The organism is Pseudomonas sp. S2_E02 (assembly GCF_054668355.1).
In genome coordinates, this window is sequence record NZ_CP162761.1 from 4,327,683 (window position 1) to 5,250,428 (window position 922,746).

General features: G+C 59.6%; 771 protein-coding genes, 7 tRNA genes, 4 rRNA genes, 9 pseudogenes and 1 riboswitch (2 of these 792 running past the window's edge). Of the genes and pseudogenes, 387 read left to right on the forward strand and 404 right to left on the reverse strand.

The window, feature by feature from the left end; genetic code table 11:
• Positions 1-34, forward strand: the 3' end of a protein-coding gene (locus tag AB4O01_RS19545; protein ID WP_460089267.1) for a hypothetical protein. It extends 707 nt beyond the left edge of the window; 34 of the gene's 741 nt are visible here — the last part of the coding sequence; its start codon lies beyond the left edge, outside the window; the stop codon is at positions 32-34.
• A 139-nt stretch (positions 35-173) separates the two neighbouring features.
• On the opposite strand, the gene AB4O01_RS19550 is transcribed toward AB4O01_RS19545, so the two are convergent.
• Positions 174-1,031 (reverse strand): SDR family oxidoreductase, encoded by an 858-nt coding sequence (locus tag AB4O01_RS19550; protein ID WP_320336150.1) that lies wholly within the window; start codon positions 1,029-1,031, stop codon positions 174-176.
• A gap of 188 nt (positions 1,032-1,219) precedes the next feature.
• Here AB4O01_RS19550 and exbB point away from each other — a divergent pair, with 188 nt between their 5' ends.
• The 6 genes from exbB (at position 1,220) to AB4O01_RS19580 (ending at position 8,128) form a co-directional block, all read left to right on the forward strand.
• Entirely contained in the window at positions 1,220-2,179 is a 960-nt protein-coding gene (gene exbB, locus AB4O01_RS19555; RefSeq protein WP_460089269.1) for a tonB-system energizer ExbB, read from the forward strand.
• Between the two features lie 6 nt (positions 2,180-2,185).
• Positions 2,186-2,614 carry a TonB system transport protein ExbD gene (gene exbD / locus AB4O01_RS19560; protein WP_007920333.1) on the forward strand — a complete coding sequence of 143 codons (429 nt, stop codon included), beginning with the start codon at positions 2,186-2,188 and terminating at the stop codon, positions 2,612-2,614.
• On the forward strand, positions 2,611-3,357 hold the full coding sequence (locus tag AB4O01_RS19565; protein WP_093429658.1) for an energy transducer TonB family protein: 747 nt from the start codon (positions 2,611-2,613) through the stop codon (positions 3,355-3,357). Before exbD ends, AB4O01_RS19565 begins: the two co-directional genes overlap by 4 nt.
• 276 nt (positions 3,358-3,633) lie before the next feature.
• Entirely contained in the window at positions 3,634-4,563 is a 930-nt protein-coding gene (locus AB4O01_RS19570; protein ID WP_007920331.1) for a hydrogen peroxide-inducible genes activator, read from the forward strand.
• A gap of 9 nt (positions 4,564-4,572) precedes the next feature.
• Positions 4,573-6,648, forward strand: a complete 2,076-nt coding sequence (gene recG / locus AB4O01_RS19575; RefSeq protein ID WP_257356604.1) for an ATP-dependent DNA helicase RecG — start codon at positions 4,573-4,575, stop codon at positions 6,646-6,648.
• Positions 6,649-6,727: 79 nt separating this feature from the next.
• Positions 6,728-8,128, forward strand: coding sequence for an aminoacyl-tRNA deacylase and HDOD domain-containing protein (locus AB4O01_RS19580; protein ID WP_016985804.1), 1,401 nt, complete (start codon positions 6,728-6,730; stop codon positions 8,126-8,128).
• Between the two features lie 64 nt (positions 8,129-8,192).
• Here the strand turns inward: AB4O01_RS19580 and AB4O01_RS19585 are convergent, their stop codons facing one another.
• Both AB4O01_RS19585 and AB4O01_RS19590 read right to left on the reverse strand, forming a co-directional pair.
• Entirely contained in the window at positions 8,193-10,805 is a 2,613-nt protein-coding gene (locus tag AB4O01_RS19585) for a hypothetical protein (protein WP_460089272.1), read from the reverse strand.
• A gap of 192 nt (positions 10,806-10,997) precedes the next feature.
• Positions 10,998-11,381, reverse strand: a complete 384-nt coding sequence (locus AB4O01_RS19590) for a helicase (protein WP_460089274.1) — start codon at positions 11,379-11,381, stop codon at positions 10,998-11,000.
• A gap of 514 nt (positions 11,382-11,895) precedes the next feature.
• On the opposite strand from AB4O01_RS19590, the gene AB4O01_RS19595 reads away from it, so the two are divergent.
• Positions 11,896-12,267 (forward strand): DUF6124 family protein, encoded by a 372-nt coding sequence (locus AB4O01_RS19595; protein WP_460089275.1) that lies wholly within the window; start codon positions 11,896-11,898, stop codon positions 12,265-12,267.
• A 114-nt stretch (positions 12,268-12,381) separates the two neighbouring features.
• On the opposite strand, the gene AB4O01_RS19600 is transcribed toward AB4O01_RS19595, so the two are convergent.
• The 39 genes from AB4O01_RS19600 to AB4O01_RS19790 form a co-directional block, all read right to left on the reverse strand.
• The gene (locus AB4O01_RS19600; protein ID WP_176470057.1) at positions 12,382-12,543 is read right to left on the reverse strand and encodes a hypothetical protein; all 162 of its coding nucleotides are present in this window, start codon (positions 12,541-12,543) and stop codon (positions 12,382-12,384) included.
• Positions 12,544-12,827: 284 nt separating this feature from the next.
• Positions 12,828-13,847, reverse strand: a complete 1,020-nt coding sequence (locus tag AB4O01_RS19605) for a hypothetical protein (RefSeq protein ID WP_460089277.1) — start codon at positions 13,845-13,847, stop codon at positions 12,828-12,830.
• A 97-nt stretch (positions 13,848-13,944) separates the two neighbouring features.
• Entirely contained in the window at positions 13,945-14,931 is a 987-nt protein-coding gene (locus AB4O01_RS19610) for a hypothetical protein (RefSeq protein WP_460092288.1), read from the reverse strand.
• Positions 14,932-14,985: 54 nt separating this feature from the next.
• Positions 14,986-15,747, reverse strand: a complete 762-nt coding sequence (locus AB4O01_RS19615) for a lysozyme inhibitor LprI family protein (protein WP_238156312.1) — start codon at positions 15,745-15,747, stop codon at positions 14,986-14,988.
• Positions 15,744-16,607, reverse strand: coding sequence for a tetratricopeptide repeat protein (locus tag AB4O01_RS19620; protein ID WP_460089279.1), 864 nt, complete (start codon positions 16,605-16,607; stop codon positions 15,744-15,746). The genes AB4O01_RS19615 and AB4O01_RS19620 overlap by 4 nt, the downstream gene beginning before the upstream one ends.
• A gap of 4 nt (positions 16,608-16,611) precedes the next feature.
• On the reverse strand, positions 16,612-17,067 hold the full coding sequence (locus AB4O01_RS19625; protein WP_460092289.1) for a hypothetical protein: 456 nt from the start codon (positions 17,065-17,067) through the stop codon (positions 16,612-16,614).
• A gap of 88 nt (positions 17,068-17,155) precedes the next feature.
• The gene (locus AB4O01_RS19630) at positions 17,156-17,884 is read right to left on the reverse strand and encodes a hypothetical protein (protein WP_460089280.1); all 729 of its coding nucleotides are present in this window, start codon (positions 17,882-17,884) and stop codon (positions 17,156-17,158) included.
• Positions 17,881-20,331 (reverse strand): alpha/beta hydrolase, encoded by a 2,451-nt coding sequence (locus AB4O01_RS19635; protein WP_460089282.1) that lies wholly within the window; start codon positions 20,329-20,331, stop codon positions 17,881-17,883. The genes AB4O01_RS19630 and AB4O01_RS19635 overlap by 4 nt, the downstream gene beginning before the upstream one ends.
• A 9-nt stretch (positions 20,332-20,340) precedes the next feature.
• Positions 20,341-21,735: a TIGR01777 family oxidoreductase gene (locus AB4O01_RS19640; RefSeq protein ID WP_460089284.1), complete on the reverse strand. Its 1,395-nt coding sequence runs from the start codon at positions 21,733-21,735 to the stop codon at positions 20,341-20,343.
• 204 nt (positions 21,736-21,939) lie between these two features.
• Positions 21,940-23,307 carry a lysozyme inhibitor LprI family protein gene (locus AB4O01_RS19645; protein WP_460092290.1) on the reverse strand — a complete coding sequence of 456 codons (1,368 nt, stop codon included), beginning with the start codon at positions 23,305-23,307 and terminating at the stop codon, positions 21,940-21,942.
• 46 nt (positions 23,308-23,353) lie between these two features.
• On the reverse strand, positions 23,354-24,718 hold the full coding sequence (locus AB4O01_RS19650; protein WP_460089286.1) for a lysozyme inhibitor LprI family protein: 1,365 nt from the start codon (positions 24,716-24,718) through the stop codon (positions 23,354-23,356).
• A complete protein-coding gene (locus AB4O01_RS19655; protein ID WP_460089287.1) occupies positions 24,675-25,424 on the reverse strand; it encodes a lysozyme inhibitor LprI family protein in 750 nt (249 codons plus the stop codon). The genes AB4O01_RS19650 and AB4O01_RS19655 overlap by 44 nt, the downstream gene beginning before the upstream one ends.
• Positions 25,425-25,596: 172 nt before the next feature.
• Positions 25,597-25,860: a lysozyme inhibitor LprI family protein gene (locus AB4O01_RS19660; protein WP_460089288.1), complete on the reverse strand. Its 264-nt coding sequence runs from the start codon at positions 25,858-25,860 to the stop codon at positions 25,597-25,599.
• 105 nt (positions 25,861-25,965) lie between these two features.
• Positions 25,966-26,502, reverse strand: a complete 537-nt coding sequence (locus tag AB4O01_RS19665) for a hypothetical protein (protein WP_460089290.1) — start codon at positions 26,500-26,502, stop codon at positions 25,966-25,968.
• A gap of 13 nt (positions 26,503-26,515) precedes the next feature.
• Positions 26,516-29,221, reverse strand: a complete 2,706-nt coding sequence (locus tag AB4O01_RS19670; protein WP_460089291.1) for a hypothetical protein — start codon at positions 29,219-29,221, stop codon at positions 26,516-26,518.
• Between the two features lie 51 nt (positions 29,222-29,272).
• A complete protein-coding gene (locus AB4O01_RS19675; RefSeq protein WP_460089292.1) occupies positions 29,273-31,315 on the reverse strand; it encodes a type VI secretion system Vgr family protein in 2,043 nt (680 codons plus the stop codon).
• 28 nt (positions 31,316-31,343) lie between these two features.
• Positions 31,344-32,345: a serine/threonine-protein kinase gene (locus AB4O01_RS19680; RefSeq protein ID WP_460089293.1), complete on the reverse strand. Its 1,002-nt coding sequence runs from the start codon at positions 32,343-32,345 to the stop codon at positions 31,344-31,346.
• Positions 32,342-33,070, reverse strand: coding sequence for a PP2C family protein-serine/threonine phosphatase (locus AB4O01_RS19685; protein ID WP_038359322.1), 729 nt, complete (start codon positions 33,068-33,070; stop codon positions 32,342-32,344). The genes AB4O01_RS19680 and AB4O01_RS19685 overlap by 4 nt, the downstream gene beginning before the upstream one ends.
• The gene (gene tssM / locus AB4O01_RS19690; RefSeq protein ID WP_460089294.1) at positions 33,070-36,609 is read right to left on the reverse strand and encodes a type VI secretion system membrane subunit TssM; all 3,540 of its coding nucleotides are present in this window, start codon (positions 36,607-36,609) and stop codon (positions 33,070-33,072) included. Before tssM ends, AB4O01_RS19685 begins: the two co-directional genes overlap by 1 nt.
• A 13-nt stretch (positions 36,610-36,622) precedes the next feature.
• On the reverse strand, positions 36,623-37,498 hold the full coding sequence (icmH, locus tag AB4O01_RS19695) for a type IVB secretion system protein IcmH/DotU (protein WP_007920301.1): 876 nt from the start codon (positions 37,496-37,498) through the stop codon (positions 36,623-36,625).
• A gap of 5 nt (positions 37,499-37,503) precedes the next feature.
• A complete protein-coding gene (tssK, locus tag AB4O01_RS19700) occupies positions 37,504-38,835 on the reverse strand; it encodes a type VI secretion system baseplate subunit TssK (RefSeq protein WP_007920300.1) in 1,332 nt (443 codons plus the stop codon).
• Positions 38,836-38,837: 2 nt separating this feature from the next.
• Positions 38,838-39,338 (reverse strand): type VI secretion system lipoprotein TssJ, encoded by a 501-nt coding sequence (tssJ, locus tag AB4O01_RS19705; RefSeq protein ID WP_007920299.1) that lies wholly within the window; start codon positions 39,336-39,338, stop codon positions 38,838-38,840.
• Between the two features lie 5 nt (positions 39,339-39,343).
• Complete coding sequence (tagH, locus tag AB4O01_RS19710) at positions 39,344-40,540, reverse strand: type VI secretion system-associated FHA domain protein TagH (RefSeq protein WP_034152083.1); 1,197 nt, start codon at positions 40,538-40,540, stop codon at positions 39,344-39,346.
• Between the two features lie 18 nt (positions 40,541-40,558).
• On the reverse strand, positions 40,559-40,699 hold the full coding sequence (locus AB4O01_RS19715) for a hypothetical protein (protein ID WP_003229566.1): 141 nt from the start codon (positions 40,697-40,699) through the stop codon (positions 40,559-40,561).
• A 93-nt stretch (positions 40,700-40,792) separates the two neighbouring features.
• Positions 40,793-42,313, reverse strand: coding sequence for a sigma-54 interaction domain-containing protein (locus AB4O01_RS19720; RefSeq protein ID WP_460089296.1), 1,521 nt, complete (start codon positions 42,311-42,313; stop codon positions 40,793-40,795).
• A gap of 10 nt (positions 42,314-42,323) precedes the next feature.
• Positions 42,324-44,981, reverse strand: coding sequence for a type VI secretion system ATPase TssH (gene tssH, locus AB4O01_RS19725; protein ID WP_460089298.1), 2,658 nt, complete (start codon positions 44,979-44,981; stop codon positions 42,324-42,326).
• 11 nt (positions 44,982-44,992) lie between these two features.
• Positions 44,993-46,000: a type VI secretion system baseplate subunit TssG gene (tssG, locus tag AB4O01_RS19730; protein ID WP_016985779.1), complete on the reverse strand. Its 1,008-nt coding sequence runs from the start codon at positions 45,998-46,000 to the stop codon at positions 44,993-44,995.
• Positions 45,964-47,751 (reverse strand): type VI secretion system baseplate subunit TssF, encoded by a 1,788-nt coding sequence (gene tssF, locus AB4O01_RS19735; RefSeq protein ID WP_093429639.1) that lies wholly within the window; start codon positions 47,749-47,751, stop codon positions 45,964-45,966. Before tssF ends, tssG begins: the two co-directional genes overlap by 37 nt.
• An 80-nt stretch (positions 47,752-47,831) precedes the next feature.
• Positions 47,832-48,209, reverse strand: a complete 378-nt coding sequence (locus AB4O01_RS19740; protein ID WP_460092292.1) for a hypothetical protein — start codon at positions 48,207-48,209, stop codon at positions 47,832-47,834.
• Positions 48,206-49,057, reverse strand: a complete 852-nt coding sequence (locus AB4O01_RS19745; RefSeq protein ID WP_093429637.1) for a hypothetical protein — start codon at positions 49,055-49,057, stop codon at positions 48,206-48,208. Before AB4O01_RS19745 ends, AB4O01_RS19740 begins: the two co-directional genes overlap by 4 nt.
• 4 nt (positions 49,058-49,061) lie before the next feature.
• Positions 49,062-49,574, reverse strand: coding sequence for a PAAR domain-containing protein (locus AB4O01_RS19750; RefSeq protein ID WP_460089300.1), 513 nt, complete (start codon positions 49,572-49,574; stop codon positions 49,062-49,064).
• Between the two features lie 11 nt (positions 49,575-49,585).
• A complete protein-coding gene (locus AB4O01_RS19755) occupies positions 49,586-50,017 on the reverse strand; it encodes a hypothetical protein (protein ID WP_236427323.1) in 432 nt (143 codons plus the stop codon).
• Positions 50,018-50,036: 19 nt separating this feature from the next.
• Entirely contained in the window at positions 50,037-50,444 is a 408-nt protein-coding gene (gene tssE, locus AB4O01_RS19760) for a type VI secretion system baseplate subunit TssE (protein WP_093429635.1), read from the reverse strand.
• Positions 50,445-50,453: 9 nt separating this feature from the next.
• A complete protein-coding gene (tssC, locus tag AB4O01_RS19765; RefSeq protein WP_016772499.1) occupies positions 50,454-51,929 on the reverse strand; it encodes a type VI secretion system contractile sheath large subunit in 1,476 nt (491 codons plus the stop codon).
• 25 nt (positions 51,930-51,954) lie between these two features.
• Positions 51,955-52,458, reverse strand: a complete 504-nt coding sequence (gene tssB, locus AB4O01_RS19770; RefSeq protein WP_003229587.1) for a type VI secretion system contractile sheath small subunit — start codon at positions 52,456-52,458, stop codon at positions 51,955-51,957.
• A 32-nt stretch (positions 52,459-52,490) separates the two neighbouring features.
• Positions 52,491-54,053 carry a type VI secretion system protein TssA gene (tssA, locus tag AB4O01_RS19775; RefSeq protein ID WP_038359349.1) on the reverse strand — a complete coding sequence of 521 codons (1,563 nt, stop codon included), beginning with the start codon at positions 54,051-54,053 and terminating at the stop codon, positions 52,491-52,493.
• Between the two features lie 639 nt (positions 54,054-54,692).
• Entirely contained in the window at positions 54,693-54,968 is a 276-nt protein-coding gene (locus tag AB4O01_RS19780) for an HU family DNA-binding protein (protein ID WP_003213368.1), read from the reverse strand.
• A gap of 190 nt (positions 54,969-55,158) precedes the next feature.
• Positions 55,159-56,307: an NAD(P)/FAD-dependent oxidoreductase gene (locus AB4O01_RS19785; RefSeq protein ID WP_460089301.1), complete on the reverse strand. Its 1,149-nt coding sequence runs from the start codon at positions 56,305-56,307 to the stop codon at positions 55,159-55,161.
• Positions 56,308-56,331: 24 nt separating this feature from the next.
• On the reverse strand, positions 56,332-56,499 hold the full coding sequence (locus tag AB4O01_RS19790) for a rubredoxin (protein WP_095049651.1): 168 nt from the start codon (positions 56,497-56,499) through the stop codon (positions 56,332-56,334).
• A gap of 201 nt (positions 56,500-56,700) precedes the next feature.
• On the opposite strand from AB4O01_RS19790, the gene AB4O01_RS19795 reads away from it, so the two are divergent.
• Positions 56,701-57,261, forward strand: coding sequence for a chorismate--pyruvate lyase family protein (locus AB4O01_RS19795; RefSeq protein WP_116254216.1), 561 nt, complete (start codon positions 56,701-56,703; stop codon positions 57,259-57,261).
• Positions 57,261-58,151 (forward strand): 4-hydroxybenzoate octaprenyltransferase, encoded by an 891-nt coding sequence (gene ubiA, locus AB4O01_RS19800; RefSeq protein ID WP_460089303.1) that lies wholly within the window; start codon positions 57,261-57,263, stop codon positions 58,149-58,151. Before AB4O01_RS19795 ends, ubiA begins: the two co-directional genes overlap by 1 nt.
• A 112-nt stretch (positions 58,152-58,263) precedes the next feature.
• Here the strand turns inward: ubiA and AB4O01_RS19805 are convergent, their stop codons facing one another.
• On the reverse strand, positions 58,264-58,650 hold the full coding sequence (locus tag AB4O01_RS19805) for a COG4315 family predicted lipoprotein (protein WP_460089305.1): 387 nt from the start codon (positions 58,648-58,650) through the stop codon (positions 58,264-58,266).
• A 151-nt stretch (positions 58,651-58,801) separates the two neighbouring features.
• Between AB4O01_RS19805 and phoB the strand changes: the two genes are divergently transcribed.
• The 3 genes from phoB (at position 58,802) to AB4O01_RS19820 (ending at position 62,315) form a co-directional block, all read left to right on the forward strand.
• Positions 58,802-59,491, forward strand: coding sequence for a phosphate regulon transcriptional regulator PhoB (phoB, locus tag AB4O01_RS19810; RefSeq protein WP_007896474.1), 690 nt, complete (start codon positions 58,802-58,804; stop codon positions 59,489-59,491).
• Between the two features lie 74 nt (positions 59,492-59,565).
• Entirely contained in the window at positions 59,566-60,852 is a 1,287-nt protein-coding gene (gene phoR / locus AB4O01_RS19815) for a phosphate regulon sensor histidine kinase PhoR (RefSeq protein ID WP_256573782.1), read from the forward strand.
• Between the two features lie 122 nt (positions 60,853-60,974).
• Complete coding sequence (locus tag AB4O01_RS19820) at positions 60,975-62,315, forward strand: hemolysin family protein (RefSeq protein WP_007920256.1); 1,341 nt, start codon at positions 60,975-60,977, stop codon at positions 62,313-62,315.
• A gap of 108 nt (positions 62,316-62,423) precedes the next feature.
• Here AB4O01_RS19820 and AB4O01_RS19825 read toward each other — a convergent pair whose 3' ends face one another.
• From AB4O01_RS19825 to AB4O01_RS19855, 7 genes are all read right to left on the reverse strand, one after another.
• A complete protein-coding gene (locus tag AB4O01_RS19825; RefSeq protein WP_093429628.1) occupies positions 62,424-63,320 on the reverse strand; it encodes a peptidoglycan DD-metalloendopeptidase family protein in 897 nt (298 codons plus the stop codon).
• Between the two features lie 208 nt (positions 63,321-63,528).
• On the reverse strand, positions 63,529-64,485 hold the full coding sequence (locus AB4O01_RS19830) for a response regulator (RefSeq protein ID WP_093429627.1): 957 nt from the start codon (positions 64,483-64,485) through the stop codon (positions 63,529-63,531).
• Positions 64,486-64,662: 177 nt separating this feature from the next.
• Entirely contained in the window at positions 64,663-65,424 is a 762-nt protein-coding gene (phoU, locus tag AB4O01_RS19835; RefSeq protein ID WP_007954334.1) for a phosphate signaling complex protein PhoU, read from the reverse strand.
• 71 nt (positions 65,425-65,495) lie between these two features.
• Entirely contained in the window at positions 65,496-66,329 is an 834-nt protein-coding gene (pstB, locus tag AB4O01_RS19840) for a phosphate ABC transporter ATP-binding protein PstB (RefSeq protein ID WP_095049644.1), read from the reverse strand.
• A 169-nt stretch (positions 66,330-66,498) separates the two neighbouring features.
• Positions 66,499-68,169: a phosphate ABC transporter permease PstA gene (gene pstA / locus AB4O01_RS19845; RefSeq protein WP_093429625.1), complete on the reverse strand. Its 1,671-nt coding sequence runs from the start codon at positions 68,167-68,169 to the stop codon at positions 66,499-66,501.
• Positions 68,170-68,185: 16 nt separating this feature from the next.
• Entirely contained in the window at positions 68,186-70,219 is a 2,034-nt protein-coding gene (locus AB4O01_RS19850; protein WP_460092294.1) for an ABC transporter permease subunit, read from the reverse strand.
• A 422-nt stretch (positions 70,220-70,641) separates the two neighbouring features.
• A complete protein-coding gene (locus tag AB4O01_RS19855; protein WP_054048327.1) occupies positions 70,642-71,643 on the reverse strand; it encodes a phosphate ABC transporter substrate-binding protein PstS in 1,002 nt (333 codons plus the stop codon).
• 187 nt (positions 71,644-71,830) lie between these two features.
• On the opposite strand from AB4O01_RS19855, the gene AB4O01_RS19860 reads away from it, so the two are divergent.
• Positions 71,831-72,889, forward strand: coding sequence for a helix-turn-helix domain-containing protein (locus tag AB4O01_RS19860; protein WP_250605632.1), 1,059 nt, complete (start codon positions 71,831-71,833; stop codon positions 72,887-72,889).
• The gene (locus AB4O01_RS19865) at positions 72,886-73,221 is read left to right on the forward strand and encodes a PIN domain-containing protein (protein ID WP_460089308.1); all 336 of its coding nucleotides are present in this window, start codon (positions 72,886-72,888) and stop codon (positions 73,219-73,221) included. Before AB4O01_RS19860 ends, AB4O01_RS19865 begins: the two co-directional genes overlap by 4 nt.
• A gap of 171 nt (positions 73,222-73,392) precedes the next feature.
• On the opposite strand, the gene AB4O01_RS19870 is transcribed toward AB4O01_RS19865, so the two are convergent.
• On the reverse strand, positions 73,393-74,691 hold the full coding sequence (locus AB4O01_RS19870; protein ID WP_093429623.1) for an MFS transporter: 1,299 nt from the start codon (positions 74,689-74,691) through the stop codon (positions 73,393-73,395).
• Between the two features lie 376 nt (positions 74,692-75,067).
• Between AB4O01_RS19870 and AB4O01_RS19875 the strand changes: the two genes are divergently transcribed.
• Positions 75,068-75,472, forward strand: a complete 405-nt coding sequence (locus AB4O01_RS19875; RefSeq protein WP_003229628.1) for an acyl-CoA thioesterase — start codon at positions 75,068-75,070, stop codon at positions 75,470-75,472.
• A 57-nt stretch (positions 75,473-75,529) separates the two neighbouring features.
• On the forward strand, positions 75,530-76,429 hold the full coding sequence (locus AB4O01_RS19880) for a D-hexose-6-phosphate mutarotase (protein ID WP_257356625.1): 900 nt from the start codon (positions 75,530-75,532) through the stop codon (positions 76,427-76,429).
• A gap of 125 nt (positions 76,430-76,554) precedes the next feature.
• On the opposite strand, the gene AB4O01_RS19885 is transcribed toward AB4O01_RS19880, so the two are convergent.
• The 5 genes from AB4O01_RS19885 to AB4O01_RS19905 form a co-directional block, all read right to left on the reverse strand.
• Positions 76,555-77,091 carry a DUF3299 domain-containing protein gene (locus AB4O01_RS19885; protein WP_007920225.1) on the reverse strand — a complete coding sequence of 179 codons (537 nt, stop codon included), beginning with the start codon at positions 77,089-77,091 and terminating at the stop codon, positions 76,555-76,557.
• A 93-nt stretch (positions 77,092-77,184) separates the two neighbouring features.
• Positions 77,185-77,430: a GlsB/YeaQ/YmgE family stress response membrane protein gene (locus tag AB4O01_RS19890; protein WP_003229635.1), complete on the reverse strand. Its 246-nt coding sequence runs from the start codon at positions 77,428-77,430 to the stop codon at positions 77,185-77,187.
• A 110-nt stretch (positions 77,431-77,540) separates the two neighbouring features.
• Positions 77,541-78,623: a 5-(carboxyamino)imidazole ribonucleotide synthase gene (locus AB4O01_RS19895; protein WP_047596872.1), complete on the reverse strand. Its 1,083-nt coding sequence runs from the start codon at positions 78,621-78,623 to the stop codon at positions 77,541-77,543.
• A 10-nt stretch (positions 78,624-78,633) separates the two neighbouring features.
• Positions 78,634-79,125 (reverse strand): 5-(carboxyamino)imidazole ribonucleotide mutase, encoded by a 492-nt coding sequence (gene purE / locus AB4O01_RS19900; RefSeq protein WP_085579114.1) that lies wholly within the window; start codon positions 79,123-79,125, stop codon positions 78,634-78,636.
• Between the two features lie 331 nt (positions 79,126-79,456).
• On the reverse strand, positions 79,457-80,365 hold the full coding sequence (locus tag AB4O01_RS19905) for a LysR substrate-binding domain-containing protein (protein WP_093429621.1): 909 nt from the start codon (positions 80,363-80,365) through the stop codon (positions 79,457-79,459).
• Between the two features lie 180 nt (positions 80,366-80,545).
• On the opposite strand from AB4O01_RS19905, the gene aspA reads away from it, so the two are divergent.
• The 6 genes from aspA to AB4O01_RS19935 all read left to right on the forward strand — a co-directional run bounded on the left by aspA (position 80,546) and on the right by AB4O01_RS19935 (position 92,196).
• Positions 80,546-81,970, forward strand: coding sequence for an aspartate ammonia-lyase (gene aspA, locus AB4O01_RS19910; RefSeq protein WP_095049638.1), 1,425 nt, complete (start codon positions 80,546-80,548; stop codon positions 81,968-81,970).
• A gap of 463 nt (positions 81,971-82,433) precedes the next feature.
• Positions 82,434-83,882: an alanine/glycine:cation symporter family protein gene (locus tag AB4O01_RS19915; protein ID WP_093429619.1), complete on the forward strand. Its 1,449-nt coding sequence runs from the start codon at positions 82,434-82,436 to the stop codon at positions 83,880-83,882.
• A gap of 171 nt (positions 83,883-84,053) precedes the next feature.
• On the forward strand, positions 84,054-85,058 hold the full coding sequence (locus AB4O01_RS19920; protein ID WP_460089310.1) for an asparaginase: 1,005 nt from the start codon (positions 84,054-84,056) through the stop codon (positions 85,056-85,058).
• A gap of 248 nt (positions 85,059-85,306) precedes the next feature.
• Positions 85,307-86,299, forward strand: coding sequence for an AraC family transcriptional regulator (locus tag AB4O01_RS19925; RefSeq protein ID WP_116254211.1), 993 nt, complete (start codon positions 85,307-85,309; stop codon positions 86,297-86,299).
• Between the two features lie 124 nt (positions 86,300-86,423).
• Positions 86,424-87,449, forward strand: a complete 1,026-nt coding sequence (locus tag AB4O01_RS19930; protein ID WP_093429616.1) for a histone deacetylase family protein — start codon at positions 86,424-86,426, stop codon at positions 87,447-87,449.
• 151 nt (positions 87,450-87,600) lie between these two features.
• Positions 87,601-92,196 carry a dermonecrotic toxin domain-containing protein gene (locus AB4O01_RS19935; RefSeq protein ID WP_460089313.1) on the forward strand — a complete coding sequence of 1,532 codons (4,596 nt, stop codon included), beginning with the start codon at positions 87,601-87,603 and terminating at the stop codon, positions 92,194-92,196.
• On the opposite strand, the gene pdxR is transcribed toward AB4O01_RS19935, so the two are convergent.
• Positions 92,153-93,706: a MocR-like pyridoxine biosynthesis transcription factor PdxR gene (gene pdxR / locus AB4O01_RS19940; protein WP_186620232.1), complete on the reverse strand. Its 1,554-nt coding sequence runs from the start codon at positions 93,704-93,706 to the stop codon at positions 92,153-92,155. The genes AB4O01_RS19935 and pdxR overlap by 44 nt on opposite strands.
• Positions 93,707-93,798: 92 nt before the next feature.
• Here pdxR and AB4O01_RS19945 point away from each other — a divergent pair, with 92 nt between their 5' ends.
• Genes AB4O01_RS19945 through AB4O01_RS19955 form a run of 3 tightly spaced genes read left to right on the forward strand, consistent with a single transcriptional unit; the run spans position 93,799 to position 95,564 of the window.
• The gene (locus AB4O01_RS19945) at positions 93,799-94,422 is read left to right on the forward strand and encodes an FMN-binding negative transcriptional regulator (RefSeq protein ID WP_116254209.1); all 624 of its coding nucleotides are present in this window, start codon (positions 93,799-93,801) and stop codon (positions 94,420-94,422) included.
• An 11-nt stretch (positions 94,423-94,433) separates the two neighbouring features.
• A complete protein-coding gene (locus AB4O01_RS19950; protein WP_116254208.1) occupies positions 94,434-94,880 on the forward strand; it encodes a GNAT family N-acetyltransferase in 447 nt (148 codons plus the stop codon).
• Positions 94,881-94,892: 12 nt separating this feature from the next.
• Entirely contained in the window at positions 94,893-95,564 is a 672-nt protein-coding gene (locus AB4O01_RS19955) for a GNAT family N-acetyltransferase (protein WP_460089315.1), read from the forward strand.
• A 100-nt stretch (positions 95,565-95,664) separates the two neighbouring features.
• Here the strand turns inward: AB4O01_RS19955 and AB4O01_RS19960 are convergent, their stop codons facing one another.
• Positions 95,665-96,564, reverse strand: coding sequence for a homocysteine S-methyltransferase family protein (locus AB4O01_RS19960; protein ID WP_460089317.1), 900 nt, complete (start codon positions 96,562-96,564; stop codon positions 95,665-95,667).
• Between the two features lie 113 nt (positions 96,565-96,677).
• On the opposite strand from AB4O01_RS19960, the gene AB4O01_RS19965 reads away from it, so the two are divergent.
• The 4 genes from AB4O01_RS19965 (at position 96,678) to AB4O01_RS19980 (ending at position 103,751) form a co-directional block, all read left to right on the forward strand.
• The gene (locus tag AB4O01_RS19965; protein WP_099757552.1) at positions 96,678-97,499 is read left to right on the forward strand and encodes an ABC transporter substrate-binding protein; all 822 of its coding nucleotides are present in this window, start codon (positions 96,678-96,680) and stop codon (positions 97,497-97,499) included.
• The gene (locus tag AB4O01_RS19970; protein WP_099757553.1) at positions 97,496-98,335 is read left to right on the forward strand and encodes an amino acid ABC transporter permease; all 840 of its coding nucleotides are present in this window, start codon (positions 97,496-97,498) and stop codon (positions 98,333-98,335) included. Before AB4O01_RS19965 ends, AB4O01_RS19970 begins: the two co-directional genes overlap by 4 nt.
• An 81-nt stretch (positions 98,336-98,416) precedes the next feature.
• Positions 98,417-101,374 carry an autotransporter outer membrane beta-barrel domain-containing protein gene (locus tag AB4O01_RS19975; RefSeq protein WP_460089319.1) on the forward strand — a complete coding sequence of 986 codons (2,958 nt, stop codon included), beginning with the start codon at positions 98,417-98,419 and terminating at the stop codon, positions 101,372-101,374.
• 199 nt (positions 101,375-101,573) lie between these two features.
• On the forward strand, positions 101,574-103,751 hold the full coding sequence (locus AB4O01_RS19980) for an autotransporter domain-containing protein (RefSeq protein WP_460089320.1): 2,178 nt from the start codon (positions 101,574-101,576) through the stop codon (positions 103,749-103,751).
• A 198-nt stretch (positions 103,752-103,949) separates the two neighbouring features.
• On the opposite strand, the gene oadA is transcribed toward AB4O01_RS19980, so the two are convergent.
• Both oadA and AB4O01_RS19990 read right to left on the reverse strand, forming a co-directional pair.
• Positions 103,950-105,758: a sodium-extruding oxaloacetate decarboxylase subunit alpha gene (oadA, locus tag AB4O01_RS19985; protein WP_427120202.1), complete on the reverse strand. Its 1,809-nt coding sequence runs from the start codon at positions 105,756-105,758 to the stop codon at positions 103,950-103,952.
• 11 nt (positions 105,759-105,769) lie between these two features.
• The gene (locus tag AB4O01_RS19990; protein ID WP_025112637.1) at positions 105,770-107,185 is read right to left on the reverse strand and encodes an acetyl-CoA carboxylase biotin carboxylase subunit; all 1,416 of its coding nucleotides are present in this window, start codon (positions 107,183-107,185) and stop codon (positions 105,770-105,772) included.
• A gap of 190 nt (positions 107,186-107,375) precedes the next feature.
• Here AB4O01_RS19990 and AB4O01_RS19995 point away from each other — a divergent pair, with 190 nt between their 5' ends.
• Positions 107,376-108,338 (forward strand): LysR family transcriptional regulator, encoded by a 963-nt coding sequence (locus tag AB4O01_RS19995; protein ID WP_093429604.1) that lies wholly within the window; start codon positions 107,376-107,378, stop codon positions 108,336-108,338.
• Here the strand turns inward: AB4O01_RS19995 and AB4O01_RS20000 are convergent.
• The 3 genes from AB4O01_RS20000 to AB4O01_RS20010 all read right to left on the reverse strand — a co-directional run bounded on the left by AB4O01_RS20000 (position 108,280) and on the right by AB4O01_RS20010 (position 112,587).
• Positions 108,280-108,483 (reverse strand): PA3496 family putative envelope integrity protein, encoded by a 204-nt coding sequence (locus tag AB4O01_RS20000; RefSeq protein WP_095188667.1) that lies wholly within the window; start codon positions 108,481-108,483, stop codon positions 108,280-108,282. The two genes, AB4O01_RS19995 and AB4O01_RS20000, sit on opposite strands and share 59 nt — an antisense overlap.
• 239 nt (positions 108,484-108,722) lie before the next feature.
• Positions 108,723-109,589 carry a transcriptional regulator HexR gene (gene hexR / locus AB4O01_RS20005; protein WP_007962240.1) on the reverse strand — a complete coding sequence of 289 codons (867 nt, stop codon included), beginning with the start codon at positions 109,587-109,589 and terminating at the stop codon, positions 108,723-108,725.
• A gap of 127 nt (positions 109,590-109,716) precedes the next feature.
• Entirely contained in the window at positions 109,717-112,587 is a 2,871-nt protein-coding gene (locus tag AB4O01_RS20010) for a GGDEF domain-containing phosphodiesterase (protein WP_194935732.1), read from the reverse strand.
• Positions 112,588-112,844: 257 nt separating this feature from the next.
• Between AB4O01_RS20010 and uvrD the strand changes: the two genes are divergently transcribed.
• The 4 genes from uvrD to AB4O01_RS20030 all read left to right on the forward strand — a co-directional run bounded on the left by uvrD (position 112,845) and on the right by AB4O01_RS20030 (position 117,209).
• A complete protein-coding gene (gene uvrD, locus AB4O01_RS20015; RefSeq protein ID WP_007912069.1) occupies positions 112,845-115,028 on the forward strand; it encodes a DNA helicase II in 2,184 nt (727 codons plus the stop codon).
• Between the two features lie 141 nt (positions 115,029-115,169).
• The gene (locus AB4O01_RS20020; RefSeq protein ID WP_016984014.1) at positions 115,170-115,610 is read left to right on the forward strand and encodes an EamA family transporter; all 441 of its coding nucleotides are present in this window, start codon (positions 115,170-115,172) and stop codon (positions 115,608-115,610) included.
• Positions 115,611-115,787: 177 nt separating this feature from the next.
• Positions 115,788-116,663 carry a Tim44 domain-containing protein gene (locus AB4O01_RS20025; protein ID WP_093429599.1) on the forward strand — a complete coding sequence of 292 codons (876 nt, stop codon included), beginning with the start codon at positions 115,788-115,790 and terminating at the stop codon, positions 116,661-116,663.
• Between the two features lie 138 nt (positions 116,664-116,801).
• Positions 116,802-117,209, forward strand: a complete 408-nt coding sequence (locus AB4O01_RS20030; protein WP_003187120.1) for an SMI1/KNR4 family protein — start codon at positions 116,802-116,804, stop codon at positions 117,207-117,209.
• A 21-nt stretch (positions 117,210-117,230) separates the two neighbouring features.
• Here AB4O01_RS20030 and AB4O01_RS20035 read toward each other — a convergent pair whose 3' ends face one another.
• Positions 117,231-118,994, reverse strand: a complete 1,764-nt coding sequence (locus AB4O01_RS20035; protein WP_093429598.1) for a cation:proton antiporter — start codon at positions 118,992-118,994, stop codon at positions 117,231-117,233.
• Positions 118,995-119,273: 279 nt separating this feature from the next.
• On the opposite strand from AB4O01_RS20035, the gene AB4O01_RS20040 reads away from it, so the two are divergent.
• Positions 119,274-119,756 (forward strand): acyl-CoA thioesterase, encoded by a 483-nt coding sequence (locus AB4O01_RS20040; RefSeq protein ID WP_003229693.1) that lies wholly within the window; start codon positions 119,274-119,276, stop codon positions 119,754-119,756.
• A 127-nt stretch (positions 119,757-119,883) separates the two neighbouring features.
• Here the strand turns inward: AB4O01_RS20040 and pdxY are convergent, their stop codons facing one another.
• On the reverse strand, positions 119,884-120,756 hold the full coding sequence (pdxY, locus tag AB4O01_RS20045; protein ID WP_099757560.1) for a pyridoxal kinase PdxY: 873 nt from the start codon (positions 120,754-120,756) through the stop codon (positions 119,884-119,886).
• Between the two features lie 117 nt (positions 120,757-120,873).
• Between pdxY and AB4O01_RS20050 the strand changes: the two genes are divergently transcribed.
• Complete coding sequence (locus AB4O01_RS20050; protein ID WP_460092296.1) at positions 120,874-121,287, forward strand: DUF3301 domain-containing protein; 414 nt, start codon at positions 120,874-120,876, stop codon at positions 121,285-121,287.
• A gap of 78 nt (positions 121,288-121,365) precedes the next feature.
• On the opposite strand, the gene AB4O01_RS20055 is transcribed toward AB4O01_RS20050, so the two are convergent.
• Complete coding sequence (locus tag AB4O01_RS20055; protein WP_099757561.1) at positions 121,366-122,331, reverse strand: CobW family GTP-binding protein; 966 nt, start codon at positions 122,329-122,331, stop codon at positions 121,366-121,368.
• Between the two features lie 29 nt (positions 122,332-122,360).
• On the opposite strand from AB4O01_RS20055, the gene AB4O01_RS20060 reads away from it, so the two are divergent.
• Entirely contained in the window at positions 122,361-122,717 is a 357-nt protein-coding gene (locus tag AB4O01_RS20060; protein WP_093429595.1) for an NADH:ubiquinone oxidoreductase, read from the forward strand.
• A gap of 4 nt (positions 122,718-122,721) precedes the next feature.
• Here AB4O01_RS20060 and AB4O01_RS20065 read toward each other — a convergent pair whose 3' ends face one another.
• Positions 122,722-123,366, reverse strand: a complete 645-nt coding sequence (locus tag AB4O01_RS20065; protein ID WP_460089323.1) for a DUF1826 domain-containing protein — start codon at positions 123,364-123,366, stop codon at positions 122,722-122,724.
• Positions 123,366-124,571 carry a zinc metallochaperone GTPase ZigA gene (gene zigA, locus AB4O01_RS20070; protein ID WP_099757564.1) on the reverse strand — a complete coding sequence of 402 codons (1,206 nt, stop codon included), beginning with the start codon at positions 124,569-124,571 and terminating at the stop codon, positions 123,366-123,368. The genes AB4O01_RS20065 and zigA overlap by 1 nt, the downstream gene beginning before the upstream one ends.
• Before the next feature lie 224 nt (positions 124,572-124,795).
• On the opposite strand from zigA, the gene AB4O01_RS20075 reads away from it, so the two are divergent.
• On the forward strand, positions 124,796-125,173 hold the full coding sequence (locus tag AB4O01_RS20075; RefSeq protein ID WP_460089325.1) for a glutamine synthetase: 378 nt from the start codon (positions 124,796-124,798) through the stop codon (positions 125,171-125,173).
• Here AB4O01_RS20075 and AB4O01_RS20080 read toward each other — a convergent pair.
• Positions 125,170-126,372 carry an N-acetylmuramoyl-L-alanine amidase gene (locus tag AB4O01_RS20080; protein WP_460089327.1) on the reverse strand — a complete coding sequence of 401 codons (1,203 nt, stop codon included), beginning with the start codon at positions 126,370-126,372 and terminating at the stop codon, positions 125,170-125,172. The genes AB4O01_RS20075 and AB4O01_RS20080 overlap by 4 nt on opposite strands.
• 84 nt (positions 126,373-126,456) lie before the next feature.
• Between AB4O01_RS20080 and folE2 the strand changes: the two genes are divergently transcribed.
• The 6 genes from folE2 to AB4O01_RS20110 are packed head-to-tail and all read left to right on the forward strand — an operon-like array spanning position 126,457 to position 131,663.
• Positions 126,457-127,353 (forward strand): GTP cyclohydrolase FolE2, encoded by an 897-nt coding sequence (folE2, locus tag AB4O01_RS20085; RefSeq protein ID WP_414927215.1) that lies wholly within the window; start codon positions 126,457-126,459, stop codon positions 127,351-127,353.
• The gene (locus tag AB4O01_RS20090; RefSeq protein ID WP_093429590.1) at positions 127,350-128,018 is read left to right on the forward strand and encodes a metal ABC transporter ATP-binding protein; all 669 of its coding nucleotides are present in this window, start codon (positions 127,350-127,352) and stop codon (positions 128,016-128,018) included. The genes folE2 and AB4O01_RS20090 overlap by 4 nt, the downstream gene beginning before the upstream one ends.
• The gene (locus AB4O01_RS20095; RefSeq protein ID WP_099757569.1) at positions 128,018-128,884 is read left to right on the forward strand and encodes a metal ABC transporter permease; all 867 of its coding nucleotides are present in this window, start codon (positions 128,018-128,020) and stop codon (positions 128,882-128,884) included. The genes AB4O01_RS20090 and AB4O01_RS20095 overlap by 1 nt, the downstream gene beginning before the upstream one ends.
• 11 nt (positions 128,885-128,895) lie before the next feature.
• Complete coding sequence (locus tag AB4O01_RS20100) at positions 128,896-129,771, forward strand: metal ABC transporter substrate-binding protein (RefSeq protein WP_099757570.1); 876 nt, start codon at positions 128,896-128,898, stop codon at positions 129,769-129,771.
• A complete protein-coding gene (locus AB4O01_RS20105; protein ID WP_460089329.1) occupies positions 129,768-130,328 on the forward strand; it encodes a gamma carbonic anhydrase family protein in 561 nt (186 codons plus the stop codon). Before AB4O01_RS20100 ends, AB4O01_RS20105 begins: the two co-directional genes overlap by 4 nt.
• Positions 130,329-130,331: 3 nt before the next feature.
• Positions 130,332-131,663: a dihydroorotase gene (locus tag AB4O01_RS20110; protein ID WP_460089331.1), complete on the forward strand. Its 1,332-nt coding sequence runs from the start codon at positions 130,332-130,334 to the stop codon at positions 131,661-131,663.
• 93 nt (positions 131,664-131,756) lie between these two features.
• On the opposite strand, the gene AB4O01_RS20115 is transcribed toward AB4O01_RS20110, so the two are convergent.
• A complete protein-coding gene (locus AB4O01_RS20115; protein WP_034152149.1) occupies positions 131,757-132,275 on the reverse strand; it encodes a DUF3617 domain-containing protein in 519 nt (172 codons plus the stop codon).
• 131 nt (positions 132,276-132,406) lie between these two features.
• Between AB4O01_RS20115 and cls the strand changes: the two genes are divergently transcribed.
• Positions 132,407-133,846 (forward strand): cardiolipin synthase, encoded by a 1,440-nt coding sequence (gene cls, locus AB4O01_RS20120; RefSeq protein WP_194935720.1) that lies wholly within the window; start codon positions 132,407-132,409, stop codon positions 133,844-133,846.
• A 35-nt stretch (positions 133,847-133,881) separates the two neighbouring features.
• Here the strand turns inward: cls and cfaB are convergent, their stop codons facing one another.
• From cfaB to hflK (AB4O01_RS20160), 8 genes are all read right to left on the reverse strand, one after another.
• Entirely contained in the window at positions 133,882-135,069 is a 1,188-nt protein-coding gene (gene cfaB / locus AB4O01_RS20125) for a C17 cyclopropane fatty acid synthase CfaB (protein ID WP_116254199.1), read from the reverse strand.
• 84 nt (positions 135,070-135,153) lie between these two features.
• Positions 135,154-135,942 carry an HvfC/BufC family peptide modification chaperone gene (locus AB4O01_RS20130; RefSeq protein ID WP_460089333.1) on the reverse strand — a complete coding sequence of 263 codons (789 nt, stop codon included), beginning with the start codon at positions 135,940-135,942 and terminating at the stop codon, positions 135,154-135,156.
• Complete coding sequence (gene bufB, locus AB4O01_RS20135; RefSeq protein ID WP_093429582.1) at positions 135,933-136,778, reverse strand: MNIO family bufferin maturase; 846 nt, start codon at positions 136,776-136,778, stop codon at positions 135,933-135,935. The genes AB4O01_RS20130 and bufB overlap by 10 nt, the downstream gene beginning before the upstream one ends.
• 65 nt (positions 136,779-136,843) lie before the next feature.
• The gene (bufA2, locus tag AB4O01_RS20140) at positions 136,844-137,095 is read right to left on the reverse strand and encodes a BufA2 family periplasmic bufferin-type metallophore (protein ID WP_093429581.1); all 252 of its coding nucleotides are present in this window, start codon (positions 137,093-137,095) and stop codon (positions 136,844-136,846) included.
• A 110-nt stretch (positions 137,096-137,205) separates the two neighbouring features.
• Positions 137,206-139,113: a heavy metal translocating P-type ATPase gene (locus tag AB4O01_RS20145; protein WP_095049604.1), complete on the reverse strand. Its 1,908-nt coding sequence runs from the start codon at positions 139,111-139,113 to the stop codon at positions 137,206-137,208.
• The gene (hflK, locus tag AB4O01_RS20150) at positions 139,110-140,159 is read right to left on the reverse strand and encodes a protease modulator HflK (protein WP_093429579.1); all 1,050 of its coding nucleotides are present in this window, start codon (positions 140,157-140,159) and stop codon (positions 139,110-139,112) included. The genes AB4O01_RS20145 and hflK (AB4O01_RS20150) overlap by 4 nt, the downstream gene beginning before the upstream one ends.
• The gene (gene hflC / locus AB4O01_RS20155; protein ID WP_460089335.1) at positions 140,156-141,202 is read right to left on the reverse strand and encodes a protease modulator HflC; all 1,047 of its coding nucleotides are present in this window, start codon (positions 141,200-141,202) and stop codon (positions 140,156-140,158) included. Before hflC (AB4O01_RS20155) ends, hflK (AB4O01_RS20150) begins: the two co-directional genes overlap by 4 nt.
• Positions 141,199-143,160: a protease modulator HflK gene (gene hflK / locus AB4O01_RS20160; protein WP_460089337.1), complete on the reverse strand. Its 1,962-nt coding sequence runs from the start codon at positions 143,158-143,160 to the stop codon at positions 141,199-141,201. Before hflK (AB4O01_RS20160) ends, hflC (AB4O01_RS20155) begins: the two co-directional genes overlap by 4 nt.
• A 210-nt stretch (positions 143,161-143,370) precedes the next feature.
• Here hflK (AB4O01_RS20160) and lpdA point away from each other — a divergent pair, with 210 nt between their 5' ends.
• The gene (gene lpdA / locus AB4O01_RS20165) at positions 143,371-144,771 is read left to right on the forward strand and encodes a dihydrolipoyl dehydrogenase (protein ID WP_116254194.1); all 1,401 of its coding nucleotides are present in this window, start codon (positions 143,371-143,373) and stop codon (positions 144,769-144,771) included.
• A gap of 130 nt (positions 144,772-144,901) precedes the next feature.
• On the opposite strand, the gene AB4O01_RS20170 is transcribed toward lpdA, so the two are convergent.
• The gene (locus AB4O01_RS20170; protein ID WP_099757580.1) at positions 144,902-145,375 is read right to left on the reverse strand and encodes an Lrp/AsnC family transcriptional regulator; all 474 of its coding nucleotides are present in this window, start codon (positions 145,373-145,375) and stop codon (positions 144,902-144,904) included.
• A 144-nt stretch (positions 145,376-145,519) separates the two neighbouring features.
• Between AB4O01_RS20170 and AB4O01_RS20175 the strand changes: the two genes are divergently transcribed.
• Positions 145,520-146,149, forward strand: a complete 630-nt coding sequence (locus tag AB4O01_RS20175) for a LysE family translocator (protein WP_093429574.1) — start codon at positions 145,520-145,522, stop codon at positions 146,147-146,149.
• On the opposite strand, the gene AB4O01_RS20180 is transcribed toward AB4O01_RS20175, so the two are convergent.
• The 6 genes and pseudogenes from AB4O01_RS20180 to AB4O01_RS20205 form a co-directional block, all read right to left on the reverse strand.
• Positions 146,146-148,284: a hypothetical protein gene (locus AB4O01_RS20180; protein WP_320336100.1), complete on the reverse strand. Its 2,139-nt coding sequence runs from the start codon at positions 148,282-148,284 to the stop codon at positions 146,146-146,148. The genes AB4O01_RS20175 and AB4O01_RS20180 overlap by 4 nt on opposite strands.
• Entirely contained in the window at positions 148,271-149,455 is a 1,185-nt protein-coding gene (locus tag AB4O01_RS20185) for a DUF3142 domain-containing protein (RefSeq protein ID WP_460089339.1), read from the reverse strand. Before AB4O01_RS20185 ends, AB4O01_RS20180 begins: the two co-directional genes overlap by 14 nt.
• 48 nt (positions 149,456-149,503) lie before the next feature.
• Positions 149,504-150,651 (reverse strand): annotated as a pseudogene (locus AB4O01_RS20190) (acyltransferase family protein).
• The gene (locus tag AB4O01_RS20195) at positions 150,641-151,570 is read right to left on the reverse strand and encodes a class I SAM-dependent methyltransferase (protein WP_460089340.1); all 930 of its coding nucleotides are present in this window, start codon (positions 151,568-151,570) and stop codon (positions 150,641-150,643) included. The pseudogene AB4O01_RS20190 and the gene AB4O01_RS20195 overlap by 11 nt, the downstream one beginning before the upstream one ends.
• Positions 151,567-152,871: a glycosyltransferase gene (locus AB4O01_RS20200; protein ID WP_099757585.1), complete on the reverse strand. Its 1,305-nt coding sequence runs from the start codon at positions 152,869-152,871 to the stop codon at positions 151,567-151,569. The genes AB4O01_RS20195 and AB4O01_RS20200 overlap by 4 nt, the downstream gene beginning before the upstream one ends.
• Positions 152,865-154,445 (reverse strand): glycosyltransferase family 4 protein, encoded by a 1,581-nt coding sequence (locus AB4O01_RS20205; protein WP_460089342.1) that lies wholly within the window; start codon positions 154,443-154,445, stop codon positions 152,865-152,867. The genes AB4O01_RS20200 and AB4O01_RS20205 overlap by 7 nt, the downstream gene beginning before the upstream one ends.
• Before the next feature lie 416 nt (positions 154,446-154,861).
• Between AB4O01_RS20205 and AB4O01_RS20210 the strand changes: the two genes are divergently transcribed.
• From AB4O01_RS20210 to AB4O01_RS20245, 8 genes are read left to right on the forward strand one after another with little or no spacing between them, the layout of a single operon-like run.
• Positions 154,862-155,776 carry a GDP-mannose 4,6-dehydratase gene (locus AB4O01_RS20210; protein WP_460089344.1) on the forward strand — a complete coding sequence of 305 codons (915 nt, stop codon included), beginning with the start codon at positions 154,862-154,864 and terminating at the stop codon, positions 155,774-155,776.
• Entirely contained in the window at positions 155,773-156,744 is a 972-nt protein-coding gene (gene gmd, locus AB4O01_RS20215; protein WP_093429566.1) for a GDP-mannose 4,6-dehydratase, read from the forward strand. Before AB4O01_RS20210 ends, gmd begins: the two co-directional genes overlap by 4 nt.
• Positions 156,745-156,747: 3 nt before the next feature.
• A complete protein-coding gene (locus AB4O01_RS20220; RefSeq protein WP_460089345.1) occupies positions 156,748-158,190 on the forward strand; it encodes a mannose-1-phosphate guanylyltransferase/mannose-6-phosphate isomerase in 1,443 nt (480 codons plus the stop codon).
• Complete coding sequence (locus AB4O01_RS20225) at positions 158,191-158,988, forward strand: ABC transporter permease (RefSeq protein WP_099757589.1); 798 nt, start codon at positions 158,191-158,193, stop codon at positions 158,986-158,988.
• On the forward strand, positions 158,988-160,241 hold the full coding sequence (locus AB4O01_RS20230) for an ABC transporter ATP-binding protein (protein WP_099757590.1): 1,254 nt from the start codon (positions 158,988-158,990) through the stop codon (positions 160,239-160,241). Before AB4O01_RS20225 ends, AB4O01_RS20230 begins: the two co-directional genes overlap by 1 nt.
• Positions 160,238-161,605, forward strand: a complete 1,368-nt coding sequence (locus AB4O01_RS20235; protein WP_460089347.1) for a glycosyltransferase family 4 protein — start codon at positions 160,238-160,240, stop codon at positions 161,603-161,605. The genes AB4O01_RS20230 and AB4O01_RS20235 overlap by 4 nt, the downstream gene beginning before the upstream one ends.
• Positions 161,589-162,719: a glycosyltransferase family 4 protein gene (locus AB4O01_RS20240; protein ID WP_460089348.1), complete on the forward strand. Its 1,131-nt coding sequence runs from the start codon at positions 161,589-161,591 to the stop codon at positions 162,717-162,719. Before AB4O01_RS20235 ends, AB4O01_RS20240 begins: the two co-directional genes overlap by 17 nt.
• On the forward strand, positions 162,720-163,850 hold the full coding sequence (locus tag AB4O01_RS20245) for a glycosyltransferase family 4 protein (RefSeq protein ID WP_460089350.1): 1,131 nt from the start codon (positions 162,720-162,722) through the stop codon (positions 163,848-163,850).
• A gap of 118 nt (positions 163,851-163,968) precedes the next feature.
• Here AB4O01_RS20245 and AB4O01_RS20250 read toward each other — a convergent pair whose 3' ends face one another.
• The 24 genes from AB4O01_RS20250 to rpmH all read right to left on the reverse strand — a co-directional run bounded on the left by AB4O01_RS20250 (position 163,969) and on the right by rpmH (position 188,087).
• Positions 163,969-165,999, reverse strand: coding sequence for a pyridoxamine 5'-phosphate oxidase family protein (locus AB4O01_RS20250; RefSeq protein ID WP_460089351.1), 2,031 nt, complete (start codon positions 165,997-165,999; stop codon positions 163,969-163,971).
• A 45-nt stretch (positions 166,000-166,044) separates the two neighbouring features.
• The gene (locus AB4O01_RS20255; RefSeq protein WP_460089353.1) at positions 166,045-166,671 is read right to left on the reverse strand and encodes a glutathione S-transferase family protein; all 627 of its coding nucleotides are present in this window, start codon (positions 166,669-166,671) and stop codon (positions 166,045-166,047) included.
• Positions 166,672-166,776: 105 nt separating this feature from the next.
• Positions 166,777-167,703, reverse strand: a complete 927-nt coding sequence (locus AB4O01_RS20260) for a LysR family transcriptional regulator (protein WP_093429557.1) — start codon at positions 167,701-167,703, stop codon at positions 166,777-166,779.
• Between the two features lie 76 nt (positions 167,704-167,779).
• Positions 167,780-169,612, reverse strand: a complete 1,833-nt coding sequence (gene glmS, locus AB4O01_RS20265; RefSeq protein ID WP_460089355.1) for a glutamine--fructose-6-phosphate transaminase (isomerizing) — start codon at positions 169,610-169,612, stop codon at positions 167,780-167,782.
• Between the two features lie 2 nt (positions 169,613-169,614).
• Positions 169,615-170,391, reverse strand: a complete 777-nt coding sequence (locus AB4O01_RS20270; protein WP_007911964.1) for a DeoR/GlpR family DNA-binding transcription regulator — start codon at positions 170,389-170,391, stop codon at positions 169,615-169,617.
• 231 nt (positions 170,392-170,622) lie between these two features.
• Positions 170,623-171,990, reverse strand: coding sequence for a bifunctional UDP-N-acetylglucosamine diphosphorylase/glucosamine-1-phosphate N-acetyltransferase GlmU (gene glmU / locus AB4O01_RS20275; RefSeq protein ID WP_099757595.1), 1,368 nt, complete (start codon positions 171,988-171,990; stop codon positions 170,623-170,625).
• Between the two features lie 116 nt (positions 171,991-172,106).
• A complete protein-coding gene (locus AB4O01_RS20280) occupies positions 172,107-172,532 on the reverse strand; it encodes a F0F1 ATP synthase subunit epsilon (RefSeq protein ID WP_093429554.1) in 426 nt (141 codons plus the stop codon).
• Positions 172,533-172,577: 45 nt separating this feature from the next.
• On the reverse strand, positions 172,578-173,957 hold the full coding sequence (atpD, locus tag AB4O01_RS20285; protein WP_007911961.1) for a F0F1 ATP synthase subunit beta: 1,380 nt from the start codon (positions 173,955-173,957) through the stop codon (positions 172,578-172,580).
• Between the two features lie 27 nt (positions 173,958-173,984).
• Positions 173,985-174,845 (reverse strand): F0F1 ATP synthase subunit gamma, encoded by an 861-nt coding sequence (gene atpG, locus AB4O01_RS20290; RefSeq protein ID WP_008084419.1) that lies wholly within the window; start codon positions 174,843-174,845, stop codon positions 173,985-173,987.
• Positions 174,846-174,895: 50 nt separating this feature from the next.
• The gene (gene atpA, locus AB4O01_RS20295; RefSeq protein WP_016984064.1) at positions 174,896-176,440 is read right to left on the reverse strand and encodes a F0F1 ATP synthase subunit alpha; all 1,545 of its coding nucleotides are present in this window, start codon (positions 176,438-176,440) and stop codon (positions 174,896-174,898) included.
• A 21-nt stretch (positions 176,441-176,461) separates the two neighbouring features.
• On the reverse strand, positions 176,462-176,998 hold the full coding sequence (locus tag AB4O01_RS20300; RefSeq protein ID WP_007911956.1) for a F0F1 ATP synthase subunit delta: 537 nt from the start codon (positions 176,996-176,998) through the stop codon (positions 176,462-176,464).
• 12 nt (positions 176,999-177,010) lie between these two features.
• The gene (locus tag AB4O01_RS20305) at positions 177,011-177,481 is read right to left on the reverse strand and encodes a F0F1 ATP synthase subunit B (RefSeq protein WP_003229781.1); all 471 of its coding nucleotides are present in this window, start codon (positions 177,479-177,481) and stop codon (positions 177,011-177,013) included.
• 59 nt (positions 177,482-177,540) lie between these two features.
• Entirely contained in the window at positions 177,541-177,798 is a 258-nt protein-coding gene (atpE, locus tag AB4O01_RS20310) for a F0F1 ATP synthase subunit C (RefSeq protein ID WP_003097235.1), read from the reverse strand.
• 133 nt (positions 177,799-177,931) lie between these two features.
• A complete protein-coding gene (atpB, locus tag AB4O01_RS20315; RefSeq protein WP_093429553.1) occupies positions 177,932-178,801 on the reverse strand; it encodes a F0F1 ATP synthase subunit A in 870 nt (289 codons plus the stop codon).
• A 16-nt stretch (positions 178,802-178,817) separates the two neighbouring features.
• The gene (locus tag AB4O01_RS20320; RefSeq protein ID WP_003229783.1) at positions 178,818-179,225 is read right to left on the reverse strand and encodes a F0F1 ATP synthase subunit I; all 408 of its coding nucleotides are present in this window, start codon (positions 179,223-179,225) and stop codon (positions 178,818-178,820) included.
• Between the two features lie 148 nt (positions 179,226-179,373).
• On the reverse strand, positions 179,374-180,246 hold the full coding sequence (locus AB4O01_RS20325; RefSeq protein ID WP_034152184.1) for a ParB/RepB/Spo0J family partition protein: 873 nt from the start codon (positions 180,244-180,246) through the stop codon (positions 179,374-179,376).
• Between the two features lie 9 nt (positions 180,247-180,255).
• Positions 180,256-181,053 (reverse strand): ParA family protein, encoded by a 798-nt coding sequence (locus AB4O01_RS20330; RefSeq protein WP_008084406.1) that lies wholly within the window; start codon positions 181,051-181,053, stop codon positions 180,256-180,258.
• Between the two features lie 18 nt (positions 181,054-181,071).
• A complete protein-coding gene (gene rsmG, locus AB4O01_RS20335) occupies positions 181,072-181,716 on the reverse strand; it encodes a 16S rRNA (guanine(527)-N(7))-methyltransferase RsmG (RefSeq protein WP_038359549.1) in 645 nt (214 codons plus the stop codon).
• Complete coding sequence (gene mnmG, locus AB4O01_RS20340) at positions 181,713-183,611, reverse strand: tRNA uridine-5-carboxymethylaminomethyl(34) synthesis enzyme MnmG (RefSeq protein WP_093429552.1); 1,899 nt, start codon at positions 183,609-183,611, stop codon at positions 181,713-181,715. The genes rsmG and mnmG overlap by 4 nt, the downstream gene beginning before the upstream one ends.
• Before the next feature lie 552 nt (positions 183,612-184,163).
• The gene (gene mnmE, locus AB4O01_RS20345; RefSeq protein WP_460089358.1) at positions 184,164-185,534 is read right to left on the reverse strand and encodes a tRNA uridine-5-carboxymethylaminomethyl(34) synthesis GTPase MnmE; all 1,371 of its coding nucleotides are present in this window, start codon (positions 185,532-185,534) and stop codon (positions 184,164-184,166) included.
• A 79-nt stretch (positions 185,535-185,613) separates the two neighbouring features.
• On the reverse strand, positions 185,614-187,293 hold the full coding sequence (gene yidC / locus AB4O01_RS20350) for a membrane protein insertase YidC (RefSeq protein ID WP_064389679.1): 1,680 nt from the start codon (positions 187,291-187,293) through the stop codon (positions 185,614-185,616).
• Positions 187,294-187,295: 2 nt separating this feature from the next.
• Positions 187,296-187,541, reverse strand: a complete 246-nt coding sequence (gene yidD / locus AB4O01_RS20355) for a membrane protein insertion efficiency factor YidD (RefSeq protein WP_010465488.1) — start codon at positions 187,539-187,541, stop codon at positions 187,296-187,298.
• Positions 187,534-187,935, reverse strand: coding sequence for a ribonuclease P protein component (gene rnpA, locus AB4O01_RS20360; protein ID WP_042704971.1), 402 nt, complete (start codon positions 187,933-187,935; stop codon positions 187,534-187,536). Before rnpA ends, yidD begins: the two co-directional genes overlap by 8 nt.
• Complete coding sequence (gene rpmH / locus AB4O01_RS20365) at positions 187,932-188,087, reverse strand: 50S ribosomal protein L34 (RefSeq protein ID WP_460089360.1); 156 nt, start codon at positions 188,085-188,087, stop codon at positions 187,932-187,934. The genes rnpA and rpmH overlap by 4 nt, the downstream gene beginning before the upstream one ends.
• A gap of 566 nt (positions 188,088-188,653) precedes the next feature.
• On the opposite strand from rpmH, the gene dnaA reads away from it, so the two are divergent.
• The 4 genes from dnaA to gyrB are packed head-to-tail and all read left to right on the forward strand — an operon-like array spanning position 188,654 to position 194,864.
• Complete coding sequence (gene dnaA, locus AB4O01_RS20370) at positions 188,654-190,180, forward strand: chromosomal replication initiator protein DnaA (RefSeq protein ID WP_093429550.1); 1,527 nt, start codon at positions 188,654-188,656, stop codon at positions 190,178-190,180.
• 39 nt (positions 190,181-190,219) lie between these two features.
• Positions 190,220-191,323 (forward strand): DNA polymerase III subunit beta, encoded by a 1,104-nt coding sequence (dnaN, locus tag AB4O01_RS20375; RefSeq protein ID WP_007911887.1) that lies wholly within the window; start codon positions 190,220-190,222, stop codon positions 191,321-191,323.
• A gap of 14 nt (positions 191,324-191,337) precedes the next feature.
• On the forward strand, positions 191,338-192,441 hold the full coding sequence (recF, locus tag AB4O01_RS20380) for a DNA replication/repair protein RecF (protein WP_038359568.1): 1,104 nt from the start codon (positions 191,338-191,340) through the stop codon (positions 192,439-192,441).
• A 5-nt stretch (positions 192,442-192,446) separates the two neighbouring features.
• The gene (gyrB, locus tag AB4O01_RS20385; RefSeq protein ID WP_093429549.1) at positions 192,447-194,864 is read left to right on the forward strand and encodes a DNA topoisomerase (ATP-hydrolyzing) subunit B; all 2,418 of its coding nucleotides are present in this window, start codon (positions 192,447-192,449) and stop codon (positions 194,862-194,864) included.
• A 102-nt stretch (positions 194,865-194,966) separates the two neighbouring features.
• On the opposite strand, the gene AB4O01_RS20390 is transcribed toward gyrB, so the two are convergent.
• Positions 194,967-195,686: a response regulator transcription factor gene (locus tag AB4O01_RS20390; protein WP_099757598.1), complete on the reverse strand. Its 720-nt coding sequence runs from the start codon at positions 195,684-195,686 to the stop codon at positions 194,967-194,969.
• A gap of 169 nt (positions 195,687-195,855) precedes the next feature.
• Between AB4O01_RS20390 and AB4O01_RS20395 the strand changes: the two genes are divergently transcribed.
• Positions 195,856-197,388, forward strand: a complete 1,533-nt coding sequence (locus AB4O01_RS20395; protein ID WP_460089362.1) for a sensor histidine kinase — start codon at positions 195,856-195,858, stop codon at positions 197,386-197,388.
• 168 nt (positions 197,389-197,556) lie between these two features.
• Here AB4O01_RS20395 and AB4O01_RS20400 read toward each other — a convergent pair whose 3' ends face one another.
• The 4 genes from AB4O01_RS20400 to glyQ all read right to left on the reverse strand — a co-directional run bounded on the left by AB4O01_RS20400 (position 197,557) and on the right by glyQ (position 201,968).
• Complete coding sequence (locus AB4O01_RS20400) at positions 197,557-198,336, reverse strand: lysophospholipid acyltransferase family protein (protein WP_093429546.1); 780 nt, start codon at positions 198,334-198,336, stop codon at positions 197,557-197,559.
• Positions 198,337-198,419: 83 nt separating this feature from the next.
• Positions 198,420-198,959 carry a D-glycero-beta-D-manno-heptose 1,7-bisphosphate 7-phosphatase gene (gmhB, locus tag AB4O01_RS20405; protein ID WP_286079738.1) on the reverse strand — a complete coding sequence of 180 codons (540 nt, stop codon included), beginning with the start codon at positions 198,957-198,959 and terminating at the stop codon, positions 198,420-198,422.
• A 4-nt stretch (positions 198,960-198,963) separates the two neighbouring features.
• Positions 198,964-201,018 (reverse strand): glycine--tRNA ligase subunit beta, encoded by a 2,055-nt coding sequence (gene glyS, locus AB4O01_RS20410; protein WP_427120235.1) that lies wholly within the window; start codon positions 201,016-201,018, stop codon positions 198,964-198,966.
• Positions 201,015-201,968, reverse strand: a complete 954-nt coding sequence (gene glyQ / locus AB4O01_RS20415) for a glycine--tRNA ligase subunit alpha (RefSeq protein ID WP_003187265.1) — start codon at positions 201,966-201,968, stop codon at positions 201,015-201,017. The genes glyS and glyQ overlap by 4 nt, the downstream gene beginning before the upstream one ends.
• An 81-nt stretch (positions 201,969-202,049) precedes the next feature.
• On the opposite strand from glyQ, the gene AB4O01_RS20420 reads away from it, so the two are divergent.
• The 3 genes from AB4O01_RS20420 (at position 202,050) to AB4O01_RS20430 (ending at position 203,848) form a co-directional block, all read left to right on the forward strand.
• The gene (locus tag AB4O01_RS20420; RefSeq protein WP_186620326.1) at positions 202,050-202,607 is read left to right on the forward strand and encodes a DNA-3-methyladenine glycosylase I; all 558 of its coding nucleotides are present in this window, start codon (positions 202,050-202,052) and stop codon (positions 202,605-202,607) included.
• 40 nt (positions 202,608-202,647) lie between these two features.
• Complete coding sequence (locus tag AB4O01_RS20425) at positions 202,648-203,535, forward strand: lysophospholipid acyltransferase (protein WP_093429542.1); 888 nt, start codon at positions 202,648-202,650, stop codon at positions 203,533-203,535.
• A 73-nt stretch (positions 203,536-203,608) separates the two neighbouring features.
• Positions 203,609-203,848, forward strand: coding sequence for a PilZ domain-containing protein (locus tag AB4O01_RS20430; protein ID WP_093429541.1), 240 nt, complete (start codon positions 203,609-203,611; stop codon positions 203,846-203,848).
• A gap of 1 nt (position 203,849) precedes the next feature.
• On the opposite strand, the gene AB4O01_RS20435 is transcribed toward AB4O01_RS20430, so the two are convergent.
• From AB4O01_RS20435 to def, 5 genes are all read right to left on the reverse strand, one after another.
• Entirely contained in the window at positions 203,850-204,164 is a 315-nt protein-coding gene (locus AB4O01_RS20435) for a tetratricopeptide repeat protein (protein WP_257356664.1), read from the reverse strand.
• A gap of 146 nt (positions 204,165-204,310) precedes the next feature.
• The gene (gene trkA / locus AB4O01_RS20440) at positions 204,311-205,687 is read right to left on the reverse strand and encodes a Trk system potassium transporter TrkA (protein ID WP_093429539.1); all 1,377 of its coding nucleotides are present in this window, start codon (positions 205,685-205,687) and stop codon (positions 204,311-204,313) included.
• Positions 205,688-205,709: 22 nt separating this feature from the next.
• Complete coding sequence (gene rsmB / locus AB4O01_RS20445; protein WP_099757603.1) at positions 205,710-207,020, reverse strand: 16S rRNA (cytosine(967)-C(5))-methyltransferase RsmB; 1,311 nt, start codon at positions 207,018-207,020, stop codon at positions 205,710-205,712.
• Entirely contained in the window at positions 207,017-207,976 is a 960-nt protein-coding gene (fmt, locus tag AB4O01_RS20450) for a methionyl-tRNA formyltransferase (protein ID WP_460089364.1), read from the reverse strand. The genes rsmB and fmt overlap by 4 nt, the downstream gene beginning before the upstream one ends.
• 56 nt (positions 207,977-208,032) lie before the next feature.
• Entirely contained in the window at positions 208,033-208,539 is a 507-nt protein-coding gene (gene def, locus AB4O01_RS20455; RefSeq protein WP_016984087.1) for a peptide deformylase, read from the reverse strand.
• A 160-nt stretch (positions 208,540-208,699) separates the two neighbouring features.
• Between def and AB4O01_RS20460 the strand changes: the two genes are divergently transcribed.
• The 4 genes from AB4O01_RS20460 (at position 208,700) to AB4O01_RS20475 (ending at position 212,434) form a co-directional block, all read left to right on the forward strand.
• Positions 208,700-209,725: a LysM peptidoglycan-binding domain-containing protein gene (locus AB4O01_RS20460; RefSeq protein ID WP_077575172.1), complete on the forward strand. Its 1,026-nt coding sequence runs from the start codon at positions 208,700-208,702 to the stop codon at positions 209,723-209,725.
• An 80-nt stretch (positions 209,726-209,805) separates the two neighbouring features.
• Positions 209,806-210,906, forward strand: a complete 1,101-nt coding sequence (gene dprA, locus AB4O01_RS20465) for a DNA-processing protein DprA (protein WP_093429536.1) — start codon at positions 209,806-209,808, stop codon at positions 210,904-210,906.
• Positions 210,907-210,961: 55 nt separating this feature from the next.
• On the forward strand, positions 210,962-211,519 hold the full coding sequence (locus AB4O01_RS20470; RefSeq protein WP_093429535.1) for an L-threonylcarbamoyladenylate synthase type 1 TsaC: 558 nt from the start codon (positions 210,962-210,964) through the stop codon (positions 211,517-211,519).
• Positions 211,520-211,759: 240 nt separating this feature from the next.
• The gene (locus tag AB4O01_RS20475; RefSeq protein WP_093429534.1) at positions 211,760-212,434 is read left to right on the forward strand and encodes a hypothetical protein; all 675 of its coding nucleotides are present in this window, start codon (positions 211,760-211,762) and stop codon (positions 212,432-212,434) included.
• Between the two features lie 64 nt (positions 212,435-212,498).
• On the opposite strand, the gene AB4O01_RS20480 is transcribed toward AB4O01_RS20475, so the two are convergent.
• Positions 212,499-213,476 carry an NADPH:quinone reductase gene (locus tag AB4O01_RS20480; protein ID WP_093429533.1) on the reverse strand — a complete coding sequence of 326 codons (978 nt, stop codon included), beginning with the start codon at positions 213,474-213,476 and terminating at the stop codon, positions 212,499-212,501.
• A 150-nt stretch (positions 213,477-213,626) separates the two neighbouring features.
• On the opposite strand from AB4O01_RS20480, the gene hemF reads away from it, so the two are divergent.
• Both hemF and aroE read left to right on the forward strand, forming a co-directional pair.
• Entirely contained in the window at positions 213,627-214,541 is a 915-nt protein-coding gene (gene hemF / locus AB4O01_RS20485; RefSeq protein ID WP_099757608.1) for an oxygen-dependent coproporphyrinogen oxidase, read from the forward strand.
• A gap of 9 nt (positions 214,542-214,550) precedes the next feature.
• Positions 214,551-215,372 carry a shikimate dehydrogenase gene (gene aroE / locus AB4O01_RS20490; RefSeq protein WP_414927194.1) on the forward strand — a complete coding sequence of 274 codons (822 nt, stop codon included), beginning with the start codon at positions 214,551-214,553 and terminating at the stop codon, positions 215,370-215,372.
• 90 nt (positions 215,373-215,462) lie between these two features.
• Here aroE and AB4O01_RS20495 read toward each other — a convergent pair whose 3' ends face one another.
• The 3 genes from AB4O01_RS20495 to betC form a co-directional block, all read right to left on the reverse strand.
• On the reverse strand, positions 215,463-217,031 hold the full coding sequence (locus tag AB4O01_RS20495; protein ID WP_099757610.1) for a SulP family inorganic anion transporter: 1,569 nt from the start codon (positions 217,029-217,031) through the stop codon (positions 215,463-215,465).
• A gap of 253 nt (positions 217,032-217,284) precedes the next feature.
• Complete coding sequence (choX, locus tag AB4O01_RS20500; RefSeq protein ID WP_093429529.1) at positions 217,285-218,205, reverse strand: choline ABC transporter substrate-binding protein; 921 nt, start codon at positions 218,203-218,205, stop codon at positions 217,285-217,287.
• Between the two features lie 16 nt (positions 218,206-218,221).
• Complete coding sequence (gene betC / locus AB4O01_RS20505; protein WP_460089368.1) at positions 218,222-219,736, reverse strand: choline-sulfatase; 1,515 nt, start codon at positions 219,734-219,736, stop codon at positions 218,222-218,224.
• A 114-nt stretch (positions 219,737-219,850) separates the two neighbouring features.
• On the opposite strand from betC, the gene AB4O01_RS20510 reads away from it, so the two are divergent.
• Positions 219,851-220,801, forward strand: coding sequence for a choline sulfate utilization transcriptional regulator (locus AB4O01_RS20510; protein WP_093429527.1), 951 nt, complete (start codon positions 219,851-219,853; stop codon positions 220,799-220,801).
• Positions 220,802-220,808: 7 nt separating this feature from the next.
• Here AB4O01_RS20510 and AB4O01_RS20515 read toward each other — a convergent pair whose 3' ends face one another.
• Positions 220,809-221,474: an NAD(P)-dependent oxidoreductase gene (locus AB4O01_RS20515; protein WP_257356671.1), complete on the reverse strand. Its 666-nt coding sequence runs from the start codon at positions 221,472-221,474 to the stop codon at positions 220,809-220,811.
• Positions 221,475-221,557: 83 nt separating this feature from the next.
• Between AB4O01_RS20515 and AB4O01_RS20520 the strand changes: the two genes are divergently transcribed.
• Positions 221,558-221,884 (forward strand): DOPA 4,5-dioxygenase family protein, encoded by a 327-nt coding sequence (locus AB4O01_RS20520; RefSeq protein ID WP_093429525.1) that lies wholly within the window; start codon positions 221,558-221,560, stop codon positions 221,882-221,884.
• On the opposite strand, the gene AB4O01_RS20525 is transcribed toward AB4O01_RS20520, so the two are convergent.
• Positions 221,885-222,286, reverse strand: a complete 402-nt coding sequence (locus tag AB4O01_RS20525) for a GFA family protein (RefSeq protein ID WP_093429524.1) — start codon at positions 222,284-222,286, stop codon at positions 221,885-221,887.
• 321 nt (positions 222,287-222,607) lie between these two features.
• Between AB4O01_RS20525 and AB4O01_RS20530 the strand changes: the two genes are divergently transcribed.
• From AB4O01_RS20530 to AB4O01_RS20570, 9 genes are all read left to right on the forward strand, one after another.
• Positions 222,608-223,915, forward strand: coding sequence for a CitMHS family transporter (locus tag AB4O01_RS20530; protein ID WP_007911819.1), 1,308 nt, complete (start codon positions 222,608-222,610; stop codon positions 223,913-223,915).
• An 85-nt stretch (positions 223,916-224,000) separates the two neighbouring features.
• On the forward strand, positions 224,001-224,768 hold the full coding sequence (locus AB4O01_RS20535) for a TerC family protein (RefSeq protein WP_093429523.1): 768 nt from the start codon (positions 224,001-224,003) through the stop codon (positions 224,766-224,768).
• A 328-nt stretch (positions 224,769-225,096) separates the two neighbouring features.
• Positions 225,097-226,755 (forward strand): Na/Pi cotransporter family protein, encoded by a 1,659-nt coding sequence (locus AB4O01_RS20540; RefSeq protein WP_460089372.1) that lies wholly within the window; start codon positions 225,097-225,099, stop codon positions 226,753-226,755.
• Between the two features lie 169 nt (positions 226,756-226,924).
• Positions 226,925-228,316 (forward strand): M16 family metallopeptidase, encoded by a 1,392-nt coding sequence (locus AB4O01_RS20545; protein ID WP_093429520.1) that lies wholly within the window; start codon positions 226,925-226,927, stop codon positions 228,314-228,316.
• Positions 228,317-228,507: 191 nt separating this feature from the next.
• Positions 228,508-229,536, forward strand: coding sequence for a DUF5924 family protein (locus tag AB4O01_RS20550; RefSeq protein ID WP_016986428.1), 1,029 nt, complete (start codon positions 228,508-228,510; stop codon positions 229,534-229,536).
• Positions 229,537-229,590: 54 nt separating this feature from the next.
• The gene (locus tag AB4O01_RS20555; protein ID WP_116254168.1) at positions 229,591-230,739 is read left to right on the forward strand and encodes an MlaE family ABC transporter permease; all 1,149 of its coding nucleotides are present in this window, start codon (positions 229,591-229,593) and stop codon (positions 230,737-230,739) included.
• Positions 230,736-231,539: an ABC transporter ATP-binding protein gene (locus AB4O01_RS20560; protein ID WP_116254167.1), complete on the forward strand. Its 804-nt coding sequence runs from the start codon at positions 230,736-230,738 to the stop codon at positions 231,537-231,539. Before AB4O01_RS20555 ends, AB4O01_RS20560 begins: the two co-directional genes overlap by 4 nt.
• Before the next feature lies 1 nt (position 231,540).
• The gene (locus AB4O01_RS20565) at positions 231,541-232,479 is read left to right on the forward strand and encodes an MlaD family protein (protein ID WP_093429517.1); all 939 of its coding nucleotides are present in this window, start codon (positions 231,541-231,543) and stop codon (positions 232,477-232,479) included.
• Positions 232,476-233,099, forward strand: coding sequence for an ABC-type transport auxiliary lipoprotein family protein (locus AB4O01_RS20570; RefSeq protein WP_460089374.1), 624 nt, complete (start codon positions 232,476-232,478; stop codon positions 233,097-233,099). The genes AB4O01_RS20565 and AB4O01_RS20570 overlap by 4 nt, the downstream gene beginning before the upstream one ends.
• Before the next feature lie 121 nt (positions 233,100-233,220).
• On the opposite strand, the gene AB4O01_RS20575 is transcribed toward AB4O01_RS20570, so the two are convergent.
• The 5 genes from AB4O01_RS20575 to AB4O01_RS20595 form a co-directional block, all read right to left on the reverse strand.
• A complete protein-coding gene (locus tag AB4O01_RS20575; protein WP_116254165.1) occupies positions 233,221-234,450 on the reverse strand; it encodes a nucleoside recognition domain-containing protein in 1,230 nt (409 codons plus the stop codon).
• Positions 234,451-234,652: 202 nt separating this feature from the next.
• Positions 234,653-235,984 (reverse strand): glutamate/aspartate:proton symporter GltP, encoded by a 1,332-nt coding sequence (gene gltP / locus AB4O01_RS20580; RefSeq protein WP_093429514.1) that lies wholly within the window; start codon positions 235,982-235,984, stop codon positions 234,653-234,655.
• 702 nt (positions 235,985-236,686) lie between these two features.
• On the reverse strand, positions 236,687-237,151 hold the full coding sequence (locus AB4O01_RS20585) for an inhibitor of vertebrate lysozyme family protein (RefSeq protein ID WP_093429513.1): 465 nt from the start codon (positions 237,149-237,151) through the stop codon (positions 236,687-236,689).
• A gap of 2 nt (positions 237,152-237,153) precedes the next feature.
• The gene (locus tag AB4O01_RS20590; RefSeq protein ID WP_003177151.1) at positions 237,154-237,318 is read right to left on the reverse strand and encodes a DUF1328 domain-containing protein; all 165 of its coding nucleotides are present in this window, start codon (positions 237,316-237,318) and stop codon (positions 237,154-237,156) included.
• A 72-nt stretch (positions 237,319-237,390) separates the two neighbouring features.
• Positions 237,391-237,675, reverse strand: coding sequence for a hypothetical protein (locus AB4O01_RS20595; protein WP_093429512.1), 285 nt, complete (start codon positions 237,673-237,675; stop codon positions 237,391-237,393).
• Positions 237,676-238,102: 427 nt separating this feature from the next.
• Here AB4O01_RS20595 and algB point away from each other — a divergent pair, with 427 nt between their 5' ends.
• Together algB and AB4O01_RS20605 are read left to right on the forward strand one after the other, a co-directional pair.
• Positions 238,103-239,449 (forward strand): sigma-54-dependent response regulator transcription factor AlgB, encoded by a 1,347-nt coding sequence (gene algB / locus AB4O01_RS20600; RefSeq protein ID WP_007954049.1) that lies wholly within the window; start codon positions 238,103-238,105, stop codon positions 239,447-239,449.
• Between the two features lie 10 nt (positions 239,450-239,459).
• The gene (locus tag AB4O01_RS20605; RefSeq protein ID WP_093429511.1) at positions 239,460-241,250 is read left to right on the forward strand and encodes a KinB sensor domain-containing domain; all 1,791 of its coding nucleotides are present in this window, start codon (positions 239,460-239,462) and stop codon (positions 241,248-241,250) included.
• On the opposite strand, the gene AB4O01_RS20610 is transcribed toward AB4O01_RS20605, so the two are convergent.
• The 7 genes from AB4O01_RS20610 to AB4O01_RS20640 form a co-directional block, all read right to left on the reverse strand.
• Entirely contained in the window at positions 241,247-242,860 is a 1,614-nt protein-coding gene (locus AB4O01_RS20610; protein WP_460092298.1) for an EAL domain-containing protein, read from the reverse strand. The two genes, AB4O01_RS20605 and AB4O01_RS20610, sit on opposite strands and share 4 nt — an antisense overlap.
• A 76-nt stretch (positions 242,861-242,936) precedes the next feature.
• Complete coding sequence (locus tag AB4O01_RS20615; RefSeq protein WP_093429509.1) at positions 242,937-243,719, reverse strand: N-acetylmuramoyl-L-alanine amidase; 783 nt, start codon at positions 243,717-243,719, stop codon at positions 242,937-242,939.
• 101 nt (positions 243,720-243,820) lie between these two features.
• Entirely contained in the window at positions 243,821-245,899 is a 2,079-nt protein-coding gene (locus tag AB4O01_RS20620; RefSeq protein WP_460089377.1) for a GGDEF domain-containing protein, read from the reverse strand.
• Positions 245,896-246,774: an endonuclease/exonuclease/phosphatase family protein gene (locus tag AB4O01_RS20625; RefSeq protein ID WP_093429507.1), complete on the reverse strand. Its 879-nt coding sequence runs from the start codon at positions 246,772-246,774 to the stop codon at positions 245,896-245,898. Before AB4O01_RS20625 ends, AB4O01_RS20620 begins: the two co-directional genes overlap by 4 nt.
• 14 nt (positions 246,775-246,788) lie before the next feature.
• On the reverse strand, positions 246,789-247,430 hold the full coding sequence (locus AB4O01_RS20630) for a thiol:disulfide interchange protein DsbA/DsbL (RefSeq protein ID WP_093429506.1): 642 nt from the start codon (positions 247,428-247,430) through the stop codon (positions 246,789-246,791).
• Between the two features lie 187 nt (positions 247,431-247,617).
• Positions 247,618-248,229 (reverse strand): c-type cytochrome, encoded by a 612-nt coding sequence (locus AB4O01_RS20635; RefSeq protein ID WP_460089378.1) that lies wholly within the window; start codon positions 248,227-248,229, stop codon positions 247,618-247,620.
• Positions 248,230-248,272: 43 nt separating this feature from the next.
• Entirely contained in the window at positions 248,273-248,563 is a 291-nt protein-coding gene (locus AB4O01_RS20640) for a c-type cytochrome (protein ID WP_034152239.1), read from the reverse strand.
• 191 nt (positions 248,564-248,754) lie between these two features.
• Here AB4O01_RS20640 and yihA point away from each other — a divergent pair, with 191 nt between their 5' ends.
• A complete protein-coding gene (gene yihA / locus AB4O01_RS20645) occupies positions 248,755-249,399 on the forward strand; it encodes a ribosome biogenesis GTP-binding protein YihA/YsxC (RefSeq protein ID WP_099757622.1) in 645 nt (214 codons plus the stop codon).
• Positions 249,400-249,811: 412 nt separating this feature from the next.
• Here the strand turns inward: yihA and polA are convergent, their stop codons facing one another.
• Positions 249,812-252,616 carry a DNA polymerase I gene (gene polA, locus AB4O01_RS20650; protein ID WP_257356679.1) on the reverse strand — a complete coding sequence of 935 codons (2,805 nt, stop codon included), beginning with the start codon at positions 252,614-252,616 and terminating at the stop codon, positions 249,812-249,814.
• 74 nt (positions 252,617-252,690) lie between these two features.
• On the opposite strand from polA, the gene AB4O01_RS20655 reads away from it, so the two are divergent.
• Both AB4O01_RS20655 and AB4O01_RS20660 read left to right on the forward strand, forming a co-directional pair.
• Entirely contained in the window at positions 252,691-252,987 is a 297-nt protein-coding gene (locus tag AB4O01_RS20655; protein ID WP_093429504.1) for a DUF2782 domain-containing protein, read from the forward strand.
• A gap of 61 nt (positions 252,988-253,048) precedes the next feature.
• A complete protein-coding gene (locus tag AB4O01_RS20660; protein ID WP_099757624.1) occupies positions 253,049-254,002 on the forward strand; it encodes a homoserine kinase in 954 nt (317 codons plus the stop codon).
• 90 nt (positions 254,003-254,092) lie between these two features.
• Here the strand turns inward: AB4O01_RS20660 and AB4O01_RS20665 are convergent, their stop codons facing one another.
• Positions 254,093-255,013 carry a zinc ABC transporter substrate-binding protein gene (locus AB4O01_RS20665; RefSeq protein ID WP_186620362.1) on the reverse strand — a complete coding sequence of 307 codons (921 nt, stop codon included), beginning with the start codon at positions 255,011-255,013 and terminating at the stop codon, positions 254,093-254,095.
• Positions 255,014-255,079: 66 nt separating this feature from the next.
• On the opposite strand from AB4O01_RS20665, the gene AB4O01_RS20670 reads away from it, so the two are divergent.
• The 4 genes from AB4O01_RS20670 to AB4O01_RS20685 are packed head-to-tail and all read left to right on the forward strand — an operon-like array spanning position 255,080 to position 257,879.
• On the forward strand, positions 255,080-255,562 hold the full coding sequence (locus tag AB4O01_RS20670) for a Fur family transcriptional regulator (protein ID WP_007911760.1): 483 nt from the start codon (positions 255,080-255,082) through the stop codon (positions 255,560-255,562).
• On the forward strand, positions 255,562-256,347 hold the full coding sequence (gene znuC / locus AB4O01_RS20675; RefSeq protein WP_007911759.1) for a zinc ABC transporter ATP-binding protein ZnuC: 786 nt from the start codon (positions 255,562-255,564) through the stop codon (positions 256,345-256,347). The genes AB4O01_RS20670 and znuC overlap by 1 nt, the downstream gene beginning before the upstream one ends.
• A complete protein-coding gene (gene znuB / locus AB4O01_RS20680) occupies positions 256,340-257,128 on the forward strand; it encodes a zinc ABC transporter permease subunit ZnuB (RefSeq protein ID WP_093429502.1) in 789 nt (262 codons plus the stop codon). Before znuC ends, znuB begins: the two co-directional genes overlap by 8 nt.
• 37 nt (positions 257,129-257,165) lie before the next feature.
• Complete coding sequence (locus AB4O01_RS20685) at positions 257,166-257,879, forward strand: PA5502 family lipoprotein (RefSeq protein ID WP_320336069.1); 714 nt, start codon at positions 257,166-257,168, stop codon at positions 257,877-257,879.
• A 105-nt stretch (positions 257,880-257,984) separates the two neighbouring features.
• On the opposite strand, the gene katE is transcribed toward AB4O01_RS20685, so the two are convergent.
• On the reverse strand, positions 257,985-260,126 hold the full coding sequence (gene katE, locus AB4O01_RS20690) for a catalase HPII (RefSeq protein ID WP_460092300.1): 2,142 nt from the start codon (positions 260,124-260,126) through the stop codon (positions 257,985-257,987).
• A 260-nt stretch (positions 260,127-260,386) separates the two neighbouring features.
• Between katE and AB4O01_RS20695 the strand changes: the two genes are divergently transcribed.
• From AB4O01_RS20695 to AB4O01_RS20705, 3 genes are all read left to right on the forward strand, one after another.
• On the forward strand, positions 260,387-261,394 hold the full coding sequence (locus tag AB4O01_RS20695) for a methionine ABC transporter ATP-binding protein (protein WP_093429500.1): 1,008 nt from the start codon (positions 260,387-260,389) through the stop codon (positions 261,392-261,394).
• A complete protein-coding gene (locus tag AB4O01_RS20700) occupies positions 261,394-262,068 on the forward strand; it encodes a methionine ABC transporter permease (protein ID WP_016986455.1) in 675 nt (224 codons plus the stop codon). Before AB4O01_RS20695 ends, AB4O01_RS20700 begins: the two co-directional genes overlap by 1 nt.
• Before the next feature lie 76 nt (positions 262,069-262,144).
• Positions 262,145-262,915 (forward strand): MetQ/NlpA family ABC transporter substrate-binding protein, encoded by a 771-nt coding sequence (locus tag AB4O01_RS20705; RefSeq protein ID WP_093429499.1) that lies wholly within the window; start codon positions 262,145-262,147, stop codon positions 262,913-262,915.
• Between the two features lie 266 nt (positions 262,916-263,181).
• Here the strand turns inward: AB4O01_RS20705 and AB4O01_RS20710 are convergent, their stop codons facing one another.
• The 5 genes from AB4O01_RS20710 to AB4O01_RS20730 are packed head-to-tail and all read right to left on the reverse strand — an operon-like array spanning position 263,182 to position 267,090.
• The gene (locus tag AB4O01_RS20710; RefSeq protein WP_008081211.1) at positions 263,182-263,817 is read right to left on the reverse strand and encodes an SCO family protein; all 636 of its coding nucleotides are present in this window, start codon (positions 263,815-263,817) and stop codon (positions 263,182-263,184) included.
• Positions 263,814-264,713 carry a heme o synthase gene (cyoE, locus tag AB4O01_RS20715; protein ID WP_093429498.1) on the reverse strand — a complete coding sequence of 300 codons (900 nt, stop codon included), beginning with the start codon at positions 264,711-264,713 and terminating at the stop codon, positions 263,814-263,816. The genes AB4O01_RS20710 and cyoE overlap by 4 nt, the downstream gene beginning before the upstream one ends.
• Positions 264,701-265,780, reverse strand: coding sequence for a COX15/CtaA family protein (locus tag AB4O01_RS20720; protein WP_038365030.1), 1,080 nt, complete (start codon positions 265,778-265,780; stop codon positions 264,701-264,703). Before AB4O01_RS20720 ends, cyoE begins: the two co-directional genes overlap by 13 nt.
• 10 nt (positions 265,781-265,790) lie before the next feature.
• The gene (locus AB4O01_RS20725) at positions 265,791-266,384 is read right to left on the reverse strand and encodes a hypothetical protein (protein ID WP_093429961.1); all 594 of its coding nucleotides are present in this window, start codon (positions 266,382-266,384) and stop codon (positions 265,791-265,793) included.
• Positions 266,350-267,090, reverse strand: coding sequence for an SURF1 family protein (locus AB4O01_RS20730; RefSeq protein ID WP_460089383.1), 741 nt, complete (start codon positions 267,088-267,090; stop codon positions 266,350-266,352). The genes AB4O01_RS20725 and AB4O01_RS20730 overlap by 35 nt, the downstream gene beginning before the upstream one ends.
• Before the next feature lie 71 nt (positions 267,091-267,161).
• Here AB4O01_RS20730 and AB4O01_RS20735 point away from each other — a divergent pair, with 71 nt between their 5' ends.
• A complete protein-coding gene (locus AB4O01_RS20735) occupies positions 267,162-267,365 on the forward strand; it encodes a twin transmembrane helix small protein (RefSeq protein ID WP_460089385.1) in 204 nt (67 codons plus the stop codon).
• Positions 267,366-267,374: 9 nt separating this feature from the next.
• On the opposite strand, the gene AB4O01_RS20740 is transcribed toward AB4O01_RS20735, so the two are convergent.
• The 4 genes from AB4O01_RS20740 to coxB form a co-directional block, all read right to left on the reverse strand.
• A complete protein-coding gene (locus AB4O01_RS20740; protein ID WP_093429494.1) occupies positions 267,375-268,262 on the reverse strand; it encodes a cytochrome c oxidase subunit 3 in 888 nt (295 codons plus the stop codon).
• A 25-nt stretch (positions 268,263-268,287) separates the two neighbouring features.
• Positions 268,288-268,839 carry a cytochrome c oxidase assembly protein gene (locus tag AB4O01_RS20745; RefSeq protein ID WP_016986464.1) on the reverse strand — a complete coding sequence of 184 codons (552 nt, stop codon included), beginning with the start codon at positions 268,837-268,839 and terminating at the stop codon, positions 268,288-268,290.
• Between the two features lie 116 nt (positions 268,840-268,955).
• Complete coding sequence (gene ctaD / locus AB4O01_RS20750) at positions 268,956-270,542, reverse strand: cytochrome c oxidase subunit I (protein ID WP_034152254.1); 1,587 nt, start codon at positions 270,540-270,542, stop codon at positions 268,956-268,958.
• An 82-nt stretch (positions 270,543-270,624) separates the two neighbouring features.
• The gene (gene coxB / locus AB4O01_RS20755; protein WP_034152255.1) at positions 270,625-271,752 is read right to left on the reverse strand and encodes a cytochrome c oxidase subunit II; all 1,128 of its coding nucleotides are present in this window, start codon (positions 271,750-271,752) and stop codon (positions 270,625-270,627) included.
• A 369-nt stretch (positions 271,753-272,121) separates the two neighbouring features.
• Here coxB and AB4O01_RS20760 point away from each other — a divergent pair, with 369 nt between their 5' ends.
• Positions 272,122-272,772 (forward strand): hypothetical protein, encoded by a 651-nt coding sequence (locus AB4O01_RS20760; RefSeq protein WP_093429493.1) that lies wholly within the window; start codon positions 272,122-272,124, stop codon positions 272,770-272,772.
• A 136-nt stretch (positions 272,773-272,908) separates the two neighbouring features.
• On the opposite strand, the gene AB4O01_RS20765 is transcribed toward AB4O01_RS20760, so the two are convergent.
• From AB4O01_RS20765 to AB4O01_RS20775, 3 genes are all read right to left on the reverse strand, one after another.
• A complete protein-coding gene (locus AB4O01_RS20765; protein WP_099757633.1) occupies positions 272,909-274,435 on the reverse strand; it encodes a SulP family inorganic anion transporter in 1,527 nt (508 codons plus the stop codon).
• 90 nt (positions 274,436-274,525) lie between these two features.
• Positions 274,526-275,254, reverse strand: coding sequence for a carbonic anhydrase (locus tag AB4O01_RS20770; protein WP_064116616.1), 729 nt, complete (start codon positions 275,252-275,254; stop codon positions 274,526-274,528).
• Positions 275,255-275,492: 238 nt separating this feature from the next.
• A complete protein-coding gene (locus tag AB4O01_RS20775; protein WP_093429491.1) occupies positions 275,493-276,551 on the reverse strand; it encodes a PA0069 family radical SAM protein in 1,059 nt (352 codons plus the stop codon).
• Positions 276,552-276,778: 227 nt separating this feature from the next.
• On the opposite strand from AB4O01_RS20775, the gene AB4O01_RS20780 reads away from it, so the two are divergent.
• Positions 276,779-277,081 carry a hypothetical protein gene (locus AB4O01_RS20780; RefSeq protein ID WP_095049528.1) on the forward strand — a complete coding sequence of 101 codons (303 nt, stop codon included), beginning with the start codon at positions 276,779-276,781 and terminating at the stop codon, positions 277,079-277,081.
• Positions 277,082-277,288: 207 nt separating this feature from the next.
• Positions 277,289-277,564, forward strand: a complete 276-nt coding sequence (locus AB4O01_RS20785) for a hypothetical protein (RefSeq protein ID WP_460089388.1) — start codon at positions 277,289-277,291, stop codon at positions 277,562-277,564.
• A 59-nt stretch (positions 277,565-277,623) separates the two neighbouring features.
• Here the strand turns inward: AB4O01_RS20785 and AB4O01_RS20790 are convergent, their stop codons facing one another.
• From AB4O01_RS20790 to AB4O01_RS20800, 3 genes are read right to left on the reverse strand one after another with little or no spacing between them, the layout of a single operon-like run.
• Positions 277,624-278,925 (reverse strand): c-type cytochrome, encoded by a 1,302-nt coding sequence (locus tag AB4O01_RS20790; RefSeq protein WP_460089390.1) that lies wholly within the window; start codon positions 278,923-278,925, stop codon positions 277,624-277,626.
• A 12-nt stretch (positions 278,926-278,937) separates the two neighbouring features.
• Entirely contained in the window at positions 278,938-280,722 is a 1,785-nt protein-coding gene (locus AB4O01_RS20795; protein WP_460089392.1) for a GMC family oxidoreductase, read from the reverse strand.
• 2 nt (positions 280,723-280,724) lie between these two features.
• Positions 280,725-281,471 (reverse strand): gluconate 2-dehydrogenase subunit 3 family protein, encoded by a 747-nt coding sequence (locus AB4O01_RS20800; protein ID WP_460089393.1) that lies wholly within the window; start codon positions 281,469-281,471, stop codon positions 280,725-280,727.
• Between the two features lie 303 nt (positions 281,472-281,774).
• Between AB4O01_RS20800 and AB4O01_RS20805 the strand changes: the two genes are divergently transcribed.
• On the forward strand, positions 281,775-282,419 hold the full coding sequence (locus AB4O01_RS20805; RefSeq protein ID WP_093429486.1) for a dual specificity protein phosphatase family protein: 645 nt from the start codon (positions 281,775-281,777) through the stop codon (positions 282,417-282,419).
• A 49-nt stretch (positions 282,420-282,468) separates the two neighbouring features.
• Here the strand turns inward: AB4O01_RS20805 and AB4O01_RS20810 are convergent, their stop codons facing one another.
• Together AB4O01_RS20810 and prlC are read right to left on the reverse strand one after the other, a co-directional pair.
• A complete protein-coding gene (locus tag AB4O01_RS20810) occupies positions 282,469-282,756 on the reverse strand; it encodes a YheV family putative zinc ribbon protein (RefSeq protein WP_093429485.1) in 288 nt (95 codons plus the stop codon).
• Entirely contained in the window at positions 282,753-284,804 is a 2,052-nt protein-coding gene (gene prlC / locus AB4O01_RS20815; RefSeq protein ID WP_095113094.1) for an oligopeptidase A, read from the reverse strand. The genes AB4O01_RS20810 and prlC overlap by 4 nt, the downstream gene beginning before the upstream one ends.
• Positions 284,805-284,892: 88 nt before the next feature.
• On the opposite strand from prlC, the gene AB4O01_RS20820 reads away from it, so the two are divergent.
• Together AB4O01_RS20820 and AB4O01_RS20825 are read left to right on the forward strand one after the other, a co-directional pair.
• Positions 284,893-285,438, forward strand: a complete 546-nt coding sequence (locus AB4O01_RS20820) for a gamma carbonic anhydrase family protein (RefSeq protein WP_460089395.1) — start codon at positions 284,893-284,895, stop codon at positions 285,436-285,438.
• A 28-nt stretch (positions 285,439-285,466) separates the two neighbouring features.
• A complete protein-coding gene (locus tag AB4O01_RS20825; protein ID WP_093429482.1) occupies positions 285,467-286,117 on the forward strand; it encodes an HAD family hydrolase in 651 nt (216 codons plus the stop codon).
• Between the two features lie 93 nt (positions 286,118-286,210).
• Here the strand turns inward: AB4O01_RS20825 and AB4O01_RS20830 are convergent, their stop codons facing one another.
• Positions 286,211-287,293 carry an aminopeptidase gene (locus AB4O01_RS20830; RefSeq protein ID WP_460089396.1) on the reverse strand — a complete coding sequence of 361 codons (1,083 nt, stop codon included), beginning with the start codon at positions 287,291-287,293 and terminating at the stop codon, positions 286,211-286,213.
• Between the two features lie 59 nt (positions 287,294-287,352).
• Between AB4O01_RS20830 and AB4O01_RS20835 the strand changes: the two genes are divergently transcribed.
• Together AB4O01_RS20835 and AB4O01_RS20840 are read left to right on the forward strand one after the other, a co-directional pair.
• Positions 287,353-287,775, forward strand: coding sequence for a PA0061/PA0062 family lipoprotein (locus AB4O01_RS20835; protein WP_034152270.1), 423 nt, complete (start codon positions 287,353-287,355; stop codon positions 287,773-287,775).
• 40 nt (positions 287,776-287,815) lie between these two features.
• On the forward strand, positions 287,816-288,235 hold the full coding sequence (locus tag AB4O01_RS20840; RefSeq protein WP_093429480.1) for a PA0061/PA0062 family lipoprotein: 420 nt from the start codon (positions 287,816-287,818) through the stop codon (positions 288,233-288,235).
• 6 nt (positions 288,236-288,241) lie between these two features.
• Here the strand turns inward: AB4O01_RS20840 and AB4O01_RS20845 are convergent, their stop codons facing one another.
• Both AB4O01_RS20845 and AB4O01_RS20850 read right to left on the reverse strand, forming a co-directional pair.
• Entirely contained in the window at positions 288,242-288,481 is a 240-nt protein-coding gene (locus tag AB4O01_RS20845) for a DUF1161 domain-containing protein (protein ID WP_099757641.1), read from the reverse strand.
• 246 nt (positions 288,482-288,727) lie between these two features.
• Positions 288,728-289,159, reverse strand: a complete 432-nt coding sequence (locus tag AB4O01_RS20850; protein WP_093429478.1) for an OsmC family protein — start codon at positions 289,157-289,159, stop codon at positions 288,728-288,730.
• A gap of 242 nt (positions 289,160-289,401) precedes the next feature.
• On the opposite strand from AB4O01_RS20850, the gene AB4O01_RS20855 reads away from it, so the two are divergent.
• Positions 289,402-290,403, forward strand: coding sequence for an LLM class flavin-dependent oxidoreductase (locus tag AB4O01_RS20855; RefSeq protein WP_034152274.1), 1,002 nt, complete (start codon positions 289,402-289,404; stop codon positions 290,401-290,403).
• Between the two features lie 260 nt (positions 290,404-290,663).
• Here the strand turns inward: AB4O01_RS20855 and AB4O01_RS20860 are convergent, their stop codons facing one another.
• Together AB4O01_RS20860 and AB4O01_RS20865 are read right to left on the reverse strand one after the other, a co-directional pair.
• Positions 290,664-290,885, reverse strand: a complete 222-nt coding sequence (locus AB4O01_RS20860) for a DUF1161 domain-containing protein (RefSeq protein ID WP_099757642.1) — start codon at positions 290,883-290,885, stop codon at positions 290,664-290,666.
• Positions 290,886-291,012: 127 nt separating this feature from the next.
• Positions 291,013-291,228, reverse strand: a complete 216-nt coding sequence (locus AB4O01_RS20865) for a dodecin (protein ID WP_003220389.1) — start codon at positions 291,226-291,228, stop codon at positions 291,013-291,015.
• Positions 291,229-291,385: 157 nt separating this feature from the next.
• Here AB4O01_RS20865 and AB4O01_RS20870 point away from each other — a divergent pair, with 157 nt between their 5' ends.
• Positions 291,386-291,712, forward strand: a complete 327-nt coding sequence (locus AB4O01_RS20870) for an ElaB/YgaM/YqjD family protein (RefSeq protein ID WP_007911686.1) — start codon at positions 291,386-291,388, stop codon at positions 291,710-291,712.
• On the opposite strand, the gene AB4O01_RS20875 is transcribed toward AB4O01_RS20870, so the two are convergent.
• Complete coding sequence (locus AB4O01_RS20875; protein WP_460089399.1) at positions 291,685-292,602, reverse strand: LysR family transcriptional regulator; 918 nt, start codon at positions 292,600-292,602, stop codon at positions 291,685-291,687. The two genes, AB4O01_RS20870 and AB4O01_RS20875, sit on opposite strands and share 28 nt — an antisense overlap.
• Positions 292,603-292,716: 114 nt before the next feature.
• Here AB4O01_RS20875 and trpB point away from each other — a divergent pair, with 114 nt between their 5' ends.
• From trpB to AB4O01_RS20890, 3 genes and pseudogenes are all read left to right on the forward strand, one after another.
• The gene (trpB, locus tag AB4O01_RS20880) at positions 292,717-293,949 is read left to right on the forward strand and encodes a tryptophan synthase subunit beta (protein WP_186620386.1); all 1,233 of its coding nucleotides are present in this window, start codon (positions 292,717-292,719) and stop codon (positions 293,947-293,949) included.
• Positions 293,949-294,761: a tryptophan synthase subunit alpha gene (gene trpA / locus AB4O01_RS20885; RefSeq protein ID WP_116254153.1), complete on the forward strand. Its 813-nt coding sequence runs from the start codon at positions 293,949-293,951 to the stop codon at positions 294,759-294,761. Before trpB ends, trpA begins: the two co-directional genes overlap by 1 nt.
• Positions 294,762-294,883: 122 nt before the next feature.
• Positions 294,884-295,326 (forward strand): annotated as a pseudogene (locus AB4O01_RS20890) (anti-virulence regulator CigR family protein).
• Positions 295,327-295,373: 47 nt separating this feature from the next.
• On the opposite strand, the gene AB4O01_RS20895 reads toward AB4O01_RS20890, so the two are convergent.
• From AB4O01_RS20895 to AB4O01_RS20945, 11 genes are all read right to left on the reverse strand, one after another.
• Positions 295,374-297,335 carry a DUF7844 domain-containing protein gene (locus AB4O01_RS20895; RefSeq protein ID WP_460089401.1) on the reverse strand — a complete coding sequence of 654 codons (1,962 nt, stop codon included), beginning with the start codon at positions 297,333-297,335 and terminating at the stop codon, positions 295,374-295,376.
• Positions 297,332-297,652, reverse strand: a complete 321-nt coding sequence (locus AB4O01_RS20900; RefSeq protein WP_007911662.1) for a DUF2388 domain-containing protein — start codon at positions 297,650-297,652, stop codon at positions 297,332-297,334. The genes AB4O01_RS20895 and AB4O01_RS20900 overlap by 4 nt, the downstream gene beginning before the upstream one ends.
• A 43-nt stretch (positions 297,653-297,695) precedes the next feature.
• Positions 297,696-298,013, reverse strand: a complete 318-nt coding sequence (locus AB4O01_RS20905; RefSeq protein WP_093429472.1) for a DUF2388 domain-containing protein — start codon at positions 298,011-298,013, stop codon at positions 297,696-297,698.
• Between the two features lie 107 nt (positions 298,014-298,120).
• Positions 298,121-298,438 carry a DUF2388 domain-containing protein gene (locus AB4O01_RS20910; protein ID WP_460089403.1) on the reverse strand — a complete coding sequence of 106 codons (318 nt, stop codon included), beginning with the start codon at positions 298,436-298,438 and terminating at the stop codon, positions 298,121-298,123.
• Positions 298,439-298,573: 135 nt separating this feature from the next.
• A complete protein-coding gene (locus tag AB4O01_RS20915) occupies positions 298,574-298,783 on the reverse strand; it encodes a DUF1127 domain-containing protein (protein ID WP_460089405.1) in 210 nt (69 codons plus the stop codon).
• 258 nt (positions 298,784-299,041) lie between these two features.
• Entirely contained in the window at positions 299,042-299,257 is a 216-nt protein-coding gene (locus AB4O01_RS20920; RefSeq protein WP_007911656.1) for a DUF1127 domain-containing protein, read from the reverse strand.
• 320 nt (positions 299,258-299,577) lie between these two features.
• Positions 299,578-301,071 (reverse strand): acetyl-CoA hydrolase/transferase family protein, encoded by a 1,494-nt coding sequence (locus tag AB4O01_RS20925; RefSeq protein WP_460089406.1) that lies wholly within the window; start codon positions 301,069-301,071, stop codon positions 299,578-299,580.
• Between the two features lie 214 nt (positions 301,072-301,285).
• Complete coding sequence (locus tag AB4O01_RS20930; protein ID WP_093429468.1) at positions 301,286-302,719, reverse strand: NAD(P)(+) transhydrogenase (Re/Si-specific) subunit beta; 1,434 nt, start codon at positions 302,717-302,719, stop codon at positions 301,286-301,288.
• Positions 302,719-303,039, reverse strand: coding sequence for an NAD(P) transhydrogenase subunit alpha part 2 (locus tag AB4O01_RS20935; RefSeq protein WP_003187417.1), 321 nt, complete (start codon positions 303,037-303,039; stop codon positions 302,719-302,721). The genes AB4O01_RS20930 and AB4O01_RS20935 overlap by 1 nt, the downstream gene beginning before the upstream one ends.
• Positions 303,040-303,054: 15 nt before the next feature.
• Positions 303,055-304,176: a Re/Si-specific NAD(P)(+) transhydrogenase subunit alpha gene (locus tag AB4O01_RS20940; RefSeq protein ID WP_093429467.1), complete on the reverse strand. Its 1,122-nt coding sequence runs from the start codon at positions 304,174-304,176 to the stop codon at positions 303,055-303,057.
• 434 nt (positions 304,177-304,610) lie between these two features.
• Positions 304,611-305,510: a LysR family transcriptional regulator gene (locus AB4O01_RS20945; RefSeq protein ID WP_460089408.1), complete on the reverse strand. Its 900-nt coding sequence runs from the start codon at positions 305,508-305,510 to the stop codon at positions 304,611-304,613.
• A 157-nt stretch (positions 305,511-305,667) separates the two neighbouring features.
• On the opposite strand from AB4O01_RS20945, the gene AB4O01_RS20950 reads away from it, so the two are divergent.
• From AB4O01_RS20950 to AB4O01_RS20990, 9 genes and pseudogenes are all read left to right on the forward strand, one after another.
• Complete coding sequence (locus tag AB4O01_RS20950; protein WP_007953903.1) at positions 305,668-306,849, forward strand: acyl-CoA dehydrogenase; 1,182 nt, start codon at positions 305,668-305,670, stop codon at positions 306,847-306,849.
• A gap of 13 nt (positions 306,850-306,862) precedes the next feature.
• The gene (locus AB4O01_RS20955) at positions 306,863-308,083 is read left to right on the forward strand and encodes a CaiB/BaiF CoA transferase family protein (RefSeq protein WP_460089409.1); all 1,221 of its coding nucleotides are present in this window, start codon (positions 306,863-306,865) and stop codon (positions 308,081-308,083) included.
• Between the two features lie 586 nt (positions 308,084-308,669).
• Positions 308,670-310,206 (forward strand): 16S ribosomal RNA (locus tag AB4O01_RS20960).
• 81 nt (positions 310,207-310,287) lie between these two features.
• A tRNA-Ile gene (locus AB4O01_RS20965) sits at positions 310,288-310,364 on the forward strand.
• A 30-nt stretch (positions 310,365-310,394) separates the two neighbouring features.
• Positions 310,395-310,470: transfer RNA gene (locus AB4O01_RS20970), tRNA-Ala, on the forward strand.
• 246 nt (positions 310,471-310,716) lie between these two features.
• Positions 310,717-313,610: ribosomal RNA gene (locus AB4O01_RS20975) — 23S ribosomal RNA — on the forward strand.
• A gap of 151 nt (positions 313,611-313,761) precedes the next feature.
• Positions 313,762-313,877 (forward strand): 5S ribosomal RNA (rrf, locus tag AB4O01_RS20980).
• Between the two features lie 105 nt (positions 313,878-313,982).
• A 5S ribosomal RNA gene (gene rrf / locus AB4O01_RS20985) occupies positions 313,983-314,098 on the forward strand.
• The 16S, 23S and 5S rRNA genes sit together here with 2 tRNA genes alongside, the layout of an rRNA operon.
• A gap of 382 nt (positions 314,099-314,480) precedes the next feature.
• Positions 314,481-316,362: pseudogene (locus AB4O01_RS20990) on the forward strand (methyl-accepting chemotaxis protein).
• Positions 316,363-316,509: 147 nt separating this feature from the next.
• On the opposite strand, the gene AB4O01_RS20995 reads toward AB4O01_RS20990, so the two are convergent.
• The 4 genes from AB4O01_RS20995 to AB4O01_RS21010 are packed head-to-tail and all read right to left on the reverse strand — an operon-like array spanning position 316,510 to position 322,107.
• Entirely contained in the window at positions 316,510-316,977 is a 468-nt protein-coding gene (locus AB4O01_RS20995) for an SRPBCC family protein (RefSeq protein WP_099757652.1), read from the reverse strand.
• Positions 316,978-316,998: 21 nt separating this feature from the next.
• Complete coding sequence (locus tag AB4O01_RS21000; RefSeq protein WP_460089411.1) at positions 316,999-320,391, reverse strand: amino acid adenylation domain-containing protein; 3,393 nt, start codon at positions 320,389-320,391, stop codon at positions 316,999-317,001.
• Between the two features lie 13 nt (positions 320,392-320,404).
• Positions 320,405-321,334, reverse strand: a complete 930-nt coding sequence (locus tag AB4O01_RS21005) for a diiron oxygenase (RefSeq protein WP_460089413.1) — start codon at positions 321,332-321,334, stop codon at positions 320,405-320,407.
• Positions 321,331-322,107, reverse strand: coding sequence for a DUF3050 domain-containing protein (locus AB4O01_RS21010; protein WP_093442663.1), 777 nt, complete (start codon positions 322,105-322,107; stop codon positions 321,331-321,333). Before AB4O01_RS21010 ends, AB4O01_RS21005 begins: the two co-directional genes overlap by 4 nt.
• 144 nt (positions 322,108-322,251) lie before the next feature.
• Here AB4O01_RS21010 and AB4O01_RS21015 point away from each other — a divergent pair, with 144 nt between their 5' ends.
• Positions 322,252-322,422, forward strand: coding sequence for a hypothetical protein (locus AB4O01_RS21015; RefSeq protein ID WP_460089415.1), 171 nt, complete (start codon positions 322,252-322,254; stop codon positions 322,420-322,422).
• A 430-nt stretch (positions 322,423-322,852) separates the two neighbouring features.
• Here AB4O01_RS21015 and AB4O01_RS21020 read toward each other — a convergent pair whose 3' ends face one another.
• Positions 322,853-323,563: a GntR family transcriptional regulator gene (locus AB4O01_RS21020; RefSeq protein ID WP_093442659.1), complete on the reverse strand. Its 711-nt coding sequence runs from the start codon at positions 323,561-323,563 to the stop codon at positions 322,853-322,855.
• Positions 323,564-323,760: 197 nt separating this feature from the next.
• Here AB4O01_RS21020 and lapG point away from each other — a divergent pair, with 197 nt between their 5' ends.
• Complete coding sequence (lapG, locus tag AB4O01_RS21025; protein ID WP_095113878.1) at positions 323,761-324,453, forward strand: cysteine protease LapG; 693 nt, start codon at positions 323,761-323,763, stop codon at positions 324,451-324,453.
• A gap of 14 nt (positions 324,454-324,467) precedes the next feature.
• Complete coding sequence (gene lapD / locus AB4O01_RS21030; RefSeq protein ID WP_320336049.1) at positions 324,468-326,414, forward strand: cyclic di-GMP receptor LapD; 1,947 nt, start codon at positions 324,468-324,470, stop codon at positions 326,412-326,414.
• Positions 326,415-327,001: 587 nt separating this feature from the next.
• Here lapD and AB4O01_RS21035 read toward each other — a convergent pair.
• Both AB4O01_RS21035 and AB4O01_RS21040 read right to left on the reverse strand, forming a co-directional pair.
• A complete protein-coding gene (locus AB4O01_RS21035; protein ID WP_007918987.1) occupies positions 327,002-327,340 on the reverse strand; it encodes a hypothetical protein in 339 nt (112 codons plus the stop codon).
• A 147-nt stretch (positions 327,341-327,487) separates the two neighbouring features.
• The gene (locus AB4O01_RS21040) at positions 327,488-344,023 is read right to left on the reverse strand and encodes a LapA family giant adhesin (RefSeq protein WP_460089416.1); all 16,536 of its coding nucleotides are present in this window, start codon (positions 344,021-344,023) and stop codon (positions 327,488-327,490) included.
• A 359-nt stretch (positions 344,024-344,382) separates the two neighbouring features.
• Between AB4O01_RS21040 and AB4O01_RS21045 the strand changes: the two genes are divergently transcribed.
• The 10 genes from AB4O01_RS21045 to AB4O01_RS21090 all read left to right on the forward strand — a co-directional run bounded on the left by AB4O01_RS21045 (position 344,383) and on the right by AB4O01_RS21090 (position 357,840).
• Positions 344,383-345,735 carry a TolC family outer membrane protein gene (locus tag AB4O01_RS21045; protein WP_093440182.1) on the forward strand — a complete coding sequence of 451 codons (1,353 nt, stop codon included), beginning with the start codon at positions 344,383-344,385 and terminating at the stop codon, positions 345,733-345,735.
• 34 nt (positions 345,736-345,769) lie between these two features.
• Complete coding sequence (locus AB4O01_RS21050; protein ID WP_093440187.1) at positions 345,770-347,926, forward strand: type I secretion system permease/ATPase; 2,157 nt, start codon at positions 345,770-345,772, stop codon at positions 347,924-347,926.
• Positions 347,916-349,283 carry an HlyD family type I secretion periplasmic adaptor subunit gene (locus AB4O01_RS21055; protein ID WP_007918311.1) on the forward strand — a complete coding sequence of 456 codons (1,368 nt, stop codon included), beginning with the start codon at positions 347,916-347,918 and terminating at the stop codon, positions 349,281-349,283. The genes AB4O01_RS21050 and AB4O01_RS21055 overlap by 11 nt, the downstream gene beginning before the upstream one ends.
• Before the next feature lie 377 nt (positions 349,284-349,660).
• Positions 349,661-350,557 carry a TauD/TfdA dioxygenase family protein gene (locus AB4O01_RS21060; RefSeq protein ID WP_099757657.1) on the forward strand — a complete coding sequence of 299 codons (897 nt, stop codon included), beginning with the start codon at positions 349,661-349,663 and terminating at the stop codon, positions 350,555-350,557.
• Positions 350,558-350,579: 22 nt separating this feature from the next.
• Positions 350,580-351,440: an ABC transporter ATP-binding protein gene (locus AB4O01_RS21065; protein WP_099757658.1), complete on the forward strand. Its 861-nt coding sequence runs from the start codon at positions 350,580-350,582 to the stop codon at positions 351,438-351,440.
• Positions 351,441-351,460: 20 nt separating this feature from the next.
• Positions 351,461-352,327 (forward strand): ABC transporter permease, encoded by an 867-nt coding sequence (locus AB4O01_RS21070; protein ID WP_460089419.1) that lies wholly within the window; start codon positions 351,461-351,463, stop codon positions 352,325-352,327.
• Positions 352,328-352,501: 174 nt separating this feature from the next.
• Positions 352,502-353,419 (forward strand): LysR family transcriptional regulator, encoded by a 918-nt coding sequence (locus tag AB4O01_RS21075; RefSeq protein ID WP_093440208.1) that lies wholly within the window; start codon positions 352,502-352,504, stop codon positions 353,417-353,419.
• Between the two features lie 225 nt (positions 353,420-353,644).
• Positions 353,645-355,183, forward strand: a complete 1,539-nt coding sequence (locus AB4O01_RS21080) for an MFS transporter (RefSeq protein ID WP_460089421.1) — start codon at positions 353,645-353,647, stop codon at positions 355,181-355,183.
• A 27-nt stretch (positions 355,184-355,210) separates the two neighbouring features.
• Positions 355,211-356,281 (forward strand): HlyD family secretion protein, encoded by a 1,071-nt coding sequence (locus tag AB4O01_RS21085; protein ID WP_093440215.1) that lies wholly within the window; start codon positions 355,211-355,213, stop codon positions 356,279-356,281.
• A complete protein-coding gene (locus AB4O01_RS21090; RefSeq protein WP_460089422.1) occupies positions 356,278-357,840 on the forward strand; it encodes an efflux transporter outer membrane subunit in 1,563 nt (520 codons plus the stop codon). The genes AB4O01_RS21085 and AB4O01_RS21090 overlap by 4 nt, the downstream gene beginning before the upstream one ends.
• Here AB4O01_RS21090 and AB4O01_RS21095 read toward each other — a convergent pair.
• Complete coding sequence (locus AB4O01_RS21095; protein ID WP_016985563.1) at positions 357,821-358,510, reverse strand: NYN domain-containing protein; 690 nt, start codon at positions 358,508-358,510, stop codon at positions 357,821-357,823. The two genes, AB4O01_RS21090 and AB4O01_RS21095, sit on opposite strands and share 20 nt — an antisense overlap.
• A gap of 486 nt (positions 358,511-358,996) precedes the next feature.
• Between AB4O01_RS21095 and AB4O01_RS21100 the strand changes: the two genes are divergently transcribed.
• The 4 genes from AB4O01_RS21100 to AB4O01_RS21115 are packed head-to-tail and all read left to right on the forward strand — an operon-like array spanning position 358,997 to position 363,695.
• On the forward strand, positions 358,997-359,776 hold the full coding sequence (locus tag AB4O01_RS21100) for an efflux RND transporter periplasmic adaptor subunit (protein ID WP_099757661.1): 780 nt from the start codon (positions 358,997-358,999) through the stop codon (positions 359,774-359,776).
• Positions 359,773-361,092 (forward strand): efflux RND transporter periplasmic adaptor subunit, encoded by a 1,320-nt coding sequence (locus AB4O01_RS21105; RefSeq protein WP_460089424.1) that lies wholly within the window; start codon positions 359,773-359,775, stop codon positions 361,090-361,092. Before AB4O01_RS21100 ends, AB4O01_RS21105 begins: the two co-directional genes overlap by 4 nt.
• The gene (locus tag AB4O01_RS21110) at positions 361,093-363,189 is read left to right on the forward strand and encodes an efflux RND transporter periplasmic adaptor subunit (protein ID WP_460089426.1); all 2,097 of its coding nucleotides are present in this window, start codon (positions 361,093-361,095) and stop codon (positions 363,187-363,189) included.
• A gap of 11 nt (positions 363,190-363,200) precedes the next feature.
• The gene (locus AB4O01_RS21115) at positions 363,201-363,695 is read left to right on the forward strand and encodes a GNAT family N-acetyltransferase (RefSeq protein ID WP_186620848.1); all 495 of its coding nucleotides are present in this window, start codon (positions 363,201-363,203) and stop codon (positions 363,693-363,695) included.
• A gap of 42 nt (positions 363,696-363,737) precedes the next feature.
• Here the strand turns inward: AB4O01_RS21115 and AB4O01_RS21120 are convergent, their stop codons facing one another.
• The gene (locus tag AB4O01_RS21120) at positions 363,738-364,049 is read right to left on the reverse strand and encodes a DUF6916 family protein (RefSeq protein WP_093440242.1); all 312 of its coding nucleotides are present in this window, start codon (positions 364,047-364,049) and stop codon (positions 363,738-363,740) included.
• A gap of 54 nt (positions 364,050-364,103) precedes the next feature.
• A complete protein-coding gene (locus AB4O01_RS21125; RefSeq protein WP_460089428.1) occupies positions 364,104-364,691 on the reverse strand; it encodes a phage tail protein in 588 nt (195 codons plus the stop codon).
• Between the two features lie 238 nt (positions 364,692-364,929).
• On the opposite strand from AB4O01_RS21125, the gene AB4O01_RS21130 reads away from it, so the two are divergent.
• The 8 genes from AB4O01_RS21130 to AB4O01_RS21165 all read left to right on the forward strand — a co-directional run bounded on the left by AB4O01_RS21130 (position 364,930) and on the right by AB4O01_RS21165 (position 377,875).
• Positions 364,930-366,510: a glycosyltransferase family 39 protein gene (locus AB4O01_RS21130; protein ID WP_460089430.1), complete on the forward strand. Its 1,581-nt coding sequence runs from the start codon at positions 364,930-364,932 to the stop codon at positions 366,508-366,510.
• A gap of 150 nt (positions 366,511-366,660) precedes the next feature.
• On the forward strand, positions 366,661-367,506 hold the full coding sequence (locus AB4O01_RS21135) for a sulfotransferase family protein (protein ID WP_093440257.1): 846 nt from the start codon (positions 366,661-366,663) through the stop codon (positions 367,504-367,506).
• A 56-nt stretch (positions 367,507-367,562) separates the two neighbouring features.
• On the forward strand, positions 367,563-368,750 hold the full coding sequence (locus AB4O01_RS21140) for a DUF4347 domain-containing protein (RefSeq protein ID WP_460089431.1): 1,188 nt from the start codon (positions 367,563-367,565) through the stop codon (positions 368,748-368,750).
• Positions 368,747-373,969, forward strand: coding sequence for a beta strand repeat-containing protein (locus tag AB4O01_RS21145; protein ID WP_460089433.1), 5,223 nt, complete (start codon positions 368,747-368,749; stop codon positions 373,967-373,969). The genes AB4O01_RS21140 and AB4O01_RS21145 overlap by 4 nt, the downstream gene beginning before the upstream one ends.
• 46 nt (positions 373,970-374,015) lie before the next feature.
• Positions 374,016-375,533, forward strand: a complete 1,518-nt coding sequence (locus AB4O01_RS21150; RefSeq protein WP_186620842.1) for a TolC family protein — start codon at positions 374,016-374,018, stop codon at positions 375,531-375,533.
• Positions 375,517-376,122, forward strand: coding sequence for an adenylyl-sulfate kinase (cysC, locus tag AB4O01_RS21155; protein WP_093440273.1), 606 nt, complete (start codon positions 375,517-375,519; stop codon positions 376,120-376,122). Before AB4O01_RS21150 ends, cysC begins: the two co-directional genes overlap by 17 nt.
• Positions 376,119-376,904, forward strand: a complete 786-nt coding sequence (locus AB4O01_RS21160) for an aspartyl/asparaginyl beta-hydroxylase domain-containing protein (protein ID WP_186620873.1) — start codon at positions 376,119-376,121, stop codon at positions 376,902-376,904. Before cysC ends, AB4O01_RS21160 begins: the two co-directional genes overlap by 4 nt.
• Positions 376,892-377,875: a sulfotransferase family protein gene (locus AB4O01_RS21165; RefSeq protein ID WP_414927296.1), complete on the forward strand. Its 984-nt coding sequence runs from the start codon at positions 376,892-376,894 to the stop codon at positions 377,873-377,875. Before AB4O01_RS21160 ends, AB4O01_RS21165 begins: the two co-directional genes overlap by 13 nt.
• A 37-nt stretch (positions 377,876-377,912) precedes the next feature.
• Here AB4O01_RS21165 and AB4O01_RS21170 read toward each other — a convergent pair whose 3' ends face one another.
• Together AB4O01_RS21170 and AB4O01_RS21175 are read right to left on the reverse strand one after the other, a co-directional pair.
• Positions 377,913-378,671, reverse strand: a complete 759-nt coding sequence (locus AB4O01_RS21170; RefSeq protein ID WP_007917711.1) for a slipin family protein — start codon at positions 378,669-378,671, stop codon at positions 377,913-377,915.
• Positions 378,672-378,673: 2 nt separating this feature from the next.
• Positions 378,674-379,225 carry an NfeD family protein gene (locus AB4O01_RS21175; RefSeq protein WP_186620838.1) on the reverse strand — a complete coding sequence of 184 codons (552 nt, stop codon included), beginning with the start codon at positions 379,223-379,225 and terminating at the stop codon, positions 378,674-378,676.
• Positions 379,226-379,378: 153 nt separating this feature from the next.
• Between AB4O01_RS21175 and AB4O01_RS21180 the strand changes: the two genes are divergently transcribed.
• From AB4O01_RS21180 to pgaD, 14 genes are all read left to right on the forward strand, one after another.
• The gene (locus AB4O01_RS21180; RefSeq protein WP_320336039.1) at positions 379,379-379,840 is read left to right on the forward strand and encodes an aminoacyl-tRNA deacylase; all 462 of its coding nucleotides are present in this window, start codon (positions 379,379-379,381) and stop codon (positions 379,838-379,840) included.
• Positions 379,841-379,968: 128 nt separating this feature from the next.
• Positions 379,969-380,214: a DUF2789 domain-containing protein gene (locus tag AB4O01_RS21185; RefSeq protein ID WP_186620834.1), complete on the forward strand. Its 246-nt coding sequence runs from the start codon at positions 379,969-379,971 to the stop codon at positions 380,212-380,214.
• A 101-nt stretch (positions 380,215-380,315) separates the two neighbouring features.
• Positions 380,316-381,791, forward strand: a complete 1,476-nt coding sequence (locus AB4O01_RS21190) for a Fic family protein (RefSeq protein WP_175559669.1) — start codon at positions 380,316-380,318, stop codon at positions 381,789-381,791.
• Between the two features lie 117 nt (positions 381,792-381,908).
• Complete coding sequence (locus tag AB4O01_RS21195) at positions 381,909-382,337, forward strand: MarR family winged helix-turn-helix transcriptional regulator (protein ID WP_093440308.1); 429 nt, start codon at positions 381,909-381,911, stop codon at positions 382,335-382,337.
• Positions 382,334-384,397, forward strand: coding sequence for an FUSC family protein (locus AB4O01_RS21200; protein WP_460089436.1), 2,064 nt, complete (start codon positions 382,334-382,336; stop codon positions 384,395-384,397). Before AB4O01_RS21195 ends, AB4O01_RS21200 begins: the two co-directional genes overlap by 4 nt.
• A complete protein-coding gene (locus tag AB4O01_RS21205) occupies positions 384,394-384,603 on the forward strand; it encodes a DUF1656 domain-containing protein (protein ID WP_034151805.1) in 210 nt (69 codons plus the stop codon). The genes AB4O01_RS21200 and AB4O01_RS21205 overlap by 4 nt, the downstream gene beginning before the upstream one ends.
• Entirely contained in the window at positions 384,600-385,502 is a 903-nt protein-coding gene (locus AB4O01_RS21210; RefSeq protein ID WP_099757674.1) for an efflux RND transporter periplasmic adaptor subunit, read from the forward strand. Before AB4O01_RS21205 ends, AB4O01_RS21210 begins: the two co-directional genes overlap by 4 nt.
• Positions 385,499-386,941, forward strand: coding sequence for an efflux transporter outer membrane subunit (locus AB4O01_RS21215; protein WP_116256408.1), 1,443 nt, complete (start codon positions 385,499-385,501; stop codon positions 386,939-386,941). Before AB4O01_RS21210 ends, AB4O01_RS21215 begins: the two co-directional genes overlap by 4 nt.
• 93 nt (positions 386,942-387,034) lie before the next feature.
• Positions 387,035-387,670, forward strand: coding sequence for an NADH:ubiquinone oxidoreductase subunit N (locus AB4O01_RS21220; RefSeq protein WP_460089439.1), 636 nt, complete (start codon positions 387,035-387,037; stop codon positions 387,668-387,670).
• 303 nt (positions 387,671-387,973) lie between these two features.
• On the forward strand, positions 387,974-389,479 hold the full coding sequence (locus tag AB4O01_RS21225) for a YdgA family protein (RefSeq protein ID WP_427120397.1): 1,506 nt from the start codon (positions 387,974-387,976) through the stop codon (positions 389,477-389,479).
• A 249-nt stretch (positions 389,480-389,728) separates the two neighbouring features.
• Positions 389,729-392,209, forward strand: coding sequence for a poly-beta-1,6 N-acetyl-D-glucosamine export porin PgaA (gene pgaA, locus AB4O01_RS21230; protein WP_460089441.1), 2,481 nt, complete (start codon positions 389,729-389,731; stop codon positions 392,207-392,209).
• 12 nt (positions 392,210-392,221) lie between these two features.
• Positions 392,222-394,219: a poly-beta-1,6-N-acetyl-D-glucosamine N-deacetylase PgaB gene (pgaB, locus tag AB4O01_RS21235; RefSeq protein WP_099757678.1), complete on the forward strand. Its 1,998-nt coding sequence runs from the start codon at positions 392,222-392,224 to the stop codon at positions 394,217-394,219.
• A gap of 1 nt (position 394,220) precedes the next feature.
• Positions 394,221-395,576, forward strand: a complete 1,356-nt coding sequence (pgaC, locus tag AB4O01_RS21240; RefSeq protein WP_093440350.1) for a poly-beta-1,6-N-acetyl-D-glucosamine synthase — start codon at positions 394,221-394,223, stop codon at positions 395,574-395,576.
• Positions 395,573-396,100: a poly-beta-1,6-N-acetyl-D-glucosamine biosynthesis protein PgaD gene (gene pgaD / locus AB4O01_RS21245; protein ID WP_460089443.1), complete on the forward strand. Its 528-nt coding sequence runs from the start codon at positions 395,573-395,575 to the stop codon at positions 396,098-396,100. The genes pgaC and pgaD overlap by 4 nt, the downstream gene beginning before the upstream one ends.
• Before the next feature lie 102 nt (positions 396,101-396,202).
• Here pgaD and AB4O01_RS21250 read toward each other — a convergent pair whose 3' ends face one another.
• A complete protein-coding gene (locus AB4O01_RS21250; protein ID WP_460089445.1) occupies positions 396,203-397,732 on the reverse strand; it encodes an FAD-dependent oxidoreductase in 1,530 nt (509 codons plus the stop codon).
• A gap of 139 nt (positions 397,733-397,871) precedes the next feature.
• Between AB4O01_RS21250 and AB4O01_RS21255 the strand changes: the two genes are divergently transcribed.
• The 5 genes from AB4O01_RS21255 to AB4O01_RS21275 all read left to right on the forward strand — a co-directional run bounded on the left by AB4O01_RS21255 (position 397,872) and on the right by AB4O01_RS21275 (position 401,691).
• A complete protein-coding gene (locus AB4O01_RS21255) occupies positions 397,872-398,432 on the forward strand; it encodes a YbhB/YbcL family Raf kinase inhibitor-like protein (RefSeq protein WP_093440364.1) in 561 nt (186 codons plus the stop codon).
• 87 nt (positions 398,433-398,519) lie between these two features.
• Positions 398,520-400,199, forward strand: a complete 1,680-nt coding sequence (locus AB4O01_RS21260) for a vWA domain-containing protein (protein WP_257356736.1) — start codon at positions 398,520-398,522, stop codon at positions 400,197-400,199.
• 30 nt (positions 400,200-400,229) lie between these two features.
• Positions 400,230-400,811 (forward strand): RNA polymerase sigma factor, encoded by a 582-nt coding sequence (locus tag AB4O01_RS21265; protein WP_175559670.1) that lies wholly within the window; start codon positions 400,230-400,232, stop codon positions 400,809-400,811.
• The gene (locus AB4O01_RS21270; protein WP_460089446.1) at positions 400,808-401,404 is read left to right on the forward strand and encodes a hypothetical protein; all 597 of its coding nucleotides are present in this window, start codon (positions 400,808-400,810) and stop codon (positions 401,402-401,404) included. Before AB4O01_RS21265 ends, AB4O01_RS21270 begins: the two co-directional genes overlap by 4 nt.
• Positions 401,405-401,424: 20 nt before the next feature.
• Complete coding sequence (locus tag AB4O01_RS21275) at positions 401,425-401,691, forward strand: hypothetical protein (protein ID WP_460092302.1); 267 nt, start codon at positions 401,425-401,427, stop codon at positions 401,689-401,691.
• A 77-nt stretch (positions 401,692-401,768) separates the two neighbouring features.
• Here AB4O01_RS21275 and AB4O01_RS21280 read toward each other — a convergent pair.
• Positions 401,769-401,845 (reverse strand) — tRNA-Arg (locus AB4O01_RS21280).
• 442 nt (positions 401,846-402,287) lie between these two features.
• Between AB4O01_RS21280 and gabD the strand changes: the two genes are divergently transcribed.
• The 3 genes from gabD (at position 402,288) to AB4O01_RS21295 (ending at position 406,544) form a co-directional block, all read left to right on the forward strand.
• Complete coding sequence (gene gabD / locus AB4O01_RS21285) at positions 402,288-403,730, forward strand: NADP-dependent succinate-semialdehyde dehydrogenase (RefSeq protein ID WP_093440380.1); 1,443 nt, start codon at positions 402,288-402,290, stop codon at positions 403,728-403,730.
• 184 nt (positions 403,731-403,914) lie between these two features.
• Positions 403,915-405,192 carry a 4-aminobutyrate--2-oxoglutarate transaminase gene (gene gabT / locus AB4O01_RS21290; RefSeq protein ID WP_460089448.1) on the forward strand — a complete coding sequence of 426 codons (1,278 nt, stop codon included), beginning with the start codon at positions 403,915-403,917 and terminating at the stop codon, positions 405,190-405,192.
• A gap of 140 nt (positions 405,193-405,332) precedes the next feature.
• Complete coding sequence (locus AB4O01_RS21295; RefSeq protein ID WP_093440384.1) at positions 405,333-406,544, forward strand: response regulator; 1,212 nt, start codon at positions 405,333-405,335, stop codon at positions 406,542-406,544.
• 136 nt (positions 406,545-406,680) lie between these two features.
• Here AB4O01_RS21295 and AB4O01_RS21300 read toward each other — a convergent pair whose 3' ends face one another.
• A complete protein-coding gene (locus AB4O01_RS21300) occupies positions 406,681-407,670 on the reverse strand; it encodes a GGDEF domain-containing protein (RefSeq protein ID WP_093440388.1) in 990 nt (329 codons plus the stop codon).
• Between the two features lie 143 nt (positions 407,671-407,813).
• Positions 407,814-408,998: a delta-9 fatty acid desaturase DesA gene (gene desA, locus AB4O01_RS21305; RefSeq protein WP_034151820.1), complete on the reverse strand. Its 1,185-nt coding sequence runs from the start codon at positions 408,996-408,998 to the stop codon at positions 407,814-407,816.
• A gap of 146 nt (positions 408,999-409,144) precedes the next feature.
• On the opposite strand from desA, the gene dibA reads away from it, so the two are divergent.
• From dibA to AB4O01_RS21335, 6 genes are all read left to right on the forward strand, one after another.
• On the forward strand, positions 409,145-411,064 hold the full coding sequence (dibA, locus tag AB4O01_RS21310) for a phosphodiesterase DibA (protein WP_093440397.1): 1,920 nt from the start codon (positions 409,145-409,147) through the stop codon (positions 411,062-411,064).
• A gap of 237 nt (positions 411,065-411,301) precedes the next feature.
• Positions 411,302-411,484 carry a sulfur starvation response protein OscA gene (gene oscA / locus AB4O01_RS21315; RefSeq protein ID WP_034151822.1) on the forward strand — a complete coding sequence of 61 codons (183 nt, stop codon included), beginning with the start codon at positions 411,302-411,304 and terminating at the stop codon, positions 411,482-411,484.
• Between the two features lie 135 nt (positions 411,485-411,619).
• Entirely contained in the window at positions 411,620-412,633 is a 1,014-nt protein-coding gene (locus tag AB4O01_RS21320; RefSeq protein WP_460089449.1) for a sulfate ABC transporter substrate-binding protein, read from the forward strand.
• A gap of 173 nt (positions 412,634-412,806) precedes the next feature.
• Positions 412,807-413,625, forward strand: a complete 819-nt coding sequence (cysT, locus tag AB4O01_RS21325; protein ID WP_038367238.1) for a sulfate ABC transporter permease subunit CysT — start codon at positions 412,807-412,809, stop codon at positions 413,623-413,625.
• 13 nt (positions 413,626-413,638) lie between these two features.
• Entirely contained in the window at positions 413,639-414,511 is an 873-nt protein-coding gene (cysW, locus tag AB4O01_RS21330; protein WP_108224225.1) for a sulfate ABC transporter permease subunit CysW, read from the forward strand.
• Positions 414,512-414,514: 3 nt separating this feature from the next.
• A complete protein-coding gene (locus AB4O01_RS21335; RefSeq protein WP_016987602.1) occupies positions 414,515-415,504 on the forward strand; it encodes a sulfate/molybdate ABC transporter ATP-binding protein in 990 nt (329 codons plus the stop codon).
• A gap of 119 nt (positions 415,505-415,623) precedes the next feature.
• On the opposite strand, the gene AB4O01_RS21340 is transcribed toward AB4O01_RS21335, so the two are convergent.
• Positions 415,624-416,148: an Mpo1 family 2-hydroxy fatty acid dioxygenase gene (locus AB4O01_RS21340; RefSeq protein WP_460089451.1), complete on the reverse strand. Its 525-nt coding sequence runs from the start codon at positions 416,146-416,148 to the stop codon at positions 415,624-415,626.
• Between the two features lie 84 nt (positions 416,149-416,232).
• Between AB4O01_RS21340 and AB4O01_RS21345 the strand changes: the two genes are divergently transcribed.
• Positions 416,233-416,910 carry a Crp/Fnr family transcriptional regulator gene (locus tag AB4O01_RS21345; protein WP_093440412.1) on the forward strand — a complete coding sequence of 226 codons (678 nt, stop codon included), beginning with the start codon at positions 416,233-416,235 and terminating at the stop codon, positions 416,908-416,910.
• Between the two features lie 122 nt (positions 416,911-417,032).
• Here the strand turns inward: AB4O01_RS21345 and uraH are convergent, their stop codons facing one another.
• On the reverse strand, positions 417,033-417,443 hold the full coding sequence (uraH, locus tag AB4O01_RS21350) for a hydroxyisourate hydrolase (RefSeq protein ID WP_093440416.1): 411 nt from the start codon (positions 417,441-417,443) through the stop codon (positions 417,033-417,035).
• A gap of 12 nt (positions 417,444-417,455) precedes the next feature.
• Positions 417,456-417,941 carry a GlcG/HbpS family heme-binding protein gene (locus AB4O01_RS21355; RefSeq protein ID WP_460089453.1) on the reverse strand — a complete coding sequence of 162 codons (486 nt, stop codon included), beginning with the start codon at positions 417,939-417,941 and terminating at the stop codon, positions 417,456-417,458.
• 135 nt (positions 417,942-418,076) lie between these two features.
• Here AB4O01_RS21355 and AB4O01_RS21360 point away from each other — a divergent pair, with 135 nt between their 5' ends.
• Positions 418,077-418,757 carry a heavy metal response regulator transcription factor gene (locus tag AB4O01_RS21360; protein WP_016987597.1) on the forward strand — a complete coding sequence of 227 codons (681 nt, stop codon included), beginning with the start codon at positions 418,077-418,079 and terminating at the stop codon, positions 418,755-418,757.
• Positions 418,747-420,132, forward strand: a complete 1,386-nt coding sequence (locus AB4O01_RS21365; protein WP_460089455.1) for a heavy metal sensor histidine kinase — start codon at positions 418,747-418,749, stop codon at positions 420,130-420,132. The genes AB4O01_RS21360 and AB4O01_RS21365 overlap by 11 nt, the downstream gene beginning before the upstream one ends.
• A 103-nt stretch (positions 420,133-420,235) precedes the next feature.
• Here the strand turns inward: AB4O01_RS21365 and AB4O01_RS21370 are convergent, their stop codons facing one another.
• A complete protein-coding gene (locus AB4O01_RS21370; RefSeq protein WP_093440427.1) occupies positions 420,236-421,240 on the reverse strand; it encodes an AraC family transcriptional regulator in 1,005 nt (334 codons plus the stop codon).
• A gap of 100 nt (positions 421,241-421,340) precedes the next feature.
• On the opposite strand from AB4O01_RS21370, the gene AB4O01_RS21375 reads away from it, so the two are divergent.
• The gene (locus AB4O01_RS21375; RefSeq protein WP_460089457.1) at positions 421,341-422,411 is read left to right on the forward strand and encodes a fatty acid desaturase; all 1,071 of its coding nucleotides are present in this window, start codon (positions 421,341-421,343) and stop codon (positions 422,409-422,411) included.
• A 200-nt stretch (positions 422,412-422,611) separates the two neighbouring features.
• Here AB4O01_RS21375 and AB4O01_RS21380 read toward each other — a convergent pair whose 3' ends face one another.
• Genes AB4O01_RS21380 through AB4O01_RS21390 form a run of 3 tightly spaced genes read right to left on the reverse strand, consistent with a single transcriptional unit; the run spans position 422,612 to position 426,647 of the window.
• On the reverse strand, positions 422,612-424,222 hold the full coding sequence (locus AB4O01_RS21380) for an arylsulfatase (protein ID WP_460089459.1): 1,611 nt from the start codon (positions 424,220-424,222) through the stop codon (positions 422,612-422,614).
• A 14-nt stretch (positions 424,223-424,236) separates the two neighbouring features.
• Positions 424,237-425,052 (reverse strand): ABC transporter ATP-binding protein, encoded by an 816-nt coding sequence (locus AB4O01_RS21385; RefSeq protein ID WP_093440440.1) that lies wholly within the window; start codon positions 425,050-425,052, stop codon positions 424,237-424,239.
• Positions 425,049-426,647 carry an ABC transporter permease gene (locus AB4O01_RS21390; protein ID WP_460089461.1) on the reverse strand — a complete coding sequence of 533 codons (1,599 nt, stop codon included), beginning with the start codon at positions 426,645-426,647 and terminating at the stop codon, positions 425,049-425,051. The genes AB4O01_RS21385 and AB4O01_RS21390 overlap by 4 nt, the downstream gene beginning before the upstream one ends.
• A 396-nt stretch (positions 426,648-427,043) precedes the next feature.
• Here AB4O01_RS21390 and AB4O01_RS21395 point away from each other — a divergent pair, with 396 nt between their 5' ends.
• On the forward strand, positions 427,044-428,057 hold the full coding sequence (locus AB4O01_RS21395) for an ABC transporter substrate-binding protein (RefSeq protein WP_093440450.1): 1,014 nt from the start codon (positions 427,044-427,046) through the stop codon (positions 428,055-428,057).
• A gap of 117 nt (positions 428,058-428,174) precedes the next feature.
• On the opposite strand, the gene AB4O01_RS21400 is transcribed toward AB4O01_RS21395, so the two are convergent.
• Entirely contained in the window at positions 428,175-429,095 is a 921-nt protein-coding gene (locus AB4O01_RS21400) for a LysR family transcriptional regulator (RefSeq protein WP_093440454.1), read from the reverse strand.
• Between the two features lie 183 nt (positions 429,096-429,278).
• Between AB4O01_RS21400 and AB4O01_RS21405 the strand changes: the two genes are divergently transcribed.
• Positions 429,279-430,187, forward strand: a complete 909-nt coding sequence (locus tag AB4O01_RS21405) for a TauD/TfdA dioxygenase family protein (protein ID WP_099757694.1) — start codon at positions 429,279-429,281, stop codon at positions 430,185-430,187.
• A 197-nt stretch (positions 430,188-430,384) separates the two neighbouring features.
• On the opposite strand, the gene AB4O01_RS21410 is transcribed toward AB4O01_RS21405, so the two are convergent.
• Complete coding sequence (locus AB4O01_RS21410; protein WP_460089464.1) at positions 430,385-432,001, reverse strand: alkaline phosphatase family protein; 1,617 nt, start codon at positions 431,999-432,001, stop codon at positions 430,385-430,387.
• Positions 432,002-432,215: 214 nt separating this feature from the next.
• The gene (locus AB4O01_RS21415) at positions 432,216-433,160 is read right to left on the reverse strand and encodes a LysR family transcriptional regulator (protein ID WP_093440466.1); all 945 of its coding nucleotides are present in this window, start codon (positions 433,158-433,160) and stop codon (positions 432,216-432,218) included.
• Positions 433,161-433,325: 165 nt separating this feature from the next.
• On the opposite strand from AB4O01_RS21415, the gene AB4O01_RS21420 reads away from it, so the two are divergent.
• From AB4O01_RS21420 to AB4O01_RS21480, 13 genes are all read left to right on the forward strand, one after another.
• Positions 433,326-435,686, forward strand: a complete 2,361-nt coding sequence (locus AB4O01_RS21420; RefSeq protein WP_460089466.1) for a TonB-dependent receptor — start codon at positions 433,326-433,328, stop codon at positions 435,684-435,686.
• A 23-nt stretch (positions 435,687-435,709) separates the two neighbouring features.
• Positions 435,710-437,053, forward strand: a complete 1,344-nt coding sequence (locus AB4O01_RS21425; protein ID WP_180699383.1) for an aryl-sulfate sulfotransferase — start codon at positions 435,710-435,712, stop codon at positions 437,051-437,053.
• Positions 437,054-437,243: 190 nt separating this feature from the next.
• On the forward strand, positions 437,244-437,570 hold the full coding sequence (locus tag AB4O01_RS21430) for a hypothetical protein (protein WP_038359731.1): 327 nt from the start codon (positions 437,244-437,246) through the stop codon (positions 437,568-437,570).
• A 380-nt stretch (positions 437,571-437,950) separates the two neighbouring features.
• Entirely contained in the window at positions 437,951-438,760 is an 810-nt protein-coding gene (locus AB4O01_RS21435) for an energy transducer TonB (RefSeq protein WP_460089468.1), read from the forward strand.
• 44 nt (positions 438,761-438,804) lie between these two features.
• A complete protein-coding gene (locus tag AB4O01_RS21440) occupies positions 438,805-439,530 on the forward strand; it encodes a MotA/TolQ/ExbB proton channel family protein (protein ID WP_093440486.1) in 726 nt (241 codons plus the stop codon).
• Between the two features lies 1 nt (position 439,531).
• Positions 439,532-439,933, forward strand: coding sequence for an ExbD/TolR family protein (locus AB4O01_RS21445; protein ID WP_003220570.1), 402 nt, complete (start codon positions 439,532-439,534; stop codon positions 439,931-439,933).
• A gap of 382 nt (positions 439,934-440,315) precedes the next feature.
• Positions 440,316-440,897, forward strand: coding sequence for an alpha/beta hydrolase (locus AB4O01_RS21450; protein ID WP_093440491.1), 582 nt, complete (start codon positions 440,316-440,318; stop codon positions 440,895-440,897).
• A 53-nt stretch (positions 440,898-440,950) separates the two neighbouring features.
• Positions 440,951-441,883 carry a sigma 54-interacting transcriptional regulator gene (locus AB4O01_RS21455; RefSeq protein WP_093440496.1) on the forward strand — a complete coding sequence of 311 codons (933 nt, stop codon included), beginning with the start codon at positions 440,951-440,953 and terminating at the stop codon, positions 441,881-441,883.
• 166 nt (positions 441,884-442,049) lie between these two features.
• Positions 442,050-442,847, forward strand: coding sequence for a MetQ/NlpA family ABC transporter substrate-binding protein (locus AB4O01_RS21460; RefSeq protein WP_007918708.1), 798 nt, complete (start codon positions 442,050-442,052; stop codon positions 442,845-442,847).
• A 596-nt stretch (positions 442,848-443,443) separates the two neighbouring features.
• Positions 443,444-444,109, forward strand: coding sequence for an amino acid ABC transporter permease (locus AB4O01_RS21465; protein WP_038359751.1), 666 nt, complete (start codon positions 443,444-443,446; stop codon positions 444,107-444,109).
• Positions 444,090-444,749 carry an amino acid ABC transporter permease gene (locus AB4O01_RS21470; RefSeq protein WP_116256391.1) on the forward strand — a complete coding sequence of 220 codons (660 nt, stop codon included), beginning with the start codon at positions 444,090-444,092 and terminating at the stop codon, positions 444,747-444,749. Before AB4O01_RS21465 ends, AB4O01_RS21470 begins: the two co-directional genes overlap by 20 nt.
• A complete protein-coding gene (locus tag AB4O01_RS21475; RefSeq protein ID WP_460089470.1) occupies positions 444,746-445,528 on the forward strand; it encodes an amino acid ABC transporter ATP-binding protein in 783 nt (260 codons plus the stop codon). The genes AB4O01_RS21470 and AB4O01_RS21475 overlap by 4 nt, the downstream gene beginning before the upstream one ends.
• Positions 445,525-446,397, forward strand: coding sequence for a transporter substrate-binding domain-containing protein (locus AB4O01_RS21480; RefSeq protein WP_194935368.1), 873 nt, complete (start codon positions 445,525-445,527; stop codon positions 446,395-446,397). The genes AB4O01_RS21475 and AB4O01_RS21480 overlap by 4 nt, the downstream gene beginning before the upstream one ends.
• A gap of 194 nt (positions 446,398-446,591) precedes the next feature.
• Here the strand turns inward: AB4O01_RS21480 and AB4O01_RS21485 are convergent, their stop codons facing one another.
• Positions 446,592-447,788, reverse strand: a complete 1,197-nt coding sequence (locus AB4O01_RS21485; RefSeq protein ID WP_460089472.1) for an AAA family ATPase — start codon at positions 447,786-447,788, stop codon at positions 446,592-446,594.
• A 200-nt stretch (positions 447,789-447,988) separates the two neighbouring features.
• Between AB4O01_RS21485 and AB4O01_RS21490 the strand changes: the two genes are divergently transcribed.
• From AB4O01_RS21490 to AB4O01_RS21500, 3 genes are read left to right on the forward strand one after another with little or no spacing between them, the layout of a single operon-like run.
• Complete coding sequence (locus AB4O01_RS21490; RefSeq protein WP_460089474.1) at positions 447,989-449,092, forward strand: efflux RND transporter periplasmic adaptor subunit; 1,104 nt, start codon at positions 447,989-447,991, stop codon at positions 449,090-449,092.
• Entirely contained in the window at positions 449,089-450,153 is a 1,065-nt protein-coding gene (locus AB4O01_RS21495; RefSeq protein WP_093440529.1) for an efflux RND transporter periplasmic adaptor subunit, read from the forward strand. The genes AB4O01_RS21490 and AB4O01_RS21495 overlap by 4 nt, the downstream gene beginning before the upstream one ends.
• Positions 450,150-453,197 carry an efflux RND transporter permease subunit gene (locus tag AB4O01_RS21500; protein ID WP_095125259.1) on the forward strand — a complete coding sequence of 1,016 codons (3,048 nt, stop codon included), beginning with the start codon at positions 450,150-450,152 and terminating at the stop codon, positions 453,195-453,197. The genes AB4O01_RS21495 and AB4O01_RS21500 overlap by 4 nt, the downstream gene beginning before the upstream one ends.
• A gap of 196 nt (positions 453,198-453,393) precedes the next feature.
• Here AB4O01_RS21500 and AB4O01_RS21505 read toward each other — a convergent pair whose 3' ends face one another.
• The 12 genes from AB4O01_RS21505 to AB4O01_RS21560 form a co-directional block, all read right to left on the reverse strand.
• On the reverse strand, positions 453,394-454,020 hold the full coding sequence (locus AB4O01_RS21505) for a class I SAM-dependent methyltransferase (RefSeq protein WP_099757702.1): 627 nt from the start codon (positions 454,018-454,020) through the stop codon (positions 453,394-453,396).
• Positions 454,021-454,100: 80 nt separating this feature from the next.
• Positions 454,101-454,745: a methionine ABC transporter permease gene (locus AB4O01_RS21510; RefSeq protein WP_034151854.1), complete on the reverse strand. Its 645-nt coding sequence runs from the start codon at positions 454,743-454,745 to the stop codon at positions 454,101-454,103.
• Entirely contained in the window at positions 454,735-455,856 is a 1,122-nt protein-coding gene (locus AB4O01_RS21515; protein WP_460089476.1) for a methionine ABC transporter ATP-binding protein, read from the reverse strand. The genes AB4O01_RS21510 and AB4O01_RS21515 overlap by 11 nt, the downstream gene beginning before the upstream one ends.
• Before the next feature lie 2 nt (positions 455,857-455,858).
• Complete coding sequence (locus AB4O01_RS21520; protein ID WP_460089478.1) at positions 455,859-456,668, reverse strand: MetQ/NlpA family ABC transporter substrate-binding protein; 810 nt, start codon at positions 456,666-456,668, stop codon at positions 455,859-455,861.
• A gap of 119 nt (positions 456,669-456,787) precedes the next feature.
• Complete coding sequence (locus AB4O01_RS21525; RefSeq protein WP_460089480.1) at positions 456,788-458,146, reverse strand: LLM class flavin-dependent oxidoreductase; 1,359 nt, start codon at positions 458,144-458,146, stop codon at positions 456,788-456,790.
• Positions 458,146-459,339, reverse strand: a complete 1,194-nt coding sequence (locus AB4O01_RS21530) for an SfnB family sulfur acquisition oxidoreductase (protein WP_460089482.1) — start codon at positions 459,337-459,339, stop codon at positions 458,146-458,148. The genes AB4O01_RS21525 and AB4O01_RS21530 overlap by 1 nt, the downstream gene beginning before the upstream one ends.
• Positions 459,340-459,364: 25 nt before the next feature.
• Positions 459,365-460,606 carry an SfnB family sulfur acquisition oxidoreductase gene (locus tag AB4O01_RS21535; RefSeq protein WP_460089483.1) on the reverse strand — a complete coding sequence of 414 codons (1,242 nt, stop codon included), beginning with the start codon at positions 460,604-460,606 and terminating at the stop codon, positions 459,365-459,367.
• 290 nt (positions 460,607-460,896) lie between these two features.
• A complete protein-coding gene (locus AB4O01_RS21540) occupies positions 460,897-461,661 on the reverse strand; it encodes a hypothetical protein (protein ID WP_460089484.1) in 765 nt (254 codons plus the stop codon).
• A 471-nt stretch (positions 461,662-462,132) separates the two neighbouring features.
• On the reverse strand, positions 462,133-462,882 hold the full coding sequence (tcyN, locus tag AB4O01_RS21545) for an L-cystine ABC transporter ATP-binding protein TcyN (protein WP_093440573.1): 750 nt from the start codon (positions 462,880-462,882) through the stop codon (positions 462,133-462,135).
• A gap of 4 nt (positions 462,883-462,886) precedes the next feature.
• The gene (gene tcyL / locus AB4O01_RS21550; protein ID WP_175559671.1) at positions 462,887-463,552 is read right to left on the reverse strand and encodes a cystine ABC transporter permease; all 666 of its coding nucleotides are present in this window, start codon (positions 463,550-463,552) and stop codon (positions 462,887-462,889) included.
• Positions 463,553-463,602: 50 nt separating this feature from the next.
• Complete coding sequence (gene tcyJ, locus AB4O01_RS21555) at positions 463,603-464,403, reverse strand: cystine ABC transporter substrate-binding protein (RefSeq protein ID WP_093440581.1); 801 nt, start codon at positions 464,401-464,403, stop codon at positions 463,603-463,605.
• Positions 464,404-464,676: 273 nt separating this feature from the next.
• Positions 464,677-465,669, reverse strand: a complete 993-nt coding sequence (locus AB4O01_RS21560) for a D-cysteine desulfhydrase (protein WP_460089486.1) — start codon at positions 465,667-465,669, stop codon at positions 464,677-464,679.
• A 190-nt stretch (positions 465,670-465,859) separates the two neighbouring features.
• Between AB4O01_RS21560 and epsC the strand changes: the two genes are divergently transcribed.
• Entirely contained in the window at positions 465,860-466,786 is a 927-nt protein-coding gene (epsC, locus tag AB4O01_RS21565; protein ID WP_016983653.1) for a serine O-acetyltransferase EpsC, read from the forward strand.
• 400 nt (positions 466,787-467,186) lie between these two features.
• On the forward strand, positions 467,187-469,148 hold the full coding sequence (gene betT, locus AB4O01_RS21570; RefSeq protein WP_163030199.1) for a choline transporter BetT: 1,962 nt from the start codon (positions 467,187-467,189) through the stop codon (positions 469,146-469,148).
• 24 nt (positions 469,149-469,172) lie between these two features.
• On the opposite strand, the gene AB4O01_RS21575 is transcribed toward betT, so the two are convergent.
• The gene (locus tag AB4O01_RS21575) at positions 469,173-469,433 is read right to left on the reverse strand and encodes a hypothetical protein (protein ID WP_007949845.1); all 261 of its coding nucleotides are present in this window, start codon (positions 469,431-469,433) and stop codon (positions 469,173-469,175) included.
• Between the two features lie 370 nt (positions 469,434-469,803).
• On the opposite strand from AB4O01_RS21575, the gene AB4O01_RS21580 reads away from it, so the two are divergent.
• Together AB4O01_RS21580 and AB4O01_RS21585 are read left to right on the forward strand one after the other, a co-directional pair.
• Positions 469,804-469,986, forward strand: coding sequence for a type II toxin-antitoxin system HicA family toxin (locus AB4O01_RS21580; protein WP_026000492.1), 183 nt, complete (start codon positions 469,804-469,806; stop codon positions 469,984-469,986).
• Positions 469,983-470,447 carry a type II toxin-antitoxin system HicB family antitoxin gene (locus AB4O01_RS21585; RefSeq protein ID WP_371748262.1) on the forward strand — a complete coding sequence of 155 codons (465 nt, stop codon included), beginning with the start codon at positions 469,983-469,985 and terminating at the stop codon, positions 470,445-470,447. The genes AB4O01_RS21580 and AB4O01_RS21585 overlap by 4 nt, the downstream gene beginning before the upstream one ends.
• 5 nt (positions 470,448-470,452) lie before the next feature.
• Here the strand turns inward: AB4O01_RS21585 and AB4O01_RS21590 are convergent, their stop codons facing one another.
• Positions 470,453-471,490, reverse strand: coding sequence for a LacI family DNA-binding transcriptional regulator (locus tag AB4O01_RS21590; protein WP_460089489.1), 1,038 nt, complete (start codon positions 471,488-471,490; stop codon positions 470,453-470,455).
• Between the two features lie 205 nt (positions 471,491-471,695).
• On the opposite strand from AB4O01_RS21590, the gene AB4O01_RS21595 reads away from it, so the two are divergent.
• The 3 genes from AB4O01_RS21595 (at position 471,696) to mgrA (ending at position 476,345) form a co-directional block, all read left to right on the forward strand.
• Positions 471,696-473,921 carry a TonB-dependent receptor gene (locus AB4O01_RS21595; protein ID WP_460089490.1) on the forward strand — a complete coding sequence of 742 codons (2,226 nt, stop codon included), beginning with the start codon at positions 471,696-471,698 and terminating at the stop codon, positions 473,919-473,921.
• A gap of 1 nt (position 473,922) precedes the next feature.
• Positions 473,923-475,242 carry an LLM class flavin-dependent oxidoreductase gene (locus AB4O01_RS21600; RefSeq protein ID WP_460089492.1) on the forward strand — a complete coding sequence of 440 codons (1,320 nt, stop codon included), beginning with the start codon at positions 473,923-473,925 and terminating at the stop codon, positions 475,240-475,242.
• 65 nt (positions 475,243-475,307) lie between these two features.
• Entirely contained in the window at positions 475,308-476,345 is a 1,038-nt protein-coding gene (gene mgrA, locus AB4O01_RS21605) for an L-glyceraldehyde 3-phosphate reductase (RefSeq protein ID WP_034148469.1), read from the forward strand.
• Between the two features lie 215 nt (positions 476,346-476,560).
• Here mgrA and tauD read toward each other — a convergent pair whose 3' ends face one another.
• The 7 genes from tauD to AB4O01_RS21640 all read right to left on the reverse strand — a co-directional run bounded on the left by tauD (position 476,561) and on the right by AB4O01_RS21640 (position 485,197).
• Positions 476,561-477,403: a taurine dioxygenase gene (gene tauD / locus AB4O01_RS21610; protein WP_093440615.1), complete on the reverse strand. Its 843-nt coding sequence runs from the start codon at positions 477,401-477,403 to the stop codon at positions 476,561-476,563.
• A gap of 145 nt (positions 477,404-477,548) precedes the next feature.
• Positions 477,549-478,388, reverse strand: coding sequence for a taurine ABC transporter permease TauC (gene tauC, locus AB4O01_RS21615; RefSeq protein WP_038359810.1), 840 nt, complete (start codon positions 478,386-478,388; stop codon positions 477,549-477,551).
• Complete coding sequence (gene tauB / locus AB4O01_RS21620; RefSeq protein ID WP_093440624.1) at positions 478,385-479,179, reverse strand: taurine ABC transporter ATP-binding subunit; 795 nt, start codon at positions 479,177-479,179, stop codon at positions 478,385-478,387. Before tauB ends, tauC begins: the two co-directional genes overlap by 4 nt.
• 16 nt (positions 479,180-479,195) lie before the next feature.
• Entirely contained in the window at positions 479,196-480,173 is a 978-nt protein-coding gene (tauA, locus tag AB4O01_RS21625) for a taurine ABC transporter substrate-binding protein (RefSeq protein WP_460089494.1), read from the reverse strand.
• A gap of 462 nt (positions 480,174-480,635) precedes the next feature.
• Entirely contained in the window at positions 480,636-482,219 is a 1,584-nt protein-coding gene (gshA, locus tag AB4O01_RS21630; protein ID WP_460089496.1) for a glutamate--cysteine ligase, read from the reverse strand.
• A 270-nt stretch (positions 482,220-482,489) separates the two neighbouring features.
• Positions 482,490-482,873, reverse strand: a complete 384-nt coding sequence (locus AB4O01_RS21635; protein WP_053116527.1) for a PaaI family thioesterase — start codon at positions 482,871-482,873, stop codon at positions 482,490-482,492.
• Positions 482,873-485,197 (reverse strand): Tex family protein, encoded by a 2,325-nt coding sequence (locus AB4O01_RS21640; RefSeq protein WP_460089498.1) that lies wholly within the window; start codon positions 485,195-485,197, stop codon positions 482,873-482,875. Before AB4O01_RS21640 ends, AB4O01_RS21635 begins: the two co-directional genes overlap by 1 nt.
• 358 nt (positions 485,198-485,555) lie before the next feature.
• On the opposite strand from AB4O01_RS21640, the gene ompR reads away from it, so the two are divergent.
• Together ompR and AB4O01_RS21650 are read left to right on the forward strand one after the other, a co-directional pair.
• On the forward strand, positions 485,556-486,296 hold the full coding sequence (gene ompR, locus AB4O01_RS21645) for an osmolarity response regulator transcription factor OmpR (protein WP_095123420.1): 741 nt from the start codon (positions 485,556-485,558) through the stop codon (positions 486,294-486,296).
• 113 nt (positions 486,297-486,409) lie between these two features.
• Positions 486,410-487,723, forward strand: coding sequence for an ATP-binding protein (locus AB4O01_RS21650; RefSeq protein WP_016986270.1), 1,314 nt, complete (start codon positions 486,410-486,412; stop codon positions 487,721-487,723).
• A gap of 242 nt (positions 487,724-487,965) precedes the next feature.
• On the opposite strand, the gene rimK is transcribed toward AB4O01_RS21650, so the two are convergent.
• The 3 genes from rimK to rimA are packed head-to-tail and all read right to left on the reverse strand — an operon-like array spanning position 487,966 to position 490,143.
• A complete protein-coding gene (gene rimK / locus AB4O01_RS21655; protein WP_007949201.1) occupies positions 487,966-488,871 on the reverse strand; it encodes a 30S ribosomal protein S6--L-glutamate ligase in 906 nt (301 codons plus the stop codon).
• Positions 488,868-489,347 (reverse strand): retropepsin-like aspartic endopeptidase RimB, encoded by a 480-nt coding sequence (gene rimB / locus AB4O01_RS21660; protein ID WP_093429981.1) that lies wholly within the window; start codon positions 489,345-489,347, stop codon positions 488,868-488,870. Before rimB ends, rimK begins: the two co-directional genes overlap by 4 nt.
• A gap of 16 nt (positions 489,348-489,363) precedes the next feature.
• Positions 489,364-490,143: a S6 modification regulatory phosphodiesterase RimA gene (gene rimA / locus AB4O01_RS21665; RefSeq protein ID WP_093429982.1), complete on the reverse strand. Its 780-nt coding sequence runs from the start codon at positions 490,141-490,143 to the stop codon at positions 489,364-489,366.
• Between the two features lie 117 nt (positions 490,144-490,260).
• On the opposite strand from rimA, the gene AB4O01_RS21670 reads away from it, so the two are divergent.
• Positions 490,261-490,668: an RNA-binding S4 domain-containing protein gene (locus tag AB4O01_RS21670; RefSeq protein WP_007917939.1), complete on the forward strand. Its 408-nt coding sequence runs from the start codon at positions 490,261-490,263 to the stop codon at positions 490,666-490,668.
• A 151-nt stretch (positions 490,669-490,819) separates the two neighbouring features.
• Here AB4O01_RS21670 and AB4O01_RS21675 read toward each other — a convergent pair whose 3' ends face one another.
• Positions 490,820-491,620, reverse strand: a complete 801-nt coding sequence (locus AB4O01_RS21675; RefSeq protein WP_093429983.1) for a phosphatase PAP2 family protein — start codon at positions 491,618-491,620, stop codon at positions 490,820-490,822.
• Between the two features lie 105 nt (positions 491,621-491,725).
• Here AB4O01_RS21675 and hslO point away from each other — a divergent pair, with 105 nt between their 5' ends.
• Complete coding sequence (hslO, locus tag AB4O01_RS21680) at positions 491,726-492,628, forward strand: Hsp33 family molecular chaperone HslO (protein WP_093429984.1); 903 nt, start codon at positions 491,726-491,728, stop codon at positions 492,626-492,628.
• 181 nt (positions 492,629-492,809) lie between these two features.
• Positions 492,810-494,351 (forward strand): phosphoenolpyruvate carboxykinase, encoded by a 1,542-nt coding sequence (locus AB4O01_RS21685; protein WP_025110978.1) that lies wholly within the window; start codon positions 492,810-492,812, stop codon positions 494,349-494,351.
• Between the two features lie 56 nt (positions 494,352-494,407).
• Here AB4O01_RS21685 and AB4O01_RS21690 read toward each other — a convergent pair whose 3' ends face one another.
• The 8 genes from AB4O01_RS21690 to AB4O01_RS21725 all read right to left on the reverse strand — a co-directional run bounded on the left by AB4O01_RS21690 (position 494,408) and on the right by AB4O01_RS21725 (position 500,795).
• Positions 494,408-495,910 (reverse strand): hypothetical protein, encoded by a 1,503-nt coding sequence (locus tag AB4O01_RS21690; protein WP_460089501.1) that lies wholly within the window; start codon positions 495,908-495,910, stop codon positions 494,408-494,410.
• A 54-nt stretch (positions 495,911-495,964) separates the two neighbouring features.
• The gene (locus tag AB4O01_RS21695; RefSeq protein ID WP_460089502.1) at positions 495,965-497,026 is read right to left on the reverse strand and encodes a hypothetical protein; all 1,062 of its coding nucleotides are present in this window, start codon (positions 497,024-497,026) and stop codon (positions 495,965-495,967) included.
• Between the two features lie 372 nt (positions 497,027-497,398).
• On the reverse strand, positions 497,399-498,673 hold the full coding sequence (locus tag AB4O01_RS21700) for a type II toxin-antitoxin system HipA family toxin (protein ID WP_460089504.1): 1,275 nt from the start codon (positions 498,671-498,673) through the stop codon (positions 497,399-497,401).
• Entirely contained in the window at positions 498,670-499,164 is a 495-nt protein-coding gene (locus tag AB4O01_RS21705) for a helix-turn-helix domain-containing protein (protein ID WP_186620751.1), read from the reverse strand. Before AB4O01_RS21705 ends, AB4O01_RS21700 begins: the two co-directional genes overlap by 4 nt.
• Positions 499,165-499,335: 171 nt before the next feature.
• Positions 499,336-499,497 carry a YhfG family protein gene (locus AB4O01_RS21710; protein WP_225919987.1) on the reverse strand — a complete coding sequence of 54 codons (162 nt, stop codon included), beginning with the start codon at positions 499,495-499,497 and terminating at the stop codon, positions 499,336-499,338.
• A 176-nt stretch (positions 499,498-499,673) separates the two neighbouring features.
• On the reverse strand, positions 499,674-499,973 hold the full coding sequence (locus tag AB4O01_RS21715; RefSeq protein ID WP_186620750.1) for a hypothetical protein: 300 nt from the start codon (positions 499,971-499,973) through the stop codon (positions 499,674-499,676).
• 318 nt (positions 499,974-500,291) lie between these two features.
• Positions 500,292-500,474, reverse strand: coding sequence for an antitoxin PaaA2 family protein (locus tag AB4O01_RS21720; protein ID WP_186620749.1), 183 nt, complete (start codon positions 500,472-500,474; stop codon positions 500,292-500,294).
• Positions 500,475-500,519: 45 nt separating this feature from the next.
• Positions 500,520-500,795 (reverse strand): hypothetical protein, encoded by a 276-nt coding sequence (locus AB4O01_RS21725; protein WP_186620748.1) that lies wholly within the window; start codon positions 500,793-500,795, stop codon positions 500,520-500,522.
• Between the two features lie 302 nt (positions 500,796-501,097).
• Here AB4O01_RS21725 and AB4O01_RS21730 point away from each other — a divergent pair, with 302 nt between their 5' ends.
• From AB4O01_RS21730 to AB4O01_RS21745, 4 genes are all read left to right on the forward strand, one after another.
• On the forward strand, positions 501,098-501,601 hold the full coding sequence (locus AB4O01_RS21730) for a polysaccharide deacetylase (protein ID WP_186620747.1): 504 nt from the start codon (positions 501,098-501,100) through the stop codon (positions 501,599-501,601).
• Positions 501,602-501,780: 179 nt separating this feature from the next.
• Positions 501,781-503,715, forward strand: coding sequence for a RecQ family ATP-dependent DNA helicase (locus tag AB4O01_RS21735; RefSeq protein ID WP_460089507.1), 1,935 nt, complete (start codon positions 501,781-501,783; stop codon positions 503,713-503,715).
• 215 nt (positions 503,716-503,930) lie between these two features.
• Entirely contained in the window at positions 503,931-505,157 is a 1,227-nt protein-coding gene (locus AB4O01_RS21740; RefSeq protein WP_460089508.1) for a 3-hydroxyacyl-CoA dehydrogenase, read from the forward strand.
• A 219-nt stretch (positions 505,158-505,376) separates the two neighbouring features.
• Entirely contained in the window at positions 505,377-505,802 is a 426-nt protein-coding gene (locus tag AB4O01_RS21745) for an acyl-CoA thioesterase (RefSeq protein WP_093429993.1), read from the forward strand.
• Between the two features lie 68 nt (positions 505,803-505,870).
• Here the strand turns inward: AB4O01_RS21745 and AB4O01_RS21750 are convergent, their stop codons facing one another.
• The 4 genes from AB4O01_RS21750 to AB4O01_RS21765 all read right to left on the reverse strand — a co-directional run bounded on the left by AB4O01_RS21750 (position 505,871) and on the right by AB4O01_RS21765 (position 510,843).
• On the reverse strand, positions 505,871-506,350 hold the full coding sequence (locus AB4O01_RS21750; protein WP_093429994.1) for a glycine zipper domain-containing protein: 480 nt from the start codon (positions 506,348-506,350) through the stop codon (positions 505,871-505,873).
• A 328-nt stretch (positions 506,351-506,678) separates the two neighbouring features.
• On the reverse strand, positions 506,679-509,027 hold the full coding sequence (locus tag AB4O01_RS21755; protein ID WP_186620742.1) for an FdhF/YdeP family oxidoreductase: 2,349 nt from the start codon (positions 509,025-509,027) through the stop codon (positions 506,679-506,681).
• Positions 509,024-509,863 carry a formate dehydrogenase accessory sulfurtransferase FdhD gene (gene fdhD / locus AB4O01_RS21760; RefSeq protein WP_093429996.1) on the reverse strand — a complete coding sequence of 280 codons (840 nt, stop codon included), beginning with the start codon at positions 509,861-509,863 and terminating at the stop codon, positions 509,024-509,026. The genes AB4O01_RS21755 and fdhD overlap by 4 nt, the downstream gene beginning before the upstream one ends.
• Before the next feature lie 92 nt (positions 509,864-509,955).
• A complete protein-coding gene (locus tag AB4O01_RS21765) occupies positions 509,956-510,843 on the reverse strand; it encodes a LysR family transcriptional regulator (protein ID WP_460089510.1) in 888 nt (295 codons plus the stop codon).
• 138 nt (positions 510,844-510,981) lie between these two features.
• On the opposite strand from AB4O01_RS21765, the gene lysM reads away from it, so the two are divergent.
• Positions 510,982-511,422, forward strand: coding sequence for a peptidoglycan-binding protein LysM (gene lysM, locus AB4O01_RS21770; protein ID WP_427119897.1), 441 nt, complete (start codon positions 510,982-510,984; stop codon positions 511,420-511,422).
• 98 nt (positions 511,423-511,520) lie between these two features.
• Here lysM and yrfG read toward each other — a convergent pair whose 3' ends face one another.
• On the reverse strand, positions 511,521-512,183 hold the full coding sequence (gene yrfG / locus AB4O01_RS21775) for a GMP/IMP nucleotidase (protein WP_460089512.1): 663 nt from the start codon (positions 512,181-512,183) through the stop codon (positions 511,521-511,523).
• Positions 512,184-512,271: 88 nt separating this feature from the next.
• Here yrfG and nudE point away from each other — a divergent pair, with 88 nt between their 5' ends.
• Positions 512,272-512,838, forward strand: a complete 567-nt coding sequence (nudE, locus tag AB4O01_RS21780; protein WP_034151897.1) for an ADP compounds hydrolase NudE — start codon at positions 512,272-512,274, stop codon at positions 512,836-512,838.
• A gap of 11 nt (positions 512,839-512,849) precedes the next feature.
• Positions 512,850-513,677, forward strand: a complete 828-nt coding sequence (gene cysQ / locus AB4O01_RS21785; RefSeq protein WP_093429999.1) for a 3'(2'),5'-bisphosphate nucleotidase CysQ — start codon at positions 512,850-512,852, stop codon at positions 513,675-513,677.
• Between the two features lie 204 nt (positions 513,678-513,881).
• Here cysQ and AB4O01_RS21790 read toward each other — a convergent pair whose 3' ends face one another.
• From AB4O01_RS21790 to AB4O01_RS21810, 5 genes are all read right to left on the reverse strand, one after another.
• Positions 513,882-514,337: a YiiD C-terminal domain-containing protein gene (locus AB4O01_RS21790; RefSeq protein ID WP_093430000.1), complete on the reverse strand. Its 456-nt coding sequence runs from the start codon at positions 514,335-514,337 to the stop codon at positions 513,882-513,884.
• On the reverse strand, positions 514,334-515,719 hold the full coding sequence (locus AB4O01_RS21795) for a sigma-54-dependent transcriptional regulator (protein ID WP_093430001.1): 1,386 nt from the start codon (positions 515,717-515,719) through the stop codon (positions 514,334-514,336). Before AB4O01_RS21795 ends, AB4O01_RS21790 begins: the two co-directional genes overlap by 4 nt.
• Positions 515,716-517,524: a sensor histidine kinase gene (locus AB4O01_RS21800; protein ID WP_095047127.1), complete on the reverse strand. Its 1,809-nt coding sequence runs from the start codon at positions 517,522-517,524 to the stop codon at positions 515,716-515,718. Before AB4O01_RS21800 ends, AB4O01_RS21795 begins: the two co-directional genes overlap by 4 nt.
• Before the next feature lie 42 nt (positions 517,525-517,566).
• Positions 517,567-518,112 (reverse strand): dTDP-4-dehydrorhamnose 3,5-epimerase, encoded by a 546-nt coding sequence (rfbC, locus tag AB4O01_RS21805; RefSeq protein ID WP_034151902.1) that lies wholly within the window; start codon positions 518,110-518,112, stop codon positions 517,567-517,569.
• 83 nt (positions 518,113-518,195) lie between these two features.
• Positions 518,196-518,720 carry a DUF3916 domain-containing protein gene (locus AB4O01_RS21810; protein ID WP_099757728.1) on the reverse strand — a complete coding sequence of 175 codons (525 nt, stop codon included), beginning with the start codon at positions 518,718-518,720 and terminating at the stop codon, positions 518,196-518,198.
• 212 nt (positions 518,721-518,932) lie between these two features.
• Here AB4O01_RS21810 and AB4O01_RS21815 point away from each other — a divergent pair, with 212 nt between their 5' ends.
• The 4 genes from AB4O01_RS21815 to AB4O01_RS21830 all read left to right on the forward strand — a co-directional run bounded on the left by AB4O01_RS21815 (position 518,933) and on the right by AB4O01_RS21830 (position 524,598).
• Positions 518,933-521,845: an aminotransferase gene (locus AB4O01_RS21815; RefSeq protein ID WP_460089515.1), complete on the forward strand. Its 2,913-nt coding sequence runs from the start codon at positions 518,933-518,935 to the stop codon at positions 521,843-521,845.
• A gap of 304 nt (positions 521,846-522,149) precedes the next feature.
• Positions 522,150-523,028 carry an N-carbamoylputrescine amidase gene (gene aguB / locus AB4O01_RS21820; protein WP_460089517.1) on the forward strand — a complete coding sequence of 293 codons (879 nt, stop codon included), beginning with the start codon at positions 522,150-522,152 and terminating at the stop codon, positions 523,026-523,028.
• Between the two features lie 5 nt (positions 523,029-523,033).
• Positions 523,034-524,140, forward strand: coding sequence for an agmatine deiminase (gene aguA / locus AB4O01_RS21825; RefSeq protein ID WP_034151906.1), 1,107 nt, complete (start codon positions 523,034-523,036; stop codon positions 524,138-524,140).
• Positions 524,141-524,385: 245 nt separating this feature from the next.
• Entirely contained in the window at positions 524,386-524,598 is a 213-nt protein-coding gene (locus tag AB4O01_RS21830) for a hypothetical protein (RefSeq protein WP_008080512.1), read from the forward strand.
• 124 nt (positions 524,599-524,722) lie between these two features.
• Here AB4O01_RS21830 and AB4O01_RS21835 read toward each other — a convergent pair whose 3' ends face one another.
• The gene (locus tag AB4O01_RS21835) at positions 524,723-526,816 is read right to left on the reverse strand and encodes a TonB-dependent receptor (RefSeq protein WP_460089519.1); all 2,094 of its coding nucleotides are present in this window, start codon (positions 526,814-526,816) and stop codon (positions 524,723-524,725) included.
• A 256-nt stretch (positions 526,817-527,072) separates the two neighbouring features.
• Between AB4O01_RS21835 and AB4O01_RS21840 the strand changes: the two genes are divergently transcribed.
• From AB4O01_RS21840 to AB4O01_RS21865, 6 genes are all read left to right on the forward strand, one after another.
• Complete coding sequence (locus tag AB4O01_RS21840; RefSeq protein ID WP_460089521.1) at positions 527,073-527,741, forward strand: DsbA family protein; 669 nt, start codon at positions 527,073-527,075, stop codon at positions 527,739-527,741.
• 297 nt (positions 527,742-528,038) lie between these two features.
• Positions 528,039-529,343, forward strand: a complete 1,305-nt coding sequence (locus tag AB4O01_RS21845) for an OprD family porin (protein ID WP_093430007.1) — start codon at positions 528,039-528,041, stop codon at positions 529,341-529,343.
• 232 nt (positions 529,344-529,575) lie between these two features.
• Positions 529,576-530,322: a 2OG-Fe dioxygenase family protein gene (locus AB4O01_RS21850; RefSeq protein WP_034151909.1), complete on the forward strand. Its 747-nt coding sequence runs from the start codon at positions 529,576-529,578 to the stop codon at positions 530,320-530,322.
• Between the two features lie 79 nt (positions 530,323-530,401).
• Entirely contained in the window at positions 530,402-530,779 is a 378-nt protein-coding gene (locus AB4O01_RS21855; RefSeq protein ID WP_008080517.1) for a GNAT family N-acetyltransferase, read from the forward strand.
• The gene (locus AB4O01_RS21860) at positions 530,776-531,492 is read left to right on the forward strand and encodes an AzlC family ABC transporter permease (protein WP_099757732.1); all 717 of its coding nucleotides are present in this window, start codon (positions 530,776-530,778) and stop codon (positions 531,490-531,492) included. Before AB4O01_RS21855 ends, AB4O01_RS21860 begins: the two co-directional genes overlap by 4 nt.
• A complete protein-coding gene (locus AB4O01_RS21865; protein WP_007909127.1) occupies positions 531,471-531,788 on the forward strand; it encodes an AzlD domain-containing protein in 318 nt (105 codons plus the stop codon). Before AB4O01_RS21860 ends, AB4O01_RS21865 begins: the two co-directional genes overlap by 22 nt.
• On the opposite strand, the gene AB4O01_RS21870 is transcribed toward AB4O01_RS21865, so the two are convergent.
• The gene (locus tag AB4O01_RS21870) at positions 531,705-532,631 is read right to left on the reverse strand and encodes a LysR family transcriptional regulator (RefSeq protein ID WP_093430009.1); all 927 of its coding nucleotides are present in this window, start codon (positions 532,629-532,631) and stop codon (positions 531,705-531,707) included. The genes AB4O01_RS21865 and AB4O01_RS21870 overlap by 84 nt on opposite strands.
• Positions 532,632-533,327: 696 nt before the next feature.
• On the opposite strand from AB4O01_RS21870, the gene AB4O01_RS21875 reads away from it, so the two are divergent.
• Positions 533,328-533,735, forward strand: a complete 408-nt coding sequence (locus tag AB4O01_RS21875) for an MbcA/ParS/Xre antitoxin family protein (RefSeq protein WP_093430011.1) — start codon at positions 533,328-533,330, stop codon at positions 533,733-533,735.
• A gap of 11 nt (positions 533,736-533,746) precedes the next feature.
• Positions 533,747-534,412 carry an RES family NAD+ phosphorylase gene (locus AB4O01_RS21880; protein ID WP_257356805.1) on the forward strand — a complete coding sequence of 222 codons (666 nt, stop codon included), beginning with the start codon at positions 533,747-533,749 and terminating at the stop codon, positions 534,410-534,412.
• A gap of 42 nt (positions 534,413-534,454) precedes the next feature.
• On the opposite strand, the gene AB4O01_RS21885 is transcribed toward AB4O01_RS21880, so the two are convergent.
• Positions 534,455-534,736, reverse strand: a complete 282-nt coding sequence (locus AB4O01_RS21885; RefSeq protein WP_122844308.1) for a DUF3077 domain-containing protein — start codon at positions 534,734-534,736, stop codon at positions 534,455-534,457.
• A 473-nt stretch (positions 534,737-535,209) separates the two neighbouring features.
• Between AB4O01_RS21885 and AB4O01_RS21890 the strand changes: the two are divergent.
• Positions 535,210-535,319 (forward strand): annotated as a pseudogene (locus tag AB4O01_RS21890) (helix-turn-helix domain-containing protein); the annotation flags it as partial.
• Between the two features lie 455 nt (positions 535,320-535,774).
• On the opposite strand, the gene AB4O01_RS21895 reads toward AB4O01_RS21890, so the two are convergent.
• The 7 genes from AB4O01_RS21895 to AB4O01_RS21925 form a co-directional block, all read right to left on the reverse strand.
• Positions 535,775-536,764, reverse strand: coding sequence for an Abi family protein (locus AB4O01_RS21895; protein WP_116256360.1), 990 nt, complete (start codon positions 536,762-536,764; stop codon positions 535,775-535,777).
• Between the two features lie 276 nt (positions 536,765-537,040).
• Positions 537,041-537,116: transfer RNA gene (locus tag AB4O01_RS21900), tRNA-Thr, on the reverse strand.
• 430 nt (positions 537,117-537,546) lie between these two features.
• Entirely contained in the window at positions 537,547-538,782 is a 1,236-nt protein-coding gene (locus AB4O01_RS21905) for a methyltransferase (RefSeq protein ID WP_460089524.1), read from the reverse strand.
• Positions 538,763-539,452, reverse strand: a complete 690-nt coding sequence (locus AB4O01_RS21910) for an ABC transporter permease (RefSeq protein ID WP_099757735.1) — start codon at positions 539,450-539,452, stop codon at positions 538,763-538,765. The genes AB4O01_RS21905 and AB4O01_RS21910 overlap by 20 nt, the downstream gene beginning before the upstream one ends.
• Positions 539,452-540,144, reverse strand: coding sequence for an ABC transporter permease (locus tag AB4O01_RS21915; protein WP_095047149.1), 693 nt, complete (start codon positions 540,142-540,144; stop codon positions 539,452-539,454). Before AB4O01_RS21915 ends, AB4O01_RS21910 begins: the two co-directional genes overlap by 1 nt.
• 78 nt (positions 540,145-540,222) lie before the next feature.
• Entirely contained in the window at positions 540,223-540,975 is a 753-nt protein-coding gene (locus AB4O01_RS21920) for an ABC transporter substrate-binding protein (protein ID WP_460089526.1), read from the reverse strand.
• A 13-nt stretch (positions 540,976-540,988) separates the two neighbouring features.
• Positions 540,989-541,762 carry an ABC transporter ATP-binding protein gene (locus AB4O01_RS21925; protein WP_093430016.1) on the reverse strand — a complete coding sequence of 258 codons (774 nt, stop codon included), beginning with the start codon at positions 541,760-541,762 and terminating at the stop codon, positions 540,989-540,991.
• Between the two features lie 554 nt (positions 541,763-542,316).
• On the opposite strand from AB4O01_RS21925, the gene gabP reads away from it, so the two are divergent.
• Complete coding sequence (gene gabP, locus AB4O01_RS21930) at positions 542,317-543,708, forward strand: GABA permease (RefSeq protein ID WP_460089528.1); 1,392 nt, start codon at positions 542,317-542,319, stop codon at positions 543,706-543,708.
• 312 nt (positions 543,709-544,020) lie between these two features.
• Here the strand turns inward: gabP and AB4O01_RS21935 are convergent, their stop codons facing one another.
• The 4 genes from AB4O01_RS21935 to AB4O01_RS21950 form a co-directional block, all read right to left on the reverse strand.
• A complete protein-coding gene (locus tag AB4O01_RS21935) occupies positions 544,021-544,473 on the reverse strand; it encodes a hypothetical protein (RefSeq protein WP_257356818.1) in 453 nt (150 codons plus the stop codon).
• Between the two features lie 6 nt (positions 544,474-544,479).
• Positions 544,480-544,893 carry a hypothetical protein gene (locus AB4O01_RS21940; RefSeq protein WP_008080543.1) on the reverse strand — a complete coding sequence of 138 codons (414 nt, stop codon included), beginning with the start codon at positions 544,891-544,893 and terminating at the stop codon, positions 544,480-544,482.
• 29 nt (positions 544,894-544,922) lie between these two features.
• Entirely contained in the window at positions 544,923-545,897 is a 975-nt protein-coding gene (locus AB4O01_RS21945; protein WP_099757739.1) for an alpha/beta hydrolase family protein, read from the reverse strand.
• Between the two features lie 67 nt (positions 545,898-545,964).
• Entirely contained in the window at positions 545,965-547,023 is a 1,059-nt protein-coding gene (locus tag AB4O01_RS21950) for a PDDEXK nuclease domain-containing protein (protein ID WP_460089531.1), read from the reverse strand.
• A gap of 260 nt (positions 547,024-547,283) precedes the next feature.
• Between AB4O01_RS21950 and AB4O01_RS21955 the strand changes: the two genes are divergently transcribed.
• Positions 547,284-547,733 (forward strand): carboxypeptidase regulatory-like domain-containing protein, encoded by a 450-nt coding sequence (locus AB4O01_RS21955; RefSeq protein ID WP_460089532.1) that lies wholly within the window; start codon positions 547,284-547,286, stop codon positions 547,731-547,733.
• 74 nt (positions 547,734-547,807) lie between these two features.
• Positions 547,808-548,098: a YceK/YidQ family lipoprotein gene (locus tag AB4O01_RS21960; RefSeq protein WP_257356823.1), complete on the forward strand. Its 291-nt coding sequence runs from the start codon at positions 547,808-547,810 to the stop codon at positions 548,096-548,098.
• A 14-nt stretch (positions 548,099-548,112) separates the two neighbouring features.
• Here the strand turns inward: AB4O01_RS21960 and AB4O01_RS21965 are convergent, their stop codons facing one another.
• The 12 genes from AB4O01_RS21965 to AB4O01_RS22020 all read right to left on the reverse strand — a co-directional run bounded on the left by AB4O01_RS21965 (position 548,113) and on the right by AB4O01_RS22020 (position 560,475).
• Positions 548,113-548,460 (reverse strand): hypothetical protein, encoded by a 348-nt coding sequence (locus tag AB4O01_RS21965; RefSeq protein ID WP_414927335.1) that lies wholly within the window; start codon positions 548,458-548,460, stop codon positions 548,113-548,115.
• Positions 548,461-548,489: 29 nt separating this feature from the next.
• The gene (locus AB4O01_RS21970) at positions 548,490-549,968 is read right to left on the reverse strand and encodes an aminotransferase-like domain-containing protein (protein ID WP_095047155.1); all 1,479 of its coding nucleotides are present in this window, start codon (positions 549,966-549,968) and stop codon (positions 548,490-548,492) included.
• Between the two features lie 27 nt (positions 549,969-549,995).
• Positions 549,996-551,420 (reverse strand): L-lactate permease, encoded by a 1,425-nt coding sequence (locus tag AB4O01_RS21975; protein WP_460089535.1) that lies wholly within the window; start codon positions 551,418-551,420, stop codon positions 549,996-549,998.
• A gap of 17 nt (positions 551,421-551,437) precedes the next feature.
• Positions 551,438-552,052, reverse strand: coding sequence for a glutathione S-transferase family protein (locus AB4O01_RS21980; protein ID WP_093430026.1), 615 nt, complete (start codon positions 552,050-552,052; stop codon positions 551,438-551,440).
• Entirely contained in the window at positions 552,049-553,830 is a 1,782-nt protein-coding gene (locus AB4O01_RS21985; RefSeq protein ID WP_427119922.1) for an FAD/NAD(P)-binding protein, read from the reverse strand. The genes AB4O01_RS21980 and AB4O01_RS21985 overlap by 4 nt, the downstream gene beginning before the upstream one ends.
• On the reverse strand, positions 553,824-554,855 hold the full coding sequence (gene sbnB / locus AB4O01_RS21990; protein WP_460089537.1) for a 2,3-diaminopropionate biosynthesis protein SbnB: 1,032 nt from the start codon (positions 554,853-554,855) through the stop codon (positions 553,824-553,826). Before sbnB ends, AB4O01_RS21985 begins: the two co-directional genes overlap by 7 nt.
• A 5-nt stretch (positions 554,856-554,860) precedes the next feature.
• Positions 554,861-555,835 (reverse strand): 2,3-diaminopropionate biosynthesis protein SbnA, encoded by a 975-nt coding sequence (gene sbnA, locus AB4O01_RS21995; RefSeq protein WP_460089538.1) that lies wholly within the window; start codon positions 555,833-555,835, stop codon positions 554,861-554,863.
• 418 nt (positions 555,836-556,253) lie between these two features.
• A tRNA-Phe gene (locus AB4O01_RS22000) sits at positions 556,254-556,329 on the reverse strand.
• Between the two features lie 104 nt (positions 556,330-556,433).
• A complete protein-coding gene (locus AB4O01_RS22005) occupies positions 556,434-556,706 on the reverse strand; it encodes an oxidative damage protection protein (RefSeq protein WP_016986336.1) in 273 nt (90 codons plus the stop codon).
• Positions 556,703-557,770, reverse strand: coding sequence for an A/G-specific adenine glycosylase (gene mutY / locus AB4O01_RS22010; RefSeq protein WP_460089540.1), 1,068 nt, complete (start codon positions 557,768-557,770; stop codon positions 556,703-556,705). Before mutY ends, AB4O01_RS22005 begins: the two co-directional genes overlap by 4 nt.
• Entirely contained in the window at positions 557,767-559,992 is a 2,226-nt protein-coding gene (locus tag AB4O01_RS22015) for an AsmA family protein (protein ID WP_099757745.1), read from the reverse strand. Before AB4O01_RS22015 ends, mutY begins: the two co-directional genes overlap by 4 nt.
• 78 nt (positions 559,993-560,070) lie before the next feature.
• Complete coding sequence (locus AB4O01_RS22020; protein ID WP_460089542.1) at positions 560,071-560,475, reverse strand: acetyl-CoA sensor PanZ family protein; 405 nt, start codon at positions 560,473-560,475, stop codon at positions 560,071-560,073.
• A gap of 224 nt (positions 560,476-560,699) precedes the next feature.
• Between AB4O01_RS22020 and AB4O01_RS22025 the strand changes: the two genes are divergently transcribed.
• The 7 genes from AB4O01_RS22025 (at position 560,700) to AB4O01_RS22055 (ending at position 566,528) form a co-directional block, all read left to right on the forward strand.
• On the forward strand, positions 560,700-562,364 hold the full coding sequence (locus tag AB4O01_RS22025; RefSeq protein ID WP_095047160.1) for an OFA family MFS transporter: 1,665 nt from the start codon (positions 560,700-560,702) through the stop codon (positions 562,362-562,364).
• Positions 562,365-562,637: 273 nt separating this feature from the next.
• Entirely contained in the window at positions 562,638-563,231 is a 594-nt protein-coding gene (gene hisB, locus AB4O01_RS22030; RefSeq protein WP_007909204.1) for an imidazoleglycerol-phosphate dehydratase HisB, read from the forward strand.
• The gene (gene hisH, locus AB4O01_RS22035) at positions 563,231-563,869 is read left to right on the forward strand and encodes an imidazole glycerol phosphate synthase subunit HisH (protein ID WP_007909206.1); all 639 of its coding nucleotides are present in this window, start codon (positions 563,231-563,233) and stop codon (positions 563,867-563,869) included. The genes hisB and hisH overlap by 1 nt, the downstream gene beginning before the upstream one ends.
• A complete protein-coding gene (locus tag AB4O01_RS22040) occupies positions 563,870-564,130 on the forward strand; it encodes a DUF2164 domain-containing protein (protein WP_003220751.1) in 261 nt (86 codons plus the stop codon).
• Positions 564,131-564,172: 42 nt separating this feature from the next.
• Positions 564,173-564,910, forward strand: coding sequence for a 1-(5-phosphoribosyl)-5-[(5-phosphoribosylamino)methylideneamino]imidazole-4-carboxamide isomerase (gene hisA / locus AB4O01_RS22045; RefSeq protein ID WP_003220753.1), 738 nt, complete (start codon positions 564,173-564,175; stop codon positions 564,908-564,910).
• A 9-nt stretch (positions 564,911-564,919) separates the two neighbouring features.
• Entirely contained in the window at positions 564,920-565,690 is a 771-nt protein-coding gene (gene hisF, locus AB4O01_RS22050) for an imidazole glycerol phosphate synthase subunit HisF (protein ID WP_007897430.1), read from the forward strand.
• Positions 565,691-565,772: 82 nt separating this feature from the next.
• Positions 565,773-566,528, forward strand: a complete 756-nt coding sequence (locus tag AB4O01_RS22055; protein WP_093430032.1) for a substrate-binding periplasmic protein — start codon at positions 565,773-565,775, stop codon at positions 566,526-566,528.
• On the opposite strand, the gene AB4O01_RS22060 is transcribed toward AB4O01_RS22055, so the two are convergent.
• The 5 genes and pseudogenes from AB4O01_RS22060 to gpmI all read right to left on the reverse strand — a co-directional run bounded on the left by AB4O01_RS22060 (position 566,509) and on the right by gpmI (position 573,164).
• Positions 566,509-567,885 (reverse strand): Vps62-related protein, encoded by a 1,377-nt coding sequence (locus AB4O01_RS22060; protein WP_460089544.1) that lies wholly within the window; start codon positions 567,883-567,885, stop codon positions 566,509-566,511. The two genes, AB4O01_RS22055 and AB4O01_RS22060, sit on opposite strands and share 20 nt — an antisense overlap.
• 117 nt (positions 567,886-568,002) lie before the next feature.
• Positions 568,003-568,779: a divergent polysaccharide deacetylase family protein gene (locus tag AB4O01_RS22065; protein WP_460089546.1), complete on the reverse strand. Its 777-nt coding sequence runs from the start codon at positions 568,777-568,779 to the stop codon at positions 568,003-568,005.
• Positions 568,780-568,781: 2 nt separating this feature from the next.
• Complete coding sequence (locus AB4O01_RS22070; protein ID WP_053116593.1) at positions 568,782-570,101, reverse strand: S41 family peptidase; 1,320 nt, start codon at positions 570,099-570,101, stop codon at positions 568,782-568,784.
• A gap of 31 nt (positions 570,102-570,132) precedes the next feature.
• Positions 570,133-571,418, reverse strand: a pseudogene (locus AB4O01_RS22075) (murein hydrolase activator EnvC family protein).
• A gap of 216 nt (positions 571,419-571,634) precedes the next feature.
• Positions 571,635-573,164 carry a 2,3-bisphosphoglycerate-independent phosphoglycerate mutase gene (gene gpmI, locus AB4O01_RS22080; protein WP_093430035.1) on the reverse strand — a complete coding sequence of 510 codons (1,530 nt, stop codon included), beginning with the start codon at positions 573,162-573,164 and terminating at the stop codon, positions 571,635-571,637.
• 153 nt (positions 573,165-573,317) lie between these two features.
• Here gpmI and AB4O01_RS22085 point away from each other — a divergent pair, with 153 nt between their 5' ends.
• Genes AB4O01_RS22085 through secB form a run of 3 tightly spaced genes read left to right on the forward strand, consistent with a single transcriptional unit; the run spans position 573,318 to position 574,530 of the window.
• Positions 573,318-573,731 carry a rhodanese-like domain-containing protein gene (locus AB4O01_RS22085; protein ID WP_083367280.1) on the forward strand — a complete coding sequence of 138 codons (414 nt, stop codon included), beginning with the start codon at positions 573,318-573,320 and terminating at the stop codon, positions 573,729-573,731.
• 1 nt (position 573,732) lies between these two features.
• Positions 573,733-573,987, forward strand: a complete 255-nt coding sequence (gene grxC, locus AB4O01_RS22090; RefSeq protein WP_095120761.1) for a glutaredoxin 3 — start codon at positions 573,733-573,735, stop codon at positions 573,985-573,987.
• Between the two features lie 57 nt (positions 573,988-574,044).
• The gene (gene secB, locus AB4O01_RS22095) at positions 574,045-574,530 is read left to right on the forward strand and encodes a protein-export chaperone SecB (protein ID WP_007909233.1); all 486 of its coding nucleotides are present in this window, start codon (positions 574,045-574,047) and stop codon (positions 574,528-574,530) included.
• A 122-nt stretch (positions 574,531-574,652) separates the two neighbouring features.
• Here secB and AB4O01_RS22100 read toward each other — a convergent pair whose 3' ends face one another.
• On the reverse strand, positions 574,653-575,108 hold the full coding sequence (locus AB4O01_RS22100) for a tRNA (cytidine(34)-2'-O)-methyltransferase (RefSeq protein ID WP_257356843.1): 456 nt from the start codon (positions 575,106-575,108) through the stop codon (positions 574,653-574,655).
• Between AB4O01_RS22100 and AB4O01_RS22105 the strand changes: the two genes are divergently transcribed.
• Both AB4O01_RS22105 and AB4O01_RS22110 read left to right on the forward strand, forming a co-directional pair.
• Positions 575,107-575,547: a hypothetical protein gene (locus AB4O01_RS22105; RefSeq protein WP_093430037.1), complete on the forward strand. Its 441-nt coding sequence runs from the start codon at positions 575,107-575,109 to the stop codon at positions 575,545-575,547. The two genes, AB4O01_RS22100 and AB4O01_RS22105, sit on opposite strands and share 2 nt — an antisense overlap.
• 189 nt (positions 575,548-575,736) lie before the next feature.
• Positions 575,737-579,024, forward strand: coding sequence for a leucine-rich repeat domain-containing protein (locus AB4O01_RS22110; RefSeq protein WP_460089548.1), 3,288 nt, complete (start codon positions 575,737-575,739; stop codon positions 579,022-579,024).
• A gap of 626 nt (positions 579,025-579,650) precedes the next feature.
• On the opposite strand, the gene ntrC is transcribed toward AB4O01_RS22110, so the two are convergent.
• From ntrC to glnA, 5 genes are all read right to left on the reverse strand, one after another.
• The gene (gene ntrC, locus AB4O01_RS22115) at positions 579,651-581,087 is read right to left on the reverse strand and encodes a nitrogen regulation protein NR(I) (protein ID WP_460089549.1); all 1,437 of its coding nucleotides are present in this window, start codon (positions 581,085-581,087) and stop codon (positions 579,651-579,653) included.
• Positions 581,084-582,169: a nitrogen regulation protein NR(II) gene (glnL, locus tag AB4O01_RS22120; protein ID WP_007909240.1), complete on the reverse strand. Its 1,086-nt coding sequence runs from the start codon at positions 582,167-582,169 to the stop codon at positions 581,084-581,086. Before glnL ends, ntrC begins: the two co-directional genes overlap by 4 nt.
• Positions 582,170-582,400: 231 nt before the next feature.
• Positions 582,401-583,024 (reverse strand): DUF4124 domain-containing protein, encoded by a 624-nt coding sequence (locus tag AB4O01_RS22125; RefSeq protein ID WP_460089550.1) that lies wholly within the window; start codon positions 583,022-583,024, stop codon positions 582,401-582,403.
• A complete protein-coding gene (locus tag AB4O01_RS22130; RefSeq protein ID WP_460089552.1) occupies positions 583,021-583,536 on the reverse strand; it encodes a DUF4124 domain-containing protein in 516 nt (171 codons plus the stop codon). The genes AB4O01_RS22125 and AB4O01_RS22130 overlap by 4 nt, the downstream gene beginning before the upstream one ends.
• Positions 583,537-583,825: 289 nt before the next feature.
• Complete coding sequence (gene glnA, locus AB4O01_RS22135) at positions 583,826-585,232, reverse strand: type I glutamate--ammonia ligase (protein WP_007909254.1); 1,407 nt, start codon at positions 585,230-585,232, stop codon at positions 583,826-583,828.
• Between the two features lie 328 nt (positions 585,233-585,560).
• Here glnA and thiI point away from each other — a divergent pair, with 328 nt between their 5' ends.
• Both thiI and typA read left to right on the forward strand, forming a co-directional pair.
• Complete coding sequence (gene thiI, locus AB4O01_RS22140; protein ID WP_093430041.1) at positions 585,561-587,015, forward strand: tRNA uracil 4-sulfurtransferase ThiI; 1,455 nt, start codon at positions 585,561-585,563, stop codon at positions 587,013-587,015.
• 139 nt (positions 587,016-587,154) lie between these two features.
• Positions 587,155-588,975 carry a translational GTPase TypA gene (gene typA, locus AB4O01_RS22145; RefSeq protein WP_034153003.1) on the forward strand — a complete coding sequence of 607 codons (1,821 nt, stop codon included), beginning with the start codon at positions 587,155-587,157 and terminating at the stop codon, positions 588,973-588,975.
• A gap of 261 nt (positions 588,976-589,236) precedes the next feature.
• Here typA and AB4O01_RS22150 read toward each other — a convergent pair whose 3' ends face one another.
• Positions 589,237-589,674: a YkgJ family cysteine cluster protein gene (locus tag AB4O01_RS22150; RefSeq protein ID WP_093430042.1), complete on the reverse strand. Its 438-nt coding sequence runs from the start codon at positions 589,672-589,674 to the stop codon at positions 589,237-589,239.
• A gap of 259 nt (positions 589,675-589,933) precedes the next feature.
• Between AB4O01_RS22150 and AB4O01_RS22155 the strand changes: the two genes are divergently transcribed.
• The 5 genes from AB4O01_RS22155 to AB4O01_RS22175 all read left to right on the forward strand — a co-directional run bounded on the left by AB4O01_RS22155 (position 589,934) and on the right by AB4O01_RS22175 (position 599,517).
• Positions 589,934-592,384, forward strand: coding sequence for a glycogen/starch/alpha-glucan phosphorylase (locus AB4O01_RS22155; protein ID WP_460089554.1), 2,451 nt, complete (start codon positions 589,934-589,936; stop codon positions 592,382-592,384).
• A gap of 254 nt (positions 592,385-592,638) precedes the next feature.
• Positions 592,639-596,211 (forward strand): DUF2339 domain-containing protein, encoded by a 3,573-nt coding sequence (locus tag AB4O01_RS22160; protein WP_460089556.1) that lies wholly within the window; start codon positions 592,639-592,641, stop codon positions 596,209-596,211.
• A 5-nt stretch (positions 596,212-596,216) separates the two neighbouring features.
• Positions 596,217-597,572 (forward strand): DUF3999 domain-containing protein, encoded by a 1,356-nt coding sequence (locus AB4O01_RS22165; RefSeq protein WP_460092304.1) that lies wholly within the window; start codon positions 596,217-596,219, stop codon positions 597,570-597,572.
• A gap of 328 nt (positions 597,573-597,900) precedes the next feature.
• Positions 597,901-598,911 carry a class 1 fructose-bisphosphatase gene (locus AB4O01_RS22170; RefSeq protein ID WP_093430046.1) on the forward strand — a complete coding sequence of 337 codons (1,011 nt, stop codon included), beginning with the start codon at positions 597,901-597,903 and terminating at the stop codon, positions 598,909-598,911.
• 3 nt (positions 598,912-598,914) lie between these two features.
• Entirely contained in the window at positions 598,915-599,517 is a 603-nt protein-coding gene (locus tag AB4O01_RS22175) for a DUF924 family protein (protein WP_093430047.1), read from the forward strand.
• A gap of 183 nt (positions 599,518-599,700) precedes the next feature.
• Here the strand turns inward: AB4O01_RS22175 and AB4O01_RS22180 are convergent, their stop codons facing one another.
• Both AB4O01_RS22180 and AB4O01_RS22185 read right to left on the reverse strand, forming a co-directional pair.
• Positions 599,701-600,465: a methyl-accepting chemotaxis protein gene (locus AB4O01_RS22180; protein WP_371748298.1), complete on the reverse strand. Its 765-nt coding sequence runs from the start codon at positions 600,463-600,465 to the stop codon at positions 599,701-599,703.
• Positions 600,466-600,606: 141 nt separating this feature from the next.
• Positions 600,607-601,593: pseudogene (locus AB4O01_RS22185) on the reverse strand (cache domain-containing protein); the annotation flags it as partial.
• Between the two features lie 282 nt (positions 601,594-601,875).
• Between AB4O01_RS22185 and AB4O01_RS22190 the strand changes: the two are divergent.
• Both AB4O01_RS22190 and AB4O01_RS22195 read left to right on the forward strand, forming a co-directional pair.
• The gene (locus tag AB4O01_RS22190) at positions 601,876-602,130 is read left to right on the forward strand and encodes a hypothetical protein (protein ID WP_003220802.1); all 255 of its coding nucleotides are present in this window, start codon (positions 601,876-601,878) and stop codon (positions 602,128-602,130) included.
• Positions 602,131-602,160: 30 nt separating this feature from the next.
• A complete protein-coding gene (locus AB4O01_RS22195) occupies positions 602,161-602,730 on the forward strand; it encodes a lipocalin family protein (protein ID WP_093430049.1) in 570 nt (189 codons plus the stop codon).
• Positions 602,731-602,853: 123 nt separating this feature from the next.
• Here AB4O01_RS22195 and AB4O01_RS22200 read toward each other — a convergent pair whose 3' ends face one another.
• On the reverse strand, positions 602,854-604,218 hold the full coding sequence (locus tag AB4O01_RS22200; RefSeq protein ID WP_460089558.1) for a formimidoylglutamate deiminase: 1,365 nt from the start codon (positions 604,216-604,218) through the stop codon (positions 602,854-602,856).
• A gap of 145 nt (positions 604,219-604,363) precedes the next feature.
• Here AB4O01_RS22200 and hutC point away from each other — a divergent pair, with 145 nt between their 5' ends.
• The 18 genes from hutC to AB4O01_RS22290 all read left to right on the forward strand — a co-directional run bounded on the left by hutC (position 604,364) and on the right by AB4O01_RS22290 (position 627,007).
• On the forward strand, positions 604,364-605,074 hold the full coding sequence (gene hutC, locus AB4O01_RS22205) for a histidine utilization repressor (RefSeq protein WP_163013658.1): 711 nt from the start codon (positions 604,364-604,366) through the stop codon (positions 605,072-605,074).
• Positions 605,071-605,640, forward strand: coding sequence for a HutD/Ves family protein (locus AB4O01_RS22210; protein WP_093430051.1), 570 nt, complete (start codon positions 605,071-605,073; stop codon positions 605,638-605,640). The genes hutC and AB4O01_RS22210 overlap by 4 nt, the downstream gene beginning before the upstream one ends.
• 450 nt (positions 605,641-606,090) lie before the next feature.
• Complete coding sequence (gene hutU, locus AB4O01_RS22215; RefSeq protein ID WP_093430052.1) at positions 606,091-607,776, forward strand: urocanate hydratase; 1,686 nt, start codon at positions 606,091-606,093, stop codon at positions 607,774-607,776.
• A 163-nt stretch (positions 607,777-607,939) separates the two neighbouring features.
• Positions 607,940-609,412, forward strand: a complete 1,473-nt coding sequence (locus AB4O01_RS22220) for a purine-cytosine permease family protein (RefSeq protein WP_093430053.1) — start codon at positions 607,940-607,942, stop codon at positions 609,410-609,412.
• A gap of 69 nt (positions 609,413-609,481) precedes the next feature.
• Complete coding sequence (locus AB4O01_RS22225) at positions 609,482-610,450, forward strand: ABC transporter substrate-binding protein (protein WP_093430054.1); 969 nt, start codon at positions 609,482-609,484, stop codon at positions 610,448-610,450.
• 83 nt (positions 610,451-610,533) lie between these two features.
• Complete coding sequence (locus tag AB4O01_RS22230; RefSeq protein WP_007949591.1) at positions 610,534-611,385, forward strand: ABC transporter permease; 852 nt, start codon at positions 610,534-610,536, stop codon at positions 611,383-611,385.
• Entirely contained in the window at positions 611,382-612,212 is an 831-nt protein-coding gene (locus tag AB4O01_RS22235; RefSeq protein WP_093430055.1) for a quaternary amine ABC transporter ATP-binding protein, read from the forward strand. Before AB4O01_RS22230 ends, AB4O01_RS22235 begins: the two co-directional genes overlap by 4 nt.
• A gap of 133 nt (positions 612,213-612,345) precedes the next feature.
• Positions 612,346-613,869, forward strand: a complete 1,524-nt coding sequence (gene hutH / locus AB4O01_RS22240) for a histidine ammonia-lyase (protein WP_460089561.1) — start codon at positions 612,346-612,348, stop codon at positions 613,867-613,869.
• 116 nt (positions 613,870-613,985) lie between these two features.
• A complete protein-coding gene (gene hutH / locus AB4O01_RS22245) occupies positions 613,986-615,518 on the forward strand; it encodes a histidine ammonia-lyase (RefSeq protein ID WP_460089562.1) in 1,533 nt (510 codons plus the stop codon).
• A gap of 136 nt (positions 615,519-615,654) precedes the next feature.
• Complete coding sequence (hutI, locus tag AB4O01_RS22250; protein WP_460089564.1) at positions 615,655-616,860, forward strand: imidazolonepropionase; 1,206 nt, start codon at positions 615,655-615,657, stop codon at positions 616,858-616,860.
• A gap of 10 nt (positions 616,861-616,870) precedes the next feature.
• Positions 616,871-617,674: an N-formylglutamate deformylase gene (gene hutG, locus AB4O01_RS22255; protein WP_093430059.1), complete on the forward strand. Its 804-nt coding sequence runs from the start codon at positions 616,871-616,873 to the stop codon at positions 617,672-617,674.
• A gap of 241 nt (positions 617,675-617,915) precedes the next feature.
• Complete coding sequence (gene pip / locus AB4O01_RS22260; protein ID WP_008080611.1) at positions 617,916-618,887, forward strand: prolyl aminopeptidase; 972 nt, start codon at positions 617,916-617,918, stop codon at positions 618,885-618,887.
• Positions 618,884-619,321: a D-aminoacyl-tRNA deacylase gene (gene dtd, locus AB4O01_RS22265; protein ID WP_007909321.1), complete on the forward strand. Its 438-nt coding sequence runs from the start codon at positions 618,884-618,886 to the stop codon at positions 619,319-619,321. The genes pip and dtd overlap by 4 nt, the downstream gene beginning before the upstream one ends.
• Before the next feature lie 350 nt (positions 619,322-619,671).
• Positions 619,672-621,453, forward strand: a complete 1,782-nt coding sequence (locus AB4O01_RS22270; RefSeq protein ID WP_175559550.1) for a glucan biosynthesis protein G — start codon at positions 619,672-619,674, stop codon at positions 621,451-621,453.
• Complete coding sequence (gene mdoH / locus AB4O01_RS22275) at positions 621,446-624,016, forward strand: glucans biosynthesis glucosyltransferase MdoH (RefSeq protein WP_093430060.1); 2,571 nt, start codon at positions 621,446-621,448, stop codon at positions 624,014-624,016. Before AB4O01_RS22270 ends, mdoH begins: the two co-directional genes overlap by 8 nt.
• A gap of 377 nt (positions 624,017-624,393) precedes the next feature.
• Positions 624,394-625,191, forward strand: a complete 798-nt coding sequence (locus tag AB4O01_RS22280) for a transporter substrate-binding domain-containing protein (protein WP_093430341.1) — start codon at positions 624,394-624,396, stop codon at positions 625,189-625,191.
• Positions 625,192-625,320: 129 nt separating this feature from the next.
• Positions 625,321-626,280, forward strand: a complete 960-nt coding sequence (locus AB4O01_RS22285) for an amino acid ABC transporter permease (protein ID WP_095120740.1) — start codon at positions 625,321-625,323, stop codon at positions 626,278-626,280.
• Entirely contained in the window at positions 626,273-627,007 is a 735-nt protein-coding gene (locus AB4O01_RS22290) for an amino acid ABC transporter ATP-binding protein (protein WP_093430062.1), read from the forward strand. The genes AB4O01_RS22285 and AB4O01_RS22290 overlap by 8 nt, the downstream gene beginning before the upstream one ends.
• 154 nt (positions 627,008-627,161) lie before the next feature.
• On the opposite strand, the gene AB4O01_RS22295 is transcribed toward AB4O01_RS22290, so the two are convergent.
• From AB4O01_RS22295 to ubiE, 11 genes and pseudogenes are all read right to left on the reverse strand, one after another.
• A complete protein-coding gene (locus AB4O01_RS22295) occupies positions 627,162-628,034 on the reverse strand; it encodes a methyl-accepting chemotaxis protein (protein ID WP_371748299.1) in 873 nt (290 codons plus the stop codon).
• Between the two features lie 30 nt (positions 628,035-628,064).
• Positions 628,065-629,078: pseudogene (locus AB4O01_RS22300) on the reverse strand (methyl-accepting chemotaxis protein); the annotation flags it as partial.
• A gap of 90 nt (positions 629,079-629,168) precedes the next feature.
• Positions 629,169-629,876 carry a 16S rRNA (uracil(1498)-N(3))-methyltransferase gene (locus AB4O01_RS22305; RefSeq protein WP_099757766.1) on the reverse strand — a complete coding sequence of 236 codons (708 nt, stop codon included), beginning with the start codon at positions 629,874-629,876 and terminating at the stop codon, positions 629,169-629,171.
• Positions 629,873-630,664 (reverse strand): twin-arginine translocase subunit TatC, encoded by a 792-nt coding sequence (tatC, locus tag AB4O01_RS22310; RefSeq protein WP_093430065.1) that lies wholly within the window; start codon positions 630,662-630,664, stop codon positions 629,873-629,875. The genes AB4O01_RS22305 and tatC overlap by 4 nt, the downstream gene beginning before the upstream one ends.
• Positions 630,661-631,149: a Sec-independent protein translocase protein TatB gene (gene tatB, locus AB4O01_RS22315; protein WP_460089567.1), complete on the reverse strand. Its 489-nt coding sequence runs from the start codon at positions 631,147-631,149 to the stop codon at positions 630,661-630,663. The genes tatC and tatB overlap by 4 nt, the downstream gene beginning before the upstream one ends.
• 10 nt (positions 631,150-631,159) lie before the next feature.
• On the reverse strand, positions 631,160-631,441 hold the full coding sequence (locus tag AB4O01_RS22320) for a twin-arginine translocase TatA/TatE family subunit (protein ID WP_003220847.1): 282 nt from the start codon (positions 631,439-631,441) through the stop codon (positions 631,160-631,162).
• Between the two features lie 25 nt (positions 631,442-631,466).
• Entirely contained in the window at positions 631,467-631,799 is a 333-nt protein-coding gene (locus tag AB4O01_RS22325) for a phosphoribosyl-ATP diphosphatase (RefSeq protein ID WP_003220849.1), read from the reverse strand.
• Positions 631,792-632,193, reverse strand: a complete 402-nt coding sequence (gene hisI, locus AB4O01_RS22330; RefSeq protein WP_007909357.1) for a phosphoribosyl-AMP cyclohydrolase — start codon at positions 632,191-632,193, stop codon at positions 631,792-631,794. The genes AB4O01_RS22325 and hisI overlap by 8 nt, the downstream gene beginning before the upstream one ends.
• An 81-nt stretch (positions 632,194-632,274) precedes the next feature.
• Positions 632,275-633,879, reverse strand: coding sequence for a ubiquinone biosynthesis regulatory protein kinase UbiB (ubiB, locus tag AB4O01_RS22335; RefSeq protein ID WP_460089569.1), 1,605 nt, complete (start codon positions 633,877-633,879; stop codon positions 632,275-632,277).
• Positions 633,876-634,499, reverse strand: coding sequence for a ubiquinone biosynthesis accessory factor UbiJ (locus AB4O01_RS22340; protein ID WP_460089570.1), 624 nt, complete (start codon positions 634,497-634,499; stop codon positions 633,876-633,878). Before AB4O01_RS22340 ends, ubiB begins: the two co-directional genes overlap by 4 nt.
• On the reverse strand, positions 634,499-635,269 hold the full coding sequence (gene ubiE / locus AB4O01_RS22345; protein ID WP_008080626.1) for a bifunctional demethylmenaquinone methyltransferase/2-methoxy-6-polyprenyl-1,4-benzoquinol methylase UbiE: 771 nt from the start codon (positions 635,267-635,269) through the stop codon (positions 634,499-634,501). Before ubiE ends, AB4O01_RS22340 begins: the two co-directional genes overlap by 1 nt.
• 166 nt (positions 635,270-635,435) lie before the next feature.
• On the opposite strand from ubiE, the gene AB4O01_RS22350 reads away from it, so the two are divergent.
• From AB4O01_RS22350 to AB4O01_RS22360, 3 genes are all read left to right on the forward strand, one after another.
• A complete protein-coding gene (locus tag AB4O01_RS22350) occupies positions 635,436-635,711 on the forward strand; it encodes a polyhydroxyalkanoic acid system family protein (RefSeq protein WP_093430067.1) in 276 nt (91 codons plus the stop codon).
• A gap of 230 nt (positions 635,712-635,941) precedes the next feature.
• Positions 635,942-636,364, forward strand: a complete 423-nt coding sequence (locus AB4O01_RS22355) for a phasin family protein (protein ID WP_034152971.1) — start codon at positions 635,942-635,944, stop codon at positions 636,362-636,364.
• A 10-nt stretch (positions 636,365-636,374) separates the two neighbouring features.
• Positions 636,375-637,286: a phasin family protein gene (locus AB4O01_RS22360; RefSeq protein ID WP_460089572.1), complete on the forward strand. Its 912-nt coding sequence runs from the start codon at positions 636,375-636,377 to the stop codon at positions 637,284-637,286.
• A 271-nt stretch (positions 637,287-637,557) separates the two neighbouring features.
• Here the strand turns inward: AB4O01_RS22360 and AB4O01_RS22365 are convergent, their stop codons facing one another.
• The 9 genes from AB4O01_RS22365 to argS form a co-directional block, all read right to left on the reverse strand.
• Positions 637,558-638,178: a TetR/AcrR family transcriptional regulator gene (locus AB4O01_RS22365; protein WP_095187463.1), complete on the reverse strand. Its 621-nt coding sequence runs from the start codon at positions 638,176-638,178 to the stop codon at positions 637,558-637,560.
• 30 nt (positions 638,179-638,208) lie between these two features.
• Positions 638,209-639,891: a class II poly(R)-hydroxyalkanoic acid synthase gene (gene phaC / locus AB4O01_RS22370; protein ID WP_093430070.1), complete on the reverse strand. Its 1,683-nt coding sequence runs from the start codon at positions 639,889-639,891 to the stop codon at positions 638,209-638,211.
• A gap of 139 nt (positions 639,892-640,030) precedes the next feature.
• The gene (gene phaZ, locus AB4O01_RS22375) at positions 640,031-640,885 is read right to left on the reverse strand and encodes a poly(3-hydroxyalkanoate) depolymerase (RefSeq protein WP_034152967.1); all 855 of its coding nucleotides are present in this window, start codon (positions 640,883-640,885) and stop codon (positions 640,031-640,033) included.
• Between the two features lie 146 nt (positions 640,886-641,031).
• Complete coding sequence (gene phaC / locus AB4O01_RS22380) at positions 641,032-642,711, reverse strand: class II poly(R)-hydroxyalkanoic acid synthase (RefSeq protein ID WP_099757773.1); 1,680 nt, start codon at positions 642,709-642,711, stop codon at positions 641,032-641,034.
• A 258-nt stretch (positions 642,712-642,969) separates the two neighbouring features.
• Positions 642,970-643,347, reverse strand: coding sequence for a gamma-butyrobetaine hydroxylase family protein (locus AB4O01_RS22385; RefSeq protein WP_093430072.1), 378 nt, complete (start codon positions 643,345-643,347; stop codon positions 642,970-642,972).
• A gap of 153 nt (positions 643,348-643,500) precedes the next feature.
• Positions 643,501-644,838 carry an ATP-dependent protease ATPase subunit HslU gene (gene hslU / locus AB4O01_RS22390; RefSeq protein WP_064388878.1) on the reverse strand — a complete coding sequence of 446 codons (1,338 nt, stop codon included), beginning with the start codon at positions 644,836-644,838 and terminating at the stop codon, positions 643,501-643,503.
• Between the two features lie 54 nt (positions 644,839-644,892).
• The gene (hslV, locus tag AB4O01_RS22395; protein WP_016984593.1) at positions 644,893-645,423 is read right to left on the reverse strand and encodes an ATP-dependent protease subunit HslV; all 531 of its coding nucleotides are present in this window, start codon (positions 645,421-645,423) and stop codon (positions 644,893-644,895) included.
• A gap of 230 nt (positions 645,424-645,653) precedes the next feature.
• Positions 645,654-646,370 (reverse strand): SPOR domain-containing protein, encoded by a 717-nt coding sequence (locus AB4O01_RS22400; protein WP_007909385.1) that lies wholly within the window; start codon positions 646,368-646,370, stop codon positions 645,654-645,656.
• Position 646,371: 1 nt separating this feature from the next.
• Positions 646,372-648,108, reverse strand: a complete 1,737-nt coding sequence (argS, locus tag AB4O01_RS22405; RefSeq protein WP_460089575.1) for an arginine--tRNA ligase — start codon at positions 648,106-648,108, stop codon at positions 646,372-646,374.
• Between argS and AB4O01_RS22410 the strand changes: the two genes are divergently transcribed.
• Positions 648,107-648,229, forward strand: coding sequence for a hypothetical protein (locus AB4O01_RS22410; RefSeq protein WP_256579857.1), 123 nt, complete (start codon positions 648,107-648,109; stop codon positions 648,227-648,229). The genes argS and AB4O01_RS22410 overlap by 2 nt on opposite strands.
• A gap of 93 nt (positions 648,230-648,322) precedes the next feature.
• Here AB4O01_RS22410 and AB4O01_RS22415 read toward each other — a convergent pair whose 3' ends face one another.
• Complete coding sequence (locus AB4O01_RS22415; protein WP_460089576.1) at positions 648,323-650,542, reverse strand: primosomal protein N'; 2,220 nt, start codon at positions 650,540-650,542, stop codon at positions 648,323-648,325.
• Positions 650,543-650,829: 287 nt separating this feature from the next.
• Between AB4O01_RS22415 and rpmE the strand changes: the two genes are divergently transcribed.
• The 3 genes from rpmE (at position 650,830) to AB4O01_RS22430 (ending at position 653,324) form a co-directional block, all read left to right on the forward strand.
• Positions 650,830-651,057 carry a 50S ribosomal protein L31 gene (rpmE, locus tag AB4O01_RS22420; protein WP_016984589.1) on the forward strand — a complete coding sequence of 76 codons (228 nt, stop codon included), beginning with the start codon at positions 650,830-650,832 and terminating at the stop codon, positions 651,055-651,057.
• Between the two features lie 14 nt (positions 651,058-651,071).
• Positions 651,072-651,872, forward strand: a complete 801-nt coding sequence (locus AB4O01_RS22425) for a thermonuclease family protein (RefSeq protein ID WP_460089578.1) — start codon at positions 651,072-651,074, stop codon at positions 651,870-651,872.
• Positions 651,873-652,055: 183 nt separating this feature from the next.
• Positions 652,056-653,324 (forward strand): malic enzyme-like NAD(P)-binding protein, encoded by a 1,269-nt coding sequence (locus AB4O01_RS22430; RefSeq protein ID WP_090280412.1) that lies wholly within the window; start codon positions 652,056-652,058, stop codon positions 653,322-653,324.
• 321 nt (positions 653,325-653,645) lie between these two features.
• Here AB4O01_RS22430 and AB4O01_RS22435 read toward each other — a convergent pair whose 3' ends face one another.
• Complete coding sequence (locus AB4O01_RS22435; protein ID WP_460092306.1) at positions 653,646-656,090, reverse strand: penicillin-binding protein 1A; 2,445 nt, start codon at positions 656,088-656,090, stop codon at positions 653,646-653,648.
• Positions 656,091-656,309: 219 nt separating this feature from the next.
• Between AB4O01_RS22435 and AB4O01_RS22440 the strand changes: the two genes are divergently transcribed.
• The 11 genes from AB4O01_RS22440 to hemE all read left to right on the forward strand — a co-directional run bounded on the left by AB4O01_RS22440 (position 656,310) and on the right by hemE (position 672,120).
• Complete coding sequence (locus tag AB4O01_RS22440; RefSeq protein WP_093430076.1) at positions 656,310-657,374, forward strand: pilus assembly protein PilM; 1,065 nt, start codon at positions 656,310-656,312, stop codon at positions 657,372-657,374.
• The gene (locus tag AB4O01_RS22445) at positions 657,374-657,940 is read left to right on the forward strand and encodes a PilN domain-containing protein (protein ID WP_095047205.1); all 567 of its coding nucleotides are present in this window, start codon (positions 657,374-657,376) and stop codon (positions 657,938-657,940) included. The genes AB4O01_RS22440 and AB4O01_RS22445 overlap by 1 nt, the downstream gene beginning before the upstream one ends.
• Positions 657,937-658,560 carry a type 4a pilus biogenesis protein PilO gene (gene pilO / locus AB4O01_RS22450; protein WP_095047206.1) on the forward strand — a complete coding sequence of 208 codons (624 nt, stop codon included), beginning with the start codon at positions 657,937-657,939 and terminating at the stop codon, positions 658,558-658,560. Before AB4O01_RS22445 ends, pilO begins: the two co-directional genes overlap by 4 nt.
• Positions 658,557-659,084 carry a pilus assembly protein PilP gene (locus AB4O01_RS22455; RefSeq protein WP_095047207.1) on the forward strand — a complete coding sequence of 176 codons (528 nt, stop codon included), beginning with the start codon at positions 658,557-658,559 and terminating at the stop codon, positions 659,082-659,084. The genes pilO and AB4O01_RS22455 overlap by 4 nt, the downstream gene beginning before the upstream one ends.
• Positions 659,085-659,097: 13 nt before the next feature.
• Positions 659,098-661,176 (forward strand): type IV pilus secretin PilQ, encoded by a 2,079-nt coding sequence (pilQ, locus tag AB4O01_RS22460; protein ID WP_460089579.1) that lies wholly within the window; start codon positions 659,098-659,100, stop codon positions 661,174-661,176.
• 4 nt (positions 661,177-661,180) lie between these two features.
• A complete protein-coding gene (aroK, locus tag AB4O01_RS22465) occupies positions 661,181-661,699 on the forward strand; it encodes a shikimate kinase AroK (RefSeq protein WP_011332081.1) in 519 nt (172 codons plus the stop codon).
• A 152-nt stretch (positions 661,700-661,851) separates the two neighbouring features.
• Positions 661,852-662,952 (forward strand): 3-dehydroquinate synthase, encoded by a 1,101-nt coding sequence (aroB, locus tag AB4O01_RS22470; protein ID WP_093430081.1) that lies wholly within the window; start codon positions 661,852-661,854, stop codon positions 662,950-662,952.
• Between the two features lie 10 nt (positions 662,953-662,962).
• Entirely contained in the window at positions 662,963-664,552 is a 1,590-nt protein-coding gene (locus AB4O01_RS22475; RefSeq protein WP_099757779.1) for an AAA family ATPase, read from the forward strand.
• Positions 664,553-664,902: 350 nt separating this feature from the next.
• Positions 664,903-669,348, forward strand: coding sequence for a glutamate synthase large subunit (gene gltB, locus AB4O01_RS22480; protein ID WP_093430083.1), 4,446 nt, complete (start codon positions 664,903-664,905; stop codon positions 669,346-669,348).
• A 33-nt stretch (positions 669,349-669,381) separates the two neighbouring features.
• Positions 669,382-670,800, forward strand: a complete 1,419-nt coding sequence (locus AB4O01_RS22485; RefSeq protein WP_007909438.1) for an FAD-dependent oxidoreductase — start codon at positions 669,382-669,384, stop codon at positions 670,798-670,800.
• 252 nt (positions 670,801-671,052) lie between these two features.
• On the forward strand, positions 671,053-672,120 hold the full coding sequence (hemE, locus tag AB4O01_RS22490; protein ID WP_460089581.1) for a uroporphyrinogen decarboxylase: 1,068 nt from the start codon (positions 671,053-671,055) through the stop codon (positions 672,118-672,120).
• 177 nt (positions 672,121-672,297) lie between these two features.
• Here hemE and AB4O01_RS22495 read toward each other — a convergent pair whose 3' ends face one another.
• Complete coding sequence (locus AB4O01_RS22495) at positions 672,298-673,572, reverse strand: MFS transporter (protein WP_460089582.1); 1,275 nt, start codon at positions 673,570-673,572, stop codon at positions 672,298-672,300.
• A gap of 118 nt (positions 673,573-673,690) precedes the next feature.
• On the opposite strand from AB4O01_RS22495, the gene AB4O01_RS22500 reads away from it, so the two are divergent.
• A complete protein-coding gene (locus tag AB4O01_RS22500; protein ID WP_460089584.1) occupies positions 673,691-674,593 on the forward strand; it encodes a LysR family transcriptional regulator in 903 nt (300 codons plus the stop codon).
• A 104-nt stretch (positions 674,594-674,697) separates the two neighbouring features.
• Here AB4O01_RS22500 and AB4O01_RS22505 read toward each other — a convergent pair whose 3' ends face one another.
• Positions 674,698-675,135: an excinuclease gene (locus tag AB4O01_RS22505; protein ID WP_093430086.1), complete on the reverse strand. Its 438-nt coding sequence runs from the start codon at positions 675,133-675,135 to the stop codon at positions 674,698-674,700.
• A 295-nt stretch (positions 675,136-675,430) separates the two neighbouring features.
• Here AB4O01_RS22505 and AB4O01_RS22510 point away from each other — a divergent pair, with 295 nt between their 5' ends.
• A complete protein-coding gene (locus AB4O01_RS22510; RefSeq protein WP_093430087.1) occupies positions 675,431-675,634 on the forward strand; it encodes a helix-turn-helix domain-containing transcriptional regulator in 204 nt (67 codons plus the stop codon).
• Between the two features lie 110 nt (positions 675,635-675,744).
• Here AB4O01_RS22510 and AB4O01_RS22515 read toward each other — a convergent pair whose 3' ends face one another.
• The 21 genes from AB4O01_RS22515 to AB4O01_RS22615 all read right to left on the reverse strand — a co-directional run bounded on the left by AB4O01_RS22515 (position 675,745) and on the right by AB4O01_RS22615 (position 694,756).
• Positions 675,745-676,548 (reverse strand): hypothetical protein, encoded by an 804-nt coding sequence (locus AB4O01_RS22515; protein ID WP_460089586.1) that lies wholly within the window; start codon positions 676,546-676,548, stop codon positions 675,745-675,747.
• Positions 676,549-676,573: 25 nt separating this feature from the next.
• Positions 676,574-677,800 (reverse strand): beta-ketoacyl-ACP synthase, encoded by a 1,227-nt coding sequence (locus AB4O01_RS22520; RefSeq protein WP_194935829.1) that lies wholly within the window; start codon positions 677,798-677,800, stop codon positions 676,574-676,576.
• Positions 677,800-678,528 (reverse strand): 3-oxoacyl-ACP reductase FabG, encoded by a 729-nt coding sequence (gene fabG, locus AB4O01_RS22525; RefSeq protein ID WP_460089588.1) that lies wholly within the window; start codon positions 678,526-678,528, stop codon positions 677,800-677,802. The genes AB4O01_RS22520 and fabG overlap by 1 nt, the downstream gene beginning before the upstream one ends.
• Entirely contained in the window at positions 678,521-678,985 is a 465-nt protein-coding gene (locus AB4O01_RS22530; RefSeq protein WP_257356868.1) for a hotdog family protein, read from the reverse strand. The genes fabG and AB4O01_RS22530 overlap by 8 nt, the downstream gene beginning before the upstream one ends.
• Positions 678,982-680,178, reverse strand: a complete 1,197-nt coding sequence (locus tag AB4O01_RS22535; protein WP_460089590.1) for a beta-ketoacyl-[acyl-carrier-protein] synthase family protein — start codon at positions 680,176-680,178, stop codon at positions 678,982-678,984. Before AB4O01_RS22535 ends, AB4O01_RS22530 begins: the two co-directional genes overlap by 4 nt.
• Positions 680,175-680,771, reverse strand: coding sequence for a hypothetical protein (locus AB4O01_RS22540; RefSeq protein ID WP_460089592.1), 597 nt, complete (start codon positions 680,769-680,771; stop codon positions 680,175-680,177). The genes AB4O01_RS22535 and AB4O01_RS22540 overlap by 4 nt, the downstream gene beginning before the upstream one ends.
• Positions 680,771-681,496 (reverse strand): class I SAM-dependent methyltransferase, encoded by a 726-nt coding sequence (locus tag AB4O01_RS22545; protein ID WP_093430093.1) that lies wholly within the window; start codon positions 681,494-681,496, stop codon positions 680,771-680,773. The genes AB4O01_RS22540 and AB4O01_RS22545 overlap by 1 nt, the downstream gene beginning before the upstream one ends.
• Complete coding sequence (locus tag AB4O01_RS22550; RefSeq protein WP_257356872.1) at positions 681,493-682,740, reverse strand: NAD(P)/FAD-dependent oxidoreductase; 1,248 nt, start codon at positions 682,738-682,740, stop codon at positions 681,493-681,495. Before AB4O01_RS22550 ends, AB4O01_RS22545 begins: the two co-directional genes overlap by 4 nt.
• Positions 682,727-683,890: a cation:proton antiporter gene (locus AB4O01_RS22555; protein WP_460089593.1), complete on the reverse strand. Its 1,164-nt coding sequence runs from the start codon at positions 683,888-683,890 to the stop codon at positions 682,727-682,729. The genes AB4O01_RS22550 and AB4O01_RS22555 overlap by 14 nt, the downstream gene beginning before the upstream one ends.
• The gene (locus tag AB4O01_RS22560) at positions 683,887-686,226 is read right to left on the reverse strand and encodes an MMPL family transporter (RefSeq protein WP_460089595.1); all 2,340 of its coding nucleotides are present in this window, start codon (positions 686,224-686,226) and stop codon (positions 683,887-683,889) included. Before AB4O01_RS22560 ends, AB4O01_RS22555 begins: the two co-directional genes overlap by 4 nt.
• Positions 686,210-686,812, reverse strand: a complete 603-nt coding sequence (locus tag AB4O01_RS22565) for an outer membrane lipoprotein carrier protein LolA (RefSeq protein WP_099757791.1) — start codon at positions 686,810-686,812, stop codon at positions 686,210-686,212. Before AB4O01_RS22565 ends, AB4O01_RS22560 begins: the two co-directional genes overlap by 17 nt.
• Positions 686,809-687,234 (reverse strand): acyl-CoA thioesterase, encoded by a 426-nt coding sequence (locus AB4O01_RS22570; RefSeq protein ID WP_095047227.1) that lies wholly within the window; start codon positions 687,232-687,234, stop codon positions 686,809-686,811. The genes AB4O01_RS22565 and AB4O01_RS22570 overlap by 4 nt, the downstream gene beginning before the upstream one ends.
• Positions 687,227-688,771 carry an HAL/PAL/TAL family ammonia-lyase gene (locus AB4O01_RS22575; protein WP_186621263.1) on the reverse strand — a complete coding sequence of 515 codons (1,545 nt, stop codon included), beginning with the start codon at positions 688,769-688,771 and terminating at the stop codon, positions 687,227-687,229. The genes AB4O01_RS22570 and AB4O01_RS22575 overlap by 8 nt, the downstream gene beginning before the upstream one ends.
• Positions 688,752-689,699 carry an LpxL/LpxP family acyltransferase gene (locus AB4O01_RS22580; protein WP_093430100.1) on the reverse strand — a complete coding sequence of 316 codons (948 nt, stop codon included), beginning with the start codon at positions 689,697-689,699 and terminating at the stop codon, positions 688,752-688,754. The genes AB4O01_RS22575 and AB4O01_RS22580 overlap by 20 nt, the downstream gene beginning before the upstream one ends.
• Positions 689,696-690,430 carry a glycosyltransferase family 2 protein gene (locus tag AB4O01_RS22585; RefSeq protein WP_116255747.1) on the reverse strand — a complete coding sequence of 245 codons (735 nt, stop codon included), beginning with the start codon at positions 690,428-690,430 and terminating at the stop codon, positions 689,696-689,698. Before AB4O01_RS22585 ends, AB4O01_RS22580 begins: the two co-directional genes overlap by 4 nt.
• Before the next feature lie 77 nt (positions 690,431-690,507).
• On the reverse strand, positions 690,508-692,187 hold the full coding sequence (locus tag AB4O01_RS22590) for an AMP-binding protein (RefSeq protein WP_460089597.1): 1,680 nt from the start codon (positions 692,185-692,187) through the stop codon (positions 690,508-690,510).
• Positions 692,184-692,729, reverse strand: coding sequence for a COG4648 family protein (locus AB4O01_RS22595; RefSeq protein ID WP_093430103.1), 546 nt, complete (start codon positions 692,727-692,729; stop codon positions 692,184-692,186). The genes AB4O01_RS22590 and AB4O01_RS22595 overlap by 4 nt, the downstream gene beginning before the upstream one ends.
• Positions 692,726-692,980 (reverse strand): acyl carrier protein, encoded by a 255-nt coding sequence (locus AB4O01_RS22600; protein WP_064388843.1) that lies wholly within the window; start codon positions 692,978-692,980, stop codon positions 692,726-692,728. Before AB4O01_RS22600 ends, AB4O01_RS22595 begins: the two co-directional genes overlap by 4 nt.
• 9 nt (positions 692,981-692,989) lie before the next feature.
• On the reverse strand, positions 692,990-693,265 hold the full coding sequence (locus AB4O01_RS22605) for a phosphopantetheine-binding protein (RefSeq protein ID WP_093430104.1): 276 nt from the start codon (positions 693,263-693,265) through the stop codon (positions 692,990-692,992).
• Positions 693,243-694,055: a lysophospholipid acyltransferase family protein gene (locus AB4O01_RS22610; protein WP_093430105.1), complete on the reverse strand. Its 813-nt coding sequence runs from the start codon at positions 694,053-694,055 to the stop codon at positions 693,243-693,245. The genes AB4O01_RS22605 and AB4O01_RS22610 overlap by 23 nt, the downstream gene beginning before the upstream one ends.
• Positions 694,031-694,756: a beta-ketoacyl synthase chain length factor gene (locus AB4O01_RS22615; protein ID WP_093430106.1), complete on the reverse strand. Its 726-nt coding sequence runs from the start codon at positions 694,754-694,756 to the stop codon at positions 694,031-694,033. The genes AB4O01_RS22610 and AB4O01_RS22615 overlap by 25 nt, the downstream gene beginning before the upstream one ends.
• A gap of 356 nt (positions 694,757-695,112) precedes the next feature.
• Here AB4O01_RS22615 and AB4O01_RS22620 point away from each other — a divergent pair, with 356 nt between their 5' ends.
• On the forward strand, positions 695,113-695,883 hold the full coding sequence (locus AB4O01_RS22620; RefSeq protein ID WP_034152927.1) for a ParA family protein: 771 nt from the start codon (positions 695,113-695,115) through the stop codon (positions 695,881-695,883).
• Positions 695,884-696,012: 129 nt separating this feature from the next.
• Here AB4O01_RS22620 and trxC read toward each other — a convergent pair whose 3' ends face one another.
• From trxC to AB4O01_RS22650, 6 genes and pseudogenes are all read right to left on the reverse strand, one after another.
• Positions 696,013-696,447: a thioredoxin TrxC gene (trxC, locus tag AB4O01_RS22625; RefSeq protein ID WP_099757797.1), complete on the reverse strand. Its 435-nt coding sequence runs from the start codon at positions 696,445-696,447 to the stop codon at positions 696,013-696,015.
• Positions 696,448-696,527: 80 nt separating this feature from the next.
• Complete coding sequence (gene selO / locus AB4O01_RS22630; RefSeq protein WP_460089599.1) at positions 696,528-697,991, reverse strand: protein adenylyltransferase SelO; 1,464 nt, start codon at positions 697,989-697,991, stop codon at positions 696,528-696,530.
• A gap of 48 nt (positions 697,992-698,039) precedes the next feature.
• On the reverse strand, positions 698,040-701,393 hold the full coding sequence (gene mscK, locus AB4O01_RS22635) for a mechanosensitive channel MscK (protein ID WP_460089601.1): 3,354 nt from the start codon (positions 701,391-701,393) through the stop codon (positions 698,040-698,042).
• A 34-nt stretch (positions 701,394-701,427) separates the two neighbouring features.
• The gene (locus tag AB4O01_RS22640; protein ID WP_007909521.1) at positions 701,428-703,170 is read right to left on the reverse strand and encodes a potassium/proton antiporter; all 1,743 of its coding nucleotides are present in this window, start codon (positions 703,168-703,170) and stop codon (positions 701,428-701,430) included.
• 322 nt (positions 703,171-703,492) lie between these two features.
• The gene (locus AB4O01_RS22645; protein WP_371042268.1) at positions 703,493-704,365 is read right to left on the reverse strand and encodes a methyl-accepting chemotaxis protein; all 873 of its coding nucleotides are present in this window, start codon (positions 704,363-704,365) and stop codon (positions 703,493-703,495) included.
• Between the two features lie 30 nt (positions 704,366-704,395).
• Positions 704,396-705,148: pseudogene (locus AB4O01_RS22650) on the reverse strand (MCP four helix bundle domain-containing protein); the annotation flags it as partial.
• Between the two features lie 248 nt (positions 705,149-705,396).
• Between AB4O01_RS22650 and AB4O01_RS22655 the strand changes: the two are divergent.
• The 3 genes from AB4O01_RS22655 to AB4O01_RS22665 all read left to right on the forward strand — a co-directional run bounded on the left by AB4O01_RS22655 (position 705,397) and on the right by AB4O01_RS22665 (position 707,963).
• Complete coding sequence (locus AB4O01_RS22655) at positions 705,397-705,627, forward strand: hypothetical protein (RefSeq protein WP_007909525.1); 231 nt, start codon at positions 705,397-705,399, stop codon at positions 705,625-705,627.
• On the forward strand, positions 705,624-705,926 hold the full coding sequence (locus AB4O01_RS22660; RefSeq protein WP_064117128.1) for a cell division protein ZapA: 303 nt from the start codon (positions 705,624-705,626) through the stop codon (positions 705,924-705,926). The genes AB4O01_RS22655 and AB4O01_RS22660 overlap by 4 nt, the downstream gene beginning before the upstream one ends.
• 99 nt (positions 705,927-706,025) lie before the next feature.
• On the forward strand, positions 706,026-707,963 hold the full coding sequence (locus tag AB4O01_RS22665; protein ID WP_460089602.1) for a methyl-accepting chemotaxis protein: 1,938 nt from the start codon (positions 706,026-706,028) through the stop codon (positions 707,961-707,963).
• Positions 707,964-708,174: 211 nt separating this feature from the next.
• On the opposite strand, the gene AB4O01_RS22670 is transcribed toward AB4O01_RS22665, so the two are convergent.
• Both AB4O01_RS22670 and putA read right to left on the reverse strand, forming a co-directional pair.
• Positions 708,175-709,977, reverse strand: a complete 1,803-nt coding sequence (locus AB4O01_RS22670; protein ID WP_460089604.1) for an acyl-CoA dehydrogenase — start codon at positions 709,975-709,977, stop codon at positions 708,175-708,177.
• A 259-nt stretch (positions 709,978-710,236) separates the two neighbouring features.
• The gene (putA, locus tag AB4O01_RS22675; RefSeq protein ID WP_093430113.1) at positions 710,237-714,190 is read right to left on the reverse strand and encodes a trifunctional transcriptional regulator/proline dehydrogenase/L-glutamate gamma-semialdehyde dehydrogenase; all 3,954 of its coding nucleotides are present in this window, start codon (positions 714,188-714,190) and stop codon (positions 710,237-710,239) included.
• A 458-nt stretch (positions 714,191-714,648) separates the two neighbouring features.
• Between putA and putP the strand changes: the two genes are divergently transcribed.
• From putP to AB4O01_RS22695, 4 genes are all read left to right on the forward strand, one after another.
• On the forward strand, positions 714,649-716,133 hold the full coding sequence (gene putP / locus AB4O01_RS22680) for a sodium/proline symporter PutP (RefSeq protein ID WP_460089605.1): 1,485 nt from the start codon (positions 714,649-714,651) through the stop codon (positions 716,131-716,133).
• A gap of 351 nt (positions 716,134-716,484) precedes the next feature.
• On the forward strand, positions 716,485-718,500 hold the full coding sequence (locus AB4O01_RS22685; protein WP_460089607.1) for a type VI secretion system Vgr family protein: 2,016 nt from the start codon (positions 716,485-716,487) through the stop codon (positions 718,498-718,500).
• Positions 718,490-719,203 carry a DUF4123 domain-containing protein gene (locus AB4O01_RS22690; protein WP_460089609.1) on the forward strand — a complete coding sequence of 238 codons (714 nt, stop codon included), beginning with the start codon at positions 718,490-718,492 and terminating at the stop codon, positions 719,201-719,203. The genes AB4O01_RS22685 and AB4O01_RS22690 overlap by 11 nt, the downstream gene beginning before the upstream one ends.
• A gap of 327 nt (positions 719,204-719,530) precedes the next feature.
• Complete coding sequence (locus AB4O01_RS22695) at positions 719,531-719,851, forward strand: hypothetical protein (RefSeq protein ID WP_186621237.1); 321 nt, start codon at positions 719,531-719,533, stop codon at positions 719,849-719,851.
• A 50-nt stretch (positions 719,852-719,901) separates the two neighbouring features.
• Here the strand turns inward: AB4O01_RS22695 and AB4O01_RS22700 are convergent, their stop codons facing one another.
• Positions 719,902-720,357, reverse strand: coding sequence for a hypothetical protein (locus tag AB4O01_RS22700; protein ID WP_460089611.1), 456 nt, complete (start codon positions 720,355-720,357; stop codon positions 719,902-719,904).
• An 888-nt stretch (positions 720,358-721,245) separates the two neighbouring features.
• On the opposite strand from AB4O01_RS22700, the pseudogene AB4O01_RS22705 reads away from it, so the two are divergent.
• Positions 721,246-722,084, forward strand: a pseudogene (locus AB4O01_RS22705) (23S rRNA (adenine(2030)-N(6))-methyltransferase RlmJ).
• Between the two features lie 127 nt (positions 722,085-722,211).
• On the opposite strand, the gene msrA reads toward AB4O01_RS22705, so the two are convergent.
• The 5 genes from msrA to aceE form a co-directional block, all read right to left on the reverse strand.
• Positions 722,212-722,877: a peptide-methionine (S)-S-oxide reductase MsrA gene (msrA, locus tag AB4O01_RS22710; RefSeq protein WP_123448336.1), complete on the reverse strand. Its 666-nt coding sequence runs from the start codon at positions 722,875-722,877 to the stop codon at positions 722,212-722,214.
• Positions 722,878-723,097: 220 nt separating this feature from the next.
• Positions 723,098-725,794: a putative bifunctional diguanylate cyclase/phosphodiesterase gene (locus AB4O01_RS22715; protein ID WP_093430121.1), complete on the reverse strand. Its 2,697-nt coding sequence runs from the start codon at positions 725,792-725,794 to the stop codon at positions 723,098-723,100.
• A gap of 252 nt (positions 725,795-726,046) precedes the next feature.
• Positions 726,047-727,444: an alkaline phosphatase D family protein gene (locus AB4O01_RS22720; protein ID WP_460089613.1), complete on the reverse strand. Its 1,398-nt coding sequence runs from the start codon at positions 727,442-727,444 to the stop codon at positions 726,047-726,049.
• 277 nt (positions 727,445-727,721) lie between these two features.
• Complete coding sequence (gene aceF, locus AB4O01_RS22725) at positions 727,722-729,680, reverse strand: dihydrolipoyllysine-residue acetyltransferase (protein ID WP_460089615.1); 1,959 nt, start codon at positions 729,678-729,680, stop codon at positions 727,722-727,724.
• Positions 729,681-729,691: 11 nt separating this feature from the next.
• On the reverse strand, positions 729,692-732,337 hold the full coding sequence (gene aceE / locus AB4O01_RS22730; protein ID WP_007915682.1) for a pyruvate dehydrogenase (acetyl-transferring), homodimeric type: 2,646 nt from the start codon (positions 732,335-732,337) through the stop codon (positions 729,692-729,694).
• Positions 732,338-732,721: 384 nt separating this feature from the next.
• On the opposite strand from aceE, the gene glnE reads away from it, so the two are divergent.
• The 12 genes from glnE to AB4O01_RS22790 all read left to right on the forward strand — a co-directional run bounded on the left by glnE (position 732,722) and on the right by AB4O01_RS22790 (position 747,726).
• Entirely contained in the window at positions 732,722-735,661 is a 2,940-nt protein-coding gene (glnE, locus tag AB4O01_RS22735) for a bifunctional [glutamate--ammonia ligase]-adenylyl-L-tyrosine phosphorylase/[glutamate--ammonia-ligase] adenylyltransferase (RefSeq protein ID WP_460089616.1), read from the forward strand.
• Positions 735,662-735,968: 307 nt separating this feature from the next.
• Complete coding sequence (waaF, locus tag AB4O01_RS22740; RefSeq protein WP_093430125.1) at positions 735,969-737,003, forward strand: lipopolysaccharide heptosyltransferase II; 1,035 nt, start codon at positions 735,969-735,971, stop codon at positions 737,001-737,003.
• A gap of 1 nt (position 737,004) precedes the next feature.
• Entirely contained in the window at positions 737,005-738,066 is a 1,062-nt protein-coding gene (gene waaC, locus AB4O01_RS22745; RefSeq protein ID WP_077570514.1) for a lipopolysaccharide heptosyltransferase I, read from the forward strand.
• Entirely contained in the window at positions 738,066-739,187 is a 1,122-nt protein-coding gene (locus AB4O01_RS22750) for a glycosyltransferase family 4 protein (RefSeq protein ID WP_460089618.1), read from the forward strand. The genes waaC and AB4O01_RS22750 overlap by 1 nt, the downstream gene beginning before the upstream one ends.
• On the forward strand, positions 739,188-739,994 hold the full coding sequence (rfaP, locus tag AB4O01_RS22755) for a lipopolysaccharide core heptose(I) kinase RfaP (RefSeq protein ID WP_093430127.1): 807 nt from the start codon (positions 739,188-739,190) through the stop codon (positions 739,992-739,994).
• The gene (locus AB4O01_RS22760) at positions 739,994-740,728 is read left to right on the forward strand and encodes a lipopolysaccharide kinase InaA family protein (RefSeq protein WP_093430128.1); all 735 of its coding nucleotides are present in this window, start codon (positions 739,994-739,996) and stop codon (positions 740,726-740,728) included. The genes rfaP and AB4O01_RS22760 overlap by 1 nt, the downstream gene beginning before the upstream one ends.
• Positions 740,725-741,477 carry a lipopolysaccharide kinase InaA family protein gene (locus tag AB4O01_RS22765; RefSeq protein WP_186621221.1) on the forward strand — a complete coding sequence of 251 codons (753 nt, stop codon included), beginning with the start codon at positions 740,725-740,727 and terminating at the stop codon, positions 741,475-741,477. The genes AB4O01_RS22760 and AB4O01_RS22765 overlap by 4 nt, the downstream gene beginning before the upstream one ends.
• Positions 741,477-742,928 carry a lipopolysaccharide kinase InaA family protein gene (locus AB4O01_RS22770; RefSeq protein ID WP_460089621.1) on the forward strand — a complete coding sequence of 484 codons (1,452 nt, stop codon included), beginning with the start codon at positions 741,477-741,479 and terminating at the stop codon, positions 742,926-742,928. Before AB4O01_RS22765 ends, AB4O01_RS22770 begins: the two co-directional genes overlap by 1 nt.
• 119 nt (positions 742,929-743,047) lie before the next feature.
• A complete protein-coding gene (locus AB4O01_RS22775; RefSeq protein ID WP_093430131.1) occupies positions 743,048-743,383 on the forward strand; it encodes a YceK/YidQ family lipoprotein in 336 nt (111 codons plus the stop codon).
• A gap of 172 nt (positions 743,384-743,555) precedes the next feature.
• Positions 743,556-745,310 carry a carbamoyltransferase family protein gene (locus tag AB4O01_RS22780; protein WP_093430132.1) on the forward strand — a complete coding sequence of 585 codons (1,755 nt, stop codon included), beginning with the start codon at positions 743,556-743,558 and terminating at the stop codon, positions 745,308-745,310.
• A complete protein-coding gene (locus tag AB4O01_RS22785) occupies positions 745,303-746,211 on the forward strand; it encodes a glycosyltransferase family 2 protein (protein WP_093430133.1) in 909 nt (302 codons plus the stop codon). Before AB4O01_RS22780 ends, AB4O01_RS22785 begins: the two co-directional genes overlap by 8 nt.
• Before the next feature lie 75 nt (positions 746,212-746,286).
• Complete coding sequence (locus AB4O01_RS22790) at positions 746,287-747,726, forward strand: hypothetical protein (RefSeq protein WP_460089623.1); 1,440 nt, start codon at positions 746,287-746,289, stop codon at positions 747,724-747,726.
• Positions 747,727-747,729: 3 nt separating this feature from the next.
• Here AB4O01_RS22790 and AB4O01_RS22795 read toward each other — a convergent pair whose 3' ends face one another.
• Positions 747,730-748,383, reverse strand: coding sequence for a toluene tolerance protein (locus tag AB4O01_RS22795; RefSeq protein WP_093430135.1), 654 nt, complete (start codon positions 748,381-748,383; stop codon positions 747,730-747,732).
• A 125-nt stretch (positions 748,384-748,508) separates the two neighbouring features.
• Here AB4O01_RS22795 and msbA point away from each other — a divergent pair, with 125 nt between their 5' ends.
• From msbA to AB4O01_RS22830, 7 genes are all read left to right on the forward strand, one after another.
• Positions 748,509-750,335, forward strand: a complete 1,827-nt coding sequence (msbA, locus tag AB4O01_RS22800; protein WP_093430136.1) for a lipid A export permease/ATP-binding protein MsbA — start codon at positions 748,509-748,511, stop codon at positions 750,333-750,335.
• Entirely contained in the window at positions 750,329-751,225 is an 897-nt protein-coding gene (locus AB4O01_RS22805) for a GNAT family N-acetyltransferase (RefSeq protein ID WP_460089625.1), read from the forward strand. The genes msbA and AB4O01_RS22805 overlap by 7 nt, the downstream gene beginning before the upstream one ends.
• Before the next feature lie 4 nt (positions 751,226-751,229).
• A complete protein-coding gene (locus AB4O01_RS22810) occupies positions 751,230-752,630 on the forward strand; it encodes a PIG-L deacetylase family protein (RefSeq protein ID WP_460089627.1) in 1,401 nt (466 codons plus the stop codon).
• A 64-nt stretch (positions 752,631-752,694) separates the two neighbouring features.
• Positions 752,695-754,116 carry a bifunctional D-glycero-beta-D-manno-heptose-7-phosphate kinase/D-glycero-beta-D-manno-heptose 1-phosphate adenylyltransferase HldE gene (gene hldE, locus AB4O01_RS22815; protein ID WP_093430139.1) on the forward strand — a complete coding sequence of 474 codons (1,422 nt, stop codon included), beginning with the start codon at positions 752,695-752,697 and terminating at the stop codon, positions 754,114-754,116.
• 130 nt (positions 754,117-754,246) lie between these two features.
• Positions 754,247-755,221 carry a glycosyltransferase family protein gene (locus tag AB4O01_RS22820; RefSeq protein ID WP_116255772.1) on the forward strand — a complete coding sequence of 325 codons (975 nt, stop codon included), beginning with the start codon at positions 754,247-754,249 and terminating at the stop codon, positions 755,219-755,221.
• Positions 755,222-755,908, forward strand: coding sequence for a hypothetical protein (locus AB4O01_RS22825; RefSeq protein WP_093430141.1), 687 nt, complete (start codon positions 755,222-755,224; stop codon positions 755,906-755,908).
• Positions 755,909-755,966: 58 nt separating this feature from the next.
• A complete protein-coding gene (locus AB4O01_RS22830; protein ID WP_093430142.1) occupies positions 755,967-756,767 on the forward strand; it encodes a hypothetical protein in 801 nt (266 codons plus the stop codon).
• Positions 756,768-756,771: 4 nt separating this feature from the next.
• Here the strand turns inward: AB4O01_RS22830 and AB4O01_RS22835 are convergent, their stop codons facing one another.
• The 4 genes from AB4O01_RS22835 to AB4O01_RS22850 form a co-directional block, all read right to left on the reverse strand.
• Positions 756,772-757,734, reverse strand: coding sequence for a metal ABC transporter ATPase (locus AB4O01_RS22835; protein ID WP_460089629.1), 963 nt, complete (start codon positions 757,732-757,734; stop codon positions 756,772-756,774).
• 31 nt (positions 757,735-757,765) lie between these two features.
• Positions 757,766-758,578 carry an aldo/keto reductase gene (locus AB4O01_RS22840; protein ID WP_460089631.1) on the reverse strand — a complete coding sequence of 271 codons (813 nt, stop codon included), beginning with the start codon at positions 758,576-758,578 and terminating at the stop codon, positions 757,766-757,768.
• Positions 758,575-759,750 carry an NAD(P)/FAD-dependent oxidoreductase gene (locus tag AB4O01_RS22845; RefSeq protein WP_093430145.1) on the reverse strand — a complete coding sequence of 392 codons (1,176 nt, stop codon included), beginning with the start codon at positions 759,748-759,750 and terminating at the stop codon, positions 758,575-758,577. The genes AB4O01_RS22840 and AB4O01_RS22845 overlap by 4 nt, the downstream gene beginning before the upstream one ends.
• Before the next feature lie 200 nt (positions 759,751-759,950).
• Positions 759,951-760,283, reverse strand: a complete 333-nt coding sequence (locus AB4O01_RS22850; RefSeq protein ID WP_099757821.1) for a DMT family transporter — start codon at positions 760,281-760,283, stop codon at positions 759,951-759,953.
• 103 nt (positions 760,284-760,386) lie between these two features.
• On the opposite strand from AB4O01_RS22850, the gene AB4O01_RS22855 reads away from it, so the two are divergent.
• Entirely contained in the window at positions 760,387-761,289 is a 903-nt protein-coding gene (locus AB4O01_RS22855; protein ID WP_460092307.1) for a LysR family transcriptional regulator, read from the forward strand.
• A gap of 11 nt (positions 761,290-761,300) precedes the next feature.
• On the forward strand, positions 761,301-762,575 hold the full coding sequence (waaA, locus tag AB4O01_RS22860) for a lipid IV(A) 3-deoxy-D-manno-octulosonic acid transferase (RefSeq protein WP_460089633.1): 1,275 nt from the start codon (positions 761,301-761,303) through the stop codon (positions 762,573-762,575).
• Between the two features lie 91 nt (positions 762,576-762,666).
• Here the strand turns inward: waaA and AB4O01_RS22865 are convergent, their stop codons facing one another.
• Complete coding sequence (locus AB4O01_RS22865; RefSeq protein WP_093430148.1) at positions 762,667-764,100, reverse strand: TolC family outer membrane protein; 1,434 nt, start codon at positions 764,098-764,100, stop codon at positions 762,667-762,669.
• Between the two features lie 206 nt (positions 764,101-764,306).
• A riboswitch (TPP riboswitch) is annotated at positions 764,307-764,412 on the forward strand.
• 146 nt (positions 764,413-764,558) lie between these two features.
• Here AB4O01_RS22865 and thiC point away from each other — a divergent pair.
• Together thiC and cytX are read left to right on the forward strand one after the other, a co-directional pair.
• Positions 764,559-766,451, forward strand: a complete 1,893-nt coding sequence (gene thiC / locus AB4O01_RS22870) for a phosphomethylpyrimidine synthase ThiC (protein WP_099757824.1) — start codon at positions 764,559-764,561, stop codon at positions 766,449-766,451.
• Positions 766,452-766,591: 140 nt separating this feature from the next.
• Entirely contained in the window at positions 766,592-767,884 is a 1,293-nt protein-coding gene (cytX, locus tag AB4O01_RS22875; RefSeq protein ID WP_460089635.1) for a putative hydroxymethylpyrimidine transporter CytX, read from the forward strand.
• Here the strand turns inward: cytX and AB4O01_RS22880 are convergent.
• A complete protein-coding gene (locus AB4O01_RS22880) occupies positions 767,853-768,599 on the reverse strand; it encodes an RsiV family protein (RefSeq protein WP_016985683.1) in 747 nt (248 codons plus the stop codon). The genes cytX and AB4O01_RS22880 overlap by 32 nt on opposite strands.
• 228 nt (positions 768,600-768,827) lie before the next feature.
• Between AB4O01_RS22880 and AB4O01_RS22885 the strand changes: the two genes are divergently transcribed.
• The 10 genes from AB4O01_RS22885 to AB4O01_RS22930 all read left to right on the forward strand — a co-directional run bounded on the left by AB4O01_RS22885 (position 768,828) and on the right by AB4O01_RS22930 (position 779,690).
• Positions 768,828-769,445, forward strand: coding sequence for an NUDIX domain-containing protein (locus tag AB4O01_RS22885; protein WP_093430152.1), 618 nt, complete (start codon positions 768,828-768,830; stop codon positions 769,443-769,445).
• Positions 769,436-769,888 carry a DUF1249 domain-containing protein gene (locus tag AB4O01_RS22890; RefSeq protein WP_042557354.1) on the forward strand — a complete coding sequence of 151 codons (453 nt, stop codon included), beginning with the start codon at positions 769,436-769,438 and terminating at the stop codon, positions 769,886-769,888. Before AB4O01_RS22885 ends, AB4O01_RS22890 begins: the two co-directional genes overlap by 10 nt.
• Positions 769,889-769,987: 99 nt before the next feature.
• The gene (gene cpdA, locus AB4O01_RS22895) at positions 769,988-770,803 is read left to right on the forward strand and encodes a 3',5'-cyclic-AMP phosphodiesterase (protein WP_460089638.1); all 816 of its coding nucleotides are present in this window, start codon (positions 769,988-769,990) and stop codon (positions 770,801-770,803) included.
• 300 nt (positions 770,804-771,103) lie between these two features.
• Positions 771,104-771,712: a YqiA/YcfP family alpha/beta fold hydrolase gene (locus AB4O01_RS22900; RefSeq protein ID WP_460089640.1), complete on the forward strand. Its 609-nt coding sequence runs from the start codon at positions 771,104-771,106 to the stop codon at positions 771,710-771,712.
• A 50-nt stretch (positions 771,713-771,762) separates the two neighbouring features.
• Complete coding sequence (parE, locus tag AB4O01_RS22905; RefSeq protein ID WP_034151667.1) at positions 771,763-773,670, forward strand: DNA topoisomerase IV subunit B; 1,908 nt, start codon at positions 771,763-771,765, stop codon at positions 773,668-773,670.
• Entirely contained in the window at positions 773,670-774,659 is a 990-nt protein-coding gene (locus tag AB4O01_RS22910; protein ID WP_460089644.1) for an esterase-like activity of phytase family protein, read from the forward strand. Before parE ends, AB4O01_RS22910 begins: the two co-directional genes overlap by 1 nt.
• A 333-nt stretch (positions 774,660-774,992) precedes the next feature.
• On the forward strand, positions 774,993-775,994 hold the full coding sequence (locus AB4O01_RS22915) for an esterase-like activity of phytase family protein (protein WP_460092309.1): 1,002 nt from the start codon (positions 774,993-774,995) through the stop codon (positions 775,992-775,994).
• A gap of 2 nt (positions 775,995-775,996) precedes the next feature.
• Entirely contained in the window at positions 775,997-776,530 is a 534-nt protein-coding gene (locus AB4O01_RS22920; protein ID WP_460089646.1) for a retropepsin-like aspartic protease family protein, read from the forward strand.
• Between the two features lie 7 nt (positions 776,531-776,537).
• Positions 776,538-778,802 (forward strand): DNA topoisomerase IV subunit A, encoded by a 2,265-nt coding sequence (gene parC, locus AB4O01_RS22925; RefSeq protein ID WP_093430157.1) that lies wholly within the window; start codon positions 776,538-776,540, stop codon positions 778,800-778,802.
• Positions 778,803-778,979: 177 nt separating this feature from the next.
• Positions 778,980-779,690 carry a PqiC family protein gene (locus AB4O01_RS22930; RefSeq protein ID WP_093430158.1) on the forward strand — a complete coding sequence of 237 codons (711 nt, stop codon included), beginning with the start codon at positions 778,980-778,982 and terminating at the stop codon, positions 779,688-779,690.
• A gap of 347 nt (positions 779,691-780,037) precedes the next feature.
• Here AB4O01_RS22930 and AB4O01_RS22935 read toward each other — a convergent pair whose 3' ends face one another.
• Positions 780,038-781,543 (reverse strand): AhpA/YtjB family protein, encoded by a 1,506-nt coding sequence (locus AB4O01_RS22935; protein WP_186621169.1) that lies wholly within the window; start codon positions 781,541-781,543, stop codon positions 780,038-780,040.
• A gap of 134 nt (positions 781,544-781,677) precedes the next feature.
• Between AB4O01_RS22935 and serB the strand changes: the two genes are divergently transcribed.
• Entirely contained in the window at positions 781,678-782,892 is a 1,215-nt protein-coding gene (gene serB, locus AB4O01_RS22940) for a phosphoserine phosphatase SerB (RefSeq protein ID WP_093430160.1), read from the forward strand.
• A 119-nt stretch (positions 782,893-783,011) separates the two neighbouring features.
• On the opposite strand, the gene AB4O01_RS22945 is transcribed toward serB, so the two are convergent.
• Positions 783,012-784,766: a molecular chaperone gene (locus tag AB4O01_RS22945; RefSeq protein ID WP_460089647.1), complete on the reverse strand. Its 1,755-nt coding sequence runs from the start codon at positions 784,764-784,766 to the stop codon at positions 783,012-783,014.
• A 220-nt stretch (positions 784,767-784,986) separates the two neighbouring features.
• Here AB4O01_RS22945 and AB4O01_RS22950 point away from each other — a divergent pair, with 220 nt between their 5' ends.
• Positions 784,987-785,388, forward strand: a complete 402-nt coding sequence (locus AB4O01_RS22950; protein ID WP_093430162.1) for a lectin OAA family protein — start codon at positions 784,987-784,989, stop codon at positions 785,386-785,388.
• Positions 785,389-785,457: 69 nt separating this feature from the next.
• On the opposite strand, the gene asd is transcribed toward AB4O01_RS22950, so the two are convergent.
• The 3 genes from asd to AB4O01_RS22965 are packed head-to-tail and all read right to left on the reverse strand — an operon-like array spanning position 785,458 to position 788,733.
• The gene (gene asd / locus AB4O01_RS22955) at positions 785,458-786,318 is read right to left on the reverse strand and encodes an archaetidylserine decarboxylase (RefSeq protein WP_093430163.1); all 861 of its coding nucleotides are present in this window, start codon (positions 786,316-786,318) and stop codon (positions 785,458-785,460) included.
• A gap of 18 nt (positions 786,319-786,336) precedes the next feature.
• Positions 786,337-787,152 (reverse strand): thiosulfate sulfurtransferase, encoded by an 816-nt coding sequence (gene rhdA, locus AB4O01_RS22960; RefSeq protein ID WP_460089650.1) that lies wholly within the window; start codon positions 787,150-787,152, stop codon positions 786,337-786,339.
• A 42-nt stretch (positions 787,153-787,194) separates the two neighbouring features.
• Positions 787,195-788,733: an HDOD domain-containing protein gene (locus AB4O01_RS22965; RefSeq protein WP_460089651.1), complete on the reverse strand. Its 1,539-nt coding sequence runs from the start codon at positions 788,731-788,733 to the stop codon at positions 787,195-787,197.
• Between the two features lie 166 nt (positions 788,734-788,899).
• On the opposite strand from AB4O01_RS22965, the gene motA reads away from it, so the two are divergent.
• From motA to AB4O01_RS22980, 3 genes are all read left to right on the forward strand, one after another.
• Positions 788,900-789,751, forward strand: a complete 852-nt coding sequence (motA, locus tag AB4O01_RS22970) for a flagellar motor stator protein MotA (RefSeq protein WP_007952169.1) — start codon at positions 788,900-788,902, stop codon at positions 789,749-789,751.
• A 3-nt stretch (positions 789,752-789,754) separates the two neighbouring features.
• Positions 789,755-790,831 (forward strand): flagellar motor protein MotB, encoded by a 1,077-nt coding sequence (gene motB / locus AB4O01_RS22975; protein WP_095047287.1) that lies wholly within the window; start codon positions 789,755-789,757, stop codon positions 790,829-790,831.
• A 90-nt stretch (positions 790,832-790,921) separates the two neighbouring features.
• Positions 790,922-792,085, forward strand: coding sequence for a sterol desaturase family protein (locus AB4O01_RS22980; protein WP_460089653.1), 1,164 nt, complete (start codon positions 790,922-790,924; stop codon positions 792,083-792,085).
• A 43-nt stretch (positions 792,086-792,128) separates the two neighbouring features.
• On the opposite strand, the gene AB4O01_RS22985 is transcribed toward AB4O01_RS22980, so the two are convergent.
• From AB4O01_RS22985 to rsgA, 4 genes are all read right to left on the reverse strand, one after another.
• On the reverse strand, positions 792,129-792,614 hold the full coding sequence (locus tag AB4O01_RS22985; RefSeq protein ID WP_093430168.1) for a toll/interleukin-1 receptor domain-containing protein: 486 nt from the start codon (positions 792,612-792,614) through the stop codon (positions 792,129-792,131).
• Complete coding sequence (locus AB4O01_RS22990) at positions 792,614-793,573, reverse strand: caspase family protein (protein WP_460089655.1); 960 nt, start codon at positions 793,571-793,573, stop codon at positions 792,614-792,616. Before AB4O01_RS22990 ends, AB4O01_RS22985 begins: the two co-directional genes overlap by 1 nt.
• Positions 793,574-793,575: 2 nt before the next feature.
• Positions 793,576-793,983: a TIR domain-containing protein gene (locus AB4O01_RS22995; protein WP_093430170.1), complete on the reverse strand. Its 408-nt coding sequence runs from the start codon at positions 793,981-793,983 to the stop codon at positions 793,576-793,578.
• 212 nt (positions 793,984-794,195) lie between these two features.
• Complete coding sequence (gene rsgA / locus AB4O01_RS23000) at positions 794,196-795,227, reverse strand: small ribosomal subunit biogenesis GTPase RsgA (RefSeq protein ID WP_016985702.1); 1,032 nt, start codon at positions 795,225-795,227, stop codon at positions 794,196-794,198.
• 107 nt (positions 795,228-795,334) lie between these two features.
• On the opposite strand from rsgA, the gene orn reads away from it, so the two are divergent.
• The 6 genes from orn to AB4O01_RS23030 all read left to right on the forward strand — a co-directional run bounded on the left by orn (position 795,335) and on the right by AB4O01_RS23030 (position 806,599).
• Complete coding sequence (gene orn / locus AB4O01_RS23005; protein WP_003221098.1) at positions 795,335-795,877, forward strand: oligoribonuclease; 543 nt, start codon at positions 795,335-795,337, stop codon at positions 795,875-795,877.
• A 92-nt stretch (positions 795,878-795,969) separates the two neighbouring features.
• On the forward strand, positions 795,970-796,581 hold the full coding sequence (locus tag AB4O01_RS23010; RefSeq protein WP_093430171.1) for a trimeric intracellular cation channel family protein: 612 nt from the start codon (positions 795,970-795,972) through the stop codon (positions 796,579-796,581).
• 175 nt (positions 796,582-796,756) lie between these two features.
• The gene (locus AB4O01_RS23015) at positions 796,757-797,788 is read left to right on the forward strand and encodes a hypothetical protein (protein WP_099757836.1); all 1,032 of its coding nucleotides are present in this window, start codon (positions 796,757-796,759) and stop codon (positions 797,786-797,788) included.
• 187 nt (positions 797,789-797,975) lie between these two features.
• The gene (locus tag AB4O01_RS23020; RefSeq protein WP_460089657.1) at positions 797,976-800,405 is read left to right on the forward strand and encodes a leucine-rich repeat domain-containing protein; all 2,430 of its coding nucleotides are present in this window, start codon (positions 797,976-797,978) and stop codon (positions 800,403-800,405) included.
• Between the two features lie 339 nt (positions 800,406-800,744).
• Complete coding sequence (locus AB4O01_RS23025; RefSeq protein ID WP_460089659.1) at positions 800,745-801,731, forward strand: hypothetical protein; 987 nt, start codon at positions 800,745-800,747, stop codon at positions 801,729-801,731.
• 23 nt (positions 801,732-801,754) lie between these two features.
• Complete coding sequence (locus AB4O01_RS23030) at positions 801,755-806,599, forward strand: RHS repeat domain-containing protein (protein ID WP_460089661.1); 4,845 nt, start codon at positions 801,755-801,757, stop codon at positions 806,597-806,599.
• 25 nt (positions 806,600-806,624) lie between these two features.
• Here the strand turns inward: AB4O01_RS23030 and queG are convergent, their stop codons facing one another.
• Positions 806,625-807,698 (reverse strand): tRNA epoxyqueuosine(34) reductase QueG, encoded by a 1,074-nt coding sequence (gene queG / locus AB4O01_RS23035; protein ID WP_460089663.1) that lies wholly within the window; start codon positions 807,696-807,698, stop codon positions 806,625-806,627.
• A gap of 63 nt (positions 807,699-807,761) precedes the next feature.
• On the opposite strand from queG, the gene AB4O01_RS23040 reads away from it, so the two are divergent.
• From AB4O01_RS23040 to AB4O01_RS23095, 12 genes are all read left to right on the forward strand, one after another.
• Positions 807,762-809,261, forward strand: a complete 1,500-nt coding sequence (locus tag AB4O01_RS23040) for an NAD(P)H-hydrate dehydratase (RefSeq protein ID WP_460089664.1) — start codon at positions 807,762-807,764, stop codon at positions 809,259-809,261.
• A complete protein-coding gene (gene tsaE, locus AB4O01_RS23045) occupies positions 809,249-809,719 on the forward strand; it encodes a tRNA (adenosine(37)-N6)-threonylcarbamoyltransferase complex ATPase subunit type 1 TsaE (protein ID WP_007915806.1) in 471 nt (156 codons plus the stop codon). Before AB4O01_RS23040 ends, tsaE begins: the two co-directional genes overlap by 13 nt.
• Before the next feature lie 57 nt (positions 809,720-809,776).
• A complete protein-coding gene (locus AB4O01_RS23050; RefSeq protein WP_371748301.1) occupies positions 809,777-811,150 on the forward strand; it encodes an N-acetylmuramoyl-L-alanine amidase in 1,374 nt (457 codons plus the stop codon).
• An 8-nt stretch (positions 811,151-811,158) separates the two neighbouring features.
• Positions 811,159-813,060: a DNA mismatch repair endonuclease MutL gene (gene mutL, locus AB4O01_RS23055; RefSeq protein WP_175559558.1), complete on the forward strand. Its 1,902-nt coding sequence runs from the start codon at positions 811,159-811,161 to the stop codon at positions 813,058-813,060.
• Positions 813,060-814,031 carry a tRNA (adenosine(37)-N6)-dimethylallyltransferase MiaA gene (miaA, locus tag AB4O01_RS23060; RefSeq protein ID WP_093430180.1) on the forward strand — a complete coding sequence of 324 codons (972 nt, stop codon included), beginning with the start codon at positions 813,060-813,062 and terminating at the stop codon, positions 814,029-814,031. Before mutL ends, miaA begins: the two co-directional genes overlap by 1 nt.
• 95 nt (positions 814,032-814,126) lie before the next feature.
• On the forward strand, positions 814,127-814,387 hold the full coding sequence (hfq, locus tag AB4O01_RS23065) for an RNA chaperone Hfq (protein WP_007902656.1): 261 nt from the start codon (positions 814,127-814,129) through the stop codon (positions 814,385-814,387).
• A gap of 12 nt (positions 814,388-814,399) precedes the next feature.
• The gene (hflX, locus tag AB4O01_RS23070) at positions 814,400-815,701 is read left to right on the forward strand and encodes a ribosome rescue GTPase HflX (RefSeq protein ID WP_093430181.1); all 1,302 of its coding nucleotides are present in this window, start codon (positions 814,400-814,402) and stop codon (positions 815,699-815,701) included.
• A gap of 96 nt (positions 815,702-815,797) precedes the next feature.
• The gene (gene hflK / locus AB4O01_RS23075) at positions 815,798-816,970 is read left to right on the forward strand and encodes an FtsH protease activity modulator HflK (RefSeq protein WP_186621142.1); all 1,173 of its coding nucleotides are present in this window, start codon (positions 815,798-815,800) and stop codon (positions 816,968-816,970) included.
• The gene (gene hflC / locus AB4O01_RS23080) at positions 816,970-817,839 is read left to right on the forward strand and encodes a protease modulator HflC (protein WP_016984784.1); all 870 of its coding nucleotides are present in this window, start codon (positions 816,970-816,972) and stop codon (positions 817,837-817,839) included. The genes hflK (AB4O01_RS23075) and hflC (AB4O01_RS23080) overlap by 1 nt, the downstream gene beginning before the upstream one ends.
• Before the next feature lie 313 nt (positions 817,840-818,152).
• Complete coding sequence (locus tag AB4O01_RS23085; protein WP_038360371.1) at positions 818,153-819,340, forward strand: ATP phosphoribosyltransferase regulatory subunit; 1,188 nt, start codon at positions 818,153-818,155, stop codon at positions 819,338-819,340.
• A 54-nt stretch (positions 819,341-819,394) separates the two neighbouring features.
• Positions 819,395-820,684 (forward strand): adenylosuccinate synthase, encoded by a 1,290-nt coding sequence (locus AB4O01_RS23090; RefSeq protein ID WP_007915835.1) that lies wholly within the window; start codon positions 819,395-819,397, stop codon positions 820,682-820,684.
• A 140-nt stretch (positions 820,685-820,824) separates the two neighbouring features.
• Positions 820,825-822,759, forward strand: coding sequence for a methyl-accepting chemotaxis protein (locus AB4O01_RS23095; RefSeq protein WP_460089668.1), 1,935 nt, complete (start codon positions 820,825-820,827; stop codon positions 822,757-822,759).
• Positions 822,760-822,868: 109 nt separating this feature from the next.
• On the opposite strand, the gene AB4O01_RS23100 is transcribed toward AB4O01_RS23095, so the two are convergent.
• The 4 genes from AB4O01_RS23100 to AB4O01_RS23115 form a co-directional block, all read right to left on the reverse strand.
• Positions 822,869-824,434 carry an ABC transporter permease gene (locus tag AB4O01_RS23100; RefSeq protein WP_460089670.1) on the reverse strand — a complete coding sequence of 522 codons (1,566 nt, stop codon included), beginning with the start codon at positions 824,432-824,434 and terminating at the stop codon, positions 822,869-822,871.
• Positions 824,434-825,444, reverse strand: coding sequence for an extracellular solute-binding protein (locus tag AB4O01_RS23105; protein ID WP_116255796.1), 1,011 nt, complete (start codon positions 825,442-825,444; stop codon positions 824,434-824,436). The genes AB4O01_RS23100 and AB4O01_RS23105 overlap by 1 nt, the downstream gene beginning before the upstream one ends.
• Before the next feature lie 192 nt (positions 825,445-825,636).
• Positions 825,637-825,723, reverse strand: a tRNA-Leu gene (locus AB4O01_RS23110).
• Positions 825,724-825,903: 180 nt separating this feature from the next.
• Positions 825,904-825,990: transfer RNA gene (locus AB4O01_RS23115), tRNA-Leu, on the reverse strand.
• 226 nt (positions 825,991-826,216) lie between these two features.
• Between AB4O01_RS23115 and rnr the strand changes: the two genes are divergently transcribed.
• The 7 genes from rnr to dnaB all read left to right on the forward strand — a co-directional run bounded on the left by rnr (position 826,217) and on the right by dnaB (position 833,515).
• Positions 826,217-828,847 (forward strand): ribonuclease R, encoded by a 2,631-nt coding sequence (gene rnr / locus AB4O01_RS23120; RefSeq protein WP_093430184.1) that lies wholly within the window; start codon positions 826,217-826,219, stop codon positions 828,845-828,847.
• Positions 828,844-829,611, forward strand: a complete 768-nt coding sequence (rlmB, locus tag AB4O01_RS23125; protein WP_095047304.1) for a 23S rRNA (guanosine(2251)-2'-O)-methyltransferase RlmB — start codon at positions 828,844-828,846, stop codon at positions 829,609-829,611. The genes rnr and rlmB overlap by 4 nt, the downstream gene beginning before the upstream one ends.
• Positions 829,612-829,918: 307 nt before the next feature.
• Entirely contained in the window at positions 829,919-830,341 is a 423-nt protein-coding gene (rpsF, locus tag AB4O01_RS23130; RefSeq protein WP_016771938.1) for a 30S ribosomal protein S6, read from the forward strand.
• Positions 830,342-830,370: 29 nt separating this feature from the next.
• Positions 830,371-830,601: a 30S ribosomal protein S18 gene (gene rpsR, locus AB4O01_RS23135; RefSeq protein WP_002551829.1), complete on the forward strand. Its 231-nt coding sequence runs from the start codon at positions 830,371-830,373 to the stop codon at positions 830,599-830,601.
• Between the two features lie 36 nt (positions 830,602-830,637).
• Positions 830,638-831,531, forward strand: a complete 894-nt coding sequence (locus AB4O01_RS23140) for a hypothetical protein (RefSeq protein WP_016983782.1) — start codon at positions 830,638-830,640, stop codon at positions 831,529-831,531.
• 19 nt (positions 831,532-831,550) lie between these two features.
• Positions 831,551-831,997, forward strand: coding sequence for a 50S ribosomal protein L9 (gene rplI, locus AB4O01_RS23145; RefSeq protein ID WP_003186385.1), 447 nt, complete (start codon positions 831,551-831,553; stop codon positions 831,995-831,997).
• Positions 831,998-832,117: 120 nt separating this feature from the next.
• Complete coding sequence (gene dnaB / locus AB4O01_RS23150; RefSeq protein WP_007915846.1) at positions 832,118-833,515, forward strand: replicative DNA helicase; 1,398 nt, start codon at positions 832,118-832,120, stop codon at positions 833,513-833,515.
• Positions 833,516-833,557: 42 nt separating this feature from the next.
• Here the strand turns inward: dnaB and AB4O01_RS23155 are convergent, their stop codons facing one another.
• On the reverse strand, positions 833,558-838,153 hold the full coding sequence (locus AB4O01_RS23155) for an NEL-type E3 ubiquitin ligase domain-containing protein (protein WP_460089674.1): 4,596 nt from the start codon (positions 838,151-838,153) through the stop codon (positions 833,558-833,560).
• A gap of 171 nt (positions 838,154-838,324) precedes the next feature.
• The gene (locus AB4O01_RS23160; RefSeq protein ID WP_460089675.1) at positions 838,325-840,922 is read right to left on the reverse strand and encodes a hypothetical protein; all 2,598 of its coding nucleotides are present in this window, start codon (positions 840,920-840,922) and stop codon (positions 838,325-838,327) included.
• A 209-nt stretch (positions 840,923-841,131) separates the two neighbouring features.
• Here AB4O01_RS23160 and AB4O01_RS23165 point away from each other — a divergent pair, with 209 nt between their 5' ends.
• From AB4O01_RS23165 to AB4O01_RS23180, 4 genes are all read left to right on the forward strand, one after another.
• Complete coding sequence (locus AB4O01_RS23165; RefSeq protein ID WP_093430185.1) at positions 841,132-843,444, forward strand: YgiQ family radical SAM protein; 2,313 nt, start codon at positions 841,132-841,134, stop codon at positions 843,442-843,444.
• Positions 843,445-843,868: 424 nt separating this feature from the next.
• Positions 843,869-847,144: a transglutaminase family protein gene (locus AB4O01_RS23170; RefSeq protein WP_460089678.1), complete on the forward strand. Its 3,276-nt coding sequence runs from the start codon at positions 843,869-843,871 to the stop codon at positions 847,142-847,144.
• Positions 847,145-847,232: 88 nt separating this feature from the next.
• Positions 847,233-849,719: a circularly permuted type 2 ATP-grasp protein gene (locus AB4O01_RS23175; protein WP_460089679.1), complete on the forward strand. Its 2,487-nt coding sequence runs from the start codon at positions 847,233-847,235 to the stop codon at positions 849,717-849,719.
• Positions 849,719-850,609 carry a transglutaminase family protein gene (locus AB4O01_RS23180; protein WP_099757850.1) on the forward strand — a complete coding sequence of 297 codons (891 nt, stop codon included), beginning with the start codon at positions 849,719-849,721 and terminating at the stop codon, positions 850,607-850,609. Before AB4O01_RS23175 ends, AB4O01_RS23180 begins: the two co-directional genes overlap by 1 nt.
• Positions 850,610-850,819: 210 nt before the next feature.
• Here the strand turns inward: AB4O01_RS23180 and AB4O01_RS23185 are convergent, their stop codons facing one another.
• On the reverse strand, positions 850,820-851,017 hold the full coding sequence (locus tag AB4O01_RS23185) for a hypothetical protein (protein ID WP_095047310.1): 198 nt from the start codon (positions 851,015-851,017) through the stop codon (positions 850,820-850,822).
• Positions 851,018-851,085: 68 nt separating this feature from the next.
• Positions 851,086-851,673: an LOG family protein gene (locus AB4O01_RS23190; RefSeq protein WP_093430190.1), complete on the reverse strand. Its 588-nt coding sequence runs from the start codon at positions 851,671-851,673 to the stop codon at positions 851,086-851,088.
• A 340-nt stretch (positions 851,674-852,013) separates the two neighbouring features.
• Here AB4O01_RS23190 and azu point away from each other — a divergent pair, with 340 nt between their 5' ends.
• Positions 852,014-852,457, forward strand: coding sequence for an azurin (gene azu, locus AB4O01_RS23195; RefSeq protein WP_008078296.1), 444 nt, complete (start codon positions 852,014-852,016; stop codon positions 852,455-852,457).
• Between the two features lie 200 nt (positions 852,458-852,657).
• Here azu and nadE read toward each other — a convergent pair whose 3' ends face one another.
• The 3 genes from nadE to AB4O01_RS23210 all read right to left on the reverse strand — a co-directional run bounded on the left by nadE (position 852,658) and on the right by AB4O01_RS23210 (position 855,829).
• Positions 852,658-853,485: an ammonia-dependent NAD(+) synthetase gene (gene nadE, locus AB4O01_RS23200; RefSeq protein ID WP_093430191.1), complete on the reverse strand. Its 828-nt coding sequence runs from the start codon at positions 853,483-853,485 to the stop codon at positions 852,658-852,660.
• Between the two features lie 4 nt (positions 853,486-853,489).
• Complete coding sequence (gene pncB, locus AB4O01_RS23205) at positions 853,490-854,713, reverse strand: nicotinate phosphoribosyltransferase (protein WP_093430192.1); 1,224 nt, start codon at positions 854,711-854,713, stop codon at positions 853,490-853,492.
• A 213-nt stretch (positions 854,714-854,926) separates the two neighbouring features.
• A complete protein-coding gene (locus tag AB4O01_RS23210; RefSeq protein ID WP_095047312.1) occupies positions 854,927-855,829 on the reverse strand; it encodes a LysR family transcriptional regulator in 903 nt (300 codons plus the stop codon).
• Between the two features lie 163 nt (positions 855,830-855,992).
• Here AB4O01_RS23210 and amaB point away from each other — a divergent pair, with 163 nt between their 5' ends.
• The 9 genes from amaB to AB4O01_RS23255 all read left to right on the forward strand — a co-directional run bounded on the left by amaB (position 855,993) and on the right by AB4O01_RS23255 (position 867,159).
• Entirely contained in the window at positions 855,993-857,483 is a 1,491-nt protein-coding gene (gene amaB / locus AB4O01_RS23215) for an L-piperidine-6-carboxylate dehydrogenase (RefSeq protein ID WP_460089682.1), read from the forward strand.
• Between the two features lie 164 nt (positions 857,484-857,647).
• Positions 857,648-858,931: an L-pipecolate oxidase gene (amaA, locus tag AB4O01_RS23220; RefSeq protein ID WP_460089684.1), complete on the forward strand. Its 1,284-nt coding sequence runs from the start codon at positions 857,648-857,650 to the stop codon at positions 858,929-858,931.
• A gap of 368 nt (positions 858,932-859,299) precedes the next feature.
• A complete protein-coding gene (locus AB4O01_RS23225; RefSeq protein WP_007915892.1) occupies positions 859,300-860,433 on the forward strand; it encodes an ABC transporter substrate-binding protein in 1,134 nt (377 codons plus the stop codon).
• 239 nt (positions 860,434-860,672) lie between these two features.
• Positions 860,673-861,587 (forward strand): ABC transporter permease subunit, encoded by a 915-nt coding sequence (locus AB4O01_RS23230; protein WP_007915894.1) that lies wholly within the window; start codon positions 860,673-860,675, stop codon positions 861,585-861,587.
• Positions 861,588-861,590: 3 nt separating this feature from the next.
• Complete coding sequence (gene livM / locus AB4O01_RS23235) at positions 861,591-862,892, forward strand: high-affinity branched-chain amino acid ABC transporter permease LivM (protein ID WP_093430197.1); 1,302 nt, start codon at positions 861,591-861,593, stop codon at positions 862,890-862,892.
• A complete protein-coding gene (locus AB4O01_RS23240) occupies positions 862,889-863,761 on the forward strand; it encodes an ABC transporter ATP-binding protein (protein ID WP_016985385.1) in 873 nt (290 codons plus the stop codon). The genes livM and AB4O01_RS23240 overlap by 4 nt, the downstream gene beginning before the upstream one ends.
• A complete protein-coding gene (locus AB4O01_RS23245) occupies positions 863,758-864,474 on the forward strand; it encodes an ABC transporter ATP-binding protein (RefSeq protein ID WP_007915900.1) in 717 nt (238 codons plus the stop codon). The genes AB4O01_RS23240 and AB4O01_RS23245 overlap by 4 nt, the downstream gene beginning before the upstream one ends.
• Positions 864,475-865,313: 839 nt before the next feature.
• Positions 865,314-866,078, forward strand: a complete 765-nt coding sequence (locus AB4O01_RS23250) for an SDR family oxidoreductase (protein WP_093430198.1) — start codon at positions 865,314-865,316, stop codon at positions 866,076-866,078.
• A 175-nt stretch (positions 866,079-866,253) separates the two neighbouring features.
• A complete protein-coding gene (locus AB4O01_RS23255; RefSeq protein WP_186621024.1) occupies positions 866,254-867,159 on the forward strand; it encodes a cation diffusion facilitator family transporter in 906 nt (301 codons plus the stop codon).
• A gap of 137 nt (positions 867,160-867,296) precedes the next feature.
• Here the strand turns inward: AB4O01_RS23255 and AB4O01_RS23260 are convergent, their stop codons facing one another.
• The 7 genes from AB4O01_RS23260 to AB4O01_RS23290 all read right to left on the reverse strand — a co-directional run bounded on the left by AB4O01_RS23260 (position 867,297) and on the right by AB4O01_RS23290 (position 872,566).
• The gene (locus AB4O01_RS23260) at positions 867,297-868,430 is read right to left on the reverse strand and encodes an AGE family epimerase/isomerase (protein ID WP_460089687.1); all 1,134 of its coding nucleotides are present in this window, start codon (positions 868,428-868,430) and stop codon (positions 867,297-867,299) included.
• Positions 868,431-868,612: 182 nt separating this feature from the next.
• Complete coding sequence (locus tag AB4O01_RS23265; protein ID WP_460089688.1) at positions 868,613-869,185, reverse strand: HupE/UreJ family protein; 573 nt, start codon at positions 869,183-869,185, stop codon at positions 868,613-868,615.
• A gap of 27 nt (positions 869,186-869,212) precedes the next feature.
• Positions 869,213-869,827: an urease accessory protein UreG gene (gene ureG / locus AB4O01_RS23270; protein WP_007915910.1), complete on the reverse strand. Its 615-nt coding sequence runs from the start codon at positions 869,825-869,827 to the stop codon at positions 869,213-869,215.
• Positions 869,828-869,838: 11 nt separating this feature from the next.
• Positions 869,839-870,513, reverse strand: coding sequence for an urease accessory protein UreF (locus AB4O01_RS23275; protein ID WP_093430202.1), 675 nt, complete (start codon positions 870,511-870,513; stop codon positions 869,839-869,841).
• Positions 870,510-871,010, reverse strand: coding sequence for an urease accessory protein UreE (gene ureE / locus AB4O01_RS23280; protein ID WP_008087160.1), 501 nt, complete (start codon positions 871,008-871,010; stop codon positions 870,510-870,512). The genes AB4O01_RS23275 and ureE overlap by 4 nt, the downstream gene beginning before the upstream one ends.
• A gap of 301 nt (positions 871,011-871,311) precedes the next feature.
• On the reverse strand, positions 871,312-871,944 hold the full coding sequence (locus AB4O01_RS23285; protein ID WP_007915913.1) for a TetR family transcriptional regulator: 633 nt from the start codon (positions 871,942-871,944) through the stop codon (positions 871,312-871,314).
• A 154-nt stretch (positions 871,945-872,098) separates the two neighbouring features.
• Complete coding sequence (locus tag AB4O01_RS23290; RefSeq protein WP_093430203.1) at positions 872,099-872,566, reverse strand: hypothetical protein; 468 nt, start codon at positions 872,564-872,566, stop codon at positions 872,099-872,101.
• Between the two features lie 385 nt (positions 872,567-872,951).
• On the opposite strand from AB4O01_RS23290, the gene AB4O01_RS23295 reads away from it, so the two are divergent.
• Complete coding sequence (locus AB4O01_RS23295) at positions 872,952-875,027, forward strand: AsmA family protein (RefSeq protein ID WP_093430204.1); 2,076 nt, start codon at positions 872,952-872,954, stop codon at positions 875,025-875,027.
• 100 nt (positions 875,028-875,127) lie between these two features.
• On the opposite strand, the gene AB4O01_RS23300 is transcribed toward AB4O01_RS23295, so the two are convergent.
• The gene (locus AB4O01_RS23300) at positions 875,128-875,661 is read right to left on the reverse strand and encodes a ferritin-like domain-containing protein (RefSeq protein WP_093430205.1); all 534 of its coding nucleotides are present in this window, start codon (positions 875,659-875,661) and stop codon (positions 875,128-875,130) included.
• A 98-nt stretch (positions 875,662-875,759) separates the two neighbouring features.
• Complete coding sequence (locus AB4O01_RS23305) at positions 875,760-876,695, reverse strand: LysR substrate-binding domain-containing protein (protein ID WP_320335903.1); 936 nt, start codon at positions 876,693-876,695, stop codon at positions 875,760-875,762.
• A 121-nt stretch (positions 876,696-876,816) separates the two neighbouring features.
• On the opposite strand from AB4O01_RS23305, the gene AB4O01_RS23310 reads away from it, so the two are divergent.
• From AB4O01_RS23310 to AB4O01_RS23320, 3 genes are all read left to right on the forward strand, one after another.
• The gene (locus AB4O01_RS23310; protein ID WP_257356917.1) at positions 876,817-877,455 is read left to right on the forward strand and encodes an FMN-dependent NADH-azoreductase; all 639 of its coding nucleotides are present in this window, start codon (positions 876,817-876,819) and stop codon (positions 877,453-877,455) included.
• Entirely contained in the window at positions 877,456-877,761 is a 306-nt protein-coding gene (locus AB4O01_RS23315; protein ID WP_093430208.1) for a DMT family transporter, read from the forward strand.
• 91 nt (positions 877,762-877,852) lie between these two features.
• Entirely contained in the window at positions 877,853-878,731 is an 879-nt protein-coding gene (locus AB4O01_RS23320; protein WP_093430209.1) for an esterase/lipase family protein, read from the forward strand.
• 95 nt (positions 878,732-878,826) lie between these two features.
• On the opposite strand, the gene AB4O01_RS23325 is transcribed toward AB4O01_RS23320, so the two are convergent.
• Positions 878,827-879,714, reverse strand: a complete 888-nt coding sequence (locus tag AB4O01_RS23325; protein WP_460089693.1) for a DMT family transporter — start codon at positions 879,712-879,714, stop codon at positions 878,827-878,829.
• Between the two features lie 96 nt (positions 879,715-879,810).
• Between AB4O01_RS23325 and AB4O01_RS23330 the strand changes: the two genes are divergently transcribed.
• The 3 genes from AB4O01_RS23330 (at position 879,811) to AB4O01_RS23340 (ending at position 882,296) form a co-directional block, all read left to right on the forward strand.
• Positions 879,811-880,605: an AraC family transcriptional regulator gene (locus AB4O01_RS23330; RefSeq protein ID WP_320335899.1), complete on the forward strand. Its 795-nt coding sequence runs from the start codon at positions 879,811-879,813 to the stop codon at positions 880,603-880,605.
• A 63-nt stretch (positions 880,606-880,668) separates the two neighbouring features.
• A complete protein-coding gene (locus AB4O01_RS23335) occupies positions 880,669-880,974 on the forward strand; it encodes a PsiF family protein (protein ID WP_007950613.1) in 306 nt (101 codons plus the stop codon).
• Positions 880,975-881,282: 308 nt separating this feature from the next.
• Positions 881,283-882,296 (forward strand): AI-2E family transporter, encoded by a 1,014-nt coding sequence (locus AB4O01_RS23340; RefSeq protein WP_093430211.1) that lies wholly within the window; start codon positions 881,283-881,285, stop codon positions 882,294-882,296.
• A gap of 135 nt (positions 882,297-882,431) precedes the next feature.
• On the opposite strand, the gene AB4O01_RS23345 is transcribed toward AB4O01_RS23340, so the two are convergent.
• Positions 882,432-883,706 carry an Hsp70 family protein gene (locus AB4O01_RS23345; protein ID WP_257356919.1) on the reverse strand — a complete coding sequence of 425 codons (1,275 nt, stop codon included), beginning with the start codon at positions 883,704-883,706 and terminating at the stop codon, positions 882,432-882,434.
• A 292-nt stretch (positions 883,707-883,998) separates the two neighbouring features.
• Between AB4O01_RS23345 and AB4O01_RS23350 the strand changes: the two genes are divergently transcribed.
• Together AB4O01_RS23350 and AB4O01_RS23355 are read left to right on the forward strand one after the other, a co-directional pair.
• Entirely contained in the window at positions 883,999-884,949 is a 951-nt protein-coding gene (locus tag AB4O01_RS23350; RefSeq protein WP_093430213.1) for a DnaJ C-terminal domain-containing protein, read from the forward strand.
• 22 nt (positions 884,950-884,971) lie between these two features.
• Complete coding sequence (locus AB4O01_RS23355; RefSeq protein WP_277760401.1) at positions 884,972-885,277, forward strand: chaperone modulator CbpM; 306 nt, start codon at positions 884,972-884,974, stop codon at positions 885,275-885,277.
• A 123-nt stretch (positions 885,278-885,400) separates the two neighbouring features.
• Here AB4O01_RS23355 and AB4O01_RS23360 read toward each other — a convergent pair whose 3' ends face one another.
• From AB4O01_RS23360 to urtA, 12 genes are all read right to left on the reverse strand, one after another.
• Positions 885,401-886,528: a sensor histidine kinase gene (locus AB4O01_RS23360; RefSeq protein WP_093430215.1), complete on the reverse strand. Its 1,128-nt coding sequence runs from the start codon at positions 886,526-886,528 to the stop codon at positions 885,401-885,403.
• A gap of 157 nt (positions 886,529-886,685) precedes the next feature.
• On the reverse strand, positions 886,686-888,386 hold the full coding sequence (gene ureC, locus AB4O01_RS23365) for an urease subunit alpha (RefSeq protein ID WP_093430216.1): 1,701 nt from the start codon (positions 888,384-888,386) through the stop codon (positions 886,686-886,688).
• Positions 888,387-888,541: 155 nt separating this feature from the next.
• Positions 888,542-888,847, reverse strand: a complete 306-nt coding sequence (locus AB4O01_RS23370; protein WP_093430217.1) for an urease subunit beta — start codon at positions 888,845-888,847, stop codon at positions 888,542-888,544.
• Positions 888,847-889,380, reverse strand: coding sequence for an N-acetyltransferase family protein (locus AB4O01_RS23375; protein WP_460089697.1), 534 nt, complete (start codon positions 889,378-889,380; stop codon positions 888,847-888,849). The genes AB4O01_RS23370 and AB4O01_RS23375 overlap by 1 nt, the downstream gene beginning before the upstream one ends.
• Positions 889,381-889,385: 5 nt before the next feature.
• On the reverse strand, positions 889,386-889,919 hold the full coding sequence (locus tag AB4O01_RS23380) for a GNAT family N-acetyltransferase (protein WP_099757869.1): 534 nt from the start codon (positions 889,917-889,919) through the stop codon (positions 889,386-889,388).
• Positions 889,920-889,928: 9 nt separating this feature from the next.
• The gene (gene ureA / locus AB4O01_RS23385; protein WP_007915951.1) at positions 889,929-890,231 is read right to left on the reverse strand and encodes an urease subunit gamma; all 303 of its coding nucleotides are present in this window, start codon (positions 890,229-890,231) and stop codon (positions 889,929-889,931) included.
• 331 nt (positions 890,232-890,562) lie between these two features.
• Positions 890,563-891,402 (reverse strand): urease accessory protein UreD, encoded by an 840-nt coding sequence (locus AB4O01_RS23390; protein WP_116255811.1) that lies wholly within the window; start codon positions 891,400-891,402, stop codon positions 890,563-890,565.
• A 43-nt stretch (positions 891,403-891,445) separates the two neighbouring features.
• Positions 891,446-892,144, reverse strand: a complete 699-nt coding sequence (gene urtE, locus AB4O01_RS23395) for an urea ABC transporter ATP-binding subunit UrtE (RefSeq protein WP_095047335.1) — start codon at positions 892,142-892,144, stop codon at positions 891,446-891,448.
• Positions 892,145-892,284: 140 nt separating this feature from the next.
• The gene (gene urtD, locus AB4O01_RS23400; RefSeq protein WP_093430222.1) at positions 892,285-893,154 is read right to left on the reverse strand and encodes an urea ABC transporter ATP-binding protein UrtD; all 870 of its coding nucleotides are present in this window, start codon (positions 893,152-893,154) and stop codon (positions 892,285-892,287) included.
• Positions 893,151-894,230, reverse strand: coding sequence for an urea ABC transporter permease subunit UrtC (gene urtC / locus AB4O01_RS23405; RefSeq protein WP_460089699.1), 1,080 nt, complete (start codon positions 894,228-894,230; stop codon positions 893,151-893,153). Before urtC ends, urtD begins: the two co-directional genes overlap by 4 nt.
• Positions 894,230-895,732, reverse strand: a complete 1,503-nt coding sequence (urtB, locus tag AB4O01_RS23410) for an urea ABC transporter permease subunit UrtB (RefSeq protein ID WP_116255812.1) — start codon at positions 895,730-895,732, stop codon at positions 894,230-894,232. Before urtB ends, urtC begins: the two co-directional genes overlap by 1 nt.
• Positions 895,733-895,987: 255 nt before the next feature.
• Positions 895,988-897,253, reverse strand: coding sequence for an urea ABC transporter substrate-binding protein (urtA, locus tag AB4O01_RS23415; protein ID WP_093430225.1), 1,266 nt, complete (start codon positions 897,251-897,253; stop codon positions 895,988-895,990).
• Between the two features lie 447 nt (positions 897,254-897,700).
• On the opposite strand from urtA, the gene AB4O01_RS23420 reads away from it, so the two are divergent.
• Both AB4O01_RS23420 and AB4O01_RS23425 read left to right on the forward strand, forming a co-directional pair.
• The gene (locus tag AB4O01_RS23420; RefSeq protein ID WP_460089701.1) at positions 897,701-901,408 is read left to right on the forward strand and encodes a DUF4329 domain-containing protein; all 3,708 of its coding nucleotides are present in this window, start codon (positions 897,701-897,703) and stop codon (positions 901,406-901,408) included.
• Complete coding sequence (locus AB4O01_RS23425) at positions 901,409-902,374, forward strand: hypothetical protein (protein ID WP_460089703.1); 966 nt, start codon at positions 901,409-901,411, stop codon at positions 902,372-902,374.
• A gap of 67 nt (positions 902,375-902,441) precedes the next feature.
• Here AB4O01_RS23425 and AB4O01_RS23430 read toward each other — a convergent pair whose 3' ends face one another.
• The 9 genes from AB4O01_RS23430 to cbiE form a co-directional block, all read right to left on the reverse strand.
• Entirely contained in the window at positions 902,442-903,815 is a 1,374-nt protein-coding gene (locus AB4O01_RS23430) for a PepSY-associated TM helix domain-containing protein (RefSeq protein WP_427120576.1), read from the reverse strand.
• A gap of 110 nt (positions 903,816-903,925) precedes the next feature.
• Positions 903,926-906,034 carry a TonB-dependent copper receptor gene (locus tag AB4O01_RS23435; protein WP_460089704.1) on the reverse strand — a complete coding sequence of 703 codons (2,109 nt, stop codon included), beginning with the start codon at positions 906,032-906,034 and terminating at the stop codon, positions 903,926-903,928.
• Between the two features lie 84 nt (positions 906,035-906,118).
• Complete coding sequence (locus AB4O01_RS23440; protein ID WP_093430229.1) at positions 906,119-906,565, reverse strand: DUF2946 domain-containing protein; 447 nt, start codon at positions 906,563-906,565, stop codon at positions 906,119-906,121.
• A 21-nt stretch (positions 906,566-906,586) separates the two neighbouring features.
• Positions 906,587-907,066 carry a copper chaperone PCu(A)C gene (locus tag AB4O01_RS23445; RefSeq protein WP_460089706.1) on the reverse strand — a complete coding sequence of 160 codons (480 nt, stop codon included), beginning with the start codon at positions 907,064-907,066 and terminating at the stop codon, positions 906,587-906,589.
• A 48-nt stretch (positions 907,067-907,114) separates the two neighbouring features.
• Positions 907,115-907,513 carry a DUF2946 domain-containing protein gene (locus AB4O01_RS23450; RefSeq protein WP_122599673.1) on the reverse strand — a complete coding sequence of 133 codons (399 nt, stop codon included), beginning with the start codon at positions 907,511-907,513 and terminating at the stop codon, positions 907,115-907,117.
• Positions 907,514-907,610: 97 nt separating this feature from the next.
• Complete coding sequence (locus AB4O01_RS23455) at positions 907,611-907,901, reverse strand: addiction module antidote protein (RefSeq protein WP_186620962.1); 291 nt, start codon at positions 907,899-907,901, stop codon at positions 907,611-907,613.
• 341 nt (positions 907,902-908,242) lie between these two features.
• A complete protein-coding gene (locus AB4O01_RS23460) occupies positions 908,243-908,971 on the reverse strand; it encodes a cobalt-precorrin-6A reductase (RefSeq protein ID WP_460089709.1) in 729 nt (242 codons plus the stop codon).
• Positions 908,968-910,065: a cobalt-precorrin-5B (C(1))-methyltransferase gene (locus AB4O01_RS23465; protein ID WP_460089711.1), complete on the reverse strand. Its 1,098-nt coding sequence runs from the start codon at positions 910,063-910,065 to the stop codon at positions 908,968-908,970. The genes AB4O01_RS23460 and AB4O01_RS23465 overlap by 4 nt, the downstream gene beginning before the upstream one ends.
• On the reverse strand, positions 910,058-911,269 hold the full coding sequence (gene cbiE, locus AB4O01_RS23470; RefSeq protein ID WP_460089712.1) for a precorrin-6y C5,15-methyltransferase (decarboxylating) subunit CbiE: 1,212 nt from the start codon (positions 911,267-911,269) through the stop codon (positions 910,058-910,060). The genes AB4O01_RS23465 and cbiE overlap by 8 nt, the downstream gene beginning before the upstream one ends.
• Before the next feature lie 132 nt (positions 911,270-911,401).
• Here cbiE and cobG point away from each other — a divergent pair, with 132 nt between their 5' ends.
• The 5 genes from cobG to AB4O01_RS23495 all read left to right on the forward strand — a co-directional run.
• Positions 911,402-912,697, forward strand: a complete 1,296-nt coding sequence (gene cobG / locus AB4O01_RS23475) for a precorrin-3B synthase (RefSeq protein ID WP_460089714.1) — start codon at positions 911,402-911,404, stop codon at positions 912,695-912,697.
• Positions 912,690-913,316: a precorrin-8X methylmutase gene (locus AB4O01_RS23480; protein WP_093430238.1), complete on the forward strand. Its 627-nt coding sequence runs from the start codon at positions 912,690-912,692 to the stop codon at positions 913,314-913,316. Before cobG ends, AB4O01_RS23480 begins: the two co-directional genes overlap by 8 nt.
• Complete coding sequence (locus AB4O01_RS23485; protein ID WP_460089716.1) at positions 913,313-914,047, forward strand: precorrin-2 C(20)-methyltransferase; 735 nt, start codon at positions 913,313-913,315, stop codon at positions 914,045-914,047. The genes AB4O01_RS23480 and AB4O01_RS23485 overlap by 4 nt, the downstream gene beginning before the upstream one ends.
• A complete protein-coding gene (gene cobJ, locus AB4O01_RS23490; protein WP_460089717.1) occupies positions 914,047-915,747 on the forward strand; it encodes a precorrin-3B C(17)-methyltransferase in 1,701 nt (566 codons plus the stop codon). Before AB4O01_RS23485 ends, cobJ begins: the two co-directional genes overlap by 1 nt.
• A gap of 300 nt (positions 915,748-916,047) precedes the next feature.
• Positions 916,048-922,746: the 5' portion of a TcdA/TcdB catalytic glycosyltransferase domain-containing protein gene (locus tag AB4O01_RS23495; protein WP_460089720.1), read on the forward strand. Its footprint extends 363 nt past the window's final position; 6,699 of the gene's 7,062 nt are visible here — the first part of the coding sequence; its start codon is at positions 916,048-916,050; its stop codon lies beyond the right edge, outside the window.

Consider the following 922,746-nt stretch of genomic DNA (forward strand, 5'->3'; position numbering starts at 1 on the left):
GGGCGAGCGTAAGTGGTTGCTGGAGAAGCAGTAATCCGGACCACAATCCGCTGAGATCCCCTGTAGGAGTGAGCCTGCTCGCGATAGCGGTGTAACAGTCAGCATAAGTGTTGAATGTTAGACCGCTATCGCGAGCAGGCTCACTCCTACAGTTGTTTTGGGGTGTCAGGAAGTCAGCACTTACCTTCGAGGATCGCGGCATAGCCCTCGCGGTAACTTGGGTACGCTGGCGTCCAGCCCAACGCTTTCGCCCGGGCATTGCTGCATCGCTTGCTGCCCGTGCGCCGAACGCTGGCGTCTTCCGCCCATTCGGTAACGCCCAGATATTCACGCAACCAGCCCACCACTTCGGCCAACGGTGCCGGTGCATCGTCCACGCCGATGTAGAAATCCTCCAGCTTCACGCCCTGCCGATCCTTCTCCAGCAGAAACGCCAGCAATCCCGCCGCGTCGTCAGCGTGAATCCGGTTGCCATACAGCGGCGGCTCCACCGCGACGCGATAACCGCGACGCACCTGAGTCAGCAGCCATTCGCGACCCGGGCCGTAAATCCCGGTCAGGCGCAGGATGCTCGCAGGGATTCCACTGTTTAGAGCCACCTGCTCTGCTTCGAGCATCAGTCGCCCGGAATAACCCGCAGCGACCGTCGCGGATGCCTCGTCAACCCACTCGCCATCCTGCTGACCGTAGACACTGCTGCTGGATACGAACAGCAGCCGCTCAGGCACTTGCCCGTAATCGTCCAGCCAGCTCAGGACATTCTGCAAACCCTGCACATAAGCCGCGCGATAACCGGCCTCATCGTGATCAGTCGCTGCAGCGCAATACACCAGATAGTCCACGGCACCCACCGGCCAGGTCGCCGGGCAGTCTTCGTTGAACAGGTCGCCGGCAACGCCGATCACCCCAGCAGGCAGCTTCGAAACATCCCGGCGCAGGCCGTGAACTTCCCAACCAGCCGCCAGCAATTGCCTGGCCAGACGACTGCCGACATCACCACAACCGGCAATCAAAACAGAAGGCGCGGACATCAAAAAACTCCTATCGGAAAGACACAGACTAGCGCTGGCAAAGGACGGGCGGCTAGCAATGAAGGAAAAAAAGATACTCTATTACTTTTGTTAACAAGAATTACTTGCAATAATGCACCTCACTTTTGTTCTCGGCCTCACGAGGCCTGGAAGAGCATCAACGTTTTTCTATCTCAGGTCCGGCCAGCATGACACGCAATCAAATCCCCGCTTCGCCAACCAATCGACCTCGCGCCTGGAGCGCGCTGGCGGCTCTGCTGCTCAGCATGATGCTGGCACCGACCGCCGCGTTCGCCGACGCACAAGCGCCAGCAGCCCCGGCCGCGACCGAACAGCACGCACCGGCCGCCAACGCGCCTGCCGCTGCTCCCGCTGCCACTGATCCAGTGCAAGCGGTAGACGCTGCCGACCTACCTGAAGTTCTCGAAGCGGACAACAGCCTGGGCATGGCCCACGACCTGTCGCCGTGGGGCATGTACCAGAACGCCGACATCATCGTGAAAATCGTGATGATCGGTCTGGCCATCGCTTCGATCATCACCTGGACCATCTGGATCGCCAAAGGCTTCGAGCTGATGGGCGCCAAACGTCGTCTGCGTGGCGAAATCGCCGCTCTGAAAAAAGCCACCACCCTTAAAGAAGCCAGCGCCACCGCCGGCAAGGAAGGCACCCTCGCCAACCTGTTGGTGCACGACGCCCTCGAAGAGATGCGCTTGTCGGTCAACAGCCGCGAGAAAGAAGGCATCAAGGAACGCGTGAGCTTCCGTCTCGAGCGTCTGGTAGCGGCCTGCGGTCGCAACATGAGCAGCGGCACCGGCGTCCTCGCCACCATCGGTTCCACCGCGCCGTTCGTCGGCCTGTTCGGTACCGTGTGGGGCATCATGAACTCCTTCATCGGCATCGCCAAAACCCAGACCACCAACCTTGCCGTTGTGGCTCCAGGCATCGCCGAAGCACTGCTGGCCACCGCACTGGGTCTGGTTGCAGCGATCCCAGCCGTTGTGATCTACAACGTTTTTGCCCGTTCCATCGCCGGTTACAAGGCGCAGGTTTCCGACGCGTCGGCAGAAGTTCTGCTGCTGGTCAGCCGTGACCTCGATCACCAGCCTGAGCGCAGCTCGCAGCCGCACATGGTCAAAGTGGGGTAATCGGCCATGGGCCTGCATTTGAAAGAAGGCGCAGACGACGATCTGGCCGAGAACCACGAAATCAACGTCACGCCGTTCATCGACGTGATGCTGGTGCTGTTGATCATCTTCATGGTGGCCGCTCCGTTGGCCACCGTGGACATCAAAGTCGACCTGCCGGCCTCGACCGCCAAACCGGCGCCGCGGCCAGAGAAACCGGTGTTCCTCAGCGTCAAAGCTGACCAGCGCCTGTACATCGGCGACGACGAAGTGAAAGCCGAAACCCTTGGCGCCGTGCTCGACGCCAAGACTCAGGGCAAGAAAGACACCACTATCTTCTTCCAGGCTGATAAAGGCGTGGATTACGGCGACCTGATGAGCGTGATGGACAAGCTACGCTCCGCCGGTTACCTGAAGGTCGGCCTGGTCGGACTTGAGACGGCAGCCAAGAAATGATCACGACGCGCCATAAGCTGACGCGTTACAGCGGTAGCCTGGCCGTGGTGCTGGGCGTGCATGCGCTGGCCATCGCGCTGGCACTGAACTGGACCGCCCGCCCGCCCATCGAATTGCCCCCACAGGCAATGATGGTCGAGCTGGCCCCGGTTCCAGCCCCGCCACCGCCTGCTCCGCCGAAAGTCGTCACACCGCCGCAGCCACCGGCTCCGGTTGAAGAGTTGCCGATTCCGAAGTTGGCCGAAGCACCGAAAGCTGAAATCGCGGTGCAGAAGCCCAAGCCGAAGCCAAAGCCTAAACCGCCGAAGCCGGTCGAGAAGAAGCTGCCTGATCCACCGAAGGAAAAACCTTCCGAGGAGAAACCGGCCGATACACCACCGACCCCGGCACCGACGGAGAAATCCGCTGCACCGGCGCCCGGCCCGTCGCCGGCACAGTTGGCAGCCAAGGCCAGCTGGCAAGGCACTCTGCTTGCGCATTTGGCCAAGTACAAGAAGTACCCGCAAAGTGCACAGGCACGGGGCAAGGAAGGCTTGAACCGCCTGCGTTTTGTAGTCGATGCCGAAGGCAACGTGTTGTCGTTTGAACTGGTGGGCCGCTCAGGCAACGCCGATCTGGACCGGGCCACCCTGGAAATGATCCGCCGCGCACAACCGCTGCCCAAGCCACCGGCCGACATGTTGACCAACGGCTCGATCGAAATTGTTGCGCCGTTTGTTTACTCCCTCGAACGCCGCCGCTAAGCAACACCGCAATACCCTGTGGGAGCGAGCCTGCTCGCGAAGAGGTCGTGTCAGTCAGCACATGCTTGTCTGACCCACCGCTTTCGCGAGCAGGCTCGCTCCCACATGGGTTATGAGTCGACCGTTAAATCGAGAGAAAGGCACCGAAGGTGCCTTTTGCATATCTTGCAACGGCAAACCGACATTGCCCGGTGTCGCATTCCACACTCAGTCTGATAACGTGCGTCTATCGATTGCAGCCGGTATGCTTGGCCCGCATCTTCATGGACGCTTGCTATGACCCTCACAGAATTACGCTACATCGTTACCCTCGCCCAAGAGCAGCATTTCGGCCACGCCGCCGAACGTTGCCACGTCAGCCAGCCGACCCTGTCGGTGGGCGTGAAAAAGCTTGAAGACGAACTCGGTGTGCTGATTTTCGAGCGCAGCAAAAGCGCCGTGCGCCTGACCCCGGTCGGCGAAGGCATCGTCGCCCAGGCGCAGAAAGTCCTCGAGCAAGCGCAAGGCATCCGCGAACTGGCCCAGGCCGGCAAGAACCAGCTGACCGCACCGCTGAAAGTCGGCGCGATCTACACCGTCGGCCCGTACCTGTTCCCGCACCTGATTCCGCAACTGCACCGGGTCGCCCCGCAGATGCCGTTGTACATCGAAGAAAACTTCACCCACGTGCTGCGCGACAAACTGCGCAACGGCGAGCTCGACGCGATCATCATCGCCCTGCCGTTCAACGAAGCCGACGTGCTGACCCTGCCGCTCTACGACGAGCCGTTCTACGTCCTGATGCCGGCGCAGCACCCGTGGACGCAAAAAGAAACCATCGACGCCGGCCTGCTCAACGACAAGAGTCTGCTGCTGCTCGGCGAAGGCCACTGCTTCCGCGACCAAGTGCTGGAAGCCTGCCCGACCCTGACCAAGGGCAACGATGGCGCCAAGCACACCACGGTTGAATCCAGCTCGCTGGAAACCATCCGCCACATGGTCGCGTCCGGTCTGGGCATCTCGATCCTGCCGTTGTCGGCGGTCGACAGCCATCACTACGCCCCGGGCGTGATCGAAGTGCGCCCACTGTCGCCGCCGGTGCCGTTCCGCACCGTGGCCATTGCCTGGCGCGCGAGCTTCCCACGGCCAAAAGCCATCGAGATCCTCGCCGACTCCATTCGCCTGTGTTCGGTGGCCAAGCCAGCGGCACCGGTTACAGCCGGTTAAGCGAGCGTCATGACGGAGCTGTCGCAAGTGTCGGTGACGGCACTCAAGGGTGTCGGCGAAGCCATGGCCGAGAAATTGGCCAAGGTCGGTCTGGAGAATCTTCAGGACGTGCTGTTTCACCTGCCGCTGCGTTATCAGGATCGCACCCGCGTGGTGCCGATCGGAGCTCTGCGGCCGGGGCAGGACGCCGTGGTCGAAGGCACCGTCAGCGGCGCCGATGTGGTCATGGGCCGACGCCGCAGCCTGGTCGTACGCCTGCAGGACGGCACTGGCGGACTCAGCCTGCGCTTCTACCATTTCAGCAACGCACAGAAAGAAGGCCTCAAGCGCGGCACGCGGGTTCGCTGCTACGGCGAAGCCCGGCCCGGTGCGTCCGGCCTGGAAATCTACCACCCGGAATATCGCGCCATTACCGGTGACGAACCGCCGCCCGTGGATGAAACCCTGACCCCGGTCTATCCGCTCACCGAAGGCCTGACCCAAGCACGTCTGCGTCAGTTGTGCATGCAAACGCTGACCATGCTCAAGCCAGACACCCTGCCCGACTGGTTGCCGACCGAGCTGGCGCGCGACTATCAACTGGCGCCGCTGGCCGATGCGATCCGCTACCTGCACAACCCGCCCGCCGATGCCGACGTCGACGAACTCGCCCTCGGTCATCACTGGGCGCAACATCGCCTCGCTTTCGAAGAACTGCTGACCCATCAACTGTCGCAACAGCGTCTGCGCGAAAGCATGCGTTCCCTGCGCGCGCCCGCGATGCCGAAAGCCAAAAAGCTGCCGCCGAAATACCTGGCCAACCTCGGCTTCAACCCGACCGGCGCGCAACAGCGTGTCGGCAACGAAATCGCCTACGACCTCAGCCAGCACGAACCGATGCTGCGGCTGATTCAGGGCGACGTCGGCGCGGGCAAAACCGTGGTCGCCGCCCTTGCGGCACTGCAAGCGCTGGAGGCCGGTTATCAAGTCGCGCTGATGGCGCCAACCGAGATCCTCGCCGAACAGCACTTCATCACCTTCAAGCGCTGGCTCGAACCGCTGGGCATAGACGTCGCTTGGCTGGCCGGCAAGCTCAAGGGCAAGAACCGCGTCGCCGCGCTGGAGCAGATCGCCAGCGGCACGCCGATGGTGGTCGGTACCCACGCGCTGTTCCAGGACGAAGTGCAGTTCAAGAACCTCGCGCTGGTGATCATCGACGAACAGCATCGCTTCGGCGTGCAGCAACGTCTGGCGCTGCGACAGAAAGGCGTCGGTGGGCGCATGTGCCCGCACCAACTGATCATGACTGCCACGCCGATTCCGCGGACGCTGGCGATGAGTGCCTACGCCGACCTCGACACCTCGATCCTCGACGAACTGCCGCCCGGGCGCACCCCGGTCAACACCGTGCTGGTCACCGACACCCGCCGCGTCGAAGTCATCGAACGCGTGCGCGGTGCCTGCGCCGAAGGCCGTCAGGCCTATTGGGTATGCACGCTGATTGAAGAATCCGAAGAGCTGACCTGTCAGGCCGCCGAAACCACGTTTGAAGACCTCACTCTTGCCCTCGGCGAACTGAAAGTCGGGCTGATTCACGGGCGTATGAAGCCCGTCGAGAAGGCCGCCGTCATGGCCGAGTTCAAGGCCGGCAACCTGCAACTGCTGGTCGCCACCACAGTGATCGAAGTTGGCGTCGACGTACCCAACGCCAGCCTGATGATCATCGAAAACCCCGAGCGCCTCGGTCTCGCGCAACTGCACCAATTGCGCGGGCGCGTTGGCCGGGGCAGCGCGGCCAGCCATTGCGTACTGCTCTACCATCCGCCGCTGTCGCAGATCGGGCGCCAGCGTCTGGGCATCATGCGCGAGACCAACGACGGCTTCGTCATCGCCGAAAAAGACCTCGAACTGCGCGGTCCCGGGGAAATGCTCGGCACCCGCCAGACCGGCCTGCTGCAATTCAAGGTCGCCGACCTGATGCGCGACGCCGACCTGCTGCCCGCCGTCCGCGACGCCGCGCAAGCCTTGCTGGAACGCTGGCCAACCCACGTCAGCCCATTACTCGATCGCTGGCTGCGCCACGGGCAGCAATACGGCCAAGTGTGAGCACCGTCGCAGTTTCTGACAGATCGTTCTGATCAAGCTGGTTATACTCCTGCCATTGTTTCAAAAACGGATACAGACCATGACCGAAGCCGCTCTCGCCCCCGAATCCCCGCACGCGCCGTCTGTCATTCGGCTGCTGCTAGGCAAGCTGGGCATCGCCTACGAAGAAGTGCTCGACCATCACGGCCTCAATGCATCGCGCAAGGTACAAGCCGTGTTGCTGGACGACGCCGTCGGCGCGCTGATGGTGCTGTTTCCGCAGAGCCAATTGCTCGACCTCAATCGCCTCGCCGAACTGACGGGCCGGCGCCTCACCGCTGTGTCGACCGAGCGCTTGGAAAAGATGCTCGGCAAACACAGCCTGAGCCTGTTGCCGGGCCTGCCGGCGCTGACCAGTTCGCCATGCCTCTACGAAGAAAGCCTCCTGCGCGAACCGAAGTTGCTGATCAACTCCGGTGAGCCGGGCCTGCTGCTGGAAATCGCCAGCGAAGACTTCAAGACCATGCTGACCAAGGCCAGCGCCGCCAACTTCGGCGAAGCGCTGAGCAGCATCCGTCCGAACCTCGACCGCCCGGACGATGACCGCGAGGAAATCACCCAGGCCGTGCAAGCGTTCACCGCGCGGCGCATTCAGCAACGTCTGGAAGCGACCATCGAGATTCCGCCGCTGGCCGAAACCGCACAAAAAATCATCAAACTGCGCGTCGACCCCAACGCCACCATCGACGACATCACCGGCGTGGTTGAAACCGACCCGGCGCTGGCCGCGCAAGTGGTGAGCTGGGCGGCGTCGCCGTACTACGCCTCGCCGGGCAAGATTCGTTCGGTGGAAGACGCGATCGTCCGCGTGCTCGGCTTCGATCTGGTGATCAACCTTGCGCTGGGCCTGGCCCTCGGCAAGACCCTGAGCCTGCCCAAAGACCACCCGCAACACACCACGCCGTACTGGCAGCAGTCGATCTACACCGCCGCCGTCATCGAAGGCCTGACCCGCGCCATGCCGCGCGCCCAGCGCCCGGAAGCCGGCCTGACGTATCTGGCCGGTCTGCTGCACAACTTCGGTTACCTGCTGCTGGCCCACGTCTTTCCGCCGCACTTCTCGCTGATCTGCCGCCACCTGGAGGTCAACCCGCACCTGTGCCACAGCTACATCGAGCAACACCTGCTCGGTATCAGCCGTGAACAGATCGGCTCGTGGCTGATGCGCTACTGGGACATGCCCGATGAACTGGCCACCGCCCTGCGCTTCCAGCACGACCCAAGCTACGACGGCGCTTATGCTGAATACCCGAACCTCGTTTGCCTGGCTGTGCGCCTGCTGCGCAGCCGTGGGATTGGCTCCGGCCCGGATGAAGACATTCCGGATGCCCTGCTCGAACGCGTTGGTCTGACCCGCGACAAAGCCAACGACGTGGTCAGCAAAGTGCTTGAGGCCGAGGTGTTATTGCGCGAACTGGCCTCGCAGTTCAGCCAGGCCTGAATGCAAAGCGGGCAAGCGACCTCCAGTTGGAGCGACGCTTGCCCGCGATGGGCCAACCTGCGGCTTAAGCCGACTTGTCCAGGTAACGGATCACCCAGCCTTTATCGTACCCAGAGTCGGTGAAATACACTCCGCCCACCACGATGCGCCCATCGTCCATTACCGCCATGCCGTGGGGGTATTCGAAACCCGCGCTTTCATTGAAAACGGTAAATCCTGTACCAAAGAAAGAGGAGTCTGGAGAACCATCCGCCAGAAAGCGTGCGGTGACCGCGCTGAGATTCTCATCAAGCGCGCCAGTGCCACTGTTACCGCAAACGATGACTGAACCGTCCGTACGCGGCACACAATGCAACCATCTGACGCCTTGGGACACAGGTGACGAAATCAGTGGTTGACCATCATTGAACACCCGATTGTAGGAGCCGCTGAGATTGAGCACCGCAATCAAGCCCTGAGAGACGCCCTCCACCGCCGCACCGCCGGCCACAACAATCTTGTCGTCGACGATTGCCGCAACGTCCAGGCTTATCCATTGATCGTGGGGCACGTCCACCGCGCCTTTGATTCCAAAACCTGTGTCAACCTTACCCGTAGCGTCGAAACGAGTAACGAAGGCGCCATGCGCACTCACCGCAAAGTAATTGCCGCAGATCACCACGGCGCCGTCAGCCTGGGTCGCGGCCGCTTGCGCAACGATGTCAGAAGGCGAAATCTCTGCAAGCTCTAAGAACGCAAAGCCCGTGCCGTTGAAGGTCGTATCGGGTGAGCCATTCGGCTCGAACCTCAGAACGATACCTTTTGTCCGGCGGGAAGCATCCTCAACGTTACTGACCACGACGATTTTTTCGTCCATTTGTTGAGCGACCATCCCTGCCGCGCCATTCCCTGCGGCACCGCTGGCAGACGCTTGCACCACCCCGGTATATCCGCCGCCGCCCATCTTCGCGTAGGGAAGATAGAGCACACCTTGTTCCCCGAAAGACGTCTGCAGTTGCCCGTCCTCGCGCTGTCTGACCAGCACCAGGCCCGTCGAGTTATTCGCGCCCTCTTCCGTGTACTGAGCACGAACCAGCCAGCCGCCATCGCTCAGCGGTGTAAACCCGAGGATCCGGCTCATGTAAAAATTTTCTTTCAGCCTGATCTCGACGGAGCCGGAGCCTTCTCCACCGAAAGCTGAGTCGAGAGCACCGTCTTCAAGCAGACGAACGACCTGCGTAGGTGCACCGGGCGTTGAAAGGCGAACGGCAACCAGCAATTTGTTTTGCGGCAGCGCCAGCAGCGCCCTGACGTCATATCCCGAGAATCCGGGGAATGGAAATCTGAGGATGCCACCGTCGCCGAAGGTCGGATCGTTATTCAAGGATGGCGTGCCCGCCACATAGCGCACGAAACGCCCAGGGACGTTGGGAAGATCAGAATGGACGGAGAGTTCGATGCACACCACGATCCGGCTGTCCCCCATGACGGCCAAACCTCGCGCAAAGGCTTCCCCTGCGCTGTCTTCAAACAGCGCATGCCCCGTACCGTTGAAAGCCGTATCCGGTTTTCCATCAGCAAGGAAACGCGCCGTTACCATGGCTGATTCACCCTGACCGACAACAGCGATCGAACCACCCACCTGCGAGGTATGCGTCCACGCCAACCCTTTTAGTAACGGCGAAAACAGCGGCTTGCCACCATTGAACACAAGGTTGGCCGCGCCGCTGGTCGTGAATGCAGCGATCAACCCACCGTCGAGACCACCACGCTGGGCTTGGCCCGCGACGATAATCCTGCCATCGCCTTCACGTACCGAAATCGATTGCAGAAAACTCTCGCCTTCATCATCGGGCATCAACACGGCCACACCGTTGTTGAATTGACTGTCCGGCGCGCCACTGGCGTCCAGACGCGTCAGAAAAACTCCACGACCTCCCGATCCGTCCTGGTATGAACCGCAGACCAGCACCTTGCCATCGGCTTGAATGGCGATGCCGTAGACGTTATTCGATGTGGCGACATCCACAACCACATAGCCCGAACCGTTGAATGATTGATCGAGTGAGCCATCCGCTAGCAGACGAATCACAACACCCGCTGGCAGTGGTGCATCATCAAAAAACACTAAATGGAGCAGGACGATTTTGCCATCCACCTGCCGGGCCGTTGATCGTGATGGGACGCGGGCAGTCTGTAAGGATCCGGTGTTCGGGTGACTTGCCTCACGCGGCACGCTAGCGGGATGGGGGTTGCCGTAATGGGAGATAAACCGCATGCCGTTGGTGCCGAACGCGTCGTTCAGTTCACCGGTATTTTTCAGGCGGACCAGTGCAAGGCCAACGTCATTGGAGGTAGTCGAGGAATATTGAAGGTGTATCAGCCAACCATCATCCTCAAGCGCATCGAGACCGGATACATAGCTGATCCGAGCCCCTTCCAGCGCTATTTCAAAAAAACCTCTGCGCGCCGGACCGAAGGTTTCGTCCAGCGAACCGTCGTCATTCAGCCTCGCAATGGCAACCGGGGCATTCGCTCCCGTTAAAGGTATCGCAACGAGTAATTTTGCATCGGGGAGCGCCAGGACCGCCGCCGCTTCGTCGCCCGCGATACCAGGTATCGGTAAGGTCAGCACGCCATCCTGAGCAAATGTCGGATCGAGAGACCTAGGGATCGAAATACTGTGTGTCTGCGTCATGAGCTTGCTCCATCAAGTCAGTTAAGTCCCTTAATGCCGGAACTGGAACTTGAGTAGAACATCGCGACTGTGCACGAAACACCTGATAGAAATGACAGTCCGGCAGTCTTTGCGAGCCACAATGATGGCCTTACAAGACAAGCGCACCGTTATTCAGTGCGCGTGCATGGGTTTGTTCTAGCCAGCGACTTCCTAAGCTTTAGCCTTCGCCTTTCTTGGTTTCAAATACTTCATCAACCCTTGAAACCACATCACTAGCGCAGGGTTGCCCTTAAGCTGGATCGACTTGTCCTGAATGCCCTGCATAAACGCCAACTGCTTGTTCTTCGCCTGCATCGTCGCAAAGCCATAACCGGCATCTTTAAACGCAATCGCAAACGCCGGCTCTGCGACCACGCCAGACTTGCTGGTGATGCGCTGATCCTTGACCACGAAATGCCGCGCCACTTTCCCGTCCAGCGTCTGTAGCTGAAATACCAGATCCTTGTCACTCAACTGCTGCTGGAACGCAGGATTTGTCCGGCTGGCCTTACCCATCAACAAACCCATCATCCACAGAAGAAAACGAAATTTCATGCGCACAGCCTCAAAAGGAAAATGAACGGCCGGGGCAGTGTAAGGGATTCGGACGATAACGCCAGTATCTGACTCTGTTGGAGGATGATGCAGTCCAATTCCCGCACGATGACCGCCAAGTCACGATTCCGCAGGCAACGTCCTACACCTGTTGAAACACATCCCTGTAGGAGCTGGCGAAGCCTGCGATCTTTTGATCTTCCGGCCCGCGAACCTATGGGAAATTTCCTGCAAAGTGCGGTGCTGTCCATGAACTAGGCGAGTTGGTGCGGTGGGGATAGGCTCTGTGGGTCGCCGCAAAATCGGTGATACGGACGTGCAAGTCCAGACTCGTCATGCATTCAGTTATGGCTATTCGCCGAGTGTTTTCCTATGCTCGCGAACTGTTATGGCGGCTGTGTATGGGAGGCCTTCGGGTCTGCCGGTTCCGAGTCCGGTCTTGCACACCTATACACAGCTGCCACCCTTTCGAAGCAAGCGAAACGGTGTTGGCTCCATAACTCGGAAAATACCTATGATCAAACCAACACCCAATCCCCCAGAATCTCCAGACGTTTCGCCCTACGAAACCCTGGAATCAAAGAAATTCCACGAAGCCGCCGAACGCGCCCTCGACCACCATTTCAAACCAGCCGTCGAACCACATCCCAAACGTGAAAACGGCCTCTTCAAACTCTCCCCCGGCACCGACGCCGAAGCCCTCATGGCCAACGCCTCCGAAGATCTCCTGTCCATCAGCGTCATCGCCTGCGACCTCGCCGACGACCTCCACGGCTCCCGACGCTCGGTTGCACTGGCCCTGAGCAGAATGGCGGACGGCGTGAGATTGATGGTGGAAGGGACGCTCGACCAGATTGAAGTGCGAAGCGTGGCGGCCAAGTCGTAGCGAGATTTGCGGATGAAAAAAGGGGACGTTAAGTCCCCTTTCTGCAACTGTCTGTAAAAACCCAGACGAAAAAAAGCTGCCAATCACGGCAGCTTTTTTGAGAATCCGGAACCTTCAGCCAGCTAGGCGACCGACAGGCTCGAAATCACTGCCATTGGACAGAGCAACATCCAGAAAGCGGCTGCGCTTATCGGAACGCTTGGCCAAAACTTCACGAGCTTCAGCCTGGAGCCGGGCAGCCATCATAGGCTTAGGTTCATGTTTGGACTTTTTCATGGAAACCTCTCGGGTCTCGAAATTTGACTGGATCGCCCTGTCTGGCGGCGCCACCCGCCCCTTTGATTCTTGGGCATGGATAATCAATGGCAATTTTGAAGGTCGAGAGAGTAGCGATATTTGAAAGCTCTTGAATAGCCGCCGGAAACACCCCGACATTGATTATCTGATCGAAGAAAACCGCAGATTCTATCCCTGTCGCTGACTCATCACGCATCGGCGAGACGGGATTGACTACCAATAAAGGGAGGTTAAGTCCCCTTTCTGATCCTCAACAACAACGACTAACGAAAGTCCTCTGCGCTTTTCTGGCGTGTTTCCAACCCCCGGAGCGCTGCGCGGTTTATGTAGGAATGCTCCCCTGCGCCGCAACGCTGCCGGAACACCACCTTGTCGTCCTTGAGCACCGTCAGGAAACTAACGAAAGCCTGGTTAGTGAGATAGGTATAAGCACCGCTTTTAAACTTGATGATGTTCAGGTCCACGCTGCCTTCCGACGCATTCACAACATAGAATTTCCCCTTGGGCGGCAAAGCCGTCTTCGGATAGACCATTTCTATTTTTCCCGGAACACCATATCGGTACTGAACAGAACCGGCCGTGGGTTTGCTGTTCCCTTGCGCACAAATGGAAACCGACTTGCCACCCTGCAACGGGCAACTGAAGTAAATATCTTCATCATCCGAACACAACGTTCCATTCCGCCCGCCCTGCAATGTCGCTGTTTCTTGCGAAACGCGTTCAGGTATTTGAGTGACGTCGGCGCAATTGGACAAACAAACCAGCTTTGAAAGATCCGGAACATCGCTTTCAGTGAACAGATACGTCGCTGAACCATCACGGTTGCGGGCGTGATAAACGGGAACACTGACGGCCAGCCCTTTGGCCGACACCGGCACCTTGGTATCCCCGCCCGAGACGACCCAGCCTTCGGCCTCCCCACACAACTCCTCCAAAGCGACTTCATTGAACGGATCTTTCGTGGGCACGGCGAACGGCTTGGTATCACCTCGGCAGTCGTAGCCATGCCAATAGGGCCCGGTGTTCATATCAATGTCGATCGAGAAAACATAAGCGCCGTCGAGCACCACTTTTCCGCTGTCGTAGGTGAATACCAGCCAGCGACGCGACTTCGCCTGTGAGGAGTTTTCCTCCTCCAGGATGTAGCGCTCGCCATCTCGATACAGCCAGAAAACACTCATCGCTCCGGCCGATACCGGCCTTTCGGAGAGACGTTGCCCGGATTTAGCGTCCACCAGGAAATCGTCTTTCAGCGCCAGCGCACAGTCGCTGTCGGCGGCCATGCAAGACTCGAGTGACGGGAACATCGGCCCTGCCCCCACAGAGAAAGAACACAGCAATAACGCGATCAAGCCTAATCTTTTCAACTTGCCACCTGTTTCAAAGCGAGTAATCCATCACTTCTTCAAGCCACCAGCATTGCCCACGAACAAACCGATACTCGAATACATAATCGGTGTCCGGTTTCTGCAGGATGGCGACGGCGTGAGCATCCTGCTCTTCCTTGACGGTCAACGTCAGGCCCTGGGCCTCTCGCTTCGCCAGATCCGGGATTATTGGGAACTTGAGCTGATCACCGCTGAGGCTGTTTTTTTGCATCTCGGGCTCGGGGTCGCCGGCCACGGTCGTGACCATTTTCAGCGGCTGTAGGACGAAGGCTTTCTGCAACTCCGCGCGTTCAGAGAAGGCTGAGAGGAATGTTGAAAAGTCGGGCGAGGGACACACTTCAGCGTCGATCTTTAACGCTTTCTGGCGGATCTCCTGTTGCAGTTTCGAATCGGCAATGATTTTTGCATCAAGGCCTGCCAGACGCTTTTTGATACTCGTTGCATCCTTGTAGGCACACACAACATCTACGCTGTTTTCAAGGTCTCGGCCGTCTCGGCAATCCTGCAATTCGGGGTCTGGTGGATCACCGCGAAAAAACCGCAACGACAACTGTTCGCCCTGCTTGATGAGTGGCAATTCCAGCGTCCAATAGGTGTAGCCTTCGAAACCATCGTTTGACTCTTTTTGCCTCATGAGCACGTAAAGGGACTTCCCCGCTCGCTCAGGGAATTTGCGTTCGAAAAAAAACACCGATGCGACTTCATCACCCACGAGCGGCGCCACAAACGAGAGCTCTGGCCTCGTGGCACTCATTGTCGTGTAGAAAACCTCCCCACCGGGAACGTAGGCACCTGTCGTCTGACCTTTGAGTGTGTTCTTCAAGAACAACACGGTGATCTTCTGCCCGCCCACCGTTGCCACCACCGGCGGATGCATTTGCTTGATGGTTTGCAGGTCATCCGCCGTTGCCGTTTGCGCGGTAAAACCGATGATCGATGCGAGCAAGCACACACAACTTGAAAACCTGTTCACTTCCATTACTTCCTTGTCGATCGACGAATTGATCAATCTTCAATAACTAGCGCGAGGGCATCACGATGACTCAGGTTCGCCACATTTCAGCGCTTTTATTTGCTCGTTCTTGATCGGAATCACACAGGCGCGACGCTTCTCACCGGGCGCGCGAAGCTCCGTAGTGCTTAACGTCAGGTGCAGACCGTCATCTGTAAATACAGGGGCCTCGAATCCAGCATCGGCGTAACCGGACTGGAATGACTTGCCGTCAAAACTGCAGAACCGCGTCAATGACAACACTCGCCATCCACCGTCAGGCGCGAGAATTTGGACCGTCAAGCATGGGTTGTCGAACGAGTAGAGATAGCGCGCGACTACATCCTGGTAACGCTTCGCGCCGGATCTGGACACCTTATTCATATCAACCACATCACCCGAGTCATCTGCCACGATCCTGTCCAGATATGCAGCGCGTTCCAGGCTCATTCTGATGATGCAGCTATCGACGGTTGTAGAGTGAAGCGCCGTATCAGGGTCGATATCCGTGGCTTCGAGCGGGCATGTGGTATCGCGCAACTTGATCCACGCACGCTGTGACTCTCTGGCGATGGCCATGAAAGCCTTGCCCTGTTCAGGGTCGCGTTTTTGCTGAACCTCAAACCTTGCCATCAGCTTTTTGTAGCTGGCATTGAGGTTGGCGTCGGCCCGCTTAAGTTCGGCCGCCACGCATTGATTAAATTCCAAGCTAGAGGTAATGACTTCGCATTCGTCCTCGGCGTGCGCATATAACGCGCATAGCATCCCAAGAGGTAACGCGATAAAGCGGACAATCCTGTTCAATTTTTCATTCCTTGATGTGCAGTTCGCTCAATGACTCGTTGCGGAACTTTCTGCGCCTTGCCGTCGGCGCTCATCGCGTCGCGGTACTGACTGTAATAGCGTTGCGCTTCGTCTGTACGATCGAGGCGCCAGAGTGAATCGGCGATGTTCAACATCAGCACCGTGCGTTTACCAACGGCCTCAACGCCGCGATAAAACTTCAGCGCCAACTCATCTCTACCGCCCTCGGCCAAATAGAAGGCCAAGTCGTTAAAAGCTTGAACATTGCGCGCTGGTGGGTGACAAGCCATATAGGACTCTGGACTTATAGTGCGAAGATTGAATGCGAGTTCTTCCACGCGAGATTGCGGCATCTCAATATTTGAGACCTGCTTCAATAAGTCCTTTGGAGACGGCGTCTGCATTACGAGATCAGGCGCATCCTCTTCCCCGGAAGTCCACCGATTGCCCTCCCACTTGCCGTAGCAAAACCTGGCTGCGTGCTGACTGAGCACGCAACCGGTCTCCATTGAAATGACCCCGCAACCAGTTTCCTCTGTCGGGATTTCTTCACCCTCCTGGCCAATGACAACGCCATACAGAGTCTGAAGGAGGAGCAATGTTTTCTTGTCGGGACTTAACCAAGCCTCATGCGTTTCAGTACCCACCGCGGGTACATAGAGGGGAAACGTTTTTCCATTGGCGGTAAACGAGGCAACCGCCGCCTCCGCAGCAGGCCTGCCCCATGTCTTGTCCTTCAGCGTCACTAAGTGCCCGCCAACCCCCACGATCTGAATATTTTCAGACAAGGCATTGGCTGAAGCTGACAGGCTCATGACAATCATCAACCACTTAAGACCGCCCGCGAGAAGACGGTTCATCCACTCACTCCTCATCCATCGGCGACGATTCCACGTCGGTCATGCTCAGCAGCCGGAATTCGTTGCTCACAAACTCGTAGTAACGATCCCGGTTGCCGCTCTCCAAAGCATTCCCCTGCGCATCTTCTTCGCCGTCGAGCGTGATGCCGGACACCATGATCATGCGGCTCTCGGGATGGTAAACCATGCCGAACGTACTGCCGTCATAAGCATTGGGCAGCCCGCCAACGACTTCCCCAGTTTGAGCGTCCAGCACTTCGCCGCAAATGGCGCTGCCGCCACAACCGAGACTGTGCAGGATGTAATGGCCGGCGAAGTTGACCTTGCCTTTCAGGGCTTGCACCCTTGCCTGATCCATCATTGGGCTGCTGTTTTCTTGCGGCACCAGCTTATGGTTGGGGCCGGTGAAAACTGGCGTGACGGTGTAATCCTTGAAGGTTGGATCGGCAGCGAATGCCATGGACGCGGCAGCCAATATCAAGCTGCCGAGAAGAACCGAAAATCCTTTCACGCTGTAGCTCCATCGACGCAAGTCATTGTGGGTGTGTTCATTCGAAGGCAATGCCGCGCACCGCTTTCTTGATTTGCTCGAACCCTTCGTTGCTGATCGCCAATGGGGTGGATGAACCCGATTCCGCCGAGCCGATCAGCACGTCTTTGCCCCTCAGCAGGCAAAAAGCGATGCGGGTAATGTGCCGTCGTGACTTGTCGTGGAAACCGAAGATGAAACCCGAAGAGTTCTCCCCACCCCATTGTTCGAAGGTGTAGGTGTTCGCACGACCCGCCAGAGAGTTTGGTACCCAGCCCTGATCGGTACGAGTCGCCGGACACCTGCGATCGTTGTCGTCACGCAGGACTTGCACCGCAAACGCATCGTCTACCGGGGGTTTCCAGTCGGTGAGAAGCGAAAAGTACTCCGAGTTTTCACACATCAAACCAAACCACGGCTGGCTCAGGTCACCGTGTTTCTCGAAGTGCCAGTCGGCACCACTCAACGTCTGCGCTTGCCACAAGCTGGGGGCGCTGGACGGTTTGGGCAGTTGTTTGGCTGCGATAAATACCGAATAGAAATCGTCGAACTTCAGCCATTGGTTCTGCAGCAGCGGCATGGAGAACCGACACGGACCCATGTCTACAACTGCCTCGGTCGGGCCTTGCGCAACCGGCGACTGGCCGGGTTCGTTACCGACCAATACAGGACCTGCGGCAGTCACATAATCCACCTGTAAAAACGCGAACAGACCAAAGATCAATTCGCGGAGGCATCGTAGTTTCACTTCGCATCCTTCGAATTGATCAATTCCAAATCCCCATCCCGATACAACACCTCACACCCCACCCACGCCGGATCAACCTGCGGCATCACCGCCGACGGCTTGCGCAATTCCCGCAGCAACGTCGAGCCATGCGACAACCGCCCACCCATTCGCGCAATCACCGCCCGCGCCGCTTGATAGTGCGCATGCCGCCCCGGATCAAGGGTGTCTTCGAGCAGGATGTCGGCGCCGAGGATGCCTTGCACCTGCCCCGGATAAATCATGAACCCGGTGGCCTGCTCCGCACCTTCGCGACCGTCCTGCCAAAAGCTGCCATCGCGGGTGCGCACATCGGGGTGCAGTGCAAACCAGTACTCGCGATCCGCCAGCGGCATGGCGTGATGCAGACGGAAGAAGATGCGCATGAGGTTGTCGCGGTACCACTCGCGCACTTGCAGGTAGTAACCGCGCAGGCCCGGTAGGCCGGTCGAATGCGCTAGGCGGATCAGCCCTGACCATTGCGGGAATGCTTGTAACGGCAGCTCAGTCGCCATAGGTCGAGGCGTAGCGGGATCGGTTTCCCACGGCAATCGATGCGGGCTGTTTTCAAGGTTGTCGTAAGCGGTCGGCGGGCGACCCAGCCAATCACCGCCACTGCTGGCCAGCGCCGTGGCAATGCACAGATTGCCTTGCACCACGAACACGTAAAACCGGGTGAACCAGTCCGCCAATTGCTGACCATCGGCAGCTTGGGCGACGAGTTCGGCCAGCTCCCGATCAAAGCGCTGCAAACCATTTTCAAGGTTCAGCAAATGGCTGCGGGCCCTGCATTGCATACGCAAAAACAGCGGCAACGAACGCAGCATCTTCAGCGGTTGCCACGGCAGATGCGGCGTCGCACCACCAACTTCACCGGCGTAGTTGCTGGCGCTGATGCCCCAGTCGGCCAGCCGGGCGAGAAACAGATCATTGTTGATATAGGACGCGCCGCCGAACACTGCGGTGAACGGCTCGTTGTCCTGCAACACCCGCGCATCCCAACGCGCCATGATCGCAGGGATACTCGCTGCCGCGCGGCGCTGGGCGTATTCCACCAGCACGCTCGGTTGCGGCGGCAGGATCTCGGCGATGTTGGCGGCGGTCAGGTGGCGGCGCCAGCCGTAGTCGCTGATCGGCCGGTATTGCAGCAGCCACAGTTGCGCACCGTCCCAGGCCCATTCGACGTCGCCGGGCACGTAGTGGAACACGCGCAGCACGTCTTGCAGAAAGCGCCAGAGCAGGTCTTCGGTCAAACCGTGGGACGGCGTGAACATGCCGCTGCGCCAGGCATCGCCGAGCCGCGAAAGCGTTGCCCGCGATGGGCTGACGTGACCGTCGGCGAGCGATTCGAGATGGCCTTCAACCCATTCCAGTTCTACCGAGAGATGTCGCACGAACGCGATCCCGGAAACGACCGGGGTGATGAAGCGTTGCACCACCACTTCCTCGACGCCTTCGGCCGTGAGTTCGGCGATGCGTTTCGGCACATTGGCGGTCGGTTCGCGCAGATAGGTGGTGCTCAAACCGGCATTCGCCGAGTCGGCCTGATCTTCACCGTAACTGGAGGAGCGCACCGCCCAGGTCACATCAGGTTGGGCGGCGAGAAATGCCGGCAGACGCGGATCGGTGTAATCGTTGAGGGTCAGCGCTGCCGGTACCGTTTGCCGCGCCAGTTCAGCCAGACGCAAACGCCCGCCCTTGGTGTGCGCAACAAACCCGCGCTCGCCCGACTCCAGCCACTGCGCGAACTGCGCGGGCGAGTCGATCCACGGGTAATGACCCCAACCGGGTTTCAGGCTGATGGTCAGATCAGCGCGGGCGAGAATCGCCGACCACGCTGCCGCTTGCTCGATGCCGAGTACAGCGTCCTGATCGCCCCAAACCAGCTCGACCGGATCGGTGATCCACTCCAGCAGTGGCAACGCGGTATCGGCGCGAATCAGATCCCAATGCGGTACAAACGCACGGCAGCGCGCATAGCCGGCGCCCATGCGCTGGTACTGCGCGGGCGTCCAGGTCTGGTTGGAGAACTTGCGGGCGAACAACTTGGGCTTGTTCGACAGCAGCCAGTGGATGGTCTTGCGGATCGGCAGCGGTGACATCAGCGCCGGCAATCGACGCTGCCACAAAAATGCCCCAACCGGCGCCAACAGAACACTGCGCGAAAAGTGCCCGGGCCGACGTTGCAACGCGTGCAGCACCAGCAACGCATTGACCCCGACCGCCATGATCGCGCTGCCCTGCTGTGTCATCGCCAGCAAGGTCTGCGCGTAGTCCGCCAGATCCTCGCAAGGCGGCTGCGGGTTGGCGCCAAAGCCCGGCAACTCCATCGGCACGACTTCGTAACGCTGGAAGTGCGGCAGCGCGTCGTCCCACCAATCAGCGGCGCTGCCGTTGCCGGCCAGTAGGTACATCAACGGCTTGCTCATGAGCGATCCTCAGGTCAGATCGCGCAGAGCGGCGTCGAGAGTTGGATAGCGGAATGTGTAACCGGCCTCGGTCAAACGCTGCGGCACCACGCGCTGACCATCGAAAAACAGCTGCGCCATCTCCCCCGCCATTGCACGCACTGGCGCGGCGGGAATGTGCAACCACACCGGACGCTTGAGGACCTTGCCGGCCTGCTCGGCGAACGCTGCCTGACTGACCGTTTCGGGCGCGACCATGTTGTAGGCGCCGCGCAGAGTGTCGTCGTTGAACGCCCGCGCGATCACCTGAAGCACATCGTCGCGATGCACCCAGCTCATGATCTGCCGACCATCACCCATGCGCCCGCCGAAACCCAGACGGAACGGCAGCAGCAACGGCGTCAACGCACCGCCGGGACCGAACACTACGCCTAGGCGCAGCACCACCTGACGCACGCCAAACTCCGTGGCCGGTTGCGCGGCGGCTTCCCAGCGCGCACAGAGTTCGGCCATGAAACCGTCGCCCTTGCTGGCGTGTTCGTCGAGGCTTTCGCTGGCATCGCGCACGCCGTAGAAGCCGATGGCCGAGGCTTGAATCCATAGCGCTGGTTTGTGCTGGGTGTTCTTCAGCCAGGTCATCAGCGCTTCGGTGGTGCCGACTCGGCTGGCGAGCAGTTGCGCCTGACGCTTGGGAGTCCAGCGTGGGCCGGCGACTGGTGCGCCTGCGAGATTGATCACTACGTCGAAGGAATTGTCGTGGCTGAGTTCGCTGAGCGAATGCACGCAGCGGACGCGGCCGTTGAATAGATTGGCCGCGCTCAACGGATCGCGCGTCAGTACGCTGACCGAGTGGCCGGCGTCGAGCAGTTGGTTGACCAAGGCTTCACCGATAAACCCGGTGCCGCCGGTGATCAGCACGCGTTTGAAAGCGCCACCGGCAAACGGGTTGGATTGGCTCGGTGCCTTTACTGAAGGGGATTTTCGGCGGTCATGCCGATACAACCAGAACAGCGGCGGCAACAACACCAGCAACGCAAAACCGTCGAGCCACAGGTGCGACCAGACCTGTTGTTGCGCTGAGAGCCACATGTCCTGCGGCGCCCATAACAGGATGCCGGCGCTCAACCAGCCCCAGACTGCCGGGGCTTTCAAGCGATTGCCCAAGTGCACCAACGCGAGCATGTACAGCGAATAACTTTGCAGCGTCGCGCCGAACAGCGCGAGCCACCAGACTTGTTGTTCGTGGCCGGCGGCGGGCACCGGGTCGGTGCCCCAGAATGCGAGTTCGAGAACTTGCAGATAGCCGTCGAGTAAACCGGAATGCCCGGCCCAGGTCAGGGTGAGTCCGGCGAGGATGTGCACGATTGCGGCTGCGTATAGCCAGAGCACTAACGCGGGGCGAAGCGAGGTCGAGGGGGCTGGCATTCCATGTCCTGAGCGCATTCCTTGGGGGTGGGGAGTTTAAAGGAAAATCGCGGTCGTCAGATGCTCAAGTATTAAACGTTTAAGCGCTGCGGATTCTGGCTCAGCGCATATGAAAACGCGTTAGCCATGATGGCGGAACGCGTTTAATCACATCGAGGTGAAAAGGCGTCGGGCGCTGTAAACGCCCTTCTTCACTTAACCGCACTAAAAGCAGCTGCTGGCCACTATCGGTTCGGCCACTTCGGACTGAAGTCGCTTAATCGCATTGATGCCCGAGTCGTTACCTTTGTCGGCAGCAAGCTGATAACAGGCCAAGGCGCGAGGAGTATCTTTCTTTCCTAGATCGCCGCTTTTCCAATAATCGCCTAACGAAACGAATGCATGCGTTGATCCCATGGTGGTAGCACGAATCAACTCTTTTTCAACGTCCAGCGGGCGCTGGCAGGGTCCTGAACCGGCCAATTCATTGCCAAAACAATAGAAGCCAGCCAACGACTCAGCACCGCTCGGTGAATCAACGGCTGCTGCTTTGAAAAGAGCCTCAACTTTGCCGTATTCCAATTGCGGGGCCATACCCGACAGACTCAGCCCGGCCGCAGCCGAACTAGATATAGGATCACCTGAAGCGGCCGCGCACAGGTAATTTTCCAAAGTCGCCTCAAAAAGTTCTCCTGTCAGTCGGTATTGCTCAAGGCCGCCCAAGCCAGCAAATCCTTGTCCGCGCTGCCAACAGAAATTCTCCGCACGACTCATTTTCCGCGTACTGGCTACAGAAAGCTCTTTATCAGGAATCGACCAGTCCTCAACCCCATCAAGCGTCCAGCAGGACTTCCGCGAAAAGTTGAAAATCTTGATATTGCTGTTGCCAGCGCGTTTATCCACAACGTTAACGTGGCGGTCATCCACCTTCTCGATCTCTATTCCTTCCACTTTCCCATCGGGCACGGCCACCATTAAGGGAAACGCCATATCGCGTCCCACCTCCGCAGTAACGTAGGTCACAATCCGCCCTATATCCGACGTCCCCTTTAATACCAGCAGCTTCACGGCCTGCGCAGTTAGTCGCTTCTGCGATTCGGCATTAGCGGAGAATGCTGGAAGAAACTGTGCAAAGTCTTGCGTAGGGCACGAGCCACGTCCAATTGTCGGGCCACTCCCGGTATCGGACGCGATATTGTCCAAAAACACTGAACGGTCACGACTCATACTGGCGATGCAATTGTTCACCGCTGCCACATGCGCCGAAGAGCCCGGTTCCGTCTCCAACGCATCGACCTGGCAATCGGTATCGCGCAGTTTGATCCAGGCGCGCTGAGCCTCCTGAACCGTTGCCTTTTGGCTCGCCGCAAGAATTGGATCGGTCTGATATCCACCTTCGAGCCGAACCATCAATTCTTGATAACTGGTATTCAACTGCGCATCTGCAGCAGCCTTGGCACTCACAGAACATCTTTCCCTCTGAGAGTTCGTAGTGATATCGACACATGCATCTTGAGCAAATGCATGTCCCCCCAACAGAGATAAACCACCAATCAGCACGGCGGGAAGCACCGGAATAAGATATTTACTCAAGGCAAATTCCAACAATATTTTGCGAAAGTGTATTTTCAAGTCGTGCTTATTCTTCAAGGGAGATAGCCATTTTCAGAGTAGATCCATTCAGATAAACGACTGCTTCGCGCCCATTAATATCGACAGGGGTAGGATTCTGGATCATTCCTTCATCACTAGCCTTCGCAATTTTTGTTAACGTCTTATCCGCAACATTGGCACGCCAAATAGTTTCATCACCATTCTTGAAATAAAACGTCGGCCGTGACTTGCTCCAAATCGGAGCATATATATTCCAACCAGCCTCGGGCCGACCAGCCTGCGCTATCGTTTCATACCCTGAGGTGTGCGAGTAGTACGCTTGCAATTTTCCATAATCACCCCCCCAACCGAATGTCAAACCACTAACAGCATTTTCATCAGTATTTGGCCACTGCTGGAACAGCAAACTGCTTTCCAATGGCGGAGATTTTGAACCGAGCTTATAAACCATCCCCCGCAGCTGATTCTTAGAGAGCTGCTGTCGATAGAAAAACGCCCCATCGAAGATTCCCGCGAATCTTTTCCCTTCGTCGTTTGAACCCAAACTCAAAGCACCATCAAAACCGATATCTTTCGCAATCGTGTGCAATACCGGCCTGTCGTTGCGATCAACGTACTCATATAGATTACCCCGGTACGCAATCATCGCCGCATCAAAATGCCCTTCAAACACGATGACATGCAACATGCCTGAAATTGTTTCAGCAGAGATCAAAAATCGCTCGACAGTCCCTTTTTCATTGGGAAGCCATGCTAAATCAATGACCTTCCATGAACGTTCAAACTGTGTGTAGGGTTTATCACCCAACATTAACTTAATATCTTTCTGAGTTGGCCTAGGCGCAATTGGAACCGGCGACAGAAAGCGTATCTGCCGAACATAAGAGTCCTCTAAGCACTCCACTGACTCACAAGAATTACGCTCTGACTCCAGCCAATCACTTTCGATTATTTGTAAAGCTCGCCGATTTTTTATCGGTTTGAAGACCTCACTGAGCTTTTCGTCCATTGCGGACAAAGAAGGAGAACTACAAATTTTCCTTTCTACGTCCGTCGAAGCTTTGCCACAGTCGAAACTCGCAGAAAGTGCGACCGAACTGAATAGCAAAAAGGTTAACGACAAACAGCAGGAGAGCGAATATAAATTTTTCATTGAATCAGACATAAAAAATTTTCCCACCATCGAAACGGATACGTTTACGCTCCGCCTCAAAATCAAATAATTTTGCGCGACAAATAATCCGTCCCCTCTCACACGTAAAGGAAATAGCGCAAAAAAGAGAAGAAAAGTTTGTTCATGCTCATCCAAGTAGACGCTTTCGCGCCAATGCACTGGCTTGTCCGTTTCAACGTCTGTTCTTGTCCGGTGCCAAAGCCAATTGGCGAGCACGCTCTATCGTCGCGCGAATCAGGCAGGCATCGGACCACTCACCGAAAACTGATTTATGCAATTTCGGGTCGGCCTGGCACTCCGCATCTCGAAATTTCATCCAGGCTCTTTGAGTTTCCCTCAGTGCTTTCTGACCGCTTTCGTCCAGCCGGCTCATTCGATCCCGATATACAGAGTTCAACAATGCATCCGCGTCAGGAACCATCAGATCAAGAACACCATTTCCCGAGGGAAACCACTCAACGTCCGCCAATGCCTGTTCGCTTTCATTGTTCCAATTGTAGAGGCCGTTTTCTTCGATCTTCAGTGTGGCGGATCGCTGATGGTGATTCGTCGGATCGCTCTCGCTGACCTCCGAGCGATAAACAATTTCCAAATAGATAGGGTCGGTTGTGCGCTGAGGATCATTCAATAGCGTTTGCCGAACAATGGCCCGTTGCTTTTCGCTCTCAGTGATCTCTATCGAAAAGCACGGATCCGGCCCAGGACGTTCTGCGGACGCCTTCCTCTCCAGGCATTGATTACGAACCGCCATGGAAGGGGTATCCGAACCGCCACCCACATCAACGACTCTGACAAGCAACCGGACTTCCGGGTCTTTGGAAAAGTCGGCCTGAAGGATGGTGGCAATCATCGTGCCCTCAGCCATGACCACAGGCGACAGTATTGAAAGTAAAAAAATGAGGCTGAATCTGAAAAACTGCATTCCTTGGCGTCCGTAAAAAAATCAGTGATCCGTTCAATTCTGAACGGGCCTGCGACAGAAGATAGAGTCAGAACCGACAAGCGGGCCAGATCTATTTAAGTTCTCAACCAAATTCAAAGCGGTCGAGCGCAACAAATAAATCCGTCCCCTTTGATTCCGGCGTGTTATTTAGCTAAAGGAAAGAAAAATGGGACAGACCACTGATAGACCACTTTTTTCTCAACGCCGGATCTATTCGATAGTCAGATTCAAGCCGCGTCATCAGATGCTTGTAACTGACATTCAACTGCGCATTGGCAGCCTTCTTCGCCGCCTCCGAGCAGGGCACCATTTCCAGGCTTGAGGTGACATGGCTGCAGTCATCCTGCGCATAGGCCGCTGAAACCGGCAGCAGCGCGGCCAGCAGGGTTAAAACAAAACGGTTCATGATGTTCATCTTTGAGTCATTCAGGCTTTGCGCTTGGCGAGCCGGGGCCAAACCACGTTCGAGCATAATAAAGCGTGGCCTACCCTATTAAACGCAAAACATTGGCAGCCATCACTATTTAGCGCCATTTATTTTCTTGATATAAGACTTGATCAACCCTGCATTTACATAAGGAAAATGTTGCTCCTCACCTTCTTGATACCCTTCTATCCCACTCAAATTTTTATCAAACCGGATAAGCTTATTCACAACCAATTTATTGTCCGCGCTTTTTTCATACGCATAAACTTGATAAAGCGTTCCGTACGTCCCAATACCCCTGCTCGTGATTTCCCATGAAACCAAAACAAGCACGTTTTTCTTACCCTTCACCGGATAAAAGAAAATAGACTCGATTTTTGGATCTGAGCCAGCCACATCGTATTTATCGACAAGACTTCTATTTTTTTTATTGTCGACTCCAACAACATCCAGAACCAAAGAAACAGGGAACTCCTCGCTAGTCGTCTGCAGGAATGATAATTCGCCTCTGCTTACGACGTCAGTTTTAAACGGCCCCTGAATCACCTGCCCCTGCAAATAATCAGAATCCTGCGCACTGCTGGAATTTGCTAGAAGAAAAACAAAAGCAAACATGAAAAAACGGAGCATAGCCAATGACCTCTTAATTAATATTCATGAGTGCAGCAAGTGCTTGAAATCTAGTGTTCCTGTCCGCGTATCCGTTTTGGCCGCCATTCACCATTTGTGTTACGTCGGCCACACTTCCTGTCTTGGCGACCTCGCACAACTTAGTGCCTCCCTGACCAGTTTTCGTGAACCAGAATACGAACGCAGACTCAACACCGTATTCGGTCGACGAAACCAGAAGATCCGGGTTTGCCACAAAATCCTGAATATCCGACGGGTTGCGTTGATTATGTACGTTAGTAAACCGTTGATATTCCGATTTCCCCGTCACCTGCAACATTCCGCGGCCGCGGTATCGATAGCCATCTCGACTAGCCTCATTGCCATTACCCATTCGATCGGCGTAGACGTAACTGGCAAGATTTTCAGCATTCAGCGCGTAATGACTTGTCTCTGTCCAAAGTTTGCTTCTCAACACACCAAAATCACAGCTATCCGTCTGCTCATTATAGCCATTCACTTTATTATGGTATCTGCATCCATAAGTTTTTTTCATTTGCCGCGCGCTGAACCTCAAACCTTCTTCGACAACTCTGAGTTGACTTTCATGACCAACTTGAGACAGAAAATGCGCAATAGCCTTTGGTTGTTCAAGCTTATACGCCAAAGCATATTTATTGAGATAGGGTAAAATATTGGCGTGATGCGCCTCCTCTCCTGCTGGATTGGCAGCCCGAAGCATCTCTAAGGTAATAAGATCACGTGGAGCAGTAAAACTACCGATAAGCGCAATCGGATGAATATGGCGAACATTAGTATCACTGGTAATTCCATGCTGCCCGACAAGCTTGTCCCACCAGCTCAACTTTTTAATTCTTGCTTTTTCTTCAATCCATTCATTATGTGGCTCTGATTCACTATGGCCCATCAATTCATCCAGAGAATCCCATTTTTCTTGTTTGAATTGCCACTCGTTTTCATAGCGTGTAACCATCTGAGAAATCGGCTGTGCGAACCATGGTTTACTCAAAGCCTCTTTTACTTCTGAAGGCGTGAGCTTTTTATCACCGTTTCTGTCTAGTATTTTGTAAAGCTTTTGCTTTGTAGAACCTTCTTCGGCGTTACCGATATTAGGCTGGTAGTTAGCTTGTTCTTCCTCACTAAGGCCTTCCTGTGCATGAAGAAATGCGGCCAAATGATCCACGTTACTCCCAGCTTCATCTATAAAGCTGAAACCTTCCCACTCAAAGGGAGAATGGCGTGACAACGCAGTGTCCGGCTCTGCAAACCACCCGCTAATTTCATTCCCCTCTGCATCACCAAGCAATCCGTCCAGACGCCACCAAAGCGTGTAGGTGGTGGTTCCCCCCATAACAACAGGAACTTTGATCTTTTTTTCCGCTGGTAGCGCGTCCAACACTCCAACTGGGACAAAGAAGTCATATCCAACTTTTTTGTGGGGATCCGTCACCTTCGGAGGATTTGTTGCGCTCATTCCTTGCGTGTGAGTGACCAACACGCTGTCTTTTGGAATTTTTACGAGCGTTTTTCCAGCCGCAGGCAACCCCGCAGCTTTTTCTTTACTCAGTTCGGTAAATGCCTTTACGTCTTCGCAGCTAAACACCTCGACGTGCAATAAATTCTTCGGGGCCGAATCCGAATGGTTTTGATATTTGCCCACATGGCCGATCAGACTCCCCGCCGTAATCGGGAATGGAGTTGTCAGGATATGCACAGCGTCCTTTTCGGCAGGCTCACTTTTGGCTTCAAGTTGCCCCTCCCAGACATAACCGAGCACTTCAGCAGGAGCCAACGGTGGAACAGCATTCCCGCTGACAATTTCCAACAGTTTCTGGTATTTGCCACGCGTCCCGTCACTCCCGATCCTGACTTGCGTGCCGTGGGGCAAAACTGCTTTTGCAGCGCCTGACTGGCTCGCAGTAGCGCGAACAACGAGACCTTTCTGAGGTGGATTCATCGGGTCTTTTGCAGCGGTACCAATGACGTAAGTGTTGGGTGTCGAGCCGGCTGTCATTTCTCTCTTGAATACCCAGCCTGTTCCGGGCTGGAGGTCGGTATTAGCGGGCGTGACGCTGACCACCTTAAGCCAGCCGTTTTCTTCTTCACCCGTCTCGACGACCGTACCGCGGCTCAAAACCGTTAACACGGTTGCGTACCCTGACTTGCCACGCGGTTCCTGACGAACACGCAAACCGAGGATTTCGTCGTCAGCCGACGCTTTGACTTGCAACGTACCCCCACCCCAAAAGGGTGGTCGCGACAATGCTGGCGTTTCTTCGTAGTTCTTCCACTGCAACAAATGCATGTAAAGACTGAAAAAATTCAGGCTTGGACCAGCCGCTGGCGGTGAAGCGGGCGATCCAGCAGGAGCTGGGGGTGCTGGTTGCACCGGCGCTTCCAATCGGTGTTTAACCAATACAAAACCGGTCGAAAATTCAGCCTCAGCCGTACCATAAGCGGATTTCGGGTACGTGCTGTCAATGCGATAAGCGATTACTTCACCGTCAGCGATGCATTTAACTTCCGCCAAGTCAGTTACCAAACCCGAGGCTTCATCGAAATGAACACCACCATGCCAAAGGCCATTGGCCCCCAATGGATAGAACCCATCTTTGGCATTGGCTAAAGCCTTATAAAACTGCTGCGGATCCGTCGCTCCTGCCGCCCCTACTTTTAAGGGATACGACCATTTTTCTACTTTCTTGGTTGTCTCTGTCATTACCAATTACCTGAATTCTGATCCCTGGTGGCTTGGATTGCCGTCGATGTCTTAACCGGAAAAATTGAGCATGCGTTTCGGTTTGCGTTTGATCTTTTCCTCAGACGCATTCAACAACGCCTGATCCATCAAACTCCCCGCCTTATCCTTATCCGCCGCCCCTGGTAGCACCGGCGGTTTAATCCCGATCCCCGTGCCGGAACCAGCCGACCCACCGGCATTGATCTTGATCACCGGCCCAACAACCGTAACCCCACCGCCATCCAGCTTGATAAAGCTCCCACCCCCAAGAATGGTCAGCTCCGTCCCCGCCTCGATAACAATCTTGTCCCCAGCCTTAAGGTGAATCTCTTTCCCCACGCTGGTGAGCTGCGCAGTCCCCAACTTCACATGCTGGTTCTGCCCAATTGTCAGGTGATCATCCAGCTTCGCTTCAACCTTGCGGTCGGAGATCGTGGTGCGGTGCTCCTCGGCCTTCAGCTCGGTGTAGGTGTTCTTAACCACCGTGTCATGGCGTTCATTCCCGACCCGAATCTTCTGGTCATGCTCGACGTTCTCATCCCAATCGCGCTGGGCATGGATGTAGATCTGCTCCGCACCTTTCTTGTCTTCGATGCGCAGTTCGTTATACCCACCGCCACCCGGTGAGCTAAGGGTTTTGAACACACTGCGAGTCTTGTTCGCCGGCAGTGCATACGGCACCGGGTTTTCCTTGTGGTACAGGCAGCCGGTGACGAGCGGTTGGTCGGGGTCGCCTTCGAGGAAGGTGACGAGGACTTCCATGCCGATGCGCGGGATGCTGATGGCGCCGTAGCGGTCGCCGGCCCAGGAGCTGGAGACGCGTAGCCAGCAGCTGGTTTTGTCGTCGGCCAGGCCTTCGCGGTCCCAGTGGAACTGGACTTTGATGCGGCCGTATTGGTCGCAGTGGATTTCTTCGCCTTTGGGGCCGGTGACCATGGCGGTCTGGCTGCCGAGGACGCGCGGTTTCGGGTGTTCGAGGGCCGGGCGGTAGAACACGTCCCACGGGGTGGCGAGGAAGGTGTTGCGGTAGCCTTGGTGGAAGTCGTCTTTGTTGTCGGTGGTGTCGCTGGTCACGCCTTCTTCGAGGACTTGCGGCTGTTTGCCTTCGTGGAAGATTTCGGTGAGCAGCCACAGGTCGTTCCACTCGCTGCGCGGGTGGTCGGACATGGCCATGAAGTGGCCGCTGACCAGTTTGGTCTGGTCGCCGCGACCTTCGGCCTGACGGTAGTCGGCGCGGTGGCGTTCGAGGGCGCGCTGGCTGAGGAACTTGCCACGGGCGCGGTCGATGAAGCGGCCGGGGTAATCGTAGTCTTCCAGATCCGGCTCAGTGCTCTCGCCTTCGGGTTTGTACGCGGCTTCCATTTGCAGGCGCGGTTTTTCGAAGTCGTAGTCGCGGCGCGTGGTGCGGCTGGTGCGGGTTTCCAGGCGCAGCTTGAAGCCTTTGATCACCGGTTCTTCGGCGACCATGCCGCTGCCTTGCACGTAGGCGGTGGGCTGGCCGAGTTTCTGGAACACGGTCTGGTCGTCGCCGAACACCAGCAGGTGACCCTTGTCGCTGTGCTGGAAGTGGTAGTGAATGCCTTCCTCTTCGCACAGGCGCTGGACGAAGTGCAGGTCGGTTTCGTCGTATTGCACGCAGTAGTCGCGATCCGGGCACGGCTGGCTGAGCTGGAAGCTGTAGGCGTTGCCCTTGATGCCGTGTTCTTCGAGGATCAGCGCGATGATTTTCGGCGCCGACATCTGCTGGTAGATGCGCTGGTTGGTGCGGTGATGCAGGTATTGCAGTTGCGGCACCATCGACACTTTATAGCGGGTCAGGCGCTTGCCGGCATCGCCTTGGGCGACGCGGTAGATCTGCCCGTGGATGCCCGAGCCTTGTGGATCGAATGCCAGAAACGCTTGCTTGTGCAGCAGTTGTTCGAGGTCCAGATCCGGGTTTTCGCTGACCAGTTCGAGGTCGAAACGAAACGGCTGGCTGATGCCTTCGGTGCCGGTGAACGACAGCACTTGCAGGTCGCCGACGTAGTCTTCGACCTTGAGGCTGAAGTGGGTTTCGTTAGCTGGGTTGAACATAAAGTGCTCCCTGTTCGAATGTCATCCGTTACGCCCGAAGTCGCAGACGTTGCAGCCAGGACGAAGTGGCGCCCAAGGCGTCACGCAATTGTTGGGCAGTGATGGTGCGTTCTGCCGGGTTGAAGCTCAGCGCTGTTCGCAGCGCTGGCCAGCCATGTTTCGGTAAGTTCGCCGGGGCGTGCAGTTCGCGCTCCAGATGCTCGTCGCGGGCCTGGGTCGAGGGCAAGCGGCGGAACGGGTGTTTGCCGCCCGCCAGTTCATAGATCACGCAGGCTACGCCGTACACGTCCGCGCTGGCCGACAACGGTTGGCCCTCAAGCAGTTCGGGGGCGGCGTAGCCTGGGGTCCAGGCGTTGAAGCGTTCGCGGCTCAGGTGTGGCAGGCCGGGCAAGATGCCCTCCTCTGCCTGACCGAGGCCGAAGTCGAACAGGCGCAGGCCGTCTTCGCTGAGCATGACGTTGCTCGGTTTCAGGTCACCGTGCAGCACGCCGCGACCGTGGGCGTAGGCCAGCGTGTCGAGCAGCGGCAGGATGATGTCGCGCAGCTCTTGCCACGGCAGGCCGAGGGGCCGCTCGCAGAGCAATTTGTCCAGGGTCAGGCCACGCATGTATTCCATGGTGATGAAGGCCCGCTGGCAGTCGGTGTCGACTTCAAAGGTATGTGCACGCACGACGTTGTCGTGGCGCAGGCGTCGGGTCAGGGCGAACTCGCTGTAGAGCAAGGCACTGGCGTCCGGCGATTCGGCAAATTCTTCGCTGAGGATTTTCAGCGCAATGTAAGGATCGGGATCACCGAACTGTTCGTGCAGCAGATCCCGCGCCCGGTAAACGGCGCCCATGCCACCGGCCCCGAGCAGACGCTCGAGGTGGTAGCGACCGGCGAGTATGTCCGGCAGTGCACCGATGCTGGCCTTGGTCGGCGCCAGCAAAGGCTCTGCCTTGTTTTCCTTGGCGAAGGCGAAGTAGGTCAGGTTGTTGGCCTGTTCTTCGCTCATCAGCAAGTCGTCGACTGAGGATTCGATTTCAGTCATTGGCGGATCACCACGGCTGTCAGGTTGTCGCGCGCGGCGCCACGCAGGGCGCCGTCGAACAAACGTTCCAGCGCCACGTGCGGCGCGCTGAGGCTGAGGGCGTTGCCAAGGGCATCGCTGCTCAGGCCCTGATACAAACCATCGCTGCAGAGCAAAAACGCATCACCCGGATAGACCTCGAGTTCGAGGACATCCAGGGTCAGTTGTTCGGCGGCGCCGACGGCTCGGGTCAAGGCCTGAGCCGCTGGGTGCGCTGCCGCTTGTTCGACGCTCATCTGTTGCTCGTCGATCAATTGTTGTTGCAGCGAATGATCCTTGGACAGCTGATACAACCGCTGCCCGCGCCACATGTAGCAACGGCTGTCGCCGGCCCAAATGCAGGCTGCGCGATTGCCTTCCACCAACAGCGCCACGACGGTGCTGCCCATGATGCTGTCGTGGCGTCCGGCAGTGACCGTCAACTCCTGCCCCAAGCGCCGGTTCAGCCAGTGCAGGCACTGGCGAATGGCTTTGAGGCGTTCGTCGAAGTCCTCGTGTTGCGGCAGTTCAGCCAGGCTGGCGACGATCAACTGGCTGGCGATGTCGCCACCCTGATGACCGCCCATGCCGTCCGCGACCACCCACAGCCCCTGCTGTGGCGAGTCGAGGAAGGCATCTTCGTTGCGCGCCCGCACCTTGCCCGGGTCGGTACGCGCCGCGCTGCGCCAGGCACTGGCCACCAGCATCAGAGCTGCACCGGCATACGGAAGGTGCGCAGTACGCCCATGTCGAACGGGTTCGGCGTGCGCTGGCTGGTCAGCAGGTAGTTGGCGCGCAGGCCACCTACATCGGCTTTCAGCACCAGCACATCGCGACCGGTCAGGTACTCGGTCTGCATCAGGTCGAACAGACGGAACAGCGACCATGGGCCGGAGTTCTTCTCGATGCCGATCGGGCGACCGGCCATTTTGTCCATGACCAGACTGGTGCGACCGTCTTCAGCATCGGTCGGCCATTTGAACGACATTGGCAGGATCGGACCGTGGCGGTATTCCATGGTTTTGTCGCCGAACTTGAACTCGGAACGGCTGACCGCCGGGTCGAGGGTGTACGGCTCCAGTTTGAACTGCACGGTCGGCTCGGCCGGGTTGATCGAGAAGAAGCTCTGACGAATCGTCAGTGCCGCCGCCATCTGGTCGAGATACATCTTCGATACCGGCAGGCTGTGACCATCGACACTGCGCATGCGGTAGTTGCCCGGATCGCCGCTGACGAACGGACGCAGGTAGCTGTCGAAGAAACGGTCGACGGTGCCTTGAGCGCGGAAGAACTCGCGGAAATCGCTGATCGCCACGTCGCTGGTGCTGCTGGCGCTGAACGGATAACGCTTGCTGATGGTTTTGCCATACACGCTGTACAGCTCGTTCTGATAACGGCCGTTCAGGTATTGGTAAGCATCGTTGAGCACCAGACGCCACGAGTCTTCGGCCAGCACGTTGAACCACACGCTGAGCGGACGCGGCAGACGGCTGGAAGCATTGCGCAGGTTGGTCAGCGCATCACGCTGGCCGCTCATGCGGGTTTTCGCCATTTCGAACGCGGCTTGTTCCGGTGTGCTGGAACGGGCCAGACCGGCCAGTTGCAGTTGCAGGTCGTTGAGCGCGCTCAGCGCAGGCGTCAGGTCCGCCGCCGGGCCGTTGTTGTCATCGAGCAAACGATGCAGCGGTTCGAAGCGGCGTTGCAGCGACTTCTTCGCGGTGTCCGGCAGGGTCTTCGCCACGTTCAGGGCCGAAGCCTTGTCCGCGACAGCCGAGGCCAGTTTACCGACTTTACCCAGTTTGCCTTTCTGCCCGGCCAGTGCATCAGCAGCGTCGCCAGCTTCTTCGACAGGATCTGCAGCGGCCTGGAAGCGCGTGTTCTCACGCACTTCAGTGAGCAATGCCAGCACCGGCGAGTTGGCCGAAGTCAGGCCCGCCAGTTGTTCGGCGCCTTCACCGGCGTCGCTGATTGGCGGCAGGGCAACCTGGCCAACGGCTTCGCTCCAGTAATTGGCGTAGTCGCGGAAATACAACTGCTCCAGCTCGACCATCAGACGACGCAAGTCCATGTCGCTGATGCCGGCGCCTTCACCCAGCACCCAGTTGTCACGCAGGATGTCGGTGACCAGCGCCGAACCCTGTACCGAGAAGTACTGCTGATAACCGGTTTGCGTGTAGAAACCCGGGATCACGTATTCGGTGCCGATAAACAGCGAGCCTTGTGGGCCGAGGTGTTGGCTGAAACGATAGTCCGGCAGGTTGCGCGCCTGCTCGCGGAGCATGCGGTAAACCACGGTGGCCAGCGATTCGCTGCGCAATACCTGACGCGCCTGAGTGACCAATTGGTCGTTCAGCGGGTAGATAAACGGCTGTTTCAGCAGGCGATCGAGGTGCGCACTCAAACCGTTCTGTACGGCGGTGTTGCCGGTATAGCGCGTCGACCAGTCAGTAGCGACCCAGTCCTTGAGCCACGCGGCATCGCGACGATCCTTCATGTTCAACATCAGGTACGCGCGCAGGCTGTTGAGCAGGCGGTCGCGGTCCTTCATGTTGGCGCGGATCTGCCCTTCGAGCATGGTCGCCACCCGTGGCAGCAGTTGCTTTTCAAGCTCGCGCTCGTAAGCCTCTTTGACCACTGGATTGACGTCTTCACCTTGATACAGCCCGCCACGTTCGTGATACGAAACGTCGCCCTTTTTCGGAAAGACCTGGGTTGCGGCGTAGCTGGTGTCGAGGGTTTTCAGCACGCCCATGGCGTCATCACGCGGCGACAAAGCCGTGCGCTGCTGCGTCCAGTTCTGCGCCAGATTGCGCAGGTTTTCCAGGCGCTCGTAGTTGGCCGAGAAACCACCGGCCCAGAGCATGCCGAACAGCGCCAGCGAAGCGAGTGCGCCGACGTACAACGCACGCTGGCCCCAATGGATGCGGCTGCGTTCGCGCTTGTCCAGACCGGCCAGATCGGCTTCGGGGAAAATCACTTGGCTGAACAGGTGATGGATAAACCGCGAACGGCCGCTGCGCAGGGTCGGCAGCACGCCGGCGCTCATGCCGAGACTGGCGCCGATGCCGGCGGTGGTGGCATCCATCTCTTGGGTCAGGTGCGGCGCGCTGGTCAGGTAGAAACCGCGCAGTTGCGTGGCACGCTGATAACGGTTGCCGGTGAACGCCATGTCGACGAACAGGCACAGGCGCTCGCCGATCTGCCCCAGTTGATGCGGGAAGTCGAGGATGCGACCACGGCGCTGAGTGTCGCGCTCGGAGTGCATGCGCATGATCACTTGGCTGTTGAGGCGACGCAGCAGTTCTTCGAACTCGTTGCGCAGCACAGCGACGTCGGTGCCGACCTGATCCTTGCGGAAACTGGTGCCGAGCACTTGATCGCTTTCTTCGCGAGTCAGTTGATCGAAGAACTCGTCGAAGCCGAGCAGCTTGTCAGCCTTGCTCAGGACCAGGTACACCGGCACGTCGACGTGCAGTTTCTGATGCACGTCTTGCAGACGGCCGCGAACCTGGCGTGCGAGGGTATCGATGTCCTGCTCACTGCCGCCAAGCAGGGTTTCCACCGGAATGGTCACCAGCACGCCGTTCAACGGACGCCCGCGACGGCGCTTGCGCAGCAGTTCCAGCAAGGTGGTCCAGGCGCTGCCGTCGACTTCCGCGTCAGGCTGGGTCATGTAGCGCCCGGCGGTGTCGATCAGCACACCGTGGTCGGCGAAGTACCAGTCGCAATGACGGGTGCCGAGGGTGTCGCGGGTCAGCTTGCGGTCGATCTTGTTGATCGGGAACTCCAGACCGGAAAAGTCCAGCAGGCTGGTCTTGCCGGAAGCCTGCGGACCGATCAGCAGGTACCACGGCAAGTCACTGCGCCAGCGCTCGCTGCGGCCGCGATACAGGCTGGAAGTCTTCAGGGTTTTCAGCGCGTCTTTGAAACGTGCCTTCAACTCCTTCTGTTCTTCGTCGATCAGCTCCTCGCGGCGAATGCGGTCCTGGCCGTCCTCGCTTTCTTCCTCGGCTTTCTTGCGAATACCCGCGCGCCAGCTGACGAAGACCATGGTCAGGCCCCAGATCAGAAACAGCACAGCGATGGTCAGCAAGCGAGAGGTCGAGCTCTCCCAGAACTTGTAGTCATCAACCGCCAACAACGGGCCGACGAACCACACCAGCAGCGCCACGAACAGCACCAGCAGCAAGGTCCAGACCCAGGTCTGGCGCAGGAAGGCGCCGACTTTCTTGAAAAACTTTTTCATCACACGTCCCTGTTTACGGCTGCGACTGCGGTTGCACCGCGGCCGGATCAAGCGGCTGATAAGGTTGCAGAACGGTGTCGCGCTGCTCGCCCAAGACCCAGGCGAAGCCCGAATACATCACCACCAGGCAGACCAAAGTGAACAACACCACCATCCACGCCGGCACGATGCGCACCAGGTTGCGGCGCTGATCGTTCAAGCCTTCCCAGTGCGGCGACAACTCGCGCGGCACGTCGCCACGCAACTGACGAATCTGCCGGTACAGAGCATCGCGGATGCCTTCAAGTTCGAGCATGCCGCGTGCTTGCACGCGGTACTTGCCTTCGAAACCGAGGGACAGGCACAGGTACATCAGCTCGAGCATTGGCAAGTGCTTGACCGGGTTTTTCGACAGGCGATCGAGCAACTGGAAGAACTTCTCGCCACCGAAGGTTTCGTTGTGGAAGCTGCTCAGCAGGCTCATCTGCGACCATTCGCTTTCGTTGCCCCACGGTGTGGTCACGACAGCTTCGTCGACCACGGTGCAGAGCACGTAACGCGCGGCCATCACCTGGCTGCTCTCGGCGCCGTTGTGCAGGGCGCGTACTTCAAACAATTTCAGCCCGGCAGTCAGACGCTCGTTGAGTGCGTACAAGTCTTCGCGGGTTTCGCTGTGCTTGAGGCGCACCACTTCCGAAAGCAGCTCGGACGAAGCAGCGACCAGCGAATTGAGGCTGATGTTGAACGCTTCTGCCGGGCGCAGGCGCGCGGCGTAGATCATGCGTTCTTCCAGTTGCTCGAAACGCGGCGGCGCGGCGAAGTCGGTCAGCGGACTCGATGCCGGTCCGTGGCCCTGACGATCGAGCAGGACGGTTTTGTCGTCCTGGTTGTAATCCGTTTCCTTGATCATGTCGGTCAGTTCCTGATGGCCCAGAATTTCAGTTCAAGCTCGGCGAATTCGCCGGACACGTGGAACGCGAAACCGCCGGAGCGCTCGAGTTGTGCCAGGTCTTCGGAACTGAGTTCGAGGATGAAATAGGTTTTGTTCGAGTGGAACGCGATCTGCCGCGGGGCCACCGGCAACGGTTTGACCTTGATCCCCGGCAAGTGCAGGTTGACCAGTTGGCGGATACGCTCCACCGGGCCGACCTTGAGGTGCGCCGGCAAACGGTGGCGCAGTTCTTCGGAGTCGCAGTTGGCACTCGCTGCCAGCACGAACGACGCCGAGCCGAGCAGTTTGTGGTCGTGCAACGGCGAGACGATGATGCCGTACTGACGTGCTTGCAGGATCAGTTCGATGGCGTGCTGCTCGAGCACCATCGACAGCACCTGGCGAATCGCTTCCATCAGTTTGCGGAAGCTCCCACCCTGATCGGCGTGGGAGTAGCGGCTGTCCAGGCGCGGGCGTTTGCTCTCGCCGGAAAAGGTCGCCAGATCGCCGAGCATGGTCAGCAGCGTGCGGTACAACTCTTCCGGGTGCACTTGCTCCAGGCCGAGGTAGTGGCGCAGCAGCAGTTCGGTGCGGTTGATCAGTTGCAGCATCATGAAGTCACCGACCTCAGCACCGCCGACCTTGCCGTTGGAGCGAATCCGCTCGGCAATCGTGTCGCCACGGTGGTTCAGCATGCTGATGACTTCTTTCAGGCACGACAGCAGGTAGCTGGAGGCGTGGGCCTGAATGTAGGTCGGCACGAAATCCGGGTCGAGGCTGATCACGCCGTCCGGCGTGGTGTCGAGCACGTCGCAGATCTTCAGCTTGACGTAGGCCTGATCGCTCTGCTGCTCGCCGAGCAACAGTTTGAAGTCCGGGCGACCGCAGCTGACCTGGCTGGCGGAATCGTCGCCGGCGTTGGAGTCGGCCACTTCGGCGTCGTACGCGGTGTAACGCGCAAGCACGTCGGATTGCTCCGGACGGCGCGACTCGATGTGGTTACCGGTGACCAGCGGCAGCGCCAGGTAGATCGGCGTGTTGCCGGTGTTCGGCGGTACGTCAAGCGCCAGCGGCTCGGTGTTGCCACCGAGTTCGAACAGGCTGCCGTCCGGCAGAATCCCCGAGGCTTCACTGATCACCAGTTTGCCCATGTTGAGGAACTGCAGGTCGATCTCCAGATTGAGGAAACCCCAGGTGTAGCCACCCAGCAATTGGGTGCGGGTTTTCATCTGGTGATCGTAATAACGATCGTTGTGCTGGAAGTGCTGCGGCCGCAGCAGCATGCCTTCCTGCCAAATGACTTTATGGGTATTCATGATCAGTCATCCGCCTTGGCGAGCACTTGATTGGTGTTACGGATGCCGGTCTGGTCCAGAGTCAGATCGACTTCGGTGACTTCCAGCGGAGTGATCTGAACGGTGTGGCGCCATTGGGTGTCCGGCAAGTCGCGGTAAGCGGCGAGAACGCCCACATAAAGGCTGCCCTCTTCCACCTTGAGCTTCATCTCCACAGTTTCACCCGGGCGCAATTCGAGTTCTTCGCTGGCCACCAGATCCGGGTTGAGGGATTCCTTGGCGCGTTCGTACAGGCTGAAGAAGTCAGCGTTCTCGAAGGTCACCGGGTGCTTGAGTTCGAACAGGCGCACGACGATCGGCGACGGCCGACCGTTGAGGTCCGGGTTGAGCTGATCGCTGCCGGTCAGCTTCAGGTTGATCTTGGTCACTTTCGAGTACGGCGACAGCGACGAGCAACCGGCGAGCAGCACCAGCACGGTGAGCGCAGTCAGCGTCTTGAAAAAAGCGGTAGAGCGGCGAGACATGCGCATCATCCTTGGTGGTCGGTGTGGAGGGTGGAGATCAGGCGGATCTGTTCTTCGTAAGCCTGGGCAAAGTCGCGGGCCAGCAGGCGCTCGCTCCAGTCATCGTCCTGACGCAGCGCCTGGTGATAGCGGCCGAACGCTCTCCAGCGCCCGCCCGATGTCGCGATCAACGGCTTGTTGTCGCGCTCGAAACGCAGGGTCAGTTGCTCCGGCGAGAAGTGCTCCAGCGTGCCGCGTACGGCGGCGCGGCTGGCGGTCAGCAGTGCAACTTGATGCGCCTGCAGATCGCGGAACGCACGGGAGATCGCTTGCTCGGCCGGCAGATGGCCGGGCTTGCTTGGCTGCAACAGAATCTGCAGGGCTTCGCTCGGATCGACGGCGAATTTCAGCGGATTCTTGTTGGTGCCTTGCACGGTGGTCTGGGCCAGACGCAATTCGTTTTTCAGCTCCGAGCGGGTGCGCAGGCTCTGCTGCAATCCGCCGATGCTTTGGCGCAGCAAGCGCGCCGCGTTCAACGCCAGGGCTTCGCGTTCGTCGTGGCTGAGACCTTTGACGTCGACACCCAGCGCCGCACCGAAATGATCCCAGAAACCTTCGCTCTGGCGCTCGACGGCTTTCGGTGCTGGAGCGGGCTCAGGTTCGACCGGAGCGGCAATCAGCTCCGGCACCATCAGGCTTTCCATGTCGATACGTGCGTAGTCGGCACGCTGACGGGAATCCTCAGGCTTGGTGTTCGGCGCCAGCAGTTCGTCGATTTCCGAGTACACACGCTCTTGCTGCTCGAGAGCATTGAGCGGGTCGAGATCGAGGAAGGCATCATCGGGAATGATGCTGCCAGCGGCGCGTGGGCGGCCGACTTCGCCATCGAAGGTCGCCGGGTCACGGACCAGGCGCGCGCGAATCTCGAAGTCACCCAGCACGTAGGTGCTGCCGTGCTCGATGCGCACTGGTTCGCCTTTGTGCAGACGCGCGCCGCTCTCGCCGTCCTGGACACCGTTGCTGCTGGTGTCGGTGAGGAAGAACGTGCCCTCGCGATAGCTGACAATCGCGTGGTGATTGGACAGGTGACGCTTGCGGTCAGGGATGATCCAGTCGCAGTCCTCGCCCCGCCCGATCACGCCGCCGGCCTGTTTAAAGGTCTTCTGGCACAACTCGGTGGGCACGAACTGCTTGGTGTTCAGCATTTCGAAAACCAATTCCATGTTTGATGCTCCTTGCGGTCACTTGCCGCGATTGACCGCTTGCGGATCACCCAACGGGCGATAGTCGTTGTCGTTGAATTTGTAGTTGCCGCTACAGCCGCCAAGGCCGCATAGAACGACGAGGGTCAGCAGGACAGCGTGCCAGTGACGAACAGACATCAGAGGGTCTCCAGGTGTAGACAAAGCACAAAGCGCCGACCCTTGCGGGCGGCGCTGAAATTGGTTTTTGTGGGGATTTCGATGACGTTTTGCCTACCCATCGAAATCTCCCAGATTGATGTTCAGACGGCCGAGCCGATACAGCAGCGTGCGTCGCGGCAAGCCCAGTTCGCGGGCGGCGAGGGTCTGGTTGCCGTCGTTTTTGCGCAGGCAGTCGAGCAATAACGTGCGTTCGACCTGCTCCAGACGTTCGCGCAAATTCAGGTGGCTGTTGTCTTCCGGCATTGCCTCCATGCGCAGGGAGAAATGCTCGGCGAGCAACTCGCCGCCCTCGCACAACAGCACCGCACGCTCGACCAAGGCCTTGAGTTCACGCACGTTGCCGGGGAAGTTGTAGCCGGACAGGTGTTCCAGCGCCGCACTCGACCAACGCACCGGATCGCGTTGCAAATAAGTGCAGGTCTTCTCGGCAAAGTGCTGGGCCAGTTCGAGGATGTCGCCTTCGCGCTGACGCAGCGCCGGCAGCTCGATCGGGAATTGCGCGAGGCGGTAGTACAAGTCCTCGCGGAATTTGCCCTCGCTGACCAGCGTCGACAGATCGCGGTGCGTTGCGGCGATGATGCGTACATCGATTTTGTGCGTGTCGTTGGAGCCCAGCGGACGGATCTCGCCTTCCTGCAACACGCGCAAGATCTTCGCCTGCAACGACAACGGCATGTCGCCGATCTCGTCGAGCAACAACGTGCCGCCATTGGCCGCATCGAACAGCCCGGCGCGGTCGCGATCGGCGCCGGTGAACGCGCCTTTGCGATAGCCGAACAGTTCGCTTTCCAGCAGATTTTCCGGAACCGCCGCGCAGTTCTGCACGATGAACGCCTGAGAACGGCGCGGGCCGCAATCGTGAATCGCCCGCGCCACGACTTCCTTGCCGGTGCCGGTTTCGCCGCGCAACAACACGGTGTACGGACTGTGCAGGACTTTGCTGATCAGCGAATGGGTCTGGCGCATCGCCGCGCTTTTACCGATCAGGCCATAACCACTGATGCTCGGCACGCTGCGCGCCACCGTGGCCGATTCCGCCAGTGGCTGGCGCAGGCGTTGCAGCAAATGCAACTGGCCCAGCACGAACGAGCCGAGCTGGCCGAGAGAATCAGCGAAGCCTTGCAGGTGGGTACGACGACGGCTGGCGCACAGCAGCAAGCCTTCGACCGCTTTGTGCTGATTGACCAGCGGCACGCACAGCAGCGACTGCCACGGCGAGTTCGCCGCCGGCAGAAAACTGGTTTCGTGCAGGCTGCCGCTCAAGTCGTCGAGGCACACCACGCGGTTCTGGCACAGGGCGAATTGCAGCAGTTGTTCACCGTTGTAATCCGCCGGCAGGCTCGCGGCTTCACGCGGTTGCAGGGCGCCATCGAGGCATTCAGCGTTCATTCCCAGGCACGTGTGGGTGGCGTCGAGCAGATACAGCTGCGTCAATTCGCAGCCGCTCAGCTCGGCCAGACCGCGCACGAAGTCACCCAGCAACGCAGCACCGTCCGCCGCGCGCGACAGACTGGCGAACTGCGCCAGCAACGCTTCGGCATAGACCAGTGGCTGCGGCACCTGAGTGAACATCACACCCACCTCAGGCGAACTCGCACGTCACGCTGGACTCGCCGTCGAGCGTGGCATGCACACGCTTGAGGCTTTCACCGGTAGCCATGGCATCGAGCAAGCGGTCAGCCACCAGCGGCAGCACGTGCTGATCGAGCAGATGGTCGATCAGGCGCGCACCGCTGTCGCTTTGCGTGCAACGCTCGGACAGGTGATCGACAAGGTTCTGGCACCAGCTGAAATCCAGCTGACGGCGATTCAGGCGCTCGCCGAGACGACCGAGTTTGATCTCGATCAGCTCGCGCAGCACCGGGCCGCCGACCGGGTAGTACGGCACCACTTTCATACGCGCCAGCAGCGCCGGTTTGAAGTGCTTGCTGAGTACCGGGCGAATGGTTTCTTCGAGCACTTCGGCGGTTGGCCGCGCGCCGTTTTCACAGAGGTCGCTGATGCGGTCGCTGCCGAGGTTCGAGGTCATCAGGATCAACGTGTTGCGGAAGTCGATCTCGCGACCTTCGCCGTCGTTGGCCACGCCTTTGTCGAAGATTTGGTAGAACAGGTTGAGCACGTCCGGATCAGCCTTCTCGACTTCATCGAGCAGCACTACCGAGTACGGCTTTTGGCGCACGGCTTCGGTGAGCATGCCGCCCTCGCCATAACCGACGTAGCCTGGTGGCGCGCCGATCAGGCGGGAAACGGTGTGCTTCTCCTGGAATTCGGACATGTTGATGGTGGTGATGAAACGATCACCGCCGTACAGCAAGTCAGCGAGGGCCAGTGCGGTTTCGGTTTTACCGACGCCGCTTGGGCCGACCAGCAGGAACACGCCCACTGGTGCGTCAGGTTTGTTCAGACCGGCAGCGGTGGCGCGCATCGAGCGATCCAGGGCGTGCACGGCTTGTTCCTGACCACGGATGCGCGTGCGCAGGTCGGTGGCGAAACTGGCGACTTTGGCGTTGTGTTCGCGAGCCAGTTGCGCCAATGGCACGCCGGTCCAGGCGCTGATCACTTCGGCGACCAGGCGGGGGCACACTTCGAAGCTGACCAGACGCTCCTTGACCTGTGCGGCGGTCAAGGCGCTGTGGGTTTCGTTGAGCTGGGCTTCCAGCGCTTCGACGCTTTGGCCTTCTTCAACTTCAGCGGCGATGGTTTCGATCACCGTGCCTTCAGCGTCTTCTTCAACGTTGACGGTCGGCTCGACGGCGGCGGCTTCGCGGGCCTTGGCCAGTTGCTGACGCAGTTCCAGCAGGCGCTCGGCCAGTTGTTTCTGTTCAGTCCACAGGGTTTCCAGCGCGACCATTTCGTCTTCGGCTTCGTCGAGACGAGCTTCCAGTGCATCCAGCGCTTCGTAGTCGATCAGCAGACCGGCCTCGGCATCGCGGCGCAGGGCCTGACGCTGACGGCCACCTTCAGCCAGTTCGCCACGCAGGCGCTCAAGGCTTTCCGGGGCAGCGGCGAGGCTGATGCGCACGCGGGCGCAAGCGGTGTCGAGAACGTCGACCGCTTTGTCCGGCAGCTGCCGACCGGCCAGATAACGTGCGGACAGTTCAGCCGCCGAGACCACCGCGTCATCACGCAGATAGATGCCGTGGCTCTTCTCGTAAACCTGGGCCAGACCACGGAGGATGGTCACCGCTTCGCTGACAGTCGGTTCGTGCAGTTGCACCGGTTGGAAACGACGGGCCAGCGCCGGGTCTTTCTCGAAGTATTTCTTGTACTCGGCCCAGGTGGTCGCGGCGATGGTACGCAGTTCGCCACGGGCGAGTGCCGGTTTCAGCAGGTTGGCCGCATCGGAACCGCCAGCGTTGCCGCCCGCGCCGATGAGGGTGTGGGCTTCGTCGATGAACAGAATGATCGGTTTCGGCGAAGCTTTGACTTCGTCGATCACGCCTTTAAGACGACGCTCGAACTCACCTTTGACGCTGGCGCCAGCCTGCAGCAGGCCCATGTCCAGCGACAGCAGTTCAACGCCTTTGAGCACTTGCGGCACTTCACCGGCGGCGATGCGCGAAGCCAATCCTTCGACGATGGCGGTCTTGCCGACACCGGCCTCACCGACGACGATCGGGTTGTTCTTGCGGCGACGGGCGAGGATGTCGACCATCTGCCGGATCGCGCCGTCACGGCACAGCACCGGGTCGAGTTTGCCGTCGCGGGCCTGTTGGGTCAGGTTGTGGGTGAAGCGCTGCAACAGCGATTCGCCCTGCGCCGCTGGTTTGCCATTGGCCGCTGGTTGCTCCTGTTGCGACAGGGCAAATTCCTTCAAGCGATCAATGTTCAGCTTGGCGAGCAGCGGCTGATAACGGCTGCCGGCGTAGCGCATCGGATTGCGCAGCAGCGCGAGGATCAGCGCCGCGTCTTCGACTTGGGTCTGGCCCAGTTCGAGGTTGGCCACCAGCAGCGCGTCTTGCAGCCACTGCACCAGTTCCGGGGCGAACACCGGATTGCGCGATGCACTGTGCTCGACGCGCGATTGCAGCGCAGCGCTCAGTTCACCGGCGTCGACATCGGCATCTTGCAACGCGCGTGCGAGCAAGCCGTTCGGGCGCTCGAGCAGGCCAAGCATCAAATCTTCGACGAGGATCTTGCTGCCGCCACGGGCCACGCAACGCTCGGCGGAACGTTCCAGATCACGACGGGTTTCGGCGTCCAGCGCCTGGATGAGTTGTTGCAGGTCTACGTTGATCATGGCTCACGTCCTTAATGAATTTTGCTGCCCAGGGTTACCACGCCGTCCGCTTTTTCGCGGCCCAGCCAACTGGTCCAACCGAGGCGACAGGCGTTCTGCTCACCGATGCGCAGTTCGCGGATTTCTTCCTGGCGCAACACCAGGCGGATGTCGTAATCGAGCGGGTCACGCAAGGTGAACCGCACCAGCGCGCAGAGCGGCTGGTAACCGAAACCGATCGGCAGGAATTCATGGAATCGCTGCCAGTCGAGTTCGGTGATGTGAATGCGGAATTTGCCGCTGCGGTCGCGCACGTGTTCGCCGAGCACGAGGTCTTCACCGAGCAGGCTGTTGGCGCGGCCCAAACGATTGCGCTGCTCTTCGAGGATCTCCACGCGACGCTCGATGCACTGCTCGATGACCAGGTCTTCGTGCTTGAAGTAGTAACGCAGTACGGCTTCGATCAACGCCGCCGAGTGCGCCCGCAAGCTGAGCAGGCCGAGGTACGGCAGCAGGCGTTTCCAGTTGAGTTCCTTGGCCTTGCGGATCTCTTCGCCACCGAGGCCGATCAGGGCAAACAGCTGCGAAGAGAACGGGTCGATCGCGCCGCTCTGGAAGCTCGCGCGATAGCGATACTTGCGCCAGATCGGCAGCATCAGCCGTTGCAGGCGATGGTGAAAGAGGTCGAGGAAGTTGCGTGTCGGGTTACCGTCCTCGCTGTCGCCCAGGGCTTGTTCACCGTAGAACGCCGGCAGCGGCGAGCCAGAACCGACCAGGCCGATCAGGTTGAAACGCATGCGCGCGCGCATCTGCCCGTGCTCTTCGAAGAACTCGACGCGATCGACGTCGCTGCGCGGAAAGCCCAGGCTCGGGTTGGCCTGAAACTCCACGTGGTCGTACAGATCGTCTTCGCTCAGGTGCGGGTGTGCCTCGCGCAGCCGGTCGATCACCAGCAGCACGGCCTGAAACAGCGAGTACTCGCGTATTACCTTGGTCAGCCCGCTTAAAGCAGGGGCTGCAGGCCCATACGTGGTGTCCATTGGTACACCTCTCCCTGTGTGCTTTTTACGCGCAGTTCATGGAATGAATTGAGACTGGCGTAAAGCGCGAAAAACTCGTTAAGAACCGAAGCGAAGACGAACAGGTCGCCTTCGCCGATGTACCCTTCCGGGTCGATGGTCAGTTCGGTGCGCAAACCGCGCACCGGCAACCCACGGTGCAAGCGGTCGACGTGGTGATGCTTGATGTGCTTGAGGCCGCCGAGCAGGCGTTTGCTGACCTTCTCCGCGTGCTGGTCGTAGTAGCGCGGCAAGTCGTAGGTTTCGAGAATCACCTTCAACGCATTGACGTCGGCCAGCGACAGATAGTTAAGCGACATGTTGCTGATCAGCTTCCACAGGAAGTCACGGTTCAGCGGTGGCGCGAAGCTGGAAGTGGCCGGGGTAATGTTGCGGAAGCTCAAGAACTCCGGCGTCTCTTCACTGGCCATGCAGATGTCGCCGAGCTTGAGCTTGCGCGGCAGGTTCTGGTTGGTGCACATCAGCTCGATCGACAGGGTTTCGTGGGCTTCGGTATGGCGAATACCGAAGCTCAGGTAGGTGTCGAGGCCGTCGTGCAGCAAGGACGAACGCTGGCGGATGCTGTAATGCGGACGGCTGTTGGGCACGTCGAAACTCGGGTCGTGCTCGAAGGATTCGAACGGCACGTACTCCTGATAACCGAGGCCGCCGGGCTTCCAGCCGGTCACGGTTTCCACCGAGAACACACCGCAGTTTTCCAGATCGTATTCCGCCGGCAGCAATAGGTATTCATCCTGTTTGCCGTCGAGGCGAATCGGCAGCGCGTCGTGGGCGAACAGGTTGGCAATCGGCGTGCAGAACAGCTTGACGTTATCCAGGGTCGGCCGCATGCGCATGATGCCGCTCTTGCGAATATCGAAGCGCAATTCGAGGCCGCGCATCTGCTTGAGGGTGTCCTCCGGCAGCGCGTTGATGATGTCCAGACCATTCACATCGACGAACAGGAACTTGTCCTGGAAGGCGAAGTATTCCTGCAGGTAGCGATAGCCGCGGAAGGTGTTCAGCGGATACGGGATCAACGCCTCTTCTTCGGCAAAGCCCACCGGTTTGACCCGATCACCGGGAATCTTGAACGCCATTGGCTTGCCGCTGACGCCATCAATCGGTTTGCCGGCACCGTCGAGCGGGATCAGTTCGATGCCTTCGAGGTTGCGCAACAGGCTCAGGTAGAGCATCTGGCTGATGTAGCGCTCGCCGGCAAAGTGCAGACGCAGTTTGCTCAGTTCCAGCTCACCGAGGTGACCGTCGGCACTCATTTCCAGACGCAGGCTGAGCAGCGAGCCGTCACCCTTCACCGAGTAATTCAGCGCGGCCAGATCCAGCGGCAGCACGTCAGTCGGGTAACAAGTACGGAAGCGGCAACGCACGTCTTCGATCGGCTTGCTTTCAATCGGCGTATCGCGCTCGACGCGCAACGCCGGCCCGGAACGCTTGAGCGGATCGAACTGCAAAATGCTGAACGCCGGCAGCGGGCGCATGTAGTTCGGCCAGAGCAATTGCATCAGCGAATGGCTGAGTTCCGGCAGCTCGTCATCGAGCTTCTGGCGCAGACGCCCAGTCAGAAACGCAAAGCCTTCGAGCAACCGCTCCACGTCCGGATCCCGCCCGGCCTGGCCCAGATACGGCGCCAACGCCGGACTACGCTCGGCGAAACGGCGACCGAGTTGGCGCAGTGCGGTGAGTTCGCTTTGGTAGTAGTGGTTAAAGGACATGTATGGCTGCCTGGGTATTTATTCGTTTGATTTGCAAACTGAAAGCGACTGAGAGCGCAAATATGGGAAAACAAAAAAAATCATTTCGTACTCCGAGCTAGCAAGAACCGTTCAAACTTACCAGCCACCCATATCGCCAGAGCAGTGAGCCCACCTGTAAGAATGCTATAGGCGACCGCTCGAACGGGATAAAGCGGCAACAAGTAAAGCAATATCATCGAAACCATTAAAACAACAATACTAAACTTAAAAAATAGTCTTGGAATTATAGCAACCAATAAATTAGCAAAAACAAATAGGTAAAAAATCATATACATGGCAATCCCAATGGAAGCGCCACGAGACGTCAAACCACCAAATGAAACTTTATACAGAGAGACCCCGCAATAATTAACAACAACATAAACGACGCAGGCAAAAAAGTGCACGAGCAAGCCCGCTGCTATCCTCGTCATCATCTCTTCCACTCTCCATACTTATCTACAGAGCCCTGAGTGATGGAGCTTCTCAATTTCTGATCGGAAACGCCGAGGTAAACTGTGCTGGTCACCACTTTTTCGCGATAGCCCATTCGCCCAGCAAATACTCTTATAGTTTCAGTGCGTAGCTCAAAATTTTCAGAGGCCCACAAAGCACCGCGCAGCACCATGTAGTTATCGTATTCGTTGGTTTTGTCCTCCTTCGGAAATATAGGGATACCATCACCATACGTCATACCGGTTTCAACGGTTTTCTTGATAGCCGTTTCCGAAGACTTGGTTTCTTCCAAATATAAACGGTAGGTATCGGTCGAGAACGGTATTTGTCCAACACCGTCAGTCCAATAGGGCTCGCCCTCGATCATCACCATTATAAATCCGGCGCCGCCCTCTGAACTATTTTTCCAATCACCGGGCATTCTGGGAGCGAAGCTAATTGACATTCTGTCAACAATTGCAAACTTTATAATTTCTGCCCAGGTAAATTGTTTATAAGCATTGTATGCGTCCGTGCCGGCAGTTTTAGACTCGGGATTCACCCATACCTTTTCCCGGTAGTTATCAGCTAGAGGCTCAAACCATTGGATGGCTTCCGCATAGAGCTTTTCAGCCGTCATGATTCTGAACTGAACATCTGATGCATTCGGTTTTACAGCAAAAAGAGGCACGCCATTGCCTCTGGTTATCAGCCAAACATTTGGCAAAGGAAGCTTTTTCGGTTCTTTATCTTCACTCGGCGTAGTTTCGGCTTTAATTTTCAGCTCCGTTTTTCCATCGGAGGTCTCGAAAACATGTGCGATGCCGTCGATAACAATAGAGGTTTCCACGCGATTACTCCGCCGACACGTAGATGGTAACCATCTCGCCTTGTTTACCAGTGGAGAAACACCCCGTGCCCCCAGCTGCCGACGAACATCCCGCTTTTTCTAATCCACTCTCAGAAACCATTCTGTAATTCAAGTTCGCGATTGGTTGTCCGTCCGCTGCATGAAAGGAAAAAACTCGGTTGAAGATCCCAGGAATAACAACGGGCTCCGGCGGCACAAACGGCGCCGGCGAATGCGAATGCGAATTCCCGATAATCACCGTCCCGGATCCAGCCGTAACCTTGTTGCCATGCGTACCCACCGAATCAACCGTCGCGGCAGGTTTGCCGTTGATCAACACAGTGGTCGCCAAACCTCCCGACATCGCACCACCACACGCCGAGGCATCGCCCTGGCGGGCGGCCGCGAGGCCGTCGAAGAACACGTCGCCGGAACCGGCGGCGATCGGATTGGTGCCGTGACCGGGGAGCGAGCAAGCGGTGGGGTCGGATACACGTGCCGCGGGTTTGCCAGACATCGGGGTTCTCCTTAGTTGACCTTGGCTTGATGACTATTCATTTCTTGAGCACACGCCGGAATATTCCAGCCCTCATAACCCGTCGCTGTCGGGTAGATCGCGTGACCGTATACCCACTGCGAGCGTTCATCGGTGGTGAACTCGTTCTGCCAGAGCAGCCATTCGGACGACTTCAGCAACGTGCCGTCTTTTGCATAAACGCGGAAAAAGGCTTCGCTGGCGAATAGCTTGAAAAGCTTTCCCGGTATGCCGAAGGCTGAGTACTGCGGAATGTAGGAACGGATGGAGCACGTACCATTGCCGTTCCAGACAATCGAGTACTCGTGAGCCAGCCGTGCTGCCGTCGTTTTCACGTAACAGGCAATTGAAATCAGGACAGTGGCCGTCAGGGCTAGAAACAGCAAAGCGCTACGCCCCAACTTTGCCAAAAGACCTAAATTCACGGCGCTCCCTCGCATGGTCCTAATTCACCTTCACTTGTCCGCTGCCATCCAGGCGCGCGGAAAAACTGACCTGACGCTTGAACCCTTCAACTTCCAGCAGGCCTTCGATGCTGAAGGCGAGGCGCAGTTGATCGTGGTCACGCGGCAGGGAAATGACACGCACGTTGCTCAGGCGCGGCTCGTAGGCTTCGATGAAGTTTTCGATGGCCAGACGGGCCTGACTCAGGGAGTCGTGCAGGCTCAGACGCATGTCATTGAGATCGGGCAACCCGTAGTCGGACAGCGTTTGCACGCTGCCGGCCCGGGTGCTGAGCATTTTGGCCAGATGGGCAGCCACTGACGCCATGGCACAAGCCTCAAGGCTGTTGCCCTTGCGTAGTTGCGCGTCGCCATTGAGGCGTTCGAACAGGCTGCCGTATCCGTCCATGAGTCGCTCTTACTCTTTGTCCAGCTTGCCAACCAGCGACAGGGTGAAATCGGCACCCATGTACTTGAAGTGCGGACGCACGTTCAAGCTCACGCGGTACCAGCCCGGCTCGCCTTCAACGTCGCTGACGATCACTTGCGCAGCGCGCAGCGGACGACGGCCACGCACTTCGGCGCTCGGGTTTTCCTGGTCGGCAACGTACTGACGGATCCACTTGTTCAGTTCCAGCTCGAGGTCGGTACGCTCTTTCCACGAACCGAGTTGCTCGCGCTGCAGCACTTTCAAGTAGTGAGCCAGGCGGTTGACGATCATCATGTACGGCAGTTGGGTGCCGAGCTTGTAGTTCAGCTCTGCGGCCTTGCCTTCTGCGCTGATGCCGAAGAACTTCGGCTTCTGCACCGAGCTGGCGGAGAAGAACGCCGCGTTGTCGGAGCCTTTACGCATGGTCAGGGAGATGAAGCCTTCCTCGGCCAGTTCGTATTCACGACGGTCGGAAACCAGAACCTCAGTAGGGATCTTGGTTTCGATTTCGCCCATGCTTTCGAAATGGTGCAACGGCAGGTCTTCAACTGCGCCGCCGCTCTGCGGGCCGATGATGTTCGGGCACCAGCGGAATTTGGCGAAGCTGTCGGTCAGCTTGGTGCCGAACGCGTAAGCGGTGTTGCCCCACAGGTAGTGCTCGTGGCTGTTGGCAACGGTTTCCTTGTACACGAACGATTTGACCGGGTTTTCTTCCGGATCGTACGGGTTACGCAGCAGGAAACGCGGCACGGTCAGGCCAACATAACGGGAGTCTTCCGAGGTACGGAAGCTCTGCCATTTGGCGAATTGCGGGCCTTCGAAGTGGTCTTTCAGATCTTTCAGATCCGGCAGGCCGGTGAAGCTTTCCAGACCGAAGAATTTCGGGCCGGCGGCAGCGATGAACGGTGCGTGCGACATGCACGAAACGCTGGCCACGTATTGCATCAGCTTCACGTCTGGCGAGCTTGGCGACATGTAGTAGTTGGCGATGATCGCGCCCACCGGCTGACCACCGAACTGGCCGTATTCAGCGGTGTAGATGTGCTTGTACAGGCCCGACTGCATGACTTCCGGCGAATCTTCGAAATCGTCCAGCAGGTCTTCTTTCGAGACGTTGAGGATTTCGATCTTGATGTTTTCGCGGAAGTTGGTGCGGTCGACCAGCAACTGCAGGCCACGCCACGACGATTCCAGCGCCTGGAAGTCCGGGTGGTGCAGGATCTCGTCCATCTGACGGCTGAGCTTGGCATCGATCTCGGCGATCATGCGGTCAACCATGGCCTTCTTGACCGGCTCACCGTTGTTCTGCGGCTTGAGCAGTTCTTCGATGAAGGCCGACACACCGCGCTTGGCGATGTCGTAGGCTTCGTCGTCCGGAGTCAGACGGGTTTCGGCGATGATGCTGTCGAGAATGCTGTATTCGCCGCTGGCGGCGCTCTTCTCTTGTGCTGCGCTAGTGCTCATTGTGTTGGCTTCCTTGGCTGGAGTCTCAGGCGTCCGGGGCTGCGGCGTTCAGGCCCAGCTCACCGAGTACGCGACCGCGGGATTCGTCGTCGGCGAGCACGCCTTCGATCGCTTTACGGAACGCAGGTGCGTTACCCAGCGGGCCTTTGAGGGCCACCAGCGCATCGCGCAGTTCCATCAGTTTTTTCAGCTCAGGCACTTGCTCGACCAGGCTGGCCGGGTTGAAGTCCTTCATCGAATTGACGCGCAGTTGCACAGCCAGCTCGTCGGCCTCGCCATCTTCCTGCAGACGGTTCGGCACGCTCAGCGTCAGACCCAGCTCTTGCTTGGCCAACACTTCGTCGAAGGTCATCTTGTCGATGCTGATCGGCTTGCGATCTTCGATTTTGCGATCGTCCTTGCGGTGGGTGTAGTCACCGATTGCCAGCAGCTTCAGCGGCAGTTCAATCTCTTCCTGAGCACCGCCGGTGGCGGGTTTGAAGGTGACGTTGATGCGTTCCTTGGGGGCTACCGAGCCTTCTTTGGCCATGGCTTTTCTCCTTGCGGTTGTGGCCCTGGGGCCTATTCGAGTACCACTTCGAGGTCGAGGTGGCACAGCCTGCGATAAATCTCTTCCTTGCGTTCACGTACGGCATGGTTCTGCGGCAACAACTCGCAGCAACTGTGCAGCAGGTGCAGCACTTCCAATGCAAGATCGGGCTCCCAGGCGTGCAGGCCTGAGTCCTGTAATGTCTGATCGAGGGTTTCCAGCTGGTTCTTGGCCAGTTCGTATTTCTTGGCCATGAAGCACAGGCGCGCGAGGGCGAACTGCCAGAAGAAGCGTTCGCGGCCGCCGTGGGCGGATTGCAAACCCTGTTTGAGCGTCTGCACGGCAGGCTTCAAGCCTTCCTTGCGCAGCAGCGGCAGGACTTCCTCAAGGGCCTTTTCCCAGGCCGGCTGGGTTTCGACGTTTTCGCTTTCGACCTTGCGCGGCGCGCTGGCGCTTTGCAGGTGCGGCATGACGTTGGCGGCGATCCACGCCCGGGTGGACGGATCGGCAAACGGCGCGCCGTCATGGAAGCGCAACTCGACAATGCCGGGCAGCCGTTGAACCAAAAGCGCGAAGTGGATCTCCACTTCGCGCATTGCCAATTCGGCGTTGAGGTTCTGGAGACACTCCCAGACCATCCTCTGGCCATCGAACCAGAACGGCGCCTTCGCCAGGCTCGCCTCCAGTTCCACCAGCAGGTCAGCGTATTTGCCCTGATCGAAACGGTCCTGATAGAGCTTGAGCTTTTCCAGCGGCAAACCGCGCAGCACGGTGATCTGCTCGGCGTTGCGCTCCGGCACCGCGTCGATGGTCATCCACAGCAGCGTGCGATTGAGGCGCAGGGCGCGCAGGTCGGTGGCTTTCTGCTTGAGCCACCAGGCGCACAACGGACGGGCGCTTTCCTGTTGGGCGCGCAGGGCTTTGTGCGCCTCGCGCTCGTTGTCGATCGGTGCGCCGGGAGTGAGCAACTGGCTGGCAGCCTGCTTGACCTGCGCCACCGCCGCACCGACCACACCGGGGGCTGGCTGATTGTCGGCCGCGCGCTGGATCATGGTTTTCAGGCGACGGGAGATCGGCAGCAACAGCGGCGAGTCATCGCCCAGGTGCTCAGCACACGCCGCTTCGAGACCGGACAGGTGCTCGGAGAGCTGCCGGAACATCGGCAACTGCTCTTTGATCGCAATGTTTTCGGTGATGACCTGCTCGAGACGCGGCACCAGCCAGCCGATCGCGGCGGCACGGGTGCGGGGTTTGAGCGGGTGAACGTCAGCCCAGTTGTTTTCCGACAGATGGTGCAGCAGACCGAGGCCGGCCAGCAGCCCGGGGAAGGATTCGCGCTGGTACAGCGACCAGGTCAGCCAGGCGCCGACACGTAAATCCTTGGATTGGGTACGCAGCAGGTTTTCGCTGTTTTCGCGAATTTTCAGCCAGTCGATCTGCCCGCTTTCGTGCATCGACGAGGCTTTGGCCAGCTCACTTTCCAAGGCCTCGAATTCGCTCGAAAAACGAACGTCTTCGCCCGCGAAATTCTCTTTGGAAACAGAGACTTTAGCGAGTTCGAGGTAATGGGCGGAAAGTTTGCTTGAGTAGGACATCCATGGCCTTTATTAAGGATTACAGTCAGGCGCCTATTGGAGTTACCGCGGCGCGGGACAGTATCGAAGAGCGGTGAAGCGACTCATCCAATTGAGATGTGCTCTTTCAAGTGGGCGCATCGTAATCACTATGATGGCCACTAGCAAGCATCTGATTAAACAACAAGACGAACTGTTCTTTGTTTGTTGTAGGAGGTTTCCCTATATTCAGTCAGGGAATCCCCGATGCCGTCTTCATATATACGCAGCTGCACGAAACACCTGAAAACCCTGATTTAGAGCGATCGTTCCAATCTGCGGTGATCACCGAAGACCGGGGCCGACGACAATGGCGCGGAGCATGACGGGTTTTGAAAAAAACGGATGTAGGATGATTCCGAAAGATTTCAGTGTTGTTTCAACAATCCACAGCGAGACAACCAACAATGGCAAAAGTGCCATCAATATGATGGCTTTTATATATAGGGTATTGATTTAAGTGTGAGGCAGATCGATAGCCAACCAATGCAATTGATTACGTGGCTTTATTATTGCTGCAGGGCATAACAAATAGGCAGGCATAAAAAATGGGCACCCGACCGCAATCGGTGTGCCCATTTTTTCAGCGGTTCTCCCCGTTATTCGAGGAGTTCGCCGCAATTAAGGATTTACGCTGTCTTTCAACGATTTGCCTGGCTTGAACGCAACAGTGTTGCTGGCCTTGATTTTAACCGGTTCGCCGGTCTGCGGGTTTTTGCCGGTGCGGGCGCCACGGTGGCGTTGCAGGAAGGTGCCGAAGCCGACCAGCGTCACGCTGTCCTTGCGGTGCAGAGCGCCGGTGATTTCTTCGAGAACGGCGTTGAGTACGCGGTTGGCCTGTTCTTTGGTCAGATCTGCTTTTTCAGCGATTGCAGCGGCGAGTTCTGGTTTACGCATTAGTGAAGCCCCTTTGACGGTTTTTTGTTGTTATGTCCGTGCTGTTCTCGTTGGAACAGCGCCCAAGGCGCCGCAGGCTCTACTCTGCGGCAGACGGGAGTGAGAATGGCACGCGGATACCGGCGGCGCCAGTCTCCACGCGACCTTTGTAGGGGCAAAAGCGGGGTGATTCCGACAGAACGACCGGTATTTACGCCAGCAGCGCCGGAAGCTGTTTGTTCAGGGCGAGTTTTTCCATCACCGCTGCACCCGTCAGCGCATAACCGAGCAACTGCCCATCGGCACCGTGGCACAGCGCCTTGATGTCGGCGCCCTGACCTTCGACGGTCCAGACACCTTCGCTACCCCGTGGTGGTGGCGAAACCACCAGCGGGCACACCGGGGTTTTTACGGTGATCGGCATCGGGCCGTAGCTCACGGCAGTAGGGTTTCCAGCGAGGGTTTGCGCCAGCGCGCGCGCGCAACTCATCAGGGGCATCACGTACAGCAGATTCAATCCGTCGACCTCGGCGCAGTCGCCCAGGGCGTAAATATTAGCGTGGGAGGTTTTCAGGTGCCGGTCGACCACGACGCCGCGATTGACCTGCACGCCGGCAGCCGCCGCCAGATCGATACGCGGGCGCAGGCCGATGGCCGAAACCACCACGTCGCAAGGAATGACCTGGCCGTCGGACAGGTGCGCTTCCAGGCCGTCGGCGACTTTTTGCAGGCGGGTCAGTACCGGGCCGAGGTGGAATTTCGCACCAAGGCTTTCCAGCCCGGCCTGCACCGCCGCCGCAGCGGCCGGGTGCAGCAGCATCGGCATGACTTGTTCGCACGGCGCCACCAGTTGCACTTCGTAGCCGCCAACTATCAGGTCGTTGGCAAACTCACAGCCGATCAGTCCAGCGCCGAGCAATAGCACCCGACGCTTGCCCGCCGCAGCGGCGCGGAAGCGCGCATAGTCTTCGAGATCATTGATCGGGAACACCAGATCGCTGCCATCGCCTTCAATCGGCACACGCACGGTTTCCGCGCCCCAGGCGAGAATCAGGTCGCGATAGCTGACCGCCTCCTCGCCAATCCACAGGCGCTTGTGGCCAGCGTCGATGCCGCTGATGCGCGTGTGCGTGCGCACTTCGGCCTTCAACTGCTCGGCCATGGTGCCCGGCTCGGCCATGCTCAGGCCGTCCGCGTCCTTGTTCTTGCCGAAACCGGTGGAGAGCATCGGCTTGGAGTAAGAGCGACCGTCATCAGCAGTGATCAGCAACAGCGGGGTTTCGCTGTCGAGCTTGCGAAACTCGCGGGCCAGGTTGTAGCCCGCCAGGCCAGTGCCAACGATGACGACAGGTGCGCTCATGCCTTACTCCTTTGTTTTTCTTGCTTAGTTGATTTCGATCATTTCGAAGTCCGTCTTGCCGACGCCGCAGTCCGGGCACAGCCAGTCTGCCGGTACATCCTGCCAAGCGGTGCCCGGCGCAATGCCGTCATCCGGCCAACCCTCGGCTTCGTTGTAGATCAGGCCACAGACGATGCATTGCCACTTTTTCATTCAGGTACTTCCTCAGGGTTCAGGCGTGGTGCCGGCGCGGACGGTCGATGGGTGTTGCGCTGCCATCCGGCTCAGGGCGTTTTGTACTGATGGAGCCGGGCAGATGCAAGCCTGTTCGGCGCAACGGCGACCCGGATCAATCAATCTCGCAGCTCGCCATGGTAAGCTCGCCGCCTCATTTGCGGCCAATAATGACTCATTGTGCGACATTCAAATGCCTGCCCGGCCCCGCTCTGGCTGACCCAAAGCCAACTGACGCCCCTCCCCGATTCGGTGACCCTCGACTGGCTGTTCGACGAAGGCTCCCTCACCCGCCGACTGACCCGGCTGTCCCATGATGGCTTCAGCGTCACGCCGTTGTTCGAAGGCTGGGACACTCTGCGCGCCGACGAATGCGCGGCGCTGGAGTTGGCCGAAGGCAGCGAAGGCTGGGTGCGCGAGGTGTATTTGCGCGGTCACGGCGAGGCTTGGGTGTTTGCCCGCAGCGTCGCTTCGCGCGCCGCCTTGCAAGGCGACGGCTTGCATATGGATGAACTGGGTAGCCGTTCGCTGGGCGAATTGCTGTTTTGCGATCAGGCGTTCCAGCGTCGCGCCCTCGAAGTTTGTCACTACCCTGAACAATGGTTGCCGCCAGACGTGAAGGCGCCTGAGCTGTGGGGTCGGCGTTCGCGTTTCGACCGTGGCGCGCTGAGCGTCCTGGTCGCAGAAATCTTCCTGCCGAGCCTGTGGCGGGCCGCCCGCGCCCATCCGGAGAACTGCTGATGTATCAGAGCCTGCTCAAGTCGCTGAACCGCTTGAACCCGCGCGCGTGGGACTTCATTCAGTTGACCCGGATGGACAAGCCGATCGGCATTTATCTGCTGCTGTGGCCAACCCTTTGGGCCCTGTGGATTGCCGGCAAAGGCTCGCCGTCGCTGGCCAACGTGGTGATTTTCGTCCTCGGCGTGGTACTGACCCGCGCCGGCGGTTGCGTGATCAACGACTGGGCCGACCGCAAGGTCGACGGCCACGTCAAACGCACCGCGCAACGACCGCTGGCCAGCGGCAAGATCAGTTCGAAAGAGGCGCTGGTGTTCTTTGCGCTGTTGATGGGAGTGAGTTTTCTGCTGGTGCTGTGCACCAATGCGCCGACGATCTGGCTGTCGCTGGGCGGCCTGGCGTTGGCGTTCACATATCCGTTCATGAAGCGCTACACCTATTACCCGCAAGTGGTGCTGGGCGCGGCGTTTTCGTGGGGCATGCCGATGGCGTTCACGGCCGAGACCGGTGAACTGCCGGCGGCAGCGTGGCTGCTGTGGATCGCCAACCTGCTGTGGACAGTGGGTTACGACACCTATTACGCAATGACCGATCGGGATGACGATTTGAAGATTGGCGTGAAATCCACGGCGATTCTGTTTGGCGAGGCGGACCGGGTGATCATCCTGAGCTTGCAGGGACTGTCGCTGGGCTGCTTGTTGCTGGCGGGGTCGAAGTTCGAGCTGGGGGTATGGTTCCATCTTGGCTTGCTGATGGCTGCCGGGTGTTATGCGTGGGAGTTCTGGTACACCCGCGATCGCGACCGCATGCGTTGTTTCAAGGCGTTCTTGCATAACCATTGGGCCGGGTTGGCGATTTTCGTCGGGATCGTGCTGGATTACGCATTGCGCTAAACGCAAATCAATGCAGCAGTGAGCCTGCTCGCGATAGCGGTGTATCAGCTAGCGAAAATGCCGACTGATACACCGCTATCGCGAGCAGGCTCACTCCTACAGGGTGGCCAGATTATTTCTGCGATTCGTGGACGACGTGCCAGACGTCTTTCATACCATCGCCCTTCATTTCTCCAGGCTTCTCGTCCTTCATGAAGGTGTACAGCGGTTTGCCGTCATAGGCGTACTGCATCATGCCGTCATCGCGCTTGATGACGGTCCATTTGCCTTCAGCCTTGGCTCCCGCCGGCGCCATCATCGGCGGCCAGTTCTTCGCGCAATCGCCGTTGCACATCGATTTACCGCCATCGTCCTTGTCGAACGTATAAACGGTCATGCCTTTGTGATCGACCATCATGCCGTCCTTCATCATGGCCGGCTCGGCGGCCATGGCAAATCCAGGCAGCGTCAGGGCAGCAGCCATCAGCAGGGCTTTCAAAGAAACAGTCATTTGAGTCATGGAAACCTTCTTTTGTGGTTGTCAGGATTCGGACTTAGAGCTTAGTTGAGGATTTGCACAATCGCCGCCGGACTAAAATACTGTCACACGACTGCAATAATTCCGTTATCTAATGCGGCGCAAGACAGTTAAATGACAAGAGGATTAAGGCATGGTTGGCAGGAGCATTCTGATCGTCGACGACGAAGCGCCCATTCGCGAAATGATCGCCGTTGCGTTGGAAATGGCCGGCTATGACTGCCTCGAGGCCGAGAACTCGCAGCAGGCCCACGCCATCATCGTCGACCGCAAGCCGGACCTGATCCTGCTCGACTGGATGCTGCCCGGCACCTCCGGCATCGAACTGGCCCGTCGTCTGAAGCGTGACGAGCTGACCGGGGACATCCCGATCATCATGCTCACCGCCAAGGGCGAAGAGGACAACAAGATCCAGGGTCTGGAAGTCGGCGCCGACGACTACATCACCAAACCGTTTTCCCCGCGCGAACTGGTCGCCCGCCTCAAAGCCGTGCTGCGCCGCGCCGGCCCGACCGACGGCGAAGCGCCGATCGAAGTCGGCGGCCTGCTGCTCGATCCGATCAGCCACCGCGTGACCATCGACGGCAAACCCGCCGAAATGGGCCCGACCGAATACCGTCTGCTGCAATTCTTCATGACCCACCAGGAACGCGCCTACACCCGTGGCCAGTTGCTGGATCAGGTCTGGGGCGGCAACGTCTACGTTGAAGAACGCACCGTCGACGTGCACATCCGGCGCCTGCGCAAGGCCCTCGGCGACGCTTACGAAAATCTGGTACAAACCGTGCGCGGCACCGGCTACCGGTTTTCCACCAAGGCCTGATCCGACCGCCAGACTCGCAGACAAGGACCGTATTTTCCGTGAATCAAAACTGGCATGGCACCCTGATTCGCCACATGCTGCTGTTGGTCACCGCCTGTCTGGTGATCGGCCTGATCACCGGCTATTACGGCTGGAGCCTTGCGGCGGGTCTGGGGATTTATCTGGCCTGGACACTCAAGCAATTGCTGCGTCTGCACGAGTGGCTGCGCCAGCACCAACCCGACGAAGCACCGCCCGATGGCTATGGCCTGTGGGGTGAAGTGTTCGACAGCATCTACCACCTGCAACGCCGCGACCAACGCGTGCGCGGGCGTCTGCAAGCGGTGATCGACCGGGTGCAGGAATCCACCGCCGCGCTGAAAGACGCGGTGATCATGCTCGACAGCGACGGCAATCTGGAATGGTGGAACCGCGCCGCCGAAACCTTGCTTGGCCTCAAGACCCCCCAGGACAGCGGCCAACCGGTGACCAACCTGGTGCGCCATCCGCGTTTCAAGGAGTACTTCGAGCAGGAGAGCTACGCCGAGCCGCTGGAAATCCCCTCGCCGACCAACGATCGCGTGCGTATTCAGCTGTACCTGACCCGCTACGGCAACAACGAACACTTGATGCTGGTGCGCGACGTCACGCGCATCCATCAGCTGGAACAGATGCGCAAAGATTTCATTGCCAACGTCTCCCACGAGTTGCGCACGCCGCTGACGGTGATCTGCGGCTACCTGGAAACCCTGCTCGACAACGTCGAGGAAGTGAATCCGCGCTGGAGTCGCGCGCTGCAGCAGATGCAACAACAGGGCGGGCGCATGCAGACGCTGCTCAACGATTTGTTGTTGCTGGCGAAACTCGAAGCCACCGATTACCCGTCGGACAATCATCCGGTGCAGATCGACACCCTGCTGCAATCGATCAAGAGCGATGCCCAGCAATTGTCGGGCGCGAAGAACCAGCGCATCAGCCTCGAAGCCGATGCCGGCCTGTTGCTCAAGGGCAGCGAGGCGGAGTTGCGCAGTGCGTTTTCCAATCTGGTGTTCAACGCGGTGAAGTACACCCCGGCCGAGGGCAACATCCGCATTCGCTGGTGGGGTGACGATCAAGGCGCACACCTGAGCGTGCAGGATTCCGGCATCGGCATCGACAGCAAACACCTGCCGCGCCTGACCGAGCGTTTCTACCGCGTCGACTCCAGCCGCAACTCCAACACCGGCGGCACCGGGCTGGGTCTGGCCATCGTCAAACACGTGTTACTGCGCCACCGCGCACGCATGGAAATCAGCAGCGTGCCCGGTCACGGCAGCACGTTCACCTGCCATTTCGCCCCGGCTCAGGTGGCTCAGGCGCGGGCCATCAGCGCCGCCGAGTAAGACCGACCGGCACTCGCCACTAGGCAATCGCCATGTCAGCCGCTACATTGGCTGACTTGTGCCTGCCTTTCAGGCGCGACTTTTCTCTCTCTTGAATCACACGGAACCCGCAAAACTCCATCATGGACCCTTCCCCTGGCTTGTCCCTCGCTACAATTTTCGCCGATTTCGGCATGATCCTTTTTGCTCTGATCCTGGTTTTGCTCAACGGCTTTTTCGTTGCGGCGGAATTTGCCATGGTCAAACTGCGCTCGACCCGGGTCGAGGCCATCGCCGATCAGAACGGCTGGCGCGGGCACATCCTGCGCACCGTGCACAGTCAGCTCGATGCATACCTCTCGGCCTGTCAGCTCGGTATCACGCTCGCCTCCCTTGGCCTTGGCTGGGTCGGTGAGCCGGCGTTCGCACACATCCTCGAACCGCTGCTGAGCGCGGTCGGCGTGCAGTCGCCGGAGATCGTCAAAGGTGTTTCGTTCTTCACCGCGTTCTTCATCATTTCGTACTTGCACATCGTGGTTGGTGAGCTGGCCCCGAAATCCTGGGCGATCCGCAAACCCGAGTTGCTGTCGCTATGGACGGCGGTGCCGCTGTACCTGTTCTACTGGGCGATGTACCCGGCGATTTACCTGCTCAACGCCAGCGCCAACGCGATTCTGCGTATCGCAGGGCAAGGCGAACCCGGTCCGCACCATGAACACCATTACAGCCGCGAAGAACTGAAACTGATCCTGCACTCCAGCCGTGGCCAGGATCCGAGCGATCAGGGCATGCGCGTTCTGGCCTCGGCGGTGGAAATGGGCGAGCTGGAAGTGGTCGACTGGGCCAACTCCCGCGAAGACCTGATCACCCTCGAATTCAACGCGCCGCTGAAAGAAATCCTCGCGATGTTCCGTCGCCACAAGTTCAGCCGTTATCCGGTGTACGACAGCGAGCGCCAGGAGTTCGTCGGCCTGCTGCACATCAAGGATCTGCTGCTGGAACTGGCGGCGCTGGACCACATTCCCGAGTCGTTCAACCTGGCTGAGCTGACCCGTCCCCTCGAGCGCGTGTCGCGCCATATGCCGCTGTCGCAGCTGCTGGAGCAGTTCCGCAAGGGCGGCTCGCACTTCGCCGTGGTCGAGGAGGCTGACGGCAACATCATCGGCTACCTGACCATGGAAGACGTGCTGGAAGTGCTGGTCGGTGACATTCAGGACGAACACCGCAAGGCTGAGCGCGGGATCCTCGCCTATCAGCCGGGCAAGCTCTTGGTGCGTGGCGACACGCCGCTGTTCAAGGTGGAACGCCTGCTGGGCATCGACCTCGACCACATCGAAGCCGAGACCCTCGCCGGGCTGGTCTACGAAACCCTGAAACGGGTGCCGGAAGAGGAAGAAGTGCTGGAAGTCGAAGGCCTGCGGATCATCATCAAGAAGATGAAAGGGCCGAAGATTGTGCTGGCGAAGGTGTTGATGCTGGATTGAGTGCAATGCGGGAAACCGCGTTGCCTGCTAAAAGATCGCAGCCTGCGGCAGCTCCTACAGGATCGCATTCCTGTGTAGGAGCTGCCGCAGGCTGCGATCTTTTTTGCTTTATTGCTTGCCCAACGCAAAGTTGGGCAACGCCCCCAGCGGCTGGATGAACTGATACGGAATCGACACCAGCCCCTCGCCGGTATTGCGCTGCACCACAAAGTGCAGGTGCGGGCCGCTGCTGTTGCCGGTATTGCCCGACAGGGCCAGCGGACTGCCCACCGCCACCCGTTGCCCTTCGCGCACGCTCACCGAACCTTGCTTGAGGTGCAGGTACACGCCCATGGTGCCGTCGTCATGCAGTACCCGCACGAAATTGCCGGACGCATCCGAACCGCGCCCGCTCTGGGAATTCTCGGTCTTCACCACCACCCCGGCCCGCGCGGCAATGATCGGCGTGCCTACCGGCATGGCGATGTCCATCGCATAGCGATTCTTCGGCCCATAGTGACTGTACTGACCGTTGGCGCCCTGACTCAGACGAAACGGCCCGCCACGCCACGGCAGCGGATAGCGATAGCCCTGCGCGATACCAGTGGGGTCACCGAGGGAATAGTAGAACTGCGGCGTATACACTAGCGGCTGCTTGCCGGATATCGCCGTCAGCAACGCCAACCGCGTGTTGCTGCGCGCCGGCAAAACCCGGTGGATGGTTTGCGCCGGCGCACCGCGGACATTGCTCAGCCCGGTGAATGCCAAGGCAATTTTGACCGGCGCATACAAATCGTTGCGCACGAAGACCACGTCTGTGCCCTTCTGCTTCTTGATATCGAGGTAAACCTGCCGTTCCAGGCGCTCGACCATGCGGTCCTGAAACACGAACACCTGCGAGCCTTTGCTCGGCCGGTCGCTGTACGACACCACACCGTTGGCATCAGTGGATTTGTAGATGGTCATGGCCACAGCCGAAGTGGATGCCATGAAAAGACCATAGAAAAACAGCAGGCGCGCGAGCATGGGCAAGAGTCTGTCGAAGTAAGGCCTGTGAATGAGCCTAGCAGGTGAAGCAGACCAGGCTAGTCGACAGATGTTTCAAATTAGGCAGCCTAGAAAATGTAAGTCGTAAGGGATGGCCCCTTCGCGAGCAGGCTCGCTCCCACATTTGGAATGCATTCCAGGGTGGGAGCGAGCCTGCTCGCGAAGGCGATGTGTCAGGCGACGAAGATCACGCGCCCGGAACGAAGTGCTTCTGCGCCGTACCGCGGGCGATCAGGCGGGAGATGTAGTCGAGTTTCTGCGCGTCCTGGTCGACGAAACGGAAGGTCAGTTGCAGCCAGTCGCTGTCGGGTTTCTGCTCATGCGCAACGATGGCGTGCAGGTAACCATTGAGACGGGCGATTTCGGCGTTGTCGCCCTGCTCCAGGTCGAGTACGGCGCTGTCGAGGATCTGCGGCAGGGTCTCGGTGCGTTTCACCACCAGCAACGCTTCCTTGATGCTCAGGGCCTTGATCACGCATTGCTGGGTGCCGCTTGGCAGGCGCAATTGGCCCTGACCGCGACCACCGACCGGCGCTTTCGACGTGGCGGGAGCCTGAACCGGTGGGCTGTTGAGCAGACCGCGCGATGGAGCAGCAGCGGGCGCTGGTGCAGCGACGGCAGGTTTGGCGAACGGATTGACCGCCGCCGCAGCCGGAGCACCACCGACCACGGCAGGCTTGCCGCCAGTCAAGGCGCTCAGGGAATCGTTGCCGAACGCCGAGTTCATCTTGGTCGGCGCGCTGTTCATCAGGGTGTCGAGCTTGCCGACCTTGTTCAGCGCCTGTTTGACCTTGGTCAGCAGTTGCTCGTTGGTGAACGGCTTGCTGACGTAGCCGGAAACGCCGGCCTGAATCGCCTGCACGACGTTTTCCTTGTCGCCACGGCTGGTGACCATGACGAACGGCATGGTCTTGAGGTTGTCTTGCTCGCGGCACCAGGTCAGCAGCTCGAGACCGGACATTTCCGGCATTTCCCAGTCGCACAGAACCAGGTCGAACGCTTCCCTGGCCAGCATGGCCTGAGCCTTTTTGCCGTTGACGGCGTCCTCGGTGCGGATCCCCGGGAAGTAATTACGCAGGCACTTTTTCACCAGGTCACGAATGAACGAAGCATCGTCCACGACCAACACACTGATCTTGCTCATCCAACACCCCTATTAAAATCCCGGCAAGCATAACGCTGGCTGATGGCACATTGCCAAAACTCTTCAGTCACGCCGGGACTTTTCGTTCGCGGGTGCTGCTTTTTAATTCGGTTCTGCCCATGAAAAGCACAAACAAAAACGCCCGGCCAAAGGGCCGGGCGCTTTTCTCAGGCAATCTTACTTATCGTCAGCATCGCCCGGAACATTAGCGGTTTCGCCGCTTGTGCCTTCAACTTCTTCTTTCATGCGTTTGAGGCCCATGTGGCGCACGTCGGTGCCGCGCACCAGGTAAATGACCAATTCGGAGATGTTGCGTGCGTGGTCGCCGATGCGTTCCAGCGAACGCAGCACCCAGATAATGCTCAAGACCCGCGAGATAGAGCGCGGGTCTTCCATCATGTAGGTCGCCAGCTCACGCAGGGCGGTCTTGTATTCGCGGTCGATGATCTTGTCGTACTGCGCCACCGACAACGCCAGATCGGCGTCGAAACGGGCGAACGCGTCCAGCGCATCGCGAACCATGTTGCGCACCTGGTCGCCGATATGGCGAACCTCGACGTAACCGCGTGGCGCTTCACCTTCTTCGCACAATTGAATCGCACGGCGAGCAATCTTGGTCGCTTCGTCACCGATGCGCTCCAGGTCGATCACCGACTTGGAAATGCTGATGATCAGACGCAGATCGGAGGCCGCCGGTTGACGGCGGGCGAGAATGCGCAGGCATTCTTCGTCGATGTTGCGTTCCATCTGGTTGATCTGGTCATCGATCTCGCGCACTTGCTGAGCGAGACCGGAGTCGGCTTCGATCAGTGCGGTGACCGCGTCGTTGACCTGCTTCTCGACCAGCCCGCCCATGGCCAGGAGGTGGCTGCGCACTTCCTCGAGCTCAGCGTTGAACTGCGCGGAGATGTGGTGGGTAAGGCCTTCTTTACTAATCATGTTGGCGTCCTTGGAGCGTCCGGTAAGGTGCGGCGGGCCGCAGCGTCAATTCTGTGAATAACCCGCAACTGTCAGCCATAACGACCGGTGATGTAGTCTTCGGTCTGCTTCTTCGCCGGATTGGTGAACAGGGTATCGGTGTCGCCAAATTCCACCAGTTTGCCCATGTACATGAACGCCGTGTAGTCGGACACCCGCGCGGCCTGTTGCATGTTGTGCGTAACGATAACGATAGTGAACTTGGACTTCAGCTCGTAGATCAGCTCTTCGACTTTCAGCGTCGAGATCGGGTCAAGGGCCGAGCACGGTTCGTCGAGCAGCAGCACTTCCGGCTCAACCGCGATGGTACGGGCGATGACCAGACGCTGTTGCTGACCACCGGACAGGCCGAGTGCCGATTCATGCAGACGATCTTTGACTTCGTCCCACAGTGCCGCGCCTTTCAACGCCCACTCGACCGCTTCGTCGAGGACGCGCTTCTTGTTGATGCCCTGGATGCGCAGACCGTAAACGACGTTTTCGTAGATGGTCTTCGGGAACGGGTTGGGCTTCTGGAACACCATGCCGACGCGACGACGCAGCTCCGCAACGTCTTCGCCCTTGCGATAGATGTTATTGCCGTAGAGGTTGATCGCGCCTTCTACGCGGCAGCCGTCAACCAGGTCGTTCATGCGGTTGAAGGTGCGCAGCAGCGTGGATTTACCGCAGCCGGACGGGCCGATGAACGCGGTCACGCGCTGCTTCGGGATGTTCATGCTGACGTCGAACAGTGCTTGTTTCTCACCGTAGTACAGGCTCAGGCCCGGTACTTCGATGGCCACGGTTTCCTGCGCCAGATTCAGGCTCTGCTTGTCGCGACCCAGGGCAGACATGTTGATGCCGTGGGTATGTGTTTCGTGCTGCATGGGAGGCTCCCTGTGCTAACAAATTCGGTTCGGAACACTGCTCGGTGCAGCTTCCATCAATATTGCGGCGGTCGCGATTCAATGTGGGAGCGAGCTTGCTCGCGAAGGGGCCCTCACGGCCGCCAAAAGCTTCGCGAGCAAGCTCGCTCCCACAGGGTTCGCGTCGTCCTTAGCTATCCAGTGCTTTGTATTTTTCGCGCAGGTGGTTGCGGATATACACCGCCGACAGGTTCAACGTCGCGATCACCAGTACCAGCAACAGCGCCGTGGCATACACCAGCGGACGCGCCGCTTCGACGTTCGGGCTCTGGAAGCCGACGTCATAGATGTGGAAGCCCAAGTGCATGATCTTCTGATCCAGGTGCAGGTACGGGTAGTTACCGTCCACCGGCAGCGACGGCGCCAGTTTCACCACACCCACCAGCATCAGCGGCGCCACTTCACCGGCGGCGCGGGCCACGGCGAGGATCATGCCGGTCATCATTGCCGGGCTGGCCATCGGGATGACGATCTTCCACAAGGTTTCAGCCTTGGTCGCGCCGAGGGCCAACGAGCCTTCACGCACGGTACGCGGAATACGTGCCAGACCTTCTTCAGTCGCGACGATCACCACCGGCACCGCCAGCAGCGCCAGGGTCAGCGAGGCCCAGAGCAGACCCGGTGTACCGAAGGTCGGCGCCGGCAGTGCTTCGGGGAAGAACAAACGGTCGACCGAACCACCGAGTACGTAAACGAAGAAGCCCAGACCGAACACGCCGTAAACGATCGCCGGAACACCGGCGAGGTTGTTCACCGCGATACGGATGATCCGCGTCAGGGTGTTCTGCTTGGCGTATTCACGCAGGTACACCGCCGCCAGCACACCAAACGGGGTGACGATCATCGCCATGATCAGGGTCATCATCACGGTGCCGAAGATCGCCGGGAAGATCCCGCCTTCGGTGTTCGCTTCACGCGGGTCGTCCGAGAGGAATTCCCAGATCTTGCTGAAGTAGAAACCGAGCTTGGTGAAGGTGCTCATCGCGTTCGGCTGGTAAGCGTGAACCACTTTGCCCAGGCCGATTTCAATCTCTTTGCCGTTGGCGTCACGTGCGGTCAAGGCATCACGGTTGAACTGCGCATGCAGATCGGCCAGACGTGCTTCGATGTCCTGATAACGCGCATTCAGCTCGGCACGCTCGGACTCCATGTCCGCCTGCGCGGTGGCGTCGAGCTTGCCTTCCAGTTCCAGTTTTCGACCGTGCAGACGGATGCGTTCGAGCCCTGCGTTGATTGCACCGATGTCGGTCTTTTCCAACGACTTCAGTTGCGCCGCCAGACCGTTCACACGGTTGATCCGCGCTTGCAACTCTGGCCATGCCGCCTCGCCTTCGGCGATGACTTTGCCGTCCTGTTTGACGTTGACCAGGTAGCCGTAGAAGTTGCCCCACTCGCGACGTTCGATCGCCATCAACTCGGGAGGCGTCGTCTGGTTGGTCAGCCACTCGCCGACGATCCAGGTAAAGTCGTTGCCGTTCAGGTCACGGTTGCCGACCTTGATCAGCTCACGGGTCATGAATTCCGGACCTGCATCAGGCACCGGCAAACCGGCGCTCTTCAGACGGGCACGGGGCACTTCTTCTTTCTGCACCACTTCACCGACGACCAGGTGATTGGCCTGACCCGGTACGTCGTAATTGGCGTGGACCAGGTCCGCCGGCCAAAAGTGACCCAGACCGCGCACGGCAATCACCGCCAGCAGGCCAATGGTCATGATGACCGCGATGGACACCGCGCCACCGCTGATCCAGACGCCCGGGGCGCCGCTCTTGAACCATCCTTTCAGGGAGTTCTGTTTCACAGACTTCTACCTTTGCTTAAAGCGACGAGTATTTCTTGCGCAGACGCTGACGAATCAGTTCTGCCAGGGTGTTCATGACGAAGGTGAACAACAGCAGCACCAGCGCCGAGAGGAACAGCACGCGGTAGTGGCTGCCGCCGACTTCCGACTCGGGCATTTCCACCGCGACGTTGGCGGCCAGGGTGCGCAGGCCTTCGAACAGGTTCATTTCCATGACCGGGGTGTTACCGGTGGCCATCAACACGATCATGGTTTCGCCGACCGCACGGCCCATGCCGATCATCAGCGCCGAGAAGATCCCCGGGCTGGCAGTCAGGATCACCACGCGGGTCATGGTCTGCCACGGCGTGGCACCCAGCGCCAGCGAGCCGAGGGTCAGGCCGCGCGGCACACTGAACACGGCGTCTTCAGCGATCGAGTAAATGTTCGGAATCACCGCGAAACCCATGGCCAGACCGACCACCAGAGCGTTGCGCTGGTCGTAGGTGATGCCCAGGTCGTGGGAGATCCACATGCGCATGTCACCGGCGAAGAACCAGTTTTCCATGAACGGGCTCATGTACAGCGACAACCAACCCACAAACAGGATCACCGGAATCAGCAGCGCACTTTCCCAACCGTCCGGGACTTTCAGGCGGATCGATTCAGGCAGGCGGCTGAAGGTGAAACCGGCGACCAGAATGCCGATAGGCAGCAACATCAACAGGCTGAAGATGCCCGGCAGATGCCCTTCGACATATGGCGCGAGGAACAGCCCGGCGAAGAAACCGAGGATCACCGTCGGCATCGCTTCCATCAGCTCGATCACCGGTTTGACCTTGCGGCGCATGCCCGGGGCCATGAAGTACGCGGTGTAGATCGCAGCGGCAACGGCCAGTGGAGCAGCGAGCAGCATGGCGTAGAACGCAGCTTTCAGAGTGCCGAAGGTCAGTGGCGACAGACTCAGTTTCGGTTCGAAATCGGTGTTGGCCGCGGTCGATTGCCAGACGTATTTAGGCTCGTCGTAGTTCTCGTACCAGACCTTGCTCCACAGCGCGCTCCAGGAAACTTCCGGGTGCGGGTTGTCGAGCAGTAATGGTTGCAGCTTGCCGCCGGCTTCGACGATCACGCGGTTGGCACGCGGCGACAGACCGAACAGGCCTTGACCTTCTACCACTTGATCGACCAGCAAGGTGCGATGCGCGGTGCTGTGGAACACGCCAAGCTTGCCGCTAGCATCCAGAGCAAGGAAGCCCTTGCGACGCTCTTCGGCAGTGATTTCAACGATCGGCGTGGTGCCCATCTGGAAAGTTCGAATCTGCTTCAGGCGCAGCTCACCATCGGTGTCACGGGCCATGAACCACTGGGCCAGACCACCCTTGGAGTCGCCGACGATCAGCGAGATACCACCGACCAGTTGCGTGGTCGCAGTGACTTCGGCGTCAGCGTTTTCCAGCAGTTTGTAGCGACCGTTGAGGCTCTTGTCGCGCAGGCTGAACACATCGGCCTGAGCGCGACCGTTGACCACGTACAGCCACTGCTGGCGCGGGTCGACGAAGATGTTTTTCACCGGCTCAGTCATTTGCGGCAGATCGATACGCTTCTGCTCGTTGGTGACTTCGCCAGTCATCATGTTTTCTTCGCTGGTCAGCGACAGCACGTTGAGTTGCGAACCGGTCGAACCGACCAGCATCAACGTCGTGTCGGTGGCGTTCAGGCTGACATGCTCCAGCGCGCCGCCGGCTTCGTTCAGCGCGATCGGCGTCTCGCCGTACGGATACTCGATGGCCGGGCTGATGGTTTTCTTGCCATCGGGGTAGCTGACTTTATAGGTGTGACGGAACACCAGCGCCTGACCGTTGGACAGACCCACGGCCACCAGCGGATGGCCCGGCTGATCTTCACCAATAGAAGTCACGGTTGCGCCGGCTGGCACTGGCAGATCGACGCGCTTCAGTTCAGCGCCACTGTCGATGTCAAAAAACAATGCCTGGCCCTTGTCGGAAACGCGCATGGCCACCTGATTCTGCTCTTCGAGCGAAATCATCAGCGGCTTGCCGGCGTCCTGCATCCAGGCTGGGGTGATCGAGTCTTTCGCAGTCAGGTCGGCACCCTGGAACAGCGGCGCCACCACGTAGGCGAGGAAGAAGAAGATCAGGGTGATGGCTGCCAGCACCGCGAGACCGCCAACGAGGACGTACCAGCGGGTGAAGCGATCCTTGAGCGCGCGAATGCGGCGCTTGCGTTGCAGCTCAGGCGTATTGAAATCAATGCGCTTGGGAGGATTAGTAGTCATGTGGGAATTGGCCAGATCATTCATGCGCTCACCCTAGCGATCCTGTATGACAGAAAGATGACAATGCAGTGACGCAGCAAATCCACCGCCAGCGGGACTGGCAGGGGATCAAAAATTTGAGGTGTGTAAAAGGCCGGTCTGCGCGCAGATCCGGCCTTTTACATGAGTCCGGTGGGGTTCACTCTGGACTCAATTTGTTACTTTTTTGCGACTTCAGCGCCGCCTTCCTGCAGACCCAGGTCAGCCAGTGCTTTTGCAGCAACCTTGGCTGGCAGTGGGATGTAGCCGTCTTTCACTACCACTTCCTGGCCCTGCTTCGACAGCACCAGTTTCACGAACTCAGCTTCCAGCGGAGCCAAAGGCTTGTTCGGGGCTTTGTTGACGTACACGTAGAGGAAACGCGACAGCGGGTACTTGCCGTTCAGGGCGTTTTCTTCGCTGTCTTCGATGAACTCGGTGCTGCCCTTCTTCGACAGAGCAACGGTCTTCACGCTAGCGGTCTTGTAGCCGATGCCCGAGTAACCGATGCCGTTCAGCGAGGAGCTGATCGACTGCACAACCGACGCCGAACCTGGTTGTTCGTTGACGTTTGGTTTGTAGTCGCCTTTGCACAGGGCTTCTTCTTTGAAGTAGCCGTAGGTGCCGGATACCGAGTTACGGCCGAACAGTTGCACTGGCTTGTTGGCCAGGTCGCCGGTCACGCCCAGGTCGCCCCAGGTTTTCACGTCGGTTTTGGCGCCGCACAGGCGGGTGGACGAGAAGATCGCGTCAACCTGTTCCATGGTCAGGTGCTGGATCGGGTTGTCCTTGTGCACGAACACTGCCAGGGCATCCACGGCAACCGGAATAGCGGTTGGCTTGTAGCCATACTTCTGCTCGAAGGCCGCCAGTTCTGTGTCCTTCATCTTGCGGCTCATCGGGCCCAGGTTGGAGGTGCCTTCAGTCAGCGCAGGTGGCGCAGTGGCGGAGCCAGCGGCCTGAATCTGGATGTTTACGTTCGGGTATTCTTTTTTGTAGTTCTCAGCCCAGAGGGTCATGAGGTTGGCCAGGGTATCGGAACCGACGCTGGACAGGTTGCCCGACACACCAGTGGTCTTGGTGTAGCTCGGGATAGCAGGGTCAACAGCGGCGAACGCGTTGGCAGTCGCAACGCCAGCAGCGACAAAAGTCATTGCCGCCATCAAACGCTTCAGTTTCATGCCTTACTCCTAGCAGATAGGGTGTGTTAAGTCGGGGCCAAGTATCAGCAGGCCGTGTGAACACTCTATGGCTGAAATATGACAATTGGATGAAAGGCCAGCATGGGCCTCGTCTTAAAAAAGGAAACTCTCGTCAGGTTGACAAATCACTAGCAGAAGATAGCCTTGTCAACCACGAGAGGACACCATGATAAACGACCGAATTCGCCGCGCACGCCTGCAACGAGGACTAACCCTTGATGCTCTGGCCATCCAGCTCGGCGACATAACCAAACAAGCATTGAGCAAATATGAGAAGGGGTTGAGCACCCCTAACTCCACTCGCCTGCTGCAATTAGCTAAAGCACTGCAGGTCAATCCTGAGTACTTTTTCCGTGCAGAAGCGGTCCCGTTGGCGCCTCTGGAATTTCGTAAGCTGGCCAGGATGCCTAAATATCGCCAAGCCCAAGTAGAAGAAAAAATTCGAGAGCACCTCGAGCGATACATCGCCCTAGAGGAATGTTTCGATCCCGCAGACATCCACACTCCTGTCACTCCCGCGCAAATGATTGCAGTTTCCTCTCTTGAAGAAGCCGAGCTAGCAGCTGAGGAGCTTCGCCAATTCTGGGGAATCGGCACTGACCCCATTGCCAACCTCACCGAACAGCTAGAAGAGCACAGCATCAAGGTTGCAATGCTCAATGGCCCAGACGATTTCGATGGCGCCTGCGCTACCACCGGCGACGGCGAGCATGTCCTAATTGCGTTGAATGCTGATCGCCCAGGCGAACGAATCAGGTTTACTGCCGCCCATGAGCTCGGTCATTGGGTCATGGCATTACCAGAGGAGATGCCTGAAAAGGATAAAGAGAACTGCTGCCACCGTTTCGCGGGGGCATTTCTGTATCCCGCCAAAAGCGTTACTAGCGATTTCGGCAGCCATCCTCGCACTAGGGTTCATCCACAGGAACTACTGATTGCGAAGCGGCAATACGGTATATCGATGCACGCAGCCCTGAGGCGACTGAAGGATCTGAAGCTACTCAGCGAAGGTGGTTATAAATCCCTCACTATCCAATTCAGTGCCAAAGGTTGGCGAAAGTCAGAACCTGAACCGATGCCGTGCAAACCGCCGCAAAGGTTTGAGTCATTAGCATTTTGGGCGCTGGCGGAGGGGCTGATCACCAAATCTCGGGCTGCCGAACTCTTGCGAAGGCCAGTAAAAACCTTGGACCCGAGTTTCTTGGGCTCACTGGAGAGTGCATGAGTCTTATCTACATCAGTGATACGAATATCTGGATCGATTTCAGAAATGCCGGATTACTGGAGCAGATGTTTAGATTGCCTTTCACTTTGTGCTGCACTGACTTCGTGATGCAGGAACTTGAAGACTTCCCCCACGACGAATTGCTCGACCAAGGTCTGATTATCGAGTCGCTTGATGAAGCCAGTGTAATGCGTTTATACGGCTTGCGAGTCGAGCACAACAACAGCTCGCTGGCTGATGTTTCCTGTTACCTTCTGGCACAGGAAACACGCCGCCCTTTACTAACTGGAGATGGTAGGTTGAGGCGCCAGGCACAACGAGACGGGCTCTAGGTACACGGCGCTTTGTGGCTATTAGACTTAATGGTTGAACACCAAGTAATCGAAGAGCCGCATGCTGCGGTCGCCTTAGCTCACATGCTTGAGCATGGAGCTCGACTCCCAACAAGCGAGTGTGAAACAAGGCTCTTGCGCTGGCGAGAGCCCTAGATAGCTGAACTTGGATCAACGCCCTTTCTTCCAGAGCCAGGCCCCGACCAGAATCCCCATCGCGCACAGCACCGCCACATAGTAGGCAGGCCCCATCGCGCTTTCTTTCAGCAGCAGGCTGACCACCATCGGCGTCAACCCGCCGAAGATCGCGTAAGCCACGTTGTACGAGAACGACAATCCACTAAAGCGCACCACCGGCGGGAACGCCTTGACCATCACGTACGGCACCGCACCAATGGTGCCAACCAGAAAACCGGTCAGCGCATACAGCGGGAACAGCCAGTTCGGGTGATCGGCGAGGCTGTGATAGAAGGTCCATGAGCTGATCAGCAAACCCAGGCAACCGAAGACGAATACCCGGCCGGCCCCAAAGCGATCCGCCAGTGCGCCGGAAATGATGCAGCCGATGCTCAGGAACACAATCGCCAGACTGTTCGATTGCAACGACTCGGTCGGCGAGAAGTGATAGACCGTTTGCAGCACGGTCGGGGTCATCAGGATCACCACAACGATCCCGGCCGACAGCAACCAGGTCAGCAGCATCGAGATCGCAATCGCCCCGCGATGATCACGCAGCACTGCCCGTAGAGGCACTTCTTCAGCCAAGGCTTTACGCAGTTGCAGCTCGGCGAATACCGGGGTTTCGTGCAGCCAGCGGCGCAAGTAAACCGAGAACAGGCCGAACACACCGCCCAGCAGGAATGGAATACGCCAGGCGTAATCGGATACTTCCGCCGGCGTATAAATGCTGTTGATCGCGGTGGCGACCAGCGAGCCGAGCAAAATGCCGGCGGTCAGGCCGCTGGTGAGGGTGCCGCAGGCGTAACCCATGTGCTTTTGCGGTACGTGTTCGGAAACGAAGACCCACGCGCCCGGCACTTCACCGCCAATCGCCGCGCCCTGAATGACCCGCATTAATAGAAGAAGGATCGGCGCCCACAGGCCGATCTGCGCGTAGGTTGGCAGCAGACCCATGATCAGGGTCGGCACGGCCATCATGAAAATGCTCAGGGTGAACATCTTCTTGCGCCCCAGCAGGTCGCCGAAGTGCGCCATGACGATGCCGCCCAGCGGTCGCGCCAGATAGCCGGCGGCGAAAATGCCGAAGGTCTGCATCAGGCGCAGCCACTCGGGCATGTCGGCGGGGAAGAACAGCTTGCCGACCACGGTGGCGAAGAAAACGAAGATGATGAAATCGTAGAACTCCAGCGCGCCACCGAGGGCGGACAGCGACAGAGTCTTGTAGTCATTGCGGGTTAACGGTCGTGCGGGTTGCTCGGGCTGCGCGAGGCTCGAAGGCGCTGTGGTCATGGCAAGGGCTTCTCTTATAGTCGGATCTGCCGCCACAACAACGCTGGCGGTGGCTTGGGCAGGTTCGGCACCATAGCAAATTGTTCGAAAAAGCACATAGAGGTGCGTATTTGACGGTCGAAATGAGAACCGGATGGTCGTCGCGGAGTCTACCGACCGATATACTCGCAACCTGCTCCGGTTTGTAGGGGGTTGCTGTGCGAAAACGTCGTTGGCCCGGCCTTTGCTCGGGATTAGCCGGTTTCGCAGAGTTTCTCCTTAGGCGCCTGATGGAAAACGTGACGAACGTAGTATGTTCGGTGCTGAATCGTTTTTCCCGAAGACGGCTACCACCAGCAATACCAACGAAGAGTCACGGGTCAGAGGCACCCCCGGCATGATAGAGCTCGAACAAGAAGATCCGATCCCGCAAGGCGACCTGGCCCTGCAAATCACCGCACTCCCACGCGAAACCAACGGCTTTGGCGATATTTTCGGCGGCTGGCTGGTGGCACAGATGGATTTGGCCGGCACCGCAATGGCCAGCCGTGTCGCTGGCGGACGCGTCGCCACCGTCGCCATCGACCGCATGGCGTTTCTCGTGCCTGTGGCTGTCGGCGCGCAATTGTCCTTTTATACCCAGACCCTGGAAATCGGCCGCAGCTCGATCCAGATGATGGTCGAAGTGTGGAGCGACGACCCGTTGTCCAGCGAGTGGCGTAAAGTCACCGAAGCGGTCTTCGTCTTCGTCGCCATCGACGGCAGCGGTCGCACTCGCTCGGTTCCACCACGCGCGCGTTAAACATCGTCGCCGTTTTACGGTCGATAGTTGTCCTTGTTACTGATCGAGAGCTGTCCCATGAACACGCCCAACGTTGAAGCAGTGAAACTGGATGAACTGAACTGCTGGCGTATCCGCCACGGTCAGGCCGAAGTGCTGGTGGCCCAGCAAGGCGCGCACATCCTCAGTTATCAGATCGATGGCCAGCCGCCGATCATCTGGCTCAACGACAAGGCCGAGTTCAAGACCGGCAAAAGCATCCGCGCCGGTGTACCGGTGTGCTGGCCGTGGTTCGGCAAGTTCGAGCGTAACCCGCAGAGCGTGCAGGCCATGTTTACCGGTGAGCAACCGGCACCCGCGCACGGTCTGGTGCGGGCGATGGATTGGGAGCTGGGCGGCATCGAATCGGAGGCTGACGGCGTCAAGGTCGAATTCAAGCTGCCCTACCCCGAAGGTGGCCTGCCGGGCTGGCCACATCAGGTCGATCTGACCCTGACCCTGCATTTGTCCGAGCAACTGAGTTTCAGCCTGACCAGCCATAACCGTGGCAGTGACAGCGTCAGCCTGAGCCAGGCGCTGCACACTTACTTCGCGGTCAGTGACGTGCGCAATGTGCATGTCGATGGCGTGGATGGTTTGAATTACATCGAGACGCTGGATGACTGGAAAACCACCAGTCAGCAAGGTGCTCTGCATTTTGCCGGAGAGACCGACCGCATCTACCTCGATGCTCCGCCACAGCTGAGCATTGTCGATCCAACGTGGGAACGACGCATTGTGCTGACGGCTACCGGTTCGCGCACGGCGGTGATCTGGAACCCGTGGATCGACCGTGCCGCCGCGCTGGCCGACATGGATAACGATGGCTGGCAGCGCATGCTGTGCATCGAGACGGCGAATGTGATGGATGACGTGGTTACGCTGGCACCGGGTGCGAGCCATACCATGGGTGTTAGCGTCGGCAGCCAACCGCTTTAAGACGCGCCGCAATACGAAATGTGGGAGCGAGCTTGCTCGCGAAGGCGTTGTATCAGTCAACATTCAAATGTCTGACACACCGCTTTCGCGAGCAGTCTCGCTCCCACAATTGTTTTGTATAGGTCCTACAGATCAGATTCCTGCACCACCCGCACCTTGTCCGCTTCCAGCGCATACGCCGCATCGGCCAGATCATTGCTGACCTTCTCGACCTTCAGCGTGCCGGTCACCCACAGCGGCGTGTAGATATCGTCCAGCTTCAAGCCTTTCGGATAACGCACCAGCACCAGTTGATTCGGTGGCGGTGGCGGCACATGGATGCACGCGCCCGGGTACGGCACGAGGAAGAACAGCGTGCTGCGACCCTTGGCGTCGGATTCCAGCGGCACCGGATAACCACCGATGCGGATGTGCTTGTCGTTCATCGACGCCACGGTTTTGGTCGAATACATCACTGCCGGCAGACCTTTGGCCTGCTTCATCCCGCCCTTCTCGGTGAAGGTGCCGGTGGCTTCCGGGGAGTTGTGGTCGATTTCTGGCATGGCCTCGAGGGCCTTTTGGTCCGACTTGGGCATCAGTTCGAGCCAGTCGGTTTCCGGCAGTTCGCCGGCGTGGGCCAAACCGCTACCCAGGAAAAGGAGAGTCAACAAAAGACGGCGCATGAAGGTGCTCGGTATAGAAAGGAAAGAACAGTAAATCGCCGAGCATTCTAGCCCTCCCGGCCACTTTGGCAGAGAGGGCTTTGTCGCTTTGGATCAGTTCTTTTTGATCAGGCCGTAGATCACCAGCAACACGATCGCGCCGACCAGTGCGCCGATGAAGCCTGCGCCCTGACCTGCCTGATAGATGCCCAAGGCCTGGCCGCCGTAGGTGGCTGCCAGCGAACCGCCGATACCGAGCAGGATGGTCATGATCCAGCCCATGCTGTCATCGCCCGGTTTCAGGAACCGCGCCAGCAGGCCGACGATCAAGCCGATAAAGATGGTTCCGATAATTCCCATGGCATTTCCCTCTGAATAGTAGATATGCGAAGCCTAGTCAGACTTTAGCATCCTGCCATCAGAGAACGGCGGCACCTGAATGGTTCCGCCGCTGGCACATGAAACTGTCGTTACTCAGCGATCAACGCTTCGACCTTGACGATCTGCGCCTGCAGCGTGGCCATGTCGGCGCAGCGCAGGTTGGCGTGACCGACCTTGCGCCCGGCCTTGAAGGCCTTGCCGTAGTGATGCAGATGGCAGTCTTCGATAGCGATGACTTTCTCAACCGGCGGTACAACACCGATGAAGTTAAGCATCGCGCTCTCGCCGACTTTGGCCGTCGAGCCCAGCGGCAGGCCGGCAACGGCGCGCAGATGGTTTTCGAACTGGCTGCACTCGGCGCCTTCGGTGGTCCAGTGCCCGGAGTTGTGCACGCGCGGGGCGATTTCGTTGGCCTTGAGGCCACCGTCGACTTCAAAGAACTCGAACGCCATGACGCCGACGTAGTCGAGTTGCTTGAGCACGCGGCTCGAGTAGTCTTCGGCCAGCGCCTGCAACGGGTGATCGGTACTGGCCACCGACAGCTTGAGGATGCCGCTGTCGTGGGTGTTGTGCACCAGAGGATAGAACTTCGTTTCACCATCGCGGGCACGCACGGCGATCAGCGAGACTTCACCGGTGAACGGCACGAAGCCTTCCAGCAGGCAGGCAACGCTGCCCAGCTCGGCGAAAGTGCCGACCACGTCTTCCGGCTTGCGCAGGACTTTCTGGCCCTTGCCGTCATAACCCAGGGTGCGGGTTTTCAGCACGGCCGGCAGACCGATCGAAGCCACCGCAGCGTCCAGATCGGCTTGCGACTGAATGTCAGCGAAAGCCGGAGTCGGGATGCCCAGGTCCTTGAACATGCTCTTTTCGAACCAGCGGTCGCGAGCGATGCGCAGGGCTTCGGCACTCGGGTAGACCGGGACGAATTGCGACAGGAATGCCACGGTTTCGGCCGGGACGCTTTCGAACTCGAAGGTCACCAGATCGACTTCATCGGCGAGTTGGCGCAGATGATCCTGATCGCCGTAATCGGCCCGCAGGTGTTCGCCCAGCGCAGCGGCGCAAGCGTCCGGCGCAGGGTCGAGAAAAGCGAAGTTCATGCCCAGCGGCGTACCCGCCAGAGCCAACATGCGACCCAACTGGCCGCCACCGATTACACCGATCTTCATCTCAACAACCTCAGGCAATACGTGGGTCTGGATTGTCCAGGACGCTGTCTGTCTGCTCGGCACGGAAGGTTTTCAGTACCGCGTGGAACTGCGGATGCTTGGCGCCGAGGATGCTCGCCGAGAGCAGGGCAGCGTTGATCGCGCCGGCCTTGCCGATGGCCAGGGTGGCGACCGGAACGCCCGCTGGCATCTGCACGATCGACAGCAGCGAGTCGACGCCAGAGAGCATGGCCGACTGCACCGGCACACCCAGCACCGGCAGGTGGGTCTTGGCCGCACACATGCCTGGCAGGTGGGCCGCGCCACCGGCTCCGGCGATGATCACCTCGATGCCACGACCTTCAGCCTCTTCGGCGTACTGGAACAGCAGATCCGGGGTGCGGTGGGCAGAGACCACTTTGACCTCGTACGGGATGCCGAGCTTTTCCAGCATATCGGCGGTGTGGCTAAGGGTGGACCAATCGGACTTGGAGCCCATGATCACGCCAACCAGTGCACTCATCGTCGCGCCTCTTCTCTCTGGAGCGCCCGCAGGCGCGTCATAAAACAACAAGCCACGCAGGTTGCGTGGCTTGATTGTACGAAAAATGGCCGGACGTGCCGGCCGAAGGCCGCGCAGTATACCGCAAAGAAAGCAATAAACAGCCCCCCGCACGACCATCTGTCATCTGCCGCAAATGCCCGGTTTTATTGACTTGAAGGTCAGCGACAGAACACCGCAAATCCCCTGTAGGAGTGAGCCTGCTCGCGATGGCGGTGTATCAGTCACATCATCGTTGAATGTGCAGACGCTATCGCGAGCAGGCTCACTCCTACAAGGGGGCCGCGTAGGCTCAGGAAGCTTGGGCGGCGCCGCCTTCTAGCTTGCGCCACAGCAGGCGTACGTTGGCTTTGCGTACCAAGGCGCAGCGGTAGAGGCGAATTTCCAGCGGCACATGCCATTGCGGGCCGCCGCAGACCACCAGCTCGCCACGAGCCAGCTCAGCACGCACGCTCAATTGCGGTACCCAGGCGATACCCAGGCCTTCCAGTGCCATGCTTTTCAGACTGTCAGCCATCGCCGTTTCGTAAATAGTGGTGAAACGCAGCTGACGCTGACGCAGCAAACCATTCACCGAACGCCCGAGAAACGCACCGGCGCTATACGCCAGCAACGGCACGCTCGCATCACCTTCGAGATCGAACAGGGGCTTGCCCTCGGCATCCGCCGCACACACAGGGAGCATTTCCGTCTGGCCCAAATGCAATGAAGGGAAAATCTCCGGGTCCATCTGCATTGCCGCATCCGGATCGTAGAACGCCAGCATCAAATCACAGCCACCTTCGCGCAACGCATGCACCGCATCGCCGACGTTGGTTGCAACCAATCGGGTGGCGATGTTCAACCCTTCATTACGCAGCTGCGCGATCCAGCGCGGGAAGAAACCCAGCGCCAAGGAGTGAGCGGCAGCGACCTGCATCACTTCGCCCTGCCCGCCTTCCAGATGATGCAGATGGCGCAGCACTTCACCGAGCTGCTCGACCACGGTGCGCGCGGTCACCAGAAACAACTGCCCCGCTGCCGTCAGTTCGATCGGCGTGCGCGAGCGGTTGACCAGAGTCAGCCCCAGCGCAGCCTCCAGACTGCGAATCCGTCGGCTGAACGCCGGCTGGGTCACGAAGCGCCGTTCGGCCGCCTGCGAAAAGCTGCGGGTGGCGGCCAGAGCACTGAAGTCCTCGAGCCATTTGCTTTCCAGATTCATCACGTCCTCCAGGACACGCACCAAAACAGGTCACACGTCTGCCGCGCACGCGGCGTCACACGGGCATTATGCCGAATGTGCATAGGGCAGTGCTGAACAGCATTGGCCCAAAATTTCCCACAAGCCTAGCATTCGCAGCGTTCCGGCACAGACCGGGTCCATATCGAGATGATTTCTATCATGTCCTCCGCTGCATCTTTCCGCACAGAAAACGACCTGCTTGGCGCCCTCGAAGTACCGGCTCAAGCGTATTACGGCATCCAGACCCTGCGAGCGGTGAACAACTTCCGTCTCTCCGGCGTTCCGATTTCGCATTACCCGAAACTGGTTGTCGGCCTGGCGATGGTCAAACAGGCCGCCGCTGACGCCAACCGCGAGTTGGGTCACCTGAGCGAAGCCAAGCACGCTGCCATCAGCGAAGCCTGTGCCCGATTGATCCGCGGTGATTTCCACGAAGAGTTCGTGGTCGACATGATTCAAGGTGGCGCCGGTACTTCCACCAACATGAACGCCAACGAAGTGATCGCCAACATTGCTCTGGAAGCAATGGGTCACCAGAAAGGCGAGTACCAGTACCTGCACCCGAACGACGACGTCAACATGGCGCAGTCGACCAACGACGCCTACCCAACGGCGATCCGCCTGGGTCTGCTGCTCGGTCACGACACCCTGCTGGCCAGCCTCGACAGCCTGATTCAGGCGTTCGCGGCCAAGGGCAAAGAATTCGATCACGTCCTGAAAATGGGCCGTACCCAGCTGCAAGATGCCGTGCCGATGACCCTCGGCCAGGAATTCCGCGCGTTCGCCACCACCATGGGCGAAGACCTGGCGCGTCTGAAGTCGCTGGCCCCGGAACTGCTGACTGAAGTGAACCTGGGCGGCACCGCGATCGGTACCGGCATCAACGCCGACCCGCGTTATCAAGCGCTGGCTGTACAGCGTCTGGCCCTGATCAGCGGTCAACCGGTAGTGCCGGCGGCCGACCTGATCGAAGCGACTTCCGACATGGGCGCCTTCGTGCTGTTCTCCGGCATGCTCAAGCGCACCGCGGTCAAACTGTCGAAGATCTGCAACGACCTGCGCCTGCTGTCCAGCGGCCCACGCACCGGCATCAACGAAATCAACCTGCCAGCGCGTCAGCCAGGCAGCTCGATCATGCCCGGCAAGGTCAACCCGGTAATCCCGGAAGCCGTGAATCAGGTGGCGTTCCAGGTCATCGGTAACGACCTTGCGCTGACCATGGCAGCCGAAGGCGGCCAACTGCAGTTGAACGTGATGGAGCCACTGATCGCCTTCAAGATCTTCGACTCGATCCGCCTGCTGCAACGCGCCATGGACATGCTGCGCGAGCACTGCATCGTCGGCATCACCGCCAACGAAGCGCGCTGCCGCGAACTGGTCGAGCACTCGATCGGTCTGGTCACCGCACTGAACCCGTACATCGGCTACAAAAACGCCACCCGTATTGCCGGCCTCGCCCTTGAAAGCGGCCGCGGCGTACTGGAACTGGTGCGCGAAGAAGGTCTGCTCGACGAAGCCATGCTCGCCGACATTCTGCGCCCGGAAAACATGATTGCTCCGCGTCTGGTTCCGCTTAAAGCCTGAGCCGACACGTAGTTTGTAGCACCGCTCACCAGGTCGAGGGACTAGACACCTCTCACCTTTTGAGGGCTTGGGGATTTGTCCCCAAGCCCTTTTTTTTAACTTTCTGACCCTGAGACCCGTATGTCTGGGGACTGAACAATGGGGGAGTCCGCTCCCACAAAAAAGCAGTTCCCACACAAGCCCGGCGCCGGTAACGCCGGGTGTTTCACAGCTTCGTTTCGTCGCTTGCACCACAACCGTGCAGACGGGCGCCGCACTGATCGGTATAGTGCCGCCCCTCTTCGCGTGAGCGGTCGTCGGTAACGAGGCCACAACCCATGCGAAACCCGAACTAATAACAAACCCGCGAAATGGATCCGGGACGAAACCATCGCCTCACCTGTCGTGCCGTGCGCACACCGGTGTAACACGATATTTCTACCATCCAGCATTTGCTCACACAAAAAACAGCGAGGAAAAATCCATGCTCGAAGTCATCAACGACTTCCTCTCAGGGAAAGTACTGATCGTGCTCATTGTCGGGCTCGGTAGCTACTTCACGATTCGCTCGCGTTTCGTTCAATTGCGGCACTTCTTCCACATGTTCGCGGTGTTCCGCGACAGCCTCAAAGGCAGCGCCGGGCAACTCAGCTCGTTCCAGGCCCTGATGCTCAGCCTTGCCGGCCGTGTCGGTGCAGGCAACATCGCCGGTGTCGGCATCGCCGTGACCCTGGGCGGTCCAGGTGCGGTCTTCTGGATGTGGGTGACCGCACTGGTCGGCATGTCCAGCAGCTTCTTCGAATGCACCCTGGCCCAAGTCTACAAGCGCGCCGATGGCGACGGCCTGTACCGTGGCGGTCCGGCTTACTACATCCAGCACGGCCTGAAACTCAAAGGCATGGCGGTGGTGTTCTCGGTCCTGCTGCTGGTCACCTACGGCTTTGCCTTCATTGGCCTGCAGTCCTACACCGTGACTCACTCGCTGCAGAACGCCTTTGAATTCAACCCACAACACACCGGTATCGTCCTGGCAGTGTTGCTGGCCATCACCTTCATCGGCGGCATCAAGCGCATCGCCTCGGTGTCCGACCTGCTGGTACCGATCAAGACCCTCGCCTATATCGGCGTGACCCTGTACGTGATCGGTACTCAGATCGAACACGTACCAGCCATGCTGGAAACCATCTTCAAGAGCGCCTTCGGCCTCGACCCGGCCTTTGGTGGCCTGCTCGGCAGCGCCATTGTCATGGGCGTGAAGCGTGGCGTGTTCGCCAACGAAGCAGGCCTGGGCAGTGCGCCGAACGTCGCCGCCGTGGCTGCCGTGAAGCACCCGGGTGCCCAGGGCGTGGTTCAGGCCTTCAGCGTGTTCCTCGACACCTTCGTGATTTGCACCTGCACCGCGCTGCTGATTCTGCTGTCGGGCTTCTACACCCCGGGCTTCGAAGGTGACGGCATCGTCCTGACCCAGAACTCGCTGGCCGCTGTGGTCGGTGACTGGGGTCGCATGTTCGTCAGCGTCGCGCTGTCGCTGTTCGTCTTCACTTGCATCCTCTACAACTACTACCTGGGCGAAAACAGCCTGCAGTTCCTCACCCGCAACCGCGCCGCGCTGATGATTTTCCGCGGCCTGGTGCTGGCGCTGGTGGTATGGGGTTCGATGCAGGACCTGTCGACCGTGTTCGCCTTCGCTGACATCACCATGACCTGCCTGGCCTTCGTCAACCTGATGGCCCTGGCCATGCTGTTCAAGGTCGGCATGCGAGTCATGCGCGACTACGACGAGCAGCGCCGCGCCGGCGTTAAACAGCCCGTTTTCGACTCCAGCAAATTTACCGATCTGGATCTCGACCTGCAGGCCTGGCCGACCAACCCGTCTGCCGCTGCCGGCAAGACCGAAGCCGAGCCGCAAGGCGTGCCTGCAGCGCAACGCTGACAGGTGAATGACGGGCGCATCCCCTGCGCTCGTCAGTTATTGTGATGCAATAACTTGTAGGAGCGAGCCTGCTCGCGATAGCTGTCTTTCAGCCAACACCAATGTTGAATGATGAACCGCTATCGCGAGCAGGCTCACTCCTACAATGTCATCTCTTGTGGAGACCCTCAGATGATTGCCAATTCCTACCCAGCCGCCCAACACGTCATGGTGCTCTACACCGGTGGCACCATCGGCATGCAGGCCAGCGCCAACGGTCTGGCCCCGGCATCCGGTTTCGAAGCGCGGATGCGCGACTACCTGCACAGTCAGCCTGAGCTCGTTGTGCCGCAGTGGCGTTTCCGGGAAATGTCGCCGCTGATCGACAGCGCCAACATGACCCCGGCCTATTGGCAGCAACTGCGTGAAGCGGTGGTCGATGCCGTGGATGTGCAAGGCTGCGACAGCGTACTGATCCTGCACGGCACCGACACCCTGGCTTACAGTGCGGCGGCGATGAGCTTCCAGTTACTGGGGCTGAATGCTCGCGTGTGTTTCACCGGCTCCATGCTGCCGGCCGGTGTTACCGACAGCGATGCCTGGGAAAACCTCGGCGGCGCACTGGTCGCCCTCGGCGAAGGCCTGACGCCCGGTGTGCATCTGTACTTCCACGGTGAGCTACTGGCGCCAACCCGTTGCGCGAAGGTGCGCAGCTTCGGCCGTCATCCGTTCAAACGACTTGAGCGGCAGGGCGGCGGCGTGAAAGCGCCTTCGATTCCAGCGTCGTTGAACTACAACCAGCCGAAGCAACTGGCCAAGGTTGCCGTGCTGCCACTGTTCCCCGGCATCAGCGCCGAAGTCCTCGATGGTCTGCTCGCCAGCGGCATTCAGGGTCTGGTGCTGGAGTGCTACGGCAGCGGTACAGGGCCGAGCGACAACCCTGAGTTTCTGGCAAGCCTTGGCCGTGCGCGGGATAACGGTGTGGTGGTGGTTGCCGTGACGCAATGCCATGAAGGCGGCGTTGAGCTGGATGTTTACGAGGCTGGCAGTCGATTGCGCGGTGTAGGCGTGTTGTCCGGTGGTGGCATGACTCGTGAGGCGGCGTTCGGCAAGTTGCATGGCCTGCTCGGTGCTGGGCTTGAAACTCAAGAAGTGCGCCGACTGATCGAACTGGATCTGTGTGGTGAGCTGCTCTGAGCATAACTCTGGATCGGCCCTCACCCTAGCCCTCTCCCGGAGGGAGAGGGAACTGACCGAGTTGTTTTTCGCTGTCCGTCGACCTGATAAACCGTGTCGATCGTGGATTCGGCAGAGATGTATCACGTCGATGGATCTCGCCAATATCCCCCAATCGGCCCCCTCTACCTTTGGGAGAGGGTTGGGGTGAGGGGCTGCTGCGGCATGCAACTTGCTGCATTCCAGCCATCCTCAGGCTGGAAGATCTTATGCTCCACTCCCACCTCACCACCCTCAACGCCGTCTCGCTAATCCTCAACACCTTCAAAGCCGAAGGCCTGTCGAGCGAAGCGTTGCTGGCCGGCAGCGGCATCAGTGCGGCGGATCTCAGCCGGGCCGACACGCGCATCACCACCAATCAGGAGATGCAGGTTTGCGCCAATGCGGTCGCGCTTAAGCACGACATCGGTCTGGAACTGGGCCGGCGCATGCACGTTTCCTGCTACGGCATCCTTGGCTATGCCTTGCTGACCTGTGCCACCTTCGGTGACGCTTTGCGTCTGGCGATCCGTTATCCGGCGCTGTTGGGAACACTTTTCGAACTGAGTCTGGAGGACGATGGCGAACGCGTCTGGTTCGTCGCTGCCGATTATCGCGAGAGCCCGGCGATGGCGGTGTTCAATGCCGAGTTCTGCCTGGTGTCGCTGAAAGTCATTTGTGATGACCTGCTCGGGCATCCGCTACCCTTGCTCGCCACGCGCTTCGAACACGCCGCACCGGATTACCGTGACAGTTATGCCGAGCACTTCGACAGCCCGCTGCACTTCGCCGCCAAGGACAACGCCTTCGCCTTCGACCGTCACTGGCTCGATCAACCGCTGCCGCTGGCCGATGCCATCACCCATCAAGCCATGGCCGAACGCTGCCGCAAGCAGAACCTTGAGTTCACCGGACGCCAAGCGTGGCTCGGGCGCATCCGCCAGTTGCTCAGCGCCCAACTGAACGCCGCGCCGGGGCTGGAAGGTCTGGCGCAACAGATGAAGTGCTCGCCACGCACTCTGCGCCGGCATCTCAAGGACATGGGCTGCAGCTATCAGGAATTGCTCGATGAACTGCGCTTCGAGCGAGCCAAGCAGATGTTGTGTGAGGATCAGTTGCCGATCTACCGCATCGCCGAGACCCTTGGCTTCAGTGAGACTGCGAGCTTTCGTCATGCCTTCGTGCGCTGGAGCGGCGTGGCGCCGAGCCAATTCCGGGCCTGAGGGGGCGAATTTCGGTCAGTGTTTTTGGCCATATCCATCCCCTTTTGGCCTTTCCTGCCGTTCTCCGATTCACCTTGCGCCGCAACACTGGGAGCAACCGAATCAGCCCTGCGGAGACCAACAAATGCTGACGATCTACTCGGACGATCACCACCTGCACCATGGCCGCTGCGAACTCATCGATGGCCAACTGAAGCCGTGCTTCGAGATGCCGTCGCGCGCCGACCATGTGCTGCAGCGCGTTAAAAACCAGAAGCTCGGCTCGGTCGAAGCGCCGAAGGATTTCGGTCTGGAGCCGATCGCCCGCATCCACAGCCGTGACTACCTCGACTTTTTCAAAGGCGCGTGGGCGCGCTGGACTGAATTCAATACCGACGGCGATCTGCTGCCCTACACCTGGCCGGCGCGCACTCTGCGTGCAATCAAACCGACCAGCCTGCACGGCCAGCTCGGTTATTACAGCTTCGATGGCGGCGCACCGATCACCGCCGGCACCTGGCAAGCGGCGTACAGCGCGGCGCAAGTGGCCCTGACCGCACAAGCGGAAATTCAGCGCGGCGCGCGCGCGGCCTTCGCCTTGTGCCGGCCACCGGGACACCACGCCGCCAGCGATTTGATGGGCGGTTATTGCTACCTCAACAACGCCGCCATCGCCGCACAAGCCTTTCTCGATCAGGGCCACAGGAAAGTCGCGATCCTCGACGTCGATTACCATCACGGCAACGGTACGCAGTCGATTTTCTATGAGCGCAGCGACGTGCTGTTCACCTCGATCCACGGCCACCCGGAAGCAGAATTTCCGTTTTTCCTCGGCTACGACGATGAGCGTGGCGAAGGCGCTGGGGAAGGCTTCAACTTCAACTATCCGCTAGCCGCCGGCTCCGGCTGGGACGTGTGGAGTGCGGCGCTGGATCAGGCCTGCGATGAGATCGATCGCTACGGCGCCGACATCATTGTCGTATCGCTCGGCGTCGACACCTTCAAGGATGACCCGATTTCGCAGTTCAAACTCGACAGCCCCGATTACCTGGCGATGGGCAAGCGCATCGCTGCACTCGGCAAACCGACATTGTTCGTCATGGAGGGCGGTTACGCTGTGGAGGAAATCGGCATCAACGCGGTGAACGTACTGGAAGGCTTCGAACGATAACCGGATTCCCGTCGCAATCGTAAACATCAGACCCGCCCAGGCGGGTCTTTTTTTGCCCGCAATATGTATGTACCGCACGTGCGCCGCCGCTCGCCGCTACCTTGCCCGGAACCGCCGCCCTTGGGCGCGCCCATCAGAGCAGGAGTTGCCCATGCCCGAAATCCCCTCGCCCAGCGCCGTCGATGTCGTGACTCAACTGGTGACCGGCCCTTCACTGCGAGAAGTTGCGTCGAAAACGCTGCGCCCCGCGCTCAGGACGCTGTATCCCGACCTCGATCTCGACCCGCAGCTGGCCATGGTCGTAAGACCGACCTGGGTCATTGAAGATGATCGGGTCGTCCCCGGTCGCCACCTGATCGAATCGCTGACCGACACCCTGGTACGCCTGGGCCTCTCCGGCACGACTGTGGCGTATCTCGACGGTGAGCATTATCTGACCTTGCAGCCCGACCTGCCGTCCGCCATCCAGCTGCCGGTGAAAATCAGCGCGATCGGTAAGCTGCTCAATGAGCTGGCACCGTTGCTGTTCATCGCCTACAAGGAACACCAGGTCAATTACTGGGATGATTTCACCTACCCAGGGCAGCCGCGCTGGCAGCAGATGTCACAGGCCCTGCGCAATTTGTGGAAGGTCGACGCGAACCCTGGCTGGGATGCCGACCAGCGAGCCATGGCCGAAGCGCTTTATAAATACCCGGACAAACACCAGCGACTGCCCACCGACAAATACAAGACCCGCGCCTGCCTGATTGATCTTGACCGTGGCGAGGGTGACGAGCAGAAGCATGTGACCCTGCTCGATACCGCGGTACTGATCGGCACCGATGACAAGCGCACCTTGATCATGACCCACTCGGTGCTGCAGGGCTTCGAGAGTTTTCAATCGCTGGAAAAACTCGGCGAAGCCCTGCCGCGTCGTTATTGGCAAGGTGCCTCCGGTGCCGGGTTGAAATGGCGACTGGTCGAACCACAGGGCCATTTCTTCGACTATCAAGCCTGCACACTGGTCGCCCTGGAAGCCGAGGCGCTGGGCGCGATCAATTATTTTCAGGGTTCGAGTTCCAGCGAGCTATATCCGCACACCGGGACTGTCGGCAATCCGCGAGAGCCGACACCGCGCCTCAAACCTCATATCGCTCGCCTGCGTCCGATGCTGCCAGAATGGCTCGACAGCGCCTCTCCCGCCGATCAAACCCGTTACAGCCGGCATCTGCTGGATCTGACGATGGTGCAGCACACGAACAAGGGAAAATCATTTCAAAGCGAAGTCATCAGCCTGCAAGCGTTCACCCGTGATGCCCTGAAACAACAGATAGCCAAAGATCATCCGCAAGCCGGCGAGGTGAGGATCGATGACATCGAGATCAGCATCACCAGCCTGGTGGTCTGGGGCACATTTGTCTTTCCGGGTAACACGCAGACCAAGACGCTGTCGCTCATTGAACTCGCGCTGCAGAACCTCGCGGGGCAGCCAGCCGGCAACAAAACCGTACGTTACAAGGATGGCGGCGTGTTGCCTGAGTGGATGACCGCAAGCTACCTGCAACAACTGGTCAGCAGCGTCGATATCGGCCAGACCTACCCGGCGTACCTGCAAAACCTGCTGATTGACAACAATGAGCAGGCGTCGGCAGTGCAAGCACTTTATGCCAGCCAGTTGCCCATCGAGCTGCCGCTGCTGGCGTTACAGCACAAAATACAGGGCAAGACCGGCATCACTGAACAGGGTTACCGCTATGTGGTTGCCGCGCTGGCAAACACCGGCGATGAGCGTCATGTCGATCGCGATGAAATCGTCATTCGCCCGCTGGGGTTCGTGGCCCATCGCAGTCGATCACAGGCCGACATCGTCAACAACATGTTCGTCATCGGCCCGCGCGAGGCGGACAAAGGGCCGTGCCTGCTTTATCGACCACTGTTCGAAACGGCACTGATGCAATTTCCCTCACACGCCAACCTGTTTTACGAGATCCAGCACTCACAGGAGCTGCGCGAATCGGTCCTGGCCTGGTTGCCGGACGATGTGCGCTTCAAGTACAGCCAGTTCGTCTTCACCGCCCGATTGCCTTCAGTCTGGACTATCCCGCAATTGCTGGTGAACCCCTTCACCGCCCTCGACATGTCCGGCCCCGTTGCGCTGGCGACCGCAACGATTGAACACGATGTACTGGCGACCCTGCATAACAGCAACGTGCAGGCTGTCATCACCCAGGCCGATCGGCAATCGGTCTCTGATGCAGAAGCACGCTGGGCAACGCTCAAACACGGCGGTTGGATGCTGTTCAACGCGGCGTTGCCATTCCTCGGGCGCAGCGTCGGCACGGCAGCGTGGATCTGGCAGATCATGGACGACCTGCAAGAGATCAGCGACGAGGCCAATGAGCAATCCGGCAAGCTTGCCTGGACAGCCCTCACCGACATTCTCCTGGCCTTGGGCATGGTGCTCGCCCATCGCGCAGCGGTCGGCGACAAGCCATTCAGCGAGTCGATCTCGCAGGAAGAACCCACCGCCACCGTCACCACCGAACTCGTCGTCAGCAAACCGTTGCAGTTGCCGGACGTCTCCAGCACTGCACTGCCCATTGCGCATGAGATGGTGGTCAACCCCTTCACGGCGCTGAAACGATCCCCGGTCGCACTCGCAGCGCTGCTCGACAGTTTTCAGATCGCCAAACCCAAAGGCATCGGCGATGCCGCCACCGAGGGCACACACAGGCATCTTTATCCCCGCCAACAACAGTGGTTCGCTCCCGTAGGCCAGCGCTGGTTCGAAGTCATGCTCAATGAGCACGCCGAGGTGCAGATCATCGACTCGCGCCAGCAACCGCCACGCAACGGGCCGCAACTGACCCGCACGGCCAACGGCCAATGGGTGGTCGACCTTCGCTTGCGCCTGCGAGGCGGCGGACTCGACAGCGCACTTGAGGCCGTTCAGGACGTGAGCAAAATGGACGCCAGGCAACTGACTGCCGAAATCAGTGCGTTCGACGTAACGATGAAAGCCAAGCAGATTCAGCGTGATGCTGACCACAAAGCCTTCAACGATGCGGTCGGGCAAGCACGAGGACCGGCACGCGAGCACTATCTGGCAACGCTAGACGCACAGCTCAAGGCGTACGGCGCGAATATTGAACAGATCAAGGCGTTGAATCAGAAAGAGCCGATTCCGAACTACCGGACCGTCATGATTGAGCGCCTGCAAATGCAGCTGTTTCTCGGGCAGGAATGGCTCGACCTGCATTCCGCCGTATTTCAGACTGACCTGAAGGCCATGCAGACAATGCTTGCCGATGAAGCCGGATTCATCGCGCAGGCGTTTGTTCAGACCTTTGAAAGAATGACCCTCCAGACCCAGGCCATCATTGAAAAAACAGAGTTGGCCAATAGCCGTTTTGACGAACTGATGTTGTTGGGAAAAGATGCCGTCAAAATTATTCCAACCTATCGCAAGGCATTGCCGAAATATGATCTGAACGACCTCAAGCTTTTGCAGATCAGTCTTGGCCAGGAAATTTGCATCAAGGCCGGTACGACAGCGGACGCCGCCAATGCCTATCAGGCACTCGCCAGTCTCATCGAAGACGCCGCGTTGAGTATCCAGAGCACGCTGAATCTGACCGAGGATGAAAGCCTCGACAACCTGCGCGAACGCATCGATGTCCTGAGCAATGTGGCCGAACAGTTTTCCGCCATCGATCAGCGCTTTGGTGATCTGCTCATCGACTACCCCGAACACATCAACACTGAGCGACTGCAGCATGTGCGTAAACGGGTAAACGGGTTCAGGGCGCGCACGGATGTAAAACTGGCCGAGTTGCTGCACTTCAAGCACTTGCTGGGACCGACACCGGGGCCTTCGAAGGCGAGATCATCAACGCGCCAGATCATCAAAACCCAATCCAGAGGCACGGTAGTCGGCAATCGAAAAAAACGCATCAAGGGGCAAAAATCCGACCAGGTGGAAGTACGAACCACCCTGACGGGTGTCATCGCCACATTCCAGGAAGAATCGCCCGGTGTCTGGGTAGAACAGCGCACGGCAAAGACCCGCCAACCCAAGGCCCATTCATCCGTGAGTGCCAGCAGCCGTGCAGGCCAGGCGCTGATCGACGGCCTGGCTGCATTCCACCAACGTATCGAGGCTCAACTCAAACGAGGGCGGCGGATACCTGTCGAGGTCGAGGAGGAATACCACAAGCATGCCGCTGTCTTGCGCGAAGCCAATGCGGCGATTGATGAAGCATTGACCGCCAGTAATCTGACCGCAGACTTCAAAAAGCCGACCGAAGAAATCAGCCACAAGCTTGACGAGGCCGCTAATGCCCTTGACGAAAAAGGCACCAGCATTCGCATCGGACTGGTCAAACAACAACCGCCGACTGCGGCGGGGGTGCAGTGGCTCAAAGACAAGGGTGAAGTGACGATTTCCAAAACCATTACCCGTCGCCGGCTCAAAGGCCACTCAAGGGGTTTTCTCGACGAATACGAAGTACGCGATGCCCACACCGGCAAGGTGCTGTGTTACGCACACTTCCACTACAGCAGTGTCGACGCTCCCGTCACTTCGTTTACCGCCGGGCATATGAAAACAGTCGCGCAACGACACATCGGCGGTTCCCACGAGCCGAGCGATCCCACCAGTTCGCAGCTCCTCGAAATCCATCGCAGCGAGATTTCACGACAGTCAGCCGAGCATCTGTTCTTCACGCCTGCCAAACCTGCCGCAAGCGCTTCAGTGCCGCTGTAATGTCAGGTTCAGGGACGGCGGCAAAGCCCAGGACCAGCCCGGCACGCTGGTCCAGCGGTGTAGTGGAGTCCGGCAGCCAGTAACTGCTCAAGCCGTTGATCTCCACGTCAACGCCTGCTGCCTGCGCAATCAACTGCTGCTCGCGTTCGATGCTTGTTACGGCCACGGTCAGGTGCAGCCCGGCGGAAACGGCGGGCAAATCTCCAACACCGGCAATGGCGGTCGGCCAACCGTGGAGCAAGGTATTGCGACGGCTCAGGGCGGCGCGGCGCATGCGCCGGATATGCCGCTGGAAATGCCCGGCCGCCATGAACTCGGCCATCACCGCTTGGGTACTGACCTCGGAATGGCGGACATCCACCGCGCGGCGTTGCGAGAAGGCATCGACCAGCGCCGGCGGCAGCACCAGATAACCGAGGCGCAATGCCGGAAAGGCAACCTTGCCGAAAGTACCGACATACAGCACTCGCCCCTGTCGATCGAGTGCCGCCAACGGCGCCAGCGGCGCACCGGTGTAGCGGTATTCGCCATCGTAGTCGTCCTCGACGATCCAGCCTTGGTTGCGCTCGGCCCAGGCGAGCAGTTCGAGGCGCCGCGCAAGACTCATCACCACGCCTGTCGGGTACTGATGAGAGGGCGTGACATACGCTACCCGACAGTCCCCGGTGGCCGACAACGCCGAGCAGTCCATGCCCTCCTCGTCCACGGCAATACCCTGCAAACGACCTCCTGCCACCGCGAACGCATGACCGGCCGCGCGGTAACCCGGATTCTCGATCGCCACACCGTCGCCCGGCTCCACCAGCAGCTGTGCACAAAGACTAATGCCTTGCTGTGCGCCGCTGGTGATCACAATTTGCTCAGGCGAGCACTGCATGCCGCGCGAACTGCGCAAATAGGCAGCGATCATTGCACGCAGGCGCGCATCGCCGGACGGATCGCCATAGCACAGTTGCTCCAGATCCGGTTTGCGCCAGAAAGCCGCATTCAGCTTGGCCCACACCTCGAACGGGAACAGATCAAACGCCGGTACACCGACCCGAAATGCTCGTGGCGGACCACTCGGTGGCCGGGCCAAATGGTTCTTTTCGATGCGCGAAAAACTATCGCTGTGGATAACTTTACTGGATGAAATTACAGGTAAATCCAGCCAGTTTGTGGATAAGGCTGTGGGTAAGCCTGTTGAAAACCCTGTGGATACTTTTGTGGATAATTTTTTCGCAGGGCTCGCTACCGGCATCAATTGTGCGACGTAGGTGCCATCGCCTACCCGCCCTTCGATAAAGCCTTCGGCATACAGTTGATCGTAGGCGCGCACCACGCTGTTGCGGGAAATCCCCAACGCCGCCGCCAGATCGCGACTGGCCGGCAACCGCGTGCCGCTCGCCAGTCGCCCGTCCAGTACCCGCAGGCGCAACGCCTGATACAGCTGACGACTCAAACCCTGGCGGCGATCAAGCTCGATCCCGGCAGGGTTGAACGGCATGGATAACAGCGGCGAATCGGGCATGGCAATGGACCTATGAAATTGGTCATCAATGGCTCTTACAACAGACCAATAGCCTGCCTAGGATGCTGGCATTCGCCAAGGAAAATCTGCCCATGTACACGCCACGCGCCTTTGCCATCGAAGAATTGTCCCAACTGCACGAACTGATTCTCGCCACCCGCCTCGCCATTCTGGTGAGCCATGGCGAAAGCGGCTTGCAGGCCAGCCATGTGCCGGTACTACTGCATTGCGAACAGGGCGAGTACGGCACGCTCTACGGGCACCTGGCCCGCGCCAACCCACAGTGGAAAGACCTGCGTGACGGCGCCGAAGCCATGCTGATCTTCGCCGGCGCCGATGCCTACGTCAGCCCGGGCTTTTACCCGAGCAAGGCCGAACACGGCAAAGTCGTGCCGACCTGGAACTACATCGCCGTGCACGCTTATGGCCACGCCGAAACCTTCAGCGATGGCGGACGCCTGCTCGACATCGTCAGCACCCTCACCGACCGTCATGAAGCCGGCCGCACGCAACCGTGGTCGGTCGCCGACGCGCCTGCCGATTACATCGACGGCATGCTCAAAGCGATTGTCGGCTTCGCCATTCCCATCGACCGCCTCGAAGGCAAACGCAAGCTCAGCCAGAACCGCAGCGCCGAAGACATTGCCGGCGTGCGCGAAGGCCTGGCCGCCAGCCCGGACATCAATGATCAAACCCTCGCCCGATTGATGCGCTAAGGAAATCCCCCATGAGTCAGATCGACATTCGCCCGGTCAGCGCCGACGACCACGCCGCCTGGCTGCCGCTATGGCAGGCCTACCTGCGTTTCTACAACACCGAACTGCCGGACGCTGTGACGCACAGCACCTGGCAGCGCTTTCTCGACCCGAACGAACCGACCCACGCCGCCCTCGCCTGGGCTGGCGGTAAAGCGGTAGGCATGGTGCATTACATCTATCATCGTTCGAACTGGAGCATCGAAAACTCCTGCTACCTGCAGGACTTGCTGGTGATCCCGGAGACCCGGGGCACCGGCGTCGGCCGCCAGTTGATCGAACACGTCTACGCCACCGCCAAGGCTGACGGCTGCTGCAAGGTTCATTGGTTGACCCACGAAACCAACGCCACCGCGATCCAGCTCTACGAGCGTATCGCCGAACGCCCGGGCTTCATCCAGTTTCGCCAAGCCCTTTAAGGAGACGCACGCATGATCGCTTCACCCGCTGACTGGAAAGGCGTCCCCGCCCCCACCGCCACCTTGCTTGAAGGGCGTTTTATCCGTCTGGAAAGACTCGACCCGGCGCGCCACGGTGACCAACTGTTCGCCGCACTCGAAGGCCCCGGTGCCGACCCGAAACTCTGGGATTATTTGCCCTACGGCCCGTTCCCGGAACGCAGCGTTTTCGACGCTTGGCTGAACAACCACGCGGCCGCCAGCGACCCGTATTTCTTCAGCGTCGTCGATCGCGCCAGCGGTCAGGTACAAGGCATCCTTAGCCTGATGTCGATTGTCCCGGCCCAGGGCCGTATCGAAATCGGCCACGTCACCTTCGGCGCGCCGATGCAGCGCTCGCCGAGAAGCACCGAAGCGGTGTACCTGTTGGCCAAATATTCCTTCGACCTCGGCTACCGCCGCCTCGAATGGAAATGCAATAACGGCAACGCCCGCTCCAAATACGCCGCCGAACGTCTGGGTTTCAGCTTCGAAGGCGTGTTCCGCCAGCACATGGTGGTCAAGGGCCAGAATCGTGATACCGCGTGGTACTCGATTCTGGATGGCGAGTGGCCGGCAATTGCGGCAGGTTTCGAGCGGTGGCTGTCGGATGAAAATCAGACGCCCAACGGGCAGGTGAAAGGTTTGGTCGAGTGCCGTTCCTGATTATCTGAAAAGCAAAAGATCGCAGCCTGCGGCAGCTCCTACACGGTGAATTTAAATCCCATGCAGGAGTGGCCGCAGGCTGCGATCTTTTGATCTGCGGTTACACCAGCTTTTGCGCCAGCACCGCAATGTGCTCCGGCCCGATCCCGCAGCAACCGCCCAAATGGCTCGCACCGCGCTGCTGCCAGTCAATCGCCCAGTGCAAGTAACCCGGCGGATCCAGGTCATCGCGCAGCGGATCAAGTCCGTCATTGGCCGTAGCTTCTTTTGGCTGCGGCGGAAACGCATTGGCGTAGGCACCAAGGTGAATTTTCGCCCCCAGACGCTCGAAGGTGTCACGCGCGGCATCAATCGCGGCACCGATCACTTCCGGCTGACTGCAATTGAACAACAACGTCTCGACGCCCAACTCAGCCGCCACCGCAGCCGCCTCGGCGACTGGCTCACCAGAGCGCAGGCGCGGCACTTCATCGGTGTCTTCGTCCTTCAAGGTGAACGACAACCAGAACGGTTTGCCATCCTTCGGCAACCCGGCGTGAATGGCACGCGCCTCGATGATCGAGCTCTGGGTTTCCGCCAGCCACAGATCAACGTGCGGGGCCAGACCATTGACCAACGGCGCCAGCAACTCGGTCACTCGTGCGGCCTCGAACAGATCCGGACGATATGAGCCGAACAGCGGCGGCAATGAGCCGGCCACCCGCACGGATTTCCCCGAGGCCTGCACCGCACGTCGCGCCAGCTCACCGGCCAACGCGGCCAGCGCCTGCCCTTCTGCGGCGAAACGCTCTTCGCCAATATGGAACGGCACCACGGCATAACTGTTGGTGGTAATCACATTGGCGCCACTGGCGATATAAGCGGCATGCACCCCCTCAACCGCTTGCGGCGCCTCGCTCAACGCCAGCGCCGACCACTCCGGCTGACGAAATGGCGCCCCGGCGCGCTGCAACTCACGGCCCATGCCGCCATCGAGAATAATCGTGCTTCCTGCGCCCATATGCTTTTCACTCATATGCTTATGAAAATAACTCACTATCAGAGTCGTTCTTATAACTATTTAATACGCACCATTCCGTTAAAAACAACCTCTTTTTTACCCAGGGATCGACTGTGAAATTTAAACCGCTACTGGCCCTGGGCCTGACGATTCTGGCCGCTTCCACTCAAGCCTTTGCTGGCGCCACGCTGGATCGTATCGAGCAGAAAAAAGAACTGGTCGGCGTGCTGATGGAAAGCTATCCACCGTTCTCGTTTCTCAATGACCAGAATCAGCTTGATGGCTTCGATGTGGACGTCGCTAAGGCCGTGGCTGACAAGTTGGGCGTGAAGTTGCGACTGGAAACACCGTCCTGGGACGTCATTGCCGCCGGCCGCTGGAGCGGGCGTTACGATATCTGCATCTGCTCGATGACACCGAGCAAGGCCCGCGCCGAAGTGTTCGATTTCCCGGTCGAGTACTACGCCTCGCCCGCAGTGATCGTAGTCAACGCCAAGGATGATCGGATTCACGCTGCCAAGGATCTGAGTGGCAAAAAAGTCGGCCTCACCAGCGCGTCCAGTTACGAAAGTTATCTGAACAAGAACCTGGTCATCGAAGGTGCCGAAGACAAGCAGTTGCAGTACCCGTTCGAAGATGTGCAGATCGCGCCGTACGACACCGACAACGTTGCCTTCCAGGATTTGGGCCTGGGCGCCGGCGTGCGTCTGGATGCAATCCTCACCAACCTCGTCACCGCGCAGCCACGCCTGAACGAAGACAAACGCTTCAAACTGGCCGGCGCGCCGCTGTATTCGGAACCGAACTCGGTGGCCATCGAAAAAGGTGACGCGCAATGGGATGCCAAAGTGCGCGAGGTGTTCGCGCAACTGAAACAGGACGGCACCCTGAGCAAGCTGTCGCAAAAATGGATCGGTGCTGATATCAGCCAATGACTTCTTTCCCGACACCGCCACAGCCACCACAACCGGTGGCTGAATCACGCCTGCAACGCCTGTTCGGTTTTCGTACGCGGCTGTACCTGACATGGGCGGCGCTGTTCTGCCTGTTCGCCGGGTTCTTCCTGAGCTTCGACCTGAAGTTCTCGATCATCCTCGACAAACTGCCCAACCTGGTCGGTTTGCACCTGGCGCCCAACGGCTTTCTGCAAGGCGCGGCGCTGACGCTTTTCCTGTGTATGTGCTCGATTGTCGCCTCGTCCCTGCTGGGCTTCATCACGGCATTGGCGCGCCTGTCGAAAAGCGCCGTGGCGTTCGGTATCGCCAGCTTCTACACCTCGTTCTTTCGCGGCACGCCACTGCTCATTCAGATCCTGTTGATCTACCTCGGCTTGCCACAACTGGGCATCGTGCCTGGCGCCATTGTCGCGGGCATCATTGCCCTGTCGTTGAACTACGGCGCCTATCTCAGCGAAATCTTCCGCGCCGGCATCCTCGGGGTCGACCACGGCCAGCGTGAAGCTTCGCTGGCATTGGGGATGCGCGAGACGGTGATTTTCTGGCGCATCACCCTGCCGCAAGCCATGCGCACGATCATCCCGCCCACCACCAACCAGTTCATCTCGATGCTCAAGGACTCGTCGCTGATCTCGGTGATGGGGGTCTGGGAAGTGATGTTTCTCGCCCAGTCATACGGGCGCTCAAGCTACCGCTATATCGAAATGTTGACGACGGCGGCGATCATTTACTGGCTGATGTCGATTGGCCTGGAGTTGATTCAGGCACGCATGGAGCGGCATTACGGCAAGGCTTACGTGCGTCGCGATCAGTGACTCATCACCTCAAAGACATCATTCTGTAAAAACCCTTCGCTATACAGGACGGCCCGCTTATAACAAAAAGGCCGTCCGACCATGCCGTTCCCGCCCCAGCGTCTGTCTCTCGCCATTGCCCTGTTGATCACCGCCACGGCAGCCCACGGCAAAACCGTGCAGATCGACACCGCCACCACGGCAGCGCAAACGCTGGGAGGCAGCGATACGCTGACGATTTCCGCACCGGGCAGCATCACCAACAGCGGCAAGGCCGTGAGCCTGAAAGACAAGACCAGTGGTGCGGGTGTGGTGATCGATAACGCCGGCAAAATCGTGTCCAGCGGTGGCCGGGCCATCGACAGCAGCGGCGACCTGACCCAGGCGCGCAACTACACGATCTACAACCGCAGCGGCGGGCAGATTCTCGGCGCCAACGACGCCTTGCGCATCGACAGCAACTTCGTCAGCGGCAGCCTGTTGATCGACAACAGCGGCGTGATTCGCTCCACTACCGGCCAAGGCCTGGATCTGGATGCGCTGCGCAGCGACGGGGTGAAAACCACCATCATCAACCGCGCCGACGGGCTGATTCGCGGCGACGCAAGCGACGGCATGAAGACCGGGGCCAACGCGACTATTACCAACTACGGCGAGATTTCCACCGGCGATTCGCACAATGCCGACGAGAAATTCGACGGCATCGATATCGATTCCGCAGGCGGTGTCAGCGTGACCAACTACGGGGTGATTTCCGGCGGCCGGCACGGCATCACCACCGACCTCGGCGCGACGCTGATCAACTACGGGCAGATCACCGGCCGCAATGGTTCCGGGTTCGGTTCCGACGGCGATGGCACGGTGATTAACCACGGCACCATCACTGGCGCTTACTCAGGCTTGCAAGCGAACGGTGACGGCGATGGCGTGGACATCGACAAGATCGCCCACATCGAAAACTACGGGACCATTCAGGGCGTCGGTGCAGGTGGTGTCGACAAGGGCGGTTTCGCCAACGGCAGCGAAGGTATTGCCCTCGGTGGTGGCTACATACTCAACGCCAGCAACGCGTTGATCAGCGGTGCCGACAGCGCCATCCTGGTGGACGATGGCAGCGGCGGTTTGGGGCTGGCGGCGACCACCCTGGAAAACTTCGGCACCATCCAAGGCCTCAACGGTTTTGGCGTGAAGTTCGTCGGTGAGTTCGCCGACAACGTCATCAACGGCGGCACGATCAGCGGCAGCAATGGCCTGGCGCTGGATCTGGGCAGCGGCAACGACAGCCTGACCTTGCGCAATGGCAGTCGCTTTGTCGGCGTGGTGGATGGCGGCAGCGGTTACGACCGCGTGGTGATGGAGGACGCGGCCGGTGGCAGCTTCGGCGCCAGTCGCAACTTCGAATGGCTGGAGGTCAAGCAAGGCGCGTGGACGCTGTCCGGCAGTGGCGATTTCAGCGACGGCGGCGCGGTGCGCAACGGCGCCACCCTGATCAACCAAGGCAGCATCACTGGCAACCTGACCGTCGACGCTGGCGGTGTGTATGCCGGTGGCGGTTCGGTGGGCAATCTCAACGTCAACGGCACGCTACGCACGGACATCGGACTCGGCCGCGCCACCATCGTTCACGACTTGAACATGGGCAGCGCCGGCACCCTCGCCTACGGCGTCAATGCCGACGGCAGCAGCGCGCCGGTACAGGTCGGCGGCATCGCCAACCTCAACGGTGCAACGCTCGCCGTCAATCCCGGCAGCGGCACCTATCCCTGGCAGAGCCACTACACCGTACTGCAAGCGGCGCAGGTCAACGGCACCTTCGGCAAGGTCAGCAGCGACTACGCATTCCTGACGCCGACTCTCGCCTACACACCCACGCAAGTCGATCTGACCTACACCCGCAATGATGTGGCGTTCAATGAGTTCGCCACGACTGGCAACGGCACAAACGCCGCCAACAGCCTCGCCTCAATCGGCAAAGGCAACGCCTTGTACAACGCCTTGCTCAATACCAGCCAAAGCAGCGCCGGCGCGGCGATCGAGCAACTGGCCGGTGCCAGCAATGCCAACCTGACCAGCGCCACCCTCGGCGCCAGCAGTCAGGTCGGCAGCAGCATGCTCTCGGCGATGCAGCAAATGGGCGCCAGCCCGGGACTGATGGTCGGTCTCGATCAGCGCGACACCCCCGTGCTGGCAGCCAATGGCGTGCCGTCCGAAGCACGCAACCTGAATGACCCGAACGCTCGCGGGCGGCTCTGGCTGCAAGGCATCGGCGGCTACGGCAAGCTCGATGGCGAACATGGCAGCAGTGGTCTGGAACAACGCACCAAGGGCAGCGTGCTGGGTGCCGACTGGTCGCTGAATGCAGCATGGCGGCTGGGCGTACTCGGTGGCTATTCGAAAACCGATCTGGACGCGACCGGCGTCGACGGCAACGTCGAGAGCTGGCACGCCGGCGTCTACGCGCTGCACCAGAACGGCCCGATCGCTTTGCGCCTCGGCGCGGCGTACAGCGGCCATCAGGGCGAAAGCAAACGCACCATCGCCTTCAATGGTTTCAGCGACCGCCCGAAAGGCGACTACGACGCCGATTGCCAGCAAGCCTTCGCCGAACTCGGCTATGCCATGGGCAGCGGCCGCCTCAGCGCCGAACCATTCGCCAGCCTCGGTTATCAGCGCTACCACCGCGACAGCTATAAGGAAAAAGGTGGCGCCGCCGCACTGCAAGTCGACAGCCAGACCCAGGACAACTTCAGCAGCACCTTCGGCCTGCGCCTAGCGCACCTGAGCAGCCTGGACAACGGCATGAGCGTGACCCCGCGCATGGCCGCTGGCTGGAAACACACCTATGGCGATGTCAGCAGCTCGACTCGTCAGGCGTTTGTGACTGGCGGCACGGCGTTCAGTGTCGATGGCAGCTCGCTGGATCGCGACAGCCTGGTGCTGGAGGCCGGTCTGGATGTGGGGATCTCGGCGCGGCACACGCTGGGTGTGGGATACAGCGGTGAGATCGGCAGCAACAGCCGCAATCACGGTTTGATCGGGCAGTGGCAGATGAGCTTTTGAGGGTTGAACAGCCGGCGGGGTCTTGAATGGTTGTAGGAAAAGGGAACGCTGCAACCGAGTAAAAATCCTGGTTGCGGATCTCGCGGTCATTTTCTACAAAACGATGCGATGTCGCCTGCAAGCCTGCGGGAAGCAGCCGACATCGGATTTTTTGGGGCATCAATAGAGTTGGGTCTCCTGCTAACCGAGGCTCGACTCAATGACCATTCGACACACGTTCAAACCAAAACATCTGGCTTTGGCCATTTCGCTGGCGCTGGGTTGCGTAGCGGTTGCCAACGCTCAGCAACCCTCTGAAGTCGCTGATTCAACCGCAGTAGCGGATGTCACTGAATTGTCCGAAACCAGCCCTAAAAAAATGGCGCTTGAACGACTGAAGGGATTTCTCACCGACCCAAGTACGGTGCCCATCGCTTTTAAAACCCCTGAAGAAACGTTTAAAGGTACCGCTGTAAACGATCTGATCACGCTCACGGACGGCGCAAGCTTTACCGGCCTGCTGGATGGTGGCGGGGGAGATAACGTCCTGTTCCTGGATGCAGCGGCAGGCGGCGAGCTGAAAGACACACGTAATTTCAACGGCCTGTTCCTCAGCCGGGGCGATTGGGCGCTGAGTTCCAAGGGAGACTTCAAGGAGGGCGTGCTGGTCAACAGCGGTACCACGTTGACCAACCTGGGGAGCATTAAGGGCGACGTGTATGTCGAGAGCGGTGGCAGCTTTGCCGGTAAAGGTGTGGTGGGAAGCCTGGAGGTCGCCGGCCTGCTCACCGTCAATGAGGTGCTAGGCAGCCCGCGCGTGAAAGGCGACTTGCGCTTGTCCCCGACCGCCGAACTGGCTTACGAGGTCACCCCCGGTGGCAGTCAAACGATCAAGGTTGATGGCACCGCCAAGCTGGAAGGCGCCACCCTGAAAGTCGTTGCGGGTCCGGGAGAATATCCGCAAAGCAGACAGTACAAAATCCTCGAAGCGGGCAAGGTAGAAGGCGAATTCGGTACGGTCGTTAGCGACCTCGCCTTCATGACAGCCACTGCGCAATACAACAAAAAGTCCGTCGGGCTGACTTACGCCCGTAACGGTAAGCCGCTTTCGAGCGCTGCCACGACAGCCAACACTCGTGCCGCTGCCGAGGCCATTGTCGATCCAACAGCACCTCCGCCATCAGTGACAACAACGCCATTGACGGCGTCTGCACCAGCTCCAATTTCTGTTCCTGTCCCGACTTCAGCGCCGACTCCCACTGCAGAGTCCGTCCCATCGCCAATGCCGGACGAACCTCTTACTGCGCAAGTTAACGAGACCGCCGAACCGCCCGCACCTGCGCCTATAAAACCTGCAAACGCAGCAGTCGCCGCGCTTCTGACCAGCGACAAAACCACCGCACCGGTCGCCCTCGAACAACTCGCCGCCGGCAGCAATGCAAACCTCGCCAAAGCCACGCTGAGCAGCATCACTCCCGTAAGCGCGAGCATGCTTTCGGCCATGCAGCAACTGAACAGCCGTTACGGTTCTGCCTACAGTTCCGGCAACTCGCCGCGTCAGGCCGCCGGCGCTGCCGATTCCGGGCGCGTGTGGATTCAGGCGCTTGGCCATGGTGGCAAAGTCGACCGCAACTTCGACAGCACCCTCAAACACGCTACCCAAGGCCTGGTCATGGGCGCCGACTGGCGGCTCAACGAGCAATGGCATGTCGGCCTGGTCGGCGGTAAATCGCAGACCAGACTCGATGCCCGGCAATACGATGGCGACCTCGACAGCTGGCACCTCGGTGCCTACGCCGCACGTCAGGACGGCCCCTTCTCGCTGCGTCTCGGGGCGACCTACGCCAGTCATGACGGCGCCAGTAAACGTCGCGTGGCCTTCAACGGCTTCAGCGATCGCCTCAAGGGCAACTATGACGCCAACACCCAACAAGCCTTTGCCGAACTGGCGGTCAACATCGGCCGGCACAACGCGACGCTCGAACCGTTCGCCAGCGTCGGCTATCAGCGCTATCAACGCGACAGCTACCGCGAAAACGGCGGGGATGCGGCGCTGAAAGTCTTCGGACAAACCCGCGACAACCTCAGCAGTACCTTTGGCCTGCGCACGGCGAAAATCAATCGGCTGGACAACGGCATGACGCTGACACCGCGATTCAGTGCCGGCTGGAAACACACCTTTGGCGAGATCGAAAGCGACACCCGCCAGCAACTGGTCAAGGGTGGCAAACGCTTTGAAATTGCCGGTGCCGCGCTGGATCGCAACAGCCTGTCGGTGGATGCCGGCCTCGATCTCGGGCTGTCTGCCAATCACACGGTCGGTGTGGGTCTCACGGGTGAAATGGCCACTGACAGCCGCACTCATGGCGTAATGGGCCAATGGCGCATGGCGTTCTGACGGATTGAACATCGTCACTGTGGGAGCGAGCCTGCTCGCGAATGCGATCGGTCAGTTGAATAAATATCGACTGACACTCCTCTTCGCGAGCAGGCTCGCTCCCACATAGGCCTCATGTGATGCAGACAAATTCCGGATGAAAAAAAAGGGGAGCACATGCCCCCCCGAGGTTTAAAACGTTGGATCGCGGCCGTTATCTCAGCCTTCGATCTCGATCAGAATTTCACCCGGATTGACCCGATCACCCTTGGCCACATGAATGGCGGTTACCTTGCCGGCAATCGCTGCCTGGACTTCGGTTTCCATCTTCATCGCTTCGGTGATCAGCACAGCCTGGCCGGCCTTGACGGTATCGCCCTCCTTGACCAGCACATCAACGATGTTGCCCGGCATGGTGGTGCTGACGTGGCCCGGTGCAGAGGCTTGCTTACGCTTGCTGCTGCCACCGCCGACGAATTCGTTGAGCGGTTCGAACACCACTTCTTCCGGCATGCCGTCGATGGACAGGTAGAAGTGACGCTTGCCTTCAGCTTTGACGCCGACACCGGTGATGTCGACGCGGTAAGTTTCGCCGTGAACGTCGATGACGAACTCGGTCGGCACGCCTTCGCCGCCCGCCTTGGTCACACCGCCCGCTTCCGGAATCGGCAGCAGTACTTCAGGGGTCAGGGTGCCGGCAGCACGCTCTTCGAGGAACTTGCGGCCGATGTCCGGGAACATCGCAAAGGTCAGCACGTCTTCTTCGGACTTGGCCAAGGCGCCGATATCAGCACGCAACTTGGTCATTTCCGGCTTGAGCAGATCGGCCGGACGCACGTCGATGACTTCTTCGCTGCCGATCGCCTGGCGACGCAGCTTCTCGTCGACCACGCCCGGCGCTTTGCCGTAACCGCCCTGCAGGTACAGCTTCACTTCGTTGGTGATGGTCTTGTAGCGCTCGCCGGCCAGCACGTTGAAGAACGCCTGGGTGCCGACGATTTGCGAAGTCGGGGTCACCAGTGGCGGGAAGCCGAGGTCCTCGCGCACGCGTGGGATTTCCGCCAGCACTTCGGCCATGCGGTTTAGGGCGCCCTGCTCTTTCAACTGGTTGGCGAGGTTGGAGATCATCCCGCCCGGCACCTGGTTGACTTGCACGCGGGTGTCGACGGCGGTGAATTCGCTTTCGAACTGGTGGTATTTTTTGCGCACGGCGTAGAAGTACAGACCGATCTCTTGCAGCAGTTCGAGGTTCAGACCGGTGTCGTACTCGGTGCCCTTGAGCGCTGCAACCATCGACTCGGTGCCCGGGTGGCTGGTGCCCGAAGCGAAGCTGGAGATCGCGGTGTCGATATGATCGGCGCCGTTTTCGATCGCCTTGAGCTGGCACATGGTCGCCAGACCGGCCGTGTCGTGGGAGTGGATGAACACCGGCAGCGATTGCTCGGCTTTCAACGCGCGAACCAGTTCGCCAGTGGCGTACGGAGTCAGCAGGCCGGCCATGTCCTTGATCGCCACCGAGTCGCAACCCATGGCTTCCATCTGCTTGGCCTGCGTGACGAACGCATCGATGGTGTGCACCGGGCTGGTGGTGTAAGCGATGGTGCCTTGCGCATGTTTGCCGGCAGCCTTCACCGCCTCGATCGCCACGCGCAGGTTACGCACGTCGTTCATCGCATCGAAGATGCGGAACACGTCGATGCCGTTGACCGCAGCTTTGGCGACGAAGGCTTTGACCACGTCGTCGCTGTAGTGGCGGTAGCCCAGCAGGTTCTGCCCGCGCAGAAGCATTTGCAGGCGCGTGTTAGGCAGCGCCGCGCGCAGTTGGCGCAGACGCTCCCACGGGTCTTCTTTCAGGAAGCGTACGCAGGCGTCGAACGTCGCGCCGCCCCAGCACTCCAGCGACCAGTAGCCGACTTTGTCGAGCTTGTCGCAGATCGGCAGCATATCTTCGGTGCGCATGCGGGTGGCGAGCAGCGATTGGTGAGCGTCGCGCAGGATGGTATCGGTGACAAAGATCTTCTTGGACATTGTTGTATTCCTCACAGGCCTGCGTGGGCGGCGATGGCGGCGGCGATGGCCAGGGCCAGCTCTTCGGGTTTGCGCTTGATCGAGTAGTTGGTCAGTTCAGGGTGGCTTTCAACGAAGCTGGTATTGAACTGGCCGCTACGGAATTCCGGGTTGCGCAGGATTTCCTGGTAGTACGCGGCGGTGGTCTTCACACCTTGCAGACGCATGTCGTCGAGGGCGCGCAGGCCACGGTCCATCGCCTCTTCCCAGGTCAGCGCCCAGACCACAAGCTTCAGGCACATCGAATCGTAGAACGGCGGAATGGTGTAGCCGGTATAGATCGCTGTGTCGGTGCGCACACCCGGTCCGCCGGGGGCGTAATAACGGGTGATCTTGCCGAAGCTCGGCAGAAAGTTGTTCTTCGGGTCTTCGGCGTTGATGCGGAACTGCAACGCGAAACCCCGGTGCTGAATGTCTTCCTGCTTCACCGACAACGGCAGGCCGGAGGCGATGCGAATCTGTTCGCGGACGATGTCGATCCCGGTGATTTCTTCGGTGATGGTGTGCTCCACCTGCACCCGGGTGTTCATCTCCATGAAGTACACCTCACCCTCGGCGAGCAGGAACTCCACGGTACCGGCGTTCTCGTAACCGACCGCCTTGGCCGCTCGCACCGACAGGTCGCCGATGTAGGCGCGCTGTTCCGGGGTCAGTTGCGGACTCGGGGCGATTTCGATGAGTTTCTGGTTGCGGCGCTGGATCGAGCAATCACGCTCGAACAGGTGCACGACATTGCCGAAGCTGTCGCCGAGAATCTGCGCTTCGATGTGCTTGGGGTTAACGATGCATTTTTCCAGAAACACTTCGGCCGAACCGAAGGCCTTGGTCGCTTCGGAAATCACCCGAGGGAAATTCTGTTCGAGTTCTTCGCGGCTGTTGCAGCGACGGATACCGCGACCGCCACCACCGGAAGTGGCTTTGAGCATCACCGGGTAACCGATGCGGTCGCCCTCGGCCAAGGCTTCTTCGATGTCGGCGACGTTACCTTCGGTGCCAGGCGTCACCGGCACACCGGCCTTGATCATGCTGCGCCGGGCTTCGGTCTTGTCGCCCATGCGGCGAATGACTTCCGCCGACGGGCCAATGAATTTGATGCCGCGCTCGGCGCAGATGTCTGCCAGCTCGGCATTTTCCGAAAGGAAACCGTAACCGGGGTGCAACGCATCGCAGCCGGTTTCAACCGCCAGGTTCACCAGCTTGCGCGGGTTCAGGTAACCCGCCAGTGGCTCGGCACCGATGCTGTGGGCCTCGTCCGCGCGTTTCACATGCAGCGCATGGCGGTCGGCGTCGGAAAAAATCGCAACCGAGCGAATGCCCATTTCGGCGCAGGCTCGCACGATTCGTACGGCAATCTCACCACGGTTGGCGATCAGGATCTTTGTTATCACTTGGAGGTTCCCTTGAGCCGGTGGCACCACGACCTGCTAGACCCAGGTCGACGCGTGACCAAATGTTTCAATTCAGTCGCAGGTCCACACTAGCGCTCATGAGGGATTAACAAAAATGAATAAAAATTGGGTTAGCCATAAGCAAAGACTTATAGTTGAACGATCAGCCTGCCATCAGAGCCTATAAGAAATGCGTAAGTCATTGATGCGTATGACATTGCGTCAGTTGCAAATCTTCAACGAAGTGTGTGATTTACGCTCTTACAGCCGCGCAGCAGAGGAAATGTCGCTCACGCAACCGGCCGTCAGCCTACAGATTCGTCAGCTCGAAGAGCTGATCGGCCAGCCATTATTCGATTATGTCGGCAAAAAACTCTACATGACCGAGGCCGCCGAAGCACTTCAGCGCGCCAGCCGGGACATCTTCGGTCGTCTGGAAAACCTCGATATGCAGCTGTCCGACATGCAGGGTTCGCTGCAGGGCCAATTGAAGCTGGCGGTGGAATCCAGCGCCAAATACTTCGTGCCGCACCTGTTCGCCGCGTTCAAGCGTCAGCACCCGGAAGTGAATCTGCAACTGACCGTGGTCAACCGTGGCCAGGTGATTCGCAGGCTGTCCGACAACCGCGACGATCTGGTGATCATGTCGATGGTGCCGCAGGACATGGGTCTGGAATTCCTGCCGTTCCTCAACAACCCGATTGTTGCCGTGGCGCGCCCGGATCACCCGCTGGCACACATGGGTCCGCTGCGGTTACAGGATCTGGAACCCTACACGCTGCTGATCCGCGAGCCCGGCTCGGGCACACGATTGGCCTGCGAAGAGTACTTCAAAGAGAAACGCGTGCACTTCACCCAGACTCAGGAAGTGGCCTCGGCCGAAGCTCAGCGTGAATGTGTGCAGGCGGGTCTGGGCCTGGCGCTGTTGACGCGCCACGCCCTGAACCTGGAGCTGGCGACCGGCGGCCTCGTCGAGTTGCCGGTCGAGGAATTGCCGCTATTCCGTAGCTGGTGTCTGGTGCAAGCCAAGGCCAAACGCTTGTCACCGGTGGCACACGCCTTTCTGGCGTTTATCCGCAGCGAACGGGTGCAGATCAGCGCGCTGGTTGAGCGCTTCGACGGGAAGCTGCGGGTGCTGCCTGCCAATGGTTGATCTCGGGAAAATCGCCGATTTCGGCTTGTAGCTGGCGAAGTTCGAAGCGATCTTCGATAGCGCGGCGAAACTCCATGCGGCGCTGGTCTTCCTGCTGACGACGGGTTTTCGCGGCGCTGTTGCGTTCTTCGTAGGGCTGAGCCATTTCGAGTCTCCCAAGGCGATTACGGGAGTTTCACCATAGGCGGGAGGGATGACGGTTTGGCTGCGTGTGGATGACAGTGCGATGAAACTTGCGCAGGGTTGTGGTGTTTTTGAGGACCCCTTCGCGAGCAGGCTCGCTCCCACATTTGATCTCGGTATGACACAGAATCTGTGTTCACAGGAAATCCCCTGTGGGAGCGAGCCTGCTCGCGATTAAGGTCGGAACGACCTTAGATAACTTCAGTCATCCAGCGCTTTCACGGCTTTCGGCGACAAGCGCAAGCTGCGCAGACTGCGCTTCACGCTCTTCAGGTGATTGACCAGACTCGGCCCACGCGCCATCGCCACGCCCATCGCCAGCACGTCAATCACTACCAGGTGAGCAATACGCGAAGTCAGCGGCGTATAGATTTCGGTGTCTTCGTGCACATCGATTGCCAGATTGACGGTCGACAATTCGGCCAACGGCGTCTGGCTAGGGCACAGAGTAATCAGCGAAGCGCCGCTCTCACGCACCAGATTGGCGGTAATCAGCAGATCCTTGGAACGCCCGGACTGCGAAATACAGATCGCCACATCGGTCGGTTTCAACGTCACCGCCGACATCGCCTGCATGTGCGGATCGGAATACGCCGCTGCAGTCAGCAGCAAACGGAAGAACTTGTGCTGCGCATCCGCCGCCACTGCACCCGAGGCGCCGAAGCCATAGAACTCGACCCGCTGCGCCTGCGACATCAGTGTCACCGCACGCTGCAACTCAACCGGATCGAGCTTCTCGCGAACCTCCATCAAGGTGTGCAACGTGGTGTCGAAGATCTTCAGGCTGTAGTCGGCGACCGAGTCGTCTTCATGGATCGCGAACTGGCCGAAGCTGGCACCGGCCGCGAGGCTTTGCGCTAACTTCAGTTTGAGATCCTGAAAACCGGAGCAACCAATGGCGCGACAGAAGCGCACGATGGTCGGCTCGCTGATGCCAACGCTGTGGGCCAGGTCGGCCATGGAACTGTGCATCACCGCCGCAGGGTCAAGCAGCACGTGGTCGGCGACCTTGAGCTCCGACTTGCGTAACAGGTGACGTGACTGGGCGATGTGTTGCAGCAGATTCAAGGGGCTGGACTCTTCTTATGGGCAAGGATGTAGCACGCTTGTAGTTATACTACATGAATTGGCTTTTTGCCTGCTCAATGCGTAACTCCATGTCCCCATATCAGGCGCGATGGGATGCATGTAGCCCTTAAAACGGTTTTTCCTGTTCGCGCAAAAGCCCGGCCAGACCGCTCGCCTCCACCGGCCGGCTGATCAGGTAACCCTGCACTTCATCGCAACGCTCGGCGCGTAAAAATTCCAGCTGCTCCTGGCGCTCGACACCTTCGGCGACCACTTTCAGTGACAGCCCATGGGCCATGGCAATGATCGCGCGAGTGATCGCCGCATCTTCACTGCCCTCCCCCAAACCGCGAATGAATGCCTGATCGATCTTCACGTAATCCACCGGAATGCGCTTGAGGTAACTCAGCGACGAATACCCGGTGCCGAAATCATCTATGGCCAGTTTCACCCCCAGATCACGCAGTTGCTGGAACGTTGCGATGATGTGTTCGACGCTATCGAGCAACTGGCTCTCGGTCAGTTCCAGTTCGAGGTAGTGCGGCGCCAGGCCAGTTTCCTCCAGTACCTGCCGCACCAGACTGACCAGTTTGCCCTGACGCAGTTGATGCACCGACAGGTTGACCGAAACACGAATCGGCTCCAGCCCCTGACGCTGCCATTCGCAGGCCTGCCAGCACGCCTGACGCAGGACGAATTCGCCGATCGGCCCGATCAGACCGGTTTCCTCGGCCAGCCCGATGAAGTCCCCCGGCGGCACCTGGCCCATGGTTGGATGATCCCAGCGCACCAGTGCCTCTGCCGCATTCAAACGCCCGGTTTGCAGGCACAGCTTCGGTTGATAGAACACTTTCAGCTGCTTGTCTTCGATGGCCTTGCGCAGATGGTTTTCCAGCTGCAAGCGCTCAAGGGTGCTGGCCTGCAGGCTGTCGGTGTAGAACTGGAAGTTGTTCCCGCCCAGATGCTTGGCATGTTGCATGGCCATGTTCGACTGGCTGACCAGTGCGGAGATTTCCCGAGCGTTGTCCGGCAGCATGCTGATGCCCATCGAGGCGCTGACCACCAGCTCATGCCCTTCGACCGTCAGTGGCAGGCGCAACTTGCTCGACAGGCGCGTGGCGACCCGGGCCAGACTTGAGAGATTGCCGTAGGCATCGAACAGTACGGCGAACTCGTCACCGGACAAGCGGGCGATGGTGTCCGCTTCCGGCAAGGCGTTGACCAGCCGGCGCGCCATTTTCTGCAGTAACTGATCGGCAATCTCATGGCCGAGACTGTCGTTGAGCAATTTGAAGCGATCCAGATTGATGTGCAGCAACGCCAGGCTGCGCCGGCCCTGACGCGAGCGCTGATGCGCTTCATGCAAACGCTCGCGGAACAGCGAGCGGTTGGCCAACCCGGTGAGCTCGTCGTAATGGGTCAGATAGCGCATGCGCTCTTCGGATTCGCGGCGTGCTGACAGATCGGCGAAGAAGCCGACGATATGGCTGACATTTCCCCGACCATCACGCACTGCATTCAGTTGCAGCCACTGCGGATACAGCTCGCCATTCTTGCGCGTCTCCACCAGTTCGCCCTGCCAACTGCCGTGCTGCTCCAAGGCATGACGTATCGCCACGTAATGACGGCGGGCGTCGCGGCTGCACGGCAGCTCGACGACGTTGCGCCCGAGCATGTCCTCGATGTCGTAACCGGTAACCCGGCTGAACGCCTGATTGATCGCGATCAGCGCATAGTTCGGGTCGAGAATCACGATGCCTTCACTGGCCGCTTCGAATACGGTCGCCGCCAGGCGCTGCTGCTCTTCGAGGCTTTTGCTGGCGCTGATGTCGCGGCGGGTGCCGACCATGCGGATCACCCGGCCGCTGTCGCTGCGCTCTACGGCGCGGCCTCGGTCTTCGATCCACACCCAATGGCCATCGCCGTGACGTACGCGGTATTCGATCTGATAGTCCTCGGTGCGCCCCTTCAAGTGCTCGATCAATGCGTACTTCAGCGTCGGCACATCGTCTGGATGCAGACGTGGCTTGAGGTCGCGCAAAAGTGCCGTGACGTATTCCGGAGCGAGGCCGAACAGTTCCTGAATCTGCGTGTGGTGGACCTCATCGGTTTGCAGGTTCCAGTCCCACAGCCCCAGCTCACTGGCCTTCAGCGCCAGCGCCAGCCGCGCTTCGCTTTTGCTCAGGGCCTGAGTGGCCGCGTCCAGTTCAAGGCTGCGCTGGGCCACGCGGTCTTCGAGTTCGACCTGCGCTTCACGCAACTTGCCCTCGGCGCAGCGGCGCTGATCGATTTCTTTGGCCAGTTCCTGATTGAGCTGTTCGCTGCGCGCCTGCGTCTGTTGCAGGTGTTCGATCAAGCGCTGATTCTGGAAGCGCCGCAGCAAGCCCCGATCAATCAGCCGATTGACTTGCCACGCGACCACGCTCAGCGAGCCGAGCAGGATCAGACCGAGCCAGCCCCAACCGCGCGCCTGCTCGTCACCGCCCCAGAACAGATAACCGATCGCCGGCAACAGGCAGGGCAAGGTAAATGACAGAAACGCTGGCAGGCTCACCGCGTAGGCGACGCTGGCCGAGAGGGTTGCGGCGCCGATCAGGCCGAACACCCAGGCCTGTTGTATGAAGTTGTCGGCGGGCACCAGGGCGATGCCGGCACCGGCCAGGGTCAGACCGGTCATGGTCGAGCCGAGCAGAAACATCCGCCGCCAGATCGGTTGCGCCTGACGATCAGGGATCGCCGAATCGAACGCCGCCACCTGAATCACCCGCAACGCCACCAGCGACAGCAACCACACCAGCCAGACGCTGACCACGAAATAGCGCTGCGGGCTCCAGAGCAAAGCGGCGCAGACCAGACCATTGATCAACATGAACAACGTGGGCAACAACGAGCCCTGATACAGCAGACGCGTGCGCTCGACCGCCATCTCGACGGCATAGTGCTTGCGGATAACCCGGGGATCCACGGAGGGGCCCGACAGTTCGGAGCTGAGGGTCATGGGCAACGTTCTTGTTCTTATAAGGAGGGCGTGCGCCCGAAACGTGGACGGAGCATACACAAGCCGATCCCGTTGCCAAACTGCTCCACATCATAATTTCAGCGAAACTTTTCCGTCCTTTGCCACCGGCCAAACCCTTGGAGCGCGGCGGGCCGATGCCTGTAGCCAGTGACCGACCGGTCGTCATCGACGGGAGTTTCATCGGCTAATGCAAAGCTCGGTTTGCCCGGGCCTGCGGCGCACCCTAGAATGCCCCGATGCGCGATGATCTCTCCCTTCTGCTGAACTCCCTCAACGATGCCCAACGCCAGGCCGTAGCAGCCCCCGTTGGCCGTCAGTTGGTCCTGGCCGGTGCTGGCTCCGGTAAAACCCGAGTGCTGGTGCACCGTATCGCCTGGTTGATCCAGGTCGAAAACGCCTCGCCCCACTCCATTCTGTCGGTGACCTTCACCAACAAGGCCGCTGCCGAGATGCGTCACCGCATCGAGCAGTTGCTGGGGATCAACCCGGCCGGCATGTGGGTCGGCACCTTCCACGGCCTGGCGCACCGCTTGCTGCGGGCGCACTGGCAGGAAGCAGGCCTGAGCCAGACTTTCCAGATTCTCGACAGCGATGACCAGCAACGACTGGTCAAACGGGTGATCCGCGAACTCGGCCTCGACGAGCAACGCTGGCCGGCGCGTCAGGCGCAGTGGTTCATCAATGGCCAGAAAGACGAAGGCCTGCGTCCGCAACACATTCAGGCCAGCGGCGATTTGTACCTGGCGACCATGCGCGGCATCTATGAGGCCTATGAGGCGGCGTGTCAGCGTGCCGGCGTCATCGATTTCTCCGAACTGCTGCTGCGTGCCCTCGACCTGTGGCGCGATCACCCGGGCCTGTTGGCGCATTATCAAAAGCGCTTTCGGCACATTCTGGTGGACGAGTTCCAGGATACCAACGCCGTGCAGTACGCCTGGTTGCGCCTGCTTGGCAAAGGCGGCGACAGCCTGATGGTGGTCGGCGACGACGACCAGTCGATCTACGGCTGGCGCGGCGCGAAAATCGAGAACATTCATCAGTATTCTTCCGACTTCGCGGATTCGGTGACCATTCGTCTGGAGCAGAACTACCGCTCCACCGCCGGCATCCTCAAGGCCGCCAACGCCTTGATCGCCAACAATACCGGGCGTCTGGGCAAAGAGCTGTGGACCGACGGCGGCGACGGCGAAGCGATCAATCTGTACGCTGCGTTCAATGAACACGACGAGGCACGCTACGTTGTCGAAACCATCGAAAGCGCGCTGAAAACCGGCTTGGCCCGCAGCGATATCGCGATTCTGTACCGCTCCAACGCACAATCGCGCGTTCTCGAAGAAGCCTTGCTGCGTGAGCGCATTCCCTACCGCATTTATGGTGGCCAGCGCTTCTTCGAACGTGCCGAAATCAAGAACGCCATGGCTTACCTGCGTTTGCTCGAAGGTCGCGGCAACGATGCGGCGCTGGAACGGGTGATCAACGTGCCGGCCCGAGGCATTGGCGAAAAAACCGTCGAAGCCATCCGCGATCACGCACGCCACAGCGATGTGTCGATGTGGGAAGCGATGCGCCAACTGGTCGCCAACAAAGGCCTGACCGGTCGAGCAGCCGGTGCGCTGGGTGCGTTTATCGAGCTGATCGAAAACCTCGCCGCCAAGTGCATGGAAATGCCGCTGCACCTGATGACGCAAACCGTCATCGAGCAATCCGGGCTGATCGCCTATCACGAAGCGGAAAAAGGCGAGAAAGGCCAGGCCCGGGTAGAAAACCTTGAGGAACTGGTCAGCGCCGCGCGCAACTTCGAGAACACCGAAGAGGATGAAGAACTGACGCCGCTGGCGGCGTTCCTCGGCCATGCTTCGCTGGAAGCCGGGGACACTCAGGCTGACGAACACGAAGACAGCATTCAGTTGATGACCCTGCACAGCGCCAAAGGCCTGGAATTCCCTTACGTGTTCCTCGTGGGCATGGAAGAAGGCCTGTTCCCGCACAAGATGAGCCTGGAAGAACCGGGGCGTCTCGAAGAAGAGCGGCGTCTGGCTTACGTGGGCATTACCCGGGCAATGCAGAATCTGGTGATGACCTATGCTGAAACCCGACGCCTGTACGGCAGCGAGACCTACAACAAGGTTTCGCGCTTTGTGCGCGAAGTACCGAAAGGCCTGATTCAGGAAGTGCGCTTGTCGAACAGCGTCAGCCGACCGTTCGGCGGCAATCAGTCGATGAGCGGCAGCAATCTGTTCAGCGGCAGCGAGATTCCGGAAACGGGTTTCAGCCTCGGTCAGGCGGTACGCCATTCGATCTTTGGTGACGGCGTGATCCTCAACTTCGAAGGCGCCGGCGCCCAGGCACGGGTGCAGGTGAATTTCAGCGAAGGCAGCAAATGGCTGATGCTCGGTTACGCCAAGCTGGAAGCGATCTGACGCCGATTTCGCTTTTCTGTGGGAGCGAGCCTGCTCGCGAATGAAATCACCGCGGTTGATCTGATAAACCGTGGTGCGGCATTCGCGAGCAAGCTCGCTCCCACAGGATCTGGGTCGGCAGGTTGATCAAAGGACATTTCCATGGGCTCAGGCTTCTTTTCTTCTTGGACATTCTGGGCCCTGCTCTCGGCGACTTTCGCCGCATTGACGGCGATCTTCGCCAAAGTCGGCATCGAAAACGTCAATTCCGACTTCGCCACCCTGCTGCGCACCATCGTGGTACTCGTCAGCCTGGCCTTGATTTTGTACGCGACGGGCCAATATCAATCTTTGGGATCGATCTCTGCGAAGAGTTATCTGTTCCTGCTGCTGTCTGGCCTGGGAACCGGTGCGTCGTGGCTGTGCTATTTCCGCGCGCTCAAAGTCGGTCCGGCCTCGCTGGTCGCGCCAGTGGACAAACTCAGCGTGGTGCTGGTGGCAGTGCTCGGCGTGATCCTGCTGGGCGAGAAACTCGACCTGCGCCAATGGGGCGGCATCGGCCTGATCACCGCAGGTGTGGTGATGCTCGCTTTTCGTCGCTAAACGAGCTTTCTCACTGAACCCGTCCCGATTTCCTACAACCAAAAGTACATGGCCTTATTGTCCCGACCGAGCTGAACGTAACCTGTCAGGCAAAAGCCCGAAACACTCTCTCACTAGCCAGTAACACTTCAGCTGTGCAACATGGCGCGCGTGTCTCCACAAACGGGAATTCCCTTTATGAAACGTTTTCTTAGCATCGCCATGGCGTTGTGCATCGGCCTGACGATGAGCCTCGACGCCAACGCCAAGCGCTTTGGTGGTGGCAAAAGCGCCGGCGCTGCGCCGACGCACCAGACCAGCCAGATGGCTCCTTCTTCTCCAGGTGTCGGCGGCGCTGCGGCGACCGCAGGTGCTGCCGGTGCCGCAGGCGCTGCCGCCAAGGCCGGCGGTGCTTCGAAATGGCTCGGCCCTCTGGCCGGTATCGCCGCCGGTGGCCTGCTCGCGTCCATGTTCATGGGCGGCGGCTTCCAGGGCATGCAGATCTTCGACATCCTGATCATGGCCGTGATCGCGTTCGTGATCTTCCGCTTCATCGCCGCGCGTCGACGCAAGCAGCAGGAGCAGTTCGCTCCGGCCGGCGCGCCGATGCAGCGTGAAGTGTTCGAGCAGAAGCCTGCCGCCATGGGTTCGATCTTCGGTGGTTCGGCCGCACCCGCCGCCGCTCGTCCTGTGATCAACGCGCCAGCCTGGTTCAATGAGCATAACTTCCTTGAAGCTGCCCGCAGCCACTTCCAGGCGCTGCAGCAGCACTGGGACGCCAACGAGATGGACAAGATCGCCGAGTTCGTGACCCCGCAAATGCTCGAGTTCCTCAAGCGTGAGCGTGCGGATCTGGGCGATGCGTTCCAGTCGACCTACATCGACAACCTCCAGGTTCAACTGGATGGTGTGGATGACCGCGCCGACAAGACCATCGCCACCCTGACCTTCAGCGGTGTGTCGAAGACCTCGCGTTTCGACCAGGGCGAAGTGTTCAGCGAAAGCTGGAACATGGAACGTCCGCAGGGCGAGAACCAGCCTTGGCTGGTTGCCGGTATCCGCCAGAACGGCTGATCCCTTCCAGGCGTCACTTGCCGTAATAAAAAACCCCAGCCTCGGCTGGGGTTTTCTATTTCGCGGTTGCATCTATAGCGAGCTACTGTATAAACCGGCCCATATAAACCGCGCCATTCAAGCAAGAGGATCCCGGACGTGGAAGAAATCATCGAACAACTGCGTGAAGCCAACGAACCCGTGCCGGTTCCATTGGAGTTGCCTGACGAAGATCTGCTGGTCGAAATCGAAGAACAGCTGTTCATCGACATTCCGTTTGTCTTCAGAGAGTTTTTGCTGACCGTCAGCGATGTGGTGTACGGCAGCCTCGAGCCGGTGACCGTTACCGATCCACAATCCCACACCTACTTGCCGGATGTTGCCGCCAATGCCTGGGATGCCGGTGTTGATCGCAGCCTGATTCCAATCTGTCAGGACGGCGATGACTACTACTGTGTCGAAGAGGATGGCACGGTGGTGTTGTGGCAGGCCGAAGAAGAGTTGATTGCCGAGGAAACCTGGGAATCGGTATGGCACTGGGCGCGGGACGTCTGGCTGGAAAGCTGATCGGCCAGCCGCCCCGTATGATCAATGCCCCGACGACTCCTTATGGTTGTCGAGGGTTTCCAGCAGCGCCACTTGCATCCGCGTGTGCACGCGGATGAACCAGCGCCAGAGCAGCGCCGCCACGGCCGCCGCCACCACAGCGATCAGTACCAGCAACTTGTTGGTCGGCAAGATACTGGCCGACAAGGCTGCCAGCAGCAGGAAAATCACCAGCAGCGAGAGAATCGGGATCACTTCGGAGATCACCCGGCGCACTCGCTGTGTGTGACGCCCGGCCATCTCGGGCTTCACACCCATCTCCGCCAGCAGCATCGACAACGCCTTGAGCTTGCGATAAGCGGCGATCAGGAACGGCAACGACACCAACAATGCCCCGCCCCAGATCAACGCCTTCTGCCAGCTCGGATCGCTGATCCAGTCTTGCAGCCACAGCGAGATGCGTTCAGCGAAATACGCGCCGGCGAAGAAGATCGCAATCACCAGCGCCAGGTTGACGCCGACTTGCAGCAAGATCTTGCGAATGATTGACGCCAGCATCGCACCCTCGCCTTGCGGCTGAATGCTGCGCAGCCATTCGCCATACATGCCCAGCACGCGGCCGAGAGGCTTGGGCACAGCCGCGGACAACTTGATCGACAGCGGATCAGCCGCGCGGATCAGATACGGCGTCAGCAAAGTGGTAATCACCGACACCGCCACGGCGACCGGGTAGAGGAAGTTACTGGTCACCTGCAACGTCATCCCGAGAGCGGCGATGATGAAGGAAAATTCACCAATCTGTGACAGCCCCATCCCCACGCGCAGTGAGGTACGTCCGTCATTGCCGGCGATAAACGCTCCGAGACCGCAGGACAACATCTTGCCGAGTACAACGGCTACGGTGATCACCGCAATCGGCCACGCGTATTCGAGCAGAATCATCGGATCGAGCATCAGCCCGATAGCGACAAAGAAGATCGCGCTGAACAGGTCGCGAACCGGCTCGATCAGACGCTCGATTTTTAGCAGTTGTCGCGACTCGGCCATGATCGCGCCGATCAGGAACGCGCCAAGTACCATGCTGTATTCGAGTTTGACTACCAGCAGACAGAAGCCGAAACACAGGCCGAGCACGGTGATCAGCAGCATCTCGTTGCTTTCGAATTTGGCCACATAGGCCAGCAATCGCGGCACCAGCAGAATGCCGATGACCAGCGCGACGATCATGAACAGCGACAGTTTGCCAACCGTGGAAAACACTTCTCCGGAACTGACCGTGCCGCTGACGGCGATGCTTGAAAGCAGTGCGATGATGCCGATGCCGAGGATGTCTTCGACGATCAGCACGCCGAAGATCAACTGCGCAAAGCGCTCGTTTTTCATCTTCAGATCATTGAGGGCCTTGACGATGATGGTGGTCGAGGAGATCGCAAGAATCGCGCCGAGGAACAGCGAGTCCATGGTGTTCCAGTCGAACCAGCGGCCGATTTCATAGCCGATCCAGATCATCAGGACAATCTCGAGGAACGCCGCAATAAACGCCGTGGCGCCGACCTTGAACAGCTTGCGCAGGCTGAACTCCAGGCCGAGGCAGAACATCAGGAAAATCACCCCCAGCTCGGCGAGGGTCTTGATGGTGTCTTCGTCGTGGATCAGGCCGAACGGCGGGGTGTGCGGGCCGATGATGAAGCCGGCGACGATATAGCCGAGCACCACCGGCTGTTTGAAGCGATGAAACAACACGGTCACCACACCTGCGACCAACATGATCACTGCCAGATCCTGAATAAAGCTGATGGCATGCATGGTGTGGGCTCCTTGAATGACGAGGCCCGCCAGCAGACGTCAGAAAGGTCTGGGCGAGCGTAGTAAAAGTCCGCTTTTCGTGTGGGAATTGCCTTTGTAAGGGTCTTTTGCAGGTTAACACCGCGACTTGCGGCTGGAAGGCGGTGCAATATATGGAAACAGATCGATTCCGGCGTGACGGCGGCCAGTCGCCCGGCGTCCCGATAACGGTGCTTTTGAAAAGCGACCAGGCACCCGCAGAGGTGCTTCCAGCAATCAGCCTTGATCCGTGAGAACGTTATGGAACCCGGAAACGCCCAGCTGTCGATGACGGTACTGATGACCCCCGACATGGCCAACTTCTCTGGCAATGTCCACGGTGGCACCCTGCTCAAATACCTCGACGAAGTGGCCTACGCCTGCGCGAGCCGTTATGCCGGTCGCTACGTGGTGACGCTGTCGGTGGATCAGGTGATTTTTCGCGAGCCGATCCATGTCGGCGAACTGGTGACCTTCCTCGCGTCGGTCAACTACACCGGCAACACCTCAATGGAAGTCGGTATCAAAGTCGTTACCGAGAACATCCGCGAGCGCTCGGTGCGCCACACCAACAGCTGCTTCTTCACCATGGTCGCGGTGGATGACCAGCGTAAGCCGGCCGCCGTGCCGCCGCTGCAACCGCAGAACAGTGAAGACAAACGTCGTTACATGCAGGCGCAGCAGCGTCGGCAGATTCGTCAGGAGCTGGAAAAGCGCTATCAGGAGATCAAGGGCGACGCCTGATCAGTCTTTGAACTGATGCTGTCTGAGCTATAGCCTTCGCGAGCAAGCTCGCTCCCACACTGGACCTGTGGCGTACACAAAACCAAATGTGGGAGCGAGCTTGCTCGCGAATGGGGGCAGCGCGGTCTTACAAACTGATCGCCGTCGCCTCGAACTTCACCCGCGGATGCGCAATGCGATCCTGCGCCCGCACCAGCTGCAGCTCATAGCTGGCGCAGGCTTGAGTTTCCAGCAGCACCTCATGCACCGCCGCCGCAGTGAATTCGAACGCCGCCACCAGACTATCACCCAGCAGCACCCGCGCCAGAAACAAGCCGGACGTCAGATCGCCCACACCCACCGGCTGACGCGGGAACGCCAGCAACGGACGGCGCAGATGCCAGCTGCCTTCAACCGTCACCAGTAACATTTCAAAGCCATCGGCCGGTTTGCCCGGATAATCCAGATGCTTGACCAGTACTGCTTTCGGCCCGCGCGCCAGCAAGGCCCGCGCCATTGCCAGACAATCGAACAGCGACTGCGGCTTGCGCCCGGAGAAGCTGTCCAGCTCCAACTGGTTTGGACACATGATGTCCGCTACGGCCGCCGCCTCTTCCAGCAGGAAATCGCTGACCTCGGTCGGCACGCTGCAGCCCTTCTCCGGATGGCCCATCACCGGATCGCACAGATACAGCGCCTTCGGATTGACCGATTTGATGCGCTCGACGCCGCTGAGAATCGCCCGGCCCTGCGCCGCGCTGCCGAGGTAACCGGACAGCACCGCATCGCAATTGCCCAGCTCGCCAATCGCAGCAATCCCTTCGACCAGCTCGGGAATCTGTTGCGGTGCCAGCACTTCACCAGCCCACTGACCGTACTGGGTGTGGTTGGAAAACTGCACGGTGTTGAGCGGCCAGACATTAACCCCGACCCGCTGCATCGGAAAAACCGCGGCGCTGTTGCCGGCGTGGCCGAACACCACATGGGACTGAATGGCGAGCAGATGAGGCGTACGTTTCATTCGGGTCATTCCGTAAAACGATTGAAATTCAAGCCGCGCAGTATGCGACGAAACGCAGCCTGTACGACAGACCAGCGACGCAGTTAAGCTGACGCTATCTTTTGGAGTTCGATGTTGATGCTGACCCTGGAAAACATCTTCGTGCTGATACTGTTCGCCGCTGCCGGCGCGTGGTTATGGCACAACCACGGCTTGCGCGAGCGCGCGCTGGAGCGGGTCAAACAGCATTGCCTGAACTTACGGGTCGAGTTGCTCGACGGCAACGTTGCCCTGAAGAGGATCGGTTTCATCAAGGACGCCAACGGTCGCCGACGACTGGCGCGGGTGTACAACTTTGAATTCACCGTGACCGGCGAAACCCGGCATAACGGCACCATCACCCAGTTTGGCGCGCACAGTGCGCAGATCGAACTGGCGCCCTACCCGGCACCGTTCGACGACACGCCGCCAGTAGTGGAAGTGCACAAGCCGCGGGCGGAAGTGATCGAGTTGAGCCAGTGGCGGCAAGAACATACGAAGTGGAAACCGTAAAAATCGCAGCCTTCGGCAGCTTCTAAAGGGTGCACAAAAATCCCATGTAGGAGCTGCCGAAGGCTGCGATCTTTTGATCTAACCCTCCCGACACCCCAATAGCTCCCGCTGCAACACTTCAACACTCTGTGCCTCAGCGAAGATCAGCTCGAGTCGCGAATCTTTTCGCCATTCGCTGGCTTGCCAGATCAGTTCGGCATTATTCAGAGCATTAGCCGACACCCAACCCTCCGAGCTGTGGATAACCAGTTTCGCCCGCTGCCAATTGAGGCTGGCTAGCCAGTCAGCAATGTGCCGCTTGTCGAACGTCTGTCCCGGATGCCAACGCCAACCAATACTCCAGCCTCCCTCCTGCGCCTGACTCAGGCAAATCGGCAGCGTCGGATCAGTCCAGACGGCCGGCATTTGTCCTAATCCCTTGGGTACGGCCAAATTATCCACACCGTTGACCGCTTTTGCGGCTAGGCCCGGCAGTTCGCCCAGGCTTAGTTGCGCCTCTTGAGTCCAGACCAACGGCACTGCCGGCAACTGACTGGCGATTTTTTCTCTGGCCCTGTCATCAAGGTTTTCAGCCTTGTTCAACAACAGCAGGCCAGCGGCTTTTAAGGCTTCTTGTTGCGCTACCGGCAAGGCTTTCCCTGCCTGCAGCGCTTGAGCATCCAGCACCAGCACACACGGCTGCACCGCCAGCACACCTCGCCACGGCGCCTCATTCAACTGGCTAATCAGCTGCGCCGGATGCCCCAACCCGGACGGTTCGATAAACAACCGATCCGGCTTCGCCTTGCGCAACAACCGCCCCAGGCCAATCTGAAACGGCGCGCCGTTGACGCAACACAGGCAGCCGCCGGCCACTTCGCCCAGTGCGATACCCTCGGCGTCACTCGTCAACAGGGCGGCGTCGAGGCCGATCTGGCCGAACTCGTTGATCAATACCGCCCAACGTTCGCCTTCTGGACGCTGGGCCATGAGTTGGCGAATCAGGCTGGTTTTGCCGGCGCCCAAAGGGCCAGCAATGACATGGGTAGGAATGTTCTGCAACATGGCCGGGAGCTTTCTTGGGAGATTCAAAGATGCGTTGGAGGGGATGGTCGTTGCTGTTGGCGCTGCTGTCGAGTGAAGCATGGGCCCAGGCCTGCGTGGTGCACAGTCAGGGCGAGCGGCTCGACGTCAAAGTCTGTCAGCAGAACCGCAATATCCCGGAGAAACTGTTCAACGACGGTTTCTGCCAGCCGACGCTGGCCGGGCAGAAAGTCAAAGTGCAGTACGTCGACCAGTGCCCGAGCGGTGCATTTGGCGTATGCAGCAACGCACAAGTCGCCAATCTGCCCTATCGCCAGGATATCCACTATTACGGCGTGGCCACGGATGCGGCGTATCTGCAACCGTACTGCGAAGGCCTGAGCCAGGGTAAGTGGCTCAAGCCTTGAGGCGTCAGCCGAGCCAGTCGAGGGTCAGTATCAGACGGCGCTGCCCCGCGTCCGGGTGTGGCGAGCGGTGGATCAGGCCAAAGCCTTCATTGCCGTGCCATTTCTCGCCTTTCAACAGCGCCACGTCGCCGCTGTTGAGTTGCTGGATTTGCACGTGGGGCTCGGCGTTGGCCTGCCCCAGCTGACGGCGATCCATCGCACCTTCCTTGAGCCATTGGCTGCCAACACCCGCATAAGTCGTGATCAGTCGCACCGGCACGTGATCGACATGGAAGCGTGGACACATGGCTTTATCCAATACCCGCAGGCGCAGGCCCACGCGCTTTGCCCCCAGTAAGCAGGCAAATGCGCTGACCAGCCATTTCAGGTCGGCGATAAAGCCCTCGTAGCCTTCCAGATCACGGAAGCCTGATGCCACATCGGTGAGATCAGGCTCGGCGTCCTCATCCGGCAACTCAAGGCACAACGATTCCGCCAAGGGCTCATTGAGCGACAGCAGCAGGTGAGCGAACTCGCTGATGTGCAACGGCAGTTGGCGTTGCCAGACGGCGAGGTTGGTGTCGTCTTCGAGGATTCGCGTCAACGCTTTCGGTGTCGGACCTTGATGCTGATGGCGCGTACGGTTCTGCAGCAGCTTTAGCGCGAGCATCAGGCAGCCTCTTCGTGCCAAGGGCCGAACGGATCGGGCAACAATTGCCAGCCTTCGACACCGAGCGCCATTTCTTCATCGTTGAGCAGGCAGGCATCCAGTTCGGCTGAGAGCTGTAGGAAATCAATATTTTGACCGATAAACACCAGCTCCTGGCGGCAGTCTCCTACGCTCGACAGCCAGTTTTCCATGATGGCAGCGGTGCTTTCCTGATCTTGTGGCCACTGCTCCTTTGGCACGAAACGCCACCAGCGCCCGGCAAAACCGTGGCGCATCAAACCACCGGCTTGCGACCAACTGCCGGCGTCGGTGGGTTTGCTCGCGAGCCAGAAGAAGCCTTTGGAGCGCAGCAATTTCCCGTTCAGCCAAGGACGATCGATAAAGCTGAAAAACCGTTGCGGGTGAAAGGGTCGGCGGGCGCGATAGGCTGTGGAGGCGATGCCGTACTCATCGGTTTCCGGCACGTGTTCGCCGCGTAATTCCTGCAACCAACCCGGTGCCTGTGCGGCTCTCTCGAAGTCGAAACGCCCGGTGTTGAGGATTTTCTCCAGCGGCACCTCACCCATCACCATCGGGATGATTTCCGCTTGGGCGTTGAGACGCTGGAGGATCGCGATCAACTCCTCACGCTCGCACTGGCTGATCAAGTCGATCTTGCTGATCAACAACACGTCGGCGAACTCGATCTGTTCGATCAACAGATCGGTGATGGAGCGTTCGTCTTCTTCGCCAAGGATCTCGCCACGGGACGCGAGGCTTTCCGCTGCCTGGTAGTCCGGCAGGAAGTTCACACCGTCGACTACAGTGACCATGGTGTCCAGACGCGCGATGTCGGAGAGACTCTGGCCGTGCTCATCGCGGAAGGTAAACGTCTCTGCCACGGGCAGTGGCTCGGAAATCCCGGTGGACTCGATCAGCAGGTAATCGAAGCGATTTTCACGGGCCAGCTTGCTGACTTCTTCCAGCAGGTCTTCGCGTAACGTACAGCAGATGCAGCCGTTACTCATTTCGACTATTTTTTCTTCGGCGCGGTTCAGGCTGACATCACGCTGGACTTCGCTGCCATCAATGTTGATCTCGCTCATATCATTAACGATAACAGCCACGCGCAACCCCTCTCGATTACGTAGTACGTAATTCAAAAGTGTACTTTTTCCGGCGCCGAGAAATCCTGAAAGTACGGTGACGGGCAATTCTGCTGACATTGGATAATCCTCTTCAGAAGGCAGCCAATTGGCGCTTTTACTGGCGCATGGCGTTTTTGCGCTTCCCACGGGTGGATTACGTAGAAAACCAACGCCTTGAAATCGGGCTGCCCAGGCTTAATTCGAATCAATGTTATATTATAACAATAAAAAGAAACCAGCCTTCTCTTGTCTTGATCGACAAACAACAGGAAGCTTCGCCAATCCCGCACCCGGAAATCGCCATGAGAAATGCGCTGAAATGCTCGATGTTGAGCCTTGGGTTGTTGCTGGGCGGCAATGCCTGCGGGCAATTGCCGGCACTCGCCAGCTGCACACGCAGCGCCAACCTGCTGGCTTGTGTCGACGCCGATGGCAACGCTTATAGCGTCAATACCGTAGGCAACACCCTTTATCTGCGCGGTTTTGAGAAGAATGGCCAACGTTATTGGGCGCAGACCAACAGCCGTTTCGGGCAATTGACGTTTTTCACCGGGATCGCCTCTGACGGCGAAGCCTGGGTTGGTTACACCCGACGTGTCGGCTGGACGACCATCAATCGTTTCTCCAGCTCGGGCGGCAGCAGCGCAAAATTCACCTGCAGCCGCATTACCGGCTGTTAAACCTGGGTGTTTTTCTGCGCCTGCTGCCAGGCAAGGTAGCTGTCGATGGGCGGATTCTTTGCAAAATAACGCTGCAATCCTTCAAACAAACCGTTGGCCACGGCCTGCTGATGTCGCGCAGTAACCAGCCGTTGACTGTCTCGCGCATTGGAAATGAAGCCTGTCTCCACCAGAATTGAAGGTACGTCTGGCGATTTCAGGACCGCGAATCCTGCCTGCTCCACACGCTTCTGATGCAGCGTAGTGATGCCGGCCAGACTGCCAAGTACCGTGCTGCCCAACTGCAGACTGGCAGCGATCGTCGCGTTCATCGACATGTCGAGAATCACCCCCGCCAGCATCGGATCCTTATCTTTCAGGTTGAGCAGACTGGTGGCGCCGAGCAGATCCGCACCGTTCTCCCGCTGCGCCATGAAGCGCGCCGTCGCCGATGTCGCACCGCCCTCAGACAGGCAATAGACCGACGCGCCGGAAGCAGTCAGACGCGGCGCTGCATCGGCATGCACTGAGATAAACATGTCCGCCTTATGCTGACGCGCGATCTCCACGCGTTTGCGCAACGGCACGAAAAAGTCGTCATTGCGCACCAGTTTTACATTGAAGCCCCTCTCTTTTTTCAGGCGTTTGGCGAGCAGTTGCGCAATGGCAAGCACCACATCCTTTTCCCTTTCGCCCTTGGCACCGACAGCACCGGGATCCTTTCCGCCGTGCCCAGGGTCAACGACAACAATGATGTCGCGTCTGGGATGCGCTTTCAGCGCAGGTGTTTCACGTGGAACCATTGGCGTATTTGGCGTTGATTTGGCGCTAACCAGATCCAGAACCAAGCGATGGCCCTGGCCGTCCTGCGGCGCCAAAAGGAAGCTGTTCAACAGCACCCGATTGCTCAGATCCAGAACAATCCGCGTGTCACCGTGACCAAAAGGCCCGGAGCGAATCGAACGAATCACCGTTCCATTTAGCGCGAGCTGACGGAAATCTGCGCCTACGCTCGCACTGGACACATCAATTATCAGACGTTCCGGGGCCGTTAGCGTGAAGGTTTTATAGCGCACCGGGCCGCTTAGATCGAACACCAATCGTAGCTTTTCATCCGAGCGCCATAGGCGCGCATTACGAATTTGCGTAGCTGAAACACTGAAAGGGAGAGCGAGGGCCGCGCTGGCCAGGATCAGATTAAGCAAGTGGCGTCTGTGCATATGAAAGCCTGTTCATGAAAAAGGCATCGTGATTTGAATTGTTATAATGTAACATTCAATTCAATCAACACGACGGTCCCGAACATGAATTCGATGACACTTCCGGATATCGCCGCGCAGGCCGCACGCCAAACTTTGCCACTCGAATGGGTGGGCATGCGCGGCATTGCGTTACCTGTTTTGTTAGAGGGTCAGCGCTTGAGCGCCAAGGCTGATGCGGGTGTCAGTCTTGATGATGGCGAGGCGCGTGGCATTCACATGTCGCGGCTGTATCTGGCCTTGGAAGCACTCGAACAGAAGAACCTGTCCCCAGCGTTACTGCATCAGGTGCTCAAGGATTTCCTGCAAAGCCACGAAGGTCTATCCACCCGCGCCTACCTGAATATCCACACCGATTTGCTGCTAAAGAGGTCAGCGCTGATCAGCCCATTGGCCGGCTGGAAGTCTTATCCCGCGAGCATTTTCGCCAGCCTGATAAATGAAGTGTTCCACGTGGAACTCAAAATCGAAGTGCCCTACTCCTCAACTTGCCCTTGCTCAGCAGCCTTGGCGCGACAGTTGATCCAGCAGAAATTCATCGCCGACTTCGCCAACAAAGCTCTACAACACGCCGACGTTCTGGCATGGCTTGGCTCGACCCAAGGCATCCTTGCCACGCCTCACAGCCAACGCAGCACAGCACAATTGCACCTTCACCTCGACGACTTCATTGATGAGTTTCCTCTTAGCGTGATCATCAATGACGCTGAAGCTGCCCTCGGCACCGCCGTACAAACCGCCGTGAAACGCGCAGACGAACAAGCCTTCGCCCTCGCCAACGGGCAGAACCTGATGTTCTGCGAAGACGCGGCACGCCGTCTGAATCTGGCCCTGCGACGTACTCCCGGTATCAGCGCATTTCAATTGCGAGTGATCCACGCCGAAAGTCTGCACGCTCACGACGCCGTCGCCGAAAGCCATTGGCAGCGTGAGCAAGCATGATCCGCTGCCAATCCCTGAGTTGGGGTGCACCCGGCCAACCACTGACCGTGCCCCTGGACCTTGAACTCGACAGCGGCAGCCTGACGGCGATCATCGGTGCCAACGGCTGTGGCAAAAGCAGCCTGCTGAAAGTTATCGCCGGGCTACAAAAGCCATTGGCAGGCAATGTCGGGCTGAGTGTCCCACGTCAAAGCGGGTTGTCCTTTCTGCCCCAGCAACAGCATCTGGATCGCCAATTCCCCATCAGCCTTGAAGATCTGGTCGCCGCCGGTTTCTGGGGACGCAGGCTCTCGACTCAACTACGAAGCCAGCGCCTGAAAGACGCACTGGCGAACTGGCACCTGAGCGGACTTGAGCAACGCCCACTCATGGCCCTGTCCGGTGGCGAACTGCAACGCGCCCTGCTCGCGAGACTGAGCCTGACCGACGCGCCCGTGCTGCTGCTCGACGAGCCCCACGCCGCACTCGATGAACTCGGTCAGCAGTTGCTCTGGCAGCACATCCACGGCTGGCACGGCGAAGGTCGGACACTGGTCGTCGTGTGTCACGACCTCGCCGCCGTACGCCAACACATCCCGAAAACGTTGCTGATCAAAAACCGCGACTGCGTGTTTGGTGCAAGCGCAGAACTCATTCAGCAAACACCTCACACACAGGTGGCCTGATGCTCACCGTCGCCCACCTCTGGCAACCATTTAATGAGTTCGTGTTCATGCGCCGTGCCCTGCTCGGCGGATTGGTATTGGCGTGCAGCACCGCCCCCCTCGGCGTGTTCTTGATCCTGCGACGGATGAGCCTGATCGGTGACGCCGTGGCCCACGGTATCCTTCCCGGCGCGGCACTGGGTTTCTGGTTTGCCGGACTGAGCCTGCCCGCGTTAACGCTGGGAGGCTTGGGCGCCGGTTTGAGCATGGCTGGCCTCGCCGCCTGGATCACCCGTCGCACGGGCCTGCGCGAAGACGCCAGTCTCGCTGCGATCTATCCGATCTCGCTGGCCAGTGGCGTACTCATCCTCGGCATCGCCGGCAAACGCCTCGACCTGTTGCACTTGCTGTTCGGCTCAGCACTGGCCGTCGATGGTCCGACCCTCATCGGCATGTTGTGGGTTTCGGGATTCAGCCTGATCGCCATGGCGCTGATCTACAAACCGCTGCTGCTCGACACCCTCGATCCGTTGTTCTTGAGAACCGTCAGCCGCCTCGGCCCACTCGCCCATGGCGTGTTCCTGACGCTGGTCGTACTCAATCTGGTGATCGGTTTCCAGGCCATCGGCGCGCTGATGGTGGTCGGCCTGATGATGCTTCCCGCTGCGGCTTCGCGATTCTGGAGCCGCCGGCTGCCGACCCTGATTGCCATCGCGGCCGTCATCGGTTGCCTCTCGGTCTGGTTCGGCTTGCTGCTGTCGTTCTACTACTCGTTGCCGAGCGGCCCGGCCATCGTGCTGATCGCCGGTCTTGGCTATCTGTTGTCCGTGGTGTTCGGGCCGGTGCACGGTCTGTTGCGCCGCCCGCCTTTGCTCACATCCCAATGAGGTGTTTCCCGATGCGCGCTCTACTCGTGCTGTTCAGCCTGATGCTGTCGATGTCATTGTCGGCGGCAGAAAAACTGCCTGTGGTCACTAGTTTCAGCATTCTCGCCGACATGGTTCATCAAGTCGGTGGTGAGCATATCCAGATCACCAATATGGTCGGCCCGGACACCGATGCGCACACTTACGAGCCGACACCGGATGATGCGAAAGCGCTGCTCAGCGCCAAACTGATCATCAAGAACGGTCTTGGTTTCGAGCCGTGGCTGGATCGCCTCGTGACCAGCACCGAGACCAAAGCCACGGTCATCAGTGCCAGTCACGGCGTGATTCCACGCTCGCTGGATGAAGACGGCGAAACCGTTCCCGACCCGCATGCCTGGCACAATCTGGCAAACGCCGAGTTGTACGTCGCCAATATCACCAAAGCACTGATCGCTGCGGATCCCGCGAACAAGGCCGACTACGAACGCAACAGCAAAACCTACCTGAAGCAGATCTACGCCCTGCTCGCCGAAGCCAAAGCCAAACTCGGTGCGCTGCCACCGGGCAACCGCAAGATCGTTACCAGCCATGATGCTTTTGGTTATCTCGGTCAGGCCTACGGTATCGACTTCATGGCACCGCAAGGCCTGTCCACCGAACGCGACCCCTCGGCTGCCGAAGTCGCCGCGCTGATCACCCAGATTCGCCAGGCCCACGTCAAAGCGGTGTTCATGGAAAACATCAAGGACGCACGCCTGCTCAAACAGATCGCTGACGAAAGCGGCGCGCACATTGGCGGCACGCTGTACTCGGATGCCCTCGCTGCCAGCGGTCCCGCCAGTACCTTCACCGGTCTGTTCGAATACAACCTCAACACTCTTTACGACGCACTGAGCCAACCATGATCCGCAAGAATCCTTCAGGTGATCTGCCCCACATTGCCGAGTCGGCCTACGTCGATAAAACCGCGATCATCTGCGGCAAAGTGGTGATCGGGGAGAACGTCTTCGTTGGCCCCTATGCAGTCATTCGCGCCGACGAAGTGGACACCTCAGGCGAGATGGAGCCGATCATCATCGGCGCCAATTCGAATATCCAGGACGGCGTGGTCATCCATTCCAAATCCGGCGCGGCAGTGACCATCGGTGAGTACAGTTCCATCGCCCACCGCTCGATCGTGCACGGCCCCTGCGTCGTCGGCGATCGAGTGTTCATCGGTTTCAACAGCGTCCTGTTCAACTGCGTCGTCGGCAACGGTTGTGTGGTGCGGCACAACTCGGTGGTCGACGGTCGGGATTTGCCGGACGCCTTCTATGTGCCCTCGACGACTCGCATCGGCCCGAACACCGACCTCTCGCAATTTCCACCGGTGAGCATCAGCGCCTCGGAGTTTTCCGAAGACGTGGCGCGCACCAACGTCGACCTGGTGCGCGGCTACAAAGCCTTGCAGAACGAGTTCTGAACCATGAGCAGCGTGCTGATTCGCAACGCAAGGCTGGTCAACGAAGGACGCGAGTTCGACGGCGATCTGTTGGTCAGCAATGGGCGCATCGTCAAGATTGCCCGCAGCATCGAAGGCGAAAACGCCAAGGTGGAAATCGACGCGAAGGGCCAATGGCTGCTGCCGGGGATGATCGACGACCAAGTGCATTTTCGTGAGCCTGGTGCGCCAGCCAAGGGCAGCATTCATACCGAGTCGCGGGCGGCGGTCGCCGGTGGCATCACCAGTTTTATGGACATGCCGAATACAAACCCGGCCACTCTCACCCTCGAAGCGTTGGCGGATAAAAAGCGCCGGGCTGCGATCAACTCCGTGGCCAACTACGGGTTTCACTTTGGCGTGAGCCAGGACAACCTCGATACAGTGGCGGCGCTCAATCCGTGTGAAGTCGCCGGGGTGAAAGTGTTCATGGGCGCATCGACCGGCAACATGCTGGTGGACGATCCGAAGATCCTCGAGCGACTGTTCGCCGAGGTGCCGACGATCCTCTTGGCTCACTGCGAGCACACGCCCAGCATCAACGCCAATGCCGCCAACTTGCATGAGCTGTTCGGTGATCGTTTGCCCCCGGCTGCCCATGCGTTGATCCGTAATGCCGTGACCTGTTATCGCTCTTCTTCAATGGCGGTTGATCTGGCGAAACGTCACGGCACGCGCCTGCATGTTTTGCACCTGACCACGGCGCGTGAAGTGGCGTTGTTCGAGGACAAACCGCTGGCGCAAAAACACATCACGGCGGAAGTTTGCCTGCACCATTTGCTGTTTGATGATCGCGACTATCCCCACCTCGGCAACCTGATCAAATGCAATCCGGCGATCAAAACCCAATCCGATCGCGATGCACTACGCGCGGCACTGAACAGCAATCGACTCGATGTGATCGGCAGTGACCATGCACCGCATACCTGGGCTGAAAAACAGCGACCTTATGCGCAGGCACCTGCGGGTTTACCATTGGTGCAGCACGCTTTACCGGCACTGCTGGAGTTAGTGGCGGACGATGTGCTGCCAATCACTACGCTGGTGGCGAAGACCAGCCACAGAGTCGCGGATCTTTTTGCGATTCCCGATCGTGGGTATCTACGTGAGGGCTACTGGGCGGATCTGGTGCTGGTTGAGGCGCAGACGCTGGAGGTCGATCGGCAACCCATTCTGTCGCAGTGCGGATGGACGCCGTTTGCCGGGCGCAGCTTTCGGCATCGGGTGAATGCGACGATGGTGTCGGGGCAGATTGCCTGGCGGGAGGGTCGGGTGAACGAGGGATGTCGGGGGCTGGCGCTGAGGTTTATGCGCTGAATACGAAGACGCTTTCGCGAGCAGGCTCCCACATTAGACTGCATTTCAAAGGTGGGAGCGACGGTACGACGATTCGACCTGCTCGCGAAGCTTTTAAGCTCTTGGCTTCACAGCGCCGCAGTCCTGACCCAACCAAACCGCGCGAGTCTCCAGACTGCCCTTCTGATTGATCCCGATCGCATTGAACGTGCCGTTGGCCACGGTGGTGAATTCACGATCACTGAGGAACGTCGCCACCCCGGTACCCTGCGCTTTCGGGCAACTGAAACGGAATTTCCACTGGTTGCCCGTGCGGTCGGTAATCTGCTGTTTGCAGCCCGATTGCGGGTCGGCCAATGGAATATCGTTGGTCGCCACCTGCTCCGGCGTCAGACAGGCACGAATGCCCTTGCCGCCGATATTGATCCCGTTCTTCTCCAGCGCAGCACGCTGTTGCGGGGTCATCTGGCCTTGCAACTGGCCGAGGATCGATTGCACATCCATCGGCTGGTCATCGACCTTGACGTTGCTCGATGTCATTTCCCACAGCCCCGGCTGCAGCATCTGCGCCTGCGCAACCACCGGCAATGCCAAACCCAGGCCCAGCGCCAAACCCAGCAGACGAACGTTCATCGAAAAACTCCTGATCAGTAGTGGCCGTTAGACGTCGGCCGATTGCTTCGGTTCATGCCCCAATTAAATAGCGACATTCGCGGCAGAACATGGTCTGTTAAGCATTGAATCTTCCGGAGCAAGGCTGCCCCATGGATTATTTTGGACCGCACATTTTCGGTTATCTGATCGCCCTGATACACACCCTCGGTCTGATCGCCGCAATTCACGCGGTGCTCACCGTGCGCACGGCTCAAGGCTCGATCGCCTGGGCATTGTCGCTGATCTTCATTCCCTATCTCACGCTAATTCCGTACCTGGTGTTCGGGCGCAGCACCTTTGATGGTTACATCCAGGCACGACGCCAGGCCAACGAACAGATGCGTCAGGCCATCTCCGAGTTGAACTGGCGTCCGTGGGTGGAAGAAGCCCTGACCGCGCGTGCCTCGAATGCCTACGCTTCGTTACGCGCAATGCCCAAACTCGGACGCATGCCGTGTCTGGCGAATAACGAAGTGCAATTACTGGTCAACGGTGCAGCCACGTTCGAGGCGATTTTCCACGCCATCGATCAAGCCAGAGAAGCCGTGCTGATTCAGTTTTTCATCATCCACGATGATAGGCTCGGTCAGGGTTTGCGTGATCTGCTACTGAAGAAGGCCGCTGAAGGCGTATCCATCCATCTGCTTTACGACCGCATCGGCAGCCATGCCCTGCCCCACAGCTATGTGCAGACGTTGCGTGATGGCGGCGTCGAGGTCAAAGCCTTCGCCACACGCAGTGGCTGGCTCAATCGCTTTCAGGTCAACTTCCGTAATCACCGCAAGATCGTCGTGGTCGATGGAGTGGTCGGGTTTGTCGGCGGACATAACGTTGGCGATGAATACATGGGTGAAAAACCACCGCTGGCACCCTGGCGCGATACGCATGTGAAGGTACGTGGCCCGGTGGTCGCCTGCATGCAGGAATCCTTTGCCGAAGACTGGTTCTGGGCTGCGCGCGCACTGCCGCCACTGATCCTGCCTGACGAGTACCCGGATGACGGCGTGCTCTGCCAATTGCTCGCCAGCGGCCCGGCGGATGCCTACGAAACCTGCTCGTTGTTCTTTGTCGAAGCGATCCACGCGGCGACCGAACGGGTGTGGATCACCAGCCCGTATTTCATTCCGGACGAAGCCGTATTCGCCGCACTGAGGCTGGCCGTATTGCGTGGCGTCGACGTGCGATTGCTGCTGCCGTCGCGTCCCGATCACCGCATCGTTTACGCCGCGTCCAGTCTCTACGCCTTTGAAGCCGTGCGCGCCGGCGTACGGGTATTCCGCTACGAACCCGGTTTCCTGCATCAGAAAGTGGTGTTGATCGACAGCGAGATCAGCGCGATCGGCAGCGCCAATCTGGACAACCGTTCGTTCCGGCTGAATTTCGAAGTGATGCTGCTGACCGTCGACAGTGACTTCGCCGCCAGCGTGGAGAACATGCTCAGCGCCGATTTCGCGCAAGCCTACGAGGTCGCCAAAGAAGAAAGCCGGGAGATCCACCGCCTGCAACAGGTCGGCATGCGGATCGCCCGGCTTATTTCACCGATTCTATGAAAGCCCTCACCGGTAAGAAAAGGACTGCTTAGCGGTTAAGGGTTGTAGATATCGTCGCGCGTCCACGGCAGTTCATGGCTGCCATCCGCATGCGCCTTCACCGCGAGGATCTGGTGCAGATTGATCCAGCCGCGCGCAAACGCATAAGCGCAGCCGGCCAGGTACAGACGCCAGATACGCAGCGCTTGATCCGGCACCAGTTTGCCAGCGGCTTCCAGGTTGTCCTCCAGCCGCTCACTCCAGTGGTCCAGCGTGCGCGCGTAGTGCAGGCGCAGGCTTTCGACGTCGACAATCTCCAGACCGGCTTCGCTGATCTCGGCCGATATCATCGCCAGGTGCGGTAATTCGCCGTTGGGGAAGACGTATTTCTCAATGAAATCCCCGGCACCACGTCCCACCGGGCGGCCGTCGGTGTGCTTGGCGGTGATGCCATGGTTCATCACCAGACCGCCCTCCTTCACCGCGCCAAACAGGGTTTTGCAGTACTCGGCCAGGTTGGCATGGCCAACGTGTTCGAACATGCCGACGCTGACTACCTTGTCGAAACGCCCGTCCTGAGGCAGGTCGCGATAGTCGAGCAATTGCAGTTCGACCTGGTCCTCCAGGCCTTCGGCTTTGACCCGTTCGCGGGCCAGTTCCAGTTGTTCCTTGCTCAGGGTGATGCCGAACACTTTCGCCCCGAACTCCCGCGCGGCATACCTGGCCAGCCCACCCCAGCCGCAACCGACATCCAGCAGATAGTCACCCGGCTGCAAACGCAGCTTGCGGCAAAGGTGGCGGAATTTGGCTTGTTGCGCCTGCTCGAGGGATTCGCTGCCGGTTTCGAAATACGCGCAGGAGTAGGCCATATCGCTGTCCAGCCAGAGCTGGTAGAACGCATTCGACAGGTCGTAATGGTAGGAAATGGCTTTGGCGTCGGTTTCCTTGTCGTGCAAGGTACGCACTGGCTGACTGTCGTCATCTTCGCCGAGCAACGCGTTGCTCAATTCGTCGCAGACCCGGATGACCTCGCTGATCGAGCCCTCCAGTTCCAGCTTGCCTTCAACGAATGCCGCTCCGAGCGTGTCGAGGCTTGGATGGGTAAACTGGGTGACCATCGTCGGGTCCTTGACCACGATGGTGACGCTGGGCGCCGGCCCCAGATTGAACTCATGGCCATCCCAGAGTCGCAGGCGCAGCGGAAGCTGCAGATTCTGTAAGGCCGGTGGAAGTTGCGCGAGCATGGAAAATCCCCCTTGTTTCAGACGTCAGATCTGAGGGTAGACCATCCCGAAAAAATAGCAGGCTATCGATTTGATTAACCTTGTCTATCGTTGCAGACGCTCCAGCAAACCATCCTGTATCCACTGTTTCAACCAGGTAACCGCTTGAAGTGGCGCGCCCTCACCATAAGTGACTGCTAACTCGGCGCACAGTTCGGCGAAATTCCAGCCACCGTTGAGTATGCCCATGAGAGCTGTGGCTTCGGCTGAATCCAGGCTGCGGTAACTGCAGATCAACTGGTTTCGCCAGATCAGACAGATCTGTGGGATTTCGAGCGGCGCGCTTTCAGGGAATTGCGCTTCTTCCTTTACCGAGCGCCATAAAGATAGGCTGTTGAAACGGCACTCCAGCCGTTGCATGGACGGCACCGCTCTGACGCGTAATTCGGGCCACTCCTCCGGAGCCAAAGCCGCCATGGCCTCAATTGTCAGCGGCTCAGCGGCAGGTGCATCGAAAGCCAGGGTGAAGGCCCATTCGAGCGCAATCAGCTCGGCCAGCGGCGCGCTCTGTTCCGGCACCAGATGCTCGCGGACGAAGCCTTCGAAGCCTTTACCCAACCAGCGCAGGCTGAAGTGCGCAGACGGATACCGATAGATGTAAGCCATTGCGAGGCGGTCGAATTCCTCATCGCCCAGCCAGTGCAGGCTCGTGGGAAAGTCATTGCGCAACACGTCCAGCAAACGCGCCTTGTAAGCATTGTGGTAGATCGCCAGTCCCGTGCCGACATCCAGTGTCGGGCCACCGATCAGGCTCTCGCTCAACGTCGGATTCGCGTTGGGGTCTTCTTCGAGCAGAAACGCTTCAAACGCCAGTTGCCAGTCTTTCAGGAGCATGGTTGCCTCCGCGCAAGAACCTTGTTCCCGAGCTGACGGGCCGTTTGTAGTTCATCAAGCAGCGCTTCGAAGGGCGGAAAATGATCGTCGCGTTCCAGCAACGTGGCCACCGGGCCGAAATGTTCGAGTGTGCGTTGATAGAGCGCCCAGACCGGATCGCTCACCGGATGGTCGTGGGTGTCGATCACGTAATCGCCGTAATCGCTGTGCCCCGCCAGATGCAGTTGGCGGACTTTATCAACGGGCAGGCTGCTGATGAAGTCCCATGGATCGAAGCCATGATTACGTGAACTGACGTAGACATTGTTCACATCCAGCAGTAATTCGCAGCCGCTCACATGGCTGAGCAAAGCAAGAAACTCCCACTCGGTGAATTCGTCAGAGGCGCCGCGCACGTAACTGGAGACGTTTTCCAGCACCAACGGGCGCTGCAGAATGTCCTGAACCTGCATCACCCGAGCAGCAATGTGGACCAGGCTTTCTTCGGTGTAAGGCAACGGCAGCAAATCGTGTAGCTGATGGGCATTGCCGCGGCTCCAGCACAGGTGATCAGAAATCCATGCCGGTCGGACGCGTTCGGCCAATTGTTTGAGTTGTTTGAGGTAGTCAGGATCGAGGGCATGCGGCCCGCCGATGGACAACGATACGCCGTGCATCACCAACGGATAGCGTTCGGCGAAGGCATCGAGGTAATACAGAGCCTTGCCGCCCTGCACCATGAAGTTTTCCGAGACCACCTCGAACCAGTCGACATCCGGCGACTGCTCAAGGATCTGTTGATAATAAGCACTGCGTAAACCCAGGCCATAACCCAGAAAAGGAAAAGAGGCGGACATGTGCGGACTCCTGATAAAAAGTGGCCGCAGTGGCGCAAACCACTGCGGCAACACTTGCCGGTCAGTTATTCGCCGACCTTGCCACCGGCTTTTTCGCACGCCGCCTGAGTCATTGCCTTGAAGCCCTGGCCTTTGCAGGCGCCCATGCCTTTACAGGCGTGGTCTTTGGTTTTGCAGTCGTTCTGGCCTTTGCAAGCGGTCACGCCGTAGCAGTGAACGTTGGCATCGGCGGCCATCGCGTTGGAGGCAACACCGGCAAACATTGTGGCGGCAGCCAAAGCGAGAGCGGCACCAGCAGCAGCGGTCTTGATGGTCATTTTTCTTATCCTCGGTAATCGTCAGGGGTGTCGGCTGGAAGGTTGTTCAGTCCCGACATAGCACTAGAGAGAGCGGCCCCGACGGCGTTACAGAGGATCGAAAAATAATTTCAAAGATCGTTCTTGAGCTTGAGCAACGGCTCCTGAAAGCGCAGCAAGCGCCCGGCATTCCCGAGGACCAGCAACGTGCTGAGGTTGTGCAGCAGCGCGGCGATCATCGCCCCGGCGGCACCCAGCCAACCGAAAGCGGCAAACACGACAATGGCCAGCGTCCAGCCCAGGCCGATGATCACATTGACCTGCAACGTCCTGCGGCACTGGCGGCTAAGCCGCACACATGTACCGAGACGGCGCAGGTCACTGCCGATCAACACGATGTCGGCTGAGGCCAGCGCGATGTCCGCTCCGCCCGCGCCCATCGCTACACCGACCACGCCCGCCTTCAGTGCGAGGGAATCGTTGATACCGTCACCGACTACCATCGGCCGGAAACCATTGTTGATTTCCTTGAGTACGTGATTGAGTTTGTCCTCGGGCAGGGCTTGGGCTTGCACCTCATGCAAGCCGACCTCGCTGGCCAGCGATTGCGCCACGCTTTGGCGATCGCCGGTCAGCAGCAATTGCCGGCCAAGACCCAACTCGCGCAATTCGTCGAGGGCAAAACGCGCTTCCGGTTTAACCGTGTCGGCAAGCAACAACCAAGCGAGGAATGCACCGTTCAATGCCAACCCGGCAATCGGACCGTCGTGATCGGGAACCGTCGTCGTGGTGATGCCCAGTTGCGCGAACAACTCCGGTCGGCCCAACGCGGCTTCGCCTTGCGCGGTCATGGCCACCACGCCGAGGCCCTGACGTTCGTGGATATCACTGAGTGCCAAACATTCTTCCTGACTGACCAACCCTGCGAGCGCACGACTGACCGGATGACTGCTTGCCGCGCCAAGGCTGGCGGCAAGCGCGATGATCACGGACGAATCTGCACACGGATTATTGATCGACTGCAGGCGCAGGGTGCCGAAAGTCAGGGTGCCGGTCTTGTCGACCACCAGCGAAGTCAGGTCGGCCAGTTCTTCAAGGAACGCCGAACTGCGGATCAGTATGCCGTGACGTGCGGCCACCGCCACACCCGCAATCGCCGTGGCCGGAGCCGACAGCACCAACGCACACGGACAAGCGGCGACCAATACCGCAAGCATCGCTTGCGCATCGTGAGTGATAAACCAGGTCACTGCCGCCAGCAGCAAGACCAGCACCATATAGCTGCCAGCGTAACGTTCGAGCAACCGGGTGATTGGCGGTTTCGAGCGCTCGGCGTTCTGCATCAACGCAATGACCTTGCCCAGCGTCGACTCGCCACCGGTGCGCGTCACTTCAATACGCAACAGACCGTCGAGGTTGATCGCACCGCCGAACACCGACATGCCGACACCCGCCTCGACCGGCACCGATTCACCGGTAATCGATGCAGTGTCGAGACTGGCCTGACCGGATAACACTCGACCATCTGCGGGAATCCGATCACCGGCGCGCACTTCAACGGTGTCGCCGGCTTTCAACGTGCCGTTGTCCACTTCGATGATCGAGCCATCCACTTGCACCTTGCGCGCATGGCTGCGCGTCAGTTGGCCAAGGGCATGGATCGCCTCTTGCGAGCCGATGACGCTGCGCTCCTCCAGCACATGGCCGAAGATCATGATGATCGGCAGCAACGCCGCTGTCAGCAAGTCACCAGTCGCCCATGCACCGAGCATAGCCAGGGCAATCAGTTGATCGGTGATGCCGTGCAAGCTCGGATAGCGCAGGCTGTACCACGCCGAGCGCATTACCGGCACGCCAACCAATAAAGATGCAAACCCAAGCAGCAACTGACTGACACCGGTTTGCTCGGGCATCTGCCAGCGCCAGATCAGACCCAGACCAAGCAGGCCCAGCGCAAGCATGGCCAAGGTCAGTTGCCGTGCAGCACGGCGTTGTTCTGCCGAAGACAACAGGCTCGGTGCGGCGGTGGTCGCAGTCATTTACTGGCTCCCTGAATGATCAGACGGGAATCGTCTTTCGGGTCGACCGTGGTCACCGATCCGGCCTGGCCGAGTATTTTCGGCATGCGCTCGCGGTACAGGCGCAGGAGCATTTGCGGGTCGGTAGTGTTGGCCAGACTCAACACCGTGGCTGTGTCGGCTGAGGCTTTGGCCAAGCGCTCACCAGCCTGCGCGTGAGCGACTTGTAGCGTGCGGTCGGCCTGTTCATTGGCGGTCTGGGTGAGTTTTTCGGCGTCGGTGCGTGCATTGGCCACAGCTTTGTCGGCCTGCTGACTAGCGGTCAATACCGCGTTGAAAGCACTGACCGCCGGATCGGGCAGACTCGATTGCACATCCACCCGCGCCACTTCGATGCCGATGCCCTGCCCGCCTGCCTTCAACTCGGCCAAGCGTTTGTTGATGCCTTGCACCAGATCGCCACGCAGTTTTTCCCGACGTTCCGCAGCTTGATTGTCGGCGCCGATCAACTCCGGTCGAGCGACCAGAATGGTGTCCAGATCGCGTGCGGCCGTCAGCGCGACCGCGCTGCGCGTCACCAGACGATCCAGCGCCGGCAAGACATGCTCGCCCTGCAACACGAAGTCGTAAGGGTCAGTGACTTTGTAGAACACCCGCACATCCAGTTGCACCACGCCGGCATCACCGGTCAATAAATAACCGGATCCGGCCAGCGCATCACTCAGGGGGGTGGCAAAGGAAGCGACCCGATCGGCCTTCAGCGCCTCATCACTGCGCAACAGATTCTCGACGCGACGCTCGATCACCCGATCGGCTGCCGGCAGCAAAATCACCTGTTCGAATGGCTGCGGCCAAGCCAATAGCAGACCGGCATTCTGGATGCGATCCAGCGCGCCGAAATGCAAAACCACTGCGCGATTTTGCGGATCGATTTGCCGCACATTGGAAAACACCCAAACTAACGCCGCCAGGATCGTCACCGCGTACAAGGCAAAAAACGCCAAGCGCCCAGCTTGAATCCACGGACTGTTCAGCGAATGTGTTCCACGTGGAACTTCGTCATTCATGGCTGCGATCCGGTTTTGCTGTCGAGTGTCGGCGGGCCGTCGACCAATACTCGAAATGGGGCGGCGTCTGTACGCAGAATCAGTTTGGTGTCCGGCGTAACGATGGTGCCGAGGGTGTCCAGCGAGCGCAGCAAATTGTAGAGCTGCGGTGAGCTGGCGTAAGCACGGCCATAAATCTGCGCCGCTTCGACACGAGACTGCGCTTCGTTCTCTGCCGCTTTTACCGTCGCGTCAGCCTGCACAATTCGCGCATCGCGCTCAGCTGCGGAACGGATTTGCGCGGCCTCACGTTTGCCGATGGCCGTGCGTTCAGTGGCGATTGTTTCACGCTCGGCGCGCATGCGATCGACCGTGGCAGTGAGCGTCACCGACGGCAAGGTCAAACGCTCGATGCCGACTTGCACAACCCGCACGCCATACGTCGCGAGCAATTGCTGATCGATCTGCTGGCGCAACTGCGCTTCGAAATCGGCGATACGCACCTGACTGGCATCGGTGTTCACCAGATTCGCCAGATCAAAACTGCTCGCGGTGGTTTCCAGCGCCGAGCCGACAAAGGTCCGAATCTGCCGCGCCGCTTCGTCCGGCTGATTCTGCACCGCACGCATGAAACGCTGCACATTGTCCGCATCGCCCTGCACCTGCCACGCGACGTAGGCCTGCACAATGATGCGCAAGCCGTCACGGGTGCCGACATCCTGCAAGCCACTGGACGTCGTGCGCAAACGCAAGTCGACCGGAATCGCCGCCTCGAACGGTGCTGGCCAACGCCAGCTCAAACCCGGATCAAGCAACACCCGCGCAGGGCTACCAAAACGCGTGATGACCGTGGCCTCGCCCGAGCGCACTTGCACCAGGCTTGCCGCCGCGATGGCGAACGCCACCAGCAATAGGGCCCAACTCATGCGTCGCCACGGGAAAGGCCCTGCCTCTTCCGGCGCACCGTGGTGATGGTGATGATGCCCATGATGATGGTGATGTCCGCCGTTGCCATGATCGTGGCCGCTGTGATCATGCGGTTCGTGAGTATGCGACTGGCTCAATGGGCGACTCCTGGTTGAGCGGTGGTACGCGCGGGCGTCGGGTCAGCCGGCAGCGTGAAGGTCCGCAAGTCGATGGTCGGCGCATTGCTGCTGCCCCCGAGACGATGGTCGAGTACCAGCAACTTGGCCTTGCTCAGCCCTTGGCTGAGCTGACCGAGGTATTGCTCCAGCACGAAAGCCTGGCCGGCACTGGCGTAAGCTTTTTGCTCGGCGCTGAATTTCAGATCCGCCGCCTGCGCAGTAGCATTGATTTCCCGAGCATTGGCGCTGGCCTGATCGTGAGCCAGGCTGGCCTGCAATTGCGCCTGATTACTCGCCTCGGCCGCCGCGCCACGCTCGCGGGAGATCAATGCCTGCGCGCCGATCTGCGCGGCTTGCACGCTGTGATAGGCATTGGCAGCACCGGCCGGCGGGTGAATGGCTTCGACGACCGTGGCGAGAATCTCCACGCCACTGTTGAGTGTTTGCAGATCACGCTGCACCGCGCGACCAATCTCATCGCCCAGCCCTACCCGGTCTTGACCAAGTAAGCCGTCCAGCGTGCGCGAGGCAAAGTCGTGCACCAGAATCCGGCTGGCGGTGCTGCGAATCAGCGTTGGCACATCGGCGCTGTTATACGTCGCCGCCAGCGCGGCCTGATCGCTGAGGCCGATGCGATAGACGAAGCGCACGTCCATGTTGACGATCTGAAAGCTCTGCTGATCGCCACGGCTGCTGGCGATCACTTGCGATTTGTCGTTGACGTGGCTGGCGTCCCACAAACGGTTGGCGGTCATCGGTGCCGGACCCTCAGCAGGGTCGGCTTGCAGCGGGACCGGGTTGTCGCCGACGCTGGTGGCCAGTTCATGCACCACGCCGTTTTCGATGATCCGCACCCGCCCCAGCGGCCAGGGTAAGCCGCTGTGCAACCCCGGGCCGAATACCTGCACCGGTTTGCCGAAGCGCTCATAAATACCGCGTCCCTGTAGCGGAATTTCATGGATCCCGGTGAGCAACCAACCCACTGCGGCTACTAGCACCAGCACCGGTAGAAAAGCACGGCGCATGTAGCTGAACGCCCAGATCTGGCGCAGATCAATGCCAAAACGGTTGTGCAATTCATGCTGCAACGCGAGTAAAGGTTGTGGCGGCCAGCGCAACATATCGGCGACAAAACTGCGCGCCAGCAGCCGCGGCTCAAGCTGCTCGCGACGAGGACTGAACACTGACAGAACGGCGCGCAATAACAACTCGATCGCGACCAATCCCGGCAAGATACCGATCAGGACAGCGACGCGAACTGGCCACACCGCATTCTCGCCAGCGAACAACAAACACAGTGCGCCTAGCACCAGGCTGATGATCGCCACACGCGTCAGTTGCGCGAGTGAAACCGCTTCGGGCCATTGCGCCGGGTTTTCCTGGGCCAGTTGCCGCTCCAGCACCAGCAGACCGAACGCCAGCAACAATGCCAACGCCGCGCCCACCGTTGCCGATAAACCCACCGCAGCGGCGGGCAACGTCAGGTTCCACACCTGCTCGATGCTCAGCACCGCCAGCAGCGCCCAGCCACCCAACCACAGCGTCGCCGCACCGATCTGGCCAAGCAGATGCAAACTGCGCTCACTCAACCGGTCCAGCAGCCGCTCATACCACCCCTGCGGCGGAGATTGTTCCTCCCCAGCAAGCGGCGCCAGCACCACAGGATTGATCACCCGTGCGCGCCACTGTGTCACCCACCACGCCGATTGCAGCCCGGCAACCAGCACCAGCAGCGCGGCGCTCTGATTGACCAGCAGCGGCAGCCACAATGATTGCGCGGCAAACAGCCCGACAAAGAACGCCAGCACCCATCCTGCCCCGGCCAATCCGCCGAAGCCGATCGCCCAGCGGCGCAGACGCCGGCTCTGCACGGCCGCCTGTTGAAAGCGCGGCAGTCCGGTCACGTGCGTGCCATCCACCTCCAGATCGACTTGCATATCACCCCAATTCATTAGCCCACACTGCATATCGTTACGATATAACGAAAAGCGTGAAATATTCGTACACAATTACTCTTATTCAAAGATGCCCAACCTGTCGCTTGGCTGAAGCCTTGACCGAAATGTCCGCAAACGCACATATTACGTTCGTAATTTTTATCCAAAACTACCGTTAGCGATCTGCATCCATCCATCAGGAGCAAGCACATGAGCAACTATGACGTAGTGATTCTGGGCGGCGGCCCGGGTGGTTATAACGCGGCGATCCGCGCCGGCCAGTTGGGGCTCAAGGCCGCTTGCGTCGAAGGCCGGGCAACCCTCGGCGGCACCTGCCTGAACGTTGGTTGCATGCCGTCCAAAGCCTTGCTGCATGCATCAGAGCTTTACGATGCGGCGATGGGTGCGGAATTCGCCAACCTCGGCATCGAGGTCAAACCGACGCTAAACCTTGTGCAAATGATGAAACAGAAAGACGAAAGCGTGGCCGGCCTGACCAAAGGCATCGAATTTCTGTTTCGCAAGAACAAGGTCGACTGGATCAAGGGCTGGGGCCATATCGACGGCCCCGGCAAGGTCACGGTGACCGACGATCAGGGCGGCAAAGTCGAACTGACCGCCAAGGACATCATCATCGCCACCGGTTCCGAGCCCACTCCCCTGCCCGGTGTCGAGATCGACAACAAACGTATCCTTGATTCGACCGGCGCGCTTTCCCTGAGTGAAGTGCCCAAACACCTGGTGGTGATCGGGGCCGGTGTGATCGGTCTGGAGTTGGGCTCGGTGTGGCGGCGGCTCGGCGCGCAGGTCACCGTGGTCGAATACCTCGACCGCATCTGCCCGGGCGTCGATGGCGAGGCCGGCAAAACCCTGCAACGCTCGCTGAGCAAACAGGGCATCGCATTCAAGTTGAGTTCGAAAGTCACCAGCGCCACCGCTTCCGCCAACGGTGTGCAACTCAGCGTCGAGCCGGCCGCTGGCGGCACTGCCGAGTTGCTGGAAGCCGATTACGTGCTGGTCGCTATCGGTCGTCGCCCGTACACCCAGGGCCTCGGTCTGGAGAACGTCGGCCTGAGCACCGACAAACGCGGCATGCTCGCCAACAAACAGCATCGCACCGAAGCGGCAGGGGTCTGGGTGATCGGCGATGTGACCTCCGGGCCGATGCTCGCGCACAAGGCTGAAGACGAAGCGATGGCTTGCGTCGAGCAGATCCATGGCAAGGCCGGCGAGGTCAATTACGACCTGATCCCCAACGTGATCTACACCAAACCGGAACTGGCCAGCGTCGGCAAGACCGAAGAACAGCTCAAGGCTGAAGGACGCGCCTACAAGGTCGGCAAATTCCCGTTCACCGCCAACAGCCGGGCGAAGATCAACCACGAAACCGAGGGGTTTGCCAAAGTCATCGCCGACGAGCGCACTGATGAAGTCCTCGGCGTACACCTGGTCGGTCCGAGCGTGAGTGAAATGATTGGCGAGTTTTGCGTGGCGATGGAGTTCAGTGCTTCGGCTGAGGACATTGCGTTGACGTGCCATCCGCATCCAACGCGGTCAGAGGCGTTGCGCCAGGCGGCGATGAATGTCGAGGGGATGGCGACGCAGATGTAAGCAAAAAAGTATGTGGTGACTGGGCGTCTGCTATCGCGAGCAGGCTCACTCCTACAGTTGATCGCGTTTGTTCAGAAGCACCGCGATCAATGTGGGAGCGAGCCTGCTCGCGATTGGGGACAACTCGGTCTCAGGCAGGAAGATGCCCCAGCGGCAACGCCCCCGGCGTCTTCACCGTGTGAATCGCAAAGTTGCTGCGGATGTCACTCACCCCCGGCAGTTTCAACAGGCAGCCGCTGAGAAAAAGGTCATACGCACGCAAATCCGGCACCACCACTTGCAGCAAAAAATCCGACTCCCCCGACACCAGAAATGCTGAAATCACTTCCGGCAATGCCGTCACTGCGGTGTAAAACGCCTCGGCCTGTGCATCGTTGTGGCGCTCGACCTTGACCCCGACAAACACCGTCAGTCCCAGCCCGACTTCATCGCGATCGAGATTGGCCTGATAACCGCGAATCACCCCGGCCTCCTCGAGCATCCGCACCCGGCGCAGACACGGTGAGGCCGACAAGCCGATTTCGTCCGCCAGCTCGACATTGCTCAAGCGTCCGTTGCGTTGCAGTGCCGCGAGAATCTTGCGGTCGAAGGCGTCGAGTTTCATGGTTGGCAGATCCTGATAGTCGGGGCGTTGAAAACCAGCAGATTATGCCAAAGCAGCAGGCTTTTGAAGCGGACTACGCAAGCACCTGCCTCACCTTTCGGGCCTAGACTTGGCGCACCGAATCGACAACGAAAGGGCTGCAACATGGCGAGTCTCTGGCTGTTCTTCCTGGCATTGGCGGTGGTCTATCTGTTGCCCGGCCCGGACATGATCCTGCTGCTGCAAACCGGCGCTCGGCAGGGACGCGGCGCGGCGCTGGCCACCGCTGTCGGTCTGGGCATCGCCCGTGGTTGTCACGTGGCCCTTGCGGCGTTGGGGCTGGCGGCGCTGTTCAAAGCGGCGCCGTGGACATTCGAGGTGGTGCGATTGGCGGGGGCAGCATATCTGCTGTGGATCGGCATTCAATGCCTGCGCAGCACCCTGCTGCCGAACCTGAATACCGGTGAAGCTGTCGACGCGCACGGGCAATGGCGCGAAGCCGTCCGACGCGGTTTGCTGACCAACCTGCTCAACCCCAAAGCGCTGCTGTTCTGCTCGGTGTTGCTGCCGCAGTTCATCGTCAATGACGGCGTGGCGGTGCTAAGCCAGTTCGCCGTGCTGGGCATGCTGCTTGTCGGTATCGGCCTGCTGTTCGACAGCGCCTACGCCCTCACCGGCGCCGCGCTGGGTCGTTGGCTGCAACACAGTCCAACGGCCCAACGCGTACAACAATGGTTGTTCGGCAGCTTGCTGATCGGTTTCGCCGTGCGCCTGACCTTCGTCCAGCAAGCTTAGCCTTTACGGACCTTGCGCTGGCGACGGCTGATCAACAGCAACGCAGCACCGGCGACCAGCACAACCGCGCCGATCTGCACCGGCCACTTGTACGGCCGCAGCGATGAACGCACGGCATCCGTGACCTGGGTGACGTAACGCTTGTCGGCGTTTTCGAAATCCGGGTACGGGCACTGATTGCCGAAATCCACCGCCCACGGGACAAACGGACCTTCCTTGATGTAACGCTGATACAGCGCGCTCTGATCTTCCAGGCTACTGTTCCAGCCAGCGGCGTTGCACAGCACTGCGGCAAACGCCTGACTGGTGTGCGGCAGGTTGTCAGCGGCGCGCCCGGCCAGCGCGGTGGCGACGAAACGGTAGTGATAGCGCTGATCCGGTTTCGCTTCGCTGGCGACCTGACGTTGCACTTCGGCTTCGCTCACCAGCGGACCGACTTTCAGCTCGGTACTTTCCAGGCTGTAGTTGCCACCGAACGTGGCGTAGTCCGGCGCCATCTCGTAACCGAGAATATCCATGCCCCACTCGCGGGCTGTCCACGCCGCGTTGTACAAGGCACTGGCGCGCTTGGTCGGCCACCACGCGGCATCAGCCTTCAGCCGTTGTTCGCCGTAGAGTCGGGCCTTGTTTTGCAGGTCGGAATTGTCGAAATAAGCCACCGCGTCGGCGTAATGCCCTTCACGCAGCAAGCGTCTACCGAGCAGATTGCGCAGGCTGGCGGCGACCGGCAGCGGCACGTAGTTGTCACGCTCCTGCTGGGTCAACGCCGGCGGCGCCGGGACGTTGTCGTCGACGTATTTTTTCAATTCCTCGACCGTCAGCACGCGTTCGGCCACGGTCGCAGCGTCGAACCAATAGGTGCTGTTGCTGCGATACAACTGCACGAAGGCTTGCAGGTATTCGCCGCGCTGCAAGGCGAGAATCGCGCTTTCGCCCTCGACCCGGCACTTCGGCTGAACGGCTTCATACGCCCAGTCCGGGGTGCGCCGGTAACCCCAGTCTTCGCTCTGCGGGAAGGCCTGCGCGGCTTTCGAATAGGCGGCGGCCGCGGCATTTTTATCGCCGTCACGCACCGCCAGTTTCGCCCGTAGCCACCACGCCAATCCGCCGTCGCCGGCGTTCTCGAGAAAAGCCTTGGCCCCAGCGTAATCACCCTGTTGATAACTCATTGCCGCCAGACGATCAGCGTTGTCGAGGCTGCCACGGGTGCTGTTTTGCAGCAGCTTGACCAGTTTCTTCTCGTTCGGCGGCTCATCGCCAAACGACCAGCCTTGGCGGCTGACCAGCGATGCCGTGACCATTTGCTGCACGGCTTTGTGTTGCAGCAGCTCGGCCAGTTCGGCCTCGGGCAACTCCGCCAGTTCATTCATCAATTGCTTGAGCGAGGTGTAACCCACGGCCGAACCGTGCAGATTCTGTGCTTCATACAATTCGATGGCGCCGCTCCAGTCGCCTGCCGAGCGCAACACCCGCGCCTCTTCACCGAGGCTGGCAACACCCAACTCCAGCGGATCGCTGAAACCGTCGATGCTCAGTTGCCGGGCCTGGCGGAACGCATCACGCGATTGTTCCAGCGCCTCGACCCCATCCCCTCCTTCGCTGCTCATCGCAAACCAGGTACGGCCCAGCGAATACGCCGCCCACGTGCTGCGCAACGGACGCTGATCTGCCGGCAGCGCCAGCAGCTTGTTGAAATACGCGACCGCGAGTTGATGATCGCCTGTGGCAAACGCCACCGCACCGGCCACATACAAACGGATTTCCGTCGGCAGACTGGCGCCCTGCACCTCGACCTGACGCGCATCGGTCAAGCCACGCAGTTGTTTGACCAACGCTTGCTGCTCGGCGCTCAGTCCGGCCTGCTCGGCCTTCTCCCGTGCCTCGGCGGCCGCGTTTTCCTCGCCGTACATATCGTTCGGATTGTGCGTTGCCGCGGTGACATTCTTCAGCCCGGCGATGGCTTTGCCGAGGCGACTGAGTTCGAAGTTGAAGTTGCCCTCAGGCAGATCCGCGAGGGTTTGCCCGCGATTGTCGAGCAGGCGCATGGGGAAATCCGGTCCGCAGGCCAGCGCCGAACCCAGCGGCAGGCAGAGGCTCAGGCAGAGCAGATGGCGGGGCCAGTTACGGGTCAACATGCGAACCTCCTTGATCAATATTGGCGCAGCGCGCCCAACCGATGGCGCGCTGCCCGCCCGCCGGCAAACGGCCGTCGCGCAGGCGGGTGAAGGTAAGCAGATCCGGGGCTAGTTGCAACGAGTAACCGGCGAGCGCATCGGCGCCTTCACAGCTTTGCGCCTTCAAGGTGATTTGCGCAGGCCAGGCACTGTCGAGGTTACCGGGGTTTTCGAGTTTGATGTCGTAGAGACCGTCGTGTTCGCTGAACGTCACGCCGAGCTGGCTGACGAGTTGATCACCCCGGGCCACCGCGCGCAGGGTGGTCAGGCTCCAGGCGCGGCGATCATTGGCCAGCGGCAAGCGAAACCAGATCAGCCCGGCCAGATGCGCCGGCGGGTCTTCGCGCAGGGTCTTGCCGAGTTGGCTCAACTGCAGCGGATCGGCGAGCAACTCCTGACGCTCACCGCCGCGCTCAAGTTGCACCTCGCTTTCCACCACCGGCGCCCCGCCGTCATCCGGCAACAGCGCGACACCGTAAGCCGGCAGCGCGAGATAAAAAGGTTTGTCGGTAATCCGTGCCCAGGCCTTGGCCCACTTCAACGCCTGATCAGGATCGAACAAACCCCGGCGTGGATCGCTGACGGCATGCACTTGCAGCACGCTGCTGTCGACGGTTTGCAGAAGTTCGGGCAATTGCACACTGCCGAGCCAGGCCGGTAGTGCCGTGATGCTCAAGGGCAGATTCGTCGGTAAGGCCGAGCGCAGATGTCTGAGAAATTCAGCATACGCCGGCAACCGCGCATTGCCCGCGTCGTGGTCGATTTCGACACCGCTCAGCGTCAGCCCTTGCGCCTGCCAATCGGCAAGCACCTGCAGAATCTGCGCGGTGACCTGATCCTGATCCAGCGACATGAGCTGGCCGTCGAGACGAATCACCGCAATCAACGGACGACCCTCGGCTTTCAGTAAGTGCGCATCGATCCGCGCCCGACTCCATCCCGCGTTCGGAAAGGCCTGCAGCGCCAGCACGCGCAGCGTCGAGAAGTCTTGGCGGCTGTCACGCAACGCCGTCTCATGGGCCGGCGTCCATTGCCGTTGCCAGATGTAGAGTTGTTGGTCGAGGGCTGGCGCATCCTGCTGCTCGCAAGCACAAAGCACCATCAAAGCAAACAGACCGACAATAAACCGCATACCTTCCAGATCCCTGACACCTCAAGGCTGCAAGGTTACACAAATCGATCAGAACGTGGCTTCAGTAGACGCAACGGATTTTCGCGACGTCCCGAGACGTTGTATCAGTGCGGTACCGCGAAGTCGCATAGGCATTTCAATGAAGCGATAATTCAGTTCGCTGATCAATACAATCAGGCCCCCTGCAAGCAACAGGGTAACGATCGGGTGTCCCGCCGGACTCGGCAGGCCTGCACTCTGCAAACGGAAAGTGACCTCGCGTACCAGTAAATACACCGGAATGTGGATCAGGTAGATCCCGTAGGAACGGTTGCCTACCCACGCCATCACTCGCTGCAAGCGCCCGGTCGGCAACAGATAGTCTCTGTTGTACGAGGCGATCCATACCAGCACGGCGCTGAGAATGGCGATGGCACCGATGCGATAGGGCGCCATGGTAAAGCGTTCGGCGCCCAGGAAAGCCATCAGCAACCCGACAATGACCAGCACCGAAATCCCGGTCCACGGACGGCGCAGAAACGTAGGCTGCCAGCGTTGATAACCCGGTTGAACGCTCCACATTGCCAACAAAACGCCAAGGGCGAGCGCGTCGGTTCGTATGGTCATCAACAGCGTTGTCCGCACCGTGAACAGTTGCACCGCAACCAGCGCCAGCAAGACCCACACCAGGTGCTTGCGACAGAGCAGGATCAGCAACGGAAACAGCAGATAGAACTGTTCCTCCAGCGCCAGGCTCCAGTAGACGAAACTGCTGCCGTACTCGTAATGAAAAATCGCATCAGCAAAGCGGAAATTGGCGTATTGAAATACCCCCGCAAGCGTGGCCTGCACGTTGGCTTGCACCGTGCCGAACGCCCCGGAGCGGTTGAAAAAAACGCACAGCAGCAGTATCAGTGCCAGCCACAACCAGGCCGATGGCAGCAGGCGAAAGGCTCGCCGCAACCAGAAGTTACGCGTTTGCTCCCAGTACTCCTGACGATTGCTGCAACTGCGCAGCGCAGGAATCAGACTGCGGGCGATGACAAATCCGGAAATCGCAAAAAAAGATCCACCCCCCACCACAGTCCAAACCAGGCACGACTGGATTCGAGCAGCGGCACGGGGTCTCTGAACAGAGCTGGCAAGTGATGAAACAACACACCAAGCACTGCAATGGCGCGCAGCACCTCGATGTCCATGATTCGCTTACTGCCCATCCGGCTCCCCCGCATCGAGTGGTTTACGGGCAATGATCACCTGGCTCTTGGGCATGAACTGGTCGAGTACCTGTTTGATCGCAAGCCCGTCGGGCCGGTCAAGCATCTCTTCCCAGGTCCTCGCCCACCCGCCCATCAAATGCGGGAACGGTGCATGAATGCGATCGCGCACCGCACCGCCCGGATCCTTGCCGGCAGCCTTTTCGCTGGCCCAGAAAAAAATCATCCCCATCACCCAGAAGAACCCGGTGGCTTGCCGATGTTCGATGACCAATCCGACATCCTCGACCATCGCCTCGAAGCGCTCCGGGGTGAAAATCTGTACATGATTGGGAGACTGGTAATAACTCGCGGGGGCGATACCTTTCTGCAGATGCTCGCCAACCGGTGCCGGCACGCTGAGCAGATACAACGCACCGGGCCGCCCCATACGCGCCAGTTCGGCCATGAACGGCTCGGGCTCGTCGACGTGCTCCAACACCTCCATACACACCACTCGGCTCGCGCAACCGTCCGCCAGAGGCAAGGGCAAGCTGTTACTGACCAGCCCCAGACTCGGCCTGGAACTCTTGGCTTCAACCTGACGCGCCAGCTCGCTCACTTTGTCGTGCTCACTGTCGGTGAAGATCACCGATGCGCCCTGGCGTACCGCAAACAACGTCGCGGCCCCCTCGCCACAACCGACGTCGAGCAAGGTGTCGTCAGGCGTTATGGCAAAGCCCTTGAGCAATTCGCCGCTGTCATTGAGAAACCAGCCGTCCAGAACCGCATCACGCAAACCGACGTCGCGCGGCGACCAGGTGAACAAAGGTTCCGGTTCGGATTCAGGTGTCGGATCAACCACGGGTTCGTCGACGGGTTCAACGGCTTGCGGCGCTTGCGGTTCGGCTAAAAATCGCTGGAACAATCGACGTATCATGCTCCGGCAGCCTCCATGGCAAGTTCAGCGCGGCGCTCGAACAGTTGCGCAAAAAATGCCTGCAAGCGCTGTTCAGCCACAGCCTGACTGCAAAACCCTCGCAGACTCTCCACGGCTTGCGCCGACAGGTGCGCGTAACGCTGCGGATCGTTTTTGGCCACCGCGTAGCTGGCTCGGTAGGCCGCGCAAATCGACGCCCAATTGGCCGCGTAGCGCAGGGTCCGGTAGGCCGAGCGCGGATCGTGCGGCCAGGCCGTAAACTCCTCGGTCGCCTCGATCAGGAACGCGTTATCGGCGTTCAGATAATCGATCATCGCCGTCGTGCACGGCGCCACGGCCGGCTTGCCGCAAGACATGAATTCCATCAGCGGCAGGCACTGGCCTTCGCCGTAGGACGTATTGACCACGTAGCGCGTCGCCTGCACCAGCCGCTCGTAATCCGCGTCCGCCAGATAGCCATAGACCAATACGACGCGGCAGCGATAAGGCTGGTTTTTGTACAGATGATGAAGGATGTCGGTGAGTGCTTCTTCGGCATCGTGGTGAGTGAGTTTGAGCACCAGTGTCGCGTCATCAGTCTCACGGAACGTCGCGCAGAATGCGCTGATCATGTCCTCCCAGTTCTTGCGGCCATCGCGCGGGTTGAACACCGAGGTGTAGACCACGCCTTCAAGCAACAACGTCTGCTCGGTGACAGGCGCCAGGAAATCGATGCCCGGGCCACTGCGCAAATGCACCGGGCCGAAGGCATCCAGATCGACTTCGCGACTGTCGACCACCAGCCCTCTGATCGTCAGTCGTACCGAATCGACCACAGGTTGCCCCTGCAACTGAACGCCACGCGCGGCGAATCGATCCCAGACCGGGGCGGGTACGGCAACAATCGGGTAACCGACGCTCATCGCTTCGCGCACCGCATCGACCGTGTAACTGGAATGGGTGATCGCCGCACCGCAGGCGTTGAGTACCGTACGCCAGTCGTTCAACGGATCGCCGGCAAACGGCTCGTTGGGGATGGTGCTGAATTCCCAGGCGAATACCGGCAACGTCGGGCAGGCCAGATGCACCGGGGTGCGGTGCGGAGGCGAGAACGACAGAAATACACAAGGCTCGCCTCGGGACTGGCAATCTGCATACAGCGCATCGACTTCAGTGTTCGGGTCCAGGACCTCGATCACCCGCCCGAGCCGCTCCAGCACCGGTCGATACTCCTTGAGTACGAAGTAATAGCTGTACTCGGAACGCCCGAGGTTGCGGCTGATGGTGTGCTGGTTGGTTTCCGAATGGATGATGATCAGCATGAGGCGTTATCCGTAATCGGGGCAACGTTGTCGACCGGTGATGCCAGCCCGAAAAAATCGGCGACACGCTTTTGCAACGCCGGTTGCGCGCAGTAATCGTGCATGCGTTCGATCGCCTGCAGCGACATGCGCTGATACTCCTGGGGTTGTGTCTTGGCCATCCGGTAACTGTTTTCGTAGGCCTTCTTCAATGACCCCCAGTCCGGCCGATGCCGTTGTGCGCGAAACAGCATTCGCGGGTCATGGGGCCATGTGCACGCCTCTACGCTGGAGCCGACCACGAACGCCACAGACTCATCGATATAATCCTGCATCGCCGAGTGATCGGGAGCGATCACCGGTTTGCCGCACGCCATGAACTCCATCAGCGGCAAGCACAAGCCTTCGCAGTGCGAAGCGTTGACGTAAAAACTCGCCGCTTGGTACAGCCGCGCGTATTCAGCATCATCCAGATAGCCCTGAATCATCACGACACGGCAGGAGAACGGCGCCAGTTGCGCCAGCGGTGTCATCAGGTGCGCGTACACCGCCGCCAGATCACTCTGGGTAAATTTCATCACCAGTGTGGCGTCGGGGGTGTCGCGAAATGCCGCGCAAAAAGCAGTCAGGATCTGTAGCCAGTTCTTGCGCCCGTCCTCGGGGCGGAACACCGTCACATAGATCACGCCGTCCACGCGGGTTTGAACCGCTAATGAACTGTCCGGCATATCCCGGGGCGGCGGTTGGACTGCTACCGGTAAAGGCTGTGGGCCTGCGATGTTTGGCAGACGTTTGCCGAGCCAGTCATGCAAAGTCTCTGGAACCAGATCGCGAATCCCTTCCCAGTACCAGTTCTGCAGAAACCTCACGCGTGGCACTGGCGGTTTCTGCTCGTGGCCCAGATTCAGCAACCACAACCGCAGGAAATGCCGGGCAATGACAAAGCGCCGCTTCAAGGTCAGCGGTGGTGGACGCAAGGCCTCCAGCTGTGCCTCGATTTCGGCCAGCTCTTCGGGGGGCAGCGGCTCGGGCAGCAGATTATCCGGATGCAGGTTCATCTGGCGAGAATCAAAGATGCAACCTTTGACCGTCAATGTCGTACCCGCATTGACCGGCGCGCTGACGTGTTGCTCACGAATCGCTGCAAAGTGCTCCCACAGCGGGGCTGGCAAGACCAACACCGGAAAGTCTTCGCCCATGGTGCGCTGGATCGCTCGGGCGGTGTAGCTGGACAGTGTGATCACGCGGCCATGTTTGGCCAGCATGCGCGTCCAGTCCTGGCGTGGATCGTTGCCCCACTGCTCGTTGGGGATGGAGTCGTACTCCCACGTCACAACACAAACGGTCGGGCATTGGAGATCGGTCAGGGTTTTCTGCGGCCGGGTGAACGAGAGGAAAACACTCTCCTGGCCAGCGGCGAGCAACTGTCGGTAGAGCGGATCTACCTCTGTCACAGCACTGACCACGTGCACTCGCCCGAGCGTTTCGAGCAACGGCACATAGGCCTTCAGCACAAAGTAGTGACTGGCATCGGGATGCCCAAGATTCTGGCTGATTGAACTGTCGTTGATGTCCGAATAAAGAATGAAATTCATGGCATTCCACAATGAAACTGCCATCCCGGCAGCCTCACACTATGACGGCAAAGCGTTGGATCGGATCAATATCCGTCCTCCGTCTTCGGTCCCGTCTTGTTCTTGTTTTAGTGGTCAGTTTCACCTTTTTTCACGACGATGCCGACGAGCCCGGCCAATCGTGACAAGGCGCATTCTAAACACATCCGCGAAGGGTTCGTGAACCGCCCGGCGAGAATAAACCGGACTACGCTAACGAGAACTGACCGGTCACGGTTTGGCCTGTTGAAATTGCCGAGCATTTGGCACAGATTGGCAACAAACAACTACAACAACTGACTTCGCCTTTCTTAAAAGCAGTTTTTCTACTGTTCTGACAGACCTTCCTTCAAAGCCTGTGGGAAAGTGGCGCAAGTTCAAGACCAAGGGGTCGCTGTTTGAAAAAGCGTCTGTTCGTCACGGGTCTCAGTGGATTCGTGGGACACCATATTCAGTCGCGTCTGGCATTGCCGGATTCGTCGTGGGAGCTGCTGCCTGCCGCTTTGCCTTACGACCTCACCGATGCGAGCAGCCTCACCGATCTGTGGCCGCAGCTGCCTGATGCAGTCATTCATCTGGCCGGGCAGACTTTCGTCCCCGAAGCTTTCCGCGATCCGGCACGCACACTCGAGATCAATCTGCTCGGTACGCTCAATCTGCTGCAAGCCCTCAAGACACGCGGCTTTGCCGGCACTTTCCTGTATGTCAGCTCCGGTGACGTTTACGGCCAGGTTGGCGAAAGCGATCTGCCCATCACCGAACAACAGGCGCCCTGCCCGCGCAATCCTTACGCAGTGAGCAAGCTCTCGGCCGAATTTCTCAGCCTCCAATGGGGCCTGAGTGAAGGCTGGCCGGTGTTGGTGGCGCGTCCGTTCAACCACATCGGCAGCGGCCAGAAAGACAGCTTTGTCATCGCCAGTGCCGCCCGCCAGATAAGTCGCATCAAACAGGGCCGTCAAGCACCGCAACTTGAAGTCGGCGATATCGACGTGACGCGAGATTTTCTTGATGTCGGCGATGTGATCTCGGCCTATCTCGCGCTGCTGGAAAAAGGCACACCCGGCCAGGTCTACAACATCTGCTCGGGTCGTGAGCAAAGCATCCGCAGCCTGATCGAGCAACTCGGCGACCTGGCCGAAGTGGAGATGCAACTGGTGCAAGACCCCGCGCGCATACGCCGCGCCGATCAGCGTCGCGTTTGCGGCAGCCACGCAAAACTGGCCAAAGCCACCGGATGGTCGCCAGCCATCACCACACAACAATCCCTGCGGACGGTCCTGTCCGACTGGGAGACGCGAGTACGACAAGAATGACAAAAAGTGCACTCATCACAGGGATCACCGGCCAGGACGGCGCGTATCTGGCCAAGTTGCTGCTCGACAAGGGCTACAAGGTTCACGGCCTCGTTGCACGACGCAGCAGCGACTCGCGCTGGCGTCTGCGCGAAATGGGCGTCGAAGCCGACATCGTCTATTTGGACGGTGACATGGCCGATGCCTGTTCGGTACAGCGAGCAGTCATTCAATCAGCGCCGGACGAGGTCTATAACCTCGCCGCGCAGAGCTTTGTCGCCGCGTCGTGGAGTCAACCGGTGACCACCGGCATCGTCGATGGCCTAGGCGTTACCCACCTGCTCGAAGCGATCCGCCAGTTCAGCCCGCACACCCGGTTCTATCAAGCCTCGACCAGCGAAATGTTCGGTCTGATCCAGGCCGAGCAACAGGATGAAAACACGCCGTTCTATCCGCGCAGCCCTTACGGAGTGGCCAAACTCTACGGTCACTGGATCACCGTCAACTACCGCGAAAGTTTCAACCTGCACGCCAACAGCGGCATCCTCTTCAACCACGAATCGCCGCTGCGCGGCATCGAGTTCGTCACACGCAAGGTCACCGATGCCGCCGCACGCATCAAGCAAGGCAAACAGCAGGAGCTGGCCCTGGGCAACATCGATGCGAAACGCGATTGGGGGTTTGCCGGTGATTACGTCGAAGCCATGTGGCTGATGCTGCAACAGGACAAACCTGACGACTTCGTGGTGGCCACCGGTGTCACCACCACCGTGCGGGAAATGTGCCGCATCGCCTTCGATCACGTCGGCCTCAACTACCGCGATTACGTGAAGATCGACCCGGCGTTCTTCCGCCCCGCCGAAGTTGAAGTGCTGCTCGGCAATCCGGCCAAGGCTCAGCGCGTGCTGGGCTGGAAGCCGAAAACAGACCTGGATACCTTGATCCGCATGATGATGGATGCGGACATGAAACGCGTCGCCAAGGAGTAGGCCATGCTGATTCCCGTGATTTTGTCCGGCGGTGCCGGCACCCGTTTGTGGCCGGTGTCCCGCGAGGGCCATCCGAAACCGTTCATGAATTTGCCCGACGGCCAGTCGCTGTTGGGCAAGACCTACCGGCGTGCGGCAGCGTTGCTCGACGGCTGGGGCGATATTGTCACGGTGACCAACCGCGAGTACTACTTCCAGAGCAAGGATCACTATTGCGCCGCCCATGTCTCGCGTCATCGCGGGCATTTCCTGCTGGAGCCGACCGGGCGCAACACCGCGCCGGCCATTGCTGCTGCCGCGTTGTCGCTGCAAGCACTGCACGGTGACGACGCGATCATGGTGGTGATGCCCGCCGATCATTTGATCGTCAATCAGGACGCGCTGAAGACGGCTGTCGAGCACGCGGTCAATCTGGCCAAAGACGGTTATCTGGTGACCTTCGGTGTGACGCCGACCGCCCCGGAAACCGGCTTCGGCTACATCGAAACCGGTGCCCCGCTGGATGCCAAAGGCGCGGCGAAAGTGCAGCGTTTCGTCGAGAAACCCGACCTGCAAACCGCGACCCATTACCTGGAAAGCGGCAACTTCCTGTGGAACTCGGGAATGTTCTGCTTCACCACTGCCAGCGTGATTGCCGAACTGCAATTACATGCGCCTGAACTGCTGGAGCAGACCCGCGTCTGTATGGCCGCCAGTGCGCCGATCGAAACCGTCGGCTGCCTGCAACAGGAGCTTTCACCGGCGCTGTTTGCTGAAATCACCGACATTTCCATCGATTACGCACTGATGGAGCGCTCGGAAAAAGTGGTGGTCGTGCCCGCCGGTTTCGACTGGAGCGACATCGGTTCGTGGGGCGCCGTCGCGGCCCTGGTACCGGCCGACGCCGACAACAACCGCGCCAGCGGTGAAGCGATCTTTATCGACAGCCATAACAACTTTGTCCAGAGCGATGGCCGGCTGGTAGCAACAGTGGGTGTGGATAACCTGATCGTGGTCGATACTGCTGACGCCGTGCTGGTAGCCCACGCCGACCGTGCGCAGGATGTGCGCCGCGTGGCCAAGCAACTCAAGGACAAATCCCACGAAGCCTATCGCCTGCATCGCACCGTCAGCCGTCCGTGGGGCACCTACACCGTGCTCGAGGAAGGCCCGCGATTCAAGATCAAACGCATCGTGGTCAAGCCTGGCGGCAAGTTGTCGCTGCAAATGCACCATCACCGCAATGAACACTGGGTAGTGGTCGAAGGCATGGCCAAGGTCACCAACAATGGCAGCGGTACGACGCTGGTAGCCAAGAACGAATCGACCTTCATCGCCGCCGGCCACAAGCATCGCCTGGAAAACCCCGGGGTGATCGATCTGGTGATCATCGAGGTGCAAAGCGGTGAATACCTGGGAGAGGACGATATCGTCCGCTTCGAAGACCAGTACGGCAGGACGGTTTAGATGCTGCTTTCCCTGTTCCGCTCGCTGCATGAATACCGGGGTTTCATCCTCGGCAGCGTACAACGAGAGTTTCAAGCGCGTTATCGCAATTCGCTGTTCGGCGCCCTGTGGCCGATCTTCAATCCACTGTCGATGATCATCGTGTACACCGTGATCTTTTCTCACATCATGCGCGCCCGCTTGCCCGGTGTGGATGACGGCATGGCCTACAGCATTTACCTGTGCGCCGGCCTGCTGACGTGGGGGCTGTTTTCGGAAATCACCCTGCGCAGCCAGAACATGTTTCTGGACAACGCCAACCTGCTGAAGAAAATAAGTTTCCCGAGGGTCTGCCTGCCGGTGATCGTGTTGATCAATGCCGGGATAAATTTCGCCATCATCATCGGCTTGTTTCTCGGTTTCCTGCTCGTCACCGGACGCTGGCCGGGCATGGCCCTGATGGCGCTGGTGCCGCTGGTGGCCCTGCAAATGATGCTCTGCGCCGGACTCGGTATGGTGCTGGGCGTACTCAATGTGTTCTTCCGTGATGTCGGGCAGCTCTTCGGTATCTGTCTGCAATTCTGGTTCTGGCTGACGCCGATCGTCTATCCCATCTCCATCTTGCCGGAGTGGTTGCAGAGCCTGCTGCAATACAACCCGCTGACCAACCTGATCGCCAGTTACCAGAATCTGTTCCTCTACGGCCAATGGCCACTCTGGAGCTCACTGCTGCCGACATTCGTGATCGGCGCAGTGTTCTGCGCCATCGGCCTGCGCCTGTTCCGTCAACGGGTTGGTGAAATGGTGGATGAACTCTGATGGGACATATCCGTGTCACCGGGCTGGGCAAAGCCTATAAGCAATACCCCAGCCGCTGGAGTCGCCTAGCTGAATGGCTGATTCCTTTTTCAGCACTGCGTCACCGCCAGCATTGGGTACTCAAGGACCTGACATTCGAGATCCCGGCCGGCCAGGCCGTGGGCATCGTCGGGGCCAATGGCGCGGGCAAGAGTACGCTCCTGAAGATGATTACCGGCACCAGCCGACAGACTTGCGGCACCATTGAGCTATCGGGTCGGGTCGCCGCATTGCTGGAACTGGGCATGGGCTTTCACCCGGACTTCACTGGCCGGCAAAACGCCGTGATGGCCGGGCAACTGCTCGGTATGCAACTGGAGGAAATCAATGCATTGATGCCGCAGATCGAGCGCTTTGCTGAAATCGGCGAGGCGATTGATCATCCGGTGCGCACCTACTCCAGTGGCATGCAGATGCGGCTGGCATTCAGCGTCGCCACCGCGCGCCGCCCCGATATTCTGATCGTCGACGAAGCGTTGTCCGTGGGCGATGCCTATTTCCAGCATAAAAGCTTCGAACGCATCCGCGGCTTCCGCGCGGCCGGCACCACCCTGCTGATCGTGTCCCATGACCGTTCGGCGATTCAATCGATCTGCGATTCGGCGATACTGCTAGAGGGTGGCCGCATGGCCATGCACGACACGCCCGAAACGGTGATGGATTACTACAACGCCTTGCTCGCTGAACGTGAAGGCCAGACCGTACGTCAGGAAATACTCAGCGACGGCCAGGTGCAAACGGTGTCGGGCACTGGCGAAGCCGGCATTCTGCGGGTGCGCCTGCTGGACGAGTCCGAACGCTCGATCGAAGCCGCCGAAGTCGGTCAGCCAGTGGTACTGGCGGTTGACGTCGAAGTGCGTCAGGACATCGAACGGCTGGTATTGGGGTTCATGATCAAGGATCGCCTCGGCCAGCCCATGTACGGCATCAACACTCATCGCCAGCATCAGGCACTGGAAAACCTGCGGGCCGGCGAGCGCATCAGCTATCGCTTTGCGTTTGTCATGGGGCTGGGCAAAGGCAACTACTCCGTGGCCCTGAGCCTGTCGCGGCTGGACTCGCACCTGGATCGAAATTACGAGTGGCGTGATCTCGGTCTGGTGTTTCATGTCATCAACAATCGACGAGAAGATTTCGTCGGTTGCGCATGGCTCAACGCGCAGACCACGATCAGCCGTGACACCGAAGTCAGCCATGTCGAGCGCACACCATGACCCGCTTGCTGGTGGAGTGCACCCATGTATTCAAAAACCCGACGGTCAACTCGGGGATTCAGCGTGTGGTGCGCAACGTCATCAAGCAACTGCCTGCCAGCGCCGCAGGCGTCGAGTGCATGCCAGTGGTGGTGCTCAATGGCGAACTTTATCGCGTCCTGCAATTGGCAGCGTGCGATACGCCTTTTTTCAACGCGCTGGAAACCTTCGGTGGACGCCTGGAGCGCCTCGCCCATCGCGTCTGGCAATGGCACCAGCGGCGTGACGCCCAATGCACCTCGAAGCTGGCGCGACGAATTTTGTATGTCGGATACCGGCTCACCATCTTCGGCGCATTCGGCCTGCCGATCCGCCTGATCCGAAGAATCAACCGCAGGCAATTGCTCAAGCGTTGTTCACCACTGCAACATCAGCCGGGCGATCAATTGATGCTGCTGGATTCATCCTGGCACTCGGATTTTTTTGCCCACGTCGAGCGACTGAAACGCGACGGCGTCGGCATGATTGCGGTGATCTACGACCTGATCCCGCTGACTCACCCACAGTTTTACGATACGCGTCTGGTCGAGGTCTTCAGCGAATGGTTCGACTGGATCACCCGCACAGCGGATGGCTACATGGCGATTTCCGCCACGGTGCGCGATCAAGTGCATGAAGAGATGCAGCGCAGAATCGGTGCCGAGCAGTCCAATAAGCGCTGGTTCGATTTCTTTCACTTGGGTTCCGAACTGGATCTGCACAACGACCAAGCCACGGTTGATCCACGCCTAAGACAATTGTTCACGACAACAGACCCGGTTTACCTGATGGTCAGCACCATCGAGCCGCGCAAGAATCATGCGTATCTGCTCGATGCCTTCGAGCGCGCCTGGGCCACAGGCTCGACGGCCCGGCTGTGCATCGCCGGGCGGGTCGGCTGGAAATGCGACACCCTCCTCGCCCGGGTGCGCAATCATCCCGAGCTGAACCAGCGTCTTTTCATGTTCAACGACCTCAGTGACACCAGCCTTGAACACGCCTACGCCCACGCCAGTGCGCTGGTGTTTCCCTCGTTCGTCGAAGGCTTTGGTCTGCCCCTGGTGGAAGCCATGCAGCGTGGCTTGCCGGCGATGGGCAGTGATATCGCGGTGTTCCGTGAAATCGGCGGCGGGTTCATGGCGTACTTTGATCTGCAGGATCCGCAAAGCCTTGCCGACCTGATCAACCAATTCCAGCGCAGCGGCCAGTTCCCCGCTGCACGCGATGTCGCGGACTGGCAGTGGATCGGCTGGCGCGAAGCCAGTCTGCAACTGGCCGAACGCAGCGTGCGTAACGTTCTGCAAGCGCCGGCGGCGCCAGCGAGGCTGCATGCGCATTGCCCTTAACGCACGAATTCTCCAGGCGCCACGTACCGGCATCGGCCACTACGTCGCCGAACTGGTCAACGCCTTGCGCAGCGAGCCTGATATGGATGTGACGTTATTCCATGGCTGGGGCTGGAGTTCGGCGCTGCCGGAAGCGGCCATGCCCGGTTACTCGCGTCTGACGCCCCTGCTGCGGCAAATCCCCGGTGCCTATCAGGCGCGCCGCTGGCTGGAGCAGAAACGCTTCGATCAGGGGCGCGCGCAAGGTATCGACCTCTATCACGAGCCAAGTCTGTGGCCGCTGGCCTTCGACGGCCCGACCGTAATCACCCTGCACGACCTGACACACCTGCATTTCCCCGAGACCCAGCCCCCGGCACGGCTCAAGGAAATCGAGCGTCGCTTGGCTCAGGGTGTGCAACAGGCGCAGGTGATTCTCACCGACTCGCAAGCCATTGCTGAGGAAGCTCAAGCTTATTTCGGCCTGCCTGCCGAGCGTTTTGTGGTGGCGCCACTGGGCGTCGCCGAGCGCTTTCATCCACGCGAGGCGAGCACCATTGACGCGGTGCTCAAGGCGCACGCGGTCGAGGCGCGGGAATATTTCCTGAGTGTGGGCACGCTGGAGCCGCGCAAGAATCTTGGCCTGGCCCTACGTGCCCATGCCCTGTTGCCGGAGGCTGTGCGCCAGCGCTTTCCGCTGTTGATCGTCGGTATGGCCGGGTGGGAGCGCGAACAGTTCAGCGACCCCTTGCGTCAGGCACTGGCCAGCGGGCACGTGTGCCTGCTCGGTTATCTGCCCGATGAACAGGTGGCGCAACTGCTGGCCGGCGCCCGGGCGCTGATTTTTCCATCACTGTATGAAGGTTTTGGTCTGCCGGTATTGGAGGCCATGGCCAGCGGCACACCGGTGGTGCTCACGCGTTCTTCAGCGATGCCGGAAGTCGCGGGCGCGGCGGGCAACTATATTGAAGCTGACGATGCAGAAGGCCTGCGTGACGCGCTGAGCCGACTGATCGACGATCAAGCGCATTGGCAGGCATGCCAAGAAGCCGGGTTGCAGCAGTCGCAGCTTTTTTCCTGGGAGCGTTGTGCACAGGCCACGGCCGGTGCCTACCGCCAGGCCATGGGAGGTTGAATGCGGGTTCTTCATTTTTTCAAGACATACCTGCCTGACTCGGTCGGCGGCATTGAGCAAGTGATCTTCCAACTGTGCGAGAGCGGCGCCCAACACGGCATCGACGGCCAGGTGCTGACGCTCAGCGCCGACCCCAATCCACCTGTGGTGCAACTCGGTCAGCACGAAGTGCACCGCGCCAAACTGGATATTCAATTCGCCTCCACCGGTTTTTCCTGGAGCGTGTTCAAACAGTTTCGCGAAATGGCGGCCGAGGCCGATGTAGTCAACTACCACTTCCCGTGGCCGTTCATGGACCTGGTGCATTTCGCCAGCGCGACGAATAAACCGAGCGTGGTGACGTACCACTCGGACATCATTCGCCAAAAGCACCTGCTCAAACTCTATCGCCCGTTGATGAATCGCTTCCTCGCCAGCGCCGACCGCATCGTTGCCGCTTCACCGAACTACCTGCACACCAGCGATGTGCTGCAGCAGTTCCAGGACAAGACCCGAGTGATTCCCTACGGTTTGAACAAGGCCGGTTATCCACAGCCTGATGCCGAACGAATGAATCGCTGGCGCCAGCAGGTTGGGGACAAGTTTTTTCTGTTTGTCGGCGTGATGCGTTACTACAAAGGCCTGCACATCCTGCTTGAGGCCCTGAAAGACGTGGACTATCCCGTGGTCATTGTCGGCGCCGGGCCTCTGGAACTGGAACTGCACGCTCAGGCTCGGGCGCTGGGCCTGCGCAACATTCATTTCCTCGGGCGCCTGGGTGACGAAGACAAAGTCGCACTGCTGCAACTGAGCTACGCCATCGTCTTCCCTTCGCACCTGCGCTCGGAAGCGTTCGGCATTTCTTTGCTGGAAGGCGCGATGTACGGCAAGCCGATGATCTCCAGCGAGATCGGCACTGGCACCAGCTACATCAATATTCACAACGAAACCGGGCTGGTGGTGCCTCCGAGTCATCCACAGGCGTTTCGCGAGGCGATGCGCACACTGTGGGAAGACCCGGTGCGTGCCGCCGCGATGGGGGTGAAAGCCGAAGCGCGTTACCGGCAGTTATTCACAGCCGATGACATGGGCCGCAAGTGGACAGAGCTGTATCAGGAATTGCTGGAAGAGAAATCCCTGTCTTACGCTTAATGCTATTCAACACAGATTCATTGTAGGAGTGAGCCTGCTCGCGATAGCGGTCTGTCAGCAACAATGATGTTGATAGACCCGACGCGATCGCGAGCAGGCTCACTCCTACAGGGTCAGGTTACAGATCCAGTACCAGCGGCTGCGTGCTTTGCGCCGGGACCGCGCAGCAAATCAGCACATGCCCCGCTTCCGGAATATCCGCCGGCACCTGTGGATAATTCACCGCACCACTGACCAGCCGGGTCTTGCAGGTACCGCACGACCCACCACGGCAACTGAACTCCGGGCGTAGTCCGCGACTTTCTGCCAGTTCCAGCAAACTGCCGCCATCGGGTTGCCAACGTGCCTCTTTCGCCGAGCGCTCAAACACCACCGGCACCGAAGTGGTCGCTGCGGGCGGTTGCTCGATCACGATCGCATCCGGATCGGCCTGACGTTTCAGGGTCGACGGGCCAAAGGTTTCCGCGTGAATCTGCGCGTCGCGCACATCCAGTTCGCGCAGGGTGTCGTACAACCCTTGGGTAAAACCACCAGGGCCGCAGAGCACAAAGTCGAGCTGATCGAAATCCTCGGCCTCCAGCAGGTTCCTCAGCACCGCGCCGTCGATGCGCCCATGCACATCGAAATCCTCACCCTCTTGCAGATCGGCTTCCGGCTGGCTGAGCAGACGCAGCACTCGTACAGAATCGCCTGCGGTTTCGAGCAAACGATCCAGCTCCTTTCGAAATGGCTGATCCGCCAGACTGCGCGAACTCTGCAGCAACAACGTCGGACGAATCCCCCGCGTGCGCAAGCCCTGGTACACAACCTCGCGCAGCATCGACAGCAACGGCGTGATGCCGACCCCGGCAGCCAGCAGCACCAACGGTCGCTGTTCCAGCGGCGCCACGGTGAAATGTCCCTGCGGCGCCCGCGCCTCGAGCACATCACCAACGCGAATCTGCTCATGCAGGTGCGAGGAAATCAGCCCTTCGCGCTTCACGCTGATCCGGTAGAAACCATCCGATGGCGCACTCGAAAGACTGTAGGTGCGGATATGCACCTCACCGTCGAGGGTAAAACGCAGCGGCAGATGCTGGCCGGCGAGAAACACCGGCAAACCGGCGCCGTCGGTCGGCTCCAGATAGATCGAGCGGATGTGGCGGCTCTCCGCTTCGATCTTCGCCACGCGCAGCGGCCGCCATTGATTACCCAGTGCCTGCGCCTGCAAACGGGCGTCGGCTTCGGCCCAATTACCGGTCAGCAGGCTGGTCGGCGACATGCCTTCGAAGCGCCAGCGCAACGCCAGAGCTGCCGGACGCCGCACCAGTTTTTCCACCTCAAATGTCCACAGCCGTTCCGCACCTTGAAAGGCCTCGATCTGCGGGTCATCGAGAAGGATCTCGGTACGCCCGCTGAGTTGCAGCAGATCACCTGTGGAAAAGTCGATGAACAGCAAGCCGGCCTTGGGATTGAGCAGCAGATTGCCGAGGGTGTTGAAATGCAGGTTGCCGGCAAAGTCAGGGATGGTCAGACGATTGCCTTCCACCCGTACGAAACCGGCCTGGCCACCCCGGTGAGAAACATCCACCGCACGCTGGCCGTCGACATCGACATAACTGGCGACAAAAAACGTATCAGCGCCAGCGATCAGCGCTATGGCTGCATCATCGAGGCCGCTCAGATGCTCAGCCGGGCGTGTCTGCGGATCTGTCAGCGGCACCCGCTGAAACTGCCGCAGTTGAATGTACTGCGGGCAGTTGCCGAAGGCCTGATCCACGCTGACGTCAAAACCATCAGCGCTTAGATTGCCGACATGGCCGTTGAGCCGATTGCGCCGGCGGGTGTGCAATTCGATGCCGAGCAAACCGATCGGCTCGCCATTGCGCAGTTGCGCCGGGTCATCGGCAGCAGGCTGGCTGGCGAAATGCAAATGCTCGGGATCCGGCGACCGGGCAAACCCCGGCGCACCTTCGAGCACACTGGCCCACGGCATCCCCTGCGCATCGACTGCGCCGTACAGCATGAAGGGCAGTTGCTGATAGAACTCACGGTGCTGATCCGGCATCCAGGTGCGAATCACCTTACGCCCGAATGCTTCCATACGATCGGCAACGCCGACATGGGCCTGCAATTGCTGTTCGCCAGCGTGCCACGGTGAACGTTCCATCACGACCTCTCCCCTGCACCGTCGGCGCAGTGTCGATTGCGAAAATCAGGCAATGGTTTGCAGACCGGCAACCGTACGCGGCATGCCGACGAAACCAGGCAAGGCTTCAACCCGCGCCAGCCAGGCGCGGACGTTGCCGTAGTCGTCCAGCGACACGTTGCCTTCCGGTGCGTGGGCGATGTAACTGTAGGCAGAAACGTCGGCAATGGTCGGTTCGTCGCCGGTCAGGTACGCAGTTTTGCCCAACTCGATGTCCATCACCTTGAGCAGGTTGTGCGCCCGAGTGATTGCCTCGTCCGCATTCAGTTGTGCGCCAAACACCGTGACCAGTCGCGCTGCAGCAGGCCCGAAAGCGATAGGTCCGGCTGCGGCCGACAACCAGCGCTGCACACGTGCGGCGCCGACAGGATCCGTTGGCAACCAACGGCCGTTGCCGTATTTCTGCGCCAGGTACACCAGAATCGCGTTGGAGTCGGCCAGCACCACGCCGCCGTCATCAATCGCCGGTACTTGGCCAAAACTGTTGATCGCCAGATACGCCGGCTGCTTGTGCTCACCCTTGGCCAGATCGACGAAAACCAGCTCGGTCGGCAGTTGCAGCAGGGACAACATCAGCTCGACACGGTGGGCGTGGCCGGAACGTGGAAAGTTGTAGAGTTTGATCGCTTGCATGGTCGACTCCGCTGAACAGGGGCGCCACTGCGGGAATGAGAGCGCCGATGGAGGCCATCTTGCGCTGATCGCAAAAACAACAGAATAACCAGTAACTGCAATCGATTATTTCATTGGGTGCAATAACGCAGCGCCTTTCAAAGCAGGATGTTCGCGCAAAGCGTTGGCGGTGAAATCGACAAAACTGCGAATCCGCGCCGGCGCCTTGCGCCCGCCCTGATAAACCACATGGATCGGCAATGTCGGCAGTTCAAATTCAGCGAGGACGATTTCCAGCTCACCGGTCGCGATTTTGCTGGCAACTTGATAAGACAGCACCCGAGTCAAGCCCAGCCCCATGCAGGCTGCGGTAATCGCTGCCTGATTGGCGGTCACGATCAGACGCGGCTCAGGACGCACGCTAAGCGGTTCGCCCGCGTCGAGAAACGGCCAACTGCGTTGCTGGCCAATCGCTGAAGTCGCCACCACTGGCGCGCCCGCCAACGCGTGGGGATGAGCCGGTCGGCCATATTTGGCAAAGTAGTCCGGCGAGCCGCAAATGACCCTACGCACCTCACCCACGCGAACAGCATGCTGACTGCTGTCCGGCAGATCACCGATACGCACCGCCACATCGATGCCCTCCTCGACCATGTTGACGATCCGATCGACCAGTACCGCATTGATCGTGACATCCGGATACTGCGCCAGATAACGCGCCATCAGCGGCGTCACAAACAAATCACCGAACAACACCGGCGCTGTGACCGTCAGTTGCCCACGCGGCTCGGCATGACTGCCCGCTGCCGAATCCTCGGCTTCCTGCACCTCAGCGAGAATCCTCCGGCAATCCTCCAGATAACGCTGCCCGGCTTCGCTCAAATGCACACTGCGCGTAGTACGAATCAGCAACTGCGTGCCGATGCGCAACTCCAGCGCCGCCACCGCACGCGTGACGCTGGCCGCTGACAAACCCAGACGCCGCGCGGCAGAGGAGAAGCCTTGCTCCTGAGCGACGGTGGTGAAGATGTGCATTTCCTGGAAGCGATCCATGGTGCCTCTCGAGTCAGATACAAAAATCGCAGCCGAAGCTGCGATTTTTTTTGTGCGTAGGTCAGCTGTGGATAACTTATTCCACCGTCACCGACTTCGCCAGGTTACGCGGCTGATCGACGTCCGTGCCCTTGAGCACCGCCACGTAGTACGACAGCAACTGCAGCGGAACCGTGTAAAGGATCGGTGAGAGGATGTCGTGGATGTGCGGCATCTGCACCACGTGGGTGCCTTCGCCGTTGGTCATCCCGGCTTTTTCATCGGCGAACACGATCAGTTCACCGCCACGGGCGCGGACTTCCTGCAGGTTGGATTTAAGCTTTTCCAGCAGTTCGTTGTTCGGCGCCACAGTGACCACCGGCATATCGTTATCCACAAGCGCCAGCGGGCCGTGTTTCAGCTCGCCGGCCGGGTAGGCTTCGGCGTGGATGTAGGAGATTTCCTTGAGTTTCAAGGCGCCTTCCATTGCTACCGGGAATTGCGCACCACGACCGAGAAATAGCGTGTGGTTCTTCTCGGCGAACAGCTCGGCGATTTTTTCCACGGTGCTGTCCATGGCCAATGCTTCACCGAGACGGGTTGGCAGACGACGCAGTTCCTCGACCAGATGCGCTTCAACGCCCTCGGCTAACGTGCCGCGTACTTGACCCAGCGACAGAGTCAGCAGCAACAGGCCGACTAATTGCGTGGTGAAGGCTTTGGTCGAGGCGACGCCGATTTCGCGCCCGGCCTGGGTCAGCAGGGTCAGGTCGGATTCGCGCACCAGTGAGCTGATGCCGACGTTGCAGATCGCCAGGCTGGCGAGGAAGCCCAGTTCCTTGGCATTGCGCAGCGCCGCCAGGGTGTCGGCGGTTTCGCCGGACTGCGAGATGGTCACGAACAGCGTGTCCGGCTGCACCACGACTTTGCGGTAACGGAATTCACTGGCCACTTCGACCTGGCACGGGATACCGGCCAGTTCTTCGAGCCAGTAACGCGCGACCATACCAGCGTGATAACTGGTACCACAGGCGACGATCTGCACGTTGCGCACTTTGGCGAACAGCTCGGCCGCTTGTGGGCCGAATGCTTGCACCAGCACCTGATCATTGCTCAGGCGACCTTCGAGGGTGCGTTGTACAACGGCCGGTTGCTCGTGGATTTCCTTGAGCATGTAGTGGCGATATTCGCCCTTGTCGGCGGCTTCGGCACCGTCGCTGTACTGCACGGTCTGGCGCTCGACGGCATTGCCGTTGACGTCCCAGATCTGCACGTTATCGCGGCGAATTTCGGCGATATCGCCTTCTTCCAGGTACATGAAGCGGTCGGTGACCTGGCGCAGCGCCAACTGGTCAGACGCGAGGAAGTTCTCGCCCAGACCCAGACCAATCACCAATGGACTGCCACTGCGCGCGGCGACCAGACGATCCGGCTGCTTGGCATTGATCACGGCCAGGCCGTATGCACCGTGCAGTTCCTTGACCGTCGCTTTAAGCGCAACGCTCAGGTCTGGCTGGTCCTTGAGCTTGTGGTTGAGCAGGTGGGCAATGACTTCGGTGTCGGTGTCCGAAGTAAACACGTAACCCAGCGCTTTCAGTTGTTCACGCAGGGCTTCGTGGTTTTCGATGATGCCGTTGTGCACCACCGCGATGTCGCCGGAGAAATGCGGGTGCGCGTTACGCTCGCAAGGAGCGCCGTGGGTGGCCCAACGGGTGTGAGCAATGCCGAGACGGCCCACCAGTGGGTGTTCGGCCAGCGCCGCTTCGAGTTCACTGACCTTGCCCGGGCGACGCATGCGCTCGAGGGTTTCGTCGTTGGTGAAGACCGCGACACCGGCGCTGTCATAGCCACGGTATTCAAGGCGCTTGAGGCCTTCGAGCAGGATGGCGGTGATATTACGTTCAGCAACTGCGCCGACAATTCCACACATGCTTATTTCTCCTGACTGACAGCCGCGCAAATCACGGTGATACCGCGGGCCTGTATCTGATCGCGCGCTTCGATAGGCAGGCGATCATCGGTAATGAGGGTATGGACGCTGCTCCACGGCAGTTCCAGATTGGGGATCTTGCGACCGATCTTGTCGGCCTCGACCATGACGATGACTTCTCGCGCCACCTCGGCCATGACCCGGCTCAGTCCCAGCAATTCATTGAAAGTCGTCGTGCCGCGCACCAGATCGATACCGTCGGCGCCAATGAACAACTGGTCGAAGTCGTAAGAGCGTAGTACCTGCTCGGCGACCTGGCCCTGAAAGGATTCCGAATGCGGATCCCAGGTGCCGCCGGTCATCAACAGCACCGGTTCGTGCTCAAGTTCACTCAGGGCGTTGGCGACGTGCAGGGAATTGGTCATCACCACCAAACCCGGCTGCTGGCCAAGTTCGGGGATCATCGCGGCGGTGGTGCTGCCGCTGTCGATGATGATCCGCGCGTGTTCGCGGATGCGTTTCACCGCCGCGCGGGCGATGGCCTGTTTGTACTTGGAAACGCTCTGCGCGGTTTCCGCGACCAGTTCCTGCGGCATGGTGATCGCCCCACCGTAGCGGCGCAGCAACAGACCGTGGCTTTCCAGGGCGGCGAGATCCTTGCGGATCGTAACTTCCGAGGTTTCGAAGCGCTTGGCCAGTTCATCCACACTGACTTCGCCCTGCTCGTTGAGCAAGGCGAGGATGTTGTGACGGCGTTGCGGCGTGTTGCGTTTCGACATGGCGACTTAAGTTTCGTTTCGAAAGATAACGGAAGCAATCAAAACCTATCGGCTCTAAATCGTCAAGCGGCAGCAAGGCTTTTTTGAAAACGACACAAACAAAAATGTGGGAGCGAGCTTGCTCGCGAAGGCATCGTGTCAGTCAACATCAATGTTGAATGATCTACGGCCTTCGCGAGCAAGCTCGCTCCCACATTGGATTTTCGTCGCTAAAAAGAAACTGTGGATAACTCAGCTCTTCTTGATCTTCTCCGGCCGCTTCCAGCCGTCGATATTTCTCTGCCGCGCTCGGCCCACGGCCAACTGCGCGTTATCCACATTCTGCGTAATCGTCGAGCCGGCCGCCGTGGTTGCACCATCGGAGATATCCACAGGCGCGACCAGCGAATTATTGGAACCGATGAACACATCTGCACCCAGCACGGTTCTCCACTTGTTGGCGCCATCGTAGTTGCAAGTGATGGTGCCGGCGCCGATGTTGGTACGCGCACCGATCTCGGCATCACCCAGATAAGTCAGGTGTCCCGCCTTGGCGCCTTCGCCCATGCGGGCATTTTTCAGCTCAACGAAGTTACCCACATGCGCGCGTGCTTCAAGCACGGTGCCTGGACGCAGACGCGCGAACGGGCCGGCGTCACTGCCCTCGCCCAGTACGGCACCTTCGATATGACTGTTGGCTTTGATGACCACGCCTTTGCGCAGGGTGCTGTCCTTGATCACGCAGTTCGGGCCGATCACCACGTCATCTTCGATGACCACATTGCCTTCGAGGATCACGTTGATGTCGATCAGCACATCGCGACCGACGGTCACTTCACCACGCACGTCAAAGCGCGCCGGATCACGCAAAGTGACGCCTTGCGCCATCAACCGACGACCAGCGCGCAACTGGTAATGACGCTCCAGCTCAGACAGCTGCTTGCGGTCATTGGCGCCCTGCACTTCCATCGGGTCGTGTGGTTGCTCGGTGGCGACCACCAGACCATCATTGACAGCCATCTCGATCACGTCGGTCAGGTAGTACTCGCCTTGAGCGTTGTTGTTCGACAGACGGCTCATCCAGTCAGCCAGACGATTGGCCGGGACAGCAAGAATGCCGGTGTTGCCTTCAGTAATTGCGCGTTGCGCTTCGCTGGCATCTTTGTGCTCAACGATCGCGGCCACCTTACCGTCGGCATCGCGCACGATGCGGCCGTAACCGGTCGGGTCATCCAGCTCGACGGTGAGCAAGCCCATCTGTCCAGGCACGACATGCTTGAGCAGACGCTGCAGGGTTTCGACTTCGATCAGCGGCACGTCCCCGTAGAGGATCAGCACGGTGTCGGCAGTAATGAACGGCACCGCTTGAGCGGTGGCGTGGCCGGTGCCGAGTTGCTTGTCCTGCAGGACGAAATTCAGATCGTCGGCAGCCAGTCGCTCGCGCACCACGTCGGCACCATGACCAATCACCACATGAATGCGTTGTGGATCGAGTTGCCGAGCGCTGTGGATAACATGACCCAGCATGGAGTTGCCGGCAATCGGGTGCAGCACCTTCGGCAGGGCCGAGCGCATACGGGTGCCTTGACCGGCCGCGAGGATAACGATTTCAAGAGACATGACTGGCTACCAATCCTGGGTGGTCAGCAACTGCGACCGGGTTGTAAAAATCGGAAAAGAAAAAGGGTAGCCGAGGCTACCCTTTTTTATCAATCGCACAACAAGCGGCTGACGGATTAACCGCCAAACTTCTTGCGGATCTGCTGGACGGTGCGCAGCTGAGCTGCAGCCTCGGCCAGTCGCGCGGACGCAGCTCCGTAGTCGAACTCGGCGCCACGTTCATGCAATGCCTTCTCGGCAGCCTGAACGGCTTGCTGAGCGGAGGCTTCATCCAGGTCGGCAGCACGTTGCACGGTATCGGCAAGTACCTTGACCATGTTCGGCTGAACCTCGAGGAAACCACCGGAGATGTAGAACACCTCGGCTTCCCCGCCTTGCTTGATCAGGCGGATCGGACCTGGCTTCAGATTAGTGATCAGCGGCGCGTGACCCAGAGCGATACCAAGATCACCCAGTGCACCGTGCGCAATCACCATCTCGACCAGGCCGGAAAAGATTTCCCCTTCCGCGCTGACGATATCGCAATGGACTGTCATAGCCATCTGATTGCCTCAACCTAAATTAGCGCCCGTTGCCGGGCGCCGGGATTACAGTTTCTTGGCTTTCTCGATCGCTTCTTCGATGCCGCCAACCATGTAGAACGCTTGTTCTGGCAGGTGGTCGTAGTCACCGTTGAGGATGCCTTTGAAGCCAGCAATGGTGTCTTTCAGGGAAACGTATTTACCCGAAGCACCGGTGAAGACTTCAGCCACGAAGAACGGCTGCGACAAGAAGCGCTGGATCTTACGAGCACGGTTTACCAACTGCTTGTCGGCTTCCGACAGCTCGTCCATACCCAGGATCGCGATGATGTCCTTCAGCTCTTTGTAACGTTGCAGAACGTACTGAACGCCGCGAGCGGTGTCGTAGTGGTCCTGGCCGATTACGTTCGGGTCCAGCTGGCGCGAAGTCGAATCCAGTGGATCTACCGCTGGGTAGATACCCAGGGAAGCGATGTCACGGGACAGAACGACGGTGGCGTCCAAGTGGGCGAAGGTGGTCGCTGGCGACGGGTCGGTCAAGTCATCCGCAGGTACGTATACCGCTTGGATCGAAGTGATCGAACCTTCCTTGGTCGAAGTGATACGTTCTTGCAGAACGCCCATCTCTTCAGCCAGGGTCGGCTGGTAACCTACTGCCGAAGGCATACGGCCCAGCAGTGCGGATACTTCAGTACCGGCCAGGGTGTAACGATAGATGTTGTCGACGAACAGCAGAACGTCGTTACCTTCGTCACGGAACTTCTCGGCCATGGTCAGGCCGGTCAGTGCTACGCGCAGACGGTTACCCGGCGGCTCGTTCATCTGACCGTAAACCAGTGCCACTTTGTCCAGAACGTTGGAGTCCTTCATCTCGTGGTAGAAGTCGTTACCCTCACGAGTACGCTCACCCACACCGGCGAACACGGAATAACCGCTGTGCTCGATGGCGATGTTACGGATCAGTTCCATCATGTTTACGGTTTTGCCTACACCGGCACCACCGAACAGACCGACTTTACCGCCTTTGGCAAACGGGCAAACCAGGTCGATAACCTTGATGCCGGTTTCCAGCAGGTCGTTGCCGCCTGCCTGTTCAGCGAACGAAGGCGCTGGACGGTGAATGCCCCAACGCTCTTCGGTGTCGATCGGGCCAGCTTCGTCGATCGGGTTACCGAGGACGTCCATGATCCGGCCCAGGGTCGCTTTACCGACCGGTACGGAGATGGCTGCGCCAGAGTCGGTAACTTCCAGACCGCGCTTCAAGCCCTCGGTGGAACCCATCGCAATGGTGCGAACCACGCCGTCGCCCAGCTGTTGCTGAACTTCCAGAGTGGTTTCAGCCGCGCTCACTACTTTCAGCGCGTTGTAGATGCTCGGTACGCTGTCGCGTGGAAATTCCACGTCGATAACGGCGCCGATGATTTGAACGATACGTCCGCTACTCATAGCTGGATCCTCTGAATATTTGAACCGTTAAACCGCGGCAGCGCCGCCGACGATTTCCGAGATCTCTTGGGTGATCGCAGCCTGACGCGCCTTGTTGTAGATCAGCTGCAAATCGCTGATCAAATCACCGGCGTTGTCGGTAGCGTTCTTCATCGCGATCATCCGCGCAGCTTGTTCAGCCGCGTTGTTCTCGACCACCGCCTGGTAGACCTGCGACTCAACGTAGCGGACCATCAAGCCGTCAAGCAGCTCTTTGGCATCCGGTTCGTAGAGATAGTCCCAGTGGTGCTTGAGATCCTGATCCGGGGTGGCCACCAGTGGAATCAACTGCTCCACGGTAGGCTGTTGCGTCATGGTGTTGATGAACTTGTTGGACACCACGGACAGGCGGTCAATACGGCCGTCCAGGTAGGCATCCAGCATCACCTTGACGCTGCCGATCAGATCATTGATCGACGGCTCTTCACCCAAGTGGCTGATAGCTGCAACGACGTTACCGCCGAAGTTGCGGAAAAAGGCCGCACCCTTGCTACCAACAACACACAGATCAATCTCGACGCCGTTTTCGCGGTTTACCGCCATGTCCTTGACCAGGGCCTTGAACAGGTTGGTATTCAAGCCGCCGCACAGACCACGGTCACTGCTCACCACAACATAACCGACACGCTTGATAGCGCGGTCGATCATGAACGGGTGGCGGTATTCCGGGTTGGCGTTGGCCAGATGCCCAATAACCTGGCGGATACGCTCCGCATAAGGACGGCTAGCAGCCATGCGCATTTGTGCCTTGCGCATTTTGCTGACCGCCACTTTTTCCATGGCGCTGGTAATCTTTTGCGTGCTTTTGATGCTCGCAATCTTACTGCGAATCTCTTTTGCGCCTGCCATGTAACACCTATCAGGTTAGCAAGCGGGAGCCTCGCGGCTCCCGCTGCGGCTTACCAGGTTTGGGTGGCCTTGAACTTCTCGATACCGGCTTTCATGCCAGCGTCGATTTCGTCATTGAAGTCACCTTTAACGTTGATCTTGGCCATCAAATCGGCGTGATCGCGGTTGAAGAAAGCAATCAGCGCTTGTTCGAAGCTGCCGATCTTGGCGATTTCAATGTCAGTCAGGAACCCACGCTCAGCGGCATACAGCGACAGCGCCATGTCAGCGATCGACATTGGTGCGTATTGCTTCTGCTTCATCAGCTCGGTAACGCGCTGACCATGCTCAAGTTGCTTACGGGTCGCTTCGTCCAGGTCAGAAGCGAACTGGGCGAATGCCGCCAGTTCACGGTACTGAGCCAGAGCGGTACGGATACCACCGGAGAGCTTCTTGATGATCTTGGTCTGAGCGGCACCACCCACACGGGATACCGAAACACCGGCGTTCACTGCAGGGCGGATGCCCGAGTTGAACATGGCCGATTCCAGGAAGATCTGACCGTCGGTGATGGAAATCACGTTGGTCGGAACGAACGCGGAAACGTCGCCAGCCTGGGTTTCGATGATCGGCAGTGCGGTCAGGGAACCGGTTTTGCCGGTCACTGCGCCGTTGGTGAACTTCTCTACGTATTCTTCCGAAACGCGGGATGCGCGCTCCAGCAGACGGGAGTGGAGATAGAACACGTCGCCTGGGTATGCTTCACGGCCTGGTGGACGGCGCAGCAGCAGGGAAATCTGGCGGTAAGCCACTGCTTGCTTGGACAGATCGTCATAAACGATCAGCGCGTCTTCACCGCGGTCGCGGAAGAATTCACCCATGGTGCAACCGGAGTACGGTGCCAGGAATTGCAGCGCAGGAGATTCCGAAGCACTGGCAGCCACGATGATCGTGTTGGCCAGGGCGCCGTTTTCTTCCAGCTTGCGAACCACGTTGGCGATGGTCGATTGCTTCTGACCGATAGCTACGTAGACGCAGAAAATGCCGCTGTCTTTCTGGTTGATGATCGCGTCGATCGCCAGAGCGGTTTTACCGATCTGACGGTCACCGATGATCAGCTCACGCTGGCCACGGCCGACAGGGATCATGGCATCGACAGCCTTGTAGCCAGTCTGTACAGGCTGGTCTACCGACTTACGCCAGATCACGCCCGGTGCAACTTTCTCGACCGCGTCGGTCTCGGTGTTGCCCAGTGGACCTTTGCCGTCAACAGGGTTACCCAGTGCGTCGACTACGCGACCCAGCAGTTCCTTACCAACCGGAACTTCGAGGATGCGGCCAGTGCACTTGGCGCTCATGCCTTCAGCCAGAGACTGGTAAGCGCCCAGTACAACGGCACCTACGGAGTCTTGCTCCAGGTTGAGGGCCATACCGTAGACGCCGCCCGGAAACTCGATCATCTCGCCGTACATAACGTCGGCCAGACCGTGAATCCGCACGATGCCGTCAGATACGCTGACGACAGTGCCTTCGTTACGGGCTTGGGAGGTCACATCGAGCTTGTCGATGCGGCCCTTGATAATTTCACTTATTTCGGAAGGATTGAGTTGCTGCATTGCTCTGCTGCCCCTTCAAACTCAAGATTTCAATGCTTCGGCAAGTTTCGCGATTTTGCCGCGAATCGAGCCATCGATAACCAGGTCGCCGGCGCGGATAACGACACCACCTATTAGGGCAGCATCCTCCGCAACTTGCAGGCGCACTTCCCGGTTGAGTCGTGCACTGAGAACCTTGGCGAGTTTGTCTTGCTGTTCTTGGTTCAATGCAAAAGCACTGGTCACTTCAACGTCTACCGACTTCTCTTGTTCGGCCTTGTACAGGTCGAAAAGAGCGGCTATCTCCGGCAGAAGCGGGAGACGGTCGTTTTCGGCAACGACATTGATGAAGTTCTGTGCCTTGGCATCAAACTTGTCGCCGCACACGTCAATAAACGTGGCGGCCTTTTCTGCGCTCGTCAGTCGCGGGGCCTTGAGCACGCGCTGCATGGTGTCGTCTTGCGACACCGCTGCAGCCAGGCCGAGCATGGCTGACCAATTGGCCAGTTGCTGGTGGGCCTGAGCGTGCTCGAAGGCCGCCTTAGCGTAAGGTCGGGCCAACGTGGTCAGTTCTGCCATGATCGCCCTCGCTTAGATTTCAGCAGCCAGTTGGTTAACCAGCTCTGCGTGCGCGTTTTGATCGATTGTGGCACCCAGGATCTTCTCGGCGCCGCCGACAGCCAGCAAACCCACTTGGGCGCGCAGCTTGTCTTTGACACTGTTCAGTTCCTGTTCGATCTCGGCTTGAGCCTGAACCTTCACACGGTCAGCGTCGACACGGGCCTTTTCAACGGCCTCTTCGACAATCTGGTTACCGCGTTTCTTGGCTTGCTCGATGATTTCAGCTGCCTGAGCTTTCGCTTCGCGCAGTTGCTGACCCGCTTTTTCTTGGGCCAACTCCAGGTCGCGAGCTGCACGGCTGGCAGCGTCCAGACCATCAGCGATCTTCTTTTGACGTTCGTGCAGAGCAGCGATGACCGGAGGCCATACATACTTCATGCAGAACAGTACAAAAATCAGGAACGCAACGGACTGGCCAATCAGGGTCGCATTAATGTTCACGCCAACACCTCGCAGTTACGTTGTCCATCACATCAAATTACTCGGAAGAATCCGGGTAATTAGCCAGCGATCTGACCAACGAACGGGTTCGCAAAGGTGAAGAACAGAGCGATACCAACACCGATCATGGTTACGGCGTCGAGCAGACCGGCAACGATGAACATTTTAACTTGCAGCATTGGAACCATTTCTGGCTGACGCGCTGCGCCTTCCAGGAACTTGCCGCCCAGCAGGCCGAAACCAATTGCGGTACCCAGTGCGCCCAGGCCGATCAACAGTGCAACAGCGATAGCGGTTAGACCAACTACAGTTTCCATCTTTCCTCCCGACTTTTACGTCGTATGGTTTAGGTTTTTTAGATTAAAGCGGTAAAACAAATCGTTTCAGGTGCCCTGTGAAGAGCCCCTTCCCGTTTGACCGGGAAGGACATCAGACTAGTCGAGACTGGCCTTAATGGTTTTCTTCGTGCGCCATCGACAGGTAGACGATGGTCAGCATCATGAAGATGAACGCCTGCAGCGTGATGATCAGGATGTGGAACACAGCCCACGCCCACTGCAGAACAACGCCCAGGCCGCTCAGCCAGAGCAGGCCGCTGCCGAACATCACAGCGATCAGAATGAACACCAGCTCGCCGGCATACATGTTGCCGAACAGACGCAGAGCCAGAGAGATCGGCTTGGCGATCAGGGTCACGAATTCCAGCAGGAAGTTCACCGGGATCAGCAGGGCTTGAACGAAGATGTTCTTGCTGCCGAACGGGTGCAGGGTCAGTTCGCCGATGAAGCCGCCGAAGCCCTTGACCTTGATGCTATAGAAAATGATCAATGCGAAAACCGAGAACGCCATGCCCAGAGTCGCGTTCGGGTCGGTAGTCGACACGGCGCGGAACGGGATGTGGTGGTCGCCGGTGATCAGGATGGCCAGCTGAGGAATCCAGTCGACCGGTACCAGGTCGACGGCGTTCATCAGGAACACCCAGACGAAGATGGTCAGTGCCAGCGGTGCAATCACCGGGCTACGGCCATGGAAGCTGTCTTTCACGCTGCCATCGACGAATTCGACCAATACTTCAACGAAGTTCTGCAAAGCACCCGGCTGACCCGAAGTCGCTTTCTTTGCCGCCATGCGGAAAAGAAGTACGAAGATCAGACCCAACGCGACCGACCAGCCGAGGGTATCGACGTGGAAAGCCCAGAAGCCCATTTCTTTGGCTTCTGCTGCGGTATGGGCAAAGCCCCAGCCGCCGTTAGGTAGCTGACCGAAGGTCAGGTTCTGCAAGTGGTGCTGGATATAGCCCGAAGCGGTTGTTTCTGCCATGGTTGCCTCAAACGCCCTAAGGTCTCGAAAGTCTTGTTCTCATCAGCAGGGGAGCGAACCAGCTGACCGACTGAGTCAGCACGAACGCGCCGAATACAGCTATCGGCGCCAGTGGCTTCACACCTGCAAACACCAGTGCAAAGAGCACTGCCGTCAAAATCAGTTTGCCTGCCTCGCCGGCATAAAAAGACCGGACGATGGACTGGGCTGCTCGGGCGCCGGAAAACCGAAATGCCTTGTGAGCGAAATAAACATTGGGCAGCAAGGCTATCAGGCCTCCGCAAAGTCCCGAGTATCCGGCAACGACTCCGTGCCATTGCCAGAGCGCCAAAGCGGCAATGAGCAAAATGACAAATTGAGCCATTAACACCGGAAAAACCGCCAGGCGATGGAACGGCAGGCGGTTTGGCTTGCGGGTTTCCATCACGTTTGCTCTCCAATGGTCGGCTGCCAGAATTCAATAACTTGGCATAATTTGTGCCGACAAAATGCGCGCAGAGTATAGGGGCGGTTCTGCCCCTATTCAACTGTCAGGTAGTGATTTCCGACTGCGCGCTACATGAGGAAATGTTTCAGCGGATGTGTGCGAGCACACCTTGAAGCTCATCGAGAGAGTTGTAACCGATCACCAACTGGCCCTTTCCCTTCTTCCCATGGCGAATCTGCACCGCAGAGCCTAGGCGCTCGGCCAGACGCTGTTCGAGGCGGGCGATATCCGGGTCGGGTTTGGTTGCTTCCACAGGCTCCGGTTTGCCACTCAACCACTGGCGAACCAGTGCCTCAGTTTGGCGCACGGTGAGACCGCGTGCGACAACATGTCGCGCCCCTTCCACCTGCTGATTGTCCGGCAGACCGAGCAAAGCACGGGCATGCCCCATTTCCAGGTCGCCATGGGACAGCATGGTCTTGATGACTTCCGGTAGTGCAATAAGCCGCAACAGGTTAGCCACAGTGACGCGGGACTTACCCACAGCCTCGGCGACCTGCTGCTGCGTCAGCTGGAATTCCTGCTGCAAACGCTGCAGGGCCACCGCTTCTTCGATCGGGTTGAGGTCTTCGCGCTGGATGTTCTCGATCAGCGCAATGGCGATTGCGGTTTCATCCGGCACATCGCGGACCATCGCCGGGATGGTTTCCTGCCCGGCTTGCTGACTCGCGCGCCAGCGACGTTCACCAGCGATGATCTCAAAGCGGCCACCGCCAATCGGGCGCACCACGATCGGCTGCATGACGCCTTGCGCCTTGATCGACGCTGCCAGTTCTTCCAGCGCCTGCGGATCCATGTCGCGGCGCGGCTGGTATTTGCCGCGCTGCAGCAGATCCAACGGCAAGTGCTGCAGTTCGCGGGTGTCAGCTTGCGCCGCTTGTTCTTCCAGCGCGCTGACGGTCGGACCACTCAGCAGTGCATCCAGTCCACGTCCGAGACCTCGTTTCTTGACGGCCATGGGGATTCCTTAAGTTGCCTGAGCGGCGGCGATGCGTGAGTTTTTGCGCTGACGGCGAACCATCTCGCCGGCCAGGGCCAGATAAGCCAGGGCGCCGCGCGATTGCTTGTCGTAGGCCAGCGCCGGCATGCCGTAGCTCGGCGCTTCGGCCAGGCGGATGTTGCGCGGGATCACCGTGTCGTACAGCTGATCGCCGAAGTGCTCCTTGAGCTGCGCCGAAACGTCGTTCATCAGGCTCAGGCGCGGGTCATACATGGTCCGCAGCAACCCTTCGACTTTCAGGTTCGGATTCAGCAGTTCAGCGATGCGCTTGATGTTATCCACAAGGTCGCTGAGACCTTCGAGCGCAAAGTACTCGCACTGCATGGGGATAATGACCCCGTCAGCAGCAACCAAGGCGTTCAGCGTAAGCATCGACAGCGACGGCGGGCAGTCGATCAGAATGTAATCGTAGTTTTCGCGGATTGGCGCCAGCGCGCTGCGCAGACGGCTTTCCTTCATCTGCATTTCCAGCAGCACGACTTCGGCCGCCGTCAGATCGCGGTTGGCCGGCAGCAGTTGGTAACCGCCATGTTCGGAATAGTGCATGGCCTGAGCCAGATCACATTCGCCGATCAGCAGGTCGTAGACCGAGTTTTCCAGGCCGTGTTTATCCACACCGCTACCCATGGTGGCGTTGCCCTGTGGATCGAGATCGATCAACAGCACCCGGCGCTTGGTCGCGACCAGGGATGCTGCGAGGTTGATGCAGGTGGTGGTCTTGCCCACACCACCCTTTTGGTTCGCTATCGCGAATACCTTAGCCATTCTTGCTTGTGTTCCCAATCATGCCGTGCGGCGCAGTATCAGCAGATGGCGTTGGCCTTGGCAACCGGGTACGGCCAGGGCGTGTTCGCTATCGAGTTTGAAGTCTGCCGGCAATGCTACCAGCTCATCGGCCGGATGAACGCCCTTCATTGCCAGCCAGCGTGTATCGGCGTCGCCTAAGTGGCGAGTCCAGTTGGTGAAGTTTTCCATGCTGCTGAACGCCCGGGAAATGATCCCGTTGAACGGCTGCGCAGGCTGGAACGCTTCGACACGACTGTGGATAACTTGCAGGTTATCCAGTTTGAGTTCGAGTTTGACCTGGGTCAGAAAGCGGGTTTTCTTGCCGTTGCTGTCCAGACAAGTCACTTGCGAGTCCGGATACAGGATCGCCAACGGGATTCCCGGCATGCCGCCGCCGCTACCGACGTCGAGCCAACGGCCGTTTTCGATGAACGACATCACGCTCAGGCTATCGAGCAGGTGACGCGAAACCATTTCGTCCGGATCACGCACCGCAGTCAGGTTGTAGGCCTGGTTCCATTTGATCAACAGGGCCAGATAACCCAGCAGCAATTCATGCTGGGCTTCAGTGAGGTTGACACCGAGCTCGCGGGCTCCTGTGGATAACTCTTCGGCGTGTTGCGAAGTGACCTTAGAACTCAAGCGCTTTGCTCCAACTGACGGCCCGCGCCGCGTTTTTTCAAATGAATCATCAACAGCGAAATCGCTGCCGGGGTCACACCCGGGATCCGCGAAGCCTGGCCCAGCGTCTCTGGTCGAGTCGCGCCGAGCTTGCTCTGGATCTCCTTGGAGAGACCGGAAATGTTGGTGTAATCGATATCCACAGGCAATTTCGTGTCTTCACTGGCGCGCAGACGGGCGATTTCGTCCTGTTGACGGTCGATGTAACCGGCGTATTTGGTCTTGATCTCAACCTGTTCGGCGACCTGTGGATCTTCGGCGCCATTGCCGGTCACTTCGACCAGACCAGCGTAGTCGATTTCCGGACGACTCAAGAGGTTGAGCAAGTTGTATTCGTGGGTCAGCGGCGTGCCGAATTTTTCCGCGATCGCATCGCCCTGCTGCGTATTCGGGCGAACCCAAGTGCTTTTCAGGCGCTGTTCTTCGAGTTCGATGCTTTCGCGTTTCTTGCAGAAGGCTGCCCAACGTGCGTCATCGACCAATCCGAGCTCGCGACCTTTTTCGGTCAAACGCAGGTCGGCGTTGTCCTCGCGCAGTATCAGGCGGTACTCGGCACGGGAAGTGAACATGCGGTACGGCTCTTGGGTACCGAGGGTGATCAGGTCGTCGACCAACACACCGATGTACGCTTCATCGCGACGCGGACACCAGGCTTCTTTGCCCTTGGCGCGCAGTGCCGCGTTGGCCCCGGCCAGCAAACCCTGGGCGCCAGCTTCTTCGTAACCGGTGGTGCCGTTGATTTGTCCGGCAAAGAACAGACCGCCGATGACCTTGGTTTCGAGGCTGTACTTCAGGTCGCGCGGATCGAAGTAGTCGTACTCGATCGCATAACCCGGACGCACGATGTGCGCGTTTTCCATGCCGCGAATCGATTGCACGATCTGCAATTGCACATCGAAAGGCAAGCTTGTGGATATTCCGTTCGGGTACAGCTCATGGGTGGTCAAACCTTCCGGTTCGATAAACACCTGATGGCTTTCCTTGTCGGCAAAGCGGTGGATCTTGTCTTCGATCGACGGGCAGTAGCGCGGGCCAATGCCTTCGATCTCACCGGCAGCGGAATACATCGGCGAACGGTCGAGGTTCGCCGCGATGATTTCGTGGGTGCGGGCGTTGGTGTGAGTAATCCAGCAACTGACCTGACGTGGATGCTGTTCTTTGTTACCCATGAACGACATCACCGGGATCGGCGTATCGCCTGGTTGCTCGGTCATTACCGAGAAATCCACAGACTTGCCGTCGATACGCGGCGGTGTGCCGGTTTTCAGGCGACCGACACGCAGCGGCAGTTCACGCAGACGGTGAGCCAGTGCGATGGACGGCGGATCACCGGCACGACCGCCGGAAAAATTCTGCAAACCGATGTGGATAAGTCCGCCGAGGAACGTACCGGTGGTCAACACCACAGAATCGGCGAGAAAACGCAGACCCATTTGCGTGACAACACCACGGACTTGTTCCTGCTCGACGATCAGGTCGTCAGCAGCTTGTTGAAATATCCACAGGTTCGGCTGGTTTTCCAGAATTTCGCGGACAGCGGCTTTGTACAGAATCCGGTCAGCTTGCGCACGGGTCGCCCGTACGGCCGGGCCTTTGCGGCTGTTCAACACGCGAAACTGAATGCCACCCAAATCGGTAGCGGTGGCCATCGCGCCGCCGAGGGCATCGATTTCCTTGACCAGATGGCTTTTGCCAATGCCACCGATGGCCGGGTTGCAACTCATGGCACCGAGGGTTTCCACGTTATGCGTCAGCAACAGGGTTTTTGCCCCCATACGTGCTGAGGCCAGTGCTGCCTCGGTACCGGCATGACCGCCGCCGATGACGATCACTTCAAAACGGGAAGGGAAATCCACCACGCACCTCGTGCCTGCTTAAGTAGGTAATTCAGGAATAGTTTGAGATCAGGTTTCTGAACCTGGTCGACAAGTATAGGGACTTCGCCCTTCCTAAAGAACCCTTTGCACAAAATTTAACCAGCTGTGGAGAACTCGAGGTTAAAAGAATAAAAAAGAGAGAAATTTATAAAACCTTTGTTTTTATGTTTATTTCTACTGAGGCCATTTTCTGTGGATAGATTGATGCAGGCCTTTATATACAATATGTACAGAGATTCAAAACCCTGTGACCATGTGCCAATGAGGGCCTTGGATAACCGGTTTAAGCCTGTGGATTAAAGGGTTGGTTATCCACAGAGGGGGTTATGTCCAGTTTTCAGGCCCTGTTATCAACTGCCCTTAGTGGCAGTTATTCACAGGGCTTAATCCACAGAAATACGGTGAATGAAGAAATAACAGGCACGAGAAATCCGCTCAGGGAGACGAAATCTGCCCGGCACTGGAGAAAGGTTTGAGAAAGAGGAGGCGCAGACAGGTCGCGAATGGACCTGTCTGTGGAAAGCGGAGGGTTTATTTACCGATACAGAAGCTGGAAAAGATCCGTCCCAGCAGATCATCAGAGCTGAATGCCCCGGTGATTTCCCCTAGAGAGTGCTGAGCCTGACGCAGGTCTTCGGCCAGCAACTCGCCCGCACCCGCCAGAGTCAGTTGCGCACGACCGTGTTCAAGGGCTGCACTGGCATGGCGCAACGCTTCCAGATGGCGACGACGAGCACTGAAGCTGCTTTCCGAAGTCTGCTCGTAGCCCATACAGGCCTTGAGGTGATCACGCAGGAGTTCCAGGCCATCACCTGCAGATTTGGCGCTCAGACTGATCGTCACGTGGCTATCTTCACTGACTTCCAGGGAAATGGATTCACCAGTCAGGTCTGCTTTGTTACGGATCAACGTAACCTTGGCCGGATCCGGGCGGGTTTCGAGGAATTCAGGCCACAAGGCAAACGGATCCAGTGCTTCCGGAGCGGTTGCATCGACCACCAGCAGGACGCGATCCGCTTCGCCGATGGCTTTCAATGCGCGTTCAACGCCAATCTTTTCCACCTGGTCTTCGGTATCACGCAAACCTGCGGTATCCACTACGTGCAACGGCATACCGTCGATGTGGATATGTTCACGCAAAATATCGCGGGTGGTGCCGGCAATCTCGGTGACGATCGCCGCTTCGCGACCGGCTAACGCATTCAACAGGCTGGACTTGCCGGCATTCGGACGACCGGCAATCACCACGGTCATGCCATCGCGCAACAACGCGCCCTGCCCGGCTTCGCGCAATACTGTGGATAATTCATCACGGACTGTGTCGAGCATGCTCAGCACATGGCCATCGGCGAGGAAGTCGATTTCTTCTTCCGGGAAGTCGATGGCGGCTTCGACGTAGATGCGCAGGCCGATCAGTTGTTCGGTCAAGTTATGCACACGCTGGGAAAACGCGCCTTGCAAAGAACGCAGGGCATTGCGCGCCGCCTGTGCAGAACTCGCCTCAATCAAATCGGCAATCGCCTCGGCCTGGGCCAGGTCGAGTTTGTCATTGAGGAACGCGCGTTCGCTGAACTCACCCGGACGCGCCAGACGGCAGCCCAGTTCCAGGCAGCGTTTGAGCAGCATGTCCAGAACGATCGGCCCACCGTGGCCCTGCAATTCCAGAACGTCTTCGCCGGTGAACGAGTTTGGCCCCGGGAAATATAGAGCCAGACCTTCATCGAGCACTTGCTGGTCATCACTGAAAAATGGCCCGTAATGGGCGTAACGCGGTTTCAGCTCGCGGCCGCTTATAGCTTTGGCTGCAACGCTGGCCAGCGGCCCGGAAATACGAACAATGCCCACACCGCCGCGACCCTGAGCGGTGGCGACGGCGGCGATGGTTTCACGAGGTGTGCTCATAAACCGGAATCCAGACAAAAGTGGCAGATAGCAAAACGCCCCACTAGGGGGCGTTTTGAGTGGTTATCCACAGTGTAAATCAAGCGGCTGCTTTGGTAGCCCGTTCGATCTTACGTGTGATGTACCACTGTTGGGTTATGGACAGGCAGTTGTTCACAACCCAGTACAGCACCAAACCTGCAGGGAACCACAGGAAGAAGAAGGTGAAGATGATTGGCATCATTTTCATGACCTTCGCCTGCATCGGATCCGGCGGAGTCGGGTTCAGCTGCTGCTGGATGAACATGGTTGCGCCCATGATGATCGGCAGAATGAAGAACGGATCCTTGATCGACAGGTCAGTGATCCACAGCATGAACGGCGCCTGGCGCATCTCTACGCTTTCCAGCAGAACCCAGTACAGCGAAAGGAAAACCGGCATCTGCACGAGGATCGGCAAGCAGCCGCCCAGCGGATTGATCTTCTCTTTCTTGTACAGCTCCATCATGGCTTGCGACATTTTCTGCCGGTCATCGCCATGTTGCTCTTTCAATGCAGCCAGTTTCGGTGCAACGGCACGCATGCGCGCCATCGATTTGTAGCTGGCAGCCGACAGAGGGAAGAAAAGACCCTTGATCAGCATGGTCAGGAAGATGATCGACCAGCCCCAGTTACCAACGATCGCGTGGATGTGTTGCAGCAGCCAGAAGATTGGCTGGGCAATGAACCACAGAATGCCGTAGTCGACGGTCAGTTCCAGACCTGGGGACAACTCTTTCAGTACAGCCTGGCTTTTCGGACCGGCGTACAGCACAGCGCTGGTTTCAACTTTGGCACCCGGAGCAGCGGTCAGTGTAGGACCGGTGTAACCGATGATGTAGTTGCCTTTGCTGTCTTTACGGGTCTGGACGATGTTGTTTTCGCCCTTGGCCGGAATCCACGCGGTCACAAAGTAGTGTTGCAGCCAGGCTACCCAACCACCGGTGACGGTTTCTTTCAGCTGTGCCTTGTCCATGTCCTTCATGGACACTTTCTTGTACGGCTCCGAACTTGTCCACAGGGCAGCGCCCAGGTAGGTCGCGGTGCCAGTAGCAGTAGTGGACGAAGGGTCAGCGCTGTTATCACGCTTCAACTGAGCAAACATTGCGCCGTTCCAAGGCTGAGCGCTCTGGTTATCCACAATGTAGGAAACGGCTACGTCATACAGGCCGCGTTTCAGGGTGAAACGCTTGATGTAGTTGACGCCGTCCTTGCTGAATTTCAGGTCGACGACCAGTTGGTCCTGACCGTCAGCCAGTTGATAAGTCTTCTTCTCCGAAGAGTAGACCGGACGACCGGCCGGATTTGCATCCGGGCCATTGGTGCCGATCAGGCCGCTTTGTGCCAGATAAACACGTTCGCCGCCGTTATCGAACAGCTGGAACGGCACATCAGGACGATCCTGACGACGTGGATACAAAGGCAAGGTCAGTTGAGCAACATCACCACCTTGTGGATCGATCGCCAGATCGAGCACGTCGGTTTTGATCTGGATCAGATCCTTGCTGGCGGCTACCGGTGTTTCGGCAGGTGCGCTGGTATCGCTAGCGGCGCGCGGAATATCGTCACTGGCGGCAGCATTATTGCCAGTGGCGGTGTCCGGCAAACCGGATGTAGTCGTACTGGAAGCAACATTCTGAGTCGGCAGGGCAGCCTGACCATAGTCCTGGTTCCATTTAAGGACCATAACGTAGGCCACGATTGCCAGGGCGACGATCAGGATCGTGCGTTTGATATCCATGATTACTCGGCCATCGAAGAAGAACGGGAGGTAGGGATAGGTGGAACCGGGTCATAACCACCGGGATTCCACGGATGACAGCGACCTAAACGACGAAAGGTCAGCCAGCCACCGCGCAGAAGGCCATGATTTTCGATGGCTTCATACGCGTAGCAGGAACAACTGGGGTAGAAACGACAGTGACTGGCCATCAAAGGACTAATGGCATAGCGATAAAACTGGATCGGAACGAGGGCCAGTTTACGCATCTGGACTGTCTACCCCTACAGTTTCGGTTTTGACTTCTGGAACTGGCTTGCTGCGTGCCAGACGCTTCCAGAGCTTGCCGAAATGCTGAATCAATTCGGGGTTTTCTACATCGCCCAGACCTTTGCGCGCGACGATAACGATGTCCCAGCCGACCAGTGAATCCTGGTGCAGACGGAACGATTCGCGCATCAAACGTTTGAGGCGATTGCGCTCAACGGAGAGCTTTACGCTCTTTTTCCCGATAACCAGCCCGAGACGGGGGTGATCAAGATCGTTGTTGCGTGCAAGGAGCAGGAGATTTTTCCCCGGAACCTTGCCGGTAGGGGAGTCAAAGACTGCCTTGAAATGCCGGGGAGTAAGCAGACGCTTTTCCCGACTGAAGTCCTGACTCACCTCCAGTACCGGATTATCAAACTGCCAGACGCGCACTGACCTTTGGCGCGGCGACGCGACAGGACAGCACGGCCGTTCTTGGTAGCCATGCGAGCACGGAAACCGTGGGTACGGGCGCGTTTGATGGTGCTTGGTTGGAAAGTACGTTTCATGTCGTGTTACCTGGTTCGTCCACAACGGGCCGGAATGGCCCCCGTTTTAAGAGACCGGGGATTCTAGAGAAAGCAAGCCTTCAGGTCAATTTCCAACCAGCGTTTCCTTATAAATAGATCTCAGGGCTGTCTCTGGCTGAAAGCCTGTCTGCCAAACATAAAAATAAAGAAGGGAATTATTTAAAGCTTTTCTGTAAAGCTTATAAAAGCTAGGAATGCCTCCTTCTGTGGATAAGTGCTATCAGCCCTTATTTCGCCTGATGTACAGAGAATGACAACTACAGTGGAAAACCGTGTTGAGCCTGTGCTGCACTATCGGATAACCTGTGTGTGGAAAGGCCTGTTATCCACAGGCAGGTTATCCACCGAGTTCAGCCCCCAGTTGTCCAGTGCCCTTAGAGGCGGTTATCCACAGAGCTTATTCACGCACCGTTGGTCGCTTTTTCATCGGTTAACACATTGATAAATCATGGTCACCGGGCAACCTGCATGTGGATAAGTGGACGGCTCGCCGCTACAATGGCCGCTTGTTTTTGCCTCACCGGCTTTCAACTTAGGGGATATCCGTGTCAGTGGAACTTTGGCAGCAGTGCGTGGAGCTTTTGCGCGAGGAGCTGCCTGCCCAACAATTCAACACCTGGATCCGTCCACTACAGGTCGAAGCCGAAGGCGACGAGTTGCGCGTCTACGCACCGAACCGTTTTGTGCTGGACTGGGTCAACGAAAAGTACCTGGGCCGCGTCCTTGAACTGCTGGATGAGCATGGCAACGGCACGGCGCCGGCGCTCTCCTTATTAATAGGCAGCAAGCGCAGCTCGGCACCGCGTGCCGCACCGAATGCACCGCTGGCCGCCGCTCAGGTTTCCCAGGCTCAGGTCAATGCCGCACCTGCGAACGTGCAGGCACCGACGCAGACGCCCGCACCGACGGCCAAGCGCTCGACGCAGAAAAGCCCTGAAGTCAGCGATGAACCGTCTCGCGACAGTTTCGATCCGATGTCCGGTGCCGCTTCGCAGCAAGCCCCGGTTCGCGCCGAACAGCGCACCGTGCAGGTCGAAGGTGCGCTCAAGCACACCAGCTACCTGAACCGCACCTTCACCTTCGAAAACTTCGTCGAAGGTAAATCCAACCAGCTCGCCCGCGCGGCGGCCTGGCAAGTGGCGGACAACCCCAAGCACGGTTACAACCCGCTGTTCCTTTATGGTGGCGTCGGCCTGGGTAAAACCCACTTGATGCACGCGGTGGGTAACCATCTATTAAAGAAGAACCCGAATGCCAAGGTCGTTTACCTGCATTCCGAGCGTTTCGTGGCCGACATGGTCAAGGCACTGCAACTGAACGCGATCAACGAGTTCAAGCGTTTCTACCGTTCGGTGGATGCCTTGCTGATCGACGACATTCAGTTCTTCGCCCGCAAAGAGCGCTCGCAGGAAGAGTTTTTCCACACCTTCAACGCCCTGCTTGAAGGTGGCCAGCAGGTCATTCTCACCAGTGACCGCTACCCGAAAGAAATCGAAGGCCTTGAAGAACGCCTCAAATCCCGCTTCGGCTGGGGCCTGACGGTTGCCGTCGAGCCGCCGGAACTGGAAACCCGCGTGGCGATCTTGATGAAGAAGGCCGACCAGGCCAAAGTCGAGTTACCGCATGACGCCGCGTTCTTCATCGCCCAGCGCATTCGCTCCAACGTCCGTGAGCTGGAAGGTGCGCTGAAACGCGTGATCGCCCACTCGCACTTCATGGGCCGCGACATCACCATCGAGCTGATTCGCGAATCCCTGAAAGACCTGTTGGCGTTGCAGGACAAACTGGTCTCTGTGGATAACATTCAGCGCACCGTCGCCGAGTACTACAAGATCAAGATCTCGGATCTGCTGTCCAAGCGCCGTTCGCGCTCGGTGGCTCGTCCGCGTCAGGTCGCCATGGCCTTGTCCAAGGAACTGACCAACCACAGCCTGCCGGAAATCGGCGATGTGTTCGGCGGCCGCGACCACACCACGGTGTTGCACGCCTGTCGAAAGATCAACGAACTTAAGGAATCCGACGCGGACATCCGCGAGGACTACAAGAACCTGCTGCGTACACTGACCACTTGATGAACACCAGCGCAGCTTATTAAGGCAAGGGACTAGACCATGCATTTCACCATTCAACGCGAAGCCCTGTTGAAACCCCTGCAACTGGTCGCAGGCGTCGTCGAGCGCCGACAGACCTTGCCGGTACTCTCCAACGTGCTGCTGGTTGTCGAAGGCCAGCAACTGTCGCTGACCGGTACCGACCTCGAGGTCGAGCTGGTCGGTCGTGTGCAACTTGAAGAGCCGGCTGAAACAGGTTCCATCACCGTGCCTGCGCGCAAGCTGATGGATATCTGCAAAAGCCTGCCCAACGACGCGCTGATCGACATCAAGGTCGACGAGCAGAAGCTGGTGGTGAAGGCTGGCCGTAGCCGCTTCACCCTGTCGACTCTGCCGGCCAACGATTTCCCGACCGTTGAAGAAGGTCCGGGCTCGCTGACTTGCAGTCTTGAACAAAGCAAACTGCGTCGCCTGATCGAACGCACAAGCTTCGCCATGGCCCAGCAGGACGTGCGTTATTACCTCAATGGCATGCTGCTGGAAGTGTCCGAAGGCATCATCCGCGCTGTGGCCACCGACGGTCACCGTCTGGCCATGTGCTCGATGAAGGCCGATATCGGCCAGCCAGATCGCCATCAGGTGATCGTGCCGCGCAAAGGTATTCTGGAACTGGCGCGTCTGCTCACCGAGCCGGACGGCAATGTCAGCATCGTGCTGGGTCAACATCACATCCGCGCCACCACCGGCGAATTCACCTTCACCTCGAAACTGGTTGACGGCAAGTTCCCGGACTACGAGCGCGTTCTGCCAAAGGGCGGCGACAAGCTGGTATTGGGCGATCGCCAGGCCTTGCGTGAAGCGTTCAGCCGTACCGCGATTCTGTCCAACGAGAAGTACCGTGGTATCCGTCTGCAACTGGCCAGCGGTCAGTTGAAGATCCAGGCCAACAACCCGGAGCAGGAAGAAGCGGAAGAGGAAGTGGGCGTTGAATACAACGGCGGCTCTCTGGAAATCGGCTTCAACGTGAGCTATTTGCTCGACGTGCTGGGCGTGATGACCACCGAGCAGGTTCGTCTGATCCTGTCCGACTCCAACAGCAGTGCATTGGTGCAAGAGTCCGACAACGACGATTCGGCTTACGTTGTCATGCCGATGCGTCTGTAATCAGCTGACCCTGGATGTCCTTAAGTCGTGTTTCGGTCACCGCGGTGCGCAATCTGCACCCGGTGACCTTCTCCCCCTCCCCCCGCATCAACATTCTTTACGGCGCCAACGGCAGCGGCAAAACCAGTGTTCTGGAAGCCATTCATCTGCTGGGGCTTGCCCGTTCGTTTCGTAGCACGCGGCTGTTGCCGGTCATTCAGTACGAGCAACTCGCCTGCACCGTGTTCGGTCAGGTCGAATTGGCTGAGGGTGGGCACAGTGCGTTGGGGATCTCGCGCGATCGTCAGGGCGAGTTCCAGATCCGCATCGACGGCCAGAACGCCCGCAGTGCTGCGCAGCTGGCGGAGATCCTGCCGCTGCAGTTGATCAACCCCGACAGCTTCCGCTTGCTTGAAGGTGCGCCGAAGATTCGTCGACAGTTTCTCGACTGGGGCGTGTTCCACGTCGAGCCGCGCTTTATGGCCACCTGGCAGCGGTTGCAGAAGGCCCTGCGCCAGAGAAACTCTTGGCTGCGACATGGTACACTTGACGCCGTTTCGCAAGCGGTTTGGGACAGGGAACTGTGCCAGGCCAGCGCTGAAATCGATGAATACCGCCGCGCCTACATCAAAGCCTTGAAACCAGTCTTTGAACAAACCTTGAGCGAACTGGTTGAGCTTGAAGGTTTGACGCTCAGCTATTACCGAGGCTGGGACAAAGACCGGGAATTGAGCGCCGTACTGGCTGGATCCGTGCAACGGGATCAGCAAATGGGTCATACCCAGGCCGGACCGCAACGGGCTGATTTGCGTCTTAGATTGGGCGCTCACAACGCCGCGGACATATTGTCCCGGGGTCAGCAGAAGTTAGTGGTCTGTGCACTACGGATTGCCCAAGGGCATTTGGTCAGCCAGGCCCGTCGCGGTCAGTGTATTTATCTGGTGGATGACTTGCCGTCCGAGCTGGACGAGGGACATCGTCGCGCGCTGTGCCGTTTGCTGGAAGACTTACGCTGCCAGGTGTTCATCACCTGTGTAGATCACGAATTATTGAGGGAAGGCTGGCAGACGGAAACGCCAGTCGCTCTGTTCCACGTGGAACAGGGCCGTATCACCCAGACCCACGACCATCGGGAGTGAAGGCATTGAGCGAAGAAAATACGTACGACTCAACGAGCATTAAAGTGCTGAAAGGCCTGGATGCCGTACGCAAACGTCCCGGTATGTACATTGGTGACACCGACGATGGCAGCGGTCTGCACCACATGGTGTTCGAGGTGGTCGACAACTCGATCGACGAAGCCCTCGCCGGCCACTGCGACGACATCAGCATCATTATCCACCCGGATGAGTCCATCACCGTTAAAGACAACGGCCGTGGCATCCCGGTAGACGTACACAAAGAGGAAGGCGTTTCCGCCGCCGAGGTCATCATGACCGTCCTCCACGCTGGCGGTAAGTTCGACGATAACTCCTACAAGGTCTCCGGCGGTCTGCACGGTGTAGGTGTGTCGGTAGTGAACGCACTGTCCGAAGAGCTGGTTCTGACTGTTCGCCGCAGCGGCAAGATCTGGGAACAGACCTACGTCCACGGCGTACCTCAGGCACCGATGGCCATCGTTGGCGACAGCGAAACCACCGGCACCCAGATCCACTTCAAGGCTTCCAGCGAAACCTTCAAGAACATTCACTTCAGCTGGGACATCCTGGCCAAGCGCATTCGTGAACTGTCCTTCCTCAACTCCGGTGTCGGCATCGTCCTCAAGGATGAGCGCAGCGGCAAGGAAGAGCTGTTCAAGTACGAAGGCGGCCTGCGTGCGTTCGTTGAATACCTGAACACCAACAAGACTGCGGTCAACCAGGTGTTCCACTTCAACATCCAGCGTGAAGACGGCATCGGCGTGGAAATCGCCCTGCAGTGGAACGACAGCTTCAACGAGAACCTGTTGTGCTTCACCAACAACATTCCGCAGCGCGACGGCGGTACCCACCTGGTGGGTTTCCGTTCGGCCCTGACGCGTAACCTGAACAACTACATCGAGCAGGAAGGTCTGGCGAAGAAGCACAAAGTCGCCACCACCGGCGACGATGCCCGTGAAGGCCTGACCGCGATCATTTCGGTGAAAGTGCCGGATCCGAAGTTCAGCTCGCAGACCAAAGACAAGCTGGTCTCTTCCGAAGTGAAGACTGCGGTCGAGCAGGAGATGGGCAAGTACTTCTCCGACTTCCTCCTGGAAAACCCGAACGAAGCCAAGCTGGTCGTCGGCAAGATGATCGACGCCGCCCGTGCCCGTGAAGCGGCGCGCAAGGCCCGTGAGATGACCCGCCGCAAAGGCGCGCTGGACATCGCCGGTCTGCCGGGCAAGCTCGCTGACTGCCAGGAAAAAGACCCGGCGCTGTCCGAACTGTACCTCGTGGAAGGTGACTCCGCGGGCGGCTCTGCCAAGCAGGGACGTAACCGCAAGACCCAGGCGATCCTGCCGTTGAAGGGCAAGATCCTCAACGTCGAGAAAGCGCGTTTTGACAAGATGATCTCTTCCCAGGAAGTGGGCACCTTGATCACCGCGCTGGGCTGCGGCATCGGTCGCGACGAATACAACATCGACAAGCTGCGTTATCACAACATCATCATCATGACCGATGCTGACGTCGACGGTTCGCACATCCGTACCCTGCTGCTGACCTTCTTCTTCCGTCAGTTGCCGGAGCTGATCGAGCGCGGCTACATCTACATCGCCCAGCCGCCGCTGTACAAGGTCAAGAAAGGCAAGCAAGAGCAATACATCAAAGACGACGACGCCATGGAAGAGTACATGACGCAGTCGGCTCTGGAAGATGCGAGCCTGCACCTGAACGAAGAAGCCCCGGGCATTTCCGGTGAAGCACTCGAGCGTCTGGTAAACGACTTCCGCATGGTGATGAAGACCCTCAAGCGTCTTTCGCGCCTGTACCCGCAAGAGCTGACCGAGCACTTCATCTACCTGCCGGCCGTGAGCCTGGAAATGCTTGGCGACCACGCCAAGATGCAGGACTGGCTGGCCCAGTACGAAGTCCGTCTGCGCACCGTCGAGAAGTCCGGCCTGGTCTACAAGGCCAGCCTGCGTGAAGACCGTGAGCGTGGCGTGTGGCTGCCGGAGGTCGAACTGATCTCCCACGGCCTGTCGAACTACGTCACTTTCAACCGCGACTTCTTCGGCAGCAACGACTACAAAACCGTCGTCACCCTCGGCGCTCAACTGAGCACCCTGCTCGACGACGGCGCGTACATCCAGCGTGGCGAGCGCAAGAAGGCAGTCACCGAGTTCAAGGAAGCCCTCGACTGGCTGATGGCTGAAAGCACCAAGCGCCACACCATTCAGCGATACAAAGGTCTGGGCGAAATGAACCCGGATCAGCTGTGGGAAACCACCATGGACCCAAGCGTGCGCCGCATGCTGAAAGTCACCATCGAAGACGCCATTGGCGCAGACCAGATCTTCAACACCCTGATGGGTGATGCGGTCGAACCTCGCCGTGACTTCATCGAGAGCAATGCGTTGGCGGTTTCGAACCTGGATTTCTGATCCATATCAGCTGCAACGAAAAAGGCCAACGCATTGCGTTGGCCTTTTTTTATTTTCCCGGTTTGCCACTGTCAACCATTCCGAGCATGTGCTCGGAATGGTCTACTCGACCGCAGATGCGACACTTTCTAAACGATACCCATACCCATAAATCGTCAGTAACTGCCACCCTCGATCCGCCGTCAGCCCGAGCTTGTTCCGCAACCGGTAGATATGCGTATCCAACGGTCGCGACGACGCCATCTCTTCATGCGGCCAAAACCGCTCATATAGATAGTCCCGCGACAACGGCCGGCCCAGATTGCTGAACAGACACCGCGCCAGCCGATATTCACGCTCGGTCATGACGATCGGCTTTCCCTCCCGGGTAACGGTCAGCTCTGCATCATCAAACGTCAGGTCATTGAAGCTCAGCACTTCGGTCGCCGTGCTGCGTGGCTGGCTATGCCGACGTAGTACTGCGGCGACTCGGGCTTTCAGTTCATTGGGGCGGAACGGTTTACTTACATAATCGTCGGCCCCGGCATTCAACGCCTGGACGATATCGCTCTCGCCATCACGACTGGTGAGCATGATCGCCGCCGGCGGTGCTTCCATGTGTTCGCGAGTCCAGCGCAGCAGGGCCAAGCCGGTCAGGTCTGGCAGTTGCCAGTCGAGGATCAGCAGGTCGAAGGTTTCCCGGCGCAACTGGCGCAGCAAGTCTTCGCCACGCTCGAAGCTGTGCAGCGACCATGGCTGATCGCCAGCATCGGCCATTTGCTGCAGGGTTTGCTCGACCCGGCGCAGTTCGGCGGGTTCGTCGTCCAGAATCGCAACGCGCATTCGCGGTTATTCCTTGTTGCTGGGGCAGTTGGCGGACAACCATAGTCGCTCGGCCCAAGCTGTGAAAGTAAGCGGCCCGCCGTTGGTCGACGTCCGCTATGATTCTTCGGGTCTACGTCTCAGACCTGTGGCCCATGAAACCATTCACACTGCCCTGCCCTTTTTCCCCATGAACAATCAGCGTCGGCGTGAAAGCCGTGAACCGAGCCAGGTGCAGCGATTGTTTCGACAGTTGGTGCGCGAATGGTTGTGGATAAGTCTAGTGCTGTTGCCGCTGACTGCGCTGCTGTCTTATCGCGCGCAGATTAACCTGCACGATGCGTCTGCCGCCAAAGGCGCCCTGTTGTCGGTCGCCTTGGTGGCCGGCAGTCTTGGCCTGCTGTTGTGGCGACCGCGCTGGGCGCTCTGGGTCACGTTGATCAGCATGGCGTGCGCGTTGCTGACCAGTGCAGGTTTAGCGGAAACGCGCCGCTGGTGGTCGCCGACACCGGCGGTGCTGGGGATGTTATTCGGCTATTTGATCTGGAACTGGCGACGCCTGAGCGTAGTGCTGACTTATTTCGGCTGGGAGCTGGCACGACTGGACAGCGAGCCGAAGGTATTCCCCGAACGCCGTCGCGCGCAATTCACCGGGGCTGATCGCTTGCAGGGCCAGATCATGGCGCTGGAACAGGCTATGAGTCGCACCCGTGATACCCGGCGCTTTATTGCCGACGGTCTGGAATACTTGCCCGTCGCCACGCTGATCAGCGATCCCAAAGGCCAGATCCTGCTGGGCAATCGCAAGGCTCGCCAGCTATTCGATCACAATCTGGTGGGGGACGACGTCCTCGATCAACTGGCCAGCCTCGGTTACCCGGAGTTGTCCACAGAGTTGCGCCCGTCACTGTCGGCCATTCCGCTGTTGGAGTTTCGCGATCACAAGGAACGCAGCCTGCGCCTGGAGCGTGCCGCCCTGCTGCCGGTGGACGGAGACACGCCGATTGGTTGGCTGCTCAGCCTCACCGATCTCAGCGCCGAACGTGCCGCCGAGGAACAACGCGGGGTATTACTGCGCTTTCTTTCCCACGACTTGCGTGCCCCGCATTCGGCGATCCTCGCCCTGCTCGATGTTCACCGCCATCAGGCCGGGGCGGACTCGCCGTTATTCGAACAGATTGAGCGGCAGGTGCGTCGCGCGCTGGATCTCACCGATGGTTTCGTCTTGCTGGCGCGGGCCGAGTCCGAAGCCTATCAGTTCCAGCCGAGCCTGTTCGCTATGTTGGTGCTGGACGTGCTGGATCAGGCGTTGCCCATCGCCCAGCAGAAACGCATCGAACTGCTGCACGACATGGATGAGCAATCCCAGGAGCGCCTGATCATGGCTGACCAGGGATTACTGACGCGTGCGCTGTTCAACCTGCTGGAGAATGCGATCAAGTACAGCCCGGCAGATACCACGATTGAACTACGAGTCAGTTGCCAAGGAGAGTGGCTACGGTGCGAACTGACCGATCAAGGCAAAGGCATCGCCGAACAAGAGTTGCCTGATCTGTTCAGTCAGTACCGACGCTTTTCCTCCGCACAAGGCATCGACGGCGTTGGCCTGGGCTTGTCGATGGTCAAAGCGGTGGTTGATCACCACGGAGGCAAAATCTCGTGCCACAGCATGGTCGATCAAGGCACCACATTTCTGTTCGAATTACCACTGATCGCCGAGTGAACAGGCACAAAAAAACCGGCTATATAAGCCGGTCTTTTTACATCCGAAAAAAACTTATGCACGTTTTACGGTGTTTTATGAGCTTGAGAAATATATAAGTAAATCAATTACTTAATTTCAATATTCAGGCTTTTTCAACAAAACCGTACACAGGTTATCCACAAAATCTCAGACAGCGATCTGATCGCTTGCAGCCGGTGCTTGCGGTGCCGGTGGCAGCGAACCCATTTCCCGTTGAGTCTTCTCGTTCCACGCTTGTACGCGGTCGTTCAGATCAGCAATGGCGCGAGGCCCTGTGCCTTCGGCATACATCGGCTCACCGATGACCACGGTGATCACCCCGGACTTCTTGCCCCAGCCGATTTTCGGCCAGAATTTGCCGGCATTGTGTGCAATCGGCAGGACCGGAAGCGCCGCATTTACCGCCAAAGCGCTACCACTGCGGGAGAACTTGCCGACAGTGCCAAACGGCACGCGTGTGCCTTCAGGAAAGATCAGCACCCAAACGTTGTCCTTGAGCAGCTCGTCACCTTTGGCGGCGACTTGTTTCAGTGCAGCTTTCGGGTTGTCACGGTCAATCGCGATTGGCCGCAGCATGGCCATGGCCCAGCCAAAGAACGGTACATAAAGCAGCTCGCGCTTGAGCACCTGGCTCAACGGCGAAAAATAAGCGGAGAGAAAGAACGTCTCCCAAGTGCTCTGGTGGTTCGACTGAATCACGCAGGGCCGGTCAGGTACGTTTTCCGCGCCCTTGATTTCGTAACGGATACCGAGAAACACCTTGGTCAACCACAAGGCGCAACGGCACCAGTACACGTTGATAAAACGATAACGCGCCTTGAACGGCAGAAACGGCGCGATGAAAAAACTCAAACTGCACCACAGCAGGGAGGTGGTGCCCAGCAGCAGGTAAAAGAGAAAAATCCTGATGGCCCGCAGTATCGACATAGTGACGTTTACCGTGACGGGGCAATGCCCGAATGTTCAAGCGCACTCCCGATCAATCCCTGGTCAGGAACTTCAGAAGTACTCTAGTTGTGGATAAGTTCTGCGGCAATCGCCGCCAGATCGTCAAAAATCAGAGTGCCAACCGGCAGGGTTTTGCCCTGAGTCTTTGCGCCCTTTCCGGTCTTTACCAAAACTGGCTGTGAATCGACGGCTTTGGCAGCTTCCAGGTCACCAAGGCTGTCGCCGACGAACCAGACATTGGCCAGCGTCACGCTGTAATGCGCCGCGATGGTTTTCAGCATCCCCGGTTTCGGCTTGCGGCAATCGCAGCCTTCGTCCGGCCCATGCGGGCAATACACGATCAGCCCGACTTCACCGCCCTGCTCCGCCACGAGCGTACGCAGTCGCGCGTGCATGGCATCGAGGGTGGCGAGGTCGTAGTAGCCGCGAGCAATGCCCGACTGGTTGGTGGCGACCGCCACCGTCCAGCCGGCCTTGCTCAACTGCGCAATCGCCTCGATCGAGCCGGGCAGCGGAATCCACTCCGCCACTGACTTGATGTAAGCGTCGGAGTCGTAATTGATCACTCCGTCCCGATCGAGAATCAGCAGTTTCAACAGCAATCCCTCAACCCAGCAGCGAAATGTCGGCAACACCGAGGAACAGACCACGCAGACGCGCCAGCAGCGCGTAACGGTTGGCTCGCACATTGGCGTCGTCGGCATTGACCATCACCGCGTCGAAGAACGCATCGACTGGCTCACGCAATGCTGCCAGGCGTGCCAGCGATTCGTTGTACTGACGCGCTGCCGCCATTGGCTGCACCGCTTGATCCGCTTGCTGGATCGCCGAGTACAGCGAGAACTCGTTGGCGTTGTCGAAGTACTTGGCTTGCACCTCGGTCGGTACCGCGCCTTCGAGTTTGCTCAACAGGTTCGACACACGCTTGTTCACCGCCGCCAGCGCTGCCGCTTCCGGCAGTTTGCGGAAGGCTTGCACTGCTTGCACACGCTGGTCGAAGTCCAGCGCCGAACCCGGCTTCAGGGCTCGCACCGACAGGTAAGTGGCAACATCGACGCCTTCGTCTTCGTAACGTGCACGCAGACGATCGAAGATGAACTCCAGCACGGCTTCGTTGAGGCCGGCAGCCTTGACCTTGGCGCCGAACGCAGTCACGGCGAAAGCCACGGCGTCGTTCAGGTCGAGGTCGAGTTTTTTCTCGATCAGGATGCGCAGCACACCGAGGGCCGCACGGCGCAGGGCATACGGGTCTTTGCTGCCGGTTGGCAGCATGCCGATACCGAAGATACCGACCAGAGTGTCGAGCTTGTCAGCGATCGCGACGGCCGCACCGGTCAGGGTGGCAGGCAGTTCCGCACCGGCACCGCGTGGCATGTACTGCTCGTTGAGCGCCAGCGCGACGTCTTCCGGCTCGCCGTCATTGAGGGCGTAGTAGTAACCAGCGACACCTTGCATCTCCGGGAATTCGCCGACCATTTCGGTGGCCAGGTCACACTTCGACAGCAGACCTGCGCGCGCAGCCCACGAGGCGTTACCACCGATGCGCGCGGCGATGTACGCAGCCAGTTTGGAAACGCGCTCGGCCTTGTCGTAGACGCTGCCGAGTTTTTCCTGGAACACCACGTTCTTCAGGCGATCATTGAAAGCTTCGAGCTTCTGCTTCTTGTCTTGCTTGAAGAAGAACTCGGCGTCGGTCAGACGTGGGCGAACCACTTTCTCGTTACCGGCGATGATCTGCTGCGGGTCTTTGCTTTCGATGTTGGCCACAGTGATGAAACGTGGCAGCAACTTGCCGTCGGCATCCAGCAGGCAGAAGTACTTCTGGTTGTCCTGCATGGTGGTGATCAGGGCTTCTTGCGGCACGTCGAGGAAACGCTCCTCGAACGAGCACACCAGCGGCACCGGCCATTCAACCAGCGCGGTCACTTCGTCGAGCAGTGCCGGCGGAACGATTGCCGTGCCTTCCTGACGGGTGGCCAGCTCTTCGGTGCGCTTGCTGATGATCTCGCGACGCTCGTTGGCGTCGGCCAATACATAAGCGGCACGCAGGTCGGCGAGGTAGCTCGACGGCGAACCGATGCGCACGCTTTCCGGGTGATGGAAGCGGTGACCACGGGAATCACGGCCAGCCTTCTGCGCGAGGATGGTGCAGTCGATGACCTGGTCACCGAGCAGCATCACCAGCCATTGGGTCGGACGCACGAACTCTTCCTTGCGCGCACCCCAACGCATGCGTTTCGGGATCGGCAGGTCGTTCAGCGAGTCTTCGACGATGGTCGGCAGCAGGCTCGCGGTCGGCTTGCCGGCGATGCTCTGGCTGTAACGCAGTTTCGGGCCGCTCTGATCGATTTCGCTCAGATCGACGCCGCACTTCTTGGCGAAGCCCAGTGCTGCTTGCGTTGGATTGCCGTCAGCGTCGAACGCCGCCTGACGTGGCGGGCCGTCGAGGTTGATGCTGCGATCCGGTTGCTGGGTAGCCAGCGCGGTGATCAGCACAGCCAGACGACGCGGTGCGGCGTAGACAGTTTTAGTTTCGTAGCTCAGGCCAGCGGCTTGCAGGCCCTTGTCGATACCGGCGAGGAACGCTTCAGCCAGGGTGTTCAGGGCTTTCGGTGGCAGTTCTTCGGTGCCCAGTTCAACCAGAAAATCTTGCGCACTCATTGTGCTGCCTCCAGCTTGGCCAGTACTTCGTCACGCAGGTCCGGGGTCGCCATCGGGAAGCCCAGCTTGGCGCGCGCCAGCAGGTAGGCTTGCGCAACGGAACGCGCCAGGGTGCGTACGCGCAGAATGTATTGCTGACGCGCGGTCACCGAGATCGCCCGGCGCGCATCCAGCAGGTTGAAGGTGTGCGACGCCTTCAACACCATTTCATAGCTCGGCAACGGCAGCGGCTGGTCGAGTTCGATCAGGCGCTTGGCTTCGCTTTCATAGAAGTCGAACAGTTCGAACAGCTTGTCGACGTTGGCGTGTTCAAAGTTATAAGTGGACTGCTCCACTTCGTTCTGGTGGAACACGTCGCCGTAGGTCACCTTGCCAAACGGACCGTCAGCCCAGACCAGGTCGTAGACCGAGTCCACGCCTTGCAGGTACATGGCCAGACGCTCGAGACCGTAAGTGATCTCGCCGGTCACCGGGTAGCACTCGATGCCGCCCGCCTGCTGGAAGTAAGTGAACTGAGTCACTTCCATGCCGTTGAGCCAGACTTCCCAGCCCAGACCCCAGGCGCCGAGAGTCGGCGATTCCCAGTTGTCTTCGACGAAGCGAATGTCGTGGACCAGCGGGTCCAGGCCGACATGCTTGAGCGAGCCCAGGTACAGTTCCTGGAAGTTATCCGGGTTCGGCTTCAGGACGACCTGGAACTGATAGTAGTGCTGCAGACGGTTCGGGTTTTCGCCGTAACGGCCGTCAGTCGGACGGCGGCTTGGCTGCACGTAGGCGGCGTTCCAGGTTTCCGGGCCGATGGCGCGGAGGAAGGTCGCGGTGTGGAAAGTGCCGGCGCCTACTTCCATATCGTAGGGCTGAAGTACCACGCAACCTTGCTCGGCCCAGTATTGCTGGAGCGCGAGGATCAAGTCTTGGAAGGTACGCACGGCTGGCGTAGGCTGGCTCACGAAATTCACCTGTTTCTTGGGCTGCGATTTAAAGAGCGGGAGTATACCCGATTCAGTCGCACCTCCACCCCCTGGAGCCTTATGCCACGCTGCTTTTGGTGTACCGAAGATCCGCTGTACATGGCTTATCACGATCAGGAGTGGGGCACGCCGCTACGCGATGCGCAGGGTTTGTTCGAGTTGCTTTTGCTCGAAGGGTTCCAGGCCGGGCTGTCCTGGATCACCGTGTTGCGCAAGCGCGAGCGTTATCGCGAGGTGTTGTTCGGCTTCGACGTACAGCGCGTGGCGCAGATGAGCGACGCTGAAATCGACGAATTGATGCTCGATCCTGGGATCATCCGAAACCGCCTGAAACTCAACGCCGCCCGGCGTAATGCCCAGGCCTGGCTGGCGCTGGAGGACCCGGTGGCGTTCCTCTGGTCGTTCGTCGGTGACCAACCGATCATCAATCATTTCAAGGATCGCAGCGAAGTCCCGGCGATCACCCCCGAAGCGCTGGCGATGAGCAAAGCCTTGAAAAAGGCCGGATTCACGTTCGTCGGCCCGACCATTTGCTACGCACTGATGCAGGCCTCGGGCATGGTCATGGACCACACTCAGGACTGCGACCGCTACGCGCAGCTCGTCAACGCCGGTTAGAATGGCCGCCTCGCGCACCGCACAAGATCAGGAGTGACCTGTGGAAAAGTTTAAAGGCGCCTTGCTGGTAGGCGCTCTGCGGCTGTTTGCCCTGCTGCCATGGCGGGCCGTGCAGGCCGTAGGTTCGGCGATTGGCTGGATCATGTGGAAAACCCCCAACCGTTCCCGCGAAGTGGTGCGGATCAACCTTGCGAAATGTTTTCCACAGATGGATGCCGCCGAACGTGAACGTCTGGTCGGCCAAAGCCTGAAAGACATCGGCAAGTCGCTGACCGAAAGCGCCTGCGCGTGGATCTGGCCGGCGCAGCGCTCGATCGATCTGGTGCGCGAAGTCGAAGGTCTCGACATCCTCAAGAATGCCTTGGCCTCGGGCAAAGGCGTGGTCGGCATCACCAGCCATTTAGGCAATTGGGAAGTGCTCAATCACTTCTATTGCAGCCAGTGCAAACCGATCATTTTCTACCGTCCGCCGAAGCTCAAAGCTGTGGACGAATTGCTGCGCAAACAGCGCGTGCAATTGGGCAACAAAGTCGCTGCTTCCACCAAGGAAGGCATCCTCAGTGTGATCAAGGAAGTGCGCAAAGGTGGTGCAGTGGGCATTCCTGCTGACCCGGAACCGGCCGAATCCGCCGGGATCTTCGTGCCGTTCTTCGCCACTCAAGCGCTGACCAGCAAATTCGTGCCGAACATGCTCGCCGGTGGCAAAGCCGTCGGTGTGTTCCTGCATGCGCTGCGCCTGCCCGACGGTTCCGGCTACAAAGTGATCCTCGAAGCTGCGCCAGAAGCCATGTACAGCACCGATACCGCCGAATCCTGCGCCGCGATGAGTAAAGTCGTCGAGCGTTACGTCGCCGCGTACCCGAGCCAGTACATGTGGAGCATGAAGCGCTTCAAGAAGCGTCCGCCGGGCGAAGAGCGCTGGTACTGAGCTGATTGGCATGATCTGTGGATAACCTCACTGGCGAGGTTATCCACAACCGTTCATCAAAGGGCGCAACAAGATGTCCGAACAACGCAAATCCTTCCGCATCAAGATTACCCACGACAGCTTTGGCGAATGCCTCGGGCAGACGCGCAACCTCTCGCCTACCGGGGTGTTTGTGCAGCATCCGGTTTTGGCTACTTTGCCCAAAGGCGCAGTGGTTTACGGCGAGGTGCAGGGTTTACCCACAGGCGCGCCGCGGGTGCGGATGGAAGTGGTGACGGTAGATGCCGACGGGATCGGTCTTCGCTACCTTTGACTTATAGCGCCTGACGATCAAGCTTCTTCAGAAACACCATCATTTCCTTCTCGGCCTGCTTGTCGCCATGGGCGCGGGCCGCTTCCAGACCTTGTTCCCACGCCTGACGTGCGGCGGCGTGATCGCCCAGCGCCAGATGCGCCTTGCCTAACAGTTTCCATGCCGCCGAATACTTTGGATCAAAACCAACACATCGCTGGAAGTGCTCGGCGGCCTTGGCGTTTTCACCCAGATCCAGATAACCCTTGCCCAGGCCGAAGCGCAGCAGGGAGTTATCCACACCCTTGGCGAGCATTTTTTCCAGGGATTCGAGCATCGGTGGATTCCTTTCTTGGGACTGTCAGGCGTTGATGGGGCTTAGTGAGACCGCCTTCGCGAGCAGGCTCGCTCCCACAGGGGAAACGCATTCCAGATGTGGGAGCGAGCCTGCTCGCGAAGGCGCCAGTGCCGTCAGCGCAAACCTCAAAAGAAGCTCAACCCCACATGAAACAGCTTCTCCACATCGCGAATATGCTTTTTATCCACAAGGAACAGGATCACATGGTCGCCCGCTTCGATTACCGTGTCGTCGTGGGCGATGATCACTTGCTCGTTGCGAATGACCGCGCCAATGGTGGTGCCGGGCGGCAGGCCAATCTTCTCGATGGGCTTGCCGATGACCTTGCTCGACTTCGCATCACCGTGGGCAATCGCCTCGATGGCTTCTGCCGCACCGCGGCGCAGTGAGTGCACGCTGACGATATCGCCACGACGCACGTGCGCCAGCAAGGTGCCGATGGTTGCCAGTTGCGGGCTGATGGCGATGTCGATATCGCCGCCCTGAATCAGATCGACGTAGGCCGGGTTGTTGATGATCGTCATGACCTTCTTCGCCCCCAGCCGTTTGGCCAGCAGCGACGACATGATGTTGGCTTCGTCATCGTTGGTGAGGGCGAGGAAGATATCGGCGTCGGCAATGTTCTCCTCCATCAGTAAATCACGATCTGATGCACTGCCCTGCAGCACCACGGTGCTGTCGAGGGTGTCGGAGAGATAACGGCAACGCGCCGGATTCATCTCGATGATCTTCACCTGATAACGGCTTTCGATGGCCTCGGCCAGACGTTCACCGATCTGCCCGCCACCGGCAATGACGATGCGTTTGTAGGTTTCGTCGAGGCGGCGCATTTCGCTCATCACCGCGCGAATATTCTCACGGGCGGCGATGAAAAAGACTTCGTCATCCGCCTCGATCACCGTATCGCCCTGGGGCAGGATCGGCCGGTCACGGCGGAAAATTGCGGCGACGCGAGTCTCGACATTCGGCATGTGCTCACGCAACTGCCGCAGTTGCTGACCCACCAGCGGCCCGCCGTAATAGGCGCGCACCGCTACCAGTTGCGCTGCACCCTCGGCGAAGTCGATCACCTGCAACGCGCCCGGATGCTGGATCAGGCGCTTGATGTAGTTGGTCACCACCTGCTCGGGGCTGATCAGCACGTCGACCGGAATCGCTTCGTTCTGGAACAGTTGCTCCTCGCGATTGAGGTAGGACGCTTCGCGCACCCGGGCGATTTTGGTCGGGGTGTGGAACAGCGTGTGGGCGACCTGGCAGGCGACCATGTTGGTTTCGTCGCTGTTGGTCACCGCCACCAGCATGTCCGCGTCGTCGGCGCCGGCCTGACGCAGCACCGACGGCAGCGAGCCCCGGCCCTGCACGGTGCGGATGTCGAGGCGGTCGCCGAGGTCGCGCAGGCGCTCACCGTCGGTGTCGACTACCGTAATATCGTTGGCCTCGCTGGCCAGATGTTCTGCCAGCGAACCGCCGACCTGTCCTGCACCGAGGATGATGATTTTCATCCAGTCACTCCGTTAAATCCGTTTAGCTGCGTGCGGCAGCAATCTTGATCAGCTTGGCGTAGTAGAACCCGTCATGCCCACCTTGCTGGGCCAGCAGTTGGCGACCATGGGGCTGTTTGATTCCGGCCGACGTGGCCAGATCCAGTTCACGGGCGCCTGGGGTACGCTCAAGGAACGCAGCGATGACTTCGGTATTCTCGGTCGGCAGCGTCGAGCAGGTGGCGTACAGCAGGATGCCGCCGACTTCGAGGGTTTTCCACATCGCGTCGAGCAGTTCGCCTTGCAGTTGCGCGAGGGCGACGATGTCGTCCGGCTGACGGGTCAGCTTGATGTCCGGATGGCGGCGGATCACGCCGGTCGCCGAGCACGGCGCGTCTAGCAGAATGCGCTGGAACGGTTTGCCGTCCCACCACTTTTCGGTATCGCGACCGTCGGCGGCGATCAGTTCGGCGTTCAGACCAAGGCGTTCAAGGTTCTCCTTGACCCGCACCAGACGCTTGGCTTCCAGATCCACCGCCACTACTCCGGCCAGCGCCGGTTCGGCTTCGAGGATGTGGCAAGTCTTGCCGCCCGGCGCGCAGCAGGCGTCGAGCACGCGTTGCCCCGGCGCCAGATCGAGCAGATCGGCGGCCAGTTGCGCCGCTTCGTCCTGCACGCTGATCCAGCCTTCGGCGAAACCTGGCAGGCTGCGCACGTCGGCAGCGGCTTCGAGAATGATGCCGTCGCAACTGTACACACATGGCGTCGCGGCAATCCCGGCCTCCGTCAGCAAGCCGAGATAGGCGTCGCGGCTGTGGTGACGGCGGTTGACCCGCAGGATCATCGGCGGATGCGCATTGTTCGCCTCGCAAATCGCTTCCCACTGCTCCGGCCAGAAGGCCTTCAGGGATTTTTGCAGCCAGCGCGGGTGAGCGGTACGCACCACTGGGTCACGTTCCAGCTCGGCGAAAATCGTTTCGCTTTCGCGCTGGGCGTTACGCAGCACCGCGTTGAGCAGGCCTTTGGCCCACGGCTTCTTCAGCTTGTCGGCGCAACCGACGGTTTCGCCGATGGCGGCATGGGCCGGCACGCGGGTGTAGAGCAATTGGTAGAGACCGACCAGCAGCAGCGCTTCGACATCGGCGTCGGCAGCCTTGAACGGTTTCTGCAGCAGCTTCTCGGCGAGTGCCGACAGGCGTGGCTGCCAGCGCGCAGTGCCGAAGGCCAGATCCTGAGTGAAGCCGCGATCACGATCCTCGACCTTGTCCAGTTGCGTCGGCAGGGAGCTGTTCAACGAGGCTTTGCCGCTGAGCACGGCGGCGAGTGCCTTGGCGGCGGCCAGACGCGGGTTCATTGCGCGTCCACCGCTGCGCCGAGCACGGTGCCGACAGAGAATTTCTCTCGACGGCTGTTGAACAGGTCGCTGAAGTTCAGCGCCTTGCCACCCGGCAATTGCAGGCGGGTCAGGCACAGCGCCTGCTCGCCGCAAGCGACGACCAAACCGTCCTTGCTGGCGCTGAGGATTTCACCCGGCGCGCCTTTACCTTCGGCGAGTGTCGCCGCCAGTACTTTCAGCGCTTCACCGTTGAGGGTGCTGTGGGTGATCGGCCATGGGTTGAAGGCGCGCACCAGGCGTTCCAGCTCAACGGCCGGACGGCTCCAGTCGATGCGTGCTTCGTCTTTGTTCAGCTTGTGCGCGTAAGTGGCGAGCTCATCGTTCTGCACTTCGCCTTCCAGCGTGCCTGCAGCCAGACCGGCAATCGCCTGGACCACGGCGGGCGGGCCCATTTCGGCGAGGCGGTCGTGCAGCGTGCCGCCGGTGTCTTCGCCGGTGATCGGCGTGACGACCTTGAGCAGCATCGGTCCGGTGTCGAGGCCCGCTTCCATGCGCATCACGGTCACGCCGCTTTCCGCGTCACCGTGTTCGACGGCGCGCTGAATCGGCGCCGCACCGCGCCAGCGTGGCAGCAAGGAGGCGTGGCTGTTGATGCAGCCCAGACGCGGGATATCCAGCACCACTTGCGGCAGGATCAGGCCGTAGGCGACCACTACCAGCAAGTCCGGCTTCAGTGCGGCCAGTTCTGCCTGAGCGTCAGCGTTGCGCAAGGTCGGTGGCTGCAACACCTGGATATGGTTTTCCAGGGCGAGCTGTTTGACCGGGCTTGGCATCAGTTTTTGCCCGCGACCGGCCGGACGATCCGGTTGGGTGTAGACCGCAACGATCTCGTAAGGGCTGTTCAGCAGGGCCTTGAGGTGTTCGGCGGCGAATTCCGGGGTGCCGGCAAAAACGATGCGCAGTGGCTCAGTCATGAAGGGCGTCTCATAAAAGAAAAAGGCTTGCCGCAGCAAGCCTTTGAAGAGGGGCATCAAGCGTTCTGGCGGTGCTGCTTTTCCAGTTTCTTCTTGATCCGGTCGCGTTTGAGCGTGGACAGGTAATCGACGAACAATTTGCCGTTGAGGTGGTCGCATTCGTGCTGGATGCAGACCGCGAGCAGGCCTTCGGCGATCAGCTCATAGGGCTTGCCGTCGCGGTCCAGCGCCTTGATCTTGACCTTTTGCGGGCGGTCGACGTTTTCGTAGAAACCCGGTACCGACAGGCAACCTTCCTGGTATTGGTCCATTTCGTCGGTCAGCGATTCGAACTCGGGGTTGATGAACACCCGCGGTTCGGTGCGGTCTTCGGAAAGGTCCATCACGACGATACGTTTGTGCACGTTGACCTGGGTCGCGGCAAGGCCGATGCCCGGCGCTTCATACATTGTTTCAAACATGTCATCGACCAACTGACGCACTTCGTCGTCCACTACAGCCACAGGCTTGGCGATAGTGCGCAGACGCGGGTCCGGGAATTCGAGGATGTTTAAAATGGCCATAGGCTTTGATTGCTGCACACGTTGAGTAAAGTCGGGCGATGGCCTGGCAGGTCCGAAGATGCAGGCTACCGTTGTGAAGCGTAGCTTGTGCATTTTGCACAAGCGAGCCACGGGGGCTCTGACGGTTCACGCGAATGCACATGATAAAGGGATTCACTGCATGAGGAAAACACTACTCGCCCTGCTGCTGTTGGCTTCGGCCGGCGTGGCGCAAGGGCAAGTGCAACTCAGGGATGGTTTTCCACAGCAATACACGGTGGTTTCGGGGGATACGCTCTGGGACATTTCCGGCAAATACCTGCGCGAGCCCTGGCAGTGGCCACAACTGTGGCGGGCCAATCCGCAAATCGAAAACCCCAACCTGATCTATCCCGGCGACACGCTGACGCTCAGTTATGTCGATGGCCAGCCACGTCTGACCCTTAATCGCGGCGAGTCGCGCGGCACCATCAAGCTCTCGCCACGCATTCGCACCAGCCCGGTGGCCGAGGCTATTCCGAGCATTCCGCTGAAATCCATCAACAGCTTTTTGCTGAGCAACCGCATCGTCGACAAGGTCGAGGACTTCGACAAGGCGCCGTACATCGTTGCCGGCGATGCCGAACGCGTGCTCAGCGGTACCGGTGACCGGATCTTCGCGCGCGGCCATTTCGACCCGGATCAACCGGTCTACGGCATCTTCCGTCAGGGCAAGGTCTACACCGATCCACAGACCAAGGAGTTCCTGGGAATCAACGCCGACGACATCGGCGGCGGCGAAATCGTCGCCACTGAAGGCGACGTCGCCACCCTCGCCCTGCAACGCACCACCCAGGAAGTGCGCCTTGGCGACCGTTTGTTCAGCGGCGAAGAGCGCTCGATCAACTCGACCTTCATGCCCAGCGCGCCAACGACCAGCATCAACGGCGTGATCATCGATGTGCCGCGCGGTGTCACCCAGATCGGCGTGATGGACGTGGTCACCCTGAACAAGGGCAAGCGCGACGGTCTGGCCGAAGGCAACGTGCTGGTGGTAATGAAAACCGGTGAAACCGTGCGCGACCGCATCACTGGCCAGCCGCTGAAAATTCCCGATGAACGCGCCGGGTTGCTGATGGTGTTCCGCACCTACGACAAACTCAGCTACGGCCTCGTCCTCAACGCATCGCGCTCGCTCGCGGTGCTCGACAAGGTGCGCAATCCGTAAGCGTGCTTCACAAGTTACCAACAGAGTTATCCACAGCTTGTTCCGAATGGTTCGGGGCTTATAACGATCAAGGATGATCCATCATGTTGCCTGTCTGTACGCCGGTTTCCCCGGCGGAACTGGAAGCGCGTCTGCGCCTGCACCGCTTGCCGGATGTTGGCCCGAAGCGTTTTGCCAAGTTGCTCGAAGCCTTCGGCTCGGCCTCCAAAGCCATCAGCGCGCCGGCCAGCGCCTGGCGTTCTCTCGGTTTGCCGGCGGCGTGCGCCGAAGCGCGGCGCTGCCCCGAAGTTCGCGACGGCGCCAGCCATGCAATGCGCTGGCTAGAGCGTCCGGATCAGCATTTGCTGATGTGGGACCAACCCGATTACCCCGCATTGCTGGCGCAGATTCCCGACCCGCCGCCAATGTTGTTCGTGGCCGGTGATCCGCAGATTCTGGAAAAACCGCAACTGGCGATGGTGGGCAGTCGCCGGGCATCGCGTCCGGGCATGGACACCGCAGCGGCATTTTCCCGCAGTCTCGCCGGGGCCGGTTTTGTCATCACCAGCGGCCTGGCGCTAGGCATCGATGCCGCTGCGCATCAGGCCGCGCTGGATGTTGGCGGGTTGACGGTCGGTGTCCTCGGCACGGGGCTGGAAAATTTTTATCCACAGCGCAACCGCCGCCTGGCTGACGCGATGATTGCGTGCGGCAGCGCAGTGCTTTCCGAGTTTCCGCTGGATGCCGGGCCAACGGCGAGCAACTTCCCGCGACGTAACCGCATCATCAGCGGTTTGTCCCTCGGCGTGCTGGTGGTCGAGGCCAGCGTCGCCAGCGGTTCGCTGATCACCGCACGGCTGGCGGCGGAACAGGGACGCGAGGTTTACGCGATTCCCGGTTCGATCCATCACCCCGGCGCTCGCGGTTGCCATCAGCTGATCCGCGATGGCGCGGTGCTGGTGGAAACCATTGAGCACATCCTCGAAGCCTTGCGTGGTTGGCAGCATCTGCCGCTATCCACTGACACGGCGAAAGCCGATCACCCGTTGCTCATCCTGCTCCATGCTGCCCCGCACACCAGCGAAGGCTTGGCTGACAGCAGCGGCTGGACGTTGCCCAAAGTGCTGGCGGCACTCACCGAACTGGAAATGGATGGCCGTGCAGTGTGCGAAAACGGTCGCTGGTTGGCCAGGACACGCTAGGTTTTACAAGGAAGATCGGTAAACTGCGCGAAACCTGTTTGCGGAGAGTTTTTTCATGGTTAACAGTTGGCGTGTGCAACAAGCCGCACGAGAGATTCGCGCCGGGGCGGTGATTGCCTATCCAACCGAAGCCGTCTGGGGGCTGGGTTGCGACCCATGGAACGAAGAGGCCGTGGATCGGTTGCTGGCGATCAAGAATCGTTCGGTGGTCAAAGGCCTGATTCTGGTTGCCGACAACATTCGCCAGTTCGACTTTCTGTTCGAAGACTTCCCGCAAGAATGGATCGACCGCATGGCCAGCACCTGGCCGGGGCCGAACACCTGGCTGGTGCCGCATCAGGGCTTGCTCCCGGAATGGGTGACCGGCATGCACGACACCGTCGCACTGCGGGTCAGTGATCATCCGCAAGTACGCGATCTGTGCTCGATGGTCGGGCCCTTGATTTCGACCTCAGCCAACCCGCAGGGACGCCCGGCGGCGCGCACGCGATTGCGTGTCGAGCAGTATTTCCGTGGGCAGATCGATCTGATACTGGGCGGGCAACTGGGTGGGCGCAAGAACCCCAGCGTGATTCGTGATCTGGCGACCGGCAAAGTCATTCGTCCCGACTGATTGAGCCTCGAACATTTGTAACGTGGGTACTCCTCGCCTTGATGGCGAGGAGTACTACACGTGCCTGCGAATTATCCTGCAATGATGCTGATTGCTGCGTCGGAAAAATCATCAACTATCTGAATCAACTGAATTTTCCCACCTGATTATCAGACCGCGTTTCGTGGCGGTATCGCCAAAAGCAACCATCCTTTCCCTGCACTCGAAACACTTCGATAAGTTAAGGTCTGCGGAGAAAGAATGGACACTACGGATTTGCAACTCACGGATTACCTGCAGGCGCTCCAGGTGACGTTAAACAGTCATCAGGAGGGTTGCCGTATCGTGATGCTTGAAGCGGGGTCGGATACCCAGGTGTTCGATCGGTTTATCGATCGGCAATTTCGGCTTCGGCTGCAGCATTACATGCTGACGTCCAGGGCGCGGATGCTCGAAACCCGACTGGCGACACGGTCGCGCAGTACCCACTTTCTGCTGTATCGGCACGAGCAACTGCTGGCGGTATTGAGGGCCACTCCGGCGCCGTTCGAGTGGGCATCACTGGCGCAGCAACATGTTTCGCCCACGGTGGCGTTGTCACGCCATGTCGAACTCAGTCGCTTGATCTCGTACGCGCCCAGCCAACAGCCCATTGCCGTCGACAGTCTGCTGGCGGCCGCTGCCGAGTGGGCCATAAAACAGGGCTATCTAGGTGTCACCGCGTTGTGCAGGGCATCGCAGCTGCGCCTGTACCAGCGTTTCGGTCTGATGCCGGTCGCCTCCAATCCCTTGCATATCGAACAGCGCGCACGCGGGGATTACTGGGTGTTGTCAGCCGAGTGGCGGCAAATCCTCGCCGCGTTGCAACAGCCTGATTCCGCGACTGTCGGTCATTGGGCGCCAAGACCGTTGGCGGCTCATCCACCGCAGTACTGAACACGCTCGAAGCGTCCTGTCAGTCATGGTTCTGAAACCCTGACTGGCAGGACGCCGGGAGGTATCAAGGCAGCAGGATGGTGGAACCGGTAGTGCGCCGCGCCGACAGCTCGGTTTGCGCCTTCGCCGCATCAGCCAGTGGATAACGCTGGCTGACGTCCACCTTCAACTTGCCGCTGATGATCATCTCGAACAGCTCATCGGCCATTCGCTGCAGGTTTTCGGCGTTGTTGGCATAAGTCGCCAGCGTCGGCCGGGTCACGTACAGCGAACCCTTGGCGGAGAGAATACCCAGATTCACGCCGTCCACCGCGCCGGAAGCATTACCGAAGCTCACGACCAGGCCACGCGGCGACACGCTGTCGAGGGACGTCAGCCAGGTGTCCTTGCCAACACCGTCATAGACCACCGGGACTTTCTTGCCATCGGTCAATTCCAGCACGCGCTGGGCAACGTTTTCGTGGCTGTAATCGATCGTCGCCCAGGCGCCATTGGCCTTGGCCAGTTCGGCTTTCTCTTTGGAGCTGACGGTGCCAATCAGCTTCACGCCTAACGCTTTGGCCCATTGGCAGGCCAGTGAACCGACACCGCCGGCCGCCGCGTGGAACAGAATGGTTTCGCCAACCTTGAGTTCATAGGTTTGGCGCAGCAGGTATTGCACGGTCAGGCCTTTGAGCATTACACCGGCAGCCGTTTCGAAACTGATTTCGTCGGGCAGATGCACCAGATTGTCCTGGGGCAGCACATGCAATTCGCTGTAGGCCCCCAACGGGCCGCTGCCATAGGCCACGCGATCACCGACCTTGAACCGGGTGACGTCGCTGCCCACGGCATCGACGATCCCCGCACCTTCAGCACCCAGGCCGGACGGCAAGGCGGGCGGTGCGTACAGACCGCTGCGGTAATAGGTGTCGATGAAGTTCAGGCCGATCGCCTTGTTCGCCACGCGGACTTGATTGGGGCCGGGCGCGGCAGGTTGGTAATCAACATATTCGAGCACTTCGGGGCCGCCGTGGGCGCGGAACTGGATACGCTTTGCCATCTGCCTGCTCTCCTTGGGTCTTTTGTGAGCCCCCTATCCAACTCCCATGCTTGATCTTCGTCAACTGCGGCGGGCTATTGTGCGGTGGTATGCTACGCGCCCATTTGCGTCGCCCGTCTGCCGGGGCGCCGCCCGATTCAAGGTGAAGCCATGACGACCCGCACCGACGCCGTAAAGGCCTATCTGCTCGACCTGCAAGACCGCATCTGCGCGGCTCTCGAAACCGAAGACGGCGGCACGCGCTTCGTCGAAGACGCCTGGACCCGGCCCGCCGGCGGTGGCGGTCGTACTCGCGTGATCGAGAACGGCACGGTAATCGAAAAGGGCGGTGTCAACTTTTCCCACGTCTTCGGCAGTGGTCTGCCACCGTCGGCCAGCGCCCATCGCCCGGAATTGGCTGGCCGCGGTTTCGAAGCCCTTGGCGTGTCGCTGGTGATCCACCCGCACAACCCGCATGTGCCGACGTCCCACGCCAACGTGCGCTTTTTCATCGCCGAGAAGGAGGGTGAAGAGCCGGTCTGGTGGTTCGGCGGCGGCTTTGACCTGACCCCGTATTACGGCAATGAAGAAGATTGCGTTCACTGGCACCGCGTTGCCGAGCAGGCTTGCGCACCGTTTGGCCCGGACGTCTACCCGCGCTACAAGGCCTGGTGTGACACCTACTTCCACATCAAGCATCGCCACGAACCGCGCGGCATTGGCGGTTTGTTCTTCGATGACCTGAACGAGTGGGACTTCGATACCAGCTTCGCTTTTATGCGGGCCATCGGCGACGCCTACATCGATGCTTATCTGCCGATCGTGCAGCGCCGCAAAAACGATGCGTTTACCGCTCAGCAGCGTGAATTCCAGGAATTCCGCCGTGGCCGTTACGTCGAGTTCAACCTGGTGTATGACCGTGGCACCTTGTTCGGTCTGCAATCGGGCGGGCGTACCGAGTCGATCCTGATGTCGTTGCCGCCGCAAGTGCGCTGGGGCTATGACTGGAAAGCCGAGCCTGGCAGCGAAGAAGCACGCCTGACCGAGTACTTCCTGCAAGACCGCGACTGGCTGGCCGAGGCCTGAGGACATCTGATGGATCGTTACGTCGTTTTCGGCAACCCGATCGGCCACAGCAAATCGCCGATGATTCACAAGCTGTTCGCCGAGCAGACCGGCCAGCACCTCGACTACAGCACCTTGCTGGCGCCGCTTGAAGATTTCGCCAACTGCGCCACGGCGTTTTTCCAGGAAGGTCGCGGCGCCAACGTCACCGTGCCGTTCAAGGAAGACGCCTATCGTCTGGCCAATAGCCTGACCGCTCGCGCACAACGGGCCGGTGCGGTGAACACCTTGAGCAAACTGGCCGACGGCTCACTGCTCGGTGATAACACTGACGGCGCCGGACTGGTGCGCGATCTGACGGTGAACGCCGGGTTCAGCCTGACCGGCAAACGCATTCTGCTGCTCGGTGCCGGTGGTGCGGTGCGCGGTGCGCTGGAACCGTTGCTGGCGGAACAACCGGCCTCGGTGATCATCGCCAATCGTACGGTGGACAAGGCTGAGTTGCTGGCGGAGTTGTTCTGCGACCTCGGGCCGGTCTCGGCCAGTGGTTTCGACTGGTTGCGCGAGCCGGTGGACGTGATCATCAATGCCACATCGGCCAGCCTCACTGGTGACGTGCCGCCGATTGCACCGAGCCTGATCGAGCCAGGCAAGACCCTGTGCTACGACATGATGTACGGCAAAGAGCCGACGGCGTTTTGCCGCTGGGCCCGTGAACATGGCGCGGCGGTGGCGATGGATGGCTTGGGGATGTTGGCGGAGCAGGCGGCTGAGGCGTTTTTCCTGTGGCGTGGTGTGCGCCCTGATACCGCACCGGTACTCGCCGAGTTGCGTCGACAATTAACCCTCTAAAAGCTTCGCGAGCAAGCTCGCTCCCACAGTGGAATGCGATCAAATGTGGGAGCGAGCTTGCTCGCGAATGGCCTCATCACCGATTCTGGATCAGTCTTCAAACCGGATCGGACATTTCTCCGGCCCTTCCAGCTTCCGCAACTCCTCCACCACCTGCGGCCGCGCCCGGCGCAAGGTCAGGCTGCGATCCTGGCTAAGCAAGCGTCGCGCCTCCTGATGCAGCATTTCCACCCCCGAATAGTCGATGAAGTTGATCTGCTGCGCCTCGATCACCACCCGCGCGCCATGCATACGTTGCAGGCGTACTTGCAGGTAATGGCTGGCGCCGAAAAAGATCGATCCGCCGACACGCAACACATCGTCTTCGCCGTCGCGCCAGTGCTGCACGCGCGGTTGCGAAGTGCGCTTGAGGTAGAAGAACAGCGAGGCCAGCACACCGGCATAAATCGCCGTCTGCAATTCCAGTAGCAAAGTCGCGAGGCAGGTCAGCGCCATGACCACAAACTCGGCGCGGCTGACACGCAGCAATGCGCGAATGCCTCGGTGGTCGACCAGCCCCCAGGCAATCAACAGAATGCTCCCGGCCATCGCCGGGATCGGAATGTGCGCGATCAGCCCCGCACCAAAAATTGCGAACAACGCCACCCAGATTGCCGAAAACACTCCGGCCAGCGGCGAGCAAGCGCCTGCCTCGTAACTGAGGCCAGAGCGGGTGAACGACCCGGCCGACAGCGACCCGGAAAAGAACGCCCCGAGAATATTCGACAAGCCCTGTGCACGGACTTCCTGATTGGCATCAAGCAATTGCTGCGACCGCGCCGAAATCGAGCGCGCAATCGACAGACTGGTAACCAGGCCGAGCATGCCCACCGCCACAGCACTTGGCAGCAATCGCAGGATCAAATCCAGATCCAGCGGCAATCCACTGAACGGCGGCAAACGCCCGACAAACGCGCTGACCAGATGCACATGGCCGAACACGCCCGGCCACAACCACACCAGCAAACTGGCCAGCACCAGTGTGATCAACAGCGTCGGCCAGCGCGGCAACAGGTGTTTGAGCAGCAGACCGACGACCACCGTGGCCAAACCCAACACCAGCGAAGGTTTATCCACAGCCCGCAGGTGTTGCAGCAAATCCATCAAACTGGCCAGCGCCGTGGCTTTTGCCGGCAACTCCAGGCCCAGCAGGTTTGGCAATTGCCCGATAGCAATCACCACCGCCGCGCCAAGGGTGAACCCCAGCACCACCGAATGCGAGACGAAATTCACCAGCGCGCCAAAGCGCAGCAAACCGAGCAGCCACTGGAATATCCCCGCAAGCAAGGTCAGCAGCAGGATCAGGGTGATGTAGTCCTGCGAGGCTGGAACCGCTAAAGGGCTGACACTGGCAAACAGCACAATCGAAATCGCTGCCGTCGGACCGCAGATCAAATGCCACGACGAACCCCACAGGCAGGCGATCAGCACCGGAATGATTGCGGCGTAGAGGCCGTACTCGGGTGGCAGACCGGCGATCAACGCGTAGGCAATCGACTGGGGGAGCGCAAGAATCGCCCCGCTGAGGCCGACGATCAGATCCCGTCCGACGCTGGCGCGGGTTTGTCGCGGCAACCAGGTGAGGAAGGGGAAGAGAGAGTGGCGGCTGGGGAAGGCCATGGGTCCTCGCGGTTGGGTTTTGTTCAAGGTTATCAGGGTGCCAGGGGAAAGGCCCCTCACCCTAACCCTCTCCCAAGGGAGAGGGGACTGACCGTGGTGTTTATTCAAGATTCACCGACCTGCGATTTCAGAGTTGAACGCAAGTTTTGAATCCAACAGATATCGGCTCCCTTTCCCCCTCGCCCCTCTGGGGAGAGGGCTGGGGTGAGGGGGCAAAAATCTCGAGCCGAGCACAATTCCAGCCACCCCACGATCAAAGCTTCGCTTTCACCGCCGCCAACGCATCCTTCCCGTCAGACGTCTTGACGCCATCCAGCCACTTATCCAACACCGCCGGATTTGCCTTGATCCAAGCCTTCGCCGCCTCGGCATTGCTGACCTTTTTGTTCACCACCTCAGCCATGATGCTGTTCTCCATCTCCTGCGTGAACGACAGATTGGTCAGCAATTTACCCACATTCGGACACGCCTCGGCGTAGCCCTTGCGCGTTAACGTAAACACGCTGCCGGTGTCGCCAAAGTACTTCTCGCCACCCTTGAGGTAATGCATCTTCAACTGCACGTTCATCGGGTGCGGCGTCCAGCCGAGGAAGGTGACGAATTTCTGTTTCTTCACCGCCCGCGACACTTCAGCCAGCATCGCCTGTTCGCTGGATTCGATCAGCTTCCACTGGCCCATGTCGAAGTCGTTCTTCTTGATGATTTCCTGCAGCGAGATATTCGCCGGCGCACCCGAACCGATGCCGTAGATCTTACGATCGAACTTGTCCGCGTATTTGTTCAGGTCGGCAAAGTTATGCACACCCGCGTCCCACACGTAGTCCGGCACGGCGAGGGTGAATTCGGTGCCGTCGAGGTTCTTCGCCAGTTGCGTGACGTCACCGGTGGCGACGAACTTGTCGTAGAAGCCCTGCTGCGCCGGCATCCAGTTGCCGAGAAACACGTCCACCTGGCCGTCCTTCAAACCACCGAAGGTGATCGGCACCGCGAGGGTGTCGACCTTGGCCTTGTAGCCCATGCCGTCCAGCAGAAACCCGGTGATGGCGTTGGTCGCGGCGATGTCGCTCCAGCCCGGATCGGCCATTTTCACGGTGTCGCAGCTTTGCTCAGCGAAGGCCGAGGCGCTGCTCAGCGCGAGCAGGCCGATCGTCACTACTGTGGATAACTTACGCATGGACTTCCCCTTAACATTATTGGTTTTGGCAGGGTTGTGGATAACGTGCTTTGCGTTCCAGATCGTCGAGGTCGATGTGGTTGCGCATGTATTGCTGACTGGCGTCCACCAGTGGCTGGTGATCCCAGCTCTTCAGCTTGCCGAGGGTCAACGCGTCGGCGACAAATCGGCGGCGGCGCTGGCTCGCGAGGACCTCCCGGTGAATCGACTGAATGTCCCATTTGGCCCGTGCTTCGGCGAGAAAATCGTCGAACAGCGGGCGATGTTGCGGCGATTGGCTGAGTTCTTCCAGTTCATGCGGATCGTTATCTACGTCGAAGAGTAGGCAAGGGTCGCTTTCACTGTAGATAAATTTGTAGGCGCCGCGACGGATCATCATCAGCGGGCTGATGGTGCCTTCGGCCATGTATTCGCCGAACACTTCGTCATGACCGCCCTGCCCTCGCAGGTGCGAAACCAGTGAGCGGCCATCCAGTGGCAGGCCCGGTTCCAGCGTGCCGCCGGCCAATTCGACGAAGGTTGGCAACAGGTCTGCGGTCGATACGGCAGCGCTGACACGCCCGGCATCGAACTGGCCTGGAGCACTTATCAACAGGGGGACGCGGGCCGCCATTTCGTACCAGTGCATTTTGTACCAAAGGCCCTTTTCGCCGAGCATGTCGCCGTGGTCACCGGAGAAGACAATAATTGTGTCTTCGATCAGCCCGGTTTCTTCGAGGGTTTCCAGAAGTTTGCCGACGTTGGCGTCGATATAGCTGCATGCACCGAAATATGCCCGGCGTGCATCGCGAATCTTATCCACAGGCAGTGGCTTATCCCACAGGTCATAAACCTTGAGCAGCCGCTGTGAGTGCGGATCGAGTTCGTGTTGATCCGGGGTTGTAGGCAACGGGATATCGGCATCGTCGTACAAATCCCAGAACGCCTTGGGAATGGTGTACGGGTCGTGTGGGTGAGTCATCGATACTGTCAGGCAGAACGGCTGATCGCCGTCCTCGCGGATGTGATCGAACAGATATTGCTGCGCCTTGAACACCACCTCTTCATCGAAATCCAGTTGATTGGTGCGCACACATGGCCCGGCCTGCAGCACCGAAGACATGTTGTGGTACCAGCTCGGCCGTACATCCGGCTCATCCCAGTTCACGGCCCAACCGTAATCGGCCGGGTAGATATCACTGGTCAGGCGTTCTTCATAACCGTGCAACTGGTCCGGACCGCAGAAGTGCATCTTGCCGGATAGCGCGGTGCGGTAGCCGAGGCGGCGCAAGTAATGGGCATAAGTCGGCACATCGGCAGGGAAATCGGCGGCGTTGTCGTAGGCGCCGATCTTGCTCGGCAACTGGCCGCTGACCAGGGTGAACCGCGATGGCGCGCACAACGGGCTGTTGCAGTAAGCGGCATCGAACACCACGCCTTGGGCGGCGAGGCGGGAAAGATTCGGCAGTTTGATCGGCGATGGGCCGTAGAACGGCAACATTGGCGCGGCCATCTGATCGGCCATGATGAAAAGAATATTCTTGCGCTTCATGTGATCGCGGCATTCCATAGTAAATATTTATGCGACATTGCTGCGATCGAGCATGGAGTCCATGCTTTATCCGGTAAAGCCCGCGCCGGACAATGACTAGGATAAGCACAGATTATGTATGAAGCCTTGGGTGATCTGTCCCTCGACCTGTTGCGCGCCTTTGAGGCGGCCGCTCGCCAGCGCAGCTTTACCGCAGCGGCGGTAGAGCTTGGCACCACGCAACCAGCGATCAGTCAGCAGATCAAACGGCTGGAAGAACAACTCGGTACGCGACTATTTGATCGCATTTACCGTGGGATCGAGCTGACCGAAGTCGGCGCGATACTGTTTGAGCAAGTTACTCTCGGTTTACAGAATATCGATGCAGGATTGAGCGCGATCAGCGCACAGCAACAACATGAAGTCCTGCAAGTTGCCACTGACTTTGCCTTCGCTGCTTATTGGCTGATGCCGCGCCTGCACCGCTTTCATGAAGCTAACCCGCAGGTCGACGTCAGCCTGGTGACCAGCGAACGCAACCACAACATGCTGCGCACCGATATCGACGTGGCGATCCTGTTCGGTGATGGTCGTTTCAAGCAGGGCGAAAGCCATTGGTTGTTCAGCGAAGAAGTATTCCCGGTGTGCAGCCCGCAATTGCTCAAGGATCGCGCCCTGCCCTTGCCTGCTCACGCACTGCTGGAGTTCCCGTTGCTGCACCTGCGTGGGGAAAACAGCAGCAACTGGTTTGACTGGAGTGGTCTGTTCCGTGAACTCGGTATCAATACGCCGCCGGCGCCGGGGCAATTGCGCTTCGACAATTACACGTTGTTGATTCAAGCGGCGATTGGCGGTCAAGGCGTAGCGATTGGCTGGCGGCACCTTGTGGATAACTTGCTGAGTCAGGGTTTGCTGTGCCGCCCCATCGCCGAAACGACCTTGTCGCGCCTCGGTTATTACGTGGTGCTGCCCCAGCGCAAACGTCGGGGCGCGTTGATTCAACAGTTTGTCGATTGGTTAATGGCGGAACAGGCGAGCAGCGCGCAATCCCTCAACGGTTTGACGTTGCCGTCGATCGCGGTTTGAAGATCTTTTACGAATCTGAAGCCGCAACGAAATTCACATGCTGCCCTATATGCAAATTCAGCCGTAGCTCATCGGCAATCCCCACCGCCACGCGGTTCAGCCGCTCCAATGGCTCGGCCAGACCCGGTTCGAGATTGCCGCCGACCTGGCTGAAATGCTCAATGGTCAGCCCGGCCACGCCGTGTGGCGCATTGACCAGTGTCCAGTGCAGCGGGCTGCTTTGCACGGCTTCGCGAATTTCTTCGGCAGCATGGCGTTGCAGGCGATCATCGACGTCCGGCTCATCGAGTACGGCAAAATCCCCCACCAGAAACAGCCGCGAAACGTTGGCGGCTTGCAGTCCATCGACCAATGCATCGACGGCCAGCACCTGCTCGACGGGGCCGAGTACGACAGAGCGCTCAACGTGATCGCTGCTGAATGGCAAACCTGGCGCATCCAATAAGCAGATGACCACCGAACTGCCGGCCACACTTTGATTGACCCTCTCGGAGTCGAACAGATCGCCGCTCTTGGTGCGTAGTCCGGGACGCGGCGCAAGTGCGGTCAGATCGTCGAGAATGGCGATGACTTCATGCTGACGACGCAGCAACTCAGCCATCAACGCGCTGCCCAGGCTACTCATGGCACCATAGAGCACCACTTTTACCGCCGGGGTTTCGGCATTTTTCATGGCTGATCCCTTTTCTTATCCCTTGTATGACGTGTGACATACGGGCAACGCCGAGGGTTCGAACCGATTTCCGAGGGCTTCAGATGCAAGCGATCAAGGGCTACCACGCCCACGTCTATTTCGACGCCAGCACCATTGAACAGGCACGGGCCTTGTGCGAGCAGGCCGCGCAGTTATTTGCAGTGAAAATGGGCCGCGTTCACGAACGTCCGGTCGGTCCGCATCCGGACTGGAGCTGCCAGTTGGCCTTCGGCCCCGAGTTGATCAGCGATGTGCTGCCGTGGCTGGTGTTGAACCGCAAAGGTCTGGTGGTGTTTCTGCACCCGGACACCGGCGATGACCTGCTCGACCACACCGAACACGCAATCTGGATGGGCGCGATGCGGTCGCTGGATCTGTCTGTTTTCTGATCAGATCGTTTCTTCGGCTTCGCCCGGCAGATGCTCGTCCAGGTGCAGCCAGGGCAATTGGCTGTCGGTCCAGATGTGTCGTTCGGCGGGCGCCAGCTCGGGTTGATCGAGGGTGGCGATGGTCACGTCGATACTCTGTGGGCTGAGCAACGTCACCAACGCCAGTTGCGCGCCGCACTGTGGGCAAAAGAACCGCGTACAACTGGCAGACGAGTCGTAACGCGACGGCGTACCGACCAGCCATTGGAAACTGGAGGCTGGCACCGTGATCCACGTCGTGACGATGCCGCCGCTGACCTTGCGGCAAATCGAACAATGGCAATGGGCTATGTCCTGCAACGCCCCGCTGAACTGATAACGAATGTGTCCGCAGTGGCAGCCTCCGCTGTGCGATTGGCTCATCTCGAAAGCTCCCCTTCCCGTGTTTATTGACTCTAGATCGCATCCGACGGCCGGTTGACCGTTCATTCAAAGCTTTCTGCAGCGAAAGGTAGCTGAAAGCTTGCCCGATTAGGATCGCCTCACTTCCGGCAACAGACCGGTTGGCCAATGCGTGTGATACCTCGCACTAAAGGCCCAATTAACAACAACAATGGTGATTCTGATGTCCTCTGTAGCCCGCCTTTACGCTGTCACTCCGCCCGTACGTCTCGTGCTTCCCGTTCTGCGCTGATCGGCCCGATCTGCTCATTTAACTAGCCGCGCTACGCCTGGAGTATTCCCATGCTGACTTTCCTTGGCTTCGCCATGGTCATCACGTTCATGTTCCTGATCATGACCAAGCGCCTGTCCGCGCTGATCGCTCTGATCATCATCCCGATCGTCTTCGCCCTGTTCGGCGGCTTTGCACCGAAGATCGGCCCGATGATGCTCGAAGGCATCACCAAGCTCGCGCCGACTGGCGTGATGCTGATGTTCGCCATTCTCTATTTCGCCCTGATGATCGACTCCGGCCTGTTCGACCCGGCCGTGCGCAAGATCCTCAAACTGGTCAAGGGCGACCCGCTGAAGGTTTCGGTCGGCACCGCCGTACTGGCGCTCGTCGTTTCCCTCGATGGTGACGGCGCGACCACTTACATGATCTGCGTGGCCGCCATGCTGCCGCTGTACAGCCGCATCGGCATGAGCCCGCGGATCATGGCCGGTCTGATCATTCTCGCCGGCGGCGTGATGAACATGACTCCATGGGGTGGCCCGACTGCCCGCGCCGCGAGTGCGCTGCACGTTGACCCGTCGGACATCTTCGTACCGATGATCCCGGCGATGGCCGCGGGTGTGGTCGCGATTCTGGTTATCGCTTATTTCTACGGCAAACGTGAACGTGCGCGTCTGGGTGAGCTGCATCTGGTTGGCGATGATATCGATCACAGCGAAATCAGCGTGTCGCAGTTCCCGGATGCCCGCCGTCCAAAACTGATCTGGTTCAACGGCGCCCTGACCTTCGGCCTGATGTGCACCCTGATCGCTGGCCTGCTGCCGCTGCCGGTTCTATTCATGGTCGCGTTCAGTATTGCCATGATCGTCAACTACCCTTGCCTGCAGATGCAGAAGGATCGCGTTGCGGCTCACGCCGGTAGCGTGCTGGCAGTGGTCGGGCTGATCTTTGCGGCGGGTATCTTCACCGGTATCCTGAGCGGCACCGGCATGGTCGATGCGATGTCGAAGAGCCTGTTGGCGGTGATTCCGGATTTCCTCGGCCCTTACCTGGCCGTGATCACGGCGCTGGTGAGCATGCCGTTCACCTTCTTCATGTCCAACGATGCGTTCTACTATGGCGTGTTGCCGGTGTTGGCCGAAGCCGCCAGCCACTACGGGATCACCGCAGTGGAAATGGCCCGTGCCTCGATCGTCGGTCAGCCCGTCCACTTGCTGAGCCCGTTGGTGCCATCGACCTATCTGTTGGTGGCCCTGGCCGGTATTGATTTTGGTGACCACCAGCGTTTCACCCTGAAATGGGCGATCCTGGTATGTATCTGCATTCTGATTGCTGCACTGCTGTTGGGGACTTTCCCGGTGTTCAGCACTCTATAAGCCCACGACTCACCGTTTCGGGTCCTGGCTTCGCGGTTTGAAGCCCGGGCCTTTTTCGGTTTAACACTCGCTCAAAGGAATACACATGGATTGGCTGACCAACCCCGAAATCTGGGTTGCCTTCTTTACCCTGACCGCCCTGGAAATCGTTCTGGGCATCGATAACATCATCATGATTTCGATCCTGGTCAGCCGCATGCCCAAACACATGCAACAGCGCACCCGGATCTTCGGTCTTGGCCTGGCCATGATCACCCGCATCCTGTTGCTGCTGTCGATCACCTGGGTCATGCGCCTCACCGCCGACCTGTTCGAAGTGTTCGGCCAAGGCATTTCCGGCCGTGACCTGATCCTGTTCTTCGGTGGTCTGTTCCTGCTGTGGAAGAGCTCGCAAGAGATGTACCACGCGCTGGAAGGCGAAGACGAAAGCGACGAAACCCCGGGCGGCAAGGGTGGCAACTTCCTCTACACCATCATCCAGATCGCGATCATCGACATCGTCTTCTCGCTGGATTCGGTGATCACGGCGGTGGGCATGGTGTCCCACGTGCCGGTGATGGTCGCGGCGATCGTCGTGGCGGTGCTGGTGATGATGCTGGCCTCGGGCAAGATCAGCGAGTTCATCGACAAACACCCGTCGCTGAAGATGCTGGCGCTGTCGTTCCTGCTGGTGGTCGGCACCGTGCTGATTGCCGAGTCGTTCGACGTGCATGTGCCGAAGGGCTACGTCTACTTCGCCATGGCGTTCTCGCTGGCCGTGGAAGCGATCAACATCAAGCTGCGCGGCGCAATGGCCAAGAAAAAACAGCAGCAAGACCCGGTGAAACTGCGCAAGGACATCCCGGGCCAGTAACCCGGTAATCCAGACGCAAGCAGTACCCCCTGTGGGAGCGAGCCTGCTCGCGAAGACGGAGTGTCAATCGACAAAAATGTTGGCTGATCCACCGCTTTCGCGAGCAGGCTCGCTCCCACATTTGTTTTGGATAACACAGGGGGAACGTGTCGGATTCAGGTGGGTGAATGAACCCGTTTTCATGACACTTTTGTTTCAATCGACACTTTAGCTGTGCAATGCTGGCGCCCAGACCGTTAGCCAACTACAGCTTAAGTATCAAAAACGTAGAAACCGCGCGGTACCGTCAACTTGCCTCTCTGAGGCACTGCTACTACAGGGGGTCTGCATGCTCACCCTGCTCAATCTGCTTTCCGCCGTCGCCCTGCTGATCTGGGGCACGCACATCGTTCGAACCGGCATCCTGCGGGTGTACGGCACCAATCTGCGCCATGTGATTGGCCAGAACATGTCCAAGCGCTGGCTGGCCTTTGTCGCCGGCATCGTCGTTACCGCGATGGTGCAGAGCAGCAATGCCACGGCCATGCTCGTGACCTCTTTCGTCGGCCAGGGCCTGATGGCGCTGACCCCGGCGCTGGCGACCATGCTCGGCGCCGACGTCGGTACCGCGCTGATGGCGCGGGTGCTGACGTTTGACTTGTCGTGGCTGTCGCCGCTGCTGATTTTCCTCGGGGTGATTTTCTTTCTGTCGCGCAAACAGACGCGGCTCGGGCAGATGGGCCGGGTCTGCATCGGTCTGGGGCTGATCATTCTCGCGCTGCAATTGATCGTCGAGGCCGCCGCACCGATCACCCACGCGCAAGGGGTCAAGGTGATCTTCGCCTCGCTGACCGGCGATATCCTTCTCGACGCCTTGGTCGGCGCGTTGTTCGCGATGATTTCCTACTCGAGCCTCGCCGCCGTGTTGCTCACCGCGACACTGGCCGGCGCCAGTGTGATCAGTCTGCCGGTGGCGATCGGCCTGGTGATCGGCGCCAATATTGGCAGCGGCATTCTTGCGTTCATGAGCACCAGCATGCAGAACGCGGCCGGGCGGCAAGTGGCGCTGGGCAGTCTGCTGTACAAACTGATCGGCTTGCTGCTGATCATTCCGGTACTCGATCCGTTGGTGCACTGGATCGACAGCCTCGATTTCAGCCCGCAGGAAATGGTCATCGGCTTCCACCTGCTCTACAACACCGCGCGCTGCCTGATTCTTCTACCAAGCGTCGGGCCGATGGCACGCCTGTGTGCTTGGCTGCTGCCGGAGCGGCCGGAGGTCAACGGCACCGCCAAACCGCGCCATCTCGACGCGACCGCGCTGGTCACACCGAGCCTGGCGTTGGCCAACGCCGCGCGGGAAACCCTGCGCATGGGCGATCTGCTCGACAACATGCTCGACGCGACCCTCGATGTGCTGCGCGGCAAGCAGACCGCCGTCACCCAGGAAATGCGCCGATTGACCGACGACGTCGAAGCGCTGTACAGCGCAATCAAACTGTACCTGGCGCAGATGCCCCGCGAAGACCTCGGCGAGCAGGACAGTCGGCGCTGGGCCGAAATCATCGAGCTGGCGATCAATCTGAAACTGGCCGCCGACCTGATCGAACGCATGCTGCGCAAGATCCAGCAGCAGAAAACCTCGCAGCGGCGCTCGTTTTCCGAAGAGGGTCTGGAGGACCTGGCCGGGCTGCAGCAGCAACTGATCGCCAATTTGCGTTTGGGCCTGTCGGTGTTTCTCAGCGGCGACCGCGAAAGTGCCCGGCAATTGCTCCGCGAGAAACGCCGCTTTCGCGCGCAGGAACGTCGTCTGGCCCACGCGCATGTCAGCCGTTTGCAACGCAAGATCGTGCAGAGTATTGAAACCAGCTCGCTGCACCTGGAGTTGATTGCCGACATGAAACGCTTGAATTCGCTGTTTTGCGGCAGTGCGTATGTGGTGCTGGAAACGGCGGATACCGGGGCGCTGGCGGCGGATGATATTGCCGACATTACGCATTCGCCTTGAACGACTGGGGCTGGGTTTAGTCAGTTACATTGATTCAGCCTTCAGGCCGCTATCGCGAGCAGGCTCACTCCTACAGGGGGGACGCATTCCAAATGCAGGAGTGAGCCTGCTCGCGATGGGGCCCTGACTGACGACACGGATCTCCAAATCAGCCGTACGGAAGCCTGTTATGCGTTGCCTGTTGTTCGCCTGTCTGTTGCTCGGTTCCCTGCCCGCCTTCGCCCTGGATCGTTTTCAGGTTGAAGGCTATGCGCTGCCCAACGGTTTGCAGCTAATGCTCAAGCCCGGCACCGAACGGGGGCACGTGGCGATCCGGCTGGTGGTCGGCGTCGGCCTTGATGATTTCGAGTGCGATGACAAGGAGCTGCCGCACCTGCTCGAACACCTGCTGTTCAGTGGCATCGACGCCACCGGCGAAGGTGGTCTGGAGGAGCGCATGCAAGCGCTGGGCGGTGACTGGAATGCCTTCACCAGCAACGCCGACACCACCTTCGTCATCGAAGCTCCGGCGAAAAACCAGCGCAAGGTACTCGACCTGCTGCTCGCTCTGCTCACGCAAACGCGTATCGACGACAACGCGATCAACGCCGCCAAACGTGTGGTCGAGCGCGAGGACGGCGGCCATTACACACGCCTGCAACGCTTTCTCGATCGTCAGGACCTCGGCCACACCGCGAGCAATCAGCTCGCTGTTGAACTGGGCCTCAAATGCCCGCAACGCGCCGAGGTCGGCCATCTGACTCAGGAGCAACTGGAGAAGGTGCGCAAGGCCTGGTACGCGCCGAACAACATGACGCTGATTGTCGTCGGCGAACTCGACAAACTGCTGCCGGCGTATCTGGAACGCACTTGGGGCGCGCTCGAAGCGGTCGAGCCAAGCGAACACCGCCCACTGCCGGATATCCGCACCAGCGCCGCCCACGAGCGCACGCTCACCCGTGGCTTTATCGGCGACAGCGCCAAATTGCACTGGCTGGTGCCGGAACCGGTGCTGGACGATCAGTACGACCAGACGTTCGATATCCTCAAGGATTATCTCGACTGGGCGCTGTACCGGCAGATTCGTCTCAACCACGGTTTATCCTATGGGCCGTGGGCCGAGCGTGAGGTGTTTGGCGGCGTCGGTTTCATGAGCCTGAATGCCGATCTGGATCGTGATGACGTCGACGAAGCCATTCAGGTGCTGGAGGACCTCAAGGCTGATCTGCTGAAAAACGGCCTAGACCCGGATACTTTCGCGCGGATCAAGCAGGCCTCGATCGCCCATCAGGCGTGGGCGGTGCAAGGCAACAGTGCGCTGGCGGATTATTACTGGAGCGCCCTCGGTGATTACCAGGACGGTCGTTTTGCCAACCCGGCGCGGGAGCTGCAAGGGGTGACGCTGGAAGCGGCGAACAAGGCCATGCGTGAGTTGCTGTTGCAACCGGGGTATCTGCGGATCGAGAAGCCGTTGATCAGTGATGATCAGGTTTTGTGGTTGAGTGCGGGTGGCTTGGGTCTGGTGTTGTTGATCCTGATCGGCTGGCGTTTGCATCACCGCCGAAAACCCGCCGAACACTGACCCTGTGGGAGCGAGCTTGCTCGCGAAAGCGGTGTGTCATTCAACAAATGTGGTGACTGACCCGCCGCCTTCGCGAGCAAGCTCGCTCCCACAGGGTGAGGTGTTGGATTTACTGACCGGCAGCCTCGCCACAGCGCACGGCGGGCGCTACTCTGTCGAGGTTTTTTCCCCTCAAGTTGTGAACCGCCCAAATGCCAAAAATACAGCTCCTGATCCAGCGCATTCTCGAACTGATGAAGCGTTATCCCGGGGTCATTGCGCTTGGCGGGTTCATCTCCGGGGTCGGCAGTTTCATCATGGTCGATCGTCAGCAGGGCCTGGCGAGCTGGATCACCGTGATCATGCTGCTCAGCTGGATCTGGCTGATGCTGGAAAACACCCTCACCGGCCTCTTCACCCGCGTGTTCAAACGCGAGATTCCCCAGCCGCTGCTGCGTTATGCGACGCAGATGATCCATCAGGAAAGCCTGTTTTTCGTCTTGCCGTTTTTCTTCATCACCACGACCTGGAACAGCGGCCAGTTGTTTTTCACCGGGCTACTCAGCGTCGCCGCACTGATTTCCATCGTCGATCCGCTTTATTACAAATGGCTGGCGCCACGGCGCTGGGCGTTTCTCGCGCTGCACACGCTGACCCTGTTCGCCGCCCTGCTCACCGCGTTGCCGGTGATCATGCACCTGACCACCGCGCAAAGCTTCAAATGGGCGCTGGGCATTGCCGTGTTGTTGTCGTTCCCGAGCCTGGCGTCGATCTTCCCGATCCGCACGGTGCGCAATGCTTTGGCAATCCTGTGCATCACGGTCGGCATCGGTGGCGTGGGTTGGGCGCTGCGTTCGTGGGTGCCACCGGCGACGCTGTGGATGACCGACGTGGCGATCAGCACGCAAATGCAGGACCGCACCCCCGGCGCCAGCCTCGACACGGTCAGTGCCGAGCAGATTCGTGGCGATGGCCTCTATGCCTACACCGCAATCAACGCGCCGCGCGGGCTCGATGAGCGGATCTATCACGTCTGGCAATTCAACGGCAAAGAGGTCGACCGCATCGCCCTCGACATCCATGGCGGGCGCAAGGAAGGCTACCGGGCGTGGACGCACAAGCAGAACTTCCCCGGCAACCCGGCGGGCAAGTGGCAGGTGCGGGTGTTGACCGAGGATGGCCAGGTGATCGGCGTGTTGCGTTTCGAAGTCACGGACAGCACAGCGATCAAAGAAAAGTAATCCGGTTCGTGCTATTACGTTAGTTCGCATAAAGGCCGAACAAGCACGGAGCTTATGACCAGCAGCTCGATCAGCGGTAATGCTCAACTGGACACGTCGATAACCCCTGCCCGCCTGCGGGTCACGGGGGACTGGACGCTTGCCCATTACGCCGAGCTCAAGCAACTGAGCGAAAAGCTCCACGGTCAGTACGATGCCAACACCCCGATCGACCTCAACAGCCTCGGCGCCCTCGACACCGCTGGCGCTTCGTTGCTGGTCGAACTGCTCGGCTCCGAACGCCTGGGCAAATCCGCCGAACACCCCGATTGCACCCTGACCTCCGCCGACCGCGCGCTGCTGCAAACCGTGTACTGCTCGATGACCGATTTCTGCGTGCCAATCAAAGAGCCGGAAATCAGCGTCAGTGTGCAACTGCTGACGCGCATTGGTCGGGCCGTCGACACGGTCTGGCAAGACACCCTGCAACTGCTCGGCTTCGTCGGCCTGATTCTGGAAACCATCGCTCGCAACTTGTTCCGACCCAAGCGCTGGCGCATCACGCCGATGATCGCGCACATCGAGCAGACTGGCCTCGACGCCGCGCCGATTGTGGCGTTGCTGACTTTTCTGGTGGGTGCGGTGGTGGCGTTTCTTGGCGCGACGGTGCTGGCCAGTTTCGGTGCGACAATCTTTACTGTGGACCTGGTGGGCTTCTCGTTCCTGCGCGAATTCGGTGTGCTGCTCACGGCGATCCTCATGGCCGGGCGCACTGCCAGTGCCTTCACTGCGCAGATCGGTTCGATGAAGGCCAACGAGGAAATCGACGCAATCCGCACCCTCGGCCTTGATCCGATGGAGCTGCTGGTGGTGCCGCGGGTATTGGCGATGCTGGTGGCGCTGCCGATGCTGACGTTTCTCGCCATGCTTTGCGGGATCATCGGTGGCGGCGTGGTCTGTGCGGTGTCGCTGGATATTTCGCCGGCGATGTTTCTGTCGTTGCTGCAATCGGACATCGGCATCCAGCATTTTCTGGTGGGCCTGGTCAAAGCCCCGATCTTCGCTTTCCTGATTGCCGCGATTGGTTGTCTGGAAGGTTTCAAGGTCAGTGGCAGCGCCGAGTCGGTTGGCGCGCACACCACGTCTGCCGTGGTGCAATCGATTTTCGTGGTGATCGTGCTCGACGCGGTGGCCGCGCTGTTCTTCATGGAGATGGGCTGGTGAGTCGTCTACCCCGCGCGCCCTCGGAGGCGGTGATCGAAGTCCGTGGCCTGTGCAATCGCTTTGGCAGCCAGAGCGTGCACGAGAACCTCGATCTGGATTTGTACAAAGGCGAGATTCTCGCCGTGGTCGGCGGCTCCGGCAGCGGCAAATCGGTGTTGCTGCGCAGCATCGTCGGCCTGCGCCGGCCTAGCGAAGGCATCGTCAAAGTGTTCGGCAAGAACCTGCCGAGCCTGTCCGAGCATGAGCGTTCGCTGGTCGAACGCCGTTTTGGCGTGCTGTTTCAGAAAGGCGCGCTGTTCTCCTCGCTGACCGTTACTGAGAACGTCGCCCTGCCCCTTATCGAACACGCCGGCCTCAGCCGCAACGACGCCGAGCACTTGGCTGCGGTGAAGCTGGCGCTGGCCGGGTTGCCGCTGTCGGCGGCGGACAAATACCCGGCATCGCTGTCCGGCGGCATGATCAAACGCGCTGCTCTGGCCCGGGCTCTGGCGCTGGACCCGGACATCCTGTTTCTCGACGAACCCACCGCTGGCCTTGATCCGATTGGCGCGGCGCAATTCGATCAATTGATCCTGACCTTGCGCGATGCGCTCGGCCTCAGCGTGTTTCTGGTGACCCACGACCTCGACACGCTCTACACCATCACTGACCGCGTGGCGGTGCTGGCGCAGAAGAAGGTGCTAGTGGCAGGTCCCATCGACGTTGTCTCGGAAACCGACGACGCGTGGATTCACGAATACTTCCACGGCCCGCGCGGCCGCTCGGCGCTGGACGCCGCCAAATTGCTCAACGAGGTCTGACATGGAAACCCGAGCGCATCATGTGTTGATCGGCCTGTTCACCGTGATTGTGGTGGCAGGCGCCCTGCTCTTCGGCCTGTGGCTGGCCAAGTCCAGCGTCGACACCGAGTTCAAGGATTACGAAATTGTCTTCAGTGAGGCGGTCAGTGGCTTGTCCAAAGGCAGCCCGGTGCAGTACAGCGGGATCAAGGTCGGCGATGTGATCAACCTGCGCCTTGATCCGAAGGACCCACGGCGGGTGCTGGCGCGGATTCGTCTGGCCGGTGACACCCCGGTCAAGGAAGACACCCAGGCCAAACTGGCGCTGGCCGGGATCACCGGTACGTCGATTATCCAGCTCAGCGGCGGTACGCCCGAGAGCCCGAAGCTACGTGGACATGACGGCAATTTGCCGACCATCGTCGCTTCGCCCTCGCCTATTTCGCGGCTGCTCAATGACAGCAATGATTTGATGAGCGGCATCACCGCGCTGCTGCAAAACGCCAACCAGATGTTCTCTGCCGACAACGTCGAGCGTGTGAGCAAAACCCTCGCCCATCTGGAGCAGACCACCGGCACCATCAACGATCAGCGCGGTGACATCAAGCAAGCCATGCAGCAACTGGCGAGCGTTGGCAAACAGGCCGGCAGCATGCTCGAACAGACCTCGTTATTGATGCGCAATGCCAACGGCTTGATCAACGATCAGGGCAAGCAGGCATTGGGCAGTGCCGAACAAGCCATGAAGTCGCTGGAGCAAAGTACCGCGACGATCAGCACCCTGCTGAACAAAAACGAAAACTCCCTCGACAACGGCATGCAGGGCCTCAACGGCCTGGCCCCGGCGATTCGCGAACTGCGCGAGACGCTGACCTCGCTGCGCGCCATCTCCCAACGCCTTGAGGCCAACCCCAGCGGCTACCTGCTGGGCCGTGACAAGAACAAGGAATTCACGCCATGAAGCTGACTCGACTTGCCCTTCTCGCCGGCTTCACGCTGATCAGCGCCTGTTCGATTCTGCCCCAGTCGGAGCCGTCGGATGTCTATCGCCTGCCGGCCGCACAGGCGCCCGCCTCGGCCAGTTCGGCGGCGACTCAGTCTTGGTCGTTGCGGCTGAACAAGTTGCAGGCCAGTGAGGCGTTGAACCGGCCGACGATTGCGGTGATTCCGCAGGGCGACGTGATCAGCAGTTACAAGGGCTCGCGCTGGAGTGATCCGGCGCCGGTGCTGGTGCGTAATCGCTTGCTCGATGGGTTTCAGCGTGATGGTCGGGTGACGTTGCTTAGTACCGATGACAGCAACTTTGCGGCGGATCTGGAATTGGGCGGAAGTTTGCAGGCGTTTCAGACCGAATACCAAGGCTCACAGGCCAGCGTTGTGGTGCGCGTCGATGCGTTGCTGGTGCGCGGTTATGACCAGCGCATTCTCGCCAGTCACCGCTTTGAAGAGCGCCAGCCGTTGAGCGATGTGCAGGTGCCGGCGGTGGTGGCCGGGTTTGGCCAGGCCAGTGATCGCCTGACCGCGAAAGTCGTCGCTTGGGCTGTCGACCAAGGCCAGAAACTCGCCCCCCCAAAACCTTAAGCCCGACACACAACCCCTGTAGGAGTGAGCCTGCTCGCGATAGCGGTTTATCAATCGCCATCATCGGTGACTGATACACCGCTATCGCGAGCAGGCTCACTCCTACAGTCTGGATTTTTGTTCAGCCGAAGAACCAGTAGCAGACGGCAATGGCGCCAATCACACCAGCGAACTCCGCCAGCAACGCACACCCCACCGCATGCCTCGCGCGTTGAATCCCCACCGCGCCGAAATACACTGCCAGCACATAGAACGTCGTCTCGGTACTACCCTGCACCGTCGCCGCGACCAGCGCCGGGAAGCTGTCGACGCCCGAGGTCTTCATCGTCTCGATCAGCATGGCCCGCGCTGCGCTGCCGGAGAACGGCTTGACCATCGCCGTCGGCAACGCATCGACAAACCGCGTGTCCCAACCCGCCCACTCGACCAGATGACGAATGCCGTCCAGACCGAAGTCCAGCGCCCCGGACGCACGCAGTACGCCGACCGCGCAGAGCATCGCCACCAGATACGGCAGCAGGTTCTTCGCGACGTCGAAGCCTTCCTTCGCGCCTTCAACGAACGCCTCGTAAACCTTCACTTTCCTCAACGCGCCGATGATCAGAAACAGCATGATCAACCCGAACAGCGTGAGATTGCCGAGGATCGACGACAATCCCGCCAAAGCCGTCGCTGAAAGGGTGCCGAGCAACGCCATGAAGCCACCCAACAACAGCGCACCCGGTACCAGATAGGCCAGCACCACCGGATCCCAGATCCGCAGGCGCTGCATGAACGCCACCGAGAGGAAGCCGACGATCGTCGAACAACTGGTCGCCAGCAGGATCGGCAGGAACACCAGCGTCGGATCTGGCGCGCCTTGCTGGGCGCGGTACATGAAGATCGTCACCGGCAGCAGGGTCAGGGAGGAGGCGTTGAGCACCAGGAAGAGGATTTGCGCGTTACTGGCGATGGTGGCGCTGGGATTGAGCTCTTGCAGCGCCTTCATGGCTTTCAGGCCGATGGGCGTCGCGGCATTGTCGAGGCCCAAGCCGTTGGCGGCGAAGTTCAGGGTGATCAGGCCAAGGGCAGGGTGACCGGGTGGGACTTCCGGCATCAACCTTAGAAACAGCGGGCCGAGGACCTTGGCCAACCATTCGACAATGCCGGCCTTCTCGGCAATGCGCAGAAAGCCCAGCCACAGGGTGAGGGTGCCGAACAGCAGCACCATGACTTCGACCGAGAGCTTGGCCATGGCGAAAATGCTTTCCACCATCGCCGCGAAGATCCCGGCGTTACCGCCGATCAGCCACTGCGCCAGCGCCGATACGGCTGCCACGATGAAGAAGCCAAGCCACAGGCCATTAAGCATCAGTCAAATCCCCCGAAGAATGCCGCGAATGATAGCGGGGTCACCAGAAACGACAAACCCCGGATTTCTCCGGGGTTCGTTGGTAAGCCTTGCATCAATCACTGTGGGAGCGAGCTTGCTCGCGAAGGCGGTGTGTCAATCAACATAATGGTTGAATGTGCCGGCCTCTTCGCGAGCAAGCTCGCTCCCACAGGGTTTTGCGTTACGGCTTGGAGATTTCGCCCGCTGGCAGTTTTTCCTTGCTGCGCCAGTGTGGCAGGGAGTTCCAGTAGCGCTGGCCCTTGGCATCGTCGTACATGCCTTCCCAGCGTGCGATAACCAGTACCGCGAGGGCATTGCCGATCACGTTCAGAGCGGTACGCGCCATGTCCATGATGCGGTCGACACCGGCGATGAACGCCAAGCCTTCCAGCGGAATGCCGACGCTGCCCAGAGTGGCCAGCAGCACCACGAAGGACACGCCCGGTACACCGGCGATGCCTTTGGAGGTGACCATCAGGGTCAGGACCAGCAGCAGCTGCTGGCTGATCGACAGGTCGATGCCATACAGCTGGGCAATAAAGATGGCGGCGATCGACTGGTACAGGGTCGAACCGTCGAGGTTGAACGAATAACCGGTCGGGACCACGAAGCTGCAGATGGCTTTCGGTGCGCCGTAGGCTTCCATCTTCTCGATCACGCGTGGCAGCACGGTTTCCGAAGACGCGGTGGAGTAGGCCAGCACCAGCTCATCCTTGAAGATGCGCATCAGCTTGATCACAGAGAAACCGAACAGCTTGGCGATCAGGCCCAGCACCACGAAGGCAAAGAAGGCGATGGCGACGTAAACCAGGATCACCAGTTTCGCCAGCGGCAGCAGCGAGGCGAAACCGAAGTTGGCCACGGTCACCGCGATCAGTGCGAACACGCCGATCGGGGCGTAGTTCATGATCATGTGGGTGACTTTGAACATGCTTTCCGAGACGCCCTGGAACATCTTCACCAGCGGCTCGCGCAGGTCCGACTGCAGGCTCGACAGACCGAGACCGAACAGCACGGAGAAGAAGATGATCGGCAGCATTTCGCCGCGGGCCATGGCCGCGAAGATGTTCGACGGGATCAGGTTGAGGATGGTCTCGATGAACGCGTGTTCATGCTGCACTTCGGCGGCGGTCGCCTGGTACTTCGAGATGTCGACCGTACCCAGGGTGCTCATGTCGATGCCGGTGCCCGGGTGGAACAGGTTGGCCAGCAGCAGGCCGACAACGATGGCGATGGTGGTGACGATTTCGAAATAGATGATCGTCTTCAGGCCGATCCGCCCGAGTTTCTTGGCGTCGCCCACGCCGGCGATGCCGACGATCAGGGAAGAGATGACGATCGGGATCACGATCATCTTGATCAGACGGATAAAGATATCGCCTGCCGGTTGCAGGACGTTGCTGATCCACCAGGCCTTCTCGGCACTGAAGTGATTGAGCAACGCACCAATTGCAATCCCTAGAACAAGACCGATGAGGATCTGCCAGGCGAGGCTGATTTTTGCCTTCTTCATTATCTTTACCCTTACTTGCGTTTGACTCAGGCACATGCAGGAACTGGAACGCTCTTTAGCGGAAAAGTCTGTGCATCTGCCTCCGTATAAGGTGCCCCGAAGCGCGTAGTTACGGCTCTTCGGCAGGCGAAAAAAGGCGCAACTATTCCGATGCAAGGTTGCGCCGTCTAATGCCGTAAACGCCTACCCTATGCCGAATCGGCATGAGCTTTTTTAAATGAAACTGGCGTCCCAACCGGTTCGATTGTGACATTTCGGCCGGCATAAGTGCCGTGAACCGGTCATCACAGCCTAGGTTGGTTATTTTTTGAACGAGAAAAATCGACGAAATAATTAGGAAAAAGCCTACGCAGGAAGACTAGAAGTCCTACTGTTTAAGCGGTCTCTTTGTCGATATACGGTCGCCATGAAACACCGCGTAATGTTTTCGCGCGCAGTGTCAGCGATAAAAAGGATGAGCTGGACGCTCTGGATCAATGTTTTGCGTGTTGGAAAGCTCAGCGCAAGTCCGTCGAGCCACTACGGGTCGGCGAACTTGCGGCGCAGCTTTTACCCTGACCCGGCCCTTGCGCAGGCACTCCCTGTCCCCGTAGGTCACTCCGACCCTGCAACAGTCAGAACGTCCCGGCCCCTTGGTCATGCGCCTGCCTTCCTCAGGTGGGCGCAATGGAAGGCAGCAGGGCTGCTGCCTTCATGTTCAAATCAGTACCACTTCGGATCTTTCTTCAGGGTTTCCATCAAAAGATCCTGCATGCCTTGATCGGGTTTGCCGAGGAAGCGATAGGTCGCATGTCGCGTCGGCGACTTGTCGGCCGGCAGTCCTTCGGGCACATCAACGAGCATGGCGTAAGCGTCTTTCTTGTCGAAACTGAAGGCGACGATCAAACGGTGGTTGAGGCACTTGTCTGCGGATTCGCAGAGGGGGCCGACCAGATACTTGTCGCCATCTTCAGTCACGGCATTCATCTGCTGGTCAGGCGTGCCGGACAGGTTCATCACCCATTCCGGCAGGCGTTCTTCCTTCTTCACCACGCCTTCCCAGGTTTCGCGATACTGCGGGTCGGAACTCAACAGTTCGTTGACCCGCGTCTGGCCGTCATTGGCCGCCATCGCCATGGCACTACCGCCCAGAAGCAGGGCGGCTGCCAGTGTCTTTAACACAGTCATCGTTAACCTCGGCCGCGACGGCCAAAGAAGAAGGAAGCGATGAACATCACCAGGAACACGACAAAGAGAATCTTGGCGATACCCGTGGCGGTGCCCGCGATACCACCGAAGCCCAGTACTGCAGCGATGATGGCAATGATCAAGAATGTAATTGCCCAGCTCAACATGGTGATTCTCCTTACTTCTCTATTTAGGGGTGTTACGTGTTCTGGCGCTGTGCGCCCGAATTCATGTGTTCTTTAGAAAACCCAACGCTCTTCACGTGGCAGTTGATCCAGCGGCTGCGCCTGATCGACATCCATCATGCGCATCGAGGCGCTCTCGGCCTGGCTGCTGCTGACGGCGCTGAAGTGCGTTTGCGTGTTGTGCTGGATCGAAATCAGCGGCTCAACCTGCTGGCTGTTTTCCCAGCGCAGGTATTGCTGACAGGCGATCAGGGTGATCAACAGCGCCAGTACGCCAAACAGACCTTGCTGAATATGCAGTGGCGAGATACGCACTTGGGCGGCACGTTGGCGAGTCATCCTGGGTTCCTCACTCTTATTCGGTTGGGGCAGTTCATTTCTGCCCGGGCTGAATGAGGTATTGCAGCCTGCATGCCAGTTTTTTAACTGAAAAATATTCAATAAAATCAATTAGTTATGATCTTAGTAAAAAACGTTCGCGACGCATCCTGCACGATGGGTCATCTGGGATCGTGCGCAATGCACGATTTTTTCGTAGGAGATTTCATTCTTATGGAATTGAGAGCAGGGCGCAGATGTCAGAAAAGTACGCAGGGAATGCCCTGCAAATCGGCATTTGTTTAAAAAACCAACAAAATCAACGTATTGGCCGTAAAGGCAGGAGAGAGCTACCCTCCTATGGCTGGCATCGTTCAGAATCAACCATGCAACTTGCCCGATTTTTCCGGGACTAACCCAAGACCAATCACTATGGAGCGTAGGAAAAATGGAATCTGCCACTGAGCATCAAGGCCGCATTCTGCTGGTGGACGACGAATCCGCCATCCTGCGTACTTTCCGTTATTGCCTCGAAGATGAAGGCTATACGGTTGCCACAGCCAACAGCGCGGCTCAGGCCGACGCCTTGCTGCAACGCCAGGTCTTCGACCTGTGCTTCCTTGATTTACGTCTGGGTGAAGACAACGGCCTCGACGTACTGGCGCAGATGCGCATTCAGGCACCATGGATGCGAGTGGTGATTGTCACCGCGCATTCGGCTGTCGATACCGCCGTCGACGCGATCCAGGCCGGCGCCGCCGACTATCTGGTCAAACCGTGCAGCCCGGATCAGCTGCGTCTGGCCACCGCCAAGCAACTGGAAGTGCGCCAACTGTCGGCGCGCCTCGAAGCCCTCGAAGGCGAGATCCGCAAACCGAAGGACGGTCTTGATTCCCACAGCCCGGCAATGAAAGTCGTACTGGAAACTGCACGTCAGGTCGCCGGCACCGACGCCAACATTCTGATCCTCGGCGAGTCCGGCACCGGTAAAGGTGAGCTGGCCCGAGCGATTCACGGCTGGAGCAAGCGCGAGAAAAAATCCTGCGTGACCATCAACTGCCCGTCGTTGACCGCTGAACTGATGGAAAGCGAGCTGTTTGGCCACAGTCGAGGCGCATTTACCGGTGCCAGCGAAAGTACACTGGGCCGAGTCAATCAGGCCGACGGCGGTACGCTGTTTCTCGACGAGATCGGCGATTTTCCGCTGACATTGCAACCAAAATTGCTGCGTTTCATTCAGGACAAGGAATATGAGCGGGTAGGGGATCCGGTGACTCGTCGCGCGGATGTGCGCATCCTCGCCGCAACCAACCTCAATCTGGAAGACATGGTCCGTGACGGCCGATTCCGTGAAGACCTGCTCTATCGCCTCAACGTCATTACTCTGCACCTGCCGCCTCTGCGCGAGCGTGCCGAGGACATCCTGACGTTGGCCGACCGCTTCCTCGCGCGCTTCGTCAAAGAGTATGCGCGTCCGGCACGCGGCTTCAGCGACGAGGCTCGCGAGGCACTGCTCGGCTATCGCTGGCCGGGCAACATTCGTGAGCTGCGCAATGTGGTCGAACGGGCGAGCATCATCTGCCCGCAGGAACGCGTGGAGATCAGCCACCTGGGCATGGCCGAACAACCGGCCAACAACGCGCCACGAGTCGGTGCCGCGTTGAGTCTCGACGAGTTGGAGAAGGCCCACATCGGCGCCGTCCTCGCCACCGCCGGCACCTTGGACCAGGCGGCGAAAACGCTCGGCATCGATGCCTCGACCCTGTATCGCAAGCGCAAGCAGTACAACCTGTGAGCGCCCGTCGATGAAATTGGCGATGAAGTTGCGGACCCGTTTGTTCTTGAGCATTTCCGCGCTCATCACCGTGGCCTTGCTCGGGCTGTTGCTCGGGCTGGTCAGCGTGATGCAAATGGCTGGCTCGCAGGAAACGACGCTGCGTAACAACTTCGTCACTCTCGATCTGGGCCTCAAGCTGCGACAAACCCTGGGTGATCAACTGGTCCTCATGCTCGCCGAAAAACCCGATGCGGTCGCGTTCGAGGCGTCGAAGCAGCAGTATCTCAAGTTGCTTGATGACGGTATCGCCCAAGAGCACATTGGCGATGGCCGCCAGTATGGTTTCAGTCAGGCCAAGGCTGATTACCTGAGTTTTCTTCAGGCCTTTGATGTGTCCCGTGATCCGGCGACTGCGTTGAGCAGCAACGCCAACCTCAGAGAGCGCTTCAACACGCTGCGTAACGGTTTGATCACTGAACACAAGCATGCACTGGACAACATCAACGCGGTTCAGCATCAAGCGCGCGACCGGGCATTGTTGATCGCCGGTCTGTTGGGTTTTGTCGGGCTGGCGGTGTTGATCATCGGCTTCATCACGGCCCACGGGATTGCCCGGCGTTTCGGCGCGCCGATCGAGGCGCTGGCGCAGGCGGCGGACAATATCGGCCAAGGCAATTTTGAAGTGACCCTGCCGATTTCCTCGGCGATGGAAATGAACCTGCTGACCAAGCGTTTCGGCCTGATGGCTGAGGCCCTGCGGGAACATCAGGCGACCAACGTCGACGAATTGTTCGCCGGTCAGCAGCGGCTGCAAGCGGTGCTCGACAGTATCGACGACGGCTTGCTGATGATCGACCGCGAGGGGCATCTGGAACACCTCAATCCGGTGGCTCAGCGCCAGTTGGGTTGGGACGATGATCGCCTCGGCCAAGGCTTGGGCACCGCGCTGGAGCGGCCGGAGCTGGATGCGCAGTTGCAACTGGTGTTGCGCGGTGGCTCGCTTGAGCGCGCACCGGAAGACCTGAGCATCGAGGTCGACGGCGAATCTCGTTTGCTGACCTACAGCCTGACGCCGGTCAGCCACACGCAGGGGCATATCCTTGGCGCGGTGATGGTCTTGCATGACGTGACCGAGCAACGCGCCTTCGAGCGGGTGCGCAGCGAATTCGTGTTGCGCGCTTCCCATGAGCTGCGCACGCCGGTCACCGGCATGCACATGGCCTTCGGGCTGTTCCGCGAACGAGCGAAGTACGCCCCGGAATCGCGCGAAGCCGATTTGCTCGACACCGTGAACGAAGAGATGCAGCGCTTGATGCAGTTGATAAACGACTTGCTCAACTTCTCGCGTTATCAGAACGGCCTGCAGAAACTAACGCTGGCACCATGCTCCATCGAGGATTTGCTGGAGCAGGCGCAACTGCGCTTTGCCGATTCGGCGGCGGCCAAGGGCATCGCCCTGCATGTCGAAGTGCAGGGACCGTTGCCACGTTTGCAGGCCGATCAGGCACAGCTCGATCGTGTGCTGGATAACCTGATCGACAACGCCTTGCGCCATACCGCCCGCGACGGTCAGATCCGCTTGCAGGCACGTCGGCATGGCGAGCGGCTGATTATCAGCGTCGAAGACAACGGCGAAGGCATTGCCTACGGCCAGCAGGGGCGGATCTTCGAACCTTTCGTGCAGGTAGGGCGCAAGAAGGGCGGTGCCGGTTTGGGCCTGGCGTTGTGTAAGGAAATCGTCCAGTTGCATGGTGGTCGTATGGGCGTTTACTCACGGCCGGGGCAGGGTACGCAGTTTTATATGGCGCTCGCTGTCTAGGCTTCGTCATCCATGCGTCGACCGGCAAGGCGCCGGCCACGGGTGATCAGTTCGATGAATTGCACCGCGCTCAGCGCATGGGCGAACAACCAGCCCTGACCGAATTTCACCCCTTCACTGCTGAGCAATTGCGCTTGGGATTCGAGCTCGATGCCTTCGGCAATCACCTTCAAATCCAGCGCCTGGGCCATGTGAATGATGTGCGGGGCGACGCCGCTGCTGGCCGCGTCATGGCCCAGTGCATCAATGAATGCTTTGTCGATCTTCAAGCAGTCCACTGGCAAGGTTTGCAAGTAGGCGAGGCTGCAATAGCCGGTGCCGAAATCGTCGATCAGCACCTGATGGCCAACATCGCGCAGCGCTTGCAGGTTTTCCCGTGCCACCACCACATCAATCAAGCCACGTTCGGTGACCTCGAAGGCAATCTGCCGCGCCGCCACGCGATGCAGGGTGAGCAGCCGCGCCATGACCTGGCCGATGCGCGGCACCATCACGTCGCAGGCTGCCAGGTTGACCGAGATGTATAGCTGCGGATTGGCGCGCAGCAACTGGCCCAGTTGCTCCAGCAGGCGCTGCAGGACGAAGTCGGTCATCTGCCGGATCTGCCCGGTGTTTTCTGCCATGGGGATGAACAGGTCAGGGCTGGTCAGCGTACCGTCGGGGCGGCGCCAGCGCAGCAGGGCCTCGGCACCGACGCAGTTGCGGCTATCGAGGTCGAAGATCGGTTGATAGAGCACCTGCAGTTCGCCACGGCGGATCGCACCGTGTAGTTCGGCATCCAGAGACTGACGCTGGCGCACCAGTAAGAACACGAAAAATCCGACAAAGGCGCCGAGCAGCAGACACGCCGGGATGATCCACCACCAGACAGCCGGAATGTGCATGCCGGTTCTGGGTGTGATCAGGACCAACTGATATTCCGGATTATCCGTGGGCATGCGGTAGATCAGCCGGGTTTGCGTAACTTGCAGGGCATCGCGACTTTTCGGTGGCCAGTGTTCCGTGGGTGGCCAGGCTTGCGCCGTGCCAAGCACCGGGATAGCACGGGTGCCATGATCGAGCACCACCAGCAGGCTGCTGCCGGGGGACAAATCGACCATGTCGGTCAGATGCCCGCGCGAGGTGGCCACGCGGAAATTGCCGCGCCCCAGCATCAGCGCTGCGCGATTTTCATCAGGTTCGGTGGTGGTGTTCAGCCAATAGCTGTAGGTCGGGCCTTTGATGTCTGGCGCGCGGACCACTGACAAACCTTCCTGGCGCGGACGGTTGGAGCAGATCCGCGAGGCGTCCATGTAAGCCGCTTCATAGACGAAGCGATAGTTGAAGGTGACTTGCTGCAGGGTGGCGATCATTTCATCGTCACAACTGCGCAAGGGCTGCGCTTCCAGATCATCGAGACTTTCACGCAACTGGCCAAACAATTGTTCGAGGCGGGCCAGAAAACGTTCGCCTTGTGCGTTCATTTGTTGGCTTTCGTTTTGCTCGACCTGACGCATCGCCACGAACATACCGCCGGCGATCAGCAGGCTGGCACTGAGGACAGCCGCGATCATCGCCAAAAACCAGGGGCGATAAAACCAGCTACGCAGCGTCTCTCGGGTAGCAACCATCATGGAATATCCGAAGAATTACCAATGAGTTATAGCTGCTGATTGCAATTTCGCCCTGACCGTCGGGCGGGCGTCATTATTTTGTCTGATTGAGTACCAGCAACAACGCTGCCGTTTGTGCATCCGGCGTGCCGTCGAAGCGCGAAGGGCGGAAGTGCATCTGGAAGGCTGCGAGGACGTGGCGTGTGGCAACGTCCAGCTCACCGGTCTGCGGTGTGTCATAACCCAAGTGCGCCAACTGTGCCTGGAACCAGCTGATGCTCGGCAGTTCGCTGCTGTTGAACAGCATTTGCTGGCGCGCTACTGCCTGTTCGTTCGGCCATACGCCCAAGCCTTCGGCGGCGAGACGTTTCCACGGGAACAATGGGCCCGGATCGAGTTTGCGCAGTGGCGCGATGTCGCTATGGCCGATGATGTGGCGCGGGCTGATGCCGTTGCGCTTGCTGATGTCCTTGAGCAGGACGATCAACGATTGAATCTGCGCTTCGCTGTACGGATACCACAGACGGCCGGTCGGGGTGTCCTTGAAGCCCGGATTGACGATTTCGATACCGATCGAGCTTGAGTTAAGCCAGGTACGGCCCTGCCATTGGCTTTCGCCGGCGTGCCAGGCGCGCTGGTTTTCCTCCATCAGCTTGTAGATGGTGCCGCTCTTGTCGTCGCCGATCAGGTAATGGCTGCTGACTTCGCCATGGGTCAGCAGTTGCAGCGAGCGTTCCAGCGACGCCGAGGTGTAGTGGACGATCACGAATTGGATACGGCTGTCGTAATTGGCTGAAGGATGGCTGGTGTCGTAACGCGGGGCGCTGGCACAACCGGCCAGAACGAGCAGCGACGCGAGGAGGGCAAAGAATTTCATGGCAGAGGACAATACACGCAAGACAGTAATGCAACAGTGTAACGTACTGCCTCGCGTCTCAACGGTCAGTGGGCGGATTTAAACAAAATGGAACAATTTGCTCAGCCCAGCTCGACCCTGTTGCGCCCCGCATTTTTCGCCCGGTACAACGCCTGATCGGCTCTTTTCAATACAAGATCGCTGTGTTCTCCGGCACGGAATGTCGCCAGTCCCATGGAGAGGGTGATGGTCACTCGTTCACCCTTGAAGTGGAACGGGCAGGCTTCGATAGCGGCGCGCAGGGTTTCCAGCAGTTTTGCGCCGACCGCTGGCGGCGTCGCCGGCATCAACAAAACGAACTCCTCACCGCCGAAGCGGGCGATGAAATCGCCGCCGCGCAGACGTTTGCGCAGTACGGTGGCGATGATTTTCAGCACCTTGTCGCCGGCCAGATGGCCGTAGTTGTCATTGATCCGCTTGAAATGATCGAGGTCGAGCATGGCCAGGCTCAGCGTGTTGCCGTGCTGTTGCCACTGCTTGATTTCATGCTCAAGGCGTTCGCTCCACGCGGCGCGGTTCGGCAGGCCGGTGAGCGGGTCGATCAGTGCTTTCTGCCGCTGTACTTCAAGATGCTCGCGGAAACCCTGGGCTTCCTGCTCCATATGCGCCACGCGTTCGGACAGGCTTTTCAGCCGCGTGGCGACTTCCTGCTCACGGGCGTCGCGCTGCTTCTGGTGCTGGTCCATGGTGCCGAGCAGGCCTTCAAGATGGTTTTCCAGCACGTGCTTGAGGTCTTCCAGATCCGCAGCTTCCTGCACGCTGGTCTGCAGGCCGTCGACTTGCTCACGGATCTGCGTGTCCATGGCTTTCGCCGCCGAGCTGTTGTCGGCATGGCCCTCGCTGGCGGCTTGCAGATTGCTCTGAAACGCTTCGAGGCGTTCATTGAGTTGTTGCAGATAGGCTTCGAATTCGTGCTGGCCGCTATCGGTGATCGCCAGCATCAACGTTGCAAGATCGTCGAGAATCGGGATCAGTTCGTACCAGTTCAAACCGTGTTTTAGCCGCTCACGCATGGCTTCGGCTTGCGGGCGGTGGCGTTCCGGCAGAGTCAGGTCGTCGAGCAGCCCGATCAGGGTATCTTCGATGTGCTTGGCCACGGAACTGTAAGAAGGCTCCGGGGTGTCCGGCAGGGCGAACAGGATGTCGTGCTCGGGCTGTTCCGGGTCGATGGCGGCCAGCGCCTGAGCAATCGGTTCGGGCAGGGGCAGGCTGTCGATGATCGGTGGTGATGGGTCACCGGGGTGGATCAGTTCATCAGGATTGACCGCCTCAGCGGTGATCGGTGCTTGAGCCGGCGCTGAAGCCGGGGCGAAAACAGGTTCGGGCTCGAAGCGCTCTGCCTCCGGTTCGAGCGGTTCACTGATAACTTCGCTGACGACCGTTGGCGGCACGAAGGCCACTACATTTGCCGGTTCCAACGGGGTTGGAGCGGCTGGCGTGGGTGGTTCGACAACAGGTGCAAGTGCTTCGCTGGCAGGCGCTGCCGGTGCCGGCTCAGCCGCCGCGACAGGCGCGAGCTGTGCGGTTTCCGCTGTGGGTGACGGTGCAGCCAGCGGTTGCTCTGGCGGCGAGGCTGGAGCCTGCGCGGGGGATTGTGTCGCTAGCGCTTCTTCGCTGTCACGGCTACCAAACAAACGCTGCAACAATCCTGGGCGCCCCGGTTCGGCTGGCGTTTCCAGCTGACTCAAAGCCTTGCCCTGCAAGCCGCTGAGTTCACTCAGCAACAGGGGCATTTCCCGCGCCGAACCGACGCGGCTATCCAGTTGTTTGGCGAATTTCTTCAGTGGCTGAGCGACTTCACGCGGCAACGGCAAAGCCTGCAACTGAGTGACCAGCGATGTCAGCGCGGTACTGACTTGATCGATGCGGGTTTCGCGGCGCTGCTCGGAATCGAGCACGGCTTTTTCCAAGCGCGGCAACAGGGCGGCGAGGCCGGCGTCCATATCGTCGGTGCGCACCACGTCGCGCATCTCTTTCATGCACTGATCGACGACTTTATCGGTGCCTTCAGCCGCTAGTGTGCTGCGCACCAGACCGCGCCGCAGCAAGTCGAGCCTGGCGGCCCAGCGCCGTTCAAGCTTGTCTTGCTGTTCGATGCTTTTGAGGTACTTCTCTTTCCAGCGCTGGGCGTCGTCGCTCATTCAGGGGTTCCGCGAGGGGCAGGACTCAACGCGGGCAATGCATCGGCCGTGAGCGAACCCGGCAGACGAATCTCTACCGCGACCGGCAGGTGATCGGAAATCGGTTGTGCCAGCACTTCGACCTTTTCCAGCGTCAGGGTCGGGCTGAGCAAAATATGATCAAGGCAACGCTGAGGACGCCAGCTGGGGAATGTCGCTTCCACCTGCGGGGCCAGCAGGCCGAGATCGCGTAACGGAGAATGTTGCAGCAGATCGCTGGCATGGGTGTTCATGTCGCCCATCAATACCTGGTGTTTGTAGCCACCGATCAGCTCACGAATATAGGCCAGTTGCAGGCTGCGGGTTCGCGCGCCAAGGGCCAGATGCATCATCACCACCACTAACGCCTCCGGACCTTCGCCGAAGCGCAGCAGAATCGCGCCGCGACCTTTCGGACCGGGCAGCGGGTGATCCTCGATCGCCCACGGTTTCAGGCGACTGAGCACGCCATTGCTGTGCTGGGCCAGTCGACCGAGGTTGCGATTGAGTTGTTGATACCAATAAGGGAAGGCGCCGAGCTGCGCCAGATGTTCGACCTGATTGACGTAGCCCGAACGCAGGCTGCCGCCATCGGCTTCCTGCAGCGCGACCAGATCGAAGTCGCCGAGCAGGTCGCCGATCTTTTGCAGATTGCCTGAGCGGCCGTTGTGCGGCAGCAGGTGCTGCCAGCTACGGGTCAGGTAATGCCGATAACGCTCGGTGCTGATGCCCACCTGGATATTGAAACTGAGCAAACGCAGACGCTGGTCTGCGGGCAGGCCCGTGGACTCCAGGTGATGCTCGTTGACCTGCGGATCATGCAGGCCAACGATGCGTTCAGACTTCCAGCGGCGCATGGCGGTTGCCGCGCTTAGTTGGCAGCAGCCTTGGTTGCCGCTCGCTCTTTGGCAACCAGTTGGTCAGCCAGTTTCAGCGCCTGCTCTGCACCACCGGCAGAGCCGATGTCAAAGCGGTACTTGCCGTTGACGATCATGGTTGGCACGCCAGTGATTTCGTACTTCTTGGCCAGTTCACGGGCCTTGACGATCTGGCCTTTGATGGCGAACGAGTCGAAGGTGGCGAGGAACTTGTCCTTGTCCACGCCTTGAGTGGCGAGGAAGTCAGCCATGTCGTTCTTGTCGGTCAGCTTCTTGTGTTCTTTCTGGATTGCGTTGAACACGGCGTTGTGAACCTTGTGCTCGACACCCATCGCTTCCAGGGTCAGGAACATCTGGCCGTGAGCGTCCCACGGGCCGCCGAACATCGCCGGGATACGCACGAAGTTGACGTCGGATGGCAGTTTTTCAACCCACGGGTTGATCACCGGTTCAAACGCGTAGCAGTGCGGGCAGCCGTACCAGAACAGCTCGACCACTTCGATCTTGCCAGGCTCTGCAACCGGTACCGGGTTGGCCAGTTCCACGTAAGGGGCGGCTGGGGCTTCGGCGGCTTGAGCGGTCACGCCGAACAGGCTGGCAGCGACGAGGGCGGCGCTGATGATCAGATTACGCATGCTTTACTCCTGGACAATTTGGGTCGCCTCGCGCGACCTGTTTTCAGACAGATCCTGGCGGGCATGAGTTCTGTAGTGTAACGGCAGCGGCCACAAAAAAGGGCGGCCAAAGCCACCCTTTTTATACTTGCTGCGACGGATTAATCGAGCGTTAACGTTGCACGAGATCTATCGCTGCCAAATGCTCTTAGTGCAGACCTTGAATGTAGCTGGAGACCGCAGCAATATCTTCGTCGCTCAGGCGCTTGGCGATGGTCTGCATGGTCATGGTGTCGCCGTCGTTGGTGCGGCCACCTTCTTCCTTGCGGAAATCGGTCAGCTGCTTGGCGATGTATTGAGCGTGTTGGCCACCCAGGTGCGGGAACCCGGCGGCGGCGTTGCCAGCGCCATTCGGCGAATGGCAGCCAGTGCAGGCTGGCAGGCCCTTGGCCAGGTTGCCGCCACGGAACAGGTCCTCACCGCGAGCGACGATCTTCGGATCGGCGGCGCCGACGCTGCCTTTCTGGCTGGCGAAGTAGGCGGCGATGTCGGCCAGGTCCTGATCGCTCAGGTTGGTCAGCAAGCCGGTCATTTCCAGAACGGTGCGTTTGCCCGACTTGATGTCGTGCAGTTGCTTGGTCAGGTAGCGTTCACCTTGACCGGCCAGTTTCGGAAAGTTTGGCGCCATGCTGTTCCCGTCCGGGCCATGACAGGCTCCGCATACGGCGGCTTTTGCCTGGCCTGCTGCGGCATCACCGGCAGCATGGGCGAAGCCTGAGATTCCCACGGTCAACAGCAGACTCACGATCAATTTGTTCATCAGCTAATCCAACTACGGCTAAGGGTTAAGTTATGGACCGGGTTTACTCGCTCATCCACAGGATGATGGCTTGGTAATCCTCGGCACTGCAGTCCATGCACAAACCACGCGGCGGCATCGCCTTGAAACCCTGGGTCACGTGTTGCACCAGCGTCTCCATACCTTTCGCCAACCTCGGCGTCCAAGCTTCCTGATCGCCTCTTTCGGGCGCCATGGGTAGTTGGCCGGAATGACAGGCACCACAAACACGGTTGTACACAGCTTCCGGATCCTGTGTAGCCTGTGCGCTGTAAAGCGGCATCAAGACTCCGGCAGCCAGCAGCCATTTCGTCATAAAACGACCTTTTCAGGGTTGAGAGCGTTCTGCGTTCTAATGCGCAATCAAGGTCTGTCGCTCTCGTGAACTTCATCCTACGCTGGGACAAAGCACACACAAAATCTGCGGCATTATATACTGGCGTCACTGAAACGGAAGCGACACCGCGTTCCGCGCCCAATCCCGGCGCCGCCCACATCGGAAATCCCATGCAACTCAAGAATCCCATCCTCGGCCTGTGCCAACAGTCCACGTTCATGCTCAGTGCCGCCAAAGTCGATCAATGCCCTGACGACGAAGGCTTCGAAGTAGCGTTCGCCGGTCGTTCCAACGCCGGCAAATCCAGCGCGCTGAACACTTTGACTCACGCCAGCCTGGCGCGTACCTCGAAAACCCCGGGTCGCACACAGCTGTTGAACTTCTTCAAGCTAGACGAAGATCGCCGTCTGGTCGACCTGCCGGGCTACGGTTACGCAAAAGTACCGATCCCGCTTAAGATGCACTGGCAGCGTCACCTTGAGGCTTACCTCGGTGGCCGCGAGAGTTTGAAGGGTTTGATTCTGATGATGGACATCCGTCATCCAATGACCGACTTCGACCTGCTGATGCTCGACTGGGCCGTTGCGGCCGGCATGCCGATGCACATCCTGCTGACCAAGGCCGACAAACTGACCTACGGCGCAGCCAAGAACACCCTGCTCAAAGTGCAGTCGGAAATCCGCAAGGGTTGGGGCGACCTGGTCACCATCCAGCTGTTCTCCGCGCCAAAACGCATGGGCCTGGAAGAGGCCTACACTGTACTGGCCGGCTGGATGGAACTGGCAGACAAAAGCGCCGAGGCGGCAGCCGAGTAAGTCGGGATTGGGAAAAATTGGTTGTAGTGTGGTCAGGCAAGGCAAAGGTGATGCTCAAAAGCGGAGTTTAGGGACCTAAATGAGCATTTTGAGTAGCGCCTTTAACGCAGCATGGCCGCGCTACAGCCGATTTTTGGGCAAAAAAAAGCCCCGGATTTCATTGGGGAGGGAGAAATTCCGGGGTTTAAGTTCCGAACCGCTAGGGCGGGGTTCAGATATCTGCCAACACTTAACACAACATAGGAGCATCGAAGGGCTTCACCAGCCATTCAGTAACTCTGAGTGGTGTCCTTCCAGATTAGTTCAGATTTTTTTCAAAAAGCTTTGGAATAATCCCAAGCGCTTTTCGAAATAAGCAGGTTTTACTGGCGTTGCCGCGACAAAAGGTCGCGGCAAACCGTGTTCAAAAGCCTCAGTGAGCCTCATCCCAATTGTTGCCCACACCCACTTCGACCAGCAGCGGGACATCCAGTTTCGCCGCCTCGCTCATGTGCACGCGAATCTCGGCACTGACTTGTTCGACCAGATCCTCACGAACCTCCAGCACCAGTTCATCGTGCACCTGCAGGATGACTTTGGCGTCCAGCCCGGATGTCGCCAGCCAGTTATCCACCGCCACCATGGCTTTCTTGATGATGTCGGCAGCCGTGCCCTGCATCGGCGCGTTGATCGCTGTGCGCTCGGCAGCGGCGCGTTCCTGCGGCTTGTTCGAGTTGATCTCCGGCAGGTACAGACGACGACCGAAAAACGTCTCGACATAACCCTGATCCGCTGCCTGCGCGCGGGTGCGATCCATGTATTCGCGAACCCCCGGATAACGGGCGAAGTAGGTATCGATGTAAGCCTTGGCGGTCTTGGTATCGACGCCGATGTCCTTGCCGAGTTTTTGTGCGCCCATGCCGTAGATCAGGCCAAAGTTGATCGCCTTGGCGCCACGGCGCTGGGCGGAGGTCACTTCGTTGAGTTCGACCTTGAACACTTCGGCAGCGGTGGCGGTGTGCACGTCCAGATTGTTGCGGAAGGCGTTCATCAAGCCTTCGTCCTTGGACAGGTGCGCCATGATCCGCAGCTCGATCTGCGAATAGTCCGCCGCCAGCAGTTTGTAGCCTTTTGGCGCGACGAACGCCTGACGGATGCGTCGGCCTTCGGCGGTGCGCACCGGGATGTTCTGCAGGTTTGGATCGCTGGAGGACAAACGTCCGGTCGATGCCACAGCCTGGTGATACGAGGTGTGGACACGCCCGGTGCGCGGATTGATCTGCTCCGGCAGACGATCGGTGTAAGTGCTTTTCAGCTTGCTCATCGAACGGTGCTCCATCAGCACCTTCGGCAAGCGGTGATCGTCTTCAGCGAGCTTCGCCAGCACTTCTTCAGCGGTGGACGGTTGGCCCTTGGCGGTCTTCTTCAATACTGGCAGGCCGAGTTTCTCGTAGAGAATCACGCCCAACTGCTTCGGCGAGCCAAGATTGAATTCTTCCCCGGCGATCTCGAAGGCTTCGCGCTCCAGCGCGACCATTTTGTTGCCCAGTTCGATGCTCTGAATGCCGAGCAACTCAGCGTCAACGAACGCGCCTTGGCGCTCGATGCGGGCGAGAACGGGCACCAGCGGAATCTCGATATCGGTCAAAACGCTGGCCAGACTCGGGATCGCGCTGAGTTTTTCGAACAGCGTCTGGTGCAGGCGCAGGGTGATATCAGCGTCTTCAGCGGCGTACGGCCCGGCCTGTTCCAGGGCGATCTGGTCGAAGGTCAGCTGCTTGGCGCCTTTGCCGGCGATGTCCTGGAAGCTCACCGTGGTGTGGTCCAGGTACTTCTGCGCGAGGCTGTCCATGTCGTGGCGGGTGGCGGTGGAGTTGAGCACGTAGGACTCAAGCATCGTGTCGAAGGCGATGCCGCGCACGTTGATGCCTTGGCTCTGATCGCCGCCGATGGCGCAGTTGGCCAGGATGTTCATGTCGAACTTGGCGTGCTGGCCGACCTTGAGCTTGTTCGGGTCTTCCAGAATCGGCTTGAGTGCGCGCAGCACGGTGTCGCGATCCAGCTGTTCCGGCACGCCGATGTAGGAGTGGGTCAGCGGAATGTAAGCGGCTTCGTTGGCCTGCACGGCGAACGACAGGCCGACCAGTTGCGCCTGCTGCGCGTCGATGCCGGTGGTTTCGGTGTCGAAGGCGAACAGCTTGGCGTTGTTGAGTTTTTCCAGCCAGACGTCGAAGCGCGCCTGATCAAGGATGGTTTCGTACGCAGCTTCGGCGGGAGCGGCAGGCGCTTCTTCCGCTGGTGCGCTGAACAGATCGCCGGCCAGCGCAGGTTCGCTGGCTGCGCTCAGTTCCAGACGTTTGGCGTCGCGATCGAGATCGTTGATCCAGCTTTTGAATTCCAGCAGCGAGTACAGTTCGTAGAGCTTGGCCGGGTCTTCGGCGCCCATCTGCAGATCGTCGAGTTCGACGTCCAGCGGCACATCGACCTTGATGGTCGCCAGTTGATAGGAGAGGAACGCCATCTCCTTGTGCTCTTCGAGCTTGGCCGGCAGGGTTTTCGCGCCGCGAATCGGCAGGGTCGGGACGATGTCGAGATTGGCGTACAGCTCGGTGAGGCCGCCGTTGACGCCGACCAACAGGCCGGACGCAGTCTTCGGGCCGATGCCGGGAACGCCCGGAATGTTGTCGGACGAATCGCCCATCAGCGCCAGATAATCGATGATCTGCTCCGGAGCGACGCCGAATTTCTCCTTAACGCCCTCCACGTCCATCGAGCTACCGGACATGGTGTTGACCAAAGTAATGTGGCCATCGACCAGTTGCGCCATGTCCTTGTCGCCGGTGGAGATGATCACCGGGCGATCCGCCGCCGCGCTGCTGCGCGCCAGGGTGCCGATCACGTCGTCAGCCTCGACGCCTTCCACGCACAGCAGCGGGAAACCGAGGGCGATCACGCTCTGGTGCAGCGGCTCGATCTGCACGCGCATGTCGTCGGGCATGCTTGGGCGGTTGGCTTTGTATTCGGCGTACATTTCATCGCGAAATGTCCCGCCCTTGGCGTCGAACACCACGGCGAACGGGCTGTCCGGGTACTGCTTGCGCAGACTCTTGAGCATGTTCAGCACGCCTTTGACCGCACCGGTCGGCAGGCCTTTGGAGGTGGTCAGTGGTGGCAGCGCGTGAAACGCGCGGTACAGGTAAGACGAACCGTCCACCAGGACGAGGGGGGCTTGGCTCATGAGCAGGATCAACCTTTTCGGCGGGTCCGGCGCTAGAATAGCGGGACCGTTGACGACAAAGGGACAAGGTTATCATGCGTACGTTAAATCGCTTGCTGCTGGTCGGTCTGATTGCTGCCTCACCGTTGGCCGCGATGGCGGCGGATGATGCGCCGTCAAAGGAGCCGGAAGTTACCATTAACACGCACACGGAAGGCGACAAGGTTATCCAGGAATACAGTCGCAGTGGTTTCGTCTATGCGATCAAGGTCACGCCGAAGGGTGGCAAACCGTATTTCCTGGTGCGCGCCGATGGTACTGACGCGAACTACATTCGCTCCGACCAGCCGGATATGCTGATTCCGTCGTGGGAAATCTTTACCTGGAAGTAAGTTTCCCGACTTTTAATCGGCGTCGCCTGACCGCGACGCCTGAACTGAGCAGTTTTTGACCATGTCTGTGTTCACTCCCCTGGCTCGGCCCGAGCTGGAAACCTTTCTCGCCCCTTACGGGCTTGGCCGTCTGCTTGATTTCCAGGGGATCGCCGCCGGCAGCGAAAACACCAATTTCTTTATCAGCCTGGAGCAGGGCGAATTCGTCCTGACTCTGGTCGAGCGCGGCCCGGTGCAGGAGATGCCGTTTTTCATCGATCTGCTCGATGTGCTCCACGAAGCCGATCTGCCGGTGCCGTACGCGCTGCGCACCACTGACGGCGTGGCATTGCGTGAGCTGAAGGGCAAACCGGCGCTGCTGCAACCGCGGCTGTCCGGCAAGCACATCAAAGTCGCCAATGCTCAGCATTGCGCGCAGGTCGGCGAGTTGCAGGCGCATCTGCATCTGGCGACCCAGGGCGAGCGCATGATCAAGCGCAAGACTGATCGTGGCCTCGACTGGATGCTGGAGGAGGGCAACGAGTTGCTCTCGCACCTGAGCGATGAGCCGCGTGCCTTGCTGCAAAAGGCGCTGGATGAAATCACCGAGCGCAAAGAGAAGATTCTCGCGCTGCCTCGGGCCAACATTCATGCCGACCTGTTTCGCGATAACGCGATGTTCGAAGGTACGCACCTGACCGGGCTGATCGACTTCTACAACGCCTGCTCGGGGCCGATGCTGTATGACGTGGCGATTGCGTTGAACGACTGGTGTTCGGACGAGGACGGTCTGATCGATGGGCCGCGAGCCCGCGCATTCCTTGGTGCCTATGCGGCGCTGCGACCGTTTACGGCGGCGGAGGCCGAGTTGTGGCCGACCATGCTGCGCGTGGCCTGCGTGCGGTTCTGGCTGTCGCGGTTGATCGCGGCGGAGCAGTTTGCCGGGCAGGATGTGTTGATACACGATCCCAAGGAGTTTGAGCAGCGCTTGGCGCAGCGGCAGCAGGTTCACACACCGTTACCTTTCGCCCTTTAAAAGCATCGCGAGCAGGCTCACTCCTACAGGGGTTAGGTGATCTCTTGTAGGAGTGAGCCTGCTCGCGATTGAGGCGAAGCCGAATCAGCCTTAAAGCGATTCCAGGCAGCCCGCCATATCGTTACCCAACTTCTCCAACACCTGCTCATACCCCTGAGCCGTCGCCGGGGTGTACCCGCCCAGCGCATCCAGTTCCGCCAGTTTCACCGGCAAACCCGCCACCAGCGTCTCCGCCAGACGCGGCCGCAACGGCGGCTCGCTGAACACACACGTCTTGCCGACTTCCTGCAAGCGCTTGCGCATCGCCGCGACATGTTGCGCGCCCGGCTGCACTTCGGCGGCCACGCTGAACACGCCGGCATGCTTCAGGCCGTAAGCCTCTTCAAAGTAATCAAACGCCTCGTGAAAGACGAAGTACGGCTTGCCTCCAACGCTGGCCAGACGCTTCTTCAAACGCTGATCCAATGCGTCCAGACGCTCATCAAACGCCTTGGCATTGCTCTGATAACGCTCAGCATTCGCCGGATCAACGGCGCTGAGGTCAGCGGCCATCTTGTCGGCAATCACCCGCGCATTGACCGGCGACAACCACAAATGCGCATCGAGCGTGCCAGGACGGTGATCGTGATCATGCTCGTCAGCCTCTTCGGCGTGGGAGTGGCTGTCCTCAGCGAAACGCCGCAGTTTCATTCCTGGCAGATCCTGCACCGCGACGCTCGGCAGCGTCCGACCGTTCAACACGCGCGGCAGAAAGCCTTCCATGTCCGGGCCGATCCAGTAGAGCAGATCCACCGATTGCACCTTCCGTACGTCGGATGGCCGCAGGGCGTAATTGTGTGGCGAAGCACCCGGCGGCAGCAGCACTTCGGGAATCGCTACGCCGTCCTGCACGGCCGCTGCAATCAGCTGCAACGGTTTGATGCTGGTGAGGACTTTGACCTCGGCCTGAGCCGAACCGATCAGCAGAAAACTGGCGACAAAAGCCACAAAAACAGAAAAAAGTCGGGACACGATGACCACTCAAGGAGGCGAGAACGGGTAACATAATAACGTCTCTATCAAAACTCGTCGCCGCCCATGCCTATTACACCGATTGCCAGCCGTCCCCACGACCACTCTCATTGCGTGCACAGCGCTTTGTCCGAGGCCGATACCTTGTGCGCCCAGAAAGGCTTGCGCCTGACCGCGTTGCGCCGCCGGGTGCTGGAATTGGTGTGGCAGAGCCACAAACCGCTGGGCGCCTACGACATTCTTGCCGTGCTGAGCGAGCAGGACGGCCGCCGCGCCGCGCCGCCGACCGTGTACCGCGCGCTGGATTTCCTTCTGGAAAACGGCCTGGTGCACCGCATCTCCTCGCTCAACGCCTTCGTTGGCTGCGTACACCCGGAACACGCGCATCAGGGCCAATTCCTGATCTGCCGCGATTGCCACGCCGCCATCGAACTTGAGCAAAAAGTGATCAGCGACGCGATCATCAACAGCGCCAAAGACGTTGGTTTCATCGTCGAAGCGCAGACCGTCGAAGTCGTCGGCCTGTGTTCCGGTTGCCAGGGGGCTTGATGAGCAATGCGCTGATCCGTCTGGAGCAGGTCGCCGTCACGTTTGCCGGGCAGGCTGTGCTGGACAACATCGAGCTGAGCGTCGAGCCGGGGCAGATCGTCACCCTGATCGGCCCCAATGGCGCCGGCAAGACCACGCTGGTGCGCGCCGTGCTCGGCTTGCTCAAGCCGGACAGCGGCAGTGTCTGGCGCAAGCCGAAGCTGCGCGTCGGTTACATGCCGCAAAAACTCCACGTCGATCCGACCTTGCCGTTGTCGGTGCTGCGCTTTCTGCGCCTGGTTCCGGGCGTTGACCGCCCGCGTGCGCTGGCTGCGCTGAAAGAAGTCGGCGCCGAACACGTCATCGATAGCCCGGTGCAAAGCGTTTCCGGCGGCGAAATGCAGCGCGTGCTGCTCGCTCGCGCGTTGTTGCGCGAGCCGGAATTGCTGGTGCTCGATGAACCGGTGCAAGGTGTCGACGTCGCCGGCCAAGCGGAGTTGTACAGCCTGATCACCCGTCTGCGCGATCGTCATGGTTGCGGCGTGTTGATGGTGTCCCACGATTTGCATCTGGTGATGAGCACCACCGACCAAGTGGTCTGCCTCAACCGTCATGTCTGCTGTTCCGGGCATCCCGAGCAGGTCAGCGGCGATCCTGCGTTCGTCGAGCTGTTCGGCAAGAACGCGCAGAGCCTGGCGGTTTATCACCACCATCACGACCACGCTCACGACCTGCACGGTTCGGTGGTCAAAGGGCCGGTTATTGGCCAACCTCACGTTCACGGAGACAACTGCAAGCATGGCTGATTTTCTGTTGTATGCCCTGCTTGCAGGTCTGGCGCTGGCGATCGTTGCAGGTCCGCTGGGTTCGTTTGTGGTCTGGCGGCGCATGGCGTATTTCGGCGACACCTTGTCCCACGCCGCGTTGCTGGGTGTGGCGCTGGGCTTTCTGCTGGATGTCAGCCCGACCGTTGCGGTGACCGTAGGCTGTCTGTTGCTGGCGGTGCTGCTGGTCACATTGCAACAGCGTCAACCGCTGGCGTCCGACACGTTGTTGGGAATTCTCGCACCGAGCACGCTCTCTCTCGGCCTGGTGGTACTAAGCTTCATGCATGAAGTGCGGATCGACCTGATGGCCTATCTGTTTGGCGACCTGCTGGCGATCAGCCCGACCGATCTGGCGTGGATCCTCGGTGGCAGCGCGGCGGTACTGGCATTGCTGGTGACACTGTGGCGGCCATTGCTGGCGATCACAGTGCACGAAGAGCTGGCCAAGGTTGAAGGTCTGCCGGTGGCGGGCCTGCGCATGGCGCTGATGCTGTTGATCGCGGTGGTGATTGCGGTGGCGATGAAAATCGTCGGAGTGTTGCTGATTACTTCACTGTTGATCATCCCGGCGGCTGCGGCACAGCGTCACGCCCGCTCGCCGGAGCAGATGGCACTGGGCGCAAGCCTGCTGGGCATGCTCGCCGTGTGTGGCGGGCTGGCGCTGTCGTGGTTCAAAGACACCCCGGCGGGGCCGTCTATCGTTGTGACGGCGGCCGCACTGTTTCTGTTGAGTTTTGTTCTGCCCCGTCGTGGGGTGTAGACTTGGCCGCTTTTTGCGCAAATAGAGAGTCGCAGGAATGAAGCCGTTCGCCTCCCGTTATCTGCTCCTTGTCGCATTTTCAGTGCTACTGGGCGCCTGCCAAAGCACGCCGCCGGTGGCCGAAGTCCCCGATGCGCGAGCTGCGGCGATCGCACAGCTGGAGCAAAGCCTGGCCAGCAGCGAGCTGGCCACTGCCGAAGATCAGTTGGCCGCTTTGCAGAAAGAAACCCCCAACGATCAATCCCTTGAGCAATACCAGCGGCAATTGGCCGAAGCGTATCTGCGTCGCAGCCAGATAGTGCTGCAGAAGGGCGATGTGAATGCTGCCGCTACGGCGTTAAGTCGTGCCCGCGCTTTGATGCCGAAAGCGCCGGCGCTGACCGGTGGCGTCAACGGTGCCATTACTGAAGCGCGTAAGGCTGAGCTGGAAAAGGCTGAGGCTGCATTGCTGGCCGCCGAGGCCAAGCCGAAAGCCAAAGTGATTGATCCGACTGCCGAGAGCACCACGGTTGCGCTGAACATCACCGATAGCCGCAAACTTCGTCGGCAACTCGACGCGATCGCCGCTGATGTAGTGAATTACGAGTGTGGGGTGACCATTCAGGCGCCGCGTACCGATGACTATCCGTGGCTGGCGACTCTGCTGACCAAGCGGGTGAAGAAGTTGAAGCCGGATTTTGATCTGAAGATTGAGAAGCAGACCGTGCGTACCGTGCCTGCACAAATGGTCTTGAGTCCGCGTAAACCCTAAAAAGCTTCGCGAGCAGGCTCGCTCCCACACTGGGTTTGTGAACGACACAAAACCAGGGTGGGAGCGAGCTTGCTCGCGAAAGCGTCCTTTCAGCCAACGAAGATCTTAAGCCGGAATGGCCTTCGCCTTAGGCTCCCGATCCCAAACCCGATGCTTCCCGATCGCTGCAAAGAACGGCTTGGTCAACGCCGGCACATCCTTGCCCTGCAGCAATCCAGCATCAGCCTCCAGCTTCAGCAAATCCTGCAACTGCTTGGCCTCGCCGTGTAGAGCAATCGCCTTCAGATGCTTGTACGCCTCCAGCAGGTAATGCAACGCCACGCCATCGCCGCTCAACGCCTTCACCGACGCCGCGCCACCCGGTACGAACACCGCATCGAAGATCACCGACGGCATGCCTTCCATCGACGCATCCACCGCCAGGGTTTTGCCGTCAGCGGTCTTCACCGGTGCTGAAGTTGGGCCGAGCAACTTGGCGTGCGCACCCTCAGCGGCCAATGCCTTCTTCATTGCATCAATCGCCGCACCATCGACGCCGTTAGCCGCAAGAATTGCAACTTTTCGCGTCTTGATGTTTTCTGGCAGCAAATTAGCCTGACTCAATGACGGCGAGTGATCGAAAGACACCTTGCGCGCATCCACTGTGCCTTTGGCAGGCGCCGGCAAGCCCAGATTAGCCGCCACACGCTTGGCCAGTTCCAGATCGATGTTGGCCAGAATCTCGTTCACCTCCCGCGCACGGATAAATTCACGCTCAACCTTGCCCAGCTCGAAGCTGTAAGCGGCAATGATGTGCTCCTTCTCGTGATCGCTCATGCTGTTGAAAAATAGCGTCGCTTGGGAGAAGTGATCGCTGAACGACTCGCTGCGCTGGCGGATCTTGTTCGCATCAATGCGTTCTGGATAGCTCTCGAAGCCACCGTCCTGTGCGGCCGGCGGGGTTTCTTTCGGCCAGCCACCATCAATCGAGTTCGGTTCATAAGAGGCGCGACCCTTGTCGATCACCGTGCGGTGCTGCGCATCACGCTGGCCATTGTGGAACGGTGCCACCGGCCGGTTGATCGGCAACTCGTGAAAATTCGGCCCACCGAGTCGGCTGATTTGCGTGTCGGTGTAGGAAAACAGCCGACCTTGCAGCAGCGGGTCATTGGAGAAGTCGATACCGGGCACGATGTGGCCAGGGCAGAACGCGACCTGCTCGGTCTCGGCAAAGAAGTTGTCGGGGTTGCGGTTCAGGGTCATTTTGCCGAGCGGCGTGATCGGCACGATTTCTTCGGGGATCAGCTTGGTCGGGTCGAGGATGTCGAAATCGAAGTCGTGCTCGTTTTCCTCCTCGATGATCTGTACGCCGAGTTCCCATTCCGGGTAATCGCCCATCTCGATCGCTTCCCACAGATCGCGACGGTGGTAGTCAGTGTCCTTACCGGCAAGCTTCTGCGCCTCGTCCCACACCAGCGAACAAGTGCCGGCGGTAGGGCGCCAGTGGAATTTGACGAAGCGCGATTTGCCCTCGGCATTGATCAGGCGGAACGTGTGCACGCCGAAGCCCTGCATGCTGCGCAGGCTTTTCGGGATCGCCCGGTCAGACATCGCCCAGATGACCATGTGCGCCGATTCCGGGACCAGCGAAACGAAGTCCCAGAAGGTGTCGTGAGCCGAGCCGCCGGTAGGGATTTCGTTGTGCGGCTCGGGTTTCACCGCGTGGACGAAGTCGGGAAACTTGATCGCGTCCTGAATGAAAAACACCGGCATGTTGTTGCCGACCAGGTCGAAGTTGCCTTCATCGGTAAAGAACTTCACCGCGAAACCGCGTACGTCACGCACGGTGTCGCCGGAACCGCGTGGGCCCTGAACCGTGGAAAAGCGCACGAACACCGGGGTCTTTTTCCCCGGATCCTGTAGGAACCCGGCCTTGGTCAGCGTCGAATGGTTCTCGTAGGCCTGAAAGAAACCATGCGCCCCGGTGCCGCGTGCGTGGACGATGCGTTCCGGGATCCGCTCATGGTCAAAATGCGTGATCTTTTCCCGCATGATGAAGTCTTCAAGCAGCGACGGCCCACGCGGGCCGGCCTTGAGGGTGTTCTGGTTGTCGGCAATCTTCACACCCTGGTTGGTGCGCAGCGCCTGGCCAGTGGCGTCGGAGCGGAATTTCTCCAGGCTGTCGAGTTTGGCGTTGGTGTTGGCGCGATCCGGGGCATCGGTTCCGGCCATCTGGCTTTTATCGGTCGTAGGCTTCTTGCTCATCAGTCGTAAACTCCTCGGTTGACCCCGATGCTGGCCGGGGACTCTTGAGTGGTTCCCGGGCACGGCACCCAGGGTTTTCAAGTCGCTTACTTAGTGACTGATGAGGCGTTGGGGGCGTTCCTTTTTTATGACCTTTGATCTTGTTATTGCCAAATCGAAGGTTAATTGCGAAATAAATGCTAAGAACCTCTATACGGACAGGCTAAAATGCGCGCCCGGCTAACCGCTGATCCTTTTCTAACGCGCCCCACAAGGTTCGCTACGTGATCGAGTTTCAAAACGTCCACAAGACTTACCGCGTCGCCGGTAAGGACATTCCCGCGCTGCATCCGACCAGTCTCTCCATCGAGAACGGGCAGGTGTTCGGCCTGATCGGCCATTCCGGCGCGGGCAAAAGTACCCTGCTGCGCCTGATCAATCGCCTGGAAGACTCCAGTGGCGGCAAGATCATCGTCGACGGCGAAGAAGTCACCGCACTGGACGCAAACGGCCTGCGCCATTTCCGTCAGCAAGTCGGGATGATCTTTCAGCACTTCAACCTGCTTGCCTCCAAGACCGTGGCCGACAACGTTGCGTTGCCGCTGACCCTGGCCGGCGAACTGTCGGGCGGCGAGATTGACAAGCGTGTTGCCGAATTGCTGGCTCGGGTCGGTCTGTCCGACCACGCCAAGAAGTACCCGGCGCAATTGTCCGGTGGCCAGAAGCAGCGCGTCGGCATCGCCCGCGCCCTGGCAACCAAGCCGAAGATTCTGCTGTGCGACGAGGCCACCAGTGCCCTCGACCCGCAGACCACCGCTTCGGTCCTGCAATTGCTGGCCGAGATCAACCGCGAACTGAAACTGACCATCGTCCTGATCACCCACGAGATGGATGTGATCCGTCGCGTTTGCGATCAAGTGGCCGTAATGGACGCTGGTGTGATCGTCGAGCAAGGTTCGGTCGCCGATGTGTTCCTGCATCCAAAACACCCGACCACCAAGCGTTTTGTGCAGGAAAGCGAGCAGATCGACGAAAGCGAACAGCGTGATGACTTCGCTCACGTGCCGGGCCGCATTGTGCGTCTGACCTTCCAGGGCGAAGCGACCTACGCGCCGCTGCTCGGTACCGTCGCCCGGGAAACCGGCGTCGACTACAGCATCCTCGCCGGTCGCATCGACCGCATCAAAGACATTCCGTACGGGCAATTGACCCTCGCCGTCACCGGTGGCGACATGGAAGCGGCGTTTGCCCGCTTCACCGCCGCTGACGTTCACATGGAGGTATTGCGCTAATGGAAGACCTGATCAGTTTCTTCACCAATATCGACTGGTACGAAATCTGGCTGGCCACCGGCGACACGATGCTGATGCTCGGTGGTTCGCTGCTGTTCACCGTATTACTCGGCCTACCGCTGGGCGTGTTGCTGTTTCTGTGCAGCCCGCGTCAATTGCTGGAAAACCGTGGCCTCTACGCATTCATGTCGCTGGCGGTGAACATCCTGCGTTCGCTGCCGTTCATCATTCTGTTGATCGTGATGATCCCGTTCACCGTGCTGATCACCGGCACGTCGCTGGGCGTGGCCGGTGCGATTCCGCCATTGGTAGTCGGTGCGACACCGTTCTTCGCGCGTCTGGTGGAAACCGCGCTGCGTGAAGTCGATCGCGGCATCATCGAAGCGACCCAGTCGATGGGCGCGACCACGCGGCAGATCATCATGAACGCTTTGCTGCCGGAAGCCCGCCCGGGCATCTTCGCGGCGATTACGGTGACGGCGATTACACTGGTGTCCTACACGGCGATGGCCGGTGTGGTCGGCGCCGGTGGTCTGGGTGACCTGGCGATCCGTTTCGGTTACCAGCGTTTCCAGACTGACGTGATGATCGTCACCGTGGTGTTGCTGTTGATTCTGGTGCAAGTGCTGCAGATGGTCGGTGATCGACTGGTTGTGCATTTCTCGCGCAAATAACCGGTTTTGTAATCAAGAGATGAGCCGGCCATTCGCTGGCAGGCGCCAGACGGGCGCCTCATAAGGAGTTAGCTGAATGAAAAAACTGATCGCTGCTTTCGCTGCCGTTGCAGCATTCTCGGCCCACGCCGAAACCCTGACCGTTGCCGCCACCCCGGTGCCGCACGCGGAAATCCTTGAGTTCGTGAAGCCGGCGTTGGCCAAAGAAGGCGTGGAGCTGAAGGTCAAGGTCTTCACCGACTACATTCAGCCGAACGTACAGGTCGCGGAAAAGCGTCTGGACGCCAACTTCTTCCAGCACCAGCCGTACCTCGATGAGTTCAACAAGGCCAAGGGCACTAGTCTGGTTGCCGTGACCGGTGTGCACCTGGAGCCGCTGGGCGCCTACTCGAGCAAGCTCAAGGATCTGAAGGATCTGCCAAGCGGTGCCAACGTGGTGATTCCGAACGACGCCACCAACGGCGGCCGTGCCCTGTTGCTGCTGGCCAAGGCTGGCGTGATCACGTTGAAAGATCCGACCAACATCCTGTCGACCGTCAAAGACATCGCGACAAACCCGAAAGACCTGAAAATCCGTGAACTGGAAGCCGCGACCATCCCGCGTGTGCTCACCCAGGTCGATCTGGCGCTGATCAACACCAACTACGCGCTGGAAGCCAAGCTCGATCCGTCCAAGGATGCGCTGGTAATCGAAGGCAACGACTCGCCGTACGTGAACATCCTCGTGTCCCGCGCGGACAACAAAGACAGCGACGCGATGCAGAAACTCGCTGCTGCGCTGCACAGCCCGGAAGTGAAGAAATTCATTACCGAGAAGTACAAAGGCGCAGTATTGCCGGCGTTCTGATTGGGTTGTTGCAACGAAAAAGGGGACGCCATGTGCGTCCCCTTTTTTGTCTCTGGTGTTTGGCTTTGGACCTGCTGTGACGCAGCCCCTCACCCCAGCCCTCTCCCGAGGGAGAGGGGGCCGATCTTTAAGCTTTTCGAGCCTGAGTTCGACTCATAATTGCAGGTCGGCGCAACTCGAACAAACACCTCGGTCAGTTCCCTCTCCCTCTGGGCGGTCCGACGTTTCGTGAGGGCTAGGGTGAGGGGCTTTTCGCTCTTCAGCTTTTATTTGCGGTTAAGCATGACCGGCAGTTGCGCAACCAGTTTGGCATTGTTCAGCGGCGCTCGGATAAACCCCCGCTGCGTCCCGTCCGGCCCGATCACCGCAAGATTGCCGCTATGGTCAACGGTGTAATTCGGCTTGCTCGTATCCGCCGGAATAAAAGGAATACTCACCGCGTTCGCCACCTTCTGCAGCTCTTCAATCGAAGTCGGTGTCAGGCCAATGAACTGCGGATCAAAATAGCCCAGGTACTGCTTTAACTGCTTCGGGTTATCGCGGTTCGGGTCAACGCTGACCAGCACGATCTGCAACTTGTCCACAGCGTCTTTCGGCAGTTCACTCTTAATCTGCCGCAGCTGCGCCAACGTAGTCGGGCAGATGTCCGGGCAGAAGGTGTAGCCGAAGAACAGCAGGCTCCACTTGCCTTTCAACTCGTTGATCGCCACCGGTTTACCGTCCTGATCGGTCATCGTCACATCCGGCAGATTGCGGCTCTGCGGCAGCAGGATAATGCCGGCGTCGATCAGCGCAGTCGGGTCGCCCTGGCCCTTGCCGCTCAGCACTTTGTTGACGGTAAGTCCCAGGATCAGCGCGATCACGGCGACGAGGATGAAGACGGTTTTCTGGGTTCGAGTCATAGGTTCAACAGTAAGTAGTGGTCTACGAGCAGGGCGATGAACAACAGGAACAAGTACCAAATAGAGTACTTGAAGGTGTTGATCGCCGCGTGCGGCCGAGTGCCACGGTACAGCACCACGGCCCATTGCAGAAACCTCGCGCCCAAGCAGAGCGCGCAAATCAGGTAGAGCATGCCGCTCATGTGAATCACGTACGGCAGCAGACTCACCGCCAGCAGCGCGAAGGTGTAGAGCAGAATGTGCACCTTGGTGTAGTGCTCGCCGTGGGTGACTGGCAGCATCGGGATGTCGGCCTTGGCGTATTCCTCCTTGCGATGAATCGCCAGCGCCCAGAAGTGCGGTGGGGTCCAGGCGAAGATGATCAGCACCAGCAACAACGGTTCGGCGCTGACGTGGCCGGTGGCTGCGGTCCAGCCCAGTAATGGCGGGGCAGCACCGGCGAGGCCACCGATGACGATGTTCTGCGGCGTCGCGCGTTTGAGGAAGCCGGTGTAAATCACTGCATAACCAAGAAGCGAAGCCAAGGTCAGCCAAGCGGTCAGCGGATTGGTGAAAGTCAGCAACAACGCCTGACCGAGCAACGCCAGCACCAAGGCAAACGTCAGTGCCGCCGCCGGTGAAACCCGGCCCTCGGCTAGCGGCCGTTTATGCGTACGCGCCATCACCGCATCGATGCGCCGATCCACCACATGGTTGACCGCCGCCGCACCACCGGCACACAGGGCAATCCCCAGATTGCCGAACACCAGCACCGTCCACGGCACCCCGGCACGGGTCGCGAGGAACATGCCAACCAGCGAGGTGATCAGCATCAGCACCACGACTTTCGGTTTGGTCAGCTCCAGATAATCACGCCAGATCGCCTGATGCGGGCGCTCGCCAATCAGAATCGCCACGGCGTTTCTCCTTTTATGGTGATGGGCGCGGCCGTGTGTTTGCGCGGGCTCAGGCGCCAGCGCGCGAGCACCGGTTGTTTGACCCGGACCAGGCTGGTGCGCGCGTGGTAATTGACCAGCACCATGGTCAGCAACAGCGCCGCGCCGCCAGCGTTATGCGCGACAGCCACCGGCAGCGGAAGATGGAACAGCACGTTGCTGATGCCGAGGGTGATCTGCGCTGCGAGGGCAATAAGCACCAGCCCGGCCAGCCGCGTCATGCCAACCACTTTCAATTGCCAGGCGAGGCCGAGCAGCACCAGCGTCACCAGCAGCGCGCCGATACGATGAGTCAGGTGAATCGCCGTGCGTGCATCGCTGTCGAGTTGTCCGCCGAGATAATTCGGGCCGATGTGTTGAGTCAGGTGAAAACCGTTGGCGAAATCCGCTGGCGGCAGCCATTGCCCGTGGCAGGTTGGGAAATCGATGCAGGCCACCGCCGCGTAGTTGGAACTGACCCAGCCACCCAGCGCGATCTGGCCAATCACCAACAACAATCCCGCTGTCGCCCAATACTGCAAACGCTTGGGCACGGTCAGTGCCGGCAGCACGCCGGACAGTCGTAAGGTCAGCAAAAACAGCAAACTCAACGTCGCAAAACCGCCGAGCAAATGCCCGGTGACCACTTGCGGCCAGAGTTTGAGCGTCACCGTCCACATGCCGAACGCCGCTTGCGCGAACACCACCGCGAGCAGAAACAGCGGCAGCTTCAACGGCTGCCCCGGATGACGTCGATTGACCCACGCGCGCCCGGCCAGAATCGAAATGAGCAGGCCGAGGGTGCCGGCGAAGTAGCGGTGGATCATCTCGTTCCAGCCCTTGTGCGCCTCCACCGGTGAGTCGGGGTAATGCAGTTCGGCATGGGCCAGTTGCGCTTCGCTTTTCGGCACGCTGATAAACCCGTAGCAACCCGGCCAGTCCGGACAGCCAAGGCCGGCGTGGGTCAGGCGCGTATAGGCGCCGAGCAGCACCACAATCAGCGCCAGCAGGGTGGCAAACAGCGCGAGGCGAAATCCAGGTTTGGCCATGACGATGCCCTTATCCGATGTTCGACAGTTTCAGCAGGTGACGCAGGTCGTTGAGCAGATCCTTGCCTTTCACATTCGGCTCGTAACGCAGTACGAGATTGCCGTGGGGGTCGATGATCCACAGCTGCGGCGTGGCTTTGTCGCCCGTGGTTTTACTGAACGATGTAGCGTCCAGCGGATAGCGTTGCAGCTGTGGATATTCGCGGTTGAGCTTGGCCTCGTAATCGGCGCTCACCGGTTGCGCCATGGCGAGAGCGTGGCTGGCGCGGCCGGCATCGCGACCGAGGCCGATCTGGATCTGCCGCGCCAGATACACCAGTTGCTGGCAATCCACCGCGCAATCCTTCGGCGCGGTGACCAGCATCTGCCAGCGCTCCTCGTCGGCCTGCACGCCGAGGTCGGCGCGGGTCTGGCCGTTGCCGATCAGTTCGCCGTGATAGCTGCGACCCTCCGGCACCCAGAACTGCAATTTGTACATGCCGGTGGCGAGCACCATCGGGCCGATCACGCCGAGCAATATCAGCAGCAACTGAATGCGCCCGCGACGACGGGTGGCGGCAGGTTTCGCCTCAGACATGCTGGGTGGATTCATGGCCGTTCCCATGGTGTTTCTCCTTTGCGTTGTGCAAGCCCAAATAGACGTAGAGGCCGAGCAGGGCGGTGGCCATGGCGAACCACTGCACGGCGTAACCGAGGTGTTTTTCCGGGCCCATGGCGACCACCGGCCAATCGGCCTCGTAGCTGGCCGGGCCGGGTTCGGCGCGTAACTCGTAGGTAAAGCCGTCGCGCTCAAGGGTTTTCCACAGCTTGGCGGGTTCGACGGCAGTGATGGTTTGCGGCCAGGTGTTGCTGACCGGATCGGCATGAAGTTGAAAAGTGGCGCCGGGGGCGACGTAGACCCAGGCATCGACATTCAAGGCTTCGGAAGGCGTGGTGAATTGCGGCGGCACGCGGCGGTCCGGCCACGGCAGCCAGCCGCGATTAACCAGCAGCCACAGGCCTGTGCGTTGATCCTGAAACGGTTGCACCAGCTCGACGCCGACCTTGCCGTTACGCTGACGGTTATCCAGCAGCAAGCTGTGCGCGGCATCGAACTGGCCGTGCAGATGCACGCGGCGATAAGCCGGATCAGCGCTATTGAGCAGTTCGCTGCTGGCCATCGGTTCGGCCGCGCGGCGTTCGGCGTAGCTGGTGAGCAGAGCGGTTTTCTCGGCACCCCGGCTCAATTGCCAGAAGCCTAGCGAAACCAGCAACGGCAGCAACAACGCCACCACCACGGTCGGTATCACGCCCGGGCGAAAGCGCTTCATGGCTGCGCCACAAAGTCAGTCGTTGCGATCGCTATACTCAACTGCATCGCCTGTCCCCCGGAGTTCTTCCCATGCTCAAAACAGCCATCGTCCTGATGCTGATTGCCACGGTGATCAGCCTGTTCAGCGGCCTGTTTTTCCTGGTCAAGGACGACAGCAGCTCGAATCGCCTGGTCATCGCCTTGAGTGTTCGGGTGGCATTGGCCGCCACCACCGTCGGCTTGATCGCCTGGGGCTTTTACAGCGGCCAATTGGTGTCGCATGCGCCTTGGTAGTGGTGATCCTCAGAGTACGTAGACGAAGATAAACAGACCGATCCAGACCACGTCGACGAAGTGCCAATACCAGCTCGCCGCTTCGAAGCCGAACTGGTGCTCGTTGTCGAAGTGGCCCTTCATGATGCGCATCAGCATCACAAACAGAATGATCGTGCCGATGGTCACGTGGGCGCCGTGGAAACCGGTGAGCATGAAGAACGTCGCGCCATAAATACCGGAACCGAGGGTCAGGCCCAGTTCGTGGTAGGCGTGCATGTATTCCTCAGCCTGGAAGCCGAGAAACGCGCAGCCCAGCAGCACGGTGATCGCCAGCCAGATTTTCAGTGCGCCGCGATGGCCCTTTTTCAGCGCATGGTGGGCGATGGTGATGGTCACGCTGGAGCTGACCAGCAGAATTGTGTTGATCAGCGGCAGGCCCCACGGGCTGATGACTTCTTTTGGCGGCGGGAACAGTTTCGGATCCGGCGTGTGCAGCAACGGCCAGGTGAACTGGAAGTTCGGCCAGAGCATGTGCGCGATGCCTTTGGTGCCCTCACCGCCGAGCGCCGGTCCGGAGACGTGCCGCACGTAAAACAGCGCACCGAAGAAGGCGACGAAGAACATCACTTCGGAGAAGATGAACCAACTCATGCCCCAGCGGAACGAGCGATCGAGCTGCGGGCTATAAAGCCCCGCGCGGCTTTCCTTGATCACCGCCCCGAACCAGCCGAACAGCATGTACGCCAGCAACAGGCCACCGACGAAAAAGATGTACGGGCCGTGGGATTCCGGGCGCGCTGCCTTCAGATCGTTGAACCAGGTGGCGAGGCCGTACACGGTGATGGCCATGCCGAATGTCGCGATGATCGGCCATTTGCTTTGCGGCGGAACGTAATAATGCTCATGAGTTGCCATTTATTGTTCTCCTTATCGGGCACGCTCAACCGCCAGTGTTTACAGCCACCGGCGGATGTCGGGCGGTGATATCGAACAGCGTGTAGGACAGCGTCAGGTGCTTCACATCCTTGGGCATGTCGCGGTCAACAATGAAGCGCACCGGCATCTCGATCTGTTGACCGGGCTGCAGCACCTGCTGGGTAAAGCAAAAGCATTCGGTCTTGTGGAAGTATGCCGCGGCGTTGCTCGGCGCGATGCTCGGCACGGCTTGCGCACTCATCGGTTTGTCGGTGGGGTTGCGCGCGATGAAGATCATCTCGTTGACCGCGCCGGGGTTGGCGGTGAGTTCGTCATGCTTGGGGTAAAAGTCCCACGGCATGTCGACGTTGTTGGTCGACAGAAACTGCACACGCACCTGGCGCGAAGTGTCGACCACCTGCTCACCCTCGTACTGCCCGGCGGTCTTGCCGTTGATGCCGAAGGCTTTGCACATCACGTCGTAGATCGGCACCAAGGCAAAACCGAAGACAAACATCGCCACCACCACGCCGAGCAGGCGGGTGACGAGTTTTTTCATCGAGATCGAATCAGCCATGGTTCATGCCTCCCCACCAAACCCTGTAGGAGTGAGCCTGCTCGCGATGGGTGCACCGCGGTGTGCCCGACACACCGCCATCGCGAGCAGGCTCACTCCTACAAAAGCCAAGCGTTTCATTTCACTTCCGGCGGTGTGGTGAAGGTGTGATACGGCGCCGGTGACGGCACGCTCCACTCCAGACCTTCCGCACCATCCCACGGTTTGGCCGGTGCTGGCGGGCCGCCGCGAATGGTCTTGATGACGATGAACAGGAAGAAAATCTGCGTCGCACCGAACATGAACGCGCCAATCGACGAGACCATGTTGAAGTCGGCGAATTGCAGGTTGTAGTCCGGAATCCGCCGCGGCATTCCCGCAAGACCGACGAAGTGCATCGGGAAAAAGGTCAGGTTCATGCCGACGAACGACAGCCAGAAATGCAGCTTGCCGAGGGTTTCGTCGTACATGTGGCCGGTCCATTTCGGCAGCCAGTAATAGGTCGACGCGAAGATCCCGAAGATCGCCCCCGGCACCAGCACGTAGTGGAAGTGCGCGACCACAAAGTAGGTGTCCTGGTACTGGAAGTCCGCCGGGGCGATGGCCAGCATCAGTCCGGAGAAACCGCCGATGGAGAACAGGATCACGAACGCCACGGCAAACAGCATCGGCGTTTCGAAGGTCAGCGAGCCTTGCCACATGGTGCTGGCCCAGTTGAACACCTTCACCCCGGTCGGCACCGCGATCAACAGCGTGGCGTACATGAAGAACAGCTCGCCCACCAGCGGAATGCCGACCACGAACATGTGGTGCGCCCAGACAATGAACGACAGGAAGGCGATGCTCGCCGTCGCGTAGACCATCGAGGTGTAGCCGAACAGCGGCTTGCGCGAGAAGGTCGGGATGATCGAGCTGACGGCGCCGAAGGCCGGCAGGATCATGATGTACACCTCGGGATGGCCGAAGAACCAGAACACATGCTGGAACAGCACCGGGTCACCGCCACCGGCAGCGCTGAAGAAGCTGGTGCCGAAGTGGATGTCCATCAGCATCATCGTCACGCACCCGGCCAGCACCGGCATCACCGCGATCAGCAGGAACGCGGTGATCAGCCAGGTCCAGACGAACAGCGGCATTTTCATCAGCGTCATGCCGGGTGCGCGCAGATTGAGGATGGTGGCGATCACGTTGATCGCGCCCATGATCGAACTGATGCCCATCAAGTGGATGGCGAAGATGAAGAAGGTCACGCTTTCCGGTGCATACGTCGTCGACAGCGGCGCATAGAACGTCCAGCCGAAGTTCGGCCCGCCGCCGGGGGTGAATAGCGTCGACACCAAGATCAGGAACGCCGCCGGCAACAGCCAGAAGCTGAAGTTGTTCATCCGGGGCAAGGCCATGTCCGGCGCGCCGATCATCAACGGGATCATCCAGTTGGCGAGGCCGACAAACGCCGGCATCACCGCACCGAAGACCATCACCAGACCGTGCATGGTGGTCATCTGGTTGAAGAACGCCGGCTCGACGATCTGCAAGCCGGGCTGGAACAGTTCGGCGCGAATCACCATCGCGAACGTGCCGCCGAGCAGAAACATGGAGAACGCAAACCACAGGTACAGCGTGCCGATGTCCTTGTGGTTGGTGGTCAGCACCCAGCGCATCAGGCCTTTGGCGGGGCCGTGGGCGTGGTCGGCATGACCGTGGTCATCGATGACAGCGCTCATGGCCGGTCTCCTTTACGTGAGTGGATGAGGCAGGCCGGGGCGCTCTGCCCCGACCGGTTCACGAGGTACGCGATAGACCGGCTCATTTGCTTTCCGCCTGTTTCAGCTCCAGCACTTCTTTTGGCGTGACCATGTCGCCCTTGTTGTTGCCCCAGGCGTTACGTTCGTAGGTCACGACCGCTGCGATATCGACTTCCGACAACTGCTTGCCGAACGCCGCCATGGCGGTGCCGGGCTTGCCGTGGAAGACAATGCTCAAGTGGCCTTCTTTCGGTCCGGTGGCGATTTTCGAGCCTTTGAGCGCCGGGAACATCGGCGGCAGGCCCTGACCTTCGGCCTGGTGACAGGCGACGCAGGTGGTGTGATAGATCTTGTCGCCGCGTTCCTTGAGTTCGTCGAGGGTCCATTCCTTGCTGGTCAGCTCTTTGAGCTGCGCAGCCTCGGCTTTGCGGTCGGCGAGCCATTTGTCGTAGTCGGCCTTCTCTTTGACCTCGACCACGATCGGCATGAAGCCGTGATCCTTGCCGCACAATTCGGCGCACTGGCCACGGTAGATGCCGGGCTTGTCGATGCGCGTCCACGCCTCGTTGACGAATCCCGGGATCGCATCGCGTTTCACCGCGAAGGCCGGCACCCACCAGGAGTGAATGACGTCGGCGGAAGTCACGAGGAAGCGCACTTTGGCGCCGGTCGGCAGCACCAACGGCTTGTCGACCTCGAGCAAGTAATGCTCGCCCTTGGTTTCCTTGTTGTGGATCTGTTCGGCGGGAGTGGCCAGGTTGCTGAAAAACTCGACGTCCTGGCCCAGGTATTTGTAGTGCCACTTCCACTGATAACCGGTGATCTGGATATCGATATCCGGCTCACTGGTGTCGTACATCTTGATCAGGGTGGCGGTCGCCGGTACGGCCATCGCCACCAGAATCAGGAACGGTACGACGGTCCAGAGAATTTCGACGGTAGTGCTTTCGTGGAATTTTGCGGCGACCTGCCCGGTAGAACGGCGGTGCACCATCATCGACCAGAACATGGCGCCGAAGACGATGATCCCGATCACCACACAGATCCAGAAAATGGTCATGTGCAGGTCGAATACTGCGTGACTGATTTCAGTCGCTCCAGGCGCCATATTTACAGTCCAGGCAGCGTGTGCCGGACTGAAAATCGACCACAACAGGAGGCCCATCCAGACGTGTGGATGTCGCATCATTGCGGGTTCCCCTTATCGTTCTTGTTATCCCGCCGGCTTTCGCCTGCGGCAAGGGAGCGGCTGCATCAGACTACGAACTTGAATCGCCGGGCCTTGCTGCGGGTGCAGTCGGGCGTCATCAGCTAACTCCATTCAATGGCGAGTATAGACAGCGACGGGAAATTGCAATGTGCGCACGTAAATGAACTGAAACAGCTGGCACTTGCGTTCAAGGGCACGAATGGAGAAGGATGCAGACGAGTGGTGGCAAACCGATATAACGCAGGTGCATCAAGGATGAAATAATTATGACAAATGCGTCTTAGCATTTTTCGTAAGCCAGCTAAGTTATGTCTTCCCTATTTCGTTGCCTTGTTTCCTGGAGTTTTCATGAACACCGCCGCATTGCGCGAGCAGATCCAAAAAGCCCAACAACACGAAAAAGAAACCGGCCTGCTGACCCGTCAGCTGGAAAGCAAGCTGCCTCATTTACACCCGGCGATCCAATTGCCGGAAGCCGACGCCAACGGTGTGCTGACGCGTTTTGTCGCCGCATACATTGATGAAGTGCCAGACCTGCTGGATGCAGCCAATGAAGTTGCCAGGGAAGCGGGAATCGAATCGCAGATCAAACCGGTGCTGAAAATCGCCGAGCAGTATTTCCTCCAGCCGCCAGCCATCATGGCCGGGCACGTTGGCCTGGACAGCCTGCTCGACGAAGCCTATCTGGCGCACCGTTTTGTCGAAGAGGTCAACGACCTGTACATCAAGCATTTCGGCCAGCCACTGATCCCCTTGGACATGACGGTCGCTAACTTGATTGCTCACCAATTGATCGGTGAGGAATTTGCCAACCAACTGGACGAAGCGGTGCATCACGCCATCGACGAGATGCTCAACGACGAGAGTTTTGCCCTGGAATCGGTAGAAGCCTACCGCGGTAAACTCAGCAGCCCGGACACCGGCGCCGCGTGGAAACGCTGGCCGTGCATGGGCCGCCGACTGGGTGTAGGCCTGGAACTGGACCAGCCTGCCGCGTAATCCTCATACGCCATAGATCCAATGTGGGAGCGAGCCTGCTCGCGAATGCGGTCGATCATTCAACATCTCTGTTGGCTGATACATCGCTTTCGCGAGCAGGCTCGCTCCCACAGGGTTTGTATGCACAACGGGTTTTTTAGCCGGCCGCACCGATACCGGTGGTGGTTCGAATCCGTCCCTCAAGCCTGCGCTTCAACCCGCGCGACTCAATCAACAGCTTCGAACCCTTCGCCGCATTCGCCCGGCCCCACTCCTCCAGCAACTCCAGACACGAATGGTCGATGTAGCTCAGGTTATTGAGCGGCACATGCACCGTGGTGCCTTGCGGAATACTGCCCAGCACTTGCGTCAACGCCGGCACTTTGAGGAATGTCGCCGCGCCGACCAGACGCAACTCCATCTCGCCGTCCTGCGGCAGATCGATCAGGCTGATCTTCAATCGCGAAGCCTTGAACGCCAGTTTCAACATCGTCAGACCGAAACCGATCAACACCCCGGTCAACAGGTCAGTGAAGATGATCGCCAGCGCCGTCGCCGCATAGGTGAACATCGGCATCCGCCCATAACGACCCAGACCTCGAAACGCTTTGAGATCGACCAGTTTGAACCCGGTGTACACCAGCACACCCGCCAGACTCGCCACCGGAATGCTTTGCAGCACACTCGACAGCAACAGCACGAACGCCAGCAGCCACAGACCATGGAAGATCGTCGAGTAACGCGTGGTTGCGCCGGCCTGGACGTTGGCCGAACTGCGCACGATCACCCCGGTCATCGGCAGCGCGCCGAGCAGACCGCAGAGCATGTTGCCGACACCTTGCGCCGACAGCTCACGGTCGAAGTCCGAACGCACGCCGCTGTGCATGCGATCCACCGCAGCGGCGGACAACAAGGTTTCGGCGCTGGCGATAAACGCCACGGCGAACGCGGCGATCAGCAGCGTAGGATCGGCCAGGCTGAGCAGGTCCGCCGGTTTCAGCCAGTCAATGGCTTCGGCCAGATTCGCCGGTACTTCAACACGTTTGACCTGCAACGCCAGCAGCAGACTGGCAGCTGTCGCCAGACCCACGCCGAGCAACGCACCCGGAACGAAGCGCAACGAATGTGGGCGAAATTTTTCCCACAACCACATCACCGCAATCGTCGACAGCCCCAACAGCCCGGCCTGCCAGCCGAACGACGGCAAGGCCTGCGCCACAGCCGCCGGGAACGCCGTGAGGTTATCCAGGCCAGAGGGCTTCGGTGACGCATCAAGCATCACATGCACCTGCGACAGCACGATCAACACGCCAATCCCCGCCAGCATCCCGTACACCACCGCTGGCGCCGTGACCCGAAACCAGCAACCGAGCTTCAAGCGCCCGGCCACCAGTTGCAGGAAACCGGCGAGCAGCAGAATCGGCCCCAGCATTTCAATGCCGTGCTGGCGCACCAGTTCAAACACCAACACCGCCAGACCCGCCGCCGGCCCGCTGACCTGCAACGGCGAACCCGCCAGCCAGCCAACCACCAGACCGCCGATGATCCCGGTGATCAGACCTTTGGCCGGTGGCAACCCTGACGCAATCGCGATACCCATGCACAGCGGCAACGCGACCAGAAACACAACCACTGAAGCGAGCAACTCCCGTGGCAACACCGCTTTCAATTGAGCCGCACGCATGGCGATTCTCCCGAAGTTTTCTTCAGGCATGGCTTCGCCGAACCGCTGAAACAGCGGCCGGCGTCAAACCACACAGATGTTTAGGAAGATTTAGAAGCGCGCTTTGGGCGTCGCCACCGGAATCGGATGGCTACCATCGAGCGGCAGGAAACGTCCCTGATCCGCGTCGTAAGCTTTGATTTCGCTGGTTTCGATGTTGTAGACCCAGCCATGGATGAACAGATGACCGTTCGCCATGCGCGAGGCTACCGAAGGATGGGTACGCAAGTGCTGCAATTGGGCGATGACGTTTTCCTCGGTGAGGATCGGCATGCTTTCTTTTTCGTCGGCGCAGTGACAGTTGTCGTGCACCATGGTTTTCGCGACTTCAGCGTGGCGCAGCCAGGCTTTGACCGTCGGCATTTTTTCCAGGCTGTCCGGATTGAGCACCGCACGCATGGCGCCGCAATCGGAGTGGCCGCAGATGATGATGTGCTGCACGCCCAGCGCCAGCACCGCGTATTCGATCGCGGTGGATACGCCGCCGTTCATCTGGCCGTAAGGCGGGACAACGTTGCCGACGTTACGGGTCACGAACAGATCGCCCGGCGAGCTCTGGGTGATCAGTTCAGGGACGATGCGCGAGTCGGCGCAGGTGATGAACATCGCCTTTGGCGCCTGGGCCGTGGCGAGTTTCTTGAAGAGTTCTTCCTGCTGGGGAAAGACCTCATGATGAAAATGCAAAAAGCCGTCTACGATCTGTCGCAGCGCTGCATCGGCGGATTCCGCTTCAGGGGTTTGCGCCGACGCAGCCAACGGCTGTTTATCCTTGTCACTCATGATTCATCCTCTTTGGCGGATTAGGGGAGTCGTTCCCATGTATTCCGGTATGAAGCCAGTGGCTGTTTAAAACATCCGGGTCATCCCGACCCGTCAGTCACTCGATGAACAAGGTAGCCGCCGAAACTTAACTCAAACTTAATCAAACGCTCTAGCACGTGTGTTCCAGGTCACAAAAAACGTGACTGAGTGATTTCGGCGGAAGGATTCCAACCCCTCAACCATAGGCTAATTGTCGCTAAATCAACGACATCTGGCGACCCGGCGGACAGAAGGCAGTGCAATCGAGGTTGTAGCTTTCGCGGTGATTAATGCCCAGACGCTTGATGGCTTTGGCAAATCGTTGCGCGAGCAGGTCGGCGAACACTCCTTCGCCGCGCATGCGCGCGCCGAAACGGCTGTCGTAGAGCTCGCCGCCACGGCTCTGGCGGATCAGGCTCAGCACATGCGCGGCGCGTTGCGGATAGTGCGCCTGAAGCCATTCTTCGAACAGCGGCGCCACTTCCAGCGGCAAGCGCAGCATCATATAGGCAGCGCTTTGTGCTCCGGCCGCGTGGGCTTCGTTAAGCAGGTTTTCGATCTCGCTGTCGTTGATCATCGGAATCATCGGCGAACACAGCACGCCGACCGGTATGCCTGCTTCGCGCATGACCCGAATGGCGCGCAATCGCGCTTTGGGTGCAGCAGCGCGCGGTTCGAGGATGCGTTTGAGCTCGTCATCGAGCGTGGTCAGGCTGATCATCACCGCGACCAGGCGTTGCTCGGCCAACTCAGTCAGCAGGTCGAGATCGCGCAGAATCAGCGAGCCTTTGGTGACGATGGTCACCGGGTGCCGGTAACGCAGCAGCACTTCGAGGGTCTGCCGGGTGATTTTGTGTTCGCGCTCGATCGGCTGATACGGATCGGTGTTGGAGCCCAGATTGATCGGCGCACATTGATAGCCTTTTTTCCCGAGCTGTTCTTCCAGCACTTGGGCGGCGTTGGTCTTGGCGATCAGTCTGGTTTCGAAGTCCAGCCCTGGCGACATGTCCCAGTAAGCGTGGCTGGGCCGTGCGTAGCAATAGATGCAGCCATGCTCGCAGCCACGGTAGGGATTGATCGAGCGGTCGAAGGGCAGATCCGGAGAGGTATTGCGGGTAATGATGGTTTTCGCGGTTTCGATCATCACCTCGGTGCCTTGGGTCAGCGGCACCTCCTGATACCAGCCGTCATCCTCGGCCACCGAACGGTTCGGCGCGAAGCGGTTGTGCGGGTTGCTGGCGGTGCCGCGACCGCGCTGGGGGAGAGGGTTGATCATTGGGCAGGCTCCAGATCTGTATATGCATACAGTACATGAGCAAGCCCGCTGTGATCCAGTACCGTTCAGCGATGGGATACTTGTTGAGTTCCAAAATTTATATATAGGTGCAGAGCCGAAGTACAACCCGAGATACATATGTTCGATTGTCGCGACAAGTTATCAAAGATAGCCTTGGCTACTCCGAGTGGCACTTGTCCGATAACTAAATTAAAAGGATTTAATTCATGTCTTACCTCAATCAACGCGGTGTCTTTGTGCAAATGATGCAACCCAATGCATCGGAACCCAACACCATTGTTTCGATGCAACTGGCACGAAAGGAACTGGGCTGGAACGCCGAACAGGAACTGCCTACCGAGGCGCTGGTCGACTCGATCTACGTAGTGGCGGTGTCCAGCGACCGTGGCAAAACGTTCACTGTTCGCACCAACAAGAAAGATGTGGACGGTGATGGCGATATTGATAACGACGACAAAGCGAAGTTGATTGCACTGGCCAAGGCTTATGTAAGTATCGTTAATCCGTAATTGAAAATGTAAGAATCTCACAGCAAATAAAAATAAAGCCCTGCATGACGACTCATGCAGGGCTTTATTGTTTTAGAAGAAGAGACGGTAAATGGCAGGTGGCCGGTAAAGGACTGGCTGGGCATACACCCTGTCAGCTTTGACAGTAGACCGGAATTCTCGCCAAACCTAATCTCAAGCACGCAATCAATCTGCAGGGTTTCATCCATGGCTATCAGAATACTGCTGGAAATCGCGGATATGGATCGGGATGCAAGTCCGGAAATCGCTTTTTATCACTACAGCGAGGACGCGACCGAAATGATGGATTACGACTATGCGCTTTTTGCTTCGTCGTCGCAGGCCAATGGTCGTTATGACCTGATCTCCGAAGACGCCGTCGATACTGACGGCGATGGCGACATCGACAAATACGACGAGAAGCTTTATCTGCAGCTGGCCGATGCATTTGCGCAGTTTAAAGGCTTTCAGCCCAAGCGTTGATCGGCCGCTGACACCGCACGAAAAGTCGAACCGTGCCAACGGCGTATCAATCACATCCGTCAGTTATGCGTAGTGACTTGCCCCAAATCATCCCCGGAAGTCGTTTGCATATCGTTCTTGCGTAGATTGGCTACATCTTCAGCGTCAACTGGCGCGCCTTTGTTGCCCCAACTGCCACGAATGAAACTCACCACATCCGCCACTTCCTGGTCCGACAGGCGCCAGGCAAAGCCCGGCATGGTGAACGTCGACGGTGCCGTGTGCGTCGCCGGCAACGTACCGCCCCTGAGCACGATGTGAATCAACGAAGTCGGGTCTGCCGATTGCAGCACCGGATTGCCCGCCAGCGCCGGGAACACCCGGGTGTAGCCGTGACCATCGGTGCGGTGGCACGCCGCGCAGTTGTCGATGTACACCGCAGCTCCGCGCTGACTGTCGTCACCGTTCCACAAGGCTTTGGCGGCTTTTTCATCGTACTGATGCGGTTGATCGTTCGGATCAGTGGCCGGCAGTGATTTGAGGTAGCGGGCAATCGCCGTCAGGTCGGCATCGGTCATGTATTGCATGCTGTGGGTGACCACGTCGCTCATGCCGCCGAACACGGCGCTGCGGTCGCTGCGCCCGGTCTTGAGGAACTGCACCAGTTGTTCCTCGTTCCAGCTGCCGAGGCCATCCTTGTGATCGCCGCGCAGACTCTTGGCGATCCAGCCTTCCAGCGGCGCACTGCCGGCGAGAAAGGTTGTGCCGTCAGCCGCACTCAGGGATTTTTCCTGCATGGTCAGCGCGCGTGGCGTATGGCAGGCACCGCAATGGCCGAGGCCTTCGACCAGATACGCGCCACGGCTGATGACGGCGTCGTCACCGACTGCCTTGTAGTCCTCGACCTTCGGCGCAAACATCCAGCGCCAGCCCATCAACGGCCAACGCATGCTCAACGGCCACGGAATGTCGCTGGCCTTGTTTTCCTGCGCCACCGGTTCTACGCCGTGCATGAAGTACGCGTACAACGCTTGCATGTCGGTTTCGCTGACACGCGCGTAGGACGGATACGGCATCGCCGGGTACAACGTACTGCCGTTTTTGGCGACGCCATGGCGTACGGCCTGATCGAAGTCTTCGAAGCTGTATTCACCGACGCCGGTTTTGTCCGGGGTGATGTTGGTCGAGTAAATCGTGCCGATCGGGGTTTCCATCGGCAGGCCACCGGCGAACGGTTTGCCGCCCTTGGCAGTGTGGCAGGCCACACAGTCACCGGCGCGGGCAAGGTATTCGCCCTGTTTGATCAAACTTTGATCAACTTCAGCCGCATGGATTGCGGCACTGCCGAGCAGCGCCAGAGTCGCGATAACGAGATTTTTCATGGTCATCGCTCCTTAAGCCTGAACCAGCGGGCCGGGGTTTTTCAGGTATTGCTCGCGGATCGCCTTCGCCGACCAATAGGTCAGCGCAGCAACCAGCCCGGTCGGGTTGTAACCGAGGCCCTGCGGGAAGGCCGAGGCGCCCGGGACGAAGACGTTGTGCACGTCCCAGCTCTGCAAGTAGCGGTTCAGCGCGCTCTTCTTCGGATCGGTGCCCATGATCGCGCCACCATTGAGGTGGGTGGTCTGGTACGACGCCGTATTGAAGTGGTCGCCGACTTTCTTGCCGATCACCGCGATGGCTTTCGGGCCCATCGCTTCGGCGACCTTGCCCATTTTCTCGACCATGAAGCGGTTCATCTTTATGTCGTTTTCCTGCCAGTCGAAGGTCATCCGCAGCAGCGGCAAGCCGTAGGCGTCGCGGTACACCGGATCGAGATCGAGGTAGTTGCCACGGTAGGACTGATGCGCGCCGTGGGCGTCCATCGACACCTGGTGGGTGTAGTAATCGGCGGTCGCGCGTTTCCAGGCACTGCCCCACGCAGGTGTGCCCGGCGGGTTCGAAGTGCCGGCAATCGGCCGGCTGCCGGCCTGGTTGACCCACATCGGCGAGCCACCGACGAAGCCGTGCGGGCCGTGGTCGAAGTTGTCGGCGTTGAAATCGTCCAGCGCCACGCCGTTGCCGCCGGCGCCGATGAAGTTGTTGGTGTGGGTGTCCTTGTCGAAGAACGCCTTGATGGTCGCCATGTTCTGGTAGGCGAAGTTACGCCCGACCACGCCTTCGCCGCTGATCGGGTCGTATGGCTTGCCGATCCCGGACAGCAGCATCAGACGCACGTTGTGCAACTGGAACGCGCCGAGGATCACCAGATCCGCCGGTTGCTCGATCTCGCGGCCCTGACCGTCGATGTAGGTCACGCCGGTGGCTTTGGATTTGCTGCTGTCGAGATTGACCCGCAACACATGCGAGTTAGGCCGCAGCTCGAAATTCGGCAGCGGCTTGAGCGCCGGCAGAATGTTCACGTTCGGCGAGGCCTTGGAATACATGTAGCAAACGTAACCACTGCAGAAACCGCAGAAGTTGCACGGGCCCATCTGTGCGCCGTAAGGGTTGGTGTAAGGCCCCGAGGTGTTTGCCGAAGGCAAGTTGTAGGGCTTGTAACCGACTTCAGTCGCTGCTTTGCCGAACAGCTGTGCGGAGACTGTGTTTTTCTGCGCTTCCAGCGGGAACGGATTGGAGCGATCCGGCGCGTACGGGTTGCCGCCCTTGCCCTGACCGACCAATTGGCCTTTCACCGTCCAGGCCTGGCCCGAGGTGCCGAAGATTTTTTCGGCGAAATCGAAGAACGGCTCTAGTTCTTCATAGCTGACGCCGAAGTCCTGGATGGTCATGTCCTTGGGGATAAAGCTTTTGCCGTAGCGCTCTTCGTAGTGGCTGCGCATGCGCAACTCGATCGGATCGACCCGGAAGTGCACGCCCGACCAGTGCAGTCCGGCGCCGCCAACACCATTGCCCGGCAGAAACGCGCCCAACTGGCGGTTCGGCAGGGCGATGTCGTTGACGCTGTGGCGAATGGTGACGGTTTCCTTGGAGATGTCCTGAAAGAGTTTTTTGCGCACGCTGTAGGTGAGTTCGTCGATCACCTGCGGATAGTTGCCGTCCGGGTAGGTGTCCTGCATCGGCCCGCGCTCCAGCGCCAGCACGTTGAGACCCGCTTCGGTCAGCTCCTTGGCCATGATCGCGCCGGTCCAGCCGAAGCCCACGATCACTGCGTCAACCTTCTTCATTACCGCTGCCATGCTTACGCCCTCTCGCCGCGAATCGAAACTGCCGGGAAGGGGTATTGCTCGTTACGTTCCACCCAATCCATGAAATCGGCGCGGGCGCCGGGGAAGCCGATCATGGTCCAGCCGACCATGCCTTTGTTGCCACCGTGGATCGGGTCGCAGAAGAACCCTTCCTTGGTGTTTTGCAGCAGCAGATTGAAGAAAATCTTTGCCGGAACCGCATCGAATTGCGGCTTGCCAGCTTCGAGTTGCTTGAGCAAATCGTCTCGGGTAGCGCTGTCTTGCTCGGCAAATACTTTACCGTTGAGGGATTTTGCCCACTGATCCGTGGCGGCGATGCCGAGTCGATAGATCTCTTTGGGCACCAGTTTGCTCTGCCAACCCATTTCCGGAGCGGCGTCGGCATTGAACGGGCCTTGCATGTACCAAAGTGCACCGGCGGCGTACGGCGTGTTCATCTGGCGGTCGATGTATTCCGGGACACCGGCTTCTAGCGCACCCGGACCTTGGGCATCGTTGGGGATCAGCTGTGCGACGGCGGCATTGATGAACGCCCATTCTTCGGCGGTGAAATAGCTCGGCTGATACACGCTGGCATCAGTGCGAACCGGTTGCGGCGCGGGCGCAGCTGGTTTGGCTTCAGGCGCTGCTTGCAAGACGCTGCTGCCCAGACCGGTGCCAGCCAGGGTGACCACCGGTATCAGGGTCAGGGATTTGCGTAAGAACTCACGCCGCGGGTTGTCTCGACTTTCATCAGACATGGGGTGCACCTCATCAGGCATTAGGGGACAGCCGCTTCTGCGAACGGCTTGAGGATTTTTCGTCGCGACGTGACGGTATGACCCGGAAAATGGGGACGCGTCTGCAACATCGTGTGACAAATGGTAGCAGGCTAAGCTTCGGGATGAATCGATTCAGTGGAAAAAAACAGCGGTTTTCCGCATGCCAGTGCATGAAACCGTGCGGATTCACGATTCTTTGACAAGCGCCTCACAGGGCTTTGACCGCTCAACATCGAAGCTGCAGTTCCTCTCACCGATGAACCCCGACACGGTTACCCCAGCATGTCCCGAGTGCGTTTTTTTTCCGCTTTGTGCTTATCGCTATTGGTGCTGTTGCCCTGGATGCCTGCCCAGGCTGCGGCAACTGCGACAGTTCGTCCTGCTGATTGGGCGCAACCGGTCGAAGTGCAATACAACCTGTTCCAGATGTCGCCGACGCTCTATCGCAGCGCCTTGCCCGATGGCGGTGCGGTGCCGTTGCTGAAGAATCTGAAAGTCGCCACGGTGATCAACTTCCTTCCGGAAGCGGACAATAACTGGTTGTCAGAGCCGGGCATCAATCAGGTGCAATTGCCTTACCGCACCAATCATGTCGATGACGCCGATGTGCTCAAGACTCTGCGCGCGATTCAGTCCGCCGAAGCCAACGGTCCGGTGTTGATGCATTGCAAACACGGTTCTGACCGCACCGGCCTGATGGCGGCGATGTACCGGATCGTGGTGCAAGGCTGGAGCAAGGAAGATGCGCTGAATGAAATGACTCAGGGCGGATTTGGAGAAAGCGGTCATTTCAAGGATGGCGTGCGTTATGTGATGCAGGCCGATGTCGACAAGCTGCGCACCGCTCTGGCCAATGGTGATTGCAGCACCAGTGCGTTTGCCACCTGCTCGATGAAGAGCTGGTTTCAGTCAGTCAATCTGAAGTAATCCGCTACCTTCCACGACATTGCATCGTGGAAGGTTTTCAAGCTGCAGCTCAGTCTTCGGATTTCTTCTTGAGCTTCGGATTCGGGAAGAACTGTACTGCCTGCACCGTCTTGTCCGGCGCAGGTTTGTTCAGCGCGCTGGTGTTGACCCGCGTGCCCAGTTCTTTCGGTACCGACAGCCCTTGCTCGTTTAGCGTATCCGAGTAACCGCAGGCCACACATTCGCGGTGCGGCACGCCGTCCTCGTTCCACATCATCAACTTGTCCGGCTCGCTACACGCGGGGCAGACCGCCCCGGCGATAAAGCGTTTCTTGGTAATCACAGGTGCCTCACTCATGCTGCCGCGTCCTCACTCAGGCCGCTGTGGCGCAAGAGTGCGTCAATCGATGGCTCACGGCCACGGAAGTCGACGAACAGCACCATCGGCGCCTGCGAACCGCCGCGCGCGAGAATCGCTTCACGGAAGGCCCGACCGGTTTCAGCGTTGAGCACGCCGTCCTCTTCAAACTTGGAGAAGGCATCCGCCGACAGCACTTCAGCCCACTTGTAGCTGTAGTAACCCGCCGCGTAACCGCCGGCAAAGATGTGCGCGAAGCTGTTCGGGAAACGGTTATAGGCCGGTGGACGCATCACCGACACCTCGTCACGCACGCCTTCGAGCACTTGCAGCACGCTGCGGCCGTCGCCGTGGGTGGCGTGCAGTTCGAAGTCGAACAGCGAGAACTCCAACTGACGGACCATCATCAGGCCGGACTGGAAATTCTTCGCCGCGAGCATTTTTTCCAGCAGGTCCTGGGGCAGCGGCTCGCCGCTTTCGTAGTGACCGGAAATCAGTGCGAGGCCTTCCGGCTCCCAGCACCAGTTTTCCATGAACTGGCTCGGCAGCTCGACCGCGTCCCATGCCACACCGTTGATCCCGGAAACGCCGGCGTGATCAACGCGGGTCAGCAGGTGATGCAGGCCATGACCGAATTCGTGGAACAGCGTGGTCACTTCATCGTGGGTCAGCAGCGCAGGCTTGCCGCTGTCGGCCGGGGTGAAGTTGCACACCAGATTGGCCACCGGGCTTTGCAGCACGCCGTCGACGGTGCGGCGACGGTCGCGGGCGCCATCCATCCAGGCACCGCCACGCTTGTTGGCGCGGGCGTAGAGATCGAAGAAAAAGCGGCCGACGTGCTGGCCGTTTTCCTTGATTTCGAACAGGCGCACGTCCGGATGCCAGGTGTCGAAACCTTTCTGTTCAGCGATTTCGATGCCGTACAGACGCTGCACGATGGCGAACAGACCGCCCAGCACTTTGTCGATCGGGAAGTAGGCGCGCAGGGTTTCCTGAGCAACGCTGTAGCGTTGTTCACGCAGCTTTTCACCGTAGAAACCGCTGTCCCAGCTTTGCAGGTCGGCGCAGCCCTGTTCGGCGGCGTAGGCGCGCAGCTGTTGCAGATCCTGCGCAGCGAACGGCTTGCTGCGCTTGGCCAGATCGCGCAGGAAGCTCAGCACCTGATCGCTGGATTCAGCCATTTTGGTGGCCAGGCTCAGCTCGGAGAAACTGGCGAAGCCCAACAGTTTGGCCAGTTCCTGACGCAGGTCGAGGATCTCTTCCATCACCGGGCCGTTGTCGTTCTGACCGGCGTTCGGACCTTGGTCCGAGGCGCGGGTGCAGTAAGCGGCATAGACTTCTTCGCGCAGCGCGCGGTCTTGCGCGTAGGTCATCACCGCGTAGTAGCTCGGGAATTCCAGGGTGATCAGCCAGCCGTCGAGGCCTTTGGCCTGTGCGGCAGCAGCCATTTGCGCCTTGGCTGAATCGGTCAGGCCGGCGAGGGCGGCTTCGTCGGTGACGTGCTTGGTCCACGCCTGAGTGGCGTCGAGCAGTTGATTGGAGAAACGGCTGCCCAGCTCGGACAGTTTGCTCTGCACTTCGGCGTAGCGTTTCTGTTCGGCTTCCGGCAGATCGATACCCGACAGACGGAAATCACGCAGGGCGTGTTCCAGAATAGTCTTTTGCGCCACGTCGAAACCGGCGGCTTCCGGGCTGTTGGCCAGCGCTTCATAAGCCTGGAACAGCTCGCGGTTCTGGCCCATCTCGGTGGAGTAGGCGCTCAAAGCCGGCAGGCATGACTCGTAGGCTTCACGCAATTCGGCGCTGTTGCACACGGCATTGAGGTGGCTGACCGGGCTCCAGGCAGCGCCGAGGCGGTCATTGAGTTCGTCCATCGCCAGTACCAGACCGGCCCAAGTCGGGTTCTGAACCTGAGTCTTGAGGATTTCGGCAATGGCGGCGCGGTTGTCGGCCAGGATCGTTTCGATGGCGGGCAGGACGTGTTCGGCACGGATCGTGGAGAACGGCGGCAGGTCGTAGGACTGCAGAAGAGGGTTGTTCACGCTCACGGTTGGCACCTTGGCTGGGGAAACATTGCCCCATCTTAATTACAATCGGCATTCACCGCAGCTATCGGCGACAGAGAGAGAAATTATCGTGTCCGTTCGCAAGTACCAGAATCACACCCCGCACTTGAACAAAGGCGCGTTTGTCGACGGCTCGGCGGTGGTTATCGGCGACGTCGAAATCGGCGAAGACAGCTCTGTCTGGCCGCTGACCGTGATCCGTGGCGACATGCACCGTATCCGTATCGGTGCGCGCACCAGCGTGCAGGACGGCTGCGTGTTGCACATCACCCACGCCGGCCCGTTCAACCCCGACGGCTTCCCGCTGCTGATCGGCGATGACGTCACCATCGCCCACAAAGTCATGCTGCACGGCTGTACCGTCGGCAGCCGCGTGTTGATCGGCATGGGCTGCATCGTCATGGACGGCGCGGTGGTCGAGGACGACGTGATCATCGGCGCCGGCAGCCTGGTGCCTCCGGGCAAGCGTCTGCAAAGTGGCTTCCTCTATGTGGGTAGCCCGGTGAAACAGGTGCGAGAACTCACCGACAAGGAAAAAGCTTTCTTCACCTACAGCGCGGCGAACTACGTGAAACTCAAGGACCTGCATCTGGCCGAAGGCTACGACCAGCTCTGAATCGCCTTACACCTGCTCAGGATTTCTCATGCATTACCAGACCGTACTGTTCGACCTTGATGGCACCCTGACCGACCCGCGTGAGGGCATCACCCGTTCCATCCAGTTCGCCCTCGCCAAGCTCGGCATCGATGAGCCGGATCTGACCAAGCTGGAACACTTCATCGGCCCGCCGTTATTGCAGGCGTTCATGCAGTTTTACGGATTCGATGAGGCCAAGGCATGGCAGGCGGTGAATTTCTATCGCGAGCGCTTCAAAGTGACGGGCCTGTACGAGAACCGTGTGTTCGATGGTGTCACGCCGTTGCTGGAAACCCTCAGTGGCCAAGGCCGGCAGCTGTATATCGCCACTTCGAAGCCGTGGGAATTTGCCCGCGAGATCGCCCGGCATTTTGATTTTGCCCGGCACTTCAAGGTGATCTACGGCAGTGAGCTGGATGGCACGCGGACCAACAAGGTTGAGTTGATTGCGCATCTGATCGAGGAAGAAGGGCTGGATCCTGCGGATACGCTGATGATCGGTGACCGTAAGCATGACTTGATCGGGGCGCGCAGCAATGGGCTGGATGCGGCGGCGGTCGGTTATGGGTTTGGCAGTTTTGAAGAGTTGAGTGCCGAGGCGCCGGCTTATCATTTTGAAACGCTGGACGAGTTGCATCAGGCGTTTCTGCAGCGCTGATTAGATTGCTATCGCGAGCAGGCTCACTCCTGCATGTGGAACGCATTCCCCTGTAGGAGTGAGCCTGCTCGCGATGACGCCCTTTCAGCCACCTCAGACTTCCGGATATGCCAACGCTTTCAGTGCCGCCTTGCGCTCAGCGGCCGGCAGCCCACCCAACCGCTCTACCTCAGCATAAAACTTCAGCCAATCTCCCCCGACCTTTTTGAATAGTGTCGAAAACGCGGGGACCCACTGGTCATAAAGCCCAAACGGCAACAACCGCGCATTGTTCAGCGGCGCATTCACCCAAGCGTCATAACGCTTGTCCCCGGACCACTGACTGTCCCTCATCAGCCGATAATCCCGGCGAAACTGCTCGAACTCGGCCGCTTTTCGCTCGCGCATTTGCTCAACCGGCATTGACTGCACGTAAAGCTTCTCCAGCCGTGAACGGGTATCGAGGACCAATTCAATAAACTGATCGCGCTGCTTCAGCCGTGAATCGGTATCCGCCGGCAACCCGCGAAACGCCCGCCACTGCCGCGTGCCTTCCTGCTCGACAAACGTGGCAAAGGACTCGTTGAACTCGGTGTCGTCCTTCACATAGAAACGCTGGTGCGCCAGCTCATGAAAGATCAGCGTGGCCAGGCGCTCATCACCCCAGCCCATCATTGAATTGAGGATCGGGTCGTTGAACCAGCCGAGCGTCGAGTAGGCCTCGACACCGCCAATCGACACGTCCATACCCTGCAAGCGCTGGATCGCTGCCTCGCCGCGCGCGGCGCTCTGGCTGTAATAACCGCGATAGGCCACGCAGCCGGCAATCGGGAAACAATGGTTCTGCGGTGTCAGGGAGAACTCTTGAGTGGCGAACACATTCCACACCACGTACGGGCGATGGATGTCGGCGTACAGGCGATAGCTCTGGTTATCCGGCAAATGCAGATGTTCACTCGCAAAGGCGCGGGCCTTTTGCGCTTGCGCCAGGTGTTCGCGCAGTGTCGCGTCGCGGCTCGAATCGTTGATCACCTTTTCCACAGGCTCGCGCGCCCGCAGCAATTGCAGTTGGCCGCTGGCCAACTGCGTGTAATAGCTGACGCTGGCGCAACCGTTGAGCAACAAAAACAACACACCCGGAAACAAAATCCGAAAAACGCGATCAAGTAACCCAAGGCTTGGAAACGGCCTGCTCAAAATAAGAAATCCCCCGGAGAGTCTGCCCGCAAGACTATCCCGCCTTAAGGAGCACCGCTATGCGCATGTTGATGCTGTCAGGAGGCCTGCTGACGCTGGCCGGTTGTGCCGGATTCGGAATGCCCGATCCTGACCCTTCGCAAGCCTGGATCGATCTGGATGCCCGGCAGCAGGACACGGCGCTGCAAGCGCTGCAGGTCGATACCCAAGCGACTGCCGACAAACGCTACTTCGAAGTACAGCCCGGCAGCCATGAGTTGAAGGTGCGTTATCAATTTCCGGTCGAGGCGACCAACATCGGTCCCGACGCTGAGCCGCTGTGGCGCGATTGCCAGTTGAGCGTGAAATTCAAGGACTTCAACGCCGGCCAGCGTTATCAGTTGCAGGCCGGCAGTATTGGTTTCCGGCCTTGGGCCAAGCTCTATGACGAGCAGCGCAAAGTGGTAGGCCAAGGCACGCCGGCAGGCTGTCAGCGCACCTGAACGGCGCTATGCTGAGTATTCAGATCAGTGGATATTCGTCATGCGCCAGTTGCTGTTGTTGCTCGTTGCCAGTCTTGTGGCCGGTTGTCAGACGCCATTGCCCCCGGTCGATCCGCAGATGGCCTGGGTCGATTTTTCGACGCCGACACCCGGCGGTAAAGTGCTCATGGCCGAGCGCCTCGACAAACAGCGACTGAATGACGGGCGCTACTTTCAGGTCACGCCGGGCAGCCACGAATTGCGCGTGCGGTTTGATTTCGAAGTGTTTGGTGGTGGCGGCAGTTTGATGAACGGCCCGGTAGAGCGGTTGTGTTACCTGTACATCCGCTACGACCATTTCGAGGCCGGGCAGCGTTATGTGCTGGAAGGGCGTTCGCTGGGGTTCACACCGAGCGCCCGGCTGTATAACGCCAAGCGAGAAATCGTCGCCGAGGATTACGACTACAACTGCATTATCTAGTCAGGTTCAGCGATCGTTCTTCTGATAAATGATCGCTTTGGTGCCGTTGTCGCAGGTGCCGACGACCATCGCCACATCGTGTTTGTCGGCCTCTTCCTTGCTGACGATTTCCAGCGTGTAAGACGGCACGGCGTTGGCCTGAATTTTTACTTCGATTTCGTTCTTCAGTTCTTCGCAATCTTTGGGTGCTGCAATGACAGAAGTGGCCAGTGCACTGCAGAGGATCGCCAAGCCAATACGTTTCATGAGTGAAGCTCCCTGAGGCAGCGCGCACGGGTGTGCGCTGAAGCTGCTGTCATTTATTCGACCATATTTTTACAGCGAGGGTTCTGACTTCGCTCACAACTTGTGTTTTTGGTTTCAAACCTGTGTCGATCTCGAGATCGCCTTCGCGAGCAAGCTCGCTCCCACAATGTTCCGGTTTAGTCAGAACCAATGTGGGAGCGAGCTTGCTCGCGAAGGCGTCGGTAAAGCCAGCGCCTGTTTCGAAGCTTAAGAAATCAGCGAAGCCTCAAGCGTAATCTTCGCATTCAGCACTTTCGAGACCGGGCACCCTTCCTTGGCCTTGTTGCTCAGCTCTTCAAACTGCTCCTGCGTCGCTCCAGGGATTTTCGCCTTGAGGATCAGCTTCACCGCAGTGATCGCGAACCCGCCATCCACCTGATCCAGGGTCACTTCAGCCTGAGTATCAATGCTGTCAGCCTTCAGGCCCGCATCGCCGAGAATCATCGAAAACGCCATGGAAAAACAACCGGCATGCGCGGCGCCGATCAGCTCTTCCGGGTTAGTGCCCTTACCGCCCTCAAAGCGCGCCTTGAAGCCGTAAGGGGCTTCTCTGAGGACACCGGTTTCGGTGGAGATCGAGCCGATACCGGTTTTCAGATCGCCTGCCCAATGTGCGGATGCTTTCTTCACGATAGCCATGTCTGCCTCCTCAAGATCTGACGCGGAAACGCCGCGTCGTCGTGGTTTTTGCTTGCAAGGCTTCTGAGGATAGACGCCGCAGCAAAGTTCAGCCCGGCTGAATCGTTGACTTTTTTAGTAGGAAATTTCATCACTGCTATTGAAACTCGGGTATATGCCCTCATTGCACAAAACACGCTTATGGATTCGGCAGGTTTTCGTTTGCAAGAAGAACCTGCCTCCTCACTCGGAGACGCAGGTTTATGAAGCAACTGTCCGACGTAAAATTTTCCACCCTCGATCTGGTACCGGTGCGCGAAAACGGCAGCCCGGCGCAATCGCTGCGCAACTCGCTGGATCTGGCGCAGCACGTCGAGAAATTCGGCTATACGCGGTTCTGGGTGGCCGAACACCACAACATGGACGGTATCGCCAGCTCCGCGACGTCTGTATTACTCGGTTATCTGGCTGGCGGTACGTCGACCATTCGTGTTGGCTCTGGCGGCGTAATGCTGCCCAACCATGCGCCGCTGGTGATCGCCGAGCAGTTCGGCACGCTGGAAAGCCTGTATCCGGGCCGGATCGACCTCGGCCTGGGCCGTGCGCCCGGTTCCGATCAGATGACTGCCCGCGCCTTGCGCCGCGAGCGCTCCGGCAGCGCTGACGATTTCCCCGAAGACGTTGCCGAACTGGTGCGCTACCTCGGTCCGCGTACCCCGGACCAGCGCGTGATCGCGATGCCTGGCACCGGCACCAATGTGCCGATCTGGCTGCTCGGTTCCAGTCTGTTCAGCGCGCAATTAGCCGGTGAGCGCGGTTTGCCGTATGCCTTCGCCTCGCATTTCGCTCCGCGCTTCATGCACGAGGCGATTCGCGTCTATCGCAATCACTTCAAGCCGTCGGCAGTGCTCGACAAGCCGTACGTGATGCTCGGCGTACCGCTGGTGGCGGCGGATACCGATGAACAAGCCGATTATCTGGCGACGTCGGTGTATCAGCGCATTCTGGCGTTGATGCGTGGGCAGAGCCTGGTGCAGCGTCCGCCGGTGAAAACCATGGACGGGCTGTGGCTACCGCATGAGCGTGAGGCGGTGGGGGATTTCCTGGGGCTGGCGATGGTGGGGAGTCCGCAGAAGATCCGCGCCAAGCTTGAGGTGTTGGTTGAGCAGACGCAGGCGGATGAGCTGATTTTCACCAGTGATCTGTATGAACACGCTGATCGGGTGCACTCGTACGAACTGCTCGCGCAGGTCATGAAGGGCTGAAAAGCCGAAAGGCACCCTCACCCTAGCCCTCTCCCAGGGGGAGAGGGGACTGATTGAGGTCTTCTTGCGCTCGACATCGACCTGAAAAATCGAGTCGAACTCAGGATCTGAACAACCCCCGATCCGCTCCCTTTCCCCCTCGCCCCCCTGGGGGAGAGGGCTGGGGTGAGGGGGATCAATCTCAAACACACCACAAATCTTTCAGACACAAAAAAGCCGACGCCTTCACGTCGGCTTTTTGTATTTCAGGCGCGATCAGCTCACTTCTTGTAGACGATTTCCTTCGAGCCACCTTCGCATTTGCCAACGACTTTGCCACCAGCGGCAGCGCCCTTATCAACAATCTCCAGCGAATACCCGGAAACGCCCTTGGCATCCAGCTTCGCCGCAATCTCGCTTTTCAGCTCTTCACAAGGCTTACCGGCAGCAAACGCACCACCCGCAAGGCTCAACAAACCTACTGCCAACATGAACTTCTTCATCGGTCGCACTCCCTGGTCGGATTAAAAGAGGCGGGCATCGAGCGTTCACCCGATGCAGCCACCCTGTAGCGCTTTGCCATTCCTATGGCACTCGGCCAGCGCGCAAGTTCAGAAGACTAGACCAAACTCAGCTGCTGGCAATGCGGAAGCCGACTTTCAGCGTCACCTGAAAGTGCGCTGCCTTGCCGTCCTTGATGTGGCCACGGGTGTCGACCACTTCAAACCACTCAAGATGCTTGATGCTCTTGTTGGCTTCGGCCAGCGCGTTGTTGATGGCGTCTTCGATGCTGCTGGTGGACGAACCGACCAGCTCGACTTTCTTGTACGTGTGATGGTCACTCATAACGATCTCCTTGGCGTGTGGAATTGAGACTAGCAGTGAATCTGCACTGTTGATTTCGGCGGCACCGCGCAGGCGAAGTTCAGATTTTCTGCACTTTCTCAAACCGCTGAAGTCCCAACCAACACACGCCACTCATCACCAATGCAGGAGAGCCACCATGGCCAACACCTCTTTACGTAAAGCCTCGTTGCAAAGCATGGAAGCCGAGATCGAGAGTCTGCTCAAATCGTTGGAAAGCTTGAAAGACGACGCTTCGGACGAGTCGCGCAAGACCCTCAAGGCGCTGAAAAGCAATGCCGAAAGTGCGCTGAAGCACTCGCGCCACCTGCTCAGCGATGCCTACGAAGAAGTCAAAGTGAAAACCCGCGAAACCGGGATCGCCACCCGTGATTACGCTCAGGAACATCCATGGACGACGGCCGGTGTGGCCGTCGGTGCGATCGGTCTGCTGGCGGCTTACTTGCTGTTCAAGCGCGGCGAGTGATCCGTCTGGCGCAGTTCGTTCTTGAGCCATTGCGCCAGTTGCCGGGCGCGCCCGTCTGCGGCGCGCTTGGGTAGCCACAACGCCAGTTGCGCCGGGGTTTCACAGAAACCCCATGGCGCAACCAGGCGACCGGCCTTCAAATCTTCCGTCACCAGCGGCTCCGGCGCGATGGCTACGCCGAGACCCGCGACCGCTGCTTCCAGCAAATAATACAAATGCTCAAAACCTTGCCCGAGCTTCATTGCTTTTGCGTCGAGTGCGTTCTGCTGCGCCCAACTCGGCCAGGCTTGCGGGCGCGAAGTGGTGTGCAGCAACGGTTCGTTTAGCAGGGCCGAGGCTGGCGCGGTTTGCAGACGTTGATAACCACTGAACAGCGGACTCATGACCGGGCCGATGCGTTCTGCGGCCAGTTCATAGACCTGCATGTCCGCCGGCCACGGTGGTTCGGCGAACAGCAGCAAAGCATCCAGCCCCGGGCGTCGTGGATCGAGATCGCCTTCGCCCGCCGACAGGTGCAGCCGCAAATCCGGCAGATCTGCATTCAACCGGCCCAGACGCGGAATGAACCAGCGCGCCAACAAGCTTCCGGAGCAGCCGAGTACAAACGGGGCATCGGCCGTAATTTGGGTGAGCTCGGCACAAACACTGCGCAAGCGATCAAACGCCTCGCCACTGGCATCGCGTAACCGCATGCCGGCATCTGTGAGTTTCAAGCCGCGCCCATCTTTGACGAACAGACTGGCGCCAAGGTGCTCTTCCAGCACCTTGAGCTGACGGCTGACCGCGCCATGGGTGACGTGCAGCTGTTCGGCAGCCTGACTGACGCTGTTCAGCCGGGCGGTGGCTTCGAACGCACGCAAGGCGTTCAGCGGGGGAAGGTCTTGGCTCATGGTATCTGTGAGTTTTCCTGACAGGTTGTGGCGATCTTATCGGTTTTCAGCATAGAAGGTCAGGGGTAGAGTGGTCGTCATTGTCTTCTCACCCGAATTCACCTGGAGCGACTCATGACCCAGACTTCGAACACCTCTGATCTGCGTAACGGCCCTGACGCCAACGGCCTGTTCGGTTCGTTCGGTGGCCGCTACGTGGCGGAAACGCTGATGCCGTTGATCCTCGACCTGGCCCGCGAATACGAAGCGGCCAAGGAAGATCCGGCGTTCAAAGAAGAATTGGCCTACTTCCAGCGTGACTACGTCGGGCGTCCGAGCCCGCTGTATTTCGCCGAACGCCTGACCGAGTTCTGCGGCGGCGCGAAGATTTACCTCAAGCGTGAAGAGCTGAACCACACCGGCGCGCACAAGATCAACAACTGCATCGGCCAGATCCTGCTGGCACGGCGCATGGGCAAGAAACGCATCATCGCCGAGACCGGCGCCGGCATGCACGGCGTGGCCACGGCCACCGTCGCCGCACGTTTCGGTCTGGACTGCGTGATCTACATGGGCACCACTGACATCGAACGTCAGCAGGCCAACGTCTTCCGCATGAAGCTGTTGGGCGCTGAAGTAATTCCGGTGGTGGCCGGCACCGGCACCCTTAAAGACGCGATGAACGAAGCCCTGCGTGACTGGGTGACCAACGTCGACAACACGTTCTACCTGATCGGCACCGTGGCCGGCCCGCACCCTTATCCTGCAATGGTTCGCGACTTTCAGGCCGTCATCGGCAAGGAAACCCGTGATCAGTTGCAGGCTCAGGAAGGTCGTCTGCCGGACAGCCTGGTGGCGTGCATCGGTGGCGGTTCCAACGCGATGGGCCTGTTCCACCCGTTCCTCGACGACAAGAGCGTTGAAATCATCGGTGTTGAAGCCGCCGGTTACGGCATTGAAACCGGCAAGCATGCGGCGAGCCTGAATGGCGGCGTTCCGGGTGTGTTGCACGGCAACCGTACCTTCCTGCTGCAGGACGACGACGGCCAGATCATCGACGCTCACTCGATTTCCGCCGGCCTCGATTACCCAGGCATTGGTCCTGAACACGCGTGGTTGCATGACATCGGCCGCGTTCAGTACACCTCGGTGACCGACGACGAAGCGCTGGATGCGTTCCACAAATGCTGCCGCCTGGAAGGGATCATTCCTGCCCTGGAAAGCGCCCACGCCTTGGCTGAAGTGTTCAAGCGCGCACCGAACTTGCCGAAGGATCACCTGATGGTGGTCAACCTTTCCGGCCGTGGTGACAAAGACATGCAGACCGTCATGCACCATATGGAACAGTCTAAGCAGGAGAAACACTGATGAGCCGCCTGCAAACCCGTTTTGCCGATCTCAAAGAACAGAACCGCGCTGCGCTGGTGACCTTCGTCACCGCCGGTGACCCGGACTACGACACCTCGCTGGCGATCCTCAAAGGCTTGCCGGGTGCTGGCGCCGACGTGATCGAGCTGGGCATGCCGTTCACCGACCCGATGGCCGACGGCCCGGCGATTCAACTGGCGAACATCCGTGCCTTGGGCGCCAAGCAGAACCTGATGAAAACCCTGCAAATGGTTCGCGAGTTCCGTGAAGGCAACAGTGATACGCCGCTGGTGCTGATGGGCTACTTCAACCCGATCCACATGTATGGCGTTGAGCGCTTCATCGCCGATGCGAAAGAGGCTGGCGTCGATGGCCTGATCGTGGTCGACATGCCGCCTGAGCACAACGCCGAGCTGTGCGACCCGGCGCAGGCTGCGGGTCTGGACTTCATCCGCCTGACCACGCCGACCACCGACGATGCGCGTCTGCCGAAGGTGCTTAATGGCAGTTCCGGTTTCGTTTACTACGTGTCGGTCGCCGGTGTGACCGGTGCCGGCGCGGCGACGCTGGAGCACGTTGAAGAGGCGGTGACCCGTCTGCGTCGCCATACCGATCTGCCGATCAGCATCGGTTTCGGCATCCGCACGCCGGAGCAAGCGGCGTCCATCGCGCGTCTGGCCGACGGTGTGGTGGTGGGTTCGGCGTTGATCGATCACATCGCCAACGCGACCACACCCGACCAGGCCATCGACGGCGTGCTGAGCCTGTGCTCGGCTCTCTCCGAAGGCGTGCGTAAGGCCCGCGTCAGCTGAAGGTAAAGTTCCTGATACAGAGGAATTAGCGCCTCGCGGCACAGACTAATCCAGCAAGACCGAGGGATTCAGAACCACGTTCTGAATCCCTTTTTGCTGTTTGTGCCGTGAGGAAAGACCCGATGAAAATGCCGAAACGTCTGATGGCCGGACTGGGCGTGCTGATGATCAGCGTGACACCGCTGCTGGCCAGCGCCGATCCGCGCGATGATCATGACCACGGCGGCCCACAGCAGGGCCAATACAACAACCATGGTAATGATCATCGTGGCTCGCCAAACGATCACCGTGGCGGCCCGCCGCCGTACGACTTCGGCCCGGTGCGCCAGACCATTCGTGACAATCATGGCTACTTCGTGCGCGGCGCACCGCCGCCTCCGGGGATTCATCTGGAGCGTGGCCGGCCGTTGCCGCACGGCTATTACGGCGAGCGTCTGGATAGTCGGGCGTTAGGTCGTCTGCCGGTGTACCCGGGTTACGAATGGCGCCGGGCGGGGGTGATATCGTGCTGATCGCGGTGGGCACCGGGATCGTCTACGAAATTCTCGATGGCGTTTTGTATTGATCTGCAGGCAATAAAAAAGACCGCAGCCATTGGCTGCGGTCTTTTTTTCAGGGCAGCTCCAGTCCGCCGGAGGCCTTGTGCAGTTTGCGCAGATGCGCGCCGATCTGCTTCACGTTCTCCTCACTGGCCGCAATTTCGGCGGCCCGCTTCGGCTCCAGCAACTTACGCACTTCTGCATCCAGATCTCCGGACAGTGCCAACAGCTTCTTCTGCCGCTGACTGCTCTCCGCTTCGAGTCGACTGAACTCGGTCGGCTGCGGCAATCCGTAACCCTTGGAATCGAGCAATTCCGCCGGACGACTGAGGAACCCGCTGTTGGCGAGGATTTCCTGCAAGGTCGCGTTGGCCTTGTCCATGCCGCCGTTTTCCAGCTCCCGCGCGCCGAGGTAGCGTTGCTTGACCTCATCCTGAGCCAGCAACAACTGGCGTCGATAACTCGCCTGCTCCAACAGCAGCAGGGCGGCGCTGGTACGCAAGTCGGCGCGTTCGAACCACTCACGGCGTTCTTCGGCTGTCAGCGAAAGCCATTCCTCGACGGTGTTCTGTTTGATCGGCAATTGCTTCTTCAGCACATCGAACATGGCCTGATAGCGATCGCGGAACGAGTCGAAGCGGTAACCCAGGCGCAGGGCTTCTTTCGGATCATCCAGCACACTGGTGTCCGCCAGACCACGGCCCTTCATCACTTCCAGCAAACCGTTGGGCATGATGCTGTCCAGACCCACGAACTGGTTGTTGTTACTGCCGCTGCGCAACAGCTTCAGGCCTTCTACCGCGCAGTTGTTGGAGAGGAAGAAGTAGTTGCCGTCGTAGCTCCAGTGCATTTCGGCGGCGTGTTCGACCACGCCTTCGATCTCGTCCCGTGACAGGTTCAGCGGCACGGAAGCAAGGCTGCGCAGTTCGGTCTTGGTGTATTCGTCGATGACCTGCGCGAGCGGCAGCACGAACAGGCGCGACGGGTATTTGCCGACCAGTCCGTCCCAGCTCGACAGCTGTACATCACCGACAAAGGCGCGGTAGGACAACACCAGATGCTGATCGAGGTCGAGCCGGCAATCCGGCCCGCGCGGGCGACCCGGTGCACAGATCACCAGGCGCAACATGCTGTGGCCCCAGCGGCTGACCCAGTTCTGATTGGCCTCGGCCAGTAGATAGTCGACGGCGTAGACCCGCTCGGGATCGACCTGCCCCAAGGGTTGCTTGGCGAAGTCGTTGCCGGCATTGAGGAAGGAGAAGGTCTTGCTGCAGGTGTCCTTGGCCGACGGTGTCCAGCCGAAGTGCTGCTGGTAATAGCGATACAACGCCGGGCGACGGCAGGCATAGCTCGGGTCGAGGAGGAAATACTCCATGTTGACCGCGACAAACTCCTTCGGGCTGGAGATTTCGTACAGGTCCGGGCTGCGCGCGATCTGGCGGTTGTGTTGTTCGCGCTCACCCCGACGGCCGACGTATTGCTGCCAACCGGCGAGATCGAGCAGGCGTGGGTCATCGCTGAGGGTGAAACGCCGCCCGTTCTGCCCGCGACACTCATCGGGAATGCCGATCAGCCCGGCGCTGTTGAAGCGGCGGGTGCAGCGCTGGATTAGCGTGCGCTCGGCGTCCGGCCACAAGCGCGCGCGATCGTAAATGTGGGTAATTTCGTGCAACACCGTGGCGAGCAATTCCTGGCGCACAGTGCCGTGGGGGCGATTGGTTTTTTCTTTGGCTGCACTGCCGTCAGTGAGGCTGGCCAGCAGTTTGCGATTCAGATCGAGTTCGGCAACGAGCGTGGCCTGGCCGTAAGCGTTGGCGGGCATGTCGTCGGTCCAGCCGACATCGATGCGCCGATCCAGCCGCTCGATAAAGCTCGGCGGCAGCTTTTGCATCGCCTCATCGATCAGCGCCTGGCTGGCCTGTTGTTGGGCGGGGCTCAGACCGTCGGTCTTGAGCCGCAATTGCAGGCCGGCGTGGGCGCTGTTGCCAAGCAGCAACAACGCCCCGGCCAGCAGCCAGGTGCCGAGTGACTTCACAGTGCGAGGATGGCTTCGGCGAGAACCTGATCGCTGGCGTCGCGCGCTTCCGGCACACGGGTGCGCAGGGTGTTGAGCGCGGCTTCCAGATGCGCGCCACGGATATCACCGTTAGTGGCGACGAAACTGGCGGCATCATCGTGTGCTTCGCGGATGATTTTCGAATCGCGGATCGACGTGGTGGTGTCGGAAGTGAAATCGATAGTGCGCTGGGAGGCACGAACGATGATGTTACTGGTGGCTACCAGGGTGTGCGCCTGGGCCACGTCGGCCAACAAAAACAGGCCAAGGGCGGCAGCAATCAGCGGGCTACGCATGGAACGACTCCGGAAGGGCAAGGATAACAGGGGTACAGGATAACTATTGGACGAGAATTGCCTCTGCCAGTTCAAGGTCGCTGACATGAAGTTTCGGCCGGGTTTTGCGCAGGTAATGCAGCGCGGATTCCAGTCGAGCACCACGCCATTCACCGTCACTGGCAACAAAAGCTGCGGCATCATCGTGGGCCGCGAGCAGCAGTTTACGGTCGAATGGGGCGGAAGACACCATGCTGGTGGCGTAACCACTGACGACGGTGCCTTGCGTCGACGCATTGAAAGCATCAAAGGCATCGACCGATGTCGCCCAGCAGGCGGTGAACAATACGGAGGGAATCAGTAGATTTGGAAGAAAGCGCATCGGACTCGGTAATTTTTGGTGAGCCCAAAGGCTAGCGCAATGCCCGGGCCAGAGCCAGCGCCGAAACATCGGGACACGACCGGCGTGTCCCGAACGGTGTCACGCGCTTAGATCGTCAGGATGGCTTGAGCCAACTGTGCGTCGGTAGCTTGTAGCTGTGGGGCCTGATGACGGATGTGATCCAGCGCGCTTTCCAGTTTCACACCACGGATTTCGCCTTCGCTGGCCACGAAGCTGGCAGCGTCGTCACGGGCGGCGAGGACGATTTTGTCATCACGGAACGACGAGGAAACGTCGGAGGTGGCGTCGGACGAGGATTTCAGTGCACCGACAACAGCGTCGGTGGTCACGATGAAGCTGGTGGCGCTGGCGTTGGCAGCCACGGCCAGCAGGGCGGCAGCACTGATCAGACGAAGACGGGACATGGTGTAACTCCTATGGATAAACCGTATTGAGAGGTGGCTCGGGATCTGAGGAGTCAGACGCCAGTGACACAGCATTCGCCACGTTCTGCGTGGATATTAGGCTTGCTTTGCGAGGTTCGCACAGTGGGCAAAATGCTAGCGCCAGAACGGTTTATGCAGTTCACTCAGTCGATCAGCATGGCTGAGGCCAAGATCGGCGAGATCCCGACCGTCGAGTTGAGAGAGCAGGCGCCTTGTTCTGGCGCGCTCCAGGCTGTCCAGAAGCCCGCGAATCAGGCGACGCAGAGCATTGGGGCGAGTGTAGGAATGGCTGAAGTTTCTTGAAACATCCCGTAAGTCATTCATGACGTATTCCTTATTACCGGTGAAGGCGGAAGGTCATGTTGAGCCTGTGACAGAGGAAGAGGCAGATACAGCAGAAGCAAATTGTACTGGTCCAGGTGGTGATTATAATGAACTGTACCTGTCAGCGATAAAGCTAGCTGTATAGGGATTTAAAACTCCCCAAAACGACGAAACCCGTCGTGGTTTCCCACGACGGGTTTCGTTTGTTCAATTCGGGTTGCTGGCGGTGGGTCTAATGACCAGAGCCAGCGACGCTACTTAGCGCCAGAACGGCTTGCTCAGCTCTTCGTAGCGTTGTGCTTCGCTGATACCGGCGTCAGCCAGCAAACGCGAATCCAGGCGAGCCAGTTGATGGCGGCTGGAGATGCGGCGCTGCCACAACATCAGGTTGGCGATAACGCGCAGAGGCAGGGAAGCCTGGGTGTTTACAGCTTTGTCTTCGAAGAACAGTTCGGAACTGAGTGTACGTTCCATGGTTGACATCCTTCCGCTTGTGGCGGGATCAGGTAGTGGTTTGACTGGTGCCCATGATCCTCTCGTTTGCCAAGTCTCTCTAGATACAGTTCAACTGTATTGTGAGTGACCAGTTAACTGTTTATAGGGGGTGTACGGGTCAAAAACGAGCAAACTGTACCTGTCCGCACTTAAGTGGTGCGTTTTTGCTCGATTCGAGGAAAAAGGTAGGCAAAAGCTGTAGGAAAGGACCGGTACAGCGGTACAGTTTTTGTCAGCTTTGAAGATTGCAACAATCCGCTGACGCAAACTGTGTTTGCGCCAACGGTTATCTGAGTGAATTACACCGCAAGCATGCGCCCGGTTTCTTCCAGGTTGATATGCCAGCTCAACGCTTCACGCAGAATGTGTGGGGTATGGCCACCGATTGCACAGGCCTTCGTGAAGTAATCATCCAGCGCTTGACGGAAGTCCGGGTGCACACAGTTATCGATGATCACACGTGCACGTTCCCGCGGCGCCAAGCCGCGTAAATCGGCCAGACCCACTTCGGTCACCAGAATGTCGACATCGTGCTCTGTGTGGTCGACGTGGCTGACCATCGGCACCACGCTGGAAATCGCCCCGCCCTTGGCGATCGACTTGGTCACGAACACCGCCAGATGCGCGTTACGCGCGAAGTCGCCGGAACCGCCGATGCCGTTCATCATCCGCGTGCCGCAAACGTGGGTGGAGTTGACGTTGCCGTAAATGTCGAACTCCAGCGCCGTGTTGATCCCGATGATGCCTAGGCGGCGCACCACTTCCGGGTGGTTGGAGATCTCCTGCGGACGTAGTACCAGTTTGTCCTTGTACTTCTCCAGGTTACCGAACACGTCGCTGTTGCGGCGCTCCGACAGGGTGATCGAGCTGCCCGAAGCGAAGCTCAGCTTGCCGGCGTCGATCAGGTCGAAGGTCGAATCCTGTAGTACTTCGGAGTACATGGTCAGGTCTTCAAACGGCGAATCGATCAGACCGAACATCACCGCGTTGGCAATGTTGCCGATCCCTGCCTGCAACGGGCCGAGCTTGTTGGTCATGCGCCCGGCGTCGACTTCCTGCTTGAAGAAGGTGATCAGGTGATCGGCAATGGCGTTGGTGTCGACGTCCGGCGACGACACGGTAGACGGCGAGTCCGCCTGCTGGGTGATCACGATGGCGACGATTTTTTCCGGCGGAATCGGAATCGCCGTGCTGCCGATGCGGTCGTCGACTTTTACCAGCGGGATCGGCGTGCGCGTCGGGCGATAGGTCGGGATATAGATGTCATGCAGGCCTTCGAGGTTGGCGTTGTGCGCCAGGTTGATCTCGACAATCACCTGTTTGGCGAAAATTGCGAAGCTCGCCGAGTTGCCCACCGAGGTGGTCGGCACGATGTGGCCTTGCTCGGTGATGGCCACAGCTTCGATGACCGCGATGTCCGGCAGCTTCAGTTGCTGGTTGCGTAGCTGCTCGACGGTTTCCGACAGGTGCTGATCAATGAACATTACCTGGCCGGCATTGATTGCCTTGCGCAAGGTGCTGTCGACCTGGAACGGCATCCGCCGCGACAGCACGCCGGCTTCGGTCAGTTGCTTGTCGAGGTCGTTGCCCAGGCTGGCGCCGGTCATCAGGCTGATCTTCAGCGGCGTGACCTTGGCGCGCTCGGCCAGTGCATGAGGGACGGCTTTGGCTTCGCCAGCACGAGTAAATCCGCTCATGCCGACGGTCATGCCGTCCTCAATCAAAGCGGCTGCGTCGGCGGCGCTCATCACTTTATCCAACAACGAAGGCAGGCGAATACGGTCACGGTACATGGATTATTATCTCGGGAAGCGAGTAGCAGGATGCGCAGTCTAGTGAATTTGACGAGCGCCTGTCCCGCTACCAAGGTCGCAAACGAGGCGTCTATTTAGCGGGTTTGAAGTAAAACACCGTTACTGGATCTGCAACAACGCGGCAAATTGTCCGACTGTTTGCGCAAACAAAAACGCCCCGACAAGTCGGGGCGTTCGGTATTGCAGCGGGGAATTACTCGACCGCTTTGACCATGTCTTCGATGACTTTCTTCGCGTCGCCGAAGACCATCATGGTTTTGTCCAGATAGAACAGCTCGTTGTCCAGGCCGGCATAGCCGCTGGCCATCGAGCGCTTGTTGACGATGATGGTCTTGGCTTTGAACGCTTCGAGAATCGGCATGCCGGCAATCGGCGATTTCGGATCGTTCTTTGCGGCCGGGTTAACCACGTCGTTCGCGCCGAGCACCAGCACCACATCGGCCTGACCGAACTCGGAGTTGATGTCCTCCATCTCGAACACCTGGTCGTAAGGCACTTCGGCCTCGGCGAGCAGAACGTTCATGTGCCCCGGCATACGGCCCGCTACGGGGTGGATCGCGTACTTCACGGTCACGCCACGGTGGGTCAGCTTCTCGGTCAGCTCTTTCAGCGCATGTTGCGCACGTGCCACTGCCAGACCGTAGCCCGGGACGATGATCACGGTGTCGGCGTTGGTCAGCAGGAAGGTCGCGTCGTCAGCCGAACCGGATTTCACCGGACGTGCTTCCTTCGCACCGGCAGGACCTGCGTCGGCCGTGTTGCCGAAACCGCCGAGCAGTACATTAAAGAAGGAACGGTTCATCGCCTTGCACATGATGTACGACAGGATCGCACCGCTCGAACCCACCAGGGAACCGGCAATGATCAGCATCGAGTTGTTCAGCGAGAAGCCGATACCCGCCGCCGCCCAGCCCGAGTAGCTGTTGAGCATCGACACCACGACCGGCATGTCGGCGCCGCCAATCGGGATGATGATCAGCACGCCCATCACAAACGCCAGCGCCAGCATCAGCGCGAACGCAGTGAGGTTACCGGTGAACATGAAGGTCAGGCCCAGTGCCAGCGTCGCCAGGCCCAGCACGGCGTTCAGCTTGTGCTGACCAACGAACTGTACCGGGGCGCCCTGGAACAGACGGAACTTGTATTTGCCCGACAGCTTGCCGAACGCAATCACCGAACCGGAGAAGGTGATCGCACCGATCGCAGCGCCGAGGAACAGCTCCAGACGGTTGCCCGCCGGAATCGAGTCGCCCAGTTGCTTGACGATGCCCAGCGATTGCGGCTCCACCACAGCGGCGATGGCAATGAACACTGCCGCAAGGCCGATCATGCTGTGCATGAAGGCGACCAGTTCCGGCATCTTGGTCATTTCAACGCGCTTGGCCATGATCGAACCGGCGGTGCCGCCGACCAGCAGGCCAACGATCACGTAACCGATGCCAGCCGTGGCCAGCTCAGCACCCAACTTATAGATAAGGCCGACGGTGGTCAGGATGGCCAACGCCATGCCGAGCATGCCGAACAGGTTGCCGCGCCGCGAGGTAGTCGGGTGCGACAAGCCTTTGAGGGCCTGGATAAAGCAGATCGACGCGATCAGGTAGAGCGTCGTGACAAGATTCATGCTCATTACTTCGGCGCCTCTTCTTTTACTTTCGGGGCTTTCTTCTTGAACATCTCAAGCATGCGGCGGGTCACCAGGAAGCCACCGAACACGTTGACCGCAGCCAGCGCCACAGCAAGGGTGCCCATGGTTTTGCCCAGCGGCGTGACGGTCAGCGCAGCGGCAAGCATGGCGCCGACGATCACAATCGCCGAGATGGCGTTGGTTACCGCCATCAAAGGTGTGTGCAGCGCAGGTGTAACGTTCCAGACCACGTGGTAACCGACATAAATCGCCAGCACGAAGATGATCAGGTTGTAGATACCGGGGGAGATAAGCTCTTCCATCGTCTGAATCCCTGCTTAGGCGTTTTTGCGGATGACTTGGCCGTCGCGGCACATCAGGCACGCGGCGACGATGTCGTCTTCGAGGTTGACGTCGAACTGGCCTTCTTTGGTGAAGACCAGCTTGAGGAAGTCCAGCAGGTTGCGCGCATACAGTGCCGAGGCGTCTGCAGCGACTTCACCGGCCAGATTGGTCGGGCCGCAAATGGTCACGCCATTCTCGACCACGACTTGATCAGCCACGGTCAGCGGGCAGTTGCCGCCCTGAGCAGCGGCGAGGTCGATGACCACCGAGCCCGGTTTCATCTGCGCTACGGTCTCCGCGCTCAACAGCGTCGGTGCCTTTCGGCCCGGAATCAGCGCGGTGGTGATGACGATGTCAGCTTGCTTGGCGCGCTCGTGCACGGCCTGCGCCTGACGCTGCATCCAGCTCGCCGGCATTGGTCGCGCGTAACCGCCGACACCGACGGCGCATTCACGCTCTTCATCGGTCTCGTAAGGTACGTCGACGAACTTGGCGCCGAGTGATTCGATCTGCTCTTTTACCGCCGGACGCACGTCGGACGCTTCGATCACCGCACCCAGACGCTTCGCCGTAGCAATCGCCTGCAACCCGGCCACACCGGCGCCGAGAATCAGCACGCGCGCCGCTTTCACGGTGCCCGCAGCGGTCATCAGCATCGGCATGAAGCGCGGATAGTAATGAGCGGCCAGCAACACAGCCTTATAGCCGGCAATGTTCGCCTGCGACGACAACACATCGAGACTCTGCGCGCGCGAGGTGCGCGGCGCCGCTTCGAGGGCGAACGCGGTAATGCCGCACTCGGCCATCTTTGCGATGGTTTCGTTGTTGAACGGATTGAGCATGCCGACCAACACCGTACCGCGCTTGATCAGCGTCAGTTCGGCATCGCTTGGCGCGACCACTTTGAGAATCAGCTCGGCGCCAAACGCGTCATTGGCACTGCCAATGGTTGCGCCTGCCGCTTCATAGGCACTGTCGACAACGCTGGCTTTAACGCCGGCGCCGGTTTGCACAGTGACCTTATGACCTTGGCTGATCAGCTTTTTAATGGTTTCCGGGGTTGCAGCAACCCGTGTTTCACCGGTCTGGGTTTCGAGAGGAACACCAATGTGCACGTCAAATCTCCTGCGTGATCTTATTGAGTAAACCCATGCACTACGGATGGTGCGACTGGGGCGGCCGATCAGCACGATCCCGCCAAATCAGGGCGGGGCGCGGCATTTTGCAGGCGAACTTTATGCCCTTCAAGGGATTATGACGGGTGACGGAAAATTAACTACAAGTCATCCCGTGACCGAATGTCGCAGATGGCCAGCCGAATCCCTTGCAGGCCGTGCCTTGTAAGGATTCTGGCCGAATATGGAAAAATTTCTCATCGGTGACGTGAATAGGCACTAATGCGTCGCTGATGAAGGCTCAAAGCCACGTCTTCAGCCGCTTGTGGGACGTCTGTACGACTTTCGGATACAGTCTGTTGAATTGCGACAAATACTTATATCTGTAGGGCTTTTGTTTTCCTGACTACGGGGTTAGGTAACGTTGTAAGCCTTTACCCTTCTAGGCTGTAGCTCTGTGCCTGAGTTACCAGCCAGTCACGAAATGCCTTTAATGACGCTGATTCGATCTTTCGCTCAGGAATCATCAGGTAGTAGGCCTTGATGCTGGAAAGCGCCTGCGGGTTTGCAATCACCAGGCGTTTCTCGGCCAGCTCACGCTGAATCAGGAACGGTGGAATCAGCGCGATCCCCATGTCGTGCATGGCCGCTTGGGCGAGCATGGAGAATAGCTCGTAGCGCGGGCCTGTCATGTCGCGCGGGATATTCAGCTGTTGCGAGTTGAACCACTGGCGCCAGGCGTAAGGTCGGGTAGTCTGCTGCAGCAGCGGCAGTTCGGCGATGGCTGCGGCTGTCAGAAGCGTCTTGTTGCCGAGTAGGGCCGGGCTGCACACCGGCATCGGATTCTCGCCCATCAGCCTGTGGGATTCGGTACCGGACCAATCGGCATCACCGAAGTAGATCGCCGCATCGAATTCGGTATCGGCAAACAGAAAGGGCCGGGTGCGGTTGGTCAGGTTGACCGTGACTTCCGGATGCTTGTGCTGGAAATCCTTCAGACGTGGCAGCAGCCATTGCGTGCCAAAGGTCGGCACCACCGCCAGTTCGATTACGTTGGTGCCTTGCTGGCCCATCACGGACAGCGTGTCGCGTTCGACTGCATCTAGTTGCGTCGCGACTCGGCGGCTGTAGGAAAGCCCCGCCTCGGTCAGCTTCACCCCGCGCCGCGAGCGTCGGAATAGTTCCACACTGAGGAACTCCTCAAGGCTGGCTATTTGTCGGCAAATGGCGCCTTGAGTCAGGGAAAGTTCTTCGGCAGCGCGGGTAAAGCTCTCGTGGCGCGCGGCAGCTTCGAAACTGATCAGGGCGGTGGTGCTGGGGATCTTCCTGCGCATGTACGTCAACCTCACTAATGCGCCGCATAAAAGGCATTCCGCGACGTTTCGGAGTGAGAAATTAGCACAACAGAATGCGAAATCCTCGTTTGCCGCGACGGCGAACCGCGCCTAGGATCAATGCCACGTTAATTCACCGATTTGCGAGGACAGACTCATGGGCGGTAAAGCTAGCTTCAACTGGATTGATCCCCTGCTGCTGGATCAACAGCTCACTGAAGAAGAGCGCATGATCCGCGACACCGCCGAGCAGTTTGCTCAACAGAGCCTCGCGCCGCGTGTTCTTGAAGCCTTCCGTCATGAGAAAACCGACCCGGCGATCTTCCGCGAGATGGGCGAAGTCGGTCTGTTGGGCGCGACCATCCCTGAACAGTACGGCGGCAGCGGTCTGAACTATGTCAGCTACGGTCTGATTGCTCGTGAAGTCGAGCGTGTCGACTCAGGCTACCGCTCGATGATGAGCGTGCAGTCGTCGCTGGTGATGGTGCCGATCAACGAATTCGGTACTGAAGCGCAAAAGCAGAAGTACCTGCCGAAGCTGGCTTCCGGCGAATGGATCGGCTGCTTCGGTCTGACCGAACCCAACCACGGTTCCGACCCTGGCGCGATGATCACTCGTGCACGTAAGGTCGACGGCGGCTACAGCCTGACCGGCGCGAAAATGTGGATCACCAACAGCCCGATCGCCGATGTGTTCGTGGTCTGGGCCAAAGACGATGCCGGTGACATTCGTGGCTTCGTCCTGGAAAAAGGCTGGAAAGGCCTTAGTGCTCCGGCGATTCACGGCAAGGTCGGCCTGCGTGCGTCGATCACTGGTGAAATCGTTATGGATAACGTGTTTGTGCCGGAAGAAAACATCTTCCCGGACGTGCGTGGCCTGAAAGGTCCGTTCACCTGCCTCAACTCGGCGCGTTACGGCATTTCTTGGGGCGCGCTTGGCGCTGCCGAGTTCTGCTGGCACACCGCTCGTCAGTACACCCTCGATCGCCAGCAGTTTGGTCGCCCATTGGCTGCCACTCAGTTGATCCAGAAAAAACTGGCAGACATGCAGACCGAAATCACCTTGGCCCTGCAAGGCTGCCTGCGGTTGGGGCGTATGAAAGATGAAGGCACTGCTGCGGTCGAGATCACTTCGATCATGAAACGCAACTCGTGCGGCAAGTCCCTGGATATCGCCCGTATGGCTCGCGACATGTTGGGTGGTAACGGCATCTCCGACGAATTCGGCGTGGCCCGTCATCTGGTCAACCTGGAAGTGGTGAATACCTATGAAGGGACTCACGACGTTCACGCGCTGATCCTCGGGCGTGCGCAAACCGGTCTGCAGGCGTTCTATTAACAGGAGAGCGACCATGGGCGCGCTGTCGCATCTGCGGGTACTGGATTTATCGCGAGTATTGGCCGGACCGTGGGCCGGGCAGATCCTCGCCGACCTTGGCGCCGAAGTGATCAAGGTCGAGCGCCCGGGCAATGGCGATGATACGCGCGCCTGGGGGCCGCCCTTCCTTAAAGACGCTTATGGCGAGAATACGTCGGAGGCGGCTTATTACCTGTCGGCCAACCGCAACAAGCAATCGGTAACCATCGATTTCACGCGGCCCGAGGGTCAGAAGCTGGTGCGCGAGCTAGCGGCGAAGTCGGACATCCTCATTGAGAATTTCAAGGTCGGTGGTCTGGCGGCGTATGGGCTGGACTACGAATCGCTGAAAGCGATCAATCCGGACCTGATCTATTGCTCGATTACCGGATTCGGCCAGACCGGGCCGTATGCCAAGCGCGCCGGCTATGACTTCATGATTCAGGGGCTGGGTGGGCTGATGAGTCTGACCGGACGTCCTGAGGGTGATGAGGGTGCCGGTCCGGTGAAAGTTGGTGTGGCGCTGACGGATATTCTCACCGGTCTGTATTCGACGGTAGCCATTCTGGCTGCGCTGGCTCATCGCGATCACGACGGTGGCGGGCAGCAAATCGACATGGCATTGCTGGATGTCCAGGTGGCGTGTCTGGCTAACCAGGCGATGAACTACCTGACAACGGGCAACGCACCGAAGCGCTTGGGCAATGCGCATCCGAACATCGTGCCTTATCAGGATTTTCCTACGGCCGATGGTGATTTCATCCTCACCGTGGGTAATGACGGGCAGTTCCGCAAGTTTGCCGAAGTGGCGGGGCAGCCGCAGTGGGCGGATGATCCGCGTTTCACGACCAATAAGTTGCGGGTGGCGAATCGCGCGGAGCTGATTCCTTTGATTCGTCAGGCAACCGTGTTCAAGACGACTGCCGAGTGGGTTGCTCAGCTGGAGCAGGCGGGCGTGCCGTGCGGGCCAATCAATGATTTGTCGCAAGTGTTTGAGGACCCTCAGGTCAAGGCGCGTGGTTTGGCGATAGAGATGCCGCATGCGTTGGCGGGTATGGTGCCTCAGGTAGCCAGCCCCATTCGTTTGTCGCAGACGCCGGTTGAGTATCGTCGGGCGCCTCCCTTGTTGGGTGAGCATACGCTGGATGTTTTGCAGCGGGTGCTTGGGATGGGGTCGGGTGCGGTGGCTGATTTGAAAGCCGCTGGAGTGCTGTAGACATTCCTTCTATATAGAAGCGCGGCGTTTGCTTCCTATATAGAGAAGCGGTTGACTGTTTTTCAACCAATCTGCAAGTGATTGAAAGAAAAGTGAAATTAACGGTTGACGGCAGATTCAGGATGTCTATAATTCGCCCCACTTCCGGCGCAGTCGAAACGGAAAACTCCTTGAGATTCAATGAGTTATGTAGGTTTCGGCGGCAGGTTGCTTCAGTTCATCGAAGCCAGAAGGAAGTTGAAAAAGAGGTGTTGACAGCAGCGTGTAACGCTGTAGAATTCGCCTCCCGCTGACGAGAGATCGGAAGCGCAAGTGGTTGAAGTTGTTGAAGAATTCTTCGAAAACTTCTGAAAATAATCACTTGACAGCAAATGAGGCTGCTGTAGAATGCGCGCCTCGGTTGAGACGAAAGATCTTAACCAACCGCTCTTTAACAACTGAATCAAGCAATTCGTGTGGGTGCTTGTGGAGTCAGACTGATAGTCAACAAGATTATCAGCATCACAAGTTACTCCGCGAGAGATCAAAGATGTAACCAACGATTGCTGAGCCAAGTTTAGGGTTTCTTAAAAACCCAAAGATGTTTGAACTGAAGAGTTTGATCATGGCTCAGATTGAACGCTGGCGGCAGGCCTAACACATGCAAGTCGAGCGGATGAGAGGAGCTTGCTCCTGGATTCAGCGGCGGACGGGTGAGTAATGCCTAGGAATCTGCCTGGTAGTGGGGGACAACGTTTCGAAAGGAACGCTAATACCGCATACGTCCTACGGGAGAAAGCAGGGGACCTTCGGGCCTTGCGCTATCAGATGAGCCTAGGTCGGATTAGCTAGTTGGTGAGGTAATGGCTCACCAAGGCGACGATCCGTAACTGGTCTGAGAGGATGATCAGTCACACTGGAACTGAGACACGGTCCAGACTCCTACGGGAGGCAGCAGTGGGGAATATTGGACAATGGGCGAAAGCCTGATCCAGCCATGCCGCGTGTGTGAAGAAGGTCTTCGGATTGTAAAGCACTTTAAGTTGGGAGGAAGGGCAGTAACTTAATACGTTGCTGTTTTGACGTTACCGACAGAATAAGCACCGGCTAACTCTGTGCCAGCAGCCGCGGTAATACAGAGGGTGCAAGCGTTAATCGGAATTACTGGGCGTAAAGCGCGCGTAGGTGGTTCGTTAAGTTGGATGTGAAATCCCCGGGCTCAACCTGGGAACTGCATTCAAAACTGTCGAGCTAGAGTATGGTAGAGGGTGGTGGAATTTCCTGTGTAGCGGTGAAATGCGTAGATATAGGAAGGAACACCAGTGGCGAAGGCGACCACCTGGACTGATACTGACACTGAGGTGCGAAAGCGTGGGGAGCAAACAGGATTAGATACCCTGGTAGTCCACGCCGTAAACGATGTCAACTAGCCGTTGGGAGCCTTGAGCTCTTAGTGGCGCAGCTAACGCATTAAGTTGACCGCCTGGGGAGTACGGCCGCAAGGTTAAAACTCAAATGAATTGACGGGGGCCCGCACAAGCGGTGGAGCATGTGGTTTAATTCGAAGCAACGCGAAGAACCTTACCAGGCCTTGACATCCAATGAACTTTCCAGAGATGGATTGGTGCCTTCGGGAACATTGAGACAGGTGCTGCATGGCTGTCGTCAGCTCGTGTCGTGAGATGTTGGGTTAAGTCCCGTAACGAGCGCAACCCTTGTCCTTAGTTACCAGCACGTTATGGTGGGCACTCTAAGGAGACTGCCGGTGACAAACCGGAGGAAGGTGGGGATGACGTCAAGTCATCATGGCCCTTACGGCCTGGGCTACACACGTGCTACAATGGTCGGTACAAAGGGTTGCCAAGCCGCGAGGTGGAGCTAATCCCATAAAACCGATCGTAGTCCGGATCGCAGTCTGCAACTCGACTGCGTGAAGTCGGAATCGCTAGTAATCGTGAATCAGAATGTCACGGTGAATACGTTCCCGGGCCTTGTACACACCGCCCGTCACACCATGGGAGTGGGTTGCACCAGAAGTAGCTAGTCTAACCTTCGGGAGGACGGTTACCACGGTGTGATTCATGACTGGGGTGAAGTCGTAACAAGGTAGCCGTAGGGGAACCTGCGGCTGGATCACCTCCTTAATCGACGACATCAGCTGCTCCATAAGTTCCCACACGAATTGCTTGATTCATTGAAGAAGACGAAAGAAGCAGCCCGAAATTGGGTCTGTAGCTCAGTTGGTTAGAGCGCACCCCTGATAAGGGTGAGGTCGGCAGTTCGAATCTGCCCAGACCCACCAATTTTGTGTGGGAAACGCCTGTAGAAATACGGGGCCATAGCTCAGCTGGGAGAGCGCCTGCCTTGCACGCAGGAGGTCAACGGTTCGATCCCGTTTGGCTCCACCACTACTGCTTCTCTTGTGTAAAGCTTAGAAATGAGCATTCCATCATGATGATGGTGAATGTTGATTTCTAGTCTTTGACTAGTTCGTTCTTTAAAAATTTGGGTATGTGATAGAAAGATAGACTGAACGTTACTTTCACTGGTAACGGATCAGGCTAAGGTAAAATTTGTGAGTTCTCTTAATTGAGAAATTCGAATTTTCGGCGAATGTCGTCTTCACAGTATAACCAGATTGCTTGGGGTTATATGGTCAAGTGAAGAAGCGCATACGGTGGATGCCTTGGCAGTCAGAGGCGATGAAAGACGTGGTAGCCTGCGAAAAGCTTCGGGGAGTCGGCAAACAGACTTTGATCCGGAGATGTCTGAATGGGGGAACCCAGCCATCATAAGATGGTTATCTTGTACTGAATACATAGGTGCAAGAGGCGAACCAGGGGAACTGAAACATCTAAGTACCCTGAGGAAAAGAAATCAACCGAGATTCCCTTAGTAGTGGCGAGCGAACGGGGACTAGCCCTTAAGTGGCTTTGAGATTAGCGGAACGCTCTGGAAAGTGCGGCCATAGTGGGTGATAGCCCTGTACGCGAAAATCTCTTAGTCATGAAATCGAGTAGGACGGAGCACGAGAAACTTTGTCTGAATATGGGGGGACCATCCTCCAAGGCTAAATACTACTGACTGACCGATAGTGAACTAGTACCGTGAGGGAAAGGCGAAAAGAACCCCGGAGAGGGGAGTGAAATAGATCCTGAAACCGTATGCGTACAAGCAGTGGGAGCAGACTTTGTTCTGTGACTGCGTACCTTTTGTATAATGGGTCAGCGACTTATTTTCAGTGGCGAGCTTAACCGAATAGGGGAGGCGTAGCGAAAGCGAGTCTTAATAGGGCGTCTAGTCGCTGGGAATAGACCCGAAACCGGGCGATCTATCCATGGGCAGGTTGAAGGTTGGGTAACACTAACTGGAGGACCGAACCGACTACCGTTGAAAAGTTAGCGGATGACCTGTGGATCGGAGTGAAAGGCTAATCAAGCTCGGAGATAGCTGGTTCTCCTCGAAAGCTATTTAGGTAGCGCCTCATGTATCACTGTAGGGGGTAGAGCACTGTTTCGGCTAGGGGGTCATCCCGACTTACCAAACCGATGCAAACTCCGAATACCTACAAGTGCCGAGCATGGGAGACACACGGCGGGTGCTAACGTCCGTCGTGAAAAGGGAAACAACCCAGACCGTCAGCTAAGGTCCCAAAGTTATGGTTAAGTGGGAAACGATGTGGGAAGGCTTAGACAGCTAGGAGGTTGGCTTAGAAGCAGCCACCCTTTAAAGAAAGCGTAATAGCTCACTAGTCGAGTCGGCCTGCGCGGAAGATGTAACGGGGCTCAAACCATACACCGAAGCTACGGGTATCATCTTCGGATGATGCGGTAGAGGAGCGTTCTGTAAGCCTGTGAAGGTGAGTTGAGAAGCTTGCTGGAGGTATCAGAAGTGCGAATGCTGACATGAGTAACGACAATGGGTGTGAAAAACACCCACGCCGAAAGACCAAGGTTTCCTGCGCAACGTTAATCGACGCAGGGTTAGTCGGTCCCTAAGGCGAGGCTGAAAAGCGTAGTCGATGGAAAACAGGTTAATATTCCTGTACTTCTGGTTATTGCGATGGAGGGACGGAGAAGGCTAGGCCAGCTTGGCGTTGGTTGTCCAAGTTTAAGGTGGTAGGCTGAGATCTTAGGTAAATCCGGGATCTTAAGGCCGAGAGCTGATGACGAGTGTTCTTTTAGAACACGAAGTGGTTGATGCCATGCTTCCAAGAAAAGCTTCTAAGCTTCAGGTAACCAGGAACCGTACCCCAAACCGACACAGGTGGTTGGGTAGAGAATACCAAGGCGCTTGAGAGAACTCGGGTGAAGGAACTAGGCAAAATGGCACCGTAACTTCGGGAGAAGGTGCGCCGGTGAGGGTGAAGGACTTGCTCCGTAAGCTCATGCCGGTCGAAGATACCAGGCCGCTGCGACTGTTTATTAAAAACACAGCACTCTGCAAACACGAAAGTGGACGTATAGGGTGTGACGCCTGCCCGGTGCCGGAAGGTTAATTGATGGGGTTAGCTAACGCGAAGCTCTTGATCGAAGCCCCGGTAAACGGCGGCCGTAACTATAACGGTCCTAAGGTAGCGAAATTCCTTGTCGGGTAAGTTCCGACCTGCACGAATGGCGTAACGATGGCGGCGCTGTCTCCACCCGAGACTCAGTGAAATTGAAATCGCTGTGAAGATGCAGTGTATCCGCGGCTAGACGGAAAGACCCCGTGAACCTTTACTATAGCTTTGCACTGGACTTTGAATTTGCTTGTGTAGGATAGGTGGGAGGCTTTGAAGCGTGGACGCCAGTTCGCGTGGAGCCATCCTTGAAATACCACCCTGGCAACTTTGAGGTTCTAACTCAGGTCCGTTATCCGGATCGAGGACAGTGTATGGTGGGTAGTTTGACTGGGGCGGTCTCCTCCTAAAGAGTAACGGAGGAGTACGAAGGTGCGCTCAGACCGGTCGGAAATCGGTCGTAGAGTATAAAGGCAAAAGCGCGCTTGACTGCGAGACAGACACGTCGAGCAGGTACGAAAGTAGGTCTTAGTGATCCGGTGGTTCTGTATGGAAGGGCCATCGCTCAACGGATAAAAGGTACTCCGGGGATAACAGGCTGATACCGCCCAAGAGTTCATATCGACGGCGGTGTTTGGCACCTCGATGTCGGCTCATCACATCCTGGGGCTGAAGCCGGTCCCAAGGGTATGGCTGTTCGCCATTTAAAGTGGTACGCGAGCTGGGTTTAGAACGTCGTGAGACAGTTCGGTCCCTATCTGCCGTGGACGTTTGAGATTTGAGAGGGGCTGCTCCTAGTACGAGAGGACCGGAGTGGACGAACCTCTGGTGTTCCGGTTGTCACGCCAGTGGCATTGCCGGGTAGCTATGTTCGGGAAAGATAACCGCTGAAAGCATCTAAGCGGGAAACTTGCCTCAAGATGAGATCTCACTGGAACCTTGAGTTCCCTGAAGGGCCGTCGAAGACTACGACGTTGATAGGTTGGGTGTGTAAGCGCTGTGAGGCGTTGAGCTAACCAATACTAATTGCCCGTGAGGCTTGACCATATAACACCCAAGCAATTTGCGTCGAAGAGACCAGATTGCGGTGTGTGAAGACGAAACGAACCGAAAGTTCGATGTTCACAAACACCGAAAGCTGTCACATACCCAATTTGCTGAAGCGAGGCCACAAGGTCACGAGTCAGTACCCGAATTTCTTGACGACCATAGAGCGTTGGAACCACCTGATCCCATCCCGAACTCAGCAGTGAAACGATGCATCGCCGATGGTAGTGTGGGGTTTCCCCATGTGAGAGTAGGTCATCGTCAAGATTAAATTCCGAAACCCCAATTGCGAAAGCAGTTGGGGTTTTGTTTTAGTAGAAGTAACTGTTTTTGCTGGCTTGTTACCGTGTTGACGGGCCAGATACAGAATTTCTTGACGACCATAGAGCGTTGGAACCACCTGATCCCATCCCGAACTCAGAAGTGAAACGATGCATCGCCGATGGTAGTGTGGGGTTTCCCCATGTGAGAGTAGGTCATCGTCAAGATTGAATTCCGAAACCCCTGTCTGCTAACGCGGACGGGGGGTTTTGTCATTTCAGGATCAGATAAAGAAACGACAAAGCCAGCCCCTGAGACATCAGGGGCTGGCTTTTTTATGCACAGGAAAAGGGTTGCAGGATTTGAAACTGCCGCCGGAACGTTGCTCCGGAAACACCGTGGCGAACGCTCTGGCACGCCGTTGGGCGGGAATCTGGCAGAAATACCATCCATTTCCTGTATGGCCCTAAGATTTCTCCGACACGTGCCGACAGACTGGTGAGACATGCGTGCACCAAAGTAGAGCGGCTAGTAGAACGCTGCCTGCACTGTACATGGAATGTTGCATCCGGAACGCATCCCCACTTTTGGCATAAGAAGTCCCATGAAATGAATCTCAAGTTCAGCCATAAAATCCTGTTGGCCGCCTCGGGCGTCGTGGTCCTGGCGTTCGCGCTGTTCACCCTCTACAACGACTATCTGCAGCGAAACACCATTCGCCAGAACCTCCAGTCTTCCGTGCAGCAGGCCGGTGATCTGACCGCCAGCAGCGTGCAGAACTGGATGAGCGGGCGGATCCTGGTGCTGGAAAACCTCGCGCAGAACGTTGCCCATCAGGGTAAGGACGCGGACTACCCGGGCCTGGTCGATCAACCGGCCTTCACCTCGAACTTCCAGTTCACCTACGTCGGTCAAGCCAGCGGTGTGTTCACCCAGCGTCCTGACGCGAAGATGCCGGACGGCTATGACCCGCGTCAGCGCCCTTGGTACAAGCAGGCCGTGGTAGCTGACAAAACCATGCTGACGCCGCCGTACATGGCTGCTGTCGGCGGACTGGTGGTGACCATCGCCATGCCGGTGAAAAAGAACGGTGAACTGCTCGGCGTCGTCGGGGGTGACCTGAGCCTGGAAACCCTGGTGAAGATCATCAACTCGGTGGACTTCGGTGGCCTCGGCCATGCATTCCTGGTTAGCGCCGACGGTCAGGTGATCGTTAGCCCGGACAAGGATCAGGTCATGAAAAACCTGAAAGACATCTACCCAAACACCAGCGTACGCATCGAGAAGGGCAACCAGAACGTGGTGCTCAACGGTCAGGAACGTATTCTGTCGTTTACCCCGGTCAGCGATCTGCCGAATGCGCAGTGGTACATCGGTCTGTCGATCGACCGCGACAAGGCCTACGCAGCACTCAGCCAATTCCGCACCTCGGCACTGATTGCGATGTTCGTGGCCGTGGCGGCCATTGCCTTGCTGCTGAGCCTGTTGATCAATGTGTTGATGCGTCCGCTGACCACCATGGGCCAGTGCGATGCAGGATATCGCTCAGGGCGAAGGCGACCTGACCCGCCGCCTGGTGGTCGAGAGCAAAGACGAGTTCGGTGAATTGGGCAGCGCGTTCAACCAGTTCGTTGAGCGTATTCACGCGTCGATTTCCGAAGTGTCTTCCGCCACCCGTCATGTGCATGACTTGTCGCAACGGGTGATGGCATCGTCCAACGCCTCGATCGTCGGTTCTGACGAGCAAAGCGCGCGCACCAACAGCGTCGCTGCGGCGATCAACGAACTGGGTGCCGCCACGCAGGAAATTGCGCGCAACGCCGCCGACGCTTCGCAGCACGCCAGCGGCGCCAGCGAGCAGGCCGATGACGGGCGTCAGGTGGTCGAGCAGACGATTCAAGCGATGACCGAGTTGTCGCAGAAGATCAGCCTGTCGTGCACGCAGATCGAAACCCTGAACGCCAGCACCGACAACATCGGCCACATCCTCGACGTGATCAAAGGGATTTCGCAACAGACCAACCTGTTGGCACTTAACGCCGCGATCGAAGCGGCGCGTGCCGGTGAAGCCGGACGTGGTTTTGCCGTGGTGGCGGACGAGGTGCGAAACCTTGCCCATCGCACCCAGGAGTCGGCGGAAGAGATCCACAAAATGATCACGTCGTTGCAGATTGGTTCGCGGGAAGCGGTGACCACGATGAACGCCAGTCAGGTGTCCAGCGAGCAGAGCGTGGAAGTGGCCAATCAGGCCGGTTTGCGTCTGGTCAGCGTGACTCAGCGCATCGGTGAAATCGACGGCATGAACCAATCTGTAGCCGCGGCCACTGAAGAGCAGACCGCGGTTGTGGAAACCCTCAACGTCGACGTTAACCAGATCAACCTGCTGAATCAGCAGAGCGTGGCTAACCTCAACGAGACGTTGAAGGATTGTGATGCGTTGTCGCAGCAGGCTAACCGTCTGAAGCAATTGGTCGACAGCTTCAAGATCTGATTATTCAGATTGGAGACCGCGTTATCGTTCTTCGCGAGCAAGCTCGCTCCCACAGATTGACCGCATTCCTACAGAAGGAATGCAATCAAAATGTGGGAGCGAGCCTGCTCGCGAAAGCGGTCTGACATTCACCGCAAAGCCGAAGCCTTAAACAAACAGCTTCAGCACATTCCCCATCGCATCATCCGCAAACCCCTGCACAAAATCCTTGAACCCTGGCAGTGCCTCTTCACCGCCCGCAGCCGGCTCGGCAATGATCGTCCACGTCGCCCGAGACTTACCCGCGCCCAGCGATTCGACATTCATCGCCGCCCACAGATTCGCCACCCCCAACGTGTTGTAAATCGTCGTCCAGGTCATGCTCCGCGCGTGCTCATCGCGGGAGTTGAGTTGCTCGACTACCACGTTGCCATCCTTGAAGCATTTCTTGCGCAGCGAGGACACGCCCTCGCCGATTGTTTCGATGTGCGACAGCGCCGGAATGAAACGGTCGAATCCGCCGAAATCGCCGACCACCGCCCAGACCTGCGCCGCGTCTGCCGGCACTTCTACCGAAGACACTACGTGGCAGCCATGCGGGTTTTTGATCAGGGTATCGGGTTGCAAAGTGCTCATGGTGTTGCTCCTTTTGTTGGATCAGATGAAGTTGATTTCTTTCAGGTAATCGCAGCCACGACGCAGCAGCGCCGGGGATTTCTGCGGGTAGTGCGCGCCCATCAGATGCACGCCGGCCTCAGCGTTGGCATGACCAATCAGGGAGATGTCGCCGATGTCTTCTTCGAAGCCGTTGAGGTAGAAACCGAGCACGCCGAACAGCGCGTTGTCGGCATCGACGCGGTTTAGTTGCTGCTGCCAGTCGGCGACGCTGACCAGCGCGAACTCGCTGCCGGTTTCGCGGAACGAAGTGACGTAGGCGTCCCAGCTCAAAGGCTCGGGGTTATGCAGGTTGAACACCGCGCGGTCGGACGAATAACGGCTGGCGTGGAAAGCAATGAAGCGGGCGAGAAAGTCCACCGGCATCAGGTCAAAATTCAGCGCGAAGGCCGGTACCTGGCCGAGCTGAATCGAGCCTTTGAGCATCAGCATCAAACGGTTTTTGTGCGGCTGACAAACGCCGCTCAAGCTGTTGAAACTAATGTTGCCAGGGCGATACAGATTGACCCGTACACCGCGTTCCCGCGCCCGTTCGAGGATGCGTTCGCCGACCCATTTCGACAGGTTGTAGCCGTTGCGAATATAGATCGGTGGGGTCGTGGCGGCTGGCAGTTCCAGCACCCGTCCAGCATCGTCCACCGTGCTGGAAGCCGACAGCGTCGAGACGAAGTTGAAAACCTTTTTGCTCTGCCCTTCGCACAAGCGCAGCAGGGCGAAAATCGGTTCGACGTTGTCCGCCGCCAGCGACTCGTAATCGAGTACGTGATTGACGTTAGCGGCGTTGTGCACCAGTGCGCCGAACTCGCGATCCAGGCGCTGATAGTCGTCGTCATTCAGGCCCAACTGCGGACGCGTAATATCCGCCGCGTAAACCCGCACACGACTCAGATCCAGATGCTCCAGGCGGTTTTCACGCAGTGACTCGGCAAAGCGTTGCGCCGCCGTTTTACCGCCGCCGTCGCGCACCAGACACGCTACTTCGGTGGCACCCCAACCGAGCAGCGCCTCGACGATGTGCACGCCGACAAAGCTATTGGCGCCGGTGACGATGACTTTATGCACATCACCCATGCGGCTGATCGGCAGTGGCTCGATTTCCAGTGCACGCTCGGCGTCGGCCGTGGCCTGGGCGCTGAGTACGGCGCTGTCATCGGTGCCGCGTACCAGCGTTGCCAGTTTGATGATGGTCGGCAGTTCGATGAAGCGATTGATCGAAATGCTACGCCCGAACTCCTCACGCAAACGCAGCAACATGCGCGAGAGCAGAATCGAGTGGCCACCGAGATTGAAGAAGCTTTCGTCGGTGGAAATGTCGCTGCTCGGCAGCTCCAGCAACTCCGCCCAGATCTCCAGCAACAGCGCTTCATCGGCATTCACCGGCAGGCATTTCGGCGCGTTGCCCTGCACGCTCACTGGCAGTTCCAGCAGTGCTTTGCGATCGACTTTGCCGTTGCTGGCGAACGGCATGCTCGCCAGCTCGGTCCACGCCACCGGTTGCATGTAGTCCGGCAAAAACTGTCTGGCGTGGGCTTTCAGCGCGTCGCGTGCGGTGTCCGATTGCGCTTGTGCGAGGAACGCGAGAATGCGCCGCTGACTGTCGATCACCACCGCCATTTGCCGGTACAACTGGCTCTCGCGCAGGCAGCGCTCGATCTCTTCCGGCTCGACCCGGAAGCCACGGATTTTTACCTGATTGTCGCGCCGCCCGCACAGTTCGATACCGTGCTCGCCCCACCTGGCCATGTCGCCGCTGCGGTAGGCGCGCAGCGTTTGGCCGTCCGGTAATTGCAGGGTCAGATAACGCTCGGCGGTCTGCTGCGGATTGTTCAGATAACCGAGGCAAACACCGGGGCCGACGATGAACAATTCGCCGACGGTGTGCTCCGCCACTGGTTGCAAATCGTCATCGAGAATCAGCACTTGGCTGTTGGCGATTGGTGCCCCGAGGGTACGGTTACTGTCGCCCGGTTTGAGCTGGCGCGCGGTGATCAGTACGGTGGCTTCGGTCGGGCCGTAAAGGTTGTGCAGTGTGCCTTGGCGGGTGAGTTGCTCAATGACAAACGGCTCGCAGACATCGCCGCCGGTCATCACTTGCACGCCTTCCAGTTGCTCCAGCGGCAGGATGCTCAACAGCGCCGGTGGCAGGAATGCGTGGGTCAGGTGTCGGCGGCGGATCAACGCGACCAGTTGCAATGGATCTCGTCGTTGCGTGTCGTCCGGCACCACCAGTTCGGCACCTTCCAGCAGGGTCGGGAAGATGTCGATCAGTGACGAATCGAAGCTCAGCGACGAGAACTGCAAGACCCGACTCTCGGCTCGCAATTGCACGTAATCGGCGTACCACGCGGTGAAGTGCGCGAGATTGGCCTGACTGAGTAACACGCCTTTCGGATGCCCGGTGGTGCCCGAGGTGTAGAGCGCCATGCACGGTGCATCAAGTTCGGGGCGGCGGCGCATCAGCGGTTGACTGAGATCTGCCTCTGAGCTGTCGATGCGGCTGACGTCCAGCCCCGCCATGGATGCGCTGAGCGAATGCTCGCCATCATGCAGCAACAGCAGCGCGCCAGCGTTTTGCAGAATGTATTGCTGACGCTGTAACGGATGACTCGGTTCCAGCGGCAGATACACCGCGCCGCTGCCGAGGATCGCTAGAATCGAGGCAAACAATGCCGGGCTTTTTGGCAGGCAGATGCCGACCACCCACGGTTTTGGCTGTTGCTCGAGCAAGGGCAGCAAGCGCTGTTGAATCGCACGGCTGTGAGCGTGCAGTTGGCGATAGCTGATCGACTGTTCGGCGATGTGCAGCGCCGGGCGTTCAGCGTGGTGGATCAAGCTTCGTTGCAGGCGCTCGATCACCGGGATCTGCGCCTCTTCCAGCAATGCGGGATTGGCCGTGTCGTTGCGGCGATGGACGTAAGCCAGGCTGTCGAGGAACAGCAGGTTTTCCATTCTCTCGAAATCCGGCGCAGTCACTGACGCGGCCAGCTGCAGATAGTCAGCATCACGGGAGAAGCGGCTGACCAGCAACGCCACTTCATCGACCACCTGCGTCAGCACCCGTTGCCGCAGCGCCTGCCCATTGCCGGACGGCTCATCGCCAATCGGTACGCGGCTGATCAGTGACGAGCCAAGGAAACACAGCAAATCGAGTGTCGGCAAACCGGCAGGGCTCTGCACGCCGACACCCAAACGCAGATGCAGGTGCGGGATCGAGCAGAAATCGCCGGCGCCGATAAAACCATCGTCGATGATCAGATCCACCGTCGATGCACCGGCAGCGCTGCGCTGCAAGGAGTGACCGTGTTGTTCCAGTTCCTGCGCCAGGTCGGTCATCGCCTGGCTGGTGCCAATCAGCAAAATGTCGAGACGTTTCATATCGGCCTCCTCATCAAACCAGATAGTCGCGCAGCGCGTGCTGCACGCAGGGCGCATCGAGCAGCGAGCTGTTGTGGAAGAACTTGACGATGTTGCCCACCAGCGGGTGATGGCGATTGATCGGGAATGCCAGCCCGGCCATCTCGTCCCTGAGCGAACGGCGCGTAGTCTCGCTGACCGGCAGTGCGTCGATCAGGCGCAGGTCGAAGGCTTTCTGGATGTCGTTGGTCAGGTAATGGCCGATGAACACCGGCAGAATCTGCGCGATGGTTTCGCGATCCGCCGCGTTGGCGGTGTGCCAATAGATGCGCACCATCCGCGCCCAGAAACTCGAATGGCGACCTTCATCGAGCAAGTGATCGGCCATCAGGCCTTTGATCGACGGCTTGACCGTGTCGTCGCGTGCGAACGCCGCGACATCACCGGTCACGGTGTTTTCGGCGATGGCCACGCAGATCAATTCGACCGCGCTGCGCAGGTGCTCTGGAGCCAGCGCTACTGCCGCAGGAATCGCCCGGCTCAGTTCGATTTCATCGGGGAGCTGAATCGGTTCGATGCCGGTCATCGCCACGGTTTGCTGCATAAAATCCATCGCCACGAGGGCGTGGTAATCCTCGTCCACCACCACGGTCATCGCGTCGTAACGACAGGCAAACGGGAAGGCCACGGCGAAGCGATTCTTGGCGATGCTGCGCGCGGTCTTGTCGACGATCTCGGTCTCGAAAATCACCACGTCGTTGATGAATTTGTACAGCGTCTGCACCAAGGCGAAATCACGCTGTTGCGGGCACTCGCGCAGGAAGGTTTCGCTGAGCACCAGCGGTTGACGGCTGAGCGGGTAGATCAGCCGTTCGTCGTCTTCGAGTACGCGTCGCGGGCGGGTGCGGATGGTCGCGCGATTCTCCCAGGCGTCGGCAAAGGATTGATAGTCAGCAGCGTTCATTGGGTCACCTCTGCCAACGGCTCGCGCATGCTTACGCGCAGGCCGTCCCACAAGGCGATACGGCTTTCCACGGCGGCAATGGCGCTGGCGTAGACCTCGGCTTCACGTTGCGGGTCGCCGTTGACCAGGCGCTCGAGCAGGTGTTCGGCCGCCGGGCCGTGGTCTTCGGAGTCGACCTCGATGTGCCGTTCCAGGTAATAGCGAAAGGTCGGCGCCTGTTCGATACCGATGCCCCAGTCGTCAAGAATGCGCTGGAACATGGTCGGGATCACGCTCTCGCGACCATGCAGAAACGCCGCCGCCACGCTGTGTCCCGGTGCATGCAGGGCGGTGCGCAAGGTGTCGCGGACAAACTGCGCGGCGGCCGGATCAACCTCGACGCTTTGCAGCGCGACGTCATAGCTCACGCCTTCCTGTTGCAGGGCGACAAAGCGCTCCACGGCTTGGGTACTCGCGCCGATTTCGCGCATTGCGTCCAGGTACAGCTCAAAATGGCTGTAATGCCCTTCGGCCAGGCGATTATCCGACTCTTCGCCGAGAACGATCTCGTTGATCAGTCGGGCGGCGAGAGGATCGCGCGGCGGCAACCACGGTAGTCGGGTGCAGGTCAGCTCCTGCTGCAGGCGTTTGGTCAGCGACATGAAGTCCCACACGGCAAATACATGGGTTTCCATGAAGCGACGCAACACCGATAACGACGTGATCTCGGCAAAGATCGGGTGAATGCTAAGTTCGGCTTTCTTCAGGGCGAGTTGGTGCTTAGTGGGCATCATGATGTCCTTTATCGTTGATATTAAATGGAACTGCTCTGCAACTGCGCAATCAATGAAACTACGACTTACTTGTTTCCTGTCGACGGACGACAGCCTTCCTTCCTGATAGGTAAGTGCGGATCGATATACCTTTGACATGGCTTCATGTCTGCCCATCAAGCGCTGCTGCTGTACCGCAGGCATTGGGCTGCTGCCGAAGTGAAGGGTGAAGTTCAAACTTGGCGAAGAAAAACTAATACACCGACAAAGTGTTTAACAAGTATATTTTTAATTATTTTAAGTTTGCTGTTTTTTGAAGTTGAGTTGTTCCAATAAAACTTTCAGGTAAAGTTTTATTTGGGCGTAGTTGCTCCTTTCGGCGAATAACGGCCAAAATTGCTCAAGAAGAGTGAATGCCTCACTCGAAGCAACTTTCCAGTAATAAGAATTGAATGATTTAAAAGGGGCGGAAGTTGGCCGTGACCCCGCGCCATGACTTCCTTTTTCCCGTGGCAAGGCTCCTTCCGTAGGTTCCTGGTGCGGGGACTGCGCCGGCAGGGCGGCGCGTCGCCCGTTCTTTATGGGGTGGCGGCTCAAGAGTGCGGGTAAATTTGCGCCACGGCTATGACCGATTCATCAGCGGCAACGTGCAAATATCGGACTGAACGGCGCAAGGAGGTTAGAGCGGACATGTGGATCCGCCCAGCAGAGGGCTGGCGGATCGCTTGGGGATTTGTAAGCGGGTGATTCGCGGGGCAGTGCGCGCTCAGCGCGCAGCTTGGCGGTTTTGCGCGGCAGGGGTAGCGAGATAACGGGTAATCACTTCGACACCGCGATTGAGGTGCTGCTCGAGGAGTTTGATCGACAGCTCAGTGTCGCGATCCTGCACGGCTTGCAACATCGCCCGGTGATCGTCCTGGGACAATTTGCCCAGGCCCATGGCCTCAAGGTTGAAGCGCAGAAAACGCTCTTCTTCGTTGAGCCCGTCTTCAACCAGTCGCAGTAAGCGTTGGTTGGGCGCCTTGCTGTACAGGGCCATGTGGAACAAACGGTTGAGCCGGCCGATTTCCGTGTAGTCGTGTTGCGCCTCAAGCTCTTCGATGTACCCGGCTGCGCGTGCGTGGTCGGCAGCGGTCAGCAGCGGAATCGATTGCCGCATGGCTTCGGATTCGAGCAGGATGCGCAACTCGTAGGTTTCGGTCGCGTCACCCTGAATCAATGGCGCAACCACTGCACCTTTATGCGTAGTAACGCTCAGCAGTTCTTGGGCTTCGAGCTGGCGCAACGCTTCGCGCACCGGCATGCGGCTGACACCGAAAAGGTCGGCCAGATCCTGCTGGCGCAGCGCCGTGCCACAGGGCAGACGACCGTCGAGGATTGCCGAGCGCAGGGTTTCTTCGATCACCGAACGGGCCAGATGAGCAGGAATCGGTCCATCGACTTTAATGCTGTGCAACGGTTTGGGCTTCTGTGTCACGACTACGCACCCTGTATGTCGGCCTGGTTTGGATCCAAATGACACTAGTGATTGCTCTACGGGTTGTCAAACCTTGTAAAACATCGCTGTGCCAACTGAAGTTTAGCGTGCCGAGTATGATCTCATGGTGCCATTGTTTTTTGTCGGGCTAAGCTTCACCATCAAACGCTTTCCTTCCTGCCCCCTGGAAACCTGCTGTGGCGGTACGTTTCGCGATCCCCCGGACTCTGCGCTGGCTAGGCTGCGCACTGCTGCTGGCCGGCGTCATGCTGGGCGGTCTGCATGCCGATTGGGATTTTTCCACGATCAGCCGCAAAGCCACGGCACTCTACGGGCCGCTGGGTGCCGGGCAGCAGCGCATTGATGCCTGGCAGAATCTGTTGGCCACGCAGAAACAAGTCAGCGAGATGGAAAAGCTCAAAGTGGTGAACCTGTTCTTCAACAAACAGGTGCGCTACGTCGAGGACATCGATCTGTGGCACGAGGTCGATTACTGGGAAACGCCGATCGAGGCGCTGTGGAAGGGCGCCGGCGACTGCGAAGACTATGCGATCGCCAAGTATTTCAGCTTGCGTCATCTTGGGGTTTCCAGTGACAAGCTGCGTATCACCTACGTCAAGGCGTTGCGTCAGAACCGCGCGCACATGGTCCTGACTTACTATGCCACCCCCGATGCCATGCCGCTGGTGCTCGACAGCCTGATCGATCCGATCCAGCCGGCGTCGCAGCGAACCGATTTGCTGCCGGTCTACTCTTTTAATGCTGAAGGGTTGTACCTGCCGGGCGCCAAGGGCAACAAGAAGGTCGGTGACACCAAACGCCTGTCACGCTGGCAGGATGTGTTGAAGAAAATGCAGGCCGAAGGTTTCCCGGTCGAAACGACTAACTAGGAGCATGCGCTCAGATGTCTTTGTTCAAACAGCTGTTGATCGCTATCTGTCTGTTCCTGGTGGTCGCCTTCACCGGCAGCTTCATGGTCAGTCTGGAAAGCTCGCGCACCCAGTACGTCAACCAGTTGCGTTCCCACGCCCAGGACGCCGCGACGGCGCTGGCGTTGTCGCTGACGCCGAATATCGACGATCCGGCCATGGTCGAGTTGCTGGTCAGCTCGATTTTCGACAGCGGTTATTACGCGAGCATCCGCGTGGTCGATCTGAAGACTGACCAGACGATTGTTGAGCGCAACGGCATTCCGGCCGTCACCAATGTGCCGGACTGGTTCGTCAAGCTGATCGGCCTGGAGCCGGCCGGTGGCGACGCGCTGGTCAGCCGTGGCTGGGAGCAGGCGGCGCGAGTCGAGGTGGTCAGCCATCCGATGTTTGCTGTGGCCAAATTGTGGCAGAGCGCGTTGGGCAGCCTTGGCTGGCTGCTGATCTGCGGGGCGATCAGTGCCGTGCTCGGCGCGCTGCTGCTGCGCCGGCAGTTGAAGCCGCTGGATTACATGGTCAAGCAGTCCCACGCCATCGCCCGTCGCGAATTCCTCAGCCTGCCGGAACTGCCGCGCACACCTGAGTTGCGCCGTGTGGTGCAGGCGATGAACCAGATGGTCGAGAAGCTCAAGGCGCTGTTTCAGGAGCAGGCCGAGCGCAGTGAAAAGCTGCGCGCCGAGTCCTATCAGGACAATCTCACGGGGCTTGCCAACCGGCGCTATTTCGAAATGCAGTTGCACAACCGGGTGAGCAACCCGGAGCAGGCCAGTTCCGGTTATCTGCTGCTGTTGCGGGTCAAGGATCTGGCGGGGCTCAATCAGCGTCTCGGTGGCCAGCGCACCGATGAACTGCTGAAAGCAGTTGGCGAGCAACTGTCCCGCGAATGCGCCAAATACCCGGAAACCCAAAACCTCGTCACCCGCATTCGTGGCGGAGAGTTTGCCGTGCTGGCGCCGGGGCTGGTTCGTGAGGAAGCGCTGCAACTGGCGCAGAACCTCGACAGCGCTTTGAGCAGTCTGCACGCCACCGGGGCGACCGATGTGGCTGCCGTGGCGTCGATCGGCCTGGCGCCGTTCACCCACGGTGATTCACCGCAACAAGTACTGACGCTCGGCGATCAGGCGCTGGCGCAAGCTGAAGGTCAGGGCGAGCAGAATTGGGCGTGCATCGATCAGAGCCTGACGGCGGATGTCGGCGACGATCACCATGCCTGGCATCGCTTGCTCGATCAGGCCTTGAGTCAGCAGCGTTTCGAGCTGTATTTCCAGCCGGTGGTCGCCGCCGCAGACACGCAGCTGGTGCTGCATTACAAAGTGCTCTCGCGCCTGCTCGATGATCAGGGCCAGACCATCCCGGCCGGGCGCTTCCTGCCGTGGCTGGAACGCTTCGGCTGGACTGCACGGCTTGACCGCCTGATGCTCGAACGCGTGCTGGAGCAAATGAAAGAGCACGAAGATTCGCTGGCGCTGAATTTGTCCTCGGCGACTCTGGCTGACCCGCAGGCGTTGAACAAAGTCTTCGAGATTCTGCGTGCGCATTCCAACTTGGGCGAGCGTTTGACCCTGGAAATCGGCGAGGAGCAATTGCCCGAACAAGCGGTGCTGGAGCAGTTGACCCGGCGCCTGCGCGAACTCGGTTTCTCTCTGAGCCTGCAACGCTTTGGTGGGCGCTTCAGCATGATCGGCAACCTGGCGCGGCTGGGGCTGGCGTACTTGAAGATCGATGGCAGTTACATTCGTGCGATTGATCAGGAGAGTGACAAGCGTCTGTTTATCGAGGCGATTCAGCGTGCGGCGCACAGCATTGATCTGCCGCTGATTGCCGAGCGGGTCGAGACGGAAGGGGAGTTGTCGGTGATTCGCGAGATGGGCTTGTATGGGGTTCAGGGGCGGTTGTTTGGTGAGCCTCGGCCTTGGCGGTGAGATTGCAAAAGCCACCCTCACCCTAGCCCTCTCCCAGAGGGAGAGGGGACTGATCGTGGGATATTGATGTAATACGCCGACGTGAAAGAGCTCCGCTGAATCCATAAACGACTCGATTTCTCAGGTCGATGTATGGCGCCAGACACCTCGGTCAGCCCCTCTCCCTCACGGGGACTGATTGGGGGATATTCGGGAAGTACGCCGACGTGAAAGATGTCCGCTGAATCCATAATCGACTCGAATTCTCAGGTCGATGTATGGCGCCAGACACCTCGGTCGGCCCCTCTCCCTCACGGGGACTGATTGGGGGATGTTCGGGAAGTACGCTGACGTGAACGATTTTCGCTGAATCCATAATCGACTCGATTTCTCGGGTCGATGTATGGCGCCAGACACCTCGGTCGGCCCCTCTCCCTCACGGGGACTGATTGGGGGATGTTCGGGAAGTACGCTGACGTGAACGATTTGCGCTGAATCCATAATCGACTCGATTTCTCAGGTCGATGTATGGCGCCAGACACCTCGGTCAGCTCCCTCTCCCACCGGGAGAGGGCTGGGGTGAGGGTAGGCTTTTGATACTGGGTGGATCAGATCAACCCGCCCTCATCCTCATCGATCAACTGGCTCAACCCGCCCAACGCCTCACGCGCCTGGGTCCGGTCCATCAGTTTGGCCTGGGCCGCCGGCGGCAGGTCGGTGACGCGGATCACGCCCTTCTGGGTCAGCACCTGAATCAGGTCGTCGAGTACCCGAATCATTTCGAAGTCGCTCTGCTTGAGCTGCTTCAGGCTGGTTTCCACCACTTCATTGGCGAACCAGGCCTGGATTTCATGGCTGTCGGCCGGCAGCGTTTCCGTGGCCTCGGCGTAGGCCGCGGCTTCCACGCGAATCAACAGACCTTGCGCATCGCGTTGCACGTAAAACATTGAGCATCCCTCAGAAATGAACCAGCGTCATGCTGTCAGCAGCATAGCCAACTGTGCGCGAGTATGCGGTGCGGCGACGCGATCGTCACCGGTCCGGTCAGCACAAACGTGACGGCCGCCCCATCGGGGCGGCCGTTTTGTTCACGATCAGCTGTTGTTGTGGTCGACCTTGATGGTCGGGTCGCTGCCGGCAATCAGGTTGTGAATGTTGGCGCTCGACCAGTTGTTGCCTTCCAGTTTGATCGTCACGTCCGGGGTTGCCGCCGCAGCGTCGCCGGAGTTGAACTTGCCCGCCGAGCTGACTTGCAGCGACGACGTGCCGTCGACCGTAGTGATCTTCAGGAAGTTGTCGATGGTGCTGCCGGTCTCGCCCTGCAACAGATCACGCAAGTCGATGCGGTCACCTTCGCTGGCGTTGAAATCCTTGATCACGTCGTTGCCGGTGTCGCCCGCCTTCCAGACGAAGGTGTCGGCACCCGAACCACCGATGAGAATGTCATTACCCTGACCGCCGATCAGCGTGTCGTTGCCGGTGCCGCCGAGCAGGATGTCATTGCCTTTGCCGCCATCGAGCAGGTCGTTGCCGCCCGAGCCGAACAGGATGTCATTGCCCGCGCCGCCCAGCAGTGTGTCGTTGCCGTCATGCGCACCGGAGACATCGAACGCCTGATAGTGCTCGGTGATGTACTGGTGCACGTTGCTGGTGGTGACTTTGCTGACATCGCCCCCGGTTTCCTTGGCAACGAACGCCTGCATCGCCTGATAACCTTCGCCGGCAATGCCGTTGAAGCTGACCAGATCGCCGAACAGGATGTCGTTGCCGTCGCCACCGCTGACGGTGTCGTTGCCCGGCAGCGTCGCTTCTGTGTGGCCGATGATCGAGTTGGCCAGATCCTTCGGATCGATGTTGGTCTGCGGCGTTTTATCCGAATCGTACGGCTTCAGATCGTTGAGGCTGACGCCGCTGTTGAGGCCGATGGCTTCGACGTTCGACAGGCCGCTGAGCAAGGTGAAGCTGCTGTTGGAGTTGGTAGTGGTGTAGTAATCGGTGCTGCTACCGCTGCCCGCCAGGCCGGAGAACTCATAGGTGCCGTCGCCCTGGGCGTGCAGCGTACCGAAGTTCTGATACGACCAATTGCCGCCCGATTTGGTCCAGACCGTCACCGAGCCGTTCGCGCTGATATCAATCTGGTGCGAGCTGTCCGGGTACAGGCTGACCGCTGTCCCCAACTTATAGTTGGTGGTGGTTATCAGGCTATCGAGGGTTTTGTTGCCGTACAGGTACGGGTTGGTCGACTCGCCGGTCTGGTAGTAGGTCGGCTGGCCGTCGGTGATGAAGTACGTGAGGTTTTTCGCCCCGGTGTTGGCCACGGCTTCCGCGCTCTGGAAGAAGTTGGCCGTGGTCTTGAACACGTCTTCATAGTTGGTGCCGCCGCCGGACGCCATCGAGTCCAGTACCGCTTTGAGCTTGGTCAGCGCGTTCGGGTCATTGAGGTTCACCGACACCGACTTGTTGACCTGGGTATCGAAGTCCACCAGGAAGATGTTCACCGTACCTGAGTTGCTGCCGCCCAGGCTCTGCTTGAGGGTGTTGAACACCGATGTCAGCGAGTCTTTGGCCGCGTTGAGCGACGACGCGGTCATGCTGCCAGAGCTGTCGACCATGAACGCGATGTTGTAGTTGGTGCCCGGCACCACGGTCAGACCACCGATGTCGGCGACCATGATGTCGTTGCCATCGGTGCCGCTGAAGGTGTCGTCACCCGAAGTCGCGACAATGGCGTTGTAGACCGCCGGCACCACGGTGACCGGAATGGTCGCGGTGCTGCTGGCCGAGCCGCCGACCATCTCGGTGGAGGTCGAGGTCACGGTCAGGTTGAACTGGCCGTTGTAGTACGGCGGCGGGGTCACGGTCAGGCTGCCGAGGTTCCAGCCGGTGACGTTGGCGTCGCCGCTGCTGGCGGTGACGGTGAAGGTATGGCCCGCGCCATCGCTGAGCACCGAGCCGACTGGCGCGCCGCTGATCTTCACGCTCAGGGTTTCCGAGCCGTCGGTGTCAGTCAGTGCGGTGGTGATTGCCGACAGTTTCACCGTGGTGCCTTCGGCGCCGGTGTTGAGTTTATAGCCGTCGTAATAGCCTTCGCCGTTGCTGCCGTGCAGATCGGAGACGGTCACGCCCGAATTCACCAGATCCTGCACGCCGGTGTAGATCGGTACGCCAGCGCTGCTCAGGTCGATCGGCGTGCTGCCGTTGACCGACAGGTTGACGTCGTAGCTGCCCGGGCCGCTCTGATTGTGGTGGTAGATATCCAGTGTGTAGTAGCCGCTGGTGGTCGGGGTGAACGAACCGCTGATCGCACCGCCCGCGCCCCAGGTACCCGAAGCCACGCTCTTGCCGCCAATGGTGATCAGCAGGCTGTCGTCGGCAACACCACTGAAGGAATAGGTTTTGCCGGCTTCCAGGTAGATCAGGCCCGAAGTTTTCGAAGCGGTGCCGGCGGCCACACTGCCGTCCGACTGCACGTTAGTCACGTTGCCGCTGCTGTTCGGGGTGCCGGCACCGTCGATCACGTTTTTCAGGGTGGTCGAGTTCGCACCGCTACCGTCGGTACCCAGACCTGACAGACCGGTCCAGACTTCTTTGATCAAACCGGTCGACTTCACGCTGTTGTCGGCCACGCTCACGGTCGGCGCATCCGCTACCGGGGTGATGTCGATCTTCACGGTGCCGGTGTTGCCCAGCAGTTGACCGTCGGTTGGCTGGAACTTGATCTGCGCGTAGTCCGCCTGATTGTTGCCCAGGCCGCTGCCGCCGTAACCGTTGACGCCCGACTCGTTGGCATCCGGCAGGAAGCGCAGCTTGCCCGCGTCGATGTCAGCCTTGCTGAAGGTCTGGTTGTTGGCGACGTCCTTCCAGGTCGAGCCGTCCAGGTACTGCAGTTTGCCTTCGCCCGGCAGTTGGGTAATTTTGATGCCGAGGCTGTTGGCCGGGCTGTCGACGTCAGTTACGCCGAAAGTCGACCAGCCGAGTACCAGCGGCGTGTCTTCGGTGCCGGTGACATTGCTCGGTGCAGCAACCGGAGCGTCGTTGACCGCCACCACGTTGACCGTGGTGGTCGCGGTGTTGGAGTAATTGCCGCCATCGGTCACGGTCACGGTGATGATCCGCGGCACGGTGCTCGGGTTTTCACTGCTATTGGTGAAGCTGATGTTCTTGATGGCCTGCATGTAATCAGCCAGCGTCGCGTTGCCCGACAAGGTCAGGGTCACGGTGCCGTTGGTGCTGTTGGCATTGATGGTGATGCCGTTGACGCTGTTGCCCAGGTTCAGCGCATCGCCGTCCTGACGGTTGGTCAGGACTACAGTGGCGCCGGTGAGCATGGTGCTGTCCGGGTCGGTGATGCTGATATCGGTGTCGGCAATCGACACACCAGCGCCCGGGGTGTTTTCGGTGAAGGTCACCTTGTAGTCGGCACCGGTGGCGCCGCTGGAGTTGTTGGCATCCAGGTCGATGACCGGCGGTGCGTCGTTGTCGATGATCGACGTGCTGACGCTGCCATTGGTGCTGCTGACCGCGAGGTTCTCGAAGTTGCCGCCAGTGGCCGAATCGATCTTGACCACGAAGTTCTCGGTGCCTTCGGTGATCTTGTCATCGATGGTCGCGACGTTGAACTGCGCGCTGCTCGCACCGGCCGGGATCTTCACGGTGTACACGCCGGTGAAGTCCGAACCGTCGGCGGCGGTGCCGCTGTAGACGATTTTCAGGGTCACTTCGGTTTGCGCCGGGTGGTTCAGGCTGACCGTGTAGCTGGCGGTCTGGCCTTCGGTCACCGAGCTGCTGCCAGTGATGCTGACCGTGGTGGTATCGACCGTGTCGGTGACGTTGGTCACGGCTGGCGTGTTGCTGGTCACCAGATTTTCGAAGCTGCCGCCGCTGGTGCCGGTGATGGTCGCCTGCACGGTGCCGGCGTCTTTGTAGACGTCATCGGCCGGAGCCGGAACGGTCACGGTGCCAGTGGTTTTGCCGGCGTCGATGGTGATCACCGAACCGTTGCTGAGGGTCACGGTGACTGGCGAGCCAGCGGCGTTGGTCAGGGTCGCGGTGTAGGTGATCTGGCCACCTTCGGCCACGGTGCCGGTCGCGGACAGCGACAGGTTGGTGGTGTCGACGGTGTCAGTGACGGTAGTCGAAACCGGAGTCTTGTCGGCGACCAGGTTCTCGTAGTTGCCGCCCGTGACGTTGGTGATCGAGTTGGTCAGCGGTGCGTGACCAGTCAGTGCGTCGTTTGGCGCGGTAGTGGTCGCGGTGCCAGTGGTCTGGCCGACGCCGATGGTAATGGTCTGACCGTTGGCCAGCGTTACAACCACAGGCGAACCGGTCACCGGAGCACCGACGGTCGCGGTGTAGACGACGTTGCCGCCCTCTGCCGCTGTGCTGGTAGCTGTCAGTTTCACAGTGGTGGTGTCGATGGTGTCGGTGACGCTGGTGATTGCCGGCGTGGTACTTGGCACGAGGTTTTCGAAGTTGCCACCGGTGGCGGTGCTGATGGTCGCCTGCACGGTGCCGGCATCTTTGTAGACGTCGTCAGCCGGGGCTGGAACGGTCACGGTGCCGGTGGTTTTACCGGCGTCGATGGTGATCACGGCGCCGTTGCTCAGCGTCACGGTCACTGGCGAGCCAGCGGCGTTGGTCAGGGTCGCGGTGTAAACAATCGAACCGCCTTCAGCGACCGAATTGGTAGCACTGAGCGACAGATTGGTCGTGTCGACAGTGTCGGTCACGTTGGTGCTGACTGGCGTCTTGTCGGCCACGAGATTTTCGTAGTTTCCGCCGGTCACGTTGGTGATCGAGTTGGTCAGTGGCGCATGACCGGTCAATGCATCGTTTGGCGCTGCGGTGGTCGCGGTGCCGGTGGTCTGTCCCACGCCGATGGTAATCGTCTGACCGTTGGCCAGGGTCACCACAACTGGCGAACCAGTGACCGGAGCACCAACAGTGGCGGTGTACGTGACGTTGCCACCCTCAGCTGTCGACTCTGTTGCTGTCAGTTTGACAGTGGTGGTGTCGATCGTGTCGGTAACGCTGGTCACGGCCGGCGTAGTGCTAGGCACCAGATTTTCGAAGTTGCCACCGGTGGCGGTGCTGATGGTCGCCTGCACGGTGCCCGCATCTTTGTAGACGTCGTCGGCCGGGGCTGGAACGGTCACGGTGCCAGTGGTTTTGCCGGCGTCGATGGTGATCACTGCGCCGTTCGACAGCGTCACGGTCACTGGCGAGCCAGCAGCGTTGGTCAGCGTTGCGGTGTAAACAATCGAACCACCCTCGGCCACGGTACCGGTCGCGCTCAGCGACAGGTTGGTGGTGTCGACGGTATCGGTCACGTTGGTGCTGACTGGCGTCTTGTCGGCCACGAGATTTTCGTAGTTTCCGCCGGTCACGTTGGTGATCGAGTTGGTCAGCGGCGCATGACCGGTCAATGCATCGTTTGGCGCAGCGGTGGTTGCGGTGCCCGTAGTCTGGCCAACACCGATGGTGATGGTTTGACCATTGGCCAACGTCACGACAACTGGCGAGCCGGTAACCGGTGCGCCGACAGTCGCGGTGTAGACAACATTGCCGCCTTCAGCCGCCGACTCGGTGGCCGTGAGTTTGACGGTGGTGGTGTCGATGGTGTCGGTGACGCTGGTCACGGCTGGCGTCGTGCTCGGCACCAGATTTTCGAAGTTGCCACCGGTGGCGTTGCTGATCGTCGCCTGCACGGTGCCGGCATCTTTGTAGACGTCGTCGGCCGGGGCTGGAACGGTCACGGTGCCAGTGGTTTTACCGGCGTCGATGGTGATCACGGCGCCGTTGCTCAGTGTCACGGTGACTGGCGAGCCAGCGGCGTTGGTCAGCGTTGCGGTGTAAACAATCGAGCCACCCTCGGCCACGCTACCGGTCGCGCTCAGCGACAGGTTGGTGGTGTCGACAGTGTCGGTGACATTGGTCGAAACCGGGGTCTTGTCGGCCACCAGGTTCTCGTAGTTGCCGCCAGTGACATTGGTGATCGAGTTGGTCAGCGGTGCGTGGCCAGTCAGTGCGTCGTTTGGCGCGGTAGTGGTCGCGGTGCCAGTGGTCTGGCCGACGCCGATGGTAATCGTCTGACCGTTGGCCAGGGTAACGACAACCGGCGAGCCGGTGACTGGCGCGCCGACAGTCGCGGTGTAGGTGACGTTGCCACCTTCAGCTGCCGACTCTGTCGCTGTCAGTTTGACGGTGGTGGTGTCGATGGTATCGGTGACTTCGGTCACGGCCGGCGTCGTGCTCGGCACCAGGTTTTCGAAGTTGCCACCGGTAGCGGTGGAGATCGTCGCTTCAACCTTGCCGGCGTCTTTGTAGACGTCGTCGGCCGGGGCTGGAACGGTCACGGTGCCAGTGGTTTTGCCGGCGTCGATGGTAATCACCGCGCCGTTCGACAGGGTCACGGTCACTGGCGAGCCAGCAGCGTTGGTCAGCGTTGCGGTGTAAACAATCGAACCACCCTCGGCCACGGTACCGGTCGCGCTCAGCGACAGATTGGTGGTGTCGACGGTGTCGGTCACGTTGGTGCTGACGGGCGTCTTGTCGGCCACGAGATTTTCGTAGTTTCCGCCGGTCACGTTGGTGATCGAGTTGGTCAGCGGCGCATGACCGGTCAATGCATCGTTTGGCGCAGCGGTGGTTGCGGTGCCCGTAGTCTGGCCAACACCGATGGTGATGGTTTGACCATTGGCCAACGTCACGACAACTGGCGAGCCGGTAACCGGTGCGCCGACAGTCGCGGTGTAGACAACATTGCCGCCTTCAGCCGCCGACTCGGTGGCCGTGAGTTTGACGGTGGTGGTGTCGATGGTATCGGTGACTTCGGTCACGGCCGGCGTAGTGCTAGGCACCAGATTTTCGAAGTTGCCACCGGTGGCGGTGCTGATGGTCGCCTGCACGGTGCCCGCATCTTTGTAGACGTCGTCGGCCGGGGCTGGAACGGTCACGGTGCCAGTGGTTTTGCCGGCGTCGATGGTGATCACTGCGCCGTTCGACAGCGTCACGGTCACTGGCGAGCCAGCAGCGTTGGTCAGCGTTGCGGTGTAAACAATCGAACCACCCTCGGCCACGGTACCGGTCGCGCTCAGCGACAGGTTGGTGGTGTCGACGGTATCGGTCACGTTGGTGCTGACTGGCGTCTTGTCGGCCACGAGATTTTCGTAGTTTCCGCCGGTCACGTTGGTGATCGAGTTGGTCAGCGGCGCATGACCGGTCAATGCATCGTTTGGCGCAGCGGTGGTTGCGGTGCCCGTAGTCTGGCCAACACCGATGGTGATGGTTTGACCATTGGCCAACGTCACGACAACTGGCGAGCCGGTAACCGGTGCGCCGACAGTCGCGGTGTAGACAACATTGCCGCCTTCAGCCGCCGACTCGGTGGCCGTGAGTTTGACGGTGGTGGTGTCGATGGTGTCGGTGACGCTGGTCACGGCTGGCGTCGTGCTCGGCACCAGATTTTCGAAGTTGCCACCGGTGGCGTTGCTGATCGTCGCCTGCACGGTGCCGGCATCTTTGTAGACGTCGTCGGCCGGGGCTGGAACGGTCACGGTGCCAGTGGTTTTGCCGGCGTCGATGGTGATCACGGCGCCGTTGGACAGGGTCACGGTCACTGGCGAGCCAGCCGCGTTGGTCAGCGTTGCGGTGTAAACAATCGAACCACCCTCGGCCACTGTCCCTGTGGCGCTGAGCGACAGGTTAGTGGTGTCGACGGTGTCGGTCACGGTGGTGCTGACCGGAGTTTTGTCGGCAACAAGGTTTTCGTAGTTGCCGCCGGTCACGTTGGTGATCGAGTTGGTCAGTGGCGCATGGCCGGTCAACGCATCATTTGGTGCGGTGAAGGTCACGGTACCGGTGGTTTTGCCGACTTCGATGGTGATGTTCTGGCCGTTAGCCAGGGTCACGGTGACCGGCGAACCGGTTACTGGAGCGCCCACAGTGGCGGTGTAAGTGACGGTGCCGCCTTCAGCCACGGACGTATCGGCGGTCAGTTTGACGGTCGAGGTGTCGATGGTGTCGGTGACTTCGGTCACGGCCGGCGTCGTGCTCGGCACCAGGTTTTCGAAGTTGCCACCGGTAGCGGTGGAGATCGTCGCTTCAACCTTGCCGGCGTCTTTGTAGACGTCGTCGGCTGGCGCTGGAACGGACACGGTGCCGCTGGTTTTGCCGGCGTCGATGGTAATCACCGCGCCGTTCGACAGGGTCACGGTCACTGGCGAGCCAGCAGCGTTGGTCAATGTCGCGGTATAGATGATCGAACCGCCTTCGGCCACAGAACCGGTCGCACTGAGCGACAGGTTGGTGGTGTCGACGGTGTCGGTGACCGTGGTCGAAACCGGGGTCTTGTCGGCAACCAGATTTTCGTAGTTGCCGCCAGTGACACCGGTGATCGCGTTGGTGATCGGCGCGTGGCCGGTCAGGGCATCGTTCGGTGCGGTGAAGGTTACGGTGCCGGTGGTTTTGCCGACTTCGATAGTGATGTTCTGACCGTTGGCCAGGGTCACCACAACCGGCGAGCCTGTCACAGGCGCCCCGACTGTCGCGGTGTAAGTGACGGTGCCCCCTTCAGCGGCGGTCTCGGTCGCCGTCAGTTTCACGGTCGAGGTGTCGATGGTGTCAGTCACTTCGGTGACGGCTGGAACAGTGCTCGGCACCAGGTTTTCGAAGTTGCCACCGGTAGCGGTCGAAATCGTCGCTTCGACTTTTCCGGCGTCTTTGTAGACGTCGTCAGCCGGAGCTGGAACTGTCACGGTGCCGCTGGTTTTGCCGGCTTCGATGGTGATTACCGCGCCGTTCGACAGGGTCACCGTGACTGGCGAGCCTGCAGCGTTGGTCAGGGTTGCGGTGTAAACAATCGAACCACCCTCGGCCACAGAACCCGTGGCGCTGAGCGACAGGTTAGTGGTGTCGACAGTGTCGGTGACATTGGTCGAAACCGGTGTCTTGTCGGCAACCAGATTTTCGAAGTTACCACCGCTCACCTCAGTGATCGCATTGGTCAGCGGCGTGTGGCCGGTCAATGCATCGTTCGGTGCGGTGGTGGTCGCGGTGCCGGTGGTCTGGCCAACACCAATGGTGATGGTCTGACCGTTAGCCAGGGTCACGACCACAGGGGAACCGGTCACTGGCGCGCCGACGGTTGCGGTGTAAGTCACGCTGCCACCCTCAGCCGCCGACTCGGTCGCGGTGAGCTTGACGGTGGTGGTGTCGATGGTATCGGTGACGTTGGTCACGGCCGGCACAGTGCTCGGCACCAGATTTTCGAAGTTACCGCCCGTTGCATCCTTGATCGTCACTTCGACCTTGCCGGCGTCTTTGTAGACGTCATCGGCAGGCGCTGGAACGGTTACGGTGCCGGTGGTTTTGCCGGCTTCGATAATGATCACCGAACCGTTCGACAGGGTCACGGTCACCGGGGTGCCGGCCGGGTTGGTCAGCGTCGCGGTGTAAACGATCGAACCGCCTTCAGCCACCGAATCGGTTGCGGTCAGGTTCAGGTTGGTGGTGTCGGTGGTGTCCGAAACCGCGGTGTCGGCGGACTTGCCGTCGACCGCGAGTTTTTCGTAGTTGCCACCGGTAGCGCCGTCGATGGTTACGCTCAGCGAGCTGCCACCAGCCAGTGGGCTGTTCGGTGCAACGAAGTTCACCGAACCGGTGGTTTCACCGACAGCGATGGTAATGGTCTGGCCGTTGGACAGGGTCAGGACAACCGGTGAGCCAGTCACTGGCGCGGTCACGGTCGCGGTGTAGACCACGGTTTCGCCTTCAGCGACGTTCGCCGTGGCGGTCAGCGACACGGTGGAGGTGTCGATGGTGTCGTTGACGGTGGTGACGGCCGGAGTAGTGCTGGTGACGAGGTTTTCGAAGTCGCCACCGGTCGCGCCCTTGATGGTCGCTTCAACGGTACCGGCATCTTTGTAGACGTCATCTTTCGGCGCGTCGACGGTGACGGTGCCGGTGGTTTTGCCGGCGTCGATGGTGATCACGGCACCGTTCGACAGAGTCACGGTGACTGGCGAACCAGCGGCGTTGGTCAGGGTCGCGGTGTAGGTGATCTGGCCGCCTTCGTTCACCGAACCGGTCGCGGTCAGCGACAGGTTGGTGGTGTCGACGGTGTCGGTGACGGTGGTGCTGACCGGGGTTTTGTCAGCCACGAGGTTTTCGTAATTGCCGCCGGAAACGTCGGTGATCGCGTTGGTCAGTGGAGCGTGGCCAGTCAACGCATCGTTTGGCGCGGTGGTGGTCACGGTGCCGGTGGTTTTACCCACTTCGATGGTGATGTTCTGACCGTTGGCCAGGGTCACCACAACCGGCGAACCGGTCACCGGTGCACCGACCGTGGCGGTGTAGGTGACGGTGCCACCTTCAGCCGCCGACTCGGTGGCGGTCAGTTTGACCGTCGAAGTGTCGATGGTGTCAGAGACGTCGGTAACGGCTGGGTTGGTGCTCGGAACGAGGTTCTCGAAGTTGCCGCCAGTGGCGTCCTTGATCGTGACTTCAACTTTGCCGGCGTCTTTATAGACGTCATCGGCGGGCGCAGCGACGGTGACGGTGCCAGTGGTTTTACCCGCCTCAATGGTGATCACGGCGCCGTTGGACAGGGTAACGGTGACTGGCGTGCCGGCCGGATTGGTCAGTGTTGCGGTGTAAACGATCGAACCGCCTTCAGCCACGGTGTCGGTCGCAGTCAGCGACAGGTTGGTGGTGTCGACAGTGTCAGTAACAGTGGTCGAAACCGGAGTCTTGTCGGCAACCAGATTCTCGTAGTTACCGCCGCTTACGTCAGTGATCGCATTGGTCAGCGGGGTGTGGCCGTTCAACGCATCGTTCGGCGCAGTGGTGGTCACGGTGCCGGTGGTTTTGCCGATTTCGATGGTGATGTTCTGGCCGTTGGCCAGGGTCACGACGACCGGCGAACCGGTGACTGGAGCGCCTACGGTGGCGGTGTAAGTAACGGTGCCACCTTCAGCCGCTGACTCGGTGGCGGTCAGTTTGACGGTGGTAGTGTCGATGGTATCAGTCACTTCGGTAACGGCTGGCGTGGTGCTCGGGACCAGGTTCTCGAAATTACCGCCAGACACATCCTTGATGGTGACTTCGACTTTGCCGGCGTCTTTGTAGACGTCATCGGCTGGCGCAGCGACAGTCACGGTGCCGGTGGTTTTACCGGCCTCGATGGTGATGGTCGAGCCGTTCGACAGGTTCACAGTCACCGGCGAGCCAGCCGGGTTGGTCAGCGTCGCGGTGTAGATGATCGAGCCGCCCTCGGCGACCGAGTTGGTGGCGCTGAGCGACAGGTCAGTGGTGTCGATGGTGTCAGTGACCGTGGTCGAAACCGGGGTCTTGTCGGCCACCAGGTTTTCGTAGTTACCGCCGCTTACACCCGTGATCGAATTACCCAGCGACGCCTGACCGGTCAGTGCATCGTTCGGCGCGGTGAAGGTCACGGTGCCGGTGGTCTTGCCGACTTCGATGGTGATGTTCTGGCCGTTGGCCAGGGTCACCACTACCGGCGAACCGGTGACCGGCGCGCCAACAGTGGCGGTGTAGGTGACGGTGCCACCTTCGGCCACAGTGGTGTCGGCCGTCAGTTTCACGGTCGAGGTGTCGATGGTGTCAGTGACGTCGGTCACGGCTGGCGTGGTGCTCGGGACCAGATTCTCGAAGTTGCCGCCAGTGGCGTCCTTGATGGTCACTTCGACTTTGCCGGCGTCCTTGTAGACGTCATCGGCAGGCGCTGCAACGGTCACGGTGCCGGTGGTTTTGCCCGCTTCGATGGTGATCACCGAACCGTTGCTCAGGGTCACGGTCACTGGCGTGCCGGCCGGATTGGTCAGGGTCGCGGTGTAAACAATTGAACCGCCTTCAGCCACGGTGCCGGTCGCGCTCAGCGTCAGGTCGGTGGTGTCAGTGGTGTCGGTGACGGTGGTGCTGACCGGAGTTTTGTCGGCCACGAGGTTTTCGTAATTGCCGCCGGAAACGTCGGTGATCGCGTTGGTCAGTGGAGCGTGGCCAGTCAACGCATCGTTTGGCGCGGTGGTGGTCACGGTGCCGCTGGTTTTACCCACTTCGATGGTGATGTTCTGGCCGTTGGCCAGGGTCACCACAACTGGCGAGCCAGTGACTGGCGCACCGACCGTGGCGGTGTAGGTGACAGTGCCACCTTCAGCCGCGGACTCGGTAGCGGTCAGTTTGACCGTCGAAGTGTCGATGGTGTCAGAGACGTCGGTAACGGCTGGGTTGGTGCTCGGAACGAGGTTCTCGAAGTTGCCGCCAGTGGCGTCCTTGATCGTGACTTCAACTTTGCCGGCGTCTTTATAGACGTCATCGGCGGGCGCAGCGACGGTGACGGTGCCAGTGGTTTTACCCGCCTCAATGGTGATCACGGCGCCGTTGGACAGGGTAACGGTGACTGGCGTGCCGGCCGGATTGGTCAGTGTTGCGGTGTAAACGATCGAACCGCCTTCAGCCACGGTGTCGGTCGCAGTCAGCGACAGGTTGGTGGTGTCGACAGTGTCAGTAACAGTGGTCGAAACCGGGGTCTTGTCGGCAACGAGGTTCTCGTAGTTACCACCGCTCACATCAGTAATCGCGTTGGTCAGCGGCGTGTGGCCAGTCAGCGCATCGTTTGGTGCAGTGGTAGTCACGGTGCCGGTGGTTTTGCCGACTTCAATAGTGATGTTCTGACCATTGGCCAGAGTCACGACCACCGGCGAACCGGTCACCGGTGCGCCAACAGTGGCGGTGTAAGTGACGGTGCCACCTTCAGCGGCAGTCTCGGTGGCGGTCAGTTTGACCGTCGAGGTGTCGATGGTATCGGTTACGTCAGTGACAGCCGGAACGGTGCTTGGCACCAGGTTCTCGAAGTTGCCGCCAGTCGCGTCCTTGATGGTGACTTCGACTTTGCCGGCGTCTTTGTAGACGTCATCGACGGGCGCCGGAACGGTCACGGTGCCAGTGGTTTTGCCAGTCTCGATGGTGATCACCGAGCCGTTCGACAGGGTCACGGTAACAGGCGAACCTGCGGCATTGGTCAGGGTCGCGGTGTAAGTGATCTGGCCGCCTTCAGTCACGGTGCCCGTCGCGCTCAGGGTCAGGTTGGTGGTGTCAGTGGTGTCGGTGACCGTGGTGCTGACCGGCGTTTTGTCGGCAACGAGATCTTCGTAGTTGCCGCCGCTCACGCCTGTGATCGCGTTGGTGATCGGCGCGTGGCCAGTCAGCGCATCGTTTGGTGCAGTGGTGGTCACGGTGCCGGTGGTTTTGCCGACTTCAATGGTGATGTTCTGACCATTCGCCAGAGTCACGACCACAGGCGAACCGGTCACTGGAGCACCGATAGTGGCGGTATAGGTGACGGTGCCACCTTCAGCGGCCGTCTCGGTGGCGGTCAGTTTCACCGTCGAGGTATCAACGGTATCGGTCACGTCGGTGACGGCAGGAACGGTGCTTGGCACCAGGTTCTCGAAGTTGCCGCCAGTCGCGTCCTTGATCGTGACTTCGACTTTGCCGGCGTCTTTGTAGACGTCATCGGCTGGCGCTGGAACGGTCACGGTGCCAGTGGTTTTGCCGGCCTCGATGGTGATCACCGAGCCGTTCGACAGGGTCACGGTAACAGGCGAACCTGCGGCATTGGTCAGGATCGCGGTGTAAGTGATCTGGCCGCCTTCAGCCACGGTGCCCGTCGCACTCAGCGTCAGGTCGGTGGTGTCAGTGGTGTCGGTGACGGTGGTGCTGACGGGGGTTTTGTCGGCCACGAGGTTTTCGTAATTGCCGCCGGAAACGTCGGTGATCGCGTTGGTCAGCGGAGCCTGGCCAGTCAGTGCATCGTTTGGCGCAGTGGTGGTCACGGTGCCGCTGGTTTTGCCGACTTCAATGGTGATGTTCTGGCCGTTGGCCAGGGTCACGACCACGGGCGAGCCGGTCACCGGCGCGCCGACAGTGGCGGTGTAAGTGACGGTGCCGCCTTCAGCGACCGAGGTGTCAGCCGTCAGCTTTACGGTCGACGTGTCGATGGTATCAGTCACTTCGGTAACGGCTGGCGTGGTGCTCGGGACCAGGTTCTCGAAATTACCGCCAGACACATCCTTGATGGTGACTTCGACTTTGCCGGCGTCTTTGTAAACGTCATCAGCTGGCGCCGGAACAGTCACGGTGCCAGTGGTTTTACCCGCGTCGATGGTGATCACCGAACCGTTGCTCAGGGTCACGGTAACGGGCGTGCCGGCCGGATTGGTCAGCGTCGCGGTGTAAACGATCGAACCACCCTCGGCCACGGAACCGGTGGCGCTCAGCGACAGGTCGGTGGTGTCGGCGACATCGGTAACAGTGGTCGATACCGGGGTCTTGTCGGCAACCAGATCTTCGTAATTACCACCGGAAACACCGGTGATCGAGTTGGTCAGCGGCGCATTGCCGGTCAACGCATCGTTAGGGGCAGTGGTGGTCACGGTGCCGCTGGTTTTGCCGACTTCGATGGTGATGTTCTGACCGTTGGCCAGGGTCACGATCACTGGCGAGCCAGTCACCGGCGCACCGACGGTGGCGGTGTAAGTGACGGTGCCGCCTTCAGCCACCGAGGTGTCAGCCGTCAGTTTCACGGTCGACGTGTCGATGGTGTCGGTCACTTCGGTCACGGCTGGAGCGGTGCTTGGCACCAGGTTCTCGAAGTTGCCGCCGGAAGCGTCCTTGATGGTCACTTCAACTTTGCCGGCGTCTTTATAGACGTCATCGGCTGGCGCCGGAACGGTCACGGTGCCAGTGGTTTTGCCTGCCTCGATGGTGATCACCGAGCCATTGCTCAGGGTCACGGTGACTGGGGTGCCGGCAGGATTGGTCAGGGTCGCGGTGTAAACAATCGAACCACCTTCGGCCACGGTCCCGGTTGCCGTCAGCGACAGGTTGGTGTCGTCGATCGAGTCGGTAATGGTGGTGGTCGCTGGCGTCGTGTTCGGCACCAGATTTTCGAAGTTGCCGCCGGTAGTACCGGTGATGGTGGTGCTGACGGTGCTGCCATTGTTGTAAACGTCGTTGGCCGCAGTCGGCACGTTGACGGTGCCGGTGGTCTGGCCGGCGTCAATGGTGATGGTAGAGCCGTTCGACAGGGTGATCGTCACCGGAGTCTGCGCAGCATTGGTCAGCGTCGCGGTGTAAGTGATCTGGCCGCCTTCGACGACCGTACCGGTGGCGGTAAGGCTCACGCTGGTGGTGTCGATCGAATCGGTAACGGTGGTGGTCGCAGGCGTAGTGTTCGGCACCAGGCTTTCAAAATTGCCGCCAGTGGCGCCGGTAATGGTGGTGCTGACGGTGCCGCCATTGTTGTAGACGTCATTGGCCGCCGTCGGCACGTTGACGGTGCCGGTGGTCTGCCCAGCCTCAATGGTGATGGTCGAACCGTTCGACAGGGTGACCGTTACCGGGGTTTGCGCCGGGTTGGTCAGAGTCGCGGTGTAGGTGATCTGGCCGCCTTCGACCACTGTGCCGGTGGCAGTCAGGGTCAGATTAGTGGTGTCGATCGAATCGGTGATGGTGGTCACCGCTGGCGTCGGGTTCGGCACCAGGTTTTCGAAGTTGCCGCCAGTCGCACCGGTAATCGTCGTGGTGACAGTGCTGCCGTTGTTATAGACGTCGTTGGCCGGGGTCGGCACGTTGACCGTGCCGGTGGTCTGGCCGGCGCCGATGGTGATGGTCGAGCCGTTCGACAGGGTGACGGTCACCGGGGTTTGCGCCGGGTTGGTCAGGGTCGCGGTGTAAGTGATCTGCCCGCCTTCGGTGACACTCGGCCCAGCCGTCAGGGTGACGGTGGTGGTGTCGATGGTGTCAGTGACCTGGGTCGTGGCCGGAGTGGTTGGCGTGGTCACGGTGATGCCATTGCCGCCGGTGGTGCCGGTGACGGTCACGTCGATCTGGGTCGGGTCGTTGTAAACGGTGTCGTTCGGCGCCAGCGGCACATTGACGGTGCCAGTGGTTGCGCCTGCCGGAATCACAATCACCGCGCCGTTGGACAGGGTGATGGTCAGGTCGGTCAGCGGCGCCTGGGTCAGGGTCGCGGTGTACACCAGCACGCCGCCGGCTTCGGTGATGGATGGCGTGGCGCTGAGGCTCAGGGTCGAATCACGCAAGGCGTTGGTGGTGGTGTCGGTGGTCTGGCCGCCGGTGATGTTTTGCGCGGCTTGTCCGCCCGCGTTGATGCCTGCAGTCGGGAAACCAATGGTCGGGTCAACGCGGCCAGCGGTGGCGTCGAGCATGACGAAGCTGTGACCACCACCGGCGGCACCGCCCGTGCCTGCGGCACTCGGGCCGGCAGCAGTGGCGTCCAGCGCGGTGGTCGGGTCGACACCGGCGGCGATGGCTTGCTGCAGTTCGGCTACCGACGGCGCTGCCTGCGCAGTGGCTTCGGCCAGGTCAGTGCTGGAGTCAGGCGCGTTGGCGCTCCACTGGGTTTCACGGCCCAGATCGAGGGTGCGGCCATCAGCCAACTCAAGCGACACGGCGCCGGAGAGGCCGGTGTCGATCTGGTCACCCACGAACAGGCGATCGCCTTCAACGAGTACGCGACGTACACCCTCAGGGGAGACTGCAACTACCTGACCGACAATGCTTTTGACGATGGCAACAACACTGCTCATTGAAGACTCTCCGGGGTGTCACGTTCAGTTGACTTCCATAAACCTGATGGCTTTTAGCGCCGACTCAGTCTGGACGTACTTTTAAATTTTGCGAATCAAGTTTGACGCATCTAATCGTCAATAATTTGGCTATATTCTTTCGCTATTAACTTTATGCCAAACTATTGACCTTCTGGGTGCCATCCTAAACAATCGCCCCACTAATGTCACATTGATATTTCCGCGGCGACCTGTCCTTTAGCGTGTGATCCAGTTCCTGTTTTGAACTTTCCGACATACGGTCAATCTGGTTGCCATCATCCGACGCAGCGCCACGTTTTGCTGTGATTCAAGACAAGAAGTCCTGGGAAATTCCTATCATGCGTTCGCCCCTGCTTTTCGCCGTACCCTTCGCCCTCGCCGCCTCTTTTGTACAAGCACAATCCTTACCAGAAGCCATGCAGCAGGCACTGGATGTCCATCCGGAAATCCAGGCAGGGGTCAACAGTCGTTTGGCTGCGGATTATCAATTAAGAGCGGCGAAAGGGGGATACCTGCCGAAGGTCGATCTGCTCGGCGGTTATGGCCGTGAAGGCACCGACAGCGTCACCACCCGCGCCAATGGCGGCGGCAACCATTGGGAAACCCTGAACCGCAGCGAGTCAAGTTTACGTCTCTCGCAAATGGTCTTTGACGGTTTTGCGACGTCCAGCGAAGTCGGGCGTCAACAAGCCACCGTCAACTCCCGCGCCTACTCGTTGCTCGGCACTTCCGAGCGCACCGCGCTGACCGTCGCCCAGGTCTACCTAGATGTGCTGACCCGCCGCGAATTCGTGCGCTTGGCCGAGGACAACCTCAAGAGCCATCAGCGCATCTACGACCAGATCCAGTTGCGCACCCAGCGCGGCGTCGGCAGCGGTGCCGACCTCGATCAAGCCGAAGCGCGGATGGCCCAGGCTCGCAACAACCTGATCACCGAGCAAACCAATCTGGCCGACTCGGAAACCAACTTCCTCAGCGCCGTCGGCCAGATGCCTGATCAACTGGAGCGGCCGGCACCGTTCATGGCGATGATGCCGGCCAACCTCAATGAAGCGCGCCAGCAGATGCTGGAAAATAGCCCGATCCTGCGTTCGGCCGAGTCCGATATCGCCGCTGCCGAGAAACAGTACGAAACCGCCAAGTCGACCTTCTACCCGCGTTTCGACGCCGAACTGGGCCGTACCGCCGACAACGATCTCGATGGTCAGAACGGTCACAACAACGAATGGCAAGCGATGCTGCGCATGCGCTTCAACCTGTATTCCGGTGGCAGCAACAAGGCTGATCTGGAATCCAAGTCGTACCTGTCGAACCAAGCGCTGGACATCCGCAACAACGCCCTGCGCCAGTTGAACGAAGAACTCGGTCTGGCCTGGAACGCCTTGAACAACGCCAACGCGCAGGTGCCGATCGCGCAGCAATATGTCGACCACAGCACCTCGGTGCGCACCGCCTACCAGCGTCAGTTCAGCCTCGGCGAACGGACCCTGCTCGATTTGCTCGACAGCGAAAACGAGTTGTTCACCGCTTCGCGGCGTCTGGCGGAAATCAAAAACATTCAGTTATTTACTCAGTACCGAATCAAGGCGACCATGGGCGAGTTGCTCAGAAGCCAGGGAGTGGTCGCACCGTTGGCATCCGTTGTGCAGAACGACGTGAAGCCCAAGGTCCAGCTGCCTGGGATGAATTGAGTTATCCCTTTTCAACTGTCAAAGAGTGTCGAGCGTGGAATCAGAAGTCAGTCGAGTTCAACTCAGTCATGATCCACGCGCGTTGCACGACGATCCTTTACTGGACGGTCTGCTCGCCCTTTGCATGCTGCACCAGAAGCCCGCCAGCGCGGCGATGCTGACCACCGGCCTGCCGCTGCCCAAACAACGCCTGAGTGTCGAGTTGCTGCCCCGCGCGGCGGCTCGCGCCGGCCTGCAAGGTCGGGTGCTGCAGCGCAAACTGGAAGAAATTCCGGCGATCGCCATGCCGGCCTTGCTGCTGCTCAAGGATGGCCGCAGCGCCGTCCTGCTCGGCTGGCAGGGTGACCACGAAGCGCGGGTGTTGCTCAGCGAAACCGACGGCGGCGAGTCCATCGTCAGCCGCGAACTGCTCGCTGACGACTACACCGGCAAAGTCTTCTTCGCCCAGCCGCAACACAAATTCGACGTCAACCACGGCACGCTGATTCCACGTGCCCGCTCGTGGTTCCGCGACACCCTCAAGCGTTCGCGCTGGCTGTATGCCGATGCGATCGCCGCGAGTTTCCTGATCAACATCATCGCCATGGCCGCGCCGCTGTTCGTGATGAACGTCTACGATCGCGTGGTGCCGAACCAGGCCGAAGCGACCCTGTGGGTGCTGGCGCTGGGTATCACCGGCGCCTATATCTTCGACCTGGTCCTCAAAAGCCTGCGCAGCCTGTGCCTGGACCTGGCCGGGAAGAAAACCGACCTGATCATCTCTGCGACGCTGTTCGAGCGCATTGTTGGCATGGCGATGAAATACCGCCCGGCGCGGGTCGGCAGTTTTGCGCAGAACATCCATGAGTTTCAGAGCCTGCGCGACTTCCTCGCCTCGCTGACCCTGACCAGCCTGATCGACCTGCCGTTCACCATCCTCATCTTTATTGTCATCGCCATTCTCGGCGGGCACTTGGTGTGGATTCCGGTGCTGGCGTTCCCGATTGCCCTGCTGATCGGCTACGCGTTGCAGAAACCGCTGGTGGCGACCATGGAGCGCACCATGGCCCTCGGTGCCGAGCGCCAGTCGAGCCTGATCGAAACCCTCGCCGGCCTCGACGCGGTGAAGGTCAACAACGCCGAGAGCGAGCGCCAGTACCAGTGGGAACAGACCATCGGCACCCTCAGCCGCCTCGAGTTGCGAGTGAAAATGCTCTCCGGTCTGGCGATGAACATCACCCTGCTGATCCAGCAACTGGCCGGGGTGATCATGATCGTTTTCGGCGTCTACCAGATCATCGCCGGCAACTTGAGCATGGGCGGTCTGATTGCCTGCTACATGCTTAGCGGCCGCGCCCTCAGCCCGTTGGCCTCGCTGTCGGGTCTGTTGACGCGTTACCAGCAGGCGCGAGTGACCATGACCTCGGTCGACCAGATGATGGAGCTGCCGCAAGAGCGCAATTTCGAAGAGCGCCCGCTGAGCCGCAAGGTGCTGCAAGGCGCGATCGAGTGCCGCCAGCTCAGCTTCACCTACCCGGAACAACAGAACCCGGCGCTGAAAAACATCAACCTGGTGATTCGCCCCGGCGAGAAAATTGGCATCATCGGCCGCAGCGGCTCGGGCAAAAGCTCCCTGGCAAAACTGCTGGTCGGCCTCTATCAACCGGATGACGGCGCCTTGTTGGTCGACGGTGTGGATATTCGCCAGATCGATGTCAGCGAACTGCGCTACAACATCGGTTACGTGCCGCAAGACATCCAACTGCTGGCCGGCACTCTGCGTGACAACCTCGTCTCCGGCGCGCGTTATGTCGAAGACGAGCTTGTCCTGCAAGCTGCCGAACTGGCTGGCGTACACGAATTCGCCCGTCTGCACCCGCAAGGTTACGAGCTGCAAGTCGGCGAGCGCGGGCAGAACCTCTCCGGCGGTCAACGGCAGAACGTTGCACTGGCCCGGGCGCTGTTGCTCAATCCACCGATCCTGTTAATGGACGAGCCGACCAGCGCCATGGACAACACCGGTGAAGAACGACTCAAGCAACGCCTCGCGGCAGTGATAGAAAACAAGACCGTGGTGCTGGTGACGCACCGGGCGTCGCTGCTGTCGCTGGTCGATCGCCTGCTGGTGGTTGACCGTGGACAGATTCTCGCCGATGGCCCGAAAGCCGCCGTGATGGAAGCGTTGAAGAAGGGGCAGATCAGTGTTGCTTAAGTCGGGTTTCAAGGATTCGATCCGTCGCTACTTCAAAGGCTCTGCCTCGCTGCAGGGCCAGCCGCTGCCGGAGGTCAACAAAGCGCTGATCGAAGACGCCCCGCGCGTCGTGCGTCTGACCATCTGGGCGATCATCGGCTTCTTTATCTTCCTGCTGCTGTGGGCCAACTTCGCCGTGATCGACGAAGTGACCAAGGGCGACGGCAAGGCGATTCCGTCGTCGAAGATCCAGAAAATCCAGAACCTCGAAGGCGGGATCATCTCCGAGCTGTTCGTCAAGGAAGGCCAGATCGTCGAAGCCGGTGCACCACTGATTCGCCTCGACGACACACGATTTGCTTCCAACGTCGGCGAAACCGAAGCCGATCGCCTGTCGATGTTGCTGCGCGTAGAGCGTCTTAGCGCTGAAGTTGATGATCGTCCGCTGAATTTCCCCGAGGACGTGCTCAAGGCTGTGCCGGGACAGGCGAAAAGCGAAGAGTCGCTGTACATCAGCCGTCGTCAGCAACTGCACGACGAGATCGGTGGTTTGCAGGAGCAGTTGATCCAGCGTCAGCAAGAGCTGCGCGAATTCGCCTCCAAGCAAGCGCAGTATCGTCAGCAACTCGGCTTGCAGCGTCAGGAAATCAACATGTCCGAGCCGCTGGTGGCGCAGGGCGCGGTGTCCCCGGTGGAAGTGCTACGTCTGAAGCGTGCCGAGGTGGAAACCCGTGGTCAGCTGGATGCAACGACGCTGGCCATCCCGCGTGCCGAATCGGCGATCAAGGAAGTGCAGCGCAAGATCGACGAGACGCGCGGCAAATTCCGCAGCGAAGCGCTGACCCAACTCAATGAGGCGCGCACCGACCTGAACAAGGCCAGCGCGACCGGCAAGGCCCTGGAAGACCGCGTCAGCCGTACGCTGGTGACATCGCCAGTGCGCGGCATCGTCAACAAATTGCTGGTCAACACCATCGGCGGCGTGATCCAACCGGGCAGCGACATGGTCGAAATCGTCCCGCTGGACGATACCTTGCTGGTCGAAGCCAAGATTCGTCCGCAAGACATCGCGTTCTTGCACCCGGGGCAGGAAGCGATCGTGAAATTCACCGCGTACGACTACACCATTTACGGCGGGCTGAAAGCCAAGCTTGAGCAGATCGGCGCTGACACCATCACCGACGAAGACAAGAAAACCACTTACTACATCATCAAGGTGCGCACCGAGCGCAGCCACTTGGGTACCGATGAAAAGCCGTTGCTGATCATTCCGGGGATGGTGGCGTCGGTGGACATCATTACCGGCAAGAAGTCGGTGTTGAGTTATCTGCTCAAGCCGATCATTCGTGCGCGGGCAGAGGCGTTGCACGAGCGTTAGATCTTCAGCGCGGCTGCCGGCCTCTTCGTCGGTTCGCCGCCCGGAGCAGGCTCGCTCCCACATTTGGATTTCTTTTGAACACAGAATTTGTGTCCACTGAAGATCAACTGTGGGAGCGAGCTTGCTCGCGAAGGCGTCAGTCGGATCGCTGCATCTGTCAGGAAGTGACAAAAACCGTCACTCACCATCCAGTCCATTCCGCCATATCGTTATTCAATAACGGTATTTAATTTCCAATTCTTATAGCTATAAAGTCATCCCCCTGCGTACCTGCTGACCAATCGGCGCGCCGCACGACCTGAACCAACACGCAATCCAGCGTGAGTGTCTGATCGACGAGCGCGCCCGTGAGCGTGCCGTGCGTGGGAGATGGAAAGATGTCCGCAGCTACTGCTTCCCCAAGCGCCGCGACCGCCGCGCCGCAAGCCTTCGAAATCCGCCCTTTCAGCGGTGCCGTCGGCGCAGAGATCATTGGCCTCGACCTCACCCGGCCGATCAATGATCAGGACTTTGCGCGCATTCATCGCGCGCACCTGGATCACCACGTCGTGGTATTTCGCGACCAGCAAATCACCCCACAGCAACAGATCGACTTCAGCCGCCGCTTCGGCGTGTTGCAGATCCACGTGCTCAAGCAGTTCCTGCTGGCCAACCACCCGGAAATCCTCATCGTTTCCAACATCATCGAAAACGGCCAGAACATCGGCCTCGGTGATGCTGGCAAGTTCTGGCACTCCGACCTTTCCTATAAAGAGCTGCCAAGTCTCGGCTCGATGCTGCATGCGCAAGAGCTGCCTTCCGAGGGCGGCGATACGTTGTTCGCCGACATGCACAAAGCCTGGGACAGCTTGCCCGAGGCCTTGCGCAAAGCTGTTGAAGGTCGTTCGGCCGCGCATTCCTACACCGCCCGCTATAGCGAAACCAAATTCGAAGGCAACTGGCGCCCGACCCTGACCCCGGAGCAACTGGCTCAGGTCGCGGAAGTGGTGCACCCGGTGGTGCGCACGCATCCGGAGAACGGTCGCAAGGCGCTGTTCGTCAGCGAAGGGTTCACCACGCGCATCGTCGGCCTGCCCGAAGACGAGAGCCAGCAGCTGCTGACCGAGCTCTACGCCCACAGCGTGCTGCCGCAAAACATCTACCGCCATCAGTGGCAGCCCCACGATCTGGTGTTCTGGGACAACCGTTCGCTGATCCATCTCGCCGCCGGCTGCCCCGCGCACCTGCGCCGCAAGCTGTATCGCACGACCATTCAGGGCGACGCGCCTTTCTGATTCGCCGGAGATTGATCAAACCATGAACGCTCCCTTGCCAGGCCACGCGGCCAGCAACCTGATCGCCCGCAGCGACGCGTTGCTGGCGGTCGATCACGTCAGTCTCGAATACCGCACGCCGCAACGCGTAGTGCGCGCCACCCATCAGGTCAGTTTTGAAATCGACCCGGCCGATCGTTACGTGCTGCTCGGTCCGTCCGGTTGCGGCAAATCGACGTTGCTCAAAGCGGTCGCCGGGTTTATTCAACCGTGCGAAGGCGAGATCCGTCTGCAAGGCCAGCGCATCGACGCGCCGGGGCCGGACCGGATCGTGGTGTTTCAGGAGTTCGACCAACTGCCACCGTGGAAAACTGTCAAACAGAACGTGATGTTTCCGCTGCTCGCATCGCGCACGCTGAAGAAAAAAGAAGCCGAAGAACGTGCGCTGCACTATCTGGAAAAGGTCGGTCTGGCGGCGTTTGCCGATGCTTATCCACACACCTTGTCCGGCGGCATGAAAGCACGGGTGGCAATTGCCCGGGCGTTGGCGATGCAGCCGAAGATCCTCTTGATGGACGAACCGTTTGCCGCGCTCGATGCACTAACCCGCCGCAAGATGCAGGAAGAATTGCTGCTGCTCTGGGAAGAGGTGCGTTTCACCCTGTTGTTCGTCACCCATTCGATTGAAGAGGCGTTGGTGGTGGGCAATCGCATTCTGTTGCTGTCACCGCATCCTGGGCGAGTGCGCGCCGAAGTGCACAGCCATCAATATGACTTGCACAGCTCGGGTGGCGTGGCGTTTCAGGAGTCGGCGCGGCGCATTCATCGGCTGCTGTTCGACGAAGGTCAGCCGCCGGAAACCGAGCGTGACCACGACTTCAACGACATTCGCATCGCTTATTGAGCGGCCAGGAGGACTACCCGATGAGCCATTCATCATCTGTGCGTGAAGAGTTCGAAATTGTGCTGGAACCGTTGACGCAGGTGCCGGTTGAGCGAGAGCTGTCGCTCGGCACGCGACTGTGGCAACAGGGCTGGCTGCGTAAAAGCCTGATCCTGATTGTGCTGGCGGTGCTGTGGGAAGTGGTCGCGCGGGTTCAGAACAACGACCTGATGCTGCCGAGTTTCCTGCAGACCAGCCATGCGCTATTCGATGGGCTGCTCAGCGGTGAGTTGCTGGCCAAGGTATGGATATCGTTGGTGGTTCTGATCAAGGGCTATCTGATCGGTATCGTCCTCGCTTTTGCCCTGACCACGCTGGCGGTGTCGACGCAGTTGGGCCGTGATCTGCTGAGCACGATGACCTCGATGTTCAACCCGCTACCGGCGATTGCCCTGTTGCCACTGGCGCTGCTGTGGTTTGGTCTGGGGCAGAACAGCCTGATTTTCGTCCTAGTGCATTCGGTGTTGTGGGCGCTGGCGCTGAATACCTATGCCGGGTTTCTCGGTGTCTCGGAAACCTTGCGCATGGCCGGGCGCAATTATGGTTTGAAGGGCTTGCGACTGGTGCTGTTCATCCTGATTCCGGCAGCGCTGCCGTCGATTCTGGCCGGGTTGAAGATTGGCTGGGCGTTTGCCTGGCGCACGTTGATCGCGGCGGAATTGGTGTTTGGCGCGACCAGTGGCAAGGGCGGTCTGGGTTGGTACATTTTTCAGAATCGTAATGAGCTGTACACCGACAAGGTGTTTGCCGGGTTGGCGGTGGTGATCCTGATCGGGTTGCTGGTGGAGAACTTGGTGTTCGATACGCTGGAGCGGGTGACCGTTAAGCGGTGGGGGATGCAGCGGTAACTCTGTGGCGTTGCGTCTGGCCCCTTCGCGAGCAAGCTCGCTCCCACAGGAGAATGCATTCCAAATGTGGGAGCGAGCTTGCTCGCGAAGGCGTCAGTAAGATCAACGCCTACTCTGAAAGATGTTTGCTAGCATTGCGCCCAGATCAATCCTGATCGGCCAAGAGTGCTCAGCATGCAACTTCCGGACATGAACCTTCTGGTCGCCCTCGACGCCTTGCTCGACGAGGGCAGTGTGGTCGGCGCGGCGCGGCGGATGAATCTCAGCCCGGCCGCCATGAGCCGTACCCTGACGCGGATCCGCGAAGCCATCGGTGACCCGATCCTTGTGCGCGCCGGTCGTGGCCTAGTGCCAACCCCCAAGGCGCTGGAGTTGCGCGAACAGGTGCGCGATGTGGTCGAGCAGGCCGCGCTGTTGTTCCGTTCCGCCGACACCGTGGAACTGGGCACGTTACGCCGTCGTTTCAACATCCGCGCCAATGACTTTTTCATCGGTGTTTACGGCGGCAAGCTGTTCGACACCCTCGATCAATTGGCGCCGCACTGCGAATTGCGTTTCGTCCCGGAAGGCGATGGCGACGATGAGGCACTGCGCGAGGGCCGCATCGATCTGAGCGTCAGCAACACCCGACCCGTCACCCCGGAAGTCAAAGTGCAGAACCTGTTCTCGACGCATTTTGTCGGCTTGGTGCGAGAAGACCATCCACTGCTCGACGGTGAAATCACCGCCGAGCGCTACGCCGGGTTTTCCCATATCAGCATGTCGCGCCGTGGCATCGCGCGCGGCCCGATCGATACGGCGCTGAATGCGCTAGGCCTGGAGCGGCGCGTGGCGGTGATCGCGCCGAGTTTCCATGCGGCGATGTTTGCCTTGCCGGATTCCGATCTGATCTTGCCGGTGCCCAAAGAAGCGCTGCTCAGCGTGCGCCGCCTCGGTTTGAAACTGCGCTCGTTCGACCTGCCGATCCCATTGCCGACCTTGATGCTGACCCAAGCCTGGCACCCGCGCTTCGACAAAGATCCGGCGCACCGCTGGCTGCGCGAAACCCTCAAGACTTGCTGCGACGAAACGTGGCTGGCGGCCCAGCCCTGACCTTCGAATCAACACAAAACCCTGTGGGAGCGAGCTTGCTCGCGAAAGCGGTGGGTCATTCCCCCATGATGTTGGCTGACCTGACGCATTCGCGAGCAAGCTCGCTCCCACAGGAGGGGTTAATTGTTGCGTCTGGCGCACTTATAACCTGCCAATAAGTCAATTTTGGTCATTGCCAAGCCCGACTAAGATGCTCCGGTATTTTTCCCTCCGGAGTGTGTACTCATGACATCCCTGACGGCCGCGATGCCCATCGCTGCGGCCAGCCCGGCGAAGGCGGCGACGCCACCGGTGTTCGGGGCGCGGATCATCATTGGCCTGGTCGGCGTGCTGCTGGCGGTGCTGGTGTCGGGTCTCAACGAGATGGTCACCAAGGTGGCCCTGGCCGACATCCGTGGCGCGCTGAGCATCGGTTACGACGAAGGCACCTGGCTGGTCGCCAGTTACACCGCCACTTCGGTCGCGGCCATGGCCTTCGCGCCGTGGTGTTCGGTGACCTTCTCGTTGCGCCGCTTCACCCTTTGCGCGATCGGTCTGTTCACGTTGCTCGGCGTGTTGTGTCCATTCGCGCCGAACTACGAAAGTCTGCTGCTGATGCGCATCCTGCAAGGGCTGGCAGGCGGTGCGCTGCCACCGATGCTGATGACCGTCGCCCTGCGCTTTTTGCCGGCGAACATCAAGCTTTACGGTCTGGCCGGATACGCACTGACGGCGACATTCGGCCCCGGCCTCGGCACGCCGCTGGCCGGTTTGTGGACGGAATACGTCGGCTGGCAGTGGACGTTCTGGCAAATCATCGTGCCTTGTCTGATCGCCATGGCGATGGTCGCGTGGGGTATTCCGCAGGACCCGCTACGCCTGGAGCGCCTCAAATCGTTCAACTGGAAAGGCCTGCTGCTGGGCTTTCCGGCGATCTGCATGTTGGTGATCGGTTTGCTGCAGGGCAATCGGCTGGACTGGTTCGAGTCGAGCCTGATCTGTGGATTGCTCGGCGCCGGCTCGCTGCTGCTGGTGGCGTTCCTGATCAACGAGTGGTCGCAGCCGATCCCGTTTTTCAAATTGCAGATGCTCGGTATTCGTAACCTGTCGTTCGCCTTGATGACCTTGGCCGGTGTGCTGATAGTTCTGCAGGCGGTGGTGTTGATTCCGTCGAGTTATCTGGCGCAGGTGCAGGGTTATCGCCCGGCGCAGACCGCACCGATCATGCTGATCGCCGCATTGCCGCAACTGATTGCGCTGCCGTTGGTGGCAGCGTTGTGCAACCTGCGCTGGGTCGATTGCCGCTGGGTGCTTGGCATGGGTTTGAGCATGTTGACGCTGTCCTGCCTGGGCGGATCGCTGCTGACTTCAGAATGGATTCGCGACAACTTCTACGTTCTGCAATGGCTGCAGATCTTCGGCCAGCCGATGTCGGTGCTGCCGCTGTTGATGCTCTCGACCGGCAGCATCCAGCCAACGGACGGTCCGTTTGCCTCGGCGTGGTTCAACACCGTGAAAGGTCTGGCGGCGGTGGTCGCCACCGGGGTGCTTGAGGCGCTGACTACGGCGCGTCTGCATTTCCACTCGACCATGTTGGTCGACAGCCTCGGCAATTCGCCGCTTGCCGATCGCAGCGATCCGGGCCTTGCCCATCGCCTGCACGAACAAGCCGTGGTGCTGACTTCTTCCGATCTCTATGTGTGCATGGCCGGCGTCGCGGTGGCGTTGATCCTGCTGATTTTCTGGCTGCCGACGCGGATCTTTCCGCCCCGCGCGTCGACCTGATTGCTGCACTGAACAATGAAGGTTTTTATGACGACTCAAGCAAAGCAAAAACTCGCGGTGGCCATCGCGGCCGCGCTGGCCGTCGGCGTGCTGGTGTATCTGGCGCTGCCCGGCGTGTTTGGCAAACGCACCCAGCAAAACACCAACGACGCCTTTGTCTCTGCCGACTACACCCTGGTGGTGCCGCGTGTGGCCGGTTTCATCAAGGAAGTGCTGGTGGAAGACAACCAGCAAGTGAAGGCCGGGCAATTGCTGGCGCTGATTGATGATCGCGATTTGCGCGCGTCAGCCGAAGCGGCGGACGCGCAGACCCTGGTCGCGCGGGCGCAATTGCAGAACGCCAAAGCGACGCTGGAACGCCAGACTTCGGTGATCGCCCAGGCGCAGGCCTCGGTGGTGTCGGCCAAAGCTGAAATGGCTTTCGCCCAGCAGGAGTTGAATCGCTACAACCATTTGGCCGGCGTTGGTGCCGGTACGGTGCAGAACGCGCAACAGGCGCGTACTCGCATCGATCAAGCCACGGCGCATCTCGACACCGCCACGGCGAAACTGGCGGCAGAGCGCAAGCAGGTCGACATTCTCACGGCTCAGCGGGATGCCGCCGAAGGCAGTTTGAAGCACGCACAAGCGGCGCTGGAAATCGCCAGTTTTGAACTCTCTTACACGCGTATCACTGCACCGCAGGACGGCATGATCGGCGAGCGTGCGGTGCGTGTTGGTGCCTATGTGACGCCGGGCAGCAAGCTGCTGGCGGTGGTTCCTTTGAAGCAGGCATATGTCGTGGCGAACTTTCAGGAGACGCAACTGACTGACGTGCAGCCAGGGCAAGAGGTGCAAGTACGCGTCGACAGCCTGGGTGGTGAAGCGCTGACCGGTCGTGTCGAGAGTATCGCCCCGGCGACGGGCGTGACCTTTGCGGCGGTGAAACCGGACAACGCCACCGGCAACTTTACCAAGGTGGTGCAGCGGATTCCGGTGAAGATCATGCTGGAACCGGGGCAGCCGTTGGCCGAACGGTTGCGGGTGGGCATGTCGGTGGAGGCGAGCATTGATACCAGAAGCTCGGCGACGTCGGTGCGTGAGGTGACTCAGCGATGAGCCGTGTTGATCGAACCGACGCCTTCGCGAGCAGGCTCGCTCCCACATTGGACCTCGGCAACACCGCAGCCCCCCTGTGGGAGCGAGCTTGCTCGCGAAGAGGCCAGTGGCAGCCACTCACTTTAAGTATCTTGCTTGCAGTAAGCCTCAGCGCCTGCACCGTAGGCCCTGATTTCCAGAAACCCGAAGCCACACAAATCGCCGACTGGGCCAAACCTGCCAATTCCGCCCCCAGCCAAGCCATCAGCGAACCCCTGAACGAACGCTGGTGGGAAGTCTTCCACGACCCGCAACTCTCCGCGCTCACTCAACGTGCGGTGCAGAGCAACCTCGACCTGCAACTGGCCAGCAGCCGTCTGCAACAAAGCCGCGCCGCTCGCCAGGTGATCACCGCTGATCGTTATCCGAACACCGCCGCCAGTGGCAGTTACGCGCGCGAACGCAACAGCGGCAAAGGCCTGAACGATCCGTCCGGACACAACGGCGATTCCGCTTTCAACCTGTGGGACGCCGGTTTTTCCGCATCGTGGGAACTGGATTTCTGGGGTCGCGTGCGCCGCGAAACCGAAGCCGCCGACGCCAACCTCGAAGTCGCCGAAAACGACCGTCGTGGGGTGTTGCTGGCGGTGCTTGCCGACACCGCACAAAACTACATTCAACTGCGCGGCGTGCAAAACACCCGCGCCGTCACCGAGCGGAACCTCGACGTCGCCCGGCACAGCCTGAAACTCTCGCAACTGCGCCTGGCCGACGGCGTGGCGACTGACCTCGACGTTGCCGAAGCCGCCGCGCAAGTCGCCGCGATCGAGTCGCGCCTGCCCGCGCTGGAACAGCGCCAATCGCAACTGATCAATGCGATCAGCCTGTTGATGGGCGAACCGCCACAGGCATTGGCCAAGGAGTTATCTACAGACGCCGCCGTACCGCAGTCGCCGCTGCAAGTCGCCATCGGCCTGCCGTCACAACTGGCCGAACGCCGCCCGGACATCCGCCAGGCCGAAGCGCGTCTGCATGCGGCCACCGCCAATATCGGCGTGGCCAAGGGTGATTTCTATCCGCGTATCACCTTGTCCGGCAACCTCGGCTCGCAAGCCATGCAACTCAGCGACTTTGGCTCGTGGGGCTCACGCGCGTTCGGCATCGGCCCGCAATTCAGCCTGCCGCTGTTCGACGGCGGACGCCTGCGCGGCATGCTGCAACTGCGCGAAGCCCAGCAGCAGGAAGCGGCCGTCGCCTACCAGCAAACCGTACTGCGCGCATGGCACGAAATCGATGATCAACTGACCGCCTACAACGCCAGTCAACGCCGCCGTGACAGCCTCGCCGAAGCCGTCCGCCAGAACCAGATCGCCCTGCGCACCGCGCAACAGCAATACGTCGAAGGCGTGGTCGATTTCGTCAACGTCCTCACCGTGCAAAGCGCGCTGCTGGCGACGCAGGAGCAGTGGGTTGAGAGTTCGACCGGTGTTTCGTTGGCGATGGTGGGTTTGTACAAGGCGTTGGGTGGGGGATGGGAGTCGGTGTATCCGGCAGAAGTACCTACCAATAATCCGGTTTGAACGCTGGTTTTTTGTGCGTGGCTACTCGGCCTGGAAACTGATTAATGAGCAATTCTTCCTCTGTGATCACGCGGCGCAGCCAGTGAGAGTGATCTTTCAGAGAACCCGGGGTGGGCCGATTCAAACCTGCCCTGTGAGGAAGAATGACGCCGATGGTTAGGTGAGGAAAGTCCGCACGTATTGCTCTCAATGCGGGGGTGATATCAGTGTCACTCGAAACCAGTACGAGTTGTTCGACGCGATCTTGCGTTGCGAACATTGCCTGCTGGCAGGCAGTGCGATACATGCTGATCGCGATATGAACGTCGGTTTCCTTTTCTTCAAGCTTCCAGATGTCGACCTTGTCCTGACGTGAGGCCTTGGTGTTTTTGTCGATGAATCGAGGCGCTTTAGCCTGCTCAAGATGATGCCGACCAAAATGCACTCTGACATTGGTCGTGCGCAGTGCCCTTATGTAAGTGTCTTGGGCCTCTTTTGAAATTCGGCCCAGCGTCGCGAGTTCTGGTTTTATTGATGAGGTGAAATAGTCAATCGAGACAACGGCGTTCTGCGGGTTTTCGATGTGTGCGACATGAATCAGCAAACCTTCGAGATTGAGCCATTTATAGGGGGTGCCCGCGAGCAGCCCATAGAACAAGTTGTAGCCATCAACAAAGAAAGCAGTACGCACAAATTATTCCTCAGAAACGAAAAAACCGGCCTAGGCCGGTTTCTTCACCCCAACTGCCAGCGAACTGAATCGCTACGTACGGGGTTGAGTAAGGCAATCCTAGATTGAGCGCGTCATGCAGGTCAACCACCAAATAATTGCACGCTCACTTCGCTGGTTTAGCTCCAGCACCGGCTTGTCAGTTTTGGTTGCTGGTATCCGCCATGGTCAAGCCATTTAAGGGCTTGTGTATTAGAGGTTGTTGCAGAGAGAGGTAAATTCGCTCCGCGCCTATTTGCATAGGTAGCCTGTCTATCGCCATTTTCGCAGTGAGCAATCAGCAGTATCCCCAACTCGTGTAGGACGCCGGAATTTGCCTACATCTCTTAAACGGTCATTGAGCGGCTTTCTCTTTTGAAACATTACATTTCCGAAGAGTGATGGCCTTTCGCTTGACGCTAACCCCCGCTGTCGTAGACTCCGCACATCCGTCAGGGAGTAGCGGTTATGCAGCGTTTTCGCGGTTGGGTTATCGGATTGACCTTAGTTACGTGTGCAGTTCAGGCGCAAACGCCCGGGCCAGACGATCCGCTGCTGGATAATCCGGGGACGGCGGCGGCCACCGCGAGCAGTGAGGCGCGGGGGGTGTTGCGGGCGCGCGATCAGGCGACGCTGGCCAGTGAGCTTTCCGGGCGGATTGTCGAGTTGCCGTTCAGCGAGGGCGAGTCGTTCAAGAAGGGCGATACGCTGGCGAAGTTCGATTGCTCTGCTTATCAAGCACAGCTCAATGCCGCACAAGCGGCCAGCCGGGGTGCCGGTGAAGAGCTGGCGCACAACAAACAGTTGGCTGCACTCAACTCTGTCGGGCGTTTCGAAGTGGCGCGGGCCGAGGCCAAGGTCAGCGAAACCCAGGCGCAATCCCAGGTGTATCAAGTGCAGGTCAAGCGCTGCAGCGTCGTCGCGCCGTTCGACGGGCAAGTGGTCGAGCGCAAGGTGCAGCGCTATGAAAGCGTGCCGGCCGGTGCACCGCTGCTCGATGTCGTCGATAACCGTACCCTCGAGATTCATTTGCTGGTGCCGTCGCGCTGGATGGCCAGACTCAAGCCCGGCCAGACCTTCAGCTTCGTTCCCGATGAAACTGGCCAGGCCATCGACGCCACGGTCAAACGCCTGGGCGCGCGAATCGATGAGGGCAGTCAGACCCTGTTGCTGGTCGCAACACTTCCCGAAGCCAAAGGTTTGCTCGCCGGCATGAGCGGCACCGCGCGTTTCCCGGAGCTGAAGTGAACGCGCCGGTGAGCGGCGGCGCTGAACAGGTGTTCGCGCGCTTTCTCGACCTTGAACGGCAGACTCGCACTGCCCGTGATGCCGCGCAACTGGCCTACAGCCTGGTCAATGACGGCCAGTCGTTGTTTGGCTTTCGCCATGCCGCGTTGTTGATCGCCGGCAAGGTGCAAGCCGTGACCGGCGTCAGTGCGGTCGAACCGAATGCGCCGTTCGTGGCGTTCGTCGAGCAGGCCGTGGCGCAGTTGTTCAAGCAGGATGTGCTGAAGCAAGCGCGGGTGATCGCGCCGGAACTGCTCAGCGAATCGATCCAGGCCGACTGGCGCAGTCTGTCCGCTGCGCAGGTGTTCTGGTTACCGCTGGTGGATCGCGACGCGCAGGTGTTCGGCGGCTTGTGGCTGGCGCGCGATGTGCCGTGGAATCCTTCCGAACAAGTCTTGCTGTCGCAACTCGGTGACACCTACAGCCACGCCTGGCTGGCGCTGCAACCGCGCAAACCGTGGCGGCTGCGCTGGACCCGCAAGCGTCAGGTGGCGTTGCTCGCGGTGCTGTTGCTCGGGCTGTTGCTTCCGGTGCGTCAATCGGTGCTGGCCCCGGCCGAAGTGGTACCGCTGGGTGGCCGCGTGGTGGCGGCGCCGCTGGACGGAGTGATCGCCGAGTTTCTGGTCAAACCCAATCAAACGGTGAAAACCGGTGATGTGCTGGTGCGTTTCGAAAGCACCACGCTCAAGGCGCAGGCCGACGTCGCTGAGCGTGCGCTGGGTGTGGCCGAAGCTGAACTGAAATCCAATTCCCAGCGCTCGTTTGCCGATGCCGAGTCGAGCGCAAAAGTCGACTTGCTCGCCGCTCGGGTTGAGCAGAAGCGCGCCGAACGTGACTACGCCCGTGAGCTGCTCAAGCGCAGCGAAGTGCGTGCCGAACGCGATGGCATCGCGGTGTTCGCCGACGCCGAGCGCTTGACTGGCAAACCGGTGCAGACCGGCGAACGCCTGATGGAAATTGCCGACCCCAATCAGGCCGAACTACGTATCGAACTGGCGGTGGGCGACGCGATCTCGTTGGAGCCTGGTGCCGAAGTGGCGTTGTTTCTCGACAGCGATCCGCTGAAGCGCCATCTCGCCACACTGGAACGCTCGGCGTACGAGGCGCAGCCGACGGCGGGCGGGCAACTGGCCTATCGGCTCGACGCCAATTTTACCGAGGCACCGCCACGCATCGGCCTGCGCGGCACGGCGAAAATCTTCGGCGACCGCGCGCCGCTGGCGCTGTACTTGCTGCGCCGGCCACTGGCCGGTTTGCGCCAGAGTGTGGGTCTGTAGATGAATCTGCCGAGCCTGCGTGCCGACCTGCAACTGTCGCCCGCGGCGCCGGCCTTGGACGGTTCGCCGCGCTGGACCCTCGCCGATCCGGTGCGCGGGCGTTATTTCAAACTGGGCACGGCGGCGATGCGCTTGTTGCGCCATTGGTCGTTGGGCGACGCCGAGCAAGTCTTGCGCGCGGCCAATCGCGAGCCGGGTTTACCGTTGGCCGGCACCGAGCTTGAGCAGTTGCTGGAGTTCTTGCGCGGACACGATTTGATCAGTGCGCTCGACGATCAACAGCGCGCCAGCTACCGCCTCAAGGCCTTGGCGCAGAAGCAAAGCCTGTGGCAAATCCTCCTGCATCAATATCTGTTTTTCCGTATTCCGCTGTGGCGCCCGGACGCGTTTCTCAATCGCGCGTGGCCGTGGCTTGCGCGCTTCGGCCCGCGCCTGCTGCGTTACGGTTTACCGGCGACGCTGGCGTTGGGTGTGTTTCTGGTGGCGCGCGACTGGCAGCGTTTTATCGGCACGTTTCCACACCTGTTCAGCCTCGGCGGCGCATTGGCGTTTGGCGTGGCGTTGTTCTTTGCCAAGCTCTGTCACGAATTCGGCCATGCGTTCATGGCCAAGCGCGCCGGGTGTCGAGTGCAGAGCATGGGCGTGGCGTTCATGGTCTTGCTGCCGATGTTCTACACCGATGTCAGCGACGCCTGGCGGGTCAATGATCGCCGTGCGCGATTGCTGATCGGTGCCGGCGGTGTGCTCGCGGAATTGCTGTTGGCGTGTATTGCGCTACTCGCATGGTCGTTGCTGCCGGATGGACCGGGGCGCACAGCGGCGTTCATGCTCGCCAGCGCCACGTGGATCACCACGCTGGTGGTCAACCTCAATCCGTTCATGCGTTTTGATGGTTATTTTCTGATCAGTGATTTCTGGGAAGTCGACAACTTGCAGGGGCGCGCATTTGCCCTGTGCCGTTGGCGTCTGCGCGAGTTTTTGTTCGGTTATGGCGCCCCGGCGCCGGAGCCTTGGTCGCCGAAGATGCAACGGCGTTTGCTGATCTGGGGGTATGGCTCATGGTTGTGGCGTGCGGCGTTGTTTTTCGGGATCGCACTGGCGGTCTATCACCTGTTTTTCAAGGTGTTGGGGATCTTCCTGATGCTGGTGGAACTGGTGTGGTTCATTTTTCTGCCGATCATGCGTGAGTGGCGCCAGTGGTGGAGCCGCCGCGAACAGGCGCACGGCCCGCGCGTGCTGCTCAGTGGGTTGGCGCTGCTCGGATTGTTGCTGGTGCTGATCGTGCCGTGGCGCAGTTCGGTGGAGTTGCCGACCATGCTCGAGGCCGGGCGCGCCAGTGCCCTGCACGCGCCGACGGCGGCGCGGGTCAAAGCGGTGAAGGTGACGGACGGGCAGAAAGTCGCGCAGGGCGATGTGCTGATCGAACTGGAGTCACCGGATCTAGAATCGCGGCTGGCGATCGTGCGCCGGGAAATCCAGATCCAGCAGCTGTTGATGCGTCGTCAGGCTAGTCGCAGCGAAACCGCCGCCGACGCTGGCATTGTCGAGCAGCGATTGGCCGAAGCGGTCGCCGAATACCGCGGGCTGACGGCGCAACGCGAACGCTTGCTGCTGCGCGCACCGCAGGCCGGCAACGTGCGTGATCTGCTGCCGAACATGACGGTCGGGCGCTGGCTGTCGAGCAAGGATGCACTGGCACGGGTCGTCGAAGACGGCGCGCGCCTGCGCGGTTATCTCGCCGAAGCCGAATTGTGGCGAGTCAAGCCCGGGGCCAGTGGCCGCTTCATCGCCGATGACCCGATGCACCCGGCGCTCGCCGTGCAATTGAATGAAATCGACACCAATGGCGTGGCCTACGTCGATCAGGAGGCGCTGACCTCCGATCACCACGGGCCGATTGCCGTGCGCCGCGATCAACAGCAGCGGGCCGAACCGGTGCAGGCGCAATACGGCGCGCGGCTCAGCGTGCTCGATACCGCGCCGACACCGCCGCAACCGTTGCGCGGTGTTGTGATTTTGCAGGGTAGCGGTGAATCGTTGCTCGGCGTAGCCTGGCGCCGAATGGCGGCGCTGGGGGTCAGGGAAAGCGGTTTCTAACGGAGAGCACGATGGCGGACAACGCAGCAGTGGCGGCAGACGGATTGGTGGTGCGACCTTCGCGGGCAACCGACGCGCCATTTTTGCAGGGCCTGTATCAGACGGCGCGGCCGGACCTGCAATGGGTCGACGGCGAGCAGGAACAGGTGCAGCAACTGGTCGCGCAGCAGTTTCAGGTGCAGGAGCAGGGCATGGCCGACAACTACCCCAACGCCATGCACTACGTGGTAGAAAAACTCGGCACGGCGATTGGCGCGTTGAGTACTGATTTCGGCGCCAACGAGATTCGCGTGTTGTACCTGGCGTTCATTCCGCAGGCGCGTGGCCAGGGTTTTGGGCGGGCGGTGCTGCAAGGCGTGCAGAAAGCCGCGCAGCAGATTCGCTGCCCGGTGGCGACGGTGGTCTGGACCAGCAATCCCCATGCGCGACGGCATTACCTCGCGCTCGGGTTTGCGGTTGAAGAAAGCAACCCGGCGGCGGAGCGACTGGTCTGGTATCCCCAGTAATCTCCGTGCAGGAGCCGCCGAAGGCTGCTCCTTGGGTTCGGGTCAGTTGAAGGTGATGTGGAAGTAAGCCAGCTCTGGCGGCCGCCCCATCGGTGGTACGCGCGACACGAAGATGCCGTCCACTCGCCCCAGTTCAGGCAACTCCAGTGTACATAAACCATCGACGAATTCAGTCGCTTCCAGGCTGCTCAGTTCGACGCTGAATGGCATGCGCTCGCTGTAACGCATTTGCGCCAGCGGTTTCTCTGCGAGTTCGCCGATATGGATTTGCAATGCGCTGCCATCGGGCAGATACAGGGTGCCGATCCGCCCGAGAAGGGCCTGGAAATGTTGGCTTTTAACCGATTGCAGCATGGTCTCGCTCCGGCAAAGAGGGGAGCCGGGGGAGGGTGATCCCCCGGTGGTCGATCAGTTACGCGAAGGGAAAATACCGTTCAGCGCGATGCTGAAGTTCATCACCAGATACGGGTTCATGATGGGCAGCGGTAAGCCGTTGCCAGTTGGCGAGATTGTGCCGCTGATAGTGGTCGCAGCACCTTTGAGAGGAATGGCTGAGGTGCCCTGGGCATCGGAAAAGATATTCGCCAGACCCGGCCCGGTCCCCGAAGCGCCGATGTAGGCATTGGTCGCCGTCGGAGCGCCCACCGGGTTGCTGGCCGGGTTGGCCAGTTGCACGGTGGTGGTGGCGGTGAGGCCGGCGAGGGTGTGAGTGTGGTTCGGCAGGTTGTTGAGGGTGGCGGTGACTTGTTCGGCGCCGGAGATTTCGCCCATGACTCTCGGCGTCAGGCCCCCGCCATTGCCTTGGCAGATCGGCATGCGGCTCTGCAGGTTGGGCAGGCCGAAGTTGACGGTACCGTTGCCGCCGTAGGTGGTGCCCAGCAATGCAAACAACGCCTGGTTCTGGTTGATGCCGATGATCTGACCGTTGCACAAGGCCCAGCCGCTGGGCGCGTAGTTGAAGGCAAACGTCAGAACAGTGCCCATGTAAACGTCCATAAAGTCCTTATCCTTCTGATTGGTTGTCGGCGGGCCGCTAGTGGGATCAGGCTGGTGCTATTGCCTTGGCACTCCGTGGCCAGGTCACGCCACGCCAGAGCGTAGACGCGGATTGGCAAGGTTGCCGGGTGTCGTGAAGTCGCAAATCGGCATCGACGGGTCTCCTGCGCCTGACCTAGAGTGACTGGCAGGTTCGGGCTCATACAGGCGTGGTGTCGTGGCACGGCAAGAGGAAGCGATGGAGGTCAACAGAGTGACACCGGTGGGCGACACACAGGATCCGCATGCGACGCCGGGTTCGTGGTTTGTCCGCTTGCCCTTGATCCGTTGGGCGAGGGAGCACTGGCTGCTGCCGATCCTGCTCTTGGCCGCCGCTGTGCGTTTTTACGACCTGACTGCGGCGGCGATCTGGGGCGACGAAGGTTCCAGCCTGCTACTGGCGCGCTACTCGCTGGGCGATATCTGGCGCCACGCGGCGTTTGATGTGCATCCGCCGCTGTACTTCATGCTGCTGCATGGCTGGATCGAACTGTTCGGCGACGGGATTTTTGCCATTCGCTGTCTTAGCGCTCTGGCCGGCCTCGCCGTAGTCGGAATGGGCGTCTGGCTGGTGGATCGCTTGGCCACGCGCCGCGCTGCGATCCTCGCCGGCCTGCTGCTGGCGCTGTTGCCGACGGCGGTGCGCTACAGCCAGGAAGTGCGCATGTATTCGCTGCTCGGCCTGTTGTTGATCGCCGCGACGCTGGCGTTGGTCTACTGGATCCGCCGGCCGCAGCGTCATCGCTATCTGGTGGTTTATGCGCTGTTGATGACGGCGGCGTTCTATACCCATTACTTCGCGGTGCTGGCGGCGCTGTGTCACTGGGTTTATCTGGGAGTGATCCGGTTCCAGCGCGGCTATCGCTTGCGGCATATCCAGCGCCCGGGCTGGTGGCTGGCGAATCTGGCCATCGCGGCGTTGTACCTGCCGTGGCTGCCCAACCTGCTCGATCTGACGCAGCACATGGAACAACTCAAGGTCGGTGGCGATGTCGGCTGGGAAGACCCGGTGACGCTGGCGTCGTTGCCGTCGATGATCTGGACATGGCTGATCCAGGATGACGGCGAACATCTGCCGTTGCTGGTGTTCGGCGCGTTGCCGCTGGCATTGCTGCTGCTGACGGCGGTGGCGGTCATTCGTGATCGCAGCGTGTCGCGCGGCAGTGTCCTGCTGGCGTTGTACACCGGCTTACCGCTGTTGCTGGTGTTTGCGGTGTCGTTCATCACGCCGGTATTCATCGAGCGCTATCTGACCGCCTACGCCTTGGGTTTGCCGCTGCTGGCGGCGCTGGCCATCGACCGTTTGTACAGCCGCGTGCGGGTCCTCGCGTTGGCGGTGCTGGTGGTATTGCTCGGGGTGGAAATGGTTGGTCTGAACAACAACGCCGCGGTCGACAGCAGTGATCAGTTCGATCGCGTGGTGAACTACGTCAATCAGCATTTCCAGCCCGGAGATCGCATCATCACCAGCGACATGCTCTGGTACTTGAGTTACGTCTACTACGATCGCACCGACGCACAGGTGCGGCTGTACACGCCGCCGGCTGCAGACGGCCGCTCGACGCGGCCGAATCAATATGGTTTCGGTACGCTGGTCAGCGACGATGTCTACCTCGACAGCCTTGCCGAGGTTTCTGGCAACGCGCGGATATGGCTGGTCGGCACCCAGGATGACCCGACAGAGTTTGCAGCGCTGCCCGCCACTTGGCAGATCAGCGCGCAAGTCCATGCGGGCGGGGCACAAGTGCGCTTGATCACGCCGAAATCCGCAGCCGAATAGCGACTGTTCAGACTAAAACGTTTCACCTTTAAATCCGCGATAAAAAATTAACTGGTTAGTTCTTTTTGCTCTGAATTGATATCAAAACACTACTAGTCGCAGGGGGGTTGTTGGACTACGCTTTGTCGGACAAAAGGACTTTAGATCAGGGTGAAGGGATTGCAGCAGTTCCACTTTATCTCCGGCTTGCCGCGCTCAGGCTCCACCCTGCTTTCTGCGATTCTTTTGCAGAACCCGCGCTTTCACGCCGGCATGACCAGCCCGGTCGGATCGCTGTTCGCCAGTGTCCTCGAGCAATGCAGCGCCGGCAGTGAATACGGCGCGGTAATTGACACCGACATGCGCCGTCGCCTGTTGCGTGGTCTGTTCGACTCCTACTATGCCGACAAGGCCGACAAACCGGTGGTGTTCGACACCAATCGGCAGTGGAGCTCGCGTCTGCCGGCACTCAACGATCTGTTTCCGCAAGCCAAAGTCATCGCCTGCGTACGCAACGTCGCTTGGGTCATGGACAGTCTTGAACGCTTGTACCGCGCCAATCCCTTTGAAAACACCAAGCTGTTTGGCGATGCCGTCGAGCGCAACACGGTGTACAGCCGCTGCGAAACCCTGGCTCAGCGCAATCGCCTGGTAGGTTTTGCCTGGGCTGCGCTCAAGGAAGCCTATTACGGCGAACACGCTGACTCACTGCTGATCATCGATTACGACTTGTTGACCCAGGCACCGGAGCGCGTGCTGCGGCTGGTCTATGAATTTATCGGTGAGCCCTGGTTCGAGCACGATTTCGAACATCTGGCCTATGACGCGCCGGCGTTCGACCAAGGCCTTGGCCTGGCTGGCCTGCACAAGGTCAAACCGAAAGTGGCCTTGCAGTCACGGCGCACCATTCTGCCGCCCGACCTGTTCAAGCAATACGCAGATTTGTCCTTTTGGCTCGATGGCTCAGCCAGCGCCGCCAATGTCATTCGTATGAAATCCGACGCCGCGATCAGTTGATCGCGGCGTTTTTCATTGATGCCTTACGTATCTTCGTTCGAGTTCGGGTGAGCAACATGTGGTGGAGCATTTTTGGCGGTGCAAAAGTCAGGTCTCGGGCAACCGCAGGTCAGCGTTCGCTGGCCTCGCCGATGATCATGTCGCTGGAGCCGCGCATGCTGTTCGACGGCGCGGTGGCCGCCACCGTGGCCGATACCGCTGCGCAAGCCGACAACCATGCACCCACCGCTGCCGATGCGGCCAAGGCGCCGGCAGCCGATCATCCCGTAGCGAGTAAAGACACCCACGGCCAGGCTGATGCCACGCCGGCGGCCAGCCCGGTCGCGGTGCCCGGTCAGAGTGTGGTGTTCGTCGATTCGCGGGTGAAGGATGCCGACAGCCTGCTGCAAGGCATTGCTCCCGGCACGCAAGTGGTGAAACTCGACGCCAGCAAGGATGGTTTGCAACAGATCGCCGACTTCCTTGATCAGCATCACGGCGTCAGCTCGGTGCAGATCATTGCCCACGGCAACGCCGGTGACTTGTGGCTGGGCAACAGTTATCTCTCGGCAGACAACGTCGCCCAGCGCAGCGCGGTTCTCGCGGAAATCGGCAAGGACATGAATGCTGGCGGCGACATCCTGATTTACGGCTGCTACACCGCCGAAGGTGATCGTGGCTTGAGTTTCGTCGATTCGCTGGCGCAGTTGACCGGACGTGATGTGGCCGCTTCGAACAATCGCACCGGTGTCGGCGGCGACTGGGATCTGGAGATCGCCACCGGCACCATCGAAAGCGCCAACGTGCTGTCGAGCAAAGCCATGAGCGAGTACCAGTGGGGCCTGGCCACCTGGACGGCGACCAACAACCTCAACTCGGGTGTCGGCTCCCTGCGCGCGGCGCTGGCTTCGGCGCAGAACGGCGACATTGTCACGTTCAGTTCCGGCATGACCGTTCAGCTCACGTCGGAATTGCTGATCAACAAGAACATCACCGTCGATGGCGACCTGAACAACGACGGCGTCGCCGACGTGATCCTCGATGGTCAGTACAAAACCCGCGTGGTGGAAGTCACCTCCGGCAGCACCGTGACTCTCGACGGCCTGGTGATCACCAAAGGTCTGGTGGCGGGCAATGGCGGTAATGGCGGCTCGGCGGCGGCGGGCGCCATGGGCGGCGGCATTTTCAACGCCGGCACTCTTACCCTGAACAACGTCACCGTGACCGCGAACGCCGCTTCCGGCGGTGGCGGCGGCGGGGGGTGACCGGCGGTTATGTCGGCGGTGGCGGTGGCGGTGGCGCGGGTATCGGTGGCCAGACCGGTGGCCATGGTGGTTCGTCCGGCCCAGCCACTGGCACTTATGCCGGCGGCGCAGGCAGTGCCAATGCCGGCGGTTATGGCGGTGGTTACAGCCCGACCGACATGGGCGGCCGAGGCGGCACCAGCACCGGTGGCGTGGGCGGCAATGGCGGCAGCGCCGGTGCCGGTTACAGTCATGGCGGCAATGGCGGTTCGGCGAGCAACGGCAGCCTGTCGATTGGCGGCGGCGGCGGTGGTTCCGGCTGGGACAAAGTCGGCGGCGTCGGCGGCAATGCGGCGGGCGGTATCTACAACGCTTCGAGCGGCACCCTGAAAGTCATCGGCACCTCGGTCATCAGCAACAACATTGCTGCCGGCGGCGGCGGTGGTGGTGGCGGTGGGGTCGGCAGCAACGGTGCCGATGGCGGTGCCGGCGGTCGCGGCGTCGGAGCGATCTGGAACAACGGCGGTGTGGTGCTGATCACCGCGAGCAACTTCGCGGCGATCAGCGGCAACGGCGCCGCCAGCGGTGGCGGGGGGCTTTCCAACGGCGGTTCGACCGGCACGACGCCGAGCGCACTGGTGGGGATCTACAACAACGGCGGTACGCTCAACACCGCTTACGTGGAACCACCCACCGCCACCGTCGTGGTCGCCGATACCGCGCTGAGAATCGGCGAAACGTCGCTGGTGACCATCACCTTCAGTCGTGCGGTCAGCGGTTTCACCAACGCCGACCTGACCATTGCCAACGGCACGCTGACCAGTGTTTCCAGCGCCGACGGCGGAATTACCTGGACGGCGACCTTCACGCCGACCAACAACATTACCGACACCACCAACCTCATCACCCTCGATAACACCGGGGTGGCGGCAGTGTCCGACAGCGTGGCCGGTGTTGGCACCACCAACTCGAACAATTACGCGATCGATACTCAGCGCCCGACCGCGACCATCGTCATGGCCGACACCGCGCTGAAAATTGGCGATACATCTCTGGTGACCATTACCTTCAGCGAAGCGGTATCCGGTTTCACCAACGCCGACCTGACAATTGCCAACGGTACGCTGACCAACGTCAGCAGCGCCGACGGCGGCATCACCTGGACAGCGACGTTCACCCCGAACGCGAGCATTAGCGATGCCACCAACCTGATTACCCTGGACAACACCGGGGTGGCGGATCTGGCCGGCAACGCCGGCAGCGGCACCACCGATTCAGCCAATTACGCGATCGACACCGTGCGTCCGACAGCGACCATTGTCGTTGCCGACACCAATCTCGCGGCAGGCGAAACCTCTGTGGTGACCATCACCTTCAGCGAAGCGGTGAGCGGCTTCACCGCCGCCGACCTGACGGTGGCCAACGGCACCTTGAGCGGACTGAGCAGCAGCGACGGCGGCATCACCTGGACCGCCACGCTGACGCCAACCACGAGCGTCACCGACACCACCAACCTGATCACTCTGGACAATACCGGTGTCAATGACCTGTCCGGCAACGCCGGCACTGGCAGCACCAACTCCAACAACTACGCGATCGACACCGCGCGGCCGACGGCGACCATCGTGGTCGCCGACAACGCGCTGAAAATCGGTGAAACCTCTCTGGTGACCATCACCTTCAGTGAGGCGGTCAGCGGTTTCACCAACGCCGATCTGAGCATTGCCAACGGTACGTTGAGCGCAGTCAGCAGCGCGGATGGCGGCATCACCTGGACGGCCACTTTCACGCCGACCAGCAGCATCACTGACGCCACCAACCTCATCACGCTGAATAACAGCGGGGTCACCGATCTGGCGGGCAATACCGGCGTCGGCACCACCGATTCCAACAATTACGCGATCGACACCGTGCGGCCGACCGCCACCGTGGTGTTCGCGCAAAATACTTTGAAAATCGGCGATACCTCGCTGGTGACCATCACCTTCAGTGAAGCGGTGAGCGGTTTCACCAACGCCGACCTGACCATCGCCAACGGCACTCTGACGGCGGTCAGCAGTGCGGACGGCGGGATTACCTGGACGGCGACGTTTACGCCGAGTGCGAACATCACCGATGCCACCAACCTGGTGACGCTGGACAACACCGGTGTTGCCGACCTGGCCGGTAACGCTGGCAGCGGCACCACCGATTCGAACAATTACAGCATCGACACCCAGCGGCCGACCGCGACCATCGTGATCGCCGATCCTGCCCTGAGCGCCGGCGAAACCTCACTGGTGACCATCACCTTCAGCGAAGCGATCAGCGGTTTCAGCAACGCCGACCTCGCCGTGCCCAACGGCACGCTCACGGCGGTCAGTAGCGCGGATGGCGGCATCACCTGGACAGCGACGTTCACGCCGACCGTGGGGGTCAACGACACCAGCAATATCATCACCCTGGCCAACACCGGGATCGCTGACCTGGCCGGGAACACCGGCACGGGCACGACCAACTCGGGCAACTTCACCATCAACACCGTGGCACCGACCGCGACCATCGTCGTCGCTGACAACAGCCTGACGATTGGTGAGACGACGACGGTGACCATCACCTTCAGCGAAGCCGTCAGCGGTTTCAACAATGCCGACCTGACGATTGCCAACGGTACGCTGACGGCGGTGAGCAGCAGCGATGGCGGCATCACCTGGACGGCGACGTTCACGCCAACCAGCAACATCACCGACGCCTCCAACCTGATCAGCCTCGACAACAGCGGCGTGCAAAACGCCTCCGGCAACGCGGGCAATGGCACCACCAACTCCAACAACTACGCCATCGACACCCAACGCCCAACGGCAACCATTGCACTCGCCGACTCGGCACTGGGCGTCGGCCAGACCACCACTGTGACCATCACCTTCAGCGAGGCGGTGAGCGGTTTGACTCTGGCCGATCTGACTGTGGCCAACGGCACGCTCTCCGGATTGAGTACGTCGGACAACATCACCTACACGGCGACGTTTACGCCGTCGGCGGGCATCACGGACACCAGCAACATCATCACCCTGGACAACACCGGCATTACTGACGTGGCGGGCAACACCGGCAGCGGCACCACCGACTCGGGCAACTATGTGATCGACAGCCAGCGCCCTACCGCCACCATCGTTATCAGTGATACCGACTTGCGCCCGGGCGAAACCGCGCTCGTCACAATTACCTTCAGCGAGGCGGTCACGGGCTTCGACAATTCCGACCTGAGCGTCGCCAACGGCACGCTGAGCAACGTCTCTTCGAGCGACGGCGGCATCACCTGGACCGCCACGTTTACCCCGACCATTGGCCTCAGCGATGCGACTAACCTGATCGTGCTGAATAACGCTGGCATCAGCGATCTGGCGGGCAATGCCGGCACCGGCACCACCAACTCGGCGAACTATGCGGTACAGACCGAAGTGCCGACGGCGACCATTGTCGTTGCGGACAGCTCGCTCAAGGCCGGGGAAACTTCGATCGTGACGATCACCTTCAGCGAGGCCGTCAGCGGTTTCAGCAACGCTGACCTGACCATCGCCAACGGCACCTTGAGCAATGTGGCCTCCAGCGACGGCGGCATTACCTGGACCGCTACGCTGACGCCGACCGCCAACATCACCGACACCAGCAACCTGATCACCCTCGACAACAGTGGCGTGACCAACGCCTCCGGCAACAGTGGCGTCGGCACCACCGATTCGAACAATTTCGCCATCGACACGGCGTTGCCGACTGCAACCATCGTGGTCGCCGACAATCGCCTGGGCATCGGTGAAACCACCACAGTGACCATCACGTTCAGTGAAGCAGTCAGCGGTTTTGACCTGTCGGACATCAGTGTTGCCAACGGCACATTGGCGAACCTGACCAGCAGCGATGGCGGCGTCACCTGGACCGCCACGCTGACGCCAACCGCCAATGTCAACGATGCAACCAACCTGATCATCGTCGACACCGCCGGCGTGCAGGATCTGGCCGGCAACCTTGGCGCCAGCATCGCCATTTCCAACAATTACGCGCTGGATGCGACCCGGCCAACGGTGGACATCGTGGTCGCCAATTCGCACTTGGGCATCGGCCAGACCACCACGGTGACCTTCACTTTCAGCGAGGCGGTGAGCAATTTCGACTTATCCGACCTGAGCGTGACCAACGGTGATCTGAGCAACCTCAGCAGCAGTGATGGCGGCAAGACCTGGACCGCGACCTTCACGCCGACCGCCAACGTCAGCGATCCGAGCAACTTCATCGCGCTGGACACCAGCAACGTCACGGATCTGGCCGGTAACGTCGGCAGCACGGTGGCGGTGTCGAACAACTACGCACTCGACAGCGAACGGCCCACGGCGACGGTGGTGATTGCCAATCCGAATCTCGGTCTCGGCCAGACCTCCCAGGTAACCATCACCTTCAATGAGGCGGTCAGTGGTTTTGATCTGGCGGACATCAATGTCGGCAATGGCACCTTGTCCAACCTGAGCAGCAGCGACGGCGGCAAAACCTGGACCGCGACCCTGACGCCGAATGCCAACGTCAACAGCGCCAGCAATGCCATCAGCGTCAACAGCGCCGGGGTCAGTGATCTGTCCGGCAACAGCGGCAGCGGTGTCAGCAGCTCGAACAATTACGCGATCAACACCGTGCCGGCGGTCGTTCCTCCCACTACGCCAACCAGTGTGGTGATTCCCGATCCACTGATTCGCAGCAGCGATCCGGTGGCGCCGCCACCGCCGCCAAACGTGCCGTTGCAACCGATCATTTTCACCGCGCCGACCGGCGACCTCGGCTCCCCGCTGACCTTCGCGCCGCTGTTCGAGCAACGGGTGATCGGCAATGGCATCCGTCCTTTGGGCGATATCTTCATGAATCACGGAGCCCTCAGCCCGAGCTTCATCGCGCAAGTGTTCAGCAGCAGCGACAGCGGCGCTGATGGATCCGGTCACGGCTTCCTCGGTTTTGGCGGGGGTGACGGCGGCGTGTTCGGCAGCAGCACACTGGCGAGCCTGTTCAATCAGGACAGTGCCGCCGAGCGCGATTCATTGAATGCGTTCGGCAGTCAGTCACTCAAGGCGGGTGATGTTTCTCAAGGCCTGCGCGGCGTATTTGGCGCGCCGACGCTGGGCCAGCAACTGCAACAACTCAAAGACAACGAACAGCACCGGGTCGACAACCTGGCGGCAGCACTGCAACAGGTCGGCATCAGCGAAATATCGGCCTGAAAAAACCATAACTCAACACTGTGCGGGACCTAGGGGCGATCCAGGGATGAAGAGAAGTCAGAAGTTGTTCGGCGCCAGCCTGCTGGCGCTGGCGATCAGCGGATGTGCAGTGACCAGTGAACCGATTGAGCGCAGCGTCAGTGAACAGCGTGCCAAAAGCGATCTGCAAGGCATGTACAAGGATCAGGAACCGCTGCGCGGTCCGTTGACCCTGCACCAAGCCATGGCCCGCGCCGTGAAGTACAACCTCGAAGGCCGCTTGAAGATCATGGAGGAAGCGCTGGCCAAGCGGCAGCTCGACCTCGCCAGTTTCGACATGCTACCGCGCATGGCGCTGGATGCCGGCTACGTCGGGCGCAACAACGTCAACGCCTCCAGCAGCCAGAGCGTACGCACCGGCACCCAGTCTCTGGAACCGTCGACCTCGCAGGATCGTGACCGCGAAGTTGCCGACCTGACCATGGTCTGGAACGTCCTCGACTTCGGCGTCAGCTACATCAGCGCCAAGCAGCAGGGCGATCAGCGCCTGATCGTCCAGGAACGGCGCCGCAAGGTGATCAACACCATCGTTCAGGACGTGCGCTCGGCCTATTGGCGGGCGATGGCCGCTGAACGTCTGCTCAAGCAGATCGACAGCCTGATGGCACGAGTGCAGACCGCCCGCGACAACAGTCAGACCCTGAGCGATCAACGCATTGGAGATCCGGTGCAGTCGCTCGGTTACCAGCGCTCGCTGATCGAAGCGACCCGGCAACTGGAAGAACAACGCCGCGCCTTGTCGCTGGCGAAAACCGAACTGGCGACGCTGATCAACTTGCCGCTGGGCACCCCTTTAACTTTGGCCACCGATGACGGTTATCAGATTCCCGAACTCAAGGTCGATCTGGCCAAACTCGAACAGGAAGCCCTGACCAGCCGCCCGGAACTGCGCGAGCAGGATTACCAGACGCGCATCAGCGCCGCAGAAACCCGCAAGGCCATGCTGCGCTTGCTGCCGGGCCTGGAGTTTTCTGCTGGCGGGCATTACGACAGCAACTCCTTCCTTGTCGAGCAGGGCTGGGCCGACTATGGCGTGAAAGTCACCTGGAACCTGTTCAACGTGATCTCCGCTCCGGCGGCGATCAACGTCGCCAAGGCCGGCGAAGAAGTGGCCACTGCGCGGCGACAAGCAATGTCGATAGCGGTGCTCGCGCAACTGTATGTGGCGAATGCCAACTATCAAGAAGCCATGCGCCAGTTCAAGACCAACCAACAGTTGTCGGACATCGACGGGCAAATCGTTGGCCAGTTACGCAACCGTCATCAGGCTGCCGGGATTGGTGAGCTGGAGTTGATTCAGGGCGAGTTGAACAACCTGCAAGCCGACTTGCGCCGTGATTTGTCGTACGCCGATTTGCGCAATGCCTACGGCCAGATCTTCGCCAGTGCCGGCCTCGATCCGCTGCCGGATCAGGTGCAGTCGACCGAAGTGCAGTCGATCGCTACCGCGCTGGCCAACCGCGAGTCGGCGTGGGCGTCGGGGGATATCTCGGTGCCGGTGGTGGCGCATGCCCCAGCGCAGTGATGTGCTGGCGCCCGTTGCCAGCGTCAGCCGCACGCAACGCGAGGTTCGTAATGGGCATCGCGGTGCAGCGATTCTGTTGACCGGTTTGCCGGCGGCGGGCAAGTCGACACTTGCCCAGGCGCTGCACGCCGAGTTGTTCGGGCGAGGTTTGCAAAGCGTGGTACTGGATGGCGACGGTTTGCGCATCGGGCTCAATCGGGATCTGCGATTCACCGACGCTGATCGCCAGGAAAATATTCGTCGCGCCAGCGAGCTCGCCGCGTTGCTGGTGGAAAACGGGCAAATCGTGATTTTGGCGATGATTGCGCCACTGGCCGAACTGCGTGAGGTGTTTGCGCAACGCTTGGGGGACGACTATCGCGAAGTCTGGTGCAGCGCTTCGCTGGCGGTGTGCGAGCAGCGTGATCCGAAAGGGCATTACGCCCGTGCGCGACGCGGTGACCTCGCTGGATTTACCGGAGTGTCGGCACCGTATGAGCCGCCAACGCAGGCGTCGCTGGTGCTCGACACCGGTGCGCAAACGGTCGAAGCCTGCCTTGATCGATTGCTGACCTGGCTCGGCGAGTGCGCGGTGTTGCCCAGGACATGAGCCGGCCGGCGTTCTCGCGTTTGCCGGTGACGGTGGATTTGCCGCTGTTGCTGCAAGCGCTGGCGGCGATTGCCGACGACGCCTGGCGCAGTCACTTCAACACCGAGTATTTCTCGGGTGACTGGAGTGGCGTCGCGCTGATTTCGGCAGCCGATGCGTTGACCGAACTGTCGCCCGGTCGCGGTGAGCCGTTGCTACGCGAACCGTGGTTGCGTGATGAGCGCTGGCGCCACGGCTTGCGCAATCTGTCGCTGAATATCGTCAGCGCTCGACTGCTGCGCCTGGGCCCTGGCGCGCGCATTCACGAACATCGCGATTACGATCTGAATGGCCCGGACGCCGATCGCCGTTTGCACATTCCGTTGCTCAGTCCGCCCAATGTCGACTTCTGGCTCGACGGCCAACGCGTGCCGATGGCTGCTGGGGAATGCTGGTTTCTCGATCTCGCCCGTCCGCACCGAGTGGATAACCGCGATACCTCAGCGCGTATTCATCTGGTCATCGATTGCAAACCCGATGCCTGGCTTGAACAGATGATCGTCGAAGGATTGCCCGACACACCAGCGCCGGGTTTGGCCGATACCGACTTGCAGCGCTTTCAAAGGCTGGTGACTGAGGATGGCTCGCTGTCACTGGTCTTGCGCACGCTGCATGACCCTGAGGTATTTATCGCTCGAACGCTGGAACTCGCGACGGAACGCGGCTTGGTATTTTCTCGCGAAGAACTGCGTACCGCGATGCGCAATGGTCGGCGGCAATGGAACGAACAATGGAGCTGTTGAGTTTCGACGGTTGGTTGCCGATTCGTGTCTGGCCGGTTGATGGGCAGTGGCGGGTCGATTGGTGCTGGTTCGGTGAGACACCGCTGCATCAGCCGTTTTTCCGTGAGGCGGTGGACGATGCACTGCGGCTGCCCTTCAATCAGGCGTTTCGACGGCAGACGCCGCTGTCGGCGCTGACCGAATGGCAAGCGCAAAGCCCCGGCCTCGCACCAAGCGCTTTTATTCTGCACGCCTCGCGCTGTGGCTCGACGTTGATCAGTCAGATGCTCGCGCAACTCGACGATCACATCGTTGTGTCCGAACCGCCGCCGCTGGACGCACTGTTGCGCAACGAATTGCCTGCCATCGAACGCCGGGCGGTGATCACTGGATTGCTCTCGGCTTATGGTCAGCGCCGGCGCGGTATTGAACAGCGTTTAGTGATCAAACTCGACGCTTGGAACATCGGTGAATGGCCGCTGCTGCAGGACTGTTTCGCAGATACGCCGTGGCTGTTTCTCTATCGCGATCCTTTGGAAATTGCCGTTTCTCATCTGCGCCGGCCGGGGATGCACATGGTGCCGGGGATGCTCGGTGATTGCGTATTGGAGGATGGTTTGCCGTTTGAAGGACGTGAAGATTTTATCGCGCGGCGTTTGGGGCGCTTGCTTGAAGCCGGGTGGCTGCATTGCCGTGATTCCGGCGGTTTGGCGGTGAATTACAGTGAGTTGCCTGATGCGATGGCAGGGCGTTTGGCGCGGTTCTTTCGATTGAATGATGTGCAGCGTCAGCAGGTGTTTGCCGCTGCCGCGCAGCATGCGAAACAGCCTTCGCAAGTGTTTGTTGCCGATGGTGAAGACAAGCGCCGCGAGGCTTCGGCGCTGTTGCAGGAACGTGTGCGCACTTTTGCGCTAGCACCATTTGAAGCCCTGGAAGAATTGCGCGGCATTCAAAAGATCGCAGCCTTCGGCGGCTCCTACATTGAAATGTGATCCCCTGTAGATGCCGCAGGCTGCGATCTTTTGCTCTTCAGGACTTGCCGGACAAATCCGCCATGCCCTTGAGCAATTCGATCGGCAACGGAAAGACAATCGTCGAACTCTTGTCTCCGGCAATCGAACTCAAGGTCTGCATATAGCGCAACTGCATCGCCCCGGGCTGGCGTCCGAGCATTTCCGCCGCTTGCATGAGTTTTTCCGAGGCCTGCAATTCGCCTTCGGCGTGAATCACTTTCGCGCGCCGCTCGCGTTCGGCTTCTGCCTGTTTGGCGATGGCGCGGACCATCGATTCGTTGAGATCGACATGCTTGATCTCGACGTTGGCGACCTTGATCCCCCAGGCATCGGTCTGCGCATCGAGCACCTGCTGAATGTCGATGTTCAACTGCTCGCGCTCGGCCAGCAGCTCATCCAGTTCATGCTTGCCAAGCACCGCGCGCAGGGTGGTTTGCGCCAGTTGGCTGGTGGCAGAAAGATAATCCTCAACCTGAATAATCGCCTTCTGCGGATCGAGCACGCGGAAATACAGCACGGCGTTGACCTTGACCGAGACGTTGTCGCGGGTGATCACGTCCTGCGGCGGCACGTCGAGGACGACCGTGCGCAGGTCGACCCTGACCATTTGCTGGACCACCGGGATCAGCAGGATCAGACCGGGGCCTTTGACCTGCCAAAAACGGCCGAGCTGAAACACCACGCCGCGTTCGTATTCGCGCAGGATGCGAAACGTCGAGCCGGCCAGGGCAATGACCAGTAACAGCAGCGCAACAAAACCGATTTGCAGACCCATGATCACTCTCCGAGCGGTGCCGCGTCAGTCGCGGCCACTTGCAGCAACAATCCCTTGCGCGCCACCACGCGCACCGGTTGCCCGGTGTGCAGCGGTGTGGCACTGAGCACTTGCCAGCGTTCACCTTGCAGTTGCACCCAGCCGTTACGGGCATCGCCCGGTTGCACCGTGGTGATCGCGGTCACACTGCCGAGCAGGCCGGCGTCGCCACTGACGGCATGGCGCGGGCGGGTTTTCAGGGCACGGATCAGCAGCGCGAGCAACAGCAGGGCGCTGATCAGACCGAGGCCGATCATCATCGGCGCCGGCAATTCGGCGTTGCTCAGAATCAGCGCGCCGATGACGAACATGATGATTCCGGCCAAGCCGATCACCCCGTAATTGGGCAGCGCCGCTTCGGCGATCAGAAACACGATGCCCAAGGTAATCAGCCACAAACCGGCCGGACTCATGGCCGGTAACTGGCTGTCGGCAGCCAGGGCTGATCCGCTGATCATCAGGAGCAAGGCAAACGCACAACATCGGCTGTTCACGTGACCCTCCGCGAGCGTCATGTCTGGTTCTTACAGTCTAGTTGAGGGTTGTCCTGTATGAATTTTGATCAATGTGCAGATATGTCCGGTGAGCGGATTTCCCTGCGCCAGACACCCGCCGAACTAGACTCAAAGACACGGCAATCACCGTTCAGCGCAACACCGAGGTGCATCATGCGTATGGCAAGAAAGGTGCAGAGCAGCCTGAACCGGGCGCACTGCGAATACGACATCGTCGCCCATCGACACTCGTCCAGCAGCCTGGAAACCGCACGGGTCGCCGGGGTACCCGCCGAGCGCGTGGCCAAATCGATCATTCTCGACGACCACCACGGGCATTACCTGATGGCCGTATTGCCGGCCAGTCGTCACCTGGACCTGAGCAAGGTACGCACCAGCGGCGAATGGCAACTGACCCGCGAAAGCAATCTGGCGCATATTTTCGACGACTGCGAACGCGGGGCAGTGCCGCCGCTGGGTGACTCCTACGGGCTGGACATGGTCATCGACCCGTTGCTGACGCGGCAGAAGGATATTTATCTGGAGGCGGGCAACCACAACTACCTGCTGCACATGAGCATGCCGGAGTTTCTGAAAATGGTGCCGCATGCCGAGGTGCGTGAGTTGAGTAATTAGGATTTGTGGCGCCGGCACTGACGCCTTCGCGAGCAGGCTCGCTCCCACAGGTTGATTGCATTCCCCTGTGGGAGCGAGCCTGCTCGCGAATAATCTTCCACACACCCCGTTTTTGAAGGAACTCAGCAATGGAGCAACCAACCCACACTCTCCCATCCCTGTTCAAACAACTCGGCCTGGACAACGATCCGACCAGCATTGACCAATTCATTGCTACCCATTCCCCGCTCAAACCCGAGCTGCATTTGGCTGACGCGTTTTTCTGGTCGAAGAGTCAGTCGCAGTTTTTACGGGACGAGATTCTGGATGACGCCGACTGGGCGGAGGTGGTGGATCAGTTGGATGTGTTGTTGCGTAAGGGCAGGAGTGTGTAAAAAAAATTGTAGGGAAAGGCTGAAATGTAAAAAAAACATGCGCGATGTAAAAAAAACTGGGCTTTAATCGTCGCAGTGAATTTTTTACGTGGACGATGACGATGCCAACTGTTGGATATGCCCACCTGCGTGATGCGCTGAAGCTTAATGCATTTGCCCCCAAGCGCATTGCGATGATCAAACCGGTTACCCGGATTACCTTGATCGGTGAGTGTCTAGCGGTTCCAAACGGCGTCGCGCCGGCACAGGGTTCGACACTTGAGCACATCTTGTTTGCTCTGAAGCATGAGGGAATAAACCTGTGCATTCTTGCTCAGGCGCTTGAAACCGTTGAAGCGGACGAGTTGCTAGGTGAGTTGAGCCGATCACCTAACGGGGTATTTATCCGCAAGGCCTGTTTTCTTTGGGAAAGTTTCACGGGCAAACAGCTGGAATATTCCGTACCGGTTCGGGGCAACGTTGTCGCTTTGTTTGATCCCAAGCGTTATGTCACCGGGCCTGCAATTCGAAATAGTCGTTGGCGGGTAGATTTTAACGGGTTGGGGTCAATGCGTTACTGCGCCACAGTCGAGCGTACGACGGAGCTGCAGGCGCTGCTTGATCTGGACATCCTTGGTCGAGCCCAGGCTTTTATGGCGACGTTGCCGCCGGAAATGATGGATCGGGCAATCAATTGGGCCTATCTGCATGAGACCCGCGATTCTTTCGCCATTGAGAAAGAAGAGCCCAACGAAGAAAAGTCGCGCCGTTTTGTTCGGCTTCTGCGCCAAGCCCATGAGCGAACAGAGTTGAGCGAAGACTATTTGGTCGAGTTGCAGAACAGTACGGTTTCCAATCCTTTCGATAAAGCTGTGCTTTTCCGTCATGAACAGAACCATTTACACAACGGCTTGAGAGGCGCAGCTGGCGTCAGCTATGTCCCGCCTCCGCCGCAATTGTGCAGGGAGTTGATGGACGAGTTGATGAGTTTTGCCAATCACTCAGCCAAGCAGGTTGATCCGTTGATAGCTGCAGCGGTTGTGGCTTTCGGGTTTGTCTTTCTTCACCCGTTCATGGATGGCAATGGTCGACTTTCACGTTTCCTGATTCACCAGACGCTTTGCCACTCTGACGCTCTAAAAAATGGTTTGTTGTTACCGGTTTCCGTAGCGATGAAACACGAAGAGTCTGGCTATCTCGAAGCGTTAAAGGAGTTCTCGAAACCAGCAAGAGAGTTCTGGAATGTCACTTGGCTGGACGCTGATCAGATGGCTTTCGATTTTATTGGGCACGACTCAATCTATCGATTCTGGGACGGGACTCAATGTGCAGAATTTACCTTGCAGATGGCCTTGCGAGCATTGGAAGTGGAGCTGCGCGAGGAGACCGAGTTTCTTGAAAAATACGACTACGTCATCAAAGAGGTGAATGGGCGTTTTGACGTACGGGGGAGCGACCTCTCGAAACTGGTAATGATGTGTCTGGATAACGGTAACAAAGTTTCAAAGCATCGACGTAAGCAGTTCCAGTTCAGCGTGCCGGAGGAGGTTTTCGATTTCATTGAGCAGATAGCGGGTGATTTCGATTCGGTAGGCTAACCCTGAACAGGCAATTTGTTTCAAAACTTGACTGAAATTCCCCTCCAATGCGATATTGATAGTTAGCAAACTAACAGTGTGCATTTCCTCGTGCCGAACGAACTCGACGCTCTCCAGATGAACATCAGCAGTGCCATGGTGGTGGCCGCCAGGCATTGGCGGAAGATCTGCCAGACCACGCTGGTCAACTACGGAATCTCCGAAGCCTGCGCCGTGCCGCTGTTGATGATCGGCCGCTTGGGCGAGGGCGTGCGCCAGGTGCGGGTGGCGCAGGCCGCCGGGATGGAGAGTCCGTCGCTGGTGCGTCTGCTCGATCAGTTGTGCCATTCCGGCTACGTCTGCCGCACCGAAGATGCCCAGGATCGCCGGGCCAAATGCCTGAGCCTGACCGACACCGGTCGTGAACTGGTGCAAGCGGTGGAGATCGAACTGGTGCGCTTGCGTCACGAGGTGCTCGAAGGCATCGAGCAAAGCGATCTGGAAGCTACGCTTCGGGTACTCAGAGCTTTTGAGGCGGCCAGTCCGCCTTTGGTGGTCAATTCTTGAACGGTTTTTTCTCCGGCATTCCGCCGGCCCGTGACTGGTTCTACGGGGTCCGTACGTTTGCAGCGTCGATGATCGCGCTGTACATCGCCTTGCTCATGCAAATGCCGCGTCCGTATTGGGCGATGGCCACGGTGTATATCGTCTCCAGCCCGTTTCTCGGGCCGACCAGTTCCAAGGCCTTGTACCGTGCCATCGGGACTTTTCTCGGTGCCGCGGCGGCGGTTTTTTTCGTGCCGATGTTCGTGCAGAGTCCGTTTGTGCTGGTGGTGGTCATCGCGCTGTGGACGGGTATTTTGCTGTTCCTGTCCCTGCAACTGCGCACGGCCAACAACTATGCATTGATGCTCGCCGGTTACACCCTGCCGCTGATTGCCTTGCCGGTGGTGGATAACCCGCTGGCGGTGTGGGACGTAGCAGAGGCGCGCACCGAAGAGATTTTCCTCGGCATCGCCGTTGCCGCCGTGGTCGGCGCGATGTTCTGGCCGCGTCGTCTGGCCCCGGTGTTCAACGATGCCGTGAGCAAGTGGTTCACCGACGCAACGACCTACAGCCTGAAATTCCTCAGCCGCGACGTGCAGCCCGAAGAAGTCACTGCGCTGCGCATGGCCATGGTTGCCAACTTCAACAGCCTCGAATTAATGATTGGCCAGTTGCCTCACGAAGGTGCGCGACCGCAAACCGTGCGCAACACCAAAGAATTGCGCGGGCGGATGATTCATCTATTACCGGTGATTGATGCGCTGGAAGATTCGCTCTACGCCCTCGAACGGCGCACGCCGGAACTGGTGGAAAAATTCGCACCGCTGCTTACCGCGACCCGTGAATGGCTCGGTCACCCGGACGCCGATCTCGACCGTTGGCAAACGCTGAAAGATCAGCTCGAAGCCCTGCAGCCGAGCGTCGAGGCGCTTGAGGATCGTAGGCAATTGCTGTTCTCAAATTCGATTTATCGTCTCGGCGAATTCATCGATCTGTGGCAAGACTGCCGCAGTCTGCAGGACGCGATTCTTTGCGAACGCCAGGACAGCTGGCGCGCGGTGTATCGCCACTGGCGACTGGGTCGACTGACACCGTTTATTGATCGTGGACTGATGCTCTACTCGGTGGCCTCGACCGTTCTGGCGATCATCACCGCCTCGGTGCTGTGGATTCTGCTCGGCTGGCCGGACGGCGGCAGCGCGGTGATTCTCGCCGCGGTGGCCTGTAGCTTTTTCGCCTCGATGGACGACCCGGCACCGCAGATTTACCGGTTCTTTTTCTGGACCGGGATGTCGGTGCTGTTCGCCAGCCTTTATCTGTTTCTGATTCTGCCCAACCTGCATGACTTCCCGATGCTGGTGCTGGCGTTTTCCATCCCGTTCATCTGCGTCGGCACGTTGACGGTACAGCCGCGGTTCTTCCTCGGCATGCTGCTGACGCTGGTTAACACCTCGTCGTTCATCAGCATTCAGGGCGCTTACGATGCGGATTTTTTCGCCTTCGTGAACTCCAACCTCGCTGGACCGATCGGCCTGCTTTTCGCTTTCATCTGGACGCTGGTCGCACGCCCGTTCGGCGCCGAACTGGCAGCCAAACGCCTGACCCGTTTCAGCTGGAAAGACATCGTCCACATGACCGAGCCGGCCAACCTTGCCGAACACCGCAAATTGGGCGTGCAGTTGCTCGATCGACTGATGCAGCACCTGCCGCGTCTGGCCCTCACCGGCCAAGACACCGGCATCGCCATGCGCGAAGTCCGCGTCGGCCTGAACCTGCTCGATTTACTCGCCTATACCCCACGGGTGACGGGCGCGCCGAACGCGCTGTTGCAGCAAGTGGTCAGTGAAGTCGGCGAGTATTTCCGCGCTTGTCTCAAGGCTGGCGAACGCTTGCCGGCGCCAGCGCCATTGTTGATGACCCTCGATCGTACTCGTCGCGCACTCAATGGCCAGGGCGACGATGAAACCCGTTTGAACCTGTTGCACGCCTTGAGCGGTTTGCGTCTGGCGCTGTTGCCCGGCGTCGAATTCGTCGCCAGTGCCGACTCCGAAGAACCGCTGCCCGATGGAGCGCCCCTATGATCGGTGATCTGGACATCAGCGGCATTTTCCTGCCGACCCTGCTGGTGTTGATGGGCATTACTTATGTGCTGTTTTTGTTGGTGCATGGCGTACTTCAGCGCGTGCACTTTTACCGTCTGGTCTGGCACCGGGCATTGTTCAACGTGGCTCTCTACGCGGTACTGCTGTACGGCGTGGACTCACTCAGTCGATACCTGATGACATGAAAAAACCGTTTTTGACCATCGGTCGCGTGGTACTGACCCTGCTGATCGTGACTTTTGCCGTTGTCCTCGTCTGGCGCATGGTGATGTATTACATGTTCGCGCCGTGGACCCGTGACGGCCACATTCGCGCCGACATCATCCAGATCGCCCCGGACGTTTCCGGGTTGATCCAGCAGGTTGAAGTGAAAGACAACCAGTTGATCAAGCGTGGCCAGGTGCTGTTCAGCATCGACCAGGATCGCTTCAAACTGGCCCTGCGTCAGGCCAAGGCGGCCGTCGCTGATCGCGAAGAAACCCTCGCTCAAGCCCAGCGCGAGGCCAAGCGTAACCGTGGCCTCGGTAACCTGGTGCCGGCCGAGCAACTGGAAGAAAGCCAGTCGAAGGTCGCCCGCGCGCAATCGGCACTGGCCGAAGCCATGGTCACCGTGGACAGCGCTCAGCTCAACCTCGACCGCTCAGTGATCCGCAGCCCGGTGGACGGCTACGTCAACGACCGTGCGCCGCGTCCGCAGGAATTCGTTACCGCCGGGCGTCCGGTGTTGTCGGTGGTCGACAGCAATTCGTTTCACATCGACGGCTATTTCGAAGAGACCAAACTCGACGGCATTCATGTTGGCCAGTCGGTGGATATTCGTGTGATCGGCGACCGCGCCAAACTGCGCGGGCATGTTGAAAGCATCGTCGCCGGTATCGAAGACCGCGACCGTACCAGCGGCAGCAATCTGTTGCCGAACGTCAACCCGGCGTTCAGCTGGGTGCGGCTGGCGCAGCGGATTCCGGTGCGGATTGCCTTTGATGACGTGCCGGCAGATTTCCGCATGATCGCCGGACGCACTGCCACCGTTTCGATCATCGACGATCAGCCACGCGACGAGCGGAAACAGGAGCCTGCGCAATGAGCAGGGCGCTGATGATCGCCGGGTTGGGCGTGATGCTCTCGGCCTGTCAGATGGTCGGGCCGGATTATCACGTGCCTGAGGATGCAGCGGTGCAGCGCAAGGATTTTCAGGGCGAACTGGCGGTGGCCGGCAAACCGGTAGTTTCGGCGCCGGTGCCGGCGGATTGGTGGCGTCTTTATAAGGATGCGCGGCTGGATCAACTGGTGCAGCAGGCCATGGCTTCCAATACCGATCTGCGCGTAGCGGCGGCGAACCTGCAGCGGGCTCGAGCTCAGGTCGATGAGGCCGAAGCAGCGGGCGGCTGGAGCGCAGGTGTGAAGATGGGTGCGCAGCGTTTGCAAGAGTCTGGTCAGGCATTCTTGCTGCCGGAAAAAGTCCCGGTCGATAACGTCGGCGACATCGGCATCAGCGCTTCTTATCAGTTCGATCTGTGGGGCACTTTGCAACGCGGCATCGAAGGCGCAAAGGCCAATGCCGACGCGACCCAGGCAGCGGCAGACACGGCGCGGATCACCTTGGTGGCAGACGTCGTGCGTGCTTACACCCAAGTCTGCGCGGCCAACGAAGAACGGGAAATTGCCCAGCACTCCCTCGACCTGCAATCGCAAGGCACCACGCTGATTCAACGTCTGCGCGATGCCGGCCGTGGCGACGAAACTCAGGTGACTCGCTCGCAAACCCAATTCAAATCCCTGCGCGCCGAACTGCCGCGCTATGAAGCGGCCCGTCAAGCTGGGTTGTACCGTCTGTCGATGCTGCTGGCCAAACCGGTCGATCAATTGCCGGCCGGCACCGCCACCTGCGCCGAACTGCCGAAAATCGCCCAACTGGTGCCGGTCGGCGATGGCGCTGCGCTGCTCAAACGTCGCCCGGACATTCGTCAGGCCGAACGTCGTCTGGCCGCTTCGACCGCCGGCATCGGCGTCGCCACTGGCGAGTTGTATCCGGACATCAGTATCGGCGCGACCATCGGCACTGTTGGTCTCATCGATGACTTGGGTGATCCGTCGACCAACCGCTGGGGTTTCGGCCCATCGCTGAGCTGGAAAGTGCCGACCAACGGCGCTCGTGCGCGAATCCGCGAGGCAGAAGCGGCGACCCAAGGCGCACTGGCGCACTTTGACGGCGTGGTGCTCAACGCCATTCGCGAAACCCAGACCGGTCTGGCTCAGTACAGCGCCTTGCTGCAACGCCGCGATGCGCTGGCCGATGCCGAGCAGTCAGCGAAACTGGCCGCCGACCAGACCCACCGCTTCTTCCAGGCCGGCCGCGAGTCGTTCCTCGCCGACCTGCAAGCAACGCGCACCTACACCGATGTCACCGCGCAACTGGCCGCCGCCAACACCCAGGTTGCGATGAGCCAGATCGATTTGTTCCTCGCCTTGGGCGGCGGTTGGGAAAGCGGACGAACGCACGCTGCAAGCCCCAGCAAACCCTGAGGCCGTTGCTATGCTTTGAAGTGTTGGAAGGGTGCCCCGAGCAAGGCGCCCTTTCAGCGCACATTGCTAGCGCTGGTCTAGGGGAAACCAATAATGAAAAACCCTTACGCTCTCGGCTTCTGGTGCGCCCTCGCAGCGCTGGTGCTGCTCTCGGCGACCTATTTCTACGGCATCATGCTGGCCCATCAGATCGACAAGGCCATGGTTTTCCTCGACAGCGCCGTCGCGCTGATTGCGGTCATGGCCATCGTCGTGGTCGCCTGGGCGTCGGTTCAGGTGCAGCGCGTGAAGAAGCGGCAGCTTGAACAGGGCAAGACCCTGGTGCTGATCTGGGACACCAAAGTCGCCCTGCGCCGGGTCGAAACCGTGTTCGACCGGTATTTCTGGGGCAGTTACTGGCAGCCGGGGCGCACCTTCGCCGAAGTCATGGGCGAACTCACCGGCACGCCGCTGGAAAAAAGTCTCGAAGCGCTGAAAAAGCAGTGCCTGGAACTCGACAAGCAGATCGATGATGAGGGCTGGCATTGGTTGAACAACGCCCGCGAATTGTCCAATGTCGCCACGGCCATGGCCCGCGAGCGCTATCAGTTGGATTTCTGCGACCCGCGCGCCGAGGGGCCGGGCGGGGCGGTGATCGATCGGGACTTTGAAGTGCTGGTGTACACCTGGACCGCGCGGCTCAAAAGCTTTGATCATCAACTGGATGAGATTGAGGTTCAGTATTCCTGATTCTCTGCTGAATCATCTGGCCCCTTCGCGAGCAAGCTCGCTCCCACAGTGGATTTGTGTTGAGCACAGATCCACTGTGGGAGCGAGCTTGCTCGCGAAGGCGGACTGAAAAACAGCGAAACTCTCACTGCCCGCCCACTGTCCACTCTCCCCAAAGACACTCTTTAACCTTTAAACATTGGGCCGTCTTGCGTGCCCGGTGCTAATCTCCACCGCTGAATTCAGCGCAGTCGAGCCGCGACCCGGTCACGGGTTCAGGGAAGACGACCACACTCACAGCCACGGAAATCGATCAGGTCATTCATGAATAAATCAGCAGGCGTGCTTCTCGGAATTGTTGTTGCCATCGGCGCGATCAGCGCGGGCGGGGCCTGGTACACCGGGACCAAGATCGAAGGCGTGTTGAACAACGCCGTCAGCAATGCCAACCAAGAGCTGCAAACCGCCATGGCCGGCTCCAACGGCACCGCATCGCTGGAGCTGGTGTCGCTGGAACGCCACACTTTCACCAGTACCGCGCACTATCGCCTCAAGGGTGAAGGCGAGATGTTTGGCGACAAGCCGGTCGAACTGTTGTTTGTCGACCACATCGAACACGGTCCGCTGCCGTTCTCGCGTCTGGTTTCGCTGAAATGGCTGCCGGTCATGGCCACCAGCAACTACGAACTGGAAAAGAATCCGGCCACCGAGAAATGGTTCGCCGCCACCAAGGGCGCCGCGCCGCTCAAAGGCGTAACCAGCATCGGCTACGACGAGTCCACCACCAGCACTCTCGACCTGCTGCCGTTCGAAACTGCGCTGGATGAGCAATCGAGTCTGAAATTTTCCGGCCTGACCATGAACATCTCCGCTAACGCCAAAGCGCAGAAGGTCAAGGCAGACGGTTACATGGACAACCTGAAGCTGGTCACCGTGGCTGAAGATCAGGCGCCGGTGCAGGTCGAACTCAACGGTCTGACCCTGGCCAGCAACCTCGCCAAAAGCAGCTACGGCTACTACACCGGGGAAAACACCCTGGAGCTGACCAACAGCAAAACCACCTTCGGCACCAAGCAATCGGTGCTCGGTGTGAAGAACTTCGAAATGAAGAACCTCACCGAAGAAAACGGCAGCAATGCCTCGGGTCGTGCTGATTACAAGATTGGCGAAGTCAGCATCAACGACAAGAAAGTCGGTTCGGCGAACATGGCCATGAGCCTGAAAAACCTCGACATCCCGTCGACCATGTCGCTGATGCAGATCTACCAGACCAAATTGCAGCCGTATGAAAAAGCCGCGGCCGAGGCTGCAGCCCAAGGCTTGCCAGCGCCGGAGCTGAACCTCACCGAAGCTGAAAACGCCCAGGTCAAAGCCGACCTGCAGAAATTGCTGGCCGCCGGCCCACAGATTGCGCTGGAAAACCTCTCGTTCAACACCGCCAACGGCGAGAGCAAGGCCAATCTGGTGATCGACCTGACCAAGCCGCAATCGATGGATTTGCCGCCGGATCAACTGGGCAAACAACTGATTGCGTTGCTTGATCTGAATATCCAGGTGTCCAAGCCGATGCTGGTCGATCTGCTTAGCGTACAGGCGCAACTGGATGGTCAGACCGATGCCAAAGCCATCGTCGATCAGTCCAAGGAAGCGGCTGACATGTTCGCCGGCATGGCGGTCGGTTCGCAGTTGGCCGTCGTCGACGGCACCAACGTCGTGACCAAGCTGCACTACGCCGCCAATCAGGTCGAATTCAACGGCCAGAAGATGACCGTTGAGCAGTTCGTCGGCTTCCTGATGAGCAAGTTCGCAGGCGTCACGCAAGTGCAGTAATTCTGCGTTCTTAATAGCAGCGCCCGGCCTCTGTATCGCACAGACGCCGGGCGTTTTGCTGTCTGGCGTTCGGGTTTCGGCTGAACCGCCAGCACGATTCTGAACAATTATTGTGTTCTGGATGTTGCTCTACGCTTGCGTGCAAAACTGCCTGACTAAGCTTGGCCGTTGCATGTGCATTGGCGGCCACCGTTACGAATGGGCAAGGAGGGCATTGCGACCCGGCTGGCCATGTAAGGATGCTGACGAATGCCGCGTATTGATGTTCCTGTATTACATCGTGGTTTACGCCCTTTGTTCCGAGTCGCGCTGTGCAGCCAGTTGCTCTGGCCGGCGCTGGCGTTTGCCGACACACCCTACGATCAGATGGTGCGCGACGCTCGCGCCGGGCAGTACACGCCGGCGCTGACGGTTTTGCGTCAGGTGCCACCCGGTCAGTCGACGACCGGGCAGATCAGCGATCACCTGCAAATCGCCAGTTGGGCCGGCCTCGATGCCGAAGTGGTGCAGGTTTATGAAACCCAGGGCCGCGACCGCGTCCTGCCGGTTCAGGCGCTGACCGCCACCGCCCGTGCCTATCGCAACCTCAAGCGCTGGGACCAGGCGACTCAGGTCTACAACAAGGCCCTGGCGCTGGAGCCGGATAACGCCGATCTGCAACTGGGCCTGGCCCTGACCCAGGCTGACGCCGGTAAACCCGACGAAGCGGTGACCCGCGCCAAAGCGCTGGTGGCGGCCAAGCCCGATGATCCGTCGCGCCGTCTCGCCTTGGGCTATGCCCTGACCCGTGACAACAAACCTTACGATGCCCTGTTCGAATACGATCAGGCCTTCAAGCGCGCCGGCAGCAAGCCGGAAGTCGCTCGCGAATACGTGGTTGCTCTGCAAAAGGCGCGTTTGCCGGAACCGGCGCTGCGTCTGGCCAATCAGCGTCCGGGGTTGATCGATCCGGTCACGTTGCGTCGCCTCGAAGGTGATCTGGCCGCCGAGCGCGTGCGTCTCGCCGAACTCGCCACCCGCAGCGAAAAAGAACGCTACGTCATCGCCGACCGTGCGCTGGTCGATTACGACAAACTGCTCGCCACCTGGACACCTGACGCCACAGCTCACGACGACGTCATTCGCTGGCGCATCGACCGCATGGGCGCACTCAAGGCCAGGGTACGCACGGCCGAGGTCATCACTGAGTACCAGAAGCTGCAAGCCGAAGGCGTGAAGATTCCGACTTACGCCCTGCGCTGGGTAGCGGCGTCGTATCTGGATCAACGTGAACCGGAAATCGCCGCGGACTTGTATCGCCAGGTGCTGTCGGCGCCGGACGCTGATGTCGGTGATCGCCTCGAAGACACCACCGCGCTGTATTACGCATTGCTGGAAAGCGACCGTGCCGATGACGCGCGCAAAGTCGCCGAGGACGCTGCCAAGTCCCAGCGTCCGCGTGTCGAACTCAAAGGTTTGCCCATCGGCAATCCCAACCATGAATGGATGGACGCCCAGCAGTTGGCCGCGCAGGCCGGGACCTATGGTTCCGACTTGCCCCACAGCGAAGAACGCTTGCAGACGCTGGTCGATCAGGCCCCCGGCAATGTCGGCCTGCGTCTGGCCCAGGCTGACCTGTATCTGGCGCGGCAATGGCCGCGCCGTGCGGAAATCCAGCTCAAGGAAACCGAGAGCATGGTGCCGCGCGGCATGGGCCTGGAAGTCGCGCAGGCGCGCACGGCGATGACGCTGCAGGAATGGCGGCAGATGGATGCGCTGACCGATGACGTGGTCGCGCGTTTCCCTGATAACCGTCAGGTCCAGCGTGCAGCGCGCGAGCGCGAAGTGCATGACATGTCCGAACTGCGCGTTGAAGCCTACGGCGGCAAGGCCAATGGCGGCGGCAGTGGCGATGCCGGAGCCGTCAGTGGCAGCCGCGATTTTGGTATCCAGACCACCCTGTACAGCCCGCCGATCGATGAAGACTGGCGCGTGTTCGCCGGGGCCGGGTATGCCACCGGCGACTTCGCCGAAGGCACCGGGCACCACCGCTTTCAGCGTGTCGGCCTGGAGCGCCGCACTCGTGACATGACCCTTGAAGCCGAGGTGTCCAATCACGATTACGGTTTCGGCGACAAACAGGGCGCGCGTCTGGCGATCGCCCGCGACTTCAATGACCACTGGCAGTACGGCGGCAGCCTCGAATACCTGTCGGCCGAGACGCCATTGCGCGCGCTCAACAGTGACATCAAGGCCAATGGCGGCAGCGGTTTCATTCGCTGGCGTGCCAACGAAAGCCGCGAGTGGCGCCTGTCGGTAAGCCCGTCGCACTTCAGCGACGGCAACAACCGCGTTGAAGCCTTGCTCACCGGCCGCGAGGGCATCTACAGCGCGCCGAACGTGCAGGTCGACGCCGGTCTGGAAGTCGGTACCAGCCACAACTCCAAGTCCGATGACGTGCCGTACTTCAACCCCAAATCCGACTTCAGCGTGATGCCGCTGGTCAACGTCAATCACGTGCTCTACCACCGCTACGAAACCTCCTGGAGCCAACAATTCCAGGCCGGTGCCGGCACGTACAGCCAGCGTGAGCACGGCACCGGCGGCATGGCCCTGCTCGGTTACGGCCAGCGTTATGCCTGGAACGACGTGTTCGAGGTGGGCGGTTTGTTCAGTGTGATCAACCGGCCTTACGACGGTGATCGGGAGACCGATCTGCGTCTGCTCGTCGACCTCACTTTCCGCTTCTAGAAGAGTTTGAAGATGCCTTTGATTTCGCGTTTCATCCTTCTGCTGGGAGCGCTGCTGGTCAGCGCCTGCGCCCAGCAAGCTCCGGCCTTTGCGCCGCCGTCCGAGCGTCCGCTGGCGGCCAGCGAAAAACCGTGGCCGAAAAATCACGTGCTCGGCATCGCCTATCACGATGTTGAAGACCGCGATCCCGATCAGGCCGTGGTGGCGGTGCGCACCGAGCGCATGATCGAGCAGCTCGCGTGGCTGCGCGAGAACGGCTACAAACCGGTGACGGTCGACCAGATCATGGCCGCGCGCAAGGGCGGCCCGGAGCTGCCGGCGAAAGCGATCCTGCTCAGTTTCGACGACGGTTATGCGAGTTTCTACACCCGCGTGCTGCCGGTGCTGCGTGCCTACAACTGGCACGCCTTGCTGGCCCCGGTCGGCGTCTGGATCGACACGCCGCTCAATCAACCGGTGGATTTTGCCGGTGCGCCGCGTGCGCGTTCCGACTTCCTGACCTGGGATCAGGTGCGCGAAATCTCGCAATCCGGCCTGGTGGAAATTGCCGCGCACACCGACGCCAACCACAAAGGGATCCTGGCCAACCCGCAGGGCAACCTGCAGCCTGCTGCTGCGACCCGGCGCTATGACCCGGTGACCAAACGTTATGAGTCCGAGGCCGATTTCCAGGCACGGATTCGCACCGACGTGAACAACATCTCGGAAAAAATCCGCAAGGTCACCGGCAAGAAACCACGCGTCTGGGTCTGGCCGTATGGTGCGGCGGATGGCACATCGCTGACCGTGGTCGGTGAGGAGGGCTACGAAATGGCCCTGACGCTGGACGACGGTCTCGACGCCCTCGACAACCTGATGAGCAGCCCGCGCTTCCTGGTTTCCTCCGATCCCGACGGCGAGGTTTTCTCCAATAGCATCGTCGACGTGCAGTCGGATTTCGTCATGCGTGTGGTGCACGTTGATCTGGACAACGTCTACGACCCGGATCCGGCACAACAGGACATCAACCTCGGAAAACTGGTGCAGCGCATGGCCGACATGGGCGCCAACACGGTGTTCCTGCAAGCCTTTGCCGATCCGCAGGGCGATGGTCTGGTGCACTCGCTGTACTTTCCCAACCGTCACTTGCCGGTACGTGCGGATATTTTCGACCGCGTGGCCTGGCAACTGCGTACTCGCGCCAATGTGAAGGTGTTTGCGTGGATGCCGGTGCTGAGTTTCGGCCTTGATGCGAAGCTGCCGCGTGTCACGCGCTGGGATCCGAAAACCGGCACCACCGCAATCGATCCGGATCAGTACCAACGCCTGTCACCGTTCGATCCGGAGGTGCGGCGGATCATCGGCGAAATCTACGAGGACGTGGCGCGGCTGACCTCGGTCGACGGCATCCTCTATCACGACGATGCGATTCTGTCGGACTTCGAGGACGCCGGCCCCGAAGCGTTGAAAGCCTACGTCGCCCACGGTTTGCCAGGTTCAATTGCCGCCCTGCGCGATGATCCGGCGGCCCTGCAGCGATGGACGCGGTTCAAGAGCCGCTACCTGATCGACTTCACCAACGAGCTGACCGCTAAAGTCCGCGCCATTCGGGGCCCGCAGGTGCTGACCGCACGCAATATTTTCGCCGAGCCGATGCTCAATCCCGGCAGCGAAGCCTGGTACGCACAGAACCTCGACGATTTCCTGCAGACCTATGACTGGACCGCGCCGATGGCCATGCCGCTCATGGAAAAACAGACCCAGGCCGAGTCCGGCCCGTGGCTGGAAACCCTGGTGAAAACCGTCAGCAAGCGCCCCGGAGCCCTGAACCGCACGGTGTTCGAATTGCAGGCCCGCGACTGGACGAAAAAGGATCAGGCCGACATCGACGGTGCACATCTGGCGGACTGGATGGGCCGTCTCAAGCGTCAGGGCGCGACCAGTTTCGGTTATTACCCGGACAACTTCCTCGACAACCTGCCGGACCTGAAAACCGTAAGGCCTGCACTCTCCAACAAATGGAATCCATAACATGCTGGATAGACTGTTAGCCCTGCTTGTTCTGGCGCTCGTCCTCGGCGTGCCGCTGGGGCTGATCTTCCTGGTCACCGGGCAGTTCCTGATGGACTTCGTGTTCTTCTACCCGCTGTTCATGTCCGGGTTGTGGATTGCCGGCGGCCTGTACTTCTGGCTGCACTGGGAACGCCACTGGCCGTGGCAGGACGACACCCTGCCACCGCCACTGGAAGGCGAGCCGCTGATCTCGATCCTGATCCCTTGCTACAACGAAGGCGACAATGCCGCCGATACGATCCACGCGGCGCTGGCCCAGCATTATCCGAACATCGAAGTTATCGCGATCAACGACGGCTCGAAGGACAACACCGCGCAAGTGCTGGATGCGCTGGCCAAGGAAGATCCGCGCCTGCGCGTGCTGCACCTGGCGGAAAACCAGGGCAAAGCCGTCGCCTTGCGCATGGGCGCTATCGCAGCGCGCAGTGAGTATCTGGTATGCATCGACGGTGATGCGCTGCTGGCGCCGAACACCGCAGCCTATCTGGTCGCACCGATGCTGGATAACGCACGCCTTGGCGCGGTGACCGGTAACCCGCGGATCCGAACGCGCTCGACGCTGGTCGGGCGGGTGCAGGTCGGTGAGTTCTCATCCATCATCGGCTTGATCAAGCGCACGCAACGGGTATTCGGGCGGATTTTTACCGTCTCCGGGGTGATCGTCGCGTTCCGCCGTACCGCGTTGAACCGCGTCGGTTACTGGAGCCCGGACATGATCACCGAAGACATCGATATCAGCTGGAAGCTGCAACTCGACCACTGGAGCATCTTCTACGAGCCGCGCGCGCTGTGCTGGATCCTCATGCCGGAAACCCTCGGCGGTCTGTGGAAGCAACGACTGCGCTGGGCGCAGGGCGGTGCCGAAGTGCTGTTCAAAAACATTCGTGGTATCTGGCAGTACCGTCACCGTTACCTGTGGCCGCTGCTGTTCGAATACTGCCTGTCGACCGGTTGGGCGTTCACCTTCTTGTTGTCGGTAATCTTCTGGGGCGTCGGCAAGTTTGTGGTCATGCCCGAGGCAATCGCAGTGGATCACCTGATGCCACCGGCATTTACCGGTTTGTTGCTGGCGTTCGTCTGTCTGGTGCAGTTCGCGGTAAGCATCGTCATCGATCGGCGCTATGAGCCGGGATTGGGCCGCACGATGTTCTGGGTGGTCTGGTATCCGTTGGTGTTCTGGCTTATCAGCCTGCTGACCACGTTGGTCAGCTTCCCCAAAGTGCTGTTCGGTCAACATCAGAAACGTGCGCGTTGGGTCAGTCCTGATCGGGGCATCAAACCGATCGGCGACGACGAAGAGGAGGTCATCAAATGAAAATCATCCGGACTCGCCAGCGGCCCTTTCTGGTAGTGATCGATGTGATCCTCACCGTTGTGGCCTGGGTTGGCCTGCTGTTTCTGCTGATCCGTGGCTTATGGCCGCTGATCGAAACTCACGCGGGCGGGCCGCTGCTCGATAAGTCGGCGTTCGACGCGCTGGGCACCCTGCAGATCTATCTGTGGGTGGCCTTGGTCAATGCGGTGATTCTGATCGGTTGGGCGCGTTATCAGCAGCGCAAAAGCCGCAGCTTCGCCCAGCGCCGCTTGCCATCGCCGGTGATTGACGATGAAGGGCTGAGCAAGAGTTTCAAACTCTGCGATGACCGCTTTCAGAAACTGCGCACGCCTGGGGTGATGACCATTCATAACGATCAGGAGGGTGACATCAGCCATGTGGTGACACATTTCTGGCCGGTTCATCCGCAGGAATTGCCACCGCCGCTGGCACCACTGGAGCATCCGCGGGTGATCTTTCTGCATGCTGAAGATGACGATAATCGCGAACCCCTTCCCCGTTAATTAATCGTTCCCACGCTCCGCGTGGAAATGCCTCTAGGGACGCTCTGCGTCCAGTGACGCGGAGCGTCACGGGCTGCATTCCCACGCAGAGCGTGGGAACGATCAAGCGTAATCGCGGATCAATGTCCAGGCCTCTTCCATTGCCAGCGGTTGCTTCATCCGTTCGGCCAACAGCGCCATTGCACGTTCCTTTTCGCAGGCGACTGCAGCGACCAGCACACCGTTTCTGCCGAACAGACCGATAAAGGGCGGATTTTCGGGTTCGCCGAGAAACTCCACCTCATCCCAGTGTTCGGCGTGGCCGAGGTAGTCGTAATTCTTGCCGAAGTGCCAGGTCCAGAAAAACGGCACGTCTAGGTAATGTTCTTCGCCACCGAGCATATTGGCCGCGGCGATGCGTGCGTGTTGCTGGGCCAGGCGCCAGTGTTCGATACGCTGCAACTGGCCGTTCAGCGGGAAGGTGGCGATGTCGCCGATCGCCCACAGGCCGTCCGTAACGCGCATGCCGTCATCGACGCGCAGTGACTGATCTTTTTCCCTCGGCAGTGACGCGAAGGCCTCGGTGGCCGGGTGCACGCCGACCCCGGCCAGCACCAGATCCGCCGAAAGACGCAGGCCATTGTCCAGCAATACGGCCTCGACTTTGCCTTCGCCGATGATCTCGGTGGTTGCGTGTTCGGTGATGAACTTCACCCCGTTCTGTTCGTGCAGCGCGCGAATCGCTTTGCCCACGGCTTCACCGAATTGCGCAGCGAAGGGAATCGCGTGGCGAGCCAGCACCGTGACATCGAGACCATACTGGCGCAGGGCCGACGCACATTCGAGGGCGATGAAGCTGTCGCCGATGATCACCGCACGTTGCTCCTCTCTGGCAGCGTGCATGATCCGTTCTGCCTGAGCTTTTGAGCGCAGCACGAATACCTGCGGAAGATCTGCGCCGGGTAAATCCAGCGGATTGGGCTCGCCGCCAGTGGCGAGCACCGCCGCGTCATAACTCAGCGTCTGGCCGTCGATAAGGTGCAGGGTTTTGTTCGGAGCGTCGATTGCGCTGATTTCGCCTTGTTGGCGTTCAATGCGCTGGTCTTTATAGAAATCATCCTCACGCAGCGGCGGTATTTCTTGCGGGGGCATCTCCCCGGCAAGGACAAATTTGCTCAGCACCGTACGGTCGTAACCCGCCCCCGGCTCGTGATCGATCATCACGATCCGGCCACCGAAACCCTTTTCCCGCAACGCCGCCGCGCACGCTGTACCTGCCGCGCCGGCACCGACAATCACGAAAGTGCGCGAATCGTCCGCCGGCGGCGTATGCGGGTCGGGCAACGGCTGATCATCGACCCAAACCTCGTCGCCACGCAGCTCCAGCGGATAGCGCTTGAGGCTGTCGAGCGCCGGGGGCTCGCACAACGCACCATCCTCGGCGCGAAACGCAGCCTTGTGCCAAGGGCAAATCAGCCGTCCGTGACACAACGCACCGTCAGCCAGCGGTGCGCCGGCATGTGGGCATTCGCCCTGATAGGCACGTAATTGCCCACCGGCGCGCAGCAGCACGATCTTGCACGCGCCGATTTCAACTTGCAGGCCACGGTCTTCTGGGACATCGGCGATACGGGCGACACGGTGCACTGGCATGATCGGCTTCCTCACGGGCATTTCTCTTGTGAGTTTGCGCGGTAGTGCGAGGTTCAGCCATTTGCTACTGCCACGGCGCGAACGGTACAGCTATAGTTTGCAAGCCGACGACGGCCCAACTGCACAAGGTGCTCCCGGAATGACCCGATTGACCTCTCTCAACCCATGGCTGGCGGCTCTCGCCGTCACCCTTTGCGTGCAGTTTCCGGCGCAGGCCCAGGAGCGTTTCACCCTGAACATCCCGGGTGTTTCCGATAACCGCCTGTTCACCTCGGCAGCGGCCAGCGATGCACCCGGCTGCGGCGGCAAGAACCAGTCGCCAGCGCTGAGCTGGAACGCTGGACCTGTCGGCACCCAGAGCTACGCGATCGTCATGCACGACCCGGATGGCCAGAAAGGCCTGGGCGTCGATCACTGGATTCATTACGGCATCAAAGCCACCACGCACCAGATTGCAGCGGGCGTCGGTGCCAAATCCGCGCTCGAAGGTCTCGGCGGCACCAACAGCAAGGGCAACACCCATTACATGGGGCCGTGCCCGCCAGTGGGCGACAGTGCGCACCACTACATCATCCAGATCTACGCGCTGGATCTGGCCCCGGACGCCTTGCCCGCCGGTCTGACCCGCGCCGAGCTGATGGAAAAAATCAAAGGCCATGTGCTGCGCAACAGCAGTGCGGTGCGGCGTTATCACCGCTGAAAATATTTTTAGCGGCGTTTAACCCGAACTGAAAGGGCTGCCCGTCTCAGGAGATGAATGATCAAATTCATCCCGAGGTCAGCCCCCATGTCTCATTCTCTTTTGCGTCCTGTTGCGGTTGGTGTGCTGCTGGCGCTCGCCGGTTGCGGTGCTTCGTCCACACCCGATTCTGCTGCTGTGCCTGCACCGGCGGAGCCTGAGGTGTTGGTTCAGCAGGAAGCCGTGATGGCTGACAGCTCAATGGCCAAACGCGCGCTGTACAGGATGCCCAATGCGGGCAGCGCGCCGATGCCGTTGAGTGAAAGTTATCCACAGAGCTATCGCGACGAGCAGCGCGAGCAGTATCAGACGTTGGCCGATAACCCGATCCACAGCGTCGCCGAGACGCCGGTTTCGACTTTCAGTGCCGACGTCGATACGGGCGCTTATGCCAACGTCCGCCGCTTGCTCAATCAAGGTCGACTGCCACCGGAAGGTGCGGTGCGGCTGGAGGAACTGGTCAATTACTTCCCCTACGACTACGCGCTGCCCAGTGATGGCTCGCCCTTCGGCGTGACCACCGAGCTGGCCGCTTCACCGTGGAACCCGCACACGCGCTTGCTGCGTATCGGCATCAAGGCCTCCGACCGCGCCGTGGCGGAACTGGCCCCGGCCAATCTGGTATTTCTGGTCGACGTGTCCGGCTCGATGGATCGCCGCGAAGGCCTGCCGATGGTCAAAAGCACGCTGAAATTACTGGTCGATCAGTTGCGTGATCAGGATCGCGTTTCGTTGGTGGTGTATGCCGGCGAATCGAGAGTGGTACTGGAGCCGACCTCCGGACGCGAGAAAGCGAAAATTCGTACAGCCATCGAGCAATTGACCGCCGGTGGCTCGACCGCTGGCGCCTCGGGTATCGAACTGGCCTACCAAATGGCGCAGCAGGCCTTCATCCCCAAAGGCATCAACCGCATCCTCCTGGCCACTGATGGTGACTTCAATGTCGGCGTCAGCGACTTCGACAGCCTCAAGCAAATGGCTGTGGATAAACGCAAAAGCGGGATTTCGCTGACGACCCTGGGTTTCGGTGTGGATAACTACAATGAACACTTGATGGAACAACTGGCCGACGCTGGCGATGGTAACTACGCCTATATCGACAACCTGCGCGAGGCACGCAAAGTATTAGTGGATCAGTTGAGCTCGACCCTCGCCGTGGTGGCGCAAAACGTCAAACTGCAGGTGGAATTCAACCCGGCGCAGGTCAGCGAATATCGCCTGCTCGGCTACGAGAACCGTGCGTTGAAGCGTGAGGATTTCAGCAATGACAAAGTCGATGCCGGCGAAATCGGCGCAGGACACACGGTGACCGCGCTGTACGAAATTGTTCCGGCGGGCGAGCAGGGCTGGCTGGAGCCGCTGCGTTACGGCAAATCCGACGCTGTTGTTTCGGCAAAGAGCGGAGAATTAGCGATGCTGCGTGTGCGTTATCAGCGTGCCGAAGGTGGGAAAAGTCTGCTGATCGAGCGGCCCATCGCCAATCAGGTTGTAACTGCCAGCGAAGACCTGCGCTTTGCCGCTGCCGTCGCCGCGTTTTCCCAACAACTCAAGGACGCTCGCTATACCGGCGACTTCAGCCTGAAAGACACCGAAGCACTGGCTCGCGGCGCTCGTGGCGATGATCGCTTTGGTCTGCGCAATGAGTTTGTGCAACTGGTCGAATTGGCGCAGAGCTTGCGCAGTTCAACCGCATCGAACGCGTTGGCCACTGAACAACGGATCGAATAAGTGAGTCGTCTGAAAGGCTTCATCAGTCAGCTGTTTGCCTCGGCAGACAGCTCAACCGCCAGCAGCGATGAATCGCTGCTGGCGCGTTATCGCCAGGGCGACAGCGCGGCGTTCGAGACCTTGTACGCGCGTCATCGCCAAGGCCTGTATCGGTTTCTGCTCGGATTGAGCGGCAAACCGGAACTGGCCGACGAGGTGTTTCAGGAAACCTGGCTGAGCCTGATCCGCAGCAGCAGTCAGCCACAAGGGCGGGCGACATTTCGTACGTGGTTGTTCCAGATTGCCCGTAATCGCCTGATCGACCACTGGCGCAAACACGGCGCCCGGCAACCGTTGCACGACAGCTACGACGAGCAAAATCACGCGGTCAGTGATGAGGCAAATGATCCCGAACAGCTGCTCAGCCTCAGTCGAGACAGCCAGCGCCTGGAAAGCGCCCTGCAAACCCTGCCTGCCGACCAGCGCGAGGTGTTCTTGCTGCGCGCCCACGGCGACCTCGACCTGGCACAAATCGCCAGCCTCACCGAAACACCGCTGGAAACCGTCAAAAGCCGCTTGCGCTATGCCCAGCAAAAACTGCGTCGGCTGCTGGCCGAGGAGGTACTGACATGACTGACGCCCGCCAGACACCGGAAGATTCGGTGATTAAACATGTTCGCGAACAGCACAACGCCGAACCGCCAGCGCACCTTGATGCGTTCATCCTCAACGCTGCGCAGCTTCAAACCCCTGCGCTGCAGCCAAGCCTGTGGCAACGCTGGCTCGACGCTTGCCGTAAACCCCGCTGGCAGGTTGCATTCGCCAGCCTCGTCGGCGTGGCATTGATGTTGTCACTGGTACAGCGCGCTCCTGAGCCGCTGCGTCATTACGACTACGCCCCAGCCCCCAAACTTGCCGTACCGATGACCGACACGGATTCAGCGCAACTGCACCGATTGTCCGCTCCGGCCGGCGCCATGCCGGCACCTGCGCCGATGATGGAAATGGCCGCGCCGATGCAAGATCAAGCCATCAGCGCCGATGAAGCCAAATTCAGCAAACGCGCCGCCGCCCCGGCCAACGGCCTCGACGCACAACTGCGCGAAGTCCTGCGCCTGCGCGAATCCGGCCAGTCGCAAGCCGCCGACAGCCTGTTCAACAACCTGCACAAACGCTACCCGAACACCGATCTCGACGCCCGACTCCAACAGCTGCAGAAAAAATGACCGCCTGCCCCCTCAGCCATTTGGCATTGCCCCGCAAAAACGCGCACTATCGGGGCATTGCCGATACGCTGGAGGACAACGTGGCAGCAAAAATTGACCGCATCGCCCAACTGCTCAACTGCCCGGAGAAGGGCGAAGAGATGCGGCGAGCGATTACCGAGACGCGTAAGGAATTTCTGCTGAATCAGCCGGAAGAGGATGTCGTTGATGAAGACGACGCTTTTGAAGAGGTTGAGGAGGAAGAGGATGACGATGATTACGACGAGTTCGACTGGACGACGGAGTAACGTCGTTCCGGTCCATTTACTTCACCCACAAAAAAGCCCCGGACCATCACAGTCCGGGGCTTTCTCGTTTAAATCAATGGTGCACCAGGCGGGATTCGAACCCACGACCCCTGCCTTCGGAGGGCAGTACTCTATCCAGCTGAGCTACTGGTGCAGCGGGCGACATCATACCTAGGTCGACTCGGGGCGTCCATGCCGGGTTTTGGCGGGTATTGTCAGTGCGCATGTCCGCGCAAATCGCGGTATTCCATAAAGCGGTAACGTCCTGCAAAACCCTCGCTTGGCGCTTTCGTGGGACTGTTCTATGGTTTTGCTGCGGCTGAGGCTTTAGGCTCGTTGATCTGAAAAATTCCACAAACGCGGCGTTTTTGTTCTTTTTTTCGAACGACCTATTGTCCTTTAACCCCTTTGATCCTACGATCCGTTTGAGATTTCAAACGCTCGTTGACCGGGCGTTGAAGCGCCGGTGTTTCGAATCGTGCACGGTTGATGCGCCACGCCCGGTCACTGATTTCCCTGACGGCAGCCTTGCGAGGCGCCTTTCTACAATCATAATTTGCTCCGCGCAGGCCGCGGTGCTGTTAAGGAAAGCCGACATGCAGCTTAAAGACACCCTGTTGTTCCGCCAGCAAGCCTTCATTGATGGCGCTTGGGTCGATGCGGACAACGGTCAGACGATCAAGGTCAACAACCCGGCCACCGGCGAAATCCTCGGTACCGTGCCAAAAATGGGCGCTGCCGAAACCCGCCGTGCCATCGAAGCCGCTGACAAAGCGCTGCCAGCCTGGCGTGCACTGACCGCCAAAGAGCGTGCCGGCAAGCTGCGTCGCTGGTTCGAACTGATGATCGAGAACCAGGACGACCTCGCGCGCCTGATGACCCTCGAACAGGGCAAGCCGCTGGCCGAAGCCAAGGGCGAAATCGTTTACGCCGCTTCGTTCATCGAGTGGTTCGCCGAAGAAGCCAAGCGCATCTACGGTGACGTGATTCCGGGCCACCAGCCAGACAAACGCCTGATCGTGATCAAGCAGCCAATCGGCGTGACCGCCGCGATCACCCCGTGGAACTTCCCGGCGGCGATGATCACCCGTAAGGCCGGTCCAGCACTGGCTGCCGGTTGCACCATGGTGCTCAAGCCTGCTTCGCAAACTCCGTTTTCTGCTTTCGCGTTGGCCGAACTGGCCCAGCGCGCGGGTATTCCTGCGGGCGTGTTCAGCGTGGTCTCCGGCAGCGCTGGCGACATCGGCAGCGAGCTGACCAGCAACCCGATCGTGCGCAAACTGTCCTTCACCGGTTCGACCGAAATCGGTCGTCAACTGATGTCGGAATGCGCCAAGGACATCAAGAAAGTCTCGCTGGAACTGGGCGGCAACGCACCGTTCATCGTGTTCGACGACGCGGACCTGGATAAGGCTGTCGAAGGCGCGATCATTTCCAAGTACCGCAACAACGGCCAGACCTGCGTCTGCGCCAACCGTCTGTACATTCAGGATTCGGTCTACGACGCGTTCGCCGAGAAGCTGAAAGTGGCGGTGGCGAAACTGAAGATCGGCAACGGTCTGGAAGACGGCACCACCACTGGCCCACTGATCGACGAAAAAGCCGTGGCCAAGGTGCAAGAACACATCGCTGACGCCGTAGCCAAAGGCGCCACCGTGTTGGCTGGCGGCAAGCCAATGGAAGGTAACTTCTTCGAACCGACCATCCTCACCAACGTGCCGAAAAACGCCGCTGTGGCCAAGGAAGAAACCTTCGGTCCGCTGGCGCCGCTGTTCCGCTTCAAAGATGAAGCCGAAGTGATCGCGATGTCCAACGACACCGAGTTCGGTCTGGCCTCTTACTTCTACGCTCGCGATCTCGGTCGTGTGTTCCGCGTCGCGGAAGCGCTGGAATACGGCATGGTTGGCGTCAACACCGGGCTGATCTCCAACGAAGTCGCGCCGTTCGGCGGCATCAAGGCCTCGGGCCTGGGCCGTGAAGGCTCCAAGTACGGCATCGAAGATTACCTGGAAATCAAATACCTCTGCCTGGGCATCTAAGCCCTGTAAGAGACCGCTGCAAACGCAAAGGGCACGAGAGCGCTGTCCCTTTGCGTCGTTTCAAACCGGAATTTTCTCTGCGGCCAGGAACGCCGTGGCAGTCGATCATCGCATGCTGCCACCGTCGATTTCTCCCGCTAATCCTTGAACCACGCCGCCCGATGAGCGGCGAATGAGGACTGTAATGAGCAAGACTAACGCTGAACTGATGGCCCGTCGTACCGCAGCTGTTCCACGTGGTGTCGGCCAGATTCACCCGATCTTCGCTGAATCGGCGAAGAACGCCACCGTGACTGACGTTGAAGGTCGTGAATTCATCGACTTCGCCGGCGGTATCGCGGTACTGAACACCGGCCACGTGCACCCGAAAATCATCGCCGCCGTGACCGAACAGCTGAACAAGCTGACTCACACTTGCTTCCAGGTACTGGCTTACGAGCCGTACGTTGAGCTGTGCGAGAAAATAAACGCCAAGGTGCCAGGTGATTTCGCCAAGAAAACCCTGCTGGTCACCACCGGTTCCGAAGCCGTTGAAAACGCCGTGAAAATCGCCCGTGCCGCCACTGGCCGCGCTGGCGTGATCGCCTTCACCGGCGCTTACCACGGTCGCACCATGATGACCTTGGGCCTGACCGGTAAAGTCGTGCCGTACTCGGCCGGCATGGGCCTGATGCCAGGCGGCATCTTCCGCGCGCTGTACCCGAACGAACTGCACGGCGTGAGCATCGATGATTCGATCGCTTCCATCGAGCGTATCTTCAAGAACGATGCTGAGCCGAAAGACATCGCCGCGATCATCATCGAACCTGTGCAGGGTGAAGGTGGTTTCTACGTTGCGCCGAAAGAGTTCATGAAGCGTCTGCGTGCCCTGTGCGACCAGCACGGCATCCTGCTGATCGCTGACGAAGTACAGACTGGCGCTGGCCGTACCGGCACCTTCTTCGCCATGGAGCAGATGGGCGTTGCTGCCGACCTGACCACCTTCGCCAAATCCATCGCAGGCGGCTTCCCGCTGGCCGGTGTGTGCGGCAAGGCCGAATACATGGACGCCATCGCCCCGGGTGGCCTGGGCGGCACTTACGCCGGTAGCCCGATCGCTTGCGCCGCTGCGCTGGCGGTGATGGACGTGTTCGAAGAAGAGCAACTGCTGGACCGCTGCAAGGCTGTCGGCGAGCGTCTGGTTACTGGCCTGAAAGCTATCCAGGCCAAGTATCCGGTGATCGGCGAAGTCCGTGCCCTGGGCGCGATGATCGCGGTCGAGCTGTTCGAAAACGGCGACAGCCACAAGCCGAACGCCGCCGCTGTAGCGTCCGTTGTGGCCAAGGCGCGCGACAAGGGCCTGATCCTGCTGTCCTGCGGCACCTACGGCAACGTTCTGCGCGTCCTCGTACCGCTGACCTCGCCGGACGAGCAACTGGACAAAGGTCTGGCGATCATCGAAGAGTGCTTCTCGGAGCTGTAAGCCGCGCACTGTGTGATCGGATAGACAAAAAAACCCGCTTCGGCGGGTTTTTTTTCGCCCCGTGAACCTATCAATTGCTTTAGCGCTGTATCGAATGGCCAGCATTGGCTAAGGTTCAGGCATTGCAAGGGAGAGCGCGCATGACTGCCGTTGATTTACCCGCCGTACCCCGAGTGCTGATTGCCGAGGCCGATCCGTGGTCCCGGGACCTGCTCAAACAAGTGCTCCTGAACGTGCGTTGCGATGCGCGGATAGACTTGTGCGCCGACGGGCAGCAAGCCCTGTCATTGCTCAGTGAAGTGCCGTATGACCTGGCGATCGTTGATTGGGAGTTGCCCGGCATCGATGGTTTGAGCGTGCTGCGCAGCGTGCGCCAGCGCAAACGCAATCCGCCGCTGCCGTTCATCCTGATGAGCAGCCGCAACGACAGCGCCAGCGTGCGCGAAGCGCTTCCGTTGGCACCAACGGCCTATCTGACCAAACCACTGAACATGGAAAGCCTGACCGAGCGTTTGCAGGGCTTGCTGCTGAATGCCGGTGAAGAGGTTTTCTGTGAAGTACCGGCATTGGCGCCGGGCATGACCTTGTCGGTGTTTCTCGAGCGACGTCGTGAGCAGGCTGACGGTGCGCCGTTGATGACCGATGTGCAGGTGGCGGTGAAGCGCAGCCTCAATCCCAATGGCCTCGATCTGAAGCTGTTGGAAGATGAGATCAAGACCGACCCACAAATCACGGCGGTGCTGATCGCTGCGGCCAACAGCGCGGCGCAGCACCATGGCGCGCCGGTGCAGACACTGGCGCAGGCCCTGCATCGGCTGGGCACCGGGCAGAGCATGAACCTGATTCTGGGGCTGGCACTCAAGCGTAGCGCCAGGCTCAGCGATCCATGTTTGGCGGACTATGCCGAACGTTACTGGGGGTTGTCGCTGCACACCGCTGAATATGCGCGCACCCTCGCGCGGCTGCTCGATCTCGATCAGGAACGCTGTTACTGCGCGGGCATGCTGCATCGCCTGGGTGATCTGGCGTTGCTGCGTTGTCTGCAGGAGTGGAAGCAGGCCGGCGGAGAGCTGGATGAGTGGGAGGAGGTGGGCGACGCGCTGGCCGAGTTTGGCGCGGCTTATGGTTCGGCGTTGCGTACCCGATGGCGCCTGCCGCTGGAATTGCGGGAGCTGATTGCGTCGGTCTACCAACTCGGCGGCGGGGTGTATTCCCGTGAGGCGTTGGTGATGAACATGGCAGCGCAGATGGCGCATCTGACCGAGCATGAAGGCGTTGAGGAACTGGCGAAGAGTCGCACGGCGCGGTTGCTGAAGATTGGCTTGCCGGAATTGATGCGGATGCGCAAATAACCTGACTTACGCAAACCCCTGTAGGAGTGAGCCTGCTCGCGATAGCGGAGTGTCAGACACCAACGGTTCGTTTGACACTCCGCTATCGCGAGCAGGCTCACTCCTACAATGGATCTCTGTGTAGCTGAGATACGGGTCAGGCAGAAATGATGCGGTTCTTGCCCTGTCGCTTGGCCTCATACATCGCCGCATCCGCGCGGGCGAACAGGCTGTCGAGGCTGTCGTCGGTCTCGGTCAGACTGGTCAACCCCTGGCTGACGGTGATACCGAACGTCTGGCCATCATGGCTGAAACTCAACCGTTGAATCTCCTGCTGCAGCCGCTCCGCCACTTGCATGGCCATGTCCGGTGCACAACCGGGAAATACCGCTGCAAACTCTTCGCCGCCAATCCGCCCGAACAGATCCCCTCGACGTAATGACCCGCGCCCGCACTCGGCAATCCGCTGCAACACGTTGTCGCCTTCGGGATGACCGTAGGTGTCGTTGATCATTTTGAAATCATCGATATCCAGCAGCAGAAAGGCCATTTGCGCGCCCTGCACCCGCGCTACTTCGAACTCGCGATTGGCGCACTCGAAGAAGTGCCGGCGATTGCTGCTTTGTGTCAGCACGTCGGTAGTCGCCAAACGGTGCAGCTCGGTTTCCATCTGCTTCTTGTCAGTAATGTCTTCGGCGATGCCGACGATGATCACCGGCTGACCGGGTTCGTCCTGACGGTTGATGAAGCATTTGTCGCTGAGCCAGCGCACCTGGCCGTCGGCGGCGATGATCCGGTATTCGCGATCTTCCACCGCGCCTTTATGCAGCACTTCGGCGAGGCTGCGTTCGGCGTAGTCGAGATCGTCGGGGTAGATGCTGTCGCGCCACTGGTTGTAGTCGGCGAGCAGCAGGCCAGCAGAACGGCCGAAAATCCGTTCATAGGCGGGGCTGACGTACAGCACCTGCCGGGTTTCCCAGTTGAAGGCCCAGAGCACGGCGTTGACGCTGACCAGCAAGGAGCTGAACAGCTGCTCGCGTTCGCTCAGTCGAGCGACTTCACCTTGGGCGTGCATCAACGCCATGAGGGTTTGCGCGGCTTCGGGCCACTGCGGGAAGGATGAGTCTTTTTGATTGTTGTTGACCATCGGCACAGATCTCAAAGGACGTGCCGCAATTCGACAACGGCCACAGTACAGCCCGCCGGGATGGCGAAGTGTCTTTGAGATAGGCGATTTTTGGCGAAGTTCCGAAGGGTGCACCCGGGAGCCGGGTGCACCGATCAACGGTCTCAGACCGCTGCAGGACGCAACGAGTAGGTTTTCAACTGATCAGCAAATTCGCGCAGGGACTGGATGCCGCTGGCTTCTGCCTCGTGAATCCACTCTTTGATGGCCGCGAGCATGTCGTGGCCATTTGCACTGGTCTTGACCCAGATCTGCTGCAGGGCCAGGCGTTTTTCGTAAATTACCTTCAGTGCCTGGCTGTGCTCGAGCATGGTCTGGATACGCAAGTGATGACGATCTTCCAGCAGGCTGGTTTCCCGCGACAGCAGACGTTTGGCGCGGTGGAACTGGTGACGCACCGAATGATCGACCTTGGCCAGCTCTTGCTTGACCAGCGGGCCGATTACCAGCTTGCGGTACTGGGCCATGATCTGGAAGCGGTTGTTGAGGATGGCCATCGCGGTGTCCATGTCCAGATTGCCCTTGCCTTCGACACGGTGGGCAATTGGCGCGACACGCTGGACCTTGGCCAGACGCAGGAAGCAGAAGACTTTGATCCATGCCCAGCCGAGGTCGAACTCCCACTTTTTCACCGACAGCTTGGCCGAGTTAGGGTAGGTGTGGTGGTTGTTGTGCAGTTCTTCACCGCCGATCAGGATGCCCCAAGGCACCAGATTGGTCGCCGCGTCGCGGCATTCGAAGTTGCGATAGCCGACGGCATGGCCCAGGCCATTGATCACGCCAGCGGCCCACACCGGGATCCACATCATCTGGATCGCCCAGATGGTGATACCGATGGTGCCGAACAGTAGCAGGTCGATAACGCCCATGATCGCCACGCCCAGCAGCGGGTAGCGGCTGTAGACGTTGCGTTCGATCCAGTCTTCGGGGCAGTTCTTGCCGTAGATGCGCAGGGTTTCCGGGTTCTGCGCTTCGGCACGATACAGCTCTGCGCCGGTGCGCAGCACGGTGGAAAGGCCTTTGATGACCGGACTGTGCGGGTCATCTTCGGTTTCGCACTTGGCGTGATGCTTACGGTGGATGGCGGTCCACTCGCGGGTGTTCTGCGCCGTGGTCAGCCACAGCCAGAAACGGAAAAAGTGCTTCAGGCCGGCATTCAGCTCCAGCGAGCGATGGGCCGAGTAGCGGTGCAGATAGACCGTGACGGCGACAATTGTCACGTGGGTCATCAGCAGGGTGACTGCGACCAGAGACCAGGCCGACAAGCCAAGAAAACCTTCGTACCACATAGGCTATAGGGCCCTCGATAAAGATAAAAACAGCCGTTGCATTATCACCAAGCACACAGATAAAACCAGTCGCCCTTTCAGATAAGAGTCGCTGGATGTTTCTTGACCTATAATTCCAACCTTTTTGTAGGGACATGGACAGCCGAATGCGTGCCACTTACCGCGATGCTTTGCGTGCAGCGCTGCTCTATCTCGTACTTGCGGTTGTCTGGCTGCAGGGAACTGATCATTTATTAAACAATTTCTTCGATAACTCCGTCGATCTTGCCCGATGGCAACTGATCAACGGTTACGTGTTTGCGGCGCTCAGCGCCGGGCTGATCTTTCTGGCGCGGGCGCGCTTGTGCGAGTTTCTCGGCATCGGTGCGCGGTTGCGCGAGCGCCACGCTGATCGCGAACGCCTGCGTCAAGCGGCGGCCGTTTTCGATTGCACCCGCGAAGGGGTGTTGGTCACCAACCACCAAGGGCTGATCGTGCACGTCAATCGGGCGTTTATCGAGATCACCGGTTATCAGCGTGAAGAAGTCCTCGGGCAGCAGCCGAGCCTGTTCAAGTCCGGCCATCATCCGCCGGGTTTCTACCAAGCGATGTTCGCCACCCTGGAGTCGCAGGGCGAGTGGAGTGGCGAGATCTGGAATCGGCGTAAGAGCGGCGAGATTTATCCACAGTGGCAAACCATCCGGGTCATTCACGATGATCAGGGCCGGCTCAGCCATTACGTTGCGGTGTTTTCCGATATCAGCGCCATCAAGGATTCCGAGCATGAACTCAAACACTTGGCGCACCACGATCCGCTGACCGATCTGCCCAATCGCCTGCTGTTCAGCGACCGCGCCGAACAGGCGCTGGCTTCGGCGCAGATCCACAAGCGCGGCTGCGCGTTACTGATGCTCGATCTCGATCATTTCAAAATGATCAACGACAGCCTTGGCCATAACGTCGGCGATCGCTTGCTCAAGGCAGTCGCGGCGCGCCTGCAAGAACTGTTTGGCCCCGGTATTACCCTGGCACGCCTGGGTGGCGACGAGTTCGCGGTGTTGGCAGAGAGTTGTCCACAGCCGGTGCAGGCAGCGGCGCTGGCGCAACGGATTCTCGATGCGCTGAAGGAGCCGTTCAGCATTGATGGCAATCAGTTGTTCATCAACGCCAGCCTCGGCATCAGCCTGTTCCCCAGCGACGCGCTAAGCGCCGAGCAACTGTTGCGCAATGCCGATGCGGCGCTGTTCAAGGCCAAGAGCAGCGGCCGCAACGGTTATGCCTTGTATACCGAAGAACTCACCGCCCACGCCCAGCAACGTGTGGAGATCGCATTCGAGTTGCGCCGGGCGCTGGAGCAGCAGGAACTGCGGGTTTATTACCAACCGGTGCATGACTTGAAAACCAGTCGCTTGATTGGCGTTGAAGCGTTGGTGCGCTGGCAGCATCCGCAACGCGGTCTGGTCTCGCCTGCGGAGTTCATCCCGATTGCCGAACGCACCGGTTTGATCGCTGAAATCGACGCCTGGGTCATGCAGCAGGCGTGTCGGCAAATGTGCCAATGGCGGCAGGCCGGAGTGGTGTTGTCGTTTGTCGCAGTGAATGTCTCGTCGCGGCTGTTTGCCCGGCGCGAGTTGTACCAGCAGGTGGCGCAGGTGCTGCACGACACCGGACTGGATCCGGCATATCTGGAGCTGGAAGTCACTGAAAGTGCAGTGATGGATGATCCGGAAGTCGCGCTGGAGCAGATGCACCGTTTGCGCGAATTGGGTATTCGCCTGGCCATCGATGATTTCGGCACGGGTTACTCGTCACTGCTGCGGCTCAAGCGCTTGCCGGTGCAGAAGCTGAAGATCGATCAGGGTTTCGTTGCCGGGTTGCCGTGGGATGAGGATGACGTGGCGATTGTCCGGGTGATCATCGCGCTGGCCCGAAGCATGGGCATGCAGGTGCATGCCGAGGGCATCGAGCAGGTTGAGCAGGCGGCGTTTCTGCTTGAGCAGGAATGTGATCTGGGGCAGGGCTACTGGTTTGGGCGACCGGCTCCGGCGCAGGAGATTGATTGGGCGAGAACTCCGGTGGTTAGCTAAGACAGGGGCAAACTTGTTCCTGCGCTCAGCAAAGGGGCGCTCTGCGTCGGCCCAAAATCGCGGCGCAGAGCGCCGCCGGCTGCATTCCTTTGCTGCGCGTGGGAACGATCAGTTTTTCAGTTATATAAACATTCTTAAATAGTCTTTTTAAGAATATCTGCGCCTCTCTTATATTGCTCCCACGCCGAACGCAGTGCCGCCCACTGCCAGGCAAATCCCATTCAAAGGAGCAGCACCATGAGCGCATCCCTTCGCAGCGTTGACGGTCAGGACGAAACCACCATCTTGCGTGAAATCCAGAGCGCTCTGCGCGATCTGCGTTTCGGCGCGGTGGAGATCACTGTGCACAACGCCCAGGTCGTGCAGATCGAACGCAAAGAGAAATTCCGTTTGCAGCAACCGGGCAAACAACCGGGCTAAAAGATCGCAGCCTGCGGCAGCTCCTGCAGGGGGCTGTGCGTAGGAGCTGTCGAAGGCTGCGATCTTTGAACCGACAACACGATTCCCGAAATACATAAGAAAAAGCCACCACCCAGAATTCCAGGAGCTTTCACCATGTCGTCGATTCGCCGTTACGCTTTGGCCGCCCTGGCCAGTGCTGTGTTTGCCGGTTCCGCCGTTGCCAAGGATTACGAACTGCTCAACGTGTCGTATGACCCGACGCGCGAGCTGTATCAGGACTACAACGCTGAATTCATCAAGTACTGGCAGAAAGATCACGCCGGCGACACCGTGAAAATCCAGCAATCCCACGGCGGTTCGGGCAAGCAGGGCCGTGCGGTGATCGACGGTCTGCGGGCTGACGTCGTGACTCTGGCGCTGGCTGGCGACATCGACGAAATCGCCAAACTCGGCAAGACCCTGCCCGCCGACTGGCAGAAGCGGCTGCCGGAAGCGAGCACGCCGTACACCTCGACCATCGTCTTCCTGGTGCGCAAAGGTAACCCGAAAGGCATCAAGGACTGGGGCGATCTGGTCAAGAACGATGTTTCGGTGATCACCCCGAACCCGAAAACCTCCGGCGGTGCGCGCTGGAACTTCCTCGCCGCATGGGCCTACGGCCTGAAAGCCAACGGCGGTGACGAAGCCAAAGCCAAAGAATATGTGCAGACCCTGTTCAAGCACGTGCCGATCCTCGACACCGGTGCACGCGGTTCGACCATCACCTTCGTCAACAACGGTCAGGGCGACGTGTTGCTGGCCTGGGAAAACGAAGCGTTCCTGGCACTGAAAGAAGATGGCGGCGCCGACAAGTTCGACATCGTCGTGCCTTCGCTGTCGATCCTCGCCGAGCCGCCAGTGGCCGTGGTCGACAAGAACGCCGAGAAAAAAGGCAACGAGCAGATCGCCGAGGCCTACCTGAAGCACCTGTACAGCCCGGCCGGTCAGGAAATTGCCGCGAAGAACTTCTACCGTCCGCGTGATAAGGACGTGGCTGCCAAGTACGCTCAGCAGTTCCCGAAACTGGAACTGGTGACCATCGACAAGGACTTCGGCGGCTGGAAAACCGCGCAGCCGAAATTCTTCAACGACGGTGGCGTGTTCGACCAGATTTATCAGGCGCAGTAATCTGACTTCAGCCACACATCAAGCCTTTAGCCAGGCGCAGAAAATGTGGGAGCGAGCTTGCTCGCGAAAGCGCAGTGTCAGACGACGTGGAGTTGGCTGATACTCCTTCTTCGCGAGCAAGCTCGCTCCCACATGGGTGCGTTCAGCGGATCGCTTTTTAACCAAGGACTTTTATGTCGCGTCGTATCTCCCCCGTCATACCCGGCTTCGGGCTGACGCTGGGCTACACCTTGGTGTACCTCAGTCTGATTGTGCTTATCCCGCTGGCGGCGATGTTCGTCCACGCCGCGCAACTCACCTGGGATCAGTTCTGGACGATCATCTCCGCACCGCGCGTGCTGGCCGCCCTGAAGCTGAGCTTCGGCACCGCGCTGTGTGCCGCGATCATCAACGGCATCATTGGCACGCTGCTCGCTTGGGTGCTGGTGCGCTACACCTTCCCGGGGCGCAAGGTGATCGACGCGATGATCGATCTGCCGTTTGCCCTGCCGACTGCCGTGGCCGGTATCGCGTTGACCGCGCTGTACGCGCCGGCAGGACTGGTCGGGCAATTCGCCGCTGACCTCGGTTTCAAGATTGCCTATACCCCGCTGGGTATCACGTTGGCGCTGACCTTCGTCACTCTGCCGTTTGTGGTGCGTACCGTGCAGCCGGTGCTGGCCGACATTCCCCGTGAAGTCGAGGAAGCCGCCGCGTGCCTAGGTGCTAAACCCTTGCAGGTGTTCCGCCACATCCTCGTTCCCGCATTGTTGCCCGCCTGGCTGACCGGTTTTGCCCTGGCCTTCGCCCGTGGCGTCGGCGAATACGGTTCGGTGATTTTCATCGCCGGCAACATGCCGATGAAAACGGAGATCCTGCCGCTGCTGATCATGGTCAAACTCGACCAATACGATTACACCGGCGCTACCGCCATCGGCGTTTTGATGCTGGTGGTTTCCTTCGTCCTGTTGCTGCTGATCAACTTGCTGCAGCGGCGCATCGAAACCCCATAAGGAGGCGCGAACCATGTCCCAATCGTCTATTGCGGCCGCCTCTTCGGCCAATGCGGCACGCCGTGGCAGCGCCACTTCGCGCAGGGTCCTGATCGGCCTTGGCTGGCTGGTTTTTTTCCTGTTTCTGCTGCTGCCGTTGTTTATCGTCGTATCGCAGGGTTTGAAGAATGGCCTCGGTGCATTCTTCACCGCGATCTTTGAACCGGATGCTCTGTCGGCATTGAAACTCACCGTGTTCGCCGTGCTGATTTCGGTGCCGTTGAACCTGGTGTTCGGCGTCAGCGCCGCGTGGTGCGTGAGTAAATACTCGTTCCGCGGCAAGAGCATGCTGGTGACGCTGATCGACCTTCCGTTCTCGGTGTCGCCGGTGATCGCCGGTCTGGTCTACGTGCTGATGTTTGGTGCGCAGGGCCTGTTCGGGCCGTGGCTGCAGGATCACGACATCCAGATCGTCTTCGCCCTGCCGGGCATTGTGCTGGCGACGATCTTCGTCACCGTGCCGTTCGTGGCCCGTGAGCTGATTCCGTTGATGCAGGAACAAGGCACGCAGGAAGAGGAGGCCGCGCGCCTGCTCGGCGCCAACGGCTGGCAGATGTTCTGGCATGTCACCGTGCCGAACATCAAGTGGGGCCTGATCTATGGCGTGGTGCTGTGTACCGCGCGGGCCATGGGTGAATTCGGTGCGGTGTCGGTGGTCTCCGGGCACATTCGCGGGGTGACCAACACCTTGCCGCTGCACGTCGAGATCCTCTACAACGAATACAACCACGTGGCCGCGTTCGCCGTGGCGAGCCTGTTGCTGATCCTGGCGCTCTTCATCCTGCTGCTCAAGCAGTGGAGCGAAAACCGTATCAACCGCCTGCGCGCCAGCGCCGCGGAGGAATAATTCATGTCGATCGAAGTGCGTAACGTCAGCAAGAATTTCAATGCGTTCAAGGCGCTGGACAACATCAGCCTGGATATCCACAGCGGCGAACTGGTCGCGCTGCTCGGCCCCTCGGGCTGCGGCAAGACCACCCTGCTGCGGATTATCGCCGGCCTGGAAACCCCGGATAACGGCAACATCGTCTTCCACGGTGAAGACGTCTCCGGCCACGACGTGCGTGATCGCAATGTCGGTTTCGTGTTCCAGCACTACGCGTTGTTCCGCCACATGACCGTGTTCGACAACGTCGCGTTCGGCCTGCGCATGAAACCGAAAAACCAGCGCCCGAGCGAAAGCCAGATTGCGGTCAAGGTTCATGAGTTGCTGAACATGGTGCAGCTGGATTGGTTGTCGGATCGTTATCCGGAGCAGTTGTCCGGCGGTCAGCGTCAGCGGATTGCTCTGGCACGCGCCTTGGCGGTCGAGCCGAAAGTACTGCTGCTCGACGAACCGTTTGGGGCCCTGGATGCCAAGGTGCGTAAAGAACTGCGCCGCTGGCTGGCGCGTCTGCACGAAGATATCAACCTGACCTCGGTGTTCGTGACCCACGACCAGGAAGAAGCGATGGAAGTCGCCGACCGCATCGTGGTGATGAACAAGGGTGTGATCGAGCAGATCGGCTCACCGGGCGACGTCTACGAAAACCCGGCCAGCGATTTCGTTTATCACTTCCTCGGCGATTCGAACCGCTTGCTGCTGAGCGACGACAACCACGTGCTGTTCCGCCCGCATGAGGTGTCGCTGTCCAAGCATGAGCTGGAGGATCACCACGCGGCAGAGGTGCGTGATATCCGGCCGTTGGGCGCGACCACGCGGGTCACGCTGAAGGTAGAAGGGCAGACTGATCTGATTGAAGCCGAAGTGGTGAAAGACCACGACAGCCTGATCGGGCTGGCCAAGGGTGAAACCCTGTTCTTCAAGCCGAAGGTCTGGCAGAAAGTCGCCAGCCTCTAAGACTGATCGTTCCCACGCTCTGCGTGGGAATGCATCCCGTGACGCTCCGCGTCACAGTGGACGCGGAGCGTCCATGGCGGCGTTCCCACGCAAGGCGTGGGAACGAGCGGGCATAAAGTCTAGATTGCAGCACGCTTCGGATTAACCCGCACCACCCCCGCCCGCGCCTCGATCTGCTCCTTCAATTCACGCCGCATCCCGAGCACGAACGCCACCTCGGCCACGACAAACAACGGCCCGACAATCAGCCCCGAGACATCATCGACAAACGCCGGTTTGCGCCCTTCATAGTGATGCCCGACAAACTGGATCACCCAGCCGACCACAAACATCGCCAGACCACTGCTCAGCCAGACCAGGGTGCTCTGCTGCGCCAGCACATGCCCGGCCCAGACTGACAGCCCCATCAGCAGCGTCATCAGCACCCCGAACTTCACCTCCAGACGCAGATAAAACCACGCCGAGGCCAGCGCCACGACAACGGCTGGAGATATCCACAACCCACCCAGCGACCATTCTGGCCGCGACAACAAAACCGCCACCGCCACCACGATCAGCGGAATGCCGATAAAGTGGCTGGCGATGTTGCGCGGGTCACGGTGGTAGGCGGCGTATTGACTGAGATGGTCGACGAGGCTTTTCATTGTTGTTCCTCCGGTAGGGTTGATCGCATCATCCCTCGGGATCAGGGTTCGCTCTGTCAGGCAGGCGACAGTCCAGGAGTGTTTATGCAAATACGTTCACGGTTGATGAGCGGCCAATGGTTCAGTCATCTGCCGGCATCCTTTCAGGATAGTCTGTTGGCTACGGCCCGGGAGCGGCGGCTGACGGCAGGGCAGCGGCTGTTCCAGCGCGGTGATCCACCGTGCGGCTTGTACGCGGTGCTCGATGGCGCCGTGCGTATAGGCGCGGTGAGCGAGCAGGGCAAAGAGGCGTTGTTGAGTCTGGTCGAGGCGCCGCACTGGTTCGGCGAAATCTGCCTGTTCGATGGCCAGCCGCGCACTCATGACGCCTATGCAGTCGGGCCGTGCACCTTGCTCAATATCCCTCAGGCGACGTTGCTCAAACTGCTCGACGAACACCCGGTGTACTGGCGGCACCTGGCGCTGCTGATGAGCCATAAACTGCGCCTGACCTTTATCAATCTCGAACAACTGAGCCTGCTGCCAGCCCCGGCACGCTTGGCCCATCGCTTGCTGATGATTGCCGAAGGCTACGGCGAGCTCGATGCGCCACGCCGCGTTCTGCAACTGCCGCAGGAGCAGTTGGCATCGATGCTGTCGCTGTCGCGGCAGACCACCAACCAGATCCTTAAGGATTTGCAGGGGCAGGGGATTATCGGACTCGGGTATGGAGAGATCGAAATCCTTGATGCCATGCGATTGCGCGCTCTCGCCACGATCTGACAATTCGCCCAAGCCCCTGTGGGAGCGAGCTTGCTCGCGAATGCGATTTAACATTCAACATGATTGCTGACTGACACACCGCCTTCGCGAGCAAGCTCGCTCCCACATGGGGCAGTATTGATTCAGGAACCGCGATAGGTCGAGAAACCGTACGGGCTGAGCAGCAGCGGGATGTGGTAATGCTGATCGGTCTGCTTCACTTCGAAGATCACCGGAATCTCCGGGAAGAACGTGTCGTGCTTGACCTTCTTGAAGTACTCGCCGGTCTTGAACACCACGCGGTATTCACCCGCTTCAAAAGGCTGTTTGGCCGGGAACAATTCGGCAATTCGCCCCTGTTCATTGGTCGTGCCTTGAGCCAGTGGCTGCCAGTTCTGGCCGACGTGTTTCTCCAGCGTCACGTTGATACCTGGCGAAGGCAGGCCGTTTTCCAGATTGAGCACGTGCACGCTCAGGGGATTGCCGGCAGCCAGAGCCAGACTGGAAAAAGCGCTCAGGCCGAGCGCGGCGAAGGTCATGCGCAAAGTGCTCATGGATGCATCTCCTTATTGGGAACGGGTAGTGGCCAGACCGGTTTTCCCGGCAGCCTTGATCGCACAGTTTTCGTCTTGCTCGCCGCCGCCGGAACCGGCTACACCCATCGCGCCGACCAACTCATTAGCAGCGAACAAAGGGATGCCGCCGCCGAGCAACAGCAACTCGTCGAGGGTGTTGAGGTTGGCGGTTTCCGGGTTGCTGCGAGCGCGTTCGGCGAACAACCGGGTCGCGGTCTTGGTCGACAGCGCGGTGTAAGCCTTGCGCTGGCTGGCAACAGTGTTGTGCGGGCCTACGCCATCGCCGCGCAGGGTCACTAGAAGATTGCCGCCCCGATCGAGCACCGACACCGTGCCGGTGCAGTTGGCCATTGCCGTGTCGGCGAGCAGCCGTGCAGTTTTCAGGTCGAGATCAGCGTGACGCGGCAGTTCAGGGCTGGCGACAGCGGCACCACTGAGGCCGATGATCAGGCTTGCAACGAAGTATTTGACGGTCATGGACAGGCTCCAAAAGCGAAGGTCGACACCTTAATCGCCGGTCTTCGTCAGAACCTCGTCAGTCTGATTACAAGTTTGTAATGGGCAACGCCGCCGAAGACGCCTAGCCTGTGTGCCTATCAATCGAGGTGTGCCATGCGTTTGCTGGTCGTAGAAGATGAAGCCAAAACCGCGAATTTCCTCGCCAAAGGCCTGGGCGAGTCGGGTTTCGCCGTGGACGTGGCGCTCAATGGCCTCGATGGTCGCTACTTTATCGAGCAGCAGGAATACGACCTGATCATCCTCGACGTGATGCTCCCCGGCCTCAACGGCTGGCAATTGCTGCAGCTGATCCGCCAGCGCGGCGCCACGCCGGTGCTGTTCCTGACCGCCAAGGACGCCATTGAAGATCGCGTGCGCGGCCTCGAGCTGGGCGCCGATGATTACCTGCTCAAGCCCTTCGCCTTCGCCGAACTGCTCGCGCGGGTGCGCACGTTGTTGCGGCGCGGGCCGATGCGCGAAGCCGAGTCGTACACCATCGCCGATCTGGAAATCGACGTCCTGCGCCGCCGCGTCAGCCGTGGTGGCCAGCGCATTGCCCTGACCAACAAGGAATTCGCCCTGCTGCAATTGCTCGCCAGTCGCCAGGGCGAAGTGCTGTCGCGCACGCTGATTGCCTCGCAGGTGTGGAACCTGAATTTTGATAGCGACACCAACATGGTCGAAGTCGCGGTGCGGCGTTTGCGTGCGAAAGTCGATGACCCGTACATGCCGAAACTGATTCACACCGTGCGCGGCGTCGGTTATCAACTGGAAGCGCCTGACGATGCGCTCTAGGTCGATCGCCTGGCGTCTGGCGCTGGCGTTCGCATTGGTCTGCGCTTTGGTGCTGAGCGCGATTGGCGTGTTCCTCTACCGTTCGCTGGCGTCGGAAATCGCCTACCGCGACGACCTTGCGTTGCTCGGTCGACTGGAGCAAGTGCGCGCGTTGCTCGCTGACAGCGACAGCCTCGATGCCTTGCAGGCGCGGCCACGGCTGTATCAGAACATGCTCGGTAACCTCGACAGCCTGTTGCTGGTGCGCCGCGCCGATGGCTCCAGTGTGATCGCTATCAACCCACGGCAACGCGAGTTGCCCGCGCTGAACGCGATCCCCCGCGAGCAAACGCCGCAGCGCCGTGATGTGTTGACGTGGCAAGCGCCGGACGGTGCCGAACTCGCGCTGTTGTCCGGCGAAGCGCAGGGGCCGAACGGCGAACCGCTGACCGTGATCGCCGGCAAAGTGCTTAGCGAGCGCGAACAGATGCTCGGCAGCTATCGCTTGCGCCTGTACTTATCTGTTGGACTGGGTGCTTTGCTGGCCTTTGCCTTGGGCTTGCTGTTGCTGCGCCGGGGTCTGCAACCGTTGCGGCAGTTGAGCGAAGCGGTACGCGGTATCGATCTGCGCAGCCTCGACCAACGCTTGCCCGCCAACGGCACGCCCGCCGAACTGCTTGAGCCGGTGCAGGCGCTCAACGGCATGCTGGCGCGGCTGGACGACAGCGTGCAGCGCCTCTCGCAGTTTTCCGCCGATCTCGCCCACGAGATACGTACGCCGCTGCACACCTTGTTGGCGAGCAACGGGCAGGCGCTGAATCATCCGCGCAGCACCGAGGAGTATCAGGAAGTTCTCGCCTCGAACATGGAAGAGTTCGAACGGCTCAAGCGCATGGCGGAAAACCTGATGTTCCTTGCCCGCGCCGAGCAGGCCGAGCGCGCGCTCAATCTGCAAACCCTGGATTTGCAAAGCGTTGGCAGTGAACTGTGTGATTACTTTGAAGCCTTGGCCGATGACCGCGACCTGCGGCTGGACAATCAACTGCATGGCGAATTGCTCGCCGATCAGCAGTTGCTGCAACGGGCGCTGGGCAACTTGCTGGCCAATGCCGTGCGTCATGCTGACTCCGAAACCGTGATCAGCCTGCGCCGGCGTGACGAGTCGGGCTGGTGCTGGTTACAAGTGCACAACCATGGCCCGGCCATTGCGGCGGAGCATCTGGGCAAACTGTTCGACCGTTTCTACCGCGTCGATCCTTCGCGCGCGGAGCCGGGGGATTCGGGAGGATTGGGGTTGGCAATTGTCCGGTCGATCATGCAATTGCATGGCGGGCAGGTGCGGGTGGGCAGTGATGCCGACAGCACCGTTTTTGAGTTGGGTTTTGCGTTGAATTAAAGGGCGCTATCGCGAGCAGGCTCACTCCTACAATTGGAATGCGTTCCCCCTGTAGGAGTGAGCCTGCTCGCGATGGCGCCAGATCAGACAAACTGATTCTGGATCAGCGCAACCCATCACGAAACTGCCCCGGCGTCAGCCCCGTCCAGCGTTTGAACGCGCGGCTGAAACTGCTGGTGTCGGCGAACCCGAGCAAATAACTCACCTCACTCAACGAGCACTGCGGATCGCGCAGGTGCAGCAGCGCCAGATTCTCGCGGCTCTCGTTGAGCAACGTATCAAAGCGACAACCTTCATCCGCCAGATGCCTTTGCAGACTGCGCAAACTCAGGTGCAACGCCTGAGCAATGCGTTCTGCACTTGGCTCACCTTCCGGCAATTGTTCTTCAATCGCATCGCGCACCTTGCGCTCCCAAGTCAGCGGTTGAAGCTGGGCCATCGTGCGTTTGAGCACCGCTTCATTGTGTTCAGCGAGTTCCGGATTGGCGTCGTCGAGGTGGCTGTCGAAGTCGGCGAGGGCGAATTCCAGACGATCCTCGACACAACCGAAATGCACCGGAGCGCGGAAGACTTTGTGCCACTGGTGCGCATCGCTCGGCTCCGGGCGGCGCAGATAAACCGCCAGCGGTGCGTAATCACGGCCGAGACGATTGCGGCAGGTGCGCACGTAGATCGCGGTGAACGCGTCGATGGCTTCGAAGGCTGGTGCGGGATTGCCTGACGGAATTTTCAGACGAAATTGATAGCGGTCGTCGCCACGACTCAGCTCCAGTTCCAGCGCATCGCTGACCACCGGGTGATAGCGCACGATGCGCTCGAACACCTCGCGCAAACTGCCGCTGGCGACCAGCGCATAACCGAGGGCATGGAACGTGGTCGGGCTGACGAAGCGCGACACGCGCAGACCAATCGCCGGGTCGCCACTGACCTGCACGGCAATTTCCCACAGACGCGTGGTGCCGGACAGTGGATAGCGCGCGTTGGGATCATCCATCAAGCTCGGATCGAGCCCGGCCTGTTGACACAGGGCAATGCTGTCCAGTCCCAGCGCATCGAGTTGCTTGCGCAAGGCACGGGTCCAGCTGGCGAGGGAGGTCGGTTCCTTCATGCTGATTGGCGCTTCCGGTCAACAGGTTGGCGTTCTCGGCTACCGCAATTGAAGCCTTGGCGAGGCACGATGCGAACATCATAAACCCGAGGATGGAAGCATGGACGGTACTTCTGCAAGTCCCCAGCGACACAATGCGGCCCAGCGATCAGCGCATATTCGCCAAGTGGTGCTGGCCAAAGGCGTCGAATTGCGCGAGCGCTACCCGATTCTCCAGCATCAGGATGCGCTGGGCGCGGGGATTCTGGCCTTTGCCCTGATCGGGATGATCGGCTCGGCGACGCTGTACATCACCGGCCATATGGCGTGGTGGGTTTGTCTGTTGCTCAACGCGTTTTTTGCTTCGTTGACCCATGAGCTTGAGCACGACCTGATCCACAGCATGTATTTCCGCAAGCAGCGCGTGCCGCACAACCTGATGATGGGCCTGGTGTGGCTGGCGCGGCCGAGCACGATCAACCCGTGGATCCGTCGGCACCTGCACCTCAATCACCACAAGGTCTCCGGCACTGAAACCGATATGGAAGAGCGCGCGATCACCAACGGCGAGCCGTGGGGTTTTGCACGTTTGCTGATGGTTGGCGACAACGTCATGTCGGCGTTCATCCGCATGCTGCGAGCCAAGACCTGGGCGCACAAGTTCAGCATCATCAAGCGCACGCTGAAGGTCTACGCGCCGCTGGCGCTGGTGCATTGGGGTGCGTGGTATGTGTTTCTCGGCTTTCATGCGGCCAATGGCATTGCTTACCTGCTGGGCGCGCCGATCGACTGGTCAGCAATAACGTTGTCGGTGATGCAGGTGATCGATATCGCCGCCGTGGTGATCATCGGCCCGAACGTGTTGCGCACCTTTTGCCTGCACTTCATCAGCTCGAACATGCATTACTACGGTGATGTCGAGCTGGGCAATGTGCTGCAGCAGTGCCAGGTGCTGAACCCTTGGTGGCTGTGGCCGTTGCAGGCGTTTTGCTTCAACTTTGGCAGCAGCCACGGGATTCATCATTTTGTCGTGAAGGAGCCGTTTTATATTCGCCAAATGACGGTGCCGGTGGCGCATAAGGTGATGCGTGAGATGGGGGTTCGGTTTAATGATTTTGGGACGTTTGGGCGGGCGAACCGGTTTGTTCGTCGGGATGAAGTTGCGGTGTCTGGTGAGGCGGTGGAGGCCTGACAAGCGGCCCTCACCCTAGCCCTCTCCCAGAGGGAGAGGGGACCGACCCGGGGATATTGAGGAGTTACACCGAAGTGAAAGAGCTTTGTCGAATCCATAATCGACCCGATTTTTCAGGTCGATGTTTGACGAAAGACACCTCGGTCGGCCCCCTCTCCCTCCGGGAGAGGGCTGGGGTGAGGGTGTTTTTGATCTTGCCCTCAGTCCGGCTGAAACGGCGACTCACTGAGAATCACCCCAGTCTCCTCGACATACTGCTGCCAATGCCCGATCAACGCGCTGAGCTTCTCCGGCCGGCTCACCGCCAGATCATGAATCTCCCCCGGATCACTGCTCAAATCATACAGCTGCCAGGTCGCCGGCCCGACCGGCCCGGGGATCCACACCGCTTTCCACGACCCCTGGCGAATCGCCCGACGCCCGAACAATTCCCACCCTGTCACCGTGTGCTCGTCATGCACCTGCGCAGTCTCACCCGACAAGAACCCCAGCCACGATTTGCCACGTAACGGTGCGACCGGTTTTCCGTGCCACAACTTGCCCGGATGCCGCACACCCGCCAGATCGAGAATCGTCGGTGTGACGTCCATCACCGTGCCGAAACCATGGCTGATCTGCCCTTTGATCGCCAATTGCGGATAGTGCAACAGCGCCGGCACCCGGATCCCGCCTTCAGTGGTAAACGCCTTGAACAACCGTGATGGTGCGGTCGCCACCTGCGCCCAGTTCGGCCCGTACCAGACGTAGGAGTTGGCCCGGCCAATGTTGTCGAGGCTGTTGTCGTAATGCTGGCTGAGGTACGTCACCAGTTCCGGGCCGAATTTCGGAAATGCTTCAAGCAGCGCGCCTTCGGCACCGTTGTCGGACATGAACAGGATGAACGTGTTGTCGAGCTGCCCCTGCTGGCGCAGATAATCGACAACCCGACCGATGTTCCAGTCCATGCGCTCGACCATCGCCGCGTAAACCTCCATGGCCCGCGCGGAAATCTGCTTTTGCTCCTCGCTCAACGCGTCCCACTGCTGGGTCAACTGAATCAGTGGATGTGGCTCGACGTCCGGCTCGATCAGGCCGAGTTCTTTGAGCTTTTCCAGGCGTTCCAGGCGCAGCACTTCAGGGCCGGCGTCATAGCGGCCACGGTATTTCTCGACGATCTCGGCGGGCGCCTGCAACGGCCAGTGCGGTGCGGAGAATGGCAGGTAAGCGAAGAACGGCCGGGTCTGGTCACGTTCCTTGAGGTACTGCAGTAACTTGTCGCCGAAGGCATCGGAGGAATAGAAATCCTTCGGCAACTCATCGAGAAACGTATCGTCTTCAATGTACAGCGCCGGCGTGGATTTCAGCAGGCCTGGCGTTTGCTCATCGTAGGTCGGTTCGAAACCGTAATGGTTCGCCGCGCCGGGCAGCAGCGAAAACGAGCGCTCGAAACCTCGTGCATGGGGCGCCAGTTCAGCCTTCAAACCCAAGTGCCATTTGCCACTCATCAAGGTTTGATAACCGGCCTCGCGTAACAGTTCGGGCAGTGCGACGACGCGGTCATTGAGATAACCCTCGTAACCCGGTTTGCCGATCAGGTCCGGCGTCAGTGTCTCGGCCATGGTGCCGATCCCGGCGATGTGGTGGTCGGTGCCGGTCAGCAACATTGATCGGGTCGGCGAGCAGGTCGGCGCAGTATGAAAATCGGTCAGACGCAGACCATTGTTGGCCAAGGCATCAAGGTGCGGCGTGGCGATTTCGCCGCCGAACGCGCCGATATCGGAGAAGCCTAAATCGTCGGCCAGAATCACCAGAAAATTGGGACGTTGCGGCATCGCAAAACTCCTGTTCAGCAGGCAATGAACGTCAGCGGCAGATCGCGGATCTGCACCGGCACGCTCGGTTGGTAATGGTCGTCACTGGTCAGCTCGTGCAGCAGCTCTTCACGCAACTGATGGAAGTCGAAACTGCTGCGCTGGCGCGGATGGGGCAGGGCGATGTCGACCACCTGCTTGATGCGGCCCGGGCGCGGCTCCATCACCACCACGCGGTCGGCGAGGAAGATCGCTTCTTCGACGTCATGGGTGACGAGGATCGTGGTGATTTTTGCGCGCTCGCGGATCGCCAGCAGCTCGTCCTGCATCTGCTGGCGGGTGAGTGCATCAAGGGCACCGAAGGGTTCATCAAGCAGCAGAATGCGTGGGCTGGCGACCAGACCGCGAGCGATCGCCACACGCTGGGCCATGCCGCCGGACAGCTGATGCGGGTAGGCACGGGTGAAATCGCGCAGGCCGACCAGGTCGATGAAATCGTTGATTCGCTTTTGTTTCTGCGCAGCAGTCAGCGGTTCGTTGACCAAGCCCAGACCGATGTTGTCGGCAACGGTCAGCCACGGGAACAAACGGTGTTCCTGAAAGACAATGCCACGCTCGCCGCCGATGCCGCTGACGGCTTTGCCATCCACGGTAATCTGCCCGCGAAACTGCGTATCAAGGCCCACCAATAACCGCAGCAATGTCGATTTGCCGCAGCCGCTAGAGCCGACAATGGCGACGAACTCGCCCTCGGCGATGTCCAGGTTGAATTCGCGAATCGCCTCCAGTTCGAAACCGTCGACGTCGAAGGATTTGCCTACGTGATTGAAGCTGACAATCGGTGCGTTCATGCGTGTCTCCAGCGGGTCGCGCGAATTTCCAGGCGTTGGCCAATGAGGTTGAGCAGGGCGCCGGTGAGACCGACGAAAAGCATGCCGGCCATGATCAGGTCCATGCGCAGCAGTTGTTGCGCGCCGATCATCTGGCTGCCGATGCCGCCGTTCGACGGCATGAAGTATTCGGCGCCGATGGTGCCGAGCCAGGCGTAGATCAGGCTCAGTCTGAGCCCGGCGAAAATCCCCGGCGCGGCGCCCGGCAGTACCAGTCGACGCAGACGCTGGCCGAGGCTCAGGCGCAGCACTTGTGCGGCTTCGTTGAGTTGCGGTGAGAGATTGGCGACGCTGCGTTGCGTGGCGATAAACAGCGGGAAGAAAGCGGCAAGGGCGACGAACACCCACTTGGCCAATTCGCCGAGACCGAACCATGCGGTGAGCAGCGGCACCCAGGCGAAAATGGCGATCTGGCGGATGGCCGCGAGGGTCGGGCCGAGCAGGCGTTCGCTGATGTTCGACAGGCCCAGCAGCAGGCCCAAGGCAAATCCGAGTCCGCCGCCGAGCAACAGGCCACCGAGTGTGCGACCAAGACTGAGGGCCATGCCGCTGATCAACGTGCCGTCGAGCACGCCAGCCCATGCCGTGCTCAAAACGGCCAACGGGCTGACCAGAACATTGGCGTCGACCCACTGTTGGTCACTCGCCAATTGCCACAATGCCAACAAGCCCAGCGGTAGCAGCCACGGTTGCAGCCGCTGCCAGCCGTCATAACGCGGGCCGCGACGAATTTCGGCGGTGGCCGGATGCGGCCAGTGCACCAGTTTCTTGTCCAGCAGACCGATGCCGCGATCCATCGCCACGCCGATCAAACCGATGACGACGATGCAGACGAAAACGATGTCGAGCATGAACAGTTGCCGCGCCCAGACCATCAGGTAACCGATGCCTTCGCTCGAGGCGAGTAGTTCGACGGCCAGCAACGACGTCCAGCCGGCGGCCAGCGCCAGGCGCACGCCAGCCATGAACGCGGGGAGGGCGGCGGGCAATACCAGGCGCCGAATCAGCAGGCGTGGCGGCAGGCGCAGAACAGCGGCGGCTTCACGCAATTTCGGCTGGGCATCTCTTACGCCGACCAATGTGTGCAGGGTCACCGGCACCACGATCGCTTTGATCAGCACCACCAGTTTCAGCACTTCGCCGATGCCGAAAAACACCATGAACAATGGAATCCACGCCAGCGTCGGTATTTGCGACAGGCCGGCGAAGGTCGGGAAGATCAAACGTTCAAGACGCTGACTGAAGCCCAGTGCTGCGCCGAGCAATGCACCGGCCGAAACCCCGGCAAGCAGGCCCCAGAACAAACGCTGCAGGCTGATCCACAAATGGCTCCATAACTCGCCTTGAGACAGCTCGACAGCGCTGTTCCAGACCAGCGACGGCGCCGGCAAGATCTGCTCGCTCATCCATTCATTGCGTGCGGCCAGCCACCATAGGGCGAACAAGCTGAGCGGCAGCAGCCATGGCAACAGGCGCTGGTTCAGGCTGGGCCAGGTACGGCGGCTTTTCAGCGGCGGCGCGGGGAGTGGAAGACTGAGCAAGGATTGGCGGGCCATGGGTGACCTCCGTTGTCGGGTTGGCTCAAGATCAAGATCAAAAGATCGCAGCCTTCGGCAGCTCCCACGGGGGAATGCGTCCTTGAATTGACCCCTGTAGGAGCTGCCGAAGGCTGCGATCTCTTGCGGTATTAACTAAGAGCTAATGGTTATAAATAATCTTCAATAAGTTGTTTTTAGAGATAAGCAGCGCCATTTAAGGCCTCCAGCCCACACGCATCCAATGCATTCGAAGAATATTTTCGATGCTGTTAATGCATACGCCGCTGCGAGCCCCGGCGCTGCTCGCTTAGCGCTAAAAGCTATAAAAATGTGCATTTATAGTATTTAAGCGTAGGTAGTCATTCGGCCTACTTTCGGCTCCTCAACGCCCGTCGTGATCAAGGAGCAGCACCCATGAACCTCCCCTTCAAACGTGTTTTCAGTCTGTTTGCCGTTCCTGCTCTGGTGGGCCTGCTGGCGTTTACCGCGCATGCCGACGAACTCAAGGAAATCAGAATCGCCGTGCCCGACCTGAGCGCGGGGACTCAACACAGTGGCGGCGGTGTGGTCGACGTGCTGCGTGATCAGCAGATCTTCGAAAAGGCCTTTGCCGATCAGGGCATCAAGATTCAGTGGAGTTTCTTCAAAGGAGCGGGACCGGTGATCAATGAGGCGTTTGCCAACGGTCAGGTTGATCTGGCGTATCTCGGCGATCTGGCGGCAATCATCGGCAAGTCCAATGGCCTGGATACTCGCTTGCTCAGCGCCAGTGCGCGTGGGGTGAAGCAGTATCTGGGGGTGGTACCGGGTTCGGGGATCAAGACGTTGCAGGATCTCAAGGGCAAGCGCGTGGCGATCTTCCGTGGCACCGCGACGCAGTTGTCGTTTGATGCGGCGCTGGCAAGTCAGGGCCTGAGCGAGAAGGATCTGAAAGTGATCAATCTGGATTTCAATGCAGCGGTCGCGGCGTTGGCAGCCAAGCAGATCGATGCGTCATGGGGCAGCTCCGGGTTGAGCGCATTGCAGGCCAAGGGGCTGGCCGAGTTGCCGCTGAACACCAAAGATCTCGGTGGCGCAGGCAGCGTGCAGTCGGTATTGGTCGGCACGGGCAAGTTTGTCGACGCGCACCCGGAGGCGGTGGCCAAGTTGCTCAAGGCGCAACAACAGGCCGTGGAGTGGTTGACGCAGGACGGCAACAAGGCCGCATACGTGCAACTGGTCTCGGGTTTGGCCAGCTATCCGCCGGTGATCCTGACCCAGGATCTGCAGGATCAGAAGTTGAGCGAAGTGTTCCCGTCGACGCTGGATCCGGTGTTCCTTGGCAGCTTGCAGGACAAAGTTGATCTGGCGGCGCAGCAGAAGCTGATTCGCAAGCCGTTCAAGGTGAATGATTGGGTGGCGCCTGAGTTGGCAGCGGCCAAGCTCTAAAGTACGCCGATCGTTCCCACGCTCTGCGTGGGAACGCATCAATAGACGCTCTGCGTCCGCTTTGGGACGCGGAGCGTCCCGGGCTGCATTCCCACGCAGAGCGGGGGAACGATCTCTTCAAACAGCGACGCTGATCTCCTGCCGATCCACCGCCACCAACGTCTCGATCATCGCCCGTGCCGCCGGCGACAGGCGAAACCCGGTACGACTGACAATCCCGCAACGCGCATTCATGCTCTCCAGGTTCTGCGGCAGATTGCGCCAGTGCAGCAACACCAGCGAACCCTTGGCAATGTCCTCGACAAACGCCTCTTCCGTACCGACGCCAATCGCATTCGATTGCAGCACCACCTTCACCAGCGCCGGAAAATGCTCGGTCTCGATGGTCGGGGAAAAATCGATGCGGCCACTCAGGTTCGCCAATAATTTGCGAATCCCCGGGGGGATCAGCGTCGTCGCCAACGGGTAGTCGAACATGTCGTTGGTCGACAGGCTTTCCTTGGCCAGTAACGGATGCCCCGGCCGGCAGAAAAACACCCCGCGTTTGGGCGTCAGTGCCTGGGTCTGGAAGTTTGGATCGGACTCGAAATGGCGGATGTCGGCGATAAAGAATTCGATCTCTTCACGGCTCAACGCGCGGCTGAGTTTTTCCCAGTTATCCACCTGAAAACAGGTGCGCACTTTCGGGTGCGCGTTGATGAATTGCGCCACGGCGTCCGGCACCAGTTTCACTGCTGGCGCCGGGCCGCAACCGAAGTGCACTTCGCCGGCATCGAGCTTGGTCATCTGCGTCACTTCGGCACTGAGCAGCGCGGCACCCTGCACCAGGCTCAGGGCGTGTTGCAGCACCACTTGGCCTTCGGGCGTGGGGCGCAGATCCTTGTTGCCGCGATCCACCAGCACGCAGCCGAACTCCTGCTCGAGCCCTTGAATACTGCGGCTGAACGCCGGTTGAGTGATGCCCATCGCGTCCGCCGCGCGGACAAAACTGCGGTGTTCGTTGAGGGCGATGAAGTAACGCAATTGGCGAAGGTCCATATGCTTTTCCGGCATCCTAAAAATAGCTCGAAGGCATTTGCGACGAGGGTTGCTAGAGGTTTTAAATGCAAGCTCTTATTCCGTCAACGAAGCATGTGAATATCTATTAGATGTAAATGGAATATAGATAGAGCGTTGTTTCGCTGCCGTCCAAAACCGTAAGCAGTCGATGAGGGTCTACCCATGAGCAATGCCGCACTCGCAGTAAAACCCGCTGTCCACGCGCTGGAGATTCATCCGGTGGCCGGTCGTATCGGCGCCGAGATCCGTGGCGTGCACCTGTCCGGTGAGCTGGACGCCGCCACGGTCGAAGCTATCCAGCAGGCTCTGGTTCAATACAAAGTCGTGTTCTTCCGTGAGCAGACCCAACTCGACGATCAGCGTCAGGAAGCCTTCGCCCATTTGCTCGGCGAGCCGGTGGCGCACCCGACCGTGCCGTCGCGTGAAGGCACGCGTTATCTGCTGGAGCTGGACGGTGCTGAAGGTCAGCGCGCCAACTCCTGGCACACCGACGTGACTTTCGTCGACGCCTACCCGAAAGCCTCGATCCTGCGCTCGGTCGTCGCGCCGGCATTCGGCGGCGACACCCTGTGGGCCAACACCGCGACGGCGTACAACGGCTTGCCGACCGAGCTGCGTGAACTGGCCGACAAACTGGTCGCCGTGCACAGCAACGAATACGACTACGCCAGCGCCAAGCCGGACGTCTCGGCGGAGAAGCTTGAGCGTTATCGCAAGGTCTTCACGTCGACCGTTTACGAGACTGAGCATCCGGTGGTGCGCGTGCACCCGATCAGCGGCGAGAAGAGCTTGCTGCTGGGGCATTTCGTCAAACGCATCAAGGGTTACTCGCAAGCGGATTCAGCGCATCTGTTCGGGCTGTTGCAGAGTCATGTGATCCGTCAGGAAAACACCGTGCGCTGGCGCTGGAAGGCCGGTGATGTGGCGATCTGGGATAACCGCTCGACGCAGCATTATGCGATTGATGATTACGGTACTCAGGATCGGGTGGTGCGTCGGGTGACGTTGAAGGGTGAAGTGCCGGTTGGGGCTTCAGGGCAGCGCAGTCAGACAATTAAGGGGCGTGATTGAAGATCAAAAGCCCCTCACCCCAGCCCTCTCCCCGAGGGAGAGGGAGCTGACCGAGTTGTCTTTCGGGATGCATCGACCTGAACCACCTTATTGATTATGGATTCGGTGAAGCTGGATCAGGTCGGTGTATCTCTGCAATATCCCCCATTCAGTCCCCTCTCCCTCCGGGAGAGGGTTAGGGTGAGGGGCTCTTCCCGCTACCAAACACCAATCTGCACAACCTTCTCGGCTTGCGGCTCACCATAACGAAACCGCTGCCCACGCCCATCTATCTCCTGATGACTGATGGTCGTACGCCGCTTCAACCCCCGCACCCACTCAAACAAATACCCCGCATGCTCCTCGCGCACCGCCGCGAATTCCGGGGCATCACCCAAATCCCGCAACTCCTGCGGATCATTCAGCAGGTCAAACAACTGCGGTCGAAAGCCGTCGTACGCCAGGTACTTCCAGCGCTCGCTACGCACCATGGTCATCCGGCAGCGATCGATCGGCTGGCCCAGACGCTCACGCGCCGGCGCCTGGAAGGCGTAGTCGTATTCGCTGATTGCATAGTGGCGCCAGTGCGGATTTTCGCCGTGCAGAAGCGGGATCAACGAACGCCCTTCAAGCCGATGCTCTGCCCCCGGCAATCCCAGTGCTTCAAGAAAGGTCGGCAACGCATCGATGGTTTCCGCGAGTCGATCATCCACCGTGCCGCGCGTGACATCCGCCGCTGCCCGAGGATCACGCACGATCAACGGCACGCCCACCGCCTGCTCCAGCAAAAACTCCTTCTCGCCCAACCAGTGATCACCGAGAAAGTCGCCGTGATCGCTGGTGAACACGATCAATGTGTCATCCCAGCGACCGTTGCTCTGCAAAAAGTCGAACAGCCGTCCGAGTTGATCATCCACCTGCTTGATCAGACCCATGTACGTAGGGATTACAGTCAATCGTACTGAATCGCGGGAAAAGTTGAGGCTTTCCTCATGCTGGCGAAAGGCAGTGTATACGGGGTGTTTGCTGGCTTCGGAGGGCGTCGCGCGGACCGCTGCTAGAATCGATTTCGTACTGTACAAGGCGTGGTACGGCGATGGTACGATGTAGGGCCAGTGCGGTTTGATATAGGAAAGGTGTAAACACCACGATTTCTCGCCTTGCTCGGTGATGAAGTCGATGGCTCGATTTGTAGTGTAGACAGTCTCTGAGTGTTGCTCGGGAATTCGTGCTGGCAAATTCGCATGACGCATTTGCCAGCCGCTGAGGATTTCACCGTGCTCGCCTTCGGCGGCGTTGGCCCAGTCGTGCCAGGGGTTTTTGCCGTCGAACCCCTGCTCGCGCAGATAATGGGTGTAGGGCGCGGATTCGCGTTTGTCGTCGAACAGCGGGTCGTCGGGGTAGATGCCGTCGTGGCGCATGTAAGGTTCGAAACCGACTTCGTTGAGGATTTCGGCCTGTTCGCTTTCGGGATTGATTGCCAGGCGTTGCAAGGCATCGACATTCGCCGTCGCGTGGGTCTTGCCGACCAGCGCAGTACGAATGCCGTGCGGGCGCAGGTAATCGCCGATGGTCAGTTCTTCCAGCGGCAACGGCACGGCGTTCCACGCCACTTGATGGCTGCTGACATAGCGTCCGGTGTAGGCCGACATCCGCGACGGGCCACAAATCGTGCCTTGGGTGTAGGCGCGGCTGAAACGCACGCCGGCTGCAGCCAGGCGATCGATATTCGGCGTGTGCAGATGCGGATGGCCGTAGCAGGACAGGTAATCGCGGCGCAGTTGATCGCACATGATGTACAGCACGTTGCGCACGGGGTTTGGCGAGTTGGACATGGTTTCACCGGTCAGAGAGACAGGTGGGGTTTTTCGCTTTCAGTGGGGGTGTTCGGCAAGTGCATTTGGGGAATGGGTTTTATGCAGGAAATGCATCGGTGCCTGTGCCGGCCTCTTCGCGAGCAGGCTCGCTCCCACAGGGTTAGTGGCGATCACACATTCTGAATTCACCACAATCCATTGTGGGAGCGAGCCTGCTCGCGAAAGCGTCATGTCAAACGGCGAGATTCTGCAGCGAACAAACCTCTTCATCCTGCTGATCAATCGCCTTGATCTGCTCAATCATCGCCTCCGCCAACGGCGACAACCGATACCCTGCGCGGCTGACAATCCCGTAGCGGGTGTACAGTTCCTCAAGATCATCCGCCAGTCCTTCGATGCGCAAGCACACCAACTCGCCCTTGGCCTGATGCAGCGCGTCGGAATACGCCCCGACAATCCCGATCGCATCCGAACGCAGCACCACGCTGAGCAGGCTCGAGCTGTTTTCACACTCCACATTGGGTGTGAAATCCGGCCGCCCACTGAGGTCGACTATGACTTTGCGCAGGTTCGGCGGACGAATACTTACCGCCAAGGGATAGCTCATCAATTGCTCGGCGGTGACCCGCTCAAACCCGGCCAAAGGGTGGCCGGCACGGCAGCAGAAATGCCATTTGCGCGGTCGCAACCGGTAGGTCAGGTAATCCGGATCTGCCTCGAAGTGCCGAGTGTCCGCGACGAAAAATTCAAACTCTTCGCTGAGTAACCGCTTGCTCAGACTCTGCCAGTCATCGACCTGAAACTGCACCCGCGCTTTCGGATAGCGCCCGATGAAGCTGCCAATCGCGCGAGGGATCAAACCCGCCGCCGGCGCCGGTCCGCAACCGAAGCGTAATTCCCCCGCTTCCAGCCCATTGAACTGACTGATCTCGTTGGCCATCTGCTGCGCGCCACTGACCAGTCGCCGCGCGTGTTCGAGCAATACCTGGCCCTGTTTGGTCGGCGGCAATTCCTTGCGTCCGCGATCGACCAACTGGCAGCCGACGCTGTGCTCCAGCGCCTGAATGCTGCGGCTAAACGCCGACTGCGACAGGTTCACCGCCTGCGCGCCAGCCACAAAGCTGCGTTGTTCAGCCAGGGCGATGAAGTGACGAAGTTGGCGCAAGTCGATATGCATTTTTCACATAAAAAATATCCGGGAAATGCATTGGATATGCATTAGGTCGACTCCTTATAAAGGCAATCTCTTATGCAGTAAATATTTGTAAATCCATAAATAAATAACTTAAAAGAATATACAGCGCTGATGATGTCTGTGTATTTTTTGACCAGGAGCCGCGCCATGAGTCCGTTGAACCTTGCGTCACCCCTAACGCCACGACGGCTCAAACGCCTGCCTCTGGCCCTGTTGCTGGCAGGGAGCGCGAGCTGGACTCACGGTTACGCCGCCGACTCCGAAACCCCGGCGCCGGTGCTGGCCGGCAAGCCTGCCGCCAACAGTTCGCAACTGGAAACCGTGACCGTCACCACCCGCCGCCGCGAAGAAAGTTCGCAAGATGTACCAACGCCAATGAGCGTGGTCAGCGGGCAGAATCTGGAGACGCAGAGGGTCTACCGGATTCAGGATTTGCAACAGCTGGTGCCCAGCGTCAACGTCGCCTACATGCACGCGCGGCAGTCCAGCGTATCGATCCGCGGCCTCGGTAATAACCCGGCCAGCGATGGTCTGGAAGGCAGCGTTGGCCTGTACATCGATAACGTCTATCTGGGCCGCCCGGGGATGGCGGTGTTTGACCTGATGGATATCGAACAGCTCGAAGTCTTGCGTGGGCCGCAGGGGACGTTGTTCGGCAAAAACACCACTGCCGGGGTGATCAACATCAGCACCCGCGCGCCAACCTTCACCCCTGAGCGCAGCATCGAAACCTCGGTGGGTGAGGACGGTTACTTCCAGACCAAGGGCACCATTTCCGGCCCGCTCAACGATCAACTGGCCGGGCGTTTTTCGGCTTATCGAACCCGTAGCGACGGTGACATCAAAAACGAATACGACGGCCATGATCTCAACGGCGGCTCGCGCGAGGGCTTCCGCGCACAACTGCTGTTCAAGCCCAATGAAGATTTCAACCTGCGCTGGATCGGCGACTACAACGAAGAAGATTCCAGCGCCGGCACCCGCGTGTTGTACAACACCGGGCCGACCATCAACGGCGTCAACCTGTACCAGTCGCGCGCCAATGCCGCCGGCGCAACGCTGGTCAATGGCTCGCACCGCAAGGTCAATCTGGACAACGACCAGCATGTCACCGTGCATCAGGGCGGCACTTCGGTGGAGGCTAACTGGACGCTTCCGAGCGACTTCACGCTGACCTCGATCAGCTCCTATCGCTTCTGGAATTTCACCCCGCGCAACGACGATGGCCTCAACGTGCCGGCGAGTTACAACGCCGGGGTGTCGGTGGAAGACAAACAGTACTCGCAGGAATTTCGCCTGGCCTCGCCCAAGGGTGAGTTCTTCGATTACGTCGTAGGCGCGTACTACTTCGGCTCGGATCTGGACAATAAATCCTTCGCTTATTACGGCCCGCAAGCGGATATCTGGAATGGTACGGCGCCCGGTGCGCTGGCCAACGTCACCAGTGTCGGCAACGGTCATATCAAGACCGACAGTTTTGCATTGTTCGCCCAAGGCACCTGGCACCTCACCGAGCGACTGGACTTCACCGCCGGGGTGCGTGGCACGTATGAAGAGAAATCAGCCTGGGTCACTCGCGATGCGCCGCTCGGTGGCGCCGCCGTTACGGGCGCTGCGGCCACGGCGCGGCGCGGTCGTGCCGGCGCTTACGATTCCGGCGATCTGAATCAGTACAGCTCGAGTCCTTCCGGGCTGCTCAACCTCAGCTATCGCATCACTGATGATGTGCTCGGTTACGCCACGTTATCCCACGGCGAGAAGTCCGGCGGGGTCAACCTCGCCGTCGGTTCCGCACCGGTAGCGGGTGCCGATTCGCTGCTGATCGGCACCGAGCGCGCGAACAACGCCGAACTCGGTTTCAAAAGCACGCTGTGGGATCACCGTCTGCAACTCAACGCCAACGTCTTCTGGACTCAGGTCAACGCTTACCAGACCAACGCCTACGACGCGGAAAACCGTGTGCAGTACCTGACCAACGCCGGTTCCGTACGTTCACGCGGGGTCGAGTTCGAAAGCACGGTGATCCCGCTGCGCGGCCTGACCCTGAACATCAACGGCTCCTACAACGACGTCAGTTACCTCTCGTACAAAGATGCCCCGTGCCCGCCGGAAGTCAGTCAGGCGCCGGGGGCCCCAGCGTCCTGCGACCTCAGCGGCCATCAGGTGGTCGGCGCTTCGAAATGGATCGGCAACGCCAACGGTGAATACAAATGGAATCTGGATAACGGTTTCGAACCTTACGTCACTGCCAGCTACGCGTTTCGCTCGAAAGCCGTCGGTACCGTCGAGGATTCCGACTTCGGACAGATCCCGAGTTACGCCGTGGTCAACTTTTCCACCGGCCTGCGCGGCGATTTCAATCAGGGCCAGTGGGACGTATCCCTGTGGCTGAAAAACGCCTTCGACAAAACCTACTACACGACCCTGTGGACGGGCGGTAACGGCGGCTATGAAGGCTTGCTCGGCACACCGCGCACCCTCGGCGTCACCGGTCGCTACGACTTCTGATTCGTCACTCAAGGAACTGCATCATGTTGCGTATCAAAACCGCTTTGCCGGTGTTGCTGTCCGGCGCAGTGCTCAGTGCCGGCGCATTCGCCGCACCGAGTGTTTACCCGACCGGCGTGACCCGTTATGACCCGAACAAGGCTTTCAATCAGTACGTGATTTTCAGCGGCGCCGACAAGCAGACGCACCTGATCGACATGAACGGCAACGAGGTGAAAACCTGGCCACAGGCAGGTTTCCCGTCAGCGATCATCGACCCGAAACTGGTCGGCGGCGAGCGCGGCCATGTGCTGTTGCAACTGAGTGAAAAGGATCCCGGTAAACTCGGTTCGGCCGGCAACGGGTTGGGCAATCAGAGCGTCGGCGAGCTGGACTGGAATGGCAAAGTCGTCTGGCAGTGGGGCGACAAGGCGCCCGGTGGCGCAGCGCAACAACACCATGATCAGCGCCGTTTGAGCAACGGCAACACCGTGGTGCTGGCGAACAAGGTGCACAAGGTCAAAGGCTTTAAAGTGCCCGAGGTGATTGACGATGCGATCTATGAAGTCAGCCCCGACGGCGCGCTGAAATGGCAGTGGCTGGCCTCGGAGCATCTGAATGAATTCGGCTTCACCGCCGAGCAGTTGAAGCTGGTGCGCGCCAGTGAAAATCCGGACTACCTGCACATCAACAACCTCAGTCTGGTGGGGCCGAACAAGTGGTTCGATGCCGGTGACAAGCGCTTCAATCCGGACAACCTGCTGATCGATTCACGCAACGCCAACTTCATCGCGATCATCGACAAGAACAGCGGCAAAGTGGTCTGGCGTCTCGGCCCGAACCTGCCGCTGATCAACCCGAAAACTGCGCAAAAATTGCCGCGCCCGGTGGATCAGTTCGTCGGTCAGCATGATGCACACATCATTCCGGCCGGATTGCCAGGTGCCGGCAATTTGCTGGTGTTCGATAACCAGGGATCGGCGGGTTATCCGAACGTTACCCTCGGGCTGATTTCCGGCTCGCGGGTACTGGAAATCGATCCGGTGAAAAGTGAGATCGTCTGGCAGTACAGCGCGGCCAATTCGAAGCAACCGGGGTGGGCGTTCTACAGCTCGTTTATCAGCAGCGCGCGGCGCTTGCCCAACGGCAACACGCTGATCGACGAAGGCATGAACGGACGGTTTTTCCAGGTGACGGCCAGTGGTGAAAATGTCTGGGAATACGTCAGCCCGTATCTCGGTAAGGCGCCGGGCAGCGACGCGATCAGCAATTGGGTCTATCGGGCGTTGCCTGTGAGTTATGACTGGGTGCCAACCGGTACGCCACGCTCCGAGACGGCGGTTAATGCCCCGGTTGTCGGCGCGCAACAAACCAATGCCAGTCGTTAGTTGAATTGGAATTAGTGTTCGAACGAACGGCGATAAGTTATGAGCGGGTTGAAGGGTGCTTATTGCAAATTCGTTAGTAAGTCGCGTGGACAATAATTGAATGTGCAACCATCCTGACTGTCGTGAGTTTCCAGGAGGAAACTTGCTCTCATCGGAAGATACTTATCCCAACGATAAAGGAAATCGAATCATGTCGAGCATTAATGGCACTTATGTGAACGCTAACGCTGGCGCCAAACTGACGATTACCGATGGCAACGATTCCAACGGTACATTCAGTGGCACGTTCAGCCAGGGCGGCGTTAACTATGACGTCAGCTACGGGCATTACCATTTCCAGAACAGCACCGGACAACCTACCACCATCACATTTGTCGGTCTGAATGGTAATAGCGGATTTCAAGCGTGGTCATTGTTTTCTCCTGATCACAATTACGCAAAAGTTCGTGCGGCCGGTTCCCGTACTAATTTTGACGGTGAAGTAGTGACCCTGGCAGGGGAATTCGTCAAACAATAATCCGCGCGCAATTGATAAAGGCCGACGCACGAAAGTGCGTCGGCCTTTTTATTGTTCCCGCAAAATAATAATCAACTATCTACTTGGTATTAGTTGTCCCGCAAAACCGGGTCAGGCGAATTTGATGCGTTGCGTGAATACTTTCAATGCCTGAAAAGCATGCGAATTTTCCCGTATCGCTACAGCCCACGTGCCACGTGGCTTTGGCGGAATTGATCAATTCATATATTCCATAAAGGCCTATGCATAACGTTAAAGATTACTTTCGGAGATAAGCGCCAAGCCCAATGATTCATCCATCGATTCGCCGTGGGGAATTCAACAAACGGTTGATCGGCAGTGTTTGTAGAGAACGCAAAAAGACTGCAGGGAGTGAATCAATGGGCAATGTCCAGACCGCCGCCAGCGCAGAGGAATTGCTGTGGCGTCAGACGCCGGGTGGCGAGTTGGTCGATCTCGGTCGGCCGCATCGTGTGCCGTTGGGACAGCTGCGTTTGCAGCGTGCGCCCAAAGGAATTTTGAGTCGGCGCGAAACCCTTCTGCTCGGCGTGCTCGCATTGGTGGTGCATGGCGCGGTGATCTACTGGATCAGCCAGAAGCCGACGCCGGTGCTGCCGATCGTGCCGCCGGAAATTCCGCCGATGACTATCGAATTCTCGCGCCCGGCACCACCAGCACCACCGGTTGTCGAGCCGCCACCACCTGCGCCTGTGGTTGAGCCACCGCCGCCGGTAGAAGACGAACTGGCAGTAAAACCACCGCCGCCAAAACCCGTTCCGAAACCCAAACCGGTGGTTAAACAGGCCCCCAAACCAGCGCCGAAAGCCGTCGAGCAACCACCCGCGCCGCCACAACCGGCAGTTCCGGTTGCAGCGCCAGCGCCACCTGCTCCCCCCGCGCCGGCACCGGTAACCCCGGCCTCAGCGAACGCCGCGTACCTGAAAAACCCGGCACCGGAATACCCGTCGCTGGCTCAGCGTCGCGGTTGGGAAGGCACGGTGTTGCTGCGCGTGCATGTGTTGGCCAGCGGCAAACCGGGTGAGATCCAGATAGCCAAAAGCAGCGGCCGGCAACAGCTCGACGACGCGGCGCTGAACGCCGTCAAACGTTGGAGTTTCGTCCCGGCCAAGCAGGGTGATGTCGCCCAGGACGGCTGGGTCAGCGTGCCCATCGATTTCAAGATTCATTAAACCGAAACCAAATTCGCGCGAAACGTTTACACGAGGGAATCATCATGACGTTACTGGCATCTCCACTGGAATCCATCGAAAGCGCGGTGATCTGGCTGCTGGTGGTTTTTTCCGTCGCCACCTGGGGCCTGGCACTGCTCAAGGCTGTGCAGTTCGGGCGGCTGAAGGCGCAGGATCGGCGTTTTCATAAGCGTTTCTGGGCGGCGTCGAGTCTGGATTCAGCCGCTGAATTGAGCGAGACCCAACCCGGCGCCGCAGCGCGGGTGGCACAGGCCGGTTATGCGGCGATTCAGGTGGGCGAGACGCCACAGGCGAATGATTTGAGCCAGGCGATCAACCATCAGGATCGCCTCGAGCGCGCATTGCGTCAGCAGATCGTCCGCGAACGGCGTTCGCTGGAAACGGGCCTTGCAGTGGTCGCAAGTATTGGTAGCACCTCGCCGTTCATTGGTTTGTTCGGCACGGTGTGGGGAATCATGGAAGCGTTGAAAGGCATCAGCGCCGCAGGTTCGGCGAGCCTGGAAACGGTCGCCGGGCCAATCGGTGCGGCACTGGTCGCCACAGGTGTGGGGATCGCCGTCGCGGTGCCGGCAGTGCTGGTTTACAACTACTTTTTGCGTCGGTTGAAACTGACGGCGGCGGATCTGGATGACTTCGCCCACGACTTCTACAGCCTGGCGCAGAAGAGTGCATTCCGCGTGTTGATCCACCCGACGGCGCACAAGGTCGCAACGCCGGGCAACGCAGCAAAAGTGAAGGAGGCGTCCTGATATGGCCTTCTCCACGCAAGACAGTGATGAGGTGCTCAGCGAGATCAACGTGACCCCGCTGGTGGACGTGATGCTGGTGCTGCTGGTGGTGTTTATCGTCACCGCGCCGCTGCTGACCAACGCGATTCCGATCAACCTGCCGAAGACCGAAGCGGTGGCGCCGGTCGAGCAGAAGGACCCGCTGGTGGTGAGCATCGATGGCGCCGGCAAGCTGTTTATCAACAAGGATGAGATTCAGCCGGACTTGCTCGAATTCAACCTCAAGTCGGCCAAGGCCAAAGACCCGGAAGTGCGCGTGCAATTGCAGGCCGATGACGGGGTGAACTACGGCGAAGTGGCGCGGGCGATGGCTTCGATTGAACGGGCGGGGATTACCAAGTTATCGGTGATTACTGCGCGGTAACAGGATTTACGTTTTTCCGGGGCCGTCTCCTTGGCAGGGTGCGGCCCTTTTTTTGTTTCTGGCATTAGACGCAAGACCCTCACCCTAGCCCTCCCGAAACGTCGGACCGCCCATAGGGAGAGGGAACTGATCTCGGTTGTTCTCACGAGTTACGCCGACCTGAAATCCCAGTCGAACTCAGGATTTGAACGGCATGAAGATTGGCTCCCTTTCCCCCTCGCCCCCATGGGGGAGAGGGCTGGGGTGAGGGGGAAAAGATTTCCAGCCAGGCACACATCTCATATTCAATTCAGGTCTTAATAAATAGCTTCTTATTCCTTAACGAATATAAATCCCCTCCCTATACTCGTTCAGGAACAGACACGACGCAGGAGAGCTCCCCATGCGCAACGAATCAATCCGCTACCTGATTGTGCCGGGCTGGCAAGGATCGCCAGATGATCATTGGCAAAGCCACTGGCAGAACAGCCTGCCAAACAGTGCGCGGGTCGAGCAGGCCGATTGGCTGACGCCGCGTCGTGAAGACTGGGTGGCGGCACTGGCCGAGGCGATTGCCGCCGATAGCACGCCTGTCATCCTTATCGCCCACAGCCTCGGCTGCATCACCGTTGCCCATTGGGCAGCCACTGCGCCGCTGCAATACCTGCGTCAGGTGCGTGGTGCCTTGTTGGTCGCGCCGGCAGATGTCGAGCGTCCGGCATGTGCCCCGGCGCTGCGCAATTTCGCGCCGATTCCGACTGATCTGCTGCCGTTTCCGAGCCAGGTCGTCAGTTCCGACAACGACGCCGCCGTGAGTGCGCCGCGCGCACTGGAGCTGGCGCGCAACTGGGGTGCCGAGGCGGGGATCCTCGCCGGTGCCGGACACATCAACGTCAAGTCCGGGCATCAGCGTTGGGAGCAGGGTTTTGCTTATCTCTATCGCCTGCAAAACCGTATGGAACACCACGCCCGCCGCCGCGCCTGATCTTTTTTCTTTCAACGCCCCCGTCTGCCGGCGGTTTTGGGCGGGAGCCTGCCATGAGTTTCGAAACCTTCGGTCAGCCGTTGCTGACCTTTCCCGATGCGGAAAAAAGCCCCCTGAGCATTCGCGCCAAGGCGCTGGTGTTCGTCGATCCGCGCTCGCGTCAACTGCGTGAGGAGCTCGAGCAACTGGCGCCGCGCTCGACTTCGGTATTGATCCGTGGCGAGACCGGTACGGGTAAAGAATTGCTCGCCCGGCACATCCATCGCGCCAGTGACCGCAGCGGTCTGTTCGTTTCGGTCAATTGCGGAGCGATCAGCCCGACCTACGCTGATGCCGAGCTGTTCGGCTACGCTGCCGGCAGTTACAGCGGCTCGGCCAGCAGCCGTGCAGGCTGGTTCGGTTCGGCCAACGGCGGCACCTTGTATCTGGATGAAATCGGCGACTTGCCGCTGCCGATCCAGATCAAATTGCTTGCCGCGTTGGAGAATCACGAAGTCACTCGTGTCGGTGCGCATCAGCCAAGTCCCGTGGATGTGCGCCTGGTCGCGGCCACCAGCATCGATCTGGCGCAAGCGGTGGACGCCGGGAAATTCCACGAGCGCCTTTATCACTACCTCAGCGAGGGCCACCTCGAATTGCCGGCGTTACGTGCGCGTACCGGCGATATCCTGTCGCTGGCCGAGTATTTCCTCGGCATCTACAGTCAGCGTCTCGACCTTCCCGTGCCGCTGATCAGCGAAGCGGCGCAGCACGTGCTCGAACAACACAGTTGGCCGGGCAACACCCGCGAGCTGGAAAATGTCATTCACTTTGCCTTGCTGGTGAGTACCGGTGACGAGATTCTGCCGGAGCACCTGAACCTGCCCGAGGCGTCTGGCCCGCAGCTTCAGATCGAACGGCTAGTGACACAAATCAACATCGGCGGCAGCGTCGCCGAGCGTAAGGCATTGAAAGATTTGCTGATTCGTTTGAGTGAGACGTTGTAACCGTTTCGTTCAACATGAACAAAATGGAATATGAAGCTGAATAAACGTTATTGTCCGGGAATAAAAAATCCCGGTATTGTCCGCCCCACGCCAGCGATATCACTTCACTGGCACACGTATTAATGCCGTCGTCGATGACGACCGTGATTTTCGATAAGGACACTGCATGAAAAAGGTTCTGTTGTTTACCGCATTGGCGGCTGCTCTGACTGCTTCCCTGGCCAATGCTGGCGAAAAACTGGTGGTTGCCGCGACCCCGGTTCCGCACGCTGAAATCCTTGAGCTGATCAAACCGACCCTGGCCAAAGAAGGCGTGGATCTGGAAATCAAAGTGTTCACCGACTACGTTCAGCCGAACGTACAGGTGGGCGAGAAGCGTCTGGACGCCAACTACTTCCAGACCCTGCCGTACCTGAACAGCTTCAACCAGGGCAAATACAAGGACGACAAGTCCAAGTACCTGGTGACCGTGCAGGGCGTGCACGTTGAACCGTTCGGTGGTTACTCGAGCAAGTACAAGACCCTGGCTGAACTGCCGGACGGCGCCACCATCGCCATCCCGAACGAAGGCAGCAACAGTGGCCGCGCACTGATCCTGCTGCAGAAGGCTGGCCTGATCGAGCTGAAAGACCCGAAGAACGCGCTGGCAACGCCAAAAGACATCGCGAAGAACCCGCACAACTTCAAGTTCAAGGAACTGGAGTCGGCCCTGCTGCCACGCGTTCTGAAAGAAGTTGATCTGGACATGATCAACACCAACTACGCACTGGAAGCCAAGTTGAACCCGCAAAAAGATGCGCTGGTGATTGAAGGTGCTGATTCGCCGTACGTGAACTTCCTGGTGGCCCGTGAGGACAACAAGAACAGCGACGCGATCCAGAAACTGGCCAAAGCCCTGACCAGCCCGGAAGTCAAAGCGTTCATCGAGAAGAAGTACAACGGCGCGGTACTGCCGGCGTTCTGATCTGACGCTTGAACCACCCCCTTCAAGGTGTGAAAACGCCGATGGCCAGTGATGGGCATCGGCGTTTTTGTATGTACGCAATTTTTCGGCCGGTGATTTTGATCGTTCCCACGCTCTGCGTGGGAATGCCTCAATGGACGCTCCGCGTCCGCTTTTGGCAGGGACGCGGAGCGTCCCGGGCTGCATGCCCACGCGGAGCGTGGGAACGATCGGTACAGGCTTCAGGCAACCTGAGCCTTCAACGCCCGCCTCAACGCCACCAACAATTTCACAATCTCCTGCGGATCCAGTCGCTGCGGCACTTTTACGTCCATGTTCTCTTCCTTGTTATGAGGTTGGCCGGGGGAGTCTGGCCAAAAGCTGTTCGTCCTTGGAGGGCTTTCATGAAAAAAAGATCCTTCCTACAGCGCAAAGAAAAATAGCCTTCTTATTCCTTCCCGGCAAACCCACAAGATAGTTTTTTGGGTGATATCAATATGCTTTAACGGTATTTAAATTCTTTTTTTTATACCTATAAAGTCGGTGTCTGCCGGACAGCCATCCGCTGCCCATGGACTGCACCACCGTCGCTTACCGAGCGGCGTTCAGGACGTTTCATGACCTTCGATTACGCATTTATCCTCAGCACCCTGCCGGCGTTTCTCAAAGCCGTGGGCGTAACGCTGCAGGTCGGTTTTATCGCCATTGGCACCTCGCTGCTGGTGGCGCTGCTCAACGCGACGATTCTGGTGTTCCGCACGCCGTACCTGCAAAGACTGGTGGGCCTGTATGTGGAACTGGCACGCAACACGCCGTTGCTGATTCAGTTGTTCTTCGTCTACTTCGCCTTGCCGGCGTTGGGGATCAAAGTCTCTGGTTTCACTGCCGCGATCATCACCATGACCTTTCTCGGCGGCGCTTACCTTACCGAAGTGCTGCGCGCCGGCGTCGATGCGGTGCCCCAAGCGCAACTGGAATCAGGGCGCTCAATCGGCCTGTCCCATGGCCAGTTGCTACGCTACGTGATCCTGCCGCAAGCGGGGATTCTCAGCCTGCCGTCGTTGTTCGCCAATTTCATTTTCCTGCTCAAGGAAACCACCGTGGTTTCGGCGGTGGCCGTGCCGGAAATCCTCTACACCACCAAGAGCTACATCGCGCTCTACTACAAAACCTACGAAATGCTCGCCGTGCTGACGCTGATCTGCGTGCTGCTGTTCTTGCCGCTGTCGCTGCTGCTCAGCCGTCTGGAAAGGAGGCTCCAGCATGGCCAGTTCGGGTCTTGAACTGCTCTGGGTGTCGTTGCCGCAACTGGCCAAAGGCGCCGGGCAAACTTTGTCGATCTCGTTCCTGAGCATCGCCATCAGCACTGTCGGCGGCGTGCTCTACGGTGTGCTGCGAACGCTCAACGTGAGGTGGCTGAACGCGATCCTGCGGGGCTATCTGGAGTTGTTCCGGGCGATTCCGGTGCTGGTCTGGTTGTACCTGCTGTTCTTCGGCTTACCGATCTTTTTAGGCCTGAGCCTGCCGAGTTTCTGGTGCGCGGTGCTGGTGCTGTCGCTGTGGGGCGCCAGCGAGGTGGGCGAAGTGGCGCGCGGTGCGCTGCATTCGTTGCCGCGCGGGCAGCGTGAAGCGGGGCTGTCGATCGGCCTAAACGCCGCACAACTTTATGGCTACGTACTGCTGCCGCAAGCGTTGAAGCGCATGACGCCGCCGACCATCAACGTCTACACGCGGATCATCAAGACCAGCTCATTGGCGGTGCTGATCGGTGTGGTCGATGTGATCAAGGTCGGCCAGCAGATCATCGAGCGCACCTACGAGTCGGTGCTGATCTACGGCGCGCTGTTCCTGTTTTTCTTTTTCATCTGCTACCCGCTCTCGGCCGCTTCGCGCGTGCTGGAGCGGCGCTGGACGCAAGCATGAGCGCATTGATCGAGTTTTACGGTTTCAACAAATTCTACGGCGAGCAGCAGGTGCTCAACGGCATCGACCTGCAAGTGCAGAGTGGCGAAGTGATCGTCATCCTCGGCCCCAGCGGTTGCGGCAAAAGCACCTTGCTGCGTTGCCTCAATGGTCTGGAGGAAGCCCACAGCGGCAGCCTGAAATTTGTCGGCCGCGAGCTGCTGGACAAGTCCACCGACTGGCGCGAGATCCGCCAGCAGATCGGCATGGTGTTCCAGAGTTATCACCTGTTCCCGCACATGAGCGTGCTCGACAACTTGCTACTTGGCCCGCTCAAGGTACAGAAGCGTCAGCGCCGCGAAGCGCAACAGGAAGCCGAAGCGCTGCTCGAACGCGTTGGCCTGGCGGACAAGCGCGATGCCTTCCCGCGTCAGCTCTCCGGCGGCCAGCAGCAACGCATCGCCATCGTCCGCTCGCTGTGCATGAACCCACGGGTGATGCTCTTCGACGAAGTCACCGCCGCCCTCGACCCGGAAATGGTCAAGGAAGTTTTGCAGGTCATTCAGGGCCTCGCCCGCGAAGGCATGACCCTGTTGATCGTCACCCATGAAATGGCCTTCGCTCGCGCGGTGGCCGATCGCATCGTGTTCATGGATGCCGGGCGCATCCTTGAACAGAACCCGCCCGAGATTTTCTTTACGAACCCGCAAACCGCACGCGCGCAGCAGTTTCTGGAGAAGTTCTCCTTCGTGGCAACACTGCCAAAAACGAATCCGACAAAGGAACTGGAACTGTTATGAAAACTGCCGCTTTTTTACTGCCTCTGCTCAGCCTCGCCTTGCTTGCCGGTTGCAGCAAGACCGAAGAACCGCCGAAGCCGAAAGTCGCCAGCGAAAGCACTGCGCCGGCCGGTTATCTGGACAAGATCAAGGCTCGCGACAAGTTGATTGTCGGTGTCTTCACCGATAAACCACCATTCGGTTTTGTCGACGAAGCGGGGCGCTACGTCGGTTTCGATACCGACATCGGCCGCCGTTTCGCCAAGGATCTGCTTGGCGATGAAAACAAGGTCGAGTTCGTCGCCGTCGAGCCGGCGAGTCGCATCCCTTTCCTGCAAAGCGACAAGGTCGACCTGATCCTCGCCAACATGACCGTCACGCCTGAGCGCAAGGAAGCGGTGGAGTTCACTAACCCGAACCTCAAGGTTGCGGTGCAGGCGTTGGTGCCGCAAAGCAGCTCGGTGAAAAACCTCGATGATCTGGCAACCCGCACCACCATCGTCACTACGGGCACGACCGCCGATATCTGGCTGACCAAGAATCATCCGGACTGGAAATTGCTCAAGTTCGAGAAAAACTCCGAATCGCTGCAAGCCCTGGCCAATGGTCGTGGCGATGCGTACGCACAGGACAATCTGGTGTTGTTCAGCTGGGCCAAGCAGAACCCGGGCTATCGCGTGCTGGATGAAAAACTGGGGGCTGAAGCGCCGATCGCGCCGGCGGTGAAGAAGGGCAATCTCGAGTTGCGTGACTGGGTGAATACTGAGCTGACCAAGCTGGGTGAAGAGAAGTATCTGCTCAAGCTGTACGACCAGTATGTGCGTAAAGAGCTGAGTGATGACACCAAGCCTGAGAGCGTGATTGTCGAGGGTGGCAAGTGGCAGGGGTGATTGCCTGTTGAGTCGGGGGTGAGGCCTGCCCCTCACCCCAGCCCTCTCCCGAGGGAGAGGGAGCCGATCCTCATGCCTTTCAAAACTTGAGTTCAGCTCAGGAATTTCACGCCGGCGTAACTCGAAAGAACAACTCGGTCAGTTCCCTCTCCCTCTGGGAGAGGGTTAGGGTGAGGGGCTTTTGGCTTGAACGCTCAATCCGGCCAGTTCCACGCCGGCTCATCCAGCACCCGCTGGCCGACAATCCCGGTCTGTCCCAGGGTTTTCTCCAACACAATACAATTGCACTCCGGGTCTTCCTGCAACGCCGAAATCAACCGCCGCGCATGCGACACCACCCACACCTGACACTGCTCCGAGGCACGGATAATCAACCGCGCCAGTGCCGGCAACAGATCCGGGTGCAGGCTGGTCTCCGGTTCGTTCAGCACCATCAGCGACGGCGGCCTCGGCGTCAGTAGCGCCGCAACCAACAGCAAATAACGCAACGTGCCGTCCGACAGCTCCGCCGCCGATAACGGCCGCAACAAGCCTTCCTGATAAAACTCGATGGCAAAACGTCCACCGGCCTGCGCTTCGATATGCACCCGCGCGCCAGGAAACGCATCGGTAATCGCCGCACGCATCGCATCGCCATCACCAATCTCGATGATGGTCTGCAACGCCGCCGCCAGATCCCGGCCGTCGTGATGCAGCACCGGCGTGCGTGTGCCCAATTGCGGCTGGCGCACCGGTGCATCGGCATCGCTGCGAAAGTGATCATAAAAGCGCCAGCGGCGAATGAACTCGCGCATCTGGAACACTTCCGGCGAGCTGCGCAGGCTGCCGACCTGATCAAACAAACTGTCGAAATTCGGTGTGTGTTGCGCCAGTACGTCCCATTTGCGCTCGGCGCGTGCGCGGATCATCGGGCCGTCACGATCCACCAGCAGGCTGGCGGGGCGGTAGAGCGGGCCGGCCCAGATGCACTCGCGCTTGATCTGCGGGTCGAGGCTGAAGCGTGAGGGAATCGGGTGCGAATGCTCGGGCAGCATGAAGTGCCCGTTGGAGTCGGGCAGGCCGAGGCTGATCGAGTAGCTGAAATCTTCCCCGGCGAACCCCAGGCGCAGTCGCTTCACGCCTTGGCGTACCGTCGACTGGATCGGCACCTCACCATTGCGCATGCGTCTGCTGAGGGTTTCCGGCCCGGCCCAGAAGGTCGACTCTAGCCCACCCTCACGGGCCAGCGCATTGACCACCCCGCCCTGAGCGGTTTCCGCTAGCAGGCGCAAGGCCCGGTAGAGATTGGACTTGCCGCTGCCGTTGGGGCCGGTGATCAGGTTCAGCCGGCCGAGCGGGATCACCAGTTTGTTGATCGAGCGGTAATTGGCCACCGCGAGAGTATTGAGCATGGAATTCCTTCTCTTGAGGCGCCCATAGCAGGAGCTGCCGCAGGCTGCGATTTTTTGATGTTGTTTTTAAAAGATCAAAAGATCGCAGCCTACGGCAGCTCCTTCAGGAAATATGGGGATCGAACGGGCGAACGTTGAACCCTGTTCTAAGCTCACAGTCGTATCGTCACTTGCACGTTCGTACACAGGAAGGAGTCTGCATGGCGAGTCCCGGTTTGAAAACAGCGGTCATGCTGAGTCTGCTCACGTTGGTGACCGCCTGCGGCGAGAAAAAAGCCCCGGAGGAATACCTGCCCAGGGTCTTTGTACAGGAAGTGAAACCCACGGATTACGCCGCTGCGGTGACATTGACCGGTGACGTGCAGGCGCGCGTGCAGACCGAACTGTCGTTCCGCGTCGGCGGCAAGATCATCCAGCGTATGGTTGATGTCGGCGACCGGGTCACCGCCAAACAAGTGCTGGCCAAGCTCGACCCCAAGGATTTGCAGACCAACGTCGATTCGGCCCAGGCCCAAGTCGTCGCTGAACAAGCCCGGGTGAAACAGAGCGCGGCCGCTTTCGTGCGCCAGCAAAAACTCCTGCCCAAGGGTTACACCAGCCAGAGCGAATACGATTCCGCCCAAGCCGCGTTGCGCAGCAGCCAGAGCGCCTTGAGCGCGGCGCAGGCGCAATTGGCCAACGCTAAAGATCAGCTCAGCTACACCGCACTGATCGCCGACGCCCCGGGCGTGATCACTGAGCGTCAGGCCGAAGTCGGCCAGGTGGTACAGGCCACGGCACCGATTTTTTCGTTGGCCCGCGATGGCGACCGTGACGCGGTGTTCAATGTCTACGAATCGCTGCTGGCCGAGCGTCCTGCGGATCCCTCGATCGTCGTCAGCCTGCTCGATAACCCTGCAATCAAAACCACCGGCACGGTGCGTGAAATCACCCCGGCGGTGTCGGCGCAGTCCGGCACGGTGCAAGTCAAAGTCAGCCTCGACAGCCTGCCACAAGGGATGCAGCTGGGCTCGGTGGTCAGCGCCACCGCCAAGGGCAGCGGCAAGTCGGCAGTCGAATTGCCATGGTCGGCGCTGACCAAAAATATCAGTGATCCGGCGGTGTGGATGGTCGACGATAAAGGTGAAGCGCAGTTGCACAACGTGACCGTCGGCCGCTACCTGATCGGCAAGGTCATCATCAGCGAAGGCCTCAAGGGCGGGGAGAAAGTCATTGTCGCCGGAGGACAGTTATTGCATCCCGGCATGAAAGTCGAAATCGCTGAAAACACCTACAAGGATCTGCAACCGGGAGCACAGCCATGAAGCGTCTGGGGCTGTTATCCGTGGGTGTGTTGCTGGCGGCCTGCTCGAAAAGCGAGCCACCTCCGGAGCCGGTACGTCCGGTGCTATCGGTCAAAGTTCAAGCGTTGAGCGAGGAAAGCCTCGGGCGTTTCGCCGGCAGCATCCAGGCGCGTTATGAAAGCAACACCGGTTTCCGCGTCGGTGGCCGCATCGCCAGCCGCAACGTCGATGTCGGAACCGAAGTGCAAAAGGGCACGCTGCTCGCCACCCTCGATCCGTCTGATCAGCAGAACCAATTGCGTTCGGCCCAGGGCGACCTGGCCAGGGTTCAGGCGCAACTGATCAATGCCCAGGCCAATGCCCGCCGTCAGCAGGCGCTGTTCGATCGTGGCGTAGGGGCGCAGGCACAACTGGACATCGCCACCACGGACTTGAAAACCACCCAGGCCTCGCTGGACCAGGCACGGGCGGCGGTCAATCAAAGCAAGGACCAGCTCGGCTATACCGAACTGCGTTCCGACCATAAAGCCGTGGTCACCGCGTGGAACGCCGAAGCCGGGCAAGTGGTGACGGCGGGCCAGCAGGTCGTGACTCTGGCGCAACCGGACATCAAGGAAGCAGTGATCGATCTGCCCGACACCCTGGTCGATCAGATTCCTTCCGATGTGGTGTTTCTGGTGGCCGGGCAACTCGACCCGAGCATCAACACCACGGCAACCCTTCGCGAGATCGAACCGCAGGCGCAAAGCGCCACGCGTACTCGTCGGGCACGCCTGACTCTGGCCGAGACACCGGACGGTTTCCGCCTCGGCACGGCGATCAGCGTGACCCTCAGTTCGGCGATCAAACCGCGCATCGAATTGCCGGCTACCGCTTTGCAGGAGGTCGACGGCAAACCACGGATCTGGGTCATCGACACCCAGAGCAAAACCGTCAGCCCCCGCGACGTCAGCGTGATCAGCCGCACCGACAGCAGCGTAGTGCTCGCGGGCGGCGTGAAGAACGGCGAGCGCGTGGTCAGCGCCGGCGTCAACAGCCTCAAACCCGGACAATCGGTAAAACTTGACGAGGACAGTCAATGAAAGGCTCTTTCAACCTCTCCGAATGGGCCCTCAAGCATCAGTCATTCGTCTGGTACCTGATGTTCGTCGCGTTGCTGATGGGCGTGTTCTCGTACTTCAATCTGGGCCGCGAAGAAGATCCGTCGTTCACCATCAAGACCATGGTGATCCAGACCAAATGGCCGGGCGCGACCCAGGAAGAAACCCTCGCACAGGTCACCGACCGCATCGAGAAAAAACTCGAGGAACTCGACTCCCTCGACTACGTGAAAAGTTACACGCGCCCCGGCGAATCGACGGTGTACGTGTACCTGCGCGACACCACCAGCGCCAAGGACATCCCGGAAATCTGGTACCAGGTGCGCAAGAAGATCGACGATATTCGCGGGCAGTTCCCCAAAGGTATTCAAGGGCCCGGGTTCAACGACGAGTTCGGTGATGTGTTCGGCTCGGTCTACGCCTTCACCGCCGACGGCCTGACCATGCGCCAGTTGCGCGATTACGTAGAACAGGCGCGGGCCGAGATCCGCAATGTACCGGGGCTGGGCAAGATCGAAATGATCGGCCAGCAGGACGAAGTGATTTATCTGAACTTCTCCACCCGCAAACTGGCGGCGTTGGGTATCGATCAGCGTCAGGTTGTGCAGAGCCTGCAATCGCAGAACGCCGTGACCCCGGCCGGTGTGATCGAGGCCGGCCCTGAGCGGATTTCCGTGCGCACTTCGGGGCAGTTCGCCTCGGAGAAAGATCTGGCCGAGGTCAATCTCAAGCTCAACGACCGTTTCTATCGCTTGGCTGACATCGCCGACATCACTCGCGGTTACACCGATCCGGCTACCCCGGAATTCCGCTTCGACGGCAAACCGGCCATCGGTCTGGCGATTGCCATGCAGAAGGGCGGCAACGTTCAGGAGTTCGGCAAGGCGTTGCACCAACGCATCGATGAACTGACCGCAGACTTGCCGGTTGGCGTGGGTGTACACACCGTGTCCGATCAGGCGGTGGTGGTAGAAGAAGCGGTCGGTGGCTTTACCAGTGCCCTGTTCGAGGCGGTGATCATCGTGCTGGTGGTCAGCTTCATCAGCCTCGGCGTACGCGCCGGCCTGGTGGTGGCGTGCTCGATTCCGCTGGTGCTGGCGATGGTGTTCGTATTCATGGAATACAGTGGCATCACCATGCAGCGGATTTCGCTCGGTGCCTTGATCATCGCCCTCGGTCTGTTGGTGGACGACGCGATGATCACCGTGGAGATGATGGTCACGCGCCTGGAAATGGGCGAGAGCAAGGAGGAGGCAGCGACGTTCGCCTACACCTCGACGGCGTTCCCGATGCTCACCGGCACGCTGGTGACGGTCGCCGGTTTCGTGCCCATCGGCCTCAACGCCAGTTCCGCCGGTGAGTACACCTACACGCTGTTTGCGGTGATTGCTGTGGCGATGCTGGTTTCGTGGGTGGTGGCGGTGTTCTTCGCTCCGGTGATCGGCGTGCACATTCTCAGCGCCAACGTGAAACCCCATGAAGCCGAGCCGGGCCGCGTCGGGCGTGCGTTCAATGGCGGTCTGCTGTGGGCGATGCGCAATCGCTGGTGGGCCATCGGCATTACCGTGCTGCTGTTCGTGCTGGCAGTGTTTTGCATGCGCTTTGTGCAGAACCAGTTCTTCCCTTCCTCGGACCGGCCGGAAATTCTCGTCGACCTGAACCTGCCGCAAAACGCCTCGATCGACGAAACCCGCAAAGCCGTCGACAAGCTGGAAGAAACCCTCAAAGGCGACGCGGACATTGTGCGTTGGAGCACCTACATCGGTCAGGGCGCGATCCGCTTCTACCTGCCGCTCGACCAGCAATTGCAAAACCCGTACTACGCACAACTGGTGATTGTCAGCAAAGACTTCGAAGCCCGCGAGGCCCTGAGCCAACGCCTGCGTGAGCGCTTGCACAAGGACTTCGTCGGCATTGGCAGTTACGTCCAGGCGCTGGAAATGGGCCCGCCGGTGGGGCGTCCGATCCAGTACCGGGTCAGTGGCAAGGACATCGATCAGGTGCGCAAGCACGCCATCGACCTGGCCACCGAACTGGACAAGAACCCGCACATCGGCGAGATCATTTACGACTGGAACGAGCCGGGCAAAGTCCTGCGCATCGACATCGCCCAGGACAAGGCGCGGCAGCTCGGGTTGTCCTCCGAAGACGTGGCGAACCTGATGAACAGCATCGTCAGCGGCGCGCCGCTGACCCAGGTCAACGACGACATCTACCTGATCAATGTGGTCGGCCGGGCGGTGAATTCGGAGCGCGGTACGCCGGAAACCCTGCAGAATCTGCAGATCGTTACGCCCAACGGCACGTCGATTCCGCTGCTGGCGTTCGCCACCGTGCGTTATGAACTGGAGCAGCCGCTGGTGTGGCGTCGTGACCGCTTGCCGACCATCACCATCAAGGCTTCGGTGCGCGACGAGATCCAGCCGACCGATCTGGTGAAACTGCTCAAGCCGTCGATTGATGCCTTCGCTGACAAACTGCCAGTGGGCTACAAGGTCGCCACTGGCGGTACGGTCGAGGAAAGCGGCAAGGCCCAAGGGCCGATTGCCAAGGTTTTGCCGTTGATGCTGTTTTTGATGGCGACCTTCCTGATGATCCAGTTGCACAGCGTGCAGAAGATGTTCCTCGTCGCCAGTGTCGCGCCGCTGGGGCTGATCGGCGTAGTGCTGGCGCTGGTGCCGACCGGCACGCCGATGGGCTTCGTGGCGATCCTGGGGATTCTCGCGCTGATCGGCATCATCATCCGTAACTCGGTGATCCTCGTGACGCAGATCGATGAGTTCGAGCAGAAAGGCTATGCGCCGTGGGATGCGGTGGTGGAAGCGACCGAGCACCGGCGCCGGCCGATCCTGTTGACCGCGGCAGCGGCGAGCATGGGCATGATCCCGATTGCCCGGGAAGTGTTCTGGGGACCGATGGCTTACGCAATGATTGGCGGGATCGTGGTGGCGACGTTGCTGACGTTGCTGTTCCTGCCGGCGCTGTATGTGGCCTGGTACAAGATTCGCGAGCCGAAGAAGGATTGAGTCAACAACGACCCTCACCCTAACCCTCTCCCGGGGGGAGAGGGGACTGACCGAGGTGTCTGACGCTATCCATCGACCTGAAGGATCGGGTCGATTATGGATTCAGCGAAGTTCGATCAAGTCGGTGTACTTCTACAATCTCCCCCAATCTGCTCTGGGAGAGGGCTGGGGGTGAGGGACTTGTCTCTGACTCGACTCAAGCCTTACGCCAAACGCTGGCCAACCAAGGCTGCTGCTCACGCGGCAGCCCGGCCGGCCGATAGTAATGCTCAAGCTCGACAAACCCTGCCGCCGTCAGCAACTCCTGCCACGCCTCAAGATCGTGATACGAGCCATAGCGCGGCCCGTTCCAGCCCTCACGGTTATCCCCGCGTGGATTCGAGCTGAACAGCACACCACCGGGCTTCAGGGCACCATGCAATTGCTTGAGCACCCGCGGCAACTCCTGCAACGGCACATGAAACAACACTGCGTTGGCGAAGATGCCGTCGAAGCGTTCGGCCGGCAGATCAAGTTTCAGAAAGTCCTGTTGCAGCACCTCGCAGCCACTGTCCTCACGGGCCATTCGCGCAAACTCTTGAGAGCCGTCGAGCCCCACAGCGACATGCCCCATGCGCGTAAACGTTTGCAGATCCCGCCCTGGGCCGCAGCCAAAATCCAGAATCGTGAATGGCGCCGTGCCCTGAATATGCCGTAGCAACGCATCGATGTTCTGGCTGACATCGTGATCGCGGGTGCCTTCGCGGAAGTCTTCGGCCACTGAGTTGTAATGGCCGAGGGTGGTCGCGGTGATCTGTTCGAGATCGGTGGGGGTCTGCTTCATGGTCGAGGGCTGCACGGGCAAAGGAGATTTGCCGAATATACGCCATCGGGTTCAGAGGCGCCGCATGAGCCCGGCCAGACTCAGCGCTTGTTCAACCCCCGCGCCAAGCGATCCCCACCCAACTGAATCACCGCGACCAACGCCACCAGCAACACAATCACCGTCAACATGATCTGGCTGTCAAAACGCTGATAGCCGTAGCGATAAGCGATATCCCCCAAGCCACCGGCACCAATCGCCCCGGCCATGGCCGAGGAGTTGATCATCGTCACCAGCGTAATCGTGAACCCGCCGACAATCCCCGGCAGCGCCTCGGGCAATAGCACATGCCAGACAATGTGCCAACGCCGGCAACCCATCGCCTGCGCGGCTTCGATCAAACCATGATCGACCTCACGCAGGCTCACTTCGGCAATCCGCGCAAAGAACGGCGTCGCCGCAATCGTCAGCGGCACCACGGCCGCCCAGACACCGTAGGTGGTGCCGACAATCAACCGGGTAAACGGAATCAGCGCGACCATCAGAATCAGAAACGGGATCGAGCGGAACAGGTTCACGAACGCGCCCAAGGCACGATTCAGCACCGGCGCCTCGTAGATGCCGCCCTTGTCGCTGGTGACCAGGATCACCGCCATGGGAATCCCCACCAGCAAGGCGATCAGCGACGACACGCCGACCATCAGAAACGTGTCGATAAAACCCTGCAACAAGCGATCAAACCACATAACCCAGTACCTCCACCCGTTGCGCCCAAGGCGTGGCGCGCTCGCGCAGTTGCTCGGCGCTGAACGAAGAGCCGCTCACCGCCAGCAATAGTTGTCCCAGCGCATGCCCCTGAATCCGTTCGACGCCGCCCTGAAGCAGCTTCACCCGGCCACCCAATGCAGCGAACAGTGCCGCCAGATCCGGCTCGTCACTGGCGCTGCCGGTGAACTGCAAACGCAGCACCACAGCGGCGTCGGAGGACGGCGCTTGAGCTTGCAAGCGGCTCTGCAACTCCTCCGGCAACGCGTGTTGCAGCGGCGCGAGCAAGGTCTGGCTGACCTCATGCTGTGGATTGCCGAACACTTCCCAGACCGGGCCTTGCTCGACCACCCGGCCATGCTCCAGCACGACGACGCGGTCGCAGATTTCGCGAATCACAGCCATCTCATGGGTAATCAATACGATGGTCAGGCCCAGGCGTTGGTTGATCTCACGCAGCAAGCCGAGGATCGACTGCGTGGTTTCCGGATCAAGGGCTGAAGTCGCTTCGTCGCAGAGCAAAATATCCGGCTCGTGCACCAGCGCACGGGCGATGCCGACGCGTTGTTTTTGCCCGCCAGAAAGCTGCGCCGGATAAGCCTTGTGCTTGCTTTGCAGACCGACCAGTTCGAGCAATTCGCGGACTTTTTTGTCGCGCTGCTCTTTTGGCACACCCGCGACTTTCAGCGGCAATTCGACGTTCTGCCAAACGGTCTTGGCCGACATCAGATTGAAGTGCTGGAAGATCATGCCGATGCGCCGGCGCAAAGCAACGAGACGGTCTTCATCGAATTCGCCGATGTCGACCTGATCGATCAGCACGCGCCCGGACGTCGGCTGTTCCAGACGGTTGATCGTACGAATCAGCGACGACTTACCAGCGCCGCTACGGCCGATGATGCCGAACACTTCCCCGCGCTGAATTGCCAGATCGATGCCCTGCAAAGCCGCGACCGGGCCTTGTCGACCGTTGTAGGTTTTGCCCAGACCGATGAAGCGTACGTGGGCGCGATTCAGCTCGGGGTGCAGCTCGGTTTTTTCAGCATGGTGTGGCTCTGGAATCTCCAGTCGCCGTTGGATCGCGGCCGTCATGCTCAGCTTTCCCAACCGGCTTGATAGAGCTTGCCGTGGGCTTTATCCAGCGCCGCGCGAACAACCGGCGAATGCTGGTAAATGTCGACGAATTTGATCAGGCGCGGGTCGGTTTTGCTTTTCGGCTGGATGACGAACTGGATCACGTATTCCTTGTGGTCGAGGCCGTCGAACAGCAGCGCCGAACCGGCATCGAAAGTCTTCGCCAGACGAATGTAGGCCGGGTAGCCCTGGACCAGATCGGCGTCGTCATAGGCGCGTACCAATTGCACGGCTTCGACTTGGAGGATTTTGATTTTCTTCGGGTTGGCGACGATATCGTCTTCAGTAGCCTTGTAGCCGACGCCCGGCTTCAGCGTGATCAAACCGGCCTTGGCCAGCAGTTGCAAACCACGGCCGCTGTTGATCGGGTCGTTGGCGATGGCGACGCTGGCGCCTTCGGGCAACTCATCGAAGCTTTTGTATTTTTTCGAGTAGAGACCGACGTTGTTGATGATCCCCGGGGCGAACGGCACCAGATCAAAACCCGAGGCGGCTTTGGCGTTTTCGAGGAACGGAATGTGCTGGAAGTAGTTCACGTCGATGTCGCCGGCGGCGAGGCTGACGTTAGGCGCGATCCAGTCGGTGAACTCCACAAGTTCGACTTTCAGGCCTTGTCTGGAGGCCTCTTCGACGGCAGCTTCCAGCGGAATGGCGAAGGCGGCGGTGGTGCCGATTTTCAGTGGGGCGTCGGCGGCGAACAGCGCCGAGCTGAACAGGCCGAAGGCCAGGGCCAGTGCTTTGACTGGGTGGGACAGGATTTTCTGGGTCATGATGGTTTTTCCAGTCAGTGCATAAGATTTGTGGTGTCTGGTCGGGCCTCTTCGCGAGCAAGCTCGCTCCCACAGGGAAATGCATTCCAAATGTGGGAGCGAGCTTGCTCGCGAAGCTTTTAATGCCGGTACGAAGAGCCGGTGTGTTGCTCCGGTAGCTGCGCCGCGCCGTGAAACAGCTTCTCGCGCAAGCTGCCACTGTCGTACGCGGTCTTGTACGACCCGCGCCGTTGTAACTCCGGAATTACCATCTCAATGAAATCGACATAGCTTTCCGGCGTGACAATGCGGGTCAGGTTGAACCCATCCAGGCCGGTCTCGGCGATCCACGATTCCAGCTCATCCGCCACTTGCTCAGCCGAACCGACCACGGTGATGTAGCGGCCACCGAGGGCGTGCTGGTCGAGCAATTTGCGCCGGGTCCAGTCGTTGTTCTGCAGGTTCTTGGTGGCCGACTGAATGGCGTTGCTCTTCACGTACTGGATCGGTTCGTCGATCTCGTATTGGGAAAAGTCGATGCCGGTGGAGGCGGAAAAATGCGCCACGCCGGCTTCGGCGCTGGCGTAGCTCAGATACTCGGCGTGCTTGGCCCACGCGGCTTCTTCGGTCTCGCCGACAATCACGTTAAGGCCCATGAACACCTTGATGTCTTCAGGATTACGCCCGGCTTCGACGGCGCTGGCGCGCACCTTGTCGACCTGAACCTTGGTCGACGGTTTGTTCTGGCCGCTGATGAACACGCACTCGGCGTGACGCCCGGCGAACAGCAAACCGCGCTCAGAACTGCCGGCCTGGAACAGCACTGGTGTGCGTTGCGGCGAAGGTTCACAGAGGTGATAACCCTCGACCTGATAGAACTCGCCCCTGTGCTCGACCTTGTGCACTTTTTCCGGGTTGGCGTAGATCCGCTGCTCACGGTTATTCAGTACCGCGCCGTTTTCCCAACTGCCTTCCCAGAGTTTGTAGAGCACTTCCAGGTACTCGTCGGCCTGGTCATAACGACGGTCATGTTCGACCTGTTCGCTGAGGCCCATGGCTTTCGCAGCGCTGTCGAGGTAACCGGTAACGATGTTCCAGCCCACCCGACCACGGCTCAAATGATCGAGCGTCGACATGCGTCGGGCGAACAGATACGGCGCTTCGTAGGTGAGGTTGGCGGTCAGGCCGAAGCCGAGGTTCTTGGTCACAGCGGCCATCGCCGAGACCAGTAGCAACGGATCGTTGACCGGCAACTGGATCGACTCTTTCAACGTCACGTCCACCGAGTTCTGATAGACGTCATACACGCCGACGATGTCAGCGATAAACAACCCGTCGAACAGCCCACGCTCCAGCAGTTGCGCCAGTTCGGTCCAGTATTCAATGGTGTTGTAGCGCGTCGAGGTGTCGCGCGGATGCGTCCACAGGCCATGGTTGATGTGGCCGATGCAGTTCATGTTGAACGCGTTGAGCAGGATCTTCTTTTTCACGGCGCTCATCAGATCGTCCCTCGCAATGGAGGGTTTTCATCGTTGAGGTAGTAGTTGCCCACCGCGTGGTATTTCCAGCGCACCGGGTCGTGCAAGGTGTGCACGCGGGCGTTGCGCCAGTGGCGGTCGAGGCCGTGTTCGATCAGGGTCGCCTGGCTGCCGGCCAGTTCGAATAGCGTGCTGCCGGCGGCCAAAGAGATTTCAGTGCTGATCGCCCGTGCTTCGGCGACGGCAATCGAAGCGGCAGCGACGGTTTCTGCACGGGTCTCGGCTTGCGCAGCGTCGAGGAATTCGCCGGCACGTTCGAGCAAGGCTTCGGTAGCGTGCAGGCGAATGCTCAAGTGGCCGAAGCTTTTCAGCGTCAATGGATCTTCAGTGGCTTTGTCGTTGCCGGAGTCGATCCACGGCCGCGTCTTGCTGCGCACAAAGTGCAGGGCGTCTTCGTAAGCGGCGCGGGCGATGCCGGTGTCGATGGCGGCGTGAAGGATCTGCGCCAGCGGGCCGACGGTGGTTGGACGTTCAAAGGCGCTTTGAAATGGCAACACGTCTTCAGCCGCGACGTACACGTCTTCGAACACCACCGAACCGCTGCCGGTGGTGCGCTGGCCGAAGCCGCTCCAGTCGTCGATCACGGTCAGGCCTTTGCTGTCGCGGGGGACGAAGGCCAGTTGCTGTACACCGTTTTCATCCACCACAGAAGTGGGAATGCGCTGTGCGTAAATCGCGCCGGTCGCATAGAACTTGCGGCCGTTGATGCGATAGCCGTCACCGTCGCGTTTGAGACTGGTGACGCGATCGTGGGCCGTTTTGGTGCCCAGTTCTGCCAAGGCATTGCCGAAGCGTTGGCCAGCGAGCACTTCGGCGTACAGCCGTTGTTTTTGCGCGTGGCTGCCGTTTACGCGCAGCACTTCCAGTGCGTAGAAATGGTTCTGCGGAATCTGCCCAAGCGAGCCGTCAGCCTGAGCGATCAGGGCAATGACTCTAGCCAACGTTACGTTGGACACGCCAGCGCCGCCGTACTCCTTGGGTACGCTGATGCCCCACAGGCCCGAGCGGGAAAACACGTCGAGTTCTGGCAGAGGCAGGCGGCGTTCACGGTCGCGCAGGGCGCTGTCGCGTTTGAAATCTTCGGCCAGGTCGCTGGCGACGATCAGGGCTTGCTCATCGCTGGTGATGACCGCGACGTGATGGGAAAAAGTCATAGGTTTCTCCAGATGTCTGGTCGTCTCAGATCCAGGAATGGCGAGCAGGCAAAGTGCTGTTGAGGCGATAGGCGCCGACCACGTGATATTTCCAGCGCACCGGGTCATGCAGGGTGTGCACGCGGGCGTTGCGCCAGTGGCGGTCGAGGTTGAATTCGGCGAGGGTGGCGCGGCTGCCGGCCAGTTCGAAAAGCTTTTCGCTGGCGAGTAAGGAAATCTCGGTGGTCAGCACTTTCGCTTCGGCCACGGCGATAGAAGCGCGTGCGGCAGATTCGGCAGTGAGCGGCGCAGCGTGTACTTGATCGAGAACCTGCCCGGCCTTGCGCAGCAGCGCTTCGGCGGCGTGCAGTTCGATTTTCAGTTTGCCGATATCGGCGATCACATAAAGATCATCGCTGGCGCGATCAACCTTGGCGTCGATCCACGGCCGTGCGCGGGTTTTGATGAACTCAATGGCGTCATCAATGGCGCCACGGGCGATGCCGGCGTCGATCGCGGCTTGAATCAGCTGCGACACCGCGCCTTGGGTGTTCGGGGTTTCGTTGATCTTCCAGTTGTCGACCACCAGGCTCGACTCGACGCGCACGTTGTTCAGCAGAATCGTACCGCTGGCGGTGGTGCGCTGACCGAAGCCCGACCAGTCATCAACGATGCGCAAACCCGGTGTGCCGCGACGAACGAAGGCCAGCACTTGCTTGCCGTCATCGTTGAGCGCCTTGACCGCGACCCAATGCGCAAACAGCGCGCCGGTGGAGTAAAACTTCTGGCCATTGATCACGAAATCATCGCCATCAGCGGTGATCCGCGCTTTCAGTTCCAAGGTGTTTTTGGTGCCGCGCTCAGGACCGGCGTTGCCGATGCGCCAGCCTTCCAGAACGCTCTGGAATAGCTGTTGTTTCTGCGCTTCGGTGGCGCTGCCGAGTACCAGATTGATGATGCCGAACTGGTTCTGCGGGATCTGCCCCAACGCCGGGTCGGCCGCGGAGATGATCGCGAACACTTCGGCCAGAGTGACGAATGAAACCTGCGGGCCACCGTATTCGCGCGGGATGGCGATGCTGCCTAATCCGCTGCGGGTGAACTGTTCGATTTCCGACCACGGCAGCTTGCGCTGACGGTCGCGTTTGGCCGCCTGCACGCGGGCGACTTGCGCCAGTTCATGGGCGGCCTCGATGGCTTGGGCGTCGTTGCGCAAGACCTGCGCAGGCAACAACAACGGGGCGATGTCCAGATCAGACTGGACGTTTGCATTTGCCAGACTGGACATCAGTGCCGCTCCTTGGCTGCACGCAATGCCCTGGCGATCTGCACTGGGGTGATTGTGTTCCGGACCATGCTACCTACCTCACATCTCATGAAAAACGCCGCGAAAGTGCGGCGAACGAATGAATGTCCGGTGGTCCGGTTTATATACCCTAAACGTGTATAAATATTAAATAAACTAACTTTTAGGAATATGCATAGAAGAGGTGATGGTCGGGTTGGTTAAGAATTTTTTTGCGGCTGGAATGATCCGGTGGCGAGGGCGCTTGCTCTCTCGCCACAGGGGCATTGTGTTCAGGGCTTGCGGGATTCGGCGGCTTTGAGTTCGGGCCTGAGCGGGACTTTCAGATAAGGATTTGCGCAGCCGATTTTCAAGGTGCGGGGCGGTGCCCAGCGGGAGTTGTTGCCAACCCGATCGAGAATGCAATACGTCACGTCCAGGCGCAGATCCTCGCCTGCTTCGACAATCACTGACGGCGGTACCCAGACTCGAATCGGCAAGCCGATATCTGCGGCGGTGACCGGTGCCAGATCCATGCGCACGTCACCCCAGCGCAAGGTGATCGCGTCATCCTCGGCCATGTTCAGATACGGCTCGATGGTCAGCGGCACACCGCGTTTGATCTGGTTCGGATTGACGCCCTGACGACGTATGGCGTCGGGGATGGTCACCGGGGCCAGTTGCTGATTTTCGTCTGCGCTCAGCGCCGTGGGTTGCCCGCCGGGGCAGTCCAGTTTGACCTGTACGCGCGTCGCCGCCGAAAACGCCGGCCCCTGACCGACCTGCATCACCCGGTAGTGGATGCGCGCGGTGCCGTTGGCGATGAAACTTTCCGGCACTCGCAGGCTGACGATTGTGCCGACGTCATCCGCCGTCAGCACTTTGGAAGCGACATAGCATTTGTTCCAGAACAGCTCGATGAGATCGCCGCTGTCCATATCAGGGTAGGGCGACACCTCGATCAAGAGGTGTGCGGCGGCAGCCAGATTGATGCCGGTTTTTTGCGCTGGCGCGAGGGTCGGCGCTGCCATTTCGGGGGTGTGCGAAGTGCGGGTCATCGATTTCTCTCCTTGAAGCCTTGCAGCGAAGTCCGTTTCTGAAAGAACAAAAAGCGTGAATAAACTGGCAATAAAGCTTTGGGCTTTTATTCAAGTTGAAGACGGGGGTGGTTGAACTAGTTGATGCCGGTTGCCGACTAGATAAGAGTCTGCGGGATGGGGTGTCAATAGACGATATTAGTTAATCCGTGAATTACGAATTAATCAGAAGTTTCCTACGCCATTGCGGCCATATGCCTAGGTGGTCAGGCGAAATGAACCACGAGGCACAGGGCTTTCCCGGCGTTTTATGCGCGGATTTATTTGAGCACTATCATTTGATGTGGCATGGAAGGAGGCGGGTGTTATCTGTTGCAGAACATATATATGTACTGTTAGGGATATGTTTTGTTTGAGAGGGACTGAAGCAGCTAGATGTTTTATAAAGGGGACTTCCATCCGTGGAAGTTGTCGGTGATGCAATAAAAGTTCTCAGGCGTGATTCAGAAACTTGCTGAGAAACTGTTTAGTACGTTCTTCTTTCGGGTTGGCAAACAATGCCTTCGCTTCACCTTGTTCGACGATCACACCTTTATCGAAAAACACCACACGGTTGGCCACGTCACGAGCAAAACCCATCTCGTGGGTGACGATCACCATGGTGCGTTTTTCTTCAGCCAGGCCACGAATCGTCGCCAGCACTTCGCCGACCAGTTCCGGGTCAAGCGCCGAAGTCGGCTCGTCGAACAGAATCACTTCCGGTTCCATCGCCAGCGCCCGGGCAATCGCTACGCGCTGTTGCTGACCACCCGAAAGACGACGCGGATAAGCGTCTTCCTTACCGGCGAGTCCGACCTTGGCCATCAGCTTTTTGCCCAACGCAATTGCCTCGTCGCGCGGCATCTTCTTGACCACGATCGGGCCTTCGATGACGTTTTCCAGTGCGGTGCGATGGGGGAACAGGTTGAAGTTCTGGAACACGAAGCCCACATGCTGGCGCAGGTTGCGCACGAGACTTTGCTGCTGGTTCAGCGGGCGGCTGGTATCGATTTCGATATCGCCGACCTTGATCCGGCCACTGGTGGGTTGTTCAAGGAAGTTCAGGCAGCGCAGGAACGTCGTTTTCCCCGACCCGCTGGGGCCGATGATCGCGACGACTTCGCCTTCCTTGACCTCGAGGTCGATGCCGTTGAGCACGACCTGACCCTTGAATTGCTTGGTCAGTTTTTCCACGACAATCATGGGGTCAGGACTCCTGGTCGTGCCGATTGACCCGCTCTTCCAGCTTGTTCTGGAAGTGCGAAAGCACCGTGGCCAGAATCCAGTAGATCAGCGCGGCGGCAAGATACATGGTGAAGACTTCGAAAGTCCGGGCGGTTATCAACTGTGCCTGACGGAACAGCTCCGGCACCTGAATGGTGGCGGCCAGTGCCGTGTCCTTGACCAGTGAAATGAAGCTGTTGCCCAGCGGTGGCAACGCCGTGCGCATCGCTTGCGGCAGGATGGCCCGGCGCAGGGTTTGCGCGCGGGTCATGCCGATGCTCGCAGCGGCTTCCCACTGGCCGCGCTCGATCGAACCGATCGCGGCACGGAGGATTTCACAGGCGTACGCGGCCATGTTCAGCGAAAAGCCGATCAGTGCCGCTGGCAGTGGATCAAGCTCTATTCCCAGTTGCGGGAAGCCGTAATAGATCACGAACAGCTGCACCAGTAACGGCGTACCGCGGAAGAACGACACGTAGACGCGGGCCAGCCAGCTGACCGATTTGAAGCGCGACAGGCGCATCAATGCCAGGCCGAAGCCCAGCAGCAGCCCGAAGAACATCCCGCCTAGGCTGAGGATGACCGTGAAATACGCGCCCTTGAACAGGAAGGGCGCGGAGTCCACCAACAGCTGTGTGGTTTCGGCGATTTGCTGGCTCAACTGCGGGAAGTCCAGTCCGAACTGAAAACCTGCTTCCATTATTTAGTGACGTCTGCGTTGAAGTATTTTTTCGACAGCTTCTCAAGGGTGCCGTCGGCACGCAGTTCGTCGAGCGCCTTGTTCAATGCAGCCAGCAACTCAGGCTCGCCTTTACGCAGGGCAATACCGGATTCCTGACGGGAGAAAGCTTCACCGGCAGCGACGGTTTTTGGCGCTTTCTTGGCGTACTCAAGTGCAGCCAGACGATCGATCAGGATGGCGTCGGTGCGGCCGTTGTTCAGGTCGGCGAACTTGGTCGGATCATCGTCGTAAGTACGGACGTCGGCGCCCGGCACGTTGGCGCGGACCCATTGTTCGTAGTTGGTGCCCAGACCTACGCCGACTTTCTTGCCGGACAGGTCATTGGCGGTCTTGATGTTCAACGCGGCTTCCTTGCTCTTCAGCACCAGCGCCTGAATGCCGGAAACGGTGTACGGCTCGGAGAAGTCATACTTCTTCTTGCGCTCTTCGGAGATGGTCACCTGATTGACCACAACGTCCAGACGCTTGGATTCCAGCGCGGCGAGAATGCCGTCCCACTTGGTTGGCTGAATCTTGGCTTTGACGCCGAGTTTTTGCGCCAGCGCTTCGGAGAGTTCAACTTCGAAACCGGACAGCTTGCCGTCGGCATCAACGAAGCTGAACGGTGGGTAAGTGCCTTCCAGGCCGACGTTGATAACGCCTTTGTCCTTGATCTGTTGCAACTGTTCACCGGCCACTGCCTGGCCGATCAGACCGGCGCTCAGCGCAAGCCCCAGCGAACCCACCAGCAGATTGCGACGTAGTGCGGAAAAATTCATGACAAGCCCCTGTGTTTTCTTATGGAAGACGCTTAAGCAAAGTTGGCGAATGGGTGATTCGGACGACAGCGCTATCCTGCCTTAAAGCAGCTTATGCGTCTCTCGCGAAATTCGCCTGCGGCGAGACTATAAGATGTCTGTGTTAGACTTGAAAATACTTAATATATGAAATGTTATTCTTTATTGGAATATGTATTGTCTGTGGAAAAAGATCGCCGCCTGCGGCAGCTCCTGCATGAGATCACTTGTAGAAGCTGCCGTTTTGATCTTCTGTTACAGGAAGTCCTTGTAGGCAAACAACGCCGGCGCCCCACCGGTATGCAGGAAGATGATCGGGCCTTCATCAAAGCGCTGACGACCAATCCCGTCGAGTAAACCTGCCATGGCCTTGCCGGTGTACACCGGATCGAGCAACACCGCTTCCTGACTCGCCAGCAGCTTCAGCGCCGCCAGCGTCCCGGCATTCGGCTCGCCATAACGCGGGCCGAAATATTCGTCCCACAACTCGACCTTGAAGCTGGCCGGCAGTTCGACGCCGAGCAGCGCCGCCGTGCGTTCGGCAAGTCCCTGAACCTTCGGCCGCTGATCTTCTTCACTGCGCGAAACCGTCACGCCAATCACCGGCAATTGCGGCAGCACTTCGCTCAACGCCAATGCCAGACCGCTGTGCGTCCCGGCACTGCCCGAGGCCAACACCACGGCGGCGAAATTCAGGCCGGTGTCGTTGATCTGCTCGGCCAGTTCCAGACCGGCGCGCACATAGCCCAACGCACCGAGCGCATTGGAGCCACCGATTGGCACCAGATACGGCTTCTTGCCGTTGCTGCGCAGGCGGGCGGCGAGGGCGGTCAGTTGTTCGTCGGCGTTGTCGAGGTTGTCGACCAGTTCGACCTTGGTATCGAACAGATCCAGCAGCAGGCGGTTGCCGTTGCCGGTGTAATTGCTGTCGTCAGTGCCCAGCGGATTTTCCAGCAGCGCCACACAGCCAAGACCGAGTTTGGCGGCGAGTGCGGCGGTTTGACGAACGTGGTTCGATTGCAGCGCACCGGCGGTAATTAGCGTATCGGCACCTTGCGCCAAGGCATCGGCGGCGAGGTATTCGAGTTTGCGCAATTTGTTGCCGCCCATGGCCAGTGGCGTCAAGTCATCGCGCTTGATGTACACCTCGCGGCCGAGCCAGGTGGACAAGCGTTCGAGTTTTTCCAGGGGCGTCGGGTGGCCGAACAGGTCGAGACGGTCAAAGCGGTCCAGCTGTTGTTTGATCATGAGTCCGTACTGGCGGAGGAAGATGAAAGGACTATAGGCACGCGCTTTTGCAGGGGCAACCGTGAATCGCTTATAGCCAAATGAACTGAGCCCAGCACTATCGGTTCTTAATTCGCCTTCGCGAGCATGCCGTAAAGTAGGCGCCGTTGACGCGGCCAGACAGTCCGGCCGCCCGTGAGGAGTCTTTACCGTGAGCGAGCGTTCCAGCCATTGGCAATTGCAGACCATCGTCAGTCAACTGCGCAGCGCGCGGGATCAGTGGCGGGCACAGAACGGCCGGGCGTCCGGCGAGCAGGGCGGTCGCGAGTTGCCGTCCCGCGCAGCGATGGCGGAGATTCTTGAAGCATTGTGTGGCGCGTTGTTCCCGATGCGTCTGGGCCCGGTGGATCTGCGCGAAGAGAGTGAAGATTTCTACGTCGGCCACACCCTCGATGTCGCGCTGAATGCGTTGCTGGCGCAGACCCGCCTGGAGCTGCGTTACGTCGCCCGCCATAGTGCGCAGGCCGACACCGAAGTCGAAGCACGCGCGATTCAGATCGTGCAGGATTTCGCCCTCGCACTGCCGGGCCTGCGCACGCTGCTCGACACCGATGTGCTGGCGGCCTATCACGGTGATCCGGCGGCACGCAGTGTCGACGAAGTGCTGCTGTGCTACCCGGGGATTCTTGCGGTGATTCACCATCGCCTCGCGCACCATTTGTATCGCGCCGGTTTGCCGTTGCTGGCGCGTATCAGCGCGGAAATCGCCCATTCGGCGACCGGTATCGATATCCATCCGGGTGCGCAGATCGGCCGTAGTTTCTTTATCGATCACGGCACGGGCGTGGTGATCGGCGAGACGGCGATCATTGGTGAGCGCGTGCGGATTTATCAGGCCGTGACCTTGGGTGCCAAGCGCTTCCCGGCGGATGAGGACGGGCAGTTGCAGAAGGGCCATCCGCGCCATCCGATCGTTGAAGATGACGTGGTGATTTATGCCGGGGCGACGATTCTCGGGCGGATCACCATTGGCAAGGGGTCGACCATTGGCGGCAATGTGTGGCTGACGCGGAGTGTGCCGGCGGGGTGCAATTTGACTCAGGCCAATTTGCAGCATGATGACGGGACGCAGAAGTAGGCTCTGAAATTGCGTTGCGGCTTCTGGCCTCTTCGCGAGCAGGCTCGCTCCCACACTGGAATGCGTTTCAAATGTGGGAGCGAGCCTGCTCGCGAATGATTTTCAGACCAAATCAAGATAATGGCAATCAGCCAATTCTCCAGTGAACGAATACCCTCAAACCCGCGTCATACCCATCCTTGAGCTAGCGTAGGAAAACTACCGCCTAGCCGTACGATTAGTCCTTGCCACCCTATCCATGTTTAACTTGAACGTTCATTCAAGTTAAACCGGTGGTTCGCTGCCCGCTCACAACAGGAGGCTTGCCTTTGCTGAGTCCGATCATTTCAGCCACGTTTCAACCCCTCGAGGTGCACGTTTCATGAGTGCATCGTCTACCCCCGCCAGCGGTCTGGTACGCATGAATCCGCCGGTGTTCTACTTTGCCGCGACGGTCATTCTGCTGTTTGGTCTCGTTGTCATCGCCATGCCGGAGCAGGCAGGCGCCTGGCTGCTGGAAGCGCAAAACTGGGCGGCCAATACGGTCGGCTGGTACTACATGCTCGCGATGACCCTGTATCTGGTCTTCGTGGTGGTCACCGCCTTATCCGGCTACGGCAAGATAAAACTCGGTGCCGACCACGACGAGCCCGAATTCAGTTACTTGTCATGGGCCGGCATGCTGTTCGCCGCCGGGATCAGCATCACGCTGTTCTTCTTCTGCGTCTCTGAACCGCTGACCCATATGCTCCAGCCGCCGCAAGGCGAGGCGGGCACGGCGGATGCGGCGCGTCAGGCGATGCAGATTCTGTTCTTGCACTGGGGCCTGCATGGCTGGGGCGTGTTCGCCTTCGTCGGCATGGCGTTGGCGTATTTCGCTTACCGTCACAACCTGCCGCTGGCCTTGCGTTCGGCGCTGTATCCGCTGATCGGCAAGCGCATCAACGGCCCGATCGGTTACGCGGTGGACGGCTTCGGCATCATCGCTACGGTGTTCGGTCTGGGCGCCGACATGGGTTTTGGGGTGCTGCACCTCAACTCCGGTCTCGACTACCTGTTCGGCATCGCTCACACCCAGTGGATTCAGGTCGGCCTGATCACACTGATGATGGGCGCGGCGATCATCGTTGCCGTCTCCGGCGTCGATAAAGGCGTGCGGGTGATGTCCGACATCAACATGCTGCTGGCCTGTGCGCTGCTGCTGTTCGTGTTGTTCGCCGGGCCTACCCAGCACCTGCTCAACACCTTGATCCAGAACCTCGGCGACTATCTCGGCGCCTTGCCGATGAAGAGTTTCGACCTCTACGCCTACGACAAACCGAGCGACTGGCTTGGTGGCTGGACAGTGTTCTACTGGGCCTGGTGGATTGCATGGTCGCCGTTCGTGGGCCTGTTCATCGCGCGGATTTCCCGTGGCCGGACCATCCGTGAATTCGTTTTCGGCGTGCTGTTGATTCCGCTCGGTTTCACCCTCGCGTGGATGTCGATTTTCGGCAACAGCGCACTGGACCAAGTGCTCAACCACGGCATGAGCGCATTGGGCATGTCGGCCATCGACAATCCGTCGATGAGCATTTACCTGCTGCTGGAAACCTACCCGTGGAGCAAAACCGTCATCGCTGTGACGGTGTTTATCAGCTTCGTGTTCTTCGTGACGTCTGCCGATTCCGGCACCGTGGTGCTCTCGACGCTGTCGGCCAAGGGCGGTAATCCGGACGAAGACGGACCGAAATGGCTGCGGGTGTTCTGGGGCGCAATGACCGCGTTGATCACCAGTGCGCTGTTGTTCTCCGGCAGTATCGATGCGCTGAAATCAGCGGTAGTGCTGACCTCGTTGCCGTTCTCGTTGATCCTGCTGTTGATGATGTGGGGTCTGCACAAGGCGTTCTATCTGGAGTCGCAGAAGCAGATCGCGCAGTTGCACTCGCTGGCACCGGTCTCCGGTTCACGGCGCGGTACGGGCGGCTGGCGTCAGCGGCTGAGTCAGGCGGTGCACTTCCCGTCGCGCGACGAGGTGTACCGTTTCATGGACACCACGGTACGCCCGGCAATTGAAGAAGTGACGGCGGTGTTCGTTGAAAAAGGCCTCAACGTGGTCACCCAGCCTGATCCGGCGAATGACAGCGTCAGCCTCGAAATCGGCCATGGTGATGCGCATCCGTTCATCTATCAGGTGCAGATGCGCGGCTACTTCACGCCGTCCTTCGCGCGTGGCGGGATGGGCTCGAAGCAGCTCAACAATCGCCGTTACTATCGCGCCGAAGTGCACTTGAGCGAGGGCAGTCAGGACTACGATCTGGTCGGCTACACCAAAGAACAGATCATCAACGACATCCTCGATCAGTACGAACGGCACATGCAGTTCCTGCATCTGGTGCGTTGATCGGCGGTTGGGCGCCGGGTCTGCTCAGGACTCGGCGCTCAGCACCATGAACAACACCATCGCCGCCATCGGCACGCCGAATACCGCACTGCCAATCGCTATTTCCGAACCCACGGACTGGCCGGCATGCACCACGCCCACCGCTCCATTAATCACCGTCAACGCCAGCCACAGGGCGGCGAAGCCGTAGGCCATGGTCTGGCGGCTGAAGCCGATGCGCTCGCCGATGTAGAGCATCAGAGCGAGCAGGACCAGGCCGAAGAAAATGATGATGGCGGTGTGCATGGCGGGTTCTGCCTGGTGGAGGTGCATTGCCTGAAGGATCGCTTTCGCGAGCAGGCTCGCTCCCACAGGGATTTCATGTACACAGGAAATCCCTGTGGGAGCGAGCCTGCTCGCGAAGGGGCCACCTCGGTGTCCTTTGGAGCATAGCCAATCCAGTCCCACCACATCTCTATTGGACATATTTTGCGACCCTCACAGAGAGTTTGGCCGGCGACGTGTTCTGCTTGCTGGCCCGCGGTTGCCGTTGATCTGCCCCATAACCGAGCGATTGTCCAGTGAGCTAATATTTATCCGAGTGTGTATCGTGTGTATCAAAGGCTACTGCGCCCTCTAGAGTAAATGGCTCTAGCTGTCGAACAGGGCAAAGGAAATGCGCAGTCGGGAAATGATCAGGATGATCGAAGACGATGGTTGGTATCTCGTGGCGGTGAAAGGCAGCCACCACCAATACAAGCATCCGCACAAGCCAGGAAGGGTGACGATCAAGCACCCTGATTCGGATCTGCCTAAGGGCACGATCAACAGCATTTTGAAACAGGCGGGCTTGAAATGAGGCCCGTTATTGGAAACGAAGGCCGTTTTATGGGCCTGTCAGAGGAAGGACTCACTCATATGAAATTCCCTGTCGTTCTGCACAAGGATGTCGACTCAGACTACGGAGTGATCATCCCGGATGTCCCGGGTTGTTTCTCCGCAGGCACTACGGTCGCTGAGGCGTTTGAAAATACTCAGGAGGCATTGGCGCTTCACTATGAGGGGTTGGTCGCCGACAACGCGCCGTTACCGCAAGTGCGGGACATTGATGCTCATCTCGATAACCCGGATTACGCGGGAGGGATCTGGGGCGTGGTCGATTTTGATATCACCCCGTATTTCGGCAAGTCAGTGCGTTTTAACGCCACGCTGCCGGAGCAGTTGCTTGAGCGTATCGACCAGACAGTCCGCCGTGACCAGCGCTATCGATCCCGTTCCGGATTTCTCGCGGCGGCCGCCTTGCGCGAACTGTCGGTATAGCGAAGTCAGGTACTTTCCCGTTCGATGACTTGGCACTGCAGCAGGTTCAGACGTTGCACTTCGTCGCTCGGCAACACGCCAAGACTTTCCAATACGCGTGTTGCGGCCAGTACGCCGATCTCCAGCGCCGGCGGTTTGATCGTGCTCAGGCTAGGTAGCAGCATCTCGGCGAACGGGTAATCGCCGAAACCGAGGACGGCGCAGTCCTCGGGGATCTTGAGGCCTGCGCGTTGCCCGGCGAGCAGGCCGCCGGCGGCGAGGTTGTCGTTGGCGAAAATGATTGCGTCGGGGCGCGGTGAGGCATTCATCAGCGCATCCATCGCCTGTTTGCCGGCCTCGAATGGCGCACGATCGGCGTCAGGGGCGTAGATCAAAGGGGCCAGGCCGGATTCGCGCAAGGTCGCCGCGTAACCGTCGCGGCGTTCCAATGCGCTGAAGTCGCCCGCAGCGCTGTTCTGCACGAAGGCGATACGTTGGTAGCCTTTTTCCAGCAGATATCTGGCGGCTGTCACGCCTACCTCGAAATGCGAAAAACCGATCTGCATCGGCTCACGCTCCGGCTGGTAATCCCACGTCTCGATCACCGGAACATCCGCCTCGGCGATCATCTTTTCCGTGCCCACACTGTGAAAGTGACTGGTCAGCACCAGCGCCGCCGGCGACCAGCCGAGAAACGCACGCACGGCGTTTTCTTCTTGTTCAGTGCTGAAGTAACTCGACGCCAGCAACAGCTGATAGCCATGGCGGCTGAGTGTGTCGCTGAAGCCTTGAATGGTATTGGCGAAGATCGGCCCGGAGATATTCGGGATCACCATGCCGACGATTTTCCCTCGCGCCGAGGCCAGCCCGCCGGCCACCAGATTCGGTACGTAACCCAACTCGGCCACCACCGCCGCAATCCGCTCGCGACGCTCGGGCGAAACCTGCTCAGGCTGGTTGAAATAGCGTGACACGGTGATCGCCGAAACCCCGGCCTCACGCGCCACGGCATTCAGCGTTACACGCCCGGCGCCACGGCGTTTGCGGGGTTTTTCTTCGCTCAAGGCTCGATCCTTCTTAAAAACCAAATCGCATATAAAAGTAATTTTTCAGTATTTGACGCTCTATGTGCGGCTTGCCAATACTGTCGATGGTAGCGCTAACAAAGCGCGCTGTCTGCTACTCGCTCGAGCGAATGCCCAAGACACCGATTCAGGCGCTGTCGTCGCAGAACGGCAGCGGTTAAGGGCCAATTTCGAGCGGGCAAACATGCACAACATTCCTGGGGCGACAAACAAACTGGCGCAATCGATCCGCGCCGCCGGCTGGTTATTCACGGGGTTGGCGGCGCTGCCGTTGCCCAACGCATTCGCTGCCGAGAGCAGTGATCAGGAGCCAACACTCAAATCGGTGACAGTCACCGCGACCCGCCGCGAAGAGTCACTGCAAAAAGTGCCGGTCGCGGTGTCGGTGATCGACGGCGAACAACTTGAGCGCGACAACCGCAACGGCGTGGCGAGCATCGTCCAGCAAGTGCCGTCGCTGAACTTCCGCACTGGCGCTTCGAACAAGGACACCTCGTTGTTCGTGCGCGGTGTCGGCACGATTTCCACCTCGCCGGGTGTCGAGCCGACCGTGGCGACGGTGATCGACGGCGTGGTCTACGCGCGTCCCGGGCAATCCACTCTCGACTTGCTGGATCTGGAGCGCGTCGAAGTGCTGCGCGGCCCGCAAGGTACGCTGTTCGGCAAGAACGCCTCGGCCGGTGTACTCAACATCACCAGCAAGGCACCCACCGCCGAGACCCATGGCTACATCGATCAGTCGTACTACAGCGGCAACGAAAGTCGCACCCGTTTCGGCATCGGCGGCAGCCTGATTCCGGACACGTTGAAAGGCTCGATCAGCACGCTGTTCGGCACCTACGACGGCAACGTCGACAACCAGCACAATGGCCAGGAGGTCAACGGCTACAACCATCGCGGCGTGCGCGGCAAACTCGAATTCACCCCGAATGACGACGTCACCTTCACCCTGATCGCCGACTACATGCAGTCCCATGACGACGGCCCCAACGGCGTGGTCAGCAAGTCGCTGACGCCGGCCTTCGCCAACGCGCTGAACCCGGTCAATGCGACTAGCCACAATCGCGATATCAACACCGACACCCGCAGCCATGTCGAGGACACCAACAAGGGCCTGTCCGGCCAGCTCGACTGGCAACTGGGCGATTACACCCTGACGTCGATCACCGCATGGCGCGGTTGGGACAACACCCAGTATCAGGACGGTGACCGTCTCGGTACGGTGACGGCGGCGTTCCCCGGCACGGCGGACAAAGGTGATCTGGCCTTCGATCAATATTCGCAAGAGCTGCGCCTGGCCTCGCCGAAGGGCGAGTTTCTTGAGTACGTCGGCGGCCTGTTCTACATGCACGGCAAGGATGACGAGACCTATCAGCGCACGCTGAACACCACCACGCGCACCGACCGAGGCGTCGCCGATTACAGCACCACCAGCGACAGCTATGCGTTGTTCGGTGAGAGCACGCTGAACTTCACCTCGGATTTTCGTGGCATCGCCGGCCTGCGCTACACCCACGATGAGTTGGAATACGATCACCGCCGCGTCTCGACCTCGTCGACCACCGTCAGCGGCATTCAACCGGCCACCAGCAGTTCCGGTTCAGTGGACGAAGACGGTTGGTCCGGCCGCCTCGGTGTGCAGTACGACTTGAGCGATGCTGTCACTACCTATCTGACCTACTCGCGCGGCTACAAAGGCCCGGCCTACAACGTCTTCTTCAACATGCAGCCGCGCGATACCGAAGCGCTGAAACCGGAGACCTCCAACACCTGGGAAGCGGGCATCAAAGCCACTTCCTGGAACAATCGCCTGACCACCAATCTCGCGGTGTTCCACAGCGATTACGACAACTATCAGGCGAACTTCTTCGACACCGTCGCCGGGCAAGTGGTGACGCGCCTGATCAACGCTGGCAGCGTCAGCACCGAGGGCGTCGAACTCGATTACGCCTTGCAGGCCACCCAGCAATTGAAACTGTCCGGCGCACTCGCCTACACCCGTGCGCGCATCGACGAATTCGCCTGCCCGGCAGGCGCAGCGGCGTCGTGCAACGTCAACGGTAAACCGCTGCCGTTCAGTCCGGACTGGAAAAGCTACGTGCGCGCTGACTACAGCATCCCGCTGGATAACGGCCTGGATATCGAACTCGGCACCGACTATAGCTGGCAGAGCGAAGTGCAGTACGACATCAGCCAGAACGTCGACACCAAGCAGGGCGCCTACGGTCTTTGGAACGCCAGTGTCGCGCTGGCTGATTACAGCAATGGCTGGCGCGTGGCACTGCTGGGCAAAAACCTCACCGACAAGTCGTACTCGCCATTGCTCGCCAGCGGCGGCAATTACATCTATCGCGCCGTGCCACGGGATGACGAGCGCTACTTCGGCGTGCAACTGCGCAAGGATTTCTGAGATGAGCAGACAGTTGAAACTCGGTGCATTCCTTATGGCCACCGGGCACCATGTGGCAGCGTGGCGTCATCCGGATGTGCCGGCGAATGCGGGTCTGGATTTCGCCCATTACAAGCGGCTGGCGCAAATTGCCGAGGCGGCGAAGTTCGATGCGTTGTTTGTCGCTGACAGCGTCGCCGCGCCAACTCAGGACATCGCCAGCCGCATGGCGCGTTCCGATCACTTTGAACCGCTGACCTTGCTCTCGGCCCTTAGTGCGGTGACCGCGCATATCGGCCTGATCGCCACGGCGACCACCAGTTACAACGAGCCGTATCACGTCGCGCGCAAATTTGCTTCGCTCGATCACCTGTCGGGTGGCCGCGCGGGGTGGAATCTGGTGACGTCGGACAATGCTGCCGAAGCGCTGAATTTCGGGCGTGACGAACACATTGGCCACGCCGAACGCTACAGCCGAGCCCGCGAGTTTCATCAGGTGGTGACCGGGCTTTGGGACAGTTGGGAGGACGATGCCTTCTTTCGCGACAAGGCCAGCGGAGCGTATTACGACCCTTCGAAATTGCATGTGCTGGATCACGTTGGTGAACACTTCAGGGTCAAAGGTCCGCTGAACGTTGCGCGTTCGCCGCAGGGGCAACCGGTGATCGTGCAGGCCGGTTCTTCCGAGACTGGGCGCGAATTGGCGGCGCAGACCGCTGAGGTGGTGTTCACCGCGCAGACCTCTCTGGCCAACGCTCAGGCGTTCTACGCCGACCTCAAAGCACGTTTGCCCAAGTACGGTCGCAGCGCCGATGCACTGAAAATCATGCCCGGGGTTTTCGTCGTGGTCGGCGGCACCGGAGCCGAAGCGCGGGAAAAATGTGAAACGTTTCAGCAATTAGTCGAACCCGAGGTTGGCGTTGCCTTGCTTGGGCGTATGCTGGGCAACTTCGATTTGTCGAAGTACCCGCTGGACGGGCCGTTGCCGGACTTGCCGATGACCGAAAGCGGTCAGCAGAGCCGGCAGAAACTGCTCACTGAACTGGCGGGCCGGGAGAACCTGAGCCTTGCCGAACTGGGGCGCAAGATTGCTGGCGGACGCGGGCATTACAGCCTGGTCGGTACGCCGGAGCAGATTGCCGATCGTTTGCAGGAATGGTTCGAACAGGGTGCAGCGGACGGTTTCAACGTGCTGGTGCCGCACTTGCCCGGCGGGCTCGAAGACTTCGCCAATGGCGTGGTCCCGGAACTGCAACGGCGCGGGCTGTTCAGAACCGAGTATGAAGGCCGGACCTTGCGCGAGAACCTGGGTCTGGCCCGACCCGGCAATCGATTTGTGTAACACCCTTCGCGAGCTTGCTCGCGAAGCAGTCGACACCCTATTCAAGACAGACAAGAGAGGATTCGATGACTTACACCGCTGCCGAAAACCGCTACGACTCCATCCCTTACCGCCGCGTCGGCCGCAGCGGTCTGGTGCTGCCGGCGTTGTCGCTGGGTCTGTGGCACAACTTCGGTGACAGCACGCCGATCGACACCCAGCGCGCCTTGTTACGCACCGCGTTCGACCTGGGCATCAACCACTTCGACCTGGCCAACAACTACGGCCCGCCCTACGGCAGTGCCGAGATCAATTTCGGTCGCCTGCTGCGCGAAGACTTCAAGCAGTACCGCGACGAGCTGATCATCTCCAGCAAGGCGGGTTGGGACATGTGGCCCGGCCCTTACGGCCAGGGCGGCGGCTCGCGCAAATACGTGCTGGCCAGCCTCGACCAGAGCCTGCAACGCCTCGGTCTGGACTACGTGGATATCTTCTATTCGCACCGTTTCGACCCGGACACCCCGCTGGAAGAAACCGCCAGCGCCCTCGCCACCGCGGTGCAACAGGGCAAGGCGTTGTACATCGGTATCTCGTCGTATTCCGGGGTAAAAACCCGCGAGATCGCTGCGCTGTTGAAAGAGTGGAAAGTACCGCTGTTGATCCATCAGCCGGCGTACAACCTGCTCAATCGCTGGGTGGAAAAAGACCTGCTGGATACCACCGATGAACTCGGCACGGGCGTGATTGCTTTCACTCCGTTGGCGCAAGGTCTGCTCACCGACAAATACCTCAACGGCGTGCCGGCGGATGCGCGGGTCAATCGTCCGGGCGGCGGTTCGTTGCAGGCTTCGCACCTGTCTGATGCCAACATCGCTCATGTGCGCGCATTGAACGAGATCGCCAAGCGTCGCGGCCAGAGCCTGGCGCAACTGGCGCTGGCGTGGACGTTGCGGGATCCTCGGGTGACCTCGGCACTGATTGGGGCGAGCCGGCCGGAGCAGATTATCGAGAACGTCGGGGCGTTGAAGAATTTGAGCTTCAGTGCTGAGGAATTGGCGGAGATTGACCGGTTTGCCCAAGAGGGTGGGATCAATCTTTGGGAGAAGCCTTCGACGGCAGAATAAGCGGCCCTCACCCCAGCCCTCCCGAAACGTCGGACCGCCCAGAGGGAGAGGGAGCCAACCGAGTTGTCTTGCGTCATACATCGACCTGAAATACCGAGTCGATTATGGATTCAGCAAAACAATATCAGGTCGGCGTACCTCTAAAGCATCCCCCAATCAGTTCCCTCTCCCTCCGGGAGAGGGTTAGGGTGAGGGGCTTTTGCCTTTGAAAGGACTCAGCGAAAAAACGGCACATCGCCCAACACCGTCGCCCGTTGCATCACCCGCCGCGCCGGCCGATAATCATCCACCGCGTAATGCTGCGTCACGCGGTTATCCCAGAACGCAATGTCGTCCTGCTGCCAACGCCAGCGAATGGTGAATTCCGGTCGCGTTGCATGGGCGAACAGAAACTTCAGAATCGCCTCGCTCTCGGTTTCCGACAGCTCATTGATCTTCGACGTGAAGCCTTCATTGACGAACAACGAACGCCGCCCGCTGACCGGATGCGTACGAATCACCGGGTGCGACAGCGGTGGATTCTTGCGTCGGGCCTCTTCCCACTGCGCCAACGCTTCCGGCGTATTGCCGTAGCGCTCCAGCGGAAACGAGCGAGTGAAATCGTGAGTCGCGGTAAGCCCTTCGAGCAAGGCTTTCATTGGCGCCGACAGCGCTTCGTACGCAGCAATCCCGCTGGCCCACAGCGTGTCGCCACCAAATTCCGGCAACAGCTTTGCACTGAGCACCGCGCCCATCGCCGGCGTCGGCAGGAAGGTCACGTCGGTGTGCCAGATCGCGTTGTCGCGCACGTCGGTGACGGCGGTGTCGAGGATCAACACTTCCGGTTGTTCCGGTACGTTCGGGTAGATCGGGTGAATGTGCAGATCACCGAAGTACGCGGCGAAACGCGCTTGTTGCGGCGGTTCGATTGGCTGGTTGCGGAAGAACAGCACTTGATAATTGAGCAGCGCCTGCTCGATCGCGTCGCGGTGTTCCAGGGTCAACGGCTGGCTGATGTCGACGCCACTGATCTGTGCGCCGAGGGCTGAGCTTAATGGGGTGATATTGAGGCTGCTCATGGTCTTTCTCTTCGAATTCGGAGTGTCATGCTTTTTGTGGGAGCGAGCCTGCTCGCGATTGCAGACTGGCAGTCAATGCTGTGGTGAATGACACACCGCAATCGCGAGCAGGCTCGCTCCCACAGGGGAATTTTCACAAGGCGATTTAGTGGGCCTGGCCGTGCCACGGCACCAGTTTGCGCTGCAGGGCGCGCAGGCCCATTTCCATGGCGAAGGCGATCAGGGCGATGACCAGAATCCCCAGCACCACCACGTCGGTGACCAGAAACTGCGCAGCCGACTGCACCATAAAGCCCAAGCCGCTGGTGGCCGCGATCAGTTCCGCCGCGACCAAGGTCGACCAACCCACGCCCAGACCAATGCGCACGCCAGTGAGAATGTCCGGCAGGGCGCTCGGCAAAATCACATGACGAATCAGCTGCACGCGAGTCGCGCCCAACGACTGCGCGGCACGCAATTTCGCCGGATCAACCGTGCGCACACCGGTCGCCGTGGCAATAGCGATCGGCGCGAAAATCGCCAGATAAATCAGCAGCACTTTCGACAACTCACCGATGCCGCACCAGATCACGATCAGCGGCAGATAAGCCAACGGCGGGATAGGGCGGTAGAACTCGATCAGCGGATCGAGCACGCCACGGGCGATGCGGTTGGCGCCAATGGCAATGCCTACCGGCACGGCGGTCAGAATCGCAAAACCGAGGCCCAGACCGATGCGGCTCAGGCTTGCGCCGAGGTGCTGCCACAACGTTGAATCCATGTAACCGGTAGTCGCCAGCAACCAGCCCTTTTGCAGCACGGCGGACGGTGGCGGCAGGAACAGTGGTTCGATCAACCCGGTGGCAGTCACCGCCCACCAGATGGCCAACAACGCGAACAGCGTCAGCAGGCTGATCCAGCGCGTGCTGAGGCTGCGACGTACAGGAATGACCGCCGAAGCGCTGACCGGTTTTACCGCAGCCGAGGAAACGTCGTAACTGCTCATGCGCGCTCCTGCCGTTGCCCGGCGCTGCGTTGCGAGAACACTTTGCTCAGCACGTGTTCGCGGGTTTCGATAAAACTCGGATCGGATTTGATCGCCCGGGCGGATTCACCGGCGGCATAACGCTGACCGAAATCCAGATGCAGGCGCTCAACGATCTGCCCCGGATTCGGTGCGAGCAGAATCAGGTCAGTGGCGAGGAAAACCGCTTCTTCAATATCGTGGGTAATCAGGAAAACCGGCTTGGCCGTGCGCTGCCAGACTTGCAGCAACAGCTCCTGCATCTGTTCGCGAGTGAATGCGTCGAGGGCACCGAAAGGCTCGTCCATCAGCAACACCCGCGGATCAGCGGCGAGGGCGCGGGCGAGGCCAACACGTTGTTTCTGGCCGCCGGAGAGTTGCCAGATGCGGCGACTTTCGAACCCTGAAAGATCAACCAGCGCGAGCATTTCTCGGGCGATTTTTTCGCGCTTGTCCTTGGCGATACCGGCCAGCTCCAGACCGAACGCGACGTTCGCCAGCACGTCCTGCCATGGCAGCAACGCATCATCCTGGAACACCACGCCCCGTTCGGCGCTCGGGCCTTTGACCGGCACACCGTCGAGGGTGATGCGCCCGGCGCTCGGCTCGACGAAACCGGCAATCAGGTTCAACAGCGAAGTCTTGCCACTGCCGGACGGGCCGAGAGCCACCAGCAATTGCTGAGGCCCCAGGGTCAGAGAAATATCCGCCAGCACCGGTGTCGGGCTGCCCGGGTACTGTGCGCTGATGCGCTCCAGCTGTAGCAAGGCCATCGCGGTTAACTCCCGATCAGTTGGTGATGTATTTGGCGCTGACGTATGGCGCGTAGTCCGGCAGAACCACTTCGACCTTGCCTTGCTCCTTGAGGAACGCGGCGGTGTCAGTGATGGCTTTGGTGGTCGGCGCGCCGAGGCTGACGACCTGGTCCGCCGCCAGCGGGTAGACGTTGCCTTGCAGCAACAGCGGAATGTCGCTGGCCTTGGCACCGGAGAGTTTCACCAGTTTGTCGACGTTGGACTGATCGGCGAGCCAGGCTTTCGGGTCTTTGCGGTAGTCGGCGTAGGCGTCGAGGGTGACCTTGGCGAACGCGGTGACGATTTCCGGGTGCTTCTCGGCGAAGTCTTTGCGCACGATCCACGCATCGAAGGTCGGCGCGCCAAACTTGGCCAGTTCGCCGGAGGTGATCAGCACTTTGCCGTTTTCCTTGGCCACGCCGAGTGCCGGATCCCACACGTAGGTGGCATCGATGTCACCGCGTTTCCACGCGGCAATGATCGCTGGCGGGGCGAGGTTGAGCACGGTGACCTTCGACGGGTCGATGTTCCAGTGCTTCAGCGCGGCGAGCAGGCTGTAGTGACCGGTCGATACGAATGGCACGGCGATTTTCTTGCCGATCAGATCCTGTGGCGTCTTGATGCCGGAACCGTCGCGCGCGACCAGTGCTTCAGCGGCGCCGATCTGCGTGGCGATGAGGAAAGTTTCGACCGGGACTTTGCGCGTGATCGCGGCGGTCAGCGGGCTCGAACCGAGATAGCCGATCTGCACGTCACCGGAGGCGATGGCGGCGATGATGTCGGCGCCGTTGTCGAACTTGCGCCAGGCGATGTCGGCTTTGGTGGCTTTTTCGTAGGCGCCGTCGGCCTGGGCGACTTTCGCCGGGTCAACGGTGGTTTGGTAGGCGACGGTAAGGTCGGCGGCCTGGGCCAGAAAACTCGCGGCAGCCAGAGAGGCTAGGGCGAGCAGGCGAAGCGGGAAATTCAGTTTCATTGAACAGCTCCATATCAGGCGACCGAACGTCGGCGTGAAAGGAGACTAAATGATCTAAGAATCAGTAAATAAATAACTTTTTAGAATGAGCTTATGAGCGGAAAAATCTAAGGCTTGGTGGGATTGGGGGGGTAGATCGTTCCCACGCTCTGCGTGGGAATGCAGCCGGTGACGCTCCGCGTCACCTGGACGCAGAGCGTCCCTTGAGGCGTTACCACGCGGAGCGTGGGAACGATCAGAATTGTGGATATTTCGGATCTTGCGTTCGGCGTTAGATCTTTGCCCCCTCACCCCAGCCCTCCCGAAACGTCGGACCGCCCCCAAGGGGGCGAGGGGGAAAGGGGGCCGATCTCTGTGCTTTTCAAGGCCTGATTTCGGCTGGATATTTCAAGTCGGCGTACTTCGTATCAACACCGCGGTCAGTCCCCTCTCCCTCCGGGAGAGGGCTAGGGTGAGGGGCTTTTAGTTGCTGATTGCGAGAATGCTTGCCTGATACGACCCGACGAATACGTCGAAATCACCGACTTCGTTCTGCTCCAGCTCAGCCTGCGCTGCCAGAGAAGTACGCGCCAACTCCTCAAACTTCGCCTGCTCATCCGCCGCCAGTGGTTCGCTGCGGAAAAACTCGGCATGTGCCTGACTCTGACGCAACGAGAACTGCGCAAAGCTTTCCTTGTGCTCTGCCATCGCCGCCAGCACTTGCGCCGAAGGTGTCAGGGACGGATCGCTGACCTTGGCCAGTTGCGCGTCCAGCGCCTTGCTATGGGCATCGCCGCCATGGCTCTGATCCAGCAACGCCGCCAGCGGAGCGATCTGCTCCAGCAGTTCGGCCGCCCAGGTCTTCATCTCCACCGATTCACCGTCACGCTGCAATTGCAGGCCTGGACGACGACCTTCCTTGACCACGCTGAGGAAGTTCGAGGTGGCGTTGCCGCACGAGGTATTGGTCAGCAACGGGCTGTCGTTCAACGCGCAATACAGCAGGAACGCGTCGAGGAAGCGCGACTCGGTGAGGTCGATGCCCATTGGCAGGAACGGGTTGATGTCCAGGCAACGCACTTCAACGTACTGAATGCCACGGGCCACCAGCGCCTGAATCGGCCGCTCACCGGTGTAGGTCACGCGTTTCGGGCGGATGTTGGAGTAGTACTCGTTTTCGATCTGCAGGATGTTGGTGTTGAGCTGAACCCACTCGCCATCCTGGTGCGTGCCGACTTCAACGTACGGTGCGTATGGCGTGGCCACGGCTTTGCGCAGACTGTCGGTGTAGCTTGCCAGATCGTTGTAGCACGGCGTCAGACCGGCCTGGGCGTTGCTCTGGTAACCAAGGTCGCTCATGCGCAGGCTGGTCGCGTATGGCAGATACAAGGTGTCCGGATCGAGCTGTTCCAACTGATGCGACCGACCGCGCAGGAAACCGGCGTCCAGCGCAGGCGAGGCACCGAACAGGTACATCAGCAGCCAGCTGTAGCGACGGAAATTACGGATCAGCGCGATATAGGACGTTGACTGGAAATCGCGATCCGTGCCGACAAAACCTTCGGTTTCGCGCAGCAGTGGCCAGAGCTTTTCCGGCAGGGAGAAATTGTAGTGAATCCCGGCGATGCACTGCATGGTCTTGCCGTAGCGCAGGGCCAGGCCCTTGCGATAGACGTACTTGAGCTGACCGATGTTGGAGGTGCCGTAATAGGCGATCGGGATGTCTTCCTCGGCCGGCAACGGGCACGGCATCGATGGACTCCACAGGTACTCGTTGCCGAGTTTGCTGTAGGCAAAACGGTGAATCTTGTCCAGGCTCGCCAAGGTATCAGCCGGGTCGGGCAGGGCGGGCGTGATGAATTCCAGCAGCGACTCGGAGTAGTCGGTGGTGATCTGTTCGTTGGTCAGCGCGGAACCCAAGGCTTCGGGGTGCGGCGTTTGCGCCAGGCGACCTTCGCTGGTCACGCGCAGGCATTCACGTTCGATACCGTGCAGGCACTGCTCGAGCAGAGAGAGGTTAGCGCGCTCGCCGAGCAGAGCCAGGCGGCGGTTGAGAAGTTCGCTCAATTTGGATTCCTTCACGCGTCAGTCGCCCCAATATGGGGGTGGGCAAGACGGTCTACAAGGGTGAAGTTGAAACTGGCGTTTTCGCCTGGTTTTGTAGCGGCAGGCCATTTGCCGGTCAGTCAAGAACTGCACAATCCCTGTGGGAGCGAGCTTGCTCGCGAAGAGGGTTTATCAGCCAACATTTCGGTTGCCTGACACACCGCCTTCGCGAGCAAGCTCGCTCCCACAAGGTTCGTTGCGCCGAAATTAACTCAAAATGATGACCGGTAGCTACAGGACAGCGAACGTGCCTTGCGCTTTTGCGACCAGTTTGTCGCCCTGCATCACGTCGGCTTCGACCACCAAAGTACGTCGGCCCGGGTGAATCACCCGCGCCGTGCACATGACCTCACCGTCGGAAACGGCGCGGATATAGTTGATCTTGCACTCGATGGTCGCGCTCTGCTGATCGAAGCCATGAGTGCTGGAACAGGCCAGCCCCATGGCGATATCGACCAGACTGAACAGCGCGCCACCGTGCAATTTTCCGCCGCGATTGCGCAGTTCCGGTTCCAGCACCAGGGCGACTTGCGCCACCCCGGTTTCCAGGCTGTGCAGGCGGCAGCCCAACAGCTTGAAAAACGCGCTCTCGACGAGCCCGGCCGGAATCTCCATCAGCGTTTCTTCAACTGCTTGGCATTGGCGAACAGCGAGGCCATCGCGTTGTTCACTGGCGTTGCGGTCGCAGTTTCCTTGCGCGGCGCGTTGTTCGAAGGCTGGCGTTGCGCCGAGCCTGGACGCGAGCCACGGGCGCCGTCGATCTTCTCGCCCGGGGTGTCGCCCATGCGCATCGACAGGCCAACGCGTTTGCGCGGGATGTCGACTTCCATGACCTTCACTTTCACCACATCGCCGGCCTTCACCGCTTCACGCGGATCCTTGATGAACTTCTCCGACAGCGCCGAGATGTGCACCAGACCGTCCTGATGCACGCCGATGTCGACGAAGGCACCGAATGCGGTCACGTTGGTGACGACGCCTTCGAGGATCATCCCCAGTTGCAGGTCTTTGAGGTCTTCAACGCCTTCCTGGAACTCGGCAGTCTTGAACTCCGGACGCGGGTCGCGGCCGGGTTTTTCCAGCTCTTGCAGGATGTCGGTCACGGTCGGCAGGCCGAAGGTTTCGTCGGTGAATTTCTTCGGATCCAGACGCTTGAGGAACGCGGCATCGCCAATCAGCGAGCGAATGTCGCGGTCGGTTTCAGCGGCAATGCGCTGCACTAGCGGGTAGGCTTCCGGGTGCACCGCCGACGAGTCCAGCGGGTTGTCGCCGTTCATCACGCGCAAGAAACCGGCCGCCTGTTCGAAGGTTTTTTCGCCCAGACGCGCGACTTTCTTCAGCGCTGCGCGGGTTTTGAACGCACCGTGTTCGTCGCGGTGCGTGACGATGTTTTGCGCCAGCGTCGCGTTGAGGCCGGAGATCCGCGCCAACAGCGCCACCGAAGCAGTGTTCACATCAACGCCAACGGCGTTCACGCAGTCCTCGACCACAGCGTCCAGACCACGCGCCAGTTTCAACTGCGAAACGTCGTGCTGGTACTGGCCGACACCAATGGATTTCGGATCGATTTTCACCAGCTCGGCCAGCGGATCCTGCAGACGACGGGCGATGGACACCGCGCCGCGGATCGACACATCCAGATCCGGGAATTCCTTGGCCGCCAGTTCCGATGCCGAGTACACCGATGCACCGGCCTCGGAAACCATGACCTTGGTCATTTTCATCGCTGGATATTTTTTGATCAGCTCGATTGCCAGTTTGTCGGTCTCGCGGCTGGCGGTGCCGTTGCCGATGGCGATCAGGTCAACCGAATGCTTGGCGCACAGGGCGGCCAGAATGGCGATGGTCTGATCCCATTTGTTGTGCGGCACGTGCGGGTAGACCGTGGCGTGATCGAGCAGTTTTCCGGTCGAATCGACCACTGCGACCTTGCAGCCGGTACGCAAGCCCGGGTCGAGGCCCAGGGTTGCGCGCGGGCCGGCCGGCGCAGCCAGCAGCAAGTCGTGCAGGTTGTGGGCGAAGACGTTGATCGCTTCGGTTTCGGCGCCGTCACGCAGCTCGCCGAGCAGGTCGGTTTCCAGATGGGTGTAGAGCTTGACCTTCCACGTCCAGCGCACCACTTCGCCGAGCCATTTGTCGGCCGGGCGGTTCTGATTCTGGATGTTGAATTGCTGGCCGATCATGCCCTCGCACGGGTGCATGGTGCCCGGCAGCTCGTCGCCGACTTTCAGCGCGGAGCTGAGGATGCCTTCGTTGCGGCCACGGAAAATCGCCAGCGCGCGGTGCGACGGCATGCTTTTCAGCGGTTCGTCGTGTTCGAAGTAATCGCGGAATTTGGCGCCTTCCTCTTCCTTGCCAGCGATGACGCGGGCACTGAGGGTCGCTTCCTGTTTCAGGTAGTTACGCAGTTTCTCCAGCAGGCTGGCGTCTTCTGCGAAGCGTTCCATGAGGATGTATTTGGCGCCTTCGAGCGCAGCCTTCACGTCGGCCACGCCTTTTTCGGCATCGACGAAGCGTGCGGCTTCGGTTTCCGGGGTCAGGTTGGGGTCGTTGAACAGGCCATCGGCCAAGTCGCCGAGGCCGGCTTCCAGGGCGATCTGGCCCTTGGTACGGCGCTTCTGCTTGTACGGCAGATACAAGTCTTCGAGGCGAGTCTTGGTGTCGGCGAGTTTGATGTCGCGCTCGAGGGCAGGGGTGAGTTTGCCTTGCTCTTCGATGCTGGCGAGGATGCTGATGCGCCGTTCGTCGAGTTCTCGCAGGTAGCGCAGGCGCTCTTCCAGATGACGCAACTGGGTGTCATCGAGGCTGCCGGTGACTTCTTTCCGGTAACGGGCGATGAAGGGAACGGTAGAGCCTTCATCGAGTAGCGCGACGGCCGCTTCGACCTGTTGTGGGCGTACGCCGAGTTCCTCGGCAATGCGGCTGTTGATGCTGTCCATAAAACCACCTGACATATTGTGAAATCAGGCTCGCAGGCACGGAAATAAAGGCCCGGAGTCTGGTTGAGCGGCTAGAAAATTGCCGCTGCCTGGGTCAAAAGGCAGCCCATTGACCCGTGAAATCGAACAATTACTGCGCGCGGCAGGAAAAAAAGCCTGCCACCTGCGGTAACGATTCAGACGTTGCCTGGCACAAAACGCCGCGCATTATAACCAGCGTTCTGTCATTCGGGGGCGTCGCAGTCTGTAGGCATAAACCCCGGTTTTCTGGCAGTGAAGGAAAAATCTGCTAACAATGCACACGGTGCGTATAACGGCAGCTACGCCATAATGCGCGCCGAGCTAAAAGGAGCATCCAATGAGCAGCACTGCACAAACTGCTGAAGGCGAAAAAATTCTCATCGTTGACGACGATCCGGGCTTAAGCAGCCTGCTGGAACGTTTTTTCGTCAGCAAGGGCTATCGCGCCCGTACCGTACCGAACACCGAGCAGATGGATCGTCTGCTGTCGCGTGAAGTTTTCAATCTGGTCGTCCTCGACCTGATGCTGCCCGGTGAAGACGGTCTGACCGCGTGCCGGCGTCTGCGGGCCGCGAACAACCAGATCCCGATCATCATGCTCACCGCCAAGGGCGATGAGATGAGCCGTATCAAGGGTCTGGAACTGGGCGCCGACGATTATCTGGCCAAGCCGTTCAACCCGGACGAGCTGATGGCGCGGGTCAAAGCTGTTCTGCGTCGTCAGGCCGCACCAGTACCGGGCGCGCCGGGCAGCGAAGACGAAAACGTCACCTTCGGTGATTACGTGTTGTCGCTGGCCACCCGCGAACTAAAACGCGGCGACGAAGTGCACATGCTCACCACCGGTGAGTTTGCGGTACTCAAGGCCCTGGTGATGAACGCGCGTCAGCCGCTGACCCGCGACAAACTGATGAACCTGGCCCGTGGCCGCGAGTGGGATGCCCTCGAGCGTTCCATCGACGTGCAGATTTCCCGTCTGCGCCGCATGATCGAGCCTGATGCATCGAAGCCGCGCTATATCCAGACTGTCTGGGGTGTGGGCTACGTGTTCGTACCGGATGGCGCCGCCACCAAGTGATCGGCGATTTGTAGGAGCGGGTCTGCAGGTTTTGGTCGAACGGCCATGCCCGCAGACTCGCAATCCGCAATATGCGAGCATTGCTCGCTCCTGCAAGTGTGTAGCGGTTATAGATGAAAACCCCTGTCTGGTTCCCCCAAAGTTTTTTCTCCCGCACCCTTTGGCTGGTGCTCATCGTCGTGCTGTTTTCCAAGGCGCTGACCCTGGTTTATCTATTGATGAACGAGGACGTGCTGGTGGATCGCCAATACAGCCATGGCGTCGCCCTGACGCTGCGTGCCTATTGGGCTGCGGATGAAGAGAACCGCGCAAAGATTGCTGATGCGGCGACCCTGATCCGGGTGGTCGGCGCCGGTGTGCCGGAAGGCGAACAGCACTGGCCGTACAGCGAAATCTATCAGCGACAAATGCAGGCGGAGTTGGGCGCCGACACTGAAGTGCGTTTGCGCATGCACTCGCCGCCAGCGTTGTGGGTGCGCGCGCCGAGCCTCGGTGATGGCTGGTTGAAGGTGCCGTTGTATCCGCACCCGTTGCGTGGCCAGAAAATCTGGAACGTGCTCGGCTGGTTCCTCGCCATCGGCTTGCTCTCGACAGCCTCTGCATGGATTTTCGTCAGTCAGCTCAACCAGCCGTTGAAACGTCTGGTGTATGCCGCCCGGCAGCTTGGTCAGGGTCGTAGCGTGCGGCTGCCGATCAGCGATACACCGAGCGAGATGACCGAGGTCTATCGCGCTTTCAACCAGATGGCGGAAGACGTCGAACAGGCCGGTCGCGAGCGTGAATTGATGTTGGCCGGCGTGTCCCACGACTTGCGCACACCGTTGACCCGCTTGCGGCTGTCGCTGGAATTGATGGGCGACCGAAATGACCTGACGGACGACATGGTCCGGGACATCGAAGACATGGATGCGATTCTCGACCAGTTTCTCGCGTTTATTCGCGATGGTCGTGACGAGTCGGTGGAAGAGGTGGATCTGACTGATCTGGTGCGCGAGGTGGCGGCGCCATACAACCAGAATGAAGAGAAAGTGCGTTTGCGTCTGGAGCCGATTCAGCCGTTCCCGCTGCGTCGGGTCTCGATGAAGCGCTTGCTCAATAACCTGATCGGCAACGCCTTGAACCATGCCGGTGGCAGCGTTGAGGTAGCCGCTTATGTGTCCGGTGACGTCAGTGCGCCGTATGTGGTGCTGAGCGTGATGGACCGCGGCGCGGGGATTGATCCTTCGGAACTTGAAGCGATTTTCAACCCGTTTACCCGAGGCGATCGTGCCCGGGGCGGTAAGGGCACCGGCTTGGGGTTGGCGATTGTGAAGCGGATTGCTTCGATGCATGGCGGCAATGTTGAATTGCGCAATCGGTCCGGGGGTGGACTGGAAGCGCGGGTGCGGCTGCCGTTGGGATTGATGCTGCCGCGGGATGCTGTGTAGATCAAAAGCCCCTCATCGGAACGCCGCCCGCCCAGCCCTCTCCCCGAGGGAGAGGGAGCTGACCGAGGTGTCTGGCGTTATACATCGACCTGAAAGACTGGGGCGATTGTGGATTCGGCACAGCAGGATCAGGTCGGCGTAGTTCTTCAATATCCCCCAATCAGTCCCCTCTCCCTTCGGGAGAGGGTTAGGCGGGCGGCGTTCCGATGAGGGGCTCTTGCTCTTAGCTCTAGCTCTTCGCTCTAGCCCTTGCCTTTGGTCCGGGTCATATTCGGCCCGCCATTCTTCTCAAGATGTTCAATGATGATCCCCGCCACATTCTTGCCGGTAGTGGTCTCGATCCCTTCCAGCCCCGGCGACGAGTTCACTTCCATCACCAGCGGCCCGTGATTGGAACGCAGGATATCCACACCCGCCACCGCCAGGCCCATGACCTTGGCCGCGCGCAATGCGGTCATGCGCTCTTCCGGGGTGATCTTGATCAGGCTGGCGCTGCCGCCACGATGCAGGTTGGAGCGGAACTCGCCCGGCTTGGCCTGACGCTTCATCGCTGCGATGACCTTGTCACCGACCACGAAGCAGCGAATATCCGCACCGCCCGCTTCCTTGATGTACTCCTGAACCATGATGTTCTGCTTCAGGCCCATGAACGCCTCGATCACCGATTCGGCGGCGGTCGCGGTTTCGCACAACACCACACCGATGCCCTGCGTGCCTTCCAGCACCTTGATCACCAGTGGCGCGCCGTTGACCATGTCGATCAGGTCGGGAATGTCATCCGGCGAGTGAGCAAAACCGGTCACCGGCAGACCGATGCCGCGCCGCGACAGCAGTTGCAGCGAACGCAACTTGTCCCGTGAACGGGCGATGGCCACCGATTCGTTGAGCGGGAACACCCCCATCATTTCGAACTGACGCAACACCGCGCAGCCATAAAACGTCACCGACGCACCGATCCGCGGAATCACCGCGTCGAAACCCTCCAGCGGTTTGCCGCGATAGTGGATCTGCGGCTTGTGGCTGGCGATGTTCATGTAGGCGCGCAAGGTGTCGATCACTACCATTTCATGCCCGCGCTCGGTTCCGGCTTCGACCAGACGGCGGGTGGAATACAGACGCGGGTTCCGCGACAGCACAGCGATCTTCATGCAACACCTGTGGAAGAGGTAGATACCGGGAACACCGGCTTGTCTTGTACATACTTGATGCCCGGATTGACGACCAGATGGCCATCGATCAGGGCTTTGGAACCGAGCAACAGGCGATAGCGCATGGACTTGCGGCAGGCGAGGGTGAACTCGATCGGCCAGACCCGATCACCCAGGGCCAGAGTGGTGCTAATCACATAGCGCTCCTGGGCATGGCCGTTGGAGCTTTTGATGGTTTTGCGCGTCACCAGTGGTGCCTCGCAGCGGCGGTGACGCAATTGCACCACCGTGCCCAGGTGCGCGGTGAAACGTACCCACTTCTGGCCGTCGCGTTCGAACGGCTCGATGTCGGTGGCATGCAGGCTGGAGGTGCTGGCGCCGGTGTCGATTTTCGCTCGCAGGCCTGCGACTCCCAAATCCGGGAGCGCCACCCACTCGCGCAGACCGACAACGGTCAAATGGTCAAATGTCTTCAATAGAAAAAACCAACGATTAACGCGTCCAGGCCTCAGGCGAAACCCGGGCCAACGCTTTGAATGCAGGTTTGGCGAACCAGTAGCCCTGCATCAGAAATATTCCACAGTCCGCCAGGAAATCCCGTTCACCGGCGCTCTCAATGCCTTCGGCAATGACTGTAACGTCCAACTCCGCACAGATTGTGACAATCCCCCGAACGATCACCTGACGAACACGGTCTTGATCGACATCGCGGATCAGCGCCATGTCGAGTTTGATCAGGTCCGGTTGAAAATCAGCCAGCAGATTGAGCCCCGAATGACCGGCACCGAAATCGTCGATGGCGGTCTTGAAGCCGAATTCGCGGTATTCACGCAGAATATTGGTCAAATGGCGATAGTTATCTACGTGCTCGCTTTCCAGGGTTTCAAAAATCAGTCGGTCGAGCGGGAAACAGTGCTTTTTTGCCGCTTCGAGCGTACTGCGAATGCACAGCTCTGGACGATAGACGGCGTTGGGCATGAAGTTGATCGACAAGTGTGTCTGCATATTAAGATCAGCCGCACCTTTGATGGCGCGGGTCCGGCAGAGCTGGTCGAAGCGGTAGCGGTTTTCTTCTGTAACCTGATTCAACACAGTGAATGCGCCTTCACCGCTCACCCCACGGACCAACGCTTCATGGGCGAAAACCGACTGATCGCGCAGATCCACGATGGGTTGATAGGCAAAGTCAAAATCGAAACCCAACGGTTCACTGTGCTGGCAGCCCTGGCAACCGGTGTGAGTCGAAGTCAATGAAGAGGGAAATTTAGTCATTCGAGCACCCCCATGCCGGTGCACCGGCCAAGATCACAGTCTATCTGGAGGGCCGAGTTGTTGCGCCCGACAGAAACGGTAGTACAGTTCCGACTACTGGCTGAACGAGGAATTCAAATGGCGCAAAAAAGCGAAGAGGACGACAAGGTTCGTCTCGACAAGTGGCTATGGGCCGCGCGTTTTTACAAAACCCGTGCCTTGGCCAAAGCGGCGATCGAAAGCGGCAAGGTGCATTGTCGCGGTGAGCGCTGCAAGCCTGGCAAAGAGCCGCGCATTGGCGATGAGTTCGAGATTCGTACCGGGTTCGAGGTGCGTACGGTGAAGGTCGAGGCGTTGTCGATTGTGCGGCGCGGCGCACCGGAGGCGCAGACGTTGTACGCGGAGACCGAGGCGAGTATTGCCAAACGTGAAGCGGCCGCGGCAATGCGCAAGGCGGGGGCGTTGGGTGTGAGTACCGACGGCAAGCCGAGCAAGAAGCAGCGGCGGGATTTGTTCAAGTTTCGGGGTAGCAGCAACGACGAGTAAGCGCGACGTTTCCGGGCTGCTTGTGCTGGCTTCTTCGCGAGCAAGGTTGCTCCCACAGTAGATCCGGTTCCTCCAGTGGATACTTGATCAATTGTGGGAGCGAGCCTGCTTGCGAATCGAGGGCGCAGCCCTCGCCGAAGACAGCTCGGTATCAGGCGCTACGCACCACACTCATTCGCGAAACCAGCGGCAACTTGCTCAGCAGATTGAAAATCGGCGAAGTCACCTTCAGCCAGAAATTCGAGGCGTGATAAGCAAACGGTGTGTAGTAACCCCAGCCCAACGCCCACACCGCCAGCAGCATACCGCCGATGTAATCGTCCTGACCCCAATGCGCACCGGCCACCAGACGCGGCAGCATGAACAACAGTGCCAGACCCCAGATCGCCACAAACTGCCCGACCGTGCGGCTGAACACGCCCATGAACAGCGCCCAGATCAGCAGCACCGAAGCATGGTCACCGGGAAAGCTCTGGCTCGAGCGATCCTTCAGCTCCCAGGTCTTCTCCATGTGCGGGAAGTAATCGCTGATATGCACCGCGCCTTCCAGCACCATCGACGGGCTGCTGTGCTGCCAGTCCATGTGGTCGGCGAATTTGGAAAACAGTGCGCGAATCACCACCATCAATAGCAGGATCGAGAAAAAACCGAAGAACGCACGACGCACATCAATTGCCTTGAAGACCCAGTCGCCCTTGATCAGCAGCGTCAGCAAGATCAGACCGACAACGATGTCGAACGGACGCAGACTTGCAATTGCCCAGATGTGGAGCCATATCGGGTTGCTGGCCAGCGGTGCATTGAGCAAGCGGAACAGCCACTCGTCGAAAATCACACACAGCGAGTTGCCCGTAGGCCATAACCAGAAAGCCAGTAGCGCCAGTGGCACTACGTTGCACAGAACCAGCCGGCCGAGGTTCCACCTAGATTGGAACAAACCCGGATTGTTCATAAAATGCCTCCCATGGCAGAGCAGTCGGCACCAAAAAGAGTGCCAAGAAGCGCAAATTTTCACGCCTTGTAACCATTTTGTCACCACATTCAGATACCCAAAATTATGACCGAGCTAGCGGATACCGATTTCACCCAACGTTTCATCTTCGATGACAGCGACACGCGCGGCGAACTGGTTGCGCTTGAACGCAGCTACGCCGAAGTCCTCGCCAAGCACCCGTACCCGGAGCCGGTGGCGCAATTGCTGGGCGAATTGATGGCGGCCGCCTCGTTGCTGGTGGGCACGCTGAAGTTCGATGGCTTGCTGATTCTGCAGGCGCGTTCCGAAGGGCCGATCCCGCTGCTGATGATCGAATGCTCCAGCGAGCGCGAGATCCGTGGTCTGGCGCGTTATGACGCTGAGCGGATCAAGCCGGACGCGAGCCTTGCCGACCTGATGCCGGGCGGTGACCTGACCCTGACCGTCGACCCGACGATCGGCCAGCGTTACCAGGGCATCGTCGATCTTGATGGCGAAACCCTGTCTGAGTGCTTCACCAACTATTTCGTCATGTCGCAACAAGTCGGCACGCGCTTCAAGTTGTTCGCTGACGGCCGCCGCGCCCGCGGAATGCTGCTGCAACAACTGCCGGCCGATCGCCTGAAAGACGAAGAAGAGCGCGCCGCCAGCTGGCAGCACCTCACGGCACTGGCGAGCACGCTGACCGCCGATGAGTTGTTGAGCCTGGACAACGAAACCGTCCTGCATCGCCTCTACCATGAGGAGCAGGTGCGCCTGTTCGATGTGCAGAATCTGCGCTTCCGTTGCACCTGCTCACGCGAGCGTTCGGGCAACGCGCTGGTCAGTCTGGGTCTTGAGGATGCACAGCAATTGGTTCAAGAGAACGGCGGCACTGTCGAGATCGATTGCCAGTTCTGCAACCAGCAGTACCTGTTCGACGCAGCCGATATTGCTCAATTGTTCGCTGGCGCAGGCGTCGACACGCCGTCAGATACCCGGCACTAAAACGGTTCAGCGCAGGTAAATTCACTGCGTAACGACGGAATTTCGCCGTTACGACGGGAGGACCCTACTCTTTTTGGGCTTTTCTGGCATAATCCGGCCCACTTTTTTCGCGGTAGTAGTGCACGACTTTCTACTACAAAACGTTTGGAGCACACTCGGCCACTGGCCGACGGGGAACCTCATGACGCAAGCCAATAACGCCGTGTACACCGATCTGAGTGTTGATGATCTGGTTAAAGAAGCCCTGAACCGCGGTGAGGGCGAGCTTGCCGATACCGGCGCTCTGGTTGTTCGCACTGGTCACCGCACCGGTCGTTCGCCTGTTGACCGTTTCATCGTTGAAGAGCCTTCCACCCAGGCCGCTATCGCCTGGGGCCCGATCAACCGCAAGTTCCCGGCCGACAAGTTCGACGCGCTGTGGGCTCGCGTAGAAGCCTTCAACAACGCGCAAGAGCACTTTGTGTCCCACGTGCATGTAGGCGCGGCGGAAGATCACTACCTGGCCGTGAAAATGACCACCCAGACTGCCTGGCAGAATCTGTTCGGTCGTTGCCTGTTCATCAACCCGGCCCAGTACAACCCGGCCGGTCGTGAAGAGTGGCAAGTGCTCAACGTGGCCAACTTCGAATGCGTGCCTGAGCGTGACGGCACCAACTCCGACGGTTGCGTGATCCTCAACTTCGCACAGAAGAAAGTCCTGATCGCTGGCATGCGTTACGCCGGTGAAATGAAGAAAGCCATGTTCTCCGTGCAGAACTTCCTGCTGCCGGCCGCTGACGTGCTGCCAATGCACTGCGCTGCCAACATCGGCGAAGAAGGCGACGTGACCCTGTTCTTCGGTCTGTCGGGCACCGGTAAAACCACCCTGTCGGCCGACGAAAGCCGTTACCTGATCGGTGACGACGAACACGGCTGGGGCGAAGGCGTGGTGTTCAACATCGAAGGCGGTTGCTATGCCAAGTGCATCGACCTCTCCGAGAAGAACGAGCCGGTGATCTGGAAAGCCATCAAGCACGGCGCGGTGCTGGAAAACGTTGTCATCGACGACGCCAAGCACGCCGACTACGCCGATGTCAGCCTGACCCAGAACAGCCGCGCCGCGTACCCGCTGGAGCACGTTGCCAAGCGTTCCGAGAAGAACCTGGGCGGCGAGCCAAACGCGGTGATCTTCCTGACCTGCGACCTGACCGGCGTCCTGCCGCCAGTGTCGATCCTCAACGAAGAACAAGCGGCCTACCACTTTCTGTCCGGCTACACCGCACTGGTTGGCTCGACTGAAATGGGTTCGGGCAGCGGCATCAAGTCGACCTTCTCCACCTGCTTCGGCGCACCGTTCTTCCCGCGTCCGGCTGGCGAATACGCTGAGCTGCTGATCAAGCGCATCCGCGGCTTCGGCTCCAAGGTTTACCTGGTCAACACCGGCTGGACCGGCGGCGGCTACGGCGTCGGCAAACGCTTCAACATCCCGACCACCCGCGCGGTGATCGCAGCGATCCAGAGCGGCGCGCTGATCGGTGCAGCCACCGAACACCTCGACACCATCAACCTCGACGTGCCACTGGCCGTACCGGGCGTTGAAACCAACCTGCTCAACCCACGCAACACCTGGGCTGACAAGGCTGCGTACGACGAGGCTGCCAAGGCATTGGCCGGTCTGTTCATCGAGAACTTCAAGAAGTTCGAAGTGAGCGACGCAATCAAGGCTGCAGGGCCGAAGTTGTAAGATTGGTTTGTTGTGAATGAAAAAGCCGCCCTTTAGGGGCGGCTTTTTTGTGGCTATTATATTTTTATCAGATTTTCTTTATTAAAATTATTTAATGTTTTGGGATGGGAAGGCTTATCAGTGTCTTGATGTTTTTCATATTTGGTTTTTTCTGAATCTATGTTCTTTGACTCTGACAGTACATAGCCAATAGTAAATACGATGAAAAAGGTTAGGATGGATAGTATCCAGAGAAGGGTGTATTTCTTTATTCGGCTATTAGTGTGCTTTTTTATGCTTTTAATTTCAGGATCGATGCTTTCACTCAGCTCGTTTGTGCTAAGTATGTTCTTATAGTTGTCTATTATTGATTTTTTTGTCTGAGATGTTATATACCTAATTCTGTCTTTTGCGTCGGCTCGAGATATAATTAGCCAGAATATAGACGCGCTGCATATAAAAGCTGATATGAGAAAATATTCTTTAGAGAATATTTTGTCGGCTCCTGAATCTTTCAGTCCGTTAATGGCTACTACAGATATTATGAAAGTTACGAAAGCGGTGGCGCTAGATTGAAATGAACCAATGAAGTTATCCGTTGCATCAAAGGCTCGCTTGTTAAATTCAGATATTAACTCTAAAAGCTTTCCCTTTAACTCGAGATACTGCGAGATATTTTCTTTTAGATATATTTCATAGTTTGATTGTATAGTGTGCCAAGTTGTTTTGTTTAAATTTAATCGGTTGCCTAGATTGTTTAAAGTGACAATATTTCTAACCAGGCCTAGTTTGTCGGAGCAATGCCCGTCCGAAAATGTCCATGCATATATTTTATAGGCTATATCGCAATCTTCAGGTATTTTTTCAGGGTTAAGATAGTCGGTCAAAAAACTTTTATAACCATTAAACTTGAAGCGTATTTTATCGTCAGTGCTAACTTCTGTGCTATTTGATAAGCAAGCTAGGGAGTAGATGATTTTTGCACCGTTAAAGAAGTTCTCAAAATCATAAAGGTTTTGAGAGTCGGTAACGTTAAAATCTTCAGCAATGAAAGTATAAGGTAAGTTAGTAAGTGTGGTGTTTTCTTTGAATAGGTCTAAAGTTTTTTTGCGGTAGGGTGCTATTTTGGTTTGTTTGATTTCTTTTTCTTTCTCGTGCTTTATAAACTTTATTGTATTGCTACCAAAGTTTTCTATTTCTTCGAAAACCTCAAAAATAATTTCTTGGTTCTCGTGGAAACCAGTGCTTAAAATTTCTATGGATTTTAGAATTGAACTTGAGGTTAAATACCTTCTAAATTCATCTAAGTTGTAGATTGATATTGTATTGTTGTTTTGTTTTTTGTCTATTTTTATATGAATATCTAGTTCTTCGTCCTCCTCGCTGTGTTCCTCATAATGCTTTCTCAGGCTATTTATTTCGTTCTCAGTTGCAGAATTGATCGTATGATCTGCACCATCGAGATCGATGTTGAACTCAAAAGTATCTCGGATAGATATATTTTTTAACTGATCGATAAACTCTTCGATATCCTGCCAAGAGTGTTTCTGTAGGGACAATCTCAAATAGAAATTTGACATGACATCTCGAATTTCTATTGTCGATGCTGTCTTGAGTGTCCTCAACTTAAACATCTACTTCTTCCTTTCTTTTCTTTCAAATTGTCTCGCGACGACGGATTCGATGACTACTAGTTCTCTTCCGTCAGATGTGACTTCTGACCAAATTTTATCCGATAATTTTAGTATTCCCTCTCTAACAGAAAGTGATATTTCTTGGGTTAGCTTGTATGTAATGTTTCGAAACGGTACAGCTCCAGGTACTAATTCGAACATCGAGTCGAATCCCTTTTTCTCTGGAAGCTCTGCCAGTTTCGTTAGTAATTTTAATTTGGCGGTCTGAAATCCTTCACTTTCGGACGTATAGTGTTCAATGGTTGTTTTGATGAATTTGAAGTAATCCATTGCTCCTGTCTGTTTGAATGCCACTACGGTCGCGTTTCTTAGAGCTGTATATTCTTGAGGGAAATCTTTTTTGAGTGCTGCTAGTTTTGTTATGGTTTCTTTACAGGCAAGCGTTGTATTGTATGTGTCAGTATTTCTTTCGCGTAGTTCAAGGAATTCCGACCACCAATATTTTGTTAGCGCAGATTTTGAATCGTATATGGAAACATGGGAGGGTTTTTTGCTTTTGTCAAAATCAACCTTAAATGCTTTATATATTTTTTCGGTTAAACTTAATCCTTTTCTTTTTTTGAAATCTATGTCGTCAAGAATAACTAAGTGATCAACCTTTACTCCTAGAAAACGCAAATTCCCGTTTTCAGTGTACACAAACTGTAAGAAGCTACCGGTCTTTACATGAGTGTCTCCCTTTTTTCCAAGGTGCTTGTATTTTTCATTTGTAACTATTTCTTTTTCTAATAGCCGAGCTACAAGACTTTCGCCAGAGGATTTGTAATCCAGGCTCTCATGTTCGGATACTGATTTTACGGTTGTTTTGAATGTGGTTTGTGTTTCGTTGAAGTCGAAGATTCTTTTCTGTTCCTTGCTATTTATCTCAACTAGGAGAGTTTCAAGGTAAACTTCAAGATCTTTGTTATCCAGATCCACCGCAATCCTGTCTTTAGAGTTTTTTTCGATATCGACGTGAAAAAAACATGTGCTGATTACGCTATTTCTGTCAAGAACGGCCACGATCTCTCCTTGCAGATACTTGGTCTGCTTTATAATTTATGTACTACGGTAATTATTTTGTATTTACTAACGTGAAGATTTGATAGTTTGAAAATTAGTAGGGGCATAGTTAAATCTTCCTTGTCATTCCATTGTCCTTGCAAAGCGTTTTAACCTGTCGCTGTCGACGCTAGCATGAGACTAGTCGTAAGTGGCATCATTTTGCCAGTGATGCTTATAACTTTTTTTGGCTAAATTTGGCCGGGTAAGGCAGTAAGGATGAGCGTGTGATCGCGCATCACTCATTTTTTGATTCGCAAGGCTAGCAAATCCGAGGCGCTCGAGATGACTCGGTCTCAGAAACCCATTTTTTAGACATGATTGCCATGTTCCTTAGGAGCTCGCTGCAAACAAGAACGCCGCAGCCATATCATTTTGCTCTCGCCTTGACAGTCCCAAAGCATCAGCCAGCTTTGGCCATTGACGCACCACCTTTTGAAAGCTTTCAATAATCTGTTGTGCATCTCCTTGGTCAACTCTGAAGTACTCTGCTACTTCCCTCGCCAGCTCCAAGTCCAGCGCATTGTCAGAATCAGTGATGTTCAGCTTCAACCCATCCGCATGCGCCACAGGATTCATGTCATACGCTGCTGACAATCGCCATCCCCGACCCGGATCCAGGATAAAACCATGGTTTCGCAGGTGGTCGTCGGTGTTGGAGACTAGGATGTTGAAGACGATTCGTGACCAGAGTTCACGGAGGTCGGTGTTAGGTTCCGAGCCGTGCTCCATGATTACTTCTGCCAACTCTAGGTAGCTGGCGCCGGTTGACGCGTCGTCGCCGTCGACGCGGTTGGTCATGGTCATGGCTGATGCGAAGTGATGTCGGCCGCCGCGCGCGGTTCGGTCGAAACGCTTCACCAGGAAGCAGTGGTGATCGCTTGCGTAGCGTCGGGCTGTGCCGGTTGCTACGCGTAACCCGCAGTTGACTGCCAAAGCGTTCACGACCATTTCCCAGCCACCGACATCGTAGTCATCCCTCGTACTTGGGAATTTGGCGATCCACAGTTGGCCGAACTCGTCGACGACGCTGGCTTTCGGTCTGGCGCCGCCCAGTGAGCCGCCCGGTGCGATGAGCATTCTTAGCCATTCGCGGCCCTCGGTGGCTGTGTTGTCCCTGTCGTTTTCCAGGGCGAGACTTGCCTGCTCTAACGCGCGTAGCTCGACAAAGGGTGGGGCGGCAACGCCGTCGCGGTCGTCGAGGAAGTTGCCTTCGTCATTGAGTTTGTAGCGAAGGGCGCCGACACGGAACAGGTCGTGGACGCCAAGCAGGTAATCGGATTCAAACAACTTGCTGTTGCTGGGAAGCAAGCCGTCGCGAATGTCCCTTTCCAAGCGGCGTTTCATCAGCAGTTGGCCCCAACGATCGGGGCTTGAGTCTGCAAAGACGCCAAAGCGGCTCTGATGTTCGCCGGGGAATTGGCGGCCTTCGAAGGGGCCGATGCGCGGGTCTAGAGTTATGGAACTCAACTCGGGATCGGCCAGCGCATTCGGGTCGTACTCAAATTCGAACACGTTGGTGTTGCGTGTTTTCCTTGCGTGTAGAAATCCGAGGCGTCTGGCGCCTTTCAAGGATTCCCAGTCTGCATAAACAGCAATCAGCGTCATTCTTCACCTGTTGGGGGGCTGGCCTTTTTCTTCTTGTTCAAAAGGCTGGAGAGTGAGTGTGTGTTGAATGGGAAGTCAGCCGGAATTTTCGTGGTAGTGGCGGCATCGATAACGTTTGAAGTCTCGACGTGTTCGGATGCGCCCTTTTTTGCCACACTGACTGCTCGTACTCGCTGGGGCTTTTTCGCTGCGGATCGTGTTGCAGGCATTAACTGCGCATCCTGCAATTGGCGACCCATTTCATCGGCTGCAGCCAGTTTGTTCAGATCCTTTTCCAATCCCAACACTTGCATGACCGAAAGGTAGGCGCCGATGGTCACTCCTGATCCTCCCGTCTCCACATTGCGCAAGGTTGTCAGCGACATGCCAGATCGTTCAGCGACTTGCTTGGCCGTCAATTTGCGGCGCAGGCGCGCCAGCTTCAGGCGTTCGCCTAAGTCGACCAGAAGTCGAGCAGTGGAGGGCAAAAGCGGCGCTGTTTTCTTGGCCATGTGGCAGTATTCCTTCATTTTTTAACCTTAACTGCCAGAATAATAGCACTTAAGATGAAGGATGCTGTTTGCCGTAAGACCCGTGAAAAACGAAGTTAAGTGGCATTATTCCATCTGTTTTCGGTTCATATAGCTAGAATACTGCCACTTGAACGTTAGCGCTTCCTCTAGTCAGCCCGGTTTTTGCCGGTACTTTTCGAGAACCTGCATACGTGAGGAAAGTGGCTTTTCAGCATCGGCAGGGGTGGTTTCAAAACCTTCAATGCGTAGGCTGGCCAAATAGTTTGATCGGCGAACCTTGTCGTAATGGGCCTGCTTTTGCTGAAACGTCAAAACGCTCGTATCAGCATTCGAGTCTGAATCGCGATGCTTTTTGCGTAAGATCTCGTCCATCTCGATAACGCTTTCCATCAGCTCATCAAAGAATTTGCTCATGGTTGCTCCCATGTTTGATTACCGTTTTTTTGATCGCTCTCACAGAGTGCATAAGAGAGATACGATCACTCGATTCAGGCTGGAGCCTTCCAGTTGAGCATCTGCTGCTGTGCGACTTGCAGCAGGTCACAGCCATCCTGCGTCAGCAGATAGAGGGCGTGGGTGATGTGGGGGATGTCTTCGACGTCGGCTTGTTTGAAGCTTAGGCAGTAGAGGGTTTTTAGCAGGTCGCTTGAAGCGCGCAGGCGCTGGACGGCGCATTCGAGGATGTCTTGCGGGTTGGCCTGGGTGTCGATGAGCAGAGGCTTGGTGTCGGTGAGATTGGATTCGAGTGGGCGGTAGCGATCGGTGGTGAATTGATTCCATGTTTTCATTTTTTGATCCTCATATGCTTCAGGTGAAGCCACCACATCGTGACCAAGCGACAGGAGGCAACTGTGTTCGGGTTGGTCAACCGGTGAGGATCGTGCACATACCCGGCACACCCGAAGGTGTCCCAAACACAGTCACCATAAACTGCAGGCAAATGAGTGCCGGCAGCATACAGCGCATGCGTATACACGATCCAATCGGGTGACCAAGCCCGAGCCGCTGAATTGACAGCGACAGCCACGACTATAGAGATGAGCTACACGAAGCCGATAGAAGACAAGGAGTCTGTCCTTGTAGGACCGGGACGTAGATTTGATAGGTCATCGCCGCTGATCGACCTTCTGTTTTAAACGAGCGCGTTTATCAGCCATCAATGCTCTGGATACCTCATCGGGAATGCTGGGGCGAGGATCATCAAGGCTGGCTTGAACCTGTCGGATTAACCAAGCCTTGTAGGCATCCTCGTCACTCGGTGGATCGAACTCATCGCTTGTAACATTCATTGTTGGATTCCTGCCCAAGGAGATATAGCGCTGACCTGGAGTGATCTAGTTGTACGCCGGCTGCGCTGGCCTCTGCTTGACCACTTCAAGCAAGTCGCAGCCATCCTGAACCAGCAGATAAAGCGCGTTAACGATGTTTGGAATATCTTTCACGTCAGCCTGTTTGAAACATAAGCAGTAGAGCGTTTCCAGCAAATCCCCGGCCGCGCGCAGGCGTTGATCGGCGGCATTGATCAGGTCAGTCTGGCTGGAGTGGCTGTCGATAAGCAGTACCGGGTTTTCGCTGTAGCAAGTCTTGAGGGGGCGATAGCGGTTGATCATGTGAGGCGTGTCCTGTTCGAAGGCGCTGGGGCGGGCTGGTGCAGTGTTTGCAGCCGCGCCGGCCACTATAGAAGGGCGTTTCTCTGTGGGACAAGACAGCCGCAATGGACAGTATTCGTAGGGGTTTTTCCGTGTTTTGAGGAAATACCCTACGTGTTTTCGCAGCTTTTTCAGGCCAAAACCCTTAGGCGTAATAATTCCTACGTGATTGTCAGGCGATTCGCGGTAAACCGCTGTATCGTGCGCGCCAGAATCTGTAGGGCGTTTCTAAACGTCTGACACGCGCTTAAAGGGAATTAGGTATGCACTGGCTACGAATGGCTGCGATTTTATTGCTCGGGCTGAGTACTTGCCGTTTGACCATGGCCTCTGACATTGGCAATGCGTGGGTGCTGGATCGCCTCGATCGCACCGATTGGCCGGAGGCTATCATCAGCCAGGCGAGCATGGACACGGCGGCGCGCGGTGAAGTGTTGATGTTCGCCAAAGCTCTGTTGGCCAGCGAAGCACTGGATGAGGAAGGGCTTGAGCAGCGACTCGGTGTGCCCCACGTGCAATTGAAGTCGATTCGCCACGTGCGTGATGGCCTCTGGGAGGGGTTGTTGAGCACCTATCGCAACGCCAGTCAGAGCTGTGATGAACAACTGTTCTGCCCGCGTGTGCGCAGCGTCGCTGACCTGCGGCAGTTGGCGGCAGCGTTCACGGGGGACATCAGCCCGGCTCATGCGCTGTGGGCGAGCAAGAGCCAAGGTGTGCATGAGCAGATGCTGAATGAGCAGTTGCGGGTGGCGGTGTTGCGCCCCTGAACCTTCGGTGTGGTGTTGTTCTGACTGGCCTCTTCGCGAGCAGGCTCGCTCCCACAGGGACCGTGGCAATCAAGTAATCGCTGTATCATTCCGAATCGATTTGGCCCCGACCTTTTCTCGACTCGCTGCGATCGCCCGCTAGGCTGTTGGCATGGCAGCAGTCAATGGAGTGACAGCGAATGCACAACACCCTGGAACAGGTTTTTGGTTTCCCACAGTTTCGACCCGGGCAAGAGGCGGCGATCAGCGCGGTGCTGGCCGGGCGCTCGGCAGCGGCGATTTTTCCCACCGGTTCCGGCAAGTCGATTTGCTACCAATTGCCGGCGCTGATGCTGCCGCACCTGACGTTGGTAGTCTCGCCGTTGCTGGCGTTGATGCAGGATCAACTGGCCTTTTTGCAGCGACACGGTATTTCCGCTGGCAGCATCGATTCGGCGCAGAGTCGCGATGATGCCAATGACGTGATGGCCCGCGCCCGCTCGGGTGAATTGAAGATTTTGATGATCTCGGTGGAGCGCTTGAAAAACGAGCGCTTTCGCAACTTTTTGCAGCAGGTACCCATCTCGCTGCTGGTGGTGGACGAGGCGCATTGCATCTCGGAGTGGGGCCATAACTTCCGCCCCGATTATCTCAAGCTGCCGGACTATCAGCGCCAGTTCAACATCCCGCAAACCTTGCTGCTGACCGCTACGGCAACGCCGAAAGTCATCGCCGACATGCAGGCCAAATTCGCTATCGCCGCTGACGATGTGGTGACCACGGGCTTCTACCGGCCCAACCTCAATCTGCTGGTGGAACCGGTACGTGGCCAGGACAAGCGCCGGCGGCTGGTCGAGTGGATGAGCGAGCGTGCCGGACAGCCGAGCATTGTCTATGTGACCCTGCAGAAAACCGCCGAACACATCGCCGAACACCTTGAGCGCAACGGCATTCAGGCTGAGGCGTATCACGCTGGCCTAGCGCACGACAAACGCGAAGCGATCCAGAAACGCTTCATGGCCGGGCAATCCAATTGCATCGTCGCGACCATCGCATTCGGCATGGGCATCGACAAGAGTGACATCCGCAATGTCGTGCACTTCGACCTGCCCAAATCCATCGAAAACTACAGTCAGGAAATCGGCCGCGCCGGGCGTGACGGGCAGCCGTCGGATTGTCTGGTATTGGCTAATCGCGACAGCCTCAATGTGCTGGAAAACTTCGTCTACGGCGATACGCCGGAGCGCGACGGCATTCGCTATGTACTCGATGAGCTAAAGGCCTCGGTGCCGGAAGGGCAGTGGGAGTTTCTGCTCGGGCCATTGGCTGATCAAAGCAACATTCGTGCACTGCCGCTGAAGACCTTGCTGGTGCAACTGGAACTGCGCGGTTTGATCGCGCCGCGCTACGCCTATTACGCCGAATACCGTTTCAAATACCTGTTGGAACCCGAAGCGCTGCTTGAGCGCTTTGACGGTGAGCGCAGGGATTTTGTCGGCGCAATCATTCAGACCTCGGCGCGCGCGCGCACCTGGGCCACGGTGAATTTCGAGGCGATGTATTCGCAGTATTCCGCCGAGCGCAATCGAGTGGTGAAGGCGCTGGATTACTTCCAGGAGAAGGGTTGGGTCGAGCTGGAAAGCAAGCAGATGACCGAGGTCTACAGCCTGCTGCACAGCGACTTCGACAGCGATGCCCTGAGTGCCGAGCTGCATGAGTATTTCACCCGGCATGAGCAGGCCGAAGTGGCGCGCATCCACGCCATGCTTGAGGTATTCGCCACCGAACGCTGCCTGGGTTATCGCCTGGCGGAGTATTTCGGTGATCACAATGCGCCTGAGCGGTGTGGGCATTGTTCGGTGTGTCATGGTCAAGTGGCGCGGTTGCCGGCACCACCGGAGTTGCCAGCACTTGTGGATAAAAACTTTGCGGCGCTGTGTGGTGATTTTATCCACAGGCATGAGCAGTACACCGGGGTGATTCCAACGGCTGAGCGGTTGACGCGATTTTTGTGTGGGATCAGCGTGCCGTTGTTCACCAAGCTCAAGGCGCGCGCTATTCCCGGGTTTGCTGCGTTGGAGGAATATCCCTACGCCGAAGTCCGCAGCTGGGCTGATGATCATTTGCTCGGTTGAGCAAGAGCCCTTGTGGGAGCGAGCCTGCTCGCGAAAGCGGTACATCAGGCAACACTATTTTGAATGTGATGACCCTTTCGCGAGCAGGCTCGCTCCCACAAAAGCAGGGCTGTATCCATCCGCTGAATGTCGATCATCACGGTAATAAACTTCAAAAACCGTCGTTGGCTGACTATGGTTGAGGTCTGTCTTTGGATCGCCAACAAGAGAACAACATGGGCCAGACAACCTTCGATATTCAGCAAGCCGCGGTGATCGGCGCGGGCACCATGGGCCGGGGCATTGTCATGTGTCTGGCCAATGCCGGCGTGACGGTGCATTGGGTGGATAACAATCCACAGATGCTTGAACAGGCACTCGCCACTGTGGCCGAGACTTATGCACACAACGTGCGCCAGGGACGGATTGATCAGGCCGAAGCGGATGCGCGTTTGGCGCGGGTCAGTGCGGCAGCGGATTATGCGGCGATTCGCAATGTCGATCTGGTGATCGAGGCGGTGTACGAAAATCTTGAGCTGAAGCAGAAGATCTTTCGTGAGCTGGATGGTTTGCTCAAGCCTGAGGCACTGTTGGCAAGCAATACGTCGGCGCTGGACATCGATGCGATAGCCGCAGCGACAAAGCGTCCGAATCAGGTGCTGGGCCTGCATTTCTTCAGCCCGGCGCACATCATGAAACTGCTGGAAATCGTTCGCGGCGCACAGACCTCTGCGACGGTGCTGGAGGCGGCACTGGCACTGGGCAAACGCATGGGCAAGGTCAGTGTGGTGTCGGGTAACTGCCATGGTTTTATCGGCAATCGCATGCTGCATCCGTATGTCCTCGAGGCGCGCAAGATGTTGCTTGAGGGCGCTTATCCACAGCAGGTCGACGCAGCCTTGCAAGGTTTCGGTTTTGCCATGGGGCCGTTCCGCATGTACGACGTGGTCGGCATCGATCTGGAATGGCGTGCACGCGAGCTGGCCGGCAAGGGCCAGGATGCGCCAGAGGTGCAGGTGGATAACCGTTTGTGCGAGATGGGCCGGTTCGGGCAGAAGTCTGGCAACGGCTATTACCATTACGAACCGGGCAGTCGTCAGGCTGAGCACGATCCTGAGGTCGATGTGCTGGTATTGCAGGTCAGCGAAGGGTTGGGCTTCCAGCGCCGCGAGATCGGGCCTGAGGAGATCCTGGAGCGCAGTCTTCTGGCATTGGTCAACGAGGGTGCGAAGATTTTGCAGGAGGGCATTGCCGAGTCTGCACACGACATCGATCTGGTGTACCTGAACGGCTACGGCTTCCCGGCGGACAAGGGCGGGCCGATGGCCTGGGCGGATCAGCAAGGGCTGGCGAATATTCATTCGCGGCTGTTGGCGCTGGAGACGCGGCAGGGCGATCAGTGGAAACCGGCGCGGTTGATTGGTGAGTTGGTGGCGCAGGATAAGGGGTTTGCTCAAGTGTAATGTCACGGCCAAAATCGTTCCCCCTCACCCCAGCCCTCTCCCCCAGGGCGGAGAGGGGGAAGGGAGCCGATCTGCGTGGGTTTCAGCATCTGAGTTCGACTCGAAGGATCAGGTCGGTGTATTTCGAGAGAACACCTCGGTCAGTCCCCTCTACCTCTGGGAGAGGGCTAGGGTGAGGGCAAGCAGCCTCACTGAAAAAACAAGAGAACCAGCACAACCATGTCCACCCCTCAGCGCACCGACTACCCCCACTTCCAGCCCATCACCACACGCTGGCACGACAACGACGCCTACGGTCACGTCAACAACGTCACCTACTACAGCTTCTTCGACACGGCGGTGAACACTTACCTGATTCAGGTCGGTGGTCTGGATATTCATGACGGTGAGGTGGTGGGATTTGTAGTCAGTTCGGCGTGCGATTACTTCGCCTCGATCGCCTTCCCGGACCTGATCGAGATCGGTCTGCGGGTCGGCAAGTTGGGCAACAGTTCAGTGCAATACGAGCTGGCGGTGTTCAAGGTGGGTGAAAGCGAGGCGTGTGCGGCCGGGCGCTTCGTTCACGTATTCGTCGATCGGGCGAGTAATCAGCCGGTGCCGATCCCTGCTGAACTGCGGCAGGCACTGGAATACCTGGTGGTGTAAACGGCAAAAAAAAATCGCAGCCCTTAGGCTGCGATTTTGCTTTACCGGCCAGCGAGGTGTTTGAGGCCTCAGTCGCGATAGTACTTGTGATGCTTGCGGTGGCCGTAGGCATGGCCGCGACCACGGTGGTCGTCACGATAGTAGCGACGATCATCATGGCGGCGATCGTAACGACGATCGTCGTCATCGCTCTTGTTGCCCATGTAGTTGCCCAGCGCGCCACCGGCGCCGCCACCTGCTGCGGAGCCGATCAGGCTGCCGGTGGTGCCGCCCATGCTGCGGCCGACCACGTTACCGCCGGCTGCGCCCAGCGCACCACCGATGGCGGCTTCGCCACGGCTGCGTTTGTCGGCGCCAACCGCGCTACCACCCGCGCCGCCGAGGGCTGCGCCGATGGTGGAACCTGTATTGCCGCCTAAGGACTGACCGACGACCGAGCCAAGAACCCCGCCCAATGCGCCGCCCACACCTGCTTCGGTGGTGCCGCCTGCGGAAGCAAAACCACTGACCAGGCCAAGGGACAACAAGAGAATCGAGGAGAACTTCATAGATGAGCCTCAAAGGGATGACGGCGCCGATCCTGAGGCTGTGTAACGAGCGTGACAATCGAAATCCGACGAATAACACGACTTGTATACAATTTTGCAAGTTGCTGTTTTATCAGCGGAACTTAACCGATTTTCGCCGGTCTTTAGCTACTTCGGACAGGCCGCTTTTGTGAAAAAGCGGCCTTTTTTGTGGGCGTTGGAAAAGTGCTAGGGCTTGGAAGCGTATTGCTTGAACCTACGCCTTCGCGAGCAAGCTCGCTCCCACATTTGAAATGCATTCCAATGTGGGAGCGAGCTTGCTCGCGAAGAGGCCGGTTCTGACATCGCGTTACGCGGACTTGGCCATGATCAACCCAGTCTCACTCGCCGCTTCCAGTCGAATCGCAATGAACTTCGACGTCGGTGTATGGCTGCCATCCCCGGTGCTTTCCAGCGGCACCAGCGGATTCACTTCCGGGTAATAAGCTGCGGCTTGTCCCGCCGGAATATCAAATGCCAGCAGCGTGAAGCCCTTTACCCGACGCTCACGACCATCGTCCCATATCGAAACAATGTCAGCCTTCTGTCCCGGCCGGAAGCCCAGACGAATGATGTCCGCCTCATTGGCGAACAGCACATCACGCTGGCCTTTCACTCCGCGATAACGGTCGTCGAGACCATAAATCGTCGTGTTGTACTGATCGTGGGAGCGCATCGATTGCAAGATCAGATCCGGCAGTTGTCCGGTGGCGCGAGTGCGTTCGTGCACCAGATCTTTCGGCAACATGTTGGCGCGGAAGTTGGCCCGGCCCGACGGCGTGTTCCACTTGCGTGCGCCAGCGCTGTTGCCGAGGTAGAAACCGCCCGGGTTCTTGATCTTCTCGTTGAACGCTTTGAAGTTGGGAATGGTGTCGGCGATCAGTTCGCGGATGCGCCCGTAATCAGCCACCAGCCAGTTCCAGTCCACCGGTTTACTGCCCAATGTGGCGGCAGCGATACCGGCAATGATCGACGGCTCTGAACGCATCTGGTTCGACAGCGGCTGCAACTGACCGTTGGAAGCGTGAACCATGCTGAACGAGTCTTCCACGGTGACCGCTTGCGGGCCTTCGGTCTGGATATCGATGTCGGTACGACCGAGGCACGGCAGGATCAGCGCGTCTTTACCGTGAGCCAGGTGGCTGCGGTTGAGCTTGGTGCTGATCTGCACGGTCAGGTCGCAATTGCTCAGTGCGGCGAAGGTACGCGGGCTATCCGGCGTGGCTTGGGCGAAGTTACCGCCCAGACCGATGAAGACCTTGGCGCGACCCTCAGCCATTGCGTGGATCGCTTCAACCACGTTGTGGCCGTTGTGGCGCGGCACCTTGAACTGGAAGCGTCGCTCCAGCGAATCGAGGAACGCCACCGGCGGACGCTCGTTGATGCCCATTGTGCGGTCGCCTTGCACGTTACTGTGGCCGCGCACCGGGCACAGGCCGGCGCCCGGTTTGCCGATGTTGCCGCGCAGTAGCATCAGGTTGGCGATTTCCTGAATCGTCGGCACCGAGTGGCGATGCTGAGTGATGCCCATCGCCCAGCACATGATTACGTTCTTGCCCTTGGCGTACATACGCGCGGCTTGCTCGATTTCGACGAGGGTCAGGCCGGATTGCTCGACGATCTGTTCCCACGGCGTATCGTCAACGACACCGAGGTACTCCAGCACATTGGCGCTGTGGGCGTTGAGGAAGTCATGATCGAACACGGCAGGTTCGCCTGCCTTCTGCGCATCGCGTTCCCACTGCAGAAGGAACTTGGCCATGCCGCGCAGCAGCGCCATGTCACCGCCGAGTGCCGGGCGGAAATACGCGGTGTTGGTTGGCTTGTCGCCGTTGGTGAGCATTTCGATCGGGTGTTGCGGATGCTGGAAGCGTTCCAGACCACGCTCTTTCAATGGGTTGATGCACACCACTTGCGCGCCGCGTTTCACTGCCTCACGCAAGGGTTCGAGCATGCGCGGGTGGTTGGTGCCCGGGTTCTGGCCCCAGACGAAAATCGCATCGGCGTGTTCGAAGTCATCGAAGGTCACGGTGCCTTTGCCGACGCCGACGCTCTGCGCCAGGGCAACACCGCTGGCCTCGTGGCACATGTTCGAGCAGTCCGGGAAGTTGTTGGTACCGTAGGCGCGCACAAACAGTTGATACAGGTACGCCGCTTCGTTGCTGGCGCGACCCGAGGTGTAGAACTCGGCCAGATCGGGGCTCGGCAGACTTTGCAGGTGCTTGGCGATCAGCGTGTAGGCGTCGTCCCAACTGATCGGCTTGTAGCGATCGGTTTCGGCGTCATAAACCATCGGCTCGGTCAGACGGCCCTGATACTCAAGCCAGTAGTCGCTCTGCTCCAGCAAAGAAGTGACGCTGTGCTTGGCGAAAAACTTGGCGTCTACACGACGCTTGGTCGCTTCCCAGTTCACCGCTTTCGCGCCGTTCTCGCAAAACTTGACCATGCCGCTTTCCGGCGAATCGCCCCACGCGCAACCCGGGCAGTCGAAGCCGCCGTTCTGGTTGGTCTTGAGCATCATGCGCAGGTTTTTCAGGGCGTTGTCGCTGGTCAACCAGGCCTGAGCCACACTGATCAGGGCACCCCAGCCGCCGGCGGCACCTTTGTAAGGCTTGTAGCGCGGGACAGGTTTCTGGTCGGCTTGATGATGTTGGCTCACGCTTGATTCTCCATCGCGGGGCTATACACCCGCGGCGCACTTTTCTGCGGCAGGTGGATGAGATTGAGGTTATGTCGACGGGCCCACTGCACGGCAAGGCCGGTGGGTGCGGACAGGCTGACCAGGGTCTGGATGCCGGCGCGCAAAACTTTCTGGATCAATTCGAGACTGCAACGGCTGGTGACAATCGCCAGTCCGCCATCTGTGGATATCTTCTGGCGGATCAGTCCGCCGATCAGCTTGTCGAGGGCGTTGTGCCGGCCGATGTCTTCGCGCCCGAGCAACAATTCGCCGCTGGCGTTCATGAACACCGCCGCATGCACCGCGCCGCAATGCTGACCGAGCGGTTGGAACGCACCGATGCGCTGGCGCAGACCGTCGAGCCATTCGCTCGGTGGCAGCGGCGCGCCGGGCAAGACCTTGAGATCAGGCAGTGCCTGCTCCACCGCTTCAACCCCGCACAATCCGCAACCGCTGGTGCCTGCCATTTGCCGGCGCTGTTGCTTGAGATTCCAGAACGCACGGTTGGCGATGGTCACTTGCGCATACTGCGCTGAGCCTGCGCCGGTCAGTTGCAGGTCATAGATGTCGGTGGCATCGATGATGATGCCGCTGCCGAGGCTGAAGCCGACGATGAAGTCTTCCAGGTCGGTCGGCGTCACCAGCATGACGGCCTGGCTGATACCGTTGTAGGCAATTGCCAACGCGACTTCCTCGGCGAGCGCAGTGCTGGCCGATTCCTCACGGGGTAAATCGCTGTAACTGTAGGTCTGGCTGGCGGCAGGCGCGGGCGTTTCAAGTGCAGGCGCCGCGCAGGCAGGGCGCTTGGCGTTCATGGCATCACCGACGGTTTGATCAACGTTAAGACTAGGCGCGGCAAGTTGTCGCGTCTAATCGCTAGTGTCGATCTATCGATAGAGGCCGTCGATCAAGGCGCCGTTGGCGATTTCTGATACAGCGCGAAACAGGCCTCGGCGAGCGCCGAGCGTGGCGCCCCGCGACGCATGATCAAGCCCAGTGGCGCTAGGGTCTGGGCGTTTTCGATGGGCTGCAGACGCAGGTGGTCGGTGAGTTTTTCCAGCCCGCCGTCCAACGGCATGATCGCGCAGCAGAAACCGCCGTGTACGGCTTGTAACAATTGATGCACGGCGTCGGTTTGCAGCAACGGTTGCGGAGTCAGGCCACGGCTGTGGAAGTTGTGGTCGATGGACTGACGGAAATGCATGCCGCTGGTGAGCATGCCCAGCGGCAGTTCGATCAGTGATTCCCAGCTCAGCGGAGCTTCACCGAAGGTAAAAGTGCGCTGGTCGTACAGCAGGCCCATGCGGGTTTCGTCGAATGCCAGTGATTCGAAACGTTCGTGATCCAGGCGGTCGAGATAAGAAACACCGATGTCGATTCGGTTGTTCGCCAGATGCTCGAGGATCTGCTCAGAACTCAGTGCCGACATTTCAAAGTGCAGATTCGGGTGGGCGCTGTGCAGGCGTTGCATCAACGGCAGTGGATCGAAACTCGACAGCGGCACCACGCCCAGCCTCAGCGTGCCGATCAGATTGCCGCGACACGCCGCCGCTTCCGCGTGCAAACCGTCATAAGCCGCCATCACCGAGCGCGCCCACGCCAGTACGCGCTCGCCCGGCGCGGTAAAACCTTCAAAGCGTTGGCCACGGTTGACCAGTGGCAAGTCGAGTTCTTCTTCGAGGCTGCGCAGGCGCATCGACAGGGTTGGCTGGGTGATGTGGCAACGCGCTGCGGCCTGGCCGAAGTGGCGGGTTTCGTCGAGGGCGATGAGGAATTTCAGCTGCTTGATGTCCATCTTCGCTCCGGGCGCTGGCAGGGTTGGGCGATTCTACCGCTTGCGCGGTGGCAGGGTCATTGGTCGGCTTGGAACCGGGTTTGTCTGTCGTGGTCTAGGCTTGGACGACTGAACCTTTATTCCATGGAGAGAACCACGATGAGTCTTTTAAGTTTTGTAAAAGAAGCCGGTGAAAAGCTGCTTGATCTGTTGACCCCGGGCAACGCCAATGCCAGTGAGCAGTTGAAGGAACACATCAGCAAGGTCGGTCTGGGTAATCCGAATGTGCAGGCGACGGTGGATGGCGACAAAGTGACCGTCACCGGTGAAGTCGCGAGTCAGGAAGAGAAAGAGAAAATTTTGCTGGCGGTGGGCAATATTGCCGGGGTTGGCAGCGTGGATGATCAGATCACGGTGACTGGTCCGGTGGTGGCGGCAGCAAAGTTTGTCGTGGTGAAAAAAGGCGACACCCTCAGCGCGATTTCCCTCGCTGTGTATGGCAATGCCAACCAGTACAACAAGATCTTTGAGGCCAATAAGCCGATGCTCAAGGATGAGAACAAAATCTATCCGGGTCAGACCCTGCGTATTCCTGAGTAACACAAACCCTCTGAGCTGCCGAAGGCTGCGATCTTTTGATCTTGTTTGTAAAAAATCAAAATCAAAAGATCGCAGCCTGCGGCAGCTCCTACAGAAGATTAGAGTCCGGCAATCAAATCCCGATAATCCTCAACCGCCGCAAACTCAGCCGTGTCCTTCGGCCCCTTGCGACTGTCCGGCTCTTTCACCGCCAACAAATGCGCCACACCAAAATCCCGCGCACTGCGCAGAATCGGCAAGGTGTCGTCGATAAACAGACTGCGCGCCGGATCAAAGCCGATGTCCGCCTGCAAGGCATCCCAGAACTGCGGGTTCTCCTTGGGAAAACCGTAATCGTGGGAGCTGATCAGCCGCTCAAAATACGGCGCCAGTTCGATTCGCTCAAGCTTCAGCGACAGTGAGTCGCGGTGTGCATTGGTGATCATGATCACCCGTTTGCCCGCGCGTTTGATCGCTTCCAGAAAGGTATCGGCATCCGGGCGCAAGGCAATCAGGTGCGCAGTTTCCAGCTTCAGTTCACGCACCGACAACTTCAGTTCGGCACTCCAGAAATCCAGGCAGTACCACTGCAACTGGCCGGCATGGCGTTCGAACAACGGCTGCAATTCCATTTCGGCCATGGCCCGGCTGACCCCGTGCAGTTCGGCGTAACGCTGGGGCAGGTGTTCCAGCCAGAAGTGATTGTCGAAGTGCAGATCCAGCAGCGTGCCGTCCATGTCGAGCAGAACGGTATCGATGTCGGACCACGTTAATGAAGGCATGGCAACGTCTCGAACGGTAGAAAGATATCCGACATAAACAATCGGGAAAGCCGCGTTATAGTAGCGCGTTCACGCCAAGGAGCTTTGCATGCGCCAGAAACCCACCGTACTTGCCCGCGAGATCGTCGCCACCAGTCGCCTGTTTTGCGTCGAAGAACTCAAGCTGCGCTTTTCCAACGGCGTGGAACGCACTTACGAACGTCTGGTTGGTAAAGGTGCGGGCTACGGCGCGGTGATGATCGTGGCGATGCTGGATGCCGAGCACGCGGTATTGGTCGAAGAGTACTGCGGCGGCACTGATGAATATGAATTGTCCTTGCCCAAAGGTCTGATCGAACCGGGCGAGGATGTGTTGGCGGCAGCCGAACGTGAGCTCAAGGAAGAGGCTGGTTTTGGTGCGCGGCAACTGGAGCATCTGACCGAGCTGTCGCTGTCGCCCGGTTACATGAGCCAGAAGATTCAGGTGGTTCTGGCGACTGATTTGTACGAGGAGCGTCTCGAAGGCGACGAGCCTGAGCCGATGCGTGTCGACAAAGTGAACCTGCGCGAACTGTCGTCGCTGGCGCTCAATCCTCAGTTTTCCGAAGGCCGTGCATTGGCTGCACTGTATCTGACCCGCGATCTGCTGACCGAGCGCGGGTTCTTTCCAGCATGAGTGAGATATCGATGAATTTCCCCCACCCGTTGATGGCGCCGGTCGTAGAGCTGGCCTTGCAGGCCGGCGAGGCGATTTTGCCGTTCTGGCGCGCCGGCGTTGAGGTCACGGCCAAGTCCGATGACTCGCCCGTGACGGCGGCCGATCTGGCCGCGCATCACCTGATCCTCGCCGGGCTGACGGCGCTGGACCCGAGCATTCCAGTGTTGTCGGAAGAAGACGCCAACATCCCTCAGAGCGTGCGCGCCGGCTGGCAGCGCTGGTGGTTGGTCGACCCGTTGGACGGCACCAAGGAATTTATCAGCGGCAGCGAAGAGTTCACCGTGAACATCGCGCTGATCGAAAACGGTCGCGTGGTGTTTGGTGTGGTGTCGATGCCGACCAATGGTCGTTTCTACGTCGGCGGTGCCGGGCTTGGCGCTTGGCGTTGTGACAAGGGCGGCACGCCGGTTGCGATTCAGGTGCGCGATGTGCCAGGGCCGGGCGAGGCGTTCACCGTGGTCGCCAGCCGTCGCCATTCGAGTCCCGAGCAGGAACGTTTGCTCGCCGGGTTGAGTGCGAGTCTGGGCGAGTTGCAATTGGCCAATATTGGCAGCTCGCTGAAATTCTGCCTGCTGGCCGAAGGCGTGGCGGATTGCTATCCGCGACTGGCGCCGACTTCGCAGTGGGACACGGCGGCGGCTCAAGGTGTGCTGGAAGGTGCGGGCGGTGAGGTGTTGGATCTGCGCGGGGAGGCGTTTTGTTATCCGGCGCGGGAATCGCTACTCAATGAGTTCTTTTTGGCATTGCCGGCCAAGGCGGCCTGGCGTTCCAGATTGTTGGAGTTGGCTCGCGGTTAAGTGAGCTGATCCGAAATCCCCCTCACCCCAGCCCTCTCCCCCAGGAGAGGGAGCCGACCGCGGGATATTTGAGAGTAGCGCCGACCTGGTCGAGTTTTGCTGAATCCATAATCGCTTCGATCTTTCAGGTCGATCTATATCGCAAGACGCCTCACCCTAACCCTCTCCCTTTGGGAGAGGGTTAGGGTGGGGGGCTTTTGATTGTCAGCGATGCAAAACGTACTGCCCGGTAAATGTCACGGCGTCTTCTTCGCTGCCCTGATTGACGATCCGCGTATTCAACGTCAACCGCGCCCGCCCATAACGCCGATACATCGCCAGAAATCTCTTCCACTCCTTCGCATCAGGTGCCGGGCAAATCGCCGTAGCGTCCCCGGTCACCGGCAGCGGATAACTGATCTGCCCTTCCTGAATAACAATGTGCCCGTCGGTGATTCCTTCCTCTTTCAGGCGCAAATGCAACCAGCCCCACCCGGCCAGCACCGCGCCGCAGTAGAGGCTGCCACCGAACATCGTGCTCTTGTGGTTGACGTTCGGCTCGAGTGGCAGATGCAGGCTCAGTTGCTGTTCATGCCAGTCGAGCACCTTAAGGCCCATGTCTCGGGTCAGCGGGATGTCGTGATGCAAAACCGACTGAAGATAGGCGCTGTGGCTGATCATTCGTTCTCGTCCCCATGGCTGCTGTCGCCAAAGTTGAGGCCATGCTTGCGCAACTTGTCATGCAGGGTCTTGCGCGGAATGCCCAAGGCTTCGGCGAGGCTGCGCACCGAACTGTGGGAGCGCGCCAGTTCAGCAGCGATCAGCGATTTCTCGAAATTTTCCACCTGCTCGCTGAGGCCCCCATTGATGACTTCGACCGTGGTACTGCCACCGCCCTCGGCGTCAGCGTTATCCAGCGCCAATTCCAGGCCGAGGGCGAAACGTTCGGCGGCATTCTGCAGTTCGCGTACGTTGCCCGGCCAGGTGTGGCGCAGCAGCAAGGCGCGTTGCGCCGGTTGCAGTTCATGGGGCGGCAAACCGTGGCGGGCGCTGGCTTCATCGGCGTAATGCTGGAACAGCACCAGCGCATCTTCACCGCGCTCACGCAGTGGCGGAATGCGCAGTGGCGCGACGTTGAGGCGGTAATACAAGTCGGCGCGGAAGCGGCCCTGGTCAGCGGCCTGACGCAAGTCTTCCTTGGTCGCGGCGATGACGCGGATGTCCAGCGGGATCAGTTGATTGCCACCCAGACGCTCGACCACGCGCTCTTGCAGCATGCGCAGCAACTTCACCTGCACATCCATGCTCATGCTCTCGATTTCATCGAGAAACAATGTGCCGCCATTGGCGAATTCGAATTTGCCGATCCGCCGTTTTTGCGCGCCGGTGAACGCGCCGGGTTCGTGGCCGAACAGTTCGCTTTCCACTACCGACTCGGCCAGTGCGCCAGCGTTGATCGCCACGAACGGGCCGTTTCGGCGGCTGGATAAATCGTGCAAGGCGCGGGCAACCACTTCTTTACCGGCGCCGGTTTCGCCGAGGATCAGCACGTCAGCCTTGGTCGCGGCCAGCGCGCCGATCTGCTCGCGCAGGCGCAGCATTGGGGGCGAATGGCCGACCAGCCGCGCGCTCAGCTCATTGCGATCGCTGAGGGCCAGGCGCAGGCTACGGTTGTCCAGCACTAGGCGGCGCAAGGCCAGGGCGCGGCGCACGCTGTCGAGCAGCGCATCGCTGGCGAAAGGTTTTTCGAGAAAGTCATAAGCGCCGGCACGCATGGCTTGCACCGCCAGCGGCACATCGCCGTGGCCGGTGATCAGCAATACCGGTAGTTCGGGATCCTGCGCGTGCAGTTCGCTGAGCAATTCGAGACCGTCCATGCCTGGCATGCGGATATCGCTGACCACCACACCCGGCCAGTCACGCTCAAGCTGTGCGGCCAGGCCTTTGGCTTCGGACAGCGGCAGAATTTTCAGGCCGGCCAGGTCCAGGGTCTGGCCGAGGGCCTGACGCAGGTGCGGATCGTCGTCGATCAACACCACCTGAATGCGATTGTCGATGGTCATGCACTTCGATCCTCGGACGGTTGCAGGCTGACCCCGGGCGCACCGGCGCGCAGCCGCAGGGTAATCAAGGCGCCACCTTGCTTGTGGTTGGCGAACGACAGTTCACCGCCGAAGGCGCGCATCAGCGTTTCACAAATGGCCAGCCCCAGGCCAAGGCCTTGAGTGCGGGTCTTGGTGGTGTAAAAGGGCTCGCTGGCGCGGCCGAGGGCTTCCATGCAAAAACCCGGGCCGTTGTCGCGAATGTACAGATTGACGCCCTCGGCGGTGGATTCGGCACTCAGCCAGAGTTTGCGCGGCGGGCCTTTCTCGGTGAGGGCGTCGAGGGCGTTGGCCAGCAGATTGCCGAGCACTTGGCGCAATCGGGTTTCCCCGGCCTCGACCCACAGAGTCGCGGCTGGCAGATCGCGGATCAGTTCGACTTCCATGCTGCGACGCCGTTTGGCCAGCAGCGCCAAGGCATCGTCGAGCGCCGGTTGCAGGGCAACGCTTTCCGGCGCGTGGCGATCGCGGCGGGCAAAGGCGCGCAGGTGGGCGATGATCGAGGCCATGCGCCCGGTCAGTTCGCTGATCAGTTTGAGGTTGCCGCGCGCATCGTCGGTGCGCTGATGATCGAGCAGCACTTCGGCGTTTTCCGCGTAGCTGCGGATCGCTGCCAACGGCTGATTGAGTTCGTGGCTGATGCTCGCGGACATCGTCCCCAGCGCCGACAGCTTGCCGGCCTGGACCAGATCGTCCTGGGCACGCACCAGTTCCTGTTGGGCTTGTTCACGCTCCAGCACTTCCTCCTTCAAGCGCCGGTTGAGGCCTTCGAGGTCGCTGGTACGCTCGGCGACGCGGCCCTCCAGCTCGCGACGTGCTTTGGCCTCGAAGGCGATGCGCTCCAGATAATGGCGGCGGCGCTGCATCATCAGACCGAGCAACAACATCAGCACCAGCAGCGTGGCGCCGCCGATGGCGACCACGGTGCGCACCGGACGGTCGATCAGCGTGCGTGGGGCAAGGATGCTGACGCTCCAGCCGGTTTCGGCGATGTCGTGAGTCTGGATCAGCCACGCAGTCGGGCTGAGGTTCAGGGGGCGCGGCTCGCGGGTCGGGTAAGGCTGGATAGCGGTGATCGCCGAGCGTTCGCTGTCGCTCAAGTTACGGGTCGAACGGAAGCGCCATTCCGGGCGCGAGGTGAGGATGACCACGCCGTTGTGGTCGGTCACCAGCAGTTGTTCCGGGGTTTTGCCCCAGAGGCTTTCGGTGTGGTCGAGGTCAACCTTGATCACCAGCACGCCGATGATTTTTTCGCCGTTGCGCACGGCGGCAGCGAAGAAGTAGCCGCGTTTGGCCGAGGTCGTGCCGAGGCCGAAAAAGCGTCCGAGGCGTCCGGCCATGGCTTCACTGAAGTACGGACGGAACGAAAAATTGCGGCCGACGAAACTGTCGTGCTTGTCCCAATTCGACGCCGCCAGCGTCTGCCCGCTGGTGTCCATCAGGTACATGACTTCGGCGCCGGTCTGCGCGGCGATGTTCTTCAGCAGGCGATTGGCGTTGCCTTGGCTGACGCCGTCGTCTGGCGCGCCGAGTACCGCACGCAGGGCAGGCAGGTCGCCGAGAATTTGCGGCAACACTTCATAGCGGTGCAGGGTGCCCAGCAGGTTGGCGACGTACAGGTCTAGGGTCTGCCGGTTCTGTCCGGCCAGTTCGCTGCGGTAATAGCGCTCGGCGAGATGTTCCAGCGGCCACAGCAGCGGCGCCAGACACAGGGCCAGCAGAGCGAGGCTGCGCCAGCGGGGTCTGCGGGGGAGGGTTGGTTTCATGAGCCGGATGCGCCTGAGATGTCAGGCGCATTATGCCTAGGCTCAGGCGAAGACGTCAGCGTCCTTGAGCAGGGCTGCAGCCTGATCCTTGGCGGACAGCTTCGGCGCTTCGTCCAGCTGCCAGTCGATGCCCAGCGCGGGATCATCCCAGCGAATGCTGCGCTCGGATGATGGATCGTAGTAGTTGGTGGTCTTGTAGAGGAATTCAGCGAACTCGCTCAGCACCACGAAACCATGGGCAAAACCTTCCGGCACCCACAGTTGACGATGATTTTCGGCCGACAAGCGCACAGCCACCGATTTGCCGAAGTGCGGCGAGCTGCGCCGAATATCCACGGCCACATCCAGCACTTCACCGACGGTCACACGGACCAGTTTGCCCTGGGTGTTTTGCAACTGGTAATGCAGGCCACGCAACACGCCTTTTTGCGAGCGCGAGTGGTTGTCCTGAACGAATTGCGTGTCCAGACCGGTAGCGTCCTGGAACGCCTTGGCATTGAAACTCTCGTAGAAAAAGCCGCGCTCGTCACCGAACACCTTCGGTTCGATGATCAGGACACCGGGCAGGTCGGTGGTGATTACATTCATGGGGAGTTCCATAGGCAGGTGTGAATGGCCGACATTCTTGCGCAAAGTGCCATTTAACGCGAGTGCGGACCGTAAGGGGCGATTCAGTCGACCTCGCCAAAATACCAGCGTTGTTCCTCATAGGTCTGGCCATCGCCATCTTCAACGGTATAGCTCAGGCCTCTCTCTCCAATGCCCGGCGGTAAAACGAGTCCCCATTCCTGGGCCAGGCTCTTACCGGTTTCGACGTATTCACTATCAGCAGGCGGGATATGACCTCGGTGATATTCCATGTCGGTATAGATACATATCTCGCTGGAAAACATTCCTGGCAATAAGATGGCGGCGACCACTCTGCAATCGATAGCATTTTCCGGTCGGGACATACGCAGGTGCTGCGCCGCGTTGATCAAGTGCTGCGCGCACTGCCGACGCAGATCCGCGGTTGCTTGTTTTCCTTGGACCATCGACATGTGAATCGGGATTTTCCAGTTGCTGTATTTTTCCTCTTCGGTGAGGTCGGCCGGAAAGTAACCTTCGAAGTCAGCAGCCCAAGCGGCTAACGCGCGTAGACGGCGAGGGATATTGCGGACTTTTTTGTTGGAGAGGGCGAGGCGGCGCTGGGACATTTTGCGGATTGCTTCCGTGCGGATAACGTTCGAGGGGGCAGGTTGAACAGTGAAGTGTTCAAACGCAATCTGAAATTGCTGTAGGAAAAGTTATTGGTGAGGGGCCGTCACAGTGATGTGCCCTTGATCCGGTCGGGAGTTGGTATAAGGGGTTGCGTCTCGCCAAAAGCAATGGCGATATAGGCGCCTAATAAAATTACAGGGGTCGTTTCATGCCGCTCGCCACGTTGATTCATCGCGCCAGTTTGCCCAGCCCGCAGGTTTCTGCAGAGCAGGCCCAGCAATGGCTGGCGGAGCATTACGGGCTCAGCGGCAGGCTGCAGGCGCTCGGCAGCCAGCAGGATCTGAATTTTCGCGTCGACAGTCCGCGCGGTCGGTTCGTGCTGAAAATCTGCCGTGGCGATTACGCTCTGGTGGAGCTGCAAGCCCAGCATGCCGGCCTCAAGTACCTGGCCGAGCACTCGGCGGTGACGGTGCCACGGGTGATCGCGGCCAATAATGGCGAGGATCTGCTGTCACTCGAGGTCGGCGGCGAAGCCGTCCATGTGCGGCTGCTGGATTACATCGAGGGCCAGCCGCTCACGCATCTCGAATACTTGGGGCGCGACGTGGTGGCGGGGTTTGGCCGGCTCTGCGGTGAGATGGATCTGGCGCTGGCCGGGTTCGATCACCCGGGCCTTGAGCGCACGTTGCAGTGGGATGCCCGTCACGCCAGTGCCCTGATCAGCCATCTGCTGCCGGTGATCAAGGATGAGCAGCAACGCATATTGATTGCCGATGCGGCCGAACAAGCCGAGCGCCGCTTGCAGCCGTTGCAGGGCAAGCTGCCGGTGCAGGCGATCCACATGGACATCACCGACGACAACGCCGTCTGGGCGCGCGATGCCCTGCGTCACTGGCAGTTGCAGGGCGTGATCGACTTTGGCGATCTGGTGCGCACCTGGCGCATCACCGATCTGTCGGTGACCTGTGCGGCGTTGCTGCATCACGCTGGTGGCGATCCGTTTGTCATCCTGCCGGCGGTGCAGGCCTACCACGCGGTCAACCCGTTGCAACATGAAGAGCTGCAAGCGCTGTGGCCATTGATTGTCGCGCGCGCGGCGGTGCTGGTGCTCAGTGGCGAGCAACAGGTCAGCATCGACCCCGCGAATACCTACAGCCGTGACAACCTAAGCCATGAGTGGGAAATCTTCCGCGTAGCGACATCGGTGCCACAGGCACTCATGGAAGCGGCGATCCTCACTGCCGTCGGTCACGCATTGCCGGTGATCGATAGCGAAGGTTTTGCGCCCTTGCTGCCCGGTCTGGTCGGACGTGAATTTGCCCTGATCGATCTCGGTGTCCTCAGCCCGCATTTCGAGGCCGGCAACTGGGAGCAGGCCGGCATCGATCAGCACCTGTTGAACGAAGCGGCGGCGGCCCATGGTTTGGCGGCAAGCCGTTATGGTCAGTACCGTTTGTCGCGCACCCGTCCCGACAGCGCCGTTGAACCGGACACCTTCCCGCTGCACGTGGAATTGCGCGTGCCCGATGGTACCGCCGTAGAAGCGCCGTTCGCTGGCGTCGTGCATCAGGCAGCAAGCGGTGTGCTGCAACTGGATGGCCCGCAACTCAGCGTGCGCCTGTGGGGCGTGACACCTTCGCTGCACAGCGGCGCGGCGCTGGTCAAAGGCCAGGTGCTGGGCGCAGTCAGCGGCCCATTACGGGTGCAGTTGTGCCGGGGCGCGCAGATCGATGCGCCGTTGTTTTGCACCCCGGCGCATGCAGCGGCGTGGCAGGCGCTGTGTCCTTCGCCGGCCGCATTATTGGGTCTGGCCTGCGATGCCGAGCCGGAACTGGACGCAAAAACCCTGCTCGAACGCCGCGATGCCAGTTTCGCCCGCACGCAGAAACACTACTACGTTGATCCGCCGCGCATTGAACGCGGCTGGCGTAATCACCTGATCGACATGCAGGGCCGCTCCTACCTCGACATGCTCAACAACGTTGCCGTGCTCGGTCACGGCCACCCGCGCATGGCGGCAGTCGCGGCGCGGCAGTGGTCGCTGCTCAACACCAACTCGCGATTCAACTATGCGGCGGTGGCGGAGTTTTCCGAGCGCTTGCTGAAACTGGCGCCGGAAGGGATGGATCGGGTGTTTCTGGTCAACAGCGGCAGCGAGGCCAATGACCTGGCGATTCGTCTGGCCTGGGCCTACAGCGGCGGGCGCGACATGATCAGCGTGCTTGAGGCCTATCACGGCTGGACGGTCGGCGCCGATGCGGTATCGACGTCAATCGCCGACAACCCGAAAGCCTTGGAAAGCCGCCCGGACTGGGTGCATCCGGTGCCTGCGCCAAACACTTATCGCGGTGAATTCCGTGGTCTCGATTCGGCGCCGGATTACGTGCGCAGTGTTGAGCATCACCTGGCGAAACTTGCCGAACAGAAGCGCCAGCTGGCCGGGTTTATCTGCGAGCCGGTGTATGGCAATGCCGGCGGTATCTCGCTGCCGCCGGGATATCTCCAGCAGGTATACGCGCTGGTGCGCGCGCAGGGCGGCGTGTGCATCGCCGACGAAGTGCAGGTCGGTTACGGGCGCATGGGCCACTTCTTCTGGGGCTTTGAAGAGCAGGGTGTGGTGCCGGACATCATCTGCATGGCCAAGGGCATGGGCAACGGTCAACCGCTGGGCGCGGTGATCACGCGACGGGAAATTGCCGAGGCGCTGGAGGCCGAGGGCTATTTCTTCTCGTCGGCGGGCGGCAGTCCGGTCAGTTGTCAGATCGGCATGGCGGTGCTCGATGTCATGGCAGAAGAAAAGCTCTGGGAGAACGCGCAGGTGGTCGGTGGCCACTTCAAGGCGCGTCTCGAAGCGTTGATCGATAAACATCCGTTGGTGGGCGCGGTGCACGGTTCCGGGTTCTATCTGGGACTTGAGCTGATCCGCAATCGCGAGACGCTGGAGCCGGCGACCGAGGAGACGGTGTTGCTGTGTGATCGCTTGCGTGAGTTGGGGATTTTCATGCAGCCGACCGGGGATGATCTGAACATTCTGAAGATCAAACCGCCGATGGTGACGTCGCGTCAGAGTGTGGATTTCTTTGTCGATATGCTTGATCAAGTCCTTACCGAGGGCCTGTAAAACGCAGCCAATCCCCTGTGGGAGCGAGCTTGCTCGCGAAAGCGGTGTGTCAGTCACCTTACTCAGTTCCTGACACACCGTATTTGCGAGCAAGCTCGCTCCCACATTTTCTTGGGTTGTTAATTCGATTTGTATCGGCTTTTATCGGGATTATTTAGACGAAAGGCATTTTGCAAGCTTCTAAAGCCGATATTTATCGGCTATAAAGTCGCCATTGCTCCGGCATGGTGATCTCATGTCCGGTGCGCGCGTTTTCTTTTCGGCCGAATTTCCGGCCGTCAAAGCAACTGCCCGGAGATGATTCATGAGCCGTATCGTTACCGTTGCCGCCACTCAGATGGCCTGTTCCTGGGATCTGGAAGCCAACCTCGAAATCGCTGAAAGGCTGGTGCGCGAAGCCGCCGCCAAAGGCGCGCAGATCATCTTGATCCAGGAGCTGTTCGAGGCGCCGTACTTCTGCCAGAAGCCGAACCCGGACTATCTGCAACTGGCGACGACGGTGGAAGAAAACGTCGCGATCAAACATTTCCAGAAAATCGCCAAAGAGCTGCAAGTGGTGCTGCCGATCAGCTTCTATGAGCTGGCCGGCCGCGCGCGTTTCAACAGCATCGCGATCATCGATGCCGACGGCAGCAACCTCGGGATTTATCGTAAAAGCCACATCCCGGATGGCCCAGGCTACCACGAGAAGTATTACTTCAACCCGGGCGACACCGGTTTCAAGGTGTGGAACACCCGTTACGCGAAAATCGGCGTGGGCATTTGCTGGGACCAGTGGTTCCCGGAAGCTGCGCGCAGCATGGCGTTGCAAGGCGCTGAAATCCTCTTCTATCCAACCGCAATCGGCAGCGAGCCGCACGACAAGACCATTTCGTCGCGCGATCACTGGCAGCGCGTGCAACAGGGTCATGCCGGCGCCAACCTGATGCCGCTGATCGCCAGCAACCGCATCGGCAACGAAGAACAGGACGGCTACGACATCACGTTCTACGGCTCTTCGTTCATCGCCAATCAGTTCGGCGAAAAAGTGCAGGAGCTGAATAAAACCGAAGAAGGTATTCTTGTGCACACTTTCAACCTCGACGAGCTCGAACAGATTCGCAGCGCGTGGGGTTCATTCCGTGACCGCCGTCCGAACCTGTACGGCGCGTTGAAAACCCTCGACGGTTCCCTGGAGTCCTGATCCCGATGACAACTTTGAAAAGTACCCCGCGCGCCGACGGCTTTCACATGCCGGCCGAGTGGGCGCCGCAAACGCAGACCTGGATGATCTGGCCCGAGCGCCCGGACAACTGGCGTCTGGGCGGCAAACCGGCGCAAGCCGCACATGCTGCGGTGGCCAAGGCCATCGCGCGTTTTGAACCGGTCACCGTGGCCGTGTCCGCCGGCCAGTATGAAAACGCCCGCGCGCGCCTCGACGTGCCGAATATCCGCGTGGTCGAGATGTCCAGCGATGACGCTTGGGTACGCGACAGCGGCCCGACTTTCGTCATCAACAACAGCGGCGAAGTGCGCGGTGTGAACTGGGACTTCAACGCCTGGGGAGGTTTCGACGGCGGTTTGTATTCGCCGTGGAATCGCGATTCGCAGGTCGGCGGCAAGATCCTCGAGATCGAGCGCAGCCCGCGTTACCGCACTGAAGGTTTCGTGCTTGAAGGCGGTTCGATTCATGTCGACGGCGAAGGCACGCTGATCACCACCGAAGAATGCCTGCTCAACCGCAATCGCAACCCGCACCTGAGCCGCGAAGAGATTGAAGCGGTACTCAGCGCCAATCTGTCTGTGGATAAAATCATCTGGCTGCCGGACGGTCTGTTCAACGACGAAACCGACGGCCATGTGGATAACTTCTGCTGCTACGTGCGTCCGGGCGAAGTGTTGCTGGCGTGGACCGACGATCCGCAGGATCCGAACTACCCGCGCTGCCAGGCTGCGATGAAAGTCCTGCAAAGCAGCACTGACGCCAAGGGTCGCCCGTTCACGGTGCACAAAATGCCGATTCCGGGACCGCTTTACGCGACAGAAGAAGAGTGCGCCGGTGTCGATCCGGTGGACGGCACGCAGGAACGCAATCCGTCTGTGCGCTTGGCGGGTTCCTACGTGAACTTCCTGATCGTCAACGGCGGCATCATCGCGCCGAGCTTCGACGATCCAATGGACGCGCCGGCCAAGGAAATCCTGCAGAAGCTGTTCCCGCAGCACGAAGTGGTGATGGTGCCGGGTCGCGAACTGTTACTGGGTGGCGGCAATATCCATTGCCTTACCCAACAGCAACCCGCGCCGCACAAAGAGTGAGTTGAGTCGTAACACCTTGAGTTGATTAACAAATCAGCCGGGTAATGATTAGCTCGCTATGCATCAACTGAGGCCCGCAGCCCGACAGGACCGCGGGCTTCTTTGTATCCGCTTGTCGACAACTAAGAAACATTGGCATAGCTCTTGTATTCATCACCCGTGCACTAGGGAGGGGGAGAACTTCAACAGTTCTGTCATAAACCTTGGATAACGTAGCCGCTCACGAACGGGGAGAGAGCGCTGAAATGAACGCCGAAGTGAACGTAGTCAGCGAGCGGACGTTGCATCCCATGGCCGTAAACGGCGAATCGCTCCAGATTGTCGCGCACTGGTTAAAGTCCAATGGAACGCGTCAGATCAGGGAACCTGATCCGCGCCGGATGATGATCGAGCGTTACCCCGCTGGTCTGTTCAGCGAGGCCGAACTGGAAGCATTGTGGGCTGTGATGGAAGGATAAGAAGCACAACAGGGATTGGTGAAAGCGCTGCCGGGATGGCGGCGCTTTTTTATGCACGGCTATCTTGTACACACCCAATCAATGTGGGAGCGAGCAGGCTCGCTCCCACAGGATTGGTGTGAAATCAGAAACTGTAGGTGCCGGTCATCACAACGCTACGTGGTGCACCCGGTTGGATTTGATACTGGCTGGTCGCGGACGCGTAGTACTCACGATCGGTGATGTTGTTCAGCGCCGCGCGTAAATCCCAATCCTTGAAGCGGTAACCGACCAGGGCATCCCAGCGGCCGTAACCCGGCAACACGGTGGTGTTGGCGTTATCGGCATAGCGTTGGCCAACCAGGGTCAGGCCGGTTTCGCCGTACCAGCCCATCTCCGGTTTCCAGGTCAGGAACAGGCTGCCGTTATGCTTGGCAACGTTGTTGATGCGTTTGCCTTCCAGGCCGTTGTTGTCCTTCTCGATCTTCGCATCCTGCAGACCGACGCCACCGCGCATGTACCAGTTGCCGACGAGATTGCCAGTGGCCGTCAATTCGATCCCGCGCGAGCGTTGCAAACCTGACATCACCGTCAGGGTCGGATCGTTTGGATCAGTGGTGCGGCGGTTGTAGAGTTCCAGATCGTAGATCGCCAGCGTGGTGCTCAAGCGGTCATCGAGCCAGTCGCTTTTCACGCCGATTTCTTTCTGCTTGGTCAGCTCGGGACTGAGGTCGTTGGTGTTGCCGGCCGCACCCGGAGTGATGCCGATCAAGCCACCGCCCACCGGCGAAAACGTCTTCGACCACGAGGCGTAGAACGAATGATTTTGTAGCGGCGTCCAGACCAGGCCGACGCGCGGGCTGGTGCTATGGCTGTCGCGGTCTTCGGAGATGTTGCGCAGCTTGTTGGTCGACTCGATATCGAAAGTGTCGTAACGCAGACCGGCGAGCACTTGCCATTGGTCGTTCAGGCGCAGTTGATCTTGCACATATACCGCACGGCTTTCGACTTCGGTGTGGCTGCTGCTGGAGACCTGCATGCTGCCGGTGTGGCGCAGATCACGGTTCGGGTTGTACAGGTCGAGCGACGGTACGGGGCGTGCGCCCGGGGTTCTGCCAGTGGCCGCGTTGTACAGCGTCGGGTCGCGGCGCTGGCTGCCGATCTCGATGCCAGTGAGCAGGCGATGCTCAAGGCCCAAGGTATCGAATCCGCCCTCAAGTTCAACGTTGTTATAGACGTTGCGAGTGGTCAGATCCTGCTGCCAATGCTGGCGCGTGACCTTGTTGGTCGCCGGCGTGTAACCGGTGAGGTAGGTGTTGTCGAAATCACTGTCGAGCTTGAACACGCCGAGGGTCTGGCGCAGTTGCCAGTTGTCATTGATTTCATAAGTGAGTTTCGAGCGCAGCGATTGCGACTTGTCGTCGATGAAATCGTGATCGTTGCCGTAGGTCGTATCGCGCCCGACATCGGCCGGGCGCCCGTTGATGCCGGGGATGCCGCGATCCGGGGTGCGGTTGTAGCGGCTGTATTCGTACTGCACCAGCCAGTTCAGGTCCGGCGTCAGTTGCCAGCTCATCGACGGCGCGAACAATTGGCGATTGCCACTGACACCGTCGCGGAAGCTGTTTTCATCCATGTTGCCCATGTTCAGGCGCAGGCTGATGTTTTCGCTCGGGTCGCTGCTGAGGTCGGCGTAAAGACTGCGCAAATCTTCGCTGCCAGCCTGGGCTTCGATAGTCGAGCGCCGGCCGAACTCGGGTATTTTGCTCACGCGGTTGACGATCCCGCCCTGACTGCCACGGCCATATAGTACGGCGGCCGGGCCTTTGAGCACTTCGACGCGTTCAATATTGTGCAAGTCGCGCTTGTATTGGCTGTCGTCGCGGATGCCATCCAGATAGAAATCGTTGCTCGCGTCGAAGCCGCGGATGCGCAGGCTGTCGAAACGGGTGTCGGCGCTGCTGCTGACGTTAGGCATGCCGCTCAACGCGTCGCCGATGTCATTGGTGCCGTAGCTGGCGACGTTCGAGGTCTTGATCGAATCGATCGCCTGCGGCACATAACGTACGGGCGTCGAGGTCCGAGTCGCGGTGCTGCTGAGCTTCACCCGAGGGTCATCGGCTTGCGCTTCGGCGCTGATTGCGGTGGCGGGTAACTCGGTCGCGGAGTAGGCAAAACCGCTGGACAGAAAAGCAGAAAGCCCAAGGGTGGCGGGCGTAAGACGGAACGGGGCAGGCATTGAACAGCGCATCCGAAAGGGTGGAAGAATTCGATCGTGCGAATGGTAATGCTTTGCATTTACTTTCGTTAATTATTCCTTATAAGTTCCCTTGGCTGATTGTTTCAATTTGTGTCCTAACCGACACAATCTGACTGGACGAATCATTCGACCGATTCATGAAACAGACTGAAAGCCATTCCGGCGTTTTTCCGCAAGAGTGCGAGGACTAATCTGCCGCCATCGATTTTCCTGACTTTCTGCCGGAGTTTTTCCCATGATTCTTCACTACATCTACGATCCGCTGTGTGGCTGGTGTTACGGCGCCAAGCCGCTGGTGGAAGCGGCACAGTCAGTGTTGCCGGTGAATGCCCATGCCGGCGGAATGATGAGTGGCGCCAATCGCCAGCGTGTTTCCCCGCAACTGCGCAATTACGTCATGCCCCATGACCGACGCATTGCCGAGTACACCGGCCAGCCGTTTGGCGAGGCCTATTTCGAAGGTTTGCTGCGTGATCACTCAGCGGTGTTCGATTCGACGCCAGCGATTGCTGCGGTCATGGCGGCTGAAGCCATCGACGGCGGCGGTTTGCGCCTGCTGGGGCGGTTGCAGACGGCGCACTATGTGGAAGGGCGACGCATTGCCGATTCAGCCGTGCTGTTGGAATTGGCGATGCAGATGGGCTATGCGCAGGAAGATTTCCACCTTGCGTTTGAGTCCGTTGATAGCGAGGGGCATATAAAAGCCAGTCGCCAGTTTTTGGCTCAATTGGGTGGTCAGGGTTTTCCAACGATTGCTCTGGAGCAGAACGGCACGTTCCAGTTGATCGACATCAGCCCCTGGCTGGGCAAGCCGCAGGCATTTGCCGATTGGTTGCAACAGGCAATCGTCGTCGATGAAACCGGTAAAACTTCTGCATTTTGTTCTATCGATGGTTGCGCCTGATACGCGCTGGATTCACTGGCTGTTTGCATTTCCCAGCAAGGAGTCAGCGCAAAATTTACGTTTCTTAGACGATTTTTACCTATTTAAAGACGATTCTTGAAATTGACACATTGTTCAGGGCGCGGCTACGATTCGGCCCAACGCCTGTGGCCAACCGCCATGACTCAAAATAAGGAGCAGGCCCGCCATGACATCGTCGTGGGCGGGTCTTTTTGTTTCGGGGTGAATAAAAGAGTGCAAAAGCGCCGTTTCCGCCGTTCGACACAGCGCGTTTCAACCCGTAATAAGGAAAACAAAATGTTGAACAAGCGAATCAGTCTGATCGCACTGGGGATGTTGAGCGCCACTCAGGCCATGGCTAACGACCAGGCCGAGTCCAAGGGTTTTGTTGAAGACAGCAGCCTCAAAGTGCTGCTGCGCAATGCCTACATCAATCGTGATTACAAAGACGGCAACAAAGACAAAGCCGAGTGGGGCCAAGCGGCCATCGGTACGTTCTCGTCCGGTTTCACCCAAGGCACCGTGGGTGTCGGTGTCGACGCTTTCGGTCTGTACGCACTGCGTCTGGACGGCGGCAAGGGCCGCAGCGGCGCCGGTGGTATCGATTTCTTCAAGCAGGAAAATGACGGTCGCGCGAACCATGACATAGCGAAGGGCGGTGCAGCGGTGAAGTTCCGCTTCTCCAACACCGTGTTGACCTACGGCGACCAGATGCCGGCCCTGCCGGTGCTGAGCTACGACAATGTGCGTCTGCTGCCGGAAAGCTACACCGGTACCCTGATCACTTCCAAAGAGATCAAAGGCCTGGAACTGAACGCCGGTCGTTTCACCGCCGAATCGCGCAAGAGCGATGAAGGCCGTGACAGCGGTGGTCTGAAGTCGATCAACGTGTTGGGCGGTAGCTACCAGTTCACCGAGAACTTCAAAGGTGCGTTGTACGCTTCCGACGTCGAAGACGTATTGAAGAAACAATACGTGAACGCCAACTACGTGTTGCCGTTCAACAAGGATCAGTCGCTGACCCTGGACTTCAACGGCTATCGCACCAAGCTGGACAGCTCGTACGTTCGCGAAAACACCGTTCCGGGCGAAAGCATCGTGACCGGTCGCGACAACAAGATCTGGAGCCTGGCCGCGACATTCGCCACTGGCCCGCACTCGTTCACCGTGGCGCACCAGCGCTCCACCGGCGACAGCAACCTGGGCTACGCCTATGGCGGTTACCAGAAAGATCAACACCGCGTCGGTGACGGTGGTAACTCCATCTACCTGGCCAACTCCTACTGGTCCGACTTCAACGCTGAAGACGAGCGCAGCTGGCAGTTGGGCTACGGCCTCGACTTCGGCGCATTCGGCGTACCGGGCCTGAGCTACAACTTCGCTTATGTGCGTGGCGACAACATCACCACGTCCACCAGCGAAGGCGGTACCGAGCGTGAGATCTTCAACCAGTTCAAATACGTCGTGCAGTCTGGCCCGGCCAAAGACCTGAGCGTGAAACTGCGCAGCTCGATCCTGCGTGTTTCGCAGAAATCCAGCGAGTACAACGTCAGCGGTAACGAACTGCGCGTTTTCGTGGATTACCCGATCAACATCTTCTGATGCCTGATCCAGTGTAAGAAACATGAGAAAAACCCCGACTGGTTCGGGGTTTTTTTTCGACGGTTATTCGATGAAAACCGGAAAAAACCCGTGTTTTTGTCATGTAAAAGTTGTTTTTAAGCGCCTGCAAACGCCGTTTCAAACAGTGCTTTAAATGCCTGAAATTCTTTCTCATGGACGCAAATTCTCCACCTAATAGATTAGGCCGCTCAACGCAGCGGAGAATTTGGTAATGATCGTTTTGAACAGAGAAGTGGGCGAATCGCTACGGCGCGACAAATATGTCAACGTCCAGGGTGGTGACTTCAATCTCTACGGTCATTTTGCCGACTTCGTCAGACTGACCAAAAGTTGGGAAAACATGGAGCCTGACAGCTACTACGGTCAGGCCGAAGCCGGCATGCGTTACCGTCGTTACAGCGACTTTGAGTACAACCCGAAAACCCGCGAGCTCAAGCAACTCGAGCATCGCGCCTACGTGCAGTCGAAAGAGAACAACGCCTATGTTGGCGGCCTGGTACGACACTTTCAGGACTTCTCCGATGAAGTAATTACTTCACCGGTGATGCGCAGCCTGATCGACACCGATTTCGAAGTGTACAAAAGCGTACTGCCGGAAGAGCTGCACGATGAAATCTGGCAGTGCCAGATCCATCAGATCCGCATCGAAATCAAACCCGGCAAACAACTGGAAATCACCCCTGAAGGCATTCACTGCGACGGCTATCCGTTCAGCGGTGTGCACTTCTGGGGTCGCAATAATGTCGAGGGCGCGGAGAGTCGTTTGTACGACATCCACGAGCATCAACTGGCGTCGACCACCTACCAGGAAATTCTCGATACCACCTACTTCCTCGATCGTGACATGCGCCACTACGTGACCCCGGCCCGCAACACGCACACCCATGCGATGGCGTACCGGCAGATTCTGGCGATCTCCTTCTCGCGGCCCGGGACCGCTTTCGACATTGTTCGCTAATCAGATCACCCCAATCGACGGCGTCGAGTGCTCGACGCCGGTGGTGCTGCGACGCGCCACGGCCAAGGATGCGCAGCGCATGGAGCGCTTCTTCCGCCAGTTCGACGAAGTGTCCTTCTGCGAGTGGCAGGACGCCAAGTGCCTGCGTGGCGTGCTGATCCAGAAAACCACCACGGCCTATCTCGCCTTTGACGTGGCGGGCGAGATCGTCGGCGCGGTACTCGGTGGCATGCTCGGCAGTCGCGGCACGATTAATCATCTGGCGGTCAGCCCGCGCTATCGCAGCCAGGGCGTCGGTCAACGACTGGTTGAAGCGGCGTCGTCCGATATGAAACGGGTCGGCGTGTTACGGATGTTTCTGTTCGTCGACGATGCTAACCTCGCGGGCAAGCGATTCTGGACTGCCCAGGGTTTTTGCGAACCCCACGGCGAGCGGACATTTGAGAGGGATCTATGAATGAAACGTCCGGCAGTGCGCCGCTGATGGCTACCCATCAGCCGTCGCGCACGTTTGCCGAAGCCAGCCCGGTAGTCGCTGGCTACTTCACGGTGTCATTCGTGTTCGGGTTGATGGCCGTCAACGCCGGGTTGCCGATGTGGCTGCCAGTGGCGATGTGTTTGTTCGTATATGCCGGCGCTTCGCAATTCGCCGCACTGGCGCTGATCTCCAGCGGCGCCTCGCTGACGACTATCGTACTGACCACTTTCCTGATCAACGCGCGGCACATGTTGATGTCGGTTTACATGGCCAAGGCTCTGCGCGCACTCGGCTTGAGCCGCATGGAGCGCTGGGCTTATGCCGGTGGCCTGACGGACGAATCCTTCGCTTTCCACAGCGTTAAACTCGGCACCGGTGCGCCGGTCAATGTGCGTTATCTGATTGGCTTCAACCTGTTCTGCCACACCTCGTGGGTGCTCGGCGGTTTGCTTGGCGCCGTTTGTGCGCAGTACGCGGCGCACCTGATCAAATATCAGCTCGACTACGCCCTGACCGCGATGATGCTCTACGTGCTGGTGTCGCTGTGCAACACGCGCAACAAACTCATCGCTGCTGCGGCTGCCGTGGCCTGCATGGGCGCGCTGAGCCTGGTCGGCAGTTCGCCGTTCAATGTGTTTATCGCCACGTTTGTGGGCTGCGGAGTGGGTGTATGCCTGACCAAACGTTCCTGATTCTGGTGGTCGCGCTGATGATGGCCGTGACTTTCCTGCCACGCGCGCTGCCACTGCAAGTCAACACCGAGCACTGGCCGCCGTTTATTGCGCGGGCGCTGGAATACTTGCCGGTGGCGATCGTCGCTGCGATCAGCCTGACACCCTTGTTGATCAAGGATCAGCACATACAGCTCGATCGCCCGGAATTCTATGCCGCAATTCCGACGTTGTTATGTGCGTATTTCAGCAAAAACCTCTTTCTCAGTGTGGCGGTTGGGACGGCTGCGTACATTGCGCTCGGCTCGTTCATGTAGCGGCAAGTCGACGACATCGTTGAGTGCCTGGTTCGACAACTCCGGATTGTTCACCGCCAGACGCACTTCGAGAAAATCCTCGAACCCGGGGAAAATCGTCAGGCCGTTCTTCTGCGCAGCTTCACGCGAGACCATGCCCACCGCGTCCATCTGCGTGATCAACGACAGCGTTAACGTTTCACTGCATGAATAGACCATGCGCTGGCCGTTCTCGTGATTGCCCAGCCCCGCGTCGAGAAAACGCAAAAAGCTGTGGGAATACGGACAATCTTCCGCAGGACGTACCTGAAACTTGTTGCCCAGCAAGGTCAGGGGATCATTCTCCTGACCACAATGGGCGCCAACGACCTGCACCTGTACATCCGGCAGGACGATACTCGGCAAGCCCGGCCGCTGCGGGCCGATCAGTACCGCAAGGTCGAAGTCTTCGTTCTTCAGCTTGCTGAGATTTTCCATCGACTCGGCGTAGCTGAATTCCATCTGATAATCGGGAAACACCTCGATCAGGCGTCCGATCATTCGGCGGTTGAAGTCAGCCGCCAAAGTGTTGTTCAACGCCACCTTCAACGTGCGCTGGCCGGGCACCTTCAGCGCCTCGACCTTCTCTTCCATCTGTCGCGTGGCAATCAGCACTTTGTCCATATAAGGCGTCAGCTCAGTGCCTTGCGGCGTCAGCGTCAGGCCTTTGTTGGAACGTCGAAACAAGCGGAAACCGAACTGCTCTTCGACCTTGTTCAACTGCGCGGCCAAGGCCTGCACAGTCAGGCACGAATGCTCGGCTGCGGCCGACAACGAGCCGGTCTGCACGATGCGCATGAGGTTGCGTAAGGTTCTGCTATCCATGGGTAATGCCCTCTAAAGTGGGCTGGGTATTGTTGTTTACGAGACTGCCGGTCAGGCGCCATATGCTGGCTATATTCCTGTACCTGAGCATAGTTGTCGCGGGTTTAGTAGCGAATTGATGTCCTCGCCGATGGCTGGAGGCTGACACAGGATCGGGGTTTTTGGTGACGTGGGGGTGATGAGGGTCAAAAAAATGCGTGGTTTTGGTGCGTGGGGGTGATTTTTCACGGGGAAATGGCTGACAACGTTAGTGGTTTTGGCCTGCGAAATACGTGGATGCATCCTAGGCGAACTTGCGACCGAGCTGATAGCGGCGACTTGTTAAAGCAGATGAAGTGGCAGCGTCGAGACATCGAGTCTCTGTGGCTACAGTTCTGAGTGAGGTAAGCGAAGTGATTGCATCACAAGAAGCGGCCGATATGGAGTGCCAAGTTGGCAACAGGCTTCACGACGTTATTGAAATCCAAGAGCAGCCGTCCATTGCACGAATTCCTACGGACAAGACTGCCCAAGCCATGTTGGAAGCACGAACTATTCGGCAGCGGTTCGATTCGGTCGACGAAATGCTCAAATCCGGTCATATCCGAATCCCAATCAATGGGGAATGTGGTAACCAGTAATACGCTTACGGAGCTTTTTTATCGATTTATTCGTATATGTACTAGTATCAAAGCAAGACAAATCTGGAGAGGCTCAATGACTACCTCATCCCCAGCCCTCACCCCACGCGAACAACTAGACGCCCCCGAAGCCGGCCGCGTCGCGCTGAAGTTCTTCTTTAACCTCATGGAGCGTTGGGGCTGCAGCGCTGAGCAGCAACGCACATTGCTGGGCGGTGTCGGTAACACCACGTTCTATAAATACAAACACCTGCCGAACATACGTCTGCCTAACGATACCCTTGAGCGCATCTCTTATTTGATGGGCATTCACAAGGCGTTGAGCATCATCTTCAGCAACAGCCGTGAGCGCGCGTACACATGGGTCAGTAGTCCGAACACGGCGGCGCCGTTCAATGGGCTAACGGCGCTGGATTACATGCTCGCCGGACGCGTGGTCGATATCGCCGATGTGCGTCGTTACCTCGATGGGGTGCGCGGTTGAAGGCGCCAGAGATGGTTGATGTGGCGTGGCCGAGAGCCTATCGGATCGTCAACAGCAGCTTCCCGCCGATTGCGCTGTTCGAAGACGTGCTCGATCCCGAAGACCTGGAAGTTGCCTACGCGATTGAAGCGCTAACCAACGATCGCCTGATCGAACAGGCCGGCGTACTCGCCCGCGTGCGACTCGAAGATCGACTCTCCGGCCCCGGCTCGACTCCGGTGATGGCTGCGTTTACCCACATCGGCAAACGCAGTCGTTTCTGCGACGGCACCTTCGGCGTTTACTACGCTGCGAGCAGTCAGGCTGCTGCCATCGCCGAGACCTGTTATCACCAGGAACGATTTCTTGCGGCGACCCAAGAAGCGGACCTTGAATTGACCATGCGGACTTACGTTAATCGGGTGGTTAAACCGCTGCACGATATCCGCCACAATCACCCCGAACTGCACAATCCGGATCCGGAGGCTTACGGGCCGTCTCAGCAATTCGCCCGGCAACTGCGCGAAACCGAGTCGTGGGGGCTGCTCTACAACAGCGTTCGCCTGCCGGGCCATGAATGCATCGCGGCGTTTCGACCACCGGCAGTGTCGATCCCGAAGCAGGGTAAGCATTTGCGCTATGTGTGGAGTGCGAGTCAGCAGAAGATTTCGTTTGTGTTTGAGATCAGTCAGGTCTGAAACGCAAAAGCCCTCGCATCAACGAGGGCCTTAAACCGGCGTTTACATCAACGGCTTGTCCGGCGGCGCATCCATCACTTTCACGACATCATCGATCAACGCTTTGCTTAACTCCTGCAGATACTGCGAGGCATAAGCGTGAAGGTCAGGGTCGCGAGAGACTGAGGTGTCCGCAGTGAGCAGTCGTGAAATGTGAAGCAAGTGCGAGGCGTGGGAAAGGGCGGCGATTACCGGTACACCACGGTTGGTGCGGAACATCGCTTGATTGGAGTGGAAGGAAAAGTGGGTGAGGCCGAGGGTTTTCAGATCTTGAGAGTTGGTCATTTCGCTTCACCTGCCGTTCGAGATGGACGGACTTGAAGTGACCGGTGTGCTGACGGATCAATGCCTTTCATTTGTTAACTCCCTGTATCAAATGAGAGCTGCCATTTCGTTCTCAGGCGAAAAGGTGGCAGCTATGCGCAGGCTGAGAAACCGGAGATACAGGAACCCGGCAGACCCGAAGGTCTCCCACGCACAGCCGCCATTGCACAGTAATGCAGACACAAAAAATGCGCCGGCAAACGTGAGTTGGGGCGCTGGTGCGCCTGCATCTTACCCGGGTTCTCAGGCCCGGTCGCTGAATTGGCAGCGACGAACTGAACGTTAGCTTGAGGAAGAGCCGATGCACAATCGTGGCCCGTAGTGGCTTTGCTTGGCTTCTCGTTACAAAAATTTCGCAGGATGTCGCGCAATGCGTTTTGTCGGTCACGACTTGTCCTTCGCCTTTTCTAAGCAACAAAACGAGGAGATCAGCGATGGTCGATGAACTGGAGCATTCCAGCAGGATTTACTGGAGTCTGTGCGTCAGATGAAGGCCGGTGAGGCCGCGCGCGTAACGCAGATGCTGCTCTCTGCGGCGGAGGAACAAAGCGTCGAGGCATCAAGCACTCTTGGACTGGGAAACCGGGTTGCCATTCACCCCGCCGGTTCAGTGAGCTGAGAAGCGCTGCTCATGCAATTACACTTTTTATGGGCACGCCATAATTATTGCCAGTTCATAATTTGGCATAAAAGCGGAAATTTGAGCGTTTTGGTCAGAAGCTGTGCTTTTTGGGAGAAGGGCGTCTGGCAATTAGATCGACGTGTGCGGAGGAGAGACTCTATTTCTACTGAAGGTGAAACGCGGTTAAAGATATAGACGCCCAGAAACAACAAAGACCCTGCATTTCTGCAGAGGCTTTGTTTTGTATGGTGCGGTACCGGACGAACGGATCCACGGTTGGCAATCTGTGGTTTAGGCACCACATTTTGCTTTAGGCCTGCGTTCGCTCCTGACATTTCTCCAGACGCAATGGCAAAAAAACAAGACGTATGTTTTCCCTACCCCAAACACCATTGCGGTTGCCGTTTCCAGTCATCTGGAAATCCCATAAGTCTCAAATAACCCGGCTCTCTTTCGTCCATCATTTCGGCCAAGTGAAATTTCCAATGGCTGTCTGGACTGATCAAATCGGTTAGATACGCTAGCATCGTTAGTACTATGAATAGCCGCTGCTTGGGCTGAGGCCGATCGCCAGGTGCATTTTGGATGACCCATTCTTTAGGTAAGGATGGTCGAATCGAGAGCTCTCTGTTCCATAGTCGTGAGTGGTGGGCGCAGCAGTTTCGAATGAAGGTCAAAGTGTGGAGCCAGGAGGCCAGTACTTCGAAGGGGAGATTGAATCTGCTCGCGATCGCTTTCTTGTCGACGCTTTTGCCTATGGCATTGAACAGGGTGGATACCGTCCCAAGGCTAAGCTCTTCCAGAACAGCCCAAGCGGGCGGCAACTCGGGATTGGAATATGTTGATCCGTAGAATCGAAAATAGTTATCGCGCGTGCGATTTTCAATTCGCTGCTGCTGGATCTGATCTGCTCGGCTGCTCTTTTTTATACGATCAATCTCACGTCCAAGTTTGTTGCGTTCCTTGCTCAGTTGATCTCGCAGGGGCCGCAATAAATCCGAATGAGAGTATGACGAGGAGAAGATTGACGCATCAGCTATCCAGTCAGGCCCGTACTTCGGGCACATGTGATTGCTGATAGTCGCTCGTATGGCGACTTCGACACGTTCGATAGCATCCATGGTAATGCGTCGCAACGAACCATCGAAACGGTAGATGTCGACGACTGCTTTCAGACTGCTACCAGGTTTGAAGGTGTGTTCAGGGTTTGTTTCCTGAAAAGGGCGCATATAGGGGCTCAAGCGAAACAGCGTGACCACTTCTAGGAAACGCATGGCGCGCTCGTCGTTTGCGACTTGCAGGCCTCGTTGCTTTAGCAGTTCCAATTGCTGTTCTACGCTGAGGGCCGGCTTGTCGAAGGGCCTCATGTAGCTTTCTCCAGGCAAAAAAAACCCGCACGATTTGAGCTTGCTGACAGGGTCAACCTAGGCTTGGCGGGTGTGTTGGGGTGCATTATAGGTAGGTGTAAGAGCCCGTCAATGTTGGGCTGATGTGAAATTGTAACGGGTCGAGGCGCGCGGGCTGAGTTGGTCTGTTGATTGAGTGGCGTCGCTGATCGCATCTCAGCGATGCTGAAGCTCCTTGGAGTTCCAAACGCCAGAAACAACAAAGCCCCTGCATTTCTGCAGGGGCTTCGTTTTGTATGGTGCCGGCACCAGGAGTCGAACCCGGGACCTACTGATTACAAGTCAGTTGCTCTACCAACTGAGCTATACCGGCGTTGTGGGCGACGATTATAGCGATTGGGAAGATCCTGTAAACCCCTGAATTCAGACTATTTTTGCATCGCGGCAAATTAAGCCCTGCGCAATGCGCAACGTAGGATTTGCGCCTTACGTACGATAGGGCTGTTTTGCAGGGCGCACAGTTGAATTTCGGCTTTCTCGAGCTTCCCAATTATTCGTTCGGCGGGATAATTATTCGGCGGTTATGTCGTTTTGATTGGCAGCTTATGCACAACTGAGAGGCACGAAGTCATACTCAGGCGAGGTTTTGTGAACCTATTCTCATTTTGTTCGCAAATCCCTGTTTTACAGGTTTTTTATTTATGTGAACAAAAAATGACCAGTGTTGTTAAGGCGACGAAACAGGCGCAGATATTGGATCCACGGCAAATCCATCAACAGAGTTATCCACAGGCTGTAAGGTTTTAAGCGCGTTCGGCGAGCAGCAGTAAATTACGCGGTGTGAGCGTGGTGTCGCAAAAAGTGCCGAGGCGTACGACGTATCCCTGTTCGACGAGGAAAAGTGCCCGATCCAGATTCAGCCAAAGCTCCAGTGGTCGTCGGAACAATCCGCGAAGCAATTCGAGGTTGCGAACTTCGGCCAAACGCTGCCAACTGGCGGCTTCGAGTGTCGACCAATCTGGCGAGCCGATTGTGGATAACTCTTTCAGCGCTGCCAGATCGCGGCAGTAATCGGCGAAGGTTTTGTCCAACCAGGCGCTGGGCAGGGACGGGGTGGGCAGGTATTCGTCTATTCCACGTACTTGCCGTTGCAGCAAATCGAAAGCCAAGCGCCGGGCCATGGAGGTGTCACGCTGACGTCGGACCCGTGCACCGGCGGTGACAGTTTCGCTCATGGGTAGAGCCAGATCTTCGAGCGAGAGCTGTAGGACGGATCGCAAACCGACAGAGGACAACGCCTGATACTTGTTGCGACTGATGCGGTTGTAACAGCAGGGCGCGATCGCCATTTGCTGGCAGCCGGCAGCACTGGCCAGTTGCATCAAGCGCACATGCAGATCGCCGCAGGCGTGGAGGGCGACGGGTGTGTGGGCTGCGCTCAATACACTTGAAGCATTCGCTGCCAACACATCCTGCTCGACATGCAGCGCGTGTAAATGATGGCGCTGACTCAACGCCTGACCGCTGGCGACCAATGCCGGATCGTATTCAACGCAGGTCAACTGTTGGCCATCACTCAACAACCGCCGGCCCAAATGCCCCTTGCCGGAACACCAATCGAGCCAGTGCGTCGGTTGCGAGGAAAAAGACAAACGACTGGCAAACGCTTCAATCTGCTGCCACTTGCGCCCCGGTACATCGACATTCAAGCGATGCGCCGCAGCTTCCAGCGCATGCCCCGGCAACTGACCGACAGCGCTCAGCTCAGCCGATATCGCTGCCAATGAAGCAAATGGCTCCGGCGCTTCGGCAAGATCAGCAGGTTGGTTGTGTGCGTTTTCTGCATCGTCCAGCGACCGTCCTCGTAGCCACAAGGCCAACTTCGGGTAGGACGCTTCCCAGGGAAGCTGCAGATGAGTGAACGGACGAGGTTTCCACAGCGCCTGATGCTCAATCAAAAAAGCATCCAGCGCGGTGAAGCGGGCGAGTAACTCCTCGCCCGTCAGCACGCAGGAGGAGTCAACGCCCTTGGCAGGCATCGACGCGCAACCATCGCTCCAGCTGTTTGAATGCCTGAACGAGAACAAACGACATCAGCAGGTAAATGACGCCTGCGGTGAAGAACATATCCACGGTGAGGTAGTTGCGGGCAATGATCGTGCGGGTAATGCCGGTGAGTTCGAGCAAGGTCACCGTGCTCGCCAGAGAACTGGCCTTCAACATCAGGATGACTTCGTTGCTGTAGGCCGGCAGGCCGATGCGAGCGGCGCGCGGCAGGACGATATAGAACAATGCCTTGGCCTTTGACATGCCCAGTGCACGCGCGGCTTCGATCTCGCCCGGCGGGATCGCTTGAATGGCGCCACGCAGGATTTCGGCGATATAGGCGGCAGTATGCAGGGTCATCGTGGCGACAGCGCACCAGAAGGGTTCTCGCAAATACGGCCACATGAAACTGTCGCGTACGGCGTCGAACTGAGCCAGGCCGTAGTAGACCAGAAACAGTTGTACGAGCAACGGAGTGCCACGAAAGAAAAAGATGTAAGCGTAAGGAAATGCGCGAACAAACCAGAGCTTGGAGGAGCGCGCGATGCCCAGAGGGATCGCCAGCAACAACCCGAGAATAACGGCGATGCCCACCAGTTCGAGTGTCAGGACGGCGCCCTGAAAGAACTTCGGCAGCCACTTATAGATGACTTCCCATTCCATTACGTCGTCCTCACGAAGCCACGGGCGGCGCGTTTTTCCATGAAGTGCATGGTGGCCATCGCCAATATGGTCAGGCCCAGATACATGACGGCTGCGACCAGATAGAAGGTGAATGGATGCTTGGCGAAGGTTACGGCGTTCTGCGCATTGCGCATGATTTCTTCCAGGCCGATGACCGACACCAGAGCGGTGTCTTTCATCAGGATCATGAACAGATTGCCCAGGCCGGGCAGGGCGATGCGCCACATCTGCGGCATGATCAACCGGGTGAAGATCCGCCATTTCGACAGGCCCAGGGCCTGACCGGCCTCACGGTGTCCTTTCGGAATGGCCAGGATGGCGCCACGAAATACCTCCGTGGCATAGGCGCCGAAGCACAGTCCAAGTGCGGTTACGCCCGCCACAAAGGGGCTTAGCGCCAGGTCTGGATTGCCAAAGTATTCGCCAATGGCATTCATCGTCTTGACGGTGCCGAGGTAGATCAGCAGAACCCAAAGCAGCTCCGGCACACCACGTACGATGGTCGAGTAGGTTTCGCCAAGCCATTGCAGCGGCTTGTACGGGGAAGTCTTGGCCAAGGCGCCGAGCAGACCGAGCACCAGCCCCAGGCACAGGGCGGTGAGAGCCAGTTGGACGGTCATCAGCGCGCCGGCAGCGAGGGCCGGGCCGAATCCGTAGAGGTCGATAATCATGGGTTTCTGTTCAAATTGCGGCAGGCAAAGTCGGGAGCCGGCGCCGTTCAATCACGGCGCCAGTCCCACAGGTCAGGATCAATAGATGCTGAACGGGAAGTACTTGTCGTTAATCTTCTTGTAGGTACCGTCGGCGACGATTTCCTTCAGGGCAGCGTTCAGCTTGTTGCGCAGTTCGTTGTCACCCTTGCGCACAGCGATGCCGATCTTGTCGCTTTCTAGAACCGGGTCGCCCTTGAACTCGTAGTTCTTGCCCGCGTCGCTTTTCAGCCAGTCGTAGTTGGCGTACTTGTCGGCGAGGATCGCGTCGACACGACCGGACGTCAGGTCGAGGTAGGCGTTTTCCTGGGTGTCATAGAGTTTGACGTTGAGATCGCTGCCGTAGTTGTCTTCCAGCCAGGTGCCGGCCAGCGTGGCACGCTGGGTACCGATGGACTTGCCCTTCAGCGAGTCCTTGTCGGTTTTGAAGTCGACGTTTTTCCGTGCAATGAACTGCAGTTTGTTCGAGTAGTACGGGTCGGTGAAGTCGACCGCGCCCTTGCGCTCGTCGGTGATCGACAGCGACGAGATCAGGAAGTCGAACTTCTTCGCGTTCAGGGCCGGGATGATGCCGTCCCAGTCGGAAGTGACCACGGTGCACTCGACTTTCATCTTCGCGCAGAGGGCGTCGCCGATGTCTTTGTCGAAGCCGACCACGTTGCCGCTGGCGTCTTTGTTGTTGAACGGCGGGTAAGCCGCTTCGATGCCCATCTTCAGTGTTTCGGCCATGGCACCGGCGCTGAACGCCAGGGTGACGGCGGCGGCCAGGAAGACCTTTTTAAAATTCTGCATGCATGTTGCTCCGTTAGCGGTTGCTGGACATGAATTGTTTGCAGCGCGCCGAAAGCGGGTTTTCGAACACCTGCTGAGGCGATCCTTGCTCTTCTATAAGGCCCTGATGAAGGAACACCACTTCGCTGGAGACCTGACGGGCGAAACCCATTTCGTGGGTCACGAGCAGCATGGTACGGCCTTCTTCGGCCAATGCGCGGATGACACTAAGTACTTCCTGAACCATTTCCGGGTCAAGCGCCGAGGTGGGTTCATCGAACAGGATCACCTTCGGTTGCATCGCCAGCGTGCGGGCAATCGCCGCGCGTTGTTGCTGGCCACCGGACAGTTGCGCCGGGTAGGCATGGCGCTTGTCGGCGATGCCGACCTTGGCCAGCAGCGCTTCGGCGACTTCGATGGCTTCGGCCTTGCTCTGGCCGAGCACGCGACGCGGTGCCTCGATGATGTTGTCGAGGATGCTCATGTGCGGCCACAGATTAAAGTTTTGAAACACAAAACCAATCTCGGAACGCAGGCGGTTGATCTGTTTGCCGTCGGCGGCAATCAGTTCGCCATTTTTGGCGGATTTGAGCTTGAGTTCTTCGCCGGCCACCAGAATCTGGCCCTGATGTGGATTTTCCAGCAGGTTGATGCAACGGAGGAACGTGGACTTGCCGGAACCGGAGGAACCGAGGATCGAGATCACATCGCCGTCGCGGGCGGTCAGCGAGATACCTTTGAGTACCTCAAGCTGTCCGTAGCGTTTGTGCAAGTTGCGGATTTCAAGCGCGGGCGTGGCCTCAGCCATGTGCGTTCCTCATATATGTTGCGCTCCAGCTGTTGGATGGCCTTCCTGGCGAGGCGGCCAAGCTAGCATAGCGTTTCAATGGCAGCCAACAGCGCTACGAGCGGTTAACGGGTGGCATGTGGCAGGTTGTCGCATCGGCACAGCAGACTGTCGCCCCATCAACAACCGAACGGGTGTTTGATCGAGCAAACCCGTGGGTGTCGCGTAAAAAAAGGCGCGATGTTGCCAGCTTTGGCGGGGTGTTGGAAGCGCTATCCGGCCGAACGTTCCTGAATCGCCCTTTTATTGTGCATCCCACACTTTTTCGGTGTGTTTCTGGTGCGCTGTTTCGTTTGAAAAGTGAGTCGCAGGGTAACGCTCTGGCGGATTGCCATTAAATCCAAGGACTTGCGATGACTGTCCGGTCTCGCGCAAAACCGCAGCCCTGAAGAGTTTGAAACATTTTGGCGCATTTATTGCGTGCAGAATACGGAACGCCCCGTTGGTTTCTTTTTACGAGAAAGAAAATGCCAGACGGGCCGGACGCAATCGCTTTCCTCGCAAAGGTAGTTTCGATGAGCAGTACCCCAAACTCCAATGGCCTCGAACAGGGGCTCAAACCGCGTCATGTGACCATGTTGTCGATCGCCGGTGTAATCGGCGCCGGTCTGTTCGTTGGCTCCGGCCACGCCATCGCTGCCGCCGGCCCTGCCGTGCTGCTGGCCTACGCCGCCGCCGGTACCCTGGTGGTTTTAGTGATGCGCATGCTCGGTGAAATGGCCGTTGCCTCGCCGGACACGGGCTCCTTCTCGACGTACGCCGACCGTGCCATCGGGCACTGGGCCGGTTTCACCATCGGCTGGCTGTACTGGTGGTTCTGGGTCTTGGTGATTCCACTGGAAGCCAACGCCGCCGCAACCATTCTCCATGCGTGGTTCCCTGATGTCGGCATCTGGGCATTCGCGCTGGTCATCACCTTGTTGTTGACCGTCACCAACCTGTTCAGCGTAAAGAATTACGGCGAGTTCGAATTCTGGTTCGCGCTGATCAAAGTGCTGGCAATCATCGGCTTCATCATCCTCGGCCTTGCGGCGATCTTCGGCTTTCTGCCGAACAGCCAGGTCAGCGGCGTTTCGCACCTGTTCGACAGCGGCGGCTTCCTGCCCAACGGCATGGGCGCGGTACTGGGTGCGATCCTGACCACCATGTTCTCCTTCATGGGTACCGAAATCGTCACCATTGCGGCTGCGGAATCGAAGAACCCGGGCAAGCAAATCTCCAAGGCCACCAACTCGGTGATCTGGCGGATCGGCCTGTTCTATCTCGTGTCGATCTTCATCGTTGTGGCCTTGGTGCCGTGGAACGATCCTACGCTGGCCAATCTCGGTTCCTACCAGACTGTGCTTGAGCGCATGGGCATCCCGAACGCCAAGATGATCGTCGACATCGTGGTACTGGTCGCGGTGACCAGCTGCCTGAACTCGGCGCTGTACACCTCGTCGCGCATGCTCTTCTCCCTCGGCAAGCGTGGCGATGCGCCGGCCATGGCGACACGCACCAACAAAAGCGGCACACCTTACTGGGCGGTCATGCTGTCCACCGGCGCTGCGTTCCTGTGCACCTTCGCCAACTACGTGGCTCCGGCGGCGGTGTTCGAATTCCTGCTGGCCAGCTCCGGTGCGATCGCACTGCTGGTGTACCTGGTGATCGCTTTCTCGCAACTGCGTATGCGTAAACAACGCATGGCGCGCGGCGAGAAAATCGTCTTCAGCATGTGGCTGTTCCCGGGCCTGACCTACGCGGTGATCATCTTCATCGTCGCAGCCCTGACCATCATGCTGTTCCAGGAAGCGCATCGCGTGGAGATCCTCGCGACTGGTTTGCTGAGTCTGATGGTGGTGGCTGCCGGTCTGTTGGTGGCACGCCGTCGCAAGCTGGAAAAACGTGGCGCGGTGGTGTTGAACTGATCCGTTACGCGTAACGCAAAACGGCCGCTGTCAGTGATGACTAGCGGCCGTTTTTGTTTCTGCTAACGGTTTCGAAATATTCTGCGCTTCAGATCCGAATCAGCTTTGCTCTCGCGAGAGCATGAAGTCTGAGCTGCATTTCTCTCCGTCGAACCATTCATCCCAAGTTGGTTGTTTGAGAGATTTAACAGGGTCGCTCTCGAGGTTCGCTGCTGAGTCTTCTGCTTTCGGGATTTGCCCGTCCTCGCGTGAGTCTGCTGTCTTCATCTGACTTCCTTTTCCTGATCGTGCGTGGACGTGAAGCGGAAAAAATTACTCGGACTTGGGTTCGGTGTCTTCAACCGACTTGCCATAAGCATCCAGCGCAACCCCGAAATCGGTGATGAACTGCGGTTCGCTCAGCCAGGCCTGGGCCTCTTCGATCGTTGCGCCTTCGGCCCACATGCGGTAGTCGATCAACATGTCGGCGGCCAGGTGAGTGGCGGCCATGCCTTCATTGTCGGCGTTTTCCATGTCCAGCAACTCTGGATGGTCAACGATGACGAACGCCAGTTCGCGCAGCAGGGTCAGCAGCATTTCGTTGCGGCTGACGGCTTCGGCGTCGCGCATTTTGCTGAACATCGCCAGGGTGTATTCCGGGATCGGCTCGGCGAGGTGGTCGAGGTCTTCGTCCTGTTCCAGCGGCTTGCGGCCGACCATACGGATTTGCTTGGCTTTGGCCTTGGCGCGTTTGGCGCGTTTCTGTTGCTTGTTCAGGGATGCCATGGGAACTCAGTTCTTCTGTTGGGTTTGCGCGGCGATCGCGTCGGAGGCCGCCACATAGTCGGCCTGGAAGGCCGGGGATTCGATCCACGCCAGCGCGCCGGCCTCGTCGGTTTCCTGCGACCACTGGCGATACTCGATCAGCGCGGCGAGGATGAAATCCATCGCGCCTTCTTCGCCTTCCTGCTCGTAGACCAATTCCAGCAGCGGGTCTTCGAGGAACGCGGTGCACAGCGCTTGCTGGCTGATCTTCTCGGCGTCGATCATTTTCTTGAACAGCTCGGTCAGGTCCACCGATTCGAAGTCGATGCGATCATCGTTCGGGTCCAGCTCGACCGGCGCTTCGGCGCGTTTGGTACGGTTCTGTTTGGCCTTGGCTTTGGCCCGGGTGGCGCGTTTTTGCTGCTTGTTGGCGGAGGCCATGATGTGTTCCGTCGTGCGTTGAGAGGGGCTCAGCTGCGTGGCACTTGCCGCCCGGGAGTATCGGGGGCCAGTTCTCCGGTTTGCAGCCAGGTCAGAGCGATGGGCCATAGTGTGGCTTGGTATGCGCTGCGAAAAAAGGCGAAATGTCCGACTTGTTGTTCGTTGATGTCCTGCGGTTCGATGCGCAAGTGGGTTTTCGTAGCGTTACTGAGGTAGTCGAGCAGGCGTTCGATGGCAGGAAGGGTGCCGTAGGGATCGTCGCTGATGCTGATCGCCAGTGTCTGTGCGCGGACGTTGGCGAAGGGCAGGGCGCCGCTCTTTTTCATCAACGCGCGACCACTGGGGCGCTGTTCGTAACGCGCTGCAGGCGTGCTCCAGTCGCGCACTACACCGGCCGGCGTATCTTCCAGCCAGCCAAGACGTTTGCCCGGGAAGTAACCGCAGACCAGCGTCAGCAGTGGCATCAACACATGCCATTTGCCGAACATGCGCCAGCGCTGTTCGGGGGCGTAATCGCGCCAGTAGGCGAACTGCGCACCGACGGTGACCAGCCGTCGGATAACCTTTCCCGACTCACCGAGGCCAGCGGCGCAGCCACCAAAACTGTGGCCGACCACATCGATCGGCTGACCGGGAAATTGCCGTTGTGCGCGTTTGAGCATCGCCTCGAAATCCAGCGCGCCCCAGTCTGTCCACGAGGCCTCAAGGCCTTTCATTGAGTCGGGTCGAGATTCGCCGATGCCACGGTAGTCGAAGATGATCACGTCGAAACCATTGGCGAACAGATAGGCCGCGAAACGCGAGTAATGGCGACAGCGCACGGACGTGGCGGCGTTGATGATCACCACCGGGCGCTGAAGGTCGGGCAGGGCATGGCGCCAGGTGAAACCGCCAAGGACAAAACCGTCGGCGGCTGTTTCCTTGAAGGCTTCATTTTGCAGCTCGGCGGCCAATAGCGGCTTGCGCTGCACAGCTGGCAATGGAGGCGTGTCCTGAAAACTCATGGCGCTCGACCTTCGCGGGTAGCTGGCAACAATAGTCTCAGTGCATCCAGCGGACAATCCGCAGCGCTTATTCAGTGGACTCGGTGAGCAAGCGTTCCTCGATCAATGCTTGCTCTCTTTGCAGCTCCGCTCGCAGTTCTTCCACACTTGGCAGCACCGTTTTATAGCTGCTGGCAAACAGTTGCTCACTGCCTTTGAGTATTGAGTAGCGCGCGACGGCCTCGTTGTCCTGTGAACACAGAATGATCCCGACAGTGGGTTTGTCGCCTTCACTGCGCTTGAGTTCGTCGTACATGCGCACGTACATGTCCATCTGTCCGACATCACGCGCACTGAGCTGGCCGCGTTTGAGATCAATGATCACGAAGCATTTGAGCAAGTAGTTGTAAAACACCAGATCGATGTACAGATCCGAGCCACCGGCGCTGATGCGTTGTTGTCGAGCGACAAAGGAAAACCCTTTGCCCAGTTCAAGCAGGAAGCTCTGCAGGTGATCGATGAGCGCTTGTTCAAGCCCTGTTTCGTTAACCTTGCCCGGAGAGGGCAAGCCTAGAAACTCGAGAATCACGGGGTCGCGGATGAACTCTCGGGGATTGCAGTTCATCGCTGCGATGTTGGTGGTAGCTTCCTCGATCACGCCGGCCTTGTCCTGGCTCATCAGCAGGCGTTCGTAGTAGAGCGTATTGATCTGGCGATCCAGAGCGCGGCTGGACCAGTTGAGGGTGGCGCACTCATCCATGTACCACTGGCGAGCCTTGTCACTTTCAACCCGCAGGAGCCTGCGATAGTGCGTCCAGCTCAATTCGGGACGCAGTGCGTCTCGAATTGGGAAGGTCTGATAGAAAAGGCGCATCTTGCGCAGGTTGGTCTCATCAAATCCCTTCCCGAATTGAACCGTCAGATCCTTCGCCAGTATGGCCAGCAACTGCTTGCCATACCCCGCTCGCCGGGCGCCGTCCTGTTCAAACTCAACAATATGCCGGCCAATCTGCCAGCAGGTCTGAACCTGAATCGCATCGACCACACGCAGCACTTGTTGCCGTGCCTGACGGATCAGTTCGCCAAGATCGCCCTGTAATGAATCGATTTTCGGGTCTTGCAGGTCAGCAGGTTTCAGCTGGCTCATCGATTTTTCCGCATCATTGAAAACAGAAGCGTCAGCATGCCGAGAACCGCTTGCGAAGGATGTCGGCCGAGCCTGCGAAGCCAGCAGGAAGACGGGATGGGTGTCGCAGGAAGTTGCTGGCAGGGACGCTTTTGCTGGTTTTGGTCTGTAGTCCATTTCGTACACACCCCAAGTTCGAATCATTCTGAAACGTCACCCTCCCGCACTGAATCCAATACAGGGTAACGATTGGGTTCTGTCAGAGCCCGGGAGTCGCCATCATGAAACGTGTCCTTTCCTGCCTGCTACCTGTCGTCGCGGTTGCTGCATTGTTATTTGCCGCGACGGCGCAAGCCGCCAGTCTTGAGCCCGTCGACAGCGCAGGCGTGCAAGTTCAACAGCAGCAACAAAACGGTATCAGCTATCTGGCCGGCGGGGTCGGCGAGGATGAAGCAAAAGCCATCCAGCAAACCGTCGGCTACAACCTGCACATGACCTTTTCGGTGGGCATGCAGAACGAGTACACCTCCGACGTCGATGTGACGATTGCAAATGCTGCAGGACAAAATCTGCTGGTTCTCAATCAGACCGGCCCGTTGCTGTACGCAAAATTGCCGACCGGCAAATACACCGTGGTTGCCACACGCAAGGGAGAGGTGCGGCGCGATGTGACCGATGTTGCAATCGGTACTGCGCGCAATCTGGTGTTTCACTGGAGCGACAGCGATTAATCACGGGTGCCAGGCGCGGAGGGCGCGGTTGATTGTGCGTACAATCGCGGCCCTCACGCTTTATGGTCAGAAGGATGTTGGCATTGAAAGGGATTTTGCTTTTTGGCTCCGTGGCGAGCCTTGTTGCGTTGTTGGCCGGTTGTGGAACGATGACGGGGCGCTTGAGTGGTGCCTCGCCAGAGCCTTACTACAAGGGTGTCGACGGTAATTTACGCCTGCTCGGCGTGAGGGATGACGACGGCAAGCCAACAGCGGTGATCTGTTATGTCACGATCGTTTGCCCTTTGATTACTGTCGTATCGCTACCGGTAGATGCCGCCGTGGATACCGTGCTGTTGCCCATCGACTACGTCAACACGCTCTGAAACTGCTCACCCGATTATCGTCGTATGCGGCTGCCTTTGGGCTTCTCCGCCGGCTCGTGCACCTTGCGATAAATCCATAGGCCGAACACCCCGGCAGCCAGCAGAAACACGGTTCCTAGGCTTTGCGAGACAAACTCGATCCAGAACCGTCGTGGTTGCACAGCCAGGTGATAAGTGTGCTTCGGGCCGCGGTTGGTGGTGGTGATGGCGCCGCTGATCCAGCTGTCGATCAATATGTAGATCGATGCACAGAGGGCGAAGGCAATCAGTACGCCGACGAGCACGGTCAGCCAGAAGGTTGTCCGGCTCTGGCGATACGGCGGCGGATGGGGCAGGGGAGTGCGGGTTCTTTTCTGATTCATGAAGTGTTACTGCAAACGTCCTTTTGCGCTCAGGAAACGGCTGGTTCTTGATGTTGCTCAGTCAGGTTTTGCCGTCCGTCAGAGGGTCGCCCGGCGAGGTGTGCGCTTTCGGCAATCACCTTGAGGATCTCGATCACTCCCGGAGTCAGCGCAGTGCCAAGGCAGATGCGCACACCCGTGGTTGCATGCCCGTCGGCGAAGAAGATGCCGTTGCCGGCCACGTGGCAGCCGCGTTCGCTGGCTAAATCCTGCAATGCCGACATGTCGGTGTGTAGCGGCAGTTCAATCCAGTGGATGAACCCTCCACGCGGCGGCACGTATACGGTGCCCGCAGGGAAATCCGTACGCACCAGCGCTTCGACAAAACTGGCCAGCGAAGACAGTTGCGAGCGGAGTCTGGCGCAGTGCTCTTCCATGTAGCCGCGCCCGATAAATTCGTTGAGGACATTTTGCGCAAGGCTGGAAACCGCCAGATTGCGCGAAAACATTTGCGCCAGGATGGCATTGCGGTACTTGCCAGCCAGACACCAGCCGACGCGATAACCCGGCGCGATGGTCTTGGAGAACGACGAGCAGTAAATCGTCTGCCCGCTGGTGTCGTAGCTCTTGATGGCGCGGGGGCGATCGCCTTCCGGCACCAGGTCGAAGAAGATGTCGTCCTCGATAATCGGCACGTCCGCTTCGCGCGCGATCTGTGACAGCCGTGCGCGAGTCTCGTCGGGCATGATGAAACCTCGCGGGTTCTGCAGGGTTGGGTTGAGAAAGATCACCGCGACCTTTTTCAGCTTCAACGCTTCTTCGAGGTGATCGACATCGAGACCGAGTTTGCCGTGCGTGCGGATGGGCAAGGCGCGCATGCCCAAGCGTTCGATGGTCTGCAGGATGCCGTAATAAGTCGGCGTTTCGATGGCGACCGTAGCGCCTTTCGATGCGACGGCTTCAAGTGCCAGCTCCAGAGCAATGGTGTCGCCCGACGTCACCAGAATATCGTCCGGCCCGCAGACCACGCCGCGGGTCAGCATAAGCCCGGCGATGCGTCGTCGCAGTGCCGGCAGACCGGGTGGTGCGACCAGTCCGGTCAGCGAGTTGTCAGCTTTGCCAGCCAATACCGACAGGCACTTGTTGAGCAGCACGTTGGGTGTCAGGTCGCTGTGCAACACCGCTGAATTCAACGACGCGGTGGTGCGCGAGGCCGCTTGGGAGAGCATCGCGACCACCGCATGATTGACGTTGACGGTGACACTGGAGAAGTCAAAACCCCTGGCGGGTTTTGCTTGTCCGGAGGCTGAGACGAAGTAGCCGATACGCGGTTTGGTCGAAACGTAAGCATCGGCTTCCAGATCCGCCAACGCGCGCTGAACGGTGGTGATGCTGGTTTCAAACATTCGCGCCAGCGTACGGATCGAGGGCAGTTTCGCTTCGGCTGCCCATTCACCGCTGTCGATCTGACGAATAATCCAGTCCTTGACTATCCGCCAGCGCTTGTCCGGTAGATCAAACCTGTCCATAAGTTCTCTGTGATGTTTCGAAACAATTCAGAGAAAGTAGAGCAAAACGATCCCCGTTGCAGCAACTATGACGATGTTGAGCGCAACCAGGCCGAAGGCGAATCGGATCAGGTTGTTTTCTTCATGCCGATTGGCGCCCGCCAGCCCGGTGATCAGCGACAGGATCGACAGCGACCCCAGCGCGCCATGCCCGGCGGCACTGTTGACCATCGCGGCCAGCCAGGCACCGTGTTCGCTGCTCAGCGCAGCAATGGACGGCATGACGAGGGTGTTGCCGCCGACGTTGGAACCGGTGACGTAACCGGCAAGCCCCGCCAGCACTGCGATGGTTGGCGCCAGGGAAATCCCCGACAACGATTGCAGTGTGCGCTGTGCTTCGACGAGGAAACCGGCGTTGACCATCACCTGCGAAAGCAGCAGGAACAGGAAAATTGTCGTGACCGGAAACTTCGCCCGGTTGAACAGCGCTCGCCACGGGAAACCTGCGGCGGCGCTTTGCTTGATTGCCATCAACAGCGTAACGATCAATAGCGCGAGCCCCGGGGAGGCCAATGGCTTCCACGAAACATGCTCGCCTTTGATGATCCATAGCCCATCCCAGCCCGACAGGACGAACAGCCCGCGTGACGCAACGATTACCCCCAGCAAGGCCAGATAGGGCCAGGCTGCGTTCGGCCAGCGCACCAGTTTCTTCCGTTGTGCATAAGAGATCCCCAGGCCGACGCAAGCCACCGCCAGACCGGCCAGCACACCGGAGACTTCCGGGCCGATCCACAGGTTGATGGAAAACAGCACCGCGACGAACAGCGCCGTCACCACGATCAGTCCAAGCCACGGCGAAACCGTGCGGATGCCACCCTGCCACAGAGCAATCGCCGCCAGGCAGAGGAACACTGGCGCACTGATCAGCGCCGAATGACTGCCAAGGGTTTGTGCCGGCAAGTGCGCCAACAGCGCGCCGATCACGGTGGCCAGACCCAGTGTGCCCCAAGGCATGATGACCATCCCGGCGAGGGCGATTTTCATCCCCGACTGGCGGGTGAACAGCCCCATCAGCAATGGCACGGTTGCGATCAGCGAAACGCCGAAACCGGTCATCGCTTCAAGCAGCGGTGCGAGGCCCAGCACGATGAAGATGACCTGCGCCGGCGGTGTCCAGCCGAGTTCTTTGACCCAGGCGCCGATGGCCTGCGGCGCACCACCGCGCTCGACCAGGATGACGAAGGCCAGCCCCGGGATGATCACGCACGCCGTGCTGAGAAACAGGATGGTGGTGTCCTGAAAGATCGCCGTGCTGATCGCCGCCGACACAGGCCCGGCTGCGCCCAAGGCCCACAGCACGAGCACCAGCACTACGCCGGCCAGTGCCGCTTGCACTGGCGGTCGGCGGACGATCAGGATCAACGAGATCACCAGCGCGATCGGTGACATTTGCAACAAGAGAGAACTCATACCCGGTTTTCCTTAACTTAATCGTGAGTCTGCCCGCTGTACTCGGTCGCCCGCATGGACGCCCGCTCACAAAAAGTCTGATACCACTCGGTCAGGCGTGCTTGAGCGGAAAAGTCCGAGAGTTGGCGAAAGGCGATCCAGTCGAGCGCGGTCGCCAGGGCAATGTGGCCGAGGGTGATCGGGCCATTGAGGTCGACGTGTTCCTCGATGAAGCGGTAAGCCTCCTTGAGTTTGAACGCCTGACCGTCGGCGTAGGCCGGATAGCGCAAGGCCTCGGGGCGGCGCTCGACTTCCCAGCGCAGCTTGATGCCGACATCGCACATGCCCTGCGCCAATGCTTGCAGGCGCAGCGCCTTGTAGCGCTCAGGGCCGTTTGCCGGGATGAGTTTCGGCCCGTCGCTCAGGTCGTCGAGGTATTCACAGATCACGATGGAATCGAACAGCGCCGTGTCGTCAGGCAGGATCAGCACCGGCACTTTGCCCAGCGGATTGGCCTTGTAGATGATCTCGTTTGGCGACGTCGGGCTGGTCTCGTGATGGATCACTTCCAGGCTCGACGCGATGCCCAGTTCGTGAGCCAGCACCAGCACCTTGCGGGCGTAGGGTGAATGCGTCTGGTAGAAAAGCTTCATGCTGAAGTCCCTGTCTCAAGGATGGCAGTGGCTGCTCGATGGGCGTCCATGAACAGACGCGAAGGCGCGCCCGCCGAGGTGACGTAGTGGTTGTAGTAGCAAGAACCTTCGGCGAGCGGGCCGAGTACCCAAATGTTGCGCACCGGTTCGCCGGCGCTCGATTTCGGGTGGCACGCGGCGTCGACATCGATGCCGTCGATGCCCGGTTCGTCGGTTCTCGGGCGGATCAGGCCCAGCCGCGCCAGATCACGCACCGGCGCGCAGTCGCTGTTGCTCACGCCGCTGCTCTGGACATAACCGGCGACGCGTTTGAAGTCGTTGATCGCAGGACGCGAGCCGGGCTTGAGGAATGTCAGCAGACCGGCGTCACACAGGGCGAGCAGGTCGGCGTGGCGCTCTTTTTGCGGGCCCGCAACGAGGCGGTTGATCGCCTTGTGCCAACGGCCATAGAACTGCCGATGCGACGCGTCGGTCAGCCCGTCGAAATCGACGGCCTCACGCAGGCGGTCACGCAGATCGCGCCAGACTTCGATGGCGGCTTTGATCGCCGATCCTCCGCGCCCCAGTCGCGACTCGTGCAAATCGGCTTCGAGGGTGTCGTAGATCCAGGCGTGATAGTTGTAGGTCTGCACGTCGTCCGGCAGTGCATGCCAGATCAGCGCTTGCGGATCGATCGAGCCGCTGGTCGCTTCGTACTCACGCAGTAACGTCTCACAGGCGACAACCCCGGGTTCGCCAGCAACGCTAACGGCCCTGAGTCGCTCCAGCACCTGCTCTGGCGCTGATGGGCTGTGTACGACGGCGACGGCCGCCGCCCGCATCTCCAGCAGCATCAGCGGCAGGATGTCCTGTTCGAAGTCCAACTGTCGGTTATTGCTGCTTGCCCGCAGGGATTCGATGCGCGCACTCGTCAGCAGTACGGCGCGATGGCGCGGGCATTCAATCAGACCGTTGGGCCGGGTGCGAAACGGCAGCCCGTCCCGCGACTGGATAAAGATCACCGGCTCCTGGCCCGAGGGCTGATAGGCGTGACTGCCGTCGGCCATGCGCCTGTAGCGACCGCCCCTGCCGGAGGTCAGCGCCGCCAGGGTGTCCATCGCACCCAGCCCGAGCCCTTCGACCAGCACGGTTTCGCCGGGCTCGATGGTGGCGAGGCTGCCGGGCAGCGGATAGACATCATCAACGCGGTTGCGATCCGCCGAGCGCAGGCGACCGGTATGGCCGACCGTCAGAATCAGCCGATCCACGGTGACCGCAGCCCCCGAAGCGGTCTGCAGCAGGTATTGCTGACCGGCGTTGCTCTCGACTGCGGTGACGGCCTGCTGATGCAGGTTCACGCTCACCCAGTGCGGTGCCGTCGCGAGGATTTGCGCGAAGGCATCCGCCAGATAGGCGCCGAGCAAATGGCGTGGCAGGAAGTCCTGCGGCTCAACGTCACGGCCGTCGGCGGCGAGCAGTCCGCTGTCCGCGTCGACCTTGATGCGCTGCTCGTGGCACCACGTCAGGAAATCCGCGCCCGGCCGTTCCCGCGCACCCGTCAGGTCTCCGAATGCCGCTGCGTCGGGAAAAACTCCGAGCTGGCCAGCGACTGTGTTGAGCAACAGATAGTCCGGTTGATCCGGCCAATGCGCGCCGCTTCCGAGCACGTTCGGATCGAAAATATCGATGACGACTGGCTGCTCCGCAAGCGTTTCAGCAAGGCTCAACAGGCGTTCGAAAATCGACAGCCCGCGTGAGCCGCAGCCCACCAGGCCGATGTGCAGAGGCGCCTTCACCATCTGCGCTCCTCCCCGAAGAAGGATGGGATGGCGACCGCCGAACCGTCCTTGACCGCGATGTCGTGGATCATCCGGCCAATTGCCAGATCGAGGATGCCCATGCCGAACGGCGAATAAATCAGCGGCTTGTCCGTGGCAACCTGCAGGTCGCCGCGAATCAATTGCCCGACGGTGCCGGTAACGAAATCACGATGACCGTATTTTTGCTCGGCCAGATGCGGCGAGGTATTGGCTTTCAGGCAATGGGTCACGTCGTCGAAGTAGTTGTAACTTTCTTCGATGATCTCGGCGCCGATATCCCGCAGCGAGATGTTCAGCACGATCTGTCCCGGGCGGAAGGTGCCGCTGCCGTTGACGTAGGGTTCGCCGGCACTGGTGGCGAACACCACGATGTCGGCGCTCAGTGCCTCGTCCAGCGACAACAGTTGTACATCCGGCACCCCGAGCTGTTTGCCGAAGGACGACAGCGCTTGCGCTGACTCTGCGTTGAGGTCGTGAATACCCACGCTGTCGAACGACCAGTCATCGGCGATGAACGTCTCAAGGATGTTCCGCGAAATCACCCCGCCGCCAATGATCGAGAGTTTCTGTGCGCTCTTGCTCTGGCCATTCAGCCACCAGGCACCGAGCACCGCCGACGCTGCGGTGCGCACGGCACTGATCAGCGCGCCTTCAAGCAGCGCGTAGGGATAGCCGGTGTCCGGATCGTTGAGGATCAGCACCGCCGAAGCGCGCGGGATGCCCGACTTGATGTTGTCGGGATAGCTGGCAATCCACTTGATCCCGGAGACGGACTGATCGCCCTCGCTGTCGACGATCGCCGCCGGCAAGGCAATGATCCGGTTCGCCGGTTGCGCCGCAAAACGCAGGAAGTAGCTATCCGGGTTAACGGTTTCGCCGCGCTCGTGGGTCAGGTAGGTCTGGGCAACCATGTCGATGGTTTCGTGACGCAGCCCGTTGAGGATGTCCTTGACGACGGCGCCTGGGATGACATGGAACGGTTGAATCGAGTTGTGTGTAGTCATGGGGATTACGCCGAGAGTGCCAGAGCGATTTCTGGAAAGAGTGATTGCAAAGCGCTTGCGCCGATTCGCTGGGTGACCCAGTCATCGGAGTAGATGGTTTCGAGGTAGCGCTCACCCATGTCGGGGGAGATCGCCACGACGACATCGTCAGGACGGATGTGCGGCGCCCATTGCTGGATGCCCGCCAGGACAGTGCCGGTGGAGCCACCAAAAAGCAGGCCGTAGCGTTGCGCCAGCCAGCGGCAGACCTTGATCGTCTGTTCCTCGGCGATCGATACGAAGTCGTGAATCCCCGACGGCTCGAAGATCTCTGGCAGACGGCTGGTACCCAGCCCCGGGATATGCCGCGTACCGCCCGGCAGACCGAAGGTCACCGAGCCGACCGTATCGACGGCAATCACTTTGGTGTGCGGATGGTGTTCGGCGAAGTAGTTCTTGCAGCCCATCAAAGTACCGGTGGTACCGGCGCCGACGAACAAGTAGTCCACGTGTGGAAACTTATGGGCGATGGACTTCGCGGTCGCTTGATAGTGAGCGAGGGGGTTGGTCGGGTTTTTGTATTGATTGAGCCAGATGTAGTCGGCGTTCCCTGCGACCAGTTGCTCGATCAAACGGATACGCGAATTCAGGTAGCCGCCGTTTTCGTCACGCTGATCGACCATGATCATTTCGGCGCCCAGTGCCTGCATGAGTTTTCTGTTCGGCGCAGAAATGTTCGGGTCGATCACACAGACAAACTTGTAGCCCTTGGCGGCGCAGACCATGGCCAGCGCGACCCCCAGATTCCCCGAGGAAGACTCGACCAGGCGAGTCTTATGGTGAATCCGGCCCTGGTTTTCCAGATCCGTGATCAGGGCATGTGCGGTTTTGAGCTTGATCGATCCGGCAGGATTCAGTCCTTCGATTTTCAGCTGAATCGTTGCGCTGCACAGATCGCCAATCTGCACATAACTGTCTTCATTGATAAGTTGCTTGATCATACGTCGTCCGTTTCGCTCTTTTGCCGGGCGCACAGGGGCGCCAGCATTCATCCTGGAATGTTTGAAAAGCAGTAAATGCAGTTCGCCTGTTGGGTTTGTTTTTAGATTTTTTAGCTGGACAGGAAGTGACCTTGCGGTGGACGCCGATCTATTCAAAAAATCAGGTTTTGCGCTCTGAGGGCTTCAGAGGCCCAGAGTGTTGCGGGGCGCAAAGTAGAGCCAGTCGTTGGCTCGCCAAGGCTTGGAGGAATACTGGCGAATTTTCCTACATGGGGAGAGATACAGATTTTGGGTATTTTTCAGTACAGGCGGGTTTGAGGTGTATCGAGAGGAGGGCGTTGCGGGGCGGACAGATAGGCGTGATCAAATCGCAGGCATAAAAAAACCCTGAATCTTGCGATTCAGGGTTTTCGGTATTTGGTGCCCAGAGACGGAATCGAACCGCCGACACGGGGATTTTCAATCCCCTGCTCTACCGACTGAGCTATCTGGGCAACGGGGCGCATTAAAAGGGTTTTTCGGATTTACGTCAACGACTTTTTTAAAATTTCTTAAATTAATTCCGTCGCTTACGATCCGGCCCCCGATTTTGCAGGGTTTACTCAGCAGGCGGAACGTAGCCTTCGGCCTTGGCGTATTCCTCACCGGAGAAGTACTTGTCCATTTCGCCCTGAAGATATTTGCGGTCTTCGGCGTTCATCATGTTCAGACGCTTTTCGTTGATCAGCAGGGTTTGGTGTTTCTGCCAGTCAGCCCAGGCCTTGGCCGAGACGTGGTCAAAAATATCCTGACCTTTGGCGCCCGGGAAAGGGGCGCGGTCCAGCGCGGGCAATTCTTCTTTGTACTTGCGGCACATTACGGTGCGGGTCATGGCGACTCTCCTGCATTCAAGACGGCGGCCGCGCGTTCGAGCAAGGTTTTGACCGGGGCGGCGAGGCCCAGGCGCGGCGGGGTGGCGAGGTTATACCAGAGCCAGTCGGCCTCGGCCACGTGATGGGCGGCCTCCTGCACCTGAACCAGCCAGGGTTCGATGGACAGCTGGAAATGGCTGAACGTGTGAACGAGGTTCGGCAGCGCCTGCTGCTCGCCCATGGTAAGCGAGTGCTGATCGGCGAGATGTTGCAGGTCATCGAGGTCGTCGAGTTCCGGCAGGCTCCACAGACCGCCCCACAAACCGCTCGAGGGGCGACGGTAGAGCAGAATCGCGCCGTCGCCGTTGGCCAGCATCGGCATCAGCGTGCGCTTCTGCGGAATGGCTTTGCGCGGCTTGGGAATCGGGTAGCGGGTTTCCAGGCCGAGCATGTGCGCTTCGCAGCCACGTTCCAGCGGACACAGCAGGCAGCTCGGTTTGCTACGCGTGCACAGTGTGGCGCCGAGATCCATCATCGCCTGGGTGTAGGCGTTGACCCGATCCTGCGGCGTAAAGCGTTCAGCGGTGGCCCACAGTTGTTTGGCGACCTTCGGTTCGCCGGGGTAGCCCTCTTGCGCGGTAAAGCGTGCCAGCACGCGTTTGACGTTGCCGTCGAGGATCGGCGCGCGCAGGCCCATGCTGATACTGGCGATGGCGCCGGCAGTGGACAGACCAATGCCCGGCAGATCCGTAAGCTTTTCAACGTCACGCGGAAACTCGCCAGCGTACTGGCTGACGACGATCTTCGCAGTCTTCTGCAAATTGCGCGCGCGGGTGTAGTAACCCAGCCCGGTCCACAGGTGCAGCACTTCGTCTTCGGGGGCTTCTGCCAGCGCTTCGACCGTCGGCAGCGCGGCCATGAAACGGTCGAAGTAATTGAGCACGGTGCTGACCTGGGTCTGCTGCAACATGATCTCCGACACCCACACCCGATACGGGTTGATGTTCTGCTGCCAAGGCAGATCGTGGCGGCCGTGGCGGTCGAACCAATCCAGCACCGCCGTGGAAAATTGCTCCGCTCTCATCGCTTGAACAGCCCCTTCAATGCGTTTTTCAGTTCCGGGCTGACCTTGTCACCGAGTTTTTCGTCGATTTTTTCGCTGAGCTTGTCGCCGGCCAGTTTAGTTGCGACCTGACCGAGGCGATCGTTGTCGACACGGCAGGCCTTGGCGCCCAATTCCAGCGGGCCACGGCAGCGCAGTGGCCATTCGATGCCGACGAATTTTTCGCCGACCTGACACGCCGGATCCGGCATGGCGCTGGTGTCGCCTTCGACGATGATGCCGACGCGATAGTCCATGCCGAGCACGCGCAAGTCGATGTCGCCGTCACCGTTGACGGTCATGCCGGGGATGCGCACTTTCAGGTCCGGGTTGCTGGCAATGCCATTGCGGAAAGTCAGGTTGCCCTTGAGTTCCTGGAATGGCGTGTCTTTACCGCGTGGTTCGCCGCTGAGGGTTTTGCGGTTAAGCGTGGCGATGCCTTTGCACAGTTGCTGTTCAAGATTGGCGTTGAGCAGCACGCCGTTGTTGATCACGAAACTGGCGTTGCCGTTAAGCGTATCGATCAGCGCCTGCTGGCTGTTGCCGCTGCCAGTGACATTGCTGGTGAGGGTTACCAGGCCTTTGACGGGCGGGTTCTTGCCTTGGCTTTCGAGGATTTTTTCTACAGGCACGCGATTGAGCTTGGTCTGCAGGTTCAGCACAGGCGCGCTCGGGCGTACATCGAGGGTGCCATTGGCGGCGAAACCGCCGTTGTACAGTTCGCCGCTCAGGTTGGTCAGGGTCAGCAAGCCGCCTTGGCCGGTGGCTTTCAGTGCGGCGTTCTGGATCGGCAGTTTGTCGAGGGTCAGTTGGCCGAAGGTCAGATCGGCATCGACGTCGAGTTTGGCCAGGCGCTCAACCGGTAACAGGCGCTCGGTGCTCCAGGCGGTTTTGCTTGGTTTGTCCGGCAGTGGGGTAGAGCCGGCACCGGCCATGGCATCGGCTTCGGTGCTGGCGACTTCGGCCTGACGCACTTGCGTGGCGCTGTTGGCTTGTGCCGATTTCGGCGGCAGGTAGCGGTCAGCGTTGAACGTATCGGCCTTGAGAATTGCCCGCAGCGATTGTTTGGCGAAGTCTTCGACGGCGATGCGGCCGCTGAAGCTGCTGTCGTCGAGTTTCAGGTTGATGTTGTCGAAGGCGATGCTGGTTGGCGTGGCGGCAACGCGGCTGACCAATTCGACTTTGCTCAGACTGCCCTCGGCCATGGCCGGCAGTTTCTGACCGATGCTGTCGACGAATTTCGCCAGATCGAACTGGGCGATGGAGAGCCCGCCAGTGATTTGCGGGGTCTTGTCGAGGTCATTGGCTTTCAGCTCACCCAAGGCGCGCAACTGGTTGGCAGAGATTTTGATACCGGTCCATTCGGCGACGTTCGCCGCTTTATCCAGCGATAACTGGCCCTGAGCTGCGAAGGTCATGGTCTTGCCTTGCAACGGATCGCCGGCCAGTTCGCCGGACAGCTTCATGTCTTCGAATTTGTAGCGCTGCAGTGCGCGCTCGATGCGCAGTTCGCCAGTGAGCTCGGTACGCACGCGCAGGACCGGCTGGTTGGTGCCGAGGAATGCCGTGGCTTTCACCGGAATATTCGTCGAATCGTGTACCGGGCCGGTGCTCAACTGGATGCTCTCGGCGCTGAATTGCTTGCCGGTCAGCTCGTCGTTGTATTCAACGCGGGCGTTGTTGACGGTCAGGCTGTCGATGTCGAGGCGGATCGGCTGTGGCGGTTTTTCCGGTTGGGCAGGGGCTTGTGCAGTGGCTGCGCTAGCAGGTGCCGGGCTGCCGGCAGGTGCGGCGGCTGTCGGTACCTTGCCAATGTCTTCCCAGTTGCCGTGGCCGTTTTTGTCGCGTTTCAGGCGCAGGTTCAGCCCTTCAACGCGGACATCGCTCATTTGCACTTCGCGGCGCAACAGCGGCAGCACCCGCACGGACAGGCCGAGCATCTGCAAATCGGCATACGGTTCAGTCGGATTGATCAGGGTGGCAACGCTGGCCTCGTGCAGTTCCAGGCCGAGCCACGGGAACAGGCTCCAGCCGATGTCGCCATTGAGCGTCAGCTCGATGTGGGCCTTGTCGCGGGCTATCTGGCGAATCTCGTCTTTGTAATCGTTGGGATCGAAGAGGTGGGTCAGGGCAAAACCTGCCGCCACAATGATCAGCAACAATCCGAGAAGTACCAGACCCAGGATTTTGCCGAACGCTTTCATGGGCGAGTCCTTGTAGTTAGTCGAATTCGTAATTTAGCCGGGGAGTATAGCGCTGCAATTGCCCGGTTCGGTGTGGCGTCATGTTGCCATTACCTCCAGCGGGAGGTGTAACTTCGCTGCGATTGCCAAGGCTTCAGGATGCCCGGCAGGCGCCAGCAGACGCAGTTCAGCCCCCGCTTGCGACGCCATTTTCTGCGCTTGGTTCACCAGCCGTTCAGCAACCCCACGGCGACGGGTAACTTTTCGTACGCATAAATGGGACAAGTACCAAACGTCGTGGTGCCTCTGTAGACGAGCGGCACCGAGCAGGCGGTCGTTGAAACGCCCGGCAATAAAACTTCCCTCGGCGAGCGTGCGGTCGATCAGATTGTTTTCACCGGAAAACGGCGCAAACAGCCAGTCCGGCGCGTCGCGATAAATCTTCCGCAAATCCTCCTGATCCTGATAATTGGCGGCGTTCAGCGCTTGTACGACGATTGGCATGGCGTTTTCCTGAGTGATACGAGATCAGACGACAGAAAAAAGGTGATATCAGTTTGGTTTTTCTGTCACGTGCAAATGGTAACCTTCGCCCGTTCGTCCGTCCTTCTGCGACTTAACGTCGCGCCTTCAAGGAGCTTCACCCAAAAAAACGGTCATGCCTGCGTGCATAAAGGCCGGGGGTGAACAGTGGCTGGCGAACCATACTAATAATTGGGGGATACACAATGAGCACGAGCATCACGGCGGACGGCCTCAAAGCCGATCAGCCCGCGTTCCTGTCCAAGGAACGCATCATCGCCAAGCCCGGTTTCAACCGTTGGCTAGTCCCACCGGCCGCTCTGGCCATCCACCTGTGCATCGGCATGGCCTATGGCTTCTCGGTGTTCTGGTTGCCGCTGTCCAAGGCGCTGGGCGTCACCGCTCCGGTGGCTTGCGCACCGGACATGAGCTTCATCGCACAAGTGTTCTCGTCGCAATGCGACTGGCCGATCTCGATGCTCGGCTGGATCTACACGCTGTTCTTCATCTTCCTCGGCTGCTCGGCAGCGATCTGGGGTGGCTGGCTGGAACACGCGGGGCCACGCAAGGCCGGTGTCGTATCTGCACTGTGCTGGTGCGGCGGTCTGCTGATCTCCGCGTTGGGTATTTATACCCACCAGATCTGGCTGATGTGGCTCGGCTCTGGCGTGATCGGCGGTATTGGTCTGGGCCTGGGCTATATCTCGCCGGTCTCGACCCTGATCAAGTGGTTCCCGGATAAGCGCGGCATGGCTACCGGCATGGCAATCATGGGTTTCGGTGGCGGCGCGATGGTTGGTGCACCGCTGGCAACCGCGCTGATGAGCCACTTCGCTTCGCCAACCGGTGTCGGCGTCTGGCAGAGCTTCGTCGCCATGGCCGCGATCTACTTCGTGTTCATGATCGGTGGTGCTCTGGCTTACCGCGTTCCGCCAACCGGCTGGAAACCTGAAGGCTGGACCGCTCCGGCGAAGAAAGCCTCGAACTCGATGATCACCCACCGTCACGTGCACGTGAATGTGGCGTGGAAAACCCCGCAATTCCGTCTGGTCTGGCTGGTGCTGTGCCTGAACGTGTCTGCCGGCATCGGCATCCTCGGCATGGCTTCGCCACTGCTGCAGGAAGTGTTCGGCGGCAAACTGCTGGGTGTCGATGTGCCGTTTGGTCAGCTCGACGCCGGACAACTGGCTTCGATCGCTGCGATTGCTGCCGGTTTCACCGGTCTGCTCAGCCTGTTCAATATCGGTGGCCGCTTCTTCTGGGCTTCGTTCTCGGACTACCTGGGCCGCAAAAACACCTACTTCGTGTTCTTCGCCCTGGGTTTTGCCCTGTACGCGCTGATCCCGAACATGGGCCATTTGGGCAACGTTGCGCTGTTCGTGGCGGCGTTCTGCATCATTCTGTCGATGTACGGCGGCGGTTTTGCCACGGTGCCGGCGTATCTGGCCGACCTGTTCGGTACGCAGATGGTCGGTGCGATCCACGGTCGTCTGCTGACCGCTTGGGCTGCGGCCGGCGTGCTCGGTCCGGTGCTGGTGAACTACCTGCGTGAGTATCAGTTGAGCATCGGCGTTGAACGCGCTGCCGCTTACGACATCACCCTGTACATCCTCGCAGGCCTGCTGGTGCTGGGCTTCCTGTGCAACCTGCTGGTGCGTCCGGTGGCTGACAAATACTTCATGACCGACGCTGAGCTGGCTGCCGAACAGGCGCTGGGTCACGACAAAGGTGCTGATGCCAGCACGGTCCTGGAGTGGAAAGCCGCCCCGGGCAGCAAGCCGCTGGCGATCGCTGCGTGGCTGGTGGTGGGTATTCCGTTGGCGTGGGGTGTGTGGGTGACCCTGCAGAAAACGGCGGTACTGTTTCACTAAGGTGTTAGCTGAATAAACACCGAACCTGTGGGAGCGAGCCTGCTCGCGAAGACGGAATATCAGTCAACTTAATTGTTGGCTGATCCACCGCATTCGCGAGCAAGCTCGCTCCCACATTTGTTTTTGCGCTGCCTGTAATGGCTTGTATGGACATGTCTACCCGCGACAGCCGGGCGTTCTATCCGTCAGCCATCTCACCTCTCGTGTTTCTGTTTGCGCCTCGCGTGCCTATAATGGCTGCCTTTTTCGCCCAATGATTTTGCGGAGCTGGTGATGGCCGAACGTAAGGCGTCTGTCGAGCGCGACACTCTGGAAACCCAGATCAAAGCCTCGATCAACCTTGATGGCACCGGAAAGGCCCGATTCGATATCGGTGTTCCTTTTCTTGAGCACATGCTGGATCAGATCGCCCGTCACGGGTTGATCGACCTGGATATTGAATGCAAGGGCGATCTGCATATCGACGACCACCATACGGTGGAAGATGTCGGTATCACCCTCGGCCAGGCGTTTGCCAAAGCCATCGGCGATAAAAAAGGCATCCGTCGCTACGGTCATGCTTACGTGCCGCTCGATGAAGCGCTGTCGCGCGTCGTCATCGACTTCTCCGGTCGTCCAGGCCTGCAGATGCACGTGCCGTACACCCGCGCCACCGTCGGCGGCTTCGACGTTGACCTGTTCCAGGAGTTCTTCCAGGGCTTCGTCAACCATGCGCTGGTCAGTCTGCACATCGACAACCTGCGTGGCACCAACACCCACCACCAGATCGAAACCGTGTTCAAGGCTTTCGGCCGCGCGCTGCGCATGGCTGTCGAGCTGGATGAGCGCATGGCCGGGCAAATGCCATCGACCAAAGGCGTTCTGTAATGCAGACGGTTGCAGTTATCGATTACGGCATGGGCAACCTGCACTCGGTGGCCAAGGCCCTCGAGCACGTCGGCGCCGGTAAAGTGCTGATCACCAGCGATGCCGCCGTGATTCGCGAAGCTGACCGCGTGGTGTTCCCCGGTGTTGGCGCAATTCGCGATTGCATGGCGGAGATCCGTCGCCTCGGCTTCGATTCACTGGTGCGTGAAGTCAGTCAGGATCGTCCGTTCCTCGGTATCTGTGTCGGCATGCAAGCGTTGCTCGACACCAGTGAAGAGAACGACGGCGTCGACTGCATCGGCCTGTTCCCGGGCGCGGTGAAGTTCTTCGGCAAAGACCTGCATGAAGACGGCGAACACCTGAAAGTCCCGCACATGGGCTGGAACGAGGTGAAGCAGAAGGTCAGCCACCCGTTGTGGCACGACATTCCGGACATGGCGCGTTTTTACTTCGTGCATAGCTACTACATCGCCGCCGCCAACGCGCGGCAGGTGGTCGGTGGCGGTCATTACGGTGTCGATTTCGCTGCGGCGCTGGCCGATGGCTCGCGTTTCGCCGTGCAGTTCCACCCGGAGAAAAGCCATACCCATGGCCTGCAATTGCTGCAGAACTTCGCTGCGTGGGACGGTCGCTGGTAAATGGCTGCCAAGAAGTCCAAGCCGCCGATTCTGACCCTCACTCCCGAACAGGAGAACGAGGCCAATCGCAAGATTCAGCGGTTCATGGAAGACCGTTTCGAACTGGATCTCGGTTCGTTCGAAGCGGCGGAAATTCTTGAGCTGTTTACCCGCGAAATTGCTCCGCACTATTACAACAGGGCGATTTTCGATGTGCAGACCCACCTCAAAGAGCGGTTTGAAAGCATCGAAAGCGACCTGTGGGCGCTCGAGAAAAACTGATTTCCGAGCCAAGCTGAACATTCAAATTTGAAGGTTTGCCAGATGCTGATTATTCCCGCTATCGATCTTAAAGACGGTGCCTGCGTACGTTTGCGTCAGGGCCGCATGGAAGATTCCACGGTGTTCTCCGATGACCCGGTGAGCATGGCTGCCAAGTGGGTGGAGGGCGGTTGCCGCCGTCTGCATCTGGTCGATCTGAACGGCGCGTTCGAAGGCCAGCCAGTCAACGGCGAAGTGGTTACCGCGATCGCCAAGCGCTATCCGACCCTGCCGATCCAGATCGGCGGCGGTATCCGTTCGCTGGAAACCATCGAACACTACGTCAAGGCTGGCGTGAGCTACGTGATCATCGGCACCAAAGCCGTGAAAGATCCGGCGTTCGTCGCTGAAGCCTGCCGCGCGTTCCCGGGCAAGATCATCGTCGGTCTGGATGCCAAAGACGGTTTTGTCGCCACCGATGGCTGGGCTGAAATCAGCACCGTGCAGGTCATCGATCTGGCCAAGCAGTTTGAAGCCGACGGCGTCTCCTCGATCGTTTATACCGACATCGCCAAAGACGGCATGATGCAGGGTTGCAACGTGCCGTTCACCGCTGCGCTGGCCGCTGCGACCAAGATCCCGGTGATCGCTTCCGGCGGCATCCACAATCTGGGTGACATCAAGTCGCTGCTCGACGCCAAAGCGCCAGGCATCATCGGTGCCATCACCGGCCGGGCGATTTACGAAGGCACCCTCGACGTCGCCGAAGCGCAAGCTTTCTGCGATTCGTACCAAGGCTGAGGACTGACCATGGCGCTGGCCAAACGCATCATCCCTTGCCTGGACGTGGACAACGGCCGGGTCGTCAAAGGTGTGAAGTTCGAAAACATTCGTGACGCCGGTGACCCGGTGGAAATCGCCCGTCGTTATGACGAGCAGGGTGCCGACGAGATTACCTTTCTCGACATCACCGCCAGCGTCGATGGTCGCGACACCACGCTGCATACTGTCGAGCGCATGGCCAGCCAGGTGTTTATCCCGCTGACCGTCGGCGGCGGCGTGCGCACCGTGCAGGACATCCGCAACCTGCTCAATGCCGGTGCGGACAAGGTGTCGATCAACACCGCTGCCGTGTTCAACCCGGAGTTCGTCGGTGAAGCGGCGCAGCATTTCGGCTCGCAGTGCATCGTTGTCGCCATCGACGCGAAGAAAGTCTCCGGCCCGGGCGAAACCCCGCGCTGGGAAATCTTCACCCACGGCGGGCGCAAGCCAACCGGCCTCGACGCGGTCGAGTGGGCGAAGAAAATGGAAGGCCTCGGTGCTGGTGAAATCCTGCTGACCAGCATGGATCAGGACGGCATGAAAAACGGTTTCGATCTCGGCGTGACCCGCGCGATCAGCGATGCGCTGGGCATCCCGGTGATCGCTTCCGGCGGCGTCGGCAATCTGCAGCACTTGGCTGACGGCATTCTCGAGGGCCATGCCAGTGCGGTGCTGGCGGCGAGTATTTTCCACTTCGGCGAATACACCGTGCAGGAAGCCAAGGCCTATATGGCGCATCGCGGGATCGTGATGCGTTAAGCGTCACGATCGATACAGGCCAGTGGACAGCATGGCGCACCCAAGGCACTCTTGGGCACGCCATGGATTCCGGTAGCCCGACATGATCAAACGCCTGCTTCTTGTTCTCGCCAGTGCATCGATGTTGCTCATCAACACCGCCCGCGCCGAAAACAGTCCCGACACCGATCTGGTGCTCCTCACCGAAAATTTCCCGCCGTATAACATGGCGAAAAACGGCAAGAACTTCGCCCAAGGCGAGAACATCAATGGCATCGCCACCGACATCGTGCGCGAAGTGTTCCAGCGTGCCGGCATCACTTACAGCCTGACCCTGCGCTTTCCTTGGGAGCGCGTCTACAAACTGGCTCTGGAAAATCCCGGTTATGGCGCCTTCGTGATGGCGCGTCTGCCGGACCGCGAAAAGCTCTTCAAATGGGTCGGCCCGATCGGTCCGGATGACTGGATCATGCTGGCCAAGGCTGACAGCAAGATCACCCTCGAAACCCTCAATGATGCGCGCAAGTACAAGATCGGTGCCTACAAGGGCGATGCGATTGCCGAGACACTGACCAAACAAGGTCTGAAGCCGATAGTAGTGCTGCGCGATCAGGACAACGCGAAGAAACTGGTCAATGGTCAGATCGACCTGTGGGCCACCGGTGATCCTGCCGGGCGTTATCTGGCGCGGCAGGACGGTGTCACCGGTCTCAAGACCGTGCTGCGCTTCAACAGTGCAGAACTGTATCTGGCGCTGAATAAGGACGTCTCCGACGAAGTAGTCGCCAAGCTTCAGGCTGCGCTGGATCAGTTGCGCAAAGAAGGCGTGGTGGACGAAATCATGGGGCGGTATCTATAACGACATCCAGGCCCGATGATGGCTGCTCTTTAGCGTTGGCGCCATCGGTGCCAGATATTGCCGGGGTGTCTGTCGTCAGCGGCGGACACGCGCTGGCGAGCTCAACGGACTCCGGCGGATATTGCGTCAGCAGAACGCTTGAATCATCGGTATAACCAAAGTCGACCGCCACTTGAGTACCGTCTTCCCGTACCAACTCGTAATGGCTTTGCATCTGATAAACCGCGACGGCTGTTTGCTTCGGCGCCATGGCGACAACCACTTGAGATCGTAGCTCGTTCCAACCGTTGGAAGACGTTTCGGTGCGGGTCAAACTTTTTGGCAGGCAGGCCGAGAATTTTGTCATGCGGATATCGCTGAGAGGCACGGTCGGCCAGGCTTTGACGATTTCCATGGCGGTAAAACTATGGAACATGCGCATTGTCACCGCGTTCTGCAGACGTGGTGCTGTCCATTTAACGGCCCGATGCTTGTCCGATTCATTGCGCTCGTGACCAATGAGCACATATTCGTCAGTTCTCTTCAGTTCGTAGTAAGGCGAATTGCGAAATTGTTCGCCGGGATGAGCATGATCTCGCACTGCGAACCAAGGCAGGCGGGCAATCTGGGTGACGGTGGCGGGTTCGTTCACTACGGGCTTCGTGTATCCGGTGAGGGTCGGAATTTGCGGCGATGCGCTGACTTGCAGCGGAATTTGCATGCGCAAGCCATACGCCGTCGAAGGTGCTGCAGGCTTGCTGTAGCCCTGGATGCCCACGAAGGTGCCGGGCGCAAAATGGATGTCGCCTGCGGCGGCAGTCGACGGTTCGATGCCAAAGGCGCTGAAACTGAGCTTGGCACCGCTGCCCTTGTCATTCCAGATCAGATCACCGACGTTCGCTGCTATGACCAGGTCGAGCCTGACGCAGCGCACCGAGTTCAACGAAGGTTTGCAGTGATCGTTGGAGCATACGAGCCCCAGAGCGACGTAACCGACGGGTGCCAGAGGTCGCCAGATCGACATGCGAGTAACACCGGGCGCTCCGGTTTCTTTCCAGACCAGTTCAAAATCGGCAGGGCGGGCCAGTGCCTTTCCTTTAGTGCTTAAGGACCCTGCCATATCTTTCTCGCAGACCACGGCTGCGACCATTTCGCCATTGATATTGGCGTCGCCGGGAAAGAGCACGTCGCCCAGCGGAAAGTAGCCCGGCAATGCATCCGGAGCAGGAGTGGGGCGCCAGAATGTGGCAGGTTTGGCTTTTGAGCCGTTAGTGCTCCAGACCCGGTGAAACTCCGTGGTGAAGTTGATCAGCAGATTGTCCTGCATGATCGGTTCCATTGGCATGGGATGCGCTGCGGTGTTGTCTTCAATAGTCATGATGATTCCTGATAGTTGAAAGCGACGCGAGGGCGTCGCGACCTGTTGGAGGTCGCACTATCGGGAATGGGGACGGTTTCCGGGTGGTAACTATGTATGTGCTAGCGTCACAGGGTATTACCGGTAAACCCCGTCTTTACCATGACTGGCCATGGCGCGATTGCTGCGCAGGCTGATCATCTGTTTGATATCGATCCAGTCGATTCCCTGGCCCTTCAACTTCGGCAGTTCGCGCTCGAGCACCGCCAGTGTCTGCGGATAGGGATGGCCGATCATCACCGCCGAACCCTGCTTGCGCGCCAGGCTGATCGCGGTCTGCAACTGCGTGTAGATCGCTGCCTCAGTGCGCTCGTCATCAAGAAACACGTCCCGCGAGACACTGGCCAGATCGATCTTCTGCGCCTGCTGCGCTGCCACGGTTTGTGCGCTGGTACGGCTGTCGACGAAGAACTTGTGCCGGCGCTGCAGTTCGCCCATCAACCAGGCCATCGCCACCGGTTGCGCAGTCATGCGGCTGCCCATGTGGTTATTGATGCCGGCAGTGTAGGGGACCATTTTGAACGCGGCGTTGAGGCGTTTTTCCAGTTCTTCGATGGGCAGTTCGGGGTGCCAGGCATAGGGACCGGTGGCCGGGTCCATGGGCATGTGCAGGATAACGATCTTGCCGGCGCGATGGGCTTCGCGGGCAAACTCGGTGGCGTGCGGGGTGTCCGGCATGATCGCCGTGGTCACCGGGCCGGGCAGGGCCAGCACGCGGCGATCCCGGGGCAGGTTCTGCCCCAGGTCGTCGATGATCAATGTCAGGTAGGCTTTGTGTGGCTTTGGGCTGGCGGGCTCTGCGTGAGCAGCACCCGCCAGACAGCACAACAGAACGAGGATGAAACGCAGCGACATCCTCAACGGCCGGACGTGATGCTCAGCCCTTTGAGCAGGCTCAGGGCCTGGGCCAATTGATAGTCATCATCCTGCGGCATGGCTTTGGGCTTGGCGCCGGAGCCGGTTGGTTTGTCCGCGCCGCCGTTGCCGTTGCCCAGGTGACCTTGCAGGTCGGCTTCCTTGAAGTAATCGCCATCGGCCTCGTTGGTGATCTTGGCCTTGCGCACTTCGATGTCCGGAACGATGCCCTGCGCCTGAATCGAACGACCATTCGGCGTGAAGTACAGCGCGGTAGTGATCTTCAATGCACGGTCATTGTTCAGCGGCAGTACGGTTTGTACCGAGCCTTTGCCGAAACTGGTGGTGCCCATGACCACCGCGCGTTTCTGGTCCTGCAGGGCGCCGGCGACGATTTCCGAAGCCGAGGCACTGCCACCGTTGATCAGCACGACCATCGGCACGGCTTCACTTTCGTCTTTGCCGGTGGCCGAGAAACGCAGTTCGGAATTGGCGATGCGGCCTTTGGTGTAAACGATCAGACCTTTGGTGATGAAATGGTCGACCACTTCCACCGCCGCTTGCAACACGCCGCCCGGGTTGTTGCGCAGGTCGAGAATGATGCCGTTGAGCTTCTTGCCGTTGTCCTTGCGCAGCTTGGCCAGAGCCTTGGAAACCTCTTCGCCGGTCTTGACCTGGAACTGGGTGATGCGGATATACGCATAGCCGGTTTCCAGCAACTGCGCCTTGACGCTCTTCACCTGAATCACCGCACGGGCCAGGGTCACGTCGAACGGCGTGCCGCCGTCGCGTACCAGGGTCAGGGTGATTTTCTGGCCGATCTTGCCGCGCATTTTGTCGACGGCTTCGGTCATGGTCTGGCCGCGCGTCGGCTGGCCGTTGATCTTGACGATGAAGTCGCCGGCCTGAATGCCGGCCTTCGACGCCGGGGTGTCATCGATTGGCGAGACGACTTTGATGAAACCGTCTTCGGCGCCGACTTCGATGCCCAGACCACCGAACTCACCGCTGGTGCTTTCCTGCAGCTCGGTGAAATCTTCAGGGCCGAGGTACGCCGAGTGCGGATCAAGGTTGCTGAGCATGCCCTTGATCGCGTTTTCCAGCAGGGTCTTGTCGTCCACCGGCTCGACGTAAGCGGCTTTGATCCGGTCCATGACCTCGGCAAAGGTGCGCAATTCTTCCAGCGGCAACGGTGCCTTGGAAGTCGCGGCAGTGCCTGCCGGAGCGACGGCCGGGGCCGGTTGAGCGGCGAACGCCAGAGGCGCGCCGATCACCAGGGCGATCGTCAGGGCCAGCGAGGTAAGGCGGGACAAATGCAGCATGTCGAACGAACTCCTGAATTAGGCGGCACGCTTATCCTTGCGCGCGGCACCATTGTGCTGGATCACTCGGGTGACCCTGCTGACGAATTGCGAAATACAGCGCTGATGTGTCCTGGCCGCCACTGTTACCGACAGTGGAGATGGACTCACCGGCTTTAACCACGTCACCGGCTGACTTGAGCAGTGTCTGGTTGTGACCGTAAAGACTCAGAAAACCGTTGCCGTGGTCGAGGATCACCAGCAGCCCGGCGCCGCGCAGCCAGTCGGCGAACACCACGCGACCACCGTGTACGGCATGCACCTGGCTGCCGGCGGAGGCGCTGATCATTACGCCGTCCCACTTGGTGCGGGCGTCGTCGCCACGGGATTCGCCGAAGCGTGCCAACAATCGACCATCAACCGGCCAAGGAAGTTTTCCCCGGGTTGCAGCAAAAGGGCCACCGAAGGTCTCGCCGCTGCTGGAGACCAGCGCGCCGGGAGTGGATCTAGCGGGTTTTCGTGGGGCGTCGCTGTTTTCAGCCTGCGCCTCACGCAAACGCTTTTTTTCCGCTTCCTGCTGGGCGATCAGCGCTTTCTGCCGCGCTTCTTCTGCCTCACGGGCCTGGCGGGCCAAGGTTTCTTCAATGGTTTTAAGGACTTTAGACAGGTCTGCCTGATCCTGCTCGCGGGCGGCGAGTTTCTGGTCGCGGGCCTTCACGTCATCGTTGAGCTTGGCGAGCACTTGCTGGCGTTCCTTGCGGACATTTTCCAGTTCGTCGCGCTGGGTATCGAGGCTGCTTTTCTGTACCAGCAATTGCGCCTGTTGGGCGGCAATGTCTTTTTCGACATTGGCCAGTTGGCGCAGGGTTTCGTTGAAGTTCTTCAGCTGTTCCAGGCGGGCCTGGCTCAGGTAATCGTAATAGGTGAGGGTGCGGGCGAATTTCTCGGGATTCTGCTGGTTGAGCAGCAGCTTGAGGTATTCCTGCCGACCGTTCTGATAGGCCGCGCGGGCCTGAATGGCGATCAGTCGCTGCTGTTCAGTGCGCGCGCTCTGGAGTTTTTTTTCTCTGCATCGAGTCGCTGCAGCTCGGATTCGCTTTTCTGCAGTTCTTTCTGCAGCGCGTCGACCTGCTTCTGCAGTTTACCCAGCTCGGTTTCAGTGCCCTTAAGCTCTTTCTGTACGCCGGACTTTTCTTCCTGGACTTTGCTCAGCAGCTTTTTCAGCTCGGCAATGTCCTGACGCGTGGCGTCCAACTGTTGTTGGGTTTGCGCGCGCTCGTCAGCGAAGGCCGGTTGGAGCAGGCAGGTCAGAGCGAGGGCGATCAGGACGCGGAGCATAGAGGCGGGCGGCACCAGGGTAATGGACGGCCTAGTATGCCCGCCCGAGGCTGCAAAAAAAACGCCCAATTGGGGATGTGTGATAACTGGCCTGAAAAACATCGCAAACCAATGTAGGAGTGAGCCTGCTCGCGAAAGCAGTGTGTCAGGCGACATCACTGTCGACTGATCCACCGTATTCGCGAGCAAGCTCGCTCCCACAAGGTTAGGTGTGGTTTACACCAGAATCGAAGTGCCGGTCATTTCCGCCGGTTTTTCCAGGCCCAGCAGCTTCAGCATGGTTGGTGCCACGTCCGCCAGCACGCCGCCTTCACGGACCTTGAGGTCGCGCTTGCCGACGTAAATGAACGGTACCGGCTCGGTGGTGTGTGCGGTGTGCGCCTGGCCGGTGGATTCATCGGCCATTTGCTCGACGTTGCCGTGGTCAGCGGTGATCAGCGCTTCGCCGCCAACCTTCTCCAGCGCTTCGACAATGCGCCCGACGCAGGTATCAAGGCATTCCACAGCCTTCACCGCCGCGTCGAACACGCCGCTGTGGCCGACCATGTCGCCGTTGGCGTAGTTGACCACGATCACGTCGTAACGCTGGTTTTCGATGGCGTCGACGATGCGGTCTGTGACTTCCGGCGCGCTCATTTCCGGCTGCAAGTCGTAAGTGGCGACTTTCGGCGATGGAATCAGGATGCGCTCTTCGCCCGGGAACGGTTCTTCACGACCGCCGGAGAAGAAGAAGGTCACGTGGGCGTATTTTTCGGTTTCAGCGATGCGCAGCTGGGTTTTGCCGTTTTTCGCCAGATAGTCGCCGAGGACGTTTTCCAGGCTGCCCGGGGCGAACGCCGAGGGTGCAGGGATGCTCGCTGCGTATTGGGTCAACATCACAAAACCGGCCAGTTTCGGCTGGCGCGCGCGTTCGAAATCCTTGAAGTCGTCTTCGACGAACACGCGAGTCAGCTCGCGGGCGCGGTCGGCGCGGAAGTTCATGAACACCACGGCGTCGCCGTCTTCGACTTTCACCGGCTCACCGATGGTCGTGGCTTTGACGAATTCGTCGCTCTCGCCGCGCGCATAAGCGGCGTCCAGACCTTCCTGCGCAGTGGCGGCGTGGAATTCGCTGTTGCCGTCGACGATCAGGTTGTAGGCCTGAGCCACACGGTCCCAGCGGTTGTCACGGTCCATGGCGAAGTAGCGGCCGATGATGCTGGCGATGCGGCCCTTGCCCAGTGCCTGGAAGGTCGCATCGAGTAGTTCGATGGACGACGCAGCGCTTTTCGGTGGGGTGTCGCGACCGTCAAGGAAAGCGTGCAGGTAGATTTTTTCGGCGCCGCGCTTGAAGGCCAGTTCGGCCATGGCGATCAGGTGATCCTGGTGGCTGTGTACGCCGCCATCGGAGAGCAGACCCATGAAGTGCACGGCTTTGCCGGCGGCCACGGCTTTGTCCACAGCGGCGCAGATGGTCGGGTTCTCGAAGAACTCGCCGTCGCGGATCGCTTTGGTCACGCGGGTAAAGTCCTGATACACCACGCGGCCGGCGCCAAGGTTCATGTGGCCGACTTCGGAGTTGCCCATCTGGCCGTCCGGCAGGCCGACGTCCATGCCGCTGCCCGAAATCAAGCCGTTGGGCACGGTGGCCCACAGGCGATCCAGAACAGGCTTCTTCGCCGCAAAAACGGCGTTGGATTCGGGGCTGTCGCTGTGACCGAAGCCGTCGAGAATCATCAGGACCAAAGGTTTAGGCGTGGTAGTCATGGAATCCACTCGTGGCTAATAAAGAAGAGGGCGATGGAAAAGGGAGTTGGAGTTTAAAGCTAAGTTCCGACCGCGTCACCGCCGGACGGGGTTTGGCCGACCATAGTGGCTGTGTATACTGGCCGACATTTTAACGCCCTGGAACCTCCTTCGATGGTTGCTCACCTGATTGAATTTGCCACTAACCACTACATTCTTGTCGGTATCTTCGTCGTACTGCTGGCTCTGCTGCTGGCGCACACGATGCAGGGCGGCGGTAAAAGCCTGAGCACCGGCGAGCTGACCGCGTTGGTCAACAAAGACGCAGGCGTGGTGGTGGACATCCGTCCGGCCAAGGATTTTGCTGCCGGCCACATCGTTGGCGCGGTGAACATTCCCCAGGACAAACTGGCTGCGCGTATCGGCGAGCTGGAAAAACACAAGGCCAAGACCATCATTCTGGTCGACGCGCTGGGCCAGACCGCTGGCACCCACGCCCGCGAGCTGATGAAATCCGGCTTCACCGCCGCCAAGCTGTCCGGCGGGATCTCCAGCTGGAAAGGCGATAACCTGCCGCTGGTGAAGTGATATGAGCGAAGTCATCGTCTACTCCAGCGATTACTGCCCTTATTGCGTGCGAGCCAAGCAGTTGCTCGCGAACAAAGGCGTGGCCTTCGAAGAGATCAAGGTCGATGGCAAGCCGCAGATTCGTGCTGCCATGAGTCAGAAGGCCGGGCGTACGTCCGTGCCGCAGATCTGGATCGGCGACAAGCACATCGGCGGTTGTGATGATTTGTATGCCCTGGAGCGCGCCGGCAAGCTCGACGCGCTGCTCAAGGCCTGAACGGCTGCACCCACGTACAGCACTCCCTAAAAGACCCAAGATCGATAAGGATCTGAGATGACTGACCAACAGAACACTGCAGCCAGCGAAGAAGAAACCGCACCGCAATTCTCCTTGCAGCGCATCTACGTACGCGACCTGTCCTTCGAAGCCCCGAAAAGCCCGGCGATCTTCCGCCAGCAGTGGGATCCGGCGGTCGCTCTGGATCTGAACACTCGTCAGAAAGCACTGGAAGGTGATTTCTACGAAGTCGTGCTGACCCTGTCCGTGACCGTGAAAAACGGTGAAGAAGTCGCCTTCATCGCTGAAGTGCAACAGGCCGGTATCTTCCTGATCAAGAACCTGGACGCGGCTTCGATGAGCCACACCCTGGGTGCGTTCTGCCCGAACATCCTGTTCCCGTACGCGCGCGAAACCCTGGACAGCCTGGTGACCCGTGGTTCGTTCCCGGCCCTGATGCTGGCCCCGGTGAACTTCGACGCCCTGTACGCGCAAGAGCTGCAGCGCATGCAGGAAAGCGGCGAGACGCCAACCGTTCAATAAGACGGTTCAGCGGCACCCCATGTGGGAGCGAGCCTGCTCGCGAAAGCGGTCTGTCAGACACTCAATGTTGCCTGACACTCCGTAATCGTGAGCAGGCTCGCTCCCACATTTGTTTTGTGGTGTTACTTGAAGTCGTTCTGGCGCCAGGCTTCGTACACGGCCACCGCTACGGTGTTGGACAGGTTCAGGCTGCGACAGCCTTCGCGCATCGGCAGGCGCAGGCGCTGTTCCGGCGGCAGCGCGTCGAGCACTTCCGGCGGCAGGCCACGGCTTTCCGGGCCGAAGATGAACGCATCGCCAGGAACGAACGCGGCATCATGAAACGGTCGCGAACCCTTGGTGGTGAACGCAAACAGTCTTGGGTTGCCCAGGCTTTCCAGGCAACTGGCGAGGTTCGCGTGACGTTGCAGCGTGGCATATTCGTGGTAATCGAGACCGGCACGGCGCAGGCGCTTGTCGTCCATCTCGAAGCCCAGCGGTTCGATCAAATGCAGGTGGCAGCCGCTGTTGGCGCATAGCCTGATAACGTTGCCGGTATTCGGCGGAATTTCTGGTTGAAAAAGGATGACGTGAAACATGCACGGCTCCGAAGGTAAAGATGAGCGGCATTCTACGCCGCCTGTGGACAACCGTTCGAAACTATTCCCGCGCGTCATCGGTTCGCTGGCGATTGTCGGCTTGATGATCGGCTTGATGATCGGCCGCCTGACCACGCCGGACCCGAGCATATTGCAGCAGGTTGAAATGACCGATGGCGGTTTGGTGGTGTGGTTCAACAACGAACCCAAACTGCACGGCGAAATCATCGATGGCACCGTGGCGTTGCTGTTTCAGGCCGAAGGCCGGGCGCAGAAGGGCCAGTTCAAACTCAACGGCAGGGATGTGAACTGGCGTACACGCATGAGCGATGGCGGGTTGTTGTTGACCATACTGGCAGCGCGGCCGTTGCAGGGTAATTGGGTCGGCAGTGAGGTCGATGACCGCTGGCGGCTGGAGATCCGTTTGCAAACGAACTGATCGTAATCCCGCCATCCTTCTCGAGTACTCCTACGCTTCTTGACGTCCTTTCCCACTGCGCCTGTCTGCCTTTCCACTCTCCTTGAATACTTGCGCACGCTATCGTGCGCTCCTCTTTAGACCGGCAGGATGCCGAAAGCCTCCGTCCCTGGCACGACAGTCAGGGCGACTTTTTCAAGGATGAAAAACATGCCAGTAAAACCACCTACCGGTGGCAGCACCCACGTCAAAGTAGATGCTTCTACCAGCCCGACTCGACCGGCCGACGTGGACATTCCGCTCCCCGGCTTATTGAGTCGCAGAGGTTTTGATTCAGGCACCTCTCGCGATGATTCGCAGCCGCGAGCCGGGTCGTCCAGGGCCGTTGAGGCAGATGCCACTCGTGCAACGCCGTCGATCATTATTCACGCGGCCCCTGTTGAAGCTCGTTTGCTTGCGCCTCAACCGACGCTGGACGATTACGTAATCAATGCCCGGTCGTTACTTCCTGAAACCAACGGCGAAGGCTTAAGGGTTTTTAACAATCGTACCTACGCTGAGGTGGCCGATGGCGCTTTCGTTCTTGTCGCCGTAGATCCGGTGACTGGATTGCATCGTGCCCGACGGCCAAGTGAGCTGCTCCCAGGTCCGGTGATGCTGCGTAATGTCGATAACGGTCTTTGGTACCAGCGTACGCTCGTAAAGCCAACCACCCGAGCGCAGGTCCAAAGATACCTTCCGGAAACGACGGACCTGGACGCTGATGCCTTCATCGCCCGGTTTGGCGACAAGGATGTGGCAGAGGTGGAGCTGAAGCGCATCGAGCGTGGGCTCTCTGAGCTGGAGAGGACGAGCTTTAGTGTCAGTGAGGAAATGGCGAGCAAGCTACGCAGACTTTACAAGTGGCAGGGCGAACCCAGTGAGCGCGTCTATCACGAAGGCCGACTAGTGGGTTTCAAGATGGATATCGAGCTTGGGGCTCGGCAATACGGTGTTCCTGTCTCAACAAAATTCAACGCTGTTGTCGCCCTTACTCTGAGAGTGGGTGGAGATCTAAACTCGTATCGTTTATCTGCGCAGTTTCCCAACATTGAAAGTCTGACGGTGGTTGGCTGGCCACCCATTCTCCCTAACGGTAATCCTTTTCGGACTGCCTCAAGGCACAACATTGAGCGAGGTTTCGTTGAAGAATTGGCAAAGCTTCCCCAATTACGCGAGCTGCACCTGCAAAACTGCAATTTGCCAGCCGAGTTCTCGCTGACAGGCATGACCGGCCTGCGGGCTCTGACTCTTGGCAACATTCAGGGGGTGGCGGATCTGAATGCCGTAGTGAATGGCCTGCCAGGGCGGTTGAGCTTGCAGGTCCTCGACCTGCACCAGAATCCGTCCTTGAAAGTGGCACCTGACGTGACGGGGATGACTCAGTTGCGCGTATTGGATCTGACGCAGACCGGTATAGAACAGCTCCCGCTCGGGCTTGATGCTGATAACGGGCCGTTACGATTGGAAGTATTGAAGCTCGGCAACAATCCGCTTTCTGTCATGCCTTCACTAAAAGTCAGGACTGCGCTGCAGGAGCTGCACCTTCCCAACACCGGTTTAGACCGGTTTCCGGAGGGCGTCACGTCCGAAATTCCCGGAAAAATGCTGAATCTTTCGAACAACCGTATTGCATCGATCCCTGAGTCCGTTGAAATCAGAGCGAGCTTTGATCTCTTTGGCAATCCCATAACAGATCTGACGACTCTCCGGCGGCTGAGGGACGCGCGGATAAAAACAGGCATTGACGTTTGGCTGGGAGAGCGAAGTACTGATCGCTCGCCAAATGCCTGGTTACGACATTCGCCGCTAGAGGAACTCGCTGAAAATTTGAAGCTCTGGGACAGTGTTGACGTTGACGCATATTGGTTCGTGGCGAGGAGAATCGTCTGGGATCTGGCGCGTGCACCCGAGTTTCACATTGAGCGGCCGCTTTTGCAGCAACGAGTCTGGCGGTTTTTCGAGCACTACCGTAAGGCTGAGCCTGGCGTTCAGGTCAGGCTGAGGGCCATTCAGGATGATGTAATCAGTCCCTTGAACAAGCTGGAAAGGCTGGAGGCAGAAGCAGGGCTGTCAAGCGAATCACTGCCGGCGGGCTTGGTGCTGCGCAGCGATACCGGCAGCGACGTTGGGTCCTTGCTCGATGCCGCTGCGCTAACCACCCGAGCGCAGGTCCGAAAATACTTGCCGCAAGTGACCGATCAACAAGCAGATCACTTTCGCCTGCACTTCGGTGACAAGGATGCGGCAGAGGTGGAGCTCAAACGACTCCAGCTTGGACTTGCTCAACTGGACCAGGACCTCAGCTCTGGGGTCTACGGAAGTGAGTTGGGTTCCACGTTGCGCCGTCTGTACACGTGGCAAGGGGAGCCTGACGAGCTGGTCTTTCACGATAAGCGGCCGGTGGGTTTCAAGCTGTCTTCGAGTCTTTCGATATGGCCAAGCCATCGGCCACTCTCAACACCCTTCAACGCCATCGTTTCCCTTGAGCTAAGGGGGGCAAGCGTGCCTCTTCCGGAAGGTTTTTTTTCAGCTTTCCCCAATCTTGAAAGTCTGAGGGTGGTTAATGGACGTGCATTGCTTTCTGATAATCGCGGGCTGCGGCTCACCGAGGGGCCAGCCAGTGTTGATGAATTGGCAAGGCGTGCGCGATTACGAGAGTTGACGCTGCAAAGGACCAACCTGTCGCCTGATTTTTCGGTGGCCGGCATGACCGGGTTGCGTGTATTGGAGCTGGAGCAGAACGGAATACTCCATCTTCCAGGGCTTGATGCCGATAACGGGCCGTTGCGATTGGAAGTATTGAAACTCAGTAATAACCCACTCACGGTTGCGCCTTCTGTCAAAGGGAGGACCGAGCTGCAGGTGCTGGAGCTTTCCTATGCAGGGTTAGACAGATTTCCGGAGGGCATCACCAACGAGATTCCCGGGAAAGTGCTGGATCTGACGAACAATCGAATTACATCGATTCCCGAATCCATTGAAATCAGAGCCGGATTCAAGCTCAGTGGTAATCCAATTACCGATCCGGCTTCCCTCCGGCGGTTGATACATGCGCGTATAAAAACAGGCACCGACATCTGGCTGGGAGAGGAAAGTACTGATCGGTCGGCAAACCTGTGGCTACGAAATGTGCCGCCCTTGGAAATACCTGAAAAACTTAAGCTCTGGGACAGCTTTGGCGGGGCTGGAAGTGACGTTATCAATGGGATTCGCAAACTGAGTCGCACGCCTGAATTTCACGTCGAGCATCCGCTTTTGCAGCGGCGGGTGTGGTGGTTCCTAGATATCTATGCGAAGGCTGACCCAGGCGATCAGGCAAGGATGAAGGGCATTCTGATCAATGAATCCAGCCCCGGAAAAATGCTGGACAGGCTGGAAGCTGTGATTCGGGAATATGACTCAGGGCGGCAAAATCAGCCCCTGCATCATTTACCCAAACGACCCAGGCTCAATTGACGTCTGACTCGATGTCTCGGCGAACGGTGTAAAAGCGGGAATCCCTGACCTGCCTGTATCAGGGTTCCCAAAACGGGTGGACTGCGCTGTTGGCGTCAGCCCGGTATAAAGAGGGAACCCCCGGCCTGCCTGTACCAAGGATCCCAAAAGGGTGGGCTCGTCGCGTTGCGGTATGAGCCCGGTGTAAAGAGGGGAATCCCCAGCCTGCCTGTACCAAGGTCCCCGAAACGGGTGGTGAATCGAATCACCTGTAAGAGGTATTGCAGGGGGCGTGCCAGGTTCTCATTTGCTGAAACAAAAAAGCTGATCAGAGACATCAAAGCCCCGAAATTCGGGGCTTTTGTGTTTATGAAAAAGGGTTTATCAGCGTTTTCAGGGTTGAGTTGTGGCGATGCGGCTGTGCGCGATCGCGGGTCATTGTGCATTGATGCGGTGCACGATGGCCCCTCACCCTAACCCTCTCCCAGAGGGAGAGGGGACTGACCGAGTTGCTGGTTCAAGTTGCGCCGACCTGAAATATTGAGCCGAATTCAGGTTTCGAAAACATCCGGGATCTGCGCCCTCTCCCTCTGGGAGAGGGCTGGGATGGATCCTGAGCACGCAGCAATCCTCAAGCGAACAATTCGTTAACCCTCATCCCCCTCATCATCATCCCCGCCATCGACCTTCATCCCCAATTCCTTGATCTTGCGCGTCAGGGTATTGCGCCCCCAACCCAGCAAAACGGCGGCATCGCGACGACGCCCGGCGGTGTGCTTCAAAGCCGTCTCGATCATGATCCGCTCGAACGCCGGTACCGCGCTGTCGAGCAGGCTCGACTGGCCACGCGCCAACGCCTGATCGGCCCACTGACGCAGTGCTTGCTCCCAATTGGTCACTGGCGCCGAGTCCTGCGGCAGGTTCAGCAGTTCTGGCGGCAGGTCGCTGATGTGCACTTCGCGCCCGGACGCCATCACCGTGATCCAGCGGCAGGTGTTCTCCAACTGACGCACGTTGCCGCCCCACGGCAGGTTCTTCAGGTATTCCTCGGTCTCGCTCTTCAGCAGCTTCGGTTCCACCGCCAGTTCTTGCGCAGCGCGGCTGAGGAAGTGCTTGGCCAGGGTCGGGATGTCTTCACGACGATCCGACAGGCGCGGGATGTGGATACGGATTACGTTGAGGCGGTGGAACAAGTCCTCGCGGAACTTGCCGGCGTGCACCAGGGATTCCAGATTCTGGTGCGTCGCGGCGATGATGCGCACATCGACTTTGACCGGCACGTGGCCGCCCACACGATAGAACTCGCCATCGGCCAGAACCCGGAGCAAACGGGTTTGGGTGTCGGCCGGCATATCACCGATTTCATCGAGGAACAGTGTGCCGCCGTCGGCCTGTTCGAAACGCCCGCGACGCAAATTTGCTGCGCCGGTGAACGCGCCTTTCTCATGGCCGAACAGTTCGGATTCCATCAGATCCTTGGGGATCGCCGCCATGTTCAGCGCGATGAATGGCGAGGCCGCGCGCGGACTGTGGCGGTGAAGGGCGTGGGCCACCAGTTCTTTACCGGTACCGGATTCGCCGTTGATCAACACGGTAATGTTGGAGTGGCTCAAGCGGCCGATGGCGCGAAACACTTCCTGCATCGCCGGCGCTTCGCCGATGATTTCCGGGGTGCGCGTCAGTGCCGGCACCACTTCCAGGCCTTGCTGCTCTTGCGCATGCTGATTCGCGCGCTTGACCAGCGACACCGCTTCATCAACGTCGAACGGCTTCGGCAGGTACTCGAACGCGCCGCCCTGATACGAGGCGACAGCGCTGTCCAGATCGGAGTGAGCGGTCATGATGATGACCGGCAACCGTGGATGCTGTTCGCGGATCCGCGCCAGCAGATCCAGACCGCTGGCACCGGGCATGCGAATGTCGGAAATGATCACGTCCGGCTGCTGACGGGCCAAGCGACTCATCACGCCATCGGCGCTGTCGAAACTCTGGGTGGTCATGCCTTCCTGCTGCAAGGCCTTTTCCAGAACCCAACGGATAGAACGGTCGTCATCGACGATCCACACGGTTTCACTACGGCTCATGTCGATGTGGCTCCTTGTTCCAGTGGCAGAAAGATCGAGAAGGTGGTGTGGCCTGGATGGCTGTCACACTCGATCAGGCCCTGGTGCTGGCTGATGATGTTCTGGGTAATGGCCAGGCCGAGTCCGGTACCGTCCGGGCGTCCGCTGACCATGGGAAAGAAAATGGTTTCCTGAAGTTCCGCCGGGATCCCCGGGCCGTTGTCGATGATTTCGATCTTGGTCACCAGCCTATGGCGGACGTGGCCGATGGTGAACTGGCGCATGGTCCGGGTGCGCAGGCTGATGCGGCCCAGGCGCAGTTCGTTCTGGCTGCTGATCGCTTGCATCGCGTTGCGTACGATGTTCAACACGGCCTGAATCATTTGTTCGCGGTCGATCAGCACGTCGGGGATGCTTGGGTCGTAATCACGCACCAAGGTGATGCAGCCCTGGCTTTCCGCTTCGACCAGTTGGCAGACGCGCTCCAGCACTTCATGAACGTTGCACATCGCCAGCGACGGCAACTTGTTCGAGCCGAGCATGCGGTCGACCAGATTGCGCAGGCGGTCGGCCTCTTCAATGATCACGTTGGTGTAGTCGCGCAGGCTGTCTTCCGGCAGCTCGCGGGCCAGCAGTTGCGCGGCGCCACGGATGCCGCCGAGCGGATTCTTGATCTCGTGAGCGAGGCCGCGTACCAACATCTTGCTGGTCTCCTGCTTGGACAGCTGCGCCTCCTCCTTGGTGATCCGCAGCAGCCGGTCACGCGGATGGACCTCCAGCAGGAGCATGGTCGCGCCATTGCTGAGGATTGGCGTCACCGCGTAATCCACGGTCAATGTCTGGCCAGTGAGGGCGGTGAGCATCGCCTCGCGCTTGGTGAAGGGATGCGCCTGCTCTACGGCCTGACGCAGTGAATTCAGCGCCTCGGTGGATTCGGTGAACAGCTCGCTGATGAACTGCCCATGGCTGCGCTGCCCGCTGATGGCGAGGAGCATCTCCGCCGCCGGGTTCATGTACTCAAGGCGCAATTCGGCGTCGAGCAGGATGGTGGCGGTGGTCAGGTTGTCGAGCAGCAAACGGTGGATTGCGTCGCTAATAGTCATCGGAGCCTCTTTTGGGGGCGGAGCGTGCGCAACAAGCAAGCGTCGGTGAACGGAAAATGCAAAAACCAAACCAAGGCTCCGAAAAGAAGCGTTCGTCGCCTGAAACAGGCGTTTGACGCTCGTTTGAGTGGCAGGGTGCCAGCTCGAACGGGAAGTTTCGAACCAAAATGGGTTGGAATGTGAGTACGGTGCAGTCCGTTGCACCAATATAGTGCGCAAAGCTGGGCGGAGTTAGAAGAAACGCAGGAAGGGGTTTTTCGGCTCGGGCGGTTTGTCTTTCAGCGGGCATTCCGGGCGCACGCCGTAGTCGTCGGCGACGCAGGGTTTGACTTGGCGTTTCTGCGCTAGGGAAATGCGTAGCATGTGGAAGGGCTGGTTGGCGGTGCGTTCGACGGTGCGTCCTTCCATGTCGAGGATTTCAACCGAGAGATTGTGGCTGCCACGATCGATGTTGCTGAGCGGGAAGACCGGGCTCAGGCCGGGCTCGCCGGTGGCTTGGCCATCCAGCAGCAGTCGATAACGATGACCTTTTTGCAGGCCCGGTTCGCTGGTGACGCTGACGATGATTTCGCCGGCGCTGCTGCGAATCGTTGCATCGGGTTCAGGTACCAGAATGCGCAGCATGTCGTAGTGGAAGGGCGGTTGCTCTGGGGTTTTTTTTGCAGTTGTGATTGGCACGGCGACGGTGGGGTTTGCGGACATGCGATTGCTGGTCGCGATCGGTACGCGCTTGGCATTGCCACGCGGCTGGTCGGTGTAGACGCGATTGCCTTGGGCATCGATATAAGTGAACACCTCAGCCGATGCTTGCAGCGTGAGCAGCGCCAGCAACGCGATCAGCCACGCACGAATCATGGCTTGTGCACCCGCTGTACGCTGAGAGGGACTGGCGCGCTCTGCTGGATGACCGTCTGCCCGTCAATCACCTGCACCGCTAGACGATGTTCGCCGCGATCAACGTTCACCAATTGCAGGATCGGCACGTTGCTCGGCTGGCCGTAAGGCTCATCGTCCAATACCAGCCTTAACTGATGCGGCGGTCGAAGGCGTGGCTTGATCAGTACGTTGACGGTGAAGGTGCCGTTATTGGCGCGCAGGGCCTCTTCGGTGGGCAGGCCAGCGAGTTCAAGAATGTCGTAGGCGTTGCGCACAGGCTCGCGGGTTTCGGTGCTGGATGCAGGCGGTGTGCTCGGTGTTTGCGGCTCGACCCTGTTAAGCGGCGGCAACTCCACTGGCTGTGCTTGCACGCCGTCTGGCGAGTGATCGCTGTACACCGTGTTGCCGTTGGCGTCGGTGTACTTGTAGATCTGCGCGGCGGCGGGCAGGGCGATCATCAGCAATAGAATGTAGAGAAAGGTGCGACCCATGAAATCGACCGGGATTGAAAGCGATGGGGTGCAGCATAGGACAGGTGTGGCGGTTGGCCCAACCCTGCACACATCCAGAGATCATTCATACACCACAATTGATCGTTCCCACGCTCTGCGTGGGTACGCCTCAAGGGACGCTCCGCGTCCAGTGACGCGGAGCGTCACGGGCTGCATTCCCACGCGGAGCGTGGGAACGATCAGCATCACGTCATAAATCGCGGGCAATAAAAAAGGCCTCCCGAAGGAGGCCTCTTTCACTCACGCCGCGTAGCGCAGCGCTACCGGATCAGCAGCTGTAGTACAGCTCATATTCCAGTGGGTGTACGAAGGTGCGAACCTTGATTTCTTCTTCCGATTTCAGCGCGATGTAAGCGTCGATGAAGTCGTCGGAGAACACGCCGCCCTTGGTCAGGAACGCGCGGCCCTTGTCCAGCTCTTCCAGGGCTTCTTTCAGGCTGCCGCAAACTTGCGGGATCTCTTTCGCCTCTTCAGGCGGCAGGTCGTACAGGTTTTTGTCAGCTGCGTCGCCTGGGTGGATCTTGTTCTGGATACCGTCCAGACCGGCCATCAGCAGAGCTGCGAAGGCCAGGTACGGGTTGGCAGCCGGATCCGGGAAGCGTGCTTCGATACGGCGGGCTTTCGGGCTCGACACGTAAGGAATACGGATCGAAGCGGAACGGTTGCGGGCCGAGTAGGCCAGCATTACCGGAGCTTCGAAGCCTGGTACCAGACGCTTGTAGGAGTTGGTCGCCGGGTTGGTGAAGCCGTTCAGGGCCTTACCGTGTTTGATGATGCCGCCGATGAAGTACAGAGCGGTATCGGACAGACCGGCATAGCCTTCACCGGCGAAGGTGTTCTTGCCGTCTTTCCAGATCGACATGTGTACGTGCATGCCCGAACCGTTGTCGCCGTACAGTGGCTTCGGCATGAAGGTCGCGGTGCGGCCGTAAGCGTCAGCAACGTTGTGCACAACGTACTTCAGGGTTTGGGTTTCGTCGGCTTTCTTCACCAGGGTGTTGAACTTGACGCCGATTTCGTTCTGGCCGGCAGTCGCCACTTCGTGGTGGTGAACTTCGACGGTCAGGCCCATTTCTTCCAGTGCGTTGCACATGGAGGTACGGATTTCGTGGTCGTGGTCGAACGGCGGAACCGGGAAGTAGCCGCCTTTGACGCCTGGACGGTGACCTTTGTTGCCGCCTTCGATGTCCTGGTCGGACATCCACGAACCTTGCTCGGAGTAGATCTTGAACATCGAGCCGGAGATGTCCGACTTGAATTTCACCGAGTCAAAGATGAAGAACTCAGGCTCAGGACCGGCGAACACAGTGTCACCGATACCGGTGGCTTTCAGGTGTTCTTCGGCGCGCTTGGCGATCGCACGTGGGTCGCGGTCGTAGCCTTGCATGCTCGAAGGTTCGATGATGTCGCACACCAGGATCAGGGTGGCGTCTTCGGTGAACGGGTCGAGAACCGCAGTTTCGTCAACCGGCATCAGGATCATGTCGGAGGCTTCGATGCCTTTCCAGCCAGCAATGGAGGAACCGTCGAACATCTTGCCGACTTCGAAGAAGTCTTCATCCAGCGCATCGCGAGCCGGCATGGTCACGTGGTGCTGAGTGCCTTTGGTGTCCGTGAAGCGCAGATCAATCCACTTGACGTCATGATCTTTGATGAGTTGAACCGTCTTCGACATATGTCCTCCGGGTGGCTTCGGGCTTGGTAGTGGATGCCCTTGAATTTGGGTGATGCCGGCGCGAATACTCTGCCAAGGCAACCTGCCTCACAAGGGAGCAAATTGCATGCCAGTGCCCCAGCATGGGTTTTTTGCCCCAAATTCACGCTTATAAAGGTGCAAAGCACCTGATTGTGGAAAATCTCGCCCTCTAATGTAGCGTCTTGAGTCAGAAATGACCTGTTTTGGTGCGCGCAAAACCTTCTGCACATTAACTGGTTAAACCTTGAGCAATTTCCGCTATAATCCGCGCCCCCCTTTTTCGGCTGGCCGTTCGCGCGCTGTTTTCATGAAACTAATCGTAAAAGTCTTCCCCGAGATCACCATCAAAAGCCGACCTGTCCGGACGAAGTTCATCCGCCAGTTGGCCAAGAACATCCGCACCGTGCTCCGTGACCTGGACCCGGCCGTGGTGGTGAACGGTGTGTGGGACAATCTCGAGCTGGAAACCCGCGTTACCGACCCCAAAGCCTTGAAAGAGATGGGTGAGCGCCTGACCTGCATGCCGGGCATCGCGCACTTTCTGCAGATCGACGAGTACCCGCTGGGCGACTTCGACGACATCACCGAGAAGTGCAAACAGCACTACGGCGATGCACTGGCCGGGAAGATTTTCTCGGTGCGCTGCAAGCGCGCGGGCAAGCACACCTTCAGCTCGATGGACGTCGAAAAATACGTCGGCAGCAAGCTGCGCCGTGAGTGCGGTGCCGCTGGTATCGACCTGAAAGCACCGGAAATCGAAGTCCGCATCGAAGTTCGCGACAAACGGTTGTTTGTCATTCACAGCCAGCACAACGGCATCGGCGGTTACCCGCTCGGTGCGTTGGAGCAGACGCTGGTATTGATGTCCGGCGGCTTTGACTCAACCGTTGCGGCGTACCAGATCATTCGTCGCGGCCTGATGACGCACTTCTGCTTCTTCAATCTGGGCGGTCGTGCCCATGAATTGGGCGTGATGGAAGTCGCGCATTTCATCTGGAAGAAGTACGGCAGCTCGCAACGCGTGCTATTTGTCAGTGTTCCGTTCGAAGAAGTGTTGGGCGAAATTCTCGGCAAAGTCGATAACAGTCATATGGGCGTCGTATTGAAGCGTATGATGTTGCGCGCGGCTTCCAACATCGCCGATCGCCTGCACATCGACGCGCTGGTCACCGGCGAGGCGATCTCCCAGGTGTCGAGCCAGACCCTGCCGAATCTGTCGGTGATCGACTGCGTGACCGACAAACTGGTCCTGCGTCCGCTGATCGTGGCGCACAAGCAGGACATCATCGACACGGCCAATGAGATCGGCACCGCCGATTTCGCCCGGCACATGCCGGAGTACTGCGGGGTCATTTCGGTCAATCCGAAGACGGCCGCCAAACGCGGTCGCGTTGAGCACGAAGAGAAAGAATTCGACATGGCGGTGCTCGAGCGTGCGCTCGAAAACGCCAAACTGGTGCCGATCGATCGGGTGATCGACGAATTGGGCCAGGACGTACAGATTGAAGAAGTCAGCGAAGCACTGGCCGGTCAGATCGTGATCGACATCCGTCACCCGGATGCCGCCGAGGATGAGCCGCTGGAACTCGCTGGCGTAGAAGTACAGACGATGCCGTTCTACGCAGTGAACGCTCGTTTCAAGGAGCTGGATCCGACTCGCCAGTACCTGCTGTATTGCGACAAAGGCGTGATGAGTCGCCTGCATGCTCACCATTTGCTCAGTGAGGGGCATGCCAATGTGCGCGTTTATCGACCGAGCTAAGTGCCCGGGGCTGTTTGCCTGTGGCCTGCGTCACCGGCCCCCCGACACCGCCGTCAAGCTGTAACGGCCATGCCGGACACTACTGCTAATCGCTGCCAAGACTTGTCAGCAAACCGAATCCTCTGATCGAGATACACAAGTGATCGAAAATCTACGCAACATCGCCATCATTGCCCACGTTGACCATGGTAAGACCACCCTGGTAGACAAACTCCTGCGTCAATCCGGCACCCTGGAGCGCAACGAGCTCAACGACGAGCGCGTGATGGACTCCAACGACCAGGAAAAAGAGCGCGGTATTACCATTCTGGCGAAAAACACCGCCATCAACTGGAACGGCTACCACATCAACATCGTGGACACCCCGGGCCACGCCGATTTCGGCGGCGAAGTTGAACGTGTAATGTCGATGGTCGACTCCGTTCTGCTGCTGGTTGACGCTCAAGACGGCCCTATGCCGCAAACCCGTTTCGTGACCAAGAAGGCTTTCGAAGCCGGCCTGCGTCCAATCGTGGTAATCAACAAGGTTGACCGTCCAGGCGCGCGTCCGGACTGGGTTCTGGATCAGATCTTCGACCTGTTCGACAACCTCGGTGCTACCGAAGAACAACTGGACTTCCAGGTTGTTTACGCCTCGGCCCTGAACGGCATTGCCGGTCTGGATCACACCGCCATGGCTGAAGACATGACCCCGCTGTACCAAGCGGTAGTCGACCACGTTCCGCCTCCGGCCGTTGACCGTGACGGCGCGTTCCAGATGCAGATCTCCGCTCTGGACTACAACAGCTTCCTGGGTGTTATCGGTGTTGGCCGTATCGCTCGTGGCCGCGTCAAGCCGAACACCCCGGTTGTGGCGATCGGTGCCGACGGCAAGCGCCGTAACGGCCGTATCCTGAAACTGATGGGTCACCACGGTCTGCACCGCATCGACGTTGAAGAAGCTGCAGCAGGCGATATCGTTTGCATCAGCGGTATGGACTCGCTGTTCATCTCCGACACCCTGTGCCACCCGGACACTGTCGAGGCGATGAAGCCTCTGACCGTTGACGAGCCAACCGTTTCGATGACCTTCCAGGTAAACGACTCGCCATTCTGCGGTAAAGAAGGCAAGTTCGTGACGTCCCGCAACATCAAGGACCGTCTGGACAAAGAGCTGCTGTACAACGTTGCACTGCGCGTTGAAGAAGGCGACACCGCTGACAAGTTCAAGGTTTCCGGCCGTGGTGAGCTGCACCTCTCGGTACTGATCGAAACCATGCGTCGCGAAGGCTTCGAGCTGGCCCTGGGCCGTCCTGAAGTGATCATTCGTGAAGTGAACGGCGTTAAACAAGAACCGTTCGAAAACGTGACCATCGACATCCCTGAAGAAGCTCAGGGCAAGGTCATGGAAGAGATGGGTCTGCGTAAAGGCGACCTGAGCAACATGGTGCCGGATGGCAAGGGCCGTGTTCGTCTGGAGTACAACATCCCTGCTCGCGGTCTGATCGGTTTCCGTAACCAGTTCCTGACCCTGACCAACGGTGCTGGCATCCTGACCTCGATCTTCGATCGCTACGACACCGTCAAGTCGGGCCACATGTCCGGCCGTCAGAACGGCGTTCTGGTTTCGGTTGAAACCGGCAAGGCACTGACCTACTCGCTGGAAACCCTGCAGGCTCGTGGCAAGCTGTTCGTAGAACACGGCCAGGAGATCTACAACGGTCAAATCGTTGGTCAGAACAGCCGCGACAACGACCTGGGTGTAAACCCGACCAAAGGCAAGAAGCTCGACAACATGCGTGCTTCGGGTAAAGACGAAACCATCGCTCTGGTACCACCTGTTCGCTTCACTCTGGAACAGGCTCTGGAATACATCCAGGAAGACGAGCTGTGCGAAGTTACTCCTAAGTCCATCCGTCTTCGCAAGAAGATCCTGGACGAAAGCGAGCGTACCCGCGCTGCCAAGAAAGCCAAGGCGTAATTTAGCCTGAGCTTGAAAAAACGCCCCCGGTCGCGAGACCGGGGGCGTTTTTGTTTGTCTGGGGGAAACGCAGATTGGGTCTTGAAGATCAAGAGCCCCTCACCCTAGCCCTCTCCCAGAGGGAGAGGGGACTGACCGAGTTGTTCTTTGGCTTTGCATCGACCTCAGGTTTGGAAGCGACAGAGATCGGCTCCCTCTCCCTCGGAAGAGGGCTGGGGTGAGGGGCTGGGGTTTAACGGCTACCGAAGAACTCAGCGTCGTTCAGAAGCGCTCTATCGCGCGGAAATTCTGCACGCGTTCAACTTCCTTCGGCTTGTACGCGCAATACCCCGGACGCGGTCCGATCTTCGGGTGATTGCGGCAGGTATCCGGGCGCTTGTCATAAATGGTGCACAAGCGGCTCTTACGATCCAGGTAGTAGCAATCGTTGTTGCTCATGCGCTGTAGGGTAAAGATGCCGGACTTCTGATTGAAGCGCTCGACCAGGCCTTCCTTTTGCAGACGCTTGGCGATGTTCTTCGGCGGGTCGCCCAGTTCGAACTCGTCGACCACGCCGATGCGCACCAGATCCTTGATCTTTACTTCGACCGGCAGCGTGCAGCAGCTGGACATGCAGGAACCGCACATCGGGGCCGAATATTTCGCCCACGTATCGAGACGATCGATCTCGGCGGCGGCAATCAGGTTGGGCTTCATCATCGGGAGTTACCAGGCGTGTGTGCATCAGGGCGCGCGATCATACCGGGACTGGTGGATTTTTGAACAACCTTTCGCCAGATTTTTTCTCCATGCAGGCACATTGCCGGACAATTCGGCACGGCCCCTGCATTCATTAGCCCATCCGCCAGGGTAATGCCGGGCCATCGCACCGTCTCAGGAAAAACTGCCGAACCAGCGCCGCGACCGTCGGTCAGACCGTCTAGGCTCAGACAATTCCCGCTCGCTCGAGGTCCTATTGATGACTCAAGAACCACTAGTTCGCGAAGCAGAGGTGGCCGCATTCCGCGACGCCGTCCTGACCAAGCTCACCTACGCGGTGGGCAAAGACCCCGACCACGCTTTCGACCATGACTGGTTCGAAGCCATCGCTTTGGCGGCGCGTGATCATATGGTCGAGCACTGGATGGACCACACCCGGCAGATCTACCGCAAAGGTCAGAAACGGGTGTATTACCTCTCGCTGGAATTCCTCATCGGCCGCTTGCTCTACGACAGCCTGAGCAATCTTGGCTTGCTCGACGTCGCCCGTGAAGCGCTGACTGAACTCGGTGTCGACCTGGAGCGTATCCGTTTGCTGGAACCTGATGCAGCGCTCGGTAACGGTGGCCTCGGTCGTCTGGCCGCGTGCTTCATGGAAAGCATGTCGACCCTCGGTATCGCCGGCCACGGTTATGGCATTCGGTATGAGCACGGCTTGTTCCGCCAGGCCATCGTCGACGGCTGGCAGCAGGAACAGACCGAGCACTGGCTGGATTTCGGCAACCCGTGGGAGTTCGAGCGGCCAGAGGTCGTCTACTCCATCGGCTTCGGCGGCAGCGTCGAAACCGTCACCGACATCTCCGGCAAGTCCAAACAAGTCTGGTCGCCGGCAGAAACTGTCCGCGCGATCGCTTATGACACGCCGGTCGTTGGCTGGCGCGGGGCGAGCGTCAATACACTGCGCCTCTGGCGTGCGCGCGCCATGGAAGATTTGCACCTGGAGCGTTTTAACGCCGGTGACCACTTGGGCGCTGTCGCCGAAGTGGCCCGGGCCGAAAGTATCTCCCGCGTGCTCTACCCGGCGGACAGCACCGAAGCGGGGCAGGAGCTGCGCCTGCGTCAGGAATACTTCTTTGTCGCCGCTTCGCTTCAGGATCTGCTGCGCCGTCATCGCAACATGCACACCTCGGTGCTGACCCTGGGTGATCACGCGGCGATTCAGCTCAACGACACGCACCCCTCGATTGCTGTCGCCGAATTGATGCGCCAACTGGTCGACGTCTACGACGTGGCTTGGGATGCGGCGTGGCAAGTCACCGTCGACACGCTGTCGTATACCAACCACACGTTGCTGCCGGAAGCGCTGGAAACCTGGCCGGTGTGCTTGATGGAGCGCATGCTGCCGCGACATATGCAGATCATTTATCTGATCAATGCTCAGCACATCGACTCGCTGCGCGCCAAAGGCATTCACGATTTCGACGTGCTGCGCGCGGTGTCGCTGATCGAAGAAGACAACGGTCGCCGTGTGCGCATGGGTAACCTCGCGTTCCTCGGTTCGCACAGCGTCAACGGCGTGTCCGGGCTGCACACGCAACTGATGCGCAAAACCGTGTTCGCTGAACTGCACAAGCTCTACCCGGAGCGGATCAACAACAAAACCAACGGCATTACCTTCCGCCGTTGGCTGTTCCAGGCCAACGCTGAACTGACCTCGATGCTGGTCGACTCGCTGGGTCCCGAGGTGCTGGATAACCCCGAAGAGCGCCTGCTCGATCTCGAACCGTTCGCCGAGAAAACCGCATTCCGCAAAGCCTTTGCCGAGCAACGGCTGCACAGCAAGAAAGCCCTGGCGTATCTGATTCACGAACGCTTGGGCATCGCGGTCAATCCGGCGGCGATGTTCGATGTACAGGTCAAACGCATCCACGAATATAAACGTCAGTTGCTCAACCTGATGCACACCGTGGCGCTGTATCAGGCGATCCGCGCCGAGCCGGAAGTCGACTGGGTGCCGAGGGTGAAAATCTTCGCCGGTAAAGCGGCGGCGAGTTATCACCAGGCCAAACTGATCATCAAACTGACGAACGATATCGCTCGGGTGGTGAACAACGATCCGACCGTGCGCGGCCTGCTGAAAGTGGTGTTCCTGCCCAACTACAACGTCAGCCTGGCGGAGAGCATCATTCCGGCGGCGGACTTGTCCGAGCAGATTTCCACTGCCGGCTTCGAAGCATCAGGCACCAGTAACATGAAGTTCGGCCTCAACGGCGCGCTGACCATTGGCACACTGGACGGCGCCAACGTGGAAATGTGCGAACGCATCGGGGCCGAGCACATGTTTATCTTCGGTCTCAGCGCGCAGCAGGTGGAAGCGCGTAAACAGAATCATGAGTTCAGCGCAGTGCCAGACATCGCTGCATCCCATCGCTTGAACGATGTGCTGCAGGCGATTCGCGGCGGGGTGTTTTCGCCGGATGACACCTCGCGCTATACCGGGCTGATCGATTCGCTGGTGGATTACGACCGCTTCCTGGTCTGCGCCGACTTCGACTCCTACTGGGAAGCGCAGAAACGCGTTGAGGCGCACTGGCACGACTCCAACAACTGGTGGCGTTCAGCAGTACTCAACACGGCGCGGATGGGCTGGTTCTCGTCTGACCGGACGATTCGTGAGTACGCCACGGATATCTGGAAAGCTTTGGAGTAACTTTCCGCAACAAATCTGCGCAAGGCCCAACGTTTGTTGGGCCGGATCGATATACTGAGCGCCGGTTACCGGTAGCTCCAGTCACCACCAATCCAATGTGGGAGCGAGCCTGCTCGCGAAGCGGTCGTCTTGTTAAACAGAAATGTTGGCTGACAAACCGCTTTCGCGAGCAGGCTCGCTCCCACAGGGTTTGTGCCTAGACTGAAGCAATCGCCGGACTCGCCCCGTCTTGGGGCTGCTTAGGGATATCGACCATGCAATGGATGTTCATGTTGATCGGGCTGGTGCTCGGCTGGCTGCTCGACGAGTCGTTCAGTGATGCGCTATTGGGCGCGTTGCTGGGGCTGGTGATCGGGCAGACGATCCGCATCGCGCGGCTAGGCTCGCAGGCGATGGAGCAGCAGCGTCAACTTGAGCTGGCGAAGGTCGCTTTGCAGGGCGTCGAACAGCGCCTGTTTCTGCTCGAAGGTGCCCCGGTTCGTGCCACGCCGCCACCGGGTCCCGAACCTGTTGCTGAAACAGTCACAGTCGTAGAAGCAGCTCCAGCACCTGAACTGATCTGGGAGCTGCCGCCCGAACTCGAACCGATTTCCGCCGTCGCCAGCGAAACCAGTCAACCGCTGCCCGCCGATGTCTGGCGCCTTGATGCCGTGACGCCCGAACCGCAACAACCTGCCGAACCCCGTGGCCCGAACCTCATCGAACGCGGCATAAGTGCTGCGCGCAACTGGCTGTTCGGCGGCAACACCGTGCTGCGGGTCGGCGTGGTGTTGCTGTTCTTCGGTCTCGCATTCCTGCTGCGCTACGCCACCGAAGGCATGGTCGTGCCGATCGAGTTGCGTTACGCCGGTGTCGCGGCGGCCGCGTTGGGCCTGCTCGCGCTGGGTTGGTGGTTGCGCCGGCGCAACAGTAATTACGCGTTGATGCTGCAAGGCACCGGGATCGCGGTGCTGTATTTGACGGTGTTTGCGGCCATGCGTCTGCATCCGTTGCTTGATCCATCGGCCGCGCTCGGCCTGCTGGTGGCGGTCACCGTTTTCTCGGCGATTCTCGCCATCACTCAAGATGCTTTAGGGCTTGCCGCAGCGGCGGCATTGGGCGGTTTCGCGGCGCCGATCCTGACCTCGACCGGCGCCGGCAACCATGTCGCGCTGTTCAGCTATTTCGCGCTGCTCAACGCCGGCATTCTTGCCATCGCCTGGTTCAAGGCCTGGCGTCTACTCAACCTGATCGGCTTCGTCGGCACCTTTGGCATCGGCTTCGCCTGGGGCCTTCGTTCGTATGCGCCGGAACTGTTGTGGAGCACCGAGCCGTTCCTGATCCTGTTCTTCCTGATGTACCTCGCCATCGGCCTGCTGTTCGCCCGCCGCAAGTTGCTCGACATGCCCGATGCACCTGCGGATGGCGATCGCGAAGCGTTGCTGCACTGGTCGGCGCGCAAGGGCGATTACGTCGACGGCACGATGTTGTTCGGACCGCCGATCATTGGCTTCGGATTGCAGTTTGCGTTGGTGCAGCATATGGAATTTGCAGCAGCGTTCAGTGCGCTGGCGCTAGGCATGATCTACATGACACTGGCCAAGGTGTTGATGGGTGGCCGGGCGGTACTGCTGGGTGAAACCTGTCTGGCGCTCGGGGTGATTTTCGCCAGTCTGGCCATTCCGCTGGGGCTGGATGCGCGCTGGACCTCGGCGGCATGGGCAGTGGAAGGCGCGGGGATTTTCTGGCTCGGTCTGCGTCAGCATCGACCGTTCGCTCGGGCGTTTGCCTTGCTGCTGCAACTGGGGTCGGCGTTGGCGTTTCTCAGTCAGTTGCGCGTCGGCGAGAGCAGTCTGTTTGACGGTGCTCCGCTGGGTGCGCTGATGCTCGGCATTGCGTTGCTGTTCAGTTTCTATCAATTGCGCAAGGCCACGCCGGAACAAGCCTCGCCTTGGGAGCGTCAAGGCTTGCCGGTGTTGGCGTGTCTGGGCCTGACCTTCCTCTATCTGCTGGCGCCGCTGTTCTTCTTCGTTCAAGCCACGGCGATCAGTTGGGCGCTGGCCGGGCTGGCAACTCTGTTGGTCGGTCTGCGCATTCAATCGCGCACGTTCCTGTTCAGCGCGTTTGCCGTGCAGTTGCTCGGCGGTGCGTTATTCCTGTTGCGTCTGCAAGGCGCGGGCGAGGATTCGGCGGCGGTGTTCAGCGCCGGCTGGAGCGGATTGCTCAGCGCGTCGTTGATCGGGCTGGCGTTGATCGTCGGCATGCTGTTGGCGGCTCGCGATGAAATGGTGCGTGGCGATGTGCGTCTGTTGCGCGGTTTGTCGGTGGTGCTGCTGGCCGGTCTGGTGCTGATCAATCTGGCGGTGCTGTTCGTGCTGCCATGGCAAACGGCGAGTGCGGTGTGGGCCGCGAGTGGTTTGCTGATCATCTGGCTCAGCCTGTACCTCAAGCAGCGCGTAAGTTTTGTCTTTGGTCTGCTGTTGCAGTTGATTGGTGGTGCGGCGTTTTTGCTGGCCGGCCCCGAGTTGCTTGGGCCACTGTCCAGCGAAGGCCTGAAACCGTTGGCTCATGGCGGATTCTGGACACCGCTGGTACTGGGCTTGGCTGCGATGATCGGTGCCTGGCGACTGCAACTGGGCAATCACGCCTCGGCATTCGATGCGTTGAGTTTGCAGCGCTTGTCAGAAGTGTTGCTGCTGTGGGGTGCCGGTTGGTGGGCGTTGGCGTGGGTCAGCGAGGTGCTGCGTTTTGCTGCGCCGAATCTGCAAGGCCCGTTGTTACTGCTGGTCGCCGCTTTGAGCGTGGCGCTGTGGACGCTGTTGTCGCTGCGCTTGAAATGGCCGGCGCTGGGCCTGCTTTGCACCTTGTTGATTCCGGCTGCGGCGCTGGTGCTGCTCGGGGCCTGGCATTCGCGTTATCACCCGGCGGCCGATTTCGGTTGGCTGGCGTGGGCAGCAGTGTTCCCCGTGCATTTCTTCAGCTTGCGACGTTTGGCGCCGATGTTGCCGGCGCGCGCCTTGAGCGCGGCGCATGTGCTCGGCTGCTGGCTGCTGATTGGCGTGCTGGCGCTGGAATTGCGCTACGGTCTGCTGCTGTTGTCCGAGCAATACAACGCCTGGCGTTGGCTGGGCTGGGCGATTCTGCCGAGCCTGTATCTGCTGCTGGCGGCGGCACCGCGCAGTTGGCCTTGGCCGGTGGCGGCATTCCCTCGCGAGTACCGTTTGTACGCCGCTGCGCCGTTGGCGGTGTTGATGCTCGCATGGTTCTGGCTGGCTAATGGTGTCAGCGATGGCAACGCCGAGCCGCTGCCATACGTGCCGCTGCTCAATCCATTGGAGCTGGGTTTGTTGTTCGCATTGTTCGGTGTTTACGTCTGGTCGCGCAGCGCGGTTTCGCAGCTGTCGATTCGCCAGGACTACGCCGATTACGCGACGCAACTGGTCGCCGGGGTTTCGCTGTTCGCCTTTTGCACCGCGTTGGTCACCCGCGCGGCGCACCATTGGGCCGGGATCCCGTTCGAGCTGGATACGTTGCTCGCCTCAATGCTGGTGCAGGCCGGGTTGTCGATCGTCTGGACGCTGATGGCGCTGGGGTTGATGATCGGCGGCCATCTGCGCCATCGCCGCGAAGTGTGGCTGATTGGCGCGGCGCTGATTGCGTTGGTGGTGGCCAAACTGATTTTTGTCGAATTGAGCAACCGTGGCGGTCTCGCCCGGATCGTCTCGTTTATCGGTGTCGGCGTGTTGCTGCTGGTGGTCGGCTATTTCGCGCCACTGCCGCCCAAACGCGTCGACGCTGAACCGGCGGCGGACAAACCGGCCCCGGACACCGAAGGAGTTTCATCTTGAGTCGCATGCGAAGTCTGGGTTGGTTGGCGTTGGGCGTGGTGATGGCGGCCGGCGCTCAGGAAAAACCGGCGGACTTCGCCACGCAGGTGTCGCTGTCAGTCTCTGGCAACGGTCCGTGGTACCGCCTCGAATTGCCGTTGAGCGTGCAATTGCAGGCACGCCAGACCGATCTCAGTGATCTGCGTGTGTTCAACGCTGCCGGCGAAGCGCAGGCCTACGCCTTGGCGCGCGAATCAGCGCAGACCCGCGACGACGGCCGCTTGCATGAGGTGAAATGGTTCCCGCTGTACAACGCCGCCGACGCCAGCGAACGCGCGCCGAATGTGCGTGTGCAATCGACCACCAACGGCACGCTGGTCGAGGTGCAGCCGTCCAGTCAGTTGGAAGCGGGTGAAGAGGTGCTGCGTGGCTGGCTGCTGGATGCCAGCGCGATCAAGGCGCCGTTGCAGCAGTTGATCCTCGACTGGACCAGCGAGCGCGACGGCTTCCAGCGCTTCAGCATTGAAGCCAGCGACGATCTGCAACACTGGCAAGCGTGGGGCGAGGGGCAGGTCGCGCGGCTGACCTTTTCCGATGAGCGCATCGAGCAGCACGAAGTGACGCTGCCGGGGCAGTCGGCGCGTTATGTGCGGTTGTTATGGGAGTCGCCGAACTCGGCGCCGATCCTGACGTCGGCGCAGCTGAAAAGCAGTGATCCGCGCAACGTTCCGCTGCCTTTGGTCTGGTCGCAGGCGTTGGCCGGCAGCAGCACCAAGGCTGGGGAGTACACCTGGCAGTTGCCGATGGGGCTGAATGTCGAGCGCGTGCAGGTCGAGCTGAAACAGCCGAACAGCCTCGCGCCGGTGACGCTGGCGGGGCGTCGCGAAAGCAGCTTGCCGTGGCAGACGTTGGGCAATGGCTTGCTCTATCGCCTGACCCAGAATGGTCAGGATGTGGTGCAGAACGAATTGCCGCTCTACGGGCAGACCGTGCAGCAGTTGAAACTGAGCGTGGATGAGCGTGGCGGTGGTTTGGGTGAGCAGGCGCCGAGTCTGAAATATGCGGTGCGGGCGACGCAGGTGGTTTTCCTCGCGCGGGGCGAGGGGCCGTACAGTTTGGCGGTGGGCAATGCGACGGTGAAGACGGCGAACTTGCCGTTGGCGACGCTGATTCCGGATTTCAAACCGGAGAAGCTGGCGGGGTTGGGTAAGGCGATGGTCCAGGGTGAGGCGGTTGTCACGCAAACTTCAACCGCAACAGCGGCGGCGGTGGCCGAGACCAATTGGAAGAAGATCGGCCTGTGGGCGGTGTTGTTGTTGAGTGTGGTTTTTCTCGGGGCGATGGCGTTCAGCCTATTGCGCAAACCGCCGACCAACACCTGAGAAAGGCTGGCGCTGTGCGCCATTCGCTAGCAGGCTAGCTCCCACAGTGGATCTGCAGTGGACGCCAATTGTGTGTTCACTCAAATCCTCCTGAGGGAGCGAGCCTGCTCGCGAAAGCGGTATCTCAATCAATACATATCCCAAACCGATCGGCCTTCGTCGGATTTCGGACTACGCTAAATCCGCTACCTGAACTCTCCCCCGACAATCACGTCTCATACAGGCAAATACACCCCAACGCACGTTACCGGGCGTCTTCGCTCGCTACGTTTTCAGACTCCCTGTAAACTGCGCGGGTTTTTAGCCCCCCATTCCACCGGAGCCGTCCATGTCCCGCGTTACCCTGAGTCGCTATTTGATTGAGCAGACCCGCAGCAATAACACTCCTGCCGATCTGCGTTTCCTGATCGAAGTGGTCGCGCGTGCTTGCAAAGAAATCAGCCACGCCGTGTCCAAAGGCGCCCTGGGTGGTGTTCTGGGCAGCATGGGCACTGAAAACGTCCAAGGCGAAGTGCAGAAGAAGCTCGACGTGATCTCCAACGAGATCCTGCTCGAAGCCAACGAATGGGGCGGTCACCTGGCCGGCATGGCGTCCGAAGAAATGGACAACGCCTACCAGATCCCGGGCAAATACCCGAAAGGCGCATACCTGCTGGTATTCGACCCACTGGACGGCTCGTCGAACATCGACATCAACGCCCCGGTCGGCACCATCTTCTCGGTACTGCGTTGCCCGAACGAATACCTGAGCCAGAACGAGCCGCTGAACGAAAAAGCCTTCCTGCAGCCAGGCACCCAGCAGGTTGCTGCCGGTTACGCGATCTACGGCCCGCAAACCATGCTGGTACTGACCTTGGGCGACGGCGTGAAGGGCTTCACCCTCGATCGTGAAATGGGCAGCTTCGTGCTGACCCACGAAGACATCACCATTCCTGAATCGACCCAGGAATTCGCGATCAACATGTCCAACCAGCGTCACTGGGAAGCCCCGGTACAACGTTACGTTGGCGAGTTGCTGGCCGGTGAAGAAGGTCCGCTGAAAAAGAACTACAACATGCGTTGGGTCGCGGCGATGGTTGCCGACGTACACCGCATCCTGACCCGTGGCGGTCTGTTCATGTACCCGCGCGACAGCCGCGAGCCATCCAAACCAGGCAAACTGCGTCTGATGTACGAAGCCAACCCGATGTCGTTCCTGGTGGAACAAGCGGGCGGCGCGTCCACTGACGGTCACCAGCGCATCCTCGACATTCAGCCGGACGGTCTGCACCAGCGTGTAGCGGTGTTCCTCGGTTCGAAAGAAGAAGTCGCCCGCGCTACGGCCTACCACAAGGAATAAACCATGACCGCGCCCTGGCAGCCGTTGCTCGATTGGTGGTTCGGACATGCCGAATCCCCCGACGAGATAGCGGCTGACAAGGGCAAGTTGTGGTTCGGTAAGCGAGACAGCCAAGACCTCGAAGCGCGTGAGCGTTTCGGGGTCTTTGTCGATCAGGCCCTGGCCGGCGAATTGACCGCGTGGACGCAACGTCCCGAAGGTTGGCTGGCGGTGGTGTTATTGCTCGATCAACTGCCGCGAATGATCTTTCGCGACACCCCAAAAGCGTTTTCCGGCGATCTGCGCGCGCAGAAACTCGTTGCCCAAGGCATTGCGGCGGATTTTGATCGGCAGTTGAAACCGATTCAGCGTGTGTTTATTTATCTTGTGTTTGAGCACTGCGAGAATCTTGCGGTGCAGAACGAGGCGGTTTCCAGGTTTATCGAACTGGTGGCTGAACAGCCGGAAGCGGAGCGGGCGGTGTTTGCGGATAATCTGGATTATGCCGAGCGGCATCGGAAAGTGATTGCGCGGTTTGGCCGGTTTCCGCATCGCAATGCGGTGTTGGGGCGGGAGTCTACGGCGGAGGAGTTGGTGTTTCTTTCCGAGCCGGGTTCACGGTTTTAAGAGCTTTCCCTCACCCTAGCCCTCTCCCGGAGGGAGAGGGGACTGACCGAGTTGTCTGGTCTTGATACATCGACCTGCAATTTCTGAGTCGAACTCAGGTCTGGAAAATCCCCCGATCGGCTCCCTTTCCCCCTCGCCCCCCTTGGGGGAGAGGGCTGGGGTGAGGGGGTAAAGCCCTTGATCTTAAATGCGGAAACTACCCACCAATTGCTTCAGCCGCGCCGCCTGCTGCTCCAGATCCGAGCACGCGCGCAACGTCGCCTGCAAGTTCTCCACACCTTCCTGATTCAGCGTGTTGATCTCGTTGATATCGACATTGATCGACTCGACCACCGCCGTCTGCTCTTCAGTCGCCGTCGCTACCGACTGGTTCATCCCGTCGATCTCACCGATACGCTGAGTCACGCTACCCAATCGCTCACCGGCCTGGTTGGCGATACCGACACTGCTTTCACTCTCACGCTGGCTCTCGGTCATGATGCTTACCGCCTGACGCGCGCCGACCTGCAGCTCTTCGATCATCTTTTGCACTTGCTGCGCCGAATCCTGGGTGCGGTGGGCGAGGTTGCGCACTTCATCTGCGACCACGGCGAAACCACGCCCAGCTTCACCGGCACGCGCTGCTTCGATCGCGGCGTTGAGCGCGAGCAGATTGGTCTGCTGGGAAATGCTGGTGATCACTTCGAGAATCTGGCCGATGTTCACCGTGTTGCTGTTCAGGGTTTCGATGTTGCCGCAGGAATCGCTGATCTTCGCCGACAGCTGTTGCATGGCCTGGATGGTTTTATCCACAACCTGCTGACCGTCGACCGCGAGGCTGCGGGCATCGCTGGAGTGCTGCGAGGCGAGGGCGGCGTTCTGGGCGATTTCCTGGGCGGCGGCGCCGAGTTGGTTGATCGCGGCGGCGACGCTGTTGGTACGGCTGGACTGCTGATCGGAGTTGTACATCGACGAGTTCGACGCCGCGACTACGCGCAGGGCGACTTCGTTGACCTGGCCGGTGGCCGAAGACACTTCACGGATCGAGGTGTGAATGCGCTCGACGAAACGGTTGAACGAGGTGCCTAGCGCGCCGAACTCGTCGTTGCCGTGGATCACCAGACGTTTAGTCAGGTCGCCTTCACCTTCGGCGATGTCGTGCATCGCGCGGCCCATGGTCAGCAACGGTTGCATCAGCACGCGAATGAGCATGCCGAGCAGGGCGATGATGATCACCACGGCAATAACCATGGCGATCAGCGCCGAGGTGCGGAATTCGCTGAGCATTGCGAACGCGGTGTCTTTATCGAGTACCAGCGCCACGTACCAGTCGGCCGACGGCACGCCGTTGATGTGGGTGAAGGAGATCAGTTGGGTTTTGCCGTCGAGCTCGACTTCTTTCAGGCCCGGGCTGACTTTCGGCGCACCATTCGGATAGGCCTCGGAGAGGGTTTTGAGCACCAGTTTGCTGTCCGGGTGGATCAGGATCTTGCCGTCAGCACTGACGATGAACGCGTGGCCGTGGCCACCGAAGTTCAGCGAGTTGATGATTGCGCTGACACTGGTCAGGTCGATGTCGGCACCGGCGACGCCGAGCATCTGCCCTTGGCGCTGTACCGGCGTGGCAACGGTGATTACCAGTTTGCCCGAGGACGCGGCGATGTACGGTTCGGTGACGATGGTCTGTTGCGCGCTGTTTGCCGCTTTGTACCAGCCCCGGGCGCGTGGATCGTAATCCGGTGCGCGGTTGCCGGCCGGCACCGAGAACATCACGCCGTCAGCGCCGCCGAAGTAGCTGAGCTGGAAATTGCCGGTGTAGGCGGGCAGGTCGATGATGCGTTTCAGGTTGGCGGGGGCGTTGCCGTCGACGGCGACTTGCTGCGACAGCGATTGCAGCAATTGAATGCGGCTTTCCAGCCAGGTCTGGATGTTGCTGGTGGTCAGGCTGCCCAGCTCCTGCATCGAGGCTTCGGTGCTGCTGTTCAAGGCTTCGCGCTGTCGATAGTCGTTGAAGAAAATGAAACAGGCGAACGCAATGGCCACCACGAGGGCGGCAGCCAACAAGATCTTGTGGCTGAATTTCATGTTTCTGGTCATCGAATGAACTACCGCGAAGGGACTGGTCAAGAAAGGGCGGCAATTTGCCACACTCGGGGGCTTTGCGCTGCTTTTATGTCGACCGCGGTGCGCCAAAGATTAGGCGTGTTTGGCGAAAGGCGACGAAATGCTCAATAGCGTTACAAAGTGGCTGATTTATCGGCAAATGCCAGACGGGCGGGCTAATAAATAGCCATTCCCCCACGGAACCAGATGAGGGTTTTCTCTTCTAAGCTTCTGGTTGGCACCATGCCATCCCCCCCTCGTTCCAGGAGTTACACCATGTCGCTGCGATCTATCGCCCTTCTGACGTTTTGCGTGCTGTTGGCCGCATGCAGCAAGGTCAATCAGGAAAACTATTCGAAGCTCTCGGCCGGTATGGCCAAGGCCGAAGTCGAGACTCTGCTCGGCAAGCCCACCGATTGCTCGGGCGCGCTCGGCATGTCCAGTTGCACTTGGGGCGACAAGAACAGCTTTATCAGCGTGCAGTACGCCGGTGACAAAGTGCTGATGTTTTCCGGCCAAGGCCTGAAGTAAACCGGGGCTTCGCGCCCACGGAGAAGAAAAATGAAGCGGTTATTGCTGATCCTTTTTGCCGGCCTGGTACTGGCCGGCTGCGCCACTTCCGGCGTCGACCCGTTGGCGCCGAAAACCGTCAACAGCGTCAATCTCAAGCGTTATCAGGGCACCTGGTATGAACTGGCGCGCTTGCCGATGTATTTCCAGCGCAATTGCGCGCAGTCCGAAGCCCATTACACCCTCAAGCCGGACGGCAATGTCGCGGTGCTCAATCGCTGCCTGACACCGGACTGGCAATGGGAAGAAGCCAAGGGCACGGCTTATCCACAGGTGCCGGGCAAGACCGACAAGCTGTGGGTCGAATTCGATACCTGGTTCTCACGTCTGATTCCGGGTGTGGCGAAAGGTGAATACTGGGTGTTGTACGTCAGCGATGACTACAAGACCGCCATCGTCGGCGACCCGAGTCGCAAGTACATGTGGTTGCTGTCGCGCACACCGACCGTCAACGGGGTGGTCCGTGAAGAGCTGCTGAGCAAGGCGCGTCAGCAGGGTTATGACACCACGCGATTGATCTGGCGAGCGTCGGATCGGCAGATGGCCAAGACCTCGAATTAATCACCCATCCTGATCACTCCCACGCTCCGCGTGGGAGTGTCTCAATGGACGCTCTGCGTCCGCTTGTGGGACGCAGAGCGTCCCGGGCTGCATTCCCACGCAGAGCGTGGGAACGATCAGCTGTCAGCCGAGGAGGTCGCGCAGGACCTGGGTGAAGGCGCGTGCACTGTCTTCTTCGCCAGCATGCCGGCCATCACGCACAACCCATTGGCCATTGACCAGCACATCGCGCACCTGACGATCGCCGCCGGCAAACAACCAGCGATTCAAAATCCCGTCACCCGTGGCCGTCGCCAGATACGGATCGCTGCCGTCGAGCACAATCCAGTCCGCACGCTTGCCAACCTCCAGCGCGCCAATCGGCTGCCCCAACGCTTGCGCACCGCCATCCAGCGCCGCGTCATACAGCGTGCGCCCGACCATCGGTTGATCCGCGCCATACAAGCGATTGCGCCGCTGATCACGCAGGCGCTGGCCGTATTCCAGCCAACGCAATTCTTCGACCACGCTCAGTGACACATGGCTGTCGGAACCGATACCCATGCGCCCACCCTGAGCGAGGAAATCCACCGCCGGGAAGATCCCGTCGCCCAGATTTGCTTCGGTGGTCAGGCACAGCCCGGCGATGGCGCGACTCTTGGCCATCAGGGTGACTTCTTCCGGATTGGCGTGAGTCGCGTGGACCAGGCACCAGCGTTGATCGACTTGGGTATTTTCGTAGAGCCATTGCAAAGGGCGACGACCGCTCCAGCTCAGGCAATCGTTGACTTCTTTTTGCTGCTCGGCGATGTGGATGTGCACCGGGCATTGCTTGTCGCTGGCCGCCAAAACTTCACTGATCTGTTGCGGCGTCACTGCGCGCAACGAGTGAAAGCAAAGGCCCAGCGATTGCGCCTTTTGCTGCGCCAGTAACGGCTGCAAACGCGATTGCAGATTCAGGTAATTTTCGGTGCTGTTGATGAAGCGGCGCTGGCCGTCATTCGGCGTCTGGCCGCCAAAACCAGAGTGGCTGTAGAGCACCGGCAACAGGGTCAGACCGATGCCGCTTTCACTCGCAGCCTGGCTGATGCGCAAGGCCAGTTCAGCCGGGTCGGCGTAAGGCTGACCATTGTTGTCGTGGTGCACGTAGTGAAATTCAGCGACGGAGGTATAACCGGCCTTGAGCATTTCGATGTACAGCTGACGGGCAATCACGCCGAGTTGATCCGGGCTGATTTTTCCGACGAGGCGATACATCAGATCGCGCCACGTCCAGAAACTGTCGTTCGGATTGCCGGCCACTTCAGCCAGACCCGCCATCGCCCGCTGGAAGGCGTGGGAGTGCAGATTCGGCATGCCCGGCAGCAGCGGGCCGCTCAGCCGTTCGGCGCCGTCTGCGGTGGAATCGGCCTGAATCTGGGTCAGCAGGCCATCGGCGCTGACCTCAAGACGTACATTGTTGGCCCATCCGTTAGGCAGCAGTGCGCGTTCGGCAAAGAAGGCGGACATGGTTCGGCACCCCATCGTGTGTTATTTGTATATACATATACAGACGTTTGCCTGCCCGGTAAACTCCGGCAAGCTAGCCACTTTCACCAATGAACAGGGATCAACCGTGCCGACTCCGCCTCCAGTCTCCCCGTTGGCCGCGAACATGGGCGACAGTCCGGCGCCCTTGTACGCCCGCGTCAAACAGATGATCACCCAGCAGATCGACAGCGGAAACTGGCCGCCGCACTACCGCGTGCCGTCCGAAAGCGAGCTGGTCAATCAACTCGGTTTCAGCCGCATGACCATCAACCGCGCCCTGCGCGAGATGACTGCCGATGGTCTGTTGGTGCGCATGCAAGGCGTCGGCACCTTTGTCGCCGAACCGAAGAGCCAGTCTGCGCTGTTCGAAGTGCACAACATCGCCGACGAAATCGCCTCCCGTGGCCATCGCCATACCTGCCAGGTCATCACTCTTGAAGAAGAGGCTGCCGGTTCCGAGCGCGCGCTGGCGCTGGACATGCGTGAAGGGCAGAAGGTGTTCCACTCGCTGATCGTGCATTACGAAAATGATATTCCGGTGCAAATCGAAGACCGTTTCGTCAACGCACTGGTCGCGCCGGAATACCTCAAGCAGGATTTCACTCTGCAGACGCCTTACGCGTATCTCAATCAGGTGGCGCCGCTGACTGAGGGCGAGCACGTGGTTGAAGCGATTCTGGCCGAGCCCTCCGAGTGCAAGTTGCTGCAGATTGAAAAAGGCGAGCCGTGTTTGCTGATTCGTCGCCGCACGTGGTCGGGGCGTCAGCCGGTTACCGCTGCACGATTGATTCACCCAGGTTCCCGTCATCGTCTGGAAGGACGCTTTCATAAATGACTCAAGTGAAGGTTTTACGCGCCGAAGGCTACCCGCGCATGCCGTGGAAAAACGGTGGCGGCAGCACTGAAGAAATCACCCGTGACGCGGGGGCCGGCCTGGACGGTTTTGGCTGGCGCCTGTCGATTGCCGACATCGCTGAGTCGGGTGGTTTTTCGACGTTCGCCGGTTACCAGCGGGTGATCACCGTGTTGCAGGGTGACGGCATGACCTTGTGCGTTGACGGCGACGATACGCGGCCGCTGTTACCGCTCGACCCGTTTGCTTTCAGTGGTGAGAGCCAGGTGTCGTGCACGCTGCTAGGCGGTGCGATTCGCGATTTCAACCTGATCTATGCGCCGCAGCGTTACAGCGCGCGGTTGCAGTGGCTGGATGGCGAGCAGCGATTCTTCAGCTCGGCGGGGACGGTATTGGTGTTCAGTGTCAGTGAGCTGTTGCAAGTGCACGTCGGTGACAGTGTTTCGCAGCTCGGTCGCCATGATTGCCTGCAACTGGACGGTAACAATGGTTTGGTTGAAGTGTCCGTTGATGCGGGTTGCTGTGTCATTGAGCTGACTGCCCGCTGATTGAAAAATCTTAAAAGATCGCAGCCTTCGGCAGCTCCTACAATGGGATTGATGTACGCCCTGTAAGAGCTGCCGAAGGCTGCGATCTTTTGCTTTTGGGGTGTTCCCAACCCACGCACCAACTTGTTACCGAACGCCCCAGCGTGGCGCAAAACCACGCTCACGTAACAAAGTCCCGTCGCCCTGAATCATCCCCACGAAAAAATTTCATCCACGCCCGAACCCTTGATTCAGGCGCCCTCCAGCCGTGCCCAGGATTTTTCTTGAACACCCCTCCAACAAGTTGGCCGCTTGATTGCATATGCTTGTATGTACAAGTAAAGACGTATGCGTATGAGTCGCTCGAGACTCTCCGCAGCGTCCACTGATTCGCTTGTCGCGCAGCGAAGCGCACAGGCTGCTTGCCCACTGCCAGGGTTGGTTTGAATTGATCGCTGAGGAGTCTTTTTCGTGACTGACAATAAGCCTACAAAGTTTCGTAACGTCGAGATCCGCGCTGCCCGCGGTAATAAGCTGACCGCCAAGAGCTGGCTGACTGAAGCGCCGCTGCGCATGCTGATGAACAACCTTGACCCGGAAGTCGCCGAGAACCCGAAAGAGCTGGTGGTTTACGGTGGTATCGGTCGCGCCGCGCGTAACTGGGAGTGCTACGACAAAATCGTCGAGAGCCTGACCAACCTGAATGACGACGAGACCCTGCTGGTGCAATCCGGCAAGCCGGTCGGCGTGTTCAAGACCCACAGCAACGCCCCGCGTGTACTCATCGCCAACTCCAACCTCGTCCCGCACTGGGCGAGCTGGGAACACTTCAATGAGCTCGACGCCAAAGGCCTGGCCATGTACGGCCAGATGACCGCGGGCAGCTGGATCTACATCGGCAGCCAGGGCATCGTTCAAGGCACCTACGAAACCTTCGTTGAAGCCGGTCGCCAGCACTACAACGACAACCTCACCGGCAAGTGGGTGTTGACCGCTGGCCTCGGTGGCATGGGCGGCGCACAACCTCTGGCGGCAACCCTCGCCGGCGCTTGCTCGCTGAACATCGAATGCCAACAAGTCAGCATCGATTTCCGCCTGAAAAGCCGTTACGTCGACGAGCAGGCCAAAGACCTCGACGACGCCCTGGCGCGCATCGACAAATACACCAAAGAAGGTAAAGCGATTTCCATCGCGCTGCTGGGTAACGCCGCAGAAATCCTCCCGGAACTGGTCAAGCGCGGCGTACGCCCGGACATGGTCACCGACCAGACCAGCGCCCACGATCCGCTCAACGGTTACCTGCCGGCGGGCTGGACCTGGGACGAATACCGCGCCCGCGCCAAGACCGAACCGGCCGCTGTGATCAAAGCCGCCAAGCAGTCGATGGCGGTGCACGTCAAAGCGATGCTGGAATTCCAGAAGCAAGGCATTCCGACCTTCGACTACGGCAACAACATCCGTCAGATGGCGCAGGAAGAAGGCGTCGAAAACGCCTTCGACTTTCCGGGTTTCGTACCGGCCTACATCCGTCCGCTGTTCTGCCGTGGCATCGGCCCGTTCCGTTGGGCGGCGCTGTCGGGCGATCCGCAAGACATCTACAAAACCGACGCCAAGGTCAAAGAGCTGATCCCCGACGACGCGCACCTGCACAACTGGCTGGACATGGCCCGCGAGCGCATCAGCTTCCAGGGTCTGCCGGCCCGTATCTGCTGGGTCGGCCTGGGCCTGCGCGCCAAGCTCGGTCTGGCCTTCAACGAGATGGTCCGCAGCGGCGAATTGTCGGCACCGATCGTGATCGGTCGCGATCACCTCGACTCCGGCTCGGTCGCTAGCCCGAACCGTGAAACCGAATCGATGCAGGACGGTTCCGACGCTGTGTCCGACTGGCCACTGCTCAACGCTCTGTTGAACACCGCGAGCGGCGCGACCTGGGTTTCCCTGCACCACGGCGGCGGCGTCGGCATGGGCTTCTCGCAGCACTCGGGCATGGTGATTGTTTGCGACGGTACGGACGAAGCGGCCGAGCGTATTGCGCGCGTACTGCACAACGACCCGGCCACCGGTGTCATGCGTCACGCCGATGCCGGTTACCAGATCGCCATCGACTGCGCCAAGGAACAGGGGCTGAACCTGCCGATGATTACCGGCGGTAAGTAACACGCTTTGGCTTTATGTGGGAGCGAGCTTGCTCGCGAAAGCAATCTGTCAGCCAGCACAGATGTTGACTGTGCTGGCCTATTCGCGAGCAAGCTCGCTCCCACAGAAAAGCAGCACTACCGAAGCTCAGTGAACTATTAAAACAATCCACAGAGGTTGAATCATGGCTGTTAACACCGATCGTGCAGGCAACAAACCGTTGATCGAGAGGCGTTCGATCGACTACATCCCGGAAGCGGAAAGACACGGTCGTCTGTTTAGCCAGTTCACCCTGTGGATGGGTGCGAATCTGCAAATCACCGCGATTGTCACTGGGGCCCTGGCCGTGGTGCTGGGCGGTGATGTGTTCTGGTCGTTGATTGGTTTGTTGATCGGTCAATTGCTCGGCGGCGGGGTGATGGCGCTGCACGCTGCGCAAGGGCCTAAACTGGGTCTGCCGCAGATGATCTCCAGCCGTGTGCAGTTTGGTGTGTATGGCGCGGCAATCCCGATCGTGCTGGTGTGCCTGATGTACCTGGGTTTCACCGCGACGGGCACCGTGCTTTCCGGTCAAGCGTTGGGCCAGTTGTTTAACGTCAGTGACAGCGTCGGCATCCTGATTTTTGCCAGCGTCATCGTGTTGGTGACGGTGCTCGGTTATCGGGTGATCCACTGGATCGGCCGTGTTGCCAGCGTGATTGGCGTGATCGCTTTCGTCTTCCTGTTCTGGCGCCTGATGAGCCAGACCGACGTCGGCGCACTCCTGCAAATCCGTCATTTCAGCTGGAGCAGCTTCCTCCTCGCGGTGTCGCTCGCGGCCTCCTGGCAGATCGCTTTCGGCCCCTACGTGGCTGACTATTCCCGTTACCTGCCGAGCAACACCTCGGCGGTAAAAACCTTCTTCGCCGCCGGTGCTGGTTCAGTGGTCGGCGCGCAAGTGGCGATGATCCTCGGCGTGTTCGCTGCGGCTTCGGCCAACGGCCAGTTCGCCGGTCATGAAGTTGCTTACATCGTCGGTCTGGGCGGCACCGGTGCCACCGCCGCGCTGCTGTACTTCAGCATCGCGTTCGGCAAGGTGACCATCTCGACGCTGAACTCCTACGGCAGCTTCATGTGCATCGCGACCATCATCAGTGGTTTCAAAGGCCACCTGACCGTTACGCGCATGCAGCGTCTGGTGTTTGTGCTGGTGATTGTCGGCGCAGCGACCCTGATTGCGCTGCTTGGTCAGCACTCGTTCCTCGGTGCGTTCAAGTCTTTCATCCTGTTCCTGCTCGCGTTCTTCACACCGTGGAGCGCGATCAACCTGGTGGATTACTACTGCATCACCCGCGAGCGCTATGACGTGCCGGCGCTGGCCAATCCGAACGGTCGCTACGGGCGCTGGAACCTGCTCGGCATCAGCGTCTATGTGTTCGGCGTGCTGGTGCAGTTGCCGTTCATCTCCACCAAGTTCTACACCGGCCCGCTGGTGGCGGCCCTCGGTGATGTGGACATTTCCTGGATCATCGGTCTGGTGCTGCCGGCTGCCGTCTACTACGTGTGTGCAAAAAAATGGCACAGCGCGGTACCTGATCAACTGATTCTGCCGGTCGAGCAGAACAGCGTTGTACCACCTGAAAAAAGTGGGGCCGGGCGCGCTGCGGCGCAGGCCTGATTGGACGTGGACAGGGCTGGATGCCTCTTGACTGCCGTAAGCCAATTCATGATTAGGAGCGTCGAAACAATGAAATCGAACAAGACCCTGCTCACCACACTGCTGTCCATGGGCCTGCTGGCCAGTGCCGGTGCGACCCAAGCCGCTGGCTGGTGCGAATCGGGCAAACCGGTGAAGTTCGCCGGCCTGAACTGGGAAAGCGGCATGCTGCTGACCGACGTGCTGCAAGTGGTGCTGGAAAAAGGTTACGACTGCAAGACCGACAGCCTGCCGGGCAACTCCATCACCATGGAGAACGCCTTGAGCAGCAACGATATTCAAGTGTTCGCCGAAGAGTGGGTCGGCCGCAGCGAGGTCTGGAACAAGGCCGAGAAGGCCGGCAAGGTCGTCGGTGTCGGTGCGCCGATCGTCGGCGCCGTGGAAGGTTGGTATGTGCCGCGATACGTGATCGAAGGCGACGCCAAACGCAAGCTGGAAGCCAAAGCCCCAGACCTGAAAAACATCGCCGATCTGGGCAAATACGCCGCCGTGTTCAAGGACGCCGAAGAGCCATCCAAGGGCCGTTTCTATAACTGCCCGGCCGGTTGGACCTGCGAGCTGGACAACAGCGAAATGCTCAAAAGCTACGGTCTGGAAAGCAGTTACACCAACTTCCGTCCGGGCACCGGCCCGGCGCTCGATGCGGCGGTGCTGTCGAGCTACAAGCGCGGCGAGCCGATCCTGTTCTACTACTGGTCGCCAACCCCGCTGATGGGCCAGATCGACGCGGTGAAACTGGAAGAAAAACCCGGCGTCGACAAGACCGTAAGCATCAAGGTCGGTCTGTCGAAAACCTTCCACGACGAGGCCCCGGAACTGGTCGCCGTGCTGGAAAAGGTCAACCTGCCGATCGACCTGCTGAACCAGAACCTGGGCCGCATGGCCAAGGAACGTATCGAGTCGCCAAAACTGGCGAAAATCTTCCTCAAGGAACATCCTGAGGTCTGGCATGCGTGGGTCAGTGCAGACGCAGCCAAGAAAATCGACGCGGCGCTGTAGGTCGATACCTCCCGGTCAACCGTGAGGCTGGCCGGGAGATATGCCGTAATCGCTTGATTGAGATTTCTGATTGAGAGCCGCTTATGTTTCCCGAAAGCTTTACCTTTTCCATCGCCGACTGGGTCAACGGTTGGGTCGATTCGCTGGTCACCAACTACGGTGATGTGTTCCGCCACATCTCCGACACCCTGCTCTGGGCCATCGTCAACCTCGAAGGCCTGCTGCGTGCGGCGCCGTGGTGGTTGATGCTGGCGATCGTCGGTGTCGTCGCCTGGCACGCCACGCGCAAAGTGGTGACCACGGCGGTCATCGTCGGTCTGCTGTTCCTCGTCGGCGCCGTTGGCCTGTGGGACAAGCTGATGCAGACACTGGCGCTGATGATGGTCGCGACGATCATTTCGGTGCTGATCGGCATCCCGCTGGGGATTCTCTCGGCGCGCAGCAATCGCCTGCGTTCGGTGCTGATGCCGCTGCTCGACATCATGCAGACCATGCCGAGTTTCGTGTACCTGATCCCGGTGCTGATGCTGTTCGGTCTGGGCAAGGTCCCGGCGATTTTCGCCACGGTAATCTACGCCGCGCCGCCGCTGATTCGCCTGACTGATCTGGGTATTCGCCAGGTCGACGGCGAAGTGATGGAAGCGATCAACGCGTTCGGCGCCAACCGCTGGCAGCAACTGTTCGGCGTGCAATTGCCGCTGGCCCTGCCAAGCATCATGGCCGGGATCAACCAGACCACCATGATGGCCCTGTCGATGGTAGTGATCGCTTCGATGATCGGTGCCCGAGGTCTGGGTGAAGATGTGCTGGTGGGGATTCAGACCCTCAATGTCGGGCGTGGCCTCGAAGCCGGTCTGGCGATCGTGATTCTCGCAGTGGTCATCGACCGCATTACTCAGGCGTACGGTCGGCCACGGCATGAGGTGAGCAAATGAGCAACGCAACCGTGAGCAAGATCGAAGTCAAAAACGTCTTCAAGATTTTCGGCAACCGGGCCAAGGACGCACTGGCGATGGTCGGCCAGGGCAAGACCAAGGATCAGGTGCTGAGCGAGACCGGTTGCGTGGTCGGCGTGAACGATCTGTCGCTGAGCATCGGTACCGGCGAGATCTTCGTGATCATGGGCCTGTCCGGCTCGGGCAAGTCGACGCTGGTGCGCCACTTCAACCGGCTGATCGACCCGACCAGCGGCGCGATCCTCGTCGACGGCGTGGACATCCTGCAATACGACATGGACGCCCTGCGCGAATTTCGCCGGCACAAGATCAGCATGGTGTTCCAGAGCTTCGGCCTGCTGCCGCACAAGAGCGTGCTCGACAACGTCGCCTACGGCCTGAAAGTGCGTGGCGAGAGCAAGCAAATGTGCTCGGAACGCGCGCTGCACTGGATCAACACCGTGGGGCTCAAAGGCTACGAAAACAAATATCCGCACCAGCTCTCTGGCGGCATGCGCCAGCGTGTCGGCCTGGCTCGAGCCTTGGCGGCGGACACCGACATCATCCTCATGGATGAGGCGTTCAGTGCGCTGGATCCACTGATCCGGGCGGAAATGCAGGACCAGTTGCTGGAACTGCAAAAGACCCTGCACAAGACCATCGTCTTCATCACTCACGACCTCGATGAGGCGGTGCGTATCGGCAACCGCATTGCGATTCTCAAGGATGGGAAGTTGATTCAGGTTGGTACGCCGAGAGAGATCCTGCATTCGCCGGCTGATGAGTACGTTGACCGGTTTGTGCAGCGGCGGGCGGCGGTGGTTTAACAGACTTGCGGTGAGGCTGCCGGCCCCTTCGCGAGCAAGCTCGCTCCCACAGGAGACTGCATTCCAATGTGGGAGCGAGCTTGCTCGCGAAAGGGCCGGCAGAGCTGCATCAATATTACGGTTGAGGTTTTAGATGTCCCAGGCTGAAAAAATCGTTATCACAGGCAGCCCCTTGCGTTGGCAGGACGTGGTCGCCGTCGCTCGTCACGGCGCTCAACTTGAGCTGTCCAGCGACACCTGGGCGTGCATCGAAAACGCCCAAGGCATCGTCCAGCGCATCGTCGAAAGCGGCGAACGTGCCTATGGCGTCAACACCGGCCTGGGCGGTTTGTCCAACGTATCGCTTAAAGACGAACAACTCAGTCAACTCTCGCGCAACACCCTGCTCAGTCACGCTTGCGGCGTCGGCCCGGTGCTCGCCGACGAGCAGACACGCGCGATCATCTGCGCGGCGATTCACAACTACAGCCACGGCAAATCCGGCATCCATCGCCGGGTCGTCGAAGGCCTGCTGGCGCTGCTCAATCGCGGTATTACCCCGCAAGTGCCGTCGCAAGGTTCGGTGGGTTATCTGACGCACATGGCGCACATCGGCATCGCGTTGCTCGGCGTCGGTCACGTCAGCTATCGCGGCCAGATCACCTCGGCGCAACAGGCATTGGCAGAAGAAGGCTTGAAACCGGTGCAGCTGGGTGCAAAGGACGGTTTGTGCCTGGTCAACGGCACGCCGTGCATGACCGGCCTCAGCTGTCTGGCGATTGCCGACGCAACGCGGTTGGTGCAATGGGCCGACGTCATCGGCGCAATGAGTTTTGAAGCCCAGCGCGGCCAGATCGATGCGTTCGACGCTGAGATCATCGCGCTGAAACCGCACCCGGGCATGCAGCAAGTGGGTATCAATCTGCGCGCCTTGCTCGATGGCAGTGAGGTGATCGCGTCGAGCAAGGGCATCCGTACTCAGGATGCGCTGAGCATCCGTTCGATCCCGCAGGTACACGGTGCTGCGCGTGATCAACTCGACCATGCGATCAAACAGGTCGAGGCCGAACTCAACGGCTGCACTGATAACCCGCTCCTGCTGGGCACGCCGGACAATTTCCGGGTGATGTCGCAAGCCAACCCGCACGGTCAGTCGGTGGCAATGGCAGCCGATCTGCTGGCGATTGCCATGGCCGAAATCGGCTCGATTGCCGAGCGTCGCCTCGACCGTTTGGTGAACCCGCACGTCAGCGGTCTGCCGGCGTTTCTGGTGGCCAATCCGGGGGTGAACTCCGGGATGATGATCGTCCAATACGTCGCCGCATCGCTGTGTGCGGAAAACCGCCAATTGGCGCAACCGGCGGTACTCGATAACTACATCACTTCGGGCCTGCAGGAAGATCACTTGAGCATGGGCACCAACGCCGCGCTCAAGCTGCATCGCGCGCTGGAAAACTGCACGCAGATTCTCGCCATTGAGTACCTGCTGGCGGCGCAGGCGTTTGAATTCCTCAAGGAACAGCGCTTTGGCGTGGGCACCGATATCGCTTGGCGACTGCTACGCGAAAAAGTCCCGGCCTACGATCAGGATCGCTGGCTGGCGCCGGACATCGCTGCCGCTGCGAGCGTGTTGAAAAACACGAATTTGCCGCACAACGTTTTACCGAATTTGCACTGACCAATACCCACGCCAGCGTGCCAAGGCGCGACTCCCCAAAAGGCGAGACGCGACGGACAACGGACATCTCCGGAGCGTCTGGCGAGTTAATAACAAACTCTCAAAAGGAGCACAAAATGACTGCGCTGAACCTGATTCCCGGCCAACTGAGCCTGGCCCAATTGCGTGACGTCTACCAGAACCCGGTCAAGCTGACTCTCGATAACAGCGCATCGCAGCAGATCGAAGCCAGTGTTGCCTGCGTCGAGCAGATCCTCGCCGAGAATCGCACCGCCTACGGCATCAACACCGGTTTCGGCCTGCTGGCCTCGACCCGCATTGCCAGCGAAGACCTCGAGAATCTGCAGCGCTCGCTGGTGTTGTCCCACGCTGCGGGTGTCGGTCAGCCGATCAGCGATGAGCTGGTGCGGCTGATCATGGTGCTCAAGGTCAACAGTCTCAGCCGTGGTTTCTCCGGCATTCGCCGAGTGGTGATCGATGCGCTGATCGCGCTGATCAACGCCGAGGTTTATCCGCACATTCCGTTGAAAGGTTCGGTAGGTGCTTCGGGCGATCTGGCGCCGTTGGCGCACATGTCGCTGGTGCTGCTCGGTGAGGGCAAGGCGCGCTATAAGGGCGAGTGGATGGAAGCCACCGAAGCGCTGAAAGTTGCTGGCCTGACCCCGCTGACGCTGGCCGCGAAAGAAGGCCTGGCGCTGCTCAACGGCACTCAGGTCTCCACCGCGTTTGCGTTGCGTGGTCTGTTTGAAGGTGAAGATTTGTTCGCTGGTGCACTGGCGCTGGGCGGTCTGACGGTTGAAGCGGTATTGGGTTCGCGTTCGCCGTTCGATGCACGCATTCACGCGGCTCGTGGCCAGAAAGGTCAGATCGACGCTGCTGCCGCTTACCGCGATCTGCTCGGTGAACGCAGTGAAGTCTCCGACTCGCACCAGAACTGCGAAAAGGTTCAGGATCCGTATTCGTTGCGCTGCCAGCCGCAAGTCATGGGCGCTTGCCTGACCCAGTTCCGTCAGGCCGCAGAGGTTTTGGTTGTTGAAGCCAACGCCGTTTCCGACAACCCGTTGGTGTTTGCCGCTGAAGGCGACGTGATTTCCGGGGGCAACTTCCACGCCGAACCGGTGGCCATGGCCGCTGACAACATGGCGCTGGCTATCGCCGAAATCGGCTCGCTGAGCGAGCGTCGTATTTCGCTGATGATGGATAAACACATGTCGCAACTGCCGCCGTTCCTCGTCGCCAATGGTGGGGTGAACTCCGGCTTCATGATTGCTCAGGTGACCGCTGCGGCGCTGGCCAGCGAGAACAAGGCGTTGTCGCATCCACACTCGGTGGACAGTTTGCCGACTTCGGCCAACCAGGAAGACCATGTATCGATGGCCCCGGCGGCCGGCAAGCGGCTGTGGGAAATGGCTGAAAACACCCGTGGGATTCTCGCGGTGGAATGGCTGGCGGCGGTGCAGGGTCTGGATCTGCGTAACGGTCTGAAGACTTCGGCGAAGCTGGAACAGGCGCGGGCGATTTTGCGCAAGGAAGTGCCGTTTTATGAGAAGGATCGGTTCTTTGCGCCGGACATCAATGCGGCGACTGAACTGCTGGCTTCGCGGTGTTTGACTGAGCTGGTTTCGGCGAAGCTTTTGCCTAGCCTTTAACCCTACACACTGATCGTTCCCACGCTCTGCGTGGGAATGCCTCAAGGGACGCTCCGCGTCCAGTGACGCGGAGCGTCACGGGCTGCATTCCCACGCAGAGCGTGGGAACGATCACCAACCCCAACGGAGGCCAACAGTGAAAACCCTCTGGCAACACTGCCACGTCGCAACCATGGCGCAGGGCGTCTACTCGATCATCGAAGATGCAGCCATCGTGACGTCCGGTGCGCACATCGAGTGGATCGGCCCGCGCAATCAATTGCCGTCCGGCGAATACCCGGCGGTCAACGACTTGCAAGGCGCCTGGGTCACCCCCGGTCTGATCGACTGCCACACCCACACGGTGTTCGGTGGCAACCGCAGCGGTGAATTCGAAAAACGTCTGCAAGGTGTCAGCTACGCGGAAATCGCGGCATCCGGCGGCGGCATTGCCAGCACCGTGCGTGCGACTCGCGAAGCCACTGAAGACGAACTGTTTGCCAGCGCCGCCAAACGCCTGAAAAGCCTGATGCGTGACGGCGTGACCACGGTTGAAATGAAGTCTGGTTACGGTCTCGATCTGGCCAGCGAACGCAAGATTCTTCGGGTCATCCGGCGTCTGGCCAAGGAGTTGCCGATCAGCGTGCGCAGCACCTGCCTGGCGGCCCACGCGTTGCCGCCGGAATACAAGGATCGCGCCGACGATTACATCGATCTGATCTGCACGGAGATGCTCCCCGCGCTGGCTGCCGAAGGGCTGGTCGACGCCGTGGACGCTTTCTGCGAATACCTGGCGTTCTCGCCAGAGCAGGTCGAGCGTGTGTTCATCGCCGCACAAAAACTCGGCCTGCCGGTGAAACTGCACGCCGAGCAACTGTCGTCGCTGCACGGCTCCAGCCTCGCCGCGCGCTATAAGGCGCTGTCCGCCGATCACCTGGAATTCATGGACGAAGCCGACGCCATCGCCATGGCCGAAGCCGACACCGTCGCGGTGCTGCTGCCGGGCGCATTCTACTTCCTGCGTGAAACCCAATTGCCGCCGATGGACGCCCTGCGCAAGCACAAGGTGAAGATCGCCATTGCCAGCGATCTCAACCCCGGCACCTCGCCGGCGCTGTCGCTGCGCCTGATGCTGAACATGGCCTGCATTTGTTTGCGCATGACCCCGGAAGAAGCCCTGGCCGGCGCGACCATTCACGCCGCACAAGCGCTGGGCATGGCCGACACCCACGGTTCGCTGGAAGTCGGCAAGGTCGCGGATTTCGTTGCCTGGCACATTGATCGTCCGGCGGATCTGGCTTATTGGCTGGGTGGCGATCTGGACAAACGCGTCGTCCGTCACGGCGTCGAATCAAGTCTGTAGGAGAGCGGTTGTGGATAAGGTTCTGAATTTCAAACAAGGTCGCGTGCCGCTGCTGATCAGCATGCCGCATGCCGGCGTGCGCCTGACCCCGGCGGTGGCGGCCGGGCTGATCCCGGACGCGAAAAGCCTGCCGGACACTGACTGGCATATCCCCCAGCTTTACGACTTTGCTGAAGAACTGGGCGCCAGCACCTTGGCCGCCGAGTATTCGCGTTTTGTGATTGACCTGAATCGTCCGTCCGACGACAAACCGCTGTACGCCGGTGCCACCACCGGTCTGTACCCTGCGACGCTGTTCGATGGCATCCCGTTGTTCCGCGAAGGGCACGAGCCGTCGAAAGAAGAGCGCGCAACTTACCTGGAACAGATCTGGACGCCGTACCACCGCACGCTTCAGGAAGAACTGGCGCGATTGAAAGCCGAATTCGGCTACGCGCTGCTGTTCGACGCGCACTCGATCCGCTCGATCATCCCGCACCTGTTCGACGGCAAACTACCGGACTTCAACCTCGGCACCTTCAACGGCGCCAGTTGTGATCCGCAATTGGCCACGCAACTTGAAGCGATCTGCGCGCGTCACGACCAATACAGCCACGTGCTCAACGGACGCTTCAAGGGTGGCCACATCACCCGTCATTACGGCAACCCGGCCGAGAACATCCACGCCGTGCAACTGGAGTTGTGCCAGAGCACCTACATGGAAGAGTTCGAACCGTTCCGCTATCGCGCCGATCTGGCCGAGCCGACGCAGGTGGTGCTCAAGGAGTTGCTGCAGGGCTATCTGGCGTGGGCAAAATCTCACTACGCCGCGTAACCCCTGTGGGAGCGAGCCTGCTCGCGAAGGCGTCCGTTCAGCCAACATCTACGTTGAATGACACACCGCATTCGCGAGCAGGCTCGCTCCCACAGGATGGCCGACAGCCTGCGAAGTTTACGGCTGACAAACGGTGACTGCTCTGGAGCATGCTCATTGACGTAAATCGGGTTTATGATGCCCAACGGCAGAATAATAGAAGTCCCCCCAGGGATGACCTCGACCCCTTACGGAGCGCGCAATGCAGACTTTGTTTCCGCAGATCAAACCTCACGCCCGGCACGATCTGGCTGTCGATGACACCCATACGCTGTACGTCGACGAAAGCGGTTCACCGGAGGGTTTGCCGGTTGTGTTCATCCATGGCGGCCCCGGCGCCGGTTGCGACGCGCAGAGCCGTCGCTATTTCGATCCGAACCTCTATCGCATTGTCACCTTCGACCAGCGTGGTTGCGGACGCTCCACGCCGCACGCCAGCCTGGAAAACAACACCACTTGGGATCTGGTCGCCGACCTTGAGCGCATCCGCAAACACCTGGGCATCGATAAATGGGTGCTGTTTGGCGGTTCGTGGGGTTCGACCCTGGCGCTGGCTTACGCACAAACCCACCCGGAACGTGTGCACGGTCTGATCCTGCGCGGGATCTTTCTCTGCCGCCCGCAGGAAATCGAATGGTTCTATCAGGCGGGGGCCAGCCGTCTGTTCCCTGATTACTGGCAGGACTACATCGCGCCAATTCCGCTGGACGAGCGCGATGACTTGCTCAGCGCTTTCCACAAACGTCTGACCGGCAACGACCAGATCGCCCAGATGCACGCGGCCAAAGCCTGGTCGACCTGGGAAGGGCGCACCGCGACCCTGCGGCCGAACCCGCTGGTGGTCGATCGTTTCTCCGAGCCGCAGCGCGCGCTGTCGATTGCGCGGATCGAGTGCCATTACTTCACCAACAATGCCTTTCTTGAGCCGAACCAGCTGATCCGCGACATGGGCAAGATCGCCCATTTGCCGGGTGTGATCATTCACGGCCGTTACGACGTGATTTGCCCGCTCGACAACGCCTGGGAATTGCACCAGGCCTGGCCGAACAGCGAACTGCAGGTGATCCGTGATGCCGGCCACGCGGCCTCTGAACCGGGCATCACCGATGCACTGGTACGCGCCGCGGGCAACATGGCTCGACGCCTGCTCGACCTGCCGCCTGAAGAAGCATGAAGGGGCTGTTACAGCGCGTACGCGGTGCGCGGGTTGAAGTCGCCGGCGAGGTGGTTGGCGCGGTAGATCACGGTTTGCTGGTGCTGGTGGCGGTCGAACCCGACGACACGCGTACCAGTGCCGACAAACTTCTGCATAAACTGCTTAACTATCGGGTATTCAGTGACGCGGAGGGCAAGATGAACTTGTCCCTCGCCGATGTCGGCGGTGGGTTGCTGCTGGTCTCGCAGTTCACCCTCGCGGCCGATACCAAAAGCGGGTTGCGCCCGAGCTTTTCGACGGCCGCGCCTCCAGCCTTAGGCGAGGAATTGTTCGACTATCTATTGAGCAGTGCGAAACAGGTGCATGGCACTGTGGCATCAGGTAGATTCGGCGCCGATATGCAGGTGCATTTGGTCAACGATGGCCCGGTTACCTTTTTGTTACAGACCTGAAAGCGCTTGAAACACCTTTTTAGGAAATTTCGACTGTTTTTAGGGTGTTTTCGCGATAAATACTTTGTTACCCCTGATGCGTTGTCATGCGGGCTACTAGATAATCGCGCGCACTGGGATCAGCGTTCGCTGATTCATTTTTGACTTAGGTAGAGACTTGTCTGGATCCGATTGGGGAATCATTTTGCCCCAGCGGAGTCGGAACAATGCTCGCCAACTTGGCAAGGGTGCTCTGGAAGGTCGGCTTTTCACTGCCGAAAGCCTCACAGGCACTTCATCTGGCCGTTGGTTTTTTGATCTGTTTTCGGCGAGGGTTGCTCGTGATTGTTAGTCCCTGTAATGCAGCAAAAATGTCTGCCAAACGCATGCGAAGTGCCCTGGTAGCGGGTTCGGCGCTCCTGTGCCTGCTCAGCGCCGGTCAGCTTTGGGCGTTCAATCTTGACGATGTATCGGCCAAGGCCAAAGAGCTGGCCGGGCAGAAGTTCGAGGCCCCGCGCAGCAACCTGCCGAACGAATTCCGCGACATGAAGTTCGCGGACTATCAGAAAATCCGCTTCCTCACCGAAAAGGCTGAGTGGGCTGATCAGAAGACCCCGTTCAAACTGTCCTTCTATCACCAGGGTATGCATTTCGATACACCGGTGAAAATCAACGAAATCACAGCGAACACCGTCGAAGAGATCAAATACGATCCGACACGCTTCGATTTCGGCGACCTGAAATTCGATCCGAAAGCCACTGAACAACTGGGTTATGCCGGTTTCCGTGTGCTGTACCCGATCAACAAGGCCGACAAGCAAGACGAAATCATGACCATGCTCGGCGCGAGTTACTTCCGCGTTGTTGGCAAGGGCCACACCTACGGCCTCTCGGCCCGTGGCCTGGCGATTGATACCGCGCTGCCGTCGGGTGAAGAGTTCCCGCGTTTTCGCGAGTTCTGGATTCAACAGCCGAAGCCGGGCGACAAGCACCTGGTGATCTTCGCCCTGCTGGATTCGCCGCGCGCTACCGGTGCCTACCGTCTGATCCTGCGTCCGGGCAGCGACACCATTGTCGACGTCAAAGCGCAGATGTTCCTGCGTGACAAGGTCGGCAAACTGGGTATCGCACCGCTGACCAGCATGTTCCTGTTCGGCGCCAACCAGCCGTCGAAAGTTCTCAACTACCGTCGTGAACTGCACGACTCCAGCGGTCTGTCGATCCATGCCGGCAACGGCGAGTGGATCTGGCGTCCGTTGAACAACCCGAAACATCTGGCCGTGAGCAACTTCAGCGTCGAGAACCCGCGTGGTTTCGGTCTGCTGCAGCGTGGTCGCGACTTCAGTCACTACGAAGACCTCGACGATCGCTACGACAAGCGCCCAAGCGCCTGGATCGAGCCGAAGGGCGAGTGGGGCAAAGGCACCGTTGATCTGGTAGAAATTCCGACCGCCGACGAAACCAACGACAACATCGTTGCGTTCTGGAGCCCGGAAAAAATGCCGGAGCCGGGTCAGCCGCTGGACTTCGCCTACCGCATGCACTGGACCATGGACGAAGCGGCGATTCATGCGCCGGACAGCGCCTGGGTTTCGCAGACCCTGCGTTCGACCGGTGACGTCAAGCAATCGAACCTGATCCGCCAGCCGGATGGCAGCGTTGCCTACCTGGTCGACTTCGAAGGTCCGTCGCTGGCTGCACTGACTCCGGATGCTGACGTACGCAGTCAGGTCAGTGTTGGTGACAACGCCGAGCTGGTTGAAAACAGCGTGCGCTACAACCCGGAAACCAAAGGCTGGCGCTTGACCCTGCGCATGAAGATCAAGGATGCGAGCAAGTCGACCGAGATGCGTGCCGCCCTGGTTCAGCCAGTCGTGACTGCTGATCTGGCGAAATCGGTGCCGGCGTCCAACTCGTCCGTTGCCAAGGCCGACAAGGTTGCCGCCAAGCAACAAGAGAAACTCGACAAGGAAGCCAAGGCCGCCGAGGCCAAACAGGCCGACGCCAAGCCAGCCGCAGATGCCAAGGACAAGGCTAATAAAGACGCCAAGCAGCCAGCCGCTGCGGACGCGGCCCCAGCCACACCGGAATCGGCACCGACTGAAGAAGTCCTGACCGAGACCTGGAGCTATCAGTTGCCTGCCGATGAGTAACTCTCAAGTACAGCCAGAGACTCTGTCCGAGTATCTGGCGCATCTGCCGATGACCGACGAGCAGCGCGCGGAACTCGCGGGCTGCCAGTCGTTCAGCGAGCTGCATGAACGCCTGTCGTCTTCAACGTTCGACGCACCTGCCGAGGCCGCCCAGGCTTCGGTGGGCAAGCGCCTGATCCTCAGCACCGCCGAAGAGCTTGAAGACGCGGAGATGCTGGTGCTCGACGCCAGCGGTCGCGTCAGCATGAAGGCAACGCCGCCGATCCGTCGGACCAAGGTCGTGCCGGAGCCGTGGCGCACCAATATTCTGGTGCGTGGCTGGCGCCGTATGACCGGTCGCACCAATCCGCCGCAGCCGCCAAAGGACGAAAACGTCCTGCCGGCCGCGCGCTGGCGCACCGTCGGTTCGATCCGTCGCTACATTCTGTTGCTGCTGATGCTTGGCCAGACCATCGTCGCCGGCTGGTACATGAAAGGCATCATGCCGTACCAGGGCTGGTCGTTCGTCGACCTCGAAGAAGTCCTGCACCAGCCGCTGCTGCAAACCGCTACGCAAGTGCTGCCGTATGCGCTGCAAACCAGCATCCTGATTCTGTTCGGGATTCTGTTCTGCTGGGTATCGGCGGGTTTCTGGACCGCGTTGATGGGCTTCCTCGAGTTGCTCACCGGTCACGATAAATATCGTATCTCCGGCAAAAGCGCCGGTAACGAGCCGATTGCCAAAGACGCGCGTACCGCGCTGGTCATGCCGATCTGCAACGAAGACGTGCCGCGTGTGTTCGCCGGTTTGCGGGCGACGTTCGAGTCGGTCGCTGCCACCGGTGATCTGGACCGCTTCGACTTCTTCGTTCTCAGCGACAGTAACGACACCGACATCTGTGTCGCCGAGCAACAGGCCTGGCTGGATGTCTGCCGCGAAGCCAAAGGCTTCGGCAAGATCTTCTATCGCCGTCGTCGCCGTCGTGTGAAACGCAAGAGCGGCAACCTTGACGACTTCTGCCGTCGCTGGGGCGGTGACTATAAGTACATGGTCGTGCTCGACGCTGACTCGGTGATGAGCGGCGAGTGCCTGACCAGTCTGGTGCGCTTGATGGAAGCCACGCCGGACGCCGGGATCATCCAGACCGCGCCGCGTGCGTCGGGCATGGACACCCTGTATGCGCGCATGCAGCAGTTCGCCACCCGCGTTTACGGCCCGCTGTTTACCGCCGGTCTGCACTTCTGGCAGTTGGGTGAATCCCATTACTGGGGTCACAACGCGATCATCCGCATGAAGCCGTTTATCGACCACTGCGCCCTGGCGCCGTTGCCGGGTAAAGGTGCGTTCTCCGGTGCGATCCTGTCTCACGACTTTGTTGAGGCCGCGCTGATGCGCCGTGCCGGTTGGGGCGTGTGGATTGCCTACGACCTGCCGGGCAGCTACGAAGAACTGCCGCCAAACCTGCTCGACGAACTCAAGCGTGACCGTCGCTGGTGCCACGGTAACCTGATGAACTTCCGGCTGTTCCTGGTTAAAGGCATGCACCCGGTGCACCGTGCGGTGTTCCTGACGGGCGTAATGTCGTACCTGTCGGCGCCGTTGTGGTTCTTCTTTCTGGTGTTGTCGACCGCGCTGTTGGCGGTGAACACGCTGATGGAGCCGCAGTACTTCCTCGAACCGCGACAGCTCTATCCGCTGTGGCCACAATGGCACCCGGACAAGGCGATCGCGCTGTTCTCGACGACCATCGTGCTGCTGTTCCTGCCGAAACTGTTGAGCATCATTCTGATCTGGGCCAAGGGCGCGAAAGAGTTCGGCGGCAAGTTCAAGGTGACCTTGTCGATGCTGCTGGAGATGCTGTTCTCCATGCTGCTGGCGCCGGTGCGGATGATTTTCCACACCCGTTTCGTCCTCGCCGCGTTCCTCGGCTGGGCCGCGACCTGGAATTCGCCGCAACGTGACGACGACTCGACGCCTTGGAGCGAAGCGGTCAAACGCCACGGTCCGCAGACCCTGCTGGGTTTCTGCTGGGCGCTGCTGGTGATCTGGCTGAACCCGAGCTTTCTCTGGTGGCTGGTGCCGATCGTCGGTTCGCTGATGCTGTCGATCCCGGTGTCGGTGATCTCCAGCCGTGTCGGTCTGGGCCTGAAGTCTCGTGACGAGAGCCTGTTCCTCATCCCTGAGGAATACAATCCGCCGCAGGCGCTGCTGGCAACCGACCAGTACACCCACGAAAACCGTTACCACGCCCTCAACGACGGCTTCGTCCGCGCGGTGGTCGATCCTCAGCAGAACGCTTTGGCGTGCTCGCTGGCGACTTCCCGTCATGGTCAGGCCGAGCCGATCGAGTGGTTGCGTCAGGAGCGTGTGCGCCACGCGATCAAGGTTGGCCCAGCCGGGCTGAACAACCATGATCGCCTGCAATTGCTTAGCGACCCTGTGGCGCTGGCGCGTCTGCATGAGCAGGTCTGGGCCGAAGGTCATGCCGAGTGGCTGGATGCGTGGCGCGCTTCGGTGAAGGCCGATCCGCATGCGCCGTTGCTGCCGTTGCAACCGGTTAGCCTGCAGGCTCAGCCGGCCTGATGAAAAAACCCCGCTGATTCAGCGGGGTTTTTTTATGGCCGCCGAAATCCCCTCACCCCAGCCCTCTCCCAGAGGGAGAGGGGGCCGACCGAGGTGTCTGGCGCTATCCGTCGACCTGAAGCATCGAGTCGATTATGGATTCGGCAAATCCGATTCAGGTCGGCGTACCTCTGAAGCATCCCCCGATCGGCCCCCTCTCCCTCGGGGAGAGGGCTGGGGTGAGGGGGTAGCTCTTGATTGTTAAACAAATCGTCCATTAAACCTTGTGCAAAAAAACGAGTGCGTTAGCATCCGTCCCCGAATTGGCGCACCCGGGCTTTTTTGCCCGTCACTGTTGGTTTTCGCGCCGCAAACGCAATGGTTTTGGGGACTTGAAGATGAAGAAGTATCTGTCGATGCTGCTGGTCGGCGTCACGGCACTGGTTGCAGTCAATGCGGCGCAGGCTGGCGCAATCGATGACGCGGTCAAGCGCGGCACGTTGAAAGTCGGTATGGATCCGACCTACATGCCGTTTGAAATGACCAACAAACGGGGCGAAATCATCGGTTTCGAAGTCGACATCCTCAAAGCCATGTCCAAGGCCATGGGCGTCAAGCTGGAACTGGTTTCCACCGGTTACGACGGCATCATCCCGGCGCTGATGACCGACAAATTCGACATGATCGGCAGCGGCATGACCCTGACTCAGGAACGTAACCTGCGCCTGAACTTCAGCGAACCGTTCATCGTTGTAGGCCAGACCCTGCTGATCCGCAAGGAGCTGGAAGGCACCATCAAGTCGTACAAAGACCTGAACAGCGCCGACTACCGCATCACCTCCAAGCTTGGCACCACCGGTGAAATGGTCGCCAAGAAGCTCATCTCCAAAGCCAAGTACCACGGCTACGACAACGAGCAGGAAGCCGTGCTCGACGTGGTCAACGGCAAGGCTGACGCCTTCATCTACGACGCGCCGTACAACGTCGTTGCGGTGACCAAGGTCGGCGCCGGCAAACTGGTGTTCCTCGACAAGCCATTCACCTACGAGCCTTTGGCCTTCGGTCTGAAGAAGGGCGATTACGACAGCCTCAACTTCATCAACAACTTCCTGCACCAGATCCACGAAGACGGCACCTACGATCGTATCCATGACAAGTGGTTCAAGAGCACCGAGTGGCTCAAGGACATGGAATAAGCCCGGTCAGATAGACCGAGTCGCCCCATTCGCGAGCAAGCTCGCTCCCACAGAGGAATGCATTCCAATGTGGGAGCGAGCTTGCTCGCGAAGGGGCCCTCCAGAGCAACACAAAATCCGGAACCTGCAATGAAACAGAAAAAAGCCCAATGGCCCTGGCACGTCCTCACCGTGCTGGTGCTGGTCGGCCTCGCGGGCGCGTTGTATTACGCGACGTCGCTGATGTCCTACGAATGGCGCTGGAATCGCGTGCCGCAGTACTTCGCCTATCAGGCCGAGGAAACCCAGCGTGCCACCGACATTTCCACCGTCACCGAACTGGTGCGCAAGGGCAGCAGCGCGCAAGTCACCCTGCGCAACGACGCCGGTGATGAGCAGCACCTGACCGTCGACGAGAACAGCCTGCAATTCGCTCAGGGCGACGATGTCGCCGAAGGTGACGTCGTGGGCGTGACTCGGCATTGGGCGGCAGGCCCGCTGTTGTGGGGGCTGTGGACCACGCTTTGGCTGTCAGTGGTTTCCGGTGTCCTGGGTTTGCTGATCGGTCTGGTCACCGGCCTGTGCCGACTGTCGAACAACCCGACCCTGCGCGACCTCTCGACGATCTACGTCGAGTTGGTGCGCGGCACGCCGCTGCTGGTGCAGATCTTCATTTTCTACTTCTTCATCGGCACGGTGATGAACCTGTCCCGCGAGTTCGCCGGGATCGCCGCGCTGTCGCTGTTCACTGGCGCTTACGTAGCCGAGATCATCCGTTCCGGCGTGCAGTCGATTGCCCGTGGCCAGAACGAAGCAGCGCGTTCGCTCGGTCTGAGTGCCGGTCAATCGATGCGTCACGTGGTGTTGCCGCAAGCGTTCAAACGCGTGCTGCCACCGCTGGCCGGGCAATTCATCAGTCTGGTCAAGGACACCTCGCTGGTGTCGGTGATCGCCATCACCGAACTGCTAAAAAGCGGCCGTGAGGTCATCACCACCTCGTTCTCGCCGTTCGAGATTCTATTCTGCGTCGCCGGTCTGTACCTGTTGATCAACCTGCCGCTGTCGAAAATCGCCAGCCGGCTTGAGCGGAGGCTCGCGCAAAGTGATTGAAGTCCGCGATCTGGTAAAAGTCTTCGACACCCGTGGGCAAGTGGTGCGCGCGGTGGATAACGTCAGCACCACGGTCGCCAAAGGCGAAGTGCTGGTGGTGATCGGCCCGTCGGGTTCCGGCAAGTCGACCTTCCTGCGCTGCCTCAATGGCCTGGAAGAATTCGATTCCGGCTCGGTGAGCATCGACGGCCTGCAACTGGCCGACCCGAAAACCGACGTCAACGCCTACCGCCGTGAAGTCGGCATGGTGTTCCAGCATTTCAACCTGTTCCCGCACATGACCGTGCTGGAAAACCTCTGTCTGGCGCAGAAAGTCGTGCGCAAGCGCGGCAAGCAAGAGCGCGAAGCCAAGGCGATGGAGTTGCTGCAAAAGGTCGGGATTGCGCAGAAGGCCAACGAATTTCCGTCACGCCTGTCCGGTGGTCAGCAACAGCGCGTGGCGATTGCCCGAGCGCTGGCGATGGAGCCGAAGGTCATGCTGTTCGATGAGCCAACCTCGGCGCTCGACCCGGAAATGGTCGGCGAGGTGCTGGACGTGATGAAGAACCTGGCCGTGGAAGGCATGACCATGGTCTGCGTGACCCACGAAATGGGCTTTGCCCGGGAAGTGGCGGATCGGGTGTTGTTTTTCGATCACGGCAAGTTGCTGGAAGATGCCGCGCCGGCTGAATTCTTTGATGCGCCGAAGGACCCGCGCGCCCAGGCTTTCTTGCGTCAGGTTCTTTAATTTCAGCGCCTGTCAGTAAGCCTTCGCGAGCAGGCTCGCTCCCACAGTGAATGGGTCGAATACAACCTTTGTGATCGACACAAATCCTGTGGGAGCGAGCTTGCTCGCGAAGGCATCACCTCGATTCTGAATGAATCGAGGTTTTCGGATCACCTCAAACCTTGAACCGCCCCACCAACATCTGCAGATGCGTCCCCAACCGCGCCAGCTCAACGCTGGACGCCGCCGTCTCTTCACTCGCCGCCGACGTCTGATCCGACACATCCCGCACATTCAGCACGCTACGGTTGATCTCTTCAGCCACCGCACTCTGCTGCTCGGCCGCTGCCGCAATCTGCTGGTTCATCGCCTGAATCGCCGACACGGTACGGGTGATGCTTTCCAGCGAACCACCGGCACGACGGGTCAGCTCGACGCTGCTGTCGGTCAGGGTGCGGCTGTTGTCCATGATCGTTGCCACTTGCTGGGTGCCGTTTTGCAGGCCGACGATCAGCTCTTCGATCTCTTCGGTGGATTTTTGCGTGCGCTGGGCGAGGCTGCGCACCTCGTCGGCAACTACCGCGAAACCACGTCCGGCTTCACCGGCACGCGCGGCTTCGATGGCGGCGTTGAGGGCCAGCAGGTTGGTTTGTTGCGCTACCGACTTGATCACGTCGAGGACGCTGCCGATCTTGTCGCTTTCGCGCTTCAGTTCACCCATGGCTTCGGTCGAGTGACCGACTTCAGCGGCCAGCCGCTCGATCTGCGCGATCGCTTCGCCCACCACTTTGTCGCCTTCGCGAGCCTGTTGGTCGGCTGCCACGGCGGCCTCGGAAGCTTCTTCGGCATTACGCGCGACTTCCTGCACGGTGGCGGCCATTTCGTTCATGGCCGTGGCAACCTGATCGGTCTCGATTTTCTGATTGTTGACCCCGGCGCTGGTCTGCTCGGTCACCGCCGACAGTTCTTCAGCGGCGCTGGCGATCTGGGTGACGCCATCGCTGATCCCGCCGACCAGTTCACGCAGGCCTTGGGTCATGCTCTGCATCGAACGTTGTAGTTGGCCCAATTCGTCGCGACGCAGGGAAACCAGGTTGTGGGTCAGGTCGCCCGCAGCCACGCGCTCGGCGACTTTCAGGGTCTGGTTCAGCGGGATGATGATCTGGCGGGTGATTGCCCAGGCGGCAAGCAAGCCGAAAGCCACGGCGAGCAAGGTGGCGATGATCAGCATGTTCTTGGCGTGGGCGGCATCGGTATCACGAACGATGGTCTGCGATTCAGTGAGTTTCTTGCTGACGTCGATAAGGATGTCGCCCTGCGTCGACATGCGCGCGGCGGCCTTGGCGTTGTTGACCTGCGAGTCGCGGAACTGCGCAACGGCCGCGCGATAGGCTTTGATCGAGGCGGTAGCCTGTTGCAGGTTGGCGATGTGCTGCTCCGGCAATTTGGCCGGCAGGCTGTCGAGGTTTTTCAGGGCGTTGTCGATGGCGTCGAGCGCCGGTTGCTCGGCTTCGGCCTTGCCGCTGTAGGTGTAGCCGCGTACTTGATAGCGTGCTTGCTGCAGCAGTTTGCTCAGCTCGATCACGCTGTTGAATTGCGCGACGCTGTCACCCGCCAGCATGGATTTTTCCACTTCCGCGACTTTCGCCACGGCATTGTCGGCACTGGCGCCGAGCTTGCTGCGGGCGTCTTCGCGCTGCACGGTGGCTTGGGTCATGTCGGCAAAAGCGCGTTTGTATTCGGCAACGGCGGCCAGTTGTTGATCGACCATCGCCGCGTCGGACGGCTGTTCAATCAGGCTGCGCGCGGTTTGCAGGCCGCTGTCGAGTTTGCCGAGCAGGTCGTTGACCACGCCCGGACCTTGTTCGCCACGGCGCGCTTCGTAGTCCAGACGCGCGAGGCGCAGGTCTTTGGTCAGTTCGTTGAGGCTGGAGATAAAACCGAGCTTGTCACCGCGGCTGATAATACCGCTCATGCCGGTCCAGCCGGTGAAGGTGATCAACAGCGTCAGCAACAGCACCAGGCCGAAACCGATTCCCAGCTTGCGTTTGACGCTGACGTTTCCAAGACTCTCGGCTAACCAACGGTACATGCGACGACTCCCCGACCACTAATTGGACTTATGGAGAGGTTATCGGCCGGGTGATGGCAATCTGTAACACCATTTATCCGATGCGCAGAATCAGAAGAGCCGGGCGAGCAGGGCGGTGACGGCGGTTTCGACGCGCAGGATGCGCTCGCCCAGTTGCACCGGTTGCAGACCGGACTTGGCCAGCAGGTCGATTTCGTAAGGAATCCAGCCACCTTCGGGGCCGATGGCCAACGTCACCGGTTCGCTCAAGGCGCGTGGGCACGGCGGATAGTTGCCGGGGTGGCCGACCAGACCGAGGGTACCGTCGGTGATCGCCGGCAACCGGTCTTCCACGAAAGGCTTGAAGCGTTTTTCGATGATGATTTCCGGCAGCACGGTGTCGCGGGCCTGTTCGAGGCCTAGGATCAGTTGCTCACGAATCGCTTCAGGTTCCAGAAACGGCGTCTGCCAAAAACTCTTCTCGACCCGATAGCTGTTGACCAGGATCACCTTTGACACGCCCATGGTCGCCACGGTCTGAAACACCCGACGGAGCATCTTCGGGCGTGGCAGAGCGAGTACCAAGGTCAGCGGCAGCTTGGCTGGTGGTGGCTGATCGAGGCTGACGCGCAGCTCGGCTTCACCTGCTTCGAGGCGCAGCAGCTCAGCCGAACCCATCAGCCCGTTGATACGGCCAACGCGCAGGCTGTCACCGACTTCCGAGCGGTGGACTTCCTGCATGTGGGTCAAGCGGCGATCACGCAGCACCACGCGGTCGGCCGCAATGAAATCGGCCTCTTCGAGCAACAGCAGGTTCATGCCTGGGTCGCTGGCGGCTGGTCGTTGTGGTCGTCGGCCGGGTTCTCTTCCGGACGTTCGCGCTTGCTGATCAAACCACCGAACAGAATGCCGATTTCAAACAACATCCACATCGGCACGGCCAGCAGAGTCTGCGAGAAGATATCCGGCGGCGTCAGGATCATGCCGACCACGAAGCAGCCGATGATCACGTAAGGGCGGATTTTCTTCAGGTATTTGACGTCGACCACGCCGATCCACACCAGCAGCACCACAGCCACCGGGATCTCGAACGCCACGCCGAAGGCGAAGAACAGCGTCATGACGAAATCGAGGTAACTGGCGATGTCGGTCATCATTTCCACTCCGGCCGGGGTGGCGGCAGCGAAGAACTTGAAGATCAGCGGGAACACGAAGTAATAGGCGAACGCCATGCCGGTGTAGAACAGCAGAATGCTGGAGACCAGCAGCGGCACCGCAATGCGCTTCTCGTGTTTGTACAGGCCCGGCGCGATAAAGCCCCAGATCTGATGCAGGATCACCGGGATCGCGAGGAACAGCGAAACCATCATCGTCAGCTTCAGCGGCGTCAGGAACGGCGACGACACGTCGGTGGCGATCATCGTCGCGCCGACCGGCAGGTACTGGCGCAGCGGGGTCGAGACAAAGGTATAGATCTGCTGGGTGAACGCAAACAGCCCGGCGAAGATGATGAAGATCGCCGCCACACAACGCAGCAGGCGGGTGCGCAACTCGGTGAGGTGCGAAACCAGCGGCATGTGCTGGTCGTTTTCGGGGAGATCGCTCATGGGGCTCGCGGCGGCAATGTTGGGTCGTGAGGCGCTGGTGTGATCGGCGCGGCGGTTGGGGACACGTGTTCAACCGAAGTTTCTGCGGCCACCGGTTCTGTCGGCGCTACAACGGCAGTAGGTGCAGGTGCAGGTGCAGGTGCAGATGCAGGTGTCGGTGCTGGCGCAACGGGTGCAGCTGGCGCATGAATCGTCTGCTGCCCGACATGTTCAACTTCAACCGGCGCCGGCTCTTGCTGGACCGGATTGAAAATCTTCCGCGCTTCCTGCTCCAGCGACAGAATGTGCTCGTTGTGCAGTTGCCGACGGATCTCGTCGGCACCGATTTCACGTTCAACTTCCTGTTTGATCGCGTTGAAGCTGCGCTTCAGCCGTCCGACCCACAGGCCAGCGGTGCGCGCAGCGCCCGGCAGACGCTCGGGGCCCAGCACCAGCAGGGCGACGAGGCCGACGAGCAGCAGTTCAGAGAAGCTGATACCAAACATTAGTCAGTGCTCACACGTCTTTGCGGATCGGCTCTTCGACTTTTTGCGCCTGCACGTCGATGGTGTGCGGCGGATTGGCCTGAGCGGTGGCTTGCGGCTGCACCGGTGGCACCGGTTGCGCAGGCGTCACGGTTGGATCAGCGGCCGGTTTTTCGTCGTCGTTCATGGCTTTGCGGAAGCCCTTGATCGACTCGCCAACGTCGGTGCCGAGGTTTTTCAGTTTCTTGGTGCCGAACACCAGCACCACGACAACCAGAATGACGATCCAGTGTTTCCAGTCAAAAATGCCCATGTTGCTGTTCCTCTCTAAAAATTGTTCAGGCGGACGGACGCGAGGCTTTCTCGACGTGTCCGGACAGGCCGAAGCGACGATCCAGTTCATCCAGCACGGCCTGCGGATGCTGCCCCAGTTGGGCGAGCATGACCATACTGTGGAACCACAGGTCGGCGGTCTCGTAGATCACGTCGCTGCAGTCGCCGCTGATCGCGGCGTCCTTCGCGGCAATAATGGTTTCGACCGACTCTTCGCCGACTTTCTCCAGAATCTTGTTCAGGCCCTTGTGATACAGACTAGCTACATAGGAGCTGTCGGCAGCGGCGCCCTTGCGCTCTTCAAGCACCTGAGCGAGGCGGGTCAGGGTGTCACTCATGTTTGTGTCCTGCGGAATAGATGGCGTGCGGGTCTTTCAGGACTGGGTCGACTGTCTTCCAGTCGCCGTTTTCGAAGACACGGTAAAAGCAGCTTTGACGGCCGGTATGGCAAGCGATGTCGCCGATCTGTTCAACCATCAGGATGATCACGTCGGCGTCACAGTCCAGACGCATCTCATGCAAGGTCTGTACATGGCCGGACTCTTCGCCCTTGCGCCACAGCTTGCCACGGGAACGTGACCAGTAGATTGCACGGTTTTCCGCGGCGGTCAGTTCGAGCGCTTCGCGGTTCATCCAGGCCATCATCAGCACGCGTCCGGTCTTGTGATCCTGGGCAATCGCCGGCACCAGGCCATCGGCGTCCCATTTGATCTCGTCCAGCCAGTTTTTCATCTTCGACTCCGACAGCGAACCCCACACTTCAATAGTCGGGTTCAGGCATTGAAACAGTGTGCCAGCCGATCACGAAACTGGCTATCGGCGAACGACCAGATACAAGCCGACTGCCACCATGATTCCCGCAGGCCAATGCCCCAACTCGTTAAGCGGGCCACCGATGGCGAGGATCACCCCGCCGGCCAGATGCGCGCAACCGAGCAGGCGCAGGAACCAGTCGTCCTTGCGTTTATGCCATGGCGGCGGTGGATCGTAGGCGTGCGGCTGCGACATGCGTTCGAGCAGATCACGGGCCATGTTGGCCAGGTGCGGCAGTTGTTCGAACTGGCTCTGCACGTTGCCGAGCAAGGCTTTCGGGCTGACGCGCTCGCGCATCCAGCGCTCGAGGAATGGCTGCGCGGTGTTCCACAGATCCAGATCCGGATACAACTGACGACCGAGGCCTTCGATGTTCAACAGGGTCTTTTGCAGCAGCACCAGTTGCGGCTGCACTTCCATGTTGAAGCGCCGTGCGGTCTGGAACAGGCGCATCAGCACCTGGCCAAATGAAATATCTTTTAACGGTTTTTCGAAGATCGGTTCGCACACCGTACGGATCGCCGCTTCGAATTCGTTGAGTTTGGTTTCCGCCGGCACCCAGCCCGAATCGATGTGCAGTTGCGCCACACGGCGGTAGTCACGCTTGAAGAAGGCGAACAGATTGCGCGCCAGATAATCCTGGTCTTCCGGGGTCAGGCTGCCGACGATGCCGCAATCGATCGCGATGTACTGCGGACTCCAAGGGTTGACGGTGCTGACGAAGATGTTGCCTGGGTGCATGTCGGCGTGGAAGAAACTGTCGCGGAAAACTTGGGTGAAGAAAATCTCCACACCGCGCTCGGCGAGCATTTTCATGTCGGTACGCTGGTCGGCAAGGGTCGCCAGATCGGTGACCTGGATGCCGTAGATACGCTCCATCACCAGCACTTTCGGTCGGCACCAGTCCCAATACACTTGCGGCACGTAGAGCAGCGGCGAACCTTCGAAGTTACGCTTCAACTGGCTGGCGTTGGCCGCCTCGCGCAGCAGATCGAGTTCGTCGTAGATGGTTTTTTCGTAGTCCTGGACCACGTCGACCGGGTGCAGCAGACGCGCGTCGGCCGAGAGCTTTTCAGCGGCGCGGGCGAGGATGAACAGCCACGCCAGATCCTGCGCGATGATCGGCTTCAGGCCCGGACGGATCACCTTGACCACCACTTCTTCGCCGGTTTTCAGCTGCGCGGCATGCACCTGCGCCACCGAGGCCGAAGCCAGCGGTTCGACGTCGAAACGGCTGAACACGTCGCTGATTTTCTTGCCCAGCTGTTCTTCGATCAGCTTGATCGACAGCTGCGAGTCGAACGGCGGCACGCGGTCCTGCAACAGCATCAGCTCATCGGCGATGTCTTCCGGCAACAGGTCGCGGCGGGTCGAAAGAATCTGCCCGAACTTGATGAAAATCGGCCCGAGATCCTGCAACGCCAAGCGCAGACGCGCGCCCCGGCTCAGGTCCAGCGGCTTGCGCGGGAACCAGCGCCACGGCAGCACATAGCGCAGCGCCAGAAGGAACCACGGCAACGGCAGATCGAACAGCAGGTCATCGAGGCGGTAGCGGATCACTACGCGCTGGATGCGCAACAGACGGCGGACGGCAAGCAGCTTCATGCGTTATCGCTTGGGTCGAGGGATCGGGAAAGGCGCTCGAAACGCGCCTCGAGACGTTCCAGATCAAGTTTGATCCGGTCCAGTTCGCTGAATCGCGCGTCGGCTTCGCGCTGTCCGACGAGGGTGCGCGATTCTTCGGCGAGGTATTCGGCGAGGTTCTGGTTGAGGCTGGCAAATCCTTGTTGATACCAGCGTGCGCGGCTGCGCAGATGGCCACCGACCAGTTGCGTGGCGACCGGGCCGAGCCAGCGCGAGAGTTCGTACTCCCAGTCCAGCTCAAGGTCTTGCAGCACACCGGCCAGCTCCAGCAGCACGCCGCTGTCGCCATCGAGCTCGACTTCCGGGGCATGCAGCACTGCGGTCTTGTCTTTGCTCACGGCCAGTTTGATCAGGCTCGAGGCCGGCGCACGCAAGGTGCAGTCGACACCGGTTCCCCAATGCGAGGCCAGCATCAGACCTTCGTCACTCGGCAGGATGAACAGTTGCAGCGCCGGGCTGCGGCAGTCGACGGCAATCACCTTGCCGGTCAAATGCGCCAGCCGCGGCAGCGCCGTGCTGTCGAGACGCAGCACCCGGTTGAGGCCGAGTTCAACGCTGGCGAGCAGCCCGGTGAGCAACATCAGGGCTTGATGCCACGGTGCAGGGCGACGATGCCTGCGGTCATGTTGTGATAGGTCACGCGGTCGAAACCGGCGTCGACCATCATCGACTTCAGGGTTTCCTGATTCGGATGCATGCGGATCGATTCGGCCAGGTAGCGATAGCTTTCCGAGTCGTTGGTGATCAGCTTGCCCATCAGCGGCATGAAGGCGAACGAATAAGCGTCGTAGGCTTTCGACATCAGCGCGTTGGTCGGTTTGGAGAATTCCAGCACCAGCAGACGACCGCCGGGCTTGAGTACACGCAGCATCGAGCGCAGCGCGTCTTCTTTGTGCGTCACGTTGCGCAGGCCGAAAGCGATGGTCACGCAGTCGAAGTGGTTGTCCGGGAACGGCAGTTTTTCCGCGTCCGCCTGAACGAATTCGACGTTGCCGGCGACACCCAGATCGAGCAGGCGGTCACGGCCGACCTTGAGCATCGATTCGTTGATGTCGGCCAATACCACCTGACCGGTCGGGCCGACCAGGTGCGAGAATTTTTTGGTCAGGTCACCGGTACCGCCGGCGATGTCCAGCACGCGGTTACCGCTGCGTACGCCCGACAGTTCGATCGCGAAACGCTTCCACAGGCGGTGCATGCCGCCCGACAGAAGGTCGTTCATCAAGTCGTATTTCGCGGCTACCGAGTGGAAAACTTCAGCGACTTTTTCCGCTTTCTGGCTTTCCGGAACGTTTTTGAAGCCGAAGTGAGTGGTGGGTTCGGCATCGCTGCCTTTGCGCTGATCAGTCATATCGCTGTCACCAAAAGAGAATGCGCGACATTCTAATCCCCAAGCCATGCTTTGTCTTGGAATGGCTAAAGGTAAGATGGGCAACCCTCGGGACGATTTGCCGCAGCGGCGGTCAAGATTTACCGACACATCTTTTTCGTCCCATTCAAAAAGCAGGAGTCAATCAATGGCCAAAATCACTGTTGAGCGTGCCCACAACCTGGGTAAGGAAGCCGCCCGCGAGAAGGCCGACAAGCTGGCGCAAAAACTCTCCGATCAATATGGCCTGGAGCCGCAATGGTCCGGCGATACCCTGAACCTCAAGCGCTCGGGCGTGAAAGGCGCGGTGCATGTGGCGGACGATTCGATCAAGGTCGATGTGGAGTTGGGCATCATGATGTCGGCCATGAGCGGCATGATCAAAGCCGAGATCGAGAAGGCCCTCGATAAAGCGTTGGTCTGAAATACGGTCCCCTGTAGGAGTGAGCCTGCTCGCGATAGCGGTCTTTCAATCAAATTTCTGGTGACTGACAGACCGCTATCGCGAGCAGGCTCACTCCTACATTTTTTGCGCTGCACCCAAGCTTTTATGTCAGTTGTTAGGGTGCCGTTTCTAATTTATCTCCTTACTTTGTGCCTGAGCCCGACACTTTCGCGGGCAGTTCCTCAAACCTTCTGCGCGTGAGGTGCACCATGGCCAAAGTCATTTTGAAGAAAAAAATCGACGCTTCGACTTCTGCTCTGAGCGACGTCAAATCCTATGCCCGCAAGATCTGGCTGGCAGGCCTGGGTGCCTACGCCAAGGTCGGCCAAGAGGGCAGCGACTACTTTCAAGAGCTGATCAAGGCTGGTCAAACTGTTGAAAAGAAAGGCAAAAAAGCCGTCACCGAAAAACTCGAAGCGGCCAACGCCGAGATCGATGAAGCCAAGAGCGAAGTCAGCTCGTTCAAAGGTCGTGTCGAAGTTCAGCTCGACAAGGTCGAGAAGGCGTTCGACTCCCGTGTAGCAAGCGCCTTGAATCGTATCGGCATTCCGTCTAAACATGACGTTGAGACACTCTCTGCTAAGCTCGATGAGCTGACGGCATTGCTCGAACGCGTCGCGCGTAAATCTTAAGGAGAACGGGATGGCTGGTAAAAAGAACACCGATAAAGAAGGCAGCTCGTGGATCGGGAAAGTCGAAGACTACTCCCGCAAAATCTGGCTGGCTGGTTTAGGCGTGTACTCGAAGATCGACACTGACGGCAGCAAGCTCTTCGATACATTGGTCAAAGACGGCGAGAAAGCCGAGAAGCTCACCAAATCCGCAGTCGGCAAAAAAGTCGACGCTGCCAAGGATTCCGCTTCTTCGGCCAAGTCGCGCATCAGCGGCGTGAAAGATCGCGCACTGGGCAAATGGGACGAGCTGGAAGGGGCTTTCGACAAACGCCTGAACAGCGCAATCTCGCGCCTAGGTGTACCGAGCCGCAATGAGGTCAAAGCACTGCATAGCAAGGTGGAAACCTTGACCAAGCAGATCGAAAAACTCACCGGTCTGAAAACCCAACCGGTGGCGGCGAAAACCGCTGCGGCAAAACCGGCAGCAAAAACGGCTGCGGCCAAACCAGCAGCCAAGTCGGCTGCCAAGCCACTGGCCAAAGCGGCAGCTAAACCTGCTGCTAAAGCCGCGGCCAAGCCAGCAGCGAAAACCGCAGCCGCCAAGCCTGCAGCCAAAGCCGCAGCCAAACCGGTTGCCGCCAAAGCCGCTGCCAAGCCGGCAGCTAAACCTGCGGCCAAAACTGCAGCGAAACCCGCCGCCAAGCCAGCAGCGAAAACTGCTGCCGCCAAGCCTGCAGCGAAACCTGCTGCGGCGAAAAAACCGGCAGTGAAAAAACCGGCCGCGCCGAAAGCCGCTGCGCCGAAACCGGCCGCACCTGCTGCAGCCAAACCTGCCGCTCCGGCAGTTCCGGTGAGTGCGTCGAATTCCGCCGCAGCACCGACTCCGGCGGCCACCCCGACTGCTGCATCGACCCCGTCGACGCCAACCAGTCAGTCCTGATTTTTCAGGGCAAAACAAAACGCCCGGCCTGTGAAGGTCGGGCGTTTTTGTTTGTGCATTTCAAGGCCGCCCCTCACCCCAGCCCTCTCCCAGAGGGAGAGGGGGCCGAACGAGGTGTCTTGCGTCGTACGTCGACCTGAACGATCGAGTCGATTATGGATTCAACAAAACCCTTTCAGGTCGGTGTAGCTCATCAGCATCCCCCAATCAGTCCCCTCTCCCTCCGGGCGGTCCGACGTTTCGGGAGGGCTAGGGTGAGGGGCTTTTGATTTCAGTCGTGATCTTCAAGGTATTGCAGAGCCATCCTTTCGGTCGCGACTTTCACCGGCGGTAGCAAATGCGGCGCTACCAGCATCATGATCTGGTAAACCACCAACCTGACCTCACCCTCACGATCCAGAATCCGCTGATAATCCAGCGAAAACAGCAGCGTCATGGTGATCTGCTCCACCAGTTGCCCCAACGCCTGCGTATCACTGACCAGTTGCCCCGAAGCCTTTAACCGCGCGAGCAACGACGCCAGTGTGCGCTTCAGTGCATTGAGCAAATGGCGAATGCCCTTGGCCAGTTTTGGCAAGCGCCCGGCGAGGTTCGACAGGTCCTGGAACAGGAAGCGGTACTGCGCCAACCGCTCGACGATCAAATGCAAAAACAGCCAGTAATCCTCCGGCGCCAGTTCCACATCCGAGGGTGGATCGAGCAGTGGCGCCAGTTCATTCTGGAAGCGTTCGAACAAGCCGAGAATCAGCGGTTCCTTGCCATGGAAGTGGTAGTAGAGATTTCCCGGGCTGATCCCCATTTCGTTCGCCACCTCCATGGTGGAGACGTTCGGCTCGCCCTTTTCGTTGAACAGTTGCAAAGCACATTCGAGAATCCGGTCGCGGGTTTTCATCCAGTCTTCTTAGAAAAGTTCGGTTAAGCGTCAGCGCACACGCACGTAAGTACCGGGCGCTGCCTCCATCGGTGGATAGTTCGGGTTGCCGAGGGTAAACGTGGTTTCGTGCTGGGCGCCGGAGCGCTGTTGAATCCACTCCAGCCACTGCGGCCACCAACTGCCATCGACGTGTTTACCATCGTAGTACCAGGCACGCGGGTCGCTGCTCATCTTGCCGTTCTCGATATAGGCAGCTTTCGGGTTACTCGGCGGGTTGAGAATGCTCTGCACGTGGCCGCTGTTGGACAGCACGAAACGCCGTTCGCCACCGAGCAGCAGGGTTGAGCGATACACCGCATCCCACGGCGTGATGTGGTCGTTCATGCCGGCGACGCTGAAGCTGTCCACGGTGACTTTCTGCAGGTCGATCGGCGTGCCGCACACTTCCAGCCCGCCCGGATGGGTCAGCGGGTTGTGCTTGAAGAAGTCCAGCAGGTCGCCGTGAAACGCGGCGGGCAAGCGCGTGTTGTCGTTGTTCCAGTAGAGGATGTCGAAGGCCGGCGGCTCTTTGCCCAGCAGGTAATTGTTGACGAAGTAGCTCCAGATCAAATCGTTGGGGCGCATCCAGGCGAAGACCTTGGCCATGTCGCGACCGTCGAGCACGCCTTTCTGGTACGAGCGGCGCTTGGCGGCTTCGAGGGTTTGTTCATCAGCGAAGAGGGTGGCCGGAGTTTCGATCTGGCTGTCGAGCAGGCTGACCAGGTAGGTCGCACTGGAGACGCGGCGCAGTTGCCGCTTGGCCTGCAAATGCCCTTGCAGGGCGGCGATGGTCAGGCCGCCAGCGCAGGCGCCCATCAGGTTGACTTCGCGGGCGCCGGTGATCGCCCGGCAGATGTTCATCGCCTCTTCCACCGCCTCGACATACGTCGACAGGCCCCATTCGCGATGGCGTACATCCGGGTTGCGCCAACTGATCATGAAGGTCTGCAGGCCGTTTTTCAGTGCGTACTGGACGAAGCTGTTATGTGGGCTGAGGTCGAAAATGTAGTACTTGTTGATTTGCGGCGGCACCACCAGCAGCGGCTTGGCGTACTGCTTTTCGCTCATCGGTCGATACTGGATCAGCTCAAGCAAATCGTTGCGAAACACCACCGAGCCGGTGGTGGTGGCCACGGTCTTGCCGACCTCGAAAGCCTGTTTGGTCACCTGACGTGGCAGGCCGTCGTTGTGCAGCAGATCATCGAACAAATGACTGAGGCCGCGCACCAGGCTGTGCCCGCCGGAGTTGAACAGCTCCTTGACCGCCAGCGGGTTGAGCAAGGTGTTCGACGGCGCCACAGCGTCGTTGAGCAGGGTGAAGGCGAAATGCGCGCGGGCGCGATCGTCATCGCTCATGTTGCTTTCGTCGATCCAGCTTTTGACCTGTTTTTGCCAGGCCAGATAGGCCTGCAGGCTGCGCCGGTAGAACGGATTGAGGCTCCACGCCGGATCAGCGAAACGGCTGTCGTTCGGATTGGTCGGGTGCAGGGTTTCGCCGAGCAGCACGCGGCCCAATTGACCGCCGAGTTTCAAGGCATGCTTCGCACTGTGGATCGGGTTACGCAGGCCATGGGCTGCCACGCTGCGCAAGGTCGAGATCAGGTCCCGGCCACGCAGGCCGGTGATCGCACTTTGTGCATTGATGAACACGGCGGGGCTGGGCACTACGCCCGTCGCTGGTTTGTCGCGCATGACTCAACACTCCTTCGTCTTCAGGCCAAAAACAAACTCACCGAACCAGAACACCATAGACGCTGTTACGGGTTGCTGCCTGCGCGGCGTCCTGCCGCGCACTCTTTACTAAAGGCTTGCATAAAGCCTGCCGCCGGGGTTAGCCGCCGAGCGGTGTCGGATGCGGGTGCATCACCGCCCGCTGACGTTCCTCCTGGAGGAATTTCATGATGATCGGCGCCACCGCTTCGGCGCGGGTAATCAGGAACAGGTGGCCGTCGTCGATGATGTGCAGTTGCGCGTTGGGAATGCGCCAGGCGAGCATGCGCATGTTGATCAGCGGGATCAGCGGATCGTCATCACCGGCCAGCACCAGCGTCGGCTGATGGATCTTGTGCAGCCAGTGAATGCTGGTCCAGCCGAGGCCGGCGAACAGTTGCCAGTAATAACCGAGCTTGCCCGCCGAACGCACTTTCGCCGCGTGGCTGGCCGCCAGGGTCGGGTCGCGGCGGAACGAGCCGCCATAGATCAGCGGGGCGATACGGATCACGTGGGACGGCTGAATGTAGCGCCGCGGACTGGCCATCATCCACAGCACTTTCGGTTTGCCCGGCACCATCACGGCACCGGCAGCGGTGGCCGCCAGCACCAGTTTCTTGCAGCGCTCGGGGTAGTCGTAGGCGAACTGCTGCGCAAGTGCGCCGCCCCACGACACGCCGATGACGTTGACCTGCCCGTAGTCGAGATAATCGAGCATGCGCGACGTCAGCTTGGCCAGACCGGGAAAACGATATGGCCGGTTCGGCGTCGAGGAGCCGCCGACACCGGGCACGTCAAAGGCGATCACTTCCAGATCCGGGTCCAGCGCCGCGACAAACGGAAATACCAGCTCCAGGTTGGCGCCAATGCCGTTGAAAATCAGCAAGGGCGTCAAGTGAGGCTTGCCGGGGCGCACCGCCGTGCGGAGGGTTTGACCATCCAGATCGACGGTACGGAATATGAACGGTTGCGGCATGCGTCAGGCCCTGTGGATTTCAAGTACACCCCGCCCCCTGTGGGAGCGAGCCTGCTCGCGAAGGCGTCGTGTCAGCCAACATCGATGTTGATTGAATGAGCGCTTTCGCGAGCAGGCTCGCTCCCACAATGACGGGGTGGTGTCAGTTACCGCTCATGTACATAAGTGCCCGGCGAAGCTTCACCCGCCGGGTACGCTTTGTTGCCCAGTTTCAGCGGGGCCTTTTTCAGGTTGCCCGAGCGCTCGGCCTGCCACGCCTGCCAGTACAGCCACCAGGAATCGGTGTGCTTGGTCGAGTTCTCTTGCCACTCATCGGCATTGGCGGCCATCTCCTCGCCGGTCATGTAGCGCGATTTCGGGTTGCCCGGCGGGTTCAGAATGCTCTGGATATGCCCGCTGCTCGACAACACGAACTCGACCTTGCCGCCAAACAGCTGCGCCGACTTGTAGCAGGACTTCCACGGCGTGATGTGGTCGTTGGTGCCGGCCAGCGAGAAGATATCGGCGGTGACCTGCTTGAGGTCGATCGGCGTGCCGCACACTTCCAGTGCATTCGGGCGAATCAGTGGGTTGTTTTTGAACATCTCGATCAGGTCACCGTGGAACGCGGCGGGCAACCGGGTGGTGTCGTTGTTCCAGAACAGGATGTCGAACACCGGCGGCTCGTTGCCGAGCAGGTAGTTGTTGACCCAGTAGTTCCAGATCAGATCGTTCGGACGCATCCAAGCGAAGACCTTGGCCATGTCTTTGCCTTCAAGCACGCCGGCCTGATACGAGTGGCGCTTGGCGGTCTCCAGGGTCTGCTCGTCGACGAACAGCGCGACGTCGCTGTCCAGCGTCGTGTCGAGCACGCTGACCAGCAGCGTCAGGGCATTGACCTTCTTCTCGCCGATCGCCGCGTAGTGGCCGAGCAGGGCGGTGCAGGTGATGCCGCCGGAGCAGGCGCCGAGCATGTTCACGTCTTTGCTGCCGGTGATCGCGGTGACCACATCGACCGCTTCTTTCAGCGCATCGATATATGTCGACAGGCCCCACTCACGCTGGGCCTTGGTCGGGTTGCGCCAGCTGACGATGAACGTCTGCACGTTATTGCGCAGGCAAAAGCGCGCCAGACTCTTGTCCGGGCTCAAATCGAATACGTAGAACTTGTTGATCTGCGGCGGCACCACCAGCAATGGACGCTCGTGGACTTGCTCGGTGATCGGCTTGTACTGGATCAGCTCCAGCACGTCGTTGCGAAACACCACCGCGCCGTCGGTGACGCCGAGGCTCTTGCCGACCTCGAACGCGCCCATGTTGACCTGACTCGGCATGCCGCCGTTGTGCACCAGATCCTTGGCCAGATGCGAGAGGCCGTCGAGCAGGCTTTTGCCGCCGGTTTCGAAGAAGCGTTTGACTGCTGCGGGGTTGGCCGCCGTGTTGGTCGGGGCCATGGCTTCAGTCATCAGGTTGATGACGAAGTGGCCGCGCGCGATGTCTTTGGGTGAGAGGCTGCTGTCATCGATCCAGGCATGGAGTTCCTTGCGCCACGCCAGGTAAGTTTGCAGATAACGTTTGTAGAGCGGGTTCTGGCTCCACGCAGGATCAGCGAAGCGACGGTCATCGCCTGCCGGTTGCAGTTCGGATTTGCCGAACAGCACGTTCTTCAGTTCGAGGCCGAAATGGGTGACGTGCCTGACGCTATGGATCGGTTGTTTGATGGCCTGTTTCAGCACCATACGAGCAGAGGCCAGCAGATCCTTTCCGCGTAGCCCAACGACGGGATTAAGCCCCAGGGTGTTTTCCGAGGCTTGGTACTTCAGGTCATCGTTATTCTTGTTACTCATCTACGACGCTCCATTGTCCTGAGACGAGTACCCGGTTTTCTGCTGTGCAGTTCCACAGCCAATGCCAGGTACTACTGCTCGGGTGACCGTTAATTCTGCATAGCTGCTTTACAGTCGTAGAGCACTGCAGGGAACTTGCCAGCTCCATTGGTTACCCGAGTTTAATTTTTTTCGCAAGCAGGCCGATCCTCGGCCACACAGCAGAGCATTCAAACAGATGAATTTAGAAAATGCCCTCTAATGAGCGCAAGGCTCGGACTAGAGCATCAGCTTGACGATCGACTCGCTCGGGTCGCGGGTTTTTCCGGCGGCTTTGAGCTCGGCCAGATAATCGGCCCAGAGTGCGTCATAACGTCGCCCCAGCTCGTAGAGATAATCCCAGGTGAACAAGCCACTGTCGTGACCATCGTCGAAGGTCAGTTTCAGTGCGTAGTGACCGGCCGGTTCCAGCTTGCTCAGACCGACGTTGATCTTGCCAAATTGCAGGATCGGTTTGCCGTGGCCCTGGACCTCGGCGGAGGGGGAGTGCACGCGCAGGAATTCGGCGGGCAGGGTGTATTCCTCGCCGGACGCGTAGGTGAGCGTCAGGGTCTTCGAGGCTTTGTGCAGTTTGATGTCGGTGGGGATTTGAGTCATGGGCTGGCGTCCGAAGTGTGGGCGACCCTTGAGCAAATGTGGGAGCGAGCTTGCTCGCGAAAGCGGTGTGTCAGACAACATTGATGTCGACTGACACGGCCTCTTCGCGAGCAAGCTCGCTCCCACAGGGTCCGCTACCGCTGTAAGTATGGCTTACAGGATATAACGGGACAGGTCTTCGTTCTGCGCCAATTCACCGAGGTGGCTGTTGACGTATTCGGCGTCGATCAGAATCGGCTTCTCATCGTGGGTGCTGGCCAGATCGCCGGCACTGAACGACACCTCTTCGAGCAGACGCTCAAGCAGCGTGTGCAGACGACGGGCACCGATGTTTTCGGTTTTCTCGTTGACCTGCCAGGCGATCTCCGCCAGACGCTTGATGCCTTCCGGCTGGAACTGGATATTCAGGCCTTCGGTTTTCAACAGCGCGCAATATTGCTCGGTCAGGGAGGCATGCGGTTCGCTGAGGATGCGTTCGAAGTCCGACGGGCTCAGCGCTTTGAGTTCGACGCGAATCGGCAGACGACCTTGCAACTCAGGCACCAGATCGCTCGGCTTGCTCAGGTGGAACGCACCGGAGGCGATAAACAGGATGTGGTCAGTCTTGACCATGCCCAGTTTGGTGTTGACGGTGCAGCCTTCGATCAGCGGTAGCAGGTCGCGCTGTACGCCTTCACGGGACACATCAGCGCCACCGACGTTACCGCGCTTGGCGACTTTGTCGATTTCGTCGATGAACACGATGCCGTGCTGTTCAACGGCTTCCAGCGCCTTAGCCTTCAGCTCTTCTTCGTTAACCAGACGCCCGGCTTCTTCGTCGCGCACCAGCTTCAGCGCCTCTTTGACCTTGAGCTTGCGCGCTTTCTTTTTGCCCTTGCCCATGTTGGCGAACAGCGACTGCAACTGGTTGGTCATCTCTTCCATGCCAGGCGGCGTGGCGATCTCGATGCCGGCAACTTCGGCGACTTCGATTTCGATTTCCTTGTCATCCAGCTGACCTTCGCGCAGGCGCTTGCGGAACAGCTGACGGGTGTTGGAATCGGAGCTCGGCGCTTCTTCATTGCTGAAGCCCATGCGGGCCGGCGGCAGCAGTGCGTCGAGGATACGATCCTCGGCAGCGTCTTCGGCGCGGTGGCGAACGCGGGTCATTTCCTGCTCGCGGAGCATCTTGATCGCGGCGTCGGCCAGATCACGGATGATCGATTCGACGTCACGACCGACGTAGCCGACTTCGGTGAACTTGGTCGCTTCGACCTTGATGAACGGTGCGTTGGCCAGTTTCGCCAGGCGACGGGCGATCTCGGTTTTACCGACACCGGTCGGACCGATCATCAGGATGTTCTTCGGGGTCACTTCAACGCGCAGCTCTTCAGGCAGCTGCATGCGGCGCCAGCGGTTGCGCAGGGCAATCGCGACGGCGCGCTTGGCATCGTCCTGGCCGATGATATGGCGGTTGAGTTCGTGGACGATTTCGCGGGGAGTCATGGACATAATAATTGACGGTCCTCAAGCAGAAAAAAGCCGTGGCACAGGGCCGCGTCAGGCTTATTCAGCGAGATCCTGCTCCTCAATGGTCTGAGTGTGGTTGGTGAATACACAGATGTCGCCGGCGATACCGAGAGCGGTTTCGACGATTTCACGGGCCGACAGATCGGTCTTTTTCAGCAGGGCGCTGGCCGCGGCTTGCGCGTAGCCGCCGCCGGAACCCATGGCGATCAGGCCATCTTCGGGCTCGACCACATCACCGTTGCCGGTAATGATCAGCGAGGCGTCCTTGTTGGCGACCGCGAGCATGGCTTCGAGGCGGCTCAGGGAGCGGTCGGTGCGCCATTCTTTGGCGAGTTCGACAGCGGCGCGCACCAGGTGGCCCTGATGTTTTTCAAGTTGGCCTTCGAAACGTTCGAAGAGGGTAAAGGCGTCGGCGGTGGCACCGGCAAAACCGGCGATGACCTGGCCGTGGTACAGGCGACGAACTTTTTTCGCGTTGCCTTTCATCACGGTATTGCCGAGAGAAACCTGGCCGTCGCCGCCCATGACGACTTTGCCGTGACGGCGGACTGAAACGATGGTGGTCAAGGGAAGAGTCTCCACACAGCGGGGCGAAAGTGCCTTATGCCCATTCATATGGGGGTGCTGGAGAGGATTTCAACCGGGGAGGATGCGGAGGGACGAACGGCGGGGACTGATCAGGGATATGTGGTGTTGCAAACATTGCCTTCGCGAGCAGGCTCGCTCCCACAGGGACTGCGTTATTCCTGTGGGAGCGAGCTTGCTCGCGAAGAACGATGACGCGGTGGTTTGGCGAATCAGCGGCTCTGGCGTTGTTGTAACAACAGGTTGCTGAAGCCGGCGCCAGCCAGTTGTTTCTGTGCAGTAGTCAGTTGCTCACGGTTGCTGAACGGCCCGACCAATACGCGATACCAGGTTTCATCCTTCACCGTGCCGGACTCAACCGCCACCGCCTGACCGAGCAGAATGATCTGCGCGCGGACTTTGTCGGCATCGGTTTCCTTGCGGAACGAACCGGCCTGCAGGAAGAACTTGGTCACCGGCGCCGCTTTGCTCACTGGTGGCGCTGGCGGCGGGGTAATCCCGGCCAGCGCGGCCTGCGCGCGCGCGGTGTCGATCTTCGCCGCTTCCGCCGGGGTCACCGGCGTGGTCGGGATGGCCGGCACTTGTGGCGTCGGCAACGTCTTCTCCGGCACGGCGTCTGGCGGCACGATCACTTCCGATTCCGGCAGCAGGGTGTAGAAGTCGTACTTCGGCTTCACCGGTTGCGTCGGGCTCGGCGGGGTCTTGTTGGCCTCGGCGATCTTCGATGCTTTCTGCTGTTGCGCCTGTTCGACTTTCTCGCGCTTGACCGTGTCGCTGCCCTTGCCCGGCTCCAGCTTCATCAGAAACACGATGAACGCGCCGACCGTGAGGCCGATGGCCATCCACAGCCAACCCGGAATCGGTTGCTTCGCAGGAGCTTGGTAACGGCTGGCGCCACGCTTGGGTGCAGGTTTTTTCTTGGCAGCCAACTTACATACGCTCCAGAGTTTCCAGACCCAACAGCTTCAGGCCTTGCTTGAGGGTGCGACCGGTCAGCGCGGCCAGACGCAGACGGCTCTGCATCTGGGCCGGGGTTTCGGCGGCGAGGATCGGGCAGTTCTCGTAGAAGCTGGAGAACAGACCGGCAACGTCGTACAGATAAGTGCAGAGAATGTGCGGCGTGCCTTTGTCGGACACGTTGTTCAGCACTTCACCGAACTGCGCCAGTTTCGCCGCCAGCTCAAGTTCGTGCTCGGCTTCGAGAACGATCTGACCGTCGACTTCGCTGAAATCCTTGCCCAGCTTGCGGAACACACCGGCCACGCGGGTGTAGGCGTAAAGCAGGTACGGCGCGGTGTTGCCTTCGAAATTCAGCATCAGGTCGAAGTTGAAGCTATAGTCGCTGGTGCGGTGCTTCGACAGGTCGGCGTATTTCACCGCGCCGATGCCGACGACTTTGGCGATGTTGCGCAGCTCGTCTTCGGCCAGTTGCGGGTTCTTCTCTTTCACCAGGTTGTAGGCGCGTTCCTGCGCTTCGGTGAGCAGGTCGATCAGCTTCACGGTGCCGCCGTCACGGGTCTTGAACGGACGGCCATCGGCGCCGTTCATGGTGCCGAAGCCCATGTGCTCCATTTCCATCGGATGGGTGACGAAACCGGCCTTGCGCGCCACAGCGAACACTTGCTGGAAGTGCAGGGCCTGACGCTGGTCGACGAAATACAGTGCGCGGTCGGCTTTCAGCTTGCCACTGCGGTAGCGCACGGCGGCGAGGTCAGTGGTGGCGTACAGGTAACCGCCGTCAGCCTTGACGATGATTACCGGCAGCGGATCGCCGTCAGCATTCTTGAATTCGTCGAGGAACACGCACTGGGCGCCGTTGCTCTCGACCAGCATGCCAGCGGTTTTCAAGTCGTTGACCACGTTGATCAGGTCGTCGTTGTAGGCGCTTTCACCCATCACGTCGGCCATGGTCAGCTTGACGTTGAGCAGTTCGTAGATCTTCTGGCAGTGCGACAGCGAGATGTCCTTGAACCGGGTCCACAGCGACAGGCACTCGGCATCGCCGGCCTGCAACTTGACCACCAGGCCACGGGCGCGGTCGGCGAATTCTGCGGATTCGTCGAAACGCTGCTTGGCGGCGCGGTAGAAGTTTTCCAGGTCCGACAGCTCATCGCTGGTGATCGGGTTTTCCTGCAGATACGCCATCAGCATGCCGAACTGGGTGCCCCAGTCGCCGACGTGGTTCTGACGGATCACTTCGTCGCCGAGGAATTCAAGAACACGGGCTACGCCGTCACCGATGATGGTCGAGCGCAAGTGGCCGACGTGCATCTCTTTGGCCAGATTCGGTGCCGACAGGTCGACCACGGTGCGCTGCGCCGGGCCAGCCTTGCGCACGCCAATGTGAGCATCAGCCAGTGCGGCATCGAGGCGGTTGGCCAAGGCCTGGGTGTTCTGGAAGAAATTGATGAAGCCCGGGCCGGCGATTTCGGCCTTGGTGACGTTCTCGTCGGCAGGCAGTGCGGCAATGATTTTTTCCGCCAGATCGCGCGGCTTCATGCCCGCAGGCTTGGCCAGCATCATGGCGATGTTGCTGGCGAAGTCGCCGTGGGTCTTGTCACGGGCGTTCTCCACCTGGATCGCCGGCGACAGGCCTTCAGGCAACACACCTTCGTTGACGAGTTGGGTGAGGGCTTGTTGGATCAGCTGGCGAATGGTGTCTTTCATGGTCTTCTCTTTCGACCGCAAGCGCGGCGGGCGCATCGATGCGCGGGTGGAAAAACTGGGCATTATCCGTTGCGAAGACGGGCTTGCCAACCTTAGCAGGCAGCTTATGGATATGTGGTGACATTCAGATCAAAAGATCGCCGCCTGCGGCGGCTCCTACAAGGGGATAGGCGTTTTCCTGCAAGAGTTGCCGCAGGCGGCGATCTTTTGATCTTCAATACAAATCGACGGGATCGACATCCAGCGACCAGCGCACCGCCCGCCCGCTTGGCATCTGCTCCAGCACCAGCAACCAACTGGCCAGCAACCGATGCAGCGGCGCCCGTGCTGTCGCCTGCAACAGCAGCTGCGCGCGATAACGCCCGGCGCGGCGTTCCATCGGTGCTGGCACTGGCCCGAGCAATTCGATCCCGCTCAGGTTCTGCTCTGCCAGCAAACGCTCGGCTTCGCTACACGCCTCATCGAGAAAACCTTCCGCTTGCCCGGGCTTGTGCGCTTCAGCACGCAACAGCGCCAGATGCGCAAACGGCGGCAACCCGGCGGCGCGGCGCTCGCTCAAGGCCTGTTCGGCAAAGGCGAAATAGCCCTGTTCGGTGAGTTGCACCAATAAAGGATGGTCAGCGAGGTGTGTCTGGATAATCACCTTGCCCGGTTCCTCCGCTCGCCCGGCACGACCTGCGACCTGCACGATCAACTGCGCCATGCGCTCGCTGGCGCGGAAGTCGCCGGAGAACAGACCGCCGTCAGCATCCAGAATCGACACCAGCGTCACCCTTGGAAAATGGTGACCCTTGGCCAACATCTGCGTGCCGACCAGAATGCACGGCTGGCCCTTCTGAATCGTCGCGAACAGTTGATTCATCGCGTCCTTGCGCGAGGTACTGTCGCGGTCGACGCGCAGTACCGGGTAGTCGGGAAACAGAATCGCCAGACGTTCCTCGGCGCGCTCAGTACCCGCGCCGACCGGTCGCAGATCGACCTTGTTGCACTTCGGACATTGGCGCGGCGTGCGCTCGACGTAGCCACAGTGGTGGCAGCGCAGTTCGCCGTAACGCTGGTGCACGGTCATCCGCGCATCGCAGCGCGAACACTCGGACATCCAGCCGCAGTCGTGGCAGAGCAACGTCGGTGCGAAACCGCGACGGTTGAGGAACACCAGCACCTGTTGGCCATTGGCGAGGGTCTGGCCGATGGCTTGTTGCATCGGCCCGGAAATACCGCTGTCCAGTGGACGGCTTTTCACATCCAGCCGCAGGAAGCGTGGCTGCTTGGCACCGCCAGCACGTTCATTCAGGCGTAGGAGGCCGTAACGGCCGGTGTAGGCGTTGTGCAGGCTTTCCAGCGATGGCGTCGCGGAACCGAGAACGATCGGGATGTTTTCCTGCCGTGCACGCACCAGCGCCAGATCACGGGCGTGGTAGCGCAAACCTTCCTGCTGTTTATAAGAGCCGTCGTGCTCTTCATCGATGATGATCAGCCCCGGGTTTTTCATCGGCGTGAACAGCGCCGAGCGGGTGCCGATAATAATGTCGGCCTCGCCATCACGTGCGGCGAGCCAGGCTTCGAGGCGCTCGCGATCATTGACCGCCGAGTGCAGCAGGGCGATGCGCGCATTGAAGCGCTGCTCGAAGCGCGCCAGGGTCTGCGGGCCGAGGTTGATCTCCGGGATCAGCACCAGCGCCTGTTTGCCGGCTTCGAGGGTTTCGCGGATCAGTTGCAAATAGACTTCGGTCTTGCCACTGCCGGTGACCCCGGCGAGCAGGAACGCGTGATAACTGTCGAAGCCGGCGCGGATCGCCTCGTAGGCGGCGCGCTGTTCGGTGTTGAGCGGTAATTCCGGTTGCGCCAGCCAATGTTCGTGGCGCACGACGGGTGCATGCCGGCGGATTTCCACTTGCACCAGATTTTTCGCCAGCAGCAGATCAAGGCTGTCCTTGCTCAGCATCAGTTTGCTCAGCAACTGATGGGCGACGCCGTGCGGGTGTTGAGCGAGGGTGGCGAGTGCTTCCCGCTGGCGCGGGGCGCGGGCGATGCGCGGATCATCAAGGCTGGCGCCCGGGACGATCGACCAGAAACGTTCCTGCCGCGCCTCTGCCAGCTCGCCTTGGCGCAGCAGGACTGGCAGCGCCCAGCTCAGGGTGTCGCCGAGGCTGTGCTGATAATACTGCGACGTCCACAGGCACAGCTTGAACAGCGCCGGTGGCAGTGGCGCTGTGGCGTCGAGCAGGGCCAGCGCTGGTTTCAGTTTCTCCACCGGCACTTCGCTGGTGTCCGTGACCTCGACCAGAATCCCGATCATCTCGCGTCGACCGAACGGCACTCGCAGGCGCATGCCCGGCTGCAATTGCTCACGCAGCACGCCGGCCGGCGCTCGATAGTCGAACAGGCGGCGCAAGGGTGAAGGCAGGGCTAGGCGCAGAATGGCGTCGGGCACGCGGGGGGATCTCTATAAACGCAAAATAAGGGACGAGTGCAGATCAATTGTGGGAGCGAGCTTGCTCGCGAAGGCGGTGTATCAGGCGCTTAAGGATTGACTGACACAACGCATTCGCGAGCAGGCTCGCTCCCACTGGGAATCGCGTATTGGGCCGGGAGCCTAGCAGACGGTCGGTCTCGGTGACAGCTTGCGTGTTTGAAAAGGTCTGGTAGAATCCGCGGCCTAATTACGTGCGGTATTCAACAATAGTGTTGGGTGGCGGCACGCTAGCTGAGGAAGACACCATGAAAGCTGATATCCACCCGAATTACCCAGTCATCGCTGTTACCTGCAGCTGTGGCAACAAGTTCGAAACCCGTTCGACTTTCGGCAAAGCTCTGCCAATCGACGTTTGCAACGAATGCCACCCGTTCTACACCGGTAAGCAGAAGACTCTGGACACTGGCGGCCGCGTTCAGCGCTTCGCAGACCGTTTCGGTGCTTTCGGCAAGAAACCTGCTGCTGCAGAGTAAGGTTGAAGGGCCCGGTGGGCTTTTCCTCGTTGCTGAAAAAGGCGTCCCTCGCGGGCGCCTTTTTTGTGTCTGCGATTTGGCTATCCGGCGCTCAGGCCTTTTGCCCGGCGCCTGCGGGGCTGACCAGCGTCACCGTGCAGCGCGTGGTCGATGGCGACACGCTGCGCCTGAGCGACGGTCGCAGCGTGCGGATGATCGGCCTCAACACGCCTGAGCTGGGCAGGCAGGGCCGCAGCGACGAACCCTTCGCCGTGGCGGCACGCAAACGCCTGCAAGCGCTGGTCGATGCCAGCGGCGGACGTGTCGGTTTGCGCCCCGGCAAGCAAGCCAAAGACCATTACGGGCGTACGCTCGCGCATATTTACAGCACCAGCGGCGCCAATCTCGAAGCGCAAATGCTCGCCGATGGCCTCGGTTTCCAGGTCGCGGTTGCGCCGAATGTCGATCTTGTTGCCTGCCAGCAAGCCGCCGAACGTAGTGCGCGAAAGGCCGGGCTGGGCCTCTGGCGGCAATCACCTGTACTGAAAGCGGAGCAGATCCAGCGCTCGGGTTTTGCCGTGATCAGTGGGCGTGTGAGCAAGGTTCAGCGCAATCGAGGCGGAATCTGGATCGAGTTGCAGGACTCGCTTGTATTGCGCGTTGCACCCAATCTGGTCGGACAATTTGACAATGCCCGGTTGCAGGCATTGAAAGGCAAGCAGATCGAGGCTCGTGGCTGGATCGTTGATCGTTCCCGGCGCGGTGGATTGCAATCCGGCCAGTCGCGCTGGCTGCTTCCGTTGACGGATCCTTCGATGTTGCAAACGCTGCGCTGAAGAAAAATTGTAGACATTTTTTCTATCGATTGTGAACAGTCCAGCCCTTGTGCGCCGTGGCTCTTGGCCCAAAGTCGTAGGGCAGGGCGCTTGACAGGGGTGACCGCTCAGTCTTGTGGGGACTTTGCGAGGCGCGTATCCTCGCTGACCAGTCTGTCCAACAGTAAAAAGCGGAATGCCAAAATGTCTGATCTGAAAACTGCCGCTCTCGAATATCATGCCAATCCTCGTCCAGGGAAGCTGAGTGTCGAGCTCACCAAGGCCACTGCTACCGCTCGCGACTTGTCGCTGGCCTACAGCCCCGGCGTAGCTGAACCAGTGCGTGAGATCGCTCGCGATCCTGAACTGGCCTACAAATACACCGGCAAGGGCAACCTGGTTGCAGTCATTTCCGATGGCACCGCGATTCTCGGTCTGGGCAACCTCGGCCCATTGGCCTCCAAGCCAGTGATGGAAGGTAAAGGCGTACTGTTCAAGCGCTTCGCCGGCATCGACGTTTTCGACATCGAAGTCGACTCCGAAAGCCCGCAAGCCTTCATCGATACCGTAAAACGCATCTCCATCACTTTCGGCGGTATCAACCTGGAAGACATCAAGGCGCCAGAGTGCTTTGAGATCGAACGTGCTCTGATCGAGCAGTGCGACATTCCGGTCTTCCACGATGACCAGCACGGCACCGCGATCGTGACCGCTGCGGGCATGATCAACGCCCTGGAAATCGCTGGCAAAACCCTGCCAGAAGCGAAAATCGTCTGCCTGGGCGCCGGCGCTGCTGCCATCTCCTGCATGAAACTGCTGGTGAGCATGGGCGCACGCATCGAAAACATCTTCATGGTTGACCGTACCGGTGTGATCCATTCCGGCCGTGACGACCTGAACCAGTACAAAGCGGTATTCGCTCACGCCACCGAGAAGCGCAGCCTGGCTGACGCACTGGCAGGCGCTGACGTGTTCGTCGGTCTGTCCGGCCCGAACCTGCTGAGCGCAGAAGGCCTGCTGTCGATGGCGGCCAACCCGATCGTGTTCGCCTGCTCGAACCCGGATCCGGAAATCTCCCCGGAGCTGGCGCACGCTACCCGTAGCGACGTGATCATGGCCACCGGCCGTTCGGACTACCCGAACCAGGTCAACAACGTGTTGGGCTTCCCGTTCATCTTCCGTGGTGCTCTGGACGTTCGCGCCAAGCGCATCAACGAAGAAATGAAAGTGGCTGCCGCCAACGCCCTGCGTGAACTGGCCAAGCTGCCTGTTCCTCAGGACGTGTGCGATGCCTACGGCGGTGCTCCGCTGGAATTCGGCCGTGAGTACATCATTCCGAAGCCAATGGACAAGCGCCTGATCACCCTGATCTCCGACGCTGTGGCCAAAGCCGCAATCGAGACCGGTGTGGCGACCCTGCCGTATCCGAAGAACTACCCGCTGAAAAGCGTGGATGACGTGTTCAACGGCTAAGCCGTTGTAGCGCTTCAAACGAAAGCCCCGGCTCGTGAGAGTCGGGGTTTTTTATTGCCTGAAGATCAAGAACCCCCTCACCCTAACCCTCTCCCAGAGGGAGAGGGGACTGATTGGGGGATGCTGGAGAGTGATGCCGACCTGAAAGTGTTGTATTGAATCTGTAGGCGCTGATGTGCTTTCAGGTCGACGTATCTCGCGAACTTCCCACGGTCAGTCCCCTCTCCCTCCGGGAGAGGGCTAGGGTGAGGGGCTCTAGATCTTCAGCCATAAAAAAGCCCCGCACATCTCACGAAGGCAGGGCTTTTTGCTGCTTCAGGATCAGAACAGATCGATCGGCGCCTGCTCATCCGCAGGCAGCGGGCTGCCCGGTACGGCGCCATTACCCAGTTCATTCATCGACGGCGGCGTGTCTTCAGACTTGAACAGCTCGAAATACGCGCCTGGCGTGCTCGGCGTCGCCGCTCGGCCACTGACCGGATCCACGCGCAGACTCAGCAAGCCTTCCGGCTCAGGCTGCACGTGCGGCGGCTTGTCCTTCAGCGCAGCCGACATGTAGTTCATCCAGATCGGCAGCGCCACAGTACCGCCGAACTCGCGACGACCGAGGCTTTCCGGCTGGTCGAAACCGGTCCACACGGTGGTCACGTAATCGGCGTTGTAACCAGAGAACCACGCGTCTTTCGATTCGTTGGTGGTACCGGTTTTACCGGCGATATCGCTGCGGCCCATGGCCAACGCGCGACGGCCGGTGCCGAGCTTGATCACGTCCTGCAACATGCTGTTGAGGATGTACGTGGTGCGGCCATCGACAATTCGCTCGGCCACTGCCGGCGTTTGCGGCACGGCCGCGCTGCCCGGCGCCTCGCCCGCAACCGGTGTGGCGTTGACCGTAAACGAATCGGTGTGCGGTGCGGCGATACCGTCCGTCGCCGAACCGCCCTGAGGCACGGTTGGCGGGTTGGCGACGAACAGCGTGTCGCCATTACGGCTTTCGATCTTGTCGATGATGTACGGGGTGATCTTGTAACCGCCGTTGGCGAACGTACTCCAACCGGTCGCAATTTCCATCGGCGTCAGCGTTGCAGTACCCAGCGCCAGCGACAGGTTGGGCGGCAGATCCTGCTTGTTGAAGCCGAAACGGGTGATGTAGTCGATGGTCTTGCCTACGCCCATCGCCTGCAGCAAGCGGATCGACACCAGGTTACGCGACTTGTACAGCGCCTCACGCAGGCGGATCGGGCCGAGGAAGGTGTTGGTGTCGTTCTTCGGGCGCCAGACCTTGTCCAGATATTCGTCGACAAACACGATCGGCGCATCGTTGACCAGCGTGGCAGCGGTGTAGCCGCTATCCAGCGCGGCGCTGTAGACGAACGGCTTGAAGCTCGAGCCCGGCTGACGCTTGGCCTGCATCGCACGGTTGTAGTTGCTCTGTTCGAAGGCGAAACCGCCGACCAGCGAGCGAATCGCGCCGTTCTGCGGATCCAGCGACACCAGCGCACCTTGCGCCTGCGGGATCTGGCTGAACTTCAGTGAATTGTCTTTCTGACGCTGCACGCGAACCAGATCACCGACCGCCGCGACATCCGACGGCTGGCGCGGATTGGCACCCATGCTGTTGGTGTTGAGGAACGGTCGTGCCCATTTCATGGTGTCCCAGGCGACGTGTTCTTCGCCGGTGCGGGTCAGCACTTGCAGGCCGTTCTTATCGACCTGGGTGACGATGGCCGGCTCAAGGCTGCTGATGGTGCGCTGCTTGGTCAGTTCGTTGGCCCAGGCCTCACGGGTCTTGCCCGGCAGACGCGATTCGGGGCCACGGTAGCCGTGACGCTGGTCGTAGGTCATCAAACCTTCGTGCAGCGCGGTGTTGGCCATTTCCTGCAGGTTGCTCGGCACCGTGGTGGTGACGCGGAAACCTTCGGTGTAAGCGTCGCTGCCATAACGGCCGACCATCTCGGCACGGGCCATTTCAGCGATATACGGTGCATTCACTTCCGGGGTCGGCACGTGATAGCTGGCGTTCAGCGGCTCGTTGATCGCAGCGGTGTAGTCGGCTTCGCTGATCTTGCCGAGCTTGTACATGCGCCCGAGGATCCAGTCGCGGCGTTCTTTGCTGCGTGCCGGGTTGGCCAGGGGGTTGAAACGCGACGGGGCTTTCGGCAGGCCGGCGATCATCGCCATCTGCGCCAGGCTGACATCACGGATCGACTTGCCGTAATACACCTGCGCCGCCGCTTCGATGCCATAGGCGCGGTTGCCCAGATAGATCTTGTTCACGTACAGCTCAAGGATTTCATCCTTGGTCAGCTGTCGCTCGATCTGCAGGGCCAGAAGAATTTCGGTGGTTTTGCGCGAGAAGCTGCGTTCGCTGGTCAGGAAGAAGTTCTTCGCTACCTGCATGGTGATGGTGCTGCCGCCGGACTGAATGTGTCCGCTTTTGACCAGTTGGGTCGCGGCGCGCATCAGGCTGCTCGGATCGACGCCATAGTGGTTGGCGAAATTGTCGTCTTCAGCACTTAGTAACGCATTAATGAAATTGGGTGGAATGTCGGCGAAACGGATCGGTGTACGGCGCATTTCGCCAAATTCGGCGATCAACTTGTTGTCGCTGGAGTAGACCCGCAGCGGAATCTGCAACTGAATGCTTCGCAGAGCCTCCACAGAAGGCAAACCCGGACTAAGGTAAAGAAACGCGCCGCTGAGACCTAAAAGCAGTCCGCAGAAAACGGCGACGATGGACCAACCGAAAAATTTCAGCAGACGAATCAAGGCTTTTGGACATCCAGTGCAAAGAATGAATTTGGCGACGGGGCTCCGGCTACACACAGAACCATCCGCGCTTGCAGTAAAAAGCGGAAAAAAACGCTGGGCATTATAAGCACTTTTCTGCTGGGGGCGTCATTTGCGCTTCTGTCAAGACGGGGTGAAGGAACGCAATGCGTATTACAGAGTCCGTAACTCACGGAAAGTCATAGGGAATTGGTAGTGCTGGGACTCTTCAATAAAAAGGCCAATACGTTACTGGGGATCGACATCAGTTCCACGTCAGTGAAGCTGCTGGAACTGAGCCGTCAGGGTGATCGCTACCGGGTCGAGGCGTATGCGGTAGAGCCATTGCCAGTCAACGCCGTGGTCGAAAAGAACATCGCCGAACTTGAAGGCGTCGGTCAGGCCCTGAGCCGTTTACTGGTCAAGGCGCGCACCGGGCTCAAGAGCGTGGCAGTCGCAGTGGCCGGTTCCGCCGTGATCACCAAGATCATCGAGATGGACGCCGGGCTGTCCGACGACGAGCTGGAAAACCAGCTCAAGATCGAGGCCGATCAGTACATTCCCTACCCGCTGGACGAAGTCGCCATCGATTTCGAAGTCCAGGGCGTGTCACCGCGCAACCCTGAGCGGGTCAACGTGTTGCTCGCTGCCTGTCGCAAGGAAAACGTCGAAGTCCGCGAAGCGGCGCTGGCTCTGGCCGGGCTGACCGCACGGGTAGTCGACGTCGAAGCCTATGCGCTGGAGCGCTCGTTCGGCTTGCTGGCCACGCAACTGGCGGCGTCTCAGGAGCGTCTGACTGTCGCTGTTGTCGACATCGGCGCGACCATGACCACGCTCAGCGTCCTGCACAATGGCAAGATCATCTATACCCGCGAGCAATTGTTCGGCGGCCGGCAACTGACCGAGGAAATCCAGCGCCGCTATGGCCTGACCCTCGAACAAGCGGGGCTGGCGAAAAAGCAGGGCGGTCTGCCCGATGATTACATCAGCGAGGTCTTGCAACCGTTTCGCGAGGCGCTGGTGCAGCAAGTGTCGCGCTCGCTGCAGTTCTTCTTCGCCTCCGGGCAATACAACGCGGTCGATCACATTCTGCTGGCCGGCGGCACGGCTTCAGTGCCCGGGCTGGATCGGCTGATCGAGCAGCGCCTGAGCACACCGACACAAGTAGCCAACCCGTTTGCCAACATGGCCCTGAGCAGCAAAGTCAACGCCGGGGCTTTGGCCAGCGACGCGCCAGCGCTGATGATCGCCTGCGGGCTCGCGCTCAGGAGTTTCGACTGATGGCGCGGATCAACCTCCTACCCTGGCGCGAGGAACGTCGCGAAGAGCGGCGCAAGCGCTTTCTGCTGGCCTTGATCGGCGTGGTGGTCGGCTCGGTCGGTGCGGTGCTGATTGCCGATCAGGTCATCAGCACCGCCATTGCACGACAAGTGGCGCGCAATGATTACATCGGCAAGCAGATTGCTGTGGTCGACGAACGGATCAAACAGATCAGCGATCTCAAGGCGCGTCGTCAGCAACTGGTCGAGCGCATGCGCATCATCCAGGACTTGCAGGGCAACCGGCAGATCAGTGGGCGAATCTTCGATCAACTGGCGCGCACGCTGCCGGACGGTGTGTATTTCACCGACGTGAAGATGGTTGGCAAAACCCTGTCGATCAGCGGTGCAGCCGAATCGAACAACCGGGTCTCCGAATTGATGCGCAATCTGGATGCTTCCGACTGGTTCGACGCGCCCAGTCTCAACGAGGTGAAGGCGACGACGGCGGGCCAGGTGGATCAGGCCAACACGTTCGAGTTGACCGTACGGCAGACCCAGCCCCGCACCGTGGAGGACGAGCAATGAAGCCGTCCGAATGGCTGGAAAGTCTGCGCGACATCGATTTCAACGACCTCGATACCAGCAACATCGGCTCATGGCCGGCAGCAGTGAAAGCCATCGCCGGGGCGCTGTTGATGGTGTTGGTCCTGGCGCTCGGTTATAACTTTTTCATCAGTGACCTGGAAAACCAACTCGAAGCCAAGCGCGAGGAAGAAGCCACGCTCAAGGAGCAGTTCGCCAGCAAGGCACGTCTTTCGGCCAACCTTGAGTTGTACACCCAACAAATGAAGGCGATGGAAAACACCTTTGGCGTGCTGTTGCGCCAATTGCCCAGTGACACCGAAGTGCCGGGCCTGCTCGAAGACATCACCCGCACGGGGCTGGGCAGCGGCCTGGAGTTCGAAGAGATCAAACTGCTGCCGGAGGTCACCCAGCAGTTTTACATCGAGCTGCCGATCCAGATCACCGTCACCGGTGCCTATCACGACCTTGCGACCTTCGTCAGTGGCGTGGCCGGGCTGCCACGCATTGTCACCTTGCACGATTTCGAACTCGCGCCTGCCGATAAAGAGGGCGGGCCGAAGCTGCGCATGAGCATCCTTGCCAAGACCTACCGGTATAACGACAAGGGGCTGCAGAAATGAGCCCGACTCGTTACATCGCGTTGTCGATGACGCTGCTCGCGTTGAACGGTTGTGGTGGCAGCAATGACTTCAGCGATCTTGATGCCTACCTGAATGAAGTACGCCTGCGCCCGGCAGGCAAGATTGAACCAACCCCGACATTCCGGTCTTACCCGACATTCACTTACAGCGCGGCCAACCTGCGCAGTCCGTTCTCGCGCCAGGTGCGGGTTGACCTGGCCGGGCAGAAACATGGCTCACGCAACGTCAAGCCCGATCCCAATCGGGTCAAGCAATACCTCGAAGGTTTCAACATCGAGCAGTTCGAGATGGTCGGCACGATTGCCAATGCTTCCGGCTCCTTTGCGCTGTTGCGCGGGGCGGGCGGGGTGCATCGGCTGAAAGTCGGCGATTACCTGGGGCGCAATGACGGCCGCATCGTCGCTATCAGCGCCACCCAGGTCGATGTCGTCGAAATCGTCCCCGACGGCGAAGGCGCCTGGCTGGAGCGTCCGCGCACCATTCCTTTGAAAGAGCACTCATAGTGGAAGTCGAACAATGAACAGGATTTTCTCCACCCTCGGTTTTTCGCTATGGATAGCGCTGATGTCGCCGATGGTACTCGCGTCCAATCTGAAGATGCTGGACGTGGCGGCGTTGCCGGGTGATCGCGTCGAGCTGAAGTTGTCGTTCGACGGCCCGCCGCCACAACCCAAGGGCTACACCACCGAATCGCCGGCGCGGATTGCCCTGGACCTGCCCGGTGTCGCCAGTCAGTTGGCCAGCAAGAACCTCGATCTGGGCAGTGGCAATGCGCGCACCGCTACTGTGGTTGAGGCCAAGGAACGCACGCGGCTGATTGTCAGCCTGACGCAATTGGCGCCGTACACCACGCGGGTTGAGGGCAATAACCTGTTCGTGGTGGTCGGTCAGGGCGCACCGGCCACCGCGCCGCGTCCCGCTGCCGCTGCACCTCGTGCTACCGCTAAAGCTGCTGCGTCCGCCAAGGCTTTTGTGCCGAAAAGCCGGGCGATTCGCGGTGTGGACTTCCAGCGTGGTACGGCGGGGGAAGGCAATGTGGTCATCGACCTGTCCGACCCGACCATTGCTCCGGATATCCAGGAGCATGACGGCAAGATCATCCTCAGCTTCGCCCGTACGCAGTTGCCAGACAAGTTGCGGGTACGCCTCGACGTCAAGGATTTCGCCACCCCGGTGCAGTTCGTCAATGCCGGAGTAACCGCTGATCGCACAGTCATTACTGTTGAACCCAGTGGCACCTACGAGTACTCCACCTTCCAGACCGACAACAAACTGACCGTCAGCATCCGCCCGATGACTGTCGATGACCTGCAAAAACGTAACGCTGACCGCCAGGCGTACGTCGGCGAAAAGCTCTCGCTGAACTTCCAGGACATTGATGTGCGCTCGGTGCTGCAACTGATCGCCGACTTCACCAACCTCAATCTGGTTGCCAGCGACACGGTGCAGGGTGGCATCACCTTGCGCCTGCAAAATGTGCCGTGGGATCAGGCCCTGGATCTGGTGTTGAAAACCAAGGGCCTGGATAAGCGCAAGATCGGCAATGTGCTGCTAGTGGCTCCGGCCGATGAAATCGCTGCCCGCGAGCGTCAGGAACTGGAGTCGCAGAAGCAGATCGCCGAACTGGCGCCGTTGCGCCGCGAGCTGCTACAGGTGAACTACGCCAAAGCCGCGGACATCGCCAAGCTGTTCCAGTCGGTGACCAGTGCCGAGGCGAAAATCGACGAGCGCGGTTCGATTACCGTCGACGAGCGCACCAACAATATCATTGCCTATCAGACTCAGGATCGCCTCGACGAACTGCGGCGGATCGTGGCGCAACTGGATATTCCGGTGCGTCAGGTGATGATCGAAGCGCGGATTGTCGAGGCCAACGTCGATTACGACAAAAGTCTGGGCGTGCGCTGGGGCGGCTCGATCCAGAACAAGGGCAACTGGAACGCTTCCGGGGTCAACGGTTCATCGACCACCATTGGTACGCCGGGCAGTACCAGCACCAATTCGCCGTTCGTCGACATGGGCACTGTGGGTAATACATCGGGGATCGGCATTGCCTTCATTACCGACAATGTCCTGCTTGATCTTGAGCTGACTGCCATGGAGAAGACCGGCAACGGCGAAATCGTCTCGCAGCCGAAGGTGGTCACCTCCGACAAGGAAACCGCAAAAATCCTCAAAGGCACCGAGATTCCGTATCAGGAAGCCAGTTCCAGCGGCGCGACGTCGGTGTCGTTCAAGGAAGCCTCGCTGTCACTGGAAGTCACCCCGCAGATCACCCCCGATAACCGCATCATCATGGAGGTCAAGGTCACCAAGGACGAACCGGATTACCTGAACAAAGTGCAGGATGTGCCGCCGATCAAGAAAAACGAGGTCAACGCCAAGGTACTAGTCAATGACGGCGAAACCATCGTGATTGGCGGTGTTTTCTCAAATACTCAAAGCAAGGTCGTAGATAAGGTGCCATTTCTTGGCGATGTGCCGTATCTTGGCCGCCTTTTCCGGCGTGATGTGGTATCGGAGAAAAAATCCGAGCTGCTGGTATTTCTCACACCACGTATCATGAATAACCAGGCGATTGCTGTGAGTCGTTGATTCTGTGCGAAATTTGATTCTTGTAGGACCGATGGGTGCTGGCAAAAGCACCATCGGCCGGTTACTGGCCAAAGAGCTGCGCCTGCCGTTCAAAGATTCCGACAAGGAAATTGAATTGCGCACGGGCGCCAATATCCCGTGGATCTTCGACAAGGAAGGCGAGCCCGGCTTTCGTGACCGTGAGCAGGCGATGATCGCTGAGCTGTGCGCGTTCGATGGTGTGGTGTTGGCGACCGGCGGTGGCGCAGTCATGCGCGATGCCAATCGCAAGGCCCTGCATGAGGGTGGGCGAGTGGTGTATCTGCACGCCTCTGTGGAGCAGCAGGTCGGCCGCACGTCGCGCGATCGCAACCGGCCGTTGCTGCGTACTGCCAATCCGGAAAAAACCCTGCGTGACCTGCTGGCGATCCGCGATCCGCTTTATCGGGAAATTGCCGATCTGGTGGTGGAAACCGACGAGCGGCCGCCACGTATGGTGGTGCTCGACATTCTCGATCGTCTGGCGCAGCTTCCTCCCCGTTAAAGCAGCGCTCGAAATGCGCTATCCTCGGCGTCCTGTCACAGTCCGCCGAGGTTGTGGCGGATGGCGTGCAAGCGGCGTCATACCCGCTATAGGCCGCAGATAACCAATAATTCAGGGCAGGACGCCTGCTTCCATCTTCACTGTGGGGACACATGCAGACACTCAAGGTCGATCTAGGCGAGCGCAGCTACCCGATTCATATTGGCGAAGGTTTGTTGGATCAGCCCGAGCTGCTGGCTCCGCATATCCATGGGCGGCAGGTGGCAATCATCTCCAACGAGACCGTTGCGCCGCTCTATCTTGAACGTCTGACCCGCAGCCTGGCGCAGTTCTCGGTGATCTCCGTGGTGTTGCCGGACGGCGAAGCCTTCAAGAACTGGGAAACCCTGCAATTGATCTTCGACGGTCTGCTGACCGCCCGTCATGATCGCCGTACCACCGTGATCGCCCTCGGCGGCGGTGTGATCGGCGACATGGCCGGTTTTGCCGCAGCGTGTTACCAGCGCGGTGTCGACTTCATCCAGATTCCGACGACATTGCTGTCCCAGGTCGATTCTTCGGTGGGCGGCAAGACCGGTATCAACCATCCACTAGGCAAGAACATGGTCGGCGCGTTCTACCAGCCGAACGTGGTGCTGATCGATACGGCGTCCCTGAAAACCCTGCCAGAGCGCGAGCTGTCTGCCGGTCTGGCCGAAGTCATCAAGTACGGGCTGATCTGCGACGAGCCATTCCTGACCTGGCTCGAAGAAAACGTCGATGCCCTGCGCGCGCTGGACCAGAAAGCCCTGACTTACGCGATCGAGCGCTCTTGCGCGGCCAAGGCTGCGGTGGTTGGCGCCGATGAGAAAGAAACCGGCGTACGTGCCACGCTCAACCTCGGCCACACTTTCGGCCACGCCATCGAGACCCACATGGGCTATGGTGTCTGGTTGCACGGGGAAGCAGTCGCGGCTGGCACCGTGATGGCGCTGGAGATGTCCGCGCGTCTGGGCTGGATCAGTGACGAGGAGCGTGATCGCGGTATTCGTCTGTTCCAGCGCGCCGGCTTGCCAGTGGTGCCGCCGACTGAAATGACCGAAGCCGATTTTCTTCAACACATGGCAATCGACAAAAAAGTGATCGACGGTCGTCTGCGCCTGGTGCTGCTGCGCCGGATGGGCGAAGCGGTAGTGACCGACGATTATCCGAAAGAGGTTCTACAGGCCACGCTGGGAGCGGATTACCGCGCCCTGGCTCAGCTTAAAGGTTGAAAAGATTCCAATGACTAGTTTGCATGCCGACGAGGCGTTCCTCGGCCATTTCCAGTTAAGTCACGACCCGTTCGCGCCACGCGTGCCGGGCTTCAAGTTCTTCCCGGCTCAGCGCAAACCGGTGCTGGGTCAACTGCATCATCTGGCGCGTTACAGCCAGTTGCTGCTGGTGGTCACCGGCCCGCAAGGCAGTGGCAAGACCTTGCTGCGTCAGGCGCTGGTCGCCAGCACCAATAAGCAGTCGGTGCAGAGTGTGGTGGTTTCCGCCCGTGGCGCCGGTGATGCTGCCGGTGTGTTGCGCCAGGTGGCGCAGGCGCTGAACGTCGCTCAGGCCGAAGTTGGCGCGATTCTCGATCAAGTGGTGCAACTCGCACTGACCGGCCAGGAAGTCTATCTGTTGGTGGACGACGCTGAGCAACTCGACGAGTCCGCTCTCGAAGCACTGATGGCGCTGGGTGCCGGCGCACCGGAAGGTCGCCCGCATGTGTTCCTGTTCGGTGAGTCGTCGCTGATCGCTCAGCTCGAGGCGTTGCACCTTGAGGAAGAGCGTTTCCACGTCATCGAACTGCAGCCGTACACCGAAGAAGAAACCCGCGAATATCTCGACCAACGGCTCGAAGGTGCCGGCCGGGGTGTCGAACTTTTCAGCGCAGATCAGATCTCTGATATTCACGAAAGTGCCGAGGGTTGGCCGGGCAACATCAACCAGGTCGCTCGCGATGCTCTGATCGAAGTCATGATTGCCAGCCGCTCTGCGGTCAAGCGTCCAAGTATGGGGTTCAACATGCCGAAGAAACACGTATTGGCGATTTCCGCCGTCGTTGTGGTCGCGGTCGCCGCCGCCTGGTTGATGCCGGGTCGCAACAAGGCGCCAACCACCGGCGCTCCTGCCAATGAACAGGCACAGTTGCCATTGGGGCAGGGTGCCAATGGCGGCGCACCGAACGTCGAGTTCGCCGGCAATACGCAACCGATGCCGTTGCCGCTGGTCGGTAACTCGCAACCGGTCATGCGCGGCCCGCTGGCTGAAGCCGCTGGCGGTATTACCGAAGGCGACGATGGCGTGCCGCTGGAAGGTTCCAGTGCGACTCCGCCGACCGTGACCACTTCCGCGCCACCGGCGGGCGTTCCTGCCGGTCCCGCGCCGACACCGGTTCCGTTGCCGGCCGCCAAACCGACTCCTGCTCCTGCTCAGGTTGCCACCGCCAAGCCTGCTCCGGCCGCGCCAGTCGCCAAACCGGCCCCAGCGCCGGCCAAGCCAGTCGTCGCTGCAAAACCGGCCGAGAAGCCGGTGACCGTTGCCAAAGCCGCCGGTGGCAGCTGGTATGCCGGTCAGCCGACCGGCAACTACGTGGTGCAGATCCTCGGCACCAGCTCTGAAGCGGCAGCGCAAAACTTCGTCAAAGAGCAGGGCGGTGAGTACCGTTATTTCAAGAAAGTCCTCAACGGCAAACCGCTTTACGTGATCACCTACGGCAACTTCGCCAATCGTGATGCAGCCGTTTCTGCCATCAAGGCCTTGCCAGCGAAGGTTCAGGCTGGTAAACCTTGGCCTCGCACTGTCGCCAGCGTCCAACAGGAACTGGCAACAACTCGCTGAAGATTCGGCGGCCTTACCCAGGCCGCCTCTCCAAGCACCTCAAAATTTCTACGAGTGCGCGCCGCCTTCACAGGCCGCGTGCCTTGTGGTGTCTGCGTCACAGTAGTCTTTGAGTCGTTGCGGTCAAAATTAAAAAAGTTTTGACTAGCACAGCAGATCGCTTTAAACCTTTCACAAATGCGACATGAATTTGCGACATTTCGTCGTCAAATTTGTGAGCCTCTGTGTCGCTGTGTACAATGACCACCCTTTTGCCCCCGCGAAGCCGGCGTACGTTCGGCGCAGGATGCAAGTGGTTGAATTGAAAAGAAATTTGCCTCGAAAAGAGGCAGCCTGGTGAGAAAGTGTCTATGAAAGCAGGTCTGTACCAACCAGATGAATTCAAGGATAACTGCGGTTTCGGCCTGATAGCCCACATGCAGGGCGAGCCCAGTCATACCCTTTTGCAAACGGCCATCGAGGCCCTGACCTGCATGACCCACCGCGGTGGGATTAATGCCGACGGCAAGACCGGTGACGGTTGCGGTCTGCTGATTCAAAAACCTGATGCGTTCCTGCGCGCCATTGCCCAGGAAACCTTCAGCGTCGAGCTGCCCAAGCAATACGCGGTGGGCATGGTCTTCTTCAACCAGGATCCGGCCAAGGCCGAAGCCGCTCGCGAGAACATGAACCGCGAGATCCTCGCTGAAGGCCTGCAACTGATCGGCTGGCGCAAAGTGCCGATCGACACCAGCGTCCTCGGCCGCCTGGCCCTTGAGCGTCTGCCGCAAATCGAGCAGGTGTACATCGGCGGCGAAGGCCTGAGCGATCAGGACATGGCCGTGAAGCTGTTCAGTGCGCGTCGTCGTTCGTCGGTGGCCAACGCCGTCGACTCCGACCACTACATCTGCAGCTTTTCGCACAAGACCATCATCTATAAAGGCCTGATGATGCCGGCCGATCTGGCCGCATTTTATCCAGACCTGAGTGACGAGCGCCTGCAAACCGCGATCTGCGTGTTCCACCAGCGCTTCTCCACCAACACCCTGCCGAAATGGCCGCTGGCCCAGCCATTCCGCTTCCTCGCCCACAACGGCGAGATCAACACCATCACCGGTAACCGTAACTGGGCGCAGGCCCGTCGGACCAAGTTCACCAATGATCTGATGGATCTGGAAGAACTCGGCCCGCTGGTCAACCGTGTCGGTTCCGACTCCTCGAGCATGGACAACATGCTCGAGCTGATGGTCACCGGTGGCATCGACCTGTTCCGTGGTGTGCGGATGATCATTCCGCCAGCGTGGCAGAACGTTGAAACCATGGACCCGGATCTGCGTGCGTTCTACGAGTACAACTCGATGCACATGGAGCCGTGGGACGGCCCGGCTGGTGTAGTAATGACCGACGGTCGCTACGCGGTGTGCCTGCTCGACCGTAACGGTCTGCGTCCGGCACGCTGGGTCACCACCACCAACGGTTTCATCACCCTCGCCTCGGAAATCGGCGTGTGGGACTACAAACCGGAAGACGTGATTGCCAAGGGCCGTGTCGGCCCAGGCCAGATCTTCGCCGTGGACACCGAAACCGGGCAGATCCTCGACACCGATGCGATCGACAACCGTCTGAAGTCCCGTCATCCGTACAAGCAATGGCTGCGCAAGAATGCCCTACGCATTCAGGCGACCATGGAAGACAACGACCACGGTTCGGCGTTTTACGACGTTGATCAACTCAAGCAATACATGAAGATGTATCAGGTCACGTTCGAAGAGCGCGATCAGGTCCTGCGTCCGCTCGGCGAGCAAGGCTACGAAGCCGTTGGCTCGATGGGCGATGACACGCCGATGGCCGTGCTCTCGCAGCGTGTGCGCACGCCGTACGACTATTTCCGCCAGCAGTTCGCGCAGGTCACCAACCCGCCGATCGACCCGCTGCGTGAAGCGATCGTGATGTCGCTGGAAATCTGCCTCGGTGCCGAGCGCAACATTTTCCAGGAGTCGCCGGAACACGCTTCGCGCGTGATCCTCAGCTCGCCGGTGATCTCGCCGGCCAAGTGGCGCTCGCTGATGAACCTCGACCGCCCGGGTTTCGAGCGGCAGATCATCGACCTCAACTACGACGAAAGCGTTGGCCTCGAAGCGGCGATCCGCAACGTTGCCGATCAGGCTGAGGAAGCCGTGCGCGCCGGGCGGACTCAGATCGTTCTGAGCGACCGCCATATTGCCCCGGGCAAACTGCCAATCCACGCATCCCTGGCGACCGGTGCCGTACACCACCGCCTGACCGAAAAAGGCCTGCGCTGCGATTCCAACATCCTCGTTGAAACCGCAACCGCGCGCGATCCGCATCACTTTGCGGTGCTGATCGGCTTCGGCGCCTCGGCGGTCTATCCGTTCCTGGCCTATGAAGTGCTGGGCGACCTGATCCGCACCGGTGAAGTGCTGGGCGACCTCTATGAGGTGTTCAAGAACTACCGCAAAGGCATCACCAAAGGTCTGCTGAAAATTCTGTCGAAGATGGGCATTTCGACCATCGCTTCGTACCGTGGTGCGCAGCTGTTCGAAGCCATCGGTCTGTCCGAAGAAGTGTGCGACCTGAGCTTCCGTGGCGTGCCGAGCCGCATCAAGGGTGCGCGTTTCGTCGACATCGAAGCCGAACAGAAAGCGCTCGCCAGCGAAGCCTGGAGTCCGCGCAAGCCGATCCAGCAGGGCGGTCTGCTGAAGTTCGTCCACGGTGGCGAATACCACGCGTACAACCCGGACGTGGTCAACACCCTGCAAGCTGCCGTGCAGCAGGGCGACTACGCCAAGTTCAAGGAATACACCTCGCTGGTGGACAACCGTCCGGTGTCGATGATCCGCGACCTGTTCAAGGTCAAGACCCTCGACAAGCCGCTGGACATCAGTGAAATCGAACCACTGGAATCGGTGCTCAAGCGCTTCGACTCCGCCGGTATCTCGCTGGGCGCCTTGTCGCCGGAAGCTCACGAAGCCCTGGCCGAAGCCATGAACCGCCTCGGTGCGCGTTCCAACTCCGGCGAAGGTGGTGAAGATCCGGCGCGTTACGGCACCATCAAGAGCTCGAAAATCAAGCAAGTCGCGACTGGCCGTTTCGGGGTAACCCCGGAATACCTGGTCAACGCTGAAGTGCTGCAGATCAAGGTCGCGCAAGGCGCCAAGCCGGGTGAGGGCGGGCAACTGCCGGGCGGTAAAGTGAACGGGCTGATCGCCAAACTGCGTTATGCAGTGCCGGGCGTGACCTTGATTTCGCCGCCGCCGCACCACGACATCTATTCGATCGAAGACTTGTCGCAGCTGATTTTTGACCTGAAGCAGGTCAACCCAAAAGCACTGGTTTCGGTCAAATTGGTAGCCGAAGCAGGCGTCGGCACCATCGCCGCCGGTGTGGCCAAGGCCTATGCGGACTTGATCACCATCTCCGGCTACGACGGTGGCACCGGTGCTTCGCCGCTGACTTCGATCAAATACGCCGGCGCACCGTGGGAACTCGGCCTCGCTGAAACCCACCAGACCCTGCGCGGTAATGACCTGCGCGGCAAGGTCCGGGTGCAGACCGACGGCGGCCTGAAAACCGGCCTCGACGTGATCAAGGCAGCGATTCTCGGCGCCGAAAGCTTCGGCTTCGGTACTGCGCCGATGATCGCGCTGGGCTGCAAATACCTGCGTATCTGCCACCTGAACAACTGCGCCACCGGCGTCGCGACGCAGAACGAGAAGCTGCGCAAGGATCACTACATCGGTACCGTCGATATGGTGGTGAATTTCTTCACCTACGTCGCCGAAGAAACCCGTGAGTGGCTGGCCAAGCTCGGCGTGCGCTCCCTCGAAGAGCTGATCGGTCGTACCGATCTGCTGGAAGTCCTCGAAGGCCAGACCGCCAAGCAAAACCACCTGGACCTGACGCCGCTGTTGGGCAGCGATCACATCCCGGCAGACAAACCGCAGTTCTGCGGTGTTGAGCGCAACCCGCCGTTCGACCAAGGTTTGCTGGCCGAGAAAATGGTCGAGATGGCTTCGTCGGCGATCAACGACATGAGCGGCGCCGAGTTCGATCTGGACATCTGCAACTGCGACCGTTCGATCGGCGCGCGGATCTCCGGCGAAATCGCCCGCAAGCATGGCAACCAAGGGATGGCGAAAGCGCCGATCACCTTCCGCTTCAAGGGCACGGCGGGTCAGAGCTTCGGCGTGTGGAACGCCGGCGGTCTGAACATGTACCTCGAAGGCGACGCCAACGACTACGTCGGCAAAGGCATGACCGGTGGCAAGCTGACCATCGTGCCGCCGAAGGGCAGCGTTTACAAAACTCAGGAAAGCGCCATCATCGGCAACACCTGCCTCTATGGCGCCACGGGCGGCAAGCTGTTCGCCGCCGGCACCGCAGGCGAGCGTTTTGCCGTGCGTAACTCCGGTGCCCACACGGTTGTGGAAGGCACTGGCGATCACTGCTGTGAGTACATGACCGGTGGTTTTGTCTGCGTTCTGGGCAAGACCGGTTACAACTTCGGCTCTGGCATGACCGGTGGTTTCGCCTACGTGCTCGATCAGGACAACACCTTCGTTGACCGGGTCAACCACGAACTGGTGGAAATCCAGCGGATCAGCGGCGAGGCGATGGAAGCCTATCGCAGCCACCTGCAAAACGTGCTGAACGAGTACGTCGCGGAAACCGACAGCGAGTGGGGTCGTGAACTCGCTGAAAACCTCGATGACTACCTGCGCCGTTTCTGGCTGGTCAAGCCTAAGGCTGCCAACCTGAAGTCGTTGCTTTCCAGCACTCGTGCCAACCCGCAGTGATATGCGCCTGAAGAGTTTGATGAGGTTTTAACAATGGCTGAACGTCTGAATAACGACTTCCAGTTCATCGATGTCGGGCGCAAAGATCCGAAGAAGAAACTGTTGCGTCAACGCAAGAAAGAGTTCGTCGAAATCTACGAACCGTTCAAACCCCAGCAGTCGGCCGATCAGGCCCACCGCTGCCTGGGTTGCGGCAACCCGTATTGCGAATGGAAGTGCCCGGTGCACAACTTCATTCCCAACTGGCTGAAGCTGGTGGCCGAAGGCAACATCCTTCAGGCCGCCGAGCTGTCGCACCAGACCAACACCCTGCCGGAAGTCTGCGGCCGGGTGTGCCCGCAGGATCGTCTGTGCGAGGGTGCCTGCACCCTTAACGACGGTTTCGGCGCGGTGACCATCGGTTCGGTCGAGAAGTACATCACCGACACCGCGTTCGCCATGGGCTGGCGCCCGGACATGTCCAAGGTCAAACCGACCGGCAAGCGTGTCGCCATCATCGGCGCGGGCCCGGCGGGTCTGGGCTGTGCCGACGTGCTGGTACGCGGCGGCGTGACCCCTGTGGTGTTCGACAAGAACCCGGAAATCGGCGGTCTGCTGACCTTCGGCATCCCCGAGTTCAAGCTGGAAAAGACCGTGCTGAGCAATCGTCGCGAAGTCTTCACTGGCATGGGCATCGAGTTCCGTCTGAATACCGAAGTCGGCAAAGACGTGACCATGGAACAACTGCTCGCCGAATACGACGCAGTGTTCATGGGCATGGGCACCTACACCTACATGAAGGGCGGTTTTGCCGGTGAGGATCTGCCGGGCGTTTATGACGCGCTGGACTTCCTGATCGCTAACGTCAATCGCAACCTGGGCTTTGAAAAGTCGCCGGAAGATTTCGTCGACATGAAAGGCAAGAAGGTTGTGGTACTCGGCGGCGGCGACACGGCGATGGACTGCAACCGCACGTCGATCCGTCAGGGCGCCAAGTCGGTGACCTGCGCTTATCGTCGCGACGAAGCGAACATGCCCGGCTCGCGCAAAGAGGTGAAGAACGCCAAGGAAGAAGGCGTGAAATTCCTCTACAACCGCCAGCCGATCGCTATCGTCGGCGAAGACAAGGTTGAAGGCGTGAAAGTGGTCGAGACCCGTCTCGGCGAACCGGACGCCCGTGGCCGTCGCAGCCCAGAGCCGATCCCGGGTTCCGAAGAGATCATCCCGGCTGATGCCGTGGTCATCGCCTTCGGTTTCCGCCCGAGCCCGGCGCCGTGGTTCGAACAGTTCGAAATCCAGACCGACAGCCAGGGCCGCGTTGTTGCGCCTGAGCAAGGTCAGTACAAGCACCAGACCAGCAACCCGAAAATCTTTGCCGGTGGCGACATGGTGCGCGGTTCCGACCTGGTGGTGACGGCGATCTTCGAAGGTCGCAACGCCGCCGAAGGGATCCTCGATTACCTGGGCGTCTGATCCCGGCTCCTGAGCCAAAGCAACACCCCTGTGGGAGCGAGCCTGCTCGCGAAAGCGGTCTGTCAGCCAACTGCAATGTTGGATGTGCCGGCCTCTTCGCGAGCAGGCTCGCTCCCACAGTTGTTTCTCGGTGTTGCTGATAACGCGTTTCCAACGCAATAAATTGACCCGATAGACAAAAGGCTGACCTGCATCCGTGCCTTTTGCGCCGCGCTCTGAGAAAATGCCCGCACTTTTTTTCCGGATGCCGACATGACTGCCCTGAAGAACGACCGTTTCCTCCGCGCCCTGCTCAAGCAACCCGTTGACGTCACCCCGGTGTGGATGATGCGCCAGGCCGGCCGCTACCTGCCGGAATACCGCGCCAGCCGCGCCCAGGCCGGTGATTTCATGAGCCTGTGCATGAATCCGGAATTCGCCTGCGAAGTCACCATGCAACCGCTCGACCGTTATCCACAACTGGACGCGGCGATCCTGTTTTCTGACATCCTCACCATCCCTGATGCCATGGGCCAAGGCCTGTACTTCGAGACCGGTGAAGGTCCGCGCTTCAAGAAAGTCGTCAGCACCCTCGCTGACATCGAAGCCTTGCCAATCCCTGATCCGCACAAAGACCTCGGCTATGTGATGGACGCAGTCAGCACCATCCGTCGCGAGCTGAACGGCCGTGTGCCGTTGATCGGTTTCTCCGGCAGCCCGTGGACCCTGGCGACCTACATGGTTGAAGGCGGTTCGTCGAAAGACTTCCGCAAGACCAAAGCCATGCTCTACGACAACCCACAAGCCATGCACCTGCTGCTGGATAAACTGGCGCAGTCGGTGACCTCGTACCTCAACGGCCAGATCATGGCTGGCGCGCAAGCGGTGCAGATTTTCGACACCTGGGGCGGCAACCTGTCGGCGGCGGCGTATCAGGAGTTCTCGCTGGCCTACATGAAGAAAATCGTCGGCGGCCTGATCCGCGAACACGACGGTCGCAAGGTGCCGGTGATCCTCTTCACCAAAAACGGCGGCCTGTGGCTGGAAAGCATCGCCGAGGCTGGTGCCGACGCACTGGGCCTGGACTGGACCTGCGACATCGGCAACGCCCGCGCCCGTGTTGGTGACAAGGTTGCCTTGCAAGGCAACATGGACCCGACCGTGCTCTACGCCAAACCGGAAGCGATCCGCACTGAAGTCGGACGCATTCTGGCCAGCTATGGCAAGGGCAGTGGCCATGTGTTCAACCTCGGTCACGGCATCACGCCTGAGGTTGATCCGGAGCATGCGGGCGCCTTCCTGCGCGCGGTGCATGAATTGTCGGCGCAGTATCACGAGTGATCGCCACACCATAAAAAACGCCCGGCTAAATGCCGGGCGTTTTTGTTTCCACGATTCAACGTTGTACGCAGATCAATTGTAGGAGTGAGCCTGCTCGCGATAGCGGTGGATCAGCAAACTTTGCATCAACTGACAAAACGCCTTCGCGAGCAGGCTCGCTCTCACATGGGTTTTGTCTCAGGCCTTAACACCCTGCAACGGCGGCAACTTCGCCAGCTTCAACGCCACCAGCAGCGCAATCAGCAACAGCGCACCAATAAACAGGCCTATGCCATTCCAGCCGCCGAGATGCCAGAACACCCCGCCCGCCGTGCCTGCAATGCTCGATCCTGCGTAATAGCTGAACAGGTACAACGACGAGGCCTGCCCCTTTGCCTTCGTCGCGCGTCGACCGATCCAGCTACTAGCCACCGAATGCGCGCCAAAGAAGCCAAAGGTGAAAATCAGCATGCCGATGATCACCAGCAACAGTGGCGTAAACATCGTCAAGGCAAGGCCGGCAAACATCAGAGCAATCGTCGCCCACAGCACTTTGCGTCGCCCCAGTTTGTCTGCCAGCGAGCCAATCTTCGCCGAGCTGTAGATCCCCGACAGATACACCACCGACAGCAAGCCCACGAACACCTGATCGAGGTTGTACGGTGCGGCCAGCAAGCGATAGCCGATGTAGTTGAACAGCGTGACGAACGCGCCCATCAGCACGAACGCCTCAAGAAACAGCAGCGGCAGACCGGCATCACGAAAGTGCATGGTGAAACCGTCGAGCAAACTGCGTGGGTGCAGTGAGCGCGAACGGAAGTTGCGCGACTCCGGAAGGATCTTCCAGAACACCGCTGCGGCAATCATCGCCAGACCGCCGATCACCAGCATCGCCGTGTGCCAGCTGACAAAGTCGATCAGTACTCCGGTGATCAAGCGCCCGCTCATCCCGCCAATCGCGTTGCCGCCGATGTACAACCCCATCGCCAGGCCGATGTGCTGTGGATGAATCTCTTCGCTCAGATAAGTCATTGCCACCGCCGCCAGCCCGCTCAGTGATAGCCCGATCAGCGCACGCATGATCAGCACGCCTTCCCAGCTCGGCATCATCGCGCTGGCCATGGTGCACAGCGCTGCTGCGAACAGCGCAGTCACCATCACCGGTTTGCGCCCGACCCGATCGGAAATCGGCCCGGTGATCAGCAGGCCGATGGCGAGCATGCCGGTGGCCACCGAGAGGATCAGGCTGCTCTGCGCGGCGTTGATACCGTATTCTTGGGACAACAGCGGCATCATTGGCTGCACGCAATACAGCAGGGCAAACGTCGCAAAACCGCCGCTGAACAGCGCCAGCACCGTGCGCATGAACATCGGCGTGCCTTTTTCGATGTAGATCTCTTGCAGCTCGGCGACGACATCGTCCGCAGCGGCGGGCGGGACTTCATGGGCAAGGGGCGCGACAGCAGTTTTCACTTCAGACCTCGGAGGGCACGGCCAGGCAGGCAATGAAAAAATCATATAGCTGGCTAATGTTTCTATCCAATATATTGTTCGACCTGTTTGATAGCTTTAACGACCTAATGAGGTTTCCATGGAATTGCGTCATCTGCGCTACTTCATCGCCGTTGCCGAAGAGCTGCATTTTGGCCGTGCCGCACAAGTGCTGGGGATTTCTCAGCCACCACTGAGCCAGCAGATTCAGGCGCTGGAGCAAGAGGTAGGCGCGCGACTGTTCGAACGGACTAATCGTCGGGTCGAGCTGAGTGAGGCCGGGCGATTGTTTCTGGAGGAGGCGCGGTTGGTGCTGGCGCAGGTTGATAAAGCGGCGGATGTTGCCCGACGTGCGCAACTCGGTGAGCTGGGTGAGTTGAAGATTGGCTTCACCTCGTCGGCACCGTTCAACTCGACCATTCCCCAGGCGATTTTTTCCTTTCGCCAGCGTTTTCCAGCGGTGCACCTCAATCTGCGGGAGATGAGCAGCACGCAAGTCGCCGAGGGTTTGGTGGATGAGTCGATAGAGGTGGGCATCATGCGCCCGCTGGGTTTGCCCGATTCGCTGAGTGTGGTGGAGTTGATGCGTGAGCCGCTGGTCGCCGTGCTCGGTTCCAAGCATCCACTGGCCCAGGGATCGGAGGAGGGCTTGTTCCTCTCGGCGCTGGCGCTGGAGCCGTTCGTGTTCTTTCCGCGCAGCTACGGCAGCGGGCTGTATGCACAATTGCTGAGCCTGGCGCGTGATGCCGGGTTCAGCCCGCATTTCGCCCAAGAGGCGGGGGAAGCCATGACCATCATCGGTCTGGTCGCAGCGGGGCTGGGGGTTTCGGTGCTGCCGGCGTCTTATCAGCGGATGCGTATCGACGGCGTGGTCTACCGCCCGTTGCTCGATCCGGAAGCGGTGTCGGCGGTGTGGCTGGTGCAGCGCAAGGATCAGAAGTCGCCAATGGCCAAGGCGTTCGTCGACCTGCTCACGCAAAAGGTCGAACCTTCAAAGGCGTGATTGCTGCGCAATCAAATCGCGAGCAGGCTCACTCCCACAGGGGAACGCATTCCAAGGTGGGAGCGAGCCTGCTCGCGAAGACGTCCGCTCAATCAACACAATGTTCATGGCAACCGCACCAAATCCCCCTTCAACGCCACCCGCGTGACAAAAATCCCCGCCCGGCACTCGTAGGTATTCAAGTCCTTGCGCACATGCTGGTCGTAGTAACTGACGATATTGACCACTGCATTCGCCCCGACCCGCTTGGCATCGGCCTGCAGCTTGATCAGATTCGACTGCAACACCCACTCGCAGGAGTTGTGGTCGCTCTTGTTGAACCCATTGGTCTTCAAATCACTGACCACCCCCCGGCGCAGTAACTGCTGAGTGCCCTGCGGCCCATTGCCGAGCAAATAGAACTTCACACTGCCATCCAGCCGTCCGGCGCGAATCGCGTCCGACAGCACGGTTTCGAAGGGCATGTACATCAGGTTGGTGGCTTGGCTGGCGCTGGGCAGTAGCGCGAGAAGCGCAGCGGCGATCAGGGCTTTCACTTGCATGGTCATCTCCTTGACGGTGAAAGAGAACCGCGAGTGCAGGGCTGATAGGCTCGCCGTTCCATCAGGCGCGGTGCGACGGCCTGTCCGGACGAGTGTAGAGCTGAAATGAGCAGGGCGCCGAATGGTGCCCTTGTGGCGAGAAAATTTATCTTCGCTTGATCGCGGATTTGAGGTGATTGCGATCTGGACTACACAAGGTCAGTGCATTCCCTACGAAAACTTCAGAAGTGAGTGCCTTGTGTGAATAACCTAAGGACGTTAATTTTCTTAACGCCAGAAATCATCAAGAAAAAACATGATCGAAAAATTCACGAACTGGGACTCAATCGATTATTTGAAAACTGAAGAGGACTTGGTGACCTATCTTGAGATTTGCCTGGATGAAGCAGGGGGAGATCTTCGGTTCATCGCCAAAGTGCATGGGACGATTGCCCGTGCCCGCCTCAGGATGTTGGGCAACGCCCCAAAATGTTCCCGCAAGGGGCTTGTGAGACTCTGAGGATCCTGGGTGACCAGCCATCGCAGAGCCAGACAGGTAATTGGCGATGACAAGCCAACCTGTTTGTGAAAGGGCGCCGAATGGCGCCCTTTGTCGTTTCTACAATCCCATCAATCCACGTGCGCCAAATCCCCGCGCAGCGCCACGCTCGACACCACCAGCCCGGCACGGCACTGGAATTTTTCGGTGTCTTTGTACAGGTCGCGCTGGTCGACGCTGGCGATGTTGATCACCGCATTGGCGTCGGCTTTTTTTGCGGCGTTTTGCAGGGTGGCCAAGGCCGATTGCAAGGCCCAGAAGCAGGCGTCTTCGTCGGATTTGTTCGAGCCGTTGGTCTTGCGGCTGCTGCTCACGGTGTCGAGTTTGCGCACCTGTTTTGGCAGCGTTTCGCCGGCCAGATAGAACTTCACGCTGCCGTCGAGCAGGCCGGCGTCGGTGGCGCGTTTAACGCCTTCGCGGAAGCTCAGGTAAGTCGGCTCGTCGGCGCCCTGTTTGATGATGCCCAAGCTGTTGACGGCTTCGATGTCCGGGTTGATCGACAGCTCTTTGAGCACGTTGTCGCGCAGGCGATTGACCCAGCGGTTGTAGTTGCCGTGGATCTTGCCGTCCTTGGCATCGAGGCCGTAGCTGCTGCGGTAGTCGATTTCAAACGAAGTCGGGGTGAACGGGATGTCGACTTCGGCGTGATGGCGACCGCGCACGGTGATCGCTGCTTTGATCATGCCCGGACGCACCGATTGCACGACCCACTGGCGGTCGTTCAGCGCCGTGACGATGGCGCGGCTCATCTGTTGCTGGGTGAAGCCGAGGTTGTGCGAGAACTCTTCCTTGGCGTTGTAGACCGGTTTGCTGGTGCAACCGCCGAGCACAAAAGCCAGTGCCAACAGAGCGGCGATGCGGTGAAACTGAGTCATTCCCTTCACTCCAAACGTGTTGCGGTCAGTGCCAGCGGCGGAAAATCAACGAGGTGTTGACGCCACCAAAAGCGAAATTGTTGTTCATCACATAGTCGTGATGCATCTGGCGGAATTCGCCGCGCAGGTAATCGAGTTTGCCGCAGTGCGGATCGACCTCGTCGAGGTTGAACGTGTGCACGTACAGGTCGCGGTTCATCATCTCGATGCTGAACCACGACTCCAGCGCACCGCAGGCGCCGAGGGTGTGGCCGAGGAAACTCTTCTGCGAGCTGATCGGCATGCGTTCACCGAACAAACTGCTGGTCGCCAGTGTTTCGGCAATGTCGCCCTGTTCTGTAGCGGTGCCGTGGCCATTTACATAGCCAATGGCCTCCGGCGTCAGGCCGGCGTCTTCCAGCGCCAGTTCCATGGCACGGCGCATGGTCACTTGTTCCGGGCGTGTGGTGTGCTGGCCGTCGGCGTTGCTACCGAAACCGACGATCTCGGCGTGGATATGCGCACCGCGCGCCAGAGCATGTTCCAGCTCTTCAAGGACCAGCATGCCGCCGCCTTCACCGATCACCAGGCCATCGCGGCCCTTGTCGTACGGGCGTGGACTGGTCTGCGGCGCATCGTTTTTCAGGCTGGTGGCGTAGAGTGCGTCGAAGACCATGGCTTCGGTCGGGCACAGCTCTTCGGCGCCGCCGGCGAGCATCAACGGCAGGCGGCCGAATTTGATCGCCTCGTAGGCGTAACCGATGCCCTGGCTGCCGCTGGTGCACGCGCTGGACGTCGGGATCAGCCGCCCGGTGAGACCAAAGAAGATGCTGATGTTGGCGGCGGTGGTGTGCGGCATCATCCGCACGTAGGAGTTGGCGTTGAGGCCTTCGGCGACAGAGTTGAGCAGCATGTTGCCGAACGCTTTGATCTCGTCGGTGCTGCCGGTGGACGAACCGCAAGCCACGCCCATTCTGCCGTCCTTGATCGATTCGTCACCGAGCAAACCGGCGTCAGCCAGGGCTTTTTCTGCTGCGCCGACCGCCAGCCGCGACACCCGGCCCATGCTGCGCAGTTGCTTGCGCGTCCAGTGCGCAGGCACTGCAAAGTCATCGATCGGCCCGGCCAGGCGCGTGTTGAGTTCGCTGAAACGATCCCACTCGTCCATCCGGCGGATGCCGCTGCGGTTAGCCGCGAAGTTGCCGGCGATGGTCTCCCAGTCGCTGCCCAGCGAGGTGATGCCGGCCATGCCGGTGACGACGACGCGCTTCATCAGCACAAGCCTCCGTTGACCGCCAGCACCTGGCGGGTGATGTACGAGGCTTCCGCCGACATCAGGAAATTCACCGCACTGGCCACCTCTTCCGGGGTGCCCATGCGTTGCGCGGGGATCATCTTCATCAACTCTTCCACCGGCACGTTTTCATCCAGCATCGCCGTGTCGATCAGGCCCGGTGCGATGCAGTTAACGGTGATTTTGCGCTTGCCCAGCTCGATCGCCAACGCCTTTGCCGCGCCAATCACGCCGGCCTTGGAGGCGCTGTAGTTGACCTGGCCACGGTTGCCGATCAGCCCCGACACCGAGGTGATGCAGACAATGCGACCAGCGGCACGGCGGCGGATCATCGGCATCATCACCGGGTGCAGGACGTTGTAGAAACCGTCAAGGTTAGTGCGCAACACCACGTCCCAATCGTCGTCACTCAGAGCTGGAAATGCGCCATCGCGGGTCAGCCCGGCATTCAACACCACGCCGTAATAGGCGCCGTGGCTTTCGACGTCGGCTTCCAGAATGGTTTTGCAGGTTTCGCGATCGGCAACGTCGAATTGCAGGATGCGCGCCTTGCGCCCCAGTGCTTCGATTTCTGCGTGAACGCCTTGCGCTTCGGCTACGCCGCTGCGGCAGTGCAGGACGATGTCGTACCCGGCCTTTGCGAGGCGCAAGGCAATGGCGCGGCCGATGCCACGGCTGGAGCCGGTGACCAGTACGGATTCAGTCATCGTTCGACTCCTGTGTCTGTTGCAGATATTGATTGACCTGAGGCGGACGGAACACGTTCAGGCGTGCGCTGGCGTGAATGCCGGCGCCGTTGATATGGCATTCGAAGACGCCCATGCCGTTGTCATCTTCCAGCGAACGCAGACCATGGATGGTCAGTTCGCTGCCGGCGGGAAACGCTTCGACGTTGCACTCGAACTTGCGCGTACCGAGCAGAAAGCCCAGCTCCACCGGATTGCCTTTCTGCCGCGCGTGGCAACCGGCAAATGCGGCGACGCTCTGCGCCATCAGTTCGATGCCGACCCAGGCCGGCAGGCTGCCGTCGGGCAGGTTGAACAGGCCATCAGGCTGGACCGTGAGACGGGTGTAGATCTGCTCATCGTCAAAACTTGTGATGCTGTCGATCAGAATCATGTCGCCCGCATGGGGCAGCAGTTCGGCGAGCGGCCAGGGGATCATGGGGCGTCTCCGATAATCAGGCTGACGTTGTTGCCGCCGAAGGCAAACGAGTTGCTCATCAGGTAGCGGGGTGCAATGGACGTCAGGCGCTCGCTCGCGGTCACCCACTTCAGCGGTGGCAGCGCAGGATCGGGCTGAGCGTCCCAGACGTGTGGCGGCAAGGCGTGGTCGGGGTTGTCGGTGCTCAGGCTCAACCAGCAAAACGCTGCTTCCAGCGCACCGGCCGCGCCAAGGGTGTGGCCGGTCATCGGCTTGGTCGATGAACAAGCCACGCCTGCGGGGAACAGCGCGGCAACCGCCAGGCTTTCCATTGCGTCGTTGTGTTGGGTAGCGGTGCCGTGCAGGTTCAGGTAGTTGATCTGCGCTGCTTGCAGATGAGCGCGGCTCAAGGCTTTCTGCATCGCTTGCAGGGCGCCGCGCCCGGTCGGTTCAGGGGCAGAAATATGATGGGCGTCGGAGCTGGCGCCGGCGCCGAGCAAGGCAATGGCTGGGCCTTTGCCCTGTTGTTTGCTCATGACAAACAGCACCGCCGCTTCGCCGATATTGATGCCGCTGCGGTTGGCCGAGAACGGATTGCAGCGCTCGTCGGACATCGCTTCAAGTGACGAGAAACCGTTGAGGGTCAGTTTGCACAGGCTGTCGACGCCGCCACACAGCACCGCGTCGCACAGGCCCAGATCGAGCAAACGCTGAGCGCTCATCAAGGCACGGGCGCTGGAAGTGCAAGCGGTGGAAATCACATAGGCCGGGCCGCTCAGTTGCAGCCAGTCGGCGAGGAAGTTGGCCGGGGCGCCGAGTTCCTGTTGACGATAATCGTATTCCGCCGGGAACTGCTGCTCGCGGATGTAGTGCGCCAGACCTCGACTGGCCTCGTCGATGCCCGAGGTGCTGGTGCCGAGCACGACACCAAGGCGGTCGCGGCCGTAGGTCTGGATCGCTTGATCAATGTCATCGCGAATCTGCAACGCCGCTTCCAGCAGCAGCTGATTGTTGCGGCTGCGCTGATCGGCGAGTTCTGCCGGGATCGGCGCCAGTTCGCCCTGGACGGCCGCGACGGGCAACTCACGCTCCGCCACCCAGCCGGACTCGCGGCGCATGCCTGAGCAGTCGCCGGCGAACAGCTTGCGCGCGACGGCTTGTTTGTCGCGGCCCAGCGCGCAGATCACGCCGAGGGCATTCAGGTAAGCGGTCATGGCGTCGGTTCACCCAACGGAGAAACGCGGTAGTGCGGGCCTTGAGGCAGGTTCAATTCGAAGCTCAACGGTTGTGAATAACGGATATCCCAGCGCGCCGGCAGGGCGCGTTGCTGGCCCTGTTGCAGTGCGGCGGGGTAATTGCGCAGCAGCTCGCCGGACGGGGTCAGGGCGAACAACAGCGCGGCAAACAGCTCTCGGGCTTCTGGGTTCGGTGGCAGCAGCCCATCGGCCTGCCAGTGGCCGTCGATCAGTTGCTGCCGCGCTTGGGGAATGCCCAGCGGGTCCATCATCGACCAGCGGATACCCGGGCCTTCGCGCTGGATCACCAGCAGCCAGTCCTGGCGTTGTTCGGCTTGTTGGCGTTCGATGTGCAGTTGCAGAGGCAGCGGGAGTGTTGGATTGCCCGCAGGCAACGGCGCCTGGCTGGCGCAGGCGCTCAACAGAAGCATCACGCCGACCACAAAAAATCGCCACACCGCGGACACTGTGGGAGCGAGCCTGCTCGCGAAGGCGCCGGCACATTCAACAAAGAGGTTGGCTGACCCACCGCTTTCGCGAGCAGGCTCGCTCCCACAGGTTATGTGTAGCATCAACGATCACCTTCAAGCGGTTTGCGCGCGACAACGTTGACCAACGTCTCTTCGCGCTCGCCAAACGGTTTCGGTTTGCGCAACCCGAACCGTTCCAGCAAGCCAAAATCTTTCGACCGGCTCCACCACAAATACGGGTAGGAAACATTGCCCTCGCCAAATTCGAAACCCTGCCCGCGAATCATCTGCAGATACTGCGCCGCACTCTTTTGCACGTGCATCGGATGACGGAACAGCCAGCGGATCACCCACGTATCAATGTAAGCCTCGGTGGACTCGGCGAACAGCAGATAGCCACCCGGTTTCAGCACTCGATAAAACTCGGCGAGGGCTTTTTCCTGCTCGACCAGATGATGGAAAGTCTGATGACAGAACAGCAGATCAACACTGGCGTCCGCCACATTGAGCGTCGCGCAGTCACTGCCGATCAGTTCCACCTCCAGATCCAGACGCGCCGCTTCTGCGCCGCTCAATTCAAGGCTGTGCGGGTCGGCATCAACGCCGATCAGGCGCTGTGGCGCAAAGGTCTGGCGCAGATGAGCGAACGACTTGCCCTGTCCGCAACCAGCATCCAGCAGCACCGGGCTTTCCGGCAGAGCGTCACTAAACAAACCACGCAAATCATTGATCGCCACGCGCAAGACGTGGTGCTGCCAGGTGTGGCTGCGCAGGAACCAGAAACCGAAGCGGGTTTCCTCGACGTAGCTGTCGCTCAAGTAGTTCATGTGGCGTCCTTTGCACAGAGTTCGGAAATCATCTTCAAGCGGCGACGCGCTTCGCTGACGAACGGGTTGTGTTCATCCCAGGCGTAGCCGGCGAGGATCGAACAGATCATCCGACGGATTTCCGCCTGACTGTCTTCATAAAAAATCACGTCCTGAAAGGTGCCGGCGTACCAGCCCTCGACGTAGCAGCGAAAGGTGTCGACGCCGCGCTTGAGTGGCTCGGCAAATTCGCCTTGCCAGTCGACGGTTTCACCTTGCAACTGACGGTGCAGCACCGCTGCGGCCATGCTCGCCGAGCGCATGGCGATGGTCACGCCGGAGGAGAACACCGGGTCGAGAAATTCTGCCGCGTTGCCGAGCAAGGCAAAGCCCGGCCCGTGCAGGGTTTTCACGTTGGCGGCGTAACCGCCGAGCGTGCGTGCAGGGGTGTCCCACACAGCATTGTTCAGAACGCCGGCGAGGCTCGGGGTTTCGGCGATGAAGCTGCGCAGACAGGCATCCAGATCGCTGTCGCGACCCTTGAAATGTTCCTCGGCGGCGACCACGCCCACCGAGCAGCGTCCATTACTGAACGGGATCGTCCAGAACCAGACATCGCGATGCTCTGGATGGGTGGTGACGAGGATTTTCTCGCGGTCGAACGCCGGGTTGTCGATGTGATCTTCGACGTGGGTGAACACCGCTTGGCGCACCGGGAAGTTCGACGGCGCTTCCAGATCCAGCAGTCGCGACAGCACACGACCGTAGCCGCTGGCATCAAGGACGAAATCCGCTTCGACGCGATAGTCGCCGCCGTCCTCGCGACGTACATTCAGCTGCGGTTTCGTCCGCTCGAAATCGACGCTGACGATGGCGTCACCGTAGCGGATTTCCGCGCCTTGCAGCGCCGCCTGATCAGCCAGCAGTTTGTCAAAATCGGCGCGCTGCACCTGAAACGTGGTCGGTTTGCCGCCGGTAAAGGTGTCACCGAAATCGAAGGCGCTGTAACGCTCGCCCCAGGCGAATGCGGCGCCGGTCTTTCGCTGGAATCCGGCGGCATTGACGGCGTCGAGCATGCCGGCTTCTTCGACGAAATCCAGACAATGGCTGAGCAGGCTTTCACCGATCGAAAAGCGCGGAAAGTGCTGGCGCTCGATCACCAGTACATCGTGGCCCTTGCGCTTGAGCAGCGCGGCGGCGATGGCGCCGGACGGACCGGCGCCGATGATCACGACCTGACGGGATTCCATTTCAACGATTGGCACGTGAGCTCCGGGGCAAAGGATGTTGCAGATTCAATGGCGCGCGATGCAGGCCGATCAGGGCCGGTAGCAGCGTCGCGATCAGGCCCATCAGCATCAGCGCGAAGTACAGCGCCGGGGTGATGAGCTGTTGTTGCAAGAGCAGATTGAGAAAGACGATTTCGCTCAGGCCGCGAATATTCAGCAGCACACTTTCGCGCCAGCGGCTGGCGCCTTCGAACGAGGCGCCGGCCCAGCCGAGGCCGAGCCAGTTGCCGAGCAGTTTACTGGCAATCGGCAACAGCAGCAGCGCCGCCCATTGCAGCGGACCAAGGCTGGAGAGCGCACTGTGCACGTCGATCTGGACGATGCCGAACGTCAGAATCAGCGGGATCGCCAGCCACGTCTGCAAACGGCTCATCCAGCGCGCCGGCAATGGCAGTACCAACGGCACTTTCAGCGCGGCCATGCATAGCAGGTAGCCGATGCCGAAGATCAGTGCGTTGAGTTTGTAGTGCTCGGCCATTACCAACAGCGCAAAGAAACCGAGGCTATAGGTCAGCGGTCGACGCACACGCAACAGATGCAACAGTAACGGCACCAGGGCGAGAGCCAGCGGCAGCAGCAGACTGCTCAGATGCAGGCTGCCCTGGGCGAGGCCGAACAGCGTCCAGCAGGTCAGATCGATGAGGATCGCGGTCTGCACCAACCGGCGAGTGGCGGCGGGCGGATAATCGATGTGGCGCAGATACAGGTACAGCACCGGGATCGCGGTGATCGCGAACACCAGACCGATGGCCAGCGAGTTGAGCCACGGTTGCGTCGGCAGCAGCCAATAGGCAGCGGCCAGGCCACAGGCAAACGGCACGAGGAAACTCGGCACGGCGATTTTCACGCTCTGGCGATCGAGTTTCAGATCGATCACATCACTGAGGATATGCCCGAGCAGTAGGGCAAAACTCAGGCTGTAGAGGTTTTTCAGCCAGTCAGGCGCAATCAGTTGCGCGCCGCTGAGCTGCCAGCCCGGCTCGATCCAGAAGTACATCAGCAGCGGCAAGCCGAAGCTCGCCAGCAGCAATTGGCTGACGATCGGGATCAGGCCGAAGTGGCGCCCGATGCGCGTGGCCACAGCGAACAACGCCAGAGCCAGCAGCCAGAAAGCGGCGACCATCATGCCGCTGGCTCCGCGACGGCTGCCGTGTGTTCGTGGCGCCCGGCCCACGGTGCGAGCATGAAACTGAACGCCAGACCGAGGCTCACCGACAGCCCGAAGTTGCTCACCGCCGGGGTGCTGGAAACCGCCAGCAAACCGAACGACAGCCATGTCGTCACAGCCGCGAGCAAGGTACCGAGCAGGCTCACCGCCGCACCGCCGACCTGTTCGCGCATGAGAATCGCGTAGTCGACGCTGATCGCTGTGACCAGCAGCAGGCCGAACAGGCTGAACAGGGTCAGCGGCTGACCGAGCCAGCCGAGACTGGCGAGGCTGCACAACGCGGCGAGCAACGGCAGGGCAACGATGCGCAACGCACCGCCGAGACCGAACGGCAGCATCAGCACCAGCACGATCAACGCGCAGGAAGCGAGTTTCAGTTCAGCGGCGCTGATCTGCGTCGCGGCGAATACCTCGTTCAACTCACCGAGGCGATCGACCAGCGTCACCCCCGGCAAATCCAGCGCCTGCACGCGCAACAGTGCCGGGTTGTTCAGGCCTTGCAGGCTGGTCATTGCCGCTACGCCGTCTTCGCTGGGGCCGAGCCAGAGCGTGCGATAAGGTTCGCCGAGCGGGCCGGCCAGAGCCGCGTCGATGTCTTCGGCGGGCACGGTCTGCAATTGCTGTAGTTCGGTTTGCAGCGCGGCGAGCGGCACGCCGAGGTCGAGCAGTGGCTGCCAGTATTGCGGCAGTTTGTTCAGCGCCTGACGTACCTGTTCTTGCTGGTTCGGCGGGCTGAGCAGTTGATCGAGGGCCAGATAGCCTTGCAGCTTGTCGAGGTTGACCAGTTGCTGCAGACGCTCGCTCAGCGCGGCCTGACGCTCGAGCAATTGCTGCTGATTGTCGGCGCGCACGAGGAAAAACTGGCTGGTCGGCTGATAGCCGGTGATGCGCGCGATGGTCTGCGCTTCGTCGGTCAGCTGTTGCGGTGCGCCGACCCATTGGCGAATGTCATTCTTGCTTTGCAGTTGTACTAGACCGCCTACGCAGAAGGCGATCAGCAGCGCCAGCAACACCGGCGTGCGCACGTGCTCGAGCAGTTTTTCACGCAGCGCAACCATGCGCTCGGCCAGCTGCAGCGGCCATTGCGCGGGGCGCAGTTCGACGTTTTTCAGCAACGCCGGCAACAGGCACACCGCCGACAAATAGGCACCGAGCAAGCCAGCGGCGGAGAACACCGCGATTTGCGTCAGCGCCGGGAACGGCGTCCACGCCAGTGCCAGATAACCGATGGCGCTGGTGATCAGGCTCAGGGTCAGCCCGGACAGCGTCAAACGCAACGCCGGCCAACTGCGCCAAGGCTTCAGGCTCCAGCTCTTCGACAAATAGTGCAGTGGGTAATCCACGGCCACGCCGATCAGGCTGGAGCCGAGCACCAGCGTCATCACGTGCATATGGCCGAACAGCGCCACACACGCCACCGCGCCGAACAACATGGCGACCAGCACCGGCACGAACGCCAGCAACACGCGCCAGCGGCGGAAAGCGAGCAACAGCAGCAAGAGAATGCCGACCGTCGCACCACCACCGACCCAGGTCATTTCGCGCGTGGCTTGCTGCTGACCGTTGGCCGCGTAGAGCAAGCCGCTGGCGGCCAGCAATTGCACGTCGGATTTCGCCGCCTGCTCGCGGCTGGCTTGCAGCAGTGCCGCGACTTGCAGCGGCAAGTTCATATCGAAAGCATTGCCGGTGGTGCGTGCACGCAGCAGCACCCAGCTCTTGCCGTCCGCATCGGCAATCAACGCGCCGCTGCCGATGTCCAGTTGCACCGAACCGTGCTGCGGCTGGCTGTTCTGAATGCGCCCGGTCAGGCCCAGCCAGTCATCCTGACTCGGCACCAGACTGAAACCGCTGAACGGATCGAACAGGGCCTGCACGCGTTGTTGAATGAATGCGTCGGGGTGTTCGATCAGCAGTTGCCGGTCATCCGCCGAGAGCATCGCCAGTCGCCCTTGCAGCAGTTGCGTGCGCAGCGCTGGCAGATCCGCCTGCAGGTTCCACTGCACTTTCTCGAACAGACCGCTGGCCTGCCATTGCTCGCCCAGCGTCTGCGCCATGGCCACCGCGTGCTGGCGATCGGCGTGGCCGACCAGCACCAGCATTTCGCGGTTGAGCGGTTCCTGCATGCGCTGCTCGGCGCGCTGTTCGAGGGCATCGGGGTGGGTGCCGGGCACCAGTTCCATCAGGTTCGCCGACAATGGCGCACCGTCACGCCACTGCCAACCGGCCAGAGCGACGACCGCCAGCAGCAGAATCAGAAACAGCCAGGGCAGCCTGCGTTCACTCGGCAAAGTCATGTTGCTCCGCGTCGTTCAACGGTTGCCCGGCGGTGCTGTCCTGCATGCGCAGCACGGTGCTGTCGCCCTGGGTTTCCAGCAGTTCGATGGTTTGCACCAGCGTGCCGCCGTCGATATTGATCTGGTTGAACACTTGCTTGAGCAGCAGCGAGCGCGGGGTCAGCGTGAGTTTCCACTGCTGTGCATCGCCGCTCAGGGCCAGTTCGAAATCGCGCTGCAGGCCACTGCTGTCGCCTTGCAGCACGGCGAGGAACAAGCGGTTCTGCTCGGCCCCGGCGCTCTTGTTCGGCAGCAGTTGCCAGCCGTTGCCGTCACGCCGGGCGATGCCCTTGGCGGTGATGCGGTAGTCCTGTTGCAGCGGGGTCTTCAGCAGCCAGAGCAGGCCGTGGTTTTTCGCCAGAACAAAACTGCCCTTGCTGATCAGCGGCTGCGGTAATGCACGCAGGTGTTTTTCCTGAATGAACTGACCGTGGATCACGTCCGGTTTCGCCAGTTGCTCGCTCAGTTGTTGCAGGTCGAAGGCGTTGGCCAGAGAGGACATCACCAGTAGCGCCAGTACACTCAAGCCTTTAACAAAAGCATTCATCGCAGCATCCTTTCCACGGCATCGGTGAAGACCTTCGGCGAAGCCAGTTGCATCTCGCGGCTGCTGACTTCCACTGCCACTTGCACCGAGCTGGCACGGGTGAGGCGTTCGCCGCTGTGCAGGTCGGTGATCAGGTAATTGATCTTCAGACGGTTTTCCCATTCGACCAGACTGGCGCGCACATTCAGGCGCTGACCGAACACCGCGCCACGCACGTAGCGCAGTTGCAGGTCGATGATCGGCCAGGCATAACCGGCCTCGACCATGTGCGTGTAGTTGTGGCCGATCTTGTCGAGCAGCGCGCAACGCGCCACTTCGAGGTATTTGACGTAATGGCCGTGCCAGACGACGTGCATGGTGTCGACGTCGAAAAACGGTACGAGGATTTCCGTGTCGGCGTGAAGCACTCCGGCGCTACGCATGCAGCCTCCAGTGTTGAGCGGCGATGCGTTGCAGGCACAGACGCAGCTCGCCTTCCAGGGCGCGGTCTTCGATCACCGGCGGGAAATCCTTGGCCAGTTCTACGTGCATCGCCGCCAGCGATGGCGGCAACGGTCGCGCGTCTTCGGCCTGAGCGCGCAGCCACACGCCTTGGTTGGCGGCGAGCAGGGTGGCGGCGGCGACTTGCTCGGTCAGCTCCAGCACACGGATCGCATCGCGGGCGGCGATGGTGCCCATGCTGACTTTGTCCTGGTTGTGGCACTCGGTGGAGCGCGAGAACACGCTGGCCGGCATGGTGTTTTTCAATGCTTCGGCGGTCCAGGCGCTGGTGCCGATCTGCACGGCTTTGAAGCCATGATTGATCATGGCGCGATCCGCCGGAGCACCGGAGAGGTTGCTCGGCAGACCGTGGTTGTAACGCTCATCCACCAGCAAGGCGAGTTGCCGATCGAGCAGATCGGCGACGTTGGCCACCAGATTTTTCAGGCTGTCCATGGCGAACGCGATATGCCCGCCGTAGAAGTGCCCACCGTGCAGCACGCGCTCGGCTTCGGCGTCGATGATCGGGTTGTCGTTGGCGCTGTTCAGTTCGGTTTCGATGAATGAACGCAGCCAGTTCAGGCTATCGGCCAATACGCCGAGCACGTGCGGGGCGCAGCGCAGCGAGTAGCGATCCTGCAGGCGATGCAGCGGCGCGGTCGGCGCGTCGATCGCCAGATCCTTGCGCAGCCACGCGGCGACCTGCATTTGCCCTGGATGTGGTTTGGCGGCGAACAGACGTTCGTCGAAGTGCTCCGGATTGCCTTGCAGCGCGACCACATTGAGCGCGGTGATGCGCGTGGCCAGTTGCAACAGATAGTCGGCACGGGCGAAAGCGAGGCAGGCGAGACCGGTCATTACGGCGGTGCCGTTCATCAGCGCCAGCGCTTCTTTCGGGCGCAGCACCAGCGGTGTCCAGCCGAGTTCACGATGCACATCGGCAGACTGGCGACGTTCGCTACGGAACATTACTTCACGTTCACCGGACAGCGTTGCGGCGACGTAGGACAGCGGCGTCAGATCACCGCTGGCGCCGACCGAGCCTTCTTCAGGGATCAGCGGCAGGATGTCGTATTCGAGGAACGCGTGCAGACGCTCCAGCAATTCCACGCGCACCCCGGAGACGCCGTGACACAACGACTGCAGACGCGCCGCCAACACCGCGCGGGTGGCTTGCGCGTCGAGCAGTTTACCCAGCCCGCAACCGTGGAAGGTGTAGAGGTGACGCGGCAGCGCCTCTACGTGATGCAGCGGCACCGCGACCACGCAGGAGTCGCCGTAACCGGTGGTTACGCCGTAGATCACGCCTTCCTTGTCCAGCAGCGAATCGAGGAACCGCGCGCCCTTGGCGATGCGCTCGCGATAGTCGGCGTCGCTCTGCAACTGCACGGGCGCCTGACGGTTGGCCAGGGCCAGCACGTCTTCGATGCGCAAAGGGCGTTCGCCGAAGGTTACCGGCTCATGGGTTGGCGTCGTCATCGGTCTTCCAGAAAGGGTAAAAGTTGAACCATTGTTGCGGCGCTTCGAGGCAATAGTGACTCAGGCGCTGCGCATAGCGGGTGGCCCACTGATGAATGACCTGCTCGCGCTCGCTGCGCTTCCACACCACGGCGTCGGCGAAGGGCTCGAGAGTCAGGCGATAGTGACCGTCCGGTTGCTTGAGGCACATCAGCAGATTGACCGGGCATTTGAGCAGGCCGGCGAGCAGCCACGGGCCTTGCGGGAACGGCGCCGGATGGCCGAGAAAGTCCACGGTTACGCTGCGCCCGCCATGCAGGGGGACGCGGTCGCCGGCAATCGCCAGCCACTCACCGCGCTCCAGGCGTTCGTGCAGTTGCAGCATGATCACCGGGTCCAGTTCGCTGACTTGAATCAGGCGCAGATTGGTCGCCCCAGCCTCACCCAGCAAACGGTTGAATTGTTCGGCGTGCTTGGTGTGCACCAGCACGTTCATGGTGACCTTTTCGCCGATTTCCGCCAGTGCGCGACAGACTTCCAGATTGCCCAGGTGCGCGCCGACCAGCAGTTGTCCGCGACTGCCGCGCAGCTGATTGCGCAGCAGGGCCGGGTCGATGATTTCGATCTGTTCGATGCGCAGCTTGCCGTTCCACACGTCGAGCTTGTCGAGCATCGAATCGGCGAATGCCATGAACTGACCGAACACCCGCCAATGAGTGGGGTGTAAATCTTCGCGCTGACTCCACGCCGCCAAACGCTGCTGATATTGCCAGGCGCTGCGCCGTGCGGTGCGGCCGAAGAGGAAAAAGTACAGGACGATGCCGTACAGCAACGGACTGAGCAGGCGTCGGCCAAGGACCTTGGCGGCGAACGCGGTGAATTTCATCAACAGAAAGCTGCCGCGTTCTTCGCGGTCGGCCCAGTGCTGCTTGTCGGCTTCACCGCTCATGCGCGCCACCGCCGCCAGAGGATCACCGGGAAGCGCAGCAACATGCCGAGAAACAGCCGCGTGTGCATGCTGGAAATCAGTGCGTTGTCATGGAACAGACGGAAGTGCGACACACCGTCCAGCGGATAATGCACGCTGGTTTGCAGCCAGCGCATCGGCTGATTGCGCCACGACAGGCGCACGAGAATGTCCGAGTCGAAATCCATGCGCTTGCCGACTTTCGCCGAATCGATCACCGCCAGCGTCGGGGCCAGCGGATAGACGCGGAAACCACACATTGAATCGCGGATCTGCAGCGACAGCGTGTTGATCCAGACCATCACGTGGGTCAGGTAGCGCGCGTACAAACGACCTTTCGGCACGCTTTCGTCGAACAGCGGATAACCGCAGATCATCGCCTCGGGATGAGCGCGAGACTCGGCGACAAAACGCTCCACATCGTGCAAGTCGTGCTGGCCGTCGGCATCGACCTGCAGCGCATGGCTGAAACCCAATAACGAGGCTTCGCGCAAACCGGTCATCACCGCGCCGCCCTTGCCCTGATTCGCGGTCAGGCGTACCAGATGCACGTTGTCGCGCTCGGCCAGTGCGTCGAGCACTCTGGCGCAAGATGGCGTGCTGGCGTCGTCCACCAGAATGCACGGCAGGCTTTGCGCGAGCAGAGCCTCGACCACGGTGCCGATCGCAGTTTCGTGGTTATAAACCGGGATCACGGCGCAAGGGTTATGCATACGTTTTCTCCACTGGAAGACCGCGATCCCTGTAGGAGTGAGCCTGCTCGCGATTGAGTGCGCAGCACTCACCAAGGTCAACCATGCTCTACACCCAAAAGAATCCGCCCACTGGAACAGGTCGCCGTGTCATTGCGATAAGCGAAATACAATTTGCCGCGCTCCGGATCAAAGCGCAGGTGCAGCTGAATTTCATCCCCAGGCCGCACCAATTGCTGGAACTTCAGCACTTCCATCCCGGCAAACGGACCGGTCAGATTGAGCAGTTGGCGACCGAGGTTCAGTGCCCATTCCACCTGCACCACGCCAGGCAATACCGGGGCTTTGGGGAAGTGGCCGCTGAAATAGGCCAAGTCCGGGGGCACGCTCAGTTGCAGGCTCCACTCGCCAGTGGTCTCGACTTGTTCCAGCACTTCGGGCGCTTTCGCTCGCGGCGCCATCAGCAGCGCTTCGATATCGGCCTGAGGCAGCTTGCCTTGGCTGTTCAACGGTAATTGCCGCACCAGTCGCCAGCGTCGTGGCAGCGCCAGGGCTTCACAGTGTTGGCGCAAATGCTGGCGCAGGGTTTCGGTCAGGCTGCGGCGACCGTGCTCACGCAAGGCAAACAGGCCGGCCTCGCTGAGCACCAGTAGAGCACCGAGAGAGGCGCGATTTTCCTGGACCACGCCCAAGCGCGCTTCGGCGACCCAGTCGTGGACAACCAAGGCTTGCTCAAGCATGGGTAGCGAGATGCGTTTTTCTTCCAGTTTGACGATCCGGTCCAGCCGTCCGAGCAGTTCGAAGCGGCCATCGATGCCGATGCGCGCGGCGTCAGCGGTCTGCTCGACGTGTCCGGCAGGCAAGTAAGGTGAGGCGATCAGCAGGGCGCCGTCGCTGTCCTGGCTCAGTTGGACACCGGCGAACGGTTGCCACAGTAGTTGGCCCTGACGCCAGGCAATGCCGCCGGTTTCCGAGCTGCCGAGGATTTCCGTCGGCCATTGCTGCAAGCGTTGCTGCAGACTTTGCGCAGCTTCGACCGGCAACGCACCGCCGGAGGAAAACACCCGGCGCACGGCGCTCAGGGCCGGCCAGTCGAGGTTGTCGCCCATGCGTTTGAGCAACGCCGGGCTGGCCACCCACGCAAAGGCTGGATATTTGCGGCTGGCACGCTGCAAGTCTTCGGGGAACGCCAGTTGCTTGCGCACAAACGGGCGCCCGGCACACAGCGGCCACAGCACGCGAAACAGCAAACCGTAAATATGCTGGGTGGCGACGCTGCCGATGATGCAGGCCTCACCGAGATCCGCGCCCCACAACTGTTCCAGTGCTTCGACCTCGTTGGCCAGTTGGCGCAGGGTTTTGTCGATGCGCTTGGGCTCGCCGCTGGAGCCGGACGTGCACAGGCTCAGACGGCACTGGTCGAGGTCCAGTGCGGCGCCGGCTAGCGGCGGCTGCTGAACGTCGCTCAGTTGCGCGTCATCGGTTTGATCCGTCAGCCACAGATCGACCTCAGCCGACCAGCGCTGGCGGGTTTGCGCTTGCAGGTCCGAGGGCAGCAGAACACTCACGCCTGCACGCCATGCACCCAGCAAGGCGATGGCCAGTTCGGCGGCATCTTCCAGGTGCACAGCCAGACGTTTCACGCCTTGCGCTTGCAGACCGGCGGCAACGCTCAGCGCCTGCTCGCACAGTTGCGCGTGATCGAGGGCCGGTGCGTGGCTGATGGCCCGCGCCGGCACAGGCTTGAGCAACAGCTGCTCAAGTTTTATCCAGTTCATGTACGGCCTCTTACCCGTTGTCGTATCAGCCATTCAATGGCAAACATCAGGCCGATCAATCCATAGGAGATCAGGCCGGTGTACAACATCCACCAATTCAGCGGCGCCCACAGGGTCAGCAGGGCGGCGCATAAACCGTTGCAGAAGAAAAACACGCTCCAGGCCACGGTGACCTTGCGCGTATAGCGGATCGCGATGTCCGGCAGCTCTGGCTCACGCAAGCGCGCCAGGCGCTCGACCATCGGCGGGCCGTATTTCAGGCTCAGGCTGAACAGCACTAGCATGAAGCCGCTGATCAGCACCGGGTACCAACGCAGCAACAGCGGACTGTCGAACAGCGCCAGCAGCAGGCAAAAGGCGATCGCCACACAGGCCATCCACAGGCTGCCGGGTTTGCGCTCGCCGGTCAGTGCCCGCGCCAGCCACAGGCTGCCCAGCAGCAGACCGAACTGCCACGGGGCAAAATGCTCCATGCCGAAATACACCGCAAAGGGGTACAGCAGACCGGCCAGCAGCAGGCCCAGGCCGATCAATCGGCTCATGCGGCCGGTTGAACCAGACGGTAGACCGCCTCGACCACGTCGCCGACGGTGCGCACCGATTTGAATTCTTCGGCGGCGATTTTCTTGCCGGTCTGGCGTTTGATGTGATCGATCAGATCGACCGCGTCGATGCTGTCGATTTCCAGATCCTGATACAGGTTGGAGTCCAGGCTCACACGGGCCGGATCCAGTTCGAACAGCTCGACCAAGGCATCGCGCAGGGTGTTGAAAATATCGTCACGAGTTTGCATGGTCCGGTCTCAAGCTGCCTGTTTTGCCGTGACGAACGCCGCAAGGCTGGCCACGTTGGTGAAATGGTTACGGGTGTCTTTGGCGTCGGCGTCGATCTTGATGCCGTATTTTTTCTGGATGGCCAGACCCAGTTCCAGCGCGTCGACGGAATCCAGGCCCAGGCCTTCGCCGAACAGTGTTTGCTCGTCTTCGATGTCGTCGACGCTGATGTCTTCGAGGCCGAGGGCGTCGATGATCAGCAGTTTGATGTCACGCACCAGGCTAGGGGTGTTCAGATCGCTCATCTTCGGCGAGCTCCTTAATGAAATATGAGTGCAAATAATCGTTGAGCTTGCGCGAGGCTTGCGGTGCAGGGCCTTGCGCGGCGAAGGCTTGTGGGTCTATATCGGCCCCGACGCGAAAACTGAAGTGCACACGGCGGCTGGGGATCCGGTACCACGGTTCGGCTTTGGTCAATGTGGTCGGGCTGACCTTGATAATCACTGGCGTAAGGATTTTCGCACCGCGCAGGGCAATCGCCGCAGCGCCCCGATGAAAGGCCGGCGCCTGGCCCGGCTGGGTGCGCGTGCCTTCGGGAAAGATGATCAGGGTCTGGCCGTTTTGCAGGGATTGGGCGGCGGCATCGAGCATGTCCATGCTGCCGTCATTACTGATGTATTCGGTGCGGCGCAACGGGCCACGGGTGAAGGGGTTTTCCCACAGGCTTTTCTTCACCACGCAATTGGCCTGGCGCACCAGACCGATGAGGAACACCACGTCGATCAGCGACGGGTGATTGGCGATGATCATCTGTCCGGGTCGACCGAGACGTTCGGCGCCCTGAATGTCATAGGTCAGCACACCGGTGCGGGCCATGAACCGGACGAAAAACCAGAACAGCCGGCTGACGGTCTGCCGCGCGCGTTGGCGATGCACAACGGCGTCACCGGGCAGGCAAGCCAATAGCGGAAACACCAGCAAACGCAGGCACAGCCCGCCTAGCCCGAACAGGGTAAAGCTTGCGGCGGTGGCCAGCAGGCGCCAGTAATAGGCATCGCGGTTTTTTTCGGTCACGGGTTGCGTTGCCAGGTCCATACACGATTTTTCCAGGCATGTTGGCAATGGGTTTGCTGGCCGAGCAGGTTTTGCAACAGATTGAGCGCGTGGGGCCAGTGCGCTTTTGACCGTGTTTCTGTGACGCTGTTCAGGGTCAGCCGCCAGTCGGTACCGGGGGTGAGCAAAAGACCGAGCGCGTAGGGAAACGGCACATCGTCGATCCACGCTGAATAGGCTTCGGGTGGTTGTTCTTCGGTGATCACCAGCAACACCGCCGGGGCGCCTTCATTGAGCAGCGCCGCTGCTTCGAGCATGCCGTGCTCAAGTCCGTCGCCGGCTGCGGCGAGGGCAGTCATTTCACTGGTTTCGCCACGCATGATCGACCACAGACCGATGATCGCGTTGTGCACGGACAGGCTGAACTGGGTCGGCGACAGCGGCTGTTCGGTCGCCAGATCACTGAGGATGTCGTAAGTCCGTGGGGTTTCACCGTGGCGCGAGACGAACACCAGCGGCAGGCTGTCCCGCCCGTCGGCCAGGGGCCAGCCAACGCTGAACGCCATGCGTGCCAGACGACTGAGGCGGCGGCGCTGCATGGCCGGCAAAAACGACACATCGGGCGCGGCATCACTGCGCTGGAGTACGACCGGTTGTCGGCTCCAGGCCTGCCAGGCGTCCACGCTGTCGAGGCCAGGGGCCCACGCGCGCCATTGGGCGATGTTGAAGTTGATCACGGACATTCATCCCGCCCCTGCGGGCTTTTGTTGACGCGTTTGGTCGCCAAAACCGCAGCAGGCTTGACGTGGCGCTTGGCGCCGGGTGGCGCGCATTATCCCGGTGCGACGAGTGTGTAGCAAATGCTGGTTACATTTTGCGCAACGAAATGTACCGAGTGGTTCGCAAGAAAACTGTCACTTGGCCATTATCCAGATTGTCAGCGGCTTGTCTGTCGGGGATCGCGGCGATCAATGGCGGTAATTGCGCTATCTGTCCGCGGATATTTGCACCTGACTCTGTAGTCCATGTCCATGAAGGTAGCGAAGCGAGGTCACGCGCATCTACACTCGGTCATTCTTTGATACACGGAGGTTTTGTCATGCGGCGCGTGGTGTTCAATCAGAAAGGTGGGGTAGGCAAGTCCAGCATTGCCTGCAATCTGGCGGCGGTCAGCGCCAGTGAGGGTTATCGCACGCTGTTGGTCGATCTCGATGCCCAGGCCAACTCCACTCAGTATCTGACCGGGCTCACCGGCGACGACATTCCGATGGGTATTGCCGACTTCTTCAAGCAGACCCTGTCTTCCGGGCCGTTCTCGAAGAAGAATCAGGCGGACATCTACGAAACCCCGTTCGACAACCTCCACATCATCACCGCCACGGCGGAGCTGGCCGACCTGCAGCCCAAGCTTGAGGCCAAACACAAGATCAACAAGCTACGGAAGTTGCTCGATGAGCTGTCCGAGGATTACGACCGGATTTACCTTGATACGCCGCCGGCGCTGAATTTTTATGCAGTATCGGCGTTGATTGCTGCCGATCGCGTGCTGATCCCTTTCGATTGCGACAGCTTTTCCCGTCAGGCGCTGTACGGGCTGATCGCGGAGATCGAGGAGTTGAAGGACGACCACAACGAAGGCCTGGAAGTCGAAGGCATTGTGGTCAACCAGTTCCAGGCCCGGGCGAGCCTGCCACAGCAGATCCTCGATGAGCTGATTGCCGAAGGTCTACCGGTGCTGCCGGTGTACCTGACCAGTTCGGTGCGCATGCGCGAATCGCATCAGGCCAGCATGCCGCTGATCCACCTCGATCCCCGGCACAAGCTGACCCAGCAATTCGTCGAACTGCACAACTTGCTCGAAGATCACTGATCCCTTGAGCTATCCATGAACACCTGTGGGAGCGAGCTTGCTCGCGAATGCGTCAGTTCAGTAGACATCTTCGTTAACTGATCCACCGCTTTCGCGAGCAAGCTCGCTCCCACAGGGGGGTGGGGTGTGTCAGATCCCTTGGCTACGCAGCCACGCCATCAACTGCGGCAACGGCAACGCACCACTCTGCCGCGCCACTTCCCGGCCGTTCTTGAACAGAATCAGACTCGGAATCGAGCGAATCCCCAACTGCGCCGACAACTGTTGATTGGCCTCGCTATCAAGCTTGGCCAAGCGGCACTTGCCGGCCAGCTGCGCCGCCGCCTGCTCGAACACCGGCGCAAACGACTTGCACGGCCCACACCATTGCGCCCAGACATCCACCAGCAACGGCAGATCACCCTTGATCTGGCTGGCGTAATCGCCTTGCTTGAGTTCGAAGGGTTTGTTCAGCAGCACGGCGGATTTGCAGCGTCCGCACTTGGGTTGATCCGCAAGGCGCTCGGCAGGGATGCGGTTGAGGCCGTTGCAGGAGGGGCAGGGGATGAGGAGTGGGTCAGTCATATTCGGCTCGTTGGCGTTCAGCGTTTCGTACGACTTATCTGGAGCCGTACGAACTGTTTATCAAGATGAGGCGCTGGCACTCAGGAAGAACAACTGATCTCCAAATGCTTGCCCCACTCCGGTGGCCGCTCGGCATAAGCCTCCATCCCCGGCTGCTCCTCAAACGGTTTGCTCAGCACCGCATGCAACCGGCGTACCTCCGAGTAATCCCCTTGCTCTGCCGCATCAATGGCTTTTTGCGCCAGATAGTTGCGCAGGATGTATAGCGGATTGACCGCATGCATCCGCGCTTGGCGCTGCGTTTGATCAGCATCGCCATCGCGGGCAACCCGGGCGACGTAGCGTTCACCCCAGGCATCAAAACCCTTGATGTCGACGAAATCGTCGCGCAAACGGGCAATGGCTTCTACGGCGGACTCTTCACCGAGTCGGCGGAAAAACAGCGTGTAATCAACGCCGCTGTTCTGCATCAGTTGCAGCAGATTTTCCAGCAGTGTTTGGTCGTCATCTTCAGCTGTGGTGAAGCCTAAACGGCGGCGCATCAGGTCGAGGTAATGCGCCTGAAACAGCGGCAAGTACAGGCCGAGGGTTTCGCGCAGGGCTTCGACGCTGATGAACGGCGTCAGTGCCTGCGCCAGCGCGCTGAGGTTCCACTGGCCAACCGGCACCTGATTGCTGAACGAGTAGCGCCCTTGATCATCCGAGTGATTGCAGATGAAGTTGGCGTCGAAATCGTCGAGAAAAGCGAACGGGCCGAAGTCGAAGGTGATGCCGAGGATCGACATGTTGTCGGTGTTCATCACGCCGTGGCAGAAGCCATAGGCCTGCCACTTGGCGATCAGTTCGGCGTTGCGCTCGACGATCTCGCGGAACATCGCCAGATATGGTTCCGGCTGTTCCAGGCACTCAGGGAAATGCATCGCCAGAACGTGTTCGCCGAGCTGCTTCTGCTGCTCGGGGCGCTTGGTGTAATAGAAGTATTCGAAGTGGCCGAAGCGGATGTGGCTCGGCGCCAGGCGCAGCACCGTCGCCGCGCGCTCCTGCTTTTCGCGCCAGACTGGGGTGTCGGAGCCGATCACGCAGGCCGCGCGCGAAGAAGGGATATTCAGCGCGTGCAGCGCTTCGGAGGCGAGAAACTCGCGGATCGACGAACGCAGCACCGCCCGGCCGTCGCCCATGCGCGAAAACGGCGTCTGTCCGGCGCCCTTCAGGTGCAGGTCCCAATGCTCGCCGGCAGTGTTGTAGACCTCGCCGAGTAGCAAGCCCCGACCGTCACCCAGTTGCGGCGTGTAGCCGCCGAACTGATGCCCGGAATAGACCATCGCCCGCGGTTCGGCATCGGCCCACAGCTTGTGGCCGCCAAACAGTTCGGCAAATTCCTGAGTTTCGGCTGCGGCCGGATCGAGATCGAGCAAGGCCAGGGCCGCCGGGCTGGCGACGACCAGACGCGGATTATCGATCGGCTCGGGCAGCACATGGGCGGAGAACGCATCGCCCAGGCGGGCGAAGCGATTGTCGAAGGTCAGTTCGTCGAGGGCTTTCAAGGGCCGGCTCCAGCAGAATGTCCGAGCATTCTGCTGGGAATAGACCGGTTAGTCGAGTTTGGCCGGCGGTGGCTCTTGCAGCGGTTTCTGATCGTCGGCGATCGGCACGATGGTTTTGGTTTCCGGCTCGATCGGCACCATCTTGTATTCCTGACCGTGAAGGTTCTTCAGGTACACCTCCATCTGGCGGAACGAGATGTTGATGTGCTGCTTCTTGAACTCACGGTTGATGAAGCGGTTGACCTCATCGAGCACCGGGTTGCGGTCACCGAGGTCGCGCACGTGCATGCGCAACTCGTGGTCGAGGGTGCTTTCGCCGAAGTTGAGGAAGTACACGTGCGGCTCAGGCTCTTTGAGTACACGCGGGTTTTCGCGGGCAGCCTTGAGCAGCAGCTCTTTGACCAGATCCAGATCGGAGCCGTAGTCGACGCCAAGTTTCAGCGTCACGCGGGTGATGGTGTCGGTCAGCGACCAGTTGATCAGTTGTCCGGTGATGAACGTCTTGTTCGGGACAATGATGTCCTTGCGGTCGAAGTCGGTGATGGTCGTGGCGCGGATGCGGATCTTGCTCACCGTGCCCGACAGGTTGCCGATGGTGATGGTGTCACCGATCCGCACTGGGCGTTCGAACAGAATCATGATGCCGGAGATGAAGTTCGCAAAAATCTCCTGCATACCGAAACCGAGGCCGACCGACAGCGCCGCCACCAGCCATTGCAACTTGTCCCAGCTGACGCCGAGGGTCGACAGGGTCGAGACGAAGCCGACACCGGCGATCACATACGACAGCAACGTCGTGGTTGCGTAGGCACTGCCCTGAGCCAGATTGAGCTTGGACAGCACGAATACTTCGAGCAGGCCGGGCAAGTTGCGCGCGAGGGCGAAAGTGATGCCGATGATGATCAGTGCACCAAGCATGTCGCCGATGCTGATTGGCACCATGCTCATGTTGGCGCCGGTGCCGCTGGTGTACTCGTAGAGGGTGATGTTGTCGAGGTACGAGAACACCGAAATCAGATCGGACCAGACCCAGTACAGCGCCGCGATGAAGCCGCCGAGCAGGGCCAGACGGATCAGGCGCAGGGACTGTTCGTTGACCTTTTCGATGTCCAGCGCCGGCTCTTCGATCACCGCTTCGCCGTCGCCGGCCTCTTTCGCCGCCTGCCGTTTGGCCAGGGCACGCTGGTAGGCCAGACGTCGTGCGGCAACGCTCAGACCGCGCACGAAGGTGGCTTCGATCACCAGCCAGAACATCAGCAGGTACAGGGTGTTGATCAACCGGTCGCTGAGCTTCAGCGCGGTGTAGTAGTAGCCGAAGCACACCGCCACGAACAACGCGATCGGCAGCAGGGTGAACATCACGCCGACGGCTTTGCGGAACAGCGAAGTGTTCTCGTGGGCCGGGCTGCTGATCAGCAAGCGACTGAGCAGCCAGGCCATCAGGGCATAGCAGGTCAGCACCACCGGCATGCCGAGCACGTCGTCTGCCAGTGCTGCCGGTTGCAGTTCGGCCACGGCGACAATAGTCACCAGCGCCATGACCACCAGACCCAGACGACGGATCCAGCCCTGGAGGAATTCGACCTGCGGCTTCTCCCAGCGGAAATGCAGTTCCGCCACGCCACCCGGCGCCAGAATCCGATAAGCGGTGTAGAACACCAGCCATGCCTGGCCCATTTGCAGCAGCGCCGCGCCCATGTTGGCGTTCTGCCCGCGAGCGTCGATCTGCAACGCCAGACCACACAAGGCCAGGCCCAACGCGACCGGCATCGCCAGCAGAATATTGATCAGAATCGCCTGCGGCGTGTGCCACTGGCTGTCACGCTTGAAGTGACCGATGTCCTGGTGAACCTTGTTCAGCCGCGCGTACAGATTCTTGCGCCGCCATAGCAGAGCACCGATCAACAGCGCCAGTGGCAGGAACAGCAACGGTCGCTGGATCAGACCGTCTGTCAGCTCACTCAGGCTGGAGGCCCACGGCAGGGTGTCGACCTGACGTTTCAGGCGTTCCGGCACCGCGCGCATCCATTCCAGGTCCAAGGGCTTGTTGCTGGGGATCCAGAACATCTGCTCATCCAGCGTTGCGCGCAGGCTCTGTGCGGTGCTCAGCAGTTGTTTCTGGTTGAGCTGCAGGGTGATCGACTCGTTGAGCATGGCGCTCAGTTCGCGGTTCAACCGCTCCAGCAGATCGGCGCGGGTGTTGGCCAGGTCCAGCAGGTTTTTGCGCAATTGCGGCGTGACCTGCTCCGGCGGCTGCGTGGATAGCAGGTTGTCGACATAGGCGACGGGATTACTCAGTTGCTCACGCTGCTGGCTGACGTCGAATTGCCACAAGCGAATGTCGGCGATCTGATCGGCCAGATCGCGGTCGACCTTGAGGCGCGGCAGGGCTTGTTTCTGCTTATAGAGAATCTTCGACAGCAGCAGGCTGCCCTTGAGCACGCTGATCTGCTCGTCCAGCGCTGAATCGCTTTGGGTCAGGCTGTCGAGCTGTTGTTTGGTCTGCAGATTCTGCTGGGTGACTTCGTTGAGGCGGTCAGTGCTTTTGAGCAGGTAGTCGGAGAGCTTGAGGTTCGCCGTGCTTTCGATGGCCAGCAGACTGCTGCTCCCGGCCTTCTGCGCTTCGATCGACTGTTGGGTAACGGTTTCCTGCGACTGCGCCAGACGTTTCTGGTTGATCAGGGTTTGCAGTTCCTGAATCTCGCGGTCGAGGCGGTCGGACTTCTCCGATAGCAAGTCATGCTGGGCATTGCCCAGATCCTGCAACTGGCTGTTGCCGGCCAGCTCCTGACGGCGCAGCGGGATCAGCGCATTCAGCGCCGCCAGTTCCGCGTTCAACTGGTCGCGCTGCTCGGCGGTGACGGTTTTACCCGCGTCCTTGCCGGATTTGAGGATGTTGTTGATCTGCTGGATGCGCGTCTGGCTGGCGGATATCTCCGCTTGCGCGCGTTCGGGACGCGTCTGCGCGGTGATGATCAGGCTGTTAGCGTCGGCGAGGGCTTTTTGCAGGTCACTTTGCTGAGTCGAGCGATCGGTGAGGATCTGCTCCAGTTGTTGGATCGACTCTTTGGGAAAACGCTGTGCCACCGGCACCACGGCCGTAGCCTTGAGGCGTGTCAGTTCGCGGGTGTTTTCAATCGTTTGCTTGGGCGCGGTGGCCAGCTGCTGCTTGAGATCGATCAGCTTCTGTTCGTAATCACGCTGGTTGTTCAGCTGATTGAGCGTGTTCTGCAGGACGGTCTGCAGGCTCTTTTTATCGGCATCCGGCAGTTTGCTGTCGGCGAGTTTGTCGAGGCTGGCCTGCACGGCGTCGCTGGACGGTGGTTCGGCGGCGTACAGCGGGCCGACAGTAAGACTCAGGCCCAGCAGGGCCGCGGCGAAAAAGGAGCGCAGGGTAGGCATAGAGACCGGTCAAGCAAGTGAGAGTGGACGCAGTTTAGAGGAAGAGCCCGGGGCCCGGGCGACTTCCTTCGGGGAATCTGACGCCCACTTTGCCGATCTTGTTCCCGTCCATGACCGCAACCGTCCAGTGAGTGTTGTTCCACTCCACCTGGTCGCCAACGATCGGTGCACCACCGACCTTGTGGGCAATGAACGCGCCCAGGGTCATGTCCGGATCGATGCCCTCGGCCGGCAGGCCATACAGCGCTGCAACCGCTTTAAGCTGGGCGTCTCCTTCGAGTACAAAATCGCCGAAGAAACGCAGATCGAGGCCGCGTTGCGGCGCCTGGCTGAACAGTTTTCCGAGGGCGCCGAGGTTGTGTTCATGGCCGATAACGCACAGTAAATCATCGACTTCCAGCACCGTACTACCCGACGGATGGAGCAGTTGCTGGCCACGAAACAGTGCCGCGATGCGCGTACCTTCGGGCATTTTCAGCTCACGCAGGGGCGAACCGATGCACCATTTCTCCGCACCCAGCTTGTACACGAACAGCTCCCACTCGCTGGTGACGTGGACTTCCAGCGCTGCGCGAGAAATCGGCGCCGGCTCTGGCGGCACGGTCACCTTCAATAGCTTGGCGACCCACGGCAGGCTCGTGCCCTGCACCAGCAGCGACACCAGCACGATGAAGAAGGCGAGGTTGAAGTACAGCTGCGCATTCGGCAGCCCGGCCATCAGCGGGAACACCGCGAGAATGATCGGCACCGCGCCGCGCAGGCCAACCCAGGAAATAAAGGCTTTCTCGCGGCCATGGAACGCCTTGAACGGCAGCAGGCCGACCATCACCGACAGCGGCCGCGCAAACAGAATCATCCATAGCGCCAGACCCAGGGCGGGCAGGGCGATCGGCAGCAAATCGTGCGGCGTCACCAGCAGCCCCAGCACCAGGAACATGCCGATCTGCGCCAGCCAAGCCATGCCGTCGAGCATGTGCAGAATGCCGTGACGGCTGCGCACCGGACGGTTGCCGATCACCAGACCGCACAGGTAAACGGCAAGGAAGCCGCTGCCATGCAGGGCGTTGGTCAGGGCGAATACCACCAGACCGCCAGCGATCACCAGAATCGGATACAGACCGGCAGCGAGGTTGATTCGATTGACCAGTTGCAGCATCAACCAGCCACCGCCCAGGCCGATCACGCCACCGATGCCGAACTCGCGGATCAGGTGGGTCAGCAGGCTCCAGTGCAAACCGGTCTGGCCGCTGGCGAGCATGTCGATCAGAGTCACGGTGAGAAACACCGCCATCGGGTCGTTGCTGCCGGATTCGATTTCCAGACTGGCGGTCACCCGCTCGTTCAGGCCTTTGCCGCCGAGCAGCGAGAACACCGCTGCGGCGTCGGTTGAGCCAACGATGGCACCGATCAACAAGCCTTGAATCAGATTGAGATCGAACAGCCAGGCAGCGGCCATGCCGGTCAGCCCGGTGGTGATCAACACCCCGACCGTGGCCAGCGACAACGCCGGCCATAACGCCACGCGGAAACTCGACACCCGCGTGCGCAAACCGCCGTCGAGGAGGATCACCGCCAGGGCGAGGTTGCCGACCAGATAGGCCGTCGGGTAGTTATCGAAGATGATCCCGCCGCCATCGACCCCGGCGGCCATGCCGACAGCGAGGATGATGACCAGAATCGGGATGCCGAGACGGGAAGAAAGCGAGCTGACGAGAATGCTTGCGCCTACCAGCAACGCGCCGATCAAGAACAGGCTGTTGATGGTCGTCGCATTCAAAGGCAGTACTCCAGAAGCGTAAAAACGGGCACAAACTGACCATGCAGTCTGCGTGCCAGCGATTCTAACCTGTTGAAATGTGATGCTGTCAAAAAGGTTTTTACGCTGGGGGATTCGAGGTTTTGGTTCGGCTGGCGATTGCTGCCCTCACCCTAGCCCTCTCCCGGAGGGAGAGGGGACTGATCGCGGTGTTTGTGCAAGGTACATCGACCTGAAATATCGCGTCGAACTGAAAATCTGAAAGGCCCCCGATCTGCTCCCTTTCCCCCTCTCCCTCTGGGAGAGGGCTGGGGTGAGGGGCTTTTGATCTTGATCTCAAAATTTACAGGCTGAACCGCCCAACCATGTTGTTCAGGTCCAGCGCCAACCGCGACAGCTCATTACTCGCCGCACTGGTCTGATTCGCGCCGGTCGCCGATTGCACCGACAGATCACGAATATTCACCAGATTACGATCCACTTCCCGCGCCACTTGTGCCTGCTCTTCGGCGGCGCTGGCGATCACCAGGTTGCGCTCATTGATCTCGACGATGGCGGTGTTGATGGTGTCCAGCGACATGCCGGCACCTCGAGCAATGTTCAGCGTCGACTCGGCACGCTCGGTGCTGTTGCGCATCGAATCCACGGCGTGTTCGGTGCCGCTCTGAATGCTGCCGATCATCCGCTCGATTTCGCTGGTCGACTGCTGAGTACGGTGCGCCAGGGCACGCACTTCATCCGCTACCACGGCAAAACCACGCCCGGCTTCACCGGCACGCGCCGCTTCAATCGCCGCGTTCAGTGCCAGCAGATTGGTTTGGTCGGCCAAGCCACGAATCACGTCGAGCACCTTGCCGATGTCACGGGATTCATTGGCCAGATCGCCGATCAGGCTGGCAGTGCTCTGTACATCGGCACTCATGCGTTCAATCGCGCTGACCGTTTCCTGGACCAGGTCACGACCGTCGCCAGCCGAAGTGGTGGCGTTCTTCGAGGCTTCGGAGGTGCTCACCGCATTGCGGGCGACCTCTTCTACGGCGCTGGTCATTTCGTTGACCGCAGTGGCCGCTTGTTCGATCTCGTTGTTCTGCTGAGTCAGGCCACGCGCGCTTTCGTCGGTGACGCTGTTCAGCTCTTCAGCCGCTGAAGCCAGCTGAGTGGCCGAGCCGGAAATGCGTTGCAGGGTGTCCCGCAGTTTCGATTGCATCTTCGCCATCGCTGCCAGCAGACGTCCTGCCTCGTCTTCACCGTCAACGTGGATCGGCTGGGTCAGGTTGCCTTCGGCGATGGTTTCCGCAGCGTCCAGTGCTTTGGAAATCGGCTTGGTGATGCTGACGGTCAGCAGCCAGGCGAAGAGCAGGGTCAAGCCGCTGGCGATCACCAGCAGGGTGACCACCAGATCGAACGACATCGAATACTGATCTTTGGCGCCTTGATCGGTCTCGGCGATTTGCTGGGTGTTGATCTCCAGCAAGCGCGCCAGGGCGGTGTTTACCGCTTCAGAGTTGCTCAGCAGATCGCTGTTGAGCATCTGCCGCAATTCGTCGATCTGGTTGTTGCGCGACAGGGTTTTCATGCGGTCTTCGAGCTGACGGTATTGCGCCAGCAGTTGTACGTACTGATCGTACGCCGTACGTTCGTCGGGGCTTGAAATCAGCGGCTCGTAGGCACGCTGCGCCTCGGTGATCTGGCGGTTGCGCATATCGAAAAGCTCGATGGTTTTTTGCTGCACGTCCGGTTCGCGGTTGATCAGCAACCGATACGACAGCACTCGCAGACGCAGCGTCAGTTGAGTGAATTCATCGAGGGCCTTGATCGACGGCACGCTGGCCGTCGCGATGTCCTCGCCCGCTGAGCGGATTTTGCTCATCTGGTTCAGGGCGAAAACGCCCAGAATCAGCATCAGGCCGCCGATCAGGGCAAAGCCGGTAAACGCCCTTGGGGCGATATTCATATTGCGGAGGGACATGGGCGGATACCAAGAGAGGGCCGCATCCATGCGGGCTGAGACTGCGATATGGATGACTTATCGGTCATGCGACTAAAGTCTTGAGGCACTGTGCGTATTTGTCGCATAGGGGCCGGGGCGACGAAGTGCAGGAACCAGATCGGCAGATCACAGTCTTTAAAACTCGCGAGAACGGTCGGCCACCAGGAAAATCAAGGCTTTGCGCCGGTTTAACCCTGGCATCCGTGATGACTTTTCTTTATCGTACGCGCCCTTTGAAAAACGCTTGGAAGATCAAAATGTTGGAAGCATCCCTCAGCCAATTGGAACAGCTCGTCAGCGACCTGGTGCAACAGAACCAGACACTCGCGCAAACCAACCAGACCCTGTCCACGGAACTGGCCCAGGCCAAGGATGAAAACGAAAGCCTGCAACTGAACCTGATGGAGCAGGAAGAAAAGCACGGCGCCACCGCTGCACGCATTCAAGCCCTGGTTGATCGCGTCAACGCAGGTCCTGTCAGCGCATGAACCACCATACAGCAGGGGTAAAAGTCGTCTCCATTCTCGGGGAGGACTATTCGATCAAGGCACCGGCCGGGGAAGAACAGACCCTGCTGGACGCGGCCATGATGCTCAAGGCAGCGCTGGATGACACCAAGCGCAAATACCCGACACTGATCGGTGACCGCTTGCTGGTGCTGGCGGCGATGAATCTGTGCTCGCAGCAGATTGAAATGAAGAAGCAGCACAAAGAAGAACTCGACCGTTACCAAGAGCAAGTCAGCGCCACGGTCGACACCATCGCCAAGACCATCAATCAGGGTTGATGGAGGTGCGCACAACCAAAGAATAGATTGTCGACTGGGTTGTATACAATCGGCACGGCTGTTGCATTGTTTCGGCCACTTATTCTTTGGGGGTGCTCCATGCAGTTGTGGCGACGCAGTATTCAATGGCAGCTGATTCTCAGCATGGGCACCGCCTTGCTGGTCAGCATCCTGATCGTGGTTGGCATTTATACCCTGGTGGTCAACCGCCTCGCCCAGAGCTATCTGGTCGAACAAGCGCTGCCGTCGAGCATTGAAGCGACGCGCAACGATATCGAGCGCATCCTCGTGCAACCGCTGACGGCGGCCAAAGATATCGCCAGCAATACGATGGTCCGCGACTGGCTCTCCTCAGGCGAAGACAGCAGCAAAACGGCTGGCTTCGCGCAGTATCTGGAAGGCATCCGCGCCGAACACAAGGCTTTTACCGCTTTGATCATCGGCACCGAATCCAATCACTACATCACCGAAAAAGGTCTGGATCGCACCCTCAGCCGTTCAAAACCGGCTGACGCGTGGTTCTATTCCTTTCTCGACAGCAATCAGCCGCGCACCCTGAACATCGACAACGACGGGGCGACCGGAGAGTTGGCGCTGTTCATTGATTTGAAGGTGGAGCAGGCCGGTAAGGTAGTCGGTGTGGCCGGGCTCGGTTTGAGTATGAAAGAGCTGTCGGAGCTGATTCACAACTTCAGCTTTGGTGAGCGCGGCAAGGTCTATCTGGTGCGTTCCGACGGTTTGATCCAGGTGCATCCCGAGGCGCAGTTCAGCGGCAAACGCACGCTGACGGAGCAGATTGGCGCCTCCGCTGCTCAAGCCGTCATGGGTCAAAAAAATGCTGTGAGCAGCAGCTTCCAAAGGGAGGGTGAAGACTTCCTCGCCTTCAGCCTGCCTCTGCGTGATCTGGGCTGGACCTTGGTGGCCGAAGTGCCGCAATCGCAGATCTATGCCGAGGCGCGCAAAGCCATGTGGATGAGCGGCGGCATCGGCCTTGCGGTGGCGCTGGTGTGCCTGGCCTTGGTGGTGTGGCTGGCGCAAGGTTTGGTCCGGCCGATTCGCCAGGTAACAGCCGCGCTGGTAGCGATTGGTAGCGGCGGGGGAGATTTGACCCACCGGTTAGATTCCAGTCGCGCCGATGAGCTGGGCGATCTAGCCCGGGGCTTCAACCGTTTCCTTGATAGCCAGCGCGGGATGATCGGCGAGGTGCTGACCACCAGTGAACGTCTGCGCACGGCCGTGGGGCAAGTGGCGAAAGTCGTCGAGAACACCGCTGAACGTTCCGGCCGTCAGCAGGAAATGACCGACATGGTCGCAACTGCGGTTCACGAGATGGGCCTGACCGTGCAGGAGATTGCGCAGAACGCTGGTAATGCTGCGTTGGCCTCGCAAACCGCGCGGGATGAGGCGATGCAGGCGCGGGAAGTGGTCGGCGGCTCGATCAAGCATATTGAAAGCATGTCCGATGAGATTGGCGTAGCGGCGGGTGCGGTCGGCGAGCTGGCGCATCAAGTGGCGTCGATTGATTCGGTGCTGGCGGTGATTCGCGGAGTTTCCGAGCAGACCAACCTGTTGGCGCTCAATGCCGCCATCGAGGCGGCGCGCGCCGGTGATATGGGTCGCGGCTTTGCAGTTGTCGCCGATGAAGTGCGTACTTTGGCGCGCAGGACGCAGGCGTCTACTGACGAAATCCAGCAAATGATCGGCAGCCTCAAGCAAGGCGCGGAAAACGCCGTTTCGTCGATGCGCACCGGCCAGGCGGCGACCGGTACCGGGGTTGAGTCGAGCCAGCGCACCGGGGCGTCGCTGACGGCGATTACCGGGCAGGTCGAGCGCATCAGTGACATGAACCATCAAGTGGCGACGGCGACCGAAGAGCAGTCGGCGGTGACGGAAGAGATCAATCGTAACGTGCAGGGGATTTCTGATTTGGCGCGGGCGACGGCTGGGGAGGTTCGGGCGTGTCGTGAGGATTGTCAGATGTTGCAGAGGTTGGCGGACGATCTGGCGCGGCAGATGGGTGGGTTCAAACTCAGCTGAGTGTTAAACCAGAAAAGCCCCTCACCCTAGCCCTCTCCCGGAGGGAGAGGGAACTGAATGTGGGATGCTTGAGAAGTACGCCGACCTGAAAGTGCTTTACCGAATCCATAATCGACACGGTTTTTCAGGTCGATGCGTAGACACCTCGGGTCGGCCCCCTCTCCCTCTGGGCGGTCCGAGGTTTCGGGAGGGCTGGGGTGAGGGTTGCGCTTCAGAACCACGCATCCTGCATCGCCAGGCACGTATCATCCCGCGCCTCCAGCAACGCCAGTTCATGGTGGCAACCCGGCACTTCCCACGTCAGAAAATACCGCGCTGCCTGCAACTTGCCCTTATAGAAGTCGGCATCCGCTGCATTCCCTTTGGCCAGCCCTTCCTCGGCTCGAATCGCCTGCTCCAGCCAGCGCCAGCCAATCACCGTGTGGCCGAACACCTTCAGGTACAGCGCCGAATTCGCCAGACTGCTATTGACCTTGCCCTGTGCCAGGTCGGTCAACAAACCGATGGTTACCGTTTGCAGGCGCGCGACCAGCTTTTCCAGTGGTTCACGCAGGGCGGTCAGCGATTCATACGCCGTCGCGCGTTCAGCGGTGGTGGCGATCAGTCGAATCAATTGCTTCAGTCCAGCGCCACCGTTCTGCGCCAATTTACGCCCGAGCAAGTCCAGCGATTGAATGCCATGGGTGCCTTCGTGAATCGGGTTCAAACGGTTGTCGCGGTAATACTGCTCGACCGGGTATTCGCGGGTGTAACCGTGGCCTCCAAGAATCTGGATCGCCAGTTCGTTGGCCTTGAGGCAGAACTCCGATGGCCAGGACTTGACGATCGGCGTCAGCAGATCCAGCAATTCGTGGGCCTGTTTACGCTCGGCTTCGGACTCAAGCGTCGTGGTGTCATCGAACAGGCGCGCTGCATACAAGCCGAGGTCAAATGCACCTTCGACGTAGGACTTTTGCGTCAACAGCATGCGTCGTACATCGGCGTGCTGAATGATCGCCACCGGCGCCGTCGTCGGATCTTTGCTGTCCGGAACGCGACCCTGTGGCCGTTCGCGGGCGTACTCCAGCGAATACAGGTAACCGGCATAACCGAGCATCACCGCCCCCATACCGACGCCGATCCGCGCTTCGTTCATCATCTGGAACATGTAGCTCAGGCCCTGATGCGGCTTACCCACCAGATAACCGACACATTCACCGTTATCGCCGAAGTTCAGTGCTGTGGAGGTGGTGCCGCGCCAGCCCATCTTGTGGAACAGCCCGGCCAGCAGCACGTCATTGCGTGGGCCGAGGCTGCCGTCATCGTTGACCAGAAACTTCGGCACGATGAACAGCGAAATGCCTTTAACGCCCGCAGGTGCGTCCGGCAGTTTGGCCAGGACCATGTGCACGATGTTTTCCGAGAGCGGGTGATCGCCGCCGGAGATGAAGATTTTGTTGCCCTTCAGGCGATAAGTGCCGTCGGACGCCGGCTCGGCGCGTGTACGAATATCCGACAGCGATGAACCTGCATGCGGTTCGGTCAGCGCCATGGTGCCGAAGAAGCGGCCATCGATCATGGGCTGCAGGAAGCGTTGTTTCTGTTCCTCAGTGCCAAAGCTCTCGATCAGGTTCGCCGCGCCCATGGTCAGGAACGGGTAGGACGTCGAAGCCGCGTTGGCCGACTGGAAATGCGCGAAGCAAGCTTGGGACAGCAGCGTCGGCAGTTGCATGCCGCCAGCATCGAAGCTGCGCGCAGCGTTGAGGAATCCGGCTTCAAGGAAGGCATCCACCGCCGGTTTCACTTCAGGAATCAGAATCGCCTGACCGTCTTCGTAGCGCGGCTCGTTCTCGTCGCCCTTGCGGTTGTGTGGCGCAAAGTACTTTTCGGCAATGTTGCGCGCGGTGCCGATGGCGGCGTCGAAGGTTTCGCGATTGTGCTCGGCAAAGCGCTCACGCCGGGTCAGGCCCTCGGCATCAAGGACTTCATACAGCTCGAAAGCCAGATTGCGGGAACTGAGCAGCGTTTCGGACATGGCGGCCTACCTGAAGTTGGGGTTGGGCCGAGTCTAGGCGTGCTGATAAAGGCTGAACAGGATGATTGATAAGCGTGATGTTGAAGCCGCGCGCAGACTTAACAAACACCACAAAACACTGTGGGAGCGAGCTTGCTCGCGAAGAGGCCGGCACATTCAACATTCACGTTGACTGGCAAACCGCTTTCGCGAGCAAGCTCGCTCCCACAGGGACTGTTGCTATGCCGGACACCCATGCAGGTGCCCGGTTTATCGGGTGTTAGCCGATAGTCATCAAGCTGGCATTACCCCCCGCCGCAGCGGTGTTAACGCTCAACGCCCGCTCAATCACCAGGCGCTCCAGCGCAATGTTGGTCTCGCCCTGGGACAAGCCCTGAACCCCAACGATCGCACCGGCACGCTTGGCAATCTGCTGGCAAACGCCGCGCAACTGGTCGGAATGGCCGTGATGCAGAACCGCATCAAACACCACCTCGTCTTTATTCCAGTCGGCAACCAGCTTGATCCGCGCCTGAATCTCCTTCGGCAGGCGTGCGAACAAGGCCTTGCTGATGTCGGACTCCGGCCATACCGCCGAACCGCCTACCGCCAGCACCGCCGCCAGTTGCGTCAGCAAATCACCTTCAACCTCGGCCAGGCACAACACGTGCTCACGCGGCAGGATGGCATAGCTGTTTTTCTCACCGGTCGGGCCGGCCAGCACGCGGGTGATGCCGCTCTGCGATTGCGCAGCGTACTGCACGCAAAGAGTGCTCAGGTCGGCAAACTTGTTGCTGTCGGCCCAGGCTTTCAGCGCGGTCAGCGGTTTGCTCATGGCGTCGCGCAGACGAACGTCCGGTGCCACGGCAGCATCACCGCGAGCGAAGGATTGTTCGATGGCATCAGTAGGGCGCGTCGACAGCAAGCGGTACAAGTACAGCGGGCCACCGGCTTTCGGACCGGTACCCGACAAGCCTTCGCCGCCGAATGGCTGCACGCCGACCACAGCGCCAACGATGTTGCGGTTGACGTAGACGTTACCGGCGTTGACGTTGTCGATCACCTTGGCGATGGTCTCGTCGATGCGCGTGTGTACGCCCAAAGTCAGGCCATAACCGGAAGCGTTGATCTGGCCGATCAGTTGATCGATCTCTTTGCGCTTGTAGCGAACCACGTGCAGCACCGGGCCGAAGATCTCGCGTTGCAGTTCGTCGAAGCTTTCCAGTTCGATCAGGGTCGGCATGACGAAGGTGCCGCGTTTGACTTCTTCGGTGTCGGCGATAGCGACCTGATACACGTTGCGACCTTTATCGCGCATGCCCTGGATGTGCTTGTCGATGCCCGCCTTGGCTTCGGCGTCGATCACCGGGCCGATGTCCACGGACAGGCGCTCTGGGTTGCCGAGACGGCTTTCCGCCATGGCACCTTTGAGCATCTCGATGACGCGATCGGCGGAATCTTCCTGCAGGCACAGTACGCGCAGCGCCGAGCAACGCTGACCGGCGCTGTCGAAGGCCGACGAAACTACGTCGATCACGACTTGTTCGGTCAGAGCCGAGGAGTCGACGATCATCGCGTTCTGGCCACCGGTTTCGGCGATCAGCGGAATCGGACGGCCCTGGTTGTCGAGGCGACCGGCAATGTTGCGTTGCAGCAGGCGCGCGACTTCGGTGGAACCGGTGAACATCACGCCTTTGACGCGCTCATCGCCGACCAGACCGGCGCCGACGGTTTCACCGCGACCCGGCAGCAGTTGCAGCACGCCTTCCGGGATGCCGGCCTCAAGCATCAGGCGAACAGCCTGAGCCGCCACCAGTGGGGTTTGTTCGGCCGGTTTGGCCAGTACCGGGTTACCGGCAGCCAGTGCAGCAGCGACCTGGCCGCTGAAGATTGCCAGCGGGAAGTTCCACGGGCTGATGCACACCACCGGACCCAGTGGGCGGTGGGCGTCATTACTGAAATCGTTGCGAGCCTGCACCGCGTAATAACGCAGGAAGTCGACCGCTTCGCGGACTTCGGCGATGGCGTTGGCGTAGGTCTTGCCGGCTTCACGAGCCAACAGGCCCATCAGTGGCTGAATCTCGCCTTCCATCAAGTCAGCGGCACGTTCCAGAATCGCCGCACGTTCGGCCGGCGGGGTGGCCTGCCAGATCGGTGCGGCGTTCAGTGCGCATTGGATGGCGTTGTCGACGTCTTCAACCGTGGCTTCTTGAACATGACCGACCACATCACGGTGATCAGCCGGGTTCAGAACCGCTGCCGGCGTTTCGTTGCTGGAAGCGCAACCGAGCATCGGCGCGGCTTTCCAGTCATTGTGCGCAGTGGCGAGCAAGGCACAGGACAACGAGGCCAGACGATGTTCGTTGGCCATGTCGATGCCGCTGGAGTTGGCACGCTCGGCACCATACAGATCACGCGGCAGCGGAATGCGCGGGTGCGGCAGGCCGAAACCACCTTCCACGGTCGCCATCTGCTCGATCTGCGCCACCGGATCGGCCACCAGTTCCTGAATCGAAATCGACTGGTCGGCGATGCGGTTGACGAACGAGGTGTTCGCGCCGTTTTCCAGCAAGCGACGTACGAGGTACGCCAGAAGGGTTTCGTGAGTACCGACCGGAGCGTACACGCGGCACGGACGGTTCAGCTTGCCTTCGGAAACCTTGCCTACAACTTGTTCGTAGAGCGGTTCGCCCATGCCATGCAGGCATTGGAATTCGTACTGGCCCGGGTAATAGTTCTGACCGGCAATGTGGTAAATTGCCGACAGGGTGTGGGCGTTGTGTGTGGCGAACTGCGGGTAGATGACTTCCGGCACCGACAGCAGTTTGCGTGCGCAAGCGATGTAGGAAACGTCGGTGTACACCTTGCGGGTGTAGACCGGATAGCCTTCCAGACCTTCGACCTGGGCGCGCTTGATTTCGCTGTCCCAGTACGCGCCTTTTACCAGGCGGATCATCAGGCGATGACGGCTGCGACGTGCCAGATCGATCACGTAGTCGATCACGTACGGGCAGCGTTTCTGGTAAGCCTGGATGACGAAACCGATGCCGTTCCAGCCAGTCAGTTGCGGCTCGAAGCACAGGCGCTCCAGCAGATCCAGCGACAGTTCGAGACGGTCGGCTTCTTCGGCGTCGATGTTCAGGCCGATGTCGTATTGCTTGGCCAGCAAGGTCAGCGACAGCAGGCGCGGGTACAGTTCGTCCATCACACGCTCGTACTGTGCACGGCTGTAACGCGGGTGCAGTGCCGACAACTTGATGGAGATGCCCGGGCCTTCATAAATCCCACGGCCGTGGGACGCTTTGCCGATCGAGTGAATGGCTTGTTCGTACGACGCCAGGTACTTCTGCGCGTCGTGTTCGGTGAGGGCCGCTTCACCGAGCATGTCGTAGGAATAACGGAAGCCCTTGGCTTCGAACTTGCTCGCGTTGGCCAGCGCTTCGGCGATGGTTTCGCCGGTGACGAACTGCTCGCCCATCAGGCGCATGGCCATGTCGACGCCCTTGCGGATCATCGGCTCGCCGCTCTTGCCGATGATGCGGCTCAGCGAAGAGGTCAGGCCAGCTTCGTTGTGCGTAGACACCAGTTTGCCGGTCAACAGCAGGCCCCAAGTGGCGGCGTTGACGAACAGCGACGGGCTGTTGCCCAAATGCGGATGCCAGTTGCCGGTGCTGATCTTGTCGCGGATCAGTGCGTCGCGAGTGCCCTTGTCCGGGATACGCAGCAGCGCTTCGGCCAGACACATCAGCGCTACGCCTTCCTGGGACGACAGGGAAAATTCCTGCAGCAGACCTTGAACAATGCCTGCACGACCGCCGGCACTTTTCTGGTTACGCAGTTTTTCCGCGATAGAAGCGGCGAGTTTGTTGGTGGCTTCTGCCATCGGCGCTGGCAGGCGAGCCTGCTCGATCAGCATCGGCACCACTTCCGGCTCAGGGCGACGGTAAGCGGCAGTGATCGAAGCACGCAGTACTGATTGCGGCAGGATGCTTTCGGCGAATTCAAGGAAGCACTGGTGGGCGTGATCGGTGTGCACTTCGCCCGCCTCATCGGCGTCCTTGGCGGTCAAACCGTTCAGCTCGGTCAGGGTTGCACCACCCTCGAGTTTTTCCAGGTAATTGAAAATTGCCTGCTTGATCAGCCAGTGCGGCGTGCGATCAATCGAGGTTGCGGCGGCCTTCAGGCGTTCGCGGGTCGGGTCATCGAGTTTGACCCCAAGGGTGGTGGTAGCCATATTTTTATCCTCATGGTTGCCACAGTTGCGTGGCATCAGCTGGCGGCAAGATTAGCCGTGCGCCGAAAGAGGTGCAACCGGGTGCAACCCTTTTTTTGTCGGAATAATAGGCAACTCGTCAGGAATTATTTTCTGGTACGAAAGTGCTGCTCCTGCTTGGTGCTTTTGCTTCTAGCAAAGGGTTATGACTGCCACAAAAGGGAGCAAAAACGGGGTGATTGTCGATAAATCCGACTAGGTGCAACTAATTCTCACGAAACTGGTTGCACCTTATTTGATTTGTTGCATAGCATTCGCGCCCTAGGTGCAACCGGGAATAACCCGGTGTACCGGCTGATGGCTTTCCTGGGGAAACATCAGTCCTAAATGCGCGGGATCCCGGATCGTCTGCCAAACGTCGTCGTTTGCGTGCGGTTCACCACCGCCGCTACATAAAAACAAAGCCAGGGCGTAACTCAATGAGCGTAAGCAATCCAACCCTGATCACGTTCGTGATCTACATCGCAGCAATGGTGCTGATCGGCTTGATAGCCTATCGCTCCACCAACAACCTTTCTGACTATATCCTCGGCGGTCGAAGCCTCGGCAGCGTCGTCACCGCGCTGTCCGCCGGTGCTTCCGATATGAGCGGCTGGTTGTTGATGGGCCTGCCGGGCGCCATCTATATGTCGGGTCTGTCTGAAAGCTGGATCGCCATCGGTCTGGTCATCGGTGCCTACCTGAACTGGCTGTTCGTTGCCGGCCGTCTGCGCGTGCAGACCGAGCACAATGGCGACGCCCTGACCCTGCCGGACTACTTTGCCAGCCGTTTCGAAGACAAAAGCGGCCTGCTGCGGATCATCTCGGCGATCGTGATTCTGGTGTTCTTCACCATCTACTGCGCTTCCGGCATTGTGGCCGGTGCCCGTCTGTTCGAAAGCACCTTCGGCATGTCCTACGAGACCGCGCTGTGGGCCGGTGCTGCGGCGACAATTGCCTACACCTTTATCGGCGGTTTCCTGGCAGTGAGCTGGACCGACACCGTACAAGCCACTCTGATGATTTTCGCGCTGATCCTTACGCCAATCATCGTGCTGCTGGCCACCGGTGGTGTCGACACCACGTTCCTGGCCATCGAAGCGCAAGATCCAAGCAACTTCGACATGCTCAAAGGCACCACTTTCATTGGCATCATTTCGCTGATGGGCTGGGGTCTGGGCTACTTCGGCCAACCGCATATCCTCGCGCGTTTCATGGCGGCGGATTCGGTGAAATCGATCGCCAAGGCGCGTCGCATTTCCATGACCTGGATGATCCTGTGCCTGGGCGGCACCGTGGCGGTGGGCTTCTTCGGTATCGCGTATTTCTCGGCACACCCGGAAGTGGCCGGCCCCGTGACCGAGAACCCTGAGCGCGTGTTCATCGAACTGGCAAAGATCCTCTTCAATCCGTGGGTGGCCGGTGTCCTGCTGTCGGCGATTCTGGCTGCCGTCATGAGCACCCTGAGCTGCCAGTTACTGGTGTGCTCGAGCGCCCTGACTGAAGATTTCTACAAAGCCTTCCTGCGCAAATCCGCCTCCCAGGTTGAGCTGGTCTGGGTCGGCCGCGCCATGGTGCTGTTGGTGGCACTGATCGCGATCGCTCTGGCCGCCAACCCGGAAAACCGCGTACTGGGCCTGGTGTCCTACGCATGGGCCGGTTTCGGTGCTGCGTTCGGTCCGGTTGTGCTGATTTCGGTTATCTGGAAAGGCATGACTCGCGACGGCGCACTGGCCGGTATTCTGGTCGGCGCGATCACCGTGGTGGTCTGGAAGCATTTCGAACTGCTGGGTCTGTACGAAATCATCCCGGGCTTCATCTTCGCCAGCCTGGCCATCTACATCGTCAGCACGATGGGCGAGCCGACCAGAGGCATGGTGCAGCGCTTCGACGCGGCGGAAAAAGATTTCCACCTGAACAAGTGATTGTTCTGAGCTGAGGCTCACCGGAAAACGGCCCGTTTCCTATAGGAGGCGGGCCGTTTTTTTGTGCCTGTAATTTCTCTGATTCACCGCGATCCCCTGTAGGAGTGAGCCTGCTCGCGATAGCGGTTCATCAGTAACGAAAATGTTGACTGTCACACTGCTATCGCGAGCAGGCTCACTCCTACAAGGTTCGGCGGTGGTTTTGGAGACTTGTCTGTAGTTGAAGGCGCCGCTTTTTGCAGGGTTTTTCGTCAATGAAAGTAGGGCAAATCTGATTTTCCCGTCACCCATTCATCACCCCTTGCCCCTCATGCAGAATCGCCCGCCCTTCATTCTGCAGAGAGACATCGGATGTTCGCGCCTGCCAATCAACCGCGTTTCACGTTGACCCTCGAAGGCGCCCAACATGACCTCAAGGTCCTTGAGTTCACGGGCAAGGAAGCCATCAGCCAACCCTTTCGTTTCGAGCTGGAACTGGTCAGTGAACGGCCGGACCTGGACCTCGAAAGCCTGCTGCACTGTCAGGCGTTTCTGAGCTTTGATGCGGACGGTTCCGGCGTCCACGGTCAGATTTATCAGGTCGGGCAGGGCGATTCCGGGAAACGTCTGACGCGTTATCACATCAGCCTGGTCCCGCGTCTGACCTACCTCGGCCAGCGGATCAATCAGCGGATCTTCCAGCATCTGACGGTGCCGCAAATTGTCGCGCGAGTGCTCAAGGATCATTCGATCCTGCGTGATGCTTTTGAATTTCGCCTCGGCAGCGATTACCCGGTGCGTGAGTATTGCGTGCAGTACGCCGAGAGTGACCTGGCCTTTATCCAGCGCCTGTGTGCCGAAGTCGGCATTCATTACCATTTTCAGCACGGTCCCCACGGTCACCTGTTGGTTTTTGGCGATGACCAGACCGTGTTCCCGCGTCTGGGCGAGTCGACGGTTTATCTGCCGGGCAGTGGCATGTCCGCTGGCGCGCGGGCGATTCAGCGCTTTAACGTTCGCGTCGAAACCCGTACCAGCGTGGTCACCCGACGCGACTACAACTTCGAAAAGCCGCGGCTGCAGTTGCAAAGCCGTGTCGACGGCGAGCAGCGCCCGGTGCTGGAGGACTATCACTTCCCCGGCCAATTCAATGATCGGGAAACCGGCAAGCACCTGGCCCAGCGGGCACTTGAGCGACATGTCGCCGATTACCGTCAGGCTGAGGGCGTCAGCGACGAATCCGCATTGGTTTGCGGACATTTCCTGCAACTGACCGAGCATCCGCGCCACGACTGGAATGACCTGTGGCTGCTGACCGCCATCGAGCATCATGGCCGCCAGCCGCAGGTGCTGGAGGAATCGGTGACCAGCGATGGCGAGGGATTTCAGGGTTACCGTAATAGCTTTCTCGCCGCACCGTGGGACGTGTTCTTCCGCCCGGCGCTGGGGCCGGAAAAACCACGCATGCTCGGCTATCAACCGGCGGTCGTGACCGGGCCGAAAGACACGGAAATCCACTGCGACGAGTACGGCCGGGTCAAGGTGCAACTGGCCTGGGATCGCGACGGCGAATTGAACGAGCACTCCAGTTGCTGGCTACGCGTTGCTACTAACTGGGCGCACGACCGTTACGGCAGCGTGCTGATTCCGCGAGTCGGCATGGAAGTGCTGGTCGGTTTCATCGATGCCGACGCCGACAAGCCTTTGGTCGTGGGCTGCCTGCCCAACGCCGCGACGCCGATTCCGCTGGATCTGCCGGCGGACAAGACTCGTAGCATTTTTCGTAGTCAGAGCAGCCCCGGCGGTGGCGGCTACAACGAACTGCGCATTGAGGATAAGAAAGGCGCTGAGGAAATCTATCTGCGCGCCCAGCGTAACTGGACGCAGCATGTGTTGAACGATCAACAAGTGCAGGTCGATAACCAGCGCAGCATCGTCGTCACCGGCACCGCTCGGCATGAGTTGAAGGCTGATGAGCAGCGCATCACCCACGGGCAGCGCCAGACCGAAGTGAAGCAGGACGATCATCTGAGCGTGACCGGCGACCGTCATGTTCGCGTGAGTAATCAGGCGATCAGCGCCAGTGGGCAATTCCACGTCAGCGCCGGTCAGCAAGTGGTCATCGACGGCGGCGCGAGTGCGACGATTCAGGCGGGCGGGCAGTGGATCAACATCGGCCCGGGCGGGATTTTCAGCAGCGTGCCGATTGTTGTGGGCGGTGCGCCGATGGCGGCGATGAGTGCCGCGCCGGTTGTACCGGGATTGCCGGAGAAACTCGCCGCCGCGCCGGCTGCCATGCTCACCGCTGCACAAATCATGAGTTTTAAAGGTGATGCGCCATTCTGCGAAGAGTGTGAGCGTTGCAAGGACGGTCTCTGTGCAGCCTGATTCCCTTTTGCCTGTTGATTGGCTGGCGCGTGAACCGTTGAGCGCATCCGAGCAATTGTTCGCGGTGTTCAGCAATGCCAGCGAGGCAAAGCCGTTCAAGGCTTGGTCAGAAGCGGCCAGTCCGATCTGGGCCGGGACGATCTATGCCGAGTGGGATGCGGTGATGCCTTACGTGGGAATTGTCGCTGCTGACAGTGAGTTTCTGCATTGGGTCGCCACTACCGAGTCGCGGGACTGGGGATGGTTGGCGGTTTCTTCGGCGAGTCTTGAAGAGCTGGTGGCGCACTTTCGCAGCCTCACCCAAGTGTGGATGCCGGGCGGCAAAACGGTGTTTTTTCGTTTCTGGGACGGGCGGTTTCTCTTGCCGGTTCTGCAGGCCAATGAAGTGGATGCGGCGCAGCTGTTTCCGCTGATCGGGCGTTGTTTGATCAATGGACATGCGCTGGAAATTGGTGGCAGGGCGCAGGTTTCGGCAAGGGCATTCCCGTGGTGGCAGGTGCCGGAGTCAGTGCTGGCGCAGCAGGGTAATGACGTGCAAACGGCCAATGCGTTGCAGTGGTTGAGCGAAGAATATCCGGTTCTTTTCGAGGCCTTTCCCGAGGCGGTTTTGCGTTGCAAGGTGAGGCGGTTTTTTCAGGTTTCAATGTCGGAAGATTCGTCGCAATCGGCGTTACTGGCGTTTTTGCTGGCAGAGTCGGAGTGAGTTTTCGGGGCGAAGGTCTCAGACGATTCCTTCGAGTTGCGGCGGTTTTCATGAACTGGTGGGCGGTGGGTTGCAGGGATAGTCTTTTCGTTGTCACTGCGAGAGTGGTGGCAGGGTGTAGGAGCCCTCTACCTATGGTGCATCAGCGCTGTTGTTTGAATTGCGGCACGTAACTTGTGTGAGCAATGTCGTCAGCGGCGGCTGTGTGCGGGACACGCTTCGGCGTGGCCGAATTCCATGGGTCGGTTTCCTACTCCCGTGCACGGCTGCCACCCAATCCCGTAGGAAGGAATGCGGCAGTTCACTTACACTCTATGGAAGATAGAAATGACGACAATACGAACGGCTCCACCCTACGAAAAGATCATCCCCCATCCTGACAACCGCTTCATGGCCCTGACCGGCAATTGCAGCGACATGCCGACGCTGTTCATCGACACCCACGTGCCCCTCGACATCCTCATGGACGCCGCCAACCATCGTCTGCGCGCCGTGATCCAGGTGCTGGAAAACATGTGCATGCGCGGCTCGGTCGAATGCGACTCCGTCATCCTCAGCGACTTCGCCCAGCTCTGCGTGATTCCTTTGCGCGACGGCTGTGATGTGCTGGATGTCATCGGCAGGCGCCTGCGCGGCATGCCCGCCTGAAAAAGGTCAAAAGATCGCAGCCTGCGGCAGCTCCTACACGAGATTGGTGCTCACTCTGTTGGAGCTGCCGAAGGCTGCGATCCTTTGACTTTGATGGATGGAATGTACGCATCCTGCGATTTGATAAAGCGGCTGAACGCCTCGGAGTTGTAGACCTTCAGGCACGCAAGGAACACTACTTTTTCATTCGAGTATTTGCTGTTTGAAGGTGTCTCTTCGTAAGCCGTTAATACGTAGTTTCGGGTTTCTTTATAGGGGTCGTGCAGCACCTGCAGTGTGTCTTCATTTTGCAGGATGGAATGCATGCCTTTGCCCATGAACGAATAGGCATTGGCGGACAATGCGATGTCTTTTTCCAGCGCGGAGTGTTCGTTGAATGGCTTCAGAATGCAGTGGCTCAGGCCGTAGTTCTTTAGTGTCTCGCGTGCCTGTTCAATGTGAGTTTCGTCGGCAAGGGCGAGGTATGGGCTAAGCAGGCTGAATAAGCAGATGATCAGATATCGCATGAGTTTTTGACTTCCTGTCGTTCATGGCTAGCCAGTTTAACGCCATAAAAGCAAAGCCCCTCACCCTAACCCTCTCCCAGAGGGAGAGGGGACTGACCGAGTTGTCTGGGTGATGTACGCCGACCTGCGACTTCAGCGGTGAACTTCGCTTGGTCAAGCCTGGAGGGTGGTGTTCTTTCTGGGGACTGACCGAGTTGTCTGGGTGATGTACGCCGACCTGCGACTTCAGCGGTGAACTTCGCTTGGCCAAGCCTGGAGGGTGGTGTTCTTTCTGGGGACTGACCGAGTTGTCTGGGTGATGTACGCCGACCTGCGACTTCAGCGGTGAACTTCGCTTGGCCAAGCCTGGAGGGTGGTGTTCTTTCTGGGGACTGACCGAGTTGTCTGGGTGATGTACGCCGACCTGCGACTTCAGCGGTGAACTTCGCTTGGTCAAGCCTGGAGGGTGGTGTTCTTCGGGAGACTGACCGAGTTGTCTGGGTGATGTACGCCGACCTGCGACTTCAGCGGTAAACTTCGCTTGGCCAAGCCTGGAGGGTGGTGTTCTTTCGGGGGACTGACCGAGTTGTCTGGGTGATGTACGCCGACTTGCGACTTCAGCGATGAACTTCGCTTGGCCGAGCCTGGATGGAGGTGTTGTTTCGGGGGACTGACCGAGTTGTCTGGGCGGTTTACGCCGACTTGCGACTTCTGCACTGATCTTCGCTTGGACAAACCTGAGATCACGCTGATCTTTCAGGTCGGTGTAACTCGCAAGATCACCACCGTCAGTCCCCTCTCCCTCGGGGAGAGGGCTAGGGTGAGGGAAAGGCTTTTGTCCGCTCGGCTGCGAACCCCTGACTTGCCGCCCGGTAAAAGGTAAACTTTGCGCCCTTCGCAGGAGCAGCCATGAATTATCGTCACGCCTTCCATGCCGGCAATCACGCCGATGTGTTCAAACATCTGACCTTGACCCGCCTCATCGCCTTGATGTCGCGCAAGGAGCAGCCGTTTGCCTATCTCGACACGCACGCCGGCATCGGTCTGTATGACTTGCAGGGCGATCAGGCCAACCGTACCGGTGAGTACCTGGAAGGCATCGCGCGCTTATGGGATCAACCGGATCTGCCGGCGCTGACCGCCGACTACATGAAGGTGCTGCATGATATGAACCCGGACGGCCAGTTGCGCTATTACCCGGGTTCGCCGGAGCTGGCGCGGCGCCTGACCCGCCCGCAGGACCGGGTGATGCTCAACGAGAAGCACCCGGAAGACGGCGTGCTGCTCAAGGACAACATGGCCGGCGATCGTCGGGTCAAGGTTCATCTCGGCGAAGGCTGGCACGTCGCTCGTGCGATGTTGCCGGTGCAGGAAAAACGCGCGGTGATGTTGATTGATCCGCCGTTCGAGCAGCTCGACGAGATGCAACGTTGCGCGGCGTCGTTGAAAGAGGCGATTGGTCGTATGCGCCAAACCGTGGCGGCGATCTGGTATCCAGTGAAGGACCAGCGTGCGTTGCGCCGTTTCTATCAGGATCTGGCTGGCACCGGTGCGCCGAAGTTGCTGCGTGTGGAGCTGCTGGTGCATCCGCTGGATACGCCGAACAGCCTGAACGGTTCGGGCATGGCGATTGCCAATCCGCCGTGGGGGCTGGAGGAGGAATTACGTGAGCTGCTGCCGTGGTTGTCGAAGAAGCTGGGGCAGACTCAGGGGGGTGGCAGATGGATTGGTTGATTGCCGAGAGCTGATCACTGACTGATCGTTCCCACGCTCCGCGTGGGAATGCAGCCCGGGACGCTCCGCGTCCCAACAGCGGACGCAGAGCGTCCATTGAGGCATTCCCACGCAGAGCGTGGGAACGATCAGTCGGTGGGGTCAGTTACCCGCCAAGCTCGGTGGCATGCACACGCCGGTGCCGCCGATCCCGCAATAACCCTCAGGATTCTTCGCCAGATACTGCTGGTGATACGCCTCGGCGAAGTACACGGTCGGCGCCTGTTCGATCTCGGTGCTGATTTCGCCCAGACCCGCCTTCGACAGTTCCGCCTGATACACCGCTTTGCTTTTCAGCGCCGCGTCCAGATGCTCAGGCGAGGTCGCGTAGATCACCGAGCGGTACTGCGTGCCGATGTCATTGCCTTGGCGCATGCCCTGCGTCGGGTTGTGCAGTTCCCAGAACATCGCCAGCAGCTCTTCGTAGCTGACCTTGGCCTTGTCATACACCACCAGCACCACTTCAGCGTGGCCGGTCAGGCCCGAGCAGACTTCTTCGTAGGTCGGATTCGGCGTGAAACCGCCGGCATAACCGACGACCGTGCTGACCACGCCTTCACGCTGCCAGAAGCGGCGCTCGGCGCCCCAGAAGCAGCCCAGACCGAAGATCGCAAAGTCGACGTCCTGGAAAAACGGGCCAAGCAGCGGGGTTTCTTCAAACACGAAGTGCTTTTCAGGCAGGGTCATCGCGGTTTCGCGGCCGGGCAGAGCTTGTTCTTTAGTCGGGAGCACGTTCTTGTTCACCAGAATTTCCGAGCGCAGAACCATGATCGTTCCTCTCAGTCAGGTTGGATGTGAAAAGTCAGACCGCCAGTGTGCCGAATGATGCCCGACTTCGCACTCTCCAAATGTGGGGGCGACGGTGCGACGATTCGACTTGCTCGCGAAAGCGGTGGGTCAGGCAATGTTGATGTTGACTGACACTCCGTCTTCGCGAGCAGGCTCGCTCCCACAGGGGAGTGTCTTCTAGAGGAACAGCTTGTGGTGATCAGAGGCAGAGCGGACCGCGCGGGTAGCGTTTCAGCGCTTGGATGAGTTCTGCGCCCGGAATCGGCCGGTCGAACAGGTAACCCTGTCCGACATCGCAACGGTGGCGGCGTAGGAACGCCAGTTGTTCGGCGGTCTCGATGCCTTCGGCCACAACCTTGAGTTTCAGGTTGTGCGCCATGGCGATCACCGCCGAGGTGATTTCCATGTCGTCCTGGTTGTCGGGAATTTCGTGGATGAAGCTACGATCGATCTTGATGATGTCGATCGGGAATTTCTTCAAATAACTCAGCGATGAATACCCGGTGCCGAAGTCGTCCATGGCTAGCGTCAACCCAAGGCGCTTGAGCTGGTCGAGTTGCAAGTGCGTGTCTTCGGTGGCTTCCAGCAGCAGGCCTTCGGTCAGCTCCAGCTCGAGCAGATTGGCCGGCAGCGCTTCTTCCTTGAGGATGTTGGCGATCGAGGCGACCAGATCCGGGTCGGAGAACTGTTTCGGCGACAGGTTGATCGCCACTTGCAGATTGCCCATGCCGGCGGCAGTCAACGCCTTGCTCATGCGGCAGGCCTGACGGGCGATCCACTTGCCGATCGGAATGATCAGGCCAGTTTCTTCGGCGACGCTGATGAACTGGTCCGGGCGAATCATGCCGCGTTCCGGGTGGTTCCAGCGCAGCAGCGCTTCCATGCCCAGCAGACGCCCGCTGCGCAGGCACAGCTTGGGCTGGTAGAACACGTCCAGCTCGTTCTGGGTCAGGGCTCGGCGCAGGTTGTTTTCGACGAACAGTTTGTAGCTGGCCTCGGCGTTCAGTGCTTCGGTGAAGACTTGCACCTGATGTTTACCGTTGGCCTTGGCTTTGTGCAGCGCCAGGCCGGCGTTACGCATCAGCGTTTGCGGATCGCGACCGTGTAGCGGCGCGCAGGCCAGGCCGACCGAACCGGTGACGCTGATCAACTGGTTGTCGACGAACATCGGCTTGTCGAGGGTCGCCAGCAATTGGTTGGCGATCTGCTGACCGGTCGCCAGGTCGGTGTCGTCGAGCAGCACGGCAAACTCGTTACTGGCGAACCGCGCGAGGCTGCCACTTGGGCTCAGGCTGTTGCGCAGACGCCGGGCCAGACTGATCAGCAGCTTGTCGCCGGTCTGGTGACCGAGGCTGTCGTTGATCCGCTTGAAATTGTCGATGTCGACCAGCAACAGGCTGATCGGCGTATCGCTATCGCGGGCGAAGCGTTCGTCCAGATTGCGGATAAACGCCGGCCGGTTGCCGAGGTTGGTCAGGTTGTCGGTGTAGGCCAGTCGTTCGATGCGCTGCTGCGCCAGTTTGGTCTGGGTGATGTCTTCGTAGATGCCGATGTAATGCGTCAGCTCACGGTTGTCACCGTAGACTTTGGAGATCGACAGCTGACCCCAGTACGGTTCGAGGTTCTTGCGGCGGCTTTTGAATTCGCCCTGCCAACTGTTGCTCTTGGCCAGCGCCGAGGGCGCGTCGAACAACAGTTCACTGAGGTTTTCCAGCGCCGGCAGCTCGGACAGACGCTGGCCGTGGACTTCTTCGGTGGTGTATTGGGTGATCGCGGTGAAGCTCGGGTTGACGTACTCGACCACGCCGTCGCAATTGACCAGCAAAAACGCGTTGGCGCTTTGCTCGACTGCACGCTGGAACAGGTGCAGGGCGCTGGTGGCAGTGCGGCGGTTGTGGTTGTTGATGACTTGCGCGAACTGGTCAGCCAGCTCGCCGGCAAAGGCGATTTCATCGGACTGCCAGGCGCGGGTGACGCCGGTCTGTTCCAGGCACAGCACGCCGACCACTTGCCCGTCGACGCGAATACTGGCGTCGAGCATGGCGTTGACGTCGCGCGGGCGCAGGGCTTCGGCCATCTCCCGGGTACGCGGGTCGCGCATCGCGTTGTGCGCATCGATGGCGCGACTGCCGTGCAGGGCGTCCATGTAATCCGGGAAGCTACTGATGTCGATCACGTCCGGAAGGATGTATTCCTGGGTCGCGCGGTGGTACGCGGAGATCGGCACCAGATGCTGGCCTTCGAGGTTCCACAAGCTGGCGCAGTCGATTTCATAGATATCGCAGGCGCAGCGGGTGATCAGCTCGGCGGCTTCCTGCAACGAGTTGTGCGTGCTGTAGCGCTGGCGCGCGAGCAGCAGAATCAGGTCCTGCTGGGCGCGCACGCGTTCCAGGTGCTGCAGTTGTTCCTGCTGCGCGCGTTGATTGAGTTCAAGGGCGATTTGCAGGCGTGAATTCTGGGTTTCGAGGTCGACGCAGGGCACCTGCGGCACTTCGTCGAACACATCATCGACCGCCAATAGATAGCCGCGCAGCAGATGACGATTGTGCTGTTTATACGCTTCGCCCAATTCGAGGATGTTCAGCTTGCCTGCGGCGGTGTGCAGGGTATAGCGCACCAGATAATGCGGGCTGTCGCGCAGTTGCTGCTGGATCGCGTCGTGCAGTTGATAGCGCGCTTCGGGTTCCATCAGGCTGGCGTAGGGTGAACCGACCAGGGCGCAAAGCTCAACGGCCGGCTGACCGAACTGGCGTTCACAGTTGGGATCGAGAAACAGCATCGCCCAACTGGCTTCATTCAAGCGCTCGAAACGCAGCATGCCGAGCCGCGAGGGCACAGGCAACTGCGTCACTACCTCGGCCGCCATACGGCTGGCGGCATCGGGTTGGCTCTTCATGAAGGGAACTCGCTTGGAAATATGCTGAACGCGCCGGGCTCTCGCCCTCTTTACTGTTGCCTGCGGCAAGGTTGCATCATTGCGGCACTGACTGACAAGAGACATGAAGGCCAAGTGCTATAAGAATATGTCGGCTGCGTCGGGCATTTCTCCAGCACGTCGTTGAAAAGAGTAAAAGATCGCAGCCTTGGGCAGTGTCTACAGGGGAATGCGCCCTCTGTAGGCGCTGTCGAAGGCTGCGATCTTTAAGGCTTAGCGCAGCTTTATGGCGATCGACTGCAGCCGTTTTCCATCCCGATCATGGTAATTGACCACAAGCTGATCAGCCTCGACCACCAAGTGGGCGAAATTGTCTTCACTCACCACCGTGCTGGTCAGTTCATGCCGATAATCGCCCGCCGCCGTGCGCACCAGCGGCTGATCCAGGATGAACGTGGACGCTTTGGCATATGGCAGCAGTTTGCTGTTGCACAGCGGCGAGGACACCACCGTGTGGATTTCGAAGTCCGGGTCTTCGCTGTGTGTCAAACGAGCCGTCAGCGAGCCATGCACGTCCCCGGAAATGAACACGACATTCTTGATTCGCCGGGTGCGGATGGTTTCCAGCAGGCGCAGACGTTGTTCGGGAAAGGCTTTCCAGGCGTCATCGCCGTGGCGTTTGCGATCGGGATAGAACATCACGCTGGTGACCACGAACTTGACCCGCGCTGTGCTGTGGCTCAGCCATTTGAGCAGGGCCTGTTCCTGTGCCTCGTCGAGGATGCGTCGGTCATCGGCTGACAAGTTGCGGCGGGTGCGACTATCGGTGACAAACCATTCGATATCGCCGTCGCTGAATTGATACCAGTAATGCTCAAGTGTCGAGTGATCTATTTCACCGTTACTTGTCAGCGGATGTACCGGGCTATGACTGGCCTGATACAACTCATAGGCAGCCATTGCGTTACGGTACAAGTCGCCGTCGGACTTGCTGGCATTGGCAGGCCAGTTATCTTCGATTTCGTGATCATCGAGAATCATGTAAGTCGACGTGCCAGACATCAACCGTTGAATGTTGGGTTGGGAAAACGCGGCGCGGTACTTGTTGAGAATGTCTTTGTATTCGCGATCCGGTGCGACCAGGTTCAAGTCGTCCACATAAATTTGATCGCCGGTCATCAATACCGCGCTGATCGGGGGTTGTATGCCCTCGATGAGCTGATTGATGGATGCAAAGATCCGGTCACCCAGTTGCGGCAGGGAGGCGATGCCTGCGGTCATGCGCAAGTAGCGGCAGGAGCCGACGATGTAGGCTCTGGGGTGCAGGGCTTTGCTGGAGCGGGTGCGCAGGCGATAGATTTCCCGTGGCCATTGCAACGGCAACTCGGCAACGCTGTCTGGCGTATGTACCGGATTCATCGGGCTGAACCAGCCGGTCTGATATTCATATTCGGTGTCGGCACTCAAGTTGTTGAGGGCGAACACATGTGACATGTCGCGTAATTCACTCAGTTGCGCAAAGTTACCTTTGGACCAATGTTGTGTGCTGGAAGCGCGATAACGAATCCCGGCAAATACCGGCGAGTTGTTCTGACGATTGCCACGCATGAAGATGCGCGCATGATCAGTTGTAACGTGGCCGGTAATTGGGCCGATAGTTGGTTTTAACATGTCGATTCCATTCGAATTAACTTGAATTAACAGGGTTTCACTAAGTTTTCTTAGTTGAATTGGTTGCGCCTAGGTTAGTTGCGTATCGAATAAAAAAGATCGGTGCCAAGTCGACCGGAGTTGTGGCCGATGTCAGCGCGACGTGTGGGAAAAAGACGAGGGAGGTGTTTCTTCAGGCAAAAAAAAAGCCCCGCCAAACTGACGGGGTTGAGGTACGAGCGTGTGGCGCTCGAAAGGGTGCAGCAATCGGCCCTCCGTTGCCGGAGGGCCGATCGAGTTACAGCAGGATCGTGCGGATGTCCGCCAGCAGGCTGCCCAGACGCTGGGTGAAGCGTGCGGCAGCGGCGCCGTTGATCACACGGTGATCGTAGGACAGCGACAGCGGCAGCATCAGTTTCGGCTGGAAGGCTTTGCCGTCCCAGACTGGCTGGATGGTTGCCTTGGAAACACCGAGGATCGCCACTTCCGGCGCGTTGACGATCGGCGTGAAGCCGGTGCCGCCAATGTGGCCGAGGCTGGAAATGGTGAAGCAGGCGCCCTGCATGTCGTCAGCGGTGAGCTTCTTGTCGCGGGCTTTGGCGGCCAGCGCAGCGGCTTCGGCTGCCAGTTGCAGCAGACTCTTCTGGTCGACGTTCTTGATCACCGGTACCAGCAGGCCATCCGGGGTGTCGACGGCGAAGCCGATGTTCACGTATTTCTTGCGGATGATCGCTTTGCCGCTTGGCGCCAGCGAACTGTTGAAGTCCGGCAGCTCCTTGAGCATGTGCGCGCACGACTTGAGCAGCAGCGGCAGGATGGTCAGCTTGACGCCAGCCTTCTCTGCAACGGCTTTCTGTGCAACGCGGAAGGCTTCCAGCTCGGTGATATCAGCCGAATCGAACTGAGTCACGTGCGGGATGTTCAGCCAACTGCGGTGCAGGCTCGACGCGCCGATCTGCATCAGGCGAGTCATCGGCACTTCTTCGATTTCGCCGAAACGGCTGAAGTCGACGACCGGAATCGGCGGGATGCCCGCGCCACCGGTTGCGCCCGCTGCAGCGGCCGGTGCTTCCTTGGCCTTCTGCATCATCGCTTTGACGTAAACCTGCACGTCTTCTTTCAAGATACGACCGTGCGGGCCGCTGGCGCCGACAGCGTTCAGCTCAACGCCGAACTCACGGGCCAGTTGACGCACCGCTGGGCCGGCGTGAACTTTCGCGCCCGGCTTGGCCGGTGCGGCGGCTGGAGCGGCAGCAGCAGGTGCAGCAGCCGGAGCGGCAGGTGCCGGAGCGCTCGGAGCAGCAGCGGCGGCAGCTGGAGCCGGGGCAGCAGCAGGCGCCGCGCCTTTGACTTTCAGCTTCAGAATCAGGTCGCCAGTACCGACTTCGTCATCCAGCTTGATGGAAACGCTTTCCACCACGCCAGCGGCAGGCGATGGGATTTCCATGCTCGCTTTGTCGGATTCCAGGGTGATCAGCGACTGGTCGGCTTCAACGCTGTCGCCAGCCTTGACCAACACTTCGATGATCTTGGCTTTGCCAGCCGAGCCGATGTCCGGAACGTGGATGTCCTGAACGCTGTCAGCCACCGGTGCTGCTGGCGCGGCTGCCGGAGCAGGCGCAGCGGCAGCGGCCGGTGCAGCAGCCTGGGCCGGAGCGGCAGCCGCAGGGGCCGCAGCACCCGCCACTTCCAGATCCAGAATCAGGTCGCCAGTGCCGACTTCGTCGTTGAGCTTGACGCTGATGGCTTTAACCACGCCAGCGGCAGGCGACGGGATTTCCATGCTCGCCTTGTCGGATTCCAGAGTGATCAAAGATTGATCAGCTTCGACGGTGTCGCCGACCTTGACCTGGATCTCGATGATCTGCGCCTTGCCCGACGAACCGATGTCCGGCACGTGCACTTGCTGAACCGAAGCGGCAGCAGGGGCAGCGGCTGGTGCAGTGGCAGCAGGCGCGGCAGCCGGTTTGGCCTCCGCTTTTGCGGCCGGCGCAGCGGCAGGAGCAGGGGCCGCTTCAGCGGCGCCCTCGACTTCCAGCTCAAGCAGTTCGTCGCCTTCTTTCAGACGGTCGCCCAGCTTCACTTTCAGGCTCTTGATGACGCCGGCTTTCGGGGCCGGCACTTCCATGCTGGCCTTGTCCGATTCCAGGGTCAGGATGCTCTGGTCGGCTTCGATACGGTCGCCGACCTTCACAAACAGTTCAATTACTTCACCTTCACCGCTGCCGATGTCAGGTACGCGAATGAGTTCGCTCACAAAATGTCTCCTCAGCAGTCCAGTGGGTTGCGTTTTTCCGGGTCGATGCCGAACTTGACGATGGCCTCAGCCACGACTTTAGGTTCGATATCACCACGGTCAGCCAGTGCTTCCAGGGCTGCCAACACCACGAAATGACGGTCAACTTCGAAGAAATGACGCAGTTTCTTGCGGCTGTCGCTGCGGCCGAAACCATCGGTGCCCAGGACTTTGAATTCCTTGGACGGTACCCACTGACGGATCTGCTCGGCGAACAGTTTCATGTAGTCGGTAGAGGCGATGACCGGACCTTTACGGCCGTTCAGACACTCTTCGACGTAGCTCAGCTTAGGCTTCTGGCCAGGCTTGAGACGGTTGCTGCGCTCGACAGCGAGGCCGTCGCGACGCAGTTCGTTGAAGCTGGTAACGCTCCAGACGTCGGCGCCAACGTTGAACTCTTCACGCAGGATCTTCGCCGCTTCACGGACTTCACGCAGGATGGTGCCGGAGCCCATCAGCTGAACGTGGTGCGCCGCATCGCGGGTGTCTTCTTCGAGCAGGTACATGCCTTTCTTGATGCCTTCTTCGGCACCGGCCGGCATGGCTGGCTGCTGGTACGACTCGTTCATCACGGTGATGTAGTAGAAGATGTCCTGTTGCTCTTCGGTCATCTTCTTCATGCCGTCCTGAATGATCACCGCCAGCTCGTAGCCGTAGGTTGGATCGTAGGTGCGGCAGTTCGGGATGGTTGCAGCCAACAGGTGGCTGTGACCGTCTTCGTGTTGCAGGCCTTCACCGTTCAGGGTGGTCCGGCCGGCGGTGCCGCCGATCAGGAAGCCACGGGTACGGCTGTCGCCGGCAGCCCAGGCCAGGTCGCCAATACGCTGGAAGCCGAACATCGAGTAGAAGATGTAGAACGGCAGCATCGGCTGGTTGTGGCTGGAGTACGAAGTACCGGCAGCGATGAAGGAGCTCATGGCGCCTGCTTCGTTGATGCCTTCTTCAAGGATCTGACCTTTCTGGTCTTCCTTGTAGAACATCACCTGGTCTTTATCGACTGGCTCGTAGAGCTGGCCGACGGACGAGTAGATGCCGAGCTGACGGAACATGCCTTCCATACCGAAGGTACGGGCTTCGTCCGGGATGATCGGAACGATGCGCGGGCCGATTTCCTTGTCCTTGACCAGTTGCGCGAGGATCCGCACGAAAGCCATGGTGGTGGAAATTTCACGGTCGCCGGAACCATCGAGGATGGCCTTGAGGGTGTCCAGGTCCGGCGTCGGTACGCTGAAGCTTTGTGCGCGGCGCTGAGGCACGAAACCGCCCAGTGCAGTGCGACGCTCACTGAGGTAGCGGGCTTCGGCGCTGTTTGGCTCTGGCTTGAAGAACGGCAGGTTCTCCAGCTCTTCGTCCTTGACCGGGATGTCGAAACGATCGCGGAACAACTTCAGGCTGTCGACATCGACTTTCTTGGTGTTGTGCGCAGTGTTCTTCGCTTCGCCGGCACCGGTGCCATAACCCTTGATGGTCTTGGCGAGGATAACGGTTGGTTGTTCTTTGTGGTTGACCGCTTCGTGGTAAGCCGCATAGACCTTGTACGGGTCGTGGCCGCCACGGTTGAGTTTCCAGATCTCGTCGTCGGACAGATCAGCAACCATCGCCTTGAGTTCTGGCGTGTTGAAGAAGTGTTCACGGACGAACGCGCCGTCTTTGGCTTTGTAGTTCTGGTACTCGCCGTCGATGACTTCGTCCATGCGACGTTGCAGGATGCCGTCGACGTCTTTGGCCAGCAGTGGGTCCCAGAAACGGCCCCAGATGACTTTGGTCACGTTCCACTGAGCACCGCGGAACACGCCTTCGAGTTCCTGGATGATCTTGCCGTTGCCGCGAACCGGGCCGTCGAGGCGCTGCAGGTTGCAGTTGATGACGAAGATCAGGTTGTCCAGCTTCTCGCGGCCGGCCAGGGAGATCGCGCCCAGGGATTCCGGCTCGTCGCACTCGCCGTCGCCCAGGAAGCACCAGACTTTCTGTTTGCCCGGCTGGATGAAACCGCGGTGTTCCAGGTACTTCATGAAGCGTGCCTGGTAGATCGCTTGAATTGGACCCAGACCCATCGATACGGTCGGGAACTGCCAGAAGTCAGGCATCAGCCAAGGGTGCGGGTAGGACGACAGGCCCTGACCGTCGACTTCCTGGCGGAAGTTGTTCATCTGGTCTTCGGTGATGCGGCCTTCCATGAACGCACGGGCGTAAACGCCTGGCGAAGTGTGGCCCTGGAAGTAGATCAGGTCGCCGCCGTGTTCGTCGGTCGGGGCCTGGAAGAAGTAGTTGAAGCCGATGTCATACAGGGTCGCACTGGAAGCGAAGCTGGAGATGTGACCACCCAGGTCAGAATCTTTCAGGTTCGTACGCATTACCATGGCCATCGCGTTCCAGCGTACCAGCGAGCGAATGCGGCGTTCCATGAACAGGTCGCCAGGCATGCGTGCTTCGTGGGTTACCGGGATGGTGTTGCGGTAAGGCGTGGTGATGGCGTAAGGGAGCTGCGAGCCGCTGCGGGTCGCGAGTTCGCCCATACGGGTCATCAGATAGTGAGCACGGTCTTCGCCTTCTTTGTCGAGAACCGATTCCAGGGCGTCCAGCCATTCCTGGGTTTCGACGGGATCGAGGTCTTGCATGGCTTGCTCCAGGGCGGAAAGGCTTCCAGAATCGGTTGCCTGAGTTTGCGACTGGCCTTGTGGGCAGACGATTTAAAATTCTTGGATTGCCGATAGGTTGTTCCGGCGGCGTGTAGTTTTACTACAAATCTTCCGGCATTTCAGCCTTTCGAATGTATAGACGAGTAGTAAAACTACAGAAGAATGGCTTGTGGCCTCCGGCTGCGTTGTGAGAATAATCGTTAAGGTTGGTCTTTTACCATCCGAAAAAGGTGAAACTTTGATGTTCGCTGCCAACGATAAAGAAATTTCAGCTATTTCTAACTTTTGTTCGACAGTCTTCCGGGTAGCGGCTTTTCACCAATCACTACAAGCGGCCATTTACACGCCGATCAAGGATAGACCATGACCCTGCCCGTGCTTGCCGAACTGCCCGCCATTCTCCTGCCGTTGGTCACTCGATCGGAGCAGTCGTTCCGTACGGCCGTCGCCGCGCTGGAAGACGATCACGGCCTGGCGAACTGGACGCCAGAGCGCTGGGCGCAATTCGCCCGCGTTACCGCCGCCAGCGAATTCGTCATTGAACAGAGCGTTCGTGACCCTTTGATGTTGCTCACACTGGTGCAGTCCGGCGAACTCGACCGGGCCTTCGAGCCGGGTGAATTGTGTGCGCAGATTGCCGCTGCGGTGAACGCTGCCCAGAATGAAGATGAACTCGGTCGCGCCCTGCGCCGCCAGCGCGCCCGTCATCAAGTGCGGATCATCTGGCGCGATCTCACCCGCCAGGCCGATCTGGTACAGAGCTGCCGGGATCTCTCGGACATGGCCGACGCCACCATCGACCAGGCCTATCAATGGTTGTACAGCCGCCATTGCGAACAGTTCGGCACGCCGACCGGCCGCCGCAGCGGTGAGCCGCAGCAAATGGTCATCCTTGGCATGGGCAAGCTCGGCGCCGTTGAGTTGAACCTGTCTTCGGACATCGATCTGATCTTCGCTTACCCCGAGGGCGGCGAGACCGTTGGCGTGAAGCGTTCGCTGGATAATCAGGAATTCTTCATTCGTCTCGGCCAGCGCTTGATCAAGGCGCTGGATCCGATGACCGTCGACGGCTTCGTTTTCCGCGTCGACATGCGCCTGCGCCCTTACGGTTCATCTGGCGCGCTGGTGCTGAGCTTCAATGCGCTGGAGCAGTATTACCAGGATCAGGGCCGGGACTGGGAACGCTACGCGATGATCAAGGCGCGGGTGGTGGCCGGCGATCAGGTGGCGGGTGCGCAGTTGCTCGACATGCTGCGGCCGTTCGTTTACCGCCGTTATCTGGACTTCTCGGCGATCGAAGCGCTGCGCACCATGAAGCAGTTGATCCAGCAGGAAGTACGGCGCAAGGGCATGGCCGACAACATCAAGCTCGGCTCAGGCGGCATCCGCGAGGTCGAGTTCATCGCGCAGGCTTTTCAGTTGATCCATGGTGGCCGCGATCTGAGCCTGCAACAGCGTCCTCTATTAAAGGTGCTGAGCACGCTGGAAGGGCAGGGTTATCTGCCGCCAGCGGTGATCAGCGAATTGCGCGAGGGCTACGAATTTCTGCGTTACACCGAACACGCCATTCAGGCGATCGCCGACCGCCAGACCCAGATGCTGCCGGATGGCGCGCAGGATCAGGCGCGCATTGCGTTTATGCTCGGTTTTGCCGATTGGGACGCCTTCCACGAGAAGTTGATGTTCTGGCGCGGCCGCGTGGCCTGGCACTTCGCCCAGGTGATTGCCGATCCCGACGAGGATGAAAACGCCGAAAGTGAAGTGGTGGTCGGCGGTGAATGGCTGCCGCTGTGGGAAGAGGCGCAAGACGAAGAGGCGGCGTGCCGGCAGTTGGAGGAGGGCGGCTTTGCTGATGCCAGCAAAGCTCTGAAAGCGCTGGCCGGATTGCGCAGCAGCCCGCAATTGCGGGCGATGCAGCGGTTGGGGCGTGAGCGTCTGGATGCCTTTATTCCGCGTCTGCTCGCACAGGCTGTGGAACACGCCAACCCGGATCTGGTGCTTGAGCGGGTGTTGCCGCTGGTCGAAGCGGTGGCCCGGCGTTCGGCGTATCTGGTCTTGCTGACGGAAAACCCCGGCGCATTGCGGCGCTTGCTGACGTTGTGCGCCGCGAGCCCGTGGATCGCTGAGCAAATTACGCGTTTCCCGCTGCTGCTTGATGAATTGCTGAACGAAGGTCGTTTGTTCAAGCCGCCCTTGGCGCCGGAACTGGCGGCTGAATTGCGCGAGCGCCTGACGCGGATTCCCGAAGACGACCTCGAACAACAAATGGAAGCCTTGCGCCATTTCAAATTGGCGCACCGCTTGCGCGTGGCAGCGTCGGAAATCGCCGGCAGCCTGCCGCTGATGAAAGTCAGCGATTACCTGACCTGGCTGGCCGAGGCAATTCTCGAGCAAGTGCTGGCCCTGGCCTGGCGCCAGACCGTGGCCAAGTACGGCACGCCGCTGCGCACCGACGGCACCTTGTGCGATCCCGGCTTCATCATTGTCGGTTATGGCAAAGTCGGCGGCCTGGAACTGGGGCATGGTTCGGATCTGGACCTGGTGTTTATCCACGACGGCGATCCGCAGGCGGAAACCGACGGGCCGAAGTCGATTGATGGCGCGCAGTTCTTCACGCGCCTGGGGCAGCGGATCATTCACCTGCTGACGGCGCAGACCAACTCCGGTCAGCTCTATGAAGTGGACATGCGTCTGCGGCCATCCGGTGCTTCGGGGCTGTTGGTCAGTTCGCTGGGGGCGTTTGCCCGCTATCAGGAAAATGAAGCCTGGACCTGGGAACATCAGGCGTTGGTACGGGCGCGGGTGCTGGTCGGCAGTCAGGATGTCGGCCGGGCGTTCGAGAGCGTCCGCGCGCAGGTCTTGGGCAAGGCGCGCGATCTGGCCAAGTTGCAACAGGAGGTCAGTGAGATGCGCGCGAAGATGCGCGATAACCTCGGCACCAAGAGCACCGCGGCCGGTACGGCGGCAAATGCCTTCGACGCCACAGCGCCCTTCGACCTCAAGCAGGACGCCGGAGGTATCGTCGATATTGAATTTATGGTGCAATACGCGGCTCTGGCGTGGTCGCAAAGCCACCCGCCATTGCTGCGCTGGACCGATAACATCCGCATTCTGGAAGAGCTGGAACACGAAGGGCTGATGCCTGCCGAAGATGCCAGCCTGTTGCGCGAGGCCTATAAAGCCTACCGCTCCGCCGCTCACCGGCAGGCGTTGCAGAAGGACGCCGGGGTGATATCGGGCGATCAGTTTGCCGAAGAACGGCGGCAGGTTTTGCGGATATGGAAAGAGATGGGGCTAAGCTGAAACCGGTTTGTGCAGCACCCAATACCCTGTGGGAGCGAGCTTGCTCGCGAAGACGGAGTGTCAGACGACACCGATGTCGGATGTGCTGGCCCCTTCGCGAGCAAGCTCGCTCCCACAGTGGATCTACAGTGTCTGTAGATCTGAAGCAGGACGAAAAAACCATGTGGGAGCGAGCCTGCTCGCGATAGCGGAGTGACAGTCGACAGTCATGTTGAAGGTAATGACCCATCGCAAGCAGTGCCGCTCCCTCAGTGATTCTCGAGGCGGGGAGGCGTAAATGCCTCCCCGGTTCGTTTTTGGAAACCACATGAATATTCTGATCGTTGGGCCCAGTTGGGTCGGTGACATGGTGATGGCACAGACACTGTTTCAGTGTCTCAAACAGCGCCATCCGCAATGCGAAATCGACGTCCTGGCCCCTGAGTGGAGCCGGCCGATCCTGGAACGCATGCCCGAAGTGCGCAAGGCCTTGAGCTTCCCGCTCGGCCACGGTGCGCTGGAATTGGCGACGCGTCGGCGCATCGGCAAATCCCTGCGTGGTCAGTACGATCAGGCGATCCTGCTGCCCAACTCGCTGAAGTCGGCGCTGGTGCCGTTTTTCGCCGGCATTCCGAAACGCACCGGCTGGCGCGGCGAATTCCGCTACGGCCTGCTCAACGATGTGCGCACCCTCGACAAACAACGCTATCCGTTGATGATCGAGCGGTTCATGGCTTTGGCCTATGAGCCGAACGCCGAGCTGCCGAAGCCTTATCCGCGCCCAAGCCTGCAAATCGACCCGGTCACTCGCGAAGCAGCGTTGGCCAAGTTCGGCCTGACCCTCGACCGCCCGGTGTTGGCCCTGTGTCCTGGCGCCGAGTTTGGCGAGTCCAAGCGCTGGCCGTCCGAGCACTACGCCAAAGTCGCCGAAGCGCGCATTCGTGAAGGCTGGCAGGTGTGGCTGTTCGGTTCGAAGAACGATCATGCGGTCGGTGAAGATATCCGCGCTCGACTGATTCCTGGCCTGCGTGAAGAGTCGGTCAACCTCAGCGGCGGCACTTCGCTGGCCGAGGCCATCGACCTGATGTCCTGCGCCGACGCGGTGGTCTCCAACGACTCCGGCCTGATGCACGTTGCCGCTGCGCTGAACCGTCCACTGGTGGCGGTCTACGGTTCGACTTCGCCGGGTTTTACCCCGCCGCTGGCCGAGCATGTCGAAGTGGTTCGTCTGGGCCTCGATTGCAGCCCGTGCTTCGACCGCACCTGCCGTTTCGGTCATTACAACTGCCTGCGCCAGCTGATGCCGGATGCGGTCAACGATGCTTTGCAGAAGTTGCAGGGCTCTGTGGTCGAGGTTCATTAAGTTGCGGGTACTGCTGATCAAGACTTCATCGCTGGGTGACGTGATTCATGCGTTGCCGGCGCTGACCGACGCCGCCCGGGCCATCCCTGGGATCAAGTTCGACTGGGTGGTGGAAGAAGGCTTTGCCGAGATCCCGACCTGGCACCCGGCCGTTGGCAAAGTGATTCCGGTGGCGATCCGTCGCTGGCGCAAAAACCTCTGGAAAACCATCACCAGCGGCGAGTGGAAACGCTTCAAACAAAGTGTGCGCGCCAATAAATACGACTTGGTGATCGACGCTCAAGGCCTGCTGAAAAGCGCCTGGCTGACCCGTTACGTCAAAGCGCCGGTGGCCGGTCTCGATAAAGGTTCGGCGCGCGAGCCGATGGCTTCGCGTTTCTATGATCGCAAACTGGCTGTGGCCCGCGGTCAGCACGCCGTCGAGCGCGTGCGCCAACTGTTCGCCATCGCTCTCGGCTACGACTTGCCGAAAGGCTTGGGTGATTACGGCCTCAACGTCGAGCGTTTGGTCGAACTGCCGCGCAAAAATGCCTTTGTGGTGTTCCTGCATGGCACCACCTGGGACACCAAACACTGGCCGGAAAGTTACTGGCGTGAACTGACCGAGCGCGTCGGCTACCTCGGCGTCGGCGTCAAACTGCCGTGGGGCAACCCGCAGGAAAAGGCCCGCGCCGAACGCATCGCCGCCGGTTTCAAACACGCCGAAGTGCTGCCGAAGCTCAATCTGGCCGGCGTCGGCAAAGTCCTCGCCGGTGCGCAAGCCTGCGTCGCGGTGGACACCGGTCTCGGCCACTTGGCCGCCGCGCTGGACGTGCCGACCATCTCGCTGTTCGGCCCGACCAACCCAGGCCTGACCGGCGCTTACGGCAAGCTGCAGATTCACCTGGCCAGCGACTTCCCGTGCGCGCCATGCCTGCAAAAGAAATGTACCTATCAACCGACCGCGCAGGATGCCCGTCAGTTTGACCTGAAGCGTGAACAGCCGCTGTGCTTCACGCGTCTGAACCCCGAGCGTGTCGCCAGCCGACTGAGCACGTTGTTAATGGCTGAGGAGCTGCGCTGATGCAATTGGCATTCGTCCTGTACAAATATTTCCCGTTCGGTGGCTTGCAGCGCGACTTCATGCGCATCGCCCTTGAATGCCAGAAGCGCGGTCACCAGATTCGCGTCTACACGCTGATCTGGGAAGGCGACGTGCCGCCCGGTTTCGAAGTGCTGGTGGCGCCGGTCAAAGCGTTCTTCAATCACCGTCGCAACGAAAAGCTCAGCGCATGGATGGAAGCGGATCTGGCCAAGCGCCCGGTTGATCGCCTGATCGGTTTCAACAAGATGCCGGGGCTGGACGTTTATTACGCCGCCGACGGCTGCTTCGAAGACAAGGCGCAGAACCTGCGCAACTCTTTGTACCGTCGCTGGGGCCGTTATCGCCACTTCGCCGAGTACGAGCGCGCGGTGTTCGCCAAGGACGCGAAGACCGAAGTGCTGATGATTTCCGAAGTGCAGCAGCCGTTGTTCATCAAGCATTACGACACGCCGCTGGAGCGTTTCCACCTGCTGCCACCGGGCATTGCCCAGGATCGTCGCCGCCCGGCGGATGCCGCTGAAATTCGCGCCGGGTTCCGCGCTGAATTCAATCTCAAGGACGACGAACTGCTGCTGGTGCAGATCGGCTCCGGCTTCAAGACCAAAGGCGTCGATCGCAGCCTGAAAGCGCTGGCTGCATTGCCTGCCGAACTGAAGAAACGCACCCGGCTGTTTGTAATCGGCCAGGATGACCCCAAATTATTCCAAATGCAGAGCGCAACCTTGGGGCTGGGCGATAACGTAACGTTCCTCAAGGGGCGCAGCGATATCCCGCGTTTCCTGCTCGGCGCCGATCTGTTGATCCACCCGGCCTACAACGAAAACACCGGTACTGTGTTGCTCGAAGCGCTGGTCGCCGGTTTGCCGGTGCTGGTCAGCGCGGTCTGCGGTTACGCCCATTACATTGCCGAGGCGGATGCCGGGCGAGTGCTGGGCGAACCGTTCGATCAGGCGCAACTGACGCAATACTTGACTGAAATGTTGCATGACGACGCTGCACGGGCGGCCTGGAGCCGCAATGGTCTGGCCTTCGCCGAGACGGCCGACCTCTACAGCATGCCGCAGCACGCGGCCGATGTGATTCTGGCGGAGCACGCTTAAATGAAGTTGATGCTGGCTGAACCGTTCAAAAGCCTGTGGGCCGGCCGCGACCCGTTCGCTGAAGTCGAAGGCTTGCAGGGCGAGGTATACCGCGAGCTGGAAGCGCGCCGGACGCTGCGCACGGAAGTCGACGGCAACGGATTTTTCGTGAAAATCCACCGAGGTATCGGCTGGGGCGAGATCTTCAAGAATCTGCTGACCGCCAAGCTGCCGGTTCTCGGCGCGGGCCAGGAGTGGCAAGCCATTCAGCGTCTGCAGGAAGTCGGCGTGCCGACCATGACTGCCGTGGCTTACGGTGAGAAGGGCAGTAACCCGGCAGATCAGCACTCGTTTATCGTCACCGAAGAACTGGCGCCGACCATCAGCCTCGAAGACTTCAGCATCGATTGGGTCAAGCAGCCACCCGAGCCGAAACTCAAGCGCGCGCTGATCGCCGAAGTCGCACGCATGACCGGCATGATGCACCGCGCTGGCGTCAACCATCGTGACTGCTATATCTGCCACTTCCTGCTGCACACTGATAAACCGGTGACGCCAGACGACTTCAAACTCTCAGTGATCGACCTGCACCGTGCCCAGACCCGCACGAAAATCACGCAGCGCTGGCGCAATAAAGATCTGGCCGCGTTGTACTTTTCCGCGCTGGACATCGGCCTGACCCGCCGCGACAAACTGCGTTTCCTCAAAGGCTATTTCCAGCAACCGCTGCGCCAGATCCTGGCTGAAGAAGCGCCGTTGCTGAGCTGGCTGGAAGGCAAGGCCAACAAACTCTACGCGCGTAAACAGCGTTACGGGGATGCGCTCTGATGGCGGGTTGGACTCTCGAGCCGCAATACAGCGAGCTCGCCGAAGACTTCGGCAGTCTCGAAGCGGTATTTGCGTTGCAGGGCGAACGCCTGACCCGTGATCCGCTGTCGGAAGTGATTCGCGTGCAGCGCAACGGTGTCAATTATTACGTCAAACGCTATGTCGGCGCTGGTAAAGGCTTGCGCCGTTACCTCGGCAAGCCGCGGGTGAAGATGGAATGGCAGAACCTCAAGCGCTTCGCCAAGTGGGGCATTCCCACCGCTGAAGTGGTGGCCTGGGGCCTGGAACGACGTGGCGCGGCGTATGATCGTGGCGCGATGATCACCCGTGAACTGCCCGACACCGAAGACCTTTCGGCGCTCGCCGAGCGCAAGGATCCGAAACTCAAGGATCGCGCCTGGGTTGACGGCGTCAGTCGGCAATTGGCCGGCTATACCCGGACGATGCATGACCACCGATTTACCCATAACGATCTGAAATGGCGCAACCTGTTGATCGATGATCAGGCGCGGATATTTCTGATCGATTGCCCTAACGGCGAGTTCTGGCGCGGCTTCTGGCTCAAGTATCGGATCACCAAGGATCTGGCCTGTCTCGATAAGCTCGCCAAATACCACCTGTCCAATACCCAACGCCTGCGCTTCTATAAGCAATACCGCCAGTGCGATCGGCTTGATAGCGCCGACAAGAAACGGATTCGGCACGTGGTGAGATTTTTCGAGGGACGCGAATGACTGATTTTCTCGCCGCTGAAGACCGCGCACTGCTTGAGCGCCATGGTCTCGGCACTTTTGACGCGCTTTGGGCGAAGCAGCTTGAGGCCGTGGACGAACCCAATACCGCCCGTGGCGGTTGGAGCAGCGTCTTCCGTTTGGATCTTGAAGGGCAGGGTTATTACCTCAAGCGCCAGAGCAACTACCTGACGCGGACCTTGCACGCGCCTTTCGGCGAGCCAAGCTTTGCCCGCGAGTTTCGCAATATCAGTCGCTATCGCAAGCTCGGTATCCCGGCGCTGCAAGCGGCGTTTTTCGGTGAGCGTAAGGTCAACGGCGAAGTCCGTGCCATTCTGCTGACTCGGGCACTCGATGGCTGGAGTGATCTGGAATCGCTGTTGCAGCGTTGGGCGCAGCTCAGTGCTGCACAGCATTCAGCCATCCTCAAGGCTTGTGGATTGCTGGCTCGGCATCTGCACGGTGTGCGTCAGGTGCACGGCTGCTTCTATCCCAAGCATATTTTTCTGCGGGCAACCGGTGACGGGTATCAGGCGCAATTGATCGACCTGGAAAAGACCCGGCCGTTGTTGTTTGGCATGCGCGACCGGATCAAGGATCTGGAGCCGCTGCAACGCCGCGCGCCGGAATGGAACGAGGCACAACTGCGTGAGTTGCTGGCGGCTTATCTCGATCAGTCGACCGATAGCACGCTGCTCGACAGCTGGCTCGCCCGGCTGACTGCGCGCCGCAGTCACAAGGAGACGCGCTGATGCAATTGTCCGAGCTGGCCGCTGTCGGGCGAGCCCCGCAACTGCCTCTGACGGTGACGCTGGCCGATGCCGCCGGCAGTGCTGATCTGCAATTGCTGAGTCTGCTGCGGGTGTTGCCGGGACAGCGTTACGTTGGTGCTGGTGTCTGGCGCGGGCGTCCGGTGCTGGCCAAATTGCTGGTCGGCGGCAAAGCTGCCCGACATTTTCAGCGCGAGCTGGAAGGCGTGCGCTTGCTGGCTGCGCAAAGTCTGACCACGCCGATGCTACTGGCCGATGGTTTGCAAAATGGCGAAGGTGGCTGGTTGCTGTTCGATTTCCTTGAGGGTGCCGAAAGCCTTGGCGATGCCTGGGCGAAAGTCGAGTCGCTGCCGGTGTTGGCCGATGAACAATCGGCGGTGCTGGCCGAGGCGCTGGGCGCTATCGGCCAATTGCACGGCAAAGGGCTTTGGCAGGAAGACCTGCACCTGGACAATCTGCTGCGCCACGGCGGCCAGTTGTACCTGATTGACGGTGCCGGGATTTGCGCAGAAACCGCCGGCCAGCCGTTGTCGCGACAAAAAGTCCTGGAAAATCTCGGGGTGTTTTTCGCCCAGTTACCCAAGGCGCTGGAACCGTTCACTGAAGAACTGCTGGTGTATTACCTGTTGAGCAACAGCGAGCATGCGTTGCCGCTGGAGGTCTTGCAGAAACAGATCGACAAAGTGCGGCGCTGGCGTTTGAAAGACTTCCTGATCAAGGTCGGTCGCGAGTGCACGCTGTTCAGTGTGCAGCGTGGAGCGTTCGCTCTGCGCGCAATCCGCCGCGAAGAAGAGTCAGCCATGCTGCCGGTGCTGGCGCAGGCCGATGCGTTGCTTGATCAGGGTCACCTGTACAAGACCGGTGGTGCGGCGAGCGTTGGCAAGGTTCAGGCCGGTGCGCGCACGCTGGTGATCAAGCGCTACAACATCAAGGGCTTTGCGCATTGGCTCAAGCGTTTCTGGCGGCCAAGTCGGGCCTGGCATTCGTGGCGCGAAGGCAATCGCCTGGCGTTTCTCGGCATCGCCACACCCAAACCGCTGGCGGTGCTGGAACAGCGCTTTTTGTGGCTGCGCAGCCGTGCGTATCTGGTGACCGAGTTCCTGCCGGGGCCGGATATCATCGAGCGCTTTGCGCCGTACGTTGAAAGTGGTGAAGCGCCGGAAGCGGAGTTGCAGGCGCTGGATCAGTTGTTCGCCAGATTGATTGACGAGCGGATCAGCCATGGCGACTTCAAGGGACATAATCTGTTCTGGCAGCAGGATCGCTGGGCGCTGATCGATCTGGACTCGATGTGCCAGCATGGATCTGTCGGCAGTTTCGCGCCGGCCTATGCCCGTGACCGTGCGCGATTCATGCGCAACTGGCCCGAAAGCAGCGCGCTGTATCAGATTATTGATCTGCGTTTGCCGAAAGACATTTCCAGCGTGGCCTGAGACAAACCAGCAGTAGAGGACAAGATTCAGCGACTTGTCCTACAGCTTCGCCAGAAGCCATGAACTGTGCCCTGTTCAGTCCCGATGCTAATTTGCCCAACGACCTTGGAGGGCGAATTTTGACCATTAAACAGGCTGCAACGCTGGGTGTATTTTCATGGATTCTGGCTGGCTGTGGCAGCGCCATGACTGTCTTGCAGGACGATGCCGACGTGGCGCGGGACATGCGCAAACAAAAAACCTATTGCCAGTCCATTCCGCGGATTTACAGCGGTCTGGCCTTCGATTTCTGCGTGTTGAACGCGCCGCCGGATCCCAGCGGTTTTCTGGTGCCATTCGTGTTGCTGGATCTGCCATTGTCGGGAGTATTCGATACAGTAGCGTTGCCCTATACGGTTTATCGTCAGCTCACCGACGGCAATCTTGGTATTTACTGGCGCAAGGGCAGTTATTGAGTAGCAGGGTAAGGTTTCTCCAGACCATTCACCCAGAGGGCAATCGCACAGGGTAATTCCCTACTCGTTTACGCTATAATCCCGCCCTTTAGCTGTCACTCGCCCTGTGCGGGGGCACATCAATTTTCAAGGCGCATCGCGCCTGCACGCAGACTAAAGAGGCTAGACCCCTGTGGCATTGACGATTCTTGGCCTGTCCGGCGCCCTTAGCCATGACCCTTCAGCAGCCTTGTACATCGACGGCAAGCTGGTGGCGGCGGCTGAAGAAGAGCGCTTCGTACGCGATAAGCATGCAAAGAACCGCATGCCCTACGAATCGGCGAAGTTCTGTCTTGAGCAGGCCGGCATCAAGCCGTCCGACGTTGACGTAGTTGCGATCCCGTTCGCTCCGATCAGCCTGTTCGGCAAGGCGCGCTGGCACTACGCCAAGCGTTACTGGTATGCACCGGATCGTGCCCTGGATGCGATCCTGATGGGCAACCGCCGCTACAAGCGCTACCGCAACAAGATTGTCTGGTGCCTGGAACAATTGGGTTTTGATCCGAAGAAGATCAAGATCGAACCGGTCGAACACCACTTGGCTCACGCCTCCAGCGCCTACCACTGCTCTGGTTTCAAAGAAAAAACCGCGATCCTCGGTATCGACGGCAAGGGCGAGTACGCCACGACCTTCTTTGGCTACGGTGAAAACGGCAAGATCCACAAGATCAAGGAATTCTTCGATCCGGACTCCCTCGGCGGCTTGTATGGCGCGATCACCGAGTTCCTCGGCTTCGAGATGCTCGACGGTGAGTTCAAGGTCATGGGCATGGCGCCGTACGGCGATGCCAGCAAGTACGATTTCTCGCGTCTGGCCTCGTTCGAAAACGGTGAGCTGGTGATCAACACCGACTACGCCAACGTTATCGGCCTGCGCCGCTATAAAGAGAAGGGTAAAGGCTTCTACTTCTCGCCTAAGCTGATCGAGTGGCTGGGGCCGAAGCGCGAAGGCGATATTGCTGACGAACCGTACATTCACTACGCCGCGAGCATGCAAGCGCTGTTCGAGAAACTGGCGCTGCAGATGATTGATCACTATTTGGGTGACGTGCTCAAGGAAACCGGCAAACTGGCCTTCGCCGGTGGCTGTGCGCTGAACGTCAAACTGAACCAGAAAATCATTGCCCGCGACGACATCAAGGAACTGTTCGTGCAACCGGCGTCCGGCGATGCCGGTACGGCGGTCGGCGCAGCTGCCTATGTGTCCCACGCCCGTGGCGTGCCGGTCGAAAAGATGGAACACGTCTACCTCGGCCCGTCGTACAGCAACGAGGACGTGATCGCCGCCTGCGCCCGTCACGAGAACAAGCCGGCGTGGCGCAAGCTCGATAACATGCCGGAACAGATCGCCAAAATCATGGTCGATGGTAATCCCGTGGCCTGGTTCCAGGGACGTATGGAGTTCGGTCCGCGTGCATTGGGCGGTCGATCGATCATTGGTTGCCCGAGCGTGGCCGGCGTGGCCGACCGCATCAACCATCAGATCAAGTTCCGCGAGCGCTGGAGGCCTTTCTGCCCGTCGATGCTCGACACCGTTGCGCCACAGATGATCAAGATCGATCATCCGGCGCCGTTCATGACTTTCACTTTCGAAGTGGCGGACGAGTGGAAGACCCGTGTGCCGGAAGTCGTTCACGAAGATGGCACTTCTCGTGCCCAGGTCCTCAAGCGTGAATACAACCCGCGCTACTACGACATGATGAAGGCGCTGGAAAACCTGACCGGTAACGGCGTATCGCTGAACACCTCGCTCAACCGTCGTGGCGAACCGATGATTTGCTCGCCGACCGACGCGTTGAACATGTTTTTCGGTTCGGATCTGGAATACCTGATCATGGAAGATATTCTGGTCGTAAAAGAGGGTGTGAAAGGATACGAACTTGACTGAAACACTGATCAGCGTCGTCATTCCGGTTTACAACTATGCGCGAACGCTGCCTCGTGCAGTGGAATCGGTGTTGGCGCAACTGGATGAAACGACGGCGGATCTGCTGGTCATTGACGACGGGTCGACGGACGATACGCCTGAGGTAGTGGAACGGCTCCTGCTCAAGCATGGCGGTCGTTTTCGTGCGCTGCGTAAAAGCAACGGCGGATTGTCATCGGTGCGCAATCGGGGGCTGGAAGAGACAACCGGGCGATATCTGGTGTTTCTCGACTCTGACGATGAAATGGCTCCCGGTGCATTGGCTGCGCTTGCGCAGCACATTGCCAGTCATCCGCAGACTCTTATGGTGATCGGTGCGCACTGGTCAGTGTTCGCTGACGGGCGCCGCAGTTTGCAGGCGGCCAGGCCTTTGCCTGGGACGCCCCGCCAGCGCCTGCAGGGTTACCTGCTGAACAAGACGGTGTCGATTTCCAACGGTGCCTGTGCGATGCACCGCGAAGTGTTCGCTCTGGGCAATTACCCGGAACATTTGCGCAACGTCGAGGACCTGCCAGTGTTTGCCCAAGTGCTGGCGCGCTACCCCTGCACCGTTCTGGACAAGCCTCTCGCACTGATCCACAAGCACGCCGACAGCATGCGCCATGATTTGCGCCAGAGTCTTGCTGCCGGTACGGAGCAGGTCGTCAGCGAAGTGTTTTCCAGCCGAAGAATGCCCGAAGAAATGTGTGATCTGCGCCAGGCGTTTCTGGCACAACGCTGTTTGTCGCTGTTTCGCGACTGTTATTCCCATGGCGAGTACAAGCTGGCCAGGTCGTTCTATTTCCAGGCTTTGCGTGCAGACTGGCGGACGTTTTCACGCTGGTCATACACCCGCAAGGCTTTGCGGTTGCTGTTTCGGTAAGCGGGTCGCGATGATGTGCGCGTACCTTGTAACGGATGTCGGTGAGGTGGCTGGGTGAAAGATACGGGCGGTAGCGTGGCAACTCGAGTCTCCAGAATCATCGATAAATACCCGGTCTGGCTGGCGTTTGTGGGCAGCGCGCTGTTATCGCTGATAGCCGTCCTGGGCACTGCGACAGTGGGGCGTGATGCCGCGCTGTACATCGATATTGCGCAACAGGTCACCGAGTACGGGCCGAATGTGGCTTGGGCTACTTTCGACTGGCCCTGGTTTTCCTTTCTGCTGGCCGCTACGCATTCCATCCTGCATTTGCCGCTGGAGCTGAGTGCCTATCTTTGGTGTGCACTCTTTTTTGCCGGCACCAGCGCGTTGATGGTGGACTGCGTGCGTCAGCGGTCTGCGCAGGTCACCGGTTGGGCGTGCCTGGTGGTATTGGCCATGCCGGCGGTGAATGCCTTTCGAAACGACATCATCCGTGAGTGCGGTTTCTGGTTCTTCTGCACGCTGACGCTTTGGCTCGCGCTGCACTGGCAAGCCCGTGGCGGCTGGTTGCGCGCGGCATTCATCCACCTGGCAATCGTCGCAGCAGCCTTGTTTCGGCTGGAGGCCTTGTTGCTGGTGCCGGCGTTGGCTCTGTGGCAGTTGCCCAACCTGTGGTCATCTGGCCGGCGGATGCAGTTTGCCCAGTTTTCGCTGCTGCCGGTTTTGGGGCTGCTGGCCATTTCGGCAACCGGTGTACTCATGTCGGCGCGAGTGATGCTGTATCTGGACATGATTGCCCCGCACAGTGTGTTTGCGTCCTTTCAGATGCTGTGCGATCAGTTTGCCAATTCGCTCATCAACAAGTACTCCCAGGATGAAGCCGGGCGGATCATTTTCTTCGGCATCCTGGCGACCATGACCATCAGTTTTGTGAAGTTGATGGGGCCTTTCGCCGTTCCCTTCATTCTGCGGCGTAACTGGGGGGTGCTAGGCGTCTACTGGCGCGACTATCGACCCTTCGCCTGGGCGGCGCTGCTGTATCTGGTCGTGCTGGTGCTGTTTTTCATCAAGCAACAGTTCATGAATACGCGCTACCTGAGCTTTCTCAATCTGTTGTTTGTGCCCGTGCTGGCGATGGGGCTGGCGGCGTTCGTTCGCGAGTTCCCGCGTTGGGGCAAGTGGCTGGTGGTTCTGTGTTTGCTGGTGATGCTGTCGAACGTCATCTCCACCGGGGCCGGCAAAACCCATTACGTCCAGGCCGGGCGCTGGTTGTCGGCCCATGTCGAGCCAGGGGCGAAGACCTATTTCGAGGATGGGCGGATCAGCTATTACGCCGGTCGTGGCTATGTGATACCGGTATTGACCGCAGAGGAAGCGATGTCGGCAGCGCACGCGGGCGACTATCAATATTTCCTCATCGAGGCCAAGGGTGACGAGCCTTGGCTGAATGAGTGGCTGGTGGCGCACAAGCTGCGCATCATCGAGCATTTCGCCAATCGCAAAGGTGCCACTGTAGTGGTCATCGGCCGCTAAGGCTTAACCGAGCAGCGGGCGCAGGCGCGAGATCAGCGGCGCTTGCCGGTTGCTCGGCAGTGCCTGCCGATAGCCCTCGATAAACGTGTCGCCGGCGTCCTGGCCGAGCAGCCATTGGCGGTCTTCCTTGTAGCGCAGCAAATGCGCGAAGTTACGCAGGCGTTTACTGTCACTGAGCGCGTGCTTCTGGCAGCGCAGGTCGGCAATATCGATCAGGCCCAAACGCTTGTCGGGGGTCTGCACGACGTTGCCAAAGTGCAGTGATCGAAAGTACACACCTTTTTCGTGCAGCAGGGCGAAGTACCCGCCCAGCTGGAATCTCAGTGTGTCAGCCTCTTCGTCAGTGCCTTGTAGCTGACGCACTGTATTGCCTTCCAGCGGGCTGTAATACACGCAGTCACGTTCGATGCTCGGGATGCGGTAGACCGCGATGACTTTGGGGCAGAGGATGCCGCGTTGTTCGAGGGCCCGGGTATTGTCGGCAAAGCGTTGTGCATAGGGGTAGAACAGTGCCGAACTGAGCAGCCGCTTGCGGCGGAACAGCTTGAGCATGCGTCCATCGGCCAATCTGAGCACCTTGTCGCCGGAACCGTCGGCTTCCAATACGTGTGCACCCGCGCGCAGTGCCTCGTAAGTGCTGTGATCAATCGATTGCATATCCGGCTCCCCATCATTAGCGGGGTATCTTAACCGAGTTGGTCGAAGGCTGGCTTGAAGTCATGTTTATCGGGGCAAAAACGCGTGTGATATCATCGGCGCCTCACTGAATTGCGCGGATCACCATGAGCAGTCCTGAACCGAAAGCCCAGTCCACGCTGGCGATCTATTTCCGCCTTTTGGCTTACGTGCGGCCTTATGCCGGCCTTTTCCTTCTCAGCATCGTCGGGTTTCTGATTTTCGCATCGACTCAGCCGATGCTCGCTTACATCCTCAAGTACTTTGTCGACGGTCTGGCCAATCCTGAAGCCAGTCTGTTCCCGGGCAACCCTTATCTGGGCAAGCTGCAGTTGCTCGAAACCGTGCCACTGATGATCGTCTTCATCGCGTTGTGGCAGGGCGTGGGTTCTTACCTGGGCAACTTCTTCCTGGCGCGGGTTTCTCTGGGCCTGGTGCATGACCTGCGGGTGGTGTTGTTCAATAAATTGCTGGAGTTGCCCAATCGCTTCTTCGACAAGAACAATTCCGGCCACCTGATTTCCCGGATCACCTTCAACGTGACCATGGTCACCGGCGCGGCAACGGATGCAATCAAAGTCGTCATCCGTGAAGGCATGACCGTGATTTTCCTGTTCTGCACACTGTTGTGGATGAACTGGAAGCTCACGCTGGTGATGGTCGCCATCCTGCCGTTGATCGGTTTGATGGTGAACAGCACCAGCAAAAAATTCCGCAAGCAAAGCAAGAAGATCCAGGTCTCGATGGGCAACGTCACGCACGTCGCGTCCGAGACCATTCACGGCTATCGCGTCGTGCGCAGTTTTGGCGGCGAGCAGTACGAAAAGGATCGCTTTCGCGATGCCAGCCAGAGCAACACCGACAAGCAGTTGACGATGACCAAGACCGGCGCCGTTTACACGCCGATGCTGCAGCTGGTGACTTACAGCGCCATGGCGGTGGTCATGTTCCTCGTCCTGTACCTTCGCGGCGATGCATCGCCGGGTGATCTGGTGGCCTACATCACCATGGCTGGCTTGTTGCCCAAGCCGATCCGTCAGTTGTCGGAGGTCAGCTCGACGATTCAGAAAGGTGTCGCCGGTGCCGAAAGTATTTTCGAGCAACTGGATGAGCCGGCGGAAGTGGATCAGGGCACGGTCGAGCAAGATCGTCTCGAAGGCCGTCTGGAAGTGCGCAATCTGAGCTTCCACTATCCTGACACCGACAAAGCGGTGCTCAATGACATCAGTTTCGTCGTCGAACCGGGGCAAATGGTTGCCTTGGTCGGCCGCTCGGGCAGTGGCAAATCGACCCTGGCCAGCCTGATTCCGCGCTTCTATCAGCATGATCATGCGCAGGGCCAGATCCTGCTCGATGGCGTGCAGGTGCAGGACTTTACCTTGCGCAGCCTGCGTCGGCAGATTGCTCTGGTGACCCAGCAGGTCACGCTGTTCAACGATACGGTGACCAACAACATCGCCTACGGTGATCTGGCCGGTGCGCCGTTCGATGAGGTCAAGCGCGCGGCCACCGAAGCCTATGCCGATGAGTTCATCATCAAGATGCCGCAAGGCTACGAAACCATGGTCGGCGAAAACGGCGTGCTGCTGTCCGGCGGCCAGCGTCAGCGCATCGCTATTGCCCGGGCGTTGCTCAAGGATGCACCGCTGCTGATTCTCGACGAGGCCACTTCCGCGCTCGATACCGAGTCGGAGCGGCATATCCAGGCTGCCCTGGATCATGTGGTGAAAAACCGCACGACCCTGGTGATCGCCCACCGTTTGAGCACCATCGAGAAAGCCGACCTGATTCTGGTCATGGACGAAGGTCGCATCGTCGAGCGCGGCTCTCACGCACAATTGCTCGAGCAGAACGGCTATTACGCCCGTCTGCACGCCAAAGAGTTTGAAGAGGGTGACGAGCCTCAGCCGGCACACGCGACCGACGTATGCTGACGATGTTTCGCAGTTTTCGCGAGCGTGGCTGGACCGAAATCGACCGGGACAGCTACGCCCGCGCCTGGCAACGTTTCGGCGGCAGTTTTGCTACACACCCCGAAGTCGTCGAGCGCTTGTCGACGTTCCTTGGCATCGAGTTGCGCTACCTGGGCTGGGTCGTTGGCGGTGATGTGCTGGCCGCCATCCCTTGCTGGGGGCGGCATGTTGCGTTGTCCAAGGAGGTGCTCAAGCGCGAGGGCAAGCGTGGCTTGCTAGACATGGGCAATGCGGAAATCATTCTGCCGATCGCGCCAGACGTCATCGTGCCGGTGCGCCAGCGCGTGGCTTATGTGTCCCAGCTCAATGCCGGGCAGATCAGCACGCTGAAGCCACAGCCTGAGGGCCTGGCGCTGGCCCGGTTGCCGGAAGAATATTCGAAGAAGTTCCGCTACAACCAGCGTCGCGAACAGCGCCTGCTGGAAGAGGCGGGCGGATCGCTGGTGCCGATGTCCGACTTTACGCCGCAGGAACAGGCTGCCGCTTACGGCGATCTGTTTCAGCGTCGCTGGGGCTTCGAGGTGCCGGGCAAGGCCGGGCTGGTTGAGGTCTTTACCTTGCTGCGCGAGTTCATGACCGGTTCGGTGGTGATGCTCGAATCGGCGCCCGTCGCCATTCAGGTGCTCTATCGCGTCGAGGCCCCGCAATGGGTTTCGCTGGAATACATCAACGGTGGTGTCGACCCGCAGAGCCGCGAGTTCAGCCCCGGCAGTGTGCTGAGTTTCGTCAATACCCAAGAGGCCTGGGCGCACGCGCAAGCGCTGGGCAAACCTCTGCGTTACTCATTCGGTCGTGCCGACCGAGAGTACAAGGATCGCTGGTGCCACTCGGTGCCGGTCTACAAGGTCTGAATTCATGAGCGCTCGCAAGCAACAGCTTCTCAAAGCTCATCGGCGCAACAAGCGTCTGTTCCTGATCGCCTTTGTGCTGGCGCTGTTGCTGATCGGCGTGCTGATCGCGTGGTGGCTGGTGCCGTTGTTGCTGGTGCTGGCCTGGGTCGCTCACGAGGCCTGGTTTGCCGACCATTTGTTCTACCGGCCTACCGACGACTATCAATACGACTTTCCGCCGCTAACCGCACGGCAGGCCGTGAGTCTTGAGGGCGGCGTGGTAGGCCTGAGCGAACCGCTGGCGCAGGGCGAGACATTGGTACTCGAACTCGAAGTGAAGTCCACCTGGCTGGGGCGCTGGCTCGATCCCTATGTTGAGGTGGGCGATGATCGTCAGGATCTGGAGCGGGGCGTCAGAGGGCGGCGTTTCCTCAATCTGTCGGGGCAGGTCGATGCGCTGGCGCAAGGGACTCTGACGCTGCGTGGCCGATATTGCGTACCTGCTGCGACGGGCGTGTTGTGGGTAATGGCCAATCCGGACTACAGCCGCCAGCGGGTCATGGTCATCGCGCCCCATGCCGATGATGCAGAACTCGCCGCCTTCGGTCTGTACAGTCGATGCGAAGGCGTCAGCATCGTCACCCTGACCCAGGGTGAGATCGAGGCTGAAGACTTTCAGCGCCTGGGCCTTGATCAATCCGCAGCAGCACGATTGAAGGGCCGCTTGCGCAGTTGGGACAGCCTGGTGATTCCGCTGTGGGGGGGCGTGCCTGCCGAGCGTTGTGTGCAATTGGGCTATTACTGCCTGCAACTGCCGTCGATGGCCGAAGCGCCGACCCAGGCGTTCGGCTCCCGGGAATCGCAGGAAAACGATATTCGCAGTGTGCGCCGGCATAACCCATTGATCCTGCCCGCCGACGTTGACGGGCAGTCGACCTGGCAAAACCTGCTGGGTGATCTGACGGCCCTGCTTGAGCACTATCGCCCGGAAGTGGTCGTTACACCGCATCCTGAACTCGATCCCCACAGTGATCATGTAGCGTCGACCCAAGCGCTGCTTGAGGCTATCGAACGCAGTAGCTGGAAACCGGCGACCCTGCTGCTGTACGCCAATCACCTGCACGACAATGATCGCTGGCCGATGGGGCCTGCCGGTGCGGGTGTTCCGCTGCCTCCCGCCATCGAGCCGCTACCGGCTGATCGCCTGTGGAGTCCGCTGCTGTCGGCTGACGTGCAACTGGACAAAGCCATGGCGCTGGCCATGGAGCACGATCTGCAGGGCCGACAGGCGTTCAAACGGCAATTGCGCCGCTGGATCCAGCAGGCTCTGGCCGGCCGTCGCTGGCCTGAAACGGGCAGTAACGAGTTTTTCCGCAAGGCAGTCCGGCGTCACGAGTTGTTCTGGGTGCGCGACCTTTCAGATTGAGGCGGACGGCGCTTTACCCTGTGTTAATATCGCGCCCCTGTTCATTTTGTATGTGGGTTGCTCCATGAAGTTGTCCATGCCGCGTTTCGATCAAGCCCCGGTCTTGGTAGTCGGCGATGTCATGCTCGACCGTTACTGGCATGGCGGAACCTCACGGATTTCCCCTGAGGCGCCGGTGCCGGTCGTTAAGGTCGAGCAGATCGAAGACCGTCCGGGCGGTGCCGCGAACGTTGCCTTGAACATTGCCGCGCTGGGTGCGCCGGCGTCGCTGGTCGGTGTGACCGGCGATGACGAAGCCGCCGACAGCCTGAGCAACAGTCTCAAAGGCGCGGGCGTACGCGCTCTGTTCCAGCGCATCGCGCACCAGCCAACCATCGTCAAGCTGCGGGTCATGAGCCGGCACCAGCAACTGCTGCGTATCGACTTTGAAGAACCGTTCGCCACCGACGCTCTGGCCCTTGGTTCGCAGGTCGACGACCTGCTCGAAGGCATCAAGGTGCTGGTGCTCTCCGATTACGGCAAAGGCGCCCTGAAAAACCATCAGGCGCTGATCCAGGCCGCCCGCGCGAAGAACATTCCGGTGCTGGCCGATCCAAAGGGCAAGGACTTCTCGATCTATCGCGGCGCCAGCCTGATCACTCCCAATCTCAGCGAATTCGAAGCCATCGTCGGCGGTTGCGTCGATGAGCATGAGCTGGTGAGCAAGGGCGCCGCCCTGATGCACGACCTCGAACTCGGTGCGCTGCTGGTAACGCGCGGCGAACATGGCATGACCCTGTTGCGTCCGGATCAGCCGGCGCTGCACCTGCCGGCCCGTGCCCGTGAAGTGTTTGATGTCACCGGTGCCGGTGACACGGTGATCTCCACCCTGGCGGCAGCGATTGCCGCCGGTGAAGACCTGCCCCACGCCGTTGCGCTGGCCAACCTGGCCGCCGGCATCGTGGTTGGCAAACTCGGTACGGCCGCCATCAGCGCCCCGGAACTGCGTCGCGCCATTCAGCGTGAAGAAGGTTCCGAGCGCGGAGTGTTGGGGCTGGAGCAGTTGCTGCTCGCCGTGGCCGATGCCCGTGCGCACAACGAGAAGATCGTCTTCACCAACGGCTGCTTCGACATCCTCCATGCCGGCCATGTGACCTACCTGGAGCAGGCGCGGGCACAGGGCGACCGGCTGATTGTCGCGGTCAACGATGATGCTTCGGTCAGCCGTCTCAAAGGCCCGGGCCGCCCGATCAACAGTGTTGACCGGCGCATGGCGGTTCTCGCCGGCCTCGGCGCTGTGGACTGGGTGATCAGTTTCCCTGAAGGCACCCCGGAGAACCTGCTGCGCGAGGTCAAACCGGACGTGCTGGTCAAGGGCGGCGATTACGGCATCGATCAGGTAGTCGGCGCTGATATCGTCACTGCTTATGGCGGTACCGTAAAGGTGCTGGGACTGGTGGAAAACAGCTCGACAACTGCGATTGTCGAGAAGATCCGCAGTCGTTGATCAGATGAATTTTTACCGTTGTGTACTGCGTGTGAACGGATTTTGCCTTGGGGATTTTACCGTTTCCGTTGATGTAGGCTGCTTTGAGTCCGATGCGCTTGCCTGCCTACGTCGCGTGGTCAATTAACCTATGAAAGTCATGCTCCTGGTGATGGACGAGCAGCGGGTCATTCTCGACCGGCTCTACGACATCGTGCAGCAGAACTGTGATGAGTGTTTCATCTATCGTTTGAGCAAAAAACAGCAGTTGAATCTGGGGTCGTTTCTGGCCTCGGTCGATTACCAGACCTTCGATCGCGTGGTGATTTTCTCCCGGGTCAAACGCCTGGCCACGCAACTGCAGGTGCTCAAATGCATCCCCGGGCTGGTCTTCCTCGAACACGACGCCTACCAGAACTACATGCCAGCGAGTAAATACCGCGGCGCGTATTCACGGCTCTACCGTCGCCTGCCGAGTTGCCGGGCGCTGGTGTCCGGTGCCGTGGTCGCGCGCAAGATGCTCGCTGAAGGCATCGACACGGTGTTTGTCTCCAAAGGTTATGACGAGCAGATGCTGCACAACACCGGCGTCGAGCGGGACATTCCCATCGGTTTTCTTGGCAGTTTGAAAAGCACCGAATATGCCGAGCGCAAAGCCATGCTCGAGTCGCTCTCGCAGCGAACCGGGATGCTGGTGACCCGTACCAAGTCGGGTGCGGAATACCTGCAGACGCTCAATCGCATCAGGATTTTCGTCAGCGCCGACATCGGCATGAACGAGTTCATGATCAAGAACTATGAGGCCATGGCCTGCGGTTGTGTGCTGCTGGCCTGGAGTCAGGGCGAAGAAGACCGTCTGCTCGGCTTTGAAGACATGCACAACACCGTGTTCTACCGCAGCGCAGATGAAGCGGTGGAAAAGATCCAGCTGCTGCAGAGCGACCCGGAACTGGCAGAGCGCATCGCCCGCAATGGCCAGGAGTTCGCGCAAAGCCGTTATTCCTTTGCCCGTGTCGGTCAGGCACTGGCTACGGAAATCCAGCGTGAGATGCGTCCATGGCAGCCGCCCTCGGCGTTCACGCGATTCTGGGTGAAGCTGCGTTACGGGATGAAGGTGCCGGTCTGAATGAAGGACGAACACATGGCGCTGGATGCGCTGCCCGGTGGTGATCAGTCCGTACCGGGGGCGTTACCGACAGAACTTCTCGACTGTCTGAGTCGTGCGCCTCGGGTGGTGCTGATTGCCAACAACCCGGCCATTACCGCGGCGGACTTTCAGGCGTTGAACATTGGCGTCGATGACGTCGTCGTCAGCTTCAATACCTGCATCAAAGCGGCGCTGCTCAACAAGCAGAGCGTCAATGTCTTTGTGCATGGCTACAACGCGCCGGACGCGTATTTTTTTGGTCTGCCTTACGCGCCGCCGGTACAGCAGATGTTCGAACAGGCGAGCGAACGTTGTTTCAGCATGCTGGTGGGCTGCGCCGCACCGATGTGTCCACTGCCACGCGTGGCCATGTATTGGGATCGCATTCCACTGCCGCCACTGTGGAACTACCCGGTCGACCGCCCGGGCGGCAAGCGCTACGTTGGGCCTTCCACCGGTTTCAACACGCTGGTGCTGTTTGACTGGTTGCGCGCTCATGCCGGTTATACCTATCAGCTTATGACCCTGGGCTTTTCCAACGAAGCAGGAAAACTGTGGGGCGGCCATGCCTGGGACTATGAGCGTGACTGGCTGCAGAAGTCGGACATCATTGTGGTGCCGCTGCAAACCCGTCGCTGGTGGCAAAAGCTGTTTCGGCCAAAGTAAGCGATATCGTCTATCCGGTTGCCAGCAGGCCCGAACTACTTTCAAAAGGTGCTGTTGAGTGTTGAAAATTGCCGTGGCTTTTTTCGGGATACCGAGAAATTCGCCGATCTGTTTCCCCTCCATCGAGCAGAATGTGCTGGCGCAGTTGCCTGCAGGCAGCGACGTAAAGTGCTTCTACCATCTGTACAAGATCGATGAGGTGCAGAACTCGCGATCCGGTGAGAAAGGCGAACTGAAGGCGGACAACTACCAGCCATTCGAATCGATGACCGGCACACTCACCTCGACCGAGGGCGTGCTGGAGCGCTGGGATTTCGAACAGGTCAAAGCACAGGGCGATACCTGGGCAGATGACTTTGCGTCATTGCGCAATTTGATCTTTCAGCTCAACTCATTGCATACCGTGACCAGCATGATCGAGCCGTTCAATCCGGATTTCGTTGTGTTCGTGCGCCCGGACAATTTCTTTCACAGCGCATTGCCTGCCTATGTCTTCGCTCACCCCGAGGCTCGCAAGCACAACGCTTATATTCCTGACTGGCAATGGTGGGGCGGTTTGAACGACCGTTTTGCCGTGTGCGGGCGCGACACGTATGTCGCGTACGGCAAGCGCATCGAATGTATTTTCGATTTCTGCAAGGCAACAGGCCGAAAGCTGCATTCCGAACGCTTGCTTAAATATGCCCTGCAGCAGGTCGATGCCAAAATCTGCACGCTGCCGACGCAGGCATCGCGGGTGCGCATTACCGGTGCATTTGCCGAAGAATCGTTCTCGCCCAAGCGTGGCATGGGCAAGCGCGAAAACCGCTACTTTCATTTCTTCGCCGGGTTGCGCACCTGGTGGGACCGTCGCCGCTAAACCGTTATTTACCGGTTTTCTTGCCCAGACCGACCAGTCGCAGCGCCTTGATACTCAGTTGCTTGAGTCCCTGACGCGGGACTTTCGCCGGTTGCAGGCCCTGCTGCACCAACCAGTCCTTCCAGCGAATCCGCTCTTCGCGCACAACCCAGCCGGTTTGTGTGGCAAAACTCTCGGCCAGATAAAGACCCCGGGTGCTCGCCGGTACCAGTTTGTCGCGCTTGAGCGTGTACAACTCTGCCAATGGCGCGCCGTCCTTGAGGGGCATCAAGTACAGGTCGGGCCGTTTGCGGTCGAGTCGGGCCACCAGTTGATCACCCTCCAGGCGTTCGTCGACGTGGAACAGGCTCAGGGACTTGGCTTCCTTGGGCACATCCAGACGCAAGTCGTAGATCAATTGCAGCGATGCGGTCGGCAGATGCACGTAGGCCCGTGGGCGTTCGAGCAATTGCAGATTGGCGCTACGTATCGGTCGCGCTGAGCCGGACAGCGGGGTCAGGCGAAACGGCAGCGCTTCGCGATAATGCAGTGCAGCGGAGTAGGGCGCCGGCAGCCAGGTGTCGTTGAAACGTCCGCCGAGCCAGCCTTCCGGTGTTTCCAGCAAACACTCTTCGGCAATTTCCTGAATGGCCGTGTGTAGCGGAATATTCAGTTCATGCGCCGGCACGTAACCGGAAATCAATTTGAGCACGACATCGCCACGATCCTGACGGCGCTGGCGCACCAGCACCCAGTAGTCGCGATTCTGCCAATGCAGGGTCAGGCGCACGGAAACCCCGAGGTTGGCCAGTTCCAGCGAGAAGCGCTCGGTGTCAGCCACGCTCACCGGTTTACGCCGCTGCAAGGTCTGCGCAAAGTTCAGCGGCATGCCGACGCTCTGGTAGGTCAGACCTTCGGGGGTGGCTTCGACGTACAACGGCAGGGTCTTGAAGTTGCTCGGGTTCTTTCTGATGAGCGTGCGCGGCATATCGGCTCCTGCTTAAGGCCGCGAAGCGGCGTCAGTGACCACGTAGGACCTGGGCAACGGTCGCAACGTTGTGGGCGAGGTGCAGCGGATTGATCGTCCCGACAATAGCACTGGCCACGCCAGGTTGCGCGAACAGCAATTCGAAGCTGGCGCGCACCGGATCCACGCCCGGACTCAAACAGACGTGACCGCTGGCCAGGGCTTTTTTCACCAGAATGGCTTTGCCGTGGGCAGCAGCATAGTCAATGACAGCCTTCTCGTTTTGTTCGTTCAGATTGTAGGTGACCATCGCACAGTCGCCTTGCTCCAGCGCTTTCAAACCGCCCTCGACGGTTTTGCCGGAAAAACCGAAGCCGCGAATCTTGCCCTCGGCCTTGAGCGCCGCGAGTGTCGCGTACACCTGTTCATGCTCAAGGATCGCCATGTCGTTGCCGTCGGAATGCACCAGCACCAGGTCGATAAAATCGGTTTCAAGACGTTGCAGGCTGCGCTCCACCGACATCCGTGTGTGTGCTGCGCTGAAATCGTGTTGCGAGAGGCCATCGGCAAACTCTTCGCCGACCTTGCTGACGATCACCCAGTCTTGACGTTGACCGCGTAGCAACGGGCCAAGGCGTTCTTCGCTGCGACCGTAGGCCGGGGCGGTGTCGATCAGGTTGATGCCCAGATCGCGCGCCTGACGCAGCAGCATCCGCGCTTCATCATCGCCGGGGATCTGAAATCCGTTGGGGTATTTCACCCCTTGGTCGCGGCCGAGTTTGACTGTGCCCAGGCCCAGCGGCGAAACCGTCAGGCCGGTGCTGCCCAAGGGACGATGCAGATTGTGCAGGGTGGCAATGGTCATGGCAGCAATTGCTCCCAGGCAGGAACGCCCAGCGGTGGTTTTGGCAGCGCGGGCAATGGTTCGGTGGCTTGTGGCTGGATGCCGTCGCGCTCCAGGGCGGCGATGACCCGGTCAGCGAAGTCCGGCGCCAGCGCCAGTTTGGTCGGCCAGCCGACCAGCAAGCGGCCTTGCTCGGCAAGGAAGGCGTTGTCCGGGCGCGTCAGCCCGGTTTGCAGTGGCTCGGCACGGTCAACCCGCAGGGTCGCCCATTGTGTAGTGCTGAGGTCGATCCACGGCAACAACTGGGCGATCTCTTTCTGCGCGGTGGCAATCTGCTCGGCCGGCTCGCGGTTCACACCTTCGCTTTCGGCGATGTCGCCGCCCATGTACCAGACCCATTGACCGTCAGCGGCCGGATGTGTGGTCACAGTGATGCGCGGTTTGGTGCCGCCGCCCAGGCAGTGGGCGTACAGCGGCTTCAGACCTGGGCCTTTGGCGATGATCATGTGCAGCGGGCGGCGTTGCATGGCCGGCTGGCTCAAACCGAGGTCTTCGAGCAGTTGGGCAGTTCCGGCACCGGCGCTGAGGACAATGCGTTGCGCGCGGATTTCGCGACCATCGACTTTCAGGCCGACCAGCACGCCGGCCTCCAGCAGTGGCTCGATAGTTTGCCCGGCGAGCAGGCCATCTCCGGCCAGATCGGCCAGGCGCTGGATCAGGCTCGGTACGTCAACCACCAGTTCGGCAAGGCGATAGACCTTGCCCTTGAAGCGTTTGTCTTGCAGGGCCGGCGGCAATTGCTCGCCCTTGACCTGGTCGACCCGGCCGCGCACGGCCTTACTGGCGAAGAAACTGGTGAGGTTGCCCGCCAGAGTACCCGGCGACCACAGGTAATGGGCCTCGGACAGCAGGCGCACGCCGGACAGATCCAGCTCGCCACTGCCGGCCAGCGCTTCACGCCAGCGGCGTGGCATGTCGGCGATGGCTTCCGAGGCGCCAGTCAGCGCGCCGTGCAACGCGTACTTGGCGCCGCCGTGGATAATGCCTTGGGACTTCACACTCTGCCCGCCGCCGAGGCTGGCGCTTTCCACCAGCACGGTCGAAAAACCCTGGCGGCGCAGGCGCGCGTTCAGCCAGAGGCCGGCGACACCAGCGCCGACAATCAGAACGTCGGTGGAAATAACGGATGGCATGCAGCGACCTCAGTGTTCAAGACGAGGGCGCAGTATACAGACTCGGGAAAGGGGCGGATTTGTCGATGATCAACAGGTTGAACGCAGAACCAAATGTGGGAGCGAGCTTGCTCGCGAAGAGGGTGTGTCAGATAGCAATCATGCGTCTGACGAACCGCTTTCGCGAGCAAGCTCGCTCCCACAGGGATTGTGGTTGGATTTTAGTGGCCGGCGGTTTTCGAGAACAACTGGATCACCACGACACCCAGCACGATCAACGCCATCCCCAGCATCGCCGGGATATCCAGCTTCTGTCCGTAAATGAACAGCGCCGCGACGCTGACCATCACAATCCCCATGCCCGCCCACACCGCGTAGGCCACGCCAACCGGAACGGTGCGCACCACCAGGGTCAACATCCAGAACGCGATCGCGTAGCCGACGATGACCAGCACCAATGGCAGTGGCGTGCTGAGGCCTTTGACCGCTTTCATCGACACGGTGGCGATCACTTCGGCACAGATGGCAATGGCCAGGTAGGCGTAGGCGTTCATGTTCAAATCCTCAATGTGAAACGTTGCTTGCTGAGGCTGCATTCTAGTGATTCGCCAGATGGGGTAAAGTCATTGCCTATCTGTTATAGAGATAGGTAGGTGAATCAGCATGCAGTGGAATCTGGATCAACTGCGGGTGTTTGTCGACGTCGCCGAACACCGCTCGTTTTCCGCCGTGGCGCGCCAGCAGCGTAAAGCGCAGTCGGCGATCAGCAGCGCGATTGCCATGCTCGAAGATGACTTGGGCGTCAGCCTGTTCGAGCGTAGCAGCGGCCGTCAGCCAACGCTCACCGAGGCGGGCGAAGCGCTGTTGGAAGAGGCACGTGAAGTCCTGCGTCAATGCGAGCGCCTGAATGGCCGGGCGATGGCGATGCTGCGCGGCCAGGAAGCACAACTGCGCGTGGCGCAGGATGAGGCGATGCCCTATCAGGCGCTGGTGGAAAGTTTCGGTGAACTGGCCGAGCAGTTTCCCAGCCTGGAAGTGCAACTGACCAGCGCCGCGCAAGGCGAAGTCGCGCGCAAGCTGGTTGAGCGTCGTGCTGACCTCGGTCTGCTGTTCTATCACGATGAAATCCCCGAGGCGCTGGAGCGCCGGGTGCTCGGCAGCGTCGAAATGGTCACGGTCTGCGGCATCAATCATCCGCTGGCGACGCAGTCTTACGTGACCTGCCAGCAACTGGCGCAACACCGGCAGTTGCTGATGTCGACGCAAACCAGTGTCTATCCCGGCAACGAGCCGGCCAGCCCGCAGGTATGGCGCGCCGACAGTTTTTACGTGATGTCCGAATGGCTGGTGCGCGACCTCGGCTGGGCCTGGTTGCCCCGGCATGTGGTGCAGTACTCCGCGTATCAGGGCTTGATGGTCGAACTCGACAGCGAATGGACCCCGCCGGCACTGGTGGTGGAACTGGTCTGGCGCCGCGACGAACCGCTCGGCCCGGCCGCGCGCTGGCTGGCGGAACGTTTTGCCGTGCACTTGCGGGCGATCGGCGACAAAAGTCGATAAACTCCGCCGCCATGAATAGAACTCTCTACACCGCGCTGTTTTACCTGGGGCTGCCATTGGTGGCGATTCGGCTATGGCTGCGTGCGCGCAAGGCGCCGGCGTATGCCAAGCGGATTGGCGAACGTTTCTCCTACGGCATGCCGACGCTGCAGCCCGGCGGCATCTGGGTGCACGCGGTGTCGGTGGGCGAAAGCATTGCTGCGGCGCCGATGATCCGCGCCTTGCTGCAACGTTATCCACAACTGCCGATCACCGTGACCTGCATGACCCCGACCGGTTCGGAGCGGATTCAGGCGCTGTTCGCCAATGAGCCGCGCATCCAGCATTGTTATCTGCCGTACGACTTGCCGTGTGCGGCTGCGCGCTTTCTTGATCGTGTTCAGCCCAAGCTCGCGGTGATCATGGAAACCGAACTGTGGCCCAATCACATTCATCAATGCGCCAAGCGCGGAATTGCCGTGGCATTGGCCAATGGACGCTTGTCCGAGCGTTCCGCCAAAGGCTATGGCCGCTTCGGCAAACTGACCGCGCCGATGCTCGCCGAAATGAGTTTGTTCGCCGTGCAGACCGAAGCCGAAGCCCAACGCTTCCGCGATCTCGGTGCGCGCCCGGAAACCGTCGAAGTCACCGGCTCGATCAAGTTCGACCTGACCATCGATCCGCAACTGCTGCAACGGGCAGCTGACTTGCGTGGCCAGTGGCAGGCGCTGGAGCGTCCGGTGTGGATTGCCGCCAGCACCCATGAAGGCGAGGACGAAGTGATCCTCGACGCCCATCGCCGCTTGCTGACCAATCACCCGGATGCGTTGCTGATTCTGGTGCCGCGTCACCCGGAGCGTTTCAACTCGGTGTTCGAATTGTGCCAGCGCGAAGGCTTCGCCACGGTTCGGCGTTCGACTGGGGCCAATGTCGATGCGCAGACGTCGGTGCTGCTCGGCGACACCATGGGCGAGTTGCTGTTTCTTTATGCCTTGGCGGACAGCGCGTTTGTCGGCGGCAGCTTGGTGGCCAATGGCGGGCACAATCTGCTGGAGCCGGCAGCCTTGGCCAAACCGGTGATCAGCGGCCCGCACCTGTTCAACTTCCTCGACATCGCCGCGCAATTGCGCGAAGCCGGAGCGTTGGCCGAGGTCGATGATGCCGAAGGGCTGGCGCTGGAAGTGCAGCGCCTGTTTGAGCTGCCGCGTGATGCGCAGCGTATGGCCGACGCCGGGCTGGCGGTGATGCGCCGCAATCAGGGCGCGTTGCAGCGTTTGCTGGATGGTTTGGGCCGACTGATCAAGTAAAGCAAAAAAGATCGCAGCCTTCGGCTGCTCCTACATTGGAATACGTTTCCTGTAGGAGCTGCCGAAGGCTGCGATCTTTTGTTTTTAAGGCTTAAGGCCGGGCCTTGAGCTGCGCCTCGGCCGCTTTGGCCAGATCCGGCGGGAGGAAATCCTTGTCCGGGTTGTAGTCGGCTTTCAGATAACGCCGTAGATCTTCCAGGTCCCCCGGATTCAACGTTCCCGCCGCCTGCTTCAAGCGCAGGTTGTCGAGGATGTAGTCATAACGCGTGTTGTTGTAGTTGCGCACCGAGGTGTACAGCTGGCGCTGCGCATCGAGCACGTCGACGATGTTGCGCGTACCGACCTGATAACCGATTTCCGTGGCTTCCACTGCGCTCTGGTTGGAGATGATCGACTGGCGACGCGCCTGCACCTGCTCGACGTCGGTGTTCACCGCGCGGTGCAGGTTGCGGGTGTTCTCGACGATCTGCCGGCGCAGGGATTCGCGCTGTTGTTCGCTCTGATTCAGTTGCTCATACGACTGGCGCACTTGCGAGCTGGTCAGTCCGCCGCTGTAGATCGGGATGTTCAATTGCAGGCCGACCGTGCTCTGTTCGACATTGTCACGGTACGGCACACCGAAAGCGTTCGGGTTGGAAAAGCCGAGGGCGTCGTTGTCACCCTTTTCGTATTTGGCCACGGCATCGAGGGTCGGCAAGTGGCCGGCCTTGCGCTGCTTGAGGGTCTGCTCGGCGGAGCTGACGGCGAAGTTGCTCGCCAGCAGATTGAGGTTCTGTTTCGCCGCGGTATCAACCCACGCCTTGGCGTCGTTCGGCGCTGGCGGCAGGATCGGCAGCGTGTGGACGATGCCCTGAATCGAGTTGTACTGGCGGTTGGTCAGGGTGATCAGCGCTTCGAAGGCATCGTCGACCTGACGTTGCGCAACGATGCGGTTGGCCCGTGCGGTGTCGTAGCTGGCTTGCGATTGCAGCACGTCGGTCTTGTCTGACAGGCCGACATCGAAGCGTTCGTTGGACTGGTCGAGCTGGCGCTTGAACGCGGCCTCTTCAGCTTTGGTCGAGGCGAGGTTGTCCTGGCTGCGCAGCACGTTGAAATAGCTTTCGGCCGATTGCAGGATCAGGTTCTGTTCGGTCGCCGACAGTTGCAGCGCTGCTTGCTCGTTGACGTCCTTGGCCGCCTGGTACTGGAACCAGCGATCGGCGCGGAACAACGGCTGGGCCAGAGTCGCCTGGTAGGAGTGAGCGCTGCGGTTGGCAGTGGCCGAGGGCTGATCGATCGACGTCCGCACATTGGCCACCTCAGCGCCGCCTGACAGGTTCGGCAGCAGACCGGCGCGGGCCTGTGGCACCACTTCTTTCTGTGCGCCGTACTGCGCGCGGGCGGCGGCGAGGTCGGCGTTGTTGTCGACCGCCTCCTGATAGACGCTGACCAGATCGGTTTTGGTCGACAAGGGCGCTTCTGCTGCCCAGGCCATTGCGTTGGACGCACAAGACACGGCAAGAGCCAGTGAGAGTTTGCGCAGCATGAGGCGATCCCTAGCATTAATATTATGGAAGTAATCCGGGCGCCAAAGGTAAGGCGCAGGCCCCACAGCGTCAAGGCGTGGCGGGGCAAAGCGAGTGTAGTTGCGCATTTGCCTCACAACAATCAGCCAAGCCCCTGTATTTATGCCATTCATCATGGTGTTTGCTGCGGTGTTGGCGTTCTTTGCCGGTTGTGTCTAGACTGGCCGGGTTCTTGTCGGGGTGCCTTGCTATGAGGCTGAGATCGAATAATTTCGGATCCCGTTGAACCTGATCAGGTTAGCGCCTGCGTAGGGAACAAGATTTCTCGTCACCCGGCGAGTCCTCTTGTGCTTCGTCCGGGAAATTGTTCGACAATCGAACGCTCGACGACGAGGCACAGCACCGGTCCTGGTGCGTCCGTGCCTTTCAGGTTCTGCTCCGACAATCCACTGCCTGGATGCTGTCTGGAGAGCCCGTGATGACGACTACAAAATCAAAAAACGCGATCAACCTGAGTGACTCGGCCAAGGTCGACGAGCAATCGGTCAAACCGTTCACCCGTTCGCAAAAAGTCTACGTTCAGGGCTCGCGCCCGGACATCCGCGTGCCGATGCGTGAAATCACCCTCGATGTGACCCCGACCGACTTCGGCGGCGAAATCAACGCGCCGGTTACCGTTTACGATACCTCGGGCCCCTACACCGATCCGAACGTGGTGATCGACGTGCGCAAAGGCCTGGCCGATGTGCGTTCGGCGTGGATCGACGACCGTGGCGACACTGAGCGTCTGGCCGGCCTGAGTTCCAACTTCGGTCGCGAGCGCCTCGCCGATCCTGAATTGACCAAACTGCGCTTTGCCCACGTCAACAACCCGCGCCGCGCCAAGGCCGGGGCCAACGTCACGCAAATGCACTACGCGCGTCAGGGCATCATCACGCCCGAGATGGAATTCGTCGCCATCCGCGAAAACATGAAACTTGAAGTGGCCCGCGCCGCCGGCCTGCTGGATCAGCAACACCCGGGTCACAGCTTCGGCGCCAGCGTGCCGAAAATCATCACCCCGGAATTTGTCCGTGAAGAGATCGCCCGTGGCCGCGCAATCATTCCGGCCAACATCAACCACACCGAACTGGAACCGATGATCATCGGCCGTAACTTCCTGGTGAAGATCAACGGCAATATCGGCAACAGCGCGCTGGGTTCGTCCATCGAAGAAGAAGTGGCAAAACTGACCTGGGGCATTCGCTGGGGCGCGGACAACATCATGGACTTGTCCACCGGCAAGCATATTCACGAAACCCGCGAGTGGATCATCCGCAATTCGCCGGTGCCAATCGGCACGGTGCCGATCTATCAGGCACTGGAAAAAGTCGGTGGCGCGGCCGAAGACCTGACCTGGGAGCTGTTCCGCGACACGCTGATCGAGCAGGCCGAGCAGGGCGTCGACTACTTCACCATTCACGCCGGCGTGTTGCTGCGCTACGTGCCGCTGACCGCCAAACGTGTGACCGGTATCGTTTCCCGTGGTGGTTCGATCATGGCCAAGTGGTGCCTGGCGCATCACAAGGAAAACTTCGCCTACACGCATTTCGAAGAAATCTGCGAAATCATGAAAGCCTATGACGTCAGCTTCTCGCTGGGCGATGGCTTGCGTCCGGGTTCGATTGCCGACGCCAACGATGCCGCGCAATTCGGCGAACTGGAAACCCTCGGCGAACTGACCAAGATCGCCTGGAAGCACGACGTGCAAACCATGATCGAAGGCCCGGGCCACGTGCCGATGCAGTTGATCAAGGAGAACATGGACAAGCAGCTGGAGTGCTGCGACGAGGCGCCGTTCTACACCCTCGGCCCACTGACCACCGACATCGCGCCGGGCTACGACCACATCACCTCGGGTATCGGTGCGGCAATGATTGGCTGGTTCGGTTGCGCCATGCTCTGCTACGTGACGCCGAAGGAACATTTGGGCCTGCCGAACAAGGATGACGTGAAGACCGGGATCATCACCTACAAGATCGCCGCGCACGCAGCGGACTTGGCCAAAGGGCATCCGGGTGCACAGATTCGCGACAACGCCTTGAGCAAGGCGCGCTTTGAGTTCCGTTGGGAAGACCAGTTCAACCTCGGTCTGGACCCGGACACTGCGCGTTCGTATCACGATGAAACCCTGCCGAAGGATTCGGCGAAGGTCGCGCACTTCTGTTCGATGTGCGGGCCGAAATTCTGCTCGATGAAGATCACTCAGGAAGTCCGCGAATACGCGGCCAACCAGCGGATCGACGCGGTCGACGTGGACGTCGCCAAAGGCCTGGCGGAACAGGCCGAGCGGTTCAAGAAGGAAGGCAGTCAGCTGTACAAAAAGGTTTGATCTGACCTGAAAAGGGTGGGCCTGCAAGGGCCCCTTCGCGAGCAGGCTCGCTCCTACTTTGGAATGCATTCAAGTGTGGGAGCGAGCTTGCTCGCGAATGCGATCAACACAACAACAAATGTCCCTCTGAGATAACACCCTTGAGCATTCAACCCAGCACCTATTCCCCCGACCTCGCCGTACCCGCCGACAAGCGTGTGTTCGGCGGTCGCGATCTGTTTTCCCTGTGGTTCTCCCTCGGCATCGGCCTGATGGTTTTGCAAACCGGCGCATTGCTCGCGCCTGGCCTGGGCTTGTCCGGTTCACTGCTGGCGATTTTCCTCGGTACACTGGTTGGCGTTTTGCTGCTGGCCGCCGTCGGCGTGATCGGCAGCGACACCGGCCTGTCGTCGATGGCCGCGCTGAAACTCAGCCTCGGCAGCAAGGGCGCGAGCCTGCCGGCGCTGCTGAATTTGCTGCAACTGATCGGTTGGGGCTCGTTCGAAATCATCGTCATGCGCGACGCCGCCAGCCTGCTCGGCACCCGGGCGTTCAGCGAAGGTTCGTTGTGGTCGAGCCCGCTGTTGTGGACACTGTTTTTCGGTGCGTTGGCGACGTTGCTCGCGGTCAGCGGCCCGCTGACTTTCGTCCGGCAGATCCTGCGCAAGTGGGGCATCTGGCTGTTGCTGGCGGCGTGCCTCTGGCTGACCTGGAACCTGTTCGCCAAAGCCGATCTGGCCGATCTCTGGTCGCGTGCCGGTGACGGTTCGATGCCGTTCGCCGTGGGCTTCGACATTGCTATCGCGATGCCGCTGTCGTGGCTGCCGCTGATCGCCGATTACTCGCGTTTCGGCAAGCGCGCGAAGAATGTGTTCGGTGGTACTGCCGTCGGTTTCTTTATCGGTAACTTCTGGCTGATGAGCCTTGGCGTCGCCTACACCCTGGCCTTTGCGCCAAGCGGTGAAGTCAACGCGCTGTTGCTGGCTCTGGCTGGCGCCGGTCTGGGCATTCCGCTGCTGCTGATTCTGCTCGATGAGTCGGAAAACGCCTTCGCCGACATTCATTCGGCAGCGGTATCGAGCGGGATTCTGTTGCGCCTGAAAGTCGAACATCTGGCCTTGGCGATCGGCGTGATCTGCACGCTGATCGCCCTGCTGGCGCCTTTGGCGCAGTACCAGAATTTCCTGCTGCTGATCGGTTCGGTGTTTGCGCCGCTGTTCGGCGTGGTGCTGGTGGATCACTTCATCCTGCGCAAGCGCAGTGTTCAGGTCGCGTCAGCCGCATTGCTCTGGCCGGCGTTGTTGGCGTGGCTGGGCGGCGTGAGCACCTACCACTTGCTGGCGAATCTGTATCCGGATGTCGGCGCAACCCTGCCGGCGCTGGTGCTGGCAGGGCTGTTGCAGCTCGTGCTGGGCCGGGCCTTCAGTTACGGCCGGGAAACAGCTCGGGCTTGAGAATGCCGTTCAGACGCGGGTAAGGAATCTTCAGTTCGACGTGGCCCAGTGCGTAAGGCGCAATGGTGCTCACGTCGTACTTGAGGATCACACCGCCATAGGTCAGCGCCACGTTCGGGGTTTTCACGAACGGCCAGCTCTTCACAAAGTCCGCTTCCTGGTCGAGCTTGGTGCTGATCAACCAGCTGTTGTGCGCGACTTGCGCCGCTTTCCAGAATGCCTCTTCCTGACCCGGCATCAACATGTCGGACAGGTTCAGTACTTTATGCTGCTGGCGCGAATAGTTGATGAAACCGCGACCCGGTGTGCCATGCGCACCGCCGGTGTCGAGGTAGCTCGACACCTCGATGATCACCAAGCCGTCATGCTGCTCGCGTACTTTCGCTTGCAGGTAGCTGCTGTTGCGCGGACCGGCACTGGCCAGAAACTGCTCGCGGTAGGCCGCCAGGGTTGGCGCCACCGGGGCGTTTTTCTCGGTGCGGGTCATTTGCAGCAGGCGTTTTTCGATAATGCCGTCCAGCGCAGGTTCGGCCGGGAAGCGCAGGGTATCGATGTTCACCAGCGGGCAATCAGGGTTGGAACATCCAGGCTTAAGTTGTTCCGACGCATCGCGGGTGGTTTCCAGCGGTGTGCGGTAGTTGGGCTGGAACAGGCTTGCGCACGCGCCGAGGGTCAGGGCGATGGCGGCCACGGAGGCAATTTTGAAAAGCGACATGGGCGTCCTTTCGAAAGCAGGGGAAGGCAAAAAGATATCCGCTTCGACTCTCGCAGAAGCAGTCAGTTCGCCACTAAGCTAATTAGAGTGGGTTTCGCCTCCACCGTCCATCCCGCTGACGGTAAAGGGGCTGCATCAAACCGTTCGGGCGCGTTAGGATGGCGCGAAGTCGAGGTTGCCAGTCACCAACAGCAACCTCGTAATGGATCTGCAGTAAAGAGGATGCTCATGACTGATTTTGCCAACGCCATTCCGACCACCGTCGACGTCGTGCGACGCGAGCGCTGCTACGAGGGTTTTTACAAACTCGATCGTTTGCACCTGCGCCATGAATTGTTCGCCGGTGGCATGAGCCGCGAGATCAACCGTGAAGTGTTTGTGCGTCACGATGCGGTGTGCATGTTGCCCTACGATCCACAGCGCGACGAAGTGGTGTTGATCGAGCAGTTCCGCGTCGGCGCCATGGGCAAGACCGACAATCCGTGGCTGGTCGAACTGGTCGCTGGTCTGATCGACAAGGATGAACAACCGGAAGAAGTTGCTCACCGCGAGGCGCAGGAGGAAGCTGGGCTGGACATCAAGGCCCTGTGGCCGATGACCAAATATTTCCCGTCGCCGGGCGGCAGCAACGAGTTTGTGCATTTGTATCTGGGGCGTTGCAGCACCGAAGGCGTTGGCGGCCTGCATGGCCTGGAAGAAGAGGCAGAAGATATCCGCGTCACGGTCTGGGCTTTCGAAGATGCCTTGCAGGCCGTCCGTGACGGTCGCATTGCCAACGCGGCGAGCATCATCGCCTTGCAATGGCTGGCGCTGAACCGCGCCGAAGTGAGGGGGTTATGGTCGTAAACAAGCTGCGCGATCGTTATCGAGTCGACCTCGTGGGGCTGCAAGCCGCCTGCGAGGCCAACTACGCGCGCCTGATGCGACTGGTCCCGGACATGCGCAACGAACCCGAGGCGCGGCGCATCGCCGTCACTCAGGGCGAGCAGATGCTCGGCGTGCTGGCCCTCGAAGTGCTACAAACCTGCCCGTACACCACCACTTTGCAGGTGCGTCAGGAACACAGCCTGCCATGGCTGCCGGTGCCGCAACTCGAAGTGCAGGTCTACCACGATGCGCGCATGGCCGAAGTGATCAGCGCCGAACACGCACGACGCTTTCGCGGCATCTATCCTTACCCGAACGCGGCGATGCATCAGCCGGATGAAAAGGCTCAGCTCAATCTGTTCCTGGGGGAATGGTTGAGTCACTGTCTGGCGTTGGGGCATGAGTATGAAGTCGTACGCTAGTTGTGAACTGCGTCCGGTTCGGCGGTTTCCTCTTTCCCTGATCCCCCAGCATAATTGCGGCACTTGATCGATTCCGTGCTTTTGCCTTGGGAGAGCGCCTTGCCGAGCGTATCCACGTTGACCTCCGCCGATATGGCGCTGCTGGTGCAGTTGTCCGACAGCCATCTGTTTGCTGAAACGGACGGCACGCTGCTGGGCATGAACACCCGTGAAAGCCTGCAAAAGGTCATCGAATTGGTGCTGGAACAACAGCCGCAGATCGATCTGATTCTGGCCACAGGTGATATCTCGCAAGACGGCACGCTGGAGTCGTATCAGCAGTTTCGCCAGATGAGCGCCCAAATCACTGCCCCGGCGCGCTGGATTCCCGGTAATCATGATGAGCCGATGATCATGGCCCAGGCCGCTGTGCAGAGTGCCTTGCTGGAATCGGTGGTCGATATCGGTAACTGGCGGGTGACTTTGCTGGATTCGGCGGTGCCGGGTTCGGTGCCGGGGTTTCTGCAGGACGATCAATTGCAACTGCTGGTCCGTTCGCTGAGCGAAGCGCCGGAGCGCCATCATCTGGTGTGCTTTCACCATCATCCGGTGTCGATTGGTTGTGCGTGGATGGAGCCGATCGGTTTGCGCAATCCCGAGGCATTTTTCGAAGTGCTGGATCGTTTTCCGCAGGCCCGGGCGGTGTTGTGGGGGCATGTGCATCAGGAGATCGACTGCGATCGCAACGGCGTACGTTTGCTGGCTTCGCCTTCGACGTGCATTCAGTTTGAGCCGGGGAGTGCGGACTTTAAAGTGGGTGAGCAGGCGCCGGGCTATCGCTGGTTGCGGTTGTTGCCGGATGGGCGGTTGGAGACCGGGGTTGAACGCGTCAGCGATTTTGCCTTCACGGTTGATTACGGTTCCAACGGCTATTGAGCGACAAATCATAGCCCTCATCGGAACGCCGCCCGCCCAGCCCTCTCCCGGAGGGAGAGGGAGCCGACCGAGGTGTATTGCGTCATCCATCGACCTGAAAGAATGTGTTGATTATGGATTCGCTGAAGCTCGCTCAAGTCGGTGTAGCACTTGAATATCCCCCATTCAGTCCCCTCTCCCTTGGAGAGAGCTAGGGTGAGGGGCGCCCCTGCTGAATGACCAATTTCTCGAAACCACCCCCAATCCGCGCTTCTCTCCCTGTAAACTCCGCAAACCCAAACCGACACCCAGGGAGCTCAAATGTCCGGTTCGATCCTCTATATCCACGGTTTCAACAGCGCTCCGGCCTCGAAAAAGGCCTGTCAGCTGGTCTCCGTGATGGAGCAGCTGGGTTTGAGCGACAAATTGCGTGTCCCGGCCCTGCATCATCACCCGCGCGAAGCCATCGGTCAGTTGGAACAAGCGATTGCCGAACTGGGCAGCCCGCTGCTGGTGGGAAGCTCACTCGGCGGCTACTATGCGACTCACCTGGCCGAGCGCCATGGCCTGAAAGCCCTGCTGGTCAACCCGGCGGTCAGCCCGCACGGGATGTTCGACGGCTATCTGGGCCCGCAGAAAAACCTGTATACCGATGAAACCTGGGAATTGACCCACGACCACGTCACGGCTCTGGCCGAACTGGAAGTGCCGGCGCCTCAGGATGCGCAGCGCTATCAGGTGTGGTTGCAGACCGGCGATGAAACACTGGACTATCGCCTCGCCCAGCAGTATTACCGCGCCTGCGCCTTGCGTATTCAGGCCGGCGGCGACCACAGTTTTCAGGGTTTCGCCGGGCAATTGCCGGCGTTGCTGAGTTTTGCCGGCATTGGCGCCGATTTGTATCAGGCCATCGATTTCTCCGCATTGTGAGCTGTGGCCCCATGAATTCTTTTTTCACCGAACATTGACGACGAGACCCTATGGCCACTCCCAGCGCTAGCTCTTATAACGCCGACGCCATCGAAGTCCTCTCGGGCCTCGACCCGGTGCGCAAACGCCCCGGCATGTACACCGACACCAGTCGGCCGAACCACCTCGCCCAGGAAGTCATCGACAACAGTGTCGACGAAGCCCTGGCGGGTCACGCCAGATCGGTGCAGGTCATCCTGCACGCCGACCATTCGCTGGAAGTCAGTGACGACGGCCGTGGCATGCCGGTCGACATTCATCCGGAAGAGGGCGTGTCGGGTGTCGAGCTGATCCTCACCAAGCTCCACGCGGGCGGCAAGTTTTCCAACAAGAACTACCAGTTCTCCGGCGGTCTGCACGGCGTGGGTATTTCCGTGGTCAACGCCTTGTCGACCGAAGTCCGTGTGCGCGTAAAACGTGACGGCAACGAATACCAGATGACCTTCAACGACGGTTTCAAAGCCTCGGAACTGGAAATCGTCGGCACCGTCGGCAAGCGCAACACCGGCACCAGCGTGTACTTCGCGCCGGACCCGAAATACTTCGATTCACCGAAATTCTCCATCAGCCGCCTCAAGCACGTGCTCAAGGCCAAGGCTGTGCTGTGCCCGGGGCTGCTGGTCAGCTTCGAAGACAAAGGCACCGGCGAGAAAGTCGAGTGGCATTACGAAGACGGTCTGCGTTCCTATCTGGTCGATGCGGTCAGCGAGTTCGAACGCCTGCCGGACGAGCCGTTCTGCGGCGCTTTCGCCGGTAATAAAGAAGCCGTCGACTGGGCCCTGCTGTGGCTGCCGGAAGGTGGCGACGCGGTGCAGGAAAGCTACGTCAACCTGATCCCGACGGCGCAGGGCGGTACTCACGTCAACGGTCTGCGTCAGGGCCTGCTTGATGCGATGCGCGAGTTCTGCGAATTCCGCAGCCTGCTGCCACGCGGCGTCAAGCTGGCGCCGGAAGACGTCTGGGAGCGCATCGCGTTCGTCCTGTCGATGAAGATGCAGGAGCCGCAATTCTCCGGCCAGACCAAAGAGCGTCTGTCGTCCCGTGAAGCGGCGGCGTTCGTCTCCGGTGTGGTCAAGGATGCGTTCAGCCTGTGGCTCAACGCCAACCCGGAAACCGGTCTGGCCCTGGCGGAACTGGCGATCAACAACGCCGGTCGTCGTCTTAAGGCAAGCAAGAAAGTCGAGCGTAAACGTGTGACTCAGGGGCCAGCGTTGCCGGGCAAACTGGCGGACTGCGCCGGGCAGGACCCGATGCGTTCCGAGCTGTTCCTGGTCGAAGGTGATTCCGCTGGTGGTTCCGCCAAGCAAGCGCGGGACAAAGAGTTCCAGGCGATCCTGCCGTTGCGCGGCAAGATCCTCAACACCTGGGAAGTCGATGGCAGCGAAGTACTCGCCAGCCAGGAAGTGCACAACATCGCCGTGGCCATCGGTGTCGATCCGGGTGCGGCGGATATGAGCCAGCTGCGTTACGGCAAGATCTGCATCCTTGCCGACGCCGACTCGGACGGTCTGCACATCGCAACGCTGCTCTGCGCATTGTTCGTCCAGCATTTCCGCCCGCTGGTGGATGCCGGTCACGTCTACGTGGCGATGCCGCCGCTGTACCGCATCGACCTGGGCAAAGAAATCTACTACGCCCTCGACGAAGCCGAGCGCGACGGCATTCTCGACCGTCTGGTCGCCGAGAAGAAGCGCGGCAAACCCCAGGTCACCCGATTCAAAGGTCTGGGTGAAATGAACCCGCCGCAGTTGCGTGAGACCACAATGGACCCGAACACTCGGCGTCTGGTGCAACTGACGCTGGGTGAAGACTTCGCCGAAACCTCGGAAATGATGGACATGCTGCTGGCGAAGAAACGCGCCGGTGACCGCAAGACCTGGCTCGAATCCAAAGGCAACCTCGCCGAGGTGCTGGCCTGATGCGGTTTGGCTGGGCCTTGGCGGGTGTGTTGCTGCTGAGTGCGATGGGCGTGTCGGCCGAGCCGTTGCAGGAATTGCGCGTGCTCTCCGAGCACCCGGTCGACGGCATGCGCGGCGGCAACCTGTCGGGGCTGGCCATGTGCGGCAGCGAGTTGTGGACGGTGTCGGACCGCGATGACGATCAGATCTATCGGCTCAATACCGCCGATCAGGTCTGGCAGGCCGAAGCCTTGCACATCGACGTGCCCCTGGTGCCGGAGACCGGTCTGCCGTGGGGGTTGCGCTCGCGCAATTGGGCCGCATCGTTCGTGCGCGGTGGCGACCTGGATTTCGAAGGCATCAGTTGCGACAGTGCCGGCAATCGCTACATTGTCAGCGAGGGCCATGCGGCAGTCTTGCAGGTGCCCGTCAGCGGCCCGGTCAACTGGCTGAAGATCTCGCCGATGATGGTTCGCGAAGCACGGGCCAGCGGCATGCTCCTGCATTTCAATGCGATCTTCGAGGGCTTGGCGATCAATCCGGCGGGCGATCAGATGTGGCTGGCTGCCGAACGGCAAAGCCGTGGCTTGCTGCTGATCAAGCGCCAGCAGACGGTGTGGGATTGCGACGGTCGTTGCGTGCTGCTCAGCGAGGGCGGCAAGGAAATGCAGCCGCCGCAGTTCCCGAAGGCCAGAGCGGTCGACCGGGACTTTTCCGACCTTTCATTGTTTAACGGCAAATTGTTTACCCTTGAGCGCAACGCCTTTCAGATTTGTCGGCGCGATGCGCAGACCGCCAAGGTCGAGCGTTGCTGGTCGTACGCCGCTGAACTGTTGCAGGCCAACCGCCGTTATTCGCAGAACTTCGGGCTGGAAGAGGCGCTGATCGTTGACGCTGATGGTGCGTGGGTCGGCGTCGACAATAATTTCGGCCCGCGGGCCGACGGTGAGGTTCGGCCGATCGTCTGGCGCTTCGCCGCGCCTGACGGTGGCTGGAGCGCCAAGCCTTAGCGTACTGCGTCCGAGTATTGCTGACGGGTATTTGCCGATCTGTGAGCAGATCAGGAAACTGCTGCAATACTCCAATCGGGACGGCCCTGGCCGTTGTGAGTGAGAACGCTTGAGGCGGCTCACTCGCGCAGGTTTTGGAGGGTGTGCCGGAAGCAAGGCGCGCTGGATGATTTACAGGTTTGCTGCGCTGGCCGCTGATTGAACAGCGAGCCATGAAGTGCAGACAATGAAGCTCTGAAGCAATGCTGTCGAGAAAGTAGTGTGATCGTTGAATTCCGACATGTCGTGCAAGGCTCGGGGAAACTTGAAACGCCGACTGCGGGAGATTCAATGATGAAACTCAACCTCTTTATTGCGGGTTTTTTGCTTGTCTGGAGTTCGCTGGGACTGGCCGCCGACCCGGAACTGCGGTTGCTTTCTGAGCATCCGGTGGAGGGGATGCGCGGAGGCAATCTGTCCGGGCTGGCCAAGTGTGGCGAGCAGTTGTGGACGGTGTCGGATCGTGACGACGACCGGATCTACCGGCTCGATAAGCAAGACAAGGTGTGGAAGGCCGAGGCTGTTTTGATTAATGTTCCACCGGTGCCTGAAGATCCCGGCCGGACGTTGGCCATGAAAACCGAGAGCTTTTTCAGATCGCTTGCGGGTAACGGTGCGTTGGACTTTGAAGGGATCACCTGCGACGCTAGCCAGAATCGCTACATTCTCAGTGAAACGTATTCAGCCATTCTCAAGATCTCACCCAGTGGAGAACTGGCCTGGTTGCGCATCTCGTCGCAGGTGCTGACTATGGCGCGAGAGGCTGGGCTGGCTACGCACGCCAATGCGTTGTTTGAAGGCTTGGCGGTTTCCGGCATTCTTGGCAGTGAAATCTGGCTGGCTGCAGAGCGGCAAAAAAGAGGGTTGGTCAAAATCAGGCGGCTACTGACTCCTCCCCTTGATAACAAATGGTACTGTTTTTCCATTTGTGTGCTCATGACCGAGGGAGGACTGGCGCCGCAACCGCCGCAATTTCCAGGCTCCAAACCGGTAGAGAAGGATTTTTCGGATATTGCTCTATTCAATAACAAACTGTTTCTCCTGGATCGCAACGCTTTCAAAATCTGTCGGCATGAAATGTTGACGGGTAAACAGGAACGCTGCTGGTCATTCGCTGCGGATGCACTGGTTCCGAATCGTCAATATGCGTCCGAACACGGACTGACCGAGGCGTTGCTGGTCGACGCGCAAGGCGCGTGGATTGGCGTCGACAACAATTTTGCAACCCGCGCCGATGGCGAGTCTCGCCCAATTGTGTGGCGCTTTGCAGCGCCTGAGGGCGGCTGGATTCAATGAGTATGGGTGAACAACGACAACAACCCCCGGGCAAGCGCGCCGGTCGGGTGCTGATGATTCTGGCCTGGTGTGCGGCGCTGTTTCTGGCGACGCGGTTTTTTGGCCAGTGGGAGCAACGCCAGCAGAATCCGAACGTCGTGGTCAGTTCGGAGCAGGGCGAAGGGTTTATCGAGGTGAAGCTGGCCGGCAATGCCCAAGGGCATTTTGTCGCCAGCGGTCAGATCAACGGCGAACCGGTCGAGTTCATGCTCGACACCGGCGCAACCGATGTGGCGATCCCGGCGGATCTGGCCAAGCGTTTGAAGCTGGAAGAAGGTTTCGGTGTGACCCTGAGCACGGCCAATGGCCTGAGCCAGGGCTATCGAACCAAAATCGACCGCCTGCAACTCGGTGACATCGTGCTGCGCGACGTCCGCGCACTGGTGGCGCCGGGGCTGCATGGCGATCAGGTGCTGCTCGGCATGAGCGCCCTGAACAAACTTGAATTTACTCAGCGCGGTGGCACCATGCTGCTGCGCCAGACAACGAACCGATGAGGCCTGCATGAGCAACCCCCTTGATCTCAGCCTGGACGGTGTAGAACGCCGCTCGTTGGCCGACTTCACCGAAAGTGCCTACCTCAACTACTCCATGTACGTGATCATGGACCGTGCTCTGCCGCATATCGGCGACGGCCTGAAACCGGTACAGCGGCGTATCGTCTACGCCATGAGCGAGCTGGGGCTGGACGCCGACTCCAAGCACAAGAAATCGGCACGTACCGTCGGTGACGTGCTCGGTAAATTCCACCCGCACGGTGACTCGGCGTGCTACGAAGCGATGGTGCTGATGGCCCAGCCATTCAGCTATCGCTACACGCTGGTCGACGGTCAGGGTAACTGGGGTGCGCCGGACGATCCGAAGTCCTTCGCGGCCATGCGTTACACCGAAGCACGTCTGTCGCGTTATTCCGAAGTGCTGCTCAGCGAACTGGGCCAGGGCACTGCCGACTGGGGCCCGAACTTCGACGGCACCTTACAAGAGCCGCTGGTGCTGCCGGCACGCCTGCCGAACATCCTGCTCAACGGCACCACCGGTATTGCCGTGGGCATGGCCACCGACGTGCCGCCACATAACCTGCGCGAAGTCGCCACCGCTTGCGTGCGTCTGCTCGATGAGCCGAAAGCCACGGTCGAGCAGCTCTGCGAACACATTCAGGGTCCGGACTATCCGACCGAAGCGGAAATCATCACGCCGCGCGCCGACTTGCTGAAGATGTACGAAACCGGCAAGGGCTCGGTGCGCATGCGCGCCGTGTACCACGTCGAGGACGGCGACATCATCGTCACCGCGCTGCCGCATCAGGTGTCCGGCGCCAAGGTGCTGGAGCAGATCGCCGCGCTGATGCAGGCCAAGCCGTCGAAAGCCCCGCAGATCGCTGACCTGCGCGACGAATCCGACCACGAAAATCCGTGCCGCATCGTGATCATTCCGGTCAACAGCCGCGTCGATCATGAAGCGCTGATGCAGCACTTGTTCGCCAGCACCGAGCTGGAGTCGACCTACCGGGTCAACGTCAACATCATCGGTCTGGACGGCAAGCCGCAGCTGAAAAACCTGCGAGCGCTGCTGGTCGAGTGGCTGGAATTCCGCGTGCTGACCGTACGTCGTCGCCTGCAATTCCGCCTCGACAAGGTCGAGCGTCGTCTGCACCTGTTGGACGGTTTGCTGATCGCCTACCTCAACCTGGATGAAGTGATCCACATCATCCGTACCGAGGAGCATCCGAAGGCCAAGCTGATCGAGCGTTTCGCCCTCAGTGAGATTCAGGCCGACTACATCCTCGACACCCGTCTGCGTCAGTTGGCGCGACTGGAAGAGATGAAGCTGCGCGACGAGCAGGACGAACTGCTCAAGGAGCAAGCCAAGCTGCAAGCCCTGCTGGGCAGTGAAGCCAAGCTGAAGAAGCTGGTGCGCACCGAACTGTTGAAAGACGCCGAAACCTACGGCGATGACCGTCGGTCGCCAATCGTCGAGCGCGCTGAAGCCAAGGCGCTGACCGAACACGATCTGCTGCCGAACGAAAAAGTCACCGTGGTGCTGTCTGAAAAAGGCTGGATCCGTTCGGCCAAAGGTCATGACATCGACGCCACGGGCCTGTCGTACAAGGCCGGTGATGGCTTCAAGACCTCGGCAGCGGGGCGCTCCAACCAGTTTGCGGTGTTTATCGACTCGACTGGCCGCAGCTACTCGGTCGCCGCGCACACCCTGCCATCGGCTCGGGGCCAGGGCGAGCCGTTGACCGGTCGTCTGACGCCACCGCCCGGCGCGAGCTTCGAATGCGTGCTGATGCCGGAAGACGACGCGTTGTACGTGATCGCTTCCGACGCCGGTTACGGTTTTGTGGTCAAGGGCGAAGACCTGCAAGCCAAGAACAAGGCCGGTAAAGCCCTGTTGAGCCTGCCGAACAACGCCAAAGTCATCGCGCCACGTCCGGTGGCCGATCGTGAGCACAACTGGCTGGCGTCGGTCACGACCGAAGGTCGCCTGCTGATCTTCAAAATCAGCGATCTGCCACAATTAGGTAAGGGCAAAGGCAACAAGATCATCGGTATTTCCGGTGAACGTGTGGCCAGTCGCGAAGAATATGTCACGGACATCGCCGTCCTTCCGGAAGGCGCCACCTTGGTGCTGCAGGCCGGAAAACGGACCCTGTCGCTGAAGGCCGATGACCTCGAACACTACAAAGGTGAGCGTGGGCGTCGTGGCAATAAGCTGCCGAGGGGCTTCCAGAGAGTGGATGCGCTGCTCGTCGAAAACCTCAATTAGGCGCCCTAGAGCGTTGGATCTACGATTTAACGCGTAGATCGACGCTTTGGCGCTGGAGTCGGAACGCATATTCACGGATGATATGGCCTTTCCAAGCGCCGGCGTGGCCGAGCGTTCTTCATATTTATTGAGTATTTTCACTGTGGTCAGCCTTGTGGCGGCCACCTGGACGGGATGATGACTGCTCTGCGCCCCCTTATTTTCCTGCTCGCCGGCGTTTTGGGCCTGGCGGGTTGCAGCGTTCACCAGCCGGTGTCGCTGTATCAACTGGACAGTGGAAGTCCGGTTCAGCCTGCGCAAAGCGCGGGCATGGCGGTTCTTTTGGGTCCGGTAGTCGTAGCCGATTACCTGCAACGTGAGACATTGCTGCAACGTCAACCCGATGGCAGCCTGCAAGCAGCGACAGACGGTCGTTGGGCTGGCAGCCTTTCGTCGGATATCGATCAGTTGCTGATGCGTCAGGTTGCTGGCCATCTGGACAGCCAGCGTGTAGTGCTGGCACCGGCCACTACGGGGTTCACTCCGGATGTGCAGGTGTTGCTGACCATCACGCGTCTGGACTCTGGCCAGAAACAACCGGCGATTCTCGATGCTCAATGGCGTCTGATCGACCGTCGTGGTCAGGTGCGCGATAACCGCATCGTTCATCTGCAAGAGCTGCATGCCGGCAGTACCGCTTCGCAGGTTCAGGCCCAGGGCATTTTGCTGCAGCGTCTGGCCGAGCAATTGTCGGTAGCGCTCAAGCCGTTGGCCAATCAGCCACCGGTGGCCGAGGCACCGCGTAAAGCGGCACCAAAACCGGCAGCGCCGGCGGCGGAATCAGAGAAACAACCGAAGATTCCGATGGCATCGCCGATTCGGACAGACATGGAAGTGTTCCGCTTCTAAGCTGGATCGAGTCAGAACAGAGCCCGCCTTGTGCGGGCTTTGTTGTGTCTGGGGTTCTGCGCGAAAGATCAAAAGCCCCTCACCCCAGCCCTCTCCCTGAGGGAGAGGGGGCCGACCGAGATGTCTGGCGCCATGCATCGACCTGAACGATCCTGGCGGTTATGGATTCAAAGCAGGACGTGCAGGTCGGTGTATTCCGGCAATAATCCCGGATCGGTCCCCTCTCCCTGTGGGAGAGGGCTAGGGTGAGGGGCTTTTCAGGGTGCTTGCAATCTCGATAACACCGGCAACAAAAAAGCCCGCAGACAATCACTCGTCTGCGGGCTTCCGTGTTTCAGGCCTAAGGCTTACGCCCGACGCTCATGCATCCGCGCCAGTTGCCGTTCGAGCATCGACGGATATGGCTCCATCAACCGCTCCACGCAGCAAGCGCCTTCAGGGCTGGCGATCGGCCGGATCCGCGCACGCTGACGAATCAGTGCATCGTCACTGATCTTGCGTTCGACCAGCAACAGGTTGCGGCTGTGCTGCGACAAGGCCAGCGCATCCTGCGCCGAATCGGTCAGCAGCAGATCAATCTGACTCAAGCCGAACAACTCATCGCCCAGGGTCAGGCCCAGCTGCAGTTGCAGGGTGATGCCGCTGTCTGCGACTTCAATCTGCAACTGATGACCCAAGGCCCGCAGCAACTCGCCGCAGCAGATTGCGTTGGTCAGGTAATCGTCACCGCTGTCTTCGGTGTGGAAGAGCATCAGCGTGCTGCCGTCGTTGAGGGTTTCGATTTCACCCTGATACAGCGAAGCAGCCTGATCGAGGCAGTCACGATAACGCTCCTGCAATTCTTCCAGGCGTGCCCGCGGCAAGCGGCGCAGTTGTTCCTGTGAGCCCAGTTGTACCGCCAGCACAGCGCTGTGTTGTGGCACGCTCGGGGTCGCCTTGCGGGCGACCGGTTGTGGCGCAACGTCCAGCGATTCATCGCGCAGATCAGCGAACGCGTCATCGTCATCATCGTCTTCGACGGTGCTGACCAGATGTCGCGGTGCAGGCTTCTGCGCGGCCATCGGACGGGTTTCGTCGAAACTCGGATCACGCAAGTTGCGCACCTCGAATTCCGGCTCGTCCTCTTCGTCCTCGAACTCAGGCTCCGGTTCCGGTGCAGGCTCTGGCGCGTAGTTGGCGTGCAGCTGACGCGCCAGATCGCCGATTTCATCCTGACGATCAATGCCCGGCGTGTGTTCGTCGATGCGTCGCAACCAGACACGCAATTGCAGCAACGGCGTCGACAGATAGCGGCCCATGCGCAGGCTCAGGGCCAGCGACAGCGCCAACAGGATCCCGCTGAGAATGCCCATGCTTTGCAGGCTGATGGTCATCGGCTGCTGGAACTGATCCATGTCCAGGCTGATGCGCAGTTGCCCGGCAGTCACGTCCTGGAAGGTGATCTTGCTCTCGTACATGCCCTCGGCTTCGCCCAGCAGGCTGTGCTTGGGCCGCTGACCGGACTCGGCGAGGATGCGGTTGTCCACGCTGTAGATCGCCGCGTGGGCCACCAGTTTGTTCTTGGTCAGATTATTGAGCAGCACGTTGAGGCTGAGGATGTCGTTGGACACCAACAGCTCGGTGGCCGAGGTCGCGGTCTGCGTGGTCAGGCTTTCGCCCAGCGCATCGGCCTGCTGGTGCATGGCCTGCTTGAATTGCAAACCCATCACGCCGGCATAGATCACCAGGGCCAGAGCGACCAGGATCACGTTATGGCTGGCAATGCGCAATGCAATCGGTACACGGCGGTGGCGCAGTGCACGGAAGATCAGCAGGAAGAAGTTATCGGTTTTAACTGGCGTGGGCCGGTTCACTGAGCTCGGCTCTTTTGTCCGTGAAGTTGACGCGCAGTATAGCGACAGGCCCTAGACCGGCAAAGCGCTCGCGGTGCCCGATGGTCACTGAAAGTGGGTAGAATGCGGTTTTTTTCCAGTTGCGGGGGTGCGCGTTGCGCGAAATCGTCCTGATTAACATCACGGGAGTCGACCGTCCGGGTCTGACTGCGGCCATTACCGGCGTTCTGGCACAAGGTGGTGTGAACATTCTCGACATCGGTCAGGCGGTGATCCACGACACCCTGTCGTTCGGCATCCTGGTTGAAATCCCCGATTCCGAGCAAGGCAAGTCCGTGCTCAAGGACATTCTGTTCAAGGGCTACGAGCTCGATCAGCAGGTACGCTTTACGCCGGTGTCCGAAGAGGATTACCAGCAATGGGTGGGTAATCAGGGCAAGAAGCGTCACATCGTTACCCTGCTGACCCGCAAAGTAACCGCTGGCCAATTGCAGGCTGTCAGCTCGATCACCGCCAAATATGGCCTGAATATCGATCACATCGACCGTCTGTCGGGTCGCATGCCACTGGACACGCCAGCGGACAAGGGCAAGGGCTGCATCGAGTTCTCCGTGCGTGGCGAAGCCGCCGATCCACAGGCGCTGCGTGCCGAATTCCTCAGCGTTGCCCAAGCGCTGAACGTCGACATCGCCTTCCAGGAAGATTCGCTGTTCCGGCGCAACCGTCGTCTGGCGGTGTTCGACATGGACTCGACGCTGATCGAGGCCGAGGTCATTGACGAGCTGGCCAAGGCTGCCGGCGTGGGCGAGCAGGTGTCCGAAATCACAGAGCGGGCAATGGCCGGCGAGCTGGATTTCCGCGCCAGTTTCAAAGAACGTCTGGCCTTGCTCAAAGGTCTGGATGTCAGCGTGCTGGACTCGATCGGCGCTTCGCTGCGTCTGACCGAAGGCGCCGAAACGCTGTTCGCTGAACTCAAGCGTCTGGGCTACAAGACCGCGATCCTGTCCGGTGGCTTCACCTATTTCGCCAAGCAATTGCAGGCCAAACTCGGCATCGACTATGTGTTTGCCAACGAGCTGGAAGTGGTCGACGGCAAGTGCACCGGCGTGGCAATCGAGCCGATCGTCGATGCGCAGCGCAAGGCTGACCTGCTCAAAGAACTGGCGCACAAGGAAGGTTTGCGTCTGGAGCAGACCATCGCGGTCGGTGACGGCGCAAATGACCTGCCGATGCTGGCGATTGCCGGGTTGGGCGTGGCGTTCCGTGCCAAGCCGTTGGTGAAGCAGTCGGCGAAGCAGGCGATTTCGACGTTGGGGCTGGATGGCGTGTTGTATCTGCTGGGTTTCCGTGATCGCGACGGGCAGCTCTGAGGTCTCTATCGCCTGACTTGGCCTCTTCGCGAGCCTGCTCGCTCCCACAGTTGAAATGTATTCCAATGTGGGAGAGAGCAGGCTCGCGAAGGTTGCGCCGCCGATCCATCGGCGGGCACTTAAAGCGATTTCCACAACGAATCAAAATCCTCCTCGCTCCCGCCATTGCGCGCGGCCTCCAGCGAGCGATAGGCGAACTGATTGAAACTGTGCGTACTCGCCACCCGTCGATCCAGCCCGGCGCGGTGTTCTTCGCCTTGGGTATTGATCAGCACTTTACTGCCTTCCTGAAACGGCAAGCGCGGCGCCAGCAAGGTTGCTGGCAAATCTATCGCACTGATCTCCGGTAACAATAATCCGCGCAGATACTGACTGTGATCGTCCCGTGAACGCACCAGTTGCAGGCCGCAAGGCTGGGCATGTGGCGCCACCAGCTCAATGCCCATTTGCGTGCCGCCGCCGCGTACCTGGCGGATCCAGCGAATGACCGCAATGCTCCAGCCCAGACTGACACTGTCCTGAATGCCGAGCATTTCCCCGGCCTGCAGCTCGGCGGGCACTTCATTTGGCCACGCCAGGCAATATCCACCGGGGCTGTGATTGATCACCGGCAGGGCATGGGTCGGGTAATGGGGCGTACTGTCCGTGCCGCTTTCATCCTCGAGCAAATGGTCGTACTGGATTTCCTCGTAAGGCAAAAATTCATCAGTTTTGCTTTGCGGTGCGGCGTCGAAAGCCTGGCTCCAACTGTCCTTTTCACCTTTGGCGACGGCACTGCTGAAATTCGCCGAGCGCGTTCCGGGGTGTTTGAGCAGCTCGCTGAAACTGCGCTCGCCACCCAGATAAAAGTGCAGCGCGCTCATGCCCACGCACACGGTCAGATGGCCTTGGCCGACGGTGCGCTGAAAGCTGCGCTCGGCGGCTTGTCCCCAGGTGGCATGCAGGTGTTGCAGGGTGTCGAAGCTGAGCCCGGGCGGAACGGGCAGCGGCGTCGATGCGGGCGGGTGCTGCAAATGCGCTTCGATGGCGTTCACCAGTGGCTGCGGATCGAAGCCGAGCAATCCGGCCTGTTCTTCGCTGCGAAACATGTTGCGGTAGCGCGGGCCGGTATCGATCGCCGGGCTGATCGCAAACAGTCCTTCGCTCGAGCGACCGGGATGCAATTTGAGTAGGGCGCTCCACGGTTCGAGTACTTCAGCCAATCGGGCGATCTGGTTCTGCCGCAATTGATTGCAGCGGGCACTGCCCAGGAGCAGGGCGGCGATGTAAGTCTGTTCAAGCGTGAGTTCGGTGGTGAGGCTGGCGAGATCGTCGTGGACCCGGCGCTGTTGCAGTTGCAGTTCGCAGGCGATGCGATACAGCTGATGCAGTTCGAACCACACCTGCTCCGGTGCCGCGCTGTACAGCTGCGTCGCACGCAGCAGTTGACCCTTGAGTGTATGGGTCGCCCGTTGCAGGGCCGTGCTGACCAATATCGCGCGATCCTTGCTGTACTTCGGCGCAATCCGCAACATGATCTGTTTGTAGCCGACGGCCAGATGGCTTTGCAGCGCCTGACACAAATTGCTGATCTTGCGTGAACGCTCGTCGAGCATGATCGCCTGATGCAGGAAGTGCCGTTCCAGATGCTGGCAGACGAAATACACCTCGGGTCGCAGCAGCTCCAGCAGGTTGAGGCGATTGTCACTGGGGGTGAGCAATTGATTGAGTTCGCCCAGGCCTTGATACAGCAGGCGGGCGGTTTCACCGATGTTGGCCTTGGGCAGGTCGGCGATCCAGCGCTTGAGGTCGCGCGGCGTTGCTTCGCAAAACGACAGACGCGTTTGCGTCGGGGTCGGGGCGCTCAGGGAGGGTTGGGGACGAGACTCACTCATGCCTTGACGGGCTCCGGCGGCGGAAGGGGCAATGCCCAAAACTCTAGCAGCTGTGGTCTGTTTCGCTGGGTAGCGTCAGACTTTTTGACCGCTGGTCTGCTGGCCGGATGCCATTCCCCAAGCCCTACTAGTCTCTCAGGCGTGCGATCGGAAACGCACGGTTGCACGGCCTGCCGTCAACCTCGGGCAGGTCTCCCGAAACTTCAAGGAGATGAGGTTCATGTCTAAATATGCAGTGGCAAATCAATGGGGTGGCAGTTCGGCGCCGTGGCATCCGGGTGGAACCTGGGTACTCGGCGGGCGGGACAACCAGAATGTCGTCGCGATCGAGATCAAGTCGCGTGATGACGGTAAAACGTTCACCGGCACCATGACCTATGCCGGGGAAGGTCCCATTGGCTTCAAAGCGCAACGCACCGGTCAGAACCAGTACAACGTCGAGAATCAGTGGGGTGGCAATGATGCCCCGTGGCATCCGGGCGGCAAGTGGGTGATTGGCGGCCGGGACAATCAGAACGTTATCGCGTTGAGCGTCACGTCCAGTGACGGAGGGAAAAACCTCAGTGGCACCAATACCTATGCCAACGAAGGCCCGATCGGCTTTCGTGGGCAAATAGAGTAACGGCACCACCGAGTCGTATCCGCCTTTTCGCAGACGTGTGAAAAGGCGGATCAGTGGCTCACATCATGTTCAGGCTTTTGGCAGCGCCAGGCCTTGCCCCATCTGCACTGGCGAACCCGCCACCAGCTCTTGCGCCCATGTCACCTGATCCGGCCCGAACAGCACGATCGCGGTCGAACCCAGTTTGAAGCGACCCAGTTCGGCGCCTTTTTCCAGATGAATCGGCGCGCGGGCGGCTTCGTCGTAGCGGAAGGTTTTCAGCTCGCGCTTCGGCGGCGTGACCAGACCGGCCCATACGGTTTCGATCGAAGCGACGATCATCGCACCCACCAGCACCACGGCCATCGGCCCGCGCTCGGTGTCGAAAATGCACGCCACGCGCTCGTTGCGGGCGAACAGTTCCGGAACGTTTTCTGCGGTGGTCTGGTTGACCGAGAAGATCCGGCCCGGGATGTAGACCATTTCGCGCAGGGTGCCGGCCAGCGGCATGTGCACGCGGTGGTAGTCCTTCGGCGACAGGTAAATGGTGGCGAAGTCGCCGCCCATGAATGGTGCAGCGTTAGCCGCATCACCGCCGAGCAGTTCCAGCACGCTGAAGCTGTGGCCCTTGGCCTGGAACACGCGACCGTGTTCGATCGGGCCAAGCTGGCTGACCGCACCGTCGGCCGGGCTGAGGATCGCGCCCGGGGTTTCGTCCAGTGGACGCGCACCGTCTTTCAAGGCCCGGGTGAAGAAGGCGTTGAAGTGCTCGTAGGCAGTGAGGTCTTCGACCAGCGCTTGCGACATGTCCACCTGGTAGCGCTTGGCGAACCATTGGGTGAAGGCATTCTTGAACCAGCGCACGCGGCATTCGGCAATGCAGCCGGCCAGACGCGATAGCAGGTGATGAGGCAGCAGGTACTGGCTGAGGATAAACAGACGCTCTTTCATTAGTTGTCCTTAAAAACCTTAAATCTCGACTGGCGTGTCAGGGTGGTTGCCCCATTCGCCCCAGGAACCGGCGTAGCCCTTGACCCGCGGATAACCGAGGGATTTGGCCACCAGATAAGTGAAGCCCGACCGGTGATGGGTCTGGCAGTGGGTAATGATTTCTTTGTCCTTGGTGATCCCGAGGTCTTCGAGGATCTGCGGCATGTCTGTGCGAATGCGCAACTGACGGGCCTTGTCCATGCCGGCAGTCCATTCGAAATTGACCGCGCCGGGGATGTGCCCGGCCTTGGCGGCCAGCACTTTCTCACCGGAATACTCCAGCGGCCCGCGCGCATCCCAGATCGCCAGATCGGCAGCACCGAGGCGGCTTTGCAGGTATTCACGGGTCGCGGTCGGTTCTTCATGCAGGGTCAAGGGCACAGGGCCGCCCACTGCAGGCGGAACCTGGATCGACATCGGCATGCCGGCCGCCAGCCACGCCGGCAGACCGCCGTCAACGTAGTGATATTTGTCGTGACCGATCACGTCGAGCAGCCAGATGAAACGCCCGGCCCAACCGCCGCCTTCGTCGTCATAGACCACGTAGACCGCATCTTTGCGATGGCCCAGTTCACTGAACAACGCTTCCAGGTCGCCTTTGGCCGGCAACAAGCCCGGCGCCGGTGGCTGGCCAAGCTGGGTGCGTTTCGGGTCGACAAAGCGTGCGCCGGGAAAGTGACCTTCGGCATAACGGGCAGGGCTGGTCAGGTCCACCAGAATCAGTTCAGGGGAATCGAGACGCGGGAGCAGGTCGCTCGCCTCGATGACGAGCGGCAAGCCAGAGAAGTCAGACATGTGAGGTCTCCAGAGCACAAAGGGGAGGATTGTAGCGCAGCCTCATCGGCCGCGGCTGCTAAAGCTGTGCAGGGCTTTTTCGATGCACTGTGCGGTTTTGCCAAAGGCTTGCACGGTGATATCGGCGAACGGCCCGCCGCCCTGATCGGCGACGACAATCATGATCACCCGGCCGTTATTGACCAGGGAACGCAGAAACAGATGCTCGCCACGAAACAGGGTGCGCAGGCTCGCTGGCAGCAGAGCGGAGAACTGAGCGTTGTTCTCGGGATTGATCCGCACCTGCGCCTGTTGCGCGAGCAGCCGTTGCAAGACCTTGCTCTGGCTGACGACGAAATTCAGCGCCGCCGCTTCTTTCGGTAGCCCGGCGGTTTGATTCACGCGCAGATTGGACTGTGTGCGATCGGCCATCAGGATCATCACCCGGCGCATGCCGCTGGCAACCAGCGCATCGCGAGCGGCGACGGTCAGGCTCATGGCATTGGTGAAGCGGCTTGGCTCGGCCAATAGCTCGGCGCATTGCTGGCGCCATTGCGTCAGATCTTCCGAGGTTGGCGCAGCTGCGGGCAGCATGCCGGCTGGCAAACGATGGGTGCCCCATGGCCACAGCAACGAAACCGCCGGATGCCACAGGTCGGGCATCGCATGATGGCGCGCGCTGTTGGCGGCTTGCTGGTGCAACTGTTGTTGCACTTCATCCATGGAAATCTGCAGATAAAGGCTGGTCAGGTACTGCCAGCGTTCGCTGTGCGGACTGTCCCACGCCTGTTGCGCAGACAGTGCCAGGCCGTTGGCCAGCAGCACGGTGTTGGCCGGCTGGTTGAGCCAGCGGCGCAGGGTCGGGTCGTCATCGAGGCGGTTTTGCTGGCGCAACGGATGTTCGCTGTCGCGGGCGATGCGCAGCACTTTGACCAGTTCGCGCTGTTCACTCAGCAGCAGCTTATAACCCTGCTGCACCCAGATCGGCAGGTGCCAGACTTGCACCAGCGCCTCGGCGATTTTCAGCAGGCGTACGCCGAACAATTGCTTTTCGACCACGCGCGCCGATTCGCCCTTGTGGATAACCCGCAGTTCCCATTCTTCGAGCAATTGCGGATAAGTCAGCGCCAATGGCCACAGCGGCGACAAAAACAACAGGCTGCCCCAATGAATGTCCTGCCACAGCCGCGCCAGGCGACTGGCGAAAAAACCGTTGGCCTGTTGCGTCGCGTGCTGGCTGATCATCTGTAACTGGCGCAGGGCCTTGGGGATTTGCATCTGCGGTTCAGCCGGCAGGCGCGCGAGCAATTCTTCAGTCCGCGCCAGGCCGAGACGGTTGATCGCCACCTCGAGATTTTCCGCCGGTGCGGCCATGGTGCCGTGGGTGTGACGATTCGCCTCACGGATGATGCTCAAGGCCAGTGCCGGGCTGTCCTGCATCAGGTCGGCGATGTCGCGCAGCGAGCTGCGATTGTCGCGGATCGCCCGACAGACTTTGTCGTGAGCCTCTTGCGGCACGGGCAGCCGGACGCCATCGAGCAACTTTACCCAGCCGTCGAGGGTGGTCGGTTTTGCGTGTGGGACGTTCGTTTCATTAGCCATGTCTGGAGGGGATCTTCACTGACTGTAGACGCGCCCGGCATGGGCTAAATTGGCTTTTCGCCTGAACTGGCTATAGTCTGGCGCAGTTTTGCCGATAAGTAGAAGAAGAGATTTTTTAACTTCCGAATATGACCTTGAACCCGACTTAAATAAGTACTTTCTACCTATGGCTAAAATTATCGGCATCATCGTCGTATTCGCGAGCGTGCTCGGCGGATACGTGCTCTCCCACGGCAAGATTGCCGCCCTGATCCAGCCCTTCGAGGTGATGATCATCGGTGGTGCGGCACTGGGTGCATTCCTCCAGGCCAACCCCGGTTACATGACGATGCACGTGCTCAAGAAATCCCTGAGCATGTTCAGTTCGCGCTTCAGCCACACGTTCTATCTGGAAGTGCTCGGGCTGATCTACGAGATCCTCAACAAGAGCCGCCGCGAAGGCATGATGGCCATCGAAGGCGACATCGAAGATGCCGCCGCGAGCCCGATCTTCGCCAAGTACCCGGCAGTGCTCAAAGACGAACGCATGACCGCGTTCATCTGCGATTACCTGCGCATCATGTCGTCCGGCAACATGGCGCCGCACGAGCTGGAAGGCTTGTTCGACATGGAACTGTACAGCCTGAAAGAAGACCTTGAGCATCCATCTCATGCGGTGAACGGCATCGCCGATGCCATGCCCGGTTTCGGTATCGTCGCGGCGGTACTCGGTATCGTGGTGACCATGGCCTCCCTGGGTGAAGGCGATCAGAAGTCCATCGGTCTGCACGTTGGTGCGGCACTGGTCGGTACCTTCTTCGGTATTCTCGCGGCGTACGGTTTCTTCGGCCCATTGGCGCATTCCCTGGCTCATGATGCCAAGGAAGAGCTGAACGTCTACGAAGCCATCAAGGCCTCGCTGGTGGCTTCGGCTTCCGGCATGCCGCCTTCGCTGGCGGTCGAGTTCGGTCGCAAGGTTTTGTACCCGGCGCACCGTCCAAGCTTCGCCGAGCTGGAACAAGCGGTTCGCGGTCGCTAAGTCATGGAAAATAATCAGCCGATTATCATCAAGCGCGTCAAGCGCATAGCCGGCGGGCATCACGGCGGGGCGTGGAAAATCGCCTTCGCCGACTTCGCCACGGCGATGATGGCGTTCTTCCTGGTGTTGTGGCTGCTGTCCACCGCCACGCCCGAGCAGAAGATCGCCATCGCCGGTTACTTCAAAGACCCGGTCGGCTTTTCCGAAAGCGGCACGCCGTACATCATCGACCTGGGCGGCACGCCGACCCTGGCGCCGGAAAACACCCTTAACCCGGAAGTGAAATCGCAGCCGCAGCCTGACAAGGTTACGGTCGATACTGAACAGGTTGAAGGCATGGCCGAGCAGGTCGAGAAGGAGCGTCTGGAACTGCTGCTGCAAGAACTGCAGAACAAGGTCGACGAGAACCCGCAGTTGCAGAAGTTCAAGGATCAGATCCTCTTCGAGATCACTCCGAACGGTTTGCGCATCCAGATCATGGACGCCGAGAACCGGCCGATGTTCGACTCCGGTTCTGCACGCCTGAAGCCGTACTTCGAAGACATCCTGCTGGCCATGGCCGACACCATCAAAGCGGTGCCGAACAAGATCAGTATCAGCGGCCACACCGATGCCAAGCCTTATATCGGTACCGGTGATTACGGTAACTGGGAGCTATCGGCCAACCGTGCCAACGCTGCCCGGCGTGCCTTGGTTGCCGGTAGCTATCCGGATGCGCAAGTGGCGCGGGTAGTGGGTTACGCCTCGTCGGCATTGTTCGACAAGGAAAACCCGTTCAACCCGGTCAACCGCCGCATCGATATTGTCGTACTGACCAAGAAGGCCCAGGCGGCCATCGAAGGTGCGCAAGGTGCCGACGCGGCTAAACCGGCGGATCAGAGTCAAAACGGCAACGCCCCGGCGACACCGGTTGATCCGAACGCGCTGCCGGCGGATCAGCAACCGGTGCCGGCGCACGAGCTTCGCGAGCGGTTGAATCTGTTCGACGACGCCGCACCGAAACCGGCCGAGCCGGGGAGTGCGGCGCCTGCTCCCGCTACTCCGCCAGCCACTGCACCGGCTCCCACGCCCAAGCAGTGATTCACAAAAAGCCACGGTCACCGTGGCTTTTTGGTTTCTGCCTGCGTCGCAATGAGCAGTCGCAGTATTCGCAATCACGGAAGATCAGTTATGGAAAGACTCAAAGCCTATTTTCAGCGGCACGGCAACGCACCCTTCAAGTTTGGTGAGGGGCGGGTCAGTGGCTATATATCAGCCACCCTCGGGCTGTTGAGCCTGTTGGCGGTACTCTGCTTTCTCTTCCCGGAATGGCTGACCACGGCTGAACTGCGCAAGGTCTATGACGAGCAATTTGCGCGTACCACGCTGTTGCTCGGTCTGGTGCTGTCGTTCAGTCTCGGCACCCTGAATATCCTGCTCAACACGCGCAAACGTCTGGGGATTACCGGATTGGTGGCGTCGGGGCTGGCAGTGTTTCTGGGCGGTACCAATGTCCAGGTCAGCGCGATCGGGCAGACGCCGTACTCGCTCGGCCTGGACTGGTTTGTGCTGGCGCTGCTGGTGTCGGCCATCGTGTTCATTCCTCTGGAAAAGCTCTACTCCAAGGACCCCGAGCAAAACATCCTGCGCCCGCACTGGCGCACCGACCTGACCTACTTTTTCGTCAGCCACATGCTGGTGCAGTTCATCCTGATCTTCATCACCGCCTCGTCGAGTTACATCGCCGGCTGGGCGATGTCGCCGGGCTTGCAGGCCAGTGTCCAGAGCTTGCCACTGGTGGTGCAGTTTCTGCTGGCGATACTGGTCGCCGATCTCGGTCAGTACTGGCTGCACCGGCTCTACCATGTAGTGCCATGGCTGTGGCGCATTCACGCGGTGCATCACTCCAGTACGCACATGGACTGGCTCGCCGGCTCCCGCGTGCACTTCATTGAAATCCTGCTGACCCGCACTGGCGTGCTGGTGCCATTGATGCTGCTGGGCTTCGCGCCGCAAGCGTTGAATGCCTATGTAATCCTGGTCGGTGTTCAAGCGGTACTGGCCCACGCCAACGTGCGAATCAACGGCGGCTGGCTGAACTACCTGATCGTGCTGCCGCGCTATCACCATTGGCACCACGCCCGGCACAAGGACTACATCTACAAAAACTACGCGATCCACACGCCGCTGGTGGATATGCTCTTCGGTACGTTCAAGCTGCCGCCAAAGGAATGGCCGGTGCGTTATGGCGTGTTTGGCAAGGAGCTGCCGGGCGGGATTGTGCGTCAGCACCTGTATGCGTTTCGCCAGCCTGAGCCAAAGGTAGTTGTGCCAAAACCGCCGGCCAGCGTGTGAGGCAAAAAAAAGCCGCGAGATGATCGCGGCTTTTTTACGTCTGTCAGAACCCGCGCCGAATCCGGTTCTTCAGTTGTTCGTGGAAAATCTCGGCGTTGCGCTTATAGGTGCCGCTAAAGGATTCATTGCTCGAATCCAGCGTCATCGAGCGTTTGTTCGACACTTCCTCGCGATACGCGTCGATAAAGAAATTCAGATCACTGTCCGTGCTCAGCTTCGGCCACTTATCCAGATACAGCGGCAGCTCCGTCGGCCCGGTCTTGAACGAGCAGATCCGCCGGTTGCTGATGGTCGCTTCGCCAATTTCGAACGGCACCCACCACGATAACGCAGTCTTTTCCGAGACCACTGCCAGCAGGTGCGTGCATTCGGTGATGTTGCGGGTGATGACCCCAGTGATGTCGTCGGTGGTCTGCGACTCGGGGTCGAGCACGTCGAGGTAGGTTTTGATGTTGGCCTGGATCAGGCGGCTATTGATGGCGATGGCGTGGGCGCGATCCATGTGGCGGTAGCTGATGAATACGGGCATCAGAAGTGTCCTTTTAGGGCGAGTTCGCGGTAGTAGGCACCGAGGGCGGTGAGGCGGCAGCCGGTGGAGTTGATGGCGGCGTAGTACATGTGTTCGGCGTCCACGGGCTCGATCAGGCTGTGGCGATTGCACATTTGCAGTTGCTTGAAGATGTCGCCGTGCTCGGGGTTGAACAGCGCTTCGGTGGGCTCGTAGCTGGGGTCGAGTCTGAAAACGAAGCTCGGTTCCGGGAACCAGTCCTTGAGTTTGCGCAGGGTTTCTTCGGCGATCAGCGGCGCGACCTCGCGTAGCGGCACAAACTGCGAGACATTGGTCTTGAATACCGGACGCTGTTCCCAGGCTCCCAGCGCATTGTCGACAAACGAATAGACGCTACCGGGGGTGACCTTGCCGAGTACGTTGGCAGCGCCACCATGCAGCGCTTGCAGCAACAGATCCGTAAATACCCCGTGACCGCGGCTTTCCAGGGCGTACTGTTCTTTTTTGCAGGCGGTGAGAATGGTCACGCCTTCGCCGATCACACTGCTGCCGCCGCGCAGGTTGCGCAGGGCGCCTGCTGCACCGGCCTGGCAGCAATCGAGAATGATGATTTTATTCTTGATGTGCGGGGCTTTGTCCGCCCATTCCAGAATGTCGCTGATGCGGATACCGTCTCCGCCAGGCTGATAGTCCTGGGGAATCAGTAGTCCTTCGTCGATGCTGGTGTCGAACTGCCCATGACCGGCGAAGTACAGCAGTGCCACGTCACAGTCGCCTGAGAACAGGCTCTGGATCTGCTGTTTCATGAGTTTGAGCGTTAGTTGTTCTTCGGCCGACGTCAGCACTTTGCTGCTGAAGTTCGGGCGCCCGTTGGCGTGACGCTCCAATACCGAAGCCATGGCCATTGCGTCGTTGTTACAACCGCTCAACGGCGAGACGTAGTCGTAGTGGTTGATGCCGATAAACAGTCCCTTGCGCATGATCACACCGCCGTATGCAGGCGAATCGCGCTGACGATGCTATTGGTGTTCCACGCGCATTCGGCGTGTGCCGCGTCACGTACAACGGCGGAAATGCGCTCGGCGCCGAATGGCTTGATCGCGATGATCACCTTGCCCATGCGTTTGGCGATCTCGATTTCCTTGTTGATCCACTTGCTGTAGGTCGAATACATCCCGGCCATGATTAGTACCGCCGAGCAGGGGCGAATCTTGTTTTCGATGGCTTCTTCGAGCTGCTTGTCGGTCTGCGCGCCCATGATCGGGTTATGTGGCGGCACGGAAAAATTCTTGAAACTGAAATCCGGCCTGGCGCCGAGCAGGCGTACCAGATTGTCGTGAGCGTGGGCGTAGTTCCACGAATGGCTGATGAACAGGTGATAGGTCTGCATGGGGTTCCTCGAAGGTCGCGAAGGTGCGAAGGAGGACCCCAATCTAGGCATCTGGAGCTTGCCTACAAGGGTTGGGCGGTGAAAGAGAAATGTCCTGCAGGCAGGCGTGTGCGGGCCTGTAAGAAAAGTCTGGCGTTTAACGGAATCGAGGGTTTGTCAGGCGCAGTCCGACATCCGGCAGCCCTCGGGCGAGGTACTGCCGGTGCAGATGTTTAGTAGCCGTTTTCCGGCAGGCTGGCGATGATCGAGCGGTAGCTGTTCATCCGCTGCTGCTGCACGCGGCCATCTTCCAGCGCCTTGAGCAGTGCACAACCGGGTTCGCGGTCGTGTTTGCAGTCGCGAAAGCGGCAGGTGCCGAGCAGGTCATTGAACTCGATGAAACCGGCTTCAACATCGGCGCGGCTGACGTGACCCAAGCCGAATTCGCGGATACCCGGGGAGTCGATCAACTCACCGCCGCCAGGGAAGTGGAACAGGCGCGCAGTAGTCGTCGTGTGCGTACCCTGACCGGACAACTCGGACAACGGCCCGACACGGGTTTCCACTTCAGGCAGCAAGCTGTTGACCAGCGATGACTTGCCGACACCGGACTGGCCGACGAACACGCTGATGCGGCCGTCGAGCTGCTGTTGCAGTTGTTCCATGCCGTTGCCGTGGTGCGCCGACACTTCCAGCACCGGATAACCGAGTGTGCGGTACACCGCCAGCAGCGCATTGAGCGCTGGGGCGTTCTGCTCGTCGATCAAGTCGAATTTGTTCAACAGCAGCAGCGGCCGGATGCCAGCGTGTTCGGCGGCAACCAGATAGCGGTCGATCAGGTTGGCATGCGGCTCGGGCAGCGGCGCGAAGACGATGACGATCATGTCGACGTTGGCGGCTACCGGTTTGAGCTGGCCACGGCTGTCCGGGCGGCACAGTTCGGTGGTGCGCGGCAGTTGCGCAACAATCACCCCGATGCCCTGATTGCCGGCACGCCAGACGACTGTGTCGCCGGTTACCAGCGCAGGCAGGTTGGCGCGCAAGTGGCAGCGGAACACCTGGCCGGCCTGATCACCGTCAACGGCCTCGACCTCGACCTGTACACCGAAGTGGGCAATCACCAGGCCGGTCTGTTCCGGGCCCAGGTCGCCGCCCTCAAGGGCTTCGACAGCCGAGGACTCGCGTTTGGCGGCGCGTGCAGCGCGCTCGCCCTGAATCTTTTCGATGCGCCAGTTTTGACGACGATTGAGTTGGCGTTTGGCCATGGGTGTTCCGTCTGAAGAATGCAGCGATTAGGTAAAACGGCCGCGAGTTTAGCACGCCCGGCCACCGGCCTAGGCTAAACTGCGCAGCATTGCCTAGGAGCCGACATATGCAAAACCCGCAGAACCTGATCTGGATCGACCTGGAAATGACCGGTCTGGATCCGGAAAACGACGTCATCATCGAGATGGCCACCATCGTCACCGACAGTGATCTGAACACCTTGGCCGAAGGCCCGGTGATCGCTATCCACCACAGTGACGAAGTGCTCGCGCGTATGGACGAGTGGAACACCCGCACCCACGGCAACTCCGGCCTGACCCAGCGCGTGCGTGACAGCCGAATCAGCATGGCCGAAGCCGAAGCTGAAACCATCGCCTTCCTGGAAAAATGGGTACCGAAGGGCAAGTCGCCGATCTGTGGCAACAGCATCTGTCAGGATCGCCGCTTCCTTTATACCCACATGAAAGCGCTGGAAAGCTATTTCCACTATCGCAACCTCGACGTCTCCACGCTCAAGGAACTGGCCGCGCGCTGGGCACCGGACGTGCGCGACAGCTTCAAGAAGGGCAGCACCCACCTCGCGCTGGACGATATCCGTGAGTCGATCGCCGAGTTGCAGCACTACCGCAAGCATTTCATCAAGTTCTGATGCCTGGCGATGGGGGCGGGCATTGCGATTGCCCCCTTTTGGTGCCGCACTGAAATGGCTAGACTGCGCGCCTTCCTGCCTGGATCGCCACCATGTTGCTGATGCTCTATCTGATCGCCATCACCGCTGAAGCCATGACTGGCGCCCTGTCTGCCGGGCGGCGCGGCATGGACTGGTTTGGCGTGGTACTGATCGCCTGCGTAACAGCCTTGGGCGGTGGCTCGGTGCGCGATGTGCTGCTCGGGCATTATCCGCTGACCTGGGTAAAACACCCGGAATACCTGGTGCTGACTTCGGTAGCGGCAATGTTCACCGTGTTCACCGCGCGCTGGATGCGCCACTTGCGTTCGCTGTTCCTGGTGCTCGACGCCGTCGGTCTGGTGGCGTTCACCCTGATTGGCTGCATGACCGCGTTGGAAATGGGCCACGGCATGCTGGTGGCGTCGGTCAGCGGCGTGATCACGGGGGTGTTCGGTGGCATCTTGCGCGATATTTTCTGCAACGACATTCCGCTGATCTTTCGCCGCGAACTGTATGCGAGCGTCTCCTTCGCTGCAGCGTGGTGCTACATGCTGTGTCTTTATCTGAATGTGCCCGGTGAACAAGCCATTCTGATTACGCTGTTCGGCGGGTTCTTGTTACGTCTGCTGGCCATCCGTTTTCATTGGGAAATGCCCAAGTTTGTTTATAACGACGAGCCTTGATGGTTGTCGCCGGAAAATAGTTGTTTGCCAGATAAAAGTCTGTAAGCCACTAGAGGTTTGCAAGCGTATGTTTCTTACATTTTTCGCTTTGCTGTTTATTTGAAAGGTCTGTAATTTTTTTGTTGGCATATTTTTGATGTCGACATTTAAATATTACTCTTCGAAGGAACACATCATGAGTGAAAGCATGGATGCTACACACGATCAGCAAACCACTGCGCCCATACTCGCAGGCCTTGCCATTATGAAGGTCAAGTTTGATGCGAGCGACAATACTCGCACCAAGTCGCTGTTTGGTAATGGCCGGATGCAGGTGAAAGTACAAGTTTTGGTTTCCGGGATAGACGCCAACGGCAATGCCATGCACGTGCCTGCAGATGTAATGGAAAGCATCGAACTGATTCATTACAGCACTGGCAAAACGTTGCGCGACGGCTGGGCCGCAAGCACCGATCAAGGGCGGTTTACGATTGAGGCGCGACCTTCAACCTCCGCCGGAGACGCTCCCGACAACGATTCGGAAAATGACAGCGTCCATCCGCAGGTCCGCACGTTTTGGGTATCCTCATCGAGCGCCGGGACGACCCAGATTGGTGCGCGCCTGTCGCTGAACGGTGAGAGGATTCTCAGTAATGGAACGACACTCTCCAGTGTTCATGACAGTAGTGTAACCATCGAAGCACAACCTCCATCGGCGTACTCCATCGAAGAATTTCGCTGGTATCAAACCCGGCGCGGCGATGAATTGCCCGGCAATCGAATCTGGAGCCATCGTCTTGGGCTCTATCCGCGAGGGCAGCAGATCAAGCTGGTCGATTGGGTTGTAGACGGAGTAGGAGAAGGCGTTGACCATAAGTTTGCGGGGGGTAACAGACTTAATGAAATAAAAACCAATTATATGGAGGTCATTCTTGTTCGCCCTGAAAAACAAAGTGTGACTGTGATCTTGCCGGCTAACGGAGATCCTTTTGTATACACCTTTTTTCCTGACGCCCATACATGGGGTCGAGAACATTATGATGTGAAGATTCAGAGCGATGGCGAGCTAACTGTCGTGCAAGCCCTGTCCGAATACTCGGAAGCCGGTAAAGGTTCCAAGTACGGAAACAAGCTTCACTTTCTTGCCATTGATGAACACGGTACGGAGCATAGGCTGGCGATTCGCGTAAACTTTTACGAGCGAAATTTATATCTGGAACGAGGCTAAGACTCACCTTCGCTGATGCAATGCCAGTGGATGTAGTAGATATATATGCTTTTTGGCATGGTAACTACCGATAAGCTGTGGTGTTCAATTATCAGGTAATTGCATTCAAAGTGCTTTTGCTTATATCGAGTGTTGGCCCCTTCTGTAATGCGGGGCCAACGCAGCCATATCTCAAGGATGAGCAGCCATGACTGGCAAACCGCCAAAGGTCAAACCTGTACCTGCCCCAATCAAAATCCCCGAATTCAGCGTAGACGGTACTCATCGGCCACCGCCCGGCTCTTCAGCAATGCCGCACCTGTCTATACCCCATCACCTCGAAACGCTGCCCGTTTCCTTCGGGCCTGACTCGATCGCAGTGACGCCAGCGATCAGAGTGAGCGTGAACCCGAGGTCATCTGCGATCGATGAGTTCGCGATGCGTGCCGCGAAGTACTCACTGGCAGATTACTGGATACCCGCACCCAAAATCTTCGGTGAAGCCGATGCGCAAGGCATCAGGATTGTGAAGCAGCGCCAGTACGTGGCCGTGGCCGATGACCATGTCGTGCAAGTGGTGCTGGACGCTGAGAGCGGGCTGTTTCGCGCCACTCTGGCCAGTGAGCTCGACCCCTCCGGCCCGCTATTGAAGCCGGACAACGAAGGCCGGTTCTGGGGGCCGCTGGACAGCGATGTCACCCCCTTCACTGACTCAATCTCAGTACAAACCGCAGAACTTTTTCGGCGGATGGGCCGTTCCGTGGCGCAATTTTCCGCCGCCATGGTTGCACGTGTGCTGGCAGTGAGCGGGGTCAATGAACCAGTGCTGCGCGATGTGCTCATGAATGATCGCCCTGCGCCTTTTTTACTGGAGGACACCATCAGGCGATTCGAACTTGATCAGACGATTCAGGCGCAGGGACGCGGGGCCGCCCCTGAGCGATTTAGGCGGTTCAAGGATCTGGAAGATGCCTTTGAATCCGATTGCGATGAAAACACTTTACGGATGCGCCGGGTGTTTCCACATCTACCGAAAACCGCTGCGCAGGCGATATGGCGCAATATGAGCGCTGCCGAACGTTTACATATGCACAACCTGCCAGGCATGCCTCAGCGAGTGGCGAAAGAGGCACTGGTGGCGCTGCGAGAGATTCGCCTGGCAAGGGCCGTGGAAGGCATTCACTTAGAGGCCGTAGCCAACCCGGACAGTGATCGGTTAGTGCTGCATATGCTCGGAAATCTGGCGAATTGGCCGCGGCAGACGCGTGTCGAGATTCGCCAAAGGACGATGGACGGGCATGTCCTGAGCGCTATCGGCGATGCCCGATCACCGTTTCGTCACATACTGATCCGTCAGGATGATGGCTATGTCCTCCAGAACAGCGACGCCCAATTACCTCGGAAATCGAAGGATCTGTACTCAACCATCTGGTTTCTGTTGTCGCCCGGGCATCGTCAGTTGCTGGGTGTGACAGAAGATGGTGGTGCGGCGTTGCAACAGTGGGTCCGCGCGCAGCCGTTGCCATCACGCCAAACTGTGAGTGAGTTGTTGGGGATGGCGCCGCTTGCGGTCACCGTTGATCCTGCCACTGCACAACACCGGCAAAAGGGGCAGTTGCGTGGCGGCGGCGACAACAACCCGACATCGACCAGGTCCGTTGCCGACCGTGTGCGTGATCTTTATCCGCATCTTCTAGATGAGGAGGTGACGGCATTTATCACCGAGCGTTTGAAGAGTGATCCATCCGGCATATTGCTGCGCCTGGAAAAAGAATTTGCGACATTGCGTAATGAACTGGCGATATGGAATGCCGATGGGGCGTCATCTCATACGCAGACGTCGGAACCAGAGGGAGCGTCGACGCTTGCCGAACGACGCCAGGCTCGCGAGAAGTTCAGCGCAAAGCTGCAAGATATCTGGCAGCGCAAGTCGGTTTCGAGATGGGGCGAGGGGGATTATTATTTTTCTCACTATGTTGATTTTTCGGGTGAGTTACCAAGGTTGTCCGCCCGATTTGAATATGTAGCAGAGTTGATATTGACCGCAAATGAACCGGGTGCACGGATAGGTGCGTTTCTCGACAGCTTTCCGAATATTCAATATTTGGGAGTCGTTGGCATAAAAATGGAGGGATTCCCGTCAGGAATATTTCAAATGCGCCAGTTAAGCGAGCTTACGCTGGACGGGTGCTCGCTAAAACTATCCGAGGTCACAGCTGAAGGATTGTCCAGAATCGAAACGCTGACCCGATTGAATCTGGCAAACAATCCTCTGACAGTTGCTCCGCATGTAGGCTACATGGCCGGTTTAACCGGATTGATGCTGAGCAACGCACATCTTTCCAGCGTTCCTTCAGGCATAGATTCGCTCAGGAAGCTGGGGGTCGCGGCATTGCATGATAATAATATTTCTGACGTGGGATATGAATTGTTCGAGATTCCCGATACGCAGGATCTATTCATTGGTTTATTGAATAATCCGCTGAGTGACGCGTCAAGGCAACGGATTAGTCAGTATCTTGAAAACTCCAGTATGGATCGGAAGGTGGAAATCCAGACGGAGGAGGTGGTTTTCGAATCTGACTCCGATAGCGAGTCCTCGGAAAGCGGATTCTCGACAGGCTCAGACAGTGACTGAATATTGGTGGAAGTAACCGCTCCTTTGTTTTTCTAACATAACCTGACAAGAATAAACTGCCCGTTGGCTCCTCTTTTGATTCTGTGCAGTTGAGATCAGGAGGGGAGCAAGTTGTTGAGTGCTGAAATCAAAGGGGCAGGCGGAGTGTGGTTGAAGTTTGCTTGATGTGGTCTGCGATTGTTGAATGTATTAGCATTTGTGAGGGTTGTTGGGGTTGATGTTGAAATATTACTTTCTCATAATTTGTCGAATGTCGCGGCTGTTCTTATTTAAATCGATCGTCAATAGTTTGCTGAGTCCTTAGAGGGCGAAGTGTATTAATCAGCAAGGTATTGATAAATGTTTGATGAGCAAATTGGTATTTCCCGTATCGAAGTTAAATTCGATGCCACAAGGTCGGGCCAGCATAAAGTGCTTTATGCCAACGGGCGCATGCAGGTGCGTGTTTTGGTGCTTCTGCACGGGATCGATAACAATGGTGATGGCGCATCTCTGTATGGGCATCCCGCCCTGCAATCACTGCGGTTGATCGCCTATAACGGCGCGCGGCCTTTGGAAGGAAACTGGAGCGTATCGCTGCAGGAAAATCGTTATGCTCACGAAATGTCGGGTGGTGCGCCGCGAGTTACCGAAGTTCCACGTGCCACGCACAATCGGATAAGTGACGAGTCTGATCCCGTGCAGATTTTCCAGTTTTGGGTTTCGGCCACCAGGCCCGGAATCATGGAAGTGGCCGCCGAAATTCTCGTGGATGGCGTGTTATTGCGAAGTAACGGAATCGGCTTTGACAGCAGTGTTACGCTGGAGGCAATTCCGCCGAAAGAATATTCGCTGAAGAGCTTTACATTCAATGAATATGGTATCAAACAGCAGAAAGCACAATATGACTGGGTTCAAAGTCATCACATTGGGCTGCACGCGGACGGCAGGCAGATTCACCTGCTTGACTGGTACAGCAGTGAGGTAAAACTTGATCCTTATGATTCCGAAGATGCGGTGCAAGTCTATGCCTCCGGAAACATTCCTGGTACTCGCGATGGGCGCAGAAATTTTTACGGTTACATGGCACCCATCTACGGCCTGAAAGCAAATTTTCGCAGTCCCCTCGGTATTATGAACGTGCCGATCAACAATGTGCCTGGGCAACTGACGCTTGTTCAATATATTTCCGCTGACCTGCAAGTGGGGCGGGAAAGCGAGGGTTCATTCGAGTTTGCAGTGATCGATGAGTTTGGCTCGGAACACAGGCTGTGTATCGAAGGTAATAAAGAGCAGCGCACTTTTATTCTGGGTGAGTCCAAGCGATCAATGAAACAGCTTGTCTGATTTCATAATGTGGTCAGCGATGTTTGCTGGCCAAGTTTGCGAGTCAATATCTGGATCTTGAAATAAAAGGACGTTTTTCTATGGAAAGTAATTCATCTTCCGCTGTTCATTCAAGCGCTTTCAATTTCGGTGAGTTTGTTTCCGGAGGTGTTGATCCTCGTACGGGTATGTACACGTGCGCCTTTTCGTTGGGAAAGTTGCACTCGTCGGATCTTAACGGCCCTGAGTTCGCACTTTCACTGAGCTTCAATCCGCTTAATCAGACGGACTTTGGTTTTGGCATTGGTTGGTCTTTGACCCTGACCAATTACGACTTGCGCAGCAAAGTCATGACGCTGTCCAACGGTGAGCGCTACAAGGCTGTAGAAACGTCCACCGGTCTGAAGTTCAAGGAAATGAAGTTGCAAACGGCAAAGGTGCTGGTGACCGGAGCAGGGCGCTATGAAGTTCGCTACAAGGATGGTCGACGTGAACTGCTCAAGGTCCTGGCTGGCACTCAGGTCGCTGTAGCAGAAAAAATAATCGCGGCGAACGGTGTGAGCATCGCTTTGAAGTACGAGTTGTTCAACCAGTTTCCCAGGTTGAGCGAAGTCCGTGACAGCAAACGATGCCTGCTGAAAATCACACGCAGTGCAGGTCAGGTAACGTTGACCCGATATCCCGACACCTCGTCCGGGTCCGAATCCAGGTTGATCTTGAAAAACAGTCGGGTAACGGCAATCGAGCTTCCGGCCGGTAAAGGTTGGGAGCTGGAATATGAAGTGATTGATGACGCCAGCTATTTGCACCGCGTCGTCAATCCATTACGCGGCGTCGAGATCATTCGATACAAGCGGCAGGGTCATGGCTTCGAAAGTGGTGTGGAACGAACACTGCCGTTTGTTATCGCTCACGATACCTACCCTGGGCGCGGCCAGCCCAGACTCTGCAAGACATACACTTACTCCGACCGCAACTTCCTTGGGCAAGGCCTTCTCCCGGCCACGGACAATGACCTGGATCCTCTTTATCTAGCGCCCGGCGATTATGTCTACACCTCGGACGAACAGTTGTTGGTAAGCGGCAGAGTACATACCCGTATTAAACGCACCTACAACAAGTTCCATCTGTTGGTGGCTGAGGTTACAACCTGTGGCGACGCCCAGATCGCCACCGCCACGGAGTATCACTGTTCCGTCATCAAACCCTTCAATGAGCAGGTGGCTCAGTTCCGCATGCCGAAGGTCCAGACAGTGACTCACCTTGATCGGCGCACCCGACAGCAGCGTGTGGAAACCACAACCACCGAATTCGATCACGAAGGCAACTTGCTCAAGCACGTCGAGCCAAGTGGGGTGACGACTGAGACGGAGTTTTATCCGGCAAGTGGTGGAGATAATTGCCCGGAGGATCCGCTGGGTTTCTCCAGGTTCGCGAAAAAGAGGACGGTCACCGCTGCCGCGGCGGATGGTGCTTCGACTGTCACGTATTACGACTATGCGCTACATGCCGCACTGGAAGGTACGGAACTGGCATTTGTGTTACCGGTTGAGGAGCGTTTTTACGAAGTTGTGGAAGGTGTTGAGGTCTTGCGCTCGAAAACCGAGCGCAGTTACCTGAATACGCCCAAGGACCCGCTCAAACACGGGGCCACACAGCAGCAAAGTATCATTCTCAATGATAAAAAAACCTCTACTGAGTTTTCCTATGAACTTGCGGGTGACCGGTTGCGGGTCAAGTCCAGCACACGGGGATTTGACGGCGCGTTGCAGAGCAGTGAGAAGGTGCTTTCGACACTGACCGGATTACCGATGTCGGAGGTCGGTGTCGATGGCGAGCACATCGAACATGAATACGACGCAATCGGCCGGGCAGTGTGCAAAACGGTTGCGGCCGGCACACCTTATGCGGCTGCTACCCGGTGGGTCTATCTGGCCGCCAGCAAACAGCAGCCGGCCACAATGGTGACCACCGATCACGCCGGAGGCGAGCAACGAGTGACCTATGACGGTCTCGAACGTGTGATCACCGTTCAGGAAAAGGACTGCGACCATCCCGACAAGGACGGGCTCATCCCGACTCGCATGCTTTATTCCGCCCTGCATGATTCGGTCGGTCACAAGGTGAAAGTGACGCTGACCGATTGGCGTGATGGCAAGCCCTATCCGCTCAGCACCCGCTACGAATTCGATTCCTGGGGTCAGGTCAACAAGACGCTGCATGCCGATGGGCGTATCGAACACAGCGAGACGGATCCTGTCCTTCGCCAGCAAACCCATTGGCTCCAGGGGATGGGCAAGACACTCACCCTCATCAATGATTTCGGTAAACCGCTCAGTGTCGAGAGCTTCAATCTGAAGAACAAGAGTCTCGGCAAAATCGTTTACACCTATGACGGGTTAGGGCGCACAACCAGCGAGACAGATCCTGTCGGCAATATCACTCGATATGAATACGACGTTTTTGACCGGATAATCCGCAGTGTCCTGCCTGATGCCAGTGCGGTAGTGACCGACTACGCCGAACATAGCGATGCCGGGCTACCGATCGGCATCAAAGTCGGCGACACGGTGTTGGGGCAGCAAACTTATGATGGTCTGGATCGTTTGATACACAGTACCGTAGGCGGACGAAAGTCCGAGGCGGGTTATGAAGCGGGCTTCACTCAGCCGCAGTGGTACAAGAGTGCTGATGGCACAAAAACCGAATTCACTTATTTGCGCGATCTGGGCGGTTTACTGACGGAGCGCAAGTCAGGTGCATTGCTCACGACCCTGACTTACGACCCCGCCAGTGGCAATCCCTTGGCCTGTACCGAAAACGGCAGGGAGCGCAGCTTCACCTATTACCCTTCCGGACGCCTCAAATCCGAAACGACGACCTTCGGCGCTATCACAAAATCAACGTCCAGTACCTGGTCCCTGCAGGGACGACCGATCACCCATGTCGACGTACTCGGAGCCGAAAGCAGATCCGAATACGATAAGCACGGCCGCCTGTTATCCACCTCTCAGGGTTCGTTGAAAACCGAATTCCACTACGCCATCCAGACGGGGATGCTGGACTGGACGAAAACCGAAGAAACGTCGATCAAGCGGCAGATGATCACCCGGTTTGCCTATGACGATATCGGTCGTGAAACCCGCCGTACGTTCGAGATTCAGGGCCAGCCCGACCAGACGCTGGAATCGACTTACACGCTTGCCGGCAAACTGGCGCAGAAAGTCTCCAGGCGCGGCACGCAACTATTGCGCGACGAACAATTCACCTACGATGTGCGCGGGCGACTGATCCAGTACGACTGTGCTGGCACCCAAAAGCCCCGCGATCCGTATGGCAAGGAAATTGTCCAGCAGACGTTCACCTTCGATGCGCTGGATAACATTCTGACCGTGCAGACGAAGTTCCCGCTGGGCATGAATCTGACCACCTTCAGTTATGACAATCCTGATCCTGTACAGCTCAGTGCAGTCAAACATTCCCATGCCGACTATCCACCGGCAGTGACACTGGAATACGACGCCAACGGCAGGATGATCAAGGACGACCAGGCGCGAACCCTGGCCTATGACGCATTCGGACGTCTTGAGCAGTTGTCCAGCGCAGGGGGATCAGTCATTCGTGGCTACCATTACGACGGCTTCGACGATCTGGTCGAACTGTCGCAACCCGACAAGGTGATTACGCAGCGTTACTACCATGCGGGCCGGGTCGCCAATGAGGTGAGTGGTGAAAATTCGTCCAGTGTTGTGCGTCACGGTGGAGCGCTTGTGGGGCAACAGCAGCTCGGTTCGAACGCCGGCGCGCAGCTGTTTGGTACCGATCAGCAGCAAAGCGTGCTGGCAACGCTGGACAAGGAACAGCTCACCGATTGCGCCTACAGCCCTTACGGGCACCGCCCTGCCGAAGGTGGATTGTTCAGCCTGGCAGGGTTCAACGGCGAGCAACTGGATCCGGTGACCGGGTTGTATCTGCTGGGTAACGGTTACAGAGCCTATAGTCCGACACTGATGCGTTTTCTCGCCCCCGACAGCATGAGTCCGTTCGGCGCGGGCGGATTGAATGCCTACAGTTATTGCCTGGGCGACCCTGTCAATCGTGTTGACCCTACCGGACATATATCCTGGCAAACGATCCTGGGCATCGGCCTCAGTATTCTCGGGGTTGTGGCCAGCGTACTGACGATGGGCGCGGCGACGCCATGGGCAGTGGCGGCATTGGGGCTGGCGGTTGCTTCAGGTTTGGCGGGTATCGCCAGCGAGCTGGCCAATGAGCTGGCACCGGGTTCTCAAGCAGGCGAGATATTGGGCTGGATCAGTTTTGGTCTTGGGCTGGCTTCGCTGGGTGCAGGTATGGCAGCGGGTGCAAAAGCTGCAGTGAATGCGGGCAGGAAGATGGCTTCAGCCTTTAGCAAAGGGCTCAGTCCCGATGGCAAGCAAGCAGCCAAAGCGGCAAAACATTTCAAGAAGCCTGGAAAAGGCGCCAAGGCTGCGAGCAAAAAAACCAAGGCACCCGTGGAAACAGTGCCGGATGAACCTTGGCAATTGCACAGGGCCACCGGGACGGATGACGTGCTCAGCGCCACCGGTTATAAAAATTATCAGGATAAGGCTGACGATTTCTACAAACTCATTGAAAGCAATAAGTCCCCCCGCGAAGCAGCTAGGGAGATGACTCTGGCGTACTCGGAATTAGCCAAATACAGCCAAACAAGAAAGTTAACGCATGTTTATATGACGAAGACCACTGGAGGCACGGATCGTATTTACCTTCTAGAGGACAGTGCAACGAGAGTTTGCAAAGTCATTCAGTCGGGCGGCCATTGGTCTAACGGGCAAACCTCCGGAAGAATAAGAGCGGCTGAAAAGATAGATACAACTCGCATGTGAGCAGCCTGATTACGTTACTTGCCCATTATGAGTTTGAAGGTCTGGAGTGCCGTCCCAGTGCCCACTCCACATGTTCCCTGACCAACTCTGACGGATAATCCCGTCGCGCCTTCAACGCTTCCAGCACCGGAATCGTTGAAGGCGCATTGCTCAGCCCCACCGCGAGATTCCTCAACCAGCGCTCATACCCCGCCCGCCGCAACGGCGAACCTTCAGTGCTGCTCAAAAACTTCTCTTCATTCCACAAAAACAGCTCCGCTAATTCGGCATTGTCGAGATTGTGCCGTGGCTTGAAATCGCTTTCCCCTGAGGGCTTGGCGAAGCGGTTCCACGGGCAGACGATCTGGCAGTCATCGCAGCCGAACACACGATTGCCAATCAGCGGCCGCAGATCCTCGGGGATTGCGGTTTTCAGCTCGATGGTCAGATAGGAAATGCAGCGCCGCGCGTCCAGCACGTAGGGACCGACGAAAGCATTGGTCGGGCAAATGTCGAGGCACGCGGTGCAGCGGCCGCAATGTTCAGTGCTGTGCGGTTCATCCACCGGAAGTGGCAGATCGACAAACAACTCGCTCAGGAAGAAATAACTACCGGCCTTGCGATTCAGTACCAGAGTGTTTTTGCCGATCCAGCCCAGCCCGGCCTGTTCGGCGATGGCTTTTTCCAGCACCGGGGCGCTGTCGACAAACGCGCGGAAACCGAACGGGCCGATCTGCGCCTGAATCTTGTCGGCCAATTGCTGCACACGTTTACGGATCAATTTGTGGTAATCGCGGCCCAAGGCATAACGCGACACGTAGGCTTTTTCCGGTTGCGCGAGCATTTGCGCCATTTGCGTGTCGCCGGGCAGGTAGTCCATGCGCAGCGAGACCACGCGCAACGTGCCCGGCACCAGTTCTTCGGGGTGCGAGCGTTTGCTGCCATGGGCGCCCATGTAGTCCATTTCGCCGTGGTAGCCGGCCTCGAGCCAGCGCGCGAGGTGCTGCTCATGCTCGGCCAGATCCAGGCCGCTGATGCCGACTTGCTGGAAGCCCAGCTCGCGGCCCCAATCCTTGATCGATTGGGCGAGGGCGGGCAGGTCTGTGGTGATGGCGGACATGAGACGAGAGAAACCGGAGCTGAGGTGCGTATAATTCTGCCAGACATCGGAGCCCGAAGACGCATGCCGCACACGAAAGATGAATTACCCGACGCGCTGTATGGCGCCGCACAGGTGCGCGAACTCGATGCACGGCTGATTGCCGCCGGTACGCCGGGCTTCGAATTGATGCAGCGCGCGGCCCATGCGACGTGGCGCGCATTGGTGCGACAGTGGCCTTCGGCGACTGAACTGACGGTGCTGGCCGGGCATGGCAACAATGCGGGAGACGGTTATCTGGTTGCGGCCATGGCCCAGCGAGCCGGGTTGCTCGTGCGGGTGTTGGCGGTCGGTGATCCCCGGCAATTGCAGGGCGACGCGGCGTCAGCCCATGCCGAGGCCTCGACGCACGGTGTGGCGATTCAGGGCTGGAGCGCTGACAGCGAGTTGCGCGGGGTCATCCTCGATGCCCTGCTCGGCACCGGCCTGAGCGGCGACGTGCGTGAGCCGTATGCCACCGCGATCAATGCGATCAACGTCAGTGGTTTGCCGGTTGCTGCGGTCGATATCCCTTCCGGATTGTGTGCCGACACTGGGCGAGCGCTGGGTGTCGCGGTCTGTGCCGATCTCACGGTGACCTTTATTGGTCTGAAGCTTGGGCTTTTCACCGGTGACGCGGCGGATCATGTCGGCGCGCTGCTGTTCAACGATTTGCAGGCGCCAGCGGAAACTTACCGTGACATTCCTGTCCGCGCCCAGCAACTCAATGCCGCTAATCTTCCTCGATTGGCGCCGCGCGCGCCGGCGTCGCACAAGGGGCGTTTTGGCCATGTGTTGCTGATCGGTGGCGATCACGGATTTGGCGGGGCGATCCTGCTCAGTACCGAAACGGCGTTGCGCAGCGGCGCGGGCATGGTTTCGCTGGCGACCCGTCCCGAGCATGTGCCAGCAGCCCTGACCCGTGTGCCGGAAGCTATGGTTCTTGGCACCTCATCGGCCAATCAGTTGATGGGTTTGCTGGAAAAAGTCTCGACGCTGGTCGTCGGTCCTGGCCTCGGCCAGGCCAGTTGGGGCCGCGCATTACTGTCGGCGGCGGCCAACGCGGCATTGCCGCAAGTGTGGGATGCCGACGCACTGAACTTGCTGGCGAGTGATTTCGTTCAATTGCCCAAGGATTGCGTGATCACCCCGCATCCGGGCGAAGCAGCGCGTTTGCTGGGCATCAGCACCGCCGACGTGCAGGCGGATCGTCCGGCAGCAGCGTTGGCGCTGAGCAAAAAATATACAGCAGTGGTGGTGTTGAAAGGCGCAGGCAGCCTGATTGCGCATCCCGATGGCCGTTTGGCGCTTTGTCACCAAGGTCATCCGGCCATGGCCACTGCTGGACTCGGCGACGTACTGGCCGGGTTGACCGGTGCGCTGCTGGCGCAGGGCATGGCCGGTTTTGATGCGGCGTGTCTGGCGGTCTGGCTGCACGCCAATGCCGGTCAGCAACAAGGAAAATTCGGCCGTGGGCTGGCGGCCAGTGATCTGATTCCAGCCATTCGTCAGTTGTTGGAGGAGCAAGCACCGTGTCTGAAGTAACCCTGTACCTGGCCGATGAACAGGCCATGAGCGACTTTGGCGCACGGATCGCCCGCGTGACCCAGGGCCATGGCCTGATTTTTCTCGAAGGCAACCTGGGCATGGGCAAAACCACCCTGTCACGGGGCATCATTCGCGGCTTGGGCCATGTTGGTGCGGTAAAAAGTCCGACCTTCACCTTGGTCGAACCCTACGAAATCGGTGACATCCGCGCCTTCCACTTCGACCTGTATCGCCTGGTCGATCCGGAAGAACTGGAGTTTCTCGGCATCCGCGACTACTTCGAAGATGACGCGATGTGCCTGATCGAATGGCCCGATAAAGGTGCAGGCTTTTTGCCAAAGCCTGACCTGACCATTACCATTAGCCCGCAAGACAGCGGGCGTTCGCTGAAAATTTTATCCCAGGGCTCGCGTGGCGAGGCCTGGTGTGCCGCTTTGGCGTTGGAATCCAATTAAATGATGGGGTTAGGTATGCGCTTTCGCGCGTTGGTGGCTGCCGCTGGACTGTTGTTGATGGCAGTGACTGTCAACGCCGTGGCCGATTCAAAGGTCAATAGCGTGCGCCTGTGGCGGGCGCCGGATAACACGCGACTGGTCTTCGACCTGAGCGGCCCGGTGCAGCACAGCGTGTTTACCCTGACCGCGCCGGATCGTCTGGTGATCGACATCAACGGTGCCACCCTCGGTGCACCGCTGAATGTGCAGACCGCAAACACGCCGATCACCGCAATGCGCTCGGCCCAGCGTACGCCGACTGATCTGCGCGTGGTCATCGACCTGAAAAAAGCCGTCACCCCGAAAAGCTTCTCGCTGGCGCCGAACGCGCAGTACGGCAACCGCCTGGTGGTCGACCTGTTCGATAACCCGGCCGACGCCGCACCGCCGCCTGCGCCGACGCCGCAGGTCGCGACTGTGCCAGCGGTGCCGGTAACCCCGACCGAACCGGCAATCAAGTTGCCGCCAGCCCCGGCCGGCAAGCGCGACATTATTGTGGTGATCGACGCCGGCCACGGTGGCGAGGACCCGGGCGCATCCGGTTCGCGCGGTCAGCGTGAGAAAGACGTAGTGCTGCAGATCGCTCGCGAACTGCAGCGTCAGGTCAACGGCATGAAAGGCTTCCGTGCCGAATTGACCCGTACCGGCGACTACTTCATCCCGTTGCGCGGCCGTACCGAAATCGCTCGCAAGAAAGGCGCCGACCTGTTCGTCTCGATTCATGCTGACGCCGCGCCGTCTGCGGCCGCCTTCGGCGCGTCGGTGTTTGCCCTGTCTGATCGCGGCGCAACTTCCGAGACCGCGCGTTGGCTGGCCGACAGCGAAAACCGTTCCGACTTGATCGGTGGTGCCGGCAACGTCAGCCTCGACGACAAGGACCGCATGCTCGCCGGCGTATTGCTCGACCTGTCGATGACCGCCTCGCTGACTTCCAGCCTCAACGTCGGCCAGAAAGTCCTGACCAACATCGGCCGCGTCACGCCGCTGCACAAACAGCGTGTGGAACAGGCCGGGTTCATGGTGTTGAAGTCGCCGGACATCCCGTCGATCCTGGTCGAAACCGGGTTTATCTCCAACGCCAACGAAGCGAACAAACTCTCGGCATCGAGCCACCAGCAAGCGTTGGCCCGCTCGATCAGTAGCGGCGTGCGCCAGTTCTTCCAGCAGAACCCGCCACCGGGCACTTACATCGCCTGGCTGCGTGATTCCGGCAAGATCGCTCAAGGCCCGCGCGATCATCGCGTCGGTCCGGGTGAAACGCTGGCGATGATCGGCGTGCGCTACCAGGTGTCGCCGGCCACGCTGCGCGCTGCCAACAATCTGAAAAGCGATGAGTTGAAAGTCGGTCAGCACTTGACCATTCCTGGCACCGAACTGGCGTCCAAAGAATGAACGAAGTGCTGAACGCTGCTGCCCGTATCGAACTGCTCAGCCCACGGCTGGCGAACCAGATCGCCGCCGGTGAGGTGGTTGAACGTCCGGCCTCGGTGATCAAGGAACTGCTGGAAAACAGCCTCGATTCCGGCGCCAAGCGTATTGATGTCGATGTCGAGCAGGGCGGGGTCAAGTTGCTGCGGGTGCGTGACGATGGCAGCGGCATCTCTGCCGATGACCTGCCGCTGGCCCTGGCCCGTCACGCCACCAGCAAGATTCGCAACCTGGAAGACCTTGAGCAGGTGATGAGCCTCGGTTTCCGGGGTGAGGCGCTGGCCTCGATCAGCTCCGTGGCGCGCCTGACGCTGACCTCGCGTACTCGCGATGCCGATCAAGCGTGGCAAGTCGAAACCGAAGGCCGCGACATGGCGCCTCGGGTGCAACCGGCAGCGCATCCGGTCGGCACTTCCGTGGAAGTTCGCGACCTGTTCTTCAACACCCCGGCGCGACGCAAATTCCTCAAGACCGAAAAAACCGAGTTCGATCACCTGCAAGAAGTGATCAAGCGTCTGGCGCTGGCGCGTTTCGACGTGGCTTTCCATCTGCGGCATAACGGCAAGACCATTCTCAGCCTGCACGAAGCCCACGATGACGCGGCCCGCGCCCGGCGTGTGGCGGCGATCTGCGGTTCGGGTTTCCTCGAGCAGGCGCTGCCGATCGAGATCGAGCGCAACGGCTTGCACCTGTGGGGCTGGGTTGGTTTGCCGACCTTCAACCGCAGTCAGGCGGATCTGCAGTATTTCTTTGTGAATGGCCGGGCGGTGCGCGACAAACTTGTGGCTCACGCCGTGCGTCAGGCCTATCGCGACGTGCTGTTCAACGGCCGTCACCCGACGTTTGCGCTGTTTTTTGAAGTCGATCCGGCGGCGGTCGACGTCAACGTGCACCCGACCAAACACGAAGTGCGCTTCCGTGACGGGCGCATGGTGCATGACTTCCTTTATGGCACGTTGCACCGTGCTTTGGGCGACGTGCGTCCGGAAGATCAGCTTGCCGGTTCCGTGACCACAGCTGTTGTGCGGCCAACGGGCCTCGATGCCGGTGAGTTCGGCCCGCAGGGTGAAATGCGTCTGGCGGCCAATGCGCTGCTGGAGCAACCGCAGGCACAACCGGCGTTCAATACCTCGTCCGGCGCCAGCGCTGGCGGGGCTTACCAGTATCAATACACGCCACGCCCACAATCAGCGGTACCGCCGGCTGCCGAGGCTCAGGCTGCGTATCGCGAGTTTTTCGCGCCGCTGCCTGAGGCTAATGCCAACGCGCTGCCGGCCGGGCAGGAAGATATTCCTCCGCTGGGTTATGCCTTGGCGCAGTTGAAAGGTATCTACATTCTTTCCGAAAACGCCCAAGGGCTGGTGCTGGTGGACATGCACGCTGCTCACGAGCGGATCATGTACGAACGCCTGAAAATCGCCATGGCCAGCGAGGGCCTCAGTGGGCAGCCATTGTTGGTGCCTGAATCCCTGGCCGTTAGCCAGCGCGAGGCCGATTGCGCTGAAGAGCACGCGGCATGGTTCCAGCGTCTGGGGTTCGAGCTGCAGCGTCTGGGCCCGGAAACCCTGGCGATCCGCCAAATCCCGGCGTTGTTGAAACAGGCCGAAGCCAACCGTCTGGTCGGCGATGTCCTGTCGGACTTGATGGAGTACGGCACCAGCGACCGGATTCAGGCACACCTCAACGAGTTGCTCGGCACCATGGCCTGCCACGGCGCGATCCGCGCCAACCGGCGTTTGGCCCTGCCGGAAATGAACGGCCTGCTACGCGACATGGAAAACACCGAGCGCAGCGGTCAATGCAACCATGGCCGACCGACCTGGACCCAATTGGGCCTGGACGATCTGGACAAACTGTTTCTGCGCGGTCGTTGATGAGCCAGCTTCCTCCAGCGATTTTCCTGATGGGCCCGACCGCTGCGGGCAAGACCGATCTGGCCATCGAGCTGACCAAGGTGCTGCCGTGCGAGTTGATCAGTGTCGATTCAGCGCTGGTCTATCGCGGCATGGACATCGGCACCGCCAAGCCTTCGAAAGAACTGCTGGCCGAATATCCGCACCGCTTGATCGATATTCTCGACCCGGCTGAGGCTTATTCGGCTGCGGATTTCCGGCGCGATGCCCTGCAAGCCATGGCCGAGATCACCGCGCGCGGAAAAATTCCGCTGCTGGTCGGCGGTACGATGCTCTATTACAAGGCTTTGGTCGAAGGTCTGGCGGATATGCCAGCGGCCGATGCCGATGTTCGCGCCCAGATCGAAGAAGAGGCTGCACGCCTCGGTTGGCAAGCCTTGCACGATCAATTGGCGAGCATTGACCCGGTGTCAGCGGCGCGGATTCACCCGAACGATCCGCAGCGCTTGAGTCGCGCGCTGGAAGTTTATCGAGTCAGCGGTCAGAGCATGACCGAGCTGCGTCAGCAACAATCTGCGCAAAGTACTGAAGCAGCCGCTTCGGGACTGCAACAATTGCCCTATACTGTCGCGAACTTGGCCATTGCCCCGGCGAATCGTCAGGTATTGCACGAGCGCATTAAACAAAGATTCACAAATATGTTGGAACAGGGGTTCCTCGACGAGGTCGTAGCCCTGCGTAAAAGAAGTGACCTGCATTCGGGGTTGCCGTCTATACGTGCGGTAGGCTACCGCCAAGTCTGGGACTACCTGGATGGCAAGCTGACGTTGGCCGAAATGCAGGAGCGCGGCATTATCGCCACGCGCCAATTGGCCAAACGCCAGTTCACCTGGCTGCGCAGCTGGGAAGATATACACTGGCTGGACAGTCTTGATTGCGACAATCTGCCACGCGCCTTGAAATACCTTGGGACCATCTCCATATTGAGCTGAGTCCTTGCAATTGCCGTCTATCCTTGGGGGTGTGGCGGCCAAAGCCATCTGAATTACCTATTTTTTATTATTGAATCCTTAAAGGAGTGCGGCACATGTCAAAAGGGCATTCGCTACAAGACCCTTACTTGAATACTTTACGTAAAGAGAAAGTTGGGGTTTCCATCTACCTGGTCAACGGTATCAAACTGCAAGGCACGATCGAGTCGTTCGACCAATTCGTGATCCTGCTGAAAAACACCGTAAGCCAGATGGTTTACAAACACGCTATCTCGACAGTAGTGCCGGTTCGTCCAATTCGTCTGCCTAGCGCAACCGAATCCGAAGCAGGTGACGCTGAGCCAGGTAACGCCTGATAGGAGTCTCCTTTGTTCTTTGAGCGCCACGGTGGTGGTGAACGAGTGATCCTCGTTCACTTGGATGGACAGGACCCTGAGGCGCGCGAAGATCCGCAGGAGTTTCAGGAATTGGCTAATTCGGCCGGCGCCGAGACCGTTGCGTTTTTTAACGTGCCGCGTCATCGGCCAACCGCCAAATTTCTGATCGGCAGCGGCAAGGTCGAGGAACTGCGCGACCTGGTCAAGGCTGAAGAAGCCGATCTGGTGATTTTCAATCACATCCTCACGCCCAGTCAGGAACGTAACCTCGAACGTGTTTTCGAGTGTCGCGTGATCGACCGTACCGGTCTGATTCTCGATATTTTCGCCCAACGCGCCCGTACCCATGAAGGCAAGCTCCAGGTCGAACTGGCCCAGCTTGACCACATGAGCACGCGGCTGGTTCGCGGCTGGACTCACCTTGAGCGTCAGGGTGGCGGCATCGGCATGCGCGGCCCGGGTGAGACCCAACTGGAAACCGACCGCCGTTTGCTGCGGGTCCGCCTGCGCCAGATCAAGGGGCGGCTGGAGAAGGTGCGCAGCCAGCGCGAGCAATCGCGACGTGGCCGCTCCCGTGCGGATATCCCTACCGTGTCTTTGGTGGGATATACCAACGCCGGCAAATCGACACTCTTCAACAATGTGACGAAATCCGATGTTTACGCGGCCGACCAGTTGTTCGCCACACTGGACCCGACGCTGCGCCGTCTGGATCTGGACGACCTGGGGCCGATTGTTCTGGCGGATACGGTAGGCTTCATTCGTCACCTGCCGCACAAGCTGGTCGAAGCATTTCGGTCTACCCTCGAAGAGTCGGCCAACTCCGACCTGTTGTTGCACGTGATCGATGCGGCCGAACCGGATCGCATGTTGCAGATCGAGCAGGTGATGGTGGTGCTGGGCGAGATTGGTGCCCAGGACTTGCCGATACTCGAGGTCTATAACAAACTCGATTTGCTTGAAGGCGTTGAGCCACAAATCCAGCGCGACGAAAACGGCAAGCCCCAGCGGGTCTGGCTTTCGGCACGTGATGGCAGTGGTCTGGAATTGCTTGAACAAGCCATTGCCGAATTGCTCGGCAGTGATTTGTTCATCGGCACACTGCGTTTGCCGCAACGATTCGCCAGACTGCGTGCGCAGTTTTTCGAACTCGGTGCGGTGCAGAAAGAAGAGCATGACGAAGAAGGCATCAGCCTGCTGGCCGTTCGTTTGCCCCGGGTCGAGCTGAATCGACTGGTAAGCCGCGAAGGATTGCAGCCGATGGAATTCATCGAGCAACACACTTTGCAATAAAAGCCTGAAGAAGCGGTTGTGCCGTAACGGCAGGCATTCTGTAGCATTGGTCGGCGCGCCGTGGGTGCGTCTTTGCTTTATCAGATGGAGAGCGCTATGGCTTGGAATGAGCCGGGTGGCAACTCGAATAATCAGGATCCTTGGGGTGGCAAACGCCGCAATAACGGCGACCGCAAGGGGCCACCGGATCTCGACGAGGCCTTCCGAAAGCTGCAGGAAAGCCTGAACGGGTTGTTCGGTGGTGGTAAGAAACGCGGTGGTGATGACGGCGGTGGTTCGGGCAGGAGCGGTGGCGGCTTCGGCGGTCTGCTCGGCATCGGCCTCGTCGTGCTGGCGGCTGTCTGGCTGTACAGCGCGGTCTACGTGGTGGACGAGCAGGAGCAAGCCGTGGTGCTGCGCTTCGGCAAGTACTACGAGACTGTTGGCCCGGGCCTGAATATCTACTTCCCGCCGATCGATAAAAAGTACATGGAAAACGTCACGCGTGAGCGTGCGTACACCAAGCAGGGCCAGATGCTGACCGAAGACGAGAACATCGTCGAAGTGCCGCTGACCGTGCAGTACAAGATCAGCAACCTGCAGGACTTCGTGCTGAACGTCGATCAGCCGGAAATCAGTCTGCAGCATGCGACTGACAGTGCCTTGCGCCACGTGGTGGGTTCCACCGCCATGGACCAGGTGCTGACCGAAGGTCGTGAATTGATGGCCAGCGAAATCAAGGAGCGTCTGCAACGCTTCCTCGATACCTATCGCACCGGTATCACCGTCACTCAGGTCAACGTACAGAGCGCAGCGGCACCGCGTGAAGTGCAGGAAGCCTTCGATGACGTGATCCGCGCCCGTGAAGACGAGCAGCGTTCGCGCAACCAGGCTGAAACCTACGCCAACGGCGTCGTGCCGGAAGCCCGTGGTCAGGCCCAGCGCATCCTCGAGGATGCCAACGGTTATCGCGACGAAACGGTCTCGCGCGCCAAGGGTGAGGCCGATCGCTTTACCAAGCTGGTCGCCGAGTACCGCAAGGCACCTGAGGTTACCCGCCAGCGTCTGTACCTGGACACAATGCAGGAAGTCTTCAGCAATACCAGCAAGGTACTCGTGACCGGCAACAAGAACGGCCAGAGCAACTTGCTTTACCTGCCGTTGGACAAAATGATTCAGAACAGTTCGGGCAGCAATGCACCGGTCACCGGTTCGGCTGCCGCCAACAACACGGACGTCACGCCGCATGTCACTGACCTGCCGCAGTCGCGCACAAGGGAGACCCGCTGATGAGCAATAAATCGCTGATCGCCCTGATCGTTGGCGTTGTTGTGGTACTGGTGGGCTGGAACTGCTTCTACATCGTGGCTCAGACCGAGCGTGCGGTGCTGCTGCAATTCGGTCGCGTGGTTCAGGCCGATGTTCAGCCAGGCCTGCATGTGAAAGTGCCTTACGTTAACCAGGTGCGTAAATTCGACGCACGTCTGATGACGCTGGATGCACCGACACAGCGTTTCCTGACCCTGGAAAAGAAAGCCGTGATGGTCGATGCCTATGCCAAGTGGCGCGTGAAAGATGCCGAGCGCTTCTACACCGCAACTTCCGGCCTCAAGCAAATCGCCGACGAGCGTCTGTCCCGTCGTCTGGAATCCGGTCTGCGTGACCAGTTCGGTAAGCGCACCCTGCACGAGGTGGTGTCGGGTGAGCGTGACGCACTGATGGCTGACATCACCGCTTCGCTGAACAAAATGGCGGAAAAAGAGCTGGGTATCGAAGTTGTCGATGTCCGGGTCAAGGCCATCGATCTGCCGAAAGAAGTAAACCGCAGTGTGTTCGAACGTATGAGCACCGAGCGTGAGCGTGAAGCTCGCGAGCACCGCGCCAAGGGTAACGAGCTGGCTGAAGGCATCCGTGCCGACGCCGATCGTCAACGCCGCGTGCTGCTGGCTGAAGCCTATCGTGAGTCCGAAGAGGTTCGCGGTGATGGTGATGCCCAGGCCGCTGCGATCTACTCCAAGGCCTACGGTCAGGATCAGGAGTTCTACAGTTTCTATCGTAGCCTGCGCGCCTACCGTGAAAGCTTCGCGAACAAATCCGACGTATTGGTCCTCGACCCAAGCAGCGACTTTTTCCACTACCTGGAAAAGGCCAAGCCTTGATACGCCGTTGACCTGAATCATTCCGCCCGGCGGCTAAAACCTCGGGCGGGGTGATCCTTTGGGAAAACGTGTGTATGATGCGGCAGCCGGGAAATTCCCGGCTTTTTTGCGTCTGCACGTTTGATTGCTGTTTTTTGTTGCAGGCATCGGGTTGAATGGCCCGAGAGTATTTCGAGGAAAGTGATGGGCGAAGCCGGTAACAGGCCTTTCGCCGCGTCGTTCATGCGCGTGCGTTTTGAACGGTTCGGTCATTTTCTGCTTCACTCAAGGCTCGCCCGCAGGCTGGCCGCCCGGATCAAAGGGGAATGGCGTAATGGCAACGGTAGACCGCTGGCTGCTGCCAGATGGCATCGAAGAAGTACTGCCACCGGAAGCGGCGCGCATTGAAGTCGCGCGTCGTCAGGTGTTGGATCTGTTCCAGAGCTGGGGTTACGAGTTTGTCGTGACTCCCCATATCGAGTACCTGGAATCCCTGCTGACCGGCGCGGGCCAGGATCTGGATCTGCGTACCTTCAAGGTCATCGACCCGCAATCGGGCCGGCAGATGGGTTTCCGTGCCGACATCACGCCGCAAGTGGCGCGTATCGATGCGCACACCCTGCGTCGCGAAGGTCCGAGCCGTCTGTGCTACGCCGGCAGTGTGCTGCATGCTCAGCCGCGTGCACTGTCGTCCTCGCGAAGCCCGATCCAGTTGGGCGCCGAGTTGTACGGCGACGCCAGCCCGAGCAGCGACGTTGAAGTGATCAGCCTGATGCTGGCCATGCTGCAACTGGCCGATGTGCCGGATGTGCACATGGACCTTGGTCATGTCGGCATCTATCGTGGTCTGGCGCGTGCCGCCGGTCTGTCCGGTGAAGTCGAACAGCAGTTGTTCGATGCGCTGCAACGCAAAGCCATCGACGAGGTCATTACCTTGACCGAAGGCTTGCCGGCCGACTTGTCCGGCATGCTGCGTGCGCTGGTTGATCTGTGTGGCGGCCGTGAAGTCTTAAGCGCTGCCCGTGAGCGTCTGGCCAATGCGCCGGCGCCGGTTCTGGCAGCACTGGAAGATTTGCTGGCGATCGCCGAGCGCCTCTCGGCGCGTTTCCCGGACCTGCCGTTGTACTTCGACCTGGGCGAGCTGCGTGGCTACCACTACCACACCGGTGTGGTGTTCGCGGTGTTCGTGCCGGGCGTTGGCCAGTCCATCGCTCAGGGCGGTCGCTACGACGACATCGGCGCGGATTTTGGCCGCGCCCGTCCAGCGACAGGCTTCTCCACCGATTTGAAAACCCTGGTGACCCTGGGGCGTGCTGAGATCGAGCTACCGTCTGGCGGTATCTGGATGCCTGACAGTACGGATGCGGCACTCTGGCAGCAGGTTTGCCAGTTGCGCAGTGAGGGTCAGCGTGTCGTTCAGGCTTTGCCTGGGCAACCTTTGGCCGCCGCCCGTGATGCGGACTGCGACCGGCAATTGATTCAGCAGAACGGGCTTTGGCAAGTATCGCCACTGGCTTCTTGAGTTTTCCTGCCGGCCATCGCCGGCACCAAGTTTGCGCGAATGAGGACAAGTGTTATGGGTAAGAATGTCGTAGTCCTGGGCACCCAATGGGGTGATGAGGGCAAAGGCAAGATCGTTGATCTGCTGACCGAACATGCTGCCGCCGTAGTGCGCTACCAAGGTGGCCACAACGCTGGCCACACACTGGTGATCGACGGCGAGAAAACCGTCCTGCACCTGATCCCGTCGGGCGTGCTGCGCGAAGGCGTGCAGTGCCTGATCGGCAACGGCGTGGTGGTTGCACCTGACGCCCTGCTGCGCGAGATCACCAAGCTGGAAGAGAAAGGCGTACCGGTGCGTGAGCGTCTGCGTATCAGCCCGTCCTGCCCGCTGATCCTGTCCTTCCATGTGGCGCTGGACCAGGCCCGTGAAAAGGCCCGTGGCGAGCTGAAGATCGGTACCACCGGTCGCGGCATCGGCCCGGCTTACGAAGACAAGGTTGCTCGTCGTGGCCTGCGTGTTGGCGACCTGCTGAACATGCCGCGCTTCGAAGACAAGCTGCGTGAACTGGTGGATTACCACAACTTCATGCTGGTCGGTTACTACAAAGAGCCAGCCATCGAGTTCGAGAAGACCCTGGCCGAGTGCAAGGAATACGCTGAGCTGCTCAAGCCGCTGATGCTCGACGTCACCGCTGAGCTGCACGACCTGCGTCGCGCCGGCAAAGACATCATGTTCGAAGGTGCCCAGGGTTCGTTGCTCGACATCGACCACGGTACCTACCCGTACGTGACCAGTTCCAACACCACTGCCGGTGGCGTAGCGACTGGTTCCGGCGTTGGCCCGATGTTCCTGGACTACATCCTGGGCATCACCAAGGCCTACACCACTCGCGTCGGTTCGGGTCCATTCCCGACTGAGCTGTTCGACGACGTCGGCGCGCACCTGGCCAAACAAGGTCACGAGTTCGGTGCGACCACCGGCCGTGCCCGTCGTTGTGGCTGGTTCGACGCCGTTATCCTGCGTCGCGCTATCGATGTGAACAGCATTTCGGGTATCTGCCTGACCAAGCTGGACGTACTCGACGGTCTGGAAACCATCAACATCTGCGTTGGCTATAAAGACGCCGAAGGCAATGCCGTTGCTCCGACCGACGCTGACAGCTACGTAGGCCTGCAGCCTGTGTACGAAGAAGTGCCGGGCTGGACCGAATCGACCGTGGGCGCCAAGACCCTGGAAGAGCTGCCAGCTAACGCTCGCGCCTACATCAAACGCGTTGAAGAGTTGATCGGCGCGCCGATCGACATTATTTCGACGGGCCCGGACCGCAACGAAACTATCGTTCTGCGTCATCCGTTTGCTTGATAAGTCGTTGATGTAAAAACACAAAGGCCCCTTCATCGGGGCCTTTGTCGTTTATGCCTGTTGGACGGCATGACCTTTGCTGTGAATCTGTCTACAAGAGTGCCATCAAATTAATGGCGTCAGAAGTAGAGGTATTCACAGTGTCGGCCGTTCTCTCACTGTTACAAAGCCGTTTGTTGCGCCCCGTGTTCGGTACCCTTGGTATCGCCCTTTTGGTGCAAGTGTTGGTGGCCGTTGCCCTGACGCGGAGCACCGTCACGGCGCTGGAAGCTGACTTGGCGGTGCGCCTCGGCGCCGACAGCCAGAAGCTCTCCGGTGAACTGGAGCAGGCCGGGCGTGAAGTCACCTCGAGCCTCGATGCCTTGTCCGCCAGTACTCGTCAGCGGCTTACCGCCGGCCTGTCTTCGCGCCTGAAAGAAGAGCAGGCGCAACTGCGTGCGACGCTGGAAAAGGATCTGAAAGATTCGGCCAATGACATGGCGCAGTTACTGGCCTCTGTAGCCCCGCGTGCCATGTGGGACAGCGACGTACCGACCCTGTCCGAGTTCGCCCGCCGTGCCCAGCGCAATCCCAATGTGTTGTTCGTGGTCTACGACGACGCCACCGGCCAGCACCTGACCCGCTATCTCAATCGCGAAAACCCGATCAACAAGGCCTTGCTGGAAAAGGGCCAGGGCGAGCGTGCACTGGATAAAGTGCTGGATGCGGCGAAAAACGATCCATCGGTTTACTACCTTGAAGCCTCGATCAATCCCAATGGCGTGGAAATCGGCAAGGTGCTGATGGGCGTTTCCACGGCGTCGGTGGAAACCGATCTGGCGGCACTGGACAAGCGCTTCTCAGCGCTGATCGCGAGCAGTGATCAACTGGTCGGCGACAGCCTCAAGGGCGCTGCAGCGGACAGTGCCAATGCCATGCAGGCGCGCCTGCAATCGGCGCAGTCAACCGCTGTCGAGATGAAAGCCAATACCGCCAATACTGTTCAAGAAGCGGCAGCCACCCTGCGTTGGCGGATCGGCATGGGCCTGGCGTTGGTCGGTTTTGGCGTGCTGCTGTTACTGGCCGTCGTGCTCGGCCATCGCGTGGTCAATCGCCTGAAAATGCTCAACGCTGCGATGGATGACCTGGCGGCGGGCGAGGGCGACCTGACCAAGCGTGTGCAGATCAACAGCAAAGACGAAATCGGCGACATGGCCTCGGCGGTCAACCGCTTTGTGGATAAGTTGCAGCCAATCGTGCGCGAAGCGGGCGATGTCGCGCAGCGTACCGGCGTCGAAATCGGCGCAATGACGCTGCGCAATGCCGGTGCCGATGCGGCGGCGGGCATGCAGCGTGATGAAGTGGCGGAGAGTCTGCGCGCGCTGTCGCAAATGGCTGATGAGGCGCAGTCGGAAAGCCATGCGATGCAAGCGGCTTTGAAACAGGTTGTGGATATTCGCCAGGCCACCGACGAAAACACCCGGACGTCCGCCAAGGTCGGCAGCCTGATCGAGGCGCTGGCGGGGCAAGTCGATACCGGCGCGAAAGTCATCGAGCGGCTGGCTCAGCAGAGTGAGCAGATTGAGGTGGTGCTGACGGTGATTCACGGGATTGCCGAGCAGACCAATCTGCTGGCTCTCAACGCGGCGATTGAAGCGGCACGTGCTGGCGAGACCGGGCGTGGATTCGCCGTTGTTGCCGACGAGGTGCGTGCGTTGGCGAGCAAGACGCAAAGCTCCACCGGCGATATTCAGGCGCACATCGTGGCATTGCAGCAGGGCGCTCGTGAGGCGGTCGAAGCGATCGGCCAGGCCGGGCGTCAGGCCAGCGAAGGTTTACTGGTGTTGCGTGACAGTGCGCGCTTGCAGCAGTCGGTACAGGTCTCGGTCGAGCAGGTGCATGCGGCGATTGGCTTGGCAACGCAGGCTGCTGCGCATCAGGCGCAGGGTGCGCAGGCTGTGCGTGGGCGCGTCGAGACAATTCATGCGCAGGCCGAGAAAGCGGCGCAGGCGGTGGTGGAGACCACTGCGAGTGGCAAGGTGCTGGATGGTTTGGCAGCGCAGCTCAAGGCTAGTCTGGGGCAGTTCAGGGCTTGAGGTTGTCTGGGCGGGCCTCTTCGCGAGCAGGCTCGCTCCCACATTAGATCGCGTTCCTCTGATGGAACTCGGTCAACATGTGGGAGCGAGTCTGCTCGCGAAAGCAGTATCAGCGGCTCAGATACATCCGGGTCGTCAGTAAATAAACCGGCAGCCCCGACACCAAAATCAACAACGCCGCATAAGGCGCCGCCGCCGCAAATTCGACATTTGCAGTATGCGCCCACACTTCCGTTGCCAGCGTATTGAGCCCGGTCGGACTCAGTAGCAACGTCGCCGTCAATTCCTTCATCGCATCCAGAAACACCAGCGCAAACGCCGCGCCCAATGCCGGGAAGATGATCGGCAACGTCACTCGGCAAAACGCCGTGACCGACGAGGCGCCCAGCGTTCGCGCAGCCTCTTCCAGTTGCGGTGCCGCCTTGTTCAGTGCCGTGCGAATCGGCGCCTGCGCCAATGGCAGAAACAGCAGCGCATAAGCGATCAGCAGCAACCCCGAAGTCTGGTACAGCGCCGGCACGTAGTGCAGGGCGAAATACACCAGCGTCAGCGCAATCACCAGGCCCGGCAGCGCATGCAGCAGATACGGCAAGCGCTCGGCCCAGATCGCCAGTTGACCTTTGTAACGCACCACCAACAAGCCGACCGGCACGGCCAGCACCAGACACAGCGCAGCTCCGCCAAGAGAAAGTGCCAGAGAAGAAAGCAGGGCTTCAGTGATCGCTGCTACCGGGAATGCTGCGGATGAACCGACCGCCAGCCAATACGCCAACATCCCCAGCGGAATCCCGCTGCCGACAATTGCCAGCATCAGGCAATACAGCTGACCGACCGTGGCCCATGGTCCTAGCCGAACCTGTTCAGCTTGGCGCGCGGCACCTTGTCCGGTGCGCACATGCCGAGCTTTGCCGCGTACGCGCAGCTCCAGCCACAACAACACCAGACACAGCGCCAGCAGCACGGCGGAAAGCATCGCCGCGTTGGCGTTACTGAACTCCAGTTCGAATTGCTGATAGATCGCCGTGGTGAAGGTTTGCAGGCCGATGATCGACAGTGCGCCGAACTCCACCAGCATGTGCAAGGCAATCAATAGCGAGCCGGCCAATAGCGAAGGCCAGAGCAGCGGCAGGGTCACGCGGAAAAATACGCCCCAGCGATTCTGCCCAAGGGTGCGCGCCGACTCTTCAAGGGAGGGGTCGAGATTGCGCAGAGTTGCCGCCACCGGCAGGAAGATCAACGGATACTTCGACAGGCTCATCACCAGAATTGCCCCGCCAAGCCCTTCGAACTGCGCGCTCAGCGAAACCCAGGTGAAGCTGCTGACAAACGCCGGCACCGCGAACGGCAGGCACAGGATCACGCCCCATAGGCGACGCCCTGGCAAATTGCTGCGTTCCAGCAGCCAGGCCAGCGACAGACCAATCACGCCGCAGGAGAGGGTTACGCCAACCATCAACGCCAACGTGTTGCGCAACAGGCCGAACACATACGGGCGCCACAACAAATGCAACGCCTCGGCCCAGCCGGCCTGCCAGGCCTTGAGCCCGACATAGGCCAGCGGCAACAGGCTCAGCACCACCAGTAACAACACCGGCAGCACCAGCCAGATTGATGGCCGCTTGCGTTTTGGCACGTAACCCCCGCGCATGGCGGGGGCGGATAACGATGCGGTCATCAGTTCAAGCCAACTTCGCGTTCCAACTCCAGCGCTTCTTCGGCATTGCCCAGATCGGCCGGGGTCACGTTCGGCGCTTCCAGTTCGCTGAACGGCTTGAGCCCGCGATCCGATTCCATACCCTTGTGCAGCGGGTATTCGGCGGTGGTCTGGGTGATCACGCGCTGACCTTCTTCGCTGGCCATATAGGCGAGGAATTGCTGGGCTTCTTTTGGATGTTTGCTGGATTTCAACACGGCAGCGCTCGACACGGTGATCAAGCCACCGACGTCGCCACCGGTGAAGTAATGCAGTTTCGAGTCGAGTTTGCCTTTCTCGCGCTGCAGGGCGAACCAGTAGTAGTTGTTCACCAGCACGGTGGCGACTTCACCGTTTTCCACGGCTTTGAGCGCAACCATGTTGTTGCTGTAGGTCTTGCCGAAGGCGCGCAGGCCGGTCAGCCACTCTTCGGCGGCCTCGCGACCGTGCATTTTGATGATGGCCACGGCTTGTTCCTGAAACGCGCCGCTGGTTGGCACGAAGCCGACTTTGCCTTGCCACTGTGGATCGGCAAAATCCAGCACTGATTTTGGCAGGTCTTTTTCGTCGACCAGTTTCGGGTTGTAAGCGACCACGCGAACGCGTGCCGTCACGCCAATCCAGGTGCCGTTAGCTGCGACGTATTTTTCCGGCAGCACGGCCAAAGTGGCGTCATCGGCCTTGGCCAGCAGGCCTTGTTCGCCGAGATTGTTCAACGGTGGCGATTCTTCGGTGTAGATCACGTCGGCAGGGGAGCGGTCGCCTTCTTCGATGATCTGGCTGGCGAGCTGATTGCTGCTGCCTTTGCGCACGTTGACGTGAATGCCGGTCTTGGCTTCGAAGGCTTTGGCGATCGCGTCGCCGACTTCCTTGTGCTGGCCGTTATAGAGAGTCAGGGAAACCGCATCGGCAGCCTGGGTGAGGGGAGTGGCGAGCGCCAGGCCGAGGAAGGTGAAGGTCAGGCCTCGGCGCAGGGTATTTCGAAACGTCATTCGCGGGGTTCCTCACTGTCGCATTGCAAAAACTTGCAACAATGATAAACGATATTGTTTCTCAAGTGCGCCTTGCGGTGGGGCTGGCGTTTTGATAGGTGCAATGGTGATGGGGTTTCGGGAAGCCAGAAACGCAAAAACCCGCTTTCGCGGGTTTTTGTGAAATCCAAGGTCGTAACCTTGAATTTGAATTGGTGCCCAGAAGAAGACTCGAACTTCCACGACCGTAAGGTCACCAGCACCTGAAGCTGGCGTGTCTACCAATTTCACCATCTGGGCAATCATCGCTAGCGTTGCCGCTGTTGATGTGGCGCACTATACGGAGCGCGTTTTGATCTGTAAACCCCTGATTTAATTTTAATAAATCAGTTTTAAGAAAAGCCGGGCTTAGAATGCAAAAAACCCGCTTTCGCGGGTTTTGTGTGAGCCTTGAAACTGATCTAGTCTCAAACTCGAAATTGGTGCCCAGAAGAAGACTCGAACTTCCACGACCGTAAGGTCACCAGCACCTGAAGCTGGCGTGTCTACCAATTTCACCATCTGGGCAGTATCGTTAACGCTTGTGCGTCGTCGATGGCGCGCACTATACGGAGCGTCTTTTTAACTGTAAACCCCTGTCAGCAAAAAATATGATTTTTTTTACCGGCGGTGTTCAAAACGGCTTTCAAGCGACGATACAGACCCTCATAAGGGCCTTATATAGTCGGAAATTTCCCGTTTCATGGCGCCTATGCCAAACTAACCCGCATATAGACAAGGTGAAAACTCTCTAATGGCCGATTGGCAGTCCCTCGATCCCGAGGCCGCTCGTGAAGCGGAAAAATATGAAAACCCTATTCCTAGCCGCGAACTGATCCTGGCGCATCTCGCCGATCGGGGCTCGCCGGCTGCCCGCGAGCAACTGGTGGAAGAGTTTGGTCTGACCACAGAAGACCAGATCGAAGCCCTGCGCCGCCGCCTTCGCGCCATGGAGCGCGACGCCCAACTGATCTACACCCGCCGCGGCACTTATGCGCCGGTCGACAAACTCGACCTGATCCTCGGTCGCATCAGCGGTCACCGTGACGGTTTCGGCTTCCTGGTGCCGGACGACGGCAGCGACGACCTGTTCATGAGCCCCGCGCAAATGCGTCTGGTGTTCGATGGCGACCGTGCGCTGGCGCGTGTGTCCGGTCTCGACCGTCGCGGTCGCCGCGAAGGCGTGATCGTTGAAGTGGTCTCGCGTGCTCACGAAACCATCGTCGGTCGCTACTTTGAAGAAGGCGGCATCGGCTTCGTCGTCGCGGACAACCCGAAGATCCAGCAGGAAGTGCTGGTCACCCCGGGCCGCAACGCCAACGCGCAGATCGGTCAGTTCGTCGAGGTGAAAATCACCCACTGGCCGACGCCGCGCTTCCAGCCGCAAGGCGACGTGGTTGAAGTGGTCGGCAACTATATGGCGCCGGGCATGGAAATCGATGTCGCTCTGCGCACCTACGACATTCCGCACGTCTGGCCCGAAGCCGTTCTGAAAGAAGCGGCCAAGCTCAAGCCGGAAGTCGAAGAAAAAGACAAAGAGAAGCGCGTCGACCTGCGCCATTTGCCGTTCGTCACCATTGACGGTGAAGATGCCCGCGACTTCGACGATGCTGTTTATTGCGAAGCCAAGCCGGGCAAGCTGCGCCTGTTCTCCGGCGGCTGGAAGTTGTACGTGGCGATTGCTGACGTTTCCAGCTACGTGAAGATCGGCTCGGCGCTGGACAACGAAGCGCAGGTGCGCGGCAACTCGGTGTACTTCCCTGAGCGCGTGGTGCCAATGCTGCCTGAGCAGCTGTCCAACGGCCTGTGCTCGCTGAATCCGCACGTCGATCGTCTGGCCATGGTTTGCGAGATGACCATCTCCAAGTCCGGCGAAATGACCGACTACTGCTTCTATGAAGCGGTGATCCATTCCCACGCGCGTCTGACCTACAACAAAGTCAGTGCGATGCTGGAAACGCCGAAAGTGGCCGAAGCACGCAAACTGCGTGGTGAGTACACCGACGTCGTGCCGCACCTCAAGCAGCTTTATTCGCTGTACAAAGTGTTGCTGGCTGCCCGTCACGTGCGCGGCGCGATCGATTTCGAGACCCAGGAAACCCGGATCATCTTCGGTTCCGAGCGCAAGATTGCCGAAATCCGTCCGACCACCCGTAACGACGCGCACAAGCTGATTGAGGAATGCATGCTGGCGGCCAACGTGGCCACCGCCGAATTCCTCAAGAAGCACGAAATCCCTGCGTTGTACCGTGTCCACGACGGCCCGCCACCGGAGCGTCTGGAAAAACTCCGTGCCTTCCTTGGCGAACTCGGCCTGTCCCTGCACAAAGGCAAGGACGGTCCATCGCCGAAGGATTATCAGGCGTTGCTGGCAAGCATCAAGGATCGTCCGGATTTCCACCTGATCCAGACCGTGATGCTGCGCTCGCTCAGTCAAGCGGTGTACAGCGCTGACAACCAGGGCCACTTCGGCCTGAATTATGAAGCCTATACCCACTTCACTTCGCCGATCCGTCGTTACCCGGACCTGCTGACGCACCGCGCGATCCGCAGCGTGATCCATTCGAAACAGGACACTCCGCACGTTCGCCGTGCCGGGGCGATGACCATTCCGAAGGCGCGCATCTATCCGTACGACGAGGCGGCGCTGGAGCAGCTCGGCGAGCAGTGCTCGATGAGCGAACGCCGTGCCGACGAAGCGACCCGCGACGTGGTCAACTGGCTCAAGTGCGAGTTCATGAAGGATCGCGTGGGCGAGTCGTTCCCGGGTGTGATCACAGCGGTAACCGGTTTTGGCCTGTTCGTCGAGCTGACCGATATCTACGTCGAAGGTCTGGTCCACGTCACGGCGCTGCCGGGCGATTACTACCACTTCGATCCTGTGCATCACCGCCTGGCGGGCGAGCGCACCGGTCGCAGCTTCCGTCTTGGCGATACCGTTGAAGTGCGCGTCATGCGCGTTGACCTCGACGAGCGCAAGATCGACTTCGAGATGGCCGAAAAAACCATCAGCGCACCGATCGGTCGCAAAAAACGTGGCGCTGAAACCGCTGCTCCGGCGGCCAAGGTTGCGGAAGAAAAGGCTCCGGCTAAATCCGCCAGCCGTCGTCCGGCCAAGGAAAAAGCGGCAGAAGCCTATCGCCCAAGCGACGCCGTGGCGAAAAACGCCGAGCTGCGCAAAAGCCGTGAAATGAAGAAGGCTCTGCTTTCCGACGCTAAAAACGGTGGTAAAGCGGCGTCCGGGGGAAAGACCGGACGGTCGGCGCCTGAAAAGGCCTCCGGCGGCAAGCCAGCGAAACCGAGCAAACACCGTAAGGGGCCGCCAAAAGCGGGCTCCGCTCCAGCCAAAAGTGGCGGGGCACGTAAACCGAAGGCGAAGTCATGAGTCAGTTGGAAAAAATCTACGGCGTTCACGCGGTAGAAGCGTTGCTGCGTCACCACCCGAAACGCGTCAAGCAGATCTGGCTGGCGGAAAGCCGCAACGATCCGCGCGTGCAGACCCTGGTTGAGCTGGCCAACGAAAACCGTGTTCAGGTCGGCCAAGCCGAGCGTCGCGAAATGGACGCCTGGGTTGAAGGCGTGCACCAGGGCGTGGTCGCGGAAGTAAGCCCGAGTCAGGTCTGGGGCGAAGCCATGCTCGACGAGCTGCTCGATCGCACTGAAGGTGCGCCGCTGTTGCTGGTGCTTGACGGTGTGACCGACCCGCACAACCTCGGCGCCTGCCTGCGTTCGGCGGATGCGGCCGGTGCGCTGGCGGTGATCGTGCCGAAAGACAAGTCGGCGACCCTGACGCCGGTCGTGCGTAAAGTCGCTTGCGGCGCGGCAGAAGTGATTCCATTGGTTGCCGTGACTAACCTCGCTCGCACCCTGGAAAAACTTCAGCAGCGCGGTCTGTGGATTGTCGGTACTGCGGGGGAGGCTGAGGTCAGCATCTACGACCAGGATCTGACTGGCCCGACCATCCTGATCATGGGCGCCGAAGGCAAGGGCATGCGTCGCCTGACCCGCGAGCACTGCGACTATCTGGTGAAGCTGCCGATGGCCGGTAGCGTCAGCAGCCTCAACGTCTCGGTTGCGACGGGCGTGTGCCTGTTCGAAGCGCAGCGTCAGCGCGGTGCAAAAGCCAAGGCTACTGCCAAGAAATCCTGAGTCGTACACGATTCAAATGTGGGAGCGAGCTTGCTCGCGAAGAGGGCGTGTCAGTCGACGTAAATGCTGCCTGACAAACCGCATTCGCGAGCAAGCTCGCTCCCACAGTGTTTTGTGGTGTGGCATAACTGAGTGATTGTTCAAATAATCACCAATTGCCTTGCGCCTCCTCTGTCCCTTCTCTACAATTGCGCCCCTTGCTGTGACGGCAGGCACGCATGTGCCCCGCGCCAGCAAGTCCATAAGTGTCATTCACTCCTTGTCTGACCGTTTTTGAGCGGCAGGCTACAACCCGTAAGGAGCATTCATGCGTCATTACGAAATCATCTTTTTGGTCCACCCGGATCAAAGCGAGCAAGTCGGCGGCATGGTTGAGCGTTACACCAAGCTGATCGAAGAAGACGGCGGCAAAATCCACCGTCTGGAAGATTGGGGCCGTCGTCAACTGGCCTACGCAATCAACAATGTTCACAAGGCTCACTACGTGATGCTGAACGTTGAGTGCACTGGCAAGGCCCTGGCCGAGCTGGAAGACAACTTCCGCTACAACGATGCAGTGATCCGTAACCTGGTCATCCGTCGCGACGAAGCCGTAACTGGCCAGTCCGAGATGCTCAAGGCTGAAGAAAACCGCAGTGAGCGCCGTGAGCGTCGCGACCGTCCTGAGCACGAAGGCGCCGAAGGCACCGATAGTGATGACAGCGACAACAGCGATAACGCTGACGAGTAATCCACGGACCTTATTAAGGAGCCTATCAAATGGCACGTTTCTTCCGTCGTCGTAAATTCTGCCGCTTCACCGCTGAAGACGTGAAAGAGATCGACTACAAAGATCTCAACACTCTGAAAGCCTACGTATCCGAGACCGGCAAAATCGTTCCAAGCCGCATCACCGGTACCAAAGCTCGTTATCAGCGTCAGCTGGCCACCGCTATCAAGCGCGCCCGCTTCCTGGCCCTGCTGGCCTACACCGACAGCCACGGCCGCTGAGACCGGGCAGTCGACAAGTAGCAAAGGATTGAATGCATGCGTGCCTTAGCTGAGTTCATCATGCGAGGCCGTATGCAGGCCACTCTCGTGGTGGCCGGATGTGCAACATTGCCGTTGTTGTATTGGTTGGGTGCTGCCGCGGGGAGCCTTGTGCTGCTGCGGCGCGGACTGACGGACGCCCTGGGTGTTCTGTCTCTGGGGCTGCTGCCGGCGTTGATCTGGTGGCTGTATGCCGATGACCCACGGGCACTTCTGGTGCTGCTGGGGTCTTCGGGGCTTGCGTTGGTTTTGCGCGCAAGTGAATCCTGGGTCCGCACGCTGCTGGTCAGCGTAGTGATTGGAGTGGTGTTTTCAGTGGTGCTCGGGGCGGCGTTTGCGGCCCAGATCGAGATGCTCGCGCAGGCCTTGATAAAGGTCATGCCGGCGCTTCTTGGTGAAACCTACAAGCAATTGTCGGTCGATGAGCAAGCGCGTTTCGCGTCCCTGATTGCACCGGTCCTGACCGGACTGATTGCGGCGCTGTTGCAGATCGTCAGCGTGCTGAGCCTGATTGTCGGGCGGCATTGGCAGGCGTTGTTGTACAACCCGGGTGGTTTTGGTCGCGAGTTTCGCGCCATCCGGATCCCGCTGGGGCCGGCGATGTTGCTGCTGGCGTTGATGCTTCTGGGCCCGAATCTCGGTGCACAGATGGCCATGTTGACGCCGTTGTGCAGTGTACCGCTGGTGTTCGCCGGACTTGCCCTGATTCACGGGCTGGTCGGGCAGAAGCGACTGGCCGGTTTCTGGCTGGTGGGGTTGTACGTCACGCTGCTGTTGTTCATGCAGCTGATCTATCCGTTGCTCGTGGTCCTGGCCATTGTCGACAGCCTGATTGATTTTCGCGGTCGTCACGTGTCGAAAGACACCGATAACGCGAACGGTGAAGGTTAAAAGTTAAGAGGATTTCCACATGCAACTGATCCTTCTGGAAAAAATCGCCAACCTGGGCAACCTGGGCGACAAAGTAAACGTTAAGGCCGGTTACGGCCGTAACTACCTGCTGCCTTTCGGCAAAGCTACCGCTGCAACTGCTGCCAACCTGGCTGCGTTTGAAGAGCGTCGTGCTGAGCTGGAAAAAGCTGCCGCAGACCGTAAAGCATCGGCTGAAAGCCGTGCTGCCCAACTGGCCGAGCTGGAAGTGACCATCACTGCCACCGCTGGCGACGAAGGCAAGCTGTTCGGTTCGATCGGTACTCACGACATCGCTGACGCACTGACCGCCTCCGGCGTTGAAGTTGCGAAAAGCGAAGTTCGTCTGCCGAACGGCACCATCCGCAACGTGGGTGAATTCGACGTGGCTGTGCACCTGCACGCCGAAGTTGAAGCCACCGTACGCGTTGTCGTGGTAGCAGCTTAAGTAACACCTGATCGGCTGGCGGCTTGTCCGTCAGACGGTTAACATCGGGCACGATCCTGTTTACAGGTCGTGCCCTTTGTCTTTCTGAACTCCCTGTTTTTCCAAATTACACAAGTGGCCATGAACGATATCTCCGCTCCCGAGCAATACGATCTGCAAACCGCTGCCCTGAAGGTGCCGCCGCATTCCATCGAGGCCGAACAGGCTGTACTCGGTGGTCTGATGTTGGACAACAACGCCTGGGAACGCGTGCTCGATCAAGTCTCCGACGGCGATTTCTATCGACATGACCACCGTCTGATCTTCCGTGCGATCGCCAAACTGGCCGATCAGAACATGCCGATCGACGTGGTGACCCTGTCTGAACAACTGGACAAGGAAGGCCAGACCTCGCAGGTCGGTGGCCTCGGTTACCTCGGTGAACTGGCGAAAAACACGCCGTCCGTCGCCAACATCAAGGCCTATGCGCAGATCGTTCGTGAGCGAGCGACGTTGCGCCAGTTGATTGGCATCAGCACCGAAATCGCCGACAGCGCCTTCAACCCGGAAGGCCGCACCGCCGCCGAGATTCTCGACGAAGCCGAACGCCAGATCTTCCAGATTGCCGAGGCCCGGCCAAAAACCGGCGGCCCGGTAGGTGTGAATGACTTGCTGACCAAGGCCATTGATCGCATCGACACTCTGTTCAACACCGACAACGCCATTACCGGCCTGTCCACCGGCTACACCGACCTCGACGAGAAGACCAGCGGCCTGCAGCCGTCCGACTTGATCATCGTCGCCGGCCGTCCGTCGATGGGTAAAACCACCTTCGCAATGAACCTGGTGGAAAACGCCGTGTTGCGCAGCGAGAAAGCGGTTCTGGTGTACTCCCTCGAGATGCCAGGCGAATCGCTGATCATGCGTATGCTCTCCTCGCTGGGCCGCATCGACCAGACCAAGGTGCGTTCTGGCCAACTGGAAGACGATGACTGGCCGCGCCTGACTTCGGCGGTCAACCTGCTCAACGACCGCAAGCTGTTCATCGATGACACTGCCGGCATCAGTCCGTCGGAAATGCGTGCGCGGACCCGACGTCTGGTGCGTGAACACGGTGACGTCGGCCTGATCATGATCGACTACCTGCAATTGATGCAGATCCCCGGTTCCAGCGGTGACAACCGCACCAACGAAATTTCCGAAATCTCGCGATCCCTGAAAGCGCTGGCCAAGGAATTCAACTGCCCGGTGGTGGCGCTGTCGCAGCTCAACCGTTCCCTCGAACAGCGTCCCAACAAGCGCCCGGTGAACTCCGACTTGCGCGAATCCGGAGCGATCGAGCAGGACGCCGACGTGATCATGTTCGTGTACCGCGACGAGGTCTATCACCCGGAAACCGAGCACAAAGGCATCGCCGAAATCATCATCGGCAAGCAGCGTAACGGCCCGATCGGTTTTATCCGTCTGGCCTTTATTGGCAAATACACGCGCTTCGAAAACCTCGCGCCGGGCAGTTACAACTTCGACGACGACGAGTGACAGCAGGCCGAAGTTCATCGGCCTGCTGCGACGCTGTATCGATTACAACGTCGCGCCACTCGATCCCGGAGTTTCCTGCGCAGGCGTGACGTTGGCAGGAGGCGCCTCGATTGTTGTTCGAGGCTGCAATTCCTGCCGCGTCAGCGTCTGGATCAATGTCGCTTCGACAATCGCCAACTGCGCCGTTACGTCATCGGTTTGCGATTTATATTGAGCTTCGCTCAGCAGTCTTTGTGATGACTGGCTGTCGAGAATTTCCTGGCGATCCTGGAACGGCTGGCGACTCGCATCGAATTGCGCCTGGTATTTGTGAATGATGAAGTCCTGCCAGAAATTCATCGACACCAATGCCTGAAACTCTTCAGGCGAACCATTCAGCGTCGAGACTTTGCGATATGCCGCATCCAGCATTGCCGGGGTAACGCCGGCCATGCCGATAAACGAGAGTGTCTGTGGCTGAAACGGCAATTGCAGCCGATCCCTGAGACCAAAGCGGTAGGCCATGGTCATTTCATGGGGATCGCGTATGCGCAGGTTGTGGCTGTTTCGCAGCTCCCGGGAGGTTGCCGGATCGTCAATGATTGCCCTGCTTGAAGCGATCTCTGCCGCCGCGATGTCGTCGACCTGTTTTAGCCGGAACAATCCTTTGGACAGCGCCACCAAGGGGGCGCCGTTCATATCCAGCCTGGCCTGTATGCGCGCCTTGTGAGTCATGGCCAGGACCTGCAGATCGGTGAAGGTGGCTGCGGCAAGGTCAGTGCAGCCGGCTTCGCACGCGCGATCGAACAGTTCTCGACGCAAGGTTCGCGACTGTGGATTGTCCTGGCTGATGACATCGATCACGTCCCAGACCTGGCGCCGGAAGTCGGCATGGTGCGCACGGCTCGCGAGGATGTTGAAGAAGCCGTCCGAGCCTTGCTGCTCGCGCAACGTGCGCCATTGAGTGTTTCTGGCGATCGCTTGATCAGCGGGTAGTCCGGTGGTCCAGATCGGAGCAGGGTCCGCGGCTGCCCTTGCACTGGGACGTTGTGCCAAGGGGAATGACGTTGTGAACAGGTTGGATCTGTTGTGAAGCCCGGTTTGGGCTTCGTCCAGTTGCCTGCGATAGACGCCCATTTGTATCCGCGTCTCATCGGTAATCGGATTATTCGTCAGTAACGTGCCACTGTTCACCTGGACCGAATGCGCCAGGCGCTCCGGGGACGGAGCAGTGACAAAGTCAGGAATCGTGGTGATCTGATTGTTGCTCAGATCGATCCGGGTCAGCAGGGGTTGATCAAACAGCCCGGTTGGCCACTGCGTGATGCCGGTGTTCGCCAGGGTGACCTCGCGCATATCGGTGATCAGACTGAAATCCGGGATCACACCGAGCTGGGGATTGTTGTCGATCCAGAGTGCTCTGAGCGTTGTGCGTCCGGCCAGTATCCGCGCCGTTTCTGCATTGAGTTCAAGTTGGTTGTGCTGCAGGAACAGGCGCGTCATCCCGTGCATTTCTCCTACTGCTGGGGGCAAGTCCCTGAGGCGATTGTTCGACATGTCCAGCCAGCGCACATGACGAAAACGGGTGAGGAAGCCTTCCGGTGACTCCGTCAGGTTCATGCCGCTCAATCTGAGTGAACCCACATGGCTGAAGTCGATGCTCAGATCCGGCAGGGTCGGCAAGGTCAGGCCGCTCAAGTCCAGTTCCAGACCGATCGGTGTGCCGTCGAAAGCATGTTTTTGCGCCGTCTCGCGGCGCCAGCAACTGATGATCCGATCCCGCGCGGCAGTGCGGTCATTACGGGTGGTGGCGTTGATTTGCAGCTGATTGGCACGCACGTAACGCAGGCGGTTGCCGCCCCCGGAAAAGACCCAGTCGTCGAGCTGGGTTTTCAGAAGATCGAATTCTTGTTCCAGTGCGAGCAAGCGTGGTGCCACGGTGCCTTTGTCATGATTCCAGATGAACTCCCTGCACTCCTTGATGGTTTTGCTCGGGAACAGGTTTCGATAACGCTGGGCCCTGGAGTCTTCGCTATCGAATACGGCGGGATGGGCCGGCTCCATCAGCTCGGGGTGAGACTGTTTAAGGCGTCGCCAGTAGCCGTCGAATTTTCGCCAGTACGCGGAGGGGAAGTCGTTGCCTTCAAGGCGCGTGACATTGTTGATCCGCGCGACGACAGCCAGCGTCTCGGGTGTCGGGTTGAGGTTGGCCTGGGGAACCTCGCTCAAGCGATTGTCGCGCAGGTCCAGGTGGTTTAAGGCGGTTTTGTCGAGCAGCCCGGCAGGCCACTGACTGAGGCCCGTGTTTTTCAGGCTCAATGCCTGCAACCCGGACATGGCGCTGAAGTCGGGCACTGCCCGCAGTTGATTGTTGGACAGATCGATCTGTTTCAACTGATGCAATGCACCGAGTGCCAAAGCGCTTTGTTCATCCAGTTTTATCTGGTTTGAACTCAGATCCAGATAGTTGAGTTTGTCCATCTCGGCGATTTTTTGCGGCAGTTTATCGATGCCGGAGTTAACGATGGTCAGGCTTTCCAGATTGGGGCAATTGGACAGAAGCGTATTGGCGGTGTCCGACCAGATTACCGAGTCGAGACTGAGGGATTTGATGTGACTGAAATCCACGGTCAGCAGGGGTAATGGACCGTACAGCGCTGGCAGTTTCAGTTCGCCGTCCGAATCGCCCAGCCAGCAGCCTTTGATGATTCTTGCCAGGCGGGTAGCGTTGACTCTTTCCGGGCCCACGGCGTGGGCCGGTCCGGGTTGACTGTCGGCGATGTAGGCCTGCAGTTGCGTTTCCAGTAGCTCGAAGCCGGCAATGCGTCGCGCGATCTGTTCTTCGGCGCCATCCCCCAGGGCGAGCAAATATTCCCTGGCGGCTTGCGGATTCTTGTCTGGATACATACGCCGCACCATCGCCACTTCGGGAATGTCGCCATCCAGTCTGAATGCGTCTGCGCGGGAGCCCGTGCGCATCGCCGGATAGTCGGCCACTACGCGGCGCCAATAAACCTCAAGCGTTCGCCAGTAACCGGTCGGGAAGGGGTTGCCTTCAATCAGGGTGACCGAGTTGATACGGGCAATCGCCAGTAGTTCATTGTTTGACGGGTCAAGGATCGGCTGTGGAATTTCGCGCAGTTGGTTATGGCGCAAGTCGACCACGTCCAGTGCCACCTGATCGCGTAAACCGCTGGGCCAGTGATCCAGTCCGGTGTTGCTCAGGTTCAATGACCGAAGTTGCGACATGCCGCGAAAGTCCGGGATTCTGCCAAGCGGGTTGCTCGACAGGTCGAGGTGTTCAAGCTGCTTGAGTGCGCCCAGTTTTACTGCTGTCTGCTCATTGAGCTGGATTCGGTTCGAGCTCAGCTCCAGAGCCTTGAGAACGGTCATCGGCGCGATATCGGGCGGCAACTTATCCAGGGAGGAGTGAGTCACCGACAGTTTCTCGAGGTTGGGAAAACTGCCCAGGAAGGTATCGGCGGTGTCCGACCAGGCGACCGCTTTCAGCTCCAGAGTTCTTACATGGCTGAAATCAGCCGTCAGCGGCGCAAGGATTGCCTCTCCCAAATCAAGTTTCAGCGTCGTTCCCGTCTGCCGTTTCCAGCAACGTTTTATTTCTTCGACAGCACGCTCCACCGCGGGATGCGCAGCTTCGTTGGGGGCCTGCGAGGATGTCTTCCTGATCCAGGAAGCGAGATCCGCCTTGAGCGCCCTGTAACTGGCCTCGCGTTGGGTCAGATAGCCGCGGACGTCATCCCCGTGCGAATGCAGAAGCCGGGTGATCTCCTCGCTGTCGAGGGCCGGGAAGAGCTTTCGAGCGCGGGACTCTGGCGTGCGCAAATGATTGATCGCGCTGGCAAACCGTTGCAGCAGGCCAGGATGCGCGGGGCTGCCTGGCTCGCTGCGGAACATCCCGCCGGCACCGCCGACCGCCGTTCCCAGCCAGCCTTCGCGAGCATCGTAAATGATCGGCTCCGAGCGCCCGGGGCGTGTAGCGATATAGGTATTGGTGCTGTCGCTGGCCACCGGATCTTGCGCACGGACGATACGCATCACCGTTGTCGACGGGGTCGAGGCGTCGGTGTCGTGCAGAACCTGATAACTGTGGTTGTCGATCACCGCATAGAGTTTACCGTTGAGCCGGTGAAGGCCATCGCTGCCCCTTTGAATGCCGCTGAAATCCAGTGGCGTGCGGAAAGCTTCCAGGCGGCTGCTCGACAATGGCACACCGATCGGCTCGAAGTGTTCCAGCTCATGCCAGAGTCCCGCGCTGGAATCACGCAGCAACACGGGTCCCGAGGGACTGGATTCGCTGGGCAGTCTGGCCCGATACAGTCCTGTTTGCGCATCTTTGCCGACCAGCACGATGCCGCCAGGTACATCGGCATATTGGCGGCCTTTGTGGGTTCTCAAACCGTCAGCGTTGCGATCCGACAAACCGCTGGCCGCAGGCACCCAGTAATGTTCCAGGGACTGGCTAGCCGCACGCGGATTTTCAATCGGCAACGCGGGTCGATGAATGGTGATGCTCGGAGCCGGCTCGATCGCGTCGATATCGGCTGGCGTTGGTAAGCGGCCCGGTCGTGGTGGTTGCCCACCGGGTATCGAGACCTCTAAATGTGTGCGCGGTGGCAGGTCGAGGCGCGGGGTGTCCACGTCTGGCACAGTGTTTTGGCGAACCGGGGGATTGCCGGAATTGTTGCCTCTGGGGGGCGATTTAACGGGCATGTCTTTCTATCCTTGCGGGTTTGCGCATCAGTTCGCCTGAACGGGAGCTGATGGCAGGGGCGGCGTCATTGCCTGATTGATCGTATGGCCCTGAGTCCTTTACTCAGGCCTGGAAGGCACGCCAGCCTCGCTGGCCAGTGCAAAAATCTTGCTCGCGGTCTTGCCATCGAAGGTCTGGCGCCAGATGGCCACGTGCGGCAAGCCAGCCTGTTCATCGCGGCGCTGAGACTCGATACCGCGTCGGCTCTGTTCGAGGGTTTTGAGGTGGCCGCCTCTTGTGGTGAAACTCAGTGGCGCGGCGTTGTGCTGGTCATAGTGGAAGTGTGCCTCCCATAACGGTGCGTCATCGGCGCGATCAGTGATCGAATAAACGTCGAGAAACGACTTGCCCTTGCCTTTGCCCGATGGCTTGCGATCAACGGTTTTGCTCACGCTGACTTCGTCGGCATCCATCAGATAGTTCAAGCGCATGATGTCGAGCACCTCCCTGTTCTTGTACATGCGCACCAGAACACTTTGGCCATGCGCGTCCAGTGACCCGCCAGCGCTTCGCAAACGCGCAGCCAGGTCGAGGATTTCGGTGTCCGCGTCTTCATGGCTTTCCAGGCGCCTTGCCTGCTCGTTCAGTCGTTCAGTCTCTTTACTCAGGTCTTCGACAATATCGGTCGGATTGGTTTTTCTCGCCTCGTCCACCCTGGCCTTGGCAACGTGTTGTTCGACGTCGGCCAGTAACCGGTTAGCCTCGGCGACCAGCTGTGGTCTGGGTGTACTGGTGATGGGCGGGCGCACTGGCAGCCATTCACCTTGTCTTTTTTCGTAGCGGGATGGCGAATCGGGACGCAACGGGTCCTGGACCTTGACGATGATGTTGCCATCCTGGGTCGTTTCCATGTCCCCGACCATTACCCGATAAGTTCCGTGTTGACGGATCCGGAAAATTTTTCTGGGCGGCACGGGGCGTGCATTTTCGGAGGTGTCTGGTTGCGGCGGAAGGAAATCGAAATCGATATCGTGGTCAATGTTTGGCAGTTCGCGGTCGCGACCAATCGATTCCAGAATGTCGCTCAGTCTGTTTTCGATTCGCTGTTCGAGTGGGTCGATCAAGGTGAGGGCTTCCCTCAGGTACTCGGCCCTGGCAGTGTCGATATCAGTGGTCAGTAGCGCTTCAAATCGAGACTTGTCCGACCTTATCTGATCAAGGCTCAAGAGCAGTGCCATCGGCTGGTGGTGCTGCGGAATCTTGTTCAGGTCGCTGGTGACCAGATCAACCGAGGAAAGCGAGGGCATCGTGGCGTTGGGCGAATGGTCGGGCGCGCCCGCAAACAGGTGTATATAGAGCGTCAGTTTGTTGAAGTCGATACGCTCGGCCGACGGCACTTGCTGTCTGATTTTTTCAAGTATCGGTTCCGCTCCTGGATCGGCTTTTTTGATTTCTGCCAACACCACTTCCCGCTCTTGGATAAACCTCAGCTTCTTGTTCAGGTGGGGGATCATCTTCCTGCAACTGTCGGCGTCGACTTTGGCGCTCGTAGGCTTGAACCTCAGGTCCATGGTCGCCATGAGTCGATTCAGAAACTCCGCACGTTCTATCCGGAAGGTGCGCAATTCCTGTTTGAACAGCCCTTTTGCTTTTGCGCGGATCAGCCAGTTCTTGTTGAGAATAAGTGACTCCACGAAATCTGCTTGCTTGTGAACATGCTTGAGCAGATTCACCTCAAGGTTGAGCAGTTTCAGGTTTTTCTCTGCACTGCCCTCCGGCAATTTTTTGATATCAGCCCAGAGATCGTTATGAAGCGCAGTCGAGTTCTCCAACTCTGCGTGTGCTTTCTGAAAAGGCAGATACATCAGCCTCAAAGTGTCGATGCTTAACCCGGCCGCCTCTGCATCCGTGATGCCGCTCTTCAGCTCTGGCAAATGATAAACCCAGCGATTGCCCTCATCGCGCCGCACAGTCCGCGTTTCGCCGCTGCGGCTGGCGCGGTAGATATTGGCGATATCGGTTGCCACGGGATCTTTCGGGTTGACGATACGCCACGCTTTTTGTGTCGCCGTAGAGGCACTCACATCGTGTATGACCTGATAAACGTGGTTGTGCAGGGACAGGTACAGTCGGCCCTCGTGGCGCAATAACCCGTCGCTGTCGGCCTTGGCGCGTGTGAGTTCGAGATCCGTGCGCAACGTCTGCAGGTGAGTGTCAATCAAGGTCACGGCGTCACCGTCCTTGAGCGAATGCCACAGACCACTGTCGGCGTCGCGCAGCAGTAGCGGACCACTGGCAACCCGCTCGGCCGCGAGTTGGGCGCGGTAGAGGCCGGTCTGCGGATCGACCCCGACCATCACGATGCTGCCGTGCGCGACATCGACGTATTCGCGGCCCTTGTACAGCCTCAAGCCCTCGGTATTGGCCTGGGGCAAACGGTCAGGTGCGGGGATACGGTAACTCTCCAGCGATTTTGCTCCCGTTGCGCCCGTTTTCACCGAGGCGGTTGCTGTGTGCGTGATGACGACGGGAGACGGTCTTGTTACCTCAGGGCTGGCAGTGCCGTGAGTGCCGCCCGGACGCGTTGCAGAGGGGACAGGCAGGGACGGTTCAGGCCCCGTCCGTGGCGCTCGCCCGGTATTGCCTTGCTGCGGCGCATCCGGGCTGGTGGGGGGCTTGACTTTGATGCTGCCCTTGGCGGGCTGTTTGGGTGACATTGCTTCATCCTTGAAGGGTTGCCACATCAGTCGGCGCAGGCACCGGACTGATGAACGTTAAGTTTGAACGATGATCTTTTTGCCTGTTACGGGGTATCGGGCAGGCTCGACGCGGGTTGTAAGAGAAACCGACCATTGCCGTCGGAATTGGTTATTTTTTGTGCTATATTCCGCGCCCGCGAATTTTCACTTCAACACCGGTCGTCGACATGCAAGCAGCCAAGCCGTTATTTGACTATCCAAAATATTGGGCCGAATGTTTCGGGCCAGCGCCATTCCTGCCGATGAGCAGGGAGGAGATGGATCAGCTTGGCTGGGATTCGTGCGACATCATCATTGTTACCGGTGATGCCTACGTCGATCACCCGTCGTTTGGCATGGCGATCATTGGCCGGCTGCTGGAGTCCCAGGGCTTCCGTGTCGGGATCATTGCCCAGCCGAACTGGCAGTCCAAAGACGACTTCATGAAGCTCGGCGAGCCGAACCTGTTCTTCGGGGTTGCGGCGGGCAACATGGACTCGATGATCAATCGCTACACCGCGGACAAGAAAATCCGTTCCGACGACGCCTATACGCCCGGCGGCATGGCCGGCAAGCGTCCGGACCGCGCGAGCCTGGTCTACAGCCAGCGCTGCAAAGAAGCCTACAAGCACGTGCCGATCGTGCTCGGCGGCATCGAAGCGTCCCTGCGCCGCATTGCCCACTACGACTACTGGCAGGATCGCGTGCGTAACTCGATCCTGATCGACGCCAGCGCCGACATTCTGCTGTACGGCAACGCCGAGCGCGCGATCGTCGAAGTCGCCCAGCGCCTGTCCTACGGGCACAAGATCGAAGACATCACCGACGTGCGCGGCACCGCGTTCATCCGTCGCGATACGCCGAAAGACTGGTACGAAGTCGACTCGACGCGTATCGACCGTCCGGGCAAGGTCGACAAGATCATCAACCCGTACGTGAACACCCAGGACACCCAGGCCTGCGCCATCGAGCAGGAAAAAGGTCCGGTCGACGATCCGCAGGAAGCCAAGGTCGTACAGATCCTGGCCAGCCCGCGCATGACCCGTGACAAGACCGTGATTCGCCTGCCATCGGTAGAAAAGGTGCGCGGCGACGCCGTTCTGTATGCCCACGCCAACCGCGTGCTGCACCTCGAAACCAACCCGGGCAACGCCCGTGCGCTGGTGCAGAAGCACGGTGAAGTCGACGTCTGGTTCAACCCGCCGCCGATTCCGATGACCACTGAAGAAATGGACTACGTGTTCGGCATGCCTTACGCCCGTGTCCCGCACCCGGCGTACGGCAAGGAGAAGATCCCGGCCTACGACATGATCCGTTTCTCGGTGAACATCATGCGTGGCTGCTTCGGTGGCTGCACCTTCTGCTCGATCACCGAACACGAAGGCCGGATCATCCAGAACCGTTCCGAAGAGTCGATCATTCGCGAAATCGAAGAGATCCGCGACAAGGTGCCAGGTTTCACCGGGGTCATCTCCGACCTCGGCGGCCCGACCGCGAACATGTACCGCATCGCCTGCAAGACACCGGAAATCGAATCCGCGTGCCGCAAGCCGTCCTGCGTGTTCCCGGGCATCTGCCCGAACCTGAACACCGACCACTCGTCGCTGATTCAGCTGTACCGCAGCGCTCGTGCCTTGCCGGGTGTGAAGAAGATTCTGATTGCTTCCGGCCTGCGCTACGACCTCGCGGTCGAGTCGCCGGAGTACGTCAAAGAGCTGGTGACCCACCACGTCGGTGGTTACCTGAAGATCGCCCCGGAACACACCGAGGAAGGTCCGCTCAACCAGATGATGAAACCGGGCATCGGCAGCTATGACAAGTTCAAGCGCATGTTCGAGAAGTACACCAAGGAAGCGGGCAAAGAGCAGTACCTGATTCCGTACTTCATCGCCGCTCACCCGGGCACCACCGACGAAGACATGATGAACCTGGCCCTGTGGCTCAAGGGCAACGGCTTCCGCGCCGACCAGGTGCAGGCGTTCTACCCGTCGCCGATGGCCACCGCCACCGCGATGTACCACTCGGGCAAGAACCCGCTGCGCAAGGTCACCTACAAGAGCGACGGCGTGACCATCGTTAAGAGCGAAGAGCAGCGTCGTCTGCACAAGGCGTTCTTGCGTTATCACGACCCGAAAGGCTGGCCGATGCTGCGTGAAGCGCTGATCCGCATGGGCCGCGCTGATCTGATCGGTTCGGGCAAGGATCAGTTGATCCCGACTCATCAACCGGCGACCGACAGCTACCAGAGCGCCCGTCGCAAGAACTCGACGCCAGCCGGCAGCCATAAAGTGGCGAAGGACGGTAAAGAGAAGACCACCAAGATTCTCACCCAGCACACTGGCTTGCCGCCACGTGCCAGTGATGGTGGTAACCCTTGGGACAAACGGGAGCAGGCCAAGGCGGCGGCGTTTGCCCGTAACCAGCAGGCTGCGAAAGAGCGCAAAGACGCCGCGAAAGGCAAAGGGCCGAAGCCGACCCGCAAGCCGGTCGTACCGCGCTAAACATCACTTGAGCTGAACAGAGCGCCAACCTTCGGGTTGGCGTTCTGCATTTCCGGGGATGGATATTGGGTTGTCCGGGAGATCCATCCCCCTCACCCCAGCCCTCTCCCCCATGGGGGGCGAGGGGGAAGGGAGCAGATCTCCATGCTTTTCAAGATTTGAGTTCGACTCAAGACCTTCAGGTCGGTGTAGCTCGCTTAGTCAACTCGGTCAGTCCCCTCTCCCTACGGGCGGTCCGACGTTTCGGGAGGGTTAGGGTGAGGGGCTCTTCGCAACATTTACGTGCAATCAGCCCAAACCATTTCCCCGCATCGCCCGATTTTGGTGCTGTACTGCCCTAAGCATTCCGGGAAAGCGCCCAAGCCTCTGCATGGCATAAGTCTTGCGCGCTTTCGAATACGCTTAGGCTCGCAGGAGGCACGCCGTGTCGATTCATGTCGCATTGCATCACGTCACGCATTACCGCTATGACCGCGCTGTCGAACTCGGCCCGCAGATCGTACGTCTGCGCCCGGCTGCCCACAGCCGCACGCGGATTCTGTCGTATGCCCTGAAAGTCTCGCCCGAGCAGCATTTCATCAACTGGCAGCAAGACCCGCAGGGCAACTACCTCGCGCGATTGGTGTTTCCCGAGAAAACCAATGAGTTGCGCATCGAGGTCGATCTGCTCGCCGAAATGGCGGTGTTCAACCCGTTCGACTTCTTCCTCGAACCCTACGCCGAGAAAATCCCTTTCTCCTACGCCGCCGATGAGCGCAAGGAACTGGCGCCGTACCTCGAAACCCTGCCGCTGACGCCGAAATTCAAAGCCTATCTGGACGCCATCGACCGCACGCCGCTGCCGGCGGTGGACTTCCTTGTGGCGCTCAACCAGCGCTTGAGCGAAGACATCGGCTACCTGATTCGCATGGAACCGGGCGTGCAGACCCCGGAACACACCCTTGAGCACGCCTCCGGTTCATGCCGCGATTCGGCGTGGTTGCTGGTGCAACTGCTGCGCAACCTCGGGTTGGCCGCGCGGTTTGTCTCCGGTTATCTGATTCAACTGACCGCCGACGTGAAAAGCCTCGATGGCCCGTCCGGCACTGAAGTCGATTTCACTGACCTGCACGCCTGGTGCGAGGTGTATTTGCCTGGCGCTGGCTGGATCGGCCTGGACGCCACTTCCGGGCTGTTCGCCGGCGAAGGGCATATCCCGTTGGCGTGTAGTCCCGATCCGTCCTCGGCGGCACCGATCAGTGGCTTGGTCGAGCCATGCGAATGTGAGTTCAGCCATGAAATGTCAGTGGAACGGATCTGGGAGGCGCCGCGCGTCACCAAGCCCTACACCGATGAGCAATGGCTGGCGATTCAGGCGCTGGGCCGGCAGATCGATGCCGATCTGCTGGCGGATGACGTGCGCCTGACCATGGGCGGCGAGCCGACCTTCGTTTCCATCGATGACCCGGATGGCGCCGAGTGGAACACCGCCGCGCTGGGGCCGGCCAAGCGGCGACTTTCCGCTGAACTGTTCCAGCGCATGCGCACGCATTACGCGCCGCAAGGTCTGGTGCATTTCGGCCAGGGCAAGTGGTATCCCGGCGAGCAACTGCCGCGCTGGTCGCTCAATTGCTATTGGCGTCGCGACGGTGTGCCGATCTGGCACAACAACGCACTGATTGCCGATGAGCAGCAGGACTACGGAGCGGATGGCGAGCTGGCCGGACGCTTCCTCGCCAGTGTCGCCGAGCGCCTGAAATTGCCTACACGTTTTGTCTTCCCGGCCTACGAAGACAATTTCTACTACCTCTGGCGCGAGGGCACGTTGCCGAGCAATGTCAGCGCCGAAGACTCACGTCTTGAGGAACCGCTGGAGCGCGCACGCCTGCGCAAGGTCTTCAGTCAGGGCCTGAACAAGGTAATCGGTCAGGTGTTGCCGCTGGCGCGCACCGCCAAAGGCGATCAATGGCAGAGCGGGCGCTGGTATCTGCGTGACGAACATTGCCGACTGGTGCCGGGGGATTCGCCGCTGGGCTATCGCCTGCCGTTGGGGTCGCAGCCGTGGGTGAAGGCCGCCGAGTATCCGTTCATTCATCCTCAGGATCCGAATCAGGACTTCCCTGAGCTGCCGGAAACCGCGCAGCTCAACAGTCATGGCGAACCTGCCGCGACTGACGAACGCGTGCCAAAAATCGACGAATCTGCCGACTGGCTGACCCGCACTGCATTCTGCGCCGAAGCCCGCGAGGGGCGTTTGTACCTGTTCATGCCGCCGCTGGAGCGGGTTGAGGATTATCTGGAACTGGTGGCCGCCATCGAAGCCACCGCCGAAGAGCTGCATTGCCCGGTGCTGCTGGAAGGCTATGAGCCGCCGAGCGATCCGCGTCTGAGCAATTTCCGCATCACCCCGGACCCGGGTGTGATCGAGGTCAATGTGCAGCCGTCGGCGACTTGGGACGAGTTGGTCGAACGCACCGAATTTCTCTATGAAGAGGCGCGCCAGACCCGCCTGACCACCGAGAAATTCATGATCGACGGTCGTCACACCGGCACCGGCGGCGGCAACCATTTCGTTCTCGGTGGGGCGACGCCGGCGGATTCACCGTTTCTGCGCCGCCCGGATCTGCTGCGCAGCCTGATCAGTTACTGGCACAACCATCCATCGTTGTCGTATCTGTTTTCCGGCTTGTTCATTGGCCCGACATCGCAGGCGCCGCGTGTCGATGAGGCGCGTAATGATGCCTTATATGAACTGGAAATCGCTTTTGCGCAGATGCCCGAGCCGGGCGAGGAATGCGCGCCGTGGCTGGTTGATCGACTGCTGCGCAACCTGCTGATCGACGTCACCGGCAACACGCACCGTGCCGAGTTCTGCATCGACAAACTGTATTCACCGGACGGCGCCACCGGGCGTCTCGGCTTGCTTGAGCTGCGTGCTTTTGAAATGCCGCCCCATGCGCGCATGAGCCTGGCCCAGCAGTTGTTGCTGCGGGCACTGGTCGCGCGTTTCTGGCGCGAACCTTATGCGCCGCCGAAACTGGCGCGCTGGGGCACTGAACTGCACGACCGCTTCCTGCTGCCGCACTTTATCGAACAGGATTTCGCCGATGTCATCGTCGAACTGAATAACGCCGGTTATCCGCTGCGCGCGGAATGGTTTGCCGCTCACCTGGAGTTTCGTTTTCCCAAGGTCGGCGATTACGCCGTCAACGGCATCGAACTGGAGCTGCGTCAGGCGCTGGAACCGTGGCATGTCCTGGGCGAGGAGGGCGCGGCTGGCGGCACGGTGCGTTACGTCGACTCATCGCTGGAGCGTTTGCAGGTCAAGCTCAAAGGCCTGCCGCCGCAGCGCTATCTGCTGACCTGTAACGGCATCGCCGTGCCGTTGCATCCGACCGGACGGGTTGGCGAGTTTGTCGCGGGTGTGCGTTACCGTGCGTGGCAACCGGCCAACTGTCTGCAACCGACAATACCCGTGCACGCACCGCTGGTGTTCGACCTGCTCGATACCTGGATGGGCCGCTCGCTGGGCGGTTGCCAGTACCACGTCGCGCATCCGGGCGGGCGTAATTACGAGACGTTGCCGGTCAATGCCAACGAAGCGGAGAGCCGGCGCATGGCGCGATTCTTCCGCGTCGGACACACGCCGGGGAAACTTCCTATACCCAACGTGGAAATCAGTGACGAGCTACCGATGACAATCGATTTGCGACGTTTCTAGATCGCACGCGACATGCGGATTTTTCGTATATCCGCATGTCATGTGCCTGCGTTAGTCTGACCGTTCCTTGCTGTCTGCCGAGCTTTCCATGCCTGACCTGCTAGACCGCTACCCGCTGACGGCGGGCACTTATCACGAACTGCTCGACGGCAGTGGCGCGGTGCGCCCGCACTGGCGGCGGTTGTTCGATCAGTTGCAGCGCAGCACGCCGGCGCAACTGGTGCAGCGTCAGGCACTGCTGGCGCGGCAGATTCAGGAAAACGGCGTCACTTATAACGTCTATGCCGACCCGAAAGGCGCGGATCGGCCATGGGAGCTGGATCTGTTGCCGCATGTGATTGCGGCGGATGAATGGCAGCAATTGTCGGCAGGCATCGCTCAGCGCGCGCGACTGCTCAACGCTGTGTTGGCAGATTTGTACGGGCCGCAGCGGTTGATCAGTGAAGGTTTGCTGCCGGCAGAGCTGGTCTTTGGTCACAACAACTTTCTCTGGCCGTGTCAGCATATCGCGCCGCCGGAAGAGATATTTCTGCACCTGTACGCCGTGGATCTGGCACGTACGCCGGACGGGCGCTGGTGGGTGACTGCCGATCGCACACAAGCGCCATCGGGCGCAGGGTATGCCCTGGAAAACCGCACCATCGTGTCGCGCGCCTTTCCCGAGTTGTACCGGGATCTGAAGGTGCAGCATCTGGCGGGATTCTTCCGTACATTGCAGGAAACCCTCGCGCGACAGGCGCCCAGTGACGATGACGCACCGCTGGTGGTACTGCTCACGCCGGGGCGCTTCAACGAAAGCTATTTCGAACATTTGTATCTGGCTCGTCAGCTCGGTTATCCGCTGGTCGAGGGCGGTGACCTGACGGTGCGCGACGCCACGGTCTACCTGAAAACCCTCAGTGGTTTGCGTCGGGTGCATGCGATCATGCGCCGGCTCGATGATGATTTCTGCGATCCGCTGGAGTTGCGCACGGACTCGGCACTCGGCGTTCCCGGGTTGCTTGAGGCAGTACGCCAAGGGCGGGTTCTGGTCGCCAATGCGCTGGGTAGCGGCGTGCTGGAGTCGCCGGGATTGCTGGGCTTTCTGCCGAAGATCAACCAATACCTGTTTGGCGAAGAACTGATTTTGCCGTCGATCGCGACGTGGTGGTGCGGTGAGGCGCCGGTGTTGGCCCAAGCCCTGGAAAAACTGCCCGAACTGCTGATCAAACCAGCATTTCCTTCGCAGAGCTTCGCGCCGGTCTTTGGCCGTGATCTGAGTGAAAAACAGCGTCAGGCGCTTGCCGAGCGCATGCAGGCGCGTCCTTATGCCTATGTGGCGCAAGAATTGGCTCAACTGTCCCAGGCACCGATCTGGCAGGCGGAAAATGGTCAACTGCAACCACGGGCGATCGGCATGCGCATGTACGCCGTGGCGGGTGCTGACGGTTATCGCGTGCTGCCCGGTGGTCTGACCCGGGTGGCCGCCGAGGCTGATGCCGAAGTAGTGTCGATGCAGCGCGGTGGGGCGAGCAAAGACACTTGGATACTCGGTGATCGTCCGCCCAGTGGCGAGCAGTGGAAGAGTCAGCGCAGCGTTGGGGTCCATGATCTGGTACGACGCGACCCGTATCTGCCCTCACGGGTGGTGGAAAACCTGTTCTGGTTCGGCCGTTACTGTGAACGCTGTGACGACAGTGCGCGACTGCTGCGGATCATGCTCGCGCGCTATGTCGACGGCGACGACCCGCAAGCGTTGCAGGCGGCGGTCGACCTCGGTGAGCGGCTGACGCTGCTGCCGGATGAAGGTGAACTCCCTGAGCGCCTGTTGGCGGCGCTGCTCGGTGAGGACTGGTCGTTCAGCCTGCGTTCCAACCTGCAGCGTTTGCAGTGGGCGGCCTCGCAGGTGCGCGGCAAGCTTTCGCGGGAGAACTGGCAAGCGCTGGTGGAGTTGCAGCGCGAAGCGATGGAACTGGACACCGACGAGCCTGATTTCGGCGAACTGCTGGACTTCCTCAACCGGCTGGTGATGTCGCTGGCGGCGCTTTCCGGGTTTGCTCTCGACGACATGACCCGCGACGAAGGCTGGCGCTTTCTGATGATTGGCCGGCGCATCGAGCGACTGCAGTTTCTCAGCAGCAGCCTTGCGGCGTTTCTGCGTGGCGCCGGTGCTTTCGATCAGGCAGGCCTGGAGTGGTTGCTGGAGTTGGGCAACAGCAGCATCACCTACCGCTCACGTTATCTGGCGGTGGCGCAATTGATTCCGGTGCTCGACCTGTTGTTGCTCGACGAGCAGAACCCGCACGCGGTGTTGTTTCAGTTGAAACTGGTGACCCGCACCTTGAAACGTTTGAACGATGATTTCGCGGCGCCACGGGAGGCGGGATTGCCGCAACTGGTCGAGCGTCTGGCGCGGTTTGATCTGGGATGTCTGGAGAATCCGCTGTTCGGGGAATCCAGCGTACGAGCCGCTCTGAATGGTCTGGCGGATCTGCTGCAGGACATTGCCGAGGCCAGCGGGCAGGTGTCGGATCGTCTGGCCCTGCGCCATTTCGCCCATGTCGATGATGTCAGCCAGCGCACGGTGTCCGTTTGATGAATGCTCGCTACCAGATCCTCCACGACACCTGTTACCACTACGACAGCCCGGTTTCCCTGGCGCAGCAACTGGCGCACTTGTGGCCGCGAAAATGCGATTGGCAGCGTTGCACCGAACAGCAATTGCTGATCAGTCCGGACCCGACAGCACGGCGCGATGAGCTGGATGTGTTTGGTAATCCGTTGACCCGACTGGCCTTCGAACGCCCGCATGACGAGTTGCAGGTCAATGCGCAACTCACGGTGGAAGTGCTGGCGCGGCCTGTGCTGGATTTCAATCAGTCGCCCGCCTGGGAGCTGACCCGCGATGCGCTGACCTACAGCAGCCAGCCGTTGTCCGCTGAGTTGCTCGAAGCTTGTCGCTACCGCTTCCAGTCACCGTACGTACATTTGAAGCGCAGTTTCGTCGAGTTTTCACAAAGCTGTTTTCCGCCGGGGCAGCCATTGCTTCTCGGTGTGCAGGACTTGATGCAGAAGATCTTCAGCGAATTCACCTTCGACGCCGAGGCGACCCAAGTGGCGACGCCCTTGGTGGAAGTACTGGAGCGACGACGCGGGGTCTGTCAGGACTTCGCTCACCTGATGCTGGCGTGCGTGCGCTCGCGAGGGCTGGCAGCGCGTTATATCAGCGGCTATCTGCTGACCCAGCCACCGCCGGGGCAACCACGCCTGATCGGCGCTGATGCGTCGCATGCCTGGGTGTCGGTGTTTTGTCCGGTGCTGGGCTGGGTGGATTTCGATCCGACCAACAATGTGCAGCCTGCGCTGGAGCACATCACGCTGGCGTGGGGGCGGGATTTTTCCGATGTGTCACCGCTGCGCGGGGTGATTCTGGGCGGCGGCAATCATGACCCGGAAGTGCGCGTCACCGTGATGCCCCTGGATTAACGCCGATCAAACTGTAGGAGTGAGCCTGCTCGCGATAGCGGTGTGTCAGCAGCAAATATTTACACTGATACACCGCTTTCGCGAGCAGGCTCGCTCCCACAGGGGATTTTGCTGTATTGGGGAGGGGAAGGGCTGTGAGGGCCGGCAGTGGAACCGCCAGCCCCGTCACAAATCCGCAGGGTCTGATTCGATGATCAAACCCGGTGGGGTTCAGGCGTCGGGCGCCTGATCTTTCGGTGTTTCAGTCGCTTCGGTTGCATCAACATCATCTTGCGTCGCCACTTCACCGTCAGGGTTCAGTGCCGCTTCCTCAGCGGTTTGTTTCTTGCGCTGAAGCTTTTCCTCTTTCTTCTGTTCCTTTGCCAGGTCTCGTTGACGTTTGGCGAAGGAGTAATTGGGTTTGGCCATGGGCGATCCTCTTGGGTCGAAGGTGAGGTTGAGCGGCGCATATTCTGCCTTGTATCGGTGCCTCGTGGTTAGCCGGGTTTTTGGTCGACCCATTTTGGCGTGACGGTCGGCTTCCAGTTATCCAGGGCATCGAGCAGGGTTTGCGCTGATTCGCTCACTTGCAGCATGTCACGGTGTGGCGCGCGAACGAAGCCTTCGCCGACGATATGGTCAAGAAATGCGGTGAGTTTGCTGTAGAAACCGTTCACTTCCAGCAAACCCAACGGCTTGCCGTGGTAGCCGAGCTGGCCCCAGGTCCAGACTTCGAACAGCTCTTCCAGCGTGCCGAGGCCGCCGGGCAGGGCGATGAAGGCGTCGCTCAGCTCGGCCATGCGTGCCTTGCGCGCGTGCATGCCATCGACCACTTCCAGGCGCGTCAGGCTTTTGTGGCCGATTTCCTTGTCCATCAGGCTTTGCGGGATGATCCCGATGACTTCGCCGCCGGCAGCCAGCGCCGCGTCAGCAACAATGCCCATCAAACCCACGGCGCCACCGCCGTAGACCAGGGTCAATTTACGTTCGGCCAAGGCCCGGCCAAGGGCGACGGCGGCTTCGGTGTAGGCCGGAACAGTGCCGGCGTTGGCACCGCAAAATACACACACAGATTTCAGAGACATGCCTTCCTCCTGGGTCAATCCGTCACAGGGTAATGGCTGGCAAGCCTCGATCCAAGGCCTAAACTTCGCGTTCAGGCGATTCAAAGGTACCGCTGGCGCCACAGGCGTAGGCGGCGAGCAAACTGCACAACAGACCGTTAAAGAACATGACAGGCACTCCGTCTCAGTAGATGCGCCGATCATAGGGCGGGCCGGGAATTCTGGCCGTTAGATTGTTTCGATGAATGTCATAGCCTGAAAGTTGTATACAATTTTTGACTCAAGTCATAGGAACTTGCGAAGATTTCAGGCAGTCTTTCCATCATTCGTGTTTTTGTTAACCCTGCCTTGGAGATTCACCATGTTTTCCAAAGTTGTTGCGGTATCCCTGCTGGCGCTGGCCAGCAGCCAATTGATGGCTGCCGAGTGCAAAACCACCGTTGACTCCACCGATCAGATGTCCTTCAACACAAAGGAAATCGTGATCGACAAGAGCTGCAAGACCTTCACCGTCGAACTGACCCACTCCGGCAGCCTGCCGAAGAACGTCATGGGCCATAACCTGGTGATCAGCAAAGAAGCTGACATGCAGCCGATCGCTACCGCTGGCCTGGCCGCCGGTATCGACAAGAACTACCTGCCGGAAGGTGATGCACGCATCATCGCTCATACCAAGATCATCGGCGCCAAGGAAACCGATTCGCTGACCTTTGACGTAGCGAAGATTGCTGATGGCGGCTACGGCTTCTTCTGCTCGTTCCCTGGCCACATCTCGATGATGAAAGGCACGATTACTGTCAAGTAATCAGGACCACCGCGTCATCGTTCTTCGCGAGCAGGCTCGCTCCCACAGGGTTCTGTGTCGGTCACACATTTTGTGAACAACAGATAAACCTGTGGGAGCGAGCTTGCTCGCGAAGGGGCCATCCGCATCAATGAATGTAATGGCCAAAGAAAAGCCCGCTGAGGATCACTCCTCAGCGGGCTTTTTCATTTCATCAGCGTTTACGGCGCAAACGGCATCACACGCTTGTGATGGGTCTTGTTGTAGGTCGCAACGATGATGTCGAACGCTTCCTGACGCACCGGTTCACCGTGCAGGAACGCATCGATCTCGGCATACGTCACGCCATGCGAAGCCTCATCAGGTTTGCCCGGCGACAAATCCTCAAGGTCCGCCGTGGGCACTTTCTCGACCAGCGACTCCGGCGCGCCAAAGCTGCGCGCAATCGCCCGCACCTGATTCTTCACCAAGCCACTGAGCGGTGCCAGATCACAAGCGCCGTCACCGAACTTGGTGAAGAAACCCATCACCGCTTCCGCCGCGTGATCGGTGCCGATCACCAGACCGTGCGCCGCGCCGGCGATGGTGTACTGCGCCACCATGCGCATCCGCGCCTTGGTGTTGCCCAGTACGAAGTCCACCGACACCGCGTGCTTGCCTTCAAACGCCGCGACTTCACTGGCCAGCGACTTCACCGCCGGGCCGATATTTACGGTATGGCGCTCGTCCGGCGCGATGAAATCCACCGAGGCCTGGGCGTCGTGTTCGTCAAACTGGGTTTCGTACGGCAGACGCACGGCGATGAATTTGTAGCTGTTGTCGCCGGTCTGGTCACGCAACTCGCGCATCGCCCGCTGGGCCAGCAGGCCGGCGGTCAGTGAGTCGACGCCGCCACTGATGCCCAGCACCAGCGTCTTGAGCCCGGAATTGACCAGGCAATCCTGAATAAAGGTGATGCGCCGGGCGACTTCGGCCTGCAGGGCCTTGTGGTCGGCGAACGGCGGTTGCACCTTGAGCTGTTCAGCAATCTCACGCTGTACGGCTTGCATGAATTCACTCCTTGCTAGATAGACTGGAATCGGCAGGAACCTGGAAAACGTGTCGCAAATAGGCGACAAAATTCGGGTCTTTACAGTGGGTCTTGCCTGGCTCGTCGGAGATCTTTGCCACCGGTTGGCCGTTGCAGGCGGTCATTTTAAGCACGATGCTCATCGGTTCGACACCCGGAATGTCACAGGTGAGGTTGGTACCGATGCCGAAGCTGACGTTGATCCGCCCGTGCAGCGCACGGAAGATCTCCAGCGACTTGGGCAGGGTCAGGCTGTCGGAGAACACCAGGGTCTTGCTCATCGGATCGATGCCGAGCTTGTGATAATGCGCGATGCATTTTTCGCCCCACGCCACAGGATCGCCGGAGTCATGGCGCAGGCCGTCAAACAGCTTGGCGAAGAACAGGTCGAAGTCGCCGAGGAACGCATCGGTGGTGATGCAATCGGTGAGCGCGATCCCGAGCAGGCCACGGTATTCGCGAACCCAGCAATCAAGCGCGGCGATCTGGCTGTCGATCAGCCGTGGACCGAGTTGCTGGTGCGCCATGATCCACTCGTGGGCCATGGTGCCCAGCGGTTTCATGTCCAGCTCGCGGGACAGGTGCACGTTGCTGGTGCCGACGAAACGCCCGGGGAAGTCGTGTTTGAGTACATTCACCACTTCAGCCTGTACGCCATACGAAAAGCGGCGGCGGGTGCCGAAATCGGCGACCTGCAGTTGCGACAACTCGTCGGCCGAGGCGTTGGCGGTCAGCCAGTCGAACTTGCGATAGAGCTGTTCGCGCGCTTGTTCCAGCACGGTTTCGCGGTAGCGATAGCGGTTGCGCACTTCGCTGACGATCGCCAGCAGCGGCACTTCGTAGAGAATCACATGCAGCCACGGCCCGCGCAGACGGATGAACAATTCGCCGTTCTCGATGCCGGTGTGCAGATACCGCAGGTTAAAGCGGAACAGCCCGAGAAAGCGCAGGAAGTCCGGCTTGAGGAAGCTGATGCGCTCGAGAAAGCTCAGTTGATCGGCGCTCAGGCTCAGTTCGGCCAGACGCTCGATCTGAAAACGGATCTCGGCCAGATACGGGCGCAGATCCTCGCTATTACGGCAACGGAACTCCCATTCGACTTCGACGTTGGGGTAGTTGTGCAGCACCGCCTGCATCATCGTCAGTTTGTAGAAGTCGGTGTCGAGCAGGTTCTGCACGATGCGATCGGCAAACACGCTCTCGCTCATAACGGGGTCTCCAGGTGCGCCGCGCCTGTGCGCGGTCTCAATCGATGGCGCTAGTGGCGCATATCAGGGACGAAGATTGCCAGCAATTTTTTAGATCACCGCAGAACCCTTGTCGGAGCGAGCCTGCTCGCGAAGGCGTCATTTCAGTCGAAATGGGTATTGAATGTGCCGGCCTCTTCGCGAGCAGGCTCGCTCCCACATTTTTCAATCGGGTCAGTCATTCGGGCTATCGATCTGCTCCAGCATCCACTTCACGAAATCCCGTACCTTTGGCACTTCCGCCGCATGCTCCGGGTATGCCAGGTAATAGGCATCGGTGCTGGGCATGGCATGCTCAAAAGGAATGACCAGTTTGCCGTCGGCCAATTCCTCTTCCACCAGAAATCGCGGCAACAACGCCACACCGCAACCAACCTGCGCGGCACGGATGCACATATAAAAGGTTTCGAAACGCGGCCCGTGATAGCTGTGCTCGGTCTGATAACCCTGACTGTCGAACCAGTCGTGCCAGGCCTGCGGGCGCGAGGCATTTTGCAGCAGGACCAGATCGGTGAGTTGCGTCGGATCAGTAAACGGCTTATCAGGCAGGCTGCCCGGCGCGCACACCGGCACCAACTCTTCGCCGAACAACTTCAGGCACTCAGTGCCGGGCCGTGAACCCTGGCCGAAATAGAACGCCAGATCGCTGCGCCCTTGCAGCAGATCATCCGCTTCCTGCTCGTTGCACAAGTCCAGATGAATCGACGGATGGCGTAGCCGCCAGCCTTTCAGGCGTGGCACCAGCCAGCGCGCACCGAAGGTCGAGGGCGTCGAGACGCGCAGGACTTCGGTCTCGCCGCCGTAGGAACGCAGGTAATGCGTCGACATCTCCACTTGTGTGAGGATTTTTCGTACTTCAACCAGGTACAAATCCCCGGCCGGGGTCATCTGCAAACGTCGACGCACGCGGCGAAACAATAAATGCTGCAACAGCTCTTCAAGCTGCGCGACCTGTTTGCTCACCGCACTCTGGGTCAGATTCAGTTCCTCGGCGGCGCGCGTGAAACTGAGGTGCCGGGTCACGGCCTCGAAACACTGCAGGGCGGTGATCGAGGGCAAGTGGCGTTTGTTGAGCATGGCCGATCCTTTTCTTGTCTTTCTGTGCGCAGCATGAATAAACGGAATGATATCTCGCGTAAAGGTCGTTTGTTGCCTCGCCATTGTGACGCTACAACTAAAGGCCTGCCCGGTCGCGAAAAAGCGTCCGCACACATTCAGTTTTTTGCTTGAGGAGTGACCCATGGTTGCCGCATTGCTTGATCGTCTTGGTGTGAACCCGGCCCTTTATCAGAACGGCAAAGTGCCGGTGCATTCGCCGATCGACGGCAGCCGCATTGCCGCCGTGAACTGGGAAGGCCCGGCCGAAGTCGAGCAGCACATCAGTCGCGCAGATCATGCGTTCGAGCTATGGCGCAAAGTACCGGCTCCGCGTCGTGGCGAACTGGTGCGTCAATTCGGTGAAGTACTGCGCGAATACAAGGCTGATCTCGGCGAACTGGTTTCCTGGGAGGCGGGCAAGATCACTCAGGAAGGCTTGGGTGAAGTGCAGGAGATGATCGACATCTGCGATTTCGCCGTCGGCCTGTCCCGCCAGCTGTACGGTTTGACCATTGCCTCCGAGCGTCCGGGCCACCATATGCGTGAAACCTGGCATCCGCTGGGCGTGGTTGGGGTGATCAGCGCGTTCAACTTCCCGGTTGCGGTGTGGGCATGGAACACCACGCTGGCCCTGGTCTGCGGCAACCCGGTGGTGTGGAAACCGTCGGAGAAAACCCCGCTGACCGCGCTGGCCTGTCAGGCGTTGTTCGATCGCGTGGTGAAGAATTTCAGCGATGCGCCGGCGAACCTGTGCCAGGTGATCATCGGCGGTCGCGATGCCGGCGAAGCGCTGGTCGATGATCCGCGTGTCGCACTGATAAGCGCCACCGGTAGCACGCGCATGGGCCGCGAAGTGGCGCCGAAAGTCGCCGCGCGTTTCGCTCGCAGCATTCTGGAACTGGGCGGTAACAACGCGATGATCCTCGGCCCGAGCGCCGATCTGGACATGGCGGTACGGGCGATTCTGTTCAGCGCCGTCGGTACTGCCGGGCAGCGTTGCACCACCCTGCGTCGATTGATTGCCCACGAGTCGGTGAAAGAAGAAATCGTCACTCGTCTCAAGGCTGCTTACTCGAAAGTGCGCATCGGCAACCCGCTGGAAGGCAGTCTGGTTGGCCCGCTGATCGACAAGCACAGCTTCGAAAACATGCAGGACGCCTTGGAGCAGGCATTGAGCGAAGGCGGTCGAGTGTTCGGCGGCAAGCGTCAGCTCGAAGATCAATTCCCCAACGCCTATTACGTTTCGCCGGCCATCGTTGAAATGCCCGAGCAGAGCGACGTGGTCTGCAGCGAAACCTTCGCGCCGATTCTCTACGTGGTCGGTTACAGCGATTTCCAGGAAGCGCTGCGCCTGAACAACGCCGTGCCACAAGGTTTGTCGTCGTGCATCTTCACCACCGATGTGCGCGAGGCCGAGCAGTTCATGTCGGCAGTCGGCAGCGACTGCGGCATCGCCAACGTCAACATCGGCCCGAGCGGTGCCGAAATTGGCGGCGCGTTTGGTGGCGAGAAAGAGACCGGTGGCGGGCGTGAGTCCGGCTCGGACGCGTGGCGCGCCTATATGCGCCGGCAGACCAACACCGTGAACTACTCGCTGGAGTTGCCGCTGGCGCAGGGCATCACATTCGACTGACAGGTGGAGATCCCTCCTTGTGGGAGCGAGCCTGCTCGCGAATACGGTGGGTCAGTCGACATTGATGTTGGCTGATACGCCCCTTTCGTCGGAACGCCGCCCGGAGCAAGCTCGCTCCCACAGGATCAGCACTGTGTTTGGCAGGTTTCTGTTGGAGTCTGGCAATGCCGTTACGCGAAGAATGTCTGTGGGAAAAGCTCACGCCGCAAAGGCCGGATAACACCGCGCTGCGGGGCGAAGTAAAGGTCGATGTCTGCGTGATCGGCGCCGGGTTCACCGGATTGTCGGCGGCGCTGCATCTGTTGGAAAAAGGCAAAAGCGTCTGCGTGCTGGAAGCGCATCGCGCCGGTCATGGCGGTTCCGGGCGCAACGTCGGGCTGGTCAACGCCGGCCTCTGGATACCGCCGGACGAGATCGAGGCCGGGTTTGGCGAAGCGGTCGGCAGCCAGCTCAACCGCATGCTCGGAGCGGCGCCGGCGCTGGTGTTCAGCCTTGTGGATAAGTACAACATCGATTGCCAGTTGCGCCGCGAAGGCACCCTGCACATGGCGCACAACGCCAAGGGCGAGGCGGATCTGCGCAGTCGCGAGCAGCAATGGAAGCGCCGTGGTGCGCCAGTCGAACTGCTGACCGGCAAGGCCTGCGAGCAAGCCACCGGCACGCAAAAAATCGCTGCTGCGTTGCTCGATCGTCGCGCCGGTACGCTCAACCCAATGGCTTATGTCACCGGGTTGGCCAACGCAGTGAGCGGACTCGGCGGGCAAATGTTCGATCATTCCCCAGTCTCTCGCCTTGAGCGTCAGGGCGCGAAATGGTCGGTGCAGACCGAACACGGTTCGGTATTGGCCGAGCAAGTGGTCATCGCTTCCAACGCCTACACCGAAGGCGACTGGACCGAACTCAAACGCAACTTCTTCCCCGGTTATTACTACCAGGTCGCCTCGGTACCGCTGAGCGAAGACGCCGCGCAGGAAATTCTCCCGGGCGGGCAGGGCTCGTGGGATACGCGTCAGGTGTTGAGCAGCATCCGCCGTGACAAAGAAGGGCGGTTATTGCTCGGCAGCCTGGGCAACGGCAATCAAAAACCGACCTGGTTTCTCAAGGCCTGGGCCGATCGCGTGCAGCAGCACTATTTCCCCAATCTGAAACCGGTCGAGTGGGAATGCACCTGGACCGGGCGTATAGCTTTTACGCCCGATCACCTCATGCGCCTGTTCGAGCCAGCGCCGGGGCTGGTGGCCGTCACCGGTTACAACGGCCGTGGCGTCACCACCGGCACCGTGGTCGGCAAGGCTTTCGCTGATTACCTGTGTGACGGAAATCCTCAAGCCCTGCCGATTCCCTTCGCACCGATGCAGCCCCTGACCGGTGTGGGCTTGCGCAGTTGCCTGTACGAGGCCGGGTTCTCGCTGTATCACGCGGGCCAGTGCCTGCGCATTGTGATTTGAGTGTTGAAATATGTTGCCGGACGCGGCGCTTTTTCACGTAGCGACTAGCCTGTAATGGTGCGGGTTGTAGCAGTCCCGCACCAGCAGTGTGCAGTTCGGTGACGCGGGCTGTTACAGGCTGGTTGCACGTCGTTTGGCGCCGCGGTTGCAATGATGGCGCGTGCGGGTTGCGCCGGAAAAAATAAATGGTTTCACCTTCCGCGGTTTAGACGGTTGCACGCCCAATGAAAATGGGAACGAAACAGTCGAAATAACAAGAAAGCAGCGACTTTTTGAAGAATAAAAAACCGATGGCACGGCCCTTGCTCAGAGCAATCAGTGAAGCGAAGTCGCAGTGCCAACTAAAAAAAACCTTGGAGCACCACCTCATGTCCCAGACGTTTTACAAGAAAGGCTTTCTGGCCCTCGCAGTGGCTACTGCGTTGGGTGTTTCTGCGTTTGCTCAAGCTGATGTGAAAATCGGTGTAGCGGGTCCAATGACGGGCGCCAACGCGGCATTTGGCGAGCAGTACATGAAGGGTGCACAGGCAGCGGCTGACGCAGTCAACGCGGCAGGCGGCGTCAACGGGGAGAAAATCGTACTGGTCAAAGGCGATGACGCCTGCGAACCGAAGCAGGCCGTGACGGTCGCCAAGGACCTCACCAACCAGAAAGTCGCCGGCGTGGTCGGTCATTTCTGCTCCTCTTCGACCATTCCAGCGTCGGAAATCTACGACGAAGCCGGGATCATCGCGATCACCCCGGGTTCGACCAACCCACAAGTCACCGAGCGTGGCCTCAGCGCCATGTTCCGTATGTGCGGGCGTGACGATCAGCAAGGCATTGTGGCCGGCGACTACATCGTCGACGTGCTCAAGGGCAAGAAAGTCGTCGTACTGCACGACAAAGACACCTACGGCCAAGGCCTGGCGGATGCCACCAAAGCCCAACTGGTCAAGCGCGGCGTGACGCCTGTGTTGTACGAAGGCCTGACCCGTGGCGAAAAAGACTTCAGCACCATCGTTACCAAGATCCGTGGCGCTGGCGCCGACGTCGTCTACTTCGGCGGTCTGCACCCGGAAGCCGGCCCGCTGGTTCGCCAACTGCGTGAACAAGGCCTGAAAGACGTCAAGTTCATGTCCGATGACGGCATCGTGACTGACGAACTGGTGACCACCGCCGGTGGCCCGCAATTCGTCGACGGCGTACTGATGACCTTCGGCGCCGACCCACGCCTGCTGCCAGACAGCAAGACCGTGGTAGATGCTTTCCGCAAGGCCGGTACCGAGCCTGAAGGCTACACCCTGTACGCCTACGCTTCGGTGCAAACCCTGGCTGCCGCGTTCAACGGCGCGAAGTCCAACAAGGGCGAAGAGGCTGCGGCCTGGCTGAAGAAAAACCCGGTTAAAACCGTCATGGGTGAAAAAACCTGGGACTCTAAGGGCGACCTGAAAGTCTCCGACTACGTGGTTTACCAGTGGGACAAGGACGGCAAATATCACCAGCTGGAAAAACAGAAGTAAGGGCTGACGCGATCAGCTGATCCCACCAATCCAATGTGGGAGCGAGCCTGCTCGCGAAGACGGAATGACTGCCAACACATGTGTTGAATGATCGACCGCTTTCGCGAGCAGGCTCACTCCCACAGGGACGGTGTGGGATGGGTTGATCGTGGCTGACATTGCTCCGACGTAAATCTGTATTTTTCCTAGAAGAACCGCACATCACTGGTGTGCAGGTTCTCACTGCGTGAGATTGCGTTATGGATGGTATTTTCCTGCAGCAACTGGTCAACGGCCTGACCCTCGGGTCGGTCTATGGCCTGATCGCCATCGGCTACACAATGGTCTACGGCATCATCGGCATGATCAACTTCGCCCACGGCGAGGTTTACATGATTTCTGCTTACCTGGCGGCAATCAGTCTGGCTCTGCTGGCTTACTTCGGTATTGAATCCTTCCCGCTGCTGATGCTCGGCACCCTGATTTTCACCATCGTGATCACGGCGGTGTATGGCTGGGTCATCGAGCGTGTCGCTTACAAACCCCTGCGCAACTCCACCCGACTGGCACCGTTGATCAGCGCCATCGGTATCTCGCTGATCCTGCAAAACTACGCACAGATCGCCCAGGGCGCCAAACAACAGGGCGTACCTACCCTGCTGACCGGGGCGTGGCGTGTTGAAGTCGGTACCGGCTTCGTGCAACTGACCTACACCAAAGTCTTCATTCTGGTGGCCGCGTTCGTCGGCATGGGCCTGCTGACCTACGTCATCAAGTACACCAAGCTCGGACGCATGTGTCGTGCGACCCAGCAAGACCGCAAGATGGCTTCGATCCTCGGCATCAATACCGATCGGGTCATTTCCTATGTGTTCATCATCGGTGCAGCCATGGCGGCGCTGGCCGGCGTGCTGATCACCATGAACTACGGCACCTTCGACTTCTATGCCGGCTTCATTATCGGCATCAAGGCGTTTACCGCAGCGGTACTCGGCGGGATCGGTTCATTGCCCGGGGCAATGCTCGGCGGGATCATCCTCGGCATCTCCGAGTCGCTGTTCTCCGGCCTGGTCAACTCCGACTACAAAGACGTGTTCAGCTTCTCGCTGCTCGTACTTGTTCTGGTCTTCCGGCCGCAGGGCCTGTTGGGCCGTCCTCTTGTGTCGAAGGTGTAAGCGATGTCTTCAACCACTCAAAAATCCATCGATATCAAAAAAAGCCTGGTTGAGGCGATTCTTGCCGGCCTGATTGCCCTGATCGTTTTCGGCCCGATTGTCGGCGTCGTGCTCGAGGGTTACAGCTTTAACCTCGAACCGACCCGCGTGGCCTGGATCATCGGCATTGTCATGCTTGGCCGCTTTGCCCTCAGCCTGTTCCTGCAAACGCCCAAGGGCCTGAAAATTCTCGACGGATTCGAGAGCACCGGCTCTGGTGTGCACGTGCTGCCTGCCGATCACAAATCCTCGCTGCGCTGGATCATTCCGTTGCTGATTGTGCTGGCGGTCATCGTGCCGTTTGTCTCCAACTCCTATCTGCTCGGCGTGGTCATCCTCGGGCTGATCTACGTGCTGCTGGGGCTGGGGTTGAACATCGTGGTCGGTCTGGCCGGTCTGCTCGACCTTGGTTATGTGGCGTTCTACGCCATCGGTGCCTACGGTCTGGCCTTGGGTTATCAATACCTGGGTCTGGGTTTCTGGACGGTATTGCCGCTGGCTGCGATCACTGCCGGGCTGGCCGGTTGCATCCTCGGTTTCCCGGTGCTGCGTCTGCATGGCGACTACCTGGCGATCGTGACCCTGGGCTTCGGTGAAATCATTCGTCTGATCCTCAACAACTGGTTGTCGCTGACTGGCGGCCCGAACGGCATGCCGGCGCCATTGCCGACGTTCTTCGGTCTGGAGTTCGGCAAGCGGGCGAAGGATGGCGGGGTGCCGTTTCATGAGTTCTTCGGCATCGCCTACAACCCGGATGTGAAGTACTACTTCATCTACGCAGTGTTGTTTCTCGTGGTGTTGGCCGTGCTGTACATCAAGCATCGTCTGGTGAAAATGCCGGTCGGCCGCGCCTGGGAAGCCTTGCGTGAAGATGAAATCGCCTGCCGCTCGATGGGCCTCAATCACGTGTTGGTCAAGCTCTCGGCGTTCACCATCGGGGCATCGACCGCCGGTCTTGCCGGGGTGTTCTTCGCCACCTACCAAGGCTTCGTCAACCCGACCTCGTTCACCTTCTTTGAATCGGCGTTGATCCTCGCCATCGTCGTGCTCGGCGGTATGGGCTCGACCATCGGCGTGGTGATCGCGGCATTCGTGCTCACCGTCGCCCCGGAACTGCTGCGCGGCTTTGCCGAATATCGCGTGCTGCTGTTCGGCATCCTGATGGTGTTGATGATGATCTGGCGACCACGCGGGCTGATTCGCATCAGTCGGACCGGGGTCACTCCACGCAAAGGTGCCATTCACTATGAGAGGACTGCGCCATGAGTGAAGTCGTACTCTCTGTTGAAAAACTGATGATGCATTTCGGTGGCATCAAGGCCTTGAGCGATGTCAGCCTGAAGGTCAAACGCAACTCGATCTTCGCCCTGATCGGCCCCAACGGTGCAGGCAAGACCACGGTGTTCAACTGCCTGACCGGGTTCTACAAGGCCTCGGGCGGCAAGATCGAACTCAATGTGCGCGGTCAGCAGACCAACGTCATCCAGTTGCTCGGCGAGTCGTTCAAACCGACCGACTTCGTTTCGCCGAAATCTTTCCTCAGCCGTATGTACTACAAGATGTTCGGCGGCACGCACCTGGTAAACCGTGCAGGCCTGGCGCGGACGTTCCAGAACATTCGCCTATTCAAGGAAATGTCGGTGCTGGAAAACCTGTTGGTGGCCCAGCACATGTGGGTCAACCGCAACATGCTTGCCGGCATCCTCAATACCAAGGGCTACCGCAAGGCCGAAAGTGACGCGCTGGATTGCGCGTTCTACTGGCTGGAGGTGGTCGATCTGGTGGACTGCGCCAACCGGCTCGCCGGTGAGCTTTCCTACGGCCAACAGCGTCGTCTGGAAATTGCCCGGGCCATGTGCACGCGGCCGCAGATCATCTGCCTCGACGAACCGGCCGCCGGCCTCAACCCTCAGGAAACCGAAGCGCTCAGCGCGATGATCCGGCTGCTGCGCGACGAGCACGATCTGACCGTGGTGCTGATCGAACACGACATGGGCATGGTTATGAGCATTTCCGACCACATCGTGGTGCTGGACCACGGCATCGTCATCGCCGAAGGCGGGCCTGAAGCGATCCGCAACGATCCGAAAGTGATCGCAGCCTATCTGGGCGCCGACGAAGAGGAGCTGGTATGACGCAACCGATCCTCGAACTCAAAGACCTCGACGTCTTCTATGGCCCGATCCAGGCCCTCAAAGGTGTTTCGCTGCAGATCAACGAAGGGGAAACTGTCAGCCTGATCGGCTCCAACGGTGCCGGCAAATCGACGTTGCTGATGTCGATCTTCGGCCAGCCACGGGCGGCAGGCGGGCAGATTCTTTATCAAGGCGTCGACATCACCCACAAGTCCTCGCACTACATCGCTTCCAACGGCATTGCGCAGTCGCCGGAAGGGCGGCGAGTGTTCCCCGACATGACCGTCGAGGAAAACCTGCTGATGGGCACCATCCCGATTGGCGACAAGTACGCCAAAGAGGACATGCAACGCATGTTTACGCTGTTCCCACGGCTTGAAGAGCGACGTAACCAACGGGCGATGACCATGTCTGGTGGTGAACAGCAAATGCTCGCCATTGCCCGTGCCTTGATGAGCCGACCAAAGTTGTTGCTGCTCGATGAGCCGAGCCTGGGCCTGGCGCCGATTGTGGTGAAGCAGATTTTCGCGACCCTGCGCGAATTGGCGAAAACCGGGATGACCATTTTCCTCGTCGAGCAGAACGCCAACCATGCGCTGAAGCTGTCGGACCGCGCATATGTGATGGTTAACGGCGAGATTCGCCTGACGGGCACGGGTAAAGAGTTGCTGGTGAATGAGGAGGTGCGTAACGCCTATCTGGGCGGGCACTGATTCTTCGACGTTATGCACAACCCCGGCGACGAAAGTCCCGGGGTTTTTTCATTCCGCAAATCCACCGCAACCCCCTGTAGGAGTAAGCCTGCTCGCGATCGCGGTTTCCCATTCGCCATCACCGGTGGCTGATACACCGCTATCGCGAGCAGGCTCACTCCTACAGTTGATCTGCGCCAGAATCCAGAATTGTGGAAAACAAATTCCCCAAGCTGCCAAAGCGCGACATATAGACGCTGCAAATGGCTGTTTTTCCACAGTTTTGACTTGTCCCCGTTTGCTGTGGAGCTGGCTGTGAATAACGTGGGTGTATCTGGCTGCGCGCCATGTAAACCGTGGCCTGCAAGTGTGTGGTTGTTTTTTGATCAGGCGTTTTTGCGGGGCTTGAAGTCTTTGTTGTCAACCTTTTTATAGTGTCGCGGATAGCAGCGATTCCGGGTGAACAAGCCTGTGGATAAGTCTGTGATTAAACTCTGGAAAGACTGCGCTGAGGGCCGTAATTACTGGCCTCGCGCAATCACTGCGCTGACTGCTCGGTCGTGCAAAATGCCATCTCCCGCACATCTGCCGCTTCAGGGTCAAGCAAAAAACTTTCTATTTCGCCCGCAAAGCCTTGTGTGGCGCGGCTTTGCGCGTTTCCAGTTGCCCCCGGAAACTGTGGAAGGGACTGTGGATAACATGCGTGCACATGGCTACAGGCCACGGTCGCTATGGCGTTGGCATGTCTGGTTGTTTTTTGTACAGCTTGTGGGTGTTGCCCGTGAATGCGCGGGCGGGCATGCTGCCTGCTGATTTTCTATTCCAAGGGCTGCCCCGGCGGCCGAAGCAAGGAGAACACGATGTCCAACACCCTGTTTATCACCGGCGCGACGTCCGGATTTGGTGAAGCCTGCGCCCGCCGTTTTGCCGAGGCTGGCTGGAAACTGGTGCTGACCGGCCGTCGTGAAGAACGCCTCAATGCGTTGTGCGCCGAATTGTCGAAACAGACCGAAGTGCACGGTCTGGTGCTTGATGTGCGCGATCGCAAGGCGATGGAAGCGGCGATTGCCAACCTGCCGCCGTCGTTCGCCAAGCTGCGTGGCCTGATTAACAACGCCGGTCTGGCATTGGGCGTGGACCCGGCGCCGAAGTGCGATCTCGACGATTGGGACACCATGGTCGACACCAACGTCAAAGGCCTGATGTACGCCACCCGCTTGTTGCTGCCGCGCCTGATCGCCCATGGTCGTGGCGCCGGCATCGTCAACCTTGGCTCCATCGCGGGTAACTATCCGTATCCGGGCAGCCATGTGTATGGCGCGACCAAGGCGTTCGTTAAACAGTTCTCGCTGAACCTGCGTTGCGACTTGCAAGGCACGGGCGTGCGGGTCAGCAACATTGAGCCGGGGCTGTGCGAGAGCGAGTTCTCGCTGGTGCGTTTTGCCGGCGATCAGGAACGCTACAACGCGACCTACGCTGGTGCCGAGCCGATCCAGCCGCAGGACATTGCCGAGACGATTTTCTGGGTGATGAACGCGCCGGCGCACATCAACATCAACAGTCTGGAATTGATGCCGGTGAGCCAGACCTGGGCGGGTTTTGCCATCGAGCGGAACAAGGCCTAAGACCGCGTTGAAGCCATTCGCGAGCAAGCTCGCTCCCACATTTGATCGCGGTCTCATGTGGGAGCGAGCTTGCTCGCGAAGGGGCCGTCACAGGCAATAAATCCCGATAAGGTAAACTCCCCTCGCAACAACCCAACCGCACCCCGCGGTTTTCAGGGTTTTTCGAGGAGTCAAAGTGAGTAACCGAGGTGAGCAGGCACTGCTCAAACAATCGACCATTCTGATGTTGGCGGTGGCGATTGCCGGGATCGTCACCGGTTTTGTTTCAGGTTCGCAATCCATCCTGTTCGATGGTTTTTTCTCGCTGATCGCAACGTTCATCAAGGTCCTGATGCTGATCACCGCCAAGCTGATCGCCAAGCAAAGCAATCACCGTTTCCAGTTCGGTTTCTGGCATCTGGAGCCGATGGTGCTGCTGATCGAAGGCAGCTTCCTGATGTTGATCGCGATCTACGCGTTTCTCAACGGCGTGTTCGGCATCATCAACGGTGGCCGCGACATCGAGTTGGGGCTGGTGATCATTTATGCCGCGGTGTTTACCGTGGTCGAATTCGCCTACTTCTTCTACGTACGGCAGCGCAATCGCAAGCTCAAATCCAGCCTGATCCAGTTCGACAACATCAGTTGGCTGGTGGACGCGATGCTGTCCGTGGGCCTGTTGGTGAGCTTCCTTGCGGCGCTGCTGCTCAAGTCGCAGGGCTATGGGCAGTGGGCGGTGTATGTCGACCCGCTGATCCTGATCGTGCTGGCCCTGACCATGTTGCCGCCGGCGTTCAAGATTCTTGGCCCGGCCCTGCGAGATGTCCTGGGGATTGCCCCGGACACGCTGGATGATCAGGTGCGCCAGGTGATGGACGCGGCGAAAATCGAGCATGGTTTCGACGATTACGTGTCGTACGTGCAGAAGCACGGGCGGGCGCGGTTTATCGAGATTCATGTGGTGTTGCCGGCGGATTATGCGCTGAGCAATGTCGGGCAACTGGATGCGTTGCGCGAAGAGATCTCGGCGAAGCTGGGCAAGCCGGATGCAGCGCGCTGGCTGACCATCAGCTTTACCGGCGACAAGAAGTGGATCGCCTAGAGACCGCATAACGGCTAATCGTCGGATCGCCGCCCGGAGCAGGCTCGCTCCCACATTGGAATTGCGCCGAACACACTATTTGTGAGCAGCACAAATCAACTGTGGGAGCGAGCTTGCTCGCGAAAGCGATCTATAAGTCAGCGAAGATATTCAGCCAGACCGTGGTAACAAGTCGCCAAGTGATACGGCGTAGTCGAAGGCATGTCCTTGCGACTCACCTCGCCCAACTCATCCCGGCACTCATGCCAGCCATCAGCATGCAAAAACCGCTGCTGCAATGCCTGCAACTGGCGCAGCACCACCGCTTCACTACCCTGACGCAATGTCAGCGCCCGCAGATATTCCGCCTGAGCCCAGATCCGTTGAGTCGAGTCTCGCGGGCGTCCGTCCGTTTCCAGATCGAGCATCGCCCGCACCGCGCCGGATGACTGCACCACACCGTATTGCTCGGTGAACGCAAATGCCCGATCCAGCGCCGCATGCAGTTTCGAACCACGTAATAACGGCGACGATTCGAGCAGGAAATACCATTCGAACTGATGCCCCGGCTCATACCAGTTATCCACAGCCCCGAGCGGCTTCTCCATCAACACGCCATATTGCGGATCGACGAACTGCTTGTGCATGGCTGTGCATAACGCCAGCAACGCTGTCTGCGTTTGGGCATCTTCGCGCACGGCAAGGGTGGCGAGGAACGCTTCGGCCAGGTGCATCAGCGGGTTTTGCAGTGGACCGGTTTGCAGGGTGATCCAGTCCCGTTCCAGGCAGGCTTCGTACAAGCCATCGCCGGTGGCGAAACGCCGGCCGATGATTTCCAGCGCCGCATTCAACGTCGACTCGACCAGCGGATCGCCGGATTTTGCCCAGTAATGCGCGCAGGCAAACAGGATAAAAGCGTGGGTGTAGAGATCCTTGCGCTGATCCAGCGGTTTGCCCTGGGCATCGACGCTGTAGAACCAGCCGCCATGCTCCGCATCATGAAAGTGCCGTTGCAAGGAGCGGAACAGCGCCGCCGCACGCACTTCAGCGTTATCCACAACCCCGATCAGACTGGAAAACAGATACAGCTGCCGCGCACAGGCCATCGCCCGATAGCGCTGCGGCGGCAGTGGTTGATGCGTGGCGTCCAGCGCCTCATAGGGCAGCGCCATGTCGGCGTTCCAGCCCGGGCCTTGCCAGAGCGGCACGATCACGTTGACGAAGTGCTGTTGCACAGCGCCGAACAGGGCGGTCAATTCGGGCAGGGAGGTGGAGCGAGAAGCGTGGGGCATGGGCGGACGTCGTCACGGCTGGGGCGATTGCGCGACATGGTAGCAGAGAGACCGGCCTGAGCGATGTGGTGTCTGTCAGACCGCCTTCGCGAGCAGGCTCGCTCCCACAGTGGATTTGCAGCGTACACAAAATCTGTGGGAGCGAGCCTGCTCGCGAAGAGGCCAGTGCAGGCGCTAAAAAATCATCCTGCCAACAACCAGACCCCGGTCACCGCCGAAGCCGCACCCGCCAACCGCACCAGCGGCGCCGCTGCCTGCGGCAACACGCGAACCACGCCATAACCGACGGCATGCAAAGCGGCGGTCGCCACAACGAAACCCGCCGCATACGCCCAAGGACTGCTCATGTCTGGCAGTTCCAGACCATGCGCCACGCCATGGAACAACGCAAACAGCGCCGTCGCCGCTACTGCCATGACCAACGGCGGCCGCACCGCCAAGGCCACTGCCAGACCCAGCGCCAGCACCGATGCGGCAATTCCGCTTTCCAGCGCTGGCAATTCCAGCCCTTCAAAACCGAGCATGCCGCCGATCAGCATGGTGCCGACAAACGTGCACGGCAGCGCCCAGCGCGCGGCGCCCTGCTGCTGCGCGGCCCACAAACCGACAGCCAGCATCGCCAGCAAATGGTCGAGGCCGCCAATCGGGTGGCTGATACCGGCGACCAGGCCGCTGTCGCCATGCCCCGGGTGAGCGAAGGCCAGCGCTGGCGTCAGCAGCAGCGCCACAGCGCCAAGAATACGTTTGAGTGTCATGGATAAGCTTCCTTGTTGAGCAGTGAATCAGGCTGCGGTCAGCAGGCCCTGGCGTTCGATGAAGGCGATGATTTGCTCAAGGCCCTGACCGGTTTTCTGGTTGCTGAAGACGAACGGCTTGCCGTTGCGCATGCGTTTGGTGTCGCTGTCCATCATCTCCAGCGAGGCGCCCACCAGAGGTGCCAGGTCGATCTTGTTGATCACCAGCAGATCGGATTTGCAGATCCCCGGCCCGCCCTTGCGCGGCAATTTGTCGCCCGCTGAGACGTCGATCACGTAGATGGTCAGGTCGGACAGTTCCGGGCTGAAGGTCGCCGACAGGTTGTCGCCGCCGGATTCCACCAGAATCAGATCCAGTCCCGGAAAGCGCCGGTTCAGTTGATCGACCGCTTCCAGGTTGATCGAGGCGTCTTCGCGGATCGCGGTGTGCGGACAGCCACCGGTTTCCACGCCGATGATCCGCTCGGGCGCGAGGGCTTCGTTGCGCACGAGAAAATCGGCGTCTTCGCGGGTGTAGATATCGTTGGTGACCACGGCGAGGTTGTAGCGCTCGCGCAGGGCCAGGCAAAGGGCCAGGGTCAACGCGGTTTTACCGGAACCGACCGGGCCGCCGATGCCGACGCGCAGAGGTTGTGTGTTCATGGTTGTTTCTCCTAAGAGCGGAAGAGGCGGCTGTACTGGCGCTCGTGGGCCATGCACGCCAAGGACAGGCCGAACGCGGCGCTGCCCATGTGGTCGGGATTGATTCGGCTGGCGTCCTGCTGCGCCTGTTGTAACAACGGCAGCAGTTCGCTGGTCAGGCGCTGGGCGGCTTGCTGGCCCAGCGGCAAGGTTTTCATCAGGACGGCGAGCTGGTTTTCCAGCCAGCTCCATAACCACGCGGCGAGGGCGTCTTGCGGGCTGATGCCCCAAGCGCGCGCGGCCAGCGCCCAGCACAGGGCCAGATGCGGTTCGGGGCATTGATCAAGAAAATCGCGGGCGGCTGCGTCGAGTTCCGGCAAACCATTGAGCAGTTGTTGCAACGAATAACCCATCTGCCGACTTTCCAGATGCAACTCGCGCGTCTCGCGGCTGGCGCGATGGCTTTCGCAGAGGCTCAGCAGCTCGGCCCATCGGCCATCCGCCGCCGCCTGACAATGCGCGAGCAGCAGCGGCGCTTCGAAGCGGGCGAGGTTGAGCAGTAACTGATCGCTGATCCAGCGCCGGGCACTGTCCGGGTTGTTCACGCGGCCGTTATCCACTGCCATTTCCAGGCCTTGCGAATAGCTGTAGCCGCCAATCGGCAATTGCGGACTGGCCAGGCGCAGCAGCGCCCAGGCAGGATTCACAGGCGTACGCCGAACTGATGGAGTTTCGGCGCGTAGTTGAAGTCTTCGTCGCCGTGGCGTGAATGGTGATGGCCGCCGCCATAGGCACCGTGCTCGGGCTGGAATGGCGCTTCGATCGCTTCTACCTGCGCACCAAGCTGTTCGAGCATCGCCTTGAGCACGTAATCGTCGAGCAGGCGCAGCCAGCCATCGCCAACCTGCAAGGCGACGTGGCGGTTACCCAGGTGATAGGCAGCGCGGGTCAGTTCGAAGGCGTTGGCGCAGGTGACGTGCAGCAATTGCTCGGGGCGGGCGCAGACGCGGACGATGCGGCCGTCTTCAGCTTGTAGGCATTCGCCGTCATACAGCGGCGGCTGTCCGCGCTCCAAAAACAACCCGACGTCTTCGCCCTCGGCACTGAAACAGCGCAAACGGCTTTTGCTCCGCGCTTCGAAGGTCAGGTGCAACTCGGCGGCCCAGACGGGTTGAGGGTCGATTCTGCGGTGAATCACCAGCATCGGAAAGCTTCCAGTTATGGACAATACTCGGGCTAGAGCAAGGGCCTTGCCAATCGAACGAGATGTAGGAAATCCCTGTCGGAGCGTAGTGGATGTTTCAAGATGTTGCGGAATTTTGGAATGTTTTGGTGCGTGAAGATTTTTTTATGCACCAAATGGAGGCCGATGGGCCGAACCAAATGTGGGAGCGAGCTTGCTCGCGAAAGCGGTGGGTCAGTGATTTAGAAGTTGGCTGACACGACGCCTTCGCGAGCAAGCTCGCTCCCACAGGGGATTTGGTCTGGGCTGAAATAAAGGAAGGTTATTCGGTACTGCCCAGCCCCTGCCAGTGCTTGAGCCCAATAAAGATAAAGCGCAGTTGCTGGGTGATCTTCGCCTGCGGCGTCAGATGTTCCGGCAAGGCTTCGGCCGGCGGATCGATGATGTCGGGGAGGGTAGCGAAGACCGATTTGACGATCAGGTCAGCCATCACGCTCAAACCGGCGGCATCCAGGTGCTGAAGCTTGGGCATCATCGTCAGGTCGGCCGCCAGGTCGGAGCTGATGTTCTCGCGCAACCGGCCGATTGCCTGACGCACCGGCAGCGAGCCACCGTACTGCTCACGGGCGAGAAACAGGAATTGCGAGCGATTGGCGCTGACCACGTCGAGGAAGATCCGCACCGAGGCATCGATGATGCCGCCCATGACGAATTCGTTGTGGCGCACCAAGCGGATGGTTTCACGGAAGGTCTGGCCGACTTCACTGACCAGCACCAGGCCGAGCTCATCCATATCGGCAAAATGCCGGTAGAAACCGGTGGGCACAATCCCGGCGGTTTTGGTCACTTCGCGCAGGCTCAGGCTGCCGAATCCTCGGCCGCTTTCCATGAGGTGGCGGGCAGCGTCCATCAAGGCGTTGCGGGTCTGTTGTTTCTGTTCGGCGCGGGGCAGCATCGCAGGGTGTGTTCTTTGGCAGGACAAGCGCCGCACTCTAGCAAATCGGCTTTGTCGGCGTCGAACGAGAGGACATGGTGCAGAAGATTTCACCGGCCAGAAAAGTCAAAAGCCCAATCCGGTGATTGGGCTTTTTTTCGCGGCCGCCATGGGCTTAGCTCAAGGCACTGTTGCGTTCGATCACACGGTCACCACCACCTTCGGCAAGGGTTTGACCTTGTGGAGTGCGGTCGCCGCCATCGGAAGCCAGGGTCTGGCCTTGTGGAGTACGGTCGCTACCATCGGAAGCCAGAGTCTGGCCTTGTGGAGTGCGGTCGCTACCGTCGGAAGCCAGAGTCTGGCCTTGTGGGGTGCGGTCGCTGCCGTCGGAAGCCAGGGTCTGACCTTGTGGGGTCTTGTCGTAGCCGTCCTGAACCAGGCCTTTCTCTTCCAGGCGATCACGGCCGCCTTCAGCCAGGGTCTGGCCTTGTGGGGTACGGTCCGAACCATCAGCTGCTACGGTCTGGCTGAATACCGAGTGGCTGGATTTCACTTGCGGGGTAGCCTGGTCGGCAGCGGGCAGGGCGAAAGCAGTGCTGGCTAGCATCGACAGGGTAAGGCTGAGCAGTAATTGGCGTTTCATGATGGGTTGCTCCTTGGGAGGGCGATAAAGTGGGTACGAGGGCAATGCTACTCTCGATAAGTCGATATAAAAGTTCATAAACGCAATGGTAATAATCAACAGAATTGATTGTTCTGCCGGGAGGCTCTAGATCGCGGCTTTCCGGGCGACGGTTTTGCACCGGGGTGGGTATTTCCGACTCACTCGCGCCTCGCAAAAGTGCGGGTCGCGGTAACACTGTTCGACTGATCGGTCAGATTTCGCGCAACTTTTTGCGCGGTAATCGGCCTTTCGATTAAACCTGCGGCTGGTTTGCCAGTCGTAGATTTCATGAGGGCCGCTTTGGCCCGCCGTTTCAGCCGTACGCCGCAGTCTTTGCGTGCGGTCGTGATCAGGAGCTTTGTGCATGACGCGCACTGGAAAAATCTTCAGCTGGACCTTCGCCATCCTCGTGCTGCTACTGGCCGTGCTGGTGTTGATCATCGTGTTCTTCGACTGGAACCGTATCAAACCGCCGCTCAACGCCAAAGTCTCGGAAGAACTGCACCGACCGTTTGCCATCAATGGCAACCTCGCGGTGATCTGGCAGCGCGAGCCGGACGAGGGTGGCTGGCGCGCCTGGGTGCCGTGGCCGCACGTGGTCGCTGAGGATTTGAGCCTGGGCAACCCGGACTGGTCGAAAAAGCAGCAGATGGTCACGCTCAAACGCGTTGAGCTGCGTATCTCGCCGCTGGCATTGCTGGCGCAACGCGTGGTGATTCCGCGCATCGACCTGACCGAACCCAATGCCGAGTTGCAGCGTCTGGCCGATGGCCGCGCCAACTGGACATTCAAGTTCGACCCGAAAGATCCGAACGCTGAACCCTCGAGCTGGGTGGTCGACATCGGCGCCATCGGTTTTGACAAGGGCCATGTCACCCTCGACGATCAAACGCTCAAAACCAATCTGGATGTGCTGATCGATCCGCTGGGCAAACCCATCCCCTACAGCGATATCGTCGGTGACAAAGCAGCGAAGACTGCGCAGGACAAGGGCGGTGCGCCGCAGGATTACGCGTTTGCCTTGAAGGTCAAAGGCCAATACCACGGTCAAAACCTAACCGGCCAAGGCAAGATCGGTGGGCTGCTCGCCTTGCAGGATGCGCGCAAGCCATTCCCGCTGCAGGCCCAGGCGAAGATCGGCGACACTCGCATCGAACTGGCCGGCACGCTGACGGATCCGCTCAACCTCGGCGCCCTCGATCTGCGCCTGAAACTGGCCGGCGCCAGCCTCGGCAATCTTTATCCGCTGACTGGCGTGACCCTGCCGGACACCCCTCCGTATTCCACTGACGGTCACTTGATCGCCAAACTGCACGATGAGGCCGGGGCGAAATTTACCTACGAGCAGTTCAACGGCAAGATCGGCAGCAGCGACATCCATGGCGACCTTACCTACGTCGCCAGCCAGCCACGGCCGAAACTCAGCGGCGCGTTGCTTTCCAATCAACTGTTGTTCGCTGACCTCGCACCGCTGATCGGCGCTGACTCCAATGACAAGCAGAAGGCGCGCGGCGGCGAGAGCAAACAGCCGGCCGATAAAGTGCTGCCGGTGGAAGAGTTCAAGACCGACCGCTGGCGCGCGATGGATGCCGACGTCGAGTTCACCGGCAAGCGCATCGTCCACAGCGAGAAACTGCCATTCAACGACCTCTATACCCACCTGAAACTTAACGATGGCGAGCTCAGCCTGGAGCCACTGCGCTTTGGCGTGGCGGGCGGCAATCTTGATGCACAGATCCGCCTCAACGGTCGTACCGAACCGCTTGAGGGCCGCGCGAAATTGACCGCGCGCAAGTTCAAGCTCAAGGAGCTGTTCCCGACGTTCGAGCCGATGAAGACCAGTTTCGGTGAGCTCAACGGCGACGCCGATATCACTGGTCGCGGCAACTCGGTGGCCAAGCTACTGGGCGGCGCCAACGGCAAGTTGAAGATGTTGATCAACGACGGCGCGATCAGCCGCGAACTGATGGAACTGGCCGGGCTCAACGTCGGCAACTATGTGGTCGGCAAGATCTTTGGCGACAAGGAAGTGAAGATCAACTGCGCGGCGGCAGACTTCGACATCAAGACCGGTCTGGCGACCACGCAGCTGTTTGTCTTCGATACCGAGAACGCGATCATCTATATCGACGGCACGGCGAACATGGCCACCGAGCAACTGGATCTGACGGTGACCCCGGAATCCAAGGGCTGGCGTTTGATTTCCCTGCGTTCACCGCTTTACGTGCGCGGCAAGTTCATCAAGCCGGACGCGGGTGTGAAGGCTGTGCCGCTGATGTTGCGCGGGGCGGGGATGGTTGCGCTGGGTGTGATCGCCGCGCCGGCGGCGGGGCTGTTGGCGCTGGTGGCACCGAGTGGCGGTGAGCCGAATCAGTGTGCGCCGTTGCTGGAGCAGATGAAGGCGGGCAAGGCGCCGGTTACCGTCAAACCCACTAAATAGTCGGTGCCCAAAATGGCCCCTTCGCGAGCAGGCTCGCTCCCACATTTGAAATGCATTCCAATGTGGGAGCGAGCCTGCTCGCGAAGGCGGTTTTGAAGGGTTAGAGGTCGTTCAGGATGTCAGCCATGTCATCGGCGTGCTCTTCTTCCTGCGCCAGGATATCTTCGAAGATACGTCGCGTAGTCGGGTCTTTCTCGCCGATGTACTGGATGATTTCGCGATAGCTGTCGATGGCGATCCGCTCGGCAACGAGGTCTTCGTAGACCATCTCTTTGAGGGTGTTGCCGGCCACGTATTGCGCGTGGGACATCTTCGACAGCATGTCGGGGTTGAACTCGGGCTCGCCACCCAATTGCACAATGCGCTCGGCCAGACGGTCAGCGTGCTGGGCTTCCTGGGTGGCGTGTTCGAGAAACTCTTCGGCGGCCACATGGGCTTTCACGCCATTGGCCATGAAGTAGTGGCGCTTGTAGCGCAGCACGCAGACCAGTTCAGTGGCCAGCGATTCATTGAGCAAGCGCAGCACCTCTTCACGGTCGGCGCTGTAGCCCTCGGTGACGGCGCCGTTCTCGACGTGTTGGCGCGCACGTTCGCGCAAGGTTTGAACATCTGACAGATGCAGGTCGTCGCTCATTTCGATCTCCTGGAGGCTAATCCGATTGTCGCCACGTTCTGCGGACGCGGTCGCTACCTAAGCTGTGAGTCGTGAGCGTTGCAAAAAGTTTTATCGGTTTACGCAACCCCTGTAGGAGCTGCCGAAAGCTGCGATCTTGGCGCCAGCGCGGACAAAACTGCCTCCTCGCGCAACCAGGCAAAAAACGCCCGCACCGGCGGATGCCGCTCGCGCCCCGGCACGCACAACGCGCTGTACCCGGCGCCATCGACCTGAACCTGGCCCATGAACGGCACCAGCAAACCGCTGGCGACACTCTCCGACACCAGAATATTGCTCGCCAGCACCAGCCCTTGCCCGGCGATCGCCGCTTGCAGGGCGTAATGCTCTTCATCGTATTCGCGGATGGCCGGTTGCGCGTGTAACCAGTTTTCGCCTGCCTTGGCGCACCACGCTTCCCAGCCATGGGCATACAGCTTGGAATTGTGCCAGCGCACGCTGATCAACGTTGGCGTGCGCCGCGCGGCCAGCGCCACTTGCTCGGGCGAGCCGTAAACGCCGAACGACTCATCGAACAGGCACAGGCCATACAGGTTCGGGTAATCGTCGAGGCTGTAGCGCAGGACCAGATCGACACTGGCGTCCTGATGCAGATCGATGACTTCGCAGTGCGTATCGAGGCGCACGTTGATGTTCGGATGCTGCGCGTAAAAGCGCCCGAGACGCGGCACCAGCCACAGCGCCGCGAATGCGGCGGTGGTCGATAGCGTCAGCGTGCTGGCGTTGCGTTGCGGGCGCAGGGTGTCGACGCTTTGCGCCACCTCCAGCAATGCGCCGTGCAGGCTGCGAAACAGGCGTTCGCCGCCCTCGGTCAGGCGCACTTGGCGTGGCAGACGTTCAAACAACGCGACACCGAGCCAGTCTTCCAGCGAACGGATCTGATGAGAAATCGCGGTCGGCGTGACCGACAGCTCTTCGGCGGCAGCCTTGAAGCTCAGCAATCGTGATGCCGATTCAAAGGCGCGCAGGGCGGTCAGCGGTAACGAGGCAAACATTGGAAAACTCCATGGATGAAATCAATTCATCCCGACTGATTTTTGCTCATTTGAGGCAACGGTCTGCTGCCTGCAATCTGCAGCGACACAGCAATCAAAGTCTAGCCTCAAGGAGTTTCAGATGAGCAAGATTCTTGCGATACATGCCAGCCCACGTGGTGACCGTTCGCACTCGCGGCGTCTGGCGGAAAGTTTTCTCAGCGCCTGGCAGGTGCGTCATCCACAGGCGCAGGTGACCCGGCGTGAAGTCGGCCGAGCGTTGATTCCGGCGGTCAACGAGGCTTTTGTCGCTGCCGCGTTTTATCCGGAGCCTGAAGCGCGTCCGTTGTCGATGCAGGCTGATCTGGCATTGAGCGATCAATTGGTCGGCGAGTTGTTCGACCACGACCTGCTGCTGATTTCCACGCCGATGTACAACTTCAGCGTACCCAGCGGCCTTAAGGCCTGGGTCGATCAGATCGTGCGGCTGGGCCTGACGTTCGATCACACGCTGGACAATGGCGTCGCCCAGTACACGCCGCTGTTGCAGGGCAAGAAGGCGCTGATCGTCACCAGTCGCGGTGGTTTTGGCTTCGGCACGGGCGGCGAGCTGGAAGCCTTGAACCACGCCGATCCCTGGTTGCGCACGGCGCTGGGGTTCATCGGCATCAACGACGTCAGCGTGGTCGCTGCCGAGGGCGAAGAGTCCGCCGAACGCACGTTCGCGGTGTCGTTGGCCGAGGCCGAGCAGCGTTTGCTCAGCCTTGCCCGGGAGTTCTAGGTGGCCTGGCTGTTCCTGCTGATCGCCGCCGGATTTGAAGTGACGTTCGCCATGGGTATGAAATACGCCGAAGGCTTCACCCGGCTCTGGCCGTCGTTGATCACGGTGATTGCGGCGATCGGCGGGATCTACTTCCTGACACTGGCAATGCGCGAGTTGCCGGTGAGCATCGCCTACCCGATCTGGACCGCGATTGGCTCACTCGGCACGGTGTTCCTCGGTTTCGCCCTGTTGGGCGAGAGCCTGACGCTGGTCAAACTGCTGTCAGTCGGGCTGATTGTGGCGGGGGTGGTGGGCCTGAAGTAGGCTGGTCGTCGAGTTGTCATCATCACGGAGGATGCTTGGCGGGCGTTTTGCACGCCTGGCATCCACTCACCGACCACAAGGATGTTTGCCCATGTCAACGCGTTATCCACTGGTGCTGGTGCCCGGCATGCTCGGGTTTATCCGGCTAGTTCTCTATCCGTACTGGTACGGCATCATCAAGGCGCTGCGCCGTGGTGGGGCGACGGTGATTGCTGTACAGGTGTCGCCGCTGCATTCGACGGAGGTGCGCGGCGAGCAGTTGCTGGCGCGGATTGATGAGATTTTGCGCGAGACCGGGGCGCACAAGGTCAACCTGTTCGGCCACAGTCAGGGTTCGCTGACGGCGCGCTATGCGGCGGCGAAACGGCCGGATCTGGTGGCCTCGGTGACGTCGGTCGCCGGACCGAATCATGGCTCGGAACTGGCCGACTATCTGCAAAAACACTACCCGGCGGACAGCGCCAAGGGCCGTCTGCTTGAAGCATTGCTGCGTTTTGTCGGCTGGCTGATGGCACTGCTGGAGACCGGTTACCACGGGCCGAAACTGCCGGTGGATATTCACGCCTCGCACCAATCGCTGACGACTGAGGGTGTGGCGCTGTTCAATCAGCGTTATCCACAGGGGTTGCCTGAAACCTGGGGTGGGCACGGGCCGGAGGAGGTCAATGGTGTGCGTTATTACTCTTGGTCAGGGACGTTGCAGCCGGGCAAGACTGATCGTGGCGGTAATCTGTTCGACGGCACCAATCGCAGTTGTCGCTTGTTTGCGAAAACCTTCGTGCGTGAGCCGGGGCAGTGCGACGGCATGGTCGGGCGGTACAGCTCGCATCTGGGCACGGTGATTGGCGATGACTATCCGCTGGATCACTTCGACATCGTCAATCAGTCGCTGGGGCTGGTCGGCAAGGGCGCGGATCCGGTGCGGCTGTTTGTCGAGCATGCGGCGCGGCTAAAGGCTGCCGGCGTTTAACCGCAAGACCTAGTCATCGTTCTTCGCGAGCAAGCTCGCTCCCACATTCGAATGCATTTCCCTGTGGGAGCGAGCTTGCTCGCGAAGAGGCCGGGTCAGGCAACGCTGGCCCGGCGGCCCAACACGGTGGTCCAGCGCTCGGACAAAATCACCCCGCCCAAGGTCAACAAACCACCCACCAGGTGATACATCGCCAACTGCTCCTTCAACACCACTGCTGCAATCAGCGCGGTAATCAACGGCAGCAAGTTAAAGAACAACGTCGTGCGACTCGGCCCCAACCGCTGCACCGCCTGCATCCACGCCAGTGGCGCAAGCATCGACGCCAGCAGGCATGCATACAACACCAGCGGAATGTTCTGCAGGGTCAAACCGGTTTTTGGCGAGGCGGCATACAAAGGAAACAACACGACAATCGCCACCAGCACCTGCAAATACAGCAACACCAGCGGCGGCAGGCGCAGCTGCCATTTTTTCAGCAAAGTGCTGTAGATCGCATAGGCCAGGGTGGCGATCAGCATCATCGCATCACCCATGTTCACGCCGTGTTGCAGCAACGCGCCGAGGCTGCCGGACGAGACCACGACCAATACGCCGGCAAACGACAGAACCGCACCGACCAGTGCACCGGCGGTCAGGCGTTGGCCGAGACTGATGATCGCCATGGCCAGCGACATCAACGGCATCAGCGAGAGGATGATGCCCATGTTGGTCGCCGTGGTCAGGGTTGCGGCGAAGTAGGCGAGGCTCTGATAGACCGCCATGCCGAGTACGCCGAGGATGAAAATCCTGCCCAGGTTTGGACGGATCTGCGGCCAGTGCGCGATTACGGCTTTGAGCATGAACGGGGTGAACAGCAAACCGGCGAGCAGCCAGCGGTAGAAACCGATCTCGGCGGGGAAAATCGCCCCGACCGCCAGTTTGTTGATCACGGTATTGCCGGCCCAGATAAAAATCGCCAGCAGCGGAAACGCGTATTGCATGAGTCGAAACCAGTACGTTGATGAAGGGCAATTATCCCTTGTCTGGATGCAGGCCTATACTGCGAACCGGACAACCTGCCTCTGAAACCGGACAGCATGAACAGCAAACACATCGATCTGCTGGATTTCAGCGAACTGCCGTCAGCGGTGTACTTCCGCTACGCCGACTTCAATGCCCACGAATTCGCCGCGCCGCATCGGCATCCGTGGGGCACGCTGGAGTACGCCGCTCATGGCGTGCTGCACATGGACGTCGACGGCAGCCGTTTCATGTCGCCGCCGCAGTACGCGGTGTGGGTGCCGCCGCAGGTCGAGCACAGTTTCTACAGCCATCAACCGGTCAACTATCGCGCGGTGTGCCTTGACCCCAAGGTCTGCGCCGAACTGCCCAAGCGCGCCTGTACCCTGGCGATCAGCGACATTCTCAAGGCGATTCTCAAAGACTTCGCCGCCCGCGACGTGAAGATTCCTGAACTCGATGCCGATCAGCGTCTGGCTCAGGTTCTCGTCGATCAACTGCAACAGGCGCCAGTGCACGAATGCTATCTGCCGTACGCGAGCAGTCCGGGGTTGCTGGCGATTCTCGAAACCTTGCAGGCCGAGCCGGGCAACAATCAGCCGCTGGCGCATTGGGCGCTGCAGGTGCACGTCGGCGAACGCACGCTGGCCCGGCAATTCGTTCGGGAGCTGGGGATGAGTTTCGGCGAGTGGCGCCAGCGTCTGCGCTATCTCGCGGCAATCGAGGCGCTGGAAACTTCGCGCAGCGTGCAGGAAATCGCCTTCGATCTCGGCTACAGCAGTGGCTCGGCGTTTATCGCCATGTTCGCGCGGCAGGCCGGGTGTACGCCAGAGCAGTATCGCCGTAGCCATCTGGAAGGCAGGAAGGTGTAACAAGATTTGGCTACACTCCAGCAGAGGCCGTTCCCATCGGTACGGCGACAAGGAGAAAACTCCATGAAGATGTTGCGTGTCCCTTTGTTGATGATTGGTTTGCTCCTGTGTTCCCAAGGTTTTGCCGCCACGGCGCAACAGAACAAGATGACCACCTGCAATGCTGATGCGACCGCCAAGAGTCTGAAAGGCGATGAGCGCAAAACCTTCATGAGCACCTGCCTCAAGGCAGCGCCAGCGGCCAACGATGCCAAGGCCCTGACTCCGCAGCAGGAGAAAATGAAAACCTGTAACGCCGACGCGAAAACCAAAGCCCTGACCGGCGATGCGCGCAAGACGTTCATGAGTGATTGCCTGAAGAAAAAATAATCCGGTTCTGTGGAGTGTCAGGGTCGACGCGTCCGCTTGAGATTTGCCCTCACCCTAACCCTCTCCCGGAGGGAGAGGGGACTGACCGCGGTGTCTCAAGAAACTCGTCGACCTGAAAAAAACCGGTCGATTATGGATTCCATGGCGCTGTCTCAGGTCACTGGATATCCAGAGCATCCCCCAATCGGTTCCCTCTCCCCCTGGGAGAGGGCTAGGGTGAGGGGACCTGAAGCACCGCATATTTCTAGTGCTCACCCCGGAACGCTGGCAGACTGCCAATCCTTTTACGCCGTTCGTTTTGAGGCTGTATGCCAACGTTTTCTGAGCGTCATGTAGTGTTCTGGGTCAGTTGCATCATCATTTTCGGCGGTTTGCTGCTGGTGCTGCCGCTGCGCTTGTTGCCGAGCCTGCTGGCCGGGCTGCTGGTATTTGAACTGGTCAACATGCTCACCCCGCAACTGCAACGGCTGATCGAAGGCCGCCGCGCGCGTTGGCTGGCGGTGGCGTTGCTGGGCACGTTAGTGGTGAGTGTGCTGGCGTTGATCTTTGCCGGCGCCATCAGCTTCTTATTGCATGAAGCGGAAAATCCCGGCGCCTCACTGGACAAGTTCATGGGCGTGGTCGACCGCGCGCGGGGGCAATTGCCGCCGTTCATCGACGCCTATCTGCCGGCCAGTGCTGCGGAATTTCGCGTAGCGATTGGCGAGTGGATGGGCAAGCACCTGTCCGACCTGCAACTGGTCGGCAAAGACGCGGCACATATGTTTGTGACGCTGCTGATCGGCATGGTGCTCGGTGCGATCATCGCCTTGCAGCGCATCCCCGACGTCACCAAGCGCAAACCGCTGGCGGCGGCCCTGTTTGATCGCTTGCACTTGCTGGTGCAGGCCTTCCGCAACATCGTCTTCGCGCAAATCAAGATTTCCCTGCTCAACACTTTCTTCACCGGGATCTTCCTCGCGGTGATCCTGCCGATGTTCGGCATCAAGTTGCCGCTGACCAAAACCCTGATCGTGCTGACCTTCCTGCTCGGCCTGCTGCCGGTGATCGGCAACCTGATGTCGAACACGCTGATCACCATCGTCGGCCTGTCGCTATCGATCTGGGTGGCGATTGCCGCGCTGGGCTATCTGATTTTTATCCACAAGCTCGAGTACTTCCTCAACGCGCGGATTGTCGGCGGGCAGATCAGTGCCAAGTCGTGGGAGTTGCTGCTGGCGATGCTGGTGTTCGAGGCCGCGTTCGGCCTGCCGGGGGTGGTGGCGGGGCCGATTTATTATGCGTACCTGAAGAGTGAGTTGAAGCTGGGCGGGATGGTCTAACCGATGAATCTGTGTCGCCTGATCTGGCGCCTTCGCGAGCAAGCTCGCTCCCACACTGAATTGCATTTCAACTGAAGAAATGCGGTCAAATGTGGGAGCGAGCTTGCTCGCGAAAGGCGCGACGCCGATTTCAGGTCAGTTCATGGCGCCATAGCGTTTCATCGCGTCAATCGCCAAACCGCTACCAATGCTGCCAAAAATATTCCCTTCGACATGCCGCGCATTCGGCAGCATCGCCGAGACGCTGTTGCGCAGTGCCGGAATGCCGCTCGAACCACCGGTGAAGAACACCGTGTCGACCTGTTCCACCGCCACACCGGCATCGTTCAACAACTGCGTAACACTGCCGCGTACCCGCTCCAGCAACGCATCGATCGCTGATTCGAACAGTACGCGCGTCAGTTCCACACTCAGCCCGGCTTCGATCCGGTCCAGCGGCACATGGCGGCTGTCGCTGTGGGTCAGCTGGATCTTGGTTTCTTCGACTTCCATCGCCAGCCAGTGCCCGGCGCGCTGTTCGATCAGCTTGAACAAGCGATCGATGCCGCCAGTGTCTTCGATGTCGTAGCGCATGCTGCCCAGCGCCAGGCTGGATTTTTGCGAGTACACCGAGTTGATGGTGTGCCAGGTCGCCAGGTTCATGTGGTGGCTGGTCGGCATGTAGGCGCCGCTCTTCATGCGGCTGCCGTAGCCGAACAGCGGCATCAGACCTTGCAGGCTCAGCTGTTTGTCGAAATCGGTCCCGCCGATGTGCACACCGCCGGTGGCGAGGATGTCATCGTGACGGTTATCGAGGCCACGACGCTCGGGCGACAGGCGCACCAGCGAGAAGTCAGAGGTACCACCGCCGATGTCGACAATCAGCACCAGCTCTTCTTTCTCGATGGTCGACTCGTAGTCGAAGGCCGCCGCAATCGGTTCGTACTGGAACGAGACCTCTTTGAAGCCGATCTTGCGCGCCACTTCGACCAGGGTGTCTTCGGCTTCCTGGTCAGCCAGTGGATCGTCATCGACGAAGAACACCGGACGGCCGAGCACCACCTGCTCGAATTCCCGACCGGCGGCGGTTTCGGCGCGGTTCTTCAACTGGCCGATGAACAGGCCGAGCAAGTCCTTGAACGGCATCGCCGTGCCGAGCACGCTGGTGTCGTGCTTGATCAGCTTGGAACCGAGCAGGCTTTTCAGCGAGCGCATCAGCCGGCCTTCGTAGCCTTCCAGGTACTCGTGCAGCGCCAGACGACCGTACACCGGACGACGTTCCTCGATGTTGAAGAAGACCACCGACGGCAGGGTGATCTTGTCGTCTTCCAGCGCGATCATCGTTTCCATGCCGGGGCGCAGCCAGCCGACGGTGGAGTTGGACGTGCCGAAGTCGATGCCGCAGGCACGGGCTGGAGAGGCGTCTTTCATGTCTTTCGGTTCCGGTCAAAAAAACGGCCGCGCAGTGTATGTCAGTGCGCGCCAGATTCGAAGGCCGGTCATCTGCTATTTCACGACTAAACTGCCTTGAAACCTCAAGCTTTGCCCCAAACTTGCTGGCATGGGCCGGCAGAACCACCGGCGGTCGCAAGAACCGCCGTCCACTGCCGATAAACTTCTGCTGCGCCACCCGGTCACAACTTTGAGATCGGTCAACCTGGCACGCGCGAATCGGCGCATGCTGGCATCGGCGCGAAATCGATAACGGACGGTGACTCCTTCGATGGACTTCAAAGACTATTACAAGATACTCGGCGTGGAGCCGACAGCAGACGACAAGGCAATCAAGGCTGCCTATCGCAAGCTGGCGCGCAAATACCACCCCGATGTCAGCAAGGAAAAAGACGCCGAGGCCAAGTTCAAAGACGCCTCGGAAGCCTATGAAGCGCTGAAAAGCGCCGACAAGCGCGCTGAATACGACGAGCTGCGCCGTTATGGTCAGCACGGTCAGCCGTTCCAGGGACCACCGGGCTGGCAGAGCCGTGGCGGCTTTGGCGGCGGCGGTGGCGACACCGGTGACTTCTCGGACTTCTTCAGTTCGATCTTCGGCAATCGCGGCCCCGGTTTCGGTGGCGGCGAAGGTCGACAACAACGCAGTGCCGGGCGCCGAGGGCAAGACGTGGAAATGGAACTGCCGATCTTCCTCGAGGAGACGCTGTCGAACGAGTCGAAGAAAGTCACCTTCCAGGTGCCGCAGTACAACGCCAACGGCCAGCACGTCAGTAACACCAGCAAGAGCCTGAACGTGAAGATCCCGGCGGGCGTGACCGACGGCGAGCGCATCCGCCTCAAGGGCCAGGGCGCACCGGGCGTTGGTGGCGGGGCGAATGGCGACCTGTACCTGACCATTCGTTTTGCGCCACACCCGAAATTCGATGTTGAAGGCGAAAACCTCATCATCACCTTGCCGCTGGCCCCGTGGGAGCTGGCGCTGGGCACCGAAGTGGCCGTGCCGACCCTGACCGGCAAGATCAACCTCAAGGTGCCCGCCGGCAGCCAGAACGGCCAACGCATGCGCGCCAAGGGTCATGGTCTGAAAAACAAGGCAGGCGAACGCGGTTACCTGTTCGTCCAGCTCAAAGCCGTGATGCCGAAAGCTGCTGACGACGAGGTCAAGGCACTGTGGCAGGAACTGGCGAAGAAAGCCGCCTTCAACCCGCGCGAGAACTTCTGAACCCGACGACGGAGTAGCCATCATGAGCAGCCCCCTGATCGTTCAACTGGACCTGGCAGAATTCTGTGAGGCGGCCGATCTGTCGGACGTCTACGTGATCGAAATCGTCGAACACGGCATCCTCGAACCTCAGGGTGCGCAGCCCCGGGAGTGGCGTTTCACCGATTACGAATTGGCTTTGGCCAAGCGTGCGGCGAAGTTGCGCCGTGATCTGGAGCTGGAGTGGGAAGGGGTTGCGCTGGCGCTGAATCTGCTGGAAGAGGTGCGCGAATTGCGTGCCGAGAATCGCATGTTGCGCCAGCGTTTGGGGCGGTTGGTGGTCGAGTAGTTTGCCTGATGTTTATCAGTTGCTTGATTGCGCCTCTTCGCGAGCAATCCCGCTCCCACATGTGAGCACTGTCTCCTGTGGGAGCGAGCTTGCTCGCGAAGAACGATAACGCGGTGATCCTGCTTAAACCGTTCTGGGCAACACCACGTTGAACCGCGTCCCGTCAGTCTCGTTCGAGCTGACTTCGATGGTGCCGCCATGGGCACTCACCACTTCCTTGACGATAAACAGGCCCAACCCGAGGCTGGTTGACGGCTGTCCGAGTTCTTCGTCGGCGCTGCGCACCAGCGGATCGAAAATCGTGCCGAGCGCCTCTTCGGGAATCGGTGTGCCGTAGTTGTGCACCGACAGGCAGACGTTTTCGCCCGCGCCATCGATATCGAGAGTGACATCGCGCTTTTTGGCTCCGTGCTGCAAGGCATTGCCAATCAGGTTCTGCAGTAACTGGTCGATTCGGCCGGCATCCCAGGTACCGCGCGGGTCGCCGTTAACATTGAGCTTCGGATCGCACTCCGGATTGCCGGCGCACGCCTCGGCAATCGCCGCCCGTGCGGCATCGGCCAGGTCCATTGGCGTCGGTTCGATCGGCAGGCTTCTGCCCAGTCGACTGCGCACCAGTTCCAGCAAGTCGCTGACCATCGCCGCCATGTGCCGTGCGCCACGCTTGATGTGCAGGGCGCAGGCCAGCGCATCGCCCTCGAGGCTGGATTTGCGCAGCAGCAACTCGATGGACATGCTCACCGCTTGCAGCGGCGCACGCAGGTCATGGCCGAGAATGGCGAGGAAGATGTCTCGCGAGCGATTGACCTGTTCGGCGTAGGCCGCAGTCGATTCGGCCAGTGCTTCGTCGATGGCTTCGTTGAAGCGGATCATGTCCTGAAAACAGGCCATGTCCGGGGCTTTGAGGCTGTCGACCCACAGGCGGATCACGCAAGCGCGCAGATGACGGAACTCGGAGGTCATCTGCACCAGGTCAAAACCCACGGTGTGGCGCAACTCGCCATGACTGGCGCCGGCCTCGTCCAGACTCGGGGTTTTTTCCGGGCCTTCGCCCTTGGCTTTGGCGGCCTGTTCGGCAGGGCTCTGCGGCTTGCTCATGTCGCGGGCCGCGGCCCGCAGAATGGCGCTGGCGTGATCGCGCAGAGCCGCGGAATCCAGGTAGTCGGCGGCTGGCGTGATCGTTGCGGCGAACTGTTCCCACTCATCGACGATAGGCTCGATATTCGCCAGGATGAACTCGGATAGACGCATGGGCAGTTCCTGAAAAGAGGTGGAGCGAATCGAATAGTAGTTCCTTTGGCGAGAATTACACGACTGTTTGCTTGGTGGTTTCATACCGGCACGAAAAAGGCCCCGAGACTGTGCGCAAGGCGCGGTCCCGAGGCCTTTCTACAGCGTGGCGGCTGCGTCAGAACAGGAAATACCGCTGGGCCATTGGCAGGGTTTCTGCCGGTTCACACCACAGCAGAACGCCATCCGCCTTGACCTGATAGGTCTGTGGATCGACATCGATATTCGGCAGATAGTCGTTGTGGATCAGGTCGGTTTTCTGCACATCACGGCAGCCTTTGACCACGCCGATTTTCTTCTTCAAACCCAATGTTTCAGGCAGCCCGGCTTCCTGCGCCGCCTGACTGATAAAGGTCAGGCTGGTGGCATGCAGCGAGCCGCCGTAGCTGGCGAACATCGGGCGGTAGTGCACCGGTTGCGGCGTCGGGATCGAGGCGTTGGCATCGCCCATCAGGCTCGCGGCAATCGCACCGCCCTTGAGGATCAACGTCGGTTTCACGCCGAAGAATGCCGGACGCCACAGCACCAGATCGGCCCACTTGCCGACTTCGATCGAGCCGACTTCATGGCTGATGCCATGGGTGATCGCCGGGTTGATCGTGTACTTGGCGATGTAACGCTTGGCGCGGAAGTTGTCGTTGCCTGCGCCGTCCTGCGGCAGCGGGCCGCGCTGCTTTTTCATCTTGTCGGCGGTCTGCCAGGTGCGCGTGATGACTTCGCCGACACGGCCCATGGCCTGGCTGTCGGAGCTGATCATCGAGAACGCGCCGAGGTCGTGAAGGATGTCTTCGGCGGCAATCGTTTCGCGGCGGATCCGGCTTTCGGCGAAGGCGACGTCTTCGGCAATGCTCGGGTCGAGATGGTGGCAGACCATCAGCATGTCGAGATGTTCGTCGATGGTGTTGCGCGTGAACGGTCGGGTCGGGTTGGTCGAGCTCGGCAGCACGTTAGGGAAGCCGCAAGCCTTGATGATGTCCGGTGCGTGACCGCCACCGGCACCTTCGGTGTGATAGGTGTGAATGGTGCGGCCCTTGAACGCGCCGAGGGTGGTTTCGACGAAACCGGATTCGTTGAGGGTGTCGGTGTGGATCGCCACCTGCACGTCGAACTGATCGGCGACGCTCAGGCAGTTATCGATGCTTGCTGGCGTGGTGCCCCAGTCTTCGTGCAACTTGAGGCCGATGGCGCCGGCCTTGACCTGCTCGATCAGCGGTTCCGGCAGGCTGGCGTTGCCTTTGCCGGTGAGGCCGATGTTCATCGGGAACGCGTCAGCGGCCTGAAGCATGCGCGCCAAGTGCCACGGGCCGGAGGTGCAAGTGGTGGCGTTGGTGCCAGTGGCTGGGCCGGTGCCGCCGCCGATCATGGTGGTGACGCCGCTCATCAGTGCTTCTTCGATCTGCTGCGGGCAGATGAAATGGATGTGTGTGTCGATGCCACCCGCGGTGAGGATCATGCCTTCGCCGGCGATTACTTCGGTGCCGGCGCCAATGGCGATGGTCACGTTGGGCTGCACGTCGGGGTTGCCGGCCTTGCCGATCGCGGCGATGCGCCCGTCCTTGAGGCCGACGTCGGCTTTGACGATGCCCCAGTGGTCGATGATCAGCGCGTTGGTGATCAGCGTGTCGACCACTTCGGCAGCCAGCAACTGGCTTTGGCCCTGGCCGTCGCGGATGACTTTGCCGCCGCCGAATTTCACTTCTTCGCCGTAGGTGGTGAAGTCTTGTTCGACTTCGATCCACAGCTCGGTGTCGGCCAGGCGCACCTTGTCGCCGACGGTGGGGCCGAACATGTCGGCGTAGGCTTGACGGGAAATTTTCATGCAGCGTCCTTCAGGAAAATAGTGGTGAGCCATCGACCCTCACCCTAGCCCTCTCCCAGAGGGAGAGGGGACTGTACGCGGTGGGCCGGCTATCGGTGATCGGCTCCCTCTCCCTCGGGAGAGGGCTGGGGTAAGGGCAGCGGTGCACGCAGATGTCAGAGGTCACCCATTATTCGTCCGGCAAACCCGAACACCCGCCGATGCCCGGCGTAATCCACCAACTCAACCTCGCGGCTCTGCCCCGGTTCAAAGCGCACTGCGGTGCCCGCCGGAATATTCAGGCGCATGCCACGGCTGGCGGCGCGATCGAAGGTCAGCGCGTCGTTGGTTTCAAAAAAGTGATAGTGCGAACCGACCTGAATTGGCCGGTCGCCGCTGTTGGCGACTTTCAGGCTGATAGTGCGGCGGCCGACGTTGAGTTCGATGTCGCCGGGCTGGATCTGGTACTCGCCAGGAATCATCACTGGGCTCCTTGCAGAATCTTGTAATAGAGGGCGGTCGGCCGATAGGTGCCGTGCGGATCGCAGGCGTAATCAGGGATTTCGCCTGCGCGGCTGTAGCCCAACGCCTTGTAGAAATCTTCGGCGGGCGAGCCGGCCTCGGTGTCGAGGTAAAGCATGCCGCGCTTGTGTTTCGGCGCTTCGAGTTCCAACGCACTCATCAGTTGCTGGCCGAGGCCGCGACGTCGTGCGTGTTCCCGCACTAGCAGTTTCTGCACCTCGGCACGATTGAGGCCGTTGGCCTTCTGGCACAGGCCCAGTTGCACACTGGCCAGTACCTGCTCGTCCTTGACCACCACCCAAAGCAGCACGCTGCCCTTGTTGACGTTGTCCTGCACGTCATCGAAATACGCGCGCGCCTGCGCCGCATCGAGGTCGGCCATGAAGCCGACGCTGGCGCCGTAACCCACGGCATCGAGCAGCAGATCAATCAGGCCCTGACGGTAATGCGCAAAACTTTCAGCATTGACGCGGCGCAGTTGGGCGGCGTTCATCGGTGTCACTCCTTGTTGGCGTCAGGCGGTTCCGCGCCAGGGTTGAGGGTCAGCTGCATGAAGGTCAGGTCGAGCCAGCGGCCGAATTTGGTGCCGACTTGCGGCATCTGCCCGGTAATGTTGAAACCGGCGCGCTCATGCAGACGAATCGAGGCAGCGTTGCCGCTTTCTATGGCGGCGACCATCACGTGTTTGCCGCAGGTTCTGGCGCGCTCGATCAGCGCTGCCATCAATTGCGGGCCGAGGCCATTGCCACGCTGGTCGCTGCGCACATAAACCGAGTGCTCGACGGTGTGGCGAAAGCCGTCGAACGGTCGCCAGTCACCGAAGGAAGCGTAGCCGAGCACGCTGTTGTCGGCGTCGACGATCAGCAGAATCGGATAAGCCTGGGCCTGACGCGCGCTGAACCACGCCTGGCGGTTGCCGAGATCGACGGCTTGTTCATTCCAGATCGCCGTGGTGTTGAGCACGGCGTCGTTGTAGATGTCACGGATCGCCGGCAGGTCGGCGTGCAGCGCATCGCGAATGGTGTAAGTCATGGCGCGGCCTCAGACGATCGGCTGGTGGACGGTGACCAGTTTGGTGCCGTCGGGAAACGTCGCTTCAACCTGGATCTCCGGGATCATTTCCGGGATGCCTTCCATCACTTGTTCGCGGCTGAGCAGGGTGGTGCCGAAGTGCATCAGCTCGGCCACGGTCTGGCCGTCACGCGCGCCTTCGAGCAGCGCGGCGGAGATGTAGGCCATGGCTTCCGGGTAATTGAGTTTTACGCCGCGGGCCAGACGCCGCTCGGCGACGAGGCCGGCGGTGAAGATCAGCAGCTTGTCTTTTTCGCGTGGAGTCAGGTCCATTGTGGGGTTCCATCAGGGCAGATTTGTGAGGTTCTTGCGGGCGCGGGGTGCCCGTTGGAGCAACCCCTCACCCTAGCCCTCTCCCGAGGGAGAGGGGACTGATCTCGGTTGTTTTCAGTGGCCGGTTCAGTCAGCAGTATTCGTTCAGGCAGTTAAATTCATTTCAAACGACTCGGTCAGGTTCTCTCCTTCGAGGGAGAGGGGACTGATCTCGGTTGTTTTCAGTGGCCGGTTCAGTCAGCAGTATTCGCTCAGGCAGTTACATTCATTTCAAACGACTCGGTCAGGCTCCCTCTCCCTCCGGGAGAGGGCGGGGGGTGAGGGTCGCTTTTCAGGTGCTCCATATTCTTGGGGATACCGCGTCGCGACCCAGCAGGGCGGGTCTGAGCAAACGCCATAAATCGATTAGCCAGGCGCGGGCGAGCAGCGCCTCACTGGCCAGACAACGAGCCACCAAAAGCCCCGGCAACTGCGTCAGATCCCCACGCACTTCGTGGCCCAGCGAGCGGCAGCGCTCCAGCAACTCAGCATCAATCTCACCAGTGACCAATAACGTCGCAAACACCGGATGACCATCCAGCCCGATCGGCGAATCAAGCAAACCGTCGTCACCGACAATGCGCTGGCGTTCATGCCAGAGCAATCGGCCATCGCGGCGAATATCCAGATGCGCCTGAAAATGCCCACGGTCAAAACGCTCGCCACTGGCCGGGCGACCCAACGCCACCACGTCCCAATAAAACAGCCGCGCATCGCCTTCAAGATCAATCGAAGTACTCAGCTCAGCCTGCGCGGCGCTGTAGACGATGGTCTCCTGCGGCAGCCATTCCAGCGTCGCCCCGGCCGCCACTTTCAAGTCGAGCTTTTGATACGCCGGCCCACCCGCGCGGTACCACTTGGCCGCGCCGGGGCTGGTGATCTGCGCCCAGGCGTGTTGCTCGACACGTGCGCTGATATCGAGGCGATCACCGCCGGCAATCCCGCCTGGCGGGTGGACGATGATGTGCTGGCAGACCTCGGGGCCTTCGGCGTACAGGTGCTTTTGCACCCGCAGCGGACCGAGGTGCCGGCGCATGACCGGACGCGTGCAGTCACCGAAACGGGCGTAAGCGAGTTCCAGCTCGGCGTGCCAGCTCGGGGTAAACAGGGCAGGTGAAACAGTCGAATTCATGGTTTGTAATTATCGTTAGGAAGCTACAGATTAGTTCGTTGTACTAGATCGTTACCAGCCCGCGTACACCTTCGGCCTCCATATTTTCACCGCGACCTTGCTGGACGATCTCGCCCCGGGACATCACCAGGTACTGATCGGCCAGTTCTGCGGCGAAATCGTAGAACTGCTCCACCAGCAAAATCGCCATGTCACCGCGCGCCGCAAGTTTCTTGATGACCGCGCCGATCTCTTTGATCACCGAGGGTTGAATGCCTTCGGTGGGTTCGTCGAGGATCAGTAAACGTGGGCGGCTGGCCAATGCTCGCCCGATCGCTAACTGCTGTTGCTGACCGCCAGAGAGGTCACCGCCGCGACGCTGCTTCATTTGTAGCAGCACCGGAAACAGTTCGTAGATGAAACCTGGGACTTCTTTGGCTTCACTGCCGGGAAACCGCGACAAACCCATCAACAGGTTTTCTTCCACGGTCAGCCGTCCGAAGATTTCCCGGCCTTGCGGCACATAAGCGATGCCGGCGTGGACACGCTGGTGCGGCTTGAACGCGGTGATCGGTTTGCCTTCCCAGTTCACCGCACCTTCCTTGGCCGGCAGCAAGCCCATCAGGCATTTGAGCAGGGTGGTCTTGCCCACGCCGTTACGGCCAAGCAGGCAGGTGACTTCGCCGACCTTCACGTCGAAAGACAGGCCCCGGAGGATGTGGCTACCGCCGTAATACTGGTGCAGCTTGTCGACTTGCAGCATGTTCAAATTCCTTCTGTTACACACAGAACCCTGTGGGAGCGAGCCTGCTCGCGAATGCGGACTGACATTCAACATCTTCATCGCCTGATGCACCGCTTTCGCGAGCAGGCTCGCTCCCACAGGTTTTGTATTCGCAAACCTTAGCGGCCGAGGTAGACCTCGATCACGCGCTCGTTTTCCTGTACCTGTTCCAGCGAGCCTTCGGCCAACACGCTGCCCTGATGCAGCACGGTGACGTGATCGGCAATCGAGCCGACAAAGCCCATGTCATGTTCCACCACCATCAGCGAATGCTTGCCCGCCAGTGACTTGAACAGTTCAGCGGTGAACTCGGTTTCCGCATCGGTCATGCCCGCCACCGGCTCATCGAGCAGCAGCAATTGCGGGTCCTGCATCAGCAACATGCCGATCTCGAGAAACTGCTTCTGACCATGAGAGAGCAACCCGGCCGGGCGATTGACCGAGGTGGTCAGGCGAATCGTCTCCAGCACTTCGCTGATCCGGTCCTTCTGCTCGCCACTGAGGCGCGCACGCAGACTGGCCCACACCGACTTGTCGGTCTTCTGCGCTAGTTCCAGGTTTTCAAATACGCTCAGCGCCTCGAAAACGGTCGGCTTCTGGAACTTGCGGCCGATGCCGGCCTGAGCGATTTGCACTTCGCTCATCTGCGTCAGGTCGAGGGTTTCACCGAACCAGGCCTTGCCGTGACTGGGGCGAGTCTTGCCGGTGATCACGTCCATCAGCGTGGTCTTGCCCGCGCCGTTGGGGCCGATGATGCAGCGCAACTCACCGACGCCGATGTACAGATTCAGATTGTTCAGTGCGCGAAAGCCATCGAAGCTGACGCTGATGTCTTCCAGGGTCAGGATCGTGCCGTGACGGGTATCCAGACCCGGGCCGACGCGCTGGCCGAGGCCGATCGAGTCGCGACTGGTGCCCTCGTCCTTGTTCGGTTCGACGGGAAAAAAGGCCGGTTCCAACATGAATTCAGCGCTCGCCGTGACTCTCATTGTTCACCTCGTTTCTTCAGCAGACCGATCACGCCTTTGGGCAAGTACAGCGTCACGACGATGAACAACGCGCCGAGGAAGAACAGCCAGTATTCCGGGAACGCTACGGTGAACCAGCTCTTCATGCCGTTGACCACACCGGCGCCGAGCAGCGGGCCGATCAGCGTGCCGCGACCCCCGAGAGCCACCCACACGGCCGCTTCGATGGAGTTGGTCGGCGACATTTCGCTCGGATTGATGATCCCGACTTGCGGCACATACAACGCCCCTGCCAGGCCACACAACACCGCACTCAACACCCACACGAAGAGCTTGAAACCGCGCGGATCGTAGCCGCAGAACATCAAGCGGTTTTCCGCATCGCGCAATGCGGTCAGCACCCGGCCGAACTTGCTCTGCGCCAGGCGCCAGCCGATGAACAGGCTCGCCACCAGCAGCAACACCGTGGCCAGAAACAGCACCGCGCGGGTGCCCGGTTCGGTGATGCCGAAACCGAGAATCGTGCGGAAATTGGTGAAGCCGTTGTTGCCGCCAAACCCGGTCTCGTTGCGGAAAAACAGGAGCATGCCGGCGAAGGTCAGGGCCTGGGTCATGATCGAGAAATACACGCCCTTGATTCGCGAACGGAAGGCGAAGAAACCGAACACCAGCGCCAGCAATCCCGGCGCCAGCACCACCAGACACATCGCCCAGATGAAGCTGCTGGTGCCGGTCCAGTACCACGGCAGTTCGCTCCATGACAGAAAGGTCATGAACGCCGGCAGACCATCACCGGCGGCCTGACGCATCAGGTACATGCCCATCGCATAACCGCCGAGGGCGAAGAACAGACCGTGACCCAGTGACAGCAACCCGGCGTAACCCCAAACCAGATCCAGCGCTAACGCGACGATGGCGTAGCAGAGGATTTTGCCGACCAGCGTCAGCGTGTATGCCGAGACCGACAAAGCATTTTCCGGCGGCAACAACGACAGCAGCGGCAAGGCAATCAGCAGCGCGAGGATCACCGCGCCGACCGCGAGGGTGACTTTCGGTCCGGCCTTTTGTGTGGCCGTGACTAACAGAGGCTGGTTCATCAGTCGATCACCCGTCCTTTCAGTGCGAAGAGGCCTTGCGGACGTTTCTGGATAAACAGAATGATCAGCGCGAGGATCAGGATCTTGCCAAGCACCGCACCGATCTGCGGTTCGAGAATCTTGTTGGCGATACCGAGGCCGAAGGCCGCCAGCACGCTACCGGCCAACTGGCCGACGCCGCCGAGCACCACCACCAGGAATGAATCGATGATGTAGCTCTGGCCGAGGTCCGGGCCGACGTTGCCGATCTGGCTCAGCGCCACGCCGCCGAGGCCGGCGATGCCCGAACCGAGGCCGAAGGCGAGCATATCGACGCGCCCGGTCGGCACGCCGCAGCAGGCGGCCATATTGCGGTTTTGAGTGACGGCGCGAACGTTGAGGCCGAGGCGGGTCTTGTTCAGCAGCAGCCAGGTCAGCACGACGACGAACAGTGCGAACGCAATGATGACGATGCGGTTGTACGGCAGCACCAGATTCGGCAGCACTTGAATGCCACCGGACAGCCACGCCGGGTTGGCGACTTCAACGTTCTGCGCGCCGAACAACAAACGCACAAGCTGAATCAGCATCAGGCTGATGCCCCAGGTGGCGAGCAGGGTTTCCAGTGGCCGGCCGTAGAGGTGGCGAATTACCGTGCGCTCCAGGGCCATGCCGATTGCCGCCGTGACAAAAAACGCCACCGGCAGGGCGATCAGCGGGTAGAACTCGATGGCTTGCGGTGCGTAGCGCTGGAACATCAACTGCACCACGTACGTCGAGTAGGCGCCGAGCATCAGCATTTCGCCGTGGGCCATGTTGATCACGCCGAGCAGGCCGAACGTGATCGCCAGACCGAGCGCGGCCAACAGCAGGATCGAGCCGAGCGACATGCCGCTGAACGCCTGGCCGAGGATCTCGCCGATCAGCAGTTTGCGTTTGACTTGCGCGAGGCTGGTTTCGGCGGCGGTGCGTACGCCGGCATCGCTCTCGACGCCGGGTTCAAGCAAACCTTCAAGGCGTGTTCGCGCCAGTGGGTCGCCGGTTTCGCCGAGCAGGCGTACGGCGGCGAGGCGCACCGCCGGGTCGCTATCGACCAGTTGCAGATTGGCCAGCGCCAGGCTCAGAGCGGCATGGACGCTTTCGTCTTTTTCGCCAGCGAGTTGCTGGTCGAGGAATTTCAGCTGCGCGGGTTTCGCGCTTTTCTGCAATTGCTGCGCGGCAGTCAGACGGATTTTGGCGTCGGCGGCGAGCAATTGGTGGCTGGCCATGGCGGTGTCGATCAGACCCCGCAGGCGATTGTTCAGGCGCAGGGTTTTTGGCTGGCCATCGATGGTCAGTTCGCCTTGTTGTAGGGCGTTGATCAATTCGATACGTGCCGGATCGGGCTGCGCGGCCCAGGTTTCCAACAGTTTGGCTTGTTGCACGGGATTGGCCGCGACGAAGTCTTCGGCATCGCCAGCAAAGGCAGTCATCGGCAACAGCAGTGCGATGGCCAGAAACAAGCGGAATATGGCAGTGGGCATGAGTGGTGTTTCCTTTCTTGCGGTGGCCGATGGAGCGGTGTCCGGCTGTGAATCCGCCCCTCACCCTAACCCTCTCCCAGAGGGAGAGGGGACTGACCGAGTTGTCAGATCATCCAACACCGACCTGACGTTCCTGCGTCGAACTCAGGTTCTGATAGCTACAGAGATCAGCTCCCTTCCCCCTCGCCCCCCTTGGGGGAGAGGGTTGGGGTGAGGGGGAAAGATCTCCGCTCCACAACAAAACCCAAGTCAGACTCAGTTGCTCTTCACCGCATAATCCGGCTTCTTGTCGTTGCCCTGAATGAACGGGCTCCACGGTTGCGCGCGGATCGGCCCTTCGGTCTGCCACACGACGTTGAACTGACCGTTGCTCTGGATCTCGCCGATCATCACCGGTTTGTGCAGGTGGTGGTTGGTCTTGTCCATGGTCAGCGTGTAGCCGGACGGCGCGGCGAAGGTCTGGCCGGCGAGGGCTTCGCGGACTTTGTCGACGTCAGTGGATTTGGCTTTCTCGACCGCCTGCGCCCACATGTGGATGCCGACGTAAGTGGCTTCCATCGGGTCGTTGGTCACGGCTTTGTCGGCACCCGGCAGGTTGTGTTTCTTCGCGTAAGCCTTCCAGTCATCGACGAACTTCTTGTTCACCGGATTCTCTACGGACTCGAAGTAGTTCCACGCCGCGAGGTTGCCCACCAGTGGTTTGGTGTCGATGCCGCGCAGTTCTTCTTCACCGACCGAGAACGCTACAACCGGCACGTCAGTAGCTTTCAGACCCTGGTTGGCCAGTTCTTTATAGAACGGCACGTTGGAGTCGCCGTTGACCGTCGAGATGACCGCAGTCTTGCCACCGGCGGAGAATTTTTTGATGTTGGCGACGATGGTTTGATAGTCGCTGTGACCGAACGGCGTGTAGACCTCTTCGATGTCCTTGTCGGCGACGCCTTTGGAGTGCAGGAACGAGCGCAGGATCTTGTTGGTGGTGCGCGGGTAGACGTAGTCGGTGCCGAGCAGGAAGTAGCGCTTGGCGCTGCCGCCTTCTTCGCTCATCAAATATTCAACCGCCGGGATCGCTTGCTGGTTCGGCGCGGCGCCGGTGTAGAAGACGTTCGGCGACATCTCTTCGCCTTCGTATTGCACCGGGTAGAACAGCAGGCCGTTGAGCTCTTCGAACACCGGCAACACCGATTTACGCGACACCGAAGTCCAGCAGCCGAACACCACGGCGACCTTGTCCTGGGTCAGCAACTGTCGGCCCTTTTCGGCGAACAGCGGCCAGTTGGATGCAGGGTCAACCACCACTGGCTCAAGCATCTTGCCGTTCACACCGCCCTTGGCGTTGATTTCGTCGATGGTCATCAGCGCCATGTCTTTGAGCGACGTTTCGGAGATCGCCATGGTGCCGGACAACGAATGCAGAATCCCCACCTTGATGGTCTCGGCGGCCTGGACAGTCCAGGTCATGCCCATCGCGGCAATGGATGCCGTGAGTGTGAAAGCCTTGATCAAACTGCGACGCTTCATTGTGCGATCTCCATGAACATTTAATTTTTCTGGTTGGCAGATGCGGACGACTGAAGGTGTGTTTTGCAAGGGCTGTGCCCGGTCGGGATCGGGCAGGAAAATGTCGTGTCAGAGCGGTTGTAAGGTGGGGGCGCGCACTAGTAGAGGACATCTGACGGGCGCTGGTGCGTCCGGGCGCGCCAGATTGGGGCGCACTACTGAGCGGGAAGATGAAGATACATAAACGATAAACATGTACCTCGGCTCACGGCGCGTGCAGCAACACACTCATTTGATCGTTATCCCGATTGTTCTTCGCAGGTTTCTATCATGAGTAATAGTTCAGTCCGATCCAGACGTGCCGCAACCGAGTCCCGAAAATCCAGGCTACCTCCCCTGAGTCCGCCGTTTCTGTCAGAGGAGGATGCTGCGTATTGGGTTCATACGCGCATACCGCCCAAGGCGGAAATGGAATATGGCAGCGTGATTTTGCTGCGGCCGGATGGGAAATTCGTGGCCACTTCACCGATACCCGGAGAGGCCACCACCTTTGATTTGAGCACCATCATCGACTTCGATGTGCTGGGAGAGCTGGAGCCGCCCAAGGGGTATCGGTTTGCTGCAAACATTCACAGCCATGCCGCTCTTCACGATGTCGTAGGTGAGGCCTATCCAGAACTGGATGAAATGAACCTGCGACTCTTCATCAACTTCTTCTCCAGTAGCGATTTCATGGGGGATGTGGATGGGCGCGCCTATTTTCGTAGTTCATACCTCTCCGGCCCCGATGGAACATTGCTCAAGTATTCGCCCAGTGGTTCGAAAGCGGAACTCGATTACTACCGTTGGCACGAGGCAGGTGCACGACCAGGGCGTGAGCCGTGGACTCGTGACGTGATGAGCATCATCAATAAGCTTGCATCTGTCGGTGAACTGAAAGTCCTCGTTTCAAGTGCAGACTGGGGGCATTCGGTGGGTGTCGTACCGCCGGACTGGCAACCAGGCCAGGGTTTTTCAACGGGCAGGGTGACCGAATTACCTTTGATGACCCGCATTTGCTCCACTGTCGAGCGGGCGGTACTCGCTGCACTGAAATCAAGAGGTGCACAGGACTCGGGGTTACTGCTGAAGAAGACTGCTGGCAATGAGTATGTCGCGACCCATGCACGCCCGTTCGGGCTCGCGTCATGGGATCCAGCGAAGATCTTTGCGGCGGGTGATGACGGTCAATTACGGTTGCCTGAAGGCTATAGGCTGGAAGGTTTTTACTACGCCTCCCGTCCTGACCCTTCGCGGCTCACTCTTGCTCAGCCGTGGCTCTACGAGAATTTCTTCACGCCACAGGACATTGCTCTGGCCATTTCGTGTCACAAGAGGAGTCAGCAATTGGCTGTGGCCGGTCGACCTTTGTCGCTGTACATGCAGGCCAACGATGCGTCCATGTTGAAGTACAGCTTCAGTGGCAGCGAGATAGAAGCGGCACTGAGCGTCGAGCATTCCGACGGGTCGATCACCGACGCCGGGGTGCAATCCAGGTTGCTGACTGGAGCATTGTCGCCACGGGAATTTGTCTCGATGCTGATACTGGCGGGCCGGCTTGAGGTGTTGCGGGGCAGCGCGCTCTGGGCACGTTTGGGGAGGGTGGGCCTGGAATGGATACCCTTCGCGAACTTCCCTTGGCCGCCATTGAGTCAGGCGTTTTTATCCGCCGATGACGCCGTTCGGTATGCCCACGAACAAGTCGGCATTCGCCGTGACCGCCAGTACGCAGGCTATGTATTTCAGCGCAGCGACACACGCTTTGTGGTCACCGAGCCGTTGGAAGGGGATATCGATGTGCTGGACCAGGGGCGACTTTATCCTCGGGATAATCGAGGGCGTCCGGTTTTCCCTGACGACCACGTGGTGCATGCCCGATATGTCTCCCACGTCGCGCTCACGCAGCTTGAGCCGGTCAATATCAGTTCCCGGAAGTGGACGCTCCAGGAGGCGTTACTAAGCCTGCAAATGTTGAGTGTAGAAGAGGTGCGGCAGGTATTGCTCGATAACACCGTTCTGTATTGCTCTGCTGCCATGAACAGTCTGGTCAGGTTTGCACCTTACGCAACCCCGGCTTCGAAGGATCTGGCGCGACACCTGGGAACACGCGTGCATCCCGGTCCATTGGCTCTAGGTCTGGACAAGGGCAGCAAGCGACCGCAAGACTTCATCAGGGAGCAGGCCGCCGCCGGCTGGCTGTTCAACCTGACGGACAACGAGTTGTGGGGCCATCGCGGCCAAATATTACCGGGCTGGAGCATGTCAGAATCCGCCGGATCAACCTCTGCAGAACCGACGTCACCCATACCTGCACTCCCTACGCCGTCCCTGCCTCAGCCGTCGCTGCCCCCGTATCCTTCGTCGTCTTCGCCCCGGCCATCTTCTCCTCGGCCTTTGCCATGGAAGCGGCCTGAGTTCGTCCTGTACGGTCCTGTCTGTTCTTCGGCGGACGACGCGGCACAGTATCTCTTTGCTGGCGACAGGCGTTTGCACGATGAGAACCGTGCCTGGTTCGGATTCATCCTCAAGCACAAGGATCGGGAGGAATACATCGGCACGGAACTGTTTCCAGTCAGCGGTCAAGACAGCAATCTTTTTCGGCAGGCGTTGGTGTTCGCCTCTCGACGGTCGGCGCCGTGGCATCAATACCCGGAAGGCTTCGACATGTATGGGAGCTTTTATGCGCATCAGAAAGTAGAAGCATCTTCGAGCAGCCCTGAAGACTGGCTGGCGCAGTATTTTGTTTCGCCAGACATCCTGACAACAGCCATGTACTACGGTCGCCGTCGGCCTGTAATCGCTTCAAGCCCCGCCGCGTTTTATCTTGCCACTCGGGACGGTGCTCTGCTCAAGTATGCGAGGAGTCAGGCAAGCAAGTTGTTCCATGACGACACGTCTGAGACAACACTCGACTCAATCAAGCGAGGGCTCGCGTCCGGCGAGTGGCTGCCGACGGATTTCGTCCATACGGTCGCTGAAAGTGGCGAACTCTCGGTGTTGCGAACAAGCGCGTGCTGGGATCGGTCAGGAAGGGTCAGGCCAACGTGGCAGCCCTACGCGAATCTGCAGCGGCGCTGGCTCGGCCCGGTTTTTCAGAGTGCTGACGATGCCGCAGCGTTTGCCAGATCGAGATTGCCGCTGGTCACGGACAAACCTTTTGGCGGCGTCATTCTGAAACGCCCCGACGGCCTTTACGTAGCCTCTGCGCCCATCAAGGTGTCGCGGGAGGATTTCGACATCACCGAGATTTTTCCGGATGAAAGCAAGGGCGCCGGGGTATTTCCTGATGGCTGTATTATCACGGCGCGTTATCGATCCAGAGTGGCCAGGGAGCTGTCGGTCATTTTTTCTCGTATTGAGAAGCAGATCTATCTGAACATGCTGTCCGTCGACACCGTGTACTCATCCTTCAAGCGGCTACCAAGAGTGGCATGGGATGAATACCTGTTCGGCCCCGACGGTTCGTTGATCCGCTATCAGCCAGGAATATGGGATCGTCTGCGCGCAGATCTCTTGGCAGCTCTGACGGATTACAAAACGCTTCCTGCGTCCCTTGATGGCGATGCGATAAAACAGAACATACGTAGCGCCAAGCTGAAACCGAGTGAATGGGTCGACGCCTTGGCAAAGGCCGGTTACTTGCAAATTGTCATCGGCAGTGAAATCTGGGGTTTGCCCCGCCAGATCAGTCGCTGGGTTCCTTTCTTTGCTGATCTGCAGCCTCTAATGGATTACACCAGAGCCGCGAGCGCACCACTTTGCAGCCCAGTGTTCGTTCAAGCCGATGCTGTTGCCCGGTATGTTCATGAAGCCTCGGTGAGCAGGGACACCCAGACGTTCGGATTCATACTGCGCTCTCGGGATGGCTTGTTCCTCGCCAGCCTGCCCGTTGATGTGCAACGCTCTGGCCTGGCTGTGGATCGAGTATTCGAACAGGCAAGACTGCCTTCAGGGTTTGAACAGGATTCGATTTATCTGCGCGCAGCGCTGCCTCCGCTCGGCGCACGGCCTGACGATATGCGAAATGTCTTTGTACTTCCCAACGATGTTCAGCAAGCCTGCCGACAGGCCAGTACGCCGCGGGGGTACAGACCGATCTATATCTCCTGTGCCGATAACGCGTTGTTGAAGCTGTAATTGCATGCGTTTGAACCCGGCGTGTTCTACGACGCTTTCGGGCAGGTTGAGTTGCGCCCCAATGCGTTTGTATCGCGTGAACAGGCAGCGATCGATGAACGTGACATTGCCAGTGGCCGATTCAGATTTACAGACTACGTGCACCGGATGGCCAAGGCCGGCCGGCTCGACGTGATAGAAACCAGCGACTACTGGTCGCGGCAGGGTCAAGTGGATGAGCATTGGCAACCGCGTATGGCCGATACTTCCAACGAGCAGCGATGGCGAGATAACCCGGTGCCGGCGCTGGGACCGATTTTTCATCACCCTGACGATGCCGCCCGCTATGCGCAACAACGCACGGACGATTCCGGTCACAGTGAAACCGGCTACGAAGGCGCGATCCTGGCGCGGTCGGCCAGCAGTCGATTTGTCCCGCTCGAGCCAATAGTCTGGTCTGCCCATGCCGAGGACCCTGTCCTGCGGATATTTCGCTCGTCGAGTGATCCGACGATCAGTTGGCGCAATCCGGCGGCGCGTTACCCCAATGGCTACACACTCGTGGCCAGCCACCAGTTCCATCTGTCGGGCAATACCACGCTCGCACCGGACACTGATGATGTCAGAGCAAATTTCGCTTCGCCTGCGCGTGTGCATGCGCATACGCATGAACTGAAGAACCAGGGTTTCGACATTGAGGATTATTACTACTCAACGCCGAACCACGTGTTGATCAGGTACACACCCGTTTACTCGCAGGCCGAGAGGGATTTGCTGCTGGCCCGGCCTGTGGATTTCGAAGCGGGGCGCTGGGTCAGCCGGCTGAGTCCGGGCGAGTTTGTTTCACAACTCATGGAGCTGGGTGAATTCAGGGTGCTGCTCGCCGGGCATTACTGGCGTCAGACCGGACGAATGGGCGCCGGCTGGAGAGTGCGTCGCCAGCAGCCTGTAACGGAGGGTGGTGCGCGAGTCAGGGACGAGTTGTAACGTTCGATCCAGTGGCTACACGGCAGGAGTGTGCCGCCGTCGGCGGCCACTCCACATTGAGTCGGATTTACGTCGAGGCAGACTCAGGTTGCCGGTCAATGAGCGATAGCAGCAATCGATCCAGCAACCAGACGACCACCAGCGAAGCCCCCACCAACGGGAACACCACCGCCAGCGCCAACATGATTACCACGCCGGTTTTCCATTTCGGCAAGTCATGACGCAGCGGCGGTACGCCGAATTTGCCCTGTGGCCTACGCTTCCACCAGATCACCACACCACTGACGGCACTGAGCAGAATCATCAGACAGATCAGCAGCACGACGATCTGGTTGAAGGTGCCGAACATCTTGCCTTCGTGGAGCATCACGCCGATTTCCGTGGCCCGTGCCACAGTGCCGTAATGTTCGAAACGCACATCGGCGAGGACCTTGCCGGTGTACTGATCGACATGCAGGGTCGCATCGTTGCGCGGGTCATCGGCGAACACAGCGATGGTGAACACACCGGTGGCGGTGGTCGGCAGGGTGATGCTGTAGCCCGGCTCGACCTTGCGTTGGGTTGCAATGTTTTGCACGTCTTGCAGGCGGATGGCGGGTGCTGCGGGGCCGGCGTTGCTGGCGCCGTGGTTCATGTGTTCGGCGTGGTCGCCGGACATTGGCATCGGCGTGTTTTCCATCGCCCATGGCACAGTCTGGCGGGTGGCGCTGTTAAGGCTGCGCGCCTCGACATCGGAGGTCGGCACGTTGTCCCACATCGCCGCTGGAAAGACGTTCCACACCTGGGCGTATTGCTTGCCCCAGAAACCGGTCCAGGTCATGCCACTGAGCAACATCACCAGCAACAGTGTTGCACCCCAGAACCCGGTGACCGCGTGCAGATCACGCCACAATACTCGACCGCGACTGTTCAGCCGTGGCCACAAAATCCCCGCGGCCTGACCGCGTGGCCACCACAGAAAAAGTCCCGACACCACTAGCACCACGCCCCAGCCGGCGGCCATTTCGATGAGGCGGTCACCGACGGTGCCGATCATCAACTCACCGTGGATGGCGCGGGCGATGGCTTGCAGATTCTGCTTGGCATCCTGCTCGCCAAGGATGTCACCGTGGTATGGATCGACGAATACGTTGAGTTCGTGGCCGGCGTTCTTCACCACAAACTGTGCGCTGCGCTCGGCGTTGACCGGTGGCAGGTATTGGGTGACCTGGCCTTGTGGATAAGCGCTTTTCACCCGCTGCAGCAGGTCATCGGCCGGGACAGTGTGATGGCCGGCGGGGACATTGAGCAGGCTGCTGTACATCAACGAATCGAGCTGCGGTTTGAACAGATAAATGATGCCGGTCAGGGCCAGCATCACCATGAACGGGGCGACGAAGAGACCGGCGTAAAAATGCCAACGCCAGGCCAGGTTGTAGAAATTCGGTTTGGGCTGTTTCATCACGTGTGCTCCGCTTGGCTTGGATCTTCTAGTTGTCATTGGCGGTTGCTGCGCAACCGATCGCGAGCAGGCTCACTCCTACAGTGGGAGCCAGCCTGCTGGCGATGCTGTTAGAAACTCATGTCGACCTTGGTCCAGAGCGTGCGCCCCGGCTCATTGATCGCTTGCGGGTCATTGGCCGGGTAGCCGAATCCGGCGTTGCCCGCCAGGTTCAGGTGTTCGGCGTAAGCCTTGCCGAACAGGTTGTCGACGCCGCTGCTGACCTTCCAGTTCTTGTTGATCCGGTAGGCACCGTTGAGTGAGAACACGCCGAAGCCCGAACTCTTGTCGTAATCCTTGCCGACCACGTTGCCCTTGTTCTGATCGATACGATTTTGCGCGGCAACCACCCTCCACAGTGCACCGGCGCTCCAGTTGTCTTCGCTATAGGTCAGGCCGAAACGCGCATCCAGCGGCGGCATCTGTGGCAGAGCCTTGCCGTCACTGCTGTTCTTGCCCCAGGCGTAGGCCAGGGTCGCATCGGCTTTCCAGTGGTCGGTGAGTCTGTACGCGGCACCGAGTTCACCGCCCATGATTCGCGCGTCAATGTTCTCGGCGCGCGAGGTGCTCATGCCCATCATTCCCGGGGTGTAATCAAAGAGGATGTAATCGCGCACCACGCCGATATAACCCGAGGCCCAGGCTTCAAGTTCGGCGCTCTTGTAGTTCACGCCAAAGTCGAACTGAGTGGTCTTTTCCGGTTTGATCGAATCGAACGCGTTGACCGATCCTGCCGGGCCAGACTTGGGCGAAAACAGCTCCCAGTAATCCGGGAAGCGTTGCGCGTGACCGAGGCCCGCATAGAGCGTGGTCGGACTGTCGGCGAGGTCATGCTCGTAGCGGATGAACCCGCTGGGCAGGGTGTCGGCGCGGGTATCGTCGGCGGTCGGGTTGGGGCGGGACATCATTCCCGAGCCGGTGGTTTGCCGGTAATCCTTGGCTGAAGCGCGGTCGACGCGGGCGCCGCTGATCAGCCGATCACGGTCGGCGGCGTACCAGGTCATTTCGCTGAACACGCCATAGTTATGGAAATCGGCGTCCTTGCTGTACGGCTGATCCTTGTAGGTATCGATGCCCATGCCGCTGCGCTGGCGGTGTTCGTTGGTCTGCGCGTCGAGGCCGGTGATCAGTTGGATATCAGCCCAGCGCCAGGTGGCCTTGATCCGTGCGCCGAGGGTACGGCGGTCGACGTTGGAGGCCATGGGCCCCGACATCATTCCGGTGCCGGACGGCGTGCGCAGGGTGTAGTTGTCCATCACATGGTCGGCGTAGTTGTAGTAGACCTGCGCTTCGAGTTTCTCCAGCACGTCGGTGATGTTGGATTTTTCGAAACGCAGGCCGAGGCTTTCACGCAGGAACTGCGAACCGTCCATGCCGCGTCCGGCATAGCGCGCTTCGCCGTTGCCCTTGCCGCCGGTGAGTTCGATCAGGGTGTCGGCGTCCGGGGTCCAGCCCACTGCGATGTCGCCGTTCCACTTGTCGTAGCGTGAGGCGACGATGTCGTTGTTGCCATCGCGGTAATCGTCGGAATGCGCGGTGTTGCCGATCACGCGCACGTAGCCCAACGGGCCGCCGGCAGCGGCGTCGACAACCTTGTCAAAACGTCCGTGGGAGCCGGCCAGAATGCTTGCGTTCACGCGGGTGCCGAGTTCGCCGAAGCTCTCTGGCTCACGATCGAACAGCACCGTACCCGCCGACGCGCCGGGGCCGTAAAGCACCGTTTGCGGGCCTTTGATCACGGTGAGTTTGTCGTAGGTTTCCGGCGAGATATACGAAGTCGGCGCGTCCATTCGGCCGGGGCAGGCGCCGAGCATCATGCTGCCGTTGGTGAGGATGTTCAGGCGCGAACCGAACATGCCGCGCAGCACCGGATCGCCGTTGGTGCCGCCATTGCGCACCAGCGCAAAGCCCGGAATGGTCTTCAGATAATCGCCGCCATCACTGGCCGGCACCGGTTGGCGCGGGTCTTTGGGGTTGGTGACGATGGTCAGCGGTGAGCTCGGGGCGATCGCGGTAATCACCGTAGGGCTCAGTTCTTCCTGGTGGCCGGCCAGTACCAGCGGTGACAGCAGGACGCCGCAAAGGACGGCGGTAGCGTGCCTGAAACGAACCCGCGATTCGTTCAGAGCGAAGGACGCCGGGGCAACGCCCGAGCGTGGAACAGCAGAAAACCTGGACATGACAATTTCCATCAAACAGTCGTAAACGACACGGCCGGCAGCCTGAAGCTGTCTTCTCAACCGTGTGCAATCAAAGGCGCGTGTTTACGCTGCGATGGGCGGGGCGCGGGTGCGGGCGCCGGGGAAGAAGGTCTGCCGGGCGTGGCCCAGGCGCGGGGAGGGCGGGGTGAAGGTGTTCAGCGGCGGGATGTTGAAGGCGACGAAATCACCGCCCCCAGTCAGCGCCGGGCAGTTGAACAGCAGGCTGCAGTAGCCGCACTTTTCCCACAGCACGTGGTGCGAGGATTGCGGTGGGCAGTGTTCGGCGCTCGGTTTTGCATCATGGCCCGCGTGATCCATGCCCGGCATGTCCATCGACATGTCCATGCTCAACGGCATCGATGTCGAGGCGTGCTGATCCATCGGCATCGACTGAGAAATCAGTGGGCCGATGAAAATCATCAACATGGCGAACAGGGCGATCCAGCTGCCGCGAGTCAGGTGTTGAGTCTGACGGCGTTGTCGGGAGGGCCTGGCGCTCAGCGGGCGCATGGGCGGAGTCTGCCGGAAGGCTTACTGGGCGTGCGCGTGGGCCTGTGTGGTTTCCGGCGGTTTCTTCTGCACCGAGACTTCGACGGTGACGTCACCGGCCTTGTCGAAATGCAGCGTCAGCGGGAAGCGCTTGCCGTCGCTGAGCAGGCTGCGGTCTTTCGGGTTGAGCAGCATCACGTGATAGGCCATTGGCGCAAACGTCACGTTGCCGCCGGCCGGAATGGCCACGCTCGGCACTTGTTGCATCTTCATCAGATCGCCCTGCATGACGTGTTCGTGCAGTTGCGCTTCCGGAGCGATGGGCGAATCGACGCTGAGCAAACGATCGTCAGTCTTGCCAGCGTTGTGAATGATGAAATAGGCGGCGACTGTCGGTGCATTCGGCGGCAACTCTTGCGACCACGGATGGGCGATCTCAAGTTCCCCAACTTTGTATTCGTGAGCATGGGCAAAGCACGCCGGCAACAGCAGCGCAGCGACGATGATGAGTTTGTTCAACATGGCAGTTCTCCAGAACGATTTGAAACGCAGGTCAATTGCGCGAACAAATCAAACCAGAGGGGAAGCGCGGGGATTGAGACTCGGCCATTGCTGGCGCGGCGTGGGTGTTTGCAGAGAGGCTGGCGCCACGCTGCGGTTGCTTTCGTAGCGGGCGAAATACAGCTGCGGCGAATGCCCCGGCAACGCCACCAGTGGCGCCGAGCCTGAGCAACACCAGCAATGCTGCATGTTCGAATGATTGTCGTTGCTCGGGGCCTTTTGATCGGTGGTGCCGATGTTGATCGCAACCATCTTCGTCCCGCTGCCGGTGCAGAAACTGCTCCAGAGCAACTGTTCGGCCGGTGAATTGGCCGCCTGCGCCATCGCTCCCGTCATCGGCATGGCGAGCATGTTGAACAGCACTGCAAAGCAGGCGATCCAGGCAATTGCTAGCCGGTGTCGGTTCATGGGACAGATCCATTGGGTGGGCGATCAGGCGCGGCTATTTAGCCTGATCAGGGCCGATAAGTAAAAAAGCGTCGTGCGGTTTGGTGTCGCAGCGCCTTCACAGTGTTACGGCATGCAATCGCAAACCCAGAGCCTTCATGACTTTCATGATAGTTGCGAATTCGGGATTGCCAGTGCTACTGAGCGCTTTATAAAGACTTTCGCGACCCAAACCTGCATCCCGCGCCACTTGTGTCATGCCTTGAGCTCGGGCGATGTCATTGAGTGCTGCACGAATCAGAACGCCATCGCCTTCATCGTCGTCAAAACAGGCATCCAGATATGCCGCCATATCCTCGGGAGTCTTGAGGTACTCGACGGCGTCAAAACGGGCGAATTCTTCTGACATTGGATGTGTGCGCCCTTGGAGTCAAAGACGTTGAGCGTAGAGGTGGACGCTGACTGCCGATAGTCAGTGATTCGTTAAGTTGTTGTGGGCAGTGTCCGTTGCGTTTGTAGGATTCAGGTCAGATATCCGGCCGAGCCCGTGACATTGTGGGAGCGAGCCTGCTCGCGAAAGCGGTGGGTCAGGCAATGATGTGCAGACTTTGCCGACGTCTTCGCGAGCAGGCTCGCTCCCACAGTGGTCGGTGGCGAACACGTAGTCTGTGTACGTCGCGAACCTTGTGGAAGCGGCGGTGCGACGATTCGACTTGCCCGCGAAGGCGTCCGTGAGAACTGCGCTTGTTTTTAGATAAGGTTAAGGGGCGCAAGGGCCATGAGGATTGCGTCGACCGAGGCAAACTCCCGATCAACCCCCGGCAACCCCGGTCGCTTCAACACAATCACCGGCAGCCCACGCTCGCGCGCCACTTCCAGCTTCGGCTCGGTGGCGGTGCTGCCGCTGTTCTTGCTGATCAACACATCGATCTGCCGCCGCTCAAACAGCGCTCGCTCATCTTCAAGCAGAAACGGCCCCCGCGCGCCGATCACTTCGCAGCGTTCGTTGCCGGGGTAGACGTCGAGGGCGCGCAGGGTCCAGAACTGCTCAGCAGGGATTTCTTCGAGGTGTTGCAGCGGTTCGCGGCCGAGGGTGAATAAGGGGCGGCGAAACGGTTTGAGGGCGGTGATCAACTCGGCCCAGTCGCTGACTTCACGCCAGTCATCACCGGGCTGCGGCTGCCATGCCGGACGGCGCAGCGCCCAGCAGGGGATGCCGGTCAGTCGCGCGGCGGTCGCGGCGTTCTGGCTGATCTGTGCGGCATAGGGATGCGTGGCGTCGAGCAACAGTTCGATGCCTTCGTCACGAATGAATTGCGCCAGACCCTCAGCGCCACCGTAACCACCGACGCGGACCTGACAGGTCAGATCCGTCGGCACCCGGCCAACACCGGCGAGGCTGTAGATATGTTCTGGCCCGAGCGTACGGGCAATCGCCAGTGCTTCGGTCACGCCGCCGAGCAGCAATATCCGCTTCATGCAAAACCTCCGGCATGCCCGACAATGCCGCCCTGACGATCAATCGCAAACACCTCGACCTGCACCTGCGCGGGCACCACGCTGCGGGCGAAATTCAACGCATGGCGGCAGACCTCATCACCGAGGGCGATCCCCGCCGCACTGGCCATGGCCAATGCCTGCTGGCTGGTATTGGCCTCACGAATGCTTTGCTGCAACGCCTCTTCGGCGCCAATCGCCGCCGCCCACTCAGCCAGTTGCGGCAAATCGATACTTGAATGCCGCGAGTGCAGATCCATGTGTCCGGCCGCCAGTTTGCTGATTTTGCCGAAGCCGCCGCACAGGCTGAGTTTATCCACAGGCACTTTGCGCAGATGCTTGAGCACCGCGCCGACGAAGTCGCCCATTTCGATCAGGGCGATTTCCGGCAGGTTGTAGACCCGGCGCATGGTGTCTTCGCTGGCATTGCCGGTGCACGCGGCGATGTGCAGATAACCATTGGTTTTCGCCACATCGATGCCTTGATGGATCGAGGCGATGTAAGCCGCGCAGGAAAATGGCCGGACGATGCCGCTGGTGCCGAGGATCGACAAACCGCCAAGAATGCCCAGCCGTGGATTCATGGTTTTCAGCGCCAGCGCTTCGCCGCCCTCGACGTTGACCGTGACGTCGAAGCCGCCGGCATAACCGGTTTCGGTGGCAAGCAGTGTCAGGTGATCACTGATCATCTTGCGTGGCACCGGGTTGATTGCCGGCTCGCCGACACCCAGCACCAGTCCCGGCCGCGTTACGGTGCCCACGCCGGCGCCGGCATTGAAACGAATCCCCGGTTCACTCAGCAGCCGCACGCGCGAATAGAGCAACGCGCCGTGAGTCACGTCGGGGTCGTCGCCAGCATCCTTGATCGTGCCGGCCTCGGCGCCATCATCGGTCAAGCGGCAGAACTCCAGACGCATCTGCACCTGTTTGCCTTTGGGCAAGACGATCTGCACCGCATCGGCCGCCAGTCCGCTGAGCAACAGGCGCGCGGCGGCCAGGCTGGTCGCGGTGGCGCAGCTGCCGGTGGTCAGGCCGCTGCGCAGGGGCGCGGGTTGTTCGGCGGTTTCGTCACGCATCGAGGGGTTTGACCAGATCGAGCAGGGTGATCGGCAGCGCCTGGCGCCAGGTGTCGAACTCGCCGAGCGGCTGCGCTTGGGCGACATGGATACGCGTCAGTTCGCCGCCGAAGCGCTCGCGCCAGTTCATCAGGGCCACTTCGCTTTGCAGCGTCACTGCGTTGGCGACCAGACGGCCACCGGGCTTCAGCTGTTCCCAACAGGTTTCGAAGACGCCCTCACGGGTGACGCCGCCGCCAATGAAAATTGCATCCGGGCGTTCTAGCCCGGCCAATGCCTGCGGCGCCTTGCCGCGAATCAATTGCAGACCAGGCACCCCCAGCGCATCGCGGTTGTACTCGATCAATTGCTGACGGCCATCATCGGCTTCGATGGCCAAGGCGCGGCAACTCGGGTGCGTACGCATCCACTCGATACCGATCGAGCCGCTGCCGGCGCCGACATCCCAAAGCAATTCGCCGGGGGTCGGGGCGAGGCGGGCGAGGGTGATGGCGCGTACGTCGCGTTTGGTCAACTGGCCGTCATGCTGGAAGGCCGAATCCGGCAGTCCGGCGAGACGCGAAAGGCGCGGGGCCTGTGCGTCGGCCAGACATTCGATGGCGATGACATTGAGGTCGGCCACGGACGCGGCATTCCAGGCATTGGCGGTGCTGTCGATGCGCCGTTCGGCGTCACCGCCAAGATGCTCAAGCACGCTCATGCGACTCGAACCGAAGCCGCGCTCGCCGAGCAATTGCGCGACCGCTGCCGGGCTCTGGCCATCGTTGCTCAGCAACAACAGGCGCACGCCGCTGAACAATTGCGCATTGAGCGCCGCCAGCGGTCGGGCCACCAGCGACAGCGTCACCACCTCCTGCAATGGCCAGCCGAGACGGGCGGCGGCCAGCGCGCAGGACGACGGGGCGGGCAGGATCAGCATCTCTTCGCTTGGCAGCTGGCGGGCGAGGCTGGCACCGACGCCGTAGAACATCGGGTCACCGCTGGCCAATACGCAAACTGCTTCGCCACGCTGTTCCAGCACCGGTGCGAGGGAGAACGGGCTGGGCCACAACTGGCGTTCGCCGCGAATACACACCGGCAGCAAATCCAGTTGACGCTGGCCTCCGACGATCCGCGAGGCGCCCAGCAGGGCACGCCGGGCGTTTTTGCCCAAGCCCTTGAAGCCGTCTTCACCGATTCCCACTACCGTCAGCCAGGGTGACATCTATATTCCTCTAAACACGCCGTTCCGACGGGCAGTCTTTTCATGCCAGCGGACAAAGCAGGCATAATACCGCGCCTTCGCCCGCGAAGCGCCTTTCCCACGCAGCCGGTCAGCCCCTTGAACGAACGCCCGATGTCCACCGCCTTACGCCCCTCGGCCTGCCCGGGGTTGCTGCGTATCGTCCAGGCACTGGACGGCGGCATCTGCCGGATCAAGCTCAATGGCGGTTCGATCAGCGCCGATCAGGCCGACGCGGTGGCCGATGCTGCCGAACAGTTCGGCGCGGCGATCGAGGCGACCAACCGTGCCAATCTGCAGATTCGCGGGATCGGTGAGCAATCCGCAGCGCTGATCGAGCGTCTGCTCGCCGCCGGCCTTGGCCCGCGCACGGCGGCCGGTGACGATGTGCGCAACCTGATGCTCAGCCCCGCTGCTGGCATTGATCGGCAGATGCAGATCGACACGCGCAGACTCGCCGGGCAGATCCTCGACACCTTGCAAAGCCATCCACAGTTCCACGAGCTGAGCGCCAAATTCGCTGTGCAACTGGATGGCGGTGAAGCGCTGGCGATGCTCGAACATCCCCATGACCTGTGGTTATCGGCGTTCGCGCGTGACGGCAAAACCTGGCTGGCGTTCGGCCTGGCCGGATGCCCGACGGATCGCGCGGTCGGCGCGGTGGCGCTGGAGCACGGCCATGCGTTGGTGGTGGCGGTGCTGGAGTTGTTCCTGGCGTTGGCGCGTCCCGAGCAGACGCGCATGCGTCATTTGCTCGATGAATTGCCGATGCCGGCGTTTCTGCAACAACTGAGCGCACGTTTGCCGATCAAGCCGATCAGCGATTGGCAGCGCACCGCCGAGGCGGACGATCTGCACATCGGTGTTCATCCGCAAAACACTGCGGGTCAGGTGTATATCGGTGCGGTGCCGGCGCTGGGCCGTCTCGATCCGGCGATGCTGCGCGGGGCTGCGCAACTGGCCCGCCAGTTCGGCAATGGCAGCCTGCGTTTTACGCCTTGGCAAAGCCTGCTGGTGCCGGACGTCAAAGCAAGTGATGCGGCTCAGGTGCTGGAAGGCCTTGAGCACCTGAACCTGTTGACCCGCGCTACCGAGCCCCTCTCACGCCTGATCGCTTGCACCGGTGCCAGTGGCTGCGGCAAAGGCCTGGCCGACACCAAGCAGGACGCCCGCCATCTGGCGACGTTGCTGCCCACGGCCCTCAACGTCCACCTCAGTGGCTGCACGCGTTCTTGCGCTGCCGCCCACTGTGCCCCGGCGACGTTGCTGGCCGTCAGTGCCGGTCATTACGACCTCTATTTTCGCGATGCAACGCAGCCGGGTTTCGGCGCGCTGCACGCACGCAACCTTACTATTGAAGCGGCCGCGACCCTGCTCGCCGCCCGCTCTCGGAGCCCCTTTGATGCTTGATTACATCCGCGATGGTCAGGAGATTTATCGCAACTCCTTCGCGATCATTCGCCGCGAGGCCAATCTGGCGCGCATCCCGGCCGATCTGGAAAAACTCGCGGTGCGGGTGATTCACGCCTGCGGCATGGTCGAGGCCATTGACGGTCTGCAGTTCTCCGAAGGTGCGGGCAAGGCCGGGCGCGATGCGCTCGCCGCCGGTGCGCCGATCCTCTGCGATGCGCGGATGGTCTCCGAAGGTGTGACCCGTGCGCGCCTGCCGGCCAACAACGAAGTGATCTGCACCTTGCGTGACGAGAGCGTGCCGGAGTTGGCGCGCGAGCTGGGCAACACCCGTTCCGCCGCCGCACTGGAGCTGTGGCGTCCGCATCTGGAAGGCAGCGTAGTGGTAATCGGCAACGCGCCGACCGCACTGTTTTATCTGCTGGAAATGCTTGACGCCGGCGCACCGAAACCGGCGCTGATCCTCGGCTTCCCGGTCGGCTTCGTCGGTGCCGCCGAGTCGAAAGCCGCCCTGGCGGCCGACAGCCGTGGCGTGCCGTTCGTGATCATGCAAGGCCGCCTCGGTGGCAGCGCCATGGCCGCCGCCGCCGTCAATGCCCTCGCCACGGAGATCGAATGATGCAGGTCAAAGGACGTTTGCTTGGCCTGGGCGTCGGCCCGGGGGATCCGGAGCTGATTACCGTCAAAGCCCTGCGCCTGCTGCGCGAATCGCCGGTGGTGGCGTACTTCGTTGCCAAAGGCAAAAAGGGCAACGCGTTCGGCATCATCGAAGCGCATCTGCAACAGGCGCAGAACCTGTTGCCGTTGGTCTACCCGGTGACCACCGAAGCGCTGCCGGCGCCGCTGTCCTATGAGCAGGTCATCAGCGATTTCTACGACGAAGCCGCCGAGACGCTCGCCGCACACCTGGATGCCGGTCGCGATGTGGCGGTGATTTGTGAAGGTGATCCGTTCTTCTACGGCTCCTACATGTACCTGCACGATCGCCTCGCCACTCGTTATGAAGCCCAAGTGGTGCCGGGCGTGTGCTCGATGCTGGGCGGCGCTTCGGTGCTCGGCGCGCCGCTGGTGTATCGCAATCAGAGCCTGTCGGTGCTCTCGGGCGTGTTGCCCCATGAAGAGTTGAAGCGGCGTCTGGCCGATGCCGACGCGGCGGTGATCATGAAGCTGGGGCGCAATTTCCCCAAAGTGCGTCAGGTCCTCGAAGAACTCGGTCTGGCCGAACGCGCGCTTTATGTCGAGCGCGCGACCATGGCCAATCAGAAAATCGTGCCGATGGATCAGGTCGAGCCGATGTCGTCGCCGTACTTCTCGCTGATCATCGTGCCGGGCGAACGGTGGCAAGGCTGATGACTCAATCCACGCCAGCCATCGTCATTCTCGGTCAGGGTAGCCTGGCCACCGCGCGGCGCATTCAACAGGTCTATCCGGCAGCGCAGATCCACGGCCTCGCCGGGCGCGTCGAAGGCGCCGATTGCACCTATCAGGAGTTCGGCGCGACCCTGCGCGCGCTGTATCAGCAGGACACGCCGATCATTGCCCTGTGCGCGGCCGGCATCGTCATCCGTACGCTGGCGCCGCTGTTGCTGGAAAAGGGCGCCGAGCCTGCGGTACTCGCCGTGGCCGAAGACGGCAGCGCCGTGGTGCCGCTGTTGGGTGGCCTCGGCGGAGTGAATGTCATGGCGCGCGACATCGCTGCCGGGCTGCAAGTCACAGCCGCGATCACCACCAGCGGCGAGTTGCGTTTTGGCACGTGCCTGCTCAACCCTCCGAGCGGTTACGCCCTGGGCGATCTGGAACTGGGCAAGCGTTTTGTCTCCGACCTGTTGGCCGGTCACAGCGTGCGCATCGAAGGCGCGGCGCCGTGGCTGGATCAGGCGCAATTGCCGGAAGATCCGCAAGCGCAGCGTTCGATTCATGTCGGCAGTGTCGCGCGTGAAGCGAGTGCCAATGAGTTACTGATCTATCCACGCAGCGTGGCGCTGGCGGTGAGTGCCGAAACAGCTGATCTGGCGAATGCCGTTCGCCTGGCGTTGCAGCAGGCGCAAATCGCCGTGCAGTCGCTGGCCTGTCTGTTGGCCAGCGAGACGCAAATGGCTGCGCCAGTTTTGCGTGAAGCGGCGCTTGAGCTGGGTGTGCCGCTGCGCTTCGTTGCGGCGCAAAGCGACATCGAAACTCTGGCACGTGCCGCAGTGCCTGAGGCTAAAGTTGTGGTCAGCCACGGCATGGCAATCGCGGTCGCCGAACAGCCTTTGGAGGTTTCCAGCATTGGCCGGCCACGCGGCCGTCTCGCCGTGATCGGCCTCGGCCCCGGCGCTGCCGAACTGATGGTGCCGGCAGTCAAAGCCGAACTGGCCCGCGCCACCGATGTGCTCGGCTACGAAACCTACGTACGCATGGCCGGGCCGTTTCGCGACGATCAAGTGCAGCACTGCACCGACAACCGCGAAGAGATGCAGCGCGCCCGTCACGCCTTCAGGCTGGCCGCCGAGGGGCGCTCGGTGATTGTCGTGTCATCGGGTGATCCCGGCGTGTTCGCCATGGCGGCGGCGGTGCTCGAAGCCTTGCACGAGTCGACGGACCCGGCGTGGCACAGCGTCGATCTGGAAATTCTCCCGGGTGTTTCCGCTTCGCTGGCCACCGCAGCACAGGCCGGGGCGCCACTGGGCCATGACTTCTGCGTGATGTCGCTGTCGGACAATCTCAAGCCTTGGTCGATCATCGAAAAACGTCTGGATCTGGCCGCTGAAGCGGATCTGGCGTTGGCGTTCTACAACCCGATCTCCCGGGCGCGTCCGTGGCAACTGGGCCGGGCGCTGGAGATTGTCGCGCAGCATCGCGCACCTGAAACCCCCGTGGTGTTGGGTCGCGACATCGGCCGTCCGGGCCAGACCCTGCGCACCACGACACTCGGCGCCTTAACCCCCGAGCAAGTGGATATGCGCACCATGGTGTTGATTGGTTCTTCGACCACCTGCACCTTCCCGCGCGGTGACGGCGGCGTCTGGGTTTACACCCCGCGCTGGTACGGTGAAAAACCCGGGGCGTGAGAAAGTCGTGTTGAGCGTCCAGCGCAGTTGTAAGCAACTGCGTGAGACGTGATATCCGGTTAACGCTTCGGATTGAATCATTCCGCTCGAACACAAGGCCGCCAATCTTCTGGATTGGCGGCCTTGTGCGTTTGTGCGCCGGTAAGAAACCAGGCAATTCATTGCCACATGGTTCAAGCGCAAACCCCGAGTGTTATTGGCTGTTTCACTGGACATCGTTTGAGTTTGTTCGGGTTTGAGCGTGGTACTCCAGTTCAATAGTTTCGTGGCGAACGAAGCCGTTATTGAAGAAGTGCCACGATGAAAACCAACAAGCCGTACGAAATCCTTTCCGCCAAAGATTTCTCGCAACTGCAGCGGGCGCTGAGCGAGTTTGCCGGCAGCGCTGAATACAAGGTGTTGCTGTCGCACTATGAACTGGCCAGACAAGCCGCTGATGACCCGCAGCGACTGCTGTTGATCAAGCTGTTTCAGCAGGCGCTGGAGTCGTTGCTCCAACGCAGGACTCAGCCCCTTTCCGAAGCCATCAGCCAGATCAGATCGGATCTGGTCAAGTCTGTCGCCAGGCTGGAGGACACACACGCCATGCTCCATGGCGTGGCCAGGCCCGTGGCGAAAATCATGCACTTTGTCTGGGTCGGCGGCAGTGAAGTCGGGGCCAATCAGCGCGACTACATGAACATCTGGCGCCAGGTGCTGGAGCCGCAGGGTTACCGCTTCAACCTCTGGTACGACAGTGATGCGTTGCTGGCCTTTGAAATGAACCGGGTGATCCTCGACAGCGCCAGAGTGGATGCGCTGGAGTCGGGCGGTGACAAGGTCAGCAAGGCTTTTCAGTTGTCGCAGATGATCGAAGACCGTGCGCGGGTGTTGAAGCAGCAGATGTTCGCCCACCTTCAGCAAGCCCAGTGGCGGGGGCGAGCCGACGAAGCGCGGATCGACTTGATGGTGCGTGCCTACGGCAAGGATCGGGCGACGCTTGAAGCCTTTCGCCAGCGCTGCCTGCAGACGCATCAGGCGATGCTCGGAGCGGACCTGCAATTGCGCGATGTCGGCGACGAATTTGCTGGGCACTTTTTGCAGGATGTCTATCAGCGCGAGGTGGCCATGCGCGGCAATTTTGCCGCAGCGAGCGATGTCGTGCGCCTGCAGGCCGAATACCTCGAAGGTGGCCGTTACAGTGACATGGATTACTTGCCGCCACTGGCGGACACGCTGGCCGGTGTCGATATTCTCAGCGTCGGCGAAGAAGGCCGAATCGGCGTTTTGCAGTTGCTGTTGAACCACAATGAAGCGTTGATGCCGGGACGCGACCGCCAGCGTTATCTCGACCGCACTGACAAAATCCCGCCCGAACACCTCGAAGCATTGACGGCGTTTGCCCGTGAGCAACACCCGCTAAGTGAGATCTTTGTCGCACCGCAAGATCACGCGGTGCCGCAGGACGCGATGCGTTTGGGCACGGCCTATGGCTTGCCGGACTGGGCGGAAATGAATGCGCATATGCTGGCCCATCCCGGCAGTGCCATGACCCTGGCGTACATGCAGATGATCCGCCTCAATTATGACTGTCTGCTGGAAGTGGAGCGGCGTGCGGCGCTCGCCGGCATCGACGCGACGGATCAGGCACGGATGTTTGATGTGGTCGAGAATGTGGTCAACGAAGCTCAGGCGCAGGGCAAACTGCCTGAAGCGCAAGGCGAGGTGTTCCGCTCCAGACTGATCGACGCGATTTTTACCTATTACCGCGATGGCATTCGCCTTGAAGCCCGCGGCACCATCACCCTGACGGGCCCGGGGGCCGCCGCGGCCGCGCTGCTCAAATACATAGAGCAGCACCTGCAACCCGATCGACATGTACAGATCCGTGAGCGCCTGAAGTTGCTCGAAGGCTACAACACCCACACCGAGGAGGAGATGATCTCCGGCTGGACCGTCGACGGTAAGGCCGAGCAATGGTTGCTCGAAGAGCGGGAGAAGTGGCAGAACGGCAAACTGAAATCGCGCTACGTCGGCCAACTGGCGGATCTGCTGAAAGCGCACACGCTAACCTTCAAGCAGGGCTGGCCGGTCATCGAAGGCCAACCGGTGATGTTGACCTCGGTATTGCAGCCACTGATGGACGATCTGGGCGAGCCGTTCCTGCGCGCGATGCAGGAGAAGTTGAGCGGCGACATGACGTTCAATTCAGCGATCTCCATCGGTTTCGACAGCCGTGAGCAGATTCGCGCGCAAACAGTCCGTGCGATTCCGCTTTCCCATGGCGCGGAGCCTACCCGCAATCTCAATGAGTTGTTCACCCTCGTTGCCCATGGCTCGCTGGCGGTTGAGCAACTCAGCCCGTTGCAACGCGTCATCCTTGGCGGGATGTTGGGGGCAAACAGCCTGGATGCCGCCGGGTTTGCCCCGGTCTGGCAGAGCGTTATGGACATCGCTCGGGAAACCGCTGAGGGCGGTTTGTTCGCCCGTTACCACGCGATCGAAAAGGCCCTGATTCAGCAGGCATCGCCGAGCTTCGAGGCGGGGCTTGCCGGCGCGAGCATCCACAGCACGCACACGGCGCGCGAACTCAAGGCGTTGGCGATGAGCGAACCGCTGACGCTGAAACAGTGGGGCGAGCGCATCGGACAGATCAATCGCACGGCGCAGCGTGAATACCACCGGCACATTTTCAAGCGGGGTGGCCAGGTGCGGGAGGCGTTGTTCCAGTCCGGCGCCGTGTCCGTCAGGCAACTGCCGCAGGATTTGTTGAGGCGCAGCACGGGCGACCCGGGACGCCGTTGCTATCCGCTGGCGTTGTTGATGGCCGCCGCCGTGGGTGCTGGCGGGTTGGCCGAGCGTGCACTGATCGGACGTGTGGCCAATGCCAGCCTGAGGCCGCAAGACGTAGATTCGCGGGCGTTGCTCAGTGCGCTGGATGAGCTGGGCGAGGTCTCCGGGCGTGCGATCGGACAGGCTCGTGGCCGGCAAAACCTCGACAGCGTGATGCAGACACTGGAAGCGAAAACCGCCTCCGGCGTCCTGCTGCTCGATACAGGCAATCACGCTTTGCTGGTGGCCAAAGTGCAAGTGGATGAGCAAACGTTCTATCGCTTTTATGATCCCAATTTTGCGATTTATGGATTTGCCGCCAGCGCAGAAATGAAGCAGGGCGTGGCACGTTATTTAAGTGACGACGGCAACACTTTGGCGAAGTTGTACGGCCTGACTGACATCGGCACTGCGCAGTTCGATGTAATCGAACTGGACACCGTAGCGCTCGCCGAGCGGACATTGTCGTCCGGGTTGCGCGTCGAGAGTTTTTTGCAAACCGCAGCGCTCGCCGATCCTCAGGCGGCTTCGGTCTGGGCCAGGCAAGCTGTCGCACGCACGCGCTCACTCAGTGAAAACGCGCGGCTGGGGGCTAGCCTCGCGCAGTTGGACGCGCGTTACTGGGCGCAGGAATTTGATCAGGCGACCCGGCAATTACGCGCTGAACACACATTGGGTCGCGACTATCTGCCGCTGCTGGAAACGCTCAAGGCAAACCCGGACGCGGGTTATTCGCTGACGCTGGTGGATGTGCAAAACCCGGCCAGATCACTGACGGTCGGCACCGCCGATGCGCGGTTCGACAGGCTTAAGAAACACCTTCAACGTTTGGTTATCGCATTGACGGGCAAGCCGAGTGCCGCGGTCGAAGCCGACGGCGGCAGTCGTCTGAGTTTCGCCTTCGCGATCCAGGCGTTGGTCACTGAAATGCGCCATCGTGACTATCAGGCTGATGGCGAGCGGGCACCGGTTTTGTCGATAGCCCTGCAAGTGCAGGTCTATTTCAACTATGCGCAGTTGGGTTTCGGCGTATTGAGCGACACGGCCCAGACGATCAATCTGGTGCGTCAGGTGGCGGCCAGCGAACGGGCATTGACGCTTGGTCAGTCGTCGTTGTCCGGGCGTCTGCTGGGGCGTGCCACCACGGCAGGCGGATTGGTATTTTCGCTCGCCAACATCGGCTTCGATCTCCACAACCTGTCGGTGGCCGAGAACCACGAGCAACGCTCGCGGTTCTCCACCTCACTGGTATTCAACGTTGCGGCATTGGGGCTGGATGTTGTTGCTTTGGCGGCTGGCGGGGCGGTGGGCACGGCAGCGGCCGTTCTCTCGGTGCCGCTGCTGGGTGTCGGCATTGGGGTGACGGCGATTGCCAGCAACCTGGGACAGATCAGGGACAAGGCGACGGCGGTAGGCAATCATCTGCGGGCGATCGGTCATGCTTACCGGCGCGGTGCCTACACCTTGAAGGATGGCGTGCTGCAATTTCCCGCAGAGGCGGTCATCGTCAGTCTGAACCTGCAAACCAATGACGTGCGCTTCGACAGCCAGAAGTTTTACCCCTGGACGGGCGGGCCACTGGAGCTGCCGCAGTACAACGATGACCCGCAGGCTATTCACCTGTCCCTCGATATCCGCCAGGCACTGGGGCTGCCCGAGGTCGTTCATCTTTACCGCGACGAAACCGACAGGCTCGAGACGCTGGTGCTGCCGTGCACGCCGATCTGCCATTACGGTTACGAGTATCAGTTGAAGGGGCTGGGCGGGTACACCTACGACCCCCTTCCCGGCGAGGTCGGGGACGCTGGCGATATCCCTGCTGAAACCCGCTACCCGCAAGTGACGGATCGCATGGCGGACACGCTGGAGTATGACCAACACGGAAACCGGCGCTTTTATCTCACCAGCAACCCGTCGCTGCCGCACATTCTGTACACGCTGCATCCGGTCTATCAACCGACAGACATCAGCGTGGTGCTGGACAGTCAGGTACGCCAGTTGGTGGTGCCGACGCTGGAAGCGCCAGTGCAGAACAAAATTTCCTACGCGATCACCGCTCCTGCTGGGCACTATCAGGTGCGTCTGGTACCCGGCATTGTGGCGGTCAGATTTCATGGCCCAGCCAAGTGGATCGTGCAGGCGACCTGGGCTTGCCTGGAACAGGTCAGATTTGCCGCCCCGAATCGGGAAAATGATGATGAAGTCCAACTGATGGTTGACGGCACGTTGCTGTCGGTTTTCGATGGCTTGATCGAACTGGCCGAGGGCCTGTTCCGGGTCGATGGGTGGGAGCGCTGCCTTCGCTTACAGTCGGTCACCCTTGATGAGCAAAGCCGCCTGCCGCAAATACTGGCGATGCTGCGCCAGCACGCCCGCGAAGGCCAATTGGTCGCAAATGCTGTGGCGCTGTACAAATTCCGCATGCCCGCCGCCACCATGGTGGTGACCACCGCCTGGTATGACGCGACCAGTGACCGTCTGTTGTACGCACGCAATCTGCCGAGCGCGGTGAACGAGGGGCTGCTGTTGGGCGGCGCCAGTGCCCGCCATGCCTGGTTCTACCATCCGCAACGGGCGACGGTCTGGCGTGTCGACGCGATCACCGGCACGGTCGTGCATCGCTACCGCTTGATGAACCCCGCGAGCGGGTCGCACATCATGGGTTGTGTCCAGGACGCCGATGGCAGTTTGCGAGTGTTGCAACGCTTGCTGATCGACGCCCGGATAACTGAAACCGAAACCACACTGGAGTATCGCCTCAGCGATGCGGCCGTGGTCCTGACGGGCATCAAGTCATCGTTTATCGAGAAACCCACCGCGCGTCCCGGGCAGGGCGACTTGCATCACTTCACGACCTTCGGCGCGTATAACGATGAAACCCCGGGCATGGCCAATGCCATCAGCACCTGGGTATATGCAGCGTTCGTTTACGCGCGCACCTACTACTTCGAAGGATTGCGCCGGCGTGCCTGGGTCAACAAACGCACGGGCCACTATTTTTCGGCGGGGTTGGGCAGTGAGGCGGACATGGTCATGTTGATGCCGGCCGATCCGCAGAGCGGTGCGCTGCTGTTCTACAGCAAGCAAGCGCAGACCATCAGTCAAGGGGTGGAGCCGAGGGTGGGGCAATTTATCAATCGGGTCATCGAGCGCGATATTGTCGACGTCACCCAAACGTACGGAAGCTACATTGCCACCAAGGCCGACGGCCGCCTCTTCGAGGTCGACACCAGCATCAAAGATGAGCAGTGGACGGACGGCATTCCCACGCCGAACATTCTGAAATTTGCCGGCCTCGGCCAGCGCTGGCTACAGCTCAACTCCGACTGGCTGGACGCCTTGCCGGCGCTGGCAAAAGTCTACAAAGCCGAACCTTTTCCGCTCATCGGATTGGGCAATGGGGCGGGTCATGCATTTCTGCCGGCGTGGTGCATCGAGGAGCAATTCGTCGTGTCGAACATCGGACCTGAAGTGCAGTTGACGCCGTTGGGACTGACGCCGGACAAACAGGCCGCATGGTTGCTGGAGGGTTCGACCGGGCGGCTTTATCGCCAGCCGACGATTGCCATCGAGGCATTGCGCGTCGCGTTTGCTGCTGGGCCGCAGCGCGTGAGCCCCGGGCAGTTGCCCATGGCAGAAAAGATCTGGCCGCAGTGGTCATTTGTTCACGTGCTGAGGCATGGACAAGGTCTGCTCGGGCAAACCCGCGACGGGGTCAATGTCGAACTGCACGATCAGCAGCCAGCGCGGATCATCAGCGTGGAAAATCGCTGGTCGCACGTGCAGGGGCAGACGGCCGAGCAGTGGCGTACGCGCTTGAAAGCACTGCTCGCGGGGCAGGTCCACGCGCAGGTCCTGCCGGTCGAACATACCGGCACGCGCTACACATATTACCTGCCTGCAACGGATCGCTTGTTTGAGGTCGCCGGGCGCCATGCGCGACAGTGGCCGACGTTTCTTGGCACGCGCCAAAACACCGCTGCGCTGCTATTCGACGCAGTTGACGGACTTGTCTTCAGCACAGGCCCGGTCGATCCTGATCCTGTCTGGATTCCGGGCTGCCACGCGCACCGCGAAGGCGAGGTGTTGTCCCTGTCCTTGAGCGATGAGGTGACCGATATCTGCGCATTATTGCCCGATGGCATCGACACACTGATTCTGGCCTTCGGTTCCCGGGAGACCGGGTAT

What these genes read in the sequence shown, in the direction of transcription:
- AB4O01_RS19550 (WP_320336150.1), bottom strand. Translation starts at nt 1,031, where the DNA reads ATGTCCGCGCCTTCTGTTTTGATTGCCGGTTGTGGTGATGTCGGCAGT.
- exbB (WP_460089269.1), top strand. Translation starts at nt 1,220, where the DNA reads ATGACACGCAATCAAATCCCCGCTTCGCCAACCAATCGACCTCGCGCC.
- exbD (WP_007920333.1), top strand. Translation starts at nt 2,186, where the DNA reads ATGGGCCTGCATTTGAAAGAAGGCGCAGACGACGATCTGGCCGAGAAC.
- AB4O01_RS19565 (WP_093429658.1), top strand. Translation starts at nt 2,611, where the DNA reads ATGATCACGACGCGCCATAAGCTGACGCGTTACAGCGGTAGCCTGGCC.
- AB4O01_RS19570 (WP_007920331.1), top strand. Translation starts at nt 3,634, where the DNA reads ATGACCCTCACAGAATTACGCTACATCGTTACCCTCGCCCAAGAGCAG.
- recG (WP_257356604.1), top strand. Translation starts at nt 4,573, where the DNA reads ATGACGGAGCTGTCGCAAGTGTCGGTGACGGCACTCAAGGGTGTCGGC.
- AB4O01_RS19580 (WP_016985804.1), top strand. Translation starts at nt 6,728, where the DNA reads ATGACCGAAGCCGCTCTCGCCCCCGAATCCCCGCACGCGCCGTCTGTC.
- AB4O01_RS19585 (WP_460089272.1), bottom strand. Translation starts at nt 10,805, where the DNA reads ATGACGCAGACACACAGTATTTCGATCCCTAGGTCTCTCGATCCGACA.
- AB4O01_RS19590 (WP_460089274.1), bottom strand. Translation starts at nt 11,381, where the DNA reads ATGAAATTTCGTTTTCTTCTGTGGATGATGGGTTTGTTGATGGGTAAG.
- AB4O01_RS19595 (WP_460089275.1), top strand. Translation starts at nt 11,896, where the DNA reads ATGATCAAACCAACACCCAATCCCCCAGAATCTCCAGACGTTTCGCCC.
- AB4O01_RS19600 (WP_176470057.1), bottom strand. Translation starts at nt 12,543, where the DNA reads ATGAAAAAGTCCAAACATGAACCTAAGCCTATGATGGCTGCCCGGCTC.
- AB4O01_RS19605 (WP_460089277.1), bottom strand. Translation starts at nt 13,847, where the DNA reads ATGGCCGCCGACAGCGACTGTGCGCTGGCGCTGAAAGACGATTTCCTG.
- AB4O01_RS19610 (WP_460092288.1), bottom strand. Translation starts at nt 14,931, where the DNA reads ATGGAAGTGAACAGGTTTTCAAGTTGTGTGTGCTTGCTCGCATCGATC.
- AB4O01_RS19620 (WP_460089279.1), bottom strand. Translation starts at nt 16,607, where the DNA reads ATGAACCGTCTTCTCGCGGGCGGTCTTAAGTGGTTGATGATTGTCATG.
- AB4O01_RS19625 (WP_460092289.1), bottom strand. Translation starts at nt 17,067, where the DNA reads ATGGCATTCGCTGCCGATCCAACCTTCAAGGATTACACCGTCACGCCA.
- AB4O01_RS19635 (WP_460089282.1), bottom strand. Translation starts at nt 20,331, where the DNA reads ATGAGCAAGCCGTTGATGTACCTACTGGCCGGCAACGGCAGCGCCGCT.
- AB4O01_RS19640 (WP_460089284.1), bottom strand. Translation starts at nt 21,735, where the DNA reads ATGCCAGCCCCCTCGACCTCGCTTCGCCCCGCGTTAGTGCTCTGGCTA.
- AB4O01_RS19655 (WP_460089287.1), bottom strand. Translation starts at nt 25,424, where the DNA reads ATGCAGTTTTTCAGATTCAGCCTCATTTTTTTACTTTCAATACTGTCG.
- AB4O01_RS19660 (WP_460089288.1), bottom strand. Translation starts at nt 25,860, where the DNA reads ATGAACATCATGAACCGTTTTGTTTTAACCCTGCTGGCCGCGCTGCTG.
- AB4O01_RS19665 (WP_460089290.1), bottom strand. Translation starts at nt 26,502, where the DNA reads ATGCTCCGTTTTTTCATGTTTGCTTTTGTTTTTCTTCTAGCAAATTCC.
- AB4O01_RS19670 (WP_460089291.1), bottom strand. Translation starts at nt 29,221, where the DNA reads ATGACAGAGACAACCAAGAAAGTAGAAAAATGGTCGTATCCCTTAAAA.
- AB4O01_RS19675 (WP_460089292.1), bottom strand. Translation starts at nt 31,315, where the DNA reads ATGTTCAACCCAGCTAACGAAACCCACTTCAGCCTCAAGGTCGAAGAC.
- AB4O01_RS19680 (WP_460089293.1), bottom strand. Translation starts at nt 32,345, where the DNA reads ATGACTGAAATCGAATCCTCAGTCGACGACTTGCTGATGAGCGAAGAA.
- AB4O01_RS19685 (WP_038359322.1), bottom strand. Translation starts at nt 33,070, where the DNA reads ATGCTGGTGGCCAGTGCCTGGCGCAGCGCGGCGCGTACCGACCCGGGC.
- tssM (WP_460089294.1), bottom strand. Translation starts at nt 36,609, where the DNA reads ATGAAAAAGTTTTTCAAGAAAGTCGGCGCCTTCCTGCGCCAGACCTGG.
- icmH (WP_007920301.1), bottom strand. Translation starts at nt 37,498, where the DNA reads ATGATCAAGGAAACGGATTACAACCAGGACGACAAAACCGTCCTGCTC.
- tssK (WP_007920300.1), bottom strand. Translation starts at nt 38,835, where the DNA reads ATGAATACCCATAAAGTCATTTGGCAGGAAGGCATGCTGCTGCGGCCG.
- tssJ (WP_007920299.1), bottom strand. Translation starts at nt 39,338, where the DNA reads ATGTCTCGCCGCTCTACCGCTTTTTTCAAGACGCTGACTGCGCTCACC.
- tagH (WP_034152083.1), bottom strand. Translation starts at nt 40,540, where the DNA reads ATGGAATTGGTTTTCGAAATGCTGAACACCAAGCAGTTCGTGCCCACC.
- AB4O01_RS19715 (WP_003229566.1), bottom strand. Translation starts at nt 40,699, where the DNA reads ATGTCTGTTCGTCACTGGCACGCTGTCCTGCTGACCCTCGTCGTTCTA.
- AB4O01_RS19720 (WP_460089296.1), bottom strand. Translation starts at nt 42,313, where the DNA reads ATGTTCACTCAGGTGCCGCAGCCACTGGTCTATGCCGAAGCGTTGCTG.
- tssH (WP_460089298.1), bottom strand. Translation starts at nt 44,981, where the DNA reads ATGATCAACGTAGACCTGCAACAACTCATCCAGGCGCTGGACGCCGAA.
- tssG (WP_016985779.1), bottom strand. Translation starts at nt 46,000, where the DNA reads ATGGACACCACGTATGGGCCTGCAGCCCCTGCTTTAAGCGGGCTGACC.
- tssF (WP_093429639.1), bottom strand. Translation starts at nt 47,751, where the DNA reads ATGTCCTTTAACCACTACTACCAAAGCGAACTCACCGCACTGCGCCAA.
- AB4O01_RS19740 (WP_460092292.1), bottom strand. Translation starts at nt 48,209, where the DNA reads ATGATGACGAGGATAGCAGCGGGCTTGCTCGTGCACTTTTTTGCCTGC.
- AB4O01_RS19750 (WP_460089300.1), bottom strand. Translation starts at nt 49,574, where the DNA reads ATGTCTGGCAAACCCGCGGCACGTGTATCCGACCCCACCGCTTGCTCG.
- tssE (WP_093429635.1), bottom strand. Translation starts at nt 50,444, where the DNA reads ATGGACGGATACGGCAGCCTGTTCGAACGCCTCAATGGCGACGCGCAA.
- tssC (WP_016772499.1), bottom strand. Translation starts at nt 51,929, where the DNA reads ATGAGCACTAGCGCAGCACAAGAGAAGAGCGCCGCCAGCGGCGAATAC.
- tssB (WP_003229587.1), bottom strand. Translation starts at nt 52,458, where the DNA reads ATGGCCAAAGAAGGCTCGGTAGCCCCCAAGGAACGCATCAACGTCACC.
- tssA (WP_038359349.1), bottom strand. Translation starts at nt 54,053, where the DNA reads ATGTCCTACTCAAGCAAACTTTCCGCCCATTACCTCGAACTCGCTAAA.
- AB4O01_RS19780 (WP_003213368.1), bottom strand. Translation starts at nt 54,968, where the DNA reads ATGCGTAAACCAGAACTCGCCGCTGCAATCGCTGAAAAAGCAGATCTG.
- AB4O01_RS19785 (WP_460089301.1), bottom strand. Translation starts at nt 56,307, where the DNA reads ATGAGCGCACCTGTCGTCATCGTTGGCACTGGCCTGGCGGGCTACAAC.
- AB4O01_RS19790 (WP_095049651.1), bottom strand. Translation starts at nt 56,499, where the DNA reads ATGAAAAAGTGGCAATGCATCGTCTGTGGCCTGATCTACAACGAAGCC.
- ubiA (WP_460089303.1), top strand. Translation starts at nt 57,261, where the DNA reads ATGTATCAGAGCCTGCTCAAGTCGCTGAACCGCTTGAACCCGCGCGCG.
- AB4O01_RS19805 (WP_460089305.1), bottom strand. Translation starts at nt 58,650, where the DNA reads ATGACTCAAATGACTGTTTCTTTGAAAGCCCTGCTGATGGCTGCTGCC.
- phoB (WP_007896474.1), top strand. Translation starts at nt 58,802, where the DNA reads ATGGTTGGCAGGAGCATTCTGATCGTCGACGACGAAGCGCCCATTCGC.
- phoR (WP_256573782.1), top strand. Translation starts at nt 59,566, where the DNA reads ATGCTGCTGTTGGTCACCGCCTGTCTGGTGATCGGCCTGATCACCGGC.
- AB4O01_RS19820 (WP_007920256.1), top strand. Translation starts at nt 60,975, where the DNA reads ATGGACCCTTCCCCTGGCTTGTCCCTCGCTACAATTTTCGCCGATTTC.
- AB4O01_RS19825 (WP_093429628.1), bottom strand. Translation starts at nt 63,320, where the DNA reads ATGCTCGCGCGCCTGCTGTTTTTCTATGGTCTTTTCATGGCATCCACT.
- AB4O01_RS19830 (WP_093429627.1), bottom strand. Translation starts at nt 64,485, where the DNA reads ATGAGCAAGATCAGTGTGTTGGTCGTGGACGATGCTTCGTTCATTCGT.
- phoU (WP_007954334.1), bottom strand. Translation starts at nt 65,424, where the DNA reads ATGATTAGTAAAGAAGGCCTTACCCACCACATCTCCGCGCAGTTCAAC.
- pstB (WP_095049644.1), bottom strand. Translation starts at nt 66,329, where the DNA reads ATGCAGCACGAAACACATACCCACGGCATCAACATGTCTGCCCTGGGT.
- AB4O01_RS19850 (WP_460092294.1), bottom strand. Translation starts at nt 70,219, where the DNA reads ATGCAGGACGCCGGCAAGCCGCTGATGATTTCGCTCGAAGAGCAGAAT.
- AB4O01_RS19855 (WP_054048327.1), bottom strand. Translation starts at nt 71,643, where the DNA reads ATGAAACTGAAGCGTTTGATGGCGGCAATGACTTTTGTCGCTGCTGGC.
- AB4O01_RS19860 (WP_250605632.1), top strand. Translation starts at nt 71,831, where the DNA reads ATGATAAACGACCGAATTCGCCGCGCACGCCTGCAACGAGGACTAACC.
- AB4O01_RS19865 (WP_460089308.1), top strand. Translation starts at nt 72,886, where the DNA reads ATGAGTCTTATCTACATCAGTGATACGAATATCTGGATCGATTTCAGA.
- AB4O01_RS19870 (WP_093429623.1), bottom strand. Translation starts at nt 74,691, where the DNA reads ATGACCACAGCGCCTTCGAGCCTCGCGCAGCCCGAGCAACCCGCACGA.
- AB4O01_RS19875 (WP_003229628.1), top strand. Translation starts at nt 75,068, where the DNA reads ATGATAGAGCTCGAACAAGAAGATCCGATCCCGCAAGGCGACCTGGCC.
- AB4O01_RS19880 (WP_257356625.1), top strand. Translation starts at nt 75,530, where the DNA reads ATGAACACGCCCAACGTTGAAGCAGTGAAACTGGATGAACTGAACTGC.
- AB4O01_RS19885 (WP_007920225.1), bottom strand. Translation starts at nt 77,091, where the DNA reads ATGCGCCGTCTTTTGTTGACTCTCCTTTTCCTGGGTAGCGGTTTGGCC.
- AB4O01_RS19890 (WP_003229635.1), bottom strand. Translation starts at nt 77,430, where the DNA reads ATGGGAATTATCGGAACCATCTTTATCGGCTTGATCGTCGGCCTGCTG.
- AB4O01_RS19895 (WP_047596872.1), bottom strand. Translation starts at nt 78,623, where the DNA reads ATGAAGATCGGTGTAATCGGTGGCGGCCAGTTGGGTCGCATGTTGGCT.
- purE (WP_085579114.1), bottom strand. Translation starts at nt 79,125, where the DNA reads ATGAGTGCACTGGTTGGCGTGATCATGGGCTCCAAGTCCGATTGGTCC.
- AB4O01_RS19905 (WP_093429621.1), bottom strand. Translation starts at nt 80,365, where the DNA reads ATGAATCTGGAAAGCAAATGGCTCGAGGACTTCAGTGCTCTGGCCGCC.
- aspA (WP_095049638.1), top strand. Translation starts at nt 80,546, where the DNA reads ATGTCCTCCGCTGCATCTTTCCGCACAGAAAACGACCTGCTTGGCGCC.
- AB4O01_RS19915 (WP_093429619.1), top strand. Translation starts at nt 82,434, where the DNA reads ATGCTCGAAGTCATCAACGACTTCCTCTCAGGGAAAGTACTGATCGTG.
- AB4O01_RS19920 (WP_460089310.1), top strand. Translation starts at nt 84,054, where the DNA reads ATGATTGCCAATTCCTACCCAGCCGCCCAACACGTCATGGTGCTCTAC.
- AB4O01_RS19925 (WP_116254211.1), top strand. Translation starts at nt 85,307, where the DNA reads ATGCTCCACTCCCACCTCACCACCCTCAACGCCGTCTCGCTAATCCTC.
- AB4O01_RS19930 (WP_093429616.1), top strand. Translation starts at nt 86,424, where the DNA reads ATGCTGACGATCTACTCGGACGATCACCACCTGCACCATGGCCGCTGC.
- AB4O01_RS19935 (WP_460089313.1), top strand. Translation starts at nt 87,601, where the DNA reads ATGCCCGAAATCCCCTCGCCCAGCGCCGTCGATGTCGTGACTCAACTG.
- pdxR (WP_186620232.1), bottom strand. Translation starts at nt 93,706, where the DNA reads ATGCCCGATTCGCCGCTGTTATCCATGCCGTTCAACCCTGCCGGGATC.
- AB4O01_RS19945 (WP_116254209.1), top strand. Translation starts at nt 93,799, where the DNA reads ATGTACACGCCACGCGCCTTTGCCATCGAAGAATTGTCCCAACTGCAC.
- AB4O01_RS19950 (WP_116254208.1), top strand. Translation starts at nt 94,434, where the DNA reads ATGAGTCAGATCGACATTCGCCCGGTCAGCGCCGACGACCACGCCGCC.
- AB4O01_RS19955 (WP_460089315.1), top strand. Translation starts at nt 94,893, where the DNA reads ATGATCGCTTCACCCGCTGACTGGAAAGGCGTCCCCGCCCCCACCGCC.
- AB4O01_RS19960 (WP_460089317.1), bottom strand. Translation starts at nt 96,564, where the DNA reads ATGGGCGCAGGAAGCACGATTATTCTCGATGGCGGCATGGGCCGTGAG.
- AB4O01_RS19970 (WP_099757553.1), top strand. Translation starts at nt 97,496, where the DNA reads ATGACTTCTTTCCCGACACCGCCACAGCCACCACAACCGGTGGCTGAA.
- AB4O01_RS19975 (WP_460089319.1), top strand. Translation starts at nt 98,417, where the DNA reads ATGCCGTTCCCGCCCCAGCGTCTGTCTCTCGCCATTGCCCTGTTGATC.
- AB4O01_RS19980 (WP_460089320.1), top strand. Translation starts at nt 101,574, where the DNA reads ATGACCATTCGACACACGTTCAAACCAAAACATCTGGCTTTGGCCATT.
- oadA (WP_427120202.1), bottom strand. Translation starts at nt 105,758, where the DNA reads ATGTCCAAGAAGATCTTTGTCACCGATACCATCCTGCGCGACGCTCAC.
- AB4O01_RS19995 (WP_093429604.1), top strand. Translation starts at nt 107,376, where the DNA reads ATGCGTAAGTCATTGATGCGTATGACATTGCGTCAGTTGCAAATCTTC.
- AB4O01_RS20000 (WP_095188667.1), bottom strand. Translation starts at nt 108,483, where the DNA reads ATGGCTCAGCCCTACGAAGAACGCAACAGCGCCGCGAAAACCCGTCGT.
- AB4O01_RS20010 (WP_194935732.1), bottom strand. Translation starts at nt 112,587, where the DNA reads ATGACCCTCAGCTCCGAACTGTCGGGCCCCTCCGTGGATCCCCGGGTT.
- uvrD (WP_007912069.1), top strand. Translation starts at nt 112,845, where the DNA reads ATGCGCGATGATCTCTCCCTTCTGCTGAACTCCCTCAACGATGCCCAA.
- AB4O01_RS20020 (WP_016984014.1), top strand. Translation starts at nt 115,170, where the DNA reads ATGGGCTCAGGCTTCTTTTCTTCTTGGACATTCTGGGCCCTGCTCTCG.
- AB4O01_RS20025 (WP_093429599.1), top strand. Translation starts at nt 115,788, where the DNA reads ATGAAACGTTTTCTTAGCATCGCCATGGCGTTGTGCATCGGCCTGACG.
- AB4O01_RS20035 (WP_093429598.1), bottom strand. Translation starts at nt 118,994, where the DNA reads ATGCATGCCATCAGCTTTATTCAGGATCTGGCAGTGATCATGTTGGTC.
- AB4O01_RS20040 (WP_003229693.1), top strand. Translation starts at nt 119,274, where the DNA reads ATGGAACCCGGAAACGCCCAGCTGTCGATGACGGTACTGATGACCCCC.
- pdxY (WP_099757560.1), bottom strand. Translation starts at nt 120,756, where the DNA reads ATGAAACGTACGCCTCATCTGCTCGCCATTCAGTCCCATGTGGTGTTC.
- AB4O01_RS20050 (WP_460092296.1), top strand. Translation starts at nt 120,874, where the DNA reads ATGCTGACCCTGGAAAACATCTTCGTGCTGATACTGTTCGCCGCTGCC.
- AB4O01_RS20055 (WP_099757561.1), bottom strand. Translation starts at nt 122,331, where the DNA reads ATGTTGCAGAACATTCCTACCCATGTCATTGCTGGCCCTTTGGGCGCC.
- AB4O01_RS20060 (WP_093429595.1), top strand. Translation starts at nt 122,361, where the DNA reads ATGCGTTGGAGGGGATGGTCGTTGCTGTTGGCGCTGCTGTCGAGTGAA.
- AB4O01_RS20065 (WP_460089323.1), bottom strand. Translation starts at nt 123,366, where the DNA reads ATGCTCGCGCTAAAGCTGCTGCAGAACCGTACGCGCCATCAGCATCAA.
- zigA (WP_099757564.1), bottom strand. Translation starts at nt 124,571, where the DNA reads ATGTCAGCAGAATTGCCCGTCACCGTACTTTCAGGATTTCTCGGCGCC.
- AB4O01_RS20075 (WP_460089325.1), top strand. Translation starts at nt 124,796, where the DNA reads ATGAGAAATGCGCTGAAATGCTCGATGTTGAGCCTTGGGTTGTTGCTG.
- AB4O01_RS20080 (WP_460089327.1), bottom strand. Translation starts at nt 126,372, where the DNA reads ATGCACAGACGCCACTTGCTTAATCTGATCCTGGCCAGCGCGGCCCTC.
- folE2 (WP_414927215.1), top strand. Translation starts at nt 126,457, where the DNA reads ATGAATTCGATGACACTTCCGGATATCGCCGCGCAGGCCGCACGCCAA.
- AB4O01_RS20090 (WP_093429590.1), top strand. Translation starts at nt 127,350, where the DNA reads ATGATCCGCTGCCAATCCCTGAGTTGGGGTGCACCCGGCCAACCACTG.
- AB4O01_RS20095 (WP_099757569.1), top strand. Translation starts at nt 128,018, where the DNA reads ATGCTCACCGTCGCCCACCTCTGGCAACCATTTAATGAGTTCGTGTTC.
- AB4O01_RS20100 (WP_099757570.1), top strand. Translation starts at nt 128,896, where the DNA reads ATGCGCGCTCTACTCGTGCTGTTCAGCCTGATGCTGTCGATGTCATTG.
- AB4O01_RS20105 (WP_460089329.1), top strand. Translation starts at nt 129,768, where the DNA reads ATGATCCGCAAGAATCCTTCAGGTGATCTGCCCCACATTGCCGAGTCG.
- AB4O01_RS20110 (WP_460089331.1), top strand. Translation starts at nt 130,332, where the DNA reads ATGAGCAGCGTGCTGATTCGCAACGCAAGGCTGGTCAACGAAGGACGC.
- AB4O01_RS20115 (WP_034152149.1), bottom strand. Translation starts at nt 132,275, where the DNA reads ATGAACGTTCGTCTGCTGGGTTTGGCGCTGGGCCTGGGTTTGGCATTG.
- cls (WP_194935720.1), top strand. Translation starts at nt 132,407, where the DNA reads ATGGATTATTTTGGACCGCACATTTTCGGTTATCTGATCGCCCTGATA.
- cfaB (WP_116254199.1), bottom strand. Translation starts at nt 135,069, where the DNA reads ATGCTCGCGCAACTTCCACCGGCCTTACAGAATCTGCAGCTTCCGCTG.
- AB4O01_RS20130 (WP_460089333.1), bottom strand. Translation starts at nt 135,942, where the DNA reads ATGCTCCTGAAAGACTGGCAACTGGCGTTTGAAGCGTTTCTGCTCGAA.
- bufB (WP_093429582.1), bottom strand. Translation starts at nt 136,778, where the DNA reads ATGTCCGCCTCTTTTCCTTTTCTGGGTTATGGCCTGGGTTTACGCAGT.
- bufA2 (WP_093429581.1), bottom strand. Translation starts at nt 137,095, where the DNA reads ATGACCATCAAGACCGCTGCTGCTGGTGCCGCTCTCGCTTTGGCTGCC.
- AB4O01_RS20145 (WP_095049604.1), bottom strand. Translation starts at nt 139,113, where the DNA reads ATGACTGCGACCACCGCCGCACCGAGCCTGTTGTCTTCGGCAGAACAA.
- hflK (WP_093429579.1), bottom strand. Translation starts at nt 140,159, where the DNA reads ATGAATGACGAAGTTCCACGTGGAACACATTCGCTGAACAGTCCGTGG.
- hflK (WP_460089337.1), bottom strand. Translation starts at nt 143,160, where the DNA reads ATGCAAGTCGATCTGGAGGTGGATGGCACGCACGTGACCGGACTGCCG.
- lpdA (WP_116254194.1), top strand. Translation starts at nt 143,371, where the DNA reads ATGAGCAACTATGACGTAGTGATTCTGGGCGGCGGCCCGGGTGGTTAT.
- AB4O01_RS20170 (WP_099757580.1), bottom strand. Translation starts at nt 145,375, where the DNA reads ATGAAACTCGACGCCTTCGACCGCAAGATTCTCGCGGCACTGCAACGC.
- AB4O01_RS20175 (WP_093429574.1), top strand. Translation starts at nt 145,520, where the DNA reads ATGGCGAGTCTCTGGCTGTTCTTCCTGGCATTGGCGGTGGTCTATCTG.
- AB4O01_RS20180 (WP_320336100.1), bottom strand. Translation starts at nt 148,284, where the DNA reads ATGTTGACCCGTAACTGGCCCCGCCATCTGCTCTGCCTGAGCCTCTGC.
- AB4O01_RS20185 (WP_460089339.1), bottom strand. Translation starts at nt 149,455, where the DNA reads ATGCGGTTTATTGTCGGTCTGTTTGCTTTGATGGTGCTTTGTGCTTGC.
- AB4O01_RS20195 (WP_460089340.1), bottom strand. Translation starts at nt 151,570, where the DNA reads ATGATACGTCGATTGTTCCAGCGATTTTTAGCCGAACCGCAAGCGCCG.
- AB4O01_RS20200 (WP_099757585.1), bottom strand. Translation starts at nt 152,871, where the DNA reads ATGCTGATCATCATCCATTCGGAAACCAACCAGCACACCATCAGCCGC.
- AB4O01_RS20205 (WP_460089342.1), bottom strand. Translation starts at nt 154,445, where the DNA reads ATGAATTTCATTCTTTATTCGGACATCAACGACAGTTCAATCAGCCAG.
- gmd (WP_093429566.1), top strand. Translation starts at nt 155,773, where the DNA reads ATGACAAAAAGTGCACTCATCACAGGGATCACCGGCCAGGACGGCGCG.
- AB4O01_RS20220 (WP_460089345.1), top strand. Translation starts at nt 156,748, where the DNA reads ATGCTGATTCCCGTGATTTTGTCCGGCGGTGCCGGCACCCGTTTGTGG.
- AB4O01_RS20225 (WP_099757589.1), top strand. Translation starts at nt 158,191, where the DNA reads ATGCTGCTTTCCCTGTTCCGCTCGCTGCATGAATACCGGGGTTTCATC.
- AB4O01_RS20230 (WP_099757590.1), top strand. Translation starts at nt 158,988, where the DNA reads ATGGGACATATCCGTGTCACCGGGCTGGGCAAAGCCTATAAGCAATAC.
- AB4O01_RS20235 (WP_460089347.1), top strand. Translation starts at nt 160,238, where the DNA reads ATGACCCGCTTGCTGGTGGAGTGCACCCATGTATTCAAAAACCCGACG.
- AB4O01_RS20240 (WP_460089348.1), top strand. Translation starts at nt 161,589, where the DNA reads ATGCGCATTGCCCTTAACGCACGAATTCTCCAGGCGCCACGTACCGGC.
- AB4O01_RS20245 (WP_460089350.1), top strand. Translation starts at nt 162,720, where the DNA reads ATGCGGGTTCTTCATTTTTTCAAGACATACCTGCCTGACTCGGTCGGC.
- AB4O01_RS20250 (WP_460089351.1), bottom strand. Translation starts at nt 165,999, where the DNA reads ATGGAACGTTCACCGTGGCACGCTGGCGAACAGCAATTGCAGGCCCAT.
- AB4O01_RS20255 (WP_460089353.1), bottom strand. Translation starts at nt 166,671, where the DNA reads ATGCAAGCGATCAAACTCTACAACTTTCCACGTTCCGGCCACGCCCAC.
- AB4O01_RS20260 (WP_093429557.1), bottom strand. Translation starts at nt 167,703, where the DNA reads ATGGATCGCTTCCAGGAAATGCACATCTTCACCACCGTCGCTCAGGAG.
- glmS (WP_460089355.1), bottom strand. Translation starts at nt 169,612, where the DNA reads ATGTGTGGAATTGTCGGCGCAGTTGCTGAACGTAATATCACCGCCATC.
- AB4O01_RS20270 (WP_007911964.1), bottom strand. Translation starts at nt 170,391, where the DNA reads ATGTCGAAACGCAACACGCCGCAACGCCGTCACAACATCCTCGCCTTG.
- glmU (WP_099757595.1), bottom strand. Translation starts at nt 171,990, where the DNA reads ATGTCTCTTGAAATCGTTATCCTCGCGGCCGGTCAAGGCACCCGTATG.
- AB4O01_RS20280 (WP_093429554.1), bottom strand. Translation starts at nt 172,532, where the DNA reads ATGGCTATGACAGTCCATTGCGATATCGTCAGCGCGGAAGGGGAAATC.
- atpD (WP_007911961.1), bottom strand. Translation starts at nt 173,957, where the DNA reads ATGAGTAGCGGACGTATCGTTCAAATCATCGGCGCCGTTATCGACGTG.
- atpG (WP_008084419.1), bottom strand. Translation starts at nt 174,845, where the DNA reads ATGGCAGGCGCAAAAGAGATTCGCAGTAAGATTGCGAGCATCAAAAGC.
- atpA (WP_016984064.1), bottom strand. Translation starts at nt 176,440, where the DNA reads ATGCAGCAACTCAATCCTTCCGAAATAAGTGAAATTATCAAGGGCCGC.
- AB4O01_RS20300 (WP_007911956.1), bottom strand. Translation starts at nt 176,998, where the DNA reads ATGGCAGAACTGACCACGTTGGCCCGACCTTACGCTAAGGCGGCCTTC.
- atpE (WP_003097235.1), bottom strand. Translation starts at nt 177,798, where the DNA reads ATGGAAACTGTAGTTGGTCTAACCGCTATCGCTGTTGCACTGTTGATC.
- atpB (WP_093429553.1), bottom strand. Translation starts at nt 178,801, where the DNA reads ATGGCAGAAACAACCGCTTCGGGCTATATCCAGCACCACTTGCAGAAC.
- AB4O01_RS20320 (WP_003229783.1), bottom strand. Translation starts at nt 179,225, where the DNA reads ATGGAAACCCGCAAGCCAAACCGCCTGCCGTTCCATCGCCTGGCGGTT.
- AB4O01_RS20325 (WP_034152184.1), bottom strand. Translation starts at nt 180,246, where the DNA reads ATGGCCGTCAAGAAACGAGGTCTCGGACGTGGACTGGATGCACTGCTG.
- AB4O01_RS20330 (WP_008084406.1), bottom strand. Translation starts at nt 181,053, where the DNA reads ATGGCTAAGGTATTCGCGATAGCGAACCAAAAGGGTGGTGTGGGCAAG.
- mnmE (WP_460089358.1), bottom strand. Translation starts at nt 185,534, where the DNA reads ATGAGCACACCTCGTGAAACCATCGCCGCCGTCGCCACCGCTCAGGGT.
- yidC (WP_064389679.1), bottom strand. Translation starts at nt 187,293, where the DNA reads ATGGATATCAAACGCACGATCCTGATCGTCGCCCTGGCAATCGTGGCC.
- yidD (WP_010465488.1), bottom strand. Translation starts at nt 187,541, where the DNA reads ATGCGTAAACTGGCCCTCGTTCCGATCCAGTTTTATCGCTATGCCATT.
- rpmH (WP_460089360.1), bottom strand. Translation starts at nt 188,087, where the DNA reads ATGAAACGTACTTTCCAACCAAGCACCATCAAACGCGCCCGTACCCAC.
- dnaN (WP_007911887.1), top strand. Translation starts at nt 190,220, where the DNA reads ATGCATTTCACCATTCAACGCGAAGCCCTGTTGAAACCCCTGCAACTG.
- recF (WP_038359568.1), top strand. Translation starts at nt 191,338, where the DNA reads ATGTCCTTAAGTCGTGTTTCGGTCACCGCGGTGCGCAATCTGCACCCG.
- AB4O01_RS20390 (WP_099757598.1), bottom strand. Translation starts at nt 195,686, where the DNA reads ATGCGCGTTGCGATTCTGGACGACGAACCCGCCGAACTGCGCCGGGTC.
- AB4O01_RS20395 (WP_460089362.1), top strand. Translation starts at nt 195,856, where the DNA reads ATGAACAATCAGCGTCGGCGTGAAAGCCGTGAACCGAGCCAGGTGCAG.
- AB4O01_RS20400 (WP_093429546.1), bottom strand. Translation starts at nt 198,336, where the DNA reads ATGTCGATACTGCGGGCCATCAGGATTTTTCTCTTTTACCTGCTGCTG.
- glyS (WP_427120235.1), bottom strand. Translation starts at nt 201,018, where the DNA reads ATGAGTGCGCAAGATTTTCTGGTTGAACTGGGCACCGAAGAACTGCCA.
- AB4O01_RS20420 (WP_186620326.1), top strand. Translation starts at nt 202,050, where the DNA reads ATGCCACGCTGCTTTTGGTGTACCGAAGATCCGCTGTACATGGCTTAT.
- AB4O01_RS20430 (WP_093429541.1), top strand. Translation starts at nt 203,609, where the DNA reads ATGTCCGAACAACGCAAATCCTTCCGCATCAAGATTACCCACGACAGC.
- AB4O01_RS20435 (WP_257356664.1), bottom strand. Translation starts at nt 204,164, where the DNA reads ATGCTCGAATCCCTGGAAAAAATGCTCGCCAAGGGTGTGGATAACTCC.
- trkA (WP_093429539.1), bottom strand. Translation starts at nt 205,687, where the DNA reads ATGAAAATCATCATCCTCGGTGCAGGACAGGTCGGCGGTTCGCTGGCA.
- rsmB (WP_099757603.1), bottom strand. Translation starts at nt 207,020, where the DNA reads ATGAACCCGCGTCTGGCCGCCGCCAAGGCACTCGCCGCCGTGCTCAGC.
- fmt (WP_460089364.1), bottom strand. Translation starts at nt 207,976, where the DNA reads ATGACTGAGCCACTGCGCATCGTTTTTGCCGGCACCCCGGAATTCGCC.
- def (WP_016984087.1), bottom strand. Translation starts at nt 208,539, where the DNA reads ATGGCCATTTTAAACATCCTCGAATTCCCGGACCCGCGTCTGCGCACT.
- AB4O01_RS20460 (WP_077575172.1), top strand. Translation starts at nt 208,700, where the DNA reads ATGAGGAAAACACTACTCGCCCTGCTGCTGTTGGCTTCGGCCGGCGTG.
- AB4O01_RS20470 (WP_093429535.1), top strand. Translation starts at nt 210,962, where the DNA reads ATGGTTAACAGTTGGCGTGTGCAACAAGCCGCACGAGAGATTCGCGCC.
- AB4O01_RS20475 (WP_093429534.1), top strand. Translation starts at nt 211,760, where the DNA reads ATGGACACTACGGATTTGCAACTCACGGATTACCTGCAGGCGCTCCAG.
- AB4O01_RS20480 (WP_093429533.1), bottom strand. Translation starts at nt 213,476, where the DNA reads ATGGCAAAGCGTATCCAGTTCCGCGCCCACGGCGGCCCCGAAGTGCTC.
- hemF (WP_099757608.1), top strand. Translation starts at nt 213,627, where the DNA reads ATGACGACCCGCACCGACGCCGTAAAGGCCTATCTGCTCGACCTGCAA.
- aroE (WP_414927194.1), top strand. Translation starts at nt 214,551, where the DNA reads ATGGATCGTTACGTCGTTTTCGGCAACCCGATCGGCCACAGCAAATCG.
- AB4O01_RS20495 (WP_099757610.1), bottom strand. Translation starts at nt 217,031, where the DNA reads ATGGCCTTCCCCAGCCGCCACTCTCTCTTCCCCTTCCTCACCTGGTTG.
- choX (WP_093429529.1), bottom strand. Translation starts at nt 218,205, where the DNA reads ATGCGTAAGTTATCCACAGTAGTGACGATCGGCCTGCTCGCGCTGAGC.
- betC (WP_460089368.1), bottom strand. Translation starts at nt 219,736, where the DNA reads ATGAAGCGCAAGAATATTCTTTTCATCATGGCCGATCAGATGGCCGCG.
- AB4O01_RS20510 (WP_093429527.1), top strand. Translation starts at nt 219,851, where the DNA reads ATGTATGAAGCCTTGGGTGATCTGTCCCTCGACCTGTTGCGCGCCTTT.
- AB4O01_RS20515 (WP_257356671.1), bottom strand. Translation starts at nt 221,474, where the DNA reads ATGAAAAATGCCGAAACCCCGGCGGTAAAAGTGGTGCTCTATGGTGCC.
- AB4O01_RS20520 (WP_093429525.1), top strand. Translation starts at nt 221,558, where the DNA reads ATGCAAGCGATCAAGGGCTACCACGCCCACGTCTATTTCGACGCCAGC.
- AB4O01_RS20525 (WP_093429524.1), bottom strand. Translation starts at nt 222,286, where the DNA reads ATGAGCCAATCGCACAGCGGAGGCTGCCACTGCGGACACATTCGTTAT.
- AB4O01_RS20530 (WP_007911819.1), top strand. Translation starts at nt 222,608, where the DNA reads ATGCTGACTTTCCTTGGCTTCGCCATGGTCATCACGTTCATGTTCCTG.
- AB4O01_RS20535 (WP_093429523.1), top strand. Translation starts at nt 224,001, where the DNA reads ATGGATTGGCTGACCAACCCCGAAATCTGGGTTGCCTTCTTTACCCTG.
- AB4O01_RS20540 (WP_460089372.1), top strand. Translation starts at nt 225,097, where the DNA reads ATGCTCACCCTGCTCAATCTGCTTTCCGCCGTCGCCCTGCTGATCTGG.
- AB4O01_RS20545 (WP_093429520.1), top strand. Translation starts at nt 226,925, where the DNA reads ATGCGTTGCCTGTTGTTCGCCTGTCTGTTGCTCGGTTCCCTGCCCGCC.
- AB4O01_RS20550 (WP_016986428.1), top strand. Translation starts at nt 228,508, where the DNA reads ATGCCAAAAATACAGCTCCTGATCCAGCGCATTCTCGAACTGATGAAG.
- AB4O01_RS20555 (WP_116254168.1), top strand. Translation starts at nt 229,591, where the DNA reads ATGACCAGCAGCTCGATCAGCGGTAATGCTCAACTGGACACGTCGATA.
- AB4O01_RS20565 (WP_093429517.1), top strand. Translation starts at nt 231,541, where the DNA reads ATGGAAACCCGAGCGCATCATGTGTTGATCGGCCTGTTCACCGTGATT.
- AB4O01_RS20570 (WP_460089374.1), top strand. Translation starts at nt 232,476, where the DNA reads ATGAAGCTGACTCGACTTGCCCTTCTCGCCGGCTTCACGCTGATCAGC.
- AB4O01_RS20575 (WP_116254165.1), bottom strand. Translation starts at nt 234,450, where the DNA reads ATGCTTAATGGCCTGTGGCTTGGCTTCTTCATCGTGGCAGCCGTATCG.
- gltP (WP_093429514.1), bottom strand. Translation starts at nt 235,984, where the DNA reads ATGAAGAAGGCAAAAATCAGCCTCGCCTGGCAGATCCTCATCGGTCTT.
- AB4O01_RS20585 (WP_093429513.1), bottom strand. Translation starts at nt 237,151, where the DNA reads ATGACTGTGTTAAAGACACTGGCAGCCGCCCTGCTTCTGGGCGGTAGT.
- AB4O01_RS20590 (WP_003177151.1), bottom strand. Translation starts at nt 237,318, where the DNA reads ATGTTGAGCTGGGCAATTACATTCTTGATCATTGCCATCATCGCTGCA.
- AB4O01_RS20595 (WP_093429512.1), bottom strand. Translation starts at nt 237,675, where the DNA reads ATGACTCGCCAACGTGCCGCCCAAGTGCGTATCTCGCCACTGCATATT.
- algB (WP_007954049.1), top strand. Translation starts at nt 238,103, where the DNA reads ATGGAATCTGCCACTGAGCATCAAGGCCGCATTCTGCTGGTGGACGAC.
- AB4O01_RS20605 (WP_093429511.1), top strand. Translation starts at nt 239,460, where the DNA reads ATGAAATTGGCGATGAAGTTGCGGACCCGTTTGTTCTTGAGCATTTCC.
- AB4O01_RS20610 (WP_460092298.1), bottom strand. Translation starts at nt 242,860, where the DNA reads ATGGTTGCTACCCGAGAGACGCTGCGTAGCTGGTTTTATCGCCCCTGG.
- AB4O01_RS20615 (WP_093429509.1), bottom strand. Translation starts at nt 243,719, where the DNA reads ATGAAATTCTTTGCCCTCCTCGCGTCGCTGCTCGTTCTGGCCGGTTGT.
- AB4O01_RS20620 (WP_460089377.1), bottom strand. Translation starts at nt 245,899, where the DNA reads ATGAGCGACGACGCCCAGCGCTGGAAAGAGAAGTACCTCAAAAGCATC.
- AB4O01_RS20625 (WP_093429507.1), bottom strand. Translation starts at nt 246,774, where the DNA reads ATGCGCCGCTGGAAGTCTGAACGCATCGTTGGCCTGCATGATCCGCAG.
- AB4O01_RS20630 (WP_093429506.1), bottom strand. Translation starts at nt 247,430, where the DNA reads ATGCGTAATCTGATCATCAGCGCCGCCCTCGTCGCTGCCAGCCTGTTC.
- AB4O01_RS20635 (WP_460089378.1), bottom strand. Translation starts at nt 248,229, where the DNA reads ATGAACAAATTGATCGTGAGTCTGCTGTTGACCGTGGGAATCTCAGGC.
- AB4O01_RS20640 (WP_034152239.1), bottom strand. Translation starts at nt 248,563, where the DNA reads ATGACGAAATGGCTGCTGGCTGCCGGAGTCTTGATGCCGCTTTACAGC.
- yihA (WP_099757622.1), top strand. Translation starts at nt 248,755, where the DNA reads ATGCAACTCAAGAATCCCATCCTCGGCCTGTGCCAACAGTCCACGTTC.
- polA (WP_257356679.1), bottom strand. Translation starts at nt 252,616, where the DNA reads ATGAGCCAAGCCCCCCTCGTCCTGGTGGACGGTTCGTCTTACCTGTAC.
- AB4O01_RS20655 (WP_093429504.1), top strand. Translation starts at nt 252,691, where the DNA reads ATGCGTACGTTAAATCGCTTGCTGCTGGTCGGTCTGATTGCTGCCTCA.
- AB4O01_RS20660 (WP_099757624.1), top strand. Translation starts at nt 253,049, where the DNA reads ATGTCTGTGTTCACTCCCCTGGCTCGGCCCGAGCTGGAAACCTTTCTC.
- AB4O01_RS20670 (WP_007911760.1), top strand. Translation starts at nt 255,080, where the DNA reads ATGCCTATTACACCGATTGCCAGCCGTCCCCACGACCACTCTCATTGC.
- znuC (WP_007911759.1), top strand. Translation starts at nt 255,562, where the DNA reads ATGAGCAATGCGCTGATCCGTCTGGAGCAGGTCGCCGTCACGTTTGCC.
- znuB (WP_093429502.1), top strand. Translation starts at nt 256,340, where the DNA reads ATGGCTGATTTTCTGTTGTATGCCCTGCTTGCAGGTCTGGCGCTGGCG.
- AB4O01_RS20685 (WP_320336069.1), top strand. Translation starts at nt 257,166, where the DNA reads ATGAAGCCGTTCGCCTCCCGTTATCTGCTCCTTGTCGCATTTTCAGTG.
- AB4O01_RS20700 (WP_016986455.1), top strand. Translation starts at nt 261,394, where the DNA reads ATGGAAGACCTGATCAGTTTCTTCACCAATATCGACTGGTACGAAATC.
- AB4O01_RS20705 (WP_093429499.1), top strand. Translation starts at nt 262,145, where the DNA reads ATGAAAAAACTGATCGCTGCTTTCGCTGCCGTTGCAGCATTCTCGGCC.
- AB4O01_RS20710 (WP_008081211.1), bottom strand. Translation starts at nt 263,817, where the DNA reads ATGACTCGAACCCAGAAAACCGTCTTCATCCTCGTCGCCGTGATCGCG.
- AB4O01_RS20720 (WP_038365030.1), bottom strand. Translation starts at nt 265,780, where the DNA reads ATGGCCAAACCTGGATTTCGCCTCGCGCTGTTTGCCACCCTGCTGGCG.
- AB4O01_RS20725 (WP_093429961.1), bottom strand. Translation starts at nt 266,384, where the DNA reads ATGGGAACGGCCATGAATCCACCCAGCATGTCTGAGGCGAAACCTGCC.
- AB4O01_RS20730 (WP_460089383.1), bottom strand. Translation starts at nt 267,090, where the DNA reads ATGAAGCGCTTTCGCCCGGGCGTGATACCGACCGTGGTGGTGGCGTTG.
- AB4O01_RS20735 (WP_460089385.1), top strand. Translation starts at nt 267,162, where the DNA reads ATGCTCAAAACAGCCATCGTCCTGATGCTGATTGCCACGGTGATCAGC.
- AB4O01_RS20740 (WP_093429494.1), bottom strand. Translation starts at nt 268,262, where the DNA reads ATGGCAACTCATGAGCATTATTACGTTCCGCCGCAAAGCAAATGGCCG.
- AB4O01_RS20745 (WP_016986464.1), bottom strand. Translation starts at nt 268,839, where the DNA reads ATGGCTGATTCGATCTCGATGAAAAAACTCGTCACCCGCCTGCTCGGC.
- ctaD (WP_034152254.1), bottom strand. Translation starts at nt 270,542, where the DNA reads ATGAGCGCTGTCATCGATGACCACGGTCATGCCGACCACGCCCACGGC.
- coxB (WP_034152255.1), bottom strand. Translation starts at nt 271,752, where the DNA reads ATGATGCGACATCCACACGTCTGGATGGGCCTCCTGTTGTGGTCGATT.
- AB4O01_RS20760 (WP_093429493.1), top strand. Translation starts at nt 272,122, where the DNA reads ATGAACACCGCCGCATTGCGCGAGCAGATCCAAAAAGCCCAACAACAC.
- AB4O01_RS20765 (WP_099757633.1), bottom strand. Translation starts at nt 274,435, where the DNA reads ATGCGTGCGGCTCAATTGAAAGCGGTGTTGCCACGGGAGTTGCTCGCT.
- AB4O01_RS20770 (WP_064116616.1), bottom strand. Translation starts at nt 275,254, where the DNA reads ATGAGTGACAAGGATAAACAGCCGTTGGCTGCGTCGGCGCAAACCCCT.
- AB4O01_RS20775 (WP_093429491.1), bottom strand. Translation starts at nt 276,551, where the DNA reads ATGATCAACCCTCTCCCCCAGCGCGGTCGCGGCACCGCCAGCAACCCG.
- AB4O01_RS20780 (WP_095049528.1), top strand. Translation starts at nt 276,779, where the DNA reads ATGTCTTACCTCAATCAACGCGGTGTCTTTGTGCAAATGATGCAACCC.
- AB4O01_RS20785 (WP_460089388.1), top strand. Translation starts at nt 277,289, where the DNA reads ATGGCTATCAGAATACTGCTGGAAATCGCGGATATGGATCGGGATGCA.
- AB4O01_RS20790 (WP_460089390.1), bottom strand. Translation starts at nt 278,925, where the DNA reads ATGAAAAATCTCGTTATCGCGACTCTGGCGCTGCTCGGCAGTGCCGCA.
- AB4O01_RS20795 (WP_460089392.1), bottom strand. Translation starts at nt 280,722, where the DNA reads ATGGCAGCGGTAATGAAGAAGGTTGACGCAGTGATCGTGGGCTTCGGC.
- AB4O01_RS20800 (WP_460089393.1), bottom strand. Translation starts at nt 281,471, where the DNA reads ATGTCTGATGAAAGTCGAGACAACCCGCGGCGTGAGTTCTTACGCAAA.
- AB4O01_RS20805 (WP_093429486.1), top strand. Translation starts at nt 281,775, where the DNA reads ATGTCCCGAGTGCGTTTTTTTTCCGCTTTGTGCTTATCGCTATTGGTG.
- AB4O01_RS20810 (WP_093429485.1), bottom strand. Translation starts at nt 282,756, where the DNA reads ATGAGTGAGGCACCTGTGATTACCAAGAAACGCTTTATCGCCGGGGCG.
- AB4O01_RS20825 (WP_093429482.1), top strand. Translation starts at nt 285,467, where the DNA reads ATGCATTACCAGACCGTACTGTTCGACCTTGATGGCACCCTGACCGAC.
- AB4O01_RS20835 (WP_034152270.1), top strand. Translation starts at nt 287,353, where the DNA reads ATGCGCATGTTGATGCTGTCAGGAGGCCTGCTGACGCTGGCCGGTTGT.
- AB4O01_RS20840 (WP_093429480.1), top strand. Translation starts at nt 287,816, where the DNA reads ATGCGCCAGTTGCTGTTGTTGCTCGTTGCCAGTCTTGTGGCCGGTTGT.
- AB4O01_RS20845 (WP_099757641.1), bottom strand. Translation starts at nt 288,481, where the DNA reads ATGAAACGTATTGGCTTGGCGATCCTCTGCAGTGCACTGGCCACTTCT.
- AB4O01_RS20850 (WP_093429478.1), bottom strand. Translation starts at nt 289,159, where the DNA reads ATGGCTATCGTGAAGAAAGCATCCGCACATTGGGCAGGCGATCTGAAA.
- AB4O01_RS20855 (WP_034152274.1), top strand. Translation starts at nt 289,402, where the DNA reads ATGAAGCAACTGTCCGACGTAAAATTTTCCACCCTCGATCTGGTACCG.
- AB4O01_RS20860 (WP_099757642.1), bottom strand. Translation starts at nt 290,885, where the DNA reads ATGAAGAAGTTCATGTTGGCAGTAGGTTTGTTGAGCCTTGCGGGTGGT.
- AB4O01_RS20865 (WP_003220389.1), bottom strand. Translation starts at nt 291,228, where the DNA reads ATGAGTGACCATCACACGTACAAGAAAGTCGAGCTGGTCGGTTCGTCC.
- AB4O01_RS20870 (WP_007911686.1), top strand. Translation starts at nt 291,386, where the DNA reads ATGGCCAACACCTCTTTACGTAAAGCCTCGTTGCAAAGCATGGAAGCC.
- AB4O01_RS20875 (WP_460089399.1), bottom strand. Translation starts at nt 292,602, where the DNA reads ATGAGCCAAGACCTTCCCCCGCTGAACGCCTTGCGTGCGTTCGAAGCC.
- trpB (WP_186620386.1), top strand. Translation starts at nt 292,717, where the DNA reads ATGACCCAGACTTCGAACACCTCTGATCTGCGTAACGGCCCTGACGCC.
- trpA (WP_116254153.1), top strand. Translation starts at nt 293,949, where the DNA reads ATGAGCCGCCTGCAAACCCGTTTTGCCGATCTCAAAGAACAGAACCGC.
- AB4O01_RS20900 (WP_007911662.1), bottom strand. Translation starts at nt 297,652, where the DNA reads ATGCGTAGCCCGCTGATTGCTGCCGCCCTTGGCCTGTTTTTGTTGGCC.
- AB4O01_RS20905 (WP_093429472.1), bottom strand. Translation starts at nt 298,013, where the DNA reads ATGCGCTTTCTTCCAAATCTACTGATTCCCTCCGTATTGTTCACCGCC.
- AB4O01_RS20910 (WP_460089403.1), bottom strand. Translation starts at nt 298,438, where the DNA reads ATGTCCCGTCTTCGTCTGATCAGTGCTGCCGCCCTGCTGGCCGTGGCT.
- AB4O01_RS20915 (WP_460089405.1), bottom strand. Translation starts at nt 298,783, where the DNA reads ATGAATGACTTACGGGATGTTTCAAGAAACTTCAGCCATTCCTACACT.
- AB4O01_RS20920 (WP_007911656.1), bottom strand. Translation starts at nt 299,257, where the DNA reads ATGGAACGTACACTCAGTTCCGAACTGTTCTTCGAAGACAAAGCTGTA.
- AB4O01_RS20925 (WP_460089406.1), bottom strand. Translation starts at nt 301,071, where the DNA reads ATGTACCGTGACCGTATTCGCCTGCCTTCGTTGTTGGATAAAGTGATG.
- AB4O01_RS20930 (WP_093429468.1), bottom strand. Translation starts at nt 302,719, where the DNA reads ATGAGCATGAATCTTGTCACGACGCTCTACCTGATCGCGTCGATCTGC.
- AB4O01_RS20935 (WP_003187417.1), bottom strand. Translation starts at nt 303,039, where the DNA reads ATGGAAGAGCTTATCTCCCCCGGTATCTACAACCTGATCATCTTCGTG.
- AB4O01_RS20945 (WP_460089408.1), bottom strand. Translation starts at nt 305,510, where the DNA reads ATGCGCAGGAAGATCCCCAGCACCACCGCCCTGATCAGTTTCGAAGCT.
- AB4O01_RS20950 (WP_007953903.1), top strand. Translation starts at nt 305,668, where the DNA reads ATGGGCGGTAAAGCTAGCTTCAACTGGATTGATCCCCTGCTGCTGGAT.
- AB4O01_RS20955 (WP_460089409.1), top strand. Translation starts at nt 306,863, where the DNA reads ATGGGCGCGCTGTCGCATCTGCGGGTACTGGATTTATCGCGAGTATTG.
- AB4O01_RS20995 (WP_099757652.1), bottom strand. Translation starts at nt 316,977, where the DNA reads ATGAGCACTTTGCAACCCGATACCCTGATCAAAAACCCGCATGGCTGC.
- AB4O01_RS21000 (WP_460089411.1), bottom strand. Translation starts at nt 320,391, where the DNA reads ATGAAACGTCTCGACATTTTGCTGATTGGCACCAGCCAGGCGATGACC.
- AB4O01_RS21005 (WP_460089413.1), bottom strand. Translation starts at nt 321,334, where the DNA reads ATGAACGCTGCTGACTATCAATCCTTTGCCGACGCCTGGGAGAATCGC.
- AB4O01_RS21010 (WP_093442663.1), bottom strand. Translation starts at nt 322,107, where the DNA reads ATGATGCCCACTAAGCACCAACTCGCCCTGAAGAAAGCCGAACTTAGC.
- AB4O01_RS21015 (WP_460089415.1), top strand. Translation starts at nt 322,252, where the DNA reads ATGTCTGCCCATCAAGCGCTGCTGCTGTACCGCAGGCATTGGGCTGCT.
- lapD (WP_320336049.1), top strand. Translation starts at nt 324,468, where the DNA reads ATGTCTTTGTTCAAACAGCTGTTGATCGCTATCTGTCTGTTCCTGGTG.
- AB4O01_RS21035 (WP_007918987.1), bottom strand. Translation starts at nt 327,340, where the DNA reads ATGTTTTACGTGCAACGCGATGCGCAAGGTCTGTTGATTCGCGTGGAA.
- AB4O01_RS21040 (WP_460089416.1), bottom strand. Translation starts at nt 344,023, where the DNA reads ATGAGCAGTGTTGTTGCCATCGTCAAAAGCATTGTCGGTCAGGTAGTT.
- AB4O01_RS21045 (WP_093440182.1), top strand. Translation starts at nt 344,383, where the DNA reads ATGCGTTCGCCCCTGCTTTTCGCCGTACCCTTCGCCCTCGCCGCCTCT.
- AB4O01_RS21060 (WP_099757657.1), top strand. Translation starts at nt 349,661, where the DNA reads ATGTCCGCAGCTACTGCTTCCCCAAGCGCCGCGACCGCCGCGCCGCAA.
- AB4O01_RS21065 (WP_099757658.1), top strand. Translation starts at nt 350,580, where the DNA reads ATGAACGCTCCCTTGCCAGGCCACGCGGCCAGCAACCTGATCGCCCGC.
- AB4O01_RS21070 (WP_460089419.1), top strand. Translation starts at nt 351,461, where the DNA reads ATGAGCCATTCATCATCTGTGCGTGAAGAGTTCGAAATTGTGCTGGAA.
- AB4O01_RS21075 (WP_093440208.1), top strand. Translation starts at nt 352,502, where the DNA reads ATGCAACTTCCGGACATGAACCTTCTGGTCGCCCTCGACGCCTTGCTC.
- AB4O01_RS21080 (WP_460089421.1), top strand. Translation starts at nt 353,645, where the DNA reads ATGACATCCCTGACGGCCGCGATGCCCATCGCTGCGGCCAGCCCGGCG.
- AB4O01_RS21085 (WP_093440215.1), top strand. Translation starts at nt 355,211, where the DNA reads ATGACGACTCAAGCAAAGCAAAAACTCGCGGTGGCCATCGCGGCCGCG.
- AB4O01_RS21090 (WP_460089422.1), top strand. Translation starts at nt 356,278, where the DNA reads ATGAGCCGTGTTGATCGAACCGACGCCTTCGCGAGCAGGCTCGCTCCC.
- AB4O01_RS21100 (WP_099757661.1), top strand. Translation starts at nt 358,997, where the DNA reads ATGCAGCGTTTTCGCGGTTGGGTTATCGGATTGACCTTAGTTACGTGT.
- AB4O01_RS21110 (WP_460089426.1), top strand. Translation starts at nt 361,093, where the DNA reads ATGAATCTGCCGAGCCTGCGTGCCGACCTGCAACTGTCGCCCGCGGCG.
- AB4O01_RS21115 (WP_186620848.1), top strand. Translation starts at nt 363,201, where the DNA reads ATGGCGGACAACGCAGCAGTGGCGGCAGACGGATTGGTGGTGCGACCT.
- AB4O01_RS21120 (WP_093440242.1), bottom strand. Translation starts at nt 364,049, where the DNA reads ATGCTGCAATCGGTTAAAAGCCAACATTTCCAGGCCCTTCTCGGGCGG.
- AB4O01_RS21125 (WP_460089428.1), bottom strand. Translation starts at nt 364,691, where the DNA reads ATGGACGTTTACATGGGCACTGTTCTGACGTTTGCCTTCAACTACGCG.
- AB4O01_RS21130 (WP_460089430.1), top strand. Translation starts at nt 364,930, where the DNA reads ATGGAGGTCAACAGAGTGACACCGGTGGGCGACACACAGGATCCGCAT.
- AB4O01_RS21140 (WP_460089431.1), top strand. Translation starts at nt 367,563, where the DNA reads ATGTGGTGGAGCATTTTTGGCGGTGCAAAAGTCAGGTCTCGGGCAACC.
- AB4O01_RS21150 (WP_186620842.1), top strand. Translation starts at nt 374,016, where the DNA reads ATGAAGAGAAGTCAGAAGTTGTTCGGCGCCAGCCTGCTGGCGCTGGCG.
- cysC (WP_093440273.1), top strand. Translation starts at nt 375,517, where the DNA reads ATGCCCCAGCGCAGTGATGTGCTGGCGCCCGTTGCCAGCGTCAGCCGC.
- AB4O01_RS21160 (WP_186620873.1), top strand. Translation starts at nt 376,119, where the DNA reads ATGAGCCGGCCGGCGTTCTCGCGTTTGCCGGTGACGGTGGATTTGCCG.
- AB4O01_RS21165 (WP_414927296.1), top strand. Translation starts at nt 376,892, where the DNA reads ATGGAGCTGTTGAGTTTCGACGGTTGGTTGCCGATTCGTGTCTGGCCG.
- AB4O01_RS21170 (WP_007917711.1), bottom strand. Translation starts at nt 378,671, where the DNA reads ATGGGTCTGCAAATCGGTTTTGTTGCGCTGCTGTTACTGGTCATTGCC.
- AB4O01_RS21175 (WP_186620838.1), bottom strand. Translation starts at nt 379,225, where the DNA reads ATGACGCTCGCGGAGGGTCACGTGAACAGCCGATGTTGTGCGTTTGCC.
- AB4O01_RS21180 (WP_320336039.1), top strand. Translation starts at nt 379,379, where the DNA reads ATGCGTATGGCAAGAAAGGTGCAGAGCAGCCTGAACCGGGCGCACTGC.
- AB4O01_RS21185 (WP_186620834.1), top strand. Translation starts at nt 379,969, where the DNA reads ATGGAGCAACCAACCCACACTCTCCCATCCCTGTTCAAACAACTCGGC.
- AB4O01_RS21190 (WP_175559669.1), top strand. Translation starts at nt 380,316, where the DNA reads ATGCCAACTGTTGGATATGCCCACCTGCGTGATGCGCTGAAGCTTAAT.
- AB4O01_RS21195 (WP_093440308.1), top strand. Translation starts at nt 381,909, where the DNA reads ATGAACATCAGCAGTGCCATGGTGGTGGCCGCCAGGCATTGGCGGAAG.
- AB4O01_RS21205 (WP_034151805.1), top strand. Translation starts at nt 384,394, where the DNA reads ATGATCGGTGATCTGGACATCAGCGGCATTTTCCTGCCGACCCTGCTG.
- AB4O01_RS21210 (WP_099757674.1), top strand. Translation starts at nt 384,600, where the DNA reads ATGAAAAAACCGTTTTTGACCATCGGTCGCGTGGTACTGACCCTGCTG.
- AB4O01_RS21215 (WP_116256408.1), top strand. Translation starts at nt 385,499, where the DNA reads ATGAGCAGGGCGCTGATGATCGCCGGGTTGGGCGTGATGCTCTCGGCC.
- AB4O01_RS21220 (WP_460089439.1), top strand. Translation starts at nt 387,035, where the DNA reads ATGAAAAACCCTTACGCTCTCGGCTTCTGGTGCGCCCTCGCAGCGCTG.
- AB4O01_RS21225 (WP_427120397.1), top strand. Translation starts at nt 387,974, where the DNA reads ATGAATAAATCAGCAGGCGTGCTTCTCGGAATTGTTGTTGCCATCGGC.
- pgaA (WP_460089441.1), top strand. Translation starts at nt 389,729, where the DNA reads ATGCCGCGTATTGATGTTCCTGTATTACATCGTGGTTTACGCCCTTTG.
- pgaB (WP_099757678.1), top strand. Translation starts at nt 392,222, where the DNA reads ATGCCTTTGATTTCGCGTTTCATCCTTCTGCTGGGAGCGCTGCTGGTC.
- pgaC (WP_093440350.1), top strand. Translation starts at nt 394,221, where the DNA reads ATGCTGGATAGACTGTTAGCCCTGCTTGTTCTGGCGCTCGTCCTCGGC.
- pgaD (WP_460089443.1), top strand. Translation starts at nt 395,573, where the DNA reads ATGAAAATCATCCGGACTCGCCAGCGGCCCTTTCTGGTAGTGATCGAT.
- AB4O01_RS21250 (WP_460089445.1), bottom strand. Translation starts at nt 397,732, where the DNA reads ATGCCAGTGCACCGTGTCGCCCGTATCGCCGATGTCCCAGAAGACCGT.
- AB4O01_RS21255 (WP_093440364.1), top strand. Translation starts at nt 397,872, where the DNA reads ATGACCCGATTGACCTCTCTCAACCCATGGCTGGCGGCTCTCGCCGTC.
- AB4O01_RS21260 (WP_257356736.1), top strand. Translation starts at nt 398,520, where the DNA reads ATGTCTCATTCTCTTTTGCGTCCTGTTGCGGTTGGTGTGCTGCTGGCG.
- AB4O01_RS21270 (WP_460089446.1), top strand. Translation starts at nt 400,808, where the DNA reads ATGACTGACGCCCGCCAGACACCGGAAGATTCGGTGATTAAACATGTT.
- gabD (WP_093440380.1), top strand. Translation starts at nt 402,288, where the DNA reads ATGCAGCTTAAAGACACCCTGTTGTTCCGCCAGCAAGCCTTCATTGAT.
- gabT (WP_460089448.1), top strand. Translation starts at nt 403,915, where the DNA reads ATGAGCAAGACTAACGCTGAACTGATGGCCCGTCGTACCGCAGCTGTT.
- AB4O01_RS21295 (WP_093440384.1), top strand. Translation starts at nt 405,333, where the DNA reads ATGACTGCCGTTGATTTACCCGCCGTACCCCGAGTGCTGATTGCCGAG.
- AB4O01_RS21300 (WP_093440388.1), bottom strand. Translation starts at nt 407,670, where the DNA reads ATGGTCAACAACAATCAAAAAGACTCATCCTTCCCGCAGTGGCCCGAA.
- desA (WP_034151820.1), bottom strand. Translation starts at nt 408,998, where the DNA reads ATGTGGTACGAAGGTTTTCTTGGCTTGTCGGCCTGGTCTCTGGTCGCA.
- dibA (WP_093440397.1), top strand. Translation starts at nt 409,145, where the DNA reads ATGCGTGCCACTTACCGCGATGCTTTGCGTGCAGCGCTGCTCTATCTC.
- oscA (WP_034151822.1), top strand. Translation starts at nt 411,302, where the DNA reads ATGAGCGCATCCCTTCGCAGCGTTGACGGTCAGGACGAAACCACCATC.
- AB4O01_RS21320 (WP_460089449.1), top strand. Translation starts at nt 411,620, where the DNA reads ATGTCGTCGATTCGCCGTTACGCTTTGGCCGCCCTGGCCAGTGCTGTG.
- cysT (WP_038367238.1), top strand. Translation starts at nt 412,807, where the DNA reads ATGTCGCGTCGTATCTCCCCCGTCATACCCGGCTTCGGGCTGACGCTG.
- cysW (WP_108224225.1), top strand. Translation starts at nt 413,639, where the DNA reads ATGTCCCAATCGTCTATTGCGGCCGCCTCTTCGGCCAATGCGGCACGC.
- AB4O01_RS21335 (WP_016987602.1), top strand. Translation starts at nt 414,515, where the DNA reads ATGTCGATCGAAGTGCGTAACGTCAGCAAGAATTTCAATGCGTTCAAG.
- AB4O01_RS21340 (WP_460089451.1), bottom strand. Translation starts at nt 416,148, where the DNA reads ATGAAAAGCCTCGTCGACCATCTCAGTCAATACGCCGCCTACCACCGT.
- AB4O01_RS21345 (WP_093440412.1), top strand. Translation starts at nt 416,233, where the DNA reads ATGCAAATACGTTCACGGTTGATGAGCGGCCAATGGTTCAGTCATCTG.
- uraH (WP_093440416.1), bottom strand. Translation starts at nt 417,443, where the DNA reads ATGAGCACTTTGCGCATGACCTTCGCCGCGCTCGGCCTGAGCGCTTTT.
- AB4O01_RS21355 (WP_460089453.1), bottom strand. Translation starts at nt 417,941, where the DNA reads ATGACCGTCAAATACTTCGTTGCAAGCCTGATCATCGGCCTCAGTGGT.
- AB4O01_RS21360 (WP_016987597.1), top strand. Translation starts at nt 418,077, where the DNA reads ATGCGTTTGCTGGTCGTAGAAGATGAAGCCAAAACCGCGAATTTCCTC.
- AB4O01_RS21365 (WP_460089455.1), top strand. Translation starts at nt 418,747, where the DNA reads ATGCGCTCTAGGTCGATCGCCTGGCGTCTGGCGCTGGCGTTCGCATTG.
- AB4O01_RS21370 (WP_093440427.1), bottom strand. Translation starts at nt 421,240, where the DNA reads ATGAAGGAACCGACCTCCCTCGCCAGCTGGACCCGTGCCTTGCGCAAG.
- AB4O01_RS21375 (WP_460089457.1), top strand. Translation starts at nt 421,341, where the DNA reads ATGGACGGTACTTCTGCAAGTCCCCAGCGACACAATGCGGCCCAGCGA.
- AB4O01_RS21380 (WP_460089459.1), bottom strand. Translation starts at nt 424,222, where the DNA reads ATGCCGCAACGTCCCAATTTTCTGGTGATTCTGGCCGACGATTTAGGC.
- AB4O01_RS21385 (WP_093440440.1), bottom strand. Translation starts at nt 425,052, where the DNA reads ATGAACGCACCGATTGTCAGCTTCAATCACGTAGGCAAATCCTTCGAC.
- AB4O01_RS21390 (WP_460089461.1), bottom strand. Translation starts at nt 426,647, where the DNA reads ATGGCCCGCCAATCCTTGCTCAGTCTTCCACTCCCCGCGCCGCCGCTG.
- AB4O01_RS21395 (WP_093440450.1), top strand. Translation starts at nt 427,044, where the DNA reads ATGAACCTCCCCTTCAAACGTGTTTTCAGTCTGTTTGCCGTTCCTGCT.
- AB4O01_RS21400 (WP_093440454.1), bottom strand. Translation starts at nt 429,095, where the DNA reads ATGGACCTTCGCCAATTGCGTTACTTCATCGCCCTCAACGAACACCGC.
- AB4O01_RS21405 (WP_099757694.1), top strand. Translation starts at nt 429,279, where the DNA reads ATGAGCAATGCCGCACTCGCAGTAAAACCCGCTGTCCACGCGCTGGAG.
- AB4O01_RS21410 (WP_460089464.1), bottom strand. Translation starts at nt 432,001, where the DNA reads ATGTCCAACTCGCCAAACCCCGTGCGCAACGTGCTGTACATCATGTGC.
- AB4O01_RS21415 (WP_093440466.1), bottom strand. Translation starts at nt 433,160, where the DNA reads ATGCATATCGACTTGCGCCAACTTCGTCACTTCATCGCCCTGGCTGAA.
- AB4O01_RS21420 (WP_460089466.1), top strand. Translation starts at nt 433,326, where the DNA reads ATGAGTCCGTTGAACCTTGCGTCACCCCTAACGCCACGACGGCTCAAA.
- AB4O01_RS21425 (WP_180699383.1), top strand. Translation starts at nt 435,710, where the DNA reads ATGTTGCGTATCAAAACCGCTTTGCCGGTGTTGCTGTCCGGCGCAGTG.
- AB4O01_RS21430 (WP_038359731.1), top strand. Translation starts at nt 437,244, where the DNA reads ATGTCGAGCATTAATGGCACTTATGTGAACGCTAACGCTGGCGCCAAA.
- AB4O01_RS21435 (WP_460089468.1), top strand. Translation starts at nt 437,951, where the DNA reads ATGGGCAATGTCCAGACCGCCGCCAGCGCAGAGGAATTGCTGTGGCGT.
- AB4O01_RS21440 (WP_093440486.1), top strand. Translation starts at nt 438,805, where the DNA reads ATGACGTTACTGGCATCTCCACTGGAATCCATCGAAAGCGCGGTGATC.
- AB4O01_RS21445 (WP_003220570.1), top strand. Translation starts at nt 439,532, where the DNA reads ATGGCCTTCTCCACGCAAGACAGTGATGAGGTGCTCAGCGAGATCAAC.
- AB4O01_RS21450 (WP_093440491.1), top strand. Translation starts at nt 440,316, where the DNA reads ATGCGCAACGAATCAATCCGCTACCTGATTGTGCCGGGCTGGCAAGGA.
- AB4O01_RS21455 (WP_093440496.1), top strand. Translation starts at nt 440,951, where the DNA reads ATGAGTTTCGAAACCTTCGGTCAGCCGTTGCTGACCTTTCCCGATGCG.
- AB4O01_RS21460 (WP_007918708.1), top strand. Translation starts at nt 442,050, where the DNA reads ATGAAAAAGGTTCTGTTGTTTACCGCATTGGCGGCTGCTCTGACTGCT.
- AB4O01_RS21465 (WP_038359751.1), top strand. Translation starts at nt 443,444, where the DNA reads ATGACCTTCGATTACGCATTTATCCTCAGCACCCTGCCGGCGTTTCTC.
- AB4O01_RS21470 (WP_116256391.1), top strand. Translation starts at nt 444,090, where the DNA reads ATGGCCAGTTCGGGTCTTGAACTGCTCTGGGTGTCGTTGCCGCAACTG.
- AB4O01_RS21475 (WP_460089470.1), top strand. Translation starts at nt 444,746, where the DNA reads ATGAGCGCATTGATCGAGTTTTACGGTTTCAACAAATTCTACGGCGAG.
- AB4O01_RS21480 (WP_194935368.1), top strand. Translation starts at nt 445,525, where the DNA reads ATGAAAACTGCCGCTTTTTTACTGCCTCTGCTCAGCCTCGCCTTGCTT.
- AB4O01_RS21485 (WP_460089472.1), bottom strand. Translation starts at nt 447,788, where the DNA reads ATGCTCAATACTCTCGCGGTGGCCAATTACCGCTCGATCAACAAACTG.
- AB4O01_RS21490 (WP_460089474.1), top strand. Translation starts at nt 447,989, where the DNA reads ATGGCGAGTCCCGGTTTGAAAACAGCGGTCATGCTGAGTCTGCTCACG.
- AB4O01_RS21495 (WP_093440529.1), top strand. Translation starts at nt 449,089, where the DNA reads ATGAAGCGTCTGGGGCTGTTATCCGTGGGTGTGTTGCTGGCGGCCTGC.
- AB4O01_RS21500 (WP_095125259.1), top strand. Translation starts at nt 450,150, where the DNA reads ATGAAAGGCTCTTTCAACCTCTCCGAATGGGCCCTCAAGCATCAGTCA.
- AB4O01_RS21505 (WP_099757702.1), bottom strand. Translation starts at nt 454,020, where the DNA reads ATGAAGCAGACCCCCACCGATCTCGAACAGATCACCGCGACCACCCTC.
- AB4O01_RS21510 (WP_034151854.1), bottom strand. Translation starts at nt 454,745, where the DNA reads ATGTGGTTTGATCGCTTGTTGCAGGGTTTTATCGACACGTTTCTGATG.
- AB4O01_RS21515 (WP_460089476.1), bottom strand. Translation starts at nt 455,856, where the DNA reads ATGACGGCCGCGATCCAACGGCGACTGGAGATTCCAGAGCCACACCAT.
- AB4O01_RS21520 (WP_460089478.1), bottom strand. Translation starts at nt 456,668, where the DNA reads ATGACCCAGAAAATCCTGTCCCACCCAGTCAAAGCACTGGCCCTGGCC.
- AB4O01_RS21525 (WP_460089480.1), bottom strand. Translation starts at nt 458,146, where the DNA reads ATGAGCGCCGTGAAAAAGAAGATCCTGCTCAACGCGTTCAACATGAAC.
- AB4O01_RS21530 (WP_460089482.1), bottom strand. Translation starts at nt 459,339, where the DNA reads ATGACTTTTTCCCATCACGTCGCGGTCATCACCAGCGATGAGCAAGCC.
- AB4O01_RS21535 (WP_460089483.1), bottom strand. Translation starts at nt 460,606, where the DNA reads ATGTCCAGTCTGGCAAATGCAAACGTCCAGTCTGATCTGGACATCGCC.
- AB4O01_RS21540 (WP_460089484.1), bottom strand. Translation starts at nt 461,661, where the DNA reads ATGACCCGCACTTCGCACACCCCCGAAATGGCAGCGCCGACCCTCGCG.
- tcyN (WP_093440573.1), bottom strand. Translation starts at nt 462,882, where the DNA reads ATGATTGTCGTGGAAAAACTGACCAAGCAATTCAAGGGTCAGGTCGTG.
- tcyJ (WP_093440581.1), bottom strand. Translation starts at nt 464,403, where the DNA reads ATGAATTTTTCCGCACTACGTCGCAATCTGCTGGTGGGTTCGCTGGGG.
- AB4O01_RS21560 (WP_460089486.1), bottom strand. Translation starts at nt 465,669, where the DNA reads ATGATCAAACAACAGCTGGACCGCTTTGACCGTCTCGACCTGTTCGGC.
- betT (WP_163030199.1), top strand. Translation starts at nt 467,187, where the DNA reads ATGAATCCGCCGGTGTTCTACTTTGCCGCGACGGTCATTCTGCTGTTT.
- AB4O01_RS21575 (WP_007949845.1), bottom strand. Translation starts at nt 469,433, where the DNA reads ATGCACACCGCCATCATCATTTTCTTCGGCCTGGTCCTGCTCGCTCTG.
- AB4O01_RS21580 (WP_026000492.1), top strand. Translation starts at nt 469,804, where the DNA reads ATGCGCAGTCGGGAAATGATCAGGATGATCGAAGACGATGGTTGGTAT.
- AB4O01_RS21585 (WP_371748262.1), top strand. Translation starts at nt 469,983, where the DNA reads ATGAGGCCCGTTATTGGAAACGAAGGCCGTTTTATGGGCCTGTCAGAG.
- AB4O01_RS21595 (WP_460089490.1), top strand. Translation starts at nt 471,696, where the DNA reads ATGCACAACATTCCTGGGGCGACAAACAAACTGGCGCAATCGATCCGC.
- AB4O01_RS21600 (WP_460089492.1), top strand. Translation starts at nt 473,923, where the DNA reads ATGAGCAGACAGTTGAAACTCGGTGCATTCCTTATGGCCACCGGGCAC.
- mgrA (WP_034148469.1), top strand. Translation starts at nt 475,308, where the DNA reads ATGACTTACACCGCTGCCGAAAACCGCTACGACTCCATCCCTTACCGC.
- tauD (WP_093440615.1), bottom strand. Translation starts at nt 477,403, where the DNA reads ATGAGCAGCCTCAATATCACCCCATTAAGCTCAGCCCTCGGCGCACAG.
- tauC (WP_038359810.1), bottom strand. Translation starts at nt 478,388, where the DNA reads ATGAGCAGTTACGACGTTTCCTCGGCTGCGGTAAAACCGGTCAGCGCT.
- tauB (WP_093440624.1), bottom strand. Translation starts at nt 479,179, where the DNA reads ATGGCCTTGCTACAGCTGGAGCGCATCAGCGCACAGTACCCGGGCAGC.
- tauA (WP_460089494.1), bottom strand. Translation starts at nt 480,173, where the DNA reads ATGAAACTGAATTTCCCGCTTCGCCTGCTCGCCCTAGCCTCTCTGGCT.
- AB4O01_RS21635 (WP_053116527.1), bottom strand. Translation starts at nt 482,873, where the DNA reads ATGGAGATTCCGGCCGGGCTCGTCGAGAGCGCGTTTTTCAAGCTGTTG.
- AB4O01_RS21640 (WP_460089498.1), bottom strand. Translation starts at nt 485,197, where the DNA reads ATGGACAGCATCAACAGCCGCATTGCCGAGGAACTCGGCGTACGCCCA.
- ompR (WP_095123420.1), top strand. Translation starts at nt 485,556, where the DNA reads ATGAGCAGCACTGCACAAACTGCTGAAGGCGAAAAAATTCTCATCGTT.
- AB4O01_RS21650 (WP_016986270.1), top strand. Translation starts at nt 486,410, where the DNA reads ATGAAAACCCCTGTCTGGTTCCCCCAAAGTTTTTTCTCCCGCACCCTT.
- rimK (WP_007949201.1), bottom strand. Translation starts at nt 488,871, where the DNA reads ATGAAGATCGCTGTGCTGTCGCGGAACCCGCGTCTGTATTCCACCCGC.
- rimA (WP_093429982.1), bottom strand. Translation starts at nt 490,143, where the DNA reads ATGACTAAATTTCCCTCTTCATTGACTTCGACTCACACCGGTTGCCAG.
- AB4O01_RS21670 (WP_007917939.1), top strand. Translation starts at nt 490,261, where the DNA reads ATGGCGCAAAAAAGCGAAGAGGACGACAAGGTTCGTCTCGACAAGTGG.
- AB4O01_RS21675 (WP_093429983.1), bottom strand. Translation starts at nt 491,620, where the DNA reads ATGAACAATCCGGGTTTGTTCCAATCTAGGTGGAACCTCGGCCGGCTG.
- hslO (WP_093429984.1), top strand. Translation starts at nt 491,726, where the DNA reads ATGACCGAGCTAGCGGATACCGATTTCACCCAACGTTTCATCTTCGAT.
- AB4O01_RS21685 (WP_025110978.1), top strand. Translation starts at nt 492,810, where the DNA reads ATGACGCAAGCCAATAACGCCGTGTACACCGATCTGAGTGTTGATGAT.
- AB4O01_RS21690 (WP_460089501.1), bottom strand. Translation starts at nt 495,910, where the DNA reads ATGTCAAATTTCTATTTGAGATTGTCCCTACAGAAACACTCTTGGCAG.
- AB4O01_RS21700 (WP_460089504.1), bottom strand. Translation starts at nt 498,673, where the DNA reads ATGACGCTGATTGCTGTTTATGCAGACTGGGAATCCTTGAAAGGCGCC.
- AB4O01_RS21705 (WP_186620751.1), bottom strand. Translation starts at nt 499,164, where the DNA reads ATGGCCAAGAAAACAGCGCCGCTTTTGCCCTCCACTGCTCGACTTCTG.
- AB4O01_RS21715 (WP_186620750.1), bottom strand. Translation starts at nt 499,973, where the DNA reads ATGAAAACATGGAATCAATTCACCACCGATCGCTACCGCCCACTCGAA.
- AB4O01_RS21720 (WP_186620749.1), bottom strand. Translation starts at nt 500,474, where the DNA reads ATGAATGTTACAAGCGATGAGTTCGATCCACCGAGTGACGAGGATGCC.
- AB4O01_RS21725 (WP_186620748.1), bottom strand. Translation starts at nt 500,795, where the DNA reads ATGATCAACCGCTATCGCCCCCTCAAGACTTGCTACAGCGAAAACCCG.
- AB4O01_RS21730 (WP_186620747.1), top strand. Translation starts at nt 501,098, where the DNA reads ATGCACTGGCTACGAATGGCTGCGATTTTATTGCTCGGGCTGAGTACT.
- AB4O01_RS21735 (WP_460089507.1), top strand. Translation starts at nt 501,781, where the DNA reads ATGCACAACACCCTGGAACAGGTTTTTGGTTTCCCACAGTTTCGACCC.
- AB4O01_RS21740 (WP_460089508.1), top strand. Translation starts at nt 503,931, where the DNA reads ATGGGCCAGACAACCTTCGATATTCAGCAAGCCGCGGTGATCGGCGCG.
- AB4O01_RS21745 (WP_093429993.1), top strand. Translation starts at nt 505,377, where the DNA reads ATGTCCACCCCTCAGCGCACCGACTACCCCCACTTCCAGCCCATCACC.
- AB4O01_RS21750 (WP_093429994.1), bottom strand. Translation starts at nt 506,350, where the DNA reads ATGAAGTTCTCCTCGATTCTCTTGTTGTCCCTTGGCCTGGTCAGTGGT.
- fdhD (WP_093429996.1), bottom strand. Translation starts at nt 509,863, where the DNA reads ATGAACGCCAAGCGCCCTGCCTGCGCGGCGCCTGCACTTGAAACGCCC.
- AB4O01_RS21765 (WP_460089510.1), bottom strand. Translation starts at nt 510,843, where the DNA reads ATGGACATCAAGCAGCTGAAATTCCTCATCGCCCTCGACGAAACCCGC.
- lysM (WP_427119897.1), top strand. Translation starts at nt 510,982, where the DNA reads ATGAGTCTTTTAAGTTTTGTAAAAGAAGCCGGTGAAAAGCTGCTTGAT.
- yrfG (WP_460089512.1), bottom strand. Translation starts at nt 512,183, where the DNA reads ATGCCTTCATTAACGTGGTCCGACATCGATACCGTTCTGCTCGACATG.
- nudE (WP_034151897.1), top strand. Translation starts at nt 512,272, where the DNA reads ATGCGCCAGAAACCCACCGTACTTGCCCGCGAGATCGTCGCCACCAGT.
- cysQ (WP_093429999.1), top strand. Translation starts at nt 512,850, where the DNA reads ATGAATTTCCCCCACCCGTTGATGGCGCCGGTCGTAGAGCTGGCCTTG.
- AB4O01_RS21790 (WP_093430000.1), bottom strand. Translation starts at nt 514,337, where the DNA reads ATGATCAGCCACAGCGCCTATCTTCAGTCGGTTTTGCATCACGACATC.
- AB4O01_RS21795 (WP_093430001.1), bottom strand. Translation starts at nt 515,719, where the DNA reads ATGACCATCGACAATCGCATTCAGGTGGTGTTGATCGACGACGATCCG.
- AB4O01_RS21800 (WP_095047127.1), bottom strand. Translation starts at nt 517,524, where the DNA reads ATGAAACCAACCCTCCCCCGCAGACCCCGCTGGCGCAGCCTCGCTCTG.
- rfbC (WP_034151902.1), bottom strand. Translation starts at nt 518,112, where the DNA reads ATGAATGTAATCACCACCGACCTGCCCGGTGTCCTGATCATCGAACCG.
- AB4O01_RS21810 (WP_099757728.1), bottom strand. Translation starts at nt 518,720, where the DNA reads ATGTCCCAGCGCCGCCTCGCCCTCTCCAACAAAAAAGTCCGCAATATC.
- AB4O01_RS21815 (WP_460089515.1), top strand. Translation starts at nt 518,933, where the DNA reads ATGCCGCTCGCCACGTTGATTCATCGCGCCAGTTTGCCCAGCCCGCAG.
- aguB (WP_460089517.1), top strand. Translation starts at nt 522,150, where the DNA reads ATGAGCCGTATCGTTACCGTTGCCGCCACTCAGATGGCCTGTTCCTGG.
- aguA (WP_034151906.1), top strand. Translation starts at nt 523,034, where the DNA reads ATGACAACTTTGAAAAGTACCCCGCGCGCCGACGGCTTTCACATGCCG.
- AB4O01_RS21830 (WP_008080512.1), top strand. Translation starts at nt 524,386, where the DNA reads ATGAACGCCGAAGTGAACGTAGTCAGCGAGCGGACGTTGCATCCCATG.
- AB4O01_RS21835 (WP_460089519.1), bottom strand. Translation starts at nt 526,816, where the DNA reads ATGCCTGCCCCGTTCCGTCTTACGCCCGCCACCCTTGGGCTTTCTGCT.
- AB4O01_RS21840 (WP_460089521.1), top strand. Translation starts at nt 527,073, where the DNA reads ATGATTCTTCACTACATCTACGATCCGCTGTGTGGCTGGTGTTACGGC.
- AB4O01_RS21845 (WP_093430007.1), top strand. Translation starts at nt 528,039, where the DNA reads ATGTTGAACAAGCGAATCAGTCTGATCGCACTGGGGATGTTGAGCGCC.
- AB4O01_RS21850 (WP_034151909.1), top strand. Translation starts at nt 529,576, where the DNA reads ATGATCGTTTTGAACAGAGAAGTGGGCGAATCGCTACGGCGCGACAAA.
- AB4O01_RS21855 (WP_008080517.1), top strand. Translation starts at nt 530,402, where the DNA reads ATGGAGCGCTTCTTCCGCCAGTTCGACGAAGTGTCCTTCTGCGAGTGG.
- AB4O01_RS21860 (WP_099757732.1), top strand. Translation starts at nt 530,776, where the DNA reads ATGAATGAAACGTCCGGCAGTGCGCCGCTGATGGCTACCCATCAGCCG.
- AB4O01_RS21865 (WP_007909127.1), top strand. Translation starts at nt 531,471, where the DNA reads ATGCCTGACCAAACGTTCCTGATTCTGGTGGTCGCGCTGATGATGGCC.
- AB4O01_RS21870 (WP_093430009.1), bottom strand. Translation starts at nt 532,631, where the DNA reads ATGGATAGCAGAACCTTACGCAACCTCATGCGCATCGTGCAGACCGGC.
- AB4O01_RS21875 (WP_093430011.1), top strand. Translation starts at nt 533,328, where the DNA reads ATGACTACCTCATCCCCAGCCCTCACCCCACGCGAACAACTAGACGCC.
- AB4O01_RS21880 (WP_257356805.1), top strand. Translation starts at nt 533,747, where the DNA reads ATGGTTGATGTGGCGTGGCCGAGAGCCTATCGGATCGTCAACAGCAGC.
- AB4O01_RS21885 (WP_122844308.1), bottom strand. Translation starts at nt 534,736, where the DNA reads ATGACCAACTCTCAAGATCTGAAAACCCTCGGCCTCACCCACTTTTCC.
- AB4O01_RS21895 (WP_116256360.1), bottom strand. Translation starts at nt 536,764, where the DNA reads ATGAGGCCCTTCGACAAGCCGGCCCTCAGCGTAGAACAGCAATTGGAA.
- AB4O01_RS21905 (WP_460089524.1), bottom strand. Translation starts at nt 538,782, where the DNA reads ATGCCTGCCAAGGGCGTTGACTCCTCCTGCGTGCTGACGGGCGAGGAG.
- AB4O01_RS21910 (WP_099757735.1), bottom strand. Translation starts at nt 539,452, where the DNA reads ATGGAATGGGAAGTCATCTATAAGTGGCTGCCGAAGTTCTTTCAGGGC.
- AB4O01_RS21915 (WP_095047149.1), bottom strand. Translation starts at nt 540,144, where the DNA reads ATGATTATCGACCTCTACGGATTCGGCCCGGCCCTCGCTGCCGGCGCG.
- AB4O01_RS21920 (WP_460089526.1), bottom strand. Translation starts at nt 540,975, where the DNA reads ATGCAGAATTTTAAAAAGGTCTTCCTGGCCGCCGCCGTCACCCTGGCG.
- AB4O01_RS21925 (WP_093430016.1), bottom strand. Translation starts at nt 541,762, where the DNA reads ATGGCTGAGGCCACGCCCGCGCTTGAAATCCGCAACTTGCACAAACGC.
- gabP (WP_460089528.1), top strand. Translation starts at nt 542,317, where the DNA reads ATGAGCAGTACCCCAAACTCCAATGGCCTCGAACAGGGGCTCAAACCG.
- AB4O01_RS21935 (WP_257356818.1), bottom strand. Translation starts at nt 544,473, where the DNA reads ATGGCATCCCTGAACAAGCAACAGAAACGCGCCAAACGCGCCAAGGCC.
- AB4O01_RS21940 (WP_008080543.1), bottom strand. Translation starts at nt 544,893, where the DNA reads ATGGCCTCCGCCAACAAGCAGCAAAAACGCGCCACCCGGGCCAAAGCC.
- AB4O01_RS21945 (WP_099757739.1), bottom strand. Translation starts at nt 545,897, where the DNA reads ATGAGTTTTCAGGACACGCCTCCATTGCCAGCTGTGCAGCGCAAGCCG.
- AB4O01_RS21950 (WP_460089531.1), bottom strand. Translation starts at nt 547,023, where the DNA reads ATGAGCCAGCTGAAACCTGCTGACCTGCAAGACCCGAAAATCGATTCA.
- AB4O01_RS21955 (WP_460089532.1), top strand. Translation starts at nt 547,284, where the DNA reads ATGAAACGTGTCCTTTCCTGCCTGCTACCTGTCGTCGCGGTTGCTGCA.
- AB4O01_RS21960 (WP_257356823.1), top strand. Translation starts at nt 547,808, where the DNA reads ATGTTGGCATTGAAAGGGATTTTGCTTTTTGGCTCCGTGGCGAGCCTT.
- AB4O01_RS21965 (WP_414927335.1), bottom strand. Translation starts at nt 548,460, where the DNA reads ATGAATCAGAAAAGAACCCGCACTCCCCTGCCCCATCCGCCGCCGTAT.
- AB4O01_RS21970 (WP_095047155.1), bottom strand. Translation starts at nt 549,968, where the DNA reads ATGGACAGGTTTGATCTACCGGACAAGCGCTGGCGGATAGTCAAGGAC.
- AB4O01_RS21975 (WP_460089535.1), bottom strand. Translation starts at nt 551,420, where the DNA reads ATGAGTTCTCTCTTGTTGCAAATGTCACCGATCGCGCTGGTGATCTCG.
- AB4O01_RS21980 (WP_093430026.1), bottom strand. Translation starts at nt 552,052, where the DNA reads ATGAAGCTTTTCTACCAGACGCATTCACCCTACGCCCGCAAGGTGCTG.
- AB4O01_RS21985 (WP_427119922.1), bottom strand. Translation starts at nt 553,830, where the DNA reads ATGGTGAAGGCGCCTCTGCACATCGGCCTGGTGGGCTGCGGCTCACGC.
- sbnB (WP_460089537.1), bottom strand. Translation starts at nt 554,855, where the DNA reads ATGACTACACACAACTCGATTCAACCGTTCCATGTCATCCCAGGCGCC.
- sbnA (WP_460089538.1), bottom strand. Translation starts at nt 555,835, where the DNA reads ATGATCAAGCAACTTATCAATGAAGACAGTTATGTGCAGATTGGCGAT.
- AB4O01_RS22005 (WP_016986336.1), bottom strand. Translation starts at nt 556,706, where the DNA reads ATGACCCGCACCGTAATGTGCCGCAAGTACAAAGAAGAATTGCCCGCG.
- mutY (WP_460089540.1), bottom strand. Translation starts at nt 557,770, where the DNA reads ATGAGAGCGGAGCAATTTTCCACGGCGGTGCTGGATTGGTTCGACCGC.
- AB4O01_RS22015 (WP_099757745.1), bottom strand. Translation starts at nt 559,992, where the DNA reads ATGAAAGCGTTCGGCAAAATCCTGGGTCTGGTACTTCTCGGATTGTTG.
- AB4O01_RS22020 (WP_460089542.1), bottom strand. Translation starts at nt 560,475, where the DNA reads ATGCCAATCGTCGTACAAGCGCTGAACGCCGCCAATTATCAGGATCAG.
- AB4O01_RS22025 (WP_095047160.1), top strand. Translation starts at nt 560,700, where the DNA reads ATGAGCACGAGCATCACGGCGGACGGCCTCAAAGCCGATCAGCCCGCG.
- hisB (WP_007909204.1), top strand. Translation starts at nt 562,638, where the DNA reads ATGGCCGAACGTAAGGCGTCTGTCGAGCGCGACACTCTGGAAACCCAG.
- hisH (WP_007909206.1), top strand. Translation starts at nt 563,231, where the DNA reads ATGCAGACGGTTGCAGTTATCGATTACGGCATGGGCAACCTGCACTCG.
- AB4O01_RS22040 (WP_003220751.1), top strand. Translation starts at nt 563,870, where the DNA reads ATGGCTGCCAAGAAGTCCAAGCCGCCGATTCTGACCCTCACTCCCGAA.
- hisA (WP_003220753.1), top strand. Translation starts at nt 564,173, where the DNA reads ATGCTGATTATTCCCGCTATCGATCTTAAAGACGGTGCCTGCGTACGT.
- hisF (WP_007897430.1), top strand. Translation starts at nt 564,920, where the DNA reads ATGGCGCTGGCCAAACGCATCATCCCTTGCCTGGACGTGGACAACGGC.
- AB4O01_RS22055 (WP_093430032.1), top strand. Translation starts at nt 565,773, where the DNA reads ATGATCAAACGCCTGCTTCTTGTTCTCGCCAGTGCATCGATGTTGCTC.
- AB4O01_RS22060 (WP_460089544.1), bottom strand. Translation starts at nt 567,885, where the DNA reads ATGACTATTGAAGACAACACCGCAGCGCATCCCATGCCAATGGAACCG.
- AB4O01_RS22065 (WP_460089546.1), bottom strand. Translation starts at nt 568,779, where the DNA reads ATGTCGCTGCGTTTCATCCTCGTTCTGTTGTGCTGTCTGGCGGGTGCT.
- AB4O01_RS22070 (WP_053116593.1), bottom strand. Translation starts at nt 570,101, where the DNA reads ATGCTGCATTTGTCCCGCCTTACCTCGCTGGCCCTGACGATCGCCCTG.
- gpmI (WP_093430035.1), bottom strand. Translation starts at nt 573,164, where the DNA reads ATGACTACCACGCCTAAACCTTTGGTCCTGATGATTCTCGACGGCTTC.
- AB4O01_RS22085 (WP_083367280.1), top strand. Translation starts at nt 573,318, where the DNA reads ATGGTTGCTCACCTGATTGAATTTGCCACTAACCACTACATTCTTGTC.
- grxC (WP_095120761.1), top strand. Translation starts at nt 573,733, where the DNA reads ATGAGCGAAGTCATCGTCTACTCCAGCGATTACTGCCCTTATTGCGTG.
- secB (WP_007909233.1), top strand. Translation starts at nt 574,045, where the DNA reads ATGACTGACCAACAGAACACTGCAGCCAGCGAAGAAGAAACCGCACCG.
- AB4O01_RS22105 (WP_093430037.1), top strand. Translation starts at nt 575,107, where the DNA reads ATGCACGGCTCCGAAGGTAAAGATGAGCGGCATTCTACGCCGCCTGTG.
- AB4O01_RS22100 (WP_257356843.1), bottom strand. Translation starts at nt 575,108, where the DNA reads ATGTTTCACGTCATCCTTTTTCAACCAGAAATTCCGCCGAATACCGGC.
- AB4O01_RS22110 (WP_460089548.1), top strand. Translation starts at nt 575,737, where the DNA reads ATGCCAGTAAAACCACCTACCGGTGGCAGCACCCACGTCAAAGTAGAT.
- ntrC (WP_460089549.1), bottom strand. Translation starts at nt 581,087, where the DNA reads ATGAGCCGTAGTGAAACCGTGTGGATCGTCGATGACGACCGTTCTATC.
- glnL (WP_007909240.1), bottom strand. Translation starts at nt 582,169, where the DNA reads ATGACTATTAGCGACGCAATCCACCGTTTGCTGCTCGACAACCTGACC.
- AB4O01_RS22125 (WP_460089550.1), bottom strand. Translation starts at nt 583,024, where the DNA reads ATGATTCGTGCGTGGCTGATCGCGTTGCTGGCGCTGCTCACGCTGCAA.
- AB4O01_RS22130 (WP_460089552.1), bottom strand. Translation starts at nt 583,536, where the DNA reads ATGGGTCGCACCTTTCTCTACATTCTATTGCTGATGATCGCCCTGCCC.
- glnA (WP_007909254.1), bottom strand. Translation starts at nt 585,232, where the DNA reads ATGTCGAAGACGGTTCAACTCATCAAAGATCATGACGTCAAGTGGATT.
- thiI (WP_093430041.1), top strand. Translation starts at nt 585,561, where the DNA reads ATGAAACTAATCGTAAAAGTCTTCCCCGAGATCACCATCAAAAGCCGA.
- AB4O01_RS22150 (WP_093430042.1), bottom strand. Translation starts at nt 589,674, where the DNA reads ATGATGAAGCCCAACCTGATTGCCGCCGCCGAGATCGATCGTCTCGAT.
- AB4O01_RS22155 (WP_460089554.1), top strand. Translation starts at nt 589,934, where the DNA reads ATGACTCAAGAACCACTAGTTCGCGAAGCAGAGGTGGCCGCATTCCGC.
- AB4O01_RS22160 (WP_460089556.1), top strand. Translation starts at nt 592,639, where the DNA reads ATGCAATGGATGTTCATGTTGATCGGGCTGGTGCTCGGCTGGCTGCTC.
- AB4O01_RS22165 (WP_460092304.1), top strand. Translation starts at nt 596,217, where the DNA reads ATGCGAAGTCTGGGTTGGTTGGCGTTGGGCGTGGTGATGGCGGCCGGC.
- AB4O01_RS22170 (WP_093430046.1), top strand. Translation starts at nt 597,901, where the DNA reads ATGTCCCGCGTTACCCTGAGTCGCTATTTGATTGAGCAGACCCGCAGC.
- AB4O01_RS22175 (WP_093430047.1), top strand. Translation starts at nt 598,915, where the DNA reads ATGACCGCGCCCTGGCAGCCGTTGCTCGATTGGTGGTTCGGACATGCC.
- AB4O01_RS22180 (WP_371748298.1), bottom strand. Translation starts at nt 600,465, where the DNA reads ATGTACAACTCCGATCAGCAGTCCAGCCGTACCAACAGCGTCGCCGCC.
- AB4O01_RS22190 (WP_003220802.1), top strand. Translation starts at nt 601,876, where the DNA reads ATGTCGCTGCGATCTATCGCCCTTCTGACGTTTTGCGTGCTGTTGGCC.
- AB4O01_RS22195 (WP_093430049.1), top strand. Translation starts at nt 602,161, where the DNA reads ATGAAGCGGTTATTGCTGATCCTTTTTGCCGGCCTGGTACTGGCCGGC.
- AB4O01_RS22200 (WP_460089558.1), bottom strand. Translation starts at nt 604,218, where the DNA reads ATGTCCGCCTTCTTTGCCGAACGCGCACTGCTGCCTAACGGATGGGCC.
- hutC (WP_163013658.1), top strand. Translation starts at nt 604,364, where the DNA reads ATGGGCGACAGTCCGGCGCCCTTGTACGCCCGCGTCAAACAGATGATC.
- AB4O01_RS22210 (WP_093430051.1), top strand. Translation starts at nt 605,071, where the DNA reads ATGACTCAAGTGAAGGTTTTACGCGCCGAAGGCTACCCGCGCATGCCG.
- AB4O01_RS22220 (WP_093430053.1), top strand. Translation starts at nt 607,940, where the DNA reads ATGGCTGTTAACACCGATCGTGCAGGCAACAAACCGTTGATCGAGAGG.
- AB4O01_RS22225 (WP_093430054.1), top strand. Translation starts at nt 609,482, where the DNA reads ATGAAATCGAACAAGACCCTGCTCACCACACTGCTGTCCATGGGCCTG.
- AB4O01_RS22230 (WP_007949591.1), top strand. Translation starts at nt 610,534, where the DNA reads ATGTTTCCCGAAAGCTTTACCTTTTCCATCGCCGACTGGGTCAACGGT.
- AB4O01_RS22235 (WP_093430055.1), top strand. Translation starts at nt 611,382, where the DNA reads ATGAGCAACGCAACCGTGAGCAAGATCGAAGTCAAAAACGTCTTCAAG.
- hutH (WP_460089561.1), top strand. Translation starts at nt 612,346, where the DNA reads ATGTCCCAGGCTGAAAAAATCGTTATCACAGGCAGCCCCTTGCGTTGG.
- hutH (WP_460089562.1), top strand. Translation starts at nt 613,986, where the DNA reads ATGACTGCGCTGAACCTGATTCCCGGCCAACTGAGCCTGGCCCAATTG.
- pip (WP_008080611.1), top strand. Translation starts at nt 617,916, where the DNA reads ATGCAGACTTTGTTTCCGCAGATCAAACCTCACGCCCGGCACGATCTG.
- dtd (WP_007909321.1), top strand. Translation starts at nt 618,884, where the DNA reads ATGAAGGGGCTGTTACAGCGCGTACGCGGTGCGCGGGTTGAAGTCGCC.
- AB4O01_RS22270 (WP_175559550.1), top strand. Translation starts at nt 619,672, where the DNA reads ATGTCTGCCAAACGCATGCGAAGTGCCCTGGTAGCGGGTTCGGCGCTC.
- mdoH (WP_093430060.1), top strand. Translation starts at nt 621,446, where the DNA reads ATGAGTAACTCTCAAGTACAGCCAGAGACTCTGTCCGAGTATCTGGCG.
- AB4O01_RS22280 (WP_093430341.1), top strand. Translation starts at nt 624,394, where the DNA reads ATGAAGAAGTATCTGTCGATGCTGCTGGTCGGCGTCACGGCACTGGTT.
- AB4O01_RS22285 (WP_095120740.1), top strand. Translation starts at nt 625,321, where the DNA reads ATGAAACAGAAAAAAGCCCAATGGCCCTGGCACGTCCTCACCGTGCTG.
- AB4O01_RS22295 (WP_371748299.1), bottom strand. Translation starts at nt 628,034, where the DNA reads ATGCAGAGCATGACCCAAGGCCTGCGTGAACTGGTCGGCGGGATCAGC.
- AB4O01_RS22305 (WP_099757766.1), bottom strand. Translation starts at nt 629,876, where the DNA reads ATGAACCTGCTGTTGCTCGAAGAGGCCGATTTCATTGCGGCCGACCGC.
- tatC (WP_093430065.1), bottom strand. Translation starts at nt 630,664, where the DNA reads ATGAGCGATCTCCCCGAAAACGACCAGCACATGCCGCTGGTTTCGCAC.
- tatB (WP_460089567.1), bottom strand. Translation starts at nt 631,149, where the DNA reads ATGTTTGGTATCAGCTTCTCTGAACTGCTGCTCGTCGGCCTCGTCGCC.
- AB4O01_RS22320 (WP_003220847.1), bottom strand. Translation starts at nt 631,441, where the DNA reads ATGGGCATTTTTGACTGGAAACACTGGATCGTCATTCTGGTTGTCGTG.
- AB4O01_RS22325 (WP_003220849.1), bottom strand. Translation starts at nt 631,799, where the DNA reads ATGAGTGACACCCTGACCCGCCTCGCTCAGGTGCTTGAAGAGCGCAAG.
- hisI (WP_007909357.1), bottom strand. Translation starts at nt 632,193, where the DNA reads ATGAAAAACTGGCTGGACGAGATCAAATGGGACGCCGATGGCCTGGTG.
- ubiB (WP_460089569.1), bottom strand. Translation starts at nt 633,879, where the DNA reads ATGAAGCTGCTTGCCGTCCGCCGTCTGTTGCGCATCCAGCGCGTAGTG.
- AB4O01_RS22340 (WP_460089570.1), bottom strand. Translation starts at nt 634,499, where the DNA reads ATGTTGCTCACCGGGCTGCTCGCCAGCGTTGAACTCGGCCTCAACCGG.
- ubiE (WP_008080626.1), bottom strand. Translation starts at nt 635,269, where the DNA reads ATGACTGATCAGCGCAAAGGCAGCGATGCCGAACCCACCACTCACTTC.
- AB4O01_RS22350 (WP_093430067.1), top strand. Translation starts at nt 635,436, where the DNA reads ATGGCCAAAATCACTGTTGAGCGTGCCCACAACCTGGGTAAGGAAGCC.
- AB4O01_RS22355 (WP_034152971.1), top strand. Translation starts at nt 635,942, where the DNA reads ATGGCCAAAGTCATTTTGAAGAAAAAAATCGACGCTTCGACTTCTGCT.
- AB4O01_RS22360 (WP_460089572.1), top strand. Translation starts at nt 636,375, where the DNA reads ATGGCTGGTAAAAAGAACACCGATAAAGAAGGCAGCTCGTGGATCGGG.
- AB4O01_RS22365 (WP_095187463.1), bottom strand. Translation starts at nt 638,178, where the DNA reads ATGAAAACCCGCGACCGGATTCTCGAATGTGCTTTGCAACTGTTCAAC.
- phaC (WP_093430070.1), bottom strand. Translation starts at nt 639,891, where the DNA reads ATGCGCGACAAACCAGCGACGGGCGTAGTGCCCAGCCCCGCCGTGTTC.
- phaZ (WP_034152967.1), bottom strand. Translation starts at nt 640,885, where the DNA reads ATGCCGCAACCGTTCATATTCCGTACCGTCGATCTGGATGGTCAAACC.
- phaC (WP_099757773.1), bottom strand. Translation starts at nt 642,711, where the DNA reads ATGAGTAACAAGAATAACGATGACCTGAAGTACCAAGCCTCGGAAAAC.
- AB4O01_RS22385 (WP_093430072.1), bottom strand. Translation starts at nt 643,347, where the DNA reads ATGACTCAAATCCCCACCGACATCAAACTGCACAAAGCCTCGAAGACC.
- hslU (WP_064388878.1), bottom strand. Translation starts at nt 644,838, where the DNA reads ATGTCCATGACTCCCCGCGAAATCGTCCACGAACTCAACCGCCATATC.
- AB4O01_RS22410 (WP_256579857.1), top strand. Translation starts at nt 648,107, where the DNA reads ATGGTCTTCTCTTTCGACCGCAAGCGCGGCGGGCGCATCGATGCGCGG.
- argS (WP_460089575.1), bottom strand. Translation starts at nt 648,108, where the DNA reads ATGAAAGACACCATTCGCCAGCTGATCCAACAAGCCCTCACCCAACTC.
- rpmE (WP_016984589.1), top strand. Translation starts at nt 650,830, where the DNA reads ATGAAAGCTGATATCCACCCGAATTACCCAGTCATCGCTGTTACCTGC.
- AB4O01_RS22430 (WP_090280412.1), top strand. Translation starts at nt 652,056, where the DNA reads ATGTCTGATCTGAAAACTGCCGCTCTCGAATATCATGCCAATCCTCGT.
- AB4O01_RS22445 (WP_095047205.1), top strand. Translation starts at nt 657,374, where the DNA reads ATGGCGCGGATCAACCTCCTACCCTGGCGCGAGGAACGTCGCGAAGAG.
- pilO (WP_095047206.1), top strand. Translation starts at nt 657,937, where the DNA reads ATGAAGCCGTCCGAATGGCTGGAAAGTCTGCGCGACATCGATTTCAAC.
- AB4O01_RS22455 (WP_095047207.1), top strand. Translation starts at nt 658,557, where the DNA reads ATGAGCCCGACTCGTTACATCGCGTTGTCGATGACGCTGCTCGCGTTG.
- pilQ (WP_460089579.1), top strand. Translation starts at nt 659,098, where the DNA reads ATGAACAGGATTTTCTCCACCCTCGGTTTTTCGCTATGGATAGCGCTG.
- aroB (WP_093430081.1), top strand. Translation starts at nt 661,852, where the DNA reads ATGCAGACACTCAAGGTCGATCTAGGCGAGCGCAGCTACCCGATTCAT.
- AB4O01_RS22475 (WP_099757779.1), top strand. Translation starts at nt 662,963, where the DNA reads ATGACTAGTTTGCATGCCGACGAGGCGTTCCTCGGCCATTTCCAGTTA.
- gltB (WP_093430083.1), top strand. Translation starts at nt 664,903, where the DNA reads ATGAAAGCAGGTCTGTACCAACCAGATGAATTCAAGGATAACTGCGGT.
- AB4O01_RS22485 (WP_007909438.1), top strand. Translation starts at nt 669,382, where the DNA reads ATGGCTGAACGTCTGAATAACGACTTCCAGTTCATCGATGTCGGGCGC.
- hemE (WP_460089581.1), top strand. Translation starts at nt 671,053, where the DNA reads ATGACTGCCCTGAAGAACGACCGTTTCCTCCGCGCCCTGCTCAAGCAA.
- AB4O01_RS22500 (WP_460089584.1), top strand. Translation starts at nt 673,691, where the DNA reads ATGGAATTGCGTCATCTGCGCTACTTCATCGCCGTTGCCGAAGAGCTG.
- AB4O01_RS22505 (WP_093430086.1), bottom strand. Translation starts at nt 675,135, where the DNA reads ATGCAAGTGAAAGCCCTGATCGCCGCTGCGCTTCTCGCGCTACTGCCC.
- AB4O01_RS22510 (WP_093430087.1), top strand. Translation starts at nt 675,431, where the DNA reads ATGATCGAAAAATTCACGAACTGGGACTCAATCGATTATTTGAAAACT.
- AB4O01_RS22515 (WP_460089586.1), bottom strand. Translation starts at nt 676,548, where the DNA reads ATGACTCAGTTTCACCGCATCGCCGCTCTGTTGGCACTGGCTTTTGTG.
- AB4O01_RS22520 (WP_194935829.1), bottom strand. Translation starts at nt 677,800, where the DNA reads ATGAAGCGCGTCGTCGTCACCGGCATGGCCGGCATCACCTCGCTGGGC.
- fabG (WP_460089588.1), bottom strand. Translation starts at nt 678,528, where the DNA reads ATGACTGAATCCGTACTGGTCACCGGCTCCAGCCGTGGCATCGGCCGC.
- AB4O01_RS22530 (WP_257356868.1), bottom strand. Translation starts at nt 678,985, where the DNA reads ATGATCCCCTGGCCGCTCGCCGAACTGCTGCCCCATGCGGGCGACATG.
- AB4O01_RS22535 (WP_460089590.1), bottom strand. Translation starts at nt 680,178, where the DNA reads ATGACCGCTTACCTGAATGCCCTCGGCGTGATCTGCGCGCTGGGCCGC.
- AB4O01_RS22540 (WP_460089592.1), bottom strand. Translation starts at nt 680,771, where the DNA reads ATGCTACACATAACCTGTGGGAGCGAGCCTGCTCGCGAAAGCGGTGGG.
- AB4O01_RS22545 (WP_093430093.1), bottom strand. Translation starts at nt 681,496, where the DNA reads ATGAACTACTTGAGCGACAGCTACGTCGAGGAAACCCGCTTCGGTTTC.
- AB4O01_RS22555 (WP_460089593.1), bottom strand. Translation starts at nt 683,890, where the DNA reads ATGATGGTCGCCGCTTTCTGGCTGCTGGCTCTGGCGTTGTTCGCTGTG.
- AB4O01_RS22560 (WP_460089595.1), bottom strand. Translation starts at nt 686,226, where the DNA reads ATGACTTTGCCGAGTGAACGCAGGCTGCCCTGGCTGTTTCTGATTCTG.
- AB4O01_RS22565 (WP_099757791.1), bottom strand. Translation starts at nt 686,812, where the DNA reads ATGAATGCTTTTGTTAAAGGCTTGAGTGTACTGGCGCTACTGGTGATG.
- AB4O01_RS22570 (WP_095047227.1), bottom strand. Translation starts at nt 687,234, where the DNA reads ATGCGTAGCGCCGGAGTGCTTCACGCCGACACGGAAATCCTCGTACCG.
- AB4O01_RS22575 (WP_186621263.1), bottom strand. Translation starts at nt 688,771, where the DNA reads ATGACGACGCCAACCCATGAGCCGGTAACCTTCGGCGAACGCCCTTTG.
- AB4O01_RS22580 (WP_093430100.1), bottom strand. Translation starts at nt 689,699, where the DNA reads ATGAGCGGTGAAGCCGACAAGCAGCACTGGGCCGACCGCGAAGAACGC.
- AB4O01_RS22585 (WP_116255747.1), bottom strand. Translation starts at nt 690,430, where the DNA reads ATGCATAACCCTTGCGCCGTGATCCCGGTTTATAACCACGAAACTGCG.
- AB4O01_RS22590 (WP_460089597.1), bottom strand. Translation starts at nt 692,187, where the DNA reads ATGAACTGGATAAAACTTGAGCAGCTGTTGCTCAAGCCTGTGCCGGCG.
- AB4O01_RS22595 (WP_093430103.1), bottom strand. Translation starts at nt 692,729, where the DNA reads ATGAGCCGATTGATCGGCCTGGGCCTGCTGCTGGCCGGTCTGCTGTAC.
- AB4O01_RS22600 (WP_064388843.1), bottom strand. Translation starts at nt 692,980, where the DNA reads ATGCAAACTCGTGACGATATTTTCAACACCCTGCGCGATGCCTTGGTC.
- AB4O01_RS22605 (WP_093430104.1), bottom strand. Translation starts at nt 693,265, where the DNA reads ATGAGCGATCTGAACACCCCTAGCCTGGTGCGTGACATCAAACTGCTG.
- AB4O01_RS22610 (WP_093430105.1), bottom strand. Translation starts at nt 694,055, where the DNA reads ATGGACCTGGCAACGCAACCCGTGACCGAAAAAAACCGCGATGCCTAT.
- AB4O01_RS22615 (WP_093430106.1), bottom strand. Translation starts at nt 694,756, where the DNA reads ATGTCCGTGATCAACTTCAACATCGCCCAATGGCGCGCGTGGGCCCCT.
- AB4O01_RS22620 (WP_034152927.1), top strand. Translation starts at nt 695,113, where the DNA reads ATGCGGCGCGTGGTGTTCAATCAGAAAGGTGGGGTAGGCAAGTCCAGC.
- trxC (WP_099757797.1), bottom strand. Translation starts at nt 696,447, where the DNA reads ATGACTGACCCACTCCTCATCCCCTGCCCCTCCTGCAACGGCCTCAAC.
- mscK (WP_460089601.1), bottom strand. Translation starts at nt 701,393, where the DNA reads ATGCCTACCCTGCGCTCCTTTTTCGCCGCGGCCCTGCTGGGCCTGAGT.
- AB4O01_RS22645 (WP_371042268.1), bottom strand. Translation starts at nt 704,365, where the DNA reads ATGGCGAAGATGCAATCGAAACTGCGGGACACCCTGCAACGCATTTCC.
- AB4O01_RS22655 (WP_007909525.1), top strand. Translation starts at nt 705,397, where the DNA reads ATGTTGGAAGCATCCCTCAGCCAATTGGAACAGCTCGTCAGCGACCTG.
- AB4O01_RS22660 (WP_064117128.1), top strand. Translation starts at nt 705,624, where the DNA reads ATGAACCACCATACAGCAGGGGTAAAAGTCGTCTCCATTCTCGGGGAG.
- AB4O01_RS22665 (WP_460089602.1), top strand. Translation starts at nt 706,026, where the DNA reads ATGCAGTTGTGGCGACGCAGTATTCAATGGCAGCTGATTCTCAGCATG.
- AB4O01_RS22670 (WP_460089604.1), bottom strand. Translation starts at nt 709,977, where the DNA reads ATGTCCGAAACGCTGCTCAGTTCCCGCAATCTGGCTTTCGAGCTGTAT.
- putA (WP_093430113.1), bottom strand. Translation starts at nt 714,190, where the DNA reads ATGGCTACCACCACCCTTGGGGTCAAACTCGATGACCCGACCCGCGAA.
- putP (WP_460089605.1), top strand. Translation starts at nt 714,649, where the DNA reads ATGAGCGTAAGCAATCCAACCCTGATCACGTTCGTGATCTACATCGCA.
- AB4O01_RS22685 (WP_460089607.1), top strand. Translation starts at nt 716,485, where the DNA reads ATGTTCGCGCCTGCCAATCAACCGCGTTTCACGTTGACCCTCGAAGGC.
- AB4O01_RS22695 (WP_186621237.1), top strand. Translation starts at nt 719,531, where the DNA reads ATGACGACAATACGAACGGCTCCACCCTACGAAAAGATCATCCCCCAT.
- AB4O01_RS22700 (WP_460089611.1), bottom strand. Translation starts at nt 720,357, where the DNA reads ATGCGATATCTGATCATCTGCTTATTCAGCCTGCTTAGCCCATACCTC.
- msrA (WP_123448336.1), bottom strand. Translation starts at nt 722,877, where the DNA reads ATGGTTCTGCGCTCGGAAATTCTGGTGAACAAGAACGTGCTCCCGACT.
- AB4O01_RS22715 (WP_093430121.1), bottom strand. Translation starts at nt 725,794, where the DNA reads ATGAAGAGCCAACCCGATGCCGCCAGCCGTATGGCGGCCGAGGTAGTG.
- AB4O01_RS22720 (WP_460089613.1), bottom strand. Translation starts at nt 727,444, where the DNA reads ATGTTAAAACCAACTATCGGCCCAATTACCGGCCACGTTACAACTGAT.
- aceE (WP_007915682.1), bottom strand. Translation starts at nt 732,337, where the DNA reads ATGCAAGACCTCGATCCCGTCGAAACCCAGGAATGGCTGGACGCCCTG.
- glnE (WP_460089616.1), top strand. Translation starts at nt 732,722, where the DNA reads ATGACCCTGCCCGTGCTTGCCGAACTGCCCGCCATTCTCCTGCCGTTG.
- waaF (WP_093430125.1), top strand. Translation starts at nt 735,969, where the DNA reads ATGAATATTCTGATCGTTGGGCCCAGTTGGGTCGGTGACATGGTGATG.
- AB4O01_RS22750 (WP_460089618.1), top strand. Translation starts at nt 738,066, where the DNA reads ATGCAATTGGCATTCGTCCTGTACAAATATTTCCCGTTCGGTGGCTTG.
- rfaP (WP_093430127.1), top strand. Translation starts at nt 739,188, where the DNA reads ATGAAGTTGATGCTGGCTGAACCGTTCAAAAGCCTGTGGGCCGGCCGC.
- AB4O01_RS22760 (WP_093430128.1), top strand. Translation starts at nt 739,994, where the DNA reads ATGGCGGGTTGGACTCTCGAGCCGCAATACAGCGAGCTCGCCGAAGAC.
- AB4O01_RS22765 (WP_186621221.1), top strand. Translation starts at nt 740,725, where the DNA reads ATGACTGATTTTCTCGCCGCTGAAGACCGCGCACTGCTTGAGCGCCAT.
- AB4O01_RS22770 (WP_460089621.1), top strand. Translation starts at nt 741,477, where the DNA reads ATGCAATTGTCCGAGCTGGCCGCTGTCGGGCGAGCCCCGCAACTGCCT.
- AB4O01_RS22795 (WP_093430135.1), bottom strand. Translation starts at nt 748,383, where the DNA reads ATGCAATCGATTGATCACAGCACTTACGAGGCACTGCGCGCGGGTGCA.
- msbA (WP_093430136.1), top strand. Translation starts at nt 748,509, where the DNA reads ATGAGCAGTCCTGAACCGAAAGCCCAGTCCACGCTGGCGATCTATTTC.
- AB4O01_RS22805 (WP_460089625.1), top strand. Translation starts at nt 750,329, where the DNA reads ATGCTGACGATGTTTCGCAGTTTTCGCGAGCGTGGCTGGACCGAAATC.
- AB4O01_RS22810 (WP_460089627.1), top strand. Translation starts at nt 751,230, where the DNA reads ATGAGCGCTCGCAAGCAACAGCTTCTCAAAGCTCATCGGCGCAACAAG.
- hldE (WP_093430139.1), top strand. Translation starts at nt 752,695, where the DNA reads ATGAAGTTGTCCATGCCGCGTTTCGATCAAGCCCCGGTCTTGGTAGTC.
- AB4O01_RS22820 (WP_116255772.1), top strand. Translation starts at nt 754,247, where the DNA reads ATGAAAGTCATGCTCCTGGTGATGGACGAGCAGCGGGTCATTCTCGAC.
- AB4O01_RS22825 (WP_093430141.1), top strand. Translation starts at nt 755,222, where the DNA reads ATGAAGGACGAACACATGGCGCTGGATGCGCTGCCCGGTGGTGATCAG.
- AB4O01_RS22835 (WP_460089629.1), bottom strand. Translation starts at nt 757,734, where the DNA reads ATGCCGCGCACGCTCATCAGAAAGAACCCGAGCAACTTCAAGACCCTG.
- AB4O01_RS22840 (WP_460089631.1), bottom strand. Translation starts at nt 758,578, where the DNA reads ATGACCATTGCCACCCTGCACAATCTGCATCGTCCCTTGGGCAGCACC.
- AB4O01_RS22845 (WP_093430145.1), bottom strand. Translation starts at nt 759,750, where the DNA reads ATGCCATCCGTTATTTCCACCGACGTTCTGATTGTCGGCGCTGGTGTC.
- AB4O01_RS22850 (WP_099757821.1), bottom strand. Translation starts at nt 760,283, where the DNA reads ATGAACGCCTACGCCTACCTGGCCATTGCCATCTGTGCCGAAGTGATC.
- waaA (WP_460089633.1), top strand. Translation starts at nt 761,301, where the DNA reads ATGAATAGAACTCTCTACACCGCGCTGTTTTACCTGGGGCTGCCATTG.
- AB4O01_RS22865 (WP_093430148.1), bottom strand. Translation starts at nt 764,100, where the DNA reads ATGCTGCGCAAACTCTCACTGGCTCTTGCCGTGTCTTGTGCGTCCAAC.
- thiC (WP_099757824.1), top strand. Translation starts at nt 764,559, where the DNA reads ATGACGACTACAAAATCAAAAAACGCGATCAACCTGAGTGACTCGGCC.
- AB4O01_RS22880 (WP_016985683.1), bottom strand. Translation starts at nt 768,599, where the DNA reads ATGTCGCTTTTCAAAATTGCCTCCGTGGCCGCCATCGCCCTGACCCTC.
- AB4O01_RS22885 (WP_093430152.1), top strand. Translation starts at nt 768,828, where the DNA reads ATGACTGATTTTGCCAACGCCATTCCGACCACCGTCGACGTCGTGCGA.
- AB4O01_RS22890 (WP_042557354.1), top strand. Translation starts at nt 769,436, where the DNA reads ATGGTCGTAAACAAGCTGCGCGATCGTTATCGAGTCGACCTCGTGGGG.
- AB4O01_RS22900 (WP_460089640.1), top strand. Translation starts at nt 771,104, where the DNA reads ATGTCCGGTTCGATCCTCTATATCCACGGTTTCAACAGCGCTCCGGCC.
- parE (WP_034151667.1), top strand. Translation starts at nt 771,763, where the DNA reads ATGGCCACTCCCAGCGCTAGCTCTTATAACGCCGACGCCATCGAAGTC.
- AB4O01_RS22910 (WP_460089644.1), top strand. Translation starts at nt 773,670, where the DNA reads ATGCGGTTTGGCTGGGCCTTGGCGGGTGTGTTGCTGCTGAGTGCGATG.
- AB4O01_RS22915 (WP_460092309.1), top strand. Translation starts at nt 774,993, where the DNA reads ATGAAACTCAACCTCTTTATTGCGGGTTTTTTGCTTGTCTGGAGTTCG.
- AB4O01_RS22920 (WP_460089646.1), top strand. Translation starts at nt 775,997, where the DNA reads ATGGGTGAACAACGACAACAACCCCCGGGCAAGCGCGCCGGTCGGGTG.
- parC (WP_093430157.1), top strand. Translation starts at nt 776,538, where the DNA reads ATGAGCAACCCCCTTGATCTCAGCCTGGACGGTGTAGAACGCCGCTCG.
- AB4O01_RS22930 (WP_093430158.1), top strand. Translation starts at nt 778,980, where the DNA reads ATGACTGCTCTGCGCCCCCTTATTTTCCTGCTCGCCGGCGTTTTGGGC.
- AB4O01_RS22945 (WP_460089647.1), bottom strand. Translation starts at nt 784,766, where the DNA reads ATGAGTGAGTCTCGTCCCCAACCCTCCCTGAGCGCCCCGACCCCGACG.
- AB4O01_RS22950 (WP_093430162.1), top strand. Translation starts at nt 784,987, where the DNA reads ATGTCTAAATATGCAGTGGCAAATCAATGGGGTGGCAGTTCGGCGCCG.
- asd (WP_093430163.1), bottom strand. Translation starts at nt 786,318, where the DNA reads ATGAAAGAGCGTCTGTTTATCCTCAGCCAGTACCTGCTGCCTCATCAC.
- rhdA (WP_460089650.1), bottom strand. Translation starts at nt 787,152, where the DNA reads ATGTCTGACTTCTCTGGCTTGCCGCTCGTCATCGAGGCGAGCGACCTG.
- AB4O01_RS22965 (WP_460089651.1), bottom strand. Translation starts at nt 788,733, where the DNA reads ATGGCTAATGAAACGAACGTCCCACACGCAAAACCGACCACCCTCGAC.
- motA (WP_007952169.1), top strand. Translation starts at nt 788,900, where the DNA reads ATGGCTAAAATTATCGGCATCATCGTCGTATTCGCGAGCGTGCTCGGC.
- motB (WP_095047287.1), top strand. Translation starts at nt 789,755, where the DNA reads ATGGAAAATAATCAGCCGATTATCATCAAGCGCGTCAAGCGCATAGCC.
- AB4O01_RS22980 (WP_460089653.1), top strand. Translation starts at nt 790,922, where the DNA reads ATGGAAAGACTCAAAGCCTATTTTCAGCGGCACGGCAACGCACCCTTC.
- AB4O01_RS22985 (WP_093430168.1), bottom strand. Translation starts at nt 792,614, where the DNA reads ATGCCCGTATTCATCAGCTACCGCCACATGGATCGCGCCCACGCCATC.
- AB4O01_RS22990 (WP_460089655.1), bottom strand. Translation starts at nt 793,573, where the DNA reads ATGCGCAAGGGACTGTTTATCGGCATCAACCACTACGACTACGTCTCG.
- AB4O01_RS22995 (WP_093430170.1), bottom strand. Translation starts at nt 793,983, where the DNA reads ATGCAGACCTATCACCTGTTCATCAGCCATTCGTGGAACTACGCCCAC.
- rsgA (WP_016985702.1), bottom strand. Translation starts at nt 795,227, where the DNA reads ATGGCCAAACGCCAACTCAATCGTCGTCAAAACTGGCGCATCGAAAAG.
- orn (WP_003221098.1), top strand. Translation starts at nt 795,335, where the DNA reads ATGCAAAACCCGCAGAACCTGATCTGGATCGACCTGGAAATGACCGGT.
- AB4O01_RS23010 (WP_093430171.1), top strand. Translation starts at nt 795,970, where the DNA reads ATGTTGCTGATGCTCTATCTGATCGCCATCACCGCTGAAGCCATGACT.
- AB4O01_RS23015 (WP_099757836.1), top strand. Translation starts at nt 796,757, where the DNA reads ATGAGTGAAAGCATGGATGCTACACACGATCAGCAAACCACTGCGCCC.
- AB4O01_RS23020 (WP_460089657.1), top strand. Translation starts at nt 797,976, where the DNA reads ATGACTGGCAAACCGCCAAAGGTCAAACCTGTACCTGCCCCAATCAAA.
- AB4O01_RS23025 (WP_460089659.1), top strand. Translation starts at nt 800,745, where the DNA reads ATGTTTGATGAGCAAATTGGTATTTCCCGTATCGAAGTTAAATTCGAT.
- queG (WP_460089663.1), bottom strand. Translation starts at nt 807,698, where the DNA reads ATGTCCGCCATCACCACAGACCTGCCCGCCCTCGCCCAATCGATCAAG.
- AB4O01_RS23040 (WP_460089664.1), top strand. Translation starts at nt 807,762, where the DNA reads ATGCCGCACACGAAAGATGAATTACCCGACGCGCTGTATGGCGCCGCA.
- AB4O01_RS23050 (WP_371748301.1), top strand. Translation starts at nt 809,777, where the DNA reads ATGGCAGTGACTGTCAACGCCGTGGCCGATTCAAAGGTCAATAGCGTG.
- miaA (WP_093430180.1), top strand. Translation starts at nt 813,060, where the DNA reads ATGAGCCAGCTTCCTCCAGCGATTTTCCTGATGGGCCCGACCGCTGCG.
- hfq (WP_007902656.1), top strand. Translation starts at nt 814,127, where the DNA reads ATGTCAAAAGGGCATTCGCTACAAGACCCTTACTTGAATACTTTACGT.
- hflK (WP_186621142.1), top strand. Translation starts at nt 815,798, where the DNA reads ATGGCTTGGAATGAGCCGGGTGGCAACTCGAATAATCAGGATCCTTGG.
- hflC (WP_016984784.1), top strand. Translation starts at nt 816,970, where the DNA reads ATGAGCAATAAATCGCTGATCGCCCTGATCGTTGGCGTTGTTGTGGTA.
- AB4O01_RS23085 (WP_038360371.1), top strand. Translation starts at nt 818,153, where the DNA reads ATGGCAACGGTAGACCGCTGGCTGCTGCCAGATGGCATCGAAGAAGTA.
- AB4O01_RS23090 (WP_007915835.1), top strand. Translation starts at nt 819,395, where the DNA reads ATGGGTAAGAATGTCGTAGTCCTGGGCACCCAATGGGGTGATGAGGGC.
- AB4O01_RS23100 (WP_460089670.1), bottom strand. Translation starts at nt 824,434, where the DNA reads ATGACCGCATCGTTATCCGCCCCCGCCATGCGCGGGGGTTACGTGCCA.
- AB4O01_RS23105 (WP_116255796.1), bottom strand. Translation starts at nt 825,444, where the DNA reads ATGACGTTTCGAAATACCCTGCGCCGAGGCCTGACCTTCACCTTCCTC.
- rnr (WP_093430184.1), top strand. Translation starts at nt 826,217, where the DNA reads ATGGCCGATTGGCAGTCCCTCGATCCCGAGGCCGCTCGTGAAGCGGAA.
- rlmB (WP_095047304.1), top strand. Translation starts at nt 828,844, where the DNA reads ATGAGTCAGTTGGAAAAAATCTACGGCGTTCACGCGGTAGAAGCGTTG.
- rpsF (WP_016771938.1), top strand. Translation starts at nt 829,919, where the DNA reads ATGCGTCATTACGAAATCATCTTTTTGGTCCACCCGGATCAAAGCGAG.
- rpsR (WP_002551829.1), top strand. Translation starts at nt 830,371, where the DNA reads ATGGCACGTTTCTTCCGTCGTCGTAAATTCTGCCGCTTCACCGCTGAA.
- AB4O01_RS23140 (WP_016983782.1), top strand. Translation starts at nt 830,638, where the DNA reads ATGCGTGCCTTAGCTGAGTTCATCATGCGAGGCCGTATGCAGGCCACT.
- rplI (WP_003186385.1), top strand. Translation starts at nt 831,551, where the DNA reads ATGCAACTGATCCTTCTGGAAAAAATCGCCAACCTGGGCAACCTGGGC.
- dnaB (WP_007915846.1), top strand. Translation starts at nt 832,118, where the DNA reads ATGAACGATATCTCCGCTCCCGAGCAATACGATCTGCAAACCGCTGCC.
- AB4O01_RS23160 (WP_460089675.1), bottom strand. Translation starts at nt 840,922, where the DNA reads ATGTCACCCAAACAGCCCGCCAAGGGCAGCATCAAAGTCAAGCCCCCC.
- AB4O01_RS23165 (WP_093430185.1), top strand. Translation starts at nt 841,132, where the DNA reads ATGCAAGCAGCCAAGCCGTTATTTGACTATCCAAAATATTGGGCCGAA.
- AB4O01_RS23175 (WP_460089679.1), top strand. Translation starts at nt 847,233, where the DNA reads ATGCCTGACCTGCTAGACCGCTACCCGCTGACGGCGGGCACTTATCAC.
- AB4O01_RS23180 (WP_099757850.1), top strand. Translation starts at nt 849,719, where the DNA reads ATGAATGCTCGCTACCAGATCCTCCACGACACCTGTTACCACTACGAC.
- AB4O01_RS23185 (WP_095047310.1), bottom strand. Translation starts at nt 851,017, where the DNA reads ATGGCCAAACCCAATTACTCCTTCGCCAAACGTCAACGAGACCTGGCA.
- AB4O01_RS23190 (WP_093430190.1), bottom strand. Translation starts at nt 851,673, where the DNA reads ATGTCTCTGAAATCTGTGTGTGTATTTTGCGGTGCCAACGCCGGCACT.
- azu (WP_008078296.1), top strand. Translation starts at nt 852,014, where the DNA reads ATGTTTTCCAAAGTTGTTGCGGTATCCCTGCTGGCGCTGGCCAGCAGC.
- nadE (WP_093430191.1), bottom strand. Translation starts at nt 853,485, where the DNA reads ATGCAAGCCGTACAGCGTGAGATTGCTGAACAGCTCAAGGTGCAACCG.
- pncB (WP_093430192.1), bottom strand. Translation starts at nt 854,713, where the DNA reads ATGAGCGAGAGCGTGTTTGCCGATCGCATCGTGCAGAACCTGCTCGAC.
- AB4O01_RS23210 (WP_095047312.1), bottom strand. Translation starts at nt 855,829, where the DNA reads ATGCTCAACAAACGCCACTTGCCCTCGATCACCGCCCTGCAGTGTTTC.
- amaB (WP_460089682.1), top strand. Translation starts at nt 855,993, where the DNA reads ATGGTTGCCGCATTGCTTGATCGTCTTGGTGTGAACCCGGCCCTTTAT.
- amaA (WP_460089684.1), top strand. Translation starts at nt 857,648, where the DNA reads ATGCCGTTACGCGAAGAATGTCTGTGGGAAAAGCTCACGCCGCAAAGG.
- AB4O01_RS23225 (WP_007915892.1), top strand. Translation starts at nt 859,300, where the DNA reads ATGTCCCAGACGTTTTACAAGAAAGGCTTTCTGGCCCTCGCAGTGGCT.
- AB4O01_RS23230 (WP_007915894.1), top strand. Translation starts at nt 860,673, where the DNA reads ATGGATGGTATTTTCCTGCAGCAACTGGTCAACGGCCTGACCCTCGGG.
- livM (WP_093430197.1), top strand. Translation starts at nt 861,591, where the DNA reads ATGTCTTCAACCACTCAAAAATCCATCGATATCAAAAAAAGCCTGGTT.
- AB4O01_RS23240 (WP_016985385.1), top strand. Translation starts at nt 862,889, where the DNA reads ATGAGTGAAGTCGTACTCTCTGTTGAAAAACTGATGATGCATTTCGGT.
- AB4O01_RS23245 (WP_007915900.1), top strand. Translation starts at nt 863,758, where the DNA reads ATGACGCAACCGATCCTCGAACTCAAAGACCTCGACGTCTTCTATGGC.
- AB4O01_RS23250 (WP_093430198.1), top strand. Translation starts at nt 865,314, where the DNA reads ATGTCCAACACCCTGTTTATCACCGGCGCGACGTCCGGATTTGGTGAA.
- AB4O01_RS23260 (WP_460089687.1), bottom strand. Translation starts at nt 868,430, where the DNA reads ATGCCCCACGCTTCTCGCTCCACCTCCCTGCCCGAATTGACCGCCCTG.
- AB4O01_RS23265 (WP_460089688.1), bottom strand. Translation starts at nt 869,185, where the DNA reads ATGACACTCAAACGTATTCTTGGCGCTGTGGCGCTGCTGCTGACGCCA.
- ureG (WP_007915910.1), bottom strand. Translation starts at nt 869,827, where the DNA reads ATGAACACACAACCTCTGCGCGTCGGCATCGGCGGCCCGGTCGGTTCC.
- ureE (WP_008087160.1), bottom strand. Translation starts at nt 871,010, where the DNA reads ATGCTGGTGATTCACCGCAGAATCGACCCTCAACCCGTCTGGGCCGCC.
- AB4O01_RS23285 (WP_007915913.1), bottom strand. Translation starts at nt 871,944, where the DNA reads ATGCTGCCCCGCGCCGAACAGAAACAACAGACCCGCAACGCCTTGATG.
- AB4O01_RS23290 (WP_093430203.1), bottom strand. Translation starts at nt 872,566, where the DNA reads ATGAAACGCCAATTACTGCTCAGCCTTACCCTGTCGATGCTAGCCAGC.
- AB4O01_RS23295 (WP_093430204.1), top strand. Translation starts at nt 872,952, where the DNA reads ATGACGCGCACTGGAAAAATCTTCAGCTGGACCTTCGCCATCCTCGTG.
- AB4O01_RS23300 (WP_093430205.1), bottom strand. Translation starts at nt 875,661, where the DNA reads ATGAGCGACGACCTGCATCTGTCAGATGTTCAAACCTTGCGCGAACGT.
- AB4O01_RS23305 (WP_320335903.1), bottom strand. Translation starts at nt 876,695, where the DNA reads ATGTTTGCCTCGTTACCGCTGACCGCCCTGCGCGCCTTTGAATCGGCA.
- AB4O01_RS23310 (WP_257356917.1), top strand. Translation starts at nt 876,817, where the DNA reads ATGAGCAAGATTCTTGCGATACATGCCAGCCCACGTGGTGACCGTTCG.
- AB4O01_RS23320 (WP_093430209.1), top strand. Translation starts at nt 877,853, where the DNA reads ATGTCAACGCGTTATCCACTGGTGCTGGTGCCCGGCATGCTCGGGTTT.
- AB4O01_RS23325 (WP_460089693.1), bottom strand. Translation starts at nt 879,714, where the DNA reads ATGCAATACGCGTTTCCGCTGCTGGCGATTTTTATCTGGGCCGGCAAT.
- AB4O01_RS23330 (WP_320335899.1), top strand. Translation starts at nt 879,811, where the DNA reads ATGAACAGCAAACACATCGATCTGCTGGATTTCAGCGAACTGCCGTCA.
- AB4O01_RS23335 (WP_007950613.1), top strand. Translation starts at nt 880,669, where the DNA reads ATGAAGATGTTGCGTGTCCCTTTGTTGATGATTGGTTTGCTCCTGTGT.
- AB4O01_RS23340 (WP_093430211.1), top strand. Translation starts at nt 881,283, where the DNA reads ATGCCAACGTTTTCTGAGCGTCATGTAGTGTTCTGGGTCAGTTGCATC.
- AB4O01_RS23345 (WP_257356919.1), bottom strand. Translation starts at nt 883,706, where the DNA reads ATGAAAGACGCCTCTCCAGCCCGTGCCTGCGGCATCGACTTCGGCACG.
- AB4O01_RS23350 (WP_093430213.1), top strand. Translation starts at nt 883,999, where the DNA reads ATGGACTTCAAAGACTATTACAAGATACTCGGCGTGGAGCCGACAGCA.
- AB4O01_RS23355 (WP_277760401.1), top strand. Translation starts at nt 884,972, where the DNA reads ATGAGCAGCCCCCTGATCGTTCAACTGGACCTGGCAGAATTCTGTGAG.
- AB4O01_RS23360 (WP_093430215.1), bottom strand. Translation starts at nt 886,528, where the DNA reads ATGCGTCTATCCGAGTTCATCCTGGCGAATATCGAGCCTATCGTCGAT.
- ureC (WP_093430216.1), bottom strand. Translation starts at nt 888,386, where the DNA reads ATGAAAATTTCCCGTCAAGCCTACGCCGACATGTTCGGCCCCACCGTC.
- AB4O01_RS23370 (WP_093430217.1), bottom strand. Translation starts at nt 888,847, where the DNA reads ATGATTCCTGGCGAGTACCAGATCCAGCCCGGCGACATCGAACTCAAC.
- AB4O01_RS23375 (WP_460089697.1), bottom strand. Translation starts at nt 889,380, where the DNA reads ATGAACGCCGCCCAACTGCGCCGCGTCAATGCTGAAAGTTTTGCGCAT.
- AB4O01_RS23380 (WP_099757869.1), bottom strand. Translation starts at nt 889,919, where the DNA reads ATGACTTACACCATTCGCGATGCGCTGCACGCCGACCTGCCGGCGATC.
- ureA (WP_007915951.1), bottom strand. Translation starts at nt 890,231, where the DNA reads ATGGACCTGACTCCACGCGAAAAAGACAAGCTGCTGATCTTCACCGCC.
- AB4O01_RS23390 (WP_116255811.1), bottom strand. Translation starts at nt 891,402, where the DNA reads ATGAATTCGACTGTTTCACCTGCCCTGTTTACCCCGAGCTGGCACGCC.
- urtE (WP_095047335.1), bottom strand. Translation starts at nt 892,144, where the DNA reads ATGCTGCAAGTCGACAAGCTGCACCAGTATTACGGCGGTAGCCACATC.
- urtD (WP_093430222.1), bottom strand. Translation starts at nt 893,154, where the DNA reads ATGAGAGTCACGGCGAGCGCTGAATTCATGTTGGAACCGGCCTTTTTT.
- urtC (WP_460089699.1), bottom strand. Translation starts at nt 894,230, where the DNA reads ATGAACCAGCCTCTGTTAGTCACGGCCACACAAAAGGCCGGACCGAAA.
- urtB (WP_116255812.1), bottom strand. Translation starts at nt 895,732, where the DNA reads ATGCCCACTGCCATATTCCGCTTGTTTCTGGCCATCGCACTGCTGTTG.
- urtA (WP_093430225.1), bottom strand. Translation starts at nt 897,253, where the DNA reads ATGAAGCGTCGCAGTTTGATCAAGGCTTTCACACTCACGGCATCCATT.
- AB4O01_RS23420 (WP_460089701.1), top strand. Translation starts at nt 897,701, where the DNA reads ATGGAATATGGCAGCGTGATTTTGCTGCGGCCGGATGGGAAATTCGTG.
- AB4O01_RS23430 (WP_427120576.1), bottom strand. Translation starts at nt 903,815, where the DNA reads ATGAAACAGCCCAAACCGAATTTCTACAACCTGGCCTGGCGTTGGCAT.
- AB4O01_RS23435 (WP_460089704.1), bottom strand. Translation starts at nt 906,034, where the DNA reads ATGTCCAGGTTTTCTGCTGTTCCACGCTCGGGCGTTGCCCCGGCGTCC.
- AB4O01_RS23440 (WP_093430229.1), bottom strand. Translation starts at nt 906,565, where the DNA reads ATGCGCCCGCTGAGCGCCAGGCCCTCCCGACAACGCCGTCAGACTCAA.
- AB4O01_RS23445 (WP_460089706.1), bottom strand. Translation starts at nt 907,066, where the DNA reads ATGTTGAACAAACTCATCATCGTCGCTGCGCTGCTGTTGCCGGCGTGC.
- AB4O01_RS23450 (WP_122599673.1), bottom strand. Translation starts at nt 907,513, where the DNA reads ATGAACCGACACCGGCTAGCAATTGCCTGGATCGCCTGCTTTGCAGTG.
- AB4O01_RS23455 (WP_186620962.1), bottom strand. Translation starts at nt 907,901, where the DNA reads ATGTCAGAAGAATTCGCCCGTTTTGACGCCGTCGAGTACCTCAAGACT.
- AB4O01_RS23460 (WP_460089709.1), bottom strand. Translation starts at nt 908,971, where the DNA reads ATGAAGCGGATATTGCTGCTCGGCGGCGTGACCGAAGCACTGGCGATT.
- AB4O01_RS23465 (WP_460089711.1), bottom strand. Translation starts at nt 910,065, where the DNA reads ATGCGTGACGAAACCGCCGAACAACCCGCGCCCCTGCGCAGCGGCCTG.
- cbiE (WP_460089712.1), bottom strand. Translation starts at nt 911,269, where the DNA reads ATGTCACCCTGGCTGACGGTAGTGGGAATCGGTGAAGACGGCTTCAAG.
- cobG (WP_460089714.1), top strand. Translation starts at nt 911,402, where the DNA reads ATGTCCACCGCCTTACGCCCCTCGGCCTGCCCGGGGTTGCTGCGTATC.
- AB4O01_RS23480 (WP_093430238.1), top strand. Translation starts at nt 912,690, where the DNA reads ATGCTTGATTACATCCGCGATGGTCAGGAGATTTATCGCAACTCCTTC.
- AB4O01_RS23485 (WP_460089716.1), top strand. Translation starts at nt 913,313, where the DNA reads ATGATGCAGGTCAAAGGACGTTTGCTTGGCCTGGGCGTCGGCCCGGGG.
- cobJ (WP_460089717.1), top strand. Translation starts at nt 914,047, where the DNA reads ATGACTCAATCCACGCCAGCCATCGTCATTCTCGGTCAGGGTAGCCTG.